This is a genomic window from Paenibacillus sp. FSL H8-0034 (assembly GCF_038000305.1).
In the GTDB taxonomy this organism is placed as follows: domain Bacteria; phylum Bacillota; class Bacilli; order Paenibacillales; family NBRC-103111; genus Paenibacillus_S.
Genome location: NZ_JBBOBS010000001.1, coordinates 3324087 through 4246832 on the forward strand (window position 1 = coordinate 3324087; position 922746 = coordinate 4246832).

Genomic DNA, 922746 nt, shown 5'->3' on the forward strand with positions numbered 1-922746 from the left:
CTGATGTGTCACGCATACTTTTAAGAGCTGAAGTGCTGCTTTCGACAGGAGAGCTGGTCACCATGCAGATGGCCGATTTTGAATACACCTATCGACATTCACTCTTGCATCATCAGCCGGGTATTATCATTGAAGCCGTATTCGGACTGAAGACAGGGGATCGCAAGGAGATTGCGGAAGCGATGGCTTCTTACAAGGAACGTCGCTTACGTACACAACCGCTGCAGCTGGCATGTGCAGGCAGTGTGTTCCGCAATCCACCTGGGCAATTTGCAGCGAGATTGATTGAAGAGGCGGGTCTCAAGGGATTCAAGATCGGTGGAGCCGAGGTTTCACCGCTGCATGCCAATTTCATTGTCAACACGGGGCAAGCGACAGCTCATGACGTGCTCGCCCTCATCGAACATGTTCAGCAGTGCGTCATGGAAGCTTATGACGTAAAGCTGGTTACTGAGGTTCTGGTGGTGGGGGAGCGGTAAATCGGAGGTGGGACTTTGGAAAAGTTGGTTATCGAAGGTGGGAGACCTCTGTCGGGAGCCATCAAAATTCATGGTGCGAAAAATGCGGCGCTGCCCATATTAGCAGCAGGCATGATGGCAGAAGGAACGTTTAGCATATTAAACGTACCCGATTTGTCAGATATTCAGGTCATGCTGAGCATTCTTCGCGCACTGGGCTGTCGTACGGAGCATCAAGGTGATACGGTAACCGTAAATTCATCCACAGCACAATCCTATCACATCCCGGAAAGCCAGATGAGCCAGATGAGATCTTCGATTTTTTTGATGGGCCCTTTATTGGCACGCTTTGGTCGTGTTCAAGTCTATCAGCCAGGCGGATGTGCCATAGGAGAAAGAAAAATAGATTTACACCTGCGCGGACTTGCCGCTTTAGGAGCAACGATTGAGGAAACTGGCGGGAATACCATCATTTGTACGGCAAAAGAGTTAATAGGCGCTGAGATCGCACTCGACTTTCCAAGTGTAGGAGCAACGGAAAACATTATGATGGCTGCAGCTATGGCCAAAGGCATGACGACCATTTCCAATGCGGCCAGAGAACCGGAGATTCAGGATCTGCAAAATTTCCTGAACGCCATGGGTGCCCAGATTATAGGCGCTGGCACCGACACGATCACGATTGAAGGGGTATCGGTGCTGACCCCATGTACTTATCGTATTATTCCTGACCGAATCGTAGCCGGAACCCTTATGATTGCTGCTGCTGTCACGCGGGGAAACATCACATTGGAAAATGTATGCCCTGCACATTTAACATCAGCCATCCACGTACTAAAGCGTGCAGGTGTTCAAATCACGATTAACGGTGATATAATGAACGTAAGTTGTCTAGCAAGATCTAAATCGATAGAGCGAATTATTACATCCCCCTATCCTGCATTTCCGACAGATCTGCAATCACAGATTATGGTGCTGCTTTCATTGGCAGATGGTTTAAGTATCCTCAAGGAAACCGTTTTTGAAGGAAGATTTAAGCATGTGGCTGAACTGGCTCGTATGGGAGCTGATATTCGGGTTGATTGGAATTCAGCATTTATTCGGGGTGTACCGAGATTATATGGAGCTACTGTAGAAGCTACCGACTTACGGGCTGGGGCAGCGCTGGTTATAGCTGGTCTGGCCGCTCAGGGAACTACGATCATTGAACAAATTCATCATATTGATAGAGGCTATGATCGGATTGAGCATATGTTGAGCTCTCTGGGCGCCAACATTCTTCGAACAACACCTGTACCAACGGAATAATCACTGTCTATGATTATTATGACCATTGCCGCTGAAATATCCCTCTTCTGTTAACAGAACGGAGATGTTCGGCGGTTTACATAGTGAAAGCATGTCCTCTCATAGTTAGGCTTTCGCACAGGAAAGCCAAGCAAATGCTTACGAAGTAGGCTTTCCATAGGAAAGCCCTTAGGAGGTTACCCTTTGCAAGCAGAAGAAAGATTACCTGTCATCAAGAAGCCTAAGGTACGAGGCCGAGGCAATAAGAGGCTGCTAGTGTTTTTATTTCTGTTTTTTATAACGTTGTTCTGTGTCTTGTTTTTCCAGTCCTCATTGAGCAAAATCACCAAAATCGAAATAGAAGGGCAGGAGCTTTTAGCTCCCGAAGCTATTGGACAAGCCATAACTGTTAAGAATGGCGATCACTTTTTTTCACAATCCTCTGCCACTATTGAGAAGCAGGTCAGAGCTTTAAAAATGGTAGAGTCGGCTGAGGTGAGTAAGCATTTTCCCGGACTTATTCATATACAGGTTCATGAGTTTCCCAAGGTCGCCTATCAGTTTGATCCTAACAATCTACCTCAGGCTATTTTGGCCGATGGCAGTGTGGTCAGTATTAGTACGCAAACGAACTTTGTTCTGGATAAGCCGATTCTTTCGGGGTGGGCTGATAGTGACCCTCTGAAGCTCAAGCTTTGTCAGGTTATTGCCAGCTTGGATCCATCTTATTTAGCGGATATTTCTGAAATTAAACCAGATCCTACAGAATCCTATCCGGATCGAATTAAAATGTATACACGTTCCAAATTTGAAGTGATTACGGTTATCAGTTATTTACCGGACAAGCTTCAATATTTAGACTCCTACATTGCAAATCTAAAAGAAAATAAAATCAATACAGGCGTACTCAAGCTTCTCGAAGCTGATACTCATGCACCGTTTGATACGCCAGCAGACGCTTCGAAGTCAGGTTCCAAAGCAGCACCAGGTAAAGATACAAGTAAAACCGACAAAAAAACGCAATCCGTTACACCTGCTCCAAATGATTCAAAAAAAGATGTGCCTAAAGATACACAAAAACGTCCTTAAAGCCAGCAAATAGGACTTAAGGGTAAGAAAATAAGAGAAAATGCTTCTATTCACTCTACTCATTCTGAAAGATTAATGATAGAATGATCTTTGTGGGTATTTTTATACTCTATCAATCTAGCTAATGAATTTTTTTTGAAAAAGAGGGAAAATCCCAATCGTGTTGAATAAGTACAGAAGATTTCATTTCGTTAATTTACAATTAATTATCAAATCAAACTCAAAAAAATGAAGCTCAAATCAATTTTAAGCCACAGGAGGTGCCAAGGGGTTGAGCAGCAATGACATCATTGTTAGTTTGGACATCGGTACATCCAAAGTTCGTGCTATTATTGGCGAGGTCGTTAACGGCGCCATTAATATAATAGGAGTTGGATCAGCCGACTCGGAAGGTATTCGCAAAGGAGCCATTGTCGATATTGACCAAACCGTTCAATCGATTCGTAATGCGATCGATCATGCAGAACGAATGGTAGGTATTCAAATAACAGAGGTTTACGTTGGGATTTCCGGGAGTCATATTTCTTTACAAACCAGTCACGGCGTTGTAGCCGTATCCAATGAAGATCGCGAAATTGGAGACGAGGATATCGAGCGTGTGATTCAAGCAGCCAAAGTCATCCCTTTAGCTCCTGAACGGGAAATTATTGGCGTCGTTCCTAATCAATACTTGGTTGATGGTCTAGATGAAATTCATGATCCACGCAGTATGATTGGTGTTCGTTTGGAAGTACAAGCAACCATCATTACTGGAGCGAAGACAGCTATACATAATTTACTTCGTGTAGTTGAAAAATCCGGAGTAAAGGTTTCCGGACTTATCCTGATGTCTTTGGCTGCAGGTCACCTGTCCTTATCCAGAGACGAAAAGGCAGTCGGTACCGTGCTGGTAGATATTGGAGCGGGACAAACGACGATTGCTATTTTTGAACAAAACAATTTGGTAGCTACTTCGACCTTGCCTATCGGCGGTGAGTATATAACGAATGATATTTCCATAGGTCTGCGGACACAAGCGGATATTGCCGAGAAAATTAAGCTTAAATTTGGCTGTGCTGTCATCGAGGATGCAGCTGCTGATCAAGTATTTAAGGTAAATCGGATTGGAAGCAATGTGGACAAGGAGTTTTCGCAAATTGACTTGGCAAATATCGTTGAGCCACGTGTTCAAGAAATTTTTCATTTAATTGGTTTAGAGGTACAACGTCTTGGGTATATGGAGTTACCAGGAGGTTATGTGCTTACGGGCGGAACACTCTCGATGCCGGGTATGTTGGCGATTGCTCAATCTGAGTTAGCTACTTCCGTACGTATTGCCGTGCCTGATTTTATCGGCGTTCGTGATCCTTCTTACACTAGCGGCGTAGGAATCATACAATATGCCTGCAAATATTTGAGAACTACGAAACAATCAGCAGGCTCGGCTAAGAAATCCGTAACTAAAAAACCAGCTGCAGCTAGCAATAATGAGAACAAACCTTCGGTTATGGAGCGTTTCAAAAATTGGCTGAGCGAATTTATTTAGATGGGATTTCGAGCTAGTGAAGCTCAATGAGGAGGAAAATAACAGCTATGTTTGAATTTGATATGGACATGGACCAGCTTGCAAAAATAAAAGTAATTGGTGTTGGCGGTGGAGGAAGTAATGCCGTTAACCGAATGATTGAAAACGGAGTCAAGGGTGTAGAGTTTATAACGGTAAACACCGACGCTCAAGCACTTCAATATTCGAAATCCGATCACAAGCTGCAAATCGGCGATAAACTGACACGCGGTTTGGGCGCGGGGGCTAATCCGGATGTTGGCAAGAAAGCGGCTGAGGAATCAAGAGAACATGTAATGAATACACTGAAAGGCGCCGATATGGTGTTCGTAACTGCGGGTATGGGCGGAGGAACGGGCACAGGTGCTGCACCCGTAATCGCCGAAATCGCCAAAGAATGCGGTGCGTTGACGGTAGGCGTAGTTACACGTCCTTTTACTTTTGAAGGTAGAAAGCGTGCAGCTCAGGCTGAGCAAGGAATTGCTGCCCTTAAAGAAAAGGTTGATACCCTGATCGTTATTCCTAACGATAGATTGCTGGAAATTGTAGACAAAAAAACACCGATGCTCGAAGCGTTCCGTGAGGCTGACAATGTGCTGCGTCAGGGTGTTCAAGGGATTTCGGATTTGATTGCTGTACCGGGGCTGATCAATTTGGACTTTGCGGATGTCAAAACGATCATGACGGAACGTGGGTCTGCTTTGATGGGAATCGGTGTGGCAACAGGAGAGAATCGTGCAGCTGAAGCTGCCAAAAAGGCGATTCAAAGTCCCTTGCTCGAAACATCGATTGAAGGTGCGCGTGGGGTTTTGATGAATATCACGGGTGGAGCCAATCTTTCCTTGTACGAGGTTAATGAAGCTGCGGATATTGTAGCCTCAGCTGCGGATTTGGAAGTCAATATGATTTTTGGTGCCGTGATTGACGAGAAGTACAAGGAAGAAATTATGGTAACTGTAATTGCAACAGGTTTTGAGCATAAAGCAACGGCACAGCCTCCTGTGCGTAAGCCTTCGGGAATGTCTTCGCAGGCCTCCGAACCGGTTGATAACCGTGTTAACAATTTACGTCCATTTGGTTCCCAACCTTCAAGTGATCAATTGGATATTCCGACTTTCTTACGTAACCGTGGGAAAAACAATAACGATAAATAAGGTTATCATGCAAAATGACTTCGATCAGCTCGAAGTCATTTTTTTGTATTTCTACCCTATAGGCCCCGAGCAGGAGCTTTTCTTTTTTTCATAAACTTCAGCACGAATGACTCAAGCCAGTTCCAAGGGAGCAGTACTTTACTGAACAGCAAGAAATGGACTCCTTTTCCCATGGCATAACGCAGCTTCGGACGACGCAATCTCGAAATCCGAGCAATGGCATCAGCAATATCTTGAGGATCGGCGCCATTATTGAGAGTGCTTTTGGAATAATTCAACACGGCGTCGAGCTGATCCTGATAGGGTGAATGGGGAGAAGCGTGTATCGAGTCGAAGCCTTTTTTCCATATACTTGTTGGATACGCCCCGGGTTCAATAAGTATGACTTGAACGCCGAAGGGCTGCATTTCGAGACGGAGTGCCTCACTGAAACCCTCAACGGCAAATTTGGAGGCAACATAGGGGGCATATCCTGGAAAACCGACACGGCCGCCCACACTGCTAATATTATAAATATGCCCACTTCGCTGCTGACGCATATAGGGCAGTACGGCTTTGGTAACGGCGACCAAGCCGAAATAATTAATGTCCATTTGCTGCCGCCAAGCCTCAAGTGGTACCTCCTCAATATAACCACCTATTGCCAAGCCGGCATTGTTGACGAGAATATCGATTCGGCCATAGCGCTCCATAGTTTCGATAATCACTTCTGATATTGTCCTATGGTCAGTTACATCCAGTTGTACACAGTCAATCAGCAGATCTACTTTGGCTGCTTTTGCTTGTTCCATCAACTGGCCTTGGTTGCTCAGGTCCCGAATGGAAGCGATGACACGATAACCCTTTTTCGCCATAGTGATTGAGATTAATAGGCCAAAGCCGCTCGAAGCACCGGTTACCAGGATTACTGGCTCAGACGAAGGAAGCGAGGAGGGAAGGTCAGCAGGTGAATGATTTGAGGTGTTCATAGCTTTAGACCTCTTCCATTAAAATTTATACTTTTTCATGATAGGGACACCAATTCTATTAAGTACACTACCGAGCAGGGACCAACCCCAACGGCGATAGCCTGGGAGATGCTGATCATAGATTGCTGTGTATTCAATGTCGGCAGCTGCGCCTCTGTTACGCTTAAACTGAGCTGCTCCAGAGCTTTCATGCAGCAGATAGCCATGTTCCAGAGCCAATCGAATAAGCACGGCTGAGAGCATCCTGTACAGTCCTGTAGCTTGAGGTAACTGCGTGTCGTAACCAAAGACGGGAGTCGTCATAATCCCCTCGCGGTTAAAATAACCAAGCACCGCATCGATGCGTCCCGACTCGATATGCCGAAGTGCATACAGGTTTAACAATTGCTCTTGTCTGGCCAAATCCAGAAAACGTTCGCTAAACCAAGGGTTGCAGCGTGAATATTTATCCAGATAAAGTGCATTGTACAGATCTCTCAGTCTGGACATATCGGCTTTTTTGAGTTCATCCGGACTTATCAATTCGTATCCATTTTTTTCGATTAAGCTATAATCGCGTTTGATGAGCCATCGTGCCTTGGAGGGTAAGCCACCCATTTGATCCGTAGGCAGCAGATAGATTTGCCGGCTTGGGATCATTCTACAGCCCTGCTTTGCTAATGATTCTAATTGTGCAGAAGTTGTTGTAGGGTTCAGTGAACGCCAGGCTAGTGAATGAGTCGGGAAACGTTTACTCATATAATCGACAATAGTCGTAAGCTGGAGGCTGGTCAAATTTACGTACAAATTAGTAGATAGAAGCCAATTGTTCATATGGACTGTTTGATTGATCCGTCCTAATCGTAATCCAAAACCTACTGTATTCAATAGGGCTGCCAGAATCGTCTCAATTACAGGTTGCTGCAGCAAGGCAAGCTCTTGCTTGGCATAGGTGACATAGTGAGTATAAGGTGAGCACACATAGCAATTATCGTATTCCTGATCATTAACAGTAAAGGGAATCACGATATTATCGATAAGCAGAACCCAAAGCTTAGTTGTCACATTTTCTATGAACGCTGTGGGAGAATGATTTAGTAAGGGAAGTAGATACCGTTTAGCATAACCTCCTTGCTCAGTGTCGGGCCATTGCAGCTGATGAATGGTTTCGTGATTATAGATTTGAATGGCTGGCTTCAATGGAGAATCTCCTTTCCACCCGGCGTAATTTTCTTGTTCCAGGTACTATGGTCTCGTAGGGAGTCATGAGGAGGTTCGGTTTCTTGCAATTCATCCTGATAAATAAGGTTTCTAATGCTAGTTGAACGGTCGAATATATAAAATCCATCGTGGTAGAAGTGTCGACAGCGAATTTCAGCGAAAGCTCGATCCGGTCGGGAGCAAACTGCACAATATGATATGCGACGGCAGTGGGAGCAGCACCCATAATTGCTCTAGTAATCAGATCGGGAAAAACGGGAACAAGCTCTTGATCCACCGTATGAGGCAAATAAAATAAATCGTCACAGCGGCCCTCTACAGCTTCTATACCTGTCATAAGGGAACCACACGGGCAAGGTCTTGAACGTTCAACCAGCAGATCGTTCAGCCTGTAACGAATGAGGGGCTGAGAGGTACGTGTGAAGTCGGTCAAGATCGGTACGAACCTGCGTCCACCATCCATAGATTCTTTTTGAAAAGCAACGATATCTTCATTCAGATGAAGGGTTCCATGAGCGCAAGTGGCCGCCAAAAAGCCTTCCGTACACTGATAGACCTGATGTATGGGCAGTTGAAAGACGGATTCGATATATTGCCGGTCCAGTGGGTCAAGCACCTCGGCTACTGAAACCATTCGCTGCGGCTTGACTGCCAGCCTGCCCTGAAGGTAAGCATCGGCTAATAAACGAAGTACGGAGGGAGGTGCAATCCAGAGATTGGGCAGATAAGTATTCAAGCGATGGATATGCTGCTGCATGGGCTCGATTAAATCAAAAAACTCAAAACGAAGCCTCGCCCCACTGACGGACCCGTACAGGTTGCTATTAGCTCTCAGAAAAAAAGCGATACGGTGTGAGGCAAGAAGGGAGCCTGGCAGAACCTTGGAGAGCACCCTTCCTGCCCAAGCGTACTGCTCCTGCGGACTAACAACAAATAACCCCCGATTTCCAGAGGTTCCAGAGGATAAGCCGATTGTAATCCCATTCAGCTGCGGCGTAAAGTCTCTTGTGCTTTCTGCTTTCAGCGCCAAAGCAAAGGCTTCTTCCTTGCGGATGCCCACTGTGTTCAAGCTATCGAAATGGTCCATCATGAGTTGTTTATCGATAATAGGAAATTCTCGCCATTTGGATAGAGCAAGGCCTGTCCACAGCTCCTGATAAAAGGTTGAGGACTCTCGAATAAGCTGTAAATGTGCTTTCACTTTAGCTTCCTGCCACTCTTCAAAGGAACGGCGATTTGCCCATCTTTGCATGTAACGATCAAGGAAGTAGTGCCAGAGGACAGTCGCTTTGCGGTTCAGCATCCTTAACATCACTCCTTCCGGATTATCATTTTGGAACCTCTGTGCAGTGTGAGGGTACTATTTGTAGTGAAGGAAACCTTTGATACAACTGTATCAGCCTATTAAAGGTAGCTCGGTAGCTATGACGGTTGGACATGATTAGCCCTGCTAATGGATGCGGCGGTAAATTGAAGCGGATGGCTTTACTGGACCACGCTGCATCAGCGCACAGGAAATAATCCTGTTGATTCGTAGATACGAATAATCCGACCTGCCCTACAGCATGACCAGGAAGATCGACAGCGATCAGACTGCCATCTCCGAGTAAATCGATGCCTGACGTAAACGAACTTTCTGGTGGGAGAGCGGTGTGCATAGGCCAGAAAGAAGGAGCCGGCGTGCTTCCCTTTGATAAAGCGCTCATGGTCATTGAGCGGTTTGATGGTACAGCGAAGGCTGGATTGAAGGTGATGGCAATAGATCGCTCTTCAAAATCATCAGGAAGCAGATTCGGTAAATAGCCAGCCCTTACGGCTGCCAAACCTTGCAGCTTACGAACCTGCTCATAGGCTTCCGCTGCATACATAAATTGGGCCCGAGGGAAATCACGCAAGCCTGCAATATGATCGCCGTGAAAATGAGAGATAATAATGAGAGCAACATCTTGAGCATCATATCCCATCCGTTGAAGCTGACTAAGAGCACGATCGGCTTCATTGAAATATACAGGAGTCAGATAGCGGTACAGGCTCGCTGGATAGGAGGATGTTTCTATCAGAAATCGTTCTGAATATCCTGTGTCAAATAGAATGAGGCCCATTGTCGGATGCTCGATACAAGCAAAGCCAGCCGGGAAGCGAACGGAGCGGAAAGTTCCTCCACGAATGGTCACCCATTCCCGATGCGTGCAGTAACCGGCACGTAAGAAGTGAATCTGGTGGATAGGAGACAGCTGAAAGGGTCTCAAAGGGGTGACCTCCAAACCGCTGCAAATGCTAGCAGGCCTTCTTCGATACTAACTTGTGGTGTATAACCCAGAATATGGCGTGCTGCGCTAATATCCAGCGTCTGGCTCCGCCCCAAAATTCCGACACTGTATCGGGTTAGCGAGGGCTCGCGGTTTCCAGGACGCAGATGCGCTGCCAGTTCCAGCATAGCGGCTAATCCATATGCAGCTCGGTAGGATACAGCCTTTGCTCGGAGCGGAATATCGAGCATAGCGAATAATCTAGGTATGATTGTCGATAACTGGACAGGCTCATCGTTAGAGATATTGAATATGCGTCCCCATGCCAAGTTCGGAGCTTGTTGGCAGAGCAGCAATGCATCCACGACGTTATCAATATAGGTTAGATCCATCCATGCATGACCCCCATTAATGATCGGAACTCCACGTGAAGCATTGGCTCTAATGATACGCGGCAGTATGGAGCTGTCGCCTGGACCGAAGATAGCACGAGGACGGAGGATCATAGCCTGAAGTCCCGAAGAAATTGCCTGCAACACCTCCAGTTCGGCTAGCCGTTTGGTAGCCGCGTAAGCATTGGCAAATCGGGTCGGAAGCGGGTCTGCTTCTGAAATGTTCAAACGATCTGTAAAATTGAAATAGACGCTTGGTGTAGACACATGTACAAGTCGCTGCACCTTATGAATCCGGCATCCATGCAGGATGTGCCGGGTACCTTTAACATTTGTTTCATAGAAGTCGCGATAGGCTCCCCACGGAGAGGACAAGGCTGCACAATGGAAGACTGCTTCCTGACCCAGGCATGCGTTGACAATGGCTTGCTCATCGCGAAGATCCGCCTCTATGAATCTCGCACCTTTCGCTGCAAATTTGGCGCCTATCGCGGCGTTACGTCCAATAATTGTCACTTCCGAACCTGCGCCCAGCAGACGCTCAGCCAAGCGGCCTCCGAGAAATCCTGTTCCTCCTGTTACGAGTGCTTTCATGCTTCACCATTCCATTCAATATCATAAGTCATCGCTGCAGTGATGGAAATCGCTTGCGTGTGGCTCAGCCGCCAAGCATCCAGCATTAGCGGAATTTGCTCCAGGAAAGGCAACGGGTCCCGGACTTGCCATATGACATCTCGTGCCGAGACAAACTGTGCCCACCAGTGACAGATGGCCGCCCAGGTTCGTTCCTTATTCAGTCCATAAGCCAGCATAGGTATGGACAGCATGGCAGCTTGATTAGTCTGCGGCTGCCTACATGCTTGTTGGGATAAGTCCTCAGGATGGATAAGCGCTTCAACGAGTTTGTCCTCCGGGTTAAATAAATGAACGCCACTTGTTGCCCGTGGATTGCATTCTATGGGATACAAGATACCGTCTTCATAGGATTCCACAAAGTCGAAAGCGATTTGCCCGCTGAAATGCTCTTTTTGTACGAAGGACTGCACCCAGTTCAAAGCTCGTAAATGCTGAAGCTGCTGGTAGTAGACGCATGCCCCACGGTTCGCCGTATATTCCACTTCATAAGCGGAATGGGCAACTACGATACCCTTCCATGCCACACTATATGTGCAGAGCGGCCTTCCTTTAATATATCGCTGAATGATCCAGGGCTGAGCCGACGTGGCTGTTATGCCGTGGTTGGTTTGTAGACGCCTGAGTCTGTCTGCAACTGAGCACTCTGGGCCGAACAACTGGACATTCGCCCCAAAACGTGAGAAAACCGGCTTTAATACAAAGCCTGCATCGAGCCAAGAGTGTTCTACACTACATACATTCGCCCATTCTTTTGTATTATGAAAAATTTGTGTTTGAGGTACTGCGAAGCCAAACGCCTCCGCACGCCGGATAAACTCCCATTTACTATGAAGTCGTTTTAACTGCTCCAACGGTGCTGAAATGACCTTGCAAAGGCTTTGAAGCTTGGCAAGACCTCGTGCTATCCAAAAGATCTCTTCACAGGTAGGCAGGAGCACCTGAATGTTTCGCTGCCCAATAATTCGGGACAAAGCCGAAATATACGCTTCAGGATCTTGATTGGGTTTGGGAACGAGAAAGCTTTGGGCAATGGCTTTGGATTTTCTGCAAAGATGATGAGGTACGCTTTCTGCAAGATCGACACGATGGCCAGCCTTGGCTAGCATCCTTGCTAATTCCAATGCAACGGGTGCACGTCCTCCGGTTAACAGAATGTTCATTCCCGTATTAGAACTCAAGCACAATGCCTCCTAAAGAAAGACCGGCAGAAGTGCCAAGCAGCATTATGCGGTCACCCCTTAAAATTTTGCCAAGGCGTATGGCTTCGTGAAGTCCGATAGGAATCGATGCTGCGATAGTGTTCCCGAACGTTGGTGTAATGTAAAGCAGTTTTTCCTCGGAAATATCTAATCGTTTACGCAGCAATCTCATGGCCATGGCACTGCCTTGATGTGGAATAACCAAGCTTATATCGGCCATACGCAATTGTGCTTGATTGAGCAGCTGCTCGACAAAACGGGGAAGCAGCTTGGATGCCATCCTGAATATGGCTTGACCGTTCATTTGGAACAAATAGTTATCAGCATTGGCTGCTGTACGCTGTTTGGCATGCTGCAAGCTGCCACCCGCTTTAATCTCGGACAGATGGGCCCCGGAGCTGTAGGTTTCCATCGCTGCGTGGAGTATAGCCGAGCTATCAGTACCGGTTGACCGTTCAATCACAACGGCAGCGGCGCCATCCCCAAACAAGGAAGCACTTTCTTTATCGGTCCAATTAATTCCCTCCGACGCAATCTCTGTGGCTATCAACAGGACACGGCGGTATCTTCCCGCATCGATCAGATAAGACATGGTGTCTAGGCCAGTAACGAAGCTAAGGCAGGTCGAATTGATATCAAAGCAGGGTACCCCCGAATGCTCCTGATGCATGGCTTTTTGGATTAATGCTGCAGTACAAGGTATCGGCTGCTGCATAGTCCCACTCGTACATACGATGCAATCAATATCTGCAAAGGTGAGTCCAGCGTTTGCGAGTGCTGTATATGCTGCACTTGCACCCATTTCCGCTGCGGTCTCATCCTGAATGAAATGCCTGGTTCTGACATCTGATTTCCTGAGAACCCAACCAGAAGGAACCTGTAGTTTAAGATCCATGTCATCGCTAGTAATCAACTGTTTTGGCAAATAGATTCCACTTCCAACGATCTTCACTTTACGTGGTTTCATGATGATTCTCCCTTCCGATGTCCATTTACCCTATATTGTAAAGAAATGCCGGAGAATGAAAAGTACTATATTCATCTAGTACCCAATTCGACATGGTTATAATGAATCCTTTTGAACAAAGCGAGTCATGGATCGCCGACGTTGTAATAACGACAGTGTTAAACAAAAAAAGCCACATTATGGCTTCACCGTTAGACAGACTTTGGAAATAAAGTTATATATACTTGTCTCTGTAGCCGCTTACGAGGAAAGGAAAATAACGATGATCGTTTATGTGGATCTTATTTTCCTGATGAATTTGGTCATTGATGGTTTGCTGCTGTATACGACGGCGCGTACGCGCAAAATTCCGATTGTTTGGTGGAGACTTGTGATCGGAGCAGGCATCGGGGCGATGTATGTCGTGTTTATGTTTGTTCCGGCATTATCTTTTATGTTTACTTTTGTTGTTAAACTGTGCTTTGCATTAATCATGATTGTCATCAGCTTTGGTTTTGCAAGCATGCAGCATTATTTGCGTAATTTGGGTGCCTTTTATCTGATTAACTTTGTAGCTGCCGGAGGTATTCTGGGGATCCATTATTTGTGGGCGACCTCGAATGAAGTGCTGAACGGTATGGTGATCAGCCAGTCTGGAGGCTTGACGCACGAACTGCAATTTGGTGTTACTTTCATTGCCATTGCATTGATCGCGGTGATTGGATTCTACAAGAAGGTATTCCAAAGTGCTAGGCAGCGAGAGGAGTTGACTTCTTTTTTTGCTCAGGTTCACATTGAGATCGGTGCGGTGCAGCTGCACTGCACAGGTTTGATTGATACCGGAAACCAGTTATACGATCCGTTGACCCGTACACCGGTTATGGTGCTGGAAGTCTCACTATGTCAGGACTACATATCTGAGTCATGGATGAGGAAAATTCGTGATGCTGAGGTGGATCAAATGATCGCGGCGATCGGGACCGACGATGAGACCGACCCCTTCATATGGCAGGACCGGCTGCGGCTTGTACCTTATCGTGGGATTAATAAATCCACCCAGTTTATGCTGGCCATTAAGCCGGATCGAGTGATTATCAGTTATCAGGACAAGCAAAATGAATCGCATAAGGTGCTCATTGGACTGGATGGAGGCAAGCTCAGCTCTGATAATTCATACCAAGCTATCATACACCCGATGCTGATGCAGAGATAACCTACAACAAGCGTAAGGAGGATAAGGATCATGCTGTTAAAATGGAAGCTGCGTATGCAAATCAGCTACTACCGTCTGATGATGATGCTGAAGCTCAAAAGCGAGGAAATTTACTACATAGGAGGGAGCGAGGCCTTGCCGCCGCCGCTTACCCGTGAAGAGGAAGAATATTTGCTTGGCAAGCTGACGACAGGTGATTCGGCCATTCGAGCCATGCTGATTGAACGCAACCTGAGGCTGGTCGTGTACATTGCCCGCAAATTTGAGAACACCGGTATTAATATTGAGGATCTGGTCTCGATTGGCGCTATAGGGCTAATAAAAGCGGTCAATACCTTTGATCCCGAGAAAAAAATCAAGCTGGCCACTTACGCCTCACGTTGCATCGAGAACGAAATTTTGATGTACCTGCGCCGTAATAACAAAATCCGCAGTGAAGTTTCTTTTGATGAGCCTTTAAACATTGATTGGGACGGCAATGAGCTGCTCTTGTCGGATGTCCTGGGTACCGAAAATGATACGATTTACCGCAATATAGAGGAGCAGGTCGACCGCAAGCTGCTGCACAAGGCTTTGGATAAGCTTTCCGAACGTGAAAGAACGATTATGGAGCTGCGCTTCGGTCTACAGAATGGAGAAGAGAAGACACAAAAGGATGTTGCGGATATGCTAGGGATTTCCCAATCCTATATATCCCGTCTCGAGAAAAGAATAATTAAGCGGCTGCGTAAAGAGTTTAACAAGATGGTTTAGATTCCAAATCGATTTCAGCAGCTCCGGGCCCAACCCGGGGCTTTTTTGGCAGCAATAAAAGTATTTTTTATACTCATGAAAGCGGAACCTTTGTTATTAAGCCTAAATTGGTAGCGCTTGCCTAATAATTTTATCGAAATGAAGCCACGAATAAAAATACACCTCAAGGAGATAATTAACAGTAATGTTTCTCCTTGGGAGGTAATCACGGTGACCCGAAACAAAGTCGAGATTTGTGGTGTAGATACTGCAAAGCTTCCTGTACTAACTAATGCAGAAATGCGCGAATTATTCGTAAAATTACAGACCCTTCATGAACGATCGGCCAGAGAGAAGCTGGTGAATGGCAATTTGAGACTGGTGCTGAGTGTGATTCAACGTTTCAATAATCGCGGCGAATTTGTAGATGATCTGTTTCAAGTGGGATGTATCGGACTTATGAAGGCGATAGATAATTTTGATTTAGGCCAAAATGTTAAATTTTCTACCTACGCGGTACCGATGATCATTGGAGAGATCCGCCGTTATTTACGAGACAACAATCCAATCCGGGTATCCCGATCATTGCGGGATATCGCTTATAAAGCTTTGCAGGTGCGTGACAGCCTGACAAATCAAAATTCACGCGAACCGACTATTTATGAAATATCTGAAGCCTTGAATGTTCCAAAGGAAGATGTCGTATTTGCTCTGGACGCGATTCAGGACCCTGTATCTTTGTTTGAGCCGATCTATCATGATGGCGGCGACCCGATCTATGTGATGGATCAAATTAGTGATGATCGGAATAAGGATGTGTCATGGATTGAGGGAATAGCCCTGCGTGAAGCGATGCACAAGCTGAATACCCGGGAAAAGATGATTTTGTCCATGCGGTTCTTTGATGGCAAAACACAGATGGAGGTAGCCGACGAGATCGGCATTTCGCAGGCTCAGGTATCGCGTCTGGAAAAATCGGCGATTTCCCAAATGCAAAAGTATGTCAAAAACTAATCGCTTGTCCGAATCGCCTAATATGGAAGGGGAACTTTCCTTGCGGCCTCTCTGCTGAAATCAGCAGGGAGGTTTTTTTGTGGAAGATGACATTTTGCCCAAGTCACACATATAGTAGTAAAAGTACGTGTTCAAAAAGTCGGCATTTCAGCACCGAGAAGCACAAGTTTTCGTAGAAAACTCGCTTCGGAAGCGGGGAAGAAGGAGGAGCGGAGTTTAGGTTATACCTAAATGAGCACCGCACTTCGAGCCTGAATGCAAGATTCGATGCCGAATAAGCTTTCTGTGAGACTTCGTGATCAAATGTGGATTTTTTGAACAGCCTCTAAAAGAGATCAACAATCCAATGAATACGTGGTGGTAGCAACGTGAAAATATCAGATTTTCAAACCAAGGACGTAATCAATATTGTGGACGGAAAAAAACTCGGTCAAATCAGCGATTTGGAGCTGGATCTGCGCAATGGGACCATTGAGTCGATAGTTGTGCCTAACAGCGGCCGATTTTTCGGCTGGTTTGGGGGCTCGACTGATGTCGTGATCCCCTGGAAAAATATCGTGAAAATCGGAATGGATGTCGTTCTGGTCAAAATTGATGATGTTCGCAGCTTTCGCCAAAAAGAAGAGCCTGAGGCATATCATGAATTTAATAAACAATATCGGGGACAAGGCTAAGAAAACGAATGCATATGCCAAGATCGGGCTGCATAAGGGGTGCTGTTTAGTGCGGCTTCGTGTATACTGGTAGAAAGCGGATATGAGTAAGCTGTCAAGCATACAGGAATCTTACACACACCGAAATGGATAACTGACAGATTGACGAAGGGGGTCTTACAACTATGGAGCCGTTCGTGCCGGAGCAAGCTGATAATGGGTGCGAATTGTTGTTTATACGCAGCTGGATGGAACGCGACAGCGGACTTACAGCCGGTTTCACCTCGCGTCATGGAGGCGTTAGCAGCGGTGAATTTGGCAGCTTGAACTGCGGTCTGCATGTTGAGGATATACATGAGGATGTCGTAACCAATCGTCATAAATTAGCAGAAGCTCTGCATGTCGATTTGCAACAGTGCACTTATGCGGAGCAGGTTCACGGAAATAAGGTGCTTAAAGTAACCCGGTCCCATGCAGGGGCAGGTATCGATTCGCGTGAACGAGCGATTCAGGCAACGGATGCTTTTATAACCAATGAGTCTGGTCTGTTTCTGCACGTGATGTTTGCTGATTGTGTGCCCCTGTATTTTTATGATCCGGTGGGGCGTGTGGTTGGACTGGCTCATGCGGGGTGGAAAGGGACTGTGCTTCAAATAGCAACTCATACGTTGAACCTTATGCATCAGGAATATGGAACGAAGGCAGAGCACGTAATGGCTGCAATAGGCCCGTCGATTCAAGGGTGCTGTTATGAGGTAAATGATACTGTGGTCTCGCAATTTAGCTCGCTCATGCAGAAGTTAGACATATCCAATACAGAAGCAAATGGAAACATCCCTATCTATGAAAGCAAACAGAACGGGAAATACAACTTAAACTTGCAACAAATGAACCGACAAATTATGATAAAAGCAGGAATTATGCCATCCCATATCGAAATGAGTAGTTTATGCACAAGCTGCCGCTCCGATATCTTTTTTTCTCATCGCAAAGAAGCGGGGAAAACAGGCAGAATGGCTGCCTGGATTGGTTTGTATGAATAGAGGTGACCTCCCGTTTGAAGCTGAATCAGCATATTGAATTTGTAGAAGATAAAGTCAAGCAAGCATGTGACCGTGCGAATAGAGACCGTCAAGATGTTCAGATCATTGCTGTAACGAAGTATGTTTCACTTGCGACCACAGGCGAGGCCATCCGTTTGGGGATGAACCATATTGGGGAAAACCGTTGGCAGGATGTTCAGCCCAAGTGGGAAGCATTTCATGACCAGGCAGTGTGGCATTTTATCGGGCATTTGCAAACGAACAAAGTAAAGGATGTCATTGGTAAATTTGCTTACATTCATTCACTGGACCGGCTATCCCTAGCTACCGAAATTGAGAAGAAGGCTGCCGCTCAGAGTCTGACTGTATCCTGCTTTATACAGCTGAATGTATCCGGGGAAGAGACCAAATATGGACTACCTCCTGAGGAACTGGCCTCTTTTGTTGACAAGCTGCGAGATATGCCGCATATCCGAATAGTTGGCTTGATGACAATGGCACCCTATGAAGCAGAGCCTGAATCGACCAGACCGGTATTTCATGAGCTTCGTCGTCTGCGGGATGAATTAAATCGCGAACAGGTATTGGGTTATGAAATTAAGCATTTATCTATGGGTATGTCCAATGATTTTGAAGTCGCTATCGAAGAAGGCGCGACCTGGATACGTCTCGGAACCGTATTAGTAGGTAAAGAATAGCCGCGCAGTATGCTTAGGAAGTCAGTTTTATACGAAAACTATAAGGTAATGCTTACGAAGACAGTTTTCTACGAAAACTTTAAGGAGGAGATTTGTGATGGGTGTGATGAATAAGTTTATGAATTTTATCGGGATTCAGGAAGAAGAAGAAATCACGGAACGTGAACATGTCACTGAGCATGCCGAAGAACATGAAACCAATCCCGTGGAGCAACGTAAAAATAAAGGAAACATTGTCAGCATACATTCAGCCAAGCAAGTGAGAGTCATACTGAATGAGCCTAAGTCCTATGAGGACACACAGGAAATTGCCGACCACTTGCGTTCACGCCGCCCAGTCGTTGTCAATCTTCATCTGGTTCGTCCGGATCAGGCAACCCGCATTGTTGACTTTTTAAGCGGCACTGTATATGCGCTCAATGGTTCGATTTCCAAAATTGGTCCTAATATTTTTCTGTGCACACCGGACACGGTTGAAATTCATGGCTCGATTTCGGAAATACTGAATAACGAGGGCTAGCTCCAACCACATTCTAAATCGAGGTGAATCGTTTGTTTGCTATTGTTGGCTACGTTAACACACTTATTGAAATCTATACATACATGCTGATCGCCTACGTGCTGTTATCATGGCTGCCTAGTGCAAAAGAAAGCTTTATTGGCGAAATATTGGGCAAGCTGTGCGAACCGTATTTGTCCATTTTTCGTCGGTTTATTCCACCTATCGCTGGAGTTATCGATATCTCGCCGATCGTTGCGCTAATTGCTTTACGCTTTGTTGGGCAAGGTATTGCAGCTGTCCTGTTGTTTTTTATTAAATGATGGAGAAGAACAGGGAGCAAGTGTACACCCACTTCCATCCGGATGAGCATCGATTTGTAGATAAGGCTGCCGAATGGATCGCACGCGCGGAACAGCATATGGTTAAATTAACCGATTTTTTGGACCCTAGGCAGGCTTTCATTTTATCTACGCTTGCAAATCGAAGCATGGATATTCATATCCGATTTGATGGTGGACATGAGCAAGCGGAGCGTAAGCGAGCTTTTGTAGCTCCTGAATATCGCGCATTGGATAAAGAGGATATGGGAATCAGCTTGATTTCTGTTACTTCATTGGACAATAAACTGAAGGATCTGGACCATGGGGATTACATGGGTTCGATTCTTGCGCTCGGTATGAAACGAGAGAAAGTCGGAGATATTTATGTAACCGATCAGGGCTGTCAGTTTATCGTGGCATCGGAAGTAGCTGATTATATGCGACTGAATTTGCAGCAGGTGCATCGCGTGCATGTTCAGACCCAGCAGCTGACGCTTGACCAACTGCTGGTGTCCCCAACGAGGCTCGAAGAAATGACGCTGTCTGTGGCTTCGCTTCGCTTGGATGGTATTGTCAGTGACGTATATCATCTGAGCCGTGCCAAAATCCTGATTCCCATTAAAGCGGGACGCTGCAAGCTGAACTGGAAGCAGGAAGAGGATCCGAGCAAGCCTTTGAAATCAGGAGATGTGGTATCCTTGCAAGGCTTTGGGCGGTTTCAGGTGCTGGAAGTAGAAGGTGTTACGAAAAAAGGAAGATATCGGTTAAGAATCGGCAAATATGCGTGATTGCCGATTTTTTTTGTTAAAATTTTCAGGTTTTTTTGGATAAATGAAGGAAATAACGAAGGTGTCGTCGAATATAGCAATACGCGTCGGACAGCAAGTCTCGGAGATTCCCGGACTGATGTCAAATTTTCAGGAGGTGCAGCAATGGCTTTAACACCGTTGGATATACATAATAAAGAATTTGGCCGATCATTCCGAGGTTATGATGAAGATCAAGTAAACGAGTTTTTGGACCAAATCATCAAAGATTATGAAGCAAATATCCGTGAGAATAAGGACTTGCAGAATCAGCTTGCTGCGATCCAGGAGCGTCTTAATCATTTTTCCAGTATCGAAGAAACCTTGAGCAAGACCATTATCGTGGCTCAGGAAGCTGCCGACGAGTTAAGGAGCAATTCCAAAAAAGAGGCGCAGCTCATTATAAAGGAAGCCGAGAAAAATGCGGACCGGATTATTAATGAATCCTTGACGAAATCCCGCAAAATCTCTGTGGAAATCGAAGAGCTCAAAAAGCAGGCTTCGATCTATCGTACACGCTTTCGCACTTTGCTGGAAGCACAGCTTGAACTGCTCGGTCAAGAGGATTGGAATGCTATGGAACGGATCGAAATTGAACAAGCTTAAGTCGGCTTGCCTATTGCAAAATAAACTGCTACAATGATCACAAAAAGCGATGAGTGGGAAGAGTAGGTTACGTACGCAAGGAAAGCGAGTCGGGGATTGGTGCGAGCCCGATCTTTGCAGTAATGGAAAATCACCCAGGAGCATTCTCTTGAACCAGCAGTAGAGAGGATCGGCTAATCCCGTTAACGATTATTGAGTGAAGGCTATTGGGCTGCAAGCCGAAGATTTCTGAACAGAAGTCTGGCGCACAGCTGCAAGTCTTAATCAGGGTGGTAACGCGAGGCTTCTCGTCCCTATGGGGATGGGAGGTTTTTTTGTATATAACGAAGGAGTGGACACTAATGGATTATGGCAAAACATTAAACTTATTACAAACTGATTTTCCGATGAGAGGCAACTTGCCGCAAGCAGAGCCAGGTATGCAGCAGCATTGGGAAGAAATTGATATTTATAGCAAGGTACAGGAGAGCCGCAAGGGAAAACCTAAGTTTATTTTGCATGATGGCCCTCCTTATGCGAATGGCGATATTCATATTGGACATGCGTTGAACAAGGTACTTAAGGATATTATTGTACGCTTCAAAACGATGCAGGGCTACGACGCGCCTTACGTTCCAGGCTGGGATACACATGGTTTGCCGATTGAGCAGGCTGTTGCCAACAACGATAAAATTGATCGTAAAAAAATGAGCGTTCATGAGTTTCGCGAATACTGTAAGGACTACGCACTGCAATCGGTTGAACGGCAGAAGGCGCAATTCAAACGTTTAGGCGTTCGCGGCGATTGGAACAACCCTTATATTACACTGCAGCCCAAATACGAAGCTCAGCAAATCCGCGTATTTGGTGAAATGGTGAATAAAGGCTATATTTACAAGGGGCTTAAGCCGGTTTATTGGTCTCCGTCCTCGGAAAGTGCACTAGCTGAAGCAGAAATCGAATACCAGGACAAAACGTCTACTTCTGTGTATGTCGCTTTTCAAGTGAAAGACGGTAAAGGCAAGCTGCCCGAGGATGCTTCGATTGTGATTTGGACGACGACACCTTGGACGTTGCCTGCCAATCTGGGTATTTCCTTGCATCCTGATTTCGAATACGCGCTTGTCGAAGTGGAAGGCAAAAAGTATGTGGTGGCTCAAGGCTTGCTTGAAGCCGTATCGAAGGAAATTGGCTGGACGGATGTTAAGGTATTGTCGCAAATTAAAGGCAGTGAGCTTGAGCATGTGTTGTGTCAGCATCCGTTCTACGATCGGACATCACTTGTCATGGTAGGAGATCATGTCACACTGGAAGCGGGTACGGGTTGTGTACATACCGCGCCGGGTCACGGGGAAGATGACTTTGTGATTGGTCAACGCTACAATCTCGGTGTGCTTTGTCCTGTTGATGATCAAGGTCATTTTACAGCGGAAGCGCCAGGCTTTGAAGGGATGTTCTACGATAAAGGCAATAAAGTGATCACCGAAATGCTGAAAGAATCAGGACATTTGCTTCACATGAGCTTGATCCAGCATCAATATCCGCATGATTGGCGGACAAAGAAGCCGGTTATTTTCCGTGCCACCGAGCAGTGGTTTGCATCTGTAGACAAGTTTCGCGAAGAAATGCTGGAGGAAATCAAAAAGGTAAAATGGACTCCGGCCTGGGGCGAGGTTCGTTTGCATAACATGATCGCAGATCGTGGCGATTGGTGCATTTCGCGTCAGCGGGTATGGGGAGTACCGATTCCAATTTTTTACGGTCGGAACAGCAATGTGCCGCTCGTCAATAAGGAAACGATTGAGCATGTGGCTCAAATTTTTGAGCGTGAAGGCTCCAATGCCTGGTTTCAAAAGGATGCATCCGAGCTATTGCCAGAAGGTACGGTTTGCCCGATCAGCGGGGATACTGAATTCCGTAAGGAAACCGACATCATGGATGTATGGTTTGATTCCGGGTCGAGTCATGTGGCTGTTCTTGAAACAAGAGACGAGTTGGAATGGCCGGCAGATCTGTATTTGGAAGGCTCGGACCAATATCGCGGCTGGTACAATTCTTCTTTAATTACGGGTGTTGCTGTGCACGGACAATCGCCATATAAAGGAATTTTGAGTCATGGGTTTACGTTGGATGGTGAAGGGCGTAAAATGTCCAAATCACTGGGCAATACCATTGATCCTAATAAGGTATGCGACAAGCTGGGCGCCGATATTTTACGCCTGTGGGTTTCTTCGGTTGATTACCAATCGGATGTACGCATTTCAGACAATATTTTGAATCAAATTACCGAAGTGTATCGCAAGATTCGGAACACGCTGCGTTTCCTGCTGGGGAATTTATCAGACTTTAACCCGACAGCAGATCGTGTGGCTCCTGACCAAATGAATGAGCTGGACCGTTTTGCACTGGCACGTTTGAACCGGATGACAGACCGTGTTATCAAGGCATACGACGCCTACGAGTTTCATATTGTGTATCAGTCTGTACATCATTTCTGCGCCGTGGAGATGAGTGCTTTTTATCTGGACATTATTAAAGACAGACTTTATGCAAGTGCCCCGTCCGATTCGGGTAGAAAAGCAGCACAAACCGTATTATATGATGCCTTGACGGTAATAACTAAGTTAATTGCTCCGATTTTGCCGCATACCGCGGATGAAGTATGGAAGTACATTCCAGGTACTGAGTTGGACAGCATTCAACTAAGCGAGCTGCCTGAAGTGGATACGACGCTGTTCGATGAAAAGATGGAATCCAAGTGGGAGCAGTTTATCGTTGTGCGTGATGATGTTCTGAAGGCTTTGGAGGATGCACGTAAGGAAAAAATGATCGGGAATTCGCTCGGTGCAGCGGTTCATCTGTATCCTAATGCGGAGCAAGCACAGCTGTTAGCCGGCTTGGAGCAATTGGAGCAATTGTTTATTGTTTCTGCCGTTGAGGTCCATGAGGCCGGAACGACGGCACCAGAGGGGGCTCGTTCATCCAAAGGGTTGTCTGTACAGGTGAAAATAGCTGAAGGTGAAAAATGTGAGCGCTGCTGGAATGTTACCAAGGATGTCTGTCTGGATGCAGATCATCCGACCTTGTGCAAACGCTGCGCGGAAGTTATCAAGCAGAGGATAGAGGTTTAATCAGAATGGACTCATCCCGCGGCAGAAAACAAAAGATCCTGCTGACGGGATGAGTCTGATGAGAAAGTCTGGAGGAATGGGCTTGAGCGGACATCAAACATTGCCGGATCGGAAGCTTATGGAAAGTATCCACCAGCAAGTGACCAAGATTGCAAATCAGATGGAACGAACCCAAATTGCCGATTATGTGGATCTGCTCAACAGTCCGCGTAAGCTCATTTTCTCGAATTTACTGGCTGGTTTAGCAAGAGGTGTCGGGATCGCGATTGGTTTTACTGTGTTTGCTACGACGATTCTGTATGTTCTTCAATTGTTGGGAGCCTTGAATTTACCGATAATCGGAGACTATATAGCTGATATCATCAAGCATGTCCAATATCAATTGGAGGGAAGAACCTATTAGCTAAGTGAGATCCGTATACGTATCATCTTCGGCATCCTGCGGGTCAAGCTCTAGCAAACCTTCGCCTTCATTGTTATGGATATACTCGTTATAGGCTCGATTTCTGATCAAAGTAACGTGTTGACCATATATATCCGTTGCCAAAAAGCTTTCAAAAGCTTCCACGTAACCAACCTGCTCGTCAGCTTCAATTTCCATGTCGTTATAGTTATTTGAAATGTTGGGGTTGTCTGCCATAGCCGGTGAATTGGAGCTGCCCCAGCTTTCAACGATTTGCCAAGCATCTTCGCCGTCAAATTCGGTTTCCTTGTCAAGTTCGTCCAGACTCGTTCTGCCGAACGGCGGGGCCAGAATATCTTCTTCGACTGGACGATACTCTATGTCAGGAGCATCAGGAACGTGTTTTTTGCAATATAAGGTAGTAGGCACAGCCTCTAGTCGTTCAAAAGAAATAGGAGCGCCACAGCTCTGGCAGATGCCATATTGCCCCTTGTCGATTCGTTCCAGTGCTTCTGCAACTTGGGTAAAATGACTTTCCAGGTTAACGTTTAAAGCTATATCTTTACTGCGTTCAAACATTTCTGACCCTAAATCGGCTGGATGGTTATCGTTAGTGGATAGCTCGCCCGTCTGATCACGAAGGGAGTCGGAGAGACCAAAATGGCTGTTGCTTTCTCTCTCTTTCTCCAGCCATTGTTGTTCTTCAAGTAAAATTGAGCGTAACGATTGCAATTGCTGAGAGCTGATTGGATGAGGATCATGAGTCATCAAGTACGCCTCCTTTGAGAGCATTGCTGCTATTTTTTGCAGAAACGAAGTTTTTTACATAGGTAAATCATGGGTCTAAGGCGTAAATCAGGAGCAGGAAGCGAAAAAGGAGCTGTAACGTTGAGATATTATTTATATGCGTTAGTGGTACTGATCTTAGATCAGGTTACCAAATGGCTGATTGTGAATCGGCTTGAATTAAATGAGGCGGTTTCGGTTATTGGTGAATTTTTTCAAATTACGTCACATCGGAATCGTGGTGCTGCTTTTGGCATTATGCAGGATCAACGGTGGTTTTTTATTGTGATCACGTTGGTTGTTGCGGCTGGTATTATAATTTATCTTCGCAAAAGCTACAAAGAGGGTAAAAAGCTGCTGCCCGTTGCGCTAAGCCTGCTATTGGGTGGAGCTTTGGGGAACTTTGTTGATCGGGCATTGTTTGGTGAAGTGGTCGACTTTCTAAAATTTCGTTTCCAATTTAATGGTTTTGGCAGCCCTGTTGACTATACCTATCCGATTTTTAATATTGCCGATTCAGCGATCTGCATTGGTGTAGCACTCATTTTTATCGATTCCATCATCAGCTGGAGAAAAGAAAAGAGAGGCGCGTAATCTTATGTCTGTTTCTGAACAAGAAGAATTGGAGAATCGGAAAGAATGGATTGCAGAGGCTCAGGATCAAGGTGAACGGGTTGATAAATTCGTGGCTGAAGCATCGGATGAGGACGTATCCCGCAGTCTGGTCCAACAATGGATCAAGGACGGCCATCTGAAAGTCAATGGTGCACCTGTTAAGGCTAATTACAAGCTGTCGGCAGGCGACCAACTGGAACTGCTTACACCTGAACCGGAAGAATTGAATCTGACCGCTGAGAACATTCCGCTCGAAGTGGTTTACGAGGATGGGGACATGATAGTCATCAATAAGCCAAGAGGGCTTGTTGTTCATCCAGCTCCTGGCCACTATAGCGGTACATTGGTTAACGCACTGCTGTACCATTGTCAAGATTTATCTGGGATTAATGGGGTGATGCGCCCTGGAATCGTCCATCGAATTGATAAAGATACCTCGGGATTGCTGATGGCTGCCAAAAATGATACGGCTCACCAATCATTGGCCGCGCAGCTGAAGGAACATACGGTGGTCAGAAAATATTTGGCTGTTGTACACGGGAATGTGACGCATGAGCAAGGTACGGTGGATGCTCCAATCGGTCGGGACCCGTTCGATCGTAAATTGTATACCGTAACAGAGCGCAACAGTAAGAAGGCGGTAACGCATTTTGCTGTGCTTGAACGCTATGGTGATCATACCTTGCTGGAGCTCAGGCTTGAAACCGGCAGAACCCATCAAATTCGGGTGCACATGAAGTTTATTGGGCATCCCCTTGTAGGAGATCCTGCTTACGGTCCTTCGCGCGGCAAAGGCGCAACGATGGATGGGCAAGCGCTGCATGCCGCCATACTTGGCTTCACACACCCAAGAACCGGAGAGCATTTGCAGTTTGAAGCGGAAATTCCAGCGGATATGCAGCATTTGATCCATATATTGAAAAATCGCTAAGATTGGGGAACCGACAATGGAACATTTGATCAATCCCGGTGTGAAGGATATTCAAATATCGGGAATCCGAAAAATCGCTAATCTGGTTAGTCAGTTTCCGGATGCACTTTCTTTAACCATTGGTCAGCCGGATTTTCCGACGCCTGATCATATTTTGCAGGCCGCCAAGCTGGCAATCGATGCACATAAAACGACTTACACAGCAAACCCTGGGCTTCTGGAGCTTCGCCAGGCAGCAGCTGCTTTTGTACGGAATAAATATGATTTGCACTACGCACCTGAATCAGAGGTTATCGTCACTACTGGGGCAAGTCAGGCGCTGGATATTACGTTAAGAACGATTCTGGAGCCAGGCAGTGAAGTGTTGATTCCTGGGCCGATCTATCCGGGGTATGAGCCTCTGGTTCGATTGTGTGGAGGTGTTCCCATCTATGTGGACACGCGGAATCATGGCTTTAAACTGACAGCCGAGTTGATAGAGCCTCACATTACAGACAAAACCCGCTGCATCATTTTATGTTATCCATCGAATCCAACGGGACGGGTTGTGAGTGGTCAGGAGCTCGCAGATATCGCAAGTCTGTTGGAGCAAAAATCGATATTTGTCATTTCCGATGAAATTTATAGTGAACTGATTTACGATCAACCCCATGTCTCGATCGCTATGATTCCTTCCATGCGCGAGAAAACGATTGTCATTAATGGATTGTCCAAATCGCACTCGATGACCGGTTGGCGGATCGGATTTGTTTTTGCACCGGAGTATGTGGCTAAGCATATGGTTAAAGTGCACCAGTACAATGTGACATGTGCAAGCTCGATCAGCCAATATGCGGCGCTGGAGGCGCTGACGAACGGCGTGGATGATGCATTGCCTATGAAGGAAGCCTATATGCAGCGTAGAGACTATGTGTACAGTCGCTTACTGCAGATGGGATTCGAACTGGAAAAGCCGGAGGGAGCTTTTTATTTATTTCCATCGGTTGAACGGTTTAAGCTATCCTCAATGGATTTTACAATGAGGTTGTTGAATGAGCATAAGGTTGCTGTTGTGCCTGGGGATGCATTTTCCATCTATGGAGAAGGTTACATTCGGATATCCTATGCTTACAGCAGGCAAGTTCTTGAGCAAGCGCTGGACCGTATGGAAGCTTTTGTTCGCAAATTGTAAATAACAAAGCTCCTTGTACCGTTTACGGTGTAAGGAGCTTTTTGTATGACAATCATCGTCAAGCTTGTCTCGCTATGATATGATGGTAATGTAATTATCTAAAATATATTGGAGGTGTAAATGAATGGATCAGGATCTGATCAATGCGATACGGATGGTGGTAAAGGAAGAAATTACCGAGCAGTTGATTCCAATTAAAGAGCAGCTGAAGGACCTGGCACCGATGAAAGAGCAGCTGAAGGACCTGGCACCAATGAAAGAGCAGCTGAAGGACCTGGCATCAATGAAAGAGCAGCTGAAGGACCTGGCACCAATGAAAGAACAACTGAAGGAACTGCCATCAATTAAGGAACAGCTCACACATATGCAGCATCAGTTGGATCGTATGGAATACTCACAAACGCATGATGTATTGTCTTTGTTGACTATGATCGATGCCAAGCTGGAACAGACAGCGACAAAAGAAGATATCGCTTATTTGGCAAGGAGAATCGGTGAACACGATTTGGAGTTAGATAGATTGAAACGTATTAAATAATTAAGTATTCTTTTTGAATTGGTCTGGATCAAGAGAGAACTTGACATACAGCCTATGACCTTGGGTCGCCGAACAGTGCTAACCTATTTCTCTCTTTATTTATTAATCTTGCTCCGATAACCACCTGAAGTAGCTGCCAATTAGCTCAATCGCGAGATCGATGGCGTGCTCGTTGGGTTCGATTTTGGAATGATGCAGACCGTAAGGCGTATCCACCCCGAGCCAAAACATAAAGCCAGGAATTTTCTCCAGAAAATAACCGAAATCCTCACCGGTCATAGCCTCTGTGCATTCGATTACCTTCATAGTATCTGTTTCACGTACCCAGTTCATAAATGCTTGGGTAGTTTCTGCATGGTTGAATACCTGCAAATAATTAGCTCCGTAATCTATATCGACCTTGCAGTCATAGGCGGTTTCCATACCTTGGGCCAGTGCTTCAATGCGCGATTTGATTAGCAGCATCGTTGCAGCGGATAAGGTGCGAATGGTTCCTTCCAGACGTGACTTCTCGGCGATAATATTTTGCTTCGTGCCACCTTCAATTTTACCAATCGTAATAACGGCAGAATCGAGTGGATTTACATTGCGTGATACAATAGTTTGCAGCTGTGAAACCAACTGACAAGCAGTAATCACCATATCATTGGCAAGGTGAGGATAAGCAGCATGTCCGCCTTTACCAGTAAGGTCTATGAACAGTTCGGAGGTATTGGCAAATAAAATACCCGGCTTTGTAGCGATCGTGCCAACTGGATATTCGGGGGCAATATGGAGTGCTACAATTTGGTCAGGCATCCAATCCTGCAGTTCCTCACATTCAAGCATAGGCTGTGCTCCGCCAGGACCTTCTTCCGCAGGTTGAAAAATAAACGTGATATCATCCCTGATCGGAGTCTGTACAATCCGGGTCAAAATACCCAGCCCGATTGACATGTGAACATCATGTCCGCAAGCATGCATATATCCATGATGGGTGGAGCGAAATTCATAGCTGGTATCTTCCATGATAGGCAGACCATCCATATCGGCTCTGTAGCCAAAGCGACGTTTTGGGGAGGTTCCTTTTATATTCACGATTACACCTGTCCGCCAGGTACGGATTTCGAGACGCTCCTGTGGAAGAGAATGAAGATAATTCAGCACAAACTGCTGAGTTTTGAATTCAGCAAAACCTGGCTCGGGAATTTGGTGCAGCTGTCTGCGGATTTTTACAAATGGACTTGGTGCCGCGCTAGTACTCGAAGTCGAATGGGTCATTGAGTGGTTAATCCTCCTAACAGGTAATGAAGAGTAAAAAAGCCCGGCGATATACGCCGAGCGTTAAGCCAAGCACCTTAAAGGGTGCGGAGGTCTTGCAAAATTTCGGTTTTGGATTTTGTTTTGGCATCCACCATTTTGATAACTCGAGCTGGAGCCCCAGCTACGACCGTATACTCGGCAACATCCTGAGTAACGATAGCGCCTGCAGCAACGACAGAACCTTTACCAATACGAACACCTTCGAGGATAACGGCATTGGCACCAATCAACACGTCGTCTTCAATGACTACGGGTTGAGCGGAAGGAGGCTCAATAACACCAGCAACAACGGAACCTGCACCAATATGACACATAGCTCCAATAACCGCGCGGCCGCCAACGACTACGTTCATATCAATCATAGTACCTGCACCAATAGACGCACCGATATTGATGGAAGCTCCCATCATGATAATCGCATTGTCGCCGATAGATACTTTATCACGAATGACTGCACCTGGCTCGATACGAGCGTTGATGCCTTTAAGGTCAAGCATAGGGATTGCCGAATTACGACGGTCATTCTCAACTACATAATCTTCAATACGGCTTTGGTTTTCGTCCAGCACACGTTTTACTTCAGTCCACTCACCGAAAAGTACACCGCTTTTGCCGGATATAAAGGATTGAATCTCGGAACCAAAATCGATGGATTCCAAGTCACCTTTGACATATACCTTCACCGGTGTTTTCTTTACGCTGTTTTTAATAAATTGAATAATCTCCAAAGTGTTCATCTCTGTCATTCACATTCCAACTCCCTATATCATATACCGTGTAATCATTCATGACACGGGTAAAATCTCTCTTAATCTTTATAGCATAAAAGCCATGTTCAAGCAATATTTAGGTTGCCGAATTGCGACGGGATTACACCAAACCTTGTCTGTTTCGGAGTGATAAAATCGCAAACCTCACATAAGCGGCATGATGCTTGATAATATTGGGCTTTCTATTAATTATATGAATATGGTTATGATCATTTTTTGCATCCTATTGACACATTGTGTCGAACATGGGATAATACTCGTAACTTAAAAGCACCTTTAAACTCAGTCCAGAGAGACTGGCAAGGTGAACGAATGGAAACAACGGCTATTAGGCACTAATGGGTCAGTCTCATTATGAGGTCTACTAACGTCCGTTATCTCCGTATGTCCGCAAACCTTGCCCTAACGAGCAAGGTTTTTTATTTTGTCTATCACTGGAGCAGGAGGTCGAAGACCTTGAGTCAGGAAGCAGAACGCGAGCATGTGCTCATGGACGAAACGGGGATGCGCCGTGCATTGACACGGATCGCCCACGAAATACTGGAAAAAAACAAAGGCTTTGAGAACTGTATGCTGATCGGTGTTCGCACTAGAGGTATTTACTTGGCGAATCGCATTGCTGAACATATTTTGGAAATCGAGAATGTTCCTGCACCTGTCGGTGAAATCGACGTTACCAAGTACAGAGATGACCGATCTGGCAGACGGGATTCCAAAGCAAGCGAAGAGCCGCCTGCAGCCATTGATATTCATAATAAGAAGCTGATTTTGTTCGATGATGTGTTGTATACAGGCAGAACGGTGAGAGCGGCAATGGATGCGCTGATGGATATGGGACGGCCGCAGATGATACAGCTCGCCGTGCTGGTAGATCGTGGACATCGTGAGCTTCCGATCCGTCCTGATTACGTAGGCAAGAACATACCGACTTCGCGATTGGAAACGATTGAAGTACTGCTTCATGAAGTTGACGGGGTCGATCAGGTAGTTATTACTCAACAGAGGAGGCAGCAGAGATGACTCAGCTTCAGGTAGCATCACATAAGCATTTGCTCGGTACGCAAGGTATGAGCGCTGAAGAAATTACATCCTTACTGGATCGGGCTGCATATTGGGAGCAAGCTCCCGCCAAGCTGTCAAATCATTTGAATGGCAAGTTTGTTGCCAATATGTTTTTTGAAAACAGTACAAGAACCAGATTCTCCTTCGAGGTTGCCGAGAAACGACTCGGTGCGGAAGTGTTGAACTTTGCTGCTGCTGTGTCCAGTGTTCAAAAGGGCGAATCGATCTACGATACGGTCAAAACTTTGGAATCCATGGGTATTGATGCAGGTGTGATTCGTATGAAACCTAATGGACTGCTTGCTGAGATTGCACAAAAGATTAAAGTACCCTTAATTAATGCGGGAGACGGCAACAGCGAGCATCCCACTCAGGCCTTGCTTGATCTGTATACGATGCGTAAGCATTTTGGTGAGCTGCGCGGGCTGAATGTATCGATTATAGGGGATATTTTACATAGTCGGGTTGCACGTTCGAATTTGTGGGCGCTGAAGACTCTTGGAGCCAACGTCAGCTTTTGTGCTCCGCAAGTGATGCAAGCGCCAGAGCTTGCTGCTCACGCCCCTTATGTGAGCATGGAGGAAGCGATAAAAGGCGATGTAGTGATGATGCTCAGGGTTCAATTGGAGCGTCATGAAGAGGGGTTGTTCAAATCCCAGGAAGATTACAGAGAAGCCTACGGAATGACTGTAAAGCGCGAGGCTTCGATGGCAGCTCATGCGATCATTATGCATCCTGCGCCGATTAATCGGAATGTGGAGATTGATGACGAGCTGGTGGAATGCGGAAGATCAAGAATTTTTGAACAAATGGGAAATGGTGTACCTATAAGAATGGCAGTCATTGAGCGGGCACTGAGCTAAGCTTCATAAACTTTAATTACAGGGAGGCCATTATGGGAATTTGGATATTGAATGCACAGACGGTAGCTTCGGGTAATGAGCTTGCAAAACGTCATATATTGGTAGAAGGTCAACTGATTGAACAGATTATCGAAGCAGGAGATACATTGCCAGATACCGCAGGGCACGAAGTGATTGACGCGGCAGGCAAGCTGGTTACAGCGGGCTTGATCGATATGCATGTGCATCTTCGTGAGCCAGGCTTTGAATATAAAGAGACGATTGCAAGTGGAACACGCTCAGCAGCACGCGGCGGCTTTACAACGATAGCCTGCATGCCGAACACACGGCCTGTTATCGATACCGTAGAAACGGTCAAATATGTGCTGGATAAGGCTGAGAATGAAGGCATTATACGCGTACTCCCTTATGCTTGTATTACCAAAAATGAGCTGGGACGCGAGCTGACTGACTTCGATGCTTTGAAGGAAGCGGGAGCTATCGGATTTACGGATGATGGTGTAGGCGTACAAAACGCGCAAATGATGAAGGATGCCATGACGAAGGCTGCATCCATTGGACTGCCGATTATCGCACACTGCGAGGACGACACGTTGACAGTGGGAGCATGGGCGAGCGAAGGGGAATTTTCCCGCAAACACGGCTTAAAAGGAATCCCTAATGAATCCGAAGCGATTCATGTAGGCCGCGATGTTCTTTTGTCAGAAGCAACCGGCGCGCATTACCACGTATGTCATGTCAGTACGGAGCAATCGGTTCGATTGATTCGCCATGCCAAGCAGTTTGGCATTAAGGTGACAGCCGAGGTTTGTCCGCACCACCTGCTGCTGTCCGATGAAGATATCCCGGGTCTGGACGATGCCAATTGGAAAATGAATCCGCCGCTGCGTACGCCAAGAGATGTACAGGCGTGTATCGAAGGTTTGCTGGATGGAACTATCGATATTATCGTAACCGATCATGCACCTCACAGTGCAGAAGAGAAAGCAAAGGGAGTTGATTTGGCTCCTTTCGGAATTGTTGGGTTTGAAACAGCATTCCCGCTGCTCTATACCAAGTTTGTTGCAACAGGACAATGGACACTGCAGTTTTTGGTGGACAAAATGACCTCCTTGCCAGCACAAGTTTTCGGTTTATCACAAGGCTGGTTGGAAGCAGGTAAAGTAGCGGATATTACAATTATTGATTTGAATAAGGAACAAGCGGTCGACCCGGCGGATTTCCTATCCAAAGGACACAATACACCTTTCATAGGCTGGAGCTTGCAAGGCTGGCCGACGCATACGATGGTGGGCGGCAAGGTCGTTTGGTCAGAAGCATAAACGGAGCGATTGGCGTAGAAGCCAATTCTACAATAAACAGGTTCATTACAGAGTTACCACTTAAAGAGCTGGACTCAAGTAGATAAGGAGTTGAAATCGATGCAGGCAAGATTATTGTTGGAAGACGGTACATTATTTACGGGCAAAGGCTTCGGAAGTGAGGGCGACTCGGTTGGCGAGGTCGTTTTTAATACAGGTATGACTGGTTATCAGGAGGTTCTTTCAGACCCCTCCTATTGTGGACAAATTGTAACGATGACGTACCCGCTGATAGGCAACTATGGTATGGCGCGTGATGATTTCGAGTCGATTCGTCCTTTTATCCATGGCTTCGTCGTACGTGAGCATGAAGTGGTACCGAGCAACTGGAGAGCGGAATATTCACTGGACAGCTTGCTTAAAGAATACGGAATTATCGGCATTAGCGATATCGATACCCGGATGCTGACTCGTCGGATTCGCCATCATGGAGTTATGAAAGCCATGCTGACGACTTCTACGAAGTCAGTTGCTGAGCTGATGGAGCAATTAACAGGCAGCTCATTAATGAACGATCAGGTTTCCAGAGTTTCAACCAAAAGTGTGTTCAGTATTCCAGGACCTAAGGAACGGGTAGTGCTGGTTGACTTTGGCTCCAAAAGTGGAATTCTTCGTGATTTGGTTAAACGTGATTGCGACGTTGTCGTTGTACCTCATGATACAACAGCTGAACAAATTCGCCGCTTGGGACCGGATGGCATCCTGCTGTCCAATGGCCCTGGGGATCCAAAGGATGTTCCGCATGCCGTATCCATGATTGCTGATTTGCTTGGTGAATTCCCGATTTTCGGTATTTGCTTAGGCCATCAGTTGTTCGCTCTTGCTTGCGGCGCTGACACGGACAAGCTGAAATTCGGACATCGCGGCGGTAACCATCCGGTTAAGGCTCTGCAAAGCAATCGTTGTTATATCACATCGCAAAACCATGGCTATACCGTTAAAGATGAATCCATTGCAAACACGGAGCTTGAAGTTACACATATCAATAACAATGATGGTACTATCGAAGGCTTGAAGCACACCAAGTATCCTGCTTTTTCCGTACAGTATCACCCTGAAGCGTCCCCGGGTCCTTTTGACTCCAGTTATTTGTTCGATGATTTCATCCAGCAAATACGCCAGTTCAAAGCGGATCGTCCGCAGCTCCCTAGACAAGCGCAAATTTCTGCGGCTTCCAAGCTAGGATTACAAGCAGCCGGTGCTTCCGGACCTGCAGCAAAAGGAGAACTAGACTATGCCAAAAAATAATAGCCTCAAAAAAATATTAGTGATCGGTTCCGGTCCGATTGTCATTGGACAAGCAGCTGAGTTTGACTACGCAGGAACACAAGCTTGTCAGGCATTGAAGGAAGAAGGCATGGAGGTCGTCCTGATCAACAGCAACCCAGCGACGATCATGACCGACACGAACATGGCCGACAAAGTATATATCGAGCCCATCACATTGGAGTTTGTTACGCAAATTATTCGTCAGGAACGTCCAGACGGTTTGCTTCCAACACTTGGTGGTCAAACAGGTCTGAATATGGCCGTTGCATTGGCTCGTGCAGGTGTGTTGGAGCGTGAAAATGTTAAGCTGCTGGGAACACAATTAACAGCTATCGAAAAAGCCGAGGATCGTGACCTGTTTCGTGATCTGATGAGAGAATTAGAGCAGCCCGTTCCGGATAGTGTTATCGTAACGACTGTTGAAGAAGCTGTTGATTTTGCGAATGAAATCGGGTTTCCATTAATTGTTCGCCCTGCATATACACTGGGTGGAACAGGCGGAGGCATTTGCGCCGACATGGAAGAACTGGTGGAGACCGTAGCTTCAGGAATCCGTTACAGTCCAATTGGACAATGTCTGGTTGAGAAAAGCATCGCAGGCATGAAGGAAGTTGAATACGAGGTAATGCGTGATGCGAACGATAACTGTATCGTTGTCTGCAACATGGAAAACTTCGATCCGGTTGGCGTTCATACAGGGGACAGCATCGTTGTTGCACCGAGCCAAACATTATCCGACCGTGAATATCAAATGCTGCGTTCGGCATCGCTGAAAATTATTCGCGCATTGAATATTGAAGGTGGCTGTAACGTACAGTTCGCACTTGATCCTTTCAGCTATCAATACTATGTAATTGAAGTTAATCCACGTGTAAGCCGTTCATCCGCATTGGCTTCCAAAGCAACCGGCTACCCGATTGCCAAAATGGCTGCCAAAATCGCTATCGGCTACACCTTGGACGAAATTATGAACCCGGTAACGGGTCAAACCTATGCTTGCTTCGAGCCTACACTGGATTATATCGTATCGAAGATCCCTCGCTGGCCGTTTGATAAATTTACATCAGCTAATCGTAAGCTGGGTACGCAAATGAAAGCGACAGGCGAGGTTATGGCGATCGGCCGTACTTTCGAGGAATCGATTCATAAAGCGATCCGTTCATTGGAAATTGGAGTTCACCGTCTGTTCCTTAAGGAAACCGACTTGCTTGATCAAGAAACATTGGAAACACGCTTGATAAAACCTGATGACGAACGGATGTTCCTGATCGCAGAAGCATTCCGCCGCGGTTATACGCTGCAGCAAATTCAGGATTTGACGAAAATCGACTGGTGGTTCCTGAACAAGCTGGAAGGTATGATCCTGTTCGAAAAGCAGATCGCTGAGCCTGAGCTAAGCGATGAGGTTCTGCGTGAAGCGAAACGAAAAGGTTTTACAGATCGTGCAATCGCTGAGATCCGCACAGCAGCTAACAGCGGCTTGAAATTCACGAATGAGTCGGAAATTCGCGCTTACCGCTTAAGCATCGGCCTGAAGCCTGTGTACAAAATGGTAGATACGTGTGCTGCGGAATTCGAGGCCACTACGCCTTACTACTACTCAACCTATGAGACTGAAGATGAAGTCAAGGAAGCTACGAAGCAAAAGGTTGTTGTATTGGGTTCCGGTCCAATCCGTATTGGACAAGGTATCGAATTCGATTACTCTACCGTACATGCCGTATGGGCAATTCAAGCCGCTGGGTACGAAGCTGTAATCATCAATAACAATCCAGAAACCGTGTCAACCGATTTTAATACTTCCGATCGCTTGTACTTCGAGCCTTTATTCTTCGAGGATGTTATGAACGTTATTGAGCGCGAGCAGCCAATCGGCGTTATCGTTCAATTCGGTGGTCAAACTGCGATCAACCTGGCTGCACCATTATCCAAAGCCGGCGTACGCATTCTTGGTACCGATCTGGAAAACATCGATGCAGCAGAGGATCGCAAGAAATTCGAAGCGCTGCTTCGTGGATTGAATATCGCTCAGCCTCCAGGTGGTACGGTAACATCAGTTGACCAGGCAGTTGGTATGGCAGCGATCCATGGCTACCCGGTGTTGGTTCGTCCATCTTATGTACTGGGTGGCCGCGCGATGGAAATCGTCTATTCCGATGATGAGCTATTGAGCTACATGGAGTATGCCGTAAAAATCAACCCTGAGCATCCGGTATTGATTGACCGTTATATGCTGGGTAAAGAAGTGGAAGTCGATGCGATCTGTGATAAGGAGACCGTCGTCATCCCTGGTATTATGGAGCATATTGAAAGAGCTGGCGTGCACTCCGGTGACTCGATTGCTGTGTACCCAACACAAACAGTTTCGGATTCCATCAAGCAGCAAATCATTGAGATTACGACGAAAATTGCCAGAGGTTTGGAAATCGTCGGTTTGCTTAATATCCAATTCGTTATTTATCAAGATCAGCCTTATGTAATTGAGGTGAATCCGCGTTCGTCCAGAACCGTGCCATTCTTAAGCAAAGTAACCCGAATTCCGATGGCGAATGTCGCGACGCGTGTGATTCTTGGCGAGAAGCTTGCCGATATGGGATATGAAACGGGCCTATGGCCAGAGGATGACTTTGTATCTGTAAAAGTACCTGTGTTCTCTTTTGCCAAGCTGCGCCGTGTAGATACGACACTTGGACCTGAGATGAAATCGACAGGTGAGGTAATGGGACGCGATAAAAGCTTTGCCAAAGCTTTATATAAAGGGTTAATCGGTTCCGGTATGAAAATTCCGCCGACAGGCTCTATCATCGCAACCGTAGCTGACAAAGATAAAGAGGAAGCCATTGAGATTTTAAAAGGCTTCTACAAGCTGGGTTACAAGATCGTAGCAACAGGCGGTACGGCCAAAGCTTTGGAAGAAGCGGGTGTCGTTGTAACGACTGTGAACAAGCTCAGCGAGGGTTCTCCCAACATTCTGGATTTGATCCGCAATGGAGAAGCGCATTTCGTTGTCAATACGTTAACCAAAGGTAAAACACCGGAGCGCGACGGATTCCGTATTCGCCGTGAATCGGTAGAGAATGGCATTGTTTGTATGACATCACTGGATACGGTGCGGGCGCTTTGGCATATGCTGGAGTCCATCAACTTCCAATCCGAAGCGATGCCAGCCAACCATATATAACAGCTTAAATCGATTAGCACAGCAGCCCAAGACTTCAGCGGGAAGCTGTGCTAATCCCATGATAAGGCGGCTGAGCCGTAAGATGTCAACTGGAACGCAGTATGAATCAGGAGGCGGTAGGGGAATGACAGTACCAGCAAAAGTAGCAGAACGGATTATGGTGGCACTCGATTATGCGGAAGCCGGTCAGGCTCGTCAGTTAGTGGAAGCGTTACAAGGCATTCCTTGCTACATGAAGGTAGGGATGCAGTTATTCTACAGCGCGGGTCCCCAGTTCGTGCTCAGCTTGAAGGAACAGGGCTACAAGGTGTTTTTGGATCTGAAGATGCACGATATACCCAACACGGTAAAAGGCGGCTCTGAAAGCATCACAAGGCTTGGAGTTGACATGTTTAATGTGCATGTGGCTGGCGGTAAGCACATGCTGGAGTCAGCCATGGAAGGCGTGGATAAGGCACTAAATGGTGGTACGCATTCCCTTGCACAACCGCTGGTTATTGGCGTGACACAGCTAACAAGCACAAGCCAACAGGTGATGAATGAGGAAATAGGGCTTGCAGGCTCTGTGGAAGCAGCCGTTCTTCGTTATGCAGCCTTGGCACAATCAGCCGGACTGGCTGGAGTGGTTGCTTCTCCATTAGAGGTAGTTCGTATCAAGGAAGCCTGCGGTTCTGGTTTTGTAACTGTAACACCGGGTATTCGTCCGGCAGGTTCAGATATTGGCGATCAGTCACGGGTATTGACACCGGCAGATGCTTTTGCGCAAGGTACGGATTTTATCGTAATTGGCAGGCCGATCACGGCTGCCCAGGACCCTCGTGGTGCCCTGGAAAGTATTATTGAGTCTATCCAATAAATTGTATCGAAAAGCAATTGCAGCCTGGTCTTGCCAAGAGGTTGCATCGACAAGTTGTGTGGTACCAATTGTATAATGATGGCAGTGTAACAAGACATAGATGGAGCCGGTTCACCACTAATTGACTATCTAAGGAGCGATGTATTTATGAGTACACAATCAATTAAGACGAACCCACAGCTTGCCGAGCAAGTAGCCAGTTCTTTACTGCAGATTGGTGCAGTAGCACTTCGACCTGATCAACCGTTTACCTGGACGTCGGGACTCAAATCACCGATTTATTGCGATAACCGTCTTACGATCTCTTATCCGGACATTCGTGAGGCGATTGCAGAAGGTTTTGCTGCTCTGGTTCGTGAGAACTTTCCTGATGCGGAAGTTATTGCAGGGGCTGCTACCGGGGGTATTCCACATGCGGCATGGGTAGCTCAAAAGCTGAACCTGCCCATGGTTTACGTTCGTGATAAAGCGAAGGGACATGGCAAGGAGAACCTGATCGAAGGCAGCATTCACCCGGGACAAAAAACCGTTGTTATCGAGGATCTGATCTCTACGGGGGGCAGTTCATTAAAGGTTGCGCTCGCTGTAAATGATGCTGGAGCGAAGGCGTTGGGCGTGCTTGGTATTTTCTCTTATCAATTCGATAAAGCAGCCGCAGCATTTAAAGCGGCAAATATTCCATTCGAAACCTTAACCAATTATTCCATTTTACTGGATGTAGCGTTACAACAGGGCAGTATTCAGCAGCGGGATCTCGAAGCCTTGAGATCATGGAGCAGCAATCCAAGTGAATATGGAAAATAATTGAATTTATCATAACTTCTTTATAGAAATAGGTTCCTTAGATAACATCAATGTCGAGAAAAAGCCCCAACTTCTGTTACTGCCAGTCATCACTGAGCGTTAACTAAGGTTGGGGCTTTTATATATAACCATGTATGCTCATCGAGTTGATTGGAACTATTTTTTTAATAACTCCATACGGTAGACGTATTCGAACAAAAACTCGAAAGCTTCCAGATTGCGTTTGGCTTCAAAGCAGTTGGCGCCCCATGCGTAAATGCCATGCTTGCGCAGCATAATGCCTGGAACCTTGGGTACGATTGCACCTTCCACGAGCTCAGCAATTCGCGGAATGTCCGCAAAGTTAGGAAGAATAGGAATTTCAATATGAGCTTCCTCATCCCAAATGTTGAAGGCTTTGATCAATTCGACGCCATCCACTGGAATCGATTTGCGCTCCCAGAACAGCTCCGAGACGATATTGTTGAATACGGTATGTACATGCAGAATAGCGCCACAGCCAGTTAAACGATATATCTCCTTGTGAATCAAGGTTTCTGCTGAAGGCTTGAGCCCTGTAACGTCTGTCGGCTTGCCTTCTTCATTGACCAACAAAAAATCGGATGGTGTATGCACTGATTTATCTTTACCGCTCGCGGAAATCGCAAAGGTAAACTGATCGGGTGCAAAATCACCAACACGGATCGAGAGATTGCCGCTTGTTGCTGGAAACCAGCCTTTGTTGGCCAATGTTGTTTTAATCTCGCGCAGCTCGGCAAAAGCCTGCTGCTTATCCTCCAAGCGAAGCTCAGCCGGATTTGTCATTGCACGCTCATCTCCTCTAAACGCTGGATTACCTCATGAAAATCATTAAATGGGAAATAATTCAAACCGAGCTCACTGCACAGATCAATCAGATGGGAACGGGCAAATACGGTTTCAACGAGCTTTGCGCCTTCGAAATCGGTCACGCTGTCCCCTATCAGGATGCGTTCGTAATCAACAGGGGAATAGCGCCGTATAATCGTCGTTTTGCACATACCGCAGTCATTGTGACAATGCTCATCGCAAGCATGCGGCCATACAATCTCAATATGGCTTCCATTGAAATTACTGGCGTTGCAATAAATATGGTCATGTGGAATCGGAAAGTCTGACAATACCGGATAGACGAAAAAATCGATGCCGCCGCTGGTCACATAAAATTCAATGCGTTGCTCCTTACAGTAGGCTAACAGCTCAGCAAACCCGTCACGGATCATCACGTTGTTGATCGCATAATCAACGACCTCTTGTTTGCGCGAGGTTGGCAGTAAGGCAAACATCTGCCCGACACCTTCCCGGATCGTCATTTTCTTCGAAATCACCTGTTCGACCAATGACTCCCAGCCTTCCGGCTTAAAGTGCTTCATGATCGCTACGATATTGTCATTGACAGTGATCGTACCGTCGAAGTCGCAAAAGATAATACGTTGACGACTCATGATTCTCTAAGCCCCCAGGCTTCAATCGCGGCGTTAAGCTCAGGATGCTGAAGGGCGTATGTCTTAAGGGATTGACCTGCCAAGCATCCTTCAATCGCTTGGCGAAATGCCTGTCCGCCAGCTACCGTACCCCTCGGGTGACCATGAATACCTCCGCCAGCGTTAACGATCGTTTGATTGCCAAAATCCTTCAGGATGAGTGGAACCAATCCCGGATGAATGCCTGCGGATGGTACCGGAAAGCTGCTGCGCAGAGAAAGTGCCTGATGTGAGGATGTGTGAGTATTTTCTTTGATTGTACGCTCATCATTTTGTAAATTAAACACGTAATCGGCCTTGTTTTCGGTAAGTAATGCTTGCTTGATCGCCATATTTTCTTCACGCGGCATGACGACAGAACCGTAAGGGGATGGGAACAATACGATATCGGCTCCCGCCAGACGCATCAGCTTGCCGAGCAGGACATTAGCCGAAATTCCATGGTAGGCTGAAGGATACAAGGCTCCGGCCATTGCCGGATGGGCCATGATAGGCACCTTGATGTCAGGATGGCGGCTAAGTTCATTCAATACATCGAAGCCATAAGCCAATACATTGAACAGAAGAGCGTTGGCACCAGCTTGAATCGCTTTACGTGCTTGATCCAGTAGACTGAAGGTGGGGCCTGTCAGATTAACGGCATACAGCAGCTTTTGCCCGGTTTCTTGCTCGGCTTGTGCCGCAGCTTCCATGCACACCTCAACCCGCTTTTCCAAAGGCGTAAGAGGATTTTCAAACAAAATTTCATCGTCCTTGATCAGATCGACTCCACCAAGCGCCTGCAAATAAAATTGCTCACGAAGTGTCGGCAAATCATGACCGATAACGGATTTGAAAATACTCATCAGGAGAGGACGGTCTGGTACTCCAAGCAGCTTGCGAACGCCCTCGAGACCAAATTTCGGTCCTTGAAAGCCGGATAAAAAATTCTCTGAGAATGATAAATCGATTAGCTTGATTCGACCATCCATCGACAGCTTGCCAAACACCGTCACGAGTAGTGCCGGGATGTCACGGCTGAAGTTCAAGTCCGGATAAGCGATCTGGATATCAGCGTACCGCTCAGAGGCGGTTTCTCCACTGCTGCTGTCGGGTTCATGAACATCAACGCTAATCACTTTACCGAGATGCCGCTCCATATCTGCTTTTTTAGCTTCAGGTAAATCGGTCCAGCTGCCGACGGTCAATCCGACGGCGATACCGAGCGCTTTTTTATTGAAATCAGCCTTTTCGTCATAGCAGCGATAAGTTGCTGAACAGTAAGAATGAAACAAGAGGTTCACCTGCTTAATTAGAATTTGATTTCACTTGCCTGCGCGCTGATCGTTTTGCCAAGCTCATTGGCACGTTCTGAAGCACGTAAAACAGCCTTCGTCACTCCAATAGCAAATTGATGCTGGTCCAGCATTTCAATGGCTGCTTGGGTGGTGCCATTCGGAGAGGTTACCTTCCGACGGAGATCAGCAGGCGCTTCTCCGGTTTGTTGTACCATTTGCGCTGCCCCGAGCACGGTTTGGATCGTAAGCTCTTTGGCAGCTTCCGGCGTGAGGCCACCCCGAACACCACCTTCGATCATGGCTTCCATCATATAATAAATGTAAGCAGGTCCACTTCCTGACACACCGGTTACAATGTCCAGTCTTGCTTCCTCAACAATCGTGACGATGCCGGTCGAAGCAAACATTTGTGTGGTGAGCTGCTGCTGCTCAGTCGTAACACTTTTTGAAAAGCTGATGCCAGTTGCTCCGAGCCCGATAGCACTTGAAGTGTTCGGCATGGTACGTGCGATAGGCTGACCTGAAGTGCCAAGGATCATTTCCATAGTCGTGATGGACAAACCCGCGATAACAGAAACTAACAGCTGTGAAGGCTTTAATAATGATTTGATCGATAGTAGCCCTTCAATAGCATCCTTGGGCTTAAAAGCTACAACAACAACATCAGCAGCAGTAATCGCTTCAGCACGCTGCTCTGCATCGACTGCAAGGCTAACCCCGTAGCTTTGCTGCAGAAATTGCAGACGGTTTACATCAGAGCGATTCAGTATGGTAATTCGCTGTTTATTGCTGTTTTCATCAGCGGTGAGTCCGCGTAAGATCGCTTCGGCCATCGAGCCGGCTCCGACAAACGTAATACGAGCTGTAGATAGAGACGTCAATGTAATTTCTCCTTTAATTGAAACGATTCATTCGTCGAGTCGAGACTGCTTGAACACGTTCTACTAGCCGCGGATTTGTCCATTGCCCAAAACACGGAATTTCGTAGAGGTTAATGCAGGAAGTCCCATCGGTCCGCGCGCATGCAGCTTTTGTGTACTGATGCCAATTTCAGCGCCGAATCCGAATTCGAATCCATCAGTAAAGCGAGTGGAGGCGTTGTGGTATACCGCAGCCGCATCGACTTCCTGCAGAAACCGTTCGGCGTTGGCTTCGTTGGTAGTGACAATACATTCGGAGTGCTGGGTGCCATGGAGACGAATATGCTGTAGAGCTTCATCCAATGAGCTTACAATTCGGATATTCAAAATATAGTCGCTGTATTCCGTATCCCAATCCTCGTCAGAAGCGGGTTTTATTGCTGAAAACAGGGCTTGAGCCTGCTTGTTGCCACGCAGCTCGACATTGTTGGCGATAAACTGCTCAGCGATCGATGCCAGATGCTGTTCTGCAAACCGTTCATGCACAAGCATGGTTTCCATCGAGTTGCATACGGATGGTCGCTGCACTTTAGCATTGATAGCGATCTGCAGAGCCATTTGGAAATCGGCGGTTTCGTCTATATAAGTATGGCAAATTCCTGCGCCTGTTTCAATGACAGGAACCGTTGAATTTTTGACAACATTCTGAATCAGGGAGTGTCCACCACGCGGGATAAGGACATCCAGCAAGCCATTTAACTTCAGCATTTGATCTACCGAGCTCCGATCAGGATCTTCGATTAATTGCAGGGAGTCAGCAGGGATATCGGAGCGGGTGAGTGCTTCATGCAGAACCTCTACGATACGACGATTGGAGGATAGGGCTGCAGAACCTCCACGCAGCACGACCGCATTGCCGGTCTTGAGGCACAGGGCAGCCGCATCAACGGTGACATTGGGACGAGCCTCATATATAATCCCGATAACACCGATAGGTACACGTATTTTTGTAATATTCAGGCCGTTGGGACGCGTTGTTTGTTCTAATATATCACCAATAGGATCAGGCAGCGCCGCAACCTGACGTAAGCCTTCTGCCATGGCGGCAATACGGTGCTCATTCAGAGCAATACGATCCAATAGGGAATCACTAGTCCCGTTTTTCCGCCCAAGGTGCAGATCCTCTGCATTAGCTGTCAAAATGGACGGTGTTTCTTCTATAAGAGCGTCAGCTATCAGCAGCAGGGCGGTATTTTTTTGTTCAGTTGTCAGCAGGCTTAAACGGGGAGCGGCCTGTTTGGCTAAAGTTGCTTTTTGTACGACCTCGCTGGTGGTGATTGTTTGTTGATCCAAAGATTCCATGGGAGTTCCTCCTGAGAAAGTTTATTTGTGGACGGATAGGGTGATCCATTCATCCCGATGAATCACTTCGATCCGAGGGACCTCAATTCGTTTTTGAACTTCCTCCGTACTGAGGCCTGCTACAGCTTTAAGCTGCCAGATCGTGTAATTCACAACGCCTCTGCCAATGATTTGTCGTTGGTTATTGATGACTTCCACCACATCGCCTGGGTGAAAATCACCTTCAACCTCGGTTACTCCTGCGGGGAGCAAGCTTCGGCCCCCGTCAACAAGTGCGTTCTCAGCTCCAGCATCGACCATAATATGGCCAAGCGGCATGGAGTGGAAGCCAAGCCATTGCTTTTTCATAGGCAAATTGTGCTGACTCGTATCAAAATAAGTGCCTTTGCCCGTGTTGCTGGCAGCTAGCTCCAAATCGCCGTCTTCGAGCACACGTCCGACAAACACGGGAACACCGCCGCGCATTGCGATTCTGGCTGCCTCAATCTTGGAACGCATACCACCGGTTCCCACAGACGAGCCGGAGCCTCCGGCAATACGAATCATTTCTTCATTGATTTCCAGCACGCGTTCAATTCGCTTGGCATCCGCATTTTTGCGTGGATCTTCCGTATAAAGCCCGTCTGTATCTGTAATGATGATCAGCTGTTTGGCTTTGACCAGGTTAGCGACGAGAGCGGATAGCGCATCGTTATCCCCGAATTTCAAGCTGAGCTCGTCAACCGCTACAGTATCGTTTTCGTTGATAATCGGGAGTATGCGATGCTTTAACAGCTCCTCAATCGTCATGGTTGCGTTATGGATTCGTTTACGGTTGGAAAAGTCCGAACGTGTCAGCAGTATTTGCCCGACACCAATTCCATGGGCAGCAAAAGCCTCATTATAAGCCTGCATTAGCAAGGCTTGCCCGACGGCTGCGGATGCTTGCTTTTCATGAACATTCTTTGGACGAGCCGCGTAGCCTATTTCCCGAAAACCGGCAGCAACAGCACCCGAGGTCACGAGCAGCAGTTGAAACCCTTGTCGATGCAAGCGTGCCAGCTCGGCGGCAAAAAATACGATTTTACTTCGATTGAGTCCTCCTTCATCGGAGGTAAGAGAGCTGCTTCCAATTTTTACTACAATGGTTTGATACTGCACAGTTCCATCACTCATTTCCCGATTTATGCACAAAAAGCCCCCGTCCTCTAAGGACGAAAGCATGAACTTCCGCGGTACCACCTTAATTGATGATGAACATCCAACTTAATAGGCCTTAGGTAACAGCAAGGCAGGCCGTCCAGCTCGTCACTGGCCGTTCCGGGGCGGGTTCGATAAGTCTTCGCGGTAAATTCTTGCAGCCAGTGGAATTTACTCTCTGTACACGGGGGGCTTTCTACTAATCCCATCATAACGTTTGCTTTTTATAGCATAGCATGAGGCCATTCGGTTGTAAAGGAGCAAGCGTTCGCTAGAAACCGTTAATGGACTGAACCAAATTAGTCAAACAAGTGCAGCTTCGCAATCCGCTCAACGGCTTCCTGCAATCGGGGTTCCGGCGCCAGAAGTCCGAGTCGGACATAGCCTTCGCCGCTTTCACCGAATCCGATTCCGGGTGCGACCACGATCTTGGCCTGCTCAAGCAGCAGATCGGCGAGCGAGGCGGAGGTGTGGCCCTTAGGTACAGGCAGCCACGTAAAGAAAGAGCCTTGTGAACGTTGTGCCTTCCAGCCAATCTGATCCAGGGAGCTGTATAACGCATCGCGACGACCTTGATATGTGGCAAGCAAGGAGGCAACACAATCCTGTGGACCTGTTAGAGCAGCAGCGGCAGCGGCTTGAATACCACCAAACAGGCTGCAATAATAATGATCCTGAATGAGATTAATCAATCGGACAAGCTCTTTATTACCGAGTGCAAAGCCGACTCTCCAGCCAGCCATATTATACGTTTTGGACAGTGTATAGAACTCTATACCGACTTCCTTGGCTCCTGGCAATTGCAAAAAGCTGACCGGCTTGTTGCCGTCAAAACCAAGTGCACCGTAGGCAAAATCACTCGCAACCACAATACCATTTTGCTCGGCAAAACGAATCGTTTCTTCATAGAACGAAGCGGGTGCTGAGGCTCCGGTAGGATTGTTCGGATAATTAATGAACATCAGCTTGGCTTTGTTAATATCCTCTGCGGACAAAGCACTGTAATCTGGCAAAAAGGCGTTGGACTCGCGCAAAGGCATGAAGGCCATTTTGGCTCCGGAAAGTGCAACTCCTGACCAGTAATCCGGATAGCCGGGATCGGGAACAAGGCAGACATCGCCTGGATTAAGCAGGCATTGGCTTATTTCCACAAGTCCCGTTTTACCGCCGAACAAGATGGCAACCTCGGTATCCGGGTCCAGATCAACATTATAGTCCTCTTTATACCGCTTGGCGACAGCTTGTTTAAGAAAGGGGAACCCGTTAAAGGGCGGGTACCGATGATACAGTGGATTTTCGGCAGCAACCTGTAATTCCTTGACGATATGAGCAGGAGTAGGCTGATCCGGATTGCCTTGTCCCAAATTGATGACGTCATGGCCTGCAGCTATTTGTGCGTTAGCTTTACTTACGAGAGTAGCGAAAAACTGGGTAGGCAGCTGCTGCATACGCTGTGCTGGCTGAATGGAAAACGCGGGTTTACTTGATGAAGAAGCAGAACTCATCTATAGTCACACTCCAGTAATTGTATAGGATAAGGGTGAATTGCCCAGATAGCCTAAATGTAACATGAAACGCAAGCAGTGTATAGAAGTAAGTATGGATAATGCGTTACGTTATTGTTATTTGGGTTGCTCTGATGGTAAAATGATACCAAACAAAAGTTTCACTGAACAGTATTTAGTTTCATTTAATGAAATCACATTGAATGAAGGAGGCTTGCTAGATGTCCATTGATTTTCACGATCCGAAGAACACAACCAGCTATACTAATCGAAGTGTGGATAACGACTGGAAGCAATCGATAGCTAATAGGGTCGAATTAAAAGGAATTCAGGCTGCAGATGTTGGCTGTGGAGGTGGCATTTATAGTAAGGCTTTAATCGAGATGGGCGTGGAATCAGTCGTTGGTGTGGATTTCTCGCAAGTGATGCTGGAGGGAGCGACGGCTTATGCTGCCTATCATCCAAACATACGATTTCAACAAGGAAACGCGCTGAGCACAGGCTTGGACGACGAGAGTGTTGGTCTTGTGCTGGAGCGAGCGCTTATTCATCATCTTACATCAGATGAGCTAGCAGGCTGTATGCAGGAAGCTAATCGGATTTTGAAACGGGACGGTGTGCTTATTGTGCAGGATCGGACACCTGAGGACTGTGCGTTAGCTGGAAGCAAAGAGCATGTGCGCGGTTACATCTTAGATAAATTCCCCAGACTTTTAGTACAGGAAAGCAGCAGACGCCACAGCTCTGACCATGTACTGGCCGCATTACGGGCAGCTGGCTTTAACCAAGTGCAGGAGATTTCGCTTTGGGAAGCGAGGAAATCTTACCATCATTTTGCGGAGCTGCGAGAGGATCTGCTGCTGAGAACCGGACGTTCGATTCTACACGAATTGTCGGATGTGGAGCTGGAGGATTTAATCGACTATATCCAGCAGCAGTTGGCTGAAGAAGGCACGGAGGCACTCGACAAACCACTCGTGGAACAAGATCGATGGAGCTTATGGTTCGCCCGAAAGGATTGAAGTTCAGTGCAGCATCGTCTATGATGAAAACACGACTATATACGAATCGACACACAATGACGCCATAAGTCGTTATCATATAAATCATAAAGGGTGAAGGATATGACTGTTAATAATCGGATATGGAACCTTGCTTTACTACAAATGGACATTGCAATCGGAGAGCCTGAGCTTAATTATGCGAAGCTAGAGAAGCTGCTGGATCAAGCTGTTGAGGGCGAGACGAAGCCGGATGTCATTATATTTCCAGAGATGTGGAACACCGGCTATGCGTTGGACCGTATTCAAGAGCTAGCAGATGAAGAGGGGCAGCGTACCCATGCGCTGCTGTCGGAATTTTCTCGCAAGCATCAGGTGAATATCATCGGGGGGTCTATTGCCGAGAAGCAGGGCAGCCAGATATACAATACGATTTATGCGTACAATCGTGAGGGCAGCCGCGTAGCGGATTATTCCAAAATTCATCTATTCCGCTTAATGGATGAGGAAAAGTATTTAGAGGAAGGCAGCCATATTGGACAGTTCGAGCTCGACGGTATATCCTCCGGCATGATGATCTGTTACGATATCCGGTTTCCTGAGCTTTCCAGAAAGCTGGCTTTGGGTGGAGCGCAAATTGTGTTTGTACCTGCGGAATGGCCAAACCCGCGATTGCACCATTGGCGCACTTTATTGATGGCGCGGGCTATAGAAAACCAAATGTTTGTCGTTTCCTGCAATCGTGTAGGAATCAGCGGGACCACCGAATTTTTTGGGCATTCAATGGTCATTGATCCTTGGGGAGAAGCGCTTGCCGAAGGGGATGAGACGGAGCAGGTTATTCGCGCTCAGATTGATTTGGCACTTGTTGATGAGGTGCGAAGCCGTATTCCGGTTTTCGAAGATCGGCGACCTGCGTTATATTAATTTTTGATGACGTCATGGAATGTTTTCATAAAAGCGCCTACAGCTTTAGACAAGTAGCGACCTTTGCGGTAAGCGATAACGAGTGTGCGTGTAGGCTTGGTAGTAAGGGAAAGATAAGCTGGAGCGTGTTCGCTCCAACCGCCTCTGGACACCATATGCGGAACAAAAGCAATTCCCATTCCTGCTGCTACAAGTGATTGCACAGTCTCGATATTGCTGCTCTCAAACACGATGTTGGGCTTGAAGCCGGATTCTGCACAAAGCTCCAAAGCAATCTGGCGGAAGCCCTGTCCTTTCTTAAGCGCAATAAACGGTTCGTCGCGGAGTTCCAGGATGTCTATGGTTTGCTGTGGAGCGGATGCTTTTATTGCCAGTCTATGATGCTGAGGAACTGCGAGCAGTATTTCTTCCTCAATGATGGGCTCATAGGTCAGAGACTCATCCTGGAGCGGGATCGACAACAGGGAAATATCGATCTGTCCATTAGCTGTCATTTGCTCCAAATGGGCAGATGTCTCCTCCATCAGCACAATTTCGATTTCTGGATAATTCGCTTGGAATACAGGCAGCACCAGCGGCAGGACATGGGCTCCGGTAATAGGCAAACTGCCGACGACGAGTCTCCCTTTGCGCATTTGCGAAATATCCTCCATCTCACGCTTCAACTGCTCTATCATGTCAAGAATCGTCTGCGCCTTTTCTACAAACAAGGCTCCGGCATAGGTCACTTCGACGGAGTTGGTTGTCCGCTGAAACAGCAGCAAGCCGATTTCCTTTTCCAGCTTGGAGAGCTGCTGGCTGAGCGATGGCTGGGCAATGTGCAGCTTTTCAGCCGCTCTGGAGAAGTTTTTGTCTATTGAAATTTGCAGTGCATACTGCAGCTGTCTGAGTTCCATAAGAATGCTCCTTTATATAGCAAAGCTATCACATTTATAATCGTTTCCTATTAAGCTTATTCATATTATACAGGAAACAAGCTAAACAGCCTACTATCCATTATTGGAGAGCAGGCTGTTTTTTTGTGTCTTTAAAGGGATAACTCGGTTCAAGGTGTAGCCAGCTTGTTGCGGTCGGGCGCTTGAGGGGGCTGTTCCATCCAGCCATGCTCTATCATAATTTCGGCTCCATCCTCTGCAAAAGCAAGAATCTCAGCCGTCAGACCAATATAATGTGTGGACAAATCTTTTCTGGTACTCATACCAAGATTCGTTCCATAATGAGCGATTCCAGAGGCATTCAGGGCTGAAACTTGAAACATCATCATTTTATCTGAAAACGGAGGTATGGTTGAATTTGTCGGAAGTGTGTCCCACACACTGGCGGATGGAATGAATTCCTTGCTAAGCATCGAACCGAAAATTTCGACATGCTTATCTGCAATATTCCTTCCCCGCAGCATATAATTACGAATTTGCTGTGTTCCGGCCGTTTGACTGAAACCCATGAGGAGAGAACGACCCAGCTGGTTTTGGATCAAATTAAAATAGAGTCCGGAAATTTCGATCACATTGAGTGGTCTTTGCGGGCCAAACCATGTATCCATGTAGCTGTTTTTCTGGACATATTGCTTGGTTGTAGGGCTTGGAATGTAAGGAGCTCTTATAAAAGTCCCTTTGGCAAGCAAAGCTTCTGTAGACCGATTAAATATTTGTACGGATTCATTCAGACAGTCAGTGAAATATTGGCTAACATCCGGTCGTGCAGAATTAGAAAGAGCCGTCGTATATTGGCGCATCCCGACTTTACCGATATTTTCAATATAGAACAAGTAAAAGTCATCGGTGTACAAGCGAGGAGCTGGGTAGGTATCAATGCCTTCTTGGAAGCCGTCTGGTATAGGAATATTGCCTTTTGTAAAAAAAGCCTGCAGCTTCTGAATATGTGCTTTCGATTGTTGATACGCGAATTCAAGTATGGATTTGGTTTCCTGATCTTCAACATGCTGCAAATAGATTCCTATGGTACAAACAGCCAATGTATCACTTAAATAGGAGGTCCAAAGACTGGCGATTTCAGCTGATGTCAGTTCTATTTTGTGTTCGGTCTGAGGTGAGGCCTGAAGCTGTGTAGGGGTCATTGCTATGTCCTCCATTTGTAGATTTGTATGTCTAGGGTTCTCAAAAAAATCAGAAAGTATGCTCCCTGCTGCCCCAGTAATTATTGATGCTGTCCAATCGAACTCTAGCAAATCTGAATATATTGTATGGGAGCGTACATGCCTTGCCAGCGGAGGAAAGGGGGGAGCCACTTTTGACCAGAGAAACGGCCTTCAGCAGTATCGTCGCGATAACAGGTCTAATTGTAAATGCATTTCTGGGAGGCTGGGATATCGGTTTACAGCTGTTGATTTTTTGTATGGTAGCTGACTATATAACTGGCGTTCTGGGAGCAATCAAGCAGCGTAATCTGAATAGTGAGGTCATGTTCTGGGGGGGGATCCGCAAGAGTGTGATTCTCGTTGTTCTTGCACTTACAGTCATGCTGGATGAGCTGGTGGGCAATACCGCACCGATATTTAGGTCACTGGCCATTTATTTTTACGTTGGTAGAGAAGGATTATCGATCGTTGAAAATTTGGGGGTTATTGGTGTGCCGCTACCACACTTTATTACCAAAGTACTGAAGCAGCTTGAAGATAAAGGAGTAGGGGAGGAGGATAAAAAATGACCCAAGGCTTTGATTGTGCAACACCGCTGACGGCAGCTGTCACTGCGGCTTTTCGGTCACAGAATTATGAGTTTGTTGCCCGTTATCTGGTTCCCAGCGGCTGGAAGGCGCTCAGCAGGAAAGAAGCGGAGATCATCTCAGAGGGTGGGCTGCAAATTGTATCCGTATTCGAAACAACGGCCAATCGGCCTCTGGACGGTCGAGAAGCCGGTTTAAGTGATGGGGCAACGGCTTTACAGCTTGCCATTGACATCGGGCAGCCGGCAGGAAGTGCGATTTATTTTGCCGTGGATTTCGATGCCACCAGTGCGCAGATGAATACAGTAGCGGACTATATAGCTGCTGCAGCTGAGGCAACTCCAGGATACTACACGGGTGTCTATGGCTCCTATGCGGTGATTGAGGAGATGAACAGACGCGGCGTTTGTTCCCGGTTTTGGCAAACCTATGCCTGGAGCGGCGGGAAGAAGTCGGAGGTTAGGAACATGTATCAGTATCAAAATGATATAACCTTAAACGGAATCAATGTGGATTTGAACGAATCGTACGGTAAAGAGGGCTGGTGGAACACCAATGAAAATCCGGAGGAGGATGAGATGAATATGCCGATGAAGCTGGAGCAATGGCAATGGGATATGCTGTACCAGGTACTGGGTGCCGCCTACAATGCGGATCAGCTTAGCTGGGAGTGGATGCAGAAGATTGTGGACAAGACATTGACGGTGACGGAATTGGTATTTCTGAACACCGTATTGGATGGTAGGGTGGACCGTGGAATTAAGTTATAAGCGTTTAATCCAATAGTAACGAGGTATCCAAGATAGTAGGACCGTGTAGGCTGCGGTTCTTTTTTACATAAAAATTCATTTGGGCTCTTGCGCGTTCGTGTTGTGTTCGTATAAAATGTATATAGAACGAATGTTCCTATAAGTGGGAGGTAATGAAAATGATGAATGTAGCAAAGCGACCAGAAAGAGATGAGTCCGATCTGGAAGAATTGGGAGATAAGCTGGGTGAAGCGAAGCATGAAAGAAGCGAAATGCTGCTGACTGTATGGGGAAAGTCGGAGGTAATTCGCGGGCGGATTGTGGAGTTGGATGCCAACACCCGAAAGGTTCATGTAACCCAATTTGGCGGTGAGATCGTGAAGATCCCGTTCATGGACATTATGAGAGCTGAAAACTCCGGTGCCTGAGGTTTTGAATACATTATGTATGCGTCGATGATGCGAGAATAACTTGTTTCGTACGAAAAGATAGCTATGAAGCTATATGAGAATCTGAAATTATTAGGGCTGACTTCATATACAGGTTTATATGGAAAACGGCTGAGTCACATATACTAACCAATCGAGTCCTTGCGGGTTCGATTTTTTTTGTTATGGATATGTTCAAAAGGCAATTATCGTGTTACATTCTAATATATTCGTAGCACCAAATAATAAACAGGAAAGCCAGGTAAAATAAATGATGAACAAAGGTAATCCCGGGCAGAGTAAATCTTGGATAGGCTATTCAGGTGCTGTTCTTATTCTTCATATTATGGGTCTGATGTTTTTATATGTAGCGGCACGTAACAATCCAGCCCTCTGGGGGATGGGACTGCTTGCTTATACGCTTGGACTCAGGCATGCCTTTGATGTGGACCATATTGCCGCTATTGATAACACGGTCCGCAAGCTGGTGCAGCAAAAAAGGAATTCACTTGGGGTTGGATTTTACTTTTCATTGGGACATTCCTCAGTGGTGCTGCTCATGGCGATTGTCACTGCTTTTTCGGTTAAATGGGTACAAAGAGAACTGCCGCAAATGCAAGAAATTGGTGGCTTGATAGGTGCTTCCGTGTCCGGATTGTTTTTGCTTATTATTGGAATCATCAATCTTGTTGTACTGATTCAATTATTTCAGTTATTTGTTCAATTTCGTAATGGCGCGCACAACCAGGATGAATTTGAGAGACTACTCGAATCCAGAGGATTTTTCTCCCGGCTCTTAAGACCTCTTTATAAATTTATAACCCGCAGCTGGCACGTGTATCCGTTAGGTTTTTTATTTGGTCTTGGATTTGATACCGCAAGCGAGATATCGCTTCTTGCGATTTCAGCTGGAGCCGCTAAAGAGGCCATGCCATTTGTCGGTGTACTTTCGTTCCCTATTTTGTTTGCTGCGGGGATGAGCTTGATGGATACGGCGGATGGGATGTTCATGACGAAGGCATACAGCTGGGCGTTTTCGACACCTCTTCGTAAGCTTTACTACAATCTTTCCGTTACTTCACTGGCTGTCGTCGCAGCCCTGCTCATCGGTATGGTCGAACTCTTGCAGGTGCTTTCCGAAAAATTGGGCTTGAACGGTGCTTTTTGGAGCTGGATTCAGGACCTTGATTTTGGATCACTGGGGTACATGCTGGTTATTTTGTTTGTTCTCGCTTGGGCTATTTCAGTCGGGATCTGGAAAGGCATGCGTCTTGAGGAGAGGTGGGGACCTGGGAACGTGTGAGAGCACCCCCGCTAACGATTTTGTTAATGGGGGTTTCATGTTGAGTATCTTCTACTCTTTTTCTTTATTCTTTTCAGCTTTGTTACTTTTTTTGTCAGATGTCCGTGTGGTTGTGTTTTGAGCTGCATGTCCTTGTTGTTTACCCATTTGTGTGTCCCTCCTTAATTGGCATGGATTTATTATTGGTCGAGAAAGTTAGCGTTATCCCATATGTAAATAGTTACTAGTGAAAAACCGCCTCCACAATGTAATGGAAGGCGGATGAATAATATCTAGATAAAGGCACGGCTAATAATTACCAGCAAAATGAACAATACAAGAATCGCCCCAGTAGATGTTCCGAGACCGTAACCTCCGCAGCTGCCACCAATTCCTAATCCCATATGTCCCCCTCCTTTCGCCTTTCCTTCTGTATATTATGAATGCCTGCGGCTCTTGGATTGGACGTATTAAAGAAATGTATGTTCTAAACTTGCTTGATTTGTTGAAGAGCCGTGAAAGAGAGACCCGCTAGCAGCAAGCTAACGGGCCCCTGTCGGTGAAGGGCTGGATGCCTTTCGCTCTCAAATTTTTATTTCTTGATTACTTCTGGTTGTCTTCCTGCCGCGGCTGAATGCTAATATTTCTTCGTGCTAATTCCTTTTCCAATAATTCAATAAATTCTTTATCTACGTGATGTTCGAGTCCGATTGCCATGCTGTAGTAAACAAGCAAATCCTCGTTATTCAGCTTTTTTAGTATTGAAATCAATCTCCCTGTAGCGAAGGCTCCTATCCCTCCACCTATAAGCAGTATGAATGATTTGGGAAAATATAGGTGTTAAAAATTGCACAAAACTTTTGGTTTTTCTAGTGCTTGAGTACAAGGGACGTAGAGCAATGTTTTTTCTTATGCTTATTCGATTTACCTATCAATATTATAGCTATTATATCTTGGAACAATGAGTATAGAAATGATAGGATTGGATAATGAAGTACCAAGAGATATTTATTTCTGATAATGAGGTGATACTGATGGCAAAAACGTTGTTCGAAAAAATTTGGGACAATCACGTAATTCATCAGGAAGCAGGCAAACCAAGTATTATTTATATCGACCTGCATCTGGTGCATGAAGTTACGTCCCCGCAAGCATTTGAAGGGCTTCGCCTGTCTAACCGCAAGGTTCGCCGTCCTGATCTGACTTACGCTACTATGGATCATAATGTGCCGACAAAGGATCGTTTTAATATTACAGACCCAATTTCCAAGCAGCAAATCGATACCTTGTCGCAAAACTGTAAGGATTTTGGCGTTACGTTGTTCGATCTTGATAATATTGACCAAGGTGTCGTTCACGTTATGGGACCTGAGATTGGTCTTACACACCCAGGCAAAACCATCGTGTGCGGTGACAGTCATACGTCTACTCACGGTGCATTTGGCGCCCTGGCATTTGGTATCGGTACAAGTGAAGTTGAGCACGTTATGGCAACTCAATGCTTGCAGCAGTCCAAAGCCAAAACACTTGAAGTTCGCATCAACGGCAATTTGAAGCCTGGCGTAACAGCTAAGGATTTGATCCTTGGTGTTATCGCTAAGTACGGTACGGATTTCGCAACGGGTTATGTTATTGAATATACCGGCGAAGCGATTCGCGGTTTGTCCATGGAAGAAAGAATGACTGTTTGTAACATGTCCATTGAAGGCGGAGCAAGAGCAGGCCTGATTGCACCGGACGAGATTACTTTTGAATATCTGCGTGGTCGTCAATATGTGCCACAGGGTGCTGCTTTCGACGAAGCTGTAGACAGATGGAAACAACTGACTACCGATGAAGGCGCTCAATATGACTGGGTTGTTGAATTTGATGCGGAAAGCCTGATCCCGCAAGTGACCTGGGGAACAAGTCCTGGTATGGGAACTGATGTAACCGCGCTTGTACCGGATCCACAAAGCTTTACAACTGAAAATGAACGTAAAGCTGCTGAAAAAGCGATTGAATATATGGGCTTGACACCGGGTACTCCGATGACTGAGCTTGCTGTTGATTATGTCTTTATTGGCTCCTGTACAAACGGCCGCATCGAGGATCTTCGTGCAGCGGCAGCGATTGCTCAAGGTTACAAGGTTTCACCTACTTTGACAGCTATCGTCGTTCCTGGCTCCGGTCGTGTGAAGCTGCAAGCGGAAAGAGAAGGTCTGGATCAAATCTTCACAGAAGCGGGCTTTGAATGGCGTGATGCTGGCTGCAGCATGTGCTTGGCGATGAATCCGGACGTATTGCAACCGGGCCAACGCTGCGCATCGACCTCCAACCGTAACTTCGAAGGACGTCAAGGACGCGATGGACGTACGCATCTGGTATCTCCTGCAATGGCAGCAGCGGCTGCGATCGAAGGTCATTTTGTTGATGTTCGCGATTGGAAATTTAAAGTGAAGCAGCAAGCTTAATTCAATTACGTGATGTGAGGAGACGAAATCCATGGAACCATTTATCAAGCATACGGGCCTTGTAGGTCCGGTTGACCGTGTGAATGTAGATACAGATGCAATTATCCCGAAACAATTTTTGAAACGGATTGAACGTACAGGATTTGGACAGTTTTTATTTTTCGAATGGCGCTTTACCCCGAAGGGTGAGGTTATCCCTGAGTTTTCTTTGAACCAGCCGCGTTATCAGGGTGCTTCCGTTCTGATTTCCCGTGCTAACTTTGGATGCGGTTCTTCCCGTGAGCATGCTCCATGGGCGATTCAGGATTTTGGCTTCAAGGTTGTTATCGCACCTTCGTATGCAGACATCTTCTTTAACAACTGCTTTAAAAATGGAATCCTGCCGATTAAACTGAGCGAAGAGCAGGTCGAAGAACTGTTTCAGCGTACAGCGAAACAAGAAGGCTACAAGCTGACTGTAGACTTGGAAAATAAAAAGCTGACCGACGATCAAGGTCTTGACATTGATATCGAAATTGATGAGCATCGCCGTCAATTTTTGCTGCAAGGCTTGGATGATATCGGTTTGACGCTTATGCATGAAACAGATATCACAGCTTATGAGCAAGCACACACAGCGATCCTAAGCACAGTTAAGCATGAAGAAGCCTACAAATAAATAGAAGTTCGTACAAATAGGCTGACTGGTAGGTTACCAGTACAGCCTGTTTTTTATTGTATGGAGGGGCTAGAAGCGACTGCAAATGTTGTGCTCAATCTGATGCTAAACAACTAAACAAGTTGTCATCCATCATACAGGGCTGTTTGGCACCAGCTTCTCGATTCCATTCATATAAGGCTGCAGCGCCTTGGGAATGTAGATGGAACCGTCCTCTTGCTGATGATTTTCGAGCAGTGGAATCAGAATCCGTGGTGAAGCAACGGCTGTATTGTTCAAGCTGTAGCAATAAGCAAGCTTGCCCTCGGCATCCCGATACCGGATCTGCGAACGTCGGGTCTGGAAGTCGAGCAGGTTGGATGACGAGTGAGTTTCACCGTATGCCAATCGGCTGGGCATCCAGGTCTCGATATCATACTGCTTATATGTTTTTTGCGACATATCGCCCGTGCATACTGACATAACCCGATAAGGCAGCTCTAACAGCTGCAATAACTGTTCAGCATTGTATGTGATTTCCTGCAAAATAGCGTCTGCTTTTTCCAAACTGGCTTCACAGAGAATGACCTGCTCGACCTTGGCAAACTGGTGAACACGATATAGACCGTGCACATCCCTTCCTGAAGAACCGACCTCATTACGGAAGCAGGTCGAGACGGCAGCCAGACGGATCGGCTCTGATACATCGACAACCTCGTTGCCGTAATACGCGACAAGCGGAACCTCTGAGGTGCCAACCAACCACTTGTCTTCACCTTCAATCCGGTAAGTCTGATCCTCCCCAAGCGGGAAAAATCCGGTGTTGGTGAGTGCAGTGCTGCGTACGAGCAGCGGAACCTCCAGCAGTGTAAAGCCCTTTTGCAAGAGCAGGTCGAGTGCCAGCTGCTGTACAGCGCGATGAAGCATGGCTCCTGCGCCTTTTAAATAGTAGTTGCGGGTTCCGGCTGTTTTGACACCACGGGGGAGATCAATGATTTCGTGAAGCTCGCCTAAGGCAACATGATCACGAAGCCTGAAGTCGAATTCCGGTGCCTTCCCGTGAACGCGAATTTCAATATTGTCCGCATCTGAAAGGCCAACCGGGGTATCGGGTGACACCAGATTGGGAACGAGCTGCAGGAGGCTCTGATAAGGCTGCTCCACTTCGGCAAGTTTGGCTTCCATCACGGTTATTTGATTATTGATCTCCTTAACCGTCAATTTTAATTGCTGAGCTTCCAGGGTATCGTGGTTGTTCCCGTCGGCTGTATGATTCTGAGTGATTGCTTGAAAGTGTTGTGTGTGCTTGTTTCGGCTCTGCCGCAGCTGTTCCACCTGTTGAAGCAGCTTTCGTTTCTGCTCATCCCATTCAAGTAATTGTGAGATGGATACGTGAATTCCTTTCTGATCAGCTACTTCCTGCAGCCTATCCTTGTTGTCCCGGATCGTTTGAATATTTAACATGACACCGCGCTCCTTATAAGTTAGAATGCAAAAAACGCCCTCATCCCATGGGACGAGGAGCGTTGTTCTCGCGGTGCCACCCAATTTGACCAGACAGTATAATGCTGTCCGATCTTCTCTGGTTCCGCGATAACGGGCGGGTCCGGTTAACTTAGGGAGAACAGGTCATCATGTAATGACCTTGATTTCCTTGACGAGAACGCCTCCGAGTTGGAATCTCTTCATCGGCCTATTGTTCGGTAATTTACGAGCATGTAGTCTGATTATAACCCCAAATAAAGATTTTTTACAATAGAGACACCGAAAATGGATGGAAATACCAAAATGAAAGGTGAATTTCAGGAAATAACGAAAATACCCTTGATATATACCCAATCTTCATATAATATTAACTTACATAAAACGAATAAAATCTAATTCGACGTTATATTACCTGACATTGGGTTTGGGCTGATGAGAAGTGCAATAATCGTTATAGAAGGTGATCACATTCTTTCACTAGATACTAATGAAGGCAAGAAGCAGCTGTGTCACATTTATAATGATATTTCCAAGGAGCTATTCGGTTTTGGAACAACCTTATTAAAGGTTACCTTTGATAATCAATTGATTACATTTGTAGCCAGGCATCGACGCTCACCCCGATCCGCAGCATTAGAGGGGGAAGCCCCCAATCTTAAGTATGAGGTCGATTTTTATATGTCTTCGATTTATAAGAAGAAATTAAAAGAACGGCTGGAAGAAGAGCTTAAGCTGGATATGGAAGCAGTTTTGAGAGATTATGATCCACATACGCAATGGGCGATTACGAACATCATTGTCAGACAAGCTTAGAATGAATCGAATATGTGAATGATCTCTTTTGATTTATCTTAAGAGATAGCCACCTTTTTTCCCAACAAATATCGCTTTACTTTGTTTACAAAGAAAAGTGTTCTTGTTAGAAGCTTTTATTCTACCAGGAGTGCTTTTCTTTTTTATTTTTATAGCTTGCCAAACTAACAAAAGGGATAGGTGGAGATTAGATGATGAAGAAAAAAATGATCAGCAGCGCGATTTCAGTTACATGTGTGGCATTAGCTTTGGCAGGATGTGGTACAGATGGGAAGAGCAGCAGCGGAACCCCTGCAGCCTCAACACCGGAAGCCTCCAAACCAAGCGGCGAGCCAACCAAGTTGGTCATCTCAACATGGGCCAATGATGATTTTACGAATAAAGAAGTCATAGTTCCTTTTGAGAAAAAGTTTAATGCCAAAGTTGTGTTTGAAATCGGGAATAATGCGGAACGATTAAATAAGGTGCAGCAAGGAAGCTCGGCGGTGGACGTTCTGTTTCTATCCGATTACTTCACACAGCAGGCAATTGATGCTGGGGTTATCGATAAGATCGACGCTGCAAAGCTTACCAACCTGAATCAGCTCTATGATATTGCCAAAGCACCGCTGGGCGCGGATTATGGACCGGCCTACACCGTGAATCAGCTGGGTATTGCTTACAATCCCAAGCTGGTAAAGACAGAAATTAAATCATGGAAAGACCTGTGGAGTCCGGAATTAGCCAAAAAGCTGACACTGCCTGGTATTACGACAACTAGCGGTCCGATGATGATCGATGCAGCTTCGCTGATTGCAGGAAACAGTACCTTTAATGAAGATCAGGCTTTTGCCAAATTAAAAGAGCTGAATCCATCAGTCGTTAAATATTACGGGAAAACAGCAGATTTTGTTACAATGTTTGCGCAAGGCGAAGTTGCCGCGGGTCCTTTTATGGACAGCTACTTTAAGGATCTTCAAGCTGGAGTGCCGGATGCTAAATTTGTGACGCCGCAAGAAGGCGGATATGCAGTTATGAACACAATCAATGTCGTAAAAGGTTCTAAAAACAAGCAGCTAGCTGAAGAATTGATCAACTGGTATTTGAGCAAAGAGGTACAAGAAAAGGTGGCTAAAGCCAAAATTACGTCACCGACCAATAAAGAAGTAAAACTGACAGATGAGGAAGCCAAGGGGTTAACCTATGGTGCCGACGTTATCAACAAGCTGCGCAAGCTGGACGTTAAATTTGTCAATGATAACTTGAAAAAATGGACCGACCGTTGGAACCGTGAGCTTGCACAATAAACCTGGAAGCATGGGAGCGAAGAGTACAATGAACAAAAAGGTTATCCTCGATGTGGATACCGGTGTGGATGATGCCTTAGGCATCATCCTTGCGGTCCAAAGCGGTGAAATGGATATTGTGGGAATTACGACTGTTAATGGCAACGTATCGGTGGACACAGCGACAACTAATACATGCAAAATTTTGCAGCTGCTTGGCGTTGAGCAGCAGATTCCTGTTGTCAGAGGAGCAGCTAAGCCTTTATTGAGACCTCCTGTTTTCGAGCATCGGGTACATGGTGAAGATGGAATTGGTGGCGCACTCCGCGACATGCCGGTACATACTTCGGTTACGGAAGGGTTTGCGCCCGATTACATTATTGAACAGGTAATGCGTTACCCGGGAGAGATTACGCTAATCATGACAGCACCCATGACCAATCTGGCTTTGGCCCTGATGAAACGTCCGCAATTGATTCACGAAATCAAGGAAGTTATTTTTATGGGCGGCGTGGTTAAAGGGGTTGGCAATGTGACGCCAGTCGCTGAATATAACATGTATGTCGATCCGGAGGCTGTGAAAGTCGTCCTTCATGCGGGATTCCCTTCATTAACGCTTGTTGGGCTGGATGTAACACGGCAGGCATTGCTCATTGATGCACATATTACAGAGCTGGGTGATACGCCGATCGGTCGTTATGTGAAGGAAAGCACCTCCGATTATATGAAGCGATATTTTGAAAGAAACCAGGTACAAGCCTGCGCGCTCCATGATCCATTGGCTGTAGGTGTTGCCTTGCGTCCTGAGCTGGTTACTACTCATGCTTATTATGTCGATATTGAGACTCGCAGTGAGCTGTGCGACGGTCAAACGATTTGTGATTTTCAAAACCGATTGAAGCGGGAGCCTAATGTCCGGGTATGTACGGATGTGGACGCCGATGCATTTTTGCGGCTGTTTGTGCAAACGCTGCGTACTTAGGGAACCGGGAAAAGGGGGTAGCTTCCGTGAAAAAGAAATACGTCTATTTATTAATGCTGCCGGGACTGTTATTCCTGACCCTGTTCATGCTCGTTCCAATTGTCATGACGATAGGAACAACTTTTTTTCAAAAAGGGAATTTTACGTTCAACGGCTATATGCATTTTTTGCAGGATCAATATTTTCTGAACATTCTGCTCACAACGATGCAGGTGAGTATGGTTACGACGATTTTGTGTATTCTCATCGGGTTTCCGGTTGCTTATTATGTTTCCAGACAAAGCCCCAGGACCAAGGGGATTATGCTTGCTCTGGCGATCTTCCCGCTGCTTACGAGCTCGGTGGTCAGGTCTTTCAGCTGGATTATTATACTGGGCAAAAACGGGCTGCTTAATTCTTCCCTGATGTCACTTGGACTGATCCAGCAGCCGCTGGAAATATTGTATACGCCGACGGCGGTGATGATCGGACTGATTCATCTCTTCCTGCCGTTGATCATTATTTCCTTGGTCGGTGTGATGGAGAATATCGATCCCGATCTGGTCAAGGCAGCGGAAAGCTTGGGTGCCTCCCGATTTACTGTATTCCGCAAAGTCATTTTTCCACTCAGCATACCTGGCTTAATTCTTGGCAGTATCCTGGTGTTTGTGGGAAGTATGACTGCGTATACGACGCCATCCGTGCTGGGGGGCAAAAAGCGGGTCATTTCCACCTTTTTATATCAAAATGCGATTACTTTGAATGACTGGTATTCGGCATCTGTCGTTGCGACGATCATGATGGTCATTACCTTAATTGTTATCGGCTTGATGACCAAAATTTCGACTAAATTAAGTGTGAAGGGGTAGGGGCATGCAGGAGAAGAATCGAGGGCTAGCCCTATTTACATTACTTATTTATATACTGCTGCTGAGCCCCTTGCTTATTATCGCCGCTACCTCATTCGAGCCGGGCACGATCATGAAATTTCCGCCGCAGGGGTTTTCCTTGAAATGGTACGAAAATATTTTTAAACAATCGATGTTTATGGAAACGTTCAAAATCTCGATTTTGGTTTCCTTGGTCGGTAACCTGTTCGCGCTGCTGATCGGGATTCCTGCTGCTTATGCGTTAAGCCGATTTGATTTTAAGGGGAAGGAAGCATGGAACTCCTTATTCATTTCTCCTATATTAATACCAGGAATTGTAATGGGCTTTACGATGCTTAAATATTTGATTGTCGCTTACCAGCTGCCTATGATGACTGCGCTGTTTATCGGGCACACGGTCATTATGCTTCCATTTACGATTCGTGTTATCGCGTCGAGCTTGTCCAATTTTGACTTTTCGATTGAAGAAGCGGCATTAAGTCTGGGCTCCAGCCGTTTGAAAACCTTTTTTATAGTGGTGCTGCCTAATATCAAGTCAGGTATTTTGGCTGCGATCATCATTGCTTTTCTGGATTCCTTCAATAATGTGGAAATATCCGTCTTTATGACAGGACCGGGAGTCAGTACGTTCCCCATTCAGATGTTATCATATTTGGAAAATCATTTTGATCCGACGCTCGCGGCGATTTCCGTGCTGCTTATGCTCTTGACTATGGTTTTATTATTCCTCATTGAAAGACTTCTGGGATTAAGCTACTTTACAAAACGATAACGGGGGTTTTTCACTCATGACATTGCTCGCTTTGGAAAATGTGTCGGTTGCGTACAATCATCAGCATTACATTTTACGTGATTTTAATTTAAATATTGACAAAGGGCAGTTCATTTCACTGCTCGGACCCAGCGGCTGCGGTAAAACTACGACTTTGCGTTTGATTGCCGGTTTTTTGGAGGCCAAGCATGGCAAGTTTACTTTTGACGGAAAAGATTATACGCGGGTTCCGGTTAGCAAACGAAACTTCGGTTTCGTGTTTCAAAGCTACGCCTTGTTTCCGCATCTGTCTGTTTTTGAAAATGTAGCGTTCGGCCTGCGCCTCAGAAAAGTGTCAGAGTCCGAAATTGGGAAACGGGTAGGCCGTATTCTGGAAGTCGTCAGCTTGACCGGCTTTGAGAAGCGGTTTCCAAAAGAATTGTCCGGTGGTCAAAAACAGCGGGTAGCGATCGCTCGGGCACTTGTTATTGAGCCTGATTTGCTGCTGTTTGATGAGCCTCTCAGTAATCTGGATGCCAATCTGCGTACGCATATGCGTGTAGAAATACGTCGGATTCAACAGGAATTGGGCATTACCACCGTTTATGTATCTCATGATCAAGAGGAATGCTTCTCGATCTCCGATCAGGTTGCTATTATGAACAATGGGATTATCGAGCAGTTGGATCGTCCGGCAACGATATTTAAATATCCGAAGTCCGAATTCGTTGCGCGTTTCATAGGTTTCAGCAATTTTATTAATTTTAGTCAGCGGATTGATCATGACGAGGAAATCGTGTTGAAGGAAAGCGATTATGAGTTCCGCGTGCTGAGACATCAGGGAACCCAAAACACAACAGGCCGCAAAATCGCCATTCGTCCTGAGGACATTATCATCACAGCCGATTCATTAAAAAGTGCTGCAGATAGTGAAAATCCGGAAATTACCAATGTCGTATCAGGCCTCGTCACTGTTAGCACCTTTCTTGGACGCAGCTATCAGTATGTCGTGAAGACGGAGCTGGGTGATTTTATGGTCAATAAGGAAATGGAGGAGCCTTACGGGAATGGATCCCGGGTTCAGTTGTCGTTTCCCTCGGAAAAACTAGTTATCGTCGATTAACGCAGCAGGAGGTGCACATATGCATGTAGATTTACTTATCGAGCAGGTTCGAATGTTTAACAGCTATACCAAAAAGTTTATCAAGGGTAATGTAGCGGTGCTGGATGGCCGTATTCTATATATGGGCGATCGTGGACAGGAAACGTTCGAAGCGGCCGAGATTGTCAAGGGTGAGGATCGTTACTTGCTTCCCGGACTCATCGATATTCATCTGCACATCGAAAGCACGATGGTAACACCAGCAACCTTTTCCTATGGATTGATACGTAACGGAGTAACGACGATCGTACCCGAGCCGCATGAGATCGCGAATGTATTTGGTCTTGCCGGGGTTAAAGAGATGCTGAGAGCCAGCGAGGAATGTGTTGCCGATATGTTCTACGCGGTTCCAAGCTCAGTCCCGGCAACTTCTCTGGAAACGGCTGGCGGGTCCATCGAAATTGCCGATCTGGATGAGCTGCTGCAAACAGAAAGAATCGCTTGTTTGGGCGAGATTATGAATTATGTGGATATTATTTCCAGTTCGGATAGTAAAACCAATCACATTCTGGAGCATATTCGAAGTCATTATCCGGATTTGATTATAGAGGGACATGTTCCCAAACTGCTGGATTTGGATTTGCACCGAGTCATTTATGCCGGCGTGGATTCAGATCATACACATCAAACGATTGAAGGCATGGAAGCTCGGATTAATGCCGGAATGTTTATTGAAATTCAGGAGAAGTCGATGACCGATGAAGTCATGAATTATTTGATCGAGCACGACGTATCGGAGCATTTTTGTTTTGTGACCGATGATGTGATGGCGGATTCGTTTCAACGTCGTGGTCATCTGAATCACTTGGTTCGCAAAGCTATAGGAATGGGAATGGACGCCGAAAAAGCGATCTATGCCAGTACCTTTACACCTGCCCGTAGAATGAGAATGCATGATCGTGGTGCCATCGCGCCCGGCAAAATTGCCGATTTCCTGCTCGTGTCAGACCTGCAGAGCATGATGATGGATCAGGTGTACAAAAAAGGACAAAAGGTATATGACATTCACGAAGCTTACCTGCCCAAGCCAAGTAAGCACTCATTTCCTGAGCATTATTACACGAGTGTCAAGCTGCCAATATTAACCGAACAAGACTTCGCTGTCGCCGTACAAGCAGCAGATAGCTGTTACTCATGCCGGGTGATGATGGTTCAGGATGGATCGACCTTCACGAAGGAGCACCATGGCGAGGTGGAGATTCGAGATAACCAGCTGTGCTGGGAGGAAAGTCCATACGGCCTGATTGCTACATTTGAGCGGTATGGGAAAAATGGAAACCGAGGGTACGGGTTAATCGGCGGAGATACGATCAAGCGCGGTGCGATAGCGACAACGTATTCGCACGATAATCACAACCTGCTGGTCGTTGGGCACAATCCACGGGATATGATGCTTGCAGCGAATGAGGTTATCCGCAATCAGGGTGGTTTCTGTGTGGTAGACAATGGTACCGTGCTGGCAAATCTTCACCTTCCTGTAGGTGGGATTTTGACAGAGGAACCGCTGGAGCAAACCGCTGCTGAGGTTCATCAGCTTACCCAGGCTATGGAATCGCTCGGTTACCGACACTATAATCCGATTATGTCGATCAGTACACACTCCTTACCGGTAAGTCCGGCTTTGAAAATAACTGATTTGGGTCTTATCGATGTGAATGAAGGCAAGGTTGTTTCTCTGCTCATTCAGGGCTAGCGCCAAATATGAACAAGTTGAGAGGTGTTTGCCATGGGCAATCGTATCTATTTAGCGGGATTTGAAGTCTTTTATCCAAATGCACTTGAGATCGGTGCCAACCTGAAAGCCGAATGTGCGGAGCATGGCTTTGTCGGTTTGTTTCCTATGGACAACGTGATTAACAAGCAGCCAGGCCGCAGCAAAAGAGAAATCGCCTCCGATATTTTTCAAGCCAATATTAAGCTGATCGAAAATTCGGATATCATAGCCGCTAATTTAAACAGTTTTCGCGGGGCAGAGCCAGATTCTGGTACCGTATTTGAGGTTGGCTATGCTTGTGCCTTAGGCAAAAAGCTGTACGGGTATATGAGCGACGATTCTCTTATATGGGAAAAGGTAGCCAAACACTGGGGAGATGTCCGTCTCGGAGATAATGGAAGATATGTGGACAAAGAGGGCATGCATATCGAAAATCTGGGTATGCCGATTAATTTGATGCTTGGTGTTCCTGTGAAGATTGTGGTCGGTACGTTTGAGGATTGTCTGAAACAGATTGTAAGGGATCAAGCAGCGGCAGTGCAATAGAGTTGATTTGAAGAAAATAGGGCGCCGTAGGTTAACGACTAACCTACAGCGCTTTTTGTGTTGTGAGTATTGTCCAACCTTTTGCGAAACAATTCCTACAAAATATCCTCAAACAAATCCGCCTGCTTGGGTGGCAGTGCTTGGGTTTCGAGACCGAGCATTTGCATAAGCTCCTTCGCATTATCCGTTGCGTCGCCGCCGGAGTTGTTATTGAAAACAACATAAATGTGTTTGCAGGACTTCTCCAGCTCAAGCAGTCTGTCCCGCCACTCCGTCAGCTCTTGCGTGTTATATCTGTACAAATAACGCAGCTTACGCCAATCTGGATGGTTGCTTTGATGCCAGCCTTGCACATTGCGTCCATGCATACGCACATAGGTGATCTCGGGTGAGGTCGCTACGGATACGATCGGAATGGAGCCTTCTCCGGCTTGCGGTTCATCGACAATCGTATGAATCCAGTTCTCTTTGCTCATGAAATCAAGGGTTCGCTCGCGAAATTCAGGGGTATACCAGCTCTGGTGTCGAAATTCGAGCGCACAAGGCACAGTCCCCATCCGTTTCCGCGTATCGCGAAGTATGGCTACATGTTCACGACTGCATTCGAACCAGGGTGGATATTGGAATAAAGCCATTGTCAGCTTTCCCGCATCGATAACCGGTTGGATGGAGATGTGGAAAGCTTCGTACATGGCGTCCGTAGTGTCAAAAAAGTTTTTCTTACCTCGAAGATGTCCCGTCATTCCCTGATAAGCTTTTACGATGAATCCAAAATCCTTCGGTGTGTCATTTACCCATTTCAGATAATTTTTCACCGGCTGCACGGCATAAAATGGGCTATCCAGCTCCACGATAGGGAAATGCTCGCTATAGGTAGGCAGCCGTTTTGCCTGAGTAAGCTTGCCATACAATTCTTCGTGATCGCCAAATCCGGTTAGGCCGACTGTAATCATAACTTCACCTCTGCAATGTTTTCGACAGGAAAACCGATTTTGTTTAATATCAATTCAGGCAAGAAAATAATGCCAGTTCCTATTATTACACAAAATCGGCGCCATCGAAAACCCATAAGCGTGAGTTGTCTGGAGAATTGTATCAAACTGCCCGAACTCCCTTATCCTGTATTTCACAGTGTTATCGGAAGGTGTACATAGATGCTGAAGCTTAAATTTCGTTATTCCAGGCTGCTTCAAGCAGCTCACTATTGATCGTAACCGCAGTCAGTGCTCCTGCAGCGGCAGCGGCAATCAGCTGATATGCTGCTGAAGCAGAATCTCCGGCACTGTAGACACCGGGTACATTGGTTTTACCTAAGCTATCGACGAGGACAGCCCCTGTTTCTGTTATTTGGCAGCCTATTGCTTCCGGTAAGTCTGACCCTGGTACAAGCGTCGGTGCAAAGAAGATCCCTGTGCACGCAATTTCGCTGCCGTCCTCCAGGACAACCTGCTGCACTTTACCATCCTGAGAATCAATGCGTTGGATCGGACTATCGAAAAATGGCACCTTGTGCTGCCTCAGCTCGTCACGCTGTTCCTCTGTCCATTCATCAGGTCCGTTCGTGCAGATTGTATATTGGCGGGACCATCCCGGCAATATTTTGGCCATGTGGTGGGCTTTGGCGCCATTCGCAATCAACACTAAGGGCTGGTCTCTTAATTCCCAACCATCACAATAGGGGCATACAAAGGCACTGCTTCCATATACATCGATTAATCCCTCAATGTCGAGGGGGGCATCCTTCATTCCGGTTGCAAAGAGCAGCTTTTTGACTCGAAAGGCGAGCCCTTGGGCGGTAGTAATTTGAAAATCTCCATCCGATCCTATGATCGTTACAGCACGATCTGCAACAAATCGGACGGAGGGATAGGCGACTACTTGTTCCCTGGCAATTCTCCGAAACTCGCTTGGTGTGATACCGTCTCTGGTCAGAAAACCATGAGATTCGTGTGTTATCCGATTTCTGGGACGATCTTCATCGATGATCACAACTGTTTTTCTTGCTCTTCCCAGCATGAGGGCTGCATTCAGACCTGCCGGTCCGCCACCAATAATACCAACATCATGTAAACCTTCCATTGATATACGTCCTCCCGAAACTGAAATTTGTAACTGATTTTTGATGATGAATAAAATATATTAAAGATCCTTAATATCTATAATAAAAGATTCGAATGCAGAATGCAAGTAGAAAAACAACCACCTCCCAACAGGAAGTGGTTGTTTCATGTCTTATTTGCCGCGGTGCTTGAGTTTGGCCTTTTGCGTTCTGAGCTCATACTTGTGAGCCTGAAGCTCTTCGCGCCGCTTTTTGGCACGTGATTGTCGTTCCACCTTCCGATGCTCGTATTCCATTTGAATTACCTGCTGCGCATAGGTCGAGCCTCCACGTTGTGACAGCTCTCTGGACGCGAGGCGAGCAAGCCTTTTGGGATTGGTGTATCCTTCACGGCGTGGCTTCACATCAATTGACTGCGTCGTCTTTGACAACATTGGAAGCATCTCGATTTGAATAAATTCGAGAATCTCTGCTTCCTTGGGTTCCCTGCCGAACAAGTGGCGGCATGCCTTCAATTGGTTGTGTTCCTCGGCTTCAATCAATCCGACCCACAACTTCAGCAGGTCATCAAAATATACGGTAAGCTTCATCCAGCTTCCCCCTCTAATAAAAATTAGAGTGATGGATTGTCAACAGTAAATCAGACAACTTTTTTAAGGGCTTCTTGTCGATACTGAACAGGCGTCATATAGCCTAAGGTTCCATGGATGCGATGCTTGTTGAACCAGTTGACGTAATCGTATAATTCCAATTCCAGATGGCGAAGGCTCTGGAAGTTCATCTGGTTCACAAACTCTGTTTTCATGATCTTGTAAGTGGCTTCAGCCACAGCGTTGTCGTAAGGACAGCCTTTCATACTTAGCGATCGACCGATTTCAAACGTCTCTAAGAGCTCATCCATCTTTTGATTTTTGAACTCGCTGCCACGGTCGGTATGAAACCATTGAATCTGGCGTAGATCACTCTTAACGGTTGCGAAGGCACGGGTAATCAGGACAGCGTCCTTGTTCGGACCTGCACTATGACCAATAATTTCGCGATTAAACAGATCTACTAGCACACAAATGTAATGCCATCGGTTCTGGACTTTCACATACGTCAAATCACTGACGACAAAGCGTTTAGCTTCCGTTTGCTCAAACTCTCTCTTTAGAACATTGGTCGTTGTCGCTTCGTTACAGGACGATTTATGGGGCTTATATTGTGCCACCGTGTAAGTGGAAACGAGCCCTTGCTCTTTCATGATGCGGCCAATGCGGCGTCTGGAGACGATGAACCCGCGCTCGTAAAGCTTCACTTTGATCTTGCGTGTACCGTAGGCTTTTCGGTTCTTGAGAAAGATATCCACAATAGCTTCAGTGACATCATCTTCAGTGGCTCGTTCTTGGGCGTCATAATAAAATGTACTTCTTGCGATTTGCAGGACGTCGCACAGTGCTGATACCGAGTATTTATCACGGTTGTTCTGGATGATAGCTACTTTCGTCCCATGATCAGCGCGGCTTGCTTTAAAATATCCACCTCCATTTTCAGACGCTGGTTCTCTTTACGCAAAGCTATCAATTCCTCTTCTTCTGACGAGCGATTGTCCTTCTCCTTGAAGGAGCCCGTTGTCTGAGCTTGGTTGATCCAGCGGTCTAAAGCAGATGCTGTGAGGTCATATTCCTCCACAATCGCTGCTCTGGTTTTTCCATTTTCATAGAGCTGCACCATTTGCTTTTTGAATTCCGTTGTAAACGTGCGTCGTTGTTGTTTAGGCATTGTAGAGATCCGCTCCTTAGTATGATAGGTCTATTCTACAAGCCCTTATTTTTTCTGTCCAGCTTAGTGTAGCCGATCCAGTGACGGACATCCCGAGGGGGGAAGGCTACTGACAGGAAGGCACTGCTATTGCAAGCCCTTATGCGCCCGGACTACCGACCGGACCGTGATTTTACACTCCAAAATCAGTATAAAGGATGGAAAGTATGCGCTTCAAGAAGTTTTCTGTATAAACAAGCTACAAACTTGGTGATATATGGATGAAAAATAAAGAATAGTATGATAATATAGCGAAATAGGTCTTTATAACTAATTTTTATAGAGGGGCATCAAAATTGAGCATAAGCGAGAAGCAATTGAGTAGATTGAATGAGTCTGTATATTCAAATTTAGAAAAAATTTTAAAACAGCTCAATAAGCGTCTGCATATAAGATTATATGGAATTGTTTATGACGATAAGGATCAATTTCAACACATCGTACGTCTTAAGAAAACAGTGTCGGTCGAAGGCAGTGGTAATCACATTTCTCAATACAAGCTTCTGGATATCAAGGATCTTTATGCAGAGCTAAGGCTGGACTTATTGCCTATCGATAAGGATATGGATTTGGCATCGGCCCAGAAGCACTTGGTTCAACATTGGACTGCAAAACGAAGCCATGCCGAAAAGAATCCTTCAGCTGATGTAGCGGCTTCCGATGATACAACAAAAGGTGAAAGGATAACGACTAATCCCGATCATCAGGACCATGATTCAAGAATTATATCGATCAATAAGTTGAAGCTTCAAGAGGGAGATACTGTATATACCATTGTGTATGTTTTAGAAGTTCAGTACGTGGAACGGGATACCCAGCTGCATTTCTATACAAACCGAAATTATTCGTTTTTAAAAATGGTTGTGGACTATTACTTTCTCGATTATTTTGCTGTTAATGAAAATTCGGCTATTCAGGCAAGCAGTGATGAATTGGAAAGCAAATATAACGAGAACAGTCTTGAGTTTAACAGAAGAATGACAAGGCTTTTCTTCGGTAAAATGCAAGGCTATCTTCAATGGGAAAAAGCTGATCGGGAATACGAGGCTGAATATGAAAACACACTTAGCAGTGAATATTATGTTCATGATTTACTCGAAAAGCTGGATGATATTTCTACGAAAACCTACGAGAATGCGAATCCATTTGGTTCGATATTATTTATGAACAGTGATGTAATTGTAAGACCCAATCTAATTAACTTCACAGTTCGATTTAAAGAAAAAAAACGTATTCGTCTGGACGATGCCAAACGTATTCGCAAGCTGCTCGAATTGACTAATCATTCTGAGCATCTTTATCTCATATCAGATGGTGTCGAGATTTATGGACTTGGAGAAATTAATTGGAATATGCAAAAAAGTGCCTTGGCTATAAGGGTGGATTTCAAGGGGATATCCAAATACAGCCTGGTCTATATTTGCACTGAAGAAGAAGAGTTGAATGCAGGCAAGGTATTTATAGAAGAGGAGAAAAAATTTTTTCACGCCAAGCTTCGTTTACTGGAACCTGAGCTCGTCTCGGTTTCTTTTAAAAATCCAAGGCTGGGAGAAGAAGGCTATACATACGAGAAGCTCTACAAACTTCTGACTAAGGAATTTAATGAGGAAGGAAAGACGATCGATAGAGAAAAAATAGCTAAACTTGATCAAATCGTTAGAAAAGCAAAAGAACAAAAACATGGCACTATGGTTGTGATTACAGATAAAGATACGGCAATCAGCGAGCTCGACAAGCTTGGCAATCAATCCACTCTTATAGAACCCGGATATATTAATCCCGACTATATCAAATATTTGACTTCCATTGACGGGGCTATTTACTTCGATACGGATGGTCGATGTCATGCTATTGGTGTTATTTTGGATGGGATCGCAATCAAGGAGATAGGTGATGCCGCTCGTGGAGCCAGGTTTAATTCAGCACATCGCTATCTTCAAAAGCTTAAGAATGATACAAGCGATAAAAAGCATCCTAAAGGGAAAAAATGTGTCATCATTATTATATCCGAAGATGGCATGGTCGATTTGATTCCGGAGCTTGAAAACGAGCAGATGCTTATTTCGTTCGCTCAGGAAGCAATCGATATGATTAATCAGGAAGAACAGGAGGATACAGGCAAGCTAGAAGAAAAGGAACAGATTCTTTTGGAATCTAGTATTGTTGATTCAGATTGGTTGTTTATGGTGGGGAAGGCTCACTATGATAAGGAAAAAACTGAAAGGGCACTAGTGTTCTTTGAATGTTCCATTCGAAGAGCGGCTGATGATTTTATTCCTTCGAAATACTATAACTATTTAGGTATTTGTTACTATGAAAGAAAAGTTATAGAAGGCTATAGGACCGCTATTTACAACTTCGAGCTAGCATTAGTGAAATCAGATAGGCCTGCAAGTAAAAGGATCTACTACAGGAATGCAGGTAATGCGAGCTATTATTTAGGTGAATTATATAAAGAAAGAAATATACCTGATAATCAGGATTACCGGCTGCAGCTTGAAAAAGCAATAGACTTTTTTAATGAAGTAATAAATTTAATGAAATTACCATCTGCAGATATTAAACGAGATAGCGATGACTTCAATAACAGAGCAATTAGTTATAGTAATATGTATATAATAGAAACAGCGGAAAATAAAGAAGTGTGGGCTGAGAAAGCTATTGAGGATTACACATCTGCTTTAGAAATAAATCCTGGATACCAATTGTATCATTCAAACAGAGCCTACACCTACGTGAGGCTAAAAAAGATGAAGGAAGCTATGGAAGATTTAATTTCTGCAGAAATAATAGGGCATAAAATTGATTATATAAATAGATTAAGAGAATTACTTGATAAAAATAACTATCTTTTCCCAGATGCAATCACGTATTACAACAATTTAAAAGCCAAAGGTACTTCAAACAAGGAATTAGAGAGCTTATTTAAAAAGTATGATCATATAAACCCAGAACAAATTACACATGTTGCTGCAGCTAAACAACAGCCAAAAGAGCCAGAGAATCACAACGATAAAGAATAATAAGAAGACAGGAAAAGCTGGGCTGTCTATCACAGACTCAGCTTTTTCTACGAATGCATTGACTCTAATTCCTTTTTCTCCAGCTGACCGGACTGAATGTTGATCCTGAACGTCTTGGGCGATACGCCGTACTTGTCGCGAAACACACGGTGAAAATACGAATAGCTGCCAAAACCGGAGGTTTCTGCAATCTGCTCCAATGTTAAATAGCTGTAGGCCATGCGCTCAACCGAGGTGGATAGGCGGATTTCCTGCGTGTACTGAATGATCGTTTTATTGAAGCATTCCTTGAACAGATGGACCGCTCGGGAGACGCTAATACCAACGTGCTGGGCTACATCCTCAACTTTCAACGGTAAAATGGCGTGTTCCTCAATAAAGCTCTTCATTCTTGTCGCCAGAAAGGAACTGCCGTGACGCGAGTTGTTTTCGGTAATCGCACGATCTATGTATAGGCAAAGCGCACGCAGCAAATAATCGGATAGCTCCTTGTTATCTTCTTCAAACCGTCGTTTTTCCAAAATAATTTGCCGCCAGATCGTAAGTATACGTTCATTGACCGCAATCCGTACCTTTTGTGGTTTTCTCGACTTGGCCCACCATTCGTCAATCCAGTCGCCTTTACACATAATATAGTAGTCACCACTTGAGACAATGGATTGCTGCAGCTTGTTCGTATGCTCGTCGACCCTTAGATCATATGCATCACCCGGCTTGAACAAGAGGAGATCGCCGGTTTCGATCAATGTCATATTGCCGTTGACCTGTGCATAGCAGCAGCCTTCGGTTTGCAGCCGGAACAAATAGGTGGTTACGCCTTCTTTATAGCTGTTGGTGAATTTTTGTGAATGATACGAGTAACCGCAGGTTAATATATGGGAGTGCACGATAACACCTCGTTTGATTTTGTAGCCAGATCGTTCATGTGATAACCACATCGTTCATAGCTATTATAGGGCATTATTGATTACAATGGAATCAAATACAAATACTTTTGAAGGAGACCTAACCGATATGAGAAGAATGGGTGTTGGCTTACAGTTGTATACGCTTCGTGATGCAATGGCTGAGGATTTTCGCGGAACCTTGCGCCGTGTGGCAGAGCTTGGATATGAAGGTGTTGAGTTTGCGGGTTACGGCGGTTTGGAAGCTGAAGAACTGAGAGATCTGTTGCAGGAACTAAATCTTAAAGCCATTGGTGCTCATGTGAGCCTGGTCAATACGCGCGCCCACATTCAAAAAGAAATCGCTTACCTGAAAACGATTGGTGCTGAATATTACATCATTCCACATATTGTTGCAGAGGACCGTCAAAGCCCGCAAGCTTGGCAAACGCTGTTCGAATTTTTTGAGCATGCAGGTCAAATCGTGCGTGAAGCAGGACTTAAATTTGCTTACCATAACCATGCGTTTGAATTCGAAATGAAAATCGGCGATGAGTTTGTATTTGATGCGATGTATACCGCTACTACCCCTGAGAATGTGCTTGTAGAAATGGACGTTTGTTGGGTACAGTTCGCAGGTCAAGACCCGCTTCAATATATCAAAAGCTATACAGGCCGACTGCCATTATTGCATTTAAAAGATTTCAAAAGAGGGCCTGAGGCTCAAATGGACACAGTGGAGCTGAGCAAAGGCGAAGTGGATCTACAAAATGTAATTCAAGCCGCTTCTGACGCTGGTGTCGAATGGCTGATCGTGGAACAGGACCGCTGCGCGAACCCGCCGATTGAAAGTGTAGCGACAAGTCTGCAATGGGTTAAAGAGCATTACCTGTCTGCATTTTCGCAATAGAAAATTAACGATGTCAATTGGTCAAGCCAACATAGTCGAATGGGAGAGTTGAGAAAATTGAGTAAAATTAGAGTAGCTGTTATCGGTTGTGGTTCCATTGCTGAAAAAAGACATATCCCTGAATATGCGGACAATCCGAATGTGGAATTGATTGCTTTTTGTGATGTTGTGAATCAACGTGCTCAGCATTATGCAGATTTATACGGAGCCAAAGCTTATACCAATTATGAAGAAATGCTTAGCACAGAGAAGCCGGATGCAGTTAGTGTTTGTTTGCCGAACATCCTGCATGCTCCTGCTTCTATTGCTGCTGCCAATGCCGGTGCGCATGTACTGGTTGAAAAACCGATGGCAACCAATGAAGCCGATGCACTGGCTATGATTGAAGCGGCTAAAGCCAACAATGTGTACTTGATGGTAGGTCACAACCAACGTTTGATGCCTCCCCATGTTAAAGCCAAAGAAATTCTCGAATCAGGCAAAATGGGTAAAGTATTAACGTTCCGCACATCCTTTGGACATCCGGGTCCGGAGGGCTGGAGTATCGATGGACGCAACAGCTGGTTTTTCCGTAAAGAAGAAGCCATTATGGGCGCAATGGGCGACCTTGGCGTACATAAATCCGACCTGATCCGTTGGCTGCTCGAAGATGAAGTTGTTGAAGTGGCAGCTTTTGTAGGTACTTTACACAAAGAAGGCACAGACTGCGATGATAACTCAACTTGTTTGCTGCGTATGAAGAGCGGCACGATCGGAACGCTTGTAGCGAGTTGGACTTATTACAAAGGTCAAGATAACAGTACAGTTCTATGGTGCGAGAACGGCTGCTTGCAAATTGGTACAGACCCTGAGGATCAAGTTATTGTTCTGATGAGAGATGGTTCCGTAGAAAAACATAGAGTAGGAGCCATGGCGACTAACGAAAAACAGGTAACGAGCGGCGTTATTGATGAGTTCGTTGAAAGTCTGGTGACATCTACACCTCCACGCATTTCAGGAGAAGAAGGTTTGAAATCATTGAACGTTATTATTGCTGCATTTGAATCGCAAGATACCAAAAAGATCGTTGCTATAAACGGCGTATAAATGACTAGTTTCATATAGAAGATTTATGGAAAGCTCGTGCTGCTGTGGCAGTCGCGGGCTTTTTGTTTGTTTGCCGATTTTCTTATTTTTTTTTCGACTCTATGTTGTGTATAATGACTCTGATAGGAGTTCGTATAGAAAAAGAGATCATGCGCCCGGGGAGGACTGTTGTATGCAGTGGAACAAGGTTGGTGTTGTTGGTGGAGGCACCATGGGACAGGGAATTTCGGAGATGCTGGCGGCACACGGCCTCGATGTGATTTTAATAGACAGAACGACACAGAAGCTGGAGCAAGCGGGGGAGCATATTGAAAATAGTCTGGATAAGCAGATGGAAAAGTGGGCGATTACGGCTGCTGAGAAAAAGCTGATTTTATCCCGAATTCATAAAAGTACCGATATGGACTTGCTAACGGACTGCAATATGGTCATAGAGTCGATTAGTGAGGATTTGGAACAAAAGAAGCTGTTGTTTCAGCAGTTGGATATGCTATGTCCGCCACCAGTCATTCTGGCTAGCAACACCTCGACACTCAGTCTGACTGAAATTGCGGCATCCACAGCGCACCCGGAACGGGTAATTGGTATGCATTATTTGTATCCGGTATCCCGCATCCATCTGGTGGAAATTATTAGAGGATTAAAAACTTCAGAAGAAACGTTCTCACAAACGAAGAAATTTGTTGAGACGACGATCCAAAAGCATGGTGTTCAGGTCTATGAATCTCCAGGTTTCGTAACGACTAGACTCATCTGCGTACTTATTAATGAAGCGATGCATACGCTGTCAGAGCGAGTGGCTAGTGCTGAGGATATTGATATGGCGATGCGTTTGGGCTACGACTTCCATTATGGTCCGTTGGAGCTGGCAGACCGCTTTGGATTGGATTCCGTGCTGGTGGCGATGGAGCGGATGTTCCGGGAGTTCGGAGATGTTAAATATAGACCGGCCGTATTGTTGAAGCAAATGGTCCGGGCGGGGGAGCTCGGCACGAAAACAGGACAAGGCTTTTTCCGGTATGACAGGGATGGTGATCGTCTATGAATATTTTGGTTATTAATGCGGGAAGCTCATCATTGAAGTTTCTTATGTACAATATGGTTAATGAAGAGGTGCTGGCCAGCGGCAGAGTTGAACGGATCGGGATGGATTCGGCGATTCTAAGCTATGAGCCTGCAGGCAGGACTGAAATTCGCGAGGTAGCCGAGATTTTGGAGCATACTACGGCAATTCGCAAGGTGCTGGATATACTAGTGCACAAGGAGCACGGGGTGCTTGCTTCTTCATCCGATATTGATGCGGTTGGTCATCGCGTCGTCCATGGGGGCGAATCGTTCTCCAGCTCCGTGATTGTCAATGACGAGGTCAAGCGGGAAATCAAGCGATTGTTTGATCTTGCCCCGCTGCACAATCCTGCGCATATGCTTGGTATTAACGCGGTAGAGTTGAATATGCCTGATGTTCCTCAGGTTGTTGTATTCGATACGGCCTTTCATCAGACGATGCCTGCGAAGTCTTATCTGTATCCGATTCCACTTGTTTTATACCGAAAGCATCAGGTCCGGCGTTATGGCTTCCATGGAACATCACATGATTATGTGAGCGAACGGGCTGCCAGATTCATAGGGAAACCGCTTGCCGAGCTGAAGATGGTGACCTGCCACATCGGCAATGGAGCAAGCTGCGCCGCGATACTTAACGGTCAATCCGTTGACACGAGTATGGGAATGACACCGCTCGAAGGATTGATGATGGGCACTCGCAGTGGAGACATTGATCCGGCCATTGTCCCTTATGTGATGGGCAAAGAGGAACTGACGATGAATGAGGTCAATTCGATGTTGAATAAGCATAGCGGTTTAATGGCGATTTCCGGTTTAAGCAGCGATATGCGGGAAATTCAACAGTCGATGGCTGCAGGTGATGGGAGTGCCGTTTTGGCTTTTGATATGTATGAGTATCGCTTGCGTAAATATATTGGCTCGTATGCCGCGGCTATGAACGGACTGGATGTCCTTGTGTTTACGGCAGGAGTCGGTGAGAATTCATCGATTCTTCGTGAAGCGGTATGTCGGAACTTGACGTTCCTGGGGCTGGAGCTTGATGAGGAAGCAAACGGACAACGTACGCATGGAGATCGGGCAATTTCGACCGCGGGATCACGTGTAAAAGTACTGGTCATTCCTACGAATGAGGAATTGGTCATTGCTCGTGATACATATCGATTAATATTGGCTCGGCAGAAAGTATAAAAAGTACATGTCAACTATAAGCCGAATTTGTGTGTGAGACTTCGCGATCAAAAGAGGATTTTTTTGAACAAACTTTTGCTGGAAAATGGATATAATGGATGTAGCGGATATGGATTATAGCCTACGGATTAGCATTGTAAATGAGATTCAGGAAGGAAGGGATCAAGCAATGAGTTCACACTTAACGATGATTCGAGAGGTTGAGAAGCACGCTAACGAAACAGTGAAAATGGGTTGTTGGCTGCACAACAAGCGCTCCAGCGGCAAAATTCAGTTTTTGCAGCTGAGGGACGGCTCCGGCTACATTCAGGGCGTAGTTGTGAAAAGCGAGGTGTCGACCGAGGTCTGGGAAGCAGCCGTCAAGCTAACGCAGGAAAGCTCGCTGTATGTTACAGGGACCGTTCGGGAGGATACTCGCAGTAAGGGCGGCTATGAGCTGAATGTGACGGGTATTGAAATTATTCAGATTACCGAAGAATATCCGATTACGCCCAAGGAGCATGGTGTAGATTACTTGATGGATCATCGCCACTTATGGATTCGTGCGCCGCGTCAGCGCGCCATCCTTGTGGTTCGTGCACAAATCATCCGTGCGATACAGCAGTTTTTTGACGAGCGCGGCTTTCAATTGGTCGATCCTCCGATTTTAACCCCTTCCTCCTGCGAAGGGACGACGAATTTGTTTGCTACGAAGTATTTTGACCAGGACGCCTATTTGACGCAAAGCGGTCAATTGTATATGGAAGCGGCAGCGATGGCATTGGGACGCGTGTATTCATTCGGACCTACCTTTCGGGCGGAAAAGTCCAAGACACGCCGTCATCTGATCGAATTCTGGATGATTGAGCCGGAGATGGCGTTTGTGACCCATGAGGAAAGTCTCGTTATCCAAGAGCAGTTCGTCTCGCATATCGTCCAATCCGTACTGCACAACTGCCGCAAGGAGCTGGAGGTTCTGGAACGCGATGTGACCAAGCTTGAAAGCATCACAGCACCTTTTCCAAGAATATCGTATGACGAAGCGGCCCAATTTCTCCAAGCAAACGGACATGAATTTGCATGGGGTGAGGATTTTGGTGCACCGCACGAAACGGCGATAGCAGCTAGCTATGACAAGCCGGTATTTATTACGAATTACCCTACAGAAATCAAAGCATTTTATATGAAGCCGGACCCGAATCGTGCTGAAGTTGTGCTGTGTGCCGATATGATCGCACCTGAGGGCTACGGGGAAATTATTGGCGGCAGCCAGCGGATTGACGATCCCGAATTGATGGAGCAGCGTTTTGCGGAGCATGAGCTTTCCAAGGAAGCTTATCAATGGTATCTCGATTTACGTAAGTATGGTACCGTACCGCATTCCGGCTTTGGACTCGGTCTGGAGCGGACGGTTGCCTGGATTTGTGGATTGGATCATGTACGGGAGACGATTGCATTCCCGCGGTTGTTGTACCGGTTGTATCCTTAATGGTTTGGCGTGAAGAGGTGGATTGATGAAACAAAATGAGAAGGATCGTGAGCGGCAGGAGCTGCTGAGTGCTTTTGCAGCTGGCTGGAAGGCGGGACATATCGGTGTCCCTTACCTGCTGATCAAGCATTATCATCAGTTGAAGCTGACGGAAGTCGATGTGATGCTGATGATTCATGTGTTGGCATTTATGGAAAAAGAACGCAAGGAGTTTCCAACGCTTGAGGAACTGCAGGGACGTATGTCCGTAACGCCAGAAAAAGTCATTGCTTCGCTGCAAAAGCTGTTGAAGGCGGGCCATCTGACTATTGATGAAGCGGTTGACCCGATCAGCGGCATTCAGGGAGAGAAATACAATCTGGATCCGCTGCTGGAACGATTGGCCGGTTTCTGGTATGAGGAGGAACTGCAGCGCAAAAAAGCGATGGAGCCTGAACCGGAAACACGCAAGGATATTTTTTCGATATTCGAAAAAGAGTTTGCCCGTCCGTTAACACCGATGGAGCTCGAATCGATCACGGGTTGGCTGGACAAAGACAAATATATGGAGCCGTTGATATTGGCTGGACTGAAGGAAGCGGTATTTGCAGGCAAGGTGCATTTTCGCTACATTGACCGGATTTTGCTGGAATGGAGCCGCAATCGGATTACAACCGTTGAGCAGGCCAAGGAGCATTCACAGAAATTTCGCTCCAGATGATAGCGCTATTCGCTTAATTGAAGCCTCCATGACGGATGAAACATCATACTAATAAACAGATCGTAACCACAGCAGCGGTACGACTGTGATAAGGAGTCATCGGAATGCGTGCACTTAGTGATTTGAGCGCCAACGAATTGGCCGAAGCTGAATTGAACATACAAGAACAATACGATGCTTACCAAAATCGAAGGTTGAAGCTGGATATGTCCAGGGGCAAGCCGTCTCCAGAGCAATTAAACCTGTCGATGCCAATGCTGGATACTGTACAATCGTCCGATATATTGAACGCTGCAGACGGTACGGATTTGCGTAATTATGGCGGTATTGACGGGATTCCGGAGGCGAAGGCGTTATTTGCTCGATTGCTTGAGGTGGATTCCACGGAAATTATCATTGGTGGCAATTCGAGCCTTAATCTGATGCATGATACGATAGCCAGAGCGATGATTCATGGTGTGTACGGCAGTGAGACCCCTTGGGGGAAGCTGCCGGTTGTGAAATTTCTTTGCCCGAGTCCAGGGTATGATCGTCATTTTGCGATATGCGAGCTTTTCAATATTGAAATGATTGTGATCGATATGCTGGATGATGGACCGGATATGGATACGATTGAGCGGCTGGTTCGCGAGGATGGTTCGATTAAAGGTATCTGGTGTGTGCCGAAATATAGCAATCCCGAAGGCGTTACTTATTCCGATAAGGTTGTAGACAGATTGGCAGCGATGCCTGCAAAAGCGGCTGATTTCAGAATTTTTTGGGACGATGCTTATATAGTTCATCATTTAACTGCCCGTCCTGATCCGTTAAAAAATATGCTTGCAGCGTGTAAAGCGGCAGAGAATGCGGATCGTGTCTTCGTATTCGCTTCGACCTCCAAAATCACCTTCCCTGGTTCAGGCGTTGCCGTGATGGCAGCCAGTATCGCTAACGTTGGTTATATTCGGAAGCAATTATCTATTCAAACTATTGGACCTGATAAAATTAATCAGCTGCGACACGTTCGGTTTTTCCCTGATCTGGAGCAGATCGCAGCGCACATGAACCGGCATGCTGCCCTAATTAAACCTAAATTTGATACGGTGTTAAACAAGCTTGAAGCAGAGCTTGGCGGGAAGCAGTTGGCGACCTGGAAAAAGCCGGGCGGCGGATACTTTATAAGCCTGAATACGTTGGATGGCTGTGCGAAAGCAGTAGTCAGTCTGGCCGCAGAAGCCGGTGTTACCTTGACTCAGGCTGGCGCAACGTATCCGTATGGTAAGGATCCCAATGATCGGAATATTCGGATAGCTCCGACATTTCCTTCATTAGAAGAGCTGGAAACAGCCATTGAAGTTCTTTGTCTTTGCATTCAGCTGGTTAGCATTCGGAAGCTTCGGGCGGAAATTGCAGCAGGCTAAATAAACAGGAACCTTTAGCGCCACAAGACTGAAGGGTAACCCGCAAGAGGGCACTTCTAAAAAGTGATCCATTTGCTGGCTATCTTTCATAGAGTGAGCCTGAAGGTTCTTTTATTTTCCCATTTTGTTTGAGGGATCTGAGAGTCCGTACAGCGGGTAGACTTCACTGATCAATTATGATATTATTGAATTACGTAATAACGTAAATGATGATATATGGAGGTGTTCGTGTGACTCGTGATCTGGGATTGGAATTGGATGAATTGAAGAAGCAATTGAATGAATTGCAAAGGTATGTGCAGCAAAGCAGGATGGATACTAGTCGGAAAAGTGAGATTATAAGTGATCCGGCAGACCCTGATGACGAAGCAAATGAGGGTTCTGGTCGCATATATTATTCCGGCCAATATCGAAATTCAACAATCAAATACAAGTGGAAAGCCCAGGAGCAGCAAATCAGCAGCTTGCTTAACCAGGATGGCGAGAAGCTGGCCAAGATATTGTCAGCGCTTGGCAACAAGCAGCGACTGGATATATTAAGGTCCGTCTTGCAAGAACCCGTCAATGGTATGGATTTGGTGGGGCGGCTTCATATGGGGACAACGGGTCAATTGTATCACCATACAAAAGCATTAATGGGAGCCGATTTGCTCATCCAGGAAGAACGCGGAGGCGAGTACAGCCTGCCAGCACATCGGGTGCTCCCGGTTCTACTGCTGCTCGCAGCTGCGGCTGATTTGGCGGATACCGGGACTTATATGGATATGGCTGAAGCCAGGGATCATGCAGGTTTATATTTAGGTGCAGGAAAGACGAAATATGACCCCTACTTGCTCGTTTGGGCGTTAATTGAAAATTCCATTTTGGAGCACCAATCCGGGTATTGCAGTCAGATCGATATTTATTTGCATGATCAACGGAATGTGACTGTTGCAGACAACGGTCGGGGGATTCCGATCAGCGCACTCAGCGCCCCTGATAAACCGAATTTACAGGCAGTGCTGACCGATATTCAGCGTCCTGGTTTAAGTGCACCCTATTTTGCAGCGGGTGGTGAAAAAGGGATCAGTGTTGCTGTAGTTAATGCTTTATCGTATCAACTAGCTGTGGAAATACGCAGAGACGGCCATGTGTACAGACAAAATTATAAGCACGGTATTCCACAAACAGGCGTACGGGTCGTGGGAGTGACAGGTGAAACGGGAACGAGTGTAACGGTGGAGACAGATCCGGATCTGTTTGCAGCCGACTTTGAGCTTCATATTCTGCAGAAAAGAGCGGCGGAAATCCAGGTTGCGTATCCCAAACTCACCGTTTTGGTCCACTAAGCGTGCTTCTTACGAATTGAAAGAGGGAATCAGAAAAAAACGGCATTCGCCTCTGATGAGGGGATGCCGTTTTTTGTGGTGAGCATGCAGTACGGCTTGTATTCCTTATACCAAGTCCGTTGTGAGGAGGTTAAGCAGTTCCATGTTAGCGGAATTTCGGGCCATATCGACAGGTGTTACCCCTTCATCGTTGGCGATACGTGGGTCTGAGCCATGCTTGAGCAGAAGTGCAACCATCCCGATATGCTGGTTGTGTACTGCTGAATGCAGCGGTGTCCAACCGCTTTGTTGGCGAGCATTCGGGTCTGCGGCATGCAGCAGAAGTACTTCGGCGATAGAAGTATGCCTGCCAGCGGCAGCCGAATGAAGTGGTGTCACACGCATGGTGTTGTAAGAGACGGTATTGACTTTAGCGCCGCGCTCAAGGAGAGCTACGGCTATTGTGCTATGCCCGAAGAAAGCAGCCAGGCCAAGCGGTGTATAGCCGTCATGTGAATAGCTGTCCATAAGCGCTGGTGACTCCTCAAGTAGATCGACTACAGCCGATAGCTTGCCAACTGCAGCGGCTTCATGAATAGTTAAGCTTACACGGAGGTCAAGCAATAAAGTAACTATCGATTTGGCTCCATAATATTGGGCGATCAGGATAGGGCTGTTTCCTTCTGAATCCTTGTGCCGTGCCACATCTGGATGTTCCTTGAGTAAGCGGGCTGCTTGTTCCATATCCTTCGCTTTAATGGCTTGCATGAGCTGTTCTATTAGTGATGATGACATAAATAGTACCCCCCCCCCGAAGTCTTCTACAGCATGGTAAAGCCTGATAAAATGACGTCTTTACAGATAAAGGTGAAAATATGTTGACCTGTAATTATATAACAATTCGATTTGTTTATCAATGCATGGTTGATGATTCAACGAAATTCGATAGTATTCATCAGACCAGCTAATTTTTATCCTGTTTCTGTAACCTTTTGCCGATTCGCCTCGTCTAAGATTAGGGGAGATCATTTTGTTATTCGCAGGTCAAGCTGCTGTATGCTGGAAGAATAGGGAAAACCAGGTTGGTTCATGGAAACTTGGCGAGTCATGATGAAGCTGGCTGTTTTGATGAAGAGTGCTATTGGAAGCTTACATAATTCGTTATTCTTATGGGTAGCGATACCTGGAAAAATACTTATAGGGGGATCAAAATGATAGGTTGGCTTCGTCCAAAAAACCAAACAAGCAAGGTTTCTGTAGGGCGGGAGCTCAATACAGAAACTGATTTACAACCTGTCATGAATGCTGGTGCTGTGGCTCCGAAGGCGGAAAAGGTTATCATTGAGCAGCGTTTTGACATTACCCAGCCGATTCTTACCGTATCGGGAGTGGAGCGTTCCTTTCCCGTTGGAGGCAGTCAACTGCATGTACTCAAAGGCATCAACATGTCCCTGTATCCGCTGCAGCTGGTCATGCTCAAAGGCCGTTCAGGCTCAGGTAAAACTACACTGCTGAATTTGATCGGAGGGCTGGATCAGCCTAATACGGGTGAGATTATGTTTCTTAACCATCCGTTTCATCGCTGCAGTGACGATCAGCGCACACAAATTCGTCGCAGGGAGATCGGTTTTATTTTTCAATCGTATGCCTTGATGCCCTTGCTGTCTGCCTGGGAAAATGTTGAACTGGCGCTGCGAATGGCAGGGGTTCCGCGTTCAGAATGGAAGCAGCGTGCTGCCCATTGCCTGGACCTGGTAGGTCTTTCCAAACGTATGCATCACCGTCCTTTCGAATTATCGGGAGGCGAGCAGCAGCGTGTGGCTATTGCCAAAGCGATAGCGCATAAACCTTCTTTGTTGTTGGCCGACGAACCGACCGCAGAGCTGGATTCCCAGATGGGTGCACAGGTGATGGCGGTATTTCGTGACATTATTACAACCGAACAAGTAACGATATGTATGACGACACACGATCCGACAATTATGGAGGTTGCCGACCATGTATTCGAAATGGTGGATGGAAAATTTATCAGCACGTAGTCTGTCCGTGCGGCCTGTCGCAATCGCTTGTTTAGCGGCTGTGCTAGTGCTTGTATCGGGCTGCTCCCTGCTGCCAAAGGAGGATGAAGAGGAGAAGCTGCCGGTCATAACAGCTCCCAAGCTATCCAAAAAACCGGAGTACATCGTGAAAACCGATATACTGGAAACCAAGGTGTACGGCTCTGGCAAGCTGATGGCTACTCAGGAGGAAGATCTGTACTTTACCGATGAAGCAAGCCGCAGAATCAAGAGTGTTCTGGTGAAAAGCGGCGACAAGGTGGAGCAAGGTCAGATTATTGCCGAGCTTGATGTGACGGAGCAGGAGAGCCAGCTGAAGCAGAAGCGTCTGCAAACACGCAAGGATGAGCTTGTTATGATCGAAACCTTGCGCAAAGCCGATGAGATGACTGTGGAGTCGCTGGAGCAGGCAAAAATCGATTTTGAACTGAAACGTGAGGAATTGAACAAGCTGGAGAACACAATTGCCAAGGCGAAGCTGACGGCACCGTATGCCGGTACGATTGTTTCTGTATTTTTGAAAAAGGGTGATACCGCACAAGCATATGATGCCGTTGCCACGATTGCCGATTTGTCTCAGCTAACCGTTGTTGGGAGCTTAAGTGCGGATGACTTGAAAAAGGTCGCGGTCGGTATGGAGGTAGTTGTGGACATTAATGCTGCAGGTCAGCACAAAGGAAAAGTACTTCAGCTGCCTAATCCTAAGGTAGATACAGGTAATGGCGGTGTTGGTGGTCAGGGAGGCAATGGGCAGCCTACACCGGATACGATTGACAATTATTTGGTTGTACAGCTGGATCCTTTTCCGCCAGGACTGAATCGGGGTACACGGCTCAGTGTGTCGGTCATCATCCAGCGCAAGGAAAACGCGGTCACGATTCCTTTATCTACCTTACGTTCCTATTCGGGACGAAACTATGTGCAGCTTGTAGACGAGCAGGGGAACAAAAAAGAAGTGGATGTAGAGATCGGCCAGCAAACATCGACGGATGTGGAAATTCTTAAGGGACTAACGCCGGGGCAGAAAGTTGTGGGTCGATAATGTCGATACCGATGCTTCGGTTTTTATATCGCAAGATGTGGAACACGCGCTGGCTAACGATAAGCTCACTGCTCGGCTTGATCATGGCTGTTGCTTTCACGACAAGCATACCGATGTATGCCGATGGCTCCTTGAAGCGAGTGGTCAGCAAATCGCTGGAAGAGAAGAGCAATGGACTGCCGGCAGGATCACTGCTGATTCGTTATCAGGCAACGGGGAGCGAGAAAGCAGATCTGGATGCACTTGCCGACGTGGATCAATATATTCAAACCGAGCTTCCTAAGGACGTTGCCTTTCCTAATCAGGCCTATGTCCGCAGCTATTCGATCCGCTCCTCCCAGCTGGCACCCGATAACCCCCAAACCGTGGATCCAAGCAAAAAACGCCAGATGACCTTGATGTCACAAAGCGGTTTGAAGGAGCAAATCGAGATCGTACAGGGGCAATGGTATGCGGATCAGATTCAAAACGGTATCGTTGAAGCTGTTATTTTGGAAGAAGCGATGTTTCGTAACGATATGCATATTGGTGATGTATTCAATTATCCCATTAGCGGGGGATTAGGTATCGCACCGCTCAAGATTAAGATAGTGGGTACGGTCAAAGCGGGCAAGGAAGGCGATCCGTATTGGTTTCAAGGCATGGAGGGGTTGGTTAATACCCTCTTTATGAGTGAGCAGTCATTTCAAACCTACATACTTCAACAGAAAAAAATTCCGCTCAATTTGGCCAATTGGTATTATGCTTTTGACCTACGTGAGATTCAGACAAGTCAATTGTCTCCGCTGCAAAATAAGCTGGAGCGTTTGGATATCACCTTGTTTCAGAAACTGAAAAATACACGGGTCGATTTATCGTTTATTCCTATTCTGCAGGAGTTCAGATCGCAGAGTCTGCAGCTGCAAATTTTGCTGTTTACATTGGCTGCACCCATGATTGCGATGGTTTTTTATTACATTGTGATGAATGCGCGTCAATCTCTGGATCGACAGCGCAGTGTAATTGCTGTTCTGCGAAGCCGGGGTGGCAGTACCCGACAAATTATTGGCATCTATTTGCTTGAAGGGTTTCTTCTGGGGGTGATCGCGTTAATCGTAGGTCCTATGCTCGGCTGGTTTATGGCCAAGAGCATAGGCTCCTCCAGCGGCTTTCTAACCTTCGTTGACCGCCAATCGGTACCGGTAGGTGTCTCGACCGAAGCTTTGCTGTACGGGGGTGCGGCTGTCTTCATAGCGATCCTGGCCAGCGTCATACCAGCCATTGTATATGCACGATCCTCCATTGTCAGCTATAAGCAGAAGCTGGCTCGTGCCGACCGGTCGCCATTTTGGCAAAAATGGTTTCTGGATGTTGGATTGATCGCTTTAGTAGGTTATGGTTACTACTTGTTCGACCAACGGCAGCTGCTCACGGCTCAGACAGGACTTACTACCGATCAACTACAGGTGCATCCGTTGCTGTTTTTTGTACCGGCCTTATCGATTATTTCCTTGGGATTGTTTTTTCTGCGGCTGTTTCCGTGGCTGCTCCGCCTATGGAGCTGGATAGGCAAGCGATTCCTGCCGGTACCGATTTATTTGACATTGACGCAACTGTCACGTTCGGCGGGGTCTTATTACCCGCTGATGCTGCTGCTTATTTTGACCTTGGGGCTTGGTGTGTACAATGCATCCGCGGCCAGAACCATCGATTTGAATTCCACGGATCGCACTCTGTATGCCTATGGTTCGGATGTGATTGTGCAGGCGGTCTGGACTGGAGTATCCGATGAGCTTCCACAGGATCAAAGTGCAGGTCAAAATGGTGGTAATAGCGGAAGTGGGACCGGTGGCTCTCCAGGTGGGGGTAATAGCGGTTCCGGTCAGCAGGGCGGAGGCGCACCCGGTGGCGCTGGCAGTGGCATGGAAGGACCTCCTCCCAAGCTGCGATATGTGGAGCCTCCATTTATTGTTTTCCAGCAGACGGAAGGCATTGACCACGCAGCACGAGTGTTACGGACCAAAGGTAATATCGTGGTTTCCGGAAAATCATTAGGGCAAGGCATGCTGATGGGAATCGATAACGTGGATTTTGCCAAAGTCGCCTGGTTTCGCAAGGATTTGTTCAAGGCGCATCCCAATGCTTACCTGAATCTGCTTGGCACGTATGAGCAGGCTGTCATTATTCCCACGTCCTTTGCCGAGAAGAATCACATCAAGGAAGGGGACATCATTAATATTTCCATTCAACAGCAGCAGGTGGAGTTTGTCGTTGTTGCCACGGTTCCTTATTGGCCAAGTCAATATCCGGATCAAACCCCCTTTTTCATTGCTAATCTGGAATACATCTATGATCAGGCCCCGATCGTTCCTTATGAGGTGTGGTTAAAAATGAAGGACGGTGCGAAGGTTACGCCGATTGTCGAAGCATTGACAGCCAAACAGATTGAAATTGCCAGTGTGAAAGATGTACGCAACGAACTGATTATCCAGAAAAAGCATCCATCCCGTGGTGGCGTATTTGGCATTTTGAGTCTTGGATTTCTCGTTTCTGTGCTTGTGTCGTTAATCGGTTATATCCTGTATTGGTTTTTCAATCTTTCCAGCAGAGTTGTGCAGTTTGGCGTGCTGCGGGCGATGGGACTTTCTCGTAGACAGCTGACGGGAATGCTTTTATTGGAGCAGGGCTTTACAGCTGGGCTGTCTATCGCTCTCGGTATTGGAATTGGGAAGCTGACCAGTTATTTATTCCTGCCCTTCTTGCAGACGGCCGAAAATGTGCAGACACAGGTTCCACCGTTCCGTGTTGTATTTAATGCCCGTGATACCGATCAGTTATATATTGTCGTGGCATTCATGATGCTGACGGGTGCTGCACTGCTGTTCCTGCATATTCGCAGGCTGCGTGTTCATCAAGCTGTGAAGCTGGGAGAGGAGAAATAAGCGATGATCAGCTGTGAAGAGCTTGTCAAAATATACAAAACCGACGAGATCGAGGTCGTCGCTCTCAAAGGTCTTAATATTTCTGTTGCTAGCGGCGAAATGATGGCGATAATCGGCAACAGCGGCAGTGGGAAGTCCACATTGCTGAATATATTGGGAGGTCTTGACCGTCCATCGGCAGGGCAGGTTCAGGTTGGAGAATGGAATTTGCTGAAAATCACTGACGAGGAGCTTGTCCAATACAAGCGTAAAACCGTTGGATTTATTTGGCAAAATAACGCCCGCAATCTGGTTCCTTACCTGACCGCGCTGGAAAATGTCGAAATGCCGATGATGTTGAGTGGTCAATATGACAGAGCCTACGCCAAGCAGCTGCTGGAATGGGTTGGCCTTAAGGAGCGAATGGGGAATAAGCTGCAGCAGCTTTCTGGAGGCGAGCAGCAGCGGGTAGCGATTGCGATTTCCTTATCCAACAAACCGACACTGCTGCTGGCGGATGAACCAACGGGCTCAGTCGATACTCGAACCTCGGATATGATCATGGATATTTTTCGCAAGCTGAACCGTGAGCTGGGTGTTACGATTGTTATTGTAACTCATGATATGGAGCTCGCGAGCAAGGTGGATCGTGTTGTGGCGATTCGCGATGGGATGACCAGCACGGAGTTCATTAAGCGCAATCCGAATCTGGATGAGGCGGGGGCTGAAGAGTCTTCCGGTTTACATTCGATGCAGGATGTGCATGAGGAATATGTCGTGCTGGATCGTGCCGGACGGCTGCAAATTCCGAAGGCCTATTTACAGGCACTGAAAATTGATAGCAAGGCGTCAATGGAGTTTGATGGGGAAAAGATCATTATTCGCCCTCCTAAGAGCTTGTCCTGATGTATTTCGAAGACTTCATGCGTCTTCATTATATACACATAAATCAGAAGTGCCTCAAACAACTACTTAAGTCAATTACATAAGGACAACCACAGAAAGCCGAATTTAAGCAGCAACTATTACAAAGGGGGATTTTAGTTAATGAAACCATGGGTTAAGCAAGCTATGCTGCTGTCCATATGTGCGGGACTCACGATTCCGCTGCTGGCGGCCTGCACAAAAATGCCGGGGGCATCGGACAAAACGGAGCGGGTTCTCCGTATCGCAACGACAATGGGCGGCAGCGAGGATGAATATTTCCGCCAGCAATTTACAGAGATCTTTGAGTATGCGAATCCTAATATTAAGCTGGAAATCGTATCAACCATAGACGAGAGCGCTCGGTATGGCCGGCCGGACCCAAGTAAAAAGCAGGTCGATCCACTCGATAAGCTCAAAGAAGTCATGCAGGGTGACAATCCGCCCGATGTGGTCATGGTCGGTTATGATCAGCTGCCTGAACTGATCAGCAACAACTTGCTGACTCAGCTTGATCCGATGATTACCAAGGACAAGTTCGATACCTCCGACATGGTTCCTGCTGTCATCGAAGGTTTGAAAAAATTAGGGGATGGCAAGCTGTATGCTTTGGCCCCAACCTTTAACTCCTCTGCGCTTGTCTATAACAAAAAAATGTTTGATGAAGCCGGAGTAGCCTATCCCAAAGACAAAATGACGTGGGAGGAAGCTTTTGATCTGGGAAGACGCTTGGGTAAAGGCGAGGGTGAAAACCGCAAATACGGATTTTCCTTCTCGACCCAATCGATGGGCGACTTGTTCTATTCGATTCAGATGTACACAGCTCCTCTTCAGCTAAGGATGTACGATGAGAAGGGCGATAAAATGACGGTCGATACCGATCAATGGGAAAAGATCTGGAAAACGATGCTGCAGCTGAAAAAGGATAAAGTGCTGCCTGAACAGCTCGATCAGGCAGCCATGAGAGCCAAAATGTCGAATCCGGGTGGTGCCGATTTTAACCCATTCCAGTACGACGATTTCTTATCTGGACGTGTGGCGATGTCGATTATTAACTATGGTCAACTGAGTCAAATTACGAACGCCAATAAAAGTGCCCAGAATGTTAAGAGCTTTACGCCGATTGATTGGGATGTCGTTACCTTGCCGGTTCATCCTGAGGCTCCTGATGTAGGAGGGTATATGAGCATGAACGGGATTATGGGAGTCAACGCCAAAGCTCAGAACGTAGATGATGCATGGAAGTTTATCAAATTCATTAATAGTGAAGATTGGGCGCGCCTGAAAGCAAACAGCTCTTATAATATCGTTACTCGCAAAAAATACATTAAGCCCAAAGACGGTGTGCAATTCCACATTGAAGCCTTTACTACCTTGACGCCTGCACCACAGCCCGATAACACGGTTTATCGCGACAAGCCGAATATTTACCAGGTTCAGGATATTGGTCGTCGTTTGTTCGAAGACGCATCACAGGACAAAATTCAAATCAGGGATGCTCTGAAAAAATGGCAAGCCGACGGTGACGCCATGCTGCAGCAAATGAAGGATAATCCTAATGGACCTGTTGGCACGATGAGCGCTGTTCCAATGATGAGATAAGGTTTTGCAACGGAAAACCAAGCAATGCTAACGAAGATAGTTTTCCTACGGAAAACTCAGAATTTGCTTACGAAGTCAGTTTTCCTACGGAAAACTTTTAGGAGGGTAACCCCATCATGATCATGATTAAACAATCCACCGCTATCCTGCTGCTGTCAGCTATTGTCACCTTAAGTACGGCTATCCCTGCTTTTGCAGCAGATAGCGGCACAACGCCGCCGTCCAGCAGCGCCATAATGACTACCGGATCGGCCCCTGCGCTCGGTACGGTAGAGATTCAGGGAGGCAGCTATTTCGAGCTGAAGAATGTGACGATGCTGACAGAGCAAAGCGGCAAGACGGTTTCCTTTACTTTGAGTGTCCATAATACAACGAGCACTGATCTGCTTTTTATCGACTATTGGGTACGCATGCGGACGCAATCAGGCAACCAAATCTCTGTCAGGGTTCTTCCACAGGATAAGGATAAAAACCGGATTACACCGCAATCGGTTCAGGATATCAGCTTTTATGCATCCGTCAATGAAACGACCGAGCTCAGCGATCTTGTGTTTGAGGTGATCAAATGGGACTTCTCGCAGCCGAATTTTGAACGAAAGATAGGGGAGGTTGCGGTTCCAGCCGGGTACTCGGTAGTTACAACCGCGAATGAATCCCATATTATTAATATGGCTGGCACTGAGGTTAAAGGCTCGATAAAAAAAGTGTTTATGACCAAAAATGAAAAGAATTACTCCCCTACCGTTGTGTTGAATATGGAAAATATAGGAAGTCGTACGGCGGTTGTGCCTGCATACCAGTTTTTGCTGCGTACAAGTGAGGGTTATATGTACCCATTGGACGCCAAGAGCTTAAAGGATTTAGCGATTAATCCACAAATCAACAAAGAAATCGAATTAACAGGCTCTGTTCCAATCACGGTTAGCACGGAGGGCTGGCAGCTTGTCATTATTCAGAACGCAGCGGATTTGAAGCTGAACCTGCCCATTGCCTACTTCGAGCTGCCTGCTGTGTCTGCACCTGACAGCGTCGACGCGGGAACGGAATATCATTTTACGAACAAAGAGGGTACGTATACCTCCAAGCTGAACTCCTTTCAGCGCCTGCCTTGGGAAGATCAGGATATTTTGACAGCGAATTTCACACTGCTAAATCAAGGCGTTGAGGCTCTGCCCATACCGGATTTGGTAGGCTACTATTTACTGGATGATAACGTCAAAGTAGAAGCCAAGCTGATCAAGACGGACAAAATGATAGGACTCCCCAAAGGGAGTGAGGCAAATTTTCAGTTTATAGGAAAAATGCCTTATACGTATGAGTTTTCTACAATTAAGCTCGTACTTGAGGAGAAAACCAGTGAAACCGAAAAGGAAGAGCTGCTAAAATTTGCCCAAAGCTCCGAGCTGCTCAATATGCCTTACATCAATGTCGGGGATATGTACAAAAAAGCTATTGTGGGCCGAAGCGCCAGCTACAAAGTACTGGGTGTGAATACCTATACAGGGGATACGGCCGATGTTTTTACCGTACAGATGGAAGCAACCAATCTCGAGAAGCGCTCTACGGACGTATCCAAGCTTGTCGCGCAGTTTAAAACGATCGACGGCTCCGTGTATCCTGCCGCCATTTCCGAAATCAAGAATAAGGTAGGTCCTGGCGGCTCCGCTCTGTTATTTGTATCCAGCACACTGCCGAAGACATTCCCAACAACGAACATGCATGTCATGATCGGGGAGGCAGTAACCGAGGATAAATATACGGAAAAGGATGCCAAACCGGATGCTTATGTGAATGCCGCTGCATTTTGGCTGCCCAATGAGAACTTTACGGCGAAGGACGATTTTGAAAATATCGATCTGTTTCCGTATACACTTCATGTCGGCGGCGTGAATACGTGGCTTAACCGAGACGAGCTCAGACTGACCTTCGATTATGAACTGACCAAAAATCTGCGGGTCGAATCGAACACCGAGGGACGCAAGCTTATTTTTGGTTTTGAGGATGAGAAGGGCAACAAGACATTTACGAAAGAATTTGATTTTAAGGACTTTGATGGTAAAAGCTCAGATTCCAGTGCCTCAGCAGGCGCCGTCTCCTCAGATCCGGCAGTCAATGATGATAAGATCAGACTGGGCAAAAAGGAAAAATTCCGGATTACAGAGCGTGATGCGGACCTGATTTTCCATTTGGATACATTAAAGACGTACAAGCTCAGCATCTATGATTCTTTTCAGGGGCAAAAGAAGCTGTTAGCCAGCAAGAAGATCGATTGGTTTACAACAACGGATTAACTGGGGTTAAAGGGTGTTAAAAGCCGAACCGTCCAACAGCATGAGAGCAGGCTGGTCTGGGCGGTTTTTCGGTTGCTCATTTATGAACGATTTGTTAAATTTTCTCCACGCCTGTTGATTATCCATTTCGTGGAAAATCGGCTTCTGACAATAAAGGCTTGGATAGTAACCGATGAATGTGAACCTTCGATTCATCGGGAAGGGTATTTAATCCAAGCAGCCGTGTAAAACGAATAAACGAGAAAGCGAATTGTCGTGTAATGTGTGGACAGGTTTGATCAAAAACCCATTTTAGTAAAACATAGGCGATTAAGGCGGGATAAAGCTGGCCAAAGACTGCATTTTCCGTTATTCCGAACGGCATTGGGCGGTGCCCAACTGACAAGTCAGCAGGGCGAAAGCCAAAGCTGTAGTAGAAGAAGTCTTAGTCAAAGAATGGCTCTATGATTTGGCGTACCGCTTGTTGGCATACGCGATCTCGGATGGTCGGAATGCCTAACGGTCTTAGCTTTCCATTTTCCTTCTCGATGAAGTGTCGCCTGACAGGATCAGGTTTGTACCTATCTTGTTGCAGTAACCTTTGAAATTCTTTCAGGTTTATGCTCACGTTCTTCTCGAACATGGCGATGCTCACCCCATCGACTCCGCCGCTTCCTTGCTTGTTCCGTTCTGTTATAGAAGCGTCTTGGGCTTTCGCCAATCGTTTCAACCTTGCAGAACGTACTCAGGTCGCCAGCAGTGAAATCATCAATACCATCTGGCAAACGGACATTCAGCTTCTTGCCCACAATGGTTTGCTCAGCCAAACTGCCATATGGTGCTGCAGGCAGCGCAAAGTAAACGAGAGTCCCATCTTCCAAAGTTCCAACTCCGTCAATACCAGCTACAATTGGAAAGTTATCATCAGATGAGTAGTGCATACTCACGGAACAGCAACTTGCTAACCCGACTCAAGGCTGTTGCCGAAACGTTAATTAGAACTTCTCCAAATGTCGCAATGGGGGAATCAAAATGACCTATTACGGGAATGGATTCCTTCTCCTTCACAATTGCTGCCTTCATTGTTATTACACCCTTCCTCCATTCCAGATTACGTGCATTTTGTACATTTTATTTCAAGTTATTTCCGAACCTCCGAGCGTCCGACCGGGTCTGCCGGATGTGGAGTCGATGGTCGGACTCTTCATCAACACGGTGCCGGTTGTATGCCTTCGATTGCGGAGACGAGGAAGGAAGTAGAAGCAGCCTGAGAGAAAGCGCTGCAGTAGGAGATCGAAATGGCGCTGAATGCCGCAGCTGCGCCGTGAGGCGGGGGAGTGCCTGCCGCCGGTATCTGCACACGGTGATGAACTGCCGCACGCTCTCTCGCAGATATATCTGTTGGAAGCGGGGCGTCGGAGGATTTCGCGTCCAAGTCAAGCCGCGGCACTTCCATTTACTAGATGACTCGATTATTTAGGTTATTTTACGAATTTTCCTTCCGAAAAGATATTCATTTTTGTATTTATTTCTTCGAGATCAATAGGTATTTTGCTCTCAATCCACCAATTTAGCACACCAAGCACGGCACCTATGTGGGCCTCTATTTTAATTTGCACATCGATGGGAATCTCTTCAATCAAATTATGCTCAATCAAGTATTTCTTCATGCCCCTGCTCATCTCTCTTCGCAACAGATTTCTCAAGGAATCCCTCTCTTCGGCCGCTAAAAGATGGGAAAACAGTCTCTTATGTTTCATTGCAAAAGAAAATAATTCTCTAAAATTATCGGACGGAGAAAAGGATGCATCGACAATGTCTTTAAATTCTTCATCAGCAACTTGCCGCAAAGCACGTGAAAGTAAATCGAATTTATCCTGAAAATGTGTGTAGAACGTAGTTCGATGTACCATCGCCAGATCACAGATCTGCTTCACCGTTATACTATCAAACGGGTGGTTTTCCATTAAATCCAACAGAGCATTGTATAAAAGCTTATGGGTTCTTTTGACTCGAAGGTCTTCGGTTGTTTTTTTGTTCATGACAGATTCCTTTCTCTGTATCGTTTTTCGACAGATTTGCGATTTTATCGGTTGATGAAACTAATTATACATTATATCATTTACCCTACAAATACATTTTAAATATACACATGTAGAATTAAGGAGTGAGTGTTAATGACCAACTTAAGTACAGAATGTCAACTTACTGCTCTTGAACAGCAATTGCTAAACCATGCTGCCCAGTTAGTTCCCTATCTGCAGAAGTTCGGTACTCGTATTGATGAAGAACGACATATTCCCGATGAAGTGATTCAAAAAATTTCGGATGCGGGGTTGTTTAAGCTTGGCACACCGAAAGAGTACGGGGGTCATGATGTGAGTATCCGTGCCATGGTCGAGATTATTTCCGAGGTGGCCAAGGGGAATGGCTCTGTTGGCTGGGTCGTTCAAATCATCAACGGAAATAACTATAATGCTGCACTATCATTACCTTCCGACGTATTAGATTCGATCTATAACCAGGCAGAGGAGATACGTTTTTGTTCTGTATTGCTGGCAAGTAAAGCGGTCGTTGAGAAAGTGGACGGAGGGTATTTGATAGAGGAAGGCTTTTGGGGGTTCGGATCAGGTTCAAAACATGCAACCCATGCTTTGTTAAACTTGAAGGACAGAAAATCCATGCAGGAAGATAAGGCTATGGGGATGATGCTGGCCGTCATTCCGATGAGTGAAGTCACGATTGTGGACGATTGGTATACGATGAGTTTAAGGGGATCCGCAAGTAATAGTCTGGAAATCAAAAATATGTTTGTACCAGACAAGTATGTCATCACCCAAGAAATGCATCAGGGATGTGCGCTGCCTGCCCAGTTGAAGGGAGGTGACAGATACAGACCTTACGCACAGCTTATTATCATCATCACAACGGGTATAAGCGCGATTCTCGGACTCGCTAGAGGGGCTGTCGAGTATTTTGTTGAGAAAGCACCTCACAAGGGAATTTCAATGACGGTCCATACTTCTCAAGCGGCCGTGGGTCATATTCAGTATAAAGTAGGACTTGCGGCTATGAAGGTTGAATCCGCACATCTTCATATCAGTCGAACCATTGATAATCTGGAGCGTCACGTGCAAAACACAGAACAATTTAGTTTAAAGGAAATGGCACAGCTGCAGACAGATATGACCTATGCAGCCATGTTGTGCTGGGAAGCCGTAGATATGCTAATGGCGGAGAGCGGAGGGAGTGTCATTGCCGATTCCAATCGCTTGTCTCAAATATTCCGGGACATTAGAGGCGGATCCCATCATGCATTGACTACCGCATCGACTGGACTAGAGCTTTATGGAAGAGTACTGATGGGTTTGCCTCCACAGCATCTCATGACATTAGGTGCCGCATCTTTATTAAAAAGCTAACTAACGGAAACGATCAAACAATGTGGAAATAGATGTTATATCCAATAGACCCAAAAATTATTGCAAGTCCAGTTTATAAAACAACCTATACTGGCGTTCTCAAAGCATATATTGATCTTTTACCGCAAAAAGGATTTAAAGATAAAACGTTAAGCTACCCTTCGTATACAAGGATGATGAGGTCGTCGATATTTATCCCGCGATTCCCCGGTTCATCGTCTGTTCAGCATGGCTAGACTTGTCCCAATAATGTTTATGAAAATCAGGAGGATATTGTAGTGGAAAAAAATATTGCAACAAAACTAAGTACTGTATATGGAACAAAGGGGGAGGGACACATGACTCTTTCACCCTCTCACCGTAAGCTGGTACTCACTATACACGTGATTACTACGATGGGATGGCTCGGCTCCGCAGCCGCTTATATACCCATAGGCGCCTATGTCCTAAACAATCAAGATGCCGATATGATACGATCCGCTATCCAAATCATGTCCTTGGTTGCTAATTTTATTGTTCTCCCCGTGGCTTTTGCATCCCTGCTCACCGGAGTTGCGCTATCACTTGGCACTAGGTGGGGGTTGTTCCGTCATTATTGGATCTTTTTTAAGCTTTTGTTTACCGTTTTAGCCTTATTTATGCTGGTCGCATACTTACAAGAACTGAGCCATGCGGCATCCATAGCATCAAAAAGTACATTGTCGAGCACCGACATAAGTATTTTGAAGGATTCGATTCACATCGTACACCCAAGTGGAGGATTGTTGATCGTGCTTGTGGCAACAGTCTTGTCGGTGTACAAACCAAAAGGTATGACAAGGTATGGATGGCGTAAGCAGTTGGAAATCAAAAGCAGCACCGAGCCTTATACAACACCGCCCTGGATAAAAATGGTTGGATCCGCAGTCATCGTTTTGCTCCTGCTAATCGTTGCTTTAATCATATTCAATTAGGGATTTAATTAGATAAGCGCTCCGAACGGTATTGAGGGGCTTCGAGCTTGCCATGATAAGGGTCCAGGGTAAACGGCTTTACCTACAGTCAACGTGGTGGAGTCGATGAGCAGCAGTTCCTTTGTGAAAGCCAGTTTCCGCCGGGCTTCCCGGTTGCACTTGCGGGTAAGTAAATGAAGAAGTTCCTTGAATACGGCAAACGGTACTTCGGCCGCTTTACTTGAAAACCGGGAATAATGAACTTTCGCTAAGCCACTGGGGGAAGCCCAGTCGGCACCGGTGTGATAACTTGGCCATTCTTCGTAAGCGGCTGTACACCATTACTGTAATAACTGGAGAACCGTAAATTTACGGGCTTTATCTTCGTATCCCACCTCTTTGACGACAGATTCGACCTCTTCTTGGGTCAAAACAGATTGAAGAAGAGACAGGATCGTGGTAGACTTTTTCATGGAGTCGCCACCTTTCGGAAGTTTGTAGGGGTACAAACATTTTACCGATTTGGCGTCTCTTTTTCTACGATTTAGTGGTTATTCAACAGGTGTGAATTTTTTCTCAAAACTATTGACAGTTTTTTCAAAATAACTTAATGTTAGTATCGTTAACAACATTGTTAATGATATCAACGATGATTTGAGGAGATTGCTATGAAATCGCCACAACTGTCCTTTGAAGACTTGAAAACAAACATAGGCAATCATATGTCGCTATCCTTTGAGTCAGAAGGGTTTAGTCCTTTGGTTGGCAAGATTTTTGCCCAATTACTGTTTGCCTCAAGCCCCATGAGTCTTCAGGAGATAGCGGAGAATCTGGGTGTTACCAAAGCCGCAATCAGTGTACAGGCGCGGACTCTGGAAAAGCATATGATGTGCCACAAGCTGCCGACCAGCAGCAATCGTAAGGATTATTACTACATAAGCGATGACTTCAGCATGACTACCGTACAAATGATGATTATGAAGATAGGCGATATTCAGAAGATGATTGATTCCACCCTGGATGCATTTTCAAATTTGTCTGAATTGGAGGAGTCGGATAAACCTTCACACTATGCCTCCAAACGCCGTTTTTTGGAAATGCAAGCCCTTCATGAAATCCTATTGGCACGGTTGGATGGCTTGGAGGAGGAATGGAAAGTTCGGCGTGAGCAGCTTTTTTTGAATCTTGACTAGGCGGGGGATAGGGGTAAAGTGCTGATTTCATGACATTTGTCACCTTACATAATCAGGCCTCGAAGCTATACTAAGAAAATGTGGGCTTACAATGAAGGGGTAACTGGAAGCATGACGTCTAAGAAGTCAGCCAATGTATATGGAGGAGTAGAGAGATGAATAAGTTGACCGAATTTTCAATGAAAAATATTACGGCTGTCATTATTATTACGCTGCTGCTGTTAGGAGGAGGTATTTACACTGCAACAACCTTGAAGGTAGAGAGCTTTCCGGATATTTCGTTTCCGGTTGTATTGATCAACACCCAATATACGGCTCCCCCCATGGATGTTCTCGATGACATTACCAAGCCTTTGGAAAAAGCGATTTCCAGTCTGGATGGAATCAAGAATTTGACTTCGACCTCAAGCGATAACTTTTCATCGATTGTTATTGAGCTGGAGCAGGATAAAAAGCCTGACGATGTTAAAAAAGATGTGGAAAGCTTAATCTCCAATGTTATTCTTCCTCAATCTTCGGAAAAACCCAAAGTGCAGACCCTCGGTTTTGCCTCTGAGCCGGTATACTACATATCCGTTTACGGAACGAATGGAATGAGTCAGCAGGATCTTGATAAGGTGTACAAAGATGTTATTTTACCGGGTTATGAATCCATTAAAGGGATCGACCATGTAGATTCCATCGGTAACCAGGAAGCTGTACTGACGATGAAAATGGATGCCAATGCGATCAGTAACTATGGATTATCGCCTGATCAGGTATCCGGCAGCATTAAGGCGGCTTTGCAAACGAGTCCTGCGGGCTCTGTAGACTTTAACGGAAATACACAAATGGTTCGTGTAAAAACGGACTTGAACAGTGTTTATAATCTGGAGAATATGAAGATCACGACACCCTCCGGTACCACACTGCTGCTTAAAGAGCTTGCCAAGATTGAAGCTATTAATGAAGCGACCTTTTTATCCCGTCTGAATGGCCAGCCTGCCATTGGCGTCAATTTATTCAAAACCAAAAACGCCAATGCGGTTGAATTTGGTGCTGCTGCCGACAAATTGATGGATGTCTGGAAAACACAATATCCGAACATCGTTTTTCATACGATTTATAACAGTGCCGTAGATATCAAGCATTCGATCAATGGTATGGTGCAGGAAGGCGCATTGGGTGCTGTTTTGGCCTCTCTGATGATTTTGCTTTTCTTAAGAAACGTACGTATGACACTGATTGTACTTGTATCGATCCCGTTATCTATCATAGTCACTCTCCTGTTCATGGGACCACTCGGCATTTCCCTCAATATCATGACGCTTGGAGGCATGGCGATAGCCATCGGCCGGGTCGTTGACGATAGTATCGTGGTTATCGAGAATATATACAGTGAACTGGAGAAGGCGCAGCAGCGCAATGAATCGGTTATCAAGATCGCTACTGCGCAGGTTGCCTCGGCAATTACTTCATCTACGATCACTACAGTTGGTGTTTTTGGTCCTATTGCTTTTGTAAGCGGGGTGTTAGGTGAAGTATTCCGACCGTTTGCCATTACACTGGCTGTAGCTCTTATGTCCTCCTTGATTGTCGCTTTGACGATCATCCCGATGCTAGCCAAGCTGCTGGTTATGAATAGTAAAATCAAGACCCACGATGAAGCTGACTCTCTGGGTGCATTTTCCAGATTGTACAAAAAAACTTTGATCTGGTCGTTAGGTAATAGTTGGAAAACATTGCTTCTAGCCTTTATTTTATTTATTGTAACGATTGTTTCCACAGTACCTTATCTATCGACATCGTTCATGCCGGAAAGTGAATCGGATAAGCTGATGCAGTTCACGATAAAAATGCCGCGCGAAACGACGATTGAAACGATGGATGCCAAGGTTAAGGAAATCGAGACGATGGTACGCGAATCCAAGGATGCCAAGGGTGAACCGACCTTTGAATATTTTGAATCCTTGATTGGCTACAACAATGGAACAGACCGGATTGCTTATCGTTCATCGTTTTTTGCATCTGCTTCAGCGGCGTCCAACGCTAAAGACGTGGTGAAGGAATTTAAGGAAAAAATCTTATATTCGTTGCCTAAAGGCTCGGAAGTGGAAGGTTCCGTTCTGTCCGCAGGTGGACCTCCAGGCTCCGACACCGATTTCTCCTATGCGCTTAAAGGAGATGATCTGAACAGCCTGAAGGCAGCAGCAGAAATCGTGAAAACCAAAATGAGAGAGTTCCCGGAGCTCATAGAAATTAAAGATACGCTCAGCGAATCTAAAACAGAGGTTGAGATCAACGTCGATCAAAACAAAGCCCGTCTGTATGGCTTATCCTCGGCACAAATTACGAATACAGTACGAGGCTGGCTGATTGAAGAGAAAATCGGGGATTTGAAATTCGACAATACGACCTTTAAAACCAAAATTATGCTGGATAAATCATTCAAAAATTCCATCGAAAAAATAGGGAGCTTCCCAATCAAGACGGCAACAGGCGTTACGGTTAATCTCAATGAGATTGCCAAGATTCGACAAATCGATGCTCCAGTCGCCATTACCCGCGAGAAGGAAGAGCAAATTGTGAAGGTTAATGCCAAAATCGATAGTCCTGACAAGGGCGGTATTAGTGCCAAAATTAGTGAAGCACTCAAGACTGTTGAACTGCCAAGCGACGTTAGAACCGAAGTTAAGGGCGTAACTGACGATATTGAAACCAGCTTCCAGCAAATGTTCGTCGCCATGGGAGCATCCATCTTTATCGTATACCTGGTCATGGTGCTGGCATTTGGTAATGCGAGTGCACCACTAGCGATTCTGGTTTCGTTGCCGCTTGCGGCGATCGGAGGACTGCTCGGACTGTTTGTTACCCATGAATCGGTTAATATTACTTCCTTGATCGGCTTCCTGATGCTCATCGGTGTCGTCGTTACGAATGCGATCGTGCTTGTGGATCGAGTGCAGCAGCTGAGGGAGAGTGGTCATTCGGTTCGCGATTCGCTGGTTGAAGCGGGTACGACACGTCTGAGACCGATCATCATGACAGCTGGTGCGACGATTCTGGCCTTGATGCCTCTCGGAGTGGGACTTTCCAAAGGAACGATTATTTCCAAGGGTCTCGCAGTTGTAGTTATCGGAGGCTTAACGACTTCGACGCTGCTTACCTTGCTGATTGTCCCGATTGTATACGCCATGCTCGCTCGCTTTAATGACAGAATAGCTCGTTGGTTCAAGAAGAAAGATCATGATGCCAACGATACGCAGGTTACAACAGCTTCGATAACACATTAACCATACAGAGATATTGAAAGGGAGAATCGGCCAATGAACTTTACAATGATCAATACCGTCAAAAAAAGTACAAAAGTAGTAGGAGTCGTTATCTTGAGCACGGCGATCATGGCGGGTTGCACGAAGCCAGCAGCGCCTCCACAGCAGCCAGCAGCCGCTGAATCCGTTATCAAAACCGTCAAGGTAGCCAAGGTAGAGAAGAAATCGATTGGTGCCCCGCTGGAGCAGGTAGCAGACGTTGTTTCCTCGATACAAATGGATATCGTCACAAAAGTAGGCGGTGACGTCCAGGAAATTTATAAAAAACGCGGCGATATGGTCCAAAAGGGCGAGCTTCTCGTAAAGCTTGATCCTACCGATGTTGAACTGCAAAAGCAAAAGGGCGTGCTGGGCGTGAAAAGCGCGGGTCAGCAGCTGACAAAAGCCAAGGAAGATCTGGTTAATTCGAAGGTCGATTTGCAAAATGCAGTTACAAAAACCGAGCAAGCTGTCAAGGATGCAGAGAAAAATTTCAGTAAGGCCCGCAATGACTATGATCTGGGTCTACTCACAAAATTTCAGTTAGATCAAACAGAGACGCAATTAAATAACCTGAAGCTGGATTTGGAAAGTGCGAAGAACAAGCTGAACACTATCGAAACAACGAACTCCTTATCCCAGCTCGAAACCCAGGTAGAATCGTCTAATCTGAGCATTCGTGAAGCAGATCGCACGCTGAACAATCTGGAGCTGAAAGCACCAGTGAGCGGTGTGCTTACCGAACTGCCGGTAGAAGTGGGGATGAGCTTGACTGCCGGCTTTAAAGCTGCTCAGGTACAGCAGCTCGATCCGATCAAGATCAAAGCTGAATTAACGGAGGCTTCTGCGCAGCTGGTTCGCGGCAAGACAGAGTTGACCTTCTATGTGCCAGGCACCACTGAAAAGCTGAAGGGCAAGGTCAGCTACTTAGCCGATGTAATGAGCTCACAGTCCAAATCGTATCCATTAGAACTTGAAATCGCGAATGCCGATACCAAGCTTAAGCCAGGGAACAAGGTGCAGATCCTTCTGACTGAAGAGAAGGACGAAATCGTTATTACGGTTCCAACGTTAAGTGTGGTTCGCGAAGGCGGAGATACTTCCGTATTTATACTTGTTGGAGATGTTGCCGAGAAACGTAAAGTACAGCTGGGGCGTCTGAACGAGACGGTTCAGGAAGTCATTTCAGGTATTAAAGAAGGCGAGCAATTGATCGTTTCCGGTCAGAACCAACTGAAGGACAAAGAAAAAGTACAACTAGCGAAATAATCTGGCTAACTGGAGGAAATAAAAGTGAAAATGAATTGGAAAAAAACAGCGGTATCCGTCCTTATTACATCATCTCTTATGACATCAAGCTACTCGGCAATGGCCGCTGAATTGGCAGGAACGCAGTCAGGAACACCTGCTGCAGTTACCTATCAGCTGACGAACAGCTTAAGCGTTGATATCAAAACCGTTCTGAACGAGCGTGTGGACGGCGGAACCCGTGTGGGTGTAGTCGTACGCATGAAAAATACCGGAGCCGCCATTGCGCGTGTTCCGGAGTATGAGCTTCGTGTGAAAACAATCGAAGGCATTGAATATATACTGCAATCAAGTGCCTCCAATCCACGTTCCATTCAACCTAAGGCAACGACGGAATTAAGCTATTTGGCTGTAATTGATCGTACCGATACGGTTACACTGTCAGAAGCGAATTGGACAGATGTCGACTACTACGTCTATCCCAAAACCGAAACGCGAATTCTTGCCATTCCTATCAGCGGCCAATCCTGGAAAGGCAGCGATATGAAAATTACGGACCCGGCGTCAGTGAAGAAGTGGGGCGAGAAGTTCAAAATTCCTTCTTTGACTTCACCACTGGAGTACACACCTGTAAGTATCGACAAAGAAGTAACAGATAAAGGCACGATTCAAGTGCTGCAGCTGCTTGTGACCAACCCGACAGATCAGCGCGAGACCCTTCCTGAATTCATTATCGATGGCAAGACGTCGTCCAAAGTGTTTGAGGGGCAAAAGGTTGTTGAAGACGCGGCTGTACCTACAACGGCTGTTACTGGCCAACAGGTACCTGTTACAGTGAATGCTGGTACCTCAGCATCCAGTAACGGAACTGCAGATGCTGCAGCATCTGAGGATACAACCAATACCAGCGGTGCTGAAGGGACAGGGGCGTCCACGGATAACCCAACTTCTACTACATCGGTTTTAGGTAATGCTGCATCGGACAGCTCTCAAGCGCAATCGTACTATGGGAAAAAGGTTGAGCAAGAGGAGGTTATTCTGGAAGCGAGAGAGCAAAAGTATATCCACTTTGCTATCTCTACAAATAATGATACCGTCCTTTCCAGTATCAATGTACTGACTCCGGAAAAATTCTCACAGGCTAGTGTAACCGGGGTTCCAACCGTTGTTACCTATAATGTGGGCCGACTTAATATTTTACTGCCCAGCACGACTGCAAGAGTTGCTTATCCTGCCTACAAATTGGGCAATCCGATGACTTTCGATGCTTTGAGTGAGCTGATTCATCCGAATCTTGAGGTGTCGGTTGTTGAGTTTCACATTGATGACAACACGGATGAAGGCTCCAAGAATGTCACATCGAAGTTCAGGATTTTAAACAAAAGCGATATTCCAATGGCAGTTCCGGTATTCCAAACCGAGCTTCTCAGCACGGATGGTTATACTTACAGCGGCAATCGTCAAACGTTATCCACGCAAAGAATTTTACCTAACTCGGGATTGGTTGTTAGCTATTCATACACACTGCCCCAGTCCGAGAGCGGTAAGGATCTGGTGTTGAAAATCAACGACATGGTGAAAGCAGCTCCATATAAAACGAACATCGCTGCTTATAGCATGGAGATTCAGCCGGCAGAAACGGAAGAGAAATTCAGTGTGTATCCTTTCGATGCCAATGTCACCTACTGGACGATTACACCGATGTATAATCGTACAGGCAATAACAGCTATTCCTACAAAACCCGCTTTAATCTTGATTTGACGAGACAGGAACAAATTCAGATCGATGCCAGCTTCTCCAAGCTGCAATTTGAGCTTTATGATTCGGTAGATCGTTTGATCGGTACGGCATCAGGTAGCTTTATAGGACCTAATCGTCTGGTTAGTGGAGAAAACAACCTTATCTTTGATGCAACAACGGAGCAATTGGATCGCCCGTTAACGATCCGTCTCTATGAAGCATTCACTACACCTGCAGGGGTTTCGAAGCGTCTGTTGGGTGTTTACAAGCAATAGTTACTGGACTCATTGGGTTACTCCCATCTTTTAAAACAAACTAAAAGCCTTGATAACCACTTATTTGAAGTGGGAATCAGGGCTTTTTACTGCAGTCTGAACAATAATACCGTATTTTTGAGATAAGGATGGCTTATTTGGGTTATGCTACAGGCTAGTAGGCCATTTTATTACAGGTAGGGTGATCAATAGTGAACTGGGTATATTGGGTCAAGCTGTATGAGAGTAAATTTCAGGCTGGCTGCTTAGCCAAACGAATGGAAGAGGACTGGTGGATCTATGGTTACGAATGTCCGCAGGAGGTGGAAGTGTTCCGATCACAAAAGGGTCGCTTCGGTGTACGCTATCTCTTGTAAGCAATTTTCAAATAGTTCTTGACTTTTCTTTTGGAATTATTGTAGAATAGAAAACGTCGCTAAGAGAGCGAGATCATCATTAACTATCGCGGGGTGGAGCAGCCCGGTAGCTCGTCGGGCTCATAACCCGAAGGCCGCAGGTTCAAATCCTGCCCCCGCAACTTAATTTTATTGTGGGCCTTTAGCTCAGTTGGTTAGAGCGGTCGGCTCATAACCGATTGGTCGGGGGTTCGAGTCCCTCAAGGCCCATATCGAAAATCCCTTAATACATAAGGCTTTTCAAAATAACGACATCAGACAAGCCCGGCATTCTCTCCTGAAATATGGAGCGGATTGCCGGGCTTGCTAACATTTTGGCTGTTATGAGTGCTTGCACCCACAGCTATTCCAAATAAGATCGATAAACCTCATGAGTCGGCAGCAAAGGTTCGGGAGATCCGCTGAACCAGGCCCACTCGCCAACACGAGGAACACCACCGTAATAACGTCTGGACTCATCCGGATCGGACAGCAGGCGGCAGCCATACAGGAACGCGATAAAATGACCTCTATTTAATTTGTTGACATCCAGGTCCTGCACAAAGGTACGTGGTTCTGAATCATGCTCGAGAATAGCTCCCAGCTCGATTTCACCAACCTTGATGATTCTGTCGCTAAACAGCTCGTTATGACGAATCACCCCTCCAGGCAGATGCCAGCCCTTCCCAAAGATTTCATCATCTCTCCATGTAAATAAAATTTCTTTGGCCTCATTTTGAATAAGCAGATCAACACAAACAAGCGGAGTTACACGGCTGACAAATAAAAATAATTCCAAGGGGAGTCCATCCGCTGTTTCATCAATACTATTTTCCAAATACTCGATAGCATCATCGCTATTCATCATTCCACACCTCCGTATAATAGGCAAGATTCAGCTCGTACTTCAGTCTGCAGTACAATCAGCATTTTACTCTATCTAGAAGTTTAATTCATCGTTCTCTTTTTATCAACGAATGTGCTTTCAAGGCTCTGCAAATAAGCTAATAAGCTGGGATCCGGCTGCTGTGAAAAATTATTGTGTATTTTATAAAATTATTCAAAAAATCGTAAAACCTATGTCGAATCCACTGCGTTATCTTCATTAGGTGTAGGGTACATCTAAATTATCTTTGATGGAGGTTGGGATGGGTATGATGAAACGCAGTAAAGCAGCAGCGTGGCTGTTAGCAGGAGCTTGTATGCTGGGCAGCGCATTTCCGGCGTGGGCAGCAGAGGCTCCGGTATCAAGCAATGTGAAAACGGATGCACAAATTGTAGAGGCCCTCGGTGTACTGCAGGGGGATGGAAGTGGTGTCAGCGCTGGTTATTTGGCCAAGACCACGACAAGATTACAGTCTGCTATTTTATTTTTGCGATTAAAAGGTCTTGAAGCTACTGCTGTGGCGTATAAAGGGGCGGACAACTTCTCGGATGCGGCCCTTGTCAATGACAGTAATAAAGCGATTCTGGGCTACCTGAAAGCGAATCCTCAGCTGGGTTGGACGGGTACGGGTAATGGCAAGTTTGAGCCTAATGCACAAATTACTGCACAGCAATATTACAAGGTGCTCGTAGAATCGCTTGGGTACAAGCAGGATACGGATTTTAAATATGATGGAGTCATCGCTTATGCAGGCACATTGGGCTTGTCCCAAGTCGCTAAAGCCGGATCTTTACGCAACCTACATATCGCTACAGCAACCGTCGAGGCTCTAAAGAGCAAAGTAAAGGGAGGCAGCAAAACGCTGCTGGACACATTGGTCGAACAAAAGGTAGTGGATGCTGCGAAAGCAGCGGGTGCACAATACGCTTCCATTAAAATAGCGGCTAATGCCGAGGTTGGTTCTTATTTGACTGATGAGGCTGGCAAAACGCTCTATATGTTCATGAAGGACACACCGAACGTGAGCGCTTGCAAGGATCAATGCGTTACGAACTGGCCGCTTTATGCTGCAGATTCTATTCAAATCCCGAGTGATCTGAATGCTGCCGATTTTAAAACGATTGTTCGTGAGGACGGGAACAAACAAACGACTTATCAAGGCTGGCCGCTCTATTATTACGTCAAGGACGAAAAGGCCGGAGATGCCAAAGGACAAGGCGTAGGCGGCTCCTGGATGGTTATGAACTATTCGGGTGTGAAGACGGCGAAGAACGATACGTTGGGCACATTCCTGACGGATTCCAAAGGAATGGCTCTCTACCTGTACACCAAGGATACAGCGAGCTTAAGCGTATGCAAAGGAAACTGTGAAGTGAACTGGCCGATTTTTTATACAGAGCATGTTCCCAACATGGGCGATTTGAAAGCAGCTGATTTCGGAACGATTACCCGCGAAGATGGGACGAAGCAAACGACCTACCAAGGCTGGCCTTTATACTACTATATTAAAGATATGAAAGCCGGTGATGTGACAGGTCAGGATGTGGGCAAGGTATGGTACGTTCTTGATCCAGCGGCTACGCCCAAGGTTCCTGTATCGGGAGCGCCAGCACCGACATCGGTTCCTGCACAGCCAACTCCAGCGCCCGTACAACCAGCGACGACTCCGGCTTCTCAAGCAGCGGCTAAAACTTACTCCGTAGAAATCGCCAAGTTTGCTTTCTCCGAAAAAGTGTTAACTGTCGAAGCGGGCTCTACGATTACTTTTATCAATAATGATCCGTTCGAGCATAATGCAGTTTCCGATAAGCTGAAAGCAGACGGTTCTCCAGTATTTGAAACCAAGCTGCTGACTCAAGGTCAATCCGAATCTATTACACTGACTGAACCGGGTGAGTACACGTACTATTGCGCTCCACATAAGGATTTTATGAAAGCAACGATCATCGTTAAATAAGTCAAAAGCTATGAAGTCCGCAGTCGGGAGGAAGCTCTCAGGCACTGCGGGCTTTTTTTGTCGTAGGTAGAGAGGCATAGCTATTGCAAAATATTTCTTATTATAAGAAGATAGGGATAAACCTTTTTCGTTATTTATTCGTTTCTTATAATAAGAGGGTCACAAGCTGACCCGAGGAGCGCAGATTACGTGCAGCCATATCCGGATGAGCAATTAATGCAGCTAATACAAGAGAAACAAAGCTTCGCACTGCGTATTTTGTATGATCGCTATGTGCGGCTCGTTTATTCATATGCCGTAAAATCAGGGGCGGGCAATGACGCCTCTTTTGCTCAGGATATCGTTCAATTGGTATTTACACGAATTTGGACCTCCAATAAAGGTTATGATCCCGCCAAAGGGCAGTTCGTGAACTGGCTCATTACAGTTACGAGAAACATTACGATAGATCAGCTGAGAAAGCAGCGAAAGCAGGAGGTTCTCGTGTCTTTTGATTATGAGATCCCCGAGACCGAGCATACAGCCCTGTCGGGCAGGGATGAGCTTCAGGAAACGGTTGCCAGACGATTGTTAAAGCAGCAGATTGAGGCTGCCTATCCGCATTTATCAGATAATCAGGTTCAATTAATACGGCATTTCTATTGGGAAGGCTATACATTAAGTGAAATAGCGGCCCGAAATGGGGAACCGATAGGAACCGTAAAGAGTAGATTGCATCAAGCGCTAAAAACGCTGCGAAAGCATTTGTCGCCGGAAGGAGAGGGGTAAGCTACCATGAGCGAGAAAATAAATGACTGCGATCTAGTATTTCCCTTCTTTTTAAAGGAGCTGTCTCCGGAAGCGGCACATGCTTTTGCCGAGCATCTGGCGGCATGCCCACATTGCGCAGAAGAGCTGAAGAACCTTCAGCAGGTATGGCAAACGTTACCTTACGAGATGGAAGAGATCGATATACCCGATTCGGCAAAAGGACACATGTTCGATAACATTATGCAAAATGTCCTTGAACACGAGCGACAAATAGGGATAGGGATGGATCAGCCTGATGAACACTTAGTCTTGGTATCCCCTGCTCCACAAAAGGCTGCAGAGGAGCCGCCACAGCTCACCCAGACAGGCAAAAAGGCCGGAAGGTGGTCCTATGTGGCTGCGGCTGTCTTATTTATTGCCATAGGCGCATCGATAGGCTGGGGATTGAAGGATTACGGGGATAACAGGCTTGCTGGTTCGCCCAACACCACATTGCCGGAGGTTCAGCCTGCTCAAGTCGTCAAGCAGTATACACTCAAAGCCTTTGATCCGAGTATGCCGGAGGCTGCAGGTAAGTGCTTCATCAAGCAGCAGGGCGATGCCAAGCAATTGGTGCTGCAGGTTAACGGCTTGAATACAAACACTGGAGATTGGGCGTATCAGTTGTGGTTTGTTAAAGAAGGTGTACGCTACAATGGAGGCACCTTCCGTGTTAATGAGAAGGGGGACGGCGTATTGACCTATGATCTGACGCCTGCGGAAAGTACCTTTGAGACATTAGGCATTACACTGGAGCCTGATGCACAGGGAACAAAACCAAGAGGTAAAAAAGTACTGGGTACTTAAAAAATAGTAAAGGGGCAAGAAACGCTAATGGCAACAAAAAAGATCGAACATGTGGGTATTATGGTAGCTGATCTGGAACGCTCCATAGCCTTTTATGAAAATATTGTCGGGCTCGTCCTAAAGGGGACCTTGACGCACACCAATGGTGTTATCCGACTGGCATTTATGGGCTTCGGACAATCAGCTGAAACCGAGCTGGAGCTGATCTCCGGCTATAATGATAAGCTGCCGCAAGAAGGTAAGGTTCATCATATTGCATTCACAGTGGACCATATCGAAGAAGAATTTACGCGCATCCGTACCAATCCTGATTTGAAGATGATTGATTCCGAGATCACAACGCTGCCGAATGGTTCACGCTATTTCTTTTTTTATGGTCCTGACGGGGAATGGATCGAATTTTTCGAGTCAACCCGCTAAGCTTCCATAAGAAAAGGAGAGAGCTATGAAAGCCAAACAGCCGAGAATTGCAGAAATACAGGTTTTGCGCGGCTTTGCCTTTTTGGCGGTCGTGCTTCAGCATGCTATTGGTCACTATGCTTATGTGCCGGAGGCTGGCATTGCGGACGGCGCTATGCTGGCCATCGTGTTAATTGCGGCGAAGTTTGCCGTTCCTATGTTTATTTTTATAACCGGTCTTGTCTTGTTTTATAATTATCAGGAGCGTATTCACGCCAGCAGCTTTATCCGCAAACGCTGCAAGGATATTGTACTGCCTTACCTGATCTGGTCAGCGATATATGAGATCGCTTTTCGTGAAGATGGAATTCCGCTCGGACAGGAGTTCCAACGAATTTATGAATATGTGCTAACCGGTACAGCGTCGTATCATCTGTGGTATGTCATTATGGTTATTCAGCTGTATTTGCTATTTCCGCTGATTCAACAAGGGGTTTTACGAATTTGGGCAGCTTGCAGTGCGAGGCAGCTCACAGCAGGACTTATTGTGCTCACGATCGGATACATATGGCTTACTGCGCTGCAGGGTACGATTAGTAATGCTGTAATAGCATGGAATCTTCCTGTACTGACGCCGCTGTTCTCTGAGTATACTGACCGTAACGCGTTGTACTTTTACATTTATTTTGTTATGGGCGTTGTCGCCGGGTTGAATATGAACCGCTGGAAGCAGCTGTTACTGCAATGGAAAACACTTGGAATCAGCCTCTATGTGCTGGTTGCCTGTATATTATTTTATACAATTGTTAGTCACTTTCAAGTTAACGGGAAGATCGTTATTCAATATAACGACACTTTGCTGGTGCAGCCTTTTATGGCTGTGTTTCTGATGATTTCCGTGGTGGCGATGTATATTGCGGCGTTGGCTTTTCAGGAACGGGCGAGTGAACGCTTCAAGCGGATGTTCAACTTTCTGGGTCACTATTCATACGGTGCCTATTTGGCCCATGCCTTGATGTTAACCGCGGCTACATTTGTAACTGACCGCTACCTGCCAGGCTGGAATGTGTCGCTGCGGACCCTGGTTGCGTTTATTGTATGTACGCTGCTGTCGGTCTTCGCTGCCCAACTACTAAGTCGGTTTCCGCTGGGCCGCCTTATGACAGGAACCCCGGTCATGAAAAAGGTTTAATTCTATCATCTCAAGGAATCCGTATTCCTTGCTCATGTTTCGAAATTGCACTTCATTATTAAGATTGCTTTACCGATATAGTTCTTAAGTCCCTGAAGCTAACAGACTTAAGAATTATGATTAAGGAAGTGGTCTGATGAAGATTACCTTTGCCACCATGAGTGAGGAAGAATTGCTGAAAGAATTCCTTCTCCTATCCGAGGTTACAGAAAGCCTTGAGCATCTAAAGACCTATAATCCAGCTTTCCAATCGGCGATTGATCAGGTGAACGCAGACATGCAGCAAATCAAAGGGCAGCTTTTTTTCCGATATCAGGATCATCATCGAATTGATCTCAATCATGTTATTGTCAGTAATTTCGAGCTGCAATCCAGAATGAGAAAATATATGACCGCAGTGAGCTACGTTGTTCATTGATTATCAAATTTAGCATACCCCAATAACGAGAAAATGCCCCTTTCTGATGGATAAAATCAGATGGGGCATTTTTGTTGCCTTTTTACGATTTGGCTTTAGTTTTTACGGCAAAAGACTTAAGCTGGTTCATCAAATTTTGACGGGTTTGTTTGTTTCTTAGCAAATATGCAGCTCCGAGTCCAATGACAGCCAGTGTTTTTTTATTCATCACTCATTCCTCCTTGGATAATTATGACGTTGACTTTACTTACCCTTTCCTCGTTAAATCAAACCTGACTTTTTAAATCTTCGATTTTTTCGTAAGCAATCAGCGTGATTTCGTTACCGACCAATTGTGCGATAGACGATTCGGCGTCTTCGATGATTTGTACCGCGCGGTCATACTCGCGAAGCGATGCAACCTTGAAGCTATCTGTATGAATGTTCATATGGATCAATCCTTTAATTCAGAGTAGCTATAGCTTACCCGAACGATGAAAGGGACATTCATAGCTTGAGGGGAGAAGCGGAAATATCAGAATAACAGTACGAACACCAACGATCGTGATCCTGCTGATGGATCAAGCTCACGGTTGTATCGTATGACGTGATCAGTCCCAAATAACGAACATCCCAAAAAATACCTGTTGAAATACGAATATTTGTTCGGTATATTGAATACAATAAAGGGAACAAATGTTCTGTATTTTGCAGCCGCCACAACTTTACAAATCGTTCGGTGAGGTGATAACTATGGAGATGCAGCGTTATATAGGTCAGAGGGTGGAGATCATGTATATGAATAAGCAGAGTACGATTACACAGCGGTTTATTGAGGTGCGTTCGATCAAAAATAACTATGTCTGTGCCTACTGCTTCACTCAGAAAGGACTTCGGGTGTTCAAGCAGGACAATATTTTGGCAATTGCTCCAGCGAAGAAGTGGTCCGTATGAAAGAGCGCATTATCTTATTGGTCGACTGCCAGAGCTTCTATGCAAGCATCGAGAAGGCTGCCCATCCGGAATACAGGGATAAGCCGCTTGTAGTTGCGGGTGACCCAGCCCTTCGGTCTGGCATAATTTTGGCGGCCTGTCCCATTGCCAAGCAGTATGGTGTGACTACAGCGGAGCGCTTGGGTGAGTCTTTAAGCAAATGTCCTGAGCTGATTATTGTGAAGCCCCGGATGCAGATGTATATTGATGTATCTTTGCGAATCACAGAGATATTCGAATCGTTTACGAATCTTGTCGAGCCTTTTAGCATAGATGAACAGTTTCTCGACGTCACCAACTCGGTTGGGATGTTCGGTTCGCCAACGGAAATCGCCAAGCAAATCCAGACGGCGATTATGCTGGCTACTGGCGTATGCTCCAGAGTGGGGATATCGTCAACCAAAATGCTGGCCAAGATGGCCTGAAGACTACTAAACAATTATGCACATAATTCAATTTTCCACACAAAGCCTTATTTTAATTGATTTTATTGTTAGATTGTAGATGTACATAATTACTAGTGCATCTACTTTTTATAATATTAATTTAACAAAACTTAGAAAGCACACATAAATGGCATAATTGTTCCAAAAAGAAACCATTCTTTTAAAATTCTTCAGTGAGGTGATGGGAATGGTCAGTCAGTGTGCAGAGATCATGTACATAGATAAACGAAGTAGTTCGGCGTCAGAGAAAAAGTGGTCTGTATGAAAGATCGCATCATATTTTTAGCGGATTGCCAGAGCTTTTATGCAAGTGTAGAGAAAGCAGCTCACCCTGAGTACAAGGATAAGCCACTTGTAGTCGCTGGTGATCCCGCTAGACGCTCTGGAATTATATTGGCGGCTTGTCCTATTGCAAAGGGCTATGGTGTGACTACCGCGGAGCGGCTTGGGGAATCACTTTCCAAGTGTCCCGAGCTGATCATCGTCAAGCCCAGAATGCAAATGTACATCGACGTATCGCTTAGGATCACTGAAATATATGAGTCCTTCACGGATTTGGTTGAACCCTTCAGCATAGACGAACAGTTTTTGGACGTAACAAACTCTGTAGGGATGTTTGGTTCTCCTACTGAAATGGCCGAACAGATCCAAACTCAAATCAAGCTCGCTACAGGTGTGTTTTCCCGAGTTGGAATTTCATCAACAAAGATGCTCGCAAAAATGGCCTGTGACAATTTTGCAAAAAAGAACGTAGATGGCATTTATACTATGCCCAAAGCAACTATATCAGAAGACCTTTGGCAACTGCCGATTGAAAAAATGTTCGGGGTAGGTAGCCGGATGAAAAAGCACTTCTTCCGGCTCGGTATACACAGCATCGGGGACCTGGCCCAAATACCTTTACCGAAGCTCAGAAGCTTGTTGAAGACAAGATTCGGAAAGAATGCTGATATACATGCAGACCTGCTTTGGCAAACGGCAAATGGCCTTGATGATAGCCTCGTAACGCCGAGCACGCATCGTGTGGCACCCAAATCTGTAGGCCACATGATGACTCTGCCGCGAGATTATGTTACAGAGGAAGAGATCGATACGATATTGCTTGAGTTAACTGAGGAAATATGCAGGGATGCACGGCGTAAACGATATATGGGTTCAACCGTGACGGTAGGGTGTATGTGTAGCCCTTTCGATGCCCCCACGGGATTCTCCAGGCAAATGACGATGCCTGATCCTACTAACAACACGGATACAGTATATAAAGCAGCGCGTACTTTATTCTATCGTTTCTGGGATGGTATGCCAGTTCGAAGGGCGGGAGTGTCTATAAGCGGTCTCGTTAAGGATGAAGAGTACCAACTAACCATGTTTGATAATCAAGAGAGACAGAGAGCATTAGAGAAGGCGACTGACTTCATCAAGGACCGCTTCGGTAGTGCAGCAATTGTCAGGGCTTCGTCTGCTGGGAAAGCAGGGCAGGCACAGCACCGATCTCTCAAGATAGGAGGGCACTATAAATGAGCAAAAAGCTCGAAGGCAACGGACGTTGGGAATCGTCAAGAATGATGCTACCGCAACATAAGGAAGCTTTGATAAACCGACAAAACCCAGATTTAGAATCAAAACCAGTGCAAAAACCAACTGCTGAAGAACATGAAATGATACTAAATTCAATCCTTCTACCGATGATGCTAACAATGGTGGAACGGAATGGGAAAGAATTCGAAGTATCAACGAACATGCTGAAAAGATATTATGTAGCAGCTACCCAAATTCTCATGCAAAGGATTCATTCGGAAATGGTTAAGAATAAAAATGAGTTGAGGGCAAGAAAAATAAAGGTATTTGAAGACATACGTCCAGATGATGACTTACACTATAAATATCTGTGCCGCGGATACGAGTATCCTTTTGCGATCATGAGAGATGTGGTGAAATCGAGAATCAGCATCAAGATGGGGGAGTTCGTGAAGGCTTTACTTAACGATATGAGGAGTTGTTAAATGAAAATAAAGTGTTAGACTAACCGAGGGGCTCTATGGCACCATAGTTCATCGACCTTCCTCTCCCAGCCATAGTAGCAGTATGGACAGATTCTAACCATTTTCATCATCTGTGGTGCTGCGCTGGTTTTGCGCTGCATGCTTGGCTAACGGGTAACGATAGTTTAATATAAAGGGTTCCGCATATTATATATGACTTAATATGCGGAACCCTTCAGTATGACTGAAATTTATAAATTTAGGTCTTGATAAACTAAGAAAATAAAGTACTAGACTCCAATTTACATCAGCCATCAAAAAATTGACTACAAGTTTCAATTAAAGCGATTGCTTCGAATTCGCATCGCGTGCCTTTCGTGACAGCTTTTAAAGCTTCAATCAGCGCCAAAACGCAAAGTGGTTGTGGATCGACATTATTTTAGTTTGACAACGATCTTGCAAGATCAGCATGAATATTAATTAAATCAGACATTTTTTCTCATCCTTCTCTTGATAGGTAATTTGATACAGCAAGAAAAAAATGATATAATTCTTACGGCCCTGTTTGTTCCGTTACTGGTCAAGCCAACGTACATTGAGTTACCCCCATCATGGGCAGTTGGGTATCTATTATGACGGAGGTGTTGCCTATGGTATCAGATATTGGAACTATAGTTTGTTTTGTTGCACTTTGTGGAATTAAACTTCTACCAATCCTTGGCCAGTTATGCGGAGCTCGAGTTAGACACTAAAACAATAACTGTTTACATAATGGAACCTAAAACCATATACCAAAAAGCCCTATCTCAATTGCGATTTGCTCCAAACATATGCTCCATGGCATCCTCAGGCAAAATCCCGCGTTTTATCATCTCGCTAATATCTTCCCGATCGAATTTTAGCATCTCAGCAGCTGGTACCGTGTGGTGATTATATTTCAACTTATGATTTTGGAGGTCAAGTTGATTCCAACTAAGGTTGGTTCTATTAGCCAAAATCCGAATTTGCGGAGAATCAGTCATCACATTCATAAATTTATTAAAGGTAATCTCTCCCTCATAATTTTCTTCACTCCCTTGGACTGTATATGGTCCAACAATCATGGAAGGAGCATCCCTTTTAATAAATCTAGAGAATGTTGAATTATCTATAACATAACAACCTTGTGTGGACACGTTTTCACCCATCATTGCTGTAGTCAGAATCAAACGAACTACCGTTCTTGGTTTCCAATCGTTCTTTAATCCCAGTTTTTCCGAAATGAGGTTAAGATTTTCCATATAGAAATCAGCAATCCTATTTAGTTGCTCTGTAGCACTTCTGTCGTTAGTAGCTCTTGGGAAAATCTCTTCGTCAGGACCTTTAATCTTGAGCATAAGCTCATATATTTGACGTACGTTATTGGGTTGACCAAAAGCTTTGCACTCTACAAAGAACAATACATCGTCCAGAACAAAAAATACATCACATTCATAAATTTCTTTTCCAACAGTTGTTTTAATTTGATTACAGGATATGTTAGCGTTCCTCAATTTTTCAAGAGTTTCACGTTCAAGACCTGTACCTTTTAATGCAATATCTGAGGTATTGCTTGCCATATTAGAGATCGTTGACATTGCTGGATCAATCATTAAAGCTAGTGATGGAATCACGATTAACAAATCACCTGAAGGAATAAACGGACGATCCAGTAAATCCTTGGATTTCCTATTAAATGTTAAGTTTTCGATGATAATAGAGGCACTATTAACCGAAATACCGCAGTCCGTAAATAAAGCTATCCACTCATCCTTATGTTTGACAGAACACCAAGACTTGAGTAGTAAAGGATTTACTCTGCATTGTTCCATACGCTTAGCAATGACTGCATCCATCTCTCTATATATGACCGAATATGCACGGAGCCACTCTCTAATTTCCACATTTTTAAGTTTCATTTTTAGATCTTTTGCTGAGAGAAATTCCCCCAAACTAATTCCATAAAAAGCTTCTGCCTCACTAATAAAACCGTCTGGTGCCAATTGAGAATTATTCGATTCTATCTTTGATTCTAGAATACTCTTGTCACTATTCTTAAAATCAAGTGACCATTTTCTTCTTTGACTCTGGAACCGCGCAGAGGAAAGAGCGAGCACTTTATTCGCTTCTTCGTCATTTAGCTTAATTTCGATTGTATCTTCGATCGCATTAATATCTAGCCCCATCATACTCCATTTCTCTTCTAGATTGGATATAATATCATATTTATCTATTAAACTAGCATGCTCTCGAAGTACTTTGATTTGTTCATAATTTACAGTAGTATTTAAATCTATTTTAGAACCTTCCCGAAAAAAATATTTCAACAGAGTGCCGGCATTTTCTGCAATTGAATCCATAATTCTATGGAGTTGAGTAATATCCTTATTTGCTGGTAATATCTTCTGTTTGGGCACATCAATTAAAGATACTACAAAAGGATATGTTTCCTTTATTTTTTGTAAATTCAATCCATTTAAATACGCAAGTATTGATCCCAAGAAAATTTCGAGAACAATTAAATATCCAATCAGTTGTCTCTTTATTGGAACGTCATCAACACCCTGTGCCGCACGAAGTAATGTTAGATCATTAAATAAAATATTTATAATACTACATTCCCGTTTCCAGTTTTCAATTTGAGCAACATTGCCATAATGATTTTCAATAAGATCAATATATACTTGATCATTCTTTATCTTTTCTTCCTCCCTAAATTCCTGTATGCCTATGCCTGCCAACTTTAGCAGTCTTATGGTCTCATCTACCTCGTGGTTCTGTATGTACTGTGAAACAAATGCGTTAAAATGTGTATTGTTTTTTTTAAGTGACTCAATTCTATGAAAATCGACAAGATACAAATTAATTCCTCCTTATTTAAGTATATATACCTATATTACAGTATATTTTTTACAAAAGTAAAATACAACTGGAAATGCTGCGGTCGGTGTGGCGGGTATAATGTTGATCTGCAGTTGAGTAACCGTGGAGGTCCAATGACTAGAAGGGCTGCTGCGTGATAGCCCTTCGCCCAGCTATACCAGCTAATAGCATGTCAATATTTCGAGCAAAGTAAATAGAATTCGTAGGGTATACTGAATAGTAGGCATGCCAAATAACCCTCCAATTCTACGATTTTGGAAGGTTATTTCAATTAAGTAAAACGGAATGTTTTTTTCTTTTAAGGATGGCATATAGCCAATGAACCAGATGTCATCTTGTGCGACTTTCCTTCTGTTCTTTTGCTGTCGTAGAACGCTTTCAGTCGAGTGTTTCGAGAACGAATTAGCCCACACTGGACAGCCATAACCAGCGCATATCAAATCTGCCTTGAGCCGCGTTAACTATTCCAGAGGATAGTCGTTTACGGGAACGCGCTAACTGAAGGGATTTACCTGAAAACCCGCAACAGCAATGATATTCACATTCACATACAACCTTAAAAAAGCTAACTCTTTAAAAACTCTTCTAATTTCACAACAATCCAACCTTTTTCAGAGGCATACTTCATTTTCTGATCCAGTTTACTAACATACTTTTCATTAATAGCAATACCAGAAAAATGAGTTGGTCTACTCATTCCGACATAAGCTAATTTTAAATACATCCTAATATTTTTATCATTCACTTTATTTTCATCATAATCACCCATTAAGTAAGAGTAGATACTATTTAAATCTGATCCATATACTTCTCTAAACTGCCCATCCATAAATCTACTTGATTCTATTATCAAAGTAGATTTATGAGTCTCCCCTTTAACTGCATGGATCGAGTTCAAATGAATAGAAAGATCTTCGTGAATAAACTCATTTGGTCTATTATTAGGATTGGAGGATTGTTTGAGAACAATCCCCTTAATATTTGTTTTCAATAATCTAAACATTTCGTTTCCTGTATCTACATCCAAATTTAATTCCCATATTGTTAGAATTAATGTTTCAAATGTATGCCGTATTTCTTGAACTGCTTCATCAAATTCTGTTTCCTCAGACGTATTAAAAACCTTAATCCATCTAGATAACTTAACACAAAGATTTTGGTATTCCTGTCCATGTTCTTCCTGCATATATTTCACAAATGTTCCAACCGTGTAATAACCACCAACTACACTTTTAATTTCCAAATGTCTTAAAATACGAGTAATTATCTGCAATAATGTTTCTTGACAACGTTTGATCAAAGATGTCGCGCCGTTCTCACTTGGTTTTTTAGAATAATCCCCATTGAATTCAATTAATTCGTCGTGATTTCTACAAATGGCATACACTTTATGAATACTATTTTTGAAATCGCTATTTACATTTTCTAGTGTTTTAACTAATGAAGCATATACAGTCAGAAGTTGATCTCGGTTATCATCATTAAAGAGAAGTATATAAGGCTGAAAAGATGATACATTAGGATTCCCTTGCAGCACTTGATAATTTCGAATACAAGTAGTCTGTAATACTCGTGCAATATTAATTCCAAAACGATTACTAGAGGTTATTTGAACACTATGCTCCTCAATAGGAACCCAAGCATCTTCTTCATCATTAAACAAATTATAAAGAGCTTGATATGGATCACCAAATCGTTGAATGATAGTGTTTACACCAGGAGTTCTAACTGGATTAAAGATTAAGTCGATTAGAGCGTATTGTTTTATACTTGTATCTTGGGTTTCATCAATAAACAAAAACTTAAAACGATTATTAAAAGTATCATGAAGTTTAATTCTATGTTTTCTTATATACCATTCCGATAACGCCAAAGTATCACTATGACGTAATATACCAGATTGAAGCAGGGCTCTAAAGGTTTGATGAACAGAGTCCTGATGTCGTTTACCTTCTATCCCGATTAAACTTGTAGTACCATCATCATTAAAAGAAATCTGAAGGTGTTTACAAGATGGAGCTTTCAATGTCCACCAATCGGGTTTAAATCCATTGAAATATTTTGAAAAATGATTTTGATAGTCATCATCGTCTAAAAAATTTATGCTTTTGTAATTTTGGAAAAACTTATTATATGCTCTTAAAGCGAAAAAAGTATTCAAAAAATCATGTATGGTCCCTATAAAATGTGGGTGTGGAAGATTAATAATTCCGACTTTCCTTAATTGTTTAAGTATTTCTTCTACTCCTACATTTGTATGGGTTATAATACATATTCCCTTATTTGTACTCTCTAATTTTTTTACAAGCAAAGCAATTTTTGCAATTAATACAGCGGTTTTACCACTACCGGGACATGCTACAATATCAAATGTATGGTTTAAAAGTAAAACTTTTTTTTGTTCGTCACTAAAAACGTTACCTTCAGGTAAAAGATATGGTTCTATTTGTTTTATATCATCTAGTGTTATTTCTATCATTGGGTCTACCTCCCGTTACATGGTAGATAGCTTCCCGTAGATATTCTAATTGAGGATCTGTTTTAAGAACTTCTTTAAAAACTTCTTTGTTATCTTGTAATAATTGAGCTAATTCCTGTGCAACAGATGCTTTAGATACTTTCTTTTCTAAAAGGGGTTTATATAAATAATAAGCTCTATTTTCTATTGCTTTTATTGCATGGAGCTGGCCTTTTAATAAATTTAGTTTCCGTGTATTTGATTCGCTAGTAGGATTTTTATATTTAACTTTATGGATAGCTTCAGTTAACGAGTTCCAAATTTGACTTAATGCTATCTCGTACTCTAATGTCCAATTCGGAGCAACATACACTTTGATATTTGACTCCTCAATCTCATAACTATTCTTTATAGATAATGCTTTCTTCTCTCTTAATGAAACAATAAGTTCTTGAGTAACAATATTTTTTGTTATTTCGAAAATTTCTTGGAAGAGAGCTGGATTAAGACGACCAATCAGCAATTCTAGGGTTCCTTTTAAATCTGCTTTTGTAGTAAAAGCTACATCTAATAATTCTTGTATATCATCAACTTCCAATTGCATTAATCCAGCTATTTTTGTTAATTGTTCTACTGATTGTATTGCATAAATTACACCGTTTATACCGTTATCTTCATAATATTTAAATGGTCGTATATCTATATCTGTTACAATTGATACCGGGACTTTTAAAGCAGGTTTGTCCATTAACCATTCTGGAGAACGGCCAAATATTTTTGAATAACGTTTGAATGCTGTATTTCCAATGTTTACAATAGTGACCCCATATCGATGCAAGGGTCTTTCTAACAAATCAGCTAGCGTAGGTAATAAGAGATTCTCAGCATCTCCTTCAACAAAAATAACACCTTTAGCAAAAAACAAGTTTGCCTTCGTAGAATCTAAAAAGCGTTCTAAGAACTTATAATCATCTTTCTCTAATTTCGTGAATTTCGGTCCCATAGGATATGCGACATTTTCATTCAATACAATTATATGTTCAAGCTGAGTAGATGCAGCCAAGGTTGTGCTATGAGTGGTTAGTATAAATTGTCCATTAATTTTTTCATCATTTCTATTTTGAAGATATTTTATTAACCTTAATTGAGCTTGCGGATGGAGATGGGCTTCAATCTCCTCTATTAGGGTGACATTTGCTCCAAGATTAATCTCTCCACCAAGTAATAAGAGCTCAGCTGCAATAAATAACAGGTTTAAGCTCCCAAGGCCTGAAGGTATATCGTTTAATAAAAGACTCAATTTCTTCAGAATTTCATTTAGCCTTACCTCCCCAATTTTAAAATCTGGGTCATAAGCTTTATCCGCAACATCTGACTTATGAAAAAACTGGTCTAAATATTTTTCCAATTCAGATTTTATTGTTTTGTCATCTTTAAATGGCTCATCAAAAAAATTTTCTATTTTTTCATTTGCTTCCGCAAAAATAATCTCAAGTTTATGTTTATCTTGAGGGTTTCTTTTTAGAAATGCTTGGTGATTTTTTAAAATCTGAGCAAGTCGGGATCGTATACCAGGTTTTAATTCTATTTCAGCATCACGTAATGGTTTTAGGTAGGTTGCTCTTATCAATTCGCGTGTTATACCTTCTAATCGCATAGCTGAATGTTCTGGTCCTGCTTTGACGACTCGCTCAATCCTTTCGCCTATAAAAAGATCATTGTGCCATTTAGCCGAATACCTAACTTGAAGTTCATAATTTCCATTCGTATCAAACGAAAGCCACTCGAGAAAAATCCCTGATTCTTGCTCCGTTAAACCTGTAAATATACACTCGATCTTTATTTCCTTAGCAACTTCGCCGGTATTAGAAACATGGAAATCGCGCTCTGTTAATTTGTTATTATCATCACTAGAAGTACCTAATGTCATTTTGATTGCATCTATAATTGCGGTCTTTCCGGAATCATTTTCCCCAATAATTAGGTTGAAGTTTTCATGTAAGCCAACAATTAATCCTGGCAATTCATTTTTTTCTCCATGTGAACCATATTTTCTGAAATTCCATATTCTCACTTCATTTAAATACATATTCTCGCTCCAATTGGAAGTATTTTGATATAAGAGTATTTCTACACTATTTAAAATAATCCTTTAAAAGTATAATAATTATAGCGAATAATGGAAAATAATGAAGAAAAAAATAAAGGGAATTCCAATATCACAATTAAAAAGATAGCCTGTATCACATAGATGTCTATAAAAAAAGAATTGGGATGTGGGGCTAACTCTGCTTTCATTATCGATGAGGTATAAACGGTCACGTATAAGATAGTTAAAAACGGACAAATTTCTACAAGGCCCTGTGGGTATGAAAGGGAAAAGTAATTTCGGAAATCTTATTTACAAAAAGTTTAGAAGCAATATAACTTCAATAGATCGCATCTAGGTGATCACAAGTTAAAAACCTTTAGTAGCGATAAACCGTATGCATTTTACAAACATTAATTGTATTTAAATAAAATAATAATAATAAAAAGTTAGAATTATCATTGATATTATTATCAATACCTGATAAATTTATTGCTATAAAGTGTATAGGGGGATTCTAATGATTAAAAACCAAGCTTTTGATGTACTTTTAGTAAAAGATAAACATCAGGTGACCTTATCTGAACATATCCGTGAGATCTTCGATGTGAAAACTGGTGATTTCCTCTTGGTTAAAGCATCCCAAGATAATCTTATAGTACGTAAGTTAAGAACCATCGACCAATTGAATTTAGAAGAAGTGTTCCTTGAACTGACGGATGTTATAGATCAATATTTGCATGAACCTGACGAAATGGATGGATCCTCACTAATTTTTTCGCCTAACAAAGTATTTTTGAGCACAGAGGGAAAGAAAAGAGAAGTTCATGGAATCAGTCCCGATAAAATGATGATGGATTCTATTTTGGATAGACTAAGTGAAAAAGACTATAAGCAATCGACTCTTATTGAGTACCGCTCTGGAATGTATTCCATCCGTTACTTATCATCAGAACATGCCTTTGACACCATTGTAACAATCACACGTGAATCCAGTTTAGTGAAAAAACTGCTAAAGATTCATCATGTTGAACCCTATCTTAAAAAGCTTAGTGAGAGAAACCAAACAATTATCCGGATGCGGTTTGCATGGGGTGAATATAAAACTCCTCTCAAGGTCGAACAAATCGCCCTTCAAATTGGTTTAGCTGAATCTACAGTCTATAAAATAATTCGGGACTTTGAATCAAGAACAGCTGCGGCAGAAATAAGAAAAATGATTGGGTCTGTTTGATCGTTAAGGTTATTCCACAGGTTCGGAAGTATCAGAAAGTGAGCTGTTGTTGATGGGACAGCAATGTCTTCCACGCGGTCTGATATCCGAAATCAGTATTTGGAAGATTCAAGTCACAATGTAGTACTACTCTATTATTCAGTTTAAAGCTATATTAATTCCCAATAATATTTCTGATTCTTCTGGATGTGGAACGGAGCGATCTGTATGCCGTCGACAGCGGCCAGCAAAAACTGGGCATAGCATTGTGTCGTATAGATCGTAGATACAAATCAAACTGAATGAATCTTGGAGGGCATCTATGAAAGAAATTTTTGTAAGTAAGTCAAGACAGTTAGCTGAAGAATATATATCGAGCGGATCTCAGAAGCACAACGTTTCTAAAGGAACAACACGCGAAACGATTCTCAAAAGGTTTCTACAAGAAACACTACCCCCTATTTACGGAGTAACATCCGGAGAGATCGTTTCAGATCTAGGAAGAAGTAAACAAGTTGATATAATTTTATATAATGCAAATGAAACAAGGGGATTTAGCTTGGGAGATCCTAATATTAAAATAATCCAGGCTGAGTCAGTTATGGCAATAATCGAAGTGAAGTCAAAAATAAACAAAAATAAGTTGATTGAAGGTATAAATAATATTCTGGCGTCAATTGACATTTGTCCAGAACCAAGAAATATTATTGATTCACCTCGAAAGCCATTTACAGCTATTTTTGCTTACGATCTTGATAAATGTAGTTTGAAATCGCTCTCCGATAATCTTAATGATATTTTGATTGAAAATCCGCGAAATTTAGTTAATTTGGTCTGTATTTTGAATAAAGGTATAATACATATCGATAATGAATTTATTCCTCATCAATACATACCAATATATAATGCAACGAAATACGGGCCCTTTCCAATAGGTGAGGAATCGTTATATTATTTCTGGAATACCTTGCAATCTTGGAGATAAACTCTTTTTCCTTTTTAATTATACTTATTTGATTCATCCAAAAATTCATTTATGGATGGCCAGCATCGCTCAGTCGACGCGGATCGTGGCGACGAGTTACATGAACTACTTTTGACACTTCCCTTTGTTATCCAAGCTTATTATACTGTTGTGATCATATGACAGAAGGGATGCAGCGTTACAATATGTCGGTATGTTAGAAGAGAGAGGTATTTTTATGAATAATAAAGACTTAAATATTATAAATAAGTTTTTCAGGATGGTAACAGGCGCGAGTAAAGAGATTGAATTGCTTCAACTCAATATTAAACAGATGTCAAACGAAAAAAAAAATTTCCTCCAAAAATATGATCAACTTGCTGAAAGTTATGAAGTATTAAACGATAGAAATAATAAAACAGGGTTAGAAAATTCAACTTTGAAACAAGAAATGTTTAATTTAACAGAAACAAATAAAAAAGTATCTGAAACAAACACATTATATGAATTGACATTATTTGAATTTAAAAATAAATTGATTGACTATAATAATTGCTATGGTTTGCTAGTAGAGAATCCACAACCAACCGAACATGGTTCTATTTCACCTTATGATAAAGATGCAACTTTCTTTGAAGAAATAGAAAAAATAAAAAAAAATCCTTTCAATAATTTTCAAGTACAAGCTATTAGATATGAAATGGAAAAGAATCTACGAATCATAGCTGGAGCAGGTAGTGGTAAAACTGAAACTATTTGTGCAAAAGCAGCATATCTAAGTCTAATTAAGAAGGTAGATGAATCAAAAATTGGAATGATAACTTTTACTAATAAGGCATCAAAGGAGATGTCTAGTAGATTACATGAATTCATGGGTTATAAAAGTGGAAAAAAATCTAAAATTGCAATTGGTACCTTCCATAAAATCTTTAATGATATTTATAAAACATTAGAAATTCAATACCCATACTTGAAAGAGTTTGGAATTAGTGAAAGAATTTCAGACGTAAAAACTAAAAAGTACAATGTAACAGCTAGAAGACTAATAAAAGAAAACAAGCTTTTTGATTTTGATAAACTAAATGGGAAAACTATAGCGAGTCGAGTATCATATTGGAACAACATGGGATACGTTCATGATGAAATGATTTCTTTTATTGAGTTACACTTTAATAAGGACGATAAAATTCAAGACCCACCCTTATCTGAAAGATTCAACAAAATGATGAGTGATTTATCGGAAATAAAAAAGAAAGAACGAATACCAACCTTTGATGATTATCTTCTGAATCTTTATTATGCAATGCTTTCTTTTCCAGATGTTTTAGAGGTAATAAGAAGAAAATTTGATTATTTATTTATTGATGAATTTCAAGATACGAACCCACTCCAAATGAAAATTATAGAATTGATTTGCCCGCCTAATTTAGATGGAACAAAATTAATAATTGTAGGGGATGACGATCAAAGTATATACGCATTTCGTGGATCATCTCCCAAATTTATTAAAACATTCTCAGATGAGTACGAAACAGAGACTATCAGTCTTATGAAAAATTACAGATCCACAAGAAATATTGTTCAAGCAGGCAATAGAATAATTAGAAATAACGAAGATGATAGAATTGATAAGAAAATGGATTCATTTAGCAACGACGAAAATGATTTATATTGGGTAAAATGTAAAGATTCAAGCAGTGAGGCAGATTGGATTATTGGGCAATCATTAGAACTTGGTCATCATGGAAAACCATATATTAATGAGGAAAAAGAAGGTATATTTCCTAATCTAACTTCAAGTGTAGTAATATATCGATCGAAAAATCAAATAACTGGAATACTTATGTTCTTAACAAACAAAAAAATACCATTCGTAATAGAAGAAGAAAATGATTTATTAGGTGTTTTTAATATAGATGACTTTTATAATATTTATCAGACTTGGATAAAACTAATGAAATCTCCTTCCGGAAGCATTCAAGCTTGGATAGATATTTCTAACAATCTAGCATATTCCTACTTTTTTGACCCTATCAGCGTTGGATCACCTTTTATCAATCATAATCAAAGTAACGCGGAAATTTGTAATGAGATAGTAAATTATATAAAAGTAAATACAAAACCATTTAATGACACTACATATGTAAATAAATATTTAGATTTACTTACAAAATCGATACACGATGGAGAAATGGACCTTCAAAAAATACTTGACTGTCTTTTAGGTTTTCCGAAATTAAAAAAGAATTTAGAGATAGAAGAAATAGAATGGATAAGAGAAGTAATTAAACAAAATAATACTTTGAGGAAATTGTCTGATTACTACAACGAGTTAATAGCAAAAAAAGAAAAAATGGCTATAGATTTAGAAAGCTATTTTAATGGAAAATTAAATGCTTTGTATCTGTTAACAATACACAAGAGTAAAGGACTGGCATTTGAAAATGTATTCATAATTGGTTGTTATCAAGGAGGATTACCATCATCTAGGGCTGAACCTTTGAGTTCTATTAGTAATGAAGCGATGAGAATTAGTCAAGAAATGGCGGACCCAATTTCAACATTAGAAGAAGAACGAAGACTAATCTATGTAGCAATAACAAGAGCAAAATCTAATTTATATCTTACTTATCCACGCTTTTCACAAGGGAAAATGATGGAACAATCCGAATTTTTATCTGAACTAAAATTAGATATAAAAGATGTATAAGATAAATTATGCAATGAGTAAAGGACGCCTCTAAGCCTATTTATAGCTACATAAATTATTCCATTGCCGCGGTATCAGGCGGTCAAAGTTTAGAAGCTCAGTCAAACCCATTTTGGCAATCAAAACAATGGATATATTAGGGGGCCGCTTAAGCCGCGGCTCTTTTGATTTATAAGAGTTTATTGTAATTGAATCATGAAAATTAAATAAGCCCATTGTATGAATTTTAAAAATTCCTTTATTTTTTATTTTCTGAATTATCTTCGGTAACCACAACTTGTATCAATTTTTTAATTAAAATTAATTCTTTATGCGAGCATGATTCAAGAAAAACATGTATGGAATCCAGTAATTTAGATTTCTCATACTGCGAATCAGTAAAATTATAGCCACTAAACAAGTCACTTGGATCTATTCGAAGTGTTTCAATGATTCTTTCCAGCGTTTCCAATGAAATATTTTTTTCTCCACGTTCAATGCCACCAATATATGACTGTGGCAAGTGAACAAGCTCTCCTAGCTGTTCCTGTGTAAGTCCCCTGTTTTTTCGGAAATTCCTTATTTGAATTCCAACATGTTTTGAAATTTTGGACAACCTGACTCACCTCTTTTCCAGAGTAGGGTAGTCAGGGGTTAAATTGTAGATAGCTATAGCATATATATCCATTTGATTTTATATCTTATAAGATCTATTATTGCTGTATACTAACTATCAAGGAGCCGAAAGCATGAGTACTCTTCCACAACAGTATGTTATTGAAAATGTTCTCCAGTGCAAAATGCGAGGGAGGGTTGCATATCAAAGTTATTTTTCTGCTTCTGTTGGAGTAAATCTGATATATGTCAAACCATTTGATCATCCCTCTGGAAAGGGTTATCAGCGACCCGTTGATGCTAAAAGATGTGCAGACTTTGCCCATTACTTATCAAAAGGTGAAGAGGCTTTATTTACACCTATTTTATTAAATGCAGGAGCTAATTGGGAATTCTCTAGCTATGATAGGCAACGCCCATCCTACGGTCGATTGCTCTGCAAAGGTAGAGCTTCATTAATGGACGGTCAACATCGGGTGGGTGGAATAGAAAAATATGTGCGTGAAACGAATTCTGATATCAACATTCCGTTTCTTGCCTTTCATAGCCTGGATGAAGACGAGGAAATCAAACTATTTGATACAATTAATACAAAAGCAAAGGGTATAGGCACATCTTTAAGTAAATTTCTACGCCGCGATTCGGATGATATTAGTTGGATGGCAACAGAAATGATGACGAGAAGAGATAGCCCTTTTAACTTGATAGGAAGTATTATAGGAAAACGAAGTAAAGGAAGACATGTAACACTGCAGAATTTATATAGGACGCTGAACTATTTATTGAAAAACGAAAGCATAAACAGCTTGCCTAAAGAAGAACAGCTTACCTTAGCTCTTACTTACTATAATGCTCTACGTGATAAATTTCTTTTTGAATGGAAAGATTACAAAAGTTACCGGGTAACTCATATCGTTTCCATTGATGCTTTATCCATTGCTGGAAGCTATGTTTTAGCCGCTGCTTTAAGGGATAACAAAAAACAAGCAGATATATCAGCAATCATAAAATATGTTAATAAATTATCTGTTGAATGGTCCACGGACGGCCCGTTAAAGTATGTAAAAGGGTTGAGTGGCTCGAAGAAATTAGCTGAGGAATTAAAGGATCAAATGTTAATTTAAGATTGAAAAAAGTATTGATTCTCTTGAGTCATGTCTAAATAACAAACATAAGAAGCTCTGGGCAATGACCTGGGCTTCTTATGTTTGATGATGTCCTTTATGTCCTTGGCTCTGGAGGAAGCAGTTTCAATGAATGCAACCAGCAGGCTAAATCTGATTGATGTATTCTTTTTCATAGTGGATGTACTAGCTTAATGAAGTTGCCTAAACTCGTTCCTCAGCAGCTTCGTAATGGAGTTTATTGGTATTTCTCTATAGAGATGACTCGGTTTCCGCAGGATTTATAGACGATACAAATGACTTATTCTGTTTCATAGGGAACAAATTCTTTGAGTTTTTGGCGTGTTTCCTTCAATATATCTTTCTTCTCGAGGTCGTAAATTGTATCTGTAATTTTTGCAATCTTATAACCATTTTCAGGTCTCATTTGAGATAAACATTCTTGAAGCACGTCTAATTGTTGCGTGTTTATAAAGAATTGAATTAAAAGTTCAATATCATTAACTTTGTCTAATACATTTTGAAGGTTGTTAGACTTAATATACGATGAAAAAGCTTCCATAAAATCCTTCCGTTTCTTAAATCCTTGGTTAAAAACTTTTTCTGCAGCAGTTACCTTTCTACGAGTGGCAATTAATATAGCCAACACATACCTATTCTTAATATCGTCAGGAACCCGTTCTGCGAAATCTGAACTAAAACTCTCCATGATACATGTGCCATGATATGAGCAATCAAAATCTTTGCTCTCGATAAATTCGATATTCTTCTCAGTAAAAACTCTATCTAAATCAACGGAATGAAGGTTTTCAACAGGATCTTTCCAGCTCCAAAAGTAGCTAGCATGATCAATATTGTTTCTGTTCAATTGTTTAATGATTCGGGAAATTCCAGATATCATTAAGTTTAGAACCCTTCTATCTTCATGATCAGTGCTGGATGTCTTTAAGTAAACAAAATGAGGCCCAATTTTCCAATGCAAGAGAACCATATCCCATAAATTAAGCGTCTCCTTTTCGTCGATTACTTGTGAAAGAACGATCTTATAAATCAACTCTGCCGTATCCATGCTTAAGGTTGCATGCTTTAATCTAACGATCACCTTTTGCTGATCCGTTACATGAATTAACTTCAGCACATTAACGTTGCTTTCTAAAAGCTCAATAACATAGGTAAATGGTTCGGAATATTCTATTAGTTGTGACAAGTACCCTTGTATCTTAATATTTGTATCATCATCGGTAAATAAAGTAAATCCGGCCAATAAACGAGCGGCATTCGATCTCTGCTTGCTATTTGCATCCGGATTTGCAATCACTTTCACAAGCTCATGGCAAATAGTTGGTAAAGCGGAAGTATGAATCATTGAAAAATGCTTCTCCGCTACGTCTGGAATCATAATCTTCTCTGGAAAAAAGTAAGCATCTTTCAGTTTTTCTATAAGTTCTTCCTTATACTTGAACCCAATTTTGGGAGGCTTGGAAAGTAGGATATCATAAATCCCCGTAAACACATTCCTTGCTTCTTCTGGACTAGATAAATGTCCTCCAGGATGCGCACATGAGTTTCTTGTATCCTTGTAACCATTGAGAGTCTTGTGATCATGGGGAGAAACAATACCTACATCAAAAGCCCCATCAATCAAATTTTGTTCATAGCTGTTTTGTTTTTCAATTAGTTCATTAATTTGTTTGTTTAGCTTATTCGCTTCATTGTGTGAACTCGCTAGAGTATCAACCTTGGCCTTCAAATCATACATTCCAGCCACGAAGCTTAGGATAACACAAGCTCGATAAGATCCAGCGTGATAGCACTTCAAGGCTTCAGCCATATACATCCGAATCTCATAGTCCTTAATTGAAACGATAAGTTGCTCTAAGTCTCTTAACAAATCTCTCACACTCTCCTTCGTTCTCCTTCTAAATGGCAATGGTATAGATTAATAAAATTAACGGAAATAAGTTGCCTTTTGATGTCGGTCTACAACTTTATTTTCTTCGGACAGTGGACTTGCATTATTTAATACTAAATGTTGAATTCCTAACAGCTATATCTTAGGTTTAAACATGTCAAATTGTTTGATTAAATCAGCAGTGATTTTATCTTGATTTTTTTTATCGTCTTTTTTAAATTCAAACACATTATTCATTTCGGAATCAGGGTAAGAAGAAGTAACTGCAATATCCCGATAAGCCTGACTGAAATGTTTTACCTGCTCTTGTAATAAGCGGATAGTTTGTTGGTCTTTTTTGCTTTTGTCCATTAATTCCTGTACTTTTGATTCTAGTATGTTGTTTTCTTGCTTCAACTCTACAGATTGCTTTGCCTGGATTGTCAACAGTAAATCAGACAACTTTTTTAAGGGCTTCTTGTCGATATTGAACAGGCGTCATATAGTCTAAGGTTCCATGGATGCGATGCTTGTTGAACCAGTTGACGTAATCGTATAATTCCAATTCCAGATGGCGAAGGCTCTGGAAGTTCATCTGGTTCACAAACTCTGTTTTCATGATCTTGTAAGTGGCTTCAGCCACAGCGTTGTCGTAAGGACAGCCTTTCATACTTAGCGATCGACCGATTTCAAACGTCTCTAAGAGCTCATCCATCTTTTGATTTTTGAACTCGCTGCCACGGTCGGTATGAAACCATTGAATCTGGCGTAGATCACTCTTAACGGTTGCGAAGGCACGGGTAATCAGGACAGCGTCCTTGTTCGGACCTGCACTATGACCAATAATTTCGCGATTAAACAGATCTACTAGCACACAAATGTAATGCCATCGGTTCTGGACTTTCACATACGTCAAATCACTGACGACAAAGCGTTTAGCTTCCGTTTGCTCAAACTCTCTCTTTAGAACATTGGTCGTTGTCGCTTCGTTACAGGACGATTTATGGGGCTTATATTGTGCCACCGTGTAAGTGGAAACGAGCCCTTGCTCTTTCATGATGCGGCCAATGCGGCGTCTGGAGACGATGAACCCGCGCTCGTAAAGCTTCACTTTGATCTTGCGTGTACCGTAGGCTTTTCGGTTCTTGAGAAAGATATCCACAATAGCTTCGGTGACATCATCTTCAGTGGCTCGTTCTTGGGCGTCATAATAAAATGTACTTCTTGCGATTTGCAGGACGTCGCACAGTGCTGATACCGAGTATTTATCACGGTTGTTCTGGATGATAGCTACTTTCGTCCCATGATCAGCGCGGCTTGCTTTAAAATATCCACCTCCATTTTCAGACGCTGGTTTTCTTTTCGCAAAGCCATCAATTCCTCTTCTTCTGCCGAGCGATTGTCCTTCTCTTTGAAGGAGCCTGTTGTCTGGGATTGGTGGATCCAGCGGTCTAAAGCAGATGCTGTGAGGTCATATTCCTCCACAATCGCTGCTCTGGTTTTTCCATTTTCATAGAGCTGCACCATTTGCTTTTTGAATTCCGTTGTAAACGTGCGTCGTTGTTGTTTAGGCATTGTAGAGATCCGCTCCTTAGTATGATAGGTTTATTCTACAAGCCCTTATTTTTTCTGTCCAGCTTAGTGTAGCCGATCCAGCCTGAACGTACATACTTTGAATGCTGTTATTAACTTGCTGTAAAGCCTGAATTAATTTATGTTGATTGCCATAATTATTCTTTACTAATTCAGTCATATTAGGAAGAGGGAGTATCTTGTCGTCTTGTGCAACCAGTGTATATATAGGACTATTTAATTTCTGAATCTTTTCTTTCATATTTCTAGACCACGTATTTCTTCCTACACCTGTTGCTTTTTCAAGCTCGATAAAAGTTATAGCCATGTTCGGGTTATCCTCAATATATTTAAGTAAGAGGTTATCAAGTAGTTCAGTAGTATGCTTTTTTGGTTTACCTACTTTGTTGTTTTTCATAACCTACTCCTTGTATCGTATTAATGATGTTGAGTTTGGTATCAGTCCGCGCTTTTTGCTCACGAAGTTTTCGGGAATTGGTAGCCAAGTAGCTTAGTTCAGATTGAGAGAGAGGATCACTTTCAAAAGTTCTAAAATTATACTTCATGTTGAGGGTAATAGCTTTCATTAACTCTAGTTGTTCTTTAATGCGGGTCTCTAGGCGTTTTGATTCATCCGTTAGCCATACAATGACTTCGGCATTAAACTGGCTTGGTGGGACATATAGATGCTCACAATGTCTACAGTCTCCAACAGGACAACGCGTTGGGTCAAAGGTGCAATAACCAAATTCCATTTCTGGTAGTAATGATAATTCTTTTTCGTTAAAATGCATTAAAGTACTTTTAGCTCTCATTAGACGTTCGGATCCATCTAGCAACGGATTATTTGTATTTTGTGAAACTACTGAAAATCTAGTGAATTGGTCTACCCAATATTGTATTGAAGATTGACTCAAATGTTCCAAATGACTGAAATAATGCATTTGAGCATCAAGAGTGCTATGACCTCCAACTACTGCAATTGTAAGCATGTTGAATCCTTGTAGCATCATATTACAAAATGCAAAATGTCTGGTATCCATAGGATTTATTCGTTCAAGATTAGTATAGTTATACTTTTTATTTACAATATCATCATAAAAATGAGTGATCAAAAGATGTAGTTGTTGTGACGTGAAACTTTCTTTGTTTATTTTAATTTTTTTAGCATGATTTTTAACGCGCTTCGATTCACAATAAGCCTCATAAGATAGCAAGTACTGTGTTGAATCATATGGTTGAATTACGAGTTTATAATCCATAATCAATTCGTAGAGTTCTTTATTAATTTGCAGTGTATCTTCAATGTCTAGTTTAGAACCACGGGCTCTAATTTTTTTTCTTGGTATCTTAAGATAGTATTTATTATTATCCATAAATGCGCATTCGCTAGAGAGTGAACAAAATTCAATCACTCTCATCGGAATCACCAGGGTAATTCTCCACCATAGAAGTAAAGGATAAAATATTATCCTTTCGTAATAATTCCATTTTTTTGAAAAATCATTGATAATATAATCAAAAGATAAAGTATGTTTAAAATTCGGCAGGGTTCGAATAAAATTGACAGTCAGACAGAAACGTTCGCAAATTTCCAAAAGCTCTGATTTATGTTTGCAATTAATAAATTGTATAAATTGAGAAACCACATGACCGAGTTTAGACAATACTGATTTGGACTTTGCTAACAGCCAAGACTCAAGTTTTTCAATAGTGTTTTCTGGTTTGAAACTCTGTGTGTGAAGAATAAGCCCTTTCAAGTGTCTTAGTCTAAATTGAACATATTTAGAATCCAAACCTTCAGATATTCCCAAAACAGTATAACATTTTAAAATTAATTTCATATCTGGATACATGTCTAAATCAAATAAAAGTTTGGTATTAGAAAGATTATGTGAATACAAGATCCATGCATCGTCTTCAAATTTACAATTCACCTTTCTAGAATCTTGTAATAGGTAAAAACTGTTCAAATAGGTGGTATAATCTTTTATATCAAACACAACAGTAGAAATAGATTCAGCAAAATGGTATGAATCAATGTTCGTTATAAACTCCTTTTTAATATAGCCTTGTTTAATAGACAATAAGTCACCTCGATTATATGTATTCTGAATTGAGTTGATTAAAATGTTCGAATGCGATGGATACATCGTCTAGAACTTTTTCGAATTCAATAAATCCTTGAACATATGCTTTGCCGATGGTATTTGAAGCTTCTTGTAAAACGAACAGTAACTTTTGAATCCAAGACATTTCTCTTTTGGCTACATTGATTTTTTTCGTATTTAATAAAGCGGCTACTCGGTTCTGCAGTTCAGTACTTACACTAATGAGTAAGTGATTTTTTGGTATCATGTTAGGACAACCAATACATGTAAGTGCAGTAGTGTTGATACAATTAGGATACGTAAAACATTGAGCATGTTCAGTATGTCCAGGCATTTTATCTTGATATATTTTAGAAATTACGTGTCGGACCTCTTCTTCAGGCATCAAAGCTATCCTTACAGCCAGGGATTCGTGCTCCTCAAATATCATTTTTAAGAATTCCCCAACTACCTCTAAATCATGAGGAATAAACTTGTCTCTGAATTCTTGGATTCTCAAAGTGTGATCCTCTATAGACTCAATATTTTTATTATTGCTAAAGGATTGTAATCTATTAATTAGTAAATTATACAAGTAACCAAAATGGCCTCGATTACACAAATTCTCTGTAAGATTTCCTATTGGTCCATCTTGATTGGTGGCTTGAACATATACAGCAGTCGAATCTTTACGCTTATGTCTTCGCGTTTGTTGAGCAAAATCTAATGACAAAGCTACATGTTCGGAGCTTTCATTTGCTTTATGGAATAAATAAGTTATAAAAGACCGATTCATTTTCATACTACTGAACTTAAAAGGGAATTCAGAAAAAAAAACGGGAAACATTCCTCTAAAAAAATCTGTACTAGAACATAATAGTAATGAATCATTTTCTGCAATACGATGTATTTCGCAAAGAATAATCATTGTGGCTATAGGAAGTAGCATGTCATTGTTGACCAGAAATCGATTCAGTGCTCCTGTTTTGGAAATTCGTAGCCTTTTTGAAGCAAATTGATTCACAATATGCAGAGCATGCTGAGAATTTAGTCGATTGCCACTAGAAAACCAGTTAAAATTATTTCCTTCAATCATGTCGATCCGAATGGAAGGTAAGCTTAAAAAATCTGACGATCTCCAAGCATTTGTTAAGTGAAGTGAAACATAGAGCCATAAAACAGCATACTTTCTATTTTCCACGGCTTTATCAATGTGTAGTTCAATATTTTTTACGTAGTTCTCTAAGTCGATAAACTCTTTAAGGGTGTAAATGTTATTATCAGTATGATTTTTTCTTTTTATAGTAGACTGATTATACTGTTCTACAAAAGAAGTACTGCAGCGTTCTTGAATATAATTTAAAAAATTAATTAAATTTTTTTTTAAATTCGAATTGTCTGTTGTTTGAAGTAACCATTTAATTTCGTTGTCACTGTGTAAATGAAGTTCTTTACTCAAAGTAATCAATAGATTGAATAAAAAACCATATTCGCGAGCAAACATTCTCTGGACGTTGTTATTTGCACGAGAGGTATTCTGTTTAATATCAACAAACTCTTGAAATAAATCAGTGGTCTGAGTTAAATAATGAGGTACTTCACTAGTATCGATTACATTTTTAAATATTTGAATGGGGTCTTTGATAGATTTGACCCTGTATGTATCTGTAGTAGCGAAGAAAATATCAAAAATATCCTTGGGAACTATTTTTTCCCATTGTCGAACTAAGATAACCCACTTCACGCCTTCTAATTTATTGAAAGCTGTGCTTACATAGCTTATTTTAAGATTGTATTGATCAGCTGCTTGTTTTACTGTGTAGAAATTTTTCGGAATATCATCGTAAAATTGTTTGAGTTTTAATACGTCTTCTTTAAGTAGATAGTAAGTGTTTTTTAGCTTATACTTTTTAGCAGTGATATCTACTTTGTCACTTCTAATCATGAGTCTTAATCGGTTATCTGAAATTCCTAGGACTTCAGACGCTTCACCAATTGAATAGTAGTCTTGAATGTTTTCAATTCCTAAATATTTTTCTTTGTATTCAATTACAGATTTTCTACAGACATACCAAATATTTTGTTGAAGAAAACCATCCAGTTTATTTTTATTTATTGCATCTATGACAGTACACCTGTGTACATTTAATTCGTGAATTGCTTCAGTTATTCTTATATAGCCATTCGTTTCTTTAAGTGGTTTTATAGAAGCGATTTCATCTTTATGGATGTAGTAACTGCGTCCAATCTTTCTAGATGTTAGATATTCGCCTTTAGCAGCTCTTTTTTGTATAATGGATGTTGTTAAACCTAATAACTTAGCAGCCTCGCTATTAATTATGTGGGAATGAGTAAATTCTTCATATGCTTCTAGTACATTTTCAGGAATGAGCCAAATTCTGTCTTTCTTCTCTAAAGTTACCCCGGATACTTCCTCTAAAACGTTGAAGGAACTCTCAAACCAACATGCTAATTTTGTTATAGGAATATCTAACCTTAAAGCAGCTTCTGCTCTAGTGTATAATTTCATTATTATGCCCTTTCTTGATATTGTTTATTGAATCAGAGCCTTTATAAATATCGTCCAATAATGACTCGATGGTCTTTCTCATTTCCTCCGTATCTGCCATATAAGTTAAAGCTGAAAGTATGCTTTTATCTCCTCTAGGTAAAGCAATCTCGTATGGGTTTTTAGCTACTTTTGCTAATAGGTTGGTAAAAGTACCACGTCCTATGTGAAAGGACCACCTTGTAGATTTTAAATTAATGGCGGTGATAATATCATCTGGATTTTGAGATTGAGATAACATCTGTAAGAAAGTTTCTTTAACTTTATCAAATGAATATCTTAGGGACTGTCCTGTTAAAGCCTTTCGATCACGATTGATAAAAATAGGGTCATCGTTTTTCCATCCATTCGGCCCAAGACGTTTTTGCAAATAGTTGATATGTTGTTTGAAAAGTTCTGGTAGAGCACCCTTAACAGAAAAAACAAACTGATGTCTTTCCCTTTTCACTCTTGATGTGCCAGACGAATCCTTTATATCCGTTCTCAAATTATTGGTTCTTAACAAGACTTTAAGGCCATCTTTACAATTACGATCTCCATAGGGAGTAATATCGGAATGTCGTATATTCACAATTTCCCCAGCTCTTAGACCACCAAATATAGATAAATAAATAGCAAAAGCAATAGAAGGCGATAATGATATGGCAACTTTAATAAATGGAAATATATATTTGTCTGGCAACGTATGTTCAATTGCTTTCCTATCTCTATTTGCCTCAAGGCCATATTCCTTTGAATACATAGGATTAAAAGGAGAAACAATGTATTTTTTTATGTTAGGCCGTAAACTCTCCTTAACTTCGAAATCTATAGGAGCGTAATTAGACAAACAATTTTTTCCTGCTAAAAAACTATAGAACGCCACCAAGGTTCGTTCGATGTTCTTAACACTGTTGTTATATTTATTGTTTATTAATAATGAGTTTAAAAAATCAGTTCCGTGAGCAAACAGAAGTTTAGACAGGGAATCCAAATTATATTTATGTCTGTGTTCAATTAATATGTAATTTAAAAATTGTGCTAAATGAACCCCATGAAGACGTTGAGTATTGTATTCTTTGTATTTCCACCTCCAATGAATAAAAGCAGTTAAGGGGTGTATTATCGATATACCTGTTGCTTTATTCTTAAGCATTAAAACAGCATGTTTTCTCACTTCTTTTTTTTTACTAAAAGGAACAGTTACATATGCAACATCAACATGAAAAGTATAGTCATTTATATCATTATTATGAACATGCGAAAAAGATACAATAACGCTATCCAATATTCTACAACCTCATCTCATCTCAAATAAACAATAGCCCATATTAATATATATATATTTATTTTTGTGCACAAGAAGTATTTGTATTCCAACAATTATGTACAAGGAAAATACTTAATGACTCATTAATAATAATCTAAGTCCTTATCTTATTTGCTATTAAGAGATTCAATTTTTGTACATAGAATATTGTACATTTTTTAATAGTCTAGGCCTGTGACAACTACGCCAAAAAGAATCTGGAAGGGATCTACAGCATAGACAAAGCAAACCTAGCGAAAGATTTGTGGGAACTGCCTATTGAAAAAATGTTCGGTGTAGGGAGTCGGATGAAAAAGCATTTTTTTCGGCTGGGCATACACTCTATCGGGGACCTGGCCCAAACGCCTTTACCGAAGCTGCAAAGCTTGTTAAAAACTAGATTTGGCAAAAATGCCGATATCCATGCAGAGTTGCTGTGGCAAACGGCGAATGGGATCGATAGCAGTCTGGTAACGCCAAGCACTCACCGTGTAGCCCCCAAATCTGTAGGTCATATGATGACTTTACCGCGCGATTACGCTGCGGAGGAAGAGATCGATACGATCCTGCTTGAGCTGACGGAAGAAATATGCCGTGATGCGCGGCGTAAGCAATATATGGGCTCGACAGTTACGGTTGGGTGTATGTGCAGTCCGTTTGACGCACCGACAGGATTTTCGCGCCAAACGACATTACCCGACCCTACGAACAATACGAACAAAGTTTACGAAGCCGCACGCAGCCTGTTTTATCGCTTCTGGGATGGGATGCCGGTTCGTAGAGCAGGGGTGACGATAAGCGGACTGGTGAAAGATGAAGAATACCAGCTCACCTTATTCGAGGATCAGGAAAGGCTGCGGGCACTGGAGAAAGCTACTGATTTCATCAAGGACAGATTCGGCAGCGCGGCTATTATCAGAGCTTCATCAGCAACTAAAGCAGGTCAAGCACAGCACAGAGCTCTTAAAATCGGAGGGCACTACAAATGAGCAAAAAACTGGAAGGTAACGGTCGCTGGGAGTCTTCACGGATGATGCTGCCGCAGCACAAGGAAGCCTTGATTGCGCGACAAAATCCCGAGCCGGAAATAAAGCAGGTGCAAAAGCCGACGGAGGAGGAGCATGAAATGATACTCAATTCGATTTTGCTGCCTATGATGCTTACCATGATAGAGCGGAACGGCAAAGAGTTTGAAGTGTCAACCAACATGCTTCGCAGATATTACATAGCGGCCACGCAAATTCTCATGAATCGTATTCATGGCGAAATGGTCAAAAATAAAAATGAATTGAAGGCTAGGAAAATCAGGGTGTTTGAAGATATTCGCCCGGATGATGACCTGCACTATAAATATCTTTGCCGTGGCTATGAGTATCCGTTTTCCGTTATGCGCGATGTAGTGAAGTCGAGAATCAGCATCAAGCTGGGAGAGTACGTCAAGACGCTGCTTCATCAAATGAGGGAGTGATTGAGGTGAAGATGGGTGTTATGAAAGTGGCCCAGATAACATACCTTACATGTTGTTGACCAAATTTTGACCATTGAGCTGATTTGGCTATTTGGCATATTTGAATAGACTGTTGAGAATGCGAAAACCCCTTGCAGTGAAGGGGTTATATTTTTATGTAGGACATGCAGTAAGCTAAGTTTAGTTTTCAATGATAATGCCGTTTAATTTAAGATTGACGTGATTTGCAATGGTGTCTCCAACTGGGCAGGTCTGTTCCAAAAACTGGACAAACTCTTCAACCTGCTCTTTGGGAGCATCGGTTTTGATATGAAAGTTATAACGAATATCGGAATAACCGGGACGAACGTCAGACTTTTTGAAAAAGCCGTCCAAGTCGAGGTCTCCTTCAACCTCCACCCAAAAATCATCAAGACGAATATTAAACTTTTTGGCGTATACTCTGGCCACGATGGATTGGCATGCTCCCAATGCCCCAAGCACCGCTTCAACAGGGTTCATACCAGTGTCTGTTCCGCCTAAGCTTTTGGGTTCATCGATTATAAATTCAAAATCTCTGGAACGCACTTTGACAACTACGCCTTCTTGTAAATGTGCTGTCGCTTTAAATGTGGTAATCGGCATATGACACACTCCCTTGGGTTGATGTAAATCTTAAGAAATCATAACATATCATTCCTATAATGTTAATATGAATAGTATTAAGGTGTTATTTTTATTTTATTTGGGCTAACGTTTTTTTCATCTGTTCTTCATTGGATTTAACAGAAGCGCTGCTCACTGCCTCACCACGATAAGTGTTCTTGGTATTTTGTAAAAAGTCCAAGGCGAATGCATCGATGGGCTGCTTTTCTATATCATCATATTGTCTCTCTACCACCGTAGCTCGAAAAACATTGCTCAGCATATATTTGTGGTTTTTTATATCCTTTAAATATTTGCCGTTTTTAAATTCGGCTACGATGAACGATTCGAAAACTTGTAATTCTTGTTGGCTCGGTTGATAAATTCTTGCCAATTTTGAAATTTCGTCAAACTTTTCGGTTTCGGTTTTTTTGGATTTTGCGATTTCATCCACATCGCTTTCCCAGCCTTTGTTAGCAACAGCCGGAGCGGGGTTGTCTTGTTTCTTAGGTTCAGCGGGTGTTTTTGCTCCAGTCACCGATTTCGATTCCATGATGACATCATCTTTATTTTTGGCACCCACCAACGCGATCCCTTTTTGAGTTATAGGAAATCTGGCCGTAGCTATGTTTTTACCAAAAGGGCTTGCACTGGTATCATGTATATTTAACCAAACGGCATCATAAGCTTTGGAATCCGCCTTTACTTGATTGATAATATCTTTGAAATCGGATTCTGAGGTCGAATTGGTAGTTACACGAATATAGCGTCCATTTTGCTTCTCGTTTTTCTTATCCTCTGCAATCTTAAATTGAACCGCTTTTGGTGTTTCCTTCGCTGGCGGTACAGCTTCCTTAACCTCCGGTTTTTGTTCCTCAACAACGGGTGCAGCCGCGACCTGTTTTGGCTCCTCCACAGTAGCCTTGGTTTCAATTGGAGCCGGCTTCGCCCCGCAGGCAGCCGTAATTAATGTCATTCCAGCCAAAATACCAATCATAACTAATTTATTAAACATTTCGATCCTCCTAAACTTTCATAACCTTTATACGTGGTGGTTGGGATATCGTTCCGAATTTACGCCGCAAAAGTAGTATTTAATCTTTCGGAATAACGATATACACGATCAGACTCATCAGAGGAAAAAACAGCCTCCCGAATAACACGATGACCGCATGTTCCTCCTACTATTTCCGATTTTTAAGAGTAACAAAAAAAGCGCCTGAAAAAAAGAACACAGCAAGCATCCAACCGACTGCAGGAGCCGATGCCCACAATCCCTTTCCTGCAAAAGCAAAACCAAGTGATGCTACACCAAACATACAAAGCGCTGAGGGTTTCATGGAGAGACTCCTTCCTTATAATAGTAAATAGACGCAGAATTTTACCAAAAAGTTGCAGTTAACCCTTACGTGCTGAACATGTGAATAAGGATTGATAGTTTGGAAGCTGTGGAAAAAATAGGAGTGGAAGAGGAGAGAAAACATACAGGCGATATGTGGTTGGAGGATGAACCGAATGGGGTGAAATTATCGGCAGCTGCGGGAACATAAAAAAGTTTTCCTTTGAAAAAGAGGAATCCCTGATGGGGCTGCCGATATCGTATACAGCTTGGTACTTCAAATAGATGGATCACTTATTAAGCAGGGCTTGGAGAGTCCATATAGTGACAAGGGCCACACAGCCTAATACAAACATCGATACGATCATTTGAAGGAAATATAGCATGATAATCCCATCCTTTTAGCAGTCTATTCTAGTAGAGTAGCAGAAGGAGGTTGAAAAGTTGCTCGAATACCGTTGTCGTCATATCACTTGTTTTGGCAGAGGCTGTTCAAGTATCCCAACAGGAATGAGATATCACGAGTGATGACTTGCGATTATTTGCATTATTTGTAAACAAGCAACCGATTTTCCTCGTCTCTATGGATTTGAACCTCTTCATCTGCCCATATCCTGGCGTTGGATGATACCAGCCTGATGCCTCTGCTCCATAAGGGGTTGACTCATATGAATGCTTCGGCTATTGTACAAACGCACAAGCTGTCCAAAACGTAAGGGCAATTAACCGTGTAATAAGGTTGATCTTCAGGTTCAGGAAGGAGAAATTTACGGGTTTCTGGGACCTAACGAAGCGGGGAAAACGACGACGCTAAAAATACTGCTCGGACTGATTAAGCCCTACGGGCTGAAGGAAGCCAGACGATTGATCCGGCTTCTGTGAACTGGTCGAGAAGTGATTGTTTATTGGACAATTTCATTCCACAAAGACATAATTCGATTTTGGTTTTTGACAAATTCAATTTCATAATCAACGTTCTTTTCTGCTGGCAGTGAGTCAAGATCTGTTGATATTTCAACAGATTCACCAATGGTTGGCTCATTAATTGGAATGGTCATCATCAGCACCTCCATGTATTTCAGACAATCAAGCCCTTTTCACTAACACAAATCCAACGAAAAGAGCAGTGACGAACACATATTTTGCGATCTCAACTATCAAACATTTCAACCTCCCGACAAATCAATTTCCATAGATTAGATTAGCAGGCGTTAACTGAAAAGTCGCTCGAATGCTGTTGTCGTAACATGACTTATTTATGTAGGGAATCAAGCAAGCAAGGAAGGAAGACCACTCCGTTTATCTTCCAAATATACGATGGTTGAAATAGAAAAAACCTCGCTGCATCTCGGTATGCATGGCGAGGGATGAGGATGTTATATACTATAGTAAGGCAATCGCCAATAGATCGAATAATACAAGAGTAGTTATAAGAGGATTAAAAAATCCTTTAACTTTAACTTTTTTATTTGAAATCGAGGCAGAGGATCCATCCAGATATAAAAAATTGGGATCAACATTAACTACGGTCCCTTCATAGATCTCTCCGGATCTCATAAAAACACGAACTCGACGATTAAGACAGTTTCTGCAAGCATAATATATTTCGTCCACATTCATCACCACCCTCTCATTGTTCCATTATTTTATGGATTACAGAAACGAACGTGAGGGCTTATAGGTGTCCAATTTTGTGGGAGATCCGTACCGAAGTCGGCAGTCGGTAGTAAGAGAATTGAATTTTAGTGTTATCTTTTATCAAAAAGAAGAAGAGCCTGAAGCCCTTTCTCCTATAGATTGATGTATATCGGAGTTTGACCATAAGGTTATAAGTATGGGGTGTAGGTCATCTAACCTTCTAAAAAAATGTTTCTTTGTTATATGATAAAATTTTATTTTTCATTACGTCCCCAATTCGTCCCCAAGAGTCATTGATTAAGAGGATTATGAGTACGGAAAAATGAAGAAAAACCCTTGATATACAAGGGTTTTTCATGTATGACCTGTAGTGGGCTCGAACCACTGACCCCTACCCTGTCAATGTGGGTTATCGGTTTTGGTGTGGTTTGTTATAGTGGTATAAATCCTTGGTATATAAGGGTTTTAACTGTTCGTATAGTGTTCGGTTTTATCTTTTTAGGCTGCTTGTTGACGGATTTCGTCAACAGTTCGTCAACAAATTTAAAGCTAATCTGCTAGGCCTGCTTTCCTTCATTCTTAACACGAGGCTTAAGTAAAGTATCAAATTTATTAGCAGCCTCTTGATCCGCTTTCTTAAGTACATGTCCATATATATTCATCGTAGTCATGATGTTGGAATGCCCCAGGCGTTCTGAAATGATCTTTGCATGTACCCCTTCATTGATCAACAACGTAGCGCTGGTGTGGCGCAGCGAATGGAAAGTGATGTACTTCAATTTGTTCCGCTTAATAAACCGAGTCCACCAGGTTTTAACGCTGGAGGGATTAAGTGGTTTGCCACTGTCCCAGGCTGTGAAAATAAAGAAGCGGTCGCCTCCTTCCCACAATTCACCGGATTGCAGCCGGTTCTTTCCCTCCTGCAGCTTAAGCGCCTTGAGATCGGGAACAAGCGAAGTAGGTACCGAGACTTCGCGCTTAGATCCTTTTGTCTTAGGCTCCTTCACAATAAACCCGCCACCTTTTAGAAAGACAAGCGCCTGCTTAACGCTGATCGTGCAGCGGCCATCTTCTTCAAACTTCACGTTATTCCATTCCAATCCAAGCAGCTCGCCGCGCCGTAGCCCTGTAGTAAGCGCTAGGGAGATCATAACCTGCCATCTTAAGGGTTCCTTTTCCAATGCTGTAAAGAGGTCCAGTGCCTCGTCTGGATCATACACGCTGACTTCTTTGGTCTCAACCCGCGGTTTCTTCATGGCTTCCATAGGGTTTGTTTTAATAATCTGCCAGTCCACTGCTCGGCTAAAGATGTTTTTCAGGATTCGGTATATATACTCGATTGTTCCTGAGGATAGCTTTCCTTCTTTACCATCGCCGCGGCTGCCGTCTTGCTCCAAGCTGTGCATGAAGTTAACTATCTGCATAGGTTTGATTTGATCCAGCCTCAAATGTCCAAAAGTGGGGATAAGACGCTTATTTAGGTGCAGTGTGTAGGTTTCTAATGTATTCGGACTAAGCCCTTTTTTACCGTGCTTTTCCCGCCATTCCTCAGCAAACGCCGCGAATGTCATTTTAGAAGGATCAATGTATTCTCCGACTTCGACTTCCATCTTGAATTTCAGCAGCTCGTCATTCAAGTGATTTTGCAGGCGCTTTGGTGTTTTGAGTAGCTTTTCATCCAACACGCGTACCGTTCGTGTTTTCTTCTGCCTGGTACCGTCCGCGGCTGATCCAATCTCAACGACTAGCAGCCATGAGTTTTCACCACGTTTCTGTATACTGGCCATAACTATCATCCTCCAATCGCAATTTGAACGGCGTTTCGGTGGTGCTTTAGTGGTGCATCGGCGGTGCTTTATAAGGCCAAGCATTAGCGATCATCATATCTGACAAGGGATTCACTGCGTATTTGGTGGTGCTATAACAACCAAAATCTCAAAAAAAGGGAGGTTTAATGGTGAACGAAATTTAGTTCTCCAATATGGAAAGAAAGGTGTACGAAAGTTCGTACTCCTTTGTGAACGATTCAGCGTAGGGAGGATTAAATTTCGTCCCCCCCCCAAATTTGAGGGGCAGGTAAAGCTTCTTTACCCACCATCCTTTGATGGATAATGGGATTGATGTCGATCTGACCGATAACAATTTGAAATCAATTGCTTTCGACATTGCTCCCAGCGTTGCCTTCGTATTCTCTACAATAGCGGAAAACCCATGTACAGTAATGTGTCTCTTTATGAACCTCGTTGCCTTCGTGGTTGCTTTCGGTGCAGCTCACGCCACTTATGGGGACAGTGCGTAAAATACAGATCGGTTCGTTTCAGATATGGCGATTCACCATATCTGGACATTCTGATTCAAATGTCTTAACATCCCGATTCAAAATGTTAGAACGGTTATGGCTAAATCATATTCCCGATTTCAAATCGGTTAATAAGTGGTTACTATGCTTTGTTATCGAGTAACCACAATGGTAACATTTCAGCTTCGGCGTTAAACCGAATCGGAAATTTGGACATTCTGATCAAAATGTCGGAAAGGTTAAATAATGCAGGGTATCGGAAATATTCGGATAGCCAAGGGTGTATGTTTCGCATATATCCTTAAACCAGACCACTGCCAGACCAGCCTAACCCCATGATAAACAAGGGGATGCGGCTTTCAGATAGCCGGAATCAGACCACAGTCAGACCAAGAGCGGTGGGCCTGCTCAAAGTTGAGCACCCCTTGGCTGTGCAAAATTGCGTTGCTAATCCGCAGACCTGACCCTCAAATTTGAAGGGCAGGTTATTATCGACACTCACCAAAACGGGGGAACGTCAAATTGCTGTGCAGAATTACGTTGCCGTCAGCAGGGGTGCCGCCAAACTTGGCGGGGGTTATTCGTCTTTCTCATTCTTAGACATCATGAGTTTCAAAATTTCACTCATCATTTCTCTTTGTTCTTTCCGGAGTGGCTTACCATCTAAGGTGATAGCGTTATCGCTTTGGAGAAGTTCAGACAACTCTTCCACCGTTAATACGTTATCATCTCTTAGTTGCTGTTTTGTCTTGTCGTAGCTTCCAACTGTATAATCATTCATTTCTTTAGCAGGTTCTGCACCTTTTCTTAAAGTTTCTATATTTCTTGCCATTACATCTAGATCAACCATGAAAAAAATAAACCAACGATTTTCAGGCTTCATTGATTCACCACTTGCAATAAAATCCACAACAGCATCTGGATCTAGTTTAAACTCCGATGGTATAAAATAGTTTCTTCTTGGCTTTTTTAATTCGTTCATGACTTCTGGGATGAATTTGTGATCCGTGGTTAGATAGTAAAGGATGTCACGGATATACTCTAATTCATCTTTGATCGTTTGTTCTCGTTCCTTCTGGCTTTCGGATGACTTTTTTTGAAAAAATTCTTCTCCTGTTGCTAAATCCGAAAAGTCGTTGACCATATCATATTGCCACTGTTCTATTACATCCCCTGATGAGGTCAATAAGTCTTTAAAGGAATCAGGAATTCTCCTAAAAGGCTTTGGGAAATGTTCTTCGTAATTACTGCAAACTGTTTCAATTTCACCCATCAAGCTTGCTTTAAAATAGCCTTCTAAAGTGATCCATTCGTAAGAATGTTCTAATTTTTCAATTAGTTCTTCTTTTGTAGGAAGTGCCGTGTATCCCGCTTTCAACATTAAATTAGTCTGAGGGTAATCATAAACCTTTGATATTTGGGTCAGAGTTTCTTTTGATGGCTTGGTCCTTCGACCTTTCTCGAGCAACATCAAGTACGAATGGCTAATCCCTATCTTAAGGGCGGCCTCACGTAATGACATTTTTCCGCGCAAACGAATTAACAAATCCCCGAAACTTTCCAATTCATCCAATTACATTAGACCTCCAATGTTTTTTTGTATATGAACATTGTAAACTATAGCCGAATAAAAATAAAGAATTTTGTATACTGTCAGTTGACACAAGTCAAAGTATGACATATACTGAGTTTTGTAAACCAGCAGTCAACAAATGTTGAGAGGTGATGAATTGAAAAACATTGTAAAGTATTTACGCCGCAGCCAAGAGTTTGATATTACTCAACAACAGCTCGGTGCAATAGTTGGTGTATCAAAAGCAACTATTTCTGCCATTGAAAATGGTGCCAAAACTTCTGCTGAGGTCATGCTTAAGATTGCTAGGTACTTTAATAAGGACCCAAGGGAAATTTTTTTTGTTGCTGATGTAAACTGTCAGATAACGGACCCTGAAAGTGCTAGGGACGATAACGGAAGCACATAATGTGATTGATTAAATTTGATGTTCATTCTGCTGGTCATTTAGTTGGTTAAAGTGTTGGTTGTTAGCGCCTGTAAGCCCATACCGTATAAGGCTTTGTTGCTGGTTACTTTGCTGGTTAAAGTGGTGTTCATTTATTCGCATCCGTCAATCTGACGGATATGAACTAAACCCGAATTTCGGGTGTAGAATAAATACTTTTCCCCAATTGTGGGGAGAACCTTTACTCAGTGTTGAGTAAAAATCCTGAAAGGAGCTTGCCCATGAATATACCGGTACACCTGATGAAAGACCGCTATTGGAGTGGAACGTTACATCTGTTTTTAAACAATGCCAAGCTGCAGCGCTGCCTGACTACCGAATACTTTGATTTTGAGGAATGCACGATCCGTATAACTGCTTTGAAACGCCTTGCAAAACCGTGGTCACAGTCAGAGCGTTTCATGCTAGAACTTGCCCTGCATATGTTCAGTGAAGGAAACAAGGTCAATCTTTCCGACATGGACTATCTGGACAGTTCCAACAAGGCGCTGGTATATGAAGCTCTACGGCTTCGATATGGTTGATTGAACCCATTACACCTAATTAATCAGTGATTAGAAAAATCATGTTGAGATCGTCACAAAATCAAGAAGGGAAACAATGTGAATGGTCTACTCATCAGAAGAAAAGGAAACAACGTGTGTTTATGACTATATTGACGATCAATGGAACGTTTATAGTTGCGTTCCTATTCACATCAGAAAGCTTCGTAAGATTGCCCAGCCTTATTGGGAGGAAAGGGAAGGTGAACGTGTTACTGCGGCAAAATGGAAGTTAAGCGGCAATCAAGTTCGTTTTGCCATTGCTACGGTCACGAAAATGAGTGACGAGCTTAGAGAGGCAGCTAAGGTAAGGATGCAAACGCAGCACAAAAAACGTATTGAGAACGATACGAAATAAAGATTACAACTTAAATTCTGAGCGAGGTGATAGAGTCATGCAACGTAGGAATAGAAACCGAGCTTTACCCGCCGTGTTCGTCCAAACACCGCAGCTCGTAGAACGTCCAACACAGCTGAGCACCGAATCAATGCTCCAACAGTTAGCGCGACTCCTTCAATCCCAACAGCAGCCAGCAGCAGTTCCTCAACCAGCAAAGCGTAACACCTTGACCGTCAAGGAGGCCCGAACGGAAATATTTGAAAACTCCATATCTGAATACAAGCTTTATGAAATGGTTCGTAAGGGCGAGATCCCGCATGTAAGGATCGGTGCAAAGATACTGTTACGCAGGGATACGTTGGAAGCGTGGATGAGGCAGCAGGAGGCACAAGGCAGCAATGCCAGCAGGTAGGTGAGCATAAATGGCAAGCTCTCGATCAAAAGTCCAGAAGTTGAAGGCCAAGGACTATGGGTTCAAGGCGTTCCAGAAAATGCCTGAGAGTCAGAATAAACATTTTTCGAAGTTTCACGAATCAATGTTTGAATCTCCAGCTTGGATTGGCTTAAGCATTCATAGCAGATACTTATACATCGAAATGACTCGTAAATTCACGGGCAGGAATGAACAAGACATCATGTTTACTCAAAAAGAGGGAATCAAAATCATGGGCAAGAACACTTTTACGGCCTGCATTAAGCAACTCATACAATACGGATTTATCGAATACGTAGAACGCAACAGCTATAATTGCCTCCCTAATATTTATGGATTTAGCACCAAATGGCATTTATTTATTCCCGAAAAAAAGTCAAAGAAAAAGCTGGATTAGATTTTTACGTATCCCTAATCAGGGACACAATGTGACTCAAATCAGGGACACTAAACCTTACATGAGGCACAAATGACTTGTTTTTGTATCCCTAATCAGTGACACGGAGAAAAGAGCCACAAAGCTTTACACAGCAATGGTTTAAAGGCGTTTTTATCTCAAATAACAAAATTCATTTTTGTATCCCTAATCAGTGACACCTTTATATATTACCATCTCTATACTATTTTATTGCTGTCTGTGAGTCTTCCAGGTATGCAAAGAGTGATTTAACAGATGGATTGAAATTTCGGCTTGAAAGGTGGGATTAAAAATGCCTAAAGAGCGAGTGTATGAGTGCAGTGTCCAAGCTGGACCATACCAAATGAAGATAGACGTGATTACCCGCAATCCGGCAAAGGTAGAAACATTGGCGCTTACTAAAGCAGGTCTGTACATAACTCGCGCCATTAACGGACAAACAGCCGCAACGCTGGATATGAAGATTGTTGATTATGTTGACCGTGGAGCTTGGAAGAGGTAGTCAGAAATTTTCGGCAACCCTTGAAATTCACGATCAGCAAAAATTACCTTTTGTGGGTATGGGAAAGGAAGGTTGTGAGATGGAAAGATTCACGATCAAAGCAAAGGGTTTATTGATCAGCATAGAGACAGAGTACAAGAAGCCGGAAGCATATAGGGCCGTACTCGGAGCTATCTTTTACCATTACAGGAAAGCCAAGCCTGAAAGCTTAGATCGGCTTTTGTCGACCTTTAACCACCTCTATGACTCAATGCTTAAGGAAGAGGCGATAAATGCAGCTAAGAAAGCGGGAACGACACTACCGGATAAGGAACCGGAGCGGGACGACTTTGATTTCTGGAAACAGCTTATGGAGTCAATACCAGGTGGGGGTTTTAGCTGAATTACACATTCGGGAGGCAGAGAGCGAAAATGACAATGACAATAAAACAGCTTAATTTTTTGAGCGAAGAGGTTCAGGCATATTTGACGGAGATGGTCCGGCAAGGGAAGACTACTGCATCATTCCAGTTCGTACTCCAGCAGATTGAAGCCTATAACGATTTTGAGGATGAAACGCCGGAAGAGATCCAGCAAATCAAAGCGTTCGCACTGGATGGTTTCAAACGGCAGCTGGCGCAAGCAATTAGCCGAAATAATAACCATTGCGGCCAGTCGGTAGCGGTAAGCACCGTATATGCCCAGGCGATTAACGGGCACTCATTGGAAATAAGCTGCAGTGTTTGCGGCAGCCTTAAAATAATAAAAGCCGCTCCCGCTACTACCAATAGCGAAAACGGACAAGCCTTACAATCAATGCAATCATAACATCTATCTAAAATTTTGTATAGATATCATCGTCATTTGGGAGTTGATGCCTTGACAATAACCATAAGGTGGCGAAGAGGGCCGCCATTGCCTTGTGATCGGTCACATGTCGGTAAAGTAGCATTAAAAAAATCAGGTCCGCACACAGATGCAGGAACCAAAATGGAGAGTGTTGATAAATGATTAACAGACATTTAAATGATTTTAAAGCATATTTGGAGCAAGGTCTTTCACCTGAGCTTAAGCCAATTTACGAAGTAGCAATAGCAGCTCAGATAAAGGTTGATGCTTACAAAAATAACGACCTCAATTCTAAAAAAGCCGTCAATATGGTTCTTGAGGAAGGTATGAACAATATCATAGCCGAGCGTGATTCTATCTTTCAATCTAAAGCTGACGCAACCTTTCAAACTATGGAATCGATCAAAAAGAAATATGAAGTGGTCTTCACTGATTCCGAGATAGCACGTAGAAGTTATGAACTAACGTTATTCACAAACAAGCTTAATTTTAGCGGTCATGAATATGCGGAAAAGTTGGTCAATGAGTACTCTTCCGGAGAGCTGGAATTAAATATCGATCAATTGTATGTCCTGGGTAACTATTTGAACCAAAACAACCCAAATTTGGCGGGGTTATTAACTACTCAAATGGCCCAAAAGAATGCAGAGGAACCGTACTTAAGCGATCCAGAGTACGTTGCAGCAGCTATGGAGTATAACAAGAGCCGTAACGAAATAGGCAATCTTACATTGAATTTTTCTAATGGACCTTTTGAATCAGCAATATTGGTGATTGATCAATTGTTGGAGTAGATTTTATAAAACTAAGAAGAACGTTCCCCGAAACGGGGGAGTGTTCTTCGAGGATGGAGGTTACACATGGCTAAATTCACAGTAGAAAATTCCGGTTATGCGATCACTTTATCATACAACAATGAGGCAGAGGGTTTTAGAATACCTGTTAACCCTGAGAGCATTGAGGTGAAGGAGCAAGGGCAAGGCAAAACCTACAACATTGTAGGTAAGGGCGGGGGTACAGAAGAAACAAGAGCAGGCGAGGTCAATGTAATTCAGAGTCCAAAATTACGTGAAGTGAGTTTCGGTAGCATGTTTCCAGCTCAGAGATACCCCTTTGTTATCGAAAGTGTCCCATTAGCAGAGCCGATGTGGTATATCGAATTGATTAGAAAGTGGATGGCAACTAAGCATCCGATCCGGTTTATTTTTGCTGGGCATTATGCTGATCACTTATATAAATCAACGGGTAAAATGCTTAAGGTCGATCTCAATTTCCCTGCATCTATAGAATCTTTCACATGGAAGGAAGTAGCCGGTTCTCCTGGTGATATTGAATACACGTTGAGTCTCAAAGAGTACGTGTTCTACTCAGCTCGCAGGGTTACGCCTACCTTGCAGCCTGACGGTACCACTGCGCTTAAAATAGAGCCTGCAGACCGTCCAGATCCTCGAATCAGGCCCGAGACATTCCGTCGCCGTGCTGGTGAGGGTTTAGAGGAAACTGCTGTAAGAACTTTAAAAGATTCTAGCCGGTGGAAAGAAATCATGGAATTGAACGGAATCACATGGGATCAATTGGGACGGTTGGACGATTTCCCGGAATATGCGGTCCTGAAAATACCTCAAAATTAAATAAAAGGATGATGAAAAGATGATCCCTCAAGGTAGTAGCTTAGACAACAACCCTAACATTAAAACAACCCAGCAACCAAGCAGAACGTATAAGATCGATCCAGTCACAAAGCGCATTGTTGGTATGATAGATGGTATTGACGCTGTAAAACAAGCGGTATGGAAAATCCTTCAGGTAGAACGTTTTGAACACGTTATTTACCAAAAGGGAAACCACGGCATCAATACAACGGGTATAGTCGGGAGTGATCCAGCAACGGCTCAATCCCGTTTGACGAAAGCGATCCGTGACGCTTTGTTGTACGATGACCGGATCACGGACGTAACGGATTTTAGTATGACATTCAACGGTGATGAAGCGCTGGCCACATTTACGGTTGTTACGCAGTTCGGGAACTTTCAATCCACAAAAACTTTAACCGGTATTTAATAGAGTGTAGAGGCGGTAAGGACGATCCTGCCGCCTTTCTATATAACCAAGGGAGGATATATCCAAATGAAGTTTGTACAGCCTATACGCGACCCTCAGAAGCTCGAAGCGATCAAAGAACATTTAAAAGATACTAACGAAAGGGATTATATATTGTTCCTGATCGGAATCAATACTGGCCTGCGAATATCAGACATACTACCTCTCCAGGTCAAAAATGTAAAAGGGACGCATATTGATATTGTAGAGAAGAAAACACAGAAGAGGCAGCTCATCATGATGAACGACACACTTAGGAACGAATTGACGGCTTACGTAACAGGGAAGCCGGACGATGAATATTTGTTTCCGAGTAGGAGCATTAAAACTAAAACAAGGATTAAAAGTTCACCGATTGACCGCAGTATGGCCTACAAAATACTAAGCGGAGCAGCTCGAAAGTTTGGATTAAATGAGATTGGTTGCCATACATTAAGAAAAACATTCGGCTATCATTTTTACCTCAAAACCAAGGATATCGCGTTACTAATGGACCTGTTTAATCATAGCGAACAGAGCATCACTTTACGTTATATTGGCATCAAACAAGATACTTTGGACAGTGCATTGAGCAAATTTAGCTTGTAGAAGTACACATAAAAACGAACCTGTGAATTGATATTTACCAAGAGAGGATTTGGTGAATAAAATCATAGGTTTTTTCTATTTTATGAATTACCCAGAATATATGATATGAATAATTCATTTAACATATTTTAGGATAAAAAGGTAGTTTTGAAGAATTTAAAGGCGTAATCGATGAGAATTGTTATTAAGGCTGGAAGCAAAAACGTGAAAACGAACTTAATTAATGCGAAAACAACTCAAAAAAGGCCCGTTTACAGATGCAAACAGGCAGTTGATTTATTTGCTATTGGTGAAGTATCGTTCCCTCATGTTCTTTAACCCTACGATAAAAGGTATTCGGCTTCATATCCAACTTTTTCATAGCGGCAACGGCAGTAACCCCGCCTGCTTTCCATTCGTCATAGACCCCTTTAAACCCCTCAGACGCTTCGTGTTTAGGTCTACCAAACTTAACGCCTTTTTCCAGTGCTACAACAATCCCCTCAGCTTGCCGTTGCTTAGTTTTCTTCCTTTCCTGTTCAGCGACATATGAGAGCAGGCTTAAGAATTGATCTTCCATAAGTTTCCCCAGGTCGCCCATCGTTTTGAATTTACGGCTATCGAATAGTGTTTCATTTTCCAATACAACGATATCGGCGTTCAGATCCCGCGTGATGTATTTCCACTCTCTAATAATACCGTCATAGTCTCTGCCAAGCCGATCCAACGCATCGAGATATACAAGGTCGCCTTCACGAATCATGAGTCTAAGGGCTTGATAACGTGGTCGGTCAAAGTCCTTCCCGCTTTGCTTATCGACAAATATGTAACGATCCTCAATTTTCAATTCATGCATCTTCTTTAATTGGCGCTCGGTGTTTTGATCTTTTGCCGATACTCTTACATATCCAAACTTCATATTTACTGCCCCTTCCGAATCTATCATTATGTCAATAAGTATATCACATATATGAAACATTTCAATAATCAATTTTATATATTTTGACATAGTTAATAAGTCGATTATTAGACCATTTCAAAAAGTATACAATTTGAAATACTTATAGCAGAAACAGAAGAAAAACATTGAAATACGTATCAATACGTGTTATAATATTTATAGGAGGTGAGCAAATGAGAAGTTATTCTTCAAGGGAGGTAATCAAGCTTCTAAAAGAACACGGTTGGTATTGGGTCAAAACTGTCGGAGATCATTGGCAATTTAAACATCATGAAATAAAGGCCAAAGTTACTGTCGTGCATCCTGAGAAAGATGTAGCCATACATATTTTAAAAGATATCCAGAAGAAGTCAGGGCTTAAGTTCTAGCCCTTTCTCTTCAGTACATAGAGGAAGATTAGAAATTTAAAAGTGAAATATGATAATAATGAATATTATTTAGAAAGGTTGTGACTTAAAATTGAAAAATGAATTTCAATTTGTTGCTATTCTTGACTTCACCGGAAAACACATCGCAATTACATTTCCTGATTTAGAAGAGGCATTATCACAGGCGGAAACCACCGATCAAGCATTACGTAGAGCCAATGAAGTCCTTAGGTTGACTTTAGAAAGTCGAATTGAAGATAATGAAGAAATTCCAACACCTACACCAATAAATAAAATTGAATTAAAAGAAAAGCAACGTACCATTTTGGTTGTATGCGCACTAAAAGAAAAAATAAAATACGACAAAAAGACATTGACTATTCCCCATGATTTAAATGTAGCGGCGGAAGCGGCTGGCCTTAACTTTTCTCAAGTGCTTCAAAATGCTTTACGCGAGATATTAACCGATAAAGAAACTGTATGATAAAGAAGTGGTCAGAAATGGCCGCTTTTTTCTTTAATTATTTCCAGAATATTTTCCTACAGCCTACTAAAATTTGGTATAGTAAAATAAATATCATATTTTGGAGGTTAACCATGAAAAAGATCATTTTAGGTGTGCTGATCGGTAGCGCCTTAACCGTTTCTGCCACTGCCGGAGCTGCAGCCGTAAAACAGTACATCCTTACTGAAATTTCTTATCCGGTTGTCGTGAATGGAAAAGAATTCAAAGACGCAACAGCACCAATCCTAAACTACGAGGGCAGCACGTATGTACCGCTGGCAAAGCTTGGGGATATAACGGGAGTAAATTATAAATGGAATGAAGCGGCTAAACGTGTAGAGATCGTGACCGGCTCGAGCGGTGGAGGAACAACAGCAGCAGCTCCTTCAACCAACCAAGAAGCGATTAAGGCCACACCAGGTGGAAATATTCAGCTTACGCCTGATGCGGTAGTCGAAAAGCCAAAAGGTTTAGTGGTAGAGAACGGTGAAACGGTGCTTTATGCCTATGATCGTGATGGGAAGTTCAAAGGTAGATTCACGGATGGGGATGACGCTTCACTTGTCTTTGCGAGGCTTAACCGAGAAGAACAGTTACCACCTAAACTCTCTGAGGGCTGGCTGGATTCGGGAATACTAATGAGTATTTATGAGGCAGATGTCCAGTATGTGGGGAATGACTTCGTTTATAAAACGTCTCCATTTGTGACCAAGCAGCAAGAATATTTCAAGTTTTCATTTCCTGCTGGCTGGCGTGATCAAGTAGGTGGTGAGATTACAGTTAACGGTGTCCGAGTTAAGAAATACGATAAAGGTAATTATTTCAACATTGCCGACCTCCAGAAAGCCGGGATCATTAAGTAAAGAAGAATATTGATAGGAGGGTTAAAATGAAAAATATCAAGACCACGGGCATTGGGGGAGAAATTCATTGTCAGGTGTGTGATAGAGAATTTATTTGGCAATATAACTTTGTGAAGGAATTGACTTTAAGTATGGGGCATGTCAAACCTCGATTAACGTATAAAGCAATGCATCTTGATCATATCGATGGTGTTAACGTGACAGTTCTTGAAATGTTAGTTCATGCTGATTGCCCATACTGCGGGGTAACAGATGAAAGTTACGCCCAAGTCATCAAAGAAAATCTGCCATATTATTAATTATGTTAGTTTCTTGAGCAATTTTGAATACCGTTTAAAGCGCCTAACTGGTGCTTTTTTTTATTGCGAATATTATTCCGTCAACAATCCGTCAACAAGTGGGTGAAAACAGCTCTGTACTACTAATATTTTTTTCTCTGTACCAATGAAAAAAGCCTTGAAGCACAAGGCTTCAAGGCTTTCTGTACTAATGACCTGTAGTGGGCTCGAACCACTGACCCCTACCCTGTCAAGATAGTGCTCTCCCAGCTGAGCTAACAAGTCATGTTTTAGCGACAAGTAGTAATATACCAACGATATAAAGAAATGTCAACTCCTTTTTCGGAAAAATTTTTAAAATGTCTCTTGTACAATGATTTATGTCCTTATTTGCCCGCCCTGAATGCTGCGTTAAACAAGATAACCTACAACTGCAAGTTGCAATTATGCTATAATATTTCCATATGACAACAAGCAGATTGAGGGGATAATTTATGAAGGATTTTCATCGGCCTTTTCAGCCAATTCAAGGTGTATTGACGAATAATGGAGATAGCGCCGTTGATTGGGGTGGACGTGAATGGGGTACACATCGGCATCATGTCCGCGAATTGCTGGAGCATGCCGTGAATTCTATTTCCAATAAAGATAGAGCTGCGGTTCTGGGTGCTGGTAATCATGGTGATCTCGATTTGCCGGAATTGGCGAATCGATTTGCACAGGTGACGGTGCTGGACACAGAGGCTAACTCAATAGAAGAAGTGCTGGAGCTAAGCGTGGGTACTTACTCTGGTAAAATTAAATCGCTAACTAATGTGGACTATACTTGTCTGGATCAAATTCATTTCTACGAGACTTGGGAGGATATGCTGATTAATCATGCTCCTGCCGCAGAAATTGCTGCTTATGTGAAGAATTGCTCTTTTGAAGCAAGAAGATACGAGGCCCTCCCGCATTTGAAAAAAAGCTTTTCATTGGTTGTTTCCTCATCCGTTCATACTCAATTATTTTATATTCATGCTTTGACGCAATTATCCGGATATGCCGATCAATATAGCAGCCAAGAGGTCGGGCAGATCATGGAGGCCTTGATGTATTTACGCAATAGCCTTGTGGCTGATTATAACCGGCTGCTTATATCTCTATTGAAGCCAGATGGCAGACTGGTGGTATGGTCTGATATGATTCGTTTGGACGAATCCAATGCTGGACTTCTCGATAGACTGTATGCTTTACAAAGCGACGAGGAGCGTACACAATTTTTATTCCGTTCATTCGGTCAATCCGGTATGGAAGCTGCTGTTGTGGGACTTAAGGGGTTGTATGAGCAGGTAAAGCCAGAGGGTCAATTGTTCAAATCATGGGTATGGTTAACCGGTGTGGAGAGGCAGTATGTGGCAGCTGGATTATCTGGAGTGCCAAGGAAATAACAAAAGAAAAACCGCTCATTAGCTGAGCGGCAGTAGAATACTTTCCTCTTCGATAGAGGTGTATAAGATAGCATTGTTTCCTACGACTTCAATCAAATCAATACGATTTAACAATGCTAGTGAGGGTTCTTCTGGTTGTATGCAGCGGTGTTCAAGTGCTTGGATTAATGAGGGTATCGCCTTCTGATCACTGGAGATGAAACGAACGGGAATCTTGTGGTCATGAAACAAAATTTCAGTTTTCATAAACGGTTCTCCCTTCCCTTACAATCTGTCCTAATTATACCTCATTTTCATTAAAATAGGCTGAATAATTTTAAATTTTTGGTCAATATTAGGAGCCTTTATGATAAATTCACAAGTTAGCAACATGGATGCGATCATTCAGCAATATTTTAACAATGGGTTTTGGAGGGTCGAGACAGGGGAGAGCGGAGTAAATAATACAACCCGCTTTATCCTGTATAGGAATCGAAAATATGTGCTGCGCATTTATGAGAACCACGCGGATCTGGACAAGGTTCGTTACGAGCACGCTGTACTGCAAGCGCTTCAACAGAGCAAGCTTTCCTTTCGGATACCCTCGCCAATCGTGGCTTTATCTGGGGATACCTACGTGCGCACACAAGCCAATCAGCTTGCGGTGCTGTTCGAGTATATTGAAGGTTCAAGGGCTGATTTAACTGATGTTGTGCACGTTCAGTCGATAGGCTGCGCAATGGGAGAACTGGTTGGTGAAATGGCGCGATTGGTTATACCTCTGGAAGCCGCGTATGAACGGTATTATGAGCTGTATGAGATCCATCCTTTGGTCAATCGGGAAAGACTGAATGCTTGGCTGAGAGATATGGAATCGGGTGAAGCTTCAAGGGAAGCTGAGCAACTGAGCACAGAAATACAGCGGATTGAGCAGGTGATTCCTGTGTGGAATCGTTTGCCAGTTCAATTGGTGCACTCGGATCTTGTGGCTGGCAATGTACTTGCCGATGACGATGGGGTAACGGGCATATTGGATTTTGAGTTTGTAACGATGGACTTGCGGGTAATGGATGCGGCTGTTTTTCTCAATGAGATTATTCGATACCAAGGAGATCGCTGGGAGCTTATTGAAGCCTTTATTCAAGGATATGGACAATCTGGAAGCTTGAATGCGGATGAGATCGCTGCATTGCCGCAGCTTATTTTGCTCAGAAGCGTCGTCTTGTGTATCCATTTCCTTGGTAGACATTGGGCTGGGATTGATCCCCGTGATGAACCTCAGACTTACTTGATCGGTTTTGCCAAGGTTCAGGAGTGGCTTGAATTGCATAAGCATCGACTCATGAAATGCTGCAGCTTATATGGGAGTGGGGGAGTATGCTGATGAAGAAATTATTTAGTCAAATGAATGCATTAGAACTTGAAGAGGAGCTTCATGAAATTGTAGATGCGATGTCCCGCGCTGAGTTTCCCAGCCAGAAGGAACTGTTAGAGCGTAAATATTACACAGCCAAAGCTTATACACTAAAGCCTGCTGATTATTGTCCCGGGCTGTATGAAATTGAAGGAGAACCGGGTGATCGTTTCCGGCTGAAGTATGTTAATGGAATCATGGGCTGGGGGACGCTTGTGGGCAATGATGAAGAGGCGAGTTTCCCCATATCGATGCTAACATTTGTGGAGAATGAGCAGAGAGACGATTAAAATATACGAAAGAGGTGTAAATATGAGTAAAGCTACACGATTCGCAAGTGATCAGAGTATGAACCCGCCGCGCTTGGATATTCAACAGTCCTGGTGGGCTATGATCGGATTAGGTAACGGTGAACGAGAATGGACAATAGAAGAGAAATTCGAAAAGATTGCAGAAGCCGGCTTTACTGGTATTATGGGGCGTCTGCCTGAAGGTCCGGATGCGGATTTATGGCGCCGATTGCTTGATGATTATCGTTTTAGCTTCGGCATTCATTCGTTTCCTGGCAAGCCTGAAGATATTACACAATTATTGAAGGCCGCCAAGCAATTCGGAGTGCAGTATGTAAATTCCCAGGTGATGGATTCCTTCGTAATCGGTCAGCCTGCGATCGAATTGCTGGAAGGATTGGTGCGAGAAGGTAGCTCTGCTCAAATGCCTTATTTTGTGGAAACACATCGCGGTCGCATAACTCAGGATTTACATCGTACAGTGGAGTACGTAAGAGCGATTCCTGATTTGCGTTTGACCATTGATTTGTCCCATTACATAGTGGCAGGTGAAGTTACTGGAAACGACGAGAGCGTCTTAAACAGGGTGTCAGAGCTGTTTGAGAGCCTGTTGGAACGCACCTCCAGTATTCATGCGCGCGTGTCCAACGGAGAGCAGATACAGGTCGATATAGGACCGAATGGAGAACATCCGATGGTGAGGCATTATATGGACTGGTGGCAGCGAGGGATCGGATATTGGTTAAAGGATGCGCAGCCTGGCGACCTGCTGCCATTCGTCCCGGAGCTTGGTCCTCCGGATTATGCGATCACGAATCCAACCTACGCATCGAGCGGCCGTACAGAGATCTCGGATCGCTGGGAGCAGGCACTTGTATTGAAGAGATTAGGTGAAGAGGCTTGGAAGCTCGCCGTGCAATCCAGCGGAAATTAACAGCTTTCTAAGCATCGTTAATAAAACAGCTAATAGTTACGAGAGAATGGGTGACAGTGTTATCAATCATGAGGTGGGGACAACCGATGAGACTAAGCCTAACCGTTTGTGGTATTTTACTTGCGATCTTTGTCATCTTTTCGGATCAGGCTGTTGCACAAAGGCTGGAAGCTGCAGCTTATAGGAGTCCTGAAGGAATCCACTTTGTAAGCTATAGCACCTTATGGAATGAACAGAAATTAAAGGAGCTGTATGAGAGTTTACTCAAATGCGAGCATGGTGAGGAATTGTCGACCCTGAAGCAAGTCATTTTGGACCCGGGTCCAAGTGAGGGAAAAAGCGGCTCAAGAGTTGGCAGCTACAATGCGGATACCCAAGTGATTAGGTTGTTTGAAGTCGATACCACTCCGGTAGTACGTACCCTGATCCATGAGTATGGTCATCATTTTACCTATTATTGGCTGCAAAAAAAGGAAAGTGCTTCTCCTGGACAACTTACAGAGTCTTCAGCCTGGGCCAAGGTTAGACAGCTTGGTGGCTTTCCTATTCGATGGTCAGGCAGTACTCTTCCTTATGTACATAAATGGGATCCTGGCGAGATTATGGCTGAGGATTATGTATTGTTGTTCGGCGTGGGGGGGAATCCGTTATCCTCCAAGTCGGCGAATATTGTGAATATGCTGCGTCACGAAAATGAGTATATTCCTTCTGCGCAGTCACTGCCTGCTCTGAGACAATACTGGGAGCAATTGGCTGGCTTGTCCAGTAAGGAGCCGATCCGACTTCCCCAGATCAAGCAATGGCAAGCAGTTGAAGACAAGGAGGATGTTACCAACCGTTTGGTGTTTACCTCTGCCGCCACTCAAAACTACCAGCTCATCCAATATGGTATTCAGGTAGTTAGTTATAAAGAAGGGCAGCCAATCAACTGGACAACGACTATCAATACGATTGGCAAAGAGCTTGTAGAGGTTAATCTGGATATGAATGCACTAAGGGATACCGATTCCACGGCTTCCATTAACGGATTTATTCAAATATGGGCGCTGGATCCAGAAAGCAATCAGCTTGTCTTCACACCCTTTTATATGAATTGGTTTACGTATGACCCTGCTTCAAAAAAACTGCTGGCGATACCTCCTTCTTTTTCCAGCAGAGGACTTACTGCGATGTTGAAAAGAGATGGAATGGACAAATGGCCCCTTATGAATTTGGTTTTGAATGGAATGCCTTTGGCGCCAGTCAAGCGTTATGAGGATAAGGAAGGTAATTTGTATGTGCCACTGCGCTTATTCAGTGAAGAGACCGTTCAAGGACTAACAGAGCAGCGATCTACGGATAACGATGGAGGCAGACGAATTAAAGCGCATTACAAGCAGAGGGATGTTCAATTGAGGTTGGATGAACAGCAAGCGGCTGTCAATGGAATCACAATCAAGCTGAACCAGCCAGTCAGGCGTATGGGTGCCGAGTTCGTGGTAGCGATCGATGATCTGAAAGCCTTGTTCGATGTGACCGCACGCTGGAATGAATCAGGCAGCAGCCTGCTTATGGAGTCGACTTAGCTTATAATAAAAAAAGATCTTAGAGGGCTGACTTAGCCTTGTAGGATCTTTTTTTAATGGGTAGGTGATGTTTCCGTATTGTATGCATCATGGGAAGCAAGAGGGATAGTGATGGTCAGCTTGGTGCCTTTACCGCTTTCACTTTCAACCTCCATTGTGCCTTGATGATCCTGTACAATCTTATGGCAAATGGATAAACCGAGACCTGTACCCGAATCTTTGGTCGTATAGAAAGGCAAAAAGATTTTTTCCAGCTCGGACTGAGGTATGCCGCTGCCAGTATCTGATATTTCAATGACTGCTGACTGATTATGATTGGACAGATGAACACGTACAAGACCCTGCTCTTCCATCGCTTCAAACGCATTTTTGATCAAATTCAACAGCAGCTGCAGCATCTTGTCCTGGTCCATCATGAGGTACAGGGGTTGCCCGGCATGCTCGAACTGAATTTCATGCCCCAGTCGTGCCGCTTCTGAATCGAGTAGAGAGAGTACTCTTTGTATGCAATCATCTATGGCATGTACTTTAAATTGGGTTGCGTGTGGTTTGGAGAACTGCAGAAATTCCGCAGTCAGCATGCTCATGCGTGTAATTTCATCCATAATCAGATCGTACCATGGACGAACATTGAAATTATCCGCTCTGGAAAGCTGAAGAAAGCCTTTAATGGTTGTCAGTGGATTACGAATCTCATGAGCCATGCCGGAGGCTAATTCACCGACCACTCTGAGCTTCTCTGAGCGGAGCATATGCTCCTCACGTTTCAGCCAGGATTCCCTTTTCATCATATACAGATTGCGTTCTGCGATAAAGATCAAATCATCCTTATACTCGCCATCGTTAGGATAAAAAGCCATTCCAAAGTTCATTTCGATGCCAGTTAACTTCGGAAAGTCAACGGTCAGCTGTTGTTCGATATTATGGGTCAGCTGCCCGATATGATTCGATTCCAACACGATAGCAAATTCGTCGCCACCATAGCGGGAAATAAGCAATGCTTCCGGAAACATAATGCGCAGCAATTGAGCAGCCTGCTTCAATATTCGGTTTACACCATGAAAGCCATTGGCCGTATTCAGTGATTTCAAATCCTTGCAGTCGATCAATACAAGCGCAATAGGTGCACCTTTCTGAACCAGCTTGCCTAGCTGACGATGGCATTCCTCATAGTTATATAGGCCAGTGAGCGCATCGTGGGTAGTCAGATGCTTCTTTTCACTATCCAGTTGCTGGGTTTGGTTTCGAAGAACATATATGTATTGATAAAACAGAAAAGCAAAGGTCAGGCAGCTAATCGAACTGAATAAAAATGCAGAAACATTATAAAGAGTGAGCTTCATATAAGAGTAAGATATAAGAGCAAAGGTTAAGGTATACAGAAGGCTGACAAATACCGCTGAGCCGGGCGTTCGGATTTTATGAAAATGTTTGCCGATTTGCGCAAAGTAAAGAGGCAAGCACCAGGCCATTTGACTGACGGAATGAAAAGCAATCAGCAGTACGATTTGAAGAAAAACTGAAATCACAAGCCGCTTCTCTGTGAAATGAGCGATGATGTATAAAATTGCTATCAGGACAAGTAGAGCCGGATGTAAGGATCTTTCGAAATAAATGGAAGAACCACAGATCACGACGGTATAGCCGAATAGTATCCAATTATAGCCCATGCCTTTTTACTCCTTCTTAATGTGGATATGATTGAAAGGATAAGAACCGACAAGCCACAAACTGATAGGATTCTTTGATACAAACGCTTTCATGCACATATAACAAAAAGTTAAGTCGAATTGTGGTGAATGCTGTCTACGGAGCTAATACCATATTTTAAGGGAAAAACCTGACCTCAGAGGCCAGGTTTTTAGGGGAAAGAGTAGGTTGAATGCTGCTTCATAATTGTCATTTTTCCTGTTTTCCCTATAAATTCTTCAATATAATCATCATAATGCATAAGCATAACCGAGCCTTGAATGGCATCTGGTAAAGTCAGCAGCTCATTGAGGCTGGCATGCACAATACCTGGACTGGACAACTGACAATCATGCAAAATGTACTGACAGCGCTGTTCCTCATGGAGTTCAACCAGAAGCGGATAATTGAATTTCGTATCAGAGCTGTAAAAGACCTTTTCATTAATCAATAAGGAATAGCTGGGCTTGTCGCGAATATGTTCGGATCGGATCAGCTCCAGGGTAAAGCCCGGATGAATAATAGTAGAAACAGCTTCCTCCATAATGATAAGCTCAAAATAGTCCTCAAGTCCAAAAAAACCTTCGGACTTGTTCTCCAAACCTCCGCGTAATGACTGATTCCACAAAGAATCGACTAAATCAGCTGGAACGAATAGCTTCATTCTGTACTTGTATGTATATTTTAAACGAAAAGCAAACTCTTCCATACCACCTACGTGGTCAGCATGGATATGGGTGATAAGTAGACCATTAATATGATTAATCTCGATACCAAGCTCATGTAAGGCTCTCGGTGCTGTATAGCCGCAATCCACTAGTAAGGTGAAGCCGTTGCACGTCACTAACGCATTATTGTTATAAAACTTTTTTGAAAAGGCACTTCCCGTGCCAATCATCTGGATTTGCAGGCTCACGAACGATCCTCCACTCATGGGTGCATAACGCTTACATATCTTTCTTAATCTATCACGGTTTGGAGTTAGATTTCAAGAGAATTTTTACACACTTTAACAATATTTTACCCTTAATTTGTTCGTTTTTTATAAATTATGATGAATATGATTTGGTATTGTATAGCGTTTTCATAGTGTGGTTGCAATGAAAGCAAACTTAGAGCAGATTAGAAGTTTCGATTTGATTTCCAAAATCATGGCATATTTTGTATTTAATTCGTTGCTTGTGTCGAGTTTTGTACCATATATAGATCGTATTCCAAAATCTTTTTTTGATTTTTTTAACAAAGCAGCGCAACTCTTGATGGCTTTCCGAGTATAACCTTATATAAAACAAGTACAAGTCACGATGGAGGTTACACAATGAAAGTGCCACGAATGCTAACGCTGGTACTATCGCTCTCCTTGCTTGGAAATGCAGGTGTTTTTGCAAATTCGATCTGGGGCGATTACGAGGGATTTAGTAAAGTAAAAATGGTCGTTAATAATGTGGAAAAACAATTTAAAGACGGTGAGGCGCCTGCCTTTTTGATTAAAGGTAATGCGGTGTTTCCGGTGCGTGAGCTTTCGGAATCTCTTCAGTCGCTCGTACGGTGGGATAATGCCAAAAATACCGTATCGATCTACAAGCCGAATGTTCATATGTTTGTTGCTGAAAAGGTAAATGAAGATTATTCAATCAAATCTCCTTTTGGTAAAGTACCCAAAGGCAAAAAAATTGATTTTGCAGTATTCGCGCAGGTTGACAGCTTGAAAACACCATTCTATTCCTTCAAAATATCGATAGATTCTCCAAGCGGGGATCAAGCGGCACCGGCTCATGAAAAGGTCGTTAACGGGTCGAAGGAAAACTTCTGGTATCCATGGTCGTTTAGTGTTCCTTTTAACGAAGCGGGTGAATATGTCATTAAATTCTCCATTAAACTGGATGAAAGTAGCGACTATACCGTGATTTCCCAGAAAGTGATTGTATCTGAATAAATGATTGCACAGGATGTTAGGATGGCAATTGACCTGTATGCATGAACATGTTACTATACGTGGGATAACTAATTTCTAATGAAATGAGGTTTACCCATGAGCGAACATATACATGATGAGAATTGCAATCACGATCATGACGAAGAAGATATTTTTGTAGTTACGGATAAAGATGGCGTTGAGCATGAAATGGTAATGGTATACACCTTTGAGGCAGAAAATCAGCCTTATGCTGTGTTACTGGACCGCAATGATCCGGAAGCGGACGGTGTTATTTTCAGAATTGAAGAAGAAGAAGAAGATGCTTATCTAGAAAGCATTGAGGATGAAGAAGAATGGGAACGTGTAGTTAAAATCTACAATCAGATCATTGAGGAACAAGCAGCTGAATAGTTGATAACGAGAGCCCTTCTTGCGACGACAAGAGGGGTTTTTCGCGCGGCCAGGGGTATTTGTTGCTGAAAAAGGCAAATAGACCTTTCCGCTTTAAAAGGGAAGGGTCTGCAGCACCGCTGTTATTTACGAGGATTGAAATACATAATACGTCCATTGAATAAGTGAAGCTCGGCTTTCCACAGTCTACCCAAATACTTGCAGAATTCGTTGCCCTTGGCCTTGTCGCCGTGGGTTGATCCATCAGGTAATACGATCTGTACAAAATGCCTGCTGGTGTCACCATCCTGAGTGGAACCAGTCCCCATCACGATGTAATGATATAAAGGATCTTTACCTTTCAGGTAAAACCACTGATCTGCAGCCTCTGGCTTTGTTTCTATGGTGTAAGGGAAACCGGCATCGCCATATTCCCAGCCTAATTGCTGGCCTGTGAGGTTAAGCTGTTCCTTATAATGCATAAGTTGTTCTTTTAATTGTTCTAAGGAAAGGGAAGGAATGGTAGAGCCTTCTACGAATTTAATATACGCGCTTTGAGCCATGATCGATACACCTGCCTATAATTGGACTGATAAGGGTTACATCTGATCGGATACCATGAACATCATAGCATTTTAGAAAGCGTTTTGACAATATGGATAGATAGAGGAGCGTAAGCAATGAATAAGCAACGATTTGAAGGTTATTTGCTGGTCACGGATATGGACGGTACGTTATTAAACAGTAATAAAGAAATCAGCCCTGAAAATAAACAAGCCATTGAAATGTTTGTGGAGCATGGTGGTTTGTTCACGCTTGCAACTGGACGTATAACCTCCTCGGTGAAGCGGTTTGCGGATCAACTGCCGCTTAACGCTCCAGCGATTTTGTACAACGGCGCTATAATCCATGATTTTGCAACAGGAGTCGATGTGTGGCAGCGGACGCTGGGACCTTCGGCTGGGCCTATTTTAACTCGGGTAATGAACAGGTTTCCTGGCGTCGGTGTAGAAATTTATTGCGGTAGTGAGCCTTACTTCATTCGTGAAAATCAGACAACCGATCACCATCGCCGAGTAGAGAACTTCAATAGACCTGTACTCGATGGATTTGAGTCGTTGAATGAGCCATGGTTTAAAGTTCTGCTGGCTTGGGACCCAGAGCGGTTAGACGAGGTTCAAAGTTTTATGGAAGAAACAGAGGATGAGCAAGTCACTTGGGTACGTTCTGAAGCCAAGTACTTTGAAATGCTGCCGTCGGATGCAACGAAAGGACATGCTTTAGAACACTTGGTCGAATTAACGGGCATTGATATGACCAAATGTATGGCGATGGGGGATCATTTGAATGATCTTGAAATGATCCGCAGGGCTGGTGTCGGGATTGCTGTGGCCAACGCACATGAAGCGTTGATGAGCGCCTCTAATCGATCCTGCTGCCATCATGAAGAACATGCAGTGGCTGATGTAATAGCTTGGCTGGATCGGGAAGTTGTTAGCAAATAAGTGGATACTTGCTCCTGACAACGAGGAAAAGCAAAGAGCAAAAAGAACAAGTCGGTTTCGACTTGTTCTTACTGCAAGGAAAATAGCGAGCTTTACACACGGTACTTCTATTAGATGGAGAAAATTAGAAGATAGCGTTCGTTTCGACGATAACTTTTACATTCTGAATACTGCGATCCTCAGGGCCTTTAACAGGGAGACCGACTTCAACATGCTCGACAATATAATCGATCAAATCCTGTGAAATGACCTCGCCTGGCAGTAGAATCGGAATTCCAGGAGGATACACATAAATAAATTCAGCAATGATTCGGTCAGCCGATTCCTTGAAAGGGACCACTTCGGTATCGCCATAAAAGGCGTCGCGAGGAGTCAGTGTCAGCTGTGGAATGCTTGGAACCTTAATAATTAAATCCGTAGCCGGACGGATGTTATAATTTTGGCTGGAAAGCTCACGCAGGGCATTGAGCAGCGTATCGATGTTCTCGTGAGTGTCCCCTGGAGTAATCAGGCACAGGATGTTGTACATATCGCTGAGCTCAACCTCAATATTGTAATGATCACGCAGCCAGTTTTCTGCATCGTATCCGGTGATGCCCAAGTGGCGGACATGAATATTGATCTTGGTTGGATCATAATTGAAGGTAGCTTCAGTCCCGAGAATATCTTCACCAAAGCAGCTTAGACCGGGAATTTCATTGATGCCATGACGAGCAAATTGGGCCAGTTCAATCGCTTTATCAGCCAATGCCTCTCCGTTTAATGCCAAATGGCGGCGCGCGGTATCCAGAGAAGCAAGCAGGATATAGGAAGTGGACGTTGTGGTTAGCATACTAAGGATAGTTTTGACACGGCTCGAATTGATGCGCCCTTCCTTAATATTTAATACGGAGCTTTGTGTCATGGAGCCGCCCAGCTTATGAACGCTGGTTGCTGCCATATCAGCGCCGGCTTCCATAGCAGATATCGGCAGCTTGCTGCTAAAATGGATCAGCACGCCATGAGCTTCATCAACCAGTACAGGTATGTTGTAGCTATGCACGAGGTCAACAATTTCCTTAAGATCGGCACAAACCCCATAATAAGTCGGGTTGATAACCAGAACCGCTTTGGCATCCGGATGTCTTTCCAGAGCGCGTTTGACAGAGCGTGTCGTAATGCCATGATCAATCCCGAGGTTCTTATCACGGACCGGTGAAACAAAAACTGGTTTGGCTCCTGCAAAAATAATGGCCGACATGACAGATTTATGCACATTTCGGGGAACGATAATTTTATCGCCCTGTGAGCAAACGGTCAAAATCATCGTCATGATCGCGCCGCTGGTTCCTTGAACAGAGAAAAATGTGTGATCCGCACCAAAAGCATCCGCGGCCAAATGCTGAGCTTCTTCGATCACACCTGTCGGTTGGTGCAGGTCATCCAGAGGAGCTATATTTATAAGGTCGATAGATAGGGCGTTATCACCGATAAATGCGCGATATTCCGGATCCATTCCAACTCCTTTTTTATGGCCTGGAATATGAAATTGAATTGGATTGCGTTCTGCGTGTTCTTTCAACGCAGAGAATAGAGGAGTACGCTTGTGATCCACAGTCATCCCTACCTTTCACGGTGTTAGCATTAATACAAACTCCTTTAGATACTAAACTATAATCAGCCAAGGATGCAAGCCATTTGTGTTAATAGTTTGTTAACTTTTGCAAGAAAAATTCGTAATTTCTTTGAATGTTTTGTCCAATTTGTTAATCTTCAGGGACGAAGGTTTCCCTGTATAAATAAGTTGTGATACGATAGGTCTACAATCTAATAAGCAAATGCTTTCGATGTCATTATTTGTCGAAGGCTTGTAGGAGGCATATAACACGATCATGAACAAACAGCTGGCCATTATCATGGTACTGCTGATGACGATATTTATCGGCTTCGGCATCATTATCCCTGTGTTACCTGATGCGATAGAGGGGTCGGGAGCAAGCAGCTTTCACTTGGGAATGCTGTTGTCCATTTACTCATTGGCTTCGTTTTTGATGGCGCCTATCTGGGGAAGCTTGTCTGACAGAATAGGTCGACGGCCATTAATTATTCTTGGAACCATCGGTTTTAGCGTCAGCTTTTTTATATTTGGTATTGCTGGTGATAATTTGACCCTGATGTATGTTTCCAGAATATTGGGTGGGTTATTCTCCGGGGCAGCTACGACTTGTGCTGTGGCCTATGTGGCGGATATTACAACAGAGGAGAACAGGACCAAGGGTATGGGACTTGTCGGGATGTCAATCGGTCTCGGGTTTATATTCGGTCCTGCAGTTGGAGGTATTCTTAGCCAGTGGGGCTATCAAATTCCTTTCTACACGGCAGCTGGACTTGCCTTCGTTACTTTCTTGTTCGCTCTGGTGATGCTGCCGGAATCATTAACAAAAGAGAAGCGTCATCAGACACAGGGGGCCAAGGTTTCCCGCTGGACAGCATTCATAGGCACGGTTAAATATTTGTATGTGCTGTCGTTTTTTGTTTCTTTTACCTTGGCAGGCTTGGAGGCTACGTTACTGCTATTCGAAAAGGATCAAATTGGTGCGACCTCCCTCCAGCTGGGCATTATGTTTGCTGTGAGTGGTGTTGTAGGTGCCTTGATTCAAGGGGGCGTCGTACGCAGGTTCATTAAGCGTGGAGATGAAGCCAGAGTCATTGGCATTGGGTTGGTACTGTCCGCTATCGGCTTCGTACTGATTTTGTTTTCCTCAAGCTTGGTCACAGCGTCGATCTACTTATCCGTATTCGCAGCAGGCAATGCCCTGATACGCCCTTGTGTGACTTCCTTGATTTCTCAAAAAACAAAAGCTGGACAAGGTGTAGCTTCAGGACTCAGCTCATCCATGGATAGCCTTGGACGCATTACAGGACCACTGCTCGGCGCAGGGATTTACCAATACAGCCATCAGCTTCCCTTTTATATGGGTGCGGTTCTTTCTTTGGCAGCACTTTATCTGCTTTATCGTTTTATGGTGCTCGATCGCAGCCAAGCAGCAGGTGAACTGCGTCAGCTATAACAACGTCTGAACAATTACATATAACCGTGATTTACAAGAACCGCCTGGCTTGAGAACAAATAAGCCCCGGCGGTTCTTTGCCATACATAGCGATTAAGGCTCAGGAGGGATTGAGCAGCCTGTATATGACGGCAACGGCCTCGCCGCGCTTCATTTCTTTAAGAGGGCGGAAGGTGCCATCCTCATAACCATCAAACAGCTTTGCCTGCTGAACTGCAAGAATATTGTCCTTGGCCCAATAGCTGTCGGCTACATCTTTGAAGCCCTTGCCAGGTTCGCCTTTAAGCATTTCACTCCGTGATAGGATGGCTGCGATTTCTGCACGTGAAATCTGGTTGTCCGGACGAAAGGTATCGTCTGCATAGCCGTCAATTAATCCATATTCAACTGCTGTAATAATATAGGGTCTGTTTTCCTTGTCGGTGTTGATGTCTGTGAATTCGGATGTCGTACTGTTCGACAAAAACATTTGCTTTGCTTTTACCAAATAACGCACAAATTCGGCTCGGGTAATATTTTGCTCCGGTTTAAAAGAAAGAGTTCCGTTTTCCTTATTTACATAGCCATCGATGAACTGCTTGTCCAGCAGCTCTTTGATTTCTTTGTTGGCCCAGTGACTGCTAATATCATTGAATTCGGTTGGAATTCCATTAAGAGAGAGGACGTATCGGGTTACATTCTTGTAATCCTCCTCGCTGAGCGATCCCGGCGAGTTTTGCGGCATGCTGCGGCTAATGAATTCATATGCCTGATCGTATGTGCCGTATTTCTTCTTTACCCGATCACTGATAAGCGGTGGGTAACGGTCAAGACCCTTGCCTTCAACGGCATGACAGGCTATACAATTCTGTTCATAAACGAGCAGGCCATTATTAGCGGGGACACTGGCTGCCTGAGGAAGTGAGGCCGCTTGCAGGGAGCTGGTTGAACGAAGTTCATCCTGTACCCACAGAACACCTGCAATGAGAGAGGTGCCGAGGATAAGCAGCGGGATACGAAAACGGGTGGGCTTGAATAATTTCAAAACGAGACACCTCCATAATCAGACCTTATTGTTCATTATAATCGAATCATGTGACGTAAGTGTGAAAAATAACAATTATTTAGGACAAATTCGACAGTATATAATAAAACAAGCCTCAATTCCCACTATAGTACCGCGGGTATCGGGGCCTGTTTGTAATGCTTGATAAAGCTTAGGTATGAGTAATCAAAGTAATCCGTTAATTAACTGCAGCCTGCTGTTTGATGGGAGTTTGGCCCCGCTTATGGTCAACCTTTTTCTCAACCCAGGGTGTGATCTGTTCTGTTATCTGATGGATCAGCTGTTCCTTGGATATTCCTTTGGATTCCGCGATTTCGGTTAAGGATTTGCCTGCTTTCGTATCCGATTTAAGCTCATCGGCAGTTATACCCAATATAGCGGCTAATTTCTCAGGAGCAGGCAGCGCACTGTTATGTTGTTTTTTATCAGCCTTGCCAGCACTGTGTCTATTGAATTCGCCGTTATGATTGACCATAAATTTCAAATGATCAGCCATATTCGCTTTAAGCTTGTCCGCATTTTCGACTTTAATTTTGCCTGCCAGCACGGCTTCGTCGATCTTTTGGGCACGTTCTGCCTGCAGCTTAGCAATTAAATCCACTTCAGAAATACCTTTTTCCTTGGCAATCTCGACAAGGTTTTTGTCCTTCAGTGAAGCGCCAAGTGCTGCTTGATCTATACCCAGAATGGCAGAAGCCTCGTCAAGAATCGGCATTTTGCCTTTTACAAAATCACGCTGCGCGGTATGTTCCTTTGTTGCTTTGCCAGAATTGGCTTTTTTATGCTCACTTTTATGATCAGAGGAAGTGTATGGTTTAACAGCTTGTTCCGGTGCTTCGGCATAAGCTTGCTGTTTCGTTGTATAAAGAGCAGTTCCACCAAGCAGCAGAGCCAATGTTAAGCTCGTGACAATGACTTGTTTGGGTTGAAAACGGTTCATCATGTACGAAGCCACCTTTCCAGTGGAAAATCAAATGGGTTTGGTTCTATCTATCTCAAACTTACACAAGCAGTCTTAAGCTAACTTGAAGCCAAGCTTAATTTAAGATTAATTTCAGGATGATGCTTGACGGGCCATCTGGTACAGGGGCATTAAGGTCTCGAAGGTTTGCTTGATGAATTCGGCCAGTACTGGACCATCGGCAAGGATAGGATTGTCATAAGCGATGTTGTGTCCGATGAGCAGCTCTTCCTTCTTAATATCGCGAAATCTCTCGAACGCGGTTTGCAATTCCTGCTCCTTGAGACTTTTGAAAGAAATGTTGTCTTTCTTCATATGATCAGCGGATAACACGTATTCCTTGGGGATGATGCGACGTATTTTCTTTAAATGGCTCAGATAGCTTTCGGCTATCGCCTTTTTGTTAGGGAGCTCGTAGATCAGTGCAAGCCAAATAAATACCCGGTCGTCAAACAGTCCAACCTGAAAATGCGGGTGCTGCTTGTAGCCGCGTTTATCATGACCGATTGCCATCCACGTATCAACAGGTGCGTTAACCTTGCGTCGGGCATGCTTCGCTATATGCAAATACATAGGATTTCCAGTGAGTAGGGAAAGTTCGTCACGAAGAGGCTCTCCGAGTGCTTTAAATTTGGGCTGAATCCGGGTTTGAATCCCTTCCATCCGACCTTCGAGTCCAGGTATAGAGAATACATCAAAATCATTTTGCGTAAATCCGGTAAATGTCATAGGGGAACCTCCTTTGATTTTTTGGAGAAAACTGAATACACAAGCTTCCGTAAGTCAGCTTCGGTTTGATAGATAGCCTTACTATATCATAGGATCATAGGCCGAACCATATAAGCTGCGCAAGTCTTTGTGACAAACCTAAAAAAAACACAAGTGGGATAAAAGGGATTCCATTGTTCAATGTCTGCAATGCAAGTAGGATAAGGGTATATCAATCAAGCATGTACAGATTCATGACAAAAGGGGGCGGCCATATGGCTAGCAAGGTTCAATCAGCAGAGCAGGTCAGCTATCGCGCAACAACCCAAAGAAGCCTATTCAGCTTTATGTGGAAATATAAAGCGCTTTATCTGATTTCACTGCCAGGTATTATTTATTTCTTTATTTTCAAGTACATTCCATTGTTCGGCTCGATCATCGCGTTTCAGGAGTACAATTTGTTCGGAGGGATCCTGGGAAGTGAATGGGTAGGACTGGAGCATTTTAAAAGAATGTTTGCCCATTACGATTTCCTGATTATTTTAAACAACACGCTGTTGATTGGTCTTTATGACTTGGTACTTGGTTTTCCCGCTCCTATTATTCTGGCACTGCTCTTAAATGAATTGCGTGTTGTCGTATACAAAAGATTTTTGCAAACACTCGTTTATATGCCACACTTCTTGTCGTGGGTAATCGTCAGTGGAATCGCAATCGGGATTCTCTCACCCTCTACAGGGATTCTTAATCAATTGATCAGCTATCTGGGCTTCCAGCCTATCTATTTTCTGGGTGAAGATTCTTATATCCGCTCCGTATTGATCGGTTCAGGCATTTGGCGGGATTCTGGTTATGGCACGATCATCTATTTGGCGGCACTGGCAGGTATTAATCCTGATTTGTATGAAGCTGCTGAGGTGGATGGAGCGAGCCGCTGGCGTCAAACGATTTCGATTACACTTCCTTCGCTGCTGCCGACGATTATGATTTTATTCCTGCTGCATATTGGTAAATTTCTTGATTTTGGATTCGAGCGTGTATATGTATTCCTCAATCCGCTTAATAGTCACAATGGTGAAATTCTCGACACGTATATTTATAAATCAGGCTTGCAGTCACAACAGTACAGCTACACAACAGCTATTGGTTTGTTCAAGTCGATTGTTGGTCTTGTCTTAATCGTGATCGGAAATGTATTCAGTAAAAAAACAACAGGCGAAAGCTTGTATTAAAGCAGGGGGAGGAGGAAGCAGTATGAGAAAAGTAAGTACAGGTCAGCAAGTATTTAATGGATTCAACATTGTCTTTTTGACTATTCTCGGATTGCTGATGTTTCTGCCTTTTTTGAACGTTCTGGCGGAATCACTCAGTTCATCAGAGGCTATAATAAACGGTAAAGTCGTGTTTTGGCCCGTCGAATTTACTATGATTAATTATCAATATGTATTCAGTGATGCTTCATTATGGAGATCGTTCGGGATTACCGTGTACATTACAGTTGTGGGTACGATTATCAACCTGTTGGCGACAGCCTCGCTCGCTTATCCGGTATCCAGACAGGAGTATATGGGTCGTAAATATATCGTATTTTTTGTCTTGATCACGATGGTATTCAGTGCTCCGTTGATCCCTAACTTTATATTAATGAAGGGTTTGAATCTGACTAATTCTTTGTGGGCCTTGATTTTACCAGGAGCGATAAGTGCCTTTAACTTCTTCGTTATGCGGGCCTTCTTTATGCAAATTCCTCCGGAAATTATTGACTCCGGCCGTATTGATGGCTGCAGCGAAACACGGATGATCTGGAGTATCGTACTGCCGCTGTCCAAGCCGGTTATGGCATCTCTGGGGATATTTTACGCGGTAGGTCATTGGAATACGTACATGAATGCCCTATACTATTTGAACAATCCGAACTTGTGGCCGCTTCAGGTGAAATTGCGTCAGCTGATTATGTCCGATGATATCAATATCGATCCTTCGGCTACCCAGTTCAGCTCACTTGCCCATATGAATCCGGAAGGCATCAAGATGGCGACGATTATTATTGCTACCATTCCAATTGTGCTGATTTATCCGTTCCTGCAAAAGCATTTTGTTAAGGGTATGATGATCGGTTCGGTGAAATCCTAATAATCGGATCACCCCATTTCTAAAAAAAAGCCTACTGTACCCAATGAAAGTCCATTGTGACAAATCATAGGTGAATCTACAATGAAGCTATCTTGAAAGCGCTACACAACATCATCATTAAATATGATCAGTTATCAGAAAAGAGGGGTAATACATGAAAAAATGGATGAAGGTTAGTTTGGCCTCTGTAATGGCAGTCACGACTTTGACAGCATGTTCTTCGAAAGCACCTGAAGCAAATAATGCCGCTGGAGGCAGCAAGCCTGCAGAAAAAGCCAAGTTCTCCATCTCGATGCGAACACTTGCATTTAACCACGTAGAAAAATCACCGAACATTAACGAAGACAAATGGGTAAAAAGATTGGAAGATTTGACGAATACCGATCTGAATATCGTTTTGGTGCCTCATAAGGAATATGAACAAAAGATGGTGCAAATGTTTGCCACCAATGATATCCCCGACGTTGTGGGCGGCTCCGGTGGGGTGTCCGGTAAAGAAATGGCAGGCTCCGTGCAAGCTGGTGTGTTCATGCCACTAGACGATTTGCTGCAAAAATACGGACAAAATCTGTTGAAGAAAATTCCTAAGGATGCATGGCAAAAAGAAACCTACAAAGGTAAAATTTATGCAATTCCTGAGTTCCTGTCCAATCCTTCCCGGCGAGCTGTAGCGATACGTAAGGATCTGCTGGATAAAGCGGGACTGCCAATTCCGAAGACGGTAGATGAATATTTGACAGTGATGCGCAAGTTTAAAGAAATGGGTGTAGAGAACCCTTATCAAGGCCGCGAAAATTTCAAATATGCGGATTCATTCTTCGGTGCTTTTGACGCTTACCCTTACATGTCGATGTTTATGAAGCAGGGAGATCAGATTGTACCTAAATTTTTCAATGTGGAGAATATGACGAAAGCGCTGCAAACGTATAAAACGATGTTCGATGAGGGCTTGATCAACAAAGAATTTGCAACAATCAACCCTACAGTGTACAAAAACTCGATTCTTGCAGGTAAATCCGGCATTTGGTCCATGAATGCGAATGAAGTACTGCAATGGGAACAACAACTCAAAGCGAACGTGCCAACTGCCAAGGTGGAGCTGATTGCGGGACCTACAGGACCTGACGGCAAAGGTGGAGCGTATCTGTATAACTCCGTTACCCGGGCTTGGTTTATTAACAAAAATGTAAAAAATCCGGAAGCAATCATCAAGTTTTTCGATTGGATGCTGTCTGACGAAGCTGAGAAATTCTTCACCTTTGGTGTAGAGGGCGAGACATTCAAGACCGTTGATGGCAAAATTGAATACAAAGCTCCTACTGAGCCTCAGGCTGTAGACGAAGAGCGTTACCGTCAGGCATTCCTCTGGATGGTTCAAGATACTACCTACAACAAAGGTACACTCAGCTTGACAGAAGATGGTAAGAAACTGATAAGTACGTACGATAACATGCTTGCCAAAGAAGGCCGTGATGGTATTCAATTCGAACCGCGCCTTGACGCATTGATCAAAAACCCGGACATTTCACCGGAATCCGACTATGCGGCACCGCTCATTTTGCAGCACATGGTCAAAATGGTTTATGGTAAAGAACCGATTTCCGACTGGCCTAAGGTTATTGAAGAGTATAAGTCCAAAGGCGGAAATGACGTCATCAAAGAAGCAACTGAGAAATTTAATAAACAAGATCCAAGTGTGACGATCAGCATGCCGCGTCGATAATTGTTCTACATTGAGCTCCTCATGTCTGATGACATGGGGAGTGCGTTTTATTCAGGTCATGGCTTAAAGGCTTGTGTGCGAAAGGATTTCACATCTGGCATCGTGTATACTACAAGCATAGATGTTTAATTCAGCAAAGGAGGCGACCTCATGTACAGCATCATGATTGCGGATGACGAGCCGATGATCCGTAAAGGATTGCAAAAGCTGATTCAACAATCAGGTCAGCCGGTATCAAGCTTACGATTAGCGGAAAATGGCGAGGATGCGCTGCAGCAGATTCGTGAGGAGCGTCCTGATTTCCTGTTTACGGATATTCGGATGCCAAAGCTGGACGGGCTTGAGCTATGCAGACACGTGTCAGAATTGGACCCGAGCATTCACATAGTGGTTGTGTCCGGGTACAGTGATTTTGAATATGCGCAAAAGTGCTTGTCCTATGGTGTGAAGGAATATGTATTAAAGCCGATTAGCAAAAAAACAGTCGAAGCCGCTTTGATCAAGCTGACACATCTGCATACGCTGCAGCAATCGCAAACCTTCGTCTCTGTCCAGAGGCTGGAGGAATGGGTTGGTGCTATGGAGGATGCGATATGGTCTCTGGATCATAAAGGCTTAAGCAACATGCTGAATAAGGTTCAGTTGGAGCTTCAAGTTCAGCGGCTGCGCCTGAATCAATGGATTGATGTGCTAGGTGAATTTTCGGCACTGTTGTATAAGCGATTGCTTGGCAGAGATGTATTTTCCTTCATAGAAAAGCTGGATTTGACTGGCGTCAAAAATGAAGATGAGGTATGGTCTCGGTTTGCAGCAAGTCTTGAGCAGCTATTCGCGGAATTGAAAATAAAGCGTAAAGGCAAGCTGAAGGACCCTGTTGAGGAAGCCAAGCAATACATTGAGACGCATTTAGCTGAAGAGGTATCGCTGGAGGAGGTTGCAGGCCGTATCGGGCTTAATGCTTCCTACTTCAGTCAGCTCTTTAAGCAATCGACTCAGGAAACCTTTGTGCAATACCGTACGCGCAGACGGATGGAGAAGGCTAAGAAGCTGTTAGCCCAGCCGCATTACCGGATCACGGATATTTCCGGAGAAGTGGGCTATGCCGACCATCCACATTTCACCAAAACCTTTAAAAAGCATACAGGCTTATTGCCATCTGAATTCAGGAACAAGCTGGGAATCGAATGATGAAAATGCGCACGCTGTCCGGACAAGTTTACTTTTATTTTGCGATTGTCATTGTCATATCGCTGGCTTCTGTCGGATTTGTGTCGTATTTTCAGGCTTCCCGAGCTTTGGATACGCAGGTTGAGCAGTATATGGAGCAAATGATTGAGAATGTTGCTTATCAAACGGATATTTATTTGCAAACGTATGAGCTCTTGAGCAACACCTTTTCATCCAATACGGATGTAAGAAATTTTTTTGAGATCGGACCGAATGATTCCTATGAATATTATTATTATTCGAACGAAATCAAAAATTTTGCCTCCCGATCCGTGCAGTCGATTCAAACGATTTACAAACAACTGAATGTCATTTATATCGTTGGGCGGCAGGGCAGATCCGTTGTGTACGATAATCAGAATTTTCTTTTCAGTGAAGCTGGACTTAGTCCAGAAAGATATGATTGGCTGATGAAGGCTATACCTGAGGATGGTTCAATCGTTCTTTTGAACACGAGCTTTCGCCCGAGCGACCAAGGAACGGTAGTTACGATGGCACGTCAGGTACGTGGGGCTGCTTACACGGATTTTAAAGGAATTGTGGCGATTGAGTTCAAGCTGCAGGAGCTGGCCAAAATATGGGATCGGGTCAATATCGGGAAGGAAGGGTATTTTTTTATTGTGGATGAGACGGGAAAGTCAATTTATCATCCGCCCTTCGCACAGCCTGATGAGCAGGTATTCAAGGATATTGCCGCACATTTGACAGATAGCAATAACAAGGTGTTTCAAGCGGAATACTTGGGCAAAAACCGGATGTTTGTGGCGCGCAAATCCGATTATTCGAACTGGAGGCTTCTTGCCTCTGTACCGGTTAGTGAACTGCGCAAACCGATTTCGACAATACGAACAACAACAATCGTAGTTGGCTTGCTGACCCTGATTGTGGCATTGTGGCTAGCTTGGCGGTTTGGGCGCTCACTGCTGGCACCGATTCGAGAGCTTAAGGACAGCATGCGTGAAACGGAAAAAGGGAATTTTCAGCACATTGACGAGATCGAGCGGACAGATGAAATTGGAGGCCTCGTTCATAGCTACAATCTGATGGTTACCCGCTTGTCCGAAATGATCAACAAAGTATATGCAGCTGAGCTGCAGCAGCAGAAGGATGCTCTGCAGATACAGGAGACGGAAATTGAGCGGCATCGAGCCGAATTTCAAACTCTGCAGCTGCAGATCAACCCGCATTTTCTATACAACACATTAGAAACGATTAATTGCTATGCCATTGTTCAGGATTCGCATGAGATCACCGAAATGGTCGAAGCTATGGCGTTTATGCTAAGGTATTCGATCCAGACGAATCTGGAAGAGATCACGGTAGCTAACGAATTGAATCATGTGCGCAATTACTTGATCATTCTGCAGCACCGGATTGATCGTGAGTTTGAAATTGATGTGATCATTCCCCCTTCGCTGCTGTTGGAAAAAATGGTTCGCTTAACACTTCAGCCGGTTATTGAAAACTGCTTCCAGCATGCTTTTCCAAATGGGATTGAGGTTCATCACCGAATATCGATTGATGCCCGAAAGCAGCAGGGGCTGTTTCAAGTTATTGTTGAGGATAATGGGATTGGCATCCCGCCCGAAAGACTTCGGGAGCTGCAGGAGCAATTAAAGCTGAACCGGTTAGCAGAGCAGCAGACGGAATCAGGTTATTATCGCCGCGGCGGCATTGGGCTGATGAATGTGCATCGACGGATTCAAATGGTATTTGGTGAGCAGTATGGGATGCAGATTGAAAGTGAATGGCAGCAAGGAAGCCGAATTATTTTATCCATGCCTGATATACCTAAACCTATCAAAATATAATACGGGATGAACCGTTACTAATCTTAGGAGGAAACACATAATGAACACACAATTAAATGGGAAAATCGCTTTGGTTACCGGATCTAACGCAGGGATTGGACGCGCAACCGCTGTTTTATTGGCAGCAAACGGAGCCAAGGTTGGCGTTAGCTATATGAACAATAAAGAGCAGGGTGAAGAAACGGTAGCGATTATTCGCCAAGCGGGCGGACAGGCTGAGCTGTTTCAAGCAGACGTGACTGACGCTGCACAGATTGAAAGCCTGGTAAGCGGTGTGGAAAGTGCTTTTGGCGGAACGATTGATATTCTGGTTAACAATGCAGGTCATATGGTGCAGCGTGTACCGAATGTTGATATGACGGAAGAAATGTATGACAAGATCATGAATGTTAATCTGAAAAGTACTGTATTTATGTGCAAACGCGTCATTCCGGGTATGAAAGCCAAGGGTGCAGGGCGAATCGTAAACATGGCTTCAGTTGCAGGACATAACGGAGGCGGACCCGGAGCAAGCATATATGCAGCGAGTAAAGCGGCTATATCGGCCTACTCCAAGGGCTTGGCCAAAGAAGTCGCAGGTGATGGTATTACTGTGAATATCGTATCCCCTGGCTTCATTGGGCAAACCGCGTTTCATGCGACATTTACGACCGATGCAGCACGTCAGGCTACAATTGGCGGCATCCCGTTAAAGCGTGAGGGAACACCAGAGGATGTAGCTGGTGCTGTATTGTATCTGACCTCGGAGCTGGGTGCCTATTTGACGGGTGAGACGATCGAAGTCAACGGCGGGATGTTCATGCGATGAGAATAGTACAGAAGCTGCAATCCACCTTATGGGCGAATGAAGCCCTGCAGAAGCTGAAGGAAGAGCTCGATGCTCTTCTTTCCAGCGACAGTCTCCATATTCCGAAAGAGCCAGGCGGCTGGTGGCATCAATATGTATGCCCAGAGCATCATGTTGAACTGCTGTTCGATCCGGCCGAGCGTGATGCTCATAGCTTCCAATGTCCGCATGGCTGCTGTATTGAAGGTGAGGCGTATCGCGGGGCATGGCTCGTGTTTAAGCACCAGTCGATGGCAAGGTACGCGCTGCAAGCTGCTGCTGTATATGCGGGCATCAAAGAAGCAAGCTACGCGGAGCTGGCCAAGCAAATTATTATCAATTATGCTGCACAATTTCCACAATATCCGGTGCACCCGGATGCTCAGCCCTGGATGTTGAAGGGGCGCGCCTTTCATCAGGCATTAACGGAGGCGATTTGGTCTACGACAATTTTGCGCGCCTGTTTACTGCTTCATGATGAAGGAGTTGGCTTTAACGAAACGGAAAAAGCGACACTGGATGTGTTTCTTTCCATGCTGGAAGAGAGTATGGTGCAATACCGCCAGATTTTGATTCATGATCGTCAGAATGCGGAAAACAATTATACTGCCTGGCTAAATGCTTCACTTTCCTGCGTTTATGCCATTCGTGGAGAGCAGGAGCTTCTACAGGGCTTGATTGATGGAGAAGGCGGTTGGAAGCACCATCTTTCCATTGGCGTAAAACCGGATCAATTCGAATTTGAAGGCAGCACTTATTATCATATTTTTGTATTGCGTGCGTATTTGATTTCAGCGGAGATGGCAGAACGGTTCGGTGTGGATTTATATCATACACAGGCAGAGCAGGGTCAGTCCATGCGCGGAATGTTTGATGTGCTAGTAGGGCTGGCAGATGATCAAGGTATGCTTCCGGCACTGCATGATGGTCCGTTAGCCAGGGTTCCCTTTGCCAGAGAGATCGCGGAGATTATGGAAATTGGTCTTGCTCATTACGGCAATGAGCTTTATGCTCCGTTGTTAGGTGAAGCTTATCGGCAAATGGATGGAGAGGCTCGTCGAATTTCATTGGAAGCACTTGTCTATGGAGAAGGCGATGCCAATCTTACAAATACAGGTCTATTAGCAGGAAGAAACACACTGCTGTTGAAGGATTCGGGATTTATTGTTGGACGGAAAGCGGGTAATCCATTATCCTACCTTACAGATTTTGGTCCACACGGTGGTTCACATGGGCATTATGATAAGCTTCATGTATCCATACAGTACGAAGGAGGGACATTTACACCGGATTTGGGTGTGGTTCCTTATGGATCTTCCCTGCGTAAACAATGGTTTGCCGAGACGGTCAGTCATAATACGGTTTCGATCGATGGGCAATCCCAGGCTGAGCATTCAGGTCACTGCAAGCTGTTCACGGAGTCGGAGCAAGCTGTATATACTTGGCTGCAATCAGATGGAGCCTATGAAGGCTGTATATTAAACAGGCATTTGCTCTTAAGTGGAGAGTGGCTGCTCGATTGGTTTGAGGTTCAGCTGTCTGAAGAGCGTACGATCGATTGGTGGATGCATCCGCTCGTTAAGCCTCATGCTGCAGACGGAGCCTGGGTGAGAGACAGTGATGGGTTAGGTGCATTGGGCTACGCTGGTCACGGATACGATCAGGTGAAGCTTACTGACTATTATGAAACAGAGGAAGGCGATAGTCTGGGGCTGGCGGAACAACTCGATTTGCTTCCGGCTCCCAAGATGCTGACGCTCCATTATACGCCTGATAGCGACACAACGAAATCGCTGCATCAAGCGATTGTTGCTTTTCCGGGAATGTCACTGCTGCGTGTAGAAACACCAGGGACCTCTATAGATCCGAGCCAAGCATTAAGTGGCTTGCTGCAGCGGCAGGTGGGCAAGCAAGCTAACTTTATACAGATTTATAAGCTGGGTCCAGCCGTTCACGCCAGTTGGGAAGCCAGTGAAGCCACGGGTACCGTTGAAACGAATAATGAAGCTTCGACAATCGAACATGCGCATGGAATCGGTATGAATTCTAGTCATGGACAACTGGTGATTAGCACCCGGTCGCAGGAAGCGGTTTGCGTGCTTGATCATGAGCAAGGGCTGGTTGTGACCTGGAGGGACAAACATGAGTAAAGCATTATACCAACCGCAAAGCGGACTATTGACTGTACAATATGCACCAGATGAACAGACCGTTTTAATCGAGAATCCGCCGCGGTTTACATGGATTCCGGCTCAGCTTGAGCATGACCAGTATATTCTGCAGTATTCTACTTCCTCACAATTTACACCAGAGGATACCGTAACGGTTCAACCGATTCCTTACAATTTGTATACACCTGATCATGTTTTCACTGCAGGAATTTACTATTGGCGGTATGCGCTATTGCAGCGAGGAGAAGGGCAGCCAACGGAATGGAGCCACATTCGCAGCTTTACGGTACAGGAGGGTTTGCCGGAAACACCATTGCCGTCGCGCGGACACCGATATACGGATATTTCCATGAAGCATCCCAGATTGTGGCTGCAAGCCGAAGAGCTTCCGGAATTTCGCCGTACGGTTCGTGAACAGCCATCCAAATACGGCTGGGATGTATTCATGGAGCGTTCGGTGAAACCATGGGTCGACCGTGAACTGATCGCTGAGCCCTTGCCTTATCCAAACAATAAGCGTGTAGCCCACTTGTGGCGTCAAATGTATATTGATTGTCAGGAAGCATTATACGCAGTGCGTCATCTTAGTGTTGCTGGTGTGATTCTTGAGGATGCGGATTTGATTGCACGGGCCAAAGCATGGCTGCTGCACATTACGTCATGGAACACGGAAGGCACAACAAGTCGGGACTATAATGATGAAGCTTCCTTTCGTATTGCCGGAGCGCTTGCATGGGGCTATGATTGGCTCTATCAGGAGCTGACGGAGGAAGAACGCGAAGCGGTACGCAACAATTTGTTGACACGCACCCGTCAGGTTGCGTTCCACGTGATCGAACGTTCCAAAATCCACCATGTTCCTTTTGACAGTCATGCAGTTCGCTCTTTATCGTCGGTTATCGTTCCAAGCTGCATGGCTCTGCTTGGCGAGGCCGCAGTGGCAGAGGAATGGCTTGATTATACGCTGGAGTATTATGCATGCTTGTATTCTCCATGGGGCGGGGTAGATGGAGGCTGGGCGGAAGGTCCGATGTATTGGACGACCGGGATGGCTTTTGTAACAGAAGCTATGAATCTATTGAACAAATATACCGGAATTAACTTTTACCGTCGTCCTTTTTTTCAGCATACGGGTGATTTTCCACTATATTGCTTTAGCCCGGATACACTTCGTGCCAGCTTTGGCGATCAATCCACGCTTGGTGATCCGGTAAGCTTGAAAACAGGCTTTAACATTCGCCAATTTGCCGGCATTACCAATAATGGACACCATCAATGGTACTATGAGCAGACTCGGGCGATCGATACGGATTCCGAGATGAAGTTTTACAATTACGGCTGGTGGGATTTCCGTTTTGACGAAATGATGTATATGCATGATTATCCGGCTGTGCAAGCCAAAGCGCCTACAGACATCGAACCTGTAAAATGGTTCCGCGACATAGGCTGGGTAGCTTTTCATGCCCATATGGATCGCCCGGAAGACCATATCATGCTGTTGACCAAAAGTAGTCCTTACGGCTCAATCAGTCACAGCCATGGGGACCAGAACGGTTTTCTGCTGCATGCCTATGGAGAACCACTCGCTATTGAGAGCGGTTATTATGTTGCCTTCGGCAGCACGATGCACATGAATTGGCGGAAGCAGACAAGGTCTACCAATAATGTACTAATCGATGGTCTGGGGCAATATGCCGGCACTAACAAAGTACTGAATATGTCGGCATCCGGCACGGTGGAAGCTGTCGAAACCCATAAGGGCTATACGTATTCCCGCTGTAATGCGACCGCTGCTTATCAGGAGCAGGTTCCTTATCTGGAGCGATATGTCAGAGAGCTGTATTTTTATGAGGGCTCCTATATCGTAGTTGTAGATCAGATAGATCTGTCACAGTCGGGACGTGTCGATTGGCTGTTCCATACGCTGTATGAGATGGAGCTGGATGGACAGTGCTTTAAGGTGCGTGGGCAAAAGGCTGACATGGATGGGCGTTTTGTGTACAGCTCATCCGGCGATCTCTCGTTATCACAGCATGACGAGTTTACAGAAGTAGACTCTGCAGAGATAGAGGGTCTGGATCGCCATTGGCATTTGACAGCTGCAACGCAATCGGCCCGTAGTCATCGCATTGCCACACTGCTGGTGCCTCTCCGTAAGGATGAGCCCAAATATGTGTCCTACTTCATGGATGATCAAGGCCATGGTGTGCATATTTACTTTACGGAAGATGGAGTTACACATAAGGTAGAGATTCCTAAGCCTTATTAAATAGTTGAGAGAGAACGGCAGTTCATGCTTAGGGTTAGCTGCCGTTCGACTTTTTGTGATGCTAGAGCAAAAATAGCGGTACGAAGAATGATTGACGAATACGCATTTTTTTTGTAACATGGAAACTATAAAAACTTCATTGGTTTCCTTGGTTTCAGGGTGGAGGAGAGTATCATTGTGGATGAAGCTATGCGCATACGTATCGTACAGACAGCAACCGATTTATTTCATAAAAAAGGATATCGATCTATGACTTTGAGTGAACTGTCGGCACAGCTTGGGATGAGCAAGAAAACCTTATATGTGTATTTCAGTGGGAAGGAGCAGATCGCAGCGGCTGTGCTGGAGAACACGATGGCAGCGATCAGCGCCAGGATTGAAGAATCGATGCGGCAGGCTGGAGATCCGCTTCATTTATTGAGAGACACACTTTATGGAGTCAAACAAGAGCTTGTAAAGCTAAATCCGCTGTTTCTGGAGGATATTCAGAAATATATTCCAGAGCTGTGGGAACGTATTGAAGCTTTTCGCGCCGGACAGCTTACTTTTATTGAGAAACTGCTCGTTCAGGCTCAGCAGGCAGGATTGATTCGAAATGTCGATCCACGAGTTGCTGCTGTTCTTATGTCAGAAATTGTGCAGACCTTTTTGCGTCCGGATTTTGCCTCGAAGCATGGTTTTACAACGATTGATGTAGCTGAAACCTTGCTTGTCATGTTTACAGAAGGCCTTCGAATCCATAACGATCATTGAGGAGCGTGTGTGAGTTGAAAGGATACGTTCTTGACTTTACACAGATCGATGAGGACAGCATACCCATTGTAGGCGGAAAAGGTGCGAATCTTGGTGTAATGACGAGAGCTGGTTTACCGGTGCCTCCCGGGTTTTGTGTAACGACTAGCGCTTACCGCGATTTTATCGGGCAAAGCAGTCTGATGGAAGCCTATTTTCACCAGCTGGATGGGATTGAGGCCAACCAACTGAATGCGATATCCGAGCTTGGCCAAAGTATCCGCAAGCATCTGGTGACGTTAACCATTCCGGAAGCCATAACTGCTGAAATTATTGGCACCTGGGAGCAATCAGCTAAAGATAATGCCTATGCGGTTCGTTCCAGCGCGACAGCTGAGGATCTTCCCTATGCCTCATTTGCCGGGCAGCAGGATACGTATTTGAATGTAAAAGGAAGGGAGCAGCTGCTGCTGGCCATCCGTCAATGCTGGGCATCACTGTTTACGGATCGGGCCATTTCCTACAGAGCCAAGAATGGATTCGATCACCGCTCGGTGCAGTTATCGGTGGTTGTCCAGCAGATGGTGTTTCCCGAAGTATCAGGTATTATGTTCACTGCTGATCCGATTAGCGGTCATCGGGGAATCCTTTCTATTGATGCCAGCTATGGACTAGGAGAGGCTCTTGTATCGGGACTGGTCTCAGCGGATTTATATCAGGTGCATGCGGGAATGATCATTTCCAAGAAAATAGCCAAAAAGAAGCTCGCCATTTTCTCATTACCGGAGGGCGGCACCGTTACAAGGGATTTGCCTGAAGATATGCAAAGCAGGCAGGCACTTGAAGATTCGCAAATTGAACAACTGGCTTCTCTCGGTGTAAAAATCAAGGATCATTATGGAACGGATCAGGATATCGAATGGTGTTACGCAGGAGGTTCGATCTATATTGTCCAGAGCCGGCCGATTACGTCATTATACCCGCTTCCCCAATTGTTGACGGCAGCTGGAGAATCCCCCCATATTCTACTCTCGTTCGGGCACCAGCAGATGATGACTGATGCAATGAAGCCGATGGCGCTGTCGATCTGGCAGACGATGTTTCCATTCGGGAAACCTGCCGTTCAAGTCGAAAGCAGGTTGACGTATCGTGCTGGCGGAAGAATGTTTATTGATATCACTCCCATACTAACTCTTAAGCCGGCACGGAGTCTTGTACCCAAGGTTCTAAAAGGTGTTGACGAAATGATGGGCAGCGGTGTGGGTGAATACGTTCAACGGGATGCATTTATTCAAGGCATCAAGCAGCCAAAAGGACTTGCTATGGGAGTGGTAAGATTTGTCTTTCCCTTGCTCAGGAGAGTCGTTAACAATTTGCTATTTGCTGATACCTCACGGGCAGCTCACACCGTTAATACATGGTTAAGATCCTCGTTCCAAACGGGCAAGGATCAATTGACAGGCGTGAGTGGAGCCAATAGGGTGCTTGAAGTGCAGGAGCATGCCGGAAAGCTGCTGCGTTCCCTGTTTCAAGAACTGATGGCTTATCCGTTGTCGGGTGTTATTGCATCCAGACTGGTTCAAGGACTTGCTGTAAGATGGTTGCAAGACAATGAAGTCATACACATTTTGAATAAATCGCTGATTGGCAACGTGACCAGTGAGATGGGACTGATGATCGGTGATTTGGCGGATATCGCCAGGCAGTATCCCGAGGTCACCGCGTTAATTCATCAGGGCAGGGCATCAAGCTTTCGTGAGGATCTTTCGACGGTTGAAGGCGGTTCCGTTTTTTTACCAGCATGGGACCATTTTATTCAGTTGTATGGGATGCGCTGTGCAGGTGAAATCGATATTACACGCCCAAGATGGAGAGAAGACGCCAGCTCGCTGTTGCCCTCGATTGAAAGCCATATCAGAACGATGAGACATAAGGAACACAGGGAGCGGTTTGCACAAGGCGCAGTAGAGGCTCAAAAGGCTGCTGACGACTTGTTGGATCGTCTCGGGAAGCTGCCCTTCGGATGGTTTAAAAAGAGATTAATGAGCCGCTTGCTGCGAGTATTTCGCGATTTGATGTGCATTCGGGAGCATCCCAAATATTTGATGATGCAGCACTTCGGCTTATTCCGGGAGGCTATTCTGAAGGAAGCGCAAAGTTTGGTGCAGCAAGGAATTCTAATTGAAGAAGAGGATGTCTTTTACTTGACCTTGGATGAACTATTGTACTTGGCGAAAAGCAATCAGATCGAGCATCTCTCCCAAATGATCAATGGACGTAAACAGGAATATGAGCATTATAAGTCACTTACACCGCCGCGGCTGATGACAAGTGAAGGTGAGATCATTACGGGTCGTCGCAGTCACCAGGATGCACCAGAGCATGCACTGCTCGGAACCCCGGTGTCTGCAGGAATCGTAGAAGGCATTGCCCGCGTAGTATTACGTCCTGAGGATGCGAAGCTGAACAAAGGAGAAATCTTGATCGCGCCCTTTACAGACCCGGGGTGGACACCGCTGTTTCACTCGTGTGTGGGTCTGGTGATGGAGGTAGGTGGATTGATGACGCATGGTGCCGTCGTAGCGCGTGAGTACGGGCTTCCAGCTGTAGTAGGCATAGATGACGCAACCAAGCTGATTCATGATGGTGACCTGATTCGTTTGGATGGTACGCGCGGATTTGTAGTAGTCTTAACTCCAAGTACGAGATCATAGTTAAAAAGCCCTTCGAAGCATCACTTGGATGCTCAAAGGGCTTTTGACTTCATACAAGCTTATTTGCCTGCTTTCACTTCATTTAACAGGGTCAGATCCACAAATTTGCTTAGATCAAGCTCTTCCTTTTTAACGTCTTTAATATAGCCAGCATCGATAGAAACCTTGGCCATTTCTTCAATGGCTTCCTTGCTTACATCTGTGGTGAGGCTAAAACGGCCCAGGGAAGCTTTAATCAGATTGATTTCCATTCCTTTGCCACTCAAAGCTTTTAGACGATTGTTAATAAGCTCATAAGATTTATCCGGGTTATTCTTGATAAAGTCAACAGCTTCTGCATTGGCTTTAATCGCTTGCTTCGTCATTTCACGGTGATCCTTCAGGAACTTGTCGCTAACAGCCAGCAAGGTCAAAGGATAGTTACCATTATTAGGAGGGATTTTGTCCCAATCTACGATGATTTTGCCTACGCCTTCCTGCTCCATTTGTGTACCCCAAGGCTCTGGAACAAGAGTCGCATCAATTTCTTTTTGTCTCATCGCTACCATGGTGTCAGCAGGTGCACGCGCAATGATATTCACGCCGGTTTTATCTGTAGTGATTTTCAAATTATTTTGTTGAAGCAGCAGGCGCAAAGAGATTTCGTTTGTGCTGCCTTTTGTTGGGATCGCGACAGTTTTGCCAAGTAAATCCTTAGGGCTTGTGATACCTGAATCTTTGGCTGCTACCAGTACAGCTCCACCATTGGTAGACCCGCTGACGATACGGAAGTTTTTACTTTTAACGAATTGGTTGGTAGCAGGCCCAGGTCCTGTGTACCCCAGATCAATCTGATCTGTAGCTAAGGCAGTGGAGAAATCGGAGCCGTTGTCAAAGCCGACAACCTCGATCTTAACTTTATCTCCCCATGCTTTTTGGAACAGACCTTGCTCCAAAGCAACATAACCGGCTGCATGTGTGACATTTTTGAATATGCCGATACGAACGGTTGATGCCGTTGGTGCTTGTGGAGCTGCTGCTCCGCCAGCGGCAGGTGCGGTGGTCTCTTCTTTTTTGCCGCATGCCGACAGAATCAATACGGTAACCAGCAGCAGGGCCAATAATAGTGATCCTTGTTTTTTCATCGTTTAACTCTCCCTTTTGTATAAAATGTCGCTATTTTTTATTTTTATTCTCGGCTAGGCCGTAGCGAATCAAAATCGTATCCTCCAACCGTTTGAAGCAAAAATGGTCGGAAAGAGTACCCAGAACAGCAATAATGATAACTACACACAGCATCAATGCGGTATCCGACAAGCTTCTTCCATCCTGTAGAAGTTGACCCAGGCCAACGCCTTTGGCAATCAGCTCCCCTGATACTAATGCACGCCAGGCAAATGCCCATGCGACACGAACTCCCGTGATCATATGAGGAAAGGCGGCAGGCACCATAACCTGATAAAACATTCGAAAGCCATTGCCTGTGCCCATCGTTCGTGCAGCCTTCAGGTACAAAGGAGGAATATTCATAATACCGGTTCGGCTTGACATAGCCATAGTCCAGGTTGCCCCAAGTGTAGTGATAAATACGACAGAGAAGTCGTTCATTCCGAACCAGATGATAGCAAAAGGCAGCCAGGCGATACTTGGGACGGTCTGCAAGGCCACGACCAGGAAGCCGAGGGTATCATCCAGAAAGCGGTATCTGGCGAATAAAAAGCCGAGTGTAACTCCAATCGATATAGCCAGTACAAAAGCCGTCAGCAGCCTGCGTATGCTCTGCAGCGTCGCTTCCAGCAGCTGTCCGTGCACAAAGCCGTCATAGAATGCTTGCGCGGTCTGGACAACAGAAGGGAATTTCCAGCCCCAATCGAATATTCTAAATCCCGCTTCCCATGCTATTAGAACTACGATCAGAAAGAGTGTTCTTCTTAAGGCTGTACTCATCGCCCATCTCCTCCTTTACGACTTTTTCCAACTCATCGGCAAGAACTTCCATGATGTTGGTTTCCGTATGGTGAAGAAGGGGGTCGGATGCATCCCGTGGACGCTCTGCCTGAACGGTGAATTCTTTTTTTATGGTTCCAGGTCTCGTCGACATCACGAGTACACGATCAGATAAAATAACGGCTTCACGTATATTATGGGTGATGAAGAGAATCGTTTTCTTGGTCCGCATCCAGATTTCTTCCAGCTCTTTATGTAAAATAAGCCTGGTTTGTTCATCCAATGCCGCAAACGGCTCATCCATCAACAGAATTTCAGGGTCCATCGCCAAAGCGCGGGCAATAGCCGCTCGTTGCTTCATCCCGCCTGATAGCTCATGCGGATAACGATCTGCAAATCTGCTCAAGTGAACGGATTTGATTTGCTCCATCGCCAGCTCCTCGCGTTCCTTCTTGCCCAATCCTTTTTGCTTAAGCCCAAATGCTACATTGTCGAGCACGGTTAACCATGGAAACAAGGCGTGCTCCTGAAATACGACGACACGGTCGGGTCCGGGTGTGCTGCAGTCTTTACCGTTGACGGTTATAGTTCCCTGCTGCGCATGCTCAAGTCCTGCTACCAAATTTAAGAGTGTAGATTTGCCGCAGCCCGATGGTCCCAGCAAGGAGACGAATTCCCCTTTTTGAATGGTCAGTGACACGTTGTCAATTGCAGTGAATGTGCCACCTGTACGCTGCTGGAACGTCTTGCTGATGTTCTTGATTTCAATCATGTGTTGCTCACTCCTTCATGAACTCCGTACAAGTTAGTTTTCTTCTGAAAGATCACACTAAAAGTATATACCAACCTATTCTATCGGAATTAACATATTTGTCAATATAAACTTTATGAAGGAGAAAAGGGTCATCGTGCCGAAGTAGTCTCATTCAAGTATTTACAGTCTTACACGATACCACCAATTCATGAACAAGAAAGGTTTGGATAGCGAATGAAACGATGGAAACGCGTGCTGATTACAGGAACTCTACTGACAACTGCCTTCACGGCCGGCGTGTATGCTGAGGATGTGCTTCAACGGGTCGACGCCTATTTGCGACCTGATTTCAACGTAGTGCTCGACGGTAAACAGATCCAATTAGAAAGTCCAACATTAGTGTATGCGGATAAAACCTACTTATCTTTGAAGGAGCTTGGTAATCTGTTGGGGGCTAGTGTTATTTGGAAAGATGTGAATAAGACCATCTATATCAACAGCCGGATCAATCCCGAGCAGCAGGTTGTCGAGAAGGACCAATCCATAGAAGAATTCAAATTCCGTACCCCATACTCCATCAAAGTAAACTACCTGGGAGCCGAGTACCCCTTGATGCTGGCTTACGCTGATGAGGGTACAGGAGTGAGAAATAATTTGATTTATTACCGTCTTTCCGATGTGAGGAAAATGGGTATCGATACAAATGGCTTGAAGCAATCCAAAGAAAAACTGACCGGAGCTATATACATAAGTGAGCCTGAAATGAAAAAGCGCCTGAAGCAAATGCCCACACCAATTTATAATGGTAGTGAGCGGTATGTGATAGCTGGTGAAATTAATACGAATAGAATCAAGGCATTGCAAACATATGTCAAAGAAAATGGCAGCACACGTACTGACGATATCACATTCACGAACATTCCTGTGATGATCGAGAAGATGGATACAGAGAACATGTACGAGTACTTGTATTATCAAACTAGGACTTCATCCAAATTTACGATCAGCCATTATATTTCCACCAAGCTGATCTTAACCAAAATGGAAGAAAAATTGGTCGATGGCTCGGATGGCTATACGATTAATAATTATGGTTGGACGGATTTGGATGATCAATTGGAACGTGAAGTTACACGTAAGGAAGATGAAGCGAGAAAAGCCAAGGAAGAAGAATCAATAAGACAGGCTTCTGAAAAATAGGGGAATAGCGAACAAAAGCTTTATTCAGCGAATCGTCTGGGCACTGTCTGGACGGTTTATTTTGTTTTTCCAAAAAATAAATAACAATTAATTAATAAAGCAAGTTGCCAAAACATAGAATTCATAATAAAATAACAATAAGTAACTGAATCTTCTGACTATTTTATGGAAATGTAGTCATGGTGTTGTCATTGTTCGTGCATCATTCGTGCAGCAGCAAATTCACAGTGAGTGCCAAGCACATATTGGAGGGGATTGCCGTGAGTAAGAGTCATGAAGTTGAATACTGCAACCTTGAGTTACGATTTGACCGTCGGCTAATCCGTAATTTCATTAAGTCGCTTATCCAGGAAGGCTACTCATTGTATTGGAATGAAAGCGAGCAGCAATTTATTGTATCGATTCGTACCGGCAGAAAGCTGGTAAAGCTGAAATTCCAAAGGCTGGGAGATCGTTATAAAATTGTTGGCAACTATTCCTTTAAGGATGAGAAGCTTGCTGAACTGATGGAAAAAATGATTGGGGATACCCGCGGTCATGCAATCGTCAAACGCTTCAAGGACAGACAAATTTTGATCGAAAATATTATGTTTGGTGAAATTATCCGGATGGTCGAAATCTCGGGGGTGGAGCATAAGGTGCTATTCCAAAAGGAATCTGGAGTTACATTGGATGAAATGATGCAAGCGTTCCGATCGAAGCGTCTGGAAGAGCGTATTCCGGTTCTGCGAATGGAGCTCGATTACGAGCTGATGAGTCTACAGGATGCGCTTCAAGCCAAGGATTCGGAAGCCATTCATATTAGCAAAGAAAGGTTGTTGGAGCTCAGGCATGAAATGTTGCAACTGGAAATGTAAACAGTTTGATTAAATGGTCTGTGGAATTCTGCGCAGGCCATTTTTCATGCATAGAAACAGCAAAAAGCGTGTATGGAGCGCAAAAATTGCTCGTTGTTAACGTGTGCAGCAATATGATATGATAAATTTCGAGGTGGTAGGATTGAGCGTTACAATCAAGGATATCGCCAAGCTGGCAGGCGTCTCTCATACAACGGTTTCCCGTGCTTTGAACGACAGCCCTTTAATTAACCAGGAAACAAAGGAAAAAATCAGACTGCTAGCGGCACAATTGCATTATACACCGAATTATAACGCCAAAAGTCTTGTACTTGATCGATCTTACAATCTTGGCTTGTTTTTTTCAACTCTACACACGGGTACATCGGCGGGTTTTCTATACGAAGCCATTAAAGGTGTTAACGATGTGATTCAAGATCGATACAACCTGATTGTACGCGGAATCGACGACTATACGAGCTTTCACAAGGTTAATCGCAAAAGCTATGATGGGATTATCGTCATGAGTCAGAGCGCAACCGACCAACCTTTTATTGAATATGCGGCTGGGCTCGAGATTCCGCTTATTGTGCTGAACCGCCAGATTGAGCATGTTCAGGTTATGAATATGGTTCCAGACGACAAGCGCGGCGCTTATTTGATCGTGGAATATTTGATTTCCCAGGGACATCGGCAAATCGCCATTATAGAGGGAAAGCAAAATTTCAAATCGACACAAGCACGCCGCGAGGGTTATCAGGAAGCAATGGAAGCCTATCAGGTTCCGTTAAGTTTGGATTATCAGCAGCAAGGGAACTATGATTTAGAAAGCGGTCATACCGCGATGAACCGACTGTTGGAGCTCGAGAATCAACCGACCGCCGTTTTTTGCTGCAATGATGATATGGCACTGGGTGCGATCAAAGCCATAACAGAAAAACAGCTGAGTGTTCCGGGTGACATCTCTGTGGTCGGCTTCGATGATCATATTTTCTCGGGCTTTATGACACCAGCGCTGACGACGGTTCGACGGCCGATCGAGCAAATCAGCAGAGAAGGCGCAGCCAAGCTGTTATCTTTTATTGAATCGAAGCAGGTAGAAAAAGAAACGATTTTTTTTCATACGGAGCTCGTGATTCGGGAATCCGTAACCAACATAACAGGAGGTTTACAACGATGAGTATCTTAAGAGAAGTTCTCAAAGACATTCCGATTCCACAAATGGTGCGTATCCGTCAAAAATTCGATGGCACCAAGCTCGACAATCTGGAACAATCTCTGAAGCTTGAGCTGCAAAAGCCGGGTACGATCGACCGGATCAAGCCCGGACAGCAGGTTGCTGTAGCCGTAGGGAGCCGGGGCGTTGCGAACATTGATCTGTTTACGAAAATTACGATTGATGCCATTAAACAAGCAGGTGGCCATCCTTACATTGTTCCTTGTATGGGAAGTCATGGTGGGGCAACGGCTGAAGGCCAGAAGGATGTGCTGCATCATTTGGGTGTTACCGAGGAATTGATGGGAGCTCCAATCCGTTCTTCCATGGAGGTTATCAAGCTTGACGAGCTTCCTAACGGTTTGCCTGTTTATGTGGATCAAATTGCTTCGACAGCGGACGCAATTGTCGTGATTAATCGAGTGAAGCCCCATACGGCTTTTCGCGGGAGAATTGAGAGCGGGATTATGAAAATGATCGCGATCGGTCTGGGCAAGCAAAAAGGGGCGGAAGCCTGCCATCAGCTCGGATTTAAATATATGGCTGAAAATGTGCCGGCTATGGCTACCATTATGATCGACAAGCTGCCGATTGTGTTCGGCGTTGCTCTTGTCGAGAATGCCTATGATCAAACGTGCCGCATTGAAGTATTGCCTGCTGAACAAATCGAAGCACGTGAAGAAGAGCTGCTTAAGGAAGCGAAGGAAAGACTTCCGAAGATTTTGTTCGATCAGGTCGATGTGCTGGTGATCGATTACATTGGCAAAAACATTAGTGGAGACGGTATGGACCCGAATGTAACAGGCAGATATCCAACGCCTTATGCACATGGTGGACCCGATGTATCCAAAATGGTTGTGCTGGATTTGACACCTGAAACCAAAGGAAATGCCAACGGGGTAGGAACGGCAGACTTTACGACACAGCGTTTAGTCGATAAAATGGATTTGGCTGCAACTTTTGTTAATGGGCTGACTTCAACGGTATGTGCACCGACCAAAATTTCGACTACGCTCGATAACGACTTCTATGCAATTAAAGCCGCTGTCAAAACTTGTAATATTCTGGATTACACCAAATGTCGTCTTATCCGCATTCAGGATACGCTGCACTTGGGTGAAATCGAAATTTCGGTGAATCTGCTGGAGGACGCCAAAAAGCATGCGGATATTGAGATTTTAAGCGAGCCTTACGATCTCCAATTTGACAGTGAAGGGAATTTGGTACAATGAGCTTGTCGTCACAAAAGCCTTACATCATAGCGGCTGATCTCGGTACAACAAGCGCCAAGACGCTCGTTATTGACCGGGATGGCCGGGTGTTGGCTTCACATTCCGTAGAATATCCGATGTACACTCCGCGCCCGGATATGGCGGAGCAGGACCCGGATGAAATTTTTGCTGCGCTTTTAACTTCGGTTCAGGCCGTCATTGCCAAGGCAAGAATTTTGCCAAGCCAGATTTTGTGCGTATCATTCAGCTCGGCCATGCATAGCTTGATTGCGGTCGATCGTGAATTGAATCTCCTGACGCCTAACATTATTTGGGCTGATAATCGTAGTGTTGGTTATGTGAAGGTATTGAACGAACAGCTTGACGGTCATCAGATCTACATGAATACCGGCACGCCAATCCATCCGATGTCCCCACTGCTTAAGCTGATGTGGCTTCGGGACAACCAACCGGATGTTTTTGAGCATGCACATAAGTTTATCGGTATCAAGGAATATATATTTGCCAAGCTGTTCGGGCAGTATGTGATCGATTATTCGATAGCGAGTACGACCGGACTTTTCAATCTGCGCAAGCTGGATTGGGACGAGCAAGCTATGAAAGCCTGCGGTGTTCGCAGGGAGCAGCTGCCAGACCCGGTTTCAACGACGCATCATCTCGCAGGCATGAAGCAGCAGTACGCTCAAGCTATGGGACTTCACGCGGATACGCCGTTTGTACTCGGTGCAGCTGATGGAGTTTTGGCAAACCTGGGTGTAGGCGCTTTTGAAGAGGGCATATACGCGGTTACTATCGGTACGAGTGGTGCTGTTCGTGGTGTTGTGCGGGAGCCTATTACCGATCCGAAGGGGCGGCTGTTTTGCTATGCCCTCAAGGAAGACTTCTGGGTCGTTGGAGGAGCGATTAATAACGGTGGGATCATGTTCCGCTGGGTGCGCGATCAATTGGCTACAGCAGAAGCTGAGGAAGGTCGGCGACGCGGCCTCGATCCTTACGACTATTTGACCTCTATTGCAGAGGAAGTCGCAGCTGGCTCTGACGGTCTTATTTTCCTGCCGCTGCTTGCCGGAGAACGGGCTCCTTATTGGAATGCCAACGCTCGAGGCGTATTTTTTGGATTGTCCTTGTATCATCAGAAAAAGCATATGATCCGTGCCGTTATGGAAGGGGTCATGTACCGGATACAATCCGTTCTTTCCGCGTTAGAAGAGCTTTCAGGACCTACGAAGGAAATACGCGCATCCGGCGGCTTTGCCCGGTCCAGCTTTTGGCTGCAAATGATGTCTGATGTAACAGGGAGCTCGGTTGTAGTGCCGAATACGATTGAAAGCTCGGGACTCGGTGCGGCTCAGCTTGGCTTACTTGCTATGGGCGAGATCAAAGACTTTTCGGTCGTTCACGACTGGATGCAGGTGCAACACAATTATTCAGCCAATCAGGAACATTTTGAGCTGTACAAGCAGCTGACCGGTATTTATGGTCGTGTCTACCATCAGCTGAAGGATGAGTTCGAATCGATCGCTGCTTTTCAACATGCGCATACGAAATAATGAAAACTAATAATTTTGACAAATTTGAGGAGGTTCATCATGAATTTATTTGATCTGACAGGAAAAACAGCAATCGTTATCGGTGGTAACAGTACTTTGGGTGGTGCTATGGCAATAGCTCTGGGAGGACATGGAGCCAATGTTGCGATTGTTGGCCGTAATCAGGAAAAATCCGAAATCGTGAAACAAAGTATTTTGGAAGTTGGCGGCAAAGCAGAAGTTTTTTCTGCAGATGCTACAGTTGCTGGGGACTTGCAAAAAGTGCTGACGGATGTGTTGGCATGGACAGGCCGTGCGGATATTTTGATGAATTGCCCCGGCATGAACAGCCCAACGCCGTTTTTTGACTTGAAAATGGAAGAATGGGACTCTATCATGGACGTAAACCTGAAAAGTGTCGTACTAGCCAGTCAAGTATTTGGAAAACATATGGTTGATAAAGGTGAGGGCGGCAGTATCATCAACATTTCGTCGGCTTCTTCACAGGTTCCTTTATCACGCGTATTCACTTACTCGGCTTCCAAAGCAGCCGTTAACAGTGTAACCAAATTTCTTGCCCGTGAATTTGCACCTGCGAACGTTCGCGTGAATGCGATTATTCCTGGTTTCTTTCCGGCAGAACAAAACCGCAAGCTCTTGACTCCTGAGCGTACGGCGTCTATTATGGGCCATACACCGATGAATCGATTTGGGGAAGCGGAAGAGCTGCAGGGAGCGGCTGTATTTTTGGCTTCCAATAAGGCTTCAAGCTTCGTAACAGGCTCACTTTTGACAGTTGATGGCGGCTTCACAGCAATGACAATCTAATCGACTTTTTGAACTTGTACTAATAATCTTTTGAAATTCATCGAGAAATGTTTATAATTACAAGTGAGTCGTAACGAAACTATATGCAGGAGAGGGAGAAAACAGATGTCTAAACAGCAAGTTGGCGTAATCGGATTAGCAGTTATGGGTAAGAACCTGGCATTGAACATTGAAAGCAGAGGATTTACTGTCTCTGTGTACAACCGTTCCCGTGAAAAAACGGATGCCCTGATTGAGGAAGCAGCAGGCAAAAACCTGGTTGGTACATACAGCATCGAAGAATTCGTAGCTTCTCTGGAAACACCTCGCAAGGTACTGATCATGGTACAAGCAGGTGCTGGAACAGACGCAACTATCGATTCGCTTGTACCACTTTTGGATAAAGGCGATATTATTATTGACGGCGGTAATGCTTATTTCCCTGATACGCAGCGCAGAAATAAAGACCTGCAAGCACATGGTCTTCGCTTTATCGGTACTGGGGTTTCCGGTGGTGAGGAAGGCGCTTTGAAAGGTCCTTCGATCATGCCAGGCGGCCAAAAAGACGCATATGAGCTGGTTGAACCTATCTTGACTGCAATCTCTGCTAAGGTTGGCGGCGATCCTTGCTGCACATATATCGGACCTGACGGTGCTGGTCACTACGTGAAAATGGTTCACAACGGCATCGAGTACGGCGACATGCAGTTAATCTGCGAAGCTTACCAGCTGTTGAAGGATGTACTGGATGTTAGCACGGACGAACTGCACGAAATTTTCTCCGAGTGGAATAAAGGCGAGCTTGACAGCTACCTGATTGAAATCACTACAGACATTTTCACGAAAAAAGATCCGGAAACCGGCAAGCCTATGGTTGATGTGATTCTTGATTCCGCAGGTCAAAAAGGAACCGGTAAATGGACAAGCCAAAGCTCTTTGGACCTTGGAGTACCATTGTCCATCATTACGGAATCCGTATTCTCACGTTTCCTCTCTGCTATGAAGCAAGAGCGCGTAGCTGCGAGCAAAGTATTAAACGGACCTAACGTTTCCAAATATACAGGCGATCGCAAAGAATTCATCGAAGCTGTTCGCAAAGCGCTGTATGCAAGCAAAATTTGCTCATACGCACAAGGCTTCGCTCAAATGAGAGCCGCTTCTGTTGAATATAATTGGAGTCTGGATTACGGCAGTATCGCCATGATCTTCCGTGGTGGCTGCATCATTCGTGCCCGCTTCCTGCAAAATATCAAGGACGCTTATGACCGCGATCCTGAGTTGAAAAACCTGCTGCTTGACGGCTACTTCCAGGATATTGTAAGCAACTATCAGGATGCATGGAGAAATGTAATTGCAACTGCCGTAACTCGCGGTATTCCTGCTCCAGCATTTGCTTCTGCCCTGGCTTACTACGATAGCTACCGCACAGAGCGTTTGCCTGCAAACCTGCTTCAGGCTCAAAGAGATTATTTCGGAGCGCATACTTTCCAACGTCTGGATAAAGAGGGTTCATTCCACTTTAACTGGATGGAGAACTAGGAGAAACGGGAAGAGATGGATCCGTCAATGAATCGGATTGCAATCCGTATACGGCTTCTGCTATCCAGGTCTTAAGACGATCCGCCTCTTGATCGAAGCCGTTGCGCCGCTGAATCAGCATCAAAGATATTTCTGCAAAATAATGAAAGTTTTGCAGTAAGCGTGGCTGAGAGAGCTCAAGTAATTGAGGGTTCTTCTCAGCCACCTTTTTTTTGATAAAGCCCAATATCCACACAATATCATCTTTACACAGTAAATGAGCGGGATCGAGAATCTGCTCAATTTTTTGCTTCGATACATCAGATTTCATCATAACACTCCTTAGCTTGGGGTGTAGGTACCATTCATCTTATGACTTTGTCCAAGTTTCTATTCATGGTGAGGTGTCAGAATAATGATAGTAAAAAATGTTGTTTTGATCGGTTTTATGGGAACAGGGAAGTCGACAGTAGGCAAAGCGCTTGCGGGGAGACTTGGTTGGCAGTTTGTTGACACCGACCAAAAGGTGGAAGAGCGTCAAGGAATGACAATCTCTGATATGTTTGCGACACTTGGGGAATCGGCTTTTCGCCAAGTGGAGAGTGAGACCCTGGATCGTGTTCTTGAACAATCCTCACAGGTTATATCTACAGGGGGCGGCGCCGTATTGGCTGAGCGTAACCGTCAGAGTATGAAAAAGGACGGCTATGTCATTGCTTTAAAGGCCGCTGCCCAAACAATCATTGAGCGGGTCAAGCATGACCAGAGCCGTCCCTTGGTGCAGGGTGACGTCGAAGAACGCGTCCATAAGTTGTTGGAATCGCGTCGGAATGCATACGATTTCGCTGATCTTATTATTGATACGACAGGGGTTCCTGTCGAGGCGATCGTGGAGCAGATTATAGCATCAACCCAGAATTGAGCTGACTCAGGATTCGTCCCAAGCGAGCATCCCACCGGTCAGGTTTTTCAAATTCGTATAGCCTTGTGCTTGCAAATAATCGTAAGCCTTTCCGCTGCGACCACCGCTGCGACATACAAGAATCGTCTCTTGATCCAGTGGGATTTCATCCAATCGCTCTGGTATTTGCATGAGCGGTATGAGGACTGCGCCTGGTATGACACCAAGAGCTGTTTCTTCTGGCTCACGTACATCAATAATGTGTAATTTTTCATTGTGATTCAAGCGAGCCTTGAGCTGTTCTGGCGTAATTGATTCCATCTGTGTAACCCTCCTATGTATTTTTGATCTAAGCATGTCTATGATATCGATTATAGCAAGCGGGTGTCAACTTCACGGTTTGCAACCTCGAATCACTATGGTAAACTTATACTAACTGCGTCTTGATCAAAGTCAACAGGAATTATTTGCTGAACAGGAGAGATACATATTCATGAAAGCCATTGTAAAACCGACAAATTTATTAGAAGGTACAATAAATGCACTTTCCTCTAAAAACTACACTACCCGATACCTGTTAATCGGTGCTTTGGCAGAGGGAACAAGCACGATATATTACCCTGCACATAGCGAAGACAGTGATGCTATGCGTCGTTGTATCCGTGATTTGGGTGCTATCGTTGAGGAAGATGAAGAAAAGATGACCATTCAGGGCTTTGGCAGGAATCCTCGTGATGTGTCGGAACTGAATGTTGGCAATGCGGGAGCCGTGCTTCGTTTCTTAATGTCTGTCGCTGCATTTTGTCCTAAAGTGACCTTTATTAATGCTTACCCGGATTCTTTAGGAAAAAGACCGCATAACGATTTAATCGATGCACTTAAACAGATGGGTGTAGAGGTCGATGATAATCAAGGAAAGCTGCCGATTACGATTGGCAAGGGAAAGCTGCATGGAGGCAAAATCCAGGTTTCTGGAAATGTAAGTTCGCAGTTTCTGAGCTCGCTGCTATTTATGACCCCACTGCTTGATGAAGATAGCGAGATCGAGGTGCTTCACGATTTGAAGTCCAAGGTCATTGTGGGACAAACACTGGAAGTGATTGCACAGGCAGGTATTCAGATTGAGGCTTCCGAGGATCTGATGCATTACACGATCCGTGGCGGGCAAAAGTATCAACCGCAAAAGTATGTCGTACAAGGCGATTATCCCGGCTCTGCCGCAATATTGGCTGCCGCGGCAGTTACCCAATCCGATGTCAAGATACTCCGTTTGGAAGAAAACAGCAAGCAGGGTGAAAAGGCGGTTGTCGATGTTTTACGTGCAATGGGTGTGAATTTGACGCATGAGAATGGTGTTGTCCATGTAAAAGGAAACCAGCAGTTGAAGGCTGGCGAATTTGATGGTGATCATTTTACCGATGGTGTATTGGCCATGGTGGCTGCTGCTGTGTTTGCTGAAGGTACATCCCGATTCTATAACGTGGAAAATTTGCGCTACAAGGAATGTGACCGTATTACCGATTTCGTAAACGAGCTGCGCAAAGCGGGAGCAGATGTGGAAGAAAGACAAAGTGAAATCATTATTCATGGTCGGCCTCAGGGAGTTACCGGAGGTGTTGAGATCAATGCCCATTACGATCATCGTGTCATAATGGCTTTGACTATAGTAGGTCTTCGTTCAGAAAAGGGACTCACGATTAACGATGCACATCATGTAGCGAAATCATATCCTCATTATTTCGAGCATTTGATTTCCTTGGGCGCACAAATTGAGTTTGTTGAATAATAAATATTCTAGACAAGTGGGTTGATGGTCATGCCTGTACTTTGGAAAGGAATCCAAGTTACATTCGGCTTTTTTCTCATACTGGGTCTCCTGTTTGCCAGTGGTGTTTTTTCGATGCTGCTGTACGCCAAAATTACCGGACAAGGCTGGTTCAGCGAATCTTCGACGATTGCCTATGCGGATACATTGGGGGCCAGACAGCCCATCATCACTACGGCTTCTCCGCCACCTCTGACTCCGATTCCATTGGCCTCTTCAGCTATGCTGAAGGCTCCAGCGATCCGTCAACACCCTGAGCTTCCATCGGGCTGTGAAATTACAAGCCTGACGATGATGCTCCAATATTACGGAGTAGCCAAAAGCAAGCTGGAGCTGGTGCCTGAGATGAAGCGTGATAATACGCCATTAAAGCGGAACAAGGATGGTTCAATCGCTTATTGGGGGAATCCTAACTTGGGATTTGTCGGGGAGGTTACAGGCTCTGCCAAAGGCTTTGGTATTTATCATGGTGCATTATTTGAGTTGCAAAAAAAATATATCCCGACAGCTATGGATTTAACGAATCAACCCTTTGATATGCTCGAGCAGCAGCTTCGTGATGGCATTCCGTCGCTGGTCTGGACCACAATCAATTTTCAAGTGCCCGATAATTGGGTAGTTTGGGATACACCGATAGGACCGATTGAGACAACTTTTATGGAGCATGCTGTATTGCTTGTCGGATTTGATGAGCACAATGTATATGTCAACGATCCTTCTACGGGTAAAAGCAATGTAAAAATTGATAAAGCGCAATTTCTCGGAACCTGGGAAGCGATGGGACGTCAAGCTTTAAGCTATAAACTATAAGTATCCAAGTAATGTCAAATCAAAACTACAAGGAGCTGGTCGTTATGGCGTTTGAAAATCCTTCAAGAGATCGTATCAAGGAGCTGCTTAAGAATGCCGGTAACATTGCTGTCGTAGGTTTATCGGATAAGCCTGATCGCACCTCATACATGGTAGCTGAAGCCATGCAAAGCAAGGGCTACAGGATCATTCCAGTCAATCCCAATGCGAAGCATATCCTTGGTGAAATATGTTATCCATCACTTTCCGATATTCCGGAGCCAGTCGATATAGTCAACGTTTTTCGGCGCAGTGACCAGGTTGTACCTGTAGCTGAAGAAGCTGTGAAAATTAATGCAAAAGTATTTTGGCTTCAATTAGGTATCTTTAATGATGAAGCGGCCGAGATTGCCAAAAGCGGTGGACTTGAAGTCATTATGGATCGTTGTATTAAAGTTGAAGATGCTATATTACTGCCTGGAGGGAAATAACGGTGTTTCAGAATCGTCTGTCACAGGATTTACAGGTTTATCTGGTTATGGGTCTGGATGGCTTCGGAGAACGAACCGCTCTTGAGATAGCTCAGGAGGCTTTGGCTGACGGAGTGACGATGATTCAACTGCGGGAGAAAAAGGCGCCATTAAAGCAGATTTTGGAGCAGGGAGCCGAATTGAAGGCTTTGTGCCGACAATACAAGGTTCCATTCATGGTTAATGATCGAATCGATGTTGCTCTGCTGCTTGATGCAGATGGTGTTCATGTGGGTCAGGACGATATACCGGGTACAGAAGCGCGTCGTTTGCTGGGTCCCGATAAAATTATCGGAATATCGGCGGGCACGATGGAGGAAGCGGAATGGGCAATGTCCAATGGAGCCGATTATTTGGGGGTTGGCCCTATTTATTCAACTTCTACTAAGCTGGATGCTGGTCATGCCATTGGAGGAGATTTAATTCGCGATATTACGGCCAGATGGTCAATCCCTATCGTAGGGATTGGTGGTATCGATGAGACTAACGCAATTGAAGTAATCCGTGCTGGAGCAAATGGGATTGCCGTAGTTTCGGCTATTTATAACCATCCGGACCCAGGTTATGCCGCACAGTCTTTACTACGTATGGTGCGGGATGTCTCTGACAGAGTCTGATCAGCTAACGGTTCCCTACCTAATATAACGGCAATAAAAAGACAAGAATTCCCGTTCTTGTCTTTTGTCGTTTCTAAGCGAATTCCAGCAGCTTCCATTCATAAAGCTCGTCAACCTAAGAGACAATATGAAAAGCTTCTGGAAAAGCAGGGCCTAGTCCTGATGGCTTCGGAAGACTTGTGGATTTCTAGGAGGAATTGTACATGTATCAAAACAACCAGCAAAACGCTTATCAAAATCAGTTCGGTGCATCCAACTCAGGCTCTCAATACCGTGGTTTGGAGACTAAGTACCAGCCAATAGGCAATGTGCAGTCTCAATATAATCAATCACTTGGCCTAAGCAACTCGAACAATTTTCAAACTAGTATCCCATACAACAATCAATTTGCCAACAACCAAACTCAAAGCCAGGATGCATTCCATACGGCCAATTATCGTGGCAATCAGCAAGGACATGACGCTTACCTGAGATCGGATTCCACACAAACAGCACAAAGCCAATTTGGTATGGGTACAGGTTATAGCAACCAGGCATCCTCGTATGGAAACATCAATAACAATGCATTGTATGGCTATCAAAACCAGTTTTCAAATCAAACACAAAACCCGAATTCCTTTCATACCGCAAGCTATATGGGAAATCAACCAGGGCATGACGCCTATCTGAGATCGGATTCCACACAAACAGCGCAAAGTCAGTATGGTATTGGAGCTCCAAACAATGCATACAATGCAGGAAGCAGCAGCCAATACGGTTCCAATCAACAAAACCAGCAAAATCAAAATCAACAAAATCAATCGTTTAGTCAATTTCAAAGTCCCCAGTCCTACTACACAGCTAACTATCGTGGAAACCAACAGGGTCACGATGCCTATCTGAGATCAGACTCTACACAACCATCACAAAGCCAATACAGCCAGTCCAACAATTCGTTTAGCCGCTACCAATTTTAACTTAAGCTTAACAAAAGCGGGCCATTGGCCCGCTTTTCCTTATCTATTCCAAACGTGCATGAATGAGGTTCATTTGTTTGACAAAATCAGGCTTTACCTTTACCATCGAAATAGAAAGGAGGGATGATTGGCTTGAACTTAATGGGTAGTTTGCAGCAGTTAGGCCGGTCGTTAATGCTTCCGACCATGATACTTCCCGTTGCTGCTATTTTGTTATGGCTTGGAGCTCTTCCGTGGCAAGAAATACATATGTCTCAGTTCGGGGAAATTTTGTTGTTCTGCGGTAACACCATCTTTACGTTCCTTCCTATGATCTTTGCTGTTGGAGTTGCTCTTGGATTAACGGAAAGTGCTGGTATTGCAGGGATGTCGGCACTCATTGGACACTTGATGTTTATACAGGCAACCCGGCATTACTTAGGTGCAGAATTTCATCTTGGTGTTCCTGGAGGTATATTAATCGGTCTTATTGCCGCGATTTTGTTTCATCGCTGTAAAAATATTCAGCTTCCGGAATCGATACAATTTTTCGGTGGACCCCGAATGGTACCATTATTAATGGGCCTTGCTATCTTTATACTTAGCTTGATAACCATTGAAGTGGGTCCATATATGGAGAAGTTTATGGAATGGCTATCCACCGCTATTATCGGGCTGGGGGGCTTTGGCACGTTTGTAAACGGGGTGATCCACCGATTACTGGTGCCATCAGGCTTGCATCACGTGTTTAACAACTTCTTTTGGTTTCAACTCGGCGCTTTTGAGAAGCCAAGTGGTGAATTGGTGTTTGGGGATCTGCCGCGATATTTTGCAGGTGATCCTAATGCTGGAGCATACATGGCAGGTTTGTACCCTATCATGATGTTTGCGCTTCCGGCTATCGCGTTGGCTATTATTCAGGAGGCTCGCGAGGACCTCAAGCCCAAAATCCGCGCAACCTTTATGACGGCTGCTCTGGCATCGTTTTTGACTGGAGTCACAGAGCCGATTGAATTTGCCTTTTTGTTCGTAGCGCCCTATTTATTTGTGATTCACGCACTTCTTTCCGGGCTTTCCATGTGGATTGCGTATGCTTTGAATATCCATCATGGCTTTTCATATTCGGCAGGTGCAATTGATTATATTATCAATTTTCATTTGTCGCATAATGGATGGATGCTGATACCGATTGGCATTGCTTATGGTTTGCTTTATTACTTTTTGTTTCGCTGGGCGATTCGCCGCTTTCGGATTCCGACACCTGGTAGGGAAGAGGGCTCCAAGCTTGAAGAATGGGCAGGTGATATTCCTTACAGGTCTCCACTAATTCTGCAATCCCTCGGAGGCAAGGACAATATCAAGAACATTGAAGCCTGCATTACAAGGCTGAGACTCACCTTAACCAATGATCGATTGATGGACATTGCTGCGCTGAAGCATTTAGGTGCGGCTGGTGTCATCCGATTAGGTGGAGGCAATGTACAGGTTGTGTTTGGCACATACTCCGAGTTAATACGTGAGGAAATCAAAAAGCTGATGCGCAAGGATATTCAGCAAGTGCTGTTCAACGCGCCAATGCAGGGGCAGATGATTCCGCTCGAGGAAGTTCCGGATCAGATTTTTTCCGGTAAGCTTGTCGGGAATGGGGTAGCTTTTATGCCGGAAAAAGGAGAGCTGGTTGCTCCTGTAGCCGGTAAAATCATTATTTTATACCCATCGCTGCACGCAATAGGCATTGAGACCGATGAGGGTCTTGAGGTTCTGCTTCACATTGGAATTGATACCGCACAGCTGCAGGGCAAGTGGTTTACAGCTTTTATCAAGGAAGGCGATAGGGTGGAGGTGGGCCAATTGCTGGTGAAGTTTAATCTGCAAAAGGTGAAAAAAAACTGCAAATCGCTCGCAACTCCTATGCTGATCACGAACGTGGACAAGGTCAAGTCATGGAGCTTCGCGCCTTATAAAGCAGTAAAAAAAGGACAGGCATCCGTAATGTCCGTAGTCATGAAAGAGCCAAGCATAAAGGGAGGAAACGCTCATGGTTGAGGGGATCGGAGCTGCATCAGGTATTGCGATGGGGAAAGCTTTTGTCATACCGACCTGGGAATGGGACTTCCCTGAAAAGCTGATTGATGTGAAGGATCTGGCATTCGAATTTGAACGGTTGTATGATGGAATTCGGAACTCGAAGGATGAAATCGAATGTATCAAACAGGAGTTTGTCACGGTGCTGGGTGACGATAAAACGTCAATTTTTGACGCGCACCTGGCCATTTTGGAAGATCCGATTTTCATGAATGAGGTACAAGGAATCATGCAGCGGCAATATAAAGCGGCTGAGGTTGCGGTTAAAGAGGCCATTGAGAAGTTCGTGAATATGTTTGATCTGCTGGATGATCAATATATGAAGGAAAGAGCTCTGGATATCAAGGATGTCGGCAACAGGCTGTTAAAGCATCTGCTTGGTGCATTGGAAGAAACGATACCACCTAAGGAGCAGCCTTACATTGTCGTTGCCAAAGAGCTTTCTCCATCTGAAATGGTTCATCTGGATACGATTAACGCTCTGGGTCTTGTCACGATGCTCGGTGGACAAACCTCTCATGTGTCCATCATGGCCCGTGCAATGGGCATTCCTTATGTGCTGGGCCTGGAAGGCAAGCTGGCTACGCCTATTCAGAATGGAGATTTTCTTATTATTGACGGTGATGAGGGGCAGGTATACATCAATCCTTCGGAAGAGCAAATTGAAATTTATCGAATACGCAAATCCAATTGGCTGAAAATGCGCGATAAGCTGCAGGTCCTTGCCCATATTCCAACTCAAACCGAGGACGGCGTGGCGGTTCAACTGGCTGCCAATATCAGTACCGTTAAAGAGCTTGATCAGGTGTTGAGCAATGGAGCCTCCGGGGTGGGGCTGTTCCGTACGGAGTTCTTGTATATGGATCGGGATAACTTGCCGCTTGAAGAAGAGCAGTTCAGGGTATATAAGCAGGTCGCCGAAAAGCTTGGCGGCAAGCGTGTAGTGATCCGGACACTTGATATCGGTGGTGATAAAAGCCTCGATTATTTTGCACTTCCCGAGGAGGATAATCCTGCTCTTGGTTATCGCGCTATCCGAATTTCACTGGATCGTATCGATTTGTTCAAAACGCAGCTTCGTGCCATACTACGTGCCAGCTATTATGGCAATGTAAAAATTTTGTATCCGATGATATCATCCATCGAAGAGCTGGATAAAGCAAATGCTGTGCTGGAATCAGCCAAGGAAGAGCTGCGTTCAGAGCAGATTCCTTTTCAGGAACATATTGAAGTAGGGATTATGATTGAAGTTCCTGCAGCCGTCATTATAGCCGATTTGTTAGCACAGAAAGTGAACTTTTTCAGTATCGGAACAAATGATCTCGTACAATATGTGCTTGCAGTGGATCGCATGAATGAGACTGTAGCCCACTTGTATAATCCCTTTCACCCGGCTGTACTGCGGATGCTTAAGAGCACGGTAGAGTCTGCCAAAGCGGCTAATATACACGTCAGCGTATGTGGTGAAATGGCAGGAGACATTCGGGCGCTTCCCATCTGGCTTGGTCTGGATGTTAAAGAATTGAGCATGTCAATACAGTCCATATTACGTGTTAAAAACAGCCTGCTGCAAAGCCACTTCAATCAAAGCTCGAACATATGGGAACAATTGCTTCGATGCAGCACAAGTACTGCCGTGATTGATTTGTTAAACAAGCATTTGCATGAGGATGTCATAGCGAAGTAACCGATAGGTAGATCGTTGACAAGAGGAGAGGCAGGGGTTCGGATGGATCTCGGACTTGGCGGTAAAATTGCGATTGTTACGGGGGCAAGTGCCGGAATTGGACTTGCATGCTCCAAGGCGCTGTATAAAGAAGGGGCTTCTGTCGTTATGGTGGCTCGGGATTCGGTACGCTTGCAGAAAGCCGTCGATTCTTTCGTGGAAAATTATACTGCAGAGAGTCCCTCACGTATTGTGATGGTGGCTGGTGATATGGGAGATCCTGCTACAAGCAGAACGGTTGTTTCTACTGCCTTGGATCGTTATGGTCGCATTGATATTGTAATCAATAATGCAGGCTCGGCGAAGGCAGGAGCATTTTTCGAGTTATCCGAAGATGTATTCACAGAAGCCTGGAATTTAAAGCTGCTCGGCTACATACGCATGGTCAAGGAGGCTGCGCCCTATATGATCAGTCAAAAGGATGGTCGTATTGTGAATATCATCGGCGGTGCGGGCAGAACGCCAAGCCCTACCTTTTTGGCAGGCAGTACGGCTAATGCTGCTCTGCTTAATTTTACAAGAGGGATTTCCAAGGAATTGGCTAAATCCAATGTCAGAATCAATGCGATCTCACCAGGTTCGACAGCAACGGAAAGGTCAGAGACATTGACCCGGCAGCATGCACAGGCCAACGGTATCAGTTATGATGATCAAAAGATGGTTATGAATAAGTCAATACCGCTCGGGCATCTGGTGGACCCTGATGAAATAGCATCCATGGCTTTGCTGCTTGTATCTGACCGCGTGCCTTCCATCACGGGCACTGAAATCGTTATTGACGGTGGACAACAGCCAGGCGTATGAACATACCTATGAAACAATGGAGGGATTATTACAATGGTATTACAAGGATATAAAGTGCTTGCTTTTGTAGATGAAGAATTTGAGGATTTGGAAATGTGGTACCCTGTACTGCGTCTCCGCGAAGCGGGAGCTGAGGTCCATCTTGTCGGACCATCCGCTAATAAAGTATTTTACGGCAAATATGGGGTGCCGTTGACAACCGAATATGCTTTCGATGAGGTTCAATCCAAGGATTATATCGGACTCTATGTTCCGGGGGGCTGGGCACCTGACAAGCTTCGTCGCTATGCTGATGTACTGCGCTTGACTCGAGAGTTCCACGAGGCCGTGAAGCCGATCGCCCATATTTGCCATGCTGGTTGGGTACTAGCTTCCGCCAAAATATGTCTGGGATATACGATGACATCCACACCTGGAATCAAGGATGACCTTGAGAATGCCGGTGCAATCTGGATCGATGAGGAAGTCGTGGTTGACCGTAATATTGTTTCTGGTCGGAGACCTCCTGATCTTCCTGCTTTTATGAAGGCCTATATTCAGGTGCTTGCCGAATATACAACGAAGCATTGACATGAGAATTACCGTTCGGTTTCTGCCTGCTTTTCTGTGGATGCTAGCTATCTTCTATTTGTCTGCAAGAACGGGAGATGATATGGGGGGCTGGCTTGGCCAGTTTCAACGTTTCATTCCATTTATGGAAGGGCTGGATTGGGGGCATTTTCTTGCTTATTTTATTCTGTCCCTGACCTATGCCTGGGCTTTTGGAATTCATAGGTTGACATGGGTTATCAAATTAGCAGTTGTATTGTTATGTACGCTGTATGGAGTTACAGATGAGATTCATCAATCCTTTGTGCCTGGTCGTACTCCAGATGTGATGGATATTCGCAATGATGCCATCGGAGCTGCTTTGGCAATGCTTTTCGTAACTATACCGAGCATTCGTGTTCGGTTTGAAAGATGGAAAGGTGCTAAATATTACTAGCCTGAATCGAGAAGGATTTTACCTCTGGAAGTAGAATAATTCTAGAAGGTCATAACAGCGTAAGGTCCTGCTGGAGCGATGAGGGAGTGGTATGAGTTGCATAAGCAATGCAAATGTGGCAGCACCATGAATATAAAGCTGCGTACTGTCATTTATAAAAACAAGATTGAGATTGAGAATGTTCCGGTTTTTTCTTGTGAAGACTGTCGCCGAAGCGAAGTGCTTGCAGAGGTGAAGAGCGAGTTGACTGGAGTGATTGGAAAGTTGGAACAGACGACAAATAAGCAGCATATTCATTTTAATGATATCAGTGAAATTGCTCATCTGATGTTTAAAGTGACAGAGAAGCAGTATGCAACAGATCCGGTCGAAAAGATTGTAGAAGAGCGTATCAATGAACTGCTGGATCTGCTGCTGCTTGCCCAATCGTTACAGGATGAGCCCTGGGTAGAGGATGTCCGCAAGCGGCTCGAGCAAATCTCCAAGCAATCATTATCATTGAATGATTCTCCATAAGTAACGTAAATTGTGAAGTCAACTGTCTTGCAGTTGGCTTTTTTTGTGTTTTTTTGATACTATAAATGAAAGAAATCGTTCCTTTCATTGCGAAAAACCGTATTTTGTCGTATGATAAAATCAAATTAGTAAAGCACGCTGTTTTAATACACTTTACATACTGGAGAGAATGTCCGTGACTGTAACCATTTATGATGTAGCCAGAGAAGCAGGCGTTTCCATGGCAACCGTATCGAGGGTTGTGAATAACAATCCCAACGTGAAGCCGCAAACGCGCAAGAAGGTATTTGAAGCCATCGAACGTCTCGGTTACCGCCCAAATGCCGTAGCCAGAGGACTAGCCAGCAAGAAGACAACAACGGTTGGCGTTGTGATTCCCGACATTTCCAACACTATTTTTTCAGAGCTTGCTAGAGGTATTGAAGATATTGCGAACATGTATCACTATAACATCATATTGTGTAATGCAGATAAGAAGAAGGAAAAAGAAATACGTGTTATCAACACATTATTGGAGAAGCAGGTTGACGGTTTGTTGTTTATGGGCGGGGCTGTAACGGACGAGCACCTTCAAGCGTTCAAAACATCGTCGGTTCCGATTGTATTATGTGCTACCAAGGATGACAATAATGCATTTGCTTCTGTAGACATTGATCATGAGCAGGCCGCCTTTGACGCAGTGAATTTATTGATCCAGAATGGGCACCGCAACATTGCTATGATCTCGGGAACGCTGCAGGATCCTGCTAATGGATTTGCCCGTTACCAAGGCTACAAGAGGGCGCTTGAGGCTGCCGATATTCCACTTCGTGAGGATTACGTAAGGATAGGGAACTATCGTTATGAATCCGGATTGGAAGTTGCCAAGCATTTTCTGGAGCTGAGTGAGCGTCCAACGGCGATTTTTGCAGCGACGGATGAAATGGCGATCGGTGCGATGCACACGTTGCTGGATAGTGGTTTACGTGTACCGGAAGATGTATCTGTCATTAGTGTAGATAACATTCGTATGGCTTCCATGGTAAGGCCTCAGTTAACGACGGTTGCAATGCCAATGTACGATATTGGCGCAGTGTCGATGAGACTGCTAACGAAACTGATGAACAAAGAGACCAAGGATGCTTCGGAACTCATGCAGGTAATTTTACCCCATGAGCTTATTCATAGAAATTCGGTGGCTCATCTCTAATATGAGCCTCCTTTCTTTTTATGGGGCATTTAAGAGTTCGTAGAACAAGCAACGCCAAGGGAACTGGGGCGCAAGCTCAGCTTCACAAGATGATGCGAGTTTCGCTTGTTCAGCGGCAATACTTTCTTAGGAGGATACCCTTTTGTCTTATGGTAAAATTGGCATTATAGGTGCAATGAAAGAAGAAATCGCATTATTTCTAGAGCACATGGAGCAGGTTGAGACTACGGAAAAAGCCCGAATTCAATTTCTGGAGGGGCTCTTGCATAACCAAAGAATCGTATTGTGCAAATCGGGTGTCGGCAAAGTTAATGCTGCGGTGACCACTCAAATATTGATTGATACATATGGAGTCGATTCGATTATATTTACAGGAGTTGCCGGGGCAGTTCATCCGGATTTAAATGTTGGAGATATCGTTATTTCTTCCGAGCTGATGCAGCATGATATGGATGTTACGGCGTTAGGATTTCCGCGTGGGACGATTCCTTATGAAGAAGTCTCATTGTTTGTATCGGATGAACGTCTCAAGCAAGCAGCGCTTGATGCCAGCAATGAGCTTTTTCCTGGCCAGGTTCAAGTAGGCAGGGTGTTGTCTGGTGATCAGTTCATTGCCAGCCGAGACACCGTAGCCAAGCTATATAGTGAGCTGCAGGGGGCGTGCACCGAAATGGAGGGAGCCGCTGTTGCACAGGTATGTGCAATGAACAGTATCCCGCAGGTCGTGATCCGTTCGATGTCGGATAAAGCCGATGGATCGGCAGAAGTGAATTTTGCACAATTTACATTGCAGGCATCCGAGAATTCATATCGAATTGTCGATCATATGCTGAAGCATTTGTAACCATATAGAAGGAGAGAACGAATCATGACAGTTAGCATGGAACAGGTTGTAGCTTTAGCTAAGCATAGAGGTTTTATTTTCCCGGGATCAGAGATATATGGCGGATTAGCCAACACTTGGGATTACGGCCCGCTTGGTGTTGAATTGAAAAATAATATTAAAAAAGCCTGGTGGAAAAAGTTTATTCAGGAATCTCCATTCAACGTAGGCTTGGATGCAGCTATTCTGATGAACCCACAAGCATGGGTGGCCTCGGGTCACGTAGGTAACTTTAATGATCCTATGATCGACTGTAAACAGTGTAAAGCTCGCCATCGCGCGGATAAAATTATTGAAAATGCCTTAGATGCAAAAGGGATTGAAATGGTTGTCGACGGCTTGTCATTCGATCAAATGAGTGCTTTGATGGTTGAGCACCATATTGTATGTCCGGATTGCGGTGCTTTTGATTACACGGAAATACGTCAGTTCAACCTGATGTTCAAAACTTTTCAAGGTGTGACTGAAGCCAGCTCGAATGTTGTCTACATGCGTCCGGAAACGGCGCAAGGCATCTTCGTTAATTTCAAAAACGTACAGCGTACGATGAGAAAGAAGCTCCCGTTCGGTATTGGACAAATCGGTAAAAGCTTCCGTAACGAGATCACTCCAGGTAACTTTACGTTCCGTACCCGCGAGTTCGAGCAAATGGAGCTTGAATTTTTCTGTAAGCCTGGCGAAGATATGCAGTGGTTTGAGTACTGGAGAAACTATTGCTTCCAATGGCTGCTTAATCTTGGATTGAAAGAAAACAATATCCGTATGAGAGATCATTCTGATGATGAGCTGTCTCATTACAGTAATGCAACTTCGGACATCGAATTCAAATTTCCTTTTGGATGGGGAGAGCTGTGGGGCATTGCAGACCGTACCGACTACGATCTGAAGCAGCATATGCAGCACTCGGGCGAGGATTTTAACTATATCGACCAAGAGAGCAGTGACCGCTATGTTCCTTATTGTATCGAGCCTTCGCTTGGGGCTGACCGGGTTACACTGGCATTTTTGATTGATGCTTATGAAGAGCAACAGCTGGAAGGCGATGACAGCCGGACGGTATTGCGCTTCCATCCCGCTTTGGCGCCAATCAAGGCGGCAATATTCCCGCTGTCCAAAAAGCTCTCAGAGGGTGCTCAGAGCGTGTTTGAGGGGCTATCCAAACATTTCATGGTTGATTATGATGAATCAGGATCAATCGGCAAAAGATATCGTCGTCATGATGAGATCGGTACACCTTTCTGCATCACATACGATTTTGACTCCGAGCAGGATGGTCAAGTGACGGTGAGACATCGCGATTCGATGGAACAAACAAGAATGCCGATCAGCGAGCTGAAGGCGTTTATCGAAGAAAAGATTCAGTTTTAAATAATACGTATACGCATGTACAAAAGCCTGCCTCCATATATGTGGAAAGCGGGCTTTTGTGTTACCTATTTTACTTTGAAATAGCAGATCCGATTGGCTCTGATTCTACCTGATTACCTGATTAGGGGGAGGAGCACTTCGCCTCAACATACCCTTGGTCATGGCAAATAAAGCGCAGCTAATTCCTTGATATGGCGATTCTTCAATGTGATTTCATGACGGCGAGGCATGGGTTCCCATTCATCTGTACAATCCAGCCAAGTAGTAGGCAGCATGACAGGGCACTCGTTTTGCCACTGGGACAGCCAAGCTGATGGTAGTTTTAGCGTTGGGTCCTGCTCTACCTGGCCAATTAGCGGATGATCGTTCATTTCAAGCCAGAGGAGACTCCAGGCGCGAGGAACGACCCGCCAAATATCGTATCCGCCGCCGCCGAGCGCTACCCAACGCCCCTCGCAGTACTGATGAGCAAGCCGGTGGATCAGCCGCGGCATCGCTTTGTAAATGTTCATGCTGCAGTGGATGTGGGATAAGGGATCATATGCATGGGCATCACAGCCGTGCTGGGACACGATCAGATCGGGCTTGAAATGGTCGATAGCCTTGTTAAGAATCTCCTCCAGACATTCCAGCCACGAGGCATCCTCGGTATAAGGCTCCAAGGGAATATTGATACAGGTCCCGAATGCAAGGCCTTCACCACGTTCATTAACGGCACCAGTCCCAGGAAATAGATATTTTCCGGTTTCATGGATGGATACGGTGCATACTTCCGGGTCGGTGTAAAAGCTCCATTGTACGCCATCGCCATGATGAACGTCTGTATCGATATACAATACACGCGCGCCGTACTGCTTCTTGGCATGCTCAATGGCTACAGACGCGTCATTATACACACAGAAGCCGGCACCCTTGTTAGATAATGCATGATGGAGTCCGCCTCCCAAGTGCAAGGCATGCGAGGAGCGTCCGCTCATTACGGTATCGACAGCCAGGAGGGAGCCTCCAACCACTGTCGAGGTTATGGCATGCATACCCTGAAAAAAAGGCGTATCCTCCGTATCCAGTCCATAACGGCTGGCCTGATTAACGACCTCCGGGTTTGGCGCTGCTTCACTTAGTAATTTTACTTCGCTTACATAGTCAGCACTGTGAACGGCTAACAGCTGCTCATCAAGGGCTGCGGACGGAGATAATATAGCTTGATCAGGCAGCGTATCCAGACTACGCAGCAAATCAACGGTCAGCGTCAGCCGCTTTTGATTGAAGGGATGATCCTCATTAAAGCGATATCCCGTTTCACTTTCATCATAAATAAAAAAAGCTGGAATCGTCATCATTTACGCCCCCGGGTATGGATACAATCAGTACATAAAACGTTGTTGAAATCGGACACGATCAAACTGCTCAACGGAAGTCAATGGCACCTGTTTACCGACACGTACCATCAGACAGTTTGCGGGATGTGAGCATATTTCGGGATCATCCGTAGCAAACCAAACCATATCTACACTCTGCATCAGTTTTTCCATCATTTTGCGGTAATCCCACACATTCAACCCGCTTTTTTCCAGATCCCAGTGCCAATAATATTCAGTAGTAAAAGTAATCACATTTTCCAGTTGGCCATCCTCAAAGGCAAGACGGATCATACGTTTTCCGAGTCCAAGACCGCGATAATCATCGGCAACCTCGATAGCTCCTAATTCTACTAAATCCTCCATATGACCTTGCGACCAGCGTTCCATTTCGTCCGCATAATGAAAGGTTACATAACCAATGATGAGATCTTCAATCCTTGATACAATGATGCGGCCTTCTGGAAGCTCGGCGATTTCAACGAGAGCAACGAACTGCTCGGGAGGACGTCGAAACGCATCCAGATCGGGATGCATCCGGTATTGAGCTAGTTGTTCAGGCGGAACAGGGCCTTCTACAACAATCGAAGAAGAATTGCTGCTTGGGACAAGCTGCGAATGGTATATTTTTATATGCTGCATGCCGTTCTTCTCCTTTCAGAGATAAAGCGAGGTTCATAGGTTACCTTATCGCAGATTATAGCATGTGTGGTAGTTTCTTGGAAGCCGTCAGGCCGAGCCAGCTGCACGGGAGAGACGCAGTAGATAGGTAACCCAAAATTTTGTGTAAGAAGGGTTAGTCGGATAAAACGGGATATGGTATAATAGCCATTGTATAAAAACTATCGCTTCGATAAGGGGCTTGTAAGCGTTTTATCGAGATCAATCGTTAAAATTCAGGAGGCACTTGATATGGATCATACGAATATTGAGAGTATTGAAGCTGTTTCGACAACATCGAATATGAAAGATTATGAACAGGAACGTGCAAATTTCAGTTGGGAACAGATTGAACAACAGTTTACCTGGTCGACTACGGGAAAGGTAAATGCCGCATATGAGGCTATTGACAGACACACCGAGTCTTCCAGAAAGGATAAAATTGCTCTTCATTATAGTGATGACAAGCGTGAAGAATCCTATACGTATCAACAGATGAAGGAGCAATCCAATCGGTTTGGGAACGTACTGCGCAAGCTCGGCATCACCAAGGGAGAGCGTGTATTTATTTTTATGCCGCGCACGCCTGAGCTCTATTTTGCATTGCTTGGCTCGATTAAGGTAGGGGCAGTGGTAGGCCCGTTGTTCGAAGCCTTCATGGAAACTGCAGTTAGAGATCGTCTGCAGGATAGTGGTGCCATTGCCATCGTAACAACACCTCAGCTTGTATCGAGAATCCCTGTAGCCGAGCTTCCCGATTTGAAGCATATTATTATTGTTGGCGATAATCTTGAACTATCCGAGGGACAAGTCGATTTCCGCAAGGAAATGGCGCAAGCGACAGATCAGTTGGATATTGAGTGGCTGGACCGTGAGGATGGTTTATTGATTCACTATACTTCAGGTTCAACAGGCAAGCCCAAAGGTGTATTTCATGCGCATAATGCGATGCTGCAGCACTACTACACCGGCCGTGTAGTACTTGATTTGCAGGAAACGGATGTATATTGGTGTACAGCGGATCCAGGCTGGGTTACGGGGACCTCTTATGGAATATTCGGTCCCTGGTTGAATGGGGCTACCAATGTTATTCGTGGCGGTCGCTTCAGTCCACAGGACTGGTATCGTACTCTGGAGAAATACGGTGTAACCGTTTGGTACAGCGCTCCAACTGCCTTTAGAATGCTAATGGGAGCTGGGGATGAGGTATCCACAAGCTTTGATTTATCTAAGCTTCGCCATGTACTGAGTGTAGGAGAACCGTTAAACCCTGAAGTGGTTCGTTGGGGGTTAAAGGTGTACAACCAACGGATTCACGATACATGGTGGATGACGGAGACGGGCGGGCAATTAATTTGCAATTACCCTTGCATGGCTATACGTCCAGGCTCTATGGGTAAGCCGCTTCCAGGTATTGAAGCTTCAATTGTTGATGACTCCGGCAATGTTCTTCCTCCTTACAGGATGGGCAATTTGGCAATTAAGACGCCTTGGCCTTCCATGATGCGTAAAATCTGGAACAACCCTGCCAAATACGAAGAATACTTCCGTATACCAGGCTGGTATATTTCAGGCGACTCCGCCTATTATGACGAAGATGGTTACTTTTGGTTTCAAGGTCGTGTGGATGATGTCATCAATACCGCAGGCGAGCGGGTAGGTCCGTTTGAAGTAGAAAGCAAGCTGGTTGAGCATCCGGCCGTAGCTGAAGCAGGAGTGATAGGTAAACCAGACCCGATGCGCGGTGAAATTATTAAAGCATTCATCGCATTGCGTGAAGGCTATACAGCCTCTGATGAGCTGAAGGCGGAAATATCCAAGTTTGTAAAAGAAGGGCTGTCAGCACATGCAGCGCCTCGTGAAATTGAATTCAAAGATAAGCTTCCCAAAACACGCAGCGGCAAAATTATGCGTCGAGTTCTTAAAGCTTGGGAACTGAATCTGCCTACCGGAGACTTGTCAACGATAGAAGATTAATAGCATTCGCTTGATATTGAAAAGTTTTACAATAAAAATACCCTTTCGTGATCTTAAGTTCATCTACATGAACATTGATCGCGAAAGGGTATTTTGTTTATTTACTTTTTAAATCTGACTGCAGCCGACTGCTTCGATTCACCTAAATCGTTCGCAGCCGCTATCTTATAAAAGCCATCATAAACTGCTGCATAATATCGGAATTCCGTACCGCTGCTTATCGTGCCAAGTTTGCTGTAAGCACCTGTTTCTTTGTCGCTGTAAAAAATGGTGTACTGCTTAACCTTGTCTTTGGCTGCATTGGCTTTCCAGCTTATGACTAGGCCAGCTTCAACCGCTTTGATGGACATGCCTGAAGGCGTTTCAGGGACTGCTAGCGGCGGTCCTGGAGAAAATAAAGAGTCTCCCTGATTGGCAGTACCTGGAGTTGAACCATTATTGGTACCGTTGTTGTTAGTACCTGTTCCTGGATTGACTGTTCCATCGGTGCCTGTTCCTGGTTTACCTGCACCATTATTACTGCCATTTCCTGTGCCTGGTGGAGCCGTACCTGAGCCTGTTGCTGTGTTTCCGCCTGTTGAAGTAGCTCCTGTAGGACTACCCGTCAATGGAGGCGGTAGAATAGCTCCAGATACGTCAGGGATGAGTGACAAAGGATCCACAATAGAACCATCTGTAAAGGAGGCTTTGCTTGGAGCCGATTCTTGACCTCCAACATCCACTGCAGTTACATAATATCCGAATACACCATTTCCTGCAGCCTGATCTGTGAATTTGGTTTCTTCGCCTGCAAATGTAATTTTGCCGCCAAGACGCTCGAAAGGACCGCGATTGAGAGAACGGTATAAACGATAACCAACGGTATCCGGACTGCTGCTAGCTTGAAATGTAATAACGCTTGTATCGCCCGCACGAGTTGCCACAACGGTGATAGGTGAAACAGGTGGCTTGCCGTCATCAACCCGCGGATCATTCTCTGTTGGAGCATCATCCTCGTAATCAATGGGACGGTAATGATCGATGGAACGACGACGATCAGGTGAGACCTTTTGCATAATTTCCTGAATTTGCTTGAGAATCCCACTAACCGATTTTTCGCGTTTGATTACTGTTTTTTCGGTCACGAATTCGGCAGGGGTGGATTCCTGAGCGACGTAGTTAATTCCGTTAAATGGAATAATCGATAGATTTATAAATACGTTATCCTCAACAGTGGGAATATACTTCCTGTTGAATAAATCAGTTACCAGCTTCCCGGATTTGGACGATGCTGCACTTGGAAGCTTTCCTGAATATCCGGAAACCGTCATTTCAACAATATTTTCTGGCCGCTTGAATGTCTTGGTTGGAAAGTATTCAGGCTTTTTATTAATAGCTTCATTCATAACTAACGCCCAGATGTTCTTGGCACGCGAGGTGCCTCCTGTGCGACTGCTTAGTTTGTGAACAGGAGAATCGTAGCCGGCCCAGACACCTAATGTAATATCTGGCGTGTAGCCCATGAACCAGGCATCGGCATCATCCTGTGTTGAGCCCGTTTTACCAACAATAGCGATTTTTCCATATTGTTTAAATTTGCTCATCAAATCTGTTGCTGTACCAGCCGTAACCACCGTTCTCATCATATCTGTCATCAGATAGGCAGTCTGCTCGGAGAATAGAGGAGTCGGTTTGGTTTCATGCTCATAAATAACTTTTCCTGTGGAGTCGGTGATTTGTTGAATCATGAACGCTTCATTATGGACGCCCTTATTGGAAATCGTGTTGTAGGCGTTCGTTAATTCTTTGACCGAAACTCCATTACGCATCCCGCCAATAACTCCTGTTTGTGCGGAGTAATCTTCTTTGGCAATGGATGTAATCCCCATTTTTTTGGCTAAATCCCACGCGTTCTCAATGCCGACAATATCCAAAAATATTTTGATGGCCGGTATATTGTAGGATTGATTGAAGGCTCTACGTGCTGTGATTAAACCATGGAACTGGTTATCCCAATTCTCCGGTATATGATAGCTGCCTCGGTCTTTCAAGAGAATAGGAACATCGTCAATAATCGAACCAGGCTGTATGGCGCCTTTTTCCATAGCCGGAATGAAAGCAGCAATTGGTTTCATTGCCGAACCTGGTTGACGGTAAGCTTGAGTAGCATGATTCATTTGCTCCGTAAAGAAGTCACGGCCTTCCATCATGCCAAGAATAGCCCCGCTCTTCGAATCCATCATAACAGCCCCGATTTGTTCTACGCCCTTAACAGGGTCATCTGGAGTGAAATTGTCAGGATTTTCGGCAATATCGCGCATGGACTCATAAATATCCTTGTCGAGCGTCGTGTAAATTTTGTAGCCTGCCCGCCCTAATTGGGATTGGGTATTTCTCAAAGCTTCGTTGTAAGCATCAGAATTCGGCTGTGCGCTCAGCTTCGGATCCTGAACAGACAGGATAGCTTTGGCAGCAGCCTTTTCCATTTCGATCATCAGATAAGGATAGGTGGAGTAAGCCTTTTTAACCGGTTCTGCCAATGAACCCTGCAGGTCAAAATCCAGTGCCTCTTGGTATTGCTGCTGATTGATCTTGTTTTCTTCCAGCATACGCCGCAGTACGAGCTGTTGTCTGGTAGTGGCACGTTTGAACGCAGCTCCGTCGAATTGTCCCTTGCTTGAAAATGCAGAATAATTGCTTGGAAGCTGAGGGACACCCGCTAAATAGGCAGCTTGGGCGATGTTGAGCTCCTTTAAATCAGTGATATTGAATATCCCTTTGGCTGCCGCTTTGATCCCGTAGGCATTGTAACCGGACGAACCATTTCCATAAGGGATTTTGTTCAAATAAGCGAGCAGGATTTCATCTTTCGACATCAGTCTTTCCATCCGCATCGCCAAAAAGATTTCCTTGGCTTTCCGGCTATCCTCGCGATCCAGTGTCAAAAACACACGCCGTGCGAGCTGCTGGGTTATCGTACTGCCTCCTGTTTGAATATCTTGCTTCATCAGCTTTTGATAAATGGCTCTTGCTGTTCCTTTAAAATCTATACCATTGTGCTCGTAAAAATTTTTGTCTTCAATGGCAAAGACGGCATCAATAACTTGTGGAGGAATGTCTTCGAGCTTGGCCATAAGCCTGTCTTCTTCTCCACGGAGCTGCCCGATAATGGAGCCATCATTGAAATAAACAAAGCCCGAGAGTGCGTTTTCCTGAACCTGTGCGGTCATGGATTCCTTACTTCGGATAGGTTCATCCTTGACGAGTGCGGAGACATAACCAAAGGCCACACCGCCTCCCAAAAATCCGGCTATTACGCAAATGATCAGTATCCACTTGAAGGTGATGAGCGTATATTTGACGATACTCCATATTACATGCCAAGCTGTAGATTTCTTTTTCTCCGTTTCCATCTCCATACCGATAACAATTCCTCCCGATTTTGGAACGACATACGTGGTTTATTATACCACAAAGGAACTCACGATGGACACTAGTGTTCGACAATTACTTCAGTATTACGTTTGACAACGCAATGAGGTTATGATATAAATCATGTAACCATATATGGAAAAATGCATTGATGGACTTTAGTATGGGCTTCCTTACAGAGCTCATACAGCAGTAGAATAGGGTACACAGCTTGGCAGAGAGTCGGTGGGTGGTGCGAACCGATACTTGATCTTATTCGAATTACCGTCCGGAGCAGGGAAAGGGAACGCATGGGATGATGCTCAGATTTTGTCGAGACATTCTCAATGTCAGTAGCTTTCTGTCGGGTTAGACCCGTTATCGTTGTCGAGTGAAAGCTTAGGCAAAGCTGCATTTGTTGCAGGCTTTAGTGCCGGCTTTAATTAGGGTGGTACCGCGAGCAATAGCCTTCTCGTCCCTTGTGGATGAGAGGGCTTTTTTGTATGCATGCATATTATTGAGGAGGCAGCAGATTATGGCAAAATGGGAAGAGCTAACAGCAGAGCAGCAGCAGGAAGTGGAAAGGCAGCTGTCGTGGATTCGTCGCGGTGTAGTTGAAATTGTACCGGAGGATGAGCTTAAACAAAAGATTATCGGATCTGTGGTCACAGGCAAACCGTTGAAAGTAAAGCTGGGCTTAGATCCATCTGCTCCCGATATTCACATCGGTCACACGGTAGTTTTGCATAAGCTCCGCCAGTTTCAGCAGCTGGGACATCAAGTGCAGTTGATCATCGGGGATTTCACAGGGCGTATCGGTGACCCGACAGGTAAATCGGAAACACGCAAGCAGTTGACCGAAGAGGACGTCAAACGTAACGCTGAGACATACCAGAAGCAAATCTACAAAATTCTCGATGCTGACAAAACCCAGCTTTACTACAACTCTGAGTGGCTTGGGCCGATGAGCTTTGTAGATGTTGTCCAGCTGTCAGCCAAAGTTACCGTGGCACGTATGATGGAACGGGACGATTTTTCCAAGCGTTATGCAACGGGGCAAGCCATCCATGTTCATGAATTTTTCTACCCGCTGATGCAGGGGTACGATTCAGTTGCGTTGAAAAGTGACGTAGAGCTGGGAGGAACAGATCAGAAATTCAACTTGCTGATGGGACGTACGCTGCAAAAAGAATATGGTGTTACCGCTCAGGTAACCATTATGACTCCTCTCTTGGAGGGGTTGGATGGTGTTAATAAAATGAGCAAAAGCCTTGGTAATTACATCGGAATCGATGAGGAGCCTAATCAAATATACGGAAAAGCCATGTCTATTCCCGACGAGCTGATGCCCAAATATTATGAGCTGGCAACAAGCATGAGTAATGAGGATCTGAAGCTGCTGCAAGAAGGTCTGCTTGACGGCAAGGTTCATCCCCGTGATGCCAAGATGCAGCTGGCGCGCACGTTTGTAAGCATGTATCACGGAGAGCAAGCAGCAAGCATGGCACAGCAGCACTTTGTTACCGTATTTCAACAGCGCGCGCTGCCCGAGGATATCGAGGAATTTGTAGTAGCTGCAGATGCTCTGGAGGATGGTCAAATCGGTATTATAAAGCTGTTGGTAACACTGGGACTCTCTGCTTCAAACAGTGAAGCTCGTCGCAGCATACAGCAGGGCGGAGTCAAGATTAATGAGCAAAAAATCGAGGACTTGAACATCAGCCTTACTTTGCAGGAAGACGATATCATTCAGGTGGGCAAGCGTAAATTTGCCAAAATTAAGCTGGGCTAATACAAGTCATACAAATTCAGGCTAATCCTTAATTTAGAAGATAGTCGAGCAGGTAGAAGATGAACAAAAAAACTGGATGCGAAGGGCATCCAGTTTTTTGTATCTGATTGAAAGAAGGAATTAACGGCTGTAGAACTCGACGATTTGCTTTTCGTCAATTTCTTGTGGAAGCTCGGAACGATCTGGTAAACGAGTAAATTTACCTTCTTGAGCAGCTTCGTTATATTCAACATAAGCGGGCAAGTAGTTACGGTTAGCCAAAGCTTCTTTAACGGAAGCAATGTTACGGCTTCTTTCACGAAGGCTTACTACATCACCAATGCTTAGTGTGTAAGAAGCGATGTCTACTTTTTTACCGTTAACAGTAATGTGACCATGAGCGACCAATTGGCGAGCTCCTGCACGGGAGTGAGCAAAGCCGAGACGGTAAACAAGGTTGTCCAAACGGCTTTCCAACAAGATCATGAAGTTTTCACCTGAGATACCTTGTTGTTTGCTTGCTTTGTCGAACAAGTTGCGGAACTGCTTCTCGTTCATACCATACATGTGGCGAAGCTTTTGCTTCTCTTGAAGCTGAATACCATAACCGCTCAATTTTTTTCGTTGTCCTGGGCCATGTTGACCTGGAGGGAAAGGACGTTTCAATTCTTTACCGGAACCGCTTAGGGAAATACCCAGACGACGGCTTAATTTAAATTTTGGGCCTGTGTAGCGTGACATGTATACGAGCTCCTTCGTTCCATTAATGGATTTAATTTTTGTTTGTAGGTTTTTTTCGGGTGAAGCATGTGCCCAATTTTGTTTGAAGCCATAAGCGAAAAGTATCGCTCGGCATCTGTCAGGAGTCACAGCCGCTGTCCTGCTAGCAACAAAATCGGTGAGGGTGAACACATGGCTTCCACCATAAACGACTAACCTAAATACAATTTAGGCAAGTACGTTCTCGACTTCCTATTTTATAAGACGATACCCCTCTATGTCAAGTGGCGCATCGATTTATTTTAATTCAATAAAATGTTACACTATGCTAACAGGAGGGATTGCATTGGGAAAGTGGAATGTCCAGCATTTATCCGACCTGTTGGAGGCGTGGGGACTCTGGGGACATTTTCTGGGGGCGCTGCTTGCTTTTGTTCAACCCGTTGTTCCTTTTATGCCTTTTGTCGTGGTTGCAGGAGTGAATGTTCTTGTATTTGGTTTATGGTTTGGTTTTGTCGTGAACTATGTGATGGCTGTTCTTGGAGCCATAACTGAATTTTGGCTGGCTCGCAATTATGGACGTACTTGGGTCGAAAAGAAAATCGCCAATCATGTTTATATTCAAAAATTCAATAAACAGATCGAGCATCACGGTTTTATATACATCACGATCAGCCGGATCATTCCGGTTATTCCGTCGTTCGGCATTAATCTGGGTGCTGCTGTAATGCGTGTGAAAACTATGGATTTTGTTCTCGGTACAATTGTGGGCAAGCTGCCCATGATTTTACTGGAATCTTTTATTGGGCATGATTTGCTGCATTTTCAACATAATAAAAAACGTCTGTTGATTATGCTGGGCATCTTTGTGATCCTGCTTCTTGTAGGCCATATCTGCAAGAAAAAGTGGCTGGGCAGTGATGAACGAACATAAGAATTATTAGGTTCATAATTAAAAAGGAGATGATTAGGTATGCGTGATCCGCGTTTGGAATTGTTGGCGCGAAACCTCGTTACATATTCTCTGGATGTTCAGCCAGGGGAGAAGGTATTGATAGAAATGATCGGTTCGGAAAGGGAAATCGTTAGTTGTCTGGTAGAAGAGGTATACGCCCGCGGCGGGCTTCCTTATGTTGAACTGATCGATCCTGTTGTGCAAAGCGCGATGCTGCGTTCGATAACCCGAGAGCAGATTGAGCATTGGGCAGAGTTGGACTTGAAGCGTATGCAGGATATGAGCTGTTATGTGGCCATTCGTGCGGGCTCTAATGTAAGTGAGATGTCGGATGTACCTGAGGAGCAGATGAAGCTGTATGACCTTTATTATCGCAAACCGATACATTTGGAGCAGCGGGTCAAGAAGACACGTTGGGTTGTCCTGAGATATCCCAATGCTTCGATGGCGCAGCTCGCCGGAATGAGTACAGCCAAATTCGAAAATTTTTATTTTGATGTATGCAATCTGGATTACGCACAGATGTCGAAGGCGATGGACCCGCTGCAGGCGCTTATGAACCGGACGGACCGTGTGCGGATTGTATCGCCGGGTACAGACATTGAATTTTCGATTAAAGGCATTGGTTCAGTCAAATGCTGTGGCAGACGGAACATTCCAGATGGTGAAGTTTATACGGCGCCTATTCGCGATTCAGTCAACGGAACGATCTCCTACAATACTCCAAGTGTAAAATCAGGAGTTACCTTTGAACAAATTGTTTTCCGTTTTGAAAATGGCAAGATCGTGGAGGCCACAAGTAATAATACCGAGCGCTTGAATCAGGTGCTGGACACGGATGAAGGGGCGCGTTATATCGGAGAATTCAGTCTGGGCTTCAACCCTCATATATTAACTCCGATGAAGGACACTCTGTTTGATGAAAAGATTGATGGGAGCCTTCATTTTACTCCTGGGCAGGCTTACGAGCAGGCTGACAATGGAAACCGCTCATCCGTACATTGGGATCTTGTATTGATACAGCGCCCTGAATATGGCGGCGGTGAAATATATTTTGACGATGTGCTGATCCGAAGTAATGGCCGTTTTGTGATCCAGGAGCTGGAAGGGCTGAATCCTGAGCATTTGAAATAGTAGTTGCGATTTGCGGTTATCCAAGGTAAAATCAAAGAAAGAAAGCGATTTATTTTTAGTTGTTTTGATGTCGCTGATACATATGGAGGGATTCAAAATGTCAAGTGCCAATAACGCAGCAATCGTTGAAATTTCCCAAACTGCCAACAAATTCAGATCATCCATTGTTTTACAGTATGAGAACAAGTACATCGATGTTAAAAGTATTCTGGGATTGTTCACGACTTTGTTGACTAGCAGTGATTATGATCTGCATGTGCACGGTCCTGACGCGGAAGATGCTAAGAAAGCTATGGCAGAAGTGTTCGCTAAGCATAACTTGCAAATTAACAGTATCCAAGAATAATGGTCAAAAGCACTTCCATCCTAGGATGGAGCTGCTTTTTTCTTTTAAATGCTCCATTTTGGACGATTATCAGAGAAGATGATGGACGACTCTCTTGTGTATTGGGACATTTTCGACTAATATTAAGCTATGAAGTTCGTTCAGGGGGGAAGCTCGATGTCATCATCCGATTTGTTACTCAGCCTATCACAGAAAGCATTTCTTCTTCTTCAAGAGGATGCTGATAAAATCGAAAAGCTCATCGAAGTACAGATGGAGAATTTGACCACGCGCAAATGCCCTTTGTATGAAGAGGTGTTAGATACACAGATGTACGGCTTGTCAAGAGAAATTGACTTTGCCATTCGTGCTGAACTGGTTTCAGAAATAACGGGGAAGCAAATTTTGATCAAGCTCGAGAGAAATTTGGCTGAACTATATGAGGCATTAAGCAAAAAAGAGTAACCTTCCTATACAGAAGGTTGCTCTTTTTTTTTGAAATGAGCTGCCATACAGCAGACTGGCAGATGGTATGTAATGTTATACGAGGAAAAACGCGATACCCAGTATACAATAAACGACTAGCAAGAGCACGCCCTCATACCAGTTGGTCGACCCGTCCTGGGAAATGGATTTAGCGATAATCGCCGCAACGCCAATGGCAACGAGCTCGAATGTGGTGAACACGATATCCATGGTTTTACCAAAAAACAGAGAAATGAGCACAAGCACAGGAGCAACAAACAGAGCTATTTGCAAGGAGCTGCCTACAGCAATTTCTACAGCGGCACCAATTTTGTTCTTGCGAGCGAGCATGATAGCTGCACTATGCTCAGCGGCGTTACCGATAATCGCAATAACGAAGGCACCGACAAATAGTTCTGATAATCCAAATTGATGCGTGAATACTTCCAGAGTTCCGACAAGCCACTCGCTCTGTACAGCAACCATTGCCGTTGCCAGAACCAGAAAGAAAATCGATAGTCCTTTGGACCAGGCTGGCTCTCCATGCTCTACAGCTTCATCCGCAAGCTCATTCTTGTGGGTAACCATCGAAAAATACAACCAAAGCAAGTAAGCAGCTATCAACACGACTGCGACCGTTATGCTGAGGGTGGACATTTTAATGGTTGTCAGTGAGCTGGCAAAAGCAGCTGGAACAAACAAGGCAATTACAGCAAGCAGCATTAAGGAACCATTATGACTCGCCAGCTTGATATTGAAGTTCTGTTCCTTGTACTTCAACCCTCCGATCAACAGGCTGAGACCGAGAACCAGCAGCAGATTGCCGATAATAGAACCGGTAATGCTTGCTTTGACAATCTCGAATTTACCTTCCTTGACCAGAAAAAAGGCAATAATCAGTTCAGCTGCGTTACCAAAAGTCGCATTCAAGAACCCTCCAACCCGTTCTCCAGCATAGTGGGCCACGCTTTCTGTAGCTTTACCGAGAAATCCCGCAACAAAGATGATAGCGATACAAGAAAATGCTAGCTGCACGGCAGAAGGGAATATCCCGGAATAATGGGCCACTGCGCTTAGCAAAAAACTGGAAATCAGCCCAATGGTAAAAAAATGACGTTTCATGCTTATCCCCCTTTACCTAAAGTATACCTGTAAACAATAAAACCTATTCTACTATACCCATTTTAAGGGATTCCGTAAACATGCAGTAACGTGTATGCACAGTGCAAAATAAGCCGAAGTTTGTCCGAATAAAGTTGCTTTCCCTATAGGAAGTCATTACAATATGAATATAACCCACTAAGGAGTGATCCATATGTCCGAAGAAATACAAACAGGTATTATCCGCATTTCAGATGATGTTGTTTCAACAATCGCAGGCTTAGCTGCGTTGGAAACTTCCGGGATCGCTGCGATGTCGGGAGGCATTTCTGAAGGGTTAGCTAAAAGACTGAGTGGTAAAAATGTGCAAAGAGGTGTCTCGGTCGAAGTAGGTCAACTAGAGGCTGCCATCGATTTACGTGTCATAGTGAATTATGGCTCCAAGATCCAGGAAGTATGCAGCGAGCTGCAGCAGAACGTTCGTGATGCCGTTGAAAACATGACAGGATTATCCGTTGTCGAAGTTAATGTGAAGGTTGAAGGGGTTGCTTTCCGCGAGGAAGAAGTACAGGTGGAAGAAGCACTTCGGGTGAAGTAATCAAATCGATCACTGGACTGGCATAGAAGCCGCACAAAAAGAGAGCCTTTGCACGAATCTAGGCTCTCTTTTTTGTTTCCTTTTCCGGCTTATTATATTCCCGGGATATACTAAGAAGAATGCCGAGGCTGATGAGCGTAACCAGCATGGATGAGCCTCCATAGCTGATTAAAGGCAAAGTAACGCCTGTCAGGGGAATGCTCCCCGTAACCCCACCCAGATTGATAAGTGCTTGTATGGCGATCATGCCGATAATTCCAACCCCTGCTAAGGTTCCAAATAGTTCATTGCAACGAATGGCTATGAGCAGGCCCCTCCATAGAAAGGCCAAATAAATAAGAATAAACAGGGAGCTCCCAATAAAACCAAGCTCTTCACCGATTATAGAAAATATAAAGTCATTATGGGCTTCAGGAAGATAATGCAGCTTCTGAATGCCTTGTCCAAAGCCTGCACCGGAAATGCCGCCGTGGCCAAAAGCATACAAAGATTGTACCAGCTGGTAGCCAGTATCAAGCGGATCTGCAAAGGGGTCCATAAAAGAGGTGAACCGATCCAAAAGATAGCTTTGACCGCTCAATTTGGTTTTAATAACATATATCGCAACACCGATCGCCATCACAAACGCACCTGCAGCACCTAACAAAAAGATATGCTTTAAATTGGCTCCTCCGGCTATAATCACGATGGTGGCACAGAGAACAAGAATCATTGTCGAGCCGCGGTCGGGCTGGAGAAGGATTAAGGCTGATATAAAGCCGACAATTGTCAACGCGGGAAGCAGACCCTTTTTAAAGCTTCGAAATTTATCCTCTTTTTTGCTGATTAATGCAGCCAAATAAAGAATGACCGCCAGCTTGGCAAATTCGGCCGGCTGTATCCCGAAGCCGGCAATTACAAACCAGCTTCTGGCGCCGTTTACTTTGTTTCCGAAAATAGGAACCAGCACCAGCATAATAACGACTATGATAAAAGCTGGACCAATCCATTTTTTCAAAACATTATAATTAATATTCATACAAAAAAACATGGCTACCGTGCCCAATGCAATCGCGGCTGCCTGGCGGATCGCCAAATACGACGGATCATTGAGCATAGTAGCCGTAACGGAATCATAACGCGAGTAGGCCATGCTGGCACTAAAAACCATGGCTAATCCGAAGCATACTAAGGAAAAGGCTAAAAAAAGCAGCAGAAAATCCGGTGTTCCTCTTCGCTGGGAAGTCATGAGGCTCTGCCCATTATAAGGACAATTCGGTTTTTAGCTGTGTAAGCTTTTGTGTGGCAATTTTCATAATGCTATCGGGTACAGGTGATTGATAATCCAGACCGTGTGGGAATGTAGCTCTTCCAATATAAATATGCTCTATGTAAAGAATAGCATATGGGGATTCGAGCTTGCCGGATTCTGTACGTGTATTGATTCGCAAAAAATATTCGCTTTGATCTGTTTTGTCGACCAGCTTCAAGTCATAAGTAGCACGCGTATATTCCCACTGCCAACGAACAAAACCTAATTTGGATGAAACATCATCTAAATGAGCCAAATCGCTTTTAAGTCCTAATAAACCGTTTTTTTCAATAATCATTGTAAAGTCCTCCTAAAAGTTTTTCGCAGAAAAACGATCTCTATAATCCTTTATTCATGATAGTATGTTTCCCAAACTTGTGCAAGCCTATTGCTACTTGTGAAGGTTTCATGACAATAAAATTTGAAGTTCTTGTGACACATAGATGAAAGCTGTTGGCTTTTTTGTTAAAATAGGAACATCCTAACAAACCGGAGGTATCAGATGATGGAATCTTTATTGCAAGCGATAGATCTTCTCGTTCCCCAGATGATCAGCTGGCGGCGTTATTTACATCAGCATCCGGAATTGTCCTATCATGAACGGAAGACAGCGGCCTTTGTGGCACAGCATTTGGGGCAGTGGGGACTGGAGGTTCGTACCCATGTCGGTGGGCATGGTGTTGTTGCCCGTTTAAAGGGAAATGGCAATGGTCCTACAGTGGCCCTGCGTGCTGATATGGATGCACTGCCTATTCAGGATGAAAAAACCTGTGAATACGCATCAAAAAATAAAGGCATTATGCATGCCTGTGGACATGATGCGCACACTTCTACTTTATTAGGTGTGGCCAAGGTTATGTCTGAGCATCCAGAGGTTCTTAAGGGTGATGTTGTTTTCATATTTCAGCCTGCAGAAGAACAAAGTCCCGGCGGTGCGATAAATATGATCAAGGAAGGCGCGCTGGATGGGGTTGACTATGTGTATGGCATTCATCTGTGGACACCATTTCCTGTAGGCAGTGCTTATTCCAAACCGGGTCCAATGATGGCCGCGGCAGATGAGTTTGAAATCGTAGTAAAGGGCAAGGGGGGGCACGGAGGGCTTCCGCATCAAACGATCGACAGTATCGTCATCGCTGCCCAGGTTGTCGTTAATTTGCAAACCATAGTGAGTCGAAGCGTGAGCCCAACGGAGCCCTGTGTTGTTTCTGTAGGCTCTTTTCATAGTGGAAGCAGCTTTAACGTGATTGCTGAGTCCGCCGCTTTGAATGGGACCGTCAGGACTTATGATCCTGAGCTTCGTCTGGAAGTGAAAGACAGGCTGGAGAGAATTGTTCGACAAACCTGTGAGATGTATGGGGCGGAATATAGCTTTGATTATAAAATGGGTTATCCGCCTGTTGTCAACGATGAGGGTGAGGCGAACCGATTTCTGCGGGCTGGAGAAAAGGTTGTTCCCGTGAAACCTTCACCACTCATTATGGCTGGAGAAGATTTTGCTTATTACTTACATGAGCGTAAGGGCTGCTTTATGTTTGTGGGTGCGGGTAATCCGGAACAAGGAATCATTTATCCGCATCATCACCCTAAATTTGATATTGATGAAAGCTCGATGCGAGACGCAGCTCGCTTATTTATTGCAATGGTTATGGATTGTCAGAATGGTTAGAGGTTAATCGAATGGGAATGGACCGTTCGGGGAAATCTATGTCTGCGGCGGGAGCAGGTTGTTTTTTTGTTGGCAAAAAACCAGCTGGCGTCAGACTATACTCCGGGAGGTAATTCGCATGGGTGCATCTCTAATAAAAGACATCATGACAAAGCAATTTGCTACGGTCACGCTAAAGGATAACGTGTATGAGGTTGCGGTGAAGATGAAGCAGGAGGATACTGGATTCATCCCCGTCGTTGAAGGAACTAAATTAATTGGTGTAATCACCGACCGGGATATTGTCATTCGTGGCTTGGCCGAGAAAAAAGAAGGCTCAGCAGCAGTTGAAAATGTGATGAGCAGCACGCAAATTACAAGTGCAACTCCTCAAACAACCATCGACGAGGCTGCCAAGCTGATGGCCAATCAGCAAATCCGCCGGTTACCTGTCGTGGACAACGGAAAGCTGGTCGGAATCGTATCGATAGGTGACCTTGCTGTAAGAGACAAATTCGCTGATGAAGCTGGCGAAGCTTTAAACCAGATTTCCGAAAAAGAAAAAGTGAAGATTTAACTTAACTCTGCTATTATTCAACATTTGGTGAAGATTAATGTTCTCCCTGATTGTGAAGGGGGAACGTTTTTTTTGTTGTAATGTTAACGTGTGCAAGGTATAATAAACGAGTGCAAGAAAATGCTTACAATTATTCTTTTTAATTTAAATGAGAGGCAGGGAAATACGAATGGATAAAGTACGCATCGGTATTATCGGTGTAGGCAACATGGGAAAAAGCCATATCGATTACTTGACCAAAGGCCAAGTAAATGGCGCCGAGTTGACCGCCATTGTGGATACAGACCCAACCCGACTCGAATGGGTTAGAGCCCATCATGGCAATGCAAATATTCAATTGTTCGATAACGCGGAGGCATTTTTCGCATCCAAAGCATTCGATGCTGTAATAGTAGCAACTCCGCACTATGACCATCCGACATCTGCTATTCAAACACTTGCTCATGGCTACCACGTTCTGGTCGAAAAACCAGCTGGCGTATACACGAAGCAAGTTCGTGAAATGAATGAGGCTGCGGCTAAATCCGATAAGGCATTTGGTATTATGTTCAATCAACGTACCAATCCGCTGTATCAAAAGCTGAGAGATTTGATTACTTCTGGTGAACTTGGTCAAGTTCGCCGTACGAACTGGATTATTACCAATTGGTACCGCTCCCAGAGCTATTATGATTCAGGCGGCTGGCGTGCAACCTGGGCTGGAGAAGGCGGCGGCGTTCTGATCAATCAGGATCCGCATCAGCTGGACTTGTGGCAGTGGACTGTAGATATGATGCCGAAGCGTGTAAGAGCGTTTTGCGGCTTTGGTAAATACCGTAACATTGAGGTTGAAGATGATGTAACGGCGTACGTAGAATATGAAAATGGTGCTACAGGGCTGTTCGTGACAACGACTGGCGAAGCACCTGGAACAAACCGTTACGAAGTTAGCGGCGACAATGGTAAAATCGTGATCGAAGATGACAAGCTGACCTTCTGGCGCCTGCGTCAATCCGAGCCTGACTTTAACCGTGAGTTTAAAGGTGGCTTCGGTTCTCCTGAATGCTGGAAATGTGAAGTTCCTGTAATCGGAGCTCCAGGGCCACAGCATAAGGGTATTACACAAAACTTTGTTGACCATATCCTCAAAGGAACCAAGCTGTTGGCTCCTGGCGAAGAGGGTATTAAAGGCTTGACGCTATCCAACGCAATGCACTTGTCGTCATGGACTGACAATTGGGTAGATCTGCCAATCAATGAAGACCTGTATTATGAAAAGCTGCAGGAACGTATTAAAAACTCTACTTTGGTTAAGGAAACCAAGGAGCTGCAATTGGACGTTAAAGGTACACATTAATCTACATTCTATACGCCCAATAACAAAAGGTGACTGGTGGGATTGCTCCCTCCTGGTCACCTTTTTTCAAATGCGGCATCGTAATTTTTCCATAAACCTTTTTGCTTTTGTCGTGCCTCCTCCTGAGCCTTCTTGAACAAGTCCACATATTTCACGTTAGGTGGGAAGGTCGCTATTCGTGCGTATCCTTCGCTTACCAAAGTACGATTGAACAACTCGTCCCCAACCCACACATAAGCGAGCAGTCGCTCGTATTGATCCTTGCGGTCAACATCCCATTCCAATTCTACTGTTTTTTTATCAAGACGTTTCTTTGTATAGTTCGAGGCTTCTTCACCATAAAACATGACGGGTGTATTCGGTTTCTTTGTCTCGGGTGTATCGATGCCTATCAGTCTTACCTTTTCTTTTTTGCCGTTCAGCTGAATCTCCAGTGTATCGCCATCAACCACACGTTCGATTTTAACTTGCTGACGATTTTGCTTGGAGGAGGCCGCTTGCTCTTGCTGCTGGCATCCTGTGATGAGGATAAAAAAACAAAGTAATAAAGCCAGTATGATGGATCGTTGTCTCATGAGTCCCCCTATTGCAGCTCGTATTTATCTAATTCTGCTCCGTTCCTCATTGTAGAGCCTGAAGAAATTGCTTGTAAAGAGAAAAGATGTTTATTTTATTCCCTTTATTTTCATACTAGAGGAGATAGGCTTTGTAAACAAAAGCCAGATGGACGTAAAAGCAGTATAAACTTTCCTGTGGAAAGCTCGGTAGATGCTTACGAAGCAGGCTTTCCTGTGGAAAGCCCTTAGGAGGGAACACATGAAGATAGATTCGAAAAAGCCGCTAGTTGTGCAAAACGATTTTACGGTGCTACTTGAAGCGCGTCATCCAGATTCGGAGCAGGTCCGAATTGTATTGACCCGCTTTGCCGATTTGGTGAAGACCCCAGGAGTGATTCACACCTACCGGATGTCTGCGCTATCTCTATGGAATGCGGCAGCGGCGGGAATGACGACAGCGGAAATCGTTGAATTTCTGGAGCAGCACGCAAAATTCGGTGTATCTGTACATGTTAAGCAGGATATACGGAGATTCGTTGAACGTTACGGGTTAGTGCGAATAGAAAGTTTGGGCGAGGACCTGCTGTTGGTTTCTGATGATGTGGATGCTATTAAAGAAATGGTGTCGTATAGATCACTTCGCTCCTATGGTCTGTGTCAGATTGATTCGCGTACCCTGCGATTCTCTTCCACATTTCGAGGCGTTCTGAAGCAGGAATTAATCAAGCTGGGTTACCCTGTACAGGACTTGGCTGGTTATTCTCGTGGCGAAGAATTGCCTATTAATTTAAAGCACTCCACTGAGCAGGGTCAGTCTTTTGAACTGCGGGATTATCAGCAGGTTGCGGTCGATTCCTTTTATCAGGAGGGAAGTACCCTTGGAGGGAGCGGTGTGCTGGTGCTGCCTTGCGGGGCGGGAAAAACACTTATAGGTATAGCAGCAATGGGTAAACTGAACTGTGCGACCTTGATTCTTACGACGAATAGTACATCAGTCAAGCAATGGAAGCGGGAAATTCTAGATAAAACGAACGTGACGGAGGATATGGTTGGGGAATACAGCGGTTTGATCAAGCAGGTTCGACCGATTACGATTGCCACCTATCAAATTTTGACCTACCGGAAGTCTAAGGATGATTTGTTTGTGCATATGGATCTATTTAATAAACGTGACTGGGGATTGATTGTCTATGATGAAGTACATCTATTGCCCGCTCCGGTTTTTCGTGTTACTGCAAACATTCAAGCGACAAGAAGGCTTGGGTTGACAGCTACTCTCATTCGAGAAGACGGCAGAGAAGAGGATGTGTTCTCACTCGTAGGTCCCAAGCGATACGACATGCCTTGGAAGGAACTGGAGGGTAAGGGATGGATTGCATCGGTTAACTGTTCGGAAATCCGTGTAGAGCTAACTGAGGCCGAGAGGGAGCGGTATGAAGTCTCAGGACCGAGGCAGCAAATGAGATTAGCCAGCATGAACAGTGCCAAATATGGTGTTATTCAAGAACTATTAAAGAGGCATTCGACCGAACAGGTTCTTATTATCGGGCAATATATCGAACAGCTCAAGCAAATATCTGATGTTCTGCAGGTTCCTTTGATTTACGGTGAGATTTCTCAGGAAAGGCGTGAGGAGCTGTTTGAAAAGTTTCGAAATGGTAAGATTAGGGTGCTTATTGTATCGAAGGTGGCTAACTTTGCTGTCGATTTGCCGGATGCAGCGGTTGCGATCCAAATTTCGGGCAGTTTCGGCTCGCGGCAGGAGGAGGCGCAGCGGCTTGGTCGGATTTTACGTCCCAAAGCAAATAGGAATGAGGCTTTTTTTTACTCGATTGTTTCAGATAACACCAAAGAGCAGGATTACGCGCTGAACCGTCAATTGTTTTTGGTCGAGCAGGGGTATCGTTACCGGATTCAGTCCTGGCAATCCGTGCAGTCCGAGGTCGTTCGATTATGAACCATGCCTATTTTCTGGGTCGAATGGAGCCGGGTTTTATAAAAAAGCTGGAGACCGAACGCATTTATGCGCCATGGATTCAGCAGGGATACCCACTTGTGACGATTTGGAGCGATATCGAAATCATGAAGTCGATCTACGGGCAATTGTCCGAAAGGGAATGCCGTTTGCTGCAGCTCCTCGTCACCCATGTAGGCTGTGAGCCCTTTGATTGGCCCAAGCTTGAGCGGATTACGCATTCTTTAATGTCTGGAGCTGAAGCTCGGGTTGGGCTGCTGCTGCTTGTTGAAAAGGGATTTTTATACGCATTGCGTAAGTCGTGGGGAGAGCAGCTGTATGTTATGGCTCATGATGGGCTGGCAATGTGGCAGCAGATCCTGTGGAATCCAGATCAAGAAAGGTTATTTGAGAATGGTGATGAACATCATGCACCCGTGAGAAAAGAACAAATGAAAGATAAAGATATCGAGCTGACAGATCAAGGTGGAACGGGGCTTGTCCACAATATATTTCAATCTATGGTATATATGAACCAGAATGAAATGAGGCTGACCAAAAGCGGCACATTGTCCAAAAGAACCCTGCACAAATGGAAAGAACTGCTCCCACTCAATGATGATACATTCAAAGCATGCGGAATTAAGTATGCTTATATGAATGTGTATAGTGAATCAATTGCGGTTATATTGGATTTCATGATCAGGCTGCAAATTGTCCGCCAGCAGGCTGAGGAGCTTGTGCTTCAGGCTGAGGAGATCAGACGCTGGCTGCGCACTAGTGAGGCAGAGCAAAATAAACGACTGTACCTGTTGTGGAAGGAACTGATGTTCCCCGCAGAGTCGTGGCTGCAGCATGCCGTTCTTTGGTTGGAGCGTCTTCCGAATGAGGATTGGATAAGTGGAGATGATATTTTAAGATGGCTAAAGGATTGTGAAGTTATTCCGTTAAACTCAGTTCTCCATGATGAAATGCTTGTGGAGCAATTAGAAGCAGGGTGGCTTAATCCATTGCTGGCGTTCGGCTGGCTGGAAAAGGGCGTCAGCAGGCAGGAACAGGCACATTGTTATCGTTGGAGTCAACATCCTCTGGCTCCGGTCGTAAGCAAGGATGAGTCGGAACCCTATTTGTATATTCAGCCGGACTTTGAAGTGCTGGTTCCGCCCAATGTCGGGTTTGCCGTACGCTGGGAGCTAACAGCCATGGCTGATCATCGATATACGGACTCCATGTCCCTTTATCATATAACCAAGAAGAGCTTGCAGCGTGGTATCCAAACAGGGCGTCGAGTCGAGCACATACTTGCGTTTCTTGAACGATATTCCGCTGATGGTATTCCAGAACATGTACAATTTACAATAGACCAGTGGGCGGGAGAGCTAGGATTTAAGGAAGATGTGTTTGATGTCGATAAGGAAACAACGATAATAATGGACATATCGGAGTTGACCACACCTGAGCTGGAATCATACCCACAGTTAACCCATAGAACAGGGTTTCTGGATTCACGCCATTCTTATATCCAATTGGAAATGGAGCTTCAGATGCCCTCATTAGCAGAGTTGTATCCAGAGCTTCGTGCGGTTCCGACGGCTTGGATGAAGGAATATCGAACATACCATACCAGTACCCGCAGGGAGATCACGCTGAAGGCTATGGAATGGAAAACATCGCTTCAGATCCGCGGTAATGGGATAGATCGAGTAATCATTCCAAGAACGCTGCAGGAAATTGATGCGAGCTGGAAGATAACGGGCTTTGAGGTGCCTCATGGAAATGAAATTAACTTGTTTTTCAGTGATTGTGAAGAAATGCGGATCATAGTACCAGGAGTATACGAGAAATATTGATCTGCATAAGGGCCTTTTGTGTGTTATGATAGTAGGGAGTACAACAATCATAAACATTCGAAAAGGCAGGTGCGATGATGGCAGTAACAGAAGCGCAAACCTTGGACATGTCTGCTATTCTCATGCAGGCGTATGATTTGGGGGACATGATAAAAAGTTCCGCTGAGACAGCGGAGTTTCTATATTGGAAGCAGCAGATTGATCAGGATACACAGGTAAGCGGATTGGTACGTCAGTTTGACAAGAAGAAAGAGTTGTTTGAGGAGTGCCAAAGGTTTGGGCATTTTCATCCTGATTACCATGCTGCATTGGGGCAGGTACAGGAAATTCAAAATCAGTTAGATAGTCTGGAATCCGTTAGAAGGTTTAAGCTAGCTGAGGAGAGACTTGACAATTTATTGTATTCCATATCGCAAACGATAGCGCACAGCGTTTCGGATACGATCAAAGTACCGAGTAATGATCCGCTTGCAAGCGGTGGTAGTTGTTCAACAGGCAGCTGCTCTACAGGAGGAAGCTGCAGCGGCGGCTGCAGCTAATTCATAGTATTTTAGGAACCAGAGATGATCCGCGTTTCTTCCGTTTGAGAGTTTCAATCAATGCCATTGTAGCAGGGCGTTCGGTTGGATACTGCCTACGATTTGATCGTGACAGTTCTTAATAGCTGGACGATGAAAAGAATGCAAGGCTACGATTTCCTGCTCCTGCAGCAGATTTAGTTGAATTAACGTTTCCATGACAGCTGGATAAAGTGCTCGTATGGCACCATCTTCAATCTTGAGTGCAATTCCCCAGCTCTTCTCGGGTATGGTGAGGGCGAACAAGCCCTCAGCGCCCATTTTTCCAATGATACGTCCATTAGTGACCTCAATCAGTCGAGTATCGAATCGATCACTCCCTGCGATATAATAAGGCTCTCTGGATATAGCCCTGATGATACGGTTGCAAGCTTCACTACGGGAGGCACTCAGATTTACAGGGTTTCCCAGCTGCGCATAGGCAAATGCCAATGCTTCCAGAGGCATTGCAAATACAGGGACGCCACAGCCGTCTGTGCCCAGAGTTATCTGCTCTGGCATCATTCTGCCCATATCAGCGATAACATGTAGCATACGCTGCTGGACAGGGTGATTGATCTCTATATAGGATTGATTGGATACACCCATTATTTGAGCTAACGCCAGCATGCCTGTATGCTTTCCTGAGCAATTATTGCGCAGTGGAGTGGGTGGCTGGTTGGCCTGCTTTAAACGTTCTGCTGTAGGTTTATGAAACGGTTCATGAACCCCGCAGCACAATGCGGTTTCATCAAGATCCAGCTGATGCAGGGTATGATCAACCAAGCTGGCATGTTCATCCTCGCCATTGTGGGAGGCGCATAATAAGGTGATTTGTTTATCATCAAGATGTAAGCGCTCTGCTCCACCCGCTTCCAGCAGTGGAATAGCCTGAAGCAGCTTGGCAGTTGAACGTGCAAAAGTATACAAAGAGGAATCTCCCGCGGAGACGATCAGCTTGCGGTTGATATCCATGACAGCGAGATGAACGATGTGCCGACTTTCCGTTAGCGCACCGCGTACGATGTGAATATTCAATTCTCCGTTGTCCACAGTCAATCATCCTTTCATTTGACTCTATAGAAAGTAGGTAATGCTGATGTTAACCGATCGAAGCGGTCTTATTGTTTGGGTGACAGATCTCAAAGCAGCGAATAAGCATTTGGAGCGTTATGGAAGTGTGCATTTTATTTCCAAAAGGTTACATTATGCAGCCATGTATGTCCATGCGAGCAAGCTGGAGGAAACAATGAAGCAGCTGCAAAAGCTGGCTTTTGTCAAAAAAGTTGAACGGTCCTATCGAAATGAAATTCAAACCGAGTATAGTAACAACGGGGCTGATAAATCAAGCTTTTATACCCTGTGAGTGCGTGTTCAAAAAGTCGACTTTTCAGCACCGAGAAGGTTGCAAGAAGGTGAAGAAGGAGGAGCGGAGTTTAGGCAAACCTAAATGAGCACCGCACTTCGAGCCTGAATGCAAGATTCGATGCCGAGTCAGCAACGTGTATGACTTCGTGATCAAAAGATGACTTTTTGAACAACCTCTATAAGTGGTATGTAATTTGTTTATATAATGAGGTATATCAGTTTATTATATACATTTTTGGAGGAAAAGCTTCTGATGCCAGGGGCTTTTTTTTGCTGTGAAGTATCAAGTTTACAAGATTTAACTAAAGAATAATTAATTTGTCAATCGTTCTCCAGTAATGTAAAATAAGTGGAAACGCTTTAGTGTACATAGGTTTAAAGAACTAATTTCATGGGTGGGGGGTTGTGATTTATGAGAGATAGAACGATAGAACGATCAAATGGTTGTGAACCGTTTTTTGTTTCATTAGGTAACAAAAGCATCACGGATATCGTTATCACGAATCATGCCCAAATCCGTTGGAATGACCGAGTTGAGCATGAGAAAACGGGTTTTGAAGATATTTGTGCTTTTTTATGGAACCGCTTAAAAGCGGGTCAGATCAAGTCCTATTACAAGAATGGCGAAGATGCTTATCTTGTGGATGACGATTTGGTGTTAATCGCTGAATTCACAGAGATGGAGAACGTTAGTGAGACTGGTACCAAGCTGCATCGGATGGTCATTGTAACTTTTCTCGGACGGATGTCTGAAACGATTGAGCTTAGAGATTTGAAATCGTATTACTCATGGCTGCGTCATTCACGTCGAATGACATTGATCAAAAACAGCCGAAAACGCCGATAATGGATAATTACAAAAGAGTATTCTGCGCGGATGCAGCATGCTCTTTTTTTATTTGCTATAATAGGTCTACCAAAGCATGTTGGAGGTACGCAGATCATGGCACTTAATTTTCATCAGCTTCATATATTTTATACAGTCGCGGAGAAAGGCAGTTTTTCTTATGCGGCACAAGCCCTTCACATGACCCAGCCTGCTGTTACGATGCAGGTGCAATCGTTAGAGGATTATTTTGGTACGAAGCTGTTTCACCGTTCCACGAAAAAGATTGAACTCTCGGAAGCGGGCAGAACCTTAATGCCATTTGCCAAGCGGAGTATTGACTTAATAAAAGAAACGGACATCAGTATGTCCAAATTTACGCATATGCTGGAAGGAAGGCTTCACTTAGGAGCGAGTATGACTGTAGGGGAATATATATTGCCTCGCCTGCTCGGGCCTTTTGGAAAGGAATACCCGAACATATCGATTAGCATGAAGGTCATCAATACGAGACAAATACTAGATGAAGTGCTGAACCACCAATTGAACTTTGGTATTGTGGAAGCAGAGGTGCATCACCCCGATGTACATGTGGAAGCTGTGATGAATGATGAATTGATGCTTATTGTTCCAAAAGACCATCCTTTAGCTGACATGCCAGTCGTTACGCTAGAAGAGATGCTGAAGTATCCATTTATATTAAGAGAGCAGGGCTCGGGGACGAGAACAGTTATGGAGGAAGAGCTTGCACGTGCAGGCTGTGACCCGGGCGATATGAAGATCGTTATGGAGCTTGGCAGTACCGGCGCTGTTAAATCGGCTGTAGAAGCTGATCTTGGTATCTCCATATTGTCCCAATCCTCTCTCAAGCATGAAGCGGCGCTGGGTGTATTAGTCGTAAAGAAAATCGAAGGCGTTTGCTTTACACGCAACTTTCATGCGATTTATCTGAATTCAACCATTTTGCCAATATCGGCGGTTACCTTTTTGACCTTTTTGCGCGAACGGGATTTAAGTCAGTGGCTTTAGGGACAGGTTGACCGAATAGCAGAGAATGGGATATTCCGGATTATCCAAAAGCATATAACAATCCAATCAGGAAAAGAGGGTTCACATGGTATACGCGGATTTGCACAGTCACACTTTGGCGTCGGATGGGATGCAGCCAGCAGCTGAAAATGTACGGCTTGCTGTAGCGGCAGGACTAGGGGCTATTGCGATAACCGATCATGATACGGTAGCCGGGCTTCAGGAAGCGATAGCTGCGGGTGAGCAATATGGAATTCAGGTTGTCCCTGGCGTGGAGATCAGCACAATAGCTGGTGGTGAAGATATCCATGTTCTGGGGTATTGGATGGATTACGAAAATGAGCTGTTTTTGGAGCGGTTGGCGAATCTGAGGAGTGTTCGGGACAAAAGGAACGAGATGATGCTTGAGAAGCTGAATGAACTCGGTGTTCCACTCACGATGGAAGAAGTGCGTGCGTCTCTGCAAGCATCGAAAAAAGTCGATGAAACACTTGGTAGGCCGCATATCGCCGATGCAATGCTGCGTAAGGGACATGTTGGCTCTATTGCTGAAGCATTTGATCGATTTCTCGGAAAAGATGGTGCCGCCTATGTTAATCCGCCGCGGATTGAGCCGGCAACAGCAATTGATTGGATCCTGGATGCGGGTGGTGTCCCTGTGCTTGCTCATCCCGGTTTGTATGGGCAGGATCAATTAATCGGTGAGCTTGTCGAAAGCGGTTTAGCGGGCATCGAGGTATACCATGCGGATCATACAGTCGAGCAGGAGCAGCATTATTTGTCTATCGCCAAGCAGTATCAGCTGATTGTGACGGCGGGATCGGATTTTCATGGTGAGCGGGGCGGGGTTGTGTTTCATTCGCCTATAGGCTCAAAAAAAATCGCGATTTCTGTTGTCCAACAGCTCTTTGAAGCTAAACGAAAGCTGTAAATAGAGGAGCAAGGTAGAGGATCAGGAGGATTATGATGAAAATACGTAAAGCAATCATACCAGCCGCAGGTCTAGGAACCCGTTTTTTACCTGCTACCAAAGCTCAGCCCAAAGAAATGCTACCAATCGTCGATAAACCGGCGATTCAATATATTGTTGAAGAAGCGATTGCCTCCGGCATTGAAGATATTATGATAGTTACCGGTCGTAATAAAAGAGCGATTGAGGATCATTTTGACAAATCCGTTGAGTTGGAAATGATGCTGGAGGAAAAAGGGAATCTTGAGCTGTTAAAGCTCGTACAGGATGTGTCGAACCTTGCGGATGTTCATTATATTCGCCAAAAGCAGCCACTTGGTCTCGGGCATGCCGTATTGTGCGCACGTAAATTTATAGGCAATGAACCGTTTGCCGTACTACTTGGCGACGATATTATTCAGGCAGAGCCACCGTTCTTGCAGCAAATGATCGAGCTGTATGAGCATACGGAGACATCCATCATTGCCGTATCGGAGGTACCGTGGGAGGATGTGGACAAATATGGGATCGTTTCGCCTTCCTCTGTGGTCCACCCTTATTACCGGTATATCGAGGATTTGGTCGAAAAACCGGACCGCGGTCATGCACCATCGAATCTGGCAGTCATCGGCAGATATATCATTCAACCGGAGATTTTCAGCATACTGGAAAATTGTGAGCCTGGCAGAAACGGTGAGATCCAACTGACCGATGCGCTGCGCATACTGAACAGCCAGAGCCCTATGGTCATCTGCCCGGTCCAAGGCAGACGTTATGACGTCGGAGATAAACTCGGATATCTCGAAGCAACCATCGAAATCGCACTTCAGCGCGAAGACCTTCAGGATGCCTTAAAGGCATATTTACAAAAACTAACAAGTACCTGGCACTAAGTTGTTTTAAATCTGCACCAAGCGTGTCCCACAGGGACGATGCGTCCTAATCCCAACCAATGTCCGCCCCCAACCGATGCACCGCAGTCCAGCGTGTCCCACAGGGACGAAAGCGCCCCGAGAACACAAAAGTCCGCGCTCCTGCCATCCCACCCAAACTAAGCGTGTCCCGTAGGGACGAAAAGCGCCCCGAGAACACAAAAGTCCGCACATAGAAAGGGAGTCCAGAGGGCGTTGCCCTTTGGGGCCCTCCCTATAGGGAGGGTTTGGGAGGGTACGCTCTACTTGATACTCACAGGCAGTTGTTTGATCCCATCAGCATCAGGTGTGATAAATAAAGTTTTCTGATGATCATAGATCACAAATCCCGGCTTGGCACCGCTTGGCTTGCGGACATGCTTGATCATCGTATAATCGACTGGCACCTGACTGGATGCCTTGGCTTGGCTAAAATAAGCGGCGAGCTGGGCAGCCTCATGAAGGGTTGCATCCCCGAACTGTACGCTGCGAATGACAACATGAGAGCCGGGAATATCCTTCGTATGCAGCCAGGTATCTGCGGACTGGGCCAACCGATTCGTTAAGTATTCGTTCTGCGTATTATTTTTTCCGACATAGATCGGAATACCTTCACTGGACGTAAAGCAAGACAGCAGGGGCCGCTGATTTTGCTTCTTTTTGCGTGTTTTTTTACTGCGGTCGCGAATGTATCCTTGTTCAATAAGTTCTTCACGGATTTCGGCGATATCGCTGAGTGAGGCAGTACCCAGCTGCTGCAGCAAGCTGTCCAAGTAGAGGATTTCCTCGTGAGTCTGCTCCATTTGAACTTTTACCGCGATGAGACTGTTTTTGCTTTTGGTATACTTTTTAAAATAACGCTGTGCATTTTCCGAAGGCGTGAGCAGAGGATCCAGTGGAATAGTGATCATTCGCTGCTCTTCATCATAATAGTTAATGACTTCAATGGCGGAAGTGCCTTTCTGAATCTGATGCATGGAAGCTGTCAGCAAGTCGCCAAGTATGCGCAATTTGTCAGAGTCCTGAGCCTCGTTCAGTGTCTCCTGCAGCTTTTCCAGCTTCTTCGCATTTTTGTTTCGTTCATTTTGAAGAAACTTCAGTAGATCGGACACCCGCTGCTTGACGGTATCGCGCTCGGCTTTATCCCCGTAGAAGGCTTCCAGACATTGGCTTACCGTGTCATAATATTGGATTTCCCCTTGCAGATGGGTCAGTTTGATAACGGAAAAATAAGCTTTGCCTGTTTCCTCCTGCTCACAAATATTAGGTGCGCCAATGTCTGATCTCAGTTGATTAATGATCGAAAAGAAGGGCTCCCACAGACGCGAGGCGCTCTCAACAGGCGTATGCGCAACCGTTATCTTGGGCTGAGTCCGGTATACAATTTCTTTGGCAATCAAAGGACTGAAGCCGCTAAACCGAGCGACAAGACGCTGCTCCCAGGTGAGATCATCCCAAAGCTGAGCAGGTTTGGCAGGTGCTTTGAAAGGGTCGTCCTGCTCGGGTTGGACAGGTGGCGCCTGCGTCATCAACTCAATGAAGGAGTCACGTTCAATGTGAAAAGGCTGTTCCTTATGCTGTTCAGGTGGTGCCGTATAACGGCTGCCAGGCATAATGATACGGTAACTGCTGATTGCAGGGGTTACATGATGAATTCCGTCAATGATCGTATCGGTCGATGGATCCAGCAAAATAATATTGCTATGCCTTCCCATGATTTCAATAATGATCGTTTTGATGCTCACATCCCCAAGCTCATCGCGCTGTCTCAAGCCGATGTGAATGACTCGCTCCAAACCGGGCTGTGTAATGCTCTCGATAATACCGCTTTCGCAATGCTTGCGCAGCAGCATACAGAACATGGGCGCGTCCAGCGGGTTGGAATAGGACTTCTCCGTAAGATGTACACGGGGATAAGTTGGATTAGCAGACAACAGCAGCTTAAGATTACTGCCCTGAGCGCGAAGCTGCAGTATGATATCGTTGCCCGAGGGCATATGAACTTTATTAATTCGGCCGCCTACGCAGGCTTGAAGCTCTTGCACCAAACTATGGACGACGAGACCGTCTAACGACATATCGATTACAACTCCGTTCGTACTTATAATTTAATTGAACTTATAGAGGTTGTTCAAAAAGTCCCCATTTGATTACGAAGTTATACAGGAGGCTCACTCGGCATCGAATCTTGCAATAAGACTCGAAGTGCGGTGCTCATTTAGGTGTGCCTAAACTCCGCTCCTCCTTCTTCACCTTATTGCAACCTTCTCGGTACTGAAAAGTTGACTTTTTGAACATGAACTTCTAGTTCACCCTCTATCATGCCATACTTTGAACAAAAACTTAAGCGACTTTTCATTTGTGCTATTTCGCAGCTTGTCTGAATACATTTACTCATGAGGAATTTGTAATGAAAATTGAGCTTTGCAGCCTTTCGCAAGGCGGTATCAGAGCAACCTTATGGGAGGTAATACGGAATGAGTCAGAAGAAGTGGTATCAAATGACAAGCGAGGAAACGATGGAAGCCCAAAACATGCAGACCTTACTGGGACTGACCTCGTCAGAGGCAGAGAAGCGATTGGAGCAAAATGGAAAAAACGAACTATCAGATGGTCCCAAACTGTCTCCAATTACTTTATTTTTGGGCCAGTTTAAAGATTTTATGGTGCTTGTTCTCGTTGGAGCAACCTTAATTTCAGGCCTGCTTGGGGAGTATCTGGATGCAATTACAATTGTTGCGATCATTATTATGAACGGCATTCTTGGTTTTATTCAAGAATATCGGGCTGAGCGCTCCCTACGGGCGTTAAAAGAATTGTCCGCTCCAAACGCCCGTGTCCTTCGTGATGAGACAATATTGCAAATTCCAGCCCGCGAACTGGTCCCGGGAGATATAGTCCTGCTTGAAAGTGGAGACCGAATTCCCGCAGATCTGCGATTTATTGAAGCGAACAGCCTGTATGCCGAAGAATCGGCGTTGACAGGTGAATCGGTGCCAGTTAATAAGCACACGGAAGCTTTGAAAGGGGAAGAGGTTTCGCTTGGCGATCAGCGTAATCTGGGGTTCATGGGTACAATGGTCACACGTGGAACTGCCAAGGCTGTAGTGATTCGAACCGGGATGCAGACGGAAATGGGAAAAATTGCTGATCTGATCCAAAATACAGAATCGACCGAAACGCCACTGCAGCATCGTTTGGAGCAGCTTGGGAAAATATTGATTATCGTTGCATTGGTGCTAACCCTGCTGGTTGTAGTAGCTGGCATTCTGCATGGACAAGAGCCTTACAGCATGTTTTTGGCGGGAGTCAGTTTGGCGGTAGCAGCGATTCCGGAAGGGCTGCCGGCAATTGTCACGATCGCACTGGCTATGGGAGTTCAGCGGATGATCCAGCGCAAAGCGATCGTTCGCAAGCTGCCCTCTGTTGAGACGTTGGGCTGTGCTTCCGTGATCTGCTCGGATAAAACAGGGACTTTGACACAAAACAAAATGACCGTTACCCATTTATGGCTGGGTGGAGATATTCTTGAGGTGACAGGCGAAGGTTATGAACCGCAGGGGGATATCAAGCTGAAAGGCGAGCGTGTTGATGTGCGCAACCATTTGATGCTGCGCAAGCTGCTGCAGGTATCTGTTTTGTGCAACAATGCACAGCTCACCGAGCAGACGGAAGTGACGAAGCGCAAAAAACAGACTGTGGATGAGACGAAAAGTGTATGGAGTCTGCAGGGAGATCCGACTGAAGGCGCACTTATCGTACTGGGAGCCAAGGCTGGGCTGACTGCGCCTTCCTTATCTGGTTTGTTCAACCGCACCAGCGAATTTCCATTTGATTCCGAGCGTAAACGAATGTCTGTGCTCGTGGAGCATCAGGGAGGGCGTATGGCTTGCACCAAGGGTGCTCCGGATGTGCTTATCATGCAGTGCAGCTATGTGTTGTGGGATGATAAGGTGATTCCGTTTACTCCAACGCTCCGACAAAAGGTACTCGCTGCCAATGAAGGAATGGCTAACAACGCACTGCGTGTTCTGGGACTTGCTTACCGTGATCTGAAGCCAACGGAGAGCTGCACGGAGGAGGCTGAAGTTGAGAACGGTCTGGTTTTCATCGGTTTGACAGGAATGATTGACCCGCCGCGCCGGGAAGTACGGGATGCCATAACAAAATGCCGCAAGGCTGGCATCAAAACAGTGATGATTACCGGTGATCATCAAGGAACAGCGGAAGCGATTGCCAAGCAGCTGGGGATTATGCCTGCATCAAACGGATTAACCTTAAACGGACAGCAATTAACGATGCTAAGTGACGAAGAGCTCGACAAGCTGGTCGATGATACAAGCGTCTATGCACGAGTTTCGCCAGAACATAAGCTGCGGATTGTAAAATCCTTACAGCGACAGGGCCATGTGGTTGCGATGACCGGGGATGGTGTTAATGATGCTCCGGCCATTAAAGCGGCAGACATTGGAATTGCGATGGGAATTAGCGGAACCGATGTATCCAAGGAAGCGGCATCGCTTGTACTAAGTGACGATAATTTTGCCTCGATTGTATCCGCAATTGAGGAGGGGCGCGGCATTTACGAAAATATTCGCAAGTTTATCCGGTATTTGCTGGCATCTAATGTCGGCGAGATCATGACAATGTTTTTTGCGATGATGGCGGGTTTGCCGCTGCCGCTCGTTCCGATCCAGATTTTATGGGTCAATCTGGTTACAGATGGACTTCCAGCCATGGCACTTGGCGTCGATCAAGCCGAAAAGGATTTAATGCAGCAGAAGCCGCGTGGTGCGCGTGAAAATATTTTCGCCAGGAGGCTGGGCTGGAAAATTATTTCTCGAGGCATGCTGATCGGCATTTGCACCTTGGCGGCATTCCTGATTGCTCTGCAGCAGGGGCTGCATGATGACGCAGCAACATTGATTAAAGCACAGACGGTTGCTTTTGCCACCTTGGTTATGGCACAGCTGATTCATGTGTTCGATTGCCGCAGCTCACGCTCCATCTTTCATCGCAATCCGCTGCAAAATCGTTATCTGGTTCTGGCGGTGCTGTCCTCATTACTTCTGATGCTGGCAGTGCTGTACATCGAACCCTTACAGCCTATTTTCAAAACCGTTCCACTGGATATTAAGGATTGGATCGTTGTCCTCGTATTTGCGGGAATTCCAACTTTCCTAATGGGATTTGGCAGCTTAATGAGCAAGCCTTCAAAACGCAAGCCCGTTCGTTATGGAACGACTAAGCCTGTTATTCGTTAATAGTTCGATACGTGCCGAGGCCTGGGGTTAAATTCCAGGTTTCGGCATTTCGTGTTTTGTTCATTTATAGTAAGCGGAATTTTGCCAAAAAACTATGCATACCTGTCATTTTGCGTTATGATAATGGCTATCAACACTATAGGGATCAGGTTAGAAAGTAGGGAACGGCTATGAATTTCACGAAAATGCATGGACTTGGGAATGATTTCATTGTCGTTGCAGGTCAGCAAGAGCTGCCTGTCGATGCAAATGAGCTTGCTATCCGTTTGTGCAGTCGTTTTTTTGGCATAGGAGCAGACGGGCTTGTATATATACTTCCTTCGAAAATCGCCGACTATCAGATGAGAATCATCAATTCCGACGGTTCGGAGTCCGAGCAGTGCGGTAATGCTATTCGTTGTGTTGCCAAATATATTTATGAACATGGCATGATGGATGCTACAGCAACTGAATTAACCGTTGAGACGATCAGTGCAGGCGCACAGCAGGTGCAGCTCACTGTAGTTGAAGGTAAAGTAACGGCGGTGCGTGTCGATATGGGTGAGCCGATTCTGCACGGTACCTTAATTCCTACGGTATTGGATCAGGAACGGGTGCTCAATCATCCGATTGAGGTGGATGGACAAGAATTTCATTTTACTGCCGTTTCGATGGGTAATCCTCATTGTGTCATCTATGTTGATGATGCAGTGGGATTTGATTTGGCGGCGTGGGGGCCAAAGCTGGAAAAGCATCCGATGTTCCCGCGACGTGTGAATGTAGAATTTACAACAGTCAAGGCTCGCAATGCGATAGACATGCGCGTATGGGAACGTGGAGCAGGTCCCACGCTTGCCTGCGGTACCGGAGCTTGTGCATCACTGGTAGCCTCGGTGCTAAATGATGTATCGGATCGTTCAGCAACGGTTTCCTTAAAAGGCGGCGACTTGTTTATTGAATGGAGCCCGGCTGACAATCATGTATATATGACAGGACCTGCAGAGCAGGTTTATGAAGGCAGCTTATCTATATAAAAGCATAAATGGATGATAGTAATATAGAAGGATTGCAGCTTAGTGGAAAGGGCGGACAAAAGCAAATGAAGCTTGACTTAAGGGAAGCACTTCATCAGGATATTTTGGTTGGTGATGGAGCGATGGGGACATTTTTATATCAGATGGGATTTCCGGTCGGGATTTCGTATGAGGAGTTGAATCTGCTCAAACCGGAGGTTATCGCCGACGTGCATCGCCGTTATTATGAGGCAGGCGCGCGGGTAATCGAGACGAATACATTTTCGGCAAACCGTGAGAAGCTGTCCAAATACGGTTTGGAGCAGGAAGTGGAAGCCATCAATCGTGCTGGTGTGGAATTAGCACGCAGAGCGGTGGGCGGCGATGCTTATGTTGTTGGGGCGATGGGATCGATCCGTGCGGGTAAGCGCAAAAACGTGCGTACAACGAAGCTCAAAGAAGATTTGCGTCAGCAAATCGAGGTTTTACTGGATACGCAAGTGGATGGTTTGCTGCTGGAATCCTTTTTGGATCTGGAAGAAATGCTGCTTGCTTTGAAAATTATACGCAAGCTCAGCGATATTCCGGTAATTTGCCAATTTGCCACAGAAGGCGCAGGGACTACCGAGGATGGTATTCTGCTGAACGAAGCTTTTGCCAAACTCAAACACTATGGAGCCGACGTAGTTGGATTTAACTGCCGCAGCGGTCCCAATGGGTTATTACGTTCCTTGGAAAAAGCTGCAGCATCCGGACCTGAACTTCCATATTCCGTATTCCCAAATGCGGGGATTGCCGATTATGTTGATGGCCGTTTTACTTTTGCAGCCACACCTGAATATTTTGCCGAGACGGCTTTGAAGTTTGCTGATTTGGGTGCGAGAATCATTGGTGGCTGCTGCGGTACGACACCTGAGCATATCGCTTTTATGGCGAAAGCATTGAATGGCTACAAGCCGGACCCCTCACGTATTGACAAATTGCAATCCGATACAAGGGATACAGGCTTACCAACTACTGCTAAAGGTGCTTCAATTGAATCGATTACTGAATCGGTGTCTACGCCAGCTAATGAAACTGCTGGATTACCACCTGCTGCTGAACCGAATATCATTGAACTGGTCAAACAGCGTCATACCGTTATTGTTGAACTGGATCCTCCACGTGATCTGGATATTGATAAATTCATGAAGGGTGCACATGCGTTGAAGGAAGCGCGTATTGATGCCTTAACGATGGCCGACAATTCATTGGCTGTTACGCGAATGAGCAATTTGGCGTTGGGCTACCTGGTAAAAGAGCAAACCGGACTACGGCCTCTTATTCATATCGCATGTCGTGACCGCAACATGATTGGTACACAATCGCACATGATGGGGCTGCATGCTCTGGGCATCGACCATGTGTTGGCTGTGACTGGAGATCCGGCACGTTTTGGCGATCTTCCTGGCTCCAGCTCCGTTTACGATTTGACCTCTTTTGAAATCATTCGAATGATCAAGCAGTTGAACGAAGGAGTAGCATTCTCAGGTAAGCAGCTGAAGAAGAAGGCGAATTTTATTGTCGGGGCAGCTTTTAATCCCAATGTTAAATATTTGGAGAAGGCTGTGCAGCGTCTGGAACGGAAAATCGAAGCAGGTGCCGATTATATCATGACGCAGCCGGTTTATGATGCCAAGCTGATTGAACGAATATATGAGACTACCAAGCATTTGAATATCCCGATTTTTCTCGGTATCATGCCGCTTGCAAGCGGTGGTAATGCAGAGTATTTGCATAATGAGGTTCCAGGGATTCAACTGTCGGATGACGTACGTCAGCGTATGAGCGACTTGAAGGGTGAAGCGGGTCGGGCGATGGGCGTGCAAATCGCGAAGGAGCTTTTGGATGCGGCGATGCCGTACTTTAACGGAATATATTTGATGACTCCTTTCTTATCCTATGAGATGACAGCAGATCTGACCAAATATGTATGGGAGAAATCAGAAAGCGCGATTTCCACTTGTACCCTCTAGCAAAATGAATTAAAATAAGCTAATGGATGTGAACAGCTTGATGAAAAGTATGACCGGATTCGGACAAGCAAGCTGTAGGTTTGCCGGATATATCGTGCAAATGGATCTGAAATCGGTGAATCATCGCTATTGTGAGGTCAACGTGCGAATCCCTCGTGAATATATGAAAGTTGAGGATTTGCTCAAAAAAACCGTGCAGCAGCATTTGAAGCGCGGCAGAGCCGATTTGTTTGTGACGATTGAGCGAAGTGCCGAGGCATCTCGTACGGTAGAGCTGAACTGGCAGCTAGTGGAAGCCTATCAGGCAGCAGCGGAACAGCTTGTGACAAGATTCGGTTTGAAATCATCAATGGATGTACGGGATTATATGTCTATTCCAGATTTGATTACCTTCAAGGAAGCTGCTCTAGTAACGGATGAAGAGTTTCAAAGTGAATTACTGGCTTGTGCAGAAGCGGCAGTTCTGAAACTCACCCAGATGCGCGAGTCCGAGGGTGCCCATTTATGTGTGGATATCAAACAGCGAATCGAAACCATGAATCGTTATCTGGAACAATCGCAGAAGCTGGCTCCCCAGGTGGTACACCATTATGCACACAAGCTTCGCACTCGAATTCAGGAAATGCAGCAGCAGCCAATAATGGACGAAGCACGCATGGCTATGGAAGTGGCGCTATTAGCGGATCGTTCGAATATTGACGAAGAATTAGTGCGTTTGCAGAGCCATATTCAGCAATGCGTTCAGCTTATAAGCGAGTCAGAACCGATCGGCAGAAAGTTTGATTTCCTCCTGCAAGAAATGAATCGGGAAGTGAATACGATCGGATCGAAAGCGAATCATGCAGAACTCACCACGATAGTTGTTGAGATGAAGGCTGAAATGGAAAAATTGAGAGAGCAGATTCAAAATATAGAGTAGTTATATGCTAATGCTCAGTTAGCAGCTTTCCATAGGAGAGCAAGTTTAATAATCAAGTGCTTACGAAGTAGCTTTGCTAAAGCAAAGTCCAAGATTATGCTTACGATGCAGCTTTGCTAAAGCAAAGCTTGTAGGAGGAAACCAGATGGCTATCAAACTTATCAATATTGGCTTCGGGAACATTGTGTCTGCCAACCGAATCATTTCCATTGTTAGTCCGGAATCGGCGCCAATCAAAAGAATTATTCAGGAAGCACGCGACCGGCATATGCTGATCGACGCAACCTATGGACGTCGTACACGGGCGGTTATCATTACGGATAGCGACCATGTTATTTTATCTGCGGTGCAGCCCGAGACGGTGGCCCATCGACTTTCCAATAAGGACGATGATCATGACGAGTAAGGAAAAAGGAATATTAATCGTATTATCGGGGCCTTCCGGCGTGGGCAAAGGAACTGTTTGTAAAGCTTTGCGCGGCTGTGCGCCTGACCTGGTATACTCTGTATCCGCTACAACTCGCGTTCCTCGAGAGGGCGAAGTGGACGGTGTGAATTATTTCTTCAAAACTAGGGAACAATTTAAGAAGTTGATCGATACCGATCAAATACTGGAATGGGCGGAATATGTAGGCAATTACTACGGAACCCCACGTCAGTTTGTGGAAGAAACGTTAAATTCCGGTAAAGATATTATTCTTGAGATCGAAGTGCAGGGTGCGCTTCAAGTTAAACAAAAATTTCCTCAAGGCGTATTCATATTTTTGCTTCCTCCTTCATTAGATGAATTGGAAAGCCGAATTGTTGGCCGTGGTACCGAATCCGAGGAATCGATAAGGAGTCGGATGTCGGTAGCTATGGACGAATTCCGTTTAATGGATTATTATGACTATGCGATTGTTAACGATAAGGTGGAAAATGCCTGTTCGCGTATTCAATCGATTATTGTAGCCGAGCACTGTCGTAAGGATCGAGTATTCAGTAAAATAAAACAGTGGATGGTTGAGGTGAAATAACATGTTGTATCCTTCGATTGATGAGCTTTTAGAGAAAGTGGATAGCAAGTATTCCTTGGTAGTAGCGGCTTCCAAGCGGGCAAGAATGCTGCGTGATGGTGCTAAATCGGAAATCCGTAACAAAAAGTCCTACAAGCAGGTAGGTCTTGCACTTGAAGAAATTTATGAAGATTTGATTTCTTACGAGAAGCTGTGTAAAGAAACCTAAGGAACATTTTAAACGACAACCCTTGTGGTTGTTATTTTTTTCTCGATAAATGGGGAGGGATCGGTTATGCTGAAGGGTAAAACGATTATTTTAGGTGTCAGTGGAGGCATTGCAGCCTATAAGGCAGCTGCTATTTGTAGCAAGCTGGTGCAGGCGGGAGCGGATGTTCGTGTCATTATGACGGAATCGGCAGTCAAATTTATTGCACCTTTGACCTTTCAAACCTTATCCCGACACGACGTTATTATTGACACATTCGATGAAAAAGATGCATCGGTCGTTTCCCACATTGATCTGGCAGATCGCGCAGATTTAATCATCGTTGCCCCTGCAACAGCTAACATCATTGCCAAAATGGCCCATGGGCTTGCTGACGATATGCTGAGCACGACATTGCTGGCGACGATGGCACCGGTGTGGATAGCTCCTGCAATGAATGTTCACATGTATGCACATCCTGCAGTTCAGTCCAATTTGGATGTGCTTGCTGCTCGTGGAGTACAGTTTATTGAGCCAGGTACGGGCCAGTTGGCTTGTGGTTATGTAGGCAAGGGAAGATTAGAAGAACCTGAGCATATAGTTGCAGCCATTATCCGATTTTTTAGCGAAAAAAAAATATTTGAAGGCAAGAAAATGGTTATCACAGCTGGTGGCACCGTGGAGCGTATAGATCCTGTGCGATATTTAACCAATGATTCTTCTGGTAAAATGGGCATAGCCCTTGCGGAAGTAGCTCAGAGCATGGGTGCTGATGTCACGCTGATCGCGGGCAAAACGTCTGTACCTATCCCCTCAGGCATACGTGTTGTGAAAGTTGAATCTGCACAGGATATGCTGGAAGCCGTCATGGAGCGGTTTGACAATTGTGATGTGATTATTAAAGCTGCTGCGGTTGCCGATTATCGTCCTTTGGAGCGCTCACAACAAAAGATCAAGAAAAAGTCGGAAGAAATGACGTTGACTCTAATCAAAAATACAGATATTTTACAAACGATCGGTCAACGTAAAACGAAGCAGTTTATCGTTGGATTTGCAGCGGAAACCGAAAATATTGAAGAGCACGCCCTGGATAAGCTGCGTCGGAAGCATTGTGACTTGATTGTCGCTAACGATGTTACGCAGGAGGGTGCAGGCTTTGGCACGGATACGAATGTAGTAAGCATCTATGATGCGGCTGGCTTGGTCGATATTTTACCGCTCATGAGTAAGCTTGGAGTGGCACGTGAGCTGTTGTTACGAATAGCAGAACGGATGGCGAAAGGAGCAGAATCGCGCTGATGTATGCAAAAGTTATTGTGGATGTTCCATCCAAGCACACAAACCGCGGTTTTGATTACCTGATACCCGAAGCGATGCGGGAGTGGGTTGCAATTGGCAGTCGGGTAGGCGTCCCTTTTGGCCCGAGAAAGCTTCAGGGATTTGTCGTTGAGCTGCATGATCGTCCAGACTTTGATCCAGCGAAATTAAAGCCGATTTCAGAGGTTATGGACTTGTATCCTCCATTAACTCCCGACTTGGTGGAGCTCGCTCAGTGGGTAAGCAAAACCTATCTTTGTCACGAAATTACAGCGCTGCAAGCGATGATTCCTGGTGCCTTGAAAGCCAAGTACGAACGGCATGTCAAGGTGAGCGATCTTCATACGAATGGGGATTATGGTAATTTGCTTTTACAAGGTCAGCGTACGATGCTGCTGCCGATTCAGGAAGAAATCGCTGCTTTTATCCGCGATAAGGGCTCCGTTGAGATTGGGGCTTTATTAGAAAAATACACGGATCAGGGCGGTCTGATCAAGCAGATGATCACGCAAGGCCAGCTCGTTGAAGTACAAATGATTAAAGACCGGATGTCAGCGAAAAAGGTGCTCACGGTTTTTCCATCCGGGCAGCCGGAGCAGCTGAGACAGTGGGCTGGGCTGCTGGCAGCCAGATCCATGAAGCAAAAGGAAGTGCTGCTGTACTTGGCGGAACAGCCCTATCCGATCAAGCTGACGGATCTGCTTAATGAGCTGGGGATTAGCGCCAGTACAGTCAAAAGCTTGGCGGACAAGGATTATCTCACGATTAAGGAAGTTGAGGTTTTTCGGGACCCGTATGCAGAAAGGAATTTTCCGCGTACCAAGCCGCTGACCTTAACACCGGAGCAGAGCCAGGTATTTAATCGAATTTCCGAAGCTGTTCACGAGCGGAATCATCAGGTATTTTTGCTGCACGGGGTGACAGGAAGCGGGAAAACAGAGGTTTACCTGCAGTCGATTCAAACCTGTCTGGATCAAGACAGAGAGGCGATTGTGCTGGTACCGGAAATTTCTTTAACACCTCAGATGGTTGAGCGGTTCAAAGGCCGTTTTGGCAATCAAGTCGCGGTGCTGCACAGTCGCCTGTCTCATGGCGAGCGCTATGATGAGTGGCGCAAAATCATGCTCAAGCAGGTCAGTGTCGTGATCGGTGCCCGCTCTGCCATCTTTGCTCCATTTACCAAGATTGGTTTGGTTATTATTGACGAAGAGCATGAATCCTCTTACAAGCAAGAAGAAAGTCCGAAATATCACGCACGTGATGTTTCTATAGCAAGAGCTAAGCAGCATGGAGCCGTTGTTATATTGGGTTCTGCCACTCCATCGCTTGAGAGTATGTACGGCACATTGCCCGAAGCGGCCCAGGACACACCTGATGGTCGTGCACCGATTGAGCTTTTAACGATGAAAGAGCGGGTTGAAGGGCGGCCTTTGCCTAAAGTTCACATTGTTGATATGCGTGAGGAGCTAAGCAAGGGCAACCGATCGATGTTCAGCCGCGGCTTACATAAAGCGATCGAAGACCGGTTGGAAAAGAAAGAGCAGATTGTACTGCTGCTGAATCGTCGCGGATATGCCACATTTGTGATGTGCCGCAGCTGTGGGTTCGTCGCAGGTTGTCCTCACTGTGATATTTCATTAACTTATCACCAGTCCGCTCGAACGCTACGCTGCCACTATTGTGGGTACACAGAACGTGAAGCGACGACTTGTCCAAGCTGTGGAAGCGAGCATATACGTCATTTTGGCACCGGAACCCAACGAGTAGAAGAAGAATTGGGCAAGCTGTTCCCTGGCATTCGTGTGATTCGGATGGATGTGGATACGACGACGGAGAAGGGCTCTCATGAGAAATGGCTAACTCTTTTTCGAAATCAGCAGGCGGATGTGCTGCTCGGTACACAAATGGTGGCCAAGGGCCTCGATTTTCCGCAGGTAACACTGGTTGGCGCTCTGGCAGCGGACACGGTACTGAATTTACCGGATTTTCGCGCAGCGGAACGGACCTTCCAGCTTATGACTCAGGTAGGTGGACGTGCTGGACGGCATGAGCTGCCAGGTGAAGTATTTATTCAGACCTACACGCCGGAGCATTATAGTATTATTAGTGCCAGCAATCATGATTATAAAAGTTTTATGGAAAAAGAGATGACATTTCGTAAATTTCATGATTATCCGCCTTTTCATAGACTTATACTAATAACGTTGTCACATGAACAGATACCGCTGCTCATGCGCTCGGCAGAGACGTTAGCTGCCAAATTGAAAGAGCTCGCCAAGTCTATGGCGCCCACGCCCATTGATATTCTTGGACCGGTAGCTTCACCTATTTCGCGAATCAAGGATAGATATCGGTTTCAATGCATGGTAAAATATCGTGAAGAAGTTTCGATAGCGGGACTTGTTCAGCAAGCAGCGGCCACACTTGGTGATGTAGTAAAGCAGCATAAGCTGACGATCAGTATAGATGTGGATCCGCAGGTGTTGATGTAATTCAACATAAGCTGCAGCTGATTCCGTCTTCTAATTGGATGAAAAATCCATATAAATTGGTTATCCCTATTAACGAAAGGTGTGCTCATCCAATGGCCATTAAATTAATTGTAAAAGATCCGGACCCTGTGCTGCGCGAAATATGCAAGCCGGTTAAGAAAATTACTCCTAACATTCATAAGCTGCTCAAGGATATGGCTGATACAATGTATGATGCCCAAGGCGTTGGCTTGGCCGCGCCGCAGATCGGTATATTAAAGCGGGTTATTGTGATGGATGTCGGCAATGAGCAGGGCTTGATTGAATTGATTAATCCAGAAGTGATAGAAGAGGAAGGCGAGCAATTCGGGTCCGAAGGCTGCCTGAGCATTCCTGGTATGAATGGAGATGTTCGCCGTGCTATGCGAGTCGTGGTCAAAGGCCTGGATCGTGACGGCAAGGAAATTGTTGTAGAGGGGACGGAATTGCTGGCACGCTGCATCCTGCATGAAGTGGATCATCTTAATGGAGTATTATACACAGATTTAGCGGAAAAGATGTATCGTAACGAGCCTCAGGGCGGTGAAGTATGAGAATCGTTTTCATGGGCACACCCGAATTTGCTGTGCCTGCTTTACAAGTTTTGGTCAACTATTCAGGGATTGAAGTCGTTGGGGTGGTTACCCAGCCGGATCGTCCGGTTGGGAGGAAGCGGCTGTTAACACCAACTCCGGTTAAAGAAGAGGCCATTAAGCATGGGATTCCAGTCTTGCAACCGGAAAAGCTGCGCCGACCTGAGTCGGTGGAGGAACTGCGGGAGCTTCAGCCTGATTTGATCGTGACTGCCGCCTACGGACAAATATTGCCAAAGTCGGTACTGGCGATTCCACGGCTCGGCTGCATCAATATTCATGCTTCGCTGCTGCCACGTTATCGTGGAGGTGCTCCCATTCATCATGCCGTGATGAATGGAGACACGTCTACAGGTGTGACGATTATGTATATGGCAGAAGGCTTGGATACCGGAGACATGATCAGCAGCGTCGAGCTTGCCATTGAGGATTCGGATACAACAGGCACTATGTTTAATAAACTGAGTGCTGCTGGTGCGAAGCTGCTCCTGGATACATTACCTGATCTGCTTGCTGGTCGTATTCAGGCCGTTGCCCAAAATCATGAGGCAGCGGTCTATTCACCGAATGTCAGCAGGGAACAAGAGCGAATCGATTGGAGCAGACCTGCTATCTCCTTATGGAATCAGGTACGTGGTCTCAATCCAAGACCCGGTGCTTATACGACCTGGAACGGAGAGGTTTTGAAAATCTGGTCCTGCGACAAGCCCCATCAGTCAGAGGTTGCGAATGCACCCGGAACGGTTATTGCTATTAGCGAGCAGGGGATTCAGGTGGCTACAGGCGCTGGTGTACTGACGATTACAGAGCTGCAGCCAGCTGGCAAGAAGGCGATGCAGGCAGCGCAATTCGTGCTTGGAGGACGACTTGAGGTTGGTACTGTGTTTGTGTAAGCACGGTGGTTAAAGGGATCTAATAATGGGGGCTACAACAATTGGAACAAAGCTTTGATCATACGAACAACGGCAGTAGAAATGCTGGTAAACCGAATAGAAACAATCGAGGTACAAGCAATTCAAATACAAACCAACAACATTCAAAGAAGTCGGGTACACATCCTCAATCTGCAAACAAATCTCAAGTCAAGACAAGCACAGCAAAAACCAAAGGCAGTGCCCGGGAGGCTGCGCTTGAAGTGCTGGTACGTACGGAACAGGATCGTTCCTACAGCAATCTGCTTCTGAATCAAATTTTGCAGCAATATCATCTGGACAAGCAGGATGTTGGATTAACGACTGAAATCGTCTATGGCACCATACAACGGTTGAATACGATCGATTATTTTTTGAATCGTTTTGTTGCCAAAGGTCTGGCTAAGCTGGAGCCCTGGGTTCGAAGCTTGCTAAGGCTGAGCTTATACCAAATGCTTTACCTGGATAGGGTACCAGATCATGCAATAGTGAACGAAGCAGTCAACTTGGCCAAAAAAAAGGGTCATACCGGTATTTCCGGCATGGTCAACGGAGTTTTACGGAATGTGATTCGTCAAAAAGAAAGCTTACAGATTCCGGCCGATCTGCCAGCTGTAGAACGTATTGCTTTGACACACTCGCATCCGCAATGGATGGTTAAACGCTGGATCGATCAAATCGGTGAAGCCCGGACAGAATTGCTTTGTGAAGCCAATAACAAACCACCGAATGTCAGCATTCGCACGAATACGATGAAGCTGAGCCGGAATGAATTGATCATTATATTAAATGAAGCAGGAGTGGACGCAGCTCCTTCGGAGCTTGCTGATGATGGAATTTTGGTCAAAAACGGCGGCAACATGGCTTTGACCCCTTGGTATGAAGCCGGACTGTTTTCCATTCAGGACGAGAGCTCCATGCTGGTAGCCGAGACTCTTCAGCCCAGTCCGGGCGAGAGGATTCTGGATTGCTGTGCAGCTCCTGGCGGCAAAACGGCTCATATAGCAGAAAAAATGGGCAACCATGGAGAAATATGGGCTTGTGATATTCACGAGCATAAAGAAAAGCTGATCCGTGATCAGGCGACACGGTTAGGATTAACTTCAGTGCATACATTGGTTTCCGATGCCCGGGATTTGCCGCAGCATTGGGCCCAAGAAAGCTTTGATCGTATTTTGCTCGACGCGCCCTGCTCTGGACTAGGGGTAATCCGTCGTAAGCCGGATATGAAGTGGAATAAGCGTGAACAGGATTTAGACGAGGTTTGCCTGATCCAGAAAGAGCTTTTGAATAGCATTCATCCTTTGCTAAAAGTCGGGGGCGTACTCATTTACAGCACGTGTACTTTGGAATATAACGAAAATGAAGGCCAGGTTCGGGAGTTTCTGGACAAGCACCCTAATTTCGAGTGGGATCAGCCCAAACCGATCGAAATTTATTCTTATGAGCATTTATCGGATGGTTTTTTTATTGCAAGGCTCCGGAAACGAGCGTAAGTTCTGGAACTATGTTAAAATTAAAACTATGTGCCGTGTTTGTGTACTATAATCAAGCACGAATTAACCAAACAGGTCGTGATGATGGATGAAATTAATAGATCGAGAACAACAAGCCGGAACCAAGCCTTATGTGTATGATTTAAGTCTTGAGGAATGGCAAGAGTGGATTAAATTGAACGGTGAGCCTGGATTTCGTGCGGGACAAATATTTGACTGGCTATATGTGAAAAGAATTTCAAGCTTCGATGAAATGTCCAATTTACCGAAAACGCTGCGGGATAAACTAAGCCAGCATTTTGATTTTGTGACGATGACCGAGGTGGCCAAGTACGCATCGAAGGATGGAACTGTCAAATTTTTATTTGAGCTGTCTGACAAAAATGCCATCGAAACCGTCATTATGAAGCACAGCTACGGCAACAGTGTGTGTGTGACAACCCAAGTGGGCTGTCGCATCGGCTGTACCTTTTGTGCATCAACACTGACCGGACTAAAGCGGAATTTGACACCGGGTGAGATCATTGCACAGGTTGTAAAATCCCAACAGCTGCTGGATGCAACAGGTGAACGGGTCAGCAGTATCGTTATTATGGGAATTGGCGAGCCATTTGAAAATTATGACGCCATGATGACCTTTTTGAAGGTGATGATCCATCCCAAAGGGTTGAATATCGGTCAGCGGCACATTACCGTGTCAACGAGCGGTATCGTACCGAATATTTATCGTTTTGCTGATGAGCAGACACAGGTAAATCTGGCGATTTCGATCCATGCACCCAACGACACGCTCCGCTCGAAGCTGATGCCGGTTAATCGGAGGTTCCCTTTTGCTCAATTGATTGAAGCCTGTCAATATTATGTGGCCAAGACGGGACGGCGGATTACATTCGAATATGCCTTGATGGGTGGAGTCAATGATCAGCCGGAGCATGCGGAAGAACTCGCACAGGTGCTTAAATCGTTTCCCATGGCTCACGTGAATTTAATTCCTGTCAACTTTGTAACGGAGCGTGATTATGTACGAACTCCGAGGGATGATATCTTTACGTTTCAACGTATTTTGGAACGAAACAAGGTCAACGCCACCATACGTAGAGAGCAAGGCAGCGATATCGCGGCGGCTTGCGGACAATTGCGGGCGAAGCATATGGAGTCAGGTGCGAGGTGAAGCGAAAGATGTTAAAAACAGCTGCTTTAACAGACGTTGGACGCGTTCGTTTGGTTAATGAGGACCGGGCGGTTGTTCAAGAGGATATAAATGGGGTTGCGCTTGCTATTTTGGCGGATGGTATGGGAGGACATCAGGCCGGTGATATTGCCAGTCAGATGGCCGTAGATATTATTCACCAGCATCTGCAGTCTTTAGCGGCTGAGGCGTCTGTACATGAACGCAAATCATGCCTTAAAGATGCTGTGGAGCTTGCTAACGAGAAAATTTTTGAGTTCGCCTCTCAGCGGGAAAATTACCACGGCATGGGAACCACGGTTGTGGTAGCTATGGCTGACGAGGATACGGTTGTGATCGGACACGTCGGCGACAGTCGAGTGTATCGGATTAACCAGAGTGGGATTGAACAGCTGACAGAGGACCATTCTTTGGTCAACGTTCTTGTGAAAAGCGGTCAAATTACACGGGAAGAAGCCGGACATCATCCGCGTCGAAACGTGTTAACGCGTGCACTTGGTACAGAATCGACGATAGAAATCGATATTCAGGATCTGAGCTGGCAGCATGGAGACACTTTGTTATTATGCAGTGACGGGCTTAGCAGCTTGATCAGCAGCGAGCAGATTGTAGCGCCTATCCAGCAGGAAGCGGGATCGTTGGAGGAAATTGCTCAGCAGCTTGTTAATGAAGCTTTGACAGCAGGCGGGGATGATAACATTACTGTGGTGCTTGTCAGTAATGAGTCCGATACCCAGAAAGCGGCAGATGATGTTAATGATGAAAAGAGGTGATGATGAATGAAGGGCAAGCAGCTGGGAGGCCGTTACGAAATTCTGGATCGCGTAGGCGGAGGCGGAATGGCCATCGTATACAAGGCTCTGGATATTTTGCTGCACCGGCACGTTGCCGTTAAAATACTCCGTCTGCAATATGTGCATGATGAGGAATTTATTGAAAGGTTCCGTCGGGAAGCACAGGCAGCGGCTTCATTATCACACTCGAATATCGTTAGTATTTATGATGTGGGACAAGAGGAAGAAATCCATTATATTGTAATGGAATACATTGAAGGTACAACGCTAAACGATCTGATCAAAGATAAAGCTCCGCTTCAGGTGGAGGAAGCGATTCGAATAGCCAGCCAAATTTGTGAAGCTCTTGAGCACGCCCATCATAATCAAATCATTCATCGTGATATCAAACCTCATAATATACTTATCGGCAAAAATGGCAGGGTGAAGGTTACGGATTTTGGAATCGCGCGAGCTGTTACCTCGTCTACCATTACACAAACAGGCTCCGTCATGGGCTCTGTTCATTATTTTTCCCCTGAGCATGCGAAGGGAACCTTTACAGGGGAGCAATCAGACCTGTATTCACTGGGAATTGTCATGTATCAGATGTTGACCGGAAAGCTGCCTTTTATTGGAGAAAGTCCGATTAGCGTAGCCCTCAAGCATCTGCAGGAAAATGTAGAGGATCCACGCCTCGTTAATCCATTAATTCCGCAAAGTGTGGAAAATGTGATCTTACGTGCAGTGCGTAAAGATCCATCCGATCGTTATAGCTCAGCCAGTCAAATGCTTGAGGATCTGGAAAGCTGCTTGCTTCCGCATAGACGGAATGAAGCCAAGCTGATTTTCAAAGATATTGATGAGCTGGATGAAGAAAAAACAAGAGTGATACCAGCCATCCGTCCGGGTCAATATGTACCCGTGAATGAAGATGATGATGAGGAGGGCTATTCCAAGGCGGACTCTTCATACAATGAAAAAAAGAAACGAGTATGGGTCAAGCCTGTCATTTGGATAGTTGTTTTAATCGGATTATTGGGCGGCATGTGGTATATGGTGGGGTACGTCAAGGCCAGTATGAAGGTTCAAGAGGTTATGGTACCTAATGTAGTAGGCAAGCCTCTGGCAGAAGCCCAACAGATGCTGAAGGATGCGCAGTTGGATAATGATGTTATTAGGGAAGATTCCAAAGATGTCCCCAAAGATGTCGTTATCAGCCAAAGTTCCAGCAATATGAAAAAACTAATAAATAGCAAAATTACACTGCATGTAAGTAAAGGTATTGAATTGCAAAAGATGCCCAATCTGGTTAGCTCCAATTTAGCGGATGCCAAAACAGCTTTAATGGCAATGGGTATTAATCAAGAACGCATAGCCGTGGAGCAGCAATTTGAAGAAAAGGACCCTGGAACTGTACTACAGCAGACGCCGGTAGCTAATGAACAGATCGATCCACTGAAGGTGAATGTAAAACTGGTCATAAGCAAGGGCAAAGAAACGTTCAAGATGAAGGACCTGATCGGTTTAACCGAGGAGGCAGCAAGAGCCTGGATTACGGCTAACAAGCTGAAGCTGGCAGCGAGTAATGTGACGACGGAAGCGAGCTATAAACAGCCCAAAGGCAGAGTTGTCAGACAGTTCCCTTATGAGCATGATGAAGAGGTTTCTCCGGGCTCGGAGATCACCCAATTGATTATTTCCTCAGGTTTTCCTGAGAATGCAGGTCCTATGACCATTAAAATTCCGTATAAGCCAGCTGTCGAAGGGAAAGCGAGCACGATCAAGATTAATTTGACCGATGCCCAATATGATGAATTTGATTACAAATCGATTCCTAATGTGACAAAACCTTCAGAGGTTGAGGTCAAGCTGGTTGTTGCTCCTGATAAAAATGCGATTATTAAAGTTAGGCAGGATAATGAGCTCATCGACCTGATTACAGTTACTTATCAGGATTACCTGGCTCAGAAAAACGGCAAGCCGTTTAGTCCGCCAGCATCAGGGTCAGCAGGCTCTGCTACACAGACTCCAGCCGGAACTGGTAATACTACCAAGCCAACAACACCGCAAGCTCCAGGAACCGGTACCGGTACGCCGGACACGGGAGCAGTAGTGAAGCCGGGTACGAACACAACTCCAGCCAATCCTGGAACTCCAGCTCCCGAAGGTACCGGTGCAGGAACAGGGGCTGGAACGGGAACAACACCGACAACGGGGGGAACGCCTCCTGCTGCCCCGGCAGCCAATCCGGCAGCACCAACGAATGTCAAACCAAGTAATCCAACTAATACAGGGGGCTAAGATAGATGCCATCCGGCTTAATTATCAAAGCACTAAGTGGTTTTTATTATGTCCTTCCTGAAGATGAGCACAACATGGTATCAATTCAATGTCGTGCCCGTGGAATTTTCAAAAAACGAGGCGAATCCCCTCTTGTAGGGGACCGAGTCAAGTATGAGCTGACTGATAATGGAGAAGGCACTGTAGATGAGATTTTGCCGCGCACCTCGGAGCTTGTACGTCCACCGATTGCCAATGTAGAACTGGCTGTTCTTGTATTCGCTGTACAGGAGCCAGCTTTGAATTTGCAGCTGCTGGACAAATTTCTGGTGCATACCGAAAGCTCCGGGCTGCATACGATCATCTGCTTAACGAAGCAGGATTTGATTGAAGAAGCTCCTTGCCCTGTTGTTTCGATGGAAGAAGAAAGCTCGGAAAATTTGCTGGATGAAAAGGATATCCCGCAAACGATGCAAGAGGTCGTTCGTATGTATGAAGCGATTGGCTATCAGGTAGTAGTAACAAGCGCCAAGCTGGGTATAGGCATTGATACCGTTCTGGATCGCTTGGCAGGCCATATCAGCGTGTTTGCAGGCCAATCTGGTGTCGGCAAATCCTCATTGCTGAACGCTATGGTACCGGGGCTGCAGCTGGAAACGAATCAGATCAGTATGAAGCTTGGCAGAGGAAAGCATACAACTCGTCATGTGGAGCTGATTCGACTGCACAATGGAGGACTTGTCGCAGATACACCGGGCTTCAGCTCACTTGATTTTATGCAAGTGAAGGAAGCCGAGGATCTGAGCGACAGCTTTAAGGAATTCCGGCCCTACTCTGCACAATGCAAGTTTCGAGGCTGTGTGCATCTGCATGAGCCGGAATGTAAAGTCATTGAAGCCACACAAGCTGGGCATATCGCACCTTCGCGGTATAAACACTACTTGCATTTTTTAGGGGAAATTAAAGACAGAAAAAGGAGGTACTGATATGCTTATTATTGCACCATCCATATTATCCGCAGACTTTGCCCAATTGGGAGCTGAAATTGCTGATGTGGAAAAAGGGGGAGCAGATTGGATCCACGTTGATGTCATGGACGGGCATTTTGTCCCTAACATTACGATCGGACCCCTTATCGTGCAAGCGATCCGTCCACACACACAGCTTCCTCTCGATGTCCATTTGATGATCGAGAATCCGGATGCCTATATTCCTGCATTCGTCCAAGCGGGAGCAGACCACATATCCGTTCATGTAGAAGCCTGCATACATCTGCATCGGACTTTGAAATTTATAAAAGAACAGGGAATCAAAGCGGGTGTCGTGCTGAATCCGGCAACACCGCTATCTTCAATTGAGTATGCAATGAACGAGAGCCTGGATTATGTGCTGTTAATGACCGTTAATCCTGGTTTTGGCGGTCAACAATTTATTGAAGGAATGCTGCCGAAAATTTCCAAGCTGCGCGAAATGCTGGACGAACGGGGGCTTCACCATGTCGATATTCAAGTGGATGGTGGTGTGAATGCTGAGACAGCGCGTCAGGTTGCAGCCGCTGGAGCCAATGTTCTTGTAGCGGGTAATGCCGTGTTTGGACATGCTGATCGTGCAGAAGCGATCAGGCTAATTCGAGGCAGGGAGTGATCGTTCTTTGAAATTCCTGATCGTGTTGATGTACAGTTTGCTGTGCGCGGTGCTGCTTAATCTGTTTTCGCAAATTCAGGACTTGCTTAAATATTTATTTTCTTTAGGTGCCTTGTATCTGGGTATTCAATTTTTCAAAAAGCATGATGAAAAATGGATGCGGATTACATTTGTCATATTGACGATTATTCTGTATTTTATTGCAGCGGTTGTTTATGCTTTTTATCGATACATACAATATGGGGACGTTCCTGCCCAGAGCTAGAGAATCCGGATGAAGTTCAAAGGTTTTGTCATAAATCGGCATGATGCCTCATAAACTGGTTACAAAAGTTACGGCTTTTGTGGCCTTTTTTTGTTTTATTTTGGACTTGGTTAAATGTTAGGCACTTTTTCCAAGCTGCGGAATATAATGGAGTATGATGAGCCATGTTCCTGGTCAAATGAGGAATGCAATGTCAGGAAAACGAACAATCGAGTGAGCTGAAGGAGGGGTAGAAGTGAAATTTTATACAATCAAGCTACCAAGGTTTTTGGGCGGTCTTGTAAAGGCTGTACTTCATACATTCAGCAAAAATTGATACATGGATGCGAATAGAAATCGTGGACGCCTCTACGAGCACCAAAAAAAGCACCTGAGAGCAGGTGCTTTTTGTACGTGGAAGTGAAACTACACACGTGCGATTTTGCCGGATTTCAAAGCCCTTGTGCTAACATAAACACGCTTTGGTTTACCGTCCACAAGAATACGAACCTTTTGAACGTTAACACCCCAAGTACGTTTCGCCTTGTTATTCGCATGAGAAACGTGGTTGCCTGTTCCAGGTTTTTTGCCAGTAATGAAACATTTGCGGGACATTGTACTACACCTCCTTAAAAGCCTCGAAGACCCTTAAGTCTTGTCCTCGGAAGCGATCTCTCTATAAGCAAAGAGTATTCAAAAACATACTTGAATATCATATCACAGCACAATAAATGCCGTCAATGTCACAATGATGATTTTGTGTGGACAATTGGCGTATTTATTTATTTATTCATGTAATTATAGTAGAATGAGACAAGGATAACTTGTAAACCAAAGGGGCTGGGAAGATGACGATTGAACTGGATGCGGAATATGGAAAAATATATGTAGCAGATGAGGTCATCGCCATGTTGGCGGGTTCGGCAGCTTTGGAATGCTATGGACTTGTAGGTATGGCAACACGTAATCAATTAAAGGATGGTATAGCTGAATTACTCAGACGTGACAATTCGAGCAGAGGCGTCGTCGTTCATCGCCAAGGTCAGGAAGCTCCGGTCATCGATCTCTACATTATTGTAGGGTATGGTACTAAAATATCAGTTGTCGCCCAAAATGTACAAAGAAAAGTTAAATATATATTAAACGATGTTGTTGGACTCAAGGTAGACGTTGTGAACATCTATGTACAAGGAGTACGTGTAATTCAGTAGCTTAAAAAGGCGCTTAGGCGTCGGTGCTGAGCAGGGTACTTGTGGCAGAAGGAGGGAATCAAAATTGAGTAAGCGCTTAAATGTACTAAACGGAACGGATTTTATGCGAATGGTCGAAATGGGTGCTGAACAGCTCCGTTTAAATGCGGATAAGGTCAATGCGCTTAATGTATTTCCTGTACCTGATGGGGATACGGGAACGAATATGAATCTGACTTTTACATCTGGTGTGGAAGAGCTGCGCCGACGTCCTTCTTCTCATATCGGTAAAGCGGCAGAAGCTCTGGCGAAGGGGCTGTTGATGGGAGCCAGAGGCAACTCAGGGGTTATTTTATCACAGTTGTTTCGTGGGTTTGCCAAGTCTGTCGCGAATATGCAAGAGGTTCATGCCGAGCAGCTGGCAGCCGCTTTTCAGCAAGGTGTAGATATGGCATATAAGGCCGTTGTAAAGCCGGTTGAGGGAACGATTCTGACCGTAGCGAAGGAAGCGGCCAAACAAGGTATTCAGCATATCAAACGGCCGACGAATATCCAATCACTGATGAATGATATATACAATAGAGCAAGTGAGGCCCTGGCTCACACGCCAGAGCAATTACCTGTATTGAAGCAGGTTGGGGTAGTTGATGCCGGAGGGCAGGGATTGCTGTTTATTTATAATGGTTTTGTTCATGCATTGACAGATTCGGCTATAGACACAGCTTACACCGACGTTGAACATACACCCAGCAGCACGCGGTATTTAGCAGTGGCTCCAAGAGCTGTGAGCAGTGCAAGCGTTACTGACAAGCAGCAGGGACATCATGAGCCAGTAAGCGCACAAGCCAAGCTTGCAACTGAGGACATCGTATTCGGCTATTGCACCGAATTCATGGTGACACTGAATACGCAAAAGACAAAGTCTCGCCCATTTGAGGAGCATGATTTCCGTGAACGTCTTTCTGCATTCGGTGATTCACTTCTGGTCGTATCCGACGATGACTTGGTCAGAGTCCATATTCATGCGGAATATCCAGGTACAGTGATGAATGCGGCAATGGAATATGGTGAACTGAGCCGTATCAAAATCGAGAATATGCGTGATCAGCATTCACATATTTTGATGGAGGAATTGGAGCAGGCAGAGCATAACCATCATGCAGCCTCGGCATCAGTCCTTTTCCAGCAAGCTCCAAAGGAAGCCGTGAAGCTGCAGCCTTATGGTTTCATGGCAATATCAGCGGGAGCAGGAATAAGTGGAATTTTTAAAAGCTTAGGTGCGGATCAGGTGATTCATGGTGGCCAATCGATGAATCCAAGCACTGAGGATATCGTTCAGGCTGTGAATCAGATTGATGCACAGACCGTCTTTATATTGCCGAACAACTCCAATATTTTGCTGGCTGCAGAGCAAGCCGTCCAACTGGTAGAAGGAAAAACTCTTGTTGTGATTCCAACCCGGACCATTCCACAAGGCATAGCGGCTATGATTGCTTTTCAGGAAAATGAGGAACCTGAGGTTAATATTAATCTTATGCGGCAGGCAGCAGAGCAGGTTGAATCGGGAGCTGTCACTTATGCAGTTCGTGATACGACATTGGATGGGCTGGACATTAAGCAGGGGGATTATATCGGGCTCCATAATAGCAAAATTATTACGGCAGATGAAAATTTACTCACAGCCTGCAGGGCATTAATCGACAGCTTGCTTGTGAGGGGCGGTGAAGTGGTTACGATCTATACCGGGGAAGAAGCGAACGAAGAGCAGAGCCAACAGCTGGTACAGTACATCGAACAAACCTACAGTGACGTGGAAGTGGAAATTCATCGGGGTGGCCAGCCTGTTTATTTCTATATCATTTCTGCAGAATAAGCATTGTTTTAATATGAAATTGCACAGAATGGGGGATATCGATTGAGACAGGTTCGCATCGTTACGGACAGCACTTCGGATATTCCGGCAGAGCTGCAGCATACACTTGACATACACGTAGTTCCTTTGAAAGTTCATTTTGGAGCTGACACCTATCAGGATGGTGTGGATATGGGATCTGAGGCTTTTTTTGAAAAGCTGGTTGCTTCCCATGTACTGCCCACCACCTCGCAACCGTCTCCGGTAGAATTTCTCGAAACCTTCAAAAGGCTGGCGAAGGAGTCGGATGCACCCATCCTTTCCTTTCATTTGTCATCGGCATTAAGTGGTACGTATCAATCGGCTATCCTGGCCCAAAACATGCTGGAGGTGCCGGTGGATGTAACTGTGATTGACTCCAAATTGTGTTCTTATGGATTCGGCATGCTCGTTGTGGCAGCAGCAGAGGCAGCAAGGGAAGGCAAAAGCAAGGATGAGATTATACAGCTCGTAGATAGAATGCGGAAAGAAATGAAGCTTTACTTTCTGGTAGATACACTGGAGTACCTGCAGAAGGGTGGTCGTATCGGAAAAGCTGCTGCACTGCTTGGTTCCCTATTGAATATTAAGCCGATTTTGTCAATGAATGCAGATGGTGAGGTGTATTCTGTGGACAAGGTCCGTGGTCATAAAAAAGCATTGGCAAGAATCGTTGAGCTGCTGAAGCGAGATTTTGGTGATCGACCTCTGCAAATCGGAATTGCAGATGCAAATAGTAAAGCAGGAGCGGAAGAATTCAGCTTGATGATGGAACAGCATTTTGCTGTAAAGCATCAGCAGCTTACGCAAATTGGTCCTGTTGTTGGTACACATACCGGTCCGGGAACCGTAGCTGTGTTCGTCTGTCCGGTCTGATATGAAGCTGAATGTGTATGAAATTCCAGTAAAACAGGTACAGGGAGTCAGAGGGAAAAAGCCCGAAGAGTTATTGGCGCTTGGCATAACAACAGTGGGGGAGCTTCTCGACTATTACCCGTTTCGATATGAGGATTATACGCTTCGTGATCTTACGGAGGTGAAGGATGGCGACCGGATTACCGTCCAGGGCACAATCGTCGGAATACCGCAGGTGCAGATGTATGGTCGGATCAAGTCCCGTCTTACTTGTAAAATTGTTGTTGACCCTTTATTTATTACAGCTGTCTGGTTTAATCGCCATTTTATGAAGGACCAGCTGGTAGCGGGAACCGAGGTTGTACTGACCGGGAAGTGGGATCAGAAAAGATTGCATCTTACCGTATCCGAGTCTGAATTTCCCGGTAAAGGATCCTCACAGACGGGTACGCTGCAGCCTGTTTATTCAATTGCAGGACCTATTACGCAAAAGTGGATGCGCAAGACCACCAGACAGGCAATGGAGCAGTATGGTGATCATCTGATTGAAGTGCTGCCGCAGGAGCTGCTGGATCGCTATGAGCTGATGTCTCGTAAGCAGGCGGTTGCGCTGCTGCATATGCCGGGCTCAGTTCAGGAGGGAGTGCGAGCACGTAAACGGATGGTTTATGAGGAGCTGTTTTTATTTCAGCTGAAGATGCAGGCTTACCGTGCCCTGAATCATGAAAGAGCGGATGGCGTAGCCCATCCTCTGGATTTGCCGGAGGTACGTGCTTTTGTCAGGGCATTGCCTTTTGTACTTACCGATTCACAAAAGAACGTACTGGCTGAAATTCTGCATGATTTACAGCAACCGTTCTGTATGAGTCGGCTGCTTCAGGGAGATGTAGGTGCAGGGAAAACCGTTGTAGCTGCTACTGCGCTGTTTGCTGTCGTCAAGGCTGGCTATCAGGGAGCGCTCATGGTCCCGACAGAAATACTGGCCGAGCAGCACAAACGTTCTTTGGACCGCTTATTTGAACCTTATGGGATTCAGGTCGGTCTATTGACCGGAAGTGTTTCGGACAAAAAACGGCGTGATCTTTTGGCATCCCTGCAAATGGGCCTGATTGATATCGTCGTGGGGACACATGCATTGATTCAGGAGGATGTGTATTTCCGCAGTCTCGGTCTTGTTGTTACGGACGAACAGCATCGGTTTGGCGTCAATCAACGGAGTATATTGCGACGCAAGGGGATGAACCCCGATGTACTGACGATGACAGCAACTCCAATTCCAAGGACGTTGGCGATCACGGCATTTGGCGATATGGATGTGTCGACATTGCGCGAGCTACCGAAGGGGCGTAAGCCCATCAAGACGTATTCAGTTACCCATGACATGCTGGAAAGGGTGCTCGGGTTCATTCGCCGTGAGGTTTCGGAAGGGCGTCAAGCTTATATAATCTGTCCATTGATTGAGGAATCCGAAAAGCTGGATGTGCAGAATGCCATTGATGTTCATGCGCAGCTGCAATTTGCTTTTCCCGATTATCAGGTTGGTTTATTGCATGGTCGTATGCCCGCAGCGGATAAGGATGGGGTTATGCGAGAGTTTAGTGCCAATCGACTTCAGGTGCTTGTGTCGACTACAGTTATCGAGGTTGGTGTAGACGTCCCTAATGCGACGCTGATGATCGTATACGATGCGCACCGTTTTGGACTTTCCCAGCTGCATCAGCTGCGTGGTCGTGTTGGTCGCGGAGAGCACCAGTCATACTGCGTACTTATCGCTGATCCCAAGAATGAGATCGGGAAGCAGCGAATGAAGGCGATGACAGATACGAATGATGGATTTGAAATCGCCCGCCGCGACCTTGAGCTTCGTGGTCCTGGAGATTTTTTCGGCACGAAGCAAAGCGGCTTGCCCGACTTTCGGCTTGCGGATATGGTAGCTGATTTTGAAACGATGGAGCAGGCTCGCGATGATGCAGCCGAGCTCGTGAAACGGCCCGATTTTTGGACGGGTGCATCCTACAGTACACTGCGTGAATTTTTACGTCGTGAGCATATATTTGACAGCGAGCTATTGGATTGATGCTTAACTTATTTTAAAAGCACATATTCGTTCCCTCCGACATAGACTTACTATGGGTTCTATTTTCTTGGTCGGAGGTGTTCACAGGAATGAGCTATCAAAAATATGGATTTGAGCCGGCTTTTGTAGAACGTGTAAAGCTGAAAATGAAAAATCCTGACACCAAGGAACGAATCAAAATGATGCTGCAAGGCGTAACCAAATATGATCTGCAGGATCGCTCCAAGGTGAGGCGATTTGTTGGTATGTTATCCAAGGTACTTGGTGAGAAATTGACAGACAAGCAGACAGAGAATATGATCAGCTTTGTGATTGCCCAAAAGATTGACCCGAACAGCACTTTTCATTTAATTAAGCTGTGGAGTATGTTCCGATAATAAGATGACCTGCCTGCGGAATGGAAGATGGCAGAGAAATGCTTGGACGGGTTGCCAGAGTGATCGCTCCCAAGTTATAATTTGGGTAGATTGCTCAGGGGGAGGAACCTTCATTGTTGCCATTGGAACCTACAGATACGGACAAACATACGAATAAACCGATAACCCGCAGGCAACTGCTAGCAGGCTTAAGTGCCGCAGGTGTGTTATTTGCTGCAGGTGCCGGATTTCCGGGTGGAGCCCAGGCGGCCGTTACGGTCCCTGTTGGGAATACGAATACATGGTGGTATAACGTTAAAGATTTTGGTGCTCAGGGAAATGATCGCAGTGATCAGGACGATAGCCCGTTCATTCAGGCAGCCATTAACGCAGCGGCTGCTTCTGGGGGAACGGTCTATTTTCCTGCTGGTCGATATATAATCAAAACGGGGTTGTTTTTGCGTTCCAAGGTTCATCTGCTTGGGGCAGGTGCGGAAGCTTCGGTTCTTAAAGCAGGTTTGGTTAACATACAGATGGTAATATGCCCCGCTCAGGGTAAACAAGCTTCTATTGAAGGATTGACTTTTGAAGGAATCGGCAATATTACCAGTTCAGTAACTTCTATGGTTGAGCGTGGTATTCATATTCTAGAGGCATCATTTATTCGTGTTAGCAAATGCTTATTTAAAGGAATAGCTAATGGTGTGCATTTGGCTCGTTCTGAGCATGTCACCATTGAGGATTGCTCGTTCATCTCGCTCGTAGCTGGAGATAGTGCTTATGAAGGATATGGGGTGACGGCAGAGGGTGGAGCGAATCATATCATTCAAGGTAATCATTTTAAAAGTCTGCCCCGGTCCTGCATTCAACTAACGGCAGGCTGCTCCTACTCATTGGTTGCGGGCAATGTGATGGAAGCTTGTCTTGAAGCAGCTATTACACTTTCTTCCAAGCTTTCTGTTTGTATGTATAATGTAATAGAGGGCAATGCAGTGACGGCCTTTGGTTTGATCGATAAGGAGACAAGCAGTGCCTACGGAGTAAGGCTCAAGGATGCTTGCAGCTATAATCACATCGTGAACAATTCGATCACACGTACCACATTCGCAGGTGTTCAACTGGAGGCGGCAGACAACGCCGGGGATGATCGACCTTATGGAAATGTAATGACGGGTAATAAAATCGACACCAGCGTGCGTGGTATCGTTGTGCTTAATGGTTCTGACAATTCGCTGAAGGCAAACGAGGTGCGTCGGGTCGAGCTAGGTATTCTGATCGACACGATCGGCGAAGGTAATGCTTCTACTGCCAAACAAAATGTGGTTACCGGTAATAGTTTTTTTCAATGTTCGACATCAGCTGTGAAGATTGGCTCGAACCGCTGCCAGTCCAATATGGTTCATAGTAATTCAGGATTTGATAATACAGCTGGTCTGACGGACAATGGAACGGAAACAGTAACAGCAGGCTTTTAATAAAAGAGCGGGTTGTCCTTCGTATAGGGCAATCCGCTCATTTGTTTTTTAAATCAGATAGCGCAAATAAATATACACACTGGATATAACAATCGAAAGAATCATCAACGGAAATCCGATCTTCAGGAAGGCTAGAAAAGTAATCGGGCGTCCTTCCTTGGCTGCCATTCCAGCGACAATCAGATTGGCACTGGCGCCAACCAAGGAGCCGTTTCCTCCCAAGCATGCGCCTAAGGCAAGACTCCACCACAAGCTGTTCAGGTTGGTGACACCCATCGTACCCATATCCTGAATCAAGGGAATCATGGTTGCCACAAAAGGGATATTATCGACAAAAGCTGAAGCGATAGCACTTAGCCATAAGATCAGCATCGCGGTCGCTACTTCATTTCCACCTGTAAGCTGAACGGCCTGCTTGGCGAGGCTTGCAATAACGCCGGTTTCAACGAGTCCAGCGACAATGACGAACAGGCCGATAAAAAAGAAGACAGTGGTCCATTCAACTCGGCTCAAAGATTTCTCCAGGTAATGCTCGCCTGTTAAAAGCAGCAGCAGGAACGCACCTGCTAATGCTACTGTTGCGGATTCCACATGAAGTATTTGATGAATAAAAAAACCGCCAATCGTGAGTGCAAGCATGCTTAAGCATTTTTTGAGTAAAAGTGGATCCGTGATTTCGCTTTTTTCATCCATAAGCATGATTCCGGCTTTCAAATCCGGAGTCGTTTGTATCTGCTTGCGATAAATAAGTACAAAGATGACTAAAGTAACGATCAATATGAATATTGAGATAAGAGACAAATTATTAATAAATGCCATAAAAGTGAGTTCTTTGACGGCACTCCCGATCATAATATTGGGTGGGTCGCCGATCATGGTCATGGTGCCACCGATATTAGAAGTAATAATGATGACAATTAAATAGGGCAGAGGATTTACCTGTAATTGGCGAGTTATACTGAAGGCAATAGGAACCATCAACAGTACAGTGGTCACATTATCCAACAAGGCTGATCCAAAAGCTGTGATCAGTGCCAAATAAATCAGGATGGTTACGGGTTCACCTTTGCCTTTCTTGGCAGCCCATATAGCCAAATATTTAAAAAGACCGGTTTCAGAGGTGATCGATACCATAATCATCATGCCAATGAGCAAACCCAATGTGTTGAAGTCAATATGATGTAAAGCCGTTTCCTGACTAACGATCCCCAAGATGATCATCACGATACCGCCCAGCATGGCGGCAAGGGTACGATGAATCTTTTCCGAGGTAATGAGCGCGTAACTAATAAAAAAAATGCCAATTGCTAATATTGCCTGATTGTCCATGATGTCCTCCTTGAGATAGTGCGATCCTGGCTCCGTGTACCTGCCACAGCCCACTCAGAACTCCAAAAAAGACAAAAAGAAGCCTGCAGTGGCAGGCTCCTCCGGGTCATGCATTATCATATTATAGATCATACTATAGCTTATTATGCAATTGTTGTAAATGGAAATCGGTATACGGATACAAGTCAAGATATAGCTGCTGTACGCAAATCTGCCCAATAATGGAGAAACAGACTTATGAAATTTGAACATGTGTATACAACATATAAGCCCTTTCTTTTATCAATTGCCTACCGAATACTGGGATCGATAACGGACGCAGAGGATATCGTTCAGGATGTATTTGTATCCTTACAGCGGACAAGCCTGGAGGATGTGCATCATATCAAAGCATATTTGGCCAAGATCACGACCAATCGCTGCTTAAACCTGTTGAATTCTTCTCGTAAGCAAAGAGAAATTTATATCGGTCCATGGCTTCCGGAACCGGACATCGAGATGAATGAGCGAAGTCCAGAGGACCAGATCGTGCTGGAAGAAACTGTTACTTATGCATTGCTTGTGCTGCTCCAGCAGCTGTCTCCCATGGAGCGGGCTGTGTACGTGCTGAGGGAGGTTCTTGAATATGAATACAAGGATGTCGCCGAGATGTTGGGTAAAAGCGAAGTAAGCTGTCGCAAGATGATGAGTCGTCTGAAGCCGAAACTTGATCGGGATAAAGCTGCTGCTACTCCTCTAAACGGCGAACAGAGGCAAGCGTTTGTTCAAGCATTTATCCAGGCTTCAAGAACCGGCAGCTTCGAAGACTTTATTCATTTGCTGATTGAAGATAGCACGCTGCTTACCGATGGAGGCGGCAAGGTACGGGCAGCGCTTAATCCCATTTATGGAAGAGCCCGGATTCAAGCCTTTTGGGAGGGCATATTCCAGAAGGGAGCTCTTGCAGGTGAATACCGTCTGGTTCAGATCAATGGCGAGCTTGGGATTGTACTCATTCAACAAGGACAGCTTAAATGTTCAGTTTGTTTCGAGATGACGGAGGACCTCTCTGCTATTCAAACGATTTACAAGGTGTCCAATCCTGATAAGCTTAAGCACTACCGATAATTATTGTGATACAAATTTTTCGCTTTTGGTCACAGAATCTTGCCTTTGATGGTCTTATTAGTGTAAGTCCAATACGAGAGATTCCAAAGGAGAGATTTGTATGCAAACCCGTTTGAATTATAGAGAGGTCCAACCCCAAGCCCTACAAGTGATGATGAAAATGGAAGGCTTCATTCAAAACTGTGGGCTGGATAAAAAGCTATATGAGCTGATCAAAATCCGTGCTTCACAAATTAATGGTTGTGCCTTTTGCCTCAATATGCATACCGCGGATGCACGTTCAATGGGTGAGACGGAGCAGCGTCTTTACTTGCTAAGCGCCTGGCGTGAAGCTCCATTCTATACAGAGGCCGAACAAGCCGTTCTGGCATTGACGGAAGCTGTAACGCTTATATCCAAAGAAGGGGTTTCACAGGAATTGTATGAAAAGGTTCGGGAGCATTTTGATGAAAGCGAGTTTGTTAATTTGATTATGGCGATCAATACGATCAACAGCTGGAACCGTATAGCCATATCGACGGGTATGTTTCCAACAACTTAAGTACTGCTGCAAGCGTTGGATTGCAGGTTGTTTCTAACAGTTGGACAGGTATATTTAAGGAGTCTTTACCGAGTAATTGGGTAGAGGCTCTTTTGTTTTGGAAGAAATATGCAACCTTTTTCCTGAATAAACGTTATAATTAGAAAGTGTTAATTAAAGCTACGAACGAGAGGAGACAGGAATCTTATGAAAACAATCGGAATTGCCAGTATCGCGAGCGTTCTGCTCCTGTGTTCCGTTGCTCCTGCCTCGGCACAATCTTTATATGCCCATCATGTGTACCCAGGCCCCCAAGCACAGACTGTGGCTGATAAGGAAGCCGAACTGCTTGAATTAGAGTATGAAGGCAGCGATGAGGCACCTGCAGATACAATAATTAAGCGTGACCAGGCCATCGAGCTGGCCAAACAGTATGCAGCTACCTCAAGTGGTTACATTCTTGAGGGGGTAGACTATCAAAGCAATTTGTACACAATAAGCAACAGTCGCGGCTCCTGGATCATTTCTTTTTCGAAGAAGGATCAGAAAAGTTATGGAGATATCAGTGTGACGATAGAGTCAGATACCGGAAAGCTGCTCTCCTTTTATATGAATGAAATAGACCCGGACAAGAAACTTACGTTCCCGCCCAAGATCGATTTGGAGCATGCCAAGCAGACGGCTCTAGATTACATAACCAAGACCAATCCGCAAGAAATAAGTCAGCTTCAATATGATGAGGATTATGAAAAAAGCTTCCGTAAACCGCTTGATGGCAACGTAGAATATCCACTTTGTTATTTGAGGGTCGTAAACGGAATCGTATTCCCGCAAAATTATGTTGTGATGACTGTAAATGGCGAAGGCAAAATTCTTTCTTACATGCTGCAATGGGACGAGCAGCTTACTTTCCAGGCACCGCGTAACCCGATCTCACTTGGACAAGCTGCTGAGCAATTCAATAAATTGGCAGAGCCTCGTCTCCAATATATCGTTCCTAATACTCCAAACGGATTTGCTGCGCCTGCTGTGGCGTATGAGACGGATGCTTTCTTGCTGGATGCCGAGACAGGGGAAGCACTCCTGCCCTCAGGATTAAAGAAAGAGAAGCAGTCCAAAGCGATCCCGGCCAGCGACAAGCGTATTACGAATGGATTGCCTAAGGCGCAGAAACTGACCAAGGAACAGGCTGCAGCACAAGTATCATCGGTGATCCCTCTTCCGGCCAGCGCGAAGCTGCAAGCAACCGATTACCAGGAGAACACCGATCCGATTACAGGTGTGACTTCGTTTGAATGGGATTTGAGCTGGTCAGTTGCTTCAGATAAGAAATACGACGATGCTTCGATTTATGCGACTGTGGACAGCAGTACAGGCGCTGTGCTGCGCTATTCCAGGTATGCATTTAATTATGCGGACTCAAAGGTAACTTCCCAATCAGGCACACCCAGCTATGATCAGCTAAAAATGAAGGCAATGGAGTCGGTCAAACAGCTGCTGCCGGATTATGCGCATGAACTGTATCTGGATCCTCAATATGGCGGGTATACACAAGAAGAACTCCAACAAATGCAAACCTTTGAATATTACTTCCGACGCAATATCAATGGAGTGGATATCCCCAATGATTCCGTTACGATCAGCTTTGATCGACAAACGGCAGAAATCCAGGAATTCAACAGTAATTTGCTTACTTCGTATTATCCGACCGAGCCACCGAAGGTTATATCCCCCGAGAAGGCTAGAGATATATGGATGTCACAGTATAAGGTGGAGCAGCAATATATCGTTGTGGATAAGGACAATTATGCTCAGCAGCAAGACCTTACGCTTCCGATGGCACAGATTGAGACTAAGCTTGTGTATAATCTGAAGCCAATCTTTCAATTCCGTGAGCTGACTTATCTGGATGCAGGAACCGGGGAATGGAGAAATAACGAAACCAACCAGATTGTACATCCGCGTATTACCGATCCCGTTGATCTAAAGGGAAATTGGGCAGAAGAAGCTTTGAAGCTTATGCTCGTTTATGAGGCACTGGATCTGGTGGATGGCAAAGTTCAGCCGGATGCGTTGATTACGCGTGGTGAATTGGTGCAAATGTTTATTACGACTTTGAATGGCGGTTATTTCCCGGTTGCTTCTGATTATGCCGATCGTTCGGCCAGCTTCTCTGATGTAACCAAGGATTCCAAATATTTTCCTTACGTAGAAAATGCAATTGATTATAATCTGATTGACCGGGCATCCGGCACATTTGATCCAGATGCTGCATTGACTCGATCTGAAGTAGCCGATCTGATTGTCAAGGCACTTGGCTATAGTAATCTGTCCAAGGTTAAAGGCTTGTTCACGACCAAGGCAACAGATGTGAATGAGCTGCCCAATCAAGGAGCCATTGCGATCGTCAGCGCCTTGGATATCGTCACGTTGAATGGTGAAACCTTCTCTCCTTATGAGAAAGTAACCCGTGCGCAGGCTGCTACGTTCTTTTACAACTTTTTGAAGGCCCATTCCCAACTGCTGGACACACCACGTTAAGACATTAGGCAATCATTCATTTATAACTCACTAAAAAAGCACGTACTCCCCAAAAAAGAGAGTACGTGCTTTTCGCTTTATTTTACAATTAATACAGGTACCTTAGCATTGTGAACAATGTGATGACTTACGCTGCCCAGAAAGAATTCTCTTATAGGTCCCAAGCCGCGGCTGCCGGTAATAATGAGGTCGTGATGCTTCTCTTCGGCATATTGAAGTATGGTTGCAGCAGGTGGACCTTGTAGAAGAACATACTTGACAGAAAGCTCAGCGGGTACGAAGGACTTGGCTTCTTCTATAATCGCTTTCCCCTGCTCAATAATGTAAGTGCTTGCAGTCGCATCCACAAAGTAGGGAGTGCTAGCGACAGAAGGGTAATGGTAAACGTGGATAATATCTAAATGCGGTGCTTGAGAAACACGGGTTTGCTCTTGAACCAAGCTGACTGCTTTTTCGAGTGCTTTTTTAGAGAGATTAGAACCATCAAACGCAACAAGGATTTTAGTAAATAGCACTTTAATCACCCCATCTGCGAGATTGGCTTACAAGCTTATTATAGCATAACTACAGATCAAATAGTCAGAATATTCGTACTGTAAGGATATGTATTATTTGAGAAATAAACAGCTTAGCTTGGGCACTACCCCAATTACAAGGCTTTAAAATGAACGACCGCGCTGTATAGCATTTTATTATGAAGCGGGTTGAAGACGATGTTATGGCTAATGGAATGGACGCCTAACAACAAGGCTTTATTATTATCTATCTGCTCAGCAATTTTTCTTTCTAGCGTTTTGAGATCGTAAGCCTCAAAAAACTCGATCTTGTTTTCCATTTTATCCAGCATAAAGCTCATTTGGTTTCGCTCCTCTGTGTTGATGATCATGCAATCTATAGTCTAAGTAAAGATTGACGCTCTGCAATCGGTCTGCAGGTTTTACATACGCCAACCACCTTCTCATGTCCGGAATAAAACGCGAGCTCCTTCGGATTTACCTTGCGTTTGCAGTAGGAGCAGCTTTGCTGCTGGCTTGAAGGTTTTCCCGATGAATCCGTTTGTTTCTGCTTTCGGGAGGAATTTTTGGCGTGTGCAGCGAATGGATTTTGGTTTTTACGCTGCCGCCTTATGACAACCAGGATGATGCCGGTGATGACAATCAGTACAACGATACACAATGAAAGGGAGGTCATCTTATCAAAAGTCATATTGGGAGGCTCCTTTTGTATACTTTCATCAGAATAACATAGAGTCCGTTTAATTTGTACTTGAAAATAGTATTCGAAGATAGATCAAGCACCATCAAGCAGCTAATCTAAGAAATGTCTCATTTAGAACGTGTCGGGACACAAATTGAAAAACCCAAAGTGAACAATTCACTTTAGGTTTTTTCTAATCTTCAAAAAGAAGCAACGGCTTATTTTCTTTTATTGTTAAGTATACACTGACGCAGATCATTTAATAATTCGTCTAGTTCATGCTGTAGTTGATGAAGCTCACGATAATAGCGACCTTGGACAGCAGCTAGTTCCGATGATGAGAGTTTAGTGAACCTGTTGTAATCAGCCAAACAGCTGTTAGAAGGATGTATCTCCATTTCCTCTAATACAATGTTCATAGCATGACCTCACTTTTATTTGAATGTAACTTTAGAGTAGCATCCAATTGTAAAATATTAACTGGCTTTTTGTTAAAAGTTTGTAGAGGGTATCATAATCACATTCAGCAATCGGCTTGAGTATAATAAGAACCAGTAAATGAAACCGTTTACAAACCTATAAAGTGGTATCCATATTCCACAAAACTAGCGCCACGGTCAACAACCCGAGTATTCCTACACTCCAGGTTTGGCTAAAGCTTAATGAGAAATTTATTGAAAAAATGGCGAACCATAATCCGGTAAGTAACGTGAACCAGTTTTCCAAAACATTAAATTTTGATTTCTTAAGAGCCAGCAGGGAAGCGCACAGCTGGAGCGTTCCTAAACAAACACTAGTCCACACAACTACAGAAAGGTTAGATAGGCCAAGAACCCATGGGGAGATAACAAACCAAAAGCCGAATAAGGCAGTTAATGAATTTCTTGTTCTCATCGTACACCTCCAATAAATTTAATGCGACCATATTGGGGCACGTTATATTTATATGCAAGTGCTTACATCTTTGATAATAACTGCCCAATTAATATTTTTAAAAATATATGAATAAACAACGTAGATGGGTTACCTCCCTTTAGTAGAAGCCCAATCTTTAGAGACATTTATTTCATATTATGATTATGTTCCATATCCTAATGATTTGCATTGAAAGGGGGAGCTAACATTGAGTGAAATAGCTGGTCGCGGTTTTACTTCCACAGGTGCTATTCTTGTGCTGTTTATACTTTTAGTTATTATTAGCACTACCTTTTTGTATTAATCGATAATTTTAGGCGTAGTGTGAGCAGCTATAAATTTCGACAACAAAAATTTAGGACCCTTCGCAGGGTCCTAAACAATGGGAGAGGAGAAACCGGATGAAGAGCTTATGGGGAACGTAAGTCTTCTCCGCGGTTGTCTACGACATTTCGGATGCCGATAATCCAAGTATTCACAGCTAAAGAAACAAATATACATAAAGTAACAAAATTTTGTGCAAAAGTTTCCGTTTATGGTACGATAGGATCACTATTGAGCAGAAGGTGGATTTACATGAGAGTAATTTCAGGCAGTGCAAAGGGCAGACAGTTGAAATCTGTGCCCGGTACAGGAACGCGTCCAACGACCGATAAGGTCAAGGAGGCGATTTTTAGCATGATCGGTCCTTATTTTGAAGGGGGACAGGTGCTCGATTTATTCGCAGGGACGGGCGGTTTAAGCATTGAGGCGCTCAGCCGAGGAATGGATCATGCAGTCCTCACGGATATAGATAAAAAGAGTATCGAAATTATAAAACAAAATTTGCAAGCAACTGGATTTATTGAGCAGGCAGGTATCTACTGTACCGACGCGCGGCGCGCGTTGAAGGCTCTAGTTAAGCGTGAGGCCAAATTTGACCTTGTATTTGTGGATCCCCCTTATCGGATTAAGCTCGCACAAGAGCTGCTTGAACAACTGGATCAGCACAATTTGTTGAACCCTCTGGCTACGATCGTTGTGGAGCATGATATTGAGGATACATATGAGCAGGCAATCGGACGTTTACAATGGGTCCGGCGCGCTGAGTATGGCGATACGGCGATAACCATTTATAAAAATGACGCGGATGCGGTTAAGTAATGTTCTATTTCAGAAGGAGGTCATCACATAATGAGTATTGAGCATTTTGGAGTCAAGATTGCGGTTTATCCAGGCAGCTTTGATCCGGTAACGAATGGTCATTTGGATATTATTCGTCGTTCTGCCAAGGTTTTTGATAAGCTGGTGGTTGCCGTGCTGAACAATTCGAGTAAAAATCCATTATTTACTGTAGAAGAGCGTGTTGAGCTGCTGAGAAAGGTCACCAGTGATGTACCCAATGTGGAGATTGACAGCTTTCGTGACCTTCTTGTTAATTATATGAAGAAAAAAAATGCACATCTCATCGTACGTGGTTTGCGCGCGGTGTCTGATTTTGAATATGAGCTTCAAATGGCATCAACGAACCAGAAGCTGGACGAAAATATTGAAACTTTTTTTATGACATCTACACCCAAATATTCCTATCTGAGCTCCAGTATTGTTAAGGAAATCGCGCGTTTTCATGGTCCTGTAGTCGATTTGGTGCCTGATGTGGTCGATAAAGCTATGCGTGCCAAGTTCGTAAACGCGATGAGCTAAGGCCGCTACCGCTTGCTGTTCGGAGCGCTCCGCCCCAAGGATTGCACAACGAATGCGATAATGACAGATAGCAGCAACATCAGCAGCAATACGATACCGAGCCACAGCATGATCGGACTCATAAGCATCCATACATCAAAGGCTTGACTGCCATGAATCAAACGTGCATCTGTCTGACCGGATTGAACCGCTTGCGTCATTGGATGCGAGAGAAATACAGGGGATGCAATTCCCGCCAGCCATTGATTAAGCGGATTCCAGAGCACAGCTGTCAAAATAAAAGAAATAGCGGCATGAAGTAATCGAGAGCGCAAAAACACCGGGTAACGAATATCTGTCGACAGGGTAAAGCTTTTTACCTGTGCATGTGCAGATAATCCTCCCCAGCCAAGTAATGCACTCAGGATGGCGTACTGCCAATTGCCAGCCAGCAAGTTGTTCTGACCCATCGCAAATGCACCTAAATGGATTTCAAGTATACCGGACAGCAAGGCATTTAATAGCAAGGTTGCCTCATGTAAAGGAAGCCAATCTCTTTTTGCAAGTATCATTGCTGCATATTCGGTGATCGAGCTGAGGGTAATTACCTGTGCAAGTACGGAGAATATGATCATAACTCCGCCGATGACCATTAATTGCTGGATACTGTGAGCTACCGAATCACCGAGCAGCTTGCCAAAAGTTCGTCCATCGTTGGCATGGGCGGCTCTTAATGCGGTTATACTTTTACGTAGCGTGCTGTGTGCAGAATGGGCAGCTTGGTAAGAGAGACGACTAGCGGCAACGGCTGGCTCCTCCTCAGTCACGCTTGTCTGTTTCAATCGCTCTAGAAATCCCATAATCAACACAGCGCCATAATGGAGCAGCGCCAGCGCCATGCCTAATTTGGCATTGTTCATAAAACCGACACCAATGACCGTTACAAGCACCATCGGGCTTGCTACGTGGCTTAAGGACAACAGTCGCTCAGCTTCACCTCTGGTTACCAGCTTATTGCGTCTTAATTCTCCTATTGCGATCGCTGCCGAGGGAGCGCCAGCTGTGAGTCCTATTGAGAGAGGCCATCCCCCTGCACCTGGCAGGCGAAACAGGTAACGAAGAAGCGGCTCAAGCAAGGTGCCAAGTGCATGCAAAAAGCCCAAGCCACGGAGGATCTCCGTTATAATTAGAAAAGGCAGCAATGCCGGGAATACTAGCTTCCACCAAATGGATAAGCCTTGTAGGGAAGCTTGAAATATACGGTCAGGAAACACAATCATACAAAAAACCAGTAGCATTGCCAGACATCCCAGCAAGAGAGTTGTCAAGCGTTTCGCGGTAAACATCGGCCTCACTCCGGAACACAGGATGGTACATGTTTACGCATTTTCCGTATGGTTTAGACCAAGCAGGTCAAACCTGATGAGATGTATGCGAGCTGACGATTCGAGCAAGCACACTCGGCCCAGGGGGAATCAATTATGCAAGACATTAGACAAAGTAAACGTATTTCTAGAATTGTTGTTTCTGTATTTATTGCCATTGTCATTGTATATGTTGTGTACTTAATGCCGCTGCCAATGTTTATTTTCTCAGCCGGTACTGCCGAGGTCATTCACCCTATGGTTCAAGCCAAAGAGACGGGTGATCCCGATAAGGGAGTGTTTATGCTTACAACAGTACGAGTATCGGATGCGACTATTTTCAGTTATTTGATGACATTTGTTCGGCCTTATGATGAGCTGCGGATGAAGACGGAGCTGCTGCGCAAGGATGAGACCGAACAGGAGTACTCACAGCGGCAGGAGGTCAACATGTTGTCCTCGCAGTCTAGTGCTCTGCAAGCTGCTTACCATAAGCTGGGTATTCCATATAAAATTATGAATGATGGCGTAGTCGTCGTGCAGGTTTTCAAAAATTATCCGGCTAACGAGGTGCTTCAGGCTGGAGATTACATTGTAAAGGTGGATGACACGCCTATTGAGCAAAGTCAGGAGCTGCAAAAGCTGCTGCAAAGCAAAAAGGCCGGTGACACTGTTGCGGTTTCTTACAAAAGGAAGCAAGTAACGAGAGTAGCCCAGATCAAGCTCGAGGCACTTCCAGCCGATGAGGGAGCTTCCGCCGCCAAGCCAGAGGAAAGACGTGCAGGGCTTGGTATTGTACCGGCAACTGTGCAAACCATCAAAACAGATGATGAGTCCAAGCAGGTCACGATTAAAGCTGGGGAAATCGGCGGACCTTCAGCGGGTTTTATGTTCTCAATGGAAATAATTAATCGTCTGCTGCCTGAGGATATTACGAAGGGGTATACCATTGCGGGCACAGGAACCATCAATGAAAAGGGAGCTGTCGGTGTGATTGGGGGCATTCAGCATAAAATTATTGCAGCCGATAAAGCGGGTGCTGATATCTTTTTTGCTCCCAAAGATGAAGTATCGGCAGCAACGGGAAATATTCCGAATTATTCGGATGCGGTTAAGCGGGCTGAGGAAATTCACTCACATATGAAGGTGATTCCTGTCGCTACGCTGGACGATGCGATGAATTATTTGAGCACCTTGCCACCCAAAACAGCTGCATCCCAGCCGGCCAAAGCCAGCTAGGACGATAGATTCACTTATTCCGATTGACTTAATTGTACGGGCGGCTCATAATAGTCGCGAAACAGATCATGTTCGGTTGCAGCATCAAAACCAAGTGCATATACGGAGGTAGCTTGTACATCCATTTGTAAAAACGGATAGGCTTCTGAAGAAGCCGCATTCACATTCGTAATTATGGGTACCTTAGAGACATGCTTCATTCGTTTAAGAAGGTGCCTGCCTGCAGGGCTGAAGCCCAGCACGCGTAAGTAAGGTACACCTTGGCTAAGCACGGCTGGTGAAAGCTGTGCTTTTGTCTGATTCAGTAATATACGCAGCAGCATTCGCTGCAGCTTGGTTCGCGTATATCTTTTGGTTTTGAGCAGTCCAATAAGCTGCTCGATGATACGACCTGCTCCTCCAGATAAGGATAGTTGGGGAAGAACATGTTTGATGCGATGCTCCAGTCCCTCAGTTACTTCGTGAAGCTCTGCAAGCTGATGGGTGCTGTGATGCAGCAGTTGGAGAAGAAGCGGCTTTGCATAGTGTTCCCATTCGATAGGCGCCCGACCAACTGCCGTTTCACGCTGCAGCACCTTCATAGTACCCGAGGGGACGAAGGGAACAAGCTCTTCTAGCGTACCCCGTTCAAACAGTATGCGACGAAGGGCTGTTGCACTTGCTATGGATTGATCTGTAATTTCAGTTTGATTGTAACCGGATTTTTGCCTTGTAATCGTCAAAGGCTTAATGCTGCTGTTCAAGCGTTGAAGGGCGATCAAGTAATGCAATCCGAGTGTGTTGTTGGGCTTCGCCAGCTCGGACGGGTCCACTCCAGGCAGATGACGGGCAATGGCTTTACTGTAAGCGGCAGGGTAAGGAAGGCCTGTTTTTAATTCATCCTGAAGTGCCCTCTGAAATGCTGCTGGCTCATCACACATAGCATCGGCGACTGCCTGCAGCCAGTGAAGCTCGCCGCTCTCACTGCCGAAGCATAGGCTATCGACGATTCCAGTTGCATGGAGCGCAGACACGGCTCCGTAAGCGAACCATTCGGCAGGCTGTGTAGAATAAGCTATCGGAAGCTCCAGGACGAGATCAACGCCCATTCGAAGTGCCATTTCGGCTCTTGCCCATTTGCCGACCATCGCAGGCTCGCCGCGCTGCAGAAATTGACCGCTCATAACAGCGATCGTACCATCGGCTCCGGAGACTCTTTTGGATTCAAGAAAGTGATATTCGTGTCCGTTATGTAAGGGATTGTACTCGACAATAAGACCTGTTGTTTTCATGTGAACGACTCCTTTAGAATTATTTTACTATAACACGTCCTGAAAATGTTGACAAAATGCAGGTATTATCGATATAATAATCTTTGTTTGTTTGGGGTGATTATTGTGTTCATTCGTTTAAAAGAGTTGGCGCAGAAAGCCGACGCGGTACATTTTGATGAAACTGTTGATCTGTCCGATGCTTTGAAGGAAAGCAATGATATACTCGATGCGAGTCCGCTCCATGTTAGCCTCAAAGCGCTGCATCAAGATGAGGTTGCTGAAGTGACGGGACAATTGAGTATTGACGTGGAACAGCCTTGCTCCCGCTGCTTGAATCCGGTAAAGCAAAAGCTGGTAATTCCTTTTCATGAAACGTTCGCCCGAGCTGCAGATGAATCGGAGTCTGATGACGAGGATGAGGAAACTCATTACGTTAAGGACGACAAGATAGAATTGCTGCCCTATTTGATCGAAAATGTAATGATGGCTTTACCGTATGTCCCTTTATGCGATGAAGAATGCCTTGGCTTGTGTCCTGTTTGTGGAGTGGATCGTAATGTACAGGCTTGCAACTGCAACCGGACTAGTATCGACCCCAGACTTGCCGGGCTGGCTGACTTTTTCAAAGAATAAGGTGAATTGTAACAACTTAGGTTGATTTCGTTGAAGGAGGTGGGGAATATGGCAGTACCACAAAGAAGAACGTCCAAAACTCGTCGCGATAAGCGCCGTACTCACTTTAAATTAGTAGTACCAGGCATGGTTAAATGTGACAGTTGTGGTGAATTGAAATTGTCTCACCGCGTTTGCAAAGTTTGCGGTTCGTACAAGAGCAGAGAAGTTATCAAGCAATAGTTCTCTAATCACAATGAAAAGATAGTACTTCATCCTTCGGTGAAGTGCTATTTTTTTGCTCTTCCCTTTTCGTAAACAATCCATTATACTATCTCTTATTACTTGGTCATAAGATCTAATGAGAATGAATGGTGTACATATCAAGCTTGGAAATCGTGGAAATTCAGATCATAGATAAGGCGGTGTTTGGTATCGAACGCCTTCCTAAACGTCAGCGTCAGCAGCAGTTGACCGGAGCAATTGAGGACAATCCTTTTATAACGGACGAAGAGCTAATGCGAGTTTTTCAGGTCAGCATCCAAACCATTCGCTTGGATCGGTTGGAGCTTGGCATTCCGGAGCTGCGAGAGCGTATCAAGCTCATGGCAGAGCTTTCCTATGACCAGGTTCGCTCACTCCCGCTGCATGAGGTCATCGGTGATGTGATTGATCTGCAGCTCGACAAAAGCGGCATATCGATGTTTGAAATTAAGGACGAGCATGTTTTTTCGAGAACGAAGATTGCCCGCGGGCATCATATTTTTTCTCAAGCCAATTCGTTGGCTGTGGCTTTGATTAACGATCAGATTGCCTTGACTGCCGCAGCGGATATTCGTTTTGTGCGGCCTGTTAAGCTGGAGGAGAAGTGCATAGCGAAGGCTTATGTACGTTCAATCACCAAAGGTAAGGCTAAAGTTGAAGTGTTTACTTACGTTGGCGATGAGATTGTGTTTCAAGGTAATTTTATTATTTATCATTCAACAAAGGATCGTTCAGAGGGAGGGGAGCCTGGTGCGGATAGCGATTGATGCAATGGGTGGAGACCATGCCCCCGATGTAGTGGTGGCCGGGGCGCTGGAAGCGGTACGGGAATGGAAGGATACGACGGTCATCTTGATCGGAGACAAGGCCCGGATTGAACCGCTTGTTCGTCAGGCTGGCGATCAACCAAGCAATTTGGAAATAGTTCATGCCTCTGAAGTGATCGAAGCCGATGACGAGCCAGTCAAGGCTGTTCGTCGGAAGAAAGATGCTTCCATGGTTATAGCAGGTAGAATGGTGCAGGAACGCACAGCGGATGCTATGATCTCGGCAGGTAACACAGGAGCTTTGATGACTACAGGTTTATTGATTGTGGGCCGAATTGAGGGGATTGATCGTCCTGCCCTGACCTTGACGATTCCTTCGATGGATGGCAAAGGCATGGTAGCTCTTGATATGGGAGCCAATATGGACGCTACTCCAGAGCAATTGGTTCAATATGCAATTATGGGTAGTATATATAGAAAAAAAGTTCATGGTGTTGTAAGTCCAAGAGTAGGTTTATTGAATGTAGGTACTGAAGCGCTCAAAGGTAATGAGCTGACAAAGGCTGCATTTCCACTGCTCAAGGAAGCACCTATTCATTTTGTCGGAAATGTGGAATCTCGTGATTTGCTATCAGGTCCTTGCGATGTGCTCGTATGTGATGGATTTGCCGGCAACATTATGTTGAAGTCACTTGAAGGTGCAGCTGCAACGATCTTTACAGCCTTGAAGACAGAGTTCACACGAAATTTGTTGACCAAGTTGGCCGCAGCTGTATTAAAGCCGGGTTTAACGAAATTCAGGCGTCAGCTCGACTATTCCGAGTATGGGGCTGCCCCGCTTCTTGGGATTAATGGAATGGTATTGAAAAGTCATGGCTCATCGAACGCTACGGCGATCAAAAATGCGATTCGTCAGGCTCGTATTTCGATCCAGAACGATGTGCTTGCAAGTATAAAAGCGGAAATAAGTAACGGAAATAAGTAAACGGAAGAGAGTTGTTACTATTATGAGCTTACGACCGGTTGGCATCATTGGGTCTGGTAAATATGTGCCTGATCGTGTTTTGACGAATCAAGAATTGGAGCATATGGTCGAGACCAATGATGAATGGATCGTATCCAGAACGGGTATTCGTGAACGAAGAATCGTGAGTCCCGAACAGGCTTCTTCCGATTTGGCTTACGAAGCGTCCCTCAGGGCGCTGGAAATGGCGGGAATCAGTGCGGAACAGCTGGACTTGATTGTAGTAGCAACGATAACGCCAGATATGCCCTTTCCATCCACAGCCTGTATTTTACAAAACAAGCTCAGCGCGAAGAAAGCTGCTGCGTATGATCTGTCAGCTGCATGCTCAGGCTTTATATATGGATTGGCGAATGCTTCTAATTTTATTGCCACAGGCATGTATCAATACGCCTTGGTTGTGGGTACAGAATGTTTATCCAAAATTACGGATTACACCGATCGTAATACATGCATATTGTTTGGAGATGGCGCAGGGGCCGTAGTCATCGGTGTGGTACCGGAAGGTCGCGGCTTCAAGTCCTTTGAGCTGGGTGCTGATGGATCCGGAGGAGAACTGTTGAAAGTAGCTGGTGGTGGTTCACGCTGCCCTTCCTCCACACAAAGTATTGAGGCTAAACAGCATTTTATATATATGGCCGGAAGTGAAGTATTTAAATTTGCTGTGCGCATTATGGGTAACGCTGCCGAGGAAGCACTGCGTAAAGCAGGCATGCAAAAAAGTGATATTGATCTGCTTGTACCCCACCAAGCAAATATTCGGATTGTTCAGTCAGCATTGAATCGACTTGAGCTTAGTGAGGATAAATGTATGATCAATCTTCACAAGTATGGTAACGTATCTGCAGCGTCCATCCCAATCGCATTAGCTGAAGCTGTTGAACAAGGAAGACTAAATGAGGGCGATTGCCTGGTTATGGTCGGCTTTGGTGGAGGTTTGACCTGGGGAGCTTCTGTAGTCATTTGGTAAGCTCCATTTCACAAAAACCAGTATACATGTACTCAGTTTATACTTGCGAATTCTGTTTTCTATGAAAACTCAGTGAATACTTAAGAGGCCCGTTTTCTACGAAAACTTTAAGGAGAATTGAATTATGGGTAAGATCGCATTTGTTTTCCCGGGACAGGGTGCTCAGACTGTTGGAATGGGCCGGGATATTTTTGAAACAGAAGAGGCTGCTGCGCGTATATTTAAAAGTGCGGATGCAGCTCTAGGGTATTCCCTGTCTTCGATTATTTTCGAAGGACCCGAAGCCGAATTGAAATTAACCTATAACACACAACCTGCATTGCTGACTACGAGTATCGCCTATCTGGAGGTTTTCAAGGCCAAGGGCCTCCAGCCGGACTTTGTAGCCGGGCACAGCCTGGGCGAATATTCAGCGCTTGTTGCTGCAGGCGTACTTAGCTTTGAGGATGCCGTGCGTACGGTTCGTGCGCGTGGTGAATTCATGGAAGAAGCTGTACCCAGTGGACAAGGTGCTATGGCGGCGGTTCTTGGAGCAGAGCGTGATGCATTGCTTCAATTGTGTCAAACCATCACTAATGAGATTGACGTTGTGGAACTGGCTAACCTGAATTGTCCTGGACAAATCGTGGTGTCAGGTAGTGTTGCCGGGGTACAGGCACTCGTGGAACGAGGTAAAGAAATCGGCGCCAAACGTGTCATTCCTTTGGAAGTCAGTGGGCCCTTCCATTCCTCACTGATGAAGCCGGCATCAGAGCGGCTGTCAGCCGTATTGACAGCTGTTTCCATGCAAAACGCAAGTGTACCCGTCGTTGCCAATGTGACTGCGCTTCCTGTTACGGAGCCGAGTGAAATCCGCGCCTTATTGGTTGATCAGGTTCACTCTTCTGTACTTTGGGAAGACTCGGTGATATGGCTCATTGAACAAGGAGTCGATACCTTTGTTGAAATAGGCTCAGGTACAGTGTTGGCTGGCTTGATCAAAAAAATCGACCGGTCGGTAAAAGTCATTGGTATCAATAGCAAAGATGCGATTGAGCAGTTTCAATAACTTATGCCACCTCAGCAGCTAGTACTAGAAGCTTGGTTTTATGCTTATCAAATAAGTTTTCCTACAGAGAACTTTTAGGAGAGGAATTACCATCATGCTAACAGGTAAAACGGCACTCGTAACCGGGGCTTCACGTGGTATTGGCCGAGCGATTGCCTTGTCACTGGCTGAGGCAGGAGCTGACGTTGCAGTTAATTATGCTGGAAGTGAGGCGTCTGCAGCTGAGGTTGTCAGCTTGATTGAAGCTATGGGGCGCAAAGCTTTTAAAGTTAAAGCCGATGTAAGCTCAGCTCAAGAGGTAGATGACATGTTCAAGCAGGTGCTGGGAACGTTTGGTCAGCTTGACATTTTGGTTAATAATGCAGGGATCACCAGAGATAACTTGATTATGCGTATGAAGGAGGATGAGTTCGATCAGGTGATTGCAATCAACTTGAAGGGCGTGTTCAACTGTATCAAAGCAGCTACACGTCCGATGATGAAGCAGCGTTCAGGTCGTATCATCAACATTTCATCTGTGGTTGGTGTGCTTGGCAATCCCGGTCAGATCAATTATGTTGCCGCCAAGGCGGGCGTAATCGGCATGACCAAGGCCAGCGCGAAGGAACTGTCATCCCGTGGTATTACCGTTAACGCGGTAGCACCAGGTTTTATTGAGACGGACATGACCGATAAGCTCTCGGAGGATACGGTTGCAGGGCTGCTGCAGCAGATTCCTTTGGCTCGTCTCGGGAAACCGGACGATATAGCCAAAGCCGTTCGTTTTCTGGCTTCTGACGATGCATCCTATATGACAGGCCAGACCATTCATATTGATGGCGGCATGTATATGTAGGCTTGGCAGAATAGCTCAGAAACGGTTAAAAAACAAGGATTTGGTTTTTTTAAGGTGGAGCTTGCGCTAGCTATGGCAATTTGTCCATAAGTCCAGTATAATACCATGGAGGAGGTGAACCGGATGTCCGATGTTTTGGAACGCGTAAAACGTATCGTCATCGATCGTCTTGGTGTTGAAGAGGCCGAAGTTACCCTCGAAGCATCTTTCAAAGATGATTTAGGCGCTGATTCTTTAGATGTCGTAGAATTAGTTATGGAGCTTGAAGATGAATTCGATTTGGAGATTTCTGACGAAGATGCAGAAACAATTACTACGGTAGGTCAAGTAGTTGAGTACATAAAATCTCATACTTAATTGACTGTAAGTCCCGTTTAATTATTTGGCGGGACTTATCTCCTTTCAAGCCGCTCACTGAAACGGCGGATGTATACTTGACAAGAATATGACTTATCATACATAACGATATTGTTATTTTAGATAGAGGTGGGTTACAATGAATCAAAGAGTTGTTATAACGGGTATGGGTGTCATGACATCCCTTGGGCAGGATCTGGAAACCTTTTGGGGGAACTTACTCGAGGGGAAATCCGGTGTTGGTCAAATTGAATTGTTTGATGTAACCGATTATCCAACACATATCGCAGCTGAAATCAAAAACTTCAACTATGAGCCGTTTTTTGACAAAAAAGAAGCGCGCCGTATGGACCGATTTGTGCAGTTCGCAGTGGTTGCGAGTTTATTGGCTTTGCGGGATGCCAAGCTTAACGTCAAGGAAGATACTGATCCGGAGCGTGTCGGTGTTTATGTCGGGTCCGGGATTGGCGGCTTGTCTACCTGGGAAGAACAGTTCAAGATTTTGCTGGAAAAAGGCCCCAAGCGTGTAAGTCCGTTCTTTATTCCGATGATGATTGCGAATATGGCTTCTGGCCAAATTTCAATGATGACCGGAGCCAAAGGACCTAACAGCACAGCGGTAACTGCTTGTGCAACGGGAACACATTCTATTGGTGATTCTTTTAAAATGATTCAACGTGGGGACGCGGATGTAATGATATGCGGCGGTGCCGAGGCAACGATTACTCCAACAGGAGTCGCTGGCTTTAGTGCGCTGCGAGCTATGTCAACCCGCAACGATGATCCAACCCATGCCAGCCGTCCGTTTGATATAGATCGTGATGGCTTCGTGATGGGTGAGGGATCTGGTGTTCTCATACTGGAATCTCTGGAGCATGCGACCAAGCGTGGTGCTCAAATCTATGCCGAAGTGGTAGGTTATGGAATGAGCGGCGACGCTCACCATATGACTGATCCCGATCCTGATGGTGCTGCTCGATGTATGGTGAAAGCGATTAAGGATGCCGGGATTACACCGGAACAGATCGATTACATCAATGCACATGGAACTTCTACACCTGTAGGTGATCGTTCCGAAACAACAGCTATTAAAAAGGCTTTTGGCGATCACGCTTACAAGCTGGCTGTGAGCTCAACCAAATCAATGACGGGCCACTTGCTGGGTGCAGCAGGCGGTGTTGAGGCGTTAATTTGTGGACTTGCCTTGAAGAACGGGATGATTCCGCCTACAGCTAATTTGGACAACCAGGATCCATTATGTGATTTGGATTACGTACCAAATACGCCGAGAAAAGCGGATCTCAACATTGTAATGTCCAATTCATTCGGCTTTGGTGGCCACAATGCCACGATTATTTTGAAGAAGTTTGAACAATAAATATATTTATGATGTTGGATGATCAGGGAAATGAACCATAAACGGATGTTCGAAGTAGGTGGTGAGGATATGCATCGAAACCTGAAACAGCTGCAAACCGCATTGGACATATCGTTTCGCAAACCAGAGCTGTTAAGGCAGGCGTTTACACACTCTTCCTATGTGAACGAGCACCGTATAGGTAACCATAAGGATAATGAGCGGTTGGAGTTTTTGGGAGATGCTGTCCTCGAACTAACCGTCTCTGAGTATTTATTCGAAATGTATCCACAGCGGCCTGAGGGAGAACTGACGAAGCTAAGAGCATCGATTGTTTGTGAGCCTTCATTAGTAAGCTTTGCCGAACAGTTGAATTTTGGATCCTATGTGCTGTTGGGCAAAGGTGAGGAATTAACAGGTGGCAGAACAAGGCCGGCTTTACTTGCGGACGTGTTTGAATCGTTTGTTGGGGCCCTCTATCTGGATCAAGGCCTTGAAGTCGTTAACACGTTTTTGCGCAAGCATCTTTTTCCGAATATTCCGAATCAGGGCAAGCTGCTGACCGTAGATTTCAAAACCAATTTGCAAGAGTACACACAGCAGCACAGTTTGGGCATATTGGAATACAAAATTATCGATGAGCGCGGACCTGCGCACGAGCGGGAATTTGTGGCCCAGGTTCAAATCAACGACAGGCTTTTGGGGCAAGGTGCCGGCCGTTCCAAGAAGGAAGCTGAACAGCAGGCTGCAGCTCAGGCTTTGGAAGCGTTAAAAGTTGATTTTGGTAACACAACCAGAGGTTTTTGACGAATGCATCGGGCAGCTGAGAGGCTGCTGCCGATGCATTTTTCTATGGGGTGCCAAGGGTTCTTCTACGATTCTATGAATAGGGATTGTATGGTACAATAACGTAGAGGTGAGACGATGTTTTTAAAACGTATTGAACTGACCGGATTTAAATCGTTTGCCGACCGGACAGAGCTTGAATTCGTCCAGGGAATTACAGCGGTAGTAGGGCCGAACGGCAGCGGCAAAAGCAATATATCCGACGGGATTCGTTGGGTACTGGGGGAACAAAGCGCAAAAAGCTTACGCGGCGGCAAAATGGAAGATATTATTTTCGCTGGGAGCGATAACCGCAAAGCAGTTAACTTTGGTGAAGTTTCCTTAACACTTGATAATACAAGTCAATCGCTTTCGCTTGATTTTAACGAGGTCACAGTGACCCGGCGGGTGCACCGCAATGGCGATAGTGAATACTTAATAAATAAACAGCCTTGTCGGCTAAAAGATATCACTGAGCTATTCATGGATACAGGGATCGGAAAAGAAGCATATTCGATCATTGGGCAAGGACGTATTGAAGAAATTTTAAGCACCAAGTCAGAAGACCGCCGCGGGATTTTTGAAGAAGCATCGGGTATTGTCAAATACAAATCGCGCAAACGGGAAACGGAAAAAAAACTGCAGGAAACAGAGCAAAATTTGCTGCGTATTCACGATTTGGTATCGGAGCTTGAGGACCAGATCGAACCGCTTCGCAAGCAATCGGAGAAGGCTATCCGTTACAAGGAGCTAAGGGAGCAGCTGAAAAGCAGCGAAATCGCGATGTATGTGTACCAGATCGAGCAAATTTACATAGCCTGGACCGATACCAACACGAATCTGGAGCGCTTGAAGAAGGAACAGGAAGGGTTATCCACGATTGTGAGTCAGCATGATGCCCATCTGGAGAAGCACCGCTGGGAAACACGCCGGTTAGAAACGGATATTGAGCGTCTTCAGGAGCAGCTGCTGCAGCTGAGCGAGGAGTTTGAAAAGTGTGAAGGTCAAGGCGAAGTATTGAGAGAACGCAAGAAAAATTATGTAGGCAATCAGACACAGCTGAAACAGACGGCCACCCAACAAAGCCAGCGTATGGGGGAGAAGGAAGCGGAGCTGCTCCAATTCAGAGAAAAGCTCACACTCATTTCAGACGAGTTGATTCAATATCAGGCGAAGGTGTTGGCTGAGGAGACCAGACTGCTTGGTGTCGCTGGAGGGGTAAGCAGTGGTGACGAGGATCGATTGAAAAGCGATCTGTTAGAAACATTGAATCGTATGGCCAATGCACGCAATGAAATCCGTTATACCGAGCAGCAAACCGAGGGTTTGACGCGAAGACTGGACAGGCTTGGCGACGAGCATCGTAAGTGGAAGGAACAAGCGGACACCATTACGGCACGTAAGCAGGAGCTGGAAAAGCGCCTCGCGGCTACTTTGAAGAAAGTCGACGATATGCGTAATCAATATCTCGATCTGAGTCAGAGCTTAAAAACGAAGCAGCAGCTCTCAGAGGAAGCCAATAACGCCGTTCGCAAATGGGAGCAGAAGCTGGATGCTTTAGTTTCCAGACGCGATACGATGCGTGAGATGGCAAACGATTATGACGGTTTTATACATGGGGTCAAGGAAGTGTTGAAAGCGAAGGACCGCAATGAGCTTCGTGGTATTCGCGGAGCAGTTGCCGAGCTGATGAAGGTGCCTGCGCATGTAGAGACAGCGATGGAAACAGCGCTTGGCGGCGCTTTGCAGCATATTGTGGTCGATAGTGAAGGTAATGCGCGTGAAGCGATTGCTTTCCTGAAGCGGCGGCAGCTTGGACGAGCTACATTTTTACCTTTAGATGTTATTCGGGGACGATCTATTCAGGAATCCGAAAAAAGATCGATCGAATCGATGGAAGGCTTTGTTGGGATTGGTATAGATTTAGTTCAATATGATGAACAATATCGTCAAATTGTCGGCAGCTTACTGGGCAATGTGATCATTTCCAGCCAATTGGATATGGCCAATCGGATTGCCGCGAAGATCCAGTACCGTTACCGCGTGGTCACCCTGGAAGGGGATATCGTCAATCCGGGTGGCTCGATGACAGGCGGAAGCCAGCAAAAGCGAACCTCAAGCCTACTCGGCCGTCAGCGGCAGATTGAAGAGATGGACGAGGAAATTCAGGAGTCGGGCAAACAGCTTCAGCAGGTGCGCAGCAGGGGAGAAATGGTGCGTAAGGAAATTGTATCGGAGACACAAGCCTTGGAGCAATTGCGTCAAACTGGTGAAAATTTGCGGGTTGAAGAGCAGCAAATTCGGGCTAGCCTACTGCCACTTGATCAGGAATCCAGACAAGTCGCTGATCAGCTCGCGTTGTATAACCAGGACGGTACCGCAATGGATACGGAACGACGGGAGCTGCAGGCTCGGCGGGAAGCGGCACAGCAATCACTGGAGCAGCTTCTGGAAGAAGAAATTGTAATTCAGCAGGCTATACGTGAGGCAGCGACGGCACGTAAAGCAGGTGAGCTGGAGAAGGAAGAGCTGCAGACACAGCTTACGGATTTGAAAATCAAGGTGGCCTCACTCTCTCAGGAGAAGCAATCCTTGCTGGATCAGGAAAAGCGTTTCAGGACAGAGCTTACAGAGCTTCACACGGAGCTCGACTTGAACCGCAGTATTTTGCAGCAGATGGATCAGGATATGACAGGGCTTGAAAAGGAATCCATACTTCAAATTGAACAGCTCAATAGCTTATCTCTGAAAAAGCAGCACTGCTCGGAGCAATTGGATCTCAAACGTGCTGAGCGCGCTGAATGGCAGGGCAAGCTGGAGAAGGAAGAGTACAAGACCCGTGAGGAGCGCAATCAGCTGCGGCAGGCACAGGAACAACTTCATCAAACTGAGGTTCGTGTGACGCGTCTTGATGTAGAGCTTGAGAACCTGCTGAAAAAGCTTGCAGATGATTATGAGCTGAGCATAGAATTGGCCAAGGAGCGTTATCCGGTACCGGAAGACGTGCTCGGCACGCAGAACAAGGTAAGGGAGCTCAAACGTGAAATTGCTATATTGGGTGAAGTTAACCTGGGAGCGATAGAAGAGTTTGTGCGAGTGAACGAGCGCTTTGAGTTTCTAAGTGAACAGAAAAATGATTTGGTGGATGCCAAAACGACACTTTACCAGGTTATTCATGAGATGGACGAGGAAATGTCCAAACGTTTCCGGATCACCTTTGATGCGATCCGCACCCATTTTGTGATTGTGTTTGCCAAGCTTTTTGGAGGTGGGCGTGCAGATTTGATTTTATCTGAGCCGGACAATCTGTTGAGTACAGGAATTGAAATCGTCGCGCAGCCACCAGGGAAAAAATTGCAGAACCTGCAGCTATTATCCGGTGGAGAACGCGCACTGACGGCAATTGCCTTATTATTTTCAATTATTCGTGTTAAACCGGTACCGTTTTGTGTGCTGGATGAGGTAGAAGCAGCTTTGGATGAAGCCAATGTAACGCGTTTTGCTGAATATTTGCGGGAGTTCTCGCAGCAAACCCAGTTTATTGTAGTCACACACCGCAAAGGCACGATGGAAGAAGCCGATGTTCTCTATGGGGTAACTATGGAGGAAGGCGGCGTCTCCAAGCTGGTGTCCGTTCGTCTGGAAGAGGATGAAGCAATTATTGCAAGTTAGAACCCACAGCCCAAGAGGAGGTCATGACCGGAATGAGTTTTTTTAAGAAGCTAAAAGAAAGTATTTCCTCTAAAGCGGAGGCAGTGACAAATAAGTTCAAGGAAGGACTGACCAAAACACGTGATGTGTTTGTCGAGCGTGTAGAGGATTTGTTCAGCCGTCGTAAAAAAATTGACGAGGATTTTTATGAGGAATTGGAAGAAATATTAATTGGTGCCGATGTGGGTGTCAATACAGTTATGAAGCTTGTTGAAAGCCTTCGTGCAGAGGTGCGTAAACGAAAAATCGAACAGCCAAGCGAGCTGCAGCCGATTTTATCGGAAATGATCATTGCCTTGTTGAAGGGTGACGAGAAATCCTCGTTGAAAATGGCCAGTTCCGGTCTGACTGTTATTTTGTTTGTTGGCGTAAATGGTGTAGGGAAAACAACGACAATCGGCAAAATGGCTCATCTGTTAAAATCTCAAGGCAAAAAGGTGATGCTCGCTGCTGGAGATACATTCCGTGCCGGAGCGATCGAGCAGTTGGAGGTATGGGGGCAGCGTGCGGGTGTAGATGTGATCAAGCAGCAATCGGGTTCAGACCCGGCGGCAGTCATGTTCGACGCGCTGCATGCAGCGAAAAATCGTGGTGTCGATGTACTATTGTGTGATACTGCAGGCCGTTTGCAAAACAAAGTGAATTTGATGGAAGAGCTCAACAAAATTTATCGCGTCATCAGCCGTGAGGTTCCAGATGCCCCCCATGAGGTTTTACTTGTACTGGATGCAACGACAGGACAAAATGCTTTAAGTCAAGCAAAAATGTTCGATGAGAAGTCCGGTTTAACTGGTCTCGTGCTTACTAAGCTGGACAGTACAGCCAAGGGCGGGATTGTGGTTGCGATTCGTCAAGAGCTGAGGCTGCCTGTAAAGTTCGTCGGTCTGGGTGAGAAAATAGATGATTTGCAGCCGTTTGACTCGGATCAATTTGTACACGCCTTGTTCAGCAACTGGATCAAGGATGCCGATACGGTCAGCTAGAGGGATACGCCTGTTTTGGCGATTACTAGAGGAAATACAGTGACAAGGAAAAAGACTTGACATCGTATTCCGTTTTCAGTATGATAAGTACTGTTGTTACTGTAAAGGGTTTTACCTTAACGGAGGCTTAGCATGATGACGGAAGAAAATATGCTCGCCAAAACAAATCGTATGAATCTGTTGATTGATTTTTACGAGCTGCTCTTGACTGAAAAGCAACAGATGTTTGTTAAGCTTTATTTTCATGATGATTACTCACTCGGTGAGATTTCAGCAGAATATCAAATCAGTCGTCAGGCTGTTTATGAACACATTAAACGTGCTGAATTAATGCTTGAGGAATACGAATCCAAGCTGCAGTTGCTGAGCAAGCACGAACAAAGAAAAGTATATATACAGCAGCTCGAGGCTCTGATGTTTATGTGGCATTCCGAAACCAAGGAACAAGCACGAGCAGTACTCGAGCAGTTGTCAGGCATAGAATAACAGGTTAAATTGGCTTCATTCAAAGATTCACAGTAACGCTCAAGAGGTGATGTTTGTATGGCGTTCGAAAGTTTAGCGACTCGGCTTCAGAAGGTGTTCAGTAAGCTGAGAGGTAAAGGAAAGCTAACAGAAGACGATGTTAATGAGGCGTTGCGTGAGGTTCGTCTGGCGCTTCTTGAAGCGGATGTCAATTTTAAAGTTGTCAAGGAATTTATTGCGAAGGTCAAGGAACGTGCGATAGGTCAGGAAGTGCTCGAAAGCTTCACCCCTGCAATGGTCGTTGTGGATATCGTTAATAAAGAACTGACCGAGCTTATGGGTGGTACACAGAGCAAGCTGGCCAGGTCCAATCGACCTCCAACCGTAATTTTGATGGTAGGCTTGCAGGGTGCTGGTAAGACGACTGCGACCGGTAAGTTGGCCAAAATGCTTTTGCAGCAAAATCATCGTCCATTGGTCGCTGCCGGAGATATATATCGACCAGCCGCGATCAAGCAGCTGCAGGTGCTCGGTGAGCAGATCAAGGTGCCTGTATTTACTATGGGTGATCAGGTCAGTCCGGTGGAAATAGCCAAAAATGCGCTGCAGCATGCGAAGGATCACGGAAATGATTATCTGATCATCGATACTGCAGGTCGTTTGCACATAGACGAAGCTTTGATGGACGAGCTGAAGCAGATTGTTGATGCGGTCAAGCCTGATGAGACGCTCTTGGTCGTCGATGCCATGACCGGTCAGGAATCTGTCAATGTAGCCGAGAGCTTTCATAGCCAATTGACTCTGACAGGTGTAGTTCTTACCAAGCTTGATAGCGATACGCGCGGTGGAGCTGCTATCTCGGTTAAAGCAGTGACTGGATGTCCGATCAAGTTTGTCGGTGTTGGTGAAAAGATGGATGCGCTGGAGCCCTTTCATCCAGAAAGAATGGCTTCACGGATTCTCGGTATGGGCGATATGCTTACGCTGATTGAGAAGGCGCAAGAAGGTATTGATGCAGAGAAGGCCAAGGAAATGGAGCGCAAAATGCGCACCGCTGAATTTACCTTCGATGACTTTTTGGATCAAATGGAGCAAGTCAAGAAGATGGGACCGCTTGATCAAATTCTGGATATGCTTCCTGGTGCCAACAAGATGAAGGGTATCAAGGACATCAAGGTTGACGATAAGCAAATGGCTCGTGTTGCTGCCATCGTGAAATCGATGACCAAGCAGGAACGCCAAAACCCGGATATGCTGACTCCAAGCCGACGTAAGCGATTGGCAGCAGGTAGCGGAAATTCCGTGCAGGATGTTAATCGTTTTATCAAACAATTTGATGACATGCGTAAGATGATGAAGCAATTTTCCAGCATGATGGGTCCTAAGGGTTCCAAAGGGCTTAAAGGTTTAAAGGGCAAAATGGGCAAAGGCATGAAGTTCCCGTTTGGTTAACATTAACGGCGTTACTGCTTGTTTATTCTATGTAGGAGGTGATTTTTAAATGGCAACACGTATTCGTCTAAAACGTATTGGTGCTCATAAAGCTCCTTTTTACCGTCTCGTAGTTTCGGATTCCCGTTCTCCGCGTGATGGTCGCTTTATCGAAGAAATTGGTACTTACAACCCGATTACTAAACCGGCAACTGTAAGCATTGATGAAGAAAAAGCGTTGAAATGGCTTCAAACCGGTGCACAAGCTTCTGATACTGTTCGCAGTCTTTTCAGTCAAGCGGGCATTATGAAGAAGTTTCACGAGTCCAAACTGCAGAAGTAATCTGCCGATTCGGAGGGTGTTATGCAGGATCTAATAACCGTTATCGCTAAGGCGTTGGTTGATCATCCCAATGATGTTCTGGTCAATGCGGTAGAGGACGAACGCAGCATTACGTATGAGCTATCCGTGCATCCTGACGATGTTGGGAAAGTAATTGGTAAGCAGGGACGTATTGCCAAGGCGCTTCGAACCGTAGTGACTTCGGCTGCAGTCAAGACAAGTAAACGAGTTTCGGTTGAAATTGTTTCTTAATGGATACCATGAGGGTTAGGAGAAATCCTAACTCTTTTTCATATAAAGATACACAAAGATACAGCCTAAACAATTTGATGTTTCATTTTCGGAGGGGCCTATGTATGAGCGATAAATTGTATACAATCGGTAAAATAGTCAATACGCATGGTCTTCTGGGAGAATTACGGATTTTTCCGGAAACGGATTTTGCTGATGAGCGTTTTGCCAATGGAAGTCAATTGGTATTTGTTGATCCGAAGACGAATGTACAGATTCCAGTGACGGTTAATTCAGCACGTGAACACAAAAAAATGTTTATCGTTAAATTTAAAGGGTTTCAACACATCAATGAGGTTGAGAAATACAAGGGCTGGCTGCTGAAAGTGGAAGAGAAGTACATGCTCGAGCTGCCTGAGGATGAGTTTTATTATCACGAGATAATCGGCTGCCGTGTGGTAACAGATGAAGGCGAAGAGCTGGGAACCATCAGCGAGATACTATCACCGGGAGCTAACGATGTATGGGTGGTGGATCGGCCATCCGGCAAGCCTGTATTGCTGCCTTATATCGATGATGTGGTACTGGATGTCGATATTGAAAACAAGCTGATCAAGGTTCATGTACTGGAAGGTTTGCTGGATTGATGAAAATAGATGTACTAACCTTATTTCCACCGATGTTTGAAGGTGTGTTTTCAGCCAGTATATTAGGCAAGGCTCGTGATAAAGGAATCGTTGAATTGAATACGGTTAATTTCCGTGATTTTGCCAATAATAAACATAATACGGTTGACGACTATCCATATGGCGGTGGTGGCGGTATGGTCTTAAAGGCAGAGCCGATCTTCTCTGCTGTAGAGTCGTTATGGGATCCCGCTCAGAATGCCGCACCCAAACCCCGTATTATTCTTATGTGTCCACAAGGTGAGCCGTTCTCGCAGCGAAAGGCTGAGGAATTGGCGCAGGAGCAGCATCTGATCTTCATATGCGGGCACTACGAGGGCTACGATGAGCGTATAAGGGAGCATTTGGTGACAGATGAGCTGTCCATTGGGGATTATGTGTTAACCGGTGGAGAGCTGCCTGCGATGGCTGTAATTGATAGTGTCGTGCGTCTGCTGCCAGGTGTGCTGGGGAACGAGACCTCAGCTGTAACCGATTCCTTTAGTACCGGACTGCTGGAATATCCGCATTATACAAGACCTGTGCAATTTCGCGATTGGCTGGTGCCTGATATTCTGATTTCTGGACATCATGCCAACATTGAGCAGTGGCGCAGAGAGCAGGCGATACTGCGAACGTGGACGAAACGTCCGGAGCTGCTGGCGAGCTTTCCTTTGACCCCTAAGGAAAAGCGCTGGTTAGCAGAGCTGGAACGGGAGAAAAATCAGCCTGACTCGAGCCTATAACAGTTTAATGCATGTTATTCATCAGCTCTATTAAAAAGGCTGTTGTAATCCATTATTAAGTATGATATTATGTATAACGTTGTGGCAATATTGCCCGATTAAGGTGGTCCTCTACGCACAACTACCCAAGTATCGACATCAGAGGCGGAATGAACACCTGTGTGGAAGGAGGAAGTAAATTATGAGTAATTTAATTCAAGAGATTACCAAGGATCAAATTCGCCAGGATCTGCCTAAGTTTCGTCCAGGCGATACAGTGAAGATTCACGTTAAAGTTATTGAGGGTACTCGCGAGCGTATTCAGCTATTTGAAGGTGTTGTTATTAAACGCCATGGTGGTGGAATCAGCGAAACTTTCACTGTAAGAAAGATTTCTTACGGTGTAGGCGTTGAAAGAACGTTCCCTCTTAATTCTCCGAAGATTGATAAGCTAGAAGTGGCTCGTCGCGGTAAAGTTCGTCGTGCGAAGCTGTACTACTTGCGTGGTCTTCGTGGTAAAGCGGCTAGAATTCAAGAGATTCGATAAGAAGAGAACAAACGGGGGCTTGTTTACCAAGCTCCTTTTCGTTTTTTACAGAAACGCAGTATCGGGAAGGGCAGGTCTGGGATGGAGCAGGAAAATACCATTGAAAAATCAAGTCCACTCAAAAAAGAAGCTTGGGAATGGGCTAAAGCGCTTTTGATCGCAGCGGCTCTCGTCTTTATTATTCGCTGGTTGATTTTTGCTCCTTTTATTGTGGAAGGGCCGTCCATGGAGCCGAATTTTTATACAAGCGAACGATTGATTGTCAATAAAATTATTTATTCGATGCGGAAGCCGGAGCGTGGAGAGGTCATAGTATTCCATGCAACCAAGGACAAAGATTACATAAAACGAGTTATCGCGCTTCCTGGGGAAACGGTTAAAGTAGAAGGCGACAAGGTGTATGTCAACAACCAGGTGCTGGACGAGCCCTATTTGAAAAAAGCTTTGGAGGACGCGGCCAAAAAAGGAGTCCCTTATAATACAAGGAACTTTCCCGAAAAGAAGGTTGCCGACGGTACGATCTTCGTCATGGGGGACAACCGTTCCAACAGTGCCGACAGCCGTGATATCGGATTTATTGAATACGAGAAAGTGGTAGGAAGGGCCGATTTGATTTTCTGGCCATTTAATAAAATCAGTCTGGTTCATTTTTAATAAAGAATACAGGCTTGGAATAGAAGCTGAGGTGACCGTATGACGATTCAATGGTTTCCAGGTCACATGACAAGAGCTCGCCGTCAGATTCAGGAGAAGCTGAAGCTGATTGATGTCGTGATTGAACTGTTGGACGCACGTATTCCGATGTCCAGCAGAAACCCGATGATTGATGAAATATTGCAAAACAAACCGCGTTTGGTGCTGTTGAACAAGCATGATTTGGCTGACCCTATAGTAACAGCTGAGTGGGTAGCTTATTTTGCTGACAAAGGACTTCAGGCATTACCTGTGGACTCGGCAAACGGTAATCAAACGAAGGATATTATGGTTCGCTGTAAAGAGCTTTTTGGCGATAAAATTGCCACACAGGTTCGAAAAGGAATTAATCCGCGACCGGTTCGTGCATTGATTGTCGGTATTCCTAACGTAGGCAAATCAACTTTGACGAATCGTTTGGCTGGCAAAAAAATTGCGGCAACCGGCGATCGCCCTGGGGTGACCAAAGGGCAGCAGTGGATCAAGGTTGGCGCTGAGATGGAGCTGCTGGATACGCCCGGAATTTTATGGCCTAAATTTGAGGATCAAATGGTCGGTATGCGGCTTGCAGCCACAGGAGCTATAAAAGAGGAGCTTCTCAATATCGCCGATATTGCCTTGTATGTGGTCAAATATTTAACCGTACATTATGGTGCTTCCATGCAGGAGCGGTTCAGCATTGAGAAATTGCCGGACGACCCACAGGATACAGATGCTATGATTGAGGTTATGGAAGCAATTGGCCGCAAGCGTGGTGCTTTAATAAGTGGTGGGCGTGTAGATCTCGAGAAAGCTTCACTTACCATATTGCGCGAGCTGCGGGCAGGCAAAATGGGTCGAATCAGCCTTGAATCGCCAAGTGATGTCAGGCAGTCTGATGCACGATAACAAGAAGTCACTCTGATCTGGGTGGCTTTTTTTCGTTTCCGCATTAGTTAATTTCGAGTATAATAAGCCATACATGCACGTCCGCAGGAGAGGAAGCGATATCAGCTATGTTGGAATATGAACGGTCATTATGGGATCAAGGCTATCAGCGTATTGCTGGTGTCGATGAAGTGGGGAGAGGCTGCTTGTTCGGGGATGTCGTGGCAGCAGCTGTTATTTTGCCGCCGGGTCTCATTTTGGAGGATGTGAATGATTCTAAGAAATTATCTGCCAAAAAACGTGAGCAGCAGTATGAACTTATTCAGCAAGAAGCAGTAGCCATCAGTATTGGAATTGTGGATGTAAGGATGATTGAACAAATTAATATCAAACAGGCATCGCGTCTGGCTATGAAGCTAGCAGTCGAAGGGCTTGACCCTGCTCCCGATTATTTGCTGGTAGATGCCGAACAGGTAGAGGTAGAATTCGCGCAGCAGCCCATCATTCATGGAGATGCGGTTAGTCAATCGATTGCAGCTGCTTCAATTATTGCCAAGGTCACGCGAGATCGAATGTGTTTGGAATGGGATAAAACATATCCAGACTATGGGATCGCGCTGCATAAAGGTTATGCGACGAAGCTGCATCGGGAGAAGCTTTTGGAATTGGGTTCAACAACGATGCACCGAAAAACGTTTCTCAAAAATATATTGTTGGAATCTCAGCAGCTTGAATGGTTTTAATAAGACTTTATTATGAAATGTGACGGGCCAAATGCCGATATATATACATAGCTTGATTAATTCCCATGAGGAGGTGCCCACACTTGAATATCAGCGGATTAATCAGAAGTGTACTGAACGACATGCAAGCTTCCGAACCTAAAGTATTAGAGCTCAAGGTGGGAGAGGTCGTTAAAGGAATGGTATTGCAGCTTCTGTCCGAAACGGATGCTATCATCAACATAGGTGGTGTACAGGTACGAGCCAAGCTGGAAACTCCCTTAAAGCAAGGAGAGGTCACCCTGCTTCAGGTGCAGCCTGAGAACAGCTCTGGACAAATGGTTTTAAAACCATTGGGTGCATCGGTCGTACAAATTGCCGATGGATCTTTAGCCGAGGTATTAAAAAATGTCGGGCTGCCGGACAATGCTATCAACCGTCAAATCATCCAGACCCTCCATCAATCGGGAGTACCGCTTTCCAAGGATAATGTTCACGCTTTTTCTCAGCTCCAGTCCCAGCTACCTGCTGCAGTTTCCCAGGAAGACTGGATTCCGGCAGCCGTGGTTGCTTTTCAAAAAGGAATTCCACTTTCAGGAGAAACCGTTACAGCGCTAAAACAGGTGATTACAGGACCTGCTTTTCATGAGACGCTTCAGCAATTGGACGACCAGATGACCAAGCTTTTATCCGATAATCAGCACTTGTCAACTTCGACAAGATCAGCCATAGATGCCTTTAAAGGTGTTGTTGCAGTTGTAAAGGAGGCTTCCAGCGAGTTGATGCCCAATGTGGCTTCCCTGCTTTCGGATACGGAAGTTGAGAATATGTTAACTGCGGCCAAGGAGGCTGGACGTCAGCAGAATGCATCACAAGCATCTGTAGCCGCTCCAAACGATATGGATGCAGATAGTCAACAAGCTGCTAAAATGTCCGGTACGAGCCCTTCAGGTGCGGCTGCGGGCCTCAATCAGGCTGGATCTACATTACTTACAGGTGAAGCAAGCTCGACAATTCCCAAATCGACTTTATTACAGGCTGAGACTTTATTAACCAAGCCTGACCCGACTCTCAATGCTGCGGCAGAAGACGGTCCGTCGAATTCAGCAATAATATCAAAAACGGGGTCACAGAGCTTAGAGCAGGTTTCGACGTTAACAAAATCAGCAGCTAATCTCACACAGACCCAGACTTTGCCACCATCCCTACTCGGGTCAGGCCCTGGCACTTTAATGAATAATTCAGGTCGTGCTGTTGAGGTTACCCCTGTGCAGCCTACTGTTAATAACAGTGCAACAACAGCTTCAGCACTGAACAACACTTTAAAGAAAAATCCTGAGCAGATGACTTCGGAGCAGCTGGGGGAAACCGCCGTTCGTCCCAATCAGACGCAATCGACGGCGAATAATGGGACAGCTCCTACTCTCCCTTCCGATATTCAGTCGGATACAAGCGAACATTGGATTTCCAAGCTGATTAAGGCAGTAGGGGTAGAGCATGAGCAAGCGATATTTAAGCTGCCGGAAAAAAACGGCCTTGATAGTCAGCTGTTGTCTGCTGCAAGCTTAAGCGATCGAAGTTCAGATTTACAGACACCCGCTGGTACTCAGCAGGATCCGTTGAAATCAGTGGATACACTGAAGAGCGCACTTCTCATGCTCGTGCAATCCGACGATACTCCAGCTGCGTTGAAAGAGACCGCCCAGCAGGCGATCCAACAAATAACGGGACAGCAATTGCTGCTGAATACGGACAGAACCTCGGCTTTTTCCAATATTACGATGTTTATTCCGATCATCAATGCCAATGGGGAACAGACAGCAGCTATTCATATTCAATCCCGAAAAGGTGCACGTGGTGAAATTGATGCGAATAACTGCAGACTTGTCTTTGATTTACGGATGAAAGCTTTAGGGGATACGATGATAGATGTTCAGGTAGTGGATCGGATTGTCAGCCTGCGTGTATTAAACGACCAGCCCTTCATACAGCCGTTACTGGAATCCCATCGTGAGGAAATAGCAGCAAGTTTATCGAAAATTGGTTATCAATTTATTTCTCTGAAATGCAGCCCTTATCCGGAAAAGGGTCAACCTACGGAAGAGAAGGCTGCTGGCAGCAGAACCGAATCCAATCTATCGAGCCAAATAAAATCGTTATATGGCAAAAAACCTTACAAAGGAATGGATGTACGCGTATGAAGCCTAAAAATCCCGATCCATTAAAAAAAGCTATCGCTCTGAAGTATGCGCCGGGAGAGAAAGGTGCTCCGGTGCTTGTAGCCAAAGGCAAAGGGCATATGGCTGAAGCGATCATGAGAAAGGCCAAAGAAAACGGAGTACCCATACAGGAGGATTCCTCACTTGTTGAGGTTCTTTCCAAACTGGAATTAGATCAGGAAATTCCTCCAGAGCTCTATAAGCTAGTTGCTGAAATTTTGAGCTTTGTTTATCGGTCTGATGGACGAGCCAAACAAATACAGGTTAAATCCTATGAATAATCCGTTAACACGCAAACAACTGGGTACTGTAGGAGAAGGATTGGCTTGGAAGTATCTCAAGGGACTGCATTATGAGATCATTGAGAAAAACTGGCGCTGCCGAACCGGGGAAATCGATCTGATTGTGAAGGATGGCAGCTTTCTTGTGTTTGTGGAAGTGCGGACACGCAGCGGCAGCCCGCAATTTGGAACGCCCCAAGAATCGGTTAATGCCAAAAAGCAGCAGCAGGTGATGGAGACTGCTCAGTTCTACGTTCATCGTTATCAGAAACAGCAGCTTCAACTTCGATTTGATGTCATTAGTATCTTAACAACTAAAACAGGTGAGCAAGTTTCTTTGGATCATCTGGTCAATGCTTTTTAAAAGAGAACTCAATTTCAATCAAAAAAAGAGCCGATCAGCGCCATCCTTTAGGTTGGGTTTTCGGCTTTTGGTTAAATATTCGTTGAACAATTGTTCGGTGTTTTTTTGTTTCCATAATCCGATTTATCTCCTCCATAACCAATCTCAATCGTTCGTCCTCTGTACTGACCTTGCGTAGTTCTGTGTATGCATATTTACTCACGGTGAGTATCCTTTCCAAAAACAGTTTTAAGAGACAAGTACACGGTGGAGGCAAGAAAAATAAAACCCAATGCATTCCATAATCCCAGCATCATACATGTTCACTCCTATACTTTCGGGTAATGCTATTATACTACATTATTGTTGAAAAATGTCGCAATTTGAATGAAAATTTAGGTAATTAGTATTAATATTTGATTTTTTGCAACAAAAAAAGACAAATCTATATAGATTCGTCTTTTACAAGTCAGGATGAGAGACCTATACAGTTGACTGGCGGGTATTGGTCGGTGAATGCGTTTTTTTATCCAGACTGCGATACTGCAGGGCTTCAGCTAAATGAGGAATCCCCAGCTGTGGACTGCCATCCAGGTCGGCAATAGTGCGTGCAATTTTGAGAATGCGATCATAGGCTCGGACACTCAAGCCAAGGACTTCAAACGATTTTTGGAGTAACTGCTCGGCCTCCATACTCAGCTGGCAGTGTTGCTTCAATAATTTACCGGAAAGCTCACTATTAAATGTAATGGAAGCATGCTTATACCTGTGAAGCTGAATGTGACGAGCTTGGTCGACATGAGATTTCATTTCCTGAGAAGAGAGTTGAGCTGTTTTTTCAACGATTTGACCATATTCAATACGCGGTACTTCAATCTGCAAATCGATTCGATCCAGCAGAGGACCCGATATTTTAGATCGATAGTGCTCAATTTTAAGTTCACTGCAAGTGCATACATGTGCGGGTGTTTCGGCGCCCCAGTAACCACAAGGACAAGGGTTCATCGACGCTGCGAATATAAAGTTAGACGGGAAGCGATAGGTGGCGCGTGCCCTTCCTATTGTGACGTAGCGTTCTTCCAACGGTTGTCGCAGAACCTCAAGAACGTTTCGGGAAAACTCAGGCAATTCATCCAAAAATAATACGCCGCGATGTGCCAGGCTAATCTCTCCGGGTTTGGGAATACCGCCTCCACCGACGAGGCCGGCCGAAGAAACAGAATGATGCGGCATTCGAAATGGCCGCTCGCGTATTAAACTGCTGCGGTCGGCAAATTTACCGGACGCACTGTAGATTTTCGTTACCTCGAGAGCTTCCTGATCGGACATGACGGGAAGTATCGAGGGCAGTCTTTTGACAAGCATGGTTTTGCCTGTGCCCGGTGGGCCAAGAAGCAGGATATTATGCATCCCGGCTGCACAAATCATCAGTGCTCGTTTGGCTTGCATTTGACCATGAACATCCACGTAATCTTCATTGGATGCTGAAATTCTGGCCTCGGGCGATTTTGATTTAGATGGCGAATAATTAGCCATATTAAAGAGAGGGGCGATTCCATTGTGAAGGTCATTCAAATGAGAAAGACAACCAATCTCAACGTCCGGGATTAACGCTGCCTCCTGATAATTAGGTCTCGGTATCAGAATGCGGCGTATGCCTTGTTCACTGGCCGAAGCGATCATGGATAACACACCCGGGATTGCGCGCACTGTTCCGTCCAAGGCTAGCTCACCTAAAATAAGGATTTGTTCGGGTAATTCCAACTGCAGCTGGCCGCTTGTATATAAAATGCCCATAGCAATTGCCAAATCGAATGCCGAACCTTCCTTGCGTACATCAGCGGGAGCAAGATTTATCGTTATACGCTGCAAAGGAAACGTATATCCACAATTTTTAATGGCAGCTCTTACACGTTCTATGGACTCTTTGACAGCACTGTCGGGAAGTCCGACGATATTCATTTGCGGCAAACCATTACTTAAATCCACCTCTACCTCAACAAGCTTACCTTCAACACCGTGCAGGCAGGCACTCATTACTTTTCCATACATAAAAGACACCTTCCCTCATTGTCATTCATTCGGGCAAAAGGTGCTTCCTCATCGTCCATATGATTTTCCTTATTGTACCATAAATCAACTTGATGGCAATTGAATTGTGGTTGGCTACATGCTTTATTATTTCCTCGGGAATGATATAATACGGGATTTTTTTCAGTACCATAAAAAAGTTTAATTGAAAAATGACAGCTTTCCGTGAAAAAAGAAGGAAACTATCGAAAAATAATGGTACAATGGTTAAGGTTTTGTTGAGTTGTCTGCACTCGGCAGGATTTTGTATGCATCACAGCGAATATTTCCTTCGTTTGATGAGGAGCTTGCACATTCGCTGCAGTTCTTGCTTATATAGAAATTGGCAAGCTATTACTGATAGGAGGATTTTGCTAAATGAATATCCATGAGTATCAAGGCAAACAGTTGCTGAAGCAATACGGAGTTGCCGTCCCTAATGGGAAGGTTGCTTTTACAGTGGAAGAAGCGGTTGAGGCTGCACAACAACTCGGAACTCCAGTCGTTGTCGTTAAGGCACAGATTCATGCAGGCGGACGCGGTAAAGCAGGCGGCGTTAAAGTAGCCAAAGGCTTGGACGAGGTTCGTACATATGCGGAACAGATCCTGGGCAAAGTTCTGGTTACTCATCAGACAGGTCCCGAGGGTAAAGAAGTCAAGCGTCTCTTAATTGAAGAAGGCTGTGACATTAAAAAAGAATACTACATCGGGGTCGTGGTTGACCGTGAAACTGGACGCGTAGTTATGATGGCGTCTGAAGAAGGCGGCACAGAGATCGAAGAAGTAGCCGAACATTCCCCGGAAAAAATCTTTAAAGAAGTTATTGATCCAGCTATTGGCTTGCAAGCATTCCAGGCACGTAAGCTTGCTTATGCCATCAAGATTCCTAATGAATTGGTTAATAAAGCCGTGAAGTTCATGGTTGCCTTATACACTGCGTTTGTTGATAAAGATTGCTCCATTGCAGAAATCAATCCGTTGGTAGTAACAGGCAGCGGAGATGTGATGGCACTTGATGCTAAGCTTAATTTTGATTCCAATGCTTTGTATCGTCACAAAGATATTTTGGAGCTTCGTGACCTTGAAGAAGAAGATGAGAAGGAAATTCAGGCTTCCAAATATGATCTGAGCTATATTGCACTAGAAGGAAACATCGGTTGTATGGTCAATGGTGCAGGTCTTGCCATGGCAACAATGGATATTATTAAATATTACGGCGGAAATCCGGCCAACTTCCTGGACGTAGGGGGCGGTGCAACAACGGAGAAGGTTACAGAAGCGTTCAAAATCATCCTTTCCGACGAAGCAGTTAAGGGTATTTTTGTAAATATCTTCGGTGGTATTATGAAATGTGATATTATCGCCAATGGTGTTGTTGAAGCTGCCAAGCAATTAGGCTTGACGCGTCCGCTTGTGGTTCGTTTGGAAGGTACTAATGTTGAGCTTGGCAAAAAAATCTTGAATGAATCCGGTTTGAATATCGTAACAGCTGACTCGATGGCGGATGGTGCGCAAAAAATCGTGGCTCTGGTTTCCTAATCATAATTAATTAATCAAGGGATGTGACCTATACCAAATGAGTATTTTAGTAAATAAGGATACAAAAGTTATCACTCAAGGGATCACTGGCTCCGTAGGTATGTTCCACACTAAGGGTGGTCTTGATTACGGAACACAAATGGTTGGCGGTGTAACACCGGGTAAGGGCGGAACGAAGATTGATATCGAATTGGAAAATGGCACTACCGCTTCCCTTTCTGTTTTTAATACTGTAGTCGAAGCTCAAAAAGCAACAGGCGCGACAGTTTCCGTTATTTATGTACCTCCTGCTTTTGCAGCAGATGCTATATTGGAAGCTATCGATGCTGAGTTGGAATTGGTTATTTGTATCACTGAAGGTATTCCGGTACTGGACATGGTAAAAGTAGCACGTTACCTGGAAGGCAAGAAAACTCGCTTAATCGGTCCTAACTGCCCAGGCGTAATTACTCCAGGCGAATGCAAAATCGGAATCATGCCAGGGTATATCCATACACCAGGTCACGTAGGCGTTGTTTCCCGTAGTGGAACATTAACTTACGAAGCCGTTCATCAATTGACAACACGTGGCATTGGTCAATCGTCAGCTGTTGGTATCGGTGGAGACCCTGTAAAAGGTTCCGAGTTCATTGATATTTTACGATTGTTCAATGACGATCCAGATACGTATGCCGTTATCATGATTGGTGAAATCGGTGGAACCGCTGAAGAAGAAGCAGCTGAATGGATCGCGGCTAATATGACAAAACCGGTTGTAGGCTTTATCGGTGGTCAAACGGCTCCTCCAGGAAAAAGAATGGGCCATGCTGGCGCAATCATTTCCGGTGGTAAAGGCACAGCAGCTGAAAAAGTAGCAACCATGGAGCGCTGCGGACTTAAAGTAGCCCCAACCCCTTCTGAAATGGGTTCTACTTTAGTCAGTGTTTTGGAAGAAAAAGGCCTTTTGGAAAAATGCATCACCAAATAAATATCGATCAATAGGCAAGAAGCCTTCTACTCCCTAACGGGATTAGGAGGCTTTTTTTATATACCAAACAGTTCAAAAGTTGTTCTCAATGGAGGAGTGATATATACTATGGACAATCGAACCCTACTTATCATGCTGCATCAAACTGATGCGATAGGCTGGAAAACCATTTTACGAATCGTCAGTCTTTTTTCTGAATTGATTGAGGCTGTGCATGTAACTTCTGCTGATTGGCTGCAGTTGGGACTTACGGAAGCCAGAGCAAATGCGGTTGCAAAAGCTTTTATGGAAGCAACAACAGAGCGAGTAGAGGCCGTAATGGAAAAGTATCGAAGCAAACAAATTGAGATTATTACGATATTTGATGCCAATTACCCCTATTTATTGAAGCAAACGGCTGAGCCACCCTGGATTCTTTATGTTCGAGGACGTTTAGAATTATTAAATTCGCCAAGTATAGGAATAGTAGGAACACGAAACCCGACTGTATATGGCCGTAAAATCGCAGAGCAATTTTCTGAAGAGCTGTCTGCGGCAAATGTATGCGTGATCAGCGGATTAGCTAGAGGGATTGACAGTTCAGCACATGTGGGTGCTCTTCGCCAAAAAGGCAGTACGATCGCAGTGTTGGGTTGTGGCATAGATCACATTTATCCCCCTGAGAACAAGTCGCTTTATATGACGATAGCCGAGCAAGGCTTGCTGGTAAGTGAATACCCGCTTAACACCAAATCACATCCCGGGATGTTTCCCAAGCGAAATCGGATTATTGCTGGCTTGAGCTTTGGCATAGTTGTCGTAGAAGCAGCTCTTAAAAGCGGTTCACTTATTACAGCAGACCAGGCTTTGGAAGAATCACGTGACGTGTTTGCGATTCCTGGCCCTGTGTCTTCACCCAAAAGCCAAGGTACGCTCGCTCTTATTAAGCAAGGTGCCAAGCTTGTCAGCTGTGTGGATGATATATTGGAGGAATACCGTCATCGGATAACATCAGACCCGACGAGACATAGTAAGCATGAACAAGAAGAACAACCAAAGCTGACAGTAGATGAACAAATCATTACCGAGCTTCTGCAGCAAAGGCCCTTAAGTATTGATGAACTGCTAACGGGAAGTCAATTTACCTTTGGACATTTGCACGCAGTTCTGTTAAATTTACTATTGACTAAGCGAGTGGAACAATTACCAGGTTCTCTATACGCTATTTGTTAAATATATATATCAAAATTGAGGGGGGAAGGACGCTTATGGCAGATTCTTTAGTCATTGTGGAGTCACCCGCAAAAGCAAAAACAATCGGCAAGTACTTAGGCAGCAAGTTTATTGTAAAAGCATCAATGGGCCATATACGTGATCTTCCGAAAAGCCAAATTGGTGTTGAAATAAATAATAATTTTGAACCTAAATACATTACGATCCGCGGAAAAGGCTCAATTCTTAAAGAACTTAAAGATGCCCGAAAAAAAGTGAAAAGGGTTTATCTCGCAGCTGACCCGGATCGTGAAGGTGAAGCGATCGCTTGGCATCTGGCCCATTATTTGGAGTTGGATGAAGCAGAAGAATGCCGAGTTGTATTTAATGAAATAACCAAGCAAGCAGTCAAGGATGCTTTTAAAACACCACGTAAGATCGATCTTGATCTTGTTAATGCCCAACAGGCCAGACGTATTCTGGATCGTCTTGTCGGTTACAAAATCAGTCCGCTGCTTTGGAAAAAAGTCAAAAAAGGCTTGTCTGCCGGACGTGTTCAATCTGTAGCCGTAAAGCTTATTTATGATCGTGAAAATGAAGTAAAAGCTTTTGTTCCAGAAGAATATTGGTCCATTACCGCAAAACTTCTGGCCGGAGCCAGCGAGTTTGAAGCCAAGTTTCATAGTATACATGGTGAAAAGAAAGAACTGAATAATGAGCAAGAAGTGAATGAAATCCTAAAAGGCTTAGAGAAAGCCAAATATGTGATTCAAGAGGTTAAAGAAAAAGAGCGCTTGCGTAATCCATCGCCTCCTTTTATCACGAGCTCCTTACAGCAGGAAGCTGCCCGCAAGCTGAACTTCCGTGCATCCAAAACGATGTCAGTAGCTCAACAATTATATGAAGGCATTGAGCTTGGGAGCGAAGGCACAGTTGGTTTAATTACTTATATGCGTACAGACTCAACAAGAGTTTCACCTATTGCTCAAGAGGAAGCCAAGGATTTTATTGTGAATAAATATGGGGATGCTTTTTATCCGGAAACTCCCCGTGTATATATCAAGAAAGCGGCTAATGCTCAGGATGCGCATGAAGCGATTCGTCCCAGCTCTATTTTACGGGAACCTGATCAAATGAAAGAACACCTGAGCCGTGATCAGCATCGTTTATATAAGCTTGTCTGGGAACGATTTGTAGCCAGCCAAATGGCTTCAGCCATTCTCGATACAATGACTGTGGATATCTCGGCAGGAGATGCTGTGTTTCGTGCAGCAGGGTCCAAAATGAAATTTGCTGGTTTTATGAAAGTATATGTTGAAGGAAATGATGATGGTACGACAGAAGAAGACAAGCTGCTCCCGCCATTGCAAAAGGGAGATAAGCTGAAGAAGAACCAGCTTGAGCCCAAACAGCACTTTACACAGCCCCCACCACGATATACGGAAGCACGTTTGGTAAAGGCTCTGGAGGAGATGGGCATCGGTCGGCCAAGTACATATGCACCGACACTGGAAACAATTCAGAAGCGCGGCTATGTGGCGATTGATGAAAAGAAGTTCGTTCCTACGGAGCTTGGTGAACTGGTTATCCAGCAAATGATTGAGTATTTCCCGGAGATCCTGGATATCGAATTTACGGCTCACATGGAAGGTGAGCTTGATAATGTTGAAGGCGGGACAGAGAACTGGGTCAAGGTACTTGGAGATTTCTATGAATCCTTCGAAAAGCGGCTTGTGTTTGCCGAAGAAGAAATGGAAAAAATTGAAATCAAGGATGAAGTCTCAGATGAAATTTGTGAAAAATGCGGACTTCATCTCGTATATAAAATGGGCCGATTTGGGAAGTTTCTTGCTTGCTCGGGATTCCCTGACTGTCGGAATACGAAACCAATCGTAAAGGATATCGGTGTTATCTGTCCAACCTGTAAGGTGGGTCATATCATTGAACGTCGCAGTAAAAAGGGTAGAATTTTTTATGGCTGTGACCAATATCCTGCCTGTGAATTCGTGTCCTGGGATAAGCCGGTAGAGCAGCCTTGCCCAAAATGCGGCTCCATGCTGATTGAAAAAAGAAACAAAAACGGCGTATTCCATCAATGTGTGCAATGTGATTTTAAAGAAGAGATTCAGGAAAATGATTAATTAATTTTCGAAGATATTCTTAGGAGGATATGATAGTGTCAGAATTACCTAGTGTTACCGTAATCGGGGCTGGCTTGGCTGGCAGTGAAGCTGCATGGCAAATTGCTAATCAAGGTGTCCCTGTTATCCTATACGAAATGCGTCCCGTGAAGAAAACACCTGCGCATATTTCAGATCAGTTTGCTGAATTGGTGTGCAGCAATTCGCTCCGTGCGAATGGACTTGCTAACGCTGTTGGTGTATTAAAGGAAGAAATGCGTCATCTTAATTCGTTGATTCTTCGTTGTGCTGACAAACACGCGGTTCCTGCTGGCGGAGCGCTGGCAGTGGATCGTGACGGCTTCTCAGGAGAAGTAACCTCTATGCTGCGCAATCATCCGTTAATTGAAGTACGGAATGCGGAGCTGGAATCGCTGCCTGAGGGGATAACGGTGGTGGCAACGGGTCCGCTAACATCACCTGCGCTTTCTGCACATTTGCAGCAGCTGATGGGGGAAGAGTATTTATATTTTTATGATGCTGCCGCTCCGATCATTGAGAAGGATTCCATCGATATGAGCAAGGTGTATCTGGCTTCGCGTTACGATAAAGGGGAAGCTGCTTATCTGAACTGTCCGATGACTGAAGAAGAATTTAATGTTTTTCATGATGCTCTTGTGTCAGCAGAGGTAGCGCCGATCAAAGATTTTGAAAAAGAGATTTATTTTGAAGGCTGCATGCCCATAGAGGTCATGTCACAAAGAGGCAAGCAAACGGCATTATTTGGTCCAATGAAGCCCGTAGGTTTGATTAATCCGCATACGAATGAGCTTCCTTATGCTGTCGTTCAATTGCGTCAGGATAATGCTGCAGGAACCCTATATAATATGGTAGGTTTTCAAACGCACTTAAAGTGGGGCGAGCAAAAACGGGTATTTTCCTTAATCCCCGGATTGGAAAATGCCGAGTTTGTCCGTTACGGTGTCATGCATCGCAATACATTTATTAATTCTCCCAAGCTGCTGAAGCCAACCTATCAGTTCGTCAACAGGGACAATTTGTTTTTTGCGGGTCAAATGACCGGTGTTGAGGGTTACGTAGAATCTGCAGCCTCCGGCTTAATAGCGGGAATAAATGCAGGGCGTTTTGCAAAAGGTAAAGAATGTGTGGTATTACCGCTGGATACGACACTGGGCAGCATGGCTAATTATATAACAACTGCTGATTTCAATCATTTTCAACCGATGAATGCCAACTTCGGACTTTTACCGCCTTTGGGTGAGCGATTTAAAAGTAAAAAGCTTAAAAATGAAAAAATCGCTCAACGTGCTATTGAGAAAATTCAGAATTTTTCACAAAACGAATACAATTTAACTTGAAACGAAAAGCGTTACTATGATAATATAAGTTTTGGGCTTAAATAAATAAGATAATATCGTGAATACATGAACCTCTTATCGCGGCTGCCTGATTTTATGCGACTCGATCGAGGTTTTTCTATTGTATGATCCCGGTTACAAGTTTACTTTCTGGAGGTAGGTTTTGGATGGAGCAAACCTTTCATGCAACAACGATTTTTGCTATTAAGCATCAAGGTAAAGGTGCGATTGCCGGTGATGGGCAAGTAACCTTCGGCAATAGCATGGTCATGAAAAATTCAGCAAAAAAAGTGAGAAGACTGTACCGTGGCAAGGTGGTAGCAGGTTTTGCAGGAAGTGTTGCGGATGCGATTACTTTATTTGAAAAGTTCGAAGCCAAGCTTGAGGAGCATCAAGGCAATCTGCAACGGGCTGCTGTTGAGCTTGCCAAGGAATGGCGATCTGACCGTGTGCTGCGCAGGCTGGAAGCGATGATGATCGTAATGGATGCCCATTATGTCCTTTTGATCTCGGGTAATGGTGAAATTATTGAGCCTGATGACGGGATTTTGGCAATTGGGTCAGGTGGCTCTTTTGCGCTTGCGGCTGGACGCGCGCTTCATCGTTATGCTCCGCAAATGAGTGCCAAGGAAATTGCACAGGCTGCTCTAACCATGGCTGCTGAGATATGTGTGTTTACCAATCACAACATTATAGTGGAAGAAATCGAATAGGATGAGGGAGGTATTCTCTTGAAGCATACATCTTTGACCCCCAGAGAGGTGGTCGCCAAGTTAGACCAGTACATTATAGGTCAAAAAAATGCCAAAAAATCGGTTGCCGTCGCTCTTCGTAATCGGTATCGTCGAAGCTTGCTCGATGAATCCATAAAGAACGAAATTGTACCTAAAAACATTTTAATGATTGGACCTACAGGTGTCGGTAAAACAGAGATCGCCAGACGTTTAGCCAAACTGGTCAATGCTCCCTTTGTTAAAGTCGAAGCGACCAAATTTACAGAGGTTGGCTATGTTGGACGTGATGTGGAAGCAATGGTCAGAGATTTGGTTGAGACTTCGATTCGCATTGTCAAAGCAGAGCGCACTGAAAAATTAAAAGATAAAGCGGAACAGCTGGCAAATGATCGAATTGTTTCTATTTTAGTACCAGGAGCTACTAAGCAGAAGACACAACGGAATCCGTTGGAAATGTTATTTGGTAATGCCGGTAACTCGGAGCCACAGGAACAAGAGGAAGATTATAATGTGATTTCCCGTAAGCAGGAGCTAAAGGAGCAGCTGCTGAAAGGTCTTCTTGAGGATAAGACGATAGAGATTGAAGTGGAAGATAGTGCACCGAATATGCTGGATATGTTATCGGGTCAGGGTAACGAGCAATCTGGAATGAATATGCAGGAAATGTTTGGGAGCTTGATGCCCAAGAAAATGAAAAAGCGTAAGCTGACCATCAAGGAAGCCCGAAAAGTATTGACTCAGGAAGAAGCCCAAAAGCTGTTGGAAATGGATGAGGTCATACAGGAAGCGATCCTGCGTGTCGAACAGCTGGGGATTATATTTATAGATGAAATTGATAAGATCTGCAGCTCCGGCCGCGGCAGCGGTCCTGATGTTTCACGGGAAGGTGTGCAGAGAGATATATTGCCTATCGTTGAAGGCTCGACAGTGATGACAAAATATGGACCGGTTCAAACCGATTATATTCTCTTTATTGCTGCAGGTGCTTTCCATATTGCTAAACCGTCCGATTTAATTCCTGAACTTCAAGGAAGATTTCCAATTCGGGTGGAATTAAGCAGTTTAACCGAGCAGGACTTTATACTCATTTTAAAAGAACCGCAGTATTCATTAACTAAGCAATATACGGCTCTTTTGGAAACTGAAGGCATCCATGTTAATTTTTCAGATGCAGCGATTGAAGAAATTGCTCGTATAGCTGCAGAGGTTAATCAGAACACAGACAATATCGGGGCCAGACGTTTACACACGATTCTCGAAAAATTACTGGAGGATCTGTCCTTCGAAGCTCCCGAAATCACTCTTGAACAAATTCTGATAACTCCGGAATATGTAAGAGAAAAGCTTTCGGATATTGTCCAAAACCGAGATTTAAGTCAATACATTTTATAACACTTATTATAACCGTTGGACGCACTGGGAGGCAGTTTCATGACATTATTAGAAAAAACACGAACCTTAAACAGACTACTGCAAAAAGAAGCGGGGAACCCGGTCAGTTTTCTGAATATGGCCAGTGTGCTGAGTGACATTCTGCATGCCAATATATATGTAGTTAGTCGTAAGGGTAAAGTGCTGGGCAGAGCATTTGATACGGATGTTCAGGATGAAATCTTGTCCGCAACCCTTGGAAGTGAGAACCGATTTCCAGACGAATACAATCAATTGCTGCTCAAAATCAACGAAACATCGTCGAATATGGGTGCGGATAGTGAATATCATGTTTTCGGCGAAGAGGCTTCCGCGGCTAACATTTTCATTACCATTGTACCTGTCATTGGGGGCGGCGAAAGATTAGGCACCTTGATTCTAACTCGCTGGAATCATGCTTTTATCGATGACGACCTTATATTGGCTGAATATGGCTCAACCGTAGTAGCTATGGAGATTCTGCATGAAAAAGCAGAGCAGATAGAGGTGGAAACTCGAAGTAAAGCGGTTGTTCAGGTCGCTGTTGGTTCCTTATCGTTCAGTGAACTGGAAGCAGTCGAACATATTTTCGAACAGCTGGAAGGAAGTGAGGGGCTGCTTGTCGCAAGTAAAATAGCGGATCGTGTCGGAATTACAAGATCTGTGATTGTTAATGCGATGAGAAAGCTCGAAAGTGCCGGGGTAATCGAGACGAGATCCTTAGGTATGAAAGGCACCTATATTCGTGTTCTTAATGATCAATTGATGACCGGATTGCAAAGTATAAAGTTATAGTTAAATTACAGGTTATAAGCCCTATATATAAAATATAGGGCTTTTTTCTCATTGTAATAATTCCCAAATATCATCAATATAGTTATAGGTCTCTTTTACTATGATTATCAACGAAATTTGTTATATTTTATTTCGATTAATATGTCGAGAAAAGGAGGAATATGTATTAGACTTGTTGAATAGTACAATTTAACATTACCGAAAAAAGGTAGGAACAAACATGGATATTCTTAATAAAGCCGGCTTTAATCAAATGGAACGCTCTTTGGATGCTGCAACTTTACGCCAGCGTGTGATCGCAGATAATGTGGCTAATGCAGATACTCCCTATTTCAAAAAATCAGAGGTTCGTTTTGAAGAGCTACTACAGCAGGAATTGAATGTGTCTTCTTTTGAAGGGTACAGAACGGATCCTAAACATTTTTACATCGGTCGACCTGCCAGAGTAGAAGCACAGATTGTCAAGGACAAGCAATCAACGATCAATAACAATTTAAACAATGTGGATATTGATGCAGAGATGTCTTTAATGGCTAAGAACCAACTGCGGTATAATGTAATGGTTCAGCAGATCAGCAATGATATTAAAAAGGCAAGAACGGCAATTCAAGGGAGAGGGTAACCAATGAAGCTTACGAACGGGTTTGATATTAGCTCCTCTGCATTAACGGCGCAACGTTTCCGAATGGATGTTATATCTTCTAACATCGCCAATGCTGACTCAACGAGAGCTAAACTAGTCAACGGAAAATGGGTACCTTATCAAAGGAAGCTGGTTACTATTGAGCCAAAGAAACCTTCGTTTGAGCAAGCTCTCCAAAATGCACAAACCAATGCCGCTGGAGAAGGGGTTAAAGTGACACAAATTATTGAGGATACTTCTCCCTTTAAGCAAGTTTACAACCCAACGCATCCCGACGCAGACGAGAACGGATTTTTAATGATGCCCAATGTTGACGTGCTTAAGGAAATGGTAGATATGATTTCTGCTTCCCGTTCTTATGAGGCCAATGTAACTGCACTCAATGCCTCCAAATCATTGATCGCAAAAGCGTTGGAGATAGGCAGATAACAATTATTTTAATAGAAAGGGGACTTCACCATGGTAGAAAAAATGGGGCTCCAGCCTTTACAAGCCATCATTCCTCAATCTGCTGCTAAAGGCTTGAGTGCGTCGGAAGTGACCGATCAGTTTGGAAGCTTTTTATCGGATGCCATTACCAAGCTTAATACTCAGCAGCAGCAGGTCGATCAGTTAAATGAACAATTTGCCAAAGGAGAGATCTCTGATGTACATCAGTTGATAATCGCTTCGGAGAAGGCATCCCTTGGTTTAGAGCTGACGGTACAATTACGTAACAAAGTAATTGATGCATATCAGGAAGTCATGAGGATGCAAGTATAAAAGCACTTTGAATCTTAGCTTGAGTCTTTAGATGGGGTGGAAGAGTGAATGAGAATCTAACCCAGTTTTGGAACAAGATAACCCAATACTGGAATCAATTTAGTAAAACACAGAAAATCACTTTTGTTTCAACAGTTGTTCTGGTTTTACTAACGATTGGAATTATAAGCTATAACTTTTCAAAAACAGAGTACGCCCTGGCTTACACGGATTTACAAGCTACTGATGCTGCTGCAATAAAGACTTATTTGGATGGAGCAAAAATTCCCTATCAACTCAGCGAAGATGGGAAAAGTATTGGGGTTCCGCGAAGCGAAGTTGCCAATGTAAAATTGGCTGTTGAATCGCAAGGGATCAATAAAAGCGGAAATATCGGATACGGGGTTTTTAATCAAAACAGCACATTTGGAACAACGGATAAAGAATTTAATGTTAAGTATGTGAATGCAATACAAGGAGAGCTTCAGCAGCTTATCAATTCGAACAGTGCAGTGAGCAGCTCCAAAGTGTTGATCAGCTTACCAGAAGAGACCGTGTTTCTACCCAAAGGAACCGAAAAGGAAAAAGCGACGGCTTCGGTTGTTTTAAATATGAAGCCTGGATACAGTCTGGACCAAGCCAAAGTTGACACGATGTACAATCTAGTATCCCATAGCATCAAGGGATTGCCAGTTGAGAACATAACGATTTCCGATCAAAACGGGGAATTGCTGGAGTATTCCAAGGGCAAAGGGAAAATCACCAATACCAGCATGGCAACGCAAAACTTTGAAATCAATAATCAATTCAAAAATGATATTCAAAAGAATGTTCAACAAATGCTGGCTACCCTGCTTGGAAAAGATAAAGTGATTGTTCAGGTGTTTTCTACCATGAATTTTGATCAAACCAATACGAAGGAGCAGCTAGTGACTGCACCCAATGTGGTGGATCAAAAAGGTTTGGAAATTTCCGTTCAAGAAATTCAAAAAAATTATAACAGTGATGGAAGTTCGGCTGCTGCTGGCGTTCCAGGTACGGGGCAATCTGATGTACCAGGTTATCCCGGTAGTAACAATGGTGGCACAGCCAAATCCGAGGAGCTTCAAAAGACAGTTAATTATGAAGTTAACCGGATCACGAATGATATTGTTGCAACTCCCTACATTGTTAAAGATTTAACCATAAATGTTGGAATTGAACCACCTAATCCTGAAGATCCTAATTCATTAACTCAGGAAACCAAAGATGCCGTACAACGCATATTGGTAAACGTGGTAAGAGCGGCACTTGCTGATAATAAGCAAACACTGACTGACGACGATTTGACGAAAAAGGTAACTGTATTTGCACATACTTTTGCAAGACCTAATGCAACTGCTGTCAGTTCCAATGCTATGCTGTTGTATGGTGGTCTAGGCGGACTTGCGCTTGCTCTGCTAGTATTAGGCGGCTACTTGCTTGTAAGACGTCGGAGATTGAAACGTGAAGCTGAAGAGGAATTGGCATTAGAGCCAGCTAAGGTGGAATTCCCCACCATTGATATTGATAATGTAACTAATGATAATCAAGTGCGTAAGCAACTCGAGACCCTGGCCAAAAGAAAGCCGGAAGAATTTGTTAATTTGCTTCGTACATGGTTAGTAGACGAATAGGGGTGTGCTTTTTTGGCTAAAGTTCAGCAACAAGGGTTATCAGGTCGTCAAAAAGCAGCTATTCTGTTGATAAGCCTGGGACCGGAGGTTTCTGCTCAAATATTCAAGCATCTTCGTGATGAAGAGATCGAGCAGCTGACATTGGAAATTGCCAATGTTAGAAAAGTAGACAATATAGAAAAAGAATCGATATTGTCCGAGTTTCATCAGATTTGTCTAGCTCAGGAATTTATTTCCCAAGGTGGTATTTCGTACGCCAAAGAAATACTTGAGAAGGCACTGGGATCGCAGAAGGCACTTGATATTATCAATCGTTTGACGGCGACCTTGCAAGTAAGGCCTTTTGACTTTGCCAGAAAAGCCGACCCTGCTCAAATTTTGAATTTCATTCAGAATGAGAATTCCCAAACGATTGCCCTGGTATTAGCTTACTTGCAGCCTGAGCAGTCTTCCATTATTCTTTCATCGCTTCCTCAGGACAAGCAAGCAGATGTGGCTAAACGTATTGCTCTGATGGACAGCACTTCGCCTGAGGTTATTAGTCAGGTTGAACGGGTGTTGGAGCAAAAGCTATCTGCTACCGTAACTCAAGATTACACCAATGCAGGTGGGATATCTGCTATCGTTCAGATTTTGAACGGTGTTGACAGAGGAACTGAGCGGACGATTCTGGACTCTCTTGAAATTCAGGATCCAGAGCTGGCTGAAGAGATTAAGAAAAGAATGTTTGTGTTTGAGGATATTGTTAATGTGGATAATCGTTCTATCCAACGCATCATACGCGATATTGAAAATGCGGATCTACAGCTGGCACTTAAAGTAGCAAGTGAGGAAGTACGAGAGGCTATTTTCAAAAACATGTCCAAACGGATGTCCGAAACATTCCGGGAAGAGATGGAGTTTATGGGACCCGTTCGATTGCGCGATGTAGAGGAAGCACAGACACGTATTGTGGCTACCATACGTCGTTTAGAAGAATCCGGAGAAATTATCATTGCACGTGGTGGAGGAGATGATATTATTGTCTAATGTCATCAAGATTTCCCAATATGTATCGTTGGAAGAGAAGAAAATTGTGGAAATTGCTGCTCAGCCGAAGCTGTTTGATGATACATCAAATGAAGAGGAAGAGCTTTCCCAAGAAGAATTAGAAGAGCTGGCAACGGCTTCTCAAATTAAGGAGCAAATTCTCCAGGATGCAGAAGCTTTTGCCGAAGAGCAGGTCAGAGCTGCAATGGATGAGGCAGCAGCTATAAGGCAGCAGGCACAAGCCGAAATTGAGCTGTGGTGGAATGAACAGAGACAGCATGACGCTGAGTTGCAAACTCAGTTGAAGGAAGAAGGCTATCAAAAAGGCTTTGAAGAAGGAGCCGCACAGGCAGAATTAGAGCTGCGTAATCAGTACAACGAGATGCTCCAGGAGTCATCCACCATATTGGAGCAATCTTATTTGCTCAAACAGCAAATTATACAAGAAGCAGAGCCGTTTCTGATCGAGATGAGTTGTTCCATAGCCGAGAAGATTGTTTCCAGACAGCTTACAGTAGAATCTGAATGGGTGACTGACCTAATTAAAACCGTTCTTGCCAGAAGGAGAGAAAAAGGAATTATAACGCTTTGTATATCGCCTTCACAATTTCCTTATATTCAGGATGCACGTGAAGAGCTTCTGCTGCATATTGATTCACAAGCGGAATTGCAAATTATCCCCGATCCTTCTGTACATGACCATGGCTGTGTCGTCAGATCAACGTTTGGAAGTATTGATGCGAGAATTGATACGCAGCTAAAAGAAATTAAAAATGCTCTACAACATCTTGCAGTACGAAGCGAGGGGTCGTAGATGATCCAAGTACCGAATGCATCCAAATATATCGAACACTTAAGACAACTGGATCCGATTCGGGTTAATGGAAAAGTAACTCAGGTTATTGGATTAACTGTTGAATCAGAAGGTCCGGATGCAAGCATTGGTGATGTTTGTTATATTTATCCTTTTAAATCAAATAAACCGTTAAAAGCTGAGGTTGTTGGCTTCAAGAACAACAGGGTGCTGCTTATGCCGCTGGGAGAGCTAACCTCCATTGGTCCTGGCTGCGATGTTGTTGGTACAGGAAAGCCGCTTACCGTACAGGTGGGCCATGAATTGCTGGGGAAAGTTTTGGATGGTCTTGGTCAGCCCTTGGATGGAACCTTTCTTCCCTCAAGAATGACACAGTATTCAACTAACAACATACCTGGTAATCCGTTGAAAAGACCAAGAGTATTGGATCCTATTAGCGTAGGTGTCCGTTGTATTGACGGCTTGCTTACCATAGGTAAAGGTCAGCGGGTAGGGATTTTCGCTGGTTCTGGTGTCGGAAAAAGTACCTTGATGGGTATGATTGCCAGAAATACTTCTGCTGATGTCAATGTAATTGCACTTATAGGTGAACGTGGACGTGAAGTATTGGATTTCATCGAACGTGATTTAGGAACAGAGGGACTTGCTCGTTCCGTAGTTATCGTGGCAACATCCGATCAGCCTGCTCTGATTCGTATTAAAGGAGCTTTAATTGCAACCAGCATTGCCGAATATTTCAGAGATCGCGGCCTGAATGTCATGATGATGATGGATTCAGTGACAAGGTTTGCGATGGCCCAGCGTGAAGTAGGTCTTGCTGTTGGTGAGCCGCCTGCTACAAGAGGATACACACCTTCTGTATTCGCCATGCTGCCCAAGTTATTAGAACGCTCCGGTACCGGACCCAAAGGTTCGATTACAGCATTTTATACCGTTCTTGTTGATGGGGACGATATGAATGAGCCGATTGCAGATGCAGTACGTGGGATTTTGGATGGACATATCGTACTGGATCGTTCTATCGCCAATCGTGGTCATTATCCAGCTATTGATGTATTGTCCAGCGTCAGTCGGGTTATGAAGGAAATTGTAACTTCTGAGCATATGTCTGCAGCAGAAAATTTAAAACGATTGATGTCCATATATAAGGATTCGGAAGATCTCATTAATATAGGGGCGTACCAAAAAGGTTCGAATCCGGATATTGATCTTTCTCTGCAATATATTCAATCGATTTGGGATTTCACTAAGCAAAAAGTCAGTGAGAAGCTAACCTTCAGTGAAGCTCAGGAAAGTTTAATCCAACAATTTCATAAAGGATGAGATTAAATGAGACGCTTTAAATATGCTTTTCAAAAAATTGTAGATTTAAAAGCGAATGAAAAGACACAAGCGGAATGGATGCTATCTGAAGCAATTGGCAAAGTACGTGAGGAGGAATCCTCGATGTCCGTGCTTTGTTCGGAAAAGGATGGACTGCAAGAGCAACTGCATACGACTTCTGTAGGCAAAACAACTATATCAGAAATTATGCTGCTGCAGCATTTTGTGGATACAGTCAGTAATCAGATTGTGATGAAAAACAACGATCTGGAGCGAGCTAAACGCGTAGTAGTGACCAAGCAGGATGTATTGGCAGGTAAAGTGCTTGAAGAAAAAATTTGGAGTAAAGCCAAGGATAAAGCACATCAAAGCTTTGCAGCCACTGTGCTGAAAAAAGAACAAGAGCAGCTAGACGAGATGGCAACGAACCGATTCAGGAGATTGTCATAGAACAGCAGAAGACAGGAGGCGATGATGATGGCAAATGTTGATGTGGAAGGAAGCTCCTCGTATGGGGGAATGGAACGGTTTTTAATTTGGTTTCTGATACCGTTTGTATTCACTGCTGTTCTGCTTGGCGTTTTACTTACCATTTTCGATTATGATGTCATGAACAACGTACTTCGAACAGCGAAGAATATACCGGTAATTAGCAGTATTGTACCTGAACCTAAATCCAAAGCTACTGATGGCAAGCCTGCAGATAAAAAGGCATCAACTGGACAGGCAGCTTCACCACCAACGGCTGAAGAAAATGTTCAGGCTTTAAGTGCGCAATTGGATCAAAAGGATCAGGAATTAATAAAAAGCGATGCTGCTGTTGTTCAACGTGATCAAACTATTAAAGAACTGCAATTGAAAAACAGCTCTTTGGAGGAGCAAACCAAAGCAAAAGCTCTTTCCGATGAAGAGTATACAGCACAAATTCAACAGCTTGCTACGATGTATGCCAAAATGTCTCCGTCAAAATCCGCACCTATCATGGAAAACTTGACGATCCCTGAGATGGTCCTTGTCCTGAGTTCGATGAAAACAGATGACAAGGTCAAGATCCTTGAGAAAATGGATCCAAAGAAAGCTGCTGAAGCTTCTATATTGTTAAAGGACCAATCAACAGCCAAGGACAAACAAATCGCCGCATTGCAGGAACGTCTTAAGCAGGTCACTCTTCCCGACCCCAAAGCTTCCCAAAAGCTGACTAAAGATGATTTGGGAGCAACGTTTTCCAATATGACTCCAAAAAGTGCAGCTATTGTTTTGATGGAAATGCAAAATGCAAATCCAGACAAGGTGATTTCTATTCTAAGTTCAATGGAAAGCGCAGGGAGGTCGAAAATTATTACAGCAATATCCGAACAATCTAAAGAAGTGGCTGCACTCATATCTGCTCGTCTGATTCAATAAATCATATGAAGGGAGGTGAAAAAAATGGAAATTCAGGCACAAACCCCAATTCCGGTTGCTTCATCAGGTAGTTCATCTACAGCTTCGTCTACAACCAGCGGCGCTCTAGGAGTCGGCGCATCCAACTCATTAAATGGACAAGCCACGGGAGGCTTCTCGTCAACATTAAACGGGTTGCTCACCGGCGCAGCACCCGCTGGGAATGCATTAACCAATCAGGCTGCATTAACAGGTCTAAATGTATTGGTCCAATTATTAGGAGCTGTAAACAACGAATCTGCACTAAGCAATGAAGAGGGTAAAGGCTCCTCACAGCAGCTGGACGCTTTAATTAAATTATTGGGATCTGATTCGGAGGATGTAACAGCTCTTTTAGATAACCCGGATGTTCAATCATGGTTAGCTGGTCTTCAAGCGATACTGCTGTTACAGCCATTAGCAACTACAGATCAGACTCAATCGCAGCCAGTAGTTTCGGGTGATGACAATTCTGGAACGTCCGAGGTAAATGATAGTGCAGCAAATAATTCATTAGCTGACAACGAGCTTAATCCGCTATTGTTTGTGCCAATCCACGCGAGCAATGCTACAACTGAAGCATCAGGTTCGAAATCCGGGGGTTCCAACAAAGTAATTGCCAAGGAAGAAGCTGTTAAGCTGTTGGAGAGCTTTAACCAATTACTACAAGCAAATGGTGAAAAATCAGCAGCCCCTCAGGTTGAGAAGGCTGTACAAACAGCCTTGAATGATCTGCAAAAGCTGATGGCTTCCGTAGTTCAGCAACCGACTGCAGCCCAAGTTAATACTACTATCATGACAGAGCAAGCAGTGAGCACTGACATCGTAGCTCCTGTAGTTAACGAAAAACCAGCTGCACGTGTCATTGGGAATCTTGCAGCTGGTGTTCGCGCTGGCTCGCATAAAGGCAACAAAGTGGAAGATACCATTCCGGTTATAGTGCCAACGGCTAATTCCAAGCTTGAGTTTTTAGCAGCTAAATCTGTGCAGCCGAAATTAATTGTAGACAGCAATGGATCAGAAAGTCCGCTATTTGAACCTTTGGTTGATCTGCCAAATGATTCTTCCGATGAATCTCCGGCTGTACCAATGCATGAGTTTTTGAAGCATGTACAAAATACACAAGCCATTGCCAAGCAGCCTGTGATTTTGATGCAGGCGCCCAATTTTGTAGAAGAAATGACGCAGCTAGTCGTTAAATCCTTTACACTGGAAACGAAGCAGGATGGTTTTACAGAAGCCAAGCTTTCTTTGTACCCTCAGAATTTGGGTCAGGTTGATGTAAGATTGACTATGCACAATGGTCAGCTTATTGCACAATTTATGGCAGATAGCTCCTTAGGTAAAGAAATGCTCGAAAGTCAGCTATCCCAGCTGAGAACAACACTGCAAAGTCAAGGCATTCAAGTCGAAAAACTGGAAGTATCCCAGAATCAGGCTTTTCAATCCGGAATGTTTCAGGAACAACAACGACAGCAGCAATCTCAACAATCCAGTAAACAGCAAAAAGGAAATAACATCGATACTATTACCGTTGTAGATGATGAAGCTTTACAAAGCCAATTGAACGCAAGTTCTACAGCCAATGGATCAGGCAGTACTTCTATCGACATTACCGCTTAACATAAGAAGCAACCATAATCGGGAGGTGATAATATGGCAGATTCACCAGTAAGCACGAAAAATATTTATCCTTATTATGCTAAAAGTAATGTGGATAAAGCGGGAAAAGATACGGCAACAAAGGGTCAATTGGGGAAAGATGAATTTTTAAAGATTCTGATGACTCAATTGAAAAATCAAGATCCTACGGACCCTTTAAAAGACAAAGAATTTATTGCGCAAATGGCCCAATTTACCTCTGTGGAGCAGTTGACCAATATGACCACGGAATTAAAGCTTATGAGGCAATCTTTGGGTTTAGCTTCTTCTCTGATCGGTAAAGAAGTTCAATGGTCGATTCCAAGTACCAAAACCAATGAAGAGCTGAAAATAGGAACTGGTGTTGTAGAATCCATCATTATGAAAGAGGGTTCTCAATATGCTCTGATAAAAGATGAGCAAATCAATCTGGATTCAATCTTGAGAATTTCGAATCCGGTGCCGGAGGCGGTCAAGGAATGAACCAACCCATATCTGTCGGTCAGTTATATCCTGGCAGTATACGAGCATCTCAGCTTAAACGTAACGACTTGGCTGTTCAGAGCAAAGAAAGCTCATTCCAGGATGTTTTGCAGACGAAGCTCGTCAAATTTAGTCATCATGCCGAAGAGAGATTACGTCAACGAGGTATTGAATTTCAGCCTGAGCATTTAGCGAAAATTGATGCGGCTATCGACAAAGCAGCATTAAAAGGAGCAAAGGATTCGTTGATGTTAATCAATGATACTGCATTAATTGTAAACATAAAAAATCGTACCGTAGTGACTGCTATGGATGAAGCATCTATGAAAGACAACTTGTTTACAAAGATTGATAGTGCGGTCATCATATCGTAATAACGGGGCTGGACCGTAAAGGAAGCCCATGGTTGTGGATTGACCGAAGCAGCCAGCACAATAAGGCAATTACCCATAGGGAGGCAATTATTAATGCTAAGATCACTATATTCAGGCGTTTCCGGTATGAGAGGATTTCAAACGAAATTGGATGTTATCGGAAATAATATCGCGAATGTTAATACGGTTGGTTTTAAAGGCGGACGTGTCATGTTCAAGGATATTCTGAGTCAGACAGTTGCAGGTGTGACACCATCCATTGATGGAACAAGTGGTGGTGTCAATGCTAAACAAATCGGTTTGGGTGTTTCAATCAGTGCGGTTGATACAATTCACACACCTGGCAGTGCGATGACAACTAACGTGGTGACCGATCTTCGTATTGATGGGGATGGATTTTTCGCAATAAAAGCGTCAGAAGATCAAGAGCAGCCGTACCTGACACGTGCGGGAAATTTCACGATTGATGCCAACAATCAATTGGTTACTTCAGATGGTATGTTTGTAGTAGATAGTGGTGGCGCACGTATCGATCTAGATGACATCGGAAACGTAACGGCTTTTTCGATATCCAACTCGGGTGAGCTTATAACGGTTGATGACACAGGCGCTACTGCCAACTCAGGTATCTTCATTGGTGTGGTTAAGGTCCCAAATCCAGCCGGCCTTGAAAAGATTGGCGGTAATATGTATCGTCAATCACCAAACTCCAATGATTCAGGAACGCCAATAGCCGATTTCCTTGGACTTGCTAATGATGCTGCAAGAGGTACTGGGGCCATTGTTTCTGGTCAATTAGAAATGTCCAATGTTGATTTGACGGCAGAGTTTACTGAAATGATCGTTGCTCAACGTGGTTTTCAATCTAATGCCCGCATCATTACAACATCCGATGAAATCTTGCAGGAAGTTGTTAACTTGAAACATTAACACAACTTAAGGTAAGGGGGAGTTGATCTCCCCCTAAATTTTTAAATCGGAGGCTGGCAATGATCAGACTTACCCGCTTAAATAGAAAACAATTTATAGTGAACGCATTATTGATTGAAAGTCTAGAAGAAACACCCGACACTATCATTACTTTAATAACTGGTAAAAAAATTACTGTATTGGAGCCAATGACGGATGTGGTCCAGCTTGTGACCCAGTATATGCAAACGATAGGGTCAATTGCTGGAACAATAAAGAGTATCGATTCGGAGGGGTCTTAGTTGTTTAAAAGCAAAATGTTTTTGATGGTAGTTGCTATACTCATTGCTATAACCTTGATATTAACAGCAGCATTTGTTTTATGGAATTATATGGACAAAGGTAATCAGGATCCACAGGAGTTAGCGCAAAGCTCAGCCAAGGAAGTTAAACAGGCTAAAAAAGCGACACCGGAAGAAACGAAAGCCAATACAGTTATCCTAAAAGATATTTTGACAAATCTTGCAACCAATAATCGATTTATTAAAGCAAGTTTTGCCATTGAATTGGAAAATGCGAAGGCGAAGGATGAATTTGAAAAGCTTGATTTTAAAATGAAAGCTATTATTGTACAAACACTCTCCGATATGACTCCGGAGCAGGTACAAGGCAGCAAAGGCTTGGATAATCTAACTTCGACCCTTATGAATAAAATGAACCCATTACTAACCCTCGGGAAGATCAAACAAATTTGGATCACGGATAATGTGCTTCAATAATGATTTTCTTATATAGAGCCGTACGAAGGAGGTGACGTTAAATGGTAGATGTACTTTCGCAGAATGAGATCGATGCTCTGCTGGCAGCTCTTTCATCAGGTGAGATGGATGCTGAAGAACTCAAGAAGGAAGAAACGCAGAAAAAAGTACGAGCATACGACTTTAAAAGAGCTGTTCGGTTTTCCAAGGATCATATACGAAGCTTAACCAGAATCCATGAAAACTTCGCTCGTTACCTTACGACATACTTTTCAGCACAATTAAGAACTTTTGTGCAAATAAATGTGGTACAAGTCGAGCAATTGCCGTATGATGAGTTTATTCGTTCTATTCCTAAAATGACAATTCTCAATATTTTTGAAGCGGAGCCTTTGGAGGGCCGTATGGTTCTTGAAGTACATCCTAACGTAGCGTTTGCAATGCTGGATCGACTGCTTGGGGGTGCCGGGACATCGCCATCAAAAATAAATGCTTTAACCGAAATTGAAACTATTGTGATGGAACGTATTTTTAGCAGATGTTTTGAAAGCCTTCAAGAAGCTTGGAAAAGTGTTATCGATTTGTCTCCTCGTCTTGAGGCGCTGGAAACAAATCCACAATTTATGCAAATCGTGTCTCCGAATGAAACGATTGCATTAATCTCTCTAAGCACCAAAATCGGTGACACTACAGGGATGATCAACCTTTGTATTCCTCATGTCGTCATTGAGCCCATTATGCCGCGTTTATCCGTGCATCATTGGTTTGTTTCTCAGAAAAAAACGATAGCACCTGAAGAAGTTATGGCTTTACAATCTCGCTTACATAAAGCTAAGCTTCCCATTATTGCTGAGTTAGGTGAAACTCAAATATCGATCAGGGAATTTTTGAACTTAAGTGCTGGCGATGTAATAACGCTGAACAAACCGGTTGATGAGCTGCTAAACATCAGAATCGGAGAAAAACTGAAGTTTTTGGGCAGTCCCGGCAGCATCAAGGGAAAACTGGCTATGCAAATAAGCGAGATTGTTAGTGAAGGAGCAGAAGACAATGACGAATAATAGGGATTATTTGTCTCAAGAAGAAATTGATGCTTTGTTGAGACAATCTTCAGGTGACAGCTCGGAGAGCTCAAGTGCTGATGTCCATGTTGATAATTATTTAACTTCTTTGGAACAAGATGCACTTGGCGAAATAGGAAACATTACCTTTGGAAGCGCGGCAACAGCTTTATCCACTTTATTAGGAAAGAAAGTAGACATCACTACACCGAAAGTCTCAGCAGTTGCAAAGGATGAATTAGTAAAAGAATTCCCTCTGCCTCACGTTGCGGTCCATGTCAATTATGTTGATGGATTTCATGGCATTAATCTGTTAGTCATCAAAACTCGCGATGCACAAGTAATTGCTGATTTAATGATGGGTGGGGATGGAACGGCCTACGCCGAAGAATTATCTGAAATTCATATTAGTGCAGTTCAAGAGGCTATGAACCAGATGATGGGTTCCTCTGCAACATCCATGTCGACGATTTTTAATCGATTCGTCAATATATCTCCGCCAGGAATTGATATATTAAACTTGTCGGATGGTGAAGGAGGAGCGGCGCTTCCTCCAGAAGAAGTGTTCATCAAAATCTCTTTCCGCATCATCATTGGAGATTTAATTGATTCTACACTCATGCAGCTTTTACCTGTATCATTTGCGAAGGATATGGTATCTATTCTTATGGGAGGTGGGGAGGACTCGCAAGAGGCGTCAGCACCAGCACCAACCCCTGCTCCAGCGGCTGCTCAGCAGCCACAACAACCTATAGCTCCGCCAATGGGACAACCTGATCCTTACGCTCAGCCGATGTATCAGCAACCGCCTATGCAGCAGCAGCCCATGTATGAGCAGCCGATGTATCCGCCGCAACAGCCGATGTATCAGCAGCCCATGTACCCTCCGCAGCAACCGATGTATCAGCAACCACCAGCTGCATATGGGAATGGATTAGGTCGTGATGTTAATGTTCAACCTGCACAATTTTCAAACTTTGCACCACACCAATTAACACCTCCAGAGGATACGAATCTGAATTTGTTATTGGATATACCTTTGAAGGTAACGGTAGAGTTAGGTAGAACTCAGAAAGTAATTAAAGACATCCTTGAATTATCTCAAGGTTCAATTATTGAATTAGACAAGCTTGCAGGTGAGCCTGTTGATATTCTGGTTAACAATAAGTTGATTGCGAAGGGTGAGGTTGTCGTTATTGACGAGAACTTTGGTGTACGCGTTACAGACATTGTTAATCAGTGGGATCGCATTCAAAAACTACAGTATTAATTAAACTTGGGAGGATTGTTTACACATGGCAAATAGAATATTAATTGTAGATGATGCAGCTTTTATGAGAATGATGATTCGGGATATCTTGACCAAAAATGGTTATGAGGTCTGTGGAGAAGCTAATGATGGAGCTCAAGCAATTGAGAAGTTCAAAGAAGTACGTCCCGATCTGATCACAATGGATATTACAATGCCAGAAATGGACGGTATTGCTGCGCTGAAGGAAATCAAAAAAATCGATGCTTCAGCCAAAGTTATTATGTGCTCCGCGATGGGCCAGCAAGCGATGGTTATTGATGCAATTCAAGCGGGTGCGAAAGACTTTATCGTTAAGCCGTTTCAAGCTGACCGAGTTATTGAGGCTATTAAGAAAACTTTGGGATAATAGATTCAAGGGGAGTCTGGCATAGACCGAAAGGAATGTGAAACTTGAAAAGACTCTTTACCAAATTGTCTTCTCTTATTGCTGTTGGAAGTATTCATATCGCCGGTTTCTCTAAGATTTGTTTTGGGGAAACCGGTACCTCCCCTGATCAACCAACGAAGGGGATATCGGATTTAAATTACTCGGGAGTTAGTACTTCAGAAACCATATGGATGATTATAAAAGTTATCTTCTTTCTTATTCTTATTATCGGATTATTTTTTATTATTATTAAGTTTCTTTCCCAGAAAAATAAATTTTTATTTGGCCGCTCCATGCGCTCCTTAGGAGGCGTACCATTGGGTCCCAACAAATCGATTCAAGTCGTGGAAATTGGTCGTTCTCTCTATATAGTAGGAGTTGGAGAAAATGTGCAGCTGCTGGAAAAAATTGAAGATGAGGATGAGGTTTCCTATATATCGGAAATGTTAAATTCCTCGAATGCCAAAACCGCAGCAAGCTTTGAAACTCTCACAGGCTGGGTATCCAGGCTGAGAAAAAAGCAAAGTATCATAGAGGAGTCAGACGAAGAGGTAACAGCTTCTTTTCAGCAAATATTTCACAATAAAATGCACCATTTATCAGACCGAAAGAAAATGGTGGAGGATCTACTGATGGATGACAAAAATAAAGATCGGTTGAATGATAAACAATGAAATGGAAGGCTATGATCTACACGGTAGTATCTTTGCTCGCAATGATCATGTTGTCAACATCCCATGTCTATGCGGCTAATCCTATCCCTGGCATTAATATTGATTTTGGATCTTCAAGCTCTGCAGCTGGAGCATCCAATACGGTCAATATTATTATATTAATCACGATCCTGAGTATTGCTCCCGCAATCCTAGTGTTAATGACCAGTTTCACAAGAATTATTATTGTTCTCGGTTTTGTAAGAACAGCGCTCGGCACACAACAAATGCCTCCTAATCAGGTTCTGATTGGATTAGCACTATTCATGACCTTTTTTATAATGGCACCGACGCTTGGCGATTTAAATGAACAAGCGCTGCAGCCTTATCTGAAAGGAAGTATGAATCAAACAGACGCCTTAGACAAGGCATCGGTCACCATGAAAAAGTTCATGTTTCAACACACAAGACAAAAGGATCTGAAGCTGTTTCTCGATTATTCCAAGGCTCAGCCACCAAGTGGAGTTGAAGATACACCGTTGACTGCTTTGGTACCGGCATATGCGATTAGTGAATTAAAAACGGCTTTTCAGATGGGTTTTATGATTTTCATTCCTTTTTTGGTTATCGATATGGTCGTAGCCAGCACCTTGATGGCAATGGGGATGATGATGCTGCCGCCCGTCATGATATCACTTCCATTTAAAATATTGCTGTTTATTTTAGTGGATGGTTGGTATCTGGTAGTAAGATCATTGTTACTTAGCTTCAACACATAATGAGAATTGATGACCATGCAGGAGGAGAATAAACCTTGGGCTCGGAGTTTGTTATTCGCTTGGCCGGTGAGGCTGTATACACGGTCTTGAAGGCCAGTGCCCCCATGCTGGTTCTTGCATTGGTAGTGGGGTTGGCCATTAGTATCTTTCAGGCAACAACACAAATCCAAGAGCAGACGTTGGCTTTTGTTCCTAAAATAGTTGCCGTATTATTAGCTTTTTTAATATTTGGACCATGGATTTTGACTACATTGATAGATTTCACTTATAACATTTTGAATAACCTTTATAAATTTGTGGGCTAGGTAGTGAAGGTATGGAATGGATACAACAATATTTTCCTAGCTTTTTGCTCTTTTTTTGTCGGATTTCATCGTTTTTTGTTGTCGTTCCTGTATTTTCAGCCAAAAATGTGCCGGCGCACTTTAAAATTGGGCTTGCTTTTTTTGTTACGTTAATGGCTTTCAGCGTTGTAGGATCTTCAACCCTGGCTACATTTGATTCACTATATTTCCTTTCCATCATCAGAGAAATATTGGTAGGCATTTTTCTTGGCTTCATTGCCTATTTGTTTTTTACAGTCGTGCAGATTGCAGGATCGTTTGTCGATATTCAAATTGGTTTTGGTATCGCGAATGTATTTGATCCTTTGACAGGTGCTTCCAGTCCAATTCTCGGCAATTTAAAGTATATGATCGCAATGCTGCTTTTCTTATCCTTAAATGGACATCACCTATTGTTAAAAGCCATTATGGAGAGCTATGAATGGATTCCGTTATCCAATGAGCTGTTCACCAAAATATATAATGGACAAATTACCGAGTTTGTCATTAAGTCATTTTCGACTGTATTTGCACTCAGTTTTCAAATGGCGGCACCACTTATTGCTGCGTTGTTTTTGACCGATGTCGGTCTTGGATTGCTGGCCAGAGTAGCTCCACAATTCAATATTCTCGTTATCGGAGCACCACTCAAAATGTTGATCGGGTTCTTGCTTCTAATATTGTTGTTTCCCGCTTATGAATCCATTTTTAAGGGGTCCTTTGTATCCATGTTTGACTATATGCAAAAATTTATCGGCATGTTTACTGGTTAACCGGGAGGAATTGAAGTGGTTTCTTTAAGAATGCAGCTAGATTTGCAGATGTTTTCCCAAGAAAAAACAGAACCGGCTAGCCCTAAAAAACGGCAGGAATCAAGGGAAAAGGGTCAAGTAGCCAAAAGTATGGAACTACCCGCTGCATTCATTTTATTTTTTTGTTTTCTTTCCTTTTACATATTTGGCGGTTACATGAAAAGCCAGTTAACGTTAGTGTTCCGTTCTATCTTTTACGATTATTTGTTGATGGACATTACTACGGCCAATGTAAATCTACTTTTTCAACAGTTGTTTATGCAAAGTATCATGATCATTGTTCCTGTACTCATGGTAGCTATGGTGACTGCTATATTTAGCAATTACCTACAAATTGGGGTCATGTTTACCGGAGATCCACTTAAGATGAAATTTAGCAAGCTCAACCCGATCGAGGGAGCGAAGAAAATATTTTCCGCACGCACCTTGGTGGATTTTGTGAAATCTGTGCTGAAGATGTCGATTATTGGCTACGTCGTATATGATACGCTTTGGGCTGAAAAAAGTTCCTTAATGGAACTAGCTCGCCTGCCCTTGGAAAATATTTTCGTATTTATGGCTTCAGTTACATTGAAATTAGGATTGAAAATTGGCTTGATCTTAATTGTTTTGGCTCTATTTGATTACATGTATCAGAAATACGAGTTTGAAAAAAGTATTAAGATGTCCAAGCAGGATATTAAAGATGAGTATAAAAAGTCGGAAGGCGATCCCTTAATTAAAGGGAAAATTCGTGAAAAGCAGCGGCGAATGGCTATGCAGCGGATGATGCAAGAGGTTCCTAAAGCAGATGTTGTAATTACAAACCCTACCCATTTTGCCGTAGCGTTAAAATATGATTCCAACAATATGCAGGCTCCAACCGTTATAGCCAAGGGAACTGAATATATTGCCTTGAAAATTAAACAAATAGCTAAGGAAAACCGTATTGTGACGATAGAAAATAAACCTTTGGCACGGACCTTGTATGCACAAGTAGAAATTGGCGAAGCCATTCCAGCAGACATGTTCCAGGCTGTCGCAGAGGTGCTAGCATATGTATATAAGATGAAAGGTAAAGCCAATTAAATAAGAGAGGAGGACATGTGCTATGAAAATTAAAGATCTGGTTGTACTCATCGGTATTATTGGGATTGTATTGATGATGGTTGTTCCGGTTCCAGTCTGGTTGATAGATGTTCTGTTAATTATTAATATTTCTATTGCGCTCTTAATTATTCTGGTAGCCATGAATACACAGGACCCTTTAGAATTTTCTATCTTTCCTTCACTTCTATTGATTACTACCCTTTTCCGGCTGGCGTTAAACGTCTCGACTACAAGAAATATTTTAGCGAATGGGGATGCCGGTAATGTGGTCAAAACCTTTGGTTCGTTTGTTGCACAAGGGAACATCGTTGTAGGCTTTGTCGTCTTTATCATTCTTGTGCTCGTTCAATTTATCGTTATTACCAAAGGTTCTGAGCGCGTTGCCGAGGTAGCTGCACGATTTACATTGGATGCAATGCCAGGTAAGCAAATGGCTATCGATGCGGATTTGAATGCAGGCTTGATTAATGAGATTCAAGCTCGGGAGCGAAGAGAGAAAATTTCTAAGGAAGCTGATTTTTATGGAGCGATGGATGGTGCCAGTAAATTTGTTAAGGGAGATGCCATCGCCGGAATTATCATCCTGTTTATCAATATCCTGGGCGGATTAATTATTGGTATGAGCATGAAAGGTATGGGCCTTGCAGAAGCAGGAGCGCTGTATTCGATTCTTACGATTGGTGACGGATTGGTCAGCCAGATACCGGCTCTGTTAATTTCTACGGCAGCAGGCTTAATCGTTACCAGAGCAACCTCAGAAGGTAATTTGGCTCATGATTTATCCAAGCAGATCTTACTTTATCCGAAATTGCTCTACATTGTTGCAGGAACAATCACTTTGCTCGGAATTTTCACTCCTATTCATCTCATTACTACACTACCTATTGCCGCTTTACTCGCTTATGCCGCTATGAAAATGCAGCAGAGCTTGGTGAAAAAGCTGGCCAAGGATGAGCAGTTGGAGGAAGAGCAGCAAATCGAAGAGGTTCGCAGTCCGGAAAGTGTTATTAGCTTATTGCAGGTGGATCCTATCGAATTTGAATTTGGTTATGGATTGATCCCTTTGGCTGATACACAGCAGGGCGGCGACTTGTTGGATAGAATTATTTTAATCCGTCGGCAATGTGCTCTGGAGATGGGAGTTGTCGTACCGGTTATTCGGATTCGAGATAATATTCAATTGAAGCCTAATGAATATGTGATCAAGATTAAAGGGAATATGGTCGCCCGCGGTGATCTGCTGTTGAATCATTATTTGGCCATGAGTCCCGGAATCGAGGACGATTCTATCAGCGGGATCGACACCTTGGAGCCTGCATTTGGGCTGCCGGCCTTATGGATTGATGAGGCAATGAAAGAAAGAGCTGAATTATCCGGTTATACAGTGGTAGATCCGCCTTCGGTTGTTGCGACTCACTTAACTGAAGTTATCAAGAAACATGCGCATGAGCTTCTTGGACGTCAGGAAACAAGAGGATTGATCGAAAATGTCAAGGAAAGTTACCCGGTTCTGGTGGATGACTTAATTCCTGGTGTATTGTCGATAGGTGATGTGCAGAAGGTTCTGGTTAAATTGTTAAAAGAAAAAATATCGGTTCGCGACCTGGTCACTATATTGGAAACATTAGCGGACTACGGTACTTATACCAAAGATCCGGAAATATTGACCGAATATGTGAGACAGTCGCTTTCACGTCAGATTACGCAGCAATTTGCGGCAACTGGCGATTCCCTTAAGGTTATTACAGTGGGTCCGAGCCTTGAAAAGAAAATAGCCGAGTCCGTTCAGCAATCCGATCAAGGCAGCTATCTGGCTCTGGACCCAAGCTCAACCCAGATTATTTATCAACGTATTACGGATCAGGTAACGAAGCTGATCCAATCGGGACAACAGCCGATTGTTTTGACCTCTCCGACGATCCGCATGTATCTTAGGCAGCTTTTGGAACGAACGATGCAGGATATACCGGTTCTTTCTTACAGTGAGCTCGAACCCAACGTTGAAATTCAAAGCATGGGGGTAGTTAATTTATGAGAGTGAAACGATATATTGTCGATTCAATGCCAGATGCACTGCAAAAAATTAAAACCGATCTTGGTAAGGATGCTGTTATTTTAAATACGAAAGAAATTCGCTCTGGTGGATTTCTCGGTATGTTTTCCAAAAAGAAAATCGAGGTCATTGCTGCTATAGACACGTCCGCGGCAGCGGCGCCTTCACCCGTAAAGACAATCGCACCGATAGACAGACCACAGCCTGTAAATACAGGCTTTAACACACCACAGACTGCTAAAAATGCATATGCACGACCAAATGGCTTAGCGGCGCAGCAGCAAATCAGCGACTTGAAACGGGAAGCTCTTGCTTTTCCTGAAGTTCCCGATGTTATTATTCCAAGTCCGGCTGTACCTGCAAAAATCCCTGCTGCAGCTGTTGTTGTGAAGGCAAGAGAAGACATGCTGATGGAAGAATTGAAGCAGATGAAAGAGTTCATGCATAAGCTATCTGTTCAAGGAAGCCAACAAGTGAGTGATCCCTCTTTAATCGTATTGAAGCAGCGAATGATCGAGCAGGAAGTAGAGCCTCTGCTAGTGGATGATATCATTGCTTCCATTACCCAGGAAGCTCTGGATGCCGGGGTTACGATAACGGATGATTCAGCGATGGAATCAGCAAGAAAAAAGCTGCTTGAATTGTTCAACCAGGGTCAATCGAATGCGATGGCTGCCGATACGCGCATTGCACATTTTGTAGGACCTACCGGTGTTGGCAAGACAACAACCATCGCCAAGCTGGCCGCGGAGCAGGTGCTCAAATACCATCGTAAGGTTGGTTTCATTACTTCGGACACTTATCGTATCGCGGCCGTGGAACAACTCAAGACGTATGCCACTATCCTGAATGTACCTTTAGAGGTCGTGTTCTCGCCTCAGGATTTGTCCAAAGCCTTCGAGCAGCTTAAAGATCGTGATATCATATTTATGGATACGGCAGGGCGGAATTTTCGCAATGAAATGTATGTATCGGAATTGAATACGCTGCTGCAGTACGGCGGTAAAAGCGAAACGTATCTGGTGCTGAGCTTGACTACCAAATACAAGGATATGAAAGCAATTACAGAAAATTTCTCGAAATTCAAGCTCGACAAAGTGCTGTTTACGAAAATGGACGAAACCGATTCGTATGGAGCCGTCGTCAATCTGGTGCATGATTTCAAGCTGCAGCTTTCTTATGTGGCCAATGGACAAAGTGTTCCAGATGATATCAATCTGTTGGCGGAGCAGCATATTGTTGACCTGATACTGGGGGTTGATCATCATGACTGACCAGGCGCAAGGACTTCGCAATCTGGTTTCCAATCAACATGTCCAGAAGTCTGTCAAGCCAACTCGCATACTTACAGTAACCAGTGGCAAGGGCGGTGTGGGAAAGTCCAATTTTACACTGAATTTTGCACTTACTTTACAAAAAAAGGGTTTTGATGTATTGGTATTTGATGCTGATATTGGGCTGGCAAATATCGACGTGCTGATGGGAGTCAGCGCTAAATACAATTTGTATCACTTGCTGAAAAAGGAAAAAACGATCTGGGAAATTATCCAAAGAGGTCCACATGATCTGCAATTCATTGCAGGTGGCTCTGGATTTAATGATTTGATCAGACTTACTGACGATCAATTGGAATATTTTGCTGATCAGGTTAATCAATTAAATGGCACTGTGGATTTCATTATTTTTGATACAGGTGCGGGTTTGTCGAAGGAAACGTTAAAATTCATTTTGGCAGCAGAAGAAACCATTGTGGTAACGACCCCAGAGCCAACTTCAATAACTGATGCTTACGCTATTATTAAAATGGTGAACTCGATGAATGAACCTGTGAATTTTAAATTGGTCGTTAATCGTACTACGGACAGCAAGGAAGGCAAACAAACAGCCGACAAGATCACTATGGTTGCCAAACAGTTTTTACACATAGATATCCCAACCTTAGGCTTTGTAGACGACGATAACAACGTGTCCAAGGCTGTGAAAAGACAAATTCCTTTTACGGTGGCTTATCCTACCAGCGCAGCCTCTCAGTCGATCTATCGATTAGTCGATGATTTTATTGCAAGACAAACTCCTACGGGGGAACAGCAGGGTGCAGTAAAAGGCTTCATGTCGAAAATGATGAGACTTTTAAGACACTAGCGTCCTCTTACTTAGTGAAACAGACAACTTGGAGGAGTGAATATAGATGAACCCTTATAAAATATTGGTTGTTGACGATTCGATCTTTATGAGGAAAATGATAACAGACATGATTACGGAGGATGCTCAATTTCAAGTGATAGGCACTGCAAAAAACGGCAAAGAAGCAGTGAATATGGTTAAAATGCTAAAGCCGGACGCCATCACTATGGATATTGAAATGCCGGAGATGAATGGTCTGGACGCCCTGAAGATCATTATGGATATACAACCCACTCCAGTGATCATGTTAAGCAGTTTAACTCAGGATGGGGCAAGGGAAACGATCGTAGCGCTCGAACGAGGAGCCGTTGATTTTGTCGGTAAGCCTTCGGGCTCGATATCATTGGATTTACACAGGGTAAGGGAATTGCTGCTCGAAAAGCTGCATATTGCAGTCAAAACGAATGTGTTGAAGTTTCGTTCCAATCCTGTAGTGACCCCACCAATACCGAGAGCCAAAGCGGTTCCCAGGATTGAGGAGCTGCCTAAGGTAACTAAAGAGCATACAGTGCCCCATGTGTCCCATCAACAGGGTTCGAGTCAGGTTCAGCAAATCGTGGCCATAGGCACTTCTACTGGCGGTCCGAGAGCACTTCATCAGGTCGTCTCTCATATTCCGGGACATCTTCCTGCTCCAGTTGTTATCGTTCAGCATATGCCACCCAATTTCACTAAATCCTTGGCACAGCGATTGAACTCGGTCTCGGAGCTGCATGTTGTGGAGGCGGAAGAGGGTATGATTTTGCAAAATGGACATGCCTATGTGGCTCCAGGTGGTTTTCATATGACGGTAGCACGCAATGGACCTGGAGTTTACAAAATTCATATAAGCAAAGAAGAAGCCAGAGGAGGGCATAGACCTTCGGTAGACATACTTTTTGAGTCACTTCTGCCTTTGAAAGAGCTAAAGCGACACATCGTTCTCATGACTGGAATGGGAGCTGATGGGGCAAAGGGGATGCTGGCACTTAAGAATGCGGGTGCTGTTACCACTATTGCTGAATCCGAAGAAACCTGTATTGTGTATGGGATGCCTCGGGCAGCAGTGGAACTAAAATGTGTGATGCATGTTCTGGCACAGCAAGAAATAGCTCCAAAGCTAGCTCAGGTTGTTTGTAAGTAGCATAGCGACATCAGTAATACAAATCATCCATTGACGGAGGTGTGAGGTTATGGACTTAAATCAATACCTTTCCATGTTTATTGATGAATCCAGAGAGCATCTGCAAGCCTTAAACGATAATTTACTGGCTTTAGAAGGCAGTCCTGAGGACATCAGCATTGTACATAATATTTTTCGTTCGGCCCATACCCTTAAGGGTATGTCAGCGACGATGGGCTTTGAAGATTTGGCATCATTGACCCATGAAATGGAAAACGTACTGGATCTCGTTCGTAATGATAAGCTGAAAATGGACGCATTTATATTTGACTGTATTTTCAAGAGTTTGGATGCTCTGGAATCGATGGTAGAGGATATTATTCAAGGCGGTACGGGTAAGGCAGACGTAAGTGACATTGTCCTTTCTCTGAAATCGATAGTGACAGGGGATTACTTAAAGGCAGGTACTGCTGTGGGAGCAAAGTCTGGCACTGCGGATGACAATACAGCCAGCTCATCCATCCTGGATGAATTTCAGCTGTCGATTATTCAGCAATCGATAGATGCAGGAATGCAGGTTTTTTATATCGAAGTAGGCGTTCGTCAAGATTGTGTATTGAAGGCAGCCAGAGCGTATATGGTGTTTAACGTATTGGAACAAAACGGTGAGGTCATTAAATCGGATCCACCTGTAGAAGACATTGAACAGGAACGGTTTGACAATAATTTTTCGGTATTTTTCATTTCCGGTACAGATCAGGAATCTTTGCAAAAACAGATTGCTAATGTTTCAGAGATTGATAAAGCTGTCGTTACCCTGCTAACACACGAAAAACTCGAGGAATTATTGCAGCCGGCAATGGCGGCGATTCCTGAAATTGCAGCAGCTGTAGCTGTTCAAGAGGCGGCTCCTGTGCAGGCAGCAGCGGCAGAAGTAAGAAAGCCTGTGGCTGCTGCCAATGCTCCTGTGGCAAACCGAACGATTCGTGTGGATATAGAACGGCTCGATGCATTGATGAATCTGTTCAGTGAGCTGTTGATTGATCGTTCCAGATTAGAGCAATTGGCCAGTGAAATTAGAAAAAATGATCTGACAGAAACGGTTGAACACATGTCGAGGGTTAGCAGTGATCTACAAAACATCGTGCTCAAGCTGCGAATGGTTCCCATTGATACCGTATTTAATCGATTCCCGCGGATGATTCGTGATGTTGCCAAAAACCTCGACAAAAAAGTCGATTTGATCATTACCGGCGCAGATACTGAGCTGGACCGCACTGTCGTAGATGAGATCGGCGATCCTTTGGTCCATTTACTTCGTAATGCAGTGGATCATGGGGTTGAGCCTACAGTTGACAGAATTGCAGCAGGCAAGCCGGAAACAGGATCAATCTATTTACGTGCTTTTCATAGTGGCAATCATGTTTTTATCGAAATTGAAGAGGATGGCCGCGGCATCAACCGCGATGGCGTTCTCAATGCAGCCATTAAAAAAGGAGTCGTCACACCCGAGCAGGCTTCCAAATTATCCGATAATGAGGTATATCTTCTCCTGTTTGCTTCTGGCTTCAGCACAGCTGATAAGATTTCCGATATATCAGGACGTGGTGTAGGCCTGGATGTCGTCAAGACGAAGATAGAAAGCCTCGGCGGACGTGTTCAAGTAGAATCCAAATTCGGCAAGGGAACCAAGTTTTCAGTCCAGCTGCCGCTTACGCTGTCGATTATTTCTGCAATGCTCATCCGTGTAGGTGCGGAAAAGTATGCGATACCGTTGTCCTCCATAGTCGAGACCTCAGCCATTGCATCCGACCAGATTCTTACTGTACACGGAAGTCGGATGGTGAATTTCCGTTCGAATGTGATCCCCCTTGTTTCATTGGCAAAAGTATTTAGTGTTCCTAACAAAAATGGCAATGAAGCTGAAAAAGAAACACAAATCGTAGTGATCCGCAAAGGTGAAAAGCTTGCCGCACTTATTGTCGATGAATTTATTGGTCAGCAGGAAATTGTTTTGAAATCTTTGGGCAAATATTTCACGAATTTATTCGCTATATCCGGTGCAACTATTCTTGGTGATGGACAGGTCGCGCTTATTATTGATACCAATGCTTTAATTAAATAAGTTTTATCAAAATTACATAAGGGATTTCAAAGGGAGGCACGGGAATATGGGCGAAGAAATGAAGGTTATCGTTTTTGCTTTGGCACACGAGGAATATGGAGTAGAAGTGGAAAAAGTTCGAACAATTGAGCGGATGCAGCCAATGACACGTGTTCCAAGAACGCCAGAGTTCGTTAAAGGTGTCATTAATTTGCGCGGTGTCGTTACTCCTATTATTGATCTGCGTGGAAGATTCGGTTTTGCGGAAAGCGATTATACAGACAATACTCGTATTATTATCGTTTCTGTGAAAGAAATGGAAGTTGGTTTAATTGTAGATTCAGCGAACGATGTTACGGATATCAACACGGATAACATTGATGATCCTCCAGAAGTGGTAGGCGGAATCAAAGCTAAATATTTACAAGGGATCGCAAAGATTGGGGATTCGCGTCTCTTGGTGCTTTTGAATTTAGAAGAAGTTCTGAACAAAAGCGAAATTATTCAATTAGAAAACCAAGAGGAGTAACCGTGTGGAATCATTTAATGGGTTTGCCGATTTTCAATTGGATGTTCTCAAGGAAGTAGGTAATATTGGAGCTGGTCATGCGGCCACCGCACTATCCAGACTTTTGGATAAACCGGTTGATATGCTTGTGCCCAAGGTTCGTATGGTGGAATTTGAAGAAATTGCTGACAGCGTCGGCGGGGCTGAACGAGTTGTGATTGCCATCTTCCTCCGAGTTGAAGGAGAAACACCTGGAAATCTATTTTTTATATTATCTCTCGAGTCTGCAAAAAAATTATTGCGAAATTTGGTAGGGATTGAGGTAGTTGATGACGAACATTATACAGATATGGAGCTTTCTGCCTTAAGTGAGATTGGTAATATACTTGCAGGCTCCTATTTGTCTTCATTGGCTGATTTTACGCAGTTGTACATGTCACCAACCGTCCCGGCACTCGCAATTGACATGGCCGGGGCCATTCTAAGCTATGGTCTTATTCAATTCGGTCAAATGGGAGATCATGCTTTGTTAATTGATACCAAGTTTTTGGATGGGAATGACGAGATTGAAGGACACTTCTTCCTGATCCCGGATCCCGAATCTTTTAACAAAATTTTTATTGCCTTGGGAGTACAAGGTTCATGATTCCAGACAATTTTATTAAGGTAGGCATGGCTGATCTCAATGTTACGCATTTGACCGGGGTGCTAAAGACAACAGGATTAGGTTCATGTGTAGGTATTACACTGTATGACCCCAAGGCGTTGGTTGCTGGAATGGCGCATGTCATGCTGCCAACCTCAGATATTGCCAGAGAAGGCAACTTAAATGTTGCCAAGTATGCGGACACCGCAATTCCAGAAATGATTGAGAAAATGCTGAAATTAGGGGCAGTTCTCAGAAGAATGGAAGCTAAAATGGCGGGTGGGGCACAAATGTTCGCCTTTGCAGGTAACTCTGACACGATGAGAATCGGTCCGAGAAATGTCGAATCATGCAAAATCATGTTGACCAAGTATTCGATTCCGCTAAAGTCGGAGGATACGGGTTCCAATTACGGGAGAACAGTTGAATTTAACTGTGAAACAGGTATCCTGTTAATCCGCAGCGTTCAACAAGGAGTGAAGGAACTGTAGACTATGATAGGAACTATTCGTTGGAATTTACTATTAGGTGCCGTATCTTTTGTCGTTACACTGTCAACCTCCTTAATTAATAATATTTGGAGTACTGCACTCATTCGAAGCTGTTATAGTTTTGTTCTTTTATTTCTTCTCGTTTTTCTTGTACGTTGGATTCTGGGTACATTCGCAGGAATTGATAAAATAATCGATACCGACGGAGCAGAAGATGACAGTAAAGGTTCTACACTTGATTTGACTACACCAGACGAAGAAGAGTCTTTGAATCAGATGTTAAAGGGTTCAAGGGATCCTCATGCATCTGAGGGTGAGAACGGATTCGCGCCTTTGAATCCTCCGAAGCTTACGAGTAAAGTCAATTTGGAAACCGGAGATATGGTTCAAGCGCTGCGTCAGATGTCCGAAGAATAAAGGTGGTGGCAACGGTTCATGATTCAACAAAAGTCGCATTTGACCAACATGGATGTCTGGAAGCAATGGAAAGAATTCGGCTTACTTGAAGCAAAACAGTCGCTCATCGAAACTTATTTACCTCTGGTTGAATATGTTTCGAACCGTTTAGCTATCGGTTTACCCAAAAATGTATCGAGAGACGATCTATCGAGTTTTGGCGTTATGGGACTTATCGATGCTATCGAAAAATTTGATTATCTTCGTGGTCTGCAATTTGAAACCTACGCTTCCTGGCGTATACGAGGGGCTATCATCGATGGCTTGCGTCAGGGGGATTGGGTTCCAAGATCCGTAAGAGAAAAATCAAAAAAGATTGAAGAAGCGTATCAAAAGCTTGAACAGCAATATTTAAGATCTGTTACAGATGATGAAATAAGCGATTATTTGCAAGTTAGTGAACATGATTTCCGCCAAATGGTACAAGAGATCGCGATTACAACAGTTTGTTCCATTGATGATCCTATTCGTGAAGAAGATTCTGAGACTCGGTTGTCTTTGTTGATAGATGAAAAAGCCAAGAATCCTGAATATAAAGTTAACGAATTTTATTTAAAAGAAACGTTAGCCAAAGCGATTGAAAGATTAACCGATAAAGAAAGAACGGTTGTATCCTTATTTTATTTTGAAGAACTGTCATTAAGTGAAATTGCAGAAGTTATGAGTCTATCACCTTCACGTATTTCACAACTACATTCCAAAGCGATATTGCGACTTCGTGGTTCGCTTGGAAGGCATAAATCACAGTTGTTTGAAGACTCTTGAAGCTAAGAAAGTGGGGGGAATAATGAGCGAGCAGGCTGTTCCGCTTAGTTTTTATATGGAGATTACTTTATCCGAAGATAAGCTTAACGCCTATTTACAGTTTAAAAATAGTGATGAAAAACTAAGCTTTAGCATGGCACAGTTAGAGGAAGTTTTGGAATCATATAAAATTACCCACGGAGTCAATCGCAGTAAATTAAGTGAGATTGTAAGGGCTCCCCAATCATTTTTTCTAAGTAAAACATTGATTGCAACCGGGACTGCACCTGTCAAAGGCGTGGACGGCAGCATCAACTTTTTATATGATCTGAGCAATGATGCCAAACGGCCCGTGGAAATGCAGGATGGAAAAGTTGATTTTAAGGAAGTAACATCCATAAATAATGTTAGAAAAGGTCAATTAATCGCTGAGCGCATTCCTTCTACGCCTGGCACACCGGGCCAAGCTGTAACGGGTGAGCCGATCAATACGAAGGATGGTAAGGAAGCAAGAATCAAAGTAGGAAAAAATGTCGTTTTGGATGCTACCCAGAACTCCTTATATGCAGCCATAGATGGCATGGTTGCCAAAACGGATCGTGATAAAATCAATGTGTTTCCGGTTTACGAAGTTAACGGAGATGTAGATTACAATGTTGGCAATATCGATTTTGTCGGTACTGTCGTCATCAGAGGAAGCGTTCTCTCGGGATTTAGAATAAAAGCTTCAGGTGATATTCGAATTACTGGCAGTGTGGAAGGTGCAGATTTAGAAGCGGATGGCTCGATTGAAATCAGTGCCGGCATTTTGGGTCACAACAAAGGTGTAATTCGTGCTGGTAAACATGTTAAGAGCGCATTTATACAGGACGCAACCGTTTATGCGGAAGAGGTTATTGTCAGTTTAAGCATTATGCATTCCAATGTACATGCCATCCATAGCGTGGCTTGCAAAGGTTCGAAAGGACTTATTGTTGGTGGCGTTATCCAGGCCGGTGAGTCAGTGATGGTGCGTACCGTAGGGAATTCGATGTCCACAGTAACCGTAATTGAGGTAGGTGTACTGCCGGAGATGCGCAATGAATTGGTACAGCTTAGAACTCAGCTGCGCTCTATTAACGATAACCTGGAGAAGACGGATAAGGCTCTGGCCATGCTGGATCAATTAGCAGCTATAGGTCAATTAGGGCCCGATAAAGTTTCGATGCGCATCAAGCTTAATCACACCAAAAAACAGTTTACTGAAGAACGTATTACGTCCAGAGAGCGTATTTTTGAAATTGAAAAATCATTAGAGGATTCCGAAAAAGCGAAGGTCGATGTGGCATCTACGATTTACAGTGGTTCCAAGATCGTGATAGGCCGATATACGAAATTTGTCAAGGATGCGGTATCTCATGTCAGATTTCAGCTGGCAGATGGGGACATCGCGGCTATTCCATTAGTTTAGTAGTAGATGTCGCTGAGGAGGGCTGGATGGTATGAGTTTAAGGCCGGTAGAGCTGCAATTCGCATTGCACAAAAACGAGGAAGTTGGTCTCAAGCAGAATCAACTGAATAACAAGCCGCAACAGGATCAAACCCTACTTGCGGGTGCTGCCGCCAAGCAAACGGAAAAGGAACGTCATGTAACTGGAAAAGCAGATGACGTCAATCAGTCCTCCATACGCGACCAAGAAAAGGAAAACTCTCAGCAGAACAAGAACAGGCGAAGAGCAAAAAGCAGTTCCATTGAAAACGAAGGGGATAAGCCGTCGACGGAGAGGCGAGTTCATCCTTTTAAAGGGAAGCATATTGATTTATCCTTGTAAAGGTTGTTCAAAAAGTCCCCATTTGATCACGAAGTTTCACAGAAAGCTTATTCGGCATCGAATCTTGCATTCAGGCTCGAAGTGCGGTACTCCTACATGGTTCTGCCTACCTTTACCTTCTTGCAACCTTCTCGGTGCTAAAATATCGACTTTTGGAACTCGCACTTGTAATCAGGGGAAATGATAGATTTCGGAAAAAGGTGAATCAAGTGGATCAACCCTGGGTTTATATAGTATTATTTGGACTCGTGTTCATTATTTATGCGAAAATCATTCCGAGAACAAGCGCAACAAAAGGACAGGCCAATCCGACCCTTCATGAAATTGAAGAGGCAATGGAGCATTTTACGGCAGAGCTGGATGAACAAAACAAAGCTTTGATCCAACTGCTAGCCGAAACGAAAAGAGATTACGAAGTACAAACAGCCAAGCTAACCTCACGTCTTGAAATTGTTGAGAAACAATCGGCACTAACTAACCAAGAGCTTAACAAGCTTGGATTTGCATATGAGGAGCTTCAAAAGAAGGCTGTGTATCAACAAGAGAAGGTTCCTGTGCTCGAGATGCAGAAAACAACGGTTGAAGAAAAGATTGTCGATGTTGAAGACATGCCGGTTGCAATGAACTTGAAATCTCGCTATGAAGAGCTGTTTTCCTTATTTGAACAGGGGAAATCGGTAGAGTATATTGCCAAAAAGCTGAATATGAATAAAGGAGAGATCAATCTGATCTTTCAGTTGGCGAAGCAGGAGGAGAAGCTCAATGCTCACTAACAAATCGCTTTTATATGGTCTAGGCATTGGTTTAATTATAGGTGCCTCCTTGCTCCAACTGATGAACGTTGCCAAACCAGTGGCAGTCCAAACGGATTTAATGAAAGACGCAACGATAAGTGAGATGGACCGTGCTCAATTGAAGGAAGCAGCCTCCAAATACTTTCAGGTTTTTGACAACGATCAGAAGATGTTGAGCCAGACACAGGTGGATGCTCTTGTACTGCAGAAGGTGAAAGAGGAGAAGGACAAGCAGCTCGCAGAACAGCCGCCTGCGCCTGTGAAGGAAGTCGTCAAGGAAACCTACATTTTTGTGTCCAGTGGTCTGAATGCAGGCAATGTCGGCGATTTATTAGTGACCAGCGGTGTCATTACAGACCGTAAAGCATTTGAGGATATGATGTACCAGCAACAATTAAATGAGAAGATTGTATCCGGCGTTCATGTTTTCAAAGGTCCAATGGAGCTTGCGCGTGTGGTTTCTAATATAACAACTCGTTAATAAGCCAAGCCTGATAATAGGTTTGGTTTTTTGTATGCACAAAAAATATATTAGTATCATAGGAATAATAACAATGCCTGTTGCATACCCATTTCAGTTGTGGTATAGTTATTGACGGTGTTAAAACGCACGCTGGTCAATTCGCATAAGGGTGCTTCCCGGTGGGAAGTTTTATGTCGAAGATGCGACTACAGCGGAGGAGACCCAAAACCAATTTAGAGGAGGTGTGTGAAGATGGCAGTAATCTCCATGAAACAGCTATTAGAAGCTGGAGTACACTTCGGTCACCAGACTCGTCGTTGGAATCCGAAAATGGATCGTTACATCTTCACTGAAAGAAACGGGATTTACATTATCGATTTGCAAAAAACGGTTAAAAAGGTTGAGGAAGCTTATAACTTCGTTAAATCAGTAGCCGACCAAAACGGTACAATCTTGTTCGTAGGAACAAAAAAACAAGCGCAAGATTCCGTTGCGGAAGAAGCAGCTCGCTGCGGTATGTTCTACATAAACCAACGTTGGTTGGGTGGAACATTAACAAACTTCCAAACGATTCAAAAGCGTATTGATCGTTTGAAGCAATTGGAAAGATGGGAAGAAGACGGCACTTTTGAAGTTCTTCCTAAGAAAGAAGTTATCATCCTTCGTAAAGAAAAAGATCGCTTGGAGAAATTCCTGGGCGGTATCAAGAATATGAAGGGCCTTCCAAGTGCATTGTTCATCATCGATCCTCGTAAAGAGCGTATCGCGGTTGCGGAAGCTCGCAAGCTGGGTATTCCAATCGTAGGTATCGTAGATACAAACTGCGATCCAGATGAAATCGATTATGTCATTCCTGGTAATGACGATGCAATCCGTGCAGTTAAGCTGTTAACAGCTAAAATTGCCGATGCAGTGGTTGAAGCACATCAAGGCGAACAAACTACAGCTTAAATAGTGAATAGAAAGGGGTGGTTAAAAGGTGCAAAATCCTTTCACCGCCCCTTTTTTAAGGACCAAGGTTCAACATATATGAGGGAGGCCAAGTTCATGGCGGTTAATGCAGCATCAGTAAAGGAATTACGTGCAAGCACAGGAGCAGGTATGCTCGATTGTAAAAATGCGTTGGAAGAAGCAAACGGTGATTTGACAAAAGCGGCGGAGCTTCTGCGTGAAAAAGGTTTGTCTGCAGCAGCTAACAAAGCAGGACGTATTGCTACAGAGGGTGTTGTTGAATCTTATATCCATGCTGGTGGCCGTATCGGCGTATTGGTTGAAGTAAACTGTGAAACCGATTTTGTTGCCAAAACAGATCAGTTCAAAGATTTTGTTAGAGATGTAGCTATGCAAATTGCTGCTGCTAACCCGCTGTATGTTCGTCGTGAAGAAGTGCCGCAGGAAGCTCTTGACAAAGAACGCGAAATCTTGACGAACCAAGCATTGAACGAAGGCAAACCGGCTAACATCGTTGAAAAAATGGTTGATGGTCGTATTGGCAAATATTACGAAGAATATTGCTTGATGGAGCAAACCTTCATCAAAGACCCCGACAAAAAAATCAGCCAATTGATCAACGAAAAAGTATCCAAAATTGGTGAAAACATCACGATCCGCCGCTTTGTTCGTTTTGAACTAGGTGAAGGCTTAGAAAAGAAAACAGAAAACTTCGCAGAAGAAGTTATGGCTCAAGTCAAGAAATAAATTCATAGTCCATGATCAGATAGCGGGAACACTTTGTGTTCCTCTTTTTTAAACACAAACATCAATAGCTGCTTTTTCGAACAGGGGGGATAAGCTTGGAACGTCCTATTTACAAACGGGTTATTCTGAAATTGAGCGGAGAAGCTTTGGCAGGACAGCAAGGATTTGGTATTGATTCTGAGACAATTTCCTCAATAGCTCAGCAGGTTAAACAAGTGGTTGAATTAAACGTTGAAGTCGCAATCGTTGTGGGCGGCGGCAATATATGGAGAGGCATAGCTGGAAGTGAAAAAGGAATCGACAGAGCTACAGCCGACTATATGGGAATGCTGGCAACAGTCATGAATTCATTGGCCCTTCAAGATGCGCTTGAAACCATTGATGTTCCAACTCGTGTACAATCCTCTATTAACATGCAGCAGGTAGCTGAGCCTTACATACGTCGAAGAGCCATTCGACATCTGGAAAAAGGTAGAGTAGTCATTTTTGCGGCAGGGACAGGCAATCCGTTCTTCTCAACGGATACGACAGCGGCACTGAGAGCTGCGGAGATTGAAGCTGAAGTGATACTCATGGCCAAAAATAAAGTAGATGGTGTATATTCGGCAGATCCTTTCAAAGACCCAAGCGCAATCAAATATGAAACGCTTACGTATTTGGAAGTTTTAAATAAAAATTTAGGTGTTATGGATTCAACAGCCTCATCACTTTGTATGGATAATAATCTTCCATTAATCGTATTTTCGATTACGGAAAGTGGTAATATTAAACGTGTGGTACTGGGTGAAAAAATAGGAACGATTGTAAAAGGGAGTGTCTAACGATATGCCTCAATCGATAAAGAAAAATGCAGAGGATCGCATGGAGAAAGCCATTGGGTCTCTAAAGAAAGAGCTTTCCAGTTTACGTGCTGGAAGAGCTGTGCCAGCGCTGCTGGATCGTGTTCAGGTAGAATATTACGGTGCCATGACACCTGTTAACCAATTGGCTAACATCAGCACACCTGATTCCCGTACTCTGATGATTCAGCCCTGGGATAAGAGCTCGATGTCAGCTATCGAAAAAGCAATTATGAAATCGGATTTGGGCTTGACCCCATCAAACGATGGATCGATGATTCGTATTATGATTCCGGCATTGACTTCAGAACGTAGATCAGAATTGGTGAAAATGACTCGTAAATTCGGTGAAGAAGCCAAGGTTGCGATCAGAAATGTTCGCCGCGATGCGAATGATGAAATCAAAAAGCTTGAAAAAAATGGTATATCTGAAGATGAATCACGTAAATATCAAGAAGATATCCAAAAATTCACCGATAAATACATTTCGGAAGTCGATAAGGTTCTTGTGGCTAAAGAAAAAGAGATTATGGAAGTATAATCATAGAGACCCCCTTGTAAGGGGGCTTTTAGTCTTTCCTTATTGGAGGAAGCAATAGATGATACCTTTCAAAAAATGGTTTGGAAGCAAGCCACTGAGCGCCGAGCAAATGGAACGGTTAGATGCCGATAATGTACCAAACCATGTGGCAGTTATCATGGACGGCAATGGCCGGTGGGCTCAGAAGCGCGGATTGCCGCGTGTTGCAGGGCATCACTCAGGTATGAAAAATGTGAAAAAGATAACGATGGCTGCGGACTCCATTGGCGTCAGTGTATTAACCTTATATGCGTTTTCTACGGAAAATTGGAAAAGACCGAAAGAAGAAGTGGATTATTTGATGAAGCTTCCAATTGAGTTTTTTCCCAAGGAAATCGAAGAATTAATTGCTAATAATGTTCAAATTCGCATGACAGGCTGGCCTGAAGGCTTGCCGGATTATACGTTAAAGGCAATTCAAGATGCGATAGAACAAACCAAGAACAACGACGGACTCATTTTGAATTTTGCATTAAATTACGGCAGTCGTAAAGAGATGCTATCTGGTGTGAAGCAAATTGCCGAGGATGTGCAATCCGGTAAGCTTCATGCGGATGAAATCGATGAATCTGTGTTTTCAAGGTATATGTTAACCCATCCACTTCCGGACCCTGACTTATTAATTCGCACGAGTGGTGAGCTGCGCATTAGCAATTTTATGTTATGGCAATTGGCTTACTCTGAGCTGTGGTTCACTGAGTTGTGCTGGCCGGAATTTACCGAGCAGGATTTTTTTGAGGCTGTTCAAGAATATCAGCGGCGGGCCCGTAGATATGGCGGTCTGTAGCAGGCGACGGAGGTATAGACTTGAAGCAGCGAATTGTAACAGGAATCATAGCAGCGATTGTGTTCTTGACCCTTTTATACTTGGGCAGTTATTGGTTTAACGGTCTAATTGTCATTGCCGCATTAGTCGGTTTTTATGAATATGTGAAAATGAACAAACTCAACCCCTTTTCCTTAACTTCATTTGTTGGATATTTGGGGGTTGGTTTATTATGCTTGCCTTGGACCTTAACAACCATTTCAGCTTTAAGCTCTTCTACAAATTTGATTTGGTTGTTTCTATTTGTTTTATTATGTATTACGGTACTTTCCAAAAACAAAGTGACCATTGATCATATATCTACCTTATTTTTGGGTGTCGTTTATATCGGTATTGGCTTTCATTACATGATAGAAACGAGAATGATTGAGCATAATGGGTTGTTTTGGACCTTGCTGATATTTTTCTGTATTTGGGCTACGGATTCAGGTGCATATTTTACCGGGTCTAAATTTGGTAAAACTCCGTTATGGCCAACGATCAGTCCCAAAAAATCTATAGAAGGCTCAGTAGGCGGCATTATCATCTCGGTAGTGGTCGCTATTTGCTTCTCTCTATTGCATCCTGAATTACTATCGTGGAAGCAGGCAATTGTCATTGGAGTGATCATTGCTGTTGTGGGTCAGATGGGAGATCTGATCCAATCCGCATATAAACGTATCAAAGGTATTAAGGATACAGGAACGATTTTACCAGGCCACGGCGGGGTTCTGGATCGTGTAGACAGCTGGTTGATTGTATTTCCGATGGTCCAGATCTTAGCTCTGCTGCCGCACGTATAAAATGTTATTGAGGTGAATCATGAAGCATATTGCTATACTCGGTTCTACAGGGTCCATAGGTACGCAAACCTTGGATGTACTGGCACATTCTCCCGAGCTGTACAAGGTGGAAGGACTTGCGGGTGGACACAATTTGCCTGTATTACTTGAGCAAATCAAGCAGTTCAAGCCCAGTAAGGTATCAGTAGCCACCAAAAGCTTGGCGGATGAGCTAAAGCTCCATATTTCAGCACAAACCTCTGTTTTCTACGGAGATGAAGGTTTAATGGAGATCGCGGCTGGGACGGATGCGGATTATGTAGTCACTGCATTGGTAGGCAGCCAAGGATTGCGTCCAACACTTGCTGCGATAGAAGCAGGCAAGGACATCGGACTCGCCAACAAAGAAACCCTTGTAAGTGCTGGTCACTTGGTTACAGAGCTCGTGAAGAAGCGTGGTGTCAAGCTGCTTCCTATAGACAGTGAGCATTCGGCGATCTTTCAATGCTTGAACGGTGAGTCAGTACAGGATATTAACAAAATCATTTTAACAGCATCAGGCGGATCGTTCAGAGACCGCACTCGCGAACAGCTGCAAGGCGTTACAGTCGAACAAGCTCTTCAGCATCCGAACTGGTCGATGGGAGCCAAAATCACTATTGATTCAGCTACTATGGTTAACAAAGGGCTGGAGGTTATTGAGGCGCATTGGTTGTTTGGGTTGCCTTACTCGCAAATTGAAGTGCTGATCCATCCGGAAAGCATTATTCATTCCTGTGTTGAGTTTGTTGATAATAGTATTATCGCCCAGCTTGGTAACCCGGATATGCGTGTTCCTATTCAGTATGCGCTTACGTATCCCCAGCGTCTAGCAACCCCATCAAAGCCTTTGAACTTAGCCCAGGTTGGAAAGCTGAACTTCCGTGAAATGGATTATGTAAGATTTCCATGTTTGCAAATGGCTTTTGATAGTGGAAGAACTGGAGGTACTGCTACCACAGTCTACAATGCAGCCAACGAAGTTGCAGTAGCCAGGTTTTTAAAGGGCGCTATTGATTTCTTGCAAATTGAGCGGATTATTGACAGCGTGCTGAATCAGCATGAGGTTGTCGCGAGTCCCAATCTGGAAGAAATTATGGCAGCTGACACCTGGGCAAGAGCTGCAGCAGAAAAAATAAATGATTAATGATGTCTGTCCAATTCTGTAAGCATCATTCCACCAGCAGGATAATATGTTCATTACATGGAGCGGCTTGTATTTGTGTCGCAAAAAATGTTAATCTTAATCAAAAGATAAGCATAGCCATGGAACATAAACTTGACTAACCGATGCTTAAGGGAGGACGTTGCGAATTGGCTACGTTGCAAAATGCGTTTCAAATTGTGCTTTTATTTTTTGTCCTGGTTACGATTCATGAATGGGGACATTTTTATTTTGCCAAAAGAGCAGGCATTCTGGTAAGAGAATTTGCTATAGGCTTCGGACCCAAAATTCTCTCTTTCAAAAAGGATGAAACCAGATTTACACTTCGCTTACTGCCGATTGGCGGCTTTGTACGTATGGCTGGGGAAGACCCGGAAATGGTTCAAATCAATCCAGGTCAGCGCATCTCGGTGGCGTTACAGGACGATCAGGTCAGCCACATTTATACAGGTGATTTTGACAAGCGGATGGATAGCTTGATTGGGGTTGTGGAAGAGATTGACTTGGAGCGTAAGCTTTTTGTCAGACTCGATTTGGATGGAGAGCAGCGTCAATTTGCCATTCATCCCCAAGCTTTACTTATCGTAAAGGGGAAAGAAACCCAGATTGCTCCACTTGACAGACAATTTGCCAGTAAAACAGTGACACAGCGCGCACTTTCGATTTTTGCTGGTCCCATGATGAACTTTATTCTTGCCTTTATTTTGTTTGTGACTGTAGTTTTGATGGCAGGTGTGCCTGACAAGATCAAAATACGCAGTACAGAACCGGGAGCACCCGCGGAAAAAAGTGGACTTATCGCCAATGACATTGTTCTCAAGATCAATGATGAGTCAATAGGCCCAGATGGTAACAAGCTAAAAAATTTAATCAAGCAATCAGCCAATAAACCGATGGTCTGGATCATTGAACGTAATGGTGAGCAGATTCGCAAGGAGGTCACTCCTGACGATAAAGATGGGGGCCTGGTCGGAGTCACCCTGTCCTCAGAAAATCGTAAGGCCACTGTGTTGGATGGCGTAAAAAGCGGCTGGAGTAGCTTCTCCATGGCTACTGTCTCCATACTGGACAGCTTCGGCAAACTGGCAACGCTCCAGTTCAAGATGGATGACCTGGGGGGACCCGTTCGTATCGTTGAATTTACAAGTGAGCAGGCTAGCGCAGGCTGGGCTCAATATATTTTCTGGACTGCTTTAATGAGCTTATATCTCGGATTGTTCAACTTGCTTCCTTTTCCTGCTTTGGACGGCAGTCGTTTGGTATTCCTTGCCTTTGAGGCGGTACGAGGCAAGCCCGTCGACCCAAGCCGTGAAAGCATCGTCCATTTCGTCGGGTTTGCGATGCTGATGCTGTTAATGATCGCTGTTACTTATAATGATATACTGCGTTTGGTCAAGGGATAAGCAAAGTTTAAGTTAATGCTTACGAAGTAGCTTTGCTGAAGCAAAGCTTGGTTAATGCTTACGAAGTAACTTTGCTAAAGCAAAGTTTTCAGGAGGATCACCCATGTCAAAAGAAAAGCAATTCGTAAAAGAGATCACTCCTCAAAGTGAGGATTTCTCCAGATGGTATTTGGATGTTATCAAAAAAGCAGATTTGATGAGCTACTCACCGGTTCGTGGTTGTATCGTATTTAAACCGGATAGCTATGAAATTTGGGAAAATATTCAAAAAGAATTAGATGGCCGATTCAAGGAAACAGGTCATAGAAATGCCTATTTCCCATTGTTCATCCCTGAAAGCTTTTTCCAGAAGGAAAAAGATCATATCGAAGGTTTTAACCCTGAACTCCCTTGGGTAACTGAGGCAGGCGGCGAGAAGCTGGAGGAACGGCTGGCTATTCGTCCAACTTCAGAAACGATGGTTGGCCATATGTATGCCGAATGGATTAACTCGTACCGCGACCTGCCGCTCTTGATCAATCAGTGGGCTAACGTAGTTCGTTGGGAGAAGAGAACCCAGCCGTTTTTACGGACGAGCGAGTTTTTGTGGCAGGAAGGCCATACCGCTCATGAGGACGAAGCCGATGCACGTCGTGAAACGATGCAGATGTTAGATATTTATAAGGATTTTGCTGAAAATTTCTTGGCGATTCCGGTTATTCTCGGTGCAAAGACACCTTCGGAGCGGTTTGCCGGTGCTGTAGACACCTTCTCGATAGAAGCGATGATGAAGGATGGCAAAGCGGTTCAGGCAGGGACCTCACACTATTTGGGTACTAAATTCGCTGTTGCTTTTGACATCAAATATTTGGACCGTGAGAATCAGCATCAATTTTGCCATACAACCTCTTGGGGTGTAAGTACACGTCTGATCGGAGCCTTGATCATGGTCCATGGAGACGACAGGGGATTGGTAATGCCTCCGAAGGTTGCACCTACACAACTGATTATGATTCCTATTGGACCACCGAAAACAAGAGAACCCGTCGTAGCCCGTGTGAATGAGCTGTTCCAGCAGTTGAAGAAAGCCGGAGTCCGTGTTAAAGTGGATGATCGTGCTGACCAAAGTCCTGGCTGGAAATTCAATGAATACGAAATGCGCGGCGTGCCGATTCGGCTTGAGCTTGGACCTCGTGATATGGAAAATGGACAAGTTGTTCTTGTATCCAGAGTATCCGGCGAAAAGAAAATGGTTGCGCAGGAGCATTTGGTGGAAGAAGTGCAAAACATGCTGGCAGAAATTCATCAGCAGATGTATGATAAAGCCAAGCAGTTCCGCGATGACAATTTCAGTTCGGTTGACACCTTGGATGAGTTTAAGGCATTTTTGGAAGAAAAGCGCGGCTTTGCTTTAGCAGGCTGGTGCGGTTCTGCAGCATGCGAAGCCCAAGTCAAGGAAGAAACGGGTGCAACGAGCCGTAACATTCCATTCGAACCTGCAGAGCATAAGGAAACTTGTTTTGTTTGTGGAGATAAAGCACAGCATACCGTCGTTTTTGGCAAAGCTTATTAATGTAAAGTGACAATAGGGCAAAGCGGAGAGCTACCAACTTCCTTTTGCCCTTTGTATGTTTTTAGGAGGATGTTCATGAGCGAAACGGCAGAAAAAAGACAGCGTTTTGAGATGCTGATGGAGCAAGCGCGTGTACCTCAGGATGTAGTTGGATCTTTTTTTGTGGATGGCTACATCGATAAAGTAGAAACCAGCCACAAAAACAAGGAGTGGACACTTTATATCGGGAAAAGCAGCATCGTTCCCCGGGAAGTTTACGTTTCCTTTTGTAAATTAATACGTGATAAATTTGCACACATTGCGGCTATACGTTTTATTCTAAGATATACAGATCAAGTAACAGCCGAATCGATTGCCCATGAGTACTGGTCGATGTTTGTTGAATGGGTTCAGCGAGAGGAAACGTCGGTTAATGGCTGGATGAATAAGGCGCATATTGAAGTGCAGGGCAATGTGTTAACGCTAGTGATGCTCGATTCAATGGGTCTGGAGATGGCCAAGAAAAAAAATATCGGGCAGTGGGTTCAAACCTATTACCATACGTATTTTGGCGCTGATTTCCAGGTTCGCTATAGCAAGAATGAGAAGCCTGAAGAAGAAATCAAGAAATTTGAGCAGCAGATTAAAGAAGAAAATAAAATGGTTACGGAAGAAATGATGACGTCCATCGAAGCTGAGCAGGAAGCGGATTCGCTGAATGCAGCAGAAATCAAGCTGATGGTTGGCTATGACATTAAGGATGCTCCAGTACCTATTCAAATGGTGCAGGACGAGGATAAGAAAGTAACACTGCAGGGCGCTGTCTTCGGGCTGGATTCCAAAGAGCTTAAAAACGGTATGACCTTGTTCACGTTTAATATAACGGATTTCACTGATTCCATGATGGTTAAAGCATTTGCCAAAAACAAAGAGGACGTTAAAATTTATAGTCTGATTCAAAATGGTACCTGGCTTAAACTGCGGGGCAAGGTGGAATATGACCGGTTTATGCAAACCCCTGAGCTGGTTTTGATGCCTAATGATATCAATGAGGTCATGGCTCCTCCGGATCGTAAAGATGATGCTGCAGAGAAGCGCGTCGAGTTTCATCTCCATACAACAATGAGTACAATGGACGGCATTACTTCCGTCGATCAGTACATAAAAACTGCCGCCAAATGGGGACATAAAGCAATTGCCATCACGGATCATGCGGGGATACAATGCTTCCCGGAAGCTGACAAAGCTGCCAAGAAAAATGGGATCAAAGTGATTTTTGGACTGGAAGCCAATGTAGTGGATGACGCGGTTCCGATTGTAGTCAATCCACGTAACGAAGATTTGCGCGAAATCGAATATGTTATTTTTGATATAGAAACAACCGGCTTATCCATTATTAACAACAAAATTATCGAATTAGCCGGCGTTAAAATGAAGGATGGCAAGGAAGTTGACCGATTTGCCAGCTTCGTTAATCCACATGAAAAAATTCCTTATAACATACAGCAATTAACGAATATTACAGATGATATGGTTGTGGACGCACCTGAGCTGGAAGAGGTACTGCCAAAATTTATCGATTTTATTGGGGATTGCGTGCTTGTTGCACATAACGCGCGGTTTGATATGGGCTTTATTCATGCAAATTGTAAAAGGCTAGGTTTGGCGCCGGTAACGAATCCTTCACTGGATACGTTGGAGCTGGCAAGATTGCTATTCCCGACGATGAAAAATCATCGCTTGAACACATTATCCGATAAGTTCAAGGTCGGCTTGGACAACCATCACCGAGCGATTGATGATTCGATAGCACTGGGTTATATTTTGTTCCATTTGATCAAAGAAGCAGTTGAACGTGGGTTAATTAATATGCCGCAGCTTAATGATAATGTCGGTAAGAGCTTAAAAAACCAAAGACCGTTTCATTGCTGCATCTATGCGCAAAACGCGGTGGGTAAGAAAAATCTGTTTACTTTGGTTTCACTCTCCCATACGGAGTATTTTCAGAGAGTGGCCTGCATTCCGCGAAGCAAGCTTGTTGAACTGCGTGAAGGGTTAATTATTTCTTCTGGCTGCGAAAAAGGCGAGTTTTTTGAAGCAGTGCTGAATAAGTCCATGGAAGAGGCCGAGCAGGTTGCCGAGTTTTATGACGTGCTAGAAATTCAACCAATCGGCGTCAATATGCATTTGGTGGATAAAGGCTTGGTGGGCAGCAAGGAACATCTTGAGGATGCGAACCAGCGGGTGCTACAAATCGGACGTAAGCTGGATAAGCTTGTAATCGCAACCGGTAATGTTCATTATTTACACCCAAGACTAAAAATTTGCCGTGATATTGCAATCAATGGGATAACCGGATTCAGTCCTTTGAAAGATATGAAGAAGCCGGAGGTCCACTTTCGGACAACCAAGGAAATGCTTGCTGAATTTCAATATTTGGGGGCAGAGACCGCACATGAGGTTGTGGTCAAAAACACAGCGGAGCTTGCTGATCGCTTTGAGGACATAGAGCTTTTCCCAAGCAAACTATTTACACCAATTATCGAAGGTGCCGATGAAGAGATTCGTCAAAAATGCTATGATACGGCCAAACGCATATATGGAGACGATCTCCACGAGGTCATTACGGCAAGGCTTGAAAAAGAACTCATTCCCATTATTAAATATGGTTTTTCTGCCAACTATCTTATTTCGGAGCGTCTCGTTAAAAAATCTAATGAGGATGGATATCTGGTTGGATCACGGGGTTCAGTAGGCTCATCAGTAGTGGCAACCTTTTTGGGAATATCCGAGGTTAATCCGTTACCACCCCATTATATATGTGGCTCCTGCAAGCATAGTGAATGGATTCTGGATGGGAGCTTGATGAGTGGATTTGATTTACCGGACAAGAGCTGCCCAACCTGCGGTGAGAAATTGAGGGGCGAGGGTCAGGATATTCCATTTGAAACGTTTCTTGGCTTTAAGGGGGATAAGGTTCCCGATATCGATTTGAACTTCTCAGGTGAATATCAGTCAGTAGCCCATAATTATACGAAAGAATTGTTTGGCGAAAAGTGCGTGTTTCGTGCAGGCACAATCGGTACGATAGCTGAAAAAACGGCTTTTGGTTATGTGAAGAAGTTTGAAGAGGAGCAAGGCAAGAAATGGCGTGGTGCTGAAATTAACAGGCTTGCCTCAGGCTTTACAGGTGTAAAGCGCAGCACGGGCCAGCATCCAGGCGGTATCGTTGTTGTTCCTGATTATATGGATGTGAATGATGTGACACCTGTCCAGTTTCCAGCAGATGACACGAATGCTGAATGGAAAACGACCCATTTTGACTACCATGCGTTTGAAAATAATTTACTGAAGCTCGATATATTGGGTCATGATGACCCGACGATGATGCGGATGCTGCAGGACTTGACAGGTGTGGACCCGACGACCATTCCGATGAATGATCCGAAGGTTATGAGTATTTTTAATTCAACCAAATCACTCGAAGTCTCACCAGAGCAAATACGTACTCCTGTTGCCACTTATGGTGTGCCGGAAATGGGTACCAAATTCGTGCGCCAGATGCTTCAGGAAACCCAACCGTCCACGTTTGCCGATTTACTGCAAATCTCAGGGCTATCCCACGGAACAGGGGTATGGCTCGGTAATGCGCAGGAGCTGATCCGTAAAGATACCTGCACGATTAAAACCGTTATTGGTTGTCGGGATGATATCATGCTTTATTTAATTTATAAGGCGGGAATGGATGCCGGACTGGCGTTCAAAATAACCGAAAGCGTGCGTAAAGGTAAGGGTCTAACCGCGGAGTGGAAGGAAGATATGAAGAAACATAAGGTACCGGGCTGGTATATCGAATCGTGTGAGCGTATTGAGTACATGTTCCCAAAAGCCCATGCGGCTGCCTATGTCATATCTGCTGTACGTACTGCCTTCTTTAAGCTGTATTACCCGATAGCCTATTATGCTACTTATTTTACGGTTCGGGCTGAGGATTTTGAAGTGGAGCTGCTATGTCAGGGCTATGATGCTATCTTGCGCAGATTGATCGAGATCGAGGATAAAGGCTTTCAGGCTTTGCCTAAGGAAAAGGCTATGATTTCCATTCTGGAAATGGCTCTGGAAATGACGGCACGAGGCTTTTCCTTTAAAGGAATCGATTTGTTCAAGTCAGATGCCACTAAATTTCTGGTCGATGGCGACTCACTAATCGTACCCTTCTCGGCACTTGGGGGAATCGGGGAAAATGCGGCCAAAAATATTGCAGCTTCCAAGAACGATGGACCTTTTCTGTCGATAGAGGATTTTCAGAATCGCAGTAAAGCATCCAAAACGATTATTGAACTGCTGAACTCCATGGGCTGCTTCCGGGGACTGCCGGAAACGAACCAACTATCGCTTTTCTAAACAGTGCGAGTGGCAGCTGACTGCAGACCTCATTGCATAGATATGAGCCTTATGGTATAATCTTCTTTGGCAACAATGTTATAGATTCCGATCTTAGAGAGTGGGGAAACCCACTCTTTACATTTTGTTATAGACCTGAGAGCGTTCTGACTCTCGTTTACGATAGGAGGAAACGGATTGAGCGCACAAATAAAATCCGTAGTAGAATCACTAATGCAGGCGTTCATGGATGAAAATGGATTCGAACTGGTTGATGTAGAATACGTCAAGGAAGGCAGCAACTGGTTTCTGCGGTTGTATGCTGACAAAGAAGGCGGCATCGATATTGATGATTGCGGCCGGATTAGTGAATTCTTAAGTGAAAAATTAGATGAAAACGATCCGATTCCTACAGCCTACTTTCTGGAAGTTTCTTCACCCGGTGCTGAACGCCCCCTGAAAAAGGTGCAGGATTATTACAAAGCTGTAGGTGATCACGTATTTGTAACCACCTACGAATCTTTTGATGGATTGAAGGAATTCGAGGGAAAGCTGCTTTCATTTGACGAGCAAACGATTGAAATCGAATCGGGTAAAAAAAAGCATGCGATTCCCTTTGATAAAGTAGCCAGTGCCCGTTTGGCTATCGTTTTTTAAAAGCTACACAATTATATGGATTATTTGAGAGGGGGAACTCCATCCGATGAATATGGATTTTATTGATGCACTATCGGAAATCGAAAGGGAGAAGGGAATCGCCAAGGAAGTATTGATCGATGCAATCGAAGCGGCTCTGATTTCCAGCTACAAACGCAATTTTAATACCGCACAAAATGTCCGTGTTGACATTAATCGTCATACAGGATTGATCAAAGTTTATGCACGCAAAACCGTTGTGGATGATGTGCTCGATGTGAGATTGGAAATTTCGCTGGAAGCTGCCAGGGAAATCAGCCCAAACTATCAGCTGACGGACATTGTGGAAATCGAAGTCACACCTCGTGATTTCGGACGTATTGCCGCACAAACTGCCAAGCAGGTTGTTACACAGCGGATACGCGAAGCAGAGCGTGGACTCATCTATAATGCCTTTGTCGATAAAGAAGAGGACATTGTTACAGGAATTGTTCAGCGTCAGGATTTACGCAATGTATATATCGATTTAGGCAAGATTGAAGCTGCTCTGCCTTTGACTGAATTGATGCCAACAGATAAATTCAAGCAGGGTGATCGGGTTAAAGCTTATATCACCAAGGTAGAGAATACGACCAAGGGACCGCAAATTATTTTATCCCGTACGCATCCTGGACTTCTAAAAAGATTATTCGAGCTGGAAGTTCCTGAAATTTTTGATGGTGTTGTTGAAATTCGTTCTGTTGCTCGCGAAGCAGGCTTTCGTTCCAAAATTGCGGTTCATTCCCGTAACGCGGAAGTGGATCCGGTGGGATCATGTGTGGGTCCTAAGGGAATTCGCGTACAGACGATTGTAAATGAGCTTAAAGGTGAAAAAATAGACATCGTACGTTGGATGGAGCAGGTAGACGAATACGTCGCGAATGCACTTAGTCCTTCGAAAGTTATTGAAGTCAATGTATTTGAAAATGAAAAAATGGCTCGGGTGATCGTACCTGATTACCAGCTCTCCCTGGCTATTGGAATCAAAGGTCAAAATGCTCGCTTGGCGGCCAAATTGACTGGCTGGAAAATTGACATCAAGAGTGAGACTCAGGCCGAGCAGGAATATGGGCGTCAGAAAACCTACAGCGAAGAAATGCATCAGGATTCGATCAGCATTGATTAATAAGTGCAATTGGCATATATAGAGGGTGATATCGGATGAAGCCAAGAAAAATTCCTCTTCGCAAATGTGTAGCCTGCCAGGAAATGAAGGCGAAGAAAGAACTGATTCGTGTTGTAAAAACGCCGAGTGATGAATTGCTGATCGATCTGAGCGGTAAAAAGGCGGGACGCGGGGCTTACCTATGCGGCAAGCAGTCGTGCTTTAAACTGGCCAAAAAAAGCCGCGCATTAGACCGTGCGCTCAAGTCTCCGGTAAGTCCGGACATCTACGACGCTTTGGAGCAGGATTTCATCAAGGTCGAAGATGAGTTTATTGCTGGCAAGGAAACGTTGGTGGACGATGAATAACAAATTTTATAACAACCTGGGTATGGCCATGCGAGCAGGCAAAATTGTTACGGGTGAAGAGTCAGTTATTGATTCCGTACGTAAGGGTGAAGCTAAGCTTGTCATTGTTGCGGAAGACGCCGCAGTTAATACCTGTAAAAAAGTAAGTGATAAATGTACGACCTTTGGCGTTCCGGTCATCCAGTTTGGAAGTCGGGAGCGTTTGGGGGCGAGTATTGGAAAAGAATCAAGAGTTACGATTGCTGTTGCCGATGCGGGTTTTGCAAGAATGCTAAAGAAAAGTCTGGAAAATCGTACGGAGGTGGACGGTATTGAATAAACAAGACAATAATAAAGATAAGCTTCGGGTATACGAATATGCCAAGTCTTTAAATATGAGCAGTAAAGAAATTATCACCATTTTAAAAAGACTGGATATACCCGTTAACAACCATATGAGCGTAATGGAGAATGATACAGTGAGCAGTGTAGAGAAGTTTTTCAAGGATGTAAAGGCGAACGCGGCAGCTAAGCGTACAAGCGATACAGGCAGCAGTTCAAGCAATACGAATTCGGCACCCAAAGAGGCAGCTTCCATCAAGATGGAGTCTAAGCCAGCCCCAACCACGCAAGATCAGGCTGCGACCGTTAGTACCTCAAGCAGCAGTACTCCACAAGGACAGTCATCAACGTCTGCACCAGCAGCAGCAACAACTTCCACAACAGGTAGTGGAGCACCGCGCAGACCTGATCAGGCTGGATCTAATCGCCCGTCACAGGATCAAAATCGTCGTCCACAGGGTCAAGGCTCACAAGGTGGAAGCAGCAGCTACAATCAACGTCCAAGCAGTGGAAGCAGTCAAGGCAGCAGCCAAGGCGGAGGCTATCAAAATCGCAGTTCACAGCCAGGCGGAAGCAGTTCCCAAGGCGGATACCAAAACCGCAGCTCGCAGGCTGGTGGAAGCTCCCAAGGCGGAGGCTATCAGAACCGCAGTTCGCAAGGCAGCAGCAGCCAATCCGGTGGGCAAAGCCGTCCAGCAGGTAGTGGATATCAAGGTAATCGCAGCGGTACCACAGGCAGCACTGGCGGCAGCAGCCGTCCAGCTACAGGTACCAGCAGTGCAAGCAGCCGTCCAGGAGAGCAGCGCTCGCCACGTCCGGCAACTTCATCTGCAGATAGAAAACCATTTAGCTCCAGCGCCCCGAGTTCATTCAATAAATCAGCAGGAACTGGGCCTCAAAGACCGTCATTAGACAATGATGACAACAGAAACAAACCTGTCAAGAAAAATACGGCCGGTCCCAATAAGCGTTTTGATGATGGCAGATCGGGTGGATCATCCAGAGGCCCACAAAATGGCCGCGGCAACAACAGAAATCAACAACGCGGTAAGTTCCAGGAAGTGAAAAAAGAAAAAATCGACAATACACCGAAAAAGATTATCGTTCGCGGAACGATGACGGTTGGTGAAATGGCGAAATCGTTGCATAAGGATGCTTCCGAAGTTATCAAAAAGCTGTTATTCCTTGGAGTTATGGCTACCATCAACCAAGAGTTGGATCTGGATGCGATTCAATTGCTTGCAGGTGACTACAACGTTGAAGTCGAGCTGAAGATTCCAGTTGCGGAAGATCGGTTTGAAACTTTTGAAGAAATCGATGATGAAGCGGATCTGATCGAACGTCCTCCTGTAGTTACAATTATGGGACACGTTGACCACGGTAAAACAACATTGTTGGATGCAATTAGAAAAACAAGTGTTACCGAAGGTGAAGCTGGCGGTATTACCCAGCATATCGGAGCTTACCAGGTGGAGACTCATAATAAGAAAATTACGTTCCTGGATACACCGGGTCACGAAGCTTTTACTTCCATGCGTTCACGTGGTGCACAGGTAACCGATATTACCATCATCGTGGTTGCAGCAGACGATGGTGTTATGCCGCAAACGATTGAGGCTATTGCACACGCAAAAGCAGCAAAAGTTCCGATTATCGTAGCCGTCAATAAGATTGATAAGCCAGATGCCGATCCTGAGAAAATCAAACAGGCATTGACCGAGTATGAGCTTGTACCGGAAGAATGGGGCGGAGATACCATTTTCTGCAACATTTCGGCGAAGCAGCGTATTGGACTTGACAACCTGCTGGACACGATTCTGCTTGTAGCTGAAGTTCAAGAGCTCAAAGCTAACCCGAACAAGCGTGCCAGAGGAACGGTTATTGAGGCTGAGCTGGACAAAGGTAAAGGCCCTGTAGTTCGCGTATTGATTCAGCACGGAACTCTGCATGTTGGTGATAGCTTCGTAGCAGGCGTTAACTTTGGACGTGTACGGGCAATGGTTAACGACAAAGGCAAGAGACTCAAGGAAGCAGGCCCATCAACACCGGTAGAAATTACAGGTTTGACAGAGGTGCCGCAGGCGGGAGATCCGTTTATCTGCTTCGAGGATGAGCGCAAAGCAAGAATCATAGCAGAAAAACGTTCGGTTACATTAAGACAATCCGAAATGGGTGCCAATGTCCGTGTAACTTTGGATGATCTGTATAAGCATATTAAAGATGGCGAGATTAAAGATCTTAACGTTATCATTAAAGGTGATGTTCAAGGATCGGTTGAAGCTCTTCGAGGTTCACTTGCCAAAATTGAAATTGAGGGTGTTCGCGTCAAGATTCTTCATCATGGCGTAGGAGCGATTACAGAGTCAGATGTTATTTTGGCCTCTGCTTCCAATGCGATCGTAATTGGTTTTAACGTTCGTCCTGAGCCTCAAGCCAAAAATACGGCAGAATCGGAAAAGGTTGACATCCGTCTGCACAGCATCATATACAAAATTATTGAGGAAATTGAGCATGCTATGAAAGGCAAGCTTGATCCGATCTTCAAAGAAGTTGTGCTTGGCCAAGCTGAAGTACGTCAAGTTATCAAAGTTACCAAAGTCGGGGTTATTGCGGGCTGCATGATCACATCCGGAAAAATTACTCGTAATGCAAAAATGCGTTTGATCCGTGGTGGTATCGTTGTTTTTGAAGGCAACATCGATTCGTTGAAACGCTTTAAGGATGATGTCAAGGAAGTTGCGCAGGGCTACGAGTGCGGTATATCCCTTGAAAAATTCAATGATATTAAGGAATTAGACATTATTGAAGCTTTCATCCTGGAATCAGTCGAGAGGTGATCTGAATGGCGCGAGTTAGAGTAGGAAGAGTCGGCGAACAAATTAAGAAGGAATTGAGTCAAATCATTCAATCCGAGCTTAAAGATCCGCGAATCGGTTTCATTACCGTAACCGGTGTAGAGGTAACTAATGATTTGTCTCAGGCCAAAATATTTTTAAGTGTTCTCGGTACCGACGAGCAGAAGGTGGAAACTCTTAAGGCGCTGAGCCGCGGCAGTGGTTTCATTCGGTCTGAGCTTGGCAAACGAATTCGTCTTCGTAAAATACCTGATTTGATTTTTGGTTTGGATTCTTCCATCGATTATGGCAGTCATATTGAAAAGCTGCTTGGTCAGCTTAATTTGGAGAATTCCCAGCCATGACCGTGTTCACTCATTCGGATTCTTATTCCGTCCAATTGAATGAAGCGGCACAATTTATTCAAACAAAGGATGATTTCTTGGTGGTATCCCATATCCAACCGGATGGGGATGCCGCTGGTTCCACCTTTGCAGTAGCATGGATGCTGTCATCACTTGGCAAGCGGTTTACACTGATTAATGAAGGTGAAATGCCAAAGAAATATATGTACATGGCAGGCTCCCAACAGACGATTCTTAATTATGATGCCGACTCGATTCCGTTAACATATAAGTATGTGATAAGTGTGGATTGTGCAGATTTTTCAAGAATAGGCCGTGTAAACCAACTGTTTGCCGAGGATGCAGCAATCCTCAATATAGACCATCATGCTACAAACGATCTTTTTGGCAGTGTGAATCTGGTATTGGCGGAAGCAGCAGCTACCGTTGAGGTGCTTTATGATCTTGGCAAGGTATTGGGTATTTCTTTTTCCAATGAGTTGAATATTTGCATTTATTCAGGTCTTTTAACGGATACCGGAGGGTTTCGTTATGCCAATACATCTCCCAAGGTGATGCAAATTGCAGCGGATATGCTGCAGCGGGGTGTGAAAGGCCATGAATTGGCAGAGCATTTATTGGAAAAGCTATCCTACCCCCAAATATCCTTAATCAAGCGCAGCTTGAACACGCTCACATTTGATTCCAGCAAGAGAATTGGCTGGCTCGCAGTGTCTTTGGATGATTTACAGAACAGCGGTGCTTCCAATGACGATCTGGATGGGCTTGTTAATTATCCGAGAAATGTGGAAGGTGTTGAAGTTGGGCTGTTATTCAAGGAACGGGCTGGAGGCCATGTCAAAGTAAGTTTACGTTCAGGCGGTACGGTTGATGTTGCGCATATTGCCAAATCCTTTGGTGGTGGAGGACATATACGTGCTGCAGGATGTACGGTCAAGGGCTCTCTTCATGAGGCTATCGAAAGTGTAGTTAAGGAAGTAGGTTTGGCACTGGAATGACAGAGAAATTGTTTGAAGGCATATTGCCTGTCTGGAAACCACAAGGCTTCACCTCTCATGATGTAGTTGCCAAGGTGCGTGGGATATTGAAGATCAAACGGATTGGTCACACTGGTACCCTGGATCCTCAGGTCACTGGCGTACTGCCGCTTTGTATCGGACGGGCTACACGGCTTGTGGAATATATTCAGGAGCTTCCTAAGGAATATGAAGCGACGATTAAGATTGGACTTGCTACGGATACAGAAGATGCTGGGGGTCAAGTGATCGATCAGGTGGACCATGTCCAATTGAATGAAGAACAAGTGACCACAGCGATGATGTCGTTTATAGGTGATATCAATCAAGTGCCGCCTATGTATTCAGCTGTCAAGGTAGACGGTAAACGGCTCTATGAGCTGGCCCGTCAAGGTTTGGAAGTTGAGCGTAAATCACGCGTAGTTACGATTCACGACATCCGGATTTTACATATGAATCTTGAGCTTGACCATCCGGAAATTCGCTTTCGTGTACGATGCTCCAAAGGAACGTATATACGTACCTTGTGTGTAGATATTGGGAAGTCGTTGGGCTATCCTGCGGTAATGTCACATCTTGTCAGAACTTCTACTGGAAGTATCGGGCAGGAGCAGTGTTTAACCTTTGAACAGATTGAACTGCTTCACAGCGAGGGAACGCTTGTCGATAAGCTTGTTCCCGTTGAAAAGGCACTTGCACATATTCCAGCGGTGCATTTGAATGAAATGCAAACCCGTAAAGCGCTTCTTGGTCAAAAATTTATTCTTACTTCAGAAAATAATTCATTGTACGCGGCACATGCACAACAATTGGTTACAGCTTATTCTGCTGACTCCCGATTTCTGGGCATTTTTGAGTGGAATCAGGACACTTTGGAGCTGCAGCCAGTAAAAGTATTCTCATAGTGTGTTGTCGTAATGATAGAATGTAGGTGAACGTTGTATTTATGTTGTCCACAGAATTGAACTACCCTATAACCAAGTCGAATCATGCGTTAGCGATAAAACCTCAGGTACTGGCTATCGGGGAGTTTGACGGTGTTCATTTAGGTCATCAGGAAGTGATCAAGCGGGCCAGGGAAAGAGCAGACAGCTTGCACATTTCGGCTTCTATCATGACCTTTCATCCGCATCCCAGGGAAGTGCTTGGACAGTGTAAATACACGAACCTGCTAACACCCGTGAATACCAAATTGCAAATTTTAGAGCAATTGGGCGTGGATGATACGTATTTGGTCTCCTTCAACCCTGAATTTATGAAAGTGACTCCTGAGCAGTTTGTAGAAAACATGCTTATTCCTATGCAGGTGGAAACCGTCATCGTTGGCTTTGATTTTACTTTTGGTCATCGGGGTGCGGGAACACCTGACGATTTGTGTGAGCTGGCACAAGGACGGTTTGCCGTGGAGATTATTCGACCCTTTCATCAAAATGGCTATAAGGTCAGCAGTACGATGGTCCGTCAGCATTTGCATGCAGGAGAAATCGATAAGGCCAATGCACTGCTTGGACGGCCTTATTCAATTACAGGCACGGTTGTAACGGGTGACGGCAGAGGGAGAACGATCGGATTTCCAACTGCCAATATCGACTTGTCGGAAGCATTTGTGACGCCTGCACTTGGTGTATATGCTATTCGTTTCCATGTTGATGGCCGCAGTTATAATGGGGTGATGAACGTGGGTAAGAAACCGACTTTTGTCGAGGATCTGGATAAACCTACTTTTGAAGCACATGTGTTTGATTTTTCAGAATCGATATATGGGCGAGAGGTTTCGGTTGATTTGATTTCCTTCATCCGTCCTGAACGCAAATTTGCCTCTGTCGGAGAGCTGATAGAGCAGATTCATAGAGATGCCGATACAGCGAAGCAGCAGCTGGTTTCAATATTTGAATAAATTAATCGCCTTTACATTGTTTCTATCTTTGTGCTATAATAGCAAAGTTGTCAATAAGACAAACATTTTTAGAACCTTGGCATGGAAAATTGAGAACTCCGACTTTTCTCTGGGCCAATGGCGATATACAAACTATGGAGGTGGATGAACAATGGCATTGACACAAGAACGTAAGCAGGAATTGATTCAAACGCACAAGACTCATGAATCCGATACCGGTTCTCCTGAAGTACAAATCGCGATTCTTACAGAAAACATCTTAAACTTGACAAGTCATTTAAAGACTCACAAGAAAGATCACCATTCCCGTCGCGGCCTTTTGAAGATGGTAGGCCAACGCCGTAAGCTGTTAGCTTATTTGAAGGGTAAAGAAGTTAAACGTTACAGCGCATTGATCGAAAAGCTTGGTCTTCGTCGCTAATAGGATTGATTACAAAGCAACCATGGTTGTCTGCTGTTCGGGTCCGGATTGGACTTGGGCAGAGACAGCAAGGTTGTTTTTTCATAATGTCGGCTTTTACGAGCTGAGTGCAGCTTGATCATCATAACATTACAGGTAAAGGGTCGTTTAGGGGTGCCTGTAGGTGAGTGGACAAGCAGGGATGAGCTTTTTTTCATGAAAAGACGACAGATTTATTTCATAAAAGAAGGAAATACTAAGCAGTATGCAGAAATGATTAGATAGATAATTTAGCAGAGGTCTGAAAGTAGGATTTAATCAAGCTAATACTAACCGATTTCATGAAAAGGTACAGGAGGATTTTATGGAAAATAGAGTACAAATGGATTTGGGCGGTCGTCCGTTCATCCTTGAAACAGGCCGATTGGCCAAACAGGCGAATGCCGCAGTAACCGTACGATATGGGGATACGGTGGTATTATGTACAGTAACAGCATCAGCAGAACCTAAGGATCTTGATTTCTTTCCTTTAACGGTTAATTATGAGGAGCGTTTGTACGCAGTAGGTAAGATTCCAGGAGGCTTCATCAAAAGAGAAGGCCGTCCTAGTCAAAAAGCAATTTTGGCAAGCCGCTTGACGGATCGTCCGATTCGTCCTTTATTTCCTGAAGGCTTCCGTAACGATGTTCAAGTCGTTGCAATCGTGATGAGCGTGGATCAGGAATGTTCACCAGAAATCGCTGCGATGATCGGAGTATCTGCATCATTAAGCATATCTGACGTTCCATTTAACGGACCTGTTGGCGGTGTTATTGTAGGCCGTGTCGGCGGTCAATTCGTGATTAATCCAACTTTGGAGCAAGCCGATAAGAGCGATGTGCATCTGGTTGTTGCAGGGACCAAGGATGCGATTATGATGGTTGAAGCGGGCGCAGACGAAGTGCCGGAGGAAGTTATGCTTGAAGCGATCATGTTTGGTCACGACGAAATCAAGAAAATCGTTGCCATTCAGGAACAGCTTGTTAAAGAAGTCGGTAAACCTAAAATGGAAGTCAAACTTCACCGCGTTGACGACGCTGTAAATAGTGAAGTTCGTGCTTTTGCACAAGCCAGACTGGTCGATGCTGTCAAAATTGCTGAGAAGCATGCTAGACAAGAAGCTATTGATTTGGTCAATGCGGATACGGTTGCTCATTTCAAAATCGAATACGCAGAAACTCCAGAGAAGCTTGGTGATGTGAAGGAGACGTTATACGATATCGTAAAAGATGAAGTTCGTCGATTAATCACTCACGACAAGGTAAGACCAGATGGACGTGCTTTGGATGAAATTCGTCCGATCGAATGCGATATTAATTTACTGCCTCGTACCCATGGTTCCGGACTGTTTACTCGTGGACAAACGCAAGCATTGAGTATTTGTACGCTGGGTGCGCTTGGTGATGTGCAAATCCTGGACGGGCTGGATCTGGAAGAAACCAAACGCTTTATGCATCACTACAACTTTCCTCCGTTCAGCGTGGGTGAAGCAAGACCACTTCGTCCTCCGGGCCGTCGTGAAATTGGACATGGTGCCTTGGGCGAACGTGCTTTGGAACCAATTCTGCCATCAGAAACGGATTTCCCTTATACGATCCGTCTTGTGTCTGAGGTACTGGAATCGAACGGTTCAACCTCGCAAGCAAGTATTTGCGCAAGTACTTTAGCTATGATGGATGCAGGCGTTCCTATTAAAGCTCCTGTTGCCGGCGTAGCAATGGGCTTAATCAAGGATGGCGATCATTTCTCGATTTTGAGTGATATTCAAGGGATGGAAGATCATCTTGGTGATATGGACTTTAAAGTTGCAGGAACAGCCAAGGGTGTTACAGCTTTGCAAATGGATATCAAAATTGACGGTATTGACCGTGATATATTGAATCAAGCTTTAGAGCAAGCCAAAGTAGGGCGGATGCATATCCTTGGTAAAATGCTGGAGCGTATCCAACAGCCGAAGAAACAGCTTTCCCAATACGCACCTAAAATTCTTACGATGTTTATCAATCCGGACAAAATCCGTGATGTTATTGGTGCTGGCGGTAAAATCATCAATAAAATCATTGAAGAAACAGGCGTAAAAATCGATATCGAGCAGGATGGCCGTGTGTTCATTGCATCTTCTAATCAAGAGATGAATGACAAAGCGCGTGCTATTATTGAAGGTATTGTAAAAGAAGTTGTGATTGGTGAAATTTATCTGGGCACGGTTAAACGGGTAGAGAAGTTCGGTGCATTTGTAGAGATTTTGCCGGGCAAGGAAGGTTTGGTACATATTTCTCAGCTGTCTTCAGAGCGGGTTGCCAAAACAGAGGATGTTGTGGCCATTGGCGATACCATAACGGTAAAGGTTACTGAAATCGATCAGCAAGGCCGTATCAATCTATCTCGTAAAGCAGTATTAACGACAGAAGCACCTGCACAATCCTAAGAGGCCGTAGGTAAGCAAGGAGAAGAGAGGCAGATTCGTCTGTCTCTTTTTTTGTTCTATTCTTGTCCCACCCTGCATATGTATCGGACAAACGATCTAATGATGGGAGCGGGTTCATGGAACGTTTACAGGTTGTTATTCTCTGTGGATTGTTCGTAACAGCGACGCTGATGCTGTACAAATCCGACAGTATTGGTTCATTTGTTCAACACAGTAAACAGCAGTATGCACATGCCTCCGCGGCTGATTCTAGCAGGAAAACGATCTCGTCTGTTGATGCGATGAAAGAGATGCAGCGAGGAGGAGACCGGGACGAACTGCTGAAGCAAATTCAAGCCGAGGCGACCAAAAGAAATATCGCTCCTGTCGATGCCAGATTGGATCGGGTATGGAAGGCCATTCCAGGCTATAATGGTCTGGAGGTCGATGTGGAAAAATCTCTTGCGCTTAATGAACAGCTTCTATTCAGAAATCAGCTTCGCTTGGCTATGCGAGAGGTTGAACCCGCAGTTCAATTGGAGCATCTGGGCTCGCATCCGGTTTATAAAGGCAATCCGATGAAACCGATGGTTTCGCTGATGATTAATGTTGCTTGGGGAAATGAATATTTGCCCAAAATGCTTAAGGTGCTGGACGATGAACAGGTCCACGCAACCTTTTTCTTCGATGGAAGCTGGTTAAAGCAAAATATCCCTACTGCCCAGCTCATCAAAGAAAAAGGACATGAGCTATCCAATCATGCGTATTCCCATAAAGATATGAGCAAGCTTTCCAGAACCCAGGCCACAGCGGAAATCACCAAAACCGAACAGCTGTTGAGAGAGCAACTAGGGGTAACAAATCGTTTGTTTGCACCGCCTTCAGGCGATTTTAATCAAGCGACGGTGGACATAGCGCGCGAGCTCAAGCTTACAACGATTTTGTGGACGTTGGATACCGTGGACTGGCAAAAGCCGCAGCCATCGTCAATTGTTCGAAAAGTAGCAGCTCGCGTGGAACCGGGAGCTCTGATATTAATGCATCCAACCTACTCATCGAGTGAAGCGCTGCAGGAAATCATCCGTACGATTAAACGCAAAAAAATGAAGCTCGGAACTGTAAGTGAGTTAATCTCAACAAAAAGGATTGACGAAGTTGAGTCTATTACCCAATAGTGGTAAGATCATAAAGTTACTAACCGAACATCTTTACAAGGAGGCTCCTTTTATTGAATAAACATATTTTAAGCAATGGATTGCGGCTTGTCGTGGAGCCTATCCCCACGTGCCGTTCTGTAGCCTTTGGGATTTGGGTCAAAACAGGCTCTCGAAACGAGCAGCAGCACAACAACGGAATTTCCCATTTTATCGAGCACATGCTATTTAAGGGTACTGATAAGTATTCTGCCAAAGATATTGCAGAGCTGTTCGATGGCATAGGTGGCAATGTGAACGCTTTTACCTCAAAAGAATATACCTGTTATTATGCCAAAGTGTTGGATGAGCATCTGCCGATCGCAGTAGAAGCACTAGCCGATATGTTCTTTCGGTCAACGTTTGATCCAACGGAATTAGAAAAGGAAAAAAATGTAATATTCGAAGAAATCTCCATGTATGAAGACACACCTGACGATATGGTTCATGATCTAATTGCAAGTGCTGCTTATGAGGATCATTCGCTCGGCTACACGATTATTGGAACCGAACAGAATTTGACGGCGATGAATTCGGATACCTTAAAGCAATATATGAAAAATCAATATACGATTGAAAATACGGTTATTGCGATAGCAGGTAATATTGATGATTCGATTGTCCAGCTTATGGAGCAGCATTTTTCCGGATTTCAGAACAAGGGTTCGGAAGTTTTATATACACCGCCAACCTTTCACAGTAATCTGAAATACCACGAGAAGAAAACGGAACAAAACCACATCTGCTTGTCTTTACCAGGTTTGTCTGCCAAGGATGATCGCGTGTATGCTATGGTGCTGCTGAACAATGCCATTGGTGGCGGTATGAGCTCCAGATTATTTCAAGAAATCAGAGAAAAACGCGGTATGGCGTATTCTGTCTATTCGTATCATACTTCTTACCAGGATGGCGGGATGTTCACGATTTATACCGGAACAGCACCTAAACAGACTGAAGATGTACTGAAAGTGACGATGGAGCTGTTAAGCGATCTTAAGGACAAGGGACTGACGGCTGCCGAGCTCAGAAAAGGCAAGGAGCAGATGAAAGGAAGCTTGATCCTGAGTCTGGAGAGCACCAGCAGTCGAATGAACCGATTAGGCAAAAATGAGCTGATGCTTGATCGTCATTATGATATGGATGAAATTATAGAGCGTATAGAAAGTGTACAGCTTGATCAGATACAAGAGCTTACGCTGGAAATGCTGGCGACCCCATTTGCACTTTCAATGGTGGGACAAACGGATAAAGTATTGGAAGGCTTCAGGAGGGATCAGCTTGTTTAATGTTCAATTGAAACGGCTGCCAGGTAACGAGGACGTACAGCTGCCACAAAAAATGTCGCTTTCAGCCAGCGGCTTTGATCTTTATGCGGCAGTCACATCACCCGTAGAGATTGGGCCAGGCCAAAGGATATTGATTCCTACAGGGTTGACACTGGCCATGCCGCCCGAGCTCGAAGCGCAAATTCGACCGCGCAGCGGCTTGGCTTTAAAGCATGGAATCACATGTTTAAACTCACCGGGAACGATCGATGCCGACTATCGCGGCGAGGTGAAGGTACTGTTGATCAATCATGGATCAGAGACCTTTACTATTCAAAGAAACGAACGGATTGCTCAGATGGTATTCCAGATCGTGCCTTCTGTACAGCTCATAGAAGTGGATATGCTTACAGACACAGAACGTGGTACTGGTGGCTTCGGACATACAGGTACCCAATGATTATGAAACCATAAACACCTTTTTGCCTTGATGATTCATCGGGCGAAAAGGTGTTTTTTGCGTACAGTAACCCATCATTAGGCCAGCGCATAAGATGAGTTAGCGACAGCGATTAGAAAGAGGTGAGAACGCATGCTTACAGGAATTCAAGTGGCTTTGATCGGCGGTGACGCCAGGCAGCTTGAAGTCATAAATAAATGCACCGAGTTGGATGCTTCCGTTGTTCTAATCGGATTTGATAATTTACAAAACGTTTTCAGCGGAATTACCAAAGCAGAGCTGAGTCCCAAGGTACTGGAGACGATGGACGCGGTTATTTTGCCTGCTGTAGGCACCGATGACAAGGGCTATGTCGAAAGTATATTTTCCACATCCGAGCTGCAGCTAACTGAGCAGCATATTCAGGCGCTGCCGAAGAATGCCAAAGTATTTACGGGTATGGCAAAGCCGTATTTGCGTAATTTGTGTGCGCAAGCCTCGATCCAGCTCATAGAGTTGTTTGACTTGAACGAGGTCGCCATTTACAACTCCATTCCAACAGCTGAAGGCGCCATTATGATGGCGATTCAAAATACCGATTTTACGATTCACGGATCGGTTTCCATGGTGCTCGGTTTCGGAAGAACGGGGATCACACTCGCCAGGACGCTGCATGGACTTGGCGCAAAAGTTAAGGTAGGTGTCAACAAACCGGAGTATTTTGCGAGAGCTTTAGAGATGGGATTTTTACCTTTTTACACCCATGATTTGTACGCTCAGGTAGCTAATATTGACTTGCTTTTTAACACAATTCCGTCTATGATAGTCACAGCGCAAATTATTGCCAATATTCCACATCGAGCTGTGATCATTGATTTGGCTTCCAAACCCGGGGGAACGGATTTTCGTTTTGCCGAGAAGAGAGGTATCAAAGCAATGCTCGCACCTGGACTCCCCGGAATTGTTGCACCGAAAACAGCCGGTCGCATCATTGCTGATACCTTGAGTCGTATGATTCTTGAGGATGCAGGACAAGGGAGGAAAGCGGAATGAATTGGCAAGGGAAAACGGTAGGCTTCGCTTTAACGGGGTCACATTGCACATTTGAAGAGGTCATGCCGCAAATCAGGCGGTTTGTTGATGCAGGTGCGCGGGTCATTCCCATCGTTTCCTACACGATACTTACAACGGATACGCGATTTGGCAAGTCTGAAGATTGGCAGAAGCAGTTGAAAGAGATTACAGGTAATGATATCATTACTTCAATTGTGGATGCTGAACCATTAGGACCCTCAAAGCTGCTGGATGTGCTTGTTATCGCTCCTTGCACGGGTAATACGACCAGCAAGCTGGCCAATGCAATGACGGAAAGTCCTGTATTGATGGCCGCCAAAGCACAGATGCGCAATCTCAGACCGTTGGTATTGGCGATTTCCACCAATGATGGCTTAGGGCTCAATGCCATGAATATTAGTAAATTGTTAATTACCAAAAACATATATTTTGTTCCATTCGGTCAGGATGCACCTGCCTTAAAGCCGAACTCGCTGGTAGCTCGTATGGATTTGATTATGGAAACCTGTGAGGACGCACTTCAAGGAAAGCAGCTTCAACCTATGGTGATTGAACGTTTTAATTATTAATTACTGCTTATTATGCACAGGGGAGAGACGAACAGATGTCGAATCAGAAATTATTCAATGTTGCTGTTGTTGGAGCAACAGGTGCCGTAGGAGAGCAAATCCTTCGTTTGTTGGAAGAACGCAATTTCCCCATTCAAACTCTAAAGTTACTTTCTTCTCCACGTTCCGCTGGAATCAAGCTTAATTTTAAAGGTAATCCTGTTGAAGTGGAAGTTGCCACACCGGACAGCTTCGAAGGTGTTGATATAGCGTTATTCAGCGCTGGTGGAAGTGTCAGCCTGGATTTAATTCCAGAAGCGATTAAACGTGGTACGGTTTGTATCGATAATACAAGTGCTTATCGGATGGACGCAGAGACTCCACTTGTCGTTCCCGAAGTGAATATAGATAAAATCAGCGAGCATAAAGGTGTTATTGCCAATCCGAATTGCTCAACCATACAGATGGTAGTAGCTTTAAAGCCATTATATGATCGTTATGGGATTTCACGAATTATTGCATCGACGTATCAGGCTGTATCTGGTGCGGGTGCACTTGCTATTGAAGAAACACTTCGTCAAACTAAAGAAGTATTGGAAGGGAATGCGGTTGATCCAAAGATTTTACCGGCAGCTTCTTTACCTGTGAAACACCAAATTGCTTTTAATGCGATTCCGCAAATTGACAAATTTACGGAAAATGGCTTCACCTACGAAGAAATGAAAATGATCAATGAAACCAAAAAAATTATGGGTGACGATACTTTGGAGGTTACAACAACCTGCGTTCGTATCCCTGTTATTTATGGTCATTCGGAATCCGTATATGTAGAGCTTAAGCAGGACTTTGATATTGAAGAAGTTAAGCAGCTGCTTGCTGACGCTCCTGGAATTGTATTGGTTGATAATCCGGCAGAACAGCAATATCCGTTAGCTACAGATGCAGCAGGAAAGCTGGATACTTTTGTGGGGCGCGTTCGTCGCGACTTAAGCAATCCTCGTGCACTTAATATGTGGATTGTTTCCGACAACCTGCTCAAAGGTGCTGCTTGGAATGCTGTGCAGATTGCTGAATATATTGCAATCGAACAAAACTAAATGAGAGATGGCTTCTTAAGGGAAGCCTATTTTCATATATAAATCTATAATTAAGTTTCCAACGGAAAAGGGGACCTCATGAAAATTCTCGTGCAGAAATTCGGAGGCACGTCCCTTTCCAGCGTCGAAGCCAGAGCACACGTCATTGAACATATCCAGGATGCATTGAAGCAACAATTCAAACTAGTAGTCGTTGTATCGGCGATGGGGAGAAAAGGCGAGCCCTATGCAACAGATACTTTATTGGATTGGATCCATAACAACGGGAACCAGCTGCCTCCAAGAGAACAAGACATGCTGCTATGCTGTGGTGAACTTATTTCAGCTGCCACTTTATGCAGCTTGCTGCGAGCACACCACATAGCGGCTACAGTTCTTACGGGTGCACAGGCAGGAATTATCACTAACGACAACTTCGGCAATGCTCAAATTGTGTCTATACAGCCAAGGCGAATCCTGGATTTGCTGGACCAGGGAAACGTTGTCATAGTGGCTGGCTTTCAAGGTCAAACCTCCAATCAGGACTTTACGACTCTCGGACGAGGTGGTAGTGATACTTCGGCAACGGCACTCGGTGTAGCGCTTCATGCAGAGTTCATAGATATTTTTACCGATGTGGACGGGATTTTAACAGCAGATCCAAGGATCGTTAAAGAAGCGCGTCCCTTGTCTCAGGTATCCTATATGGAAATATGTAATATGGCCCATAACGGTGCTAAAGTTATTCACCCAAGGGCAGTAGAAGTCGCCATGAGTGGCAATGTACCAGTCCGTGTACGATCTACATTTAGTAAATCACTTGGGACATTGGTGACTCATCCTTCGGCAATTGTACCTGATACGGATTGTATTGGGGATCGAGTAATAACTGGAATTGCCAATTTCGCTAACCTCACGCAAGTGCAGGTTTTTGCTGCGGAAGGCATTTATGATTTACAGCTTACAGTCTTTAAAGCTATGGCCAAGCATCATATTAGTGTGGATTTCATCAATGTAAATCCATCTGGAGTTACTTACACCGTATTTGACGATGAGGCGACAAGAACCGAAGCCATCTTGGGCGAGCTGGGTTATCAGCCTGTATTAATGTCCAATTGTGCCAAGGTTTCAATCATTGGTGGAGGTATGAACGGTGTCCCAGGCATCATGGCGCATATCGTTGAAGCTTTGACAGAGGAAGATATCCAAATTCTACAGTCAGCGGATTCCAATACGACGATATGGGTGCTCGTACAAGGATCGGATATGGCGACGGCGATTCGAGCGCTGCACAAAAAATTTCAATTGCATCTATAATAAACCTAGGAGGAGTTTGCCGTGGATTTCGGAAGATTAATCGCAGCAATGGTTACACCCTTTGATTCCAACTTGCAAATCGATTGGACTCAAACTGGAATTTTAATTGATTACTTACTAGAAGAGCAAAGTAACGACAGTTTGGTTATTAGTGGGACAACAGGTGAATCACCTACGTTAACGGAAGAGGAAAAGCTGGAGCTCTTTGCATTCGCTATCAAACGCGCCAATGGGCGCTGCAAGATCATTGCAGGAACAGGCAGCAACGATACAGCTCATTCCATTCATTTATCCCGGGAAGCCGAGAAGCTTGGAGTTGACGCGCTGTTACTGGTGGCTCCTTATTATAACCGTCCATCTCAGGAAGGCTTATATCAGCATTTTAAAGCCATTGCCGAGTCGGTTTCGATACCATGTATTTTGTACAATGTAGAAAGCAGAACAGGTGTTAATATTGATGCCGATACTACAATTCGACTATCGCAAATACCGAATATTGTAGCTACCAAAGATTGTGCAGATCTGGATCAGATCACAAGAATTGTTAGTGGTGCAGCACCTGGATTTCTGGTATACAGTGGTGACGACACGATGGCATTACCCGTATTATCCGTTGGCGGACATGGCATTATTAGCGTAGCCAGTCATGTAGTTGGTAAAGAAATGAAAAGTATGATAAACTGTTACTTACAAGGCGATACTCGTGAAGCGGCAAAAGTTCATGCTAAGATACACCCCGTAATGAAGGGGTTATTTAATTGTCCTCACCGAGTTCCGAATCCTGCCCCCGTCAAATATGCTTTGAACAGCAAAGGTGTGGAGGTAGGCGGAGTACGTCTGCCATTATTGAACGCAACCGAAGAAGAAGGAAGATTCATTGACTCCTTGTTAAAATGAAATTCTTGAAATCGGTGCTTTCTTTAAGCATCGGTTTTATTTATTTAGGCAATAATTGAGGATGCAAACGCGGTAGCTTGTATTTGTACTTTTTGTTCATGTATAATGGTGGCAAGTGACTGGTGCGGTTTTGGTTTAGGTTAAAGGTTCATACAAATTCGTCGTCAATCTTAAAATAGGAGGTATTTTTAATTGTCTAAGAAAACTGTAGATAAACTCTCGATCTTTGCCCTGGGCGGCGTGGGTGAAATCGGAAAAAATATGTATGTGGTTCAGTATGCAAATGATATTGTTGTTATTGATTGCGGTTTGAAATTTCCTGAAGAGGACATGCTCGGCATCGATATTGTTATACCGGATATTAGTTATTTACTTGAGAATCGGGACAAGGTTAGAGGCATTATTATCACTCACGGACATGAGGATCACATCGGTGGTCTGTCGTATGTGCTGAGACAGCTGAATGTTCCTATCTATGCAACCAAATTGACTTTGGGTCTTATCGAAACCAAGCTAAGGGAAGCCGGTTTACTGGGAGATACCAAACGAAACCTGATCAATTCAGAGTCTGAATTGGTTCTTGGCTGCATGACTGCGTCGTTCTTCAAAACGAATCATAGTATTCCTGATTCTGTAGGTGTATGCATCGCCACACCTGAAGGCAATGTAGTTCACACAGGAGATTTCAAGTTTGACCAAACTCCGGTTAATGAACAATATGCGGATATTCATCGCATGGCTGAATTGGGAAGTAAGGGAGTTCTAGCACTGCTATCCGATAGTACAAATGCAGAGCGTCCTGGTTATACCGGATCAGAAAGAAGCGTAGGTACCGAGATTGAGGATGTTTTCCGTAAAGCCAAGCAAAGAGTAATCATTGCTACATTTGCTTCTAACATACATCGGATTCAACAGGTAATTGATGCAGCAGAAGCTACGAAGAGAAAAGTAACCGTTATCGGTCGCAGCATGGTGAACGTCGTTTCGATTGCTGGGGAGTTAGGTTATTTGAGAATTCCTGAAGGTATGCTCATTGAGCCTGAAGAAATTAATAAAATGGCTGCAGATCGTGTTGTCGTATTGTCAACAGGCTCGCAGGGAGAGCCGATGTCGGCACTAACCCGTATGGCACGGTCTACACATCGCAAGGTTGATATTCTGCCTGGAGATACTGTCATTATCGCAGCAACACCGATTCCTGGTAACGAGCGGTATGTCGGAAGAACGGTTGACGAATTGATGCGCATAGGCGCTCATGTTATCTATGGTCCTGGTTCGATTACAGGCGTTCACGTATCCGGACATGGTTCACAGGAAGAATTGAAGCTGATGCTTAATTTAATGAAACCAAAATACTTTATCCCTATCCATGGTGAGTACCGGATGCTTCGTCAGCATGCGATACTTGCAGAATCGGTTGGAATTCCTAAGGAAAACATTTTTGTTGTAGATAACGGAGATGTTGTGGAGGTTCTTGACGGTGCTGCTCGTAAAGGCTCGAAGGTAACAGCAGGGAACATTTTGATCGATGGACTGGGTGTTGGCGATGTAGGTAATATCGTACTCAGAGATCGCAAACTGTTGTCTCAGGATGGTATTTTGGTCGTAGTCGTTACATTAAGCAAGCAAGATGGCGCTATTTTGTCTGGACCTGATATTATATCCAGAGGATTTGTATACGTTAGAGAATCCGAAGGCTTGCTGGATGAAGCCAACCGTATTGTAGCTAGTACGCTGAAACGGTTAATGAGCGAAAATGTAAATGAATGGGCTTCGCTGAAGACTCATGTCAAAGATGCTTTAGGACGATTCTTGTATGAACAAACCAAAAGAAGACCTATGATCCTTCCAATTATCATGGAAGTTTGATCCAAGACCACCAGTCTATACTTGATACCTTTCACAATAAACCAATTATTGAAATCCATTGTATGCGCGAAATATCAAAACCACTTAAGACGCTGATTACGGCGACTTGGGTGGTTTTTTTGCATGTTTTCGGCAGCATTCATCCATACTACGAAAGATCAACAGAATTTGAAGGGGGTATCCCAGTTGGACAATTCCAAGCAGCAAGAGCAGGAGCCTGTAAATCCCGGCCCAAATGAAGAACTGAAAAAGCCGTCCGTTTTGGATACGATACAGCAGCTAGGCCAAACGGCGGTACCTGCAAGCGAATCCAACATATTTTGTATGACGATTATTGGACAGGTAGAAGGGCATCTGGTACTTCCACCACAAAATAAGACTACCAAATACGAGCATTTAATACCGCAGCTAGTCGCCGTTGAGCAGAATCCCAAGATTGAAGGCATTTTTATCGTGCTTAACACGGTAGGCGGAGATGTCGAAGCGGGCCTTGCCATTGCAGAAATGATCGCGACATTATCCAAACCTACGGTTACGCTCGTATTGGGTGGAGGTCATTCCATAGGGGTTCCGATCGCAGTTTCGTCAGATTTTTCGATCATTGCGGAAACCGCTACGATGACGATCCATCCTATCCGATTGAATGGACTTGTAATTGGCGTCCCGCAAACCTTTGAATATTTGGATAAAATGCAGGAACGGGTAATCCGGTTTATAACCAGCCATTCCGAAATTTCCGAACAAAAGCTGAAGGAATTGATGTTTAAAACCGGCGAATTAACCCGTGACATCGGAACGACCGTTATTGGCGTTGATGCCGTAAAATATGGACTTATCGACACCATAGGTGGTGTGGGTGATGGAATTAGAGAGCTGAATCGACGTATTGAGGCTAACAGAAAGCAGATGCCCGGAGGAGTGATACAGTGACACTATATACGATCATGCCTATGGAGGTAGTGATGAGCGGCTTGGACTCCATGGATGCTGCAAGTATGGATATTAAGGTTAACGGCGTTGAATTGGAGGTTCAGCAGTTGAATGCTACGCAAGCAACCATTGTGAGATTAAGAAGTGGAAATCCGCAGGATTATTTGAATCCAAACTACAGTCCTGGCAAAATTGTCGAATTTCGACCTGTCTTTTAGTTCTGAAGTCCGATTTTTACAAGACGATTAAGCTTATCCCCAAAGTATGGTATACTTTATTCTTGGGGGTGAGCCGTCTTGGCCAGGCCAAAGAAGAAACGTAAGGCGTCTGTAAAATCGATAAAAACGAATTTAAAGTATGAGCTCTATGGAATTATAATATTAACGCTATCGGTTATCGCACTTTCCCGGGAAGGTCCGGTTGCTCGTGCTTTAAGCTATCTGTTTCGATTTTTAATCGGGACGTGGGATTTCATCATTCCGCTTGTTTTTATTTATGCAGGCTTGTATGTAATGGTGAAACGGCAATGGCCGAATTGGCGGACGTCTCGCAAGACGGGAATTTTGCTGATGATGATCGCCCTGCTCATTATGAGTCACATCAGCTTGTTTGAGCAGCTCTACCCGAAAGGTACATATACAGCCGGTATGATTTGGTCGCAAACATGGGCCAGTATGGTCGACGGCTTCAGTGCGACTGACAAAGGACAGGCTATTCTTACTCATCAGGTTGGCGGCGGAATGCTCGGAGCTGCGTTATATGGAACCCTATATTTTCTATTCGTAAAAATAGGTGCTCAATTGATCCAATACACGCTTTTCATTATCGGGTTTATTTTGCTTACCGGCCTAACTCTAGGCGATATGATGGGAAAAATAAAAGGAAAGAAAACGTTCGCAGACACAGCACTTGGCCAATACATACGTCGTTGGTGGGAAGAACGGAATCAGAAAGCGGCAGCAGCTGAGGTCGTTGCTGTCAAGAAGAAAGCTTATGTGGCTCCGCTCATGCCTGATGATAATGAATTTGATGAAGAAACGTTGAAGCCGGAGCGTAAAATAAAGAGGCCGAATAAAGCCTTTACTTCATTCATGGATCGGGTACATCCGAAGCCAAAGCCAACCACGGCTATGGGAATTGAGCCTGAAGTCTTCGATGACGAACTTTCGTTATCGGCTCAGCCTGAAGCGGTGAGCGAACCGAATATTGCGGAAGAGACGGTTTACAAAAGAGAAATCGAGCAGGAGTCTCCAATCCCGATTATTCGTGATTTTCAAGAGCAGGTGCAGCAGGAAATATCGAACATGCCAATACCAACGGTATCCGCGGCTCCTTCGCTAGACCCGTCTCCAACTCACGAAAACAATGAAGTTGCCGGGGAAGAATCAGGGGATATAGCTACTATGGATACCCCAGTCAAGCCACAGAAGCCGTATGTGCTACCGTCTCTGGATCTGTTGGCCAAGCCAAGCCTTCTCAAGGGTGCCGATTCACTGGATTATAAAGCGGTTGCCCGCAAGCTGGAGGCTACACTGGAAAGCTTTGGAGTGAAAGCGAAGGTACTGGAGGTTGTACGCGGACCTTCTGTAACTCGATATGAAATACAGCCGGATGTTGGGGTGAAGGTTAGCCGGATCGTAAGCCTTACGGACGACATTGCCCTAGCTCTGGCAGCTAAGGATATCCGGATGGAGGCACCTATTCCAGGTAAAGCTGCAATCGGGATTGAGGTGCCGAATGCTGAAGTATCGATAGTAACGATGCGAGAAGTTATGGAAACCGCTGTTTTCCAGGATTCGAGTGCCAAGCTGTCGATTACATTAGGTCGCGATATTGCCGGACAGCCAATCGTTGGAAATCTGGCCCGTATGCCGCATTTACTTGTAGCAGGAGCAACGGGATCAGGGAAATCAGTCTGTATTAACGGGATCATTACAAGCATTTTGTACAAGGCAAAACCTAACGAGGTACGCTTCTTGATGGTTGACCCGAAAATGGTGGAATTGAACGTTTATAATGGAATTCCCCATTTGCTTGCCCCTGTTGTTACTGACCCGAAGCGGGCCTCGCTTGCTTTGAAAAAGGTCGTTGTTGAAATGGAAAAACGATACGAGCTGTTTTCCAAAAGCGGAACGCGTAATTTAGAAGGCTACAATGCGATGCTGCTGGAAACTAAATCCGGAGCTCCGCTCCCTTATATTGTCGTCATCGTAGATGAGCTTGCCGATTTGATGATGGTAGCTGCGAATGATGTGGAGGATGCAATCTGTCGATTAGCACAAATGGCGCGTGCGGCGGGTATTCATCTAATTATTGCTACACAGAGGCCATCTGTTGATGTCATTACGGGTGTTATCAAAGCTAATATTCCATCTCGTATCGCATTTGGTGTATCGTCTAATGTAGATTCCCGTACGATATTGGATATGGCTGGCGCTGAGAAGCTGTTGGGTCGTGGGGATATGCTGTATCTGCCCATGGGAGCTTCCAAGCCTGTGCGTGTACAGGGTGCCTTTTTGTCCGACAATGAAGTGGAAGATGTTGTTAATTTCGTGAGGAATCAAGAGCAGGCCAATTATGTAGAGGATATGGTTCCGCAGGTTGAAGAGCAGGTCGAGGGAACCAATCAGGTTGAGGATGAATTATATGATCAGGCTGTGCAAATTATTTTGGAGGCCAAGCAGGCATCGGTATCTTTGCTTCAGCGCAGGATGCGCGTAGGCTATACACGGGCTGCCAGATTAATTGATTCGATGGAAGCCAAAGGTGTTGTAGGGCCCTATGAAGGCAGTAAACCGCGTGAGGTGCTGGTTTCCTTGGAACAGTATCAAGGCAGGATGAGTTCGTAAAATGAGCATGTCGGATGATGGATCCGGCATGTTTTTTTGTTCATTTTGCTTTTAAGCTTCCGTATGCATATAAGCGTGCCGCCTTTCTCATAATAACCATAAATGTTTACCATTATGAAATGGGAGTGTGCACGTAATGCAAATGAACAAACGACTGGTGCTTATAACTGCAGCTTTATTACTCGTGCTGTTTACAGGCTATCAATTAAAACAGAAGCTTGAAACCATGCAAACCTTCAGCAAGAATGATATTGCATATGGAGCAGCAGGGAAGGATGTATACGAGCTGCAGGGACGATTAAAATTCCTCGGCTTCTATAACAGCGCTGTAGATGGAGACTTTGGATACAATACACTGCGATCATTAAAATGGTTTCAATCCGAATTCGGTATGAAGGTTGATGGTATAGCTGGTTCTAAAACGAAGCTGAAACTATGGGAAGCGACCAAGGATTACAAGCCGACAGCCAATGAACTCCCATCCTCAAATACTGCAGATGGCGGAGGAAATACCCAGCCAGCCCCGGATAAGAATGCCAACCTGGCGCCGAACAATCATATGGGCTTATCCACAGAGGATTTGAATTTGATGGCCAATGCGGTATATGGCGAGGCAAGAGGTGAGCCCTATATTGGTCAAGTTGCTGTAGCTGCTGTCATACTGAATCGAGTTAAATCGGCAAGCTTTCCTAACACTGTATCAGGTGTCATCTTTCAGCCTGGTGCGTTCACAGCAGTAGCTGATGGACAAATATGGCTGACGCCAAATGAAAATGCCAAGAAGGCCGTACAGGAAGCGTTAAATGGCATGGATCCATCGGGAGGCTGCATATACTATTTTAATCCGGAAACAGCAACCTCCAAATGGATTTGGGGACGTCCGCAGGTCAAAACCATCGGCAAGCATATTTTTTGCAAATAAATGGATATGCAGAAAAGGGGGATGCAAACGAGGTTCGTTTGCTTCTTCTGTTTATGAAGGAATATAATGGTATGGAGTTCGATTACAGGCTGAAAGGAGCTGCTCCCTTTTGAAAAATGTTCAATTTCAACGTGGTACGGTTCATAATATCAGGGTACACGTGCTGCCCACAGAGCAATTTAAAACATATGCCATATCGGTTTATGTCGGAAGTCGCTTACAGGAAGAAACCGTAACACCGACAGCATTAATTCCATTTGTATTGCGTCGCGGTACAAAGGTTTATCCAGAAACCAAGCAGTTCCGGGAACGTCTAGACGATTTATACGGTGCAGGCTTTGGGTTTGATATTTATAAGCGCGGCGATTATCAGATGGTACAGTTTCGGATGGACCTGATCCAGGATGATTTCGTGAACAGCACCGAGTCATTGCTGGAGCAAGGCATGCGTTTTGTTGGAGAGGCGATTACCCAACCTGCTGCCCAAGATGGCGAATTTACCTCCAAATACGTCGATTCCGAAAAAACAACATTGCAAAAACGTATCGAGTCGATCATTAACGATAAGGTGAAATATGCAGCCGAGCGTTGTATAGAGGAAATGTGTAAGGGTGAGCCCTACCGTCTGCACCCGCTTGGTACCATTGAAGCCTTAAAGCAGCTGACCAGCAAGGAGCTGTATACGTATTACAAGCAATGGCTGAAAGAATCGCCTATCGACATTTATGTAGTGGGCAAAACCACGCTTAAGGAAGTCATGGCTCTTGTGGAAAGCAGCTTTGGTGGAGAAAGAGAGGTTGCGGGAGGTTATTCCACGCTTCAAGGTCAATCCAAAGAAGCTGAGGTTCGCGAGGTTATAGAAGAGCTTGACGTCAAGCAGGGCAAGCTGAATTTGGGTTTGCGAACTCATACCACCTATGCGGACGCGGCTTATCCAACGATGCTAATGTATAATGGCATTTTAGGAGGCTATCCGCACTCCAAGCTGTTTATCAACGTGCGGGAAAAGGAAAGTCTCGCTTATTATGCGTCTTCAAGGCTGGATGGGCATAAGGGAATACTTACCATACAATCAGGCATTGAACTCGAAAATTATGAGAAAGCCGTGGCGATTATCCGCCAGCAGCTGGACGCGATGACAGCGGGTGATATCAATGATATCGAGCTGCAGCAGACCCAGGCCATGATTACAGGACATCTGCGTCAGCTTCAGGATTCCGCGTTCGAACTGATTTCTTTTGATTTTAACAATATATTGTCGGGTGTAGAGCGTACGGTACCTGACTTGATTAATGATGTTCTTGCTGTCGACAAAGCGCAAATTCAAGCAGCAGCAGGCAAGGTCAAGCTCGATACGATTTACTTCTTACGTGATCGAAAGGAGGGAGTGTAGAATATGAAGGCGATACCGTATCCTCATGTGAAGGAAACGATTTACACAGAGCAGCTTCCTAACGGATTGACCGTTTTTATACTTCCAAAAGAAGGTTTCTCCAAAACCTATGCTACCTTTTCCACCCATTATGGGTCGATTGACAACCATTTTCGTGTGGAGGGTGCTTCCGAGATTAAAGTCCCTGATGGAATTGCTCACTTTTTGGAGCATAAAATGTTTGAGGAGCCGACCGGCGATATTTTTTCCGTATTTGCCTCCAATGGTGCCTCTGCCAACGCATTTACGAGCTTTGACCGGACAGCCTACTTATTTTCGGCAACTGAGCATGTTCTTGAAAATTTGACTACCTTGTTAAATTTTGTGCAAAATCCATATTTTACCGATGAGAACGTAGACAAGGAAAAAGGCATTATCGGTCAGGAAATCAAAATGTACCAGGATAATCCGGATTGGCGCGTTTATTTTGGTTTGATAGAGACGATGTATCACCACCATCCGATACATATTGACATTGCCGGTACTGTAGATTCCATTGCCAAGATCACCAAAGAGCTGCTGTATGATTGTTACCATACCTTTTACCATCCCAGCAATATGAATTTGTTTGTGGTTGGAGGTGTCGATCCCGAGGAAACGATGGAATTGATCAGGAGCAATCAGGCTGCCAAGGAGTATAAGCCTCAAGGTGAAATTCATCGTTTATTTGAGCAGGAGCCAACCACCGTCAGGAACAAGGAGAAAGTAACCGTACTTCCGGTTTCTCTTCCCAAATGCTTGTTCGGCTGCAAGGAACCGAAGCAGGATGCTAGTGGCAAGGAGCTGTTGAAGCGGGAACTGGTTATGAAGGTTTTACTGGATATTTTGCTCAGTCCAAGCTCGGCTATTTATCAAAAGCTATACGAGGAACAAATCATTTCCGACAGCTTCGGGAGTGAGTACAATATTGCAGAGAATTATGCCTTTTCAATCATCGGTGGCGATACGCCAGACCCTGACAAATTGGTTTCACGTGTTCGCGAGGAAATCGATAAGGTGAAGGAGAGCGGGATTGCACAAACCGATTTTGAGAGAAGCCGTAAAAAGAAAATTGGAGGTTTTCTGCGGCAGTTGAATTCTCCTGAATCCATTGCCAATGAATTCACCAAATATCGGTTTAAACAAATCGATTTATTTGACATACTGCCTGTATATGAGCAATTGACAATCGAAGATGTTACGGCAATGCTGAACGAGCATTTTGACTGGAGCCAATTGGCCGTATCCATTGTCAGAAGTGAAGCGTGATGAAGGATCCGATCCGTCCCTTTAACGAGCAAACCGTACTTGTTACGGGTGGCAGCCGCGGTATTGGTGCGGCGATTGCCGAAAGATTCGCTTCCGTGGGAATGAATGTCGTGATCCATTATATGCAGTCTCATGAGGCGGCTAATGATACGGCACGCAGATGTATGAAAACAGGTGCTAAGGTGCTCACGGCTACTGCTGATCTGCGCAGCAAGGAGCAGATTTTACGGCTGCAGGAAAAACTGGATCATCATGAAATGACACCTGATATTATCGTTAACAATGCAGGAGTTTCCCATTACGGGATGCTCTCCGATGTGAGCGAGGAGCTCTGGGAGGATGTCATGAACATCAATCTGAAAGGGTCATTTTTGATCAGTCAGCAGTTCATGAAACCGATGATCCGGCAAAAATATGGAAGAATCATTAATGTATCCTCGATATGGGGAATTTCCGGTTCTTCCTGCGAGGTGTTATATTCCACAACCAAAGGCGGTATCAATGCCTTTACAAAAGCTTTAGCCAAGGAGTTGGCTCCTTCTGGTGTTACCGTGAACGCGGTGGCGCCAGGTGCGGTTGACACACTGATGATGGCAAACTTTGATTCCCAGGAAAAAGCAGCCATAGAGAATGAAATTCCTGCTGGAAGGTTTGCTCAGCCGAACGAAATTGCTTCCTTGGTTTATTTTCTGGCGCTTCCGGAATCCGGCTATATTACCGGACAGATTATTAGTCCCAATGGCGGTTGGTTAACTTAAGCATGGTATAGTAGACCTCGATTTGGCGAATAGTAAAAGTGGTAATACACTTTGACTCCAAGGAGGCTATGAGCAATGGCAACTGTACTAAAGGTATTTGACCGCTGGAAGCAATTTTTGAATGAACGTATCGATCAGGCAGAAAAAGCCGGCATGAAGGATGAAACGATCAACAAGCTGGCCTTTCAAATCGGGGAGTTTCTATCTGACAAGGTGGACCCGGAAAATAATGAAGAACGAGTGCTTAAAGAGCTCTGGGATGTTGCTGACGAGCAGGAAAAGAGAACAATCGCCAAGCTGATGGTAAAGCTGGTTACACCGGGAACCTAAATGCAATTGACAGCAGCCTCCTTCCAAGGGGGCTTTTCGTTACTTTTGTGGTATACTTAACTTAATTTGATTGGAAAGGCGGCTAGAGGTAGTTGAGTAAGAAGAGATGGACAACGGGGCTCTATACTTTATGTATACTATTTGTACTTGGAGGCTGTGGCAAGAACATTCCCGCAATTGACCCCGCTTTACTGGAATCCAAAGTTTCCGTTTTAATCATTTCCAAAGAACATGTATCGGATTCTACAAAATCAACTTTACAAAATACATTGATAGCTTGGCGTGACAGTCATCATATTGCTTTTGATTGGATGGCGGATACAGCAGTGCTTAAGGAAGCACAGATAACCGCTCTGAAAACGAGACCCTATACATACATAATTGTCATAGGAAACGAGCTTACTCGACAAGTACTGCCTATTGCTACAGCAATTCCCGACAAAAAATGGATTTTGCTCGATGATACGGTATCGGGTGATAATCCGCCAGTCACGGATAAACATATCGTATGGAAACAGACGGGGCAAGGCTTTATGGACAAGCAATGGGACGAGTGGGTTAAACAGCAGCAAATATTAGGTAAATCCATTGAATGGGTGACAGTGGGCGCCAGGCCGATACCATCGTTGTGGGCACCTTCCGAGGAGGCCGAAACGATAGGTCTGTCCGATGCCGAAGGCTGGTTCCCGCAATTTCAGAATCAGGTCAGGAGACATGGGCCCAGCTGGATAGCTATTTATTCTCCTTTGGATGCCAGTTCCTTACAGAGGGTTAAAAACCTGAAGGTGCCCGTAATCGATATGACAGCTGTTTCCATAGAGCTGCAGTGGGGCATCCTTATGACCTCAATATTGCAAACCATAGAAACCCAGACATGGACGAATGGAAATCAGGAATATACTTCCCAGGAAATACAAATCATTAAGCCTTAATCAAGAATAATAAAGATTTCTTTAAGAAGTAGGAAGGAATTTCTCGAAAATTGTAGAATATTTTTGTAACATGCTCCAAAAATTTGAGTTGATGTGTGATTATCATCGATATGAGGTGCCTATAATGGAAACAAAGCAGTGGTATATGGAATACAGAATACATAAAAATCGTCCTGGCTTATTAGGGGATGTAGCTTCCCTGATGGGGATGCTGGATATTAATATTGTCACGATTAACGGGGTGGAAGATCGGACCCGTGGTATGCTGCTGCAAACCAATGATAATGAAAAAATTGACTTGATGGGTAAAATGCTGCGAAAAGTGGATAATATAACTATAACGGCACTCAGAGAGCCCAAATTGGTTGATATATTAGCTGTTCGCCATGGCAGATATATTGAAAGAGATTCGGATGATCGTAAAACATTCCGCTTTACGCGTGATGAGTTGGGTCTTCTGGTTGATTTTCTCGGTGAAATTTTCAAGCGTGACGGCAATCAGGTCGTTGGACTCAGAGGCATGCCGCGCGTAGGCAAGACGGAATCGATCATAGCCGGGAGCGTTTGCTCCAATAAACGTTGGAATTTTGTATCCTCAACATTGCTGCGTCAAACGGTTCGCAGTCAATTATCTGAGGAGGAAATGAACCCGAACAATATTTTTATTATTGATGGTATCGTATCGACCATTCGTTCCAATGAAAAGCATCACTCCCTTTTACAGCAAATCATGAGTATGCCTTCGACGAAAGTCATCGAGCATCCGGATATTTTTGTGCGGGATTCTGAATATACGTATGAGCATTTCAATTACATTGTAGAGCTGCGCAATACACCTGATGAAGAAATCAATTACGATGCCATAACAAACGGTATCAATGATTATTAATAATCCATTACAATGAACGTTCCGAAAGGGGTGAGAACATGTCTGATCTTGGGCAATTGTTGCGAAAAGCACGGTTGGAAAAAAAGATTTCATTAGAAGATTTGCAGGAAAGCACAAAAATTCGTAAGCGCTATTTGGAAGCGATTGAAGATGGAAACTACAAAATATTACCCGGTAATTTTTATGTCAGAGCATTTATCAAAAGTTATGCCGAAGCAGTGGGTCTGGAGCCTAATGAAATATTGAGCTTATATCAAAATGTGATTCCCGCGGCAGAGCCAGACCATATTGAACCTACTCGCTCCAAGAGAACGACACGAAATACGGAAAGAATGGGCAAATGGGTTTCCACTGTCATGATGATTGCCTTTTTTGTTCTCATCCTGGGGATCATCTATTATTATCTAATAATGAATTATAATAATAAGCCGCATGAAGCCAATCCTGTAAATGAACCGAATCGGGTCACAGATAAGGTGGATCCTAATGCCAATAGCGGCAGTGTGACTACACCCGTTTACGACAAAAATGCACCAGTAGTGCCTGCTCCACCTCCTGTACCTGTAGTGAAAACTGAGGTGAAGCTGGTCAAAAGCCAAGGTGGCACCGATTATTATTTGGTTTCCAATGCAGATAAGCTTACGATCCAAATGAAGATTGTAGGCGATGCTTGCTGGATGCAGATTGATTCATTAGGAGAACCACGAGATACGCTCGAGCAAGGCACCTTCACTAAGGGTAAGGAGCAAAGCTGGGAGCTTACCAATTCGGCATTTATGATTTTTGGCCGCTCCAATGCAGTTGAATTGAATGTGAATGGAACCCCTATTGTGCTGGGCGACACTCCAAATGCCAAACGGGTTCAAATCGATTTGCAAAAAGTGTAAGTCAATTAATTATATAAAGGAAGTGCGACCATGGCTGACGAAAGTTTTTTTGATATTGCCTCGAAAATGGATATGCAGGAATTGAACAATGCGATTAATCAAGCGGAGAAAGAAATTATGACCCGATTTGATTTTAAAAATAGCAAAAGCAGTATTGCAGTTGAAAAAGATGAATTAGTTATCGTCTCCGATGATGAGTTCAAGCTGCAAAACGTAATTGACATTTTGCATTCCAAGATGGCTAAACGGGGAATTTCCTTGAAAAACCTCGAATACGATAAAATTCAACCAGCTTCATCCCAGACCGTTCGGCAAAAGGTGAAGCTCAAGTCAGGAATCGATCAGGATAATGCCAAAAAAATCAATATCATGATCCGGGATTCCAAGCTAAAGGTGAAAAGCCAAATTCAGGGCGATCAAATCAGAGTTTCTGGCAAAAGCAAAGACGATTTACAACAGGTTATCCAGCTTCTTCGCAAAGCGGATCTGCCTCTTGACCTACAATTTCTAAATTTTCGTTAATATACATTTTTGACACTATTCATTCGGTTCGTTTATACTTGACCCATAGGCTTGATTCACTATTGGAGGATATGGATATGACAGAGAAAGTAAAAGTAGTTACGCTCGGCTGCGAGAAGAACCTCGTTGACTCCGAAATCATGTCAGGACTTGTTTTTGGACGTGGCTACGAATTAGTATCGGATAAGGAAGAAGCTACTGTAATTATAGTTAATACCTGCGGGTTCATTGATGCAGCAAAGGAAGAATCCGTGAATACGATATTGGATATGGCTGATTTGAAGCAGACTGCTAATTTGAAGGCATTGATTGTTTCCGGATGCTTGACTCAACGCTACAAGAAAGAGCTCATGGAAGAAATGCCTGAAATTGATGGTATCGTAGGCACAGGAGATTTTGACAAAATTAATGAAATTATTGAAGAAGCACTTGCTGGGAAAAAGCCGGTCTTGGTGGGGAACCCGGTTTTCAACTATGATAAGCCGCTTCCACGTCGTGTGACGACTCCGCGTTATACCGCTTATGTGAAAATTGCCGAGGGCTGTGACAATGCCTGTACGTTCTGCAGTATTCCGATCATGCGCGGTAAGTTCCGCAGCAGAAGCATGGAATCCATTATTGCGGAAATTGAGCAATTGGCTTCGCAGGGCGTTCGGGAAATCAGTCTGATTGCACAGGATTCAACAAATTATGGTACGGATTTGTATGACGGATTTATGCTGCCTGCGTTGTTGAACAAGGTTACGGAAGTAGCCGGAATTGAATGGGTCAGACTGCACTATGCATATCCGGGATTTTTTACCGACGAATTGATCGACACGATTGCTTCAAACCCAAAGGTATGCAAATATGTCGATATGCCTTTGCAGCATAGTGAAGATATTATTTTGAAGCGGATGAGAAGACCAGGCAGACAGCAGGATGCCAAAGCATTGATTGACAAAATTCGTTCGCGAATTCCGAATGTTTCACTTCGTACCTCGCTTATTGTAGGGTTCCCGGGTGAGACTGAGCAGGATTTTGAAAATTTGAAGAGATTTGTTACAGAAGTTGAATTTGACCGCTTGGGTGTGTTTGCCTACTCACAAGAGCAGGATACACCAGCTGCCCGTTTGCCGGATCAGGTTCAGGATGATGTAAAGGAATATCGGGCTAATACCATCATGGAAATTCAGCGTAGTATTTCTAATATCCGTAACGGAAATCGGGTAGGCCAGACCGTGGATGTGTTGATTGAAAAGTATGACGGCAGAAATGATGTCTATATTGGCCGTTCCCAGTACGATGCTCCTGAGATTGACGGAGAAGTGTTTGTAAAAGGGGCACAGCTTAAGATTGGAGAGTTAGCCAAGGTTCACATTACCCACTCATTCGAGTTTGATTTGTCCGGGGAGGTTGTGGCATGAACCTGGCCAATCGGATCACTTTGGCGAGGATCTTTTTAGTACCTATCATTATGTTTTTCTTGCTTGTTAATTTAAAGTTTCCTCAAATTGAAATGGATCAGTTCAGCATCACCTACAACCAAATTATTGCAGCGCTTATTTTTATCATTGCGGCTTGGACAGATGGCCTGGACGGGTATATTGCCAGGAAGCGTAAGCTTGTAACAAATCTGGGGAAATTGCTTGACCCCTTGGCTGATAAGCTTCTTGTATCTGCTGTGCTCGTATCCTTAGTTGAGATGGATAAGGTCGGCGCATGGATCGTGATTGTGATTATTAGCCGGGAATTTGCCGTTACAGGATTACGACAGATCGCTTTGCTTGAGGGTCATGTCATTGCGGCTAGTAAATGGGGTAAATGGAAAACAGCAGCTCAAATTACGGCAATTATTGCACTGCTGATCAACAATTTTCCATTTGCTTTTATTAATCTGCGCTTTGATTTATTTGCAAGCTGGGTCGCGGCTATCATAACCTTGTATTCCGGTTTGGATTATTTTATTAAAAATAAACATGTCATTAACTTTAACGAATAAACAGTAGGAGTTTCCTATTGTTTTTTTGTTCCATTCGGGAGGTAGTTTGAATGAGAGCTGAGATTATAGCGGTTGGTACAGAGCTTTTACTAGGACAGATTGTGAATACCAATGCTCAGTATTTGGCCCAAGGGTGTGCAGATTTGGGTGTAAGTGTATATTACCAGACCGTTGTCGGTGATAATGAAAGCCGCTTGGCGGACGCCCTGCAAATTGCCAAAAGCCGGGCCGATTTAATCATTTGTACAGGCGGACTTGGACCGACCCAGGATGACCTGACCAAGGATGCGCTCGCCGCTTTTCTGGGACAAAGGATAGTCACCCATCAGCCCTCAATGGATCATATCGAACAAGTGTTTGGTTCGAGAGGCATTCATATGGTCGAAAGCAATCGCAGGCAGGCGCTTATGCTGGAGCACAGTGATCCTTTAACGAATGATGCAGGAATGGCTGTAGGTATCGCTTTGACCCAGGATGGCACACACTACATACTATTACCCGGTCCCCCTAAAGAAATGAAGCCCATGTTCGATCATTACGCAGCACCGTGGATTGCGTCGAAGATGAGCGGGGTTCATCCCTTGTTCTCGAGGATGTTGAAATTTGCGGGAATTGGTGAATCTACGCTTGAACATGAACTTTTAGACCTTATTCATGCGCAAACAGACCCAACCATAGCTCCTTATGCCAAGGAGTCTGAGGTTACGATACGCATTACCACTCGCGCCTCTTCACAAGCGGAAGCGGATGTAAAGCTGGAGCCGCTGGAGCAGGAAATCAGAAGCAGGCTTGGAGACTACATATACGCCTCTGTAGACGTTCCAATTGAGCAAGAGGTCATACGTATCATGAAGGAGCGCAAATTGCTCCTGGCAGCTGCTGAGAGCTGTACAGGAGGGCTCCTCGGACATATGCTGACCGCAGTCCCCGGAAGTTCTGCCGTATTCCGTGGAGGTATCGTTTGTTATTCCAATATGTTGAAGAATAAGCTGCTGGATGTGCCGATGAGTATTCTGGAAGGAGCAGGAGCTCCAGGGGCAGTCAGCGCGGAAACAGCCGGTATTCTGGCAGAACAGATGCGACTTAAGGCAGATACCGATTATGCAGTTGCTATCACTGGGGTGGCCGGACCGGATGAATCCGAAGGAAAGCCGGTAGGTCTTGTGTATCTGGCTATTGCCTGCAAAGAAGGGCTGCCGGTTGTGGAGCGGCTGCAGTTGTCCGGTAATCGGGACAATATCAAGCTTCGTGCTGCAAAGGCGGCATTATACCAATTGTGGAAGCGTTTGGCGGTTTGATAGAGCTGGGATTGATATAATTAGAACTTGAAAGCGCACAGCCAATGTAATATAATAGAGGAAGCGGAAGAACCGTAACAATGGATCACATTTTGTTACGGTTTTTCTTTGGACCATAAACAGAATGTATGTTCGCAAAAATGCTTGGCAACACCATCAAAATAGGTTATTATTATACTTATCCAATACGGAAAAGGAAGTGAGTGTTTTGTCAGATCGGCGCGCAGCACTAGACAATGCCCTTCGTCAAATTGAAAAGCAATTTGGTAAAGGATCGGTTATGAAACTGGGTGAATCCGCCCATATGAAGATTGATGTTATCCCCAGCGGATCTTTGGCTCTTGATATTGCCCTCGGCATAGGAGGATTCCCACGTGGTAGAATTATAGAGGTTTTTGGCCCTGAATCATCGGGTAAAACAACAGTTGCGCTTCATGCTATTGCTGAGGTGCAGCGAGTAGGCGGAACAGCGGCTTTTATCGATGCTGAGCATGCACTAGATCCTTCCTATGCAAGTAAGCTTGGAATTAATATAGACGAGCTGCTGCTCTCCCAACCGGACACGGGTGAGCAAGCATTGGAAATTGCTGAAGCATTGGTACGCAGTGGAGCTGTAGATATTATCGTTATTGACTCGGTTGCGGCACTGGTTCCTAAAGCGGAAATTGAAGGAGACATGGGAGATTCCCACGTGGGTCTGCAAGCACGTTTGATGTCACAGGCATTGCGTAAATTATCCGGTGCTATCAACAAATCGAACACGATTGCAATTTTCATCAATCAGCTTCGTGAGAAGATCGGTGTTATGTTCGGTAATCCGGAGACAACCCCGGGCGGAAGAGCATTGAAGTTCTACTCCTCCGTACGTTTGGATGTACGTCGTGTAGAGAGCATCAAGCAAGGCAATGATATGGTTGGTAACCGTACAAGAATTAAAGTAGTTAAGAATAAAGTAGCGCCTCCATTCAAGCAGGCAGATATTGATATTATGTATGGCGAAGGTATTTCCAAAGAAGGAAGCATTATCGATATCGGTGCTGAAATGGATATTATTCAAAAGAGTGGCGCCTGGTATTCCTTCAACGGTGACCGATTGGGTCAAGGTCGTGAGAACTCCAAGCAATTCTTAAAGGATAATCCGCAAGTAGCTGATATTCTTGAAAATAAGATTCGCGAAAATGCCAACTTGTCAGCAACCGTCGATGCCGACTTGCTGAATAACGAGGAAGATGATGAAGATTTGGAAGAAGTTGAATAAAGCAGATGAAGGGCACCTTACTCAGGTGCCCTTCCGTTGCATTCGGAGTGATAAATCATGGATGAAGAAGTAAATGAGTTGAAGGAGCTGCCTTTAAAAGAAGGCGTAATAACCAAAATAGAGCGACAAAAAAGAGCCAAGGATCGTTACAATTTATATATCGAAGAACAGTATGTATTTTCTATACATGAGGATGTGCTGATCAAATACAGTTTGGCCAAGGGTACGGCAATCGATGAAAAAGAGCTGAAAGCGATAGTAGATGCTCAAGACAAACAGCAGGCTTATTTGGATGCCATTCGTTTATTATCGTTCAGGCTGCGTTCCGAGCACGAACTAAAGGCACGTCTGCGACAAAAGAACTATGAGCTTCCCACAATTGAAGACACGCTGGACCGTCTTAGACGGGAGCAGTATATAGATGATTCCTTGTTTGCTGAACAGCTGACACAGCAGCGTATTCATTCAGCCAAGAAGGGACGTAATTGGATTAAGCAGGAGCTTCAGCAGAAGGGGCTCAAATCTGAACACATTACAAGTGCGATTGGTCAAATTGACGAACAACTGGAGTATAGTAATGCTTATAATCTGATTTATAAAAAATATGGTTCCAGTTTAAAGCCGGACTCAGATGTGCAAAATATTAAAAGAAAAGCCTATGCCTTACTGCAAAGAAGAGGCTACAATTCAAGCGTGACCACTCGTGCTGTACGCGAATTAACGGATGCCGTCAGTCGTGGTATGGACAATGAGGATTGGGAGATTGAATTTGAAGAATGAAATTCATTTGTAATACGAATAGTTAATAATGTAAACTAATTAGGCTGCAGAACAGGTTTGAATACGGTTTAGGTATAAAAATTTGGCAGGAATTTAATAATTTCTACAAAGTAAAGCATTTCTCATGTCATACACCTTGACAAGCTTCTTCGACAAAAGATAAAATGAGCATGTATAATTTTGTACAATCAACCTCTCTGTTATGCCTAAACAGGAAGGTTGGCAAAGTAAAATCGCCAATTTTTACTTTTCTTACTGCTTGTTAAACGGATTAAAAACCATACGACCCCCAAGCTTACCCCTTGGAGAAACAACGAGGAGGTGAACTGGATGAACATACATCCAGCCATCTGGATCTTAATCATTCTCGTTGTTGGTGCTATTTGCTTAGGGATTGGTTATTTTATCCGCAAGTCCATTGCAGAAGCGAAAATTTCAAGTGCTGAGCAAGCCGCTGAGCTAATCAAGGATGGCGCTAAAAAAGAGGCGGAGGCACTAAGGAAAGAAGCGGTTGTGGAGGCCAAGGATGAGATTCACAAGCTCCGAACCGAAGCTGAAAAAGACATTCGTGATCGTCGAAATGAATCACAACGACAAGAGAGACGATTGTTGCAAAAAGAGGAATCGCTGGATAAAAAATTAGAATCTCTTGAGAAAAAAGAAGAGCAAGTCGCCAACAAAGAGAAGCGGATTGAAGAAACCCAATCACACATTGACGAGATTTATAAGAACCAGGTTACCGAGTTGGAACGTATTTCCGCATTGACCACGGAAGATGCCAAACAAATTATTTTGACCAATGTGGAACAGGAAGTACGGCATGAAACAGCTCAATTGATTAAAGAGATCGAACAGCAAGCCAAAGAAGAAGGCGACAAGAAAGCCCGTGAAATCATTACGTTAGCCATCCAGAGATGCGCTGCTGATCACGTAGCGGAAACAACGGTATCGGTGGTAACATTGCCGAATGAGGAAATGAAAGGACGAATTATCGGACGTGAGGGTAGAAATATCCGCGCGCTTGAAACACTCACAGGGATTGATCTTATTATCGATGATACCCCTGAAGCTGTTATTTTGTCCGGTTTTGATCCGATTCGTCGTGAAATTGCCCGCACTGCCCTTGAAAAACTGGTTGCAGATGGACGTATCCATCCTGCCCGTATTGAAGAAATGGTTGAGAAGTCCCGCAAGGAAGTGGACGAACGGATTCGTGAATACGGTGAACAGGCAACCTTTGAAACCGGCGTTCATGGATTGCATCCAGACCTGATCAAGATATTGGGTAGATTGAGATTTAGAACCAGCTATGGACAAAATGTATTGAAGCATTCCATGGAAGTTGCCTATTTAACAGGATTGATGGCTGGAGAACTCGGGGTAGACGTGACATTGGCGAAACGTGCCGGTCTCCTGCATGATATCGGTAAAGCCTTGGATCATGAAGTTGAAGGATCTCACGTTGAAATTGGCGTAGAGATTGGTAAGAAATATAAAGAGCATCCAGTCGTAATCAACAGTATTGCTTCCCATCATGGTGACTGTGAAGCCACTTCGGTCATAGCGATGCTGGTAGGTGCAGCAGACGCTTTATCCGCTGCTCGTCCGGGAGCGCGCCGTGAAACATTGGAAACGTACATTAGACGTCTTGAAAAGCTGGAAGAAATTTCAGAGTCCTTCGAAGGTGTTGAAAAGTCGTACGCAATCCAGGCAGGGCGTGAGGTACGTGTCATGGTTCAGCCTGAAAAGGTGGATGATACGGAAGCTTTCCGTTTGGCTCGTGATATTACGAAGAAAATTGAGAGTGAACTGGATTATCCGGGGCACATCAAGGTTACAGTTATTCGCGAAACGCGTGCTGTTGAATATGCTAAATAAAGAATTTCATACTTGATCAGAGAAAAGTGGCTGAATAAGCCACTTTTCTTTTGACTTGCAGAGCATTTACAACTGCTGGCGAAGAAGAGGAGCTTGTATCACATGAGAATATTATTTATCGGGGATATTGTTGGATCTGTTGGGCGTAAGGCTTTAAAGGCTTGCTTGCCAGGACTCAAAACGAAACTGAATCCAACCTTTATTATTGCCAATGGTGAAAATGCCGCTGCGGGCAGAGGCATCACTTTACCGATTACGAAGGAGTTATTCGAAATGGGGGTCCATGGTATTACGATGGGCAACCATACCTGGGATCAAAAAGAAATTTTTGATTTTATCGATAATGAGGAACGTATGGTCAGACCGGCGAATTTTCCCAAGGGAACACCGGGCAGAGGTTATACAACAATTAAAGTGAAAGGTCATGAACTGGTCATCGTTAATTTGCAGGGCCGTACGTTTCTGCCGCCTTTGGACTGTCCTTTTGAAAAAGCAGATGAAATCATAGATGCCGTGAAGAAACGGAATAAACATATTCTCGTCGATTTCCATGCAGAAGCGACTTCGGAGAAGCTGGCGATGGGCTGGCATTTGGATGGTAAGGTCTCAGCGGTTGTAGGGACACATACCCACGTACAAACCCATGACGAGCGAGTGCTGCCTTTGGGAACAGCCTATGTGACGGATGTGGGCATGACAGGCCCACGTGATGGGATACTGGGAATGGAAAAGGTTGCAGTCATGCAAAAGTTTAAAACACAGCTGCCTGTAAGATTTGTCGTAGATGAAGGTAAATGGCATTTTCATGCGGTTTGTATCGATCTGGACCCTACGACGGGTCTGGCCAAAAAAATTCAGCTGATCCGCAAGGACGAAGATCAAATTCTATTCGAATAATGTAAGGGATAATGCTTGAAATGGACGCTGCATGGCGTGAAGAGGAGATCATCTTCGGGAAGATGGAATTAACGTGAAATGGGCCGAATAGGATAAATGGAAGCCATTCATCATTCTCGAGGAGGTACTTTTCATGGATGTATTAAAAGTTTCAGCAAAATCCAATCCAAATTCCGTAGCAGGCGCATTAGCGGGGGTGCTGCGTGAGCGCGGCGCGGCCGAACTGCAAGCCATAGGTGCCGGTGCTTTAAATCAAGCAGTCAAAGCGGTGGCGATTGCTCGAGGGTTCGTCGCTCCCAGCGGAGTTGACCTGATTTGCATTCCGGCCTTTACCGATATTGTAATTGATGGAGAGGACCGTACGGCCATCAAATTGATTGTCGAGCCCAGATAGCTAACTTATTCATGATAAAACGCGGAAGACGCCTGTTTACGCCTGTAAACAGGTTTTTTTATGCCCAAAATTGATGAATTTAGGGGGAAAAACTAATGAAGATTATAGATGGACACTGTGATGTGCTGTGGAAGATGTATGATAATCCGCGGGTTGACTTTTATGATTCAGATGCAGCCGAACTGGATGTGAATTATGCTAAAATGGTGGAATCCAATATCAAAATTCAGTTTTTTGCGATATATTTGGCCGAATCGATCCGGCAGCCCGTCTTTGAGCATTATCTCAAATACATAAATATTTTTTATCAGAAGGTGTTAAAGCTAGGCTTGTTGACGGTTATTAAAAATCAAGCTGATTTGGTTCGGGTCATGAGTGGAGATGAGAGAGGAGCCATTCTGACCCTGGAGGGGGCGGATGCCATTCAGGATAACCCTTTATACACTCAAACCTTGTACCATCTCGGAGTTCGGATGATCGGAATTACGTGGAACTATGCGAATTGGGCAGCAGATGGAATTTTGGAGCCGAGAAAAGGCGGATTTTCAAAAAAAGGAAAAATATTTATTAAAGAATGCAATAATTTGGGCATCCTATTAGATGTATCCCATTTGTCGGTACGCTCGTTCTGGGATTTGGCCGAAGCTTCCTCTAAACCTTTCGTAGCTTCTCACTCCAATGCCAAAGCGGTCTGTGATCACCCACGAAATCTGGATGACGATCAACTGCGGGCTATAATCGGCCAGTCAGGACGGATTGGTATGACCTTTGTTCCCTGGTTTGTAGGAGACAAACAACATGCCACTATCGGAGGGCTGCTGAAGCATATTGAGCATATTTGTGCGCTGGGTGGAGAAGCACATATTACTATAGGCTCCGATTTTGATGGCATCGATCAATGGATACCTGGACTTGAGCATGCAGGGCAATTCGATCAGTTGGCGCAGCATTTGAGTAAATATTATAAAGACGATACGATTGAAGGCTTTCTTCACGAAAATTGGCATCGATATCTACAGCATAACTTACCGACTTATTAACCGTTTACATCTTTATTAGATATAGTTGGTTGGTAAATTAATCTCAATTCGGTATGATTTTCATCTAAAATAGCTATCTTTATATTTGATTATAATACTTGCTTTTTAACTCTTATCAGCATAGAATTTGAGTGATGACTGAAAGAATTTTTTTATCTGTTTGTGAATTTTGTTTTAAGCAGATCAGCTTGTAGGAACAATGTTTAGTGACATTTAAAGGAGTGGGCAGCGGTGATTAGCCAATTATCTTGGAAAATCGGAGGACAACAAGGAGAAGGTGTGGAAAGTACCGACAAAATATTCTCGACGGCATTGAATCGTCTTGGATATTATTTGTATGGGTACCGTCATTTCTCCTCAAGAATCAAGGGGGGACATACCAATAACAAGATCAGAATCAGCACAAAGCCTATTCGTGCTATATCTGATGATTTGGACATCCTTGTTGCATTTGACCAAGAAACAATCGATCTGAATGCTTTTGAGCTTCGTGATAATGGAGTTATTGTTGCGGATGCCAAATTTAATCCTGTTGTACCTGAAGGTGTAAAAGCACGGTTGTTCCCAGTGCCGATTACGGCTATTGCAGAAGACTTAGGAACATCTCTATTCAAAAACATGGCTGCTTCTGGAGCATCTTGGGCACTGCTTGGTTTGCCTTTGGAAGTATTTAATAAAGCGGTTGAAGAAGAATTTGGACGTAAAGGCGCTGCTGTCGTAGAGAAAAATATCGAAGCAGTTCGTAAAGCGGCTGAATTTATATTGGAACAAAATGGCGGACCAATGCTTGAATTCCAATTGGAGCCGGCAGACGGCAAGCAAAAGCTGTTTATGATTGGTAATGATGCTATTGGATTGGGTGCGCTTACGGGCGGCTGTAGATTCATGCCGGCTTACCCAATTACGCCGGCATCGGAGATTATGGAGTACTTAATTAAAACGCTTCCTAAGTTTGGCGGTACCGTCATTCAGACGGAAGACGAGATCGCAGCTGTAACTATGGCAATCGGCGGCAATTATGCTGGTGTACGTACGATGACGGCTTCAGCGGGTCCTGGTTTGTCCCTGATGATGGAAGCGATCGGTCTTGCCGGTATGACGGAAACTCCGGTTGTGATCGTAGATACACAGCGCGGCGGTCCAAGTACAGGTCTCCCTACCAAGCAGGAGCAATCCGATTTATATGCAATGATTTATGGAACACATGGTGAAATTCCGAAGATTGTTCTTTCGCCGTCATCGATTGAAGAGTGCTTCTATGACACGATTGAAGCGTTCAATTTGGCTGAAATTTACCAGTGCCCTGTTATTTTGCTTACGGATCTTCAATTATCGTTAGGTAAACAATCCTGTGAGCTGTTGGATTTCAATCGGGTCAAGATTGAACGCGGAAGATTAATGACAGGTGAGCTGTCTCCAACGGAAGATAACAAGCTGTTCAAACGTTACGAATTTGCTGAAGACGGTATTTCGCCTCGTGTTGTGCCAGGACAGAAATACGGAATTCATCATGTTACCGGCGTAGAGCATGACCAGGAAGGACGTCCGTCCGAGAGCACTGAGAATCGTAAAAGCATGATGGACAAACGGATGGAAAAACTGAAGCATGTGAAGGTGACCAACCCGATCCTTGTAGATGCGCCACACGAAGAACCAGATGTGCTCATTATCGGTATGGGCTCGACCGGAGGCACCATTGATGAGGCTAGAGGACGCCTGACTGAGAAGGGCATCGCTACAAATCATGTAACGGTTCGTTTGATGCACCCGTTCCCTGCTGAAGAGCTAAGACCTTATATGGAAAAGGCCAAAACCGTCGTTGTTCTTGAAAATAACGCTACCGGACAATTGGCTTCTTTGATCAAGCTAAACGTAGGGTATGCCGATAAAATCAAAAACTTGCTAAAATACAACGGTAATCCATTTTTACCGGCAGAAATCACAACATTTTGTCAGGAGTTGAACCTAGTATGGCAACGTTAAAAGACTTTCGTAACAATATTAAACCAAACTGGTGTCCAGGCTGTGGAGATTTCTCCATTCAAGCCGCAATTCAGAGAGCTGCTGCGAATGTAGGGTTGGAGCCGGAAGATCTGGCTGTCGTTTCGGGTATCGGCTGCTCCGGACGTATTTCCGGTTATATTAACGCATACGGCTTCCATGGTGTTCACGGACGTTCGCTTCCTATCGCACAAGGCGTTAAGATGGCTAACCGTGAGTTGACCGTATTGGCTGCAGGTGGCGATGGCGACGGCTTTGCAATCGGTATGGGACATACTGTTCATGCGATTCGTCGTAACATCGACATCACTTATATCGTAATGGATAACCAAATCTATGGATTGACCAAAGGTCAAACCTCGCCGCGAAGCGCTGAAGGCTTCAAAACGAAAAGTACACCGGCAGGCTCCATTGAATCCGCCCTTTCACCATTGGAAGTGGCACTAGCCGCAGGTGCGACTTTTATCGCTCAATCCTTCTCAAGCAACCTGAAGCAGTTGACTTCTTTGATCGAGCAAGGCATGCAGCACAAAGGCTTTTCCTTTATCAATGTGTTCAGTCCCTGTGTCACCTTCAATAAGGTGAATACGTATGACTGGTTTAAAGAAAATATCGTGAACCTGGAGGAAACTCCGGACTACGATCCAACCAATCGTGTGATGGCCATGACCAAAATTATGGAGACTGGCAGCATGCTGACTGGCTTGATTTATCAAAACACAGCCAAAACCAGCTATGAAAGTCATGTTCCCGGCTTTAAAGAGCAAGGATTGGCCAATCAAAATATTCAAATCACGGAAGACGAGTTTAATAAATTGGTGGCAGAATTCAAATAATTCGATAAAGACTTTACAAGCATATGGCGATGCCGTATGCTTTTTTTGTCAATACTAAGAATTGAGGTGGCTTTCACATGAATCAAGTACCCATTGGCGTATCAGCCAGACATATTCATTTATCTGAACAACACATCGAACAATTGTTTGGTGAAGGATATCAATTACAGGTATTAAAAGACTTGTCACAGCCGGGGCAGTTCGCAGCTGCGGAGACGGTTGCTGTTATAGGACCCAAGGGACGTTTTGACAAAGTGAGAATATTGGGACCTGCCCGCAGCCAAACCCAGCTGGAAATATCGCGTACTGATGCTTTTACCATAGGTTTGAATCCACCGGTTAGAGAATCAGGACATATTGAGGGAACGCCGGGGGTCACCTTGATTGGCCCTGCTGGTGAAGTAACGATGGACCACGGAGTTATTGTGGCAGCCAGGCATATCCATTTTCATACCGATGATGCAGCCAAATGGGGAATCATGGACAAACAACTGTTAAGCGTCAAGATTAATGGCGAGCGCGCACTCATTCTGGAAGGCGTGATAGCCCGTGTGTCTGACCAATACGCATTGGATATGCATATTGATACAGATGAAGCGAATGCTGCAGGTGCCAAGACCGGAGATATTGCCTGGATCCTATCCTGAAAATAAATTGAGTTTGGGTTCACACTCATGATATAATGGGTTGTCAAGGGTTCAAAATCTCTTTATTGTCAGGATAGAAGGAAGGTGCTCCATTGCCTAAAGATACGAAATACTATGAAAAGTTTTTTCAGCCGCCCTCCCTTACGGACGCGAAGAAACGGGGCAAGGAAGATATCAAGGTTCATTACGACTTTGTTATTCCCGATGAAATGCAGCAGTTCGGGAAGGACAAGTATTATTTAATTCAAACCTACGGCTGTCAAATGAATGAGCATGATACGGAAACGATCATGGGATTGCTGGAGCAAATGGGCTACACAGCTACAGAAGATCGCCGTCAGGCTGATGTTATTCTGCTGAATACATGCGCAGTTCGCGAGAATGCCGAAGATAAAGTATTTGGCGAGCTGGGGCATCTGAAGCATTTGAAGGCTGAGAAGCCTTCACTTGTACTGGGTGTGTCCGGCTGTATGTCGCAGGAGGAAGCGGTTGTCAACCGAATTTTGCAGAAGCATCCTTTTGTTGATTTAATTTTTGGAACGCACAATATTCACCGGCTGCCGGTTCTGCTGAAGGAGGCGTTTTTCAGCAAAGAGATGGTCATCGAGGTATGGTCGAAGGAAGGGGACATTGTTGAGAACCTTCCCAAGAAGCGTGAAGGGATCAAGGCTTCCGTTAACATCATGTATGGCTGTGATAAGTTCTGTACGTATTGTATCGTCCCTTACACACGCGGTAAGGAGCGCAGTCGACTTCCCCAGGATGTTATTGCAGAGGTGAGGGAGCTGGCGCGGCAGGGTTTTCAGGAAATTATGCTGCTCGGTCAAAACGTGAACGCCTATGGCAAGGATTTTGAGGATAGTGATTATCGGTTTGCGGATTTGATGGACGATATTTCCAAGATCGATATTCCGCGTGTACGGTTTACGACCTCGCATCCGCGTGATTTTGACGATCATTTGATAGAAGTACTTGCGAAAAAAGGCAATTTGGTAGAGCAAATTCATCTGCCTGTGCAGTCGGGAAGCAATGAAATCCTGAAACGAATGAGCCGCAAATATACACGGGAGCATTATCTGAATCTGGTTGCCAAAATCAAACAGGCTATTCCGGGTGTAGGACTTACTTCTGATTTTATCGTGGGATTCCCGGGCGAGACGGAGGAGCAGTTTGAAGAGACGCTTTCTCTGGTGCGTGAGGTTCAATTTGACGGTGCCTATACCTTTATATATTCCCCTCGTGAGGGTACGCCTGCTGCCAGTATGGTTGATGATGTACCGATGGAAGTCAAGAAAAACCGTTTGTATCGTTTGAATGATCAATTGGCTCAATATAGTAAAGAGGACAACGAAGGCTCAGTAGGCGAGGTTCTGGATGTATTGGTTGAGGGTGAAAGCAAGAATAACCCTGACGTATTGGCAGGACGTACTCGTAAAAATAAACTGGTGCATCTGGTTGGCCCCAAGGAATTAATTGGTAAAATTGTGCCTGTGAAAATTACAGGCTCGCAAACCTGGTACATGAAGGGTGAATGGCTTCCAGCTACTGCTGTTGCTCAGTAATATATCAATAAATAATTAATCAATTTTTCATAAAAAAAGTAAGGAGCGTGACCGGCAATGTCTGGACATGACAACCACGACCACAATCATGATCAGGAGCATCTTCATTGTGATGAAATGGCACATTATACAAATACGGAGTTAATCGTACGCGAGGATATTTTGGCCAAGGCCAAGGAATTGGCTGAGTTGATTTCGACTTCCAATGAAGTACAATTTTTCCAAAAGGCCGAGGTCCAAATTTCTTCAAACGATACGATTCAAGTATTGATCAGTGCTATCAAGAAAAAACAAAAAGAAATCGTTGCCTTTGAATCCTTCAATAATGCCAAGATGGTGGAAAAAATAGAGAAAGAGATCGTCGAGCTGCAGGATCAACTGGATTCGATTCCAATTGTGAATGAGTTCCGTCAATCTCAAGAGGATATTAACTATCTTCTGCAGCTGGTCATGTCCATCATTCGTGATACAGTATCCGACAAGGTTGCAGTAGAAACAGCTTCAAAGTAAATGATGTTAATTATGAATAGGATTAAATAAATAAACCACTTTGCTGACCTTGGTTGGCAGGGTGGTTATTTCTATTCACGTATGAAAATACAAATTTAACTAATACTACACAGATTATGAGTTGTAGGAATGATGGAAGCGCGGATGGATTACGTTAGTTCCGTTATTGGCGAATTGTAACCTCTGTGCCTACGGATACCATAGAGGCGAGTGTCAGAACATCCTGATTATACATGCGTACACATCCATGTGAAACCAAATGGCCAATCGAAGCAGGATCGTTGGTACCATGGATGCCATAATGCGGTCGGGAAAGGCCCATCCAAAATGCCCCGAACGGTCCGCCGGGATTGGGTACCTTGTTGATGATCGTGTACACGCCTACCGGAGTCTGGGTTAATACTTTACCAATGCCAATGGGAAAACCGCGAGTTACCTTATTGTCATCAAGCAGGTAGAGCATCCGATCCGACAAGTCGATAATGATTCGAATCATAAGTGTTCACTCCTTACCTAATAGATAGTTGCCTTATAAATACCTTACATAAATGTCATAAGCGGTTTGATTTATTTTACGTTTACGCATTTTGATTTGCAAAATTCCGTTTTTGTACGAAGCTTTGCTTAAACGCGGAACGACAAGGCACGGCAGTTTAATGTTTTGTTTTTTCACAAGAGGACTATCCTCGATGCTGACACGGTCAGCTCTTGCTCTGACGATGGGATTCGCTGGTTGGGGAAGCTTGAACTTGACGATGACATAATGATGTGTTTCGAATATTTCGGCTTTGTTGCCTTTAAGTCCACTCAGAATGCCGCTTACAGGCATGGTTTTCTTCAACATTTGCTGGACGTAGTCATCCACCCATGAAGTATCTGTCAGTGGAGACGTATCGGATGCGTCTGGTAGTTCTGGCAGCTTAGTTCCGAGCAAGGCTTCTACTTGTTTCCAACGGGATTGTGGACTGGAACTGCCGCTATGAGACATTTCGTCACGCTCCTTTTCTGCCTTGATTGCTAGTAGGATATGAAGCAGGCTGGGCAGTTGACACAAGGAAATACGCAATAATCAAATAAGAAAAGGTAAAGTGCCATCTGGGCGGCTGTCTGCATACACTACTGTAAGCATGATGAGTAAAGGAGCTTGCCGATGCCAGCAATTGTTGGAAACTTTAAAGTAGTTAACGTCGGACCTAGTTCGATCATTCAGATTGGGGATGCCGTACAGCTTGCACCGAGCAGCGTCTCCAAAACCTTTGCGGGCTCGGGGTCCTTTAATACAGGGGATTTTGCCAATACCCATAATGCGGTAAGCAATACCAATACAAACGATCAAGATGTGAATGATTCCACAACTGCAGAAGCGGGCAATCAGGGGGTTGTATAATATGAATCTCGTTGTTAATCAGCATATTGTTATACATCAGCTCCGTGTAGATGCTGTGACCAATTCTTCTGTCCTGCAGATCGGCAGTGCCGGATTGATCAAGCCCTTGTCAAATATATATAATACAGGCGGCTTTACGGGGCCTGCAGAGCAATTGGCCACTGCGGGCAATGAGATATCATTGGTGCCGTTGCCCAGTCCAACCTGACCGCGGGTGAAGCCGCTGATGATCACATATATTAGTGGTGCCAGCTCTGTATGGGTTGCTGCTGCGTATGAAATGGGCTAACACCCAGACGCATGTTTTGGCATAGGATAGGTATGGAGGTGTTTAGGATGTTAGTGGGTCCGCAATGGCAATTCCAGCAATTCCAGCAGTGGGTATCATATGCCAAACAGCTGCAAGCGCAGATGCAGGTGCAGATGGGTAAAATAGAACGGCTCGAAAAGGCTGTAGAGGCTTTGCAAATCGAGTTAAAAGCCTGCAAGGAGCAGAAACGTATTCATATCGATAAAATCGAATATAAATTTGATCAGCTCAAAGTGGAGAAGCTCGATGGAACGATGAATATCGGAATGTCTCCCGGAGCGCTTGAAAACCTTGCTGTGAATGGAGACGATGACGATAAAAGCACCATAGTGTCGGATACAGGGAATGCTAATGGATTCCAAACGACAAATGGTGAACAGCCCTTTATGCCTCCGCTTGGTATACGTGAGGATATTAGCAAGGAGATGAAGCACTTTATGGAAGAGCAGGTGCCCAAGCAGATTGATCTTCTACAGCAGCAAAGCGGCAAGCAGCTGGACGAATGGCATAGAAAGATGGTTCAGCAGGATTTAAGCAAGCAGCTTGACGGGCGGATGGACTATTACCTGCGGCAGATGAGCCAAGGTGTAACGGTGGATCAGGTGTCCTCGATCAAGGATTCCGTATTATTCCGCACCCAGCAGGATATCCGGTCAGCACTTCAGCAATATTTTCAAAAAATGCCGACTAAAGGTGGAGAAGCCAAATGAATTTTCACGTTACGAACCATGCTTTGTGCGTAGGAGATGTTCGCATTATCGGGGTATCCAGCTCCTCTGTATTTCTCATTGGGGATACCCAGACCATCGTCTGCTCTTCCATATTCGATACGCCACCTGAAGCGGTATCCTCAGGTCCTTTAACGCCATTGCCTCCTGAAGTAGAGGAGGAAAAAAGCGAATGAGCCGTTGGTCGGTAGTACGGCAAATGAAAATAAATAATATTTCATTGGCGTCCATTTTACAAATCGGGGATAATGAGTCTATAAAGGCAAGCACCAAAGCGCTGGCGGTGCAGCGCCAGGTACCGACCTTTTATGAGAATGAGGGGAATCTGGACGCTTATCAGTTATTCAGCCGTGTTATCCCGATTCCCGAGGTGTATGAGGAGGTGGACATGAAAGTGGAGAATGTATGTGATTCCATCCAAGTCAACTGTATTCGCGTGCTGGCAATCTCCGCCTCCTCTATTTTGCAGATAGGATCGAATTGCCAAATAGAAAATGAATCCAGAGTTAAGCATTTTCGTCAGTTTGTGACCGATAAAAAGGAGTGATCGGATGAATGAGCTGCTGGCCACACAATCACATCGTCCTTGGCCGCTGCCGAATGGACCTTGGGTTATGAAGCAAACCTGGGTTGGATTGTTGTTTGCCCATTGGCCGGTTCCTTATGAACAGCTGAGGCCAATGGTCCCCCAGGAGCTTGAGCTGGAAGTTTATGACGGTTATGCTTGGGTTGGAGTCGTTCCATTTTCAATGGAGGGAATCAGAATGAGGGCGGTACCCGAAATTCCATACACCAATCAATTCGCCGAGCTGAATGTAAGGACCTATGTTAAGGTAGGGGACAAGCCAGGTGTGTATTTTTTTAGTTTGGATGCAGCGAGCAAGATAGCCGTCGAAGCGGCGAGATTGTTGTTTTACTTGCCTTATTACCATGCGGATATGGATGCTAGACAAGTCGATGAGCAAATTCATTACAAGAGTGTTCGTAAGGACAAGCGAGGCGCGCAGGTTGCTTTTGAAGGCAGCTATATGCCGGTATCGGCACCTTTCACAAGCACAAAGCAATCCTTCGAGCATTGGCTGACAGAGCGATATTGTTTGTACAGCATGAATGCCAATCATCATGTTTACCGTGGGGATATTCATCATCTGCCTTGGGAGCTGCAGCTTGCGGAAGCGGAGATCAGGACCAACATCATGGCTAGCGGTCAAGGCATTCAATGTGCTGCAAGGAAACCGCTGCTTCATTATGCCAATAAATTGGACGTGCTTATATGGCCGCTCACCAAGGTTCTGTGAAAAAAAGTGGGCAAGTTCATTTGCAAAAATGCATACATTAACTTACAATATAAGAATAGCTTATATATGAATTGAGTAATGTTTTCGTTTGAAGGTTGAGTGGGGGCCTGATCACAATTCATTTAGCAAACACGACAGGAGGAAACCAATGTATGATTGATCATTCTTCTCAGCAAGGGATCCAACAGCACACCCAATTATCTAAAACAAAGCTGCTCATGAAAATACTTTTTATGACGCTGGGTGCTTCTTTGGTCGCTGTGGGACTGGAAATTTTTCTGGTTCCAAACAAAATTATTGATGGTGGTATTGTCGGTATCTCGATTATTGCCTCGGCCTTATCCAGCTTGCCGCTCGGTGTTTATCTGGTTCTTTTCAATTTACCGTTTCTGTATCTCGGCTATAAGCAAATAGGTAAGACGTTTGCATTTTCGACTCTATTTTCTGTCATTATCATGTCGATCGGTACTTCGCTGCTTCATCCTGTGGCACCGTTAACCCTTGACCCGCTGCTGGCGTCCGTATTTGGCGGTATTATTATTGGTGTAGGCGTAGGATTGGTTATACGTTCGGGGGGATCCCTGGATGGTACGGAGATCGTTGCAATTCTGGTAAGTAAAAAAAGCCCGTTCTCGGTTGGCGAAATTGTCATGTTCTTTAACTTATTTATACTGGCAAGTGCGGGCTTTGTATTCGGATGGGATCATGCGATGTATTCCTTGATGGCCTACTTTATCGCTTTTAAAATGATGGACATCATCATCGAGGGCTTTGACGAGTCCAAGTCGGTGTGGATCATAAGTGAAAGTTATCAAGCGATCGGCGATATCATTACGGCGCGGCTTGGGCGTGGAGTCACGTTTTTGAATGGCGAAGGCGGGTTTACTGGTGATTCCAAAAGAATTATCTTTTGTGTCATCAACCGTTTGGAGGAAGCCAAGCTAAAATCGATTGTTGAGGAAGTTGATCCGCAAGCGTTTCTGGCGATTGGTAATATTCATGACGTTAAGGGCGGCAGATTCAATAAGAAAGATATTCATTAATGATATGGGTATAAAAATGATTCCATAGGCGAATGCCTGTGGGATTTTTTTGTTAAAACAAGCTTAGTATTGTGCAAATTTAGGTGATGATTGTGAATTTATCTATGCCTGACGCAGTTCTATAATAAGTTGCAGAAGGTGAATTCATTCATTAATTGTGGACTTAATCATGTATAGGAGGCTGAACGATGGGGGATTTACAATTGTTAACGGATGCGCAGATGCGCCAGTTTGTTACGGAGGGTTATGTATTTTTGAAAGCAGATTTTGCTGAAGAATTCCATGTGAAGCTGAGTGAAACCTTGGATCAGGTATATAAAGAGGAAGGCAACCCGGGTAACAATATTTTGCCGCGTATTCCGGATTTGGCTAAGGTATTCGATCATCCGGTGATCTCCGGTGCGCTTAGCAGTGTGCTGGGTGAAGACTATATGATGCATCCGCACCGTCATGGACATTTTAACCGAAACGCGGAAGCGGGTGGTTGGCATAAGGACAGCTACTGGGGCCATTCCAAAATGCGCAATCATCATCCCTGGTGGGCGATGATCTTCTATTATCCGCAGGAAGTGACGCTGGATATGGGACCTACCGGAATTATGCCTGGTACACAGTGTTATCAAACCCGAACCTTTGCTGAAAATGAAACACAGGAAGAGCGGAAAGCGACTGGCCGCGCAGGAACTTTTGCTTTGGTGCACTATGATATATGGCATCGGGCCAATGCTAACATCGCCGGTAAGGATCGTTACATGCTTAAATTCCAATTCATGCGCAGACTAGCACCTGCTAAAGCCAGCTGGGATCATCAGGAGGATGCGGACACTTGGGTAAATCCGGAATCCTACACCTCTCCCATATATGAGCATGAAGTGATTTGGCGGGATACGTGGAATTGGCTGCTTGGCAAAGAGAATGAAGTGACACTTAGTGATGCTTCACAAGAGCAGCTTGCAGGCTGGTTGAGCGAGTTAGCCAGTGAAGATAAGGCAATTCGCGTGCGAGCGGCGGATCAATTGGGATTGTCAGGTAATGGATCGAATGAAGTAATGAACGGCTTGACTCAAGCTTTGTATGATGACTTTGAGCCTGTGGCATTGAATGCTGCTTACGGATTGGCTCGTCTTGGCGAAGCGGGAATAGATCAGCTGCTTAAGGCATTGCTAGATGATTCGGTTCACGTATCGCGTGCGGCTGCCTATGGTGCGTCATCAGCAGGCAAGGCGGCTGTGAAAGGGCTTATGCATATTTTGGATAGCGAGAATGTTCAAGCTGTGGGCTGCGCGGCGTTTGCGCTAGGCGAGATGGGGGAGGCAGCGGCAGAAGCGGTACCGAAGCTGGTGAAGCTTATGCATGCCCAAAATGAAATCGTCCGCAGGAATGCGGTTGAGGCGATTGGTCTCATCGGAAGTGCATCCGAGCCATCTGTTAAGGGTCTTGAGCTTGGTATTCAGGATGCGGACGACCAAGTGCGGTTTATGGCGGGGATGGCTCTGACCAAAATGGGCTCGAAGGCTCAAAACGCAATACCGGTTATTGCTCATGCCTTGAATGATGAGAACCGATATGTACGTGCGACAGCTGTTGATGCTCTATATAGTATGAACACGGATAAGGCAAAGGATATTTTGTTGAAATTTCTGCGAGACTCCCGCTGGTGCGCGAGCACGACTCCAAATAGCACATTCTAGGTTAGATGATCAAAAAAGGGAACTGTTGATAGCCCCTCCGTTTGGTAGGCAGGGGCTATTCCGTGTGAAAGGGCTTGCCATCATTAACTAATATGCGTCCCCTTGCTATTGTGTCAGCAAATGTGATATATTCTAATTCGGTCAAGAGAAAATGTAAGCGCAGCACTTGGCATACAGCTCAGACTGATGAAATGGTAATCCTCGTCATTATTGTGAATAAGCGGTCGTGGTGGAACGGCAGACACGCTATCTTGAGGGGGTAGTGTCCCATGGACGTGCGGGTTCAAATCCCGCCGACCGCATTGTAATATCCCATTAGAGAAATCCTTCTAGCACAAGGGTTTCTCTTTATTTTTGGGCGTTTGTCATGGTTGGGATAAAGGTCTCTGTATCGCTCTCTTTTTGGTCTTGGGGACGGATTGGGGACGGATTCAAATGGTCGAGTTTGGAGGCCGTGGCTTTGCTGACTTTTTTGGTGACGTGTGTGTACAAGTCCGCTGTAGTTTGATATTTGGAATGGCCGAGTCGTTTTTGAATAGCTTTCATAGCCGCATCGTTTTCGATCAGAATCGTAGCAGAGGTATGCCGCAGATCATGGAAGCGAATGTGCTCAAATCCATGTTTCTTCAAAAATTTCGCCCACCATTTTGAAGGTTGCGTATGGTAGAATGGTTTGCCAAATCCGGCATGGAAAACAACTTGATGATCGCCGCCCAACCATTTATTAAGTTCGGATATTTTCCAATAGTTAACCATCCACTGTTTATGATACTCTTTTAGTTCGGCCATGTACCATTCAGGCATTGCCACGATCCGTCTGGATGAGGTGTTTTTCGGATCTTTACGTACCGCTTGGCCGTTCTCTGTCATTGATATGCTGCGTTTGACCGTAAGCGTATTCTCAATAAAATCCACATCCGGCCACTCCAGGCCAAGCAGCTCGCCGCGGCGAAAACCGCCCAACATTGCGCCTAAAGAAAACATCCGCCATACAACAGGCGCGAGCTCATACAACTTCCGAATAACTGGATGTGCTTGATCCTCCTCGTAATACTTCATTTCCTGATGCTCCACTTTGGGTTTTAGCACTCCGTCTATCGGATTCTCTTTCAGAAGCTTCCAATCGACCGCTCGGCTAAACACATTCTTAGCAACGCGGTAAATGTATTCAACCGTTCCGGAAGCCAGCACCCCGTCTTTCCCGTCCTTTCGCGCTCCATCTTTCTGGAGGTTATTGATGAAGGTAACCAGATGCATCGTCTGAATCTGATCAAGGCGCATATGTCCGAATGCTGGTAGAATGTGGTTGTCCAAATGGCTCACATAAGTTTTGTATGTTAGTTTGCCCAAACTTTTTTTTGCGTACTTCTCTTTCCATTCTTCTTCGACGAAAGCAGAAAAGGTCATTTTGTCGGGGGCGATGTACACCCCAGCTTCTACCTCAGTCTTGAATTTGACCAGTTCGTCGTTGAGGTGTTCCCTCAGCTTCTTTGTCGTTTTTAAAAGTGCCTCATCCTCCACTTTGATCGTCTTGGACCGCTTGATCCGTTTGTGGTCTGGACCATATCCAGCTTCGACGACCAGCCGCCAAGAGTTTTTCCCTCGTTTTTCAATACTTGCCATTTTCATCAACCTTTCAGAACGTATGTTCTATTTTTATCTATGTGTAAACAGCCTTGCAGCTGGAAAGCGCAAAGTTAGTATGTAAATTCTAAGATGGCAGAATTTATAGGTTAATGAATGAGTCCTCGTTTGACCAGAAGCCACTTTTAGGTTCGGGCTTACTTTTTAGGTGAGCGACTTCACCAGGAACGCCGCATACTACTGCTGCGTCATAAACACTAAACCCTTCAAGCAGTATATGGTCCGGGATTAGGAGTTCTACCGCAAACTGGTTAGCCTCACGTTCGACTTTGTCGATGGACTGCAACGTGTGAGCCTTTAAATACGGCGTGTTTACTTTTGGGTGGAGTAGAGCGTGCGCCAGTTCGTGGGCACAAGTGAATCGTGATTGTGCCTCTTTCATTAGCTCGTGCAAGTGGATAATCGGGATACGGTTCACGCAGCTGAAGTAGCCCCAAGTCGATTTCCCCAAATATTCATACAGAACCAAAATATTTCTCATGCTGGCTATTCTAAAGGGGTCATTGGTTCCGTGGAGTTGAATTAGCTTTTTCACCTTATTTACCATTCAAAGCCTCCCGGAGACTATTTGCGATATTTATTTGGCGTAAATTTCTTTTTGGCCATGTATTTGGAAAGCCGCAATGTGTTTTCGATTGATGCAAGTAAAGCCTCACGGTCTTCTTCATCTTCCAGTGGCTCGCCGTTATATGCAAGAGCCATGTCGCTAGCCAAATCTTCTTTAATCTTTTCAAGACGCTTCATAATGTCGCGTTCATCTTTTGATGATAAGGCGTAAGGGTCTAAAGAATTGCCTCGTGAGGAAATTTCCCTCTCTGAATCGGTTTTACCAAGTGATTCAGCATCTATCCCTAGTGTTCTACATATTTTCAAAACATTGTCTATAGATGCATTCGCTAAGTCTCGCTCTATCATAGAACGGATTGTTGTGTAAGCTACTCCTGATGCTTTGGATAAGCTCATGACATTAAATCCTTTTTCCTCAATTATTTTAGTTAAATATTCCCCTCTAGTCACTAATACACTACCTCTCAAATCAATTTAAACTTACGCAATTTCGTAACTCCTATCTAAAGATACCATGTCAATTTTTATTTGTAAACTAATAAGTTACGATTGTGAGTATATAAATGGAAATTAATTATTGACAAGTTACTTTATATCGTATATATTTACCTCATCACATACGATATGTCGTAACATCAGGAGGTGATAGTATGTATCCAAACCTCGATGCAGAAATGGCCAGAAGAGGTATAAAAAGAAAAGATTTAGCTTGTTTATTCAAGAATCGAACAGCCACTGTATCTGACAAATTGAATGGGAAATATCCTTTTCTGCTAGACGAAGCTTTCAGGATTAAAGAAACTTATTTTCCTGATATGCCTTTAGATTATTTATTTAAACAGACTAATCAGAACACATCCTAACCGAGCTGCTTTTAGTTATTTCTTTATTATGAGGAGGTCATTATGAGCGTTGCTGACCAGCTTTTTGAATCTCTTGTCGAAGCGGCTACCGCTGAAGCGGTTCGTCGGGTACTAAGTCAAGTTCAAACGCAGATCAAACCGGATCAAACATTCAGCACACAAGAAGCGGCAAACTACATTGGAGTAAGTCGCAAGACGATCTATGTCATGTGTGCTGAGAAGCAAATCCCACATATATCAGCAGGTTCCATCCGTTCGAATAAACCGGCATATCTATTCCGACAATCGACTTTGGACGCTTGGATGTTAGAACGTGAGCGATCCAGTATTAAGAAGGACATTTAATCCAATATGCGGACAGATCGAGTTGGATGAAGGGAGGTGAGAACAATATGCAAATATCAGCAAGCTTTATGAAAGACCGCTATTGGAGCGGAACACTGCACTTATTCATTAATAGTCCAAAACTTCAACGTTGTCTGACCACACAATATTTCGACCTCAACAGCGGCACGATCGAAGCCTATGCCTTGAAAAACCTGGCAAAGCCTTGGGCCGAGTCAGAGCGTTTCATGTTAGACCTGGCTCTGCACATGTACAGCGAGAAAAATAAGGTCAATTTGTCCAATATGGACTATCTGGATAGCAGCAATAAGGCACTGGTGTATGAAGCGTTGAGATTAAGGTTTGGATGATTTGAGGAGGGAAGGCATTTGGACGCACAGCAAAATGACATAATCCAGGATAGCCTCGTTGATGCCTGCAAACGGCAGTTGATGGAGGATGGCAAATTGGTATTGACGAACAGCGGGTATCACCTTACGGAGCGGGGACGCGAAGCCGTCATGAAGGAACTACGTAGGTATGAACTTCGACCGGCAATGGCGATGATGCTCGAAATTCACGTGTTGAACCAGCATGAGCATTCAGTTTGGTAAGGAGGAGTGTGAATGTCAGACGAAATGCTTGACCGTTTGGGCCAGTACTTTGTATATCACCAGATTTTAGAGCGTTATGATATCCGGTTCGAGCAATTTGTGCAGAAAGTGAGGGCGGGGACATGGGAAGCGTACTTAGCGGCCTGATTATGAATGCTGAGATTCAACGCCGCATTGATGAATTGGACTCGTTTCTTTCCATTACTGTGATACATCCGGAGAGGTTCGACAACGTAGAAAAGGTGAGGGAATGGTTGGAAAGTGAAATTGCTCAACTCGAAGCTGAGCAGCTTGCTGAGCTTGAGGCAGAAAAAGATAAAAGCCGCCTGGCGGGGCGGCTGGTTGAAAAGCAAACAAATATCATAAGACCGATTATACCGCAGTGGCGGCCGGTTGAAAAGGAGAACAATTAAAAATGAAAGCAACTGGAATTGTACGTCGTATTGATGATCTTGGTCGTGTAGTAATTCCGAAGGAGATTCGCCGCACATTTGGAATTGCCGAGGGCGATCCGCTTGAAATATTTGTGGACGGTGGTTCCATCGTTTTGAAAAAATACACACCGGGTTGCATATTTAGCGGTAGCTCAGAGAATTTGATTCATTACAACGGCAAACAGATCAGCCGAGAGGCTGCAACGGAGATTGCCAAGGCGGCTGGTTTGATTTAACCGCCTGATGAGTCCGCAGCGGAGCGGACGAAACCTTTCCGGTATAAACCGGGATGGTTGCGGGTTCCCGCATAGATCGATCATTAGCGCGAAGGTTCCATTGTTTGTCGTTGTTGACTCCCTCTTCAAAAGGAAAACACAACGGCCGGTTCGCCATTAGCCACATAACCACCTGTTTGATTCGAGTGATCGGTCCGATGGGTCGATGGGTTGGGAAAATGGCAACTCTCGCGGTGATGATCTCAAGCTTCGGCTCCATCGTTGGCCGCTCAAACCGGGGCTTCCCCCTTTCCCCCGGCGACCTTGAGCGGCGAACGATGGTGCAGACCATCCAAGGGACGGTGGCTTGGTATATCCACCGAAAAAACATATATGCTGCGGCGGTTGCAGATCCGCCATGCCAGGGATTCACGAGACGGCAGTATCAAAACTGATTCCCTTGTTTTATACCATTACACAGGAAGGAGGGTAAGCCCGTGGGTGAAGCTGCTGATATGATTTTGGAAGGTTTGTTATGCGAGGCTTGCGGTGAAGTTATTGACGGCGAAGAGCCAGGCCACCCGCGCAAATGCAAGGGCTGCAAGAAAAGTAAATAACCCGCCTGGCAGCGGGCTACATCAAAACAGTAGATGCCCCCATTTTATCACGGATGGGTGGGGGCGACAAGGAGGCAACCATGGATAAACAGACCATTATTAAAAGGCTGCTGGCATTGCCGGCAGAAATTACGATCGCTGAGGAGGATGTTTTGCAGGCTCATGCCCGGCTGATCGACGCGAAGGACATGCTGCAGCAAAAGGAAGACTCCCTTCTTCTCGGCAATATGCTTGATGGAAAAAATGCAGAAACAAGAGCGGCCCAAGCACGTCAGTTCACGACGCACGAACGTGAAATTCTTGCAGATGCTGAATTAAATCTGAAGAATGCATCTGTTCGTTTGGAACGTCATCGCTACGAATTCAAAGCTCTTCATGCTGTAGCTGAATTGTTGAAGGGGGCGGCGTAATTTGAGCGAAATTCAAGTCCTACCCTCCTCAGGTGGAAATGCCGGAGGTAGTGCAATCGTTGATTTTGAATTGGGTAGCGTCGCCGATTTCAAACGGAGGCTGACCGATATGAAGGCGAAATATGATTTCCTCCAAGAGTTTTTCAAAGAAATTATGGTGAAGGATGAGGATTTTGGTGTTGTACCCGGGACGCAGAAACCTACACTTTACAAGCCAGGCGCTGAGAAGCTTTGTGAACTTTATGGATTTGCTGCTCATGTAAAAAGCAAAGAAGAGGAGCGCGAATTCGATAGCGGTTACTATCGTGTGTGCTATACATTGCAATTGATACACCGATCATCCGGAATCATCGTCGGCGAAGGCGTAGGTGAATGCAGCACCTTCGAATCCAAATATCGGTACCGGTGGGTTAGCGAGAGTAAGGTCCCCACCCATTTGGAGAAACAAGATTTGCTTTTTGAGCTTAAGGATGACTGGAAGGATGGGCAGAAAACTGGGAACACCTACAAGCAATATCGTATCCCGAATGAAGATTTATTTAGCCAGTGGAATACAGTGCTGAAAATGGCTTACAAGCGTGCATACGTGGGGTTGACGCTGCAGTGCACCCGATCCAGCGGCATCTTTACTCAAGAAGAAGCGGAAATGGACGAGTTTGCTAATGTGCCTGAGGAAGATCGTAAGAAAGCCAAGGGGCGAACCGCAAGTGCCAATAGTGGGCGCAGCCAAACAGGGGCTGCAACTGGAAATCAGCAGCAGGGTGCAGCAACTCAAAAAAATCGGGTGCTAACCCTAATGAAGCAAGCATCGCTTGACTGGAATGGACTTGCTTCTGAAGCATCACATGCTCTCGGGCGTGAGGTTAAAAAGGTTGTAACTGACATCAAAAATGAGGCGGAGTGGAAAACAGTGGGTGACCATTTGGAATTTTACATCGCTGGGAAAAGCGTCGATGAAGATTTGGATTCACCGGAGGATTTATGAAAATAGCGCATGTTGCAGACAGCCATTGGGGCTTTGGTTATCAGGGGCCTACGCCTTCCTCACGTTTTGAGGACATTACTCGTACGATGGATTGTGTTGCTGATCGTATTATCGCGGAGCAGTGCGAACTTGTACTGTTCTGCGGTGACGCATTTAAGGACGCCCGGGTTTACATTGACAGGGCGACGGCTGAGATCAAGGCGTTCACTTCCTGGCTTCGTAAATTGTCTGACGCCGGAATTGAAGTCGTAGTGATTAGCGGGACACCTTCGCATGATGCCATCAGTGCTTACCATCTGATACGTGAGATGCAGATCCCCAACGTTCACATTTTCACAGATTTGGACACGGTTCTTCATGTGAAAGGCTTGAACATTGCCTGCCTACCAGGGATGAATCGATCTACGTTCGCTACAAAGCCGGCTTTCGCAGGTTTACCGCCGCACGAATTCCATCAGAAAATGACCGAGTGGATTACGGATCAGTGCCGGGGGCTGGCTGACTATACGACAAGTATTGTGGCTGGCAAAGCTGTCCCAATGATCCTTATGAGCCACTTAACTTTTGATCTGGCTGATACGGGATTTGAAGATGCATTGCTTCAGAATGAACCTATCTTAACGGATGAAGCTGCACGCATGTTCGATCTGGTCTGCTTGGGGCATATTCACAGGCCGCAAAAGGCTGGCAGCAATGTCTTTTACAGCGGGGCTCCCGAACGGCACAATTTTGGTGATGAAAGGACGACGCCCGGGTTTTATATCCATGAGTTTACAGATGGATACGAGGGACTCAAACACACCGTTTCCCGATTCATTGAGACACCTGCCCGACGCTTCAAAACCATCGATTGGTGCGATATGGATATTCAAGCATGGCTTGATGGTCAACTGGACGACTTCGCACTGGTTAAGGATGCGATTGTCCGGGTGAGATATGCCTGCTCGGAAGAATTACAGAAGCAATTTGATCGGCGTTCTCTGGAGAGGGCGTTGTACGATGCCGGTGCGTTCTTTGTTGCCGAGATCCGGGCAGAGGTTGAGCGTTCGGAGCGAGTCCGAGACGCTGAGGTGACGGAGAACTTGAGCCCGATCACGGCGCTATCAGCTTGGGGTAACAACCAAGGCTACGGATTGGAAGAGATCAGTGAGCTGCAGGCGATGACGACGGAGTTATTGGAGGCTGTGGAATGAGTGAAACATTTTATGGATACTGCTATCCAAAGCCGGATGGCTGGCATACGCCACCTGTTACCTTGAATTCACCGGAAGAAGTCTATCGGTACACACAATTGCACGGCAGAACAGGTATGTTCCGGGAAATTCGTGTGACGGATAGCGGCGATCATACGGTTGTGCAAATGATCGATGGCAAATATGTGTGGCCGGAAGAATGGAAGACTCTTAATAAGGAGGGTGCGAGTTGATTCCTATACGCCTCATTATCCATAATTTCAGAGCCATTGAATTCGCCGACATTGATTTGTCGGCAGTTTCATTGGCAGCCATCGCCGGTCGGAACGGAGCCGGTAAGAGTTCCGCTTTCACACTGGCGCCACGTTTTGCATTGTTTGGAGATGTAATCAAGGGTGTCAGCCTGGATGATCTGGTTCGTAAGGGCGTACAGGAAATGATGGTCACATTCGAGTTTGAACACCACGGCAGTGTGTTTAGGGCGATCCGGACGCGGAGCACGAAGGGCAAAGGGAAATCAACGATGGAACTGCAGCAGCAAATAAACGGAGTGTGGGAAAGTCGCTCTGCAGAAAAGATTGTCGACACAGAAGCCGTTATACGCGACCTGCTTAACCTAGACGATGAAACGTTCACAGCCAGCAGTATGATCTTGCAGGGGCAGGCAAACGCCTTTACAGGAGCTACTGCCGGAAGACGTAAGGAAGTAGTGTCACAGATCCTTGGACTAAGCGTTTATGATCAGCTTCAGGAACGTGCCAGACAGCGGGCTAACCTGCTCCATATCGAGATTGAGAAAAGCAAGGACAAGCTCCTCATGTTGGATGACCGGCTGTCAGGACTTCCTGCCAAGGAAGCTGAGTTGATTGACTTGTCTGAGCAGCAAGAAACCCTTCATGAATTGGTCACTGAAGGTGAGAATCAAATAAAGGTGACAGAAACGCAACTGGGTGAATTGAAAGCCAAAACTGTTCGTATCCAGCAAATCAATAAGGATTTAGCGGCGATTGACGAAGAGCTTTCCTCGCTCCATATGGAGCAAGCTGGACATACAGGTCGTCTGGATCGGGCAGAGAAAATACTTTTTAATGCGGAAACCATCCATGCCAAGGCAATCGAACTAGAGCAGGTAAAGCAACAAATTGCAGCTCTTGAAGCACGGCAACCCGAATTGGATCGACTCCGCAAGGATTTGGCTGGTACGGTGGCTGACTTGCAACAAATAGATACTTCGTTGACCACTACCACTTCACGCATCCTGCTACTGCAGCAACAGTTAGCAGACCGGGACAAGCTTCGTGGGCAAGCGAATTTGTATGAAGCGGAACTGGAGCGGTTGCAGGTGTTCGAGAGTTTGGCAGATCAGTGGAACTTACTGGCTGCAGAATTGGCTGACTTACAATCGAAGCGGGATCGGGAAGCGTCCCGTTTGACACTTGAGGAACGTCTGCTGACGGAGAAAATCGCCGCTTTGGAAAAGCAAGAGGCTCATATCCATAACAGCGGATGCCTTCCGACTTGTAAGTTTCAGAATGAAGCTGCAGCTGCGGTGTTGGAACTGCCGGAGTTGCGACAGCAGTTGAATGTTTTGGATCGGACTTATTTGGACGCTCTTAAGAGCAGTATTGCCACTGCGGAAGATAACCAGCAATCATTGGAATACGATTATGCAGCACACCGCGCTTGCAAAGTGAGGGTGGACGAGCTTCGAGCCCCTGCTTCTAAATTCGCCCGGCTTGCTGGCAAAGACGAACTGCTTGAGCAGACGCAGGAGCAGCAGGGTGATCTGGAAAAACGTAAAGCGGATACTCAAGAACGAGAAGGGATATTACGGCAGCAAGTTGACGGTCTCAACAAAGCCTTTGCTCCGTTATCTGATTTGCGCAATAAAGCAATCGAATTGGATCGTTGGGCAAAGCTCAAGGATCAGGTATCAGTTGCTCAGGAAGCCAAACTGAATGCGGAAGAGCGTATAACTGCCATAAATGCTGAATTCATTGGGAAGAACGAGCGAAAGGATAGACTCACAGTCGAGTATGATCTCCTTGTTATAGAAACACTTGAGAAGGATGCGCTTCAGCTTGAGCTCGGACGTTTGCAAGCAGCTCTGCAACAGCGGCGTAAGCAATCAGCAGGGCTAGCTGAACTGATCGGCGGCATTAAGGCGGCGCTAGTCACGCTTGAAGTGGATCAGCAAGCACGTGATCGGCTGGCTGCTGACATGGAGCCTAAGGCGCAGAGGTGGGCAAGGTACCAAACGCTCATCAAGGCATTCGGGAGGGATGGCATACCAGCACTCATTATTGAAAACGCGGTACCGCAGCTAGAGCGCATCGCCAACGAGATACTTGGGCAGATGAGCAAAGGCAAGCACTACGTCCGATTCGAAACTCAGCGGGAGCTTAAGTCTAAGGTTGGCTTAACGGAAACATTGGACATCATGATCGGCGACTGGTCCGCTGAACGCCCCTATGAAACTTTCAGCGGCGGGGAGCAACTCCGCATCGATTACGCTATCCGGTTCGCCCTGGCTGAACTTTTGGCGCAACGTGCCGGTAGCAAAGTGGAATGGTTGACGATCGATGAGGGGTTAGGCAGTCAGGATGCTGAGCACCGTGCTCTTGTGCTGGAGAGCATCAAAGAGGTGGCCGGTCGTTTTAAAAAGGTTCTTGTAATCACTCATATCGAGGATGCACAAGCTGCCTTTGACCAGGTGATCCGATTTGACAATGCCGATGGTGGTGTTGAGGTCCATGTCGCGTGAACCGATCTATGATGATTATGGCATCCCTTTGTGCGAATCCCATGTAGGCAATCGGATATGGGAACTGTACAACTTGGAGCAGGAAGCATTCAAACGCGAGGTAAGAGCTTACTTTGCGCTTGGGATGCCAGGCTTTACACCCATTAAGATTAGCCACAAACAGCGCATCATATGGCTGAGAGACGACAGGAGGCAAAGGGTATGAGTGTGGAACAGTTAGAGATGTTCACTGAGGCGCGGTCAGCAACACCTGCCCCTTCAGGGGTTCCTGTACTAAACGGGTTTTACTACGAAACATGCAGTAAAAAGTTCGTGTGCTACGCTCGAGGCAGGCGACATTTCGAAACGTTAGCCTCGATTTGTAAAGAAACGAAAGCTTGGCAGCAAATGATTATTAAGGAGCGGAGTATATGACCAAAAGTGAAGCAAGAAAAGCGGCATTTAATCTGATGGAAAAAATGTTTGCTGATGCAACGAACCAAGGAGCGGAAGCAGTTTCTGAGCATCTGATGGCAAGCGCTTATGGCTTGGGAGCACAAATAGCCGTATCTAGCAAACCTGAACTTGTACCAGAATTATTCAATACACTCGTAACTGAAATGGGGCGAGGGATTCAAATGGGGATGATGGCCAAGCATGGGATGGTCGGGACCGTCCATGTAAGGACTGAAAGTGTCGTTGTGGAGCGCAAACAATGAAGAATGGCAAGCGACCAACTAAGCGTCAAAAGATTGCAATTGCGGCAACTAAGCTCAATCCTGATAATTGGCTGGTCACAAAATCAATGCCAGAGAAACTCAGCCTTGTACACCGTAATTCCGGCAAGCAGCGCATTATATTTATTTAGGGGATGATTGCATGTCAGGCAGCTATCCGTTCCCCATGTATTCCGGTTTGTTAGAGCCAGTACACTACAAGAAAATAGGCAGCGCGATATGGCTTTTCCTGTGGTGCGTGAGCGCTACGACCAAGGACATTGAGAAGGATGGCATAACCTGGGGCATTGTCCTTGGAAACAAGCCGATCAAGCGTGAAAATCTAGCTGCTAAATTCGGAGTAGCTGAACGGACGGTTCAACGTTGGATCGAGATGTTAGAAACGGAAGAATACATTAAGATCACCCGTGCTCCATACGGCATGATATTCACAGTTAGAAATTCAAAGAAATTTATAAATAGTTCAGACAAAAATGTCCACTCTCCACCGGACAGAGTGGACAATAATGTCCAGTCTGAACCGACAGAGTGGACAGATATGTCCAGTCCCCAGGACAAATATGTCCACTCTAATAAAGATATTATAAAGATCTTGATAGATAGATGGATTAATGGCTTGCAGGAAGATGATAAAAAAGAGTTGAGTTCAAGGTCCGGGGTTCTGTCGTCCGCTGTGGGTTCCTTCTCCACAGGCCAAATAGACCTTGATAAACCGATAACTGAGCAGCAAGCTTTCCAGATAGAGCAATACTATATGCGGAGCAACGGGGTATTACATCCGGTCCCTGCAGACTGGAAACATTTGTGTGAGGTTGCGAACGAGGCCATTCCGTTGGATCTCGTATACTTTTTTATCGACCTTGCCATTGCCAGAAAAAAAGCAACCAGGCAGCGGGTAACGGATAAGATCCGATTGTTCTCCTATTGCAAAATGGTTATCTTCGCTTGCTGGGATGATTTAAAAACCGCCTTCGAGCAATATAACGTCTCTTCCCGACATGCAGAAATTCACGGAGCAGGGAAGGAGCGGACACGCAAATCCAAGCAACAACAGGAGATAGAACGGCTAGAACGCATCATGCAGGAGGAGGCAGAGAAGCATGCACAGGGGAGAAGTAGCAGCTTTGCTGATCGCGATTAAGAAAAATTATTCAAACTTTGATACAAGTGACGAGAATATTGATCGTCACCTGAAATACTTGCATGATTTCCCTTTTGCAGCAGCGATGAAAAATGTAGATATGCATATCATGACTGAGGATTATCCACCAAAAATATCAAATATCCGCGGGCATCTTGGTGACCTTCAGGATAGCCAGCGAAGCAAAGATGAAGCTGCAGCCTTTCAAGCGAAACTTGACCGGTGGGCTGCAGATGACAGACCACCGCCAAATGGTTACTGGGAGCGGGTCAGACAGAAGCTGCAAAGGAAAGATGATCAGTGAACAGGCTTGAAGATGTATTAGGGCTTTTAGGTATCGATCCCCCTTGCGATATAGCGGCGGAACAAGCGGTATTGGGTGCTGCTTTGCTGGATACGGCAGCGCTTGAACTCATGTTGGATTTGCTGCAGGGTGGTGAGTTTTACAACAAGGCGAACGGGCGGATTTTTAGAGCCATAAGCCAAGTTACTGGGGAAGGAAAAGTTGTCGATTATCTGTCGGTCATAGGACAACTTCAGGACTCCGAGGAAATCGAAGCGGCTGGTGGTATCGGATACTTATCCGAACTGGCCAACGCTGTCCCAACGCTTGCGAATGTCGATTACTACGTAGCTCGTGTACAGGAAATGTTTATGCGACGTCAAGCGATTGATACCTCTCTTTCATTGCTCGGAGAAGCTGCACAAAAACAAGATGTTCAGCATTTTGTCGTCATGGCAGAGCAGGCAGTGTCGAAGTTATCTGATCAGACAACCCCCACGCAGCAGTTTGTTGGCCTTAGGCAAGTGTTGATGCAGGTTTGGGAGGATGCGGAGCAACGGTATGATGCGCGCTACACGAACCGCGGTGTAACAGGGATCAAATCAGGATACGACGATATAGACCGGATGACAGCGGGCTTTCAACGTTCGGATTTGATTATTGTTGCAGCTCGTCCTTCGGTCGGTAAGACGGCTTTTGCTTTGAACATTGCTCAGAATGTAGGGGTGAACGAGAAGGAGACCGTCGCCATTTTCAGTTTGGAAATGAGTGCTGCCCAGTTGGTCCAACGGATGATATGTGCTGAAGCGCAGGTTGATGCCAGTCGGATGCGATCCGGACTCTTTGAAGGGGACGATTGGGAGCGAATGAGTGGAGCGGTCAGTAAACTCGCTGAGGCAGATATCCATATCGATGATACCCCCGGCATCACAGTAAATGAAATCCGATCAAAGTGTCGCTGGTTGAAAAAAGAGCGTGGGCTTGGGATGATCTTGATCGATTACTTGCAGCTCATCCAGGGCAGCGGCCGCCGTGGTGTGAACAGGCAAGAGGAGGTATCCCAAATAACACGGACCTTGAAGCAGATCGCCCGGGAGCTGGATGTACCGGTCATTGCGCTCTCCCAACTGAGTCGTGGTGTGGAGCAGCGTCAGGACAAACGTCCGATGATGTCTGACCTTCGAGAGTCTGGGGCCATTGAGCAAGATGCGGATATCGTGGCGTTTTTGTACCGGGATGATTACTACGACAAAGAGTCCGAGAAGAAGAATGTTATCGAGATTATTATCGCTAAACAGCGTAATGGTCCGGTTGGCACCGTGGAACTGGTATTTCTTAAGCAGTTCAATAAATTTGTCAGTTTGCAGCGGGCATTCAGCACGGACCCGCCTGTGAAGAATAAAAGCGGTCCGGCTATCCCGGACATGTACAAGGGAGGCAGAGGGGCATGAAAAAGGTGCGTATTGATCCATTGTACCAAACCAAGTTTCGCTACTTAATCCGGCATCGAGGGCAAGTGATCGGCGTGGTGTACACGCTACGGCCTTATTGGCGTAACCGGGGAGGCATCGGGTTTGAAGCTCATGGGTATTGATCACGGTACTAATTACGCCGGATGGGCGACAATGAAGAAAGGCAAACCGTCATCATTTGGGTTACGAGACTATAGCAAAATCAGCATGCCAGATGTATTGGACGTGATATACCAGGACTCCTATAAACTTATAAAACGGGAGCAGCCAGATATCGTCGTGCTCGAGCGCCCCGTGCATTTTAAAAATGCCAACAGTGTACTTGCCTTAGTGGGTGCCTATTCCATGGTCACACTGGCTGCGCTGCACCTGGGCAAGCGGATCGAGGGCATCCGTCCCACTGAGCTCAAGATGCAAACGGGCAAAGGGAATGCTGACAAAGAGACCGTAGCCGCCGAAATGATGATGCTGTTCGATTTGGACTATGATCAGATCGCAGTACCCGTGCTGTACAAAGCAAATAAGGGAAAAAATAAAATTGGCGACGTGAAGGAAAGGCTTTTTGACCCATCCGATGCGATCGCACTCTGCTGGGCCTATCATCAAAAATACATCAAGGGAGCGTGAATAACATGGGATACACAGAGTTTAAAGCAGTGCTCAAGAAAATAAACTTAAAGCCAAAGGGAGTTAAGGAAATCGTATTGGAAATATCGGACGGTGCGCTGGTTGGCAAGATCGACTTGCTTTCGGAAATGTTAGATGGACGTGTTGCCATTTCGGTTGATTCTGAGATTGTCCGTTTTAATGTGCAGATTAACACTAAAACCGATAAGCCGATCAAGTCCTATAAGGTGGACGAAACTGGGATCGTCAGCGAGGTTAAGCCGGAAGGGGAGCAACTCGAAGCTGATCTAGGTTTGCCTAAAAATAAATTGGATATCACCGAGGTACCGGAGGAGATCAGCCGTGAGGTGGTGGACGAGTTCGTTCTGTCTGGTCTGGCTCCAATTTATGAAGATATGCGGTGGTACCCGGTTCAGCGCTGGATCGAACGTATTAACGATGGTGAAACGTATCTGAAAGTCGCCACTGAATCTGGATTGAGCAGTGGCAAAGCCGTGGAGCTGATCGATGAGTATCGCTCCCGTGTTGCCCCCTTGGCCGCCGCTTGGGACGAATGGAGAAAATCGAAGGCCGAGGATTCTTCTGAGCAAGATGAGCTAGATGATGAACAGGAACATATAGGGCAACAGTCGGATCCGGGAGCAACTTCTGGCGAAGATGAAGATATTGAGATTATGGATGAATCTAACGTGGCTCCAAATTATGACGGGAAGCAAGTTATTATCACTCAGCAAAAAGGCACAAATTGGATTGAGTATGTTTTTCCTATCGTGGATGGAGAGACAACTTACCCTAAAAAATATGTAGATGGTAAATGCGTCCTTGGGATGAATGCTGACGAAGTAAGAAAAGAGATCGGAATTGCCCCGATTGGTGGATATTCACCAGGGCATATTCGTTACCTCATCGGTGAAATACTTGCTTTTGGTGGTGAGCTTCGTGACATTCCATTAGATCCCCTTGATGATACTGATGTTGACAATGACGACCTCAATGACTCGGAGCTTGACTCGAAGGGTGGCGGGGTTACCGAAACAAAATCAGACTCATTGGACCTCGATGCTTACATTTTGAAGAACAAGCCAAACTTCGAAGACATTCCTTATGATTTCCCAGCACTTCTGGAGCGTCGGAAAGGCGGCGAGACTTGGATGCAGATCGCGGCATCCATAGGAGTTACATCCGGCCAAATGGCTGCCGCATGGAGCAAATACAAGAAGCGTATTAAAGAAGAGCGCAGCAACGGTGCTGCTTAACATACATTAAATCGACAGCCTGCCGAGGTTTATGCGGTAGGCTCGATAAATTGAGGTGGAAACCCTTATGAGAGGTGGATTGTCAACAGTAAATCAGACAACTTTTTTAAGGGCTTCTTGTCGATATTGAACAGGCGTCATATAGTCTAAGGTTCCATGGATGCGATGCTTGTTGAACCAGTTGACGTAATCGTATAATTCCAATTCCAGATGGCGAAGGCTCTGGAAGTTCATCTGGTTCACAAACTCTGTTTTCATGATCTTGTAAGTGGCTTCAGCCACAGCGTTGTCGTAAGGACAGCCTTTCATACTTAGCGATCGACCGATTTCAAACGTCTCTAAGAGCTCATCCATCTTTTGATTTTTGAACTCGCTGCCACGGTCGGTATGAAACCATTGAATCTGGCGTAGATCACTCTTAACGGTTGCGAAGGCACGGGTAATCAGGACAGCGTCCTTGTTCGGACCTGCACTATGACCAATAATTTCGCGATTAAACAGATCTACTAGCACACAAATGTAATGCCATCGGTTCTGGACTTTCACATACGTCAAATCACTGACGACAAAGCGTTTAGCTTCCGTTTGCTCAAACTCTCTCTTTAGAACATTGGTCGTTGTCGCTTCGTTACAGGACGATTTATGGGGCTTATATTGTGCCACCGTGTAAGTGGAAACGAGCCCTTGCTCTTTCATGATGCGGCCAATGCGGCGTCTGGAGACGATGAACCCGCGCTCGTAAAGCTTCACTTTGATCTTGCGTGTACCGTAGGCTTTTCGGTTCTTGAGAAAGATATCCACAATAGCTTCGGTGACATCATCTTCAGTGGCTCGTTCTTGGGCGTCATAATAAAATGTACTTCTTGCGATTTGCAGGACGTCGCACAGTGCTGATACCGAGTATTTATCACGGTTGTTCTGGATGATAGCTACTTTCGTCCCATGATCAGCGCGGCTTGCTTTAAAATATCCACCTCCATTTTCAGACGCTGGTTTTCTTTTCGCAAAGCCATCAATTCCTCTTCTTCTGCCGAGCGATTGTCCTTCTCTTTGAAGGAGCCTGTTGTCTGGGATTGGTGGATCCAGCGGTCTAAAGCAGATGCTGTGAGGTCATATTCCTCCACAATCGCTGCTCTGGTTTTTCCATTTTCATAGAGCTGCACCATTTGCTTTTTGAATTCCGTTGTAAACGTGCGTCGTTGTTGTTTAGGCATTGTAGAGATCCGCTCCTTAGTATGATAGGTTTATTCTACAAGCCCTTATTTTTTCTGTCCAGCTTAGTGTAGCCGATCCAAGGCCGTGGAAAGAAAGAGCGAAGTCCAGTACCTCGTCCAAATCTCGAAGTGGAGCTACGGGCAGTGGGGAGTGGTCCTGTAATCGAATATAAGTTATCTAAAGAGGAGTTGGATCGGATGAATGAAAAGAACGGTCCCGCATGCGGACTCACAAAAAATGATTTGATTAAAGCGGTTGCTGCAGGTGAGACCTTGTCCAGCATAGAGCGGGCTTGGGGGATGAAATATAACACGGTTCATGTATGGGTTAAAAAGTGGGAGTTAACGGGTATTAATGCTGAAAAAGCCCGGATGTTGCTCGAACAGTTAGATTCAGCCATCACTACAGAAGTTCCGAATGTTCCAGAAACATCGAAGGAAGCTGAAGAAACATTGGAAAAACTCAAAACCGAACTTCATAAATCAGAACAGGAGGCAGATGACTTTGCATCCGGTATTCTGGAGCGTGACCGCACGATATCGGAGCTCAAGGATCAACTCAAACATTCGGAGGACCGCTACCAATTCGATAAGGAACGAACACTAAAGCTTGAGGGGGATGTCGAACGGTTGGTCCGCGGGCTGGAAGCAGAGGAAAGGGAAACGAAGCATCTGAACGAACTCCTGAAAGGTGCAGCCATCGTCGCCGATCAGGCTGGTGCTCGGATCAACGAATTGGAGGAGGAACAATGCGCTTTGCTGGCAATAATCGATGCCGCTTCCGAAAATGTGACTGATTCTGTTGTGACTATTCGTGTGCCGATTACTGCCGCCATGCAGCCGATCCAGCAGCGCATCGATGTTTATAACGGCATTGATTTATTTGAAAGTGCTATTGAAGCTGCGGAGCTTGATCGTACGCGAGTCATGAGTGAATTGTTTGCTCTGGTACAGAGAGTTGCTGATTACGTGACGTCGGATCTCGTGGAATTGATCCCTGGTGAAGATGTTTCGAAGTATGTGCAGCGATTTATGGCATACCACAACGATCAGCATATAGAACGGATGAAGATAAAGCAGCAGGCGGGGTGAATCAGATGCGAAATACTTTGGGGGATTTAAATAATCATTTGTTCGCTCAATTAGAACGGTTAAGTGACGAGGGTCTGACCGGCGATAAGCTGCTTGAAGAGATGAACAGGGCAAAGTCTGTTACAAGCGTGGCATCCCAAATCATAGCCAACGGTGCTCTTGTACTGGAAGCCAGAAAGCTCGTTGACGACAGGATGAATGCGGACACAACTATCCCGAAAATGCTGGAGGGATAATACATGTTTCGATACACGCCTGAACAGGCTGAATTCATCAAAGAAAATGTGAAAGGTCGCTACATCCCGGAACTGACGGATATGTTCAACGATCGATTTGGCACTGATCGTAAGCCCTCGCACATGAGGGCTTACGTGAAAAACAATAAGCTGAAAAGTGGCATCGATGCCAGGATTAAACCAGGAAACGTGCCCTTCAACAAAGGGGAAAAGAAGGAGTGGATAGGCGGTGAAGCCACTCAATTTAAAAAAGGTCACAAGCCACACAATTATGTGCGTGTGGGTTCAGAAAGGATCAACGGTGATGATTACGTAGACGTCAAGATCGCCGACCCCAACAAGTGGCGAGGAAAGCACCTACTTGTTTGGGAGAAAAATAATGGACCCATACCGAAGGGGTACGTAATCATTTTTGGTGACGGAAACCGACGTAATTTCGATCCGAACAACCTGATTCTTATATCGCGTGGGCAACTCGCCATAATGAATAAAAACGGTCTGATTCAAAACAACGCTGACCTCACAAGAACCGGTATTATTATGGCGGACATTTACCGAAAGATCGGAGAAAGGAAGAGAAGTAAGCGCAGGGGCAGGCGTAGCAAATGACGTTGTTCTGAAAGGAGGCAATTAAATTGAGTACTGACAGGTTTGAGTTAGACGGCATTGACACTGGCTTTGGATACCGCAATTGAGGAGGGATCAACCGAATGAGCCAACCATTAACCCGGCGTGAAGCTGACTCCTTGGAATATATCCGATCATTCATGAATAAGAACGGCTACTCTCCGACCCTCCGTGAAATCTCCGATGCAATGCGTTACGGCTCCAGTTCCACCGCTTTCTATCTTGTGGAGAGTTTGGAGCAGAAGGGATATATCAGCAAGGAGCATGGGGGAGCACGCACGATCCGGTTGCTTGAAAAGAAGTCCGGAACACGGCGAATCTATCTCGCATCCTCATGGAAGAACGCAGAGCTGGTCAAAGGCATTAAAGGGCTGTTGGTTTCGAGCGGTTTCGAGGTTGACGCCTTCTGCGATCCATCAGAGGATCGGTTCGTTTTTAGCTTCGATCTGCTGCCCAACATAGAGAACCTAAACGCACGAACTGTGCTGCAAGAGCCGATTGTTCAGCGGGCATTCCAAGAGGACAAGAAGTGGCTGGATTGGGCTGATACGGTGCTGCTGATCTTGCCAGCAGGTAAGTCGGCCCATTTAGAAGCGGGGTATGCTGCTGGTGCCGGAAAGCGGCTGGTCATCTACCAGGACGAGTTCCCCGCAGGCGAGTACGACGTGATGTATGGTTTTGCGGATTTGGTATCAAGCGACTTGCAGGGAATTATTGAGTTTTTTAATAAATGACATCATGATAGGGGGAGCGGTAGAACAATGAGTCAAGTGGATGGTACGAAATGGTTGCCAAATATTGCAGAGCTTAAGCGTTCCTACCGCGGAACCCACAGAGGGCTACAGAAAGCAAAGGATAAGGCGAGCCCTGCAGACAAGGAAGCTATTGAGGAAATGATAGCCGATGTGAACTATGCCATTGAATGGATGCATACCGGCAAGCAGCCTGGTAACAAACGGGGAATCGAGCGCAGGGCTGCATACCAACGTGAAAAGCTCATGGATCCCTTACGTATGCAATCATTTATGCAGCACCATTCATCCGGAAGTCCAGCCAATTTGTCTGAAGATCAACGGTTCCAAATTGAATCGGCTTTGTCTGTCTTAAGTGGGCGGGAGCGAGAATGCTTTGAGCTTCATCATGGTATGTGCTATTCTTATGCGGAGATTGCTACCTTTCTTTGCGTGAAGAAAGGTACAGTTCAAGGCTATGTGGAAAGTGCTCGAAAAAAAATTGAAAAAGAAAAATTAGTGAACCTATTCTTAAATGAGTAGGTTTTTTTGTATAATTATAGATGATAAAGTTTGGGGAGGAATCGTGTATATGAATTCAATTTATGAAACCTATTTAGAAAAAGCCAAGCAAATCCTTCTATCTACATTGAAATTTGAATTGAATTCATGGGAAGATGAATCCAAGAAATTAAGGTACATAAACAGAGAAGATGTCTTTATGCTTGCAGAGAATATCTTATTGCTTGAAAATCACGATCTTCATAAATTAAATGAGCAATTATTTTTACAGAGAAGGAAACCAAATGATATTCTTACGGAGCACACTGTTGCTGCCGAATTGCTAAGAAATCACGGCAGCAACATCATGATAAAATACGAACCTCAAATAGGGAAAAATACCGACTATGTACTAACTTTTAATGAATTTGAAGGAAAAACATTCAATATTCAAATAAAGAACTCAAACCCCACAGAAAGGGAGAATAAACGAAATAAAATTATTAGAAATATTAAAAGTGAGATGAAAGAAGTGAAAGTACCAAGGTGGTATTCTATTACAATGCATGAAAATTTTAATTCAACAAATATAAATGGACTGATAGAGTTTATCAAACAAAACTTACATATTCCCGATAATATTGGTATTTCTTATTATGCGGATGGAGTTATGCTTTCAAAAATAAAATTCAGCAAAATGACTAATCCTAATGTTGATTGTATGTTATTGGGATCAACTGCGGATATGGATATGATTAATATCACGGGAGAAGAAAGAAATCATTTTTTTGGTGCATTATGTAAGGCGTCCTCTTCTTTTGACAAGCAGAGTGATGACAATAATATTAATTTGATTATCTCCGAAACTAATACTAAGGACAATATTGATGTTGCGGCAGCAATCTATGGAGATGAATTAAATTTTTATAATAACGTGGAAAACAATAGTGGGTGGACAAGAGCGGAAAATGGTTTTTATCATAGTAATGATTCTAAGAACGTAACTGCGATTGTCTCACTCAAAAAGAATGAATCGAGACAAATTTCTAGTTTCTCAAAAAAAGTTTTTTTCAAACACATTCATAATGATGCAGGTGATGCGATTCTTTCTCTTTTGAGGCTAGATAGAATCATAGCATCTAATACGTATATAAATGACCGTTATTAAAGGCCAGATTTCACCTTACGATCGCCACCTATGGGTGATAGATATTTAATAGGAAGAAACTATGATCGATTTAATTACACGCCTTGACGGGAATGTACGTTCGTTGTAAAATGCTCTTATCTCCCTTCTACCTCTAAAGTAACTAAGTACGTATGCTTTTAAAAGCACGAGCGCAGTGAGGTGCGGTTTTTATCGAATAATTATCAAGAAGATAAAGCAATCGCTGCCGCTCATAATGACCCCGACGGAACCGAGGCTTGCATGTTTTTGGCAAGGCGACGTGAGGGAGCGGGTGGACTGCCGTAGGCGGTTTTAAACACCACTCTGGTAACTAAGTACGTGGAATAAGCGTGATTTCGAAGTCCCAGCAGCCATTATAAGGCGTGGGATTTTTTTGCGTTTTATTGTCGAATCATGTCGGATAGCGGCAAGGCGGGGCGTTCAAATGATTGTGTGTTTGTCCTGACGGCCTTGCCTGGGGCGAAATACCGACATTACTCAAGGAGGGCTTACTTTGGATATCAGAACCATACCAATCAATCGAATCAATGCAGCAGCTTATAACCCTCGAATTGACCTACAGCAAGGCGACCCGGAGTATGAGCAGCTTCGCCGCAGCATTGAATCGTTCGGTTACGTCGAGCCGATTGTCTGGAACGAGAGGACTGGCAACATGGTCGGAGGACATCAGCGATACAAGATCATGGTTAACGAGCTGGAGTATTCGGAACTGGACGTATCGGTCGTGGACTTGGATGAACAGCAGGAGCGATTGTTGAATTTGGCGCTCAATAAAATTTCCGGACGATGGGATGATGAGGCGTTGGCAAACCTGTTGGCAGATCTACAGGGGGCTGGTACTGATTTGGATCTATCTGGCTTCGATGAGGGTGAAATTAATCGGCTGCTCACTGCTTTCGCTGAACCGTCCGCTGATCAGCTTGGCGATTTTCAGAACCGAGAGCTGGATGTAAGCGAATTTGACGAATCAAGGTTTGACTGCAAATGTCCAAGATGCGGCTTCGTATTTAATCAGGAGGAACCATCATGAGCCACTCTGCATGGGACTGGAAGCTTTCTGACCTTGCCAACGTTCAGCGGCATAACCGGACAGTGTTTTCATGCTTCAGTTGTGGTGGCGGCTCAACCATGGGTTATAAGCTTGCAGGATACGCGCTGCTGGGGAATGTGGAGATTGACCCACAGATGATGCAAATATACAAGACGAATCACAACCCGCGTTTTCCCTTTCTGATGCCGATCCAGCAATTCAAGGCGTTGCCTGATACGGAGCTGCCGAAGGAACTGTTCGGTCTGGATATACTGGACGGTTCGCCACCCTGCAGCGTGTTTTCAACGGCGGGGGATCGGGAGGATAAATGGGGAAAGAAATTTAAGTTTCGAGAGGGGCAGGCAGTACAGAGGCTGGATGATCTGTTCTTCGACTTTCTTGATGTAGCCGATAAACTGCGGCCTCGGGTGGTAGTGGCTGAAAACGTGCGGGGTATGATGATCGGAAAGGCCCGTGGCTTCGTCAGCCTTGTATTGTCGAGGTTTCGAGAAATGGGGTATAGACCGCAGCTTTTTCTTCTCAATTCGGCTACGATGGGCGTTCCTCAAAAACGGGAGCGTCTTTTCTTTATAGCGGCTAGAGAAGACCAGCAATTGCCGCAGCTGACGCTTGAATTCAACGAGTCCCCGGTGTTGTATAAGGATATCCGCAGCGGGGAAGGAAAACCGATAAACCCAGCAAGCAAGACGTTCGAACGTTGGCAAAAGCGGCGACCGCCTGATTTGAGTATCGGTGATGTGACGGAGCGTGTAGAAGGCAAGATGAGCAACTTCAATACGATTCTGCTCAAGGATCAGAAGGTCGCAAACACACTTGCAAGCTCATCCGTTTTTCTGCGTACGGATCAGCCGAATCATATCAGCAATACTGATTGCATTCGAATGCAGACTTTTCCAGCTGATTATGACTTTATGGACGCCAATGTACAGTATGTTTGCGGTATGAGCGTACCGCCTTTAATGATGCAGCGGATCGCTGAACAGATACATTCCCAATGGCTTAGCTCAAAATAAAAAGAAGGGCGCACTAACGCCCTTCCACGAACCGAGTTCCCCCGGCTGAGATAGCGGCCCGCCACGCGTGGCATTTTGCAGACATCCGCTATCTCGTTTTCCATAATAACGGAAAGCCGAGGGGAACGACAATGGGAACATCAGATAATAAGGATTTGTTGCTGCAGCACGAGCTTGCGGTAATGGCTGGTATTCTGGAATCAAAGGAGCAGTACCGAAAGATCGTCAAGGCTGGCATTGCCCGATGGGTAAAGGATTTTCAAGACGGCAACATTGAGATAAAGACAGTGGACGATCTGCGGAAGCTCATTGAGCTGGACATAGAATTGCAAAAGGATGAATTCTAGAACGTTGTGGTGTTAAATTCAATTTCCTTTTTCTTATCATGTAAGTGTACGGCCAAGGTCGATACAGAGAAAAGGAGAAATGAAAATGCAAGCACAACATTGGTTAAAGGTACTTATGCAAGAACGCGGTATTAAAGGTCAAACCCTCAGGGAAAGAGTTGAGGAAGCGAGGCGGTCGCAGTATAAGGATTGTAACCAGAAAGAAGACAAGGTTGCGTACACCTACCCTGACTTTATAACCAAGTATAAGCACAGATTGGAATGAACTGTAACAAGTGGGAGATGAGCCGTCACAGCTCATCTTTTTTCTTTTCGGGGGGTGGTGATCGTGTAGTATGGCTAGAGAAAGAAGTCCAGACAGGGATATAGCAAAGCAGATGTGGCTGGATAGCAACGGTAAGATGAAGCTTAAAGCCATTGCCAATCAACTGGGTCTTGGGGAAACACAGGTCAGGAAGTGGAAGAGTCAGGATAAGTGGGAACTCGCTTTGAATAGTAACGTTACCAATGCAAGCAATAGTAACGTTACTAAACGAATAGGCGCACCGAAGGGCAATAAAAACGCCCTGGGCAACAAAGGTGGTGCGCCTAAGGGCAGTAAGAATGCCCTGGGCAACCGTGGGGGTCACGGTGGACCGCATGGTAACAAGAAAGCAGTCCGTACAGGAGAGTTCGAATCGATATGGTTCGATACACTGGAGCAGGACGAGCAGGAGCTGCTCGGGGAGATTGACACCGATCCGGTACGCCAGGCTGACGAAGCGATAACGTTACTGACCATCCGGGAGCGTCGCATGCTACAGCGGATTAAGCGGCTAACTGACGGCCTGACCGAAAATCAGCGGCGTGTGCTACAGCAACTACGCACGACAAAGGAAGCTATTCCGCTTCATGATGAGAAGACCGGAAAGGCAACAACGGTCATCAACTCACGGGACGAACTGGTCACGACTGAGATTGAGGAGACTGCCTACCGATCCATTGAGGATATTATCCGCATCGAGGAAGCGTTGACCCGGGTACAGGGGCAGAAGATTAAGGCGATTGAGCTCAAGAATAGGCTTATTGCTGTTGATGAGGAAAAGCAAGTTCGCACGGCTATCCTTCAGATCGAGCTGAATAAGCTGCAAGGAGTCGCGGGTGCAACACAAAGCTGGACTGACGCACTGAAGGAGATTGCACAGCGGCGTAAGGCACGGGTGGCTGCTGATGAGTAAGCCTTATAACGTAATGTCCGATGTGGCACACCTGCTTGATCTATATTGGGACGATCCGGTAGCTTTCGGTGAGGACATGCTGGGCTTTGAGGCGGACGACTGGCAGCAAGCGGCCATGATGGATGTTGCTCATCATCCGCGTACAAGCGTGCGTTCTGGACAAGGGGTGGGGAAGACTGGTTTCGAGGCGGTGTTGGTCATTTGGTTCCTCTGCTGCCGACCAAACGCCCGTGTCGTATGTACGGCCCCCACCAAGCAGCAGCTCAATGACGTGCTTTGGGCAGAGGTCGCCAAGTGGCTTGAGGCTTCGATGGTTAAAAATCTGCTCAAGTGGACGAAGACGAAGGTTTATATGATCGGCCACGAAGAGCGCTGGTTCGCTACGGCCCGCACGGCCACGAAGCCGGAGAACATGCAGGGTTTCCACGAAGACCACATGTTGTTCGTTGTCGATGAGGCTTCCGGTGTCGCTGATCCGATCATGGAGGCCATTCAAGGGACTTTGTCCGGCGAAGATAATAAATTGCTGATGTGTGGGAACCCGACTCGAACGAGTGGGGTTTTTTACGATTCGCACAACCGGGACCGCAGCCGCTATCGGACGCACAAGGTTGACAGCCGTGACAGCAAACGGACAAGCAAAGAGAACGTCCAAATGCTTATCGATAAATATGGAGCTGAGAGTGATGTTGTCCGTGTACGGGTCTATGGTGAGTTTCCAAAAGCAGAGGCAGATTCATTTATTGCTTTGGAGCTTGTGGAACTGGTAGCTGGCGGATCTATTGCGTCCGTTGGCGATACTCTTCATTTAGGTGTGGACGTTGCGCGCTTCGGGGACGACGAAACGGTGATTGCTCCGCGCATAGGGATGAAGGTTTTCAAACTCAAGTGTTATAACAAACAAGACACGATGGTCACGGCCGGCTGGGTAATTGCAACAGGCCGGAAAATGCTCCGACGCTTCCCGCAGCTCGGGAAGGTGGAAATCAAAGTGGATGACAGCGGCGTCGGCGGTGGTGTAACAGACCGTTTGGAAGAAGTCATCCGAGAGGAACGACTGAAGGGTTGGCAAGTCATTCCTATTAACAATGGTTCTAAGCCAACACGCAATGAAGAGGAGCATTACGACAACCGCGGTACTGAAACTTGGGCTGACCTGCGGGATATTCTACAAGAGTGCTTTTCTGGACACATGCAGGGTCGGCCTGTTGAGGTCGAACTGCCTGATGATGAGCGTTTGATCACGCAGCTCACCCAACGGAAGTACCGCATGACCAGTAAAGGGAAGATTGCACTCGAGCGAAAGGAAGACATGAAGAAAAGAGGACTGGATTCCCCGGATAGGGCGGATGCGGTCGTTCTGGCGTTCGCAACCGGCAAGAAATCCGGTGTTTACTTCCCAAATGAAAAGTAGAAAGGAGAGAAAATATGCTGTTTGCACTGAATGGAGAAATGCAAAATATCGAAAGGATTTTGAAGGATGGCGCTCAGTCCGCTGCAACGATCGAGCAGATCATTCAAATGGAGATTGGTGAGTGGCGAAACTCCGATAAAATGAAATGGATGTCGGTCGGTGATCGCTACTACCGTAACAAGACGGACATCATGGACCGGGAGCGAACTGCGATCGGCGCCAGCGGAGCCAAGGAGATCGTGGGCAATCTGGCCAACAATAAATTGCCCAATGCGTTTGTCAGAAAGCTCGTGGACCAGAAGGTCGGCTATCTGTTGGGTAAACCGATGAGCATCCAGACGAAACCCGATGCATATCAGAAGGCGTTGAACAACATCTTCGACAAGGCGATGCTGCGCCGGCTACAGAGCGCCGGGAAAGCAGCCGTCAACAATGGCATTAGTTGGTGGTTCGTCTATTACGACGAGGAAGGCGAACTATCATTCAAGTTGATGGACAGCCTTGAGATCATCCCTTTATGGCGTGACGAAGCGCATACCCTTCTGGATGCGGTAATCCGGGACTATGAGGTTGTGGTGTATGAGGGACTCAAACGCACCGTAGTCCGAAAAATTGAGTGGTGGGATACTCATGGGGTGCGGCGTTATATAAACGGGGGTGCTGGCCTTATACCGGATGTGGAGGTTGGGGATGTAGGAGCTCACTTTACAGCACTGACTGAAGGTAAAGAACAGCCCTTGAACTGGGAGCGAGTTCCCTTTATCGCTTGGAAATACAACGAGGAGGAGCAATCGCTCGTTGAAATTATTAAGCAGTTGGTTGATGATTATGACCGGAATAAATCAGATAACTCAAATAATCTGGAAGACCTCCCGGACAGCATCTATGTTGTCAAAAATTACGGTGGTACCAAGGCCAGCGAATTCAGGAAGAATATCGCTACTTATCGGACCGCTTTTGTGGAGAGTGACGGAGGCGTTGATACAATCGGTTTGCAGATCAATACCGAGGCACTCAAAACTCATCAAGAACAAAACCGGAAAGACATCTACGAATTTGGGCGGGGCGTAGATACGCAGGCGGCTAACTTTGGCAGCGCACCGTCCGGCGTGGCCTTACGCTTCCTCTACTCGGATCTTGATCTGGATGCCAGTATGATTGAGACGGAATTCCAAGCAAGCTTGGAGCAGCTGCGCTGGTTCATCGACACGCATCTGTACAATTCAACAGGAGTTGATTACAGCGGCGAAGATGTCTCGTTCATCTTCAATCGGGACATGCCAGTCGATGAGTCCGCCATAATCTCGGATATCAAAAACAGTGTCGGAATCTTGTCAGACGAGACGCTTGTCGCTCAGCATCCTTATGTTACCGATGTCCAAGCGGAGCTTGAGCGGATCAAGAAGCAAAAGGATGAGGCGCTTGACCAAGCGGATACGTATGGCGGGATCGGAGGCACTCCTGATGCTGGAACTGGAAACGAGTCGAAAAGTAAATGAGCTGATTCGCGGAATGTGCTGCTTTTGCACAGATACATTCAAAAAAGGCGAATCCGTTAATAGTGATGACCTCAATGCCCTTGCTACGCTCATTACAGCGGTCAATGCCCCTGAACCAATTGATAAACTGCCGTTAATTGGGTTTATTGCTTCGGAAGTGTCTTCTGGAGATGATGACGCATGAAGTCGCCGGAATATTGGCAGAAACGGCTGGAGGCGCTTAGTGAGGCGCAACTGAACAAAGGTACAGCTTATGCCAATCGAACTGATGTGGAATATAAAAAGGCCATGGCGAAAATCAAGAAGGATACAGACGCCTGGTATCAGCGATTAGCTAAGAATAATGATGTTAGCGTTGCAGGTGCGCGTAAATTGCTTAAGGCCAATGAGCTTGAGGAATTCAAGTGGGATGTCAAAGACTACATCAAAGCTGGCCGAGAGAATGCCGTCGATCAACGTTGGATGAAGCAGTTGGAGAACGCAAGCGCAAAGGTCCATATCAGCCGATTAGAAGCACAGCAGCTGCAAATGAGGCAACACATCGAAATGCTATCAGCATCGAAGCAGGCAGGCACCAAAGAGCTGCTGGGCGGCATCTACAAGGATAGCTATTATAAAAGTATATTTGAGCTTCAAAAAGGCTTAGGGGTAGGTGCAAGTTTCGCAAAACTGGATAATAGGCAACTTGAAATGCTGCTCTCACGGCCTTGGGCTGCCGATGGTGCCATTTTCAGTAGCCGGATATGGAAAGACAAGGTGAAGCTACTCAATGAGCTTGATACCACGCTAATACAGAGCCTGATCCGAGGTGATCCATCGGATCAGATGATCAAAGCCTTTGCTGAACGCATGGGCGTCTCGATGAGGGATGCAAGACGGCTCGTCATGACGGAAGCTGCTTATTTTTCCGGACAAGCAACATTGGATGGCTACCGCGAGTTAGGGGTAGAAGAATATCAATTCATGGCTACACTTGATCGAAAAACATCCAAGATGTGCCGGTTTATGGATTTGAAAATATTCCCGATTGAAGAAGCGCGAGCTGGCCTGAATTACCCTCCACTTCATGCACATTGCCGGTCAACTACAGTGCCGCACTATGAGGGCAATATAGCGGAGCGCATCGCCCGTGGAGCGGACGGTAAGACCTACACGGTATCAGGCAATATGAACTTCACGGAATGGGCAGAGAAGTATGCAGAGGATGCCAACAGAGCGCCAAGACTTAAGTCGCCGAAGCAAGCTGAACCGGATGTAGGACCCTTGCCACCGCCTGGCGCTTTGGAAGAACCGCCTGGTATCATAAATCGCCGCTATAATCCGAAGGCTTCTTATCATTTGGACTTACCCGGTGTGCCAGAGCACGTTACAGAACAACTGGCAATCATCAACCGTGAGATCGTCCGGTTAGGGAGTAAGGAAGCGAAGGAAACAGCGGTTATTTTAAACGCAAAAACAGGATCGGAACTTGGAAGGCTATCGGGTAGCCTCAATAAGGTAACCTTTACTGAAGAAATGCATAAGGTGCTGATCGAAGCACCTAAGAATTCAGTCATCTTGACGCATAACCATCCCAGCGGAACCCGAATTAACGTTAAAGATTTACAGAACTTGGCCCTCTACCCATCTTTGTCATCGATCATCGCAGCAGGTCATGTCGGAGGCATGAGCAGCGTGTCAACACTGGGAATAACCACCGATCTGCTGATATTCAATAACATCATGGCAAAATCTGCTCAAGAAGCAAAGCAACGATTACAATCAGATGCTAGATATGCTACAATGTCTAAATCAGAGAAGGTTAAATATTTTGATCATGTGGTCCTGTTGGCAATAATCGAGGAAATGGGGTGGGAGTATGTCGAAGACTACACAGCAGCAAGAGGGGCAAATTGGGGGATTTGATGAAACTTACCTGGATGAATTGGACCCAGAGGCGCCGGATTTTGTTGAACGATTCATTGAGGCAGTAAAACGGCCCATCAAAATAGAAAATGAAGAAAAGTAGAAGCACTTTCCCATAAAACGGAGAGTGCTTTTTATATTGCCGTCCTTTTGGTATTGCTGACGTTAAAGAACAAGACATCACCGGTCGCGACCGGGTAAAAAAGCGAAGATGAATCCGGAGGGATATAAAATGAATAAAGAACAGTTTATAGCATTGGGTTTAACGGAAGAACAGGCAACAAAAGCTGCAACTGCATCTGTTGAGGAATTAAAAGGGTTTGTACCGAAAGCAAGGTTTGACGAAGTGAATACGGCAAAGAAAACCGCCGATGATACACTGAAGGAGCGAGACAAGCAGCTTGATGAGCTCCAGAAGTCAACCGGTGATGCTGCGGCATTAAAGGAACAAATCACAAAGCTTCAGGGAGACAACAAAACGGCCAAGGAGAAGTATGACTCTGATCTGAAGGAGCTACGCCTGGGTACAGCCGTTAAGCTGGCTCTTAGCGGCAAGGTGCATGACCCTGATATTGTGGCAAACCTGCTGGACAAAACCAAAATCGAATTGGATGACAACGGCGCGGTAAAAGGCGGGTTGGATGACCAAATCAAAGCCCTGCAGACGAGCAAGGCTTTTTTGTTTGTTCCAGAGGATAAGGGTAAGCCTGGGTTTAAAGGTGCTGCACCACCGGAGGGTAGCGGAGGTTCAGGTGGAGGAGGCAAGCCAGAGGATTTCGGCAAGCGCCTCGCAGAGCAGAATGCCAAGCAGGGTGAAGGGCTTGAAAAGGCGAGAGAATCATATTTCCAATAATGAGGAGGCAACAACTATATGAGTAAATTTGTTGAAACAACTTATACAAACACGTGGAAACAGATACTGAAATTCCCGGATCATTATGTCACTCTGGCCGTGATGGTAGATGACACAGGGATTGCAGCAAATGCAGATGGCAAGAAGATCGTACCAGCAGGGACCATCATAGGTAACGGTATCCTGACGGATTTGACCAAAAAAGCGAAGAAGGCGGTCACGACAATCGGTGTGTCCAATGCTGAAGGTGTCTTGTTCAATGACGTTGACGTAACCCTTGGGCCTGCACCTGGTGCGATGCTCATTCATGGATTTATTGATCTGGCGAAAATTCCTACCGCACCTGCAGTTGAGGAGATTGCTGCTTTAAAACAAATTACATTCTTGAAATAAGAGAGGGGTACAAACCATGCCTACAATTTTTGATTTGGTCAGTGCCGAGAGCATTGGCACTTACTATACGGCTAACACAAGTAATGACACACCCTATCTGGGCGCCACGCTTTTTCCGCCGAAGAAGCAACTCGGGCTTGACCTGAAATGGATCAAGGGCTCAAAGGGACTTCCTATCGCTCTTATGCCTTCCGAGTTTGACGCTAAAGCAACTTTGCGTGATCGTATCGGTTTCAAGGAAATTCAAACGGAAATGCCTTTCTTTCGTGAGGCTATGCGAATAGGCGAGAAGGAACGTCAAGAATTACTTCGGTTGATGGCATCTGCAAACGAGCAGTATTACATGCCGTTGATCACCAATATCTATGATGACGTTTCGAACTTGGTGAGTGGCGCGTTAGTCAATCCGGAGCGCATGATCATGCAGCTCTTATCAACCGGGAAGGTCAGCATAACGGCTAACCGTCTGGCCTACGATTACGATTACAAGATGCCAGCAGGCCATAAGGTCACGTTAACGGGTACGGACAAGTGGTCCGATCCGACAGCCGATATTATTGGGGACATCCAAGCATGGCAGGAAATTGGCGATGATGATCAAGGCGTCCAGCTGCGGAAAGCAATCTGCACGCGTAAAACGTGGGGATATATCCTTAAGAATACAGCGATTCGTCTTGATATGAACCCTCTTGGTGGTCAAAACATTATCATGACGGATACTTTGATGCGACAATATTTATTGAACAAAGTAAATCTTTCAGTGGCTGTGTACAATAAAAAGTTCGCTCTGCAAGACGGGAGCACCAATCTGTTTTACCCAGATGACTATTTTACACTGCTGCCCGATGGTGCGCTCGGCAACACCTACTTCGGTACAACTCCAGAAGAAGCCGATTTGATGAGCGGTGGCACCGATGCAAAGGTTTCTATCGTCAATACAGGCGTAGCGGTAACAACAATCAAAGAGCCTCATCCTGTCAATGTTGAAACCATCGTTTCTGCTATCACCATGCCGAGTTTCGAGCAAATTGATAATATTTTCATCGCTAAAGGATGATCAAAGATGACCACAGAAAATAACGGAAAAACCAACGATCCAAAAGCCAAGCCAAAGACCGTCAAGGTCACTTTCAATCAAAACGTGAAGCACCGTGGAGAGTTCCATAAAGCCGGGACCAAATTAGATGTTCTGGAGGAAGATCGCGATGAGCTGTTGAAGGACGGTGTGATCCAGGGCGCTAGAGGCGAAAGTGATGACGACAATTGATGAGTATTTGGTAAAGCTCAAAGAGCTGCTCGGCATTGATAAGACGGACACCTCAAAGGATGTCCGTCTTACTTTTGTTTTGGAGTCCATCATCCAAGGAATCCTGACCTATTGCAATATTTCTTCTATACCTCAAGCGCTTGATCGTGTCGTCCTGATGATAGCTGAGGACTACTACCGCGGCAAATATGCAACTGAGTTTGAGCAAGCGCCAGCAACCGTTACGAGCGTCAAACGGGGGGATGTGCAAACGAACTTCGGTTCGGCTAAGCCGGTTGTCAAAGTTGGGTCCGGAGCGGATTTTGTGCAGAATTATACAGCGCAGCTCATTGCGTTCAGAAAGCTGAGGTGGTAAGGATGGCTTTTGGGAATGTGGCAGCGGAGCGGGCAGCTATTGAAATGACCTACGAGGGGCTGTGTACCGTCACGGAATTCCAAACGATTAAAGACCCTATCACAAAGGCAAGCAGGCAGCGAGCCATACCCGTTCTGCTCAATCAGCCTTGCGCTTTATCACAGACGTCGTTACCCAGCACAGGGCGGACGGATGCGGCCAACGAGATTAATTACGATGCAAAGTTGTTTATAGCACCCGAGGTTACAATCAAAGCCGGTAGCGTGATCCATGTATCTCAAGACGGAATGGTCTTTGAGGGCGAGCAGACCGGGAAGCCGTTCCGTTATCCAACACACCAGGAGATAAAAATGAAAGAAATAAGTAAGGCATGAGCCTGGGCAGTTTCGATTTTGAAGCTTGGAAACAGTTGAATAATAACCTGAAACAGCTGCAGCAGCGGACGCCTGAGTTCTTCAAAGAATGCGTCAAGGAGCTGGCAGCGCGGTTGCTTGCCAAGACGATAGCTCATACACCCGTTGATACCGGGAAGCTTCGGCAAGGGTGGACCGTTGGGGAGATCGTTGACAATGGCAGCAGCTATGAGGTTGAAATCATCAATCCCATCGAATATGCCATGTATGTTGAATACGGACATCGAACGAGAAACCATAACGGTTGGGTGAATGGCCGCTTGATGCTGACGATATCCGTTGAAGAGTTGGAACGCGAAATGCCTGCCTTCTTGGAACGCAAGCTGCAGCAGTTCATCAAGAACGGTTTGGGGTGGTAACGTGATTGAAGAAAAAGTGAAAAACGGCATCTTGGCGAGACTGGACGAATTGGAGCCGAGTTTTGACAAATACGATGAACAGATCAAGCAGGGCTTTTCTGAGCCTGCTTTTTTTGTTCGGCAGATCGATGGAGCCCAGGAACAAAAATTAGGTCAGCGTTTCACCCGGATGCTGATGTTCGAGATCAAGTTTTTCCCGGATCCGGATAGCCTGACCGAACAGGCAGCCTGCCAAAACATGGCGAGTCGCTTGTATGAATCCTTGGTGTATGTAGTGCAGGGCGGCATCACCTATAAGGGTTTACGATTGCGGCATGAAGTCATCGAGGATGTACTGCATTTCTTTGTAAGCTTTGAGGTAGGCATGATGGCAGAGAAAGAGCCGGTACCGAAAATGGAAAAAATTGAATTGGAGGAACATCTATGAAAAAAGATGAAGTGAACGAGCCTAAAGAGCCTGCAGCTCCCGCATTCACAAAGCGGCAGTTGATTGAAGCCAAGAAGTATACGGCACAGCAAAAGGATCTGATTAATGCGCTGCTGGATGATGGGCAGACGTACACGCAGGTTCAGGTTGATGGTTTGATTGGCGAATTTTTAGGAAAGGTGGAGGGTTAATTTGGCTGGAGGCACATGGGTTACGCAAAACAAAGTTAGACCCGGTACTTATATCAATATCGTCGGGCAAGGTGGAACTGCCGGATCGGTAGGGGATCGCGGGACGGTAGCAATGGCGCTTTCACTCAGCTGGGGGCCTTCCAAATCGCTTTTGAAAATCAATGCAGGCGACGATATCACAACGCTGCTTGGTTACGATCTTACGGCACCTTCTGTGTTACTCGTCAAGGAGACCCTGAAACGAGCCAAGACGCTGCTTTTGTATCGCTTGAATGCAGGTACCAAGGCGGCAGTCACAACAGGCACCTTGACGGCTACAGCTAAGCATGGCGGGGTAAGAGGAAACAACCTCACGGTTGTCATTCAAACCAATGTAGATGACAATGCCAAATTTGATGTTATCACGCTGCTGGCAGGAGTCGAGGTCAATCGGCAGGTTGTGTCGAACATCGCTGGGCTCGTCTCCAATGATTGGATCGTATTCAGTGGTAGCGGGACCTTGGCAACGACAGCGGGGGCGCCACTAGTGTCTGGAGCGGATGGCACTGTAACCAATTCCGATCATACCGACTTTCTAGCCACAGTTGAGCTTTACGATTTCAATACGATTGCCTATACCGGAACAGCAAGCGACCTGAAAGCCTTGTACACGGCCTTTATTAAGCGCCTGCGGGACGATGAAGGTAAAAAGGTCCAACTCGTCCTTGAAAACTACGCCACGGCAGGATTTGAAGGCGTCGTAAGCGTTAAGAACGGTGTCAAGCTATCAGACGGTACTTTAATCACGGCAGCACAAGCAACTGCTTGGGTAGCAGCGGCAACGGCAGCGGCTCAGATGAATCAATCGCTGACCTATGACAACTACGATGATGCAGTAGACGTTGGCACCCGGTACACCAACGCGCAGATCGAGGCAGCTATCCTTGCGGGGGAATTTCTATTTACACCGAATCAGGACAAAGCCAAGGTTGAGATCGATATCAATACATTCACCGGCTTTACACCGACCAAAGGCAAGAAATTCTCGAAGAACCGAGTGATCCGGGTTCTGGACGGAATCGCTAACGATTTTAAACTGATTTTCGATTCCTTTTACGGTGGCAAGGTGGATAATAACTCGGATGGCCGGGACCTGCTTTGGAATGAGTACATCACGTACCTCAAGACGCTGCAGGGCCTGAACGCTCTACAGAATGTCGATTCTGCAACGGATGTTAAAATCATACAAGGCGCGGAATCGGATAGCGTTTATGTCGAGGTTGCCGTACAGCCGGTGGATAGCGTTGAAAAAGTCTATATGAAAGTGACGGTGAGGTAATATGGCTTTTCTGAACGCACGCGATACACTGTCCGGGCAAGAGGGCACAGCCTTTGCAACAATAACAGGTGCGGACGGCGCTAAGCAAAATGAGGAAATGTTTTACGTCAAAAAGCTGGAGGCCAAGGTAGAGAAGGATAAAACTGACATCAAGACACTTGGCCGTCGCGGAACCCAGCATAAGGCCAATGGATGGAAAGGCACCGGCACGATGACCATCTATTACGTCACAACCTTATTCCGGCAGATGATGCTGGATTATATCGGCACAGGTAAGGATAGCTATTTCGATCTTAAGGTCACGAATGAGGACCCGGCATCGGCAGCAGGCAAACAAACGGTTATCCTCAAAAACGTCAACCTGGACAGTGTGATTATGGCGTCCTTGGATACCGATTCAACGGCTTTAGAAGAAGAAGTATCCTTTACCTTTGATGGCGTTGAAATCGAATCCAGCTTTAATGATCTTGTTTAATTAAAAAATACAAACCACGGAGGCTATTAATTATGAGTGATTTAAGCGCATTTTACGCACAGAACGCAACAGCAACGGTAACCATGGAAGTTGTGGTATCCGAACGATTCAAGGACAAGAGTGGCAACTCGTTAGCTTGGCAATTACGCGGCATGACCGAAGCGGAAAATGAAGTGCTACGCAAGGCGTCTACAAAGCGGGTAGAAGTCAAGAAAGGGGTAACTGTCCCTGAGACTGATCCCAATGCATACATGGCTAAACTGGTGGTTGCAAGCGTCTCGTACCCAAGCTTGAAAGATGCAGCCTTACAGGAATCCTATGGTGTAAAAGGCGCTGAGGATTTGCTTCGTAAGATGCTGCTGCCCGGTGAATATAGCTCGCTCGTTGAGAAGGTCCAGCAAATCAACGGATTTGATAAGGACATGAATGAGCTGGTCGAAGACGTAAAAAACTAATCAAGGGGGGCGATGGTGAGGCTAATTATGCTTACTACGCCCTCCATGAGCTTAAGATACTGCCACAGGACCTGCTTAAGATGAACCCATACGAAAGGGCCGCGATTTATGCCATGATCGATATGCGGATTGAAGCAGAGAAGAAGCGGAGTAAGAAATAAGCGCGTCCTTCGGGACGCTTCTGCATCACTACTTGAGAAAGGAGGAATGGCATGCCAACAACCGTGGGTGCAAGCCTGAAACTGTTCGATCAATTCACGGCAACACTTAATCGGGCAGAGACGGGCATTCAATCCGTTATTACCGTGGCGGAACGTCTCAAGCACGAGCTGCAGAGCCAAATCACGCTTAACATTGATATGGCCGGAGCCTTAGCACACATCGAGACTGTTAAGGAGCGCATCCGAACGATGGGCGGATCGAGTGCGATTAACATCATCATCAATGAATCGGACGTTATCGCCAAAATAACGGAAATCCAAAATAAAATCCGAACAGGGCTTGCTGGAACAGCCGTAAACTTGGCCGTTCATTTTGATGCAGTTGCTGCAAGAGCGCAAATGACGGCGCTCATACACAGTTTGGGTAGCATGGCGGGTGTACAGTTAGTATTAGGCATGCCAAACACCGCTAGCATCGCCATCATTCGAGCGCAACTGCATTCATTGTTGAGCGGGTTAGGTTTAACGGGAATTATTATTGATGTAAGGCTAAATTCAGCCAAGGTTATTACACAGGCAGCAAACCTTCGAAATCGAATTATTGATACCATAGGAACCATAGTGGTAGATCTTCAAATTGAACTGCCTGCTGCTGTGCATACGGTGCTGACCGAGCTAACCCGGCTTGTAAAAAAACTCATTGAAGCCATAGATCGACTTCATAATGGCCCCGGCGGTGGTGGGGGTGGCGGCCCTGGTGGCAGTGGCGGTGGCAGCAAGGGTCCTGGTGGACTCATCGGACAATTGAAAGGCATTGCAGCGGCGTACCTGGGTATTGCTGCCGCAAAGAAAGCCATGGAAATATCGGATGAATATGTTTCAACGCAAGCCAGATTAGACCTGATTAAAGACAGCACGCATACCGTAGGGCAAATGCAGACGGAGATATTCCAGGCAGCTAAACGGGCGCGAGGCAGTTACGAAGTCATGGCGAACAGTGTAGGCAAAATGGGATTACTGGCTGGTGAGGCATTTGGGAATAACAAAGAGCTCATCGCGTTCACCGAACTGATGCAGAAGTCATTTAAAATTAGTGGTGCATCAACGATGGAACAACAATCCGGTATGTACCAACTTACACAGGCTATGGCATCTGGCAAGCTGCAGGGGGATGAGTTTAGATCCATCATGGAGAATGCCCCGATGTTGGCCGATGCCATTGCTAAATTTACAGGAAAATCCAAGGGCCAACTTAAGGAAATGTCGGCGGCTGGAACGATTACAGCAGATATCATCAAAGGAGCCCTATTTAAGGCATCTGATGACATCAACGCGAAATTTGCGACCATGCCCCGAACATTTGGCGATATGGCCGTGGGACTCAAAAACAAGGCGCTGGAGGCGTTTGGCCCGGTCATTGAAAAGATTTCCAAGTTTATGAATAGTAAATCAGGCACAGCCATTTTTGACGGTTTGTTATCGGGGATTTCTATGGCGTCTGCGGCGGCATCAAAATTTGTGGACATCGCAATTTGGGTGGTTGGCGTCATGCAGGATAACTGGCCGATTGTTAGGGCGATCCTTATGTCTTTAGCGCTTGTAATCAGTGTCGTCGTTGTTGCTGCACTCTATGAGATGGCGATAGCTACCCTTGAAGCGCTGTGGCCAGTCCTATTGGTTATAGCGGCTATAGCACTCGTTATTTATATCATCCAACAGTTCGGCGTTACGACACAACAAATAATTGGTGCGGTGATCGGGTATCTTTACTTTGTGTGCGCAGCTTGGTACAACATATTTGCCGTGATCTGGAACACCATCGCCTCTTCTGCGGAATTCTTCGGCAACGTGTTCACTCAACCGGCATTTATGGTTAAAAATACATTTTATCATTTAGCCATGGTGTTTTTGGGATTTATGGCAGACATGTCGGACGGCGCTGAGGATTTTTCGAAGTCGATATACCTGTACATTTTTGAATACGTCAATAAAGCAATTGGTGTATTGAACAAAATGGGTGGAGCACTTAATAAGTTCTTTGATACGGATCGTTTCAAAGAAATAAATCCGTTCAACTTGGACAACGTGAAGGGCTTTAGCAGTAGTATCCGTGTGATTATGGGGATGCTTGAAAAATACAAACCGGAACCCGAAGAAGAATTATTTAGGGTTCAACGCATGGAATTTATGAACATGTTCGATGCATTCAACAAAGGATTTGCAAGCGCTGATGACTTGATGAAAGGCATAGATGATATCCTCAAAGGTGCGCCTGACTTCGATATGAGCTCGATTAAAAATATAGACAATGTTGGCACAGTGGGGAAGGTCAAAGGCAAGGTTGATATCTCATCCGAGGATCTTAAAGTTATGCGTGAGCTGGCCGACATACAGAACATTCAGAATTTCGTTTCGCTCACACCTACTGTACAAGTTACTACGGGCCCCATTAACCAACCAACCGATGTCAGTGAAATCATCCGACAGATAGGTGACTTCATGGAACAAGAGGTTTCCAACAACGCACAGAGGTCCTATAGCTAGACTATGGAAAATATCGGAATCTCCTGATAGAATAGAGTCATCATCTATCGGGAGGTTTTGATTTTGAAAAAGTATATCATCGGTGCGCTGATCGGTAGTGCCTTAACCGTATCTGCCACTGCTGGAGCTACAGCCGTTAAACAGTACATCCTTACTGAAATTTCTTATCCGGTTGTCGTGAATGGGAAAGAGTTCAAAGACGCGACAGCGCCGATCCTGAACTACGAGGGCAGCACGTATGTACCTTTGGCGAAGCTTGGGGACATAACAGGTGTAAATTATAAATGGAATGAAACGGCTAAACAGGTTGAGATCGTGACAGACGGTGGCTCAACCATTTACCCAGGAGCTCCAGTGCCTAATTCAGGGGACCGGCCTTCAACCAACCAAGAAGCAATCAAGGCAACGCCAGGCGGAAACATTCAATTGACGCCGGATGCTGTTATTGAGAAGCCAAAGGGCTTAGTGGTAGAGAACGGCGAAACGGTCTTTTACGCCTATGACAAGGATGACAAGTTCAAGGGCAGGTTTACTGATTCAGACAGTGCAGCCTATTCAATAGCGCAAATAAAGCGAACGGAATTGCCTCCATCCTTATCGGAAGGTTGGATAGGGGCAGGATTTTTATTAAAGGTCTATGGTGATGCTGGGTATGATAACGAGGATTTTGTAATAAGAAACAGCGCAGCTGCCACTAAAAAGGAAATATTCTTTAGATTCCCTTTACCTGAGGGGTTTCGTCAACAAAAAAGTGGAGAGACTACTTCAAACGGCGTTAGAATCAAAAACCATGATGGTGGGTTTTACTTCAATATAGCGGATCTGCAAAAAGCAGGAATTTTAAAATAAATAAAAGAGCGCCCATTGGGTGCTCTTTTATTTATTGAGAAGGGACCGGAGCGCCATGGCTGACTATAGTATTTTTTTGAGTTGGAATAACAATGCTGAGGGCATACAATTACCTGTCAATCCTGAGTCTATAGAGGTTAAGGAGCAAGGGCAAGGCAAAACCTACAACATTGTAGGTAAGGGTGGAGGTACGGATGAAACAAGGGCTGGCGAGGTCAATGTAATTCAGAGCCCAAAGCTCAAAGAGGTCAGTTTCAGCAGCGTTTTCCCAAATCAGTATTATCCCTTTGTCAATGATGAGGCCCCTTTATTTGTGCCGATGTATTATATCGGATTTATACAGAAATGGTTGGAAAGCAAACATCCGATCCGTTTTATTTTTGCTGGGAGTTACAAATCTTTAGCAGATGCAACGAATATTAAGGAGCTATCAGACCTCAACTTCCCAGCCTCCATTGAGTCGTTCAATTGGAAGGAAGTCGCTGGGGGAAGCGGGGATATCGAGTACACGCTGCAGCTCAAGGAATACGTATTTTACTCTGCCCGGCGCGTAAAGGTTGGCACTGATGCGAACGGCAATGAAGTGCTTATTAAAGAGCCGCCGAAGCGCCCGGATGAACGAATCAGGCCGTTGACCTATAAAATGAAAGAGGGGGATGACTTACTCTCCATAGCCAAAAGAATTTTGGATGATGAATCACGAGATAAAGAAATCCAAAAATTGAACAATTTGTCCGATGCGGATGTGAAGAAATTAACACCTGGGACGGTCTTAAGCATTCCGCGGAACTAGGAGGTATTTCATGCTTGAAATCATTATCGACAACCGCGATGGGTATTTGTGGGACATATCCGGTATCGTCTCAGATGTGACTTACAAGACGGCCAGAATAGGCAGGGCTTCCAGTATGGAGATAACCTTTCTAAAGGGCGGTTTATATGAGGCGAAAGAGTTTAAATACACGATGGGTGATGTGGTTCGGATACAATTCGGCAATACGCCTGTGTTCTTGGGGTACATCTTTGTCATTGAAGATGGCCGGGATGAACAAGTTAAAATAACGGCCTATGATCAGCTTCGGTATCTCATGGTGTCTGAATACTACCAAGGAACGAACAAGACTGCTACGGAGGTGTTGAAGCACTTCGTAGATCGTCTTCAACTGAAAATGGAGGTATTGATCGACACCGAATATAAGATTCCGACGATCAGGGAGGACAACGTAAAGGCGATGGATATTATTTGTGGAGCGCTGGAGTCAACACTGACGGCCACGGGGGAACGTTTTTTGTTCTTCGATAACTTTGGCTGGTTGACCCTACGAAACGTCAAAAATATGGTCTTGAACTTGTCGTTAGGTGATGATAGTCTGATGTTTGATTACAAGTTGAAAACCTCAATCGAGGATTCTTATAATGTAGTTTGGCTGACACAGGATAATACGGATACGGGCGTTCGTACAGTGTATCCAGCGCAGGATAGTGCCAACGTTGCCATGTGGGGATTTTTGAAACTTGTGCAAAACATAGATGAAAAGGCGAATGCTGCGCAGATTAAACGGACTTTGGAAAACCTTATACAACTTAAAAACAGAGTAGGTCGGAGCTTCCAAATAGATTCTATCGGAGATATCCGGGTACGTGCCGGGTGTTATTTGTATATCGAGATCAAGGAAATAGGGATCAAAAATTATTATATGGTCAACGAATGCACCCATAAATTTGACGGGGATGAGCACACAATGACATTGGAACTGGTAGATATAAGGTTAGGCGATAAGAAAGTGACGGTGGTGACATGAAGATGTTAGAAATCATGAAGTCCACGAGCATAGGAGTCATACAAGCTGGTTATCCAGCTTCCATTTTCACAGGTAAGGTAATCCAATTAAATCCTCTTGAAGTGACCCTTGATCCACAAAGGGACCCACTGACGGAGGATTTTTTGTTGGTACCGGAGTCGATGACACATTATGAGATTGACTTGAAACACCTGCACACTTACCTAGATGCCAGTGATAGCGGCGATACAACAAGGAGCACGGAAGAAACTTTACAGGAGCCTATCGTGATCCGCCGTGGTTTAGAAATTAACGATGTTGTCTTGCTTCTCCGCGTTCAGGGTGGGCAGCAATACGTAATTTTAGATAGGGTGGTGCAGTCATGATTCCACAAGGGGGGACGCTTGCAAATGATCCGGGAACGGCCCAGCAGCCGAGCAAGACTTATCGGATCGACCCGATATCGCAGCGAATTGTGGGTACGATTGATGGTTTAGAGTCGGTCAAGCAAACCGTATCCCAGATCCTGCAAACGGAAAGATTCGAACATCTGATATTTAGCAGCAATTATGGAGCGGAAGTGGTTGATTTACAAGGGAAGAGTGAAGCTTACATCCGGACAGAATTAGGCAGGCGTATCCGAACGGCATTGTTACAGGATGATCGAATCTTGGATTTGCAGAACATGGACATATCCGTTAATGGTGATGAAGCTTTGGCAGTATTTACGGTAGTCACACAGTTCGGCAGTTTCGAGGCACAGAAAGGAGTATGAGCATGTACGAAAATCAAACCTTTCAAATCATCATGGCCCGTATGCTTGCCGTGGTGCCTGATGATGTAGACAAGCGAGAAGGTAGTATTGTCTATGATGCTCTGGCTCCAGCTGCTTGGGAATTGAAGAGACTGTACTCAGAACTGGATGACAATATCAACTTCTCTTTTGCAGATACCTCCAGTGGCGAGTACCTGGAGCGGCGTACAGCGGAATTCGGTGTCGAGCGGGAGCAGGCAACAAAGGCGCGGCGAAAAGGGCTATTTTATGGAGCGTCAAGCGCACTATTCGATGTGCCTATTGGTAGCCGGTACGCAGCCAATCAACTTAGTTATGTAATTATAGAAAGGTTATCCACGGGCATTTTTGTATTGGAATGTGAAACGGCAGGCACAGTGGGAAATCAGTACTTCGGTGCTCTGCTGCCAATCGATTATGTTAATGGTTTGTCTAGTGCGGTTCTCTCGGATGTGCTTGTACCGGGTGAGGACACTGAGACGGATGCAGCCCTGCGGCAGCGCTACTTCGCTATGCTTAACGAGCAGCCATTCGGGGGCAACATTGCGGATTACAAGCAAAAAATCGGAGAGATACCCGGAGTCGGGGGTGTGAAAATATTCCCAGCTTGGGCAGGAGGCGGGACGGTCAAGGCAACGATTATCACCTCAGATTACTCAGTTCCATCGCCGGAGTTGATTGACGAGATCCAGACGGCCATTGACCCTGTTATCAATAGCGGAGAGGGAATAGGGTTTGCGCCGATTGGTCATAGCGTGACGATTACAGGTGTTAGCAACACGACTATCCATGTTGAAACAACTCTTACACTCAGTAATGGTGTCACCATAGGGCAGGTCCAGGATGAAGTCGAGACAATCATTGGTGCATATCTACTCTCTTTGCGACAGACATGGGCGGCAGAATCGGAACTCGTTGTACGTGTTGCCCAGGTCGAGGCGCGGATTCTAGCCGTGTGGGGAATAACTGATATCACCGGCACGATGATCAATGGTGCTGCTGCCAATATTACATTGGCCGGTGAGCAAATACCAGCGCTTGGGACGGTGACGCTGCATGACTAAACTTATGGAATACTTGCCAATGCAGTACCACGGATTGAAAGAAATGGTTGAGATAACGGATACGGAGGATATAGAGTTTGACTCTCTGATTCTTCAAGTTAAGCAGATGTTAGATAATCAATTTGTAATGACATCGAACGTGCAGGCAATAAAGCGGCGGGAACAGCAGCTTGATATCCGGGCAGATCCAACCGTTGAAATCTTGGACTTCCGGCGCAAACGGCTCATTCATCGGTATTCCACTCGCCCACCGTTCACGGCACGTTATTTGCAGAACAGACTTGATGAGCTTGTCGGTGTAGGTGTGGCTACGGTGGATCTCGATATTCAGAACTTTATTCTTACCATCAAGCTTAAGATCCCAGATGCAGCTCATTTTTTAGAGATTGAACATGTCATCCGACTGATGAAGCCTGCCAATCTCATTTACTATCAAGAGACAGCTCTTGCCGATACGCTAACGCTGGTAGAACACATGTGGAGTACACCCCTTCACCGCATGACGCGGTTGGGTAGCTCTTGGAGATTAGGGAGCACACCGTTTTCTATTCGTGAGCAGGAGGTGCAGATTAAATGATTCCTACAACTTATTTGACGGAGCTGGCCACGTACACGAAGGATAAGATTATGAAGGTGGTTGTCAATAACACGGTTGAAATCACATCGTTTTATATCCGGCAAGTGAGTGATCATACGGTTGAACTGGAATATATGATACCTCATGGTTCGGTGGTAACTGCCGAACTGATTGAGCTCAGGAGCAACTCGGATGTCGTAGTTAGCTCCAATGCTGTATATATACCGATTACGAGCGATACCATCATCAAACAAAAAATGAAGGTCAGCGAGGTGACAGTATGACCTATGTTCCTAAGACGAATTGGCAATACGACGATTTAGTTACGGAAACTGATATGAACAGGATTGAGAAGCGACTTGCAGAGACGGCAGTCGTAATCCTCTCCAGTGTTGAGCCAGCTAATCCCGACACACATACTTTTTGGCTTGAAGATGTGGGCGAAGATTACGATCCTGGTGGCGGTGGCGTGGTCATTGAAAATGCAGCGCTCGACGGCAGTGAACCAATTTGGTTGGATGAAGAATAAAAAAGGGATGGTGTTGAGAAATGACAGACAAAAATATTCAAATGAAAATTAAAAATGGTGCGGATTGGGATAACTTGTACCCGAAAACTAAAGTAGGGTTGATTGATGGTCTGGTGGATCAGGTAACGACTTTGGTAGCTGGTGAAGTAGAAGGTAAGGTTGACAAGGTAGATGGAAAGCAACTATCAACAGAAGATTACACATCGGATGACAAGACAAAGCTTGCAGGAATCGCGAGTGGAGCCAACAATTATACGCACCCAACCGGAGATGGAAACACCCACGTTCCAGCTACAGGAACAACCAACAATGGTAAGGTGCTGACAGCCGGGGCTACGGCCGGTAGTGCTGCATGGGCGGATCTGCCTGCTGCAGGATCGAAAATAGCTGTAAGCACGGTTGAACCGACCAATGCTGACTTTTGGTATGAAGAACTTGCATAGGGGGCTGAACAATGGCTGATAAAGATATCCAGATGAAAGCGAAGAACGGCGCGTCATGGGACGCGCTGTTCCCAGTTACAAAGGTAGAATTGGTTGAGGGTCTGGAAGAGCGGATAGCGGAAATACCGGGGGGAAGCACAAATGCTTCGGATATTCATATTGCTGATGTTGCAAATAATACTAATGCCACAAATGTAGAAGATGCAATTGCAGAACTTTTTGCAAAATTAGCTATTGCCAGAACGTATTCTTAATGGGGTGAATAGAAGCATATGCCAATAGCGTCTCCAGTGATAATAGATACATCTAATGTTAATAATATTTTAAATCCAGATTCAGCAGTACGTGATTCGGCAGGTACTATATGGGTAATGAATGCGCAGTATACTTCAGCCTCCGTCCCGATCATAAGGAAATCAACAGATGACGGCGCAACTTGGAGTGTGGCAGCGTTTCCCGATGGATCTTCCCCTACATCGCCAGCAAGTACTATTAGCAACGCACGGCTAAAGCTTGGGGGCGGAAAAGCGTATTTCATAATCGCCACAAATGCTGTCGGCGTCACCGTGTTTAATCTTACTGACAACATAGGAACCCTGGCCAACGTTTTTTCTACGACAGCTTCATTTGGGTCCTTCGGCCATGACTTATGCGTTGCGCCGAACGGAAGACTGATGGTAGCATACTTATTTAGTGGGACGACCGGATCCGCCGTGTACAGTGATGACTTCGGTGCGACTTGGACTGGTAGAAGTACCCTAAACGTGGGCACCAGTACGAATCTGGGATCCAATCCTTTAACGATCACGGCGGACAGCGATAGCAATTTCTATATCTTTTCCGCAAAGTATGTCAGTGCCACTAACGTAACTTTAGCTATGACTAAATTTACAAATAGCTCATCGACGTATTCGTCTTTAAATAACATAATAACTTCCTCATCTGGAGTATACGTAAAACGCCCGGTGGCAAGCTTTATAAAAGGCTCCGATAATATAGGTCGTATTATTATTACTTACTGTGTCGGAACTACAGCATCCGCTAATACTTCCGGCACAGATGTAAAGTGGATGGAATCTATTAATGGGGGTTCATCATGGAGTACACCTGCAACCATAATTAATGTACCTGCAGCAGGGGCCCCTAACAATACAGCCTATCCTATGAAAATCTTCTTTGACAGTATTAATGAATTTGTTATTTTTCAATTCGGCCCTTATTCACATGCGTATGCATTCTATTTCAGAAAGTCCTTAACAGGCACGACTTGGGTTAGCTCGAATTCAGTCCTTACGAATACGCTTTCCAGTTCTAGTTTAGTAAGATCAGTGGATACACCTTCTGGATACGAATATGTATCGGGTTTCGATGCAATTTATACTTTGTCTTCTCCCACATATGTATACTATCACAAAGGTGGAGCTGCATTTAATAATAAACTAGATCCCTCGACAATACTGCCGTCATCCTTTAAAACGGTCCTTAATAAAAGACCGTTAATAAGGTATTCAGTTCCGAATACTGATGCCGAAGGGGATACGTTAGCGGCTTTGGTCGTTAAATATTCGACAGCCGATGAGCCAAACTTTGATGCTAATGTTTTCGCGTCAGATTCCGTCTCGATAGCCAAGGTGTCTGGATCATTCGCATATACTCGTCCGAGTGTTGATCTCCCTACAGGGACAACATACATCCGCGTTATTGCTTATGATAATTACGATCTATCGACTTATTCCTTCATTGTACACTTTGGCGTGACCCCCACAGACTGGGAAAACAATGAATTCGTTGCGAACTCAGGCAACATAAAGGCCAGCTCGGTTGCCTATCTCGTGCAGCAGCTCAACCTTGTTCGGGTGGCATATGGGCTTGCCGAGATAAGCGGATTAACAATAGAAGCAGGTGTAACAGAAGTTTCAGCAGCAGACCTTCTTTTATTAAGAACATCCTTCGAAGAGATAGTGATGGCTATTGGTGGACAAAGTTCTGTGACTTGGGCCGTACCATCCATAGTTCCAGGTTCAACTATACGCGATGGAGCACATTGGAAAGAAATACAAGACAAGTTAAGTGCCTTGTAGATTTAACATAGATTAGTTGCAGAGCACACTTACCCTGTGCTCTTTTTGCACTTGAAATTTAAAGGAGGCTTAAACGATGTCAAAAAACATCTTGCTCAAAAAGCATAACGGCACAGATTGGGATGTATTACACCCAATTACCAAAGCAAAAAACGTGATGTCTTCTGACGGTGGAACTCTGCAAGATCACATCGGAGCAGGCGGGACGGCACACGCCAACGCTACAAGTTCTGAAGCAGGGTTTATGTCTCCAGCGGACAAAGCAGCCTTGGACGCGGCAACCTCAGCGGCCACAGCTTCCGCATTGGCGAAGCGTGACCTTGCTGGCCGATTAAAGGCGGCCGCACCTGCTGCAGCTGATGACGTAGCACGAAAAAATGAAACAGACGCGGCGATGACAGCAGCAGCCACGGCCAGCGGCGCGGCGGCTACAGCACAAAGCAGAGCAGACGCCGCATATACCAGGGCAGACGCAGCTTTTACGCAAGCCAGTGATGGTAAAACGGCCGTCGCTGCCGCAATCACTGGCAAGGGTGTACCAGCTTCAAACAGCGACACATTCCCCCAATTGGCTACAAAAATAAACAATATACCACTCGCCGCGGGTAATGCGGTAGCAGCTGATGTACTGGTTGGCAAGACGTTTAGTACGCCAGCAGGCACAGGGATTCCTGGAGCAATGCCAGACAATGGAGCTGTTGTACTAACGCCAAGTGCATTGGCTAACGTGGCTGTACCGAACGGACGACATAACGGCAGTGTGGTTGCACAGGTAGCCGTCAATACTGCGGCTCTATTAACAGGACATAGCGTTGCGGGTGCTGCTGGTACTATGCCTAACAATGGTACTCCAGCAATCATGCCAGGTGTAAGTAACCAAGGCTTGCCTGCAGGTTATATTGAGGGTGGTGTGGTATACGGTGATGCAAACTTAAAGGCCGAGAACATTGCAGAGGGAGTGCCCTTGTTTGGTGTAGTGGGGACAGTTGCTCGAAGAACACAAGTAGTGGGTAATACGCCTAACTCAGCCATTGTATCAGGTGCTACGTGGTCTTACGATGTCAATGTAGGATTCCAGCCCGGCTTCTTCATATGCCATCTACGGATAGTGTCCAGCGGTAGTGTGTTCATGGTGACGTATTCAGGAGGCATAGACGGTTTTAACACTGCTGGTTGGCATAACGTACAGACGGGTGTAGGTACTTGGGGTAGCCCACAAGGAAGCATGACTTCTGTGGGTTTCAACATTAGATTCACAGGGCTAAACAATACTAACGTCGGTTTACAATGTTACGCCCAATATTTGGCAATCCAATAACCATGAAGCTTGGGCTCATGATTCCTGAATTGATAGCATTCTGTCAAGCATACGGATAACAGATTATGCCCGAGCAATCGGGTTTATTTTTTTACCCAAAACAAGAAAGGGGGAGCGATATGCCACAACCGGAAGATATGCAAAAAATTCAGGATCAACTTACCAACGTGAGAATTGATCTGCGCGAGCTCTCTACTAAGATGGACACCTTTAAGGATCTATCACGGAAAATCGATGATGTGGACGATCTCGCAAAAAAAGCTATGGAATCCACCAAGGCAGCACATCACCGCCTGGATAAGATTGATAAGATCAACACGTGGTTAGCGACTACGATCATTGGTGGAATTATTCTTGCTGTTCTTGGCTTCATATTAAAAGGCGGCCTAAACATAAAATAGGGAGTTGTTGTTAATGGAATGGAACGCAATAGCACAATTGATCGACCCGCAATTATTTCTGGTTCTTGCTGCTTGCTGGATCATCGGATTTACCCTAAAGCAATCCCCAAAGGTTCAAAATTGGACCATAATTATTTTTGTGACCGTCTTCGCGGTCATATTCTCACTTTTAATTCTTGGACCTTCGCCGCAATCGGTACTGCAAGGTATTTTGATTGGAGCTGTCGCCGTATATGGCTATGAAGTTTATAAAGCCGTCAAGCAGGCCAGTAAGGGGGATGAGAAGCAGTGAAAGCACAAGACTTTATTACTATCATCGCACCTATGGCTGTAGCCGAGCAACGGCGAACCGGAGTGCTGGCCAGTATCACCATTGCCCAGGGAGCTATTGAAAGTGGATGGGGAGCTGCTGTGCCCGGTAATAACCTGTTTGGGATCAAAGGGACCGGGCAAGAGTTCCAGACTACCGAATACATCAACGGTCACTGGCTCAGCATTGTAGGAGGGTTCAGGACCTATGACAGCTGGGAAGGATCTGTAATTGATCATAGTAATTTCTTGGTTGAGAATAGCCGTTATGGTCGAGCTGGTTTTTTTGACTGCTGCAAGGAGCTGGATTATGTCGGCGCTGCACGATGCTTGCAGAATGTCGGTTACGCAACTGATCCCAAGTATGCGGCAAAACTGATACAAATCATTCAGGCAAGTGGGCTGGATAAATACGATATTTTGGAAGAACCAACAATCAAGGAGGATGAAACAAATATGTCGATGAAACTGGAAGACTGGCAATGGGATATGCTGTACAAAGTGATGGGAGCTGCTTATAACGCGGATCAGCTTGGATGGGACTGGATGCAAAAGATTGTAGACAAGACACTTACAGCTTCAGAGCTGGGATTCCTGAATACGGTGCTAGATGGTAGGGTAGATCGAGGAATTGAAGTTTAGTAGTTAACAATGCCTTCTTTTCTTAGGATTGAGGGCATTTTTAATTCACTTACCAGTCTATCTTATAATTTGGAATTTATTTATATTTTTTATAGGAAGATAGGCCCGTTATAGAGTATAATATAAGCTAAAATGAAGGGGGGGAGAAATATGTCGGTTTTTGATTTGTTGAAAGGTAGTAATGAATATCCGATTGTGTTTATAGGGTCTGGAATATCAAAAAGATATGTTCAAGAATTTCCAAGTTGGCCAGAATTACTGGAATCATTTTGGAATCAAATTAACCAAAATGATGACTTTTATGCTTATTTAAATACACTCAGATCTGAAATTAAAGCTGCAAATCCCAATGCACCTGATAATGAAATTATGTATTTGACCAACATAGAAGCTGGTACGGTAATAGAATCTTCATTTAACACTGCTTTTTTTAAAGGTGAAATTACCATTGAGAATCTAAATTTTAAAGAGGCATATAATGATCGATTATCACCCTTTAAAAAAGCTATATCAAACAAATTCAGTTCCTACACGTTAAAAGAGGGAAACGATGAAGAACTAACATTATTCAAAAAATTTTTAAACAAGACGCAAATTATTTTAACTACAAACTACGATAATTTAATTGAAGATTGTTTCAATTCCATCAATACCAATGGCTTAAAAAAATATGTCGGGCAATCAGGATTCTTTGAACAAACTTATGGATGGGCAGAGATTTATAAGTTACATGGCAGCACTGAAAAACCTGATTCTATCGTAATTTCTAAAGCTGACTATGACAGGTTTTCAAAGAATTCGATATTAATAAGTGCAAAAATTATTTCATTGCTAATTCATTCGCCAATTATTTTTATGGGTTATTCTCTAACAGATATGAATATTCGAGAGATAATCAAAGATTTTTCCTCATCGATGACTCCGGTTGAGATTAAACGCATGGCATCACGGATCATAATCGTAGAAAGGGACCAAGGAAACCAAGAGATCAATGAGTCCCAATATTATGAAAATGAACTTGGATGTGAATATACAGTAGTTAGAACAGATAATTACAAAGAAATTTATAGTAAACTTGTCGATATTAATCAAGGGATATCTCCTGCGGAGGTAAGGAAGTATCAGCATGTTCTCAAAAAATTGATAGTTGATACAGGTAAAAAAGGAACTCTAAACGAATTTCTCGTATCTCCGGAGGACCTTGGAGAAATTGAAAAAAGGATCGGGGACGTAAACTTAGTCGTTGCATTAGGGGACGCTAGGTATATATTTAAAATGCCTGATTTAATGACTTATTTTTACGAGTATTTCTTTTTTGAAAATGGTCTTCAAACAGATATTGCTTTGAGGTTTATAGCAAGTCAGAGTGGGCGAGTTCCTTTTGTAAGGTATACAAAAGGTATTGATATTGATAAAGCTAGCCTAAATTCTAATGAAAAAGAAAAAATAAAACAGAGAATAAATAACAATAAAAATGTTGAAAGTTGTATTTCTTCCATTACTGGGTCAAACAGAATCAGAACAAAATCTATTCAGGAAATTCTTGCCGCAAAATACAAACAAGATAAAGAATATGATATAGTAGCTCATAATGTATTGCATGTCCCTCAAGATGACCTATTAAGTTATATTAAAGGCAAAATTATTTATACTAAGGAGTTGGGAATTGCATCTCCATCTACGCAATTCAGAAGATTGTTGCTCGCTTATGATTTGGCATACAATAATATAGAGGTTAGCGCCGAATCACCTCAGTGATTGCCACTAACCCCTTGTTGATAATTTTATTATATCCCATAAAACAAAAAAAACAATAGGAAATTAGTTACAAATTTTTGTATGGATTATCATCCAGAGGTATAAATGATAATGCACAGCCACCTTCACGCTCCCACAGGTGAAGGGTTTTTCTATGTAGTTCAGGAAAATTTTAAGCCTAATCAATCCTAACCCTCCCGACATATGATAACTCCAATATGCCTATTGTGGAGGGTGGTTGATTTGGGAGATATCATTAAGAAAGGGAAGAATTTCATATTCCCACCGATCAAGAGAGTTAAGGCGATGGCTACGTATAAGATGATTAAAGTGTCTGTGCCTGATGCACCTGTGAGCGAGGCGTTGCCAGCGGTGATGACTTTTTACGTGGATACACGATTTACAACGGCACAGGTGAATCGGATCAGACAGATGATTAGTATTGTACTTGGCAATTGGGAGCTTCATTTTGATCAACTCGACAGTGGAGAAGAGTCCAATTATCAGAATTGCTGTAATAAATATGCTCGCTTCAATCTAGCTCCTGTTTGGTTTGAAGAGAAACTAGCAAATGGATCTGTTGCTGCTTCAGTTCAAATGGACGGATTCACAACGCAGATTACTGCTAATGGCTTCGGCAGAGCGTCCAAAGCCTATATCATGTATCAAAAATCAGGTAGCTCCACAGTTAAAGGTGTGAATGCGTCTAATCCCGAGACTGCTTCGCTATCTGTGCTAATTAATGCAGATCATCTCAATAAAACAAGTGTAAGCACAGTATTTCTTGGAGGATCGCTTCAACATGCATGGTTGCATCGGGAAGGCTACAGGCACCCTGCTGGTAAATACACGTCTTATATGGCTGGGGAAGCTAGCATGTGTATTATGCGGGGTAATAAGGATAAGAGTCCAGGATTGTCGGATACCACATATACTCGGTGGTTGGATTAATAATAGGGTTCTCCTCAAATGGCTTTACTTTTGCCATTGACAATTATTTAGGGGAAAGTATACTTTCCATAACACCATGCCATTGAGAATATCAAAGCTCACATCCTCAAGGATCGAGGGCTTTTTTTTATTTAAATGATAAATCCCATTTGTCGTAACCGTGCCTCAATTTCTTCTTTTCTCGTATTCTTTCGAGTTGGTAGTTTTTCGTCTTGTGTAGGAGAAGGTGTAGGGGAAGTCTGGATTGGGTGAACGTAGAAGTAATGGATCACGGCGGACGGATTTTCTGAAATTCTTTTTAGCAATGAGTAAAGCAATGATTGGCATTCCTTGCCGAGGTTTCTAATTTTTTTTTATTTCCTTCCCATTCGCATTTATGACTTGATGGAGGATGTGATAGTTATTGTTACGCTTGGTTTAAAATCATCCTCGTTCGCAACTTCTTTAAGACATGATACATCTTTGTTTAGACATTCACTTTTAATGGGGAAGTACTCTATTAGTGGTTTATTGAGATCATCAAAGGGAGTCATGTGTGTACACCTCATGTAGGTTAGATGAACAAATTATATCATGTCAATCCATATTTTAGTAGATATGTATAGTCAGTGTGCAGATGAGATTACAACCATGGACCGAATAAAGGTGAGGAAAATTATCCTTACCCCGCCAGCATCGCCAACGGGGTCCAACCGGTGAAGGACTAGAAGCCATTCGCTCATATTTTATTTGTTATTACTCCTGACTTTCCCCTTACCGTTGCTTAAAGATAACTCCCCTTCGAACTAACTCCATCTCAAGTAATTCAATAAATGCTTTATCGACTCTATGTTCAATCGCCAGGTTGTAGTATTCAAGTAGATCCTTGTTATTTACTGTATTCAGTATTGAAATCATTCTCCTTATTGCGAAGGCTCCTATCCCTTCACCTATAAGAATTATGCAAATATCGACTTATATTTACAATATATGGTTTTATTTGTTTAGACAATCCATGAAAGTTATTGTAATCTACTATTTGTCTTATACATAATAAATTGGAAGATAAGGGAGAGATTTGTTTGAAGAAGTATTTGTCAGTTATATTGCTAGCTGTAATAGTATTTTTAATTATTCCAGTGTCATCCATTTTCGCAGCTGATGATTATCCAAGGGGCTTACTAAGGGCTCCATCAACTGGTATTTCTCAAGGAGATTTTGGGGCGGCCGCTGCGAATTCGAATCTTATGGCTGATGGTGACTTAGAAACCTCAGGGTATTTTTCCTCAAATAGCGGCATGATGAGAATAAAATTCGTTGGTGCAACTCCCCAAAGAAATATTAAGGGTTATTTTTTAAAAGCAAATACTAGCCTGACACTTTCATTTTTAAATGCCAATAAAGGCGTTATTAAAAGTCTTACTATATCTGACACAGATAATAAAATAGTACCAATCAACGTGGAAAATGTATCCTTTGTCGAATACCACGTAATAGGCCCTATGCCATCTGATTACTATAGAGTCTACGATTTAGATGTATACGATCAAGTTCCTCCAACTCCCCCTAGTATCCCTATTAATTTGAATGCAGTAGCCGGTAATGCTGTGATCGACTTAACTTGGACTGCGGTCACTGGAGCTACAGGCTACAACATCAAACGCTCCACAACTGCAGGCGGACCTTACACTACAGTTGCTACCAACGTATACGGCTCCCCATATACAGATACTACAGTTACAAACGGTACAACTTACTATTACGTGGTTACAGCAGTTAATGCAGGCGGAGAGAGTGGTAATTCAAATGAAGCGTCAGCTACACCACAAGGAACAGTAATACCACCTACAGGCAACAGAGCATTACTCGTTGTAACCCTCGTTAGCGGTCTTGAAAAAGAATACGATCTATCTATGACCGAAGTAAACAGCTTCACCACCTGGTATGCTGCACGCGCAGCTGGGACTGGGGCAGAAGTCTATACGATCAATAAATCGTTCAACAAAGCCAGCTTTCTAACGCGTAAGGATAATATCGCATTTAATAAGATTGAGCTATACGAAGTTAATGAGTATACACCTGCTCCATAAAATACAGCAAAGCCCTCGCTCCTTCGGATTGAGGGTTTTTTTTTGTTTTTCATGACATTACAGAATCATCACCGCTTTCAATCCTTTAATTACATTAAATGGGATTATAAGTTTAGACAATCCATGGAATATATTGTAATCTACTATTTGTCTTATACATAATAAATTGGAATATAAGGGAGAGATTTGTTTTGAAAAAAGTAACTTTTGTTTTTATTGCTTTGATTATGTTCTTATCAATTATTAATTCTGCATCGGCTCAATCCCAATCCTATACTCTATCTGATGGTTGTTTTACCCCTGCAAACAGTCCAGAATATTTAAAAGCATTAGATTATGAAAAATCCTATGATAATGATATCAACACATTTGCTAATTATGGATCTAATTGGCCTTATCAAGCGCTTTGTATTAATCCAACAATTCCTGCTAACCAAACGTATAGTATTATGATTACTGCAGAGTCAACAACCTCAAGCTCAACATTTAGGGCATTTAATACATATAACGGCACCACGAATCAAAACGCACAAGGAAATGTAGTTTTTACAAATACTAAAGAAACGAAAGTTATTACATTTCCCATTCATTCATTAACAAACGGTATATTGGTAGATGGAGCAAATTTAAAAGTATATAACATAAAAATAATTGATGGTGTTCCAGTAGCCCCTTCTATTCCTCTTAATTTAATTGCTTCCGCTGGTAACTCTCAAGTCACCGTCACCTGGACTGCCGTAACTGGGGCAGCTGGCTACAACATCAAGCGTTCAACAACTGCTGGCGGTCCTTACACAACAATAGCTACCAACGTCTACGGATCGCCTTACACCGATACAACTGTCACTAACGGTACAACCTACTACTACGTAGTCACAGCATTAAATGATTTCGGAGAAAGCGGCAACTCCAACGAAGCGTCCGCGACACCTACAAGTAGTAATTCCGAAGTCGATCAAAACATTAAAGAGTTCTCAATACCAATGAACTCATTTTGTTCAGTCTCACAATCTATGGACTTATCCCTAAACATTACTAATTTGAAAAGTAGTGTGGCAGATTTAAAATTATTTCTTTACAAAAAGAATGGGGCTTCTCTGTCGACGGCAGGTTCATCTTATGACGGAATCGAATCTACAATCGTTCCAGCTACATCATTTCAGCTTGCTGGTAATGAGACAAGTCTATATCACATAACTTTTGGCGGTTCCAATAATAATTGTGCTGATCGTGTCTATTCTGGAAAAATTGAAGTTGACTCGGAATCATACTCATTAATTGCGAGTGGATGGGTGGACGGAACAAAAGGAAACGCTACTGTCATCATCAATGGAGGACAAGCATGGAAGCAAGGAGAAACCTCTGGCAGTCCTGAAAATCCCGGTAATCCAGGCAATCTGGATACAACTGCACCTGCGGCCGTGACAAATTTAACAACTGGAACCCCCACCTCATCTTCAATAAATTTAAGCTGGACAGCTCCTGGTAATGACGGATCAGTAGGAACAGCAACGTATTATGATATTCGATACAGCACATCACAAATTAATGAAGCTAACTGGACAACTGCATCACAAGTGACAGGCGAGCCTGCTCCTACAGTAGCAGGGACCTCTCAATCGATGATTATTAACAGTTTGAATGCCAATACAACTTATTATTTTGCTCTTAAAACACGTGATCAAGCGAATAATATTTCATCTATGTCAAATGTTGTTAATGGCACGACCACACAACCGACTTATTCCCAAAATGTTATTCCCACCATGACGAGTAATACTTCACCATCTGGTGTAGCTAGCTCAAGTGGTGTATGGTCAGGACATGAAGCTTATATGGCATTTGATAAGTCAAATGATACTTATTGGTATAGTGCATCGGGTCACCCTCACTGGATAGCTTATGATTTTGGTAGTGAGAAAATCATAAATAAATATACTCTTACAGCTTTTACGTTAGCTGGGAATGAACCAAATTCTTTGAAATCGTGGACATTTGAAGGAACCAATGACGGCATTAAATGGACAACTCTTGATACACAAACCAATCAACCGGGATGGGGATCACATGAGTTGAGATCCTATACATTCACTAACACTACCGCTTTTAAAAAATATAGAGTTTATATAACTGCAAGCCAAGGCGGTACTTGGGCCGCCCTAGAAGGTATCGAAATGATGCAGGTACAATAAAATAATTTTTCTTCAGATAATTCGTTCAACAAAGCAAGCTTCCTTTCCAGAAAAGATAATATCGCATTTAATAAGATCGAGCTGTATGAGGTTAATGAGTATACACTAGCTCCATAAAATACAGCAAAGTCCTCACTCCTTCGGGATTGAGGGCTTTTTTTGCTTGCATAAAAATACCTCTTGATACGGGAATGTATGTTCGCTTATTATGGGTATAATAGGAATATATGTTCGTATAATCTGGAGGTGTCTGCTTTGGAAAAGGAGATATTGAAGCACATAGCAAACCATAGAAATCATCTACGTGGGCGCAGATGGACAAATCACACAGCGGCTGATCGAAGTCAGGACCATCAGACCAGGCAGTGTGATGGCCTATTGCCTGCAACGTAAAGCGCCGCGGGTGTTTCGAATCGATAACATCCTGGCTATCCAGCTAGTTGCAGGGAGGGTGACAGCATGACCACTGTACAAAAACCCACAGAGGAAGAACAGGAAATGATACTGAACTCGCTATTACTGCCTATGATGCTTACCATGATAGAGAGGAACGGCAAGGAGTTCGAACTATCCACCAACATGCTTCGCAGGTATTACATAGCAGCCACAGAGATCCTCATGAATCGCATTCATGTCGAAATGGTCAAAAATAAGCTCGAACTCAAGGCCAGAAAAATCAAGGTTTTTGAAGATAATACGCGCATGGATGATGACCTGCATTATAAATATATTTGCCGCGGCTATGAGTATCCGTTTTCTGTTATGCGCGATGTGGTGAGGTCGAGGATCAGTGTAATGATGGGGGAGTTCGTTAAGAGCCTATTAGTCAAAATGAAGGAGTAAAGTCTACCGATACATTCTTGTACTGATACCCATAATATGGTATATTAGTTTTGTCCGAAAGAATCGGCAAAAAGAGCCTGGGGGAAAGCATCCCTCGGGCTTTTGTTTTAAGAAAAAAACCGAACCGCAGTAGCGAAAACTCACTAGAACGCGGGGACGGAATGGGGACGGAATGCAATTTTAATTAGGGAAAACAAGTATAAATAGGAACATATACGAACAAGAAAAACCCTTGATTAACAAGGGTTTAAGTAATGTAGTTATAGCTAGTTAATGCCACAAATTACCTTGAGGGGGTAGTGTCCCATGGACGTGCGGGTTCAAATCCCGCCGACCGCATACCAAGAAAAAAGTCTTGTATATCAAGGCTTTTTTTGTTTTTAGACTAACACTTTAGGTTGTTTTTACCATGTAAAAATAGGCTTATACGTTCAAGTCTTTTTTCTCACGTCTTGTGCTCCTATTTAGGATATTGTATATTATGATTAGAATACTAATTGTAAGGAGCTCATACAAAATGTCAAATAAACTTTCTATAATGTCTCGTATAGGTGTCAATTTCCTAACGTGGCAGCGATATTTACAAAAGCAGCTTGTACCTCATCACATCACATTAAAGCAGCAGTATGTACTGCGCAAACTTGTTGTTAAAACGGTTCTAAACCCTTCGCAAATTGCTGAGCTGCTTTACTGTGATCGTCCTACCGCAACCGTCATTATTAACAATATGGAACGGCAGCGCTGGGTTAGAAAGAGTAAGGATTCGACTAATAGAAAGATGGTTAACATTGAGATCACGGAGGAAGGACGAGACAAGCTAGCTTCTTTGAATCGAGCGCTGCAAGCGGAGGAGGAGTTTGATCCTTTATCTTGTTTCACTGAGGAAGAAAAGCAACAGCTGAGCACGTTGTTAAACAAGATGTCCAATCATCTTCAACATATTAAGAATAGCCCCGAGTAAATTTTTTTGCGATATAATTAGAATTCTAATTAATTTCTTTTTGGATGAAGAGACGGGTTCAGTACATCCAAGAACAAAAGGGTTCTAACGCCTGTGGCTCCTGCAGGTTAGGCTACTGAGGCAGTTGTCAAACAAGCAGGTGAGATAGCGGAACGGATGTAGCCCATTTCCCTTGGTCGTCACGTTCACGCTATAGATCGCTGAGTTGGCTTTGGTTCCACGCGGCGTGTGGGCAAATAGCCAGTTCTTATGCCCGATCACAGATGGCTTGATCGAGTGCTCGTATAACCTTGCATCCTTCGTAAAAACCATCAGTTTGTCCCACTGGTTCAGGCTGTAGCCAATCGCCTGCCCCAGCAAGCTTTTGGGAGATTTCTGTTGGTGCAGTCAAGCTTTCAGGGTCTCATCGTATTTTGCACCGTTAATGCATATAAAGTGAGAGCCCGTTCTATCTAAGTACTGAATGACTATCACCTTCACGGCGTTATTATCCCGAAACACACGACATTATCTTTCTCCTTGTTATCGTATCATTCCAGCGTCCTGAAGCAATTTCAAGAATATCGAAAACAGTTCCAGATATCGGGAGTATATTGAAATCGCACGAGAAATACATTGGAAAGTATTCTGTTCTTAGAAGCAGTAGATTACTCGAGACCTAAGGGGAAAGGGATAGCTTATGTTTTAAACAAGTAGGTCGAATAGGCAAGCAGAAATTAAAACAGCGTATTGAATTTTATCTCTAGGAAGTCAACGTGAACCTGATTCCCTTCCCTTGGAAGTATGGGTTAGAAGGCTGATTGTCACAGACGTTATTTTAGAATCTATCTACCAGCAAGGAAAACAAAAATATCCTAGTGTGCTAGACGTGAAAACAACAATGTCTCATTGATGGAAATAGTTCCGATCTTTATTGTTAGGTTGGAGAGGAGAACAAGGCTAAACAGGAAATAAAATCCTTTAAATAAAGGATCTGACAACTTGTAAAATAGTCAAAATAGAAAATCAGAATCCAGGAAAAAGGAGCAATGTAACGTGCAGAAATATAAAGTGGTTCTCACCGGTCCAACTTGGCCAAATGCTTATAACAAGATACTCGAACATTGTGAAGTGAAACTATGGGAAGGTAAAGGCCCGATACCAAGAGATCAGCTTCTGGATTGGTTGGCGGACGCCGAAGGGTTATTCAGTACAGGACAAGTGAAGGTTGATGCAGAGCTTTTGTCCGCTGCACCCAAGCTGCGTGTTATCGCTCAGACAGGCGTAGGATATGATAATGTGAATGTGGAAGCTTGCACTAACCATGGTGTTCCTTTCGCCAACACCCCAGGTGTTCTGGTCGAGGCGACAGCTGATCTTACATTTGGTCTGCTGCTGGCAGCCGCCCGTCGTATTCATGAAGGTTGGGAATTGGTGAGGACCGGAAAGTGGCAGGAAGTGTTGGGGATCGATTTATATGGAAAAACGCTCGGTATCGTGGGCATGGGTGATATCGGCACGGCTGTGGCCAAGAGAGCGCAAGCCTTTGGCATGAATATTATTTATCATAACCGCACGCTGCGTCGGGAAGCGGAAGCATTGGGAGCAAAATACGTTCCTTTCAATGAGCTTCTGAAAACCGCAGATTGTGTGATATGCCTTGTCCCGCTTTCAGCTCAATCGCGAGGGCTTTTTGGAAAAGAACAGTTTGCGATGATGAAGCCTACCGTTTATTTTGTAAACGCATCACGAGGAGGGCTTGTTGATACGGAAGCCTTATACGATGCATTGATAAACAAAATAATCGCTTATGCTGCACTGGATGTTACAGATCCAGAACCGATTCCATCAGGGCATCCACTGCTTTCGCTGCCGAATATTTTAATTACCCCACATATAGGCAGCGCAACCTACGAGACCCGGAATCGAATGGCTGATTTAGCTGTTCAGAATTTACTTGCCGGCCTATCAGGAAATCCGCTTGCAACATGTGTAAACCCTTCTGTTTTTAATAAAGCATGAAGCAGACAAATCGATCTATGGCGAGACAAGAAGTTAACGGGATAAGGATCAATCATCAGGTTACCCAAGAAGGACAAAGGCTTTATGTCCAATTTGGGTTTCTTTTTATTTGGCTTACGTTTCAATTTTCAATGGGCTATTTCAGTATGTTGATCCCCAGATACGACTTCGTTCATATTCAATCTAGCAAAAACACTGTTATATCAAGGGAAAACAAGAATGTCCTAGTGTGCTAGAGGCAAAAAACAACAAAGTCTCATTGATGGAAATAGCGTGGACCTTTACTGTTAGTTAGGAAAGGAGGGCAAGGCCGGAAGGGAAATGAATACGATAGACACAATGATTTTTACATCAAAAAGGAGGTTGACCCATGTTTGGATGGGTAGGAAAGAAAAGCAAAAATATCTTTATACTTGGTATGGCGCTCAGTATCGTAGCGAGTGGTTGCTCTGCAAACAGTACGCCAAGTGGAAGTGGTACTACGGCTCCGGCAGCGACATCAGATGCGAAGCCGGTCACGCTGGAATGGTGGAGCAGTTCTTCATTAGGAATCACGCAAGATGACGAGTTCAAGCAAATCATAAGCGAATATAAGAAAGTTGCTCCAAATGTAACTATTAATTATAATTCTATACCCAATGTAGGGATAGACGAGAAAATAAACGTATCGATTGCGTCAGGGTCATTTCCAGATTTGTATGTTGACGCTATTAATCGGTTAGTCCCCCTATACAATCGCGGTGTCAGCGCTGAATTGGATTCTTATATTGATGAAGACTATAATTTGGCGGACTATAGAAACGATGCTAAAGATATAATGACCATTAATGGGAAACTGGCTATGTTCCTTATGGAAGTCCGCAGCGAAGTATTACTGGTTAATAAGGATCTCTTCGCCAAAGCAGGCGTAGAGAACTTACTCCCTGATGCCAAGACCAAGACATGGACAAGAGCGAACTTTTCCAAAGCTGTTGAAGCCATTGGTAAGCTTGGGAACGGTGTATACGGTATGGGCTTAGTCGCAAGCGAGCTTTCAAACGACAAATTCGTGGATGGCTATATTTACAGTGATGGTGATGAATATACCAATAAGGATTACACGAAAATCACTTACAATACGCCGGCAAACGTTAAAAAGCTGGAATGGCTGGTTCAATTGGCCACTTCACCATATGCGGTTCCAGGCCCTTCGGGAACTAAAGTTACAGAAATGTATGAATTGTTCAAGCAAGGAAAAGTGGGAGTAGCCATGAATGATAGAGGCGACTATCGTAGGGAGATTAGTGAAGGGACAGTTAAAGAAAAAATTAATTTCATGCTGGCCCATTTCCCTACAGATGATGGTTCCGCAAGCAAATTAGCTCCTACAGGTTCCGGTATTGTTGTAAAGAGACAAGAGGATAAGGTCAAGGAAAAAGAAGCAGCTAAATTTGCAATGTGGTTCTCCAGCGGCAAGTCTGAATTGGTAAATAAAATGCTTTACCAGAAATACTTGAAATTCCCTTCTAGAAAATCGTTGCAAAACCTGATTACAGATGATATCGGAAAAGCTTGGCTTGAAATGCCGGTAAAAACGATTGTTAATCCGGTAGCTATGCCGAATTATCAGCAAATTCGTAAAGTGTGGTTCACTTACTACCAGCAGGCGATGCTAACTAATAGTAAAGTGACGGCTAAAGATGCGCTTGCCTTCTTTGAAAAGGATGCTCAGAAACTATTGGACGAAGGAAATAAAGAACTTAAAAAATAAGATATAAAGAGGAGAACTAACATGGAAAACATAGGATACAGAATCATCCCCCGCAGCCAACGTCCCGACCTGGAACTGATTGACCAATTTTTTGATATTGTGACGCCTCACATTAGCGATAACCTGAACCGGATGTTTGCCAGCTGCTCGGGGCTCAGACCGTATCATTCCGGATACAAGCTGGTTGGTTCCGCATTGACCCTAAAAACAAGACCTGGTGACAACCTGTTGTTTAACAAAGCGATTGACATGGCGTTGCCAGGTGAAGTCATCGTTGTTGACGGTGGCGGAGATTTAACCAATTCCCTTTCAGGTGAAATTATGACTCGTATTGCCGAAAATCGCGGAGTCCGCGGCTTTGTACTTGACGGCGCAATCAGGGATTCGGGTCCGATCAGCAAAAGGGACTTTCCGGTATATGCCAGAGGAGTAACCCATCGCGGTCCATATAAGACAGGTCCAGGGGAAATCAATGTTACGGTAACTGTCGGCGGCATGGTTGTCAATCCAGGTGATATTATTGTAGGCGATGAAGACGGGCTGGTAGCCATCCCACTGGCGATTGCACCTATGGTGCTGGAAAAAGCGCGGCAAACGGCACTGCTCGAAGCTGATCTTATTGATAAGCTTGAACGAAAAGAAGGTGTTGATCGTGAATGGATCGACCGGTTTCTTAAGCAAACAGGATGCCAATGGAATAATGAAGCTAACAATTAGGTTCCATTTATAACGCACAATCCGTTTTGTATAGTTAATATTAGGTGTTAGCGGTAATAAAACGCCTCTGCGGATGGATTATCTAATTAATCTATTCTTTCTGGATGGGTCCCCGCAGAGGCGAAATAAGCCGATTGGCAATTGTTAAAGAGGGGAGCGTTATAACATCATGATTTCACTTTATCGGGAAATGTATAAAAATCGCGTTAATTATTTATTTTTGGCACCGATGTATTTGTTATTGCTTATTTTCTTAATTATCCCAGCCATTCAAGGGTTATATTATTCGTTGTTTGATTTTACGATTGGTTCTCCCAGATTATTTGTCGGCTTCAAAAATTTTACTAAGCTATTCCAGGAAGAGGTATTTTGGATAGCTTTGAAAAATACATTTTTTCTGGTACTGATTATCGTACCGGTAAGCATTTTCACGGCTTTATTCATATCGGTTGCCGTATACCGCAGCTCACAGGCGGCAAAAGCATTTGTCAGAGGAGCTTTCTATTTGCCGCTGGTGGTATCGAGTGTCTCGTTAACATTAGTGTGGGGCTTTATTTTTAACCCGGTCGCCGGACTTGCCAATCAATTATTAAAATTAATCAAAGTGGCCCCAATTACATGGCTGGGCGATCCCCAATATGCCTTTATCGCAATTACAATCGTGCTGTTTACCTTCGTACTGGGTAAGCCTGTTATTTTGTACTTGGCTTCGATAGGCAACATCCCTGAAACCTTCTATGAAGCTGCCAGGATTGATGGCGCCAATGAATTTAAGCAATTTATTCATGTGACGCTGCCTATGCTGAAGCCGACGACACTGTATTTGGTCATTACGGGAACGATTCAGGTATTTAATGTATTTGTTCTAATCAAAATCATGACGGGTGGAGGCCCAGGCAACTCGACGCAAACGCTGGCTTATCTGCTTTATGAAAAAGCGTTTGTATTTGGCCAATACGGTCTTGCTTCTGCAGTAGGGGCTGTACTTGTGTTCTTGGTAACCATCATTGCGATTATTCAGTACAAATTTTTATCAACCGACATCGAGTATTAAGGGGAATCTCATGAATAAAAATCTAACTTCTCAAAAAAAAATTCAGAAGTTGTTCGTTGTACTGGTAGTTGTTCTTGCGGTGCTTAGTTTGGTTCCTTTGTATTTCGGGGTCATTACTTCCTTTAAGCCCAATTCGGGGATGGTCGTGAACTTGATTCCGGAAAACCTGACTTTGACTAATTACTCTTATTTGTTTAAGGAAACGAAGATCGTACGCTGGTTTTTCAATAGTTTGTTTACATCCAGTGTAGGGGCAGCGATCATCGTTTATCTTTCAGCATTGGCTGGCTACCCACTTGGAAAGAAAAGCTTCCCTGGTGCCAAATTGTTATTTTGGATCTTGATAGCTTTCATGACCATTCCGAAGGAAGCTCTGCTTCTGCCTTTGTTCATTATGATGAAGGAATATCATATGTTTAACACCTATTACGGTATTATATTGCCAGCTCTGGCTTGGCCGTTTGCGGTTTTCTTGATGAAGCAATTTATAAGTACGATCCCACTGGATGTATTTGATGCAGCAGAGATTGATGGGTGCAGCCCCTTTAGGTTGTTCCATTCCATATTGTTGCCGATCATCAAACCAGCAGTAGGGGCTTTGGCGATTTTTGCCTTCGTCTATGTTTGGAACGATTATATGTGGCAGCTTATCGTCATTACTTCTGTAGATATGAAGACACTGCCTTTAGGTGTAGCCGGCTTGCAAGAGGAGTCAACCTCCAACTTTGGGCGTTTAATGGCAGGGGCTACACTCGGTGCGATTCCTTTATTGGCGGTGTTTCTCATGTTCCAACGGCATTTCACCGCAGGCATTACAATGGGTGCTGTCAAGGGCTAATGAGTAAGAATTGCTAATCTGATGAGAAAGTGGTTGTAATTTTCCTGGAAGCTGTAGATTTTGATTTTACTGGGAATCATTAAAGTTAAATAGTTTGATAAAGCTAGGAAAAGTATACTATGATGGAGGGACTTAAATCTTCAATATATATGGAACGTTCATCGCCCAAATAGCTGCTGATAAGTTGCGAACTCAAGGAGGCTAGTCATGCCCGCTTCAAAGTGGAAAAGAAGAACGATGTCTATGTTTGCCATGCTCCTATGCATCTTGTTATGCAGCTGTTCCACGGATATTTTGTCCGGTCGCACACCAGCGCCTAAAGCAGATACGGCAGCCAATTCAGCAGCTGTGACATTGGAATGGTGGATAAGCACTTCATTAGGAATTGCGGAAGAAAACGAGTTTAACCAGATCATAACCGAATACAAGAAAATTTCCCCGAATGTAACGATTAATTATTATGCGGTACCGAATACCGGGTTGGATGAGAAGCTGAACGTAGCGATTGCTTCGGGTTCGTTTCCTGACTTATATGTCGATTCGGTTACGCGCTTGTCTCCGTTGTACATGCGAGGCGTAACAGCCGGATTGGATGCTTATTTAACTGAAGACCACAATTTGTCGGATTATACGCAAAGCGCCAGAGACTTAATGACCATAGATGGCAAGCTGGCGATGCTGTTAATGGAAATTCGCAGTGAAGTGTTAGTTTTAAACAAAGACCTGTTCATTAAGGCAGGCGCAGAGCATTTACTTCCAGATCCTGAGACGAAAACATGGACCCGAGATACATTTGCCAAAGCTGTAGAAACGATCGGCAAGCTTGGGAATGGGGTGTTTAGCTTTGGTCTCGTTGCAGGTGACAGCGCTTATGACAAGTTTGTAGATGGTTACATATACAGCGACGGGGATGAGTATACGAACAAGGACTATACAAAAGTGACCTATAACTCGCCTCGCAACGTCAGAAATTTCGAATGGTTAATAAAATTGGCGACTTCTCCCTATGCCGTCCCTGGAGCGGCAGGCAATAAAGTGCCTAATCTCATTGAATTGTTCAAGCAGGGAAAGATAGCCATTATGATGAACGACAGAGGGGATCTTCGCAGAGAAATCAATAACGGAACTTCCCCCAAAAAGTTTGAGTACATGAATGCCCATTTTCCCACAGATGATGGCTCGAAAAGCAAGCTGTTCGTTAATGGTTCGGGGATCGCCATCAAGAAACAAGAAGACAAGCTAAAGGAAAAAGAAGCAGCCAAGTTCGCGCTCTGGTTTTCAAGCGGCAAGTCGGAGCTTATCAACAAGTTGATTTACCAGAAATATTCGAAACTTCCTGCCAGAAAATCACTGCAAGCTTTTATTACAGATGAACAAGGCAGAGAATGGGCTTCTTTACCGGACAAAGCTATCTTAAGCCCTGTTGCGATGCCGAATTACCAACAAATTCGCAAAATTTGGTTCAATTATTTCCAGCAGGCTCTGTTAAATAACGGAACTATGTCTGCCGCAGATGCACTCGCTGGTTATGAAAAAGAAGCGCAGAAACTGTTAGACGAAGCGAACAAACAAGCAAAAAAATAATCGAATTTCCTGAATATTTACGGGGGGCTTCTTTAATGGGACTATACAACAAGACGATCAGTATCTTGGATAAGCGTAAAACTTGGTTTCGAAGGAGCTTATTTCTGCTGCTTGCAGTCATCATTATCCCTCCCATGCTGCTGTCGATTAGTATTAATGTCATTGCAACTAAACAATTAAAGGATCAAATTAACCAAACGCATGAATTATTGATCCAGCAGATGACGCAACGCTTGAACCAGCAACTCACCCAATTTGAATTTTCAGTAAGGAACTGGGCGATTAACCAAATATTCGGCGATTATCTACAGCATGTTGATTTTTATCAGGAATTATCAACGATACGTTCCATCATGAACGCGTTGGGTGCGATGGAAAATTCGATCTCCTTTATTAAAAATATTGAAATCTACATCGCGGATCAAGATATGCTGATTTCCAATGTCAATGGGGTTTCCCGCATTTATAATACGGAGAAACGCGACCGTTACCAAGAGGCTTTCAAACGGCCAGGCGATATGTATTGGAATTACGGGTTAAATGATTCCCCGGATATGCTTAATATAGACATGACTGTGATGCATAAAATACCCGCGGAATCCTCCCACCCTTTTGGAGCTATTATTGTTGAGGTCGATGCGGTTAAATTCTCATCTTTTATAGGTCAAATCAATCCTTATCAGGAAGGCTACACATTGTTGCTGAATGAAAGCCAAGAGCTGCTGTCAGCGGGTACGTTCGAGCAACGCAAGGATGCGTCATTACTCGCCACAAAATTAAAGGGGCAGCCGAGTATAGGCAATTATATTTTTAAATGGAATGGAAAAGATTTTCTGATTTCCAATGGGGCGGTCCCTCGAATGAAATGGAACCTTTTGTTGGCAACACCGATTGATAAATTAACGGAGCCTGTTGTGCTGATTACCAGGATCATGACGGGTATTACTGCTGCAGCCTTTATTATACTTTTGGTTCTTGCATGGGTAGCATCGAGAAGGGTTTATTCACCTATAACCCGGATGATGTCCTTATTTATACCCGACGAATCCGAATCTGAACTGCCTGTTCATCAAGATGAAATCGAGTTTATCGAATCCCGATGGGCACAACTGAACTCAGAAAGCATCATTATGCAGCAAAGGCTTGAAACTCAACTGCCATCTCTCCGGGAAGGGTTTCTATACCAATTGATCTTTGGCCATTATTATCACCTAAGCGAATCGGAAATTCGCAAGAGGTTAAAAAATTATAACTTGGACTTGGGTCACTCACGTGTTCAATTTACGTTGATTCAAATTTCCGGCATCTCCAAATTGGAAGGGAAATTTAACGAAGATGACGAACAGCTTATTACATTTGCTGCGTACAATATCATCCAGGAGTTGATAGAGGCAACCGGAAAAGGTATGGCTGTATTCAATTTTCAGAATTTAACAGTGGGTTATTTGCTTAGGCTTCCGGAAGAAATGTCTGAGGAAGAAGAGCGGCAGACCACGATAAAACAATCCGCTGAAATGATCAAAACCCTAGAGCGTTTATTAAAGATGGATGTCACCATGGTTATCAGCCAGCCGGCCACTCAGTTAAATACGATCCACACGGTTTATGAACAGAGTGAGCAAGCGTTGAGATTCAGAAGTGTCCATGAAACAGGCCAGGTCTTATATCTGGAGGATCTCATTGTCCAGGGAAAGGAAGTCGCCTTTTATCCCTTTGATCTAGAAAAAGAGCTGCTGCAGGCTCTTAGAATTGGAAATATAGAACAATCCTCCTCCCTGTTCAAACAGTTTATCGCTACCTGTATGCAAAATGCTGATATCGAGACCGTGCTTCACCAAGGCATGCTGCAATTACTTGGCAGTGTATTGCAGCTCGTATATCAAACCGGCCACAGTCCCCAGACCGTGTTCGGCCTTAGTAATTTATATGAAGAGCTGTTAGAGCATAACGATCTGAAGCAAATGTGCGAGTACTTTGAGAAGCTTGTTATGAAGCCATTTATTGAGCATATTGTTGAATCCCAAAATGTAAAGCTCGTGCAGATGACCGAAGACGTAAAAGGAACCATCCATAGTAAATATATGACGGATTTATCACTGGAAATGTGTGCGGATGAACACCATATTGATCCTTTCCGTTTGAGCAGGGCGTTCAAGGAAGTGACGGGGGTTAATTTTATTGACTACGTTACCGATTACCGAATCAAGAAATCGAAGGAACTCCTAAAAAACACCAATTTTCGTATTAATGAAATCGCAGAAATGGTAGGCTACCAATCTTCTTATTTTAATCGTATTTTCAAAAAAAAGGAAAATATGACACCTGGTCAATTCAGGGAAAAGGAGGGAAATGCCCCATTATCTACTTGATTCAATAAATTTGATAAAACGAAGAGGGGCTGCAGCTATGGGAATGAAGTTTGGGTGCCATGGATATACATGGCAATTGTCTTATGATATGCAATCCGATCGGTTGCCACAGATTATGGATGTGATTGCAGAGGGTTGTTTCGGCGGGCTGGATACCCAAGTGGCGATGTTAGGAAGGTTCAGCAACCATCCGGAATTGCTTAAGGAAGAGCTGCAGAGGAGGGGATTGGAGCTTGCGGCGCTAACGCTTTCATTGCCTTGGCTGTTTCTAAAGGAGACCGATGAGGAGCGCGAGGCGGCCGACCACTTTATCAATTACCTTGGGCATTTTCCGAATGCCTTGCTGAATGTCGTCCAAATGCCCGGAACCAACCGTGATCAATTGAAGGTCCGTCAGCACAACGTGCTGAATTGTGTCAATGAGATCGGACGCAGGGCGGCAGATAAAGGGATCGTTACAGCGCTCCATCCGAATTCACCACCGGGCTCCTTGTTCAGGACGGAGGAGGACTATAAGGTGATGTTCGATGGGCTGGATACCGAGGTTATCGGCTATACTCCCGATGCTGGCCATATCGCATGCGGAGGCATGGATGTTGCCGAAATTTTTGAAAGATATCGGCCTTTCATTAAGCACGTCCATTTCAAGGATGCATCTGCAGACCATATATGGGAGGCTATGGGCGAAGGGACTATTGATTTCCGGCGCATTGTCAGCCATCTTCGGGATACGGGTTATAAGGGATGGATTATGGTGGAAGAGGAATCCGCCAAAGCGGTGGTGGACCCGGATGGTGCCATGCGGGCAAACAGTCTGTACGTGCAGGAACAATTGTTAACGCTTTTATAAAGGGAATTGTAACCGAATCATGCAATCTCGGACGAAAATACTTTATTCATATGAGGAGGAGTTTATCGTGTCCTTACAAAATTTTGAAGTGAAAAATAAGGAGATACGGAATGCTTTTTTGGAAATTAAACAAAACCACCCTGAGCAATTCAAACAACGATTGAATTTTTCGTGGAGCAATTGGGGGTTTGGGATTGAAACCTTGACCGAAACCGCAGACCGTCTGGAGCAAGCAGGAATCAGGTATATCGAGCTTCATGGTAATCATTATGGGTCCAATTTGGGTTATAACGCGAAAGAAACATTGGCTGTTTTGGATCAACATCAAATTCAAGTTAGTGGAGTTTGCGGCATGTTCTCCGTGGATAATGATCTTTCGAGCAACAGGGCATTCCAACGCCAGGCAGCGGTTGATTATATAAAGAGGGAGCTTGAGTTTACCGCAGCCGTTGGCGGTACTTATTTACTTATTGTTCCAGGTGCTGTTGGCCGGCCGCATGCTTATGACCAAATGGAATTTGACCGTAGTGTAGAAACGTTGCAATTGGTCGCTGATTTATTCGTTGATTACCATATCAAAGCGGCTATCGAGCCCATACGTTCAGCAGAAACCAGCTTCATTCATACCATTGCTGAAGCACAAGCTTATATTAAAGCCGTGGATCATCCAGGTGTACAGCATATTAATGCAGATGTTTACCACATGCAGGTTGAAGAATCACATATCGGGAAAGCGCTCCTTGCAGCTGGAGAACAGCTAGTGAATCTTCATATGGCTGACAGTAATCGTGGGGCACTAGGTGATGGGTCGCTTGATCTGGATACGGTCATCATGGCATTGTATATACTGGGCTTTAACCGTGAAGGCAGGTATTTTACTCCGGAACCATTGGGCCCAGGCGGGGACCCTTACCCAGCGATGTACGGCAAACCGGATAAGCGTTCATTGGAACGATTGGTGCAGCAATCAGTGACTTATTTCCGTACACGTGAAGAGGCTTTGCTTAAGTGAACATGAGGGGTTTAAGTTACTTATTAATAGTTGAGGTGATCACAATGACTAGTAAAGTTGCCACGTTTCAGCAACTGACGCTTCAAGATACTGAACCGGATTTCGATTTGATTGAGCCAGGACGAATGTTTCGGTGTATAGACGAAGCGTATGCGATGAGTGGGATCGGACAAGAACTTGGCGCGTGAGGGCAGGGTCGCCAGAACGCCGGACTTACCTTTTACGCCAAGACTGGTTGATAAAGATGGTAGGTTAATGCTAATGATTACGCCCGTATGTTAAAGGACAAGCCTGGCAGAGCCAGAAACATAATCTATGAGTCGGCTTTGATTTGGGTCATTGCTTGAACTTGTTAGAGCGTGGAAGTGAAAGCCAAGATTTACTTTTACGTTTCCTAGATTGTGCTGTTGTTCAGGCCGTTTATGAATTCAACCGTGAGATGAATCATAAGCCTTATGATTCCGTTCGTGGTGTTTTTTTGAAGGGGACGAACTTTCCTCCGGAGCAGGCTTCAGGGAAAAGAACCATATTCAAATATGTGGGATTAATCCAAATTGCATTAAAGGTTACTTTAAACCAATGGATTCTTTGGATGGTTATAGCGTTCCGTAAATGATGAAGTGGTAGAATAGGCAATCATAATTATTGGCGGTAAAAAAGAAATGATGGCAAGTGACTAGAAGTGAAGCGTAAGGTAATGGCGATCGCCATTACCTTTTTATGCTGCGGCGTGCCCAGAGGCATGCATCTTCTAGCCAGTGGAAGTCCGATCACGGGAGGGCCAAGCCCCCGCTTAGCTACGATACTTGCGTATGGTGAAATCCGTGCGTAAAAGCGTATCGACAAAAGCACTTATCTGAGACAGGATGAGCAACATACCAGGCCGTAACATGAAGTGAATCCTGCCGCTTCGTCAAAAAGGCCTCGCAAGAGGGAAAAGAGGAAGCCGAGTCTTGCGCGCACAGACGAAGGCCACGAAAGTTGACTAGATCTTGGAGCGACAACGAAGAATCCTCCGGCGTAGAGGGATCGGCATGGGGTGAAAGAAGATGCAGTGAACTGGGGAGACTCTCCCCTGCACGAAATTTTTTTTCGTAGCCGGATGCTCTATAAGCAAAATGGTGAAGCGAGTCATCCGCAGGAAGGGAGTCCGAGAGGCGCATATTAGACAACACAACCTGTGGGAGGGAAGGCGCCCTGCCTTGTTCAAGCTTTTCAAGGAGGTACGAGTGAGTGAATGCTATATGGCTAACGACACCAAGGGAGCAGTTCAAGCTGGAGTTAGCGGAGGAAAAGACACGCCTCATGACCTTTGGACGATTTGCAAGGGAGCGAAAGGTGGAACTCGGAGAAAGGCTGGACACGTTCGATTTTCTGGGATTTAAAGATGTTTGTGGAATAGGAAAGAAAGGTAAATTTGCGTTCATACGAATACCAAACGTGAAAAGTTGCCGAAAATTTACGGAGCGAGTCGGGACATGGCTGAAAGCACACCGGCATTGGAAACGGTACAGAAATCGCGTGTACTATACAGCCCAGCAATGGCTTTGCTCAAAAGCAGAGAAGCACATTCGGGAAGTGGTGAAAGTGCCCAGCCAAAGATGAGGCAACAGGAACATGCACAAAGATCCTCTCCTGATTAGGAAAGGATCTAATGTGTACTACTTGATAACTTTACTTATTATTGAGCAGCAGCGATCGGCTGTCTGACGATTTTTACTTCATAGAATGAAATTTTATTGGAGACGATATATTCCGGAATTTCCCTTCCGTGGGCATGCGACTCCTTAAAGGCGTCACTTTTTGTCCAGGCATGGAAATCCTCTTTTTTCTCCCAGCGAGTAACGACTGTAACCTCGTCGTGTTCCTTCGTGTTTTCAGTCAGCAGCACTTCCAACCCCAAAAAGCCGCTCATGTACTCCACTTTACCAATCTTGTCGAAACGCTCGATCAGCTTGTGGGCATCACCTTTAGTGATTTGCGATGTGTTTGTAATAATAATCATAATATTATAGCCTCCTAGAGTTTGATAAAGTTTTTATTTGATATTGTTTTTAAAGGAATAATGACAGGATAGTCGTCTTCGAATCTGACTTTTGCTTGAACGTTATAAATATTTTCCAAAAAATCTGATGAGATAATCTCAGTCGGTTTGCCCGTTTCGGCGATACGTCCATTTTTCATGGCGATTATGTAGTCGCAATAGTGGGCTGCCTGCTGGAGGTCGTGAAGCACCATGACGATGGTTATTCCGTAATCCCGGTTGATGGTTTGCAGCATTTCCATCAAATCCAGCTGGTGGGCAATATCCAGGAATGTGGTAGGCTCATCCAGCAACATAATCGTCGTTTTTTGTGCCAATGCCATAGCAATGCGTGCTTTTTGCTGCTCACCACCAGACAACGTATGGAACATTCGATCCTCATGTTTTTTGGTCCCGGTTGTTTGCATAGCCCAGTCCACAATTCCGTGGTCTTCGTCGGTCATGCGATCAAACAATCGTTTATAGGGAGCTCTGCCGTAAGCAACAAGCTCCTTGACTGTCATCTCGGGCAGCCCGTTTTTCGACTGGGTGAGCATGGCAACGGTTTGCGCCATTTCAGCCGATTTGTAAGTATGCGCCAGTTTGCCGTTTATCGTCACAGTTCCCGAATCGGCTTCAAGCAGCCGGGTTATGATTTTCAGCAGCGTTGATTTACCAGAGCCGTTCGGACCGACGATGGCAGTCACGTTTCCTTTCGGAATCGATACGGTGATATGCTGCAGCTGAAACGCGCCTACATCAAGCTGGATTCGGTCAGTAAGGATTGCTGACATTATACGATTCTCCGTTTCTTGAGCAAATATAAAAAGAACGGGGCGCCCAGGCAGGCCAGCAGTATACCCACAGGAAGCTCCAGGGGATCGAACCATGAACGAGCGATCGTATCGGACAGCACGACAAGTACGGCGCCTCCAAGCATCGACAGTGGCAGCAAATAGCGGTAATCCTCTCCTGTAAGCAGGCGGATAGCGTGTGGCACCACTAAACCAACAAAACCGATAAGACCGGCAACACTGACAGCAATACCTGATAAAAAAGCAGCCAACAGGATTAGCAGAACTCTGTGCATCTCAATCTTCATACCGAGCAGCTTGGCTGAATCATCCCCCAGCAGCAGCAGGTTGGCCGATTTGATTGTCAGCAGCGACAGCAAAAGCCCAATGATCGCATACGGAGCCATAAATCCAAGATGGTGCCAGCTTCGTCCACTTAGTCCCCCTGCGAGCCAAGGCAAAACAGCCTGAACACGATCACTGTAAAATACCATGATGCCGTTCATGACAGCCCCAAGCAGCGCATTAATGGCAACACCAGCCAAAATGATTTTCAGTGGTGACGAGCCTTTATCCCAGGCAAGACCGTAAATGAGCAGCGCAGTCGCAAAAGAGCCGACAAAGGCGAGAGGTGGCAGCAAATAGCTGAACTGTGGCAGTACGATCATAGTGATGACGGCTGCCAAGCCACCGCCAGCGGATACGCCGATAATTCCCGGGTCAGCCAACGGATTTCTCATCACACCTTGCAGCAGCGCACCCGAGACCGCCAGACATGCACCCGTTAAAATCCCGATTAATACACGGGGCAGCCTTAGATTCATGATGATTTTTTCGTGAATCGGTTGTCCGCCGTTGGTGAATACCGCCCAAATGTCTCGAAGCGATATCGGTACCGAGCCATAGGTCAAGCCGTAGAAGGAGACAATGACAAGAAGAACGGGAATAACAATGATGATCAGCTTTCTTCTGGAGCTTCGCTGCTTTTGATTCATTGTTGTCACTTGGCCGCCTGCAGCCGTTTGCTCATCAAATCGAGTGCCTCGACAACTTTGGTGCCGGGATTTGTTCCAAACAGGTCAGCGGGAAGTATCTCAATATGGTTGTTCTTCACGGCATCTAGACTGCTCCAGGCCGCATTTTGCTGCATCTCTTTCATAAATCCATCCTTCACTTTCTCCGGGCTTCCATGGGTCATAATAACGATCAACTGCGGATTTGATTTCATTATCTTCTCAGTATTCATCTGCGCATACTGGGGATAATTGTCAAGCTTGGGATAGTCTGCGGCAATATTTTCACCACCGGCAGATACAAGTATATCGCCACTTAATGAATTATTAAGAGCGGCCATATAGGTGCCCGGTGCCCCATACACCATCAGCACCCTCGTTTTTGCTGTGCTTGGAGTCGTTTTGAGCTCCTGCAATTTTTGATCAATGGCTTGAGTTAACTCCTTGGCCTTGTCTTCTTTCTGCAGCAGCTGACCGAACAAACCGATTTGCTTCTTGATGTCATCAATCGAATTGGCACTGGTCAATACCATCTTGGAGCCTATACCCTCAACACCCGGTATATCCTTGGTGTTCAGTGGATGATTACCGAGTACAACATCGGGGCTCAGGAGCGCGATCTTTTCCAGATCAAGCCCATGTGTGGAACCAACCTGTTCTACACTTTGGGCTGCTTGCAGCGTTGCGGGAACTGTTGCGGTTGGGCGTCCTACGAGCGTCCCCCCTAGCGCATAGACGATATCCATTTCACCGTTTGCTAGAGCGACAATTTTTTGAGGTGCGCTGGGAAAGGTTATGCTGCGGTCGGCAAAATCCTTGATAGTTAGAGTACTCCCCTTAGATGGGGTAGAACCTTCATTCACACCCGGCGCAGACCCAAGGCCCGCAGACGGAGCCGATGCACAGGCCGTTAGTCCGTTGAGAGCAGCGGCCAATACAAGCATCAGCAAAGGTTTTCTCATAAAAAAAGCGTCCTCCTATTCAGAATTCATTAGCAAAAAATTAGAACAAATGATAATATGGGAAACGAATAGCGTTACCCCTTCACAAGGAGAATGATAATCAATCTCATTATCGTTGTCAATCGTTTTGTGGCAATTTGTTCCAAATTTATATTAGTGGACATGGATTGACAAGGCAGAGCGTAGTAAGCTATCATCAAATTTGTATTATTTTTCCACTGGTATCATATTGTGAACATATGAGTACATAAGGGGGCTGATGCCATAAATTCAAAAACTGGTAAACCGATTTTTGGTTATTTTTTTATGTTTACATTGATAATGATTATCGGTATCATTGAATTGAATCTATAGCCATCTACAGCCAAAAGTGAGTATTTATTAAGTTTTATTATCGAGAAGGAGATTAGATTGTGAAAACAAGTTGGCGATTGCAAATTGTATGCTTTACAGTTCTCAGTATGTTGATGTTGTTTAGTCTGCCTAAAGCGGAGGCTGCATTGGCGGATGGTACGTACACGTTAAATTACACAGTAACCAAAGCGGAGAATGATTCCGCATCGATGGCAAATGATTATTTCGAAAAGCCTGCAACTGTATTTGTGAAAAATGGCCAGATCGAAATGCAGCTTACTATCAATCACAGCAAATGGGTGACTCAGTTTAAGGTGCAGAACAATACGAGCTTTACAGATGCGAAAATCATTAGCAGTGACAGTGCTGAAGACAAGAGAGTCACCCGTTTTCAAGTTACCGATTTGTCCAAGCCGATTATTTCAAAAATTCATGTCACTGTTGAATCCATCGATTATGACCATGATTATACGATTCGTTTTTTGGTGGACGAAAAAAGCATTAAAAGTGTAGCAGCGGACAGTTCAGCAGCCCCCAAGGCGGAAGCTCCGGCCACTTCGGCCTCAACAGCATCTCCCCAAAGCAATCCTGCAGCAGCTGTGCCCAGCGCAAGCACTACCGCTCCATCCAAGGCAGTGACTCCGGCACCAAAGTCACCAGCGGTCGAGGCTTCAGCGAAGGAATCGTCCAATAAAAGTGCAGAAGCCGGCAACTCGACAGCCTCTCCGAGTAAAACTGCAAATCCGCAGACTGGAGATACGGCTCCGGTTGCTTTACTGACTGTAATGCTGTTATTGTCAGCCTTATATCTAGGTTATACAGTAAAAACAAGAAGATCCGGCAAGTAAATCAATAAAAAATTAATGATTGACATAATATTTTATTTATGTATAAAATTGGGATGTCGATGGACGCTGTACACGTTATCGACGAATTGAGTAAAAGAGGTGCCTGCTTATAACGCGGTAATCAAGTACCTCAGTCGCAGAAGTTTTTTTTTACATCATTGTTGATAATGATTATCATTATCTTTAAACTTACTTTTCTGTGGCATCCATAATTGCATTCAGGAAAGGGGGATCGAAGAGGGAAATTCATTTGAAAGCAAGAATAACAGTTGCCGTCGTTCATTTGTAGCAAATTACAAATTAAACCAAATTATCTAAGGGAGTGTTTACTAATGATGAGATCCATGAAAAAATCCGTTGTATCGATGCTAGCTCTGTTCGTACTGGTGTTTGCTCTGGCTGTTCCTGCTTTCGCTGCTGCTTCCAACTATCAATTTTTGGATTCATCATTAAATCCTTCGTCTCATGCTAATTCGTTCACTTCGGACGCAGTTATTACCGGATCATCAGTTAAAGTCTCCTATGACAGCTCTGTTGTTACTGGCTTAAAGGTAGATAGCGGTTCTGGTTATGTAACACTTACTCCTGATACATCAGTATCCGGTGTCATTTCTTTCACGTTTACTGTTGCTGATTTCACTGAGAATCTGCCTGTGAAGCTTGGAGTTAATGCTGGTCCTCATAGTGGAGATATTGACTTATTTATTCAATGGTTGTAAGACTAGTACGTTAGCTAATCAATAGCTGTAACCATGTAAGGGGTAAAGAATGGCTTGCAAGTATTGAAGCCGTTCTTTACTTATGATGTTATCCAGTTACACTAAGTTACGTTGAAATTTCGATCCATTTTGAAAATTGTATTTTTTCTCGTTTATGCCGGTAAGAGCAAGAGATATGTAGAACGACTTAAGGGGAGTAATTGAATTGACTAAACTATTTAAGAAAACAATGGCGATGCTGATTGCCTTCGTATTATTGCTGTCTACAATACATATAGGACCCGTTTCGGTGGCGAAAGCTGCGACTACAGTTGCTGATGGTGAATACCCGATTTCCTACCGATACGTCAAGAACGGTACGTCGGAAACCTCGGCAGCTAACTACTTTATGATCAAGGACACAGGCAAATTGATTGTGAGTAATGGCAAGGCGAAGCTAGAGCATGAGATTAAGAAGACGGACTACACCACTTTTGCGTACTTTGGTTCGCGTATTGCAGGTAAGGATAAGGCAGTTATCAAAGAAGAGACGGGTAAAGTACCCGTAGTTACCGGTATGGAAGGCTATCAACCCGTAACAACTAAGCAGGCCAGTGATGTTAACAACATCATTGTACAGGTCGATGTTGAGGATATCGGGAAAGTACAGGATATTTTAATGCATATCGATGACAAGGAAAATATTTTTAATCTGAACCCCACGTATAACTATTGGTATAACGTGGGATTGGAATTGGATATCAGCAAACTGGAGACGACATCTACCGGAGACGTTGTTGACAAGGAAAGCTTGAAGCAATTGATTATACAAGCCCAATCGCTTTTTGATGTCGCAGTTACGAAATTGTTTGGATCAACGGAAGGGGGAGCAGGGAACGTTGTATCCGACAACGAATACGAAAAATCATTTTTGGCTACTACTCTTAATGGAGCTAATACTTTACTTTATCGCAATATTATAGACTCTACAAATGTTGTAAATGATATCAGTGCTACCACCAAAAATGTAACCGATGCATATGATGCCCTAAAATTAGCTATTGATAGAGTAAATAATTCGCAATACAAGGCTGTAACAGCGGGTATAATCGTTCTCGACTCGCTCAGTGCAACAGCTACTCGTTCAGTTTATTCCAATGAATTTAAGCAAACAGTAACCATGATGGAAATGGTGGGAAATAAGGCTGTTCAGACATCTCCTTATTTTAAAAGCTATTCTAACATTACTTTTGTAAATCCTGCGAATGAACCATCTGCAAAAATACCAACGCCTCTCGATGCAGGGTTGTTCGGCACTGCATTAAGCAATATTTATACTGTAAATTTAGTAAATAAAAGTTCTGATCCACAAAATAGAACTTATCAAGTCTATTCTAGAAGTGGTGCTGCCAATGATACACTATGGCAAGGCTTTACCTGGTTGAACTACACCGTTAACAGCGTTACTAAAAATGTCTATATCAGTTACAATGCCGACTTGCTTACATCTCTAAATGCTTCTATCACAGCTGCTAAGCAGTTAAGCAACTCAGCAGTGATAGGCACTGCAATGGGGCAATATCCGGCTAGTGCCAAAACCAAGCTGCAGCAGGCCATCGGGATTGCTGAACTCGTCGGAAACAACCTAGCAGCTCAAAGACCGCAAATCTTAAAAGCTACATCAGATCTGCAAACAGCAGTCGATGCGTTCAAGACCAGCGCTGTGCATACAATTTATTTCTCAGCCGTTCATGCAACCAATAACGCCTTTTCGACTGTAGGGAGCTATTTTATGAACCCGGCCACCTTAACAACCGAGGAAGACGGCTCTGTCTATGCCATCGTAACGATTAAGGACAGTAAGACGGTACCGGAATTCAAGATTAAGCAAAACGATGAATTCGTGGAAACGACTCTTGTGAGTGCGGACGCAGCGAATAATACGAGGATAGTCAAATTCAAGGCAGATAATTTGTCCGCGCTTCTGGACGCTAAGGTGCGTGCAGTAGTACCAGCACAAAATTATGATCAAACCCATAGTATTCGTTTGAACTTTAACAATGTGGATAATAGTGCGCTATCGCAAGCTGTAACAGAAGCTTCCACCTTTAATAGAACAGCGTTAGCAGGTACAGAGCCTGGTAAGTATCCGGCAGTTGCTAAAGCTGCTATACAAACAGCCATTGATGCTGCAAGTGCTGAAGCTTCCAACATTTCGGGTACACAAGCGCAGACGGCAACAGCATTGCTCGCTTTGCAGCAAGCTTTGGCTAAATTCAAATTGTCGGTTGTCGCTACACCTGCAGAATTAGCAGATGGTGACTATCCGATTAACTTTACGATTTACAAAAAAGGCACCAATGAAAACTCTGTGATGTACGACTATGTAGATAAAACCAGCGGGAAATTAACCGTTGCCGGTGATAAAAGGTATGTTTCATTTGTTTTAAAGCAAAGTGAAGAAATCAAATCGTTTAAGACCGAGAATGCTGGCGTTTTGGCGGAAACGGAAATCGTGAGTATTGATCCTGTTAACAACACACGTTTGATTAAATTCGAAGTCAATAAAGACTTGACTAAGAGATTAAACGGCTGGGTTAAAATTTATTGGCAAGTAAATCCAACCTTTTTGTATGACAATGAGTACGATGTCGAGATTGGGTTTAGCGATGCACCAGCAGCAAGCGCGCTGAATTCTCTGATTGCCAGCGTTCAGGAAGCACATGACGCAGCCATTGAGGGAAGTGCGGGTGGTCAATATCCGGCAGGCTCCAAAAGTGCGCTGCTGGCAGCGATTCAACAAGCCAAGGCTGTAGCGGCCAATTTGACGGCAACACAGCAGCAGCTGAATGATGCCAAAACTGCGCTGCAAAGTGCATTCGACCAGTTCCAAGCGTTGGTCATTAACGTATCGGGAACTTTGCCGGATGGGGATTACCAGTTGAGCTATAAGATTTATAAAAAAGGGACCGATGAGGCTTCCGTTATGTACGACTATGTAGACAAGAACAGCGGTAAGCTGACGGTTCAAGGCGGTAAAGCAATCGCGTCGTTCGAACTGAAGCAAAGCGCTGAAATAATCAGCTTCAAAACGAAACAGAATGGAGCACTGACTGAAGCGGCAGTGGTGAGTAGTGATGCAACGAAAAATACAAGAGTTGTACAATTCGAAGTGGCTGATTTGACCAAACGGTTGGACGGATGGGTCAAAATCTACTGGCAGGTAACACCGACCTTCCTCTATGACCATGAATACGATGTAGAAATCGGGATCACGGGCATTACAATCGATTTGACGAAACCAGTTAAGGATGGTCAATACAGCTTCGGATTCTCTGCTACCTCAGATAATCCTGGGGCAGCCCCGATAGGCAATTATGTGGAAAATGCGGGCAGCCTGAAAGTACAGAATGGTAAGAAAACAGCAACCTTTACATTAAAAAGCGGTGTAACCGCCAAAAAAATTACACAATACAACGCGGATGGAACCTTTAAGAAAGAGATTACACCGCAATATGCAGCCAAACAGTCAGGTATAGTGAAAGTGTTGGCGAATGAGGCAACGACTAGCCTACAGCTGGAAGTTGATGATTTGACTGCTATATATGCTCTCACACTGGCGGCTGCGGATGGGACGGAAACAACCTATAAGCTGCAGTTCAGCAGTGTTTCTCCAGTAAGCGCGATTACACCGGATCCGGTTAATCCAGGTACCGGTACTGGCGGTACTGGCGGTACAGGAGGAACGGGCAGCACAGGCGGTGGCGGCGGTGGCGGTGGTATTACCCAGCCGAACACGATCGTCGACGGTAAATATACGGTAAACTACAAGATTTTAAAATATGAAACCGATCAACGTTCAGTGATGCAGGATTACGTAATCACTCCAGGGCTATTGACCGTTCAGGATGGCAAGCAATATTTTTCATTCACGCTCAAACAGAGCAAGGAGATTACTTCGTTTAAGACGGATAGCGGTGGTTCATTGATTGATGCTACTGTGATCAGCAGGGATGATGTCAACAATACCCGGGTTGTACAGTTCGAAGTGAAGGACTTGTCATCGAAGCTCAAAGGTTGGGTGAAAATTGACTGGGCGGAAATGAGCTATTTTCACGAGTATGATGTAGATATTGCTTTTGATAAATCAAGCATGACGAAGGTTAGTGCAGATACAGTGCTTGGTGGCGGAGCAGGTGCGGCTGTCGCATCACTGAAAGATGGAGAATATGATCTGGATTACAAAATGCTGCAGTACAAAAACAGCCTTGAATCCAAGTACAGCGATGTAGTAGCATATCCTGCCAAGCTCGTTGTTAAGGGCGACAAGAAAAGCATTAATCTGACGATAACCAAGCATAAGCTGGTGGACGATTTCAAGGTAGAGGAAGAGCAAGCTGTTGCTAACAAATCCGGTACCGAAACAACGATGCAAAAAGTACTGCAAGCGGCAGTGGTTTTAAGTAAGGACGAATCCGCGGACACACGCGTCGTCAGCTTTGAACCAAAAGATTTGACTGCACCTATCCATGCTCAGCTTAGTCTCATTGTGCCTTATACAGAGGAAGAGCTGCAGAAGCACCAGGACAAAGTCGATGAGGCTCAAAAGTTCGAAGATGGCTATATGCCGATATTAGAGAAAAAGGTTGAACTGGAAGATATCGATCTTGTGTTCGATATCGAGGCACTTGGCAACAAGGTAAGTGCACAGCCGGATCAAGCTGTTACTGACCCGAACGGTGGTACACTGCCAGCTTCCGGTTCCAGCTTTGGTGATCTTGAGAATCATTGGGCCAAGGCGTCCGTAGAGCGTGCCTTATCACTTGGCATCGTCAACGGTTACGAGGATGGAAGCTTCCGTCCTAACGGTGAGATCAGTCGCGCCGAGTTTACTGTCATGATTGGGCGTGCACTTAAGCTGGAGGGTATCGGTACAGAACTTAACTTTGCCGATAACAATAACATCCCAGTATGGGCGAAGCCTTACTTGGAACAAGCGGTAGCAGCTGGAATTATCAGCAGCTATGAGGACCGGACATTCCGTGCTGATCGGAAAATTACACGCTCAGAAATCGCGGTCATGGTTGCAAGGGCATTAAAGCTCCCGCTTGATACCCATGAAGTACCAACATTTGCAGATGTACTGCAAATTCCGGACTGGGCATCCGCCCCGGTTGCGGCTGCAGCCAAGAAAGGAATTATTAACGGCAGAGATAACAACATTTTCGCTCCGCAGGAACAAGCGACAAGAGCGGAAGCTGTTACACTGATTCTAGCGATGCTGGATCATGCCAAGTAAGTCGTACATGTTGGAAAGCGAATAGCAAGCAAACGGGGATGCCGGAAATCCGGTGTCCTCGTGAATTTTAAACTGTAGGCGGGTTGATGACCTTTCTACAGTGGCAAAGGAGACAAGAACTGGAATGCGTACAAGAATAAGCGCAGCATTAATCGCTCTTGTATTGACAATAACTGCAGGCTGTTCCACAAATGATGTTGTACAGGAGGCAGTGTCCCCTGATGCCAAGAGCTCATCAGCACCCTATCGCGTTATTGCGACAACCGTGGCGGCAACAGAAATGATGGATGCGCTCGGCATTGATCTGGTGGGCATACCCAAGAGCTACAAAAGCTTGCCGAAACGGTATGAAGGTGTAACACAGGTTGGCAATCCGATGAGTCCCAATATGGAGGTCGTCAAATCGCTTGATCCTACAGACGTGCTGTCGGTCACGACACTCGAGTATGATTTGGCGCCTGTGTTTAAAAATGCCGGTGTCGGGGCGAACTTTATGGATTTGACCAGCGTTGACAAAATGAATAGTGCAATTCAGGCGCTTGGAAATAAATATGATCGCAAGCCGCAAGCTGACGCGATAATAGCGAAGTTTAATGACAAGCTTGCTGCCATCAAGAAACAAACTGAGGGTAAGAAGCAGCCTTCCGTTCTCATATTGCTGGGTGTTCCAGGCAGCTACCTGGTTGCTACGGAAAATTCCTATATCGGGGATCTTGTCAAGCTTGCAGGAGGTAATAATATTGTTCAGGGTGAGAAGGTTGAGTATCTTGCTTCGAACACGGAATATTTGCAGAAGGCCAACCCCGATGTCATTTTACGTGCTGCTCACGGGCTGCCGGAGGAAGTGGTCATCATGTTTGACAAGGAATTTAAGAAAAATGATATTTGGAAGCATTTTTCAGCTGTACAGACGAACAGGGTGTACGATCTGCCCGAGGAATTATTTGGTACTACCGGTAATTTAGCTGCTGTCCAGGCTCTGGACGCCTTGATGCCGATGCTGTACCCATGAATATGAACGTATTCGATTTTGCCTATAAAGGAAGTTTGAAATGAACAAAGCATGGTTGAGTATGATTATCGTCATTATTTTACTTGTGGCAGCTGCCCTTATATCAGCAACTACCGGTAGTATCAAGGTAGGGAGCTTGGAGCTTATACAGGGCTTGTTCAGTGGAACAAATAAAAGTGTACAAATCATTAAAGATTTGCGGCTGCCACGAATTATTATTGCCATATTCGTAGGCGCAGCCCTTGCTGTATCCGGTGTGCTGCTGCAGTCAGTGATGCGAAGCCCCTTAGCCGATGCCGGTGTTATCGGGATTTCCTCCGGAGCGGGTGTTCTGTCGCTGCTGTTTGTAACTCTGTTCCCACAGTTCTTTTTTTGGCTGCCTTTGGCTGCCTTTATAGGAGGGGCTATCGCCTGTTTTCTTGTGTATTCCCTGTCCTGGAAATCGGGTTTAACCCCGATTCGAATCATTCTGGTCGGTATTGCGGTCAATGCAACCTTTACGGGCCTGGGACAGTCGTTCAATTACAGAGGCAGCTATGCCGTTACGAGCATTAATCAAGCGACCACTTCGGTATTTGCGATGAAAACATGGGGCGATGTGCAAATCATGGTCATCTATGGTTCAATCGGACTTGTGTTTGCGATGCTGCTCTATTCCTGGTGCAACCTGCTGTCGCTGCAGGACAAATCCGCCCAGAATCTTGGCCTTAATGTAACAAAAGCCCGTCTGCTGATTTCGATCGTAGCGGTGATGCTTGCAGCTGTCGCAACAGCCATTGGCGGTTTAATCGCCTTTGTAGGCTTGTTAATTCCACATATCGCCAGAATATTGGTAGGCTCTGACCATAAGCTGCTGATTCCTTTTTCGGCGCTGGCGGGTGCACTTCTTATTTTGTCAGCCGACACGCTTGGGCGTACCATTTTGGCACCTTCGGAGGTTCCAGCTTCTATAATTATGACGGTAATTGGTGGACCTTTTTTAATATTTTTACTGAGAAAGAGTGGGCAGACTCATGGACATTAAAGAGGTCACATTTTCTTATGACAAAAAAAACGATCATCTGAAATCCGTGAGCAGCAGCATCGAGATCGGGAAAATCACAACGATTATCGGCACGAATGGATGCGGCAAGTCGACGCTTCTTGGCATCATGTCCAACAACCATAAGCCCCGCAGCGGGAATGTGATTTTGGATGGCAAGTTCATTAACACGTACAAACCCAAGGAGCTTGCCAGAAAACTTGCGGTCGTACATCAACACAACGATGCTCCATCGGATTTAACCATTGAGAAGCTTGTCGGTTTTGGACGCCTGCCGCATAAAAGCATGTTTGCTCCCCATTCAGATGAGGATACAGAGGCAGTCTTGCAGGCGCTGACCCGCACAAACCTGTTAGCCAAGAAGAATTTGACCATTGATCAATTATCAGGTGGAGAAAGGCAGCGAGTTTGGATTGCGATGTCGCTTGCGCAGAGCACACCTTTTTTGTTTCTCGATGAGCCAACGACCTATATGGATATTTATTACCAATTTGAGGTTTTGAATTTAATTAAAAGTCTGAATGTAGATTATGGACTGACGATTGTCATGGTGCTGCATGATATTAACCAAGCAATCCGTTATAGTGACAGCATCATCGTGATGCAGGATGGACAAATTGTGGCGAAAGGTTCGCCAGCCGAGGTGATTTCCGTGGAAACGATCAAGCAAATCTACGGAGTCGATGTCATTGTCAGAGAGGACAAAGATGCCGGGTTGTATATGGTACCGCTGGGCATTTAAGAAGGTGGCGCTGGAAATATGTACAAATCGGTTTATGTCTTGATGAGAACCGTGAGTGTTCACAGGGTACTGACTGTGCTGAGTTTAGGCATGTTTGTTTTTTGCCTGTTCGCACTGGGTCGTATCTTTCTCGGTTATCAGCAGCAAGAAGAGCGGGCTGCACAGGCCAGACAAATTTACTACCAGCCAGTCGTTACAAACCACGAAACAATGGAGGATATTCGTATTGAAGCAGCCACGAAGGATCTGTCTGTTCCCGGGGTTCGTCCTGCTTTTCGTGGATTGCTTGCTGTGAATACGGATATCGTGGGTTGGTTAAACATAGCGGGTACATCGGTCGATGATCCGATCGTTCAGGCACAGGACAACGATTATTACCTGGATCGCAACTATAAAAAAGAAGCTTCCAGATCAGGCAGCATCTTTATGGATTATCGCAATACCATAATGGCAAATGACATGAACACCATATTGTATGGACATCGGATGAAAAACGGCTCGATGTTTGGGGCTCTGAAGGCATATGGAGACCGTGATTTTTTTGAGAATCATCGTATATTTCGTTACGATACGTTGTACAAAAGCTATGATGTCGAAATTTTTTCCTTCTATTATACGACGACCGATTTCAATTATATTGAAACAGCTTTTTCAGACGATGCCGATTACTTGTCATTTTTGCACAGCGTTCAGAACAAATCGATACACAAAACGGATATTGTATTGAACGAGCCGGAACCGATTCTTACTTTATCTACCTGTGATTATACACTGGATGATGTCGAGGGTCGGCTAGTCATTCATGGTGTGCTGAGAGAACGAACCATTCATTAGTTTTGAGGAGTGTTAACGATGAGTCATTCAATTAAAAAGGTTATGTGTGGGATGTGTTTGGCATCGCTGTTGGCGATGGCACTACCTGTTGCGGGCTTGCCCGATTCGATTTCGTACGATAAAGCATTTGCTGCTGAGGTCGGTACGGGTGCAAGTGCAAGCGTGATAAAAGACGGCAGCTATACGATCTCTTATATGATTAAGAAATTTGGTACGGAACAGGCATCAGTGATGCAGGATTATGTGATAACACCAGGAACCTTAACAGTCGCTGGCGGTAAATATTACATGACGGTGACGTTGAAGCAGGGAAAACAAATCACCGCATTCAAAGTCGAGCATAACGGGACGCTGAAAGATGCCGAGATTGTTGGAACGAATGAAGCTAAGAATACAAGAGATGTGAGATTCGAGGTTACTGATTTTTCCAAAAAGCTGAAGGCATGGGTAAAAATCGATTGGGCAGAGGTCAACTATTTTCATGAATACGACATTGAGATTTCCATTGACAAAGACAGCGCCAAGCTGATTGAAGGGAGCTCCGGTCCTTCATCTAAAGCAGATACTCCTGCAGGCTCAGCTCCTGTTGAGCAGAAGCCAGTTGTTGATACCAACGTAAAAGCAAAGGATAGTGAGCAAGCTGTGACTAAACCAGCTTTAAGCGATATTAACGGCCATTGGGCTCAGACTGCGATCGAACAGGCGGTTGCCCAGGGGATTGTGAGCGGCTATGAGGATGGATCATTCCATCCTGATGGGGAGATCAGCCGAGCCGAGTTTGCGGTGCTGCTCGGCCGTGCTCTCAAGCTGGAAGGGAAAAAAGCGGAGCTGGCTTTCTCGGATCGCACCCAAATTCCAGAGTGGTCCCGTTCTTATCTGGAGCAGGCTGTTGGGGCGGGCATTATCGGCAGCTATGAGGATAATACGTTTCGACCTAACCGTAATATTGTTCGCTCGGAGATTGCTGTTATGATCGTTCGTGCGCTCGGATTGCAGCGTGATACCAGCCAGAAGCTGAGTTTCGCCGATGAAGGAGATATTCCACAATGGGCATATGCCGAAGTGGCAGCCGCGTCCAGCAAAGGAATTATTAGCGGACGGGGCAATAATCTGTATGCACCCAACGCAGGAGCAACCCGTGCAGAAGCTGTTACACTCTTGTTAGCACTCAGCAAGCTAAAATAAATCCCCTTAAGTATCCAACATCTGTTCAGCAGGTACTAAAAAAGCCATGATTTCTACATATTGTAGAAAAACATGGCTTTTGTTCGGGTTGATTTAATTTTCGTGTTTTTCGATCCGATTAATGGAAAGCAGTGAGTTGGTATCTGACATAAAATTGTAAAATTCTTCTTCTGTTTCAAAAAGATACGTTTGATCTTCTGTCACAACAGTGAATAATGCATCTTCATTTAGCATTGTTCTCACACCTCCCTTGCCATAACTATATGACGATTTGTCGTGGTTGATGTCCTGATTATATTATTTAATCTATATTCAGAACATTCAAACAATTATTTTCACTGTCGATGCTGGGAACATTTTCAAATCTAGATTGCATCCGCTCTAGTAAATCTTATATACTAGTGTAAGTTGAAAGGGTCTTTCATGATTTCAGGAGGTATGTGCATGATTCACGTTGACGAGAGAAGAAGGAAACAGCTTGCCTATACGGGTATCACAGAGAACGACTTGACTTTTTTGAAAAGTCAAAATGAACATTTTCAGGCAATTGTCGAAATTGTCGTCGATAAGCTGTATGATCAAGTGAATCAACAACCGGAGCTAGTTAAAATAATTAATGCCAACAGTACGATTGAGCGTCTCAAGCAAACGCAGAGATGGTACTTTTTATCGATGGTGGACGGGGTTATTGATACAGAATTCATTGAGAAAAGAATACATATTGGTAAGATTCACTCCCGTATTGGATTAACGACCGACTGGTATTTGGGCACTTATATGCTTTATCTCGATATTGCTGTGAGTAATTTTAAAATCGTCGCTCCTAACAATTGGATGCAGATCATATTGTCCCTCTCCAAGATGTTTAACTTTGATTCCCAGCTCGTCCTGGAAGCTTATGAAGCTGATGAAAAGCAGAAAATACAAGAATTATCCAACGATAGGCAAGCAACAATTGTTAAGGTGAATAAGGCAGTCCAGGAGCTTGCAACGATGATCGTAGAGCTGAGCGAAAGCAGCTTGTCCGTATCGAACTCGGCTAATTTGAGTGCAGAGATTCAAGATCATGCATTGAATAAGGTTGAGCAGCTTCAGGTTAAAATTGGCGAAATTCATTCGGTAGGCAACTTGCTTCAGGAGGTTTCCGATCAGACTCATTTGCTCGGGCTTAACGCCGCTATCGAGGCAGCTCATGCCGGGGACCATGGAAAAGGGTTTGGCGTAGTGGCCAATGAGATTCGCAAGCTTGCAGCACATTCCAAGGACTCGCTGGATTTGATTAAAGGGACCTTGGAGGATATATCCACAGTGTTAAATGAAGTGATGCACGATACCCAGCAAACGTCGGCTCAGGCGCGCGATCAGGCGGCGGTATCCGAGGAATTAAACTCGTTTGTCAATATGATCGAAGCGGTCACACTTGAGCTGGAGAATGGGATATAATGAAACAAGCCAACCTTCACAGGCTGGCTTTTTTTTAGAGATAAGGATTATTGGTTTTCAGCGAAGCTAAACTATTTTTATCTCGCAAGGAAAGCTACATTATACAAGAATGTATCATTATGACTTCGAGAAGATTTCAATAATAAGCTTTTGTTATATTATACAAGCGAGGAGGGTAACTATGGATAAGCTTCCGATGAAGTCACAAGGTACGGAACAAATAAATACGAATGCCATCGCACAACTGTTTCCGAATGTCATGACTGAAGTCAAGGGTGAAGATGGCAGGCTTAGACGTGTGATAGATTTTGATCTGTTAAAACAGGAGCTGTCCCCCCACATTGTTGAAGGCGACAAAGAGCGTTATCAGCTAACCTGGCCTGGTAAGAAAGAGGCAATTTTTCAGGCCAATCAACCGGTTGAGAAAACACTTCGTCCGATTCAAGCGGATAGTTCAAATTGGAACAATACCCATAATATGTATATCGAGGGTGACAATCTGGATGTATTGAAGCTCCTGCAGGAATCGTATTTGAACAAAATCAAGTGCATATATATAGATCCTCCTTATAATACAGGAAACGATTTTATTTATAGAGATGATTACAGCCAGACTGTCGAGCAGTATGCCGAGGCATCTGGTCAAGTTAATGATGAAGGGCTTCGGTATTTTCACAATACAGAATCTAACGGAAGATTCCATAGCGACTGGCTTACGATGATTTATCCAAGATTAAAGCTTGCCAGAAATTTGTTAAATGAGCAGGGTGTAATCTTTATATCGGTAGATGATCATGAAGTGGACAATTTGAAAAAGGTGTGCGATGAACTATTCGGTGAAATGAATTTTATTGAACAGCTTGTATGGAAACGTCGAGCGACACCTCCCAATGATCGGATTATCGGTAGAAATCATGAATATATCGTCGTGTATGCCAAAAATGCGAGTCAGGTGCAATTATACCTGCAGCCTCGTTCCGAGGAACTGAATGCCAGATATCGCAATCCGGACCATGATCCCAGGGGGCGGTGGGTCGCTTCGGATTTAAGTGCGAACGGCAAGGGCGGAAGACTTGTAGAAAGCTGTATATATCCCATTCTCCATCCGCAGACCGGAGAGGGCTTTATGCCACCGGCTAACAAGTGCTGGCTGTATAATAAAGAAAAAATGGATGAGCTGCTGGCTGACGGGAGAATTGGTTTTAGAGAAAATTCAGGTGCGCCTTATTTGAAAAGATATTTGTCGGAGGTTAGAGACGGAGTAACGCTGCCTACCATTATTGAAAATGGAGGATTCTCATTCGATTCGGCCAAAGAATTGAAGGCACTTTTTGACAAAGACACGTTCGAGTTTCCCAAGCCTACCTCTTTGCTAAAAATTTTGTTGAAAACGGGAACGATCGATAACGATATCGTACTTGATTTTTTCTCGGGTTCGGCCTCAACAGCGGATGCGGTCATGCAGCTGAATGCAGAGGATGGGGGAAATCGCAAATATATTTTGGTGCAGCTCCCGGAACCTTGTGCGGAGCGCAGCGAGGCTCGGCGTGCTGGCTATGAGACGATATGTGACATTGGGAAAGAACGAATACGTAGAGCTGCCCGTAAAATTAAAGTGGAAACCGCTGCTGAAATCGATTATGGATTTCGTGTATATCGGATCGATTCTTCCAATATGAAAGAGGTTTATTACGTACCGGAGCAGTTGGAACAGCAGTTTGTGCTTGAGCTGGAATCCAATATCAAGGAAGATCGTTCAAACGAGGATTTGCTGATTCAGGTGATGCTTGAATTGGGACTGGAGCTGTCTTTGCCAATAGTAATCAAGGAGATCGAGGGTAGGCAGGTGTATGTGGTCGCTGGAAATTCGCTCGTCTGCTGTTTTGAGGAACGGATTACACGGAACGTGATGAAGGAAATTGCAAAAGAGAAGCCAATTCGGGCCGTATTTCGCGACAGCTCGTTTGCAAGTGATGCCGATCGCATTCATGTCGAGGAAATGTTCAAATCTCTATCCGCGGGCACCGAGATTAAAGTCATATAGGCAGGTGAGTGAAGCGTGAAGCTTAAGTTCAAACATCAGCAATTCCAGACGGATGCTGTACAGTGTGTGGTAGACTGTTTTGATGGACAGCCGAGCGTTGTGTCCCGATTTACCTTGGATCCGGGAAAACAGCCTGCGATCGAGCAGATGATGTGGGAGACCCAAGCTACCCCGCATACAGGAATTAAAAATAATCAGATCGAGCTGATGCCTCCGCAGGTTCTGGCCAATATCCAAAAAGTGCAGATTCATCGTGGTCTCAAGCCCTCAGGTAAGCTTGAAGGTCAATACAATCTGACGATTGAGATGGAGACGGGTACAGGTAAAACGTATACCTACATCAAATCGATGTTTGAGCTTAATAAAAAGTATGGCTGGAGCAAGTTCATTATCGTCATTCCCTCGATAGCGATTCGCGAGGGTGTATTTAAAACATTCCAGCTTACGGAAGATCATTTTATGGCTGAGTACGGGAAAAAAGCCCGCTATTTTATATACAACTCCAGGCAGCTTCACCAAATCGAAAGCTTTGCGAGTGATCCCGGTATCAATGTGATGATTATTAATTCGCAAGCTTTCGCTGCAAGGGGGAAGGATGCGAGAAGAATTCATATGGAGCTCGACGAGTTCCAATCCAGGAGACCGATAGACGTTATAGCCTCAACCCATCCGATACTGATCATCGACGAGCCGCAATCAGTCGAAGGGGAAAAGACAAAGGAAGGGTTGAAGGAATTTAAGCCGCTGTTTACGGTGAGATATTCGGCAACGCATCGGAAGGATCAGGAATTTAACAAAATCTATCGTTTGGATGCGTTGGATGCTTATAACAGAAAGCTCGTCAAAAAAATCAACGTCAAAGGCATTTCTGTTAAAGGTATGGCTGGAACTGAAGCTTATTTGTATGTGGAAGGTCTGGATCTGAGTCACAAGCAGGCACCCGCTGTGAGGATAGAGTTGGAACAGAAAACCAAAACCGGCTCGAAGCGGGTAACTCGCAGGATGAAGGCTGGCGATGATCTTTACCGACTGTCCAACAACCTTGAAGTTTACAAAGGATACACCCTAACCGAGATCAACGGAGTCCGCAGCACAATTAGCTTTACGAACGGGATAACTCTGTCCGCAGGAGAGGTTCTGGGAGATATCGATGAATTGAGCTTCAGAAGAATCCAGATCCGTGAAACGATCAAATCCCATTTTGAAAAGGAACGGGTGCTGTTTCATCAGGGAATTAAGGTGCTGTCTTTGTTTTTTATCGATGAGGTTGCCAAGTATCGTCAGTATGACTCGGATGGTAAGGAAGTCAGTGGCGCTTATATGCGCATTTTTGAAGAGGAATATGCTAACGTCATGAGTGATGAGGTTAAACATACCGAACAGCAGCTATATATCCAATATCTTGACAGCATTCAGGTGCAGCAGACGCATAAAGGCTACTTTTCGATTGATAAAAAAAGCAGCAGGTTCGTCGATTCCAAGGTAGCGGCTAGAGAAACCGATTCGGATGATGCTGATGCCTATGACCTCATTATGAAGGATAAGGAAAGGCTTCTCAGTTTCAAGGAACCGACCCGGTTTATTTTTTCTCACTCGGCGCTCAAGGAAGGCTGGGATAATCCGAATGTGTTTCAAATATGCACATTAAAGCACAGTGATTCCATGATGAAAAAACGTCAGGAGGTTGGCCGGGGCTTGAGGCTGTGCGTCAACCAATATGGTGATCGTATAGATGCTTCGATGCCAGGGATCGATGTTCATGATATTAATGTATTGACAATTGTCGCCAGTGAATCGTACGATTCGTTTGCCCGGCAGCTCCAGAGTGAAATTGCTTCAATCCTGTCGGACAGGCCGCAGAAAGCAGATGTTACATTTTTCCTCGGTCATTTATTGATTAATGATCTTGGTGAAACCCTGCAAATTGATGAATCACTTGCCAAAAAGCTGAACAAATCATTCATCAGAAGTAACTACATCAATGATGACGACGAGCTTACCCATGATTATTATGAGGCTGCAGCGAATAATCATGTTGTGCTTCCGGAAGAGTTTCATGCCTACCGGCAAGCTGTTATGGATTGGGTGGCAACGATTTATTCAGATCTCCCGGCTGATTGGATCAACAATGATCGCACAAACAATATCAAACAATTGCAGCTGAGTCCTAATTTCTATACACCAGAGTTTCAGGAGCTATGGAATCGAATTCGATATAAGACCACGTATACGGTAAATTTTGATTCGGCAGAGCTTGTTCAGCAATGTGTGTATGAATTGGATACAAAGCTTACTGTTCCTGAGGCCTATTACCGGGTTGAGCATGGCGGACTAGGAGCGATTCGCACCAAAGAGCAGCTGCAGATAGGCGAGGGCTTTGAGCTTCACGAAACCTACACACAAACGGTTGAACCCCGCGCTGCGTCAAAGGTTAAATATGATCTGATCGGTAAGCTGGTTAACGAAACAAGGCTGACCCGGAAAACGATCGTTAACATGATAAGGGGTATCCAGCCTGAGACGTTTCTGTTGTTCAGAAAAAATCCAGAGGCGTTTATAATCCGGGCATCAAGGCTGATCAATGAACAAAAAGCGACAGCAATTATTAAACAAATTACGTACGATGTAGTAAATGAAACCTTTGATTCCGCTATCTTCACGATGAATCCAAAGAGCGGACAAGCTGGTCTCAATGCAATGTCAGTCAATCGTCACATTTATGATTATATCGTTACTGATTCGGAGATTGAAAAAAAGTTTGCCCAAGAGCTGGATGTCAGCAAGGAAGTATGCGTCTTTGCCAAGCTGCCTAAGGGTTTTTTCATACCAACGCCTGTTGGCGATTACAATCCGGATTGGGCGATCGTGTTTAACAAAGAGTTGTCGAAGGTGATGTACCTGGTAGCCGAGACCAAGGGTTCCATGAGCTCCATGGACATCAGAGGGACAGAGAATGCCAAGATCCAATGTGCCCGAAAACATTTTGAGAAGATTAATACCACGCACTTTAAGTATGAGGTTGTTGATCATTATGAGATGCTGCTGGAGCTCATTAGATAAGAAAAGCTTATAAAATAACGACAGCTTAAACAACAAAAATTGAATACTATCATATAACTAACATCTCATCCACCTGTATCAGGACGTGAGATGTTTTTCTATGTGAGGAACACCGTGAGTTTATGTGAGCTTTGACTGAAAAAAGAGTGCCCTTATTTCAAAAAGTGTGTTACAATTTATGAAGTTCGTAACACGATACATATAAAGAACAACAAGGACAAGGAGTGTTTGATTTGAAACTGAAGACAAGTAAGTGGTTGGGGATGGTACTGCTTGCTGGCTGCATGATGGTATCCGGGTGTATGTCCAATACCAAAGAAAAGGCCGCCAACCCGACAAGCAATGCTAAGGATCAACTCGTTTTATCCGTTGGTGCGGAGCCAGAAGGCGGATTCGACCCTACGACAGGCTGGGGAAGGTACGGATCGCCATTGTTCCAAAGCACACTGCTTAATAGAAATAGCGAAATGAAAATTGAAAATGATCTGGCTACCGGATACGAAGTAAGCAGTGACGGCAAAACGTGGACGATCAAGCTGCGCAAGGACATCAAATTTTCAGATGGCAAGCCGCTAACGGCTGAAGACGTTCAATTTACTTTTGAAACTGCTGCCAAAAACGGTACAGCCATCGATTTAACCAATATGGAAAGTGTTAAGGCTACGGATGAAGCCACCGTCACATTCAAGCTTAAAGAACCACAGTCAACTTTCATTACCTTGCTTGTTTCAACAGGCATTGTGCCCAAGCATGCATACAGCAAGGATTACGCAAGCCATCCGGTAGGCTCAGGTCCTTTTAAGCTGGTTCAATGGGACAAAGGGCAGCAGGTCATTGTTGAGGCGAACTCTGAATATTACGGGAAGAAGCCCTTTTTTAAAAAATTAACATTTTTGTTTCTAAATGAAGACGCTTCGTTTGCGGCTGCAAAGGCAGGAAAAGTGGATGTATCCTATATCCCATCAGCTTTTAGCAAGCAAAAGATTGAGGGTATGCGTCTTGAAGCGCTAAAAACCGTAGATAACCGCGGCATTATGTTTCCTTATGTTAAATCCGGACAAAAAACGAAGGAAGGCATACCCGTTGGTAATGACGTGACGGCAGATCTATCCATTCGTAAAGCAATTAATGTTGCCTTGGACAGAAAAGCACTCGTTACAGGTGTACTCGAAGGCTATGGTTCACCCGCTTATACAGTGAATGATGGCTTACCTTGGTGGAACCCGGAAACCGTATTCGCTGATGCTAATGTGAATGAGGCGAAAAAACTGTTAGCAGATGGAGGTTGGAAGGATACCGACGGGGATGGCATATTGGAAAAAGGTGCTTTAAAAGCACAATTTTCACTGGTGTATCCTTCAGGTGATGTTTCCCGCCAATCACTTGCACTGGCAGCCGCTGATATGATCAAGCCAATTGGGATCAAAATCAATGTTGAAGGTAAGAGCTGGGATGACCTTGGAAAAATGATGTATTCAAACGCTGTAATGTTCGGCTGGGGAAGTCATGATCCTTTGGAAATGTATAATTTGTACAGCAGTAAATATAAAGGTGCCGATTATTACAATACAGGTTATTACAGCAACCCGACCGTAGATGAATGGATGAATAAAGCGATGCTGGCAAGAACGGAAGAAGCGGCGTGGGATAACTGGAAAAAGTCGCAGTGGGATGGTAAAACTGGCTCAAGCGCCAAAGGAGACGCTTCCTGGGCATGGCTCGTAAACATCGACCATTTGTACCTGGTGAAGGATAAGCTTGATATTGGCAAGCAAAAGATTCATCCCCACGGACATGGTTGGCCTGTGACTGATAACATTGAGGATTGGAGATGGAAGGAATAGAGAAGCAGGGTTGGATTCTGCAGAACCGTACGGCAGCATTTTGGGGACGAAAGGCGATTCGGCTTTTATCCCTTTTGTTCGCTGTCAGTGTGATCTCGTTTTGGCTTGTTGAGCAATCGCCTATTGATCCTATACAAGCTTATGTGGGCGCTGATGCGATGAAGGTAAGCCCTGAACAGCGGCTGCTGATTGCCGAATATTGGGGGTTGGATAAGCCTCCTGCAGAGCGGTTTCTACGCTGGGGCTCGGCGCTGCTGCATGGTGATCTGGGCACATCGATGATCCACCGGATTCCGGTAGTTGAAGTCATCGGGGAAAGGTTTATGAACTCGGTAGCACTCATGGGCGTATCGTGGCTGTTGTCAGGAGTGATCGGATTTGTCGCGGGCATAGTTGCGGCTATGAACAAGGATAAGTGGATAGACAGGCTGATCAAATGGTACTGTTATACCTTGGCATCTACCCCAACGTTTTGGCTAGGGTTATTGCTATTGATTGTTTTTGCAGTTTGGCTCGGATGGTTTCCGGTTGGTCTGGGTGTGCCTGCAGGTGTGCTGGCCGAAGATGTTACTTTCGCTGATAGAGTTCAGCATATGATTTTACCGGCATTGACCTTAAGTGTGGTTGGCATTTCCAATATTGCTCTACATACACGGCAAAAGCTGAATGAGGTGTTGGCGAGCGACTACGTGCTTTTTGCAAGAGCGAGAGGGGAGTCGGGTTTTCGTTTGTTCTGGAGACATGGACTACGAAATGTCGCACTTCCTGCGATTTCCTTACAATTCACCTCTTTTAGTGAGCTGTTTGGAGGTGCTGTCCTCGCAGAGCAAGTATTTGCATATCCGGGGCTGGGACAAGCGACTGTTGAAGCTGGTCTGCGGGGTGATGTTCCGCTGCTGCTTGGCATGGTGTTATGCAGCTCATTATTCGTATTTACCGGTAATGCGGTGGCAGATCTGATCTATCGGTTAGTGGATCCAAGGCTTGCAGCAGGAGGGAACCGATGAGTCGATCATGGAGTGACACAACATCCCGTGCACCTGTTAAAATTCGTATGAATCGCAGAAAGCGTTCGTTTATTTACAGTGGAATCGTCTCTTTGTTTATTTTGACCGCCTGGCTTGGCGGCTATTTGGTAGACTCGACAGTATTGGATACACATTTGGAAAACAGAAACCTGTCGCCATCATTCGCTCATTTGTTCGGCACAGACTGGTTGGGTAGAGATATGTTCTCACGAACGGTCATGGGGCTTGGTATCAGTATTCAAGTTGGTTTTATTGCTTCTGCAAGCAGCTGTTTGATTGCCGCCATACTCGGGCTGACGGCTGCAATGGGAAGGACTGCGGACGCGATTGTCTCTTGGTTGATTGATCTGTTTTTAAGTGTACCGCACTTGGTCTCGCTTATTCTGATTGCTTTCGTATTTGGTGGTGGCATGAAGGGGATTATTATCGGAATTGCCTTCACGCATTGGCCGAGCCTTGCGCGTATTATTCGTGCGGAGGTACTGCAGCTTCGGTCAGCCGAGTATGTACGGATCTCTCGTAAGCTTGGCAGGTCACGGCTGTGGGTTGCCTCTCGTCATATATTCCCGCATTTGCTTCCGCAGCTGCTCGTCGGATTATTGCTGCTGTTCCCACATGCTATTCTGCATGAAGCGGCAGTTACCTTTATCGGATTGGGTCTATCGCCGCATCAGCCGGCTATAGGTATCATTTTATCCGAATCCATGCGCTATTTGTCGACTGGCATGTGGTGGCTGGCATTTTTCCCTGGTATCTGTTTACTGCTGGTTGTCCGTTCGTTTGATAGGGTGGGCGAGCAATTACGTGTACTCGTGGACCCACGCCAATCGCAGGAGTAAGTAGGAATCCTTTATAGGGAGCGAGATAAAACTTGTGAAGTAAGTTTTCTACGAAAACTTTTAGGAGGTGTCACGTTTGGCACTGCTTGAAATTGACCAATTAAGTATTGCTTTTACCCGCTATACAAGCATTTTACGCCAACGTACGACCGAGGTCATTCATGAATTGCAGCTTTCGATTGGAGAAGGAGAAATCGTTGCAGTTGTTGGTTCCAGCGGTTCTGGCAAAAGCTTGCTCGCTCATGCGATCATGGGTATTCTTCCTGGAAATGCGAGTGTGACGGGTACACTTCGCTATAAGGGAGAGCCGTTGGACGCTGCCAGGCAGGTGGCCCTACGAGGAAAGGAAATCGCTTTGGTCCCACAGTCTGTTAATTATCTTGATCCTCTTATGCGGGTGGGAGAGCAGGTGCGTTCATCAGTGGATCAGCAGTCGTTGTCGTTGGATGCACAAAGAAAAGTGTTCGCCCGTTATCAATTAGCAGAAGATGTAGAACGGATGTACCCGTTTCAAATCTCTGGCGGCATGGCGCGACGGGTACTGCTATCCACAGCTGTGATTAGCGGTGCCCGATTGATCATAGCAGACGAGCCGACACCGGGGCTTCATCAGGATGTTGCCCAGGAAACACTACGCCAGTTTAGAGAGCTTGCCGACGAAGGCTGCGGTATTCTGTTAATTACGCATGATATCGAATCGGCTTTGCAGGTAGCGGATAAAGTGGCGGTATTGTACGCAGGGACGATCATGGAGATGGCTCTTGCAGCAGATTTTAGCGGGAATGGCGAGCAGCTTAGACATCCTTACACACAGGCGTTATGGAAGTCACTTCCGCAAAATGAATTTAAACCGATTCCCGGTTCACAACCGCTTGCAGGGGCTTTGCCGGATGGATGTCTATTTGCTCCGCGATGTGAGCATGCATCTGATGAGTGCAGTCGTCTGCGACCGGAGACACATCATATTCGCGGTGGTTCAGTGAGGTGCATTCATGCTTCTTGAGGGGAAAAATCTTGGGTTTCGCTATGGGCGGGGAGATTGGATTGTCAAAGATATTGACATCAGCATCAAGCAGGGCGAAGTGGTCGGTCTTGTCGGACCGAGCGGCAGCGGTAAGACGACGCTTGCCCGTCTGCTTGCCGGCTATGATAAACCGCAGACCGGAACTGTCACCTGTGATGGAGCTCCGCTTGCAGCAAGCGGTATTCAGCCAGTACAGCTGGTATTCCAGCATCCGGAGAAGGCTGTTAATCCGCGTTGGCGCATGCGTCAGACGATTAGGGAGGGCTGGCTGCCAGATTCGGCATTTTTGCACATGCTCGGTATTGAGGAGGAGTGGCTGGATCGTTGGCCTAATGAGCTGTCCGGTGGCGAGCTTCAGCGATTTTGTGTGGCGAGAGCCTTGGGGCCGCAGACGCGGTTTTTGATCGCGGATGAGATGACTACGATGCTCGACGCCATCACGCAGGCGCAAATCTGGCATACGGTGATGGACATTGCTGAGCGTCGCAATCTGGGTATCCTGATGATCAGTCATGAGCCCAGTCTGATTCAAAGGCTGTGTACACGCGTCATTCATTGGCAAGGGAAATCCGGTGAATAAGCTGCACTCGTTTTCTTATGCACCGGAGTCGTAGCTCAGATTCCGACTATAACAAAAAATGTAGAGCGATAAGGGCCACAGAGATATGGAACAAAATATCAAGCCAAAATTTGCTTGGTAAATTTGCTTTTTGAATCACTACATATAAGGAACGGATAATAATGATGATGAGTGCAGCTTGAACAAGAATCGTAGGGATCATGGAAACCTCCTGTTTGGTTCAGCTTTTTACAATGTTCCGTTCTTACTATCTGACTTTAATTTGAACCTTGTTGTTGGCACCCTGACTTTTGGGTGTCAGCTCATTTCCCAATACGGCAGCAGCCTGTTTAACCGAATGGGTTACACTGTGCAGGGCTTCACCCATATCCTGAGCCGATTCCAACAGGGGCTCTACCGTTTTTATTTTGCCTTTTACATCCCGGGAAATTTGGTTGGCTGTATGAATAAGCTGCTTGGCCTCTCCTGTCAGATCATGGGCAGCTGTTCGGACCTCGGCCAAGGTCCTGTTGGTTTCGTCTAGCGACGTCATCCCTTTTTGCAATATGCGAATCAGATAAAAAGTCAGAGTCACAAAAGCCGCACTTGCCGCAACCACGCTAATATCAATAGCCATATCCGTGCTCCTTTCTTTGTTGTCCATAGTCCAACTCCTTTTTAATCCTATACTATGTCCAGGCAGGCTTATTTATTCGGAGTATGATGCTAATCCATAGGTTAACGAGTTCCAGAGAGAACTTATTTGAGCATAGCAGACACAGCTTTATTGACAACGAGTGGATGCGACCAGAATCGACCACAAAAAATTAACATTGATAACATAGTTGGTGTTCTGTAATATAGAGTGATTAGGGGCAGGGCTATGAGGAGATGTGAGTAGTGGCAAAAGCGAAGCAAAAAAGACCGACACGCGATGAGTTCGAGCTCGAGGACCTGGGAAACCAGATTGTTGAGGCCAAGGATAATAAGGAGCAGGTCATGCTAACCGTCTGGGGCGTGGAGGAGCCTGTTGTAGGGATTATTGTGGAGTTGGATCCCAGAAAGCGTCAAATACGAGTCAATCTGGAGGATGGCTTTAAATGGATTCCTTTTCTGGATGTTATGAGGTTGGATTACCCCCGTTATTGAGTCGTAAACTGAATCGTGAACCAAGCTGAAAAAACCTTCCTTCCGTTATGTACGGTCATGGAAGGTTTTTGCTATTTATATGCCACTTCTTAAAGTGCAGCGCCTTTGCCGCCATCGACATTGACCGAGGTTCCCGTTACATAGGAAGCCGCGTCTGAGACCAGGAATGTGATGACTTTTGCCGCTTCTTCGGTTTCGCCAATGCGACCCAACGGAATTTGATGATTCGGATGCAGTGAGAACTGCTCCCAAGTCAGCTCAGGGTGCTGCTTTTTCCAGCCCTTTTCGATTTGATCACTCCGGATCATCCCGATGCAGACGGCATTCACCCGAATATTGGCAGAAGCCAGATCCTTGCTCATTGCTTTGGTTAGAGCCATTCCGGCAGCACGACTGACTGTAGTCGGTAAAGACGAAGCGGAAGGGGTCTTGGCAGATGAGGTGGAGATGTTAATTATCGCGCCTTTTCCCGCTTTTCGCATATGGGGAATGGCTGCTTTGGAGCAATGAATTGCACCGAATAGCTTTAAATCCAAATCATAAGCCCAGCCTTCAGATTCGACTTCTTCGAAAGGACGAGCTGCAGACGTTCCTGCGTTATTCACCAGAATGTCCAAACTGCCAAAGCGATCCACAGTTTCTTGTACAGCTTTCTTGCAGTCCGCTTCAGAGGTAATATCCACTTGAATATAGAGCACCTCAGCACCGGTTCTTTCCACAATCTGTTGTGCTGCTGTACGCAGATCGTCCTCATTGCGCGCACATATGGCTACACGTGCTCCCTCAGCAGCCAGAGCCAAGGCAGTTCCAAACCCAATTCCCTTACTGCCTCCTGTAATGAGTGCTACTTTTCCGGTTAAACCCAAATCCATGATCGTTACCTCCAGTCTCTATGTATTTGAGCAACAATAATCTCTCATAAAAAGTAGCACGCGAGCCAAATGCTTGTCAATATTGATGAATTTCTTAAGGCTTACAGAACCATTGATAAGCTGGAGGACACCTTTTTTTGGGACGATAGTTATTGATTAAATACGAGTTTATGTGTATAATTCATAAAACGAACATGTGTTCTGTTTATTATGAGAACCAGCACAACAGGAGGGAACCGCAATGAGACCTACTTTTTTTGAAGAGCTTAAAGGTATGAAGCGGAACAATGAGTTCAGGGAAGTCATTCTGATGCAAGCTGCCAAAAAAATGCTGGCGGATAAGAAGAAAAAGAGTCGACTGCAGCGTTTACTTACAAGAACGAATAAGGTGAGAACAATTCCTAAATGCTGGGATTGAACCAACCTGACTTATATATAGAAACTGACGAGCCTTCATTTGATCACATGCGGTTTAATCCGCACCTACCTATAGGCATCTGCATACCTTAACCTCATAAGTAAGTCACCATTACTTAATAAGAGAAGGGCAGGAGCTTGAATGACTTTATATATGGATTACCAGTCCCCATCGGTACAGTTCAGCTTTGACGTAAATAATAGCACGCTTTTTAGAAAGGATGCCCGTAATTACATCAATGTACTGTCCAACAAGCAGCTGAATACATTGGAGAATACATCACTGCTTGATATTTTTCTCAGTACTGGCAATGTAGTTGAGCCTCACTATCATCAAAATGCTGCAGAGCTTGTGTATTGTATCTCCGGTGCAGCAATTGTCTCAATAATCAATCCGTTCACCAATGAGCTGCTCCATTTTCCGATAACACCAGGTCAAGTGGCGAATGTGCCCCAAGGCTGGTGGCATTACGAAATTGCCTCGGTTGATAATACTCATTTGTTGGCGATCTTTGATGCACCGGTTCCTGAAGTGATACTGGGATCTGACATTCTGAGATTAACGCCTGCCAATGTACTGGCACATACCTACTGCCTGAATGAAGCTGCAGTTAAACAAACACTTGCCCCTATCAATGACTCTGTCTTTATAGGTCCACCAAGAGACTGCAATCCTTCTCAGGTTCATGGGAGCATGGCTGGCAAACCGCAGCCTTATCCAGCCTATACCCAGCAGCCAAACCATGGGCAGCACAACCCAATCGGGTATCAACTTCCCGCACAACAGTATTATTACACACAGCCCTATCCAAGCCAGACATATTGAGATATATAAGCTGTAGCTACAGGTAAGAGAAGTGATAATCCCTTAACACCTTCGGAAGGAGATGTTAAGGGTATTTGTTCGTTTGAATGGTTACCAGATAATAAAATAATCTATCAAAATTGTGTAAATTTTATTATAATGTACATGCTTTCAAATATGTTTTTGCAAAAGGGGTATCGTATGATCCGTTCATTGGCAGCATGTTTATCCATGGGTCTGATTACAGTCTTTCTATCGACCCTTGTGGGACCGTTAAGTGGTCAAGCTTATGCAGCACCGACCATTTACAAAGATGTTCCCGCCGAGTATTACGCAAGTAAAGAAATTGCCAAGCTTACAGAGAGCGGGATCATCGAAGGGAATGAGCAGGGCTTATTTCAACCGGATGTGGAAATTACGCGCGGTGTCACTGCCGTGTGGCTCAGTAAAGCCTTAAAGCTTAGACAGCCTAACAGCTTGAACGGATTCACAGATGTCCCAGCCTCAAGTCCCTACGCCATGGCAGTTAATGCCTTGAAGGAAAAAGACATTGTACAAGGCGATCAAGGTCGATTTAGTCCGGAGGAGCCATTAACCCGTGAGCAAATGGCAAGCTTGCTGGCACGAGCTTTTCAGCTTAAGGATAACCATATGAACATATGGTTCAAGGACGAAAAAGCCATAGGCGATAGTCACTTTATCGATGTCGTCAGACTCAAACAACACTTTATTACCGAGCAGCTGGAATTTATGCCGAAGAACAAGGTAACCAGAGCACAGCTTGTCCTGTTTCTCAGCAGAGCGATTTCAACGGTCACATTGAAGGATAATGAATTACCACTTGATGATTTTCTGAGGGGATCTGCACAGTCCAGCTTCAAGTCGTCACCTGATGGTAAGAAGATGGCCTACCTCAAGACAGCCAACAACCAGACACACATCTATTTGAAAAAAACTGGGGAAGAAGCCTCGGAAACACGTATCACCAGCTTGACCAACCGAGATATCATTGGGTTTTTGTGGTTTAGCAATGATAAAATTTTATACATAACCGATATGTACGGAACGGAAGATCATCATATTCATGTAGTAAATGCGGATGGAACGGATGAAAAGGACTTGACCCCTTTTGATCAGGTAAGAGCCCAATATATGGAGTCGTTATCTTACATGAGGGGCCATGAATTTGATATCTTAATCAGCATGAATGAAAGGTCTTCACAGCGCTTTGATGTGTATCGTTTGAATGTCAAAACAGGTGCCATGGAAATTGTCGCTGAAAATCCTGGCAATGTGACCAGTTGGCTTACAGACTTGTATGGAGAAGTCAGGGTGGCCATGGCAACAGATGGTATTAATACGTCTATGCTGTACAGAGAGACACCTGCCCAGCCATTTAAACCTATCTTGAAGCTGAATTATGGAGATTCCTTCATTCCCATTATGTTTTCGTTTGATAACAGCCAACTGTTTGCTTTATCTAATATTGGCAGGGACAAGCTGGCCTTGGTCAAGTACAACATGAATACCAAAGAAATCGGCGATACCGTTTATGAAAATCCGAAGGCCGATGTGACCAATATTATCATTTCCTACCAGAAGGAAGCGATATTGGCCGTTGAATATGAGACGGACAAAGTCTACTATGAGTATCTGGACAAGGAATACGAGCGGTTAAATGTAATGATTGCAAATAAGCTTCCCAATCAATCGTACCAGATTTTGGGTAATCCACTGCCGGATACGAAGGTGCTGCTGAGAACCTACAGCGACAAATCGCCGGGAGCCTATTATTACTATGACCGCAAAAAAGACACACTGGATAAAATCGCAGATAGCAAACCATGGATCAAAGAAGAGCAGATGGCTGAAATGAAGCCGATTTCCTACAGATCGCGTGATGGGTATACAATCAATGGCTATTTGACTCTACCCAAAACCGGTAGCACCAACTTGCCTTTTGTCATCCTTCCACATGGTGGACCTTGGGCACGTGATTCATGGGGATACGATAGTGAGGTGCAACTGTTAGCTAATCGCGGCTACGGCGTCCTGCAGATGAATTTCCGCGGCTCTACAGGCTACGGTAAGGAATTCAAGTTGGCTGGGGACAAGCAATGGGGCAATACGATGCAGGATGATATTACCGATGGCGTGAGCTGGTTGAAACAGCAAGGGTACGCGGATCCGAAGCGAATCGCAATATATGGTGCGTCATACGGAGGCTACGCAGCACTGGCGGGAGTAACGTTTACCCCTGATTTGTATGCCGCCGGAATAGATTATATGGGGCCTTCCAGCCTGTTCACCTTCCTTAATACGATGCCGTCTTACTGGGAGCCTGATCGTCAAAAATTGTACAAGCAGGTTGGTGATCCTGAGAAGGATAAGAAGCAGATGGAGGACAGATCGCCTTTGCTGCATGCCGACCAAATTAAAACACCGATCATGTTCGCTCAAGGTGTCAACGATCCACGGGTAAAGAAGAGCGAGTCGGATCAGATCGTATTGGCACTTCGTCAGCGTGGAATTGATGCCCCTTATATGATTAAAAATGATGAGGGTCATGGCTTCCAGACATATGCCAATCGAGTTGACTTCTATCAGGCGATGTTAAAATTCCTTGATAATCACTTAAGTAAGTAGAGCGCTGAATAACGGCTTGACATCCAGTTATACTTCATGTATAAATATGTATAATTCAAATTTGAGATTAGCTAACAAATTAAAGAATTACTCAGATATAATAGTTTGACGCTATTGCCACCATGTATGCTTTTTACGATATGCCAATATTAATGAACGAGACAGTAATTCCAGACAAAGAGTCACAGTGAGCCGGAATAGGTGAGATCCGGTACGGATGATTGGAATGAAGCGGACTCGGGAAATGGTCCTCCGAACACAACCAAGTAGGGGGATCCGGTAACTGCCGTTATCAGCAGAGTGACTGGCCTTGTGACACAGGACCAGTACTTAGAGTGGTACCACGGGAAGCGCGAGCTCTCGTCTCTTATTTAGAGACGGGGGCTTTTTGTGTTTTAGCCATAAATGAGGAGGAATAAGATATGTTAAACACGTTATTGAGCTCAGAAATTGAACTACACGTGCGTGAGATGCTGGTTGCACAGGGAATTGAACCGGGACCTGAGCTGAATATCCAAATTGAGCATCCGATGTATCCTGAGCATGGAGAATACAGTACGAACATTGCCATGAAGCTGGCTAAAGCTTTACGCAAATCCCCCCTGCACATTGCTGAGGAGCTTCAGCAAAGGCTGGAGCAGCAAGGGAACATAAGGGGAATGGTTGCACAGATTCAAGTGGCAGCACCCGGCTTTTTAAATTTTCATCTGAATTGGGCCGTTTGGGCTGCTCGTCAAATCGAAGCCCCGAATGGCTCACAATCCAAGGTGCTCATCGAACACACTTCGATCAACCCTAACAAATCAGCTCATATCGGCCATTTAAGGAATTCCTGCATCGGGGATGCACTGGCCCGTATGTTGAGATACGCGGGACATGAGGTAGAGGTTCATAATTATATTGATGATCTGGGTAATCAATTAGCAGATACGGTGGTCGGGATTCTGAATACGTCTGTGGAGCAAGCTCATGCTCGTTTTGGAGATTATTGTTGGGATACGTATGCCAAGATTAATCAAGCCTATAAGGTCAACGCGGAGCTGCAGGAAGCACGTGTTCAGGTGCTGCAGCAATTGGAAGAGGGGCATTCCAATATGGCATGGATCGGTTCTTTGGTTGCTGAACGTATCGTTCGCGAACAGCTGGATGAAATGAAGCAGTTTGGCATTGGATATGACGTGCTGGTTTGGGAAAGCAATATTGTGAGAGAAGGTTTCTGGGCATCAACGTTTGATTTGCTGCAGCAGACGGCTGTATTTCGTCAAGTCACGGAGGGGAAGCTGAGCGGCTGTTGGGTGCTCAAGCAATCCGAGGAGTTGCCGGAGGCGGGTGTAGATACGGATTATCAGGCAGATAAAGTATTGGTCAGATCGAACGGGATTTTAACGTATACAGCCAAAGATATTGCCTACCATATGTGGAAATTCGGTATTCTTGAAAAGGATTTTACCTATACCAAATTCGCCGAGCGTGTGTGGACTACACATCCAAAGGGTGTCAGGAAAACATTGGGTCGAGCAGATACCGTGATCAATGTCATTGATCAGAGACAACAATATCCACAAGCCATGGTGAAGCTGGCACTTGAAGTACTCGGTTATCCAAAGCAAGCCGAGCAATTAAAGCATGTAAGCTATGGAGTCGTATCGCTAAGCCCGGAAACGGCCGCAAGCTTGGGTGTAGATATCTCGGATGGCAAAAGCTCATACGCGATGTCGGGTCGTCAAGGAATCGGAATTAAGGTATCCGACCTGCTGGATCAGATGGAGCACATTATTCATTCAAAGCGTAAAAGAAAACAAGGCTTGTCGAGCAGATCGATAGCAGCGGCGGCGATTCGTTATTATTTGCTAAAGTATCATCTGCAGACTGAAGTAGTCTTTGATCTACAGCAGGCTACAGAGGTATCCGGTAATTCTGGCGTCTATCTGCTGTATGCGTATGCAAGAGCTAATAGCATTCTGGACAAGGCGGCTAAGGCTCAGCATCTGTCTAACGGATTTCCGTTACAACCAGACTCCAACCGCTTGTCAGAGTTGGAACCTCAGGAGCAGCTATTGTTCAGACAGCTTGCATACTGGCCCGAAACGCTGCAATTATCGATCAACCAGCTTGCTCCTAACTTGATCTGCAGCTATGCTTTCGAGCTGTCTTCTACGTTTAACAACTTTTATAGCGTCTGTCCAATAATGAAAGCATCTGAGGAGCAGCGTGAGCTTCGCCTGTGGCTTACTCAGAGATTCAAAGATACGTTACATCTAGCCTTACAGGTGCTTGGTTTACCAACACCCAAACGGATGTGAAATTGTCTTTTAAAAAAGCTTGAAAGAAAACAAAATATTGTTTATGATAAATGTATCGCATAATATCAACCATCGTTCTACATTATAAAACACTTGGTTGAATCGTAAGGAGTAGCCATGCCAATTATTCAATCCCTGGACCGTGCTTTAAACATTCTCGATTTGTTCGATGAGTACACAACTGAATTGAAGATCACCGAGATCAGCAACCGGATGGACCTTCACAAGAGCACGGTGCATTCGCTGTTGAAAACCTTACAGTTACACGGCTATATCGAACAGGATGAGGAAACAGGCAAGTACCGGCTTGGCATGCGACTGCTGGAAAAGGGTCAGCTCCTGCTGCAACGGCTTGATATTCGGTCGTTAGCACGCAAGCATCTTGCCGCTTTTACCGATCAAACCGGACAAACCACGCATCTCGTTATTTTGGATGGCAAGGAAGGTGTCTATATTGATAAGGTTGAGGGTGAGAAGGCAGCGATCCGCTACTCACGAATAGGTCGTAGAGTGCCGCTTCACAGCAGTGCCGTTGGCAAGGCTTTAGTCGCTTTTCGTAAACAAGAAGAGATAGAGCTGTTGTTGAAGGATTACAGCTATGTTGTTCAAACTTCTTTAACGATCACGAATAAGGAAGCTTTTCTCACTGAGCTATCCAGGGTCCAAAGCCAGGGCTATGCGGTAGACGATCAGGAGAACGAGCCGGGCGTACGCTGCGCTGCTGCTCCAATCTATGATCATAATGGTCAAGTCGCAGCGGCTATGAGCGTATCCACATTATTATCTGCTGTAGACGATAGCCAGTTTCAACAATTGATTGAACTGCTCCTGCAAGAAACGAAGACGATTTCCAAGCTTATGGGTTATCGTCCTTAGGATTCATGAATGCCTGAATAGGCATTTTAATTTAAGATGAATCGAAAACCGTGTTTTATAATGTCAAACAAAATCGTGTTTTAGCTATAACCAAAAAACAATTTTCAATGGAAGAGGGAGTTAACGATGAGAATTATCCGATATACGAATGCACAATCCTTACCACAGCTCGCAGCTGTGAACGAACAAGACGCGGTGTATAATCTGGAGCAAGCTGATTTTATTTCCTTAGTAAACGAAGCAAGGGATGCAGGAAAGTCGCTTCTGGAGTTTGTGCAAGCACTTGTTTCGGGTACATCACCTATAGCAGTGAAGCTTGATCAGCTTGAACTGCTCGTACCCATCGAAGCCCCTGAGGTATGGGCTGCTGGTGTTACTTATGAACGGAGCCGTGAGGCACGTAACTATGAAGCAACTGGCGGCAAAATGGACGCATCGACCTTCTATGACAAAGTGTATGATGCGGTACGTCCGGAAATTTTCTTCAAATCGACGGCTGCACGCACAGTCGGGCCTGGCGATTATGTTCAGCTTCGCAGCGATTCGGAATGGCAGGTTCCAGAGCCGGAGCTTGGGCTCGTATTGGATAGTGTTGGCACGATATTGGGCTATACCATCGGTAATGACATGAGCTGCAGGGATATCGAGGGCGAGAATCCATTGTATTTACCTCAGGCCAAGATGTGGAAGCGTTCTTGCTCAATTGGACCAGCTATACTGCTGGAGGAAGCTGTTGCTGATCCTTATCAATTCCAAATCACCAGTACCATTTACCGTGATGGGGAAAAGGTTGTAGAGGGTACAGCCAGTACAGGTCAGCTAAAAAGGAAGCTGGAGGAACTGGTATCTTTTCTGGTGAGGGACAACGAGGTTTTTGCCGGAACCGTATTGCTGACCGGAACTTGCATTGTGCCTCCTAATGAATTTACACTTGCAAATGGGGACCGTATCGACATTGAAATTTCCGGTATCGGTACCTTGATCAATCCAGTCAAAAGCGCGGACTAATCAATTGCAATTACACCGAATACGCCATTTTAATCCAGTTATCCGTTCTAACCAATGACAATTCTAAGGAGGAATTACGATGGGAACATTTGCAGGCGAACAAACCTATTTGAATTATATCAATGGTGAATGGAAGGCAGCCTCTACAGGCAAAACCATTTCGAGCATCAACCCGGCGAGCCGCCATGAAGTGGTGGGTTATGTCCAATCCTCGTCCGCCGAGGATTTGAACGAAACCGTAGCTGCAGCGAAAGCCGCGGCCAAAGCATGGAGAAAGCTCTCCGGTGCAGCAAGAGGCGATTATTTATTCAAAGCGGCCAACATACTCGAACGTCGCTTGGATGAGGTTGCTGAATCAATGACCAGAGAAATGGGCAAAACGCTGCCGGAAGCCAAAGGCGAAACCGCTCGTGGTATAGCGATTCTACGATATTATGCCGGAGAAGGCATGCGTAAAATCGGCGATGTAATTCCTTCTACAGATAGCGAAGCACTCATGTTCACGACCCGCGTTCCTCTTGGTGTGGTCGGTGTCATTTCACCTTGGAATTTCCCGGTGGCGATTCCCATTTGGAAAATGGCACCTGCGTTGATCTACGGGAATACAGTTGTTCTCAAACCCGCTACAGAAACAGCAGTTACTGCAGCCAAAATCATCGAATGCTTTGCTGAAGCGGGTCTTCCGGCAGGCGTTATCAATTTAATTACAGGCAGCGGCTCTGTGATCGGTCAAGGTCTTGCCGAGCATAAGGATGTTAACGGCATTACCTTTACCGGCTCCAATCAGGTAGGCAAAAGCGTCGGTCAAGCAGCGTTGGCGAGAGGTGCCAAGTATCAGCTGGAAATGGGCGGGAAAAATCCGGTCATTATCGCGGACGATGCGAATCTGGATTTGGCGGTAGATGGTACGATCAGCGGCGGTATCAAATCAACTGGGCAAAAATGTACAGCGACTTCGCGGGTTATTGTGATGAGCGGGATTTATGAAGCGTTCAAAGACAAGCTCGTTACCAAGGTTAGGGATTTGAAGGTAGGTCATGGTTTGGAGCAGGGAACCTGGTTAGGACCTTGTGCGAATGAGAATCAGCTGAATACCGTTGTTTCTTACATTGAAAAAGGGATTGCCGAAGGCGCAGAGCTGCTTGTTGGAGGCGCACGTCCTGATCAGGCAGATCTGGCCGATGGGTTCTATATTCAACCTACGGTATTCGATAAAGTAACACCCGATATGGCCATTGCCCGCGAGGAGGTTTTTGGACCTTTGCTCGCTTTAATCAAGGTCGACACGATGGAAGAGGCAATTGCACTGGCTAATGACTCCGACTATGGACTCAGCGCCTCGATTTACACACAAAACATTAGCAATATATTGGCCTTTATTCAAGATATGGATGCAGGTCTGGTAAGAATTAATGCGGAAACAGCGGGTGTTGAGCTACAAGCTCCATTCGGTGGTATGAAACAATCAAGCTCACATTCACGTGAGCAGGGTCAAGCGGCTATTGAATTTTTCACTGCGATAAAAACCGTATTTTTAAAATCCTAGTCATCCTGCCCTAATACTTTTTATCATAGAGCTGCAAATAGAAAGATATCCATACGGTACAGAACGTCAGGAAAGAAGGGTTCCACATTGAGTGAGCAGTTAAATCAGATTATGGGCACCGATCATTCGCAAATATATGAAATTCATACCCATGCTTCCGGTCCCGAGGGCTCGCTTCCGTTAACGCGGGAGATGCTGCTGAATTCACCGAGCGGTGATTTATTCGGGCTCTCGCAAAATGTTGGAATGGGTTGGAAGCCCACTCGCCTAGGTGGCAAGCAGTTTCTGCTGCTGAGCACGCAAGGTGGAATCCGTAAGGATGATGGGACTCCTGTTGCTCTTGGATATCATACTGGACACTGGGAAATAGGTCTGCTTATGGAAGAAGCAGCTAACGAGATCGCCGATAACGGCGGTCTGCCTTTTGCCGGCTATGTGAGCGATCCCTGCGATGGCCGTTCCCAGGGAACGACTGGAATGTTCGATTCACTGCCTTACCGTAATGATGCGGCTATCGTTTTTCGACGGCTGGTTCGTTCCTTGCCGACCCGTAGAGGGGTCATTGGCGTAGCGACCTGTGATAAAGGGCTGCCCGCGATGATGATGGCGCTTGCTGGTATACATGATCTACCTTGTATTATTGTTCCAGGCGGTGTGACGCTCCCTCCTACAAATGGCGAGGATGCAGGCAAGATTCAGACGATAGGCGCCCGTTATTCGAATGGGGAGCTATCGCTGGAAGATGCAGCCGATTTGGGCTGTCGCGCCTGTGCAACTCCAGGAGGTGGCTGTCAGTTTCTCGGGACGGCAGCAACGGCGCAGGTCGTTGCCGAGGCGCTTGGCATGACCATTCCTCATGCAGCCTTGTCTCCCTCCGGTCAGCCGATTTGGAAGGAGATGTCCCGCCAATCCGCACGAGCTATGATGGCAATGGAAGCCAAGGGTATCAAGATGAAGGATATTTTGACGGAATCGGCTATCCGCAACGCCATGGCAGTACATGCCGCTTTTGGCGGTTCGACCAATCTGCTGCTGCACATTCCGGCCATTGCCCATGCGGCGGGGCTGCCTGTGCCTACGGTTCAGGATTGGATTAAGATCAATAAAGCGGTTCCACGCTTGGTCAGTGTGCTGCCGAATGGACCGGATTATCATCCGACAGTACGCGTATTTCTGGCCGGTGGTGTACCCGAAGTGATGCTGCATCTAAGACGGCTCGGTGTGTTGGATGTGGATGTAATGACAGTTACAGGGGAAAAGCTGTCGACGGTTCTCGATTGGTGGGAAACGAGCGAGCGCCGGCAAGCGCTTAAGAAGCTGCTGCTGGATGCTGATGGTGTTGAAGCAGATGATGTTATTATGACACCCGAGCAATCCAAACGAAGAGGGCTAACTTCAACCGTAACCTTTCCGATGGGGAATCTGGCTCCGGAAGGTTCAGTAATTAAATCAACAGCTATCGATGCATCCGTTGTTGGTGAGGATGGTGTTTATCGTCACCGCGGCCAAGCAAAGGTGTATACCTCTGAGCGCGAAGCGATCTTTGCCATTAAAAGCGGGGGCGTAGTGGCTGGTGATATTATGGTGCTGATCGGTCGTGGTCCTTCTGGAACCGGAATGGAAGAAACCTACCAATTAACATCAGCACTTAAGCATCTGCCTTTTGGCAAGTACGTTTCGCTCATTACCGATGCCCGATTCTCGGGGGTATCAACAGGGGCTTGTATTGGTCATGTTGGACCCGAGGCGCTTGCTGGTGGTCCGATCGGGAAGCTGCGTAATGGTGATACGATTGATATCGTAGTGAACCGTGATACCCTTGAAGGCAGTGTCCATTTTATCGGTCACGGCGATGATCTCGTCAGCCCGGAGGAGGGTGCGCTCATTCTTCAGGCTCGTGACCCGCATCCAGATCTGGCTCCCGATGCGAAGCTGCCGGATGATACCCGATTGTGGGCAGCACTGCAAGCGGTTAGCGGTGGCACTTGGCGGGGAAGCATCTATGATGTGGAACGAATCGTAACGGCACTGGAGGCAGGCAAGAAATCGTTAGGCTGGTAAATCTACTATCCCTGGACTCATAGGGAAAGCTTTAATAAAACAAGCCGGAGAACCAGGCTGGAATCAAGGCGAACGCATCGCTCTTGTATTCGGCTGCAGGGTTCTCCGGTTTTTTCTTGCTGTAGTTTCTATATTTGGCCTGACATAGTATGATAGGATAGATAGGAAAATACGGGATAAAGGAGAGGGAACCATGAGTATAGGCAGCATATTATTGCAAACGTCTATCGATACCTTCAAGAGTGCAGAGAGGCTGGGCTATAAAACATTATTGCAATTATCCTATGAGGAACTGCACCTGAAACCAAGTCCTGAATCGAATTCCATAGCAATTATCGTTAAACATCTCCATGGAAATATGCTTTCACGCTGGACCGATTTTCTTACAACAGATGGGGAAAAGCCAAGTCGTGATCGGGATGCCGAGTTTGAAGAAGGCTATGATACCCGCGAAGCACTTCTGGAAGCTTGGGGCTCAGGCTGGGAGCTTATGTTTGAGACCTTACAAGACTTGAAGGAAGAAGACCTGTTGAGGAATATCACAAAACGCGGAGAGGTACATAACGTGATTCAAGCTATATCCAGACAGATTCAACATTATGGTTATCATGTGGGACAAATTGTGTATATCGGCAAGCAAATCAAGGATGCGGATTGGCAGCAGCTTAGTGTTCCCAAGAAAGCATCGCGGTTATAATCACGTTGATTCCACAATTATGATTAAAAATATAAACAGAGTGATCAGGATGAACAGCATGATCAGATAGAAGGTAGGTAACTAAATTGAAATTTCGGCCCTGTATTGATTTGCACCAAGGTAAGGTCAAACAAATTGTAGGTGAAACTTTAAGTGCGGCTAACCATGATGTTGTAGAAAACTTTGTTTCCGAGTACGATTCTGCGCACTATGCTTCTATGTTTCAACAAGATCAACTGCGGGGCGGGCATGTGATCATGCTTGGCGGCGGTAATGAAGAGGCGGCTAAGCAGGCGCTAGGTACTTATCCGGGCGGTCTTCAGATTGGTGGAGGCATCACAGCGGATAACGCAGTTTCCTATCTGGAGCAAGGCGCATCGCATGTGATCGTGACCTCATACATTTTCCGTGATGGCGAGCTGGATATGCATAATTTGCGTCGGATTGTAGAAGCTGTAGGCAAGGAAAAACTTGTTATCGATCTAAGCTGCAAAGCTAAAGACGGGGTATGGTACGTGGTAACAAATCAATGGAAAACTTTCAGCAGCTTTGAAGTGAATCAAGCAAATATACGCGAGCTGGCAAGTTATTGTGATGAATTTCTTGTTCATGCTGTGGATGTGGAAGGCAAGCGTACAGGCATTCATGAAAGTCTGGTTCGTCATTTGGCTGATTGGGTAACGATTCCGACAACCTATGCGGGTGGAGCTCGTTCCATGGAGGATTTGGAGCTGTTCAGATCCATTGTACATGGAAACATGGATATAACGGTTGGCAGTGCTTTGGATATTTTTGGCGGAAGCTTATCCTACAAGGATGTTGTTGCTTATTGCGGCCAAGCAGAGTAAGGAGGCGACAACCATAAGCCGAGTCACAGAAATCGATAAGTCCCGTTTGCAGGTGTTTATGGCATTTCAAAAGGATCCGCTTCATCTGCTGGAGAGCATTCTCCATGACGGCGATATGGTTTACTTGGGCAATGGACGCAAACGGCCAGCCTATATTGTGAATTCACCAGAGTTTGTCCATGAAATTCTCGTCAGCAAGGATGCCTTTTTCGTTAAAGGACGATCTTCCTCGGTATTGAGCAGAACGATAGGGGATGGACTTCTTACATCGGAGCATGAGCAGCACCAGAAGCAGCGTCAGTATATGCAGCCAGTATTTTACAAGGAACGCATTCAGTCTTATGCCCAAATCGTACTCAGGGAAGCAGAAGCGTTCGCTAACCGGCTCACAGCAGGACAAACCATCTCCATCAGTGATACGATGATGCAGCTTACGTTGACGGTAATAGCCCAGACGATGTTTGCCACCGATCTGGAGGAAAGCAAGTCGGAGCTGGCAGCAGCGGTGAATGATACGATTGAGCGTTCTGCGCGGACTTTATTTTCACCCTTTATTCTGCCGCTAGGTATACCGACTCCGGGAAATATTGTGCATCGAAGAGCGATTCGTACGCTGGAGACGATGGTCTATGAGGTTATTAATGATGCCCAAATCCATCCCGACAAGTATCAGTTAAGCCTGCTGGGTCTGCTGATGGATACGAGGGATACGAACGGTGAGGGCATACCGATAGAGGAAATGCGCAATCAAATGATGACCATGCTGCTGGCCGGACATGAGACAACCGCGAATTTGCTCACGTGGATTTGGTATTCGCTGGGTGAGCACCCAGAGGTAGAGGCCAAATTTCATAAAGAGCTGGAGAGCGTAGAGCTGACCGTAGGCTCAGCTATGGAGCAGTATCGCAAGCTCACCTATACGAACCAAATCATTCAAGAGGCACTTCGTCTGTACCCACCAGCTTGGACCATATTGAGGGAAGCCGAACGTGAAGTGACGATGCTGGGTGAGACCTTTGCTCCGCATAGCTCCTTTCTAATCAGTCCCTATTCCATTCATCGAAATGGGAATGTATTTGAGGACCCGCTGGCATTCCGTCCTGAACGATTCGCAGAGGGAGCAGGGTCTTGGCCGCGGTTTGCTTATTTTCCGTTTGGCGGGGGCTCGCGAAGCTGCATCGGCTCTAACTTCGCCATGATGGAAGCAACCCTGATATTGGCAGCAGTCGGCAAAAGATTTCGCTTTCGTCGGACAGATACGCTGCCGGTTCAGCCCGAGCCTCTCGTCTCGCTGCGAATCAAGGGCGGACTTAACATGGAACCAATCAAGCAATAGCAAAGCAGGCCAGGCATATTGACACTGACCTGGCTTCTTGCTGTTGCTATTTTTTTATAATATGAGAATTTACAAGTTTTCAGCAGAGCTGAATATTCTGATATTGCAAGAAAAGCAACCTATTGGACACGAATGTATCTTCATCGAATAGGCTTCGATCAGAAGTTTTTTTTATTTCCCCACATAAAAGGTAACCTCAGTGCCTTTTTCCACATTTTGATTCGCCGGAGGATCTTGTCTCATGACTTTACCTGCAGATGCTTCATTGGCCTCCAGGAAAAATTGATAACGCAAATTGTTTGCGAGAAGAAGTGCTTCCGCTTCTTTTAATGGCATATCCTTTAAATTCGGAACGACTACGATATCCCCTTCGTTGACCGGCTTTGGAGTAACAGGTGCAGGCGTCGGAGTGGTCGGTTGTGGAGTCGGATTCGGAACAGCTGGTTTTTCGACAACCGCTGGCTGATTCGATGGCTGATCGGGTTTTCTAAGCAAATGTACAGTTAACATTTCTGCAATCAGTAGAACAAGAATGATAAGGCCTGCAAGAATCCACTTCTTTTTAGTTCCACTACGTCGTACAGCAGTCTCCAGTTCCTCAGGATCGGATTGTGGCTGGTGTTGAACGGGTCTGGCTTGCTGTTGAGCGGGTTTTGCCTGGTATGGAGCCGATTTAGGTGGACTAATGATAGTATCCTGAAACGAACGGCTTTGAAACTGCTCATGAGGCGATTGAACCGCGGCCATTTTTTTCGTCAGATCAGGATCGGGTGGGATAGGCGGGATCAGCTTTTTTTCGGAAAGAGTCCGTTCCATATCCAGATGTTCCGGATACGTTAGCAGCATTTGATCTAGGCCTTTCAGCAGCACCGTCAAGCTCTTGCGATCGAGAACGGCTGCACGAATCCATTTGATTATGACCTCTTTTTCGTCCACAGGCATTTTGCCTAAAGCATCTACGAGCAGCAGCCCCATAGCCTCCACATTAGCGGGAATAATAGAAGTTTTTGCGATCAACTGATACAGCAAACGCCCCAATCCTCCGGCTTCACTCCAGAGCGGTTCTTCATTGTTCCAATAGTTAATAATGATCGGCTGATTGGCACCTTGAATCCAAATGTTGTTGGCATGAACCGAAAAGCCAGAGATGCCATCCTTGACCGCATCCTGTATGCTTTGCCCAAGACTGCGAATGAGGTTCAGTATTTCATATACACTTAAGGAATGTGATTCAAGCTCCTCCTCCAAAAAAAAGCCGAGCTCAGGCTTCAGTACAATCATAATCGAATGTGAATCGAGTTCAATATCCCAGACATGCATAAAACGGTCTTCCGGCAGCTGTGAGCCATCCTTGATCGATTGAATCACATCCAGACGGGGACCTTCGCTCTCATTAAATTCCGAAATATAGAGCATCACATCTCGATGCAGAATGGAATCACGGCCTTTATATAAATTCCCTGAGGATTGTTTTTGTAGCTGCTGTTCTTTGTTATAACGTTTATAGGTATGGGTATCCATCATAGCGCCTCCTGCTATTCACAATATTCGTAAGCAATCTCTATTTTGTGAATGATTTTGTTCCTTGAGGGTTAATAGTAGTAATAATAGTATAACATGCTTGCTGATTACAAACAGGAGGGGATTAAAAATGGCATTTTGGTCAATAAATACGTTTAGTCTGGAAAGTGAGCTTGGACCCTTAACCATGACAGAATGGGACGAAGCTGGCAAGCAGCTTAGGACAAAGGTTGAGCCACAGCCAGAAGTCTTGTCACTGCTGAATCTGCCAGCCACATTGAAAGAAAAAGGATATACCGCTGCTGAGGTTAGCTATTCGCAATTTCCGCAAACGGATACGCTGTATGTTGAACAGTTAAGAACCGCGTTTCAGCAGGCAGGTGTAGATTTTGCTTCATTGCTGCTCGACTATGCCGATCTGTCGTCGGTCGATCCTGTCCGCCGCGCGGCTGATCTCGAATGGTGCCGGACTTGGCTGGACATTGCAGCCAAAGCAGGGGCCCACCGGGTTCGTATTGCGGCCGGTGAATCATCTGCCGATGATGAAGCAGCGCTTAAACGCTCTGCCGAAGGCTTTGTGGAGCTGTCCAACTATGCGGCAGGGCTGGGAATCCGGATCATGACCGAAAATTTGGATGAGCTGCTGTCGACCTCTGAGAACTGCCGTTATTTCCTCGATTTGTGTGATGCCAAGGTTGGGTTTACGGCGGACTTCGGCAACTTCGAACAGGACAAATATCGGCAGCTTGCTGACGTATTGCCACTTGCCGAGACTGTACACGTCAAAGCGGCCCTTCATGATAACGGTACGATCGATACGGCAGATTTTCGCCGCTGCATGAAGCTGCTGGTAGATGCGGGATTCCGTGGTCCACTGTCACTTACTTATCTGGGCGATGGCGAGCCCTGGGAGCATCTGGATCAGATGCGTACACTTGCAGAAGAAGTTATCCATCCTCCTGTTCAAGCATGAGCTTAATCTATCGTTCCTGACAAGCGACATCTCTGCTATAATAAGATCAGCTTATAGATATAAGCCTTATAGATAGGTGAGGTGGCAGAGATGATCAAGCTTGTAGCATTTGATGTGGATGGAACTTTGCGGGACCGGGATTATTTGCCCGAATCGACCCGTTTGGCGCTTCAGCGTTTACAAGAGCAAGGCATAATTCTTACCTTATGTACAGGTCGTAGTGAGTACGAAATGGCTTCGCTGCGCGAGGAGCTTGGTATCGATTGGGCTATTACCTGCAACGGCACACACATCGGTTATCGAGGAGAAACCGTCTTCGGCAGTGCCTTCGCCAAAGATACCGTACGCGAGTGGCTTGAGCAGGCTGATCGTTTGAACCAAACGCTTCTGTTGTATGGCTCAGAGAAAATGTTTACCAATCGTCAGGATGCTCCCTATTTTCTCCAGGCTCAGCAGGAGATCGGCTTCATGAACCCAATCCTGTTGGAATCTAATCAGAATGTGCCTGATATTTATCAATGCATTGTATTTTGTAACGAGCAGGATGAGTCCCTCTATGTGGGTGAAGAACGTAACACCTATTATATGCACCGCTGGCGTACCTGGGCACTCGACATTAATCCGGGTGGCATGAATAAAGCAATCGGCTTGCAAAGGCTGCTTGACCATCTGGGTATTTCCACGAATGAAGCTGCAGCTTTTGGCGATGGGCTTAACGATTGGGAAATGATTGAGGAAGTCGGCCTTGGTATCGTTATGGGTAATGCTGATGATACCTTGAAGCAAAAAACAAGCTTCGTCACTCGCTCACTGCGTGAAGACGGTATCGCTTACGCCGTGGACAAATGGATTTTGCAGCTAACTTAGACTCATGATTATTTGCAAATCTTCTGTTTGCTTACATATGCTTGCGGTACGTATTTGGGGCAACGCCCACATACTGCTTGAATAGGCGAGAGAAATAAAAGACGTCCATATAGCCCAATTGATGAGCGATTTCCTTGATGGACAGCTCAGAATTAATCAAAATATTTTTGGCTTCAGCAATTTTTAATCGATGAACATATTCATTAAACGGATAACCTGTATATTCAGATACGTTGCGGCGCAGTGTGGATACGGAGATGTGGTGCCGCTTCGCTATTTTGTCAGCATCAATCGGTTCGTTAAGAAAATTTGAAATATCGTCCATGATCGGAATCATTTTATGCATCCTGTTGCTCTCCGGTTGTTCGTTAGCGTTCAAGATGAACTCGTACAGCATCGATTCAAGCAGCAGGGATGCCCGATCAATACTTGCTGGAACACCGCTTTCCATCAATAAAAAGATACGTTCAATTTTATTGTATTGGGCGTCATCCGTACCTACTCGTAGTACCTTATCCCGCTTAATTCCCCAATGATCGATCCATTCCTGAATGCGAGTACCTTCAATTGTAAAATAAAACTCATCCCAATAGCCGTTACGATCAGGACCATAATGAAATTCGGCACCCGGGTAGAACCAGAACAAGCTTCCCTGCTCAACAGGCTGCCGGACTCCATCGTTCACCTGATAGCTTCCTTTACCCCCAGTAATATAAACAATCGCCCATTTACTGAAAGTGGCCTGCTGTCTAATCATCGTTCTTCCAGGAAGATGACCGACATTGGTTATTCTCAGAGATTGAACATACAGCTTACTTGAATCGACCTTGCAGTCAATGGTCCGAAGTGGCTGTGGACTGATCATATAATCCATGAATCGTGTCACTTTGTGCATTCACTCCATCTCGGCTCCATGGTATGGTTGTTAGGTATTCATCCTATTGTAACATACATTGGAGGCAGCTGACGCCATGTCTAAATTGAAAATTGCCGTTATTGGTGCCGGATCGATATCCGAGGCCCATTTGACCGCATATTCCGTACACCCGGAAGTCGAATTAATCGCAATCTGTGATTTGAATGAAACGAGAGCCCAGGAAAAGGCAGAACGTTATGGTGCGGGAACTACGTATACGAATTATATGGAGCTATTGCAAAATCCCGAAATTGAGGCAGTCAGCATCTGTACCTGGAATCACATGCACGCGAAGATTGCCATTGCGGCTCTGGAAGCGGGGAAACATGTGTTATGTGAAAAGCCGCTTTGCAAGACGGTAGAAGAAGCACTGAATGTGCAAAAGGCGGTTCATGATTCTGGTAAGGTACTTCAGGTCGGTTATGTCAGACGTTATGGCACGAATGTACAGACTTTGCGTAAATTTGTGGACGCGGGGCAATTGGGTGAAATCTATTATGCAAAAGCTTCCTGCTTGCGTCGACTTGGTAACCCTGGCGGCTGGTTCTCGGATAGTGAACGCTCCGGTGGTGGACCTCTGATCGATCTTGGGGTGCATGTAATCGATTTGTGTTGGTATCTGATGGGTAAGCCAAAGGTCAAGTCGGTTAGCGGCAATACATACCGCAAGCTTGGAAACCGTGCGCATATTGACAATTTATCCTATTATAAGGCAGCTGATTTCAATGCTGAGCATAATGATGTAGAGGATCTCGCGAATGCTCTGATCCGATTCGACAACGGGGCGTCGTTAATGGTGGATGTCAGCTTTACGCTGCATGCCCGCAAGGATGAACTCGCTGTTAAACTGTACGGAGATAAGGGTGGAGCAGAGATCGAGCCTGAGCTTCAGATCATATCCGAACAACAGAATACGATTATCAATATAACTCCACAGATCGATCATCCCAGCTTTCAATTCCAGCCCGGCTTTAATGCGGAGATTGCTCATTTTGTTGATTGCTGCCGCGGCCGCACGGAAACGTTATGTCCAGTAGAGGATGGCGTCGAGATGATTAAAATATTAACTGCAATCTATCAATCCGCAGCCGAAGGTAAGGAAATACAGTTTTAAAGTCATAGAAAAAAGATGAGGGAGGTTTCCGGAAATGAAGCTTACGAACAAAGTTGGAGTCATCGTCGATAGCTTTGGGATCGGTGTTCGTGAAGGATTAAAGAAAGCACGGGAGGTTGATGCGGATGGCGTGCAGATCTACGCGGTTTCCGGTGAGATGGATCCAGCTGGCTTATCAGCGCAGGCTCGACGTGAGCTCAAAAGCTATATCGATTCATTAGGTTTGGAAATCTCAGCGTTATGTGGAGATCTTGGAGGCCATGGCTTTCAGGATGCAGCAGCGAATCCTGTTAAGATCGAGCAATCAAAGCGAATTCTCGATCTGGCGCTTGAGCTTGGAACGAATATAGTGACTACTCATATCGGGATTGTGCCTGAGGATCCGAATGATCGGATTTATGTGGCCATGCAGTCCGCTTGCGAGGAGCTAAGCAGCTATGCACATGGGATGAATGCCTATTTTGCTATTGAGACAGGTCCTGAGCCTGCAGCCAGATTAAAGACTTTTCTGGATTCGCTCACACAAAATGGAGTTTCTGTCAATTTTGATCCGGCCAATATGGTGATGGTGACTGGTGATGATCCCGTTCAGGGAGTAGTGCTGCTGAAGGATTATATCGTGCATACGCATGTGAAGGACGGAATCAGGGTTCGGGAAATCGATCCGAAGGAAGTATACGGGTATTTGGGTTACAGCCAAATGACCCATGAGCATATCGCCCAATTGGCAGCGTCCGGCAAAGCCTTTGAGGAAGTTCCATTAGGTGAAGGACAAGTCAAGTTCGCGGAATATTTTCAAGCACTGCAGCAAATCGGATATACAGGTTATTTGACTATAGAGCGTGAAGTGGGCGACCAGCCCGAGGTGGATATTCGCAAAGCAGTCACTTTTATTCGTAATTATCAATAGACAGGAGGAACATATAAATGAAGATTGCATTAAGCGCATGGAGCTGCCATCAGAGCTTTTATGACAAATCGTGGACGAACGCGGATTTTATCGATTATGCTGCATCAACAGGTGCAGATGGTGTGGAGCTTCTTAGTATGTTCTGGAATTCGGATACAGATATTGAACCCGTGCAAGAGGCACTCAGACGCAATGGCTTGGAGTTGGCCTGCTTTGGGGCTAGCAATAATCTGGCGCAAATCGATGAGGAGAAGCGCAAGGAGCAGGTTCAGGATATATGCACTAGCGTCGATATGGCTGTATTGCTGGGAGCGAAGGTTGTACGTGTGTTCTCAGGTGATAAGTCGGGAGACATGACCTTCGAGCAAGCGAAGGATTGGATACTGGATGGTTTGAGAGAGGCTGCAACTTATGCTGGAACCAAGGGAATTACGTTATGCCTGGAAAATCATGGCCTGTTTGCCGGTAAGGTTGAACAGGTTGCCAAAATCATTGCTGAGGTCGGTTCCCCCTATTTGCGTCAAACCTTCGATACGGGGAACTTCCTTCTGGTAGATGAGCTGCCGAATGCAGCTATTGTCGAGCTGATTGATTTGGTATCGCATGTCCATTTGAAGGATTTCAAGAAAATCACGGATAATGAGCATAAGGGCAGAACCTATACTTCGCTTAGTGGAGACGTGTATGCCGGTCAGGTTCCCGGAGAAGGGGACGTTGATCTACCATTTGTATTATCCAGTTTGAAACGTGCTGGTTATACGGGCTGGTTGTCTGTCGAGTATGAAGGGAACGAGGATCAGAAGCAGGCATCGGCACGCTCGATCAGCAATTTGGCTAAGCTGCTGGAACAATTGTAAAACCACTAAAGGACTTTTCATTAGGGATCTCACCGTTAAAGGGTGGGATCCTATTTCTCATGAGGTACAGCAATATGCGGATTGTCCCCGCACTTTGAAGATGGGATAAGGCCGATCGGTCCGTCTGTTATCCGAGATTTATAAGAAATCAGCTTAAACCAAGTTGCTGGAAGTTAAAGCAAGAAGTCATATTTTCTTTTACCGTGGAGTATTCTTCGAATTTCCACGAACTCATTATTAAACACATAGAATACAATATATGTTTCAACAATTAACATTCTGTATTTCAGGGATTGAAGTCTAATATCATTAGGAATAGAACCGCTATGGGGAAACAACTCTAAGACAGATATTGCTTCATCGAATTTGTTTGCCATTGAAATTGCAGCAGTTGGATTATCAAGCATTATATACTGAATGATATCGATGATATCTTGTTCAGCAATTGGCAAATACTCGATATTATATCTCTTTTCCACGTATTAGACTCCTTAGATTATTCATGACATCCGCATGACTTTTCCTATCAACTCCAGTATTACTTTGACCTTCAGCAACTGCCAATTTTTGGTACAATTCAATAAGAGCTTGCTGCTTTTCATATAATGCATGGCTCATAACTACAAGATCACTTTGACCATTTTTTGTTATAAATACAGGTTCACCATCATGATGGGCTATATCTGAAATTGCATTAAAGTTATTTCGTAAGTCAGAGATTGGACGAATAGTAGGCATATTTTCCACCTCGATTATCAATTTGTTAATACTTATTTTATCATAATAATGATATTTAATACAGGGTTATCTAGGAAGCATATTCAACAGACACACCTACCCTTTGGCTATAAGTCGGTGAGGCGTGGATAACACACAAACGTTCTGCGAACTTGTCTTCCTTGTGCTATAATGATGAGATTATAGTCTGTGGACCGATGCAGATTTTCATCCATTTTAAGGGGGACAAAGTTTTGCGCAAGCGTTTTGTGATTGAGGCTGTGATGATTGCCGTGTACGGAGAAATGCTCGTGCCGAGTCAGGCCGTGGAATACCTGGTTCCTTATACAACGATAAGTGAATTGTACGAAATGATAGAAAGCAAGGAACCTGTGATGCCTTTATCTATTGATGAGGCACATGTTCGCTCGAAAATTAGCGAGTTAATTGCGATGCTCGAGGAGCCTTTTAACAAGAAAAAGCTGGAGCGCGCCTTAGCCACACCTTGGGGAAAAAGTCCGCCTTTGCCATTCAACGACAATGTTTCGTTTACTGTGGTGAATGCCTACGATAATACAGAGTACGGTGAAGAGTTTGACCCTATTGAGACGGAACTGATATTGACCTCCATGCGCGAGAAAGCTCCCATTATGACGGACCAGCCGGATTTGGTAGACAGAATTATTGAAGCGCGGATACCGGTTCACATCTTTGATATGGATGATTTTGAATTTGCTGTTGAGGAAGATGCGAATCCAGTTTAGCCAAAAACAGCATACCCATCCATAAGATGAGTTGAAAAATAGACGTGCCCCAAACCATTATCGTGTTGAGAAGCGAGTTCAGATGGTAGAGGGAGTACGTCTTTTTGCTTTGTTGTCGTAAAGCTCTGTAAGACAGAATGAATGATGCAAATGTACATTCAGCTGGAAGTTGATATAATTACCATATACAAAGTTGTCCGATTTGAACTGTACAAGCAGATACATTAAATTCCAGTGCACGAAAAACTATAGGGAGGTTCGTTATGGACACTAACAGCTTTGAAGCTCTGGTAGTTGATAAGCAGGGGGGTGATTTCAAGATCGGTTTGCAGGAGATGAAGCTGGAGGATCTTTCACAGGGCGAGGTTGTGATCCGTGTGCACTATTCCAGCTTGAACTATAAGGATGGTCTGGCTTGTATCGCGAATGGGGGTATCGTTCGCAGCTATTTGCACATACCGGGTATCGATCTTGCAGGTACCGTCATTTCTTCGACGGATTCGCGATTTTCCACAGATCAGAAGGTGATCGTAACCGGATTTGGCCTCGGAGTATCCCATAGCGGTGGTTTCAGCAGCATTGCCCGCGTCCCAGCCGATTGGGTTGTGCCGCTTCCTCCTGCATTGGAGCTGGACGAAGCGATGATGATTGGCACAGCCGGTCTGACAGCCGCGTTATCCATTGAACGTCTGGAGTATAATGGGCTGAATCCGCAGCGCGGAACCGTACTGGTTACCGGTGCCACAGGTGGTGTTGGCAGCTTTGCCGTTGCCCTGCTGGCCGCACGCGGCTATCAGGTGGCAGCTTCCACAGGCAAGGAAGCGGAACATGACTACCTGCGCAGCTTGGGTGCAAGTGAGATCATCAGTCGGGAAGCGCTCAATCCGGTGTCTCGCAAACCGCTTGAGAAGCAGGCATGGGCTGCTGCTGTTGATCCCGTAGGTGGCAGCTCGCTTGCCTATATTCTCGCATCCTTGCAGTATGGCGGCTCAGTGGCTGTCAGCGGGCTGACAGGAGGTGGCGATCTTCCGACTACGGTGCATCCTTTTATTTTGCGGGGTGCGAATTTGCTCGGAATTGATTCCGTTCACTACCCCATTGAACGAAGGTACCCCTTATGGGAACAAATTGCCGTAGATTTAAAATCAAGCGGAAAGCTGAATCAGATTGGCAGCAGCAGGATACGTTTGATAGAAGTTCCAGAGTATGCGGAGAAAATTTTGGATGGCCGAATACGCGGCAGAATTGTCATCGAGATCTAACTAACAAAAGTGAGTTGAATGCAATGAAGGCAAGAATTTTTTATATAAGCTCAATTCTGATCGTAATCCTGTTGGGTATGGGCTCCCGACAATTTCCCGAGGCATTGCCTGTATTTATTGTGGAGCATGCCGGAGATGTATGCTGGGCAAGTATGATTTATTTTGGATTTCGCTTTATTTTTATAGACAAGCCCTTGATCGTTGCTGTTATCATTAGTTTAATCTTTTGTTATGCCGTTGAATTTAGCCAGCTGTATCAGGCTGACTGGATTAATGAGATCAGACATACCTTTATTGGCGCTTTAATATTGGGACAAGGTTTTCTTAAGCTGGATTTAGTGCGGTACACGGTGGGTGTTCTGTTAGCCGTGTGGATTGATTATTATGGATTTAGACGGATGATGAGAAGTTAAAATAAATATGAAGATGATCAGGTAATAAAATTGTACACATAAGGAGATAAAAATATGGAAAAAAACAAATTACTAAGAATGGACAATGTTGGCATCGTTGTAGAATCCCTTGATGACGCAATCTCTTTCTTCGAGGAGATTGGCTTGAAGCTCGAAGGGCGAGCTACTGTCGAAGGTGAATGGGCTGGTCGCGTAACCGGGCTGGGTTCACAGTGTGTAGAGATTGCTATGATGGTTACCCCAGATGGCCACAGCCGACTTGAACTTTCGCGATTTCTCACCCCACCTACTATATCAGATCACCGACATGCTCCTGTAAATGCCCTCGGTTATCTACGTGTCATGTTCACCGTTGAAGACATTGACGAAATGGTATCCAGACTCACTAAGTATGGTGCTCAGCTCGTTGGCGAAGTGGTTCAGTACGGGGACTCGTATCGGCTCTGCTACATTCGTGGAATTGAAGGACTTCTAATCGGTTTGGCAGAACAACTCGGTAATAAATAAGTGACGTTTAAAAGAAGACTTAACTGAAATATACATTACCAGAGTAACAATAGAAACAGAAAAGCAGTGTGAAAGTATCTCGAAGAAATCGGGTGCATCATATAAACACTGCATTCACGCTCCCGGTCTGGGCGACCCTCGCTCCCGGAAACAAGGCTGCCGGGACACATCCGCAACGACTAACCGCATCGCGGCCGACAGCAAGCTGCCTTAACTCGGTGGGACTTCATGATGCATGAACTTTAACGGAAATCAATGCAAAACCAAATTAAAGGGACTCAACGGGTACGATAGCTCAATAAGCCGCCTCTTCAACGAGGCGGTTTTCTTATCGTAAAAATCAACATCAGGATTTATGGACTTTTTTAATGATGACATCTATGATGTCACCAATCGAATGGTATGCTGGATGTGCAGGAATGGAAACCGATTGCGAGCGCTCGACCACATAGCGGGTATTTTCACTGTACTTCTCACGGTAATGATGTTGAAGGAGGAGCAGCTTCTGAGAAGAGTAGATAGATTGATGGCGATTCTGATCGCGCTGCAGCAGCGAAACGAAACGGCGCAATCGTTAGCAGACAAGTTTGAAATCTCGAAAAGAACCATCTTACGAGATATGCAGGCATTATCCGAGATGGGAATTCCGCTGTATGCGGTGGCAGGGCCCAAGGGCGGATTTCGTCTGATGGAAGGCTTCCAGCTGCCTCCTCTGCAACTGGATACGCAGGAAGCGTTAACTGTGCTTTTTGCATTAAAGGCAATGATCCGAATGGCGGATACACCCTTTAATCAAGCGCGGTTTACTATCATGGACAAAATTCGGGCCTTGATTCCCGAGACTACCCTTAAGCAGATTGAACCGATTCTGGAGAAGCTGGAAATGGAAGTGCCTGCACGCAGCTTTAAAACTCCACACTTGACGTCACTGCTGGCTTTGATGTCGGAATCCAGATGGCTTGAAGTTTTTTATCGTTCTTCGAACCACCAACGTTGGCTCCAATTATTACCCAAACGAGTGTATGCGAGCAATGGATTCTGGTACTGTGAGGCGTATTCCTTAACTCATCAGGAGGAACGTTTATTTCGGGTTGATCGGTTTGAGAGGATAAAAGAAATGGACCCTCCAAAACAACTCCATCATGATCCAGGGCCTGTCACAGCGCGTCATGCACCTCCTGCAGACAATAATCCGATAAGAATAGTCGCCCGGCTTACTTACAAAGGGATGCTGGTCGTAGAACAGGATGCCCACATTGGTGAGATGGTCCGATGGATCAGCGATGACGTATGGGAAATTGACTTTGCATGTCCGGCATCCGAATGGGAATGGGCGATACGGTTCTTTTTTTCGATAGGCTTGCATGCAGAGGTTATGGAGCCAGAGATTTTGCGTCAGGAGATTGGACAGCTGGCTAAACAGCTGTATCAGCAATATGAAATCGATACAACTTGAGGCTGTGTATGATATTTTTCGTAAAAAGGAGCTGTCAGCTATGCGTGTACCCTTGGATTTATTAGTTCAAGCTAAATTATTTATATATCAATATGGACGATTATTGGATCGGCGGCGGTTCGAATATTTTTTTGAAAATGGTCCAAAAGAAGCTGTATTAGCCGCACTGGCTGCTTATCAGAACCCGGATGGAGGATTTGGGCAAGGGCTTGAGCCGGATATACGCAGCCCACACAGTCAGCCTGTCCCGACCGAATCAGCATTGATCCTCATGGACGAGATCGAATGCTTTGACCCTTCCATACTGAAAGGGGTGATTCGCTTTTTACAAGCGAATAGCATACCGACAGGGGGCTTTCCGTTGGCTTTCTGCCATATTAACGACTATCCTCACGCACCTTGGTGGAACACGGATCAGGACAATGAGGCTCATATGAACCCGACAGGTCGTATCATCGGCCTGCTCTACAAGCAATCAGTATTAACTGATATTTATGAAGAGAAATGGTTTCAGAACGCGGTGGATTTTATTTGGAAGGAGATGGATAAGGGCTTGCCTTCCGATTATCATGACGGCGTGCAGTGGATCTCGTTTCTGGAGCACACACCAGAGCGTGAACGGGCGGCAGCTCATTTAACGTCTATACAAAAGTGGCTGGCTGGGCCGGACATTATTGAACGGGATACCAAAGCGGAGGGATACGTGCACAAAGTGCTGGATTGGGTGCCATCCCCGAGCAGTTATGCCGCACAAGTAGTCTCCTCTTCTGACATAGAACGGCATCTCTCTTATTTGGTTAGCCAGCAGCAGCCAGACGGCGGATGGCCGATAAGCTGGCCCGCTGTCAGCGCGGCAGGTGAATGCGAATGGAGAGGGCATCTTACCGTAGAGCGTCTGCGAACGCTGAGATCTTTTGGCTGGTTGTAACGTAAACAAGAATATCGGGATCTCCCGATAGTCTTGTTTCACGATGCATGAGCAGCACAGCCTGCCACGATACCCGCAACTTTCAAGTATCGCACAGCACATGCTTATTTATTTGCCAAAACCAAAGTATTGGTTGGCATTGTTATAGCAAATATTTTCAATCATACTCGACAGCAGCTCGATATCATTCGGAGCTTCGCCATCTTCCACCCATTTTCCAATCATATCGCACAGAATTCTTCTGAAGTATTCATGTCTCGTATAAGACAGGAAGCTTCTTGAATCTGTCAGCATCCCTACAAAACGGCTCAACAGGCCAAGATTGGCCAATGCCTGCATTTGCTCCAGCATACCATCCTTCGTATCAAGGAACCACCAGGCTGCACCCAGTTGAACTTTCCCCGGAATACCTCCGCCTTGGAAGCTTCCAATAATGGACCCTAATACATAATGATCTTTAGGATTCAAGGAATACAAAATCGTTCTTGGCAGGGCATCGTCGCTATCCAATGCATCAAGCAGGCGAACAATCGGTTGTGCCGTTGAGCTGTCGTTGATCGAGTCGAAGCCTGTGTCTGGACCCAATTTATTGAACATCCGCACATTATTATTACGATGTGCATTAATATGGAACTGCATGGCCCATCCAAGCTCAGAGTAAAGCTTACCCAAAAATACGAGTGTATATGTTTTGTATTGTTTTTCTTCTTCAAGACTTACGGAAGCACCTTGAAGCGCTTTGGCAAATATGGCTGCTGCCTGTTCCTTGGTCGTATCGGCATAAGCAACATAGTCCAAGGCATGGTCGGAAACGCGTCCGCCGATGGAGTCAAAGAAACGAACCCGGGATTCGAGAGCGGTCAAGAGCTGATCGTAATCACTAATCGGTTGTCCGGCAACTTCAGCCAGCTTCTGTACCCAAGGAACGAAGGTAGGACGGTTAATTTCCAGACCTTTATCCGGACGGAAGGAAGGGAGGACAGCAACGTCAAAATCGTTTAATTCCTTGATTTTAATATGATATTCCAAGGAGTCGGTCGGATCATCAGTGGTGCAGATTACTCTGACATCAGACTTTTTGATCAGATCTCTGGCTCCAAAGCCTTCTCCGTTCAATTGAGCGTTCACCGTTTCCCAGATTGCAGGCGCATTCTTTTCATTGATCAGATCGTAGACGCCGAAGAAACGCTGAAGCTCCAGGTGTGACCAATGATACAGCGGGTTACCGATCGTCATCGGAACCGTCTTGGCCCATTCCAGAAAACGGTCGTAATCGCTCGTGCCTTCGCCGCCCGTTACCAGGTTTTCCGTAGCACCATTCGCGCGCATAGCTTTCCACTTGTAATGATCGCCATATAACCAAGCTTCAGTTAAGTTCTTGAATGTTTTGTTCTCATAAATTTCTTGTGGGCTTAAGTGACAATGGTAATCGATAATCGGCTGTTTTTTTGCATAATCGTGATACAAGCGAACGGCCGTTTCATTCGTTAGCAAAAAGTTTTCATCTAAAAATTTCTTCATGAGCCTGTACACCGCCTTATTCAGATAGGATTGATTATTTACCTAAGAGCTCCAAATGCTTGCCGATATGGGAAATCAACGACTGTTCAAAAGCATCCTCTTGCTCATTCAACGTGCTGAAGAACTCGTCCTTGAACAAGGAATTACCTTGTGCATCCTTCGCTTGCAGCAAAATTCCGTACGTAATGTGAATCACTTGACGCGCATTGTTCTCGTTCATATACACATCGGCCAAATCTGCATCGGCAACTTGGTTGAGTGGAACAATTTTGCTTAGATCGGTCGTAACATGGTAGTAAACAGTTGCTTCTTCAAAATGATCCAAAGCGTATTGGTGCATCTTACGGTACAGGTCCGGCTTCACTTTGGCTACAGTTCTGACAGCTTCGAGCCAGTTCGTTCCGGCCGTCTTGATATGGAAGCGTCCTTTGGTGTGCTTGCCGATCAATGGGAATACGCTGAACTTGTCGCTGCCGGAGTGAATACTCAGCTTGTAGCCAAAGTCATCAGCAATTCCCGCATGGATAATCAGTTCTTCTTCAAATTTTGCGATATCACCGATGTAGTCGATTCCCTTTTGGAATTCGCCGATAAAGCGCGGTGCCATGCTGTAAATCGTTAAGCCGCGGGCATACAGTTCCTTGGCCACCAAAAAGTGGGATTCCGGATCTGTAGGTGTCGCAGTCTCATCAATGGAAATTTCAAAGTCGATCTCACGACCGGCATTTTTAATATAGGTGTTGTAAATATGCTCCATAAAATCAACGGCAGGACCATAGATCAATACGTTCTTGATCAAGGTTGCTTTGTCAAAAGTTACAGAAGAGCCGGCTACTTGAAAGCTTTCATTCAGGTAACGGTTTTCATAGTGATTGCGCGTTGCTTCTGGAAGCTGGGCATACTTGTCCGCCTGTTCATCAGCAGACAAGCCTTCAATAGAATTATCGATGTATTCGGAGCAATCCAGTGTCAGCATCGTAAAGCCAAGGCCGAGTGCCAGTTCAATATCTGCTTCAACTTTCAAGTGATCGCCGTCAGCACCAAAGCCGTCTTTATAGCCTTCCTGGAATACAGCGAAGCATGCCGCATCGACCACTTGCTTGTAATCACGACCGGTGAGATTCAACTCACGGATGCTTTGTTGAGCCAGAATCGGACGGATATCATGGCCTTTAACGGTTTTGATATGTCCTGGGGAAGCAATACCAAGACGGTCGCCCAGACCAATCGTTGCAACCTGTGTACCAAATGCACGAGGTACGGTATAGTCAAAAAATTTGTTAATTACGAGACGGTTCTCATGGGTTAACGGACTGATTTTGGCGCCGCCTTCAATTTCGCCTTGCAGCTCATCGAATAGGGAACCAGAACCAATGGAAACCAAATATTTGGTCGCTTCATGTTTAACTAAAACGATTTTAACGTCACCGGATTCAGCAAATGAATGCGGATACACTTTAAAGCTGGCAGGGATTTCGATGCCGTCTACACTGCCTTTTTGCAGAGCTTCGACAATGGGTTGATATGTGCTCATGAAATAGAGCCTCCTTCAATAATTGAGTAACTCGATCATAACGCAAAATCAGTTTATAATCTTTACCTATTTTGTCTGTTTTATCTGCATGTATGCATATCTTGCTATGATCAAACCGTTCTTTCTGTTACAATAGAGGAGTTGGCAGCTAGGATAGAAAGCGGTGAAGCAAGATGAGCGAGACGGTTTCCCTTACCTATGGGTCAGAGGAAGGCGATTTTTATATGCAGCATATTAAACGCACGGAGCTGTTTGAGCGAAATAACCATTTTCACAGCACTTATGAAATCTATTACTTGCTATCAGGACACCGGACCTATTTCATAAAAGACCGTTCCTACTTGATCGGCCCGGGTGATCTGGTATTTATTAACAAATATGATGTCCACAAAACCTCAGATGTCGGAGAGCCGGGGCATGAACGGATTGTGATCAATTTTAGCGATAAGTTTATCGACAAGGATCAATCCTTATATCATCCTTCATTATTTAATGTGTTCGAGCAGCCTGCGCATGTACTCAGCCTCAAGCTGCAGGACCAAATATTTACGCGCTCCGTGCTGGATAAGCTCGATAAGGAGCTTAAGGAGAAAGCAACCGGCTTTGAAACCTATATCAAGCTGCTGCTGGTGGAGCTGCTGCTGTTCTCCAGCCGTTATGCGGAGCGCAACGAAGCAGCGCCTTTTGAGCACGCAAGTCCCTTGCATCGCAAAATCTCGGAGATCGTCCAATACATTAATAAAAACTATGCGCAGCCGATGACGCTGTCAGGCATGTCGGAGCAATTTTATATGAGTCCGTATTATATGAGTCGCACCTTTAAAGAAATAACCGGCTTCACCTTTATTGAGTATGTAAATATGACGCGTATACGTGAGGCTCAGTTACTGCTTCGTGAATCTACCCGTAAAATCATAGATATCGCCGATAGTGTCGGCTTTGAGAATATCGCCCATTTTGGACGTATGTTTAAAAAGCTGACCAAACTGACGCCGCATGAATATCGTAAGCTGCATCGGCAATAATCATGAAAGTGGAGACTTATCGAAGTAAGCTATTTCTGTAATAAATTATTCGGATCGTTGGCTGCGTCGTGCGATTTCTTCGGTTACAATAAAAGCAAGCTCCTCATTCCCGAACAACGTTAAGACACCGAGCAAGGTTTCGTCGGGAATATCACCGGCTTCTTCCTTCGGTACGATCAAATCTTGAACTTGCTGCAATAATGGATTCGCTTCTTGCTCAGGATAGGCACGTTTGTACAGATCAGCAGGATCAAGGTCGTGATTAACGCACCATTGGGCAAAGATATGAACCATCAACGATTCGTCGCGCTGGTAATTGCGGATAAGCTGCTCTTCCAGTTCTTTTTGGCTCATGGATAAGCTCCCTTCAATTTGATATGCTTACTCATTATAACGAAAGTTCAGGTGGTTGCCTAATGATCATGAATGAAAAGATAAAAGCATCCGAGGTGCAGCTAACCGGAATCGATGGTGAGGACTTGGGCGTGATGCCAACCTCACAGGCATTAACACTCGCCAAGAAGCTTAAAGTGGATTTGGTATGCACATCGATGATGAGCAGTCCGCCGCCTTGCAAGCTGGTGGGTGCGGGTAAGGCGAGGGAAGAGGCGCAGCAGCAGCGTAAGCGGGAGCAAGCTCCCAAGGTGAAGGAAATCAGGCTGACTCCGTATATTGAAGCACATGATTATGATACGAAAAAACAACAGGCGGAACGTATCCTCAAATCCGGTGATGCGGTGCTGCTGGTCGTACGCATCCAGGGTAAGGAAGGGCCAGAGGCCAAGACGCTGCTGGAAAGCCTGATAGACGATTTAAAGCTTGCGGGACGCAAGCAAACCGGCATTCAACTGAGCGGCAAGCAGGCCGCGGTTCAATTGGACCCTTTAACATAATAAAGGAGGCGATCCACGAATGGCAATGACACATACGTATAGCAAAAGAGAAGAGCTTGCAAATGCCGTTACACACGGTATCGGGAGTTTACTTAGCTTGGTTGGACTTGTCGTGTTGATTGTGTTTGCTGCTTCAAAGGGAACAGCCTGGCATGTGACCAGCTTCGCAATATATGGCGTCAGCATGTTGCTGCTGTATGTCGCATCGACCATGCTTCACAGTCTTCCTGCGGGTAAAGCCAAGGATGTATTTGAAGTGCTGGATCATTCCTTCATCTATGTATTCATTGCCGGGACGTACACGCCGATCTTGCTAACGGTTATTCATGGAACGCTCGGCTGGGCATTGTTAATTATGATATGGGCAATCGCCGCGGCAGGGGTCGTATTTAAAGCGTTTTTCACCAAAAAGTTTTTGTTTACCTCGACCTTGATCTACATAGCGATGGGCTGGATTGTTGTGTTTCTCTGGAATCCGATGTCTGCGGCACTCCCCACGGCAGGTATGACCTTGCTTGTCCTTGGCGGTCTGTTGTACACGCTCGGCACGGTGTTCTATGTGTGGAGAAGCTTTCCTTATCACCATGCTGTATGGCATATGTTTGTGCTTGGTGGATCGATTCTGCATTTCTTTATGATTTTGTTATATTTTCTGCCTTAGTCAACCTAACAGGGCGTTTATCTGCAGTATACCTAAAAAAGAGTCAAATCTCAGATGAGATCCGGCTCTTTTTGCCATCTATTCAATTCATTTATGATCAACAGAAATCGGTTCTTTTTTGCCAAGCGGCTTGATTTCAATTTTACGAAAGCTCAGTCCGTCTTTTTTTAAAATCTTGAAGTGCAGGACATCAAATTCCCATTCCATGCCTTCTCTTAAAAGCGGATGCTTGGCATACAGCCAGCCTCCGATAGTATCCAATTCACTTTGATCCAAATCGCTGCCGAAAATGTCATTGATGTCTCCAATAGGTACCTTGCCATCGACAATAATACGCTGATCACCCATACGCTCTATCTCAGGCCGTTCCTCCGAGTCGAACTCATCACGGATTTCTCCGACGATTTCCTCCAGCACATCTTCAATCGTAATCATACCTGCGGTCCCGCCATATTCGTCGAGCAGCATGACAATGTGGGCATTTTGCTTCTGCATTTCTTTGAGCAAAGATTTGACAGGCATGGATTCAGGTACAGACACAACCGGATTAATCAGATCAAGCAGGTTGATTTGGGGAGTATCGATATATTTTAAGAAAAATTGCTTCGTATTGATCATCCCGATAATGTCATCCTTACTTTCTCCAGCGACCGGGAATCGAGTGTATTGCTCTTCTTTAATTATATTCATGTTTTCTTCAAGGGTATTATTCAGGAATAAGCAGACCATTTCGGTACGGGGGACCATGATTTCTCTGGCTTTCAGCTCATCAAATTCAAAGATCCTGCTCACATAACCATATTCGGTTTGGTTAATTTCTCCGCTTTCCAGACTTTCGCTCAAAATAATCCGCAGTTCTTCCTCAGAGTGGGCATCCTCATGCTCATTCGCAGGTCTCATGCCAAACAGTCTGATAAATTGAGTAGCCGAGCCATTCAGCAGCCATATAAACGGATACATGATTTTGTAAAAGCCGATCATTGGTGCCGCCAGCATGAAGCTGATGGATTCCGCTTTTTGGATGGCTATCGATTTGGGAGCCAATTCACCCAGTACGACATGAAAGTAGGTGACAAGACCAAAAGCGATCAGGAAAGAGAGTGTGGCTTCGACCTGAGAAGGAAGCCCGATAGGTCCGATAAGTGGATGTAAAATTAACTCTACGGTCGGTTCACCGAGCCAACCGAGACCAAGTGCCGTGATGGTGATGCCCAATTGGCATGCGGATAAATACCCATCCAAGTTACTAATCACACGCTTAACGGATACAGCCTTTTTATTTCCTTCGGTAACGAGCTGATCTACCCGGCTTGGGCGGATTTTGAGAAATGCAAATTCTGCGGCAACAAAAAATGCTGTTGCTAATAGTAATACCAAAATCATGACCAAATTTAGACCTATCATCATTGTCCCCTCATTAAGCTATTTTGAACAGATGGTACATTTCTTCATATGAATCATAACATGGAGATTATCATATCTCAAAATCGAATGACATAAACAGGTTATCAACATTCTGATTGGAAGACTCAATGTGACAATCAACACGCAAAATTTGACGTTTAATAAGCTTCAATTTACAATAAATAGTATACCAATTCGTCTAGCAGGAAAGGTGGGGGGACTATGGGCAGCCTTCTGAAGCCATATGGGGTAAATTCGTTTGGAGCAAGGCTATTTGTATTCATATTCCCTCTCATTCCATTTTATTTACCTTTGGAGACACTACAGGCATTTATTGCTTGAGTGTCTTTTATTTTTGTGTGCTCTTAACAATCAGCAGCGTCCGAACAGTACGATCATTCATTGGAGGTGCATGGTTAGTGAAGTATAAAAGAATTTTGATCAAGCTTAGCGGCGGGGCTGTAGCCGGCAAGAGTGAGTTTGGTTTTGATCCTGAGCGGCTTGAGCATATAGCCAATGAAATTTTGACGATATTGCGTATGGGCGTCGAGGTTTGCCTCGTGATTGGCGGGGGTAATATATTTCGTGGAAATATGGGCGAGAACTGGGGTATTGAACGAGCAGAGGCCGATAATATTGGTACTCTGGCAACCGTAATTAACAGTCTGATGCTCAGAGGCGTTCTTAAAGCCAAAACGAGCTCTGAAGTCAGGGTGATGACAGCGATTCCGGTTACCTCCGTGGCCGAGCCTTATATTCGGTTAAAAGCCATTCACCATTTGGAAAAGGGTTTTATCGTGATTTTTGCAGGTGGTAATGGACAGCCATATGTCACAACGGATTATCCCTCTGTGCAAAGAGCCATTGAGGTAAACTGTGAAGCGATTCTGGTTGCCAAGCAGGGTGTGGATGGTGTATATAACCAGGATCCGAAGCTGCATAAGGATGCGCAGAAGTACAAGTCACTGCATTACAATGATGTGATTAGCCATGATTTGCGGGTTATGGATCAATCAGCTTTTATATTGGCACGGGACTTTCATTTACCGATCTATGTGTTTAATTTCGATAAACCTGGCTCGATGAAAGAGATTTTTGAGGGAACCAGTACGGGTACATGTATTAGCGAGAACTCAGTATTGGCCTATTACGAGGATTGATGTTACAGAGGAGGGGCAACAAGCATGTATGTCGTCAATTCGCAGGAAATGAGAGCTATTGATCAATATACGATTGAACAAATTGGTATCCCAGCTATGGTGCTGATGGAAAACGCAGGAAGAGCGGTTGCCGAGGAGGTATCGCTGTATGCAGGTGAGCGGCTTCAACGTATTGCCGTGTTGGTTGGCAAAGGCAACAATGGTGCGGATGGACTTGTCGCTGCCAGACATTTACAGGAAGCAGGCCATAAGGTGGAAATCATCTACGCGACAGATCCAGCAGACTTCGTGGATGAAGCGGCAGTACAGAGAGATATTGCCCATAATTTGCGGATTCCTTCCTCTAATTACGCAGAACTATCTGTTCTATGGCACAGCTATGATTTGATTATCGATGCATTACTGGGCACAGGCAGCCGTGGAGCGCCGCGTGAAGTTGTTGCGAAACTTATTCAAGAGGCTAATGAGAGCAGCCTTCCTATCTATGCTGTCGATATTCCAAGTGGGCTGGATCCGAACACAGGGTATGTGCATGATGCTTGTATTCGCGCTACCTGCACCATTGCATTAGCCTTTTCCAAGCGTGGACTGGAGCAGGAGCCAGGTGTAGAGCAGGCAGGGCGTGTGATTGTTCGTTTTATCGGCATTCCGCAATCTGCAGCCGAGCAATTGAAGGTTCGTACCTACCGAATTGAAGAGCCGCTGCTCTCGGATACACTGGGTCTGAGCAGCTATAGAAGGCGTGCTTCCAATTCCAATAAAGGTACCTTCGGGCATGTACTTGTCGCTGCCGGGAGCCGCTCCATGAGTGGTGCAGGTTTATTGTGCTCCAAAGCAGCCCTGCGAGCAGGCAGTGGCTTGGTGACCTGGGCGCTGCCAGAGAGTCTGCTTGATGGGATGCTGGGACAAATTCCAGAGATTATGATGCGAGGCATGGCTGATGAAGGCCGTGGTGATTGGAGTAAAATTTCCACACAATCGTTCCTCGAGCTGGCAGCAAATAAGGCCGCTATCGTGTTTGGACCGGGTATAGGCCGCTTTGACAATGATACTCATTGGCTGCGGGACATCTGGGAGCATACGACTTGCCCGCTTGTTCTGGATGCAGATGCTTTGAATATGCTGGGTTCCTCCATCGGATTAGATGCCCTGTCGCGGCGATCGGCTCCTGTTATTTTGACACCACATCCCGGAGAAATGGCTCGTCTATGCGGTAAATCGATTCCTGATATTCAAGGAGACCGAATTGAAACCGCACGCTCCTTTGCCTGGAAGTTTGGCGTTACCTTAGTTCTCAAAGGTGCGCGCACTGTCGTCGCTACTCCAGAAGGTGAGATATACATTAATCGTACCGGTAACGCGGGAATGGCTACCGGAGGTACAGGAGATGTGTTGGCAGGAATCATAGCCGGACTGCTCGCTCAAGGCATGTCAGCTACGCAATCGGCCGCTCTCGGTGTCTACTTGCATGGTTCAGCCGGTGATCGCGCGGCGAGCAGCAGACCCTATATGGCTTCCTTAATAGCGAGCGATATTATCGATCAGCTGTAGAGGTGGCAGCGAGTTTGGTAAAATTTGATTTGAAGATGATCAGCAGGTAACATAAATAGAAGCAACACCGTATCTCAGAGTTCAAAAACCGCATTTCCAAGGAGGTACTATTAATGACTGAAGTCCGATTAGTGCTTGACTATGATGATCACGAACAAGGTCAGACGATGGAAAAATTAATCGAGGAGCTTGCCGCCAAACCAGAAAGTCGAGAGCTGCATTCCTTGATTATAGGCTCCTGGGGGGATGCTTACGAGAATGATTCAAGTGCTCTGGCACAGGCCATTATTCAGGCGCGTGAGCAATTTCCGAATTTGACAAAGCTGTTTATTGGCGATATGGAAGGGGAAGAGTGTGAGATTTCCTGGATCAAGCAATCCGATCTCACACCGCTGCTGGACGCTTATCCGAAGCTGCAGTCCTTTACCGTTCAGGGCAGCGAGGGTTTGCGGCTGACTCAGCTAAAGCATGCTCACCTGGAGGAGCTTATTATCATCTGTGGAGGACTGCCTCTGGAAGTGATCCAAGACATTCAGACTGCCGAGCTGCCGGAATTAAAAAAGCTGGAATTATATTTGGGCGTTGATGACTATGGATGGAATGGCAGCCTGGACGATCTGAAACCATTTATGAGCAAAGCGCTGTTCCCCAAGCTTACCTATCTGGGTCTGAAGAACAGTGAAATTCAAGATGAAATTGCGATTGCGATCGCGGATGCTCCCATATTGGACCAACTTCATACCCTTGATTTATCACAAGGAACTTTAAGCGATATCGGAGCGGAAGCTCTCCTTGTCAGCAGCCGAATTCAAAAGCTCTCATTCCTCAATCTAAGTTATCATTACATGTCTGAAGCGATGATCAAGCGTTGGAAGGAATCAGGCATTCAGGTCGATGTTAGTGACGAGCAGGGTGGTGCCGATGAGGATGATTGGCGTTATCCGGCAGTAACGGAGTAAAGTGTCAAACTTCTTGGAAGCGAACCGTCAGCTGATTGTTATCGGAAATCCAGGGAATAAAAGAACGTCTTTCTTACAAAAGGCTCGTACCCGTCTTGGACTTCCTCCAGCTCATCTCATTTCCTATCTCGATTGGTTGAGGTATAAGGGGAGTCCAGGAGAGTTATTAAGACCTTATTTACAGGACGACAAGCTATTGCCTCTAATCCGCCTCGATTCTCCTGGTGAGCAGTTCGAAGTAGAGCGGGAGCTGATTGCGCTTGGAGCGGCCTATGCGGATGAAGGGAATCGAAATGATTTTCCATCTGAGAATGGTTATCAATCCGCTGCTGCGTCAGATGCCTTTCATCCGCTGCGCCATTTAAGTACATCAGCACGGATTTCCCCACAGGAGGCACGTCATCTTGTTCAGGAGCAGGGACGCATTTACCATCCTGCCCAATGGTTTCGTGGTTTCTGTAGACTCCTGCATCAGATCAAGCAGCAGGCCGAAGCGCTGTCACCATCCGTTCGTTGGATGAATGACCCGGCAGAAATTGCCCTGATGTTCGATAAACGCCGCTGTCATCAGCTTCTCACAGCTCATGGTGTTCCGGTTCCGCCAATACCCGTAACTCTGGGCAGCATCGGCAATTATGAAGAGCTGAGGGAAGCTATGCGAACCCGTCGAATGCACCGTGTTTTTATTAAGCTGGCCTTTGGCTCTTCGGCATCAGGTATAGCGGTTTATCAGATGAATCCATCAACGGGTGCCGAGGTTATGGTTACGACGATCGGTCAGGAGTACCGTGACCACGAATCCGTCTATTACAATGCAGGCTCGCTAAGAAAATATACCGATACCACAATCATCAAAACAATAGTGAATTGGCTATGTGAGCAGGGTGTTCATGTCGAGCGCTGGATTGAGAAGGCTTCTGCCCCAGCTGCGCTGCACAAGCAAGTATTTGACATTCGTCAGCTGGTTGTAGGTGGGCAGGCTTGTCACAGGGTCGCCCGTCTCAGTCGTACACCCATTACCAATCTGCATTTGCGCAATGATCGTGCAGACCCTGCTGACATAGGCCTTACACCGGAAACTATCAATCGTATTGAAGAGATTGCTCAGGCAACGATGGCTCTATTCCCATCTTCCTTCGTTGCTGGGATCGATGTTCTGTTATCACGTGGCTCCCTTAAGCCGTACATCGCTGACATCAACCCGTTTGGTGATCTTGTATATGATGTACAATTTAATGGGTACAGCACCTATGAATGGGAAATGACTTGTATCTATAAAGGATGAAAGCTGTATGATCAATATGAACGAGATTGTTGGCACACATGACATTCTCTTTATTACACTGGACACTTTACGTTATGATGTAGCCAAGCTCGAGGAGCACAACTGTCCGAATTTATGCGGATCAGGCTCCTGGGAGAAGAGGCACACGCCAGGAAGCTTCACTTATGCCGCTCATCATGCTTTTTTTGGAGGTTTTTTGCCGACACCGGCAACGACGAATAAAACGGAGCATACGCGGTTATTTCATTCCAAAGGAACAGGACTCAAGACACAGCCGAATACCTGGTTATTTGATACGCCCGATATCGTATCGGGTTTACAATCCGCCGGATATCGGACGATTTGTATCGGGGGCGTTATTTTTTTTACAAAAAAAGTACCTTTAGCCAAAGTGCTTCCATCCTATTTTCAGGAAAGCTACTGGCGTCAAACCTTTGGTGTTACTCAACCTCGATCTACCGAGCACCAGGTAAACCATGCGTTGAAGCTGATTGGCAAGTATGGTCGGGAGCAGCGATTGTTTTTGTTTTTGAATGTTTCCGCAATCCATGGTCCTAATCATTACTTTGTGCCTGGCGCAAGACAGGATTCGCCGGAAACCCAAAGAGCCGCATTGCGTTACGTCGACGCTCAGCTTGGCCCGCTTATGGACGCCATGCGAAGCAGAGGCCCGACTTTTTGTATCGTTTGTTCCGATCACGGAACCGCTTTTGGCGAGGATGGCTATCAGGGTCACAGGCTTGCGCACGATGTTGTATGGACAGTCCCTTACAGGGAGTTTGTATTATAGAGGATGCTGCACAAAATATTGGACCCGCACTCATAGTGATGAAAGGAGAACAACATGCTTCCTATTCAAAAAGAGCTTGATCTTGAGCTGTGGAAGAAACAGCTGATGGCTGATCCCTATTTATCCTATCTTTATGCCTACCCTCATAAAACAGCTTATCGCGAGCTTGATCCTCCATTATCACTGCCCGGGCTATGGGAGAAGGAGCAGGGTGAGTCTTTCTTTTTGTACATGCATATTCCTTTTTGTGCAATGCGCTGCGGATTCTGCAATTTATTCACACTGCCTGACCGTCGTGATGATGTACATGAGCAGTATGTTGCGGCTTTGGAACGACAAGCACGCCAGTGGGCACCGTTCGTCAGTCATCGTCCCGCTTCACGGTTTGCAATCGGCGGGGGTACACCGACCTTATTGAATGAAGTGCTGCTCGATCGATTGTTTGTGATCGCCGAAGAAGTGATAGGATTGGACTTGAGCAGAACCTCGATATCTGTGGAGACTTCGCCGGATACAGTAACCGAGGGCCGCATAAGCCTGCTGAAGCAGCGAACGGTGGATCGCGTCAGCATGGGGATTCAGAGCTTTACCGATACCGAAACGACAGCCATACATCGTCCACAGAAAAAAGCGGAGGTTGTCAGAGCGCTTGAGCTCTTGAAGCAGGCTGATTTTCCCATCCTTAATCTCGACTTGATTTATGGATTACCTGGGCAAACGATGGTATCGTGGCTCTATTCGCTGGACAGTGCAATTGCGTACGAGCCTGAGGAAATCTTTATTTATCCGCTCTACACACGTGAGAATACGTTCTTGAAACCTGAACAAGTGTCGGCAAGCGGACATGATATTCGAATGGATTGTTACCGGGCGGCCTGTGATAGGTTAGCGAGTGCAGGATACGTCCAATATTCGATGCGTCGGTTTGCCAAACCGGATGCGGCCCCAGTTAAAGAGCTGCTTCCCTTCAGCTGTCAGGAGGAGGGGATGATCGGGCTTGGCTGCGGCGCCCGTTCCTACACAAGGAATGTCCATTATGCTTCTCGATATGGTGTCAGCTACAAGGCTACGAAGAGCATCATTGCCGATTATGTAGCTACTACCGATTATACTAAGGCGGATTATGGATTTGTGCTGAATATTGCCGAGCAGAAGCGTCGATTTATTTTGAAAGCAATCCTGCATCGCGAGGGTTTGGAGCTCGTCTCCTATGAGCAGCGCTTTGGGACGGGGGCATTGGACGATTATCCGGAATTATATCTGCTTATCGATAGCGATTTGGCTCAAACAGCCAATGGCATTCTGCTGCTAACGGATCAGGGCTTGGCCTATTCGGATGCTATAGGAGATTGGTTTATTTCGGGTGAAGTCAAGGATTTAATGAAAGAGCATGTGTTATTATGAGTACACTCTATTATCGTGGTGCTTTATCCTCGTGCAACTATGACTGTCCTTACTGTCCCTTTAGCAAAACGACCGATAGTGCCGAGGTGCTTGCTCAGGACCGTGCTCAGCTGCAGCGATTTGTAGGATGGATCCAGGGGCAGGCGGGAAGCGGATCACGGTTTTCGATTTTTTTTAATCCGTATGGTGAAGCACTGGTTCATCGCTGGTACCGAGAGGCTATGGTTGAACTATCGCATATGGAACATGTGGACAAAGTGGCTGTTCAAACCAATTTGTCTGTCAAGCTCGACTGGACGACCGAATTAAATCGGGCTAAAGCCGCATTTTGGGCAACCTATCATCCTGAGCAAACGACGGAATCGAGATTTTTGTCGCAGGCGATGCAGCTATATAAACAGGGAATTTCGTTCAGCGTAGGTACAGTGGGGCTAAAGCCGTATTTTGAAGCTATTCAGTCCATGCGTAGATCACTGCCTGAGGATGTCTATCTGTGGGTGAATGCTTTTAAAGACAAACCTCGTTATTATACGGCTGAGGATGTAGCGATTTTGCAAGCTGCTGATCCGTATTTTGAGCATAATCTGGCGGATTATGCCAGCCTGGGACGACAGTGCAGAACGGGGCAGGATGTTTTCTTCGTATTGGGCTCAGGACAAGTCAAGCGCTGCTACAAGGATAAACGAATGATCGGACATTTATATCGGGACGGGCTGGCTGCATTGTCCAAGGAAAGGCCGTGTCAGCTCAAACAATGCGGCTGCTACATCGGGTATGTGCATATGCCTGAGTTATCGCTGCAAGCGGTCTATGGAGCCAGTCTGTTGGAGCGGATTCCCGAGTCATTCGCACATAAAGGAGTATTGTCTTGAAACAGGAAGCTGCACGAGAAGGCTGGGTATGCTGGTTCACTGGCTTATCCGGTTCAGGTAAAACGACGACAGCATTGGCGTTGACAGATGCCCTGCGCAAGGAGCAACGGAAGGTTGAGCTGTTGGATGGTGATGAGCTGCGTACGGTGATCGGGAATGGACTTGGATTTTCCCGTGAGGATCGTATGGAAAATATTCGACGTATCGTTTATATCGCCAAGCTGCTGACACGCAACGGAATTACAGTTGTCGTATCGACGATAAGCCCTTATCATGAAATGAGACGATATGCTCGCAAGGAGCTCCAGCAGTTTGTGGAGATTTACGTCGATTGTCCGCTTGAAGAGTGTGAGCGCAGAGATCCAAAGGGGCTTTATGTGAAGGCCCGACAGCATCAAATTGAACATTTTACAGGGATTACAGACGTCTACGAGCCGCCGGAGCAAGCCGAGATCACGATCAACTCGATAAGTCTGACTCCGGAAGCGAATGCCGCGATCATTAAAAGCTGGCTGCATAGCAACAGAACCATAACAGAAACAGAAGGGAGGATAAAGGAATGAAAATCGCTTTTATAGCAGACATTCATGGTAACGCGCTTGCGCTGGACAATGTGTTGGCTGATATCCAAAAGAAAGAAATCGATCGTATTTATGTACTGGGTGATCTTTGTTATCGCGGCCCAGAGCCCAGGCGGTCACTGGATTTGGTTCGATCCCTGAACACAGAGGTTATCAAAGGAAATGCAGATGAATGGGTTGTCCGCGGCGTTCGGGAAGGAGAGGTGCCAGCTAAAGCCTTAGAAATGATGAACCGGGAAAGGGATTGGACCGTCTCTCAGCTTGAGGCTGCCGATATCGATTATTTAAACCAATTGCCGACAGAGCTCAGTCTTACTGTGGATGGAATCACAATTAAGGCCTTCCATGCGACGCCGGATAGTCTATTTGATGTTGTTCTGCCAGGTGCAGATGATGTTATTGTTGAATCCAAGCTGATGCAGGAAGCAAGCTCACAAATTTTTATTTACGCACATATCCATAAGCCTTATATTCGATACTTAAATGGTAAGATGATTGTGAATACCGGCAGTGTTGGATTACCCTTTGACAAGCTGGCGATGGCTTCGTATGCAACGGTGGAAATTACAGAGGGAGTTGTTCAAACTTCGATTGTACGAGTACCGGTGGATATTGAGCGAGTCGTTCAGCAGTATGAGGAGGTTCAATATCCCAATGCAGCCATGATGGCTAATGTAGTCAGAAACGCTAGTGTATAATCGGATTGAAGGAGAAGAGAGAGCATATGACGATAGTTTCTAACTTTTTGGAATTTAACAAGCAGTTTGTTGAACAGAAGCAGTATGAAGAGTATTTAACGGACAAATATCCGGATAAAAAAATAGCGATTTTGACCTGTATGGATACACGTCTTGTTGAATTACTACCCAAGGCACTGAATCTTCGCAATGGTGACGCGAAAATTATTAAAAATGCCGGCGCTATTCTCACGCAGCCCTTTGGCAGCGCCATGCGCAGTATTTTGATTGCTATATATGAAATGGGAGCCCAGGAAGTATTGGTCATCGGACATACCAATTGCGGTATGACCAACTTGGATACGGGAAAAATGGTTGATAAATTTCGTGCTGGCGGCATTTCCGATGACGTTCTCTCCACGTTGGAAAACTCCGGTATTCGGATGGAACGTTTTCTGCGGGGCTTTAACAGCCCGGAGGAAGGTGTGGCGCATAGTGTCAAAATTATCCGTAATCACCCACTGATTCCAGCACATGTTCCTGTACATGGTTTTATTATGGATGCCGAAACAGGAGCCTTAGAGATGATTATTGACGGATATGAGAACGTTTGATCTATTCTCTGTAAAACTATTTGAATATAACGTATTAAAAGGTATAATCAAATGAACAATTAATTTAACTAAGGAGTAAGATGATGGCGAAAACACTTATATTTGGACACAAAAACCCGGATACGGACACGATTTGCTCGGCAATTGCTTATGCGGATTTAAAGACAAGCCTTGGCTATGAGGTTGAGCCTGTTCGGTTAGGAAGGATCAGTGGAGAAACGCAATTTGCCCTGGATCAATTTCAGGTAAAAGCGCCGCGGTTGGTTGAAACTGTAGCCAATGAAACGGACAGCGTCATTCTCGTCGATCATAATGAGCGTCAGCAAAGTGCTAGTGATATTGATAAGGTGCGTGTTCTTGAGGTTATTGATCATCACCGTATCGCTAATTTCGAAACGAGTCATCCTTTGTACTATCGTGCTGAGCCTGTTGGCTGCACAGCTACGATTTTGAACAAGCTGTTCAAAGAAAATAACGTGCAAATTCGCAAGGAAATCGCCGGACTTATGGTATCTGCTATTATTTCCGATACACTTTTGTTGAAATCACCAACCTGCACAGAGCAGGATGTGGCTGCAGCACGTGAATTAGCCGAGATTGCAGGCATTAACCTGGAAAGCTATGGTTTGGAGCTGTTGAAGGCAGGAGCAGATCTGAGCGGCAAAACGATTGCTGAATTGATTTCCCTTGACGCCAAGGAATTCCAAATGGGCTCGAGCAAGGTTGAAATCGCACAAGTTAATGCGGTAGATACGAACGATATTTTGGTACGTCAGCCTGAGCTGGAAGCGGCTCTTACTACGATTATTGCTGACAAGGGCTTGGACTTGTTTGTATTCGTAGTTACGGATATTTTAAATAACGATTCCGTTGCATTGGCATTGGGCGGTTCCACTCAAGCAGTTGAGCAAGCCTACAATGTAAAATTGGTCGATAACAAAGCCGTTCTAAAAGGTGTCGTTTCACGCAAATCACAAATCGTACCTGTATTAACTGAGGTTTTTAACAAAAACTAACAGCTTGATGAACATGCTCCTTTAAATTACAAGCTACATAACTTGTTGTAAAGAAGAGGCTGCCAGCGATTATGCTTGGCAGCCATTTCTATTTAAACATCTTTGAACAACCGTAATGCCTCCCAATCCATCTGTGGAACCAAGCCTTCTTCCGCAGCACGCTTTAGCAGTGCGGTGATCGCCCCATATCCATCATCACCCAAATCGGCACTGAATTCATTGACATATAAATCAATGTGGGCTTGAGCGACTTCAGGGGCAAGCTCCTGAGAATGGCTTAGTACGTAGTCGCGCGAAACCTCTGGGTGTGCCCACGCATACTCCACTGAAGCCCGAATCCATTTACTGATGGCTGCCAGGTCCAAAGATCGATGAGCAATAATCGCTCCGAGTGGGATAGGCAAGCCTGTATCTGCCTCCCACCAGCTCCCCAGGTCGACCAGCATGTTCAATCCGTAGTTAGGATAGGTGAATCTGGCCTCATGAATAACAAGTCCGGCATCTACCAGACCATCGCGAACTGCCGGCATAATTTCGTGAAAGGGCAGGATTACGATTTCACCTACGCCGCCAGGTACATGCTGGGCTGCCCAAAGGCGGAACAGCAGGTAAGCAGTGGAGCGTTCACTCGGTACGGCAACCTTAAGACCTTTCAAGGCTGCCGGGTCCTTGATGGCGTTCACTCCACCAGCGCTCAGTACGAGTGGACCGCAGCCTCTGCCGAGTGCTCCTCCGCAAGGGAGTAGAGCATATTCAGATAAAGCCCATGGCAAGGCCGCATAGGAAATTTTCATAACCTCCGGACCGCCTCCATGAGCAGCCAGACCATTTGTTATGTCGATATCTGCATACATCACATCAAGCTCTGGCGCGCCAGGCAATAGGCCATGTACCCAGGCATGAAAGACAAAGGTGTCATTGGGACAAGGTGAAAAAGCGATTTTCATGTTAATACCTCCATTAATACATTGCTGGCTGATTGTAATGCTTGTAGTGCATCCTGGATTCGCCAGGCGCTGCGGTCCCTTGGACCTACCGGATTGGAAATTGCGCGAAGCTCCAGAAAAGGAACGCCACCATATTGGGCTGCTATGGCGACACCGTAACCTTCCATAGCCTCGGCTGCTGCCCCAGGGATACGCTTAGTAAGCTCTGCTGCGGTTGCTGTTGAACCCGTCACGGTGGATACAGTTAGAATAGGACCTGTGTGAACGGAAAGCCCTGCATCCTGCAATGCTGCAGTGATCCGCTGAAACCATTCTCCGTCCACTTGGATGCGGGATGAACCAAATCCAAGCTCATCGAGACTGAGAAAACCGTCTGCAGATTGAGCACCGAGATCCGCGGCAATGATCTCATCAGCCATAACGAGCGATCCAATCTCGGCTGTACCTGCAAAGCCGCCGGCAATACCGGCACTAATGACCAGATCATAAGGTACTGCAGCTAATAAAGCTGCGGTTCGAGCAGCTGCCGATGCAGCTCCAACACCAGCAATGCCGACATGAAAGCTCGAACAATTATGAAGTCCACGTAACACCGCATCCTTCTCAACCTCAACTGCGGTCATCACAAGTATGTTCATTGTATATGATCCCCTCTTATTTTGTTAGCCGCTTGGCATCAAGGGCTTGTAATGGTCGTCCAACTATTTTAGTATACTTTATAGAGAGCAATGTGCAAATGTCGAGATAGTGAATGATAACCGATACGGATGAAGCATATGCCTGATAGAAGAGGGGATAAGGCAGCATGAGCTGGATAGACCAACTAGCCGGGTTAACTTGGGAAGACGTCGAGCATTATCTGAATCGTTACGAAGCATTGGGTCCCTTACCTGGGATTCTTGCACCCTTCATAGAGTCTCTAATCCCTGTACTGCCACTAATTGCGATTATAATCGCCAATGTCAATGCCTATGGTTTGTGGGAAGGTGCTTTATGGTCATGGATCGGTGTTGTTAGCGGTGCAGTTTGTGTGTTTTTGTTTTTTCGCAGGTTCGGTGTTCGATTCCGCAATTTTATTGAACGCAAATATCCTAAAGCCGGAAGCTTTATCGGGTGGCTGGAGCAGCATGGGTTTACACCGATTTTTGTGCTGGCCTGCTTCCCCTTTACACCATCGGCTTTCGTCAATATTGTAGCGGGCATATCCAAGCTGCCGAGACGTGTATTTCTGATAGCAACAGCTATGGGGAAAGCTGTTATGATCATCATCGTATCTGTAGCAGGACATGACTTGGGGAATTTGTTCAAGCAGCCCTGGAAAATGGTTGCGATCCTGCTCGTTTTTGCATTGATTTGGTATGCAGGTCGCAGGCTGGAGTCGCGTTACACCAAATAAATATAAGGTTTGCTAACTTGGAAGAGGGATTGCCATGCGTACGGATTACATCGATATTTTGTCAATAATCTCCAATAACTTATACAAATCTGCCGAGCAGGTTATGCAGATTGCAAGTGAAATGATTAACGCCAATACGTTCTGTATCGCGATTAATGACAGGTTAACGACAACTGTATTAAAAACCTTTAATCGGGACGTGACGATGCTTGAGGAAGGTTTAATTGTTGATAATGAGCAGTCATATTGTCATCTGGTCATCGAAAAATCGGTCGGCCCTTTGGTCATTCAGGACAATATAACCCATCCGTTGACAAAAGATATGGATGCGACCCGTTTTGTGGGGGGATGCTCGTTTATGGGGGTAAAAATCGTTACACCGCGAGGGGACATCTTTGGATCGCTTTGCGCGTTTGATCATAATTACTATCAGTACCGGGATCAAGATGTGGCATTGTTGAAATCGCTGGCCATATTTTTTGCCAATGTGCTTGAATTGGAGGAAACCGCCAAGAGCTTGCAAGAGGCTGAGCAGTCTAATATAGACCTGCTTGAGGAAAAAGCTAATTTACTTGCCGTGATGAGCCATGAAATTCGTACCCCCATTAACGGAGTCATGGGCATGGCGAGCTTACTGCATACAACGGAGCTTACAGAGGAACAACTGGAGTATACGAACATTATTGAGACCAGCGCTCAGTCTTTATTATCAATGCTGGATCATATTTTGAAATATTCGAAACTAGAAGCAGGCAAGATGGAGCTGGATCAGGTACCGTTCGATATTCGTATTTGTATGGAGCAGGTACGCATGTTATTTGCAGTCGAAACGAATAAAAAAGGGATTTCGTTAAAGATAGAGGTTGATTCGGATGTTCCCGTAACGGTAATTGGGGATGTTAATAAAATTCGTCAAATTTTGCTTAACCTGGTGAGTAATGCTGTGAAATTTACGAGTAAAGGTAGCGTGAAGGTATCTGTAAAACTGCTTGCTATCGATAAACGAGTCGGCACTGCAAGTCTGCTGTTCTCAGTAGAGGATAATGGAAACGGAATTCCCGACCATCAGGTCGATCGTCTGTTTCAGTCCTTTACCCAGGTCCATGTGGCAGACTCCACAGAATCCGATACGGGAACCGGGCTTGGGCTCTATATTAGCAAGCAGTTGGTTGAACTGATGAATGGCCGTATCTGGCTTGAGCAATCAAGCAGCAGTGGCGCCTGCTTCTCTTGCGAAATTACATTATCGATTTAATGGATTGCATAACCATTCTTTCACATGGAGGTCAAACAATGACAACTAACCATAACATAGCTGGCATACCACTTCGCGATGGTGCCATCGTGCCGAGGCTTGGGCAAGGGACATGGTATATCGGGGATCGCCCCTCTCACAAAAGCGAGGAAATCAGAGCTTTACAGCTTGGTGTTGAGCTTGGTATGAATCTGATCGATACAGCTGAGATGTATGGCGATGGCAAGTCAGAACTGCTTGTCGGAGAAGCTATCCAGGGAATCAGGGACCGGGTATTTGTCGTATCCAAGGTGTATCCACATCATGCCGGACGAAATCACATCGTCCAAAGCTGCGACAACAGCTTGCGGCGCTTGCAAACGGATCGTCTGGATTTATATCTGCTTCATTGGAGAGGCAGTGTTCCTTTTAGCGAAACGATAGAAGGTATGGAGAAATTGGTTGAAGCCGGCAAAATATTGCGCTGGGGTGTGTCCAATCTGGATACTTCCGATATGAAGGAGCTTACGCGTCTAAGCAAGGGCACGCATTGTGTGACCAATCAGGTGCTGTATCATCTGGGCTCAAGAGGAATTGAATACGATTTGATGCCTTGGCAGCAAGAGCATGGAATGCCTGTGATGGCTTATTGTCCGCTCGCACAGGCGGGGTCCTTAAGAAAAGGTTTGATTGGCCATCCAACGGTGAAGGAAATTGCCGAGCAGCATCAGGTAAATCCTTTTCAGCTGCTTCTGGCTTGGTGTATTCGAAGCGGCCAAGTGATAGCGATACCGAAGGCATCCTCTGAAGCGCATGTCATCCAGAATGCTGAGGCAGCGCGCATCCAACTAACAGAAGATGACTTAAGCAGGTTGGATGCGGCCTTTCCAAAACCGACGCGAAAAACTCCGCTTGATATCGTATAGTCGTTTAAGAGTTCAGCCTGACAATATAAATGAAAAATGCAACATATCCCGACACAATAACAATCAAATAAATCCATGACAGTCGGGACCAGTTTCCTTTGGTTCGGGTATCATATTTGGGGTTCCCTTCTTTGTTTTTCTTCGAAAAGCCGACGAGAAAGGTAGCAACAGTAGCCAGTAACAAGATGGTGGCAAATAACAAGTAGTAGATATATAGCGACATTGGCGATCACCCCGACACAAGTGTTTTATACTCTTACTATATCAAGTACAAATAAAGCCGTGACCCTCCATTTTGCCTGCTTTTAACCCATCCGCTTCCTGCTTTGACTTTGTTTACAGCGTTCTTCTACCAAATGGGTGGTGAAAACATCAAGTAAGTGGATGGTTACAGATCCGTGGAATCCATCTACGATGGTGAAAAAGGAGTGGATCTGATGACAGAACTTACAGAACGACAAGTTGTTCGCGTAGCTGTGGTGCAATCTGCACCCCTATTGTTTGATAAGGCGGATGCTATTGCGAAGATTGCTTCCTGGACCCAGGCTGCTTCCAGGGAAAAAGCGAAGCTTGTGGTATTTCCAGAAGTATTCGTATCGGGTTATCCAAGAGGATTGAGCTTTGGTACCCGGGTAGGGAGCCGCAGTCCTGAGGGACGAGAGGACTGGTATCGATATTGGGAGAGCTCGATTCAGATTCCAGGTGCGGATACCGAGCTGATCGGTGAAATAGCAAAGGAAGCCGGTGTCTACCTGGTAGTCGGAGTCGTCGAGAGGGAGTCCGGCCTTAGTCAGTCAACTCTGTATAATTCAATCGCTTATTGGGGACCGAATGGAACGCTGCTGGGGAAGCATAGAAAGCTGATGCCTACTGGCTCCGAACGGCTGCTGTGGGGGATGGGGGATGGAAGCACGCTAAGTGTGATCGATACGCCCTTTGGCCGGATCGGTGGATTGATATGTTGGGAAAATTATATGCCGCTCGCCAGGATGGCTATGTATGCCAAAGGAATTGATATCTTGGTTACTCCGACTGCCGATGCTCGCGATACCTGGCAGGCGACCTTGCAGCACATTGCTGTTGAAAGCCGATGCTTCGTTATTTCCAGCAATCAATATGTGACCAAGGACAGCTATCCGCAGAATTTGGCTTATTATAAGGACATCTTGAATGATCCGGATATTTTGTCAAGGGGTGGAAGTGCGATTGTGAATCCGCTTGGCGCTTATGTCGCACCCCCGCTTTTTAACAAAGAAGGCTTGCTTTTCGGAGATCTGGATATGGCTCTCGTTCCGCAAAGCCGCTATGATTTTGATGCAGTCGGTCATTACAGCCGTCCTGATGTGTTTCAATTGCGAGTCAATGAAGCTTCACAGGAAACTGTTACTTTTAAAGAAAAATTACTTTTTTAAACAAGCAGGCCTAATGAAATGATATACTGGGTAAAACCTTTGAGGAGAGGATTCATTCATGTCTATACGGCCTGCTTACGATGAGTATAACGAATATTTTGAGAGCTATGTGAAGTTGGTTCCAGAAGGTAATATCCGAGAGATTCTTACTCAATCCCTCCAGCGTACGACGGATATTTTTTCAACGATTACGGAGGATCAGGCCAATTACCAATATGCCCCTGGAAAGTGGAAGTTAAAAGAAGTGCTGGGCCATATTACAGATAACGAACGGATCATGAGCTACCGGCTGCTTCGCATTGCAAGAGGGGACAAAACGCCGCTGTCTGGTTATGATCAGGATGAATTGATGAGCGGCGCTTCCTTTGATAGCTGCCCTATGTCAGATCTATTGGAGGATTACACGATTGTACGTCAGGCTACTCTTACTTTGCTCAGGGGGCTGTCTGAGGATGCATGGGCCAGAAGAGGCATTGTTAATGGGAATGAGTCCTCCACTAAAGCGTGGGCTTACATTATTGCCGGTCATGAGCTGCATCATATGAACACGGTCAAGGTAAGATATTTAAATGAATCGCGATGATTTTTATTGAATTTATCTGAAAAGTTTCATGCACAGCTCCTGTTCCCGAAGTGGGATTCAGGAGTTTTTTGTCGATCTCGGCTTCACTTATGATTGTATAAATAACGAAATCGTTCTATTGACGCAAATAGTTCCAAGAGATTGTTCTACAATTCCAGAGAAACTGTTCATTATCAGGCTGCTACTGTGAATGCTATAGTTGATTTGTGGAAACAACCATAATAGGTCCGGAGGGGTTTCAATGAAAAAAAATCACACAATCAGCATGATCGCTACCATAGCGGCATGTATGGTCGCAGCAACAGGCTGTTCGACGGGGATGGATAATTCAGGGGGAGCATCCAATACAGCAGCACCAGCTGCAAATACTGCGACTGCCAAGAAAGAAAAAATCACCTTAACGATGTGGGGCGGCGTACCTGCAGAGTCAGGTCCACAAGCCGTAGTAGACGCATGGAATGCCAAAAATTCCGATGTTCAGGTCAAATATGAGCGGTATGTTAACGATGATGCAGGTAATATGAAGCTGGATACAGCTTTGGCGACCGAGCAGGATGTAGATTTGTTCGTTAACTACACACAGACACAGCTGCAGCGCAGGATTGATGCCGGATTTACCCAAGATCTTGGGACTTACACGGACTACAATATTGAAGAAAAGATTCAAGGCTCCGGTGAATGGAAAATGAATGGTAAATATTATGCCATGCCGACCAGCAAAAGTCATTATTTTGTATGGTTCAACAAGGACTTGCTCGATCAAGCTGGACTCAAGGTGCCGACCGAATGGACTTGGACCGAGATGGGCGCCTACGCGGACAAGCTGAAAAGCGATAAGCGATATGGTCTCGTACAGCACACGGAACCATTGCCTGATCCATTGGACTCTGTGTCCGTCAAGTATGGGTATACAAAGCCGGATGGTTCCTCCAATATGGACCATGCCCTGTATGGAAAATGGCTGGAAACGATGAAAGCCATGATGGCCGATGGCCGCGCGACACCTCCATATGCTGAGCAAATAACTTCAAAAATGCCAGTGGATACCGTCTTTCTGAAGGGTGAAGCTGCAATGCTGAATGCGGGTACCTGGATATTCCGCAGCTCAAATAATACGAAAGATAACCCGAGAACATTCAAAGTCGCATTTGCACCAGTACCACGCTTAGTGGACAATGCAGCAGACTTCATCTCGCGTGGAGGTACCGGAGATTCGATATCGATCAATGCCAAATCCAAAAACAAGGAAGCGGCATGGACCTTCCTTAAGTGGTATGCAGACGGAGGTATGCTTCCGATGGTACCTGGAGGACGTTTCCCGGCTTCCAAATCAGTAAATCAGGATGAGGTAATGAAGCTGCTGCTTGGAGATAATGCGGCAACGTATGATCAGGAGTCGTTAAAGAGGGTTTTATTCAATGACGTACCGAAATATGCACGCTCGCTTCCGAAGCAGGTCTTGGATTTACGTCAAGAGGAGTATGAGAAGTTTTTCACAGGGAAGCAGGATGTAAAGGCTACACTGGATTCCATAGCCAGAAGGCATAATGATTATATCAAACAAACAAAAAAATAAACGAATGAAGCGAGGGGAGAGCAGCGCTCTTCCCTCGACATTCACTCATGACGGATTGGAGTGGAATCAATGGGAAGTAAGCAGCGATGGGTAGGTTATGCATTTATTTTGCCTAACCTGGTTGGGGTGCTTCTATTCTTTATCATACCGGCTATATTCTCTGCGGTTCTGATGTTTACGGATTGGCAGTTTACGAGCAAGACGTATCATTTTATAGGATTGGATAATATCAAGCGTTTATTTCATGATGAACTGTTTTATCTTTCGCTGAAAAACACGATTTTTTTCCTTATTAGTGTGCCGATCTCCGTCATATTAGCTTTTGTGGTTGCCGTTGTCCTCAATCGTTCCGTATATATGAAATCACTGCTTCGCGCACTCTATTTCATGCCGTATATTACGAGCGGGGTGGCGGTGGCGTTCGTATGGATGCTGTTATTTCAGCCGAAGCAAGGTCCCATCAATATGATGCTGATGAAATTGGGCTTCGATCACCCGCCAGGCTGGTTAACTTCACCGGATACCGTTATGATCGCGATCGACATCATTTGGATTTGGTTTATGCTTGGTTATAATATGATCATTTATTTGGCAGCACTTCAGGAAATTTCGCCGGAATTGTTGGAAGCAGCCAAAATCGACGGCGCTTCGGTTAGACAAAGCGTGTTTAGCATTATGCTGCCGCTCGTAAGTCCTACCACCTTCATGCTAGTGGTTACGGGACTAATTATGACGATCAAAACCTTTGGCATTATAGAAGCATTGACTCAGGGCGGACCGGGTAATGGCTCGCTGATCTTATCCTTATACGTCTATAAAACCGCGTTCCGCTATTATGAAATGGGTTATGCCTCCACAGTGTCCTGGGCTTTATTTGCAGTGATTCTGGTCATTACGGGCGTTCAATGGTTTGGCCAAAAGAAATGGGTACATTATTAAGGAGGCTCGTCTGATCATGAATTCCAAGGCTGATTACACTATTCCACGACGCAGCCCGGTGCTCGCCACAAATCGAAGATCCACCCTCCGGGGTTTGCAAAAGGGTTTGCTCACACTCGTGATGGCTGCTTTTGCTATCATTATGGTGCTGCCCTTTATATGGATGATTTCGACATCCTTCAAAACACCTGCAGCTGTGTTCGAATATCCGATTCAGTGGATTCCTACACACTTGGTATGGGAGCATCATATCAAGGTATGGACGGGAACGAACAGCTTTGTACCGTACTATCTCAATTCCTTAAAGGTTGCATTGATCAGCATGACGGGGGCGACATTGCTCTCGGCACTGGCAGCCTATGGCTTCACGAAAGTGGAATTTAAAGGAAGAGATTCGTTGTTCATGCTGTATCTGGCGATGATGATGATTCCACCTCAGGTGCTGTTTGTTCCCAAATTTATTATGTTTAAATGGATGGGTATCTTCAATACACATTGGGCGCTCATTTTACCGGGTATGATTACGATATTTGGGGTTTTTATGATGAGGCAGTTTTTTATCTCGATCCCCAAGGATATTTCCGAATCGGCGTTTATTGATGGGGCCGGACACTTCAAGATTTTTACACGTATTATGCTTCCCTTGTCGAAGCCTGCGCTCGCTACTCTGGCGGTAATCGATTTTTCCTGGCACTGGAACGATTTTGAAAATGCGCTCGTTTTTATTATTAAACGTGAATTGTACACGGTGCCGCTTGGTTTGCAAAATTTCATTCTCGAATTTAACGTCGATTATAACGGGATGATGGCCGCGGCTGCAGCTGGCATACTGCCGATGCTGGTTGTGTTTTTAATCGGTCAACGATTTATTATTGAAGGTTTATCCAGTACCGCTGTAAAAGGATAACGAGATACAGATGCAGGAACAGGCCTTCTTGAAGGGGGCTTGTTTTTCTCGATTCCTGGAGCAATCGGACATGCTATAATAGCTTGTGATACAAATATAAGTTGGTTGATTTTCTGGAAGGGGTTGATTCCGTGTCGAGCAAGCTGTTTGCCTTATTTCCCAAAACGCTCAAGAATCGCCTGTTTCTGGCATTCGTTATGTTGATACTGCTTCCTTATGCTTTTTTGAATGTTTACAATTTCAATAGTGTTGAAGGGGTTTTGAGAAAGCAGACCGCCGATCAAAGCTTGGAGCAGATGACTACGCTGCAGAAGTCATTGGAGGACCTGCTGAACGTTGTCTACAAAACCGTAACGCTGATGGAGCAGGATGTGTTGGTAACCTCGATTCTTCGTGAACCTAATGAGCATGACAGTCTGCGAAGGGTATATATGATTGATACCAAATTCAAGTCGATTATCAACAGCCTGTTTATTAGCCTGTCGCCGGTTTATTATACCTTGTTGGATGGTTCCGGCAACGTCTACGCCTCCTATACACCGAATGAGAGCTTGTCCTATAGCCGATTGACGCAGGAGCCCTGGTATACCGCAATCTTGCAGCAGCCTTATCGTTATGTCTGGAACTGGGACAAGAATTACGTAAGCCGTGATTTGTCCCGAAGCCCACAGCTGCTTACTTATTCAACACCACTGCGGGACAGGGACGGAACCCGATATGCTGTTATGCGGGCAAGTGTTGACGTATATGAGTGGTTTCGTGCAGCTACCCAATTTAATGAAGAGACGTATTTGCTGCTGGAATCGGATGGAACGATACTTGCTGATAGCAAGAGCGGGAGAATCGAGAAGACGGAGAGACTTGCTGGAGGCCATAAGCTGAATCATAAAGGCTATTATGTGGAGGGTGAATACTTACATATTTATACGGAGCTGCCCCGAATCAATAAATACATGATGAAGCGTGTGCAGATGAATCAGATTTATGCTGAGGTAGATCGGCTGAAGAAGTCGTTTTTTACTGCATCGATCACGTTTACGTTGGCCTTTATTACGATAACATTGCTGATCGCGTCTACAATTACCAAACCACTGCACAATTTACAACGCAAGATGGCCAATGCAGTAGACAATAGATTTCGAGTCCAGCTGCCTGAATCCAAATACCAGGGGGAAATCCTGCAGCTAACCCGTACCTTCAATCAGATGATGGCCGATATGGAGCAATTGATCCAGCGACTTAAGGAAGAGGAACGGAACAAAGAAGCGGTTAGATTCCAAATGCTGCTCTCGCAAACGAATCCGCATTTTTTGCTGAATACACTCAATACGGTTAAATGGTTGGCACTGGTTGAGAATCAGCCGGATATCGCCGAGATTTGTGTATCCTTGGGGAAATTACTTGAGGCAGGCTTGAATTCAGAGCGTGAATTGATTTATTTGAAGGATGAGCTTGGTCTGGTGGAGTCGTATATTTATATCCAAAATTTTCGTTACAAGCAGTTGTTTGATGTGCAATACGAGGTGGAGCCAGGTCTGGAATATGCACTACTGCCCAAGCTAAGCCTACAGCCACTTGTTGAAAATAGTATTCAGCATGGCTTTATGGAAAGGGAGCAGAAGGGACTTATTACAATTAGAGCGTACGGAAAAGAAGGAAAGCTGTACCTTGAGGTTGAGGATAATGGATCAGGATCAGCAGAGAGGTCTACAGGCAAAACGATCAAATCGGATCGCCAACGGGGAGGTATCGGGATCAGCAATCTGAAAGAAAGACTTGGGCTGTTATTTAAAAGCAATGCAGGTCTGGAAATGGTTGTATTGGAGCAGGGAACTCGGGTACGCTTTTATTTTCCACTGCTGATATCCGAGCCGTATATTGACGGGCACAACTTGTCTGTCCAAGCTGATGAAAGATAAATGGAGTCTTGTGGAAAATGTTCTATCTGATCATACAATACTATGGAATCACGGGATATTGTTCTATAACCAGACGAATTTGACACTTAACCCGTTTATTTCTTCTGTGATACGATGAGTTTGCAATCAGCTATGTGGAATCTATCTTGCAGAGGACTAGCTTGCAAACGCTTTTATCGTAAATCCAGGAGGTGAGTACACCCGTATTTGGTAGAAGTATCGGCTTCTTACTAAACAAATGGAGGTATGAACAATGAAATGGTTAACATTAGGTAAAAAGCTCGTGATCACCTCTGCTCTAATGACCCTGCTGTTGCCGGCAAGTACAGGCAGCGCCGCGGCGGTATTAACGGAAGTCCCGTACGCGATGGATTCCAGCAACCAGGCTGGCTGGTGGACACCACTAGATACTTATGTCACGGGAAACGAATACGCGTATATGGCCTATAATGCACCAGGCAGCACAGCGGCCACACATAAAATAAACATTGCCAGAAGAGACAATTCAGGAAGCTGGACGAATATTCCGGTGATGAACGGGGGTGTGGCTGCCGAGTACAGCGATGATATTGGGCATAATCAACCTTCTATGGCCAGAGACGGCAGCGGCAGGTTCCATGTATTTGGCTCTATGCATACGGATACCTGGCGATATTTTCGTTCAGATACAGTAGGAGGTAGTCCTCAATATCATTCACCGGATATGCCGGACTCGACGCTCAAGGTTACCTACCCCGTATTGACGACAGCACCGAATGGTGATTTGTATTTGATGGTTCGGGGAAGTGATGATGCCAATACGCGTCGTAATGGAGTCTTGTACCGCTGGAACAACAGTGCCAGTACATGGGGGAAAGTAGCTGTCATCGCATCAGCGGCGAACAGATCCGTATATCCGGATGATTTGGTCTTTGACTCCAACGGTGATCTGCACATTTTGTTTGAATGGTCGAACTTTCCTTCCAGTGGACTGCGTCATGAGCTATCTTATTTAAAATACAGTCCTTCAACAGGAATCTTCTCCAAGGCAAATGGATCGGCAGTAACTCTTCCTGTAACGAATGCAACGGTTGATATTATTCAACCACTTACTGGCAGCGAAATTTATGTTGCAGACTCAGGGCTCCCTGATGGGCCTGGTGTACAGAGCGCCAAGCTGGCGGTGGATTCATCAAACAGTCCCAAGGTTGCTTACCGATATCGGGAAAGCGGAAGCTCGATTTTCTCCGTGAAGTATGGCAACGTGAGCAGCGGTGCATGGAATGTCCAAACGGTATATCATACAAGCCAAACGAAAGCTGCTATTGATATAACCTGGACAGGAACGGATAAAAGAGTATATTATGTAACCGATACAGGTACCGATAGAGCGTTCATGGCAGTTAATACAAGTGGAACGACCTGGACTTCAACATCGATTGCTCCCGGGAAGCCTATAGAACGGCTGGCTGTAGAGCGGAATGCAAATGGGATCGATATTTTGTACCTGGTAGATATCAAGAATTTAAAGCTGTACTACGGTAGAAATTAATAGCCTGTGTAACGTGCGGCTTGTTGACCGTGCTGCGGAACTGACGGATCAGGTGTATGCGGTTATAGCACATTCAATCAGGAGGTGAGGAACATGTGGACCGTATTGCTGGTGGAGGATGAGGTGTTCGTTCGGGAATCGGTCAGGCGGATTGTGGATTGGCAAAGCCTTGGCTTTAATGTGATCGGAGAAGCCGGGAACGGTGAGGAAGCACTGGGCTTTATTGAGCAGCATCTGCCTGATTTAATCATCTGTGATATTCTTATGCCCAAAATGAATGGTGTGGAGCTGCTGCAGCGGGTAAGAGAACTGGAGATCGGCAGTCGGTTTATTATGCTGTCCTGCCTCAGTGATTTTGATTATGTGCGGAAAGCGTTAGAGTATGGCGCTTCCAATTATATACTTAAGCTGTCCATGAATGTTCAATCGTTGATGGATGCGCTCGTCAAGGTAGAGGTGGAATTAAGCAAGCAGCAGGCTTCCGGACTGTTGATACCTCCTTTACGGATAGATACTCCCCAGCAGACCGATACCGGGCACCGTGAGGTGGATAAGCTGATCTCCTACATGAAAGAAAATTTTCGCAGCATGATTTCACTAAGGATGCTGGCCGAGCACGTTTCTATGGATGAGAAATATATCAGTACCCTGTTTAAGAAAAAAACAGGAACCAACGTGATTCAATTTCTTCATCAGCTTCGAATTGATGAGGCTAGACGTCTGCTGGAGCAGTCCAATATGACGATTTCGGAAATCGGCACGCAGGTCGGGTATGAGAACGATAATTATTTTATTAAAATTTTCAAGCGGTTTACAGCCTTGACGCCGAACAGCTATCGAAGCCGTACTCGTCTTAGAGGAGAATTACCATCGGTGAAGGAATGATTTATAGCACAGACACAAAGAAGCACTCAGCGAGGCTGGGAGCTTCTTTTGTGTCTGTATACGTGCGGTTCAGAGAACAGGAAGCATGAGCAATAATAAACGCTTCTATTCTAGTATGCTAGCTTGATCGAGTCCTTTAGTTACTGGTTACTGAGAACAGACACATCCGTATAGGCTCTGTTCCCGTTAGGCAGGATAGCTACCAAAGTAAAACGGGTCACATTGCCGGTAACAAGCACATTTCCAGCCGTATCAACTGTGACTGTACCCACACTTCCCTTGCTCGGATTTCCGACAATATCCTCCGGATTAAAAAATGCGTTAAGTGCAAAGTTATAGCTTTGAGCTTCATTCTGCTCGTACTCAATGCCATAATTGTCGGTAATCTTCAAATCCATTTTATCATAAGCGTTAAACAGACCATAATAAACTCCATCGGTTACCGTTGCTGTATGGGTATAGGAGGATTTTCTGGCTTCAATTTTTTGACCTGCCACGGCATCAGTTTTGACCTGAACGGAAACGGCTGTTTGTTTATTTTCCCCGTTCTGGGTTGAGTAAATGATGTTTACCGTAGCTGTACCCGCTTTGTTGCCAAGAATATATCCTTTATGATCGGATGAAACGGCTGCCCTGACTATGGATGGATCGGATGAAGTGATGGTTTGAATAATGCCGGGTATTGCTATTTGTTCACCGGATGAATTGGTTGCATTCATCGTTATTTTTTTGGCAAATTTACTGGTCACAGGATTCTCGGCATCGGATTTTGTTGTATAGCCTGACAAACCTGTTGCTGCCTGCGTTATTCCGCTGTCAATAACGTTACTTAGATCATATGAGCCAGTAATCTCATAGCTCAACGTACCTGATGCTGTTGACGAACCGATTGCAAGTGTACTGGATACGGTCCGAATGGATGAAAGGCCATCACCACTCAACGTTATAATATAAGAGCCGGGACTTAAAACAGTATTAGACAATTTTAGTGTAGCTGTCTTTTTATCAAGTGACCAGCTTACGGTCTTGGACAGCTCTGCACCTTCCTTGTTAATGGACCACAATGCAAGGTCTGTATCGACTGGCTGATCCAGAGTAACGACAATCGATTGGTCGTCGGATGCTTTGGATGAGAGGATGGCTGGACCTTGTGACTGATTTTGACCCTGACCTTGATTCTGAGTAGGAGTCTTGGCCGCGTTGAATGCCTCATATGACCCATAGGCTCCGACAACCAGATCAGAACGTGTCGCTACTGCGCTGCCAGCTTTATCGGCAGGATGAATGCTTAATGAAGTGGCTTGGTTGACAGCATCCGTATACCATGGAGATGATGACGTATTGACGGTTTTGCCCAGACCTTTGACAAGAACAGTATCTAATTGTCCAATGGTCACATTCTCGCCTGGGGCAAAGGTGGTATCTGTCATGCCATCAATGAGACCTGCTTTTTTAGCAGCTTCAATGTAGGGAATAGCCCAGCCATTGGCAGCGTCACTGGAACGAACATCAGCAAAGCTGGAGGTTTGGTTAGTCAGATCTATTTGCAGTTCGAAGATCAGTGCAGCGACTTTGGCAAATTGGGCTCTGGTCATATTTTGGGTAATACCAAAGCTGTCCTCGGATACGCCTTCGAATACTTGCTTGGCCAGAAGCGTGTCAATTTTGGATTGTAGTGCACTATCCACATTCGTTAGATCCTTGTAATCGGCTGTAGTTTTCAAAGTGTCAGCCATTGCTGAGGAAGCCATAATCGATAAGGCTAGAGTAGCAGCGGCGATCATAGAAATCTTTTTTTTCATTAGGGCCATACCTCCAAATTTGTTGTCCATTCAAGTATAACTATTTAGTTAGTATAATTATAGATTAGTCTTAGTATAGAATATACAGGGAATGGTTTCAAATTTACGGAGAATGTCATTATGTATCAAACAGCAATCGTGGTTTCTTGACACAATAAATGAAGCAGAAGCCTCCAGAGAAGTTGCAAGGCGTGCTTCACCATGGTAAGCTTCCATAAATTGTTGACGATTAATCATTCGAAGCGATTTCATTTCTTTCTAGGGCAATTAAATGCAGTACAGATGAAGCGTTGTAAATGGCCTCGAATATTCTTTTTTCAGAAAGTAAGTATTGTTCCTGCTCATATAAATATAAGGCTTCCGTTAAGTCTTTAAGGGCCAATTCCAGGCAGTTTGCAGTGATTTTTGTATAATCAAAATGTTCCATATCCGACTCAGCTCCTTTTTAATATATTTTATGCGGCTGTACAAAGGTTGTACTAGACTGAACCACTATTTTTAGGGTAGGGATGGAGGGTAATCTGATCGTAATAAAACAATTAAAGGTTGCCTGGAGAGATTCTTTACTTTTTACGTTAATGCTGTTATTTTACTTCCATGCAACATAAGAAAAGGACGGGGGTAAAAGGATGTTTACAGAACAAGAAAAGGAAGCCTTGTACAAATGTATTTATTTGAGAAGAGATGTACGGACGTTTTTACCGGATCCTGTTTCGGAAGAAACCATAATGAAATTGCTGAATGCCGCACATCATGGACCTTCAGTAGGGTTTATGCAACCATGGAATTTTATCTTAGTTTCTACTGGTCAAATTAAAGAACGATTAGCTTGGGCAGCGGATAAAGAGAGAAGGGCGTTAGCGATTCATTATGAAGAGACACGGCAAGACGAGTTTCTAAGTCTAAAGATTGAGGGGATCAAGCAAGCCCCTTATACGATTTGCGTGACTTGTGACCCAACTCGAGGCGGCTCTCATGTTCTAGGAAGAAATTCGATACCCGAGACAGATATCATGTCCGTTGCTTGTGCGATACAAAACATGTGGTTAGCGGCTTATGCAGAAGGCTTGGCTATGGGCTGGGTAAGTTTCTATAAAAAAAATGATGTTCGAGATATATTGACAATACCCCCTCATATTGACCCGGTAGCCTTGCTGTCGGTAGGGTATACAGACCATTATCCAGAGAAACCGATTTTGGAGACAGCCAATTGGGAAAAACGGAGGGGGCTGAATGATCTGATATTTAGTGAAACTTGGGGAAATTCAAAAAGCTGACCGAAGTTCGTTGCTCAAGAAAACCAACTCAAAGGCGAGTGCGATGACTTCAACTGGGAGGATCTCGCATTTCGTCTGGACTAAATCATTCTAATAAATTGAATATCTCAAACGGAAAAAGCTAGCTTTTATGTTTAAAAAGAATAGCTTTTTTTGTGCTGTAGTGAATACATAGTTTGTGATCAACAATACTTCTTTACAAAAATATTTATTAAATTTAAAGTAAAGGTAATAAATGTAATTTTGTATTGCCAAAGAATGGAGGAATAAAGTGCCGTCGAAAAAAAAGATCTCCTATTTGTTACTCATTCTATTTTTTGTATGTATCGGTGCCGCGCTTTTAGGTAAGGTACTTTTTTGGAGTGATGCGACCTCAACGCAGGAAATAATTCCTGTAACAGAAACCAGGCTTGTGACAACCGAAAGTGCGGCTCCACAACCAGTTAATAAAAGCTTAATAGAGTTGATAAAAGCATATGGGGACATCCCTTTGATCGATGCTCACAATCATGATGCCAGTGATTATAAATATATCGGGATGAAAAATATTTGGGAAACCACCTCGGTAGATCGAATCGTTTTATTCGGTGACGTCTCGGAGCCTTCGGCAGTAAAAACGGATGAGATTGCATGGGAAGCCTACCGCGATCGCCCGGAAGTCATCATTCCTTTTTTCTCCGGAATCAACTTGCTTGAAGCTTCAGGGGTGGATGCCGCTCGTACGATGCTGGAAAAAGGATATTTCGGAATCGGGGAAATTGCAGCCGCGTCCACCCATTCACCGGTATTGTCCAGGGTTGCTTGGAAAACGAAAGATCCGATGGACGGCTTCTTGCCACAAATTTATGAACTGTGTGCCCAATATAAAGCCCCCGTTTTGCTACATATCGACCCTCCTAACGGACTTGTAATTGAGAAACTCAAGGAAGCGTTAGCGGCCTATCCGAACACGACTTTTATTTTCGCGCATGCCAATGCCTTCAATTCACCGGGCAATATCCGTGAGCTTTTGAAGACATATCCTAATGTGTACGCTGATTTTTTTGCAGGTTTTACAGCATTTAACCCGGAAAGCTCCAATAAGCTCAAAGATTTTATACCTGTTATGAAAGAGTTCCCTGACCGCTTTGTGCTGAGTACAGACTCGGGGTTCGGTTTGAAAAGTGAGGAACAAGCGATCGAAGGCATGTACCGTTTGATTGACGAGCTTGGAGATAAAAAGATGGCCACAAAGATTGCCTATGATAATTTGTATGCTCTTATTCGCGATCAACCAGCCACAAAGACACAAATTGAAGCTATTCGTAAGCTGGATAATGGAAAAATTCAAACGCTCAATTTGGACAAGTTAACAAAGCTGGAGGCAGGGGAAATTCTAGTAGGTAAAAGATAAGAACGAAAGTCAAGCAGGGCAGAGATGATATGGACGATCGAGTGTGATCACGAATGAAGCGAATTGAAATATGCTGTAATGGCAAACATAGATGATATACACATTGTAACTTTCAGGAGGTATATGATGAAGTTTGAGATGGGTCGTTGTTTGCTTCAGGAGCGATTGAATGAATCAGATATGACACTAGAGGAACTCTCGAGGCAGCTTCGTTATAAACCTGAACGCATTTTAGATTATATAGATAACCAAAGAGTGATGCCACTAAAAACGGCAATCTCCATAGCCAACTCAGTCGGATGCCATGTACAGGATTTATATGAGTTAAGGCCGATAGACTGATGAAGCTTATTAGTAAATATCGGAGGCAAGTGGCTCTCACCGTACAGGTGGGCCTTTTTCTATTTTGCCTGTATTTCATATAATGCTACAATATAGGGAGATTAGATGAGTTAGATGTAACGAAAAAACTGAAATTCTAAAAAAATATGGAATTATAAGGAGATACAATGACAGAACATAAAGCAATACCAGAAAAAGAAACTGGGTGGAATTTCGACAACAGCTACGCTCGTCTGCCGAATTCATTGCATACCAGCATCAATCCAACACCTGTACGCTCACCAAAGCTGATCATTCTTAATAATCCGTTGGCCACATCTATGGGGCTGAATGTGGAAGCGCTGCAAAGCAATGAAGGTGTAGCAGTGCTTGCTGGCAACCAGATCCCAGATGGAGCTTTGCCTCTTGCTCAGGCGTACGCAGGGCATCAGTTTGGGTATTTTAACATGTTAGGGGATGGCCGAGCTGTGCTGCTTGGCGAACAGCTTACACCATCAGGTGAGCGGTTGGATATTCAGCTCAAGGGATCAGGCCGTACACCATACTCCCGGGGAGGCGATGGTCGAGCGGCGCTTGGACCGATGCTGCGCGAATACATCATCAGCGAAGCCATGCATGCCCTTGGTATTGCTACCACCCGCAGCCTTGCAGTGGTGACATCGGGCGAGACCATTAACCGCGAAATCGGGCTGCCTGGCGCAGTTCTGACCCGTGTGGCTGCCAGTCATCTGCGCGTCGGAACCTTTCAATACGTTGCAAGATGGGGGAATGACGAGGATCTGCGTGCCTTGGCTGATTACACCTTACAAAGACATTTTCCTGAAGTTGACGCTGCTGAGAACCGCTATTTGAGCCTGCTTCAGGAAGTGATCAAGCGTCAGGCTGTGCTTATTGCCAATTGGCAGCTCGCGGGCTTTATTCATGGGGTGATGAACACAGACAACATGGCCATTAGCGGAGAAACCATTGATTATGGTCCTTGCGCCTTTATGGATGCCTATGATCCAGCCACTGTATTCAGTTCGATTGACAGTAATAGCCGTTATGCCTATGGTAATCAGCCGCATATTGCTGCATGGAATCTTGCCAGATTAGCTGAATGCCTGTTGCCGCTGCTGCACGTAAACGAGGAACAGGCTGTCAAATTAGCCGAGGATGCGATTTCACATTTTGGCGAGCTGTATCACCGTAATTGGCTGAAGGGAATGAGGGCCAAGCTCGGAATGTTTAACGAAGAGCCAGAGGATGAAGCTCTGATTGAGGATCTATTGGTTATGATGCAGAAATACAATGCTGATTACACGAATACGTTCCGTGCTTTAACCATGGATCATCATGAGGACACGGTCTTGTTTGGCACAGAAGATTTTGCTCATTGGCATGAGCTGTGGCAGGCAAGACTCGGTAGGCAGCAGGAATCACAAGCTTCCTCGCATCAGTTAATGAGAAACAGCAATCCCGCGATAATTCCGCGCAACCATCGGGTCGAGGAAGCTTTGGAAGCTGCCGAGCAACAAGGAGACTACAGTGTGATGGAGCGACTTCTGGATGTGCTTTCCAGCCCTTACGCGCACTCCCCTGAACAGGCGGATTATACCACACTGCCTGCGCCATCAACCAGACCTTACCGGACCTATTGTGGTACCTGATCATAGAAGCCATAATTGAGAGATGTTGAAAGAAAAGGTCAGGATAACTGGCCTTTTTCTGTTATGTATTCGATCTCCCTTTTCACCTTTGTTCTGTGGTAAACTGTTGGTATTATGGTTAATGAATGGGGGATCCTATGGAGCAAATAGCGTTCAATCAGCTTGAATTTGTACGCCGTCTTACAATCAATGCTGTCGAGGGAATATCAGAAAAAGCTCTGGATTTTATTCCAGAAGGGTTTAATAACAATGTGAGATGGAATCTGGGACATATTTATTTGGTTCAAGAGAAATTTGCCTTTCATTACGCTGGCGAGTCTGTGCAATTGCCTGACAATTATGGTCGATTATTTGCAAAAGGTACCAAACCAGCCGATTGGAATGAGGAGCCTCCCAAACTAGACATACTACTTGAAATCCTTGCAGAGCAACCGAAACGGATTCAGGCGACCTTGTCCAATCGCTTTGGCGAGCAAGTGAAAGAACCATTAACAACAGGCAGTGGTTTAACTTTAAGTACAATAGGTGAATTATTAAACTATACACTTTATCACGAGGGCATGCACTTTAATGCGATACGTACACTAATACGATTCACAGATAAAAGCTTGTAAATACAGATCGATAACGACTAATACGCGTCCATTAAACAAAACAGCTAATGCCTACAACCTAAGACCCTGCTTCAGGGTCTATTTGCATTGTTCAAGAAGTAAATACCAAGCTGGTAGGATTTACCGTTTAGTTTTAATGGATATGGGTAAATACATAAGGAACTTATTATATAGAGAAATTTTGGGAGGGAACTATTTTGAGAAAATGGACATCGATGTTATTAACCGTTCCGTTGCTGCTGAGCATCACTGCATGCGGGCAAAAAGGTGAAAGTGCACCTACGGGGGCCAGTCAGCCAGCGGCTGGCATGAATCAACCAACAGCAACAAGTAAGGTTGAAGCAACAAAAGGGGTGCCAACAGCCGAAGAACTGATCAAAAAAACATCGGAGGCCAGTCAAAAACTGAAAAGCTATTCCATGGATACGAAGATGGATCAGAATATTTCCGTCACTGTGGACGGCAAGAAGCAAGATCAGAAAGTGAATATGAATATGAAAACAGATGTGATTCAAGAGCCGATTGCCATGTACCAGGAAATCAAAATGACGATGCCCGGCAATGATCAAACTCAAGAGATTAAACAATATATTACGCAAGAGGGAATATACATGCAGTCGCAGGGAACCTGGACTAAATTGCCTGACAACACCAAGGATCAATTAATGGCAACGATTAAAAATCAGGCAAGTCCGGATAAGCAGCTGGAGCAATTCAACTCGATAACCAAGGATACCAAGGTTACAGAGGATGGAGGCAATTATGTGATGAGCGCGACGATATCCGGCGACAGCGTTAAAGAACTGGCTAAGAAGCTGATGAACAACTCAGGCAGTAATAATCCGCAAATGAATGCGATGATGGATCAGATGAACATTAAGAGTATGAAGATGACGTATGCCATCAAAAAAGATGAGTATATCCCAATGAGTATGAATGTCGAAATGACCATGGATATGGACCAACAAGGGCAAAAAATTTCCATGGATATGAAAATGAACAATACCTTTTCCAATCATAACCAAGTAGCTGAGATTAAAGTGCCTGCAGAAGCTTTGAAAGGTGCTGCCAGTTAAACATTACATGAAATGGAGATAGTTCAGTCTCCTGTATATGCCTTACGAATTTCCAAAAAGCGACAATGCGATAACTCATGCATTGTCGCTTTTCCATGTATCAGGTCCCGCTGACAAATCAGGCTTGAATCGTGTGATACTTACGATGGCCTTACCTGGGCGGTAGACTTCCGCAGTACCAATTGAGTCGGCAGCGTCAATTGCTTACGCTCCAGCAGCGGATTTTCAATGACAGACATGAGCAGCTGGGCAGCGGCAGCACCGATTTCTTTATCCTGCTGGATGACGCAGCTGGGCGGGATACGAGAGAGCGTAGAATGCTCGTAATCGTCGAAAAATATGACGGAGAGCTGTTCAGGTACCCTGATCCCAAGCTCCTCTGCTGCTTCGAGTACTGCAATTCCACTGCTGTTCGTCGCCGCGAACACGGCGGTCACATCGGGATTCCGTTCCAAAAAAGACCGAACGAGAGATTTATGTTCAACCAAGGTGTCGCCTTGTTCAGTCTTCGGTGGATGTTCGCTAAACAACTCGATCAGACAGCGGTGATGGTCAATCGGAATGTGATGCTGGGTCAGCGCTTTTTCAAAACCTGTCAAACGGTCTTCCAGGCTCGTAGTTGACCGATTGTGCAGGGCGACGAACGCGAGGTTGGAATGACCGAGCTCAATAAGATGGGAAGTCGCGTCATATGCACCGCCTACATTGTCCGAACAGACGCAATTCGTGTCGACCCCTCGCAAGTAACGGTCTATGACGACAACCGGAAATTTATTCAGGGTCAGTCGCAAAATATCTTCGCTATAGGATTCACCGTCAACCGGTATAATCATGAAGCCTCTGGCTCCCATCCTGGAGTACTCCTGCAGTAATTGACGCTCTTTCTCCTGATCATTCCGTGTTGAACGGAACACGATGGGATATCCATGCTCGGACAACAGCTCTTCCGCTCCAGCCAAAATATTTGCAGACAAGGAGCTTTGAATACTGGGGGTCAAAAAGACAATGGGCCTGAATGCACCTACTGCTCCCGCCGCACTAACCGCCCGTTCCTGAGGTATCGAGATGTTATCCTGATCAGCTACAGACTGCGAAATGAAAGAGCCTTTACCTTGAATGCGGTAAATCAACCCTTCCTTAACCAAATCGGACAGTGCGTTTTTGACGGTGAATCGGCTAACTCCGAACTGCTTGGCCAGCTCTGCTTCCGTGGGCAACCGATCATTCGCCTGCCATTTATGTTGATGAATATGTTCAAGGATGTAGTCTCTGATTTGCGAGTACAGCGGAGCGCGTTTCGCTTCACGTATCATAATGTAGGGCCTCCTCTGTCCAAATATACATACACATCCTATCAAAAATAATACCAATATACAAATTTATTTTGTTGCATTTTTGTAGTGAATAGCGGTTGTATCCAACATTTGAGATGGAAAAATAAATCTTTACAAGTATATTTGTTAGATTTATATTTAGGTTGTAAGATATGTATATTTGTATGTTAGATATGTTTAAAATCAAAATAGTGGAGGGGATTATATGAAAACGATCGACGCCCGGCTCAGGAAACTTCTTGGAGACGCGCCTAAAACCTATTGGGAAGAAAAAATAAGCTCACAGCCAGGTTATTGGGGAGAGCGGATACTGTCGCAGCTGGTTTTTGCTCATGAAGTTTCTAAAGTGGAGGGCTATAGGTACAATGAACCGATTGAAGCAGCTCTATCCTATGTAGAACAACAAATCGCCGAAGAAGGCGTCATTGGCAAGCATACTGCGCTGCACGCAGAGAGCATGCTGATCGAGCTTGCTGCTGTTGCGAAAAGCTACGATATCATCTGCGCTGCACACGCCCATATCGACATGAACTGGATGTGGCCATGGGATGAGACGGTCGCGGTTACGATCGATACGTTCCGGACGATGCTGAATTTGCTGAACGAGTATCCCGAGTTTACATTTTCCCAATCGCAGGCGTCGATATATCGAATCGTCGAGCAGTACGCACCGGATATGCTGGAGGAGATCAAAGAGCGTGTTAAGGAAGGTCGATGGGAGGTGACAGCGTCGCACTGGGTGGAAGCTGACAAAAATATGCCGAACGGTGAAAGCCTGGCCCGGCATTTGCTCTATACCAAACGATATTTGTCGCAGCTATTTGACTTGGACCCGGACAGTCTGAATCTCGATTTCGAGCCGGACACATTCGGGCACAGCGTCAACGTGCCGGAAATATTGGCGAACGGCGGCGTGAAGTTTTACTACCACTGCCGTGGTAATGACGGACACATTGTATATCGCTGGCAAGCGCCTTCCGGTAAGTCAGTTATCGTTTATCGTGAGCCGACGTGGTATAACGATAGCGTACAGCCCATTCTCGGATCGTATGTCCCGGAAATTTGCCGCCAAACCGGCTTGAAAACCTATTTGAACGTTTACGGTGTTGGTGATCACGGCGGCGGCCCGACGAGACGCGATTTGGAACGTATCATGGATATGAACGATTGGCCGATTTATCCTCAAATCCGCTTTGGCACCTTCAGTGAGTATTATAAGCTCATCGAACCGATTGCCGATAAGCTGCCTGTCGTGACTGGTGAAATCAACTTCGTCTTTACCGGCTGTTATACATCACAGACAAGGATCAAGACAGCAAACCGGATCGGTGAAGCGACGTTAAATGAAGCTGAAACGTTCAGCTCGGCGGCGGCGGTAGCAGCAGGGTCCGCATATCCGGGAGCGGCGTATGAGGAAGCTTGGAGAAATGTGCTGTTCAACCAGTTTCATGACATTCTTCCCGGCTCTGGTGTCATCGAAACCAGGGAGCATGCGCTCGGTCTGTTTCAAAATACGATGGCGATCGCGAGCACGAACCGCAAGCTTGCGCTTGAACGTATTGCCGCCACGATCAATACGTCACAATGGAGCGGACCTGAAGACAAGCTCACAGTGTCTGAAGGTGCAGGTGTCGGTTATGGGACCCGCGAGTTCAAAATTACGCAAGTCGAACGCGGCCGCGGTAATACGCGAATCGTCCATTTCTTCAATTCTGCTGTATACGATCGCGAAGAGACTGCTGAATTCGTACTTTGGGATTGGAATAGCCCAATTAAAACACTGATTGTCAGGGACAGCGAAGGCAGAGATACTGCACATCAAGTGATCGATGAAGGTTTTAACCCCTATTGGGGACATCATTACATGCGGCTGCTCGTATATGTCAAAGCTCCGGCATGCGGTTACAGCACATACACCATTTCGGAGGGTGAAGGCTCGGTGAATCCTTTTCTGCCAACTGATCCGAGGGTAGAACGAGAGAATAAGTATGTGCTTGAAAACGATGTACTGCAGGTCACCTTTCATCCCGTCGACGCAACGGTCATATCGATGATCCATAAAAAAACGGGTACACAAATGATAGATGCATCCCGTCCCGCTGGCTTGTTCCGTTTGATTCAGGAGGATACCGTCAAAGGGATGAGTGCTTGGTATATTGGTCGCTATATGAAGATCGAGAATGCGCATAGTAATGTGAAATTAAAAATGATCTCGGATGGCAGCATACGACAATCCTTGCAATACGAGCTCGAATGCGGCGCTTCCAAATTGAAAGTCATTGTATCGCTCGACCGGAATACCCCGCGTCTCGATTTTCAGGTAGAATGCGATTGGCACGAAATCGGCAAATCGGGCATCGGCATTCCACAGTTGAACTTCCATTGGCCGCTTGCCTACGAAAGCGTGACTTATAAATATGATGTGCCATTTGGTACGATTCTGCGCAAGCCGCTTGACATGGACGTTCCGGGAAATAGCTGGGCGCTCGGCGTGCGAGATGCGGGCAAACCATCTGTCATGCTTGTGACGAACAACAAATACGGGTTTCGCGGGACGGACAATGCATTGTCAGTTTCCTTAATCCGCAGCTCTTATGATCCGGACCCGTATCCGGAGCTCGGTAATCATCACCGAATCAGCATTGGGGTATGCGTTATGGAATCAGCCTGCGATCATGAACTGATCGAAATCGCATACCGTTTCAATCATCCGTTCAACGTATTGTCGGGAACATCACACACAGGTACTCGGCCGCTTGACGGAGGCTTTTTGAAGCTGACGGAAGGCAAGGTGGTTGTAGCCGCTGTGAAAATGCCGGAGCAGGATGCGGGTAAACGGTGGATCATCCGGGCTTACGAAACAGAGGGGCAGCGAACGACAGCAACGCTGCAGCTGTTCCAAGCCGTATCAGCAGCTTATTACGTAGATATGTACGAACGCAAGGTAACCAACGAGGGTACGATTCAGGCTAGCGGCAAGACTGTTACATTCGAAGTGCCAGCCTATTCGGTTGCATCGATTTGCCTGGAATTCGAATAATGTACGGGCATTAATCGATAGTGTTATTAATAGATCATCCTGATTCATTCGGGGTGATTTTTTCTATAGACGAATGTTATAAAATAACGTAATATAATGTTATAAAAAAACATTTATAGTTACAATCGAACTTTATATTTTCAAACTATGAGTTTAAGGGAGTGGATTTAATTGTCGCTACAACTAAAACCAAGATTAAATCGTATGTTCAGTGCGCAAGGAAAATGCTTTGATGTGGCTGTTGATCACGGTTTTTTTAACGAGTTTGGATTTTTGGCTGGAATTGAGAATATGAAGCAAGCGATCGCAACGATTGTGGAAGCAGGTCCCAATTGTATTCAACTTAGCATTGGGCAGGCCGGACATCTCCAATCGATCCCTGGCAGCCAGAAGCCTGGGCTCGTGCTTCGTACAGATGTGGCGAATATTTATGGAAGCGTGCTGCCGCGTTTCTTGTTTAGTGAGCTTATCGATAAGGCGATCGAGCAAGCCGTTCGAATGGATGCGGTGTCGGTGTGTGTAAATCTTTTGCTGCTTCCTAATCAGCCAGAGCTGCACTATCAATGCACTAAAAATGTTTCTTTATTAAAAACAGAATGTGAAAAATACGGTATGCCCCTGATGGTAGAGCCCTTGGTTATGGCGAGTCAAGCTCAGGGTGGTTATATGGTAGATGGTGATATTCACAAAATTATGCCGCTTGTACGCCAAGCTGTTGAATTAGGCGCGGATGTGATTAAAGCAGACCCTTGTGAACGTGTGGAAGAATATCACCGTGTCATTGAAGTTGCTTCCGGGATTCCAATACTTGTGCGTGGCGGAGGAAGAGCCAGCGATGAAGAAATTATGAACCGTACCGTAGAATTGATGAAGCAAGGCGCTTCAGGAATTGTATATGGCCGCAATGTCATTCAGCATCCGAATCCAGCAGGTATGACCAAAGCCCTGATGTCGATTGTCCACCACGGAGCCTCCGCAGAGCAGGCCCAGGCTTTATTAACTCAATAAGATTGAGAAGGAGATCATTGTAAAATGTCGAAAAAAATCATTCGCTTTGGGGTTATTGGCTGCGGTTTAATGGGGAAAGAATTTGCCAGCGCGGCAGCCCGTTGGTGTCATCTTACTAATGTTGATTTTGAACCAAGGATTGTGGCTGTATGCGATGCGAATTCTGTGGCGACGGAGTGGTTTCAGGATAACATTTCAAGTGTGGAAGCCGCATACACCGACTATAAGGAGCTTCTCGCCAATCCTGCTGTAGATGCCATTTATTGTGCGGTTCCCCATCAGCTTCATGCGACAATTTATATCGATATTATCGAGTCAGGCAAGCATCTGCTGGGAGAAAAGCCATTTGGTATGGATCAGCAAGCAAACCGACTTATTTCAGAAGCCATTATTAATCATCCTGAGGTCATTGTTCGCTGCTCCTCTGAATTTCCTTTTTACCCGGGAGCTCAACAAATTTTTCAGTGGGTCCAAGACAATAAATTCGGTAAAATTATTGAAGTCGAAGCGGGCTTCTGGCATTCCAGCGATCTCGACCCAACAAAAGTGATTAACTGGAAAAGGCGAATCGCCACCAATGGCGAATATGGATGTATGGGGGATTTAGGCATGCATGTCCTACACCTACCGATGCGTTATGGCTGGAAGCCAAAGTCTGTAAGAGCCTTATTGTCCAAAATCATACCGGAACGACCGGACGGTAAAGGAAACATGGTGCCCTGCGAGACGTGGGACAATGCCATCCTTGCTTGTGAGGTAGAGCTTGAAAACCAACAGTTTCCTATGATTCTCTCCACCAAGCGGATTGCCCCGGGTCATGCGAATACGTGGTTTATCCGGATAACAGGTACGGATTTCTCTGCAGAATTTACAACGAAAAATCCTAAGCAGGTAGCTTCCTTACCGTATACACCAGGTGGTGCTCAAGCATGGCATGTAGTAGATGCTCCCTATAAATCAGCGTATGGCACAATTACCGGAGGTATCTTTGAGTTCGGCTTCTCGGATTCAATTCTCCAAATGTGGGCAGCTTTTTGTGACGAGCTGGCGCATGGAAAGGATACACAGCAGCCGTTCTACTGTGCAACTCCAGAAGAGGCAGCGGGCAGCCATAAGATTTTTACAGCAGCATTGGAATCAAACCGGACAGGGCAAACGATATCGATTGACTGGAGGGATTAGCTTTGAGTGGCAACGAAGCGGAAGTGATCGTCGCAGGGCATATCTGTCTGGATATCATACCGACTATTTACGAGAAGCAGGCTGGAATGGGTGCTTTGCTAGTTCCAGGTAAACTGGTGGATATAGGTCCTGCCGTCATTTCAACCGGAGGTGCTGTCTCCAATACGGGAATTGCGCTTCACCGGCTGGGCAGCAAGGTTAAGTTAATGGGCAAAATCGGTAAAGATCAGTTCGGTGATGCTATTCTAAACCTACTGAGACAGCATAGTTCGACATTAGTCGATGGTATGATTGTATCACCTGACGAGCATAGCTCTTATTCTATCGTGATTAGCCCTCCACACATAGACCGGACCTTCCTGCACTCAACAGGAGCTAACGATACGTATTCAGCTTCAGACCTAACTTCTGAACAACTCCAGAGTACACGCTTGTTTCATTTTGGATACCCTCCTTTAATGCGCAGGATGTATGAAAATGATGGTGCTGAATTGGCCTTATTGCTCAAGAAGGTCAAGGATAGCGGGTTGACCGTTTCGCTTGATTTGGCTAAGCCTGATCCTGAGTCCGCTGCGGGTAAAGCCGATTGGCGTGCTATATTTACAAAAGCACTTCCTTATGTCGATGTGTTTCTGCCGAGCTTTGAGGAAATTCTTTATATGCTGCATCCTGATTATTATAGACAGTTTCAACAAGAATCTCTGTCTGGGGATCTTTTACCCTTTGCAAGTGGAGCCCTTTTATCTGAAATTTCGGAGCAATTGCTGGAAATGGGTGCTGCTATCGTAGTGCTGAAGCTTGGCGAGTATGGCTTGTATGTGCGAACAACGTCCAATGAAAGTCGGCTGTTGGCTATGGGACGCTGCTCACCCGCTCAAGAACATCTCGTCAATTGGACGAATTGCGAGTTGATAACTTCTTGCTATAAGGTGGATGTTGTGGGAACTACAGGTGCCGGCGATTGTACGATTGCAGGATTTTTACATGGCCTAGCAAGGGGTTTAACTTTAGATGATACCCTACATACCGCTGTCGGTGTCGGTGCGTGTAATGTTGAACAGGCAGATGCTACAAGTGGCATTCCGGATGGAACCGTTTTGTGGAGTCGAATCAGCAGTGGTTGGGGAAAGCGTGAAATGAAGCTTAATTTGCATAATTGGAGCAACAATGAGGATGGCCTTTGGGCTGGACCTCATCACAAATCTGTGGAGAAGGGCAGGGATCATCTATGAAACGAAGTGAATTAGGTAAAGCGCAGGAGCGTGCAGCAGCGATGTTGAAGTCTAGCGGTATTGCATTAACGAAAGAGGAGCAGGAGCATATTGAAGTGGCGGGCTTTGGACTTGGCGAGCTTGACATTCAAGGCTTGGAGCTCATTACTTATGTGAATAATGACCGCTACTGCGCTAAAGAATTAGTACTGTTCCCACGCCAGACGTGCCCGGAGCATATACACCCGCCAGTTGGCGATGATCCTGGCAAAATGGAAACCTTTCGCTGCCGCTCAGGAAAAGTATTCCTGTATGTTGAGGGCGAAGCTGCGGCAAGCATCCAGTCGACGATTCCGCCAGGAAGCGAGCCTTATTACACCGTGTTTCATGAGATCGAATTACTTCCCGGTGAACAATATACGATAGCTCCTGGTACTAAGCATTGGTTTCAAGCGGGAGAATCGGGTGCGATTGTCTCCGAATTTTCCAGCACAAGCCGTGACGAGTATGATATCTTTACAGACCCCCGTATCGAACGGATACCAATCGTTACGGAAGATGAATAAAAGGATACCAGCCGATGAATTTATATGGAAAATTGAACAAATTGCCGGCATTAAGAGGTTCATCGGCGCAGAGGGTAATGAAACCGGTGTTGAGCAGATTCAGGTCAGTGAAATATAGCTTAAGGTTGCTCCTGCCCTAAGTTACGTGGATAATAGAGGGATTGAAGAAAAGTAACGGGGGTTCACCATGATGCATAATCCAATCATCAACCAACGTCAGCAGCAAATTTTGGATCGAATGGCTCTGGACGGCGAAGTTAAAATTGCTGAGTTGAAGGATACGTTTGACGTTACCGAAATGACGCTGCGCAGAGATCTGGAAAAGCTTGAGCTCATGGGACTGCTTAGGCGTACATTCGGAGGCGCCATTCTCGTCGGCAAGGATATTGCACTGCAGGATCGAACGGGTATCATGATGGATGAAAAAATGAGCATTGGACAGCTAGCTGCTCAGCTTGTTAAGTCTGGTGATTCGATATTTTTGGATGGCGGCTCAACAACACTGCAAGTTGCCAAATTTTTGAAATCCGATATGAACATTACGGTCGTCACGAATGCGCTTAATATTGCCGCCGAGCTTCAGGCCAAGCAAATTTCTACAATCGTAGTTGGAGGCATGCTTCTGGATAAAACATCGACTTTGGTCGGTCCTATTGCAGCAGGCTCCATTGCCCAAATGGCATTTGACCGTGTCTTCATCGGTACCACTGGAGTATCAATCAAGCATGGCTTTAGCAACTCCAATATGCATGAAGCCGAAATTAAACGGCTTGTCATTGAGCAAGCCTCAGAAGTGAATATTGTCATGGATCATACGAAGTATGGGTTGAGGGATTTGTTCTCGTTCGCAGCTCTTGAAGCTGTAGATCGAATTATCTCCGATCGACTTCCCGATCTGGAATTGGATGGTATGCTTAAGGAAGCTTCTGTACAAATTACAGTCAAGAACTGATTGCCCAATAGAAGAAATCGCCAATCTCTGGAACCACTCAGGCTTGGCGTTTCTTTTTAAATACATACTTTACATGGAGTGTATGCATTCTATTTACACGTAGGCTCTTCCCCTGGTTAGGATACACGGAACTCCTTTGCCAATCGCACCAGGCTGGGACATCTCCTCCAGGTAACGGCGACCACGTTCACATTTTTTACATCGGCTGCAGACATCGGAGGTAACTACCTTCATATTAAATTTATATTTATCTATCGAAGAGGGGGGCGTGTTTTTCTTTGTTGCTTTTTTACTCATTATACTCACCTCAAATGTTGGTTTGAGGTATAGTATGCTGCTCGTCGGTGATTGGACACATATCCAATACTGACTTTAATTCATACATCTTGATTTTTGTTTCGTCTGCCGCGTTGTCGAATTAATGCAACGATGAAGATCAGAAGGAGCGGAAAAATATAAGCGATATTATTAAGCAGCGGCCATGTCGTATTCACGATTTCTTCAAGCGCCGACTCTTTGGTATAGGTAGTGAGCGATAGCAGAAGGCATATAAAAGCGACGGGAAAGACCAGGAAGCGTTCATTTTTTAATCTGAGCCATTGCGAAAGAACCCGCATAAGAATAAGCAGAAGGATGGATGCTTTGAAATAAAAGCCGATAATTAGCGAGAATCCGATGACCGACTCGATTCTTTCGATGATCTCCTGAACAAAGATCAACCGTGCAAGCTGGTATAACGAATATTTGAGGTCACCTGACAGAGGCCCCAATACCATAATGCTGCAAATGATCGAGGTTAGCAACGTCATGGCATTGACAATGAGCGCAAGAAACAAGTGCTTCCCGACCTTAGATGTATCCTCTAGCTGCACGTAAGGCAATATGATGGAAAAGACCACAAGTTCGGCATAAGGAAATCCATAAACGATATATGCGGCTTTAAGGATGGGTCCGATCCCGTCGGGCATGACAGGAAGAAGGTATTCCGGATGATATAAGGTCCCAACCAGCACCCAGATGATGATGATAAATCCAAACATCAGTGCCAATAAGAGAGCAGCCATTCGGGCCATAACCTCAATGCCGGCAAGCGCCGTCAAAGCTATCGTCACGAATAGCAGAGAGTTTACGGCATAGGTAGGCGTCTCTTTCAACATCGTGCTTTTAAAGAAGGTTCCAATCTCAATGACAATGCCAGCTACATTCCAGAACATCACGCAAGTGAATGGAATAAGCAGCACCGTGGTCAATACGTTCCCCAGTGTATAGCGACTGTATTCAATAAGTGATTTATCCGGAAATTGCCGATACAAATAAAGAACGCCTGCTAAAAGAATCATTCCCATTGCCATGGCTATGAGTAGAGAAATCCATGCTCCATTGCCGGCAGCGTTCGTCAGGGGCGCAGGGATGACCACGATGGAAGAGCCTGTCATAAAGAAGAGGAATAGCATGGACATCTGGACAGAGCTAACACGTTCTTGCTTATTCATAGGTTCCTCCCGATTCCAGGTTGGTTCATTATGAAGACTTTGCAGGATTGAGCCAGTCGACGATTTGCTTGGCCGGTCCTGTGAATAGATTGAAGATGGTGTCCAGATTAGGCCACGACTTGGCGGTAACAAATAGAAAACCGAGATAAAGAAGAGGCACCAGCATCGCCCCATAGACAAGCCGATCACGGGGACAGGCTCCTCTGAACTTTGGTATGTCGCAGGCAAGCATAGCGGCAGCCAGTAACAAGAAGCAGACTAATTTACCAATCATGGCTACTTCTCCTTTGTTCCAAACGGGGTTCCTACATTCATGCCAGTACTTAGTACTTGGACATCCACATTGATCTGGAATTGACTATGGGCAAGTCGTTTATTCCATGTCGGCTCAAGGTGCTTCCAGAGCTTGGGGTTTTTCCTGTAAATTTGATTTCCGATTCCGATGGCGTCCAGCTCCTGTCGCTTGAAAATCGAGATCGTATGCTGAAGTTGTTTTTTGACCATGTCACTGATTGTATGCTCATAGCGTTCTACGTCTTCTTTCGTTTTTAATAAGGAGCATCGCAGCTCTCCAACCGTTCCTTCGATTCGAATACTTACCCCGATCGATACTACATCATCTTCTACTTTAGGGGTTACCTTGCTGTTGAAAGAGAGAACTTCAAACGATTCTTTGTTCTGTACTTGATCTTTGGTGCTGTTGATACAAGGGAATTCCAGTATTCCGCTAATGTATTGATCTGTCAGCATCATAAACGCTTCTGTATCCGTTTCATCTAAGATATCAACCAGCTTGCCTTCTTTGATAAAGGCGACTCCAGATACCTCCGCTTTATTTTGCACGTTGTTTTTATGAAGGTATGGGATGGCAGAGGTTTTGGAGGGACTTTTCATTTGAATCGCCAACTCATACAACGGGATGCTGGAGGTTTTTCCGGAATATAGGGAACCGCTGGTTTCCATCTTTTTGAACTGTTGGCCAATGGTCTGCTCAATAAAGGGTTGAATTTCCAGAAATCTTCCTGCTGATCCTTCTGCAATTAAGGGGAGGACCGTGCCGCGCGGCTCTTGGTCTCTAGAGAAAAAATCAAGCACTTCCCGTATGTTTTGGGTTTTGGCCAACTGTTCCCCGATCAGTATAACGCGCATATGATCCCACTTGGGCTTGCGTCCGAACTTCTTCGTAATATCCCGAATGGCTTCAAAGATCGTTTCACCACTCGTTTGGAAGTTGATGCCCTTCTGTGCAGAATTCTGACTCTCGCCCATTACCATTTTGCTAGAGGGATTATAGAAAAGGGTCGTTAACTGGATGAGATCGTCCTTGGTCCGATCAATGGCCACCGCTTGGACATATCCGTATTCATCCAATTCATTATTATCCCAGCATCCAGCAGTCAATCCAAGGATAACTAAGGAAACGAGAATGGAATAAAACGGCTTCACGGCACCTTCTTCCCTTCTGAGGTCTTTTTGTGCAAGTGTCGATTACGCGGCGAATGAAGCAGCACCCTTCGTGGCAAAACGATGATGGCATCCCGCAGTCTTTTGATATCCAACGGAGCTATTGATATTAGGTAAGGCTGTCCCAAAGAAGTCAACGTAGCCAAATGGAGATAAATCAGGATGAAGCCGACCATGATCCCGAGTCCTCCGAACGTTGCGGCCATAATCATTAACGGAAACCGCAATATTCGAATCGCGATCGCCATATTGTATTGAGGGAGTGCAAAGGAAGCAATGCCCGTTAAAGCAACGACAATTACCATTACCGGGGAAGTGATCTGCGATTGTATAGCTGCTTGTCCGATGACCAGCGCTCCAACGATACTTACGGCAGAGCCGATCGGTCGAGGCAAGCGGATACCCGCTTCCCGCAGCAGTTCAAAGAAAAACTCCATAATGAGCGCCTCGATTACAGCCGGAAACGGAATTCCCTCCCGCGTGTTTAATATCGCAAGAAGCAGAACAGTCGGAATGAGCTCGGAATGGAAGGTAGACAAAGCAATGTAGGTACTCGGAAGCATCAGCGCAATTATAAAAGCCGCAACCCGAATTAACCGTATTAATGAAGAAAAAATCGTTCGATAATAGTAATCTTCGCTTGTCATGAAGAACTCTATGAAATTACCCGGACAGATTAATATGGAGGGACTCCCATTCACGATAGTGATAATCTTGCCATCCAGAAGAGCGGTAATGGCAGTATCCGGACGTTCCGTATATCGAACCTGGGGAAAAGGCGAATAGCGAGAATCTCCGATCCACTCTTCGAGATAGGAAACTTCAAGAATTTCTTCCTTATCGATTTTGGCCATACGATGCTTGAAATCGCTTAACGTATCAGGGTTCACAGTTCCCTCCAAATAACCGTACGATACCGTTCTTTGGCTCTGCTCTCCTGCTGTAAAAAACTCGAATTTAAGTTTTGGCGATTTAAGCAAGCTGCGAATAACGCCGATATTGCGATCAAGACTCTCAATGAAGCTCACATGGGGCCCTTGTACCGTAGGCTCTGTGATCGGTTCTGAAGCCTGACGCTGTTCCACATCGAGGGCAGCATAACCAATTGCTTTATTCCATCCATTAAAAAAGATAACGACTTCTCCATCCAAAATGCTTTTTACAGCATGATCGATATCTTCCATCATTTCAGCTGAGGGTGAGGCGACTCCATCATTTTCAAAAAAATCAATCAAATTGTCGACCGTGACCGTCGTAGCGGGACCGATCTCGTGGGCAACGAGATTTTGCAATGTCTGTTTGAGGTAATTCTTATGATCAGGCTTGATAAGCGTTTCGAAATAAACAGAAAATGCTGTTTGCTCCAGATTCGGACCATAGCCCCAGGGGAAAATCTTCAAATCCTTGCAATTGGCAAAATAATCCTCGATGCGTCTCATATTGTCTTCTAATCGCGAAGAAATGGCGTTCGAATTCAAGCTATCTGATGGAATAGCAGGATCGATCTGTTGAGCGGACGGATGACTGGGCTGTTGGTTGTTATCGTTTGGATTTTTCCGCATGCTGCACTCCTTGCAGAGAAGAGACATAAAGTATTTACATTATTTCCATATATATGGGAGTGTATGCAATAAATCCTTTAACTACAATCTACTTGTTATTATTTGGATTATAAAACAATTGTGATGTTTGATAGATTTATAAAAGAGGGTTTTTTACAGTTAATAGATGGTGTGCTGAAGTGTTATGTAATAAGTGCTACACGATCTCTTTTATTTGCTGAATGTAAAGGAAGCAATGGGCTCGTACATCGGTGTTTTTTTAAGATGGCTTTCGTAAAGCTTAAATTCATTGACCGACCCGTACATTGCAGACTCCGATACGTGTGGGACCAAATTTGCAATAGAGAATGGGGTAGAGTTACCTTGATAGCGTCGAGCCATGGTTAAATGAGGGTGAAATTCACGATTTTCCTTGGGGAATCCTAATTCACTCATACGATTATCTATATCTTGCTGTAAGTTCATTAATGGTAACAGATCGCCTCCCACACCTGCCCATAAAATACTGGGTGAAGCGTGAAGGCCAAAGGTTCCCCATTGTGTCAGCGTTAATTGAAATGGCCGGGTCGTTTCTGCAACGTGAGTTAGCAGCTTAGACAGCTGTTCGTATTGTTCAAGAGGTGTATCCCCTAAAAATTTCAGCGTAATATGGTAATCCTCGGGGTGCGTCCATTTTTGAAAAGGAAGCTTGGATTGGAGGACTGTCATTTGTTGAGTCAATTGTTGTCTCCATTGTTCGTCTATTGGAATGGCGATGAATAAACGCGATGATTCGATACGCATAGGCTGCATAGCTCCTAAAGGTTTGTTACTTAATGTGGTCAAGACTACAATCCCGTCACTATTCATTGATTCACTTATTATGCTTGATTTCACCAATCTTATGTATGTAAGAGGCTGCCAACATGAATCAGCAGCCTCGTTGCAGTGACCGTATTAATGAATAAGAGCGGAATGTATTCAAAGAAGTCACATTAATCGGTTATATTTTTGGTGTAGTATTCGATAATATCTTTACGGCGAATAATACCGATAAACAGACGATCATCGTTTACGACAGGTACAAAGTTTTGATCAGCCGCAAGTGCCAGCATGTCCTCCATTTGTGCATTGATGGAAACACATTCGATCTTGAGGCGCTTTTTGATGTCAATTACGGAGACACTATTCATATTATCAAAATTCAAGCCAGCGGTATTTTTCAGCTTCCATAGCAGATCGCCTTCCGATAAAGTGCCTATATATTTCCCTTCGCTGTCAATGATCGGGATTGCCGAGTATTGGTGATGCTCCAAATGTTCCATAGCTTCTTTCATGGACATGGAGGTGGTAATATAAGCAACTTGATCTTTAGGAAACAAAAAAGAAGATATTTGCATAGGTCAGGACTCCTTTACTCTGGATTTATATAGGCTACCTTAATTATTACATAACCTCAGGTGGAATGTAATGTTAAATGGTAGCAGCGTGAGCAATATAGAGGGATTCAGGGAACATATAACCAAGTAGGCAGTTGAAATGACAACAATTGCTTGATACTACTGTAATACGAATGCAGGGTGAAGTGCAATTCCTCTTGAGTACAAGATCGATCATGACGAGGAACTACATGTTTATGTAGCTGGACAGATGTTGACCCTCATTCCAGAAGGATGAGGGCTTTTGATGTACCAAAGTTATTGAGACTATCCGGGATATTGTTCGTTTTGGTTTTTAAGGTTCAGGTAGAAGATTTGCTATGTGTCGTGGAGCTGAGATGATGAATCTGCTCTTCAAGGACCGTACTTGCTTTACCTAGAAACTGTGTGATGAACTCAAGCTCATCATCGGTATAGGACGAAGCCAGTTTAACCATCGCGGTGTGAAGGGGGAGGTAGGTATTGCTAACCTCTTCCTTATTTTCATATAAAGGCACAATAATCACTTTGCGACGGTCATTGGGGTCATTTTCCCTACGAACAAAACCATTTTTTTCAAGCCGGTCGATTAACGCAGTGACGCTGCCAGTAGCAAGCCCGGTTAGTTTGGAGAGTTCACCTGCGGTGATGGGACCTTTTTCGTGCAGGATATCTACGGATAAAAAATCGTTATTGTATAACCCTAGAGAGGCAGCTATATGCTGCTGATATAGAACGGTTCGGGTTCCCAAGCCTCGCATGCGCAAGGTGAAATTTTCCTGCAGCTCTGTTGGTTGATCTTGGCCATCGCTTGACAAAGGACAACCCTCCTTTTAAGATATATATATATCTTGATTATCGAGATACTAGATTACAAAGATACTAGATGAACGTATATTTGATTGAGTTTATTTTATCGAACTTCTTGTTAATTTGCAAAGGGGCTAGGCATAAAATGAGGAGGACTTTTTGTGAAAGAATCCATTGTTATCAAGGGTGCACGGGAGAATAACCTGAAAAATGTCTCGCTTTCGATTCCTAAGTACAAGCTGGTTGTGCTGACAGGGCCATCGGGCTCCGGCAAATCGACATTGGCTATGGATACGCTTCAGCGGGAATGTCAAAGACAGTATATGGAATCGATGGGCTTGACGTCGGATTCGATCAGCAAGCCGAAGGTTGAATCTATTGAAGGCTTATCCGCTTCCATCAGTGTTGGACAGCATGTTACTAATCGCAACCCGCGCTCGACGGTCGGAACGGTGACTGACATATACACGTATGTCCGGTTTATTTTTTCCAGACTGGGGGAGCGGATATGTCCCTCCTGCAGCGGCAGCATCCCGCCTTCTTTTGAACCTGCTGGACTGCTGGCGGACGAAGATGAGGATATGGAACGTCGAATGATGCGGTGTCCGCATTGCCATATGGAGCTTGAGAAGCTGGGAATGTCCCACTTTTCGTTCAACAAGCCTGAGGGCGCTTGTGAAGCGTGCAGTGGACTTGGTCAAGTGGCAAGTATTAATGAAGCTGCGGTTTTTAATCCGGAGCTCAGTTTGCGCGACGGGGGAGTCGCTTCTCTGAATGGGGTTCATCGGGATATACAGATCCGCATATTAATGGCTGCCGCGAAGCACTATGGATTTGACCTTGACCCTGATCAGCCCTTGAAGGAATACGGTGATATTCAACATGATTTGCTGTACTACGGAGTGGAGAGTGAGGCATTCAAGCGCCATTATCCGAATGTGAAGCCAGCCCAAGGTACTAAATTTGAAGGAGTCATTCCTGGTTTGTGGCGGCGTTACAAGGAAAAGGAGGGTGAGTCTGGCGGCCAGGAAAAAGACGGAGGTTTTTTTCATGAACAGCTATGTCCAGAATGCTCTGGCGCTCGCCTGAAAAAAGAAATTCGTCATGTTCGGGTAGCTGACGCCTCTATCTCCGATGTTTCGGACTGGTCGCTCGGAGATGTATACGAGTGGACCCAAGGATTGCAGGCGGAGCTTCCACCTGAAGGGCTTCATCTGCTTGAGCCTATTCTCCACGATATGCCTACAAGGCTAAAACGGATCATGGATGTCGGACTGAGCTATCTTTCTATGAATCGGCAGACCGTAACACTATCCGGAGGAGAAGCACAACGGCTGCGGCTTGCATCGCTGCTTGGTTCAGGTTTGACAGGTGTGCTGTATATTCTGGATGAACCAACAACGGGGCTTCATCCCCGGGATACGGTTGGCCTTATTCGGGTGCTGCAGGAGCTGCGAGATTTAGGCAATACCGTGCTTGTTATCGAGCATGATATCGAGATGATGCGTGCTGCCGATCACATTATCGATATCGGTCCGGGTGCAGGGATATACGGCGGAACCGTAGTAGGGCAAGGTAGTCTAGAGGATTTAATAGCAAGCGAGCTTTCGGTTACGGGGGCTTATTTAAGAGAAGAAAGTCTCCCGACTTCTGCACGTGTCCGTAGGAAGGGGAGTGGGCAATATATCACGATCAAGGAGGCACAGGTCCGCAATGTTCATATTCCGCTTGTTTCCTTTCCACTTGGCAGATTAGTTTCCGTGACAGGGGTCTCAGGATCGGGCAAGTCGACGCTTGTATTCGATATCCTTGCACAAGGAAATCCGAAAGGAAATGAGCAGACGGGATGCAAGGAAATGACGGGTTTGGAGCAGGTTGGTCATATCGTTATCTTTGATCAAACGCCAATGGGGAGAATTCAACGCTCGAATGTCGCCACCTATACAGATGTGTTTACACACCTGCGCCAGTTATTTGCTGGATTACCTGAAGCTAAGGAACGAAAGCTGACCTCGAAGCACTTTTCATTTAACACACCGGGAGGTCGCTGCGAGACTTGCCAAGGCTTGGGTGTGCTGTCCGTAGATATGAATTTCCTGCCTGATCTGGAAGTGAAGTGCCACGACTGCAAAGGGAAAAGGTTTACGGATGAGGTGCTGAGCGTCCAGTATGAGGGGTTCTCCATCTCGGATCTGCTGAATATGTCGGTGCAGGAAAGCCTGGCAATCCTCAATTCGGAGACGAAAATTGCAGGTATCATTGGGATGCTGTGTGAAGTCGGGCTGGGCTATCTGAAATGGGGTCAATCGGTCAAAACGCTGTCGGGCGGGGAAGGACAGCGGATCAGGCTGGCGAAAGAGCTGAGTAAGCCGTCCAAAAGTCATACACTCTATTTGTTGGACGAGCCTACAACTGGACTCCACCCGTCTGACATCAAACAGCTGCAAGTGCTGCTAAATAAGCTGGTCGATACGGGAAACACCGTTGTCGTTGTCGAGCACAGTATGGAACTAATCCGAGAATCTGACTGGGTGATTGATATCGGCCCGGAAGGAGGCGCAGCAGGTGGTCGGCTTGTAGCTGAAGGTACACCGGAGCAGGTTGCCGAGGTGTCAGCTTCTTACACAGGTATGTTCTTGAAACGGGTTTTGGTCCAAGGACTTTGATCACAAAAGCTCATATGAGAAATGGTAACACATATCTAGGCTCAAGCGGAGACGACGCTTGAGCTTTTTATGTGAAGTCACTTAATTGCTTGAAATATAAATTAAAGGAAAATATTTAAAATTAAATTTAATATATAGGCGATAAGATTAATTTACCTTTATATCTGTATGTAAAATGGCGGTTTTATTTTGTAAACTTATACGTACTCGGCGAATGCTCGCGGGGAGATGGATTTGGATTCACAAATCCACAAATTATAAATAGGAGATGTTTTCAAATTGAAAAAGCACCATATTTCTGCCGCGCGAAGTGCCACCGCCACCATTACGTCTTCTGATCGTCTCCCATGGGCTGGATTACTTGCCCTGGCGATGGCTGCATTTATTTGTCTCTTCACCGAGACCATTCCTGCTGGCTTGCTGCCCCAGATCAGTGAAGGGCTCGGAATCTCGGAGGCCCTCGCTGGCCAACTCGTCACATTGTATGCGCTTGGCTCCCTCTTGGCTGCGATTCCTTTGACCACCGCGACACGCGGTTGGCGGAGGCGCCCCCTGCTGCTGCTGTCCATGATTGGTTTTCTTGTGTTCAACACCGCCACTGCCATGTCTTCCAATTATACCCTAACGCTGGCTGCCCGTTTCCTGGCAGGCGTATCCGGCGGTATCTTATGGGGAATGGCAGCAGGTTATGCCCGCAGGATGGTGCCGGATGCGCTCAAGGGGAGAGCCCTGGCGGTGGCTATGGTCGGCGCACCTCTCGCTATGGCACTTGGAGTCCCTGCTGGAACTTTTTTGGGCACTCTTGTGGGCTGGCGCACGGTTTTCGGCATCATGTCGCTGCTAACTGTACTGCTGGTTGCCTGGATTTCCTGGAAGATGCCGGACTTCGAAGGGCAGTCAACTGAACAGAAATTACCGCTTCACAAAGTTTTCGTCATGCAAGGGGTTCGCCCAGTATTGGCTGTTGTTCTGGTCTGGGTGCTGGCTCATAATATTCTTTACACCTATATTGCGCCTTACCTTGCTCAGGTCGGGCTTGCCCGTCGCGTTGACTTGATACTGTTTATTTTCGGTATTACCTCAGTTGTTGGACTCTGGATTATCGGTGTGTGGATTGATCGTATGCAGCGTCCGTTGGTATTGATCAGCCTTGCTGCTTTCGCTTTGGCCGCTATGCTGCTTGGCCTTGGCAGCAGTCAGCCCGTTGTGATCTATGCAGCAGTTGCCATATGGGGCCTGACGTTTGGCGGAGCGGGTACCCTGCTGCAGACGGCAGTGGCCGAAGCCGCTGGCGATAGTGTGGACGTAGCCCAATCGATGCTGGTAACGGCATGGAATCTGGCCATCGGCGGGGGTGGCTTAATCGGCGCTATTTTACTTGAAGCTATAGATGTCCGTTCCTTTCCTTGGGTCTTGTTGATTCTGCTACTCTTTGCTCTGTTCATTGTGTGGAGGGCCAGAGAATATGGGTTTACTTCGAGGAAGCATGGTTGAGCTCATTTGAATCTTCAACAGCTGGAATGAAAGGTTTATGGTCGACAGGTGAAGACATGACAATCAGAATCGTGTACGTGCCATATTTATTGCAGTCATTGCCAAACTGTTCAAGAGAACGAATGGAGTCGGTCATCACTTTCATTAAATAATTGTGTTCCCCGCTTATACGATGACATTCTGCGACATGGGGAGACTTACGGACGAAATCGAGAAATGCATCACACTCTCTAGTCTGAAACAGGAAATAAGCAGCTGCTTGTTTCCCCGTTTTCTCGGGAGAAATGATAGTGCGGTATTCCTCGATAATTCCTTTTTCCTCCATGCGCCGTACTCTTTCTGTTACCGCAGGTTGAGACAGATTCACACATTTGCCCAGCTCTGTCATCGAAATCCTTGCCTGATTTTGAAGATGAAAAAGGATTTGTTTATCAACTTGATCCATTTGAATGATCTCCTTTAATTTTAAGGTTATTTCAATAAAACGATTGGTATTTATTTGTATCATTGATATAGATGATTAATTACAGGGTGTAAAATGTAAGGATTAATTTATATATCATAATCTAAAATCAGTAAATAAATCAATACTTTGTGATGCTTATGCCTGGAGGCAGTTGTGCTGCTTGATGTTGCGAAAATGCTTTTCCTATTCAAATCGTAACGGAAGAACTGCCGTTTTTTTTGTAACATCCTATTCGATAACAATGTAATTTGGATAAGTTGAAAATAATTTTTCATTACCTATTGAAAAACTTACAATACCGAGTATAATACTTGGTATAAGAAAAAAAGATTACTCCGGTGATCGATCAATTTTATTTAAACTTTGTAGTGGTTGAATTAAAAAACCTTTGTTATAATGGATATGAAAAGCTTTTCATTACAAATATAAGGTGAAATAATATGAAATCAACCATTAAAGATGTAGCCCGAATGGCCAATGTATCAATCAGTACCGTTTCAAGAGTGTTGAATAATCCGGATATTGTTGTCAAAGACAAGCGCGATAAGGTATTACAGGCGGTCCAGGAGCTGAATTATTCACCTAATGCTTTGGCTATAGGCCTGATTCACAAACGAACGAAGACTTTAGGTGTCCTCATTCCAGATATATCCAACTTGTTTTATGCGGAAGTGATCAAGGGTATGGAAGATGCAGCTCATGAAAGCGGCAATAACCTGATCATATGCAATACGGATAATAATGAAGAGCGAAGGCTGTCAAGTCTGAAGGTGTTAAGTGAAAAGCAGATCGACGGCATCGTGTTCACCAGTGAACCTATATTTCCGGATAGCTATGAAGTATTCAAACGCTTAAATATCCCTATCGTTCTTGCTGCTACCCACAGTCTGGAGTATGATATTCCATCGGTCAAGGTCGATGACGAGCAAGCAGCCTATGATGCGACTGATTATTTGATCAAGAAGGGTCATAAGAAGATTGGAATGATCAGTGGTTCAATGCTTGATCCGATATCCGGTTTGCCGAGAATTCAAGGTTTTCTGCGTGCTCATAGAGCACATAACATCGAACTTGTTCCGGAGAATCGCATTGAATATGGCAAATACCTTTTTGAAGACAGCTACAAGGCGATGCAAGCATTACATGCGAAGTTCCCAGAGATGACGGCCGTATTTGCAACTAGTGACGAAAGAGCACTTGCGGCGATTTCCTATCTGCATGAACACAAGGTGAAAATACCGGATGAAGTTTCAGTAATCGGCTTTGACAACACGCGGATGGCGGGAATGTGTTTCCCGAAGCTGACTACAGTTGCCCAGCCTCTGTATGAGATGGGTTCACAGGCAATTAAAATGTTGGACAGTTTAATAAATGGCGTTGCGTTAGATGAAATGAGGTTCTACATGAACCATTGGATCGTGGAACGGGATTCGGTTAAACAATTAAATCATGTGTAGCAATTGAGGATGGAGGCTGGAAAGGGGTTCTGATGAAGAGCCTTGCATTTTCTGAAAAGCTTTTCAGAGAAGCTTTCATTCTTTTTTATAAAAAATGAAAACAAAACTAATTTGGAGGTCTGAAAACAAATGAAGCACAAATTATTGAACACAGCATTAATTTTATCGATGTCTGCAGGGCTTGCTGCCTGCGGCGGAGAAGCTCCTTCCAAACAAGCTGCTCCTCAAGACAGCCCAACCAAAGAAACCAAACCATCGGCTGAAAAGGTGAAAATTGTATTCGGACAAGGCGCAGATCAAACCGAGGGAACGAAAAAGCTAATTGCGGCATTCCAGGCAAAGTATCCTAATATTGAAGTGGAATTACGCGACTTTCCGAATGACTCTTCGCAAACACATGATCAGCTCGTAACGATTTTGGGTGGCAAATCGGCGGAGGTGGACGTTATCAATCTGGACGTGGTCTGGCCAGCGGAGTTCGCACAAGCCGGATTTATCCTTCCGCTTGACCGGTTGATTAAAGACGATAATGTGGACCTGAGCAAATATCTCAAAGCAGGAGTCGAATCCGGATATTTCAACGGCCAGCAATGGGCGCTTCCACGCTATAATAACTCAGGACTGTTGTACTACCGGAAAGATTTGGTAAAAGACGTACCCAAAACCTGGGATGATCTGATCAAGCAGGCAGAGCAGTTGAAGGGCCAAGGTGGTACTCAGTACGGTTTTGTTACGCAAGCGAAGCAGTATGAGGGTTTATCGGTCAGTTTTACAGAACTGATTAGTGCTTACGGCGGTAAAATTATCGATGATAAAGGCAATGTAACCGTGAACAGCCCAGAATCACTTAAGGGATTAAAGCAGCTGGTAAAAATCGCTAAATCTCCTGCAGTACCGTCGAATCTCAACACCTTTACGGAAAAAGAGACCTTGACCGCATTCATGGAAGGAAGTGCTGTGTTCGCCCGCCATTGGCCGGCTTTATACGCACAAGCAAATGATCCGAAAGTATCCAAGGTAGCTGGCAATGTTGGCATCGCTCCACTTCCTTCAGGAGATGCGCGTTCAGCCGCTGCACTCGGAGGTTGGCTTGCAGCAATTAACAAATACTCCAAGCATCCGAAGGAGTCATGGGAGTTCCTCAAATTCATGGTCAGCGCTGAGGGGGAGAAGATAATCGCTATCGACAGCACGCAAACGCCTACCTATCTTCCACTGTTTGACGATGCTGATGTGCAGAAAGCAAGCCCATTGTTTGCGAATCGTGATTTTGTTAACGGTCTGAGCAGCGCGATTCCAAGGACAATTACACCGCAATATGCGAAAATCTCCGGCATTATCCAAGTGGAAGTGTCTAAAGCGATTGCAGGCGAGCAAACACCGGAACAGACTTTAACTAACCTGGAAACACAAATCAAGCAGGCAGTTGCTGCGAAGTAAGATAAAGAGGCAAAATAACAATAGAATGGAGGGTCATACAGCAGGATGACTCTTCATTTTTTCCTGTTACGATACGGCTAAAGGCAGGTGACCCCGAAATGTTCAAACGAATCGGTTTAACGAAAGAAAGCAGGACGGCCTATATATTGATTTTGCCTGCAGTGCTATTAATTTGTGCGATTGCGATTTGGCCGGTTATGCGTTCCTTCTGGATCAGTTTATATGATATTCGGTTAAACGATCCGACTAAAAGCGAGATTCATACCATGTACGCGTTGGATATGGAGAAATACGCAGAAACGTTACCGATATTATTAAAAACACTGGAGACCGAGGCGGGTGCAGGTGGCCCAGCGGGGACCGAATTAGAGCCGTTAAGATTGAAAATGGAACAAATCCGCAAGGAGTTGGAGACAGACGCGGCGATAAAAGACAGGTATGAGCAGATTGATCGGCTGTTATATGATTTTGAACCTGTACCTGCTCAGCTGAAATACATGAAACTCGATAATGACAAGGCAGCAAGCGTGAAATCTGAGCTTAGCGTCATTCACAGCAGCTTGGTGCAGTTGAAAGAAAAGGGAATGATGAAACGGCCTGACGATGCGATTGGATTAACGAACGCACTCCAAGGAACCTTTATCGAACCGAACTTTGTTGGCTTGGGTCATTATAAAAAATTTCTGACGGATAGTCGTCTGTGGCAATCTATCGGTAATACATCCTTGTTCACGGTTTATGCCGTTTCGATGGAAATGCTGTTTGGCCTGCTGATAGCACTGCTGATCAATCGTTCTTTCCGGGGACGTGGTCTTGTGCGAGCGGCGGTTCTGATCCCTTGGGCTACGCCAACTGCCATTTCGGCTATGATCTGGCACTTTCTCTACGATGGTCAGAACGGTATTGTGGCCAAGCTGTTTGCTGAAGCGGGCTTTATACCGCAAATGAGTACATTGCTGTCTACCAAGTCTGGAGCGATGTTCTCTATTGTTCTGGCGGATACGTGGAAGACGTCACCCTTTGTCGCTCTACTGCTGCTGGCAGGACTTCAAACGATATCTGGCTCCTTGTATGAGGCGGCCCAAGTTGATGGAGCGAATCGGTGGAAACAGTTCATTCATATTACGCTGCCCTCTTTAAAAACCACGATCCTCGTTGCGGTCATGTTCCGTACACTGGATGCCTTCCGTGTATTTGACCTGATTTATGTGCTTACAGGTGGCGGACCGGCCAATTCAACAGAATCGATATCCATCTATGCTTACAAAACGATGTTTTCCGAGCTTAACTTTGGCGCAGGCTCTGCATTGTCTGTTATCGTGTTTCTATGTATCGCCATCATATGTATGATCTATATAAAAATATTAGGCGCCGATGCAGTCAGCAAACGCGGGAGTTAGGAGGTAGGCGCAATGGTTAAAAAAGCAGGCTTTCTTTTCTATTTAGGTGTCACGGTTTTTGTGGGGGCGGCCATGTTTCCTTTCATGTGGATTTTCCTGGCTTCCATTAAGCAAACTGCGTATCTGTATGGAACGTATGCTTTTGATATATTCGTCCCTGGTTATACATGGGATAACTATGTTCGCGTTTTTGTTAATCATCCGTTTGGCCGTTATTTGCTCAACAGCTTTTCGATAGCAGGTCTGACCATGATTTACAGTCTGATCGTCGCGTCCTTTGCGGCATATGCGATTGCCCGGCTTCACTTTTGGGGGAAATCTGTCTTTTTGGGCGTACTGCTTGCTGTTTCGATGTTTCCGCAAATTGCCACGATTTCTCCGATTTTTTTGTTTATGCAGGCTACAGGTCTGCGGAATACTTATTTGGGACTTATAATCCCTTATACGACGTTTGCGCTGCCGTTATCCATTTGGTATATGACAACTTTTTTTCAAAAAATACCGTTCGAGCTTGAGGAAGCGGCCAAGGTCGATGGAGCATCGATTATGCAAACCTTTTGGAAAATCCTGCTTCCTCTCGCAGCACCTGGACTATTTACAACCGCGATTATTGTGTTTGTTGACGCCTGGCATGAATTTCTCTTCGCTTTAACAATCAATTCCAAACAAGACATGATGACAGTACCTGTAGGCATTGCGATGTTCCAGGGAGAATTCACTTTTCCATGGGGCGAGATTTCGGCAGCGGCCATCACGGTAACGATACCGATCGTCATCCTGGTGCTTATATTCCAAAGACATATTATTTCAGGCTTAACCTCCGGTGCAGTGAAAGAATAAAGCGCCGCAGCAGCCAAGAGGAGACAAAACAATGAAAAAACCTAACATTTTATTTATGATATCACACGATACAGGTAGGTATTTGGGCTGCTATGGCCGAACCGTAGAAACCCCATCGATTGATGCTTTGGCGGAAAAAGGGGTACGCTTCGATCAATATTTTTGCCCCGCTCCCCAGTGCAGTCCGAGCCGTGGAAGTATATTGACCGGATTGTACCCGCATAACCATGGGATGATCGGTTTGGCCCATTTGGGATTTTCAATGCATCCGGGTGTAGCGACCTTGCCTAAGGAGCTCGGCAAACAAGGCTATGAAACAGCATTGATTGGCTTCAGCCATGAAACGATAGACGAACCGGACAGCCGGTTAACCTCGTCCACCTCCAAGCTTGGTTACGATAAGGTACTACCGGTTCCTGGAGACAGGGGACCTCAAGTCGCTGACAGGGTGTTGGACTATTTACATGAAAAAGCTGAAGCCAAGGATGGAAAACCTTTTTTCGCTTCAGTGGGCTTTTTTGAAACACATCGGGATTTTGATGAATATGAAGCGGCCGCTGATCCGGTGGATAAAGTAGTGCCGCCATCTTACCTGCCGGATACACCTCAGGTTCGGGAAGATTTTGCGCTGCTGCACGGCTCCGCCAAAGTGCTGGATCAAAGCATAGGCCGCATACTCCGTGGATTGGAAGAAAGCGGATTGAGCGATAACACGCTTGTGATTTATACGACTGATCACGGCATAGCCTTCCCGAGAGCGAAGGGGACGCTGATGGATGCGGGCTTGGAAACGGCTTTAATTATGTATTATCCCGGACAGATAGCCGGGGGACTTGTAATGAATCAGCTGCTTTGTAATGTAGATTTAATGCCCACATTGCTTGAATTTGCGGGAGCGGAAATTCCTCAGGGGCTTGATGGAAGCAGCTTTCTCGGTTTGTTTAAGCCGGACACCAATGTGAAGCCAAGAGACCATTTTTTTTCCGAATTGACCTGGCATGATCAATACCATCCGATGAGAGGCGTTAGAACGGAAAGCTATAAATATATCCGCAACTTTGAAGACGGGCCTGCTGTGTATCTGCCTCTAGACATTCACCGCAGCCTTTCGGGGCAAGTCGTAAGGGAGGAATACTACACGCCTAATGTGCCGGAGGAGCTGTACAGCTTGCAGAATGATCCTCTTGAAACTAATAATCTTGTCCACATTCCGGAGTACCAACAGGTATTGAAAGAGCTTCGAGACAAGGTGGAGGTGTGGATGAAGACTACGAATGATCCTCTCCTGAATGGAAAGGTGACGGGCCTTGCAGCACCGGAGTGGCAGGAGCAATTGGATAACGGTTCCGCTTATGGAGCTAAAAAATAGCGGTGAGATCCTACTACAACACAAACTAAAGCCTCTGTAATTTCAGAGGTTTTTTAGTTTGATCTTGTGAAAAGGGGATTGACACATAAAACATCACGAAATATAATGATAGGGAAACCGGTTTACTATATTTTATATTTCTATCACACAATTAAACATCGTCGCTGATTAGTAATCTTAACGAAATTTTTATTTTACTAAGGGTACGTTGATCTCGTTTATTCAATCTGGAAATATAATTATTAGTAAACCGGTACACTAAATATTTTAATTTATGCCAGAAAGGAAGAGTCTTAATGAACATGATCGTATTTATCAAACAAACCTTGGACACGGAAGAAAAAATTACGCTGCAAGACGGTAAAATTAACGAAGACGGGGTCAAATTTATTCTTAACCCTTATGATGAATATGCGGTTGAGGAGGCACTTCAGTTAAAAGAATCCTTTGGCGGAGAAGTAACAGTTGTGGCTATAGGACCGGCTCGCATGGATAGCGCTCTGCGTCATGCATTAGCAATGGGGGTTGACTTCGCTGTATGTGTAGAGGATGAATCGTCAATACAGGATGATTACGTATTGTCCAAAATATTAGCTGCTGCAATTAAAAAAAGGGGATCCTTTGATATCATTCTGGGTGGATATATGACCATTGACAATGGGTCGACACAAATGGGGCCCCGTGTAGCGCAAGAGTTGGATATTGCTTTTATTACTGCGGTGACGAGCTTGAAAATTGATGGAAACAAGGTGCTGGCACAAAGAGATGCGGAAGGGGATACGGAGAACATAGAATCGTCATTGCCTATCCTGATCACTGCACAGCAGGGATTAAACGAACCCCGTTATCCATCTTTACCAGGTATTATGAAGGCCAAGAAAAAGAGCATCGATCGATATTCCCTGGAGGATTTGGGTTTTTCCTCGGAGGATACAAACTCGATGTTAGAATACATTGATGTGTATTTGCCTCCGAAGAAAGGTGAGGTTAAACTGCTGGAGGGTGACGCCGAGGAGCAAGTAGACCAGTTGATCGCACTATTTCCTAATCTATTAAAGCTGAATTAATTAACGTTATTAAACATAGGAAGGATTGAAAGAGATGACAAAAAACGTACTGGTTGTAACCGAAATACGTGATGGGAAATTGCGTAAAGTATCCCTGGAAGTGCTTAGTGCAGCAAAAAGGATGGCGGATGGCGGTCAAGTTACTGCAATTGTTATCGATAACAACGAACAAGAACTATTCAGTCTATTGGCTTATTACGGAGCAGATCAAATATTCGCGGTTTCCTCTAATCAACATAATAGTAATCCCGCTGAGCTTTATTGTGACGCACTCGCGACTATAAGTAGCCGAGTAAATCCGGATGCGATATTGCTCGGACATACCTCTATCGGCAAAGATGCAGCGCCGCTATTTGCAGCACATATGGGAACAGCCTTGATTTCCGATTGTATTGACATCGAGGTAAATGGAGACTCCATTGTATGTACGTGCCCGATTTATTCAGGTAAAGCTTTTCACAAAGCAAGGATTAAAGAGGGGATTATTATGGCTACCCTACGCCCTAACAACATCCGAATTGAGGAACCTGACACGAGTCGCATTGCAGAAATGATTAACTACGCTATCGAGCATAGGAACGTTCGAACCGAGCGGAAAAGTGTCATCCGCAAAGCATCGGACAGCATTGACCTCAGCGAAGCGAAAATTATTGTTTCGGGAGGGCGAGGGGTCAAGAGCGCAGATGGCTTTAAACCTCTTTACGAGTTAGCCGAAGTGGTTGGAGGTGCTGTCGGGGCTTCACGTGCAGCTTGTGATGCCGGATACTGCGATTACTCCTTACAGATCGGTCAAACGGGGAAAGTGGTTACCCCCGATCTCTATTTGGCCTGCGGGATTTCCGGCGCGATCCAGCACATAGCAGGGATGTCCAACTCGAAAGCTATTGTTGCTATTAATACTGACCCGGAAGCCCCGATTTTTAAAGTTGCTGATTATGGAATCGTTGGCGATTTATCTCAAGTCATTCCTATCCTGAGCGAAAGGCTGCTCAAATTAAACCATTAAGCTTACATTTCAGAACTGTTTTTCTAGGGAAAGAAAGGAGTGGACGTATGGTATCCCTGTTCAACTTTGTTGTTGTCCTCCTTTTAACAGGTTGTGCGCTATATATATTCGCGAATTTGATCTACAGTCGTGTTTCATTTATTAAATTGGGGAAACCAGCGAATTTACAAAAGGATTATGCACAACGTATCCATGAAGTGCTCGTTAATGTTTTCGGGCAAAAGAAATTATTAAAAGACAAGAAAAGCGGAATGATGCACGTTATTATGTTTTATGGCTTTATCATTTTACAGTTTGGAGCTCTGGAGCTGATTCTAAAAGGTTTTGTCAAAGGGTTCGAATACCCGCTGGGAGATACACACCCCTATTTCAGTTTCCTTCAGGAAATCACAACTTTTCTAGTGCTGATAGCTACCCTGTATGCTTTTTATCGGCGTTATATCGAAAAATTGGAGCGATTGAACCGTACATTCAAATCCGGAATAGTCATTATCTTTTTATCGGTTTTAATGTTCTCCATCTTGATGAGCCTGGCCTTTGAACAACTTTGGCTAGGACATTCGGGCGCATTTGCGGCTCCGATCTCATCAGCGATTGCTTCTTTGTTTCAAGGCATGAGCACTCATGCGGCGGCAGCATGGTTTTATGTATGTTGGTATGTTCATTTGATCACGCTGCTTGCGTTTGCAGTTTATGTGCCACAATCCAAGCATGCACATGTGTTTTTTGCGCCAGTTAATATCTATTTACGCGACACCAAGCCTGCAGGCCAATTGACAACGATTAGCTTTGAGGATGAAACGCAGGAGGTTTACGGGGTTGGGAAAATTGAAGATTTTCGACAAAATCAGCTTATTGATCTATATGCCTGTGTAGAGTGCGGTCGCTGTACGAATATGTGTCCGGCTTCGGGTACCGGTAAGACGCTATCTCCTATGGATCTTATTGTGAAAATGAGAGACCACCTTACCGACAAAGGAGCAGCCGTCACCTCACGAAATCCATGGATTCCAGGTATGGCTCCCAGTCAAAGCAATGCTGCAGCAAATCTGATCGGAGATGTCATTACAGAGGAAGAGCTGTGGGCATGTACAACCTGTCGCAATTGTGAGGACCAGTGTCCGGTTGCCAACGAACATGTCGATAAGATTGTAGATATGCGCCGATATTTGGTGCTTACTGAAGGGAAAATGCCGTCAGAGGCTTCTCGGTACTTCCAAAACATTGAGCGACAAAGCAATCCGTGGGGCATTAACAGGAAGGAGAGGATTCGTTGGCGAGAAGGAAGAGATGACATCGTCGTTCCTATCATCGATGAGGTTGTCGAATTCGAATATTTATTTTTTGTGGGGTCCATGGGCTCTTTTGACCTCAGAAGCCAAAAAATTGCACAATCGTTTGCCAGGATTCTGAATGTTGCCGGCATTAAGTTCGCTGTGTTGGGTAATGAGGAGCTTAATTCCGGGGACACGGCCAGACGTATGGGTAATGAGTTCTTGTTCCAGCAGCTATGTCAGGAAAACATTGAATTATTCCGGTTCTATGATATCAAAAAGATAGTGACGATATGTCCGCATACGTATAACACATTCAAGAATGAGTATCCCGAATTTGGTTTGAAGGCAGAAATATTTCATCATACCGAAATCATCTGGAAGCTGTTACAGGAAGGACGCATCCAGCCTACCAAGGAGGTCAAAGAAATCGTTGCCTATCATGATTCTTGTTATATTGGGCGTTATAACCATATCTATGATATTCCGCGCGAGATTTTAAGGAGGATTCCCGGGATTGAGATCGTTGAAATGGAACGCAACCGGCAGGACGCATTATGCTGCGGTGCTGGCGGTGGGATGATGTGGCTGGAAGAAAAGCAAGGGAAGCGTATCAACATCGAACGGACAGAACAGGCGATCCAGCTGAACCCGACGATCATTGGGTCAAATTGTCCGTATTGCCTGACGATGTTTAGTGATGGGATCAAAGCCAAAGAAGCGGATAACACAATTAAAGCATTGGATATTACGGAAATTGTCGAAAGATCCTTATAAACATTGTTCAAAAGAATAATATTGACAGTAAAACAGTAAAATACTACACTATTATAGTGTACCGGTTTACTAATAAATTCCGTTCTGTCCTGTTACAAAAATGTGTGATAGAGGTGAGTCGCATGCTAAAGGATATTCAATTGTTAAGTTTCACTCACTTTCTTCAGGGCCCGTCAGCAGTGCAGATTTTAGGTGATTTAGGTGCAGATGTCATTAAAATTGAGAACGTCAATGGTGCCTTTGAGCGACAATGGGCTGGGGCAGAAGCATTTATCCATTCTGAGAGCGTTTTCTTTTTGCTGGCTGGAAGAAACCAACGGAGCTTAAGCATCGATCTTAAGGATGAAGCAGGCAAAGCGATCATTTGGGATTTAATGAAGCAGGCGGATGTGATCGTCGAGAATTTTCGACCAGGCGTTATGGATCGGCTGGGCTTCGGATATGAAGCCGTATCCGAGATCAACCCGGGTATTGTGTACTGCTCATGCTCCGGGTTTGGGTCCTCTGGTCCTTACAAAGACAAGCCTGGACAAGATTTGTTAATTCAATCAATGAGCGGATTGGCGATGCTAAGCGGACGAAGCGGTGACCCGCCTATTCCAGTCGGGACGGCAATCGTCGATCAACATGCTGCTGTATTGGCCGCAATGGGTGTGCTGGCAGCACTATATGAGAGAACAAAAACGGGCATCGGAAAAAAAGTGGAAAGCAACTTGCTCAGCGCAGCTCTTGACTTGCAAATTGAACCGATCAATTATTTTGCGAACAATGCGACACTTTATGATCGGAGTGCTTCGGGTATTGCAACGAAATTCCATCAAGCGCCTTACGGCATTTATGAGACGGCAGACAGGCATATATGTTTATCTATGAATTCTTTAATTCATTTATCCAAAGCTTTTTCGGACAACGAGTTTCTGCAGTGGACTTCGAGTGATCAATACAAAAAGCGTGAGTTTATTAATTCCAGAGTTGCGGAACATCTGAAGAAGGAGGGTTTCGATTATTGGTCACAAGTGTTTGATGAGATTGGCATATGGTATGCGGAAGTCAACAATTATGAAAAAGTGATGAACGATCCGCAGGTCGTATGGAACGATTCCTTCGTCAGTTTTGATCACCCGCGAGCAGGGAAGGTGAAGCTTCTAGCACATCCCGTGAAATATGACGGCAAGGTTCCGGCTGTCACCAGGGTGCCACCAAGCTTAGGTGAGCATACCGAGGAAATATTAACGGAGCTTGGATATGGGATGGAGCAAATCAACGAACTCGAAAGCACCGGAGTTGTACGAATCATGCAGAAGGATAATCTAAAAGTAGAGGGTTAGCAGGTATAAGGCATATGAAGCAAAAAAGCTCATCCTTGTGGTGGTACAACAGACTTCAATAGAAAGAGGGATTCGTATGGGAGAGAAAATAGGTGTTGGTCTTATAGGCTGTGGTGCCATCTCCAAGGCGCACATCCAAGCGATTCAGGAATTGACCGATCTTAGCCTTATAGGCGTTACGGATCGCGACGTTTCGTTGGCAGCGCGTATTGCTGAATCAACAAATACGAAATCTTATCCGAATAGTATCGATTTGGTTTCAGATCCTGACATCAACCTGGTGGTATTATTAACCCCTCCGTATTATCACGAGGAATTGATTTCGCTTTGTGCCAACCATGGCAAGCATATTTTAGCTGAGAAGCCAGTCGGCGTTGATATGAACAAAATAAAAACGTATGTAGATTTGTGCAAGCAAAAGGGAACACAACTATCTGTCGTATCCCAGCATCGTTTTGACCCATCGGCATTATTTCTTCGTGAGAAAATCGACCAGCAAAAGCTTGGCAAGCTAATCACAGCTAACTGCACCGTTCATTGGCATAGGCCAAATTCCTATTATGATTCATGGCACAGAAGCAAAAGCTTGGCTGGCGGGGGTGTTCTCGTCGTTCAAGCGATTCATACTATCGACTTGATGCTATGGTATATGGGGGATGTAGAGGCGGTGTTCGGATATACGGACAGAGCTGTTCATACCGACATTGAAGTCGAAGATACCGCGGTAGTCTGCCTGAAATTTAAAAATGGAGCACATGGGATGATAAGCGCCACAACAGGTACTTATCCCGGGTATCCATCTCAACTCGATATATTCGGAAGCTCTGGCTCCATCAGCATCGTTGGAGATGAAGTTTCCTTTTACAGCTCCAGATTAGATCAGGAGAATAGCATAACCGATGGACTAAAGGGTGAGACGAATTTGGATCATGGGAACATATCTGTTGCTTCCTTGAAAGCGCAATATAAGGATGTACTGTTGGCCATCCGCAATCAATCCACACCTGTTGTTACCGGTGATGAAGCGGCCAAAACCTTTGCTATTCTAGAGGCGATCTATGAGTCTTCACGGGCTGGCAAAGCAATCAGACTTTAACCAAGTAACGATGTCTTTCGCTGAATCGGCGGAGATTTACCGGCAATGATTATAACATATGGTCAATTAAAGGAGTGTCGCATGATGAATTTTCAAGTAGATGAGACGAATCAAGAAATTCGAGACATGGTCCGTCATTTTGCAGTAGAGGTTATCGCACCCCGTGCCAAAGAAATCGATGAAAAGGATGAGTTTTTCCCTGACATTGTTGAAAAGGCCGGCGAGCTTGGTATTTTAAGTATGGAGCTCAGCGAAGAAGAAGGCGGGATTGACTGCGGAACTTTAGCATCCGTGATGTGCAATGAGGAGATATCTCGAGCAAGCGCAGCGGTCAGTAACGTTATAGGCGCTATTCATCTTCATCTTGGCCTTCTTCATCGATTTGGTAGTAAGGAACAAAAACAGCGATGGATTCCTGCTTTAAGCAGTGGGAAACAAATCGGGGGCTTTGCGATCACGGAACCGGATTCGGGTTCGGATGCAGCGAGTATTAAGACGAGTGCGGTTAGAAACGGAGATAACTGGGTCATTAACGGCAGTAAATGTTTTATTACTTTGGCTCCCGTGTCCGATATGCTGATTGTCCTGACATCAACCGATCCCACAAAAGGGGTACATGGTCTCACCTGCTTTATCGTTGAAAAAGGGACGCCCGGATTGAAGATAGGTCCCAAAGAATCGATGATGGGACAGCATGGTGTACCGGTCAGCTCCGTGTATTTCGATGATTGTACGATTTCGAAGGAGAATATGTTCGGTGAAGAAGGCCAAGGCTTTAAAATTATGATGTCGGGCCTTGATGGTACTCGTCTTGATGTAGCTGCGTGTGCGTTAGGTCTTTCCCAGGCAGCTTTTGAATTAGCGTCGAATTATGCGGCTAATCGCAAACAATTTGGTCAGCCTATTGGAAATTTTCAAGGTGTCGGTTTTATGCTGGCGGAAATGGCAACAGAGATTGAAGCGGGAAGACTCTTACTTTATCGCGCTGCTCAATATCGAGATGCTGGAATTCCTTATACGAAAGAGGCTTCTATGGCCAAATATTTTTGCTCCGATAATGCGATGATGCATACGACCAATGCTGTTCAGATTTTCGGAGGATACGGCTACAGCAAGGAATACCCCTTAGAAAGGTTTATGCGGGATGCCAAAATATGTCAAATATATGACGGAACATCACAAATTCATCGTCTGATTATTATGCGCAATGTTTTAAAGGAATATAAAGAATTTACTTACAATTAAATGGTGAGGGAGTAGAGGTTATGGTTCAAATTATCAAAACCGAAGAAGCAGCAGCACTAATTAAAGACAATGATACGCTTTGGATTGGGGGATCGGGAGGTGGTCATGCCGTTCCTGAAAAGCTGATTGAAGGGCTTGAGGGCCGTTTTATCAAAACTGGTTTCCCGCGCAGCCTTACATGTGCCCATGCTGTAGGGATTGGCGATTGGAAAGAAGCCGGAATGAATCGATTAGCGCACTCGGGTTTAATTAAGCGCTCTATATGCGGCACACTAACCAATAGTCCCCGGATTGCAGATATGGCATTATCGGGTGAAATCGAGTCGTATACATTCCCACAGGGAGTTCTTTCTCAATTGACCAGGGAAATGGCAGGCGGACGTCCGGGATTAATTACGACTACTGGACTGCATACCTTTATCGATCCTCGCTTGCAAGGTGGACAGCAGGGGAGCAAACGAGGTCCGGATTTAGTGGAGGTTCTTGAAATTGATAACAAAGAATATTTACGGTACAAACCCATCAAGATCGATGTTGCTTTTATTCGGGCTACAACAGCAGATGAAAAGGGTAATCTGACAATGGAACACGAGGCCGTATTCGGTGAAAATCTATCCATTGCTACGGCTGCGCGTCGGACGGGCGGAATCGTGATTGCTCAAGTGGAACGTCTCACCAAAAATGGCACCTTACAGGGGAAGCAGGTTAAAGTTCCCGGCATTCTTGTTGACTATATTGTGATTGACAAAGAGCCTTGGCAAACATATGTCACGAAATTTGACCCAGCCTATGCCGGATACATTCATAAGCTGGATAATGAAATAGCAGTTCTTCCTCTTGATTCAAGAAAGATCATTGCCCGTCGGGCGGCCATGGAATTGTTTAAGGATGCTGTTGTGAATCTGGGTTTTGGCGTTGCGAACGGAATATCCTTGATTGCAGCTGAAGAAGGCTTTTATAACGATCTTACTTTAACCGTCGAGCAAGGCTTAGTTGGAGGTATACCTGCGTTGGGAAATGACGCTGGAGCTGCGACCAATTATGAGGCTATGATCGATCAACCGTATCAATTCGATTTTTACGACAGCGGTGGTCTGGATTTGGCATTTCTATCATTTGCGGAAGTCGATCGGCATGGGAATGTCAATGTCAGCCGGTTCGGCAATAAAATTGTTGGCCCGGGAGGTTTTATTAATATCACCCAAAATGCCAAAAAGGTATTTTTCCTAGGTACATTAACAGCCGGAAAAAGTGATGTTCGAATTGAAGAGGGTAACATGGTCATCCATCAGGATGGTTCCATTAAAAAATTCATTCAAGATGTAGAGCAAATTACATGGTCTGGCGGGTATGCCCTGGAGCGCCAACAAACAGCGAAATATATTACAGAACGAGCCGTATTTGATTTGACGCCGGATGGAATCATGCTGAAGGAGATTGCACCAGGAGTGGATATTCAGCGTGATGTTCTTGATAAAATCGATTTTCCAGTTATCGTACCACCTGAGGTTCCCTTGATGGATGCTCGAATTTTCAACGCGAATCTGATGAATTTAAAAGACGAATTAAAAGGAAAAGAGGCAAGATAATCGATGAGTGATACGATAAAGCTAATTCGGGAATCCAATGGTATAGCTGTTATTCAATTATCCAATCCTCCATTAAATGTGGTATCAAGAGAGCTGACGCTTCAGCTTGCGCAAGTTTTAAAACAAATCGAGTCCGATCCCCAAATTCGCGTTGTTATCGTTACCGGTGAAGGAAGCAGGGCGTTTTGTGCGGGGGCGGATATCAAAGAATTTGCTGAACTGGTTAAGGCCGGCACTGTGATCGTTGACAAATTAGCCATCGAAAATTACGTATACGATATGCTGGATAAGCTGCCGATCCCTACCATTGCGGCTATCAACGGAATTGCCTTGGGCGGAGGTGCTGAACTGGCTTTATGCTGCGATATCAGAGTGATGGAGGAACAGACTCAAATTGGATTTCCAGAATGTAAATTGGGCGTATTTCCTGGGAGCGGAGGCACGCAAAGATTGCCCCAATTGATTGGAGAGGCAAGGGCCAAGGAGCTGATGTATATCGGGGATTCCATTGATGCAGAGACGGCTTTTCGTATGGGATTGATTAACCGAATCGCTCCCGAGGGAAAGGCTCTGGAAGCAGCTATGGAGCTTGCTTTAACGATTTCCCTAAGATCCGGTGTAGCTATGAAATGCATCAAACAAGCAGTTGATCATGGTTTACTGGCCGGAACGGCCGCAGGACAATCCAAATCGTTAGAGCTGAGCGAAATCGTCTTTAAAAGCGAGGATATTTATGAAGGCATTGCTGCATTTTACGGTAAACGCTCGGCGAATTTTAAACACCGATAAATTTTGATAATTGAATAGCATCTACCGTTAAGTCGGAACCAGGATACTTTCTTAGCAAGCCTGGTTCCGACTTTTTATTGATGTGAAATTTCTTTGCAGGATTCCCGCGAAACTAACGATGGAGCCAGCATCACTTGCTGCAGCGTTTCTTTAGCTATTTGGCCCTCAATTTTTTGTACCAACAATTGCACGGCTTGCGTTCCGAGTTCTTTAATTCGAGAATCAATTGTTGTGAGAGGGACTCTGGCCAATTTGCAGAAGAATAAATTGTCAAAGCCGATGAGTGATATTTCCTCGGGGATTTTCCAGCCATACTCACGTGCGGCATCTAATAAGCCAAAAGCAAGCACGTCGCTTATCGCGAAGATTGCGGTCGGTTTATGATTCGATAGCATAATTTTTTCGGCAGCGCGGTATCCATCCTCAAGTGTTTTTCCACCCTCAATAATATACGCTGGATGATACAGTTCATATTTCTGCAGCACTTCAATGAACCCGCGTGCTCTTTCACGAGTCGGATAGATGTCCTTTTGCCCCTCGATCATACCAATTTGCTTGTGTCCTAACCTTACCAAATATTCGGCCGCCAGTTTCCCACCCGTGTAATTGTCCACGACCACATAATCAATAAAATCCGTAGGAACATGACGATGCACCATAACAATGTGCTCAAAAGATCGTTTTAATGCTTCCAGATTCAGTCGATTTTCTCTTGCATTGGCGAGAATCAACCCATCCAGATGCTGAAACCGGTCTTTTAAAATTTCCAACAGGCGTTCATCGTTCGCTTCATTATCATTCGTAGTAACCAATACAATGTTATAACCAAGCTGATTGGCTTCTTCCTCAATGGATTTAATCAATTCGGTATTAATCATGATATGAATATTGGAGATTACCAAGCCAATCAGTTTAATCGAGTTATGGACCAGAGCTCTCGCAAAATTATTGGGGTAATAATCCAATTCCTTAATCGCTTGCTCAATACGCTTGCGTGTTTCATCCGATACATACGGAATATTGTTCAAATATTTAGAAACAGCTGATTTGGAAACACCAGCTAACTTGGCCACATCCGAGATGGTCGATTTCTGTTTCATAGTGTGAACTCCTAATGAAAAAGTATGGATAACTTTGTTTTAGTATAACGGTTTATGAGTGTTTGACTAAGCTAATTTTAATTGTGATGTTCATTGAAGTCAAATTATTTCAACCCATCCCGATTCACATATCTCTCCTAATAATAAACCGGTACACGAATATAAATTAAATATTATATACAAATGCAGGGTTTAGTACCCGTATCATCATTGAAACTTTCAGCTGATGGTTTACTATTTCAAACGAACATGTTATAAGGGAATTATGAATAATTCAAATCGAACCGTAATCAGTCGTCGTTCGCGGCCAGCCAAGGAGCCGCTCAGCAAAGAGCTTATTGTGAAGACCGCCTTGGAATTACTGAAAAACGAAGGCTCGTCCGGGCTGAGCATGCGTAAAATCGCCAAAGCATTGGATACAGGTCCCTCTTCACTATATGTGTATGTCACGAACCTCCAGGAGCTAAGCGCTTATGTGTTGGACTATGGGCTGGATAAAGTCGTATTGCCGGATGCTCAAGATGGATCCTGGAAAACGAATCTGTTCGATGCTCTGAACTCGTATCTAACGGTACTATATGAATCTCCGGGTATTGCCGAGCTCGCTCTAACGACGATTCCCGTAGGACCACACTCGTTAGCGCTCATGGAGTATATCCTTGGGCGGTTGCATGAAGGAGGAATTCGTTCCACGTCTGCAGCATGGGGAGTGGATTTATTACTTCTCTATGCGACTTCAGTTGCATTCGAACAAGCTTCCCGTGATCAGAAAGGGACAACGCTGAATACAATTTTAACCTCTTATGAATCGTTGGATGTTATGCGATATCCGATGATTACCAATTTGAGGGACGAGCTACTCTCCTCGGGAGGCGAAGAACGGTTTCGTTGGGGGCTAGAGGTGATCTTGCAGGGGATTGTACAAAGGCAGGATTAGATTTGTCGGATCATCCGTCAGAATTTATGCGCCCATGAGGATTGGGGGAAGGTAAGAAATGTCGCTTAATTGCGGCTTTTTTTGTTGTTGGAAAAGGAATGTATTTAAAGGAAATAGCACTTCGTCATAGAATACATATTAGGATCATCATAAACCCATATTATTCCAATACAGCAGGATGATTACAAGCGATATCGTTGATTTGACACAAGATGTTGGACCCTAAGCTAGAACGAATAAACAATTGAAGGGATGATGAGGATGTCACAAATTTCTAATGTATTTCAAGGAACTGCATTAAAGGGGATATGTTCGGTATATGTGCCTGTTAGCAACCCGATCAAGTCAGCTCAATGGTGGCAGCAAAATTTTGGATTGGACCATGCAGTACCTTTTAATCCTGCAGAAGCTCAAGCAATTATGAAGCTTTCTGATGGACAATGGCTGCACTTGGTCGAAACAGAGGGGGAGATCGATAGCCAATTCCCTAATAAGTTGGGTAATGAAATGTTCAGGTTCACCTTTGAGGTGAGTGGCATAGAAGTGCTTCATGACCACCTGAAATCCAGTGGCGTAAGAATCGAACAACTTCATGACCGCGGCAGCTGTGGCTTCAACTTTGTATTTTTTGATTTGGATGGAAATAAGTTTGACGTTAACGAAGTTGTCCTTGTTCATGGAACATTCGAGGATGAGTTCATTGAATAGAACGTGAGGCTGTTCATTATATTCTCCTTAACCGAAGGGTTGGGGGGGGGTAATACTTGCAAAATGCAAATAATTAATTTATACTCATTCATGAGGTGAGCTGCCATGGATAATACTCGTGAACTATTTCAAATCATGACACGTCGTTTTGGTTTTCTCAATAAAAATTGCTGTACTGCCGGTGGAGTTGATATTTCATTAGTTCAAAGTCACATCCTGTATGAGATTGACCATCAGCATAAGCCATCCATCCAGCAGATAGCAGAGGCTTTGGGAACCGACATTACGACCTTCAGTCGCCAGATTCAAGCATTAATCAAAATGAATCTAGTAAAAAAGTTACCCGATCCTGACGACAGGAGGGTATATGTTCTTTCATTAACGACAGAAGGTAAATACGTAGCAACGACGATTGACCAACAGATGAATGCCTATTTGAATGAAATTTTTTCACACATGAACGATTTTGAAAAAGAAACCGTCATTCGCTCGATCCAGCTTTTAAATGATGCCATGGCCAAATCCAGCCAATGCTGCACAACCCCTTTGGGGTAATTTTTTTTCATTAATACTTGCAAAATGCAAATAAAAATTGGAGGGAATCATTATGAGCTATTATGAAACTAACAAGCAGGACAATGGGAAGGCGACTTGTTGTGGAGGAGATATTGTAAAGGGGAATCAGCATACGGAGCAGTCATTGCCAGTTGCGATTATTGGTGGGGGACCAGTGGGTTTGGCAGCTGCGGCTCATTTATCCTTACGAGGTGAGTCTTTTGTGATATTTGAAGCAGGAGCTGCCGTAGGCTCCAATATCTTAAAATGGGGGCACGTTCGTTTATTCTCACCCTGGCAGTACAACGTGGATAAGGCCGCAAGAAAACTTCTCGAATCGAATGGCTGGAAAGCCCCGGACGACGCTGGACTTCCGACGGGACAACAATTGGTAGAGACCTATTTAGCACCACTTGCAGAGATACCCGAGATTAAAAATCATATTTGGTATCATTCAAACGTTAAAGCCATTAGCAGGAAAGGCTTAAGTAAAATAAAAACAAGCGGTCGTGATGAATTACCATTTTCCGTGTATGTGGAGATCGATGGAAAACCTAAGCAATTTGAGGCAAGGGCTATTATCGATGCCACGGGTACCTGGGATCATCCGAATCCGTCACTCTCCGATGGAGTCTGGACCGAATCAGAAAAGTCGAACGCTGCGCACTTCTTTTATGGAATACCTGATATTCTCGGATCGCACAAGCAGCGTTATGTAGGCAAGCATGTCCTTGTAGTAGGAGGCGGCCATTCTGCTCTTAATACCTTGCTGGAGCTTCAGGATTTAAAGATAGAGGAGCCGCGTACGCATATCACCTGGGTGATGCGAAAACAAAGTGTTACAGAAGCTTACGGTGGTCAAGATAACGATAGTCTCCCCGCCCGCGGCGACCTTGGGACACGCATACAAAAAATGGTGGATGAAGGATTAGTTGATGTCGTGACTCCGTTTCATATCAGCAATTTTGAATTAGAGAATGGACAGATTAACGTCATAGGAGCCGGAAAGGCCGATAAGATCGTAGGCGTAGACGAAATTATTAGCAATACAGGCAGCAGACCGGATTTTGCTTTCTTAAGGGAGCTTAGAATCAACATTGATGCTGCTATTGAAAGTGTTGCAGAGCTCGCCCCCCTGATTGATCCTAATGAGCATAGCTGTGGAACCGTTCGTCCTCATGGAGAAAAAGAACTGCGTCAGCCTGAGAAAAACTTATATATCGTCGGTGTAAAAAGCTATGGAAGAGCTCCAACCTTTCTTTTGGCAACGGGATATGAACAGGTTCGGTCTGTTGTTGCAGGTCTGACCGGAGATTGGGAGGACGCGAGCAGCGTAGAATTGGACTTGCCAGAGACAGGCGTATGCAGCCTTCAAGCAACATCCGCATGCTGTGAGGAGACACCAAAGATTGGTTGTAGCAATTGAGAGAATCAGGGCAGCCAAGGCTGTTTCGTCGTAATGCCGGGTGGCTTCATCCCAAATGCTGTCTGGAACCGGGTCTTCCCGATCACTAAGCCTGGTTATCGCTTCGGTTAATGCCAAAGAAGCACGTTCGTCGTCTGTAAAGTGCGAAGAATCCCGCCAGGCTGCAACCGCATATAAGCGCTCATCAGATTCACCATTTTCTTTGGAAATAAGGTGGATCTCTTGACTAGACACTATTTACTGTCCTATAATCAAAGCAATAATCGATTTAATTTCATTTCATGCGAGGGAGTGGTGATGATGAGCGCAGTTGCACAGACACGGGATGTCTATTATGCCCTGGCCGATCCGACCCGGCGCCAAATCATTCGACTGCTGGCTGATGCGGATGAATTACCTCTCCATCGGTTGACTCCGCATTTTGCGATGGGCCGCAACGCAGTCTCCGGGCATTTGACGATTTTGAAGGAAGTCGGCCTTGTGACCGAGCGTAAAGTCGGCCGTGAGACGCGCAATCGTCTCAATCCCGCACCGCTCAAGGAACTCCAGGACTGGTTGTCGTACTACGAGAAATTTTGGAAACAAAACATGGTTCGTCTGGATCAGCTTCTTAAGGAGGAACAGGACTAAAGCAAGATCTATCGCTCATCTTGGTTGACTCGAATTAACATAATCCGAATGGCTTAGAATTTGGTGAAATGTGGATACCTGTTGTTAGAAAATAAAGTGATAATACGAGGAGGATGGATATGTCCCATATCGTTGATTTTAAAACTGTGTCTACGGTTGGTTTAGAGTCTTCACCTGTAGTAGATGCGCTTGCTGGTTTACGTGCTAATGAAGCCCGTTACTTCATGAACAAATACAAGCATGAATTTACGGTAGTACCAGCCAGCGAGAGCCAGGAGACCATCGATTATGTGAACCGAATTTTGAAAGAAGTACGTGATATTGAATTTGCGGCCAAACCTTTAGAAACATCGCGTTTTCAAGTGGAAAATATCAAATGGGCCTTTGTCTTTTATGAGGATGGTTTAGAGGTTAACGTCATGTATACGGTTGATGACCCTAAGAAGCGGGCCGTTGGTTTTAAGCTATCTGAGGGGATGGAGGTACCAAAGGAGTTAGAAGAGAAGTTTAAGTTTGCTAGACAGAAGTCTAAACTAGCTGGAACAATTCGAGGTTCGTTTTTTGTGATTAAAGGAGAATATTAAAAGCAAAAATGCAAGCATAGCGGTGGATCCGATCCATCGCTATTTTATTATATGACATAAGGTGACATATTTAAGGTCTATAATCGGTGGTAGATCAACGAAAGGAGTAATAAATCATGAAACGAAAAATAATTTTAGATTTAGCAGTCACTTTAGATGGTTTTATTGAAGGGAAAAGTGGGGAAGTGGATTGGTGCATTATGGATTCTGAGATGGGGTTTATTAATTACTTGAATCAAATTGATACTATTTTATATGGAAGAAAAAGCTATGATTTATGGGGACAATTTACTCCGGAAATTGAACATCCTAATTCTGAAAAAGAATTTTGGGAATTGGTTCATAGTAAAGAGAAATATGTGTTTTCCAGGACGCAAAAGGGGACTGATAATAAAGCAATATTCATAAATGATAGTATTCTTGAAGAAGTAAATAAATTAAAGAATAAGTCTGGTAAAGACATCTGGTTATATGGTGGAGCAAGTCTTATTACAACTTTTATCAATTTAGGACTTGTTGATGAATTTAGATTATCTGTTCACCCTGTTGTTCTGGGAGAAGGAAAACCGCTGTTTGTGGATATAAAACAGAGATTGAATTTAAAAATGGTTAATACAAGAACGTTCTCCTCAGGCGTTGTACAATTAATTTATCATTTGGATGGTAACTAATAATTTTGCTAGTAAACCCCCAAATAAAATGGAGAAAGGAGCTTACTAAAATAATAATTTGGAAGAAGATTAAGAAACAAGAGAAATGAAAAAATAAATTCCGTGTAAAACAATGTGAATAGGGGGTAGTATTTTAAAGGATAATGTGATATTGTAATTTTGTAATCAAAAATACAGTATGCAAATGGAGGCGTATATGGCTAAGAAAAAGCCAAGTATCGTAATCTCCATAAGATTGGACGATACGGCACTTCAAGCGGTAGACCTGCTCGTTGATTCAGGATTGGAGACCAATCGATCGAGGGCTGTCTCTCACTTTGTCAATGTTGGTATTCAATCTTCGGAGGAGCTGTTGCGCAGGGCTCAACTCCTTGCTGACAACGTTCAGCAATTGCGCAATGAGATGGTCGAGGCCGTTAAGCTGAATAACCTTGAGAAGGTTACCCAACTGATTCATCAGGATTCTACGCTCGTGAACGCTACGAACAGCAAGGGAGAAACAGCTGTTCTAATGGCTGCCTACATGCGTGCGAACGATATCAAGGAGCTGCTTATCGACAACGGTGCAGAGCTCGATGTGTTTGAAGCTTCGGTGGTCGGTAGCACAGGGCGGGTTAAGGAATTGCTCGAGCAATCACCCGAGCTCATCTCCGCATATAGTCCAGATGGATTTATGCCGCTGTCGATGGCAGCGCATTTTGGAAATGAGGAAATTGTCAAATTGCTACTCGAACTGGGTGCAGACGTAAATGCCAGGAGCAAGGACGGGAGTCTGAACAACACGGCGATCCATGCGGCGATTCTCGGCAACTACGAGCATATCATTAAACTGCTGATCAGCCATGGCGCAGATGTCAACGCCAAATGTGAAGGCAGTATCCGGCTAGGCTACAGCGCACTTCACGTAGCAGCCTACTTCGGTCGTGAATCATTAATCCGAATATTTCTGCAGCACGGAGCTGACCGAACTGCTGTGAATGCGGATGGTCAGACGCCTTACGAGCTTGCTGTAAGTAAAGGACAACAAGCAGCAGCCGATATGCTGAGAGAATAAGGAAACTTATAGCATATAGACAATAGGATCACTCCATGCTATTATCCTACTAAACACATCGGAATAATTAATATAATATATGAACTCTACCGGACAGCCGGAGAGACGCGAATGGGAACAAGGCGTCTTTCTGGCTGTTTATTATGTTGCATAAGGAGTGTACTTACGAATGGAATACAGGAAATTAGGCCGAACTGGCCTCAAAGTGTCCGAGGTCAGTTTGGGAACGATGGCTTTTGGTCGCTGGATCGATGAGCAAGCCTCAGCAGCTGTGCTGGATCAGGCGCTCCAAGCCGGCATTAATCTAATAGATACCGCCGATGTATACGGATCTGGCATGGACCTTGGTGATCCCAACCTTACTGGGGAATCGGAAGCGATCCTGGGTCGACTTTTGAAGGGGAGAAGAAACGATATCGTGCTGGCTACCAAGGTGCAGGCACCTGTTGGTACGGGTGTGAATGACTCAGGCTTGAGCCGCTATCACATTTATCGTGCACTGGAAAACAGCCTTCGTCGGTTACAGACCGATCATATTGATCTGTACCAGGTGCACGGATTTGATGCAGCCACTCCAATTGAAGAAACGCTTGGCGTTCTGGATGAACTGGTTAAGCAGGGGAAAGTCCGATACATCGGGTGCTCAAATTATGCGGCTTGGCAGCTTGCCAAGGCGCATGGAATCAGTGCATTGAACCGGTTGAGCCGGTTTGAGAGTGTACAGCCGGAATATAGCCTGATCTCACGAGGTATTGAACAGGACCTAGTCCCATTCGCTGAATCGGAGAAGGTTGGCATGATTGTTTACAGTCCGCTTGGGCGTGGTATTTTGACCGGTAAATACAAGCAGGGCGAGCAACCGCAGGAAGGTACACGATTGGCAGCGGGTGAGCAGCGACTGAAGCTGCTTTTGCAGAAGAATCCGGCTTATGAACTCGTTGAAGCCATTCGTCCGCTCGCTGAAGCGCGGGGCTGGACATTAGCGCAGTTTTCACTTGCTTGGGTACTTAGTCACAGCTACGTATCTTCTGCAATCCTGGGTGCTTCTAAGCCTGAGCAAGTCCGCGATTCGTTACGGTTTGCGGATCAACGTCTGACCATTGAAGAATTGAACACGATTGACCAATTTTCACTAAATATTTCATTAATTCGTTAGGAGGATGAATCGTTATGAGCCATTCAAATCAACCACGTCAACTTCATCTAGGCCTGTTCCTTTTCTCGACAGGTTACCACCCGGCAGGCTGGAGACTTCCTGAATCGGTAACCGATGGTGCTTTCGATCCCAAGTTTCTGCAAGGAGTGGCCCAACGTCTGGAGGCAGCAAAGTTCGACTTCTTTTTTCTTGGAGACGCGTTGGCATCCAGTGCGGATATGCAGTATCAATTCCCGTCCCAGATGGTTAGGTTGGAGCCATTCACCATGATTGCCCATTTAGCCGCAGTTACGGAAAAAATCGGGTTAATCGTCACCGCCAACACGACCTATGCAGAGCCTTATCACATTGCTCGGATGACCGCTTCACTCGATTATTTGAGCCGAGGACGAACAGCCTGGAACGTGGTTACGGGAGCCGATGCCCGTGCAGCACAAAATTTTAGTCGGGATAAGCATTGGGATAATACGAAGCGTTATGATTACGCTGATGAATTCGTGCAAATCGTGAAGGATTTGTGGGATACCTGGGAGGACGACGCTTTCGTAAGAGACAAGGCATCCGGCGTCTTCGTCGATGAAAGCAAGGTTCACGCGATTCATCATAAGGGTGACCATTTCTCGGTCGCCGGTCCGCTTAATGTGGCGAGACCGCCGCAGGGACAGCTTCCACTTTTATCAGCTGGAACCTCTGAACGGAGTCAGGAGCTGGGGGCGCAATTCTCTAATGTGATCTTTACCGGACAATTCCTGTTTGAGGAAGCCCGTGCATTTTATGCCGGGATTAAGAGCAAGCTGGCCAAGTACGGTCGGAAGCAGGATGAGCTGTTCATTATGCCGGGACTGGTGCCCATTGTCGGTAGGACCGATGAAGAAGCGTATGCCAAATATCGGGAGTTAAGCTCTCTTCTGGTTACAAATTTTGATTTGAAGCCATTGTCTGCACGTATCGGCATCGATCTATCCGCGTATCCGTTCGATGGTCCGCTGCCGAATCTGACACTGTCTACCTTGCCTGGAGAAGGGGCGAGACCCTTCATACGGCTGGCTCAGAACGCATCGGGTCATGATGATATTTCAATTCGAGAGTTATACCATTATTTTGCAGCCACGGTTCGTGGACATCTGCTTCTGGTGGGTGGACCGGAGCGAATAGCCGATCAGATTGAGAAATGGTTTCAAGGAGAGGCGGCGGACGGCTTCAACCTGTGCGCGCCTTACATGCCTGATGGTCTGAATCTGTTCATCGATCTTGTCGTTCCCGAGCTGCAGAGACGTGGATTGTTCCGTACGGAATATGAGGGAAGCACGTTCCGCGATCATTTTGGACTGGCACGCCCCGAGAATCGTTTCGCTCGTAAAGACCTGTTACAGCAAAGCTGAATCATAAGTGAGAACATAGGGCAGCCCGTCTCAAAAGGAGCATGGGATTCAAGGCGCAAGGGAGGCTAGAGATGAACAACAAGAAAACAAAACGATTTGGCATCATCCTCATTGGACAAATTGCGCTCGCACTGCTCCTCTTAGGTGCTATTGAGCTAGTTGTTCGAATGGGGATCGTAGGGAAACTGTATTTGTCGGAGCCGACAGAGGTTGTGAAGCAGATTTATGTGCTGCTGACCCATAGCGAGATTTATCACCATCTTCGTGTGACGATGCAGGAATTTTTCATCGGTTATTTGTTAGCTGCAGGATTAGGTATCGCTACTGGCATGTTTCTTGTGCTCGTACGACACGCGGAGGATTTACTCAGACCGTTCCTGTCCGCGCTGATGGCTGTGCCGAAGGTTACCATCATCCCGCTCATAATGCTGTGGATGGGTATTGGAATACCGCATAAAATCGCTGTCGTGTTTCTGTTTTGCTACTTTACGATCGCATTCAGTACGATTACCGGAATCAAGCAAACGGCAGATAATCATCTGAAGGTGGCGCGAGTGTTCCAGGCCTCCAGATGGCAAACGATTATCAAGGTTATTTTGCCCTCAGCTGCGCCAACGATCTTCGTGGCCCTGCGGGTATCGGCAGCAACCGGGATTGTAGGTGCCTTATTCGGCGAGATGATCGCATCGCAGGACGGTTTAGGGAATATTCTTGTCAAGGCGACGTCGTTGTATGACACTGCGCAGGCTTTTGCCATTATTACGATTGTAACGGTTGTCTCGGTAGCTATTATCGCGCTCATCGATCTGCTGGAGAAAAAGGTAGTTCTCAAGTGGAAGTCCAACTAAAGATGTACAGAAATTTGCAGATTTATTCACACATAGGGAGAGATCATAGGATGGTTAAAAGAAACAAGAAACGCATGGGAACTATGCTGATGAGTCTGTTTGCCTTAATCCTGTTCGCAGGCTGCGGAAACAACGCAACTAATAACGCAACTACAGCAGCTCCAGCTTCCGGGGGTTCATCCCCTAATTCGACCTCTGCTCCTGCCGCCAGCAGCCAACAGCTGCAAAAGGTTAAGTATGCGGCTTTCAATGGAGTGAGTGGCATGGCCGTTCAATTCGGAGCAGAGAAAGGGTTCTTTAAAGAAGAGGGTTTGGACGTTGAATTCATTTCGACCCAGAATCCAGTTCCGGGTCTGACGAGCAAGGATATCGATATTGCCGATCTCGCCACAACACAAGCTATAGTAGCAGCGGGCAAAGGGGCGCCTCTCAAAATCGTATCCTCCATGTTCCGCACCAAAGGTGCATTTTATTTGATCGCACGTCCAGAAATTCAAAAAATTGAGGATTTAAAAGGTAAAAAGGTGGGAGCAGCCGTTTTTGGCTCAGGGCTTGATGTATATACGCAAGTAATTTTGAAAAAGCATGGTCTTGCTAAAAATGATGTTACTCTGATTGCGAATGGTGTAAACGATGCTGCGTTCGCCAGTCTGACGTCTGGACAAGTGGATGCCACCATCATACATGAACCGTTCGTTTCACTCGCTGAGCTTAGCGGTAAGGCAACTCTGCTGGCCAAGGGATGGGATTATCTGCCGAATTTCCATACTGGCGTTCTGGTATCCCAAAATGATTTTATTGCCAAGCATCCTGATGCGGTGGAGAAGCTGCTGCGCGCTTATTTCAAATCCCAGGAATATGCCAAAAGCCATCTCGATGAGTATAAGAAATTTTTCCTGACACAAGTGAAGATTGACCCAGCTGCGGTTGACAAAGCGTTCGAGCGTGAGATGGTATTGTGGGAGAACAAGCCTGACGTTAACAGGCAGTCCCTACAGGAAACCCAACAAACTCAGCTTGAATTAGGCTTCCAGGACCAGATATATGATATCGACAAGATTCTTGATCTTCGTTACGTACCCAAACAATAATTAGGAAGAGGGGGTGGGCGTATGGCGGGGTTCTCCATCAACCATATGTCGATGGTATACGGCGAGATTGCGCCGGCGGTCATACTATCTGATATCAACCTGACTATTGAGGACGGAGAATTTCTTTGCATTCTTGGACCCAGTGGCTGCGGAAAAAGCACATTACTGGAGATTTTGGCAGGACTGCAAGCACCTACCCAGGGAGATGTGCGATTCGGTGACAGTCCTCTGGATGGTACGGATAAGCGGAGAGGGGTCGTTTTTCAGGATCCCTCGCTTTATCCGTGGCGCACGGTGCAGCGTAATGTCGAGCTGGGTCTGGAGATCAGAGGAACGGATAAGCGCGAACGAAGTGCGGCTGCTCGAAGATACCTGGAAATGGTAGGGCTCAGCGGATTCGAGCAAAAGTATCCCCATCAGCTGTCAGGCGGTATGAAGCAGCGGGCGGGTCTGGCACGCGCCTTCGCTAATCGCCCTGAGGTGCTGCTTATGGACGAGCCGTTTGGTGCAGTAGATCATCTCACCAGGCTGCAGCTGCAGGATGATCTGCTGCAAATCTGGGAATCGGAAAAAAAGACTGTAGTTTTTATTACCCATGACGTAGCAGAAGCCGTCTTTCTGGCGGATCGTGTTGTGATTTTATCGCCGCGTCCAGGCCGAGTTAATGCCATATTCCAGGTACCGCAGGCTCGTCCGCGCAAACGAGACGATGCCGGGCTGCTGAAAATTCAAAACGACATCTATGCATCGCTTCATCAGGTAAAGACAGAAGACAGCATTGAATTTACGATATAAACCGAAGGGAGTTAAGAAGAACATGTCAAACATTGTAAACGTCGAGTGGGTGCGTTCAAAAATCTTGGCAGGAGATACGGTCATTGCCGATGTTCGCTTTTCGCCGAAAGAGCCGCTTTATGGGAAGGAAGCCTATGAGAGGGGCCATTTGCCGGGTGCAGTGTTCGTTGATTTTAAACGTGATTTGACCGATTCCCCTCAGGAGCACGGAGGACGCAGCCCGATCCCGTCGTCAGAGGATCTGGCGAAAACTTTTGGAAATCTGGGGATCGACCGATCAACAACAGTGGTTGTTTATGAAGATGTGAATGGACCGGCAGCGTCGCGCTTATGGTGGCTGTTAAAATATGTAGGCGTCGAAGACGTACGCATACTGGATGGCGGTTATGAGGCATGGGTTCAAGCAGGCCAACCCGTGACGAGTGAACAGCCCACATTGACCTCGCGTACGCTGGAGCCTATTGTCCAAGAACACCTGCTGGCTGATGTGAATGCCGTACGGGCTGCTATCAAAGCCAATGGGACCAAGCTTGTTGACTCCCGTGATTCCAATCAGTATCTAGGCTTGGAAGCGCCGTTCGATCCTATTGCCGGACATATCCCGAGTGCATTGAACTACTTCTGGAAGGACGGACTGGAGCAGACCGGAAATTGGAAATCCCCAGAAGAACTGAAGGCGCACTTCGCTGGGCTGGAGCGAGAAGAAGAGATTATTGTTTATTGCGGCTCGGGCATTTCCGCTACGCCTAATGTCCTTGCGCTGCAGGAAGCGGGATTTACGAATGTGAAGCTCTACGCAGGCAGCTGGAGCGATTGGATTTCTTATAAGGACAATCCGATAGCGGTAGGCGAAGAGTAGACTCAGTCTCTCTAACCCGCAAGAATACATTACAAGTAACCATTCGCTCAGCCTGACAGGGGTTGTGTGAATGGTTATTTGTTTAAGAGTTTGGCATATGTGAGCGGCGTTCCTAAATCATAGGGAGCGTCGCTTTTCCTTTTCCTAAGTTGAGGCACATTTGAGCTGCGTATAGTTGTGCTTGGCTTGAAGAAGGTGAGAACAGACAAAAACATCTGAGGATTGTAGATATTCGCCGTGTGAGAGTTGCTTTATAATTAAAATCATCTGTCAGCGACTTTACTCAGTAGAAATACGTTTGATGTGATGCTCGACTGCACGACTGCAAATTAAAAAGGAGGGCTGACATTGAATCATAACTTGATCCAGTTTAAGGAAAAATCCTGGTCAGACTGTTGGAGTCGGATTCAAATCAAGGTGGACTGTATGATAAAGCAGCTGGGGGAGCGTAGTCCTCACGTATCTGTTTCAGGCATTTACGACGATGCTGCCTTGGACTGGTGGACCTCCGGCTTTTGGCCGGGTATGCTTTGGATATTGAGCGATATGACAGGCAAAGCGATATATCGTGATGCAGCGTGGTCCTGGGATGAACGGATAGAACAATGCTTTATGCGGGACAACCGCTTTCATCATGACGTCGGGTTTCAATTCCTGGCTACGGCTGTAATTAAATACAAGCTGACAGGCGACACGGATGCAAAGCGCAGAGGGTTGCAGGCAGCGAACATATTGGCTGGCAGGTTTAATTTAGCCGGAGGCTTTATTAGGGCTCAGAATCAGGCGTCACGTCCGGGAGCTTCAATTATCGATACGATGATGAACCTGTCGATCTTATTTTGGGCTTCAAAGGAGCTCGGCGATCCCCGGTTTGCACAAATTGCACGTGCACATGCGGATACGGTTTTGCAGCATACGATCAGAGAGGATGGATCGTCCCATCACATCACCGTATTCGATGCGGATACGGGAAATGTCGAGGAATATGTGGCAGGCCAAGGATATTCGCCGACATCATCCTGGAGCCGTGGACAGGCCTGGGCGATATATGGAATGGCCAACACTTATAAATACACAGGGGATGTTAAGTATTTGAGCGCCGCCAAACGGACGGCTCACTATTTTATGAGCTGACTTCCTGATGATTTTGTTGCCTATTGGGATTTTCGGCTTCCCGATTTCACCCAGGAGCCGAGAGATACTTCTGCATCAAGCATTGCTGCATCCGGTTTACTCGAAATCGCGGCTCAGGTTCCTGCTGAAGAGAGCCGGATATACCGGACTGCGGCTGAATCCATCCTGCTGTCATTGACGAACAGTTACAGCACACTGGACCAACCGGAATACGAAGGTATTCTACTGGAAGCTACTGGACATAAGCCAGCCGGGCGTGATATCCAGGTTTCTTTAATTTACGGGGATTATTATTATGTAGAAGCGATAGCCAAGCTGGTAGGCTGGAACAGTCGAATATTTTAATTTTGTCATTAACTGTTGTCTTAAGAAGATGCCAATTGAAGAGTCGGCTTTTCGGCTTTGTGGAATTACCAAAAAACCTCACCCACGTTAATAGTGGTTTGAGGTTTTTTGTGCCTATTGTGTGAATCAGTCATCCTAGGACGTGTACGATCTTCCCAACCCGATCTCACTAAGCAGCTGCCGATAAGCGATGGATGTGCGGTCTGCTGGTATATGGGCTTCGGCTTGGAGGTCAAGCGGCAAATCTTCGGGAGTCTGTGCTTCGACCATATCCCGGTCCTCTTGAAATACCTGTAGATTAAACTTGATTGTATCCTCTACAGGAGCATTTTTGTCGAAATTGCGAGAAATCGGACAAAATAGCCGAGTATAGCGGGCCGAAACCGGAGAAGCGCAGTTCAGAATCATCAGCTTCCCATCGTTTGGAAAATGTACGGTAAGGGAAGCTGCAAATGGCGGGAAAACACGGAATGCGCGCAGCCACATGAATCCCTCTTCAGCGATATTTTCCTGTCCTTTACCATAATTGCTAACGGTGCTCCAATAATCGGCAATCAGCTGGTCACCCTCCCGTTTGACCTTATACTGCGGAACCTCGGTATTGTTGCGGTCTCCGAAGGTCTCGATGTGTACGTAAGCGAAGTGTGATACATCCAAAAAACCTTCCATCTGGCGTCCGGCAGAGCCTGCAATATCAAAGCTCGGTAGTGTAATATTGATGAAATCCGGATCGTCCCATCCAGGTAAATCGGGAATCTGCACGCTGGTAGAAGCCAGAGAAGTCCAGATCAGACCGTACCGTTCGACGGTCGGGTACACGATTAATTTCAGCTTCGGTGAAATTTTGGTATTCGGGTGTGCCGGAACAGAGGTGCAGGTTCCTTCACAATTGTAGCGGAAGCCATGATAAGGGCATACGATTTCTTCGTTTTCCACCCAGCCCTTGCTGAGGGGAGCACCGCGATGGAAGCAAAGATCACGGGCAACAATGACCTTGCCGTGGCTCCGGTAGCAGACGAGCTTTACATCCAACAGTGTGACACCGACAGGTTTATCCGCAATATCGCTTGCAATAGCGACCGGGAACCAGTATTGGGAAAGCACCTGCCAGTCATTAGGTGTGAATGTACAGTCTCGGGGGAGCTGGATTTGGGCAGTCTCAGCAGATAATTGTGGATTCATACTCATCTTTTATCACCTCATAGATTATTGGGTCTTGCAACTTAACGCGGAAAACCCCAGACACAAGAGGTGCATAATGAAGCTGACCTTATACTTCGGTGCCTGGATGGGCGTTCGAAATAAAGGGACCTCCAATTTATGCAGCCTCTTGTAGCCTGGGGCAATTTACGGTTGCCTGGTCGAGACGCTCATACCCATTAATGAGCTTATACAAGAGAATAACGGTCAATATTTTGAGTCATGTTTTATAACATGTAATTATCATAAACGCTCAATTAATATCTGTCAATATAACATTTAACGTTATTTATAAACTTTTATATTATTTTTCGCAGTAATAAGTATCTTACTTTGCAGTGTTTCTAATCCTAAATTACATTTTTGACGGGATTATCTGTTTTTAATGTTATGTATAATTACATTACAAGCGATCAATGGGCTACTAGACGCGCAGAGGCAAACAGTCAGGATAATGAAAAAAATTGGAATCAAAAAGGTTATTGTGGTCTCTCTAAAGAAATATACAATTGGACATTGTAAATTTAGGAGCTGGGTAAATGGGAACATTATGGACAGAGGAAATGATCTTGGATGACCTGCTTCAATCATTTCATCGTTTCTTCGGTTTGGATGTAATTGAATCGACTCCAATCAAACGAGGCTGGCTGAACTTAAAATGGAAAATAAAAACGGAAGCCGGGAATCTTTTACTCAAACAATATAACAAGGAAAGATATAAAAAATATATACCAGAGGAGCTGTTGTTTGCGCTTTCTCAACAGGTTAGATTGTATAACCAAGGTTTAGCGTGTCCCAATGTGTTATCGTATAACGAAAAAATATTGCTTGAGTCGGATCAGGGAGAACTTTTCATGGTGATGGAATATTGCCAGGGCAAGCTAATTGAGCCAGGTAAAGCCAATGTTCATCAAATATACGATTTAGGTCGAACTACAGGAAAAATGCATCGATTGTTAAACGACGGGACCATTGGTATTAAAAATAGCCCTCAGTTTATCCCTCCCAGCCGTGATGAACGTTTGGCGTATTGGAACTCAGTTTGGGTAAAAACAAAAGATTCCGGTAAAACTCATTTACTTGCCAACATAGAAACACAAATAAAAGCAACGGAAGACATGCATATGGAAATCCTGGAGTTACTTCAATTGGGATGGGCACATCGTGACCTGTGGGTGGATAACCTTTTATTTGATGACAACCGTTTAACGGCAATTCTGGATTTTGATCGACTCAAATATGACTATCCGCAGCTTGATGTAGCTCGAGCTGTGATGTCCTGTGCCGTAGATGATCAATTAGAGGTCTCACTGGCTGCAGCGTTTATGGAAGGGTACAGGGAGGAACGCAACGTGGCAGAGGGTTACTTAACCTATTCATTACAGTTGTTATGGTATATGGAAAGTACATGGTGGATTCATGCTAACATGGATCAACATAGTGTACCTCCCGCTCGGTTTGCAAAAGAAATGATTTGGCTTGCTGAAAATCAAAAAAATATACCGTCTTTGTTAGCAAATATGTAGATAATGCAACACAATGAGGAGAAAAGAAAAAATGTGCTGCCGCGTTGAAGAGGTGGAGTAACTCCTATTGGCTTGACAATGGCATGACTTTGGATAAAGTTGCTGAGTATGCGAATTGCTTCAAGGGGTGGTAACTCATTACTTTAAGAGTAAGAATAATTTGATGATCGAGGTCACGTTGAAACACATCCTCCCGCCAGTTAGCGATGAGAAGCAGGGGCAATTAATGTGTCGGATCTGGATGGGGTTGAAAGGATGAATATACCACGATATATCTGTGAGGATTAAGTCCAGCGGTTGATCCAAGAGGAAGGAGGATTACGTTGTCAACGATTCAAGCTTTCTTGAAACGAAAAAAAATAATACTTTGGATTGGGTTGTCTTTAATTATCCTTACATGTGTACGCTTGCTCTGGATTCATCTTTTTATGACTTCGGATCATTACAGAGTAGCGAATGGGCAGCTCGATTTGAGGGATTGGGATGCGACGGCAGCACACACCATCACACTGGACGGTCAATGGGAGTTTTACCCACATGAATGGTTGATAAATAATAAGGTGAATGCGGATACGCCCGATAAGAACAGAACCCTCATTCAAGTGCCAGGAAGCTGGAATGCAAGGATGCAGCCAGAACGGAGCACCCCTTTTGGATATGGGTCTTATCGTTTACAAATTCTAGTCAATAAGGATGATAAGACGAATTACGCTATTTCCATTCCAAGCGTTCGCAATTCGTCCGAGTTTTATTTGAATGGCAGATTGCTGGCACAATCCGGACAACCAGCATCGCTTAAAGAAAACTATACGCCACGGAATGTTCCATATTCAGCAGCCTTCACAGGGGATCATAACGGTGTAATCGAGATTGTCATTCAGGCGGCGAATTATGACGATTCACGAAATAGCGGTATCATCCGCTCGGTCAAATTTGGAACCGAACAAGCAATTCAACAGGATATACAACTGTCTATCGCGATGCAGCGGTTGATTTTCGTTGCGTTTATGATTCATGCTGTGTATGCGATCATATTATATTTGATCGGATACCGCGATCGAAGATTGCTTTATTTTGCTGTATTGATCCTATGCGCAATTGTTGCATTTGCCGGAAATGGCGATAAAATACTCTTAAGCTGGATTAACCTTTCCTATGAAGGGGAATTTAAGCTGAAGGCTTTGTCCATGCTCGTCGGGGGCTACTCGTTGATTCAATGCATCAAGCAGCTGTTGCCCCGATTTTGGAGCAATCAAGGTTTTACGGGTTACTCTGTGCTCTGTGGAATCGCGGGGCTTATGGTACTATGTATGCCACTTGAATATTTGATGCCCCTGCAAAACGTGTTAAATTTAATTGTGGCCATTTCTTGCCTGACCGCGTTTGTGGTCATTCTACGAATGACGCTTGTGGAAATTGAGACTAATTTTTATTTACAGTTGGCTGTTGTTGCGTTTATGAGCAACATTGCGTGGGAATTTATTCTTATTGCTACCGGGATCAAAGTAATATTTTATCCGTTCGATTTGATTGTGGTGATGATTGCATGTGCATCGATCTGGTTTAAACGCTACATTCACATTTTTGCAGAAATGGAAAAACTAGCGGCCAGGCTTCAGAGGACCGACAAGCTGAAGGATGAATTTCTGGCCAATACCTCCCATGAATTGCGGAACCCGTTGCACGGAATATTGAACATCTCACAAGCTGTTCTGGACAGAGAAAAAAACTCATTGAATGACAAGAGCATTAAGGATCTCGAAATGGTGCTTACCGTAGGGCGTCGTATGTCTCTTATGCTCGGCGATCTGCTGGATATGATGCGACTGAAAGAGAATAGCATTATGCTGAGGACCGAAAATGTTTCTATTCGGAGGATTGCTGCGGACGTCATGGATATGCTTCGTTTCATGACAGATGGAAAACCGGTTCAACTGAACAATCAGATTCCGGACAGCTTCCCTCTTGTGATCGCAGATGAAAATCGGCTCGTTCAAATTTTGTTTAATCTGCTGCATAATGCAGTGAAGCATACGATTCAAGGGGAAGTGTCCATCCGGGCTCAAATGAAAGAGAATAGCGCGAATATCTATATTATGGACACAGGCATTGGAATAGATGAGGAGATGCAGCGGCGAATATTCGAGCCCTATGAGCAGGCAGATCCTGACCAAACAGCAATTCACGGAGGATTTGGGCTCGGGTTAAGCATTTGTAAGCAGCTAGTTGAACTGCACGGAGGAACGCTGAAGGTCAGTTCAGTTCCGAGTCGAGGCTCGATATTTCATTTTGACCTGGCGTTGTCGGCAGCAGTTGCTGGAAATGAAGCACAAGCAAGTGATGTCGAGCTATTCGCAATGCAAGCAGAAATCGCAGCTACTACCGTTCAGCACGCTGCGCAAGTCAGGGGTTTAAGCTCGGAGTCTGGAACGGGTAAAATCAGAATATTGGCGGTAGACGATGATCCTATCAACTTAAATGTATTGGTGAATGTATTTTCGCTAGAATCGGATTATGAGATCGTCACTGCCATAAGCGCTCAGGAAGCTTTATCTTTACTGGATATCAGGGAATGGGATTTGGTCATTACGGACGTTATTATGCCCTATATGTCGGGTTATGAATTGACACACCGCATTCGGGAGAGATTTGATGTCTATGAGCTTCCCGTTCTGCTATTGACCGCCCGTATTCGACCCGAGGATATTGAAGCAGGATTTCTATCAGGAGCCAACGACTATGTGACCAAACCAGTGAACTCGATCGAGCTCAGGGCCAGGGTAAGGGCGTTAACCCACTTTAAAAAATCTGTGAACGAACGATTGAATATGGAGGCTGCATGGCTGCAAGCACAAATAAAACCGCACTTTATTCTTAACACATTAAATGCTGTATTGGCATTGAGTGACATTGATACAGACAAAATGCGCAACCTGGCTGAGGAATTCTCTACGTATTTGCGATCGAGCTTTGACTTCCAAAACTCGGATCGATTCGTACAGCTTGAGCATGAGCTTGATCTTGTTCGCTCTTACCTGAATATTGAACAAGAACGTTTTGGAGACAGGCTATCCGTTGTCTGGGAGGTAGATGAGGGCATTCAGCTGGAAATTCCACCGTTGTCGATTCAGCCGCTTGTTGAAAATGCGGTTATTCATGGCGTGTTGAAAAATACTCAAGGGGGAACGATTCATATTCAAATCACCGATCACGAGCAGTTTGTAGAAATTCGTGTTGCGGATGACGGCGCAGGCATGAATAAGGAGAAGCTGGGGCACATATTGAACGGTAAATTCAATAAAGGCTTAGGAATAGGATTGCGTAATACGAATCTTCGATTGAAGCAGCTTTATCGTACAGGTCTTACAATCGAAAGCGAGCAGGGTCAAGGAACGGTAGTTTCGTTCGTTGTGACGAAAAACTAAAGCTCGTGCTTGCTCTGGATGCCTCTCTCCAGAACTTTTGTTAACTAATATTCGGGTTGAAAAGTTATGTTATCGGTGAAATCGTTGAGGGAAACAAGCAGGTTGTGTACCAACAAGAATTACTATGGGATTAAATCAACATTTCGCCCCCCTATTGCGAAGCATTTAGAAAACAAACGTTTGCCAAATTTATTTAAAAAATCATCAAATTCCAAAAATATGAATTGCTAATGAACATTTTGACCATATTAACTTTGCTGTAATACTTCAAGGAGGAATGTTCAATGACAGACCAACAAACGAACGAACAAGAACAAAGCGCAAGGACACAAGCCCAAAATGCTATGAATCAAGCATTACACGCACTGAATGAAGCCAGACATAATAATGTTGATCAAGACCAAGATGTTCAGGATGCCAAAGAACAGCTGTACAAAGCCCGACAAGAACATATGCAGGCTGATAATTCGGAGAGTGAAGATACGCTTTCCTAAACGATACGCCCCACAAGAGAGTAAAGTATTTAACAAAAACAGCGGATTTTCCCCGTAGGTATCACTTATACAGTGTCTATACGGGGATTTTTTCTGTTGTCCTCGTATGATTCCACGAATAGGACTGTGTGCACTTGGATTTAGGACCTGCTAGCTTGTACAATAGGTTTCAGAAAGCGGGGGAGAGTCTCATGCTCAAGGAACGTATCGAGCTTCTGTGCAAGAAAAAGCAAATATCGCGGAGAGACCTCGTGGAGGGACTCGTCACGCAGTCTCATTTTGCTAACATTTTGGCTGGAAGGTATCCATTTGCCGATGATTTGGCGGAGCATATCGCGGGCCGTCTTGGTGTTCCCATTACCTTTTTGACCAAAGCGGCGGCAACCGATGAGCCTACGATGCAGCGGGCAGAGAACATTTTCCAGACAATGTCAGGGCAGAACGTATCCGAAGCTTACGTGGATACTCTGGATGATCGCGACGATGCACTTGTCGTCGAGCTGACGACTTCCTTAATGAAGGCCGTTTATTATCAACAGATGAACAATCAGAGCGCTTATGACTATTTGCATCAATCCTACTTGAACCATTATTTAGAGAAATATGGAAAGTCTGAAGAAGTCGATCTGCCATTGCCCTTAAAGAAAGCGCTTTTGCTATATAGAATCCAGCATTTTCGCTCCAAGAGCAGCTACTTCGACGTGCTGAACGATGTGAACCGCTTGAACAGTCTTGTGGAACCGGGGGCGGAAATATGGCTGACAGTTCAAAACATCAGGATGGAGGCATACGTTCTACTGAAGCAGTTCGAACAGGCGAAGCAGGTGTTCGAGCAGACGATGCAGCAGATCGTCGATGATCGATTGTTTCATCGTCTATCCGGGCTGTATGTGGCTTACAGCGGCTACTGCTTTGCGATGGGGCTTATACAAGAAGCACTACGTGCTCTTTCGATGGCCGAAGCTAATCTTGTTTATTTGCAACAGCCTGGCGACGTGTTCACGACAATTATGAACAACCGGATCGTCATGCTAACAATGACGGGAGAGCCGGATAAAGCGTTGGACGAAATCGTCCGATTCGAGTCCATACTCGCCAATGAGCCAGCGGAATCCCAGCAACTGCTCGAGCCGGTTATAACCATATATCGCTGTGAAGCCGCTTTTGCCCAGAAAAATTGGGGATTGCTTTCACAAGGAATTGAGCGGCTGCGCATCTCCCACACGGGCACAGATCAGAGAATGGCGTTGGCCTTTTATGAAAGTCAACTTGCGCTCGCCCAAGAGGATATGGAGATGTTTCAAAGCCGGGCACTGGAATGCTTGCCTTATTTCGAAGCCACTCAGCACGCGATGCGTCTCGAGCAGCTTTATGAATCGTTGGCGGTCGTCTCCGAGGAAGGTCGACGCTACAAGGAATCATCCATGTATTATCGGAAGCTTGTGTATTTGTTAAGAAATAACGGAGGAGGTGGGTCTTCCGGTCAGATGTAACACAAAACTTAGGATCAACGAGGAGCAAAGAATGGTGATTGAGACCCAAAATTTTGCAAAATAAGCGCTTTTTGAAAAAAACCGAAGCATGGACAATAGAAGAACTCGCGTTATTGCTGACTTGTTTGTATGCCGCTGATACTATTGTCAGCTTAATGACGGTCGTTTACACTTAATATATAACGACAAACCAAACAATGAGAGGCGTGATGCGTATGTTCGGATTCGGAAAAAATAAAAAACCGCAGGATGCTCTGGAGCATGCAGATAATCTGATGAATAAAGGATTGTCGGGGCTGTTTATGAAAAGCGCGGTTTCCAAGGAGCATAGGAATCTCATCAACCAAAGCCTGGAATCGGCGAAACAGGCACAATTAGCATCAAGCGGCACCGTGCCGATTAGCGCAACTGCCCTTGTCGTATCAGTAACAGATACGGGTAGGCTCATCAATTTCGATCCGGTCGTTGTCCTCGTGTTGAATGTGATTGAGAACGATGGGAGCATATCCCAGAAGACATTGGAAACAATCGTGTCGAAAATCCAAATTCCGCGTGCGGGAGATCGGGTCGGCTTGGGCCACAACCCCGCTAATCCATCAGAGCTTATGTATATGGGACTGCTGCCATAAAGTCTTTGGTCCATATGTGCTGTTAAGTATTATAAGCAGCACTCGGAGCATTTTCGATAATCATACTCACCATTACAGGAAGAGTCGCGTAAATCGCCACTGGTCAAAATGAAATAAGAGAGTAAGGAAGAAAGACGCAGCGCTTCCCTCTGATATAAGAAAACCTCTATCGAAGCCCTTTCCAAGATGAGCGACCGTGGTTCAGAGGTAGGTTTTCTTGAAACATAAGAATTCTTCAGCTTCGCTGAAAACTTATACATTCTTATCTCTTAAAAAAGATTGCCAATGATGCCGGTCAGAGGATCGGTTAATTGGCAATCTTTTTATTGATTTCAACTTATGTGTAAGAAGCTCCTCCTAGTGGAGAGAGGGGTGGGCAGCGCGCCCTACAAAGGATTGGAAGGCTTTCAGCTCACGAGGCAAATGTGTCTGGTAAGGCTCCTCCCATCCGGACCATTCTCCGCTGGCATAACCCTTATAGCGGATACTTTGAAGGGCGGCGGCAATTTTGGCAAAATCGAGATCACCCTCTCCGATCGGCTTGTGTTCCTTGTGCTCTGAATCAAATGAAGCATCGTGAAAATGAACATGCCGGATCCATGGCCCCAAATGGGTGACGACATCCGCCGGCTCAGCCAGCCCACGACGCTTCGTGTGCAGTACGTCCCATAGGGCGACCACCTGAGGATCATCGACTGCTCGCATCAGGCTGGCCATCTGAACAGGATCTGACCAATCATCATGGGTTTCGATCGCAATCTTGATGCCATGCTCACGGGCAGATGGCAAGATGGCATTCAGCACGCTCACAATGGCGGCCAGTGTTTGCTCGCGTGAGCCGCCAGCAGGAATTTTGCCGCCAGCCACCCTCAGGAATGGAGCGCCGACGTCGGAGGCGAGCTTAATATAATCCAATGCTGCAGCGATTTCTTTGTCGGAATCGGGCCGTGAGCATATGATCGAAACGCCAAGGCAGATGATAGGAATTCCACTCTCTAAAGCCAGGCGTTTCCATTCTGCTCTTTGATGTAAGTCGGCAGAAAGCTCGACACCATGAGCATGTCCAACACCGACCCGCAGCTCTACTCCTGCATAGCCGTAGGTTGTGGCAGTATCCATCAATTGGGAAAGTGAAAGAGTTGGTCCTGAAAATGAGTGAACAGCATATTGCATTTAATAATTCCTCCTTAGAATGGTTAGGTATGTTTGCATAGGAATAGGCTATCTGCGTCTGGAATGACGCCAGAGCAGGAACAAAAAGTAAGGTCCGCCAATTACCGATACGATTAAGCCTGCCGGAATTTCCAGAGGCGGAAGCAACCCGCGGCCAAGCGCATCGGCGATCAGCACCAACAAGCCTCCCAGCAGTGCCGCTACCGGCATTAATATTCGATGTCTGGCACCGACAAGACGTCTTGCCATATGCGGTGTAATAAGTCCAACAAAACCGATCGTTCCAGCAGCTGCAACAGCGGCAGCGGTCAGCAGAACAGCCATGACCAGCAGCAGGACGCGGGTTCCCTCAAGATGGATGCCCAACCCTTTGGCAGATAGATCACCCAGCCTGATGATGTCAAGCCGAAGCCCCATCAGCCAGGCCAAGGGAATGACGATTGCTACCCATGGCAGCATATGAAGGACTTGATCCCAAGTTCGGCCCCAGAGGCTTCCGCTCAGCCAGATTAAAGCCGCATTGACATTCGGCGGCGATTTGGACACCAGCAGTTGTATGCCTGCTGAACAAAATGCGCTGATTGCGACACCTACAAGCGCCAGCCGAACCGGAATGATACCATGCCGGTAGGCTAACGCATATACCGCGCAGGCCGCAATAATGCCGCCCATAAATGCTGCTGTAGTTAATGTAGAGGGTACCGAATGCGGTAGCAGCAGCGTAACAACAACCGCCGCCAGCCCCGCACCCCCGGTTAGTCCCAGTGTATCCGGAGCAGCCAACGGATTTCTCATGACGCCTTGGGCGATAACACCGGCTACCGCCAGACTGGCTCCGACCAAGAGAGCCAGTGCTACCCGAGGCAGCCGATAGCTGACAATGATCGAGCTTAGCTGTGGATCGCCCGAGCCGGCAAGAATACGGAGTAATTGCTCGGGGTGGATTCGCACATCGCCGATGGCGATGTTAATCATGACACTAACCGCAACAGCGAGAATGAGAAGCGTAATAATGGCAGAGTTGCGGCGATCCGCGCCGTGTCGGTTAACGGATTTGTGCAACGAATTGGAGGCAGGAAACGACATTATTTCCCCTCCTTTTTACGTCTTCTAGCCAGATAAATAAAAAAAGGAGTACCGATTAAGGCAGTTACTACACCTACGGGTGTTTCATAAGGAAACACGATATAACGGGAGGCCAGATCTGCGAGCACCAGCATGATCGAGCCGAACAGTGCCGATAATGGAAGGACAAGCCTGTAATCGACCCCGATCAAATATCTGACGATATGAGGTACAATTAAACCGACAAATCCGATTGGGCCGGCAATGGATACAGAAACTCCGGCCAGCACGATAACTATGATCGCCATAAGGCTTCGTGTAATCATAATCCGCTGTCCCAGCGCATGTGCCAGCTCCTCTCCCAAGCTGAGCACGGAAGCTGCACGTCCGAAGGAAAAAGCAGCCAGCAGGGTAGGTATACTCCACAACATGATCAATTCAGCATGCTCCCATTTCCGCGACGATACCGAACCGGCTAACCAGAACAGCACTCTATCCATTTGTGTCTCGTTAAAAATAATCATACCTTGAGTAAGCGCAGAGAGTATCGCCTGGACGGCAACTCCGGTAAGCGCAAGATGAACCTCCATATCGTTGCCTTTGAAGACAGAAGCCATGGCATAAACCACAACAGCCGCTAAGGCCCCGCCTGTAAAAGCTGCATATACCATATTGCCACTGGAAAGAAAGGGCACCTGAACAGTCAGAAACACGACGGCTGCTGCCGCTCCGGCGTTAATTCCGAATATGCCAGGGGATGCCAATACATTGCGTGTGACAGCCTGCATCAAGGCACCAGCGACCGCCAGGTTGGCTCCAACAAAAGCTGTTACGATCATCCTCGGAATTCGCACATTCTGGAGAATGATATGTGCGCGTGAGCCGTCATTATGAAAGATGGAGGCCCAGATGGTCGAGAGCGACAGGGTGGTCGAACCCAAAGAGACTGATAAAAACAAGACAAAGAGCAGGATGATTAACCCGGCCGCAGAAATCCACAGCACTTTGCCGGTTTGCTGCCGGGTAGATAAGGGTGCAGCTTGTTCTGCTGGACGGCTCACTTCAATACTTCCTTTCCGACAAAATTAATAAAAAGATCTTTTCAAAATTGAGCACCGCCATTAGCGGTTATTTCAGCTTCAAAATCTCTTTCTCGGTTTGGTCCAGCATCACATTAGCACCCTGCACACTGCGGCGAAGCGACCACGCATACCGATCCACATCAAACATTTGTTTGGTTTTGACTGCTTTCAATTCTTGCCATAAGGGATCTTTATGAACTGGTCTATTGCCATCCTTATCTTTCTTGTCCACATCGCCTGACATTAAAATAATGATGTCCGGATCAAGTTCCAGCAGTTGTTCAATTGTCATTTTCACATTTCGGTCAGCTGTACCGAATTTGGAGTTATTGTTCAATAAATAGTTAAACCCGATCGTACTCATCAGCTGTGATGAGAAAAATTCAGCATGACGGACTGTCATTTCCGTATCCGTATTGCCGATCAGCAGCACACTTTTTTTGATGCCGGCTGCTTTGGTCTGTAATGCTTTCATCTTGGCTTTATGGGTTTCGAGGATCTTGTCCATTTCACTTTTTTTGCCCACAGCATTGCCTATCGTAGCCGCAGCATCCAGTGTTTCCTGATAATTGGCGTTAAGATTTTTGAGTGAAAGGGTCGGCGCGATTTTTGATAATTCCGCGTAAACGTTTTTGTGGCGATCGGTATCGGCAATAATTAAATCGGGGTTCAGTACTTTAATCTTCTCCAGACTTGGCTGGGCTCGCATACCCACGGCTGTGTAGCCTTCAATCTTTTTGAGCGCATCCTCCACAATCAGGTTGGGTTTGTTATCGTCAGCGACGCCGAGAGGCTTCAGCCCTACATCAAGAAGTGCATCAATAAAACCAAGCTCGAGCACAACGATCCTTTGTGGTGTGCCCTGGATCGTCGTTTCTCCTAGATCATGCTTAATGATCCGGCTTCCTTGTGGGGCTGCTGCTGTTTCCTTAGTCCCGCTTGCTGCACTGTCAGAAGTCGGAGCGCTAGCCGTTGGTGGTGTTGGAGCTGGGTTGGAGCTTGAAGCCTGATTGCTGCCTGTGCTGCCGCAGGCGAGTATGAGTACAGCCATCATGATATAGGTAATGGCGATACCAAGCTGTTTTCCGTATCTCATTTATGATCCCCCTCTTATAATAATGATAATCATTCTCGTTGATTATACAGGGAATGTGACAAGCATTCCATGACACAAGGGGGATTATTTTGCATGGATTATTTTTAGATGAGCTGCTTTCCACCTGAACCGGACAACAGGGCGACCGCTTCCTCCAGCTGCCGGTCTATTGAATCCGGTGCATAAATCAGCCATCGATTAAAGCTCATGAAGAACACCCTACCGGATTTTACCGCTGGATGACGAAGCCATGCCTCGGTGGCCTGAAGCTGCTTCATGCCAGCTCTTGCCTCCTGCTCTGACTTTGCGATAAGCAATAGGTAATCCGCCTCGTAATCGCCGATCTCCTCAGCAGAAGCGGCTACCCAGACCAGTCCGGTTCCAATATCATGCTTATCGATTTGTCTTTGCAGCTTTTCAGGGGGGTGCATTTGCAGGGAACGATAAAAAACATGACCCATATTGCGCGCACCGTATATTCGCAGTCCATTGGCGGTAAAGGTGAATATGACAACGGATTTACTGCCGGTAGCGGCCCCGACTTTTTTGCGTGCAAGCTCTACTCGCTGCTCGTGGCGCTCCCGCCATTCCTTGGCTGCCTGCTCTTTATCTACAAGCTGGGCAATTTCTTGTAGATGATAGAAAATATCCTTTTGCATCCAGGGGATCACAATAATAGGGGCGATGTCGCCTATGTTGTTTCTGGCCTGGAGGGATATATTTTCTTTGCACATAATCATATCGGGCTTCGCCCGTATCAGCTTCTGTCTCCAGATGTCCCAGGACTGGGAGCTTTCCAGTGGTTCCGACACACGGTCCGTAATAGAAGTCGGTCCTTTATCGATTCTGGCCGCATAGGGGACGATGCCAAGTGTGTATAAATGATCGGTGCATGCGTAAGAAAGCGAGGCCACATTGCTGTGGTGATGCTTCAGATAGACGGATGGTGCGACGCCATACTGGGCTTTGAACCGACGGCTGAAATAGAATTCATCCTTGTAACCGACCTCACGGGCCACATTGCGAATTTTGTCCTGTGAGAGCAGCAGAAGCTCCTTGGCCCTGTTCATTCGCAAGCCGGTTAAGTATTCAATCGGACTTTTATCCATCTTTTGCTTGAACAGTGTCGAATAATAGGAGGGATTCAAGCCTGCCAGGTCGGCCAGCTTATCCAGAGTGATATCCGTGTGATAAGCATCCTGCATATAGCGTACCGATTGTTCAAACGCATTCCAGGTATCGATGGTAATTACGGACTGTGCTTCTTTAAGCAGCATACGCAAAATGGCGTACATGTAAATGGACTGCTGCAGCTTCATGGCCACATCCAGTGAGTGGTGATTATCGTATATAAGCTTGATCAGCTTGGAATATAAGCCATACTGATGTATCGCAATCTGTCCTTGTACGGGAAAGGAGCGTTCTTTTTCATACCCTCTGTATGAAGAGGTTGATTCGGACTGGCGATATAGCTCAAACGAGACCCGATATAGTTTTAGATTAGGCTGGTGCATGCTGTTGATTACAGCTTTCATCCCCGGAAGCAGTAACAACGCATGTTTACGTGAAAGCTGCAGCATCTGACCATTTAACAATATTTCACCGCTGCCCCCAACAATAAACAACAGCACATGATGGTCAAGCTCTGAGGATTCTTCAGACCGATAAGTACCGTAATCGAGATATTCGATAGTGCTGACTTCAAGCAGTGATTGTTGGAACAGGGTCTCGATATCAGTTTCCGTATTATGTAAACCCATACTCATTTGGTTGTCCTCCCAGACAATAATGAGAATAATTCTCATTTAATATGGCTAATTGTACAGCAAGCAGAGCTTTCTTTCAATTCCCTATAGAGCTCCTTTGCGCGAAACATCGGTTCATTTGAGTGAAACCCACGATGTTCCTCTGTCCACAATAGCTTGCTTTGGTACAAATGCCCATAAAATGGGCGTTTGAATCAGTAACAGATGCGGATACTTACCATAGATTGAATGTATGGTAAGTTCATTCCTTCCTTCATGGTTGTATCTGTGAACAGAAGAACATTTATAGGAGGCTTTTACAATGAATCAATTTCAAAATGATCTGCAACAATTAAGTGTTTCCCAGTTTCAGACTGGAGAGATGACACCTTGGAACCAGCAAGGTCAGTACCCGGGAGTTCAGTATCCTAATGGCGTCAATCAGGTGGATCCGTCACGGCTGTGTGTTGGCTTCGGGGGCTTTTGCGTAGGTTTTTGCGGTGGTTTTTGCGTTGGCGCTTGTGTAGGTTTTTGCGGCGGTTTTCAATGCGGTGGATTTCGTTGTGGTGGATGCGGCGGCTTTCGCTGTGGTGGATGTGGCGGCTTTCATCGTTGTCGTTAATTCTATTGTTTCAAGGTTGTTAATTAAAATTGCTTCTGCTGTAGAGAAGAGCCCGCCCCTTACAACAACAGGTTGTCAGGGGCATTTATTCCTTACAGGCAAGGCATGTGGGACGAATTAACGTACATACAATATGGAAGAGAGGGTTCCACAATAGCGTAATTCGCAACAATTAGGAGGAGACAAATGACAAGTCTAACCCCTGCTGCACGCATAAAAGTTAAGGATGACACGTTTTTTCTTCCTGTTCCGAACGACGGTGTGTACTTCCGTAATAACGTAGGCACATTCCGCATGGAGGGCGGGATGATCGACCGGTGGATTGAAAAGCTGGTTCCTATGTTCAGTGGAGAGCATACCTTGGCGGATTTGACAGGCGGGTTGTCGTACACGCACCGTGAACGGGTTTATGAAATCGCGAATGTGTTATACCAACAAGGCTTTGTCCGGGATGTAAGTAAAGACCTAACGCATCAATTAACGGACGGGATTATCCAAAAGTACGCTGGACAAATAGCTTTTTTAGAAAGCTTCGGTGATTCCGGCGCATACCGATTTCAGTGTTATCGGCAGACCGACGTCTTAGCAGTCGGATCAGGTCCGATCTTCGTTGCATTGATTTCTTCATTAATGGAGTCGGGGCTGCCTAAAATCAATATGCTGATAACCGATTCGGTGCCGACGAACCGGGAACGATTAATGGAATTGGCAGAGCAGGCCCGCCGTACAGATCCTGATGCGGTTCTTAAGGAAGTCATGAGACGAAGGGATGGAGCAGATGGTTGGAGAGATGTTGTCCAGCCATTCCAATCGGTTTTGTATGTATCTCAAGAGGGGGATATAGAAGAGTTCCGTCACCTCCATACAGCTTGCAAAACGGAAAAAAAGATGCTGCTGCCAGCCATGTGCCTGCATCAGGCAGGAATGGCTGGTCCGGTTGTACATCCGGATGCGGAGGGGTGCTGGGAATCAGCGTGGCGTCGGGTCCACCAGCCAGCCGTTATTAAGGACCCGGAGCTGCATATTTTCTCAGCAACAGCGGGAGCGATGCTTGCCAATGTGATTGTGTTCGAGCTGTTTAAAACCGCTACCGGGGGCTCAGAGCTGAGAAATTCGTTTTTTCTGCTGGACCTGGAAACGTTGGAGGGCAGCTGGCACCCATTCATGCCGCATCCTCTGATTCATGGATTTGAGGAAGCCCGAACAGTTCAAGCATCGAAGCTCCAGCTGCAGCTTCAACATGATGGGAGTGAGGGGAATGCGGACAAAAGTGGGCTGTTGACTTATTTGAGCCGATTAACTTCAGCACAATCAGGGATTCTTCATATTTGGGAGGAAGGGGATTTGAGACAGCTGCCACTCTCGCAGTGTCGTGTTCAGACGGTTGATCCATTATCGCAGGGTCCTGCTGGCCTGCTGCCGGAGCAGATCGGTACAGGGCTGACACACGAGGAAGCGCGGCGGGAATCGGGACTGATCGGGCTTGAAGCATATGTATCACGATTGGCCGACATCATCCTAAACACGCAAGAGGTTGTTGGTACCGGTGTAGGGGAAACGGCAGCAGAAGGCGTTCTGCGAGGCTTAAAAGCCAATTTGGCCAAGCAGCACGCCATGCAGCAGGTTCATGAGCAAACTGTCACTCGGGTTCAGCTAAATAGGGTAGAGGATCAACGCAGCCGGTATTATTTACAGGCTTTGACCACTATGAGGAGAGAGCCGGTGATTGCCTTGGGAGAGCCAGTGTCGGGTTTCCCAACAGTATGGGTCGGTACAGGGGAATACTGGTATGGCAGTACGGACTTGAATATAACTATGGCGCTGCAGAAGGGACTACAAGCTGCACTCCAGAAGCTGCAAAATAATTCCGCATATCCTGCGAATCAGGTTCTGGAGCTGGAAGCTTCGTCCGTGAGATTTGGCAAGGATACCGTGGTTGACCTTGTGATACCCTCAAGTGAAGGAAATTTACAGTCCGAAATTTTACAGGAAGCCTTACAGCTATTGAAAAAGAACGGCAAACAGCTTTTTGTTATGGATCTGGCTGTAGAACCGTTTTTGCAAGAGGAACTCAAAGGAGTGTTTGGCGTGCTGCTGCGAGAGGGGGAGTCCCGGTGAACAGAGGGCTGGCTATTATTGGAGAGGGAGGGCTGGCGGATCTTGTGACCCGAGAGCTGTCCGCCTTAAGCAGGATTATGCGCCTGAGCGACTTAAAGGGAGGTGTGCCGGAAGATGTCGATGTCGATTTCGCCTTGGTGCTGCACGATGCATGGCATCCCTCCGTTCATCAGGAAGCGGAAGAGCTTTTCCGCAAAGCAGCTATTCCATGGCTGCGAGGTTTTGTTGCATTTGGCGAAGGTGTGATCGGACCGCTAGTCCGGCCTGATTTAACCGGGTGTACACAATGTGCTGACACTCGGCGCCTCTTGGCAGGACGTGACCGCAAGGAGACGTGGATGCTGCAGCAGCGTCTAAAGAGTGGCGGGAATTCTCGTGACGCCTGGACATCAAGTGCTGGGCTTTCGCAGTTGGCACAACTGATTGTAAAAAGGTCGATGGATGTGCTTCAAGGCAACCCTTCCCGCTTGGAAGAACGAGTGTTTTTCATGGATATGAAAACATTAAGGAGCACCAGTCACTGTTTTCTGCCGGACCCACTCTGTCCATTTTGCAGTTATATGTCTGAAGATACACCAGCAAGGGCCCGAATCTCTCTTCAATCAAGTCCCAAGATTAGCCCCAAAAGCTATCGCAGCCGGTCGTTAGAGGAGCTTGGAAGCTTTCTGGTGAAAGATTATCTGGATTATAAGACCGGCTTTTTGAATGGAAAAATGATTGATCTCATGTCGCCTTTTGCTGATGTGAGTGTAAATCTACCTATGTTCGACCATGATGAGGCGACAGCAGGCCGTACACACTCATATGCGGAGAGCGAACTGACAGCTATTATGGAGGGCTTGGAGCGATATTGCGGCATGGCGCCTCGCGGTAAAAGGCCGACGGTTAACGACAGTTACCGTAATCTGGCGGAGCATGCCCTTCATCCTGCTGCGATAGGCTTGTATGCGAAGGAGCAGTATGAGCGGCCTCATTTTCCTTTCAAGCCATTTCATCCTGACGAGCCGATCGATTGGGTATGGGGTTATTCGTTTGAGCGGCAAAACCCAATATTAATTCCGCAGCAGCTTGCTTATTACAGTTCAAGCTGCGGTCAAGGATTTATCTATGAAACGTCCAACGGCTGCGCATTGGGAGGAAGCTTAGAAGAGGCTATATTTTACGGCATCATGGAAGTGGTGGAACGCGATTCTTTTCTGTTGACCTGGTATGCACAGCTGCCGCTCCCCAGGCTTGATCCTTATTCTGCAGGCGATATGGAGCTGGAGCTTATGATACAGCGGATGCAGACGGTAGCCGGATTCGATGTGTATTTGTATAACGCAACGATGGAAAATGGAATTTCAAGCGTGTGGGCAATAGCCAAAAACATAAAGTCCAAGGGAGTCAATCTGATTTGCGCTGCAGGGGCTCATCCAGACCCCGTTCGCGCTGCGAAAAGTGCGGTTCATGAACTATCGGGGATGACGTTGACACTCGATGCAAAGTTCGAAGAAAACCGCGAGCAGTATAAGCAAATGATCAATGACCCATCCTTGGTGACTGGTATGGAAGACCATTCGATGCTGTACAGCTTACCGGAGGCAGAGGATCGTCTGCAATTTCTGCTGGAAGAAAGCCGACCTCTGCGGGCATTTCAGGAGGAATTTGATCAGGCACCGGTGCATTCGGATTTGACTGATGACCTGAAGGACGCTCTTCAGGCGTTCCACCGCTTGAATCTCGACGTGATCGTGGTAGATCAGACAACGCCTGAACTACAACGAAATAAACTGTACTGCGTGAAGGTGCTGATTCCAGGTATGCTTCCGATGACGTTCGGTCAACATCTCACCCGTGTGATAGGGTTGGACAGAGTGTTAAAGGTACCGGCGCTGCTCGGGTATGCTGCACAGCCGCTGCTCTTGAACCAACTCAATCCACATCCGCACCCGTTCCCTTAAAACAACAGAGGAGGAAGGAAGATGAGTCTGGAAACATTCCTGCGCAGTCTCCATGAGGATACTAATGAGTCCAGACCGCAGGACTGGCAAGTCGACTGGGATGACGCGCCTCTTCCATATAAGCTATATCGCAGATTGCCAGTCTTTCCTTTATCCCTGGAAATCCCGTTGTCACTGTATAGAATTCGATTGCCCGCCAATCCCGATCTGACAACTATCGGTCATTTTCTATGGCATGTATATGGCCTGACACGATTGAGTCAATACCCTGCGGTCCATTCCATGAACCAAAAGCTGGGCCCGCTGCAGATGTATAGGCGTTTTGTCCCTTCAGGCGGCGGATTGTATCCGAATGAGCTGTATATATATCTGAAGACGGCCGATGCTCCTGTCGGCGTGTACCATTACGATGCGGCGCACCATCGGCTGGTATTGCTTCGTGAGGGGAACTTTGATTCCTACCTGAATCAGGCACTCGGAAGCCGATGTGAGATATCGGGTTGTTTTGCAACGATTTTGGTTTCCGTGATGTTTTGGAAAAACTTTTATAAATACAATAACTTTGCTTATCGATTGCAAGGATTGGACACGGGTGTAATGATTGGTCAATTACTTGAAGTGACCCGACAGTATGGTTACGAATCAAGGGTATATTTCCAATTTCTGGATCGGGCGGTTAATCATCTGCTTGGGATATCCGCTAGGGATGAGAGCGTGTATGCGGTGATCCCACTTTCGGCGAAGCCCATGACATCCTGGTTGCACAATGGGATAGATGAAGTGGGGGAGAGCTCTGCGGTTCAATTGTGCAGGGAACTGCCGGAAGTTCAACATGACAGCTTCCAGCGGTCGCTTAAAGTCAAAGCATATCCGATGCTGACCCGGATGAACGAGGCGTCCATGCTGGATTCAATAGGTTCGTTTCGACACGTTGGGGAGACGAAGCATGTTGAAAGCAGACTACAGTCGGTATATTTGCCCCACGTGAAGCGGCTATCCTATGATTTGACCACTGTTTGCCAAAATCGGTATTCACCAGAGGCGGATTTCGTATTGAGCAAGGTGACCGATTCCGAAGTGGCAGCTTTGCTGCAGCAGGCGACGGCTTCTTTATCTTATAATAATGACCTGAATGCTCCCAATGAAAATACTGCAGCTCGCATATCCTTGTACTGTTGTTTGTATCATGTTGAAGGCATTCCTGACGGTGCCTATCGCTATGATAGCACAGCCCATTTGTTGTGCCGGGTACGTCCGGGAGATCATCGGCTAAGGCTGCAGCTTGGCATGTCGATGAATAACGTCAACTTGTTTCAAGTACCCCTCTGCCTCCATGTGGTAAGCGTTCAAGACTACCACAAATCGGTATTAGGGTACCGGGGATATCGCATTCAGCAGATGGAAGCGGGGATACTTGTACAAAATTTACTGTTAGCGGCGTCCGCCATGGGTATGGGAGGGCGGCCATTGCTCGGATTTAATACTGCTATCTGTGATGAGCTGTACCAATTAGCTGAACATGGCAAGACCAGTCTCATTCAGATCCCGATCGGTCACCATCGTCAGCGTTCTCGTTTGGAAGGAGGTTTGCACAGCTAAAACAACATGGTTACATAAAAAGTCGCCAAACTTGAATCGCGGCTTTTTTGTTATGTCATCAGGTTTGATTTGCACTCATTTGGCTCTGGAGAACACCAATCGCTTATGGTAGCAGACTACACAGGCAATGCATGCGACTTTCCAATAACAACGATACAATGACGGTAAGGATACACAAGAAAGACGACCAATGGTGGACGTCCTTCTCCGTGCTCTATGTCTGTCTAAATGGCACTCACCGGGTCGGAACGCTGACCATCTGCCTTGTAGAGACGTTAAGGCGATTCCAGAGGTTAGCTGTGGCGATTCCGGCGATGAGCGTGGCCAGCGCCTGCTCATCGTAGTGTCGGGCTGCCTCGTTGTAGCTCTCGTCCGACACCGGATCGGTACGGTCGCTGAGTCGGGTAACCACCTCGCTGAGCGCCAGGGCAGCGCGTTCTGCATTGGTAAAGTGCGGTGTTTCGCGCCATGCCGCTACGGTGAGAAGCCTGTCTGCGGTATCACCTGCCGCCAAGGCATTGCGTGAGTGAAGTTCTACGCAGACGCTGTCTCCATTAATTTGGCTTGCCCGAAGATAGGCAAGAAAGAGCGTCCGGCTCGGAACGCCGGTTGTCTCTGCCGACGCGAACAGGGCTTTGCCCAGGGCTTGCAAGGCTTGAATCGCTTCAGGTACGATCATAGCGGGACTCTGCATTCTTGATTGCATGGGTAACACTCCTTGATTACTGGGATAGGAGCCGATTGTCCGGCCCTTCACTACGATGACGGATCGATTCGCCGGAATGTGACAAGTCTGCAAGGGCTGAGGGGGAATCAACGAATATTTGGCATCCTGTCACATCGCCTGGACTTCATACGTCAATACTTATAAAGGCTGATTTTATATGAAGAAGGATGTTGAATGATGAGCGAGCATAAAGCGTTGGCAGAGCAATTCGAAGCGCACCGAGATCACCTGAAGGCAGTGGCTTATCGAATGCTGGGATCATTGAGCGAGGCAGAGGACGCGGTTCAGGAATCTTGGCTGCGTCTTAATCGCTCGGATTCAAGCGGTGTTGAGAATCTGGGAGGATGGCTGACCACAGTTGTCTCGCGATTGTGCCTCGATATGCTGAGGTCGCGAAAATCAAGACGCGAGGAATCGATAGAAACACACTTGCCAGAAACGTTCGCGAGCCATGAAACTGGAAGTGACCCTGAATATGAAGCACTGCTGGCTGATTCCGTCGGTCTCGCGCTGTTGGTCGTGATCGACAATCTGAATCCTGCAGAGCGCATCACGTTCGTACTGCACGATATATTTGGTATGCCCTTCACCGAGATCGCTCCTATTGTGGGGAAATCCGAGATCGCGGCCAGACAACTTGCGAGCCGGGCACGCCGCAGGGTACAAGGGGCGGGGACAACGTCTGAAGCCGATCTTGCTCGACAACGAGAACTAATTGACGCTTTTCTTGCTGCGGCCCACGCCGGGGATTTCGATTCGTTGGTAGCGGCGCTTGATCCAGACGTTGTGCTTCGGGACGATCGCCAGCAGGGGGCCTCAAGAATAACACGAGGAGCCGTAGCTCTGGCCAAGCAAGTTTCGGGACGTGCACAGGCTGCACAGTCAGCTCTCGTGAACGGGTCCGTTGGAGTGATCGTGGCTCCTCGCGGAAGACTGCTCTATGTACTGAAATTCACAATAAGGAACGGAAAGATAGCCGAGGTCGATTTGATTTCCGATCCTACACGTATCAGGCAGTTGGATCTCGCGGTATGGGGCGATCGGTAAAGAACGATTAAAACTAAAATCTACACTGTTCGCGCCTGTAAGAAAAAGTTTATACTGAAGATATCAACGAACAGGGAGGCCATACACATGAAAAAAAACATGATCAACCACACCATATCCGCATATAAGGGTGGAACCATTTTATAAATTGTAAAAGTTGTACCCCTTATGTGTAATTTAATAAAACACGAAGAAGGGGTAAACCATGCGTTTTCCAATGAAAAAATTTTTCTCTTATTACAAACCCTATATAAAATTATTTATTGCTGTATTGGTCTGTACCTTTATCGTATCTGCTGTGAGCTTGGTGTTTCCGCTGCTGGTTCAGTACATTACGAAAAATATTTTGGCAGGAGACTTGTCCACTGCGTTGGGTAAAGTGTATGGGATTGGCGGGCTCATGATTGTTATGGTCGCGATCCAGAATATAGGGAACTATTTTGTGGATTATAAGGGTCATGAAGTCGGTGCACGTATGGAAAGTGACATGCGCAGCGAGCTGTTCGCACATATGCAATCCTTATCCTATGACTTTTACGATAAGGAAAAGACAGGGAAGCTTATGTCCCGCATAACCAACGATCTCTTGCTGCTCTCCGAACTGTACCACCATGGCCCGGAAGACTACGTCAAATACCTCGTCCGCTTTATTGGTGCATTTGTGATTTTGTTCTCTATCAATGCCTCTTTAACGGTTGCGGTATTCTGTTTTTTTCCACTACTCGGTGTCTTATCCTTGTATTTCAATAAGAAATTGAACAAAGCATTACGAAGAAACAAAGAGCGAATCGGGGACGTTAACGCGCAGGTAGAGGATAGTCTGTCAGGAATCCGAGTAGTCAAATCGTTCGCCAACGAGCACATAGAGGTCGATAAGTTTAACCGTGAAAATTATCGTTTCCTCGATAGCCGTAAGCAAACGTATAAGGCAGAAGCGTATTTTTTTAATGGTGTCGAAACGATTATTCAATTGATTACGATTACCGTGATCATCTTTGGAAGTGCCAGTATTGTTGGAAGCACATTGGAAATAGCAGATTTGATCACGTTTCTTCTTTATATCGGCTTTATGGTTGAACCTATTCAACGGCTGACGCATATGAGCACACAGCTGCAAGAAGGAACCACAGGCTTCCAGCGTTTTATGGAAATGATGAGCCTGAAGCCGACAATCGATAACAAACCGAATGCTTGGATGCTGCGAGAGGTGCGTGGGGAGATTGAGTTCAAGAATGTATCCTTCCGATACGAGGATCATTTAAATCAGGTGCTGGCAAATCTGTCATTACACGTGCAGCCGGGAGAGTACGTTGCTTTAGTAGGACCGTCCGGAGCGGGAAAAACGACATTATGCTCGCTCATTCCTCGGTTCTATGAAGCAACCAGTGGTGAGGTGCTGCTGGACGGGATCAATGTCCGGGATATCGATCTACGATCTTTAAGAAATCATATCGGCATTGTACAGCAAGAGGTATACCTTTTTGCAGGAACCGTTATGGAAAACATTCGTTACGGACAACCATCTGCGAACGATGATGATATTATTACAGCCGCTAAGCACGCCAACGCCCATGATTTTATTATGAACTTGCCTAACGGCTATCACTCCGAGATCGGACAACGAGGCGTCAAGCTGTCTGGTGGTCAAAAGCAGCGGCTAAGTATTGCTCGTGTATTTTTGAAAAACCCTCCTGTTCTCATCTTGGATGAAGCAACGAGTGCGCTGGATAACGAGAGCGAAAGTATAGTCAAGGAATCGCTGGAATTATTAGCAAAAGGGCGCACAACGCTTGTCATTGCCCATCGGCTGTCCACGATTCGCAATGCTCAACGAATTGTTGTATTGACGGAGGACGGAATTGCGGAACAAGGCACGCATGATTCACTGCTTGCGGGAAATGGCGTGTATGCCCATCTGTATGCCAAGCAGTTTGAATTAATAACATAGCAGCGACACGCAAAATCGGCTTACCCTTCACGAAGAGGAAGCCGATTTTGCGTGCTCGGGATGAACCCGGCTGTCTATTCGCTTGCTTTGCTCGCACCATGTATGATGGGTTTTGTACCGGGTATTGCGTACTGCTTGGATGTCCGATTATAGGAAACGGGTTGATGGCTTCAGGGACAGCTGATTGTTAAAGTCTTTTAAATAGTTTGAATTACCAAGGCAAAGCATCTTCGAGATGGAAGAAGCCGCCTGTTGGACCATCCTCAGGTAGCGTTGCGGCCAATATGCTCGAACGGCTGCCTTCCACCTCATCATATTGAGCCTTGTCGCCGCCGAGTCGAGTGCGAACCCAGCCGGGATGAATCGAATTAACTTTAATGGGTGTGTCTTTGAGTTCTTCGGCCAAGTGAACCGTGAAGGCGTTTAAAGCTGATTTGGAGGCATTATAAGCAAAAGTTTTAATGGAATAAATAAATGAGTTAGGATCCGAATGAAGGGTGAGTGACCCCAGTATGCTGGATAAGTTGACAATACGTCCGGCAGCAGATTTACGAATCAGTGGTAAAAGAATTTGTGTCAGTTCAACTTGAGCAAAGAAATTGGCATCAAATGTGTCCCGTAATACCTTCATAGGCAGAGTACTTGTTCTGTTGATAATTTCGAGGGACACATTCTCTTGATCCAGCAAAACCCCGGCATTGTTGATCAAGATATCCAGCTTACCATAGTTCTCATCCAGATATTTATAAGCAGCTAGATGATCTTCATGAACATTCACATCGAGTTTAATACTTTCAACCTTCAGACCATCTTGTTTAAATTGTTCAGCGACTTCAATAGCTTTATTGGCATCACGGGCACCAATTACTACCGTGGCTCCTAATTGAGCCAGACCACGAACAGTTTCCAATCCAATTCCCCGCGTTCCGCCAGTTACCAATGCCACTTTTCCGTTTAAATCCTGTGCTGTTGTCATTTATTATTCTCTCCTTTTAATTACTAATTATGTGATTGGGGGATATTGTGCTCGAGAACATGCAGCTCTTTTGGGAATGATCATTCTCTTTTGTTCAAAAAAAATTAGTTGTTTACTTTTCTAAAATTTTCATAGAATGATTGGCTATACGGTAAAGCTTTTCCTTGCTTATCGATGTACGTGACATGACCCTAAGCCCTAGAAGCGTATTTTGCAAAGACTCCGCCAGCTCTTTGGCATCACAATCAGACGCAAATTCGCCGCCATGCTGTCCCCACTGAATAATATCCGTGAGCAGCTGCTCTTCATTGGCAAAGCCTTTAGTTGCTAAAGAATCAGCATCGGCATCATGTGTCGCCAGCTCTACCGCTGCAGTAACAAACAGGCAGCCGAGAGGAGTGTTCTCGTTCTTATCGATAGTGAACTCCAAAATATAACGTAGAGCTTGCGCAGCGGATTCAGCTTGTTTAATTCTTCTTTCAAGGTCCTTACCCATGATTTCACCGTAACGATTCAAAGCTTTGAGAAACAAGGTATGCTTGTCGCTGAACGTGTCGTATATACTTCTTCTATGAATTCCCATATGTTCGACAAGATCAGACATCGAGGTTTTTTCGTAGCCCTGTTCCCAGAAGAGCTGCATAGCCTTTTGAAGTACTTCATTCTCGTCGTATTCTTTGCTTCGTGCCATTTATATCCCCCTCCGGAAAACATCATATCATTACGGGAACGATCAGTAAAGAATTATTTTTGAAATCAACAACGGTAATTATTTTGTTACCAATGATTGACACTGGATAATAATGTATAGTACATTGATTGTAATAGTAAATTTTACGAATAAAAGGAGAGGTTTTTTTGGCACATATGTTGATGATTGAGAGTTGGGTAGGAGCAAGCGGCAACCTGCTGCCACCACTTTTGAAGTCGCTGGGGCACACATATACCTTTGTAACTCGCAAGCCTGAGCATTACCAAAGTGCTCTCAGTACAGAGCAACATCCAGTACTCAAGTATGCGGAATCCGTTCTCATTACCGAAACGAATGATATTCCTGGCTTAATTGAATTCCTGCGGCCCTATCGTTTTGACGGTGTCATTACGGTCTGCGATTATTACATCGAGGTTGTGAGAGAAGTAGCCAAGGCCTTTAAGCTGCCATCTCCTTTTCCAGACAAAGTGAAGACCGTACGGCAAAAACATCTTATGCGTCAGGCGCTCGACCGAGCTGGACTTGCAAATCCGAACTATCGACTTGCATATAGTTGGGCAGAGGTGGAGCAGGCTGCAGCTGCAATTGGCTATCCATTAGTTCTGAAGCCAGTAGATCTTGCATCCAGTGCATTTGTGAGCCTTATTCAAAATGGGAGGGAATTACAAGACGCTTACCATGCACTTGAAGCATTCCCACTCAATTTTAGAGATCAGGAAAGAGAATGCACTTATCTCCTTGAGGCGTATATGAAAGGTGAGGAGGTTAGTGTAGAGAGCGTCTCCTATAATGGCGAGATTACGGTGTTGGGCATTACGGATAAATCAATTACCGGGACTCCTTATTTTATCGAAAATGGCCATATGTTCCCCGCCAAGCTGAATAATGAAACACATTCGGAGATAACGCAGTTTGTTCAGAAAGCATTGCAAGCTGTAGGCTTTGATCATGGAATTGCCCATACGGAGGTGAAGCTTACAGCAGAGGGCCCGCGGATCGTTGAAATCAATCCAAGAACGGCTGGTAATTACATCGTAGAACTCATCCAACGAGTCACAGGTATCGATTTGCTCCAGGCCTTTGTTGAACTTTCTTTAGGCCTAAAGCCTGTTCTCACGATAAAAGACAGTGGAGTTGCCAGTGCAGCTGCCCTGTTTCTTGTTCCTTCCCAAAGTGGCACGATTACTCATATTCAAGGGATTGAATCATTGGAGTCGGATGCGCATATGGTTCGCTATAGGATTGAAAATTGTATTGGCAAATTTATAGAAACTCCGATCGATAATGCCTGCTACTTGGGGCACGTGATCACGCAGGATACGGAAGGCTTAAACGCCAGATTGTATGGGGAAGAAGCGCTCAAACGAATAATTCTGAGCTTTGACAGTAAAGGGGAATGAAACGAATGAACATGAATGCTCCGTACACAGTGAACGATTTGAGAGAAGCTATTTTAGCAGGCAAGCTGGGACCGAAGCCGGATATCTTGCCGGTTACAGGTTCATCCAGCATATACCAGACCACTCAGTTTCCTTCGTCGAGGATCAAATACCACAATTATTATTTGCTGCTAAGAGTGGAAGGTTATTTTGGAGCGTGCTCGCACACAGCAGATCAATTGAATATGGAAGCTGCAGCCCAATTCTCAGGGTTATCCCTCGATACTGTCATACGAGATGAGAGACTTCCCGTGCAAATCGCGGCGATGGATGCATATCTTGGTGTCGTGTATCCGCACCTTAACCAGAGTAATCAAGTATTTGATATTCCTGCGGGAACACCTATTCATAAAGCGAAGCTGCGCGATGCTCTTATCGCAAATATGGCTGACATCCAAGCCTTTCACAAAGTGGCTCTTATAGGTGTGGTCAACCCTTTGGTTGAGGCCATCCAACAGCGCGGGGGGATTTGTTTGCCTTGCGATTTGCAGCTTAAAGAAACACAGTCAGGAGAAGTCGTGGAAAAGGATATGGACAAAGTGCTGGATCATGCGGACAGTGTGATTTGCACGGCCATGACTTTAGGCAATGGGACGTTTGACCGTATTCTGGAGCGAGTCAGAGAAAGACAGATTCCTCTGATCCTCTATGCACAAACGGGAAGTGCTGTTGTGGCTCAATTTATGAGCAAAGGGGTGACTGCGCTCATTGCCGAGCCCTTTCCCTTCACGCAGTTTAGCGCAGGTGCTTCACAACTCTATGGCTATACAAGCAGACAGGAGAAGAAAGACGTCAATGAATATTAAACTAAATACGGATAACTTTCTGCATACGAATCCTTCGCTCTATTTGGCATTTAACGGAGAGCATGACCAAAGCATGGCGCAATTCATACATAAGCTATTAATCGAATATAAGGCCGGGAAGAAGGTACTGGATATCGGATCTGGACCTGGGCGAGAGGTTGCCTATCTGAATCGTGCCGGATACGAGGTTGTTGGTCTGGATAATTCAGCGGAAATGCTTTCGTGGGCTAAAGAACATTATCCAGAAATGTCGTTTGTATACGGAGATCAGTCCGACTTTTCGCTTCAGCAGCAGTTTGACGTCCTTTATTGTGTGGGAAGTACGTTTTTGTACAACTTCAGCAATGAAGATGTGCTTGCGAGCTTGCACTGTTTTCGAAAACATCTGCATACAGGGGGACTCCTTTATCTTGACATGCGAAATGCCGCCTTCTTCCTGACGCAGGAGGGACAGCGGTGGCTAACCGAAGAGCTGGTTGAGCAGAGAAAGGTTCATGACACTGTTATCTCGCTTCAAACGCGCTTTTGTATTGATCTGGCCAATCAAATGCTGGATCGTAACTATTGCTGGACCGTTACGGGATATACACCTATTGTTGAGCATTTAAGACATCGACTCTTATTCCCGCAGGAGCTTGTACACTATCTGACTTCGAGTAACTTCCGTGTGCTGCAGCTTTTTGATCAACCGGCACCTCATGTAAACAAATATGAGGGGGATCACCCTTTAATCTATAGTCAGGAGATGCTGGGAACACGTATGCAGATCATTGCGCAAGCGATCTAGAAGGAAAGCGGTATAACCACGAAAAAGAGAAAGCAAAAACAATTAAATCATTTATCTGCATGACTGTGGAGTGGAGGCTATTATGAAAAAGTTATTATCCATCATTGTATTAAGTGCACTCATTACGGCAATGGGGTGCAATGACAATAAAGCTGCAACGGCAACCAGCACGAACGGGGCAAATCAACCGACGAAACAAGAATTGGTTGTAGCCGGTCAAGAAATTGCGGCAAGCCTGGATCCGGTCAAACCGCTTACCTCAAGCTATTTAAGAAACATCGGAGCAGGGGAAGCACTTTTTAAAGTCACTGCCAATGGGGGAGTGGAGCCTTCGCTTGCAGAAAGCGCAGCAGAGATTGATCCGACTACATGGGAGATCAAATTAAGACCTAAAGCTCGCTTTTGGAGTGGTAAAGCGATTGACGCATCGGCCGTGATTGCTTCACTAGAGCGATCAAAATCGCTTGATCTGCAAGCGAAGCCTTTTCTTGATGAGCTTACCTTCACGAAGACGGACGATTACACAATACGTGTCAAGACCAAGCGCAGCCATCTGCAGGTGCCGCTAAACCTTTCCTACTACCAGACAATTATTCACAATGCAGATGCCAAACATGATGCTGTGGATACGATGGATCTTTCCGGTATGTATAAAGTGGTTGAATTTATCCCCAAACAGAAAATGGTGCTGGAAACTAGCGGTAACTACTGGGGCAAGAGCCCTATCATTCCAAAAATCGTATACGAAGAAATCAGCGATGAGCAGACAAGGGTGCTTTCCGCATTGAGTGGACACAGCCAGGTGGTGTTAAATATTCCGACAACGAGTATGAGCCAATTCAAAGGCAACAAAGAGGTGAAGCTATCGGCGACTCCGGCGGCCAATACGCAAACGATTTATTTGAATCTGAGCAGACCTCAGCTGAAGGATGTGAGAGTCAGGCAGGCCTTGTCGTGGGCCCTGGATCGGAACGAATTGGTTGTGCTTGCAGCGGAAGGGCAAAGTATTCCGATTACGACATGGTTAAGCTCCAACCCTGCATTTGAAAAAGCACGAAATACTGTGTACACCAAGTTTGATCCGGATAAAGCTGCGCAGCTATTGGAGGAGGCGGGATGGAAAAAAGGACCCGATGGCATCAGAACCAAGGATGGCAATCTTTTAACCCTGCGCTTGATGACCTGGGGTGGCGATAAAGCATTAGGAGAAGCTTTGCAAAACCAATGGAACCGAATCGGTGTCAAGGCAGAGGTACAGCATGGTGATTACAGCTTGATCCAAACGGCACGTAAATCCGGAGATTGGGATGCATCGATTGAAGCATGGAATACGTTCGGGGATGAGCTTACTTTGTTGACCGGTCAATATGCGCCTGGAGGAAGCGCCAATTTCGGCGGCTATAATGATGAAGAAACCAATACATGGCTCGCACAATTGGGAGAAGCGTCTGACACGGCAGCACGCCATGAGCTGGCTCTTAAGATCAATGAGAGGGTCGCTCAGCAAGCACCTGTCATTAGTTTATTTCCGCGTCCGCAAATTACTGCGGTTAGCCAAACGCTTCATGGCTTTGAGGATCACTTCAGACAATTCGAGAACGTAGTGAATGCCAACCTGTCATTAAGCTCGAAATAGGCGGTATGTCTATGTATACCTTATTTTTACGCAAGATGCTGGAAGCTTTCATTACATTATTTTGTGCAACGCTTATTATTTTTGCTTTGATTCGCTTGGCTCCAGGCGATCCTGTTGAAATATTTCTGGGCCATCCTACTGAGGCTGCCATGAATCACACACAGGCTTATGATGAGAAGGTCGCTCAACTGCGAGCACAATTGGGATTGGATCAGAGCATGCTCGTACAGTATACAGCATGGGTTGGGCGCTTGGTGCAGTGGGACTTGGGCACCTCGATTCATACAGGCAGACAGGTCAGCGCTGAAATCGCAGATCGACTTCCTGCAACTGCCATACTTTCTGTATCCGCTCTATTTATTCAGGTTGTGCTGGGGCTGTTTTTGGGAACGATCTCCGCTCTTAAGGCGGGCAAGCCTTACGATAACGTCATTAGACTTGCCTGCGTAGCGCTGGCATCGACACCGGCGTTTGTCATTGGGTTGTGCTTATTATCGCTGTTTGCCGTGACGATGGGTGTATACGAAATTAGCAGTGAAGCCAGCTTGACGAGGCTATGGCTTCCCGCACTTACATTGGGTCTGATTGGTGCTCCGCAATTAATTCGAATTATGAGAGCCAATATGCTGTCTGAGTTCGGCCAGATCTATGTGCTATCAGCCCTTTCAAGAGGATTGGATCAAAGACGGGTTGTCAAGCATGCATTAAGAAATGCTCTGCTTCCCGTCATCACGATGGTGGCCCTTTCTTTTACGGCGTTGATTAGTGGTGCCGTCGTCATCGAAAGCATATTTTCGTGGCCCGGACTTGGAAAATATGCCTTGGACAGTATTTTGCTTAAAGATTATCCGGTCATTCAAGGTTATGCTTTTGTTATGGTTTTGTTAGTAGTGCTCATTCATTTATTCGTTGATGTCGTATATGCGCTTGTAGATCCTCGAATCCATTATAAAGGAAAAGAGGGAGTTGAAGAATATGCCTAGCTCGACGAAACCGATCAGCCTGATTATAGGTGTCGTTATTTTATGTATATTGGCTGTACTCATTATGGGCGCGCCATTATTTACCCCTTATGATCCCTTGAAGCAGAATGCAGCTGAACGTCTGGACAAACCAAGCATCAAGCACCCTATGGGTACGGACAGGTTTGGCCGGGATGTCTTCTCGCGAACTCTTTACGGAGGAAAAACCACCTTGATCTCGTCGGTCTTTGCTCTATGTACAGCTCTTTTGATCGGACTTTTGCTGGGCTTAGTGGCTGGCATGTTTCATGGCTCTATTCTGGATATCATTTTGATGCGGTTGATTGATGTGCTGTTAGCCTTTCCCTTTATGGTGCTTGCTATGGTTATTGCCGCTTTATTCGGTACAAGCCTTGTTCATCTTCTGCTTGTTGTTGTATCGGTATGGTGGGTCTCCTTTGCGCGTTTAACCCGCAGTGTTGTTTTGCATGCAAAGAATGAAACCTCCTTTGCTGCAGCACAAGTGCTCGGAGCCCCCAGCAGCATCATTATTTTGCGGGAATTACTGCCAAAAGCGATCAGTCCGGTACTCATATTGGCTACTTTTGAATTAGGCAGCTTGATTTTATCGATTGCAGCTCTTTCATTCCTTGGACTCGGCTCACAACCGCCAACTCCTGAATGGGGCAGCATGTTGGCTGATGGGCGCGTTCATTTTTTGCAAGCTCCGCATATACTGATAGGGCCCGTTTTCTTTATTGTGCTTACGGTGCTGGCTTTTAACTTAATTGGTGAGGGGCTGCGAGATCGGCTGGACCCGTATGAAAAACTGGAGCTATAGTCAGTCTTGCTTACGAGGTTAGTTTTGCTGCGCAATACGGTGGGGAGGAACAACATGTCGGAACAACAGGGCGAGAAGATATTGCAGGTCACCAACCTGCATGTGATCTATAAGCATAACCAGCAATCCATTAACATATTGGATAATCTTACCTTTGATTTGAGAAAAGGCGAGATCCTTGCTCTGTTAGGAGAAAGCGGTTCAGGGAAATCAACGATCGCCAAGGCCATCACGGGGCTGCTTCCCCCTTCTGCGCATATAGGTGGCGGTACTTTGCAGATGGGCTCCTCTAAGACAGTGGCTCTATCTGGTAAGTCCGTACTATGGGAGCAGATTAGAGGTAGAGGAATCGCAATGCTCTTCCAGGATGCTCGGCAGGCACTCAATCCCGTTCTGAAAATAAAAGAGAATTTTAAAGAAAGTCTGCTCTTTCATCGGCTTGCTGCTCCGGATGAAGTTGCCTCCATAAGTACACGGTTGCTGAGCATGCTGGGCTTTAAGGATGCGTCAAGCATTCTGGAATGTTATCCATTTCAACTCAGTGGCGGCATGTGTCAACGTATTTGTCTTGCTCTGGCATTGTGTCTCAAGCCTGCAGTTCTTGTTGCAGATGAACCGACCTCTGCGTTAGATACGGTAAGCCAAAAAGAGGTGCTTGATTTATTAAAAAGGCTGCAGGAGGAGCTTGGCTTAACCGTTCTGCTGATTACCCATGATATTGCCGTGGCGAATGCCATAAGTAATCGAGTCATTGTGTTGAATAAAGGCGTAATTGAAGAAGAGGGAGATACCGGATCTGTATTATCGAAGCCCCATGCTGCCTATACTCGACAATTACTGGTATCCCGATCACAAATCGTACGGTCTTCGCGTGAACGTGAGCTGCTGAAACAGCATAACGAACCCTTGCTCGAAATCATTCAGCTGGAAAAGACTTTTAATCGGACAAAGCGTGTTCTGCATGATGTTAATTTAACGTTGAATCAGAAGGAAATATTAGGTATTCTCGGACAAAGCGGTTGTGGCAAATCAACTTTAGCCAAATGTATGATCGGCTTGGAATCTCCGAGCGGAGGACGTGTGTTGTATCGTGGTACCGATATTAGTCGGCTGCAAGGCCAACAAAAGCGGGAAATTTGCAAGCAAATCCAATTCATTTTTCAGGATGCCAGAGCTAGTCTTAATCCACGGCGTAATGCACTGCAGTTGGTACAGGAACCGCTTCAATACCTGCATATCGGATCGCATAAAGAACGGGAAGCGATGGCAGCCTTCTATTTGAATGAAGTGGGTATTGTCGGGGATACACAGATCAGGCGTCCGCCTCAGCTAAGCACGGGTCAATGTCAGCGTATTGCTATTGCCAGAGCGTTGGTTGTAAAACCAGAAATCCTGATTTGCGATGAAGCAGTATCCGCTTTAGATATGAGGGTGCAAGCTCATATATTGGCACTGCTGCAGCGTTTGCATAAGCAATTTGGATTTTCGATTCTTATGATATCACATGACATTCGAGTTCTTCGCTCCTTTTGTGACCATATTGCTGTTATGAACAATGGAAGCTTCAGTGAAGCCAAACGAGCAAGTGAGCTGCTCCATGAAAGTAAGCAGCCGCATACGCAGTTACTGCTTAAATGTGCGGGTGACATGGAAGAAGGTCTTTATTAAGGAAGGAATGATAAGCTATGATCACCAGTATTCTTGAGACCATTGGTAATACGCCGCTCATCACGATTCCCAACACCAATAAAGCGAACGAAGGTCAAGTGCTGTTTAAATATGAACGATTCAATCCTGGAGGAAGCATCAAGGACCGACCTGCGATTTATATGATTAATGAAGCTGAGCGCAGAGGATTGCTAAAGCCTGGAGGCACGATCATCGAGTCTTCAAGCGGCAACTTTGGTATTTCCCTTGCTATGATCGGTGCGGCCAAAGGTTATCGTGTTATCGTTCTGGTAGATCCCAAAACGACAAGCACTAATTTGGCGTTATTAAAATGTTTTGGCGCAGAGGTCATTGTTGTGACGGAAAAAGATGATTGTGGCAGCTATCATAAAACAAGAATCGCCTTAGCCAACAAACTGGCGCAGGAAATAGCAAATTCGTATCGGCCTGATCAGTGCTTTAATCTTCTTAATAGTGAAGCACACTTTAATAGCACAGCCCGTGAGATCCTGGAAATGTGCTCAGACACCCTTGCGGTCTTTATTACAGCGGTGAGTACCGGTGGGCAATTAGGTGGTATTTCAAAGTATCTAAAGACGTTTGCGCCTGATGTTCAGGTCATTGGCGTGGATGCTGTAGGCTCTGCCATTTTTGGAGGACATACGGATTCGTATCTAATACCAGGGGTAGGTCTGGGTTGGACTCCGGTTAACCTGAACATGGCGAATATTGATCGTGCTTATAAAATTACGGATGAGCAGGCATTTCTCACGGCTCGAGTGTTTGCCCGTCATGAAGGCATCCTAATGGGGCCCTCTAGTGGAGCTTGCGCACTGGTTGCCCTCAAGCTAGCACAAGAACTGACACCGGATAAACGTGTAGTCTGCATGATTTCCGATGGTGGGGAGCGTTACATACAAACCCTGTTCAATGATGAATGGATGGAACAACAAGGCTTTGCGACTGCAGCTGATATTGAAACGATCCGCACGATGGCTGGGCAGCTGCAGCCTTGGAGCACATGCCCTGCTGATAGTGCCAACTATAGATCAGACTTAATTGACGGCTTGGACGTTCCGGATTCCACGCTACATATAAATTCAGAGATATTAAATCGGGTCGATTACCATCAGGGGATTCGTTTCTTATAGACTAATCAATCATCGTATGAGAGGAGCGGCTTCGTTTACCGTACAAACTGAAGACGAAGCCCCGACCTCGGTTAACCAACAACGACTACACATAGGAGACAAGAGGCCGGAGGATATTTCTAATGATCATAAACAAGGCCGTTTCAGCGCCTTTCGTACGCTTGTATACACTTGCTCTATTATTCTTTAGTGCCAATTCAATCCTAAATGTTATCGTGCCTATACGAAGTGAAGTATTGGGTGCAAGCAATAGTCACATCGGATTCATTATGGGCGCCTATATGTTCACCAGCATGTTATTTCGTCCTTGGGCTGGCCATCTGGTCCAGAAACATGGAGCTGTCCTTGTGCTTCGTTTCCTGTTGATCGTCAACGGTTTGGCCCTAGTTCTGTATACATGTACCGGTTTGGAGGGGTATTTGGCCGCTCGTGTGATGCAGGGGGTGTGCACCGCATTTTTTTCAATGGCACTTCAGATTGGCATTATTGACGCGCTGCCAGAGGAGCAGCGCTCTCAAGGCTTGTCGCTATATTCGCTGTTTACGTATATCCCGACAATCATCGGCCCATTGATGGCGATCGGGATTTGGGATCATGGTGGTATGAGCGGTTTTACGATAACAATGGTTGTTATTGCGCTGGTTACGGGAATATTTGGCTACAGTGTTCCCATACATTCCGTTCGACCGCAGGAAAACACCCCTAAAGAAATAACGGGAATGCGAGCCCTCCTGAGTCATATCGTGAGCAATCGCCCGCTGCTGATTTGCAGTTTACTGATGATGATTGCATCCGTCGTGTTTGGAACTGTGACCGCATTCATCCCGTTGTATGCACGGCAAATCTCATATGGACATGCCGGACTCTATCTGATGATACAGTCTCTAATTGTTGTTGTCGCCCGCTTCGCGTTCAGTAAACGTATTCCTTCTGACGGCAAATGGCATGCGTGGTTTGTCGGAGGCATCTGTTTGATTGGAGCTATTGGCTCATCATTGTTGTCCTTATCACTGGCATGGGGGCCGATTGCTTTGTATGCCGCAGCGGTTCTCATTGGCATTGCCCAGGCGATCCTGTACCCGACACTAACCTCGTATTTGACATTTGTGCTGCCGGGAACCTCTCGAAATGTATGCATTGGACTGTTTATTGCAGCAGCTGATCTCGGTGTTTCCATGGGCGGAATGGCTATGGGACCGATAGCGGATCGATTCTCATACAGCACGATGTATGCAGTAAGCGCAGGATTGGCAGCTATCGCCGTATATATAACGTGGATGAACCGAACGATGGAAAGTCCGATGCAATAAGCTGAATCCAGATGAGATAGGAGGAACATGCTAATGAAGCAAGGAAAAGAGGTTCTAATCGTATCAGCGGATGCAGACAGAAGCACGGAAATTAAAGATTTTGTATTAGCGATGATGAGCGATTTGTACCCGCGAGGTTCATACTATGAGAATCCGCATGACTTGGCTTTTTTTGAAAGAGTGTACATACAGCCTGCGGATGCAGGTTTTTTCGTAGCTGAGGATACGAATCGCGGCGGTATTATCGGTACTGCTGCCGTCCGAATGTACGATAGGCGGTTTCCTGAGGTTGAACCCTTTTTAGGGAGTGGACCGGTCTGCGAAATCGTCAAGTTTTATATCCACCCGGATAGTCGAAGAAGGGGAAGCGGAGGTCGTCTGTACGAGAAAGCTGAACAATTTGCCAGAAAAGTCGGTTACAGCGAGAGCTATTTGCATACTTCTTTGCATTTGCCCGGAGGTTATCCGTTCTGGCAGTCCCGAGGCTACAGCGAATGTTATAGGGAATCAGAGAACATTGTGCATATGAGCAAGAGATGGAACGAAGCAGATTAGCCTTGAACAGTCATCAGTTTTTTTTATTAATTGCTTGTCTGGAGTACCATCGTACATGTCATAATGTCCTTTGGTCTAGTAATAACGATGAAAAAGATGAAACCATTGATCCTATTTTTCGTATTATAACTATTAGTTATAAAACACTTAAAATAATGATGGAGGGTTAATGGTATGTGGAAGAAGTTATCTATGGTTATATTGGGGTTAATGATTGCCATATCGTTCAGTCACGTAGACGTAGCAGATGCTGCCAAGTCATACAAGGCTCCTAAGAAAAGCATTAATCTGGACAAAACTCCGAATCCAAACAGCGGCGCCAACAAAGCCGATCCAAGCACAGCTACCAAAACACCAAACACAACTGCAAATCCGGGTACAACCGCAAAACCGGGATTTTTTAATGGTGGTTTGATGAAGGGGCTGCTCATCGGTGGTTTGGCTGGTATGCTGTTCGGCGGCTTATTGGGCGACTTGGGGGGAATCGGGAATATCTTGGGGCTGCTGGTCAACATATTAGCTGTCGTGGCTTTGGTTGTGGGTATCATCAAAGTAGTGCAGCATTTCCGTAACAAAAGTAAACTTGATGAAGAAGCTAACCGCAACTAATCCATATGGATTGACGCGGCTCAAAAAGGGCAGACGAATGATTGCATTCGAGCTGCTCTTTTTTGTGTCATATGAAGGACTTTTGATTCCCTTGGATGTGTGCTCTTATTGCTGGATTCTCAACTTGCTTTATCTGGTAATCGGCCCTCTGGACGCAGCCTTGCTTTGAAAAGTGCCTTCAATACCGGCGGCACTACGAGGAAAATAAATAGAGTTCGGAATAACTGGTAACAGGTTACGAATGAGAGATCTGCGTTAACCTCTTTTGCTATAATGCCCATCTGATCCATCCCGCCGGGAGATAAGCTTAAAAAGCTGGTAGACAGCGGTACTGCATGCATGAATGCCAGCAGGAGACTCAAACCAATGGAGCAAGTCAACAATGCAGCTCCGCTTAATAAAGCAAGCACCATAATTTTAACTTTATTGTTCAATTTCTCAGGCTTCAGCATAAGTCCCAAATAACCGCCAATTAACAATTGGGAAATACTTACAAGTGATGGGGGCAGAGTGGGTCCTGGCAATCCAGAGAGATGGAGAACAATTGTTGCAACCATCGGTCCGAGCAAAAATGCTGTGGGAAATTTAATTTTTTTCCAAAGTAACGCAAACCCTGTACATACAACGGCATATACCACAATGTGCGGGAATAATCCACTCCAGCTCGCGGCGGCAGTTGAGCCAGCAACAGGAAGAGAATGGTGCAGTGAGCCGAATAACGGGCTAAAAATCAGCAAAGGGACAAAAAATACAATCATGATGACTCGCGAAATTTGCAAAAAGGTAATCACCGTTAAATCAGTCCCTTTGAGCTCCTCAGCTAAAGCGATAATTTGACTCAAACCTCCAGGGATGCTTCCCATCAAGACAGTAGGGAAATCCAGACCGGAAAATTTGGCTACCAACCAGGCAATGAGGCAGGAGCAGATCAGCAGTAGTGCCGTAAGCAGCACCATAGAGGGCAGTTGTTTACCGATTTGTGCAAATGTCTCCAGTGTAAATGAGAGTCCCAGCATGTAGCCTACAATAATCATGCCCGCATCGCGCAAGGACCCTGACCAGTAAGGCTTTACTGTTTTGGATAGTCGGGAACCGGCAAAAACCGCAACCATGGGACCCAGCAGCCATGGAATGGGACAATGAATCCATTGAAATATATACCCGCCAATAACAGCAAGCACCCCGGAATAAAGCAGCTGTACCCATTTACTATCGGCCGCTGAAAGAGAACCTTTCATAGCATCATCACTTCTTTTCGTTCGATTGTGGTGTCCAAAGCGACATGCCTTGGCAGCCTCTTTCAACATACAGAAACCAATGAGTTCATTATATGACTGTTAAGTTTTCAGTGTCAACTCCTTTATTGACCGTGTCAGGAAAGCATGTCAGAATAAACAGTGAGGTGAGGGTATGATTGATCTTGAAGAAATGAAGAAGCGGCAAATTTTACATACAGCCAAGGCTGTTTTTATAGAAAAAGGTTATTTCTCCGCTTCAATGAAAGATATCGCGGATGCGTGCGGCATGGCCAAGGGCAGTATTTACAAAATATTTGATTCCAAGGAAGATTTGTTTACCGCTGTATTTGAGGATTGCCATCTCATCATGTTCGAGCAAGCCAGAGAGCTGGATCGCCAACAAGGTGATGTAACGGCAATGGAGAGATTGCGGCGCAGAATTGAATTTCAGCTCCAGTATACACTTGAAAATTACTTTTTTCTGAGTGAGTTCAAAGAGCTTCCTATCACCAGTAATGAGAAGTTTGTTACAGTCTGGAAGAAGAAACGTGCTACCATGCTTACCTGGCACCGGGATTGCTTTTATGAAGCATATGGAAATCGTATTGAGACATATATATGGGATATTGTGGCTATATTTAGAGGTCAGCTGAGGGAGTATATCACTTACGCTCATCAAAAGGTGATAGCTCTCCCGATGGCTGAACTGGCGCTTTTCTTAGTTGAACGGATGGATGCCATTGTTAATGACATGCTTCTTAAACAGGGCAAACCTGTGCTTAATGAGTCGAGTATTTACTTTAATCATATTAACCCCATTGACTCCCACACTAAGGGCCAAACGATCCATGATTTTCTGCTAGCTGTGGCATCCCGTATACAGGAGCTTCCAAAGCCGGAGCATGTTCGCCACGAGCTGCAGGAAGTGGTCGATTTGCTGCAGCAGGAATTTAAACAGGACGTACCTAATAAGACACTGGTTCATGTGTATACCACTTTTCTTGAAACTGTGGTTGAATTGCGGCCGTATGTGAGACAACTATACTTAATGACATAAAATAACGTATGGCTTGAATTCCTGGTCAAGCATGCAGCAGTGATTAGAGCTAAAGGAGTGGTTCATTTGAGTGATCAGAAATGGATTGAAACCTACAAATGTTCTTTACAAAGCTATTCGCTGGAGCAACTAAGGCATATTTCCGAGCAAGGGGTTTGGTCTCTCGGCCAAATGTACAATCACTTGATCCTCGCTTCGCTCGATTACCTAGACCAAGTGGAAATGTGTGCGGCAGCTGGTGAAGAGCAAAAGCTCGGGAAGACAGAGGCTGGAGAACATTTGTACCAGCTCGGCGGATTCCCGCCAATAAAAATCAAGCTGCCGGACGGGCCTGCAAACTCACCCAGCAATACGGAAAGTATAGAAGACCTTATGCGTGGACTCGATCAAGTGTGGCAGAAAATAAAAGAATGGGAAGGGAAGCTTAATACGATCAACCCAAACTACAAAGTTAAACATGCTGGCTTTGGATGGCTGAACGCGCAGGAGTGGTTTGCTCTTGTCGATATGCATTTGCGTCATCACTTGCGTCAAAAGTGTGAACTGGAGGAAGGTTATAAGCAGTGAATGTGCAGCTGCCTTTAGGCAAGGATACGCTGGGTATGACAGGCTGAAGCAGAATTCCATTTGAAAAATGGAAAACGTTGTGCTATCATAAAAACCATCATAAATTGCGATGAAGAGAAAAATTACGAAGGCTCTTATGTCCAGAGAGCAGAGGGAACGCTGAAACCTTTGCCATAATCCTTGTATGATGTCGTCTCGGAGCTTTTGCTCGAAAGTTGAATTCAGCATGGATTCAATGAGTAGTCTCAAACGGAGTGGCACACGTTATCGTGCAGCAGGTAAGAGAAATCTTACCTCATGAGGCTGGAATCGCAAGATTCTTGGCAAATCAGGGTGGTACCACGAAATGTTCCCCTTTCGTCCCTATAGGATCGGCAGTTGTTTTCTGTCGCCTTAGGATGAGAGGGGTTATTTGTATGTACACCATATCAAAGCGATGAAGAGAAAAAATACGAAGGCTCTTATGTCCAGAGAGCAGAGGGAATGCTGAAACCTTTGCCATAAACCCTTGTATGATGTCGTCTCGGAGCTTTTGCTCGAAAGTTGAAGCCAATATGGATTCAATGAGTAGTCTCAAACGGAATGGCACACGTTATCGTGCAGCAGGTAAGAGAAATCTTACCTCATGAGGCTGGAATCGCAAGATTCTTGGCAAATCAGGGTGGTACCACGAAAAGTTCCCCTTTCGTCCCTATAGGATCGGCAGTTGTTTTCTGTCGCCTTAGGATGAGAGGGGTTATTTGTATATACATCATATCAAAGCGATGAAGAGAAAAAATACGAAGGCTCTTATGTCCAGAGAGCAGAGGGAACGCTGAAACCTTTGCCATAAACCCTTGTATGATGTCATCTCGGAGCTTTTGCTCGAAAGTTGAAGCCAATATGGATTCAATGAGTAGTCTCAAACGGAATGGCACACGTTATCGTGCAGCAGGTAAGGGAGACCTTACCTCATGAGGCCTGGAATCGCAAGATACTTGGCAAATCAGGGTGGTACCACGAAAAGTTCCCCTTTCGTCCCTATAGGATCGGCAGTTGTAATCTGTCGTCTTAGGATGAGAGGGGTTATTTATATTTGAGGAGGCTATCAAATGGAAAAAGTATCCAAGTCTACTGATCACTCGCATCAACAAGAACAGGATTTAATAACGGGATCGGAGGTTCTTTTACGCAGCTTGCTATTGGAAGAGGTTGAATGTGTATTTGGCTACCCAGGCGGGAATGTCCTTTACATCTATGATGCGATGGTCGGTAACCCAGACTTTAAACACATTTTGACTCGACATGAGCAAGGAGCTATCCACGCGGCGGACGGTTATGCCCGGTCGACAGGGAAAGTAGGAGTGTGCATCGCCACCTCGGGTCCAGGAGCGACGAATTTGGTGACTGGAATTGCGACGGCCTATTTTGATTCTGTACCTCTCGTGATCATTACAGGCAATGTCCCAACCGCAGTCATGGGGACGGATGCCTTTCAGGAAGCGGATATCATGAGCATTACGATGTCGATAACCAAACACAGCTATTTGGTTCGCGACGTACATGACCTACCCCGCATTATCCATGAAGCCTTTCATATTGCAAACACGGGAAGGAAAGGTCCGGTATTGATCGACATCCCTAAAGACGTATCCAATCAAAAAATGATTTTTGATCCATCTAATACCATTAGTATACGTGGCTACAGTGAGGTGCCGAGTCCTGATCACAACGAAATAGATCAACTCATTCAGGCTATTGCAGAATCCCAAAGACCGATCATTATAGCGGGAGGTGGGGTCGTTTATTCCAATGCTTCCCAAGAACTGCTGGAGTTTGTGAATATAACGAAAATTCCTGTGACAACCACATTGCTTGGGTTGGGCGGTTTCCCAAGTGCTCACGAAATGTGTCTGGGCATGCCTGGCCATCATGGTACGTATGCGGCGAACACGGCTATCCAAAACGCCGATTTGGTCATTTCCATTGGCTCGCGATTTGATGACCGGCTTACGATGAAGCTGGATGGTTTTGCTCCACACGCCCAACGGATTGCCCACATCGATATCGATCCGGCAGAGATTGGTAAGAACATTCATACACATCTTGCCTGTGTCGGCGATATAAAAGCTGTACTGGAATATGCAAATACGAAAGCAATGCCCGCTGAGTCCAGTAGTTGGATCAAGAAAGTCCAGCAAAACAAAATCATGTATCCATTGCGATATAAAGATTCCGATACGGAGCTTAAACCGCAATTTGTTCTTGAAATGATTCATGAGACGACACAAGGGAAGGCGATTATTACGACGGATGTAGGTCAGCACCAAATGTGGGTAGCCCAATTTTATAAATTTCAACATCCCCGCTCGCTTATTACTTCTGGGGGGCTTGGAACTATGGGATTCGGGTTCCCGTCTGCTATAGGTGCTCAGATCGGAAATCCAGATCGGCTTGTGGTTTCTATAAACGGTGACGGTGGCATGCAGATGTGTGCACAAGAGATGGCTATCTGCGCCATTCAACATATTCCAGTCAAAATCGTCGTAATTAACAATCAAGTGCTGGGTATGGTCAAGCAGCAGCAGCAAATCATATACGATGAGCGCTTTAGTCATATTGATCTTGCAGGCAGTCCCAATTTCGTAAAGCTGGCCGAAGCTTATGGAATTAAGGGGCTGAGCGCGAGTAATAAAGAAGATGCTTTACGTATTTGGCAGGAGGCTCTGGAGACGCCTGGACCTGTACTCGTCGAGTTTGTAGTGCCAAAGGAAGAGAATGTGTATCCCATGGTACTCCCTGGAACGACTTTAGATCAAATGATAATGGGGGAATTCGAATGATTAATCAACATACCATTTCTGTCCTGGTTAATGATCAACCTGGGGTCTTGCAGCGTGTGTCCAGTTTGTTCAGCCGCCGCGGTTTTAATATCGATAATATCACGGTTGGGGGCAGCGAAGAGGCTGGAATATCACGGATGATTATTGTGACTTCGGGTGATGAACGAACGATTGTTCAGGTTGAAAACCAGCTTAACAAGCTGATCGATGTTATTCAGGTGCTCCATGTAAGTTCCAATCCGATGGTAGCGAGGGAACTCGCCTTTATCAAAGTGAAGACGGAGCCAGTCATACGTCCAGAAATCCTTGGCGTTGTTGACACCTTTCGTGCTTCTGTGATTGATATTGGACCGAATAATCTGATCATTCAGGTGGTTGGGGAACTTGGTAAAATCGATGCGATGGTCGAGCTTTTACAACCATACGGTATTCTGGAGTTATCTCGAACGGGTACGACAGCAATGATACGCGGAGATAGATAAAATTTTAAAATTATTTACGTTAAAGACCCCTTTTGGGGTCTTTATGAACGTGGCAGCCGTTTACCTCGATTTTCTTTATTTACCTTCTAATGGTTCCGCTGACTGGTCTTCCCCATATAACTCGTCCAAATGAGCGATATGCGTTATTCCCCAGTCATTCATGGCCTGCAATAAAGGCTTCCTTCCCAATAAGGATATCTAACGCCGTTTCAAATTTACAATAAGTAGTCATTGAAATCCCTCCGATCCTTTATCTTCCTAAGGTTTATTTTTATATACTATGTTGATTTCAAGTGTCTACCTCCAAATAGTTATCCTACAGAATGTTATATACCTAGGTGTTGAAGATATACAAACAGGGGGAGCTAACGAATCATGAATATCGCAATATGGATTGTGCAAGGGATTGTAGCATTAGGATTTATTTTTTCCGGTTGGATGAAGACATTTCAGTATGAAAAAGCAAAAGCGTCCTGGTCTTGGGTGAAAGAAGTTTCGAGAGGGGTGGTTTCCTTTATTGGGATAGCAGAATTGCTTGGAGTACTTGGGTTAATTTTGCCTCAAGCGACGAATATCGCACCTGCTTTGACGCCGCTTGCCGCAATTGTTCTGTTCGGAGCTGTATTTCATATTAAGCGTAAAGAATATCAAGAAATTGGCGTAATATCGTTTTCTTGGCGTTAGCTGCAGAGCCCGTTTGAACAGTTTACCTTGAATGAGGCGAGGGGGTTTGCTATAATGCACTCACAATCGCTTTATGAAAGGAGCAGTATACCATTGAAAAAGATAAAGCATACCTGCTCTTCTAATAACAAAGCGTTCGGGCTGGCATTGCAGGCTTTGGTTGTCTTATCCAGGAACACGAGTCGTTGTCCGAGCAGTGATATCGCCGATTACTTGTGCTCTGAGGCAACACTAATTCGTCGTATTATGGCTAAGCTGGCGCAAGAAAATATATTGGAGGTCCGAGAAGGACGTGATGGAGGGTACCGACTCAAGCTGCCGCCCGAATCCATTACCTTTGCCGATATTTATTTAGCGCTTCAGGTAGAAGATTCTTTATGCGAGGGGATGCTGGATTCTACAGGAGACCATCCATGGGGACTTCAAATGAATGATGTTTTTTCCGATATGGTGACAGAAATGAAACAGAGTATGCTGGATGTAATGAAACAGTACACGATTGCGGAATTGGCCAACGGACTTATTAAAAAGGATTGACACGAATAATAATGTAACTTATACTGTGTTTAATATTGCACAGTTAAATGGCTTACCTATTTTTTTGTCTGAAACTGTGCGTATTTTAGCTCAGAATAGATTGCATGAATTATTATAAAGAGAATCGGAGGCAGAGTGGAATGGAAACCAATGTTCAGCAAGTACAGGATTTTTATCAAGTCCTCAAAGCGAGGCGTTCTGTGCGTCATTATGACCCCACATTTAAGATTTCAGAGCAGGAACTGACAGATATCTTAACAGAAGCGACCCTTGCACCGTCTGGCGCTAACCTTCAGCCTTGGAAGTTTATTGTATTCAATGATCAGGCTGTAAAAGAAAAACTGCTTCCGATTGCAAACAATCAGGTCCAGGTGGTGGAGTCCTCGGCTGTAATTGCCGTTTTGGGTGATTTGGAGGGTTATAAGCAAGCGGAGAAAATCTATGCTTCTGCCGTCGAAGCAGGTTACATGAGTAATGAAATTAAAGGAAACCTGGTTACCAATATTACGGGGTTTCTATCAAAAATGGAATCGGATCGTCTCAAAAATGGCGTGCTCATTGACTGCGGATTGGTCTCGATGCAGCTTATGCTGGTTGCCAAGGCACGCGGCTATGATACCGTTCCGATGGCAGGATTTGATGCAGGTAAATTTATAGAAGCTTTTAACATTTCTGATCGTTATGTCCCTGTTATGCTGATTGCCATCGGAAAGGCAGCGCAGGCAGGCCATCCTACCGTACGTTTGCCGATTGAAGATGTAACGTTCTGGAATGGTATTGCCTAACAACTCGTAAGAGAAACTACGGCTTGAAATCGGACCTGTCACGAGCGATGGGTCCTTTTTTCGTTAATCCAGTACAAATCTTGCAGGGAAAGAAGGGGCGGACCGATATATGGCGATAAATATATTCATAGCTCTGGCTGATCCAACGCGGCGAAGGATTTTGGAGATGTTGGCAGACCATGATGGGTTTCCCGGCATCAGAAATTCTTCGTGAAGCCAATTCTGGTGTAGTTAACATCCATTCAGCGGGCGATGCCAGTTTCGATGGTATTCTCTTTATTACTTATCATATATTAATGGCATACGTTCGCTGAACCTTTTCTCTTGTCATCCTGTAAGGACTCTTCGTCTCCAGTATCGCAGTGAGCGTATGAAGAGCGCCTTCTTTCAAATGGCTTAGGCGTGCATTTTTTTTCAAATTCAACAGAAGTGACTGATCAAGAATAACTTGAAGCAGCTGCCTTTTCAACTCTGCAGCGTTCTTGGCTTCCATTGCAGCTCCAAGACCGACAAGGTATGCCGCATTATCCTGCTCTTGACCGCGAATTGGTTTATATAACATCATTGGCAGTTCTAGCGCTAACGCCTCTGATACGGTAAGGCCTCCCGGCTTAGTTACGATCAAATCAGACAAGGCCATAAGCTCATGCACATGATCCACAAAACCAGTGATGATTACACTGTGCGGAATTAGAGCTCCTTTCAGTTCGTCTTCAAGCCACTGCTTTAGCTTCTCATTGCGTCCGCATACAAAAATAAATTGCACTGGAGCCGTAAGCTCATTGTCTTGCAGAACGGACATCAGCTGCTTACCGATCAGACCATGCCCACCTCCCATCACAAGTATGGTTGGCATCATACGATCCAGATGGTGTTTATCGCGCAGCATGAGGCGGTCATACGTTAGCGTAAACGGCAGCCCGATCGGAATGCCGGTCACCACAATCCGATGCTCGGGAATGCGGTACCGCAGCAGCTTTTGCTTCACATGCTCGGCACCGACCAAATAGAGGTCTGTACCTGGATGAATCCAGTAGCTGTGGTCGGTATAATCCGTCAAGACTGTAACTGTTGGGACTGCTGTCAAACCGTTCGATTTCAGGTACGACATGGCCGCTGCAGCTCCAGGGAATGTGCTGACGACCTTTGTTGGTTTTATCTCGTCAAGAAGCTCTACCATTCTGTCCGTACTGAACGATTTCATCCGTTTGAACCAATTTGAAAATGTATTTACATCACGAGTTTTGCTGTATAGATAGCCATATACCGATGGCAGATTTTTCATCCACTGGATGTAGCAATACTTGCCAACCGAATGCAGATATGGATGGGTCCACTCCAAAAAATCAACTACCTTCACCTCGGCCTCAGGATTATAAAACCTTGCTGCTTCAAGTATCGCCTGTGCTGCTTTATTATGACCATCCCCCAGCGAGCCTGTAAGAATGAGTATTCTCTCTCTTTTAGCCATCATCTCAAGCTCCTTCCTTTGATCCTTGCTTTGAGCTCCAGCCCAAGCTTATTTAACAGATTTGGTTCGTATCCAATTCATAATGGCCATTTTATTATGTTTGACGAGAAAGACTGTCACCAATCCAATTGCCAATACACTAACGGCTGCTGCGGAATATTGAGAAATGATGTGCAGCCATTGTTCTATTTGTTGACCAAAAATTTTCCCGATCATGACATACGTCAACACCCAGACAAATCCACCCATGTAGTTATAGAGGAAAAAAGTGCGCAACCGAACCCTAAGAATTCCAGATACATAGCCTGTGAAGTGTCGCAATCCGGGAATAAAGTAGCTAACCAGTATGATCTTGTCACCATATTTGTCGAACCATTTGGTTACCTTGGTTAACCGTTCCTGATTCAGAAAGAAATACTTTCCGTACGTTTCAAAGAAGGGGGTACCCAGCTTATAACCTAAATAATATGTAAAAGTTGTACCGACTATGGCCCCCAAATAAGAGCAGAGGACGATTAACGGGATACTAAAGCTCCCGAGGTTATTCATGTGACCCGAAATAGCCATTGCTAGTTCTCCAGGAAAAGGTAAGGCCAAGGATTCAGTAAATAATCCAAAAAATAAAACAAAATACCCGTACTGTCCAAAAAGATTACCCAACCATTCCATTTCTTATGCTCCTCACTGGCCACCAAGCGACTTTAATTACATTACCTAGCTTAACTTAAATATACAATACCCATAACTGGCTAAGGTTTAGTTTTGTACTAGACTTTGGTCTTGGAAAGAGTAAAATAAACAGAAATGGTCTAAGCTTTTTAATTGAACTGTTGTAAGAAGGGTGGTAAATTTCATGGAAATCGTTTTTACAAGAGCAGAGACTGAGAAAGAAATCGCGGTTTTAGCTCGATTGGCAGCTGAAATTTGGAAAGAATATTTTGTGCTCGTCATATCCAATGAACAAATCGACTATATGCTGGACAAATTTCAATCCGTTCAAGCAATCACTGAGCAAAACACAAAACAGGGATATGAATACTATTTTATGAATGTGAATGGCGGCAGCATCGGGTATCTGGGTATAAAGCAAGAAGAAGGCAAGCTATTTCTAAGCAAGTTTTACATACAAAAAGCGCATCGCGGCAAAGGTTATGCAAGTCAGGCAATGGAGCTATTGGTGAATCTATGCAAAAATCGGAAATTAGGCACAATATGGCTTACGGTAAATCGCTATAATGATGCCTCAATTGCTATTTATGAGAAAAAAGGGTTTAGAACAGTACGCACTCAGGTAGCGGATATAGGAAATGGTTTTGTAATGGACGATAATATCATGGAAAAAGTAATTGTGTTGGAGTGAAATCTGTTACAATCGTCTGTCGGCAGCACTTCTTGATGTATCAGAATATGTCAAAGAGGGGAACGATAACCGTTGGGAACACTTGGCAGGCCATATTGGGGATTGTCCACTATGCTTAATAGGTGGGAAGGGGTTACGAAGAAATGTCAACGCAAAAGTCATCTGCAATACTAGCGCTATGGATCAGTCTCATTAGTAATTTGATGCTAACTGCACTAAAGATTGTGGTCGGATATGTATTCCACAGTCAGGTGCTCATAGCAGACGGAATCCACAATGCCGGTGACGTTGTAGCTACCATTGCAACCCTTACGTCGTCAATGGTTTCGAAGAAACCAGCTGATGATGATCATCCCTATGGTCACGGTAAAGCAGAGGTCATTTCTTCTGCGTTTGTTGCCATTATTCTGGCTTTTGCCGCTATTTTTATGGTTTATAAATCAATCGAAGCGATGCTCATGCCTGTAGCAGAAGCAAGTATGATTACATTAATTGCAGCGTTCATTTCTTTACTATGGAAGCAAGGACTCTATACCTACTGCATGCGGCTTGGAAGAGAGATGAATAGCAAAAGTTTGATTGCTACAGCAAACGACCACCTTGCGGATGTGTATGCTTCTCTTGCCGCTGTGGCAGGTATTGGCGTAGCGTTGATTGGCGGCTATTATAACATGTCATTTGGCCATTATGGAGATCCGGCTGCGGGAATCCTTGTATCCTATTTTGTGATGAGATTAGCTTATAAAATGGGCAAGGAATCCATTGGCATTCTAATGGAAGCCAACGTACCCGCGGAGCAATTGGGCCAATTGGAAAACATTGTTCGATCGATTCCTCAGGTAAAGAGGGTGGACCGTATTCGAGCAAGAGATCATGGCCACTACATGATTGTTGATATTAGGGTTAGTGTACCCAATGAACTAACGATTCAAGAGGGTCATGATGTCAGCCGTCTGATCAAGAATGCAATCAAATATGAAGTTCAAGCTGTTGGGGAAGTATTGGTTCATTTAAATCCGTGGTATGAAAAGAAATAATACAATGAAACCATGAAGCCGTATTGTCGTACTGTAAAAATAAGTTGTAAAATATTTAATATTAATCCCTATAGTATAGAAAATAAGAACACAGTTATTAAATTATTTACAGAAAGGGCAGACGAATGATTGCATTCGGGCTGCCTTTTTCTTATCTCGCAAGAAAAGCTACATGTAAAACACGCATTTGTCGAATTATCATACGAATATTTCGTGTATAACAATTCCATTTTTGGGTATTATACCATTGCGTACAGTGATCCTGTTTTCGGGGGTAAGCGATGGAGGCAACCTTTTCAAGACGACAGATCCTATTCATGCTGCTGCTGTCGCTTGGTATCTCGAATCATGTATTTATTATTCCTCATCTTATTCAGGCGGCAGGACGGGACTCCTGGTTCAGTATCCTGCTTGGGTATGTGGTTTTGTTAGGTTGGAGTTTGATTTTGTACCTGGTTTTAAAATCCATGCGTGCTACAACATTTAAAGATTGGCTTAAAGAGAGGATCGGAAAATTCGGATGTTGGCTCGTATGCGGCGCATTGGTCTTATACCTCCTGATCTTAGGGATGTTGATCATCTTCGATACGACAAGAAACATAAACATTTACTTGCTTCCCAGAACGCCGAACGCCGTAGTCGTTCTCAGTTTTGTGCTTATTTCTTACAGCGCGGCAAGATCAGGACTCAAAACGATTGTCTACATGTCGACCGTGTTATTGCCGATCGTGTGGTTGCTGGGAATCGGCATTTCCATGCTTACCCTGAAAAGCAAAGATTATGGCATCATGCTTCCCTTCTTTGTGGAAGGAATAGGGCCGAACCTGCACGGAGGGGTAATTGTGGTCGGAGGAAGTGTAGAGTTGCTTGTACTGCTGCTGCTGCAGCATAAAATGAGCAAACCTATAAGTTATGGAGCGATGTTTGTGCTGCTAACCTTGCTGGTAGGTCTCATTGCCGGGCCTACCTTAGGGTCCTTGTCCGCTTTCGGTCCTTCAGAAGCCGGTAATTTACGTTTTCCCGCCTTCGAACAATGGCGGTTGGTCATGATTGGCGACTACATCTCCCACGTCGATTTTTTGGCTGTATTTCAATTGATGGCCGGCAGTGTTACAAGATCAGCCCTTCTTTTGCATTTGCTGTCCGAACTGATTATAGGCCGATACCCGAAGTTCCGCCAAATCGTACTCGGCTGCTTTACGGCTCTTGTTTCCATACCTTCTCTAATGCAAATCAGCGACATCACGATGCAGGAAATGGTCCACCGCTACTTCTATAAGTTTTCGTTCATTTTCGGAATCACGATGTTGGCGGCTCTTTATGTATTTTCCTTTATACCGAAAAGGAAAGGAGGATATTGAATGAATCAAACGCCCGAGGAAGTTACGCTCTTTGCGGAGTTGAACGATAATCTACGCAATGGAACCTTACAGAAGGATGCATTGATACAAGTCTTCTCTCAATATTCCGACATTTTTTTTCCTCCGGTGCCGCAGCAGGAGTTGTCGGACAAACTGACGGTTCTCTACTGCGAAGGTATGATTGATAAAAATCAGCTAAACGAGTATTTCGCCAGCGTGTGCCTACATGCAAGCCATGCAGCTTTCCATCTGGACGCAGCGTCGGACCAAACGGAAACATTACCTCTGTTCGTCATAAAAAACACGATCCAGGAAATGGTTGCAGGGCTGTTCAGCGGCCAACTGATCCTGTATTACGTTGGCAATACTGACTTTTGGGTGGTCGATATTTCCGATGTTCCCAAACGCGCATTGCAAGAATCCAGTACGGAAATTTCGATTAAAGGGCCGAAGGATGCTTTCACGGAAGAAATGTTTACGAATATGGCTTTGATTCGGAAGCGTCTGCAAACGGGAATGTTATTCAGCGAATTGTTCTTCATCGGGAGTTTGAGCAAAACTCGCGTATCGCTGCTCTATCTGAGCCACAAAGCAAATCCGGATATGATTGCCGAGGCGCGTCAACGATTGGAAACTATTCAAACGGAAAGCGTGCTGAGCAGCGGGCAGCTCGAACAATGGCTGTCGAATCGGACTTACTCGCTGTTTCCTTTGATTGATTATATCGGTCGACCCGATTTTGTTATAGAAACTTTGCTGCGTGGAAGATTCGCCATTCTTGTAGACGGATCTCCTATGGTGCTCATCGGCCCGAGCAATTTTCTGGAGCTGCTGAAAACGCCTGAAGACGTTCATTTTCCTTATTATTACGTTATGTTCCAGCGGGCTCTTCGACTCATCGGCTTGATGCTAAGCATTTATTTGCCGGGATTCTGGATTGCGATTGCGACCGTGAATCTGGATCAGATTCCATTGGCTTTGTTATCGACGGTCGTCCTTTCCCGCGATGGAGTGCCGTTTCCTATGATCCTTGAATCCCTGCTGCTGCTTTTTTTGTTCGAATTGCTACGGGAAGCCGGCGTCCGACTTCCTAAGGCAGTCGGACAGACGGTCGGAATTGTCGGTGGCCTGATCATCGGAGAATCCCTGATCCGGGCAGGCCTTGCTTCTCCAACGTTGCTCGTCGTTATCGCCATATCGGCGGTGGCTACATTTTCATTGGTCAATCAATCCTTGTCCGGTACAGTCAGCATCCTCAGAGTATTTATCACTTTGGTATCCGCTTTCCTCGGCGTATACGGATTCATGATGACTATGTTTGTCATCCTGATTTACCTGTGCAGGCTCGAAAGCTTCGGGTTGGCCTTTCTTGAGCCCATAGCCTCCTTGCGTTTTAAAGAATGGTTGGCTGCATTTTTGGTCGATCCGTTCAAAAAATCCCGTTTTTCGGCTCCAATGTTAAAAAAACAAAAAAAGTGAGAAGACTGATGCGCAAATCGATATGTACACTTGTCTTGATCGTTGAATTGTTAATCGGTTCGGGGTGCGACACCGATATGAAAAATATTGAAAAATTGAATTACGCGAATGCCATAGGCGTCGATTACAAGGATGGAAAGTATCACGCATACATACAATTCATCGATTTCCAGAACGTTGCGAAAACTTCCGACGATAAAAAAGGGCCAGCGAGAATATGGATAGGCGAAGGGGTCGGATATACCTTCGAAGAGGCGCTGTTTCAACCGTATGAAACGGCTCAGGAAAGAATCATTTGGGGGCATGTGACCGTTCTTTTGATTAGCGAAAGCGCATTAAAAGAAGGAATTAAAGAAATTTATGATAGTTTTAGCCGGTATCATGAATTTCGTCTCACTCCATGGGTGTATGCCACGAGAGAATCGGTAAAGGATATTTTTTCGGTGACCGGATTTTACCAACGGTCTCCGATCAGCACCATTCTTCACGAACCGAAAGGGACACACTCCCAGACTTCCTACGTGACTTCGATAAGGCTTCAGCAATTGATCAGACAGATCAATGAGCCGGGATTTACTTCGTGCATCCCGACGTTGGCCGTTAACAAAACTCAGTGGTCCGTAAAAAATAAGCCTGATCCCAAACTGATGATTGATGGAGCGATATTTCTCAAAAGCGATGCGTATCGAAGCTATATCCCCTTGAAGGAATTATCCGGACTTCGCTGGGTTCAGCCCGGAATAATACGCGTAGGCATCCCCGTACCGGATCATAAAGATCCATCGGTTCAAATCGCCGTCGACAATCCGAAAGCGAGCCTGAAATATATGAATAGTGGAGAGCGGCCGCAATATGACGTCAATATGAAAGCGACAGGATACGTAGTCAGCCGGACCAAAGATGACCTGCCGAATGTCGGACAATTAACCGACGAGACGGAGAAAGCGATCGAAGTTGAAATCCGTAGGTTGTTCCGAACAGGAATCGATAAAAAGACGGATGTCTTGAATCTTGAGTATAACTTATTCCGGTATCATTATGGCGAATGGAAGGCTATGTCCCCGGCGGAAGATAGATTGCTAACCGATGATGCCATTCATGCTATCCATATTGACCTCAATATTACACATACCAGCTCGGAGAAAAATAAAACGGTTCAAGGAAGCAGTCGTCATTAAAAGAAAAATGCTCGAAGCGCAGCCAAAAAATTGGCTTTATGCAGCAGGCTCATTTTTGGGTTTGCTGTTTGCCTTTGCAGTCGACAAAACCCCGCTTGAGATAAACACAAGTAGCGAGCACGCCAGGCAGATCCCCGTAAAAATACCTACAGCAGAATAGCCGTTAAACACCACATAAAGCATTCCGGCCATCCAAGCTCCGAGCGTTGTCGCCGCATTCATCGTTGATGTAGCCAGACTAGAAATGGTACCGCGGATAGTCGGATTTAAGCTGTTCAGCAGTCCCACCATTAGCGGGAACAAGATACCGAGGATAGCGAAAATGAAAAAGTAAACCCCTTTTACGATAGTAACCGACGACACATGGGGCAGCACGATATAAGCCGCAATAACAATCAGCATACCCGCCGCCATAGTTTGAAACTGGTTTAACGCTTTTATGATATAAGGACTGCATAAGCTGCCGATTAAATTGCCAAGCCCTAAAAAGATGATGACATAACCTACTTCATTAATCGAAAGTTCAAAGCGGTCCGTCATCCATTTCCCGAGAAAAGCAAAGGCAGCGCTGCTCCCCAGATGGACACAAAAGTAGGCGAGGAAGGTGCCTCTCGCTTTGCCGCTTGTCAGCAGGGGAACGTATCTCGTGAACATAGACGGCGTGGCTCCTTGCTGTTGGTGAGGCTGCATGCTGGGCACAACGAAATAGGCAGCAACCACCAGCATTAATGAAAATATGCCTATGGACCAAAACGGGAGCGACCAATTGCCAACTGCCAGCAAGCTTCCAATCGGTACACCGAGCGCTTGGGAGACAGCGAGCCCTGCATAGGCGACACCCAGCACTTTGCTGATTTTGGCCGGAGGAAACAGGCTCGGAATAGCTGCCCATACTTGCGGAGCTGTGAATGCCGCACTGACTCCCGCCAAAAAACGGAACAAGCACATCGTCCAAAAATCTACAGCGAAGCCGCATAAGCATGTTGAGATTGCGAAGCAAGTAAGGCCGGACAGCAGCACCTTTTTTCGATCCCATCCATCGGATAAAGGTCCCGCGATCAGCGCAAACACCGCCGAACCCAAGGTGTAGGCTCCTATCATCCATCCCGCCTTTTCCGTAGGGATACCGAAGATACTTTGCAGTGTCGGAATCAGTGGAGAGATCAAGAATGTATCCGTTCCGATAACGAACATAACAAGAAAAAATAACACAATAATTTTACGCATTTGCTTCACCATTTTCCTCTAAATTTGATCTTAACCTTATTGTAGAGGATAATAGTGACAATAGTTGTCATAAAAATTAAAATAAATGGAGTTGTGTTATGTCCAAATCAAAACGTTTGTTGGAACTGATGATGACGGTCAACCGAAAACGGAAATTTACGGTTAAAGAGCTTGCCATGGAGTTTGGCGTATCTACGAGAACGATGTTAAGAGACCTGCAGGAATTAAGCGAGCTGGGAGTTCCACTTTATTCGGAGGTAGGTCCTCACGGTGGTTATCAGGTGTTGAAGGAAAGAATACTGCCACCCATCGCCTTTTCCGAAGAGGAGGCTGTTGCGATGTTTTTTGCGGTGAATGCACTTCGTCATTATTCTTCTCTTCCCTTTGAAGCGGAATCTGCTTCCGCATTGGACAAATTTTATTTGCACATGTCCGGTGATGTTCGCGATCGCATTGATCAAATAAAAAATAGGATGGACTTCGTGACGCCAACCAGACAGCAGGAATCCCCTTATTTATCGATCCTGCTCGAAGCAGCTGTTCATCAACAGGTGTTACACATCGAATATGAGTCCCAGGGAGATGCGGCGGACCGACACATACAACCAATAGGGATTTATGCCAATAACGGTTTGTGGTTTTGTCCGGCTTATTGCTTTCTGCGTCAAGATTTTCGCATATTTCGTTGTGATCGAATTCATTCGGCGGTGTACGATACCGACGGCATAGAACCTATGGATCTCAGGCATATCGATCTTGCAAACAAGGAGTTGCATGTCCATGCGGATAAGGAGTCGACACAGCTTTATGCGGAACTGAGCCCAAAAGGAGTTCAAATGTGCGAGGCTGTGTTATGGCTGGGCTCCCACTTGCATGTCCGGGAGGATGGAACAGGGTGGCTGGAGGGTCCAATTCCTCATAAGGACCTCGCTTTTTATACCAGATTTTTTATCGGGCTGGGCAATGAGGCCACAGTCAAGCATCCTTCAGAGCTAATAAGTGAGATGAAGCGGCTGTTCGCGGAAATCATATCCAAATATGATTAGAGGATAGTTTAGTTATACAAATACTTCACCAAAAGGAATATGGTACACTGTTTGTGTTTAGAGCTACTATTCTTGTTAATAATAGTGGGTAGAATTTCTATATCATATTGGAGGATCATTCTATGTCATTAATCAATGTTACCAACCTTACGTTTGCCTATGATGGCAGCTACGATAACATATTCGAAAATGTAAGCTTTCAACTGGATACCGATTGGAAATTAGGATTCACGGGAAGAAACGGCAGAGGCAAGACCACATTTCTGGGCTTGCTGCTTGGTAAATATGAATACAGCGGAAATATTTCTGCTCATGTCAGCTTCGAATATTTTCCTTTTCATGTCGAAAATAAGGAAGTAAATACGATTGATGTGATCGGCGACATTGCTCCAGACTTTCCTCATTGGGAATTACTGCGTGAGCTTTCATTGCTAAAGGTTGATGAAGATGTGTTATATCGGCCTTTTGATACCTTATCCAATGGAGAGCAGACGAAAGTGCTATTGGCAGCGTTATTTCTCAAGGAAAACAGTTTTCTGTTAATTGATGAGCCGACCAATCATCTTGACATGAACGCAAGACAACTGGTCAGTGATTATCTCAATAGCAAAAGCGGTTTTATCCTGGTGTCTCACGATCGCTCATTTCTGGATAACTGTGTAGATCACATACTGTCAATCAATAAAACTAACGTAGATATTCAAAAAGGTAATTTCTCCGAATGGTGGGAAAATAAAAAGCGGCAGGATAACTTTGAGCTTGCAGAGAACGAAAAGCTAAGAAAAGACATCAAACGCTTATCCGATGCTGCCGAGCGAACGAGCAGCTGGTCCCACGAAGTGGAAAAAACTAAAAACGGTACAAGAAATTCCGGTTCCAAGGTGGATAAAGGGTATATTGGGCACAAGGCTGCCAAAATGATGAAACGCTCAAAAGGGATTGAGCAAAGACAGCAATCTGCTATTGATGAAAGATCTAAGCTTCTTAAAAACGTTGAAAATGCGGAAAGCTTAAAGATCTCTCAGCTTGCTTATCATAAAAACCAACTTGTTGAGCTTGAAAATGTGTCGATTTATTATGGTGAGAAGATGGTTTGCAGTGATATCAGCTTTACTATTGGGCAAGGTGAGCGAATTGCGCTTACAGGGAAAAACGGCTCCGGAAAATCCAGTATTATCAAACTGATTTGCGGTGAGAACTTGAACTATACGGGTACTTTCAGAAAGGGAAGTCAGCTGAAAATCTCCTATGTTTCACAGGACACCTCGCATTTACAGGGCAATTTAACGGACTACGCCAGAGATAACGGGATTGATGAAAGTCTTTTTAAATCTATTTTAAGAAAGCTTGATTTTGCCAGAGTTCAATTTGAAAAGGATATAGCTTCTTATAGTGGCGGCCAAAAGAAAAAAGTACTGATCGCCAAAAGTCTTTGCGAGAAAGTTCATTTGCATATTTGGGATGAGCCGCTCAATTTTATTGATATTATATCCCGCATGCAAATTGAGGAGCTGCTGCTGAGCTACTCATCGACGATTCTTTTTGTGGAGCATGACAGTGAATTTTGCAAAAATATTGCTACCAAGATTGTTGAGCTCTAAAGTTATTTCGTAATGGATATGTTGACGTTTTTGGGAGCAGGAGACATGTTTAGCTTTAAAACAGTGTAACCTGTTTCTGGACTGGTGATACATCCTTGGACAGCGCTTTTCTTACATTGCTGCCGGATCGGATCCAAACCATTTTTCATAAATGTCATTTGCAAAATGATACGTTGAAGTCTCATACTTCGCGCGGGACCGCAAAGTATATTCACCTTCTAAAGTCGCTGAAATTGCGGCTTTTTTCATTATGCAATCGATGAGCTCTACATGATTTCTACATAAGTTATGGGTAAAATGAGAATACAGTGGTTTCCTGGAGGTTGGTCATGAAAACAATATTAGTAGTCGATGATGAAGCTAAGATTCGGGATGTCGTTGTATCCTACCTAAACAAAGACGGGTTTCAAACCAAAGAAGCTGAAACGGGCAGCGATGCAATCCGGATTGTGCAAAACCACGTCGTTGATCTCGTCATTCTCGATCTCATGCTCCCAGATATGGAGGGCGAGCAGGTATGCCAATCGATTCGGCAAATCCATTCCGTCCCGATTCTGATGCTCACGGCCAAAGTATCGGAAAACAATCGGATTAAGGGTTTATCTGTCGGGGCAGATGATTATGTTACCAAACCTTTTGATCCGAGAGAGGTGGTAGCTCGGGTCCGGGCTATTCTGCGCCGTTCAGACGCTCAACTTTTACTGGCCGATCGCTTGTCCTTTAATGAAGGGCATTTGGTTATCGACTCCTTGAAGCAGCATGTATACTGCGATGGTCTACTGGTGAGCTTAACCCCAAATGAATACAAGCTGCTGCTTGCTCTGGCTAAGTACCCGCAGCGACATTTTACACGGGAAGAACTGGTTGAACGCGTGCTTGGTTATGATTTTGAAGGGGATGCTCGTACCATCGACCAGCATGTCAAAAACATTCGGCATAAAATCGAACGCGATGCCAAGTCCCCTGCGTATATTGTGACGGTGTACGGGACTGGCTACCGGTTTGCAGGTGGCACTATATGAATCTTCGTTTGCATACTCGTTTGGCGCTCATCATTATTGGGGTCGCGGCCGGTATTGTCCTGATTTCAACGGTCAGCGTCATAATAACCACACACTACCACTTTTCTATGTATCAAGCGCAAGCTTCCGGCCTGAATCATGATTTACCACAGCTGGATTACCATTTGGAACAAGCGCTGCTGCAAACGATTATGTGGACGTGTCTGGCATCGATTGTACTTGCAATCGTTGTTGGCTTTTATGTGTCCAAACGGATTTCGGCTCCTTTGGTGCATATGAAAATGGTGGCGGAACGGATGACAGACGGGGAATGGAGCTCAAGAGTGGCCATTCATGGAAAAGACGAGCTCGCGGATTTAGGTGATTCGTTAAATACACTGGCGGAGCAGCTACAGCAGCACGAGCAGCTGCGCATCACCATGACAGAAGACATTGCCCATGAGCTTCGGACCCCTTTGGCTACACTTAAAAGTCACATGCGTGCTCTGGAAGACGGGGTTTGGGATCCTACGCCGGAACGGATCCATTCCTGTTATGAAGAAATTGAACGATTGACACATCTAGTAGCCGAACTCGAAGATCTTACGCAAGTAGAATCCCCCGGCTTTCAATTGGAGCGGAAGGAAGAGTCGTTAACGGCGGTCATCGAACGAGGCGTGGAACTGGTATCTGCCGCATATCTGGAAAAAGACGTACAACTGGAGTTTTCGGTCAGCCCTCACATCCAGGTGTTTGTCGATCACCATCGCATGATTCAAATCCTCGTCAATCTGCTCAGCAACGCGCTGAAATTCACGCCCAAACAGGGAGTGGTTCAGATTGAGGGAAGAGAAGAGAGCGAGTACGTTCTTATTGTGATACATGATACCGGGATTGGGATCTCGCCGACAGATTTGCCGTATGTGTTTGAGCGTTTTTACAGGGCAGATAAATCACGTAATCGAAGTACCGGTGGCAGCGGCCTCGGGCTAACCATTGTCAAACAGCTGGTAGCTGCTCATGACGGTTACATTTGGGTGGAAAGTCAGCAAGGTGCCACATTTTATATTCGTCTTCCAAAGGGACATTAACCCATTCTACACAAGATCTTCAAAAGTGTGGGTTACACTTATCGTACCTGAACCTAACAGAATGCTTGGAAAAAATGATGTAGCTTGAGACAGGTCAATTTGATAGGGGTCAGGGGAAATATGGGTTAATATGAGGAGTGTAGCAAACAATGAAAAAACAATTGGCTTTACTTAGTGTAGCCACCATGATTGCTTTAAGTGGATGTGCAAAAATTACAACAAACGATAATCTAGCAAACAACAGTCCCAATGGTAACCATTCCGAAATGAACAACTCCGATATGAACCACTCCACAACAGGGCAAGTTCCTAAAGGGTTAAAAGAAGCAAAGAATCCAACTTATAAAGTTGGTAGTCAAGCTATCATCAAAGCAGGCCACATGGAAGGGATGAACGGGGCTGCAGCAACGATCGTGGGTGCATATGCTACGACAGCCTACGCCGTATCGTATATCCCAGTTACAGGTGGGGAAAAAGTGACCAATCATAAATGGGTAATTCATGAAGAGATTAAAGAAGCCAGCGGAAAACCATATGAACCGGGAGCAAAAGTTGACTTGGAGGCAGATCATATGAAGGGTATGAATAGTGCTACTGCTTCAATTGATTCAGCCGAACAAACAACGGTGTACATGGTTGATTACACACCGACTACTGGCGGAGAGAAGGTAAAGAACCATAAATGGGTAACTGAAAGTGAACTTTCTAAAGATGGGACAATCGGTGGTGGCGATAAGTCTGGAATGAAACGTTAACATTAATCGGATTTCTGTCGAGGCTTTCTAATATAAAGAAAATATATTAAAATAACAACGATAATAATGAAAATGACGGATGGCAGATAGGCGCGATATACAATAATATAATTTCTCACGGTGTGCCATTTATCACTAAATCCTTGTCCAATCAAAATAAAGAATGCACACCATATGATTGCACCAAAGTAGGAGAAAAGTGCGAATTTCCGAAAATTCATGTTCGAGGTGCCTGCTGTAATAGCTATAAGATGACGAAGGCCGGGTATGAAATATCCAAAAATTAATAAAATGCTTCCGTACTTGTTAATCTTCTGTTGGGTTTTTTCAATGCGATCAGCTGTAATATGTATTCTTCGTCCATACTTGATTAGCAAGGGAAGGCCTAACTTTTGTCCAATGATATAGCTTAATGTAATACCTGTAATGGATCCTAAAAAGGCACTACCTAATGCAAATAACAAAATTAGTTTTCCTTGGGATACTTTGTTTCCAATGAAGGTTAGCAATAATTCATCAGGTATAGGTATTCCGACAACACCCAGCGCTAACGCTAAAAATATGCCGATATAGCCATATTGAGTAAGCAATAAATCTAGATGTCTCTCCATAATAATCCTCCTTAGAGACAATAATATACTATTATTACCCAATTCATTATTTTGTATCGATACATTCAATTAATAATATGCTTATCACCGTATCCTATTCTCTCTATAATAGTAAACCCTTATATCATAAACAACCTACTTTGCAAATATGGCTTATTTGCAAAGTAGGTTGTTTCGTTTATACTGTGGATGCTTACATGCATAAATGAGAGGTGCTAGATTTGAAACGTTTATTACGTATCCGTATAACGCTTTGGCATAAGTATTTGCTATCCTACCTACTGGTTTTTGCGACACCTTTTGTGATACTTGGTTTTTTTATATATACAAATGCGGTCAAGACTGTCCAGAATGAAGTTGAAATGTCTAATCAATATAAGCTGAATCAAGTCCGTGCTTTATTGGATCAACAAATCCTCGGCATGAACCAGTTAGCGGCTAGAATGGCTAATGATTATCGGCTCTCTCCTTATATGGCCAAGGTCAATGACTATTATGCCTCCGAAACGGTTAAGGAGATCGCCAAGTATAAGGCTAACAGCGCAATTCTCGAGGAGCTTTTTTTGTTTTTTCGCGGAGATGACCATATTTATTCGACTGAAGGCGTTGTTTCCTTGGATGTCTTAACCAAAAAGACGTATCGCTTTTCGGATCAGAACAGTCGCATCTTCCAGCAGGAGCTGAACTCAGTTAAGCAAATTACGCTTAAACCTGCGGTTCCTGTTGCCTTGCAAGGAGATAGGGAGAAGCGGTTGTTAACTTACTTATTTCCGGTCCTGCCCAACAGCAGCAACCCGTATGCAACCGTATTATTTCTGATTGACGAATCCGTGCTGACCAATACGATGAAGGATATGCTGGGCAACTTTCAGGGAGATGTGTATCTCTTAAACGAAAAGGGCGATGTATTGGCTGCTGAACGGACACTGGATTCACTGGATATGACTGAAATTCGGAATTTGTTAGCTTCTTCCAAGGTATCGACCATTAATGAGATTGGTTCCTCCCGTTATTCGATCATGAGTGAAAAGTCGGAAATTACCGGCTGGAGCTATGTGATCGTGATGCCAACGGACCAGTTCTGGCAGCGTGTCATTCAATACAAGATGGTGGTCAGGATTCTGCTGCTAACGGTCCTTCTTGTTGGCCTTGCTATAGCCGTGTTTCTCTCTTTCAAGCAATTTGGTCCCATTCGTTCTTTAGCTGAGCATTTGAGTTTTAGGCGGAACAACGAAGAGAGCCAATATGCAGTGGAACGCAAACCAAATGAATTGGATTGGATTCGCAGTACGGTCGATGACATATTCGATTATGCCAAAAGATTGGAATTCGACCTAGAGCACCAAAGACCCTTAGTACAGGAGCAAGCTCTATTCAGGTTGCTGAAAGGCAGTGGATTAGAGCAAAATGCTGATGGCGATCCGTTATATGATAGGCACCTTCGGGAGCTTCAAGGGGAATATTACTTTATAATCGCCATTTCCTTGAAGGAAGGTATTTCGGACTCCATGCTTGACGATATGAAAAACCGCGAAGCTGTCTTACAAATGCTGCATCGGGTCCACTTTGATGGGGGCAGGGGGTTCGGTCTTGAGCTTATGGAGGAACAGGTTGTCGCCCTGGTTGTATCGGTAGAGGATGTCTCCCAACAAACAAGGGCATTCCGTGAACAAACCGCTGAAATTGTACAACAATGGCTTTCAGAGCAATTTGCATTAAGCCCCCTCATCGGGGTAGGTACGGCATGCAAGGAATTGTCCCTGCTAAATCGTTCATTGATCGAAGGCTTGGCTATGCTGGAGTATCGCTTGCAATCACACAATGGACGTATTTTGTTTTTTGAAGATATCTCGCAGATTCAAGATCAGACGAATAGTTACTCTCTGGGAGAGCAGGTCAAATTTAACCAGAGTTTGAAGCTAGGGGACCGCACCGTTTGTCTGGAAACCCTTGAAGGACTGCTGGATAGTATTGCCTCAACGGAGCAATCCATTCTACTGCTGCGCTGCGTCTGCTTCGACATGGTTAATACGGTGCTTAAACAGATGCGAACGATGCAAATTGGTTTTGATTGGCCGGAAACACGACTCATGATGGAGTTTCAGACGCTGGATGATTTGCGCAAGCGAATCAAGGCAGTTGTGATTCGTATATGCGACTATGTCGAAGTACAGAAGGATCATAAGCAAGCCGATTTATGCGAGAGGATCGTCGGAGAAATCACTCTGAATTATAGATCCAGCCAGTTAAGCCTGGACATGCTTTCCCAGAAATTTGGACTTTCTGCTTCCTATATAAGCCGATTTGTGAGAGAGCAGACTGGAACCACTTTTACCGAATATGTTTTGCGCCTTCGTGTGGAAGCAGTCAAGCAGGCGATCGTGAGCTCTGATAGGCCGATTAAAGAAATTATTCTGGAAACCGGCTACCAGGATATGTCTAACTTCATTAAGAAGTTCAAAAAAATGGAGGGTATTACCCCCGGCGAGTATCGCAAAGCTTATAGTAAGATGGACACACCCTCTATTAATGATTAGTTGTAGCGCCTGCTTCGCATTGGAACCCGTAGTCCAAAATTGCGGAGTAGGCGATTTTTGTTGTAGGAAATTCGCCGATTTCGATTTAATCTGCTTATTTACACCGAAGCGGATGACCTCCTATAGTTGGGCTTAGAACGAGAGTCCATAGGAAAGGGAGAAGTCGTAATGACAAGCAACAAATTCGTTACCGGATTGAACGGAAACGTAATCAGTCCAAATTTCATCCGAAGAAAAATAAGTAAAAACTGGCAGTTATATCTTTTTCTATTACCTGCTTTTATTTATTTTTTGGTTTTCCATTACATTCCTATATATGGAGTGCAAATTGCTTTCAAGAACTATATAGCCAGTAAAGGGATATGGGGAAGTCCGTGGATTGGCTTCGACCATTTCGATCGTTTTTTCCGCTCCTATTATTTTTGGCAGCTTGTTGGCAATACGGTATTGATCAATTTATATCAGTTAGTGCTGTTTCCTGTTTCCATTATTGTCGCTTTATCGATCCATGAGCTGAAGCATGCTGCCTTTAAACGCTTCGTGCAGCTCGTAACCTATACGCCGCATTTTATTTCGGTTGTTGTGATATCTGGTATGATTTTATCATTCTTAAGTCCAACAACGGGAATCGTCAATGTGTTTGTTCGTGCTTTTGGTGGTGAATCGATTGCATTTTTGACGGAGCCGGGTTGGTTCAAAAGTGTTTTTGTGCTTTCGGGGGAATGGCAGAATCTCGGCTGGGGAGCCATTATTTACTTAGCTGCACTTTCAGGCATTAACCCGGAACTGCATGAAGCCGCCCAGATCGATGGTGCTACCCGGGTTCAACGCATTTTTGCCATCAATATACCCGGAATTATGCCAACAATTATTATCTTGTTCATTTTAAATTTGGGCAGCTTTATGAACGTAGGCTTTGAGAAAATTTATTTATTGCAAAATCCACTAAATATGAATGCCTCAGATGTTATTCAAACCCATGTCTACCGTAATGGCCTGCTGCAAGCCCAGTACAGTTATACTGCGGCGATCGGTTTGTTCAATAATGTGATTAATTTTAGCGTCTTGCTCTTATTCAACCAACTGGCTAGAAGGAGCGGAAACAGCTTATGGTAGTACGAAGCCACAAGGGCCATTTTCAAATTAAGATGTCTGTATTAATGAACAGGGAGGGCATGGAATTATGTTAAGGCAATCTAGCGGCGACCGGTTATTTCAGGCAGCGAATACCACGTTCCTCCTTCTACTTGTCGCTCTCATCCTGTATCCACTCCTGTATATTGTTAGCGCTTCGGTAAGTGACCCTACCTATGTGAACTCGGGACAAATGTGGCTTCTCCCCAAAGGCTTTACCTTGGAGGGGTACAATCGCGTGTTCCGTAATGCGGATATTTGGACTGGCTATATGAATTCGATTGTGTATACGGTTGGCGGAGTTGCACTCAATTTAGCGGTGACACTTCCCTGCGCCTACGCTTTGTCCCGAAGAAATCTGGCAGGACGCCAGGCATTTACATTGTTTGTTGTATTCACGATGTTTTTTAGCGGAGGCTTGATCCCGACTTATTTGCTGGTAAAGTCCTTAGGGCTTGTGAATACATATGGGGCGCTTATACTGCCAAGTGCAGCAAGTGCGATTAATATCATAGTGTCGCGAACTTTTTTCCAAGGGAATGTTCCCCAGGAAATGGAGGAAGCAGCCGCAATGGATGGTTGTTCTGATTTTCGTTTGTTCATGCAAATCATTCTCCCCTTATCCAAGGCGCTAATCGCGGTAATGGCTTTATTCTATGGAGTCGGCCATTGGAACCAATATTTTAATGCACTTATTTATTTGTCCAATCGGGAACTGTATCCCTTGCAGCTATTTCTGCGGGAAATATTGGTTCAGCAGGAAATATCGGCTCAAATGCTGACAACTGGCAGCGATCTGGAAATGGATATGTCGGAGCAGACCCGAATATCCGAACTAATCAAATATGCAGTCATGATTATTGCGGCACTTCCTTTATTGATTGTGTTTCCTTTTGTGCAAAAACATTTCGTGCAGGGTGTGATGATCGGCTCATTGAAGCAATGACGGATAGAGATTTTGTTAATACAAATGGGAGGTATTTAGAATGTTCAATAAAACCATAATTGGTACGATGAGTGTTATCCTTGCAGGTTTGTCCCTTGCAGGTTGTACAAACTCGGAGGAGAAGCAGCCCAAGCCATCTGACAAGGGGGCCGCAGCTAACTTTAATTCCACAGGGCTTCCGGTTGTACCTACCCCTATTACACTCAAAATGATGGGGCCTGATGATATGCAGCGTTCATGGAAGGACCTTTACTTTTTCAAAGGTATGGAAGAAAAAACGAATGTGAAATTCGAATTTACGACGATTCCCAGCTCCTCTTATAAGGAACGCAAAAATCTGGCATTTGCCAGCAATGAGCTTCCTGATGTGTTTTTCATGGGAGGATTGGATGCCAATGATGAAATGAATTATGGAACTCAGGGCCTGTTGATACCTTTGGATGAATTAATCGAGAAATATGCGCCTACTATTAGAGAGCTATTAAAGAACAATCCTGAAATCAAAAGGTCAATTACAACACCGGACGGGCATATTTATGCACTGCCGCAAGTCGCAGATCATCCGCGAGATCGTTTCTATCGCTTGTTCATTAATGGTGAATGGCTGAAAAACCTCAATATTACAAAGCTTCCGACCACTACAGGGGAATTGTATCAACTGCTGAAGGACTTCAAAGAAAAGGACCCTAACGGAAACGGCCAGGCTGATGAAATACCTTTAACAGGATCCAATAAGCTTTCTTATTTGCGTCCCATTCTGCTATCCTATTTCGGACATTTATCTGACATGGTTGAGGTATCCGGCGATAAAGCCCGATTCGTACCTACACAGCCGGGTTACAAAAACTATCTGGCCTTTATGCAGAAGCTATATCGGGAGAAGTTACTGGATAATGAAATTTTCTCGCAAAGTAATCCGCAAATGATAGCAAAAGGTGAGAGCGGAAAGTATGGAGTGATGGGTAACAGCCTGCCTATTTTCGGAGGGAAGGACAAGCAGATCGCGCCGGCAAATATTCTGGATAATCCGCAGATGCCGCCATTGATAAGTGAAGGGCTGTCAAAGCCGATCGTTCCGGAAAAAGATGTAATTCGCCGGGGTAACTTTGCAATTACCAATGTCAACAAGCATCCTGAAGCTACAATACGCTGGTTGGATTATTTGTATAGCGAGGACGGTTACAAGCTGGCACAGTATGGAATAGAGGGGCAGAGCTACAAGTGGTCAAATACTGACCCGAAATATATCGAATATATAGTGCCTCAAGGGATGCTGGAGAACGATTTTAAGAACAATAAGGTTTCAAATCTGGGGTATGGTTACGCGAATGAAGCGTTGGAACGCAAATTTTTGAAGCCGGATTGGTTAGGTTTTGTATTGAATGACCAGGTTAAGCCCTATCTTCCTTATGCCCAGAAAGCATTCCCACTTACTTATTTCAAGAGTGAGGAGGCACAGCGAGTTAATGCAATCAGTGTAGACGTTCGCACATTTGTGGAGCAGATGGAGGCAAAAATTATCGTCGGCCAGGAGCCAGTAGAGAAATGGGACGAATATGTGAGTACAATGAATAAGATGGGCATTGATGAGCTTGTCAAAATTAATCAGACTGCTTATGATCGTTGGAAAAGCGCAAAATAAAGAATAAAAAAGGGGCAGAGACGCTTATACGCTCTGTCTTCTTCAGCACGAACATAAAATGAGTAGGAAGAGGTGTAATATATGGGTGCTTACGATGTAATTGTAGTAGGCGGTGGTTCCGCAGGATGCATAGCTGCCATTCAAGCAGCACGGGCAGGCGCAAAAACTGCATTGGTGGAGAAGAACGGTATTCTTGGAGGAACGATAACCGTGGGAGCTGTCAATTTCCCAGGCTTATTCCATGCATGGGGACAACAAATCATTGATGGAATTGGATGGGAGGTCATTATGGAGACTGTTCGCTTGGGCGGTGCCATATTGCCGGATTTCTCGACCATACCAGAGAAGCATTGGCATCAACAAATTAGAGTCAACCGTTTTGTGTACGCTGCGGTATTGGACGAGTTCTGCTTGCGGGCCGGTGTTGAGCTAAGATTGCATGAAATACCCGTTTCTATTGCCGAGCAGGACAACAAGCTTCTTGTTTCGGTTGCAGGTAAAGGGGGCATGCAAGTACTTCAAGCTCGCAAGGTCATCGATGCCACAGGCGATGCCGATTTGTGCGGAATGCTGGGATATGCCCGAGAGAAAAGCGAGAAACTTCAGCCAGGAACGTTGATCAACGAAATCGAGGGATACGAGTTTTCGTGCATCAACCCTGACGAGCTACAGTGTGTATACGATGAAGCATTAGCTGAAGGCAGCATCAGGGTTACCGACCACCCTGCAAGCAGTCCTCCCTTTTATAACGATCTGCGATCTGGGGTAATTAGTATGCATATTCCAGGAATTGATGGTTCCAGCTCGCAATCCAAGACGGAAGCAGAGATTAAGGCAAGACAGACACTTTTGCGGATTTACCGTTTCCTGCGGCGGGTACCTGGCTGTGAGCAGCTGTCAGTCCGTTATGCTGCGAACGAGTGCGGCATCAGGGAGACTTGGAGAATCATTGGAGAAGCCAGGATCGACGAGGCTTCTTACGTCTCCGGGTTTCATTGGCCGGATGCAATCTGCTATAGCTTTTATCCAATAGATCTGCACCATCCAAGCGACAATACAGTTATTAAGCATTATTTGGATAAGGGGGTCGTCGCAACAATTCCCTATAGGGCGTTGATACCGGTTAACAGCAACCATTTGCTAGTGGCTGGACGTTGTATTTCCGGTGACCAGATGGCCAATTCGGCTTATAGGGTTCAAGCTACTTGCATGGCTACCGGACAATGTGCCGGGGCCGCTGCAGCAATAGCTGCCAAATTGGACGTGTCTCTAAGGGAGGTGCCCTTGGCAGTATTAAAAGCTATGCTTCTCGAACATAGTGCTATTGTACCGTAATAGCTTGTTGGATTTGGACCCGGAAACGGAACAATCGGTGAACCCAACCGTATTGACAGATTTCATCCTCAGTGATAGTATCTAGCCAAAAGGAAGTAAGCGCATCCACCTCCAAATTGATATTCACATTATTAGTAATAACTCTTCTCCTTGAAGAGTTTTTTAAATATAAAAAAAAGAATGTGACGATGTGTCCCAACTTAATTTTAGGATCAGGAAGCAAGTTTTTTTGGAAAAACATTTCTCTGGAGATTCTATCGATTATCGTCAAATAATTTCTCTTTTTATACCGATGCTGATTGATCAGGCATTTTTAGTCTGCCTTAATTTGTTGAACATAGCCATGATCAGTTCATCAGGTGTAGCAGCAGTCAGTGCGGTTAGTATGATTGATACGCTGAATATATTACTGATCAGTGTATTTGTCGCCGTGTCGACCGGGGGAACGGTTGTGGTTGCCCAATATAAAGGAAGCGGCAGTGATCTGATGGTTTCCAAAGCTGCTGCCAGCTCCATATCCTTGGTCTCCTCATTGGCATTCTGTATCAGTTTGTTCATAGTCCTGTTCCACAGCTCTACTTTAAATTTTCTGTTTGGGACAGCTTCAGCGGAGGTTTTTGGGCATGCCCAAATTTATTTGATCGGAAGCAGCATCTCCTATATGGGTTTTGCTATCGTGGAGTCGATTTGCGGGGCGATGAGAGGGATAGGGAAGTCACGGGTTTCGTTGACTCTTTCCTTGATCATGAACCTCTCATACGTTCTATTAAACATTGTATTTGTCAACTTTTTGGATATGGGTGTGCTGGGCATGACCATTGCGGTGAACGTAGCCAGATATTCGGCGGCGATCTTCGCACTGATCTATTTGGCCAAAATGGATGCGACCCTTCATGTACGAATCAGGGATATGTTGGTGTTGAATTTGTCGATGCTCAAAAGGATTTTGTTTATCGGTATTCCATTTGCAGTGGAGCAGGTTTTTTTTAATGGAGGAAAAATGTTAACCCAGGTGTTCATTGTCAGTCTTGGCACTTACGCTATGGCTACCAATGCGATCTCTGCATCGCTGGCTGCTCTGTTTCTGGTTCCTTCCATCGCCTTGTCACAGACTATTGTAACAGTGGTTGGTCAATGTATGGGGCGGCAAAATGTTAAGGATGCCAGAAAATTCGCGAGATCGTTTCTCTGGTTATCGTCATTTTCTTTATTGCTGATGGGATTGATCGTGATACCCTTGTTCCAGCCGATTGTCAGCTTGTTTCATCCTCCTGATGAAATTGTGAATGATATTTTCATCATCATCCTGATCACGGCGATCGTCCAAATACCGCTTTGGCCGATCAGCTTTCTACTTCCATCAGCGCTTAGAGCAGCTGGCGACTCCAAATTTACATCTATTACTTCCATGCTATCCATGTGGTTGTTCCGGGTTACCCTAGGGTATGTGTTGGGAGTTGTCCTTCAATTTGGAATTATAGGTGTATGGTTGGCTATGAATAGTGAATGGGGAGTGCGAGGTGCAGCCTTTTTGTGGCGGTTTCGCGGGCAAAAATGGTATAAACATCGTTTGATCGAACCCAATGATAACAGCTAAATTAACCGGGACAAGTCCTGTATATTGAACAAAGAAACAGCCAAAACCACAGCAAACATGGTTTTGGCTGTTTGTTATACCATTCTTGGGTTCAGCTTGGTCATGTCTAATTATTTTTTTAAAATTAAATAACGCAGATGTGAAAAAATAGACATTCACAAAAAAAGCTTCATTTACATTGAATACATGCGCCTATAACATATTAAGCAATGCAGACCAAACCATTCATTAAGTTAAGCATACGCAGGTACACTTCAAATTAAAATGATGAGGAGAGATGGAAATTGCAATATGCTCAGGTTGAAAAAAAGGTCAACAATAAAACAGTTACCAACATCATGTCGAGTTTTTTTAAAGCAATCCTTAAGTACAAGTTTTTATACGCATTGATGCTGCCAGGAATAGTTTGGTATATCATGTATCGGTATTTGCCGATGTTTGGACTGATTATCGCCTTTAAGGAATACAACTTTGCGCTGGGTATTTGGGACAGCCCGTGGGTAGGGATGAAATATTTTAATTATTTGTTTTCTTCTTCGGAATTTTATACGGTGCTGCAAAATACAGTGGTTATCAACATGTACAACTTGATTTTCGGGTTTCCGGCACCGATTATATTGGCTTTGCTTTTGAATGAATTTAAAAATATGTTTTTCAAACGGACGATTCAAACCGTCATCTATTTTCCGCATTTTTTATCGTGGGTCGTTTTTGGGGGAATCATCATTCAGTTTCTCAGCCCAAATGAAGGTTTTGTTAATCAAATCATCAAATATTTCGGTGGTGACCCGATTTTTTTTCTCACGCAATCCCAATATTTCAGAAGTATTCTGGTAGTAACCAATATTTTGAAGGAAGCGGGCTGGGGGACGATTATTTACCTGGCTGCCTTAGCCGGTGTGGAACAGGAGCAGTATGAAGCAGCGACGGTCGATGGGGCCAATCGCTGGCAGAAATTGATTCATATCACTCTGCCGGGGATTACCAATGTCATTATTATTATGTTGATTTTGAAAGTGGGCTACCTGTTGGATGTAGGATTTGAACAAATTTTCATTATGTACAATCCGGCTGTCTACGATGTCAGTGATGTTCTGAGCACTTACATTTATCGGGTGGGTATTCAGGATTTAAGGTTCAGCTTAACGACAGCATTAGGTTTATTCCAGGCTGTTATCGGATTTATTCTCATCTATGGAGTTAACTCCATAGCCAAAAAATATAGCGATGTATCCATGTGGTGATGAAAGGAGTGAATACAATGACAGGAACAAAAACAGGCGGAGCTTACACCGTGCTCATCTACACCGTATTAATCTTGTTTGGTCTCATTACGTTTATCCCGTTTTATTATGTACTGGTAGCCTCACTCAGTAACCCCGATTTAATTTCAGACGGTGAATTGATGCTTCTGCCAAGAGGCTTTACTCTGGAAGCGTATAAGACACTGGTATTAAATGATAAGTTTTTAAGTGCTTTCTATGTGACCGTGGCTCGAACAACGCTCGGAACGCTTGTGAATTTAATTTTACAATGCTCATTTGCATATGCGCTGTCCAAGAAGTATTTGCCGGGCAGGAAATTTTTCATGCTGTTTATTATCGTGACGATGATGTTTAACGGCGGGATCATTCCTACTTATTTAATTGTGAAAGCAACGGGATTGATCGATACGATCTGGGCTTTGATCATTCCTGGAGCCATAAGCACTTGGAATATTATTTTGTTAAGATCCTTTTTTGAGAATGTACCGGAAAGCCTAGAGGAGTCGGCGCGCATGGATGGAGCGAATGATATTTACATTTTGATCACCATTATTCTTCCCTTGTCGATGCCGGTAATTGCAACGATTGCTTTATTTTCCGCAGTTGGGCACTGGAACTCATTCCTCGACGCCGTGATTTATACGAATTCGCCTAATCTCCAGGTATTGCAGATCTTCCTGAGAAATATGGTCGTGCAGCTGCAAAATATTATGGCCAATGGGGACGCCGTTGCGATGAACAAAGGTGTTTCTTCGTTAACACTGAGATCGGCAGCCATTTTTGCATCAAGCTTGCCTATCATCATGGTGTATCCATTTATTCAAAAGCATTTTATGAAGGGCGTTATGTTGGGGGCCGTTAAAGGCTGATTATAGAAAGGGATGGGTGAGAAACTTGAGGAATTCGTTGAGAATCGGATTGATTGGCTGCAGCAGCTTGGTATATAACTTTGTGTATGACTGTACAAAGCATTTACCTATCACCTTATCGGCGATTTGCGACCCGGATGAACAGAATAGAATCAGGTTTGCACAGCGATATCACGTACCCAAGACCTACACGGATTATACAGAAATGCTCGATCAGGAGAGTCTCGACGCGGTGATCAGTTTTCCGGATGAGATCGATATGCACTTCATGATTGTCAAGGCCTGTATGGTGTCTGGTGTTCATGTATTAACGGAGAGGCCTGTCTGTCTCACAGCGGAGGAAACAAAAGAGCTTCTGGAGCTTCAAAAGAAAACGAATTGTCATGTGATGCAGCGTCTGAACAAGCGGTATACTCCGGCTTATATGATGGCAAAAGAAATAATGCAAAAAGAAGAATTCGGGGAATTGACGATGTATCTGGCTAAATATCAGGCTTCCGCGTACGAATCCGAGCATGCTTTCATCTATAAGCATATCATTCATCATCTGGACTTGGCCCGATATTTGATGGGCGAGATTACCTTAACCCATGTTGATGTCAAGCGGGTTGATCCTACCAGGATCGGATTTAATATATCGTTTGTCAATGAAGCGGGTGCGATTGGATTGCTGCAATCCGGTTCTTTGCAGGATGGTACTTATCCAATGGAGCAGGTTGAAATAACCGGGGTAGGGCAATTAATCTCTATCGATAACATTAGAAGCGTGGAATACAGAAGGTCCGGGGGCGTAAGAAAAGCGGGAACAGTAGATGCTTTGTACGAGATGAACGATACGTTGAAATGGAGCTTGAATAATGGTCATATGTCGAATTTCTCCTATATCGGTTTTGAAAATTTATTTTATCATTTTATTCACAGGATTTGGGAAGAGGATCCGCCTACATCGGACTTAGCGGATGCGGTCAAAACGATGGAATTAGTAGAGACCTTATGTGCTATGATTGCTATGGATTCGAATGCAGTTGTAGTAAAATAGCTATACCAATCAAAGTAATAATCAAATCGTGTAAGCGCTATCTCCACTGTAGCGTAATCGATGGGGAGGAATAAAAGTGATTTTCTCTTCTAAACCGAATGGGGACACCGTTGGCAAGCGGCTATGTATCTTATATGTGAGTATTACGCTTTTATTGTATGGCGCCGCGTTGCTGTATATGGTCAAAAATCATTATGTGGCTGTTGATAAGAAAATCGACAATCATATTTCTGATTATAAAACGATGAACAGCATCGTGGATACGCTGGTGCAAAAAATTGGATCGATCAGCTATCAGATTGCGACGGATTATGACACGAATGAGTGGGCTCAGTACGATGACAACAATAACGTCGATTATTACACCCTGTATAAAATTCAAAGACGGTTTATCAGTATTATCAATTCGGATCCAGAGATATCTTCCATGTACTTGTATAATCGAAAAACAAACAAAATATTTTCATCCAATTTTATGATATCCGATCTGGAAGCATTTCCTGGAAAAATGATTTTGAAAGAATATATGCAAAATAAGGAAAAAACGACATTTTATAAATCAAGAGTGGAAAGGCAGACAGAATCGGGAGCCAATACGATCGTTCCTTACATAACAACTATACCCGCAAACGGTACAGATGGCGGTGTGCTCGTTGTCAACGTCAATGAGAAAAAGCTGCTATCTGAAATCAAATTTAATTCGGGTGGGATTGTTCTTTTCAATGATAAAAAAGAGGTGCTTACTTACAAAAATGAAGAAATCTTGAATGTTTTTGAAAATTGCAAGGAAGAGATTCTGAAAAACGAATTGATCCAGAATGAGATTCTAAATATGGGCTATGTCAAATGGGACAATAACAAATATTTCTATGCTGTCTCCAATGGAATCAACCGTGGCGCCAAGATTGTATATATCGTACCTTACAGCGAGATTTTGAGCGATATTCAATATGATACGAACACCATTTTGTATGTAGCGCTCGCAACGTTGGTGCTGCTTATTGTCGCTATTGTCACCTTTCCTTATTTTAAGCGCGTGTATTCAAAGCCCTTGGTTCGTTATAATCAAAATCTCAAGGATAACCTGGATGATTTGCGGGAAACATTAATATCCCATATTTTAACAGGGAAAGTTTCCTCCAGAGAAGAAATTGTTAGCAAAGCGCGGGAGTTTACGATCGATCTTGTCGATAAAGAGTATCTGGTTATCGTCTTTCAAATGAATGACTATTACAAAAATTTGCTTAACACGCAAAATGAAGACAGGCTAACGATCAGCAGATCGATTTTGAAAGCGATTAAATACATGCTGATGCTGGATAATGTTCCTTTTGTCGTGAAGACGGATTTGGATAAAATAGCCGTTCTATTAACGATTTCAGGAAGCAGGAAACCGGAGAAGGTCATCGTGGAATTAAAGAAAACGATCAGCTATGTGCAAAAAGAAATCGAGGAAAACTTTAACCTGTCCGTCTGTGCTGCATTGACGGATATTTCTAATGAAATCAAGGACATTCCCAATTTGTATGCTCAAGCGGTCAAGAGTCTGGATTATCGCGTGATCTATGGAAGGAATTCGATTATCGAATGCAAGCACTTTGATTTAGTCGAGAAAGACGATTACATTTATCCGCTTAAAGAAATCAACCGGATTGCGGATTGCATCCGCAAGGGAGACATCAAAGAAATCGAAACAAGCCTGGACAAAATTTTTGAACATAGCATCCATAATCATTTTTTTTCGCTGGACGCGATGAATGCGATTTATTCGAATATTTTGTACAGCATTGTGAAGTACTTGTTGGAACTGGGGTATTCGATTACGGATGTATTTCAAGAGGACATCTTCATGATGCTGTACAGCTACGAGATGATTCATGAAAAGAAGGCCTACATTTTGAAATCCTGTAATCAGGTGTTCAGCTATAAAAAAAGTATGGAGAACAATATGGATACGATCCTCATGGGGCAAATTGTGCTTTATATCCATAACCATTACGATAAAAATATTTCGTTAAGCAATCTGGCCGAACAATTTCATATGAATCCTTCCTATTTAAGCAGCTTTATCAAAAAGAATATGGGCTTTAATTTTATAGACTATGTAAACGATTTACGTATTGAGAAGTCTTTAACCTGTCTAAAAGAAAGTGAATTGACGGTCCAGGAAATAGCCAAGATTTGTGGATACGATACGGTACATTCATATATTCGCAATTTCAAGAAAAATCACGATGTAACGCCGGCTGTTTTCCGCAGTACCTATTTAAAGAATAAAACGACAGGTGTTTTTCAAGTGAACCCCGATGTACAAAAAATTTGTCCAACGAATAACTAAATTTAAGTCTGTATTTTAAATTATTAGACATTTATCTTTGCCATTAAATCGCTATCATTCTCGGTAGGGCATACGGAAGTGGCGCGGTTGGAGCTGAAGCAGGCTCAGTTCGTACAGCTGCTGGTTCTATTGTCTAAACGAAAAGGAGGAAGTACCCGATGGGGAAATATTCGAAACGGCTTCATACTTCAGTAACTGGCGCATCTGCAATCATGATTGCGTTATCAGGATGCAGCTCAGCGGTAAAACCGGAAGCAGCGGCTGCAACAGCAACTGCGGATAATCCGGTCAGTGTTAATTACATGTTCGATTTTAATGTGGATTTGACGGAAGGGACCTTGCTCAAAAATAAATATGTAGATTTTTTACAGAAAAAAACGGGCGTTAAGGTGGTCATGGATGCTCCCAGCTCTGCCGGCTATAACGATAAACTGAATATTATGATGGCTTCGGGAAGTCCGCCAGATGCCTTTATGACCAGTACCCGAGACACGATTCTCAAATTTGCCAGCCAGGGGCTGCTTACGGATTTGTCTCCGTACATTAATGATGCCGCCAAGTATCCCAACATCGCAAAATTTATGAAAAAGGAAGCTTTCCTTCCGGTCACTCAAGATGGAAAGATTTATGCTTTTCCCTACTCGCGATTTGATGCACTCACGCAAACCGTCTATATCAATAAATTGTGGATGGAAAAGCTTAATCTGAAAACTCCCAAAACGATAGAAGACTTTTATCAGGTAGGGAAGGCTTTCACCGAGCAGGACCCTGATGGCAATGGTAAAAATGATACGTTCGGTTTCTTGAGCATTTCCGGATTGACCTATATTGGGCAGTTATTCTCAGCGTCTATGGATGCCAATTTTTATAAAATTATCGATGGTAAAGTAACGCCTCCTGAGATCACGAATGAGTATAAAGAGTATTTGAAGTTTATGAGAAAACTGGTCAAGGATAAGCTGCTCGATCCTGAATTTGTAACAACGACTACCCAAATCTATATGGACAAATTAAAAACAGGGAAATACGGGATTACCTCTAACTTCTGGCATGCCAATCAGTTCCCGGGGTATGAAGATGGAACCGTCGATAAAGTATGGGAAGCCATCGATCTGCCTGTCAAGATGGACGGGTCTCCGGCAAAGTTCAGCTACAATTCCATTAATCGCCATTATATCGGGATTCCTGCCAGCAGTAAAAATACAGAGGCACTGATGAAGTTCTTTGACTGGGTTTGTTCGGATGAAGGGAAGAAGTGGCTGTATCTCGGGGTTGAAGGCGATGAGTATAAAATGACCGATGGTAAACCGGAAATACTCAAGCAAAAGCATTCCCTGCATTGGGGATTTTCAATGATCAACCCAGGACAATATGATGACGAGGTCAAATCATATTTGGGCTTGGTATACCCGAAAGCCTCGATAGACCGACTTGATAATGCGATTAAAAATGGCGCATTGGATCAGCTTCAGGCGGCTTTACCTTATTACCCGGAGCTGTCGAGCTTTAGTCTTACTAAAATTTCCGATGAATATAAGGTGAAAGCGGTACTTGGCAACTCCGATATTGATTCTACCTGGGATGATTATGTCAAAAGCTGGAGGTCGGCAGGCGGGGATAAAGCTATACAATTTTGGACGGATTGGTACAACAAAGAGGGTAAAAATTTAATTAAATAAATGGGCAAATCAAAGGAGTGAGGACGATGAAATATACTACGCTTGGTAAAACTCAACTGCAGGTGAGCAGAATTGCGTTGGGAGGCTATCCCTTCTCAGGGGTTAATAAAGCGAATGGTTGGGACCCATACAGCTCAGAGGGCCGCGCAACAGCAATACGCACCATTCATACGGCTTTGGATGCAGGGATCAATTACATCGATACGGCACCCAGCTACGGCAACGGGCACAGCGAGAGCATTATTGGTGATGTTCTGAAAACCAGACGCGATGACTGCTACCTGGCAACCAAAGTCGGTTGGAAGGGCCTGGACAAAGCAGCAGTCATCAAAAGCGTTGAGGAAAGCTTAAGCAGATTGCAAACAGATTACGTAGATGTCATTCAATTTCATGGCGGGATGTATACTGCGGCGGATACCCATCATATTCTTAATGATGGGCCTCTGGAGGCATTGGAATCACTGAAAAGTCAAGGCAAGGTTAGATGGCTGGGGCTTACGACAGAGGAGCCGTTCTCGGCTCTCGATTTGGTTGAAACCGGACATTTCAGTGTCGTGCAGCCCTGCTACAACATCATATATCAATCTGCGGCGCTTCATTTGTTGAAAAAAACAGCGGAGAAAAATATTGGTGTGGCGGTCATGAGACCGATGACTTCGGGCATTTTTCAACGTACGCTGGAGCATTTGGAGCCTCAGGTGCTGGCTGCTACCGATGTATATGCCTTATGCCTGAAGTTTTTGTTGTCAGACTCAAGAGTTGATGTGTTAAATATCGGGATGAGATGGCCTGAAGAAGTCGAGCAAAACATTCGCCTGCTGGATGCATTCAACCCTTCAGTCGATGTTTCCGACATTCCGCGGTTGACGGCACGTATTTATCAAACGGATGATGAGCGCAAAGGAGTCAAATAGGCAATGGCAGCAAATCATGAACTCATTAAGTGGAAGCTATTAACGCTTGGATGCTTGAGCCGGAATAAATTTTGGGGTGAGGATGAGGGGAAAGCGTATAGAAGGGCTTATTGCACAACGGTATTGTTGGTTGCCGATGGCAAGAATATACTTATTGACCCCTCTTTTCCTGCTGAGGAAATGGGTCGAATTCTGGATGCTCGCTGCGGGCTGACACATGCTGATATTGATGTGGTCTATTTGACGCACTCGCATGGCGATCATGTTGTGGATATACAGGCCTTCGATAAAGCGGCTTTGTTCATGGCTAAAGAGGAGTTTCATCATTTGAAAAACCCGCATGATTCTCATCTATCCGGGGTAAGACCTGCAGAAGCTAGTCTTGCAGCGGGTATTGAATATATTCACCTGCCAGGCCATACGTTAGGGCTGACAGGTCTTGTTTTTCAAGCGGCTGAAGGCACGATCGTCCTTGCCTCGGATGCGGCCATGACTCAGGACTTTTATAGGGCCAAGCAAGGTTATTTCAATAATGTGGATCCGGTTGCCACCGTGAACTCGATCAATCGGATCACCGAAATCGCCGATATCGTGATACCTGGACATGATAACTATTTTCTAGTGAAATCAACAGGGCTACTAAAATAAACAGAGGTGGAATAAAAGTGGGAAGACATGTTGTGGGTACAGTGGCTGAACTGCCCCCGGGCTCAAGAAAACTCATTACTCTGGAAAATCGGCCTGTCGGATTATTTAATGTGAACGGCACCTTTTATGCATTGAGAAATACGTGTCCTCATCAGGGAGCGCCGCTGTGTGTGGGCACCGTTACAGGGATGACGCTACCCTCTGCGCCTGGTGAATACATCTATGGAAGGCAAGGAGAGATTGTCCGCTGTCCATGGCATGGATGGGAATTTGATCTGACCACGGGCAAATCGATCTACGATCCGCACAAATGTTTGGTCAAAACCTATGAGGTTGCTGTCGAACAAGAGGAAGAAGCGGAGATTGCGGCCGAGGTAGAAGTCGAAACTTATCCCGTAGAGGTAGAATCGGGATGGATCATTGTCTATATGTAATGAAAAGAAATGAGGAGGATTAAAATGAATAAAGGTATTATCGATTGCGACGTTCACCCAATGCCCCAACATATTGATGAGATTCGTTCCTATATGCAAATGCCCTGGAAGGAAAGACATAAAGGCGGAGGACGCGGTTTATTCGGTAATCCCGTTCACGGGGCACGTCTGGATGCCAAACCGACCAATGGCGGACCTGAGGGAAGTGACCCGGAATTTCTTCGTGAGCAGCACATTAAGCCTTTTAATGTTGCCCATGCGATCCTGCTGCCAAGAGCTTTTTGCAATCTGCATCCGGATCCAGACTTTGCTACCGCTGTTGCCGCGGCTTACAACGATTGGCAAGCGGATACATGGTTAGGTTCATACAACCCCGACGGTGTGTTCAAAGGATCGATAACGATTGCGCATCAGGACCCCCTTGCGGCGGCGAAGGAAATCGAACGTTGGGCAGGGCACCCACACTTTGTACAAGTCATGACGGACTCTGGAGCACGAGCGCCGTTTGGACAGCGGCAGTACTATCCGATCTACGAAGCATGCGAACGCCACGGATTTCCTCTGGCTATTCATCCCGGTACGGATGGAATGGGGATCAATATTCAACCGTCACCGGGTTATCCAACCCATTATATTGAATGGCATACCTGCCTTTCCTTGGGTTTTCAGGCTCATTTGGTCAGTTTTATTACCGAAGGTGTATTTGAGAGGTTTCCTGGATTTAAAGTGGTTATGGTAGAAGGTGGTTCAGCCTGGCTGCCCACGCTGATGTGGCGTTTGGATGCTGAATATAAAGCGCTGCGTTATGAAGTGCCTTGGGTGAAAAAGCGGCCCAGTGAGTACTTGCGTGATCATGTCCGTGTGACATCGCAGCCGCTTGAACGTCCGGACCAAGACAAGCATCTGCTCAATACGCTGGAGGCGATGGATGCGGAGAATATCATGATGTTCTCCAGCGATTATCCGCATTGGGACTTTGATTCACCGAAGCTGACTTTTCCGAAATTACCGGAAACCATGCGTAACCGTATCTTTTACGAAAATGCGCGGGAGCTGTATAAGCTGTAAAGAGCTTATTAAACATAGCTGATCGAGTAAATACGTGCAATTTTGTACTATATTAATAACATGATTACATCATAAGTCGCATAAATTGCGACTTTTTTTAGTTATTTCACAAGCTTCTTGTCATCTGTCGATGTCAAGAAGCTTATGAGGATTTCCGATAAATGACAAGAACAAGATGAACCGGGTATGGGATTTATGTAGTTAATTGGTTTTATTAATGAATTCGCGGATGACTGTAGTGACTACGAGATGATCCTCTTCTTGCGGTAATCCGGAAACAGCGATAGCACCAACTACACCGACATTTTTAATAATAATGGGGAAAGCGCCTCCACTTGCGGCATATTCGGTCGGATCAACCAGATACCTCTCCTGAATGGTTTTCTTAGCAGCTCTGAGCTGAGCCCATATATAATGCGAGCTATGACCAAAACGGCAAGCCACATTACTTTTCCTTCTCACCCATTGGTCGTTGTCTGCGGAGGTTTTGGGAAAGGCGAAATGGAATAGCTGCTGTCCGTTCCTCGTAATGTCAATGGTGACATGCTTATTTTCCTGCTTTATTATTTCTATAATTCTGCACCCGATTTGTAGTGCCATTTCATTGGTAAACTGTGAGAATTGAAGCTCTTCTTCTTCAGCCAGCAGGTTTTTTTGTAATTCGATATAATCTTCCATGTGCGGAATCTCTCCTTCATAATGGTCTGTAACACCACCAATTATATACAATTAAACAATCCTATGTAAGGGTATTCAACGATTTTATCTGACTTTCTGCTGCACAGGAAATCAAATCGAAAGTCCATGCGCTTCAATCCCAAATGATTCCCACTTTTTGTACAGTACGTTGACAACGATCAGCGAGATGGTGGAGGCCGATATGAATAAAGAGATCGTCGAGCTGTGTCCATTCCATGCCTCGTCCTAAAATAACCCTTCTATCTCATCACGTTTGTGCAAAATGAAATTGGAAATGTGTATGGATTCAGCTTTCCCGGAAGGTTATAATGGGCTTTCAATGAGTGATAACGATTATCATTATTACTATTGACGTTCATTTTTTAACAATAGGCATTAGCTAAGGGAGCTGGCACAAGGGATGGTAGGGAAATCAAGAGTACATATAGAAGGGGTTCGTTGGCTGGTCGTTCTTCTGATCATTATAGTGAGTCTGACAGGCTGCAGCAACAAGCAAGAAACATTAATGAAAGCGGGAGACAGCAAACAGTCGGACAGCGGTACAAGAATGGTCAAGGATGCTTTTGGCGAAGTGGAGGTCCCCATTAAGCCACAGCGAGTGGCTGGTATTTACTTGGAGGATTATATGCTGGCGTTGGGTATGAAACCAATTGTGCAATGGTATCATCCTTGGTGGGGAAAACAGGACTATTTGGGGCTGACGGATGTTCCATTGTTCGATATTACCGGTAGTTTGGAGCCGTTGATCGAGCAGAATCTCGATTTAATTATTTTGAATGCCGGGATAGATGAAGCAGGCTATCAATTATATTCCAAAATTGCCCCAACCTATCGGTTGCCCAGTGATGTGAATGTGAACGTTGCAGCGACACTGCACACCATTGCCGATCTGCTCGGAGCTCCTGAGAAGGTGGACAGCATACTGAAGAATTATGAGCAGAAGGTAGCAGATGCAAAAGTGAAGCTGGAGGCGGCCGTTGGCAGGCAAACGGTTGCTGTCGTGCGTCTCGATGTCGGGGGTAAGCCTGAGCTCCGTCTGTTCGGTCTGAATAATGCATACACGGGCATGATTTACAAAGACCTCGGTTTGGAGCCGTTTCCTTGGGTGAAGGGTATTGAGGCTCATGATGTTATTTCACAAGAAAAAATACCAGAGTTTACAGCCGATCATATTATCATCTTCCCCTCTGATGGTGCGTGGGATTCCAAGTCCAATGCGAATGCGGTTGCCCTTCTTAATGATCCAATTTGGAAAAGTATCCCGGCTGTCAAGAACGGTCATGTTTATCAAGTGGAACGTTCGCATTGGCAATCGGGGGCGATTACTGCGAATCGTATGAAAATCGACGACCTGCTGAAAATTTTAGTGAAATAGCAGTTCAGTCAACACATCATCGTGATACAAAAGGAAAGCTTTTCATGGCGGATTGAAGAGCTTTGCTTTTTGCTCTATAATGATGATGATAATCATTCTCATTATAAGGAAGAGGGGATAGGATGAATAGGGAGATGGGATCTCGCTGCTGTCCTTTTGTCTTATATATCATGACGGGCATCCAGGTACTCCATATAGCCCCATTTTCTAGCGAGGAGTATAGCGCTCTCGACGGTGAGTACATGCTGTTTGCCGTTAGGGACGGAGCAGCAGAAATGAAAATAGGGAGTCGTTCCTATGGACTGGTCAAGGAAAGTTTGGTTGTTGCGGAGCCAACTCAAACCACCTTCAGCCAAACACGAGAAAACAGCCTTTCTTTCTACTCCATCACTTTCAAAGCGTTACGAGTTTCGGATACAGTTGCATCGGCAGACGAATCTCCGGCGACTTTCCCGTGTACTGGCGCATTAAGCTGTGTACCATTCTCACGATGTGTTGATTTACTAGAAGCGATTGAGCAGCATAGTCACGATGAGGACGAATTGATACGGTTTTACAATCATGTGCGGTTCGAGGAGCTGATTCGTCATGTACTACAGCAAAATGCAAGAACGGCGCCTGCACCGAACTTGCGTGATGCCGTGAAAAGCTCGATCGCCTATATAAGCGACCACTACGCTGAGCCAATGACAGTGTCTCAGTTGGCTGCAGATGCGAACGTTTTTCCTTGGCAATACACGCGAATATTCAAGGAGCTGACCGGTCAAATCCCGCTTGAATTCATTAATAAGCTGCGGATCGACCATGCCAAGCAGTTGCTGCTAAAAACAGAGGATCGGATTCACGAGATCGCCCTGCATGTTGGCTTCAACAACGAATTTTATTTCAACCGTCGATTCAAGAAGCTGGAGGGCATAGCGCCTGGGCGGTACCGGCATCATCATCAGGGTACGGTTCGCATTGTCTCTTTACTCATGGAAGATTTATTACTCACTTTAGGAGTTACACCGGTCGTGCAATGGTCGCATAAGGGTTGGGGTCGTCAAGAATATTTAGGGCTGAACCATATTCCGGCTTTCGATGTTTTGCAGAATAGCTATGAACCGCTCTCGACATACAAGCCGGATCTGATTATCGCACGAAGAAGTGATTACGAGTATCGGACAGATCAATACGAGCAATGCAAGCGTTTTGTACAGACTGATATCATTGTGCATGATGATGCGGATTGGCGATCGACATTGAGAACAGTGGCGAATCTGCTGGGGAGGGTCAATCAGGCGGAGCAGGCGATCCAGCAATATGAGACCAAAGTATCTAAGGTAAGAAGGTTATTAACCCGTTCGATCAAAGATCGGACTTATGCTTTCTTGCGTGTATCAGCCGAGTGTATTAGTATCGATCAGACCTATACGAAGTCCTTTCTATGGGGGGACTTAGGCATTGTGCCGCACCCGATGGTGCAGGAGTTATCGAGCGAAGAAGGCAGACAGGGAGTGACTTGGGAATGGCTGCAAAGGCTGGATTCGGATTATATTTTCTTCGCATTCGATAAGTGGCATGAACAAGAAGCGGGTTCTGAAAGACGGCAAATTACTCATCCGTTGTGGCATACCATTCCTGCTGTTCGCAATCGTCATGCCTTCGAAGTCGATTTTATGACCTGGATGAACCACGGGTACCTAGCCAACAACAAAAAAGTAGACGATGTGCTGAGCATGCTGGCGGATTAATTGAGCTTGTGTAAAAAAACTTTTCGTACTAATAGCTGAATTACATATGCGATTGTATGTAAAGCCGCAGGCAGAGCGTGCCTGCGGTCTTTTTCACAATTTCGGCTAAGCCGTAGCAGGGATTTTGTTGCAAAAGAGGGTATATATGCTTTAACGTTTTTTCACTTAGCAAGATGACCTTGGAATCGCTGTGCTCTCATATTGATATTGTGCAGCAGGATGTGCTCCTGTTTGAAGGCACTGCCGGTTATCGTGCGCCAATGCTAACTTAGGAGTTGAAAGGACATCATGCGGTTAGATGAAGAGCTTATACTATGGAATCAGGCATCCATTAAGCTGCTGGATATTCGTCATATATCCATGAAGCCGGAGGAGGGTCTAAGCTCCTATCGGCTGCCAGCCAGCGGTTTCTTATATGCGGTACGTGGCAGTGCTAATTTACAATGGGATGGCATGAAGCATCAGGTAAATCGGTTTCATATTTTGCATGGAGGCAAGGGCTGCAGTTTAGAAATTTGTCCGATTGAAGAAGCATTTGATTACTATATTATTTTTTACAAAGCTGCTTTTTTGCTGCCCGTTCGTCAGGAAATCGTATCCATAATGGAACGGAGTAATCCTTTTCACATTCAATATGGCTTTGTGCCAGACCATCCTGCTTCCTTGCTGCACAAGGTACAGCTTATGCATCAGGAATGGATGGAGCAAGGGACCTTGAAGCGATTTCATGCGAAAACGCTGTTTTATCAATTTGTATATGAGCTGCTGCGGCAACTACACAGCCAGGACATTCCCACGATGCAAGCCGATCTGGTAGCACAAGCGCGACATTATATGCAAGAGCATTATGCTGAACTCATTACCATGGATCTATTGGCAGAGCAGCTGGATAGCAGCCCGAGGCATTTATCGAGGCTATTCAAAAGCCAGACCGGCAGCAGTCCCATCGATTATGTGATTCAGATTCGCATGGACAAAGCTAAGGAGCTGCTGCTGACAACGGCTGCTACTTTGAAGGAAATTGCTGAGAGTACCGGCTATCCTGACAGCTACTATTTCGCCAAAATGTTTAAAAGATATACCGGAGTTGCACCCATTCGATATCGGATGGAACACACAAAAGTGGATACGTGTCCTAATGTGACATCGTCAGAGGCACGATATGGCATTGTTAAGGAGAAGTCCCTGCTCTATATTGATCATGATAATCATTATCAAATTAGAAGGAAGGGGAGCTTACCTATGTACTACAGCAACAAATCATCCTTGGCCGTCATCCTAATGCTCTGCCTGACCCTATTGCTCAGTGCTTGTTCTACCAGCACACCAGGGAATGCTTTACAGAAACCGTCCGATCCGGTATCCGTTAATGACAGCAACGCAGCAACGCAGAAGCAGACGAAGATCGTGTCCACCGTTAAAGGAGATGTTGAGGTGCCTCTTAAGCCGCAGCGGGTCGTAGTCCTGTATTTGCTGGGCGATGTGCTTGCTCTTGGTGTAAGGCCAGTTGGTGTCTCTGCAGTTGAACAGGGTGCGGCATTCGAAAAGGAACTGGCTAATACCCAAACTTTAGGTACATGGTTTGAACCGAGTCTTGAGGCGGTGCTTGCTCTTGATCCTGATGTCATTATTGTTCCTTCTGAAGAAACCTATGACATGCTGCATCAAATTGCACCCACGGTGTATATTCCCTACGAGAAAATGTCTGTAGATGATCGACTCAAGAAGCTTGGGGAGGTGTTAAGCAAGGAAGGCGAAGCTCAGGCGCTGCTGGCCAGCTTCCGCGTGAAGGTGGAGCAGAGTAAGCAAAAGCTGCAGAATGCCGGAATTCTGGATAAGACTGTAAGCATTATGGAAGGCGGCAAAGGTAAGATGGGGGTTATTACAAGCAAAAATTTTGGTCGCGGCTCACAAGTAATCTACGAATACCTGGGAATGAAAGGACCGAAGATTATTCAGCAGGAAATCGAGAAGTCCAATGATAAAGCAAGTGGCAAGAACGTCTCCTTCGAGGTGCTGGCAGATTATGCCGGAGATTATGTGTTCCGCTCAGCATATCAAGGAATGGTGGACTTGTCGGATAATCCTATATGGAACAGTATTCCGGCTGTGAAGGAAGGACGTCTTTTCGAGATTAACTTTGGTCTATCTTATTATAATGACATCTATTCGCTGGATAAGCAGCTTGACTTTATTGTGGGAAGCCTGCTGGCAAACGTAAAATAATAACGCATGAAAAGCAGTAACGCATAGTAACCTTTGTCCTGCCAAGTTGTCATCGCTTCCGTGCTCATTTGTAATTGAGAATAATTATCACTTATAATGATTGTGCAAGCAGCGGGATCGAAATGGCGGAGGTTGAATGGACACGATGATCGTTAATGACCATATATTGCTTTGGAATTATGCATCTATCAAGGTGTTGGATGTACGACATACGATGTTGAGAGCGGGGGAGTCTTTGCGCTCTTACAGGCTGCCGGCCAGTATGTTTCTGCTCGCGGCGCGTGGTGGCGCACAAGTGCTGCTGGACGAGTTGGAATTGGAGATAAAGCGATATCAGGTTGTGCATAGCGGCAAAGGAACACACCTGGATATTATACCAAGAGAAGAAGAATTTGAATATTATATGATTTTTTATAAAGCATCGATGCCGCTTCCAAGTCGTCAAGAGATGTTGAGCCTATTGGAGAGGAGCAATCCGTTCCATTTGCAGTATTGTTTCTCGCCGAACCAACCCGTTTCACTATTGGATAAAATTAAACTAATGGATCAGGAATGGCGACACTCAGGATCGCTGGAGCGGCTCCAGGTTAAATCGTTATTTTATCAATTTGTTTACAGTACCATGCAGCAGCTTTATGAGCAAGGCGTGGATATGAAAGAGCCGGATCTGGCTGCTCAAGCGATCTTGTACCTCAAGGATCACTATACGGAATCGATTAATTTGGAACTGCTTGCAGAAAGTCTGAACTACAGTGTTCCACATTTTTCGGCTTTGTTCAAAAGGCGTACCGGGTACAGTCCGATCGATTATCTGATTCGAATACGTATCGATAAAGCGGCACATTTGCTGGTGGAAACGGATGCGACCTTGCGTGAAATTGCTGCAAGCGTGGGGTATAAGGATCCGTATTATTTGAGTCGTCTTTTCAAAAAAAATATGGGCATTTCGCCTGATCGATTTAGAATCAGAGAACGGGCCCGGCTTCAAGCAGAAGATAGTCCCTCTAACTTCATCCGATCCTCCATTGTTGTTCAGAGGTCTCCGCGTTATATTGTTGATGATAATCATTATCAATATAACAACGAGGGAGATTTACCTATGTACAGACCATTCAAATCAACCACGGCGGCCACCCTATTGCTATGCATAGCCTTGCTGCTCAGTGCTTGTTCTGGCGGTGCATCGAGCACAAACCAAGCAAGCGGGGGGAACCCGTCGGTATCAACACCGCAAAGTCTGGCCCAAACCAATTCCAGCCACCCTGACAACAATCTGCAAACCAAATTGGTATCGACAATTAATGGTGATATACAAATCCCTTTAAATCCTAAACGCATAGTAGTAGATCAATATTTAGGCAGCTTCATTGCACTGGGCGTCACTCCTATTGGAACGCCTGGACTGCATCGGAAAAATCCGTATTTAGCCAAAGCGCTCGCGGAAGTACAGGATATCGGTGATGTGAGCGGTATTTCTTTGGAAAAGGTGATCGATTTGCAGCCTGATCTGATCATAACCGGGTTTGCGGAAGATGAGGGCAGGTATGAGAAGTTCACCAAAATCGCTCCTACTGTATCTGTTCCTTATGGCAAATTGAAGAACGCGCATGAGGAATTGACCTTTTTTGGCAAGCTGCTGGGTAAAGAAAAAGAAGCAGAAACGTGGCTTGCCGATTACGATCGTCGTATTGCGGCTGCAAGAGAACGCGTAGAAAAAGTGGTGCCGTCCAACGCGACATTTTCTATCTTGGAGTTGATGAGCAAATCGACCTATGTGTATGGCGACAACTTTGGGCGGGGTGGTCAGGCTGTCTACCAGGCTCTTGGTTTTAAGCCGCCTGCCCCTGTCACGGAAGAAATTCTAAAAAAACAGTGGGTTCAGTTATCCAATGAAGCATTGTCGCAATATGCTGGCGACTATATCATTCTGACGTCCAACGACCGTACCTTGGAGGATATAAAGGCCGATCCGATCTGGTCCACGCTTGATGCCGTCAAAAACAATCACGTATACGTATGGAAAGAGGAACGCTCCTGGTATTATGATCCGATTGCCGTTCTGTCGCAAACGGAGGAAATCGCTGCTTGGCTGACAGGACAGCACTAAAGGAGATTCCAGCTCTTATAGCTGCGTTACAAATCAAATGCATGGTTTGTAAAGCCGCAGGCAGAGCGTGCCTGCGGTCTTTTTCACCATTCCGGCTAAGCCGTAACAGGAATTTTGTTATAGAGGAGGGTATGTATGCTTCAACGTTTTTTTGCTTATTATCGTCCTTATAAAAGCTTGTTTATTCTAGATTTCACCTGCGCCATATTGGCCGCTTTGCTGGAATTGGCGTTTCCCATCGCTGTTAACCGGATGGTGGACGATTTGCTGCCAAGCGGTAACTGGAAGTGGATTTTGTATGCTTGCCTTGGATTGCTTGGGATTTATCTGGTCAGCGCCGCATTACATTATGTGGTCACTTACTGGGGACACAAGCTGGGAATTAGCATCGAATCCGATATGCGTAAGAAGCTGTTTGACCGGGTACAGAAGCTATCGTTCCGTTTCTTTGATAACAATAAGACGGGGCATCTTGTCTCCCGGATGACGAATGATTTGATGGACATTGGGGAAATTGCCCACCACGGACCGGAGGATTTATTTATCGCGGTGATGACGCTCACTGGAGCGTTTGGCATTATGCTCAGCATTAACTGGCAGCTAGCCGTGTTAACCTTTATCATCGTCCCGATTATGATTTATTTGTCTTTATTTTTTAGCCGCAAAATGTCAGCTGCCTTCAAACGCATGTTCGCGGATATTGCTGATTATAACGCGCGAGTAGAGAACAATGTTAGTGGAATTCGCGTCGTTCAGGCGTTCGCCAATGAAAAGCATGAAATGTCACGGTTTGCCGAGAACAACAACCGTTTTCGCATGACCAAGCTGATCACCTATAGAATTATGGCGTGGAACTCGTCGATCAGCTTTATTTTAATGAAAGGCGTATCCTTGTTTGTGCTTGTTTGCGGGACATGGTTTGTCATTAAAAACCGGATGACCTATGGGGAATTTATCGCTTTTGTCATGCTGTCGAATGTATTTCTTGGCCCTATTAAGCAAATCAATTCCGTGATCGAGACGTATCCCAAGGGGATTGCCGGATTTAAAAGATATTTGGAGCTGCTGGAGACCGAGCCGGATGTGGATGATGCGCCGGATGCGCAGGCAGTTACTCAGGTAAAAGGAGATATCCGCTACAGCGGGGTAACCTTTGGCTATGAGCATAAAGAGAAGGTGCTGAGTGGAGTAAGTCTTTCCATTCTCGCTGGGGAAACCGTTGCGCTCGTCGGTCCGTCAGGCGCAGGCAAGACCACGTTGTGCTCGCTGCTGCCACGCTTCTACGATGTCGACGAAGGCTCAATTACCATAGATGGCATCGATCTTCGCAAAATGACCTTGGAATCGCTGCGCTCCCATATTGGCATTGTGCAGCAGGATGTGTTCCTGTTTGATGGTACAATCCGTGAGAACATCGCCTATGGCAAGCTGAACGCATCCGAATCCGAAATTTGGCAGGCTGCACGCCGGGCGCAGCTGGAGGAAATGATTCTGTCGCAAAAGGACGGACTGGATGCAGTGATTGGTGAACGAGGTGTGAAGCTGTCCGGCGGACAGAAGCAGCGGCTTTCCATTGCACGGATGTTCCTGAAAAATCCACCTATTCTTATTTTGGATGAAGCGACATCCGCTTTAGATACCGAAACCGAAGCTGCCATTCAATTAGCACTTGCTGAGCTTTCACAGGGACGCACAACACTGGTGATTGCACATCGATTGGCTACGATTAAAAACGCGGATCGCATTATCGTTGTTGCCGAACAGGGAATAGCTGAACAGGGCAGGCATGAGGAACTGATTGCTGCTCAGGGCATATACAGTCGCTTGCATCGGGCTCAGTTTGGAGCGTGAATCCATTTCAATACGAAAACAAATCTGGAGGCAAATGATGAACGTACAATTGGAACTTTATGACGTCACGATTATTGGCGGAGGGCCTGCTGGTCTATATACGACTTTTTATAGTGGTATGCGTGAATTGAAGACGAAGCTGATTGAAGCACAGGATCAATTGGGCGGACGGCTGCTCACCTATCCCGAGAAGATCATCTGGGATGTCGGGGGCCTCACACCGATTCGCTGCGAGAAATTGATCGCCCAATTGATTGAGCAAGCCGAAACCTTTGAGCCGACAATTGTACTCGGCCAGCAAATTACAAGCTTTGAACGACAGCCGGACGGTACCATTATCCTGACTGCGGCAAGTGGAGAACGGCATCATACAAGAACGGTTATCTTGACAATCGGTTATGGCATTCGCAAGATGGCGAAGCTGGAGATCGAAGGAGCAGACCGATACGAAGTGACCAACCTGTATTATACGGTCCAAGAGCTGGAGGTCTTCCGTGGGAAACGAGTGCTGATTTCCGGGGGTGGCGATTCGGCAGTGGACTGGGCTAATGAGCTGGAATCGATTGCGAAAAGTGTAACTGTCGTGCACCGACGTGACAGCTTTGGGGGCCATGAACGAAACGTGTCCAGGATGAAGCAATCCTCTGTGGACGTGCGTACGCCATATGCCATGCATGCACTCCACAGCAATAGCGGAGACAGTATCGATCAGGTGACGATTGCACATGAAGAAACAGGCGAGTGCGAACGGCTGGAGGTGGATGCTGTCATCGTGAATCATGGGATGAGAAGTGATTTTGGACCGATTCGTGATTGGGATCTCAACATGGGAGAATGGAATGCAACCGTAGGCGAGAAAATGGCGACCAACATCCCGGGCATCTTCGGTGCTGGCGACTTCGTGACCTATAACAGCAAGGTCAGACTGATCGCAGGAACGTTTACAGACGGCGTGCTGGCGCTCAATAGTGCCAAGCTGTACATGGATCCAGAAGCTCCTAAGGTGGCATACGTATCCTCCCACAATGAGCGGTTTAAAGAGAAGAATCGTGTACTTGGCTTGGCGGCCGAGGAAGCATAATTATACCAAAGGTATTGAGGCTTGTCCGGGGTGAGACGGACAAGCTTCTCTTTTTGACTAATAGCAAGTCATAGAGATTGATTATGAATTTGAAGAAAAAAGTAAAATTTTTTGATTTTATATATGATCAAATTAAAAAGTATTGTATGATAATGAGAATCAATGTCATGGATTGAATACATATCCTTCCATGGATTGAGGTCTAATATCTTGAAAGGATAGCTAAGGTGGAACAGATGAGTAAATCAATGGAACATCATATTTCGAAGCAAAAACAATTATCACCCTCTGCGGATAGGTTCCGAAGCCGACCGTGGACGGCAACCTTCATATTGACAGGTGGGTTGATCGCATTAGTGTTGGGTATAGGCTTATCCGTCTCCCTCGGTGCGGCCGATATCCATTTACTCGTTGTGTGGGAGGCAATTTATAACTTTAATCCTGAACTCACTCAACATCAGATTATTAAGGAGCTGCGTCTTCCGCGAGTGCTCGGCGGCGCGATGGTCGGGGCTTGCTTTGCTGTGGCGGGGGCTATCATGCAAGGGATGACCCGTAATCCGCTGGCGGACTCGGGCCTGCTCGGGCTGAATGCCGGTGCTGGATTAATGATGGCGCTTTGCTTTGCTTTTTACCCGGGCTTACCCTTTATGTATCTGATTATGTATTCGTTTTTAGGTGCAGGTATGGGTGCAGGGTTAGTATACGGCATTGGCTCGTTGGCTAAAGGTGGACTGACACCTGTACGATTGGTCTTGGCAGGTGCCGCGCTTAGCGCGCTGCTTAGTGCGATCAGTGAAGGGATTGCGCTTTACTACAAAATCGGACAAGACCTGGCATTTTGGTATGCAGGCGGTGTGGCAGGGACGAAGTGGATCCAACTGAAAATTATGTTTCCTTGGGTCGCTGTTGCCATTCTTGGGGCGATTGTCTTGTCTCGCTCGATCACGATGCTGAGTCTGGGAGAAGATATCGCTCGTGGACTTGGGCAACGAACGCAATGGGTCAAGCTGGCCGGTGCTGTCATTGTACTCATTCTTGCCGGAGCGGCGGTAGCGGTTGTTGGTGCTGTTGGTTTTGTTGGGCTCATTATTCCCCATCTGACCCGAAAGCTGGTTGGTGTGGATTACCGTTGGATTATTCCCTGCTCGGCAGTGCTGGGAAGCCTGCTTGTCGTGTTCGCTGATCTGGGAGCAAGAATGATCAATCCACCCTATGAGACACCGATTGGGGCTTTCATCGCGCTCATCGGGGTACCTTTTTTCCTGTATCTGGCACGTAAGGAAAGGAGGGAACTATAGATGGATATCGTATCGGTTTCAACTGTCGAACAAAGGAAGAGAAAGCGCGGTATTCTGGTATTGTCCATACTCAGCATGCTGATTGTCATTGCCTTTTTGGTTAGCATGAATATGGGATTTATCCGGCTTTCCCCGATGGATGTGATTCGTACGTTGTTTGGTTGGGGTACGAATAAGCAAAATCTGATTCTGTTCGATTTCCGTTTACCACGGATCGTGATTTCCGTGCTGATTGGTGCAGGATTGGCCGTATCAGGCTGCGTAATGCAGGGAATATCGCGTAACGCTCTGGCAGACCCAGGAATTCTTGGTATTAATGCCGGGGCTGGATTAATGGTGATGCTGTTTATCTCGTTCTATCCGACGACAGCCGCCGCACCTGTCTTTCTGCTGCCGGTACTTGCCCTGGTGGGAGCGGGTCTGACAGCTGCGCTTATCTATTCACTTGCGTACAAGCGCCATAAGGGCTTGTCGCCAACGCGTCTGCTGCTGACGGGAATTGCCGTTGCGGCGGGTATTAGTGCGGCGATGATCGTGCTGATGCTGCGGCTGAGCCCTGATAAATATCAATTTGTGGCGACTTGGATGGCGGGCAGCATATGGGGAACAAATTGGAAGTTCGTGCTATCGCTGCTGCCATGGATTGTTGTTCTGCTGCCTTATGTTTTCTATAAAGCTTCGGTCATGAACGTGCTCAATTTGGGAGAACAAATGGCAGTCGGACTGGGGGCATCGGTATCAAGAGAGCAGTTGAAGCTATTGTCGGCTGCGGTTGGACTCGCCGCCTCGTGCGTCGCTGTAAGCGGAGGCATCGGATTCGTAGGACTTATCGGACCGCATCTGGCGCGGCGTCTGGTTGGACCCAAGCATCAATTGTTGCTTCCGACGTCGGCGCTAGTGGGATCGCTGTTGGTTATAACGGCAGATACGCTTGGCCGCCAGATTCTACAGCCGTCTGAAATCCCGACAGGGATTGTTGTGGCAATCATTGGCGCACCTTATTTTCTTTATTTGCTGGCTCGTTCAAGGACATAATGCCAGATTTACAAAAAGGGTATGAAGCAGCCTCTATCGATATTAACAATCATTATCTTAATAAGAGTACGATAGGAGAAATATGATGAAATCGTCATCCCAAATTGCTAAGTCGTTTGTTATCTGCATGCTGCTTTGCATGCTGTTGTCCGCTTGCGGCGCAAATTCAAGTGTGGAGACAGCATCGAGTTCTGTACAGGCTGCAACTGGTAGCGGACAGGCATCGTCGTCGACAGCATCAGAAACGCGTGTGTTCCGAGATTATCAAGGACATGAAGTAACGATTCCAACGCATCCGAAACGGATCATCGTCAACCAATTTATGGGGCATTTGCTGGCGTTAGGAGTAAAGCCGGTCGGTGCAACTTCGAATCAGCTGAGCCAATTTGAGAAGTCGTCTTTCCTGAAACCACTTGGATTAACCCCGGGTATTGAAGACCTGGGTACGACGCTTTCGCTGGAGAAAGCACTCAGTATGGAACCAGATCTGATTATTTTGCAGGAAAACGCTAATGAGGAGACCCAGAATTACGCGGCTTTCTCCAAAATCGCCCCTACCGTAATATTGAAATACGGCTCCAAAACGATGCTGGACCAGTTGAAAGAAGTAGCCGATGTCGCCGGTCAGCCGCAGAAAGCGGAGCAGTGGATTGCGCAGTATGAGAATAAAGTAATGCAGTATCGCGAACAGTTAGCTGGAGTTATCGGTTCTAATGTTACATTTACGGTAATGGAAGCATGGCCGAAGTCAGAAATTATGATTTTCGGAAACCTTTTCGGTCGTGGCACCTATAGCCTGTATAATTCGTTGCAGCTGAAAGCACCGCCCAAGGTTCAGGAGGCGATCATGGACAAAGAGCCGTCATATGTAAAAGTCTCACTTGAAGCGCTGCCGGAATATATGGGAGACTATGTTTTCCTATCCGTCTACGATTGGCAGAACGGTGATAATTCCAAACTGGAGAACGAACTCAAAAATGCACCGGTTTGGCGCAGCCTGTCCGTTGTGAAGGAGAATCGTGTCATCCCAGTCAGTGTTGATGATTTCCTTCCTGGAGATCCGCTCTCTATTGAAAAACAAATGGAAAAGCAAGTGCAGCTGCTCTTGGAGCATTATAAGAAATAGGAACGGAAAACGAATTTATAAATAACGTAAATCAACCTAAGGACGACTTCGGTTTATGGCATATTGGGAAGTTTGGGATGGTGATTGTGATGCACGATCAGGAGTCAAAGGTGCCTGCCGTGGATTCCATGTTATACAAGCTTGAAGAGATTCGTCTGTTGAATACGGAAGCTTATGGCCGATTGGGCAGAAGCATTATCACCTTACACACATTGCTGCTGGTAAGCGGAGGCAGAGGCGTGTGTACAATTGACGGAGACAGTATAAGTATGAGTCGTGGCACTTGCCTTGTACTGTCACCGGGAGTCCTGTTGGAGGCCGGTACAGAAGAGATCAGGGAGATTCAAATCTATCTGATTACCTTCCATGTCTATGATGCCTCTGAGCCAACTCGTCTTCAACACGGGGAGCTTCCTTGCCGTCAGGTCGTGAGTGTTCCTTCCTGCTCCAGACTGGAGGAAATTGCGCGCAATATGATACGGCATCGGCAGCGGGAGAACGCATGGGACAGGCTCAAAGCGAACATATGGTTCCAGGAGCTGCTTCTCGATATTGTTCAGCAAGGTTTTCTTGGCAGCCAGCCGGAGGCTCAAGAGGCAATATCCCGTACGATGGCATATATGGAACGCAACTACCGGGAGGGGATAACCCGCGAAACGCTGGCGCAAATTGCCGGGATGAATGCCGAGTATTATTCACGGTTGTTCAAGAAGCGGAACGGGCAGAGCCCTGTGGATTATTTGACGGAGATTCGTATGAAGCATGCCAAGCGGATGCTCGTGCTTTCCAACACTTCCATCAGAGAAGTTGCACAGAGCGTCGGTTTTAACGATGAATTCTATTTTAGCCGCAAATTCAAGCAAAACGCAGGCTCCGCCCCCACTGTATATGTAAAAAATTACAGTCGCACGAAAAAAGTGGCCTCGCTGTTCATTCCATATTCCGGGCATCTTCTGGCGCTGGGTGTTGAGCCCTATATTTCACCCCGAATCAAGTCCAATCCGATTACCGCCCATTTACCTGCAGCTACACATGTGGATGATGTTAATCCCGACCTGGACACTTTGGCGGATGCGCAGCCAAGCTTAATCCTGACCAGCGAATACGTGGATCCGCTTAAAGCGGAACGATTAAACAGCATTGCTCCTACGATTACGATTCCATTTTTTCAGATGGACTGGAGGGGACACTTCAAAGCGGTTTCCAGAGTGATCGGTAAGGAAAAGCAGGCAAATGAATGGCTGAGCAATTACGAGACAAAAGCCGAGCGGGCCCGCAGTCAGCTCAAAAAGCATATGGGGTCCTCTAACAAAGTACTAATACTCGTCATTCGCGGTGGCAAATATTACGTATATGGAAGCCGTAATGCCGGGGCGGTTATTTATGGAGACTTGCAGTTGGCTCCTCCGGAGGGAGTTAGCGGTATTTATCACTTTATGGAAATGACTGTTGAGGCTATAACGAACACGTATGAGCCTGATTATTTAATTATACAAAACAGGGATTGCGCGGATGCACGGAAGGCAGCCGAGCCGCTGAAAACCGGGCCTTGGAACAAGATGAAGGCTGTGCAAAAACAGCAGGTGTACTGGATTCAGGATGACCCCTCCTCATGGAATTGCTACACTTCGTTATCCCATGCATGCATTCTCGATGAGGTTGTGGAATGGTTCGTGTCACAATAATCTATGTGATCCGTCATAATTGTTCATGGCTCTTCCCTGAGTAATCGTTATAATTGTGAATGATAATCAATGTCAATTAGATGAAAAGGGGAGATTTCAGCATGTTCGATACACAAGCACATCAAGGGAAGCGCCATTGGCTGCTGATTACAGCTCTGGTTTTAACGATGGTATGGATCGTCACGGGCTGCGGAACTACGGGTACAGGACCGAGTACGACGGAAGCAGGAGTAAAGCCGGCTGAGAATAAGGGTACAGCAGCTTCGAATCAGAAGGATAGCCCCAAGGAGCGTACAGTTAAGCATAAGCTGGGTGATGTTAAGATCCCGGCCGAGCCCCAAAAAATAGCTGCGCTGGTATATGCCCATGCGGATCATCTGCTCGCACTTGGCATCAAGCCTCACGCGCTGGTCACTCAGACAGGAACGGAGTTTCTGCCTTATCTGAAAGATCAGCTGCAGGGTGTTAAGCCGCTCGGTCTGGCACATGAACTGAATCTGGAGGCTGTATTGGCAGCCGAGCCTGATCTTATTATTGCCAACACAGGCTTTCATGAGAAAACGTATGATTCGCTCAACAAGATCGCTCCAACGGTACTGCAGGAAAATTATCTGGATGCCATGGAGTGGTTTCGTGACACAGCCAAAATTGTAGGTAAGGAAAAAGAAGCCGATGTCGTGGTCAAGCAGCTTCTTGATAAAGCGGCACAAGCCAAAGAAAAGCTTTCCAAGATGGCAGGCAATCAAACGGTAGCTTTTGTAAGGGTTAGCGGTAAAGAATTGTCTGTTGTTGGAATTGAGGAACAAAATCGCGGGAAAATGACCTACTTCGGCAGTCTGTTGTATGAGAACGTTGGACTTAAGGAGCCGGACTATAAAGCAATGGGGATTGAGTTTAAAAAGTCGATTGCGACCATTTCAATGGAAAAACTGCCCGATTTGAAGGCTGATCATATCTTCATGCTCGTTCGTGATGGAGCCGACAATGAAAAAGTATGGTCGGAGCTGCAGCAAAATCCGATTTGGAAAACCCTTCCGGCTGTAAAAAATAATCATTTGTATGTAGTCAAGGATTCAGCCAAATGGTTCGCAGGGTACGGACCCATCGCTTTTAGTCAAATAATAGACGAAGCTGTTACTGCTTTGAGTAAATAAGAAACAATAGACAAATACTTGCAGCCGTCGAGAGGTAATTCTAACAGTTCCAACTGTGGAATTACCTCTTTTTATTAGATGTTCATATGGAGTTGTGAGGGACTTGATATTTATACCCAAAAAATTTAGTTATTTAAAGCGATAAATGAAAAGGAATCAAAAAATAAATGTCGAATAATGATGGAAATGCACGAATAACATAATTTCCTGATCGTACAAGGAGGTGTCAGTGAACAATCAAGTCTGATATAGTCTGTCAAAATTAAACAATGAATGGATGGTAGAATTTGAAACTTCACATGAGTCATCAACTTGCTAAAAAGACTTTTTTAATTATTTTAGGTTTTTTACTTTTCACTTCCTCCCTCGGTATGTTTAACCTCCCTGTTTCTGAAGCGGCGCCCGATGGTCCTAAAATCAGTACTGTTAAATCAGGCGGCTTTCAAGGGATAACGGTAGACTCGAGTGGCAATCTTTATTATGTAAAGTCAACAGATGCTACAAAAATTTATAAGCTCACGACTGCAGGCGTGGAAAGTGCCTTTGCTTCTTTGGCTTCGACGACTTATCAGCTTGTTATCGACGCTAACGACAATATTTATGCGGCAGCTGCTTCAGGGCTAAAAAAAGTAGATCCTTCAGGAGTGGTCACAACAGTTGCAGGCCCTACCAATATGAGTTCGAATATGGCACTAGCAATCGACAGCTACGGCAATTTGTTCTATAGCAACGGCTCATTAAACAGTCTCTATAAGGTGAACCCTCAAGGAAATGTTACGACTGTAGCGACTGGCTTTACCCAGATTATGGGGATGGCCGTGAATTCCGATGGCACTATCTACGTATCTGAATATACGACGCACGAAATAAAGAAAATTGACACAAACGGAAATGTTACCGTCGTAGCAGGAACTTCTGGTACTAGCGGGTACTCGGGCAATGGAGGGCAAGCAAGCAGCGCCAAGCTGAAAGGTCCTCACAATCTGATTATCTCCGACGGTCAGCTTTACATCACGGAATTTGATAATTTTGTTTTGCGGAAGATCGATCTTGCTAGTGGAATTATCAGTACTGTAGCGGGAACAGGCGTAACCGGCAATTCAGGTGACGGTGGTGCAGCTAATGCTGCCAAGCTCGGCAATGTTTGGTCAATCAGCGAAGATGCTTTCGGCGTTTTATATATCGCGACCACTGATGGTCTAAGAAGCGTGTTTGTTCCGGGTACACTTGATGGAACCGTTCAGGACGGGAATAACAACCCGGTCAGCGGGGCAACGGTCACCATGGTGGGCGGTTTCACGTCAACATCAGCCACAACCGATGCGTCAGGAAACTTTACTTTTAACAATGCTTTTCCGGGTTCAAAGAAACTGACTGTCACAGCCTCCGGCTTCGCTGATGGAACAGCGACAGCAAGCGTTATGTCAGGTATGAGCCACAGCACCGGAACGATTAAGATTGGAGCCCATGTAACCGGTGTAGCACTGGATCAATCTGCACTATCCTTGTCGGCAGGTGGAAGCACAGCTGCATTGAGTGCAGTAGTAGCGCCAAGCAACGCCGGAAACAAGAGCGTGACTTGGTCAAGCAGCAATTCCAACGTAGCGGCAGTAGACAACAACGGTTTGGTTACACCAGTAGCTGCAGGTACAGCAACAATTACAGCAACAACGGATGAAGGGGGATTTATTGCTTCCAGCACAGTCACGGTGAGCAGGACACTTAGCGCTCCGACTGGATTAACATCAACTGCCGATGACGGGCAGGTGACATTAAATTGGTCCGCAGTACCTGTGTCTGGAGTAGTGACTTATAACGTATATAAAGCTACCGTATCCGGTGCGTACGGCTCCGTAGCTGATGCAACAGTAAGCGGCGTTACATATAGCTACACAGCAACAGGGTTGACGAACGGTACAACCTATTACTTCGTAGTTAAAGCAAAATACGATGAAGGGATCAGCGGAAATTCCAATGAAACCAGTGCTACTCCGGTTACCATTAATACCCCGGTTTCCAGCAATGCTGCCTTGAGCAGTTTGACCTTATCGAGTGGTACTCTGGTACCTGTATTCGATAAAGCACAGACAGCCTATACAGCAACAGTAGCGTATGGCATTAGCAGCGCTACCGTAACAGCTTCCGTGTATGAACCAGGATCCAGCGTAAAGGTGAATGGCGTTGCCACGACAAGTGGAGTAGCCTCTGCGGAGCTTCCATTGAGTTTAGGAGCCAATACAATTACTGTAGAAGTAACTGCACAAGACGACATTACCCAAAAAACCTACACAATTCTGGTCACACGACTTTCCGGAAATCAATCGAGCAGTAGCGGTGGTACGTCAACATCATCCTCTAACGGTACACAGGTTGTTATAGACGGTGTCGTACAAGAGCAGTTAGCCACAGGGAAGAAGGATAATATAGGTGGTCAAACTGCAACCATTATTACCATTGATAATGACAAGGTGATTGCCAAACTTGAGAAAGATGGGAACAAGGTATTCACAATTCCTGTTGCAGGTAACTCGGATGTAGTGGTAAGTGAATTAAATGGCAAGCTAGTGAAAGCAATGGAAGGTAAAGACGTTGTTATCGAAATTAAAACAGATCTTGGAAGCTATACACTTCCTGCCACGCTAATTAATATCAACAGTATTTCAGCCCAACTGGGTAGTAATGTAAAACTGGAGGATATTAAGATTAGCATCAAAATAGGTTTATCCTTGCCAACGACAACTGCAGCCATACAAAAATCAGCTGCGGATGGAGCGATGTTGCTTGTAGGGTCACCTATGGATTTCGAGGTCACAGCGATTTTGGATGGTAAAACGGTAGTGGTTAACCAATTCCAAAGCTATGTTGAGCGCAATATTGCACTCCCAACTGGAAGTGACGCTTCACAGGTAACTACAGCTGTTGTATTGAATACTGATGGTTCTCTGACCCATGTGCCTACAAAGCTGGTAACGACTGATGGTAAAACGAATGCAATCATTAACAGCTTAACAAATAGCAGTTATGCACTTGTTCTAAGTCCAAAAACATTTGCTGATGTAGAGAATCACTGGAGTAAACAAGATGTGAATGATATGGCTTCCAGACAAATCGTTCAGGGGGTAACCAACGAAGCCTTCCAACCGGACAAAGCGGTTACTCGCGCAGAGTTTGTTGCTATTATGGTGAGAGCTCTTGGTTTGAAGCCTGGTTTGGGAACTGATGCACCGAAGGATATTCAAGTATCCGATTGGTATGCTGGTGTCGTTCAAACCGGTGTGTCATACAAATTAATCAGTGGATACGAGGATGGAACCTTCCGCCCTAACCTAACGATTACGAGAACCGAAGCATCGACTATCGTGGCTCGTGCATTGACGATTGCCAAGCTGAACCAAGGAATGAATGATGTCGAAGTAACGAAGCAATTAGAATTGTTTGCAGATGGTTTTAAAGTTCCGGCTTGGGCAAAAAATGATCTTGCAATTGCTGTGAAAAACAGCATTCTTCAAGGCGATAACGGAAAAATTATGCCAGATGACAACGTTACTCGCGCTCAAACAGCTGCTATGCTGAGAAGATTGCTGCAGCAAGCTAACTTGATCAATTAATAATTTCAGCTGCATGTACTTATACATGTACAAAGAAACGTGCTGTCTTGCCGACTGCTAAAGCTACTGCGATGCTTGTTCATATTACGAGGTCAACCAGAGATTACTGGTTGGCCTTTTTTACGTGTAGTTTTATGATGGTGGTAGTCGGGAGCATGAGCAGGCATATTAGGCTACAACACATATATTAAATATATGGATTTAGATTAAAAATATATTATATCTATAATTACCTATAGATTACAATAATAACAATGTTAAGCTAAAAACAGGGAAGGATTCTTCACATGAGCGATACGAAAAAGATCCTAAGAGGTTTACAATCGTTGACAGGACCTTTTCTGCATTTTGCTGCAAATTGGTTACCGGAAAGCAAAAAAGCGCGAAGGTGCTTCGTATGAAAGTGTGACAGATAAGCTGCTTCAGGATCAGCTGAACTATTATCGAGAACGAGCTCCAGAGTATGATGACTGGTGGTACCGTCGTGGCACATTTAATCATGGGGACGAAGCCAGCCGAATCTGGTTCGATGAGGTCAGCATGGTTAAGGATGCTTTTAAAGCTGAGCATTTTCAGGGTGACTTCCTTGAACTTGCGGCGGGAACCGGTACTTGGAGTTGTTTGTTCTTAAAAGAAGCCCGGACACTGACAGTTGTAGACGGCTCCGTAGAAATGCTTTCGCATAATCCGGTAGTTGTTGAACCCAATGTGAGGACGATCAGTGCTGACCTTTTCAGTTGGTCTCCTGATCAGTTGTATGATTCAGTTGTTTTTACTTTTTGGATATCGCATTTACCAAGAGAGAGACTGGTTGGCTTCTTCTCCATGGTATCACGCTGTTTGAAGACCGGAGGGGAAATGTTCTTTGTTGATGATCGAGCAGTAGCAGTAACCCGTGAGTCTCATGTGGTGGGAGCATCTGGGCGAGCGATGGTTCGGAAGTTTAATAATGGTGATCATGCCACTATAGTAAAGAATTTCTTTGGCGACAAGGAGATTGAGCAAATTGCGGCTGATGTGGGAATTGAACTGTATGTGCATTGTACCCCAACATACTTCCAGTATGGGATAGGGTCGGCTGCCTGAATCAGTACAACTGGAAGCCTGGGCATTCGAAAACTGAAGTTGAGAATGGGTATCATATTTCCACTTACAGTGGTATCGTATATGGTTAAGGTGCAGCATTTGCTGTATTCTTGCTGTGGCCAGCATACAGCTTATCGTTGTATAGTTGAATATTAGGAGAACAAGGAGATCACAATGATGACGAAGAAGAGAATGGACTGGGATGCAGGAACATGGATCAATTTACCTCTGTCTTCCCGGAAAGAAGGAGATTTCCTGAAGGTTGTGCCTGAACAGGGAAAAGACTTCTGGAAAAAGACTTTATATGGTTTTGAATATGAGGATGGGGCTGCTTTATTGGCGGATTGGGATAACACCGCGGTGGAGGTATCGTTTCAACTCGGATCATTTACGGAGCTATATGATCAGGCAGGCATTCTGTTGTATCATGGCCCGGAGCAATGGATCAAAACAGGGATTGAAATCAACGACGGCATTCCCCAGCTTTCCGTAGTCGTAACCGATGGCTATTCAGACTGGTCGCTTGCGGCTGTGCCGGAGTGGGTTGGGGAGGAGGTCACACTACGCGCCTCTATAATGAAGGATGCTGTGATTATCCGGGCACGGACGGAGCATCACGGCTGGCGTACGATTCGTGTAGCACGTTTTCCGTACGATACCGGAAATCAGGCTGGTCCCTATACCTGTTCGCCAACCCGTGCTGGCTTTGAGGTCACCTTCACTCACTGGTGCTTTACGGAGCCGGATCAAGACCTTCATGTTGATCCCCCTGTAGAATAAACTTGTGTACGTCAAGAGAGCGCCTAACCGTTGTAAGGCAGAACGAGAACGCGTGTTGGGCGCATCGGTTTTTACAGTAGGCGTGGTCCATTGGCCACGCCTGGTGGCCATGGAGGCGGCCAGGAAAAAACCTTAAGATTAAGAGTAATTGTCGTACCGATAATACAATTCTGTTCGATGTGATGAACCACAGCTAGCAATGCTCATCCTGTAAGCGATTACACAGCGCTTCATCAATAATAACATAATAGAGCATATTATTAAATATTAAATTAGTATATCGAGCTTAAATGAACATTTATGAAATTTAATAGAAGGTAGGTAATTCTTTCGTTTTATCATTAATTGTGCACTAATCATAAAAGGAGTACAGGAAATTTTGAAAATAGTATTGACAGAAATGTTTACCAGTGATAATTTAAAAGTACGAATATGAGCATAAATGAACATTTAATTGCATGCTAATGTTTGTTTGAAAGGGGCATGACCATGTTACCTGCTGAAAGAAAATTGAGAATTGTAGAATTTGTAAGACAGCATCGTGCTGCTTCAGTTGCAGCATTAGCCTTGGAATTTGATGTTCATGAAGCGACCATTCGCAGGGATTTGGCTGAGGTAGAGCAGGAAGGACTGCTTAAGAGAACTCACGGCGGGGTTATTGTGGAGCAATTGACACATAATGAGCCTTCCTTTAATGAGAGGTCCAATGTGCAGCTTGAGCAAAAGATGCGAATTGGCAAGATGGCTGCCAGCATGGTGGAGGACGGAGATCATATCATCATTGATTCAGGTACAACTACACTTCACATTGCTAAGAACCTGATTTACCGCTCCAACATTACAGTTGTAACCAATGATATGAATATCGCAGCAGAGCTGCGTGATTCCCCGGGTATCAAGATTGCGGTAACGGGTGGCGATCTGTATCCCTCAAGCTTTATGCTCAACGGGATGTTTACGGATCAAGCACTTCGGTCGCTGCATGTATCCAAAGCTTTTATCGGTACACCGGCCATTCATCCCAAGCATGGATTAATGCATCCGGAAGCCCAGCTTGTTCTCGCCAAGCAAGGAATGATTAACGCGGCACAGGAAGTAATTGTAGTTGCCGACGACACCAAAATCGGTAAGCTTTCCCTGCATACGGTTACGCCAAATTCAACTATTCATTCTTTAATTACAGGCAAGGATATTACGGAATATGACAGAAAGCAATTTCTGGATTCCGGAATGAATGTCATTCTTGTTTAACTTCCAATGATTCTTTCGAGATTGCTCGTACCATCTCGAAATTTCATAAATAGATATAAAATAAACGGAGGTGTGTTAGTTAGTGGTCAGCAGAATAACCGGTACCGTACCTTCAAGAACTCTACGCTTAACTAAGCCGAGTGAGATTCAAGAGTTGGTAGTTGAAAGGGAAATTCGCAAGAATGAAGTTGCTGTGGAGCCAACTATCGCGAGTATATGTCACGCTGATCTGCGTTACTTTAGTGGACAGAGAAAGCCGGAGATATTGGCCAGAAAATTACCAATGGCCTTACTGCATGAAGGGATTGGCACGGTTGTTGAAAGCAAGTCAACCAAACTCTCCAAAGGTCAGCGAGTGCTCATTGTTCCTAACTTACCGGGCTATTTGCTTCGCGGGATTGAGCCTGAGGAATGTTGTCCAGCATGCAGGAATGAGATTGAAGATAACTATTGTTATCACTCTGAATTTCTGGGGAGCGGTACGGATGGGATAGCGCAAAGCCGATTGGTGCTCCCTGAGGAGTGCGCGATTCCGATTCCCGATTCGATACCTGACGAAATCGCTGTTTTGGCGGAATTATGCAGCGTTTCCAATAGAGCCTTAAGAAGCGTCAGTCACCTGTTGGATCGGGGGCGCATCGCAGTATTCGGTGATGGACCAGTCGGATATTTAACAGCAGCCATGCTGCATCATGTGTATTCAATCGATAGGGATCGTTTAGTCGTATTCGGAGCCATACAAGAAAAGGTGGACCAATTTACTTTTGCAACAACAGAGATGGTGCAGAACTACGATTTCTTATCTGGTGAGAAAGTTGATATCGTGGTGGAATGTACAGGCGGGCGATTTAGCGAAAGTGCTATCAATCAGGGGATCGATATTCTAAAGCCTGGGGGTCATCTCATAGCGATGGGGGTTAGTGAAGATCTCGTACCGATCAATACAAGAGATGTGCTGGAGAAAGGAATTACGCTTCACGGCAGTAGCCGAAGTTCGGTTAGTGATTTCAAACAAGTACTGAAGATTATGGAAAACACAGATTGTCAGGAAACGTTAAGAAAATTGCTTCCGGAGAAGTATACAGTGGTGAGCACGGCAGAAGACCTTGCTGGCGCTATGGAATCTGCCATGTCTCACAGGGACTGGAAAAAAACAATCCTCGACTTTCACTGGTGACACAGTGAAAGTCGTATAAAGAATTGTATCATATAACTGAATAATTGTTAATAATGGTGATTGAAATCCTTTTTCATTTTGTAAACGCAATCACATCTTTGTAGCGGCACATAGAGGATTAAAATCCGATTACCCGGAAAATACACTGCTTGCCTTTCAAAAAGTACTTGAGTCTGAAGTGGATATGCAGATTCGGGGTCAGATAAAAAATAGGGAGTTGACTGACTCGGTTATTGATGTGGAGGCAATTACGGATTGAAGGATGGGACTGGAATTGATCGATATGTGGCATAACGTATTTTCGGTAACTCATTTTGAAATGTATCTACGCATCTTGATGAGTGCTTTTGTAGGTTTTATTATTGGATTGGATCGTGAAACCAAAAATAAACCGGCTGGTATTAAAACATTTATGTATGTTTGTGTATCCAGCGCATTATTAACAATTATTTCGATATACAGTGTGGAGCAGTATAGTTCGGAAACGAACCGGACCATGATGGATCCCATGCGTTTGGCGGCTCAAATTGTAGCTGGCCTTGGATTTCTGGGAGCTGGTGTTATTCTAAAGGACGGCTTTCAAGTGAAGGGGTTAACTTCGGCAGCTATGATCTTATTTGTAGGCGGTGTTGGTATTGGGATCGGCGCCGGGTTTTATGGACTCATTGTGTTTACCGTACTCATCTCCATGGTTGTGGCTCGAATGGGCAATTATATCGAAACCAACCGACTTGCGAGATCGAAATTGGTTCAGTCGGAGAACAGCATCACACGTTCGGATGCTTCCGACTGCTGATTGAGAGAGGCTAATCCAACAATAACAAAAACATCCCTGACCATGGCTGGCGTCATAGCGCTGCAGTTGGTTCGGGGTGTTTTTTCGCTTTCTGATTTCGTTAAACAAATGATGCTTCTAAAGAATGTGCGAATTCCTGTGGCTTTTGTGCATAGCCTAAATGACCACCAGCAATCAAATGAATGGGTAAACCAAGCTTTTCAGATAAGTCCTTGACAACATCTTGTGGGAATGAGCCAACGGAATCTGTTCCATTGAATAAGATGATTTTATCTTTTTGCTCTGCCAGCTTATTTAAATCGATTTTACGACTTGTGTATTGGCGAATTTCATACTTAAACCAATACAACATTCCTTTAATAACAGGATTATCAGTATTTTCGAGCGTGACTGCTGGTTTGGCCATCATCGTGGCATCAATTGGAGCAATATGCAAAGTTTCGCCAAATAATTTCATAGCTGCTGCCATGCCTTCTGTTTGGGCAGTTTCAATAATTTTATTATTATTTGTTGCCCAATCTATTGAATTAGCCAAAAACGTGTTGATGGGTGGTTCATGGAAAGCAATTTTTTTAACAATATCAGGATGATCCTGCAGGGTTTCCATAGCGACAATGGCACCAGAGCTACTGCCAAAAATAAAGACAGGTTCATGACTCAAGTGTTTGACTAAAGCAGCTACATCATTAGCATCAGTTTCAAGACGGTAGGTGCTGTGTGGATTCGCAGCCTCTTCTGGCAATGATTCTGTTAATTCACTGTGCGAATAGCCGCGACGGTCATAAGTTACGACTGTATATTGGTCTCGTAAAAATTTTGCGATGCCAGCAAAAATATCACCGGTCCCATTAGCTCCTGGAATCAAGATGACAACAGGTCCTTGACCAACTGTTTCGTAATATAAATTAGCGCCATTGACGTTTAAATAGCTCATAGTAAATCGCTCCTTACAAATGTATTTTGGCTATTAATAGGTGAAAAAACGTTGCTAGATTGACTCCATTTCAATTTCTATTATTTACCGTATGAATGACTTCTATTCCATAATCGTTATAGATGCTGAACTTAGTGAATTGAAGTGGTAGGCGTTTCCAGTCGTTTCTTCTACGGGCAAACGGATTTCAACAATTACACCTCTCCCTGCAGCATCATTGTTGGCGAATTTCATAGAAAATTGATTACCATACGCCAGCCTGTACCGGCGGTAAACATTACAGCATATAGCTTAAATACGATAACAGAAAGACAAACATAAGAGGTCGGTATTGTGAATGGTTTCAAAGCAGGTTTTTATTTATGATAATTGAAAACGATTACACAATCCGCTGGAGGCTTCGATATGCATGATGAAACCAAGGAAATACCAGACTGGGCAAATCTACAAGTACTGGAGAGAGGCTTACTGCCCTCTCATGCTCATTTGATCCCTTACGATAGCTGGGAGCATGCTTTAGAGCAATCCTCTGAGGCGTCCGCCTATTATCAGGGATTGAATGGAGATTGGCCGTTTATGTATGCAGAATCTCCGATCGAGGCACCGCTGGATTTTATGGACCCAGACTATTGTACGGCTGATTGGCCTGTGATACCCGTGCCCTCCAATTGGCAGCTGCATGGGTACGGACGACCGCATTATAGCAGTTGTCCCTATCCATTTCCCATTGACCCGCCTCATGTGCCAAGTCGTAATCCGGTAGGCTGCTATCGTCGAGCCTTTAAGGTAGCCGACACATGGTCCGATAGACGAGTTCATCTGGTTTTCGAAGGTGTGGATTCAGCATTTCATGTATGGATCAATGGACAGCTTGCAGGTTACAGTCAAGGCAGTCACTATCACGCTGAATTCGACATTACTTCCTATGTGCAGCCTGGGGAAAACAGCTTGTCTGTCCGCGTCTATCAATGGTCGGATGGAAGCTATCTGGAAAGCCAGGATAAGTGGCGGCTGAGCGGAATTTTCCGTGATGTGTATTTACTCTCGTATCCTAATATATCGGTTCGCGATGTATGTGTTCAGACTCGAGTGGCGACAGGGAATAGCTGTGCAGAATTGGATATTCGCGTGGATACTGCTAATCGGTCAGGTAGAAGCGACCTTAAGCCTTCTAAGCTGAGACTGACATTGCTGGACGGACAGGAAAAGCAGGTTTTTGACCATTATCATATGGAGTTAATCGACCCACAACCGGGCAGGGAGCAGGTCATTCAGGTTGTGGAGCCTATTGAAAGTCCACTTCTGTGGTCGGCTGAGACACCGAACTTGTATGTACTTTTGTTAACCTTATATGATACAGAGCAAACGATATCTGAAGTATTGAGGGTCTCGGTAGGGTTCCGCGATATCCGGATTGAAGCAGGGCAGATGCTGATCAATGGCAGTCCGATCACGATTAAGGGTGTTAACCGTAATGAGTTTGACCCCGATCTGGGATATGTGACTACACTGGAATCGATGAAGCGGGACATTACTATTATGAAGCAGCATCATATCAATGCAGTTCGTCTGTCTCATTATCCCAATGATACAAAATGGTTGGAGCTGTGCGATAGCTATGGGCTGTATGTTATCGATGAAGCTGATCTGGAGACGCATGGTTTTCATTTTATAGGCAATGAAGGTTTTTTATCCTCACATCCGGATTGGGAAGCAGCCTACGTGCAGCGAGCCGAACGAATGGTGGAGCGGGATAAAAATTTTCCGTCAATCATCATGTGGTCGCTTGGCAATGAATCCGGTTATGGTCCGAATCATGATAAGATGGCACAATGGATTCGAGCGATGGATACCACCCGACCTATTCATTATGAACGGGCATATGATGCCCCGGTTGTCGATATCGTCAGCAGCATGTATCCGTCTGTGGCAATGGTTATTGAAGAGGGACAGAAAGACGATCCACGTCCTTATTTGATGTGCGAGTTCGGTCATGCGATGGGGAATTCGACTGGCAATTTGCAGGAGTACTGGGACGCTATTGATAAGTATCCCCGGCTGCTGGGAGGATTGATTTGGGAGTGGGCCGATCAAGGCATTCGTCAGGTTGATGAGCAAGGCCGAGCTTGGTACGCTTACGGTGGTGACTTTGAGGATGAGCCGAACAGCGGTCATTTTTGCCTGGATGGGTTGCTATTCCCGGACAGGAGCTTGAAGGCAGCTATATTGGAATATAAAAAGGTGATCGAGCCTGTTAGGATTGAAATGGTAGAGGAAAGCGACAAGGATAACAACACAATTGATTTGGGAACAACTTCAGGAGCTTCTCAGCATCGAGTAATAAAGATCAAGAATAAATACGACTTTTTGACCTTGTCTCATCTTGATGGTGAATGGCAGCTGCTCCGTGATGGTAGGGTCGTGATGTCAGGTGAACTGCCGTTACTGCAAACACCTGCGGGTGCAGAAGAGAACATAACCGTAATTTTACCCGTAGATGCCATGTTACTGGGAGGCGAATATTGGCTGCATGTTCGTTTCAAGCTAAAGAACGATACACTATGGGCACAGAAGGGGCATGAAGTGGCCTGGAGTGATCTCATTTTAGGGTACATCAAGCAACCCAGTAAGAACGTGGAACCCTTACCGCTGCTCAAGCTGGAAGAAACGTTGGACTCCATAAGGATAGGAGACTGCGGTTTCTTAATCACGTTTAGCAAGGTTCAGGAAATCATCTCCTCATGGCGCTTTAAGGGATTGCAGCTGCTCTCCGCTGGACCTGTTATTCATCTATGGAGAGCACCTGTTGACAACGATGTTCATTTGGCCAAGGAATGGATCAAGGCTGGATATAATCGTTTGGTGATTCAGCAGCGTCATCTTATGATCGAACCTCCCGGTGAACAGGGTGCACGACTTATTGTACAAAGTGTAATCGGTGCAAGAGGTGAACCCATTGCCTTCCGATCACAGACAGTGTATACGTTTACAAGCAGTGGTGAGCTTATACTGGAGGTTAATCTCGAGCCAAGAGAAGGACTGCCGCCGCTGCCGCGATTTGGAATTGAGCTGCGAATGCCAGTGGAATTTAACCAATTGAACTGGTTTGGCAGGGGCCCGCATGAATGTTATGCCGATCGCAAGGAAAGTGGAAAATTGGGTATATACAATGGCTCTGTGCAGGAGCAGTTCGTACCCTACATTAAACCTCAGGAAAATGGAAATAAATCCGACGTGCGATATGCCAAGGTAACGAATCATGAAGGAATCGGTCTGTTGTTCAGCGGACTGCCATTATTCGAATTCAGTGTTCATCATTATGAGACCAAGGATATGACCTTAACGAAAAATGTTCATTTATTGACACGTGTTGAGGAAACGATTATCAAGATCGATGCTGCGCAGAGCGGATTAGGCAATCATAGCTGTGGCTACGCTCCCACACTGGAACCTTATTTGATTGAAGCAAAACCTATGAAATTTACAGTGCGTATACAGCCCGTGCAACGAGACTTATAGACTTAAAAATCGAATGGAGGTTTCACGATGACAATTCGTGTGATTGCTTGCAAAACGGAATATATGACAAACCCGCTGGGCCTTGACGAGCGTAAGCCAAGACTATTTTGGCAGCTGGAGACGGAGGAGCGCGAGACGACACAAAAGGCTTACCAGATACTGGTTGCCAGTACACGTGAAAAGCTGATTCATCATGAAGGTGATTTATGGGATAGCGGTAAAGTTGAGTCTCGGCAATCGGTTCATGTTGTGTACGAGGGCAAGCCGGTGAAATCGGAAGGCGAATATTTCTGGAAGGTACGCGTCTGGGATCATCATGGACGTACCTCGGAATGGAGCGAAATCGCGTTTTGGACAATGGGCATTTTATCACGTGGAGAATGGAAGGCAACCTGGATTGGACGGAAAGCGGAAGAGGATATCGATATGCAGCCATCTCCTTATTTTCGCAAGGAGTTTACAGTCAAAGGACCGGTGAGACGTGCCGTAGCTTACGCAACAGCGCTTGGACTGTTTGAATTAAGGGTTAATGGAGAAGCTGTCGGTGATCGTTTTGCACCGGGCTGGACGGATTATGATACACGTGTTCAGGTATCAGCCTTTGATTTGACCGACAAGCTTCAGGAGGGTGCAAATGCTTTCGGTGCGATTCTTGGTGACGGCTGGTACTCGGGATATGTCGGATTTTTGGGGAGAAGTGTGTATGGGGAAAGACCGTTTTTCCTTATGCAGGTCAATATTGATTATGCGGATGGATCCAGAGAAAGTGTTATCACGGATGCAAGCTGGAAAACAGCGAGGGGACCGATTCAATATTCGGATATGATTAAAGGTGAAACCTATGACGCCCGTCTGGAGCTTACTGGCTGGGATCGTCCAGCCTACAACGATTCTGCATGGGAGGAGCTGGATATCCGCCCCGGCTATAACGGATTGCTGGTTGCCGCCGTCGAGCCGCCGATTCGCATTACACAAGTTGTAAGGCCTGTTGATGTTAGAAAGACGGAACAGGGCAGCTATATTTATGATATGGGACAAAATATGGTCGGTTGGACCGAACTCAGAGTCAAGGGAGAGCGCGGTACGAAAATTACGCTCAGTCATACGGAGATGCTTAACCCTGACGGGTCGATGTATCTGGACAATCTACGTGAGGCCGTGCAGCAAAACCACTATATTTGTAAAGGAGAAGGGGAGGAGCGTTATGAGCCCCATTTTACATTCCAAGGCTTTCGCTATGTGGAGCTGATTGGATATCCGGGAGAGCCGGGGCCGGATGCTGTAATTGGGAAAGTTGTGCATTCCGATACACCACTCACGGGTAAGCTTACAACCTCTGATAAAATGGTCAATAAGCTGTACGCTAATATTATGTGGGGTCAGCGAGGCAATTTTCTTTCTGTGCCTACGGATTGCCCACAGCGAGATGAACGTCTGGGTTGGACAGGGGATGCGCAAATATTTGCCCGTACAGCCTCTTATAATATGGACGTATCGCGCTTTTTTACCAAATATATGTGGGATGTGATTGACAGTCAGCAGCCCTCGGGAGCATTTGCCGATGTGGCACCGGATGCCGGTTGGATTCGTTATAAAAACTGGAGTACTCGCTTAAACTGGTTTGCTCCCGACAATGCGGGCTGGGGGGATGCGGGGGTTGTTATTCCCTGGACACTTTATTTGATGTATGGAGATACAGAAATCCTGCGGACCCATTATGCGGCTATGGTCCGCTGGGTCGAGTATTTGCAGGCGAATACGAATGAGCTCGTTCGGCCCAATTATGCCAACTACGGAGATTGGCTGTCCATTGATGCGGATACACCGAATGAAGTGCTGGCAACAGCTTACTTTGCCTACAGCACAAAGCTGCTTGCGCAAATTGCCGGGGTTCTCGGTCACGCAGCCGATGAGCTGCATTACCACTCCTTGTTTGAGCAGATTGCCGCGGCATTCCGCAATGCCTTTATCGACAGCGAAGGACAAATTCACGGAAATACGCAAACCGTTTACGTATTAGCCCTTCAATTTGGACTGTTGACAGAGCCGCTGCGGCAGCAAGCAATCCAGCATCTTGTGAACGATATCGAGCGCCGTGGCAACCGATTATCGACTGGATTTCTCGGTGTAGGCTATTTACTGCCGGCGCTCACTGACAATGGCAGACTGGATATTGCCTATAAGCTGTTGAGTCAAGAAGCATTCCCATCCTGGATGTATTCTATCAAGCATGGAGCGACAACGATCTGGGAGCGTTGGGACGGCTGGACCGAAGAAAACGGCTTTCAGACGCCAGGCATGAACTCGTTCAATCACTATTCGCTTGGATCGATAGGAGAATGGATGTACCGTTATATGGCTGGTATCGATACAGATGCTGAGCAACCCGGGTTTCAGCATGTTGTTATCCGCCCGCAGCCAGGAGGAAGCTTGACTTGGGTTCAAGCAGATTATGATTCGTTATACGGTACGATTTCTGTGGAATGGAGCGTATCCGACCGTGGGACATTCCGTTTGCAGGTCAAGGTGCCAGCCAATGCAGCTGCCACCGTATATGTACCGGGCAGCGGAGTACAGGTCGATGGAGTTGAGATTCAGGCTGACAGCATAGGTACGTCTGTTGTAAATGGCTGCTACCCTCTGGGTGAAGCAGATGGTGTCTCCCGATTCCGAATCGGCTCAGGTATTTATGTATTTGAGAGTGCAGGGTTTCCTGCATAAAACAGTTTACAGAAATCAAGCGGCGTTATATCGTTAGTATAGCGGTACGGACATAGTGAGTAGTGCTTAAGGCTACGCCTATCCGTAAAAAAGCAGACAGGATCGAAGCAGCAGAGCGGCAGCGCTTATGCTGGCTTCCTTTACTGTCTGTAGTTGTTTATGAGCAGAATAAGGACTGTTCAGCGCCACCAATTTCATGTACCTATATCCCCATTTGGGAGGAGACACCATGCGCATACATCTAACAAAAGGAATCTTGGGAGCAGCTCGTTCCTTATTTACGAGTATTCGGGTGACGCTGCACTTAAGCTACTTTGTTGTCATATTGCTCGGAATTACTTTGGTCGGAACCGTTTCCTTCTACGTCTCCTATCAATCGATGCTGGAGCGTGTGGAGTCGGCAAGCTTTCAGATTGTCAGGCAAATCGAGAAAAATATGGATAACGATTTTCAGAACAAACGAAATCTGCTGCTCGCTCCCTACTACAATCAGGAATATATAGATGGAATCAACGCTTACGCGACGATGGACGAGCAGGCCCAATTTCTGTTTCGACAAAAAATCGGCGACTTGTTTTTAAAAAGCTTCAATATTACCCCGATACGCGATTTTAAGCGCTTTCAAATTTATTACAGCAGCGGCGAGCTTCTTAATGCATCAGATGCGTACAAAGCGATCGCTGCCAGGGATGTACAAAATGCCGATTGGTTTCGCCAAACGGTAGCCAAGGACGGACGTGTTCATTTTAACGGTCCGCTCACCAGCATGCCTGCAGAAACAGGGGAAGCCGCTTATTCTTCCTCGCTGCTGATTCGAGACTTCTCGAATCCGGTCAATTTTATTATCGTGCGTGCGGAATACAATGATGCATTATTTCGCAGTATAGGTCAGAACGATAACCTGTCCGCCAGCAGCCGCATCGTTATTTTGAATGAGCATAATCAGCAGGTTTACAGTTCCTCTGAGCGTCCGGATACGGCATCAGAGCCAGGTATGCTGTCTCTTATTAACAGTGAAAGCGGCAAGTTCTGGTATGGAACCGGTCAAGAGGAAAGGCTGGTTGCTTACACACGTTCCGATTATTCCAATTGGAAAGTGGTGCTGGTCACGCCGAAAAAAGAAATATTCGGACCCTTGGATCAAATCAAAACGACGACTCTGGTTACCGCATTGATTGCGTTTGTCGTAACCTTATGTATTTCTTTATTGTTTGGAAGAAGCATTACCAATCCGATTCTGGACTTATACAAATCCGTGAACCGGGTCAAAAGAGGCGATTTTTCAGTTCGTGTTCATGTGACAAGAAGTGATGAAATCGGGCGGATTGCGACGAATTTCAATGATATGCAGGATGAGCTGCAGACGTTGATTGAATCCAAATACATTTACCAGATCAAGCTGCAGCAGGTGGAGCTGGCGATGCTGTACTCCCAGATCAATCCACATTTTCTGTACAATACGCTGGATAGTATCAAGGCGATGGCTGATTATTACAAGGTTGAGGATATTGGGGACATGGCTCAATCGCTTGCCGATATGTTTCGGTATAACACCAAAAGCAAGGATGAGGTTGTGACACTCCGTGATGAGCTGGAGCAGATTGAGGCTTATATGAACATTCAGCGGACGCGGTTCGAGGATAAGCTAGCCTACGAGCTGGACATTGAAGAGGAGCTGTATACGTTTGCTATTCTCAAAATGACGCTGCAGCCACTGGTGGAAAACGCCGTCTTTTATGGAGTGGAGCAAAAGCTTGGCAAAAGCACGATCCGAATCACTGCCCGCAAAGCGGATAACCATATGCTGCTGACGATTAGCGACGATGGCGTAGGGATGAGTGGGGAGCGTTTACAAGAAATCCACGCCAGATTGGGCGAACCCTTCTATATGGAGCATCTTCCAGTCGCCGCATTCGAGGGTGGTATTGGTCTCAGAAATGTGTATGCTCGTTATGCGATCAGGCTGGGCGACCAATTTGAGTTCCAAATCGATAGTCAAGCTGGACATGGAACCTCGGTGACACTCAAGCTGTCAGCGGAAAATTCACTTACCAAACCACAGTAAGAATATTCAACATTAATGGTCGAAATCATGGATATGGCTTTGGAAAGCGTTTGCATATAATCAAGTTGTAAGCGATTCCTTGAGGAGGTCTAAATAAATGAACAAGAAGAAAACGGTGGTTTCGTTGTTGGCGTTCTGTATGACGGCAGCGGCTTTGGCCGGTTGTGGATCAAGTAATACAGCAGCCCCAGCGGTCGACACTAAGAAAGCGGATACAGGAGCGGCACCTGCGGCGACAGAGCCAGCGAAGAAAAAAGATCCCGTTACTCTGACATTCGTCATCGCGAACACGGTCGATGCTGCGCCTTTTAACAAAATTTTTGAAGCCTACCAGAAGCAAACCGGCAACAAAGTCGAGCTGCAAGCGCTGCCAGGCGGCGAATTCGATAACATGATGAAAACCCGATTTTCCACAGGTGATTTTCCCGATCTGTTCCTGATGCAGCCGGGTACGAAGCAGAATGTTAAATTGAGAGCGGAAGAAACACTGCAGGAGTGGTCAGGCAGTGCTGATATATGGGATCGGATTATTCCTTCGATGAAAGAGTTTCAAACGACTCCTGACAAAAAGATTTACGGAGTTCCCTTTGGAGCCACGGGAATGATGGGCATTTACTACAATAAAGATGTGTTCAAAAAAGTAGGGGTTGAAGCGCCCAAAAACTACGCCGATTTGATCGAGATAGCGAAGAAAATCAAAGGCGCGGGAATTACTCCTTTCTATGAGGGTGTGAAGGACGGCTGGCCGCCGCAAATTTTTTACTTTACCGGTTGGGTGTCCAACGTCGACCCTGTTATTGGCGATGCAGGTGTCCAAAAGCTGGAGAAAAACGAACTGAATCTTGCAGATATACCTGAGCTGAAAGACTTGTTCGCCAAGCAAAAGGAACTGAAGGATTTGGGTCTGTATCAGGACAACGTACTGGCTGGGACCTATGATGAGCTGCAAAATGGAATGGGTGACGGCAAGGTAGGGATGGCTTTTATGCTGGATGGCATCATCCCGCAGCTGGAAAAGAAATTCGGCAAGCCCTTCGTCACGGATAAAATCGGGTTCTTCCCATTCCCATCGGCTAAGGATGCAGGTACTGCGTTAATCACGCCTCCCAATCAGCTGATGATTCCGACCAAAGCCAAAAATGCCAAGGAAGCAGCTGAGCTGATTAAATTCATGATTTCACCCGATATGGTTAACCTGTATTACCAGGCAGCACCTGGCATTCCTATTTTCAAAGGCGCCAAAAGCGAGCTGTATCCGGTTCAGCAAACGGTTAACGATCTGATTGCTGCCGGCAAATCGAAGGTGAATGTTCAGAATCGTCTGACGCCTACCTTCGCTGATTTCCAAAAAACACTTCAAACCTTCTTTATTAATGGCAGTGTCGATGCGGCTATCAAGGAATTTGATGCCAATTATAAGAAGGATGGTAAAGCCAAGCGCCTTCCTGGATTTGAGTAAGAGGGGAAAAAGGTCGGTTGCTTCAGAGAAGGGGTATGTCTCCGGTCGCTGTTGAAATCGTGAATTTGGATCATATCAAGTGGTGTATTCACGATTTCAAAGGCGAACGCTACGCTCCTCCATCACACCCCTTCTCTTCCGCTCTCCCTTTTTTGAAGCAGGTGATATAAAGATTAGTTCAAAACTCTTATTTCAAAACTCTCAAGCAAATGCTGACGAAGCAAATTTTCTTCAAAAATTTTGAGGAGGTGAAGACATGGGGAAAAATAAGTATCCACTCTATTTTTCATTTCCTGCGCTCGCTGTTTTCCTGTTATTTTTTATTACACCAACTATAATTGGGTTTTATTACAGCTTTACCGATTGGAACATCAACGCACCGAACATCAAATTTATCGGCTTGGATAATTATAAAGAGCTGATGAAGGAGCCAAGATTAGCAACGGCTTTCTCCAATACGTTGATTTTTGCGGCGGTAGTCACGGTGATGCAGAACGTTATCGGTTTAGGTCTGGCTTTGATTTTGAATGAGGCTCTGAAGCTGCGCAATTTGCTGAGGATGATATTTTTCCTGCCATACGTGATCGCGCCTCTTGTTATCGGCTATATTTTTCGTGCCATTTATCATCCTGAGCATGGTATTGTGAACGTGGTATTGAAGAGTACGGGGCTTGGGTTCCTCTCGCACGATTGGCTGAATGATCCAAGCTACGCTTTGTTTTCCATTATCGTGACCGATCTTTGGCGTGTTGCTGGATTTTCGATGGTTGTTTACTTGGCAGGGCTGCAGTTTATTCCGAAAGATCTGATTGAAAGCTCGTCCATTGACGGTGCTAATTATTGGAGACGTTTCCGCAATATCGTATTTCCGCTGCTGGCTCCTGCCTTTACGGTGAATGTACTGCTATCGATGATTGGCTCGATGAAGGTATTCGAAATGGTCATGGTGCTGACCGAGGGTGGACCCGGCTATACGACGGAAGTGTTCTTCACTTATATACGAGGGATGTTCAGTACTGGTGAGTTTGGTTATGCCACGGCAATCAACATTATGCTGTTCCTACTGGTCAGTGCTGTGGGAATACCTGTGCTCGCTGTGATGAAGAAAAGGGAGGTGGAGATGTGATCACAGAACAAGCTGTACAGAGGCAAATGGTCAAAAGCTATAAGCCTAAGCGGCGTTTGGGACTGATTGTGCTTGAATTGGTGGCGATTGCTTTGGCGCTGCTCATTCTGATCCCTTTTCTGATGATTCTGGTCAATTCGTTCAAGGGTATACGTGAATCCGCCTTGTTCGCACTATCGCTTCCTACGGTTTGGCAGTTCGATAATTATAAGGAAGTGTTCAGTCAAGGCCATATCATGCGCGGATTTTCCAACAGCTTGTTGATTTCTGGTCTTACCGTGGTGTGTGTCAATATATTTGCCTCCATGGCCGCGTTTATTATTCAGCGGAGGGACTCCAAGTTTCTGCGCGGTTCTTTTTATATGTTCATTATGGGCTTAATTGTGCCAGTGTCGATCATACCGACCATCAAGCTGATGGGAGATCTGCATATTAAAGGAACTTATTTTAGTTTGATTATGTATTACACGGCTGTATTGCTGCCCTTCTCGGTATTTCTCTTGGTCGGATTTATGAAATCGATTCCGCGGGAGCTTGATGAAGCGGCGCTGCTGGAGGGCTGTGGTTATTTCCGACTGTATGCCCAAATCATTCTGCCGCTGCTGATGACCGTGCTGGTCACGGTTACGATTGTGGTGATGGTCTCGGTATGGAACGATTTTTTTGGACCCTTTTACTTAATGACGGATAGTACGAAGTGGACCTTGGTGCTTTCGATCTTTAATTTTGTTACGATGTTCAGTACGAATTGGGGTGTTGTGTTCGCCTTTATGGTTATTGTTGTAGCTCCCATATTGGTCATATACCTGCTGCTGCAAAGATATATTATCGACGGATTAACGGCGGGGTCAATGAAAGGGTAATCGGATTCGAATTACTTTTACTCAGAAAGGAGGTCCAGCCATGTGGAAAGTCGTGATTGTCGACGATGAGCGTTGGATCCGTAGAGGGCTGATCCAATCGATTCCATGGGAACAATTTGGACTCGAGCTTGTGGGAGAGGCGGGAGATGGTCAGGAGGCGTATACGATCGCGCTTGAACAGAAGCCGGACCTGCTGTTCTTGGATATGCGGATGCCAGGCTTGGATGGTAAAGAGCTGATTGCCATGCTGAATCGCGATATGCCGGAGCTCCTGACCGTTGTGGTCAGCGGATATTCGGACTTTGAATATACGAAGGAGGCCATTCGCCATAAGGCTTTCGATTATTTATTGAAGCCGGTCAAGAAGGAAGAGCTCGCTGCACTGCTGGAAAAAGCAACTGCTGAATTAGCCAAACGTGAGAACGAGAAGCGACAATCTTCTCTGGATCATAGGGAGGATTGGCTGCAGCGAATATTGTTTCAAGCGGATGCCGAAGGTGGAAGACCTGATGATCAGGAGCACTCACAGCTTCCTAAAGAGTGGACAACAGGTGAGTCCTTCGTGCTTGTAGGGCAGCCGGATATATACCGGGAGTGCTCGGAGCAAGCGAAGCTTTTGCAGCCTCTTCGGGAGCAGTTGAATCGAACCCGGCCGTTCCTGTTTGGAGGACGCTGGAACTATGTGGTAACGACGGCTCCTGATGGTTCCAGGGAATTGGTGATGATCATCACAGGAGCGCGCTTACAGCAAGAGGAGATCGTGAAGCTCAATCTGTCACTTCAGACGGTGTTGAAGCAGGCGGATCATCATGGCTACAGCTTTGGTATTAGTGAAAAAAGAACAAATCTTCAGCACCTGAGGGAAGCCTATTTGGAAGCCAGACTTACATTAAAGAACAAATGCTTGAGCGCGGCTGGAACCATTCTCTTTACAGGGCAGGAATCCGTGTCTTCGACGGACGTGTACCCCCAAGAAAAAGAAAACGCTTTTTTACTATCGCTCCATATGGGCAATAAAGAAGCAGCCGGACAGGAGTTCGAACAGCTGTTTACTGCATTTAGTAAACATACGATGACCGTGGATCATATGCAGCGGAGTGCTATTTTACTGATCCACTCTATTGAAAAACAGCTGCGGGCCACAGATACAAGACTTCAGGAGGTATGTGGCAAAAATCCGCTGATGTACACGGAAATCATTCAGCACCGCAATGATGCAGCTTCGGTCAAGTCGATTTTTGACAATGAAATCCTTCCTCATGTGCTGACTTATTATTCACGCTCGGGTGAGAAGCAGGGGGAGAGGGTGGTTCGAGAGGTGCAAAAATTAATTGAGGCCCATTATGACCAGCCGCTTTCACTGCATCAGATAGCCACTAGTCACTACATGAATACCGATTACTTAAGCCGTTTGTTCAAAAAAACGACCGGTCACAATTTTGTTGATTATTTGATGGATATCCGGATTAACAAATCCAAGGAGCTTATGAAGCTATCGAAATATAAAAATTACGAGATCGCACAAATGGTTGGCTACGAGGATTATCGCTATTTCAGTCAAATTTTCAAGAAAAAAACCGGGATGACGATTGGTGACTACCGAATATTAGCCGAAATTACTTAAAAGTCCGGTGAAGAAACGAGCGCAGCGAGACTTATTCATCGGACTTTTAAAGATAGGGAGAGAACAACTGTGGACACTGTTAAAAACGATAATTTGAACAGGGATGATCATAAACGATGGATCCCGGATACACTTATGCTGGAGGAGCGTGCGCGAGCTGCCATTAATGCGATGGTAGGCATGGCCGATAGCGATCATAATTACATTCCCTTTTTCGGGGCGGATTTGATGAATAAACCGTCAAAAATGTCGCATGGAGATTGGGACTACGGTTCCTCACATGGCAGAATGATTGACGGACTGATCCTTGCCCGCCATATGTCGGGTGAAACCTTCGGTGCAGAGGTGGAGGCACGTTATCGGGCCAATCTGCTATCTTTCTTCAAGGAAGACGGGATGAGCTATCGCCAGATCAATCCGACCCGGAATTGGGAGCCGAACGCCAATCTGATCGATCAACGCGCAGTTATTTTATCGTTGACGACCTGGTTTATGGAAACCGGCGATGTGGCGGTTAAGGAAGCGGCGGATCGACACGTAGCTGCATTAAAGCGGATCGCGATCAAGGAGCGTGATGTCTGGTACTACCCCGCTTCAGAGTATAAAGAAACCGGCTGGCCTTCTGCCAACGGTATCCAGCTGCGGCTGGCGCCGGATCCTGCTGCCTTTTGCGGACGTTTGGTGATGCCGCTCTTAAAATATCACGAGCTGACAGGCAATCAGGATGCATTTGATTTGTGTCAATTTTTTACAGCTCTAATTATCGAGCGGAGCGGTGTCTTCAATCAGGATGGCAGCTTTAATGATTCACTCGCCTATCGCAGCGGTCATTTTCACACACGTATCGGTACTTTGGATGCGATAGCGCGGTTTGGCGCTTTTACCGGGGATGCGGCAATGATCAGCTGGGTGAAAAAGTGCTACGATTGGGCGCTGACCAAATCCACAGCCTTCGGCTGGACGCCTGGAGATTTGCATGAGCAAGCCTACGAGCACGAAACCTGCTCATTGGTCGATTTGATCGCTACCGGAATTACGCTGGCGAAGAGCGGTTATGTGGAGTACTGGGGTGTGGTCGAGAGGTTCCTGCGCAACCATTTGGCGGAATCGCAGTTATTGGATCTCGATTGGGTAGAGGATTCGGATGATCAATCCAACGATATTCATGCTCATACCACTTATTTCCAAGTAGGTAAACGTACCAGAGGAGCGTTCGCCGGATATTCGGCACCGAATGATTTTGTCTGTGATGTGAATGAAGGCCGGGGACATACAAGTGATTTGCAAATATGCTGCCTCGGCTCGGGTACACGGGGGCTATTCATGGGCTGGAGCAACAGCGTGACGGAGAAGAACGGGACGGTCAGCATCAATTTCCTGTTGAATCGGGGCTCCAAATGGCTCGATGTCAGCAGTTACCTGCCACATGAGGGTAAAGTCGTCATTGATGTTCATATGGATATCCCACGATTATTGATTCGGATTCCGGAATGGGCCGGTTTTACGAAAATTCGCTTTACCCGCAGCATTGATGGTGTTGAAACGGAAGGCAAAGGCAATGAGGAGAGCAGATGGGTGAACAAGCATTTCCTGGTTCTCGGACCCGCTGCGGCTGGAGAGACCATCACAGTGACGTTCCCGCTCAGCTATCGCCGTACGCTCGAAAATGCAGTCGGACAAACGTTCGAGACGCAGTGGCGCGGCGATGATGTCGTCGGTATTACACCGCAAGGAACGAAGAAGCCGCTATACAGCGGGCGTAAAGTATATAATGAAGCGCCCATGCGCGAGGGTGAGTACCGTCGGCTGGACAAGGAATTTGTATGGTAACCCTTAACGTAAAAAAATTAATCTGTTCTGGAGGCATATCGATATGAAAACCGTAGTAGCTGTATATACCGGTCAAGGGCTGGCCGATCCGCTGAAGGCGGTATTTAAAGAGCTTCTGCCAGATGTTCGGCTAGTTAATATCATCGACGACAGTCTGATTGGTGATGTCGTGAAGGCAGGCCATGTGCCACCAGGCGTAGCGCGGAGATTAGTGCAATATTTTCATCACGGGGAAGAGATGGGAGCTGATGTTATTCTGAATACGTGCTCCTCCGTAGGTGAAGTCGCCGATGATGCTCGACGTTTGATTGGTGTGCCCATTGTGAAGATTGATGAGTCGATGGCGGCCAAAGCAGCTCTCAGTTACGAGCGTATTGGGGTATTGGCCACACTGCCGTCGACCTTGGAGCCAACAATGCGGTTGATTCGCAAGCAAGCAGACCTGGCAGGTAAACAGGTTGCATTGGTTAATGGACTTGCCGATGGTGCATTCGATGCGCTGGTAGGTGGCCACCCCGAAGAGCATGACAGGATTTTGCTGGAAACGGCCAAGCGGATCGCGGCTGAAGCGGACGTTCTTGTGCTGGCACAGGGCTCAATGGCGAGAATGGAGAGGACGCTTGCCGAAGTGACCGGTAAGCCCGTTTTGTCTTCACCGCGGATGGGTGTTGAAGCAGTAAAAGCTGTACTGGCAGCAGCTGAGGCAGCCGAACCGACTGCATAGAGATATGAGTATTGGAGGAGAACCATTGAATCAGGAACGAGTGAAAGCGACATATTTGGTAGAAACCCCTTATTCCTTGGAGCGTGCAGCTGCAACTATCGCGGGAGAGCAATCCACTGGCACCTTTACAGCGGTACCAGGAGAGACAGATGAGTTGAAGGAGCGATATGGGGCAACGGTTGAGCGGATCGAAGCTTTGGAGGAGGTGGATACGCCTTCCTTGCCTGGTGCGAAAATCCCTGTTCCGCATGACGGACGATTTCGCCGCGGCATCATTACCGTATCGTTTCCGCTCCACAATTTTGGCCCCTCCATACCGAACCTGATGTCAGCTGTAGCTGGAAATTTATATGAGCTTCAAGAGCTGTCGGGTCTTCGCCTGATGGATCTTGAGCTGCCGGAGGCATTCACTTCACGTTATCCAGGTCCTAAATTCGGTATTGCAGGAACACGAAGGCTGACAGGTGTCTATGACCGACCTATTCTTGGGACGATTGTAAAACCAAGTATAGGTTTAACTACCGAACAATTGTCCAGCTTGGTCGGCAAGCTGGCAGAAGCGGGAATGGATTTTATCAAGGATGATGAATTAAATGCCAATCCCCCTTTCGCTCCGATAGAGCATAAGGTAAAGGCAGTCATGGAAGCGGTTGAGCGTGCAGCGGATGTCACGGGAAAGAAGCTGATGTATGCCTTCAATATTACGGGTGATTATGATGAGCTGCGTCGCAATCATGATCTGGTCGTGAAGGCAGGAGGGAACTGCGTGATGGTCAGTATACTTAGTGTAGGGCTCTCTGGTCTTGCTGCCCTGAACAGCTATAGCGAGGTTCCCATTCATGGTCACCGTAACCAGTGGGGGATGCTGACGCGCTGCCCATTCTTGGGCATTGAATTCACGGCTTACCAAAAGCTGTGTCGGCTTGCCGGTGCGGATCACCTGCATGTTAATGGTTTAAACAGTAAGTTTTATGAAAGCAACGAATCGGTTACTCGTTCCATACATGCTTGTACAACCCCAATTCTTGGCGGGTACACAACGATGCCAGTAGTCTCCTCCATGCAATGGGCGGGAACGGCACCTGTAACCTACAGTGCTGTAGGTTCAGTTGATGTGATGCATCTGGCTGGTGGTGGTATGCTGGCCCACCCTGACGGACCAGCAGCCGGATTTGAAAGTATGAAGCTGGGCTGGGAGGCGGCTATACAGGGAATTCCACTTGAATTGTATGCCCGGCAGCATCCGGCCCTGCAGCATGCAATCGATAAGTACGGGAAAGGTTGACCGGAGATGCAGACGAATTCTAATGAAAAACCAACAACGGATGAGGAACAGGTCCAATTAGAAAGTCTCCAATTGAACTCTGCTAATAACTTGACTTCATATCTTGAACAGCGGAAGGGGCAGTCTCATAAACAAAATCTCTTGTCGAGGCCTGATCAGGAATGCTCGAAGTTCAAACGTCTGCTCTGCTACTATGGAGATGATTTTACAGGATCAACAGATGTTCTAGAATCCTTGTTTCAGACGGGTCTCAGCACGGTATTGTTCCTGGAACCCCCTACAGAGGCGATGCTGAGTGAACAGTTTCGGAACGTACAATGCTTTGGAGTAGCGGGTGTAGGGAGATCGCTATCGCCTGAAGCGATGGACACCGAGCTGCGACCGCTGCTGGAGACGCTTAAAACCGCAGGAGCTGCTGTCACTCATTATAAAATCTGTTCTACTTTCGATTCCTCACCTGATACCGGAAGCATCGGTAAGGCAGCAGAAATAGGTAAGGCTGTGTTCAGAAGCCGTTATATACCTCTACTCGTGGGTGTTCCTTATTTGCGAAGGTACACGATATTTGGCAATCATTTTGCGGCAGCCGGAGATACCGTACACAGACTGGACCGTCATCCGACGATGTCACAGCATCCTGTGACACCGATGGCAGAGGCTGATCTAAGGAAGCATTTGCAAAAGCAGACCCTGCTTAAAACCTCGCTGTTTGATCTAATAGCCTTGGACGGAATTTATGAAAAGGTGGAACAAAGGCTGCATAACCTGGTTCACGATGAACAGCCGGATCTTGTTCTCTTTGATGTGCTGGATGAGTCAAGGCTGGAGACAGCAGGCCGATTAATCTGGGCTGAAGCAGCCAAAGCAGATGGCGGATTATTCGTAATCGGTTCCTCAGGTGTCGAATACGCACTTGGCGCCTGCTGGCAGGCAGAGGGGCTCATTGCTGCATCGATTGGAAAACATGAAGCGGCTGGAAACGTGGAACAGCTGCTGGTCGTATCAGGCAGCTGTTCACCTGTAACTGAGAAACAGATCCGTTTAGCCATGGAAGCGGGCTTTGTCGGCATACAGGTTCCGGTTCATGATCTGATCCAGCCAGATCGGACAGCAGCAGCACTTGCAAAGCTGGAACATGAAGCCCATAAGGCGATAACAGATGGGAAAAGCGTAATCTTGTATACCGCTGCAGGTCCGACTGATGACAGTATCGCTATGATCCGTGAAGCGCTTAGGAAGCAGAGTTTAAAAGCTGAGGACAGTGGCCGTATATTAGGAAGTGCACTTGGTGTACTAACCCGCAGGTTGGCTGCCGAGCTTGGACTTTCCCGAATCCTGATTGCAGGTGGTGATACCTCCGGTTATATTACTCGTGAGCTTGGTATCTATGCATTAGAATGCAGGGCAGTGCTAGATCCGGGAGCTCCACTATGCATAGCTTATTCCCATCATCCGCAGATTGATGGATTGGAGCTGGTGCTTAAAGGAGGCCAGGTCGGCAGTGAGCATTTCTTCGAGAAGGTCAAGCAAGGAAGCAGTTAAGAAGTGCGCAGCAACATAAGCGAATCTCAGAGAGCTCCCGAGTATCGGGGGCTTTTTCATGCTTAAAAGTCCCATTAACATGCCTCAGTCCACTACTGGGGCATGTTTCAGTTTCCTTGGATTTGCTCGGATTTAAGCAATTGTGGTATCACCTTAAAATTTTTGTATATATTCACCCGACCCTCTGATTTACAATAAAAGTAAGCCAAATATTTGTACAGTAGGGGGAAGAATAACATGTTCATGTCACATAAAAATTATGTGCTCACGGGTACGGTATTAAGCATGGCGTTGGCGGTCGCAGGCTGTGCGGATGGTAAAAGCGAAACGACAGGAGCAGCTGCCAAGGTAGTCAATGGAAAATATGATCCTGCAATTACAATTTCAACAGCGCGTGTGCTGGATCCGAATGTGAAGTTTAAACCGGGCGAAACGATTGAGGATAATGTGCACACCCGCTGGATGGCGGATAAAATGGGGATTCAAGTCAAACATACATTTGTCGTGAACAATGATAAGGATTTCAATACCAAGCTGCGTCTGCTGCTGGCCGGAAGCGATCCCCTGCCTGATGTTTTTCAAGTGAGCGATCCGACGCTGATCAGCGAATTAATCCAGTCCGGCAAGGTGATGGCTGTAGATGAGGCAATTGCCAAATATGCTCCGCAAAATATCAAGGATTTGTATGCCAAATATCCAGATGGATTTAATATGTTTAAAAGCAGTGGCAAGACGTACGGAATCCCGATGTACGAGAGCCTGACTGGCGGCACTATATTTTGGGTACGGCAGGATTGGTTGAAAAAATTAAATCTGCCTGATCCCAAAACAATCGATGATATGGACAAAGTGTTTGACGCCTTTACGAATCAGGACCCGGATGGAAACGGCAAGAAGGATACATTCGGTCTCGCGCTTTCCATGCTGGATCGGGTCAATGGAACGAGAGCAACAGTCGATTGGGTATTCGGCGCTTATGGTAACAACATGCCCTTTCAATGGACCAAGGATAAGGACGGTAATTTGATGTATGGCTCTATTCAGCCATCTGTTAAGCAAGCGCTTTCAAAAATTCGCGACTGGATGGCCAAGGGCTATATCGATCCGGAAGCGGGCATTAAAGACAAGAACAAAGCAACCGAAAGCTTCGTCAACGGCTCTGCCGGCTTGGTTGCCGGTGAGTACCATATGTATCCGAATCCGCTGCTGGATACGACAAAAAACAATCCGCAGGCGGAATTCAAGCCGCTTTATCTTCCTGCAGGTCCAACGGGCAATATAGGAAGAGTCGAGACGCCGATGGTGAAGCGCGGAATTCTGTTCAATAAGGACTTCAAGCATATCGATGCGTGGTTTGCTTATTATCAGAAGATGTTCGAATACCAGTTTTTCGTCAAGGATTCGGAGTTCTATCTTGGCAATCACGAAGGCTATGATTATGTGATGAAGGATGGCAAGCCGGTTTACCAGCAGTTCGAGCAGGCAGGTATTCCTAAGGACAAATGGCCGCTGCCCGACGGCAAAACACCGATTGAAGCCAAAGCCTATGCTTCGCTAATCGGCGGAACGAATTTAAATCGGCCCTATTCATACGATGAGGGTATCCTCAAATTTGCCAACGACCCGAAGGCGACACCTGCCAATCCTATCGAGGACAGCATCAAGGACCGCGTGCCTGTGCATCAATTAGCAGGGAAAATCAGGGTAGAGCAGAACAAATTCGATCTGGCGAATGAATTTAAAGGTGCACCAACCAAAACGATGCGGACCAAGCTGGAGCTTCTTGAAAAAATGGAAAAGGAAACCTTTACCCAAATTATATATGGTAAGCTGCCGGTTGAAGCCTTCGATAAATTTGTATCGGACTGGAAAGCAAGCGGAGGCGATGAGATTACCAAAGAAGTCAACGAGTGGTACAAATCGCTAAAAAAATAGGAGGGCAGGCATATGAGCGAGCTGATCCGTCCGATCACGGATACACAGACTGCTGCTGCCAGAAAAAACTCCAAATTCATCTCCTATTTTAAAAGAACCTGGAGCTTTCATCTGCTGCTGCTGCCTGCACTAATCGTGGTCATTATATATCAATATATCCCGATGCTCGGTATCGTCATAGCTTTTAAAGAATACAAGCCTTGGCTGGGCATCATAAATTCCGAATGGGTGGGGCTGGATCATTTTAAATATTTATTCACCTATCCCGACAGCGTACAGGTCATTATCAATACGATCATAATTTCGACGCTGAAGATCAGTACCAATATCTTGATTCCCTTTATATTTGCTCTCCTGCTGAATGAGGTCCGAAAGACGTATTTCAAGCGGGCGGTGCAAACCCTTGTGTATCTGCCGCATTTTTTATCATGGGTTATTCTTGGCGGGATATTGATTGATGTGCTGTCGGTAAAGGATGGGATTGTGAACCATGTGGTGCAGCTGCTTGGGTTTCAGCCGATTTTTTTTCTGGGAGACGGGGATTGGTTCCGGGTTACGGTTATCGTCAGCGATGTATGGAAGGATTTTGGGTTCTCGGCGATCGTGTATTTGGCCGCATTAAGCGGAATCAATCCTGCCTTGTACGAGGCTGCTGAGGTGGATGGAGCCAACCGCTGGGAGCAAACGATTCATATTACCGTACCTTCCGTGCTGCCGATTGTCGCCGTTGTCACGACATTGGCGCTCGGCAAAATTCTCGACGGCGGTTTTGATCAAATATTTAATCTCTATAATCCGCTGGTATATAACAAAGGCGATATTATTGATACCTTCGTTTATCGGGTCGGGCTTGTCGGTGGACAATTCAGCTTTGCCTCAGCTGTCGGTTTGTTCAAATCGCTGATTGGCTTTATACTTGTTGTCGTTTCATACCGGTTGGCCTACAAATTTGCCAACTATCGAATATTCTGAAGCGGGTGAGCTGCCATGTATCGATCGATGCCGTATAAAGTGTTTTCTTATTGCAACTACGCCTGCTTGTTCATCCTGAGTGCGCTTTGCGTTCTGCCGTTGATTCATGTATTGGCGATTTCGTTAAGCTCCAGCGCTGCTGCGACCGGTAATATTGTTACCTTTTGGCCGGTTCATTTTACATTCGAAGCGTATACGGAGACGCTTGGCAACAGCAACTTCCTCCATGCGTTATGGATAGGCATCAAGCGGGTCGTACTGGGCACGTCGCTGTCCATGCTGCTGGTTGTGCTGGCGGCCTATCCGCTGTCCAAGGAAGAAACGCGGTTTCAAGGGCGCACGTTCTATGCCTGGCTGTTCGTATTTACGATGCTGTTCCATGCGGGCTTGATTCCGACTTATCTGGTAGTCAAGGGAACTGGCCTGATGAATACGATCTGGGCGCTGGTGCTGCCCGGAGCCGTGAGCATCTGGAATCTGATCCTGATGCTGAACTTCTTCCGTGCGATTCCCAAGGAGCTGGAGGAGGCAGCATTGATGGACGGCGCCAGCCATTTGCGGATTCTGTTCACGATTTATTTGCCGATCTCGATGCCGGCGGTGGCGACGCTCTCTTTATTTGCGATGGTGACCCATTGGAATGCCTGGTTTGACGGGATGATTTATTTGTCAAATGCCAGTGATTATCCGATCTCAACCTTTTTGCGATCGATTATTGTATCCGAGAATTTCTCGGTACTCGGTCTTACCGAGGATGAGATCAAAAACATATCGCCACGGACCGTGAAGGCGTCCCAGGTGTTTATCGGCGCTCTGCCTATTTTACTGGTATATCCGTTTCTACAGCGCTACTTTGTTAAGGGAGTTATTCTCGGGTCCGTCAAGGAATAATACAATAGCGTGCATGGATGCCTGGCCTGACACCCCATTCCGTTTCTAAATCCCTGAGTGTCTGTATCTTGACCTGCTGTGAAAAAAGGGTTGTGCATTGCGGGGACAGCTCTGTACAATATGGGTATCATTGGATAACAGGTGATGGGGTGCTTCATGTCGTGGTGAAAAACTTGAGTATTTTCAGCAAAATCATGATCATTGTGTGCTTGCTGCTGATTCCGCTGCTGCTGTTGTTCGCTTATTCGAATCAGGTGAGCACGAATGTCGTGAAATCGGAAATTGAGAAATCGAATGTGAACCGTCTCTCCTTTTTTTTGAATCAAATGGATACGAACGCGGATCAGCTGGCCAAGGTAGCTTTTACATTGGGCAGAGAACCGGAGGCGGTCAAATTCCAGTCGATTCATTTGTCCTACGAGTTGTTCGATTCGATTCAGATTCGCCAAACGCTGCTGGAAAAAATCAATCTGCAAAGCGCCTCCTACAGCTGGACGAATAAGCTGTCGATCTACTCACCGGCTTTGAAGCAGCTGGTTTCGACGAATGCCCTGGAAAATTATGATTTAAGCTATTTTCAGAAAAATATGTCACCCGACTGGGTTTATCGTCCCCATACGGGGGGCAGCGAGCAGCCAAATTATTTTTACCGATATTCGACCGATCCGTCGCTGTTGTTTGGCGATCTCAGTCAGGTAAATGTCATCATTGAGGTGGCTTTTGCAGCCCGGAATATCGAGCTGATGCTGGACCAATTCAAAGCAGGCAGCGTCGGGGAGCCGTTTTTCTTTCATGAGGGCTATGATCCGATCATGAATTCCACGGCAAATCGGCAAACTGTCTCGGAGCTGGCCGCACTACTCAAAGGTGATAAGCTGCAGCGGTCGGGCAGCAGGACTGTGGAGATGAATGGAATCAAATATATGCTGAGTTATGCCAAATCCAGCTCTCTGGATTGGTACCTGGTTGACGTGGTGCCGCTGGAGAGCGTGCTGGCACCGATTACGACGAGCCGCAATTTGTTCTACATCACGATCTCGATGCTGCTGCTGACGAGTATTATGGCTTCCTACCTGTTATTTAAAAATGTCCAGGTTCCGATAACCCGCTTGATTGGAAGCGTAAACAATCTGAAGCGGGGAAACTTCTCAACACGGATAACGCTGAAGGCAAGCCGCGAATTCATGATTTTATTCAATCATTTCAACAGCATGGCTGAGCAAATTCAGGATTTGGTGGAAAAGGTGCTGCGGGAGAAAATCAGGGTGCGGGACGCGACGCTGAAGCAGCTGCAATCACAGATTAATCCGCATTTTTTGTATAACAGCCTGGCTTTTATCCAGAGCATGGCCCAGTTGGAAAACAAGCAGGCAATCATTGCCATGACACAGCATTTGAGTAAATATTACCGTTATGCAACCCATATTGAGCATCAGGAGGTTACACTGGAGAATGAATTGAATCTAATTGTCAATTATTTGGAAATTCACAAGCTGCAAACCCGCAGATTGGAGTATGTGCTGGATGTTCCGGAGGAGATGAAGGCGAGTATTATTCCGCGGCTGCTTGTCCAGCCAATTGTAGAGAATGCCATCGTTCACGGTATTGAATGCAAGTCGGGAATCGGAACGATCCGAATTTCCGGTTATGCTACCGAAACAGAGCACACTCTGATCATCGAAGATAGCGGAATCGGCAGCGGTCCGGAAGAGATTGCACAGATCAATGAAAGGTTTGAAAGAGGGCTGGATGAAGAGCTTGGACATGGCATGTGGAACGTGCATCAGCGGCTGAGGCATCAATTCGGGGGAGGCTCAGGCCTGCACGTTTCGGCTTCAAAGCTGGGTGGCTGGAAGGTTGCACTTACGATGAAAGTACGGATAAGCTGATTCGTTTCCTTGTTTAGAACATACTCGCAGCGGAGGGTTGCAAATGCAGTTGCTGATTGTTGACGATCATCCGGCCCAGGTCGATAGTATGGCTCAGACGATTCCCTGGTGTGATTACGGAGTCAAAGCGGTCTATAAGGCTTATTCGGCTAAGGAAGCGTTGGAAACGATCCGAGCCCAATCCATTGATATCCTGATTACGGATATTCGTATGCCCGATATGAACGGTCTGGAGCTTATCCAAAGCGTAAGGTCAATATCTGAGAAAATCCGCTGTGTACTGATGTCCGGATACAGTGACTTTGAATATGCCAAGCAGGCTATTCAATTTAAGACGGCAGGTTATTTGATGAAGCCGGTTGATACCGGGGAATTGACAGCTCTCATCGAGCAAATCTGCGGCGAGCTGCGGGAGGAGTGGAATGTGAAGGAGGTATACCACAATGCGATGTATACGTTGCGTGAAAACATTCCTTTTCTGCGTTCCCAATTATTAATGGACCTGCTGCAGGGCAGGGAAATCGCGCGTCCCGTGTTATGCAAGAAGATGAGAGCGCTGGAGCTGCCTTTTGATTGCGAGGATTATGTGTGCATGATGGTCATCCGGATGGATGAGGAAAGCGCTGTAGAGGATGAAGTCAAGCTGTCCCTTTTGGAATATGCGATTACGAATATGGCCGAGGAGGTGTTTCGTGAAACCTTCCATCTCTGGCACTGCAAGGACATCAACGGACATCTGGTGTTTCTGGTCAGCCTCAATCATGAGCAGCTGCAAAAACCGCTTCATGAGCAGACGAATGAGCAGTACCGGCTGCAGCTGGCAGCGGATATCGGGGAGCTGCAGAAGAAAACGAGAACCTATCTGAAGCGTAAAATATCGGTCCTGCTGGTCAATCGCTGGGTACGTCTGTCCGAGCAGGTTGTACCTCTATATCATTGCGCCATTGCCGGAATCCGTAAGCATATCGGCAGTGAGCAGCAGTTTTTTGCTGTTGTTACTGATGATGCCGAGACGATCCGAATAGGCTCGCTGCATTCCCTGTATGAACCGCCAATGCTGCTGCACCTATTGGAAATAGGTCGCTGGGATATGGCGGAGGACCGGCTGGAGCTGGTTTTTAAGGAGTTGGATGCGAAGTGGAGGGAATCGCCGGAGTATTTGAGCGAGGCCTTCTTCTTCATCGCCGGCACTTTTATGCACATCTCACATAAGAACGGGCGGCAGCTGCAAAACATGATAGGTCATTACGGGAAGAAGCTGCAGCAGAACCGTTCCTTTCGTCCCTTTCATTCGCTTGCGCAGTTACGCGAGTGGGTATTCGATGTGTTCGCGCTGCTTCAAAATGACCTGCAAAAGCAGCAGAAGGACCCCAAATTGACCGTTGTTGAACGGATTCAGGCCTATATTGAGCAGCATATGGATGGTGACGCCTCGCTGCAGGCGATTGCCGATCATGTCGCCTTGCATCCGGCGTATTTGTCCAAGATGTACAAGGTCGAGACCGGTATCGGGATTAGCGATTACGTGATGAAGGTCAAGATGGAGAAGGCCGTCGAGCTGCTGCGCAACAAGCATGAGAAAATTTACAACATCGCGAGCCAATTGGGCTATCAGACACCGCATTATTTTATCCGGGTGTTCAAGAAATATTATGGAGTCACACCTCAGGAGTTCAAGCTTAGCCAATAGGAAGGCCGCACAAATAAAGTGGTATCATCTTAAATCTTTTGTATAGGTATCTCATTGCAAACGCTTTAAACTGAACAAGTAAGCTTAGCCAATTTTAAGGAGGAAGCCCTATGAAATTAGTATCCACCTACCCGTTCGACTCTGGACAGGTTGCCGAAATGAACAGTAAGGGGATCGAAGTCACACTGTTTAAAGGAGAACAGGAGCTTATCGATTCCGATGCCTATACGGACGCGGATATCATCATTGCCAATCACCGAACGCTGCAGCAGGACTTTCTGGAGAAATGCGACAGGGTGAAGTGGGTGCAGGTAGCCCATATCGGTATCGAGCGTCTGCCGATGGATTATTTAAAGGAACGTGGTGTTATCGTAATCAATGCCCGTGGTTCGATGGGACTGCCGATTGCCGAGGATATTATGACCAAGATGCTGATGCTGGCTAGAAACAGCGTCAAAGGCGTCAAAAACCAGCTCGAGCATACCTGGGGACGTATTGGCCCCTTTATAAATCTGTCCGGAAAAACGGCCGGTATTATCGGAGCCGGGGATGTCGGAACGGAAACGGCGATTCGCGCCCGCGCTTTCGGTATGAAGGTAATCGGCGTCAATACGACCGGCAATCCACTGCCTGAATTCGACCGGATGTACAAGCAAGAGCAGCTGAATGAGGTGATTGTGCAAAGCGACTTTATTATACTGACGCTGCCGCTAACAGACGCATCGCTTAATCTGTTGGATGAGGAGCAGTTCAGGCTGATGAAGCCGAGTGCATTTATTATTAATATATCGCGTGGGGCGCTGATCAACGAAGAAATTTTATTCGATTATTTGAAAAACAACAAGATTGCCGGAGCCGGACTGGATGTGTTCGGTGAAGAATTCAAGCTCGGCAAGCTGCCGGCCGAAAGTCCGTTCTGGGAGCTGGACAACGTCATCATCACTCCGCACTGCGCAGGCGGCGGGGATCAATTCCACGCCCGATTCAGCCAGGGATTCATGCATAATCTCGACTTGTTCCTTACTGGCAGGACAGACGAGATGATCAATATCCGTCAATTCGGAAAAGGCTACTAAGGAGGCTATGCCCATGGCATCATGGTGGTCCGGCAATCAGCTGCGGCTTATCCAGAATAATCTTCGTGAAACCGATGCGAACCTTGATGTGGATCTGCTGATCAGCGACCTGAAGAAGCTATCTACCAATGTGCTGATGATGAATGCAGGCGGTATTGTCGCCTTTTACCCGACCCGGCTTGAATATCATTACAGAGCCGCCAATCAGCAGAAGGATTTGCTCAAGGAAGCGATTGACAAGGCGCATGCGGCGGACATGAGGTTCATTGCCCGGTTTGATTTCAGCAAAGCGCACGAAAGCCTGTTCAATAAACGGCCGGAGTGGTTTTACCGTACCAAGGCAGGCAAGGAAGTCAATTACCATGGCATCGTCCATACGTGCATCAACGGTTACTACCAGCGTGAATACTCGCTGCAGTTGATCAACGAGGTTATTTCCCAATACGAAGTGGACGGTATCTTCTTCAATATGTTCGGCTATCAGACCCGCGATTATAGCGGTTATGATTACGGCATCTGCTTCTGCGACAGCTGCAGAACCCGCTTCCGCGAGTGGAGCGGTCTGGAGCTTCCCGAAACGCAAAGCCTGGATGATCCCGTGTTCCGCAGGTACAAAGTGTTCCAGGATGTGACAACGAAGGAAATGCTGGAGCGGATTCATGAGTTGGTAACAAGCACGGGCAAAGATATTGCGATATCGACCTATAACGAGCATAAGGTCGATATTGTCCGCAAGGAATCAAATACGGATAACAGGCGTCCGCACCCGTTATGGCTGTATTCAGCATCGGAAAATGTAAAATCGCTGGAGGATTCGTGGGAGGATAAGCTGATCAGCAACTGCTGTATCAATGCGATTGATCTGGTACATAGATTTACAGCGGTTTCCAAGCATGAGATGAGCATCCGCTTAAGGGAAAGCCTCGCCAGCGGCTCGGGCCTGGACTTTTGCATTATCGGGGTGTTTGAGGATTACCCGGACCGTGAGAATCTGCCGATCGTTGCCGAAATTTTCAAATACCATAAGGACCATGAAGCTTATTATGGCAGCTTTCTGTCCGCTGCGGATGTTGCGCTGATCAAGCCAGGCGGACCCGCACCCAAAAGTATGAAGGAATACTCGGGCCTGTTCAAGATGCTCAAGGAGCAGCATATCGTGTTTGATGTGATTCATCAAAATAATTTGCTGAATCAACGAGACAGCCTGCAGGGCTACAAGGCTGTGATCATCCCCGACATTGCCGAATTTTCCGAGGAGGGACTGCAACTGCTGGAGACGCTTTATCAGGAAGGAGTACAGCTCATCAGTACGGGATGCTCCTTTACCGAGGGAGCGGCCAATGTATCTTTTATGCAGCGTGTATTCGATCTAAAGCCCGGGCAGGCACAAGTGTACGAACGGGACGCCGCCTATTTGAAAACTGCCGATAAAGGACTGTTTAAAAGCTTTCAGGAGCGGGACTGGATCTTTATGAAAGGGACATTTCAGGAGCTTGAATTCGGGCCGCATACGCTGCCGCAGCTGCCTTTTGTCACCCCCTCAACCTTCGGCCCGCCGGAGCGTGCATCGGGACATCTGATTTCTGACAAAAGCTTTGGAGCCTCGATCCGTACGGATAATCCGGTCAGCGGAGGCAAGAACAGCTTGCGCAGAGCTGTTTACCTGCCATGGCAGGCCGGGGAGCTGTACTACAGGTATGGTTTTGCCGATCATAAGCACATTGTGCTCGATATATTGGATGATATGCTGGACCAGCGCTGGAGGCTGACGACCAACGCTCCGTCCAACGTGGAGGTGTTCTTCAATAAGCTTGATGATCAAACCTATATCCTGCATGTGCTAAATCTGTCCGGCTTTAATGGGATGACGTATTCCGAGCCGCTTCCAGTCTATAGGCTGGAGATCACGCTGCATGATCTAGGGCATTGCAGCCAGCTGACAAGCTTAACGGAGCAGGTTGAAGCCACCTATGCCATGTCCAACGGAAAGATAGTGATTCAACTGCCGGAGCTGCAGGAGTTTGCCGCCATCGTTGTGAAGATTGAAGAAACGCCAAAGGAGATCGTGGTATGAAAATCAATTTGGATCAATCCGATACGCTGCTTCAGCTCGATAAGACCCAATTGTTCGAGGCAACAGCCCATTATTCCAGCTGGATAGCAGATGGGTATGCCCAGGCCAAGGCGCTTGAAGTCAAGGCGCTGTCCGGCAAGATAGATGAAATCGTGATGTGCAGTGTCGGCGGCGGGCCTGTAGCCAGTCTCGTTCAGTTGAAGTCGCTGCTGTTCGATGAAATCAAGGTTCCGATTATTCTTTCACAAGCGTATTCAATGCCTGCTTATGTCGATGCCGATTCGATTGTCTTCATCGTCAACTATTCCGGCGGTTCGGAGGAGATTGTCAGCGCCTACCGACATGCGATCACAACCGGGGCGACGATTATTGTACTGACTGCAGGCGGGAAGGCGAGGGAGCTTGCCGAGCAGAATGGACATTTGCTGTTCCAGCTGCCCGCGGGCAGGCAGCCGCGAATGATCTCGACCAGCCATGTTCTTGTTCCGATGCTCGTTATTCTGCATCGGCTGGGTCTGATCTCCGATCCCAATCAGGGGATTGCCGAAACGATCCGATTGATCGAGCAATTGACGCCGGCCTATTCGCCGCTGGCCGTACTGGCCGACAATGAAGCCAAGCAAATTGCCACTGAAATGGATGGACTGATTCCTGTGGTATATGGCACGCTGCCGTTTACGGATGCTTCTGCGGTGCGCTTCAAGAACCAATTGGCGGAGGTCAGTAAGGTGATGGCTTTCAGCAACGCAATGTCGGGGCTTCATCACGACGAAGCTAACGGCTGGGATGCCGACAGCGCGATGCTGCGTCAGTTCCATTTTACCCTGATCCATGATCGGGAGGACACAGAACCTATGGGAAGAAGGCTGCGGGCGACCCGGGAGGTGCTGGCTTCCCGGGCGGGTGCTGTGCGCGTCATCACTTCCGTGGGTGAGAGCCGGTTGGCGCGGATGTGCTCGCTGGTTTATCTGATCGATCATGTCACGCTGTATCTCGCATTTATACGTGGGATTCACCCGTCGCAGGGTGAGGCATTAAACGAGTTTAGAGCCAGGTTCAACAGCTAAAGCGGTCGTTCCTGTACAGCAGCGTCAGTCCCGGACTTTTTCTCGTCCAAGACTGGCGCTGCTTCTTTTATTTCATCCGATAAGTTGATAATAGATGTGGAGGTATAAAACTATATTGCATGAAATGGTGCATAGATCGGGGCTTTCGTTTGCAGGCGGGTACTGAGACCCAGCCCCACAATAAAAGCGAAAAAATAAAGCGCTTGACTTTTAGTTGAGATCATACAGGTACTTGACAGCCGTGTGCTATACTAAAAAAAGTATATCTGACATTGACAAAACAGCTTAATAACCATACATAGGGGGCATCTAATGTTTCAGCATAGTAATCAAAAATATGAAGAAGTGAACTTTGGCACACAAGATTTAAGGTACGGCGAGCTACTAAGCTGCACATTTAAACGCTGCTTCTTTTCTAATGGATCACTAGAGGAGATTACATCCACTAACTGCCGTTTCATCGAGTGTGATTTTCGTGGAGCATTGTTAAATGGCTCTATACATAAAGAATCCGCGTTTGAGAATTGCAATTTTAACGGAGCTAATCTATTTGTCGCTAAATTTGAAATATGTAAAATGACAGGTTCGGATTTTTCGGGCTCTAATATGGATGGGATCACTATTTTTCAAGGCGATTGGTCATATACCAATTTGAGAAATACCCGATTAGTTAAACAGGACTTGCGCGGGGTTAAATTTCATGAAGCAGATTTGTCAGCAGCAAATTTAGAAAAAGCCGACTTAAGAGATTGTGATCTGACTATGGCCATACTGGCAAAAGCCAAGTTACAAGGTACTGATGTAAGAGGGGCTAAAATGGAAGGCGTGGATTTTAAAACATTCACCATTACAGGTATGAGAATGGATAGAGAGCAATCTGTATTGTTTTCGCTTTCTCATGGTGCCAAGGTAGGTTAATAAAAATCGTATGCCAACAATGAATAGTTAGCTGTCCGGCTGCAAGCCCGGCAATACTGCAAGAACTCACCACGTGTTTGACTGTCAGAAGTCCTTTCGCTGCTCCTACGGCGGAAGGGCTTTTTATATTTACCTACTGGAACCGAATGGTGCGGGGAAGGCAAAGTCATGTCACACAATGACATCGCCAATTGTCTTATTAGTGTCACTATAAGGGGGGATACTATGCAAAGGCATGTAAACGATCGACCAATTGATAACATCGAAGATTTGTATAAAACCTACAAGGCTCATTTATTTTCTATTGCTTACCGTATGCTTGGTTCTAGATCCGATGCAGAGGATATGGTTCAAGATTTGTTTATAAGCATTCATGGATATCTAAATGATAATATTATTAATATCAAATCGTACTTAAGCAAAATGATGATCAATCGATGTCTGAACGAATTAAAATCTGTGCGAAAAAAAAGAATAAGCTACGTAGGTAATTGGCTTCCAGAACCAACCGTGCAATTCATCGAACCTAGTCCCTTAGAGAGTGTTGAGCGTCATGATACGATTTCTTATGCCTTTCTTATTCTTATGGAAAAACTTACGCCTATGGAAAGAGCTGTGTTTATTTTAAGAGAAGTCTTTGCATATGAACATAGTGAAATTGGCGAAATATTTAACAAAACAGAAGTCAATTGCCGTAAAATATTCAGTCGTGTCAAGAAAAAAGTAGAGTCATCCTCCGAAAAAAATGAATGGTTATTAACCCATCCCTTTGAAGAAAAGGAATTGGTGAATCGCTTCATCTCTGCCCTGACAAATGGAAACATTCAATCACTTGTGGCCTTGTTAACCGAGGATGTAATATTGATTGCCGACGGTGGAGGAAAGGTGTCCGCCGCTATTAATCCAATATACAGCAAAGGACGTGTGCTTGACTTATTGAGTGCACTTTCGTTAAATCGATTTCCTGAATCCAAGGCCCGGCTAGTCGAGGTCAATGATCAACAAGGGATATTGTTAACGAAAGATGGCCTCCCAACCGGGGTTATTTGTTTTGAATGGGACGCTGAATCCATGACGATCAAGCGTATTTACATTATAGTGAATCCAGATAAATTACAACACTTAAACGGAATCCAACATACATTTCTTTGAGCCAGGTAGTTTTTTTGATGTTTGATGGGTAGGCGGTATGTATCCATAAAATAGAACTCTGTTGGGTGTCACACATTGAAGTCGTCAATTGTCTTATTAGTGTCCAAAAAATACACAGGAGGTACTGTTATGACACAACGTGTAAATTATATGCAGCAATCACCAGAACTTTTTAAAAAATTAATGGAATTCAGCAACGCCGAGAAAGACAGCGTAATTGAAGAGAAGATCCTCGATCTTGTTCACATCAGGGCCTCGCAAATCAATGGGTGCGGTTTCTGCCTGGATATGCATATCAAGCAGGCCAAGATCCACGGCGAGAGCGAGCTTCGCCTTTACCACATCTCAATTTGGCGGGAATCGACGCTGTTTATTCCACGCGAGCGGGCTGCACTGGCATGGACGGAGATCCTGACCAAACTACCTGAGCATGGTGTGCCCGACGACGTTTATGATCGCGTTCGTGAGCAGTTGTCTGACAAAGAAATCTCGGACCTGACCTTCTCGATTATGGCGATCAATGCTTGGAACCGTATAAACGTCGGCTTCAAAACTGTGCCGGGCTCGGCTGATGCAGCTTTTGGATTGTCTAAAGCAGGTCTGAGCTGACTAATTACCCAAGCAATTTTGAGAAAATGAAAAAAGGAGATCCGGTAGTTACGGGTCTCCTTTCATTTGTTTCAGTGACTCTGGAGGGATAAAAGCGTAAAATCTGGAGAGGGAGAGAGTACCTTGAAATACAATGAAGGAGTGCGTAAAATATGCTCTAATGAGAAACCTTTTTAAATAGAATGGTAGGTAGATTAATTTGGAACATAATCTGATCAGGACAGTTATTTGAAGTTTAAAATAAATCGTAGGAGGCCGTGAAATGACCACTGATTTCTACCTTGTCAGACATGCTAAAAAAGAAAAGGGGATTGGAGATGTCGCTATATCATCCAAAGGCATATTGGAAGCTCAAGCGACTGCACACCATTTTCGTGAAATACCGATTAATAAAATTGTGAGCAGTCCCCTTAAAAGGGCTAAGCAGACAGCCATGTTCATCGCAAAAGAAACAAAGACAACCATTTCAGAGGATATTCGTTTGCGAGAGCGTGCCAACTGGGGAGATATACCTGGGCAAACATTTGAGGAGTTTGTTGAGATGTGGGAACGATGCGTACAGGATAGAGACTTTTCACCGCCAACAGGCGATTCTGCAAGGAAAGCAGGTGAGCGTTTATCTTCGTGCTTATTGGAATTGTCAGTTGAACATTCACAGGATAGCATCATCGTTGTTACACACGGTGGTTTGATAACAGATTTCTTAATAAATGTAATCACCGAGGAGGAATTGCGAAAGAGACACCCTAATTTTCTTGCAGAACAAAGCTATTTGGTCTCCGAGTGTTCCATAACAAAAGTAAGTTGTCAGAATGGGATTTTTAAATTAGATGACTTTGCAACTGTCGACCATTTGCTGTAGGTGGTCCATTGTTAACGAAACTACAACCTTTGCAAACGAACATATATTCGTCAAAATTTAAATGGGTATATTTTACATATGCGGAAGGGGAGATTAAATGAGCACTTATCATGTCGATACTGTGGAAAAAGAAGAGATCAAGTTGGTTGGTTTTTCAATAACTGAAAGCCTAAACAATGTTTTGGAAATGAAGATTGTTAGGACCTTACGCGAGGACTTGACGAATCGAATGATTGAAATAAAAAACAGAAAAGGTCCAGGAGTTTATTTAATTCAAATTTATCCTCATGACGGTCATTGGACTCCCCATGTGCCATTTCAACATGTGGTCGCCTTCGAAGTGACCTCTTATGGCGAGATTCCTACCGGTATGATAACTCATACTGTGTCTCCTGGGCAGTATATCAAAATTATACATAAAGGTGCAGAATCACAGATTGGTACTACTTATGATTTTATTAACAAAACGTATGGTGTTAGACCCATTGATATTGAATATTGGAATGATATTCATACATTAGAAAGTCAAGATGGTGAAATTGATATTTATATACCAGCAAAATAAGTGTGCCAAAACTTAAACCAATGTGGAGCGCATTTCAATATGCCGCTAAACCTGACCCGAGGATCTGGTTTAGCGGAAGCGGTACATGCGACAAGCTGATGTTACGGAATAAAGCTTCCTCAGCAATACGCCTTATGGCTTATGAAAGGTGATAAGTCGTACATGCGCTTTAGCGCGCCGCCTTCACCTCATGCCAGCGCAGCGCCAGCAGGTCAAGATCCTTCAGTGTATCCAAGGTTTCCTGCCGAATACGTTCGTCGATAGGCGCATTCGGATTGCGGACATAGGCAGACTCGATCACGCCACCTGTCCGGAGTATTTCCTTATGGATGGCCATCGCAAAACCAGGGAGCGTACCGATTCGCATGAACGGCAAATACTGATAAAAGGTTTGGCGTGCGGTGTCCAGATCACCGGATCTGAAAGCCTGATAAATCCGCACGCATACTTCCGGAAATTCGCAAGCAGGCATCGTACCTACAGCGCCACGACCCAGCTCCTCATAAAAATAAAGTCCATTCATTCCGCCGAATACCGTCAGCCGGCCTTCGGACTGCTCCAGCACCTCGGTAACCTTCAAAGTTGTCGGCGGAGCCTCAACCTTTACGTAAGCGATGTTCTCGAATTCCTTGGACAAACGGGCGAGCAGGGCAGCAGGCATATTCACACCACTTGCGAGCGGTGCGTCCTGGATCATGATCGGGATCGTCACGGCTTTGGCAATGGCGGCAAAATAATCGTACAGCCGCTTGCCGTCCGGCTTGGCCATGTAAGGGGGGAGTACCATGAGCGCATCAGCCCCCTGTTTCTCCGCACGTTTGCTTAGTTGAACGGCAACCTCCAGACCCGTATGACCGCTGCCGAAGACGAGCGGAACTTGGCCTTTGACTTCATCGACGACAATTTCAGCGATTCTCGCCTTTTCTTCATCGAGCAGCGTATACATTTCGCTGGCCATGCCGAACAGTGCAATACCGTCGACTTTGGCATGAAGCTGAAAGCGTACAAGCTCACGCAGACTGTTCTCGTCCACCTCCCCTTGTTCAGTAAAGGGTGTTGCCAGAATTGGATAAATGCCTTCTAATTTCACTTGTTGACTCATAGTCATAACCTCCATAGGTTTCATTTTGTATGGCTTCATAAGTAAGATGAATTAAACATTCCGTCATGCGCTCATATGCTTTCTCAGCTGTTCCTCGTCAATATCCACGCCAAGCCCTGGGCCTTCCGGCAGCAGGTAGCGTCCCTGCTCACATACGAGCGGTCGGACAAGCAGCGAGTTGGCTGCTGTCATCACCGTAGGTTGATACTCCACAATGAGCAGATTGGAGATCGCGGCACTGAGATGCAAAGTCGCAGCAATACAGATGCCCTGGCCGACACTCAGATGGGGAGCAATAGGAATATTGAACGCTTCGGCCAAGTTGGCGATTTTTCGCGCTTCACTAATGCCTGTGCGCCCGATGTCGGGCTGATAGATGTCAGCTGCCCGCTTAAGTAAGCGATCCTTGAATTGATAACGTGTGCGTTTGGCCTCCCCGATGGCAATAGCTATGTCCAAAGCTCTTGTAATTTCGGCCGTTCCTTCGATATCCTCTGGAGCGGTCGGCGCCTCCAAAAATTCAATGTTTAATCGCTCCAGCGTCCGGCCTAACCGGATCGCTTCGGGAACAGAATATTGCCAGTGTGCATCAACCATCAGACGAAATCGGGGTCCGAGCGCTTCACGCATGTAAGCGGCAATTTCGGCATCCTCATGTACCCCGAACCCAAGATGCAGCTTGATTGCCGTAAACCCCTTCGCCTTCCATTCGAGTGCCAGTTCAATACGTTCTTCCCGCGTTTGCTTCGGAATGCCGGACACATATGCTGGTATTTCCCGGCGGTAAGCGCCGCCCAGCAGCTGATACACGGGCAGCTGTACGGATTTGCCGAGAATATCCCACAGCGCCACATCGACGGCGGTCAAGGCGTCGACCATGAACCCGGTGAAGTAGCCCCTCTCCCGCATGGAATCGTAGAGCCTGCTCCAGATCACATCGATGTCCCGCGGGTCCTGCCCGATCAGGAAATGCTTAAACAGCCGTTCGATAATTTCTCCGGCAATCTCCGGCCCAACGGGGGCTAGTGCTTCTCCCCAGCCATATATGCCGCTATCTGTTGTAATCTTGACCAGCAGCGTTTCCAGATTGCGTGAGTAAATGGAGCGGTATTCAGGACGGATGTAGTAATCGCTTTCATCGGATTGTCCAATGGAGGTTCCCAAATACACCGGACCATTCCTGATTTTTAAAGGGAATACGTCTACACTCGTGATTTTCATGAAACACCTACTTAATTTGAATTTTAATATCATAATATGCAAATAGATTGTATAATACGAAATTATATATTTCAATAGTCAATTTATTGATGTTGTGAATCAAAGATTATACAATGAATTCAAATGAAAGGGTGGTTGTATTGAAGCAGGAGCAAACCGCAGCAGCGTTAACACAAAGCGTTACAAGGGCTTTGGCGATTTTATCGTGTTTTTCCGATGAACAGCCAGAGCTGCGCGTAATCGATTTTGCCAAAAAGCTGAATCTGACGCAAAGTAACGTTTCCAGACTGCTGACAACGATGGTATCGCTCGGGTATACGGAGAAGGATGAGCTTACAGGCTTTTACCGCTTGGGAACATCAATTATTTCGCTTGGCGGGATCGCTTTGAATCATTATGAAATCCGCAAGCAGGCGCTGCCCGAGCTTCATGACTTGGAGACACGGCTTGGGCTGGGGGCTAACCTGGCGATATTGAACGGGCCTCATATGTTTTATCTGGCTCATGTGGACAGCCACAAGTCACCTCGCATGTACACGCTGATCGGACGGAAAAACCCGCTGCATTGTACAGGCATTGGCAAGGTTCTGCTCGCTTTTCTGGATAGGGAAGAGGCGGAATCACTACTGAAGGAGGAAGGGATGACTGCCTATACCGCTAAAACGATCACGGAATTTTCAGCGCTGGAGTCGCAGTTGGAATCTACCCGAAAGAAAGGATTTGCGATAGAGAATGAAGAGCTGGCGCTGGGCAGAGCGTGCATCGCCGCACCGGTCAGAGGCCGCAGCGGTAAGGTAATAGGCGGAATCAGCTTATCCGGGCCGTTATCCGAAATCAATCTCACCAAACGTGAGGCTGAGCTGTCGGCCATTCTGATCGAGGCCACGGACAAAATTTCCATGAAGATGGGATATATTACAGCTAATTATTAAACAGGTATTTGAGTTGGACTGGAGCTGCTTCACTCCTAACGATGTATACGACATAGGAACTGCGAATCTGCGCAGTTCCTTTTTATTCGCTGTTAAAGTGTTGAATGCGCTTTCGTGTTTTGAGTGCTGATGTTTTGCCAACCATCCCACTATAGAGGCGAATGATTCATGAAAGCAATTGTCGTAAGCACGATGTCAATGGTTATGTCCGTCGCAATTACAGCCGCCATTTGCGCATTTCCTGTGCTGGCGTCCTCTGGACATGCAGCCTATGCCGCAGCACCAAATCCGTCGTCCTATGCATCGTCTGGTTATACACTTACATTTAGCGATGATTTCAACGGTACCAGTCTGGACACGAGCAAATGGAATTATCGTACGGATTCCCGGTTTGATATGAATTGGGACCCGATACAGCTGGCAAGCAATGTGTCGGTCAGCGGTGGTGATCTCGTTGAGCCGCCAGCGACTATACGACAGCGGACTCGGTCATGTTCGTCCCGCATTGATAAGCCAAAACAATCCAACGCTCATAATCAAGGGCTATTATCCGTAAAGATATTACGCGAGAGTAGTCTTTTTGCTCGGATGCCTTCCAGTCCACCTGACAATAAATATTGAAACAACTTCAATAAATATTGGACTTTTTGCGATTTTGTTTACGGTATACTGGAGCCATTCCAGACAGGAGCATGATTAAGGGAGACAGCTCCCGCATACCAATGAGGCGATTATATGCGATTACAAGGGAAAACAGCGGTAATTACTGGTGGGGCCAAAGGAATTGGAAAAGGGGTTGCCATGCGGTTCGCCGAAGAGGGGGCCGAGGTACTGATCGTGGATCTCGATAAAACGAACGGCTTGGAAACTGTTCGGGAAATTGGGCGAAATGGCGGCAGCTCGAGCTTTACGGAGCTTGATGTATGCAATGAGGTCCAAATCGCCAGCTGGCTGAAGTCAATAAGCAGGCTCGATATCCTCGTCAATAACGTAGGCTGGACGGGGAAAAGAACGCCAGTCGATCAGATGGAGCTGGACGAATGGCAGCGTGTGATGGATATTAATCTGACGTCGCTGTTCCTGATGTGCAAGCATGCAATGCCGCTGTTGAAGCAGTCGAGCCCGGCGAGTATTGTGAACCTGTCATCCGTCAACGCCTATACGATGGTTCCGGGGTTGGCAGCTTACAGTGCGTCCAAAGGTGCGGTTCTGGCCATCACCAAGCAGCTTGCCGTTGAGCTGGCTCCGGTGGGAATCCGCGTTAACAGTGTATCTCCGAGCATCACATTCAAGGAGGGCGTGGAGAAGCCACTTGCCTCAACCTCGGAAATATCACTCGACTGCTACCCGCTGGGCAGGTTCAGCACGACGCGGGACGTAGCCAACGCGGTATTATTCCTGGCCTCAAGTGAAGCGGCCTTTATTACAGGGCAGGATTTGCTGATCGATGGCGGCATGACAGCCCAATCTGTATCAGCTGTTCTCAGGGAGGACTTGCGCGCAGGCTGGAAATCAGGAACGTACAAGCTATTACCGAATTCGGACACTTATGGAGGCAGCTAATGAAAATTACGAAGGTTGAAGTCTTTGTCGTCAAAATCCCGTCGATCCCTACCGCATCGCCGAATACGAAGCGCTATATCACGGATGATTATTTCATTAATGAAGGAAGACGCTCCTGCATTTACTCGGATAAACTGGAGACGATCTTTGTCAAGGTATGTACCGACGAAGGCATTGAAGGCTGGGGCGAGCTGCTGGCTCCAACCAACCCTGAGGTTGCAGCGGCTGTTATTAAAGGTCATCTGGCACCGCTTGTAATCGGTGAAAACCCGATGGAAACGCAATTTCTGTGGGATAAAATGCTCGATACGCTCCGTGAGCGCGGCTACACCGGTGGCTATCTGGTTGACGCGATGGCCGGGCTTGATGTTGCCTTCTGGGATATTAAGGGCAAGGCGTTTAATCTGCCTGTTTATATGCTGCTGGGCGGACAATACCGTGACCAGCTGCGCTGCTACTGCTCCAGTGTACCGGGCAGGACGCTGGAGGAACGTCTGGAGAGTGTGGACCGAATCGTCGAGCAGGGCTATGATGCGATCAAGATTCATACGTTCGGTAAAGGAAAAACAGCTGATCTGGATATGCTGAGCGCGATCCGTAAGCGATACACTGCTGACAAGCTCGATCTGATGCTGGATGGTCACGGCAAATATACCCATTCGGAGGCATTTTCTCTGGGGCGGGCACTTGGTGATCTGGACCTGCTGTTTTTTGAGACGCCGCTCACCTTTGAGGATATACAGGGTCACCGCAAGCTGGCTGATGCAATCGATACGGCTGTCGCTGTCGGCGAGCCGCTGCGCACGATCTATACGTTCCGCGATTGGATAACCGCAGGGGCGCTTGAGGTTGCACAGCCGGATCTTGGCCGCAACGGGATCACGGAAATGATGCGTATCGCGCATTTGGCGGAGGCGCACCATCTGGCCTTCGCACCGCATTTGAGCGTGCATCAGGCTGTTGGTGTTGCCGCAACGGTCCATATTTCGGCGGCGATCTCGAATTTTCTTATTTTCGAATATCAGCCGAACGCACTCAAAGCTTCCGAGCAGTATTCCACGACATCCTTCACAATGAACAAAGGAACCATCCAGGTTCCGACGGACCCTGGCCTCGGCGTTACGATTGATGAGCAGGAGCTGCGCAAATTTGTTACGGACTATGCGGTCATCCAGGCAGCTCAATAAATTGAAAAATTATTCCATTTCGAAGTGGGAATTATTCACCGCAATTCTAGAAATATTGGAGTAATTGGTCAAAATATTGGAGGTTGCCGAAGCCATTACCGTTTATGATAAGAACATCAAGAAAATATAGATGCATAGGTGATAACGATGAACTCAACTGCTGCGGCATCCGCAAGCAACAAGACCCGTGTCCAGACTAAATGGCACAGCAGCTGGAAACGTATCATGCGATTCAAAATTTTATATTTGCTGCTGCTGCCGGAGCTGATCTATTTTGTCATCTTCAAGTATGTTCCGATGTTTGGCATTATAATCGCCTTCAAAAACTACAATATCGGGCTTGGCTTTTGGGACAGCCCCTGGGTAGGCCTGAACAACTTTCGAAATTTTATTAATGGCGTTTACTTTTGGGATATTATGAACAATACAATCGCAATTTCGATTTACAAATTGCTGTTTGGATTTGTTGCACCGATTGTATTGGCGCTGCTGATTAATGAGGTGACGGTAGGATGGTTCAAGAAGTCGGTTCAAACCGTGACGTACCTGCCACATTTTATTTCATGGGTTATCGCGTATGGACTGATGGTGGCGCTATTGTCTCCGGGGGACGGCTTTGTGAATCTGATCATGAAGCAGTACGGATTGCAGCCGATCTCCTTTCTTACCGAATCTTCATGGATTCGCTCGCTGATCATTGGCTCCGATATTTGGAAGGAAGTCGGCTGGGGCGCGATTTTGTATTTGGCGGCATTAGCCGGTATTGATCCTAGTCTGTATGAAGCGGCTCGTATCGATGGAGCTTCAAAGTGGAGACAGCTGTGGCATGTGACGCTGCCGGGTATCCGCAACGTGATCATTATTTTGTTAATTATCCGGCTGAGCAGCATTCTCGATGCGGGCTTTGATCAAATTTTTATGATGTCGAACACGTTTAATGCTGACAAATCTGACATTATTGACACATGGGTGTACAGACAGGGCATCGAACAAATGCAGATTAGTCTGGCGACAGCGGTTGGGGTATTTAAATCGGTGATTGCTTTCATTCTGGTCGTTGGAGCCAATAAGCTGGCCAAAAAATTTGACGGACAAATATGGTGAAAAATAGGTTTATGAAGCCAGCGTTCTTTGGAACGCTTGAAGAAATAACTTACGAAGAAAGCGTTCTAAAGAACGCTTGGAGATTATGCTTACGGAGAACGCTTTAGGAGGCTCGCCAATGACTAAATTGACTTTATCTGAAAAAGTGGGCCACACTGCCATTTACTCGATTTTGACCGTGATTGCGCTTCTGACGCTGTTTCCCTTTCTATATGTGGTAGTGATCTCGATTACACCTGAGTCCGAGGTCATCCGCCGGGGACTCGTACTTATTCCCGAGAGCGTGACGTTTAACGCGTATAAAACGGTTTTTGGCAGCGGCTCGGGCATTTTGCCCGCCTATCAGATTACGCTGTTTCGTACCATAGTCGGTACGGCGCTGAACCTGTTGTTTACACTGCTCGGCGCTTATGTGCTTTCAAAAAAAGCGCTGCCTGGCCGAAGCGGCTTGCTGCTGTTCGTTATTTTCACGATGCTGTTCAGCGGAGGCTTGATTCCTACTTACATCGTCGTCCGTTCTCTGGAGCTGACGAATACGGTATGGGCGTTAATTGTTCCTGGTCTGATCAGCGTGTTCAACCTGGTTGTCGTCAAAGGGTTTTTCGAGCAGCTTCCCGTTGAACTCGAGGAATCGGCCAAGGTGGATGGGGCCGGGGAACTGAGAGTGTTGTTCACGATCATCCTGCCGTTGTCGCTGCCATCGATTGCGACGATAGGACTGTTTTATGCGGTCGGCCATTGGAACAGCTACTTTGACGCCGTAATCTATTTAAATAAAGCGAGTCTGATGCCTTTACAGGTGATTCTGCGGAATATTCTCCTCAGCTCGCAAAATCAAAATATGGAGCAGGTCAACGATGCAACCGTCAGCTCACTGGCGATTCAAATGGCGTCTGTGATCGTATCGACGGTGCCGATCCTGTGTGTATATCCGTTTATTCAAAATCATTTTGCCAAGGGTGTGATGATTGGGGCGGTTAAAGGGTGAGAGTTTGATTGGCGATGGCTCTTGAGAGGGGGATCGCTACGTGGCCGAAGTGTTCCTGCGATTGCTGTTGTTCCCGGATTTCTTCTATTATATAAGAGCGTTATCGGTTGAAATCCGGGAACAAAGGCACCGCTCCGCTATCTCCGGAACACCACGGCCACTCCGCTCGGTGCACGTGCGCCATGCCCTGAAACATACTCTAACCCATTAAGTAGGGTTAGAGGAGAAGAGCAAGGGCGAAGGGCAAAAGCGAAGGGCAAAAGCGAAGGGCAAAAGCAAAAACAAAAGCGGAGAACGAAGAGCGAAGGAATTAAAATATGGTATCATCCGGCTTGCCGGTTTAATAAAAAACAGGAATAATAAGGATGAACATAAAGGAGAGGTCAAAATGAAAAAGAAAAACAAAATCGGCACAACCGTTTCGTTAATGCTCGCCTCTGCGATGATGCTGACGGCATGTGGAGGCAACACTCCGGCTGCCACGGGTACCAGTACACCTGCACCGTCTGGGGACAAGGGCGGGGCTACTAATTTTGATAAGAAAATGACGATTACGATGTATAATGCAGGCGGATTTTCACCAAACAACCAGCCGCCAACCAATCGTGAGGATGATCCGCTTCGCCTAATGCTGGAGAAAGCCGTCAATATCGATCTGCAGATGACCGTGCCTCCGGCCGACCAGATCAAACCGAAGCTGAACACGATGGTGGCGTCGGGCGACATTCCCGATTTGATTTTTATGACAGACCGTTTGACAGCTGTTCAATACTATGATCAAGGGATCGTCGCCGACCTGGATGATATCATCAAAGGCTATCCTGAGCTTTATAACCGTTTTGACAAGGATTCATGGAACTCCATGCTCTATAAAGGTAAAACGATCGGAACGCCCGGTTACGAATTGGTTAACGGCATTAATGGATGGTGGATTCGCAACGATTGGTTAAAAAAGCTGAACCTGCAGGTTCCAACAACACCCGATGAGCTGCTGACGGTAATGAAAGCCTTTACAGAACAAGATCCGGACGGCAATGGCAAGAACGATACGTACGGATTTGCATCGGGTATTCTCAAGGACGGGAATTTCAACAATCCGGGAAATAGCGGATACGGATGGGATGCCATCATGATGATGTTCGGCGTGGTGCCCAATATGGTTGACAGCATCGACGGTAAAATTACATTCGACAACACTGATCCCCGAATGAAGGAAGCTTTGACGTTTATGAATAAAGTGGTGACCTCCAATGTGGTAGATCCGGATTGGGTAACGACGAACGACGGTACCGCTCTGGAAAAGAAAATGCAGACCGGCAAGTACGGTATCGTGTACAGAGACTGGAGAGCGATGGAGCTTTCTGGCCAGCAAAAGATGAAGGACGTATCTGGGGAAGTTCCCGACTGGATTACGATTGCTCCGCCAAAGGGACCTCATGGTGATCAATGGGCCGGGTTTGCCCAGTTCCAGAGTAATTCATGGACCATTTCCAAAAAAGCGGCTAAGGACCCGGAGAAGCTCAAGCGCATCATGTCCCTGCTGCAGTACTGGTATACAGATAAAGAGGCTCAACCGTACTTCTCATATGGACAAAAAGGCATCATGTGGGATATGGTGGACGGCAAACCGGTACGCCTGAAGGACAATATGGCCAATAAGGATATGGTGCAAAAATGGCAGTGGCAAAGCAACTACTTCCTGCCCCGCCGAGGCAACGATGCTGTTTACTTCAATTTCACCTATGATAAAACGGACAGCTTCCATCAGACGAATCTGAAATATATTAAACCGAATAAAATAAATCCGTTCGTCCTGATCGATGCCAACGACACACAATATAATGACCGCATTAAATATGTAAACGAAACGCTGCTTAAATTTATTCTCGGCAAAGAACCGCTCGCGAATTGGGATACTTACGTCAGTACGCTGGATGCCAAATTCAACTATAAAAAATACAAGGAAGATGTGTTGAAGCAGTTAAGCGACGCTGGTATCAAGCCGTAATTTGCTTACGCGCTCGATGTGTAGCTGATAGAGGTGCAGAAGGCTTTAATTAAAGCGGGCAACCGCGGGGGAGCTTGCCGCTCCTCCGCGGTTTTGCGTCTATGCAAGAAAAGCTGGCGAAAGCTTCTACGCTAATTTAATATAATAGAAGAGTGCATACATGTTCAGCATGGCTGAACGAACCAAGAACAGGAGGGAACCTCATCATGAGCTTTCGTTTCAGCAGTATGCCGTTTAAAATGTTTCTCCTGTGTTTCCTGTTCATGTTCGGGACGGTAACCTTTGTCAGCCAGCTTTCCTACAGCTTTATTCAAAATGAAATGAGAGCCAACAACGATTTTTTCATCAGTCAGATTTTGTCCAAGGTGGATCAGTACGTAACGCTCAGCTTTTCATCCCTGCAGACGATTTTATCTGCTATCGATTCATCGTACACGCCGGGAATGCAGAGCCTGGAAATGATGAAGCCGCAGCTGCAGCAGCTGTATGAGTTGAATTTCAATCTGGTAACGAATGTTTATGTTATTAAAGATGATACAAGCATTATTGGGGGCAGTCCGTTGTCAGCCGCTTTTGACAGTCCGAACTTGGAGCGAAGCGTTTTTTTACAAAAAACGGCCAACGACCGGTACGGCATTATGGTCAGCCAGCCCTATGTCTCCAAGCAATCGGGATTGACGGTTACCTTTACACGTTATCTACATGGTTCCCAGCCGATGGCGGCGGCTGCACTCGATATGGATCTAAAGGCCATGGAAAAGACGCTGCTGCAAATTAACCGCGACGATTTGGTCAGCATCGTCATTATGGATGAGCATGGTACGATGATCGCGGGAAATCTGGGTGATGCCGGGCAAATGAACGCAGAGGACAATACGTTTCAACTGGGAGGTCTGTCCTCCAAAGAACTGCTAAGCCGCAGTGGCAATGTGATGCAATTTCGGTCAAGTCAGAATCAGAACTGGACGGTGCGTAAATATCCGGCGTCACACTTCAACTGGACAATTTTATCGTTATATAACGATTCGTTAAACAAACGCTCCCTTAAGCATATCGAGCCCTATTATTTCGGTCTGCTTGCCATCGGACTTGTGCTCAGTGCGATAGCGGCAGGCATACTGGCGCGGTTTATCCGCAAGCCGCTTGGCAATCTGATGACCAAAATGAAGCTGGTCAAACAGGGCTTTCTGGATATCCCGCTCGTGATTAACCGTAAGGATGAGTTCGGTGAGCTTTCACGGACGTTCGACCAGATGATCAAGCAAATCAATGAACTGGTAGAGAATCTGCGCAGCAACAAGGAACTGAAGCGGGAACTGGAAATTCAAGTGCTGCAATCGCAGATCAATCCGCATTTTCTGTACAATACGCTCGGTTCCATCGGTAATGTTGTCAGACTGGGTGAGGTACAGCATGTCGATCCGATTATTAAATCGTTAATTAAAATATTGGAGTACGGCATCGGTGACGTGGCTGAGAAAGTAACGCTGCGTGATGAGCTGTTGAATGTCCGGGACTATATTTTCATTCAAAATATTCGTTACAACTGCGAATTTACAGTGATCGAGGACATAGCCGAGGAGCTGTACGATTTCCCTGTATTTCGCATGCTGCTGCAGCCAATTGTCGAGAACAGCATGTTTCACGGCTACAGTGGGGGCAGGGTGCCTGGACAAATCAGAATAAGAGCTGCTTATGCTGAAGGACATGTCGAGGTCGAGGTACAGGACTACGGCATCGGGATGAACGAGCGCCAGCGCGAGCTGCTGCTTATACCGGGCCATCAGGTGAAGCCGGATAAACGCAAACGAATCGGACTGATCAATATTCATCAACGCATTCAACTGAATTATGGAGAAGCTTATGGTCTGGATATCAGAAGCGAGCTAGGCGGGGGAACCTGCGTGAAAGCCACTTTTCCCTGGAACGGAGAGGAGAATCTGCCATGAACAAATACCGCTGCCTGATTGTTGATGACGAGGATTTGATCATTCGCAGTCTGGAGCAGTTTTTCGAAGGTCACAAGGAGCAGTATGAGCTGATCGGCAAAGCCTATTCAGGTCAGGAAGCCATCGATCTGGCTATGGAGTTGAAGCCTGACATCGTATTGACGGACATTGTGATGCCCGGTATAAATGGGATAGAGTTGATTGATGTTCTTAAGGAGCGGCTGCCACGAACCATTTTTATCATTTTGACCGCTTATTCCGATTTTGAATATGCCAAGCAGGCGATCCGGATGAATGTGAAGGACTACATCGTTAAGGTACCGCTATCCGAGACGGATATTTTTCAGGCATTGGATCGTGCGGGACAGACGATACACGAGTTGCAGACAAAGGAAGCGGAGCTGCGCAAGCTCAACACTTCCCGTCTGGAAAATCTGTACCGGATGCGCAGGCAGATTGTATCCGAGCTGCTGCAGGGAGATATTCATCCGAATCATTTTCCGCGTTATTGTGAAGAGCTCAAAGTAAATCCGATATTGAACGATTACTGCTGCTTTGTTATCCAGTTTGATGACGAGGCTCTCTTCAAGAAACAATACGGTCAAGCGGATCAAATGATCATTCGATACGGGATGCTCAATGTGGCGGAGGAAACGCTGCTCGCCAAAGCCCAAGGCTTCGTAAGCGAGGTTCGGGATCTTCAGATTATCGGTTTTATTTCATGGACAACGATGGATAATGCGACCGACGTCTATAAGCGTTGCAGGGAATTCGGAAGTGAGCTGATTGAAAATATTCAGAGATATATGAAACAGGTGGTTCATGTCAGCTTCAGCTCGAGGCGTAATGGCTGGGCGACGGCGGCTAATTCTTTCTTGCAGGCACAGGAGCTCCTTCGGGATATGTACTATTCCTTAGGCACAGGGCAGGTATATGCCAAGCTACCCTCACAGTCTGTACAGACTGCTGATGAGGACACGATCCGGATGTGGTTTCAGGAAATCAGCCGCAAGCTCGCCCCGGAAACCAAGGTTGATGATTTGAAAGGGAAGCTCAGCCGCATTGCCCATTATGCCCGTGAGTACCATATACCCGAGCCCCGTATGAGTGTGCTGCTCCGGAAGTTCATGGACGATGTCAGACAAAAGATCGTCGTCTGGAAGCTGGTTGTCGACCCTGCTCCTTATGTGCTGGAAGAAGGGATGAAGTTCGAGCAGCAGTGGAGCCGGGTGCTGGCTTACATTAATGACTGCCTGTCCCAGAGGCATGCGCCGGTTCGCTCGGAGATTTCCAAAGCTAAGCAGTATATCGAGGACAATATCGCAGAGAGATTGACACTGGATGAGGTAGCGGATTACGTTAATCTGGTTCCCTCCTACTTCAGCACCTTATTCAAAAAGCTGGAGAACGAGAATTTTGTCGATTATGTTAATCGCCGCAAGATTGAGAAAGCGTTGGCACTCTTGAAGGAAAGGGATTATTCCAATCTGCAGCTGAGCAAGCTGGTCGGCATTCATAATGAAAGGTATTTCTGCACGCTGTTCAAGCAATTGTACGGACTGCCTCCGCAAAAGTTCAGAAAGACGTACTTGTAGAAACAGATTGATCACTTTCATGGATTGTGGAGGCCGCATGCAAATCTGTGAAGAGTTAAGTTGAATGTTGTCTGGAAGCTGAAAAGAGCCGTCTCCATACGAGAAGGCTCTTTATTTTTATGTCTATGGTTGTTGGAATGGTCACAATTATTTCTGTAAATGCTATAGCTTAGCGCACTTGAGTTATGCGAGGAGGTGAAGACATATGTATAAGCGTGAAAATGTTGTCCCCCATTATTTCGACGGCTCCTACCTTACCGAGTTTGCGGACGAAATCGCAGAAGGTGTGCAGGCCGGTCTCCAAGATAAAACGGTGAATCAGGAAGAATGGCGCAGTTTCATCGGCGCGAATCCTTTCGGGGATCATCGTAATGATTGAAGCGCAGGGTTGCTTGTTTATTTCGAAAAACTTGATAAATAGATTACACATCATGAATACAGAAGGGAAGTTACCGCCGAATGGCTACTGTACTTTATATCACGGCACATCCTCATGATCATCAAACCTCGTTTAGTATGGCAGTAGGAAAACAATTCATTGAAGCTTATCATGATGCTCATCCCCAGGATGAAGTCATTACGCTGGATTTGTACAAGCAGGATATTCCGCATATTGATGCTGATGTTTTTAGCGGATGGGGGAAACTGAGATCGGGTTCTTCGTTTGATCAGCTTTTGGCGCCGGAGAAATCCAAAACCGAAAGACTCAATGAGATTGTGGAACAATACGTGGCAGCAGATAAATATGTTTACGTTTCTCCCATGTGGAATTTTTCGTTTCCACCGATTCTAAAAGCCTACATTGACGCGATCTGCATTGCCGGTAAAACGTTCAAATATACGGAAAGCGGACCCGTCGGTTTACTTACGGATAAAAAGGCTATTCATATTCAAGCCAGCGGCGGAGTTTACTCCGAGGGACCTGCTGCCAGCTTTGAAAGTGGTCATAGCTACCTGAAAAAAATTATGCAATTCCAAGGTATTTCTTCCTTTGAAGGCATCTTTGTTGAAGGCATGGCGGCTACGCCGGACCAAGCGGAATCCATTAAAGATAAAGCCATCGCAAAAGCGAAAGAGGCGGCAAAGAGTTTCTAATTGTGGAGCAGGTAGTCACCAATGACTGATCTTTTATAAGAACAAATAATAGTGCTGCACTGCGACTGGAGCTTACAAGCTCCAGTTTTTTGCGTCCGGATTTGCGTTTGAAGTTGAAAACAGCTTGCGACGCTTAAATACGGATAGCATTGATTTTTAATTGTTGCAAATGTTTGATGAAAATACCCCTATGGAAGAAACACTTCGTGCACTTGATGACCTTCAGGCTCCGGCGGTAAGCAATTGGGCAGCCTGGTACGAGAGCGTAAGCGGAAGGAAAAAGCCCTGCAACTGCTGGAGCATCATCTTACGTATAGTCTTTGGTCATATTTTTCCTTCAGACGCTTAATATCTGCTCTGGGAGGAGAACCAAACATACGAGAGTATTCGCGGCTGAATTGGGATGCACTTTCATAGCCTACCCGGAAAGCGACATCAGCCGCATCCGCTGACTCAGATAATAACAGGCGCCGAGCTTCCTGCAATCGCAGCTGTTTTTGAAACTGAATAGGGCTCATTGCAGTTACTTCCTTGAAGTGTCTGTGAAACGAAGAAATACTCATGCTGGCTAGTTCTGCAAGCTCTTCAATTCTTAAAGGCTTATCGCAGTCATTGACAATCTGTTCAATAGCATCGCTGATTCGATAGGTGCTGCTTCCTTCCATAGCGATTTGTGCCAGCGCAACTCCGTACTGCCCTTGCAGGAGCCTGTATAAAATTTCCCTTGTGTAGACAGGAGCAAGGAAAGGAATGTCCTGGGGATTATCCAGCAGACGAGCTAACCTGAGTATCGCATCCAGTATAGGTAACTCAATCTGCCCGACAAACATAGCTCGCTTAGCATTTTCTTTCGGGGTGATTTGAATTTCAGATTCATTTAAAACCTCTAAAATTTGCCTCTCTGTAAATTCAAGTTTGAAACTCATGTACGGTGCATCGGATGAAGCCTTGATGACCCGGCCAATTACGGGCAATTTCATGGACGAAATAAGGTAGTCGGCAGGACCATACTCATAACGCTCCTGTGCGAGCAATAACTCTTTCGAACCCTGAGCTATGAAGCATAAGCAAGGCTTGTAAACTCTATAGACGGGCTCGGTCACATTAGAGCGGTGAATAGTAAATAAAGATGGGATAGCGGTCTTGTAAACTCCGTCCTGTTCCGAATGACGCATAATCAGTTTGGCGATTTCATTCTGCCGTTGTAGTATTTCTTCAGACATAGGCGCCTCCTTAGTATTTTATTCATTTTCAATTATAGGGCATATGCGCATGTAACGTAAGCGGAAGTGAGAGAATTAGGCAATCATTTGCGACAAATGAGATACCAGAATATTTTCTTTGTATTGCATAATAAGGTTACGTACCGCTTACAGATTTCTCTCTAGCAATGTCCCCAGTTGTTCTGCCAAAACATGGTGGGGGACAGGTTTTTCATTTGTAAACCACCATTCTACTACACCTACGAAAGCAGATGCAGCAAACCTAACGAGAAGATCTTCATTTAACCCCTCGTTCTTTCCGTTGGTTACATTGGCCTCGTTGCCCAATTCTTCGATAAGTAAGTCAAGAAACCGACCACGAAAATAAGGAGCGCCTTTACTCGCTAACATCATCGAAAAGAATGAATAATTACGTTCAAAATATTCGGTCCAGATCAGAGTCGATTCGGTAAAACTCAATTCAGATGCTTCTCTGCACGTTTCCCTTAAAACGTCTATATGTTCTTCAACGAGTTTATCCAGCAGATCAAATTTATCCAAATAATGAAGATAGATGGTGCCGCGGCTCACATTCGCCCTGTCGGAAAGATCCTGTATCGTAATGTCATCAAAATTCTTTTCTAACATCAGATCAATAACAGCTTTTTTTAACGCTACCTGCGTTTTGAGTATTCGTCGATCCACTTTAGCCAATTGGCGGTCACCAAGCTTTCATAAATAATTAACAATTAGCAAGCAGTTGTTCATTACTATACAAATCACGTCCATTTAACAATTGCAGATGTTCTGTATCTGTTTATAATTATAGACGTAAGTTCATTAATGTATCAAGAACTATTATAGACTCGATGTTTAATATGACCGAAAAATGAATGAGAAGGGGGTATCTCACCGAATAATTGGTTTGCGATAATGTCTGATCTTGGGGAGGAAAGAACAGTGGAACGCTTATGGACGAAACCATTTATTCTAATGACTATAGGAAATCTATTCCTATTTAACGCATTTTATATGCTGTACCCGACATTGCCGCTGTTTATTAAACAGATGGGAGGCAACGAATCGCAGGTTGGTCTGGCTATGGGCGCGTTTATGTTATCCGCCGTTATTTTCCGGCCACTCGTCGGCGGGCTGCTAGATCGGTTCGGCAGGCGTCCGTTTATCGTTTGGGGATTGCTACTTTTCACCTTGGCGATGTATATGTATAACTGGGTGGGGGGAATTGTCGTTCTGATGGGGCTCAGAATATTGCACGGGATGAGTTGGGCCGTATCCACAACCGCCACGATCACGGCGATTACGGATATGATCCCATCCACCCGCCGAGGCGAAGGAATGGGTTGGTTTAGCACATCCATGACTCTGGCCATGGCAATCGGCCCGCTGTTCGGCATCTGGGTTACACAGAACCTATCGTATAGCGCTTTGTTTATGTTTGCTGTCGTACTCTCTGCTGCAGCGCTGCTCCTGACGTTTGGTGCCAAAATGCCTTTCCGGCCGCAAACTGGCGTAAGAAGAATCGAATTGTTCGAAAAATCGGTCTTGCCCGTTGCTGCATCGGTCTTTTTTCTGTTCATCGCTTACGGCGGCATTACCACCTTTGTTCCGTTGTTTGCTGATTCGATCCAGGTCAATTCCGGAGCGTTCTTTCTGGCTTTCGCTGCATCACTTGCGCTCAGCCGTCCTATTTCGGGAAAACTTTCTGATCGGTATGGAGAGATGTTTGTCATTGTACCGGCACTTGTGATTACGATTTGTGCTTTGATTGTCTTGAGCCTCTCGACCGGTTTGATTGGCGTGCTAGCATCGGCGGTTATATATGGCATCGGATTTGGTTCCGCGCAGCCGGCTCTTCAAGCGGCGACGATACGTCTGGCCCGTTCGGACCGTAAAGGGGTTGCCAACGCCTCAATAGCGACCGCTAATGATCTTGGCATCGGGCTGGGAGCGATCCTCCTGGGCTGGGTCTCACAGTATACAAGCTACCCAATATTGTTTGCGGTCAGTGCCGTGTCCGTTGCGTTTTCCTTAATATTTTTCATTTTTTTTGTGAAACGTTTATTGAAAAACAAACAGTCTCTGAATGCAGATTCTCTTCCATTGAACAATCAAGTTGACACTGAAACCTATTAATTCATATGATATTTTTACAAAATAGATCAACCAGCAAGTTCTGGTTGATCTTCTATTATGAACGGGCAGGATAACGCCATGACAATGCTGCTTCGATACTGGGGCAATGAGCAAGGTTCGGAATAAATGCTTGCCTTTTAGAGATATTGGAGTTATTATAGGTTCGTAAAGTCTTCAATGGAGGTGCTGAATGAAATATTCTCAGGCGACCGATTATGCGCTTCATGCGATGCTCTATATGGTAACGGCGGCGCACGATAAGCCTGTTGGCGTGCAATTGCTCGCTGAGAAGCTGGGCGTTTCGCAAACCTATCTGTCGAAGATGATGACCAAGCTTGTTAAGGCAGGATTGATTCAGTCCGCGCCCGGCGCAAATGGTGGATACCGCCTCAGACGGAAGCAGGAAGATATTTCTTTTCTCGATATCATCCATGCGATCGAAGGGACCGCTTCTTTATTCGAATGCAGCCTGAGTCACGGAAGCGAATGTCTGATCCAGCAGGTTGTTATTGACGCCGAACGTCAGATGGAGCAGTTTCTGGAGAACAAGAAAATAGCCGATTTGGCCAAATTAATGATGACGGAGTAAAGATCCGTTATTTTTTGAAGCATTAAGGATATCATTAGTCTGTTATATCGTTAATGTGTAACGAAAACATTGAAAAGCGGAAGATTGATTTAAGACGATGGGGGGCATAACAATGACTGAAGATCTTACATTCAATTCAAACATGGCGGCTGCATACGAGAAAAATACTCGAATCTCGATTCCCACATATGACTCGTTACTCGCGATGATTCAATCTTATTATCGAGTACAATTGGGCGAAAATACGGCATCCTTGCTCCTGATCGGCGCGGGCGGTGGCAATGAACTTTCTGCTTGGGGACCATCTAACCCAGGATGGACATTTACTGGAGTCGATCCTTCGGAAGAGATGCTTAAGATTGCTAGGCATAAAGTAGTTGAACTAGGCTTAGAAAGCCGCGTCAGTCTCATCCAAGGGACGACTGATGACCTTCCTAAGACATATTTAAAGTTCGACGCGGCAAGCTGTATTTTGGTTCTTCACTTCATTGACGATGTTCAAGAAAAGTTGAAGCTGCTTGGATCCATTAAGGCTAAACTAAAGTCGGGAGCCCCTTTCGTGCTCGTAAGCGCGTATGGAAACCATGACGGTTCTGAACTTCAAGCGAGATTAAATGTTTGGAAAAGCTTCTGGATCGATGCCGGCCGCGAATCATCCGAAGTTGATGAGATGGTGAGAAGCGCACTTGCGAGGCTTTCATTACTTCCTGAAAAACAAATCGAAGAATTATTGGCAGAATCCGGCTTTATAAAAATAACTCGTTTTTACTCTACTGGACTTTTTGCGGGATGGATTTGCCAGGCGGAATGATTTAATGGTAATATTTTATCCGATTGGGTGGTTGGTTTCATAATCATTTGCTGTTTTTTTCAAAATAAATTAGATAATTTTTTTTATTTACAATTAAAATATGCTCCGGGTATTGACATGAGTAACTGTTACTATTATTCTAACAGTTAGTGAGCGAACAGAATCGCTTTCAAATAGAGATTTTTCTGGAGAGGAAAGTGGAATCGATAATGAAGCAATACAATACGCGGGCCATTATGGCGTCGCTGCTTATCTGTGGCTTCGTCGGCATGTTCAGCGAGACGGCACTCAACATCGCGATCAGTAATTTAATGGACGTGTTCCAAATTTCTGCCGCGACCGCTCAGTGGTTAACGACGGGGTTCCTGCTGACGTTAGGTATTCTGATGCCGATGACGGGGCTGCTGCTGCAATGGTTTACAACAAGGCAATTGTTCATCGCCTCACTCGCGAGTTCAATCATAGGCACGTTGATCGCCGCGATAGCGTTCAATTTTGAAATGTTAATGGTAGCTCGTGTTCTGCAAGCGATTGGCATGGGCTTGTTAATTCCGCTCATGTTCAATACGATCCTTATCGTCTATCCGCCGGAGAAGCGTGGGGCTGCGATGGGCTTCGTCGGTCTCGTCATTATGTTCGCTCCAGCGACCGGCCCCACTGTGGCGGGTATCCTGATCGAATATTTAACATGGCACTACATCTTCTGGCTCTCACTGCCGTTTTTGGTTATAGGTCTGTTGGTGGGGTTAAAGTATTTGGAAAATGTTACAGAACTTACGAAGCCCCGCATTGATCTATTATCCATCGTATTGTCCACGATCGGGTTTGGTGGCGTCGTGTTCGGCTTCAGTAAAGCAGGTGAAGGTGAGCAAGGCTGGACCAGCGCGATTGTGGTCGCATCGATTGTCATCGGGCTAGTCGCGCTCGCGTTGTTCGCACTGCGGCAAATATTCATGCGCGAGCCGATGATGAACCTGCGTGTTTTCAAGTACCCGATGTTCGTCGTGGGCCTACTTATGGTATTGTCATGTATGATGATCATTTTGTCCAGCATGATTATTTTGCCGATGTATCTGCAGAATGGCATGAGACTGTCCGCGTTCGCTGCTGGGCTTATGCTGCTGCCAGGCAGCGCGCTCAACGGCATCCTGTCGCCGCAAATGGGGCGCTTGTTTGATAAATATGGGCCAAAGTGGCTCGTCATTCCCGGCCTTTTTATCGTCGCGGCAATGTTATGGTTTTTCTCCGGCATTACCTTGGCTTCTTCGATCACTATGATCGTTGCTTTGCACATCGGCCTAATGGTTGGTATCTCCATGGTTTGGATGCCAGCGCAGACAAACGGCCTGAACCAGCTGCCTCCGGAGCTGTATCCTCACGGTACAGCGGTCATGAACACGCTGCAGCAGGTCGCAGGAGCGATCGGCACAGCGGTAGCAATAAGCATCCTTACAAAAGGTATGGAAAAGTACTTGCACAACTCCCCTGCGCCGAATGAGCTGACCGAGATGGCGAAAGCGATGACTTTTGGCTCACAGAACGTGTTCTTTTTCGCGATGATCGTGACGATTATCGGTCTGGCTATAGCGTTCTTTATCCGCCGCGTCGTCGTTAATCGCGCAGCGATGAGTCCTATGCATTGATTTTTCTAAAAAGGAGCCCATGGGCTCCTTTTTTTGCGTTGTTGAAAGATATGGATCTATTGGTGGAAAAGCAGCTATGGCGGCAGGTGCCACACGCGGCGGCGCTGGCAGAGGAATAGCTATCGAATTAGGTGCGGCTGGGGCCACTGTTTATGTGACCGGACGCACGACGAGCGCAATGCTCCGAGTACAATCGTCCTGAAACTATTGAAGAAACCACTGAACTTAAGATTCACTATTAGAGTTCAGTATGATACAGTGCTTCGGCCAACAGCACGATTACTAATGCTTGTCCGTAGGCAGTCGGCGCGAAGACGATCTTTTTATAGTCTTCCTTATGCTCACAGACTGGAGTTCCCCCTGAGACGTTTAATACCGTACCGTCTTCGGAGATGTTCCCCAACACCGCGGCAATCGCTTTACGGCATGCTGCTAGGTAGCTGGAATCCAATAAGCCAAGGCGGATTCCCTTTAGGATGCCCGCCGTAATCGCAGCCGAGCCTGATACCTCTGTGTAGCTGTCCTTATCGTCTAGCAGAGTGTGCCAAAGTCCATTCGCATGCTGCAACTCAACCAATTTATCTACTTGGGCCTTATACGTACCGAAAATAAGGTCACGGGACTCCTCCGTTATGGAATCCTGCATAATTTCCAAAAACTCAGGGGCGGCCAATGTAAACCAACTATTTCCCCGGCACCAATGCGCAGCGCTGAAATTATTTTGATGATTGAAATCGTAGCCATGGAAGAACAAAGAATTTCCAGGATTAAAGATATGTTTAATATGAGTTGCAAATTGGTAGGTCGCCTCGTTCATCCAACCGGTATTATTATATTTTTTGCCCATTTTGGCAGTGAACAACACAACCATAAACAGAGTGTCGATCCATATTTCCTGATCGTGCAGGTTTAACTCGAACTTCGAAGTATTGCCGGAGGTTACATGTTGAATCCCGTTTTCCTTCGTCCGCGGACATTCATTTTCAACCCATTGCATCCACTCCAAAGAAAGCTCCTCCACGCTGGGCAGGTCCATCAGGGTAAGTAAAGGCGCTGTTGTATTAACATTTTTGAGGGGCAGACCACGCTCGATCTGTTCGCCCGCCCACTTCACGAAGAAGTCCTGATATCCATCAAAACCTTCTTGATTCGTAAGCTTATTTAAGCCGTACAAACCGATGCCCTGCGGCCAATCCCATTCGTCCATACCAAAGTCGCGGGGAAAGTAACCCAAGGCTTTACCTTCGGCAGCCAAGTCCTTTAAATGGCTTTCGTTGTCGGGTCTTTTTAAATGCAACAGCTGATTGATGACTTTTTTTAATTCGTGTTGGATGGTATTCTGCACGGCAGTTTCTCCTTTTTGTTTGTGTTTGTTTAATAGTGAATTCCAATTATAGAAAAGCGCTTAACCAAATAAAAAACAATATAAAGACAGAACTTACTGCCATTGTACCTTCTTTTCTCTTTCTGAGCAACGAAAAAAAGAATAAGATAATCGGTAAAGCGTCCTACCCTGCAACTTCATCGCTCCTGATTCGTCCATATTATGATTCGTGGAATGCAAAAGAGGAGCGGTGCCATGCAATATGCTGTCTGATCATCGGCTTTGCGTCAAAATACACAGGAAAAATCGCATCGCTGGGAGTTTTGCCAAATAGTTGGCAATGACGCGGACGATGATAATCTAGTATACTAAGTCTCGTAGCAAGCGACACAACAGACGGCGGCGCGAATGAGCGCCTAGCAAACAGACGATTCGTTCTGAAGGAATGATATTGTATGTTTTGGATAAACCGACTGGTGTATCGCTATTTTGCGTGTGCTGGCGGTTTTTTACGACAGCAACGGGTTCTACACAACCACAAACACTTTTCGAAGACGACCACCCAGTTCACTTGACCGCACAACCGCCCCACAGGGGACCCAACAACCTAGGAGGTCATACAACATATGAAAAAAACTTTGTCAACGATTCTCTCTTTGGCCATAGCGTTCTCGATGTTCTCTTCTTCTGCATTAGCAGCGACAACGACAGCAAAGGTGAAATCATCCAAAGATTTTACGGACCTTAAGGACCTGGACAGTGTAACGAAAGAGAAATATGATGAATTGATCGCCTCTGGCGTATTTGATGGTATTGAAGAAGGCACATTTGGTTTGAAAGAAAACATGAACCGCGCCCAGTTCGCGAAGGTGGCTGCGCTGATCTTCGGCTTGCCGATCGATATGACATTGACGACTTCAAGCTTCTCCGATGTGAGCGGCAATGACCCGGCCAATGGCTACGCAATGCCTTATATCGAAGCGATCGTCAAGGCGGGTATTACCGACGGTGTCGCTGAAGGCAAATACGATCCGGCCGGCCAAGTAACGAAAGAACAGCTGGCAGCCTTCCTGCTTCGCGGCCTTGGCCTTGAGGACAATGTGCAAAATATAACGGCGATACAGGATGCTTCCGTCTCCGATTGGGCGAAAGGCTACGTGGCGCTCGCGCTGGACCGTGGATTGATGAGCAACAGCACCAACGGTACGTTCGGCGGTACGACAGCAGCAAGCCGTGAGCTGCTCGCGATGGCTTCCTATGAATCGAAATATCAGATTAAATCGGTATTTAGCGGTAAATACGCGATTGCTTCGATGAAAGCGAGCGATGCGAACGTCCTGTCCATTCGGCTTAATGGCGTAGTCGCTGACACTTCTGTCGTTACTTTTGCGCTGACGAAGAACGGATTGCCGGTAGCCGATGGCTACACGACATCCTGGAGCGCGGACAAGTCTACAGCAATGCTAACCTTTGATACTAAATTTGATGATGCTTCCTGGACCGCGACACTCGGCGGATTGAGCAGTATCGACGAAGCTGGCCAAACGGCGAAGGCGACAACAGAAAAAGAGAAAATGGCGAAGATCGAGCTGGTGACCTCTTCCGATACCTTGCCTAATAATCCATCGGCGAAGCTGCGAATTGACTTCAAGGCAACAAACCAATACGGTAAGCAATCGTCGGTATCAGCTAGCGAATTTGACCTGCACGCCAGTCTTGGTTCAGTAGCGCCAATCGGCGGTGAGCAAGCGTTCTATCTGACTCTGCCGTCTACGCTGAACCGCGATGATCGCTTGTCACTGACCGTCATTCACCAGGACAGCGGCACACAAGCGAACAAAGTGTTCACCATTGGCGATGCGCGTATCGTGTCCAAGGTTGAGCTGGGCGACCTTCTTGGGACGTCTGGTAGTGTAGTAAGCTCCATCGAATCGAACAGCTATGCTTATCTTGACCTGAAAGTCTACGATCAATACGGTCTGCGCGTGGATGCGTTGGACGAGCTGAACAAAGGCGTCACTGTTACCTTTTCCGACTCCGATCTGGATAAAGGCGACGAGGGAGAATCCGGAGCTTTCGTCGACAACGCTGTAGGTGATGATGCGGCTGACCTGAAGCTGCGTGCGATTAGCGACAAAGTGAAGGACGTAGTCGTGACCGTATTCGCGAACGGCTCAGGCGAATCCGTTACGAAAACCGTCCCCATCACAGCGACGAACGTACCGAGCGCTGTTCAATTCGGGACATACTCGTACACACTGGCAAAAGGTGACGTGCCAAGTGGCGATGAAAGTCTTGATGCGAAGTTATACTTGCCACTGATCGTGAAGGACGACCAAGGCAACACGTTATCGGCGCAGGACATATATGACAATCGCGATAAATTCACGATATTTTCCAGTGGTGGCGTAACACTTGCCGATCAGCCGATCTCGAACTCCGGCAGTTATAAGGGCAAGATCGCTATCGCCGGCGTCAATACGAAAGGCAGCTCGATCATTACGGTACAGTTAAAGGACAACCCGCAGGTACAAACGCAATTGAAGGTGAATGTGAATGACGAGCGCAAAGCTGATACGCTTATGTTCTCCCAAGCACCAGCAAAATATATGACTGCCGGCACTGACAATGAAATGAAAATAAAGTTATACGACCAATACGGCAGTGAGCTAAAATACGATGCGAACGGTCAATACCTTGTGCGTTACTCGCTGACGGCGAGTGGTGGAGATGAAGCCAGCCTGGCTGCAACCAGCTTGTCTAGTGCGCAGCGTGTGGACGAAAACGACGCGACATCCGCGCGTAAGTATGTGCTGCAGCCTACGAAGATCGGACAAGCGGTTACGCGGGACTTCCATTTGGCAGCTGACAGCTCAGACACATCGAATGACTCCATCTACGACAAATCGTTCAAATTTTACACGACAGCAGATGCGAAAGCAGCCAGCTACACGTACAAAGCGACGCTGTACAAGCAGGACAGCACAGGTACGGTGACAATTAACGGCAATTCTTATGTTGAAGTGAACAACTTGTCCACAACGATGGAAGTGCTCGATCCTTCGAATGTAAACACGAACCTGACGTACGAAGCGTATCTGGATAAATCGGTAGACAATACGATGCTGGCCGCGGACGATTTCATGTCGGTCGGAACCGGAGCGCAAGGGGCAAGCGCTATGTACGATACGTACAAGCCATTCACCAAAGAAGTGAAAATTCGTGCGACCAAAGACAAAGGTGACGAAGTCAAAGTCTCATCCAATATCGTGTCCCTGACATCGAGTGATCCGCAAGTAGCAGACGTTGCAAGCAAATCGCAGGATAAAGCCAGCACCCACTACATTGCAGGTGGCAAGGAAGGTCAAGCAGCCGTGACCGTTATGTTCTATGACGGCAAGAAGAATATGCAAACTTCATCATTGAAGGTAAGTACGAAGAAAGAAGCACCAGCCGTAAGCAGCTTGACGCTGAAGAAAACAGGTAAAGCCGTGTCCATGGCCGATCTGCAAGCCGGCTTGTATCTGTGGGACGCGAAGCTTGGTGAGAAACTGACCGCAGTTGATCAATACGGCGACGAAATCGTCGGTGAGAACGCACCGGGAACAATGAATGAAGAGGGCCAAGTGAACGACAACATGCTTGTACGCTCAAAAGAGGTTGGATACAACGGCAACGAATTGCTTAAACTTAGCTTCTACGTATCCGATATCAGCGGTACGAACCCTGATGCTGTGAGCGTGGATGAAAGCACTGGCTTTATCAAGTATACAGGCGCGGCTGACGATGTGACGAGCTTTAAAGTGAACGTCATCGCACCGAGTGGCCAACAAGCATCGTTTGATGTTGATGTGAAGTAAGCAGTTAACAATTCATTAATAAACATGCTAGGCGTTCAAGGGAAACCTCTGGTTGGCAAATGCCGATCAGAGGTTTTTGCTTTACCAAATATAATTTCGAATTCCTCCATGTTATTTAGGTTACAATCCATACTTTCAGGACGGACAGTGCATATCATTACATAGAAAGCCAAAAGGAGGGATAATCGATGAGTTGTGTCGGTATTGGAAACAGATTTACTTCGACTGCGGAAATTTTGGTTCTTTACATTTTGTTGGTGATCGTGTTGTCGGTTGGTTTCTTTATTTAATAGAAAAATGAGAATAAAGAAAGAACAAGAGCCTAATTCACATTTCTGGGCAACTGTTCTTTCTTTTCATTTATTTAGTTCCAATAATGAGAATAAATCCGATGTAGTCTCGAAATTTGTCCATGATATCGTTGTACTTACTTGTTGCTTCCCAAATTTGAATGTCAAGAAATGAACTAACATCAATTTGTTGATAGGGGTCTGGATGCTCAAAAAGATCCTCACTTACTTCAGGAAACAAAAATGGACCTTCTATCTGTGATCGATTAAATCCTATTGCTTTTACTAATGCTGACCAATCATGAATGTTCCATAGCTTCTCGATGTGATAAAAGCTAGTAATTTCTTCGTTGATTTCCACAGGCATTGGATTTCGTAGCATCATTTCTCTGTCAAAAAGTTTGCCTCCAGTACGCAAAACCCTATAATATTCCGATAATGCTTTATCAATATCCGTAAATATGGATACAGATTCAACAAGAATGACATCAAATGATTCGTTAGGAAAAGGGAGTGACTTTGCGTCTCCTTCCATAAATTGAATGGCGAGATTCTCTTTTTCAGCCCGTATTTTTGCTTTTGCGATCATATCTGGGCGAATATCTATACCTGTTACATCATGACCCTGAGCAGCTACATAACAAGATGTTCTGCCTGTGCCACAACCAACTTCAAGGACCCGAGAGTTAGTCGGTAAAGGATATGTCTCAAATTGCTTTAAAGTTGCTGCAAACCCTCCAGGATGAGCATTGCCAACACCTAATTTAGCCAGCATATCAAAATATTCCATAAGTATGAGTTCCTTTCATTGCAGGTTTTATCTCATCATATGAAAGAAAACTAATTTTGCACCTTTGATTCAATGGACATACCTTAATTTAATGAAAATTTCCCGATAAATGGATTAATGGGTCCCGGTTGCTCTGTCCGTTTTCTTTGTCATAAGCCCAAGCTGGATACTGGAAAAAACAACTGCCATCCCCACCAGAATCGCTGTACATCCAATAAGCAATGTCACTCCTCCGTAAAAATAAAGCAGACTTCCCAGCATTGGCGATGTTGCCATGCCCAAATACCGTACCAAATTGTAGACTCCATTGGCAGTAGCACGCTCCTTCACGAACTCTGCCGATAATAGCGTAGGCAGCGCCGACATCGTTAGTCCACAGAAGAAACCTATGAGGCCAAGCGTAATCAGAAGTGTAACCAAGGACATCTTGGCGGCAATAATGAACAGAACTAGGCTGATACTAACAAATGAAAAAGTCAGGATCAGACTTTTGGCCGAACCGATCTTTACCTGCAATCTCCCACTGATTTTACTGCCAATAAGGCTACAAACCATAAGCAGCATAGAAGCAAGGCCAATCTGTGTGGCAGTTAAATAGAATCCGTCTTTGAGAACGACGGGCAGGAATACGATCAACGTATAAAACACATCATACAAAACAAACCCTGTAAATAGCACAGCTGAGCCGGTTTTATTTTTGAAGATTCGTACAAATGACCCCAGATCGAGACGGTTACTCTGTACGCTGACAGGCTTAGTCTCAGGCAAAACAAAAATGACGACCAGCAACATAATAAATGCCGTGACAGCCAGAAAACCAAATGCGCCTGAATAACCGGCAACACTACCAACCACACCACCGATTAATGGACCAACAGCAGGTGCAATTCCCAATATCATCTGATATGTCGCCATGGATTCGGCGCGTTCCTTTCCTTCAAATAAATCACCAATCATGGTTGCTGCTACTAGCGGAACGGCAGCCGCTCCAATGCCTTGCAGCAATCGGAATATTAACAGCATTTCAATAGAAAAGGAGAAACTGCATCCGATTGTAGCCAAAAGATAAATAATCATTCCGGGCAGGAGGATTTTTTTGCGACCATTTCGGTCAATTAAGGGTCCGTAAACAATCTGAAACACGGCAAGTGCAACTGTGAAAAGGGTGACACTGAGATTTGCCATATACAAGGACGTATTCAGTTCTTTTTGAATCTCTGGAATGAGTGGAACATACAGGTTTTGTGCAAAAGATACGATGGCTGCACAGAATCCTAATGCATACAAAATTTTTTGATGCTTCATAAAAAATCACACTCCGTCATTTTATTATTGACTATATGTCAGTCAGTGTATAAAATGAAGTATAATTTACTGACTACCTCTCAGTCAATAAATATATTATAATATTAGAAATGGAGTGAAAAATGGAGGAAAACACATGCCACGTATCTCAAAGGATCCCGAAGTACGAAGAAATGAAATTTTAGATGTTGCGATGGAACTATTCAAAATCAAGGGGTTTGAGCATACGTCTGTTAGCGATATTGTAAAAAAAATGGGCGTTGCCCAAGGAACTTTTTATTATTACTTTAATTCAAAAGAAGAAGTCGTCAACGCAGCCTGCGAGCGCACTTTATTGTCGCGGTTTGCTGATGTGAAGAGTACAACAGAAAATGCTGGACTGACCGCGTTCGAAAAACTGAGTAAGATCATTTTGGAAGCTGCACCCACGCCTCAGGAACAAACCGTATTAGACTATCTACACGATGCGAGTAACATTACCTTGCATCAGAAATGGAAAGTAGCAGAAATTAAGGCACTGATTCCTTACGTGGCGGAAATTGTTAGGCAGGGTGTAAAGGCGGGGGAGTTCTCTATTAAGCAGCCTGAAGAAGCCGCTGAATTTCTGCTAGTAGGGGCGGCCTTCTGGTTAGATGACGGTATCTTCAAATGGTCTGATGAAGAAGTGGCAACAAAAAGAAATGCTCTACGTTGGATCTTCGACCAGCTTTTAGGAGGAGTAAACGGCTAATATCAATTAACGAAAAGAAAGAGGGATATCCATGCAAGATGTGAACAAAAGGAAGGACTTTAACGAGATCATTACCGGACGCCGAGCGATTGCTAATTACGACCCCGGCATACAAATCAGCAGAGAAGAGATGAGGGAAATTCTTACGGAAGCTACGCTCGCCCCGTCATCTTTCAACATGCAACCGTGGCGTTTTCTTGTCATCGAAAGTTCAGAAGCCAAAGCAACTTTATTGCAGCTCGCTCCTTTTAATGCTTCACAGATAAACACATCTTCGGCTGTTATCGCTGTATTCGGGGACCTTCAGATCGTGACCCATGCAGAAGAAATCTACGGCAAAGCAGTAGAACTCGGCTACATGCCACAGGAGGTGAAAGACAAGAAGTTGGCAATGTCAGTGCCCTATTTTCAGAATCTTTCTGTCGAAGCGAAGAAGGAATCTGTTTTAATCGACAGTGGTCTCGTTTCCATGCAACTGATGCTGTCTGCCCGTGCACATGGATACGAGACAAACCCCATGGCCGGATTTAATAAAGGCGCGATTGCCGACGCTTTCGGTCTGGAAGCTGATCGTTTTATACCTGTTATGTTGATCTCAATAGGCAAAGCAGCCAACACTGCACAAGGATCAGTTAGACTGCCGATCGATAAAGTTGCACAGTGGCATTAAGGCTGCATTGCCTCTTATTCTTTCGTAAACGTCTGTTTAAATTCGCTTGGCTTCATGCCCACCGTTCTTTCAAAAATCCTGCTGAAATATTTGGAGTCCTCATAGCCAACCAGACGGCTAATTTCATAGACCTTCAGGTCCGTAGTCAGCAGCAGCCGTTTGGCATGCTCCATCCGGGTATACGTCAGATAGTGGAGAAAGGTTACTCCTGTCTTTTTTCGAAAAAGCTGGCTTAAATAATGGGCATGAATGAAAAAGCTTTCTGCTATACTCGTCAAGGTCAACTGTTCATCATAATGAAGATCGATGTAGGCTTTGATTTCGTCCACGATACTGCGCCGATGGAGAACCTGCTGCTGCTGCTGGGGCACAGCAGTATCCAGTGCAGTTGGTTCCCCAAGGGAGCCGCGTGCTACTCTGTAGGATTCATTCAGATCATGCATGCTTCTTACGATGCTCCCCATCCCTAGAGTAATGGGGGATCCGCAATGTTTAGACAGCTTCTGGTGGAATTGCAGTGACCATTCTTTTACCTCTTCGTCTGTCCCTCGCCTGGCAAAGTTGAACATAAGGCCGAGTTCCCCCTCCTCGAAGCGGAAGGGATATACAATGGCAGGCATCGGTATCGTCTCGGCCATAATCTTACAAGCCGCATCCATATCGAGCTCGCTCCATAGCTCGCGGTTTTCCTTCAATAGCGCTATGCTGTGGCAGTTGGAATAAGGAAATAATACATCCAATTCGGCCAGGTTCGCGACAATTTCCTCGGCATGCTTGCCAGCGTGAACCCAATCGCGAAGCATGTTTTCCCTTTGCAGCTTTAAATAGGCCTCTGAATGCCTGCGGAGCAGACTAAGTTCTGATTCTTCTTCGCGAAGGGACATAATGTCTTGGGCAACCTCGATCAGGCATGCTTCAAGACCTGTTTCCTCAATAGGCTTCAATACATAATGGCGGACTCCAAGCTGCATTGCCTGCTTGGCATATTTGAATTCCGAGTATCCGCTGAGAATGATGAAATGGGTAAGGGTATGGATCGCCTTCCATTGTCGTATCAGCTCCAACCCGTCCATTTGCGGCATCTGGATGTCGGTTACAATTAGCTCCGGCTCCCATAGCCGGGCGGCTTTCAAGGCTTCCGAACCGTTACGTGCGCGGGCACAGATTTCGAAGCCATATTTGTTCCAGTCAATCATGACGGACAAACCTTCCAGAATTTTGGTCTCATCGTCGACCAGCATGACTTTAAACATGATCTTCTCCTTTCGGAATCGTATTCGGCATAGGTTTCCGGTTAGGGTTCGACATCAGAACCGGCTTGTGTATCGGGCTGGATTGTGGGCTCCTTGGGTCTGGTATCGGAAAACGGATCGACACGGTCGTGCCCACGCCAGGTGAAGAGTCAAGTGTCATACCATATTCATGGCCATAATGCAGCTGCAGCCGTTCCTGAATATTCCGCAAGCCAAGGGAATGCTCCGTAGATTCACCTGTCCAGTCTGTATTGCCAAGCTGCCTTCGTACGTACTTTAGCTGATCTTCGTCCATCCCTTCTCCGTTATCGGTAATTCGAATCACACCGTATTTTTCAGTTAACTCTCCTTCAATGCGTATTTCATATTCCCGGTCTGGATTGTTAAACCCATGAACAATACAATTCTCTATAATGGGTTGAAAGGTAAGCTTGATGATGGGAGCTTGCATGTCCTGCTCAGAAAGCAGAATAGTCAGCCGAAACCGATCATCGAAGCGTATATTTTGTAAATTTAAATATACCTGGATATATTCGATTTCATCCAATATCCGATTCGCTTGCTCACGCTGGGTTAGGGCAAGCTGGAACATTCTTCCCAATGTCTTGATCATATCTGCAACATCAGGTGCTTTGGAGAGATAAGCCTGCATGCGAATGGATTCCAGCGTATTGTAGAGCCAGTGGGGGTTAATCTGATTTTGCAGAGCGAGGAATTTCGCCTGGTTCTGCTTGATTTGTGCCAGATACACATCCTCAATCAAATGCTTGATCTTCCGGATCATCAGATTATAGGTTCGCGTCAGCGTTTCGATCTCGATATTCAGGCCCTCCTCGGGAATGGGCTGATAACGACCGTCCTCTACCTGCCTCATATTACGAATGAGCCGGTTGATGGGAGTGCTGATTTGATAGCTCAGCAGCATCGAAATAAACGCTATAGCACACACGGTTATAGCGGCAATCATCAGGGCAAGATTGCGGTAGGAGCCGATTTGCTTCTCAAGCTCTACAGTTGGAACGGCTACCGTGACGCTCAGTTTGCCGACATCGTCGGAGCCCAGCATCCATTGTCCCCCCTGGAGGATCGGAGCCACGCTCTGGGGTATGAAGGAAGCTGGCTCCACTTCCGAATCATAGATCAACTGGTGCTGCTGGGATACTTCGATGATGATTCGTTTGCTGAAGGGCAAGGAGGCATTTTTTAGATTATCGTTATGGATAACGAGTTTGTTCGTTGTTAATTGGAAAAGCAGAATACCTGCCTGGCGCCCTTCGATATCCTGAATGAGCCTGCCCGCTGAGAATACGGTCTCTGTATTTCCCGAAGGTAAATATACTAGGGAATGGGCGGGCAAAATAACGAGCTGGCCATTGGAATCACGGATTTTTTTCATCCATTCATCCCAGAAGGGCTGGTTATGGGCCATATCCGGGAAAAGCCCAATATTATTAATGATCCCCGATTCTGTGATGACCGATACCCCCTGTAGATTCGGCAGCTGGGTCATGAGGGTAGAGAGCTGTCTGTTTAGGAGAAAATTATACTTAATACGATCAGCTGAGGAATACATCGTTTCCTTGCCCAAATAATCAATCAGCTCATAATCGCTGTATATGGTCAAAGAGGAATTGTTCACTTGCGCGATATAAGTGTCCAAGGAGGTAGCCAACTGTACAGCGAGCATTTGTATGAACTGCGTGGAGGTGTTAACGATCTGTTCCTTGGCTTTACTATAAAAGACATTCGTAATAATCAAGGCTGGTACAGTACACATCAGCAAATAGCTTATGAACAGTTTCGTGAAAAAGCGGTAGCGTCGGTTATTGGCTTGCTTCTTTAAAAGATGCGGCATGCGGAAATCCTCCATTAGCAAAGTTGCGAGCGCTTCCAAATATTAATTTCATGCTTCATTTGAATGATTCCTTGATTATAGTGGAGCCTATAAATTCCTGCAAGGCATTGTTCGTTTAAAGCACCAATATGTGAAGAATGTCCACCCAAAATGTTAAAGATGTCTCATCGCTGTGAAATCATCGCTGAATGTATAATGAAAATGCAATCACAAACACATAGCAGAAAGCAGGGATTACATGTTAAAGGTCGCCCAACCGCAAAAAGTTGCGCGCATAATGACTAGCACGGCAGCCAAGAAAGGAATGCTCCATAATTTCAGAAAGTACTGGGCCCTTTATGTGATGGCTTTGCCGGGATTCATTTTTTTTATCGTATTCAAATATGTCCCGCTAGCCGGTTCTGTAATCGCTTTCCAGGATTATATGATCTTCAAGGGAATAGCCGCCAGCCCCTTTGTAGGGCTGAAGCATTTTCAGGCATTCTTTGAATATCCGGATTTTCGGAGAGTATTTGTGAATACGATTATTATCGGAACCTACAGCCTCATATTTGTGTTTCCGTTCCCGATCGTGCTGGCGCTTTTGTTTAATGAGCTGAGGAATATGGTGTACAAACGGACGCTGCAAACGATTTATTACTTGCCCCACTTTTTCTCGTGGATCATTATTGCCGGGATCACCTTCGATGTGCTCTCCAACACAGGTATTGTCAATTCCATTCGTGCCTGGTTGGGGCTGGAATCGATCCTTTTCCTGCAGGAGGAGAAATATTTTCGAGGTATATTGATATTTACCAGTATTTGGAGAGATGCCGGGTGGGGAACTATTGTACTGCTTGCTGCTATTGCAGGCATTAACCCTGAGGTATATGAATCGGCTGTAATAGACGGAGCTGGAAGAATTAGGCAAATATTCAGCGTAACACTTCCATTGATCCTGCCAACCATATTAGTGCTGTTCCTGCTGCAGATCGGCAATTTCCTTGATTTAAGCTTCGATCAAATTTATAGCTTATTAACACCGATGACATTCTCTGTCGGGGATGTTATTGATACCTATGTGTATCGTGTTGGTATTATCGAAGCACAGTACAGCTCTACAACGGCAATTGGTATGTTTCAATCGGTTATTGGTCTCGTGTTGGTTGTAACCTTTAATAAATTGGCGAAGACACTGCAGAAGGACGGAGGGTTATTCTAATGGCAGCTATCAAGGAATCCAAAGGAGAAGCCGTGTTCCGTTACTCCAATATCGCGTTACTGGGGTTATTCGGTTTTATGATGCTGGTGCCGCTGCTTAAGGTGTTGGCTACATCGTTCAGCTCGACCTATGCTGTAGATACAGGACATGTATTCATATGGCCTGTAGAGTTCACTTCCGCCTCATGGGCACGGGTTATTGAGCGAGGAGCCTTGTGGCGATCCTTTGCTTTGAATGTAGTGGTTATGGTAATAGGAACAGTGATGTGCTTGCTAATGACGGCACTCATGGCTTATCCCATGTCCAAGTCGGAATTCAAGCCGGCCCGTTTTCTCGCGATTATGGTCGTTTTTACAATGGTGTTTCGTTATCCGATTATTCCTTTTTTTCTGACGGTCAGAGGACTTGGGCTTTATGATAATTTTTGGGTGCTTATTATTCCGTATTTAATATCAGCTTATAATTTAATCATAATGCGTACCTTTTTCCGTGAGCTGCCCAAGGAACTGGAGGAAGCCGCACAGATGGAAGGCTGCGGTTATTTTCAGGTGCTATTCCGCTTAATACTTCCGCTTTCCAAGGCAGTGCTTGCCACGCTTGGCATCTTCTATGCTGTCGTGCTCTGGAACCAGTTTATGAATCCATTGCTATTCATTGACAACCAGAACCTGTATCCGCTGCAGCTGCGCGTAAGGGAATATATGATCAATGCGGACTCTGAGTTTGAAGCCAGCTTACAGGGTAACGCTCCTTATAACAATGCTACGCTTAAAGCCGCTACCATCATATTTGCTACAGTCCCGATCATTGCCATCTATCCTTTCCTGCAAAAATATTTCGTCAAGGGAGCTACCTTAGGCTCTGTCAAATAAAGCCGGCTTGGCGCTTTCCACGGTGGATTTCAAACACAACATACATTTAGGGAGGAAGTTATTCGATGAAAGCAACAGATAGAAAAATGGGGAAAATGCCACAAGTGCTTTTGAGTTCTGGAATTGCTGTAACGTTGCTAGCAGGATGTGTAGGTGCAAATCCAAGTACCCCCGCAGCACCGGGAGCAGAAGCGGCAGCGAAGCCCAAGGAAATGGCTTATCTTGAGGTTTGGAGAAATATGGAAAATAGCAACGCGATAGAAAAGGATGGTGCCTACTCCAAGTTTATTCAGAAGGAAACAGGAATCGGGATCTTTGCGCCACCTGTTCCATGGAATGGCGGAAGCGCCTATGTACAGAAGCTGAATACACGAATTGCCAGCGGCGAATTGCCGGACATGTTTTTGCCATGGCAAGGGAATGAAGCCTCGCTTATGAAGCAAGGAGCGCTTGCTGACTTAACCGACATGCTGCCGAAATATGCACCCAATGTTTGGAAGCGCATTCCCAAGGAGGTCTGGGATGTCGTCCGTTCAGCGGATACTTCCGGTAAAGGACGGATTTATTATGTTCCTTATGCGCAGACCTACACCCATTATGGCTCCTTCATACGCCAGGACTGGCTGGATCGGGTAGGCATGAAGGTGCCTACGACAAAGGATGAATATGTAGCCGTGCTGAGGGCATTCCGTGATAAGGATGCGAATGGGAACGGCGACCCCAACGACGAAATACCGGTCTCCGGACGGGAGCAGGGACGTTGGATGGATCATTTGTTCGCCATGTATGGTGTGGCGATGCTGGAGGGAATCCCGAATTGGGATATTTATGACGGTAAGCTGACTTATTCGGCAGTTACTCCGAACATGAAAGCGGCGCTAGAATTTGTCAGGGACTTGTATAAAGAGAAGCTTCTGGATCAGAATACCTTTTTGAACAAAAATGACGATTGGCTTGCCAAAATATATAACGATAAAGTAGGTAGCTGGTTTCACATTAATTACACGGCAAGCGCTCGCCTGGAGAACATCATCAAGGTTAATAAAGATGTAAAGCTGGTCGCATTAGGCGTGCCTAAGGTAGAAGGCTATGAAGGATACATTACAAAGCTGCAAATCAGCCGTCCCCAATATGTGATTGCCAATAAGAATGAACAAACCACGATTAATGCCCTGAAGCTGCTGGACTGGACATCTGATCCGGCCAATGCGGAGAAGGTTCTGCTTGGTGTAGAAGGCATGCACTATACGATGAAGGACGGAAAGCCAACGCTGCTTCCGGTTGATCCGGCTAAGCAGGATCTTAAAATCCTGACAAGCTTTATCAATGGTATGGATGAAATGAAGAAGCAGGGCGAAGTTGAGCTTGCTGCTGCTGACACACCCGAGAAGAAAAATATTCTCGAGCAACGCGATAAGCTGGTTTTGGATATGCAGCGTTATGGCAAAGCCATTGCTGGAGACGGAATGCCAGCCTCGATATATGATGGCTTCTCCGATTTGAAGAACCATACGATGTACCAGGAATATATGAGCAAGATTATTATCGGAGAATGGCCAATCAGCAAATTTGACGAGTTTGTCGACAAATGGAACAAGAGCGGCGGTACGGAGGTAACGAAGCGTGCCCGCGATTGGTATAAATCGTTAAATCCTTAAGCTCGGTTGGGTGTTGAAGGACAATCCGTGACAGCAGTCAACCGTACAAGAGAGGTGTTATCATGGGCAATGACTTGGCTTTGGGTAAAATGGTTACTTCTGGTGATGCAGGCGTTCAACTATGGGATCTGGGTAAGCATGAGTTTTTTAATAAGCTTGTGCTTACAGAATATCCAGAGCACGCCCTCCACTTAACCGTGCAAATTTCCGATGATCAGGTAAGCTGGGTGGACATCTATAAAGCTGCATCAGCCGACTTGGTCAAGGGGGGGAGAACCATAGCGATTACTGTGGATAATCTTTCCACCCGTTATATTCGTGTCCTTACAGAGCCTGCTATTGATGAAGCGGAAGCTTGTCCGATTTGTCAAATACAAGTATATAATCTAGAATCTGTAAAGGCGCATATGATTGAGCATTTGGGACTGTATGGAGGCAAACCTCAGGCTGTAAAGGCATCCAAGGAAAGCTTTCATCTGTATTTATTTATTGGGCAGTCCAATATGTCGAGCAGGGCAAGCATCGAAAGTGCTGACATGGTTGCGATCAACAGAGCCTATGTATTCAACGGTAGGCATGAATGGGAAAAAGCGGAGAATGGCCTGGTTGACAATCTGCCCCAAATTACGATGATTCAGGGCTTGAACAGGTATGCCTCTGTTGAGGTAAGCACCAAAATTAACGGATATAGTATGGCAAGCACCTTTGCCCAGGTGATTACGGATCATGTTCCCGGCATCGAGGTTGGGATTATCTCGAACGCAAGAGGCGGAACCGGGCTGGCTGAATGGCAAAAGGGAGCGGGAACAGGTCTATACGAGGAGGCCGTTAGAAGAACCCGCGAAGCGATGAAAAGCGGCACTATAAAAGGTATATTATGGCATCAGGGAGAGCGGGACCAGAATGAACCTGAGTCTTATCTGAGCAACTTATATCGGCTTATTACCGACTTGAGAAATGATTTTCAGGCGCCTCAGCTGCCTTGCATTATTGGTCAACTTCTACATACCAAAAACGCCATATTTAATCAAACGTTGACAACCGTAACGGAGTTTATTCCTTATTCCAATTGGGTTTCGAATGAAGGGACGGCTTCGATCGGGGATGGTACCCATATGGACAATGCCAGCCAAAAGCTGCTCGGGCAGCGTTACGCCGAGCGAATTTTGGAGCATTACAGCAATGAGCTGGCTGCAAACGGAAAGGGTAATGCCAGCTTATAGGTATGGCTGGGCAATTCATGGATATTGGAGGAGAACTGCAGGATGAATAAGCATATCGATATAGCGGCACCTCTGGCTCAGGATTATAAAGTCATCTTTCATAATCCTGATCCTGAGCAGTACGTCGAGGGCTGCGGCCTGGTACGACTGGAGCATGGAGACCTAGTGGCGGCAGTGCCTGTTGTCCCGCGTCAAGTGTGGAGTCAGGAACGGCGGGTCACACAGAGCAGGACGCACATCCTGAAAAGTGGGGATGGCGGCTCTACCTGGAGCAAGCTCGCCGAGCTGCCCTATTATTCGGGGATTCCCTGGGTACATGATGGAGCTGTCTACTTGTTTGCCAATAAAGGCGGTGAGGCGTACCGCAATGACAACCTGCTGTTACTGCGCAGTGAGGATGACGGTGTTAACTGGTCAGATCCTGTTACCTTGTTCGTCGGGCATTTCTGGAACTGTCACACGGGTATGGTTATCCGTGAGAACCGTCTTTATTGGGCGGTTGACGATCTTGGTCTAACAGACGTGGCTTACAATAATCCGCATGATATTCCGCTTGGTGCCGGACGTGCTCCGCGCGTCGTGTCAGGAGATCTTACGCGCGATCCTATGGACCCTGCGTCGTGGCGGATGTCCAATCCTGTTCCCTTTCCCGGCAATACGGAAGCCTTGGTCAATGTCCGCTTTGAGGAGCCCTACGATCATTATTTGGAGCCTAATGTGATTGATGTAAACGGACAAATACGCATGCTGGTAACAGTCAAGCTAAGGAAGCAATCCACGGCGAATGTGTGTGCGGTTCTGGATGTCAGCGATGAGGGCAACAAGCTTTCAGCTGCGTTCACCCAGTACGCTTTCATGCCTGGAGGGCAGCTCAAATTTTGTGTAATTTGGGATGCTGCTTCCAGAATGTTTTGGGCTACGGCTAATATGGCTGTTGACAGCCAGCGGATGCTGGATTTGCAGGATACGACTGGCAAGGAAGATCCTATTTATGCCTATACACCGGGTGGAGATGATAGACGTTTTCTGATGCTGTATTATGGCCTGGATGGCCTGAATTGGTTCCAGGCTGGCTGCATCGCACAGGCGAGCAACATGGCGGAGTCCTTCATGTATGCGAAGCCAGTCATTGATGGCGATGACCTTGCGATCATATCGCGCACGAGTGTCGATGCACCGAATCGGCATGATGCCAATTATGCCACATTCCACCGTGTGCGGGATTTTCGCCGGTTAGCACTGAATCTGTATATGCACACCGGGGAGTAAATAGCTGGTTGTTTGTTTATGAGAAGCTCTTAATTATTGTATGTGTTCAAAAAACACGGGAAAACCTTCTCAGCCGCAATACAAACGTACGGATAGTTGATCCTAAGGGGGATAATATGAGAAAGCATATGCTACAAATTCCGGAAAGCAATAAGCATTTGGTTGCTTCAGAGGAAGGTGTATACATTTCATTCCCTGGAGTGGCCAAAGCCAAGGATGGAGGTCTGGTTTGCTCATACATCCGTTCGGATACCCATAAAAAAAGAACAACGGATATTATGGTCGCACGCTCTGAAGACGGAGGCCTGACCTGGAAAGATCATAAGGCTATAGCCCATGCTGATGTGTATAACCAGGGTTGTGTTTACGTGGTACCACGAATCAATGCGATCTCGGATGGCAGGATCGTGCTGATCTGTGATAAGGGTAAAAGAACCCCTAACGGTCAATTTTATAAATTATCCACGTGGGTGCTTCATAAAGAAATGGTCAACGAATTGTTCTGGAGCCATGATGGCGGCAGAACCTGGGAGGGGCCGTACCCGATTGATGATGTTGGGGGAGAGCCTGAGTATATCCATGAGCTTTCCAATGGCAGCCTCATGTTCACCCGTACAGAAGTGGCCTATACGGACGAACACTTTCCATTCAACCAAGCCGTATACAATGATCTCGATAATAAAGAGAAATACGGAACTATTACCGGCATGAAGGTCTATTATCAAGCGGTAGCTGTATTCTCGGATGATCGAGGTGCAACCTGGACCCGTACCTCGTTACTGGCCGATAATTCGTTGTACTCGGATGCAGAGGCAGGCTTCGCCGAGATAGCGCCAGGCAGCTTGCTGGCAGTCACCCGTTGCTGCGATTGTATAGGCCGATATGGGCAACCAAGCCGATTGCTGCGCAGCGAGGATTATGGTGTTACCTGGGATCATGGGGTACTGGCTCCTTTTTATGGACATCGTCCCACACTGGGCATACTGGAATCGGGCAAAGCGCTTGTAGTATTCCGAAATCGGCCGGGTACGAATGCCACATACGCATTTGTATTTGATCCGAATGAAAAGTTTGCGTACCAGCCGAACTCCTACATCTGGGACGAAGCTGATTGTATGCTGGAGCAAGACGTCATGACGATTCGTACCCAGGAAGGCCGTGAGCATGCGGTACAGTTTATTTTATATCCTGCACAACATGGTACCTCGAGAGTGGAGGTTGAAACGGAGCTTAGGCTTGAGGCTGCTGATGTAAATGGCTGCAGCATAAGTGCAGGCTGCCGTATTCGGTTTATGCCGAGTCGTATTTGTCTGGCTGACCGCCCCGAGGAAGGCTTTGATTGCATCACGGAGGAATGGCATCACTACCGGATCATCAGAGAAGGAGAAGAGCTGACGATCTACGTTGACGGAGAATTGAAGCTGCAGGCAAATACTCACGGAGTTTCTACACGTGCCGTCAGCTTTGGGAACGCTCACTTTGAACCGCACATCTCGGGTAACGAGTCGGTAAGCCATTGGCGTTCGTTCCAATTAAAGGTAGATAATCCCGATGACTACTCGGTAGAGTGGCAGTGGGATGCAATGCACGGTTATCCGGATCAGTTCAGGCGCGACCGGTTCGTTAAGCTGGACCCTTCCTACAGCACCTTTGGAGGAGACAATGGCTATGCGCAATGGACGCAGACGGAGGATCAGTCGATTGTGATCTTGGATTATACAAGGCCGTCTCCAACCGATACCTATCCACTAGTCCGGTCTTATGTCATCAGGGAAGAGCAGCTTCTTCCTTGAGCTTATTCATAGATAACAAGCATAGTTAACAAGGGGAGGTCGATCCATTCATGACAAAGGATACAAGCAGTGCAGCACCGTTAACCACAGACTATTCAATCGTTATCCATAATCCTGATCGGGAGCGATATGTTGAGGGGAGCGGTTTGGTGCGAATGGACAACGGTGACCTGGTGGCTGTGGTTCCTATTGTGCCTCGCCGGGATTGGAGCATCGAGCGGCGGGTGACTCAGAGCTTGACGCATATTCTTCGGAGCAATGACGGAGGCATAACCTGGCAGCCGGTTTCCCAACTGCCTTATTACTCGGCATGCCCGTGGGTCTATCAGGCAAAGCTTTATTTATTCGTCAATAAAGGCGGGACTGAATACCGTAATGATGATCTACTGTTATTATGTAGTGATGACAGCGGTACTACATGGTCTGAGCCTACTACCTTGTTCAAGGGTCATTTTTGGAATTGTCACACAGGTATGGTCATCCGTGAACAACGCATTTATTGGGCAGTCGATGACCTCGTCTTTGGCACCAAACGTGGACCCAAGGTTGTTTCCGGCGATCTTTCGGGCGATCCGATGGAGCCAACAGCCTGGCGGATGTCGAATACGGTTCCTTTTCCTGGAATGACCGAGACTATGCTTAGCCCGCAATTCGCCGGGCTGCCCAGCCAATATCTGGAGCCTAACGTAATCGATGTGAATGGAAGGCTGCGTGTGCTGGCTACCGTCAAGCCGGCACGCCAAACTACAGCCAGCTTGTGTGCGGTATTGGACTTGAACGACGATGGGGAAAAGCTTGATCTGAAGTTCGTACAGTACTCGCCAATGCCCGGCGGTCAGCTTAAGTTTTGTGTGATCTGGGATGAGGTTTCCCGGATGTTCTGGGCTACGGCTAATCTGGTCGTTGATAGCCAGGAGGTTTACGATTGGTGGGAAACAGACAATACACGTAACCAACAGATAGGAGCTCACAAGAGAAGGGGTGGCGATGATCGGCGATTTCTTATGCTTTTCTATGGCCTGGACGGCCTAAACTGGTTTCAGGCTGGTTGCGTGGCGCAAGCGGGCAAGCTTGGGCAGTCATTCATGTATGCAAAGCCCGTCGTTGATGGGGATGATCTGGCAATCATTTCCCGGTCGAGCGTCAATGCGCCGGATCATCATGATGCCGATCATGCTACTTTCCATCGCGTCCGGAATTTTCGCCGGTTGGCGTTGAAGCTGTATCCAGATACTGAGGAATAATCATCTTGGATACCTATTTTATCAGACATTACCGATAAGGGAGAGAGAACATGCTATCAGTACCGATAACAAACGAGTGGATTCATGGTGCGGTTTCCTTGGAAACTATCGGGCAAAGCATTCGTCCGTGGAGGCTGCCCCACAACAAGCTTCAATTGTTCAGAGAAGGTTTGGTTGATAAATCGGGAGAGTCGGCTGGAGTGCGCATAGCCTTTACAGGGAATTTCGGAGAGAAGGCTGGGACAGGTACAAAAACAGGAGCAACTGCATCTACAATCGACTCTGTCGAACTGGAGGTGGTTCCTGCTGAAATGGACCGGCAATTCGATCTGGTTGTTGACGACAGGCTGGTACAAACCTTCACGCTGCAGGCAGGAGCCGAGCGTTGTGTGTTCCATCCGCCCGCTGGTGAGCGGTTCGAGATTTATTTACCGCAAAAGTCAGCCGTTATATTGAGAGCGCTATACGTTGACGAAGCATCAGGTATTGCCCCACACCGCAATGATCGTCTCAGGTGGATCACTTATGGTAGCTCCATCACTCAGTGTGGAGCTGCTGCAAGCCCTTCCCTAACCTGGCCGGCTATAGTGGCTCGAAGCAAGGGTTGGGATCTTACCTGCCTCGGCTATGGGGGACAATGCCATATGGAGCCGATGGTAGGGAGAATGATCAGGGAGCTGCCCGCCGATATCATTTCCTTATGTCTCGGGATCAATGTGATGAGCAATACGCTCAATATTAAAACCTTCCGCTCTGCTATCATCGGCTTAATTGAGCTGATTCGCGAGAAACACGTTGCTACTCCTATTGTTGTATGCTCTCCGATATATTGCTCTTATCGGGAGACAACAGAGAATGTTGTTGGTATGACCCTTATGTTAATGCGTGAGGAAATCCGGGAAGCGGTGTCTATTTTGAAGGCTTACGGAGATAGTAATCTGATGTATGTAGACGGACTGGAGCTGTTTGGTGAAGAATTCGCCAGCTACTTGCCGGATCAATTGCATCCGAATGCCGAAGGGTACCAGCTGATGGGAGAACGGATGGTCACTATACTGACGGGTCTTGGGCTTTAGGTGTCTGTCAGCAGAGCAGAGAAGGCGCATTAGGCTCCGATTGAAGTACGGCCGATTTGATAAATGGGATGGAGGCTATAAGGATGTGGAAACGGTTGCGTACGGGAATCATCTATATGTTGATGCTTAGCTTAGTGTTCGAACTAGGGCTTGTGTACTCAACACAGTCGGTTGCAGCGGCAGATCAATACGATGATTTGCGGGAGAAATGGAAGTCATTCTTGACGGGAGGCAGCTATTCCACATCCGATCCCGATGTGGCTGCCAAGATTACCGATATTACTAACACAGCACAGGGCTATTGGAGCATCATGGAAATGTCTCCTACAAGAACATATTTATGGAGCGATCTGGATGACAGTGCTACGACGGATGCCAGGACAATATCCAGTAATATGTCTCTGTCCTATTCGCGGCTTTACGCTATGGCGCTTGCTTATTCAAGCAATGGCTCAAGCTTGTATCACGACACATCCCTTTTGGCCGATACGATCAGCGGGCTGGACTGGATGAGAGCCAATAAATATATTCCCGGTGGTACCAAGCCCGGCAACTGGTTCGATTGGGAAATCGGATCGCCTCGCTCATTGAATAACACTACTGTGCTGCTCTACGACAACCTCACTTTAACACAAATCTCTACCTATATGGACGCAGTTGAATCTTACAGTCCAACGGTAAATATGACAGGAGCAAACCGGGTTGATAAATCAAGAATCGTTGCTGTGCGTGGCATCCTCGTGAAGAGCAGCACCAAAATCGCCAATGCCAGAGATGGCCTAACGAATGTATTCGCTTATGTAACGACTAGCGATGGATTTTATCCCGATGGGTCGTTTATACAGCATCTCAAGGTTCCTTACACTGGAGGTTATGGGGCAGGCTTACTCAGCGATGTGGCCGATATTGTATATTTACTTAACGGCTCCACCTGGCAAGTAACGAACTCAGGCCTGCAAAATACGTACAAATGGGTGTACGATTCGTTTGAACCGCTGATGTATAAAGGCGCCATTATGGATATGTCACGTGGCAGAGGCATAGCGCGACGTTTCGGTAATGACCATGCCAGTGCAACCAGTGTTTTGGATGCTGTCATCCAGATGTCGCAGCTTGCGCCTTCAACGGATGCCGCTAATTTTAAAAGCATGGTGAAGTATTGGATTGGGTCCGATACGTTTTATTCCTACTATCCCAATGCCGCTTCCATCTATCATCTGGTATTGGCCAAAAGCATCATGAGCGATGCCGCTGTCGTGCTTAGAGGCGAGCCAGTTGGTTATCGCAACTTTGCAGCGATGGATCGCACCGTACAAAGGCGTCCCGATTATGGCTTTGCGCTGAGTATGTCCTCCAGCCGGGTCTACAATTACGAAACGGTCAACAATGAAAACCTGAAAGGTTGGTATACGGCTGATGGAATGACCTATTTGTACAATGAGGATTTGGGCCATTACAGTGACGAGTATTGGGGGCTTGTCAATAAATACAGGCTGCCAGGCACCACTGTGGATACCCAAACGAGAGCGGACAAATCCGGTCAAACTTACTTGAGCAGCAAAAATTGGGTTGGCGGTTCCGTTATTGCTGGTACCCATGGGACAGCAGGCATGGAGCTTGATACTTATGGAAACACGCTGACAGCCAGGAAATCATGGTTTATGTTTGCCGATAAAATCGTGGCTTTGGGTGCAGGAATCAACTCCACGGATGGACGCACGATTGAAACGATTGTTGAGAACCGCAAAATCAAGGATGACAGTACGAATGTCCTAACGGTTAACGGTACGGCCAAATCTTCAACCTTGGGCTGGTCTGAAACGATGGGCAGCGTGAACCGGATCCATCTATCAGGCAATGTACCTGGCTCGGATATCGGTTACTATTTCCCGGGCGGATCGGTGGTTAAAGGGCTTCGTCAAGCAAGAACGGGAGCCTGGACCAGTGTAAACACTTATGTCAAAACCATGGATTCGACGGTGGTGACGAAAAATTTCTTGACGTTATGGTTTGACCACGGGATCAGTCCTTCTGGCGGCTCTTATTCGTATGTAATCCTCCCCAATAAGACATCCGCACAGGTAGATACCTATGCAAGTAATCCCGACATAACCATCCTGGAAAACTCATCGACTGCGCAAGCGGTAATAGATAGCTCAGCTCATGTGACAGGCATCAATTTCTGGGACAGTGTGAGCAAAACGGTGTATGCAGGCGGTGTGCCATTCCTTACAAGCAACGGCAAGGCTTCCGTGATGACGTTGGAGGGTAGCGGTGGTGATCTGGAGGTTGCGGTGTCGGATCCCACACAAGCCAATACAGGAACCGTCCAGTTAGAGATTAACAAGGCGGCAGCTTCCGTCATATCAGCCGACCCGGCTGTGACGGTTACACAATTGCAGCCTACGATTAAATTGAGTGTTAACGTTTCTGGAGCCATGGGCAAGACCTTCAAGGTCAAGCTCGATACCGCACTTGTCAACGAGAACTTCAATGCCATGACTATCGGTTCTGCCCCAACAGGCTGGACGCTTGACCAAACGGGTGGTGTGGTGGATATTGTGAATGACCCAAGCTCCACTGACAAAAGCATGCGGATCAGAGATACCAGCAATACTTTGGTGGCAGGTGCGACCCGATCGTTTACGGCATCTGCCACGCCGGTTACAGCAGAGTTTAAAATGAAGGTGGGTACAACGCAGAACTTTTATTATACAAAGCTGACGTCCGGTTCCACCGTAGCTGTCCGACTCAGAACTTATGCCGGCAAGCTTCAAGTTAGCAATGGCGGGAGCTACGCGGATGTAGAAACAATAACACCAGGCAACTGGTACACGATTAAACTCGTAGCGGATCCTGCAACAGATAAAGCCGATGTTTATTTTGACGGGGTTTTAAAGCAATCAAATGTGAATTTCACTAACGCTGTGTCGGCTATAGATACGATCGAATTTGTGACCCATAGTACATCGAGTAGTATGGCTATGCAGGTCGATAATGTGCTTGTGACCAATTAGCGGCCAATTACATGAAAAAATAAGGTGAAGGATTGTGTGCGAATGCAGAATGTTCATATGGCAATGCCAATGGCTCAAAATTACAATATTATATTTCAAGTACCAACAAGTGATCAACCAGAAACTTATTTTCTGGTTATTGATCCTACGCTTGCTATCCTTCCCAATGGAAAATACTTGGCAACGGTCCCAGTGTATCGCGGACAAAAACAACCCTTCAAAAAAAGAGCCCTATAAACTATATATGCTTCTCAGCGAGGATAAAGGGTTATCATGGACCATAATTAGCGATAATCTGCCTTATACGGACAGTATTCCCTTTGCTTATGGAGAAAAGCTTTATTTGTTTTTTATGGTCGTTCCCTCTGGAGAATTAGATGAGCGTAATGAGCGAATGGATTACAAAAAAGGACTGCGTTATACAGGCATCAACGTTATTGTCAGTGAAGACGAAGGAAGAACTTGGTCGGAGCCTATTGAGGTTATTGAAGGAATAAAGAAATATTCTACTTGCCAGATACCCATGGTTATTAAGGACGGCTACTTATACTGGGCGATTAGTGAGGGACCTTTTGAAAGAATGGCAGTAGCTTCTTGTAAATTGAATCGGGGAATTCTTAATCCAGCAGCCTGGAACATTTCAGAAGGCGAGGAGATGAACATTCCCAAAGAACTGAATCCCGGTTTTTTTCCGGGACCCTCCATGCATTGCCTTGAAGGCAACGTCGTTCAAGTGGAAGGTCGCTTGCGTGTATTGGCTCGAGCTGTCATTGATCGGCAAGGCACTGCCAATATAGCAGCTGCCTTTGATATTTCAGTGGAGGATGGTCGCACATCGCTATCATTCACACAATTTGTTGCTTTGCCAGGGGGTCAATGCAAGTTTCATATCATATACGATGAAGTCTCAAAGTTGTTTTGGATGGCCTCGAATGTTCCATCGAACTCACAAAATTGGATTGATATTTCAGCAGAGACAGCAAGTACTTCTTACCTGGGTGGCCCGGGTAATGATAGAAGATTTTTGATGCTCTGGTATGCATGCGATGCTCTCAACTGGTTCCCGGCTGGTTGTATCGCAAGGGCGGAGAGATTGACACAGTCATTCATGTATCCAACGATTATTATCGATGGAGAAGACCTGGCTGTTATCTCACGAACATCCAGAGATGCTATCGACCAACATGATGCGGATTTGGCAACCTTTCATCGTATTCACGATTTTCGAAGATTGGCTATGGATATTTGGCCAAACATTTAAATAATAAACTAAAAATTAACTAATACCCTTAGAAAGGGGAGGTATCCTTGAATAAAATGAAAATCACGCCAGAGGCAGGAGATTTCGGGCAACCGCGTGTGATAATCCCTGCCCCATCCAACCTACGGTATGCTCATCTGAGCTGGTCCAAAATCGTTACAGCTCATGACGGTACTCTTGTGTTAGCATATTTATCAGGAACAACACATAGGACCAACGGTTGCCCTACTGTTGCTGTTTCCAAGGACGGTGGGAAAAGCTTTGGCGAACCTCAGGTCCTAATCGATCTCCATCAAGGTATGGAATTCGAACATTCCGGGAACCTCGCGTTAGGTGTGGCCGTGGATGGTTCTATTGTGCTTTTGGCCATGGCACTACGGAGTAAACAAAGCAGCAGTACCATTATGGGATGGCGTTCAGAGGATTCGGGAGCTACATGGATCCGTGTGAATACTGGCAATTTACAGAAAACTACCGGGAGTGTGTATGGCCATGTGTTTATAGTTCCTGGCAAAGGACTTGCTGTAACGGGTCATTTTCGCGAAGGCTCCTTATTAAGTGACAGAGGCTTATGGATCGCGTTTTCACTGGACAATGGATTGTCTTGGGGTGACCCGCAGATGATTACGGAGCAATATTTGGCGGAGCCGGCATTTTGCTGGGTGAACAACAAACTGATTGGTTTGGCCAAAGGCATGAAAGGTAATGGATTAGGTTACACACAGTTTGAATCGGATGATTATGGTGAAAATTGGAGGTTTACGAATCCGGTTTTGAGTATTGAGCAGGATCCGACGTCACCTTCACTGATTCCAGACCCGGACAATCCGGAAAGGGTATATGCTTTTCAAACCGAACGTAAAATTGCAGGCTCTGAGAGCGCACCAGGCCATATTACTCTTTTTCAGACCCGTGTAATCGATCTTAAATGGGAAAAGGTAGGGGTCATCGCTTATTTTCCACAACTATTAAACCAATCAACAGTTAAAAGGGATTTTGGTTATCCTTGGATGACCAAGTGTGAGGATGGCACATGGCTTCTCGTATTTTATGATGGAGAATTTGCCGGCCCGAATTCGTTATGGGGTTTAACTTTGGATTTGAATGACACTAAGTAACATAGATAGCAGGAGATGAATCGAGAAGCACCTGCCGATTTAAGGGTAAACCTTTTTCGGTACGGTGTTTTTTTCTATGAATAAGCAGGCAGGCAACAGAGCGGGTGTAGAAAAAATGGCTTTACCGAACAATGTATATTTCGAAAACTTGCAAAAGACCAAATTAGCTGCTTGAGAACGAGCCTGCCGATACCAAGCCATTAAAGGCAATACTGCTGGGAACGATCAATGACATGCTGCCTCGTCAGCACGAAGGTGGCTTGTGGTTCCAGATCATAGATCATGAGGAAGGCGCAGGCAATTACCTGGAGTCGAGTGGAACGCTGATGCTGGCTTATGCCATCTTAAAAGGGGTGCGGCTTGGATATCTACCCAAGGAATATGAGATTAAGCTGTTGAGATAATTTGAATGGATGAAATCCAATTTGTTGTCATTACCATTGACAATAAATTGGTTTTTTTATCATCTCGTGGAGCGACTATCATTTCGCTCGATTTACTGGCTGCGGTGATCGCTTAGTCATCTCTGTGGAATGACCGAATCTTGGCAAAAATCAACTTTCAATTAGCTTCGCCATACTTCCGCCATGTTCAGAAGCTTTCTAATCTGACATCATATGGTTAACCAAAACAGAGAGTGGTGTTATTCCCACCCTTACAGGAGGAATTGGCATGTTTCATAAAACGGTGACACTGCAGCCTTTTGTTGATATTTCGGTGCATGCCGAGGGATTTGAGCTGGTCTCAGCCCAGTTCGGCGGCGATAACTGCGTATATGTCCTGCTGATTAGCCAGATCCCGGAACGGGAACGTGGAATGTTCGTTCCATCGGCTCTGAAGCAAACGTATACCTACAAGGTACTGATCGTAGAAGATCAATATATCGATGAAGTATTGATTGGGGGTCAGCATTTTAATTACCATTATGTCCAACCGCTTCGTAGACATCTGCTGTTGGTCGGAGCGCGCTGCTCTTATTATGGTGCAGGCAAATATGATCTGAATGCCAAAGTGTGTGATTATAAAGGACGTACCGTTCGTGAGTTCCTGCTTGGAGACGGGATTCAGAGTGTTCAAGTGACGGAGAAAGGTACCATATGGACCAGTTATTTCGACGAAGGCGTTTTTGGAAATAACGGTTGGGATCAACCCGTCGGCGCGCACGGCCTTCTAGCCTGGGATGAGCATGGCAACAAAATATACGAAGATAAAGTGTCGAATATTGCCGATTGTTATGCCTTGAATGTTGTCCATGAGGAGGAGGTCTGGTTTTACTATTATACGGACTTCTTGCTGGGCTGCATCTCAGGAGGACCCAGTCAGGCCAAGGTCAGTTTTATGAATCCTGAGATTTCCGGGTCGGCCGGGTTCTGTACCGATGGTTGTCACTTCTTGTTCGACGGTGGTTACGGAAAAAGTGGAGACTACATTATCAAGAAAAATGAAAAAGCGGCGAGCTTGAGCAAAGGGCACCAGGTACATTTTCTGAATGAAAAAGCCGAACCACTTGCACCGATAACGCAAGATTTTCGAGAAGATCGCGTGCTGTTCAGTAAAAATAATTGGTTGTACCAGATATCGATTAAAGACTTGGTCTGATGATGCTTGGACAATCCGATTGCGCTTGATGAGGGATCATAGTGAAGAGGTCTTTGTTGGGTTCTTCTACAAACAGCCTGCAAACAAGAACCGGCAACTGCGAGGGTATAAGTCAAGGCACTGATGTATGGATATGAAAAATGGAGTCGTTTAGTACTGCCCCCGCTCCAATCTATCTACATATTCCTTGGCTTCTTTGAGGCCGAGACCACTAGCTTTTTTGAACTCTTTAATTGCCTGAATCCTTTTTCCTGAATCAAGCAGCAAGCGCAATCTCTCATCAAGATTTGAAGAGGGAGGCAAATTATGATTTGGCTTGGAGGATCCGTATACGTTCGGCCCGATGTTAGGCCCTTGCAGATCCGATTTTATTTCGTTAAGCTGTCTCTGCAAGCTGAACACTTTCAGCAGAAGCAAGATAGACAAGGCTAAAGCGCTGAGGGCAATAATTTCCACAGTCTCCATTTGAAATCTCCCATTCCCATATGATAGTTCATTATAGCACAATAACTCTCATGGGCAGTAGAGTCTATGGACGCTCATCGGCCTATGAGGCACCCTGCACTGCCCAACTGCATTGCGGCTAGGACTTCGTTCCTTAAGGCAGTGAGGGTTTGTAGATGAGTCGTTCTCCGTGATTTTCGGGCAAGTCCCAGCCGATCGATACGTGAGGGAAGTACGGAATCGCATAAGTTTGATCAATGCGCGCCCATTCCTTGAGCACGTCCTCCATAATGGCGTCGTAGTCGCGATCGATGTCGACGAAATGAACATACTGGTAATGCGACATGCTGTCGAAGCCGAGCTCGCTAACGATTTCCACGCATGTGGCCGTCCGGTCCCCGTCTACGCCGCTGGTGTCGAACATCCGCTCGTTCCACATCGTGACCTGCAGATGAAGGCCCGGCAAGCCTTTCGCGACCGCGCGGGCGCGAAACCAATCAAGCGCATCGCGAACGCCGGCCGCTCCGCCCAAGCCTTTCAACAAATTGGCAACGTCGTAGAACATGAACACCGGTTTATTGTCGATCGTGTAGTAGGAGGGATGCTTGAAATATTTGTCGATCAGCCGGAGGGCAAGCCGTTCGAACTCCTGGCGGTCGACCGCGCCGTTCCAGATGACGGTGCTTTCTTCGTGCGAAATGCGTTTGTCCCATACGTTTTTGGCGTCGTGGTTAGCCCACATGAGATAGAATTTAACCTGATCGTTGTTCCGCGCTTTCAAGTAGCCGTCGTTTAGACATTGCTCCAGAAACGGGCGGCTGTCGTACCAATACCAATCGTAGATGAATACGTTGACTCCATGGTCGGCCGCCGCATTAATCTGCATCTCCATCACATAAGAGTCCGCTTCGTTGACATATCCCCATACGGGCTTACGCGGCCACGTATGCTCCGGATATTTCCTCGTCGCCTGCTTGACGGACTGCCATTCCCCGATTCCTTCAGGCCAAATAGTTTTGTGCGCGGCTCGTCGCCGGTGTAAGCAGGCCATATGTAAGCGGATACATCGAATTTGTTCATCGTAAACACTCCTTAGGCTCGAAGCCCCACTTGGTGGGGATATTTTATAATCCGCCTTTATTGTATAATGGCATTGCATATCTACAATACAGGTTAAATAGACATGATGCCGGCAAACAAGACATGGAGGAGGTGAATACGATGGCAGCGCAAAGATCGTTCAAGCATTATTCCGAGGCCGAGGTGCTGCCGCAGGAGGAGTTTGTTACGGTGATGGACGTGCACGAGCATCATTGGCTGCTCGAGCATTCGCACGACTTCCCGGAAATGATCGTCCTCCTCGGGGGGAAAGGGGCGCAGTTCATCAACGGCGTCTCCGTCCCCGTTCAGGAGGGCGACATCTATCTCATTCCGCTTGGCACGACGCACGTATTCCGCCCGACGGGGGTCGATGTGGAAACCGGCTCCTTGTCGGTCAGAGACGTTATCATTCGCGCCACGTGGTTGGAGCATATGCAGAAGGCGGTTCCCGACGACGAGGTTCGAGATATGATCGACTGGCTGCTGAACAAGCGGGAGGCGGGAAGCGACCGGCCGGCGTGGATCAGAATCGAGGATACGCAGGGCAGGCTGCGCTCGCAAACCGAGGCGTTGAAGGAGCTGCTGCAAGCCAAAAGTCCGGTTTACCGGACGAAGTTGGCCGCGGGCATGCTGGAGCTGCTCGCCACCTTAAGTGTCGCGACCCGGCAAGGGAGGGAGCAGCAGGCAGTATGGCCCCAGGCTGACGACCTGAATTTGGTGAAGGGGCGAATCGACGCAGCGCTGCTCGCGATTCCGCTCGGCGAGATTACGCTTGCCGACGTTGCGACGAAGCTGCATATGAGTGCCCGCCATTTGTCGCGTATTTTTCCGTTCCATTACGGCATGTCGTTCAAGAGATACGTCCAGGAGCTCCGCTTCAAGGAAAGCCGGAAGCTGCTGCTGGAATCGAAGTTGACGGTGAAAGAAATTATGCAGCAGGTCGGCAGTAAAGATGCGGATCATTACTACAGCGAGTTTAAGCGGAGGACGGGATTGACGCCGGGTCAATTCCGCCGCTGAGTGCTTGGAGCGCACCGCCCAAGGACGGGGGAAATAACGTCCCGGACTATCGCTGTTTCATATTTGCTGCCGGCCGCGGCGAACTGCTCCCTTAATTATCAAATATCGTCTCTCGCTAGTTTGATCTTATTCTGCTTATTGCTCCTCCGGAAGTTAGTGATTCAAAGTGCCGAATCCCCCTCAGACTGTTCCTGGCAGCAGGGGCATTGCTACAGGCAGCTGGCTTGGGCATAGACCTATGAGAAAAAATCCAAAAGAAAGAAGTGTTAAACTATGAATGTAGAAATGGTTATGCAGGAGCTTGAAGCTCTCGGCAAGGAGCGAACTAAGAAAATTTACGGATCCAATGGCGCGCACGAACCACTTTTTGGCGTGGCTACAGGCGATATGAAGCCTATCGCCAAGAAAATTAAAAAAAATCAACTTTTGGCTGAGCAGCTATACACCACAGGGAACTACGACGCAATGTACTTTGCCGGCATAATTGCAGACCCACAAGCAATGACTGAAATGGATTTTGAGCGTTGGATGGATAGGGCTTATTTTTATATGCTGTCCGATTATGTGGTTGCAGTAACCTTGTCAGAAACAGATATTGCACAAGAAGTTGCCGATAAATGGATCGCAAGCGGCGAAGAACTGAGAATGTCAGCGGGCTGGAGTTGTTACTGCTGGCTCATGGGTAATCGCCCGGACGGTGAATTTTCCGAAAGCAAAATTGCCTCTATGCTTGAAATTGTGGAAAATACGATCCACGATTCTCCTGAACGAACTAAATATGCTATGAATAATTTTATTTACACAGTCGGGGTATCCTATTTGCCGCTCCATAATAAGGCGGTCGAGACCGCAAAGGCAGTAGGCCCAGTAGAAGTTAAACGGGACAAGACAAAAAGCAGTTTCCTACTCGCTTCCGAAAATATTCAAAAGGCAGTAGATAAAGGGCAACTTGGTTTCAAACGCAAACATGTCAGGTGTTAAACTATAATGGGTTCCTTCCTGTACGGATATGACTTACTAGCCGGAGACAACCCGTTTTTGGGGTTTGCTTTCCTTTTTTGGATTCATTTTTGCTTATAGTTTCCATGTACTATTTTTAAATCTTAAACCTGGTTTTCAGGGTTTCTTATCGATATAACCTACCAAAATTTGAGACCAGCGCCTTTTGCCACCTTTTATAAGAATGTCTATAATACTAGTATCCTGTGGGTAATTGGTTAGCTCATGTTGCGAGTGTTACTCTATAAACCTCCGATCGATCGGTGACTCTGGTTTTCATGAATTTATTTATCCATGGCCGGACCGTGGTCAAGGGAGACGTCCCATTCATACGAGGCCGGCTTTAAAAGGAGGCGACCGTAGTGAATACGATCTGGTCCATTCGAACCGGAATTCGGGATTTCCTTGAGGTCATCTATCGAACTTGCCAAGCATGGATTGAGAAATATCCGTTTATTAAAACGGCATATACAGTTTTTTCCTGGTTGTCGCTAATCATGTTTGCTTTAAGCTTGGTTTTCGTTAAAGAATCGCGTACCATGCTGGTTCAATATTTATGGTCGTTTTATGTGCTGCTGCAATTTTGGTTTCTGTGCAGAAGCAAAACGATGCCGTGGAAGCCGATCGTTCTGTTCGTTCTGGCAGGTGTTTTTCTTGTCGTACCGTTCACGACGCTTACGGTGAATGCTCTCCACGTGCTTTTCAGCGGAAAAACATCCGACCTTTGGTCTATTGCCGTGATTACGCCGATTTTCGAAGAATTGTGGAAGCTCCTTCCGTTAGGTGTATTTCTGTTGTTTTCACGACGAGCTTCCGCTTTGAGTTTAAGCGATTACACGCTTATTGGTGCGGCAACCGGCGTGGGCTTCCAACTGATGGAGGAGCTTTCCCGAAGATGGCTAAGTTCCGGCATTCTTGCGAAAAAGTTCGGCTACAGCTTTACAATGCTGGGCGGCGAAACTATCCATTGGGACGTTTTCTCGCTGTTCCCGGGGCGCTTCGAAGAAAGTCTGTTTCCGACGCTAATGACGGTTGGTCATCCCGTACATACCGCCATGATAGCGCTTGCGTGCGGGATAGCCTATCGGCTGCGAACAAGATTGACGAAATGGGTTTTTCTGTTCCCGGTAATCATTTTGCTTTGGTCGATCCTGGATCACGCGGCCTATAACGGCCAACACAAGCTGCCAGGTTGGGTGTTCCGGCTTCATGATTGGACCGGCAGCGGTTATACAACTCAGCCGACCTTCCTGTTAATGCTGGCCACATCGCTTATTGCCGATTACTGGTCGCTGAACCAAATACGAAGCCGCCTTCCGGCGCTGCCGAACGAGCCGCTTCTTAATCCGATTAACGAATTGTGGAATATGACCCGCTCTTTTTGTCTGGACCGGGGAAAATTTATATATTGGCTCAGCTTTTACCGGGAACGCAGGGAGCTTGGATTTCATTTGCTCTACGGGAACGAGGAAGCTGCCGACCGTAAAGATGCTGTCCAGGCTCGGGTAAAAGCTCTTTGCCAGACGCTGACCGTACTTGCGTTGATTCTGCTTGTGGCCAGTCTGTTCGCAGGCATCGGGGCTCATACGGGTGGAGGGGAAACAGCATGTTTCGCCTGCATGTTCGATTCGCTGCAGGATTGGTGGGATCGGCTGGAATGGTATGAACAGGGTGCGCTCTTGCTCGGTGCCCTTGCCTTGTCACTGCTGTTCGTCGGATTCTGGCCGGCTTTAGGCATTGGGATGTCAGTGGTGGGAATTGCCGGAAGCGGGCATGAGATTTCTGGATATATCCGCGATCCGAAGAAGCTGCTGACTCCCGAAAATATGCTTTCTGTGGCTATAGGTATTGCACTAAGCCGAATCCCATTCGGCAAAGCGCTACAATGGGTGGGAAAGAAAGGACGCCGTTATGTGCGCAAGCTTCTGGATAAGCTCGGTTCCCGGAAGCCGGATGTCGACGTCCCGGTTAAACCGACGCCTCCGAAGAATGACGGCAATAGCCCGGATAAGCATCCGGATGACGATACGCCGAATAAAGTCGAAGAGGGGACGGGGGAGCTTAAAACCGAAGAGGTTATTGCCCCTCAAAGTGGTAAAGCCATTAAGGTGTATACAGACGGAAATACGATAATACCAGTTGATAAAATTGAGAAATATTTGAGAGGCAAGGTCAACGTTAATATTCAAGAATTGACAAAAGAACTTCGAGATTTAAAGCAATTAAGACAGACCCAAAGAAAGGTATTTGATGCAGACCCTCAAAACGCCGAACGAATTAAAAGACTTGAAAAAATGAAGCATAATTTTGACCGTTCGGATGATATGAGACAAAAACTTGAGTCGATAGGACTTAGTGATACAATAGAGAATAATCAGTCCATTGCACAACATTTATTAGAAGTAGGTAAACAGGTAAACCGTGAAAATACACTGGATTTCCCAAGTATACTCGAAGGTCCCGATGGGAAACTCAAGGTATTAACAACATGGAAAATGGTTGATGGACAACCGTATTTATCAACTATAAAGTTAATCCCAACAACAATTTAGTTATGGAGGGGTATGATGGAAAACAAGGAGCAAATAGCAAAAGCAGCGGCATTGGACAGAATAGTTAATTACGAGACGTATATTTCCAGTATGAATAATGCCCAATTAATTGCGATTGTTATCAGTTTAGAGAATTATGGAGAAGCTGCTTCTGCTTTAACAGAACTATCTATAAGGGATAAGGAAAAAGCAACACCTTTCTGCTCTAAGATACTGGAAGAAAATTTGGGGGATGAGTTTCTCCAAGCGGTTGCATTTAATTTGCTTTATGAAGGTGACCAGGAAAAGGCTATGGAGATCATTAACAAAAATGTATCAAGTGCTCCTGCGGCATTATTAGGGGCAATAATGGACAATTTATCTACGGATAGTTTACAACCCTTGGGACAGACACTTTCATCAGGGCTTCTAAATTCAATTGTAGACAGATATTTAGAATTGAGTAATGCTGACAAGAAGCGTATTCTTGAGAATTATGAGTGGTTTCAGGAATCTTATGAAGACAAACTTTTGTAATTAGCATACTGTTTTCTGAAGCGTATCCTGTTAGGTTCTTATGAACGTCATCAATTCAATTGAAAGAGGTACATATGCAGATTAATCATCCAGCGAGGATACCTAACGATTCCACCAAAACTGCTGATGCGGACTCACCGAAAACGTTTGAGATGCAGTCACGTAGTAGTCTTCAATTATCTGCTGATGCAATGGCACAACGACCGATGAACGTGAGCTCGATGAATTCAAGTCAATTGTTACAGCTTCAGCGTACAATTGGCAATCGTGCTGTTGGTGAGCTTTTCAAGCAAAATGCCAGCAGGTCTGCTGAGAAATCGGAGACACCGAACGAGACTCTGATACAACTGCCAGTAAATCAATCAGCTTCAACTCCTCCTATACAACGAAAAGTGTACATCAAAAATAGAGTCTTCAGTGGTTTCAGAAACAAAACGAAAACCAGTCACGGTAGTATGGGTGAGGGTGAGCGAAATGTTAGCAACATGCTGAATGATTTTCCATCCCGATATTTTAATAGTAAAGATGAGATGAAGCAGTATGCAGAAAAATCAACTGAAAAGGTGGGTTATGTTAAAAAGAAGGGTACTTGGATTCGTCTCCCTAATAAGCTGCTTGTGCTTGGTGAAGAGCATGCGGCAGTTAATCTTTCAGATATCACAGCAGCAGTAGGTACCGATAAATATATGCATGAAGGCTTTACTGAATTTCCAGCGGAGGCAGCAAGCAACCCTGAATTAACGAATGATATGCGAGCACGGGACGAAGTCATCAATCAAAAGTTTAAAGGGGCCGAAGGAGAAAGAAGTCATAGGGCCGAGAGCTTTTATCCCAAAATATTAAGGGCATTAAGTGGAGTTAGTGTGGATGAAAAGAACTATCAGCTTCAAGGATCGACCGTGGAATTAGCTTATTTGGTAATGGGTATTCATTTTGCTTCAAGTGCAAACCCAGAATCCGAACTTTTTCAAACTTATATGCTTCACAAGGAGATGTGGGATCAAACCGCTGCAGCTATTTCATCGCAGGAAAGCTCAGATGTCGCAGTCACGACAGAGATGAGGAAAGAAGGCAGCAGTGCCTTGTTCAAAACCTTTTATCGAGATCTGACAGCCTATGCTGAAGAGAAGATACAACAGGAGCAGGAGTCTGCGCCTGAGAAAGACAAAGCCTCCTTCAGCCAAAATTGGCATCTTGCGAGTAATGATTACAGTAAGGACGGGGAATCACCGATGATGAAGGCTGAGAAGGCAAGAGATTTCTCGATGTTCCAGCATATTAAAAAGGCCAAAAATGAGGGGTACCTGTTATACGGTCTCGGCGAGCTTCATAGGCAGCGTTTAAAGGAATTGCTAGACAAGGAAGGCATCGCTAATAAAAATATTGATACGTTTATTAGTGAGCAGGAAACAAATCATCCTCAAAGATAAAATCAAGCTCACATCACGGTTGGACATGAAAATGAAAAGCAAGCAACCCTACGTTGGGGCCTGTGGCATATGGCTGACCATACCCGCTATCATCAGGCTCAAATTAATCAGCTTAGAAAATGGTATACCGAATATTGTCTGTCATATTAAAGGGCCAAATGTTCAAAAGTGAAATTGTTCTTTATTACGTTGAAGCTCAGCTGCCGGGATTGTGTCGGCAGCTATTTGTTATAGTTCCCATCGGTTAACGATAAGCTAGCTAATGGGTAGCTACGGCCACAGAATAGTGAACCATTCTGCAAATAATGGAATATATTGGATAAATATGTACAATTATGTAACGAAGGCTGCGATTCGCATGTCACCGTCCAGCGCAAATAAAGTCATATCAGTGTAAATTAGCACAATGCTTGGCGGCCCCTTATTTCGTATCCTAAAGAGGAAAAACATCTAGCATATAAGGGGAGGTCTTTACATGAAAAAAGGTTTAACAGCTTTGGTAGCGATTACAACATCTGTAGCACTTCTAAGCGCATGCGCCGACAGCGTACCAAAGGAAGCTGCCCAAAAGAAGGAAGCAAGCAGCGACGATCAAGTAACGGCTGCGGGCGTATTCCCGATCACGAAAGAAAAAACGACGCTCAAGGTCATGGTCAAAGGCTCCAGCATTGTCGAAAACTTTGCAACTAACGAGTTCACCAAGTGGCTGGAGGAGAAAACGAACATTCATATCGATTGGGAAATCGCTCCGGAAAAAACATTTGCAGAGAAGCTTAACGTTTCACTCGCAAGCGGCGATTATCCGGACGTGCTGCTTAATATGAGTGTATCGCCGATTCAGCAATCGATTTACGGTAAGGATGGCGTGTTTATTTCGCTGAACCCGTTTATTGATAAATATGGCGTGGAAATGAAAAAGATGTTCGGGCAGGTTTCGTATGTAAAAGATTTGATTACGATGCCTGATGGCAATATTTATTCGGTACCTCAGGTTAATGACTGCTACCACTGCTCACTTGGCCAAAAGATGTGGATTTATCAACCATGGCTGGACAAGCTCGGATTAAAAATGCCAGAAACGACTGAAGAGTTTTATCAAGTGCTCAAAGCTTTTAAGGAAAAAGATCCGAACGGGAACGGCAAGGCAGATGAGATCCCACTTGTCGGCGCTACCAACGGCCCATCCTCGACGTTGGATCTTTTCTTAACCAGTGCTTTTATTGAGAAGGATTTCAACTTGAAATATGTAAAGGACGGAAAGGTTCAAGTCGCCTACAACCAACCGGAGTGGAAGGAAGCATTGAAGTATATGAGCAAGCTGTATGCAGAAGGCTTGATTTCCCCGCAAACGTTTACACAGGATAGAAACCAACTGAAACAAATGGGCTTGAATCCGGAAATTCCGATCACCGGAGTTATTGCTTCGCAAAACCAAACGGTGTTTGTCGATGTCGATAATCCGAGATTCAAAGACTACATTTCCGTACCGCCACTCAAAGGACCGACAGGTATACGTTCAACTGCATATAATCCTTATGCCGTTTCTACAGGTCAATTCGTCATCACCAATAAGGCCAAAAATCCTGCAGCCGCATTCCGTATGGCCGACCTGCTGCTTTCCGAAGAAGCAACACTGCGCAGCACACAGGGCCGTCCTGATCAGGAGTGGGTGCGTCCGGCGCAAGGAGAGCTTGGAGTTAACGGGAAGCAAGCGGTATGGAAACCGATTGCCACGTTTGGCAAGCTGCAAAACATACACTGGGCGCAGTCGGGGCCATCGCTGCGAACAAACGAGTTGCGCTTAAGCGTAGCAGCAGATCCGAAAAACTCACTTGAACTTATTTTGTATAATGAAACTAAAAAATACGAGCCGTTTGAAATCGACCCGAGCAAAATTGTGCCGCCAGTGTTCTTTACCAACGAACAAGCGGAGGAGCTTGCTAACCTTGAGAAGACGCTCACAGATTACAGAACCGAGTTTTTTGCGAAAACGGTTACAGGCTCGCTGGACGTCGAGAAGGATTGGAACAATTATTTGGCCACCTTGGACAAAATGAACATCAAACGCTACCTGGAAATTTATCAACAAGCCTATACACAGTATAAATCGAAAAAGTAATTGAGATTATTGCCACGAACCTTCATACGTACTATGGGGGTCGTTTGCAACGTGAGAGTGAGGTACAAGATGAAAGAGAATAGCATAAAGAAGCTTTCTGCCAAAAGAACGAATGTCGTATTTATTATAGCGGACGATCATCGTGGTGAAGCCATTCAAGCGTTCGGCAATGAAACGGTGCAGACGCCAGTATTGGATTCCCTCGTCGCCAGCGGCACATCTTGCCGTAACATGCATATATTCGGTGGCTTAACCGGAGCCCTTTGCGCGCCGAGCAGAGCGTGTGTGAATACGGGCATACCAATATTCCGGGCGATGATCGGCAAAGACATGACGAACCGAGAGCATTCGAGCGTTATTCGTTCGGATGTTCGGCTCATGCCGCAAACGATGCGCGAAGCCGGATATCAAACTCACGCGGTCGGCAAGTGGCATAACGACAAGGCTAGCTTCACCCGAAGTTTTGAAGGAGGGGATAAGCTATATTTTCACGGAATGAGCGAGCATACCCAGGTTCCCGTGTACGATTATGATCCGACCGGGGCTTATCCGAAGGAACAGGAATATATTGAAACTACTTTCTCGACGGAGTTGTTCACGGACGCCGCCGTCAACTTTATTGAGGATTACCGCGAGGATCGGCCGTTTTTCCTGTATGTGGCTTATACCGCGCCGCATGATCCCCGAACCGCACCGGAGCCTTATGCAAGTATGTACGACAAAGCCAATATTCCGCTGCCTTCGAACTTTGTGCGGGAGCATCCGTTCGATACCGGCGATATGATGTGTCGGGACGAGAAGCTCGCACAATGGCCGAGGGAAGAGGTTGAGATTCGTGAGCATATTGCCGATTACTATGCGATGATAAGTCATTTGGACGCGCAAATCGGTAGAGTCGTCGAAGCGCTGAAGGCTAAGGGCATCTATGACGACACGCTCATCGTGTATACCGCGGACCATGGCTTGGCGGTCGGGCAGCATGGACTGATGGGCAAACAGAACGTTTACGAGCATAGCGTGCGCATTCCGCTTATATTCCGGGGGCCAGGCGTGCCGGAGGGCAAGCAGGAGCTTGCGCTGGCAAGCAATATCGATATTTTTCCTACAGTTGCCGGGCTGTGCGACGTCACCCTGCCAGAGGAAACGGAAGGCATAAGTCTGTGTCCAATCTTTGCAGAAGAAAGCGATGGCATTCGTGGTATCGTGTGCTCGGTATATCGAGATGTCCAGCGGATGGTAACGGACGGCCGATGGAAGCTGATCCGTTATTATCGCTCGTCAGTAACGAATACAGGAACGGAACGAATCCAGTTGTTCGATCTGCAAAACGACCCTTGGGAAACACAGGATTTGTCGACAGATCCGTCAAATGCCGTACACATCGAACGGCTTGCCTCCGGCTTGGCTTCATGGATGCAAGCATGCAGCGATATTTTGCAGGATAAGCCGGTGATTCCTGTTACATCGTAGATTGAAGTAAATAATAGCACTCAAATAGCGATAGAAAGGTGAATTGAAGAATGCAAACCATTGAAATCAATGAAGAGTGGTTTCGGGGTGCTGTTTCAATAGAAAAGAATGCTATCGGACTTCGGCCATGGCGATTGCCACATGATCAGCTCAGCTTATTTGCATCTCAATTAGCAGAGAAGGCAGGGGAAACGGCGGGCGTTAGAGTTGCTTTTATGAGCGATTCCACCTCGGTGGAGCTGCATGTCGCTATGACGGATATAGATATATGGTTTGACATCGTTATTGAAGATGAATTAGTCGATACCAAGACTCTTATTGCAGGAGAAGAAATTTGTTTATTTACAAACTTACCAGACAGCATGAAGAGGGTTGAAATTTATTTTTCCCCAAAGGCTATCGTCATTGTGAAGGCACTAAAAGTCGATGATGGGGCATCGGTCAATCCCTTGCCAAACAATCAACCGCGGTGGGTTGCATACGGCAGCTCCATTACACAATGCAGCGCAGCTGAAAGTCCGGCTCTAACTTGGCCAGCAATCGTAGCACGCAACAAAGGTTGGGACCTGACCTGTATGGGATTTGGTGGACAATGTCATTTGGAACCTATGGTTGCTCGCGTCATCCGTGACCTTCCCGCTGACGTCATTACCATGTGCCTCGGCATTAATGTGATGGGTGGCAATAGTTTAAATATCCGGACGTTTCGTTCTGCAATAATTGGCATGGTATCGATCATTCGGGAGAAGCATCGCTGCACACCCCTATTTATATGTTCTCCTATTTATTGTCCTCACAGGGAAACAGACGAAAATTTAGTAGGGATGACCTTGGTTACAATGAGGAAAGAAATCCAGGAAGCGGTGAATATTCTAACTTCGTACGGGGATTCAAATCTTACTTATGTAGACGGTTTGGATATTTTTGGAGAAGCGTTTGTTGACAAACTACCAGACCAACTGCATCCCAATGCTGAAGGATATAAAATTATGGCTAATCATATACTGGGTAAAATGAATATTTAACTAGAGCCTGTCTGCTTTAACCTTGAAAATAATTGGTATATAATGGTTAAATATTAGAATAATAGTAACAAAAAAAGGGTGAGTACGTTTCATCCTTTTTTTGTTGTACTAAAAAGTACTTATATCCTCAGGCTATAACTAGATATAGTTTAATCCAGTTACGTTATATCTGGAAATCTATGATATGTTTTCTATAACAAATTGTAGAGGAGTTTTTATAGATGGTGAAGAGTAGTGCTTTAGGATACCCGCGTATTGGTGCGGATCGGGAATGGAAGAAAGCGCTTGAAGCTTTCTGGTCAGGCAAGCTTGAGGAAGCAGAGTTTCACCGCCAGCTGCAGGACATCCGATTGAATCATTTGCGTAAACAGCAAGAGAAAGGCATCGATTTGATCCCGGTTAATGATTTCAGCTATTACGACCATGTATTGGATACAGCTGCCATGTTCGGTATTATTCCGAAGCGTTTTTCTTATGAAGGTGGCGCGGTGCCTTTGTCTGTCTACTACGGGATGGCTCGTGGGACGAAGGATGCTACAGCAAGCGAAATGACCAAGTGGTTTAACACCAACTATCACTATATTGTACCTGAATTGGCTGATGCATCTCCGGTGCTTACCGAAAATAAACCTCTTGCAGCTTATCGGGAAGCTAAGGAAAAGCTTGGGATTGAAGGCAAACCGGTTATCGTGGGACCATTGACCTTCCTGAAATTATCAAAAGGATACAGCCAATCGGAGTTTGATTCCTGGTTGGATCGGTTGTTACCACTCTATGTGCAGGTTCTTCAGGAGTTGGCTGCAGAAGGAGTTCAATGGGTACAAATCGATGAGCCTGTTCTCGTGACGAAGCTAAGTGGTCCTGATATCCAGCGATTGAAGACTATCTATGAGACGTTTGCTGCATCCGTGCCTAATCTGAACATCATACTGCAAACCTATTTTGAATCTGTCGACCAATACAGTGAAATCGTCGCGTTGCCAGTCAAAGGAATTGGACTTGATTTCGTACATGGTCTATCCGGTAATCTATCTTCGATTAAAACGCTCGGGTTTCCGGATGACAAGGTTTTAGGTGCAGGCGTCATCGACGGTCGCGGTATTTGGAAAGCGTCACTTCGGGGCAAACTGGGACTACTGGAACAACTCACTGAACTCGTTACAGCCGATCGCCTCATCGTGCAGTCGTCATGCAGCTTGCTTCATGTTCCGGTAACAACAGAACGTGAGACTAAGCTCTCATCTGAACTGAAGAATGCTCTCGCATTTGCGGATGAAAAGCTTAACGAATTGGTCCTTTTAACAAAAGCTGTCGCTGTAGGCAGCGACGGAGTGAAAGATGAACTGGATCACAGTGACCGTGTTATTCAGGCACTTCAGCAGTCAGAAGAGCGCAACCGCAGCGATATCCAGCAAGCCGTAGCTGCTGTTAATTCTCAAAAGCCGGAGCGCAACCTGCCTTTTGCCGAGCGTTATGCCGCTCAACAGGCCAAATGGCAGCTACCCCTTTTTCCAACAACGACAATCGGCAGCTTTCCACAATCTGCTGAAGTGAGAAAAGCACGCCAATTGTGGCGCAAGGGTGAATGGAGCCAAGAGCAGTATGCTGGCTTTATCCGGGAACAAATCGATATCTGGATCAAGCTTCAAGAGGAAATTGGTCTGGATGTACTGGTGCACGGGGAGTTTGAACGAACGGATATGGTCGAGTTTTTCGGCGAAAAGCTTGCAGGCTTTGCATTTACACAAAACGGATGGGTCCAATCCTACGGTTCCCGTTGCGTTAAACCTCCGGTTATATTCGGGGATGTAGCGTTCACCGGTGAAATGACTGTGGAAGAAACCAAATATGCCCAGTCGCAAACCGCGCATCCAGTTAAAGGAATGCTGACCGGTCCTATTACGATCATGAATTGGTCATTTGTCCGTGAAGACATACCGCGTGAGCAAATTGCCTACCAATTGGCGTATGCGCTGAGACAAGAAGTGGAAGCACTTGAGCAGGCGGGCATTGGTATGATTCAGGTCGATGAGCCAGCAGTTCGCGAAGGGCTGCCGCTTAAGGAAGCTGAGCAAGCCAATTATCTGGAGTGGGCAGTCAAATCTTTCCGTATAGCCACCTGCACCGTACAGGAAACAACACAAATCCATACGCATATGTGCTATTGCGAGTTCCATGACATGATTGATTCGATAGAAGCGATGGATGCCGATGTTATTTCCATTGAAACATCCCGCAGCCACGGCGAACTGATTCACAGTTTCGAGCTGAACACTTACAAGCTTGGAATCGGCTTAGGTGTATACGATATCCACAGCCCACGTATTCCGAGTGTGGAGGAAATGACCAGCATGATCGAACGCGCTTTGCGGGTATTGGATCCTAAGCTGTTCTGGATTAATCCGGACTGCGGACTTAAAACCCGTGGACTTCAAGAGACGGTTGATTCCTTGCGAAACATGGTTGATGCGACGAAGATTGCCCGTACAAAACATTCCGCACTCGTGTAATTTTAGTATATAGATAGAATACAAGGTTATAGTGGTTACACAAACACGTACGCAGCAGGCTTTGACCGTGTGCGTACGTGCTATTAAGAACATGTCTACTAAGGAGAACAGGACTGTGGAACATTTACGCAAACAAGATCCCAAAATTGTTGAGGCTATGAATTTGGAGATTGGTCGTCAACGAGATAAAATTGAATTGATCGCTTCCGAGAACTTCGTGAGTGAGGCTGTCATACAGGCAATGGGTACCGTGCTGACGAACAAGTATGCGGAAGGCTATCCGGGTAAACGCTACTATGGTGGTTGTGAATACGTGGATATCGTTGAGGATATTGCGCGTGAGCGTGCTAAACAATTGTTTGGTGCTGATCATGCGAACGTACAGCCACATTCCGGTGCGCAAGCTAATATGGCGGTTTATTTGGCAGCCCTGAAGCCTGGCGACACGGTGCTGGGCATGAACCTTGCACATGGCGGCCACTTAACTCACGGTAGTCCTGTGAATGCTTCCGGTATTTTATATAACTTTGTTGCTTATGGTGTAAGAGAAGACGATGCGCGTATCGATTATAACGAGGTCCGCAAATTGGCATTCAAGGACAAGCCCCGCATGATCGTAGCCGGTGCCAGCGCCTATTCACGCATCATCGATTTTGAAGCGTTGGCTTCAATTGCCAATGATGTGGGCGCCTTATTGTTTGTTGATATGGCTCACATTGCAGGTCTTGTAGCAGCAGGCTTGCATCCGAGTCCGGTTCCACACGCGCATTTTGTCACAACGACTACCCATAAAACGCTTCGCGGACCTCGAGGCGGTATGATCCTGTGCCGTAAGCCATGGGCAGCAGCGATTGATAAAGCGGTATTTCCGGGTACCCAAGGTGGACCATTGATGCACATTATTGCGGCCAAAGCAGTTGCTTTTGGCGAAGCGCTTCAGCCAGAATTTAAAACCTACGCGCACAACGTTGTCAATAACGCTAAAACCTTATCCGAAGCCTTATTGGCTGAAGGTATTGATCTTGTATCCGGCGGTACCGACAACCATTTGATGCTGATCGACCTTCGCAGCCTTGGCATCACTGGTAAAGCTGCTGAGCATTTGTTGGATGAAGTAGGCGTAACGGTAAACAAAAATGCGATTCCATTTGACCCTGCTAAGCCCATGGTGACAAGTGGTGTTCGTATCGGCACACCTGCTGCTACCGCTCGTGGCATGAACCAAGAAGCTATGAAAGTAATTGCAAAAATCATCGCATTAACATTAAAAAACCAGTCCGACGAAGCTGTTCATGAAGAAGTACGCGGCATGGTGAAGGATTTAACTGCACAATTCCCGCTTTATCCGGGTTTAAGCTACTCATAGTTGTTTCTTGATTCATAGGGGCTGGCGCATATGCGCTGGCTCTTTTTCTTTGTGGAAACTACGCATATATCACAATTGACAATTACAATATATTGATATATATTTGTATAAATCGTTAATTAACAACTATATATTGTTATGACAGGTGCTTTTTTGTTTAAAGTGAACGAAAAGGCTTAAAAGGGAAGTCCGGTGAAAAACCGGTGCGGTCCCGCCACTGTAAGAGAGAAGTATCGATCTGGTTGGCCACTGATTTTGTATCATACAAAGTCGGGAAGGCGGATCGAATACGTTGATCCTCGAGCCAGGAGACCTGCCTGTTCATTGACACGATTCCTGCGGAGAACAGGTAAGGTGATCGCTTCGTCCGTGACGAGGTAGGCGAAAATTCGTCTGCTCGCTTTGGTGCATTCGGCCCTTATGGCTTCCGGATGTGCTTTTTTTATTGTTAACTTTAGAGCAATGAACGGAATGGGAGGACTAAATATGTTGATCGCCTACGACACCAAGACGGGAAATGTACGCCGTTTTGTTAAAAAATTGAATATGCCAGCGATTCAAATTGAGGATAAGATGGAGGACTTAAATGAGTCTTTCGTGTTAGTTACCTATACCACCGGATTCGGTCAGGTTCCTGAAAAAGTATCTTCTTTTCTGAAAAAAAACCATTCGCATTTAATGGGTGTATCTGCTAGCGGTAACCGAAACTGGGGTGAAGGCTTTGCACGCAGCGCCGATCATATCTCAGCGTTATACGGGGTACCTGTACTGGGGAAATTCGAGCTTTCAGGAACGAGTAAGGATGTAGAGAGGTTTATTCAGGAGGTGAGTTTGATTGCAGCACATTGAGTTGAACAATTTGCTTATGCAGCGAGACGCGGACGGTTTTTTTCAGCTGCATAAAGACAGGGAAGCCGTAGCGGCTTTCATGGAAGAAGTATACCAGAAGACCATCCAGTTCGCTGATACTTCGACCAAAGTTCGGTACATGATTGATAACGATTATTATGAAAATGTGTATGAACGCTACACTCACGATGAAGTCGATGAGATTTACCAAATCAGTCATAGCTTTCGTTTCGAGTTCCCGTCTTATATGGCGGCCTCCAAATTTTATACGGATTATGCGGTGAAAAGCAACGACCATTCCATTTACTTGGAGCATTATCCGGACAGAGTTGCAATTGTAGCTTTGTATCTGGCGGGCGGTGAGATGCAAATAGCAAGGGATTTGGCCACGTCCATGATGGAGCAGCGAATGCAGCCGGCGACTCCGACATTTCTGAATGCAGGGAAAAGCAGGCGCGGTGAAATGGTATCCTGCTTTCTGCTGGAAACCGATGATTCGCTCAACTCGATTAACTATGTACTCGGTACCTGCATGCAGCTTTCGAAAATTGGAGGTGGTGTAGCGGTCAATTTGTCCAAGCTTCGCGGTCGTGGTGAGCCGATTAAAGGTGTTGAGGGCGCGGCCAAAGGAATTATGCCGGTACTCAAGCTGATGGAGGATGCATTCTCCTACGCAGACCAGATGGGTCAACGCAGAGGTTCAGGAGCAGCCTATTATCATATTTTTGGATGGGATGTCATGGAGCTTTTAGATAGCAAGAAGATTAACGCGGATGAGAAAATGCGGCTCAAGACATTATCGATTGGTTTGATTGTGCCTGACAAGTTTTATCAGCTTGCTGAGGATAACAAGCCGTTGCATCTGTTTGCTCCTTATTCTGTTTTTCAAGCGTACGGAAAATACCTGGATGATATGGATCTTGATGATATGTACGACCAACTGCTGGCCGATAACCGGGTGCGTAAAAAGACAGTGATGAGCGCACGGGACATGTTAATCAAAATTGCGATGATCCAGCTCGAATCGGGTTATCCTTATATCATGAACAAAAGCAACGCCAACCGTTCCCATCCTCTGAAAAAGCTGGGTACGATCAACATGTCAAACTTGTGTACGGAAATCTTCCAATTGCAAGAAACTTCGGAAATCACCGATTATGGTTGCCCGGATCTGATCCGTCGGGATATAAGCTGCAACCTCGCCTCCCTGAACATTGCCAATGTCATGGAATGGAAAAAAGTGAGGGAATCTGTCCACGACGGGATGACCGCCCTAACAGCCGTAAGCGATATGACGAACATCGCCAATGCGCCGGGTGTTGCAAAAGCAAACCGGGAGCTGCATTCGGTCGGATTGGGAGCTATGAACCTTCACGGCTATCTTGCCAAAAATAAAATCGCGTATGAAAGCGATGAGGCTCAAGATTTTGTCCGCACTTTTTTTATGATGATGAATTATTATTCCTTGGAAAAAAGCATGGAAATTGCAAAAACGCGTGGCGTCACATTTACAGGCTTCCAGCATTCGGACTATGCGAATGGTACGTACTTCGACCGTTACTTGACAACGGACTACCGACCGGTTACCAGCAAAGTGAAGCTATTGTTCAGCGGGATTCCAGTTCCGTCTCCGGAAGACTGGGAGAATTTGAAGGCTGCTGTGCAGAAGCATGGATTATATCACGCTTACCGCCTGGCAATTGCCCCGACGCAGAGCATTTCATATATTCAGAACGCTACATCAAGCGTGATGCCGATTGTGGAGCCGATTGAAACCCGCACCTATGCCAACTCAACCACCTATTACCCGATGCCGTACATGAGCCGGGATAATTTCTTTTACTATAAATCTGCCTATCAGATGGATCAATTTAAGGTGTTGGATCTAATTGCTGAAATTCAAATACATGTCGATCAAGGAATCTCAACCGTGCTCCATGTTAACAGTGACATCACGACAAGGCAGCTTGCTCGCTACTACATTTATGCAGCTAAAAAAGGATTAAAATCGCTCTATTATACCCGGACGAACAGATTGTCCATCGAAGAATGCATCAGTTGCTCCGTTTAGGGGAAGGGGAAAGATGAAAATGAGTGTTTGGAAAGCTGTAAATTGGAACCGTCCGGATGATGATTTTACCGACACTTTCTGGAAGCAAAATATGATGCAGTTTTGGACGGATGAAGAGATTCCTTTGTCGGATGATCAAATGTCTTGGCTGACGCTGAGCCATGACGAGCGGGAGCTGTATATGAAAGTACTTGGGGGGCTGACCCTGCTGGATACGGTTCAGGGTGGCGTTGGCATGCCCAAAATACTTGAATGGGTTGACGGGCTGCAGCGTAAAGCCGTGCTCGGTTTTATGGGGATGATGGAGCAAATTCATGCCAAATCTTATAGCAGTATTTTCACAACACTGGCTTCAACTGAAGAGATCGACAACATTTTCAGCTGGATAGAAAGCAATCGTTGCTTGCAAATCAAAGCAGAGACGATCTCCCAATATTATAATGGCATTAAGACGCGTGAGGATTTGTATTTGGCGATGGCGGCCTCTGTATTGCTGGAGAGTTATCTGTTTTATAGTGGATTTTTTTATCCGCTTTACTTGGCAGGGCAAGGTAAAATGACGAGTAGTGGTGAAGTCATTAATCTGATACTGCGTGATGAAAGCATTCACGGGTTGTATATTGGCATGCTCGCTCAAGAAATATATGCGCAATTGGATGAAAACGAGCAGCAATCGGCATTCGATAAGCTTCAGAGTCTTATTCGCAATTTGCATAGCAATGAAGAGCTGTACACAGAGGAACTTTACCAATCTGTAGGATTAACTGACGAAGTGAAAGCATTTATCCGCTATAATGCCAACAAAGCATTCATGAATCTGGGGCTCGAACCTATATTTCCAGAGGAGGATATTAATCCAATAGTCCTGAATGGAATCAGCACACGTACAAAGCAGCACGATTTCTTTTCCAAAAAAGGAAACGGATATGTTCGTACCCTTCATGTGGAGGCATTGACGGATCGTGATTTCCTATTTGATTTTTGAAACGAATCCGTTATAGCCTAAGGATATGACCAGATATAGTTTAATTCAGTTACCTTATACCTACCGATTTGTGATATCTTTCTTGTAACAAAGCTGTTCTAGCTTAATCTATGGACTGCGTATTTAACTGGTATAGATGGAATATTAGATATGTGTGACTGGCGTAAACGTGGTGAACCACGAGGGAGCACATATTCATATCGCCGTACGCCTGGGCAAAGTATTTGATCTTAGGATCGAATGCTTTTTTACTTTAAGGGGGAATGCTCGAATGGGTTATTTTAAAGATTCGCGGAAAATGATTTGCAGACCATGGTGTACCTCAAGCCAGATTGGAAGGAAGCCTTACAATGCCTATCTGAAATGACGAGCAAGGATGAGCTCGCAGTCGTATCTGGAACCCTGTATGTAATTTCCGATGTAAGATTCTGGATTCTATACGAAACAGACTCCTATAAAGGCTTGTAATCTGGCATAGATTAAAAGGTTATCAAGCAACAGAAGCGGAGGGTAGGATATGAAGCTTGAACCAACTATCATCATTGATTTTAATCAGAAAAGAATGAAATTTGAGAAGCCTCTGCAGATTTGGCAAACCCACAAATTGGAGGAGATCAGTGGGATTTTTGAAAAGGTTCAGGAGGCTATCGATGGGCAGTTCTATGTGGCCGGTTATGTCTCATATGAGTGCGCACCCGCTTTCGAGAGACATTTCAGCGTGTGTGAACCTGATGCAGAGTTTCCTTTAGTGTGGTTTGGTGTCTATGAGAAGCCAGTAGAAGAGGACGACATAGCGCCGAAGGGGATGTACTCCGTTTCAGACTGGAGTGCAGGTACGAACCGCGTGGAGTATACAAACCATATTAAAAGCATTCATGCGGCGATTGCTCGTGGAGAGACGTACCAAGTCAACTATTCCACGCGTTTGAAGGCTAAGTTTACTGGAGATGATTTTGCCTATTACGAAGATTTGCGAGATGTCCAAACTAATTATTCTGCATATTTAAATGTGGGGCGCTATCGGATCTTATCGGTTTCACCAGAGCTTTTCTTCCACTGGAATGGAGAGCACATTCGTACCAAGCCAATGAAAGGTACTCTTCCCATAACGGGCAGCAAACAAACTTTGTTCGAATCGGAGAAGAACCGCACAGAGAATGTGATGATTGTGGATCTCCTTCGGAATGATTTAGGTCGGATTGCCAAGACAGGCACTATTAAGGTTCCACATCTGTTTGAAATCGAGGAATATCCTACGTTGTACCAAATGACCTCGACCATAGAAGCCAATACACAACCTGGGGTCACCCTGTTCGATGTATTCCAGGCCATGTTCCCATGTGGGTCGATAACCGGGGCACCCAAAATTTCTACCATGAAGATGATCTCATCCTTGGAAAAGGAGCCGCGTCATATTTATTGCGGTTCCATTGGGCTCGCTGTACCGGGCGAGGGTATCACGTTTAACGTGGCCATCCGCACAGTTCTTGTAGATTCGTATACGCAGCTGGCTGTGTATGGAGTAGGGGGAGGAATTACCTGGGATTCAACCGCTGAGGACGAGTATGATGAGATGAGAACGAAATCGAGAGTATTGACATATCGGCATGAGCGGATTGGAAGTCAAACATAAGCATAAATTATGGCTGTCCTTAACAAAAAGTAAGTTGGTGGTAATAATGAATTATGAGTTTCTTGGGGCTTTGCCCAATCAAAATATAATCTTAACGAAGAAAAGTTTAATTGAAGAAGCTAATTGTGTACTGATTTTCGCCTTCTATCAAGGTAAATTGGTTCTTGTTAAGCATCATTGTCGCGGTTGGGAACTACCTGGAGGGAATAGGGAGGAAGGCGAATCAGTTACACAAACGGTTATCAGAGAGATGTATGAAGAGACTGGTGGTGAACTCGATTCGATTGAAAGGATTGGACAATATTTAATTTTTGAACAAGCTCGTCTAGTATTTGTGAAAAATATTTATATTTCAAAGGTGAGTGTCCTTAGGGAGCTGCCGAACGGATTTGAAACCAATGGGGTCATGCTGCTGGATACGATTCCAAAGCAATCGGAATTTGTGAATGACCCCACATTTAGTCCATTAATGAAAGACAATGTATTCCTGATTGTATCCGACTGGATTAAGGATCATCATTTTACTCAAAAGTGAAGCGTTTTGTTACACAGATTCAGCCAACGCTCACGCGTCGCAGGATCTGTGTATTCGAGATGACAAATGAGGGTTTCCAAGTCTTCAAAAGTGAAATTTTGAATGAAAGAGGCTATAATTCGTTCGTCTTCCACATGGGACAAAAAATGAATCAAATCGTAACGCATTTTAGTCCTCCTCGTCGTCATTCGACTTGTTATTAACTCATGGAAAAAAAAGGAATAAATACAATTAATAAATAAAAAAGGTGTCCTTCCCGGAATGAGCATAGGGGGAAGACACCTCATTTTGTTAAATGATGGATCGTCTAACACCTCCCTATTTCCCGTAGGTTTAACAGCGCTGTTGAAACAGGCAGGTCTCCTGGCTATAGGTCTCATCGTCACCAGCAGCCTTCCCGATTGAAAATCAACCAGTGGCGTTTTGCAGTAACTCAACCATGACAGTGGCGGGACCGCGTCGGTTTTACACCGAACTTCCCTTTTAAGCTCACCTGTATACGCTCGCAGCAGGTAAGCACCTATTTCCAATATTCAATTATGAATGTCTAATACCCATCATATCCCAACTCTTGGTGGCACAGAACGATTCCGTTATTATTACATGATTATAAAATAAAGTGATTTAGTTCTAATTGTGATCATTATGTCCATAACAGGAAAATACATAAATAAGATTGCTAGCTTGCCTAAGGCGGAAGAAAGCTCTGTCGTAGGTCTGCTGCTGCTGTTCCCCAACTGGCTTGCCCTGAGAATGGGAGTGGAAAACTATTTGGATGCGAATCGCCGTGCGATCGCCACGCACAGTACAACACCGATATTTACGATAAAGATAGGCCAACCAACTGACTCGTGCAGAACGAGAGCTGAAAGCAGCAGACCGAAGAAAGGCTGGAGGAGTTGTAACTGCCCGACCGCTGCAATACCTCCCTGAGCAAGACCTCGATACCAGAACACAAAGCCGATGAGCATGCTGAACAGGGAGACATAAGCAAGGCTCCAGAGTGCGGAGCCACTGATACCTGTCCACGAAATCGGCATGTAATAAAACGAGAGCAGTGACATAACGGGAAGCGACAGAACGAGCGCCCAAGAGATCACCTGCCAACCCCCTAACCTCCGTGAGAGTCGCGCCCCTTCCGCATAACCGTAACCGCACACAATGATAGAAGCCAGCATTAACACATCACCTACCGGCGAAGATGTAGCCCCTTGTGCGAGGGCAAATCCTGCTACAAGGGAGCTGCCTAAAGCTGACAAGATCCAAAAGGTAGGCCGCGGGCGTTCACCGCCACGCAGTACGCCGAAGATCGCCGTCGAAAGCGGCAGTAGCCCAATGTAGATAATTGCATGCGCAGATGTGACATACTGAAGCGCCAAGGCTGTCAAAAGTGGGAAACCTACTACCACGCAGAGTGCTACTAACAATAGCGGAACGATGTCGCTTCGGACAGGCCGCTGCTGCCGGAATATGAGGAGAAGCACTCCTGCTAACAGCCCTGCAATGGCGGCACGGCATACCGTGAGGAATAACGGATCAAAATCCATCACAGCCAACCGCGTTGCGGGCAGCGAGCCGCTGAAGATGAGTACGCCCAGGAGGCCATTAATCCAGCCGCTTGTCGTTTGGTTCATTACAATCACCTCAAAAAATTTTAATACAAAAATGCACTCGACGCTTCGCGATATCAAGGTTCGAAAATATTTATAAAATACACTTCTGTACGATTAGTAGTATTATAGTAGATACAAAATACGATGTATACTAAACAATAATCCTTCTGTAAGGGTACAGATAGTAGGCCGACCTATTCAAAGCGGAGGGCGTTTTTATCAGGAACTTGAAAATCAATATCTCATTTATTCACATCTGAAAAGTGGTTATTTTGTTGTAGCCAAAGAAGCGCTTCTTCCCTTGCTGCGCCTTAGCAGCATTCGGACCGATGAGCAAGATATTGAAGAAGGGGTTCGCATCATTGCCGAAGAACTGGAGCGTGCCCAGTATACAACCCAAAATAATAAATATGTAAGCAGCTAGAGGAGGAACTTATGTATGAATTCTCATACCTCTGACCGTATTAAAATCCCGGCAGGATTTTGGGCAGGATTAAATCAGATAGGAATTGCCGCCCACGATGTAGCTCGCAAAGCACGACTGCCGCTCACCATTATTACGGAACAAGTAGTCACCACCGCGCAATATTTTGCGATCTGGCAGGCTTATTCCGATCTCATTGGTGACACTGCCCAAGGAATTATCCAGCTTGCGACCGTCTTTGAAACAGCGAAGTACCCACCGACCGTCTTGGCGACTTACCACGCTCGTGACTACCGCGATGCGCTAAACCGAATGGCTCGGTACAAACAACTGTGTCCCCCAGAAGGCTTACGTATTACCGAGGAGGGCGAGCACTGTACGATCGAACTGGAATGGCTGCATACGGAGCAACCCGGTCCACCGATGCTGGTTGGTATTACGCTGGCATGTCTTCTGGAGCTTGGGCGACGGGGCACAGGTCAACCTTTGACGGCACAGTTTGTCGAATTTTCGCACTCAATGGGCGATATACAAGTCCTTGAAGCATACTTCGGCTGCCCTATCCGGATCGGTGCAACATGTAACCGATTGACACTGCATCGAAGTGATCTGGACCGCCCGTTTGTCTCCTACAACGAAGAGTTGCTGGAGATACTGACTCCCGTTCTGGACCGATCGGTGGATGAACAGCAGCGCAGCCGATCAATTACCGAGACGGTCAAATGGATCATGAAACGCAGCCTCACAGGAGGGCGCCCCGACATACAGGCTGTCGCGAAGGAGTTGGGTATGAGCGATCGTACCTTGCAGCGCCGACTTACCGATGAAAACACAAGCTTCAAGCAGCTGTTGGCACAAGCTAGACATGAGCAAGCACGAGAGTACTTGGCTGATCTCTTACTTGATATTAAAGAAGTAGCTTTCTTGATTGGATATGAAGACCAGAACTCGTTCTACCGCGCCTTCCGCCTTTGGGAAGGTAATACGCCTTCAAATTGGCGCACTGAACATTTAGGTGCAAACTCGACATCAGAAAATGGCCAGGAATGACGACACTTTACTGAGTTTTATCATTTGGCGTGTTCAACAAGAACTTTGGCGTAATATGCTAGTTACGGATCCATCCAGACAAGGTAATATAATCACTACCCGGAGCACAAGACAAATGATAAGGAGAACGGTAGGATGGATATGGGATTAAACAATAAAACAGCTTTAGTTACAGGATCAACGAAAGGTATCGGTAAAGCAATTGCCATTGAACTTGCCAAAGAAGGTGTGAATGTACTCATTAATGGACGAAATGATGAAGAGGTAGAACGAGTTGTACATGAAATTAAGTCGGAGTTCCCGGCTACATCACCTCAAAATGCTACAGCAGATATTGTGGATATTGGGCAAAGAGAAGCTTTATTTGAAAAATACCCCAATATTGATATTTTAGTAAACAACATGGGTATTTATGAAATTATGCAATATGAGGACGTTGATGATGAAGTATGGATCAAATACTTTCGTACTAATGTTCTTGCTGCAAATGGCTTGTCTAAATTTTATTTGCCTAAAATGTTGAAAAATGATTATGGCCGCATTATTTTTATTGCAAGTGAAGAAGCCATTATGCCTTCCGGACTAATGCCTCAGTATGGTATGACAAAATCAATGCTATTAGCATTGTCAAAAAGCTTATCTAAATTAACAATAGGAACAGAAGTTACAGTCAATACGATCATGCCAGGACCCACACTCTCTGAAAATGTGCAGCAAATTATAGAGAGTATGTACCCTAATGAAGAGATGACTTTTTCAGAAAAAGAGAAAAAATTTATGACTACAAACCTCCCTCAATCTGAAATACAGCGATTTATCAAGCCTATTGAAATAGGTAGACTAACTACATTTGTATGTAGTCCTTATGCATCCGCATTCAAAGGTTCTCCAATTCGTATGGATGGGGGAATGGTACCGACTATTTATTAAAAGCAAATCACCTTCTCAAAGAACCTTGAATTTAAACTCAAGGTTCTTATATGTGTATCTGTACTAAGGTATTGAGAGGATTAGGCAATCAATTAAGACAAATGAGATAACGGTCGTTTATTCATTTATTGCATAATAAGGTTATATCCTTTAACACTAACAAGAGTTATGGAATGGCTATTAAACAAGGCTTGAGAGGGGAGTTGTAATGAACATTCATCCGCTTGGAAGAACGGGTTTACAAGTGACAAATCTTTGTTTGGGAACGATGACGTTTGGCAATCAGGCGGACCCAAAGACCTGTTTCGAAATTCTCGACAAAACCTTTGCTCATGGAGTGAATTTTATCGACACAGCCGATGTGTATCCAATTGGGCGGACATCGTATGCAATCGCGGGTGCAACGGAATCGATTATCGGAGAATGGCTGCAGGGCAAACGAGATAAAGTGGTCCTCGCAACAAAATGTTTTGGCGCGATGGGACCTGAGGCAAATGATAAGGGGTTGAGTCGGAAACACATCTTGACCGCCGTAGAGGACAGTCTTCGCCGCCTAAAAACGGACTATCTTGACCTCTATCAAACGCACCAATTTGACCCAATCACACCCATGGATGAAACTTTGCGCGCGTTTGATGATCTCGTTGGTCAAGGCAAGGTTCGTTATATTGGTGTATCGAATTGGCGAGCTTGGCAAGTGGCAAAGGCAAACGGAATTGCGGATAGAAAAAATTACACTCGTATTGTGAGTGTTCAGCCGCGCTATAATCTTTTGTTTCGGATGATTGAGGATGATTTGGTTCCGATGGCACTTGACGAGGGGGTTGGAATTATCAGTTACAACCCCCTCGCGGGTGGCATGTTAACTGGCCGCTACGGGAAAAACGAGAGTATCCAGGAGGGGACTCGTTTTGGGCTCGGGAACAATGCAGGTTTATTGTATCGGGAGCGTTATTGGCAAGAGGCGTCATTTGACGCTGTTGAACGTTACCAATCTTGGTGCCGAGAGCACGACTATGATCCGGTCACGACGGCCGTCCGTTGGGTCACACAACAACGAGGAATTACTTCCGCGATCATTGGTGCAAGTCGCCCAGAGCAATTGGACGCGAGCCTGCGCGCTGCCGACATGAAGGAATTAACGGAACAAGATCTGGCATGGCTTGATGCGTTATGGTTCTCATTGCCTCGTCGTCAAGAGTTTAGTTAATAACAGGGACATATAGGTAATGCTCTTATTTGAACGAAACTAAATCTATGGAAAAGTGAGGAACTATCAAATGCAATATGTAAAACTTGGAAATACCGGCTTGGATGTATCCAGACTTTGTCTTGGTTGTATGAGCTTTGGCGTAGCAGAGCGCTGGCATCATCCATGGGTACTTGATGAAGAGCACAGTCGTCCGATTATTAAAAAAGCCCTGGAGCTTGGTATCAATTTTTTTGATACGGCAAATGTGTATGCTGACGGAACAAGTGAGGAGATTACTGGGCGGGTTTTAAAGGAATATGCTAATCGTGATGAAATTGTTCTCGCAACAAAAGTTCATGGCCGTATGCATGAAGGTCCAAACGGTGCCGGACTTTCCCGCAAGGCAATCATGAGTGAAATTGATAAAAGTCTGAAGCGACTGGGAACAGATTATGTGGATCTGTACCAAATTCACCGTTGGGATTACAATACTCCTATTGAAGAAACGATGGAAGCCTTGCATGATGTGGTGAAGGCTGGTAAGGCAAGATACATAGGCGCCTCTGCCATGTACGCATGGCAATTTCTGAAGGCGTTACATGTAGCTGAAAAAAACGGGTGGACCCGGTTTGTATCCATGCAGAATCATTTGAACCTCATATATCGTGAAGAGGAGAGGGAGATGCTGCCGCTTTGCAAGGTAGAAAAAATCGCTGTGATTCCGTATAGCCCGCTTGCAAAAGGAAGATTGACGCGTGATTGGGAGGAAACGACCCATCGCTCCGAAACCGATCAAATTCAGAAATCCCAATACGATGCGACTGCAAATACCGATCGATTGGTCGTAGAACGGGTTGCGGCAATAGCAGAAAATCGCGGCGTTCCCCGCGCGCAAATTGCGCTTGCCTGGTTGCTGCAGAAAGAACCGGTAACAGCTCCTATCATCGGTGCTACGAAAATGTCTCATCTCGAAGATGGGGTAGCTGCTCTTTCGATTACGTTAACATCTGATGAAATTGCGTCGTTAGAGGAGCCGTATGTGCCTCATTCGATAATTGGCTTTCAGTAATTGTGATGATGCGATGCAATGGACCGTGTAGCAACAAGAAGATGCTTGCATAGTAAGCAATAAGCAGGATAGCTTAATACGAGCTGAAGCTGTTGTCATCCTAACAAGATTGTTGAATCGAAAGTAGAGCGTCCTTCCGGAGATCATCCCTGCCTTAGAATACAGCAAGCCCGCATTCAATTGATGGCGGGCTTTGTTGTGTTCATGCTGCTGTTTAACTTTAGCGGTCATAACCGCTTCTTCATAAATGACAAGTTCTTGCCGTTCTACTGTTTCCATCAGCCCGTATCACAGCGCGTGACTTTCAGTCCGGGACTTCTAGTCGAACTTTTGCAGCGCTTCAAACAATCGTTTCAAATGATTTAACAGCCCATTTTTTTCCTCGATTGTCCAATCCGCCAACGCTTCTCGCATGATACGCTGACGAGTGAGACTTATTATGGAATTGATTTCTTCCCCATGCTTCGTCAGTTCGGACATACGTATGCGAGAATCTGAACTGGATGGATAAGTTCGAACCAGCCCGGCGGCCTCCAACTTATCGATTTGCCGACTGATACTCGAGTAGTTTTTCCCGAGTATGACAGCCAAATCCCCAACACTAGTCTGTTGGAGATGGGCGATACCACCGAAAACACGGAAGGCTGCGGCTTCCAAATTAACGCCAGCAGTCGCAATCATTTTCTTATCGCGGTCCGTCCGATTAATAATGGAAAATAAATCAACCAGCGCTTTAAAAATATCATTTTCCATTTATTTAATTTTGACCACTGCACGAGGCATCAATGGCGCATTCCAGGCTTCTTCGATATCTTCCAGCGAAAACTCTGTCGTTGCCATATTTATTTTTCCTTCGGCGACTAGTTCAAAAACATCCTTAACAGAGGATATCATTTCGAGTTTGGAAACACTCTCACCGCCGCTACCTACCAGTTCAATTTTTGACGATCGGAGAATCGATGAGGGCAACTCGATGTTTTCTTGTCCCGCTGACGTTCCAATGCTTACAAAGCGGGTGGCACGATCTGTACTGTTCTTTGCAATAGCAGACATGATGGCGATTGCGCTTTCGCCCCAAAGGTAATCCAATACAATATCAACGCCTTCAGCTATAACCGGCTGCAGGGCGTTTTCAAAGCTTTGTCCGCCATTTTCGACTGTCATATCAAAAGCAATTTCCTGATCGGCTTCAAGCGCTTGCAGCTTAGATTCGTTGCGTCCCGTTACAATGACCTTTTTGGCTCCCATGCTCTTAGCAATCTGAACAGCTAAGCTGCCGGATGAACCGGTAGCGCCATTAATCAAGACCGTTTGTCCCGATTTGAAGTGGGCTCGAAATTTCAAAGCAGCCCACGATGACATAGCCGGATTGGCGATAGCTGCTGCCGTGACGTCATCAATGCCATCTGGTAAACGGATAATCACCTTTTCACTGACCATTGTTTGCTCGGCCAAACTGCCGTAAGGTGCAGTAGGCAGCGCAAAATATATGCGTGAACCGTCTTCAAGTGTCCCTACACCGTCAACACCGGCTACAAGAGGAAAGGTTGATTCGGATGAGTAATGTAAGCCCATGGATCGGAACTTGCTGAGTCGACTCAAGCCCGCTGCCATCACGTTCACCAAGACCTGTCCCTCTGCTGCGACTGGCGAAGCAAATTCGCCAATAACGGGGAATGTCCCCTTTTCCTTCACAATTGCTGCCTTCATAGGTTTTAACCCTTCTTCCAATTAATTTTATGTGCAATATGCACATAAATCATCGTAACATAATTATGTGCAATATGCACGTAAAATTCAAATTTCCTTTCCGAACCACTTCTTGGCGGATACCCCGATATTAAATGATCGACACTTCTGACCCTTTTTTTTCCGGCCTTGGAGCCTTCACGGTTCACGATGGCATCATTATCGTTTGCGGTTACGGTTATGCGGAAGGGTATCAGTGGTTCCGCACTATGGAGCCTTGCTTATGACTCCCTGTTCAGCATGCTTATCGGCTTTGTTTTCTGGTATCGCGGACTCGCCCAGAGCGGCATAGTGGCGATAAACGGCGGAGCAACAGGCCCGATTTAGCTTAGAGAATAGCGTGACAGTAAGCGCGGCTGATTTGGTTCCTGGCGATCTTGTATTTTGGAGTTACGAGCCCAATATTGCCACAAATCATAACGATTGAGCAGAAAACCCTACATTGGCGAATACTTTCTGGGTAGATTTCGGTTGTCTATACATCTTAACATTATAAAACGGTTTAAATTTGGAGAAATGGTTCAGATTTGGTTTGTATTGTCACTATACGCTATTCAACCGATTAAGGAGCCGATATAATGAATTTAAAACAGGTAGAAATAATCGGATGGAGGTATACAGGGATGAAGAAGCAGCGGCCAGATAACTATTTTTCTAATATGTTTATTAAAATGACGCTGGTAACAACGTTACTGGTGATGGTGCTCTCGCTGTTTTTTTACATCTATTTTAAAAGCTACAACAGTAAACTGATCAATCGGTCAAATGAAGAGATTATGCATCAGGTTATCTATAATGCCGAGCAGGTTCATACTTATGTCAGGAACTATGCGGTTTCTTTATCCAATAATCTGGATGCGGTCAATCTCATGAACGGACAGAATCTGTCCATTTACGAGCAGCTCAGCAGTATGAGAGCACTTGATCTTATGCTGAAATCGAATCCGTATATAGGTTCGTTTTATGTGTACAACGGTCAGGAGGATATGTATTATATAATAGGCTCCAATCCGCTGATACGAAGGGGGAGTGATTTTGATCCTTGGGCGGCAACTATCCTGAAGAAGGGCAGCACATTACCGAAGCTTGCTCCTATCCCGAGAAGGATGCCTCTTAGCGAAACGAACCCGGAGCAAACCATGAACGTGTTATCGTATGTGCAGCCCGAGTATTATTTGGATGGTGGGCTGAAGAGCGCACTCATTTTCAATGTAAACATAGATATACTTCTCAATCAATTGACCTTAGGAAGCTTCGATACGCTGGATAACAAAAGCTTCTGGTTCGTCAGCCGAGATGGTGGAGTGATGGCGCATACCGATCCCGAGCAATTTTTGACAAATGCCGCAGAAATCCCTTATGTGCGGGATATTATCCATTCTTCCGAAAAATCGGGTTATTTTGTAACGGAAATAGATGGCGTCCAATCTGTGGTAACCTACGCAGGCAGCGATTCACTCCAATGGCAGCTTGTTGGTGTTACAGCCTACAGCACGATTGCGAATATTGCCGCCAAGGTAAACTACATTACGCTGGGTATCGCGCTTACCATGCTGGTAGTTGGCTCATATGCCGCTTTTCTGCTGGCTATAAACTTGTACACCCCGGTGCAAAAGCTGCAGCGTTTTCGAAGCAGCCATATATTCACCTTAAAGCAGAAATCATTGTCGGATTTGCTTCTGACCGGATTCCCCCCGAATAAGAAAGAAGGCGAATGGCTGCACGAATATGGAATTACGTTGGACCCCGGCAGGCCTGTAGCTGTTGCGGTGATGAAAATCGATCACTATAGCGAATTTTGCGAGCGGTACAAGCAGTCCGATAGGGCGCTGCTCCGATATGCTCTCACCAACATCGCCAGCGAAATTATGTCAGAGTTCCATACCTGTGAAGCGGTTGATTTGGATGAAGACGTTGTTGTATTGATCTTGAATACGGAGGAGGAAGGCAAATTATCAGAGAATGGAAGGCTGGAACTATCCCGATCCCTGCATCAGGTGCTCGAAAGCTTTGAACGCTATTGTTCACTGACGGTATCTGTCTTCGTGAGCGAGGCGGCGATGAATCTCAGAGATTTACCCTACATATATAAGGATGCGCTGGATTTATCCAACGATCGGCTGAAATACGGACATCGATGCATGCTCTTTAGAGAGGATCAGTTCGCAGATTCGCCGCAATCGTTTCCAATCGACCATCCGTTTGTCGAGCAGCTGCTGGGTGCGATTAAGGAAGGGAAATTGGAGAAAATGGAGGAGACGTACGCCCGGCTCACGGAGCTTGTCTCCAAATGCGACTATAACAACATCATGCTTGTAATATCCTACATATCCTCGGCCGTCTTTAATCAACTGCACGTAATGGAAAGCAACAGTACGATATCGTTTGAGAGCGGTTTCTCCGAGTTTGACAGGAAGATCAAAAGTGCGGAGACGCTGGTGGAAATTCATGAGCATTTTCATAGCTTGTTCCACGTTATTACAGAGCGGCTTGGCAGGAATAAAAACGACCGCACCGGTCTCATTGTCGCGCAGGCCTATCGATATATCGAAGAGAACTATGCCGATTACGCGCTTTCTCCGCATGGCATCGCCGCTCTGTTCAATATGACACCTGCGTATTTGAACAAGCTATGCCGGGATCAAGGCGCTCGTTCCTTGTCGGATTATTTGACAGCGGTCCGGATTGAGAATTCAAAACAGCTGCTTGGCGAAACCAACCTGACCATTGATCAAGTTATTGACCGGATCGGTTGGGAGAACAAGAAATACTTTTATACCATTTTCAAAAAACATGTGGGTGCCACCCCTACCGACTACCGCTTGAAGCTGAGCCTCACCCGGTTGAATCAATCGTAAAAACAATTGAGAGGGAAACCTTCACCTTATGAATCGCGCAGCTGCCGATTGATAAGGTTTTTTAATTGGAATTGGGGTTGTTTGAACCATTTGAGGATGATTAGACTACGATTTTAAACCATTTCACTCATTTTAACCCTTACCGACATCGGCTGCTTACAGTACGATAGGAGCACATCAGCCCCATACCTCTGAAGGAAAAGAAGGTGCAGCTCAGTGCAAGATTGGCAATCCGTAACTGTAAGACGTTCGTCCGCTAGCCGCTGGTCGGTCCGGCTCGGGAGCAGATGGAAAACGTTCCGCAAAAACCGTTTTCTACTGCTGTTAACCATGCCGATGGTTTTATTCATTTTTGTCTTCAAGTACATACCTATGTTCGGGGTTATCGTAGCTTTCAAGCGATATCAGTTCAACAAAGGACTGCTTGGCAGCGATTGGGTAGGGTTCAGCAATTTCCGATTTTTGCTCGATTCCCCCGATTTATGGCGAATCGTACGAAATACGCTGGGGTACAATTCCATCTTTATTGGTATGAATCTGCTCGGCGCGCTTGTCATCGCTCTGCTGTTATATGAAATAACAAGCCGTTCGATGCTGAAGGTGTATCAGACTGTACTGCTCTTCCCGCATTTTCTATCCTGGGTTGTCGTGGCCTACATGGCTTACGCGTTTCTGAATCCACGTTCGGGTATGCTCAATCAAGCGAGGGAATGGTTCGGTTACGCGCCGCTCGACTATTACAATTTGAGCGATCCTTGGCTCTATATTTTTCCACTCGCCCAGTGGTGGAAGGAGGTAGGGATGGGGGCAATCATTTATTACGCAGCGCTTATGGGAGTCGATCCTGCCTATTTCGAAGCGGCCAAAATCGACGGCGCCAATAAGTTGCAAATGCTTTGGCACATCTCACTGCCGTTTCTGTATCCGGTGATGACGATATTGACGATATTGGCGATAGGCAACATTTTAGATGCGGATTTCGGCCTCTTTTACCAGCTCCCGATGAATTCCACTACGCTGTATGAAACGACGGATGTTATCGATACGTACATATTCCGTGCACTCACGGTGAATGGAGATATCGGCATCTCAGGAGCGGCGGGACTGATCAAATCGACCGTCGGCTTTGTGCTCGTCATCGGTACGAACTGGTTCGTCAAACGACGCAATGCGGACAATGCGCTGTTTTAATTTGAAAATATAGAGGAGGGAAACGGGCTTGACTGCCAGCCGAACGGAGCTATGGTTCAAAAGATGCATTCATCTCTTTATGATTTGTCTGAGTATTGTATTTGTTATACCGCTTGTCGCGATCATAGCCGTCTCGTTATCTAACGATCAAGACATCGCCGCTCACGGGTACCGGCTTCTACCGATTCAAATTGATCTGGAAGCGTACCGTTATATTTTATCTTCACCCATGACGCTTTTTAACGCTTATAAGGTGACGACGATCATGTCGGTACTGGGTACCTTTCTGTCGCTTCTTATGATCTCCTCCTGCGCGTACCCGTTATCACGCAAAGATTTTGCATACCGAAGCGTGATCACTTTTTATTTGTTTTTTACTATGCTATTTAACGGTGGCCTCGTCCCGTTTTACATCCTGATGACGAATTACCTGCATTTACAGGATACGTATGCGGCGCTCATTATTCCGGTGCTCGTCAATGTGTTTTATGTCTTTCTGATGCGAACGTTCTTTCAGCAGCTGCCGGATGCGCTTGTAGAATCGGCGACGATCGATGGCGCTGGCGAGCTTCGCATTTATCTGGAGATCATTGTGCCGCTGTCGAAGCCGGTTCTGGCAACCGTCGGTCTGATGCAGCTGCTCACTTACTGGAATTCCTGGTATCCGGCATTGCTGTTCGTCTCCAGCCAGGAGATGTATCCGCTTCAATACTTGCTGCAGGTGATGCTGAAAAATATAAGTGAAATCACAAAAAATATGCAGGAAAACGGGCTTGTCGATTGGTCGGCTGCGGCCTCCTTACCTACAGAAAATATGCGGTTGGCGATGTGCATGCTGGCTATAGGGCCTATGCTGCTTATATTCCCTTTTTTCCAAAAATATTTTGCCAAGGGCCTGACAGTAGGTTCAGTCAAAGGGTAGGGCTGCAATAAATATCCATCTTGGCTTCAAAATAATGACATGCGGAGGGTAATTACTAATGAATACGATCAAAAGGATAACGGGGATTACGGCAGGGACTATTTTACTTGCGGGCTCAGTTTTGAGCGGTTGCCAGTCAGGAGGAACCAAGCCTTCCAGTCATGCTGTCCAGCCGGAGGGTAAGCCGGAAAAACTCGTCTGGTATGTTCGCAGCAGCGAACCGAAAAATTCGCAAGCGGTACTGAACAAGGCCAATGAGCGAATCCAGGAAAAAATCAACGCGACACTGGAAATGAAATTTATCAATCCCGGAGACTACGACAGCAAAATGCAGCTGGTAATGTCGTCGGGCGAAGCGTACGATTTGGCTTTTACGTCTGCATGGGCGAACAGTTATGTCAACAATGTGAATCGCGGAGCCTATATCCCGTTGGATGCGATGATTGAAAATTATCCGGGTTTGAAAGCAATGATGCGTAAGGAAATTTGGGATGCCGTCAAAATCAACGGAAAAATGTACGGCATGCCGAACAATCAGATCATGGCCAGCCAAGATGGCATTTGGTTTAAAAAGGATATCGCGGAGAAGCACGGCATTAACTTGAAGACCATTAAAAGTATGGAGGATTTGACCCAAGCGCTGCAAACCGTCAAGGACAAGGAGCCTGGAATCATTCCGGTCCGTGAAGGAACTACCAGCTTTTCTTTTAAAAGGTCGGGAACGATCATCGAGGATTTGTTTGTCGTTAATGCTGCGACTTGGAAGGTTGAGGACGGTGTGAAGCTTCAGGCGGATACGTTCAAAACGTTTCGCGGGTGGTATCAGAAAGGATTTTTCCCGCAGGATGTAGCAACGCTCAAGGATGAGCTGTCTCTGATTAAAGCTGGCAAAATATTCAGTCGCTACGGTCGGCAGAAGCCGGGTGCGGATGCCGAACTGAAGGCGGCATATGGCTTTGAGGTCGTCAACATTCCAACAGGGCAGCCGATCATACAGCGCAGCGGTGCCCTATCGACGCTAACGGCGATCAGCTCCACATCCAAGCATCCCGAGCTGGCGATGAAGCTGCTCGATCTGATCAATACCGATAAGGAATTAATCAATCTATTGTCGTTCGGTATCGAAGGGCAGGATTACACCAAACTGACAGACAACCGGATTGAGCCGAAGCCAGGAGGGTATTCGCTGCCGGCCTGGATGATCGGCAACGTATTCAACTCCTACTTGCTGCCGGGTCAGCCGGACGATGTATGGGAGCAGACAAAGAAGCTGAATGAAACGGCGTTGGTTGATCCGCTGATTTCATTTAGTTTTGACCGAAAAAACGTAGAAAACGAAATGGCCCGGCTTGTAGCCATCCATAAGGAGTTCAAGCCGATTCTGGACAACGGGCTTGACGATATTGATAAAATCATTAAGCAGCGGGAAGATAAGCTGAAAGCGGCAGGGTACGATAAAGTGGCACAGGAGCTCAAAGCACAGATTGACACATGGAGAAAGACGCAGCAATAAGAGGCGGTGATAAGGAGGGGCGTAACGGAGCGCCCCTCTTGTCATAATACAATGAAAAGGATGATGGGTTATGTGTACATGCATTCATGGGAGGATGCTGAAATTCATTGGCGTGCTTGTCGTCTATATGCTTGCTTTGCCGATGATCATGCTGATGGAACCTGAAAATGTAAACGCTTCACCGAATACGTATTACGTGGCGGTAACGGGAGACGACTTGACGGGAGATGGCAGTTTATTGAGCCCGTGGAGAACGATTCAGAAAGCGGCAAGCATGATGCAGTCTGGAGACATCGCTTTGATTCGGGAAGGAACCTACAGGGAGACCGTAACCCCGCCAAGATCAGGAGTAGAGTCAGCTCCCATTACATTTAAGAGTTATCCGAACGAAAATGTCACTATTAGCGGGGCGGATCCTTTGTCCGGATGGTCATTGGATTCATCAGGAGCGCTCCCGCTGCTGCAAGCGCCAATGGAATGGTCGCTTGGCTCCGGCAACCAGATTTTTATTAACGGTGGGATGGCGGAAATTGCAAGATGGCCGAACAATACAGGGACGCTGTTGGAACCTTCCAGGGCGACGGCGGAAGCGGGGAGCAACACAACCCTAACAGATGGCAGTCTCCCTGCCAATATCGATTGGACCGGAGCGGACATCTGGTTTGCCGGAGGCGCGAGCTGGGTTGGTGATGACAGCGTTGTGACGCAGTACGACCCCGCCTCTCATAAACTGACCTTCACTTCGGTCCGGTCAGCTAACTCGAACTATGACCCGAGAAGTGGGACACCGTATGTTTTATCGGGAATTAAAGCTGCACTGGATGCGGAGAACGAGTGGTGGCTGGATGAACAGAACCGGCGTCTGTTCATTAAGCCGCCTGCGGGGTATGATGCCTCAAATGTAAAGGTTGAGGCGAAAAAGCGAATTTATGGTTTCGACTTGTCTGACCGATCCTATATTCGGCTGGAGGGGCTTCGACTGTTCGCGACAAGCATTAAGACGAACGATCAATCGAATCATCTTGTTATCGACAGGCTCCATGCACAGTATGTGTCTCACAACAGCCGGAACAACAAAGGGAATCCGCTGGAGGAGAATAACGGTTTGACAATGAGGGGCCAGTACAATGAACTTATAAACAGCGAGCTCACCTTCAGCTCGGCCAGCCTTTTGAATGTGAAGGGACAATACAACCAAATCGTTAATAATTATATTCATGACGGCAATTATGCTGGTACATGGAACGGGGTTGTATTCGCCAGCGGAGCCGGACATTATATCGGTTATAACACAGTAACCCGATCGGGCAGAGATGTAATCAAATTGGATGATCCCGCTCGTATGATCGTAGAATACAATGACGTGTCTTACGGCGGTTTAATTACAAAGGACAGCGGGTTGTTCTATACGGCAGCTGATGATGCCCGAAATACCGAAATCCGGTACAATACGTTCCACGATATGTATACACACCTGGGAATGGGAATTTATACGGACAATCAAAGCAGCCATTTTATCATACACCATAACGTCATATGGAATGTACCAAATTCCGATCCCATTCGCCTTAACTCCCCTAGTAATTACAACTTGGTCTATAATAACACAGCTGCGGTCAATACCCTGGGGATGGGCACTTATGCGATCGTGTTCAAAGGAGATATGTATGGGGATCGTATCTTCAACAATATTGTGACCGGAGGCGAGGTGCAATTTGCTGAAGCGTCAGGCTATGTGACCGGCAGCAATCTCATGCTGGGTATCGATCCACAATTTATGAACCCGGATCAATTCGACTTTCGGTTAATGGCGAATTCGTCTGGCATTGATGCAGGAGTAGTTGTCCCCGGTATTACAGACGGGTATGCCGGAGCCGCACCTGATATAGGGGCATACGAATACGGGAAGCCATTATTCAAAACGGGACATGATTTTGCAGCTCCGCCCGTCATTGGAACCGTTGCGTCTATGGTTCCCCCTACCGCTGACCGTGTGACGAATGGCAGCTTCGAGACGAGGACGTTGGAGCCATGGGTGGTAACGAAAGGCCGGGCTCAGCATATTTACGCAGCGGGAGCGGCCTGGTCATCGCAAACTGCGATAACACGCACTCAGAACGGCAGTGCCCAGCTCAGCGGGAGCGTCTCGGAGCTTGAGCAAACAGTGACTGGTTTGACCCCAAACACGCGCTACACGGTATCCCTATGGACCAAAGCTTCGTCCTCTGATTCGGCATCCGTTTTCGGCGTACGGAACTTTGGGGGAGATACGGTGACGAGGATGACGTACGGAACAGAGTGGACGCAGTATAAGTTGGAATTTATTACGGGAACGTCGAACACGTCCGCTGTTGTGTATGTTGCTAAAGAGCCGCTTCCGGGGGCAGGCGACAGTCTGATTGAGCTTGATACCCAGACGCTTCCGACAACAAGCTCTGCATGGCTTGCTTATGACGTGACATCATTCATTCGGGATGAAAGCAATCGGGATGCTGCAGCCAGTCTTACCGTGAGAGGTGCCAACAGCCGGACGACGTTCGCAACGAAACGGACCGGTACGAACCAGCCGAGGCTTGAGGTGATGACAGAGGATTCCGCGACTCCAATGATTATCTATGCGACCAAAAGTGCTGGAGTACGAACCAAGACGGGGACAGATGATGCGAATACAAACTACGGCAATACGACCTCGTTTAATGCAGCGTATTGGAATACCGGTTACCAGGAAGAAATTTATTTGCAATTCCCATTAGGTAATCTGACAGATAAACAAATCACAAGCGTGAAGCTGCTGCTGCGTGCGAGCGGTGCTGCTGCGGATGGAGCTAGTACCACGGTATATGGATTAGCCGAGGACGGATGGAGCGAATCGGCGCTGACCTGGAATAATAAACCTCAGGCGAGTCTGCAGTCCGTATATTACGACGATATTGGTCTTATTGTGCCCTTGGAAGAGCTTCCGGCAGCCGATCTATTGCGCAAAACGATTGTCGATGCACGGTATATATACGTTAAAGCGGAGAGAGAGGGTTTGTTTCCGCAAACGATACTGGACGATTTTAAACAAGCCATCGATGCCGCGCAGTCTATCGTCATGCAAGCATCGTCTACGGATGAACAGCTTAACACGGCGCGCAGTCTGCTTCAATCCAAACAAAAGGCGCTCGATGCCAGAAAACGTCTTTTGGAGGTTATCCAGCTGGAACGCCGAATGATGGATACAACTTCGGAAGGCAGCCTGCCAGGGCAATATCCAGCTTATGCAAGGAGCGATCTTCAACAAGCGGGATCTAGGGCTTACACGCACTTCGGCGATGAAGGGGTGACCTATGAGCAGCTTTTAGTTGAAGAAGCCACGTTGCTGGCCGCGACCCGATTGTACGAGGAAAGGGTTATTTCTACAGAGCTTCCGCTTGTGCCGAAAGTTAACTTTCAGTCGATGCTGGACGATACAGCCGGGTGGTCGGATACGTTCAATGCAGCCGGTGGGTGGAACATTTTCGCCAAGGATATGACGCGATATACCCGTTCCAAATTCGGGGATACGCTGTTTGCCTGGAATATGAGCTACGACTTTGCAAACAATGGGCTGGAGTGGCCGGGTATGCTTATCCGCTCACAGACACCCAATAAGCCGCTCAACCAGGATACGAATTATTTGATTATATTTAAACCGACGGTGTGGGAACTGCAAAAATGGATCGACGGCAAGCAGCAGACGTTTCTTACATTCCCTAACAATCAATTCAACGGCAGCGACTCACGGATTTATGCCGGGGCGGTCAATGTAGAGGGCGGTGTGCGGATCTTGTGTTATGTGAACGGTCTGAAAGTACTGGATATTGTGGACAGGGACAATCCGATTACACAAAGCGGTTATTTTGGATTTGTTTCATCGGGTCAATCGGGCGACATTAAAGCAAAGGCGGGAGAGATGATGCCGGAAGCGGCGCTGCATGGTCCAACCAGATTGAATCTATTGGATGAGCATACCTTCAAGTTACATGCCTACGATGGGAGCTCAACGGTTGGAGGCTCCGTCTATCAATCGGTATACGGAGGAACGCTAAGGCTCAGCTTCGATCCTCAGCTTTTTGATCTGATGGGTGCCGCGACACTGCCGGATCATGCTGCTGCTTCGATATCAGGCGGAGATGGCTTGTACACCATTGATTTTACTACAGTGAATCCCCTTATACAAAATGGAGAGGCACTGCTCAAAATAACGCTTCGAGCCAAAAAAGTGTCGGTCCAAACGGCCATCACCGTTCAAGAGGCTCGGTTCTACAAAACCCCTGACGGGCAGACAGGCGTAAAAGCCTTTCCGTTATCCAAGCGGGTAGAGACAGTACCGTGACTGCACGTAGCGACGTGATGAGTTTCTAGTAGGAATTCAGCATCATTGTTATATTTTAAAAGTCAGGTTCTTGTCATCAATCGATGTCAAGAACCTGATTCCATTCCCGATCAGTCAACCTGACCCTACGACACTTTCAATTGCCCTGACTCTCGGCGCCGCCAACTCATGAATACCAGGAACAATGCAATTACAGAGAGGATAGCCCCAAGTAGTTGAAATCCCCCATCACTGAATTTATCTCCCATTACGATGCTTAGCAATAATGAAGAGAGAATGGTTCCCAGGTATCTCGATGTCATGAATACTCCGGATGCTACACCGATTATTTCTTTTGGAGAACTTTGGAACAAGGCTGCTTGCATACCTACATTGTTCAACCCGTTGCTAATACCGAATGCAGCCAAAGCCAGACACACGCTGATAACCGGTGAAGTTGGATTCAATGTCACGAGCCACACCGATCCAAATGTCATCAGGATTGCAGACAGCAGCAATGCCGGCCGAGGTCCTGATTTATCTATCCATCGTCCTGCTATTGGAGAAACAACGAGCGAGCACAAACCCAAACTTAGCATGAGAATGCCTGTATGGAATTCACTTACATGACGTACCATTTGCAAATAGGATGGAAGCCCGAAAAAGAGCGAGTAATAAAGTACGTTAACGAGTATGAATTCGATATTGACCGAAGTCATTGCAGGATATTTGGCAAATGTGCGTAAAGGAATAAAGGGTGACGTCACTTTTAACTCATGTCGTACAAAAGCGCCCAATGCAACGAGGCCTATCAGCCCGACAATAACATGCTCAAATGAGACATGCCCAGATGATTTTGCTGACAGTAATCCAACGAGTAGGGCAACCAGACCTACTGTGAAGAACAGGATCCCTGATGCATCAATCAATTCAAACCATTTACGAATAGACATGCGCAGTGCAACGGATGCTGGAGGCTCGTCCTTAGGGATATTCCTCCAAGCCAATAGAAAGCTCGTCACCACGAACGGAATATTGACCAAAAAGATAGCAGGCCAATCCCACCAGTGAATCAAGACCCCGCCAATAAAAGGACCAATTGCTGCCGCTCCTGACAGGAATATGGACATAACTGACAGCGCAGACGCTTGTTTCTCCGTAATATGAATTCGCACAATGGCCATTCCTACTGAAACCATCATGCTTGTTCCGATCGCTTGCACAATGCGGAACACAATAAGCCACCCAAAGCTTGGTGACAGTGGGGCTAATAATGAGGCAACGAAGGAAACAATAAGCCCGGCAAGAAATATCCTCTTTCGACCGAATATATCACTGGCCTTTCCCATAACAGGTTGAGCGATGCTGCTTGCAATGTAGAAAGAAAAAATAATCCAGGAAACACCTGGAAAGTCAAGCTGGTACACATTTTGCAGCCTTGAGATAGCAACAGAAATCATCGAAGAATTTAATGGGTTCAATAGCACCCCCAGTCCAACGGATATTAACAACCACCTACTATGAACAATCATTATTGGTCCTCCCCAAAGCGTAATAATATCATCGTACTTGAAGTCTCTTATTTATTCCAACGCATTTTATGTTATGATTTCATTGACTTAAGGGAATGAATGAAAAGCACTTTCTAAAGTGTTGACAAGACACCAAAAGGTGTCCTATAATTGCAAAGACACTAAATGGTGGCGAATTAGGAGTTCTAATTTGTGGGCGCTACGTTCGTAGAGCCGTATACTCTAAAAAGGTTGTGAATTAACGGTTGTCCCTTGGTAATAATATTTAGGAGAAGGTGTTGTGAGCGATAACAACCCGTTGCGGGATGTGTATGACGCGATTGCAGATCCAACTAGGCGCCAGTTGATTCGTCTGTTAGCAGAGGCAGAGGAGATACCGCTTCATGAATTAACAGTTCAGTTTCAAATGGGCCGTACTGCTGTATCCAAGCATTTGACAATTCTTAAAGAGGCCGGGCTGGTGCTTGACCGAAAAGTCGGCAGAGAAACGCGATTTAGGCTAAACGCCTCTCCACTCAGAGAAATTCAAGATTGGGTGGCTTTCTACAGCAAATTCTGGAGTGCGAATATGCTGCGCTTGAACCAACTATTAGAGGAGGATGAAGAATGAGTTTAACATTATCCTTGGATTTTCAGTTCACGTCATCGATTGAAAAGGTTTGGTCCGCCTTAACCGATTCAAGCAAGCTTGCCAAGTGGACCATGGAGAATGATTTTAAGCCTGTCGTAGGACACCGTTTTCAGTTTCGCACGCAGCCGACCGAATGGTGGAATGGAATTATTGACGGTGAGGTGCTTATCGTGGACGCACCAGACCGATTGTCTTATACTTGGGAAAGTGGAGAGAAGCACACGGTGACCTGGACGCTGCAGGATTTAGGGGATGGAAAGGTTAACCTTCATCTCGAACAAACCGGGATCTCAAATGATCAAGCACTCGCAGGCGCTAAGTATGGCTGGAGTAATTGGTTCCGCGAGTTTGAAAAGGTGCTGGAACAATAACCGTCTTTCGGTATTAAACGATAGTTAAATAGCCGAACCTCATAAAACAGATCATTTCATGGTAGTATCTAATGCCCATCAAGTGATCTGTTTTTACACGTATGTCAGCTGTTCTGATTTCAATTTACTTGAGAACGGAAAAACCGCTCTGTCTAAAACGCTCTCTTGCGGTGCTTCATCCGCTAAGGATCTTAATAAGAGTAAAGGAGGACATCTGTTGACCCAAGAATATATTGAAATCCGCGGCGCTCGGGAAAATAACCTTAAAGATGTATCTCTGTGCATTCCCAAGCGTAAAATCACCATATTTACCGGTGTATCCGGTTCCGGCAAATCGTCGATCGTTTTCGATACCATCGCCGCCGAATCCCAGCGTCTGCTGAATGAAAACTTCAGCATGTTCGTCCGCAACTTTCTGCCGCGCATTCCGCAACCGGATGCAGACGCAATCGAAAATCTTAGCATGGCGGTTATCGTCGACCAAAAACGCTTGGGAGGCGGCGCCCACTCGACCATGGGCACGATTACAGATATTGCACCTATACTTCGGCTGTTATATTCACGTGTAGGTCAGCCTTACGCCGGTAATGCCAATGCCTTTTCCTTTAATGATCAGCAAGGCATGTGCCCGGAATGCAGCGGCGTCGGCCGCAAGCTTGGAGTTGACTCGAAGAGAGCGTTGGACATATCCAAATCGCTCAACGAAGGTGCCATCCTGCTTCCAGAGTATGGCGTTGACAGCTGGGATTGGAACATTATTACCCAGTCAGGTTTGTTTGATAATGACAAAAAGCTTGTCGATTATACCGAGTTAGAAATGGAACAGCTTTTGTATGGCAAACCGTATAAAGTTGAAATGCAGGTTGGAGGGAAACCTGTAAAATTTACCTCCGAGGGTATCATTGAGAAGTTCAGCGGCAAGTACATCAAGCGAGATCTCAAAACGAGGCCGGAGCGCACTCAGAAAATGGTAGAGCCGTTTATAACCGAAGGGCCATGCTACCTTTGCCGCGGCGCTCGTCTTAGCCAAGCGGCACTTAGCTGTAAAATCAACGGTAACAATATTGCCGAGCTGTCTTCCATGGAGGTAGGTCGGCTGATTGAGGTCATCAAGGAAATAAAAGATCCGATAGCAGCACCTATGGTTAAAGCGTTAACGGAAAGGTTGCAGCACCTGGTTGATATTGGGTTGGAATATCTCAGCCTCGACCGCGAAACCGACACTTTATCCGGTGGAGAATCACAGCGTGTCAAAATGGTCAAACACTTGAGCGGCAGTCTCGTGGATGTGGTATACATTTTTGATGAGCCGAGCGTTGGCTTGCATCCCCGAGATGTGCACCGGCTTAATGAATTGCTGCAGAAACTGCGCGACAAAGGCAATACTGTCATTGTCGTCGAACACGACCCCGATGTGATTCAAGTAGCCGATCATATAATCGATGTCGGTCCTTTTGCAGGCAGCCGCGGCGGCACCATTGTTTACGAAGGCAGCTATTCGGGACTGCTGCAGACCGATACCCTGACAGGCAAGCATATGAAACAATCGATGCCGCTTAAGGATCATTATCGTCCGGCAACGGGTAAGCTATCTGTCGTAGGCGCCAATCTGCACAACTTGAACAATGTTAGCGTCGATATACCAACGGGTGTATTAACCGTAGTGACAGGCGTTGCTGGCTCAGGCAAAAGCACATTGATCAACGAGGTGTTTTTGCAAAAGCATCCTGATGCGATAGTGATCGATCAGGCAGCTGTGGGCGTTTCGACCCGTTCGAATCCAGCCACGTACACGGGCATCATGGATGATGTGCGCAAAGCCTTTGCATCAGCCAACAAGGTGAAACCCGGCTTGTTCAGCTTTAATTCCACGGGTGCCTGTGAAAACTGCCAAGGTCTTGGTGTTGTTTATACCGAGTTGGCATTTATGGAAACCGTCAAAATAACCTGCGAAATATGCGGCGGCAAACGTTTCAAAGAGGAGGTACTCGCATACAAACTGGGCGATAAATCGATCGCCGATGTGCTGGAGATGACCGTACAACAAGCCCTCTCTTTTTTTGATATCAAAGAAGTTGTGCGCAAGCTGCAGGCGATGAGTGATGTGGGACTGGATTATTTGACACTCGGCCAGCCGCTCAGCACACTATCAGGCGGTGAGTGCCAACGTATCAAGCTGGCCAGCGAGCTGCATAAAAAGGGGAGTATTTACGTTATGGACGAGCCGACGACCGGGCTGCATATGTCGGATATCGCCCATCTGCTTGCTATCATGAATCGTCTTGTAGATGCGGGAAATACTGTCATTGTGATCGAACATAACCTGGATGTGATCAGAAACGCCGATTGGATCATAGATATGGGTCCCGAAGGCGGCAGCAATGGCGGTAAAGTCATATTCGAGGGCACGCCAAAACAGCTTTTAAGCGCAGAACATTCACTAACAAGCAAGTATTTGAGCAGGTGATTGATATTCGGAGTGTCCTTCGTCCACCAACAAGCTATAGCGCAATAACAACAGGCCGCTGGCTTACTCAAGGTCACTGAAAAAGTCTAAATAAACAGGGTACTTTACCTCCGGTTCGAGGAAGTGTATCCTGTTTTCCTGTTTAATGAAGTCTTTAATTTCAGGTGACGTCCTAGCAGCGATGAATATATTGCATAAATAAAACGAAATGATTACATTTTTCTTGATGAGCTTATGCCAAAGAATAAATAATGATTCCATGCTGTTTAGGGAATGTCTTTGTTGAGCAGTTTTTGGACTACCATTATTTACCGATCTGCGTATGTGTGGAGAAGCCCTACCAAATATCTCGGACGGACGAATAGTTGAGGGCGGCTATGAAGCAGGTATAGGTATAACTGTGACAGCTTAATTGATTATGGATTAACTTGTCCTGATATACATTGATCTTATATAGTCATGGTTCGCTCATTGCGGATTTATGGCTTTTTTTATTTGGATTTATATAAGATTCACTAAGTAGCGGACGCACAGCTTCTTTGATTCCATTCATGGGGGACTGCGGCACGTATAGGAGAAGGACAGAGTTCTGCCTATGGTTATTCCACCGAAAAACCTTGCCACAGCACGGTTCTGTAATATCCTGAACAAATGAATATAGACTGATATCCGTTTGGAGAACTAGAATGAACACAGCAAGTCAAGAAGCTTAAACATAGTAGATGGAGCAGGTGGTGTATTGTGAAAGGGCATGTATCTTATTCAACGATGATCGAGGGAACGGACGACTTGACGGGTGTCGAGATGGTTCAACTTACTGACAGTATTGGGGATACGTACCATCCCTATTTTACCAAAACATTAATTGACGCGGAGAATCAGTATATCCTGTTGGCCTCTAACCGAAGCGGAGCCATGCAATTGTACACAATGCGGTTCGCGGATGGACAAATGGTACAGCTCACGGATGAAACGGATATTTATCCGTTCAGCTCGGTGCTGGATGCACAGCATCATATCGTGTATTACTTTGCGGGCCGCGTCCTCAAGAGTGTCCGTCTCGATACGCTGGAAGCCGAGGCTCTGATGGAAATTCCCCCAGGCTTCAAACCCAGCGATTTATCCATCGATAACGCCGGTCAATATCTTGCTTTTTCTTATGTGGAAGTAATTGAGGTTTGTACGCAAACCAGCAAAATTTATTCGGAAATGAGGGAAAAGTATTTTCGCAGGCCGACAAGTATCGTCATCCGGTACGATCTGACTAAGAAGTCGTCGCTTGTGTTATGGGGAGATCAGCAATGGATCTCGCATGTCAATATCAGTCCAACCGATCCGAATGTCGTGTTATTTTGCCATGAAGGGCCGTGGCTCCAAGTTCACAGAATGTGGACCGCGCGAGTAGACCACGACAAAGTATATCCCCTCATCGATCAAAAGGTGAATTTGGAGCGGATCGGCCACGAATTTTTCACTGCAAGCGGCAGAGTCGGCGCCCAATATTCGTACAGAGATCAGGTAGGCGAGGAATTCTACAAACATGGCGATATCTTCGTGAACACGGACGGCTCGGATGAGCGCAGATATTATTATCCTTATACCCGTCCATCCCACGTTCAAATGAATTATGCGGAAAACTTAGGGATCGGCGACCGGGCGCCTATTCGCAAGGATATGAAGGATCACGGCAATTTTTTAGCACTGCTTAAATATGAAGGTGAGTCCGTTGAGGTCGGCTTGCTCTGCGCTCACGGTACGTCCTGGAAGAGTCAAATGTCGCACCCGCATCCGATTTTCACAAGGGATGATAAGTATGTGATCTTCTCATCTGAACGAAATGGCCGCACCAATGTATATAAAGCCCGTGTGGATTGGGATAAGACCATTAAAAGTGACAAGTCATGAACATTTCCTTGGACCGTATCAGAGAACTAACTATATATTTCAGGTTAAGGAGTGAATCATCTTGGCTGTCTACAATCATCCGGCCGATACAAATGTAAAACCAATCAAAGCAGCAAGGGTGATAAGTACAAAGGGCAAGCTGCGGAAGATTAAGATGGACCGCTGGTTGTATCTGATGCTGCTGCCTGGCATTATCTATTTCCTATTATTTAAGTACGGACCGATGTGGGGGATTGTAATCGCCTTTCAGGACTACTCTCCATTTCAAGGCATGACCGGCAGCAGCTGGGTAGGCATGAAACATTTTATTCGTTTGTTCAGTGATCCTACTTTCTTCGTTCTGCTGAGGAATACCTTGCTGCTTTCGCTAATGAATATAGCGTTCGTCTTCCCGATGCCCATTGTAGTGGCGCTTCTACTGAATGAGCTTCGCACAGAGAAGTTCAAAAAGGTGATCCAGACCTTGATCTATATTCCGCATTTCATGTCTTGGGTCATTATTATCGGAATGTTTTTTGTTATCTTCGAGATGCAGGATGGTGTGTTTCAGAAGATGATAGCTTCGGTGGGATTACAAAAGTTCACCTTTATGATGAATCCCGAGCTGTTCCGGCCGACCTATATCATTCAGGCCATCTGGAGGGATACCGGATGGGGAACCATTATTTACTTGGCGGCACTCGCCGGTGTAGACCCGCAGCTGTACGAGGCTTCCCGGATTGACGGAGCAGGCCGGATGCGTCAGCTGTGGCATATAACGCTGCCGTGCATACGCAGTACGATCGTTATTCTGCTCATATTAAAGATTGGCGATATTTTGGAGTTGGGCTTCGACCATGTGTTTCTGCTGCTCAATCCGCTGAACCGGGATGTTGCCGAAATTTTCGACACCTATGTGTATACGATAGGGATCGTGCAAGGATCATTTAGCTATTCCACAGCGGTTGGCCTGTTCAAATCCTTCATTGGCCTAGTGCTTGTTCTGATTGCAAACGAGCTGTCCAAGAAATTTGGAGAAGAAGGAATTATCTAGAAGAAAGGAGCAGCCGGTCATGAAATCTCATTCCTTTGGCAGCCGATTGTTCGACTACTGTAACTATGTTTTGCTGTCGCTGTTCGCTTTGACAACTACAGTGCCGTTTATTCATATTGTCGCTACATCGTTTGCTTCCGAGCATGATGTATTAAGTAAGGACTTCGTATTGTTTCCTACTGAATTTTCACTCAGCGCCTATCGCATCATATTTGGTAATGACCGGATCGTGCAAAGCCTGCTGGTAACAGTATTCATCACGGTGGTCGGTACATTGATCAATATTATTTTTACCTCCATTATGGCTTACCCGCTGTCACGCCGGGATTTAATCGGCCGTAAAGCGCTTATGATCATGATCCTGTTCACACTACTGTTTGGGGGAGGCATGATCCCGGCTTTCTTGCTCATCAAGGCGCTTGGTCTGCTGAACTCGTTCTGGGCTTTATTGCTTCCAGGTGCGATCAGCGTGTTTAACTTGATTATTCTTAAAAATTTCTTTCAGCAGTTGCCCGATGGGCTGGAGGAATCCGCCAAAATTGACGGAGCCAATGATCTGGTTATTTTGTTCCGGCTGGTACTGCCGCTTTCCTTGCCGGCAATCGCCACCTTCAGCTTATTTTATGCCGTAGGTCACTGGAACACCTTTATGGCAGCGGTGCTGTATATCAACGATTCGGAAAAATGGCCCATTCAAGTTCTGCTTCGTTCCATCGTTATGCTCTCGCAGGGCTGGCTCGATAATCCTGAGGCAGCAGCAGATCAAGCGGTCCCTCCGGAAACGGTAAAGATGGCTGTTATTACGGTGGCTACTCTACCGATTCTATGTGTATATCCATTTCTGCAAAAGCACTTTGCTAAAGGGGTGATGCTCGGCTCAGTGAAAGGCTAATCATCATGCAGTATAATTGAAATCATACAAATCAGGAGGTCAAACAATAAATGAATACTTTTACTTTCAAGCACATTACAGCAGCAGCTATTGCGGCAGCATTAACAGGTACTCTGCTGGCTGGTTGCGGGACAGGTGCCGACAATGTAGGTTCTAAACCGGCAGCGGGCGGGAAGGCGGCAGCAGTGAGTACGCCTACCACGATCAAGATTATGGCTCAGGTTACAGGAGATCCGCCAAAGGACGATAATCCGATCAAGCTGGAGATGGAGAAGCTGACGAATACAAAGCTTGACTTTACTTGGGTGCCAGCAACAGCCTACAATGACAAGTTTAATGCGACACTGGCCTCAGGCGAGCTGCCTCAGGTCATGTTGACCAACACAGGACGGGCGCCGAATGTTATTAATGCCGTTAGAGCCGGAGCCTTCTGGGAAATTGGCCCATACCTCAAGCAATTTCCAAATCTCAGCAAGTTAAATCCTAATGTATTGAACGGTGTCAGCTATGATGGTAAGATATACCTGCTCCCCAGGTTCCGTGATTCTGCTAGGCACATCATCGCGTACCGTAAGGACTGGATGAAGAACCTAGGTTTGCAGGAGCCAAAGACACTGGACGATCTTTACAATATGGCGAAAGCGTTTACGGATCAGGACCCGGATAAAAATGGTAAGAACGATACCGTAGGTTATACAGAATACAGTGCGCTGGATGCTTTAACTCGCGATATTTCCATTTATTATGGCGGACCTATGTCCAACGGAATCATGAACGATCAGGTGGTTCCGAATTTCTTAACCCCTGAATATTTGGAAGGACTCAAGTTTTACCGTAAGCTCTATGCTGACAAAGCCATGAATCAGGATTTTGCCCTTCTGAACGGCCCGCAGCAGACGGAAATGATGGTCAAAGGGAAAGCGGGAATTATTATTGCGGTTGACAGTACGGTGAAGCTCATTCAGAAGGATGGCGCTAAGCTCGATCCGAAGCTGGAGATTGGTTATCTTCAAGGGCTGCCTGGATCCAAAGGCTTGAGAGCTTCCTCCACTGGCGGTGCCTTGGGCGGATATTTCTTCTCCAAGAGCACGATCAAGACCGAAGCAGAACTGCTCAAGATTCTTGACTTCTTCGACAAACTGTCGACTCCTGAAGGTATGACCCTTGCCTATCGTGGTATAAAAGATACGGACTACAAGATGGAAGGCCAGAAAGTAGTACAGAATGAGACTTTGTCTGACGTATCTAAAGCTGGCATTAACGCTTTCAGCCAGCTCGCCGTTGCTCATGCGAATGTAGGATTGCCGCTGAAGCAGGAGCCGCTTGATGAATTGGTTGGTAATCTGGTAGCAGCGAACGAGAAAATTGCTGTATATGATGTTGCCAGCTCGCTGATCTCTGCTACGAAGTCCGAGAAAGGACCGGAGCTCGACAAAATCAAAAATGATGCTCAAGTGAAGTTCATTATGGGACAGATTGATGAAGCAGGCTATAATAAGGCAATTGAAAATTGGCGTAAAGCGGGCGGCGATAAGATCATTGCTGAATTCACTGCGGAATACAAGAAAGCAGCTAAATAATTTTTAGAGTTGCAGCATCCAAGGGGGACTATCTATGAATTTCCGTAAAATGACCTATCTGAATAAACTTCTTGTGTACGGATTCCTCCTTGGTGTTGTACCACTGGCCATTCTTGGATTTTTATCCTACTTCAGAGCTTCAACTACGATCCAACAGTATGTAGAAGTCGGTAATTTACAAATCTTGAAGCACAGTCAGTTAGCTATTGAACAAAATATGAAGACCGTCGAGACATCGCTTGCGGCGTATCTCAGCACTTCATCAGGCACGGATTTGTACAATATACCGCTCGATTATAATAAATATGAACCGTTCAACAGGCTTGAAACAAGCATGCGCCAGCTGCAGGTCTATGAGCTTGGCGTATTTGATGTAACGATGTATAACATGCAATATCAATGGAGAGTAAACAATACGGGGATTGTGACGTTTCAGAATAAAGCTGAAGAGCTGAGGCCATATGCGGAATTTCTAAATTCATCTCTGAATTCCACCTGGACTAGAAATGAGCATGGCATCCGGTTCCTAAAGAAAAGTCAGTTGTATGTTCCTAATCCATCTATACTCATTGTTGTGGACATCCCCTTTTCCCATCTGAACATGCTGCTGCTGCGCACGAACCCGCTGGGAAGCACGGCCATTCTTGATGGCAGCATGAACCTGCTCATTGGACAGGATCAGGGTACCGTACAAAAGCTGCTTGTCGATCAGGCAATAAAGAAACAACTGACGAACCATACGGAGACAGAGGGCCAACTCCTCATCAAGCACAATGATGAGACGTATGGGATTACTTTTCTACGCTCGAGCTATACAGGATGGTACTATTTGGCCGCAGCATCTATTGATGAAATAACACAAGAATCAAAGTCCATTGGTCGTTTTACCTGGTGGACATGTTCCGCCATCTTGCTGCTTATTCTGTTCGCTGCGTGGTTCGGCTCCAACAATATGTACCGTCCTATACGCTCATTGCATAATGTCTTGCTCGGACAGGGTGAAAAGCTTCGAGGTCCGGATAACAGCAAGGAGGATCATATCCAGCAGATCGGACAAGGCGTGTATCGTCTCTTGGACCGAGAGAAGATAATGTCAAGCCAAATTGAAGGCTATACGGCTCAACTGGAAGCATTTTTCGTACAGAAACTCATATTGGGAGATGTACATAAACGTGAAATCAACGAGAAGCTCTCTATGTTCGGCTATGCAGTGGAGTGGAAGCAAATAACGGTCATGGCTGTCGAGATAGATACACTGGAAGGGACACGCTATAGCCGCAACGATCAGGATTTACTGCTCTTTGCCATCAGCAATATGGTGAGTGAGCTCATTCCGCTCCCCTACAGGCTCATACCCATCGTAACCAGCAACTGCCAACTGAACGTATTGGGTACAAATATAGAAGATTATAAGATGTGGAGTGGCGAGCTCCAGCTGTGGGCAGAAGCTGTACAGAAAGCGGCGGCGACTTACTTGGACGTTACCGTAAGCATTGCCTTTAGTCTGCCTGTGGAGCAATGGACAGATATTCCAAGAGCTTATCATGAGACGGAGGAAGCGCTGAATTATCGGGTTAGATTGGGCAATGAGGCGATTATTTACAGCGAGGATGTGGTATCGGGTCCCGTTGAAACGATGCATTATCCTTTGAAGCTGGAACAAGAGCTGCTGATCTCGATCAAAAGTGGATATCGTATCCAAGCCGAGGAGAAGCTGCGGGAATTCATGCAGGAGCTGGTCCAGCCTCCGTTCCACTTTCAGGAATATCAGCTTTCCTTATTCCGGATTTTGACGGAAATCAGCGGCTTGCTCCAAGCTGAGGGAATCCCGCTGGGACAGCTTGTCAATGGGGAGGCCCCGCTAATCGAGCAAATGTCGGGACTTCGGACTGTGGAAGAAATGGAGGAGTGGTTCCTGCATAAGCTGATTATTCCGGTGATTACCAGTTTGGAGGAAAGACGAAGCTCACAATTTCAGAAAATATCTAAGGCTGTTATTCAAATGATTCATGAAGACTTCGATATCGATCTGACGTTGGAGATGTGCGCTTCCAAAATTCATTATCACCCGCATTACGTCAGTAAAATATTTCGGCAGGAAACGGGTGTTAACTTCAGCGAATATCTCTTGAAGCATCGCCTGGAAATGGCTAAAGGCTGGTTAACCGATACCAATATGACGGTCACTGAAATCGCTGAGAAGCTGAAGTACACGAGCCCGACCAATTTTATACGTTACTTCCGTAAGATTGAAGGAATTACACCGGGTCAGTTCCGTGAGAGAAATGCTGGAACGGTCTCACCCCAACAGAATGAGTAGGCTTACAGCGCTGCCTTGGTGAAGGCAGCGCTGTTTTGTTGCAGCAGTCTGTAATTTTCCATAACGAATAGATTCAAGTTAACAATAGAATAGGGTAGAAAAGCACAATCTTTACTCCTGCCGTGGAAACCACTGTTTCTGAATAAATGAATATAGACGGATATCAATTTACGAAGCTACAATGATCGTGGATATATCCAAAAGAAGGAGGAGTTATTTGATGAATCTTTCGTTAAAAAAACGTTTGTGTAAGTTTCTAGTTTTTTGCATGATGTTGGTTTATGTTCCTCTAGGGATGGCAGCTCCGGCTGCAGCCTATGGAAATGGAGTACTGCTGAACACCGGATTCGAGAGTGCTAATGGTACGAGTACTTTGATTTTTGATGGGTGGAGACTGGACTCTACCGGATCAAAAGCTGCGAACGGTACTCCAGCAGGTTCAAGCTATGCTCGCTCGGGGAATAATGCTTTAAAGGTTACGGCGGGCTCCGGCAGTCAAAAAACGCCTGCTCAGCAATATATTTCTGTTATTCCCGGACAGACCTATCAAATATCCTATTATATGAACGTAACCCTTAATACGAATACTGCATCCTCTACGGGAATGACTGCCAGATTCTACGACAAGGCCAACCCGGATAACTTTAGCAATACCGGTGCTGTACAGGTCGGCGCGGATGTAAATGTTGGTGGCGTAACAGGTACAACTACATCCGGCTACACCCTGTTTCAGAAAAGCTTCACGGTTCCTGCCAATGCAAACTATATGCGGGTTTATGTGTTTTCTATAAGCTCAGTTAGCGGCAGCATGATTGCTTACATTGATGATATCAGTTTAGTTCAAACTGCAGGCACGGCTCCTGTAGCTGTCACGGGTGTTAGTCTTAACAAGACAGCTACAACCTTAGAGAAGGCAGCAACAGAAACCCTCACGGCAGCAGTTGCTCCTGCCGGGGCGCCACAGGCAGTCAAGTGGACCAGCAGCAATGCCAATGTAGCTACAGTTGATATAAACAATGGCTTGGTAACAGCAGTTAATACAGGTACCGCGACCATCACAGCGACTTCTACGACTGTCACCCCGTCTAGTGTTACGAACGCAGTGTACACGGCGTCCAGCACCGTTACTGTAATGGCTGGGATGCCTGCTCCCGTTTATGGTCTAACCTTAACCCCGTCTTTTCAATCTGCCAGTGTCTACATAGCTGGTGGGAGGGATGATTTAATCCGCCATCTGTACTATAGGAAGACTGGGGATTCTGTATGGAAAGAGGCGTTAGAGCCGATTTATATTCCGGGTAAGGAAATTTTTTCGGGAAGTATAGTAAGGCTTGAAGAAGACACAGCCTATGAAGTGAAATCGGATGTATTCTATGGAGGTACATTGGTGAAATCAGAGACAGGAAGCTTCCGGACATGGACTTCCAATCCTGCCATTGCACAGACCATTTCCTTGTCCAGCTTATATACGAGTGGCGGTTTGACCATAGACGGTATAACAGGAACCGATACCGGCTGGATTAAGATTGTCAATGACACGGGACTGACTATCGATGCCGGGGAACTAACCAATCATGCTGTAACGGTTACAAATTCGGTTTATACGATACTGGATGGCTTTATAGTTAAAGGTGGAAAGAAGAACGGCATATTTATGAACAATACCGTTCACGACGTTAGAATTAGTAATGCTGATATTTCCGGTTGGGGACGGATTGCTGTCGATACCGTAACTACCCCTGAACAGATTGCTTTTATTAATAAGAGTGATGTTGGATATGGAACTCCTATAGATGCCGAAGGGAACATGCTGGAGGGCGATGCAGGCTTCAGAATCGAAGATTCGAAGAATATAGTCGTAGAAAGAAGTTACGTGCATGAACCGAGAGGATACGCAAATCCATGGACGGGCATCAATTCAGACGGGCAACCCTTCAGCAATTCCCATCCGCAGGGACCCGAGGCGATGTATCTCCGAAGTGCAGGCGGGATGGTAGTTCGGTATAACGACTTTAGCGGGACGGATGAATACCACCGGTTCAATGATGTTATCAGCGGGTATTTTAATAACCAGGAAAGCGGTGGTTTTTATAAAGATGCGGACGTTTACGGCAATTTCTTCGGGTACTCCAATGATGATAGTATTGAATTGGACGGAGGGCAGTCCAATATCAGGGTTTTTGACAACCGATTCGAAATGAGCTACGCGGGCATGAGTTTCGCGCCGAACATGGTAGGACCAAGCTATGCTTTCAAGAATGTGCTTTACAATATGAATGACTATAGACGTACGGGAACCGGCGCAGTAGTCAAATTAGGCGGCAACAACAGCACGGTGTATAAGGGACAAACGTGGTTTTTCAATAATACCATCTATGCGGTTCCCAAAGCTATTGTAGGCAGCAGCACGCCCAAGAACTGGTATGGTGGCACCAGAAATAACCTGATTGTTGTAATGAGAAATCTGATCAATGGTTCCTCCTATTTCTATAATATTGAAGATAATAGCCCGTCAGTAAATCCCGCTACGAATTTCGATTATGATGCTCTCGGTCGCAGCGCTGCTGCAGATGGTGCTGGACAAATTGTTGCAAACCCTGGTGCCGAAGCACATGGGCTGTTCAAAATAGGGAAGATGACCAATCCCGATGCAGGTGTATTTACACTGACAGCTTCCGGTATTGATGCTGCAAAGGAAGTCAATGTAATGGATAAGGGAACGGTAGTGAATAACTTTGCCGATACTTTCACGGGCAGCACTCCGGATATCGGTGCCTTTGAACAAGGGGAGAGCAGCCTGTTTCCGAAGCGGCCTATCCCGTTCCAGGCAGACAAATATCTGGTCAGCATACCTGAAGCAATTGACACAGCAACTTTCACAATCTCTACAGGTGCTTTAACGGGAACAGGAAATTACACGATTAGACACAACGCAGAAGAGGATTGGTACACAGTTTCACCTTCTTCTGGAACGTTTGGAAGCCACGATAGCATAACTTTTACTATCCAGGTTGACAGGACGAAGGCATCCTTTAATAGAGCTGCAGAGTATTCCACTTTATTTGTAAGGTTGTCTAATGGGTATACTGTACCTATAACTGTGAAAGCAGAAAATTCTGTGACGATTCTTCAAGTAGGAGAGAACATAGAGTTGGAATCTTCAAAGGCTTTCCCGAATACAGCAAATCTCAATGCTGACTGGAAATCAAGCAGTGCAGCTGTAACCATTCCTATGGAGACTACAACAACCTATAAGAATGTACCTTCAGTATCCATAACTGGTGTATATGCAGGTAGCTCTACCATAACAGCAAACAGTGCTGTAAATGGAGTAAACCAAGCGGAGTACAGAGTCCGTGTACCCTCGAGACTGGGGGATTTGCAGGTAAACGGACAAACGATAGAAGGGTTTGATTCTAATACCTACAGCTATCATGTAGTCTTGCCGGTAGGTGCGGCTGTTCCGACGGTTACAGCTGCAGCCATGGATGCGAGCACTGCATCACCCTCGACTGTTACGTATGCTTTACCATCTAGTATACCGGGTACTGCTAGAGTCACGACAACCTCTGCGGATGGAACAACTAGCAATTCCTATACCATTCAATTTACTCAAGTGATACCGGATTAACGACTATCTTAGGGTTGGGAGAGACTCCAGTACTAATAAGGATGAGCATAATGCTCATCCTTATTAGTATGCAAGCCCTGCATGGGCGTTTCTTTACGGTGAAATTCTGGGAATGGGGCTGGCAAGCACCTACCATTAGCCAAGAGCAAGAGGGGGGTCTTAACCTAAAAATAGTCATTCACTTAATGAAGCATATAACAAAACTGATATCGCGGCCTAGACTAAGGAGAGCATGGCCTTCCACTTGAAGTAAACATTCCAAGCTTCGCCTGATTCCAGGTGAGCCTTGCAAGTATATAGGCCTTCCTCGACAGATTCAACCCTGTCAGCCAGATGGAGCCTGTATGCAGCGTTCAATAGTACCTGATGGGTGAAGCCGATATGTGCGTCACCGTGAAGAACAGATTCAGTCACCCGAAGCTGCTCGGCAGCGTTCCAAGTCGTTTCGGGAAGGGGAGAATCAAGCCCCAGGTTCTCCGGATTGACGACATGAAGGGAAGCGTGCCCGTTCTCCACCATATAGGTGCGAGTCGGTCGATCGATGAACAGGTCCTCCGAGCCCTCGGTACCTTGGACGATAAGAGACTTGCGGTATTTCAATTGAGTCGTGAGCCGAGATAACCGATCAAATACAGTGTTGTGGTAAACGCCAAATACCAGGTAAGGGGAGCAGCTGTAATCGATTAATTTCTCAGCGGTATTCAATACAGTCCTCATTCCGAGCTGTTCCCTGATCGGGCGCAATTCTTTTAGTGGAGGGCACCATTCTTCTGCAGGGACATACAATACTCCGGTTTCTTTAGCAGCTGCAACTATTTCCGCGCGTGTTCGTTCATTTATGGTTATTCCTGCCTTCAGAAGAATGTCATGCAGTGTCACTCCCCACTTGGGGGGGAGTGAGGCGGTACCATGAAGCGTCACCGGTAACCCGGCTGCAGCGAGTAGAAACGAAACGGCAAATGTGGCAAAAAATGATTTATTACGTCCATCATAGGGTCCGGTGCAATCGATGCCTTCCTGGATCGGTTCGCGGTAAGCGGCTTCACGGCATACTTTCACAAAGGCTTCCAGTTCCTCCACGCTTTCCATCTTAATGCGCTCCGCCATGAAGAAGGCGCCAATCTGGGCTGGAGTTGCCCGAAGGTTGATGATTTGTTCTGCGGCTTCTAGAGATTCCTCATATGTCAAATCGCGGGCTCCGCGTTTGCCACGTCCAACTTCCTTCAAATATGTGATCATTTAGGCTTCGCCCTGCTTTCTTTGCCCACTTGGAGCAATTGATAGACTTTCACGATGGACGTAGCGACGTCGACCAATCTCTTGCGTTCATTCATCGCTTGTTTACGAAGGATGTCATAAGCCTCCGATTCAGTGATGGATTTAATCTCACACAAAATACTCTTAGCCATATCGATCCATTTACGTTCCTCGATACGGCTGAGCAGCTGCTCCCGCTCATTGTACCATTGCTGGCGTTCAACGAATTGCTTGGAACTGAAGTGAAGTGCCCAATGGAGCTCATACCCTTTCATAAAAGGGGTAAGCATTCCATCCAGCATCACGTCATCCTCGCAAGCTTCCAAGGACTGGGAGGCAGAACGTTCATCACACCACCAGATTAAAGGCAGACCCTTAAGCTGCATAAGAAAGGTGCTCCAAGGTTTAACCTCATCCATTGACAACTGTAATACGGCCGCATCCGCATCGATAATGAGCTGCTTAGCCTGTTCTTGGTCGCAGGTACAGGTAACGATATAACCATTGGAGCGTAGAATGCGTTCGGGGGAAAGCGAATCTGATACGGGGAAGAACGTTCCTTCTTGGGCCAATTTTTGGTTATGAATAACCAACACTGAACGCATGAATGATTCCCCATTTCATTGATTTCGATAGCCAAAACTTTATTTGTTATATATCCTCACATAAATATATAACACAGATTTAATTATATTGTCTATTGCTTAGTTTTCGAAAAAATGTGTTATGTATATTGACATCGAAATAAGTCCGTAGTATATTCGAATTAACAATTTAATATTCGGGGTACAATGAGGTACCCCTTTAAGCGGCAATGGAGCCTGCTATCGTCTTTCACGGATTATTTATCGTGGAACGAAGCGGGCTTTTGTGTTTTTTTAATGGAATTTCGAGAGGAGAAGATGATGGTATGGAAGGAACTAACAAGAAGAAGCTGGTGCTGGTCGGGAACGGAATGGCGGGTGTAAGGGCGATTGAGCATCTGCTTAAGCTAGCTCCGGATGCTTATGAAATCACGATTTTTGGAGCAGAGCCGCACCCTAATTATAACCGGATTATGCTGTCCTCGGTTCTTGCAGGTGGTGCTGATCTCCAGGAAATCGTTATTAATGATTGGGATTGGTACAAGGATAATAACATACAATTATTTGCCGGTCATCGAGTGACACACATTGATTCGATTCATAAACGTGTCGTCTCCGATCAAGGCATAACGGTCTCCTATGACGTGTTGATCCTGGCAATGGGTTCGAATCCTTTCATGCTTCCTCTGCCGGGGGCGGACAAGGAGGGAGTTATTGCCTTTCGAGACATCAAGGACTGCGAAATCATGATGGATTCCTCTCGTAAATATAAAAAAGCAGTCGTCATTGGCGGCGGTCTGTTGGGTCTTGAAGCGGCACGAGGCTTGCTGCATCTTGGAATGGATGTATCCGTTGTCCACATTCACCCCTATCTCATGGAAAGGCAGCTGGATAAAACAGCGGCGAAGATGCTGCAGGCGGAGCTGGAGCAGCAAGGGATGAAATTTCTGCTGTCGAAAAACTCCGATTCGATTGTTGGGAGGAAAAGGGTTACAGCGCTCAGGTTCACGGACGGTAGCAAGATTGATGCTGACCTTGTCGTAATGGCGGTAGGTATCCGTCCGAATGTGGAGCTGGCTAAGGCTTCCGGCATTGAAATCAACCGTGGAATCGTCGTTAATGATTGGCTGGAAACGAGTATCCCGGATATCTATGCTATCGGAGAATGCGCAGAACACCGTGGAATCGCGTATGGTCTCGTGGCACCGCTCTATGAGCAGGGTGCAGTGCTTGCCAAGAAATTGGGAGGAGTCGAGACTATAGGTTATGCGGGCTCTGTGACCTCCACGAAACTGAAGGTTTCAGGCGTGGATGTATTCTCCGCAGGAAGATACGAGGAACCGGCAGGCTCGCGGTCCTTACGTTACCAGGATGAGCTAGACGGCGTCTACAAGAAAATCGTACTCCAGAACGATAAGCTGATTGGGGCTGTACTGTTCGGAGATACCCAGGATGGAGCAAAGCTCTTCTCCATGATCAAGAATGGAGAAATTGTAGCGGGACGCGAAAAGGAGCTGCTGCTTGGCGGTTCCATTGGTGGAGGTGTGGCCTCATCATCGGATAGCAGACTTAAAGATATGACAGAGGACGAGATCATCTGCGGGTGTAACGGTGTATCCAAAGGCACAATAGCAGATGCGGTCATTGCCAAAGGCTGCAGGAGCGTTGGTGAAATCAAATCGTGCACGAAGGCATCTGCCTCCTGCGGGGGGTGTAAGCCATTAGTTGAAGGCTTGCTGAGAATGTACGCTGGTGATGAGGCTGGCGAACAGGTGAAGGAAGGGATTTGCGGCTGTACCTCACTGACAAGAGATGAGATTGTTGCTGAGATTAAACGAATGGAAATGATGACGATCAAGGAAGTCATGCATGTGCTCGATTGGCGGAATCCCGAAGGATGCGCGAAGTGCCGCCCGTCACTTAACTATTACCTGGGCATGCTGTGGCCCGAAGCGTATGCAGATGAGAAAGAGTCGCGATTTACGAATGAAAGATACCATGCAAATATTCAAAAGGACGGTACTTATTCGGTTGTTCCAAGAATATACGGGGGAGTCACATCTCCGTCAGAGTTAAAGAAAATCGCCGAGGTCGCAGAGAAATACGATGTTCCAATGGTAAAGTTCACAGGTGGACAGAGGCTGGATCTGCTGGGTGTGAAGAAAGAGGATCTTCCAAGAATGTGGGAAGAGCTGGATATGCCCTCAGGGCATGCATACGGTAAGACACTTCGCACCGTTAAGACGTGCGTCGGGTCCACGTTCTGCAGGTTCGGCACGCAGGATTCCATCGCCATGGGGATCAGGCTGGAGAAGGAGCTTGAACGGCTGAATACACCTGCGAAGGTTAAGCTTGCGGTTTCCGGATGTCCGAGGAACTGTGCGGAGGCCACAATCAAGGATTTTGGAGTTGTTGCCATCGATGGTGGCTGGGAGCTGCATGTTGGCGGTAACGGAGGGGTTCATGTCCGAGCGACGGAGCTGTTGTGCGTGGTCAAGACGGAGGATGAAGTTAGTGAATGGGCTGGTGCCTTCTTGCAATATTATCGGGAGAATGCGCAGTGGAACGAGCGTACCTCCAATTGGATCGAGCGGGTCGGACTGGAAACGGTCAAACGCGCGCTTGAGAAGCCAGAGGATCGAGCGCTGCTCAGCGAACGGATTAAGAAGGCACTCAGCATGACCACCGATCCTTGGAAGCAGATCGTAAACGAAGATTCCCTACGCAAAAACTTTGAACCACTCAAGCAGGTACAACCCCTAATAGACTAACACCAAGCAGACTAGGAAAGGTGGAGAAATCGTATGTCTAAATATTTAATTGGCCAGTTGTCTGACATTGATCCAAAAGGCTCGCGCACGATAGTGGTACACAATCTGGAAATTGCATTGTTCCGCCTATCAGATGGTGAAATATTCGCAGTCGAAAACAAGTGTCCGCATAAAGGAGGGGCTTTATCTGAAGGGATGGTATGCGGAGGAAAGGTCCACTGTCCTTTGCACGACTGGAAGATTGATTTGCAAACAGGGAATGTACACGAACCTGATGATGGCTGCGTGAACACTTACGAAGTTGAGGTTGATCGAACCAATGGCTCCATATATGTAACTATTTAGATGAGGGAGGATGACAGATATGGATTATATCAAACCTGGGCAAGTCGTTAACCAAATGGTGGAGGTAGGGAAGACTAAAGCCGAGATGAGCGTCATGAACATGTTCATCCGCGGTGTATTGGCGGGGGCGATTCTGGCGTGTGCCACGACGTTGGCATTCACGGCAACGCTGCAGACCAATCTTGGCATAGTGGGCGCACTCGTATTTCCAGTAGGATTCGTCATCATTGTATTATTGGGCCTGGAGCTTGTCACAGGGAGTTTTGCTTTTATTCCCTTATCCGTAATCAAGAAGCAGACAACGGTCGGCAAGATGTTGAAAAATTATACGTGGGTTATTGCAGGCCACTTGGTCGGATGTGCGATCTATGCTGCCTTATACGGGCTTACGGTGTCTAAGATGGGAACCGACATGGCGAGTCCCCTTGCTCAATTGCTGATCAAAACAGCTGAAACGAAAACGATCGCCTACAAGGATATGGGAATGAACGGTATGATGCTTGTGTTCATCAAGGCCATTTTATGTAATTGGATGGTAACGCTTGGAGCGGTTATGGCGCAGACATCAAGCTCTACGGTAGGTAAGATTGTGGCAATGTGGCTGCCTATTCTCATTTTCTTCGGGCAGGGCTTCGAGCATGCAGTTGTTAATATGTTCGTCATCCCCGCTGGCATGATGCTGGGGGCGAAGGTCAGCATGGGAGATTGGTGGATATGGAATCAATTTCCTGTACTGATTGGGAATTTTATAGGCGGTGCTTTGTTTACGGGACTTCTCTTATACTTGTCGCAGAAGGGCTACAAGACGTCATTAGGTAACACGATAGAGATGAATCAACCCCGACGGGATACAGCCGTTGCCGAGAAAATCGTATGAAGACGGGTACTGTGTATATTGTTGGTGCCGGCCCTGGGGATCCCGAGTTAATTACTGTGAAAGCTTTGCGTCTTATTAAGGAAGCAGATGTTATCCTCTATGATCGCCTTGTTAGCGAGCAATTGCTTGCTGTAGCCAAGCCGGAGAGTCAACTCGTTTACTGTGGCAAATCACCAGGGGCACATACGATGTCCCAAGAGCAAATTCATCGCAAGCTTGTTGAATATGCTATGCAGGGAAAGAATGTCGTTCGCCTGAAAGGAGGGGACCCCTTCATCTTTGGACGGGGAGGGGAGGAAGCGCTGGCCTTGGCAGAGCGCGGCATACCTTATGAAGTGGTACCGGGTATCACATCGGCATTGGGGGCGGCATCGGCAGCCGAAATTCCCTTAACCCATCGGGGGATGAGTTCTTCTGTAGCCTTCGTAACCGGCAGTCGCTGCTCAAGTCCGGAAACGCGAATTCGTTGGGATTTGCTCGCGCATAGTGTCGATACGTTGGTTATTTATATGGGTATCGCCCAATTGGAACAAATTCGTACAGAATTGTTGATGCACGGTAAAGATGCGGATACGCCCACAGCAATAGTCGAGAACGGATCGACGGAACTGCAGAGAACGGTTACGGGGACACTTGGGCTTATTCATAAACAAGCAGTGGCAATGAAGATCAAGAACCCTGCACTTATCATTATCGGAGCGTCCGTTAAGGTTCGAGAACAATTAAATCTGCTTGTGATGGACGCAATCCACCAAGCCGGATAGCACCCGTTTCGCAGACGATAAGAGCGGAGGCAATAAAATCAAAAGCCGATGAAACACGTATTATGTAAAAAAACTGACAATATAAATCCATCAGATAAACGTTTAAACATAGTTTGATAACATCGCCCGAAAAAGGCGGTGTTTTTTATTTGAATATAGCCACTTTCATCGATCGCATGGAAATGTTTATATAATGTCTGGCATGAATATCAAGAAATCACAGTTTCGTGCTTGGAATCACCACAGGTCCTGACAATATAAAATGGGATGGCACTCATGATTCAGAGTCGGTGAATGGGATTCACGATATGGGTGCGTTCATCCAACCGGTCCTTGTATTGGACGCAGCACGGACTGCCAAACAAGGACAAAACGGGCATGACAGCGGAATATGAGGAAATTGGTGCCATGTGGTTCTAGACGATTACCACTTACTTCCTATAGAATAATAGCTATAATAGTGTAAAGGAGTTATTTGAATGCAAGATGGATCAAGACCCCTTACTAGACGCAGAACCCCAGGAGGCTCCCATACACAGCAGGGGAACCAAGGTATCCCATCATCTCAAGCCTCGTTAGGTGTTTTTAGTATAAATTCTGCTACAGGCATTAATCAATTGCAGCGCTCTATAGGAAATCGGGCTGTCGGCAGAATGCTGGCAAATCAGATGATCCAACGCAATACATCCAGTTCGACGATTACACCTATCGCAGATCCAAAGCTCCCGGCAATTTTGCCTAATTCAAAGGCAGTTGCTATGAAGTCATTAATGGGTGCACATATGCGTGATTATGAAAAGCATACCGATCCTTCAACTTACAACGAGAAATTTAATGTATCCGAAGATAAGCCGATAGGTTCTAAAATTTCCTTTCGCGGCGAATTTGAAGTTTATGAAGTAACCGATGAAACAGGTTTATGGAAATTGGCGAAATTCGAGGGTAAGCACGGTTTTGTACGTATTAACAAGGTTGGTCCTATTCGAGGACTTTCAGGTGCGAGGGACAAGCTGGCGGAGACAAGGGCACAGCAGGCACTGAATCCGCCTCAGAATGTTCCTGCACCCGAGGACGATCGTAATGCCATTGATGATGGTCTGGAAAATATTGGACAAACTACAGAGCTGTTAGGGACAGGTCAAGGCGGTGTAAAAGAATCTTATGATATGCGTGCCGATGCTTTAGATGGTGTAGAAGGGCAGGAGGCTGCAAAGGAGAGCTTAGAGCTGGAAAGTGCCAAGGTCGGCATGGCGACTGCTCCTGGAGAGACGCTGCTCGCCGGGATTAACGGAATCGTAGCGATGAAGAAAATAATTGACACGGCCAGGGATAGCGACATGTCGAAGACTGAGAAAGGCTTCGACATTACGGAAGCTGTAATGGATACAGGCAAATCCTTGCAAAAGGGCGTAGAGAGTACCTCAGGCTTTGCAGATAATATCGGCAAGCTTTCTGGAAGCACTGTCAAGGGCGCTGAAGCGGTTAGCGACTGGTCGGGTTCTGTTGGTGAAGCGATATCTGCCATCAAGAGCTCGTTTAGTCTAGTCAGAAATATTTATGATATCTTCAGCAAAACGTTTAGCAGTGAGGGCATTAGCGCGGATGAGGTGGTTACCGCCAGTCTGGATGTCCTTAGCAATGGCCTTCAAGCTGCCCAGTCAGCAGTCAAGACCGTCAAGGCGATCCTCGATATCATCAAAGTTGGGGCAGCAGGACTTGCACAGGCGATTCCGGGCTTGGGAATTGCGATCAGTGGCATCATGATCACAATCAAGGTATACAAGATGATTAAATCATCAATTGCAACTTATCGAATGACCAAAGCCAAGCGAGAATTTAAGGACAAATATAGCAGTAAAGAATATGTTGGAGCTCAGCAATATACGTTATTTGGCAGGAATCTTTGGAAGTCCTTTAATCCTGGAACAGATTCTGGCAAGCTGCAGACACGTAAGCAGGAATTAATAGCAAAGGGAACGGCCGCCACCGAACCTGAGAAGATAGAGTTACAAGATATTCAGGAATACGAGGTTGCCAAAGAAATTAAATATATCAACCAAAAGCGGTTGGCAAGAGCAGGTTTGCAAATAGGGCTGGAAATGACCAATATTGCTGGGGATATTGCTACTTTGAGTGGGGTCGGATCCCAGGTTGGAGTGCCCCTCAAAGCAGTGGCTGCTGGCGCTGGCATTACCATGAGCTTAGGGCGCAAAGCCAAGCAGATAGGTAGGGACCGTGCTGCCAAGCCTGGGGCATGGAAGCTTACCAAAATGGTGTTTAATGAAGGAAAGTCCTCCACACTCAAGCATCAAAAAAGAGTCGAACAAACTAATCTCATTCTGGAGATGATTACTAATCTTCCTGAGTATAAGCCAAGCGATGCTGACATCAAAAAGCAATATAAACGCGTAGAGAATTTTATTTCAGGATGCGGTGTGAATCCTCTTGAATTGTACAGGCTTAATGGAAATATAGACAAACAGCGCGCGTTGCTGATCAAAAGCATGAAGAGCCGTGAGTAAATCGTACATAAGTTGTGAATATATTAATTATATGCTTAGAAGCAGGGGGACATAAAGTGAATGCGAATAAACAGGCAAGAGATTTGGCTGAGCTTGGCTTTTTGCAGCAATATTTCAAGGAAGCTGGACTGGGGTCCGATATCATCGAACCTTCGGAGACAATATCCATTGGAACCCTGCTAGTTCCTTTAACCAAGGACAGCCAGCAGCGAGATCGCTATTTAATCTTCAACTTCGTACCTTCCTTGGCTCATGAGGGTATCGAACATATTCGGCTCCTGCAAATGTACACGCAAATTCCAGTTAGCTGGGAAAATAAGAGCCTTGAAAAGCTAGAGAAGCTGCTGCTGGCGATCAACAGCCATTTGGCAATTGGCCATTACAGTATTCGCGGGAACCAAGAACTTTATTACCGATATGTGTGGTGTACGCCGAGCAGCCATTTGGTGCCTAAAGAACAAATATTGGAAATTACCGATTTGTTCATTATGATGCTGGATACATTCGGCGGAATGATCGATAGTGTCATATCCGGACAAGCAGAGCTATCCGCTGTGCTAGCTTTTCTCGAACAATAAGCATAATAGTCAAAAGATATCTGTTCAACCATGACATTACCATCTGCTTCAAAAATGGAAATGCAACCGGTTTTGTCAAGGCATTATACTGAAAAAAGAGCATGCTAAAGAATCTTCCTGACGAGTATGGGAAGGTTTTTCATTTGGATAAGAACTATGGTATCTAAGTCTTCACCTCCGGACAAGATTACCGTCGCCTTCTGGTGCGCTTGCCACGAAGGACAGCGGTGCTCTGCAGAGTACCTTCTCGACCCAGGAGCTGATCTGGATTTCGGCTTGGGATGGATTGACCCTACGCTATTCGTCAGTTTAATGTGGCGATGTATTCGTGATTAGAATTCCATATTGTACCAATTCGGTTGGTGTGCTACAATTTTCTGGTGTTATTTTGCTGAAATATTAAAAAGAGGTAATAGGGAAGGTATGTCGATGTCTAATTTTAATCCTCAATTAACACAATACAGCTCGGAAGAGATTACGGAAGGATCCTATGACAGACCCGCCGGCGTTAGTATATTTGCTGTGTTGTTCACGTTGGGCGGCGCGGTGAGTTTTATCGTGAACTTATTTATCCCGGGACTGATGGCGGGAGTCGAGGTGTTCTCCCCTTTCTTAAAAGCACTTCTTGTTGCTACGTTATATTTTCTCAGCGTGATCAGTATTGCAGCGGGAATCGGCACTTGGAAAGGCAAAAAGTGGGGATGGTGGCTCGCTCTGTTTTATTTTGCCTACACTATCCTTGGGGGATTGAACCAGCTGATTTCTTATCCAGGTCTTGCTGAAGCCTACGGTACAGTGAAGGGAATGGGAGCTTCCTATTATGCAAAAGTGATTGTCAAAATCGTGCTCAACGGACTTGTCCTTGCTTACTATTTCAGGGAAAGCGTAGTCAGTTATTTTCATGTGGAATCTGTGGCGAAGCTGAAAGCTCTTGGCATCGTATTTGGCATCGGCATAGCTATTTTCGCTGTCTGCACGCTAATGCAGTTGGTTGCAGTCCGGTGACCAAGGAACGTATTGCATTGAATCTAAGCTCAGTTTTTGATTCATTGCAATCATAAGTAAAATAGATACTCAGGTGGGATAGAGAATGAAATTGTATAGCGCAACGTTTTCGACTAGATTAGGGATAGTTTGTCTAACGATCCCGCTCCTTCTATCAGGATGTCAATCTCCTCTCTCAGACTCAACAAGTGTAAGTTCCGACATTAAAGTGCAAGCAAACGATCAAAGGGTTACAACAGCAGTACCAACATTGGAGGTTAAACCTCCGCCAGAGGAAGATATACCCATTCTCCCCCCTGATAAGATTGTTGACAACCAGTTAAGCCCAGAGGTCGGGAAGCCGAAGGAAGAAGCGAATGTTCCTGATGTATCAAAACCACAAAATGTCTCCACTCTGAAACCAATTTATACGGTTGATAAGGGCGGGATAGCGATCACAATTGATGATGGACCTACACGGTATACTAAGGAGCTATTAAAAGTTCTCCGTGAAAATGATGCCAAGGTAACCTTTTTCTTTCTAGGACAAAACGCGGCTTCTTACCCCCAATCAGTGACCGAGGCCGTATATGACGGTAATGAAATAGGCTATCATTCTAATTCTCACCCCAAAATGACGAACATGACGTACACTGAACAAAAAAGTGAATACGAACTTGGGTTAAAAAAGCTTCAGAAATTGGTTGCCAAGCCTATTAGACTTTTTCGCCCGCCGTATGGGGCGTATAATAATGATACAAAGCTCGTTACAGAAGAGTATACAATGAAAATGATACTCTGGAATGAGGATCCTCAGGATTGGTCCACAACTAATTCTGCTGAAGTGGTCAAGCATGTGTTGGCCCAGGTACAATCCGGGGGAATTATTGTGATGCACGATCATCCCTCAACGATTGCTGCTTTGCCTGACATCATCAAGGGAATTAAGTCCAAGGGGATGAAGCTGGTAACGATTCCTTCAGACTAGTACAGGATAGAAACGATAAAAAAGCGATTACTCGAATGGACATCGTCACAGCCGACTAACATGCAAAAGGAATTTGAAGAAAAGGAAGGGATTTCCTTGCGAGTTGCGAATTACAATAGTAATCCCAACCCAAAGGAGTGTTTTTTCATGTCTCAATCGAATCTTTTACCGCGATGCCATCCTGAAGCAGTCGGTATTTCATCATCTGCGGTGACCGCCTTTTTGGGGGCGGCGGATAGCGGCGATCACGGCCTGCACAGCTTTATGCTGATGCGCCACGGCAAGGTTGCGGCAGAAGCCTGGTGGTCGCCTTACGGTCCCGACCTGCAGCATATGATGTATTCCTTAAGCAAAAGCTTCACCTCGACGGCTGTAGGGCTGTCCGTATCTGAAGGGCTGCTTTCGGCCGATGATTATGTTGTTTCTTTTTTTCCAGAGAAAAACCGGATTGACGATGCCAACCTGAGCAAAATGCGTGTAAGGCACCTGCTTTCCATGTCGACTGGACATGAGAAGGATACGACCGGCTCACTGCGCGAACAGAAGGACGGGGATTGGGTGCAGGCGTTTCTGGAGCTGCCAGTCGAGCGAGAGCCGGGCACTCATTTCCTCTACAACAGCGGCGCCAGCTACATGCTATCTGCCATTGTGCAGAAGCTTACAGGCCAAACGGTGCACGAGTACTTGCAGCCGCGTCTGTTCGAGCCCCTCGGCATATCCGGCACGACTTGGGAAACCTGCCCACGCGGCATGAGCGCAGGCGGCTGGGGATTGACCCTAAAAACCGAGGATATTATCCGGTTCGGCCAGTTGTATTTGCAAAAAGGACTGTGGAACGGCCAGCAGATATTGCCCGAAGCCTGGATCGACGAAGCGACATGTTTCCAGGTGTCCAACGCGGGTACCAGCCAAAATATCGATTGGCAGCAAGGCTACGGATATCAATTTTGGCGGTGTCGGCATGACGCATACAGGGGCGATGGGGCATTCGGCCAGTTTTGCGTAGTGCTGCCCGAGCAAAATGCCGTAGTCGCCATGACCTCGGGTACGAGAAACATGCAGAATGTCCTCAATCTCGTCTGGGAGCATCTGCTGCCGTCGATGGTGGACGGTCCACTGCCTGCGGATGAGCAGGCACAGGCAGCCTTGGCTGATAAAGCCAGTGCTATTGCGTATTCTCCACTAAGCTCCGATATCCGGTCGCCTTTGGCGGAGCAAGTATCGGGCAGCCGCTTTGGATTTCCTGTGAATGAGCGGGATATTCAGGCTGCGGCATTTGATTTTAACGCGGATGAATGCGTTATCACGCTGTGGAACGAACAGGGTCAAACCCGGGTTCGTTGTGGGCTCGGCCATTGGGTGAAAATGGACACGAATCCGACCCGTCAACCGTCCCGAATGGTGGCCAGCGGAAAGTGGCAAAGCGATGATACGTTCGTGATGAACTGGAGATATGTGGAAACCCCGTACTCCGATACGTTGACCTGTAAGTTTGAGAGCGGCAAGCTAACGGTGCTGATCGACCCGTACGTCAAATTTGGCATGACGACAGAGCCTATCGTTTTGGAAAGCAATAAAATGGACAGACAATTGGAAATCTGATTAATAGTGCCTTTTTAGACAATTTTTCAACCTCTTTAGGGGGCTTGGAGGTTGTCTTTTTTTCTGTATAGAAGCAAGCGGTACGGAAAAAGCTCCCCTGAAATGTCAAAATGATTATTACATTCCCTACAGATAAATTGTTAAAGCACTTTTTGTGAAATCGATTCCTCGTCGAGTTGAAAAAGATACATATAACAATGAGAGTTAAATGATTCCCCCTTTTTCCATTGTAAACACGAGCTTAAGTTTCTCAACTTGTGCAAGGGGTACTGTAATATCTTGAGCCTCTTGCTCATCTTTCACTTGAAAAGCAGCCAAGAGCTTATTGTCTCCAAAAACTTGAAGGATACCGACTTCACCATCTTGATTCTTACTAATGATCCCCTTGGATCTGAGACAATGCTTTACTTAGTCCTGTTAAAAATAGGAATATTACTTATTGACATACGGAAAAAAATCGCCTATTCTATTATTGACTGAATGAATCAATCAAAAATAAAGGAGCGAATCCTATGAAGCATAGACAAAAAGAAGGCAAGACCATCGTGATCGGTGGCAGCATCACAGGTTTAATGACGGCAAGGGTCCTCTCGTCATATTACGAAGAGGTAATCCTTATCGACAAGGACGAATTTCCGGATCATCCCGCAGATCGGAATGGCGCTCCGCATGGCTTTCATCCCCATAGGTTCACACAACGTGGTAAAATGATTACGGAGCAGCTTTTTCCTGGCTATGAGGAAGAACTGGTGGCCCTTGGTTCACCAAGTTCACTAAATAAAACCGTTCATATGATGAATCAATATGGAACGGTAGCCGGACCTTACCAACGGAACGATATCAAGTTCAGCCGTGCTGTACTGGAGTGGGTCATTCGTGGACGTGTCAAGCAGATTCCGAATATACGGCTGCTAGTGGAGCATGATGTTATTGGGCTTCATACAACTCCGGATCAAAGGGCTGTTACAGGCGTCCAAGTCCGTGGGCGGGAAACAGGCATGAAAAGCGAGTTCTTGGCTGATCTTGTTGTGGATGCCAGTGGCCGCGCCTCCAAACTGACGCAATGGTTGAAGGAGTTTGGATACGACGTACCTCGCCCTGATCGGATGAAGGCAGCTATCGGATACAGTACACGACGGTATAACGTACCTGAACATTTGAAGCACCTGACCGAGAAATGGGATGTGATCAACATCATGGGCCAACCGGTTAAGGGAACGTTTACGGGTGTATTTTCCTTTATAGAGAATCAAGTGGCTGAGATGCTGCTGTATCGTCCTGGCGGACACTATCCACCAACGAATGCGGAAGATTTTGAACAGGAGGTCGCTCGGCTTCCTACCCCCATGATTGCAGAAATCCTGTGTGAGCTCGAACCGATCGGCGCGCCGAAGGGTTTTCGCGTACCCGAACTATACCGTCACCACTATGAGCAAATGGAAAGATGGCCGGACGGATTGCTAGTGTTGGGCGACGCATTCTGTATCTATGACCCGATTTTTGGTCAAGGAATGACGGTTGCTGCCATAGAAGTGGATTTGCTGAACACCTTGTTGCAGGAGCGACAGAACAACCCTGAGCCACATTTTGAGCAAAAGGTGCTCCGCAGGATTCAAGAAGAGGCCATTACTCCTGCCTGGTGGTTAAATTGTGCGGCGGATTTGCAGTGGGATGGCGTCGAATATGAGGCTGGCACAGAACCGCTCAAGGGAATTGCTTTTGGGAGCAGGTATATGAATTTGATCCTGAAAGAGGGGAGTGCGAATCTTAATTTCAAACTATTCGGTTTGTACTGGGGCGTTAACTCGTTAGCATTACCGTTGCATGAGCTGTTTAATCCACAGATGGTCAAGTCGGTGCTTGAGGCATCGGAGGAAGGACAGCAACTACTTGCAGACCTGCTGAAGGAATACGAGCTGCCGTTAGAAGAAGCATTGACTAAATTGATTCCAAGTTAGGAGTGAAAAATATAGTGTCTCCGTTAAATGAAGAACAACAGCATCAGATTCGAGATGAACGCAGGGAGCAAATTATGGGCGCTGCGCTTAAAGTTTTTGCAAGGCGGGGGATTATTGGGACGAAAATGAGCATGATTGCCGCTGAGGCCGGGATTAGTCATGGGCTGCTTTATCATTACTTTGCGTCGAAAGAAGAGCTTTTCACAACACTGGTTGAAAGAGCAATGATTGCCTCGGATGAGGCTATACATAGTGTTTATGAGTTGCCGGGCACACCGATCGATAAAATCAGAGCGTTAACGCTAGACATGTTAGATGAAGGTGGGACGGATTACTTTCTGCTGATCCATCAGGCGAGAACATCAGATGGAGTGCCTGAGAAGGTGGTGGAGTTGATGAAGCGTTACTCCATGGACAAATACGTCAAGCAACTACAGGATTTATTCCGGGAAGGCCAGGAGGTCGGTGAACTTGTGGATGGCGATTTGGACGAAATGATTTCGTCTTACCTATCGGTTCTCTCCGGTCTGATGGTGCTTAATGTGCAGAAAATTGGGGGCTACCAGCGTCCGAGAGTTGACGTACTGCTGAGGATGATTGCTCCTTTATAGGGAAGAGTGGCATAGCCATTAAGGGCTGTTTACAAGTAGATAAATATACTTGTAAACAGCCTTTTGTGCTAACGGGTATAAACCGTATACTTACGCAATCAACACGAACAAGTGCTGATTGCGCAATAACAATTACTCTAGTAGAAGCTTACTCAGCTTGGAGAGCGTATCATCATTTGATGGTAGATTGATCGTGACTGTAAGGTGGGAAGAATCCGTTACAAGAAACGAAATCTGATCAAATACAAGCAGACCGGCTGTTGGGTGATGATTGATTTTCTTACCTTCGGGACCATTCAGAACATCGTGCTTCGGCCACCAGGCTCTAAATTCAGGGCTTGCTCGATTCAGTTCCTCGATGAGCTCCATCCACCAAGGATCACCGGCGAATTTTCCGTAGCTGGCTCGAAATTGAGCCAATCGGTGCTGGGCATGAGTTTCCCAGTTTTCCTGAAGCAATAACCGTACATACGGCGAAATGAACGTCCGCCAGACCGTATTTCGTTCGCGTGTCGACATACTCTCATAGTTCCCGTAAATTATGCTTGCAGCCCTGTTCCATGCAACAATATTCAGTCGCTGATCGGTAACATAGGCCGGACTCGTCCCTTGTAGGTCGAGGAAGCTTTGAAGTGTCTGACTAATGATATTTTCGACTGGTGTCAGATCAGCAGGCAGTTGCTGTAGGGCCAGCATAAATAAATGTTTCCGTTCATTGGAATCGAGCTGGAGAGCCCGTGCAATGCTGTCTAGCACTTGGGTGGATACATGAATATCTCGAGCTTGCTCCAGCCAGGTGTACCAGTCCACACTGACGCCCGAGAGTTGCGCTACTTCCCCGCGTCTAAGTCCCGGCGTGCGGCGACGGCCTCCATTAGGCAGACCCGCTTGCTCGGGTGAAATCCGGGCGCGGCGCGTCTTCAAAAACTGCGCCAGCTCATCAAGCCTCGTATGGTTGGATTGTTCCATTAACTCGCTCTGCCCCCTTATATGACTCCTATCGTCGGAGAATTACTCCTATGATAAATCCTCATCTTATTCTAGGATAAAATTTATTATACACTTTCCTTAAGACGAAATGGCGAATACTTAAATATTGCAATGGAAGGGGAATTACTATGGAAAAAACATTACAATTACAGTCCAACAGTACCGGCAGGCTGGCCAAAGCGCTGTTGCTTCTCGGACTTTCGCTCGGTTACTTTATGGTACTCCTGGATATGACGGTGGTGAGCGTCGCGCTGCCGGCGATTCGTGACGAGTTGGGCGGAGGGATATCCGGCCTTCAATGGGTGGTCAACGCCTATACGATCGTATTTGCCGGTTTACTTCTATCAATGGGCGTGTTTGCTGACAAGCTTGGGGCCAAACGCGTTTATGCGGGCGGTTTGGCGATATTTCTTGCAGCTTCGGCCATATCGGCAGCCGTTTCAACGCTCGGTGCGCTTATCGGCTTACGTGCAATACTCGGCATAGGTGGTGCAGCTCTAATGCCAGCCTCACTTGCCCTGCTTGCCCATGCTTATCCTGGATCGGCTGAACGTGCCCGGGCGCTTGGTATTTGGGCGGCGGTTACCGGTGTAGCAATGGCGGCAGGACCTGTTGTCGGAGGGTTATTGGTGGACTCGTTCGGTTGGCGCAGCATCTTCCTTCTTAACGTGCCGCTTGCGGGGATTAGTTTGATTATGACTTTCCTGTTCGTCAGGGAAACGGAACGTAAGCCGTGGCAAAGCTTTGACTTGGGGGGGCAAATCACGGCCATTGCAGCCATTGCTGCAGTTTCGTTTGGACTGATGGAGGGGGAAACGTACGGATGGGATTCCCCCATTATTTTGGCGGCATTTAGTCTGGCTCTGTTGGGAGCCATCCTGTTTTTGATTGTTGAAGCGAAAGGCAAGACACCGTTGCTTCCCTTAAGGCTATTTAGGAATGCGACGGTATCGGCCGGAATGGCTGCCGGGATGGCGATTAATATCGGCCTGTCGGGGATTCTATTTGTACTGCCCTTGTTTTTCCAACAAATACGCGGATTATCGGCTCACATAGCCGGACTCGCGCTCCTTCCAATGATGATTCCATTGGCCTTCAATCCAATTCTGACCGGTCGAATTGTGGCCAGAATCGGAGCGCGGATACCGATGACTGTCGGCTTTAGTCTTGGAGCAGTGGGCACACTGCTGCAAGTGTGGACAGAAGTGAACACGACCTATGCTATTACGCTGATTGGGTTGCTGCTGATCGGTTTCGGAGCATCCTTTACGATTCCCTCGTTGATGGCGGCCGTAATCTCTTCCGTCCCGAAGGAACAGACCGGTGCGATTTCTGGCGCTCTCAATTCAAGCCGCCAGCTAGGCGCGACGCTGGGGGTCGCCATCCTCGGCTCGATTCTGAGTGGCAGCAAATCGTTTATGGCCGGCATGCATATATCGCTTATCGTAACAGCTGTTATTTTGTTCGGTGGCGGTTTGCTATCGTTCGCATTTATCGGAAGAAAACAATAACGGTACTAAAACTCAGCTTACATCTTGTCAAATTACAACTCATACTTCCACAACATCGCTAAATGATTAATATTACCAATAAGCTCAAACGTCGAAAGGACAGCCGAATTAGTTTCGGCTGTCCTTTTCTAATCATTAGCATGACCTAAACTTCTTTCAACGACTTATCAGTGTCGGTTTTAAGCACCATAATCAAAATAATGATGGTCGTAGTCATAATACGATGGTTGTATTTATTCGAATTTGATCCTCGACTCGCTGTATTGATCGTATGGTGGAAAGCCCTTGGGCTGATGAACTTAAATAATATATGGTACAATAAATTGATTTCCCTAAACTTGACTACGGTGGTGAACCCATGCAGAACAAATATTCTTTTTCGAGCAAGAGTGTTTTTTACCGATTGTTTATTTCAAACGTCATTATGTTAATGCTTCCCATTATTGTGGGAGGGTTCATGTATGGGAAAATGGAGGCTGTTATTTATGATAATGCCTATCAAGCGAATCTGGTTGTCATCAATCAATTTCGCCAAAGCATCGATAATCGGGTGAAAGAGGTGCAGCAGTTTGCAACGCAAATATCGATCAATCCCAAAATATTAAGTATTTTAGATGAGGCCAGGCTCGACAATCCTCAAAATGATTTTTTATCCTTTCTGCTTACGGCCGAACTTCGCAAATATATGCAGGTCAGTGCGATTGTAGATAATTATTTTATTCGTATCGATCAAACAGATAGTATAGCTTCAAGCCAGATCAAGACGGATACTCAAACCTTTTTTGAGACCGAATTATCCTACAAGTATATGAGTATTGCTCGTTGGAAAGAAGAATTTGTGAATGGCTATCATTATCAAACGTTTTTTCCTGCGATAGAAATGAACAATGATAGAAAAATTCTGACCTTTGTTCAATCCCTGCCTGCAGGAGAACGCAGCAATCCCAAGGGCAGCTTGTTCATTTTGGTAGACCAGTCCAAATTATTGGATAGTACAGAAATGTTTGAAAAAATGAGCAGCACTCAGGTCTATGTCCTCGATGGACAGGACCGTCTGCTGATGACCTCCGAGAAGCAGCCTAATTTGGATAAAAGCTTGATCGCCAAGCTGGCTGCATCGTCCTCTGGTTCCTTTGAGCATAAAACCGCTAATGAAAGCTTTATGGTTTCCTATGAAGTATCCAAGCAAACAGGATGGAAATATGTCGCATTTATGCCCAAACAAGCATTTATTATGCCAATCCAGAAAATCAAGAATGGAGCTATTGCAGCAACAGCAGTATGTATGGTTATAGGTCTTATCATCGCTCATTTTATGGCCAACCGTAATTACAGTCCGCTTCAAAACCTGATAAACATCGTAAGGACGAGGAAAAATGCGGCAGGTACGGTGAGCAAATGGAACGAATGGGACACGATAAAACAATCCCTGGAAGAAACCTTCGCAGAGGAGAAATTTTTACGAAATCAACTGCAAAAGCAGGCTCCGGTCATCCAATCCAACTTCGTCAACCGACTTATTCGCGGACATGTGGATAGGGATTCTTTCAGCGAATCCTCTCTGGAGTTCGTTGGAATTCAGTTCAAGTGGACTCACTACGCTGTTTTGTTAATTGACGTTGATGACTGCAACGATTTTATCAAGGATGATTCTGAGCGTCAATGGGCTCATGTAAGGTTTATCATCAGCAATATTTTGCAGGAAATGCTGACGGATAAACAGATGCAGAGCTTTTCAGTCGATTTTGAAAGAGATCAGATCGGGGTGCTCGTTAATCATGATCAGGAGCCGCGGCTATGGAAAGAGAACATCACGGATGCGCTCGCTGCTTTAACAGAAATACTGGATAAACGCTTCTCCATATTTATTACCGTTGCTGTTAGCGATATAGGTTCAGAGGCAGCATTGATTGGCTCTTGTTATACGCAAGCCCAAAGAGCGCTCGATTACAAATCGATCAAAGGTCACCGCTCGATTCTTTTTTTCGGTGATTTGATAGATGCGCAAAAGACTTATTTTTATCCGGTTGAAATGGAAGGTCAGGTAATCAATTTTGTGAAAAACGCTGACTATGTTCAAGTGAAGAAGCTGCTGGAGCAAATTTATGCAATGAATTTTAATTCTGGCGCAATAGCCCCCGAGTTTGGCAAGTGGTTAATGTATAACATCGTTAGCACACTCCTTAAATGCTTGCAGGTACTGAATTTGCAATATCGGGATGTATTTCCCGAGGAAGAGGAGCCAGATACCCGGCTTGCCCTCTGTGTGACTATACGAGAGATGTTTGAAGAGATTATGAATATGTATGCGGCGTTCTGCCAATATCTTAAGAATGAACGAAGTGATCATAACAACGAGCTGAAAAATTCGATGTTAGCCTATATTCAGGATCATGTGTATGATGGAATGCTCGGGTTGGTAAGTATAGCGGATCATTTCAGATTTTCTCCTCAGTATGTTTCCAAATTTTTTAAAACCCATACCGGACAAACCCTTTCGGACTATATAGCGAAAATACGGGTGGATGAAGCCAAGAAGCTTCTCAAGGAAACGGATCTGACCATTATGGAGATTTCGCAAAAGCTCGGTTATTCTACGGACATTGGTCTTCTGAGAATTTTCAAAAAGCATGAGGGCATTACGCCCGGAAGATACAGGGTTGTGTCCAAAGAGTAACCGATAAACAAGAATACTAGAGTTTACTTGGCAAAGCTTCGTACGTGAGAGCTTTGCTTTTTTGCGTCCAGTGAAGCTTATAAGCTTAAGCATTGCAAAACCGAATAGGCGTTAATTGGATGGTCTGATTAAATATTGTTGGTTACAAATGTGGTAAGCAGTCAATACTTCGAGCATTGTACGGTAGTCAATGTTGGAATAGCCACTATATAATCAGGGTAATTCGTAAGAAAGGGTGACATCATGCAGACTCATACCAAAAATGGAGCCATAACGTCTCCGGTTCAAGGTGGTTTTATTAAAGTAAAATCGAGTTATTGGAAAAGAGTAAAGAAGGATGTAATACAAAACAAATATGTGTATTTGATGGTACTACCGGTAGTTCTCTATTTTGCATTGTTTCACTATGCTCCTATGTATGGCGCGCAAATTGCTTTTAAAAATTATGTGCCAGCCAAAGGCATATTTGGCAGCGAATGGGCTGGCTTGGACAATTTTCAGCAATTTTTCAACAGTATCTACTTTTGGCGAGTTTTGAAAAATACGGTTCTTATTAGCTTGTATGAGCTGGTTCTGGGATTTCCGGCACCAATCGTACTTGCTTTAATGCTCAATGAGGTACGATTGGCATTTTTCAAAAGAGCTGTTCAGACCGTGGTATATATTCCGCATTTTATATCGGTTGTAATTGTAGCGGGAATGGCAATCGACTTCTTTTCCTTGGATGGTCTTGTAAATCAACTGCTGCAGCCATTGGGTATTGGTCCCCTTAAGTTTTTTATGGGACCGGATTGGTTTCGAACTATATTTGTGGGTTCAGGAATTTGGCAAGGTGTGGGCTGGGGATCCATCATTTATTTGGCAGCCATTACCTCTATTGATCCAACACTGTATGAGGCAGCCAAGGTGGATGGTGCAGGAAGGATCAAGCAGATCTTTCATATCACGATTCCTGGTATTGCACCAACCATTATTATATTATTTATTTTGAATCTTGGACACTTTATGAGTGTGGGTGCTGATAAAATTATTTTGTTATATAATCCAATGATGTATGATACAGCAGATACGATATCTACCTTCGTCTACCGAAAGGGCTTGCTTGAAGCCAATTACAGCTTCAGTGCTGCCGTCGGATTGTTTAACTCGGTAATCAATTTTATGCTTCTGCTGTTTGCGAACAAACTCAGCCGTTCACTCACGGAAACGAAATTATGGTAGGGAGGTAATCGAGCATGTACAATAAAAAAACGTTATCCGATATTTTGCTAGATACGATCAATTATATATTGCTTGCCGCCGTATGCTTGATAACGCTATACCCATTTTATTATGTATTGATGGCCTCATTCAGCGATCCCACTCTACTTGCCCAGCAGCGCGGCCTCATGTTCTGGCCTGCTGGTTATGGATGGGAAGCATACAAGCTTGTGTTTCAAAATCCCATGGTTCCAATCGGATATTCGAATACTTTGTTTTATGTCGGGGTCGGAACGCTTTTGAATATTGTTTTCACCTCGCTTGGAGCCTATGCTTTATCCAGAAAAAATGTGATGTTCAGCAATCCCATTATGATGATCATTGTATTTACGATGTTTTTTGGTGGCGGACTGATTCCCTCCTACCTGCTCGTTAATGCCTTAGGTTTGTATGATACACGTTGGGCTTTGATATTGCCAAGCCTGATCAGTGTGATGAATTTGATTATTATGAGAACCTCCTTTCAGGCTATTCCTGAAAGCCTGGAAGAGTCGGCAAGAGTAGACGGAGCCAATGATTTTACGATTTTATTCAAAATTATTATTCCGCTTTCCATGCCGGTTATTGCCGTGATGATCTTATTTTATGGAGTGGGGCATTGGAACTCTTTCTTTCAGGCGATGATCTACCTGAGAAGCCGGGATTTATACCCGCTGCAGCTGGTTCTGCGAGAAATATTAATTATTAACAGCAGCGACAGCATGACAACAGGAGTTGGCGCAGCCGATAAAGAATACGTTTCTGAAACGATTAAATATGCGATGATCATTGTTTCGACAGTACCTATCCTGGTGTTGTATCCGTTCCTTCAGAAATACTTTGTAAAAGGAGTCATGATCGGTGCCATCAAGGGATGATGAAGCTGAAGGCAGCAAAGCCTGCATTTGATGGTCATAAAGACGTTATTTTGAAGGTTTAAATGACAATTGTACTCTTTATCAAAGGGTCATCGATCCCTAAGATGGGGATAGCAACACTATTTGAACGACGAAGGGGATGTACACAATGAGAAAAAGAAATTCTAAAAAAATTGCAATCGGTTTCACTGCTTTACTATCAACGGTTGCATTAGCTAGTGCTTGTAGCAATGCTGGAGGTACTAATGGAACAGCAAATTCTTCTACGGAAAAGCAGGCCGAGAGCAAGCTTACCAAGCTAACGTACTTTACGGAGTTATCAGCTAACTCTGCAGCAGTTATGAAAAGCTATAATGAAACGTTGGTTTTTCAAGAAATGGAAAAACGTACAGGTGTGAAAGTCGATTTTCAGCATCCGCCTCAAGGACAAGGGCAAGCGACTCAAGCCTTGAATCTGATGGTTGCCTCGAATAATCTTGCTGATGTGATTACTTATAATTGGTTGACTTACAATGGTGGACCTGAAAAAGCGATTAACGACGGTGTCATTATTGATCTTAAGGATCTGATTGATAAGTATGCTCCCAACCTAAGCAAAATTTTAAAGGAAAATCCTGATCTTAAAAAGCAAATATCAACGGACACCGGGAAAATATACTCCTTTCCGGAAATATATGTAACCAAAGAGCAATTAACCTATTACGGCTTGGGTATTCGTCAGGATTGGCTTGAAAAATTAGGCTTGCAGACCCCGACGACAATTGACGAGTGGTATACGGTTCTGAAAGCATTTAAAGAGAAGGACCCGAATGGCAACGGAAAAGCGGATGAGCTTCCTATTAATTTTAATTTGAATCAGTTGAGATCAGGCGTTGCAGACGATGCAATCGTTGGTGCCTGGGGGATTGGCTTCGATTTCTACCAGGAAGACGGAAAAGTGAAATACGGAATGCTTGATCCTAAATTCAAGGATTTTGTAGCAACGCTTCAAAAGTGGTACAAGGAAGGCTTGCTGGACCCGGAATACGCGACAACAGATTCGAAGCTGTTTGATGCCAAAATGACAGGAGATCGTATCGGTTCAGGCGTGTTCCTTGCAGGCGGAGGAATAGGCAAGTTCAATCAATTGATGCAGCCGAAGAACCCTAATTACAAATTAGCCGGTACCCCGTATCCAACTGTGAAAAAGGGAGACGTACCTGAGCTTGGTCAAAAAATCAACGCGTTCACCGGACTTGGTGATGCGATTTCCAAAACTAATAAAAATCCGATTGAAACGGTCAAATGGCTGGATTATAAATATGGACCGGAAGGTCATATGTTATTCAACTTCGGAATTGAAGGTGTTTCCTACAAGCTGGAAAACGGTTATCCGAAATATACCGACGATATTATGAAAAATCCACAGGGCTTGCCTGTTGCCCAAACCTTGGCCAAGGTTTATGGCTAT

At 45.3% G+C, this 922746-nt stretch carries 851 protein-coding genes, 4 tRNA genes, 9 pseudogenes, 4 riboswitches and 2 other annotated features (2 of these 870 running past the window's edge); of the genes and pseudogenes, 702 read left to right on the forward strand and 162 right to left on the reverse strand.

Annotated features, from left to right (window positions below; translation table 11 throughout):
* The 5 genes from murB to ftsZ all read left to right on the forward strand — a co-directional run.
* On the forward strand, positions 1–479 hold the 3' portion of the coding sequence (gene murB, locus NST47_RS14880) for a UDP-N-acetylmuramate dehydrogenase (RefSeq protein WP_341155831.1). Its footprint begins 427 nt before the window's first position; the window shows 479 of its 906 coding nt (coding positions 428–906); its start codon lies off the left edge, out of view; its stop codon occupies positions 477–479.
* Positions 480–494: 15 nt separating this feature from the next.
* Positions 495–1766, forward strand: coding sequence for a UDP-N-acetylglucosamine 1-carboxyvinyltransferase (gene murA, locus NST47_RS14885; RefSeq protein WP_341155832.1), 1272 nt, complete (start codon positions 495–497; stop codon positions 1764–1766).
* 183 nt (positions 1767–1949) lie between these two features.
* Positions 1950–2834, forward strand: a complete 885-nt coding sequence (locus tag NST47_RS14890; protein WP_341155833.1) for a cell division protein FtsQ/DivIB — start codon at positions 1950–1952, stop codon at positions 2832–2834.
* A gap of 271 nt (positions 2835–3105) precedes the next feature.
* The gene (ftsA, locus tag NST47_RS14895; protein ID WP_076227462.1) at positions 3106–4359 is read left to right on the forward strand and encodes a cell division protein FtsA; all 1254 of its coding nucleotides are present in this window, start codon (positions 3106–3108) and stop codon (positions 4357–4359) included.
* Between the two features lie 47 nt (positions 4360–4406).
* The gene (ftsZ, locus tag NST47_RS14900; protein WP_076227460.1) at positions 4407–5531 is read left to right on the forward strand and encodes a cell division protein FtsZ; all 1125 of its coding nucleotides are present in this window, start codon (positions 4407–4409) and stop codon (positions 5529–5531) included.
* Between the two features lie 56 nt (positions 5532–5587).
* On the opposite strand, the gene NST47_RS14905 is transcribed toward ftsZ, so the two are convergent.
* From NST47_RS14905 to NST47_RS14935, 7 genes are read right to left on the reverse strand one after another with little or no spacing between them, the layout of a single operon-like run.
* On the reverse strand, positions 5588–6499 hold the full coding sequence (locus tag NST47_RS14905; RefSeq protein ID WP_341155834.1) for an SDR family oxidoreductase: 912 nt from the start codon (positions 6497–6499) through the stop codon (positions 5588–5590).
* 18 nt (positions 6500–6517) lie between these two features.
* Positions 6518–7678: a GNAT family N-acetyltransferase gene (locus NST47_RS14910; protein ID WP_341155835.1), complete on the reverse strand. Its 1161-nt coding sequence runs from the start codon at positions 7676–7678 to the stop codon at positions 6518–6520.
* Complete coding sequence (locus tag NST47_RS14915; RefSeq protein WP_341155836.1) at positions 7653–9011, reverse strand: F390 synthetase-related protein; 1359 nt, start codon at positions 9009–9011, stop codon at positions 7653–7655. The genes NST47_RS14910 and NST47_RS14915 overlap by 26 nt, the downstream gene beginning before the upstream one ends.
* Positions 9012–9027: 16 nt before the next feature.
* The gene (locus NST47_RS14920) at positions 9028–9948 is read right to left on the reverse strand and encodes an MBL fold metallo-hydrolase (protein ID WP_341155837.1); all 921 of its coding nucleotides are present in this window, start codon (positions 9946–9948) and stop codon (positions 9028–9030) included.
* Positions 9945–10934: an NAD-dependent epimerase/dehydratase family protein gene (locus NST47_RS14925; RefSeq protein WP_341155838.1), complete on the reverse strand. Its 990-nt coding sequence runs from the start codon at positions 10932–10934 to the stop codon at positions 9945–9947. The genes NST47_RS14920 and NST47_RS14925 overlap by 4 nt, the downstream gene beginning before the upstream one ends.
* Entirely contained in the window at positions 10931–12154 is a 1224-nt protein-coding gene (locus NST47_RS14930) for an ATP-grasp domain-containing protein (RefSeq protein ID WP_341155839.1), read from the reverse strand. The genes NST47_RS14925 and NST47_RS14930 overlap by 4 nt, the downstream gene beginning before the upstream one ends.
* Complete coding sequence (locus NST47_RS14935; protein WP_341155840.1) at positions 12144–13142, reverse strand: beta-ketoacyl-ACP synthase III; 999 nt, start codon at positions 13140–13142, stop codon at positions 12144–12146. Before NST47_RS14935 ends, NST47_RS14930 begins: the two co-directional genes overlap by 11 nt.
* Before the next feature lie 202 nt (positions 13143–13344).
* On the opposite strand from NST47_RS14935, the gene spoIIGA reads away from it, so the two are divergent.
* The 12 genes from spoIIGA to NST47_RS14995 all read left to right on the forward strand — a co-directional run bounded on the left by spoIIGA (position 13345) and on the right by NST47_RS14995 (position 24221).
* Positions 13345–14334 carry a sigma-E processing peptidase SpoIIGA gene (spoIIGA, locus tag NST47_RS14940; protein ID WP_341155841.1) on the forward strand — a complete coding sequence of 330 codons (990 nt, stop codon included), beginning with the start codon at positions 13345–13347 and terminating at the stop codon, positions 14332–14334.
* Between the two features lie 30 nt (positions 14335–14364).
* Complete coding sequence (gene sigE / locus NST47_RS14945) at positions 14365–15087, forward strand: RNA polymerase sporulation sigma factor SigE (RefSeq protein ID WP_076227446.1); 723 nt, start codon at positions 14365–14367, stop codon at positions 15085–15087.
* A 210-nt stretch (positions 15088–15297) separates the two neighbouring features.
* A complete protein-coding gene (sigG, locus tag NST47_RS14950; protein ID WP_076227444.1) occupies positions 15298–16080 on the forward strand; it encodes an RNA polymerase sporulation sigma factor SigG in 783 nt (260 codons plus the stop codon).
* 368 nt (positions 16081–16448) lie between these two features.
* Positions 16449–16754 carry a YlmC/YmxH family sporulation protein gene (locus NST47_RS14955; RefSeq protein WP_076227442.1) on the forward strand — a complete coding sequence of 102 codons (306 nt, stop codon included), beginning with the start codon at positions 16449–16451 and terminating at the stop codon, positions 16752–16754.
* Positions 16755–16918: 164 nt separating this feature from the next.
* Entirely contained in the window at positions 16919–17776 is an 858-nt protein-coding gene (gene pgeF / locus NST47_RS14960) for a peptidoglycan editing factor PgeF (protein WP_076227440.1), read from the forward strand.
* A 14-nt stretch (positions 17777–17790) separates the two neighbouring features.
* On the forward strand, positions 17791–18474 hold the full coding sequence (locus NST47_RS14965) for a YggS family pyridoxal phosphate-dependent enzyme (protein ID WP_341155842.1): 684 nt from the start codon (positions 17791–17793) through the stop codon (positions 18472–18474).
* A 97-nt stretch (positions 18475–18571) separates the two neighbouring features.
* Positions 18572–18994, forward strand: a complete 423-nt coding sequence (locus NST47_RS14970) for a cell division protein SepF (RefSeq protein WP_240413799.1) — start codon at positions 18572–18574, stop codon at positions 18992–18994.
* Between the two features lie 23 nt (positions 18995–19017).
* Positions 19018–19296, forward strand: a complete 279-nt coding sequence (locus tag NST47_RS14975) for a YggT family protein (RefSeq protein ID WP_372237337.1) — start codon at positions 19018–19020, stop codon at positions 19294–19296.
* Positions 19293–20084 (forward strand): YlmH family RNA-binding protein, encoded by a 792-nt coding sequence (locus NST47_RS14980; RefSeq protein WP_341155843.1) that lies wholly within the window; start codon positions 19293–19295, stop codon positions 20082–20084. The genes NST47_RS14975 and NST47_RS14980 overlap by 4 nt, the downstream gene beginning before the upstream one ends.
* Before the next feature lie 144 nt (positions 20085–20228).
* Entirely contained in the window at positions 20229–20708 is a 480-nt protein-coding gene (locus tag NST47_RS14985) for a DivIVA domain-containing protein (protein ID WP_076228324.1), read from the forward strand.
* A 40-nt stretch (positions 20709–20748) separates the two neighbouring features.
* Positions 20749–21006: a binding site (T-box leader), on the forward strand.
* Between the two features lie 43 nt (positions 21007–21049).
* Entirely contained in the window at positions 21050–23818 is a 2769-nt protein-coding gene (gene ileS, locus NST47_RS14990; protein WP_341155844.1) for an isoleucine--tRNA ligase, read from the forward strand.
* A 118-nt stretch (positions 23819–23936) separates the two neighbouring features.
* Positions 23937–24221, forward strand: a complete 285-nt coding sequence (locus tag NST47_RS14995) for a DUF5665 domain-containing protein (RefSeq protein WP_256223325.1) — start codon at positions 23937–23939, stop codon at positions 24219–24221.
* On the opposite strand, the gene NST47_RS15000 is transcribed toward NST47_RS14995, so the two are convergent.
* Positions 24222–24989, reverse strand: a complete 768-nt coding sequence (locus tag NST47_RS15000) for a TraR/DksA C4-type zinc finger protein (protein WP_341155845.1) — start codon at positions 24987–24989, stop codon at positions 24222–24224. It abuts the gene before it with no gap.
* Positions 24990–25109: 120 nt separating this feature from the next.
* Between NST47_RS15000 and lspA the strand changes: the two genes are divergently transcribed.
* From lspA to NST47_RS15020, 4 genes are all read left to right on the forward strand, one after another.
* A complete protein-coding gene (lspA, locus tag NST47_RS15005; RefSeq protein ID WP_076227425.1) occupies positions 25110–25601 on the forward strand; it encodes a signal peptidase II in 492 nt (163 codons plus the stop codon).
* A 4-nt stretch (positions 25602–25605) separates the two neighbouring features.
* Positions 25606–26553 (forward strand): RluA family pseudouridine synthase, encoded by a 948-nt coding sequence (locus NST47_RS15010; RefSeq protein ID WP_341155846.1) that lies wholly within the window; start codon positions 25606–25608, stop codon positions 26551–26553.
* Between the two features lie 16 nt (positions 26554–26569).
* On the forward strand, positions 26570–27724 hold the full coding sequence (locus tag NST47_RS15015; protein ID WP_341155847.1) for an aminotransferase A: 1155 nt from the start codon (positions 26570–26572) through the stop codon (positions 27722–27724).
* Between the two features lie 124 nt (positions 27725–27848).
* Entirely contained in the window at positions 27849–28262 is a 414-nt protein-coding gene (locus tag NST47_RS15020) for a hypothetical protein (RefSeq protein WP_341155848.1), read from the forward strand.
* Between the two features lie 102 nt (positions 28263–28364).
* Here NST47_RS15020 and NST47_RS15025 read toward each other — a convergent pair whose 3' ends face one another.
* Both NST47_RS15025 and dapD read right to left on the reverse strand, forming a co-directional pair.
* Positions 28365–29522: an N-acetyldiaminopimelate deacetylase gene (locus tag NST47_RS15025; protein WP_341155849.1), complete on the reverse strand. Its 1158-nt coding sequence runs from the start codon at positions 29520–29522 to the stop codon at positions 28365–28367.
* Positions 29523–29599: 77 nt separating this feature from the next.
* Positions 29600–30310: a 2,3,4,5-tetrahydropyridine-2,6-dicarboxylate N-acetyltransferase gene (gene dapD / locus NST47_RS15030; RefSeq protein WP_076227415.1), complete on the reverse strand. Its 711-nt coding sequence runs from the start codon at positions 30308–30310 to the stop codon at positions 29600–29602.
* 480 nt (positions 30311–30790) lie between these two features.
* Between dapD and pyrR the strand changes: the two genes are divergently transcribed.
* From pyrR to pyrE, 7 genes are all read left to right on the forward strand, one after another.
* A complete protein-coding gene (gene pyrR, locus NST47_RS15035; protein WP_341155850.1) occupies positions 30791–31354 on the forward strand; it encodes a bifunctional pyr operon transcriptional regulator/uracil phosphoribosyltransferase PyrR in 564 nt (187 codons plus the stop codon).
* A complete protein-coding gene (locus NST47_RS15040; RefSeq protein WP_341155851.1) occupies positions 31351–32259 on the forward strand; it encodes an aspartate carbamoyltransferase catalytic subunit in 909 nt (302 codons plus the stop codon). The genes pyrR and NST47_RS15040 overlap by 4 nt, the downstream gene beginning before the upstream one ends.
* Positions 32260–32291: 32 nt before the next feature.
* A complete protein-coding gene (locus tag NST47_RS15045) occupies positions 32292–33581 on the forward strand; it encodes a dihydroorotase (protein WP_341155852.1) in 1290 nt (429 codons plus the stop codon).
* Between the two features lie 99 nt (positions 33582–33680).
* Complete coding sequence (gene carA, locus NST47_RS15050; protein ID WP_341155853.1) at positions 33681–34868, forward strand: glutamine-hydrolyzing carbamoyl-phosphate synthase small subunit; 1188 nt, start codon at positions 33681–33683, stop codon at positions 34866–34868.
* Complete coding sequence (carB, locus tag NST47_RS15055) at positions 34855–38070, forward strand: carbamoyl-phosphate synthase large subunit (protein WP_341155854.1); 3216 nt, start codon at positions 34855–34857, stop codon at positions 38068–38070. The genes carA and carB overlap by 14 nt, the downstream gene beginning before the upstream one ends.
* A gap of 124 nt (positions 38071–38194) precedes the next feature.
* Positions 38195–38926 (forward strand): orotidine-5'-phosphate decarboxylase, encoded by a 732-nt coding sequence (gene pyrF, locus NST47_RS15060; RefSeq protein WP_341155855.1) that lies wholly within the window; start codon positions 38195–38197, stop codon positions 38924–38926.
* A gap of 147 nt (positions 38927–39073) precedes the next feature.
* Entirely contained in the window at positions 39074–39730 is a 657-nt protein-coding gene (gene pyrE / locus NST47_RS15065; protein WP_341155856.1) for an orotate phosphoribosyltransferase, read from the forward strand.
* Positions 39731–39886: 156 nt separating this feature from the next.
* On the opposite strand, the gene mtnB is transcribed toward pyrE, so the two are convergent.
* The 7 genes from mtnB to NST47_RS15100 all read right to left on the reverse strand — a co-directional run bounded on the left by mtnB (position 39887) and on the right by NST47_RS15100 (position 47415).
* On the reverse strand, positions 39887–40534 hold the full coding sequence (gene mtnB, locus NST47_RS15070) for a methylthioribulose 1-phosphate dehydratase (RefSeq protein ID WP_341155857.1): 648 nt from the start codon (positions 40532–40534) through the stop codon (positions 39887–39889).
* Complete coding sequence (locus NST47_RS15075; protein ID WP_341155858.1) at positions 40531–41193, reverse strand: 2-hydroxy-3-keto-5-methylthiopentenyl-1-phosphate phosphatase; 663 nt, start codon at positions 41191–41193, stop codon at positions 40531–40533. Before NST47_RS15075 ends, mtnB begins: the two co-directional genes overlap by 4 nt.
* A complete protein-coding gene (locus tag NST47_RS15080; protein ID WP_341155859.1) occupies positions 41190–42506 on the reverse strand; it encodes a 2,3-diketo-5-methylthiopentyl-1-phosphate enolase in 1317 nt (438 codons plus the stop codon). Before NST47_RS15080 ends, NST47_RS15075 begins: the two co-directional genes overlap by 4 nt.
* Before the next feature lie 17 nt (positions 42507–42523).
* Complete coding sequence (gene proC / locus NST47_RS15085) at positions 42524–43390, reverse strand: pyrroline-5-carboxylate reductase (RefSeq protein ID WP_341155860.1); 867 nt, start codon at positions 43388–43390, stop codon at positions 42524–42526.
* 63 nt (positions 43391–43453) lie between these two features.
* A complete protein-coding gene (locus tag NST47_RS15090; RefSeq protein WP_341155861.1) occupies positions 43454–44731 on the reverse strand; it encodes a glutamate-5-semialdehyde dehydrogenase in 1278 nt (425 codons plus the stop codon).
* Between the two features lie 21 nt (positions 44732–44752).
* A complete protein-coding gene (proB, locus tag NST47_RS15095) occupies positions 44753–45886 on the reverse strand; it encodes a glutamate 5-kinase (protein WP_341159676.1) in 1134 nt (377 codons plus the stop codon).
* A 323-nt stretch (positions 45887–46209) separates the two neighbouring features.
* Positions 46210–47415 carry a pyridoxal phosphate-dependent aminotransferase gene (locus tag NST47_RS15100; protein WP_341155862.1) on the reverse strand — a complete coding sequence of 402 codons (1206 nt, stop codon included), beginning with the start codon at positions 47413–47415 and terminating at the stop codon, positions 46210–46212.
* Between the two features lie 221 nt (positions 47416–47636).
* Between NST47_RS15100 and NST47_RS15105 the strand changes: the two genes are divergently transcribed.
* Positions 47637–48437, forward strand: a complete 801-nt coding sequence (locus NST47_RS15105) for a class I SAM-dependent methyltransferase (RefSeq protein WP_341155863.1) — start codon at positions 47637–47639, stop codon at positions 48435–48437.
* 102 nt (positions 48438–48539) lie between these two features.
* Positions 48540–49343: a carbon-nitrogen family hydrolase gene (locus NST47_RS15110; RefSeq protein ID WP_341155864.1), complete on the forward strand. Its 804-nt coding sequence runs from the start codon at positions 48540–48542 to the stop codon at positions 49341–49343.
* Here the strand turns inward: NST47_RS15110 and NST47_RS15115 are convergent.
* Positions 49340–50239: a LysR family transcriptional regulator gene (locus tag NST47_RS15115; protein WP_341155865.1), complete on the reverse strand. Its 900-nt coding sequence runs from the start codon at positions 50237–50239 to the stop codon at positions 49340–49342. The two genes, NST47_RS15110 and NST47_RS15115, sit on opposite strands and share 4 nt — an antisense overlap.
* Before the next feature lie 149 nt (positions 50240–50388).
* A complete protein-coding gene (locus NST47_RS15120) occupies positions 50389–51420 on the reverse strand; it encodes a DUF3231 family protein (RefSeq protein ID WP_341155866.1) in 1032 nt (343 codons plus the stop codon).
* A gap of 173 nt (positions 51421–51593) precedes the next feature.
* On the opposite strand from NST47_RS15120, the gene NST47_RS15125 reads away from it, so the two are divergent.
* The 4 genes from NST47_RS15125 (at position 51594) to NST47_RS15140 (ending at position 54508) form a co-directional block, all read left to right on the forward strand.
* Positions 51594–52010, forward strand: coding sequence for a phage holin family protein (locus NST47_RS15125; protein ID WP_341155867.1), 417 nt, complete (start codon positions 51594–51596; stop codon positions 52008–52010).
* Positions 52007–52798 carry a DUF1906 domain-containing protein gene (locus NST47_RS15130; protein ID WP_341155868.1) on the forward strand — a complete coding sequence of 264 codons (792 nt, stop codon included), beginning with the start codon at positions 52007–52009 and terminating at the stop codon, positions 52796–52798. Before NST47_RS15125 ends, NST47_RS15130 begins: the two co-directional genes overlap by 4 nt.
* A 158-nt stretch (positions 52799–52956) precedes the next feature.
* Positions 52957–53205, forward strand: coding sequence for a YolD-like family protein (locus tag NST47_RS15135; protein WP_341155869.1), 249 nt, complete (start codon positions 52957–52959; stop codon positions 53203–53205).
* A gap of 271 nt (positions 53206–53476) precedes the next feature.
* A complete protein-coding gene (locus tag NST47_RS15140; protein WP_341155870.1) occupies positions 53477–54508 on the forward strand; it encodes a HoxN/HupN/NixA family nickel/cobalt transporter in 1032 nt (343 codons plus the stop codon).
* A 272-nt stretch (positions 54509–54780) separates the two neighbouring features.
* Here the strand turns inward: NST47_RS15140 and NST47_RS15145 are convergent, their stop codons facing one another.
* The gene (locus NST47_RS15145) at positions 54781–54891 is read right to left on the reverse strand and encodes a sporulation protein YjcZ (RefSeq protein ID WP_341155871.1); all 111 of its coding nucleotides are present in this window, start codon (positions 54889–54891) and stop codon (positions 54781–54783) included.
* Between the two features lie 199 nt (positions 54892–55090).
* On the reverse strand, positions 55091–55258 hold the full coding sequence (sda, locus tag NST47_RS15150) for a sporulation histidine kinase inhibitor Sda (RefSeq protein ID WP_341155872.1): 168 nt from the start codon (positions 55256–55258) through the stop codon (positions 55091–55093).
* Positions 55259–55521: 263 nt separating this feature from the next.
* Between sda (NST47_RS15150) and leuC the strand changes: the two genes are divergently transcribed.
* Both leuC and leuD read left to right on the forward strand, forming a co-directional pair.
* Positions 55522–56940, forward strand: coding sequence for a 3-isopropylmalate dehydratase large subunit (gene leuC / locus NST47_RS15155; RefSeq protein WP_341155873.1), 1419 nt, complete (start codon positions 55522–55524; stop codon positions 56938–56940).
* Between the two features lie 31 nt (positions 56941–56971).
* Positions 56972–57598, forward strand: coding sequence for a 3-isopropylmalate dehydratase small subunit (gene leuD, locus NST47_RS15160; RefSeq protein ID WP_341155874.1), 627 nt, complete (start codon positions 56972–56974; stop codon positions 57596–57598).
* A 132-nt stretch (positions 57599–57730) separates the two neighbouring features.
* On the opposite strand, the gene serS is transcribed toward leuD, so the two are convergent.
* Complete coding sequence (gene serS / locus NST47_RS15165; protein ID WP_341155875.1) at positions 57731–59041, reverse strand: serine--tRNA ligase; 1311 nt, start codon at positions 59039–59041, stop codon at positions 57731–57733.
* 453 nt (positions 59042–59494) lie between these two features.
* Here serS and NST47_RS15170 point away from each other — a divergent pair, with 453 nt between their 5' ends.
* From NST47_RS15170 to NST47_RS15205, 8 genes are all read left to right on the forward strand, one after another.
* Positions 59495–59875 carry a DUF2294 domain-containing protein gene (locus NST47_RS15170; RefSeq protein ID WP_076227342.1) on the forward strand — a complete coding sequence of 127 codons (381 nt, stop codon included), beginning with the start codon at positions 59495–59497 and terminating at the stop codon, positions 59873–59875.
* Between the two features lie 191 nt (positions 59876–60066).
* Entirely contained in the window at positions 60067–61161 is a 1095-nt protein-coding gene (locus NST47_RS15175; protein ID WP_076227339.1) for an ABC transporter substrate-binding protein, read from the forward strand.
* 28 nt (positions 61162–61189) lie between these two features.
* Entirely contained in the window at positions 61190–62122 is a 933-nt protein-coding gene (locus NST47_RS15180) for a nucleoside hydrolase (RefSeq protein ID WP_341155876.1), read from the forward strand.
* 26 nt (positions 62123–62148) lie between these two features.
* Entirely contained in the window at positions 62149–62970 is an 822-nt protein-coding gene (locus NST47_RS15185) for an ABC transporter permease (protein ID WP_341155877.1), read from the forward strand.
* 4 nt (positions 62971–62974) lie between these two features.
* On the forward strand, positions 62975–63763 hold the full coding sequence (locus NST47_RS15190; protein WP_262686650.1) for an ABC transporter permease: 789 nt from the start codon (positions 62975–62977) through the stop codon (positions 63761–63763).
* A 16-nt stretch (positions 63764–63779) separates the two neighbouring features.
* Entirely contained in the window at positions 63780–64865 is a 1086-nt protein-coding gene (locus NST47_RS15195) for an ABC transporter ATP-binding protein (RefSeq protein ID WP_341155878.1), read from the forward strand.
* Between the two features lie 19 nt (positions 64866–64884).
* Complete coding sequence (locus tag NST47_RS15200) at positions 64885–66597, forward strand: adenine deaminase (RefSeq protein ID WP_341155879.1); 1713 nt, start codon at positions 64885–64887, stop codon at positions 66595–66597.
* A 33-nt stretch (positions 66598–66630) separates the two neighbouring features.
* The gene (locus tag NST47_RS15205; protein WP_341155880.1) at positions 66631–67164 is read left to right on the forward strand and encodes a nucleoside 2-deoxyribosyltransferase; all 534 of its coding nucleotides are present in this window, start codon (positions 66631–66633) and stop codon (positions 67162–67164) included.
* Positions 67165–67259: 95 nt separating this feature from the next.
* On the opposite strand, the gene NST47_RS15210 is transcribed toward NST47_RS15205, so the two are convergent.
* The 4 genes from NST47_RS15210 to NST47_RS15225 all read right to left on the reverse strand — a co-directional run bounded on the left by NST47_RS15210 (position 67260) and on the right by NST47_RS15225 (position 70984).
* On the reverse strand, positions 67260–68117 hold the full coding sequence (locus NST47_RS15210) for a DUF72 domain-containing protein (protein ID WP_341155881.1): 858 nt from the start codon (positions 68115–68117) through the stop codon (positions 67260–67262).
* Positions 68118–68328: 211 nt separating this feature from the next.
* Positions 68329–69243: an NAD(P)/FAD-dependent oxidoreductase gene (locus NST47_RS15215; protein ID WP_341155882.1), complete on the reverse strand. Its 915-nt coding sequence runs from the start codon at positions 69241–69243 to the stop codon at positions 68329–68331.
* Positions 69244–69396: 153 nt separating this feature from the next.
* Complete coding sequence (locus NST47_RS15220) at positions 69397–69813, reverse strand: YjdF family protein (RefSeq protein ID WP_341155883.1); 417 nt, start codon at positions 69811–69813, stop codon at positions 69397–69399.
* 50 nt (positions 69814–69863) lie between these two features.
* A protein-coding gene (locus NST47_RS15225; RefSeq protein ID WP_341155884.1) for an IS3 family transposase occupies positions 69864–70984 on the reverse strand; the annotation gives its coding sequence in 2 pieces (ribosomal slippage) (positions 69864–70735 and positions 70735–70984; 1122 coding nt in all).
* Positions 70985–71319: 335 nt separating this feature from the next.
* Here NST47_RS15225 and NST47_RS15230 point away from each other — a divergent pair.
* Positions 71320–74046: a tetratricopeptide repeat protein gene (locus NST47_RS15230; protein WP_341155885.1), complete on the forward strand. Its 2727-nt coding sequence runs from the start codon at positions 71320–71322 to the stop codon at positions 74044–74046.
* A gap of 47 nt (positions 74047–74093) precedes the next feature.
* On the opposite strand, the gene NST47_RS15235 is transcribed toward NST47_RS15230, so the two are convergent.
* Positions 74094–74984 (reverse strand): AraC family transcriptional regulator, encoded by an 891-nt coding sequence (locus NST47_RS15235; protein WP_341155886.1) that lies wholly within the window; start codon positions 74982–74984, stop codon positions 74094–74096.
* Positions 74985–75060: 76 nt separating this feature from the next.
* On the opposite strand from NST47_RS15235, the gene NST47_RS15240 reads away from it, so the two are divergent.
* The 8 genes from NST47_RS15240 (at position 75061) to NST47_RS15275 (ending at position 84075) form a co-directional block, all read left to right on the forward strand.
* Positions 75061–75840, forward strand: coding sequence for a sugar phosphate isomerase/epimerase family protein (locus tag NST47_RS15240; protein ID WP_262686642.1), 780 nt, complete (start codon positions 75061–75063; stop codon positions 75838–75840).
* Between the two features lie 57 nt (positions 75841–75897).
* Positions 75898–76926 carry a Gfo/Idh/MocA family protein gene (locus tag NST47_RS15245; RefSeq protein ID WP_341155887.1) on the forward strand — a complete coding sequence of 343 codons (1029 nt, stop codon included), beginning with the start codon at positions 75898–75900 and terminating at the stop codon, positions 76924–76926.
* A 172-nt stretch (positions 76927–77098) separates the two neighbouring features.
* Positions 77099–77971, forward strand: coding sequence for a 3-hydroxyacyl-CoA dehydrogenase family protein (locus NST47_RS15250; RefSeq protein ID WP_341155888.1), 873 nt, complete (start codon positions 77099–77101; stop codon positions 77969–77971).
* Complete coding sequence (locus NST47_RS15255) at positions 77968–79179, forward strand: acetate/propionate family kinase (protein WP_341155889.1); 1212 nt, start codon at positions 77968–77970, stop codon at positions 79177–79179. The genes NST47_RS15250 and NST47_RS15255 overlap by 4 nt, the downstream gene beginning before the upstream one ends.
* Positions 79180–79348: 169 nt before the next feature.
* Positions 79349–80647: an asparagine--tRNA ligase gene (asnS, locus tag NST47_RS15260; RefSeq protein ID WP_341155890.1), complete on the forward strand. Its 1299-nt coding sequence runs from the start codon at positions 79349–79351 to the stop codon at positions 80645–80647.
* A gap of 25 nt (positions 80648–80672) precedes the next feature.
* Positions 80673–81347, forward strand: a complete 675-nt coding sequence (locus NST47_RS15265; RefSeq protein ID WP_341155891.1) for a DnaD domain-containing protein — start codon at positions 80673–80675, stop codon at positions 81345–81347.
* A 104-nt stretch (positions 81348–81451) separates the two neighbouring features.
* Positions 81452–82747, forward strand: a complete 1296-nt coding sequence (locus tag NST47_RS15270; RefSeq protein ID WP_341155892.1) for an aminotransferase class I/II-fold pyridoxal phosphate-dependent enzyme — start codon at positions 81452–81454, stop codon at positions 82745–82747.
* Between the two features lie 230 nt (positions 82748–82977).
* A complete protein-coding gene (locus NST47_RS15275; protein WP_341155893.1) occupies positions 82978–84075 on the forward strand; it encodes an ATP-binding protein in 1098 nt (365 codons plus the stop codon).
* A 105-nt stretch (positions 84076–84180) separates the two neighbouring features.
* Here the strand turns inward: NST47_RS15275 and NST47_RS15280 are convergent, their stop codons facing one another.
* Positions 84181–84849 (reverse strand): ankyrin repeat domain-containing protein, encoded by a 669-nt coding sequence (locus tag NST47_RS15280; protein ID WP_341155894.1) that lies wholly within the window; start codon positions 84847–84849, stop codon positions 84181–84183.
* A 416-nt stretch (positions 84850–85265) separates the two neighbouring features.
* On the opposite strand from NST47_RS15280, the gene NST47_RS15285 reads away from it, so the two are divergent.
* From NST47_RS15285 to NST47_RS15310, 6 genes are all read left to right on the forward strand, one after another.
* Positions 85266–86093, forward strand: coding sequence for an ABC transporter ATP-binding protein (locus NST47_RS15285; protein ID WP_341155895.1), 828 nt, complete (start codon positions 85266–85268; stop codon positions 86091–86093).
* Positions 86053–87153, forward strand: coding sequence for an efflux RND transporter periplasmic adaptor subunit (locus NST47_RS15290; protein ID WP_341155896.1), 1101 nt, complete (start codon positions 86053–86055; stop codon positions 87151–87153). The genes NST47_RS15285 and NST47_RS15290 overlap by 41 nt, the downstream gene beginning before the upstream one ends.
* Positions 87153–90074 carry an ABC transporter permease gene (locus NST47_RS15295; protein ID WP_341155897.1) on the forward strand — a complete coding sequence of 974 codons (2922 nt, stop codon included), beginning with the start codon at positions 87153–87155 and terminating at the stop codon, positions 90072–90074. Before NST47_RS15290 ends, NST47_RS15295 begins: the two co-directional genes overlap by 1 nt.
* Positions 90075–90077: 3 nt before the next feature.
* Positions 90078–90959, forward strand: coding sequence for an ABC transporter ATP-binding protein (locus NST47_RS15300; RefSeq protein ID WP_341155898.1), 882 nt, complete (start codon positions 90078–90080; stop codon positions 90957–90959).
* A 141-nt stretch (positions 90960–91100) separates the two neighbouring features.
* Positions 91101–92579 (forward strand): ABC transporter substrate-binding protein, encoded by a 1479-nt coding sequence (locus NST47_RS15305; protein WP_341155899.1) that lies wholly within the window; start codon positions 91101–91103, stop codon positions 92577–92579.
* A gap of 116 nt (positions 92580–92695) precedes the next feature.
* A complete protein-coding gene (locus NST47_RS15310; RefSeq protein ID WP_341155900.1) occupies positions 92696–94870 on the forward strand; it encodes a hypothetical protein in 2175 nt (724 codons plus the stop codon).
* A gap of 560 nt (positions 94871–95430) precedes the next feature.
* On the opposite strand, the gene NST47_RS15315 is transcribed toward NST47_RS15310, so the two are convergent.
* The 4 genes from NST47_RS15315 to NST47_RS15330 form a co-directional block, all read right to left on the reverse strand.
* Positions 95431–95730 (reverse strand): hypothetical protein, encoded by a 300-nt coding sequence (locus tag NST47_RS15315; protein WP_341155901.1) that lies wholly within the window; start codon positions 95728–95730, stop codon positions 95431–95433.
* Between the two features lie 43 nt (positions 95731–95773).
* On the reverse strand, positions 95774–95932 hold the full coding sequence (locus NST47_RS15320) for a hypothetical protein (protein ID WP_341155902.1): 159 nt from the start codon (positions 95930–95932) through the stop codon (positions 95774–95776).
* A gap of 124 nt (positions 95933–96056) precedes the next feature.
* On the reverse strand, positions 96057–96284 hold the full coding sequence (locus tag NST47_RS15325; protein ID WP_341155903.1) for a hypothetical protein: 228 nt from the start codon (positions 96282–96284) through the stop codon (positions 96057–96059).
* A 46-nt stretch (positions 96285–96330) separates the two neighbouring features.
* Entirely contained in the window at positions 96331–96891 is a 561-nt protein-coding gene (locus NST47_RS15330) for a TetR/AcrR family transcriptional regulator (RefSeq protein WP_341155904.1), read from the reverse strand.
* Between the two features lie 135 nt (positions 96892–97026).
* On the opposite strand from NST47_RS15330, the gene NST47_RS15335 reads away from it, so the two are divergent.
* From NST47_RS15335 to NST47_RS15345, 3 genes and pseudogenes are all read left to right on the forward strand, one after another.
* Positions 97027–98271, forward strand: coding sequence for an acyl-CoA dehydrogenase family protein (locus NST47_RS15335; RefSeq protein ID WP_341155905.1), 1245 nt, complete (start codon positions 97027–97029; stop codon positions 98269–98271).
* Between the two features lie 56 nt (positions 98272–98327).
* Positions 98328–98507, forward strand: a pseudogene (locus NST47_RS15340) (NAD(P)H-dependent oxidoreductase); the annotation flags it as partial.
* 42 nt (positions 98508–98549) lie between these two features.
* Positions 98550–99224, forward strand: coding sequence for a hypothetical protein (locus NST47_RS15345; protein ID WP_341155906.1), 675 nt, complete (start codon positions 98550–98552; stop codon positions 99222–99224).
* Between the two features lie 320 nt (positions 99225–99544).
* Here NST47_RS15345 and NST47_RS15350 read toward each other — a convergent pair whose 3' ends face one another.
* A complete protein-coding gene (locus NST47_RS15350; RefSeq protein ID WP_341155907.1) occupies positions 99545–99676 on the reverse strand; it encodes a hypothetical protein in 132 nt (43 codons plus the stop codon).
* A 195-nt stretch (positions 99677–99871) separates the two neighbouring features.
* On the opposite strand from NST47_RS15350, the gene NST47_RS15355 reads away from it, so the two are divergent.
* From NST47_RS15355 to NST47_RS15385, 7 genes are all read left to right on the forward strand, one after another.
* A complete protein-coding gene (locus NST47_RS15355) occupies positions 99872–100396 on the forward strand; it encodes a GbsR/MarR family transcriptional regulator (protein ID WP_341155908.1) in 525 nt (174 codons plus the stop codon).
* 155 nt (positions 100397–100551) lie between these two features.
* The gene (locus tag NST47_RS15360) at positions 100552–103668 is read left to right on the forward strand and encodes an efflux RND transporter permease subunit (RefSeq protein WP_341155909.1); all 3117 of its coding nucleotides are present in this window, start codon (positions 100552–100554) and stop codon (positions 103666–103668) included.
* A gap of 33 nt (positions 103669–103701) precedes the next feature.
* Positions 103702–104955: an efflux RND transporter periplasmic adaptor subunit gene (locus NST47_RS15365; RefSeq protein WP_341155910.1), complete on the forward strand. Its 1254-nt coding sequence runs from the start codon at positions 103702–103704 to the stop codon at positions 104953–104955.
* Positions 104956–104985: 30 nt separating this feature from the next.
* Positions 104986–106950, forward strand: coding sequence for a hypothetical protein (locus NST47_RS15370; RefSeq protein ID WP_341159677.1), 1965 nt, complete (start codon positions 104986–104988; stop codon positions 106948–106950).
* Between the two features lie 191 nt (positions 106951–107141).
* Complete coding sequence (locus NST47_RS15375; protein ID WP_177237841.1) at positions 107142–107306, forward strand: hypothetical protein; 165 nt, start codon at positions 107142–107144, stop codon at positions 107304–107306.
* An 87-nt stretch (positions 107307–107393) separates the two neighbouring features.
* Positions 107394–107467, forward strand: a tRNA-Met gene (locus tag NST47_RS15380).
* 14 nt (positions 107468–107481) lie between these two features.
* Positions 107482–107555: transfer RNA gene (locus NST47_RS15385), tRNA-Ile, on the forward strand.
* A 133-nt stretch (positions 107556–107688) separates the two neighbouring features.
* On the opposite strand, the gene NST47_RS15390 is transcribed toward NST47_RS15385, so the two are convergent.
* On the reverse strand, positions 107689–108189 hold the full coding sequence (locus NST47_RS15390) for a hypothetical protein (RefSeq protein ID WP_341155911.1): 501 nt from the start codon (positions 108187–108189) through the stop codon (positions 107689–107691).
* A 289-nt stretch (positions 108190–108478) separates the two neighbouring features.
* Here NST47_RS15390 and NST47_RS15395 point away from each other — a divergent pair, with 289 nt between their 5' ends.
* From NST47_RS15395 to NST47_RS15420, 6 genes are all read left to right on the forward strand, one after another.
* Positions 108479–110167, forward strand: a complete 1689-nt coding sequence (locus NST47_RS15395) for a plastocyanin/azurin family copper-binding protein (protein WP_341155912.1) — start codon at positions 108479–108481, stop codon at positions 110165–110167.
* Positions 110168–110356: 189 nt separating this feature from the next.
* Positions 110357–110935, forward strand: a complete 579-nt coding sequence (locus NST47_RS15400) for an RNA polymerase sigma factor (protein WP_341155913.1) — start codon at positions 110357–110359, stop codon at positions 110933–110935.
* A gap of 6 nt (positions 110936–110941) precedes the next feature.
* Positions 110942–111763, forward strand: a complete 822-nt coding sequence (locus NST47_RS15405; RefSeq protein ID WP_341155914.1) for an anti-sigma factor domain-containing protein — start codon at positions 110942–110944, stop codon at positions 111761–111763.
* Between the two features lie 27 nt (positions 111764–111790).
* Complete coding sequence (locus NST47_RS15410; RefSeq protein ID WP_076227246.1) at positions 111791–112183, forward strand: VOC family protein; 393 nt, start codon at positions 111791–111793, stop codon at positions 112181–112183.
* A gap of 25 nt (positions 112184–112208) precedes the next feature.
* The gene (locus tag NST47_RS15415; RefSeq protein ID WP_341155915.1) at positions 112209–113354 is read left to right on the forward strand and encodes an acyltransferase; all 1146 of its coding nucleotides are present in this window, start codon (positions 112209–112211) and stop codon (positions 113352–113354) included.
* A 136-nt stretch (positions 113355–113490) separates the two neighbouring features.
* On the forward strand, positions 113491–113772 hold the full coding sequence (locus NST47_RS15420; RefSeq protein ID WP_341155916.1) for a hypothetical protein: 282 nt from the start codon (positions 113491–113493) through the stop codon (positions 113770–113772).
* Between the two features lie 82 nt (positions 113773–113854).
* On the opposite strand, the gene NST47_RS15425 is transcribed toward NST47_RS15420, so the two are convergent.
* Both NST47_RS15425 and NST47_RS15430 read right to left on the reverse strand, forming a co-directional pair.
* Positions 113855–113980, reverse strand: a complete 126-nt coding sequence (locus NST47_RS15425) for a hypothetical protein (protein ID WP_256711123.1) — start codon at positions 113978–113980, stop codon at positions 113855–113857.
* Positions 113981–114038: 58 nt separating this feature from the next.
* Positions 114039–114200 (reverse strand): hypothetical protein, encoded by a 162-nt coding sequence (locus NST47_RS15430; RefSeq protein WP_341155917.1) that lies wholly within the window; start codon positions 114198–114200, stop codon positions 114039–114041.
* A gap of 349 nt (positions 114201–114549) precedes the next feature.
* Between NST47_RS15430 and NST47_RS15435 the strand changes: the two genes are divergently transcribed.
* From NST47_RS15435 to NST47_RS15450, 4 genes and pseudogenes are all read left to right on the forward strand, one after another.
* Positions 114550–114705, forward strand: coding sequence for a hypothetical protein (locus NST47_RS15435; protein ID WP_341155918.1), 156 nt, complete (start codon positions 114550–114552; stop codon positions 114703–114705).
* A pseudogene (locus NST47_RS15440) lies at positions 114702–115166 on the forward strand (Y-family DNA polymerase); the annotation flags it as partial. The gene NST47_RS15435 and the pseudogene NST47_RS15440, both read left to right, overlap by 4 nt.
* Positions 115167–115451: 285 nt before the next feature.
* Positions 115452–116711 (forward strand): DNA polymerase IV, encoded by a 1260-nt coding sequence (locus NST47_RS15445; protein ID WP_341155919.1) that lies wholly within the window; start codon positions 115452–115454, stop codon positions 116709–116711.
* Entirely contained in the window at positions 116708–117193 is a 486-nt protein-coding gene (locus tag NST47_RS15450; protein ID WP_341155920.1) for a hypothetical protein, read from the forward strand. Before NST47_RS15445 ends, NST47_RS15450 begins: the two co-directional genes overlap by 4 nt.
* A 785-nt stretch (positions 117194–117978) precedes the next feature.
* Here NST47_RS15450 and NST47_RS15455 read toward each other — a convergent pair.
* From NST47_RS15455 to NST47_RS15465, 3 genes are all read right to left on the reverse strand, one after another.
* Positions 117979–120051, reverse strand: a complete 2073-nt coding sequence (locus tag NST47_RS15455) for a hypothetical protein (protein WP_341155921.1) — start codon at positions 120049–120051, stop codon at positions 117979–117981.
* 587 nt (positions 120052–120638) lie between these two features.
* A complete protein-coding gene (locus NST47_RS15460) occupies positions 120639–122552 on the reverse strand; it encodes a UvrD-helicase domain-containing protein (RefSeq protein ID WP_341155922.1) in 1914 nt (637 codons plus the stop codon).
* Positions 122530–124620: an ATP-dependent nuclease gene (locus NST47_RS15465; protein WP_341155923.1), complete on the reverse strand. Its 2091-nt coding sequence runs from the start codon at positions 124618–124620 to the stop codon at positions 122530–122532. The genes NST47_RS15460 and NST47_RS15465 overlap by 23 nt, the downstream gene beginning before the upstream one ends.
* A gap of 520 nt (positions 124621–125140) precedes the next feature.
* On the opposite strand from NST47_RS15465, the gene NST47_RS15470 reads away from it, so the two are divergent.
* The 3 genes from NST47_RS15470 to NST47_RS15480 all read left to right on the forward strand — a co-directional run bounded on the left by NST47_RS15470 (position 125141) and on the right by NST47_RS15480 (position 129507).
* Positions 125141–125854, forward strand: a complete 714-nt coding sequence (locus NST47_RS15470) for a hypothetical protein (protein WP_341155924.1) — start codon at positions 125141–125143, stop codon at positions 125852–125854.
* 301 nt (positions 125855–126155) lie between these two features.
* Positions 126156–126818 carry a DUF6602 domain-containing protein gene (locus tag NST47_RS15475; RefSeq protein WP_341155925.1) on the forward strand — a complete coding sequence of 221 codons (663 nt, stop codon included), beginning with the start codon at positions 126156–126158 and terminating at the stop codon, positions 126816–126818.
* 217 nt (positions 126819–127035) lie between these two features.
* The gene (locus NST47_RS15480) at positions 127036–129507 is read left to right on the forward strand and encodes an ATP-dependent helicase (protein WP_341155926.1); all 2472 of its coding nucleotides are present in this window, start codon (positions 127036–127038) and stop codon (positions 129505–129507) included.
* Positions 129508–129745: 238 nt separating this feature from the next.
* Here NST47_RS15480 and NST47_RS15485 read toward each other — a convergent pair whose 3' ends face one another.
* Positions 129746–130102, reverse strand: a complete 357-nt coding sequence (locus tag NST47_RS15485) for a helix-turn-helix domain-containing protein (protein ID WP_341155927.1) — start codon at positions 130100–130102, stop codon at positions 129746–129748.
* A gap of 133 nt (positions 130103–130235) precedes the next feature.
* Here NST47_RS15485 and NST47_RS15490 point away from each other — a divergent pair, with 133 nt between their 5' ends.
* A complete protein-coding gene (locus NST47_RS15490) occupies positions 130236–131225 on the forward strand; it encodes a DGQHR domain-containing protein (RefSeq protein ID WP_341155928.1) in 990 nt (329 codons plus the stop codon).
* Positions 131226–131526: 301 nt separating this feature from the next.
* On the opposite strand, the gene NST47_RS15495 is transcribed toward NST47_RS15490, so the two are convergent.
* The 7 genes from NST47_RS15495 to NST47_RS15525 all read right to left on the reverse strand — a co-directional run bounded on the left by NST47_RS15495 (position 131527) and on the right by NST47_RS15525 (position 140614).
* Positions 131527–133125: a hypothetical protein gene (locus tag NST47_RS15495; RefSeq protein WP_341155929.1), complete on the reverse strand. Its 1599-nt coding sequence runs from the start codon at positions 133123–133125 to the stop codon at positions 131527–131529.
* A 147-nt stretch (positions 133126–133272) separates the two neighbouring features.
* Positions 133273–133578, reverse strand: a complete 306-nt coding sequence (locus NST47_RS15500) for a hypothetical protein (protein WP_341155930.1) — start codon at positions 133576–133578, stop codon at positions 133273–133275.
* Positions 133571–134691 (reverse strand): IS3 family transposase gene (locus NST47_RS15505; protein WP_341155931.1). Its coding sequence is split into 2 segments (ribosomal slippage): positions 133571–134442 and positions 134442–134691, totalling 1122 coding nucleotides; the frame shifts between segments, so codons are not numbered across the junction. Before NST47_RS15505 ends, NST47_RS15500 begins: the two co-directional genes overlap by 8 nt.
* A 16-nt stretch (positions 134692–134707) precedes the next feature.
* Entirely contained in the window at positions 134708–135106 is a 399-nt protein-coding gene (locus NST47_RS15510) for a hypothetical protein (protein ID WP_341155932.1), read from the reverse strand.
* Positions 135084–136775, reverse strand: coding sequence for a hypothetical protein (locus NST47_RS15515; RefSeq protein WP_341155933.1), 1692 nt, complete (start codon positions 136773–136775; stop codon positions 135084–135086). The genes NST47_RS15510 and NST47_RS15515 overlap by 23 nt, the downstream gene beginning before the upstream one ends.
* A gap of 13 nt (positions 136776–136788) precedes the next feature.
* Entirely contained in the window at positions 136789–139308 is a 2520-nt protein-coding gene (locus tag NST47_RS15520; RefSeq protein WP_341155934.1) for a helix-turn-helix domain-containing protein, read from the reverse strand.
* Positions 139292–140614 (reverse strand): site-specific integrase, encoded by a 1323-nt coding sequence (locus tag NST47_RS15525; protein ID WP_341155935.1) that lies wholly within the window; start codon positions 140612–140614, stop codon positions 139292–139294. Before NST47_RS15525 ends, NST47_RS15520 begins: the two co-directional genes overlap by 17 nt.
* 212 nt (positions 140615–140826) lie before the next feature.
* Here NST47_RS15525 and NST47_RS15530 point away from each other — a divergent pair.
* Positions 140827–141624: pseudogene (locus NST47_RS15530) on the forward strand (DinB/UmuC family translesion DNA polymerase); the annotation flags it as partial.
* Positions 141621–142103, forward strand: a complete 483-nt coding sequence (locus NST47_RS15535; RefSeq protein ID WP_341155936.1) for a hypothetical protein — start codon at positions 141621–141623, stop codon at positions 142101–142103. The pseudogene NST47_RS15530 and the gene NST47_RS15535, both read left to right, overlap by 4 nt.
* Before the next feature lie 180 nt (positions 142104–142283).
* Here the strand turns inward: NST47_RS15535 and NST47_RS15540 are convergent, their stop codons facing one another.
* Entirely contained in the window at positions 142284–142727 is a 444-nt protein-coding gene (locus NST47_RS15540) for an OsmC family protein (protein WP_341155937.1), read from the reverse strand.
* Between the two features lie 91 nt (positions 142728–142818).
* Positions 142819–143742, reverse strand: a complete 924-nt coding sequence (locus NST47_RS15545; RefSeq protein WP_341155938.1) for a hypothetical protein — start codon at positions 143740–143742, stop codon at positions 142819–142821.
* Between the two features lie 992 nt (positions 143743–144734).
* On the opposite strand from NST47_RS15545, the pseudogene NST47_RS15550 reads away from it, so the two are divergent.
* A pseudogene (locus NST47_RS15550) lies at positions 144735–144906 on the forward strand (ATP-binding cassette domain-containing protein); the annotation flags it as partial.
* A 62-nt stretch (positions 144907–144968) separates the two neighbouring features.
* Here NST47_RS15550 and NST47_RS15555 read toward each other — a convergent pair.
* Positions 144969–145139: a hypothetical protein gene (locus NST47_RS15555; protein ID WP_341155939.1), complete on the reverse strand. Its 171-nt coding sequence runs from the start codon at positions 145137–145139 to the stop codon at positions 144969–144971.
* Between the two features lie 1122 nt (positions 145140–146261).
* Positions 146262–147491, reverse strand: coding sequence for a tyrosine-type recombinase/integrase (locus tag NST47_RS15560; protein WP_341155940.1), 1230 nt, complete (start codon positions 147489–147491; stop codon positions 146262–146264).
* Between the two features lie 317 nt (positions 147492–147808).
* Here NST47_RS15560 and NST47_RS15565 point away from each other — a divergent pair, with 317 nt between their 5' ends.
* Complete coding sequence (locus tag NST47_RS15565; protein WP_341155941.1) at positions 147809–148003, forward strand: hypothetical protein; 195 nt, start codon at positions 147809–147811, stop codon at positions 148001–148003.
* 577 nt (positions 148004–148580) lie between these two features.
* On the opposite strand, the gene NST47_RS15570 is transcribed toward NST47_RS15565, so the two are convergent.
* Positions 148581–149576: a helix-turn-helix domain-containing protein gene (locus NST47_RS15570; RefSeq protein ID WP_341155942.1), complete on the reverse strand. Its 996-nt coding sequence runs from the start codon at positions 149574–149576 to the stop codon at positions 148581–148583.
* A gap of 157 nt (positions 149577–149733) precedes the next feature.
* On the opposite strand from NST47_RS15570, the gene NST47_RS15575 reads away from it, so the two are divergent.
* From NST47_RS15575 to NST47_RS15630, 12 genes are all read left to right on the forward strand, one after another.
* Positions 149734–149985, forward strand: a complete 252-nt coding sequence (locus tag NST47_RS15575; RefSeq protein WP_341155943.1) for a helix-turn-helix transcriptional regulator — start codon at positions 149734–149736, stop codon at positions 149983–149985.
* Between the two features lie 260 nt (positions 149986–150245).
* Positions 150246–150548 carry a hypothetical protein gene (locus NST47_RS15580; RefSeq protein WP_341155944.1) on the forward strand — a complete coding sequence of 101 codons (303 nt, stop codon included), beginning with the start codon at positions 150246–150248 and terminating at the stop codon, positions 150546–150548.
* A gap of 82 nt (positions 150549–150630) precedes the next feature.
* Positions 150631–150924 carry a hypothetical protein gene (locus tag NST47_RS15585; RefSeq protein WP_341155945.1) on the forward strand — a complete coding sequence of 98 codons (294 nt, stop codon included), beginning with the start codon at positions 150631–150633 and terminating at the stop codon, positions 150922–150924.
* Positions 150925–150961: 37 nt separating this feature from the next.
* Entirely contained in the window at positions 150962–151318 is a 357-nt protein-coding gene (locus tag NST47_RS15590; protein ID WP_341155946.1) for a helix-turn-helix domain-containing protein, read from the forward strand.
* Between the two features lie 40 nt (positions 151319–151358).
* On the forward strand, positions 151359–151736 hold the full coding sequence (locus NST47_RS15595; protein ID WP_341155947.1) for a hypothetical protein: 378 nt from the start codon (positions 151359–151361) through the stop codon (positions 151734–151736).
* Positions 151737–152049: 313 nt separating this feature from the next.
* Positions 152050–152259: a hypothetical protein gene (locus NST47_RS15600; RefSeq protein ID WP_341155948.1), complete on the forward strand. Its 210-nt coding sequence runs from the start codon at positions 152050–152052 to the stop codon at positions 152257–152259.
* Positions 152231–152641, forward strand: coding sequence for a hypothetical protein (locus tag NST47_RS15605; protein ID WP_341155949.1), 411 nt, complete (start codon positions 152231–152233; stop codon positions 152639–152641). The genes NST47_RS15600 and NST47_RS15605 overlap by 29 nt, the downstream gene beginning before the upstream one ends.
* Before the next feature lie 29 nt (positions 152642–152670).
* The gene (locus tag NST47_RS15610; RefSeq protein WP_341155950.1) at positions 152671–153066 is read left to right on the forward strand and encodes a hypothetical protein; all 396 of its coding nucleotides are present in this window, start codon (positions 152671–152673) and stop codon (positions 153064–153066) included.
* Between the two features lie 179 nt (positions 153067–153245).
* Positions 153246–153881, forward strand: coding sequence for a hypothetical protein (locus NST47_RS15615; protein ID WP_341155951.1), 636 nt, complete (start codon positions 153246–153248; stop codon positions 153879–153881).
* Between the two features lie 66 nt (positions 153882–153947).
* Entirely contained in the window at positions 153948–154718 is a 771-nt protein-coding gene (locus NST47_RS15620) for a peptidoglycan-binding protein LysM (RefSeq protein WP_341155952.1), read from the forward strand.
* Between the two features lie 19 nt (positions 154719–154737).
* Positions 154738–155148 (forward strand): DUF2634 domain-containing protein, encoded by a 411-nt coding sequence (locus NST47_RS15625; protein ID WP_341155953.1) that lies wholly within the window; start codon positions 154738–154740, stop codon positions 155146–155148.
* 66 nt (positions 155149–155214) lie between these two features.
* Complete coding sequence (locus NST47_RS15630) at positions 155215–155775, forward strand: site-specific integrase (protein ID WP_341155954.1); 561 nt, start codon at positions 155215–155217, stop codon at positions 155773–155775.
* 283 nt (positions 155776–156058) lie between these two features.
* On the opposite strand, the gene NST47_RS15635 is transcribed toward NST47_RS15630, so the two are convergent.
* On the reverse strand, positions 156059–156673 hold the full coding sequence (locus NST47_RS15635) for a recombinase family protein (protein ID WP_341159678.1): 615 nt from the start codon (positions 156671–156673) through the stop codon (positions 156059–156061).
* A 215-nt stretch (positions 156674–156888) separates the two neighbouring features.
* Here NST47_RS15635 and NST47_RS15640 point away from each other — a divergent pair, with 215 nt between their 5' ends.
* From NST47_RS15640 to NST47_RS15655, 4 genes are all read left to right on the forward strand, one after another.
* The gene (locus NST47_RS15640) at positions 156889–157083 is read left to right on the forward strand and encodes a type II toxin-antitoxin system HicA family toxin (RefSeq protein ID WP_341155955.1); all 195 of its coding nucleotides are present in this window, start codon (positions 156889–156891) and stop codon (positions 157081–157083) included.
* Positions 157084–157174: 91 nt separating this feature from the next.
* Positions 157175–157567, forward strand: a complete 393-nt coding sequence (locus tag NST47_RS15645) for a type II toxin-antitoxin system HicB family antitoxin (protein ID WP_341155956.1) — start codon at positions 157175–157177, stop codon at positions 157565–157567.
* 113 nt (positions 157568–157680) lie between these two features.
* Positions 157681–158451 (forward strand): stalk domain-containing protein, encoded by a 771-nt coding sequence (locus NST47_RS15650; RefSeq protein ID WP_341155957.1) that lies wholly within the window; start codon positions 157681–157683, stop codon positions 158449–158451.
* Between the two features lie 26 nt (positions 158452–158477).
* Entirely contained in the window at positions 158478–158750 is a 273-nt protein-coding gene (locus tag NST47_RS15655; protein ID WP_341155958.1) for a hypothetical protein, read from the forward strand.
* A 191-nt stretch (positions 158751–158941) separates the two neighbouring features.
* Here NST47_RS15655 and NST47_RS15660 read toward each other — a convergent pair.
* A tRNA-Val gene (locus tag NST47_RS15660) sits at positions 158942–159014 on the reverse strand.
* A 209-nt stretch (positions 159015–159223) separates the two neighbouring features.
* Between NST47_RS15660 and NST47_RS15665 the strand changes: the two genes are divergently transcribed.
* Complete coding sequence (locus NST47_RS15665; protein WP_341155959.1) at positions 159224–160159, forward strand: hypothetical protein; 936 nt, start codon at positions 159224–159226, stop codon at positions 160157–160159.
* An 18-nt stretch (positions 160160–160177) separates the two neighbouring features.
* On the opposite strand, the gene NST47_RS15670 is transcribed toward NST47_RS15665, so the two are convergent.
* The gene (locus NST47_RS15670) at positions 160178–160405 is read right to left on the reverse strand and encodes a hypothetical protein (protein WP_341155960.1); all 228 of its coding nucleotides are present in this window, start codon (positions 160403–160405) and stop codon (positions 160178–160180) included.
* Positions 160406–160505: 100 nt separating this feature from the next.
* On the opposite strand from NST47_RS15670, the gene NST47_RS15675 reads away from it, so the two are divergent.
* The 4 genes from NST47_RS15675 (at position 160506) to NST47_RS15690 (ending at position 164341) form a co-directional block, all read left to right on the forward strand.
* Entirely contained in the window at positions 160506–161522 is a 1017-nt protein-coding gene (locus NST47_RS15675) for a phosphotransferase (protein ID WP_341155961.1), read from the forward strand.
* A complete protein-coding gene (locus NST47_RS15680) occupies positions 161522–161842 on the forward strand; it encodes a DUF1811 family protein (RefSeq protein ID WP_341155962.1) in 321 nt (106 codons plus the stop codon). The genes NST47_RS15675 and NST47_RS15680 overlap by 1 nt, the downstream gene beginning before the upstream one ends.
* A gap of 22 nt (positions 161843–161864) precedes the next feature.
* Positions 161865–162776 (forward strand): sugar phosphate isomerase/epimerase family protein, encoded by a 912-nt coding sequence (locus tag NST47_RS15685; RefSeq protein ID WP_341155963.1) that lies wholly within the window; start codon positions 161865–161867, stop codon positions 162774–162776.
* Between the two features lie 86 nt (positions 162777–162862).
* A complete protein-coding gene (locus NST47_RS15690; protein ID WP_341155964.1) occupies positions 162863–164341 on the forward strand; it encodes a stalk domain-containing protein in 1479 nt (492 codons plus the stop codon).
* A 53-nt stretch (positions 164342–164394) separates the two neighbouring features.
* Here NST47_RS15690 and NST47_RS15695 read toward each other — a convergent pair whose 3' ends face one another.
* Both NST47_RS15695 and NST47_RS15700 read right to left on the reverse strand, forming a co-directional pair.
* On the reverse strand, positions 164395–166011 hold the full coding sequence (locus NST47_RS15695; protein WP_341155965.1) for an ATP-binding protein: 1617 nt from the start codon (positions 166009–166011) through the stop codon (positions 164395–164397).
* Positions 166012–166202: 191 nt separating this feature from the next.
* The gene (locus tag NST47_RS15700; protein WP_341155966.1) at positions 166203–166946 is read right to left on the reverse strand and encodes an MBL fold metallo-hydrolase; all 744 of its coding nucleotides are present in this window, start codon (positions 166944–166946) and stop codon (positions 166203–166205) included.
* Between the two features lie 402 nt (positions 166947–167348).
* Here NST47_RS15700 and NST47_RS15705 point away from each other — a divergent pair, with 402 nt between their 5' ends.
* Positions 167349–167966: a stalk domain-containing protein gene (locus tag NST47_RS15705; RefSeq protein WP_076235951.1), complete on the forward strand. Its 618-nt coding sequence runs from the start codon at positions 167349–167351 to the stop codon at positions 167964–167966.
* Between the two features lie 96 nt (positions 167967–168062).
* Positions 168063–168359: a DUF1292 domain-containing protein gene (locus tag NST47_RS15710; RefSeq protein ID WP_076235952.1), complete on the forward strand. Its 297-nt coding sequence runs from the start codon at positions 168063–168065 to the stop codon at positions 168357–168359.
* 122 nt (positions 168360–168481) lie between these two features.
* Here NST47_RS15710 and NST47_RS15715 read toward each other — a convergent pair whose 3' ends face one another.
* A complete protein-coding gene (locus NST47_RS15715; protein WP_076235953.1) occupies positions 168482–168901 on the reverse strand; it encodes a DUF1885 family protein in 420 nt (139 codons plus the stop codon).
* Between the two features lie 117 nt (positions 168902–169018).
* Here NST47_RS15715 and NST47_RS15720 point away from each other — a divergent pair, with 117 nt between their 5' ends.
* Positions 169019–169843: a Cof-type HAD-IIB family hydrolase gene (locus NST47_RS15720; RefSeq protein WP_341155967.1), complete on the forward strand. Its 825-nt coding sequence runs from the start codon at positions 169019–169021 to the stop codon at positions 169841–169843.
* A 124-nt stretch (positions 169844–169967) separates the two neighbouring features.
* On the opposite strand, the gene NST47_RS15725 is transcribed toward NST47_RS15720, so the two are convergent.
* The gene (locus NST47_RS15725; protein ID WP_445667464.1) at positions 169968–171437 is read right to left on the reverse strand and encodes an aminotransferase class I/II-fold pyridoxal phosphate-dependent enzyme; all 1470 of its coding nucleotides are present in this window, start codon (positions 171435–171437) and stop codon (positions 169968–169970) included.
* 277 nt (positions 171438–171714) lie between these two features.
* Here NST47_RS15725 and NST47_RS15730 point away from each other — a divergent pair, with 277 nt between their 5' ends.
* The gene (locus tag NST47_RS15730; RefSeq protein ID WP_341155969.1) at positions 171715–172893 is read left to right on the forward strand and encodes an MFS transporter; all 1179 of its coding nucleotides are present in this window, start codon (positions 171715–171717) and stop codon (positions 172891–172893) included.
* 100 nt (positions 172894–172993) lie between these two features.
* Here NST47_RS15730 and NST47_RS15735 read toward each other — a convergent pair whose 3' ends face one another.
* The 3 genes from NST47_RS15735 to NST47_RS15745 form a co-directional block, all read right to left on the reverse strand.
* Positions 172994–173917, reverse strand: a complete 924-nt coding sequence (locus NST47_RS15735) for an S-layer homology domain-containing protein (RefSeq protein ID WP_341155970.1) — start codon at positions 173915–173917, stop codon at positions 172994–172996.
* Between the two features lie 199 nt (positions 173918–174116).
* Positions 174117–174881 carry a hypothetical protein gene (locus NST47_RS15740; protein WP_341155971.1) on the reverse strand — a complete coding sequence of 255 codons (765 nt, stop codon included), beginning with the start codon at positions 174879–174881 and terminating at the stop codon, positions 174117–174119.
* Between the two features lie 111 nt (positions 174882–174992).
* On the reverse strand, positions 174993–175628 hold the full coding sequence (locus NST47_RS15745; RefSeq protein WP_341155972.1) for a DUF1054 domain-containing protein: 636 nt from the start codon (positions 175626–175628) through the stop codon (positions 174993–174995).
* Positions 175629–175882: 254 nt separating this feature from the next.
* Here NST47_RS15745 and NST47_RS15750 point away from each other — a divergent pair, with 254 nt between their 5' ends.
* The 10 genes from NST47_RS15750 to NST47_RS15795 all read left to right on the forward strand — a co-directional run bounded on the left by NST47_RS15750 (position 175883) and on the right by NST47_RS15795 (position 191213).
* Positions 175883–176839 carry an ABC transporter permease gene (locus tag NST47_RS15750; RefSeq protein ID WP_341155973.1) on the forward strand — a complete coding sequence of 319 codons (957 nt, stop codon included), beginning with the start codon at positions 175883–175885 and terminating at the stop codon, positions 176837–176839.
* Positions 176840–176861: 22 nt separating this feature from the next.
* Entirely contained in the window at positions 176862–177740 is an 879-nt protein-coding gene (locus NST47_RS15755) for a carbohydrate ABC transporter permease (protein WP_076235960.1), read from the forward strand.
* A gap of 154 nt (positions 177741–177894) precedes the next feature.
* Positions 177895–179463 carry an extracellular solute-binding protein gene (locus NST47_RS15760; RefSeq protein WP_341155974.1) on the forward strand — a complete coding sequence of 523 codons (1569 nt, stop codon included), beginning with the start codon at positions 177895–177897 and terminating at the stop codon, positions 179461–179463.
* Positions 179464–179613: 150 nt separating this feature from the next.
* Positions 179614–180651, forward strand: coding sequence for a response regulator transcription factor (locus NST47_RS15765; RefSeq protein WP_341155975.1), 1038 nt, complete (start codon positions 179614–179616; stop codon positions 180649–180651).
* Entirely contained in the window at positions 180648–182501 is a 1854-nt protein-coding gene (locus NST47_RS15770; RefSeq protein WP_341155976.1) for a cache domain-containing sensor histidine kinase, read from the forward strand. Before NST47_RS15765 ends, NST47_RS15770 begins: the two co-directional genes overlap by 4 nt.
* Positions 182502–182541: 40 nt before the next feature.
* The gene (locus tag NST47_RS15775; RefSeq protein WP_341155977.1) at positions 182542–183309 is read left to right on the forward strand and encodes an SDR family NAD(P)-dependent oxidoreductase; all 768 of its coding nucleotides are present in this window, start codon (positions 182542–182544) and stop codon (positions 183307–183309) included.
* Entirely contained in the window at positions 183306–185477 is a 2172-nt protein-coding gene (locus NST47_RS15780; protein ID WP_341155978.1) for a heparinase II/III domain-containing protein, read from the forward strand. The genes NST47_RS15775 and NST47_RS15780 overlap by 4 nt, the downstream gene beginning before the upstream one ends.
* Complete coding sequence (locus NST47_RS15785) at positions 185470–187767, forward strand: DUF4962 domain-containing protein (protein WP_341155979.1); 2298 nt, start codon at positions 185470–185472, stop codon at positions 187765–187767. The genes NST47_RS15780 and NST47_RS15785 overlap by 8 nt, the downstream gene beginning before the upstream one ends.
* Before the next feature lie 177 nt (positions 187768–187944).
* Positions 187945–188520, forward strand: a complete 576-nt coding sequence (locus NST47_RS15790) for a TetR/AcrR family transcriptional regulator (protein WP_341155980.1) — start codon at positions 187945–187947, stop codon at positions 188518–188520.
* A 5-nt stretch (positions 188521–188525) separates the two neighbouring features.
* Entirely contained in the window at positions 188526–191213 is a 2688-nt protein-coding gene (locus tag NST47_RS15795; protein ID WP_445667380.1) for a phosphoenolpyruvate synthase, read from the forward strand.
* Positions 191214–191272: 59 nt separating this feature from the next.
* Here NST47_RS15795 and NST47_RS15800 read toward each other — a convergent pair whose 3' ends face one another.
* From NST47_RS15800 to NST47_RS15810, 3 genes are read right to left on the reverse strand one after another with little or no spacing between them, the layout of a single operon-like run.
* On the reverse strand, positions 191273–192337 hold the full coding sequence (locus NST47_RS15800) for an ABC transporter substrate-binding protein (protein ID WP_341155982.1): 1065 nt from the start codon (positions 192335–192337) through the stop codon (positions 191273–191275).
* Positions 192338–192368: 31 nt separating this feature from the next.
* Complete coding sequence (locus NST47_RS15805; protein WP_341155983.1) at positions 192369–193139, reverse strand: ABC transporter permease; 771 nt, start codon at positions 193137–193139, stop codon at positions 192369–192371.
* Positions 193072–193911: an ABC transporter ATP-binding protein gene (locus tag NST47_RS15810; protein ID WP_341155984.1), complete on the reverse strand. Its 840-nt coding sequence runs from the start codon at positions 193909–193911 to the stop codon at positions 193072–193074. The genes NST47_RS15805 and NST47_RS15810 overlap by 68 nt, the downstream gene beginning before the upstream one ends.
* A gap of 216 nt (positions 193912–194127) precedes the next feature.
* Here NST47_RS15810 and NST47_RS15815 point away from each other — a divergent pair, with 216 nt between their 5' ends.
* From NST47_RS15815 to gndA, 7 genes are all read left to right on the forward strand, one after another.
* On the forward strand, positions 194128–195093 hold the full coding sequence (locus NST47_RS15815) for a stalk domain-containing protein (protein WP_341155985.1): 966 nt from the start codon (positions 194128–194130) through the stop codon (positions 195091–195093).
* Positions 195094–195353: 260 nt separating this feature from the next.
* On the forward strand, positions 195354–195950 hold the full coding sequence (locus NST47_RS15820; protein ID WP_341155986.1) for a hypothetical protein: 597 nt from the start codon (positions 195354–195356) through the stop codon (positions 195948–195950).
* Positions 195951–196092: 142 nt separating this feature from the next.
* On the forward strand, positions 196093–197109 hold the full coding sequence (locus NST47_RS15825; RefSeq protein ID WP_341155987.1) for a LacI family DNA-binding transcriptional regulator: 1017 nt from the start codon (positions 196093–196095) through the stop codon (positions 197107–197109).
* A complete protein-coding gene (locus NST47_RS15830; protein ID WP_076235972.1) occupies positions 197106–198377 on the forward strand; it encodes a lactate racemase domain-containing protein in 1272 nt (423 codons plus the stop codon). Before NST47_RS15825 ends, NST47_RS15830 begins: the two co-directional genes overlap by 4 nt.
* Positions 198374–199927, forward strand: a complete 1554-nt coding sequence (locus NST47_RS15835) for a gluconokinase (RefSeq protein WP_341155988.1) — start codon at positions 198374–198376, stop codon at positions 199925–199927. The genes NST47_RS15830 and NST47_RS15835 overlap by 4 nt, the downstream gene beginning before the upstream one ends.
* Before the next feature lie 39 nt (positions 199928–199966).
* Entirely contained in the window at positions 199967–200734 is a 768-nt protein-coding gene (locus tag NST47_RS15840) for an SDR family oxidoreductase (RefSeq protein WP_341155989.1), read from the forward strand.
* Between the two features lie 105 nt (positions 200735–200839).
* Positions 200840–202252: an NADP-dependent phosphogluconate dehydrogenase gene (gene gndA, locus NST47_RS15845; RefSeq protein WP_341155990.1), complete on the forward strand. Its 1413-nt coding sequence runs from the start codon at positions 200840–200842 to the stop codon at positions 202250–202252.
* Here gndA and NST47_RS15850 read toward each other — a convergent pair.
* A complete protein-coding gene (locus NST47_RS15850; protein WP_341155991.1) occupies positions 202233–202562 on the reverse strand; it encodes a hypothetical protein in 330 nt (109 codons plus the stop codon). The genes gndA and NST47_RS15850 overlap by 20 nt on opposite strands.
* 84 nt (positions 202563–202646) lie before the next feature.
* Here NST47_RS15850 and NST47_RS15855 point away from each other — a divergent pair, with 84 nt between their 5' ends.
* Positions 202647–203153, forward strand: coding sequence for a shikimate kinase (locus NST47_RS15855; RefSeq protein ID WP_341155992.1), 507 nt, complete (start codon positions 202647–202649; stop codon positions 203151–203153).
* A 6-nt stretch (positions 203154–203159) separates the two neighbouring features.
* Here NST47_RS15855 and NST47_RS15860 read toward each other — a convergent pair whose 3' ends face one another.
* Positions 203160–203453 (reverse strand): rhodanese-like domain-containing protein, encoded by a 294-nt coding sequence (locus NST47_RS15860; protein WP_341155993.1) that lies wholly within the window; start codon positions 203451–203453, stop codon positions 203160–203162.
* A 172-nt stretch (positions 203454–203625) separates the two neighbouring features.
* Here NST47_RS15860 and aroA point away from each other — a divergent pair, with 172 nt between their 5' ends.
* From aroA to NST47_RS15930, 14 genes are all read left to right on the forward strand, one after another.
* Positions 203626–204918: a 3-phosphoshikimate 1-carboxyvinyltransferase gene (gene aroA / locus NST47_RS15865; protein ID WP_341155994.1), complete on the forward strand. Its 1293-nt coding sequence runs from the start codon at positions 203626–203628 to the stop codon at positions 204916–204918.
* Positions 204919–204948: 30 nt separating this feature from the next.
* Positions 204949–205767: a C39 family peptidase gene (locus tag NST47_RS15870; protein ID WP_341155995.1), complete on the forward strand. Its 819-nt coding sequence runs from the start codon at positions 204949–204951 to the stop codon at positions 205765–205767.
* A 44-nt stretch (positions 205768–205811) separates the two neighbouring features.
* The gene (locus tag NST47_RS15875) at positions 205812–206237 is read left to right on the forward strand and encodes a CoA-binding protein (RefSeq protein WP_341155996.1); all 426 of its coding nucleotides are present in this window, start codon (positions 205812–205814) and stop codon (positions 206235–206237) included.
* 2 nt (positions 206238–206239) lie between these two features.
* Complete coding sequence (thiE, locus tag NST47_RS15880) at positions 206240–206893, forward strand: thiamine phosphate synthase (RefSeq protein WP_341155997.1); 654 nt, start codon at positions 206240–206242, stop codon at positions 206891–206893.
* A 203-nt stretch (positions 206894–207096) separates the two neighbouring features.
* On the forward strand, positions 207097–207849 hold the full coding sequence (locus NST47_RS15885) for a hypothetical protein (protein ID WP_341155998.1): 753 nt from the start codon (positions 207097–207099) through the stop codon (positions 207847–207849).
* A 132-nt stretch (positions 207850–207981) separates the two neighbouring features.
* Positions 207982–209874: a glucose PTS transporter subunit IIA gene (locus tag NST47_RS15890; RefSeq protein WP_341155999.1), complete on the forward strand. Its 1893-nt coding sequence runs from the start codon at positions 207982–207984 to the stop codon at positions 209872–209874.
* Positions 209867–211600, forward strand: a complete 1734-nt coding sequence (gene ptsP, locus NST47_RS15895) for a phosphoenolpyruvate--protein phosphotransferase (protein ID WP_341156000.1) — start codon at positions 209867–209869, stop codon at positions 211598–211600. Before NST47_RS15890 ends, ptsP begins: the two co-directional genes overlap by 8 nt.
* A gap of 15 nt (positions 211601–211615) precedes the next feature.
* On the forward strand, positions 211616–212443 hold the full coding sequence (locus NST47_RS15900; RefSeq protein ID WP_341156001.1) for an SDR family NAD(P)-dependent oxidoreductase: 828 nt from the start codon (positions 211616–211618) through the stop codon (positions 212441–212443).
* Between the two features lie 33 nt (positions 212444–212476).
* The gene (locus NST47_RS15905; RefSeq protein WP_341156002.1) at positions 212477–213013 is read left to right on the forward strand and encodes a type 1 glutamine amidotransferase domain-containing protein; all 537 of its coding nucleotides are present in this window, start codon (positions 212477–212479) and stop codon (positions 213011–213013) included.
* Position 213014: 1 nt separating this feature from the next.
* Entirely contained in the window at positions 213015–213428 is a 414-nt protein-coding gene (locus tag NST47_RS15910) for a VanZ family protein (protein WP_341156003.1), read from the forward strand.
* A gap of 78 nt (positions 213429–213506) precedes the next feature.
* Complete coding sequence (locus NST47_RS15915) at positions 213507–213944, forward strand: YgiT-type zinc finger protein (protein ID WP_341156004.1); 438 nt, start codon at positions 213507–213509, stop codon at positions 213942–213944.
* Positions 213945–214113: 169 nt separating this feature from the next.
* Entirely contained in the window at positions 214114–215133 is a 1020-nt protein-coding gene (gene ccpA, locus NST47_RS15920; RefSeq protein ID WP_341156005.1) for a catabolite control protein A, read from the forward strand.
* 142 nt (positions 215134–215275) lie between these two features.
* Complete coding sequence (locus NST47_RS15925) at positions 215276–215977, forward strand: 5'-methylthioadenosine/adenosylhomocysteine nucleosidase (protein ID WP_341156006.1); 702 nt, start codon at positions 215276–215278, stop codon at positions 215975–215977.
* Positions 215978–216001: 24 nt separating this feature from the next.
* Positions 216002–217384, forward strand: coding sequence for a glycine--tRNA ligase (locus NST47_RS15930; RefSeq protein ID WP_262686259.1), 1383 nt, complete (start codon positions 216002–216004; stop codon positions 217382–217384).
* Positions 217385–217542: 158 nt separating this feature from the next.
* On the opposite strand, the gene NST47_RS15935 is transcribed toward NST47_RS15930, so the two are convergent.
* Both NST47_RS15935 and NST47_RS15940 read right to left on the reverse strand, forming a co-directional pair.
* Positions 217543–218721, reverse strand: a complete 1179-nt coding sequence (locus NST47_RS15935; RefSeq protein ID WP_341156007.1) for an acetoin utilization protein AcuC — start codon at positions 218719–218721, stop codon at positions 217543–217545.
* 27 nt (positions 218722–218748) lie between these two features.
* Positions 218749–219384: a GNAT family N-acetyltransferase gene (locus tag NST47_RS15940; RefSeq protein ID WP_341156008.1), complete on the reverse strand. Its 636-nt coding sequence runs from the start codon at positions 219382–219384 to the stop codon at positions 218749–218751.
* Positions 219385–219654: 270 nt separating this feature from the next.
* On the opposite strand from NST47_RS15940, the gene acsA reads away from it, so the two are divergent.
* Positions 219655–221379, forward strand: coding sequence for an acetate--CoA ligase (acsA, locus tag NST47_RS15945; protein ID WP_341156009.1), 1725 nt, complete (start codon positions 219655–219657; stop codon positions 221377–221379).
* A gap of 101 nt (positions 221380–221480) precedes the next feature.
* Here the strand turns inward: acsA and NST47_RS15950 are convergent, their stop codons facing one another.
* Positions 221481–224777, reverse strand: coding sequence for a transglycosylase domain-containing protein (locus tag NST47_RS15950; RefSeq protein WP_341156010.1), 3297 nt, complete (start codon positions 224775–224777; stop codon positions 221481–221483).
* A gap of 527 nt (positions 224778–225304) precedes the next feature.
* Here NST47_RS15950 and tyrS point away from each other — a divergent pair.
* Positions 225305–226561, forward strand: a complete 1257-nt coding sequence (gene tyrS, locus NST47_RS15955; protein ID WP_341156011.1) for a tyrosine--tRNA ligase — start codon at positions 225305–225307, stop codon at positions 226559–226561.
* A gap of 120 nt (positions 226562–226681) precedes the next feature.
* On the opposite strand, the gene rpsD is transcribed toward tyrS, so the two are convergent.
* On the reverse strand, positions 226682–227281 hold the full coding sequence (rpsD, locus tag NST47_RS15960) for a 30S ribosomal protein S4 (RefSeq protein ID WP_076236022.1): 600 nt from the start codon (positions 227279–227281) through the stop codon (positions 226682–226684).
* Between the two features lie 325 nt (positions 227282–227606).
* Between rpsD and NST47_RS15965 the strand changes: the two genes are divergently transcribed.
* From NST47_RS15965 to NST47_RS15980, 4 genes are all read left to right on the forward strand, one after another.
* Positions 227607–228194 (forward strand): TVP38/TMEM64 family protein, encoded by a 588-nt coding sequence (locus tag NST47_RS15965; protein ID WP_341156012.1) that lies wholly within the window; start codon positions 227607–227609, stop codon positions 228192–228194.
* 39 nt (positions 228195–228233) lie between these two features.
* Positions 228234–229349, forward strand: coding sequence for an aminopeptidase (locus NST47_RS15970; protein ID WP_341156013.1), 1116 nt, complete (start codon positions 228234–228236; stop codon positions 229347–229349).
* 97 nt (positions 229350–229446) lie between these two features.
* A complete protein-coding gene (locus NST47_RS15975; RefSeq protein ID WP_076235998.1) occupies positions 229447–229695 on the forward strand; it encodes an HPr family phosphocarrier protein in 249 nt (82 codons plus the stop codon).
* Positions 229696–229851: 156 nt separating this feature from the next.
* The gene (locus NST47_RS15980) at positions 229852–230139 is read left to right on the forward strand and encodes a DUF1507 family protein (protein WP_341156014.1); all 288 of its coding nucleotides are present in this window, start codon (positions 229852–229854) and stop codon (positions 230137–230139) included.
* Between the two features lie 75 nt (positions 230140–230214).
* On the opposite strand, the gene cax is transcribed toward NST47_RS15980, so the two are convergent.
* Positions 230215–231261, reverse strand: a complete 1047-nt coding sequence (gene cax / locus NST47_RS15985; protein WP_076236000.1) for a calcium/proton exchanger — start codon at positions 231259–231261, stop codon at positions 230215–230217.
* Between the two features lie 193 nt (positions 231262–231454).
* Here cax and NST47_RS15990 point away from each other — a divergent pair, with 193 nt between their 5' ends.
* Positions 231455–231838, forward strand: coding sequence for an Asp23/Gls24 family envelope stress response protein (locus NST47_RS15990; RefSeq protein WP_341156015.1), 384 nt, complete (start codon positions 231455–231457; stop codon positions 231836–231838).
* Between the two features lie 58 nt (positions 231839–231896).
* On the opposite strand, the gene ftsW is transcribed toward NST47_RS15990, so the two are convergent.
* Both ftsW and NST47_RS16000 read right to left on the reverse strand, forming a co-directional pair.
* Positions 231897–233066: a putative lipid II flippase FtsW gene (gene ftsW / locus NST47_RS15995; protein WP_341156016.1), complete on the reverse strand. Its 1170-nt coding sequence runs from the start codon at positions 233064–233066 to the stop codon at positions 231897–231899.
* A gap of 13 nt (positions 233067–233079) precedes the next feature.
* Positions 233080–233427 carry a YugN family protein gene (locus NST47_RS16000; protein ID WP_076236003.1) on the reverse strand — a complete coding sequence of 116 codons (348 nt, stop codon included), beginning with the start codon at positions 233425–233427 and terminating at the stop codon, positions 233080–233082.
* Between the two features lie 207 nt (positions 233428–233634).
* On the opposite strand from NST47_RS16000, the gene NST47_RS16005 reads away from it, so the two are divergent.
* The 3 genes from NST47_RS16005 (at position 233635) to NST47_RS16015 (ending at position 236690) form a co-directional block, all read left to right on the forward strand.
* A complete protein-coding gene (locus NST47_RS16005; protein ID WP_341156017.1) occupies positions 233635–234798 on the forward strand; it encodes an amidohydrolase in 1164 nt (387 codons plus the stop codon).
* Positions 234799–234916: 118 nt separating this feature from the next.
* Complete coding sequence (locus NST47_RS16010) at positions 234917–235354, forward strand: CBS domain-containing protein (protein ID WP_341156018.1); 438 nt, start codon at positions 234917–234919, stop codon at positions 235352–235354.
* Positions 235355–235523: 169 nt separating this feature from the next.
* Positions 235524–236690, forward strand: coding sequence for a Gfo/Idh/MocA family protein (locus tag NST47_RS16015; protein WP_341156019.1), 1167 nt, complete (start codon positions 235524–235526; stop codon positions 236688–236690).
* A 56-nt stretch (positions 236691–236746) separates the two neighbouring features.
* On the opposite strand, the gene NST47_RS16020 is transcribed toward NST47_RS16015, so the two are convergent.
* Positions 236747–237265: a thermonuclease family protein gene (locus tag NST47_RS16020; protein WP_341156020.1), complete on the reverse strand. Its 519-nt coding sequence runs from the start codon at positions 237263–237265 to the stop codon at positions 236747–236749.
* 241 nt (positions 237266–237506) lie between these two features.
* Between NST47_RS16020 and NST47_RS16025 the strand changes: the two genes are divergently transcribed.
* The 3 genes from NST47_RS16025 (at position 237507) to NST47_RS16035 (ending at position 241590) form a co-directional block, all read left to right on the forward strand.
* Entirely contained in the window at positions 237507–239204 is a 1698-nt protein-coding gene (locus tag NST47_RS16025) for a DNA repair helicase XPB (RefSeq protein ID WP_341156021.1), read from the forward strand.
* Positions 239201–241051: a helicase-associated domain-containing protein gene (locus NST47_RS16030; RefSeq protein WP_341156022.1), complete on the forward strand. Its 1851-nt coding sequence runs from the start codon at positions 239201–239203 to the stop codon at positions 241049–241051. The genes NST47_RS16025 and NST47_RS16030 overlap by 4 nt, the downstream gene beginning before the upstream one ends.
* Before the next feature lie 77 nt (positions 241052–241128).
* Positions 241129–241590 carry a YlbF family regulator gene (locus NST47_RS16035; protein WP_341156023.1) on the forward strand — a complete coding sequence of 154 codons (462 nt, stop codon included), beginning with the start codon at positions 241129–241131 and terminating at the stop codon, positions 241588–241590.
* 57 nt (positions 241591–241647) lie between these two features.
* On the opposite strand, the gene NST47_RS16040 is transcribed toward NST47_RS16035, so the two are convergent.
* A complete protein-coding gene (locus NST47_RS16040; RefSeq protein ID WP_341156024.1) occupies positions 241648–242661 on the reverse strand; it encodes an asparaginase in 1014 nt (337 codons plus the stop codon).
* Between the two features lie 46 nt (positions 242662–242707).
* On the opposite strand from NST47_RS16040, the gene NST47_RS16045 reads away from it, so the two are divergent.
* The 5 genes from NST47_RS16045 (at position 242708) to galU (ending at position 246673) form a co-directional block, all read left to right on the forward strand.
* Positions 242708–242974: a YlbG family protein gene (locus tag NST47_RS16045; protein ID WP_076233005.1), complete on the forward strand. Its 267-nt coding sequence runs from the start codon at positions 242708–242710 to the stop codon at positions 242972–242974.
* 414 nt (positions 242975–243388) lie between these two features.
* Positions 243389–243823 (forward strand): hypothetical protein, encoded by a 435-nt coding sequence (locus NST47_RS16050; protein WP_341156025.1) that lies wholly within the window; start codon positions 243389–243391, stop codon positions 243821–243823.
* Between the two features lie 96 nt (positions 243824–243919).
* Complete coding sequence (locus tag NST47_RS16055) at positions 243920–244831, forward strand: selenium metabolism-associated LysR family transcriptional regulator (RefSeq protein ID WP_341156026.1); 912 nt, start codon at positions 243920–243922, stop codon at positions 244829–244831.
* Positions 244832–244916: 85 nt separating this feature from the next.
* Positions 244917–245762: a PHP domain-containing protein gene (locus tag NST47_RS16060; RefSeq protein ID WP_341156027.1), complete on the forward strand. Its 846-nt coding sequence runs from the start codon at positions 244917–244919 to the stop codon at positions 245760–245762.
* A 35-nt stretch (positions 245763–245797) separates the two neighbouring features.
* Entirely contained in the window at positions 245798–246673 is an 876-nt protein-coding gene (galU, locus tag NST47_RS16065) for a UTP--glucose-1-phosphate uridylyltransferase GalU (RefSeq protein ID WP_341156028.1), read from the forward strand.
* A 281-nt stretch (positions 246674–246954) separates the two neighbouring features.
* Here galU and NST47_RS16070 read toward each other — a convergent pair whose 3' ends face one another.
* The gene (locus NST47_RS16070; RefSeq protein WP_341156029.1) at positions 246955–248769 is read right to left on the reverse strand and encodes an Rqc2 family fibronectin-binding protein; all 1815 of its coding nucleotides are present in this window, start codon (positions 248767–248769) and stop codon (positions 246955–246957) included.
* A 399-nt stretch (positions 248770–249168) separates the two neighbouring features.
* Here NST47_RS16070 and NST47_RS16075 point away from each other — a divergent pair, with 399 nt between their 5' ends.
* The 19 genes from NST47_RS16075 (at position 249169) to spoVM (ending at position 270381) form a co-directional block, all read left to right on the forward strand.
* Positions 249169–251955, forward strand: a complete 2787-nt coding sequence (locus NST47_RS16075) for a calcium-translocating P-type ATPase, SERCA-type (RefSeq protein ID WP_341156030.1) — start codon at positions 249169–249171, stop codon at positions 251953–251955.
* A 170-nt stretch (positions 251956–252125) separates the two neighbouring features.
* Positions 252126–252968, forward strand: coding sequence for a diaminopimelate epimerase (gene dapF, locus NST47_RS16080; protein WP_341156031.1), 843 nt, complete (start codon positions 252126–252128; stop codon positions 252966–252968).
* A 65-nt stretch (positions 252969–253033) separates the two neighbouring features.
* Complete coding sequence (locus tag NST47_RS16085) at positions 253034–254962, forward strand: bifunctional homocysteine S-methyltransferase/methylenetetrahydrofolate reductase (RefSeq protein ID WP_445667465.1); 1929 nt, start codon at positions 253034–253036, stop codon at positions 254960–254962.
* A 37-nt stretch (positions 254963–254999) separates the two neighbouring features.
* Complete coding sequence (locus tag NST47_RS16090) at positions 255000–255881, forward strand: YicC/YloC family endoribonuclease (RefSeq protein ID WP_445667381.1); 882 nt, start codon at positions 255000–255002, stop codon at positions 255879–255881.
* Positions 255882–256026: 145 nt separating this feature from the next.
* Entirely contained in the window at positions 256027–256287 is a 261-nt protein-coding gene (gene remA / locus NST47_RS16095) for an extracellular matrix/biofilm regulator RemA (RefSeq protein ID WP_009672664.1), read from the forward strand.
* Complete coding sequence (gene gmk, locus NST47_RS16100; protein ID WP_076232578.1) at positions 256277–256897, forward strand: guanylate kinase; 621 nt, start codon at positions 256277–256279, stop codon at positions 256895–256897. Before remA ends, gmk begins: the two co-directional genes overlap by 11 nt.
* Before the next feature lies 1 nt (position 256898).
* Positions 256899–257105 carry a DNA-directed RNA polymerase subunit omega gene (gene rpoZ / locus NST47_RS16105; RefSeq protein WP_341156033.1) on the forward strand — a complete coding sequence of 69 codons (207 nt, stop codon included), beginning with the start codon at positions 256899–256901 and terminating at the stop codon, positions 257103–257105.
* A gap of 66 nt (positions 257106–257171) precedes the next feature.
* Positions 257172–258383: a bifunctional phosphopantothenoylcysteine decarboxylase/phosphopantothenate--cysteine ligase CoaBC gene (coaBC, locus tag NST47_RS16110; protein ID WP_341156034.1), complete on the forward strand. Its 1212-nt coding sequence runs from the start codon at positions 257172–257174 to the stop codon at positions 258381–258383.
* Complete coding sequence (priA, locus tag NST47_RS16115) at positions 258383–260893, forward strand: primosomal protein N' (RefSeq protein ID WP_341156035.1); 2511 nt, start codon at positions 258383–258385, stop codon at positions 260891–260893. Before coaBC ends, priA begins: the two co-directional genes overlap by 1 nt.
* Positions 260894–260985: 92 nt before the next feature.
* Positions 260986–261465: a peptide deformylase gene (gene def / locus NST47_RS16120; RefSeq protein ID WP_076232587.1), complete on the forward strand. Its 480-nt coding sequence runs from the start codon at positions 260986–260988 to the stop codon at positions 261463–261465.
* Positions 261462–262397, forward strand: a complete 936-nt coding sequence (gene fmt, locus NST47_RS16125) for a methionyl-tRNA formyltransferase (protein ID WP_341156036.1) — start codon at positions 261462–261464, stop codon at positions 262395–262397. Before def ends, fmt begins: the two co-directional genes overlap by 4 nt.
* A 41-nt stretch (positions 262398–262438) precedes the next feature.
* Positions 262439–263911, forward strand: a complete 1473-nt coding sequence (gene rsmB / locus NST47_RS16130) for a 16S rRNA (cytosine(967)-C(5))-methyltransferase RsmB (RefSeq protein ID WP_341156037.1) — start codon at positions 262439–262441, stop codon at positions 263909–263911.
* An 88-nt stretch (positions 263912–263999) separates the two neighbouring features.
* Positions 264000–265082: a 23S rRNA (adenine(2503)-C(2))-methyltransferase RlmN gene (rlmN, locus tag NST47_RS16135; protein WP_341156038.1), complete on the forward strand. Its 1083-nt coding sequence runs from the start codon at positions 264000–264002 to the stop codon at positions 265080–265082.
* 8 nt (positions 265083–265090) lie between these two features.
* Entirely contained in the window at positions 265091–265873 is a 783-nt protein-coding gene (locus NST47_RS16140) for a Stp1/IreP family PP2C-type Ser/Thr phosphatase (RefSeq protein ID WP_076232594.1), read from the forward strand.
* Between the two features lie 6 nt (positions 265874–265879).
* A complete protein-coding gene (gene pknB / locus NST47_RS16145) occupies positions 265880–268177 on the forward strand; it encodes a Stk1 family PASTA domain-containing Ser/Thr kinase (RefSeq protein WP_341156039.1) in 2298 nt (765 codons plus the stop codon).
* A 5-nt stretch (positions 268178–268182) separates the two neighbouring features.
* The gene (rsgA, locus tag NST47_RS16150) at positions 268183–269142 is read left to right on the forward strand and encodes a ribosome small subunit-dependent GTPase A (protein ID WP_341156040.1); all 960 of its coding nucleotides are present in this window, start codon (positions 268183–268185) and stop codon (positions 269140–269142) included.
* Between the two features lies 1 nt (position 269143).
* The gene (gene rpe / locus NST47_RS16155; protein ID WP_341156041.1) at positions 269144–269800 is read left to right on the forward strand and encodes a ribulose-phosphate 3-epimerase; all 657 of its coding nucleotides are present in this window, start codon (positions 269144–269146) and stop codon (positions 269798–269800) included.
* Positions 269801–269828: 28 nt separating this feature from the next.
* Entirely contained in the window at positions 269829–270065 is a 237-nt protein-coding gene (locus NST47_RS16160; RefSeq protein WP_240417483.1) for a hypothetical protein, read from the forward strand.
* Positions 270066–270300: 235 nt separating this feature from the next.
* Positions 270301–270381 carry a stage V sporulation protein SpoVM gene (spoVM, locus tag NST47_RS16165; protein WP_076232607.1) on the forward strand — a complete coding sequence of 27 codons (81 nt, stop codon included), beginning with the start codon at positions 270301–270303 and terminating at the stop codon, positions 270379–270381.
* An 89-nt stretch (positions 270382–270470) separates the two neighbouring features.
* On the opposite strand, the gene rpmB is transcribed toward spoVM, so the two are convergent.
* Complete coding sequence (gene rpmB / locus NST47_RS16170; protein ID WP_076232610.1) at positions 270471–270659, reverse strand: 50S ribosomal protein L28; 189 nt, start codon at positions 270657–270659, stop codon at positions 270471–270473.
* 233 nt (positions 270660–270892) lie between these two features.
* Between rpmB and NST47_RS16175 the strand changes: the two genes are divergently transcribed.
* From NST47_RS16175 to NST47_RS16200, 6 genes are all read left to right on the forward strand, one after another.
* The gene (locus NST47_RS16175; protein ID WP_341156042.1) at positions 270893–271255 is read left to right on the forward strand and encodes an Asp23/Gls24 family envelope stress response protein; all 363 of its coding nucleotides are present in this window, start codon (positions 270893–270895) and stop codon (positions 271253–271255) included.
* A gap of 64 nt (positions 271256–271319) precedes the next feature.
* The gene (locus NST47_RS16180) at positions 271320–273107 is read left to right on the forward strand and encodes a DAK2 domain-containing protein (protein ID WP_341156043.1); all 1788 of its coding nucleotides are present in this window, start codon (positions 271320–271322) and stop codon (positions 273105–273107) included.
* A 42-nt stretch (positions 273108–273149) separates the two neighbouring features.
* Positions 273150–274001: a DegV family protein gene (locus tag NST47_RS16185; RefSeq protein WP_341156044.1), complete on the forward strand. Its 852-nt coding sequence runs from the start codon at positions 273150–273152 to the stop codon at positions 273999–274001.
* 1 nt (position 274002) lies between these two features.
* Positions 274003–276057, forward strand: coding sequence for an ATP-dependent DNA helicase RecG (gene recG / locus NST47_RS16190; protein ID WP_341156045.1), 2055 nt, complete (start codon positions 274003–274005; stop codon positions 276055–276057).
* Positions 276058–276146: 89 nt separating this feature from the next.
* A complete protein-coding gene (locus NST47_RS16195; RefSeq protein ID WP_076232620.1) occupies positions 276147–276434 on the forward strand; it encodes a stage VI sporulation protein F in 288 nt (95 codons plus the stop codon).
* A 113-nt stretch (positions 276435–276547) separates the two neighbouring features.
* Positions 276548–277888 (forward strand): glycosyl hydrolase family 28-related protein, encoded by a 1341-nt coding sequence (locus NST47_RS16200; protein WP_341156046.1) that lies wholly within the window; start codon positions 276548–276550, stop codon positions 277886–277888.
* Positions 277889–277936: 48 nt separating this feature from the next.
* Here NST47_RS16200 and NST47_RS16205 read toward each other — a convergent pair whose 3' ends face one another.
* A complete protein-coding gene (locus NST47_RS16205; RefSeq protein WP_341156047.1) occupies positions 277937–279217 on the reverse strand; it encodes an ArsB/NhaD family transporter in 1281 nt (426 codons plus the stop codon).
* A gap of 237 nt (positions 279218–279454) precedes the next feature.
* On the opposite strand from NST47_RS16205, the gene NST47_RS16210 reads away from it, so the two are divergent.
* The 3 genes from NST47_RS16210 to NST47_RS16220 all read left to right on the forward strand — a co-directional run bounded on the left by NST47_RS16210 (position 279455) and on the right by NST47_RS16220 (position 283385).
* Entirely contained in the window at positions 279455–280324 is an 870-nt protein-coding gene (locus tag NST47_RS16210) for an RNA polymerase sigma-70 factor (protein WP_341156048.1), read from the forward strand.
* Positions 280325–280424: 100 nt separating this feature from the next.
* Positions 280425–280865 carry a carboxymuconolactone decarboxylase family protein gene (locus NST47_RS16215; RefSeq protein WP_341156049.1) on the forward strand — a complete coding sequence of 147 codons (441 nt, stop codon included), beginning with the start codon at positions 280425–280427 and terminating at the stop codon, positions 280863–280865.
* 186 nt (positions 280866–281051) lie between these two features.
* Entirely contained in the window at positions 281052–283385 is a 2334-nt protein-coding gene (locus NST47_RS16220) for an S-layer homology domain-containing protein (RefSeq protein ID WP_341156050.1), read from the forward strand.
* Between the two features lie 77 nt (positions 283386–283462).
* Here NST47_RS16220 and NST47_RS16225 read toward each other — a convergent pair whose 3' ends face one another.
* The 4 genes from NST47_RS16225 to NST47_RS16240 all read right to left on the reverse strand — a co-directional run bounded on the left by NST47_RS16225 (position 283463) and on the right by NST47_RS16240 (position 285476).
* Entirely contained in the window at positions 283463–283900 is a 438-nt protein-coding gene (locus NST47_RS16225; RefSeq protein ID WP_341156051.1) for a universal stress protein, read from the reverse strand.
* A 134-nt stretch (positions 283901–284034) separates the two neighbouring features.
* Complete coding sequence (locus tag NST47_RS16230; RefSeq protein WP_076232636.1) at positions 284035–284241, reverse strand: DUF2536 family protein; 207 nt, start codon at positions 284239–284241, stop codon at positions 284035–284037.
* A gap of 35 nt (positions 284242–284276) precedes the next feature.
* On the reverse strand, positions 284277–284591 hold the full coding sequence (locus tag NST47_RS16235) for a hypothetical protein (protein ID WP_341156052.1): 315 nt from the start codon (positions 284589–284591) through the stop codon (positions 284277–284279).
* Between the two features lie 567 nt (positions 284592–285158).
* The gene (locus NST47_RS16240; RefSeq protein WP_262686298.1) at positions 285159–285476 is read right to left on the reverse strand and encodes an SPW repeat domain-containing protein; all 318 of its coding nucleotides are present in this window, start codon (positions 285474–285476) and stop codon (positions 285159–285161) included.
* A 229-nt stretch (positions 285477–285705) separates the two neighbouring features.
* Here NST47_RS16240 and NST47_RS16245 point away from each other — a divergent pair, with 229 nt between their 5' ends.
* The 3 genes from NST47_RS16245 (at position 285706) to coaD (ending at position 287180) form a co-directional block, all read left to right on the forward strand.
* Positions 285706–285801 carry a YjcZ family sporulation protein gene (locus tag NST47_RS16245; RefSeq protein WP_341156053.1) on the forward strand — a complete coding sequence of 32 codons (96 nt, stop codon included), beginning with the start codon at positions 285706–285708 and terminating at the stop codon, positions 285799–285801.
* A 272-nt stretch (positions 285802–286073) separates the two neighbouring features.
* Positions 286074–286640, forward strand: coding sequence for a 16S rRNA (guanine(966)-N(2))-methyltransferase RsmD (rsmD, locus tag NST47_RS16250; protein WP_341156054.1), 567 nt, complete (start codon positions 286074–286076; stop codon positions 286638–286640).
* A 30-nt stretch (positions 286641–286670) separates the two neighbouring features.
* Complete coding sequence (gene coaD, locus NST47_RS16255) at positions 286671–287180, forward strand: pantetheine-phosphate adenylyltransferase (protein WP_076232647.1); 510 nt, start codon at positions 286671–286673, stop codon at positions 287178–287180.
* A 5-nt stretch (positions 287181–287185) separates the two neighbouring features.
* Here the strand turns inward: coaD and NST47_RS16260 are convergent, their stop codons facing one another.
* Positions 287186–288457: a nucleoside recognition domain-containing protein gene (locus tag NST47_RS16260; protein WP_341156055.1), complete on the reverse strand. Its 1272-nt coding sequence runs from the start codon at positions 288455–288457 to the stop codon at positions 287186–287188.
* Positions 288458–288640: 183 nt separating this feature from the next.
* Between NST47_RS16260 and NST47_RS16265 the strand changes: the two genes are divergently transcribed.
* The gene (locus NST47_RS16265; protein WP_341156056.1) at positions 288641–289762 is read left to right on the forward strand and encodes a SepM family pheromone-processing serine protease; all 1122 of its coding nucleotides are present in this window, start codon (positions 288641–288643) and stop codon (positions 289760–289762) included.
* A gap of 14 nt (positions 289763–289776) precedes the next feature.
* On the opposite strand, the gene NST47_RS16270 is transcribed toward NST47_RS16265, so the two are convergent.
* Positions 289777–291033, reverse strand: a complete 1257-nt coding sequence (locus tag NST47_RS16270; RefSeq protein WP_341156057.1) for a nucleotidyltransferase — start codon at positions 291031–291033, stop codon at positions 289777–289779.
* 105 nt (positions 291034–291138) lie between these two features.
* Here NST47_RS16270 and NST47_RS16275 point away from each other — a divergent pair, with 105 nt between their 5' ends.
* From NST47_RS16275 to NST47_RS16395, 25 genes are all read left to right on the forward strand, one after another.
* Positions 291139–291648: a YceD family protein gene (locus NST47_RS16275; RefSeq protein ID WP_341156058.1), complete on the forward strand. Its 510-nt coding sequence runs from the start codon at positions 291139–291141 to the stop codon at positions 291646–291648.
* Positions 291649–291696: 48 nt separating this feature from the next.
* The gene (gene rpmF, locus NST47_RS16280) at positions 291697–291870 is read left to right on the forward strand and encodes a 50S ribosomal protein L32 (protein WP_076232660.1); all 174 of its coding nucleotides are present in this window, start codon (positions 291697–291699) and stop codon (positions 291868–291870) included.
* Positions 291871–292052: 182 nt separating this feature from the next.
* Positions 292053–292658 (forward strand): transcription factor FapR, encoded by a 606-nt coding sequence (gene fapR / locus NST47_RS16285; protein WP_144026495.1) that lies wholly within the window; start codon positions 292053–292055, stop codon positions 292656–292658.
* Complete coding sequence (gene plsX, locus NST47_RS16290) at positions 292642–293643, forward strand: phosphate acyltransferase PlsX (protein WP_341156059.1); 1002 nt, start codon at positions 292642–292644, stop codon at positions 293641–293643. The genes fapR and plsX overlap by 17 nt, the downstream gene beginning before the upstream one ends.
* 22 nt (positions 293644–293665) lie before the next feature.
* Entirely contained in the window at positions 293666–294652 is a 987-nt protein-coding gene (locus NST47_RS16295) for a beta-ketoacyl-ACP synthase III (RefSeq protein ID WP_341156060.1), read from the forward strand.
* 124 nt (positions 294653–294776) lie between these two features.
* Entirely contained in the window at positions 294777–295700 is a 924-nt protein-coding gene (fabD, locus tag NST47_RS16300) for an ACP S-malonyltransferase (protein ID WP_341156061.1), read from the forward strand.
* Between the two features lie 94 nt (positions 295701–295794).
* Complete coding sequence (fabG, locus tag NST47_RS16305) at positions 295795–296535, forward strand: 3-oxoacyl-[acyl-carrier-protein] reductase (protein ID WP_076232673.1); 741 nt, start codon at positions 295795–295797, stop codon at positions 296533–296535.
* Between the two features lie 123 nt (positions 296536–296658).
* Entirely contained in the window at positions 296659–296892 is a 234-nt protein-coding gene (locus NST47_RS16310) for an acyl carrier protein (RefSeq protein ID WP_076232675.1), read from the forward strand.
* A gap of 139 nt (positions 296893–297031) precedes the next feature.
* Positions 297032–298270, forward strand: a complete 1239-nt coding sequence (fabF, locus tag NST47_RS16315) for a beta-ketoacyl-ACP synthase II (protein WP_341156062.1) — start codon at positions 297032–297034, stop codon at positions 298268–298270.
* 69 nt (positions 298271–298339) lie between these two features.
* The gene (gene rnc / locus NST47_RS16320) at positions 298340–299056 is read left to right on the forward strand and encodes a ribonuclease III (RefSeq protein ID WP_341159680.1); all 717 of its coding nucleotides are present in this window, start codon (positions 298340–298342) and stop codon (positions 299054–299056) included.
* A 117-nt stretch (positions 299057–299173) separates the two neighbouring features.
* Positions 299174–302746 carry a chromosome segregation protein SMC gene (smc, locus tag NST47_RS16325; protein ID WP_341156063.1) on the forward strand — a complete coding sequence of 1191 codons (3573 nt, stop codon included), beginning with the start codon at positions 299174–299176 and terminating at the stop codon, positions 302744–302746.
* A gap of 32 nt (positions 302747–302778) precedes the next feature.
* Positions 302779–303768 (forward strand): signal recognition particle-docking protein FtsY, encoded by a 990-nt coding sequence (gene ftsY, locus NST47_RS16330; RefSeq protein ID WP_341156064.1) that lies wholly within the window; start codon positions 302779–302781, stop codon positions 303766–303768.
* Positions 303769–303903: 135 nt separating this feature from the next.
* A complete protein-coding gene (locus NST47_RS16335) occupies positions 303904–304254 on the forward strand; it encodes a putative DNA-binding protein (RefSeq protein WP_341159681.1) in 351 nt (116 codons plus the stop codon).
* 57 nt (positions 304255–304311) lie between these two features.
* Complete coding sequence (gene ffh / locus NST47_RS16340) at positions 304312–305685, forward strand: signal recognition particle protein (protein ID WP_341156065.1); 1374 nt, start codon at positions 304312–304314, stop codon at positions 305683–305685.
* A 49-nt stretch (positions 305686–305734) separates the two neighbouring features.
* Positions 305735–306007 (forward strand): 30S ribosomal protein S16, encoded by a 273-nt coding sequence (rpsP, locus tag NST47_RS16345; protein ID WP_076232687.1) that lies wholly within the window; start codon positions 305735–305737, stop codon positions 306005–306007.
* A gap of 21 nt (positions 306008–306028) precedes the next feature.
* The gene (locus NST47_RS16350) at positions 306029–306259 is read left to right on the forward strand and encodes a KH domain-containing protein (RefSeq protein WP_076232689.1); all 231 of its coding nucleotides are present in this window, start codon (positions 306029–306031) and stop codon (positions 306257–306259) included.
* A 104-nt stretch (positions 306260–306363) separates the two neighbouring features.
* The gene (gene rimM, locus NST47_RS16355) at positions 306364–306885 is read left to right on the forward strand and encodes a ribosome maturation factor RimM (protein ID WP_262686309.1); all 522 of its coding nucleotides are present in this window, start codon (positions 306364–306366) and stop codon (positions 306883–306885) included.
* Positions 306885–307649: a tRNA (guanosine(37)-N1)-methyltransferase TrmD gene (gene trmD / locus NST47_RS16360; protein ID WP_341159682.1), complete on the forward strand. Its 765-nt coding sequence runs from the start codon at positions 306885–306887 to the stop codon at positions 307647–307649. Before rimM ends, trmD begins: the two co-directional genes overlap by 1 nt.
* Positions 307650–307830: 181 nt before the next feature.
* Positions 307831–308175, forward strand: a complete 345-nt coding sequence (gene rplS, locus NST47_RS16365; RefSeq protein ID WP_076232696.1) for a 50S ribosomal protein L19 — start codon at positions 307831–307833, stop codon at positions 308173–308175.
* Between the two features lie 81 nt (positions 308176–308256).
* Positions 308257–308829 (forward strand): signal peptidase I, encoded by a 573-nt coding sequence (gene lepB / locus NST47_RS16370; RefSeq protein ID WP_076232698.1) that lies wholly within the window; start codon positions 308257–308259, stop codon positions 308827–308829.
* 39 nt (positions 308830–308868) lie between these two features.
* Positions 308869–309756 carry a ribosome biogenesis GTPase YlqF gene (gene ylqF / locus NST47_RS16375; RefSeq protein WP_341156066.1) on the forward strand — a complete coding sequence of 296 codons (888 nt, stop codon included), beginning with the start codon at positions 308869–308871 and terminating at the stop codon, positions 309754–309756.
* A gap of 62 nt (positions 309757–309818) precedes the next feature.
* Entirely contained in the window at positions 309819–310478 is a 660-nt protein-coding gene (locus tag NST47_RS16380) for a ribonuclease HII (protein WP_341159683.1), read from the forward strand.
* 83 nt (positions 310479–310561) lie between these two features.
* On the forward strand, positions 310562–312658 hold the full coding sequence (locus tag NST47_RS16385; RefSeq protein WP_341156067.1) for a hypothetical protein: 2097 nt from the start codon (positions 310562–310564) through the stop codon (positions 312656–312658).
* On the forward strand, positions 312655–312957 hold the full coding sequence (locus NST47_RS16390; RefSeq protein WP_341156068.1) for an EscU/YscU/HrcU family type III secretion system export apparatus switch protein: 303 nt from the start codon (positions 312655–312657) through the stop codon (positions 312955–312957). Before NST47_RS16385 ends, NST47_RS16390 begins: the two co-directional genes overlap by 4 nt.
* A complete protein-coding gene (locus NST47_RS16395) occupies positions 312950–313321 on the forward strand; it encodes a YraN family protein (protein WP_341156069.1) in 372 nt (123 codons plus the stop codon). Before NST47_RS16390 ends, NST47_RS16395 begins: the two co-directional genes overlap by 8 nt.
* A gap of 462 nt (positions 313322–313783) precedes the next feature.
* Here the strand turns inward: NST47_RS16395 and NST47_RS16400 are convergent, their stop codons facing one another.
* The gene (locus NST47_RS16400; RefSeq protein ID WP_341156070.1) at positions 313784–315352 is read right to left on the reverse strand and encodes a YifB family Mg chelatase-like AAA ATPase; all 1569 of its coding nucleotides are present in this window, start codon (positions 315350–315352) and stop codon (positions 313784–313786) included.
* A 396-nt stretch (positions 315353–315748) separates the two neighbouring features.
* Here NST47_RS16400 and sucC point away from each other — a divergent pair, with 396 nt between their 5' ends.
* From sucC to NST47_RS16905, 101 genes are all read left to right on the forward strand, one after another.
* Entirely contained in the window at positions 315749–316909 is a 1161-nt protein-coding gene (gene sucC, locus NST47_RS16405; RefSeq protein WP_076232713.1) for an ADP-forming succinate--CoA ligase subunit beta, read from the forward strand.
* A 37-nt stretch (positions 316910–316946) separates the two neighbouring features.
* Positions 316947–317876 (forward strand): succinate--CoA ligase subunit alpha, encoded by a 930-nt coding sequence (gene sucD / locus NST47_RS16410; protein WP_341156071.1) that lies wholly within the window; start codon positions 316947–316949, stop codon positions 317874–317876.
* 108 nt (positions 317877–317984) lie between these two features.
* The gene (dprA, locus tag NST47_RS16415) at positions 317985–319088 is read left to right on the forward strand and encodes a DNA-processing protein DprA (RefSeq protein WP_341156072.1); all 1104 of its coding nucleotides are present in this window, start codon (positions 317985–317987) and stop codon (positions 319086–319088) included.
* Between the two features lie 35 nt (positions 319089–319123).
* A complete protein-coding gene (gene topA / locus NST47_RS16420) occupies positions 319124–321208 on the forward strand; it encodes a type I DNA topoisomerase (protein WP_341156073.1) in 2085 nt (694 codons plus the stop codon).
* A 35-nt stretch (positions 321209–321243) separates the two neighbouring features.
* Positions 321244–322566, forward strand: coding sequence for an FADH(2)-oxidizing methylenetetrahydrofolate--tRNA-(uracil(54)-C(5))-methyltransferase TrmFO (gene trmFO / locus NST47_RS16425; RefSeq protein WP_076232722.1), 1323 nt, complete (start codon positions 321244–321246; stop codon positions 322564–322566).
* Positions 322567–322733: 167 nt separating this feature from the next.
* On the forward strand, positions 322734–323279 hold the full coding sequence (gene hslV / locus NST47_RS16430; protein WP_240417538.1) for an ATP-dependent protease subunit HslV: 546 nt from the start codon (positions 322734–322736) through the stop codon (positions 323277–323279).
* A gap of 18 nt (positions 323280–323297) precedes the next feature.
* The gene (gene hslU / locus NST47_RS16435; protein ID WP_341156074.1) at positions 323298–324692 is read left to right on the forward strand and encodes an ATP-dependent protease ATPase subunit HslU; all 1395 of its coding nucleotides are present in this window, start codon (positions 323298–323300) and stop codon (positions 324690–324692) included.
* Positions 324693–324731: 39 nt separating this feature from the next.
* The gene (gene codY, locus NST47_RS16440) at positions 324732–325505 is read left to right on the forward strand and encodes a GTP-sensing pleiotropic transcriptional regulator CodY (protein ID WP_076232727.1); all 774 of its coding nucleotides are present in this window, start codon (positions 324732–324734) and stop codon (positions 325503–325505) included.
* A gap of 220 nt (positions 325506–325725) precedes the next feature.
* A complete protein-coding gene (gene flgB, locus NST47_RS16445) occupies positions 325726–326127 on the forward strand; it encodes a flagellar basal body rod protein FlgB (protein WP_341156075.1) in 402 nt (133 codons plus the stop codon).
* A gap of 3 nt (positions 326128–326130) precedes the next feature.
* Entirely contained in the window at positions 326131–326577 is a 447-nt protein-coding gene (flgC, locus tag NST47_RS16450) for a flagellar basal body rod protein FlgC (RefSeq protein WP_076232732.1), read from the forward strand.
* A 30-nt stretch (positions 326578–326607) separates the two neighbouring features.
* A complete protein-coding gene (gene fliE / locus NST47_RS16455) occupies positions 326608–326910 on the forward strand; it encodes a flagellar hook-basal body complex protein FliE (protein WP_341156076.1) in 303 nt (100 codons plus the stop codon).
* Positions 326911–326954: 44 nt separating this feature from the next.
* Complete coding sequence (gene fliF / locus NST47_RS16460; protein ID WP_341156077.1) at positions 326955–328544, forward strand: flagellar basal-body MS-ring/collar protein FliF; 1590 nt, start codon at positions 326955–326957, stop codon at positions 328542–328544.
* A gap of 12 nt (positions 328545–328556) precedes the next feature.
* Complete coding sequence (gene fliG, locus NST47_RS16465) at positions 328557–329573, forward strand: flagellar motor switch protein FliG (protein WP_076232739.1); 1017 nt, start codon at positions 328557–328559, stop codon at positions 329571–329573.
* Positions 329557–330387, forward strand: coding sequence for a FliH/SctL family protein (locus tag NST47_RS16470; protein ID WP_341156078.1), 831 nt, complete (start codon positions 329557–329559; stop codon positions 330385–330387). Before fliG ends, NST47_RS16470 begins: the two co-directional genes overlap by 17 nt.
* Positions 330388–331710, forward strand: a complete 1323-nt coding sequence (gene fliI / locus NST47_RS16475) for a flagellar protein export ATPase FliI (RefSeq protein WP_341156079.1) — start codon at positions 330388–330390, stop codon at positions 331708–331710.
* A 6-nt stretch (positions 331711–331716) separates the two neighbouring features.
* Positions 331717–332160 carry a flagellar export protein FliJ gene (fliJ, locus tag NST47_RS16480; protein WP_341156080.1) on the forward strand — a complete coding sequence of 148 codons (444 nt, stop codon included), beginning with the start codon at positions 331717–331719 and terminating at the stop codon, positions 332158–332160.
* Between the two features lie 27 nt (positions 332161–332187).
* A complete protein-coding gene (locus tag NST47_RS16485) occupies positions 332188–333114 on the forward strand; it encodes a MotE family protein (RefSeq protein WP_341156081.1) in 927 nt (308 codons plus the stop codon).
* 24 nt (positions 333115–333138) lie between these two features.
* Positions 333139–334755, forward strand: a complete 1617-nt coding sequence (locus NST47_RS16490) for a flagellar hook-length control protein FliK (protein WP_341156082.1) — start codon at positions 333139–333141, stop codon at positions 334753–334755.
* Positions 334756–334788: 33 nt separating this feature from the next.
* Positions 334789–335256 (forward strand): flagellar hook capping FlgD N-terminal domain-containing protein, encoded by a 468-nt coding sequence (locus NST47_RS16495; RefSeq protein WP_341156083.1) that lies wholly within the window; start codon positions 334789–334791, stop codon positions 335254–335256.
* On the forward strand, positions 335253–335630 hold the full coding sequence (locus NST47_RS16500; RefSeq protein ID WP_076232756.1) for a TIGR02530 family flagellar biosynthesis protein: 378 nt from the start codon (positions 335253–335255) through the stop codon (positions 335628–335630). Before NST47_RS16495 ends, NST47_RS16500 begins: the two co-directional genes overlap by 4 nt.
* Before the next feature lie 93 nt (positions 335631–335723).
* The gene (locus tag NST47_RS16505) at positions 335724–336560 is read left to right on the forward strand and encodes a flagellar hook-basal body complex protein (RefSeq protein ID WP_341156084.1); all 837 of its coding nucleotides are present in this window, start codon (positions 335724–335726) and stop codon (positions 336558–336560) included.
* Between the two features lie 59 nt (positions 336561–336619).
* The gene (locus tag NST47_RS16510; RefSeq protein WP_341156085.1) at positions 336620–336841 is read left to right on the forward strand and encodes a flagellar FlbD family protein; all 222 of its coding nucleotides are present in this window, start codon (positions 336620–336622) and stop codon (positions 336839–336841) included.
* Positions 336842–337318 carry a flagellar basal body-associated FliL family protein gene (locus NST47_RS16515; protein WP_076232763.1) on the forward strand — a complete coding sequence of 159 codons (477 nt, stop codon included), beginning with the start codon at positions 336842–336844 and terminating at the stop codon, positions 337316–337318.
* A 41-nt stretch (positions 337319–337359) separates the two neighbouring features.
* Positions 337360–338358 carry a flagellar motor switch protein FliM gene (fliM, locus tag NST47_RS16520; protein WP_076232765.1) on the forward strand — a complete coding sequence of 333 codons (999 nt, stop codon included), beginning with the start codon at positions 337360–337362 and terminating at the stop codon, positions 338356–338358.
* Entirely contained in the window at positions 338348–339628 is a 1281-nt protein-coding gene (gene fliY / locus NST47_RS16525; protein ID WP_341156086.1) for a flagellar motor switch phosphatase FliY, read from the forward strand. Before fliM ends, fliY begins: the two co-directional genes overlap by 11 nt.
* A 25-nt stretch (positions 339629–339653) precedes the next feature.
* On the forward strand, positions 339654–340016 hold the full coding sequence (locus NST47_RS16530) for a response regulator (protein WP_076232770.1): 363 nt from the start codon (positions 339654–339656) through the stop codon (positions 340014–340016).
* A gap of 212 nt (positions 340017–340228) precedes the next feature.
* Positions 340229–340711: a flagellar biosynthetic protein FliO gene (locus NST47_RS16535; RefSeq protein WP_341159684.1), complete on the forward strand. Its 483-nt coding sequence runs from the start codon at positions 340229–340231 to the stop codon at positions 340709–340711.
* Between the two features lie 11 nt (positions 340712–340722).
* Positions 340723–341469: a flagellar type III secretion system pore protein FliP gene (fliP, locus tag NST47_RS16540; RefSeq protein ID WP_372237359.1), complete on the forward strand. Its 747-nt coding sequence runs from the start codon at positions 340723–340725 to the stop codon at positions 341467–341469.
* Positions 341470–341504: 35 nt separating this feature from the next.
* Positions 341505–341774, forward strand: a complete 270-nt coding sequence (gene fliQ / locus NST47_RS16545) for a flagellar biosynthesis protein FliQ (protein ID WP_076232777.1) — start codon at positions 341505–341507, stop codon at positions 341772–341774.
* 11 nt (positions 341775–341785) lie between these two features.
* A complete protein-coding gene (gene fliR / locus NST47_RS16550; RefSeq protein WP_262686327.1) occupies positions 341786–342565 on the forward strand; it encodes a flagellar biosynthetic protein FliR in 780 nt (259 codons plus the stop codon).
* Between the two features lie 30 nt (positions 342566–342595).
* Complete coding sequence (flhB, locus tag NST47_RS16555) at positions 342596–343672, forward strand: flagellar biosynthesis protein FlhB (RefSeq protein ID WP_445667466.1); 1077 nt, start codon at positions 342596–342598, stop codon at positions 343670–343672.
* Positions 343673–343694: 22 nt separating this feature from the next.
* Positions 343695–345728, forward strand: a complete 2034-nt coding sequence (gene flhA, locus NST47_RS16560) for a flagellar biosynthesis protein FlhA (protein ID WP_341156088.1) — start codon at positions 343695–343697, stop codon at positions 345726–345728.
* Complete coding sequence (gene flhF / locus NST47_RS16565) at positions 345725–347020, forward strand: flagellar biosynthesis protein FlhF (RefSeq protein ID WP_341156089.1); 1296 nt, start codon at positions 345725–345727, stop codon at positions 347018–347020. The genes flhA and flhF overlap by 4 nt, the downstream gene beginning before the upstream one ends.
* Complete coding sequence (locus NST47_RS16570) at positions 347013–347888, forward strand: MinD/ParA family protein (RefSeq protein ID WP_341156090.1); 876 nt, start codon at positions 347013–347015, stop codon at positions 347886–347888. The genes flhF and NST47_RS16570 overlap by 8 nt, the downstream gene beginning before the upstream one ends.
* 46 nt (positions 347889–347934) lie before the next feature.
* A complete protein-coding gene (locus tag NST47_RS16575; RefSeq protein WP_341156091.1) occupies positions 347935–349053 on the forward strand; it encodes a protein-glutamate methylesterase/protein-glutamine glutaminase in 1119 nt (372 codons plus the stop codon).
* A 49-nt stretch (positions 349054–349102) separates the two neighbouring features.
* A complete protein-coding gene (locus tag NST47_RS16580) occupies positions 349103–351157 on the forward strand; it encodes a chemotaxis protein CheA (protein WP_341156092.1) in 2055 nt (684 codons plus the stop codon).
* A 46-nt stretch (positions 351158–351203) separates the two neighbouring features.
* A complete protein-coding gene (locus tag NST47_RS16585; RefSeq protein WP_076232798.1) occupies positions 351204–351665 on the forward strand; it encodes a chemotaxis protein CheW in 462 nt (153 codons plus the stop codon).
* A gap of 4 nt (positions 351666–351669) precedes the next feature.
* Positions 351670–352290: a chemotaxis protein CheC gene (locus tag NST47_RS16590; RefSeq protein ID WP_341156093.1), complete on the forward strand. Its 621-nt coding sequence runs from the start codon at positions 351670–351672 to the stop codon at positions 352288–352290.
* On the forward strand, positions 352287–352781 hold the full coding sequence (locus NST47_RS16595; RefSeq protein WP_076232803.1) for a chemotaxis protein CheD: 495 nt from the start codon (positions 352287–352289) through the stop codon (positions 352779–352781). Before NST47_RS16590 ends, NST47_RS16595 begins: the two co-directional genes overlap by 4 nt.
* A gap of 3 nt (positions 352782–352784) precedes the next feature.
* Positions 352785–353198, forward strand: coding sequence for a hypothetical protein (locus tag NST47_RS16600; protein ID WP_341156094.1), 414 nt, complete (start codon positions 352785–352787; stop codon positions 353196–353198).
* Between the two features lie 18 nt (positions 353199–353216).
* Positions 353217–354002, forward strand: coding sequence for a FliA/WhiG family RNA polymerase sigma factor (locus tag NST47_RS16605; protein ID WP_076232809.1), 786 nt, complete (start codon positions 353217–353219; stop codon positions 354000–354002).
* 22 nt (positions 354003–354024) lie between these two features.
* The gene (locus tag NST47_RS16610; RefSeq protein WP_341156095.1) at positions 354025–355431 is read left to right on the forward strand and encodes a FapA family protein; all 1407 of its coding nucleotides are present in this window, start codon (positions 354025–354027) and stop codon (positions 355429–355431) included.
* Positions 355432–355462: 31 nt separating this feature from the next.
* On the forward strand, positions 355463–355792 hold the full coding sequence (locus tag NST47_RS16615; protein ID WP_341156096.1) for a hypothetical protein: 330 nt from the start codon (positions 355463–355465) through the stop codon (positions 355790–355792).
* Positions 355793–355992: 200 nt separating this feature from the next.
* Positions 355993–356565 carry a hypothetical protein gene (locus NST47_RS16620; RefSeq protein WP_341156097.1) on the forward strand — a complete coding sequence of 191 codons (573 nt, stop codon included), beginning with the start codon at positions 355993–355995 and terminating at the stop codon, positions 356563–356565.
* Positions 356555–357067 (forward strand): hypothetical protein, encoded by a 513-nt coding sequence (locus NST47_RS16625; RefSeq protein ID WP_341156098.1) that lies wholly within the window; start codon positions 356555–356557, stop codon positions 357065–357067. Before NST47_RS16620 ends, NST47_RS16625 begins: the two co-directional genes overlap by 11 nt.
* 234 nt (positions 357068–357301) lie before the next feature.
* Positions 357302–358000, forward strand: coding sequence for a 30S ribosomal protein S2 (rpsB, locus tag NST47_RS16630; protein WP_076232822.1), 699 nt, complete (start codon positions 357302–357304; stop codon positions 357998–358000).
* A 96-nt stretch (positions 358001–358096) separates the two neighbouring features.
* Complete coding sequence (gene tsf / locus NST47_RS16635; protein ID WP_076232825.1) at positions 358097–358747, forward strand: translation elongation factor Ts; 651 nt, start codon at positions 358097–358099, stop codon at positions 358745–358747.
* A gap of 95 nt (positions 358748–358842) precedes the next feature.
* Positions 358843–359568, forward strand: coding sequence for a UMP kinase (gene pyrH, locus NST47_RS16640; RefSeq protein WP_076232828.1), 726 nt, complete (start codon positions 358843–358845; stop codon positions 359566–359568).
* A gap of 4 nt (positions 359569–359572) precedes the next feature.
* Entirely contained in the window at positions 359573–360127 is a 555-nt protein-coding gene (frr, locus tag NST47_RS16645; RefSeq protein ID WP_076232831.1) for a ribosome recycling factor, read from the forward strand.
* Positions 360128–360185: 58 nt separating this feature from the next.
* A complete protein-coding gene (locus NST47_RS16650; RefSeq protein WP_341156099.1) occupies positions 360186–360953 on the forward strand; it encodes an isoprenyl transferase in 768 nt (255 codons plus the stop codon).
* 20 nt (positions 360954–360973) lie between these two features.
* Entirely contained in the window at positions 360974–361774 is an 801-nt protein-coding gene (locus tag NST47_RS16655) for a phosphatidate cytidylyltransferase (protein WP_341156100.1), read from the forward strand.
* A gap of 19 nt (positions 361775–361793) precedes the next feature.
* A complete protein-coding gene (locus NST47_RS16660) occupies positions 361794–362939 on the forward strand; it encodes a 1-deoxy-D-xylulose-5-phosphate reductoisomerase (RefSeq protein WP_341156101.1) in 1146 nt (381 codons plus the stop codon).
* A 167-nt stretch (positions 362940–363106) separates the two neighbouring features.
* Entirely contained in the window at positions 363107–364360 is a 1254-nt protein-coding gene (rseP, locus tag NST47_RS16665; RefSeq protein ID WP_341156102.1) for an RIP metalloprotease RseP, read from the forward strand.
* A gap of 103 nt (positions 364361–364463) precedes the next feature.
* Positions 364464–365912 (forward strand): proline--tRNA ligase, encoded by a 1449-nt coding sequence (gene proS, locus NST47_RS16670; protein WP_076232844.1) that lies wholly within the window; start codon positions 364464–364466, stop codon positions 365910–365912.
* 75 nt (positions 365913–365987) lie between these two features.
* On the forward strand, positions 365988–370295 hold the full coding sequence (locus tag NST47_RS16675; protein WP_341156103.1) for a PolC-type DNA polymerase III: 4308 nt from the start codon (positions 365988–365990) through the stop codon (positions 370293–370295).
* A 177-nt stretch (positions 370296–370472) separates the two neighbouring features.
* The gene (gene rimP, locus NST47_RS16680; protein ID WP_341156104.1) at positions 370473–370931 is read left to right on the forward strand and encodes a ribosome maturation factor RimP; all 459 of its coding nucleotides are present in this window, start codon (positions 370473–370475) and stop codon (positions 370929–370931) included.
* A 46-nt stretch (positions 370932–370977) separates the two neighbouring features.
* Positions 370978–372075, forward strand: a complete 1098-nt coding sequence (nusA, locus tag NST47_RS16685) for a transcription termination factor NusA (protein WP_076232852.1) — start codon at positions 370978–370980, stop codon at positions 372073–372075.
* Between the two features lie 35 nt (positions 372076–372110).
* Positions 372111–372422, forward strand: a complete 312-nt coding sequence (rnpM, locus tag NST47_RS16690; protein WP_076232854.1) for an RNase P modulator RnpM — start codon at positions 372111–372113, stop codon at positions 372420–372422.
* Positions 372415–372741, forward strand: a complete 327-nt coding sequence (locus NST47_RS16695; RefSeq protein ID WP_083689390.1) for a YlxQ family RNA-binding protein — start codon at positions 372415–372417, stop codon at positions 372739–372741. Before rnpM ends, NST47_RS16695 begins: the two co-directional genes overlap by 8 nt.
* Complete coding sequence (infB, locus tag NST47_RS16700) at positions 372734–375580, forward strand: translation initiation factor IF-2 (protein WP_341156105.1); 2847 nt, start codon at positions 372734–372736, stop codon at positions 375578–375580. Before NST47_RS16695 ends, infB begins: the two co-directional genes overlap by 8 nt.
* 5 nt (positions 375581–375585) lie before the next feature.
* Complete coding sequence (gene rbfA, locus NST47_RS16705) at positions 375586–375942, forward strand: 30S ribosome-binding factor RbfA (protein ID WP_076232862.1); 357 nt, start codon at positions 375586–375588, stop codon at positions 375940–375942.
* Positions 375939–376940, forward strand: coding sequence for a DHH family phosphoesterase (locus NST47_RS16710; protein ID WP_341156106.1), 1002 nt, complete (start codon positions 375939–375941; stop codon positions 376938–376940). Before rbfA ends, NST47_RS16710 begins: the two co-directional genes overlap by 4 nt.
* On the forward strand, positions 376937–377863 hold the full coding sequence (truB, locus tag NST47_RS16715) for a tRNA pseudouridine(55) synthase TruB (RefSeq protein ID WP_341156107.1): 927 nt from the start codon (positions 376937–376939) through the stop codon (positions 377861–377863). The genes NST47_RS16710 and truB overlap by 4 nt, the downstream gene beginning before the upstream one ends.
* Before the next feature lie 56 nt (positions 377864–377919).
* On the forward strand, positions 377920–378855 hold the full coding sequence (locus tag NST47_RS16720) for a bifunctional riboflavin kinase/FAD synthetase (protein ID WP_341156108.1): 936 nt from the start codon (positions 377920–377922) through the stop codon (positions 378853–378855).
* 151 nt (positions 378856–379006) lie between these two features.
* On the forward strand, positions 379007–379276 hold the full coding sequence (gene rpsO / locus NST47_RS16725; RefSeq protein WP_076232872.1) for a 30S ribosomal protein S15: 270 nt from the start codon (positions 379007–379009) through the stop codon (positions 379274–379276).
* 343 nt (positions 379277–379619) lie between these two features.
* Positions 379620–381722: a polyribonucleotide nucleotidyltransferase gene (gene pnp / locus NST47_RS16730; protein ID WP_341156109.1), complete on the forward strand. Its 2103-nt coding sequence runs from the start codon at positions 379620–379622 to the stop codon at positions 381720–381722.
* 116 nt (positions 381723–381838) lie between these two features.
* Positions 381839–382876: a polysaccharide deacetylase family protein gene (locus NST47_RS16735; RefSeq protein WP_341156110.1), complete on the forward strand. Its 1038-nt coding sequence runs from the start codon at positions 381839–381841 to the stop codon at positions 382874–382876.
* 53 nt (positions 382877–382929) lie between these two features.
* Complete coding sequence (locus NST47_RS16740; RefSeq protein ID WP_341156111.1) at positions 382930–384180, forward strand: M16 family metallopeptidase; 1251 nt, start codon at positions 382930–382932, stop codon at positions 384178–384180.
* Complete coding sequence (dut, locus tag NST47_RS16745; RefSeq protein WP_341156112.1) at positions 384173–384619, forward strand: dUTP diphosphatase; 447 nt, start codon at positions 384173–384175, stop codon at positions 384617–384619. The genes NST47_RS16740 and dut overlap by 8 nt, the downstream gene beginning before the upstream one ends.
* 132 nt (positions 384620–384751) lie before the next feature.
* Positions 384752–385651, forward strand: coding sequence for a dipicolinate synthase subunit DpsA (gene dpsA / locus NST47_RS16750; protein WP_076232882.1), 900 nt, complete (start codon positions 384752–384754; stop codon positions 385649–385651).
* On the forward strand, positions 385648–386241 hold the full coding sequence (locus tag NST47_RS16755; RefSeq protein ID WP_076232884.1) for a dipicolinate synthase subunit B: 594 nt from the start codon (positions 385648–385650) through the stop codon (positions 386239–386241). Before dpsA ends, NST47_RS16755 begins: the two co-directional genes overlap by 4 nt.
* Positions 386242–386276: 35 nt before the next feature.
* Positions 386277–387317 (forward strand): aspartate-semialdehyde dehydrogenase, encoded by a 1041-nt coding sequence (locus NST47_RS16760; RefSeq protein ID WP_076232886.1) that lies wholly within the window; start codon positions 386277–386279, stop codon positions 387315–387317.
* 78 nt (positions 387318–387395) lie between these two features.
* Positions 387396–388613 carry an aspartate kinase gene (gene dapG / locus NST47_RS16765; protein ID WP_076232888.1) on the forward strand — a complete coding sequence of 406 codons (1218 nt, stop codon included), beginning with the start codon at positions 387396–387398 and terminating at the stop codon, positions 388611–388613.
* A gap of 21 nt (positions 388614–388634) precedes the next feature.
* Entirely contained in the window at positions 388635–389510 is an 876-nt protein-coding gene (dapA, locus tag NST47_RS16770; RefSeq protein ID WP_076232890.1) for a 4-hydroxy-tetrahydrodipicolinate synthase, read from the forward strand.
* A 192-nt stretch (positions 389511–389702) separates the two neighbouring features.
* Positions 389703–391379, forward strand: a complete 1677-nt coding sequence (locus tag NST47_RS16775; protein WP_076232893.1) for a ribonuclease J — start codon at positions 389703–389705, stop codon at positions 391377–391379.
* Between the two features lie 186 nt (positions 391380–391565).
* Entirely contained in the window at positions 391566–392309 is a 744-nt protein-coding gene (locus tag NST47_RS16780; RefSeq protein ID WP_341156113.1) for a ClpP family protease, read from the forward strand.
* Positions 392306–392527: a YlzJ-like family protein gene (locus tag NST47_RS16785; RefSeq protein ID WP_341156114.1), complete on the forward strand. Its 222-nt coding sequence runs from the start codon at positions 392306–392308 to the stop codon at positions 392525–392527. The genes NST47_RS16780 and NST47_RS16785 overlap by 4 nt, the downstream gene beginning before the upstream one ends.
* A gap of 78 nt (positions 392528–392605) precedes the next feature.
* A complete protein-coding gene (locus NST47_RS16790; RefSeq protein ID WP_341156115.1) occupies positions 392606–395158 on the forward strand; it encodes an FtsK/SpoIIIE family DNA translocase in 2553 nt (850 codons plus the stop codon).
* Positions 395159–395300: 142 nt separating this feature from the next.
* Positions 395301–396080, forward strand: coding sequence for a spore cortex-lytic enzyme (sleB, locus tag NST47_RS16795; RefSeq protein WP_262686614.1), 780 nt, complete (start codon positions 395301–395303; stop codon positions 396078–396080).
* A gap of 109 nt (positions 396081–396189) precedes the next feature.
* The gene (yfmF, locus tag NST47_RS16800) at positions 396190–397473 is read left to right on the forward strand and encodes an EF-P 5-aminopentanol modification-associated protein YfmF (RefSeq protein WP_262686351.1); all 1284 of its coding nucleotides are present in this window, start codon (positions 396190–396192) and stop codon (positions 397471–397473) included.
* 3 nt (positions 397474–397476) lie between these two features.
* Positions 397477–398760 carry an EF-P 5-aminopentanol modification-associated protein YfmH gene (gene yfmH, locus NST47_RS16805; RefSeq protein WP_341156116.1) on the forward strand — a complete coding sequence of 428 codons (1284 nt, stop codon included), beginning with the start codon at positions 397477–397479 and terminating at the stop codon, positions 398758–398760.
* On the forward strand, positions 398760–399518 hold the full coding sequence (gene ymfI / locus NST47_RS16810) for an elongation factor P 5-aminopentanone reductase (RefSeq protein ID WP_341156117.1): 759 nt from the start codon (positions 398760–398762) through the stop codon (positions 399516–399518). The genes yfmH and ymfI overlap by 1 nt, the downstream gene beginning before the upstream one ends.
* A gap of 75 nt (positions 399519–399593) precedes the next feature.
* Complete coding sequence (locus NST47_RS16815) at positions 399594–399848, forward strand: DUF3243 domain-containing protein (RefSeq protein ID WP_076232906.1); 255 nt, start codon at positions 399594–399596, stop codon at positions 399846–399848.
* 92 nt (positions 399849–399940) lie between these two features.
* On the forward strand, positions 399941–400780 hold the full coding sequence (locus NST47_RS16820) for a hypothetical protein (protein WP_341156118.1): 840 nt from the start codon (positions 399941–399943) through the stop codon (positions 400778–400780).
* A 124-nt stretch (positions 400781–400904) separates the two neighbouring features.
* A complete protein-coding gene (locus tag NST47_RS16825; RefSeq protein ID WP_076232911.1) occupies positions 400905–401669 on the forward strand; it encodes a DUF3388 domain-containing protein in 765 nt (254 codons plus the stop codon).
* A gap of 38 nt (positions 401670–401707) precedes the next feature.
* Complete coding sequence (locus NST47_RS16830) at positions 401708–402556, forward strand: helix-turn-helix domain-containing protein (RefSeq protein ID WP_341156119.1); 849 nt, start codon at positions 401708–401710, stop codon at positions 402554–402556.
* 30 nt (positions 402557–402586) lie between these two features.
* A complete protein-coding gene (locus NST47_RS16835; protein WP_341156120.1) occupies positions 402587–403078 on the forward strand; it encodes a YajQ family cyclic di-GMP-binding protein in 492 nt (163 codons plus the stop codon).
* Positions 403079–403155: 77 nt separating this feature from the next.
* Positions 403156–404484 (forward strand): 30S ribosomal protein S12 methylthiotransferase RimO, encoded by a 1329-nt coding sequence (gene rimO, locus NST47_RS16840; protein WP_341156121.1) that lies wholly within the window; start codon positions 403156–403158, stop codon positions 404482–404484.
* Positions 404481–405059, forward strand: a complete 579-nt coding sequence (pgsA, locus tag NST47_RS16845; protein ID WP_076232922.1) for a CDP-diacylglycerol--glycerol-3-phosphate 3-phosphatidyltransferase — start codon at positions 404481–404483, stop codon at positions 405057–405059. Before rimO ends, pgsA begins: the two co-directional genes overlap by 4 nt.
* A 50-nt stretch (positions 405060–405109) precedes the next feature.
* Positions 405110–406357 (forward strand): competence/damage-inducible protein A, encoded by a 1248-nt coding sequence (locus NST47_RS16850; RefSeq protein ID WP_341156122.1) that lies wholly within the window; start codon positions 405110–405112, stop codon positions 406355–406357.
* 208 nt (positions 406358–406565) lie between these two features.
* Positions 406566–407615, forward strand: coding sequence for a recombinase RecA (gene recA / locus NST47_RS16855; protein ID WP_076232926.1), 1050 nt, complete (start codon positions 406566–406568; stop codon positions 407613–407615).
* A gap of 57 nt (positions 407616–407672) precedes the next feature.
* Positions 407673–408395: a RecX family transcriptional regulator gene (locus tag NST47_RS16860; RefSeq protein WP_341156123.1), complete on the forward strand. Its 723-nt coding sequence runs from the start codon at positions 407673–407675 to the stop codon at positions 408393–408395.
* A 330-nt stretch (positions 408396–408725) separates the two neighbouring features.
* Entirely contained in the window at positions 408726–410273 is a 1548-nt protein-coding gene (gene rny / locus NST47_RS16865; RefSeq protein ID WP_275900822.1) for a ribonuclease Y, read from the forward strand.
* 102 nt (positions 410274–410375) lie between these two features.
* Positions 410376–411170: a TIGR00282 family metallophosphoesterase gene (locus NST47_RS16870; protein WP_341156124.1), complete on the forward strand. Its 795-nt coding sequence runs from the start codon at positions 410376–410378 to the stop codon at positions 411168–411170.
* A 133-nt stretch (positions 411171–411303) separates the two neighbouring features.
* Positions 411304–411564 (forward strand): stage V sporulation protein S, encoded by a 261-nt coding sequence (locus tag NST47_RS16875; RefSeq protein ID WP_028597363.1) that lies wholly within the window; start codon positions 411304–411306, stop codon positions 411562–411564.
* 95 nt (positions 411565–411659) lie between these two features.
* A complete protein-coding gene (locus NST47_RS16880) occupies positions 411660–412604 on the forward strand; it encodes a dipeptidase (protein ID WP_341156125.1) in 945 nt (314 codons plus the stop codon).
* Positions 412605–412835: 231 nt separating this feature from the next.
* Entirely contained in the window at positions 412836–414587 is a 1752-nt protein-coding gene (locus tag NST47_RS16885) for a 2-oxoacid:acceptor oxidoreductase subunit alpha (protein ID WP_341156126.1), read from the forward strand.
* Positions 414575–415441, forward strand: a complete 867-nt coding sequence (locus NST47_RS16890; RefSeq protein ID WP_076232937.1) for a 2-oxoacid:ferredoxin oxidoreductase subunit beta — start codon at positions 414575–414577, stop codon at positions 415439–415441. Before NST47_RS16885 ends, NST47_RS16890 begins: the two co-directional genes overlap by 13 nt.
* Positions 415442–415518: 77 nt before the next feature.
* Positions 415519–416088, forward strand: coding sequence for a phosphate propanoyltransferase (gene pduL, locus NST47_RS16895; RefSeq protein WP_341156127.1), 570 nt, complete (start codon positions 415519–415521; stop codon positions 416086–416088).
* A gap of 92 nt (positions 416089–416180) precedes the next feature.
* Positions 416181–417650 (forward strand): tRNA (N6-isopentenyl adenosine(37)-C2)-methylthiotransferase MiaB, encoded by a 1470-nt coding sequence (gene miaB / locus NST47_RS16900; RefSeq protein ID WP_341156128.1) that lies wholly within the window; start codon positions 416181–416183, stop codon positions 417648–417650.
* 117 nt (positions 417651–417767) lie between these two features.
* A complete protein-coding gene (locus tag NST47_RS16905; RefSeq protein ID WP_341159685.1) occupies positions 417768–418160 on the forward strand; it encodes a RicAFT regulatory complex protein RicA family protein in 393 nt (130 codons plus the stop codon).
* A gap of 163 nt (positions 418161–418323) precedes the next feature.
* Here the strand turns inward: NST47_RS16905 and NST47_RS16910 are convergent, their stop codons facing one another.
* Positions 418324–418656, reverse strand: coding sequence for a L,D-transpeptidase (locus NST47_RS16910; RefSeq protein WP_341156129.1), 333 nt, complete (start codon positions 418654–418656; stop codon positions 418324–418326).
* Between the two features lie 33 nt (positions 418657–418689).
* The gene (locus NST47_RS16915) at positions 418690–419148 is read right to left on the reverse strand and encodes an Hsp20/alpha crystallin family protein (RefSeq protein WP_341156130.1); all 459 of its coding nucleotides are present in this window, start codon (positions 419146–419148) and stop codon (positions 418690–418692) included.
* A 162-nt stretch (positions 419149–419310) separates the two neighbouring features.
* On the opposite strand from NST47_RS16915, the gene NST47_RS16920 reads away from it, so the two are divergent.
* From NST47_RS16920 to NST47_RS16960, 9 genes are all read left to right on the forward strand, one after another.
* Positions 419311–419547 carry a spore germination protein gene (locus NST47_RS16920; RefSeq protein WP_341156131.1) on the forward strand — a complete coding sequence of 79 codons (237 nt, stop codon included), beginning with the start codon at positions 419311–419313 and terminating at the stop codon, positions 419545–419547.
* A 1-nt stretch (position 419548) separates the two neighbouring features.
* The gene (locus NST47_RS16925) at positions 419549–419755 is read left to right on the forward strand and encodes a spore germination protein GerPB (protein ID WP_341156132.1); all 207 of its coding nucleotides are present in this window, start codon (positions 419549–419551) and stop codon (positions 419753–419755) included.
* Between the two features lie 128 nt (positions 419756–419883).
* Positions 419884–420567: a spore germination protein GerPC gene (gerPC, locus tag NST47_RS16930; protein WP_341156133.1), complete on the forward strand. Its 684-nt coding sequence runs from the start codon at positions 419884–419886 to the stop codon at positions 420565–420567.
* The gene (locus tag NST47_RS16935) at positions 420564–420761 is read left to right on the forward strand and encodes a spore gernimation protein GerPD (protein ID WP_341156134.1); all 198 of its coding nucleotides are present in this window, start codon (positions 420564–420566) and stop codon (positions 420759–420761) included. The genes gerPC and NST47_RS16935 overlap by 4 nt, the downstream gene beginning before the upstream one ends.
* Positions 420758–421132 (forward strand): spore germination protein GerPE, encoded by a 375-nt coding sequence (locus NST47_RS16940; protein WP_341156135.1) that lies wholly within the window; start codon positions 420758–420760, stop codon positions 421130–421132. Before NST47_RS16935 ends, NST47_RS16940 begins: the two co-directional genes overlap by 4 nt.
* Positions 421133–421136: 4 nt before the next feature.
* A complete protein-coding gene (locus NST47_RS16945) occupies positions 421137–421883 on the forward strand; it encodes a YqjF family protein (RefSeq protein WP_341156136.1) in 747 nt (248 codons plus the stop codon).
* 218 nt (positions 421884–422101) lie between these two features.
* On the forward strand, positions 422102–422926 hold the full coding sequence (locus NST47_RS16950) for a YitT family protein (RefSeq protein WP_445667467.1): 825 nt from the start codon (positions 422102–422104) through the stop codon (positions 422924–422926).
* 188 nt (positions 422927–423114) lie between these two features.
* A complete protein-coding gene (locus tag NST47_RS16955) occupies positions 423115–424617 on the forward strand; it encodes a HEAT repeat domain-containing protein (RefSeq protein ID WP_341156138.1) in 1503 nt (500 codons plus the stop codon).
* A gap of 220 nt (positions 424618–424837) precedes the next feature.
* Positions 424838–424919 (forward strand) — tRNA-Leu (locus NST47_RS16960).
* Positions 424920–424965: 46 nt separating this feature from the next.
* Here NST47_RS16960 and NST47_RS16965 read toward each other — a convergent pair.
* The 3 genes from NST47_RS16965 to NST47_RS16975 all read right to left on the reverse strand — a co-directional run bounded on the left by NST47_RS16965 (position 424966) and on the right by NST47_RS16975 (position 427278).
* Positions 424966–426240 (reverse strand): tyrosine-type recombinase/integrase, encoded by a 1275-nt coding sequence (locus tag NST47_RS16965; protein ID WP_341156139.1) that lies wholly within the window; start codon positions 426238–426240, stop codon positions 424966–424968.
* Between the two features lie 103 nt (positions 426241–426343).
* The gene (locus tag NST47_RS16970) at positions 426344–426808 is read right to left on the reverse strand and encodes an ImmA/IrrE family metallo-endopeptidase (protein WP_341156140.1); all 465 of its coding nucleotides are present in this window, start codon (positions 426806–426808) and stop codon (positions 426344–426346) included.
* Positions 426809–426825: 17 nt separating this feature from the next.
* On the reverse strand, positions 426826–427278 hold the full coding sequence (locus tag NST47_RS16975; RefSeq protein ID WP_240421605.1) for a helix-turn-helix domain-containing protein: 453 nt from the start codon (positions 427276–427278) through the stop codon (positions 426826–426828).
* A gap of 200 nt (positions 427279–427478) precedes the next feature.
* On the opposite strand from NST47_RS16975, the gene NST47_RS16980 reads away from it, so the two are divergent.
* The 22 genes from NST47_RS16980 (at position 427479) to NST47_RS17085 (ending at position 440742) form a co-directional block, all read left to right on the forward strand.
* Positions 427479–427691, forward strand: coding sequence for an XRE family transcriptional regulator (locus tag NST47_RS16980; protein ID WP_240421606.1), 213 nt, complete (start codon positions 427479–427481; stop codon positions 427689–427691).
* A 42-nt stretch (positions 427692–427733) separates the two neighbouring features.
* Positions 427734–428036 carry a helix-turn-helix domain-containing protein gene (locus NST47_RS16985; RefSeq protein ID WP_341156141.1) on the forward strand — a complete coding sequence of 101 codons (303 nt, stop codon included), beginning with the start codon at positions 427734–427736 and terminating at the stop codon, positions 428034–428036.
* 47 nt (positions 428037–428083) lie between these two features.
* On the forward strand, positions 428084–428386 hold the full coding sequence (locus tag NST47_RS16990; RefSeq protein ID WP_341156142.1) for a hypothetical protein: 303 nt from the start codon (positions 428084–428086) through the stop codon (positions 428384–428386).
* An 18-nt stretch (positions 428387–428404) separates the two neighbouring features.
* Complete coding sequence (locus NST47_RS16995; RefSeq protein ID WP_341156143.1) at positions 428405–428629, forward strand: ABC transporter ATP-binding protein; 225 nt, start codon at positions 428405–428407, stop codon at positions 428627–428629.
* Positions 428630–428641: 12 nt separating this feature from the next.
* Positions 428642–428776, forward strand: coding sequence for a hypothetical protein (locus tag NST47_RS17000; RefSeq protein WP_341156144.1), 135 nt, complete (start codon positions 428642–428644; stop codon positions 428774–428776).
* 2 nt (positions 428777–428778) lie between these two features.
* Positions 428779–429042 carry a hypothetical protein gene (locus NST47_RS17005; protein WP_341156145.1) on the forward strand — a complete coding sequence of 88 codons (264 nt, stop codon included), beginning with the start codon at positions 428779–428781 and terminating at the stop codon, positions 429040–429042.
* A 2-nt stretch (positions 429043–429044) separates the two neighbouring features.
* Positions 429045–429299: an AbrB/MazE/SpoVT family DNA-binding domain-containing protein gene (locus NST47_RS17010; RefSeq protein ID WP_341156146.1), complete on the forward strand. Its 255-nt coding sequence runs from the start codon at positions 429045–429047 to the stop codon at positions 429297–429299.
* A gap of 676 nt (positions 429300–429975) precedes the next feature.
* Entirely contained in the window at positions 429976–430305 is a 330-nt protein-coding gene (locus NST47_RS17015; protein ID WP_341156147.1) for a hypothetical protein, read from the forward strand.
* Between the two features lies 1 nt (position 430306).
* On the forward strand, positions 430307–431290 hold the full coding sequence (locus tag NST47_RS17020; protein ID WP_341156148.1) for a hypothetical protein: 984 nt from the start codon (positions 430307–430309) through the stop codon (positions 431288–431290).
* Positions 431287–432483: a metallophosphoesterase family protein gene (locus tag NST47_RS17025; RefSeq protein WP_341156149.1), complete on the forward strand. Its 1197-nt coding sequence runs from the start codon at positions 431287–431289 to the stop codon at positions 432481–432483. The genes NST47_RS17020 and NST47_RS17025 overlap by 4 nt, the downstream gene beginning before the upstream one ends.
* Positions 432480–432716 carry a hypothetical protein gene (locus tag NST47_RS17030; protein ID WP_341156150.1) on the forward strand — a complete coding sequence of 79 codons (237 nt, stop codon included), beginning with the start codon at positions 432480–432482 and terminating at the stop codon, positions 432714–432716. Before NST47_RS17025 ends, NST47_RS17030 begins: the two co-directional genes overlap by 4 nt.
* Positions 432713–435247, forward strand: a complete 2535-nt coding sequence (locus tag NST47_RS17035) for an SMC family ATPase (protein ID WP_341156151.1) — start codon at positions 432713–432715, stop codon at positions 435245–435247. The genes NST47_RS17030 and NST47_RS17035 overlap by 4 nt, the downstream gene beginning before the upstream one ends.
* The gene (locus tag NST47_RS17040; RefSeq protein ID WP_240421622.1) at positions 435237–435452 is read left to right on the forward strand and encodes a hypothetical protein; all 216 of its coding nucleotides are present in this window, start codon (positions 435237–435239) and stop codon (positions 435450–435452) included. Before NST47_RS17035 ends, NST47_RS17040 begins: the two co-directional genes overlap by 11 nt.
* Positions 435449–435661 (forward strand): hypothetical protein, encoded by a 213-nt coding sequence (locus NST47_RS17045; protein WP_341156152.1) that lies wholly within the window; start codon positions 435449–435451, stop codon positions 435659–435661. Before NST47_RS17040 ends, NST47_RS17045 begins: the two co-directional genes overlap by 4 nt.
* Entirely contained in the window at positions 435658–435945 is a 288-nt protein-coding gene (locus NST47_RS17050; protein WP_341156153.1) for a hypothetical protein, read from the forward strand. The genes NST47_RS17045 and NST47_RS17050 overlap by 4 nt, the downstream gene beginning before the upstream one ends.
* Positions 435942–436094: a DUF6906 family protein gene (locus tag NST47_RS17055; RefSeq protein ID WP_341156154.1), complete on the forward strand. Its 153-nt coding sequence runs from the start codon at positions 435942–435944 to the stop codon at positions 436092–436094. The genes NST47_RS17050 and NST47_RS17055 overlap by 4 nt, the downstream gene beginning before the upstream one ends.
* Positions 436095–436105: 11 nt before the next feature.
* Positions 436106–437104: a hypothetical protein gene (locus NST47_RS17060; protein WP_341156155.1), complete on the forward strand. Its 999-nt coding sequence runs from the start codon at positions 436106–436108 to the stop codon at positions 437102–437104.
* Positions 437088–437408 (forward strand): hypothetical protein, encoded by a 321-nt coding sequence (locus NST47_RS17065; RefSeq protein WP_341156156.1) that lies wholly within the window; start codon positions 437088–437090, stop codon positions 437406–437408. Before NST47_RS17060 ends, NST47_RS17065 begins: the two co-directional genes overlap by 17 nt.
* A complete protein-coding gene (gene dnaB, locus NST47_RS17070; RefSeq protein ID WP_341156157.1) occupies positions 437405–438838 on the forward strand; it encodes a replicative DNA helicase in 1434 nt (477 codons plus the stop codon). The genes NST47_RS17065 and dnaB overlap by 4 nt, the downstream gene beginning before the upstream one ends.
* Positions 438835–438981 (forward strand): hypothetical protein, encoded by a 147-nt coding sequence (locus NST47_RS17075; RefSeq protein WP_341156158.1) that lies wholly within the window; start codon positions 438835–438837, stop codon positions 438979–438981. Before dnaB ends, NST47_RS17075 begins: the two co-directional genes overlap by 4 nt.
* Positions 438971–439486 (forward strand): crossover junction endodeoxyribonuclease RuvC, encoded by a 516-nt coding sequence (locus NST47_RS17080; RefSeq protein WP_341159686.1) that lies wholly within the window; start codon positions 438971–438973, stop codon positions 439484–439486. The genes NST47_RS17075 and NST47_RS17080 overlap by 11 nt, the downstream gene beginning before the upstream one ends.
* Positions 439487–439491: 5 nt before the next feature.
* The gene (locus tag NST47_RS17085) at positions 439492–440742 is read left to right on the forward strand and encodes a hypothetical protein (protein ID WP_341156159.1); all 1251 of its coding nucleotides are present in this window, start codon (positions 439492–439494) and stop codon (positions 440740–440742) included.
* Positions 440743–440835: 93 nt separating this feature from the next.
* Here NST47_RS17085 and NST47_RS17090 read toward each other — a convergent pair.
* Positions 440836–441956 (reverse strand): IS3 family transposase gene (locus tag NST47_RS17090; protein ID WP_341155931.1). Its coding sequence is split into 2 segments (ribosomal slippage): positions 440836–441707 and positions 441707–441956, totalling 1122 coding nucleotides; the frame shifts between segments, so codons are not numbered across the junction.
* A gap of 198 nt (positions 441957–442154) precedes the next feature.
* Between NST47_RS17090 and NST47_RS17095 the strand changes: the two genes are divergently transcribed.
* The 47 genes from NST47_RS17095 (at position 442155) to NST47_RS17325 (ending at position 477485) form a co-directional block, all read left to right on the forward strand.
* Positions 442155–443048, forward strand: coding sequence for a hypothetical protein (locus tag NST47_RS17095; protein ID WP_341156160.1), 894 nt, complete (start codon positions 442155–442157; stop codon positions 443046–443048).
* Positions 443049–443053: 5 nt separating this feature from the next.
* A complete protein-coding gene (locus NST47_RS17100) occupies positions 443054–443284 on the forward strand; it encodes a hypothetical protein (protein WP_341156161.1) in 231 nt (76 codons plus the stop codon).
* A 3-nt stretch (positions 443285–443287) separates the two neighbouring features.
* A complete protein-coding gene (locus tag NST47_RS17105; RefSeq protein ID WP_341156162.1) occupies positions 443288–443893 on the forward strand; it encodes an HNH endonuclease signature motif containing protein in 606 nt (201 codons plus the stop codon).
* A 101-nt stretch (positions 443894–443994) separates the two neighbouring features.
* Positions 443995–444645, forward strand: coding sequence for a LexA family protein (locus NST47_RS17110; protein ID WP_341156163.1), 651 nt, complete (start codon positions 443995–443997; stop codon positions 444643–444645).
* Between the two features lie 27 nt (positions 444646–444672).
* Positions 444673–445185, forward strand: coding sequence for a sigma factor-like helix-turn-helix DNA-binding protein (locus tag NST47_RS17115; protein WP_341156164.1), 513 nt, complete (start codon positions 444673–444675; stop codon positions 445183–445185).
* A gap of 49 nt (positions 445186–445234) precedes the next feature.
* Entirely contained in the window at positions 445235–446311 is a 1077-nt protein-coding gene (locus tag NST47_RS17120) for a hypothetical protein (RefSeq protein WP_341156165.1), read from the forward strand.
* 514 nt (positions 446312–446825) lie between these two features.
* Positions 446826–447362 carry a ParB N-terminal domain-containing protein gene (locus NST47_RS17125; protein ID WP_341156166.1) on the forward strand — a complete coding sequence of 179 codons (537 nt, stop codon included), beginning with the start codon at positions 446826–446828 and terminating at the stop codon, positions 447360–447362.
* Entirely contained in the window at positions 447359–448396 is a 1038-nt protein-coding gene (locus NST47_RS17130) for a DNA cytosine methyltransferase (protein ID WP_341156167.1), read from the forward strand. Before NST47_RS17125 ends, NST47_RS17130 begins: the two co-directional genes overlap by 4 nt.
* A gap of 131 nt (positions 448397–448527) precedes the next feature.
* A complete protein-coding gene (locus tag NST47_RS17135) occupies positions 448528–448743 on the forward strand; it encodes a hypothetical protein (RefSeq protein WP_341156168.1) in 216 nt (71 codons plus the stop codon).
* A gap of 85 nt (positions 448744–448828) precedes the next feature.
* Positions 448829–449008 carry a hypothetical protein gene (locus tag NST47_RS17140; protein ID WP_341156169.1) on the forward strand — a complete coding sequence of 60 codons (180 nt, stop codon included), beginning with the start codon at positions 448829–448831 and terminating at the stop codon, positions 449006–449008.
* Between the two features lie 70 nt (positions 449009–449078).
* Entirely contained in the window at positions 449079–449960 is an 882-nt protein-coding gene (gene terS / locus NST47_RS17145) for a phage terminase small subunit (RefSeq protein ID WP_341156170.1), read from the forward strand.
* Positions 449953–451374, forward strand: coding sequence for an AAA family ATPase (locus NST47_RS17150; protein ID WP_341156171.1), 1422 nt, complete (start codon positions 449953–449955; stop codon positions 451372–451374). Before terS ends, NST47_RS17150 begins: the two co-directional genes overlap by 8 nt.
* Positions 451375–451388: 14 nt before the next feature.
* Positions 451389–452873 (forward strand): phage portal protein, encoded by a 1485-nt coding sequence (locus NST47_RS17155; protein WP_341156172.1) that lies wholly within the window; start codon positions 451389–451391, stop codon positions 452871–452873.
* The gene (locus NST47_RS17160) at positions 452839–453057 is read left to right on the forward strand and encodes a hypothetical protein (RefSeq protein WP_341156173.1); all 219 of its coding nucleotides are present in this window, start codon (positions 452839–452841) and stop codon (positions 453055–453057) included. The genes NST47_RS17155 and NST47_RS17160 overlap by 35 nt, the downstream gene beginning before the upstream one ends.
* A complete protein-coding gene (locus NST47_RS17165; protein WP_341156174.1) occupies positions 453054–454778 on the forward strand; it encodes a minor capsid protein in 1725 nt (574 codons plus the stop codon). Before NST47_RS17160 ends, NST47_RS17165 begins: the two co-directional genes overlap by 4 nt.
* The gene (locus tag NST47_RS17170) at positions 454732–454881 is read left to right on the forward strand and encodes a hypothetical protein (protein ID WP_341156175.1); all 150 of its coding nucleotides are present in this window, start codon (positions 454732–454734) and stop codon (positions 454879–454881) included. The genes NST47_RS17165 and NST47_RS17170 overlap by 47 nt, the downstream gene beginning before the upstream one ends.
* A gap of 129 nt (positions 454882–455010) precedes the next feature.
* Positions 455011–455631: a phage scaffolding protein gene (locus NST47_RS17175; protein WP_341156176.1), complete on the forward strand. Its 621-nt coding sequence runs from the start codon at positions 455011–455013 to the stop codon at positions 455629–455631.
* Between the two features lie 18 nt (positions 455632–455649).
* Positions 455650–456024 carry a hypothetical protein gene (locus NST47_RS17180; protein ID WP_341156177.1) on the forward strand — a complete coding sequence of 125 codons (375 nt, stop codon included), beginning with the start codon at positions 455650–455652 and terminating at the stop codon, positions 456022–456024.
* Positions 456025–456040: 16 nt separating this feature from the next.
* The gene (locus NST47_RS17185) at positions 456041–457081 is read left to right on the forward strand and encodes a major capsid protein (protein WP_341156178.1); all 1041 of its coding nucleotides are present in this window, start codon (positions 456041–456043) and stop codon (positions 457079–457081) included.
* A gap of 6 nt (positions 457082–457087) precedes the next feature.
* Positions 457088–457291: a DUF7210 family protein gene (locus NST47_RS17190; RefSeq protein ID WP_341156179.1), complete on the forward strand. Its 204-nt coding sequence runs from the start codon at positions 457088–457090 to the stop codon at positions 457289–457291.
* A 7-nt stretch (positions 457292–457298) separates the two neighbouring features.
* A complete protein-coding gene (locus NST47_RS17195) occupies positions 457299–457646 on the forward strand; it encodes a phage head-tail connector protein (protein WP_341156180.1) in 348 nt (115 codons plus the stop codon).
* Positions 457647–457648: 2 nt separating this feature from the next.
* Positions 457649–458020: an ABC transporter ATP-binding protein gene (locus NST47_RS17200; RefSeq protein WP_341156181.1), complete on the forward strand. Its 372-nt coding sequence runs from the start codon at positions 457649–457651 to the stop codon at positions 458018–458020.
* The gene (locus NST47_RS17205) at positions 458017–458418 is read left to right on the forward strand and encodes an HK97 gp10 family phage protein (protein ID WP_341156182.1); all 402 of its coding nucleotides are present in this window, start codon (positions 458017–458019) and stop codon (positions 458416–458418) included. The genes NST47_RS17200 and NST47_RS17205 overlap by 4 nt, the downstream gene beginning before the upstream one ends.
* Position 458419: 1 nt before the next feature.
* Positions 458420–458845: a phage tail terminator family protein gene (locus tag NST47_RS17210; protein ID WP_341156183.1), complete on the forward strand. Its 426-nt coding sequence runs from the start codon at positions 458420–458422 to the stop codon at positions 458843–458845.
* Positions 458842–459036, forward strand: coding sequence for a hypothetical protein (locus NST47_RS17215; protein WP_341156184.1), 195 nt, complete (start codon positions 458842–458844; stop codon positions 459034–459036). The genes NST47_RS17210 and NST47_RS17215 overlap by 4 nt, the downstream gene beginning before the upstream one ends.
* A 1-nt stretch (position 459037) precedes the next feature.
* The gene (locus tag NST47_RS17220) at positions 459038–460354 is read left to right on the forward strand and encodes a phage tail sheath family protein (RefSeq protein WP_341156185.1); all 1317 of its coding nucleotides are present in this window, start codon (positions 459038–459040) and stop codon (positions 460352–460354) included.
* 1 nt (position 460355) lies between these two features.
* Complete coding sequence (locus NST47_RS17225; RefSeq protein WP_341156186.1) at positions 460356–460829, forward strand: phage tail tube protein; 474 nt, start codon at positions 460356–460358, stop codon at positions 460827–460829.
* 32 nt (positions 460830–460861) lie between these two features.
* On the forward strand, positions 460862–461284 hold the full coding sequence (locus NST47_RS17230; protein WP_341156187.1) for a phage tail assembly chaperone: 423 nt from the start codon (positions 460862–460864) through the stop codon (positions 461282–461284).
* A gap of 212 nt (positions 461285–461496) precedes the next feature.
* Positions 461497–463989, forward strand: a complete 2493-nt coding sequence (locus NST47_RS17235) for a tape measure protein (protein WP_341156188.1) — start codon at positions 461497–461499, stop codon at positions 463987–463989.
* Positions 463990–464052: 63 nt separating this feature from the next.
* Positions 464053–464838, forward strand: coding sequence for a stalk domain-containing protein (locus tag NST47_RS17240; protein WP_341156189.1), 786 nt, complete (start codon positions 464053–464055; stop codon positions 464836–464838).
* A gap of 76 nt (positions 464839–464914) precedes the next feature.
* Positions 464915–465631, forward strand: a complete 717-nt coding sequence (locus tag NST47_RS17245) for a LysM peptidoglycan-binding domain-containing protein (RefSeq protein WP_341156190.1) — start codon at positions 464915–464917, stop codon at positions 465629–465631.
* Between the two features lie 10 nt (positions 465632–465641).
* Positions 465642–466640 (forward strand): XkdQ/YqbQ family protein, encoded by a 999-nt coding sequence (locus tag NST47_RS17250; protein ID WP_341156191.1) that lies wholly within the window; start codon positions 465642–465644, stop codon positions 466638–466640.
* A 2-nt stretch (positions 466641–466642) separates the two neighbouring features.
* Positions 466643–467005 carry a DUF2577 domain-containing protein gene (locus NST47_RS17255; protein WP_341156192.1) on the forward strand — a complete coding sequence of 121 codons (363 nt, stop codon included), beginning with the start codon at positions 466643–466645 and terminating at the stop codon, positions 467003–467005.
* Positions 467002–467394, forward strand: coding sequence for a DUF2634 domain-containing protein (locus NST47_RS17260; RefSeq protein ID WP_341156193.1), 393 nt, complete (start codon positions 467002–467004; stop codon positions 467392–467394). The genes NST47_RS17255 and NST47_RS17260 overlap by 4 nt, the downstream gene beginning before the upstream one ends.
* Before the next feature lie 2 nt (positions 467395–467396).
* Positions 467397–468476 carry a baseplate J/gp47 family protein gene (locus NST47_RS17265; RefSeq protein ID WP_341156194.1) on the forward strand — a complete coding sequence of 360 codons (1080 nt, stop codon included), beginning with the start codon at positions 467397–467399 and terminating at the stop codon, positions 468474–468476.
* 4 nt (positions 468477–468480) lie between these two features.
* On the forward strand, positions 468481–469053 hold the full coding sequence (locus tag NST47_RS17270; protein WP_341159687.1) for a putative phage tail protein: 573 nt from the start codon (positions 468481–468483) through the stop codon (positions 469051–469053).
* Complete coding sequence (locus NST47_RS17275) at positions 469050–469337, forward strand: ketopantoate hydroxymethyltransferase (protein WP_341156195.1); 288 nt, start codon at positions 469050–469052, stop codon at positions 469335–469337. Before NST47_RS17270 ends, NST47_RS17275 begins: the two co-directional genes overlap by 4 nt.
* Positions 469334–469582: a hypothetical protein gene (locus NST47_RS17280; protein WP_341156196.1), complete on the forward strand. Its 249-nt coding sequence runs from the start codon at positions 469334–469336 to the stop codon at positions 469580–469582. The genes NST47_RS17275 and NST47_RS17280 overlap by 4 nt, the downstream gene beginning before the upstream one ends.
* A 20-nt stretch (positions 469583–469602) precedes the next feature.
* Positions 469603–470025 carry a hypothetical protein gene (locus tag NST47_RS17285; protein ID WP_341156197.1) on the forward strand — a complete coding sequence of 141 codons (423 nt, stop codon included), beginning with the start codon at positions 469603–469605 and terminating at the stop codon, positions 470023–470025.
* A gap of 11 nt (positions 470026–470036) precedes the next feature.
* Positions 470037–470279, forward strand: a complete 243-nt coding sequence (locus NST47_RS17290) for a hypothetical protein (protein ID WP_341156198.1) — start codon at positions 470037–470039, stop codon at positions 470277–470279.
* A gap of 36 nt (positions 470280–470315) precedes the next feature.
* Positions 470316–472106, forward strand: a complete 1791-nt coding sequence (locus NST47_RS17295) for a hypothetical protein (RefSeq protein ID WP_341156199.1) — start codon at positions 470316–470318, stop codon at positions 472104–472106.
* Between the two features lie 76 nt (positions 472107–472182).
* Positions 472183–473424, forward strand: a complete 1242-nt coding sequence (locus NST47_RS17300) for a hypothetical protein (RefSeq protein WP_341156200.1) — start codon at positions 472183–472185, stop codon at positions 473422–473424.
* A gap of 119 nt (positions 473425–473543) precedes the next feature.
* Positions 473544–473825, forward strand: a complete 282-nt coding sequence (locus tag NST47_RS17305; RefSeq protein WP_341156201.1) for a hemolysin XhlA family protein — start codon at positions 473544–473546, stop codon at positions 473823–473825.
* Between the two features lie 13 nt (positions 473826–473838).
* Positions 473839–474117, forward strand: coding sequence for a phage holin family protein (locus tag NST47_RS17310; RefSeq protein WP_341156202.1), 279 nt, complete (start codon positions 473839–473841; stop codon positions 474115–474117).
* Entirely contained in the window at positions 474114–474776 is a 663-nt protein-coding gene (locus NST47_RS17315; protein WP_341156203.1) for a glycoside hydrolase family 73 protein, read from the forward strand. The genes NST47_RS17310 and NST47_RS17315 overlap by 4 nt, the downstream gene beginning before the upstream one ends.
* A 150-nt stretch (positions 474777–474926) precedes the next feature.
* Positions 474927–476534, forward strand: a complete 1608-nt coding sequence (locus tag NST47_RS17320; RefSeq protein WP_341156204.1) for an SIR2 family protein — start codon at positions 474927–474929, stop codon at positions 476532–476534.
* A gap of 243 nt (positions 476535–476777) precedes the next feature.
* Positions 476778–477485, forward strand: coding sequence for a hypothetical protein (locus NST47_RS17325; RefSeq protein ID WP_341156205.1), 708 nt, complete (start codon positions 476778–476780; stop codon positions 477483–477485).
* 753 nt (positions 477486–478238) lie between these two features.
* Here the strand turns inward: NST47_RS17325 and sda (NST47_RS37185) are convergent.
* Positions 478239–478382, reverse strand: a complete 144-nt coding sequence (sda, locus tag NST47_RS37185) for a sporulation histidine kinase inhibitor Sda (protein ID WP_445667382.1) — start codon at positions 478380–478382, stop codon at positions 478239–478241.
* Positions 478383–478546: 164 nt separating this feature from the next.
* Here sda (NST47_RS37185) and NST47_RS17330 point away from each other — a divergent pair, with 164 nt between their 5' ends.
* From NST47_RS17330 to NST47_RS17345, 4 genes are all read left to right on the forward strand, one after another.
* Complete coding sequence (locus tag NST47_RS17330) at positions 478547–479554, forward strand: hypothetical protein (protein WP_341156206.1); 1008 nt, start codon at positions 478547–478549, stop codon at positions 479552–479554.
* Positions 479555–479745: 191 nt separating this feature from the next.
* On the forward strand, positions 479746–481746 hold the full coding sequence (locus NST47_RS17335; protein WP_341156207.1) for a fibronectin type III domain-containing protein: 2001 nt from the start codon (positions 479746–479748) through the stop codon (positions 481744–481746).
* Positions 481747–482205: 459 nt separating this feature from the next.
* Entirely contained in the window at positions 482206–482589 is a 384-nt protein-coding gene (locus NST47_RS17340) for a hypothetical protein (protein ID WP_341156208.1), read from the forward strand.
* A 517-nt stretch (positions 482590–483106) separates the two neighbouring features.
* The gene (locus NST47_RS17345) at positions 483107–483550 is read left to right on the forward strand and encodes a MarR family winged helix-turn-helix transcriptional regulator (protein WP_341156209.1); all 444 of its coding nucleotides are present in this window, start codon (positions 483107–483109) and stop codon (positions 483548–483550) included.
* A gap of 84 nt (positions 483551–483634) precedes the next feature.
* Here the strand turns inward: NST47_RS17345 and NST47_RS17350 are convergent, their stop codons facing one another.
* A complete protein-coding gene (locus tag NST47_RS17350; protein WP_445667383.1) occupies positions 483635–483910 on the reverse strand; it encodes an IS66 family transposase in 276 nt (91 codons plus the stop codon).
* Between the two features lie 675 nt (positions 483911–484585).
* Here NST47_RS17350 and NST47_RS17355 point away from each other — a divergent pair.
* The 9 genes from NST47_RS17355 (at position 484586) to NST47_RS17395 (ending at position 495725) form a co-directional block, all read left to right on the forward strand.
* Complete coding sequence (locus NST47_RS17355; protein ID WP_341156210.1) at positions 484586–485551, forward strand: 2-hydroxyacid dehydrogenase; 966 nt, start codon at positions 484586–484588, stop codon at positions 485549–485551.
* A gap of 370 nt (positions 485552–485921) precedes the next feature.
* On the forward strand, positions 485922–487301 hold the full coding sequence (locus NST47_RS17360) for an extracellular solute-binding protein (RefSeq protein ID WP_341156211.1): 1380 nt from the start codon (positions 485922–485924) through the stop codon (positions 487299–487301).
* A 21-nt stretch (positions 487302–487322) separates the two neighbouring features.
* Positions 487323–488018 (forward strand): RraA family protein, encoded by a 696-nt coding sequence (locus tag NST47_RS17365; protein WP_341156212.1) that lies wholly within the window; start codon positions 487323–487325, stop codon positions 488016–488018.
* A 169-nt stretch (positions 488019–488187) separates the two neighbouring features.
* Positions 488188–489072 (forward strand): carbohydrate ABC transporter permease, encoded by an 885-nt coding sequence (locus NST47_RS17370; RefSeq protein WP_341156213.1) that lies wholly within the window; start codon positions 488188–488190, stop codon positions 489070–489072.
* Positions 489073–489082: 10 nt separating this feature from the next.
* Positions 489083–489910, forward strand: a complete 828-nt coding sequence (locus NST47_RS17375) for a carbohydrate ABC transporter permease (RefSeq protein WP_341156214.1) — start codon at positions 489083–489085, stop codon at positions 489908–489910.
* A 207-nt stretch (positions 489911–490117) separates the two neighbouring features.
* Positions 490118–491494, forward strand: coding sequence for an extracellular solute-binding protein (locus NST47_RS17380; protein WP_341156215.1), 1377 nt, complete (start codon positions 490118–490120; stop codon positions 491492–491494).
* Positions 491495–491529: 35 nt separating this feature from the next.
* A complete protein-coding gene (locus tag NST47_RS17385) occupies positions 491530–493863 on the forward strand; it encodes a helix-turn-helix domain-containing protein (protein WP_341156216.1) in 2334 nt (777 codons plus the stop codon).
* Positions 493864–493873: 10 nt separating this feature from the next.
* On the forward strand, positions 493874–494713 hold the full coding sequence (locus NST47_RS17390) for a sugar phosphate isomerase/epimerase family protein (protein WP_341156217.1): 840 nt from the start codon (positions 493874–493876) through the stop codon (positions 494711–494713).
* 67 nt (positions 494714–494780) lie between these two features.
* Complete coding sequence (locus NST47_RS17395) at positions 494781–495725, forward strand: sugar phosphate isomerase/epimerase family protein (RefSeq protein ID WP_341156218.1); 945 nt, start codon at positions 494781–494783, stop codon at positions 495723–495725.
* Between the two features lie 23 nt (positions 495726–495748).
* Here the strand turns inward: NST47_RS17395 and NST47_RS37190 are convergent, their stop codons facing one another.
* Positions 495749–495898, reverse strand: a complete 150-nt coding sequence (locus tag NST47_RS37190; protein WP_445667384.1) for a transposase — start codon at positions 495896–495898, stop codon at positions 495749–495751.
* Positions 495899–496407: 509 nt separating this feature from the next.
* Between NST47_RS37190 and NST47_RS17405 the strand changes: the two genes are divergently transcribed.
* Positions 496408–496557 (forward strand): hypothetical protein, encoded by a 150-nt coding sequence (locus NST47_RS17405; RefSeq protein WP_341156219.1) that lies wholly within the window; start codon positions 496408–496410, stop codon positions 496555–496557.
* Positions 496558–496958: 401 nt separating this feature from the next.
* Positions 496959–497330, forward strand: a complete 372-nt coding sequence (locus tag NST47_RS17410) for a hypothetical protein (protein WP_341156220.1) — start codon at positions 496959–496961, stop codon at positions 497328–497330.
* A gap of 76 nt (positions 497331–497406) precedes the next feature.
* Here NST47_RS17410 and isdG read toward each other — a convergent pair whose 3' ends face one another.
* From isdG to NST47_RS17430, 4 genes are read right to left on the reverse strand one after another with little or no spacing between them, the layout of a single operon-like run.
* Positions 497407–497730, reverse strand: coding sequence for a heme oxygenase (gene isdG, locus NST47_RS17415; RefSeq protein WP_341156221.1), 324 nt, complete (start codon positions 497728–497730; stop codon positions 497407–497409).
* Between the two features lie 14 nt (positions 497731–497744).
* Positions 497745–498542 (reverse strand): ABC transporter ATP-binding protein, encoded by a 798-nt coding sequence (locus NST47_RS17420; protein WP_341156222.1) that lies wholly within the window; start codon positions 498540–498542, stop codon positions 497745–497747.
* The gene (locus NST47_RS17425; RefSeq protein ID WP_076233016.1) at positions 498542–499537 is read right to left on the reverse strand and encodes a FecCD family ABC transporter permease; all 996 of its coding nucleotides are present in this window, start codon (positions 499535–499537) and stop codon (positions 498542–498544) included. Before NST47_RS17425 ends, NST47_RS17420 begins: the two co-directional genes overlap by 1 nt.
* Positions 499538–499542: 5 nt before the next feature.
* On the reverse strand, positions 499543–500517 hold the full coding sequence (locus NST47_RS17430) for an ABC transporter substrate-binding protein (RefSeq protein WP_341156223.1): 975 nt from the start codon (positions 500515–500517) through the stop codon (positions 499543–499545).
* A 413-nt stretch (positions 500518–500930) separates the two neighbouring features.
* Between NST47_RS17430 and isdC the strand changes: the two genes are divergently transcribed.
* The 8 genes from isdC (at position 500931) to NST47_RS17470 (ending at position 512531) form a co-directional block, all read left to right on the forward strand.
* Positions 500931–501719 (forward strand): heme uptake protein IsdC, encoded by a 789-nt coding sequence (gene isdC / locus NST47_RS17435; protein ID WP_341156224.1) that lies wholly within the window; start codon positions 500931–500933, stop codon positions 501717–501719.
* A 344-nt stretch (positions 501720–502063) separates the two neighbouring features.
* Positions 502064–502438, forward strand: a complete 375-nt coding sequence (locus tag NST47_RS17440) for a hypothetical protein (RefSeq protein ID WP_341156225.1) — start codon at positions 502064–502066, stop codon at positions 502436–502438.
* Between the two features lie 205 nt (positions 502439–502643).
* On the forward strand, positions 502644–507716 hold the full coding sequence (locus tag NST47_RS17445; RefSeq protein WP_341156226.1) for an NEAT domain-containing protein: 5073 nt from the start codon (positions 502644–502646) through the stop codon (positions 507714–507716).
* A 124-nt stretch (positions 507717–507840) separates the two neighbouring features.
* The gene (isdE, locus tag NST47_RS17450) at positions 507841–508728 is read left to right on the forward strand and encodes a heme ABC transporter substrate-binding protein IsdE (protein WP_341156227.1); all 888 of its coding nucleotides are present in this window, start codon (positions 507841–507843) and stop codon (positions 508726–508728) included.
* Positions 508729–508768: 40 nt separating this feature from the next.
* Positions 508769–509752, forward strand: coding sequence for a FecCD family ABC transporter permease (locus NST47_RS17455; protein ID WP_341156228.1), 984 nt, complete (start codon positions 508769–508771; stop codon positions 509750–509752).
* A complete protein-coding gene (locus NST47_RS17460; protein WP_341156229.1) occupies positions 509742–510512 on the forward strand; it encodes an ABC transporter ATP-binding protein in 771 nt (256 codons plus the stop codon). Before NST47_RS17455 ends, NST47_RS17460 begins: the two co-directional genes overlap by 11 nt.
* A gap of 42 nt (positions 510513–510554) precedes the next feature.
* Positions 510555–511346, forward strand: a complete 792-nt coding sequence (srtB, locus tag NST47_RS17465; RefSeq protein WP_341156230.1) for a class B sortase — start codon at positions 510555–510557, stop codon at positions 511344–511346.
* Between the two features lie 18 nt (positions 511347–511364).
* Positions 511365–512531 carry an S-layer homology domain-containing protein gene (locus tag NST47_RS17470; protein WP_341156231.1) on the forward strand — a complete coding sequence of 389 codons (1167 nt, stop codon included), beginning with the start codon at positions 511365–511367 and terminating at the stop codon, positions 512529–512531.
* A 93-nt stretch (positions 512532–512624) separates the two neighbouring features.
* Here NST47_RS17470 and NST47_RS17475 read toward each other — a convergent pair whose 3' ends face one another.
* Entirely contained in the window at positions 512625–512765 is a 141-nt protein-coding gene (locus NST47_RS17475) for a hypothetical protein (protein WP_179097526.1), read from the reverse strand.
* A 210-nt stretch (positions 512766–512975) separates the two neighbouring features.
* Between NST47_RS17475 and NST47_RS17480 the strand changes: the two genes are divergently transcribed.
* The 8 genes from NST47_RS17480 to NST47_RS17515 all read left to right on the forward strand — a co-directional run bounded on the left by NST47_RS17480 (position 512976) and on the right by NST47_RS17515 (position 524393).
* Positions 512976–513974 carry a globin-coupled sensor protein gene (locus tag NST47_RS17480; protein WP_341156232.1) on the forward strand — a complete coding sequence of 333 codons (999 nt, stop codon included), beginning with the start codon at positions 512976–512978 and terminating at the stop codon, positions 513972–513974.
* Positions 513975–514155: 181 nt separating this feature from the next.
* Entirely contained in the window at positions 514156–516018 is a 1863-nt protein-coding gene (locus NST47_RS17485) for a site-specific DNA-methyltransferase (protein WP_341156233.1), read from the forward strand.
* Between the two features lie 15 nt (positions 516019–516033).
* Positions 516034–519078 (forward strand): type III restriction-modification system endonuclease, encoded by a 3045-nt coding sequence (locus tag NST47_RS17490; protein WP_341156234.1) that lies wholly within the window; start codon positions 516034–516036, stop codon positions 519076–519078.
* Positions 519079–519365: 287 nt separating this feature from the next.
* The gene (locus NST47_RS17495; RefSeq protein ID WP_445667468.1) at positions 519366–520922 is read left to right on the forward strand and encodes an ABC transporter substrate-binding protein; all 1557 of its coding nucleotides are present in this window, start codon (positions 519366–519368) and stop codon (positions 520920–520922) included.
* Complete coding sequence (locus NST47_RS17500; RefSeq protein WP_341156235.1) at positions 520910–521929, forward strand: ABC transporter permease; 1020 nt, start codon at positions 520910–520912, stop codon at positions 521927–521929. Before NST47_RS17495 ends, NST47_RS17500 begins: the two co-directional genes overlap by 13 nt.
* Positions 521926–522789, forward strand: coding sequence for an ABC transporter permease (locus NST47_RS17505; RefSeq protein WP_341156236.1), 864 nt, complete (start codon positions 521926–521928; stop codon positions 522787–522789). The genes NST47_RS17500 and NST47_RS17505 overlap by 4 nt, the downstream gene beginning before the upstream one ends.
* Before the next feature lie 76 nt (positions 522790–522865).
* Positions 522866–523792: an ABC transporter ATP-binding protein gene (locus NST47_RS17510; protein WP_341156237.1), complete on the forward strand. Its 927-nt coding sequence runs from the start codon at positions 522866–522868 to the stop codon at positions 523790–523792.
* Positions 523782–524393 (forward strand): ABC transporter ATP-binding protein, encoded by a 612-nt coding sequence (locus NST47_RS17515; RefSeq protein WP_341156238.1) that lies wholly within the window; start codon positions 523782–523784, stop codon positions 524391–524393. The genes NST47_RS17510 and NST47_RS17515 overlap by 11 nt, the downstream gene beginning before the upstream one ends.
* A 46-nt stretch (positions 524394–524439) precedes the next feature.
* Here the strand turns inward: NST47_RS17515 and NST47_RS17520 are convergent, their stop codons facing one another.
* Positions 524440–524595 (reverse strand): hypothetical protein, encoded by a 156-nt coding sequence (locus NST47_RS17520; protein WP_341156239.1) that lies wholly within the window; start codon positions 524593–524595, stop codon positions 524440–524442.
* Positions 524596–524640: 45 nt separating this feature from the next.
* Complete coding sequence (locus tag NST47_RS17525; protein WP_341156240.1) at positions 524641–525036, reverse strand: DUF948 domain-containing protein; 396 nt, start codon at positions 525034–525036, stop codon at positions 524641–524643.
* A gap of 236 nt (positions 525037–525272) precedes the next feature.
* Here NST47_RS17525 and NST47_RS17530 point away from each other — a divergent pair, with 236 nt between their 5' ends.
* Positions 525273–525521: a YolD-like family protein gene (locus NST47_RS17530; RefSeq protein ID WP_076232981.1), complete on the forward strand. Its 249-nt coding sequence runs from the start codon at positions 525273–525275 to the stop codon at positions 525519–525521.
* 89 nt (positions 525522–525610) lie between these two features.
* On the opposite strand, the gene NST47_RS17535 is transcribed toward NST47_RS17530, so the two are convergent.
* Positions 525611–526393 (reverse strand): SDR family NAD(P)-dependent oxidoreductase, encoded by a 783-nt coding sequence (locus tag NST47_RS17535; protein WP_341156241.1) that lies wholly within the window; start codon positions 526391–526393, stop codon positions 525611–525613.
* A 241-nt stretch (positions 526394–526634) separates the two neighbouring features.
* On the opposite strand from NST47_RS17535, the gene NST47_RS17540 reads away from it, so the two are divergent.
* From NST47_RS17540 to NST47_RS17590, 11 genes are all read left to right on the forward strand, one after another.
* A complete protein-coding gene (locus NST47_RS17540; RefSeq protein ID WP_341156242.1) occupies positions 526635–526811 on the forward strand; it encodes a hypothetical protein in 177 nt (58 codons plus the stop codon).
* 141 nt (positions 526812–526952) lie between these two features.
* Entirely contained in the window at positions 526953–527636 is a 684-nt protein-coding gene (locus tag NST47_RS17545) for a cupin domain-containing protein (RefSeq protein WP_341156243.1), read from the forward strand.
* A 180-nt stretch (positions 527637–527816) separates the two neighbouring features.
* Positions 527817–530261 (forward strand): S9 family peptidase, encoded by a 2445-nt coding sequence (locus NST47_RS17550; protein ID WP_341156244.1) that lies wholly within the window; start codon positions 527817–527819, stop codon positions 530259–530261.
* 143 nt (positions 530262–530404) lie between these two features.
* Positions 530405–530632 (forward strand) — a binding site (T-box leader).
* A gap of 51 nt (positions 530633–530683) precedes the next feature.
* Positions 530684–532564, forward strand: coding sequence for an arginine--tRNA ligase (locus tag NST47_RS17555; RefSeq protein WP_341156245.1), 1881 nt, complete (start codon positions 530684–530686; stop codon positions 532562–532564).
* A gap of 117 nt (positions 532565–532681) precedes the next feature.
* Entirely contained in the window at positions 532682–533440 is a 759-nt protein-coding gene (locus tag NST47_RS17560; RefSeq protein WP_341156246.1) for an IclR family transcriptional regulator, read from the forward strand.
* 126 nt (positions 533441–533566) lie between these two features.
* Entirely contained in the window at positions 533567–534448 is an 882-nt protein-coding gene (locus NST47_RS17565) for a fumarylacetoacetate hydrolase family protein (protein WP_341156247.1), read from the forward strand.
* A gap of 79 nt (positions 534449–534527) precedes the next feature.
* Positions 534528–535994, forward strand: a complete 1467-nt coding sequence (gene gucD / locus NST47_RS17570) for an alpha-ketoglutaric semialdehyde dehydrogenase GucD (RefSeq protein WP_341156248.1) — start codon at positions 534528–534530, stop codon at positions 535992–535994.
* A 111-nt stretch (positions 535995–536105) separates the two neighbouring features.
* A complete protein-coding gene (locus NST47_RS17575; RefSeq protein ID WP_341159689.1) occupies positions 536106–538055 on the forward strand; it encodes a YjhG/YagF family D-xylonate dehydratase in 1950 nt (649 codons plus the stop codon).
* Positions 538056–538248: 193 nt separating this feature from the next.
* Entirely contained in the window at positions 538249–538752 is a 504-nt protein-coding gene (locus NST47_RS17580) for a DUF1572 family protein (protein ID WP_341156249.1), read from the forward strand.
* 86 nt (positions 538753–538838) lie between these two features.
* Positions 538839–539600: a phosphoribosylformimino-5-aminoimidazole carboxamide ribotide isomerase gene (hisA, locus tag NST47_RS17585; RefSeq protein ID WP_341156250.1), complete on the forward strand. Its 762-nt coding sequence runs from the start codon at positions 538839–538841 to the stop codon at positions 539598–539600.
* Positions 539569–540936: a cytochrome P450 gene (locus NST47_RS17590; protein ID WP_341156251.1), complete on the forward strand. Its 1368-nt coding sequence runs from the start codon at positions 539569–539571 to the stop codon at positions 540934–540936. Before hisA ends, NST47_RS17590 begins: the two co-directional genes overlap by 32 nt.
* A gap of 171 nt (positions 540937–541107) precedes the next feature.
* Here NST47_RS17590 and NST47_RS17595 read toward each other — a convergent pair whose 3' ends face one another.
* Positions 541108–542457: a PASTA domain-containing protein gene (locus NST47_RS17595; RefSeq protein WP_341156252.1), complete on the reverse strand. Its 1350-nt coding sequence runs from the start codon at positions 542455–542457 to the stop codon at positions 541108–541110.
* Between the two features lie 130 nt (positions 542458–542587).
* On the opposite strand from NST47_RS17595, the gene NST47_RS17600 reads away from it, so the two are divergent.
* Entirely contained in the window at positions 542588–543430 is an 843-nt protein-coding gene (locus tag NST47_RS17600) for a sugar phosphate isomerase/epimerase family protein (protein WP_341156253.1), read from the forward strand.
* Positions 543431–543520: 90 nt separating this feature from the next.
* A complete protein-coding gene (locus NST47_RS17605; protein ID WP_341156254.1) occupies positions 543521–544297 on the forward strand; it encodes an HAD family hydrolase in 777 nt (258 codons plus the stop codon).
* Between the two features lie 31 nt (positions 544298–544328).
* On the opposite strand, the gene NST47_RS17610 is transcribed toward NST47_RS17605, so the two are convergent.
* Complete coding sequence (locus NST47_RS17610; RefSeq protein WP_341156255.1) at positions 544329–545171, reverse strand: AraC family transcriptional regulator; 843 nt, start codon at positions 545169–545171, stop codon at positions 544329–544331.
* 97 nt (positions 545172–545268) lie between these two features.
* Here NST47_RS17610 and NST47_RS17615 point away from each other — a divergent pair, with 97 nt between their 5' ends.
* Genes NST47_RS17615 through NST47_RS17625 form a run of 3 tightly spaced genes read left to right on the forward strand, consistent with a single transcriptional unit; the run spans position 545269 to position 548094 of the window.
* The gene (locus NST47_RS17615; protein WP_341156256.1) at positions 545269–546327 is read left to right on the forward strand and encodes a Gfo/Idh/MocA family protein; all 1059 of its coding nucleotides are present in this window, start codon (positions 545269–545271) and stop codon (positions 546325–546327) included.
* 34 nt (positions 546328–546361) lie between these two features.
* Positions 546362–547237 (forward strand): sugar phosphate isomerase/epimerase family protein, encoded by an 876-nt coding sequence (locus tag NST47_RS17620; RefSeq protein ID WP_341156257.1) that lies wholly within the window; start codon positions 546362–546364, stop codon positions 547235–547237.
* 17 nt (positions 547238–547254) lie between these two features.
* The gene (locus NST47_RS17625; protein WP_341156258.1) at positions 547255–548094 is read left to right on the forward strand and encodes a sugar phosphate isomerase/epimerase family protein; all 840 of its coding nucleotides are present in this window, start codon (positions 547255–547257) and stop codon (positions 548092–548094) included.
* Between the two features lie 173 nt (positions 548095–548267).
* On the opposite strand, the gene NST47_RS17630 is transcribed toward NST47_RS17625, so the two are convergent.
* Together NST47_RS17630 and NST47_RS17635 are read right to left on the reverse strand one after the other, a co-directional pair.
* Positions 548268–548573 (reverse strand): type II toxin-antitoxin system RelE/ParE family toxin, encoded by a 306-nt coding sequence (locus NST47_RS17630; protein WP_076232997.1) that lies wholly within the window; start codon positions 548571–548573, stop codon positions 548268–548270.
* Positions 548557–548832, reverse strand: coding sequence for a type II toxin-antitoxin system Phd/YefM family antitoxin (locus tag NST47_RS17635; RefSeq protein ID WP_341156259.1), 276 nt, complete (start codon positions 548830–548832; stop codon positions 548557–548559). The genes NST47_RS17630 and NST47_RS17635 overlap by 17 nt, the downstream gene beginning before the upstream one ends.
* A 233-nt stretch (positions 548833–549065) precedes the next feature.
* Between NST47_RS17635 and NST47_RS17640 the strand changes: the two genes are divergently transcribed.
* The 6 genes from NST47_RS17640 (at position 549066) to NST47_RS17665 (ending at position 554141) form a co-directional block, all read left to right on the forward strand.
* Positions 549066–549575 (forward strand): ADP-heptose synthase, encoded by a 510-nt coding sequence (locus NST47_RS17640; RefSeq protein WP_341156260.1) that lies wholly within the window; start codon positions 549066–549068, stop codon positions 549573–549575.
* 263 nt (positions 549576–549838) lie between these two features.
* Positions 549839–550837 carry an acrylyl-CoA reductase family protein gene (locus NST47_RS17645; protein ID WP_341156261.1) on the forward strand — a complete coding sequence of 333 codons (999 nt, stop codon included), beginning with the start codon at positions 549839–549841 and terminating at the stop codon, positions 550835–550837.
* Positions 550838–550860: 23 nt separating this feature from the next.
* A complete protein-coding gene (locus NST47_RS17650; RefSeq protein ID WP_341156262.1) occupies positions 550861–551250 on the forward strand; it encodes a ribosomal maturation YjgA family protein in 390 nt (129 codons plus the stop codon).
* A gap of 54 nt (positions 551251–551304) precedes the next feature.
* Entirely contained in the window at positions 551305–551757 is a 453-nt protein-coding gene (locus NST47_RS17655; RefSeq protein ID WP_341156263.1) for a VOC family protein, read from the forward strand.
* 355 nt (positions 551758–552112) lie between these two features.
* A complete protein-coding gene (locus tag NST47_RS17660; protein ID WP_341156264.1) occupies positions 552113–553213 on the forward strand; it encodes a helix-turn-helix transcriptional regulator in 1101 nt (366 codons plus the stop codon).
* Entirely contained in the window at positions 553194–554141 is a 948-nt protein-coding gene (locus tag NST47_RS17665) for a hypothetical protein (protein WP_341156265.1), read from the forward strand. Before NST47_RS17660 ends, NST47_RS17665 begins: the two co-directional genes overlap by 20 nt.
* A gap of 108 nt (positions 554142–554249) precedes the next feature.
* On the opposite strand, the gene uxaC is transcribed toward NST47_RS17665, so the two are convergent.
* Positions 554250–555662, reverse strand: a complete 1413-nt coding sequence (uxaC, locus tag NST47_RS17670) for a glucuronate isomerase (RefSeq protein WP_341156266.1) — start codon at positions 555660–555662, stop codon at positions 554250–554252.
* Between the two features lie 34 nt (positions 555663–555696).
* Positions 555697–557196 (reverse strand): tagaturonate epimerase family protein, encoded by a 1500-nt coding sequence (locus NST47_RS17675; protein ID WP_341156267.1) that lies wholly within the window; start codon positions 557194–557196, stop codon positions 555697–555699.
* 173 nt (positions 557197–557369) lie between these two features.
* On the opposite strand from NST47_RS17675, the gene NST47_RS17680 reads away from it, so the two are divergent.
* Positions 557370–558221: an AraC family transcriptional regulator gene (locus NST47_RS17680; RefSeq protein ID WP_076237888.1), complete on the forward strand. Its 852-nt coding sequence runs from the start codon at positions 557370–557372 to the stop codon at positions 558219–558221.
* Positions 558222–558266: 45 nt separating this feature from the next.
* Here the strand turns inward: NST47_RS17680 and NST47_RS17685 are convergent, their stop codons facing one another.
* Complete coding sequence (locus NST47_RS17685; protein ID WP_341156268.1) at positions 558267–558575, reverse strand: hypothetical protein; 309 nt, start codon at positions 558573–558575, stop codon at positions 558267–558269.
* A 62-nt stretch (positions 558576–558637) separates the two neighbouring features.
* Here NST47_RS17685 and infC point away from each other — a divergent pair, with 62 nt between their 5' ends.
* Positions 558638–559114, forward strand: a complete 477-nt coding sequence (gene infC / locus NST47_RS17690; RefSeq protein ID WP_341156269.1) for a translation initiation factor IF-3 — start codon at positions 558638–558640, stop codon at positions 559112–559114.
* Between the two features lie 19 nt (positions 559115–559133).
* Positions 559134–559775, forward strand: a complete 642-nt coding sequence (trhA, locus tag NST47_RS17695) for a PAQR family membrane homeostasis protein TrhA (RefSeq protein WP_341156270.1) — start codon at positions 559134–559136, stop codon at positions 559773–559775.
* An 87-nt stretch (positions 559776–559862) separates the two neighbouring features.
* Here trhA and NST47_RS17700 read toward each other — a convergent pair whose 3' ends face one another.
* Positions 559863–561158, reverse strand: a complete 1296-nt coding sequence (locus NST47_RS17700; RefSeq protein ID WP_445667385.1) for a hemolysin family protein — start codon at positions 561156–561158, stop codon at positions 559863–559865.
* 440 nt (positions 561159–561598) lie between these two features.
* Here NST47_RS17700 and pyrH (NST47_RS17705) point away from each other — a divergent pair, with 440 nt between their 5' ends.
* The 11 genes from pyrH (NST47_RS17705) (at position 561599) to NST47_RS17755 (ending at position 572088) form a co-directional block, all read left to right on the forward strand.
* Positions 561599–562339, forward strand: coding sequence for a UMP kinase (gene pyrH, locus NST47_RS17705; RefSeq protein ID WP_341156271.1), 741 nt, complete (start codon positions 561599–561601; stop codon positions 562337–562339).
* Positions 562340–562363: 24 nt separating this feature from the next.
* The gene (locus tag NST47_RS17710) at positions 562364–563890 is read left to right on the forward strand and encodes an NAD(P)H-hydrate dehydratase (protein ID WP_341156272.1); all 1527 of its coding nucleotides are present in this window, start codon (positions 562364–562366) and stop codon (positions 563888–563890) included.
* A gap of 113 nt (positions 563891–564003) precedes the next feature.
* On the forward strand, positions 564004–564849 hold the full coding sequence (locus tag NST47_RS17715) for an STM4015 family protein (RefSeq protein ID WP_341156273.1): 846 nt from the start codon (positions 564004–564006) through the stop codon (positions 564847–564849).
* A 1-nt stretch (position 564850) separates the two neighbouring features.
* Positions 564851–566134, forward strand: coding sequence for an STM4014 family protein (locus NST47_RS17720; RefSeq protein WP_341156274.1), 1284 nt, complete (start codon positions 564851–564853; stop codon positions 566132–566134).
* 7 nt (positions 566135–566141) lie between these two features.
* On the forward strand, positions 566142–566924 hold the full coding sequence (locus NST47_RS17725) for an STM4013/SEN3800 family hydrolase (RefSeq protein ID WP_341156275.1): 783 nt from the start codon (positions 566142–566144) through the stop codon (positions 566922–566924).
* Between the two features lie 54 nt (positions 566925–566978).
* Complete coding sequence (locus tag NST47_RS17730; protein ID WP_341156276.1) at positions 566979–568328, forward strand: STM4012 family radical SAM protein; 1350 nt, start codon at positions 566979–566981, stop codon at positions 568326–568328.
* A complete protein-coding gene (locus NST47_RS17735; protein WP_341159691.1) occupies positions 568322–569200 on the forward strand; it encodes an STM4011 family radical SAM protein in 879 nt (292 codons plus the stop codon). The genes NST47_RS17730 and NST47_RS17735 overlap by 7 nt, the downstream gene beginning before the upstream one ends.
* Complete coding sequence (cysC, locus tag NST47_RS17740; RefSeq protein WP_341156277.1) at positions 569197–569763, forward strand: adenylyl-sulfate kinase; 567 nt, start codon at positions 569197–569199, stop codon at positions 569761–569763. The genes NST47_RS17735 and cysC overlap by 4 nt, the downstream gene beginning before the upstream one ends.
* Positions 569760–570479 carry a metallophosphoesterase family protein gene (locus tag NST47_RS17745; protein ID WP_341156278.1) on the forward strand — a complete coding sequence of 240 codons (720 nt, stop codon included), beginning with the start codon at positions 569760–569762 and terminating at the stop codon, positions 570477–570479. Before cysC ends, NST47_RS17745 begins: the two co-directional genes overlap by 4 nt.
* A gap of 26 nt (positions 570480–570505) precedes the next feature.
* Positions 570506–571072: a beta-class carbonic anhydrase gene (locus NST47_RS17750; protein WP_341156279.1), complete on the forward strand. Its 567-nt coding sequence runs from the start codon at positions 570506–570508 to the stop codon at positions 571070–571072.
* 83 nt (positions 571073–571155) lie between these two features.
* On the forward strand, positions 571156–572088 hold the full coding sequence (locus tag NST47_RS17755) for a manganese-dependent inorganic pyrophosphatase (protein WP_341156280.1): 933 nt from the start codon (positions 571156–571158) through the stop codon (positions 572086–572088).
* Between the two features lie 92 nt (positions 572089–572180).
* On the opposite strand, the gene NST47_RS17760 is transcribed toward NST47_RS17755, so the two are convergent.
* Positions 572181–573035 carry a 1,4-dihydroxy-6-naphthoate synthase gene (locus tag NST47_RS17760; protein ID WP_341156281.1) on the reverse strand — a complete coding sequence of 285 codons (855 nt, stop codon included), beginning with the start codon at positions 573033–573035 and terminating at the stop codon, positions 572181–572183.
* Entirely contained in the window at positions 573032–573673 is a 642-nt protein-coding gene (locus NST47_RS17765; protein WP_341156282.1) for a futalosine hydrolase, read from the reverse strand. The genes NST47_RS17760 and NST47_RS17765 overlap by 4 nt, the downstream gene beginning before the upstream one ends.
* Positions 573674–573840: 167 nt before the next feature.
* Between NST47_RS17765 and NST47_RS17770 the strand changes: the two genes are divergently transcribed.
* The 3 genes from NST47_RS17770 to NST47_RS17780 are packed head-to-tail and all read left to right on the forward strand — an operon-like array spanning position 573841 to position 576591.
* Positions 573841–574431, forward strand: a complete 591-nt coding sequence (locus NST47_RS17770) for a TVP38/TMEM64 family protein (protein WP_341156283.1) — start codon at positions 573841–573843, stop codon at positions 574429–574431.
* 34 nt (positions 574432–574465) lie between these two features.
* Complete coding sequence (locus NST47_RS17775) at positions 574466–575686, forward strand: GAF domain-containing sensor histidine kinase (protein WP_341156284.1); 1221 nt, start codon at positions 574466–574468, stop codon at positions 575684–575686.
* Between the two features lie 38 nt (positions 575687–575724).
* The gene (locus NST47_RS17780) at positions 575725–576591 is read left to right on the forward strand and encodes an aldo/keto reductase (protein ID WP_341156285.1); all 867 of its coding nucleotides are present in this window, start codon (positions 575725–575727) and stop codon (positions 576589–576591) included.
* Between the two features lie 4 nt (positions 576592–576595).
* On the opposite strand, the gene NST47_RS17785 is transcribed toward NST47_RS17780, so the two are convergent.
* Positions 576596–576814: a hypothetical protein gene (locus NST47_RS17785; protein ID WP_341156286.1), complete on the reverse strand. Its 219-nt coding sequence runs from the start codon at positions 576812–576814 to the stop codon at positions 576596–576598.
* 214 nt (positions 576815–577028) lie between these two features.
* Between NST47_RS17785 and NST47_RS17790 the strand changes: the two genes are divergently transcribed.
* The 8 genes from NST47_RS17790 (at position 577029) to NST47_RS17825 (ending at position 586343) form a co-directional block, all read left to right on the forward strand.
* Positions 577029–578003, forward strand: coding sequence for a carbon-nitrogen hydrolase family protein (locus NST47_RS17790; RefSeq protein WP_341156287.1), 975 nt, complete (start codon positions 577029–577031; stop codon positions 578001–578003).
* Between the two features lie 58 nt (positions 578004–578061).
* Positions 578062–578586 carry a DinB family protein gene (locus tag NST47_RS17795; RefSeq protein WP_341156288.1) on the forward strand — a complete coding sequence of 175 codons (525 nt, stop codon included), beginning with the start codon at positions 578062–578064 and terminating at the stop codon, positions 578584–578586.
* A gap of 241 nt (positions 578587–578827) precedes the next feature.
* A complete protein-coding gene (locus NST47_RS17800; RefSeq protein WP_341156289.1) occupies positions 578828–580162 on the forward strand; it encodes an ABC transporter substrate-binding protein in 1335 nt (444 codons plus the stop codon).
* 69 nt (positions 580163–580231) lie between these two features.
* Positions 580232–581101, forward strand: a complete 870-nt coding sequence (locus NST47_RS17805; protein ID WP_341156290.1) for a carbohydrate ABC transporter permease — start codon at positions 580232–580234, stop codon at positions 581099–581101.
* Positions 581102–581222: 121 nt separating this feature from the next.
* Positions 581223–582008, forward strand: a complete 786-nt coding sequence (locus NST47_RS17810; protein WP_076237920.1) for a carbohydrate ABC transporter permease — start codon at positions 581223–581225, stop codon at positions 582006–582008.
* 131 nt (positions 582009–582139) lie between these two features.
* The gene (locus NST47_RS17815; RefSeq protein WP_341156291.1) at positions 582140–583927 is read left to right on the forward strand and encodes a cache domain-containing sensor histidine kinase; all 1788 of its coding nucleotides are present in this window, start codon (positions 582140–582142) and stop codon (positions 583925–583927) included.
* Positions 583928–584180: 253 nt separating this feature from the next.
* Positions 584181–585458, forward strand: a complete 1278-nt coding sequence (locus NST47_RS17820; RefSeq protein ID WP_341156292.1) for a BNR-4 repeat-containing protein — start codon at positions 584181–584183, stop codon at positions 585456–585458.
* A gap of 93 nt (positions 585459–585551) precedes the next feature.
* On the forward strand, positions 585552–586343 hold the full coding sequence (locus NST47_RS17825; RefSeq protein ID WP_341156293.1) for a response regulator: 792 nt from the start codon (positions 585552–585554) through the stop codon (positions 586341–586343).
* Positions 586344–586483: 140 nt separating this feature from the next.
* Here NST47_RS17825 and NST47_RS17830 read toward each other — a convergent pair whose 3' ends face one another.
* Complete coding sequence (locus NST47_RS17830) at positions 586484–588145, reverse strand: S-layer homology domain-containing protein (RefSeq protein ID WP_341156294.1); 1662 nt, start codon at positions 588143–588145, stop codon at positions 586484–586486.
* A 229-nt stretch (positions 588146–588374) separates the two neighbouring features.
* Entirely contained in the window at positions 588375–588572 is a 198-nt protein-coding gene (locus tag NST47_RS17835; protein WP_341156295.1) for a hypothetical protein, read from the reverse strand.
* Between the two features lie 202 nt (positions 588573–588774).
* Between NST47_RS17835 and bluB the strand changes: the two genes are divergently transcribed.
* The 5 genes from bluB to NST47_RS17865 all read left to right on the forward strand — a co-directional run bounded on the left by bluB (position 588775) and on the right by NST47_RS17865 (position 594496).
* The gene (gene bluB, locus NST47_RS17840) at positions 588775–589422 is read left to right on the forward strand and encodes a 5,6-dimethylbenzimidazole synthase (RefSeq protein ID WP_341156296.1); all 648 of its coding nucleotides are present in this window, start codon (positions 588775–588777) and stop codon (positions 589420–589422) included.
* A 271-nt stretch (positions 589423–589693) separates the two neighbouring features.
* Positions 589694–590815 (forward strand): amidohydrolase family protein, encoded by a 1122-nt coding sequence (locus NST47_RS17845; protein ID WP_341156297.1) that lies wholly within the window; start codon positions 589694–589696, stop codon positions 590813–590815.
* A 509-nt stretch (positions 590816–591324) separates the two neighbouring features.
* A complete protein-coding gene (locus NST47_RS17855; protein WP_341156298.1) occupies positions 591325–592806 on the forward strand; it encodes a protein adenylyltransferase SelO in 1482 nt (493 codons plus the stop codon).
* Between the two features lie 137 nt (positions 592807–592943).
* On the forward strand, positions 592944–593420 hold the full coding sequence (locus NST47_RS17860) for a DinB family protein (protein WP_341156299.1): 477 nt from the start codon (positions 592944–592946) through the stop codon (positions 593418–593420).
* Between the two features lie 197 nt (positions 593421–593617).
* A complete protein-coding gene (locus NST47_RS17865) occupies positions 593618–594496 on the forward strand; it encodes a DUF6612 family protein (RefSeq protein WP_341156300.1) in 879 nt (292 codons plus the stop codon).
* A gap of 140 nt (positions 594497–594636) precedes the next feature.
* Here the strand turns inward: NST47_RS17865 and NST47_RS17870 are convergent, their stop codons facing one another.
* Complete coding sequence (locus NST47_RS17870; RefSeq protein ID WP_341156301.1) at positions 594637–595809, reverse strand: GntR family transcriptional regulator; 1173 nt, start codon at positions 595807–595809, stop codon at positions 594637–594639.
* A 226-nt stretch (positions 595810–596035) separates the two neighbouring features.
* On the opposite strand from NST47_RS17870, the gene NST47_RS17875 reads away from it, so the two are divergent.
* The 7 genes from NST47_RS17875 to NST47_RS17905 all read left to right on the forward strand — a co-directional run bounded on the left by NST47_RS17875 (position 596036) and on the right by NST47_RS17905 (position 603789).
* On the forward strand, positions 596036–598870 hold the full coding sequence (locus tag NST47_RS17875; RefSeq protein WP_341156302.1) for a glycoside hydrolase family 38 N-terminal domain-containing protein: 2835 nt from the start codon (positions 596036–596038) through the stop codon (positions 598868–598870).
* 171 nt (positions 598871–599041) lie between these two features.
* Complete coding sequence (locus tag NST47_RS17880) at positions 599042–599878, forward strand: class I fructose-bisphosphate aldolase (RefSeq protein WP_341156303.1); 837 nt, start codon at positions 599042–599044, stop codon at positions 599876–599878.
* A 24-nt stretch (positions 599879–599902) separates the two neighbouring features.
* On the forward strand, positions 599903–601060 hold the full coding sequence (locus tag NST47_RS17885) for a Gfo/Idh/MocA family protein (RefSeq protein ID WP_341156304.1): 1158 nt from the start codon (positions 599903–599905) through the stop codon (positions 601058–601060).
* A 2-nt stretch (positions 601061–601062) separates the two neighbouring features.
* Positions 601063–602292 carry a carbohydrate kinase family protein gene (locus NST47_RS17890; RefSeq protein WP_341156305.1) on the forward strand — a complete coding sequence of 410 codons (1230 nt, stop codon included), beginning with the start codon at positions 601063–601065 and terminating at the stop codon, positions 602290–602292.
* The gene (locus tag NST47_RS17895) at positions 602289–602837 is read left to right on the forward strand and encodes a D-lyxose/D-mannose family sugar isomerase (RefSeq protein ID WP_341156306.1); all 549 of its coding nucleotides are present in this window, start codon (positions 602289–602291) and stop codon (positions 602835–602837) included. The genes NST47_RS17890 and NST47_RS17895 overlap by 4 nt, the downstream gene beginning before the upstream one ends.
* Positions 602830–602955, forward strand: a complete 126-nt coding sequence (locus NST47_RS17900; RefSeq protein ID WP_341156307.1) for a hypothetical protein — start codon at positions 602830–602832, stop codon at positions 602953–602955. Before NST47_RS17895 ends, NST47_RS17900 begins: the two co-directional genes overlap by 8 nt.
* A gap of 69 nt (positions 602956–603024) precedes the next feature.
* Entirely contained in the window at positions 603025–603789 is a 765-nt protein-coding gene (locus NST47_RS17905) for a DeoR/GlpR family DNA-binding transcription regulator (RefSeq protein WP_341156308.1), read from the forward strand.
* A gap of 93 nt (positions 603790–603882) precedes the next feature.
* Here the strand turns inward: NST47_RS17905 and NST47_RS17910 are convergent, their stop codons facing one another.
* The 8 genes from NST47_RS17910 to NST47_RS17945 all read right to left on the reverse strand — a co-directional run bounded on the left by NST47_RS17910 (position 603883) and on the right by NST47_RS17945 (position 610466).
* On the reverse strand, positions 603883–604086 hold the full coding sequence (locus tag NST47_RS17910) for a hypothetical protein (protein ID WP_076234228.1): 204 nt from the start codon (positions 604084–604086) through the stop codon (positions 603883–603885).
* 80 nt (positions 604087–604166) lie between these two features.
* The gene (locus NST47_RS17915; protein ID WP_341156309.1) at positions 604167–605282 is read right to left on the reverse strand and encodes a GerAB/ArcD/ProY family transporter; all 1116 of its coding nucleotides are present in this window, start codon (positions 605280–605282) and stop codon (positions 604167–604169) included.
* Positions 605283–605310: 28 nt separating this feature from the next.
* On the reverse strand, positions 605311–605556 hold the full coding sequence (locus tag NST47_RS17920) for a hypothetical protein (protein ID WP_341156310.1): 246 nt from the start codon (positions 605554–605556) through the stop codon (positions 605311–605313).
* 2 nt (positions 605557–605558) lie between these two features.
* Complete coding sequence (locus NST47_RS17925; RefSeq protein WP_341156311.1) at positions 605559–606728, reverse strand: Ger(x)C family spore germination protein; 1170 nt, start codon at positions 606726–606728, stop codon at positions 605559–605561.
* Positions 606725–608308 carry a spore germination protein gene (locus NST47_RS17930; protein WP_341156312.1) on the reverse strand — a complete coding sequence of 528 codons (1584 nt, stop codon included), beginning with the start codon at positions 608306–608308 and terminating at the stop codon, positions 606725–606727. The genes NST47_RS17925 and NST47_RS17930 overlap by 4 nt, the downstream gene beginning before the upstream one ends.
* 210 nt (positions 608309–608518) lie before the next feature.
* A complete protein-coding gene (gene thpR / locus NST47_RS17935) occupies positions 608519–609157 on the reverse strand; it encodes an RNA 2',3'-cyclic phosphodiesterase (RefSeq protein ID WP_341156313.1) in 639 nt (212 codons plus the stop codon).
* 125 nt (positions 609158–609282) lie between these two features.
* Complete coding sequence (locus tag NST47_RS17940) at positions 609283–609687, reverse strand: CBS domain-containing protein (RefSeq protein ID WP_341156314.1); 405 nt, start codon at positions 609685–609687, stop codon at positions 609283–609285.
* 341 nt (positions 609688–610028) lie between these two features.
* Entirely contained in the window at positions 610029–610466 is a 438-nt protein-coding gene (locus tag NST47_RS17945; RefSeq protein WP_341159693.1) for a MarR family transcriptional regulator, read from the reverse strand.
* A 210-nt stretch (positions 610467–610676) separates the two neighbouring features.
* Between NST47_RS17945 and uvrA the strand changes: the two genes are divergently transcribed.
* Positions 610677–613181: an excinuclease ABC subunit UvrA gene (gene uvrA / locus NST47_RS17950; protein WP_341156315.1), complete on the forward strand. Its 2505-nt coding sequence runs from the start codon at positions 610677–610679 to the stop codon at positions 613179–613181.
* Between the two features lie 279 nt (positions 613182–613460).
* Positions 613461–614675 (forward strand): MFS transporter, encoded by a 1215-nt coding sequence (locus NST47_RS17955; RefSeq protein ID WP_445667386.1) that lies wholly within the window; start codon positions 613461–613463, stop codon positions 614673–614675.
* Here NST47_RS17955 and NST47_RS17960 read toward each other — a convergent pair.
* Positions 614653–615120 (reverse strand): Lrp/AsnC family transcriptional regulator, encoded by a 468-nt coding sequence (locus tag NST47_RS17960; RefSeq protein WP_341156316.1) that lies wholly within the window; start codon positions 615118–615120, stop codon positions 614653–614655. The genes NST47_RS17955 and NST47_RS17960 overlap by 23 nt on opposite strands.
* Positions 615121–615581: 461 nt before the next feature.
* Between NST47_RS17960 and NST47_RS17965 the strand changes: the two genes are divergently transcribed.
* From NST47_RS17965 to NST47_RS18025, 13 genes are all read left to right on the forward strand, one after another.
* Positions 615582–616598, forward strand: a complete 1017-nt coding sequence (locus NST47_RS17965) for a LacI family DNA-binding transcriptional regulator (RefSeq protein WP_341156317.1) — start codon at positions 615582–615584, stop codon at positions 616596–616598.
* Positions 616599–616727: 129 nt separating this feature from the next.
* Entirely contained in the window at positions 616728–618038 is a 1311-nt protein-coding gene (locus NST47_RS17970) for an ABC transporter substrate-binding protein (protein ID WP_341156318.1), read from the forward strand.
* 98 nt (positions 618039–618136) lie between these two features.
* Positions 618137–619438 carry a carbohydrate ABC transporter permease gene (locus tag NST47_RS17975; RefSeq protein WP_341156319.1) on the forward strand — a complete coding sequence of 434 codons (1302 nt, stop codon included), beginning with the start codon at positions 618137–618139 and terminating at the stop codon, positions 619436–619438.
* Between the two features lie 12 nt (positions 619439–619450).
* Positions 619451–620278 (forward strand): carbohydrate ABC transporter permease, encoded by an 828-nt coding sequence (locus NST47_RS17980; RefSeq protein ID WP_341156320.1) that lies wholly within the window; start codon positions 619451–619453, stop codon positions 620276–620278.
* Positions 620279–620309: 31 nt separating this feature from the next.
* Positions 620310–621647, forward strand: a complete 1338-nt coding sequence (locus tag NST47_RS17985; RefSeq protein ID WP_341156321.1) for a sulfatase family protein — start codon at positions 620310–620312, stop codon at positions 621645–621647.
* 296 nt (positions 621648–621943) lie between these two features.
* A complete protein-coding gene (locus NST47_RS17990; protein ID WP_341156322.1) occupies positions 621944–622714 on the forward strand; it encodes an electron transfer flavoprotein subunit beta/FixA family protein in 771 nt (256 codons plus the stop codon).
* Between the two features lie 34 nt (positions 622715–622748).
* Positions 622749–623720 carry an electron transfer flavoprotein subunit alpha/FixB family protein gene (locus NST47_RS17995; protein ID WP_341156323.1) on the forward strand — a complete coding sequence of 324 codons (972 nt, stop codon included), beginning with the start codon at positions 622749–622751 and terminating at the stop codon, positions 623718–623720.
* A gap of 47 nt (positions 623721–623767) precedes the next feature.
* Entirely contained in the window at positions 623768–625771 is a 2004-nt protein-coding gene (locus NST47_RS18000; RefSeq protein ID WP_341156324.1) for a (Fe-S)-binding protein, read from the forward strand.
* Between the two features lie 122 nt (positions 625772–625893).
* Positions 625894–627099 carry a CaiB/BaiF CoA transferase family protein gene (locus NST47_RS18005; RefSeq protein ID WP_341156325.1) on the forward strand — a complete coding sequence of 402 codons (1206 nt, stop codon included), beginning with the start codon at positions 625894–625896 and terminating at the stop codon, positions 627097–627099.
* Between the two features lie 76 nt (positions 627100–627175).
* Positions 627176–628195 carry a Gfo/Idh/MocA family protein gene (locus tag NST47_RS18010; RefSeq protein WP_341156326.1) on the forward strand — a complete coding sequence of 340 codons (1020 nt, stop codon included), beginning with the start codon at positions 627176–627178 and terminating at the stop codon, positions 628193–628195.
* A gap of 84 nt (positions 628196–628279) precedes the next feature.
* The gene (locus tag NST47_RS18015; protein ID WP_341156327.1) at positions 628280–629440 is read left to right on the forward strand and encodes an acyl-CoA dehydrogenase family protein; all 1161 of its coding nucleotides are present in this window, start codon (positions 628280–628282) and stop codon (positions 629438–629440) included.
* Between the two features lie 20 nt (positions 629441–629460).
* A complete protein-coding gene (locus NST47_RS18020) occupies positions 629461–631029 on the forward strand; it encodes an acyl CoA:acetate/3-ketoacid CoA transferase (RefSeq protein WP_341156328.1) in 1569 nt (522 codons plus the stop codon).
* A gap of 3 nt (positions 631030–631032) precedes the next feature.
* Positions 631033–631818, forward strand: coding sequence for an enoyl-CoA hydratase/isomerase family protein (locus NST47_RS18025; protein WP_341156329.1), 786 nt, complete (start codon positions 631033–631035; stop codon positions 631816–631818).
* Between the two features lie 74 nt (positions 631819–631892).
* Here the strand turns inward: NST47_RS18025 and NST47_RS18030 are convergent, their stop codons facing one another.
* Positions 631893–632918 (reverse strand): LacI family DNA-binding transcriptional regulator, encoded by a 1026-nt coding sequence (locus tag NST47_RS18030; RefSeq protein ID WP_341156330.1) that lies wholly within the window; start codon positions 632916–632918, stop codon positions 631893–631895.
* A gap of 265 nt (positions 632919–633183) precedes the next feature.
* Here NST47_RS18030 and NST47_RS18035 point away from each other — a divergent pair, with 265 nt between their 5' ends.
* The 15 genes and pseudogenes from NST47_RS18035 (at position 633184) to NST47_RS18105 (ending at position 647093) form a co-directional block, all read left to right on the forward strand.
* The gene (locus NST47_RS18035; RefSeq protein WP_341156331.1) at positions 633184–633855 is read left to right on the forward strand and encodes a TetR/AcrR family transcriptional regulator; all 672 of its coding nucleotides are present in this window, start codon (positions 633184–633186) and stop codon (positions 633853–633855) included.
* Positions 633856–634116: 261 nt separating this feature from the next.
* Positions 634117–634563, forward strand: coding sequence for a VOC family protein (locus NST47_RS18040; RefSeq protein ID WP_341156332.1), 447 nt, complete (start codon positions 634117–634119; stop codon positions 634561–634563).
* Positions 634564–634668: 105 nt separating this feature from the next.
* Positions 634669–635118, forward strand: a complete 450-nt coding sequence (locus NST47_RS18045; protein WP_341156333.1) for a MarR family winged helix-turn-helix transcriptional regulator — start codon at positions 634669–634671, stop codon at positions 635116–635118.
* Between the two features lie 52 nt (positions 635119–635170).
* Positions 635171–636544, forward strand: a complete 1374-nt coding sequence (locus tag NST47_RS18050) for an NAD(P)-binding domain-containing protein (protein ID WP_341156334.1) — start codon at positions 635171–635173, stop codon at positions 636542–636544.
* Positions 636545–636844: 300 nt separating this feature from the next.
* The gene (locus tag NST47_RS18055; protein WP_341156335.1) at positions 636845–637174 is read left to right on the forward strand and encodes an ArsR/SmtB family transcription factor; all 330 of its coding nucleotides are present in this window, start codon (positions 636845–636847) and stop codon (positions 637172–637174) included.
* 119 nt (positions 637175–637293) lie between these two features.
* Positions 637294–637758, forward strand: coding sequence for a phage tail protein (locus NST47_RS18060; RefSeq protein ID WP_341156336.1), 465 nt, complete (start codon positions 637294–637296; stop codon positions 637756–637758).
* 116 nt (positions 637759–637874) lie between these two features.
* Positions 637875–638429 (forward strand): dihydrofolate reductase family protein, encoded by a 555-nt coding sequence (locus NST47_RS18065; RefSeq protein WP_341156337.1) that lies wholly within the window; start codon positions 637875–637877, stop codon positions 638427–638429.
* 196 nt (positions 638430–638625) lie between these two features.
* Positions 638626–639483: an ankyrin repeat domain-containing protein gene (locus NST47_RS18070; protein WP_341156338.1), complete on the forward strand. Its 858-nt coding sequence runs from the start codon at positions 638626–638628 to the stop codon at positions 639481–639483.
* 169 nt (positions 639484–639652) lie between these two features.
* Positions 639653–640639, forward strand: a complete 987-nt coding sequence (locus tag NST47_RS18075) for an aldo/keto reductase (protein WP_341156339.1) — start codon at positions 639653–639655, stop codon at positions 640637–640639.
* A 14-nt stretch (positions 640640–640653) separates the two neighbouring features.
* Positions 640654–642021: an LLM class flavin-dependent oxidoreductase gene (locus tag NST47_RS18080; protein ID WP_341156340.1), complete on the forward strand. Its 1368-nt coding sequence runs from the start codon at positions 640654–640656 to the stop codon at positions 642019–642021.
* Between the two features lie 71 nt (positions 642022–642092).
* Complete coding sequence (locus tag NST47_RS18085; RefSeq protein WP_341156341.1) at positions 642093–642869, forward strand: ABC transporter permease; 777 nt, start codon at positions 642093–642095, stop codon at positions 642867–642869.
* A 50-nt stretch (positions 642870–642919) separates the two neighbouring features.
* A complete protein-coding gene (locus tag NST47_RS18090; protein WP_341156342.1) occupies positions 642920–643960 on the forward strand; it encodes an ABC transporter substrate-binding protein in 1041 nt (346 codons plus the stop codon).
* A gap of 21 nt (positions 643961–643981) precedes the next feature.
* Complete coding sequence (locus NST47_RS18095) at positions 643982–644755, forward strand: ABC transporter ATP-binding protein (RefSeq protein ID WP_341156343.1); 774 nt, start codon at positions 643982–643984, stop codon at positions 644753–644755.
* Positions 644756–644777: 22 nt separating this feature from the next.
* On the forward strand, positions 644778–645614 hold the full coding sequence (locus NST47_RS18100; protein WP_341156344.1) for a sulfurtransferase: 837 nt from the start codon (positions 644778–644780) through the stop codon (positions 645612–645614).
* Positions 645615–646040: 426 nt separating this feature from the next.
* Positions 646041–647093, forward strand: a pseudogene (locus NST47_RS18105) (glycoside hydrolase family 88 protein).
* A 135-nt stretch (positions 647094–647228) separates the two neighbouring features.
* Here NST47_RS18105 and NST47_RS18110 read toward each other — a convergent pair.
* Positions 647229–648281, reverse strand: coding sequence for an aromatic ring-hydroxylating dioxygenase subunit alpha (locus tag NST47_RS18110; protein ID WP_341156345.1), 1053 nt, complete (start codon positions 648279–648281; stop codon positions 647229–647231).
* A gap of 125 nt (positions 648282–648406) precedes the next feature.
* A riboswitch (purine riboswitch) is annotated at positions 648407–648509 on the reverse strand.
* A 323-nt stretch (positions 648510–648832) separates the two neighbouring features.
* Between NST47_RS18110 and NST47_RS18115 the strand changes: the two genes are divergently transcribed.
* The 5 genes from NST47_RS18115 (at position 648833) to NST47_RS18135 (ending at position 655860) form a co-directional block, all read left to right on the forward strand.
* Entirely contained in the window at positions 648833–649819 is a 987-nt protein-coding gene (locus tag NST47_RS18115; RefSeq protein WP_341156346.1) for a phosphotransferase enzyme family protein, read from the forward strand.
* Positions 649820–650142: 323 nt separating this feature from the next.
* Complete coding sequence (locus NST47_RS18120; RefSeq protein WP_341156347.1) at positions 650143–653244, forward strand: ATP-binding protein; 3102 nt, start codon at positions 650143–650145, stop codon at positions 653242–653244.
* A gap of 284 nt (positions 653245–653528) precedes the next feature.
* A complete protein-coding gene (locus NST47_RS18125; RefSeq protein ID WP_341156348.1) occupies positions 653529–653738 on the forward strand; it encodes a hypothetical protein in 210 nt (69 codons plus the stop codon).
* 191 nt (positions 653739–653929) lie between these two features.
* Positions 653930–655231 (forward strand): helix-turn-helix domain-containing protein, encoded by a 1302-nt coding sequence (locus NST47_RS18130; protein ID WP_341156349.1) that lies wholly within the window; start codon positions 653930–653932, stop codon positions 655229–655231.
* Positions 655232–655446: 215 nt separating this feature from the next.
* The gene (locus NST47_RS18135) at positions 655447–655860 is read left to right on the forward strand and encodes a hypothetical protein (protein WP_341156350.1); all 414 of its coding nucleotides are present in this window, start codon (positions 655447–655449) and stop codon (positions 655858–655860) included.
* 357 nt (positions 655861–656217) lie between these two features.
* Here NST47_RS18135 and NST47_RS18140 read toward each other — a convergent pair whose 3' ends face one another.
* The 5 genes from NST47_RS18140 to NST47_RS18160 form a co-directional block, all read right to left on the reverse strand.
* On the reverse strand, positions 656218–657033 hold the full coding sequence (locus NST47_RS18140; RefSeq protein WP_341156351.1) for a sugar phosphate isomerase/epimerase family protein: 816 nt from the start codon (positions 657031–657033) through the stop codon (positions 656218–656220).
* Positions 657034–657081: 48 nt separating this feature from the next.
* Positions 657082–658119 carry a FecCD family ABC transporter permease gene (locus NST47_RS18145; RefSeq protein ID WP_341156352.1) on the reverse strand — a complete coding sequence of 346 codons (1038 nt, stop codon included), beginning with the start codon at positions 658117–658119 and terminating at the stop codon, positions 657082–657084.
* Positions 658119–659159 (reverse strand): FecCD family ABC transporter permease, encoded by a 1041-nt coding sequence (locus NST47_RS18150; protein ID WP_341156353.1) that lies wholly within the window; start codon positions 659157–659159, stop codon positions 658119–658121. Before NST47_RS18150 ends, NST47_RS18145 begins: the two co-directional genes overlap by 1 nt.
* A gap of 67 nt (positions 659160–659226) precedes the next feature.
* A complete protein-coding gene (locus NST47_RS18155) occupies positions 659227–660276 on the reverse strand; it encodes an ABC transporter substrate-binding protein (protein WP_341156354.1) in 1050 nt (349 codons plus the stop codon).
* Between the two features lie 104 nt (positions 660277–660380).
* Positions 660381–662042: an AraC family transcriptional regulator gene (locus tag NST47_RS18160; RefSeq protein ID WP_341156355.1), complete on the reverse strand. Its 1662-nt coding sequence runs from the start codon at positions 662040–662042 to the stop codon at positions 660381–660383.
* Between the two features lie 301 nt (positions 662043–662343).
* Between NST47_RS18160 and NST47_RS18165 the strand changes: the two genes are divergently transcribed.
* The 4 genes from NST47_RS18165 to NST47_RS18180 all read left to right on the forward strand — a co-directional run bounded on the left by NST47_RS18165 (position 662344) and on the right by NST47_RS18180 (position 668303).
* Entirely contained in the window at positions 662344–662643 is a 300-nt protein-coding gene (locus NST47_RS18165) for a heterocycloanthracin/sonorensin family bacteriocin (protein WP_341156356.1), read from the forward strand.
* 186 nt (positions 662644–662829) lie between these two features.
* Positions 662830–664761 carry a putative thiazole-containing bacteriocin maturation protein gene (locus NST47_RS18170; RefSeq protein WP_341156357.1) on the forward strand — a complete coding sequence of 644 codons (1932 nt, stop codon included), beginning with the start codon at positions 662830–662832 and terminating at the stop codon, positions 664759–664761.
* Positions 664758–666704, forward strand: a complete 1947-nt coding sequence (locus NST47_RS18175; RefSeq protein WP_341156358.1) for a TOMM precursor leader peptide-binding protein — start codon at positions 664758–664760, stop codon at positions 666702–666704. The genes NST47_RS18170 and NST47_RS18175 overlap by 4 nt, the downstream gene beginning before the upstream one ends.
* 21 nt (positions 666705–666725) lie before the next feature.
* Positions 666726–668303, forward strand: coding sequence for a SagB family peptide dehydrogenase (locus tag NST47_RS18180; protein ID WP_341156359.1), 1578 nt, complete (start codon positions 666726–666728; stop codon positions 668301–668303).
* A 235-nt stretch (positions 668304–668538) separates the two neighbouring features.
* Here the strand turns inward: NST47_RS18180 and NST47_RS18185 are convergent, their stop codons facing one another.
* Entirely contained in the window at positions 668539–669009 is a 471-nt protein-coding gene (locus tag NST47_RS18185) for a carboxymuconolactone decarboxylase family protein (protein WP_341156360.1), read from the reverse strand.
* A gap of 198 nt (positions 669010–669207) precedes the next feature.
* On the opposite strand from NST47_RS18185, the gene NST47_RS18190 reads away from it, so the two are divergent.
* Positions 669208–670077: a sigma-70 family RNA polymerase sigma factor gene (locus tag NST47_RS18190; RefSeq protein WP_341156361.1), complete on the forward strand. Its 870-nt coding sequence runs from the start codon at positions 669208–669210 to the stop codon at positions 670075–670077.
* 205 nt (positions 670078–670282) lie between these two features.
* Complete coding sequence (locus NST47_RS18195) at positions 670283–672025, forward strand: ABC transporter ATP-binding protein (protein WP_341156362.1); 1743 nt, start codon at positions 670283–670285, stop codon at positions 672023–672025.
* Positions 672026–672236: 211 nt separating this feature from the next.
* On the opposite strand, the gene NST47_RS18200 is transcribed toward NST47_RS18195, so the two are convergent.
* Together NST47_RS18200 and NST47_RS18205 are read right to left on the reverse strand one after the other, a co-directional pair.
* Positions 672237–673001, reverse strand: a complete 765-nt coding sequence (locus NST47_RS18200) for an SDR family oxidoreductase (RefSeq protein ID WP_341156363.1) — start codon at positions 672999–673001, stop codon at positions 672237–672239.
* A 112-nt stretch (positions 673002–673113) separates the two neighbouring features.
* Complete coding sequence (locus tag NST47_RS18205; RefSeq protein ID WP_341156364.1) at positions 673114–673692, reverse strand: TetR/AcrR family transcriptional regulator; 579 nt, start codon at positions 673690–673692, stop codon at positions 673114–673116.
* A 176-nt stretch (positions 673693–673868) separates the two neighbouring features.
* On the opposite strand from NST47_RS18205, the gene NST47_RS18210 reads away from it, so the two are divergent.
* From NST47_RS18210 to NST47_RS18260, 11 genes are all read left to right on the forward strand, one after another.
* On the forward strand, positions 673869–675113 hold the full coding sequence (locus NST47_RS18210; protein WP_341159695.1) for an ATP-grasp domain-containing protein: 1245 nt from the start codon (positions 673869–673871) through the stop codon (positions 675111–675113).
* Between the two features lie 5 nt (positions 675114–675118).
* Positions 675119–675958 carry a Rossmann-like domain-containing protein gene (locus NST47_RS18215; RefSeq protein WP_341156365.1) on the forward strand — a complete coding sequence of 280 codons (840 nt, stop codon included), beginning with the start codon at positions 675119–675121 and terminating at the stop codon, positions 675956–675958.
* Positions 675948–676745: a class I SAM-dependent methyltransferase gene (locus NST47_RS18220; RefSeq protein WP_341156366.1), complete on the forward strand. Its 798-nt coding sequence runs from the start codon at positions 675948–675950 to the stop codon at positions 676743–676745. The genes NST47_RS18215 and NST47_RS18220 overlap by 11 nt, the downstream gene beginning before the upstream one ends.
* 82 nt (positions 676746–676827) lie before the next feature.
* A complete protein-coding gene (locus NST47_RS18225) occupies positions 676828–678381 on the forward strand; it encodes an ABC transporter substrate-binding protein (RefSeq protein WP_341156367.1) in 1554 nt (517 codons plus the stop codon).
* Positions 678382–678392: 11 nt separating this feature from the next.
* Positions 678393–679364: an ABC transporter permease gene (locus NST47_RS18230; RefSeq protein WP_341156368.1), complete on the forward strand. Its 972-nt coding sequence runs from the start codon at positions 678393–678395 to the stop codon at positions 679362–679364.
* Positions 679357–680184 carry an ABC transporter permease gene (locus NST47_RS18235; protein WP_341156369.1) on the forward strand — a complete coding sequence of 276 codons (828 nt, stop codon included), beginning with the start codon at positions 679357–679359 and terminating at the stop codon, positions 680182–680184. Before NST47_RS18230 ends, NST47_RS18235 begins: the two co-directional genes overlap by 8 nt.
* Positions 680185–680238: 54 nt before the next feature.
* Entirely contained in the window at positions 680239–681852 is a 1614-nt protein-coding gene (locus NST47_RS18240) for an ABC transporter ATP-binding protein (RefSeq protein WP_341156370.1), read from the forward strand.
* A gap of 17 nt (positions 681853–681869) precedes the next feature.
* A complete protein-coding gene (locus tag NST47_RS18245; RefSeq protein ID WP_341156371.1) occupies positions 681870–683003 on the forward strand; it encodes a cysteine synthase family protein in 1134 nt (377 codons plus the stop codon).
* A gap of 128 nt (positions 683004–683131) precedes the next feature.
* Positions 683132–684313 carry a staphylopine family metallophore export MFS transporter CntE gene (gene cntE, locus NST47_RS18250; RefSeq protein WP_445667469.1) on the forward strand — a complete coding sequence of 394 codons (1182 nt, stop codon included), beginning with the start codon at positions 683132–683134 and terminating at the stop codon, positions 684311–684313.
* Between the two features lie 33 nt (positions 684314–684346).
* A complete protein-coding gene (locus NST47_RS18255) occupies positions 684347–684868 on the forward strand; it encodes a GNAT family N-acetyltransferase (protein ID WP_341156373.1) in 522 nt (173 codons plus the stop codon).
* 174 nt (positions 684869–685042) lie between these two features.
* The gene (locus tag NST47_RS18260) at positions 685043–685477 is read left to right on the forward strand and encodes a hypothetical protein (protein WP_341156374.1); all 435 of its coding nucleotides are present in this window, start codon (positions 685043–685045) and stop codon (positions 685475–685477) included.
* A gap of 119 nt (positions 685478–685596) precedes the next feature.
* Here NST47_RS18260 and NST47_RS18265 read toward each other — a convergent pair whose 3' ends face one another.
* Positions 685597–686715, reverse strand: a complete 1119-nt coding sequence (locus tag NST47_RS18265) for an AbrB family transcriptional regulator (protein ID WP_341156375.1) — start codon at positions 686713–686715, stop codon at positions 685597–685599.
* A gap of 172 nt (positions 686716–686887) precedes the next feature.
* Here NST47_RS18265 and NST47_RS18270 point away from each other — a divergent pair, with 172 nt between their 5' ends.
* The 7 genes from NST47_RS18270 (at position 686888) to NST47_RS18300 (ending at position 693649) form a co-directional block, all read left to right on the forward strand.
* On the forward strand, positions 686888–687772 hold the full coding sequence (locus NST47_RS18270; RefSeq protein WP_341156376.1) for a TetR/AcrR family transcriptional regulator: 885 nt from the start codon (positions 686888–686890) through the stop codon (positions 687770–687772).
* A 66-nt stretch (positions 687773–687838) separates the two neighbouring features.
* Entirely contained in the window at positions 687839–688339 is a 501-nt protein-coding gene (locus NST47_RS18275; protein WP_341156377.1) for a DinB family protein, read from the forward strand.
* 1091 nt (positions 688340–689430) lie between these two features.
* A complete protein-coding gene (gene ilvB / locus NST47_RS18280; RefSeq protein WP_341156378.1) occupies positions 689431–691161 on the forward strand; it encodes a biosynthetic-type acetolactate synthase large subunit in 1731 nt (576 codons plus the stop codon).
* A complete protein-coding gene (gene ilvN, locus NST47_RS18285) occupies positions 691158–691643 on the forward strand; it encodes an acetolactate synthase small subunit (protein ID WP_341156379.1) in 486 nt (161 codons plus the stop codon). The genes ilvB and ilvN overlap by 4 nt, the downstream gene beginning before the upstream one ends.
* 375 nt (positions 691644–692018) lie before the next feature.
* On the forward strand, positions 692019–692327 hold the full coding sequence (locus NST47_RS18290) for a DoxX family protein (RefSeq protein WP_341156380.1): 309 nt from the start codon (positions 692019–692021) through the stop codon (positions 692325–692327).
* A gap of 93 nt (positions 692328–692420) precedes the next feature.
* Positions 692421–692864, forward strand: coding sequence for an RrF2 family transcriptional regulator (locus NST47_RS18295; RefSeq protein WP_341156381.1), 444 nt, complete (start codon positions 692421–692423; stop codon positions 692862–692864).
* A gap of 140 nt (positions 692865–693004) precedes the next feature.
* Complete coding sequence (locus tag NST47_RS18300) at positions 693005–693649, forward strand: nitroreductase family protein (protein ID WP_341156382.1); 645 nt, start codon at positions 693005–693007, stop codon at positions 693647–693649.
* Positions 693650–693935: 286 nt separating this feature from the next.
* On the opposite strand, the gene NST47_RS18305 is transcribed toward NST47_RS18300, so the two are convergent.
* Positions 693936–695120, reverse strand: coding sequence for an MGDG synthase family glycosyltransferase (locus NST47_RS18305; RefSeq protein ID WP_341156383.1), 1185 nt, complete (start codon positions 695118–695120; stop codon positions 693936–693938).
* A gap of 48 nt (positions 695121–695168) precedes the next feature.
* On the reverse strand, positions 695169–695789 hold the full coding sequence (locus NST47_RS18310; RefSeq protein WP_341156384.1) for a DedA family protein: 621 nt from the start codon (positions 695787–695789) through the stop codon (positions 695169–695171).
* 184 nt (positions 695790–695973) lie between these two features.
* On the opposite strand from NST47_RS18310, the gene NST47_RS18315 reads away from it, so the two are divergent.
* The 5 genes from NST47_RS18315 (at position 695974) to NST47_RS18335 (ending at position 701535) form a co-directional block, all read left to right on the forward strand.
* Positions 695974–696480, forward strand: a complete 507-nt coding sequence (locus NST47_RS18315) for a GNAT family N-acetyltransferase (RefSeq protein ID WP_341156385.1) — start codon at positions 695974–695976, stop codon at positions 696478–696480.
* 143 nt (positions 696481–696623) lie between these two features.
* A complete protein-coding gene (locus NST47_RS18320; protein WP_341156386.1) occupies positions 696624–697517 on the forward strand; it encodes a cation diffusion facilitator family transporter in 894 nt (297 codons plus the stop codon).
* A gap of 281 nt (positions 697518–697798) precedes the next feature.
* Positions 697799–698878: an endospore germination permease gene (locus NST47_RS18325; protein WP_341156387.1), complete on the forward strand. Its 1080-nt coding sequence runs from the start codon at positions 697799–697801 to the stop codon at positions 698876–698878.
* Positions 698879–700357, forward strand: a complete 1479-nt coding sequence (locus NST47_RS18330; protein WP_341156388.1) for a spore germination protein — start codon at positions 698879–698881, stop codon at positions 700355–700357.
* Between the two features lie 8 nt (positions 700358–700365).
* Positions 700366–701535, forward strand: a complete 1170-nt coding sequence (locus tag NST47_RS18335; RefSeq protein ID WP_341156389.1) for a Ger(x)C family spore germination protein — start codon at positions 700366–700368, stop codon at positions 701533–701535.
* A 36-nt stretch (positions 701536–701571) separates the two neighbouring features.
* On the opposite strand, the gene NST47_RS18340 is transcribed toward NST47_RS18335, so the two are convergent.
* Positions 701572–702762 (reverse strand): MFS transporter, encoded by a 1191-nt coding sequence (locus NST47_RS18340; protein WP_341156390.1) that lies wholly within the window; start codon positions 702760–702762, stop codon positions 701572–701574.
* A gap of 98 nt (positions 702763–702860) precedes the next feature.
* Between NST47_RS18340 and NST47_RS18345 the strand changes: the two genes are divergently transcribed.
* The 5 genes from NST47_RS18345 to NST47_RS18365 all read left to right on the forward strand — a co-directional run bounded on the left by NST47_RS18345 (position 702861) and on the right by NST47_RS18365 (position 708256).
* The gene (locus tag NST47_RS18345; protein ID WP_341156391.1) at positions 702861–703808 is read left to right on the forward strand and encodes a helix-turn-helix transcriptional regulator; all 948 of its coding nucleotides are present in this window, start codon (positions 702861–702863) and stop codon (positions 703806–703808) included.
* Between the two features lie 122 nt (positions 703809–703930).
* The gene (locus NST47_RS18350; protein WP_341156392.1) at positions 703931–705409 is read left to right on the forward strand and encodes an Lsa family ABC-F type ribosomal protection protein; all 1479 of its coding nucleotides are present in this window, start codon (positions 703931–703933) and stop codon (positions 705407–705409) included.
* 329 nt (positions 705410–705738) lie between these two features.
* Complete coding sequence (locus tag NST47_RS18355; RefSeq protein ID WP_341156393.1) at positions 705739–706431, forward strand: response regulator transcription factor; 693 nt, start codon at positions 705739–705741, stop codon at positions 706429–706431.
* Positions 706428–707501, forward strand: a complete 1074-nt coding sequence (locus NST47_RS18360) for a sensor histidine kinase (RefSeq protein WP_341156394.1) — start codon at positions 706428–706430, stop codon at positions 707499–707501. The genes NST47_RS18355 and NST47_RS18360 overlap by 4 nt, the downstream gene beginning before the upstream one ends.
* Positions 707502–707650: 149 nt before the next feature.
* The gene (locus tag NST47_RS18365; RefSeq protein ID WP_341156395.1) at positions 707651–708256 is read left to right on the forward strand and encodes a YdhK family protein; all 606 of its coding nucleotides are present in this window, start codon (positions 707651–707653) and stop codon (positions 708254–708256) included.
* A gap of 2 nt (positions 708257–708258) precedes the next feature.
* Here the strand turns inward: NST47_RS18365 and NST47_RS18370 are convergent, their stop codons facing one another.
* Complete coding sequence (locus NST47_RS18370) at positions 708259–708867, reverse strand: DedA family protein (protein WP_341156396.1); 609 nt, start codon at positions 708865–708867, stop codon at positions 708259–708261.
* A gap of 221 nt (positions 708868–709088) precedes the next feature.
* Here NST47_RS18370 and NST47_RS18375 point away from each other — a divergent pair, with 221 nt between their 5' ends.
* The 15 genes from NST47_RS18375 (at position 709089) to NST47_RS18445 (ending at position 728312) form a co-directional block, all read left to right on the forward strand.
* Entirely contained in the window at positions 709089–711404 is a 2316-nt protein-coding gene (locus tag NST47_RS18375) for an AraC family transcriptional regulator (RefSeq protein ID WP_341156397.1), read from the forward strand.
* A gap of 168 nt (positions 711405–711572) precedes the next feature.
* Complete coding sequence (locus NST47_RS18380; protein ID WP_076236725.1) at positions 711573–712520, forward strand: ABC transporter permease; 948 nt, start codon at positions 711573–711575, stop codon at positions 712518–712520.
* 67 nt (positions 712521–712587) lie between these two features.
* Positions 712588–713484, forward strand: a complete 897-nt coding sequence (locus NST47_RS18385) for a carbohydrate ABC transporter permease (RefSeq protein WP_341156398.1) — start codon at positions 712588–712590, stop codon at positions 713482–713484.
* A gap of 40 nt (positions 713485–713524) precedes the next feature.
* Entirely contained in the window at positions 713525–715126 is a 1602-nt protein-coding gene (locus tag NST47_RS18390; protein WP_341156399.1) for an extracellular solute-binding protein, read from the forward strand.
* An 81-nt stretch (positions 715127–715207) separates the two neighbouring features.
* Positions 715208–716461: an FAD-dependent oxidoreductase gene (locus NST47_RS18395; RefSeq protein ID WP_341156400.1), complete on the forward strand. Its 1254-nt coding sequence runs from the start codon at positions 715208–715210 to the stop codon at positions 716459–716461.
* Between the two features lie 190 nt (positions 716462–716651).
* Entirely contained in the window at positions 716652–718058 is a 1407-nt protein-coding gene (locus NST47_RS18400; RefSeq protein WP_341156401.1) for an MATE family efflux transporter, read from the forward strand.
* 284 nt (positions 718059–718342) lie between these two features.
* Entirely contained in the window at positions 718343–719302 is a 960-nt protein-coding gene (locus tag NST47_RS18405; protein ID WP_341156402.1) for an ABC transporter permease, read from the forward strand.
* A 17-nt stretch (positions 719303–719319) separates the two neighbouring features.
* Positions 719320–720192, forward strand: coding sequence for a carbohydrate ABC transporter permease (locus tag NST47_RS18410; protein ID WP_341156403.1), 873 nt, complete (start codon positions 719320–719322; stop codon positions 720190–720192).
* Between the two features lie 25 nt (positions 720193–720217).
* Positions 720218–721231 carry a Gfo/Idh/MocA family protein gene (locus NST47_RS18415; protein WP_341156404.1) on the forward strand — a complete coding sequence of 338 codons (1014 nt, stop codon included), beginning with the start codon at positions 720218–720220 and terminating at the stop codon, positions 721229–721231.
* Between the two features lie 76 nt (positions 721232–721307).
* On the forward strand, positions 721308–723569 hold the full coding sequence (locus NST47_RS18420) for a helix-turn-helix transcriptional regulator (RefSeq protein WP_341156405.1): 2262 nt from the start codon (positions 721308–721310) through the stop codon (positions 723567–723569).
* 158 nt (positions 723570–723727) lie between these two features.
* Positions 723728–725248, forward strand: coding sequence for an extracellular solute-binding protein (locus NST47_RS18425; RefSeq protein WP_341156406.1), 1521 nt, complete (start codon positions 723728–723730; stop codon positions 725246–725248).
* Between the two features lie 26 nt (positions 725249–725274).
* Positions 725275–726162: an aldo/keto reductase gene (locus NST47_RS18430; RefSeq protein WP_341156407.1), complete on the forward strand. Its 888-nt coding sequence runs from the start codon at positions 725275–725277 to the stop codon at positions 726160–726162.
* Between the two features lie 3 nt (positions 726163–726165).
* Positions 726166–726810, forward strand: coding sequence for an MBL fold metallo-hydrolase (locus NST47_RS18435; RefSeq protein WP_341156408.1), 645 nt, complete (start codon positions 726166–726168; stop codon positions 726808–726810).
* A 17-nt stretch (positions 726811–726827) separates the two neighbouring features.
* Complete coding sequence (locus tag NST47_RS18440; protein ID WP_341156409.1) at positions 726828–727244, forward strand: Rieske (2Fe-2S) protein; 417 nt, start codon at positions 726828–726830, stop codon at positions 727242–727244.
* Positions 727245–727268: 24 nt separating this feature from the next.
* Positions 727269–728312, forward strand: coding sequence for an amidohydrolase family protein (locus tag NST47_RS18445; RefSeq protein WP_341156410.1), 1044 nt, complete (start codon positions 727269–727271; stop codon positions 728310–728312).
* 201 nt (positions 728313–728513) lie between these two features.
* Here NST47_RS18445 and NST47_RS18450 read toward each other — a convergent pair whose 3' ends face one another.
* A complete protein-coding gene (locus tag NST47_RS18450) occupies positions 728514–728990 on the reverse strand; it encodes a heme-degrading domain-containing protein (RefSeq protein ID WP_341156411.1) in 477 nt (158 codons plus the stop codon).
* Positions 728991–729411: 421 nt separating this feature from the next.
* Here NST47_RS18450 and NST47_RS18455 point away from each other — a divergent pair, with 421 nt between their 5' ends.
* From NST47_RS18455 to NST47_RS18540, 18 genes are all read left to right on the forward strand, one after another.
* On the forward strand, positions 729412–730386 hold the full coding sequence (locus NST47_RS18455; RefSeq protein WP_341156412.1) for an ABC transporter substrate-binding protein: 975 nt from the start codon (positions 729412–729414) through the stop codon (positions 730384–730386).
* A 122-nt stretch (positions 730387–730508) separates the two neighbouring features.
* On the forward strand, positions 730509–732119 hold the full coding sequence (locus NST47_RS18460; protein ID WP_341156413.1) for an AraC family transcriptional regulator: 1611 nt from the start codon (positions 730509–730511) through the stop codon (positions 732117–732119).
* 288 nt (positions 732120–732407) lie between these two features.
* Entirely contained in the window at positions 732408–734345 is a 1938-nt protein-coding gene (locus NST47_RS18465) for an AraC family transcriptional regulator (protein WP_341156414.1), read from the forward strand.
* A 136-nt stretch (positions 734346–734481) separates the two neighbouring features.
* Complete coding sequence (locus tag NST47_RS18470) at positions 734482–736452, forward strand: AraC family transcriptional regulator (RefSeq protein WP_341156415.1); 1971 nt, start codon at positions 734482–734484, stop codon at positions 736450–736452.
* Positions 736453–736587: 135 nt separating this feature from the next.
* Complete coding sequence (locus NST47_RS18475; protein ID WP_341156416.1) at positions 736588–738303, forward strand: ABC transporter ATP-binding protein; 1716 nt, start codon at positions 736588–736590, stop codon at positions 738301–738303.
* A gap of 37 nt (positions 738304–738340) precedes the next feature.
* Positions 738341–739384, forward strand: coding sequence for an NAD(P)/FAD-dependent oxidoreductase (locus tag NST47_RS18480; RefSeq protein WP_341156417.1), 1044 nt, complete (start codon positions 738341–738343; stop codon positions 739382–739384).
* A 248-nt stretch (positions 739385–739632) separates the two neighbouring features.
* The gene (locus tag NST47_RS18485) at positions 739633–740685 is read left to right on the forward strand and encodes a FecCD family ABC transporter permease (RefSeq protein WP_341159696.1); all 1053 of its coding nucleotides are present in this window, start codon (positions 739633–739635) and stop codon (positions 740683–740685) included.
* Positions 740686–741720 carry a FecCD family ABC transporter permease gene (locus NST47_RS18490; protein ID WP_262683640.1) on the forward strand — a complete coding sequence of 345 codons (1035 nt, stop codon included), beginning with the start codon at positions 740686–740688 and terminating at the stop codon, positions 741718–741720.
* Positions 741721–741805: 85 nt separating this feature from the next.
* Positions 741806–742846 carry an ABC transporter substrate-binding protein gene (locus NST47_RS18495; protein WP_341156418.1) on the forward strand — a complete coding sequence of 347 codons (1041 nt, stop codon included), beginning with the start codon at positions 741806–741808 and terminating at the stop codon, positions 742844–742846.
* 77 nt (positions 742847–742923) lie between these two features.
* Entirely contained in the window at positions 742924–744531 is a 1608-nt protein-coding gene (locus tag NST47_RS18500; RefSeq protein ID WP_341156419.1) for an AraC family transcriptional regulator, read from the forward strand.
* A gap of 101 nt (positions 744532–744632) precedes the next feature.
* Positions 744633–745685 carry an iron-siderophore ABC transporter substrate-binding protein gene (locus NST47_RS18505; protein ID WP_341156420.1) on the forward strand — a complete coding sequence of 351 codons (1053 nt, stop codon included), beginning with the start codon at positions 744633–744635 and terminating at the stop codon, positions 745683–745685.
* 299 nt (positions 745686–745984) lie between these two features.
* A complete protein-coding gene (locus NST47_RS18510) occupies positions 745985–749293 on the forward strand; it encodes an S-layer homology domain-containing protein (RefSeq protein WP_341156421.1) in 3309 nt (1102 codons plus the stop codon).
* Between the two features lie 348 nt (positions 749294–749641).
* On the forward strand, positions 749642–750379 hold the full coding sequence (locus tag NST47_RS18515; RefSeq protein ID WP_341156422.1) for a class I SAM-dependent methyltransferase: 738 nt from the start codon (positions 749642–749644) through the stop codon (positions 750377–750379).
* Positions 750380–750556: 177 nt separating this feature from the next.
* Complete coding sequence (locus NST47_RS18520; RefSeq protein ID WP_341156423.1) at positions 750557–751159, forward strand: DUF1349 domain-containing protein; 603 nt, start codon at positions 750557–750559, stop codon at positions 751157–751159.
* A gap of 489 nt (positions 751160–751648) precedes the next feature.
* The gene (locus tag NST47_RS18525) at positions 751649–752410 is read left to right on the forward strand and encodes a DeoR/GlpR family DNA-binding transcription regulator (protein WP_341156424.1); all 762 of its coding nucleotides are present in this window, start codon (positions 751649–751651) and stop codon (positions 752408–752410) included.
* A gap of 82 nt (positions 752411–752492) precedes the next feature.
* On the forward strand, positions 752493–753587 hold the full coding sequence (locus NST47_RS18530; protein WP_341156425.1) for an alcohol dehydrogenase catalytic domain-containing protein: 1095 nt from the start codon (positions 752493–752495) through the stop codon (positions 753585–753587).
* Positions 753588–753681: 94 nt separating this feature from the next.
* A complete protein-coding gene (locus NST47_RS18535; protein WP_341159697.1) occupies positions 753682–753846 on the forward strand; it encodes a glycerophosphodiester phosphodiesterase family protein in 165 nt (54 codons plus the stop codon).
* Positions 753847–753849: 3 nt separating this feature from the next.
* A complete protein-coding gene (locus NST47_RS18540) occupies positions 753850–754383 on the forward strand; it encodes an MgtC/SapB family protein (protein ID WP_341156426.1) in 534 nt (177 codons plus the stop codon).
* 100 nt (positions 754384–754483) lie between these two features.
* Here the strand turns inward: NST47_RS18540 and NST47_RS18545 are convergent, their stop codons facing one another.
* Positions 754484–755317 (reverse strand): alpha/beta hydrolase, encoded by an 834-nt coding sequence (locus NST47_RS18545; protein ID WP_341156427.1) that lies wholly within the window; start codon positions 755315–755317, stop codon positions 754484–754486.
* Between the two features lie 369 nt (positions 755318–755686).
* Here NST47_RS18545 and NST47_RS18550 point away from each other — a divergent pair, with 369 nt between their 5' ends.
* From NST47_RS18550 to NST47_RS18665, 24 genes are all read left to right on the forward strand, one after another.
* The gene (locus tag NST47_RS18550) at positions 755687–758836 is read left to right on the forward strand and encodes a glycoside hydrolase family 2 TIM barrel-domain containing protein (RefSeq protein ID WP_341156428.1); all 3150 of its coding nucleotides are present in this window, start codon (positions 755687–755689) and stop codon (positions 758834–758836) included.
* 27 nt (positions 758837–758863) lie between these two features.
* Positions 758864–761557: a glycoside hydrolase family 78 protein gene (locus NST47_RS18555; protein WP_341156429.1), complete on the forward strand. Its 2694-nt coding sequence runs from the start codon at positions 758864–758866 to the stop codon at positions 761555–761557.
* Positions 761558–761786: 229 nt separating this feature from the next.
* Positions 761787–763622 carry a cache domain-containing sensor histidine kinase gene (locus tag NST47_RS18560; RefSeq protein WP_341156430.1) on the forward strand — a complete coding sequence of 612 codons (1836 nt, stop codon included), beginning with the start codon at positions 761787–761789 and terminating at the stop codon, positions 763620–763622.
* 97 nt (positions 763623–763719) lie between these two features.
* A complete protein-coding gene (locus tag NST47_RS18565; RefSeq protein ID WP_341156431.1) occupies positions 763720–765081 on the forward strand; it encodes an ABC transporter substrate-binding protein in 1362 nt (453 codons plus the stop codon).
* A gap of 256 nt (positions 765082–765337) precedes the next feature.
* A complete protein-coding gene (locus NST47_RS18570; RefSeq protein ID WP_076236190.1) occupies positions 765338–766207 on the forward strand; it encodes a carbohydrate ABC transporter permease in 870 nt (289 codons plus the stop codon).
* Positions 766204–767070 carry a carbohydrate ABC transporter permease gene (locus NST47_RS18575; protein ID WP_341156432.1) on the forward strand — a complete coding sequence of 289 codons (867 nt, stop codon included), beginning with the start codon at positions 766204–766206 and terminating at the stop codon, positions 767068–767070. Before NST47_RS18570 ends, NST47_RS18575 begins: the two co-directional genes overlap by 4 nt.
* A gap of 40 nt (positions 767071–767110) precedes the next feature.
* Positions 767111–768694, forward strand: a complete 1584-nt coding sequence (locus NST47_RS18580; protein ID WP_341156433.1) for a response regulator — start codon at positions 767111–767113, stop codon at positions 768692–768694.
* 69 nt (positions 768695–768763) lie between these two features.
* A complete protein-coding gene (locus NST47_RS18585; protein WP_341156434.1) occupies positions 768764–770524 on the forward strand; it encodes a hypothetical protein in 1761 nt (586 codons plus the stop codon).
* A 43-nt stretch (positions 770525–770567) separates the two neighbouring features.
* A complete protein-coding gene (locus NST47_RS18590) occupies positions 770568–771248 on the forward strand; it encodes an aspartate/glutamate racemase family protein (RefSeq protein ID WP_341156435.1) in 681 nt (226 codons plus the stop codon).
* A 25-nt stretch (positions 771249–771273) separates the two neighbouring features.
* Positions 771274–772533, forward strand: a complete 1260-nt coding sequence (locus NST47_RS18595) for a ribulose-bisphosphate carboxylase large subunit family protein (protein ID WP_341156436.1) — start codon at positions 771274–771276, stop codon at positions 772531–772533.
* Positions 772534–772674: 141 nt separating this feature from the next.
* The gene (locus NST47_RS18600) at positions 772675–774075 is read left to right on the forward strand and encodes a four-carbon acid sugar kinase family protein (RefSeq protein ID WP_341156437.1); all 1401 of its coding nucleotides are present in this window, start codon (positions 772675–772677) and stop codon (positions 774073–774075) included.
* 237 nt (positions 774076–774312) lie between these two features.
* A complete protein-coding gene (locus tag NST47_RS18605) occupies positions 774313–776010 on the forward strand; it encodes an extracellular solute-binding protein (protein ID WP_262683663.1) in 1698 nt (565 codons plus the stop codon).
* A gap of 78 nt (positions 776011–776088) precedes the next feature.
* A complete protein-coding gene (locus NST47_RS18610; RefSeq protein ID WP_341159698.1) occupies positions 776089–776982 on the forward strand; it encodes an ABC transporter permease in 894 nt (297 codons plus the stop codon).
* 15 nt (positions 776983–776997) lie between these two features.
* A complete protein-coding gene (locus tag NST47_RS18615; protein WP_076236195.1) occupies positions 776998–777873 on the forward strand; it encodes a carbohydrate ABC transporter permease in 876 nt (291 codons plus the stop codon).
* A 173-nt stretch (positions 777874–778046) separates the two neighbouring features.
* The gene (locus NST47_RS18620) at positions 778047–779762 is read left to right on the forward strand and encodes a sensor histidine kinase (protein WP_341156438.1); all 1716 of its coding nucleotides are present in this window, start codon (positions 778047–778049) and stop codon (positions 779760–779762) included.
* A 43-nt stretch (positions 779763–779805) separates the two neighbouring features.
* Complete coding sequence (locus NST47_RS18625) at positions 779806–781452, forward strand: response regulator (protein WP_341156439.1); 1647 nt, start codon at positions 779806–779808, stop codon at positions 781450–781452.
* A 110-nt stretch (positions 781453–781562) separates the two neighbouring features.
* Positions 781563–782528, forward strand: coding sequence for a D-2-hydroxyacid dehydrogenase (locus tag NST47_RS18630; RefSeq protein ID WP_341156440.1), 966 nt, complete (start codon positions 781563–781565; stop codon positions 782526–782528).
* Positions 782529–782541: 13 nt separating this feature from the next.
* On the forward strand, positions 782542–784602 hold the full coding sequence (locus tag NST47_RS18635; RefSeq protein ID WP_341156441.1) for a family 10 glycosylhydrolase: 2061 nt from the start codon (positions 782542–782544) through the stop codon (positions 784600–784602).
* Entirely contained in the window at positions 784599–785669 is a 1071-nt protein-coding gene (locus NST47_RS18640; protein ID WP_341156442.1) for a bifunctional phosphoglucose/phosphomannose isomerase, read from the forward strand. The genes NST47_RS18635 and NST47_RS18640 overlap by 4 nt, the downstream gene beginning before the upstream one ends.
* Before the next feature lie 312 nt (positions 785670–785981).
* Positions 785982–786587 carry a pentapeptide repeat-containing protein gene (locus tag NST47_RS18645; RefSeq protein ID WP_341156443.1) on the forward strand — a complete coding sequence of 202 codons (606 nt, stop codon included), beginning with the start codon at positions 785982–785984 and terminating at the stop codon, positions 786585–786587.
* A gap of 225 nt (positions 786588–786812) precedes the next feature.
* Complete coding sequence (locus NST47_RS18650) at positions 786813–787739, forward strand: RNA polymerase sigma-70 factor (RefSeq protein WP_341156444.1); 927 nt, start codon at positions 786813–786815, stop codon at positions 787737–787739.
* A gap of 129 nt (positions 787740–787868) precedes the next feature.
* Positions 787869–788348 carry a carboxymuconolactone decarboxylase family protein gene (locus NST47_RS18655; RefSeq protein WP_341156445.1) on the forward strand — a complete coding sequence of 160 codons (480 nt, stop codon included), beginning with the start codon at positions 787869–787871 and terminating at the stop codon, positions 788346–788348.
* 262 nt (positions 788349–788610) lie between these two features.
* Positions 788611–789210, forward strand: a complete 600-nt coding sequence (locus NST47_RS18660; protein WP_341156446.1) for a histidine phosphatase family protein — start codon at positions 788611–788613, stop codon at positions 789208–789210.
* Positions 789211–789331: 121 nt separating this feature from the next.
* The gene (locus tag NST47_RS18665) at positions 789332–789775 is read left to right on the forward strand and encodes a GyrI-like domain-containing protein (protein ID WP_341156447.1); all 444 of its coding nucleotides are present in this window, start codon (positions 789332–789334) and stop codon (positions 789773–789775) included.
* Between the two features lie 169 nt (positions 789776–789944).
* On the opposite strand, the gene NST47_RS18670 is transcribed toward NST47_RS18665, so the two are convergent.
* Together NST47_RS18670 and NST47_RS18675 are read right to left on the reverse strand one after the other, a co-directional pair.
* Complete coding sequence (locus tag NST47_RS18670; RefSeq protein WP_341156448.1) at positions 789945–790877, reverse strand: dihydrodipicolinate synthase family protein; 933 nt, start codon at positions 790875–790877, stop codon at positions 789945–789947.
* 63 nt (positions 790878–790940) lie between these two features.
* Positions 790941–792098 carry a mandelate racemase/muconate lactonizing enzyme family protein gene (locus NST47_RS18675; protein WP_341156449.1) on the reverse strand — a complete coding sequence of 386 codons (1158 nt, stop codon included), beginning with the start codon at positions 792096–792098 and terminating at the stop codon, positions 790941–790943.
* A 113-nt stretch (positions 792099–792211) separates the two neighbouring features.
* Here NST47_RS18675 and NST47_RS18680 point away from each other — a divergent pair, with 113 nt between their 5' ends.
* From NST47_RS18680 to NST47_RS18735, 12 genes and pseudogenes are all read left to right on the forward strand, one after another.
* Positions 792212–793030 (forward strand): IclR family transcriptional regulator, encoded by an 819-nt coding sequence (locus NST47_RS18680; protein ID WP_341156450.1) that lies wholly within the window; start codon positions 792212–792214, stop codon positions 793028–793030.
* Between the two features lie 168 nt (positions 793031–793198).
* Entirely contained in the window at positions 793199–793651 is a 453-nt protein-coding gene (locus NST47_RS18685) for a hypothetical protein (RefSeq protein WP_341156451.1), read from the forward strand.
* 114 nt (positions 793652–793765) lie between these two features.
* Complete coding sequence (locus NST47_RS18690) at positions 793766–794593, forward strand: SDR family NAD(P)-dependent oxidoreductase (protein ID WP_341156452.1); 828 nt, start codon at positions 793766–793768, stop codon at positions 794591–794593.
* Positions 794593–795780, forward strand: coding sequence for a mandelate racemase/muconate lactonizing enzyme family protein (locus NST47_RS18695; RefSeq protein ID WP_341156453.1), 1188 nt, complete (start codon positions 794593–794595; stop codon positions 795778–795780). Before NST47_RS18690 ends, NST47_RS18695 begins: the two co-directional genes overlap by 1 nt.
* A gap of 147 nt (positions 795781–795927) precedes the next feature.
* On the forward strand, positions 795928–796884 hold the full coding sequence (locus NST47_RS18700) for an ABC transporter permease (protein ID WP_341156454.1): 957 nt from the start codon (positions 795928–795930) through the stop codon (positions 796882–796884).
* 118 nt (positions 796885–797002) lie between these two features.
* Entirely contained in the window at positions 797003–797872 is an 870-nt protein-coding gene (locus NST47_RS18705) for a carbohydrate ABC transporter permease (RefSeq protein WP_341156455.1), read from the forward strand.
* A 388-nt stretch (positions 797873–798260) separates the two neighbouring features.
* Positions 798261–799880, forward strand: a complete 1620-nt coding sequence (locus NST47_RS18710; protein ID WP_341156456.1) for an extracellular solute-binding protein — start codon at positions 798261–798263, stop codon at positions 799878–799880.
* A 206-nt stretch (positions 799881–800086) separates the two neighbouring features.
* The gene (locus tag NST47_RS18715; RefSeq protein WP_341156457.1) at positions 800087–801829 is read left to right on the forward strand and encodes a cache domain-containing sensor histidine kinase; all 1743 of its coding nucleotides are present in this window, start codon (positions 800087–800089) and stop codon (positions 801827–801829) included.
* Complete coding sequence (locus NST47_RS18720) at positions 801826–803424, forward strand: response regulator (RefSeq protein WP_341156458.1); 1599 nt, start codon at positions 801826–801828, stop codon at positions 803422–803424. The genes NST47_RS18715 and NST47_RS18720 overlap by 4 nt, the downstream gene beginning before the upstream one ends.
* Before the next feature lie 205 nt (positions 803425–803629).
* Complete coding sequence (locus tag NST47_RS18725; RefSeq protein WP_341156459.1) at positions 803630–803803, forward strand: hypothetical protein; 174 nt, start codon at positions 803630–803632, stop codon at positions 803801–803803.
* Between the two features lie 80 nt (positions 803804–803883).
* Complete coding sequence (locus tag NST47_RS18730; RefSeq protein ID WP_341156460.1) at positions 803884–804519, forward strand: FMN-dependent NADH-azoreductase; 636 nt, start codon at positions 803884–803886, stop codon at positions 804517–804519.
* 109 nt (positions 804520–804628) lie between these two features.
* Positions 804629–804775: pseudogene (locus NST47_RS18735) on the forward strand (aldo/keto reductase); the annotation flags it as partial.
* A gap of 46 nt (positions 804776–804821) precedes the next feature.
* On the opposite strand, the gene NST47_RS18740 reads toward NST47_RS18735, so the two are convergent.
* A complete protein-coding gene (locus tag NST47_RS18740; protein ID WP_341156461.1) occupies positions 804822–805742 on the reverse strand; it encodes an AraC family transcriptional regulator in 921 nt (306 codons plus the stop codon).
* A gap of 147 nt (positions 805743–805889) precedes the next feature.
* Complete coding sequence (locus NST47_RS18745; RefSeq protein WP_341156462.1) at positions 805890–806435, reverse strand: TetR/AcrR family transcriptional regulator; 546 nt, start codon at positions 806433–806435, stop codon at positions 805890–805892.
* 246 nt (positions 806436–806681) lie between these two features.
* Here NST47_RS18745 and NST47_RS18750 point away from each other — a divergent pair, with 246 nt between their 5' ends.
* The 5 genes and pseudogenes from NST47_RS18750 to NST47_RS18770 form a co-directional block, all read left to right on the forward strand.
* On the forward strand, positions 806682–807875 hold the full coding sequence (locus tag NST47_RS18750) for an MFS transporter (RefSeq protein ID WP_341156463.1): 1194 nt from the start codon (positions 806682–806684) through the stop codon (positions 807873–807875).
* A 190-nt stretch (positions 807876–808065) separates the two neighbouring features.
* Positions 808066–808464, forward strand: a complete 399-nt coding sequence (locus NST47_RS18755) for an RrF2 family transcriptional regulator (RefSeq protein WP_076236226.1) — start codon at positions 808066–808068, stop codon at positions 808462–808464.
* A 112-nt stretch (positions 808465–808576) separates the two neighbouring features.
* The gene (locus NST47_RS18760) at positions 808577–809275 is read left to right on the forward strand and encodes a class I SAM-dependent methyltransferase (protein ID WP_341156464.1); all 699 of its coding nucleotides are present in this window, start codon (positions 808577–808579) and stop codon (positions 809273–809275) included.
* A 179-nt stretch (positions 809276–809454) separates the two neighbouring features.
* Positions 809455–810918, forward strand: a complete 1464-nt coding sequence (locus tag NST47_RS18765) for a DHA2 family efflux MFS transporter permease subunit (RefSeq protein ID WP_445667470.1) — start codon at positions 809455–809457, stop codon at positions 810916–810918.
* A 19-nt stretch (positions 810919–810937) separates the two neighbouring features.
* Positions 810938–811145 (forward strand): annotated as a pseudogene (locus NST47_RS18770) (hypothetical protein); the annotation flags it as partial.
* Positions 811146–811156: 11 nt separating this feature from the next.
* Here the strand turns inward: NST47_RS18770 and NST47_RS18775 are convergent.
* Positions 811157–812263 carry a glycoside hydrolase family 88/105 protein gene (locus NST47_RS18775; protein ID WP_341156465.1) on the reverse strand — a complete coding sequence of 369 codons (1107 nt, stop codon included), beginning with the start codon at positions 812261–812263 and terminating at the stop codon, positions 811157–811159.
* Between the two features lie 605 nt (positions 812264–812868).
* Here NST47_RS18775 and NST47_RS18780 point away from each other — a divergent pair.
* Both NST47_RS18780 and NST47_RS18785 read left to right on the forward strand, forming a co-directional pair.
* Positions 812869–816102, forward strand: coding sequence for an S-layer homology domain-containing protein (locus NST47_RS18780; RefSeq protein WP_341156466.1), 3234 nt, complete (start codon positions 812869–812871; stop codon positions 816100–816102).
* A gap of 188 nt (positions 816103–816290) precedes the next feature.
* On the forward strand, positions 816291–816392 hold the full coding sequence (locus NST47_RS18785; protein ID WP_341156467.1) for a YjcZ family sporulation protein: 102 nt from the start codon (positions 816291–816293) through the stop codon (positions 816390–816392).
* Between the two features lie 70 nt (positions 816393–816462).
* Here NST47_RS18785 and NST47_RS18790 read toward each other — a convergent pair whose 3' ends face one another.
* Both NST47_RS18790 and NST47_RS18795 read right to left on the reverse strand, forming a co-directional pair.
* Positions 816463–817182: a class I SAM-dependent methyltransferase gene (locus NST47_RS18790; RefSeq protein ID WP_341156468.1), complete on the reverse strand. Its 720-nt coding sequence runs from the start codon at positions 817180–817182 to the stop codon at positions 816463–816465.
* Positions 817183–817296: 114 nt separating this feature from the next.
* Positions 817297–818487: an MFS transporter gene (locus NST47_RS18795; protein WP_341156469.1), complete on the reverse strand. Its 1191-nt coding sequence runs from the start codon at positions 818485–818487 to the stop codon at positions 817297–817299.
* Between the two features lie 136 nt (positions 818488–818623).
* On the opposite strand from NST47_RS18795, the gene NST47_RS18800 reads away from it, so the two are divergent.
* Both NST47_RS18800 and NST47_RS18805 read left to right on the forward strand, forming a co-directional pair.
* Entirely contained in the window at positions 818624–819217 is a 594-nt protein-coding gene (locus NST47_RS18800) for a TetR/AcrR family transcriptional regulator (protein ID WP_341156470.1), read from the forward strand.
* Positions 819218–819248: 31 nt separating this feature from the next.
* Positions 819249–819887, forward strand: coding sequence for a nitroreductase family protein (locus tag NST47_RS18805; protein WP_341156471.1), 639 nt, complete (start codon positions 819249–819251; stop codon positions 819885–819887).
* A gap of 14 nt (positions 819888–819901) precedes the next feature.
* On the opposite strand, the gene NST47_RS18810 is transcribed toward NST47_RS18805, so the two are convergent.
* Entirely contained in the window at positions 819902–821140 is a 1239-nt protein-coding gene (locus NST47_RS18810; RefSeq protein ID WP_341156472.1) for a response regulator transcription factor, read from the reverse strand.
* The gene (locus tag NST47_RS18815; RefSeq protein WP_341156473.1) at positions 821133–822995 is read right to left on the reverse strand and encodes a sensor histidine kinase; all 1863 of its coding nucleotides are present in this window, start codon (positions 822993–822995) and stop codon (positions 821133–821135) included. The genes NST47_RS18810 and NST47_RS18815 overlap by 8 nt, the downstream gene beginning before the upstream one ends.
* A 238-nt stretch (positions 822996–823233) precedes the next feature.
* Here NST47_RS18815 and NST47_RS18820 point away from each other — a divergent pair, with 238 nt between their 5' ends.
* From NST47_RS18820 to NST47_RS18880, 13 genes are all read left to right on the forward strand, one after another.
* Positions 823234–824196 (forward strand): ABC transporter permease, encoded by a 963-nt coding sequence (locus NST47_RS18820; RefSeq protein WP_341156474.1) that lies wholly within the window; start codon positions 823234–823236, stop codon positions 824194–824196.
* Positions 824196–825068 (forward strand): carbohydrate ABC transporter permease, encoded by an 873-nt coding sequence (locus NST47_RS18825; protein ID WP_341156475.1) that lies wholly within the window; start codon positions 824196–824198, stop codon positions 825066–825068. Before NST47_RS18820 ends, NST47_RS18825 begins: the two co-directional genes overlap by 1 nt.
* A gap of 65 nt (positions 825069–825133) precedes the next feature.
* Positions 825134–826726, forward strand: coding sequence for an extracellular solute-binding protein (locus tag NST47_RS18830; RefSeq protein WP_341156476.1), 1593 nt, complete (start codon positions 825134–825136; stop codon positions 826724–826726).
* Positions 826727–826788: 62 nt separating this feature from the next.
* On the forward strand, positions 826789–827949 hold the full coding sequence (locus NST47_RS18835) for a sialate O-acetylesterase (RefSeq protein ID WP_341156477.1): 1161 nt from the start codon (positions 826789–826791) through the stop codon (positions 827947–827949).
* Positions 827950–827991: 42 nt separating this feature from the next.
* Positions 827992–829218, forward strand: a complete 1227-nt coding sequence (locus NST47_RS18840) for a hypothetical protein (protein WP_341156478.1) — start codon at positions 827992–827994, stop codon at positions 829216–829218.
* Positions 829219–829334: 116 nt separating this feature from the next.
* A complete protein-coding gene (locus NST47_RS18845; protein ID WP_341156479.1) occupies positions 829335–831011 on the forward strand; it encodes a sialidase family protein in 1677 nt (558 codons plus the stop codon).
* Positions 831012–831061: 50 nt separating this feature from the next.
* The gene (locus NST47_RS18850) at positions 831062–832255 is read left to right on the forward strand and encodes a hypothetical protein (protein WP_341156480.1); all 1194 of its coding nucleotides are present in this window, start codon (positions 831062–831064) and stop codon (positions 832253–832255) included.
* A gap of 50 nt (positions 832256–832305) precedes the next feature.
* The gene (locus NST47_RS18855; RefSeq protein WP_341156481.1) at positions 832306–833331 is read left to right on the forward strand and encodes an SGNH/GDSL hydrolase family protein; all 1026 of its coding nucleotides are present in this window, start codon (positions 832306–832308) and stop codon (positions 833329–833331) included.
* 83 nt (positions 833332–833414) lie between these two features.
* Positions 833415–836348 (forward strand): polysaccharide lyase 8 family protein, encoded by a 2934-nt coding sequence (locus tag NST47_RS18860; RefSeq protein ID WP_341156482.1) that lies wholly within the window; start codon positions 833415–833417, stop codon positions 836346–836348.
* Between the two features lie 49 nt (positions 836349–836397).
* Positions 836398–837609 (forward strand): sialidase family protein, encoded by a 1212-nt coding sequence (locus tag NST47_RS18865; RefSeq protein ID WP_341156483.1) that lies wholly within the window; start codon positions 836398–836400, stop codon positions 837607–837609.
* A 47-nt stretch (positions 837610–837656) separates the two neighbouring features.
* The gene (locus NST47_RS18870) at positions 837657–838727 is read left to right on the forward strand and encodes a sialidase family protein (protein WP_341156484.1); all 1071 of its coding nucleotides are present in this window, start codon (positions 837657–837659) and stop codon (positions 838725–838727) included.
* 167 nt (positions 838728–838894) lie between these two features.
* Positions 838895–839131 carry a glycoside hydrolase family 88 protein gene (locus tag NST47_RS18875; protein ID WP_341159700.1) on the forward strand — a complete coding sequence of 79 codons (237 nt, stop codon included), beginning with the start codon at positions 838895–838897 and terminating at the stop codon, positions 839129–839131.
* Positions 839132–839399: 268 nt separating this feature from the next.
* Positions 839400–840326: a hypothetical protein gene (locus tag NST47_RS18880; RefSeq protein WP_341156485.1), complete on the forward strand. Its 927-nt coding sequence runs from the start codon at positions 839400–839402 to the stop codon at positions 840324–840326.
* A 150-nt stretch (positions 840327–840476) separates the two neighbouring features.
* On the opposite strand, the gene NST47_RS18885 is transcribed toward NST47_RS18880, so the two are convergent.
* Together NST47_RS18885 and NST47_RS18890 are read right to left on the reverse strand one after the other, a co-directional pair.
* Positions 840477–840791, reverse strand: a complete 315-nt coding sequence (locus tag NST47_RS18885; protein WP_341156486.1) for a ribosomal protein L7/L12 — start codon at positions 840789–840791, stop codon at positions 840477–840479.
* Positions 840792–840924: 133 nt separating this feature from the next.
* Positions 840925–841929, reverse strand: a complete 1005-nt coding sequence (locus NST47_RS18890; protein WP_341156487.1) for a glycoside hydrolase family 99-like domain-containing protein — start codon at positions 841927–841929, stop codon at positions 840925–840927.
* Positions 841930–841991: 62 nt separating this feature from the next.
* Between NST47_RS18890 and NST47_RS18895 the strand changes: the two genes are divergently transcribed.
* The 16 genes and pseudogenes from NST47_RS18895 (at position 841992) to NST47_RS18965 (ending at position 862951) form a co-directional block, all read left to right on the forward strand.
* Positions 841992–842891 (forward strand): AraC family transcriptional regulator, encoded by a 900-nt coding sequence (locus NST47_RS18895; protein ID WP_341156488.1) that lies wholly within the window; start codon positions 841992–841994, stop codon positions 842889–842891.
* Positions 842892–843164: 273 nt separating this feature from the next.
* The gene (locus NST47_RS18900) at positions 843165–843872 is read left to right on the forward strand and encodes a DNA alkylation repair protein (RefSeq protein WP_341156489.1); all 708 of its coding nucleotides are present in this window, start codon (positions 843165–843167) and stop codon (positions 843870–843872) included.
* Positions 843873–844252: 380 nt separating this feature from the next.
* Positions 844253–846442, forward strand: a complete 2190-nt coding sequence (locus NST47_RS18905) for a PrsW family glutamic-type intramembrane protease (RefSeq protein WP_341156490.1) — start codon at positions 844253–844255, stop codon at positions 846440–846442.
* A gap of 15 nt (positions 846443–846457) precedes the next feature.
* The gene (locus tag NST47_RS18910; RefSeq protein ID WP_341156491.1) at positions 846458–846958 is read left to right on the forward strand and encodes a hypothetical protein; all 501 of its coding nucleotides are present in this window, start codon (positions 846458–846460) and stop codon (positions 846956–846958) included.
* Between the two features lie 74 nt (positions 846959–847032).
* A complete protein-coding gene (locus tag NST47_RS18915; protein ID WP_341156492.1) occupies positions 847033–848388 on the forward strand; it encodes a hypothetical protein in 1356 nt (451 codons plus the stop codon).
* A gap of 12 nt (positions 848389–848400) precedes the next feature.
* Positions 848401–848538 (forward strand): annotated as a pseudogene (locus NST47_RS37195) (DinB family protein); the annotation flags it as partial.
* Positions 848539–848863: 325 nt separating this feature from the next.
* Positions 848864–850507 carry an ABC transporter substrate-binding protein gene (locus NST47_RS18920; protein WP_341156493.1) on the forward strand — a complete coding sequence of 548 codons (1644 nt, stop codon included), beginning with the start codon at positions 848864–848866 and terminating at the stop codon, positions 850505–850507.
* Between the two features lie 69 nt (positions 850508–850576).
* The gene (locus NST47_RS18925) at positions 850577–851977 is read left to right on the forward strand and encodes a sulfatase-like hydrolase/transferase (protein WP_341156494.1); all 1401 of its coding nucleotides are present in this window, start codon (positions 850577–850579) and stop codon (positions 851975–851977) included.
* Positions 851978–852027: 50 nt separating this feature from the next.
* Entirely contained in the window at positions 852028–853002 is a 975-nt protein-coding gene (locus tag NST47_RS18930) for an SGNH/GDSL hydrolase family protein (RefSeq protein ID WP_341156495.1), read from the forward strand.
* A 221-nt stretch (positions 853003–853223) separates the two neighbouring features.
* Entirely contained in the window at positions 853224–855512 is a 2289-nt protein-coding gene (gene metE, locus NST47_RS18935; RefSeq protein WP_341156496.1) for a 5-methyltetrahydropteroyltriglutamate--homocysteine S-methyltransferase, read from the forward strand.
* 115 nt (positions 855513–855627) lie between these two features.
* Positions 855628–856878 carry a serine hydroxymethyltransferase gene (gene glyA, locus NST47_RS18940; RefSeq protein ID WP_341156497.1) on the forward strand — a complete coding sequence of 417 codons (1251 nt, stop codon included), beginning with the start codon at positions 855628–855630 and terminating at the stop codon, positions 856876–856878.
* 126 nt (positions 856879–857004) lie between these two features.
* Positions 857005–857213, forward strand: a riboswitch (cobalamin riboswitch).
* A gap of 151 nt (positions 857214–857364) precedes the next feature.
* Positions 857365–857727 (forward strand): class Ib ribonucleoside-diphosphate reductase assembly flavoprotein NrdI, encoded by a 363-nt coding sequence (gene nrdI, locus NST47_RS18945; RefSeq protein WP_341156498.1) that lies wholly within the window; start codon positions 857365–857367, stop codon positions 857725–857727.
* A complete protein-coding gene (gene nrdE / locus NST47_RS18950; protein ID WP_341156499.1) occupies positions 857714–859798 on the forward strand; it encodes a class 1b ribonucleoside-diphosphate reductase subunit alpha in 2085 nt (694 codons plus the stop codon). The genes nrdI and nrdE overlap by 14 nt, the downstream gene beginning before the upstream one ends.
* A 19-nt stretch (positions 859799–859817) precedes the next feature.
* Positions 859818–860783 (forward strand): class 1b ribonucleoside-diphosphate reductase subunit beta, encoded by a 966-nt coding sequence (nrdF, locus tag NST47_RS18955; RefSeq protein ID WP_341156500.1) that lies wholly within the window; start codon positions 859818–859820, stop codon positions 860781–860783.
* A gap of 144 nt (positions 860784–860927) precedes the next feature.
* A riboswitch (ZMP/ZTP riboswitch) is annotated at positions 860928–861007 on the forward strand.
* A gap of 293 nt (positions 861008–861300) precedes the next feature.
* Positions 861301–862416, forward strand: a complete 1116-nt coding sequence (gene pabB, locus NST47_RS18960; RefSeq protein WP_341156501.1) for an aminodeoxychorismate synthase component I — start codon at positions 861301–861303, stop codon at positions 862414–862416.
* Positions 862391–862951: an NUDIX domain-containing protein gene (locus NST47_RS18965; RefSeq protein WP_341156502.1), complete on the forward strand. Its 561-nt coding sequence runs from the start codon at positions 862391–862393 to the stop codon at positions 862949–862951. Before pabB ends, NST47_RS18965 begins: the two co-directional genes overlap by 26 nt.
* On the opposite strand, the gene NST47_RS18970 is transcribed toward NST47_RS18965, so the two are convergent.
* Positions 862942–863118 carry a hypothetical protein gene (locus NST47_RS18970; RefSeq protein WP_341156503.1) on the reverse strand — a complete coding sequence of 59 codons (177 nt, stop codon included), beginning with the start codon at positions 863116–863118 and terminating at the stop codon, positions 862942–862944. The two genes, NST47_RS18965 and NST47_RS18970, sit on opposite strands and share 10 nt — an antisense overlap.
* Positions 863119–863287: 169 nt before the next feature.
* A riboswitch (cobalamin riboswitch) is annotated at positions 863288–863490 on the reverse strand.
* Between the two features lie 228 nt (positions 863491–863718).
* The gene (locus NST47_RS18975; RefSeq protein WP_341156504.1) at positions 863719–864585 is read right to left on the reverse strand and encodes a DMT family transporter; all 867 of its coding nucleotides are present in this window, start codon (positions 864583–864585) and stop codon (positions 863719–863721) included.
* 280 nt (positions 864586–864865) lie between these two features.
* On the opposite strand from NST47_RS18975, the gene NST47_RS18980 reads away from it, so the two are divergent.
* The 5 genes from NST47_RS18980 to NST47_RS19000 all read left to right on the forward strand — a co-directional run bounded on the left by NST47_RS18980 (position 864866) and on the right by NST47_RS19000 (position 869229).
* Positions 864866–864988: a hypothetical protein gene (locus NST47_RS18980; protein WP_341156505.1), complete on the forward strand. Its 123-nt coding sequence runs from the start codon at positions 864866–864868 to the stop codon at positions 864986–864988.
* A gap of 15 nt (positions 864989–865003) precedes the next feature.
* Entirely contained in the window at positions 865004–866038 is a 1035-nt protein-coding gene (locus NST47_RS18985; RefSeq protein WP_341156506.1) for a helix-turn-helix transcriptional regulator, read from the forward strand.
* A 135-nt stretch (positions 866039–866173) separates the two neighbouring features.
* A complete protein-coding gene (locus tag NST47_RS18990) occupies positions 866174–866968 on the forward strand; it encodes an SDR family NAD(P)-dependent oxidoreductase (protein ID WP_341156507.1) in 795 nt (264 codons plus the stop codon).
* A 208-nt stretch (positions 866969–867176) separates the two neighbouring features.
* On the forward strand, positions 867177–868178 hold the full coding sequence (locus tag NST47_RS18995) for an aldo/keto reductase (RefSeq protein WP_341156508.1): 1002 nt from the start codon (positions 867177–867179) through the stop codon (positions 868176–868178).
* Between the two features lie 70 nt (positions 868179–868248).
* Positions 868249–869229 carry an aldo/keto reductase gene (locus NST47_RS19000; protein WP_341156509.1) on the forward strand — a complete coding sequence of 327 codons (981 nt, stop codon included), beginning with the start codon at positions 868249–868251 and terminating at the stop codon, positions 869227–869229.
* 318 nt (positions 869230–869547) lie between these two features.
* Here NST47_RS19000 and NST47_RS19005 read toward each other — a convergent pair whose 3' ends face one another.
* Together NST47_RS19005 and NST47_RS19010 are read right to left on the reverse strand one after the other, a co-directional pair.
* A complete protein-coding gene (locus tag NST47_RS19005; RefSeq protein WP_341156510.1) occupies positions 869548–869982 on the reverse strand; it encodes a MarR family winged helix-turn-helix transcriptional regulator in 435 nt (144 codons plus the stop codon).
* The gene (locus NST47_RS19010) at positions 869983–870939 is read right to left on the reverse strand and encodes a quinone oxidoreductase family protein (RefSeq protein WP_341156511.1); all 957 of its coding nucleotides are present in this window, start codon (positions 870937–870939) and stop codon (positions 869983–869985) included.
* A gap of 237 nt (positions 870940–871176) precedes the next feature.
* On the opposite strand from NST47_RS19010, the pseudogene NST47_RS19015 reads away from it, so the two are divergent.
* From NST47_RS19015 to NST47_RS19040, 6 genes and pseudogenes are all read left to right on the forward strand, one after another.
* Positions 871177–871278, forward strand: a pseudogene (locus NST47_RS19015) (EamA/RhaT family transporter); the annotation flags it as partial.
* Between the two features lie 278 nt (positions 871279–871556).
* On the forward strand, positions 871557–873836 hold the full coding sequence (locus NST47_RS19020) for an AraC family transcriptional regulator (protein ID WP_341156512.1): 2280 nt from the start codon (positions 871557–871559) through the stop codon (positions 873834–873836).
* Between the two features lie 216 nt (positions 873837–874052).
* Positions 874053–875027, forward strand: coding sequence for an ABC transporter permease (locus NST47_RS19025; RefSeq protein ID WP_341156513.1), 975 nt, complete (start codon positions 874053–874055; stop codon positions 875025–875027).
* 28 nt (positions 875028–875055) lie between these two features.
* On the forward strand, positions 875056–875949 hold the full coding sequence (locus NST47_RS19030) for a carbohydrate ABC transporter permease (protein ID WP_341156514.1): 894 nt from the start codon (positions 875056–875058) through the stop codon (positions 875947–875949).
* 58 nt (positions 875950–876007) lie between these two features.
* Positions 876008–877462 (forward strand): ABC transporter substrate-binding protein, encoded by a 1455-nt coding sequence (locus NST47_RS19035; protein WP_341156515.1) that lies wholly within the window; start codon positions 876008–876010, stop codon positions 877460–877462.
* A 94-nt stretch (positions 877463–877556) separates the two neighbouring features.
* Positions 877557–881819 (forward strand): CBM96 family carbohydrate-binding protein, encoded by a 4263-nt coding sequence (locus NST47_RS19040; protein ID WP_341156516.1) that lies wholly within the window; start codon positions 877557–877559, stop codon positions 881817–881819.
* Positions 881820–881944: 125 nt separating this feature from the next.
* Here NST47_RS19040 and NST47_RS19045 read toward each other — a convergent pair whose 3' ends face one another.
* Positions 881945–883330 (reverse strand): MFS transporter, encoded by a 1386-nt coding sequence (locus tag NST47_RS19045; RefSeq protein WP_341156517.1) that lies wholly within the window; start codon positions 883328–883330, stop codon positions 881945–881947.
* A gap of 280 nt (positions 883331–883610) precedes the next feature.
* Here NST47_RS19045 and NST47_RS19050 point away from each other — a divergent pair, with 280 nt between their 5' ends.
* The 9 genes from NST47_RS19050 to NST47_RS19090 all read left to right on the forward strand — a co-directional run bounded on the left by NST47_RS19050 (position 883611) and on the right by NST47_RS19090 (position 898160).
* Entirely contained in the window at positions 883611–883940 is a 330-nt protein-coding gene (locus NST47_RS19050) for an ArsR/SmtB family transcription factor (RefSeq protein WP_341156518.1), read from the forward strand.
* Positions 883937–884332 carry an SRPBCC family protein gene (locus tag NST47_RS19055; protein ID WP_341156519.1) on the forward strand — a complete coding sequence of 132 codons (396 nt, stop codon included), beginning with the start codon at positions 883937–883939 and terminating at the stop codon, positions 884330–884332. The genes NST47_RS19050 and NST47_RS19055 overlap by 4 nt, the downstream gene beginning before the upstream one ends.
* 58 nt (positions 884333–884390) lie before the next feature.
* Positions 884391–886799, forward strand: coding sequence for an ATP-binding cassette domain-containing protein (locus NST47_RS19060; RefSeq protein WP_445667387.1), 2409 nt, complete (start codon positions 884391–884393; stop codon positions 886797–886799).
* A gap of 768 nt (positions 886800–887567) precedes the next feature.
* Entirely contained in the window at positions 887568–888704 is a 1137-nt protein-coding gene (locus tag NST47_RS19065) for an oligogalacturonate lyase family protein (RefSeq protein WP_341156521.1), read from the forward strand.
* Positions 888705–889098: 394 nt separating this feature from the next.
* Complete coding sequence (locus tag NST47_RS19070) at positions 889099–889737, forward strand: ABC transporter permease (protein WP_445667471.1); 639 nt, start codon at positions 889099–889101, stop codon at positions 889735–889737.
* 19 nt (positions 889738–889756) lie between these two features.
* Positions 889757–890629, forward strand: a complete 873-nt coding sequence (locus NST47_RS19075; protein WP_076228837.1) for a carbohydrate ABC transporter permease — start codon at positions 889757–889759, stop codon at positions 890627–890629.
* Between the two features lie 50 nt (positions 890630–890679).
* Complete coding sequence (locus tag NST47_RS19080) at positions 890680–892209, forward strand: extracellular solute-binding protein (RefSeq protein WP_341156522.1); 1530 nt, start codon at positions 890680–890682, stop codon at positions 892207–892209.
* 34 nt (positions 892210–892243) lie between these two features.
* Positions 892244–894529, forward strand: a complete 2286-nt coding sequence (locus NST47_RS19085) for a helix-turn-helix domain-containing protein (RefSeq protein WP_341156523.1) — start codon at positions 892244–892246, stop codon at positions 894527–894529.
* A 220-nt stretch (positions 894530–894749) separates the two neighbouring features.
* Entirely contained in the window at positions 894750–898160 is a 3411-nt protein-coding gene (locus tag NST47_RS19090) for an Ig-like domain-containing protein (protein ID WP_341156524.1), read from the forward strand.
* Between the two features lie 216 nt (positions 898161–898376).
* On the opposite strand, the gene NST47_RS19095 is transcribed toward NST47_RS19090, so the two are convergent.
* Positions 898377–899399 (reverse strand): anthranilate phosphoribosyltransferase, encoded by a 1023-nt coding sequence (locus tag NST47_RS19095; RefSeq protein WP_341156525.1) that lies wholly within the window; start codon positions 899397–899399, stop codon positions 898377–898379.
* The gene (locus NST47_RS19100; protein WP_341156526.1) at positions 899396–900022 is read right to left on the reverse strand and encodes an ANTAR domain-containing response regulator; all 627 of its coding nucleotides are present in this window, start codon (positions 900020–900022) and stop codon (positions 899396–899398) included. The genes NST47_RS19095 and NST47_RS19100 overlap by 4 nt, the downstream gene beginning before the upstream one ends.
* A gap of 305 nt (positions 900023–900327) precedes the next feature.
* On the opposite strand from NST47_RS19100, the gene nirB reads away from it, so the two are divergent.
* The 12 genes from nirB to NST47_RS19160 all read left to right on the forward strand — a co-directional run bounded on the left by nirB (position 900328) and on the right by NST47_RS19160 (position 914001).
* Positions 900328–902772 (forward strand): nitrite reductase large subunit NirB, encoded by a 2445-nt coding sequence (gene nirB / locus NST47_RS19105; RefSeq protein WP_341156527.1) that lies wholly within the window; start codon positions 900328–900330, stop codon positions 902770–902772.
* Between the two features lie 33 nt (positions 902773–902805).
* Positions 902806–903117, forward strand: a complete 312-nt coding sequence (nirD, locus tag NST47_RS19110; RefSeq protein WP_076228844.1) for a nitrite reductase small subunit NirD — start codon at positions 902806–902808, stop codon at positions 903115–903117.
* Positions 903118–903136: 19 nt separating this feature from the next.
* A complete protein-coding gene (locus NST47_RS19115) occupies positions 903137–903994 on the forward strand; it encodes a formate/nitrite transporter family protein (protein WP_341156528.1) in 858 nt (285 codons plus the stop codon).
* Positions 903991–904758, forward strand: coding sequence for a uroporphyrinogen-III C-methyltransferase (gene cobA / locus NST47_RS19120; RefSeq protein ID WP_341156529.1), 768 nt, complete (start codon positions 903991–903993; stop codon positions 904756–904758). The genes NST47_RS19115 and cobA overlap by 4 nt, the downstream gene beginning before the upstream one ends.
* Before the next feature lie 294 nt (positions 904759–905052).
* On the forward strand, positions 905053–905178 hold the full coding sequence (locus tag NST47_RS19125) for a hypothetical protein (RefSeq protein ID WP_341156530.1): 126 nt from the start codon (positions 905053–905055) through the stop codon (positions 905176–905178).
* A 59-nt stretch (positions 905179–905237) separates the two neighbouring features.
* On the forward strand, positions 905238–907280 hold the full coding sequence (locus NST47_RS19130) for a hypothetical protein (protein ID WP_341156531.1): 2043 nt from the start codon (positions 905238–905240) through the stop codon (positions 907278–907280).
* Between the two features lie 56 nt (positions 907281–907336).
* Entirely contained in the window at positions 907337–907858 is a 522-nt protein-coding gene (locus NST47_RS19135) for a hypothetical protein (RefSeq protein ID WP_341156532.1), read from the forward strand.
* Between the two features lie 429 nt (positions 907859–908287).
* Positions 908288–908863: a hypothetical protein gene (locus NST47_RS19140; RefSeq protein ID WP_341156533.1), complete on the forward strand. Its 576-nt coding sequence runs from the start codon at positions 908288–908290 to the stop codon at positions 908861–908863.
* Positions 908864–908948: 85 nt separating this feature from the next.
* Positions 908949–909830: a polysaccharide deacetylase family protein gene (locus NST47_RS19145; RefSeq protein ID WP_341156534.1), complete on the forward strand. Its 882-nt coding sequence runs from the start codon at positions 908949–908951 to the stop codon at positions 909828–909830.
* Between the two features lie 147 nt (positions 909831–909977).
* Positions 909978–911432: a serine hydrolase domain-containing protein gene (locus NST47_RS19150; protein ID WP_341156535.1), complete on the forward strand. Its 1455-nt coding sequence runs from the start codon at positions 909978–909980 to the stop codon at positions 911430–911432.
* Between the two features lie 512 nt (positions 911433–911944).
* Positions 911945–913390, forward strand: coding sequence for an FAD-dependent oxidoreductase (locus NST47_RS19155; protein WP_341156536.1), 1446 nt, complete (start codon positions 911945–911947; stop codon positions 913388–913390).
* Between the two features lie 14 nt (positions 913391–913404).
* Entirely contained in the window at positions 913405–914001 is a 597-nt protein-coding gene (locus tag NST47_RS19160; protein WP_341156537.1) for a TetR/AcrR family transcriptional regulator, read from the forward strand.
* Positions 914002–914133: 132 nt separating this feature from the next.
* On the opposite strand, the gene NST47_RS19165 is transcribed toward NST47_RS19160, so the two are convergent.
* Entirely contained in the window at positions 914134–914970 is an 837-nt protein-coding gene (locus NST47_RS19165; protein WP_341156538.1) for a helix-turn-helix transcriptional regulator, read from the reverse strand.
* A 149-nt stretch (positions 914971–915119) separates the two neighbouring features.
* Between NST47_RS19165 and NST47_RS19170 the strand changes: the two genes are divergently transcribed.
* The 5 genes from NST47_RS19170 to NST47_RS19190 all read left to right on the forward strand — a co-directional run.
* A complete protein-coding gene (locus tag NST47_RS19170) occupies positions 915120–916502 on the forward strand; it encodes an MFS transporter (protein ID WP_341156539.1) in 1383 nt (460 codons plus the stop codon).
* A gap of 457 nt (positions 916503–916959) precedes the next feature.
* Positions 916960–919179, forward strand: a complete 2220-nt coding sequence (locus NST47_RS19175) for a helix-turn-helix domain-containing protein (RefSeq protein ID WP_341156540.1) — start codon at positions 916960–916962, stop codon at positions 919177–919179.
* Positions 919180–919422: 243 nt separating this feature from the next.
* The gene (locus NST47_RS19180) at positions 919423–920400 is read left to right on the forward strand and encodes an ABC transporter permease (protein WP_445667388.1); all 978 of its coding nucleotides are present in this window, start codon (positions 919423–919425) and stop codon (positions 920398–920400) included.
* 14 nt (positions 920401–920414) lie between these two features.
* Positions 920415–921296, forward strand: coding sequence for a carbohydrate ABC transporter permease (locus NST47_RS19185; protein WP_341156541.1), 882 nt, complete (start codon positions 920415–920417; stop codon positions 921294–921296).
* A gap of 148 nt (positions 921297–921444) precedes the next feature.
* On the forward strand, positions 921445–922746 hold the 5' portion of the coding sequence (locus NST47_RS19190; protein WP_341156542.1) for an ABC transporter substrate-binding protein. It continues 321 nt past the right edge of the window; the window shows 1302 of its 1623 coding nt (coding positions 1–1302); it begins with the start codon at positions 921445–921447; its stop codon lies off the right edge, out of view.

Bases quoted from the DNA above. Each gene is read 5' to 3' on its own strand.
- NST47_RS18180 (WP_341156359.1), top strand. From the start codon at position 666,726: ATGAGTCTGGAAACATTCCTGCGCAGTCTCCATGAGGATACTAATGAG.
- NST47_RS17280 (WP_341156196.1), top strand. From the start codon at position 469,334: ATGACCTATGTTCCTAAGACGAATTGGCAATACGACGATTTAGTTACG.
- rimO (WP_341156121.1), top strand. From the start codon at position 403,156: ATGACAGAGAAAGTAAAAGTAGTTACGCTCGGCTGCGAGAAGAACCTC.
- NST47_RS16350 (WP_076232689.1), top strand. From the start codon at position 306,029: ATGCAGGATCTAATAACCGTTATCGCTAAGGCGTTGGTTGATCATCCC.
- fliY (WP_341156086.1), top strand. From the start codon at position 338,348: ATGACGAATAATAGGGATTATTTGTCTCAAGAAGAAATTGATGCTTTG.
- NST47_RS15205 (WP_341155880.1), top strand. From the start codon at position 66,631: ATGGGCAATCGTATCTATTTAGCGGGATTTGAAGTCTTTTATCCAAAT.
- NST47_RS17745 (WP_341156278.1), top strand. From the start codon at position 569,760: ATGAAAATCGCTTTTATAGCAGACATTCATGGTAACGCGCTTGCGCTG.
- NST47_RS18645 (WP_341156443.1), top strand. From the start codon at position 785,982: ATGTTTCAGCATAGTAATCAAAAATATGAAGAAGTGAACTTTGGCACA.
- NST47_RS17140 (WP_341156169.1), top strand. From the start codon at position 448,829: ATGCAAGCACAACATTGGTTAAAGGTACTTATGCAAGAACGCGGTATT.
- NST47_RS15170 (WP_076227342.1), top strand. From the start codon at position 59,495: ATGAGAAGTGCAATAATCGTTATAGAAGGTGATCACATTCTTTCACTA.
- NST47_RS15200 (WP_341155879.1), top strand. From the start codon at position 64,885: ATGCATGTAGATTTACTTATCGAGCAGGTTCGAATGTTTAACAGCTAT.
- topA (WP_341156073.1), top strand. From the start codon at position 319,124: ATGGCAGATTCTTTAGTCATTGTGGAGTCACCCGCAAAAGCAAAAACA.
- gndA (WP_341155990.1), top strand. From the start codon at position 200,840: ATGTCTAAACAGCAAGTTGGCGTAATCGGATTAGCAGTTATGGGTAAG.
- NST47_RS18245 (WP_341156371.1), top strand. From the start codon at position 681,870: ATGATCACCAGTATTCTTGAGACCATTGGTAATACGCCGCTCATCACG.
- NST47_RS15675 (WP_341155961.1), top strand. From the start codon at position 160,506: ATGATAAATTCACAAGTTAGCAACATGGATGCGATCATTCAGCAATAT.
- NST47_RS15805 (WP_341155983.1), bottom strand. From the start codon at position 193,139: ATGAGTACAGCCTTAAGAAGAACACTCTTTCTGATCGTAGTTCTAATA.
- NST47_RS17045 (WP_341156152.1), top strand. From the start codon at position 435,449: ATGAGTGTGGAACAGTTAGAGATGTTCACTGAGGCGCGGTCAGCAACA.
- NST47_RS15765 (WP_341155975.1), top strand. From the start codon at position 179,614: ATGTACAGCATCATGATTGCGGATGACGAGCCGATGATCCGTAAAGGA.
- NST47_RS18965 (WP_341156502.1), top strand. From the start codon at position 862,391: ATGAGCGGATTGGAAGTCAAACATAAGCATAAATTATGGCTGTCCTTA.
- NST47_RS15355 (WP_341155908.1), top strand. From the start codon at position 99,872: ATGAAATCGCCACAACTGTCCTTTGAAGACTTGAAAACAAACATAGGC.
- NST47_RS15615 (WP_341155951.1), top strand. From the start codon at position 153,246: ATGATTAACAGACATTTAAATGATTTTAAAGCATATTTGGAGCAAGGT.
- NST47_RS17535 (WP_341156241.1), bottom strand. From the start codon at position 526,393: ATGGATTTGGGTTTAACCGGAAAAGTAGCACTCATTACAGGAGGCAGT.
- yfmH (WP_341156116.1), top strand. From the start codon at position 397,477: ATGAAGGCGATACCGTATCCTCATGTGAAGGAAACGATTTACACAGAG.
- NST47_RS15885 (WP_341155998.1), top strand. From the start codon at position 207,097: ATGTATCAAAACAACCAGCAAAACGCTTATCAAAATCAGTTCGGTGCA.
- NST47_RS15300 (WP_341155898.1), top strand. From the start codon at position 90,078: ATGATCAGCTGTGAAGAGCTTGTCAAAATATACAAAACCGACGAGATC.
- NST47_RS17075 (WP_341156158.1), top strand. From the start codon at position 438,835: ATGAAAAAGGTGCGTATTGATCCATTGTACCAAACCAAGTTTCGCTAC.
- pyrE (WP_341155856.1), top strand. From the start codon at position 39,074: ATGAGTACACAATCAATTAAGACGAACCCACAGCTTGCCGAGCAAGTA.
- trmD (WP_341159682.1), top strand. From the start codon at position 306,885: ATGAAAATAGATGTACTAACCTTATTTCCACCGATGTTTGAAGGTGTG.
- NST47_RS18205 (WP_341156364.1), bottom strand. From the start codon at position 673,692: ATGGCACGAAGCAAAGAATACGACGAGAATGAAGTACTTCAAAAGGCT.
- NST47_RS15640 (WP_341155955.1), top strand. From the start codon at position 156,889: ATGAGAAGTTATTCTTCAAGGGAGGTAATCAAGCTTCTAAAAGAACAC.
- NST47_RS19185 (WP_341156541.1), top strand. From the start codon at position 920,415: ATGTACAATAAAAAAACGTTATCCGATATTTTGCTAGATACGATCAAT.
- NST47_RS18975 (WP_341156504.1), bottom strand. From the start codon at position 864,585: ATGAACCAAACGACAAGCGGCTGGATTAATGGCCTCCTGGGCGTACTC.
- NST47_RS17190 (WP_341156179.1), top strand. From the start codon at position 457,088: ATGACCACAGAAAATAACGGAAAAACCAACGATCCAAAAGCCAAGCCA.
- sucC (WP_076232713.1), top strand. From the start codon at position 315,749: ATGAATATCCATGAGTATCAAGGCAAACAGTTGCTGAAGCAATACGGA.
- NST47_RS17650 (WP_341156262.1), top strand. From the start codon at position 550,861: ATGAAGGCAAGAATTTTTTATATAAGCTCAATTCTGATCGTAATCCTG.
- NST47_RS19080 (WP_341156522.1), top strand. From the start codon at position 890,680: ATGAATACTTTTACTTTCAAGCACATTACAGCAGCAGCTATTGCGGCA.
- NST47_RS15270 (WP_341155892.1), top strand. From the start codon at position 81,452: ATGCGTGCACTTAGTGATTTGAGCGCCAACGAATTGGCCGAAGCTGAA.
- NST47_RS15980 (WP_341156014.1), top strand. From the start codon at position 229,852: ATGTCATCATCCGATTTGTTACTCAGCCTATCACAGAAAGCATTTCTT.
- NST47_RS18790 (WP_341156468.1), bottom strand. From the start codon at position 817,182: ATGGAATATTTTGATATGCTGGCTAAATTAGGTGTTGGCAATGCTCAT.
- NST47_RS17225 (WP_341156186.1), top strand. From the start codon at position 460,356: ATGGCTTTTCTGAACGCACGCGATACACTGTCCGGGCAAGAGGGCACA.
- nusA (WP_076232852.1), top strand. From the start codon at position 370,978: ATGAATATGGATTTTATTGATGCACTATCGGAAATCGAAAGGGAGAAG.
- NST47_RS16965 (WP_341156139.1), bottom strand. From the start codon at position 426,240: ATGGCAAGTATTGAAAAACGAGGGAAAAACTCTTGGCGGCTGGTCGTC.
- fliE (WP_341156076.1), top strand. From the start codon at position 326,608: ATGGTAGAAAAAATGGGGCTCCAGCCTTTACAAGCCATCATTCCTCAA.
- NST47_RS17980 (WP_341156320.1), top strand. From the start codon at position 619,451: ATGGTTAAAAAAGCAGGCTTTCTTTTCTATTTAGGTGTCACGGTTTTT.
- NST47_RS16195 (WP_076232620.1), top strand. From the start codon at position 276,147: ATGAGCTATCAAAAATATGGATTTGAGCCGGCTTTTGTAGAACGTGTA.
- NST47_RS15090 (WP_341155861.1), bottom strand. From the start codon at position 44,731: ATGGAATCTTTGGATCAACAAACAATCACCACCAGCGAGGTCGTACAA.
- NST47_RS16160 (WP_240417483.1), top strand. From the start codon at position 269,829: ATGTACAGTTTGCTGTGCGCGGTGCTGCTTAATCTGTTTTCGCAAATT.
- NST47_RS16220 (WP_341156050.1), top strand. From the start codon at position 281,052: ATGAAAACAATCGGAATTGCCAGTATCGCGAGCGTTCTGCTCCTGTGT.
- NST47_RS17360 (WP_341156211.1), top strand. From the start codon at position 485,922: ATGTTTGGATGGGTAGGAAAGAAAAGCAAAAATATCTTTATACTTGGT.
- flhA (WP_341156088.1), top strand. From the start codon at position 343,695: ATGAAAATTAAAGATCTGGTTGTACTCATCGGTATTATTGGGATTGTA.
- flhF (WP_341156089.1), top strand. From the start codon at position 345,725: ATGAGAGTGAAACGATATATTGTCGATTCAATGCCAGATGCACTGCAA.
- NST47_RS15815 (WP_341155985.1), top strand. From the start codon at position 194,128: ATGAAACGATGGAAACGCGTGCTGATTACAGGAACTCTACTGACAACT.
- NST47_RS17260 (WP_341156193.1), top strand. From the start codon at position 467,002: ATGATTCCACAAGGGGGGACGCTTGCAAATGATCCGGGAACGGCCCAG.
- NST47_RS18500 (WP_341156419.1), top strand. From the start codon at position 742,924: ATGGTGATTGTGATGCACGATCAGGAGTCAAAGGTGCCTGCCGTGGAT.
- NST47_RS18335 (WP_341156389.1), top strand. From the start codon at position 700,366: ATGCGCAAATCGATATGTACACTTGTCTTGATCGTTGAATTGTTAATC.
- NST47_RS15620 (WP_341155952.1), top strand. From the start codon at position 153,948: ATGGCTAAATTCACAGTAGAAAATTCCGGTTATGCGATCACTTTATCA.
- rpoZ (WP_341156033.1), top strand. From the start codon at position 256,899: ATGTTGTATCCTTCGATTGATGAGCTTTTAGAGAAAGTGGATAGCAAG.
- NST47_RS17480 (WP_341156232.1), top strand. From the start codon at position 512,976: ATGATTCACGTTGACGAGAGAAGAAGGAAACAGCTTGCCTATACGGGT.
- ftsW (WP_341156016.1), bottom strand. From the start codon at position 233,066: ATGACTTCCCAGCGAAGAGGAACACCGGATTTTCTGCTGCTTTTTTTA.
- NST47_RS17655 (WP_341156263.1), top strand. From the start codon at position 551,305: ATGGAAAAAAACAAATTACTAAGAATGGACAATGTTGGCATCGTTGTA.
- NST47_RS16075 (WP_341156030.1), top strand. From the start codon at position 249,169: ATGAGTCAGAAGAAGTGGTATCAAATGACAAGCGAGGAAACGATGGAA.
- NST47_RS16240 (WP_262686298.1), bottom strand. From the start codon at position 285,476: ATGAGAACAAGAAATTCATTAACTGCCTTATTCGGCTTTTGGTTTGTT.
- NST47_RS14970 (WP_240413799.1), top strand. From the start codon at position 18,572: ATGGGTGTGATGAATAAGTTTATGAATTTTATCGGGATTCAGGAAGAA.
- ylqF (WP_341156066.1), top strand. From the start codon at position 308,869: ATGACGATTCAATGGTTTCCAGGTCACATGACAAGAGCTCGCCGTCAG.
- NST47_RS16310 (WP_076232675.1), top strand. From the start codon at position 296,659: ATGTCCGATGTTTTGGAACGCGTAAAACGTATCGTCATCGATCGTCTT.
- NST47_RS17250 (WP_341156191.1), top strand. From the start codon at position 465,642: ATGCTTGAAATCATTATCGACAACCGCGATGGGTATTTGTGGGACATA.
- srtB (WP_341156230.1), top strand. From the start codon at position 510,555: ATGAGAACCGTGAGTGTTCACAGGGTACTGACTGTGCTGAGTTTAGGC.
- recG (WP_341156045.1), top strand. From the start codon at position 274,003: ATGAAGCTGAATGTGTATGAAATTCCAGTAAAACAGGTACAGGGAGTC.
- NST47_RS16500 (WP_076232756.1), top strand. From the start codon at position 335,253: ATGAACCAACCCATATCTGTCGGTCAGTTATATCCTGGCAGTATACGA.
- frr (WP_076232831.1), top strand. From the start codon at position 359,573: ATGCCTCAATCGATAAAGAAAAATGCAGAGGATCGCATGGAGAAAGCC.
- NST47_RS18190 (WP_341156361.1), top strand. From the start codon at position 669,208: ATGAGCGAGCATAAAGCGTTGGCAGAGCAATTCGAAGCGCACCGAGAT.
- NST47_RS17430 (WP_341156223.1), bottom strand. From the start codon at position 500,517: ATGAGAAAACCTTTGCTGATGCTTGTATTGGCCGCTGCTCTCAACGGA.
- NST47_RS15935 (WP_341156007.1), bottom strand. From the start codon at position 218,721: ATGACGATTCCAGCTTTTTTTATTTATGATGAAAGTGAAACGGGATAT.
- NST47_RS18395 (WP_341156400.1), top strand. From the start codon at position 715,208: ATGGGTGCTTACGATGTAATTGTAGTAGGCGGTGGTTCCGCAGGATGC.
- NST47_RS15215 (WP_341155882.1), bottom strand. From the start codon at position 69,243: ATGGAAGGTTTACATGATGTTGGTATTATTGGTGGCGGACCGGCAGGT.
- NST47_RS17595 (WP_341156252.1), bottom strand. From the start codon at position 542,457: ATGGATACCCATACCTATAAACGTTATAACAAAGAACAGCAGCTACAA.
- proB (WP_341159676.1), bottom strand. From the start codon at position 45,886: ATGAGTGATGGAACTGTGCAGTATCAAACCATTGTAGTAAAAATTGGA.
- pgeF (WP_076227440.1), top strand. From the start codon at position 16,919: ATGGAGCCGTTCGTGCCGGAGCAAGCTGATAATGGGTGCGAATTGTTG.
- NST47_RS17120 (WP_341156165.1), top strand. From the start codon at position 445,235: ATGAATTCAATTTATGAAACCTATTTAGAAAAAGCCAAGCAAATCCTT.
- coaBC (WP_341156034.1), top strand. From the start codon at position 257,172: ATGCTGAAGGGTAAAACGATTATTTTAGGTGTCAGTGGAGGCATTGCA.
- NST47_RS17760 (WP_341156281.1), bottom strand. From the start codon at position 573,035: ATGAAAATCGCTTTTTCACCTTGTCCCAATGACACCTTTGTCTTTCAT.
- NST47_RS18305 (WP_341156383.1), bottom strand. From the start codon at position 695,120: ATGGCTAAAAGAGAGAGAATACTCATTCTTACAGGCTCGCTGGGGGAT.
- NST47_RS17550 (WP_341156244.1), top strand. From the start codon at position 527,817: ATGATCCGTTCATTGGCAGCATGTTTATCCATGGGTCTGATTACAGTC.
- NST47_RS15470 (WP_341155924.1), top strand. From the start codon at position 125,141: ATGATTAAAAACCAAGCTTTTGATGTACTTTTAGTAAAAGATAAACAT.
- NST47_RS15350 (WP_341155907.1), bottom strand. From the start codon at position 99,676: ATGAAAAAGTCTACCACGATCCTGTCTCTTCTTCAATCTGTTTTGACC.
- NST47_RS17050 (WP_341156153.1), top strand. From the start codon at position 435,658: ATGACCAAAAGTGAAGCAAGAAAAGCGGCATTTAATCTGATGGAAAAA.
- NST47_RS18625 (WP_341156439.1), top strand. From the start codon at position 779,806: ATGCAGTTGCTGATTGTTGACGATCATCCGGCCCAGGTCGATAGTATG.
- NST47_RS15190 (WP_262686650.1), top strand. From the start codon at position 62,975: ATGCAGGAGAAGAATCGAGGGCTAGCCCTATTTACATTACTTATTTAT.
- NST47_RS17345 (WP_341156209.1), top strand. From the start codon at position 483,107: ATGTCAAATAAACTTTCTATAATGTCTCGTATAGGTGTCAATTTCCTA.
- sigE (WP_076227446.1), top strand. From the start codon at position 14,365: ATGCTGTTAAAATGGAAGCTGCGTATGCAAATCAGCTACTACCGTCTG.
- flhB (WP_445667466.1), top strand. From the start codon at position 342,596: ATGCAGCTAGATTTGCAGATGTTTTCCCAAGAAAAAACAGAACCGGCT.
- ptsP (WP_341156000.1), top strand. From the start codon at position 209,867: ATGGTTGAGGGGATCGGAGCTGCATCAGGTATTGCGATGGGGAAAGCT.
- NST47_RS18300 (WP_341156382.1), top strand. From the start codon at position 693,005: ATGGAAACCAATGTTCAGCAAGTACAGGATTTTTATCAAGTCCTCAAA.
- NST47_RS18690 (WP_341156452.1), top strand. From the start codon at position 793,766: ATGCGATTACAAGGGAAAACAGCGGTAATTACTGGTGGGGCCAAAGGA.
- NST47_RS18895 (WP_341156488.1), top strand. From the start codon at position 841,992: ATGGCAGCGCAAAGATCGTTCAAGCATTATTCCGAGGCCGAGGTGCTG.
- NST47_RS18685 (WP_341156451.1), top strand. From the start codon at position 793,199: ATGAAAGCAATTGTCGTAAGCACGATGTCAATGGTTATGTCCGTCGCA.
- NST47_RS17255 (WP_341156192.1), top strand. From the start codon at position 466,643: ATGTTAGAAATCATGAAGTCCACGAGCATAGGAGTCATACAAGCTGGT.
- NST47_RS17060 (WP_341156155.1), top strand. From the start codon at position 436,106: ATGTCAGGCAGCTATCCGTTCCCCATGTATTCCGGTTTGTTAGAGCCA.
- NST47_RS19155 (WP_341156536.1), top strand. From the start codon at position 911,945: ATGAAGCATAGACAAAAAGAAGGCAAGACCATCGTGATCGGTGGCAGC.
- NST47_RS18430 (WP_341156407.1), top strand. From the start codon at position 725,275: ATGAAATATACTACGCTTGGTAAAACTCAACTGCAGGTGAGCAGAATT.
- trhA (WP_341156270.1), top strand. From the start codon at position 559,134: ATGGCAATGACACATACGTATAGCAAAAGAGAAGAGCTTGCAAATGCC.
- NST47_RS15020 (WP_341155848.1), top strand. From the start codon at position 27,849: ATGGATCAGGATCTGATCAATGCGATACGGATGGTGGTAAAGGAAGAA.
- NST47_RS15585 (WP_341155945.1), top strand. From the start codon at position 150,631: ATGGTCTACTCATCAGAAGAAAAGGAAACAACGTGTGTTTATGACTAT.
- cobA (WP_341156529.1), top strand. From the start codon at position 903,991: ATGAAGACGGGTACTGTGTATATTGTTGGTGCCGGCCCTGGGGATCCC.
- NST47_RS16175 (WP_341156042.1), top strand. From the start codon at position 270,893: ATGACGATTGAACTGGATGCGGAATATGGAAAAATATATGTAGCAGAT.
- NST47_RS16265 (WP_341156056.1), top strand. From the start codon at position 288,641: ATGCAAGACATTAGACAAAGTAAACGTATTTCTAGAATTGTTGTTTCT.
- NST47_RS18090 (WP_341156342.1), top strand. From the start codon at position 642,920: ATGGTTAAAAGAAACAAGAAACGCATGGGAACTATGCTGATGAGTCTG.
- NST47_RS15580 (WP_341155944.1), top strand. From the start codon at position 150,246: ATGAATATACCGGTACACCTGATGAAAGACCGCTATTGGAGTGGAACG.
- NST47_RS17285 (WP_341156197.1), top strand. From the start codon at position 469,603: ATGACAGACAAAAATATTCAAATGAAAATTAAAAATGGTGCGGATTGG.
- NST47_RS15855 (WP_341155992.1), top strand. From the start codon at position 202,647: ATGATAGTAAAAAATGTTGTTTTGATCGGTTTTATGGGAACAGGGAAG.
- NST47_RS18035 (WP_341156331.1), top strand. From the start codon at position 633,184: ATGAATAATTCAAATCGAACCGTAATCAGTCGTCGTTCGCGGCCAGCC.
- NST47_RS17110 (WP_341156163.1), top strand. From the start codon at position 443,995: ATGAGCCAACCATTAACCCGGCGTGAAGCTGACTCCTTGGAATATATC.
- NST47_RS17175 (WP_341156176.1), top strand. From the start codon at position 455,011: ATGAATAAAGAACAGTTTATAGCATTGGGTTTAACGGAAGAACAGGCA.
- NST47_RS18325 (WP_341156387.1), top strand. From the start codon at position 697,799: ATGGAGGCAACCTTTTCAAGACGACAGATCCTATTCATGCTGCTGCTG.
- NST47_RS18000 (WP_341156324.1), top strand. From the start codon at position 623,768: ATGGTATCCCTGTTCAACTTTGTTGTTGTCCTCCTTTTAACAGGTTGT.
- NST47_RS18865 (WP_341156483.1), top strand. From the start codon at position 836,398: ATGTTCATATGGCAATGCCAATGGCTCAAAATTACAATATTATATTTC.
- gmk (WP_076232578.1), top strand. From the start codon at position 256,277: ATGACGAGTAAGGAAAAAGGAATATTAATCGTATTATCGGGGCCTTCC.
- NST47_RS16850 (WP_341156122.1), top strand. From the start codon at position 405,110: ATGAGAGCTGAGATTATAGCGGTTGGTACAGAGCTTTTACTAGGACAG.
- NST47_RS16570 (WP_341156090.1), top strand. From the start codon at position 347,013: ATGACTGACCAGGCGCAAGGACTTCGCAATCTGGTTTCCAATCAACAT.
- NST47_RS17960 (WP_341156316.1), bottom strand. From the start codon at position 615,120: ATGGATCAAGTTGATAAACAAATCCTTTTTCATCTTCAAAATCAGGCA.
- rnc (WP_341159680.1), top strand. From the start codon at position 298,340: ATGCATCGAAACCTGAAACAGCTGCAAACCGCATTGGACATATCGTTT.
- NST47_RS17340 (WP_341156208.1), top strand. From the start codon at position 482,206: ATGACCACTGTACAAAAACCCACAGAGGAAGAACAGGAAATGATACTG.
- pyrF (WP_341155855.1), top strand. From the start codon at position 38,195: ATGACAGTACCAGCAAAAGTAGCAGAACGGATTATGGTGGCACTCGAT.
- NST47_RS18370 (WP_341156396.1), bottom strand. From the start codon at position 708,867: ATGGAGAGACATCTAGATTTATTGCTTACTCAATATGGCTATATCGGC.
- NST47_RS18215 (WP_341156365.1), top strand. From the start codon at position 675,119: ATGAACATGAATGCTCCGTACACAGTGAACGATTTGAGAGAAGCTATT.
- NST47_RS15685 (WP_341155963.1), top strand. From the start codon at position 161,865: ATGAGTAAAGCTACACGATTCGCAAGTGATCAGAGTATGAACCCGCCG.
- NST47_RS18640 (WP_341156442.1), top strand. From the start codon at position 784,599: ATGAAAATCAATTTGGATCAATCCGATACGCTGCTTCAGCTCGATAAG.
- NST47_RS17005 (WP_341156145.1), top strand. From the start codon at position 428,779: ATGAATGCTGAGATTCAACGCCGCATTGATGAATTGGACTCGTTTCTT.
- NST47_RS14995 (WP_256223325.1), top strand. From the start codon at position 23,937: ATGGAAAGTATCCACCAGCAAGTGACCAAGATTGCAAATCAGATGGAA.
- fliJ (WP_341156080.1), top strand. From the start codon at position 331,717: ATGAGACGCTTTAAATATGCTTTTCAAAAAATTGTAGATTTAAAAGCG.
- NST47_RS17710 (WP_341156272.1), top strand. From the start codon at position 562,364: ATGTATGTCGTCAATTCGCAGGAAATGAGAGCTATTGATCAATATACG.
- NST47_RS18720 (WP_341156458.1), top strand. From the start codon at position 801,826: ATGAACAAATACCGCTGCCTGATTGTTGATGACGAGGATTTGATCATT.
- NST47_RS18525 (WP_341156424.1), top strand. From the start codon at position 751,649: ATGTTACCTGCTGAAAGAAAATTGAGAATTGTAGAATTTGTAAGACAG.
- NST47_RS18225 (WP_341156367.1), top strand. From the start codon at position 676,828: ATGAAAAAGTTATTATCCATCATTGTATTAAGTGCACTCATTACGGCA.
- NST47_RS18270 (WP_341156376.1), top strand. From the start codon at position 686,888: ATGATTGATCTTGAAGAAATGAAGAAGCGGCAAATTTTACATACAGCC.
- NST47_RS18025 (WP_341156329.1), top strand. From the start codon at position 631,033: ATGAGTGATACGATAAAGCTAATTCGGGAATCCAATGGTATAGCTGTT.
- NST47_RS18650 (WP_341156444.1), top strand. From the start codon at position 786,813: ATGCAAAGGCATGTAAACGATCGACCAATTGATAACATCGAAGATTTG.
- NST47_RS18670 (WP_341156448.1), bottom strand. From the start codon at position 790,877: ATGAGTCAACAAGTGAAATTAGAAGGCATTTATCCAATTCTGGCAACA.
- nirB (WP_341156527.1), top strand. From the start codon at position 900,328: ATGGAAGGAACTAACAAGAAGAAGCTGGTGCTGGTCGGGAACGGAATG.
- smc (WP_341156063.1), top strand. From the start codon at position 299,174: ATGTTTTTAAAACGTATTGAACTGACCGGATTTAAATCGTTTGCCGAC.
- NST47_RS18425 (WP_341156406.1), top strand. From the start codon at position 723,728: ATGGGGAAATATTCGAAACGGCTTCATACTTCAGTAACTGGCGCATCT.
- fabD (WP_341156061.1), top strand. From the start codon at position 294,777: ATGGGTAAGATCGCATTTGTTTTCCCGGGACAGGGTGCTCAGACTGTT.
- NST47_RS16025 (WP_341156021.1), top strand. From the start codon at position 237,507: ATGAAGATAGATTCGAAAAAGCCGCTAGTTGTGCAAAACGATTTTACG.
- thpR (WP_341156313.1), bottom strand. From the start codon at position 609,157: ATGAATAGTGACGGGATTGTAGTCTTGACCACATTAAGTAACAAACCT.
- NST47_RS18465 (WP_341156414.1), top strand. From the start codon at position 732,408: ATGCGGTTAGATGAAGAGCTTATACTATGGAATCAGGCATCCATTAAG.
- fabG (WP_076232673.1), top strand. From the start codon at position 295,795: ATGCTAACAGGTAAAACGGCACTCGTAACCGGGGCTTCACGTGGTATT.
- NST47_RS17645 (WP_341156261.1), top strand. From the start codon at position 549,839: ATGGACACTAACAGCTTTGAAGCTCTGGTAGTTGATAAGCAGGGGGGT.
- rplS (WP_076232696.1), top strand. From the start codon at position 307,831: ATGAGTAATTTAATTCAAGAGATTACCAAGGATCAAATTCGCCAGGAT.
- NST47_RS17440 (WP_341156225.1), top strand. From the start codon at position 502,064: ATGAAAAAATCCGTTGTATCGATGCTAGCTCTGTTCGTACTGGTGTTT.
- NST47_RS17515 (WP_341156238.1), top strand. From the start codon at position 523,782: ATGCTTCTTGAGGGGAAAAATCTTGGGTTTCGCTATGGGCGGGGAGAT.
- NST47_RS17500 (WP_341156235.1), top strand. From the start codon at position 520,910: ATGGAAGGAATAGAGAAGCAGGGTTGGATTCTGCAGAACCGTACGGCA.
- NST47_RS18045 (WP_341156333.1), top strand. From the start codon at position 634,669: ATGGATAATACTCGTGAACTATTTCAAATCATGACACGTCGTTTTGGT.
- NST47_RS19095 (WP_341156525.1), bottom strand. From the start codon at position 899,399: ATGATCACATATTTGAAGGAAGTTGGACGTGGCAAACGCGGAGCCCGC.
- NST47_RS15705 (WP_076235951.1), top strand. From the start codon at position 167,349: ATGAAAGTGCCACGAATGCTAACGCTGGTACTATCGCTCTCCTTGCTT.
- NST47_RS17365 (WP_341156212.1), top strand. From the start codon at position 487,323: ATGGAAAACATAGGATACAGAATCATCCCCCGCAGCCAACGTCCCGAC.
- NST47_RS18450 (WP_341156411.1), bottom strand. From the start codon at position 728,990: ATGGAAGATTATATCGAATTACAAAAAAACCTGCTGGCTGAAGAAGAA.
- NST47_RS15775 (WP_341155977.1), top strand. From the start codon at position 182,542: ATGAACACACAATTAAATGGGAAAATCGCTTTGGTTACCGGATCTAAC.
- NST47_RS18495 (WP_341156418.1), top strand. From the start codon at position 741,806: ATGAAATCGTCATCCCAAATTGCTAAGTCGTTTGTTATCTGCATGCTG.
- NST47_RS18265 (WP_341156375.1), bottom strand. From the start codon at position 686,715: ATGAAAGGTTCTCTTTCAGCGGCCGATAGTAAATGGGTACAGCTGCTT.
- NST47_RS18850 (WP_341156480.1), top strand. From the start codon at position 831,062: ATGACAAAGGATACAAGCAGTGCAGCACCGTTAACCACAGACTATTCA.
- NST47_RS16915 (WP_341156130.1), bottom strand. From the start codon at position 419,148: ATGTCTCATAGCGGCAGTTCCAGTCCACAATCCCGTTGGAAACAAGTA.
- NST47_RS18705 (WP_341156455.1), top strand. From the start codon at position 797,003: ATGACTAAATTGACTTTATCTGAAAAAGTGGGCCACACTGCCATTTAC.
- NST47_RS18200 (WP_341156363.1), bottom strand. From the start codon at position 673,001: ATGACAACAGCACAGGATTTAAACGGAAAAGTGGCATTGGTAACTGGC.
- NST47_RS17725 (WP_341156275.1), top strand. From the start codon at position 566,142: ATGATCAATATGAACGAGATTGTTGGCACACATGACATTCTCTTTATT.
- NST47_RS16050 (WP_341156025.1), top strand. From the start codon at position 243,389: ATGAGAGATAGAACGATAGAACGATCAAATGGTTGTGAACCGTTTTTT.
- NST47_RS18930 (WP_341156495.1), top strand. From the start codon at position 852,028: ATGCAAACCATTGAAATCAATGAAGAGTGGTTTCGGGGTGCTGTTTCA.
- NST47_RS16035 (WP_341156023.1), top strand. From the start codon at position 241,129: ATGGCAGTAACAGAAGCGCAAACCTTGGACATGTCTGCTATTCTCATG.
- NST47_RS18990 (WP_341156507.1), top strand. From the start codon at position 866,174: ATGGATATGGGATTAAACAATAAAACAGCTTTAGTTACAGGATCAACG.
- NST47_RS17750 (WP_341156279.1), top strand. From the start codon at position 570,506: ATGACGATAGTTTCTAACTTTTTGGAATTTAACAAGCAGTTTGTTGAA.
- NST47_RS14915 (WP_341155836.1), bottom strand. From the start codon at position 9,011: ATGTTAAGGATGCTGAACCGCAAAGCGACTGTCCTCTGGCACTACTTC.
- NST47_RS18445 (WP_341156410.1), top strand. From the start codon at position 727,269: ATGAATAAAGGTATTATCGATTGCGACGTTCACCCAATGCCCCAACAT.
- NST47_RS15280 (WP_341155894.1), bottom strand. From the start codon at position 84,849: ATGTCATCATCACTAATAGAACAGCTCATGCAAGCCATTAAAGCGAAG.
- NST47_RS17855 (WP_341156298.1), top strand. From the start codon at position 591,325: ATGACAGAACATAAAGCAATACCAGAAAAAGAAACTGGGTGGAATTTC.
- NST47_RS17930 (WP_341156312.1), bottom strand. From the start codon at position 608,308: ATGCGGAAAAATCCAAACGATAACAACCAACAGCCCAGTCATCCGTCC.
- NST47_RS15240 (WP_262686642.1), top strand. From the start codon at position 75,061: ATGAGAAGAATGGGTGTTGGCTTACAGTTGTATACGCTTCGTGATGCA.
- NST47_RS15990 (WP_341156015.1), top strand. From the start codon at position 231,455: ATGTCCGAAGAAATACAAACAGGTATTATCCGCATTTCAGATGATGTT.
- NST47_RS17180 (WP_341156177.1), top strand. From the start codon at position 455,650: ATGAGTAAATTTGTTGAAACAACTTATACAAACACGTGGAAACAGATA.
- NST47_RS18740 (WP_341156461.1), bottom strand. From the start codon at position 805,742: ATGTCTGAAGAAATACTACAACGGCAGAATGAAATCGCCAAACTGATT.
- fmt (WP_341156036.1), top strand. From the start codon at position 261,462: ATGAGAATCGTTTTCATGGGCACACCCGAATTTGCTGTGCCTGCTTTA.
- NST47_RS17560 (WP_341156246.1), top strand. From the start codon at position 532,682: ATGCCAATTATTCAATCCCTGGACCGTGCTTTAAACATTCTCGATTTG.
- NST47_RS15460 (WP_341155922.1), bottom strand. From the start codon at position 122,552: ATGATAGAAATAACACTAGATGATATAAAACAAATAGAACCATATCTT.
- NST47_RS17770 (WP_341156283.1), top strand. From the start codon at position 573,841: ATGAGCTGGATAGACCAACTAGCCGGGTTAACTTGGGAAGACGTCGAG.
- NST47_RS19055 (WP_341156519.1), top strand. From the start codon at position 883,937: ATGAGTTTAACATTATCCTTGGATTTTCAGTTCACGTCATCGATTGAA.
- mtnB (WP_341155857.1), bottom strand. From the start codon at position 40,534: ATGACAAATCCGGCTGAGCTTCGCTTGGAGGATAAGCAGCAGGCTTTT.
- NST47_RS18065 (WP_341156337.1), top strand. From the start codon at position 637,875: ATGAAACGAAAAATAATTTTAGATTTAGCAGTCACTTTAGATGGTTTT.
- NST47_RS17600 (WP_341156253.1), top strand. From the start codon at position 542,588: ATGGCATTTTGGTCAATAAATACGTTTAGTCTGGAAAGTGAGCTTGGA.
- NST47_RS17590 (WP_341156251.1), top strand. From the start codon at position 539,569: ATGTTGTTGCTTATTGCGGCCAAGCAGAGTAAGGAGGCGACAACCATA.
- tsf (WP_076232825.1), top strand. From the start codon at position 358,097: ATGGCGGTTAATGCAGCATCAGTAAAGGAATTACGTGCAAGCACAGGA.
- NST47_RS17000 (WP_341156144.1), top strand. From the start codon at position 428,642: ATGTCAGACGAAATGCTTGACCGTTTGGGCCAGTACTTTGTATATCAC.
- dapF (WP_341156031.1), top strand. From the start codon at position 252,126: ATGAATTTCACGAAAATGCATGGACTTGGGAATGATTTCATTGTCGTT.
- NST47_RS18970 (WP_341156503.1), bottom strand. From the start codon at position 863,118: ATGCGTTACGATTTGATTCATTTTTTGTCCCATGTGGAAGACGAACGA.
- rpsB (WP_076232822.1), top strand. From the start codon at position 357,302: ATGGCAGTAATCTCCATGAAACAGCTATTAGAAGCTGGAGTACACTTC.
- NST47_RS17895 (WP_341156306.1), top strand. From the start codon at position 602,289: ATGAAACGAAGTGAATTAGGTAAAGCGCAGGAGCGTGCAGCAGCGATG.
- NST47_RS18110 (WP_341156345.1), bottom strand. From the start codon at position 648,281: ATGAGTATGAATCCACAATTATCTGCTGAGACTGCCCAAATCCAGCTC.
- NST47_RS17820 (WP_341156292.1), top strand. From the start codon at position 584,181: ATGAAATGGTTAACATTAGGTAAAAAGCTCGTGATCACCTCTGCTCTA.
- NST47_RS15310 (WP_341155900.1), top strand. From the start codon at position 92,696: ATGATCATGATTAAACAATCCACCGCTATCCTGCTGCTGTCAGCTATT.
- NST47_RS16985 (WP_341156141.1), top strand. From the start codon at position 427,734: ATGAGCGTTGCTGACCAGCTTTTTGAATCTCTTGTCGAAGCGGCTACC.
- NST47_RS17495 (WP_445667468.1), top strand. From the start codon at position 519,366: ATGGTATCCGGGTGTATGTCCAATACCAAAGAAAAGGCCGCCAACCCG.
- NST47_RS17230 (WP_341156187.1), top strand. From the start codon at position 460,862: ATGAGTGATTTAAGCGCATTTTACGCACAGAACGCAACAGCAACGGTA.
- ileS (WP_341155844.1), top strand. From the start codon at position 21,050: ATGGATTATGGCAAAACATTAAACTTATTACAAACTGATTTTCCGATG.
- NST47_RS16935 (WP_341156134.1), top strand. From the start codon at position 420,564: ATGAATTTTCACGTTACGAACCATGCTTTGTGCGTAGGAGATGTTCGC.
- NST47_RS18255 (WP_341156373.1), top strand. From the start codon at position 684,347: ATGAAGCAAGGAAAAGAGGTTCTAATCGTATCAGCGGATGCAGACAGA.
- flgB (WP_341156075.1), top strand. From the start codon at position 325,726: ATGGATATTCTTAATAAAGCCGGCTTTAATCAAATGGAACGCTCTTTG.
- NST47_RS14985 (WP_076228324.1), top strand. From the start codon at position 20,229: ATGGCTTTAACACCGTTGGATATACATAATAAAGAATTTGGCCGATCA.
- NST47_RS18995 (WP_341156508.1), top strand. From the start codon at position 867,177: ATGAACATTCATCCGCTTGGAAGAACGGGTTTACAAGTGACAAATCTT.
- NST47_RS17420 (WP_341156222.1), bottom strand. From the start codon at position 498,542: ATGTCAGCAATCCTTACTGACCGAATCCAGCTTGATGTAGGCGCGTTT.
- NST47_RS18310 (WP_341156384.1), bottom strand. From the start codon at position 695,789: ATGGAATGGTTGGGTAATCTTTTTGGACAGTACGGGTATTTTGTTTTA.
- NST47_RS18185 (WP_341156360.1), bottom strand. From the start codon at position 669,009: ATGCAATCAAGAATGCAGAGTCCCGCTATGATCGTACCTGAAGCGATT.
- NST47_RS18460 (WP_341156413.1), top strand. From the start codon at position 730,509: ATGAATAGGGAGATGGGATCTCGCTGCTGTCCTTTTGTCTTATATATC.
- NST47_RS15415 (WP_341155915.1), top strand. From the start codon at position 112,209: ATGAAAGCCAAACAGCCGAGAATTGCAGAAATACAGGTTTTGCGCGGC.
- NST47_RS17790 (WP_341156287.1), top strand. From the start codon at position 577,029: ATGACAGAACTTACAGAACGACAAGTTGTTCGCGTAGCTGTGGTGCAA.
- NST47_RS16675 (WP_341156103.1), top strand. From the start codon at position 365,988: ATGAGCGAAACGGCAGAAAAAAGACAGCGTTTTGAGATGCTGATGGAG.
- NST47_RS15265 (WP_341155891.1), top strand. From the start codon at position 80,673: ATGAAACAAAATGAGAAGGATCGTGAGCGGCAGGAGCTGCTGAGTGCT.
- carA (WP_341155853.1), top strand. From the start codon at position 33,681: ATGCAGGCAAGATTATTGTTGGAAGACGGTACATTATTTACGGGCAAA.
- rpmF (WP_076232660.1), top strand. From the start codon at position 291,697: ATGGCAGTACCACAAAGAAGAACGTCCAAAACTCGTCGCGATAAGCGC.
- NST47_RS18830 (WP_341156476.1), top strand. From the start codon at position 825,134: ATGAAAGCAACAGATAGAAAAATGGGGAAAATGCCACAAGTGCTTTTG.
- NST47_RS15295 (WP_341155897.1), top strand. From the start codon at position 87,153: ATGTCGATACCGATGCTTCGGTTTTTATATCGCAAGATGTGGAACACG.
- NST47_RS18100 (WP_341156344.1), top strand. From the start codon at position 644,778: ATGTCAAACATTGTAAACGTCGAGTGGGTGCGTTCAAAAATCTTGGCA.
- NST47_RS17755 (WP_341156280.1), top strand. From the start codon at position 571,156: ATGGCGAAAACACTTATATTTGGACACAAAAACCCGGATACGGACACG.
- NST47_RS17700 (WP_445667385.1), bottom strand. From the start codon at position 561,158: ATGATTTTGGTATTACTATTAGCAACAGCATTTTTTGTTGCCGCAGAA.
- NST47_RS17830 (WP_341156294.1), bottom strand. From the start codon at position 588,145: ATGAAAAAAAAGATTTCTATGATCGCCGCTGCTACTCTAGCCTTATCG.
- NST47_RS19000 (WP_341156509.1), top strand. From the start codon at position 868,249: ATGCAATATGTAAAACTTGGAAATACCGGCTTGGATGTATCCAGACTT.
- NST47_RS15680 (WP_341155962.1), top strand. From the start codon at position 161,522: ATGAAGAAATTATTTAGTCAAATGAATGCATTAGAACTTGAAGAGGAG.
- NST47_RS18230 (WP_341156368.1), top strand. From the start codon at position 678,393: ATGTATACCTTATTTTTACGCAAGATGCTGGAAGCTTTCATTACATTA.
- NST47_RS17370 (WP_341156213.1), top strand. From the start codon at position 488,188: ATGATTTCACTTTATCGGGAAATGTATAAAAATCGCGTTAATTATTTA.
- NST47_RS16070 (WP_341156029.1), bottom strand. From the start codon at position 248,769: ATGTCGTTAGACGGTCTCGTCGTCCATAGTTTGGTGCAAGAGCTTCAA.
- leuC (WP_341155873.1), top strand. From the start codon at position 55,522: ATGGCAAAAACGTTGTTCGAAAAAATTTGGGACAATCACGTAATTCAT.
- NST47_RS16920 (WP_341156131.1), top strand. From the start codon at position 419,311: ATGCCAGCAATTGTTGGAAACTTTAAAGTAGTTAACGTCGGACCTAGT.
- dapG (WP_076232888.1), top strand. From the start codon at position 387,396: ATGAAAATTCTCGTGCAGAAATTCGGAGGCACGTCCCTTTCCAGCGTC.
- NST47_RS17135 (WP_341156168.1), top strand. From the start codon at position 448,528: ATGGGAACATCAGATAATAAGGATTTGTTGCTGCAGCACGAGCTTGCG.
- NST47_RS17470 (WP_341156231.1), top strand. From the start codon at position 511,365: ATGAGTCATTCAATTAAAAAGGTTATGTGTGGGATGTGTTTGGCATCG.
- NST47_RS16860 (WP_341156123.1), top strand. From the start codon at position 407,673: ATGGATGAAGAAGTAAATGAGTTGAAGGAGCTGCCTTTAAAAGAAGGC.
- NST47_RS18565 (WP_341156431.1), top strand. From the start codon at position 763,720: ATGAACAAGAAGAAAACGGTGGTTTCGTTGTTGGCGTTCTGTATGACG.
- priA (WP_341156035.1), top strand. From the start codon at position 258,383: ATGTATGCAAAAGTTATTGTGGATGTTCCATCCAAGCACACAAACCGC.
- NST47_RS15255 (WP_341155889.1), top strand. From the start codon at position 77,968: ATGAATATTTTGGTTATTAATGCGGGAAGCTCATCATTGAAGTTTCTT.
- NST47_RS18675 (WP_341156449.1), bottom strand. From the start codon at position 792,098: ATGAAAATCACGAGTGTAGACGTATTCCCTTTAAAAATCAGGAATGGT.
- NST47_RS16710 (WP_341156106.1), top strand. From the start codon at position 375,939: ATGACCGTGTTCACTCATTCGGATTCTTATTCCGTCCAATTGAATGAA.
- NST47_RS15040 (WP_341155851.1), top strand. From the start codon at position 31,351: ATGACTCAGCTTCAGGTAGCATCACATAAGCATTTGCTCGGTACGCAA.
- NST47_RS18455 (WP_341156412.1), top strand. From the start codon at position 729,412: ATGGTAGGGAAATCAAGAGTACATATAGAAGGGGTTCGTTGGCTGGTC.
- NST47_RS15105 (WP_341155863.1), top strand. From the start codon at position 47,637: ATGTCCATTGATTTTCACGATCCGAAGAACACAACCAGCTATACTAAT.
- NST47_RS18760 (WP_341156464.1), top strand. From the start codon at position 808,577: ATGACTGAAGATCTTACATTCAATTCAAACATGGCGGCTGCATACGAG.
- NST47_RS16140 (WP_076232594.1), top strand. From the start codon at position 265,091: ATGTTAAAAACAGCTGCTTTAACAGACGTTGGACGCGTTCGTTTGGTT.
- NST47_RS17155 (WP_341156172.1), top strand. From the start codon at position 451,389: ATGCTGTTTGCACTGAATGGAGAAATGCAAAATATCGAAAGGATTTTG.
- rpmB (WP_076232610.1), bottom strand. From the start codon at position 270,659: ATGTCCCGCAAATGTTTCATTACTGGCAAAAAACCTGGAACAGGCAAC.
- NST47_RS17685 (WP_341156268.1), bottom strand. From the start codon at position 558,575: ATGAGCCAAAAAGAACTGGAAGAGCAGCTTATCCGCAATTACCAGCGC.
- NST47_RS16990 (WP_341156142.1), top strand. From the start codon at position 428,084: ATGCAAATATCAGCAAGCTTTATGAAAGACCGCTATTGGAGCGGAACA.
- NST47_RS17660 (WP_341156264.1), top strand. From the start codon at position 552,113: ATGGACTTTTTTAATGATGACATCTATGATGTCACCAATCGAATGGTA.
- NST47_RS15670 (WP_341155960.1), bottom strand. From the start codon at position 160,405: ATGAAAACTGAAATTTTGTTTCATGACCACAAGATTCCCGTTCGTTTC.
- NST47_RS17940 (WP_341156314.1), bottom strand. From the start codon at position 609,687: ATGCAAATATCTTCTTTTTTGTTTCCTAAAGATCAAGTTGCTTATATT.
- NST47_RS18855 (WP_341156481.1), top strand. From the start codon at position 832,306: ATGCTATCAGTACCGATAACAAACGAGTGGATTCATGGTGCGGTTTCC.
- NST47_RS17100 (WP_341156161.1), top strand. From the start codon at position 443,054: ATGCGAAATACTTTGGGGGATTTAAATAATCATTTGTTCGCTCAATTA.
- NST47_RS17055 (WP_341156154.1), top strand. From the start codon at position 435,942: ATGAAGAATGGCAAGCGACCAACTAAGCGTCAAAAGATTGCAATTGCG.
- NST47_RS17015 (WP_341156147.1), top strand. From the start codon at position 429,976: ATGGATAAACAGACCATTATTAAAAGGCTGCTGGCATTGCCGGCAGAA.
- NST47_RS15850 (WP_341155991.1), bottom strand. From the start codon at position 202,562: ATGAAATCTGATGTATCGAAGCAAAAAATTGAGCAGATTCTCGATCCC.
- NST47_RS17975 (WP_341156319.1), top strand. From the start codon at position 618,137: ATGTTCAAACGAATCGGTTTAACGAAAGAAAGCAGGACGGCCTATATA.
- NST47_RS17795 (WP_341156288.1), top strand. From the start codon at position 578,062: ATGTCTATACGGCCTGCTTACGATGAGTATAACGAATATTTTGAGAGC.
- NST47_RS18480 (WP_341156417.1), top strand. From the start codon at position 738,341: ATGAACGTACAATTGGAACTTTATGACGTCACGATTATTGGCGGAGGG.
- NST47_RS17265 (WP_341156194.1), top strand. From the start codon at position 467,397: ATGTACGAAAATCAAACCTTTCAAATCATCATGGCCCGTATGCTTGCC.
- NST47_RS18070 (WP_341156338.1), top strand. From the start codon at position 638,626: ATGGCTAAGAAAAAGCCAAGTATCGTAATCTCCATAAGATTGGACGAT.
- NST47_RS18985 (WP_341156506.1), top strand. From the start codon at position 865,004: ATGAATTCTCATACCTCTGACCGTATTAAAATCCCGGCAGGATTTTGG.
- NST47_RS15430 (WP_341155917.1), bottom strand. From the start codon at position 114,200: ATGAACATTCATACAGATAGCTTCAAGGTTGCATCGCTTCGCGAGTAT.
- NST47_RS16940 (WP_341156135.1), top strand. From the start codon at position 420,758: ATGAGCCGTTGGTCGGTAGTACGGCAAATGAAAATAAATAATATTTCA.
- NST47_RS18220 (WP_341156366.1), top strand. From the start codon at position 675,948: ATGAATATTAAACTAAATACGGATAACTTTCTGCATACGAATCCTTCG.
- NST47_RS15560 (WP_341155940.1), bottom strand. From the start codon at position 147,491: ATGGCCAGTATACAGAAACGTGGTGAAAACTCATGGCTGCTAGTCGTT.
- NST47_RS17165 (WP_341156174.1), top strand. From the start codon at position 453,054: ATGAAGTCGCCGGAATATTGGCAGAAACGGCTGGAGGCGCTTAGTGAG.
- nirD (WP_076228844.1), top strand. From the start codon at position 902,806: ATGTCTAAATATTTAATTGGCCAGTTGTCTGACATTGATCCAAAAGGC.
- NST47_RS16235 (WP_341156052.1), bottom strand. From the start codon at position 284,591: ATGACTTTTGATAAGATGACCTCCCTTTCATTGTGTATCGTTGTACTG.
- NST47_RS17320 (WP_341156204.1), top strand. From the start codon at position 474,927: ATGTCGGTTTTTGATTTGTTGAAAGGTAGTAATGAATATCCGATTGTG.
- NST47_RS17780 (WP_341156285.1), top strand. From the start codon at position 575,725: ATGACAACTAACCATAACATAGCTGGCATACCACTTCGCGATGGTGCC.
- NST47_RS18780 (WP_341156466.1), top strand. From the start codon at position 812,869: ATGAAAAAAACTTTGTCAACGATTCTCTCTTTGGCCATAGCGTTCTCG.
- NST47_RS18355 (WP_341156393.1), top strand. From the start codon at position 705,739: ATGAAAACAATATTAGTAGTCGATGATGAAGCTAAGATTCGGGATGTC.
- NST47_RS17565 (WP_341156247.1), top strand. From the start codon at position 533,567: ATGAGAATTATCCGATATACGAATGCACAATCCTTACCACAGCTCGCA.
- NST47_RS18710 (WP_341156456.1), top strand. From the start codon at position 798,261: ATGAAAAAGAAAAACAAAATCGGCACAACCGTTTCGTTAATGCTCGCC.
- NST47_RS15490 (WP_341155928.1), top strand. From the start codon at position 130,236: ATGAGTACTCTTCCACAACAGTATGTTATTGAAAATGTTCTCCAGTGC.
- cax (WP_076236000.1), bottom strand. From the start codon at position 231,261: ATGAAACGTCATTTTTTTACCATTGGGCTGATTTCCAGTTTTTTGCTA.
- gucD (WP_341156248.1), top strand. From the start codon at position 534,528: ATGGGAACATTTGCAGGCGAACAAACCTATTTGAATTATATCAATGGT.
- NST47_RS16870 (WP_341156124.1), top strand. From the start codon at position 410,376: ATGAGAATATTATTTATCGGGGATATTGTTGGATCTGTTGGGCGTAAG.
- acsA (WP_341156009.1), top strand. From the start codon at position 219,655: ATGGATCATACGAATATTGAGAGTATTGAAGCTGTTTCGACAACATCG.
- NST47_RS15135 (WP_341155869.1), top strand. From the start codon at position 52,957: ATGATGAATGTAGCAAAGCGACCAGAAAGAGATGAGTCCGATCTGGAA.
- flgC (WP_076232732.1), top strand. From the start codon at position 326,131: ATGAAGCTTACGAACGGGTTTGATATTAGCTCCTCTGCATTAACGGCG.
- NST47_RS18030 (WP_341156330.1), bottom strand. From the start codon at position 632,918: ATGAAACAGAAATCGACCATCTCGGATGTGGCCAAGTTAGCTGGTGTT.
- NST47_RS17810 (WP_076237920.1), top strand. From the start codon at position 581,223: ATGGCTGCTTTTGCTATCATTATGGTGCTGCCCTTTATATGGATGATT.
- NST47_RS15195 (WP_341155878.1), top strand. From the start codon at position 63,780: ATGACATTGCTCGCTTTGGAAAATGTGTCGGTTGCGTACAATCATCAG.
- NST47_RS17905 (WP_341156308.1), top strand. From the start codon at position 603,025: ATGATGCATAATCCAATCATCAACCAACGTCAGCAGCAAATTTTGGAT.
- NST47_RS17620 (WP_341156257.1), top strand. From the start codon at position 546,362: ATGAAGCTTACGAACAAAGTTGGAGTCATCGTCGATAGCTTTGGGATC.
- NST47_RS17995 (WP_341156323.1), top strand. From the start codon at position 622,749: ATGACAAAAAACGTACTGGTTGTAACCGAAATACGTGATGGGAAATTG.
- NST47_RS16260 (WP_341156055.1), bottom strand. From the start codon at position 288,457: ATGCTACTGGTTTTTTGTATGATTGTGTTTCCTGACCGTATATTTCAA.
- NST47_RS15520 (WP_341155934.1), bottom strand. From the start codon at position 139,308: ATGAAATTATACACTAGAGCAGAAGCTGCTTTAAGGTTAGATATTCCT.
- NST47_RS15120 (WP_341155866.1), bottom strand. From the start codon at position 51,420: ATGACCCCTACACAGCTTCAGGCCTCACCTCAGACCGAACACAAAATA.
- NST47_RS19100 (WP_341156526.1), bottom strand. From the start codon at position 900,022: ATGCGTTCAGTGTTGGTTATTCATAACCAAAAATTGGCCCAAGAAGGA.
- NST47_RS15405 (WP_341155914.1), top strand. From the start codon at position 110,942: ATGAGCGAGAAAATAAATGACTGCGATCTAGTATTTCCCTTCTTTTTA.
- NST47_RS17080 (WP_341159686.1), top strand. From the start codon at position 438,971: ATGGGTATTGATCACGGTACTAATTACGCCGGATGGGCGACAATGAAG.
- NST47_RS18605 (WP_262683663.1), top strand. From the start codon at position 774,313: ATGTTCATGTCACATAAAAATTATGTGCTCACGGGTACGGTATTAAGC.
- NST47_RS15715 (WP_076235953.1), bottom strand. From the start codon at position 168,901: ATGGCTCAAAGCGCGTATATTAAATTCGTAGAAGGCTCTACCATTCCT.
- NST47_RS14905 (WP_341155834.1), bottom strand. From the start codon at position 6,499: ATGAACACCTCAAATCATTCACCTGCTGACCTTCCCTCCTCGCTTCCT.
- NST47_RS17625 (WP_341156258.1), top strand. From the start codon at position 547,255: ATGAAGATTGCATTAAGCGCATGGAGCTGCCATCAGAGCTTTTATGAC.
- rpe (WP_341156041.1), top strand. From the start codon at position 269,144: ATGCTTATTATTGCACCATCCATATTATCCGCAGACTTTGCCCAATTG.
- NST47_RS18900 (WP_341156489.1), top strand. From the start codon at position 843,165: ATGAATGTAGAAATGGTTATGCAGGAGCTTGAAGCTCTCGGCAAGGAG.
- NST47_RS16000 (WP_076236003.1), bottom strand. From the start codon at position 233,427: ATGATTATTGAAAAAAACGGTTTATTAGGACTTAAAAGCGATTTGGCT.
- rsmD (WP_341156054.1), top strand. From the start codon at position 286,074: ATGAGAGTAATTTCAGGCAGTGCAAAGGGCAGACAGTTGAAATCTGTG.
- NST47_RS18060 (WP_341156336.1), top strand. From the start codon at position 637,294: ATGTCCCATATCGTTGATTTTAAAACTGTGTCTACGGTTGGTTTAGAG.
- NST47_RS15210 (WP_341155881.1), bottom strand. From the start codon at position 68,117: ATGATTACAGTCGGCCTAACCGGATTTGGCGATCACGAAGAATTGTAT.
- aroA (WP_341155994.1), top strand. From the start codon at position 203,626: ATGAAAGCCATTGTAAAACCGACAAATTTATTAGAAGGTACAATAAAT.
- gerPC (WP_341156133.1), top strand. From the start codon at position 419,884: ATGTTAGTGGGTCCGCAATGGCAATTCCAGCAATTCCAGCAGTGGGTA.
- NST47_RS16400 (WP_341156070.1), bottom strand. From the start codon at position 315,352: ATGTATGGAAAAGTAATGAGTGCCTGCCTGCACGGTGTTGAAGGTAAG.
- NST47_RS15545 (WP_341155938.1), bottom strand. From the start codon at position 143,742: ATGTTTAATAAATTAGTTATGATTGGTATTTTGGCTGGAATGACATTA.
- NST47_RS15540 (WP_341155937.1), bottom strand. From the start codon at position 142,727: ATGCCGATTACCACATTTAAAGCGACAGCACATTTACAAGAAGGCGTA.
- sucD (WP_341156071.1), top strand. From the start codon at position 316,947: ATGAGTATTTTAGTAAATAAGGATACAAAAGTTATCACTCAAGGGATC.
- NST47_RS17460 (WP_341156229.1), top strand. From the start codon at position 509,742: ATGGACATTAAAGAGGTCACATTTTCTTATGACAAAAAAAACGATCAT.
- NST47_RS17270 (WP_341159687.1), top strand. From the start codon at position 468,481: ATGGAATACTTGCCAATGCAGTACCACGGATTGAAAGAAATGGTTGAG.
- NST47_RS18410 (WP_341156403.1), top strand. From the start codon at position 719,320: ATGACAGGAACAAAAACAGGCGGAGCTTACACCGTGCTCATCTACACC.
- NST47_RS17730 (WP_341156276.1), top strand. From the start codon at position 566,979: ATGCTTCCTATTCAAAAAGAGCTTGATCTTGAGCTGTGGAAGAAACAG.
- NST47_RS15450 (WP_341155920.1), top strand. From the start codon at position 116,708: ATGAGCAAAAAGCTCGAAGGCAACGGACGTTGGGAATCGTCAAGAATG.
- NST47_RS18485 (WP_341159696.1), top strand. From the start codon at position 739,633: ATGGAACATCATATTTCGAAGCAAAAACAATTATCACCCTCTGCGGAT.
- rimM (WP_262686309.1), top strand. From the start codon at position 306,364: ATGAGCGATAAATTGTATACAATCGGTAAAATAGTCAATACGCATGGT.
- NST47_RS18580 (WP_341156433.1), top strand. From the start codon at position 767,111: ATGTGGAAAGTCGTGATTGTCGACGATGAGCGTTGGATCCGTAGAGGG.
- NST47_RS15975 (WP_076235998.1), top strand. From the start codon at position 229,447: ATGTCAAGTGCCAATAACGCAGCAATCGTTGAAATTTCCCAAACTGCC.
- NST47_RS15410 (WP_076227246.1), top strand. From the start codon at position 111,791: ATGGCAACAAAAAAGATCGAACATGTGGGTATTATGGTAGCTGATCTG.
- NST47_RS17615 (WP_341156256.1), top strand. From the start codon at position 545,269: ATGTCTAAATTGAAAATTGCCGTTATTGGTGCCGGATCGATATCCGAG.
- NST47_RS17885 (WP_341156304.1), top strand. From the start codon at position 599,903: ATGTCGAAAAAAATCATTCGCTTTGGGGTTATTGGCTGCGGTTTAATG.
- ccpA (WP_341156005.1), top strand. From the start codon at position 214,114: ATGTCCGTGACTGTAACCATTTATGATGTAGCCAGAGAAGCAGGCGTT.
- NST47_RS17505 (WP_341156236.1), top strand. From the start codon at position 521,926: ATGAGTCGATCATGGAGTGACACAACATCCCGTGCACCTGTTAAAATT.
- NST47_RS18800 (WP_341156470.1), top strand. From the start codon at position 818,624: ATGCCACGTATCTCAAAGGATCCCGAAGTACGAAGAAATGAAATTTTA.
- NST47_RS17455 (WP_341156228.1), top strand. From the start codon at position 508,769: ATGAACAAAGCATGGTTGAGTATGATTATCGTCATTATTTTACTTGTG.
- NST47_RS15835 (WP_341155988.1), top strand. From the start codon at position 198,374: ATGAGCTTGTCGTCACAAAAGCCTTACATCATAGCGGCTGATCTCGGT.
- sleB (WP_262686614.1), top strand. From the start codon at position 395,301: ATGAACAAACGACTGGTGCTTATAACTGCAGCTTTATTACTCGTGCTG.
- NST47_RS16945 (WP_341156136.1), top strand. From the start codon at position 421,137: ATGAATGAGCTGCTGGCCACACAATCACATCGTCCTTGGCCGCTGCCG.
- NST47_RS16830 (WP_341156119.1), top strand. From the start codon at position 401,708: ATGTCTGATCTTGGGCAATTGTTGCGAAAAGCACGGTTGGAAAAAAAG.
- NST47_RS17800 (WP_341156289.1), top strand. From the start codon at position 578,828: ATGAAAAAAAATCACACAATCAGCATGATCGCTACCATAGCGGCATGT.
- NST47_RS17715 (WP_341156273.1), top strand. From the start codon at position 564,004: ATGACTGAAGTCCGATTAGTGCTTGACTATGATGATCACGAACAAGGT.
- NST47_RS19035 (WP_341156515.1), top strand. From the start codon at position 876,008: ATGAATACGATCAAAAGGATAACGGGGATTACGGCAGGGACTATTTTA.
- NST47_RS15600 (WP_341155948.1), top strand. From the start codon at position 152,050: ATGCCTAAAGAGCGAGTGTATGAGTGCAGTGTCCAAGCTGGACCATAC.
- NST47_RS15780 (WP_341155978.1), top strand. From the start codon at position 183,306: ATGAGAATAGTACAGAAGCTGCAATCCACCTTATGGGCGAATGAAGCC.
- carB (WP_341155854.1), top strand. From the start codon at position 34,855: ATGCCAAAAAATAATAGCCTCAAAAAAATATTAGTGATCGGTTCCGGT.
- NST47_RS18590 (WP_341156435.1), top strand. From the start codon at position 770,568: ATGAAAACCGTAGTAGCTGTATATACCGGTCAAGGGCTGGCCGATCCG.
- NST47_RS15220 (WP_341155883.1), bottom strand. From the start codon at position 69,813: ATGAAGCTTACCGTATATTTTGATGACCTGCTGAAGTTGTGGGTCGGA.
- NST47_RS16695 (WP_083689390.1), top strand. From the start codon at position 372,415: ATGAATAACAAATTTTATAACAACCTGGGTATGGCCATGCGAGCAGGC.
- serS (WP_341155875.1), bottom strand. From the start codon at position 59,041: ATGTTAAATATTCAAACGATCCGGGACAACAAGGATAGGCTGCAGGAA.
- NST47_RS15800 (WP_341155982.1), bottom strand. From the start codon at position 192,337: ATGAAAAAACAAGGATCACTATTATTGGCCCTGCTGCTGGTTACCGTA.
- NST47_RS17835 (WP_341156295.1), bottom strand. From the start codon at position 588,572: ATGGAACATTTTGATTATACAAAAATCACTGCAAACTGCCTGGAATTG.
- NST47_RS18345 (WP_341156391.1), top strand. From the start codon at position 702,861: ATGTCCAAATCAAAACGTTTGTTGGAACTGATGATGACGGTCAACCGA.
- NST47_RS17525 (WP_341156240.1), bottom strand. From the start codon at position 525,036: ATGGACAACAAAGAAAGGAGCACGGATATGGCTATTGATATTAGCGTG.
- NST47_RS17915 (WP_341156309.1), bottom strand. From the start codon at position 605,282: ATGAATAAGCAAGAACGTGTTAGCTCTGTCCAGATGTCCATGCTATTC.
- NST47_RS18755 (WP_076236226.1), top strand. From the start codon at position 808,066: ATGAAATATTCTCAGGCGACCGATTATGCGCTTCATGCGATGCTCTAT.
- NST47_RS18920 (WP_341156493.1), top strand. From the start codon at position 848,864: ATGAAAAAAGGTTTAACAGCTTTGGTAGCGATTACAACATCTGTAGCA.
- NST47_RS17160 (WP_341156173.1), top strand. From the start codon at position 452,839: ATGCTGGAACTGGAAACGAGTCGAAAAGTAAATGAGCTGATTCGCGGA.
- NST47_RS16055 (WP_341156026.1), top strand. From the start codon at position 243,920: ATGGCACTTAATTTTCATCAGCTTCATATATTTTATACAGTCGCGGAG.
- NST47_RS15510 (WP_341155932.1), bottom strand. From the start codon at position 135,106: ATGAAAAACAACAAAGTAGGTAAACCAAAAAAGCATACTACTGAACTA.
- NST47_RS18655 (WP_341156445.1), top strand. From the start codon at position 787,869: ATGACACAACGTGTAAATTATATGCAGCAATCACCAGAACTTTTTAAA.
- NST47_RS17920 (WP_341156310.1), bottom strand. From the start codon at position 605,556: ATGATTGGTAAATTAGTCTGCTTCTTGTTACTGGCTGCCGCTATGCTT.
- NST47_RS17170 (WP_341156175.1), top strand. From the start codon at position 454,732: ATGTCGAAGACTACACAGCAGCAAGAGGGGCAAATTGGGGGATTTGAT.
- NST47_RS16270 (WP_341156057.1), bottom strand. From the start codon at position 291,033: ATGAAAACAACAGGTCTTATTGTCGAGTACAATCCCTTACATAACGGA.
- proS (WP_076232844.1), top strand. From the start codon at position 364,464: ATGTCAAAAGAAAAGCAATTCGTAAAAGAGATCACTCCTCAAAGTGAG.
- NST47_RS17215 (WP_341156184.1), top strand. From the start codon at position 458,842: ATGAAAAAAGATGAAGTGAACGAGCCTAAAGAGCCTGCAGCTCCCGCA.
- ilvB (WP_341156378.1), top strand. From the start codon at position 689,431: ATGGAAAAAGTATCCAAGTCTACTGATCACTCGCATCAACAAGAACAG.
- fliR (WP_262686327.1), top strand. From the start codon at position 341,786: ATGGAATGGATACAACAATATTTTCCTAGCTTTTTGCTCTTTTTTTGT.
- NST47_RS18240 (WP_341156370.1), top strand. From the start codon at position 680,239: ATGTCGGAACAACAGGGCGAGAAGATATTGCAGGTCACCAACCTGCAT.
- NST47_RS15445 (WP_341155919.1), top strand. From the start codon at position 115,452: ATGAAAGATCGCATCATATTTTTAGCGGATTGCCAGAGCTTTTATGCA.
- NST47_RS17040 (WP_240421622.1), top strand. From the start codon at position 435,237: ATGTCGCGTGAACCGATCTATGATGATTATGGCATCCCTTTGTGCGAA.
- NST47_RS18115 (WP_341156346.1), top strand. From the start codon at position 648,833: ATGGGAACATTATGGACAGAGGAAATGATCTTGGATGACCTGCTTCAA.
- NST47_RS19090 (WP_341156524.1), top strand. From the start codon at position 894,750: ATGAATCTTTCGTTAAAAAAACGTTTGTGTAAGTTTCTAGTTTTTTGC.
- NST47_RS18365 (WP_341156395.1), top strand. From the start codon at position 707,651: ATGAAAAAACAATTGGCTTTACTTAGTGTAGCCACCATGATTGCTTTA.
- NST47_RS17775 (WP_341156284.1), top strand. From the start codon at position 574,466: ATGCGTACGGATTACATCGATATTTTGTCAATAATCTCCAATAACTTA.
- NST47_RS16905 (WP_341159685.1), top strand. From the start codon at position 417,768: ATGGCACATTATACAAATACGGAGTTAATCGTACGCGAGGATATTTTG.
- infC (WP_341156269.1), top strand. From the start codon at position 558,638: ATGATCATGAATGAAAAGATAAAAGCATCCGAGGTGCAGCTAACCGGA.
- NST47_RS17910 (WP_076234228.1), bottom strand. From the start codon at position 604,086: ATGAGTAAAAAAGCAACAAAGAAAAACACGCCCCCCTCTTCGATAGAT.
- NST47_RS16890 (WP_076232937.1), top strand. From the start codon at position 414,575: ATGGCAACGTTAAAAGACTTTCGTAACAATATTAAACCAAACTGGTGT.
- NST47_RS15000 (WP_341155845.1), bottom strand. From the start codon at position 24,989: ATGACTCATGATCCTCATCCAATCAGCTCTCAGCAATTGCAATCGTTA.
- NST47_RS15970 (WP_341156013.1), top strand. From the start codon at position 228,234: ATGCGTGATCCGCGTTTGGAATTGTTGGCGCGAAACCTCGTTACATAT.
- NST47_RS15910 (WP_341156003.1), top strand. From the start codon at position 213,015: ATGAGAATTACCGTTCGGTTTCTGCCTGCTTTTCTGTGGATGCTAGCT.
- rnpM (WP_076232854.1), top strand. From the start codon at position 372,111: ATGAAGCCAAGAAAAATTCCTCTTCGCAAATGTGTAGCCTGCCAGGAA.
- NST47_RS19045 (WP_341156517.1), bottom strand. From the start codon at position 883,330: ATGATTGTTCATAGTAGGTGGTTGTTAATATCCGTTGGACTGGGGGTG.
- NST47_RS17010 (WP_341156146.1), top strand. From the start codon at position 429,045: ATGAAAGCAACTGGAATTGTACGTCGTATTGATGATCTTGGTCGTGTA.
- NST47_RS16925 (WP_341156132.1), top strand. From the start codon at position 419,549: ATGAATCTCGTTGTTAATCAGCATATTGTTATACATCAGCTCCGTGTA.
- NST47_RS15330 (WP_341155904.1), bottom strand. From the start codon at position 96,891: ATGAACAAAAAAACAACCGAAGACCTTCGAGTCAAAAGAACCCATAAG.
- NST47_RS15840 (WP_341155989.1), top strand. From the start codon at position 199,967: ATGAATTTATTTGATCTGACAGGAAAAACAGCAATCGTTATCGGTGGT.
- fliI (WP_341156079.1), top strand. From the start codon at position 330,388: ATGATCCAAGTACCGAATGCATCCAAATATATCGAACACTTAAGACAA.
- def (WP_076232587.1), top strand. From the start codon at position 260,986: ATGGCCATTAAATTAATTGTAAAAGATCCGGACCCTGTGCTGCGCGAA.
- NST47_RS15940 (WP_341156008.1), bottom strand. From the start codon at position 219,384: ATGCAGCATATAAAAATATACCATTCGCAGCTTGTCCCAAGCAGCAAT.
- NST47_RS18785 (WP_341156467.1), top strand. From the start codon at position 816,291: ATGAGTTGTGTCGGTATTGGAAACAGATTTACTTCGACTGCGGAAATT.
- NST47_RS16230 (WP_076232636.1), bottom strand. From the start codon at position 284,241: ATGAGCTTTATGCTGGATAAAATGGAAAACAAGATCGAGTTTTTTGAG.
- NST47_RS15605 (WP_341155949.1), top strand. From the start codon at position 152,231: ATGTTGACCGTGGAGCTTGGAAGAGGTAGTCAGAAATTTTCGGCAACC.
- NST47_RS17580 (WP_341156249.1), top strand. From the start codon at position 538,249: ATGAGTATAGGCAGCATATTATTGCAAACGTCTATCGATACCTTCAAG.
- NST47_RS16650 (WP_341156099.1), top strand. From the start codon at position 360,186: ATGATACCTTTCAAAAAATGGTTTGGAAGCAAGCCACTGAGCGCCGAG.
- NST47_RS17575 (WP_341159689.1), top strand. From the start codon at position 536,106: ATGGGCACCGATCATTCGCAAATATATGAAATTCATACCCATGCTTCC.
- NST47_RS16955 (WP_341156138.1), top strand. From the start codon at position 423,115: ATGGGGGATTTACAATTGTTAACGGATGCGCAGATGCGCCAGTTTGTT.
- NST47_RS15015 (WP_341155847.1), top strand. From the start codon at position 26,570: ATGGAACATTTGATCAATCCCGGTGTGAAGGATATTCAAATATCGGGA.
- NST47_RS16030 (WP_341156022.1), top strand. From the start codon at position 239,201: ATGAACCATGCCTATTTTCTGGGTCGAATGGAGCCGGGTTTTATAAAA.
- NST47_RS14980 (WP_341155843.1), top strand. From the start codon at position 19,293: ATGATGGAGAAGAACAGGGAGCAAGTGTACACCCACTTCCATCCGGAT.
- NST47_RS15395 (WP_341155912.1), top strand. From the start codon at position 108,479: ATGATGAAACGCAGTAAAGCAGCAGCGTGGCTGTTAGCAGGAGCTTGT.
- NST47_RS15760 (WP_341155974.1), top strand. From the start codon at position 177,895: ATGAAAAAATGGATGAAGGTTAGTTTGGCCTCTGTAATGGCAGTCACG.
- dapD (WP_076227415.1), bottom strand. From the start codon at position 30,310: ATGACAGAGATGAACACTTTGGAGATTATTCAATTTATTAAAAACAGC.
- NST47_RS16470 (WP_341156078.1), top strand. From the start codon at position 329,557: ATGATATTATTGTCTAATGTCATCAAGATTTCCCAATATGTATCGTTG.
- NST47_RS18360 (WP_341156394.1), top strand. From the start codon at position 706,428: ATGAATCTTCGTTTGCATACTCGTTTGGCGCTCATCATTATTGGGGTC.
- NST47_RS18290 (WP_341156380.1), top strand. From the start codon at position 692,019: ATGAATATCGCAATATGGATTGTGCAAGGGATTGTAGCATTAGGATTT.
- NST47_RS16660 (WP_341156101.1), top strand. From the start codon at position 361,794: ATGAAGCATATTGCTATACTCGGTTCTACAGGGTCCATAGGTACGCAA.
- NST47_RS18825 (WP_341156475.1), top strand. From the start codon at position 824,196: ATGGCAGCTATCAAGGAATCCAAAGGAGAAGCCGTGTTCCGTTACTCC.
- leuD (WP_341155874.1), top strand. From the start codon at position 56,972: ATGGAACCATTTATCAAGCATACGGGCCTTGTAGGTCCGGTTGACCGT.
- NST47_RS18315 (WP_341156385.1), top strand. From the start codon at position 695,974: ATGGAAATCGTTTTTACAAGAGCAGAGACTGAGAAAGAAATCGCGGTT.
- NST47_RS18130 (WP_341156349.1), top strand. From the start codon at position 653,930: ATGCTCAAGGAACGTATCGAGCTTCTGTGCAAGAAAAAGCAAATATCG.
- NST47_RS15625 (WP_341155953.1), top strand. From the start codon at position 154,738: ATGATCCCTCAAGGTAGTAGCTTAGACAACAACCCTAACATTAAAACA.
- NST47_RS15175 (WP_076227339.1), top strand. From the start codon at position 60,067: ATGATGAAGAAAAAAATGATCAGCAGCGCGATTTCAGTTACATGTGTG.
- NST47_RS15860 (WP_341155993.1), bottom strand. From the start codon at position 203,453: ATGGAATCAATTACGCCAGAACAGCTCAAGGCTCGCTTGAATCACAAT.
- NST47_RS18725 (WP_341156459.1), top strand. From the start codon at position 803,630: ATGTATAAGCGTGAAAATGTTGTCCCCCATTATTTCGACGGCTCCTAC.
- NST47_RS18475 (WP_341156416.1), top strand. From the start codon at position 736,588: ATGCTTCAACGTTTTTTTGCTTATTATCGTCCTTATAAAAGCTTGTTT.
- NST47_RS15250 (WP_341155888.1), top strand. From the start codon at position 77,099: ATGCAGTGGAACAAGGTTGGTGTTGTTGGTGGAGGCACCATGGGACAG.
- NST47_RS19020 (WP_341156512.1), top strand. From the start codon at position 871,557: ATGAATTTAAAACAGGTAGAAATAATCGGATGGAGGTATACAGGGATG.
- NST47_RS18880 (WP_341156485.1), top strand. From the start codon at position 839,400: ATGTTTCATAAAACGGTGACACTGCAGCCTTTTGTTGATATTTCGGTG.
- NST47_RS16215 (WP_341156049.1), top strand. From the start codon at position 280,425: ATGCAAACCCGTTTGAATTATAGAGAGGTCCAACCCCAAGCCCTACAA.
- NST47_RS15610 (WP_341155950.1), top strand. From the start codon at position 152,671: ATGACAATGACAATAAAACAGCTTAATTTTTTGAGCGAAGAGGTTCAG.
- NST47_RS17185 (WP_341156178.1), top strand. From the start codon at position 456,041: ATGCCTACAATTTTTGATTTGGTCAGTGCCGAGAGCATTGGCACTTAC.
- rbfA (WP_076232862.1), top strand. From the start codon at position 375,586: ATGGCGCGAGTTAGAGTAGGAAGAGTCGGCGAACAAATTAAGAAGGAA.
- NST47_RS16510 (WP_341156085.1), top strand. From the start codon at position 336,620: ATGATCAGACTTACCCGCTTAAATAGAAAACAATTTATAGTGAACGCA.
- NST47_RS17870 (WP_341156301.1), bottom strand. From the start codon at position 595,809: ATGATACGTGAAGCGAAACGCGCTCCGCTGTACTCGCAAATCAGAGAC.
- NST47_RS16085 (WP_445667465.1), top strand. From the start codon at position 253,034: ATGAAGCTTGACTTAAGGGAAGCACTTCATCAGGATATTTTGGTTGGT.
- NST47_RS18505 (WP_341156420.1), top strand. From the start codon at position 744,633: ATGTTCGATACACAAGCACATCAAGGGAAGCGCCATTGGCTGCTGATT.
- bluB (WP_341156296.1), top strand. From the start codon at position 588,775: ATGTTTACAGAACAAGAAAAGGAAGCCTTGTACAAATGTATTTATTTG.
- NST47_RS16950 (WP_445667467.1), top strand. From the start codon at position 422,102: ATGAAAATACTTTTTATGACGCTGGGTGCTTCTTTGGTCGCTGTGGGA.
- NST47_RS16735 (WP_341156110.1), top strand. From the start codon at position 381,839: ATGGAACGTTTACAGGTTGTTATTCTCTGTGGATTGTTCGTAACAGCG.
- NST47_RS18805 (WP_341156471.1), top strand. From the start codon at position 819,249: ATGCAAGATGTGAACAAAAGGAAGGACTTTAACGAGATCATTACCGGA.
- NST47_RS17380 (WP_341156215.1), top strand. From the start codon at position 490,118: ATGCCCGCTTCAAAGTGGAAAAGAAGAACGATGTCTATGTTTGCCATG.
- NST47_RS17990 (WP_341156322.1), top strand. From the start codon at position 621,944: ATGAACATGATCGTATTTATCAAACAAACCTTGGACACGGAAGAAAAA.
- NST47_RS18815 (WP_341156473.1), bottom strand. From the start codon at position 822,995: ATGCCGCATCTTTTAAAGAAGCAAGCCAATAACCGACGCTACCGCTTT.
- NST47_RS17635 (WP_341156259.1), bottom strand. From the start codon at position 548,832: ATGCCTACTATTCGTCCAATCTCTGACTTACGAAATAACTTTAATGCA.
- NST47_RS19060 (WP_445667387.1), top strand. From the start codon at position 884,391: ATGGTAGTATCTAATGCCCATCAAGTGATCTGTTTTTACACGTATGTC.
- NST47_RS18075 (WP_341156339.1), top strand. From the start codon at position 639,653: ATGGAATACAGGAAATTAGGCCGAACTGGCCTCAAAGTGTCCGAGGTC.
- NST47_RS18390 (WP_341156399.1), top strand. From the start codon at position 713,525: ATGTTCAATAAAACCATAATTGGTACGATGAGTGTTATCCTTGCAGGT.
- NST47_RS17860 (WP_341156299.1), top strand. From the start codon at position 592,944: ATGGAGCAAATAGCGTTCAATCAGCTTGAATTTGTACGCCGTCTTACA.
- NST47_RS18820 (WP_341156474.1), top strand. From the start codon at position 823,234: ATGTTAAAGGTCGCCCAACCGCAAAAAGTTGCGCGCATAATGACTAGC.
- NST47_RS18210 (WP_341159695.1), top strand. From the start codon at position 673,869: ATGTTGATGATTGAGAGTTGGGTAGGAGCAAGCGGCAACCTGCTGCCA.
- NST47_RS18510 (WP_341156421.1), top strand. From the start codon at position 745,985: ATGAGTCATCAACTTGCTAAAAAGACTTTTTTAATTATTTTAGGTTTT.
- NST47_RS16875 (WP_028597363.1), top strand. From the start codon at position 411,304: ATGGATGTATTAAAAGTTTCAGCAAAATCCAATCCAAATTCCGTAGCA.
- NST47_RS18080 (WP_341156340.1), top strand. From the start codon at position 640,654: ATGAGCCATTCAAATCAACCACGTCAACTTCATCTAGGCCTGTTCCTT.
- NST47_RS15690 (WP_341155964.1), top strand. From the start codon at position 162,863: ATGAGACTAAGCCTAACCGTTTGTGGTATTTTACTTGCGATCTTTGTC.
- isdE (WP_341156227.1), top strand. From the start codon at position 507,841: ATGCGTACAAGAATAAGCGCAGCATTAATCGCTCTTGTATTGACAATA.
- NST47_RS18005 (WP_341156325.1), top strand. From the start codon at position 625,894: ATGCTAAAGGATATTCAATTGTTAAGTTTCACTCACTTTCTTCAGGGC.
- NST47_RS17520 (WP_341156239.1), bottom strand. From the start codon at position 524,595: ATGATCCCTACGATTCTTGTTCAAGCTGCACTCATCATCATTATTATC.
- ilvN (WP_341156379.1), top strand. From the start codon at position 691,158: ATGATTAATCAACATACCATTTCTGTCCTGGTTAATGATCAACCTGGG.
- NST47_RS15905 (WP_341156002.1), top strand. From the start codon at position 212,477: ATGGTATTACAAGGATATAAAGTGCTTGCTTTTGTAGATGAAGAATTT.
- NST47_RS19170 (WP_341156539.1), top strand. From the start codon at position 915,120: ATGGAAAAAACATTACAATTACAGTCCAACAGTACCGGCAGGCTGGCC.
- NST47_RS15365 (WP_341155910.1), top strand. From the start codon at position 103,702: ATGAACTTTACAATGATCAATACCGTCAAAAAAAGTACAAAAGTAGTA.
- NST47_RS18320 (WP_341156386.1), top strand. From the start codon at position 696,624: ATGTCAACGCAAAAGTCATCTGCAATACTAGCGCTATGGATCAGTCTC.
- fliM (WP_076232765.1), top strand. From the start codon at position 337,360: ATGGTAGATGTACTTTCGCAGAATGAGATCGATGCTCTGCTGGCAGCT.
- NST47_RS18630 (WP_341156440.1), top strand. From the start codon at position 781,563: ATGAAATTAGTATCCACCTACCCGTTCGACTCTGGACAGGTTGCCGAA.
- NST47_RS17300 (WP_341156200.1), top strand. From the start codon at position 472,183: ATGTCAAAAAACATCTTGCTCAAAAAGCATAACGGCACAGATTGGGAT.
- NST47_RS17305 (WP_341156201.1), top strand. From the start codon at position 473,544: ATGCCACAACCGGAAGATATGCAAAAAATTCAGGATCAACTTACCAAC.
- NST47_RS17475 (WP_179097526.1), bottom strand. From the start codon at position 512,765: ATGCTAAATGAAGATGCATTATTCACTGTTGTGACAGAAGATCAAACG.
- NST47_RS16395 (WP_341156069.1), top strand. From the start codon at position 312,950: ATGAATAATCCGTTAACACGCAAACAACTGGGTACTGTAGGAGAAGGA.
- coaD (WP_076232647.1), top strand. From the start codon at position 286,671: ATGAGTATTGAGCATTTTGGAGTCAAGATTGCGGTTTATCCAGGCAGC.
- sda (WP_445667382.1), bottom strand. From the start codon at position 478,382: ATGATTTCAATACTGAATACAGTAAATAACAAGGATCTACTTGAATAC.
- NST47_RS18680 (WP_341156450.1), top strand. From the start codon at position 792,212: ATGAATTCAAATGAAAGGGTGGTTGTATTGAAGCAGGAGCAAACCGCA.
- NST47_RS15130 (WP_341155868.1), top strand. From the start codon at position 52,007: ATGACCCAAGGCTTTGATTGTGCAACACCGCTGACGGCAGCTGTCACT.
- NST47_RS15590 (WP_341155946.1), top strand. From the start codon at position 150,962: ATGCAACGTAGGAATAGAAACCGAGCTTTACCCGCCGTGTTCGTCCAA.
- NST47_RS18260 (WP_341156374.1), top strand. From the start codon at position 685,043: ATGTGGAAGAAGTTATCTATGGTTATATTGGGGTTAATGATTGCCATA.
- NST47_RS16210 (WP_341156048.1), top strand. From the start codon at position 279,455: ATGAAATTTGAACATGTGTATACAACATATAAGCCCTTTCTTTTATCA.
- NST47_RS15915 (WP_341156004.1), top strand. From the start codon at position 213,507: ATGAGGGAGTGGTATGAGTTGCATAAGCAATGCAAATGTGGCAGCACC.
- codY (WP_076232727.1), top strand. From the start codon at position 324,732: ATGACATTATTAGAAAAAACACGAACCTTAAACAGACTACTGCAAAAA.
- NST47_RS15145 (WP_341155871.1), bottom strand. From the start codon at position 54,891: ATGGGATTAGGAATTGGTGGCAGCTGCGGAGGTTACGGTCTCGGAACA.
- NST47_RS16825 (WP_076232911.1), top strand. From the start codon at position 400,905: ATGGAAACAAAGCAGTGGTATATGGAATACAGAATACATAAAAATCGT.
- NST47_RS18140 (WP_341156351.1), bottom strand. From the start codon at position 657,033: ATGCAATATGCTGTTCACTCATTTTCAGGACCAACTCTTTCACTTTCC.
- NST47_RS17130 (WP_341156167.1), top strand. From the start codon at position 447,359: ATGAGCCACTCTGCATGGGACTGGAAGCTTTCTGACCTTGCCAACGTT.
- NST47_RS17970 (WP_341156318.1), top strand. From the start codon at position 616,728: ATGAAGCACAAATTATTGAACACAGCATTAATTTTATCGATGTCTGCA.
- NST47_RS15320 (WP_341155902.1), bottom strand. From the start codon at position 95,932: ATGAAGGCAGCAATTGTGAAGGAGAAGGAATCCATTCCCGTAATAGGT.
- NST47_RS19180 (WP_445667388.1), top strand. From the start codon at position 919,423: ATGCAGACTCATACCAAAAATGGAGCCATAACGTCTCCGGTTCAAGGT.
- NST47_RS18890 (WP_341156487.1), bottom strand. From the start codon at position 841,929: ATGCAATGCCATTATACAATAAAGGCGGATTATAAAATATCCCCACCA.
- NST47_RS15075 (WP_341155858.1), bottom strand. From the start codon at position 41,193: ATGAGTCGTCAACGTATTATCTTTTGCGACTTCGACGGTACGATCACT.
- NST47_RS18860 (WP_341156482.1), top strand. From the start codon at position 833,415: ATGTGGAAACGGTTGCGTACGGGAATCATCTATATGTTGATGCTTAGC.
- NST47_RS15665 (WP_341155959.1), top strand. From the start codon at position 159,224: ATGAAGGATTTTCATCGGCCTTTTCAGCCAATTCAAGGTGTATTGACG.
- NST47_RS16755 (WP_076232884.1), top strand. From the start codon at position 385,648: ATGAATTGGCAAGGGAAAACGGTAGGCTTCGCTTTAACGGGGTCACAT.
- ftsY (WP_341156064.1), top strand. From the start codon at position 302,779: ATGAGTTTTTTTAAGAAGCTAAAAGAAAGTATTTCCTCTAAAGCGGAG.
- terS (WP_341156170.1), top strand. From the start codon at position 449,079: ATGGCTAGAGAAAGAAGTCCAGACAGGGATATAGCAAAGCAGATGTGG.
- NST47_RS19010 (WP_341156511.1), bottom strand. From the start codon at position 870,939: ATGAAGGCAGCAATTGTGAAGGAAAAGGGGACATTCCCCGTTATTGGC.
- NST47_RS15950 (WP_341156010.1), bottom strand. From the start codon at position 224,777: ATGGAGATGGAAACGGAGAAAAAGAAATCTACAGCTTGGCATGTAATA.
- NST47_RS16060 (WP_341156027.1), top strand. From the start codon at position 244,917: ATGGTATACGCGGATTTGCACAGTCACACTTTGGCGTCGGATGGGATG.
- NST47_RS15930 (WP_262686259.1), top strand. From the start codon at position 216,002: ATGACAGTTAGCATGGAACAGGTTGTAGCTTTAGCTAAGCATAGAGGT.
- NST47_RS15480 (WP_341155926.1), top strand. From the start codon at position 127,036: ATGAATAATAAAGACTTAAATATTATAAATAAGTTTTTCAGGATGGTA.
- NST47_RS16815 (WP_076232906.1), top strand. From the start codon at position 399,594: ATGGCAACTGTACTAAAGGTATTTGACCGCTGGAAGCAATTTTTGAAT.
- isdG (WP_341156221.1), bottom strand. From the start codon at position 497,730: ATGATTATTATTACAAACACATCGCAAATCACTAAAGGTGATGCCCAC.
- NST47_RS17385 (WP_341156216.1), top strand. From the start codon at position 491,530: ATGGGACTATACAACAAGACGATCAGTATCTTGGATAAGCGTAAAACT.
- NST47_RS17150 (WP_341156171.1), top strand. From the start codon at position 449,953: ATGAGTAAGCCTTATAACGTAATGTCCGATGTGGCACACCTGCTTGAT.
- NST47_RS19165 (WP_341156538.1), bottom strand. From the start codon at position 914,970: ATGGAACAATCCAACCATACGAGGCTTGATGAGCTGGCGCAGTTTTTG.
- uxaC (WP_341156266.1), bottom strand. From the start codon at position 555,662: ATGAAGAAATTTTTAGATGAAAACTTTTTGCTAACGAATGAAACGGCC.
- NST47_RS18085 (WP_341156341.1), top strand. From the start codon at position 642,093: ATGAACAACAAGAAAACAAAACGATTTGGCATCATCCTCATTGGACAA.
- NST47_RS16605 (WP_076232809.1), top strand. From the start codon at position 353,217: ATGATTCAACAAAAGTCGCATTTGACCAACATGGATGTCTGGAAGCAA.
- NST47_RS16485 (WP_341156081.1), top strand. From the start codon at position 332,188: ATGGCAAATGTTGATGTGGAAGGAAGCTCCTCGTATGGGGGAATGGAA.
- NST47_RS16535 (WP_341159684.1), top strand. From the start codon at position 340,229: ATGATTATAAAAGTTATCTTCTTTCTTATTCTTATTATCGGATTATTT.
- NST47_RS17765 (WP_341156282.1), bottom strand. From the start codon at position 573,673: ATGAACATACTTGTGATGACCGCAGTTGAGGTTGAGAAGGATGCGGTG.
- NST47_RS19115 (WP_341156528.1), top strand. From the start codon at position 903,137: ATGGATTATATCAAACCTGGGCAAGTCGTTAACCAAATGGTGGAGGTA.
- NST47_RS15875 (WP_341155996.1), top strand. From the start codon at position 205,812: ATGGCGTTTGAAAATCCTTCAAGAGATCGTATCAAGGAGCTGCTTAAG.
- NST47_RS15555 (WP_341155939.1), bottom strand. From the start codon at position 145,139: ATGGAGGTGCTGATGATGACCATTCCAATTAATGAGCCAACCATTGGT.
- metE (WP_341156496.1), top strand. From the start codon at position 853,224: ATGGTGAAGAGTAGTGCTTTAGGATACCCGCGTATTGGTGCGGATCGG.
- NST47_RS19145 (WP_341156534.1), top strand. From the start codon at position 908,949: ATGAAATTGTATAGCGCAACGTTTTCGACTAGATTAGGGATAGTTTGT.
- NST47_RS15695 (WP_341155965.1), bottom strand. From the start codon at position 166,011: ATGGGCTATAATTGGATACTATTCGGCTATACCGTCGTGATCTGTGGT.
- remA (WP_009672664.1), top strand. From the start codon at position 256,027: ATGGCTATCAAACTTATCAATATTGGCTTCGGGAACATTGTGTCTGCC.
- NST47_RS16585 (WP_076232798.1), top strand. From the start codon at position 351,204: ATGGGCGAAGAAATGAAGGTTATCGTTTTTGCTTTGGCACACGAGGAA.
- NST47_RS18715 (WP_341156457.1), top strand. From the start codon at position 800,087: ATGAGCTTTCGTTTCAGCAGTATGCCGTTTAAAATGTTTCTCCTGTGT.
- NST47_RS15810 (WP_341155984.1), bottom strand. From the start codon at position 193,911: ATGATTGAAATCAAGAACATCAGCAAGACGTTCCAGCAGCGTACAGGT.
- NST47_RS18435 (WP_341156408.1), top strand. From the start codon at position 726,166: ATGGCAGCAAATCATGAACTCATTAAGTGGAAGCTATTAACGCTTGGA.
- nrdI (WP_341156498.1), top strand. From the start codon at position 857,365: ATGTTGATCGCCTACGACACCAAGACGGGAAATGTACGCCGTTTTGTT.
- NST47_RS15290 (WP_341155896.1), top strand. From the start codon at position 86,053: ATGTATTCGAAATGGTGGATGGAAAATTTATCAGCACGTAGTCTGTCC.
- NST47_RS18125 (WP_341156348.1), top strand. From the start codon at position 653,529: ATGACAGACCAACAAACGAACGAACAAGAACAAAGCGCAAGGACACAA.
- NST47_RS18195 (WP_341156362.1), top strand. From the start codon at position 670,283: ATGCGTTTTCCAATGAAAAAATTTTTCTCTTATTACAAACCCTATATA.
- NST47_RS18540 (WP_341156426.1), top strand. From the start codon at position 753,850: ATGGGACTGGAATTGATCGATATGTGGCATAACGTATTTTCGGTAACT.
- NST47_RS18055 (WP_341156335.1), top strand. From the start codon at position 636,845: ATGAGCGCAGTTGCACAGACACGGGATGTCTATTATGCCCTGGCCGAT.
- pgsA (WP_076232922.1), top strand. From the start codon at position 404,481: ATGAACCTGGCCAATCGGATCACTTTGGCGAGGATCTTTTTAGTACCT.
- NST47_RS18560 (WP_341156430.1), top strand. From the start codon at position 761,787: ATGCGCATACATCTAACAAAAGGAATCTTGGGAGCAGCTCGTTCCTTA.
- NST47_RS18615 (WP_076236195.1), top strand. From the start codon at position 776,998: ATGTATCGATCGATGCCGTATAAAGTGTTTTCTTATTGCAACTACGCC.
- NST47_RS16760 (WP_076232886.1), top strand. From the start codon at position 386,277: ATGTCGAATCAGAAATTATTCAATGTTGCTGTTGTTGGAGCAACAGGT.
- NST47_RS18795 (WP_341156469.1), bottom strand. From the start codon at position 818,487: ATGAAGCATCAAAAAATTTTGTATGCATTAGGATTCTGTGCAGCCATC.
- NST47_RS17115 (WP_341156164.1), top strand. From the start codon at position 444,673: ATGAGTCAAGTGGATGGTACGAAATGGTTGCCAAATATTGCAGAGCTT.
- NST47_RS17085 (WP_341156159.1), top strand. From the start codon at position 439,492: ATGGGATACACAGAGTTTAAAGCAGTGCTCAAGAAAATAAACTTAAAG.
- NST47_RS16980 (WP_240421606.1), top strand. From the start codon at position 427,479: ATGTATCCAAACCTCGATGCAGAAATGGCCAGAAGAGGTATAAAAAGA.
- NST47_RS15710 (WP_076235952.1), top strand. From the start codon at position 168,063: ATGAGCGAACATATACATGATGAGAATTGCAATCACGATCATGACGAA.
- NST47_RS18835 (WP_341156477.1), top strand. From the start codon at position 826,789: ATGGGCAATGACTTGGCTTTGGGTAAAATGGTTACTTCTGGTGATGCA.
- NST47_RS16530 (WP_076232770.1), top strand. From the start codon at position 339,654: ATGGCAAATAGAATATTAATTGTAGATGATGCAGCTTTTATGAGAATG.
- NST47_RS19005 (WP_341156510.1), bottom strand. From the start codon at position 869,982: ATGGAAAATGATATTTTTAAAGCGCTGGTTGATTTATTTTCCATTATT.
- NST47_RS15025 (WP_341155849.1), bottom strand. From the start codon at position 29,522: ATGACCCATTCGACTTCGAGTACTAGCGCGGCACCAAGTCCATTTGTA.
- dprA (WP_341156072.1), top strand. From the start codon at position 317,985: ATGGACAATCGAACCCTACTTATCATGCTGCATCAAACTGATGCGATA.
- NST47_RS19040 (WP_341156516.1), top strand. From the start codon at position 877,557: ATGCTGAAATTCATTGGCGTGCTTGTCGTCTATATGCTTGCTTTGCCG.
- NST47_RS15830 (WP_076235972.1), top strand. From the start codon at position 197,106: ATGAGTATCTTAAGAGAAGTTCTCAAAGACATTCCGATTCCACAAATG.
- NST47_RS18165 (WP_341156356.1), top strand. From the start codon at position 662,344: ATGAATCAATTTCAAAATGATCTGCAACAATTAAGTGTTTCCCAGTTT.
- NST47_RS18925 (WP_341156494.1), top strand. From the start codon at position 850,577: ATGAAAGAGAATAGCATAAAGAAGCTTTCTGCCAAAAGAACGAATGTC.
- NST47_RS15565 (WP_341155941.1), top strand. From the start codon at position 147,809: ATGGATAATGGGATTGATGTCGATCTGACCGATAACAATTTGAAATCA.
- NST47_RS16205 (WP_341156047.1), bottom strand. From the start codon at position 279,217: ATGGACAATCAGGCAATATTAGCAATTGGCATTTTTTTTATTAGTTAC.
- NST47_RS16015 (WP_341156019.1), top strand. From the start codon at position 235,524: ATGGATAAAGTACGCATCGGTATTATCGGTGTAGGCAACATGGGAAAA.
- ymfI (WP_341156117.1), top strand. From the start codon at position 398,760: ATGAAGGATCCGATCCGTCCCTTTAACGAGCAAACCGTACTTGTTACG.
- NST47_RS16880 (WP_341156125.1), top strand. From the start codon at position 411,660: ATGAAGATTATAGATGGACACTGTGATGTGCTGTGGAAGATGTATGAT.
- NST47_RS15650 (WP_341155957.1), top strand. From the start codon at position 157,681: ATGAAAAAGATCATTTTAGGTGTGCTGATCGGTAGCGCCTTAACCGTT.
- NST47_RS18340 (WP_341156390.1), bottom strand. From the start codon at position 702,762: ATGCGTAAAATTATTGTGTTATTTTTTCTTGTTATGTTCGTTATCGGA.
- NST47_RS18135 (WP_341156350.1), top strand. From the start codon at position 655,447: ATGTTCGGATTCGGAAAAAATAAAAAACCGCAGGATGCTCTGGAGCAT.
- NST47_RS15770 (WP_341155976.1), top strand. From the start codon at position 180,648: ATGATGAAAATGCGCACGCTGTCCGGACAAGTTTACTTTTATTTTGCG.
- NST47_RS16580 (WP_341156092.1), top strand. From the start codon at position 349,103: ATGGACTTAAATCAATACCTTTCCATGTTTATTGATGAATCCAGAGAG.
- NST47_RS15115 (WP_341155865.1), bottom strand. From the start codon at position 50,239: ATGGAACTCAGACAGCTGCAGTATGCACTGCAAATTTCAATAGACAAA.
- NST47_RS18915 (WP_341156492.1), top strand. From the start codon at position 847,033: ATGCAGATTAATCATCCAGCGAGGATACCTAACGATTCCACCAAAACT.
- NST47_RS18040 (WP_341156332.1), top strand. From the start codon at position 634,117: ATGTCACAAATTTCTAATGTATTTCAAGGAACTGCATTAAAGGGGATA.
- galU (WP_341156028.1), top strand. From the start codon at position 245,798: ATGAAAATACGTAAAGCAATCATACCAGCCGCAGGTCTAGGAACCCGT.
- NST47_RS16970 (WP_341156140.1), bottom strand. From the start codon at position 426,808: ATGGTAAATAAGGTGAAAAAGCTAATTCAACTCCACGGAACCAATGAC.
- NST47_RS17200 (WP_341156181.1), top strand. From the start codon at position 457,649: ATGGCTTTTGGGAATGTGGCAGCGGAGCGGGCAGCTATTGAAATGACC.
- NST47_RS19065 (WP_341156521.1), top strand. From the start codon at position 887,568: ATGATCGAGGGAACGGACGACTTGACGGGTGTCGAGATGGTTCAACTT.
- NST47_RS18700 (WP_341156454.1), top strand. From the start codon at position 795,928: ATGAACTCAACTGCTGCGGCATCCGCAAGCAACAAGACCCGTGTCCAG.
- NST47_RS17235 (WP_341156188.1), top strand. From the start codon at position 461,497: ATGCCAACAACCGTGGGTGCAAGCCTGAAACTGTTCGATCAATTCACG.
- rpsP (WP_076232687.1), top strand. From the start codon at position 305,735: ATGGCAACACGTATTCGTCTAAAACGTATTGGTGCTCATAAAGCTCCT.
- NST47_RS15100 (WP_341155862.1), bottom strand. From the start codon at position 47,415: ATGAGTTCTGCTTCTTCATCAAGTAAACCCGCGTTTTCCATTCAGCCA.
- rlmN (WP_341156038.1), top strand. From the start codon at position 264,000: ATGAAATTAATAGATCGAGAACAACAAGCCGGAACCAAGCCTTATGTG.
- NST47_RS19130 (WP_341156531.1), top strand. From the start codon at position 905,238: ATGCAAGATGGATCAAGACCCCTTACTAGACGCAGAACCCCAGGAGGC.
- NST47_RS15285 (WP_341155895.1), top strand. From the start codon at position 85,266: ATGATAGGTTGGCTTCGTCCAAAAAACCAAACAAGCAAGGTTTCTGTA.
- NST47_RS19070 (WP_445667471.1), top strand. From the start codon at position 889,099: ATGCCCATTGTAGTGGCGCTTCTACTGAATGAGCTTCGCACAGAGAAG.
- NST47_RS19140 (WP_341156533.1), top strand. From the start codon at position 908,288: ATGTCTAATTTTAATCCTCAATTAACACAATACAGCTCGGAAGAGATT.
- NST47_RS17375 (WP_341156214.1), top strand. From the start codon at position 489,083: ATGAATAAAAATCTAACTTCTCAAAAAAAAATTCAGAAGTTGTTCGTT.
- NST47_RS16020 (WP_341156020.1), bottom strand. From the start codon at position 237,265: ATGAGACAACGATCCATCATACTGGCTTTATTACTTTGTTTTTTTATC.
- NST47_RS18695 (WP_341156453.1), top strand. From the start codon at position 794,593: ATGAAAATTACGAAGGTTGAAGTCTTTGTCGTCAAAATCCCGTCGATC.
- NST47_RS16495 (WP_341156083.1), top strand. From the start codon at position 334,789: ATGGCAGATTCACCAGTAAGCACGAAAAATATTTATCCTTATTATGCT.
- NST47_RS15870 (WP_341155995.1), top strand. From the start codon at position 204,949: ATGCCTGTACTTTGGAAAGGAATCCAAGTTACATTCGGCTTTTTTCTC.
- fliP (WP_372237359.1), top strand. From the start codon at position 340,723: ATGATCTACACGGTAGTATCTTTGCTCGCAATGATCATGTTGTCAACA.
- NST47_RS17545 (WP_341156243.1), top strand. From the start codon at position 526,953: ATGACTTTATATATGGATTACCAGTCCCCATCGGTACAGTTCAGCTTT.
- NST47_RS18095 (WP_341156343.1), top strand. From the start codon at position 643,982: ATGGCGGGGTTCTCCATCAACCATATGTCGATGGTATACGGCGAGATT.
- NST47_RS16575 (WP_341156091.1), top strand. From the start codon at position 347,935: ATGAACCCTTATAAAATATTGGTTGTTGACGATTCGATCTTTATGAGG.
- dpsA (WP_076232882.1), top strand. From the start codon at position 384,752: ATGCTTACAGGAATTCAAGTGGCTTTGATCGGCGGTGACGCCAGGCAG.
- NST47_RS18845 (WP_341156479.1), top strand. From the start codon at position 829,335: ATGAGAAAGCATATGCTACAAATTCCGGAAAGCAATAAGCATTTGGTT.
- pduL (WP_341156127.1), top strand. From the start codon at position 415,519: ATGAATCAAGTACCCATTGGCGTATCAGCCAGACATATTCATTTATCT.
- NST47_RS16615 (WP_341156096.1), top strand. From the start codon at position 355,463: ATGAGTTTAAGGCCGGTAGAGCTGCAATTCGCATTGCACAAAAACGAG.
- hslV (WP_240417538.1), top strand. From the start codon at position 322,734: ATGGAGCAAACCTTTCATGCAACAACGATTTTTGCTATTAAGCATCAA.
- NST47_RS16835 (WP_341156120.1), top strand. From the start codon at position 402,587: ATGGCTGACGAAAGTTTTTTTGATATTGCCTCGAAAATGGATATGCAG.
- NST47_RS15425 (WP_256711123.1), bottom strand. From the start codon at position 113,980: ATGAATAAAAAAACACTGGCTGTCATTGGACTCGGAGCTGCATATTTG.
- NST47_RS18730 (WP_341156460.1), top strand. From the start codon at position 803,884: ATGGCTACTGTACTTTATATCACGGCACATCCTCATGATCATCAAACC.
- lepB (WP_076232698.1), top strand. From the start codon at position 308,257: ATGGAGCAGGAAAATACCATTGAAAAATCAAGTCCACTCAAAAAAGAA.
- NST47_RS16600 (WP_341156094.1), top strand. From the start codon at position 352,785: ATGATAGGAACTATTCGTTGGAATTTACTATTAGGTGCCGTATCTTTT.
- NST47_RS15010 (WP_341155846.1), top strand. From the start codon at position 25,606: ATGTCTGTTTCTGAACAAGAAGAATTGGAGAATCGGAAAGAATGGATT.
- NST47_RS17900 (WP_341156307.1), top strand. From the start codon at position 602,830: ATGAATAAAAGGATACCAGCCGATGAATTTATATGGAAAATTGAACAA.
- asnS (WP_341155890.1), top strand. From the start codon at position 79,349: ATGAGTTCACACTTAACGATGATTCGAGAGGTTGAGAAGCACGCTAAC.
- NST47_RS16295 (WP_341156060.1), top strand. From the start codon at position 293,666: ATGAGCTTACGACCGGTTGGCATCATTGGGTCTGGTAAATATGTGCCT.
- NST47_RS15420 (WP_341155916.1), top strand. From the start codon at position 113,491: ATGAAGATTACCTTTGCCACCATGAGTGAGGAAGAATTGCTGAAAGAA.
- NST47_RS15745 (WP_341155972.1), bottom strand. From the start codon at position 175,628: ATGACATTTACCGGATTTACGCAAAATGATTTTGATGTATTCTCTATA.
- NST47_RS15045 (WP_341155852.1), top strand. From the start codon at position 32,292: ATGGGAATTTGGATATTGAATGCACAGACGGTAGCTTCGGGTAATGAG.
- NST47_RS16595 (WP_076232803.1), top strand. From the start codon at position 352,287: ATGATTCCAGACAATTTTATTAAGGTAGGCATGGCTGATCTCAATGTT.
- ffh (WP_341156065.1), top strand. From the start codon at position 304,312: ATGGCGTTCGAAAGTTTAGCGACTCGGCTTCAGAAGGTGTTCAGTAAG.
- NST47_RS18470 (WP_341156415.1), top strand. From the start codon at position 734,482: ATGGACACGATGATCGTTAATGACCATATATTGCTTTGGAATTATGCA.
- NST47_RS18145 (WP_341156352.1), bottom strand. From the start codon at position 658,119: ATGTCGTTTCCTGCCTCCAATTCGTTGCACAAATCCGTTAACCGACAC.
- NST47_RS17610 (WP_341156255.1), bottom strand. From the start codon at position 545,171: ATGGATTATATGATCAGTCCACAGCCACTTCGGACCATTGACTGCAAG.
- NST47_RS17825 (WP_341156293.1), top strand. From the start codon at position 585,552: ATGTGGACCGTATTGCTGGTGGAGGATGAGGTGTTCGTTCGGGAATCG.
- NST47_RS16505 (WP_341156084.1), top strand. From the start codon at position 335,724: ATGCTAAGATCACTATATTCAGGCGTTTCCGGTATGAGAGGATTTCAA.
- NST47_RS16490 (WP_341156082.1), top strand. From the start codon at position 333,139: ATGGAAATTCAGGCACAAACCCCAATTCCGGTTGCTTCATCAGGTAGT.
- NST47_RS15720 (WP_341155967.1), top strand. From the start codon at position 169,019: ATGAATAAGCAACGATTTGAAGGTTATTTGCTGGTCACGGATATGGAC.
- NST47_RS18015 (WP_341156327.1), top strand. From the start codon at position 628,280: ATGAATTTTCAAGTAGATGAGACGAATCAAGAAATTCGAGACATGGTC.
- rny (WP_275900822.1), top strand. From the start codon at position 408,726: ATGAACATACATCCAGCCATCTGGATCTTAATCATTCTCGTTGTTGGT.
- NST47_RS15630 (WP_341155954.1), top strand. From the start codon at position 155,215: ATGAAGTTTGTACAGCCTATACGCGACCCTCAGAAGCTCGAAGCGATC.
- NST47_RS17310 (WP_341156202.1), top strand. From the start codon at position 473,839: ATGGAATGGAACGCAATAGCACAATTGATCGACCCGCAATTATTTCTG.
- NST47_RS15465 (WP_341155923.1), bottom strand. From the start codon at position 124,620: ATGTATTTAAATGAAGTGAGAATATGGAATTTCAGAAAATATGGTTCA.
- NST47_RS17665 (WP_341156265.1), top strand. From the start codon at position 553,194: ATGAAATCGATACAACTTGAGGCTGTGTATGATATTTTTCGTAAAAAG.
- NST47_RS16910 (WP_341156129.1), bottom strand. From the start codon at position 418,656: ATGATTCGAATCATTATCGACTTGTCGGATCGGATGCTCTACCTGCTT.
- NST47_RS17785 (WP_341156286.1), bottom strand. From the start codon at position 576,814: ATGTCGCTATATATCTACTACTTGTTATTTGCCACCATCTTGTTACTG.
- NST47_RS18380 (WP_076236725.1), top strand. From the start codon at position 711,573: ATGACAAGCAACAAATTCGTTACCGGATTGAACGGAAACGTAATCAGT.
- NST47_RS17105 (WP_341156162.1), top strand. From the start codon at position 443,288: ATGTTTCGATACACGCCTGAACAGGCTGAATTCATCAAAGAAAATGTG.
- pabB (WP_341156501.1), top strand. From the start codon at position 861,301: ATGAAGCTTGAACCAACTATCATCATTGATTTTAATCAGAAAAGAATG.
- NST47_RS17485 (WP_341156233.1), top strand. From the start codon at position 514,156: ATGGATAAGCTTCCGATGAAGTCACAAGGTACGGAACAAATAAATACG.
- NST47_RS15755 (WP_076235960.1), top strand. From the start codon at position 176,862: ATGAGAAAAGTAAGTACAGGTCAGCAAGTATTTAATGGATTCAACATT.
- NST47_RS19125 (WP_341156530.1), top strand. From the start codon at position 905,053: ATGGGATTCACGATATGGGTGCGTTCATCCAACCGGTCCTTGTATTGG.
- NST47_RS17965 (WP_341156317.1), top strand. From the start codon at position 615,582: ATGAAATCAACCATTAAAGATGTAGCCCGAATGGCCAATGTATCAATC.
- NST47_RS17945 (WP_341159693.1), bottom strand. From the start codon at position 610,466: ATGCGAGGCTTGGGAACCCGAACCGTTCTATATCAGCAGCATATAGCT.
- NST47_RS15535 (WP_341155936.1), top strand. From the start codon at position 141,621: ATGAGCAAAAAACTGGAAGGTAACGGTCGCTGGGAGTCTTCACGGATG.
- rpsO (WP_076232872.1), top strand. From the start codon at position 379,007: ATGGCATTGACACAAGAACGTAAGCAGGAATTGATTCAAACGCACAAG.
- NST47_RS15435 (WP_341155918.1), top strand. From the start codon at position 114,550: ATGAATAAGCAGAGTACGATTACACAGCGGTTTATTGAGGTGCGTTCG.
- NST47_RS15740 (WP_341155971.1), bottom strand. From the start codon at position 174,881: ATGATGAACCGTTTTCAACCCAAACAAGTCATTGTCACGAGCTTAACA.
- NST47_RS16005 (WP_341156017.1), top strand. From the start codon at position 233,635: ATGGAATCTTTATTGCAAGCGATAGATCTTCTCGTTCCCCAGATGATC.
- tyrS (WP_341156011.1), top strand. From the start codon at position 225,305: ATGGCAAAATGGGAAGAGCTAACAGCAGAGCAGCAGCAGGAAGTGGAA.
- NST47_RS15475 (WP_341155925.1), top strand. From the start codon at position 126,156: ATGAAAGAAATTTTTGTAAGTAAGTCAAGACAGTTAGCTGAAGAATAT.
- NST47_RS16390 (WP_341156068.1), top strand. From the start codon at position 312,655: ATGAAGCCTAAAAATCCCGATCCATTAAAAAAAGCTATCGCTCTGAAG.
- NST47_RS16335 (WP_341159681.1), top strand. From the start codon at position 303,904: ATGACGGAAGAAAATATGCTCGCCAAAACAAATCGTATGAATCTGTTG.
- NST47_RS18350 (WP_341156392.1), top strand. From the start codon at position 703,931: ATGTCATTAATCAATGTTACCAACCTTACGTTTGCCTATGATGGCAGC.
- NST47_RS16625 (WP_341156098.1), top strand. From the start codon at position 356,555: ATGCTCACTAACAAATCGCTTTTATATGGTCTAGGCATTGGTTTAATT.
- NST47_RS19150 (WP_341156535.1), top strand. From the start codon at position 909,978: ATGTCTCAATCGAATCTTTTACCGCGATGCCATCCTGAAGCAGTCGGT.
- NST47_RS15180 (WP_341155876.1), top strand. From the start codon at position 61,190: ATGAACAAAAAGGTTATCCTCGATGTGGATACCGGTGTGGATGATGCC.
- nrdF (WP_341156500.1), top strand. From the start codon at position 859,818: ATGAGTGTTTGGAAAGCTGTAAATTGGAACCGTCCGGATGATGATTTT.
- NST47_RS18050 (WP_341156334.1), top strand. From the start codon at position 635,171: ATGAGCTATTATGAAACTAACAAGCAGGACAATGGGAAGGCGACTTGT.
- NST47_RS19085 (WP_341156523.1), top strand. From the start codon at position 892,244: ATGAATTTCCGTAAAATGACCTATCTGAATAAACTTCTTGTGTACGGA.
- NST47_RS15110 (WP_341155864.1), top strand. From the start codon at position 48,540: ATGACTGTTAATAATCGGATATGGAACCTTGCTTTACTACAAATGGAC.
- NST47_RS15390 (WP_341155911.1), bottom strand. From the start codon at position 108,189: ATGAATAGCGATGATGCTATCGAGTATTTGGAAAATAGTATTGATGAA.
- NST47_RS17540 (WP_341156242.1), top strand. From the start codon at position 526,635: ATGAGACCTACTTTTTTTGAAGAGCTTAAAGGTATGAAGCGGAACAAT.
- NST47_RS17095 (WP_341156160.1), top strand. From the start codon at position 442,155: ATGAATGAAAAGAACGGTCCCGCATGCGGACTCACAAAAAATGATTTG.
- NST47_RS18155 (WP_341156354.1), bottom strand. From the start codon at position 660,276: ATGAGATACGGAAAACAGCTTGGTATCGCCATTACCTATATCATGATG.
- truB (WP_341156107.1), top strand. From the start codon at position 376,937: ATGACAGAGAAATTGTTTGAAGGCATATTGCCTGTCTGGAAACCACAA.
- NST47_RS19075 (WP_076228837.1), top strand. From the start codon at position 889,757: ATGAAATCTCATTCCTTTGGCAGCCGATTGTTCGACTACTGTAACTAT.
- NST47_RS17675 (WP_341156267.1), bottom strand. From the start codon at position 557,196: ATGAGCACATATCAACCCATTGTCGAAGCTCTGCAAAAAGGCAGTGTA.
- NST47_RS18840 (WP_341156478.1), top strand. From the start codon at position 827,992: ATGAATAAGCATATCGATATAGCGGCACCTCTGGCTCAGGATTATAAA.
- NST47_RS17680 (WP_076237888.1), top strand. From the start codon at position 557,370: ATGAGCGAGACGGTTTCCCTTACCTATGGGTCAGAGGAAGGCGATTTT.
- NST47_RS18385 (WP_341156398.1), top strand. From the start codon at position 712,588: ATGTTAAGGCAATCTAGCGGCGACCGGTTATTTCAGGCAGCGAATACC.
- NST47_RS17025 (WP_341156149.1), top strand. From the start codon at position 431,287: ATGAAAATAGCGCATGTTGCAGACAGCCATTGGGGCTTTGGTTATCAG.
- ftsZ (WP_076227460.1), top strand. From the start codon at position 4,407: ATGTTTGAATTTGATATGGACATGGACCAGCTTGCAAAAATAAAAGTA.
- NST47_RS18635 (WP_341156441.1), top strand. From the start codon at position 782,542: ATGGCATCATGGTGGTCCGGCAATCAGCTGCGGCTTATCCAGAATAAT.
- NST47_RS18545 (WP_341156427.1), bottom strand. From the start codon at position 755,317: ATGAGCTATTTAAACGTCAATGGCGCTAATTTATATTACGAAACAGTT.
- NST47_RS16010 (WP_341156018.1), top strand. From the start codon at position 234,917: ATGGGTGCATCTCTAATAAAAGACATCATGACAAAGCAATTTGCTACG.
- NST47_RS17605 (WP_341156254.1), top strand. From the start codon at position 543,521: ATGATCAAGCTTGTAGCATTTGATGTGGATGGAACTTTGCGGGACCGG.
- NST47_RS15370 (WP_341159677.1), top strand. From the start codon at position 104,986: ATGAATTGGAAAAAAACAGCGGTATCCGTCCTTATTACATCATCTCTT.
- NST47_RS16045 (WP_076233005.1), top strand. From the start codon at position 242,708: ATGTTAACCGATCGAAGCGGTCTTATTGTTTGGGTGACAGATCTCAAA.
- NST47_RS18910 (WP_341156491.1), top strand. From the start codon at position 846,458: ATGGAAAACAAGGAGCAAATAGCAAAAGCAGCGGCATTGGACAGAATA.
- rsgA (WP_341156040.1), top strand. From the start codon at position 268,183: ATGCCATCCGGCTTAATTATCAAAGCACTAAGTGGTTTTTATTATGTC.
- NST47_RS14935 (WP_341155840.1), bottom strand. From the start codon at position 13,142: ATGAAACCACGTAAAGTGAAGATCGTTGGAAGTGGAATCTATTTGCCA.
- NST47_RS18160 (WP_341156355.1), bottom strand. From the start codon at position 662,042: ATGAGTATGGGTTTACATAATACGGAAACTGATATCGAGACCCTGTTC.
- NST47_RS15750 (WP_341155973.1), top strand. From the start codon at position 175,883: ATGGCTAGCAAGGTTCAATCAGCAGAGCAGGTCAGCTATCGCGCAACA.
- NST47_RS18170 (WP_341156357.1), top strand. From the start codon at position 662,830: ATGACAAGTCTAACCCCTGCTGCACGCATAAAAGTTAAGGATGACACG.
- NST47_RS18490 (WP_262683640.1), top strand. From the start codon at position 740,686: ATGGATATCGTATCGGTTTCAACTGTCGAACAAAGGAAGAGAAAGCGC.
- NST47_RS15730 (WP_341155969.1), top strand. From the start codon at position 171,715: ATGAACAAACAGCTGGCCATTATCATGGTACTGCTGATGACGATATTT.
- NST47_RS15335 (WP_341155905.1), top strand. From the start codon at position 97,027: ATGACCAACTTAAGTACAGAATGTCAACTTACTGCTCTTGAACAGCAA.
- NST47_RS18660 (WP_341156446.1), top strand. From the start codon at position 788,611: ATGACCACTGATTTCTACCTTGTCAGACATGCTAAAAAAGAAAAGGGG.
- NST47_RS15785 (WP_341155979.1), top strand. From the start codon at position 185,470: ATGAGTAAAGCATTATACCAACCGCAAAGCGGACTATTGACTGTACAA.
- NST47_RS17205 (WP_341156182.1), top strand. From the start codon at position 458,017: ATGAGCCTGGGCAGTTTCGATTTTGAAGCTTGGAAACAGTTGAATAAT.
- NST47_RS17805 (WP_341156290.1), top strand. From the start codon at position 580,232: ATGGGAAGTAAGCAGCGATGGGTAGGTTATGCATTTATTTTGCCTAAC.
- NST47_RS15360 (WP_341155909.1), top strand. From the start codon at position 100,552: ATGAATAAGTTGACCGAATTTTCAATGAAAAATATTACGGCTGTCATT.
- NST47_RS18010 (WP_341156326.1), top strand. From the start codon at position 627,176: ATGGGAGAGAAAATAGGTGTTGGTCTTATAGGCTGTGGTGCCATCTCC.
- NST47_RS17875 (WP_341156302.1), top strand. From the start codon at position 596,036: ATGAAAACGATCGACGCCCGGCTCAGGAAACTTCTTGGAGACGCGCCT.
- NST47_RS18020 (WP_341156328.1), top strand. From the start codon at position 629,461: ATGGTTCAAATTATCAAAACCGAAGAAGCAGCAGCACTAATTAAAGAC.
- pknB (WP_341156039.1), top strand. From the start codon at position 265,880: ATGAAGGGCAAGCAGCTGGGAGGCCGTTACGAAATTCTGGATCGCGTA.
- pnp (WP_341156109.1), top strand. From the start codon at position 379,620: ATGGAAAATAGAGTACAAATGGATTTGGGCGGTCGTCCGTTCATCCTT.
- NST47_RS18235 (WP_341156369.1), top strand. From the start codon at position 679,357: ATGCCTAGCTCGACGAAACCGATCAGCCTGATTATAGGTGTCGTTATT.
- NST47_RS18555 (WP_341156429.1), top strand. From the start codon at position 758,864: ATGACAATTCGTGTGATTGCTTGCAAAACGGAATATATGACAAACCCG.
- NST47_RS17275 (WP_341156195.1), top strand. From the start codon at position 469,050: ATGATTCCTACAACTTATTTGACGGAGCTGGCCACGTACACGAAGGAT.
- NST47_RS15305 (WP_341155899.1), top strand. From the start codon at position 91,101: ATGAAACCATGGGTTAAGCAAGCTATGCTGCTGTCCATATGTGCGGGA.
- fabF (WP_341156062.1), top strand. From the start codon at position 297,032: ATGAATCAAAGAGTTGTTATAACGGGTATGGGTGTCATGACATCCCTT.
- NST47_RS15655 (WP_341155958.1), top strand. From the start codon at position 158,478: ATGAAAAATATCAAGACCACGGGCATTGGGGGAGAAATTCATTGTCAG.
- NST47_RS18885 (WP_341156486.1), bottom strand. From the start codon at position 840,791: ATGGAGACTGTGGAAATTATTGCCCTCAGCGCTTTAGCCTTGTCTATC.
- NST47_RS14925 (WP_341155838.1), bottom strand. From the start codon at position 10,934: ATGAAAGCACTCGTAACAGGAGGAACAGGATTTCTCGGAGGCCGCTTG.
- NST47_RS17290 (WP_341156198.1), top strand. From the start codon at position 470,037: ATGGCTGATAAAGATATCCAGATGAAAGCGAAGAACGGCGCGTCATGG.
- NST47_RS18570 (WP_076236190.1), top strand. From the start codon at position 765,338: ATGGGGAAAAATAAGTATCCACTCTATTTTTCATTTCCTGCGCTCGCT.
- NST47_RS19175 (WP_341156540.1), top strand. From the start codon at position 916,960: ATGTATGGGAAAATGGAGGCTGTTATTTATGATAATGCCTATCAAGCG.
- NST47_RS15140 (WP_341155870.1), top strand. From the start codon at position 53,477: ATGATGAACAAAGGTAATCCCGGGCAGAGTAAATCTTGGATAGGCTAT.
- NST47_RS18330 (WP_341156388.1), top strand. From the start codon at position 698,879: ATGAATCAAACGCCCGAGGAAGTTACGCTCTTTGCGGAGTTGAACGAT.
- NST47_RS15635 (WP_341159678.1), bottom strand. From the start codon at position 156,673: ATGAAGTTTGGATATGTAAGAGTATCGGCAAAAGATCAAAACACCGAG.
- NST47_RS18810 (WP_341156472.1), bottom strand. From the start codon at position 821,140: ATGTTTAAAGTCATGCTGGTCGACGATGAGACCAAAATTCTGGAAGGT.
- NST47_RS18520 (WP_341156423.1), top strand. From the start codon at position 750,557: ATGACGAAGAAGAGAATGGACTGGGATGCAGGAACATGGATCAATTTA.
- NST47_RS17555 (WP_341156245.1), top strand. From the start codon at position 530,684: ATGTTAAACACGTTATTGAGCTCAGAAATTGAACTACACGTGCGTGAG.
- NST47_RS17985 (WP_341156321.1), top strand. From the start codon at position 620,310: ATGAAAAAACCTAACATTTTATTTATGATATCACACGATACAGGTAGG.
- NST47_RS17030 (WP_341156150.1), top strand. From the start codon at position 432,480: ATGAGTGAAACATTTTATGGATACTGCTATCCAAAGCCGGATGGCTGG.
- NST47_RS16610 (WP_341156095.1), top strand. From the start codon at position 354,025: ATGAGCGAGCAGGCTGTTCCGCTTAGTTTTTATATGGAGATTACTTTA.
- NST47_RS17425 (WP_076233016.1), bottom strand. From the start codon at position 499,537: ATGAATCAAAAGCAGCGAAGCTCCAGAAGAAAGCTGATCATCATTGTT.
- NST47_RS15235 (WP_341155886.1), bottom strand. From the start codon at position 74,984: ATGTGGTTATCACATGAACGATCTGGCTACAAAATCAAACGAGGTGTT.
- rpsD (WP_076236022.1), bottom strand. From the start codon at position 227,281: ATGTCACGCTACACAGGCCCAAAATTTAAATTAAGCCGTCGTCTGGGT.